This is a genomic window from Brevundimonas sp. FV1ye29L (assembly GCF_058681095.1).
In genome coordinates this window covers 2,071,371-2,967,506 of record NZ_CM178730.1, presented here as the reverse complement: position 1 = coordinate 2,967,506, position 896,136 = coordinate 2,071,371, and the positions used below count along the sequence as shown (strand labels likewise).

Below are 896,136 nucleotides of genomic sequence, written 5' to 3'. Positions count from 1 at the left end.
GAGGGTCATGAGGCCGATTTCGCACGACCGGCGGCCGGACGGAAGCGGGGCCAGGCGATTTCGCCCCTGCCCGGGGTCGCCGGTCGACTCAGCGATTGCCTTCCGGACCGGGCTGGGAGGCCGGCGGGGTTTCGGTCGAGGCGCCGGTTTCGTCCCCGACGCGGGCGGACCGGAGCGCCGGGCTCCACAGGGCGACCACCAGGGCCGCGCCGAGCAGGACGACATTGGCCGCGAAGGGGCCGAATCCGGTCAACTCGTACAGGGCCACCCCGATCACGGGCGGCGCCAGGAAGCTGAGCCCGGCCAGCGACATCATCAGGCCGGCCACGGCGCCCTGTTCCCCGGGGCCCACGGCGATCGACGAGCCGGCGGTGAACCCGGGCCGGGCGAAGCCGACGCCCATCGAGACGACGGCATAGCCCACCACCACGCCGAAATACCCCGGCGAGAAGATGCTGACGATATTGCCGAGCAGGGCCAGGCCCGCGCCCCAGCGCATCAGTTCGCGCGGCTGGAGCTTCAACAGGGGGATCAGGCCCCACTGGACCATCAGGGTGGCGATGGCCCCTGTCAGCATGGCCAGGCCGATGAAGGGCTGGGCCTCGCGCGCCGCCATGAGGCCCAGTCCCGATCCGGTCCGGGCCAGTTCGTCGATGATGTGAAAGCCCAGAACCGAGATGTTGATCGCCTGGGCGCCGGTGACCAGCAGGCCGTAGAGCAGGAAGTCGCGGACCCTGGGGTCCTTCCACAGACCCTTGCCGTTGTGATCGGGCTTGCCGGTCGGGGAGGGGGTGCGGACGGCCTCGCCGCTGGGCAGCTTGCGCCAGACCACGGCCAGCATGACCAGTCCGATCAGGGCGAAGGCGTACATCGGACCGGCCAGTCCGACCAGGGGCAGGACAAAGGCGGGCGCCAGGGTCGGGCCGATCACGGTGCCCAGGCCCTGGGCCGAGGCCAGAAGCGACATGGCCTGGGTGCGTTCGCCCGCCGTGGTGCGGTCAGCGACATAGGCCTGGGAGGCGATCGGGGCGGCCGAGCCGAACAGGCCGTAGATGCTGCGCGCCACCGCCATCAGGACGAAGGCGGCGACCGGGCCAAGCCAGTGCTCCAGCCCCGAGGTGGCGGCGACGCCGAAGCCGGCCATCGACAGGATGAAGCCCCACAGGCCGATCGTGATGACCCGCTTGCGCCCCACGGCGTCCGACAGACGGGCCCAGAAGGGTGAGGCCAGGGTCCACAGCAGGGCCGAGATGGCGAAGGCGCCCGCGACCAGGGTGTCGGACAGGCGGAATTCGCGCCCGATGGCGGGCAGCACCGACTGCAACGCCATATTGCCGCCCGAGGCGATCAGGCTGACGGCGCACAGGATGAAGAAGGCGGGCGAGCGGAGGTTCACGACCCTGTCTTACCGCTTCATGGGCCCGAGACCAGTCCCGGGCTCAGGTCAGGTCGGTGATCGTCGGGGATTTCAGTCGCCGGTCGTCGTGCAGGCCCAGTCGGGCCTTGACCTCGAACAGGTCGGCCCCGGCCGGCACGATCAGCAGGGCCTTGGGATTGGCGGCGTTGACGGCGACGACCGCCTTCTTCGGGCAGACGTCGAAACAGTCGGTCTCCTTGACCACCAGTTCGGCCTTCTTGCCCTTGCCGGCCTTCAGATATTTGCGCAGGGCCTTTTTCAGCGACCGGTCGCCGTCGGGGCCGAACCCGCCGTCCAGCTTCTTCGAACATTTGCGGCAGACCAGAACCACCTGCCGCCAGTGGGTTGTTGCGCTCTTGACGACCATGGACCGGTGATCGGCGAAGCCGTGCGTCGATGCAAGACGCTTGCGCCCCGCGTCGTCAAAGCTTCATGATCCAGCCTTCCCCGAAACACGCCCCGACGGAGACCCCCCATGCGCCGCACCCGACTTTGCGCTGTTCTTGCGGCAGCCCTGACCCTGGGGACGGCGGCCACGGCCGGGGCCCGGACGGCTCCCGCCGATGACGGACTGGCGGCGGCGGTGACGGCGGCGGCCGAGACGGTCAATCCGCGCGTGATCGAATGGCGGCGTCATCTGCATCAGAACCCGGAACTGGGCTTTGCCGAGACGAACACCGCCGCCTATGTCGCCGAACGGCTGAGGGCGCTCGGGCTGGAGGTGCGCACCGGGGTCGGCAAGACGGGGGTGGTGGCGATCCTGAAGGGCGACCTGGCCGGCGACCGCGTCGTGGCCCTGAGATCCGATATGGACGCCCTGCCGGTGCTGGAGGCGACGGGCCTGCCGTTCGCCTCGACCGCGACCGGGACCTATCAGGGGGCCAGCGTCCCCGTGGCCCACGCCTGTGGCCATGACGCCCATATGGCCATGCTGCTGGGCGCCGCCGAGGTGCTGACCGGGATGAAGGCCCGGTTCGGCGGCACGGTGGTCTTCATCTTCCAGCCGGCGGAGGAGGGGGCGCCCCCCGGAGAGCCGATGGGCGGGGCGGCCCTGATGATCAGCGAGGGCGTGCTGAAGGATCACGGGGTCGAGGCCATCTTCGGCATCCATGTGGTGCCGGGGCGGGCGGGGACCCTGTTCTATCGGCCGCAGGGGTTCATGGCGGCGTCCGACCGGATCGACATCACCCTGAACGGCCGCCAGACCCACGGGGCCTGGCCCTGGCGCGGGGTGGACGTCATCGCCGCCTCGGCCCAGGTGGTGAACACCATCAATACCCTGACGGCGCGGACCGTCGATCCGACCACCACGCCGACGGTCTTCACCGTCTCCACGATCAATGCCGGGGTTCGCTACAACATCATTCCCGACAGGGCGGTGATGAGCGGCACGCTGAGGACCTTTGACGTCGACCAGCGCAACGCCCTGGTCGAGCGGACCCGGGCGGCGGTGGACCATGTGGCCGCCATCCACGGGGCGACGGCGGAGTTCGGCATCTTCCAGAACGCGGCCCTGGTCTATAACGACCCGCCGCTGTCGGCCTGGCTGGCGCCCGTGCTGGTCGAGGCGGCGGGGGCGGAGAACGTCAATCCGGCCACCCCGCCGACCACGGTGGCCGAGGACTTCAGCTATTTCCAGAAGGAGATCCCGGGGGTCTTCTACCATCTGGGCGGCACGAAGCCCGGCGTCGACCCGGCGACCACCGCCCCCAACCATTCGCCCCAGTTCGACGTCGACGAGAGCGTCCTGCCCGTCGGGGTCCGGGCCCATGCGATGACGGCCCTGCGGTTCTTGCAAAGGCCCTGACCCTCTGGCCTGATCGCGCCCGGAGGCCTAAGGGCGGGTGTCATTCTCAGGAGCCCCCTCATGATCACCCGCCTCGACCCCGGCGCCCGTATGAGCGAGGCGGTCATTCATGGGGACACCGTCTATCTGGCCGGGCAGGTGGGGGAGCCGGGCGATGATGTGGTGGCCCAGACGCGGACGGTGCTGGCGGAGATCGACGCCCTGCTGGCGCGGGCCGGGTCGGACAAATCAAGGATCCTGATGGCCACCATCTGGCTGGCCGATATCGCCGACTTCGCGGCGATGAACAGTGTCTGGGACGCCTGGGTCGATACGGCCAACCCCCCGGCGCGCGCGACCTCGGAGGCCCGGCTGGCCTCGCCCGACTACCGGGTCGAGATCGTCATCGTCGCGGCGCGGTGAGGCGATCATGAGCCAGGGCGAACTCGAACGGTTCCGGGCGGCGCGGGTGACGGCGATCTATCGCCTGGACCTGATCGCGAAGGGCGCGCAGATCACCTATGATGACGGCACGCCGGTGGACATGGCTTCCGAGAAGGCGCGGCTGGAAGAGGTCGTGGCCGATATGGATCGCCGCATCGCCCGGCTGGAACTGGCGGATGCGAAGCCGACCGGCCTGATGAACTAGAGCCCGTACCCAATAGGAAACGGCTCGTTGTTTGGAATAGAATTCTGAAAATATGAACCTTATTTCCACCGTCATCCTCGCCACGAGGGCGAGGATGACGGAATGAGTTTCAGGCTATTGGATCCAGACCCTGGTCAGGTCAGGACCGAACGGATCACCCGTTCATAGACGCCGGTCAGGGCCTCCAGCTCCGCTGTCGGGACCCGCTCATCGAACTGGTGCATGGTCTGGCCGACGAGGCCCAGCTCCAGCACCGGGCACAGGGCGCGGATGAAGCGGGCGTCGGAGGTGCCGCCGGTGGTCGAGGCCTCGGGCCGGCGACCGGTTTCGGCCTCGACCGCGTCCTGGACCGCCGTGACGAAGGCCCCGTGTTCGGTCAGGAAGGCCTCGCCCGAACACATATGCTCCAGCGAAATCTGCAGGCCCGTTTCCGCCTGGACCCGGCCCGCCTCGGCGTTCAGCCAGGCGATCAGTCCGTCGCCGGTGTGGGAGGGGTTGAAGCGGATGTTCAGCCGCGCCCGGGCCTCGGCGGGAATGACGTTGGTCGCCGGGTTGCCGATGTCGACGGTGGTGATCTCGAGGTTGGAGGGCTGGAAGGCCACGCTCAAGCAGTCCCGCTCCGCGAGCGGGACGTTAGCGACAGAAGGGTAGCCGTCGTCCAGCCGGTGGGCGTCCAGGGCCGCCAGCAGCCGCACCAGAACCGGGGCCGGATTGGCGGCGCGGTCGGGATAGGCGACGTGGCCCTGTCTGCCGTGGACGGTGATCCAGCTGTTCAGCGAGCCGCGCCGGCCGATCTTGATCATGTCGCCGAGATGCATCTGTGACGAGGGTTCGCCGACGACGCAGGCGTCGATGACCTCGCCCTCGGCCATCAGGGTCTCGACCACCCGTTTGGTGCCATGCAGGGCCGGGCCTTCCTCGTCGCCGGTGATGAGGAGGGACAGCGATCCCGCCGGCTCGCCTTCGGCCAGCACGCGCGAGACGGCGGCGACCCAGGCGGCGATGCCGCCCTTCATGTCCACGGCGCCCCGGCCGTACAGGACGCCGTCGCGGATCTCGGCGGCGAAAGGATCGGCGGACCAGCCGGCGGCGGCGCCGGTCGGGACCACATCGGTGTGGCCGGCGAAACAGAGGTTGGGCGAGGCGGTCCCGCGCCGGGCGTAGAGGTTCTCGATCCGTGCGTGCTTGCCCTCGCCGCCGGGCCCCTCGAAGGCCAAGCGGCGGCAGGTGAAGCCGAGGTCGGTCAGGATGCGCTGCAGCGTGTCCATGGCCCCCGCGTCCGCCGGGGTGACCGACGGACGGCGGATCAGGTCGCGGGTCAGTTCGACGGGATCGATGACCGCGATATCGCTTACGGGATGTGATGGACCGCTCATGGTCCTGTGCTTTACGGACTTGCCGCATCTGCGAAAAGGGGCCCGTCATGCCGAAGATCGAGATCGAGACCGCACCCACTGGCCACGGGACCGCCTACCCCGAGGCGTTCGCCGGGCCGTGCAAGCCGCGCCGACGCTGGAAGCTGGGCGATGCGGCGGGGCTGGGCCAGTTCGGCGTCAACCTGTTGCGCCTGCCCGCCGGGGCCTGGTCCAGCCAGCGCCACTGGCATGAGACCGAGGATGAGTTCGTCTGGATCGTGGAGGGCGAGGTCGTTCTGGTCGAGGGTCTGCCTCACCAGGGACTGGCGGGGGCGCCCCTGACCGAGACCGTGCTGCGCGCCGGCGATTGCGCCGGGTTCAGGGCGGGCGTCGCCAATGGCCACAGGATCGAGAACCGGTCGGGGGCCGAGGCGGTGCTGCTGGAGGTCGGGACGCGGACGCCGGGCGGCGACGGGGCCGACTATCCCGATATCGACATGATCCTGCCCCGGGGGGCGGATCGTTACCATCACCGGGACGGAACCCCGTATCCGAAGACTGACAGGCGCACGTGACCGAGACCATCGAGACGACCCCGCCCGTGCCGCCCCGTCCGCCGGAGGGAGAGCCGGAGAGCCCCTGGGGCCTTCGTGATTTCCGCCTGCTATGGTTCGGCCGGGTCGCAGCCGTTCTGGCCATCCAGATCCAGTCCTCGGCCCTGTTGTGGCAGGTCTATCTGATCGCGCGACGCGATCATCCGATCGAGGAGGCCAGCCTGTATCTGGGGCTGGTGGGGCTGTGCCAGTTCCTGCCGCTGCTGGCCTTCACCCTGCCGGCCGGGGCCATGGCCGACCGCCGCGACAGGAAGAAGACGGTGTGGATCTCGATTCTGGTCGAGGCCAGCTGCGCCCTGGGCTTCCTGTTGATGGCCCTGCACGGGTCGCCGCCCCTGTGGGGGCTGCTGGCCACGGCCGCCCTGTTCGGCGCCGCGCGGGCGTTCCTGGCGCCGGCCAGTCAGGCCTTCCTGCCGATGGTGGTCGGACGCAAGGCCCTGCCGCCGGCCATCGCCGCCCAGTCCATCGCCTTCCAGACCGGCGCCATCGCCGGGCCGGCCCTGGGCGGGGTGATCGTGGGCCTCCATGTGCCCCTGGCCTATGCCGTGGCCCTGGGTCTGTTTCTGGCCGCAGCCGCCGCCTTCATCCTGATCCGCACCCCCGGCAAGCCGGCGCCGCAGGAGAACCCCCTGCCGCCGGTCGAGGCGGTCAGGGAGGGTCTGGCCTATGTCTGGAAGACCAAGATCGTGCTGGGCGCCATCTCGCTGGATCTGGTGGTGGTGCTGCTGGCGGGGGTGGCCCTGCTGACGCCGATTTTCGCCGCCGACATCCTGCACGTCGGGGCCATGGGATTCGGGCTGTTGCGCGCCTCGTTCGGGGTGGGCGCCCTGCTGGTCGCCGTCTATCTGAGCCGCTATCCGATCGTGCGGCGCGGGGGGCTGTGGATGTTCGGGGCGGTGGCGGTGTTCGGCCTGTGCACCCTGACCTTCGGCCTGTCCAAAATCGCCTGGCTGAGCGCCCTGGCCCTGTTCATCGGCGGGGGGGCGGACATGATCAGCGTCAACATCCGCCAGACCCTGATCCAGCTGGCCACGCCCGATCACATGAGGGGCCGGGTGTCCTCGGTATCGATGCTGTTCATCGGGGCGTCGAACGAACTGGGCGAGGCCTATTCGGGCCTGATGGTTCGCATCCTCGGCCCCATCGGCGCTGCGGTGTTCGGCGGCTTCGGCGCCCTGGCCGCGACGGGGATCTGGGCGAAGGTCTTCCCGAGTTTGAGGAAGGCGGATCGGCTGAGCTAGTGGTTAGTGGTTAGTGGTTGGTGCCGTCGCGTTCGGCGCAGGCGGCCCACCGTTGTCGGACTCGCAATCACTATTCACTAACCACTGACCACCATTCCCCCGTCTCACCCCCATGCCCTGAAGTGTTTCGACAGCTTCAGTCCCTGCCGCTGGTAGTGGCTGCCGCCCTCGCCATAGAGGCGGGTGGGGCGTTCGGTCAGGGGTTCATAGACCAGCCGGGCGACGATCTGGCCGTGTTCCAGCAGGAAGGGGGTGTCGTGGGTGCGGACTTCCAGCACGCCCTTCGACCCCGCGCCATGGGCCTCGTCCGTGCCGAAACCGGGATCGAAGAAGCCGGCGTAGTGGACGCGGAATTCGCCGACGCTGGGGTCGATCGGGGTCATCTCGGCGGCCTGGTCGACCGGGATCTCGACCGTGTCGGACGAGGCGAGGATGTAGAACTCGCCCGGATCCAGCAGCAGTTCGCCGCGACGCAGGCTCAGGGGCTCCCAGAAGTCGCGCGGGTCGTGGCCGTCGATGCGGTCCAGATCGACGACGCCGGCATGGCGGCGGCCCCGGAAGCCGACGATGTCGCCGCCCATCAGGTCGACCCCGACGCTGCGGGTCTCCAGACGCGGCGGCTCGCCGACCTTGAGCCGCAGCTGGTTCAGCCGGGTGCCGGGCCGGACCAGGATGGAGAAGGTCTGGGGCGCGATCTCAAGATACAGCGGCCCCTCATAGCCCTCGGCCACATCGTCGAACACCGGGCCGCGATCGGTCAGCAGGCGCACGAAGACGTCGACCCGGCCCGTCGAGGACTTGGGATTGGCGCGGGCGATCAGGCCGGCGGGCAGGGACAGGCGCTCCTGCAGCTCGACGATATAGACGCAGCCCTTTTCCAGCACATAGCCGCCGGACAGGTCGATGGCATGCATCGACACATCGGCGATCCGGTCCGCGACCAGCCGTTGGCCCGGCAGGAAGGAGGCGCGCACACGCCAGCCGCGCGCGCCGAGTCTCAGGTCGAGGCTGGCGGGCTGGACCTGGTCGGCGTCGAAGGGCGTGGCCGAGGCGATGGCGCCCGTAGCGATCAGGGTCTCGATGCCCTGACAGGGCAGGATGCCCGACGTCTGGGTCTCGTCCGGCGTTTGGGTGTCTATGCTCATGCGGGTTGAATGCCACGGCGGGCGGCGGGCGTCACGGCCAATCCGGCGCTTGACCTGTCGAGCGGCGCAGGCTCCATGGCGGCATGTATGACGACGACCCCTATGAGGCAGAGACCGACGGAATTCTGGTGCGCGTCCGGCCCAGCTATCTGGCCGGCCAGTCCGACCCGGACGAGGGGCGCTGGGTCTGGGCCTATCAGGTCGAGATCGTCAACCTGACGCCCTCGCCGGTGCAGCTGATCTCGCGGCGCTGGCTGATCACCGATGCGCGCGGTCATGTCGAACAGGTGGCGGGGCCGGGCGTGGTGGGCGAGCAGCCGACGATCCAGCCGGGCGGCAGCTACTCCTATGCCTCCGGTTGTCCCCTGCCGACCGCCTCGGGATCGATGGCGGGCGTCTATGCGATGGTCGATGATCTGGGCCGGACCTTCGAGGTCGCCATCCCCGCCTTCAGCCTCGACGTCCCGGGCGCGGGGCGGGTGCTGAACTGAGGGTGTTGCTCCCATATTGGGAACATGATAGGCATGACGTCCGATGAATGTCGTCGCACGCAAGACCCTGGTGGCCTTCTGGACCCGGCATCCGAGGGCGAAGGGGCCTCTGTCGGCCTGGTACGAGATGGCGCGCGCGGCGGACTGGCGTTCACCGCAGGACGTGAGGAACGATTTCAACACGGCCGATTTCGTCGGTGACAATCGGGTCATCTTCGATATCGGCGGCAACAACTATCGACTGGTCGTGCGGATCTCCTATCGGTTCAAACAGGTGCTGGTGAAGTTTGTGGGAACCCATGGCGACTACGACCGCATCGATCCGGCGACGGTGTGAGGGAATGGGATGATGAGCCAGACCCCTGTACGGGTCATCCATGACGAGGCCGGACATGCCGCTGCGCTGGCGGAATACGAGGCCTTTTTCGACACCGAGCCTGCACCCGGGACGCCCGAGGCGGATCGGTTCGAGCTGCTGGGCCTCGTCATCGCGGCCTATGAGGACCGCCATTGGCCGATCCAGGCCGCCACGCCGCTGGAGGTGATCCGGCTGGTGATGGAGGCGCGAGGCTATGGTCAGGTCGATCTTGCGGCCCTGTTGGGATCGCGGTCACGGGCGTCGGAAATCCTCAACGGCCGACGGAGCCTGTCTGTGGAGCAGATCCGGCGGCTGAGCCGGGAATGGAGGATTCCCGCAGCCGCCCTTGTCGGAACGGCCGAAGCGGCCTGACAGGGCATCCGCATGGTCCGGGACAGGGTGGATGGGGCTGCGTCAACCCGGATAACCGCAGCCCCGCCCCCGGTCCTGTCAGCCGCGCGGCCGACAGGGTGGACGTGGGGTGGTTAGTGATTGAATGATTGCAGCGGGGCCGTATTGGCCACGCGCGCAATATCGGCGGATGGCCGCTCGCCAACCACGACGCCCTGATCACTCATCACCAATCACTCAGATATAGCGCCGCAGGCTGCGGGCCAGTTCGGTCGAGCCGTTCTTCTTGACCTGGGGCTGGTAGGCGACGCGGGCGTGTTCGACGCAATAGACGCCTTCCGAGGCGCGGCGGCCGCAGAAGCTGAACTCGCGCGAGGAGGGGTCGCCGATCGGCCATTTGCACATATGGGCGCCCAGGGTCATCACCGTGGCGGTGCCCGGCAGCTCGGTCACGGCGCGGATCGGGGTCGGCGGCACCGGGGCGGTCGGGCGCGGCTGGACGGCCTCGATCCGACGCGGGACGGACGGCTGGGCCGGCGGCGTCGTGCGGGTGCGGGCCGGACGGAAGGCGGCGGTCGTGGTGGTGCGGGCCGGCTGCGACGGCGTGGCGCGGCCCGACAGGCCCAGGCGGTGCACCTTGCCGATCACGGCGTTGCGGGTGACGCCGCCGCCCAGCTGTTTGGCGATCTGGCTGGCCGACTGGCCTTCCAGCCAGAGCTTCTTGAGCGCGCCAACGCGATCCTCGGTCCAGCCTGCGGTCATGTCGCTCTCCAGTGGCAATCGGATTCAATATCTGGTGTGAGGCGGCTCTTCAGCGACCTGTCCCTACCACTAATCGTAAACGAGACCTTAACAGACGCAAGATGTGCGAATCACTTGATCCACAGAAACCAGATGTTGAATCGCCGTTCGCTGAAATTTGATGCGGGTCTGGCGTCTTGCGCGAACGGGGCGTCAGGCGCATTTGCGCGGCCATGACCGATACCGCCTCCACGATCCGTCCGCCCCAGCCGCGTCGCTATGACGGGATTAACTGGGTCGGGCTGCAGACCCTGTATCTGCGCGAGGTGCGCCGGTTCTGGAAGGTCGGCGCCCAGACGGTGGCGGCGCCGGTGGTCACGACCCTGCTCTATATGCTGGTCTTCGTGGTGGCGGTGAAGGGCGGGCGTCCGCCGCTGGACGGCACCCCCTTCGCCGAGTTCGTGGCGCCGGGCCTGATCGTCATGGCCATATTGAACAACGCCTTCGCCAACTCTTCATCCAGCCTGATCCAGGCCAAGATCATGGGCACCTCGACCGACTTCCTGACCCCGCCCCTCAGCCCGCTGGAGCTGACCGTCGGCTTTTCGCTGGGCGCCGCGACGCGCGGCGTGGTGGTGGGTCTGGTCACGGCGATCTGCGTCATGCCGTTCGCACGACTGGGGCTGCACAATGTCCTGGCCATCGTCGGCTTTGGTCTGGCCGCCTCGCTGGTCATGGGGATGGCGGGCGTTCTGGCCGGGCTGTGGGCCGAGAAGTTCGACCAGCTGTCGGCGGTGCAGAATTTCGTGGTCATGCCGATGACCTTCCTGTCGGGGGCCTTCTATCTGGTGGAGAACCTGCCCGAACCCTTCGCCACCCTCAGCCACTACAATCCCTTCTTCTATCTGATCGACGGCTTCCGCTACGGATTCATCGGCCATTCGGAGGGCAATCTGTGGATCGGCGGCCTGATGAGCGCGGGGCTGATCGTGGCCCTGGGGATCTCCAACTGGCTGGTGTTCCGCTCGGGCTGGCGACTGAAGAGCTGAGTTGATACGCAAGGGGTTCAACCAGGATCCCGACCATGCTGTTTCGCCCGACCGCCCTCGCCACAGCCTTCTGCCTGTTCGCCCTTGCCGGCGGGGTATGGGCCCAGGCCCCCGCGTCGGGCGCGGCGCCGGCCGAGCTCAGGGACCGGGTCGCCGCCTTTGTGCAGCCCTCCAATGTCGAGCGCACCCGGGTCGCGCTCGAACAGCTGACGGCCGCCGGCTTCACCCCGGTCGTGGAGACCTTTGCGGGCGGCGGTCGCGCCGGACCGATGGAGGGCCGCAATGTCGTGGTCCTGATCCCGGGAACCGGCGCGGGCGAGGGCGGCGAGATCCTGCTGACCGCCCACTATGACGCCGTGAAACTGCGCGACGGAACGATGGCCCAGGGCGTGGTCGACAATGCCGGGTCGGTGGTCGCGGTGATCGAGGCGGCCCGGGCCCTGAAGGCGAACCCGCCGGTCCACGACGTGCGGTTGATCCTGTTCGATCAGGAGGAGCTGGGTCTGGTCGGCGCCCGCAAATGGATCGAGGCGCACGGCATCACCGGGGTGGCCGGGGTGCTGAACTCCGACGTCGCCGCCTATGGCGACACGATGATGTACGGCCAGAACAACGGCGCCCAGTCGGCCTGGGTGACGCGGGCGGTGCAGGAGGTCTGTGCGGCGCGGGCCCTGCAATGCGTCGGCTACCCGGCCTATCCGCCCAGCGACGACCGGGCCTTCTCGGCCGCCGGGGCGGCGGTGGTGTCGCTCGGCTTCCAGGACCAGATCGGCGCCCACCAGATGTGGCTGGCCTTCAATGGCGGCGAAAGTACGGGTCTGGCCGAGGGCTTCGTGCCCCGCGTCTTCCGCACCATCCATTCGGCCGAGGACAAGGTCGAGGCCGTCGAGGGCGAAACCATCCGCCTCGCCGCCGACACCTATGAGGCGGTGATCCGGGCCATGGACGCGAAGCTGACGGCCGACGGGAAGTAGGTCCGCCGACAGCAGGCGACCTTGACGTCTCCTCCCCATGCGCTTGCATGGGGAGGGGGACCACGAAGTGGTGGAGGGGCTCTGGATGTCGCAGGGTTCTGTATCGCGAGCGCGTGTTCTGCGGCGCGCCATGACGCCGCCGGAAGCCCGCCTGTGGGTTCATTTGCGCAGGCGCAGCCTCGGCAATCTCAAGTTCCGGCGACAGCACCCGATCGGGCCCTATGTGCTCGACTTCTATTGCGCCGAAGCGAAGCTGGGCGTCGAGATTGACGGCGCGGGCCACGATCATCCCGACCAGATCGCGCATGACCGGCGAAGAACCGGATGGCTGGAGACGCAGGGCGTGACCGTGATGCGCGTCACAGCCGAAGATGTCCGGGTCAATCTGGAGGGCGTACTGGCGTCGATACGCACGGTGGCCGAGGCCCGTGTTCGCGGCTAAAAACCCCTCCACCGCTTCGCGGTCCCCCTCCCCATCGCAAGCGCGACGGGGAGGAGACGGACAGGGATCTCCCAGCCGCGGACCTACCCGATCAGCGCCCTGGCCGCCGCGCGGGCCTCGTCGGTGATGACGGCGCCGGAGAGCATGCGGGCGATCTCCTCGAGGCGGGCGGCCTCATCCAGCGGATCGACGGTGGTGCGGGTCTGGCCGTCGCTATCGGACTTGCGCACCTTCCAGTGGGCGTGGCCGCGGGCGGCGACCTGGGGGCTGTGGGTCACGACCAGGACCTGGGCGCCCTCTGACAGGCGTTTCAGGCGCTGGCCCACGGCCTCGGCCACGGCGCCGCCGACGCCCTGGTCGACCTCGTCGAAGATCATCACCGGCTGGCGCTGGTCGGCCCGACCCGCGAGCGCCGCCTTCATGGCCAGGGCGAAGCGGGCCAGTTCGCCGCCGGAGGCGATGGCGTCCAGCGGGCCGAAGTCGTCGCCGGCATTGGTGGCGATCTGGAAGCGGACGGTCTCGACCCCCTGCGGGCCGCGCCGGCCGTCGGCGACCGGTTCGAAGGCCACATTGAAGCGGGCGCGGTCCAGTTTCAGCGGGGCCAGTTCGGCCATGACGGCCGCCGTCAGCCGCTCGGCCGCCGCCTCGCGCGCCGAGGTCAGGAAGACGGCGGCGATATCATAGGCCTCACGCGCGGCCGAGGTCTCGCGCTCGGCGGCGGTCAGGGCCTCGGCGCCGTCCTCGATCAGCCGCAGCTGTTCCCGCAGCCGCAGGCGCAGGTCGGGAAGGGCGGAGACAGGGGTGTTCAGTTTCCGGGCGGCGGCGCGCAGGGCGAACAGCCGTTCCTCCGCCCGGTCCAGCCGGCCGGGTTCGAAATCGAAGGCGGCGGCGGCGGCGTCGACCTCGGCGATGGCCTCCACGGCCTCGACGATGGTGCGGTCGATGGCCTCGGCGGCGGCGGTCAGGCGGGCGAGGACGGGGTGGTCCGCCGCCACGCCGTCCTGCGACCCGCCGTCCTGTGATCCCATGGCCTGAACGGCGCGCTGGCGGGCGTGTTCGACCGCGCGCAGGGCCGCCGACAGCTTCTGGCTGAGCTTGTCGCCGCCCAGCTGGGTGCGGGCGTCGGCCAGGTCGGCCACCGCCTTTTCCGCCGCCCCGAGCAGGGCGCGTTCGCCGGCCAGTTCGGTCTCCTCGTCCTCGCGCGGGTCGAGGGCGTCGAGGTCGGCCAGGTTGAGGGCGATCTCGTCCGAACGGGCGGCGGCTTCGTCGGCGGCGGCCTTCAGCCCGGCCAGACGGGCTTCGGCCGCCCTGAGGGCGGCGGCGGCGCGGGCCACGGCCTCCAGCTGGGGCGACAGGCCGCCATAGGCGTCGAGGGAGGCGCGGTGGGTCTTCCAGTCCAGCAGGCCGACCGTCTCGTGCTGGCCATGGACCTCGACCAGACGGGCGCCGATCTCGCGCAGGGCGGCGACCCCGGCGGGAGCGTCATTGATCCAGGCGCGACTGCGGCCGTCGGCGCTGACGACGCGACGCAGGATCAGATCCTCGCCCGGCCGGGCCTCGAAGCCCCGCTCGGCGATCAGGGCGATCAGGTCGGCATCGTCCGGGGCGGTGAAGACGGCGGTGGCGCTGGCCTGTCTGGCGCCGGACCGGACCAGTCCCGCGTCGCTGCGGCCGCCGAGGGCCAGGCCGAGCGCATCAAGGATGATCGACTTGCCCGCCCCGGTCTCGCCGGTCAGCACGGTCAGGCCGTTCTCGACCTCAAGGTCGAGCGCCTCCACCAGCACGATGTCGCGGATCGAGAGGGCGGTCAGCATGGCGCACCCGGCGGTTGGTCGGCGTGATTCGACATCGGCGCCACTGTAGCCGCGTCTTCGCATTTGTTCACTGCCCGTTCCGCCGGTCGCGGAGGACGGTCTCAGCCGGGAATGATCCGCCGCAGCCAGCTTTCGCGTTTGGCGGTCGGTTCGGTTACGGGCCGGGCCCCGTTCTCGCTGAGCAGGGCATAGGCTTCGGCGTACCAGGCGCTGCCCGGATAGTTGAAGCCCAGCACGGCGGCGTTGCGGGTGGCCTCGTCCTTCAGACCCAGGCCCAGATAGACCTCGGTCAACCGGTACAGGGCCTCGGGCGCATGGGAGGTGCGCTGGAAGGCCTCATTGTCGATCACCGCCTTGTAGCGACCGATGGCGGCCAGGGGCTGGTTGCGGCGCTGATAGTAGCGGCCGATGGTCATTTCCTTGCCGGCCAGCTGGTCGTTGACCATGTCGATCTTGACCCGCGCATCCGTCGCATAGGAGGAGTTCGGATAGCGACGGATCACGTCGCGCAGACCCGCCAGGGCGGATTGGGCATAGGCCTGGTCGCGACCCACGTCGACGATCTGCTCGAAGTTGCAGACCGCCCGCATGTAGAAGGCGTAGGCGGCCGAGGGGCTGCCCGGGAACAGCTGGATGAAGCGGTCCGAGGCGGCGATGGAGTCCGCATAGTCGCCCGACTGATAATAGGCATAGACCTGCATCAGGATCGCCCGGCGCGACCATTCCGAATAGGGGTGCTGGCGCTCCACCTCCTGGAAATAGTCGACCGCATCGTTCCAGCGCCGGCTCTGCAGCCGTTCGAAGCCGGTGTTGTAGAGCAGCTCGACCGGCCGCTCCTCATAGGCCAGCCTGGGACGGCTGCCGCTGCCGCTACAGGCGGCGATCGACAGGGTCAGGCCCGCCATCATCGCGATCGTCAGGGTGGTGCGGAGCCTGCCGGCCGGCATCGGGGAAGAGAACAAGGAAGACACCCTCATCAACAGGCGACGGAAACGCACCCGGGAACGCCCTGGTGGACGTCCGCGAAAATTCAGACGCGACCTCTACACCAGCGGCCCCGGGTTCGCCAATGCAGGCGAGACCGGGGCGAAATCGGCAAGGTCCGACTTGTCCCCGGCCCCCGCGCTGGTAAAGAGCGCAACCGTCATTGGCGTTTCGATGACGGCGAAAGGATGACCGGCCGATGAAGCTGCTCGCAGGCAATTCAAACCGCCGTCTCGCCCAGGCGATCGCCGACCATCTCGACATGCAACTGACCCGGGCCCAGGTGAAGCGATTCGCCGACAATGAGGTCTTTGTGGTCATCGAGGAGAACGTCCGCGGCGAGGACGTCTTCGTCATCCAGTCGACCTCCTATCCGTCCAACGACAATCTGATGGAGCTGTTGATCTGTATCGACGCCCTGGTGCGGGCCTCGGCCCGGCGGATCACGGCGGTCATGCCCTATTTCGGCTATGCCCGTCAGGACCGGAAGACCGGGGGGCGGACGCCGATCTCGGCCAAGCTGGTGGCCAATATGATCACCCGGGCCGGCGCCGACCGGGTGCTGACCATGGATCTCCATGCCGGCCAGATCCAGGGCTTCTTCGATATTCCGACCGATAACCTGGTCGCGACCCCGGTCCTGGCCAATGACATCAAGGACAACTACCAGCGCGGCAATCTGATGATCGTCTCGCCCGACGTGGGCGGGGTCGTGCGCGCCCGGTCCCTGGCCGAGCGGTTGAACGTCGATCTGGCCATCGTCGACAAGCGCCGCCCCCGGGCGGGCGAGAGCGAGGTGATGAACATCATCGGCGACGTCGCCGGCCGCGAGTGCATCCTGTTCGACGACATCGTCGATTCCGGCGGCACCCTGGTGAATGCGGCCAAGGCCCTGATCGAGGCGGGGGCGACGGAGGTCTCGGCCTATATCAGCCACGGCGTCCTGTCCGGGCCGGCCGTCCAGCGGGTCACCGACGGCCCGCTGAAAGAACTGGTGATTACCGACTCCATCGAACAGCCGGATGCGGTCATCGGCTGCGCCAAGATCCGGACCGTCGCTGTGGCGCCGCTGATCGGCGAGGCCATCCGTCGCATCGCCAATGAGGAATCGGTGTCCAAACTGTTCGATTAATCATCGGAAAACCATCGCGGGACGTATAAGGTTTCCTGTAACGGCGCGCCCTTTCCCGCGTCCGGTTTGCGTTCATGCCGGGACGACCTTGATGCCAGTCACGACACCCCTGACCTATATCCTTCGACGCAGCCTGGCCTGCGCCGCGCTCGCCGCCACCGCCGTTCTGGCGGGTTGCGAGACGCCGCCCGAGCCCCCGGCTCCCGCCCCGCCGCCTGTGGTCGTGGCGGCGCCGCCCCCGCCGGTGACCCTGAACCAGGGCGTGGCCGAGGCCGCCGCCGTCTATGTCGGCTTCATCCGCAATGTCTCCTCGATCCGGGGCGGCTTCCCGGACGCCGAGTCGATCCAGCAGGCGATGCAGCGCGGCGCCACCTATCAGTCGGGCCAGCTGTCGCGCGGCCTGATCGCCTATGCCTCGATCCTGGCCCTGCAGTCGCCCGAGTTCGTGGCGGGCCTGCGGGGCTATGCGGCCGATCCGGCGACGCGCGCCCAGGTCATCAACGCCATCATGACGGACCCGTCCTATGCCGCCGCCCTGCCTGGCGCGGATGCGGCTGCGGGGCTGATCGCCTCGACCCTGGGTCAGGATGTGGCCATGCTGACGGCGATCGCCGATCAGGTCGAGGGCGACGCCTATACGATCCAGGAGCGCAATGATCCGCGCCGCCGCTGGGCGACGACCCCCATTCCCAACCGCGAGGTCCGGCTGCAGACGGCCAAGACCCTGTCGGACCGCCCCATGCTGCCGTCGGCCGAGGACGCCTCGCGCCTGTTTGCCGCCGCCCATGCGGGATCGGGTCTGGGCGTGGCGGGCGACCGGGCCACGCCGCCCTATACGCCCGTCGTGGCCCGGGCCCTGTCGATCGCCGCCCTGGCCGCCCTCGGCTCCGCCGGCGACGACCAGCGGTCCAACACCGACATCCTGGTCAATGATCCGGGCAACCAGTTCTGTTTCGACATGTCCAAGCTGAACCTGTTCCAGTGCCTGGCCGCCTCGCGTCCCAGCTATGAGGACATTTTCTGCATCGGCCGCCATATCGTGCGCGATCTGGCCACCTGTGCGACCTCGGCTGTGGCGGCCGCGCCGGTGCGCACCGCCGCCGCCCCCGCCATGGGCCCGGCGTCCGGTCCGGTCTCCACGACCGCGGCGCTGAACGGGACGCCTGTCGCCCGGAACTGATCGCGGGACGACGGATCGCAAGAGAGTCGGTTGCGCAGGCCCGGTCTTGCGTGTAATAGCCCGCGCTCTTGAATTCGTGGGTTCCGACCCCGTCTGCGCGAGCCGATTTCGGCGCAGGCGTTTTTGTTGTTGAGGCGAGCCAGATGGCCGAGATCATTCTGAACGTGGACGTCCGCGAAAACACCGGCACGGGCGGCGCGCGCGCTGCCCGCCGTTCGGGCGCCGTTCCGGGCATCCTTTACGGCGGCGACAAGGCCCCCGTAGCCATTTCGGTGAACGAGAAGGACTTCCGCAAGTCCCTCTACACCGGCAAGCTGCTGGGCCACCTGGTGACCCTGAAGTATGGCGAAGAGACCCAGCCGGTCATCGCCAAGGACGTGCAGTTCGACCCGGTGTCGGACCGCCCGCTCCACTTCGACCTCATGCGCGTCGACGAAAAGGCCCCGATCAAGATCGAGGTCGCCGTCCACTTCGCCAATGTCGACGAGGCGCCCTACACCCGCGCCGGCGGTTCGCTGGAAGTCGTCCGTCACGCCGTCGAGATCCTGGTCCGCGCCGACCAGATCCCCGACGAGCTGGTCGTGGACCTGACCGGCCGCCAGATCGGCGACACCATCCGCATGTCGGACATCACCCTGCCCAAGGGCGCCTCGGCCACCATCACCGACCGCGACTTCGTGATCGCCACGATCAAGACCTCGTCGGCCGCCCAGTCGGAAGCCGCCGACGAAGCCGCCGAAGGCGAAGCCTCGTAAGCCTGATCGGCCTTCACGGGTTTGAAGATCACAGCCCCGTCCGGTTCGCCGGGCGGGGCTTTTCGTTGCTGCACCCGTCCGGCTGGACTATTGTCAGGGGCATGGACGGAACCGCCGCCGGTCTTGAAGGATCCGACCCCGATGGCATGCGTGCCCGGGGTTACAAGGAGGTGCGGCGCTGGGTCGTCGATCTCGATGCCCCGGGCATGCGCGACCAGGTCGGTGCGGCCCTGACGCGGATCAACGCCTCCGAGGAAGAGCGCGCGCTTCTCGACGAGATCGAGGAGAACGCTGCCGATCTCTGGCGTTCGCTTCCGGAATGAACCGGGGCGATCCGCTGATCGTCGTCCTCTCTGGAGACTATGGAAAGCCCCGTCCCGCCGTGCTGGTTCAGGGCGAGGCGCTTTTCGAGGTCGACAGCCTGCTGGTCTGTCCCTTGACCACCGATGTGTCCACCGCCGGGCCGTTTCGACCCGTTCTGACCCCGACGTCGGAGAACGGCCTTCTCTCGCCATCCGTTATCATGACGGACAAGATAACTGCGGTCCCCCGGCGTCGATGCCGCGACAGGATCGGTAAACTGGGCGCCGAACATATGCAGATGCTCGATTCCAGCCTGATGTTCGTGCTCGGGCTTGGTGACTGACCTCATGATCATCATCGCCGGCCTGGGCAACCCGGGCGCCAAGTATGAGAAAAACCGCCACAACATCGGCTTCATGGCCGTCGACGAGATCGCGCGCCGGTGGCGGTTCGGGCCGGAGCGGGCCAAGTTCCAGTCGGTCATCAGCGAAGGCGAGGTCGAGACGGCGGGCCCGAACGCCAGCGGCGGGCCCGTCAAGGTTCTGCTGATGAAACCCCAGACCTTCATGAACGAGAGCGGCCGGGCGGTCGGGGAGGCGGCGCGCTTCTACAAGATCAAGCCCTCGGAGATCATCGTCTTCCATGACGAGATCGACCTGGCCCCCGGCCGGTTCCGGATGAAGACCGGCGGCGGGGCGGCCGGCCAGAACGGGGTGCGGTCCCTGATCAGCCATCTGGGCGCCGACTTCCGCCGGGCGCGGATGGGCATCGGCCATCCGGGCGAGGCGCATCTGGTGATGCCGCATGTGCTGGGCGACTTCCACAAGGCCGAACAGCCCTGGCTGGAGGCCCTGCTGAACGCCTGCGCCGACGCCCTGCCGTTTGCTGTGGGCGGAGACGACGAACGCTATCAGGGCGAGGTGCTGAGGCTGGCCCCGGCGCCGAAATTCAGCCCCCGCCAGCAGGCCAGGGGGGCTTAGGGTTTCCTGCCGGCAAGGGCGGCGGCGTCCCGGACGCGGACCTTTCGCGCCCCGGCCAGGGGCAGGGGGTTTTGGCCGCCGTCTGGCGGTCAGGTCTGTGTAGCGTGAAGCGGTCGCTCCCGGCGATCACCCTAGATCGGCTCAAGCTCCGAGGGCCTGAAGGTCTCGACGTGGAAGGCCGGATGGGTTGAGGATTCCTCAAGCACCGCAATGGCAACGGTTTTGCCGTCGGTGCGGACGTTGATGAGGCCGTAGGTCAATTTTTCGACGATCCGGAGATCTCGTGGCCGAGAAAACGGGCCTTTGGCGTTCCTGGCCATCCAGCAGTCATCGATTTCCGTGTGGGTCGTCTTCCCGTCCGTTACGGGGCCCCGCCTGTAGGTCTTGTAGCCCGAGTTGAAGGCCACGGATCGCGACAGTTCCGTCGAGTAGAGCAGCGGCGCGAACAGCTCTTCTTCCGTGTGGCCGGCAAATGTCTGGGTGACGGTTTTCGTGCGTCCGTCCGCCTGAGGCCGGTTCCACTTCAGACGCGGCGCAAAGGCGCCTGTCATGCCGAGAACCAGAGCGCGGGGATGGACGTGGGTTTCCTGGTCGCCGCTTGAGAACAGCGTCGCGATCGGAGACATGGCCTGGAGAAATTTCCACGAGATGTCGTCCGACCCGTGGTGGCACGCCTTGCCGACGTGGCAGGCGAACTCGCCCGGCGACCATCTCTGGAGCAGAAGCGCCTGAGACCGGAAATTTAGATCGCCTGTGGTCAGAATCCGCACATCGCCGAAGTCGAGACGCAGCACCAACGACTGGCCATTGCGCGTAAGTGAAGGCGCAGCGAGATTGTAGAAGCCGGAGGTCTTGTTTTCGTCGAGGTAGCGCAGGCCGGGCGCACCGGTCGGCGGGATGGCTGCCTCGATCGGCCCGAGCACCTTGACCTTCACCGGGGCCGCAGCCAGTGGGCCGCCGTTCGACTTGTCGGACAGGCGTCTTAACTCGCCCACGGCGCCCCCTTGATGGTCCCGCAGACCCTTGAGGATCGCTCCCCAGTTGCCGCTCAGAGCCCAGGCCCGCCCGGGACCGGGCTGCTCGAACCTGTCGACATCGGCGAAGTCGTCAATGAGCGTCCCGAGATAGAGTTCACCCTCCTCGACGCCCGCCACTTCCCCGAGTTGCGACAGGCCGGGTTCTGTCGCTGACCACGCTCTCGCCTGGCCATCGAACCGCCCCATGCCGCCGTGGTACACCGTCCCGACGCTCCAGTAGTCGCCGAGCCTGTCAACGAACTGCTGGCCCGCGCCGATATGGTCCTCATCCGGATGGGTGAAGGCGATCCAGTCGAAATGGAACGGCTTGTCCTCATCACCCCTAGCCTCAAACATCCACAGATGGTCGTCGAAAGCCATCCACGCCATGAAGTCGACGGCTGTCCGCCCGCTATTGGTATTGATGAAACCGGTGCGGCCCGGCCCAAGATCGATGGCCGCCCATTTTCCATCCGGAAAACGGATGAGGCTGGCGTCGCCTTGCCCCACGTCAATCTGCCAGATGCTCAGGATCGACTCGTCAGTCAGGCGGGCCCTGGGCACCTCCAGGAGGTGGCCCTTTGCCGAGACCCTGGCCTTGCTCCCGTTGATTTCCCGAACGAAGACTTCGTCGCCCCACAACAGGGCCGCCTTGCCCCAGGTCTCTCTCTGCCTGCGGCCCTTTGCCGGCGTCTCTTTGGCGAGCACCTTCGCCATTAGCTGATACTTGCCATCACAGGAGTCGATGTACGCAACTGCCCCGGCACGCACCGTCATAGCCGCCTCGCTGGATAACTGAACATCGTTATACCATGGGCGCCGGCCTGTGTCTCAGTCGTTGAGAACCGCCCGCATCCGGTTCGTCGCCGGGAATGAGGACCGGCGGAGCGAATATTCGCCCCGGGCCAAAGGCGAACCTCCTGCGTCCTCCCGAATCCCGCCGCATAGCGATGCCGATGCGGCGAGGTTGCGCTTTCCCTGAACGGGCATCCTCGCTAAGTCCTCACGGATGAACCGCCGCCAGGTCGAGGACTGGTCGATCGCGCGTTCGCTGGCTTTGCTGGCGGCGTTGTTCGCGATCGTGTTCGGCTCCCTGGCGCCCTTTGCGGCCCAGGCGGCGGCGCGGCCGGGGCAGGTGCTGGTGCTCTGTTCGGCCGAGGGGCCGCAGACCCTGGCGCTGGACGCCCACGGCAATCCCATCGACGGCAAGCCGCAGGCGGGCGGGGGGCCGAAATGCGCCGCCTGTCTGCTGGTCGCCCCGGCCGACCTGCCGCAGCCGCCGATCCTCGTAAAGGTCACGGGCGCGATCACCCGGCCGGCCCCGGTCTATATCGCCGAGGCCCACTCTGTCCTGCCGCCGGCGCGGGCCCCGCCCCGGCCGCCGTCCACGGCCCCTCCCGAAGCCTGAACAGACCCCGATAGCGACCCCATGCGCCGCGTGATCGATCGCGCGCGCTCGCCTTCTTCTGTTTCAGGACCTTCTCTCCATGCGACGTCTCATGTCGGCGGCTCCGGCCGCCCTGCTTTGCCTGCTCGCCAGCCCCGCCCTCGCCCGTGAAATTCAAGGGGACCCCCAATCCGGCCCCGCCGTTGATCTGGGCGAGGTGATCGTCACCGGCGCCCGCAATCCCGAGGATCCCCCGGCCGTGGCCGAGGCCCGCCGCCGCCTGTCGCGCACCCCCGGGTCCGTGGCCGTGGTCTCGGCGGAAAGCCTCGAGAGCCGCTATGCGCCGAATATCGCTGACGTCCTGCGCGACGTGCCCGGGGTCTATGCCCAGAAGAAATGGGGCGGGGACGTGCGAATCTCTATCCGGGGCTCGGGCATCGGCAACGCCAACCATCTGCGCGGCCTGTTCGTGTCGCAGGACGGCATCCCCTTCAACGAGGCCGACGGCTTCGGCGACGTGCAGATGGTCGATCCCCTGCTGGCCCGGTTCACCGAGGTGTACAAGGGCGGCAACGCCCTGCGCTTCGGCGGCGCCCTGCTGGGCGGGGCGGTCAATCTGGTGACGCCGAACGGCCGCACCTCGGGTGAGACCGCCAGCCTGCGCGCCGATTTCGGCTCATGGCGCACCGGCCGGCTGCATGCCGAGGTCGGGGGCGTGCGCGGCGACTGGGACGGCTTTCTGGGCGTCACCGGCGCCACGGCCGAGGGCTGGCGCCAGAACTCCAAGGGCCAACAGCAGTACATCACCGCCAATATCGGCCGCAGCTTCGGCGAGGACCGCGAGGCCCGGCTGATCGTCCAGGGCGCCTATGTCCATCAGGATATTCCCGGCTCCCTGACCCTGGCCCAGGCCTTGAACACCCCCGTCATGCCGGCTGCGGCCAATGTCGCCAACGCCTGGCAACGCGACTACGCCTCGGTGCGCACCACCCTGTCGACCCGCTGGCGACTGTCGCCCGGCCTGCTGTTCGAGGGGGCGGTCTATGGCACCTGGAAGGACCTGCATCACCCGATCTTCCAGGTCATCGACCAGCAGAGCCGCAACTACGGCGCCTTCGGCCGGCTGGACTGGGAGGGGCAGCTGTTCGGCCTGAGGGCGGATGCCTTCGGCGGGGCCTGGTACCGCGTCGGCGATCTGGATGCGCAACAGTTCGTCAATGTGCGCGGCTCCAGCGGCGCCCGCACGGCCAGCGCCCGCCAGAATGCGAAGGCGCTCGATGTCTTCGCCGAGGGGCGACTGTTCGTCACGGACCAGATCGCCGTCGTCGCCGGCGGCGCCCTGGGACGGGCCGAGCGCGACTATCAGAGCTTCGCCCTGCCGGGGGTCGCCTCGACCTTCAACCTGACCACCGGCAAGGACTATGAGTGGTTCGCGCCGCGCCTCGGCCTGTTGTGGGAGAGCGCGTCGGGGGCCCAGGCCTATGCCAATGTGACGCGCTCGATCGAACCGCCCAACTTCGGGTCGCTGTCCCCCACGGTCGGCGGCTTCGCCCCCGTCGAGGCCCAGGAGGCCTGGACCTGGGAGGCGGGGCTGCGCGGCCGCACCGCGCAGTTGTCATGGGACGTCGCCGTCTATCGCGCCGAGCTGGACCATGAACTGCTGAACTTTGTGGTCAATCCGGCGCTCGGCATTCCGGCGGCGACCTTCAACGCCGGTCCGACCGTGCATCAGGGGATCGAGGCCGGGCTGGACTGGCGGTTCGCGCCCGGCTGGCGACTGCGCCAGACCTGGAGCTGGTCCGACTTCTTCTTCGACGGCGACAAGGTCTATGGCGACAACGACCTGCCGCTGGTCCCGCCGCATCTGTACCGGGCCGAGCTGCGCTATGATCATCCCGCCGGCTGGTTCATCGCCCCGGCGGTGGAGACGACCCCGTCCGACAGCTGGGTCGACTATCGCAACACGATGAAGGCGCCGGGATATACGGTGGTGAACCTGGGTCTCGGCTGGAAGATCGATGACCGGTCCAGCCTGTTCGTCGACGCCCGCAACCTGTTCGACGAGCGTTATGTCTCCAACTTCAGCGCCGTGACCGACGCCCGCACCGCCTCGACCGCCGTCTTCTGGCCGGGGGAGGGCGTCTCGGCCTTCGTCGGCCTGCGGCTGGCCTACTGATGGCGGTCAGTGACACTGCCGGGAAGGGGGCGGCGCCGGCCGTCCCCCGACCCCTGTCCGGCGCCTATCGGGCGGTGTGGCGCTGGCATTTCTATGCCGGGCTGCTGGTCCTGCCGGTGCTGATGCTGATGGCCCTGACCGGGGCCCTGTATCTGTTCGAAGGCGAGATCGACGGGGCGGTGTACCGCGCCATCGCGCGGGTCGAGGCGCGGGCGACGGTCGCCTCGCCCGACCGCTGGGTCGCGGCGGCGGAGGCCGGGACAGGCGGCAAGGTCGCCAATGTCCTGATCCCCGCCCGGGCGGATGAGGCGGTGCGGCTGACGGTCCGTCTGCCGGACGGGAGCCGGCGCACCGCCTTCGTCGATCCGCACGACGCCCAGCTGACGGGGGTCACGGCCTATGGCGGGGTGATGGAGACGGTCAAGCGGCTGCACAGTCTGGCCCTGATCGGGCCGTGGGCCAACTATGTCGTCGAGATCGTCGCCGGCTGGGCCCTGATCCTTGTCGCCACGGGGATCTTCATGTGGTGGCCGCGCGGCCGGGGCGTGGGGGTGGCATCCGTCAGGGCGAGGGATCCGCAGCGTCGTCCGTTCTGGCGCGACCTGCATGCCGTGACCGGCCTCTATGCCGGCGGGGTGATCGCCTTCCTGGCCCTGACCGGCATGCCCTGGTCGGCCTTCTGGGGCGACCAGTATATGAGCTGGGTCAAGGACCACGGGCTGGGCCGACCGAAACCGCCGGCCGCCGCCAGCCCCTTCGCCCATGCGGAGCACCCTGACGCCCCCGCCGGGGTCGGCTGGACCATGGAGGGGATGGTCATGCCCGCCGGTCATGCCGGCCTCCACCCCGCCCCTCCGGCCCGGCTGTCGACCGTGATCGCCACGGCGGAGCGGCAGGGGCTCGTTCGCCCGTATCTGGTGTCGATCCCGAAGACCCCGGATCTGGCCTTCACCGCCGCCCGCGTGGTGCGACAGGTCGAGGATACGCGGGTCGTCTATGTCGACGGCGTGACCGGGGCGGTGCGGGCCGATATCGGCTGGCGCCAGTTCGGCGTCGGCGCCCGCGCCTTCGAATGGGGCATCGCCGTCCATCAGGGGACCCAGTACGGCGGGATCAATCGCTATGTGATGCTGGGCGGCTGTGTCGCCGTCTGGGCGCTGGCGATCAGCGGGCTGGTCATGTGGTGGAAACGTCGGCCGGCCGGAAGGCTGGGCGCGCCGGCCGCCCCGCCGGGCCCGCGCGTGCGGGCCGCCGTCCTCGGCATCGTCCTGCCGCTGGCCGTCCTGTTTCCGTTGACGGGGCTGAGCCTGATCGCCGCCCTGATGTTTGATCGCCTGTTCCACCGCCTGCGGCGTCCCGCCGCGTCCCGACCCTGAAGGAGACTTCCATGAAACGCCTGCTGATCCCCTCCGCCCTGATGCTGCTGTCGGCCTGCGGCGGCTCGTCCGAACCCGACGCCCTGGCGGTGGTGGCGCCCGCCGACGCCCTGTGCCGCCCGACCCCGAACGGCCGGGACGCCACCGGCTGCTACATCACCCTGACGGCCAGTCGCGATGACCGGCTGGTCAGCGTCTCCAGCCCCGTGGCCGGCCTCGGCCAGATCCACGAGATGAAGGTCGAGAACGGCGTCATGTCGATGGCCGAGATGAAGGACGGTCTGGCCCTGCCGGCCGGCGAGGCGGTGACGCTGAAGCCCGGCGGCAACCACATCATGCTGATGCAGCTGAAACAGCCGCTGAAGGCCGGCGAGACGGTGTCCCTGACCCTGACGTTCGAACACGCCGGATCGATCGGCGTCCGGGCCCGGGTCGGCCAGCCCGCCATGACCCCGGGCGCCATGTCGCACTGAGGCCGAGGCTGAGGCGGCGGTTTGCGCAGAGGCCAGACTGGCCTATTGAGGAGGGATGATGACAATCTCCCCGTGGATCGCCGCCCCTCTCGCCCTGCTGGTCCTGGCCGGATGCGGCGACCGGCCGAAGAACGCCACCAAGGCTTCTGTGAGCACCGACGGCGTCACCGCCAGCGTGGTCATCAGCGACCCCTGGTGCCGGCCGTCGCCCAACGGCGCCCAGGTCGGCGCCTGCTACGCCACCATCAAGGCCTCCACCGCCAACCGGCTGACGGGCGTCGCCACCCCCCTGGCCGGCGAGGTGCAGGTCCACGACATGACGATGGAGGGCGGGATGATGAAGATGACCGCCCTGCCGGACGGCCTGCCCCTGGCGGCGGACCAGAAGGTTGAACTGGCGCCGGGCGGCAAGCATCTGATGCTGATGGGCCTGACCGGCCCCCTGACCGAGGGCACGGCCGTACCCCTGACCTTTACCTTCTCGGGCACCCCCGCGATGACGGTCCAGGCCCCGGTGCGGCCGCCGAAGGACTGATTTCGGGGGCCAGCCTGACAAACGGCCCCGGAGTCGCTAAAGCCACGCCCTCACTTCAAAGTCTGAAAGCCCCATGGCCCTGAAAGTCGCGATCGTCGGCCTGCCCAACGTCGGCAAGTCCACCCTGTTCAACGCCCTGACCAAGACGGCGGCGGCCCAGGCGGCCAACTATCCGTTCTGCACCATCGAGCCGAACACCGGCGACGTGGCCGTCCCCGAGCCCCGGCTCGAGGCCCTGGCCGAGATCGCGGGGTCCAAGGACATCATTCCGTCGCGGATCACCTTCGTCGACATCGCCGGCCTGGTGCGCGGCGCGTCGAAGGGGGAGGGGCTGGGCAACCAGTTCCTGGCCAATATCCGCGACTGCGACGCCGTGGCCTTCGTCGCCCGCTGTTTCGTCGACGACGACATCACCCATGTCGAGAACCGCATCGACCCGATCTCGGACCTCGAGATCATCGAGACCGAACTGATGCTGGCTGACCTCGAAAGCCTCGAGAAGCGGGTCGTCAACGTCGAGAAGAAGGCCAAGGGCGGGGACAAGGACGCCGCCCAGACCCTGAGGCTGATCAACGCCGCCCTCGTGCCCCTGCGCGCCGGCAAGCCCGCGCGGGTGGTCGAGGTGTCGAAGGAGGACGAGAAGGCCTGGCATATGCTGCAGCTGCTGACCTCCCTGCCGGCCCTCTATGTGTCCAACGTCGACGAGGGATCGGCCGACAAGGGCAATGAACTGTCCGATCTGGTCGCCGCCCGCGCCGCCGCCGACAACGCCAAGTCGGTGGTCATCTCGGCCAAGATCGATTCCGAACTGGCGGTGCTGTCGCCCGAGGAACAGGCCGAGTTTCTGGAAAGCCTCGGCCTGGCCGAACCCGGCCTGAACCGGCTGATCCGCGAGGCCTATGCCCTGCTGGGCCTGCAGTCCTATTTCACCGTGGGGCCCAAGGAGGCCCGGGCCTGGACCATCCATATCGGCGACACGGCGCCCCAGGCCGCCGGCGTGATCCACACCGATTTCGAGAAGGGCTTCATCCGCGCCGAAACCATCGCCTTCGAGGACTATGTCGCCCTGCGCGGCGAGGCGAAGGCGCGCGAGGCCGGCAAGCTGCGGGCCGAGGGCAAACAGTATGTCGTCAAGGACGGCGACGTGATGAACTTCCTGTTCAACTGACCGGGCGGGCGGCGGCGGCGTCCGGCCGCCGCCAGTCCAGGACGCCGGTCCGGACGCCGGTCCGGACGCCGGGGGGCAATGTCCCGACCGGCCGGTTCCTTGTCGCCCCCACGGAATGCCCTGTCCCTCTCCCGCCGGGAGAGGGCGTGCACAGCGCAAATCCAGCGATCAGCGGCGACCTGTCGGGTGCAACTGCCCCTTACTGCCGCGCCGCCTCGCTCGCGGCGCGGAGGCGGCCGAACTCGGCGGTCGGTTTCCACTGCGGCCAGCCGGTTCCGTCGGCGATCTCGCGGCCCAGCCGGTAGAGCAGTTCGAGGTTCTGGCGGGCGGCGGTGAAGTCGTAGTCAGGCCGCCATTCGTCCTCGAGGTTGTGGTAGTAGGTCGCCATCTGGGCCTGGTAGTAGGGCCGGCCGACAGCCTCGCCGCCCTCGACGAAGTCGACGCCGGTCCAGGGCATCAGGGCCGGGACGCCGCCCGCCGCGAAGTTGAAATGGTCCGAGCGGTAGTAGAAGCCCTGTTCCGGCTCGCCGTCGCCGACCACGCCGCCGGGACGGCCCTGTGCGGCGGCCAGACGGGCCAGATCGTCCTCCAGGGTCGACTTGCCGGGGCCGAAGATGGCGATCGAGCGCGTCGCCGGGGTGAAGGGCAGCATGTCGATATTGATGTTCGCGGCCGTCGTCGCCAGCGGATAGACCGGGTGGTTGGCATACCATTTGGAGCCGAGCAGCCCCTGTTCCTCGGCCGTGACATGCAGGAAGACGACGGTGCGTTCCGGCTTTTCGCCGGCGGCGAAGGCGCGCGCCATCTCCAGCACGCCCGAGGTGCCCGAGGCATTGTCCCAGGCGCCGTTATAGATGCTGTCGCCCGCCGCATTGGGGGTGGTCGCCGTGCCGACGTGATCCCAGTGGGCCGAATAGACCAGATATTCGTCCGGCCGCTCCGTGCCGGTGATTTTGGCCAGAAGGTTGTGGGAGCGGATGACCTCTCCGCTCTCGGCGATGTCGACGCCCAGGGTGACGCCCGTGTCGTGGGCCTTGAACCCCCCGGCCCGGGCGGCGGTCAGGGCGTCGGCCATCTGGCCGCCGATGGACGTCGCCATGGCCTCGGCGATGTCCATCGACATGACGCCGTTGAACTGTGCGTCCGGTGAGCCGACGATGGTCATACGCGGGCGGGTGTTGCCGCGCATGCCGCGCGCATTGGGGTTCAGGGCCAGGGTGATGACGCCGACGGCGCCGCGTTTCAGGGCCTCGGCGGTCTTGTGGGCGCCGGAGCCGTAGAAATTCGGGTCGGTTCCGAAACGCTCGGGCTGGCCGCCGAGGATCAGCACGACCTTGCCGGTCAGGTCCGTGTCGCCATAGTCGTCCCAGTCCCTCTCCGGGGCGACGATGCCATAGCCGGCAAAGACCAGGGGCAGGCCGGTCAGCTGGATGTCGGCCGAGGTCACGCCCGCCGGAGCGGCGCCGGCGCGCAGGGCCAGTCCGGTCTCGATCGGGTGGACGACGCCGTCGGGGCCGGTCCAGCTGCCGGTCGAGGGGCGGGTGGGGGTCATGCGCAGCAGGTCGACAGCCTGGAGCCAGCCGCCGTTCTCGCCGCCGGGCTCCAGCCCCATGGCCTCATACTGGGCCTGCAGATAGGCGAGGGTCTTCTCCTCGCCGATCTTGCCGGGGAAACGGCCTTCGAAACTGTCGTCGGACAGGACCTTGATGTGATCCGACAGCCGTGTGGCGTCAAAGTCCTGGGCGGCTGCGGGGGCGGCGGCCAGCAACAGGGCCAGTGCGGAAACGGCCGGGACAGCGGCGCTGCGGATCAGACGGGCGAACATCAGGGACTCCATAGGGATGCGGCCGGCACCTTAGGGATGGCGAAGGACCCCGTTCATTAAAGTTTCGTCATGGGCCGCGCCCCGTCGAGGAACAGGCGGATGGCGGGATTGTCGGTCTCGTCGACATAGGGATAGGCCAGCTGGCCCAGCGCGGCGGTCAGGGCCGGAAGCTCCGCAGGCTGGACGGAGATCCCCGCCAGCACCCGGCCGACGTCGTCGCCGTGGTTGCGATAGTGGAACAGGGTCAGGGTCCAGGCCGGTTGCAGACTGGCCAGGAACCGCAGGAAGGCGCCCGGCCGTTCGGGGAACTCGAAGCGCAGCACCCGCTCGTCCTTCAGCCCGGTGGCCCGGCCCCCGACCATATGGCGGACATGCAGCCTGGCGGCTTCGTTGTCCGTCATGTCCTCGACGGCATAGCCGGCCTCGCGCAGCCGGGCGATCAGCTCGTCCTTCTCGCCCGGTCCGTGCCTCAGGGCCACGCCGACGAAGAACCGGGCCTTGCCGACGTCGGACCAGCGATAGTTGAACTCGGTCACCGACCGGCCGTCCAGCAGGGTCAGGAAGCGGCTGTAGTCCTCCCGATCCTCTTCCAGGGTCACGGCCAGCAGGGCCTCGGCCCCCTCGCCGATCTCGGCCCGTTCGGCGACATGGCGCAGCCGGTCGAAATTGACATTGGCGCCCGAGTTGACGGCGATGAGCGAACCCGTGCCGGGATGGTCCGCCGCCCAGGCCTTCAACCCGGCCAGGGCCAGGGCGCCGGACGGCTCGGCCACGGCCCGCACATCGTCGAACACATCCTTGACCGCCGCGCAGATGGCGTCGGTGTCGACCAGCACGATGCCGTCCAGCAGGTCGCGGCACAGGCGGAAGGTGTGGTCGCCCGCCCGCCGCACGGCCACACCGTCGGCGAACAGCCCGACCTCGTTCAGGGTGACGACCTCGCCCCTGTCGATGGCGGTCTTCATGGTCGGGGCGTCGACCGGCTCGACGCCGATGATCTTCGCCTCGGGCCGCAGGAAGCGGACGATGGCCGCCACCCCGGCCGCCAGACCGCCGCCGCCGATCGGCACGAAGATGGCCTCGACCGGGTCGGGGTGCTGGCGCAGGATCTCCAGACCGACGGTGCCCTGTCCGGCGATGACGTCGGGGTCGTCGAACGGGTGGATGAAGACCGCGCCGGTCTCGGCCTCCAGCCGCCGGGCATGGGCCGCCGCCTGGTCAAACTCGTCGCCGTGCAGGACCACATGGCCGCCGCGGGCCCGCACCGCCGCCACCTTGATGCCCGGGGTGGTGGTGGGCATGACGATGGTCGCCTTCGTGCCGCGCCGCGCCGCCGCCAGGGCCACGCCCTGGGCATGGTTGCCGGCGGAGGCGCAGATCACCCCGCGCGCCAGTTCCGCCTCCGTCAGTTGGGCGATCTTGTTATAGGCGCCGCGGATCTTGAAGCTGAACACCGGCTGCAGGTCCTCGCGCTTCAGCAGCACCGGCCGGCCCAGCCGCGCCGACATCCGCTGCATCGCATCCAGCGGCGTCTCCTCGGCCACGTCATAGACGCGGGCGGTCAGGATGCGACGGATGGTGTCTTGCACGAATGTCTCGAAAAAGCGCGTCAGGGAGAAAGGAAGCTGTCGCATAGGGCGCAATCGACGCCGGGTCGAGCACAAACCGGCCAGTCGTAAGGCTCCGCTTGACGCGATGTAACCTATGGGTGATATGTAACCTCAAGGTGACGCGGGAGGGCGTGATGGACGCAGAGACAATCCGGCGGCAGCGCGCCGCCGAGGCCCGGCAACAGCAGCGGCTGCGGGTCTGGTCCCTGTGGGGCATGGGTCTGGGGGCCTGTCTGATCATCCTGGCCATCGTGTTTCTCGGCGAGCAGGGCCCGTCGCCGCATCCCGTGGCGATCCTGAGCCTGCTGCTCGGAGGCGTCGCCATGATCGCCGGCCTCTGGGCGGCCTTGCGATTCCAGAAGGTCGAGGCGGATGCGGCGGCGCGGAGGGCCGGCGGCAGCTATCGCGACCGGGTGCAGCGCGAGCATGCGCGGTCGGTCCAGTTCATGCCCGCTGTCAGCCTGCTGGTGCACATCACTTCGCTTCGGGTGTCGTGGGATATCCTGCAGGGACGGGGTGATCTCGCCGACTGGGCGTTCGCGGGGATGGGGCCGATGGTCTCCCTGACTGTCCTGATGATGGTCGCCGGCCTGGGCAATCGCGGCGACAGGAAGCTCCAGCGCCTGTTGCAGGACGAACTGACGCAGTCGTTCCGCCGCCGCGCCCTCAGCCTTGCCCTCGGCGTGGCCGGCGTCGGGCTGGGAGCCGGATTCGTTGTCGGCCTCTACAGACCGGAGTGGGGCGTGATGGCCATGCCGCTGATCCTGATGGCGGCCTCGGCGACGGCGGCGTGGCGTTATGCCTGGCTTGACCGCAAGGCCGACCCGAATGGGTGAGCCCCGGCTGGCGATCCGGCTGCGCGAGGTGCGTCTGGCCGCCGGCCTGACCCAGGCCGACCTGGCCGAGCGGGCCGGGGTGTCGCGAAAGACGGTCAATACGGTCGAGAACGGGGTCTTCACCCCCTCCGTGCTGGTCGCCCTGTCCCTCGCCCGCGCCCTGGAGGTTTCGGTCGAGGCCCTGTTCGCACTCGATGACGCATCGCCGGGCTGGCGCGACCGGGTGTGACGCGAGCACCGCTCTTTCTGAAGCCCTTGCATTGCTCAGGGAGGGGACTACATTGTCCTCACATATGTTCACTTTGAGCATAAGTCGGGCGGCAAGGTCCGCCGGAGGATTTCGAGAGATGGCTGACGGCATGTTCGGGTTGTCCGAGAGCACCGCCCGCGAGACCGCTCCCGTCTGGGAGAAGGTCAAGGATCACGTCACCCCGATCGAATGGCCGGCCCAGGCGGAGCTGATCGTCGAGATCAACCGGCTCAAGAAGGACCGCGACGCCGTCATCCTGGCCCACAACTATATGACGCCCGAGATCTTCCACGGCGTCGGCGACTATGTCGGCGACAGCCTGGGTCTGGCCAAGGAGGCGGCGCGGTCGGACGCGAAGGTGATCGTCCAGGCCGGGGTCCACTTCATGGCCGAGACGTCCAAGATCCTGTCGCCGTCCAAGATGGTGCTGATCCCCGACCTGCGCGCCGGCTGTTCGCTGGCGTCCTCGATCACGGGGGCGGATGTGCGGCTGATCAAGCAACGCTATCCGGGGCTGCCGGTGGTGACCTATGTCAACACCACGGCCGATGTGAAGGCCGAGACCGACATCTGCTGCACCTCGGCCAACGCCGTCCAGATCGTCGAATGGGCGGCGAAGGAATGGGGCGTCGACCGGGTCATCCTGATCCCGGACGAGTTCCTGGCCCGCAATGTCGCGGCCCAGACCACGGTCGGAATCATCGCCTGGCAGGGCCGCTGCGAGGTGCATGAACGGTTCACCGCCGCCGATGTCGCCGAGATGCGGCTGGCCTATCCGGGCGCGGAGATCCTCGCCCACCCGGAGTGCCCGGAAGAGGTGCTGTCGGCGGCCGATTTCGCCGGCTCCACCGCCGCCATGACCGACTATGTGATGCGCAACAAGCCGCGTCAGGTGGTGCTGATCACCGAATGTTCGATGGCCTCGAACATCAAGGGCGACGTGCCCGAGGTCGACTTCATCGGTCCGTGCAACATGTGCCCGCACATGAAGCGGATCACCCTGGAGAACATCCGCGACTGTCTGCTGCATCTCCAGTACGAGGTGACGGTGCCGGAGGCGATGGCCGAGCGCGCGCGTCTGGCCGTCCAGCGCATGGTTGACCTGCCGCCGCCCGCCGTCCCGTCGCGCTACGACCTTGTGAAGGCCCGGCATCATGTCGCGGTTGAGTTGATCTGATGACCGATGACAGCACCCCCCGGAACCCCGGGGCCAGGCCGCGCGGCCCGTGGGATCCCCGTCCGGACGAGGTCGTCGCCGCCCCCGTGGTGACCGAGCGCCGGCTCGGCCCGATCCGTGTGCGGGTCGAACGGTCGCCAACCGGTCAGCCCGCCCGCACCGGCGTGCTCGACAAGGGCCAGAGCCCGGTCTGGGCGATCGTCTCGACCCTGTTGCTGGGCGGCTTCCTGTTCTGGATCACCGGCAGCCTCATCGTGGTCGTCGCCGCCCTGTTCGGCCTGCTGGTGCACGAATACGGCCATGTGCTGGCGATGAACCGCTATGGCATGGGCCCGGCGCGCATCTATGTCATCCCCTTCCTCGGCGGTCTGGCCAAGGGGCAGAGGCCGCCGGCCAGCGAATGGCACGGGGTGCTGGTCTCCCTCGCCGGCCCGGCCTTCGGACTGATCGCCGTCCTGCCGCTTGTGGCCGTCTGGTATGCGACCGGGCACGATGAGTGGCTGATCGGGGCCTTTTTCGTCGCCCTGATCAATCTGGTGAACATGGCGCCGGCGCCGCCTCTGGATGGCTCCCACGCGCTCGGGCCCGTGCTGGCCCGGGTCCACCCGATGCTGGAGAAGGTCGCCCTGGTCGCCATCGGGGCGGCGGTGGTGGTCTGGGGTCTGACCACAGGCCGCTATATCCTCGCCGTCTTCCTCGCCCTGTCCCTGCTGGGCCAGTTGCAGCGCGGCAATGGCCGGTCGGGGGAGACGCCCCTGACGGGACGCGAGGCCGTCGTCAGCCTGATCCTGTATCTGGCCACGGCCGCCGCCTGTGTCGCCGTGGCCCTCGGGACCCTGCTGCCCCTGTCGAACGACGGCCTCTATGGCGCGGTGCAGGCCGGTCTTCGCGTCCTGGGCGTCGAGCGGCTGTGAGCGACGCGATCGCCCGTATCGAACACGACGGCCCGCTGGTCATCGGCGGCGGCCTCGCCGGCCTGTCCACCGCCCTGTCCGCCGCGCCTGCGCAGGTGCTGGTCGTCAGCCCGGCGCCGCTGCTGGAATCCGCCTCCAGCGCCTGGGCGCAAGGAGGCGTGGCCGCCGCCCTGTCGTTCGAGGACACGCCCGGCCTGCATCTGAAAGACACCGAGGCCGCCGGCGCCGGACTGGTCGACCATGAGGCGGCGCTCGCCCTGACCGCCGACGGCCGGGCCACCGTCGAATGGCTGGCCTCGCTCGGGGCGCCGTTCGACCGCGAGGCGGACGGCGGTTTCGCTGTCAGCCGCGAGGCCGCCCACTCCATGGCCCGGGTCGCCCGGGTGGGCGGCGACGGCGCCGGACGCGCCATCCTGTCGGCCCTCGTCGCCGCCGTCCGCGCCTCCGGCCATATCGAGGTCCGGGAGGACGGCCGCCTGCGCGGCCTGATCCAGGACGGGTCCGGCCGCGTCATCGGCGCCCGGATCGCGCGCACCGGATCCGGTGAAGCCGAGGAGGTCGAGGTCATGGCCTCCGCCGTGGTGCTGGCCACGGGCGGCGCCGGAGGACTGTACGGCATGACCACGACCCCCGAAGCCCTGCTGGGCGAGGGGATGGCCCTGGCCTGGCAGGCGGGGGCCGAGATTCTGGATCCCGAATTCGTGCAGTTTCACCCCACGGCGATCGACGTCGGTCTGGACCCCATGCCCCTGGCGACCGAGGCCCTGCGCGGCGAGGGGGCCCGTCTGATCGACGGGGAGGGCCGCTACATCCTGGGCGAGGCGGCCGACGCCGATCTGGCGCCGCGCGACATCGTCGCCCGCGCCGTCCATCGGGCCCGGGCCGAGGGGCGGGGCGTCTTTCTCGACGCGCGAACGGCGATCGGCGCGCATTTCCCGCAGGAGTTTCCCGCCGTCTTCGCCTCCTGCATGGCCGCCGGCCTGGATCCGCGCCTGTCGCCGATCCCGGTCGCCCCGGCCGCCCACTACCATATGGGCGGGATCACCGCCGATACGGAGGGCCGCACCACGCTGGAGGGCCTGTTCGCTGTCGGCGAATGCGCCGCAACCGGGGTGCATGGCGCCAACCGACTGGCCTCCAACTCCCTGCTGGAAGCCGCCGCCTTCGGTCGCCGCACCGGCCGGGCGGTCGCCGCGGAATCCCCGGGCCGTGGCGGGGCCCGGGACGGCGGAGCCTCCGCCCCGCACCTGCCGCCCGAAGCGCTTCTGGAACTGCGTATGGCCATGAGCGCCGACTGCGGCGTGATCCGCGACGCCGAAGGGCTGAAGCGGCTGCTGGGTCTGATCGACCGGCTGGAACGGGCCCACGGCGCCGCCCTGCCTCTGGTCGCCGCGCGACTGATCGGCCAGTCAGCCCTGGCCCGCTGCGAGAGCCGGGGCGGCCACTATCGCTCTGACTATCCCGGGACAGCGGCGCAGGCCGTTCACACGCGGCTGACCCACACCGAAACCAATATGGCGATGGCGGCCGCGACGGTCGCCACGACCGCGGCCGTTCTGGCCACCGTCATCGCCACGATCTGAGGGCCGTATGAGCGCCGTTCGCACACCTGTTCGTTCGCTGCCGGACGTGATGATCGAGCCGATCATCCGCGCCGCCCTGCTGGAGGATATCGGCCGCGCCGGGGACGTGACGGCCGAGGCCTGTATTCCCGCCGACGCCCGGCTGAAGGCCCAGTTCAGGGCTCGCAAGCCGGGGGTGGTCGCGGGCGTCGCCTGCATCCGTCTGGCGGTCCGGGCGATGGACCCGGCCGCCCGTATCGACATCCGGCTGAGCGACGGCGAGGCCCTGACGCCCGGGACCGTCATCGCCGAAATCGAGGGAAACGCCCGGGCCCTGCTGACGGCCGAGCGCACGGCGTTGAACCTTCTGGGCCGGCTGTCCGGCGTCGCCACACTGACGCGGACCTATGTCGAGGCTGTCGCGGGCACGGGCGTCCGCATCGCCGACACGCGCAAGACCACGCCCGGCCTGCGCGCGCTGGAGAAACACGCCGTGGCCTGTGGCGGCGGCCTGAACCACCGGTTCGGACTGGATGACGCCATCCTGATCAAGGACAACCATGTCGCCGTCTGCGGCGGGGTGGCGACCGCCGTGCGCCGCGCCCGCGCCATGGCCGGCCATCTGATGAAGGTGGAGCTGGAAGTCGACGGGCTGGACCAGCTGGATCAGGCCCTGGCCCTGATCGACGAGGCCCCGTCCGGCGCAGACTGGGCGCCGGACGTGATCATGCTGGACAATTTCAGCCTGGAGCACCTGCGCGAAGGCGTCCGACGCACGGCCGGCCGGATCACTCTGGAGGCCTCGGGCGGGGTCGACCTGGCCACGGTCCGCGCCATTGCGGAGACGGGCGTCAATGTCATTTCCGTCGGCGCCCTGACCCATTCGGCGCCGGTGCTGGATATCGGTCTGGACGCGGTCTGAAGCCGTCAGGCCCCTGACGTCCCGGGCCTCAGGTCTGGGGCGTGGCCGGCGAGGGGGCGGCGGCGGCGGGTGCGGCCGCCTTCACGGTCGGGGCCGTCGGCGCGGGCGCGGGCGCGGCCTCGGCCGGGCGGGCCGGCGTGTCGCCGGCGCGGGCGGCGTTCAGCCCGTCCTGGGCCAGAACCATCGTATAGGCCACGGCCTGACCCGCCTGATGCAGGGTGTCCGAGGGGTCCAGGCCGGCCTGAAGCAGCTGCGGGCTCTCCGCCGGCGCCGAGGGACGGGCCTGGTAGACGAACGCGCCGCGCGAGCCGGACCGACCGCCGAAACGGTAGAACAGGTGCTGGCCGACCTGGTTGACGCGGATCAGGGCGTGACGCCATCCCGGCGACACCCCGGTGGTGTGGAAATGGGTGGCATTGCCGACGGGGGCGAAGACGGCGCCCGACAGGGCCCTGGACGCCACGTCGCGGGCCCGGCTCCAGGCCCCGCGATTGACGCCGCCGCGCATGGCGCCATTGCAGGTGAAGCTGAACTGGCAGCCCGTGCGGCGTCCGGCGCCCTGATAGACCACGCCGCAGACGCTGTTGGGGAAGGCGCCATGACGCACCCGGTTCAGGACCACCTGGGCGACGGCCTGCATGCCCTCACGGCCTTCGCCGCGGGCCTCGTAATAGGCGGCCTGGGTCAGGCAGTCGAGATCGCGCGAGGCGTCGAGCGCGCTGGCCATGCGGAAGGGCTCTGCGGCGCCGCCGACGGCGGACAGGCCCGAGGTCGAAAGATTGATCTGGCGCAGACCGGGCGTGGCTGAGTTGGAACGCAGGGTTTCCAGACGCGCGGTCAGAAGCTCGGCCTGCCGGTCGCGCTGGGCGCCGCCGGCGACTGTATAGGGGTCGTGCCGCCGGGCGATGCTCAGGGCGCTGGCGTCCAGACCGCCCGCCGCCGCCGCCAGGGCCTCTTCGGTGAAGCCGGCCGAGGTCGCGCCTTCCAGCCGTTCCGCCTGGGCGCGCAGGGTCGTCGCCCGCGCCGCCTGACCGCCCAGATAGGCGCCGCCGACAACCAGCCCCGCCACCGCTCCGAACAGGGCCGCCGCTGTCGCCGGCCGGATGCGCGCAAGGCGATCGCCGGCCTTTGAAAACGAGGGTGTGGAGAAGGCGGGAAGGGAAGGAGCGGTCGGAACCACCCGCATCGGCGAGGCGTTTGGCAAAGGCGTCGTCCTGTTCAGCAGGGCCGAAAAGCAGCCCCCGGAAATCCACGCACGCCGGGACCAGGGATCCGAGGATCCGGTCGCCGCTACACTCGCGGACATCGACGCTCGCCGAACGGCTCGTGTCGAGGTCGCGCCTTTAGCCATCCGTTTATGGCCTCAATGTGTTTGATTCGCAAGATTGAGGTGCGGCGCAGCAATTGTGACGGTGAGTTGAGCGTCCATCGAGGATGCGCCGCAAAATATTGATCAAATCGGCAAAGATAGTTGATCAATACTGTATTCCATAACACAACATCATCTCTGGATTGATGAGCGGATGTTAAAATGAAGGCCCCGTGATCGTCTTTGTAGTCATCAGGGTGTGGCGGAGAAGGTCGTAAACTCACCGTTAACGTGGAACCGGATGGGGCCGACGGCGTTGAATTTCAGCATTTTTCCAGGAGCCGTCCGATGAATCCGTCCCGACTTCGCCCCGTCGTCCTCGCCGCCGTCGTCCTCGGTGGATTTTCTCTCGCCGCTTGCGGCCAAACTATCCAGCAGAAGGCGGCGACCGGCGCGGTCGCCGGCGCTGTCGTCGGAGGCCCGGTGGGCGCCGCCGTCGGGGGCGCCGCCGGCGCTGCCGTGGGCCAGGCGCAGAAGCCGGACTGAGGACGACCATCCCCGGCGACGCCGGGGCGGCCGGGGCCGGGGCGAACGACCGGGTGCTGGATCGCCGGACTTTCGTGTCTTCGGCGCCGCCCCGGCCCGTCCTCTGCCGCTTTCTGGCGTCCCCGGGGCCGGGTCAGAGGCGCGCCGCCTTGCCTTTTGACCGGATTTTCGGTTAAGGGCGGCGCCCGGCGCCCGTTACGCCGACCCCAACTCCCCCGCTCCGTCCGTCCGGCCTTGCCGGTCAGGCCGCGCGGCGGCCCGCACTTCGCCTGACCTCGACCCTCCCACAAGGACGCCAGCATCTACGCATGAGAGATCTGAAACAGACCGGCTTCAACGATCGCATCTCCACCCAGCAGGAGGCCAAGAAGGCGCTGTTGGCCAAGTTCAAGCCCAAGGCCGCCGCACCCGATCCCGAATTCGACAAGCTCGCCGCCAAACGCGCGGCCGAAAAGGAAGCGCTGCGCCAGCAGCATGAGCTGGCCAAGGCCGAGCTGCGTCGTGAGAAGGCCGAGAAGGAGGCCGCCCGTATGGCCGCCGAGCTCGCCGCCCAGGAAGAGGTCGACGCCGAGAAGCGCGCCGCCCGCAAGGAGCGCAAACAGCTGACCAAGGAAGAACAGAAGGCCGCCCGCGACGCCCGCTACGCCGCCCGCAAGGCCCGTTCGCGCTGATCCTGCGCGGATCCCGACAGATGTGAGACGGAGCGCCGGCGACACCGCCGGCGCTCTTTTTCGTTTCAGCCCGAGGCCGCCAATTCGCGGGCCAGGGCCTCGCGCAGCTGGTCGCCGGAATAGGGCTTGGGCAGCAGCCGCCAGGGCGCATCCGCCAGGGCGGCGTCAACGTCCTCGCCGGCATAGCCGGAGGTCAGCAGGATCTTCATCTCCGGCCAGCGGGCCGCACAGGTCCGGGCCAGTTCGATGCCGGTCATACCGCCCGGCATGACCACATCCGACAGCATCAGGTCGAACCGACGCTCCGTGAGGGCCGCCAGGGCCTGGGCGCCGGTCGCCGCGGTCCAGGTCTTCAGGCCGAACCCGTCCAGCAGGGCGACGGCCATTTCGCAGACCTGGGCGTCATCCTCGACCAGCAGCAGGCTCCGGCCCTCCAGATCGGCGATCCGCGCGGCCGCCGTCGCCCGATCGGTCAGAGCCTCCGCCGGACCCGCCAGGGGCCCGTCCGGGCGCGCCGGATCCAGAGGCGGGAGGTACAGGCGGATGTCGGTCCCCTTGCCCGGGACGGAACGGATCTCCACCCCGCCGCCGCTCTGGCGGGCGAAGCCATAGACCTGCGACAGGCCGAGACCGGTGCCCTTGCCGACCGGCTTGGTGGTGAAGAAGGGCTCGAAGACGCGCGCGACCGTCGCCGCATCCATGCCGGCCCCATTGTCCTGAACCGAGACGCAGACATAGCGGCCGGTCGTCAGATCCGGGACGGCGCCGGCCTCCATCGCGCAGCCGTGGGTCCGGACCAGAACGCGCCCGCGCCTGCGGTCGCCCAGGGCGTCGCGCGCATTGACCAGGAGGTTGAGCAGGGCCGCCTCGAACTGGGCCACATCCACCCGCACACGGGCCCCGCCCCGCCGGAACCGGGTCTCGAAGGCGATGGAGTCGCCGACGGCGCGCTTCAGCAGCGGCGCGCCGTTGCGGATCAGGTCGTTCAGATCGACCGCCTCCGGCCGCAGCGCCTGCCGCCGGGAGAAGGCCAGCAACTGATGCGTCAGCCCCTCGCCGCGCCGCGCCGCCGCCAGGGCCGCCGCGCCCAGCTTCTTCAGGCGGGCGGTGTCCTCCGGCGCCCTCAGGATCATGTCCAGCGCGCCGATGACCACGGTCAGCAGATTGTTGAAGTCGTGGGCCACCCCGCCCGTCAGCCGGCCGACGGCCTCCATCCGCTGGGCGTGCATCAGATCGGCCTCGGCCCGAGCCTTCTCCGCCAGGGCCGCGCCGACGCGTTCCTCCAGCAGATCGTTGATCCGCTTCAGATCCTCCCCGGCCCGCCGGGCGTCGGTGATGTCGAAGGCCACGCCGACAAAGCCGGCCACCTCGCCCCGGCCGCCGCGCCGGGGACGGGAGAAGGACTTGAGCCAGCGGTATTCGCCGTCGTGACGGCGATAGCGGGCTTCCAGCGAGAAGGGCTCGCCGGTGGCTTCTCCGGCCAGGGATTCGCGCACGATCCGCTCGAAATCGTCGGGGTGAAGCGCCTCCTGCCAGGGGGCCTCCAGGGCCGTGGCATAGGCGGAGCCATAGTAGGCGACATAGGCCTGGTTGACGAAGACCCGTTTCCGGTCGGCCCCCGTGACCCAGATCAGCACCGGCGCCGTGTCGGCGATGGCCCGGAACCGGGTCTCGCTCTCGCGCAGGGCGCTCTCGATGGATTTGGCGTCGGTGATGTCGACGACGACGGCGATATGGCCCTCGATCGCGCCGTCCGTCGTCGTCAGCGGCGCCAGGCTGGTCAGACCCCAGACCATCGAGCCGTCCGGCCGCATATAGCGTTTCTCCAGCTGGCCGCCCGCCGATCTGAGCATGTCCAGGGTCAGCTCCACGTCCTCCGGATGGGTCACGTCCCGGGTGCGGATGCCGATGATGTCGCCGGGCGACCGCCCGAGCAGTTCGGCCAGGCGGGCGTTGGCGCTGACCACCTCGCCGTTCAGGTTCACCCGGGCGATGCCGACGGCGGCCTGTTCGATCATCCCCCGCAGCTGGGATTCGGTGTCGCGCCGCGCGGCCTCTGACGCCCGGGCCTCGCCCGAGGTGACCTCCAGCGCCCGGAGCGAGGCGTCCAGTCGCCGCACCGTGCTGCGCAGGGAAGCCGACAGGACCGAGGCGAAGACGCCGACGAGAATGAAGTTGGTCGTCGCCACCTGCCCCAGCTGGTCGCGCCATCCGGCGCCCGGCATGGACAGGCCGAAGATGACCCAGCCTCCGGCCAGACACACGATCGTGGCGACCAGGCCCGCGACCACGCCTCCGGTCAGCCCGGCGATCATCACCGCGGGCAACAGGATCATGAAGCCGGTGACGTCGCCGTAGAGGCCTTCCAGCCCCTTGCGAACCGCCAGCATGACGAGGGCGCAGCCGATGCCGGCGAGGGCGGCCCCCCACCACGGCAGATCGGGCGCCCGCGCCATCCGCGCCACGCCCTGGTCGACCGTTCGTCTCAGCCAGCGTGTGACGCTCATTCTTCCCCCGACGTCGCGCACCCTTGACCCCGGGCTTCTGTGAGCAGCGGCGCGACCCGGTGCAACGCTATGGCCGGACGAGCGTTCCCTCAACCGCAAAGCCGTCAGGGACCCGGGATATCCTCATCGCCCAACCTTGGCGGCAGGCGCTGCAACCCCTATCTCCGTCTGACGGATTTCACGGCCCGCACCACGCCCGGCCGCCACCGCCACACCTCCAATGGAGCTATTCATGACCGTCTCTATCAAGACCGGCCTCAACAAGGCCGAACGCACCGGCGTCGCCGCCGAACTCGCCAAGGTTCTGGCCGACAGCCATGCCGTCTACCAGAAAACCCACGGCTACCACTGGAATGTGCGCGGCCCCGAGTTCTTCGCCCTGCACAACCTTCTGGAACAACAGTACCGGGACATCTGGGAAGCCCTCGACGAGATCGCCGAACGCATCCGCGCCCTCGGCGAACTGGCGCCCCAGGGCGGTTCGGCCTTCGCCAACCTGACCTCGATCAAGGACGGTGATCCGGAACAGGACGCCCCGGCCATGCTGAACGAGCTGATGCGCGACCACGAGACCCTGATCGCCACCACCCGGGCCGCCCTGACGGTGGCGGACGACGACGGCGACGACGTGTCTGTCGATCTTCTGACCCAGCGTCTGGCCGCGCACGAGAAGTTCGCCTGGATGCTGCGTTCGACGCTCGGCGGTCGTTGAGACGAAGTCGGTCCGGGTTGGGTCAATCCGGACCGACAATCGCCCGGGATGGCGGGCAGTCTGCGCGAGGCGGATCGGTCTTGGCTGAACCTCGATCTTTCGGCCTGAAAACCGCCCAGAACGGCGTATATTGGCCTCGCCCTTCCGACGCCGACCGGCGCCGCCGACAAAGACCCTGATGGCTTTCGACTGGACCCGTTTCCGGCAGGCTCCGATCTGGAGTGAGATCCGCACCGCCCCTGGCGTGGCGGTGCGTCGGACGGCGGGGCCTGCGCGCCGTTTCGCGGCGGCGTCCCCGGCCCTGCTGGGGGCGCTCGGCGTGGCCATGGCGGCCAGTTCCACGCCCCGCCCCGATAGCGACCTCACCGCCGAGGCGATCGCCCGGGCCACCGGCGGCGACCTTGGTCCCGCCGGGCTCGCCGCCCTGCTGGCGGGCATGGACCCGGCCCAGCGTGCGATGGCGCTGCGCCATGATCCGCGCTTCCGGGAGGCGGCGCTGAAGGGGCTGACCCCGGGGTGGGAAACCCTGAGGCTGGGCGGCAAGCCCTCGCTGGATTTCGGCGCCAACGGTCTGGAGGCGCAGAAACTGAATGCGGCCATTCCGGCTGCGACCGGCGCCCTGCGGCCCGCCCTGCCTTTCGTCCTGACGGCCGCCGGTCCGGCGGACCGGGCGCGCGCCGTGCGCTGCCTGACCCAGGGCGTCTATTACGAGGCCGCCCTGGAAAGCGACGAAGGCCAGGCCGCCGTCGCCCAGGTGATCCTGAACCGGGTGCGCGACCCCAACTATCCGGCCACCGTCTGCGGGGTGGTGTTCCAGGGCGCCGAGCGCGTGACCGGCTGCCAGTTCAGCTTCACCTGTGACGGCTCGATGTCCCAGGCCCCGGTCGGCTGGGCCTGGGACCGGGCGAGAAAGGTCGCGGAGCGGGCCCTGTCCGGTCATGTCGCGATCCGGGTCGGCACGGCGACCCACTATCACGCCGACTATGTCTATCCCTGGTGGTCGCCGACCCTGGCCAAGATCACCCAGATCGGGGCTCATATCTTCTACCGCTGGAAAGGCGTGTATGGCGAAACCGCCGCCTTCCGCCAACGCTATGCCGGGCGTGAGCCGGTCATCGACGAGGCCCGGTTCTCGCGCCCGCGCCTGACGATCGCCTCCACGGCGGCCGGCGAGCCGGTGGCGGCGGCTCCCGGCGAGGTGGCGACGGGCGAGCTCAAGACCGTGGTGATCGACGGCCAGACGCGGGTTGTCGGGGTGGTGAGTCTGGGCGGGCGTCGTCAACCCACGGCCGGGGACATTGCCGCCATCAATGAACGCCTGCGCAGTTTCGAGGCCCCTTCGGCCCCTGCCGAGCCTGTTTCCACGCCGGCCCCGGCCGGCGTCACCCCGATGCCGGTCGAGGAGGTCGGCCGGCCCGGCGCCTGATCCCCCCGCCCGGACGACGACCCCGGGTGCAACGGCCCCGCTTGACGCGCGTTGATGCCAACTCGAGGTGATCAACGCCTCTCCTGACAGGTGATGCTTGAGCGCCCCCGAACGATGGACCGAGACCGAACGACTGGAGGCGCTGCGCGCCTATGGCGTGCTGCATACCGCGCCGGAGGCCCGGTTCGACGACCTGGTGGATCTGGCGGCCCGGCTCTGCGACGCGCCGACGGCGCTCATCAGTCTGGTCGACGGCGACACACAGTGGTTCAAGGCCCGGGTCGGCCTCGATGTCGACGTCACGCCCAGGGGGGTCTCCTTCTGCGACCACGCCATGCGCGAACACGAAGTCATGGTGGTGCCGGACGCCGCCCTTGATCCGCGCTTCGCCGACAATGCCCTGGTCACGGGGCCTCCGCATATCCGTTTCTATGCGGGCGCGCCGCTGTTGACCGACGAAGGCTATCCCATCGGCTCCCTGTGCGTCGTCGACTATCAGCCCCGGCCGGACGGCCTGACCCCGCTTCAGTCCCGGACCCTGACGGTGCTGGCGGCACAGGTCATGAGCCAGCTGGAGCTGCGCCGCACCGCAGACCAGAGGGATGCCGGGGCCGCCGCCCTGGCCGAGAGCGACGCCCGGTTCCGCGTCATCGCCGATTCCATGCCGCAGATGGTCTGGTCCACCCGGCCCGACGGCTTCCACGACTACTACAACGCCCGCTGGTACGAATTCACCGGCGTGCCGGCCGGGTCCACGGACGGCGAGGGCTGGAGCGGGATGTTCCATCCCGAGGATCAGGACCGCGCCCGGGAGGTCTGGCGTCATTCGCTGGAGACCGGCGACCTGTACGAGATCGAATACCGGCTGCGGCGCCACGACGGCGTCTATCGCTGGGCCCTGGGCCGCGCCGTGCCGCTGCTGAACGACGCCGGCCGGATCGTTCGCTGGTTCGGGACCTGTACAGACATCGATGATCTGAAGCGGATCGAACAGGGACAGGCCCTCATCAGCCAGGAACTGAGCCACCGGATCAAGAACATCTTCGCCGTGATTTCGGCCCTGATCGCCCTGTCGGCGCGCGAACGGCCCGAGGCCCGGCCCTTCGCCGCATCGGTGCGCAACCGGATCGCCGCCCTTGCCCGCGCGCATGAGTTCGTCCGCCCCCATTCGGAGGTGTCCCGGCCTCTGCTGGGCGACACCACCCTGCATGCCTTCCTGACCGCCCTGTTCCGGCCCTATGCGACGGTCGAGGGCGAGGATCGCGTCATCCTGTCGGGCGACGACGCCCTGTTCGATGACCAGGCGGCCACCTCGGTCGCCCTGCTGTTCCACGAACTGGCCACCAACGCCGCCAAATACGGCGCCCTGTCCGCCCCGGGCGGCCGGGTTCGGCTCGCCACCTGCCTCGCGGGGGACCGGTTCATTCTCAGCTGGCGCGAGACAGGCGGGCCGGCCGTGGCGGGCCCGCCGGAGCGGCAGGGCTTCGGCTCCTCCCTGGCCACCCTCTCGGTCGAGGGCCAATTGGGCGGCCGACTGGAACGAGTCTGGCATGAAGCGGGTTTGGAAGTCACTGCGGACCTTCCCGCAACCGCGCTGTCCCGTCGCAAGGCGGCCAGCACGACAGCCGCGCTCCGGGAGCGCGGAACGAGTTCAACCCCGATCGTCGAGCCCCCGACGCGATCTGATACGTCGCCACAGTAACGCCTATGACCGCTCGCATATTGATTATTGAGGACGAGGCCCTTGTCGCCATGGAACTCCGCTTCGTGCTGGAGGATCTGGGTCACGAGGTCATCGGTCTGGCGGGCGACGCCGCCGCCGCGCGCACCCTGGTGCGGGAGGGGGAGGTCGATCTCGCCCTGGTCGACATCCACCTTTCGGACGGTCCCACGGGCATCGACCTGGGACGCGACCTGGCCCGGAATGAGGGCGTCACCGTCGTGTTCATGACCGCCAACCCCGGCATGGTGCGCAACGGCGTGGCGGGAACGCTCGGCGTCCTGTCCAAGCCGTCCGATGAGCGGGCGGTCAAGACCGCCGTGGACTACGCCCTGTGCCGTCGCCACGGTCAGCCGGCCCTCTATGCTCCACCGGAACTGACAGTCTTCGCCTGAAGCCCTGGTCGGTCCTCGCGCCCGACGTCCGGCCAGCCGGCCTGCACCGCCATGGCTTCCAGCACCGCCCGGCCGGCGCGTGCGGTCTCGTCCAGCGGGGCATAGGTCCAGGCGTTCAGCGTCCCGTCGAAGGCGCGGCTCGCGCCCCGGCTCTCCAGATCGGCGTGCAACCGGGCGAACTTGCCCGCCCGCTTCAGCGCAACCATCGGCAGGATGTGGACCGGACGGCCCGTTGCGGCCGCCTCGGTCGCCATATTGGCGCTGTCCTCGGTGACCAGCACATGGTCGGCATGGTGCAGGAAGGCGAACAGGGGGTTGTCGCCCGTCCCGTCCCAGATCATCCCCGGCAGGGCGTCCAGACGCGCCGTCATCACCGCCTTCGCCGCCTGGGGCGTCCGACGCGAGAAGGTCAACATCAGGGAGCCGCCCGCCGCCTCGACGGCGGCGGCGATCCGTCCGGCGAGGTCGGCGGCATGGTCCGGGGTCAGGTCGAACGCCGTCGACCGGCCGCCGATCATCACGGCCACGCGCGGATGGGGCAGGGTCCCGATCGCTGCAGAGAAGGGCTCCGCCCCCCGGGCCAGGGCCTCGGGGGTGATCCGGTGCGGCGATCCGGTGATCTCGAAGACCTTGTCGCCCGACAGCCCGTCATGGGCCGGGGCCACGACCATGTCGAACCGGTCCGGGCTGAGCCTTGGGTCCTGGGTCTGGACCACGAAGGTCCGGCCGGCTGATCGCCGGCGCGCCGCCAGGGACAGGGGCAGGCTGGCCCGGCCGGTGGCGATCCACAGATCGGGCCAGGCCTCGCCGGCAGCGGGAAAGGGATCGTCCGACCCCGGATCCAGCATCCCCGGGGCTTTGAGCAGGCTGGGCAGGCGATCGAACATCGGCCGCCAGCGAATCCGTTTGACGGCGATGTCGGCAGGGGTCAGGCGCGCGACGGCTTCCGCCAGTCCCAGCGCCTGATTTTCCATGCCCGCACGGCCGTCAGAGACGACCTGAATGCGAAGGCGTCGACCTATTTCCACTCGACCTTGAGGATCTCATAGGCCTTGACCCCGCCGGGGGTGTTGACCTCGACCGAGTCGCCCACCGCCTTGGAGATCAGGGCGCGGGCGATGGGGGACGAGATGGAGATCTTGCCCGCCTTCACATCCGCCTCGTGCTCGCCGACGATCTGGTAGGTGCCTTCGTCCTCGGTGTCCTCATCGACGACCGTCACGGTGGCGCCGAACTTGACGACGTCGCCCGACAGTTTCGACACGTCGATCACCTGGGCGCGGCTGATCTTGTCCTCGATCTCGGCGATCTGGCCCTCGATCCAGCCCTGGCGTTCCTTGGCGGCGTGATACTCGGCATTCTCCGACAGGTCGCCGTGTTCGCGGGCCTCGGAGATGGCGGCGATCACGCTTGGACGCTCCACCGACTTCAACTGCTTCAACTGATCGTCGAGGACTCGATAGCCCTCGCCCGTCATGGGCACTTTTTCCATAGGTATCAGAAGTTTCTTGTTTCGCCCGGGAATCCGGTGGCGGACTTGGGGAGGATTGGAGAAGGGTAGGCGTCGCTCGCTGGGCGCGCACGACCGGCCAAAGAGACTAGGGCGTCCTGCCTGAAAACTCAAGGTCGGGTCCGACCGACCCCGGGCTCAGTGGGTCGTGAGCCGGTCCTCGGCTCGCCGCCGCGCCACGCGACGCATCATCGCCCTGCGCGCGGTGACATAGACCAGAAGGCCCAGCACCGCCGAACCGATCAGGGCGAAGGCGGCGGACAGCAGAAAGACGCCGGCCGAGATGAAGGCGATCACGAAGGCGACGGCGGACATCAGTCCAAGGGTCAGGGGCGCGGTCTTGAAGGGCATGGAGCCATAACGCGCGCCTTGATCACCGGTTGCTGACCCCCGGCCCATTGCCCGTGGCCCGGGGCGATCTCAGGCATAGGCATAGGGTCCGCCGCGCTCCAGCGCCCGCTGATAGGCGGGCCGCGCATGGATCGATTCCAGAAATCTCTTCACATGCGGCCTGTCGGGCCCGAACGGCGCCCGGGCCGCGCAGGCCTCGATGGGGAAGCTCATCATGATGTCCGCAGCGGTGAAGTCCTCGCCCGCAAACCAGGCCGATTTCGCCAGTTCGGCTTCCCAGTAGTCGGTATGGGCGGCGATCTGGGGATCGATAAAGCTGGACTGGGCCCTGGCCGAGACCCCCTTGACGATGGGTTTGATCAACCCCGGCGCCCGTTTGGGCAGCTGGCCGAACACCAGCTTCAGCAGCAGGGGCGTCATGGCCGAGCCCTCGGCATAGTGCAGCCAGTAGGTCCAGCGCCGCGCGGCTTCGCCGCCCGCCGCCGGCTTCAGCGGCGAGTCGGGATGGGCGGCCATCAGATACTCCACGATGGCGCCCGTCTCGGCGACGATCGCGCCGTTCTCTGTATCCTCGATCACCGGCGACTTGCCCAGGGGGTGGATCGCCTTCAGCTCGGGCGGCGCCAGCATATTGCCGGCGTTCCGCTCGTAGCGTTTGACCTCATAGGGAAGGCCGAGTTCCTCCAGCAGCCACAGCACACGCTGGGAGCGGGAGTTGTTCAGGTGATGGACGATGATCATGGACTACCTCGGGCGGCGCGACGGCCACTAAGGCGTGTTTACGCTGCGGAGGGCAAGCCGGATCAGGTCCGGCGGCCGCTCCAGCGCCGCCGCGGGTGCGGTGACGTCGCATCCGGGCCCGGGGCTCCGGGCGTCGCCGCCGTCGGCACGCCGCGTCCGCGATGTTGCTGGTACAGCTCCCAGGCCAGGGTCGCCAGGGCCAGCTTCCCGGCATGACGACCGGCGAACCGGCGGCCGGTGCGGGACAGAAGCAATCCGCCGACGACGGTGGCGATACGCGACAGGGCCATGATCATTCAGTCTCCGTTACGGGACGGAAATGGTCCGCGGCCGGTTCGGTTCAACCCGGTGTCGGGCTCTGCGGCGTTTTGGCCGGATCGGCCGGGGAGGCCGGCTGGGGCTTTTCCGGAGTCGAACTGCCCGGCGCCTTGACGTCAGGCCTCGCGACCGGCGCCGCGTCCTCCGCCGCCGTCCCGTCTGCGCCCGGCGTGCCTGCCGGCGGCAGGTCGCGGCCGGTCACCGGCGGGGCGCCGCTGATATAGACCGGCGGGATGGGGGTGACGCGCACGCCGCTGGCGGGCCGGGGGCCGGGCGCGGTCGGCTGGGGCTGGCCAAGGGGGGCGGAGTCGCCGGTGCGCGGGGCGGTCACGACCCCGGCCGGCGCCGCGACGACCTCGCTCAGGGCCGACACCCCGGCCTCGCCGAAGGCCTCGACCGCGAAATGATAGCCGACCCCGACGTTCAGCGCCCGGATCTCGACCTCGCCGCCCCGGGCCGCCAGATCGTCGGCCCAGACCTGATAGGTCAGATGCAGCCGGTTCGGGGCCACGCCCCAGCGGACATTATAGCCGAGCAGGCGGCCGGCGGGCTTCGCGTCCGGGTCTGGCAGGTCGATGCGGACGACGGCGTTTCTCTGGTCCTCGCCGCGCGACACCCGCACATTCTGCGGCGCCGCGGGCGCCTCGCCGGGGCCGTTGCCGAACACCCGGAGGTCGGCGAGCGCCAGGTGGGCCCCGGGGGCCTCGCCGTGAAGATAGCGGATATAGCGGGCCTCGACCGGCCGGTCGGCCTCGACATAGGCGTGGGGACTGTCGCGGTCCGAGGTCGCCCGGCTGGCGAAGGTCGCCCAGGTCTCGCCGTCGGCCGACCACAGCAGGACGAACCGCGTCCGCCGGGCGGCGGCGTCCGCCGGGGTCCCCGCTGCGATCCCCGCCTCATGGTCGGCATAGTTGACCTGGACCGCGTGGACCGTCTTCACCCCGCCCAGGTCCAGGGTCAGGGTCTGGCCGGCCTCCCGGTTCGCCGCGACCCAGTAGGTGCGGGGGTCCTCGTCGGTCGCCCGGTCGGCGTCGAACCCCTCCAGGGTCGAGGAGGCGACGGCCTTGGCCCGATAGGACAGGGGCATCCAGCCGGTAAACAGGCTGTCGGGACTGGTCACCGGCCCGTTCGGCATCCGCTGGGGAAAATCGCCGAACCGGCTGGAGAACCACATCTGGCCGTCGTCATGGACGCCGCCCGGGAACATCGAGATGCGCCGCTCAAAGGTCCAGTTCAGCCCGATGCCCGAGGTCGCGGCGTTCCACCAGTTGCCATAGCGGTCCTGGAAGCTGGCGCCGTGGCCCGCGCCCTGCATGAAGCCGCCGGGCTTGTAGCTGACCGGACTCCAGGGGGCGACCTCGAACGGTCCCGAGGCCGAGGCGCCGACAGCCAGGCCGGTGGCGGCGGCGTTGTATTCCACCCCCGGCGCGGCGAACTGCAGATAGTAGCGCCCGTCCGTCCGCATCATCCCGGCGCCGTCGATGAAGGGCCGGACCGGCGTCCCGTCGGGCAGGCCGCCCGAATGATCCTGACCGAACCGCTCCCAGCCATGGAGTGAGGGGTCCAGCGTCGCCAAGGCCCGGGCCGGGGTGATGGCGGCCAGTCCCGACGCCGGATCGACGGGTCCGCCCGTCAGCGGCTTCACGTCCGACCAGCCCTGTTGCAGGAACCAGACGTCGTCCGTGTCGATGAACAGATCCGGCGACCACAGGCCGCCCTCGGGTGCGGCGACCGTCCGGCTTCCGGCGGTCCAGACCCCGGTGTCCGGCGTCTTGCTTGACAGCAGGGGTCGAGGGTCGGGTCCGGCCGACAGCAGATACAGGGTCTCGCCGTCCGACACCGCCGCCGGGGCTGAAAGCGCGCCGTCCGGCCAGCCCCTCGGCGCCACGAAACGCCAGTCCCTCAGGTCGCGCGAGGTCCAGTAGCCCCGGCTGTCGGTGGCGAACAGATAGTAGCGATCGCGATGCAGGACCACGGCGGGGTCGCTGCCGTTGCGGTAGCTGACGCCGGAACCGGGCGGCGGGGTCGCATAGGCGTAGTCCAGATCGACCGGATTGGCCCAGGTGCGTCCGGGGGCGGCGGTCGGGGTTGTCGGGGCGCCCGTCGTCCCGGCCTGCGGCGGCGCGGTCCGGGCCGCCGCCGAAGCGGCCGCAGCGACGAACAGAAGGGCGAGAGCGGAAGTCCATGCGCGCATTCAGCCACGCTATCACGCCCTTGCAGAAACGGCAGCGTCGATCGCGTGAAAGGGGTTCGCAGGTCGCCCGCAGGTGGTGCTAGGCTTGAGGGATGACCGTCTCCCGTCCCCGCTCCGCCCACCCCCTGTTCCGGGCCCTGACCTCGCTCAGCGCCCTGGTCCTGTTCGCCCTGATCGCGGGCCTGGTCGTCGGCGGGCTGGCGGCGGGCGGTCAGGACGTCGCGGGCGGCGCCGCGCCGGAGGGACCGTGGATCCCGGTCCTGTCGGTGCTGGAGAAGCTGGGTCAGGCCTGGCTGAACGCCCTGCGCATCACCGTCATCCCACTGATCTTCGCCCTGCTGGTCACCGGGGTCGCGGCCATCGCCGATGCGGCCTCGACCGGTCGGCTGGCGGCGCGGGCCCTGATGGTGTTCGGCCTGCTGATCGTCTTCGCCACCGTCTATGCGATCCTCGCCGGCCTCGGCCTGCTGGCGATCTGGCCCATCGATCCGGAGGGCGGACGCTCCCTGCTGGCCGCCCTGCCGGCCGATCAGGTCGCCACCGTCCGCGAGGCCGCCCGCACCGACGGCTTCTCGGCCTTCCTCGGCGGTCTGGTTCCCAACAACATCGTCCGCGCCGCCGCCGAGGACGGGGTTCTGGCCGTGGTCCTGTTCGCCCTGGCCTTCGGGTTCGCCACGACGCGGCTGACGGCCGAGACCCGCCGTCCGCTGGTCGCCCTGTTCGGGGCCACGGCCGAGGCGATGATCGTCATCGTCCACTGGGTCCTGCTGGCCGCCCCGTTCGGCGTCTTCGCCCTGGCCCTCGGGGTCGGCCTGCACGGCGGGTTCAGCGCGGCCGGAGCCCTGGGCCACTACATCGCCATCGTCTGCCTCAGCCAGATCGGGCTGATCCTGCTGACCCTGATCATCGCCGTGGTGTTCGGCCGGATCGGCCTCGGCCGCTTCCTCGCCGCCTCGGGCCCGGCCCTGGCCGTCGCCGTCTCGACCCAGTCCTCCATCGCCAGCCTGCCGGTGATGATCGAGCGGGCCCGCGATGCGCTGGGCGTGCCGCAGGCCCGGGCCGGTCTGGTCCTGCCCCTGGCGGTGGCGGTGTTCCGCATGACCAGCCCGGTCGCCAATCTGGCGGTCTGTCTCTATGTCGCCCAGCTGCACGGGGTGGAGCTGGGCCTGCCGGTGCTGATCGCCGGCGGTCTGACGGCCATCGCCGTCTCCATCGCCTCGGTCGGCCTGCCGGGTCAGGTCAGCTTCTTCGCCTCCGTCGGCCCCATCTGTCTGGCCATGGGGGTTCCCGTCGGCGTCCTGCCCCTGCTGCTGGCGGTCGAGGTCATCCCCGACATCTTCCGCACCCTCGGCAATGTCACCGCCGACATGACGGCGGTGCGGATCGTCGATGTGGGCGAGGGGGAGGCGGAGGCTGCTCCCCAATGATCCGTCACCCTCGGGCTTGACCCGAGGGCCGGATTTTCCGCCGCTCATGCAGGGATGATGAGCCGTGGGCTCTCCCTTCGTCTCTCATCACGCCTCGGCGCCGGTCCTCGGGTCAAGCCCGAGGATGACGGAGAATGGGGATGTGGATCAGCCCGCCACTTTCGGCATCAACCCCTCGGCCGCGATCACGCTCGCCTCGACGCCCAGGGTGACCGACGGCTCGGGCGTAATCTTGAACAGCGGCGAATGGTGGCCCGCCGCCCCCTCCAGCTCGGCCTCGGGCGTGCCGCCGACGCTGAAATAGACCCCCTTCACCCCGGTCTCGGGCGTGACGAAATAGGCGAAGTCCTCGGCCCCCATGCCGGTGCGCGGCGAATCCTCCAGCACCTCCACCCCGAAGGCCGAGGCGAACAGGTCGCGCACCCGCTGGGCGGTTTCGGCGTCATTGATGGTGGGCGGCGTGGTCTCGGTCTTCGACCGCGTCACCACGGGCAGGCGATCTTCCGGCACGCCGAGCGCAAGGGCGGTGTTCTTCGCAATGCGGTCGATGCCGTCCAGCAGCAGGGTCCGCACCTCGGGACTGTCGGACCGCACCGTCAGCTGCAGGTCCACCTGTTCAGAGATGATGTTGTGTTTGATGCCGCCGTGGATCGAGCCGACCGTCACGACGGCGCCCTCCAGCGGATTGACCTCGCGGCTGCGCAGGGACTGCAGCGAGACCACGATCTGGGACGCCACCAGCACCGGGTCGACCCCCAGATGCGGATAGGCGCCATGGGTGCCGACGCCCCTCACGGCGATGTCCACACTGTCGGAACTGGAGGCCGTGATCCCCAGCGGCGCCGCGATCCGGCCCGTGGCCATGTCTGCCGAGACGTGGAAGGCCAGGGCGTAGTCCGGCTTGGGAAAGCGGGTATAGAGGCCGTCCTCGACCATCATCCGGGCGCCGAAGATCCGCTCCTCGGCCGGCTGGGCGATCAGCACCAGGGTGCCGGACCAGTTGGCCTTGCGCGCCATCATCTGCCGCGCCGTGCCGACCAGGGCGGTGATGTGCACATCATGGCCGCAGGCGTGCATGACCGGCTTCTCGGTCCCGTCGGCGTCGGTCTGACGCACCGTGGAGGCGTTGGCGAGGCCCGACCGTTCCTGCAGCGGCAGTCCGTCCATATCGGCCCGGATCATCACCGTCGGCCCGGCGCCGTTCCTCAGCACCGCCACCACCCCGGTCCCGCCGACGCCGGTGGTGACGTCATAGCCCAGGGCCGTCAGCTCCCGGGCCATCCGCGCCGAGGTCTGCACCTCCTGCCCCGACAGCTCCGGATGGCGGTGGAACCAGTCGAACAGGCTCCCCAGATTGGCGTCATAGTCCGCCTGCACGGCCGCCTTCAGCGCCGTATCGCCGGTCTGCGCCTGCACCGCCCCGCCCCACATCGCCGCCGCCGCGACCGTCGCCAGAATGATCCGTTTCATGAGTATCCCCCTCGTGTCCCGACCCCGACCCTAGCGGTCGAGGGCGGTCTGGCAACCCGTGATTCCGGGATTGAGGTCAAATGGATCTCGACCCTGTCAGATACCGAGCATCTCCGTAGCCCGGGCGCTTAATCCATTCGTTCCGAACGGGTTGACGATCTCAACGCCGAGCACTTTTGAACCCTGCTGGAGATCTTCGGTTATGAGGGCGGTGCACCCAGCACGGGCCACGGTCGACAGCAGCAGGGCATCCCAATAGCCCAGCCGACCAGACGCCATTTCACCGAGGGCAAAGGCCGCATCATCCGGCGTCGAAGACGCGAAGGCGAAGCTCTGAAGCAAGAGGGCGCCGAACTCCGCGGCCTCGGCGGGCCTGAGCCCCAGCTTCCTCCGGAGGACGTTCTGGGTCTCCCCAACCGTCTGGAGAGCCAGCGTCGACCGGCGACGTGACAATGTCTCGATCACGGTTCTGGCGACCATTTGTTTGGCGGGAAACCGATCATCGCTGACATAGACAAGGATGTTGGAATCGAGCGTGATCACCGCTCGTGCATCTCGTCCCGCGTCATGGGAGGTCCCTCCGAACGGTAGCCGCGCCCCGAGAAGGAAAGCAGTCCCTGAAGCGCGGCCTCCCGTTCCTGCGTGGTCTTGCCGAGGGGGGGGGAGATGACAGCGGACAGCGTGTCCACCGGCATGATCGCGACCTCCTCGCCCCGACGGTGTTCGTACAGGTCATGCCAGAAGGCCTGGGCCGAGCCGATAGGACGAATGCCAGGGGTCGAGCGTCCGTCCTTTCCGCGCGCCATCTTGGCCCAGGTTCCGGGAACCCCGTCGACCGCAAGCTCGATTGTCTCCCCGGGCTGCAGAGCCTCGACACGGGCTGGAAGCTGCAGGTCACCGTGCAGGTGCTTGCTCCAGATGACATAGTCGCGAATGACGGTTCGAGCGGTCATGAGCGCCCTCCTGCGAAGACTCGATCATGACACGGGTCCCGTTTCGGGTCGAGGACCCTCCGGGGGGCTGCGACGCCCCCGGGAATCGTCTTCCTGTCCAGCGGCCATCGCCTGAAGTCGTGTCCGGACCGGCCCAAAGTCGTGCAAGCCCTTCCCTCTCCGGGAGAAGGGAGCAGGCGGTGTGACGCTCGCGATCACGGTTGCCCCCCACATCCCTCACCCGTGGCCTCGCCCACCATCGACCGGGCCACGGCCTCGGCCACCTTGATGCCGTCGACGGCGGCCGAGAGGATGCCGCCGGCATAGCCCGCGCCTTCGCCGGCCGGGAACAGGCCGCGCACGTTCTGGCTCTGGAAGTCGGCGCCGCGGGTCATGCGGATGGGGGAGGAACTGCGGGTCTCGACGCCGGTCAGCACCGCCTCGGCGTCGTCATAGCGGGCGATCTTGCGGCCGAAGACGGGCAGGGCCTCGCGCATGGCGGCGATCACATAGTCGGGCATCAGGGGCGCCAGGTCGGTCGGCCGCACCCCCGGCTTGTAACTGGGCACGACCTCGCCCAGGGCCGTCGAGGCGCGGCCCGCCAGGAAGTCGCCGACCAACTGGCCGGGCGCGAAATAGTCGCCGCCGCCGGCCGCATAGGCGCGGGTCTCCAGATCGCGTTGCAGTTCGATGCCCGCCAGCGGATGGTCGCTGCCGTAGTCCTCGGGCGAGATCCCGACCACGAAGCCGGAGTTGGCGTTCCGCTCGTTGCGCGAATACTGGCTCATGCCGTTGGTCACGACGCGGCCGGGCTCGCTGGTGGCCGCCACCACCGTGCCGCCCGGGCACATGCAGAAGCTGTAGACGGTCCGGCCGTTCGAGCAGTGGTGCGACAGCGTATAGGCCGCCGCGCCCAGATCAGGGTGTCCGGCGCAGGGGCCGAACATGGCCTTGTCGATCCAGGATTGCGGATGTTCGATGCGGAAGCCGATCGAGAACGGCTTGGCCTCGATATGGACGCCCCGCTCATACAGGGTCTGGAAGGTGTCGCGCGACGAATGGCCGATGGCGAGGACCACATGGTCGGCTTCCAGCGTCTCGCCGGTGTGCAGGCGCACGCCCCGGATGGCGCCCTTCTCCAGCTCGATATCGGTGACCCGGTGCTCGAACCGGTACTCGCCGCCCAGGGCCTCGATCTTCCGGCGCATGGCCTCGACCATGGTCACCAGGCGGAAGGTGCCGATGTGCGGATGGGCCTCGGTCAGGATCTCCTCCGGCGCACCGGCCGCGACGAACTCGGTCAGCACCTTGCGGGCCAGGAAGCGCGGATCCTTGATCTGGCTGTACAGCTTGCCGTCGGAGAAGGTGCCCGCGCCGCCTTCGCCGTACTGGACGTTGGACTCCGGATGGAGCCTGCCCTTGCGCCACAGCTCCCAGGTGTCCTTGGTCCGTTCGCGCACCACCTTGCCGCGGTCGAGGATGATCGGCCGAAAGCCCATCTCGGCCAGGATCAGCCCGACGAACAGGCCGCACGGCCCCGCCCCGATCACGACCGGTCTCAGCCGCTGATGCTTGCCTCCGTCCCGGGGCGCGACGGCGACGTGGCGATAGGCGACGTCCGGCGTGGGCTTCACATGCGGGTCGTTGGCGAACCGGGCCAGCACGGCCGCCTCGTTCTTCACCTCAACGTCGACGATATAGACCTTCAGGATCGCCGACTTCTTGCGCGCGTCATGCGCCCGCTTCCAGATCGACCAGGAAATCAGATCATGCGCCGGCGCGCCCAGCCGCGCGGCGATCGCGGCGGGCAGGGCCTCGGGCGCGTGGTCGAGGGGCAGTTTGAGTTCGGAGAGGCGCAACATCGGCGCCTTCTAGCGGCTTGTGACGCCAAACGCATGGGGCGAGATGACCCTCTGCTGCGGGGAGGGGGCGCCCCCGCCGGGAGGGACGGCGCCCCCGCCGGGAGGGGCGCCGTCCCTCCCCGGGAGTCCTCGCTGGCGTCAGGCGTATTCCTGGATCGCCCGCACATCCAGATCGCCGGCCTTGACGGCGACGATGGCCCGCGCGGCGGCCTCGGCCCCCGCGGCGGTGGTATAGTAGGGGATCTTCATCATCAGGGCGGTGCGACGCAGGCTGAAACTGTCCTGCAACGACTGTTTGCCCTCGGTGGTATTGAAGACCAGCTGGACCTCGCCGTTCTTCATCGCATCGACGATGTTGGGCCGGCCTTCCAGCACCTTCTTGACCAGTCCGACCTCAAGGCCCCGTCCGGCCAGATAGTCGCGCGTCCCGCCGGTGGCGATGACGGTGAAGCCCTCGGCCAGCAGGATGCGGACGGCCTCGGCGACGAAGGGTTTGTCGTCCTCCTTGACCGAGACGAAGGCGCAGCCAGAGGTGGGCAGGGTTGTGCCGCCGCCGATCTGGGACTTGGCGAAGGCGCGGGCGAAGGCGGGGGCCATGTCGGCCTCGCCCTCACGCTTCCAGTCCAGGCCCATGACCTCGCCGGTCGACCGCATCTCGGGGCCCAGGATGGTGTCGACCCCGGCGAAGCGGGCGAAGGGGAAGACGGCTTCCTTGACCGCGATATGGTCATAGGGCTTGTCGGTCAGGCCGAAGGACTTCAGCGGCACGCCCGCCATCACCTTGGCGGCGATCGAGGCCACCGGCTGGCCGATGGTCTTGGCGACGAAGGGCACGGTGCGGCTGGCGCGCGGATTGACCTCCAGCACGAAGATGCGCGGCGTATCGCTGTGCGGCTCCTCGATGGCGAACTGGACGTTCATCAGGCCGCGCACCTTCAGGGCCTTGGCCATTTCGGTGGTCTGGCGCTTCAGCTCGGCGACCGTCCCGGCCGACAGGGACCAGGGCGGCATGGAGCAGGCGCTGTCGCCCGAGTGGACCCCCGCCTCCTCGATATGTTCCAGCACCCCGGCGACGAACACCGTCTCGTCATCGCACAGGGCGTCCACGTCCACCTCGGTGGCGCGGTTCAGATAGTGGTCGATCAGGACGGGATCGTCGCCCGACACCCGCATGGCCTCGCCGACATAGCGGTCCAGCCCCTCGCGGTCGTGGACGATCATCATGCCGCGCCCGCCCAGCACATAGGAGGGACGCAGGACGACGGGATAGCCGACCTCGTCCGCCTTCTGCGCGGCCTCCTCGGCGCTGCGGGCCAGGCCGTTGGGCGGCTGGCGCAGACCGATGGCCTCCAGCATCTGCTGGAACCGCTCGCGGTCCTCGGCCAGGTCGATGGAGTCGACGCTGGTGCCCAGGACGGGGATGTTGTCCTCCTGCAGCGCATGGGCCAGTTTCAGCGGGGTCTGGCCGCCGAACTGGACGACGCAGCCGATCAGGTTTCCGTTCGACCGCTCGACCTCGATCAGCTCCAGCACGTCCTCGGCCGTCAGCGGCTCGAAATACAGCCGGTCGGAGGTGTCATAGTCGGTCGAGACGGTCTCGGGGTTGCAGTTGACCATGATCGACTCGACGCCGATGTCGGCGAAGGCGAAGGCCGCGTGGCAGCAGCAGTAGTCGAACTCGATGCCCTGACCGATCCGGTTGGGACCCCCGCCCAGGATGATGGCCTTCTTCCGGTCCGACGGCTCGGCCTCGCACTCGGGGACCTGGCCCAGGGCCCCGGTCTCATAGGTCGAATACATATAGGCGGTGGCCGAGGCGAACTCGGCGGCGCAGGTGTCGATCCGCTTGAACACCGGCCGGACGTTCAGGCCGCGACGGGCGGCCCGGACGTCCTTTTCGGTGGCGCCGGTCAGCTGGGCGAGGCGCGCATCGGCAAAGCCCTTGGCCTTCAGCTTGCGGAACTCCGTCGCCTCGGTGGGCAGCCCCTTGACCCGGATATGGCCCTCTTCCCGCACGATGTCGGCGATCTGGCGCAGGAACCAGGGCTCGTAGGAACAGGCGGCATTGACCTCTTCCACCGACAGGCCGTGGCGGAAGGCCTGGGCGATGACGCGGATGCGGTCGGGCGTGGGGATGCCCAGGGCCCGCACCACGGCGGCGCGGATGGCGGCGTCGTCTTCCGACCCGCCCGAAACGACATTGGCCCCCTCGATCTCGATCTCGTCAAAGCCCGACAGGCCGGTCTCCAGACCGCGCAGGGCCTTCTGCATCGACTCCTGGAAGGTCCGGCCGATGGCCATGACCTCGCCCACCGACTTCATCGAGGTGCCCAGCAGGGGCTCCGAGCCGGGGTATTTCTCGAAGGCGAAGCGCGGGATCTTGGTGACGACATAGTCGATCGACGGCTCGAAGCTGGCCGGGGTGACCCGGGTGATGTCGTTGGTCAGTTCGTCCAGCGTATAGCCGACCGCCAGCCGCGCCGCGACCTTGGCGATCGGGAAGCCCGTGGCCTTGGAGGCGAGGGCGCTGGACCGCGACACGCGCGGGTTCATCTCGATCACCACCATCCGGCCGTCGGCGGGATTGATGGCCCACTGCACGTTCGATCCGCCCGTCTCGACGCCGATCTCGCGCAGGACGTTGATCGAGCCGGTCCGCATCCGCTGATATTCCTTGTCGGTCAGCGTCAGGGCGGGGGCGACGGTGATGGAGTCGCCGGTGTGGACCCCCATCGGGTCGATGTTCTCGATCGAGCAGATGATGATGCAGTTGTCCGCCTTGTCGCGGACCACCTCCATCTCATACTCCTTCCAGCCCAGAACGCTCTCCTCGATCAGCACCTCGGTGGTCGGCGACAGGTCGAGGCCGCGCAGGACGATCTCCTCGAACTCCTCGCGGTTGAAGGCGATGCCGCCGCCGGTGCCGGCCAGGGTGAAGGACGGGCGGATGACGGCGGGCAGGCCGACGAACTCCAGACCCTCCAGAGCCTCGGCCATCGAATGGGCGGCCTTGGAGCGGGGGCTTTCCAGACCCAGCTTGTCCATGGCGTCGCGGAATTTCTGCCGGTCCTCAGCCTTGTCGATCACGTCGGCCCTGGCCCCGATCATCTCGACGCCGTATTTCGCCAGCGCGCCGGAAGCATCCAGGGCCAGGGCCGTATTCAGCGCCGTCTGGCCGCCCATGGTCGGCAGCAGGGCGTCGGGCCGCTCTTTCGCGATGATCCGCTCGACGAACTCCGGGGTGATCGGCTCGATATAGGTGGCGTCGGCCACTTCCGGATCGGTCATGATGGTGGCGGGGTTGGAGTTGACCAGAATGACCCGGTACCCCTCGGCCTTCAGCGCCTTGCAGGCCTGCACGCCCGAATAGTCGAACTCGCACGCCTGGCCGATGACGATGGGGCCGGCGCCGATGATCAGGATCGACTGGATGTCTGTACGTCTGGGCATGGGAAGGCCTCTTGTTGTTCTAGTTCGTCACGACCGCGCACTCCCAGCCGTCATAGTCCAGCTGGAAGGCCGCAGCCCAGGATTGCATCATGGCGGAGACGGGGGCGAAGGACGCCTCGTCCACCGCCGTCGTCGTCTCCAGAACAGTGGAATCGTCCGAGCCGCTGGTCACGAAACCGGCGCGTCGGGCGACCTCGTTCAGGTCGTCATGGTCGCCGTCGCCGTGAAAGAAGAACAACGTATGGCGCGGCGTCACCCCGCTGTCGCCGTGCTCGGCCAGGGCCGCGCGCACCATGGCGTCGCGCTCGTCGTGGCTGATGACGTCTTCATACACGGGCGCAGCGATCCTCTATGCGCGCGAAGGCCCGGCGCGGAGAATCGCGGCCGTTCCGTCGGGTTGTCGGTTAAGCGGCCCGTCTAGAGAAGGGGGGGCAGGGGGGCAAGGCTGAAATTGGGTCAGACGCTGTCCCTCTCCCGCCGGGAGAGGGTCGACTATCCCTCCATCGCCGCGATCCAGTCCGGCAGTTCGCCGATCCGGCTGAGCGAGGCATAGCGGGGATGCCCCTCGGGCGCCTCGGCCAGTTCGTGGGCCCAGGTGACGTGATAGGGGATGTGGGCGGCGAAGGCGCCGGCCTCGAGGGCGGGCAGGACGTCGGACTTCATCGAATTGCCGGCCATCGCCGCCTCGGCCGCGCCGGTGCCGTGGCGGGCGAAGACCCGCTCATAGGTCCCGTGATCCTTCTCGGACACGATCTCCACCGCCGCGAACAGGTCGCCGAGGCCCGAGGCCGCGAGTTTGCGCTCCTGATCCAGCAGGTCGCCCTTGGTGATCAGCACCAGCCGGTACCGTTCGGCCAGCTCCGCCAGGGTCTCGTCCACCCCGGGCAGGGTCTCGACCGGATGGGCCAGCATCTCGCGCCCGGCGGCCAGGATCTCGCGCACCACCTCGGGCGGGGCCCCGCCGTCGCACAGCTCCATCGCCGTCTCGATCATCGACAGGGTGAACCCCTTCACGCCGTAGCCGTAGAGCCGCAGGTTGCGCCGCTCGACCTCGGCCAGCCGGGACTCGATCGTCTCCAGATCGCCGTGGTCGTCCAGCAGGTCGACGAACCGCGCATGGGTCAGGCGAAAGATCGTCTCATTGTGCCAGAGGGTGTCATCGGCATCGAGGCCGACGGTGGTGATGGGCATGAGGATCTCCGCACGTGTCGCGCCGTCGCATGGCCTGCGCGTCCGGCGGGGTCAACGGGCCGCAGCGATCCGTGGTCCGATCGCCGCCCCGGACGTAGTGAGGGGGCGCCACAGAGGAAAGCCCGATCATGACCGTCTCATCTTCCGCCGTCGTCATCGGCGCCTCGGGGGGCGTCGGGGCCGCCATCGCCGACGCCCTGCGCGCCTCGAACCGGTTCGCCGCCGTCCACGCCCTGTCGCGATCGGGCACGGGTCTGGATCTCGAGGACGAGGCCTCGATCGCCGCCGCCGCAGCCGCGGTCGCCGACGGCCCGCCGCCCGCCCTGATCTTTATCGCGACCGGCGTCCTGCATTCCGGCCATGAACCCGAGCGCAGCTGGCGGGCCCTGTCGGCCGATCATCTGTTGCGCGACTACCGGATCAACGCCGTCGGCCCGGCCCTGATCGCCAGACACTTCCTGCCCCTGCTGCCGCGCGACCGGCCCGCCGTCTTCGCCGCCCTGTCGGCCCGGGTCGGCTCCATCGGCGACAACCGGCTGGGCGGCTGGCACAGCTACCGGGCGTCCAAGGCGGCCCTGAACATGATCCTGAAAAACCTGTCGGTCGAACTGGCCCGCAGCCATCCGCAGGCGATCGTCGCCGGATTGCACCCCGGCACGGTCGATACGGGCCTCAGCGCCCCGTTCCGGAAGGGGGTGAAGCCGGAGAAGCTGTTCACGCCCGCATATTCGGCCGAACGGCTGCTGGCCGTCCTCGACGCCCTGACCCCGGCCGACAGCGGCGGCGTCTTCGCCTGGGACGGGGTCCGGGTGCCGGCCTGATCGTCCGCCGTTGACCCCGCATTACGGTCTCTGTACTCACGCCGCCGTTTGCCCGCCGGGATTCGGCGGCATCTTTAGTCAGAGCCTGATTCACGCTCCGGCCTGAACCGCTGCGCGGTTCCGCCCGAACCGATCATGCTCTATGGAGCGCGGCATGACCACTCAACTGCTTCCCGGTTGCACCGGCGTCCTGGCGCTCGCGGACGGCACGATCCTTCAGGGAATCGGCGTCGGTGCCCATGGTTCGGCCCTGGGCGAGGTGGTCTTCAACACCGCCATGACGGGCTATCAGGAAATCCTGACCGACCCCTCCTACATGAGCCAGATCCTGGCCTTCACCTTCCCGCACGTCGGCAACACCGGGGTGAATGTCGAGGATGTGGAGCAGATGGGCGGCGGGTCCGACACCTCGGCGCGCGGGGCCATCTTCCGCGACCTGCCGACCGACCCGGCCAACTGGCGCAGTCAGGACAGTCTGGACGGCTGGATGAAGCGGCGCGGCGTCGTCGGCCTGTCGGGCGTCGACACCCGGGCCCTGACCCGGATCATCCGCGACCGGGGCGCGCCCCACGCCGTCATCGCCCATGACCCCGAGGGCCGGTTCGACCTCGAGGCCCTGGTGGCCGAGGCGAAGGCCTGGACCGGCCTCGTCGGCCTGGATCTCGCCAGACCCGCCTCGACCCTCCAGTCGTTCGAATGGGACGAGGGGCTGTGGGCCTGGCCCGAGGGCCACCCGAAAACCGAGGGCCGCAAGAACGTCGTCGTCATCGACTACGGGGTGAAGCGCAACATCCTGCGGGCCCTGGCCTCGACGGGCGCCCGGATCACCGTCGTCCCCGCCACCACCACGGCGGAAGAGGTTCTGGCCCGCAACCCCGACGGCGTCGTCCTGTCCAACGGACCGGGCGACCCGGCCGCGACCGGCCAGTACGCCGTGCCGGAGATCCGGAAACTGGTCGACAGCGGCAAGCCGGTCTTCGGCATCTGCCTCGGCCACCAGATGCTGGCCCTGGCGCTCGGCGCCTCGACGGTGAAGATGGATCAGGGCCACCACGGCGCCAACCATCCGGTCAAGGACCTGACCACGGGCAAGGTCGAGATCGTCTCGATGAACCACGGCTTCACCGTCGACCGCGACAGCCTGCCCGATGCGGTGATGGAGACCCATGTCTCGCTGTTCGACGGCACCAACTGCGGCATCGCCCTGAAGGACCGGCCGGTGTTCAGCGTCCAGCACCACCCCGAGGCCTCGCCGGGGCCGACCGACAGCCTGTATCTGTTCGACCGGTTCGCCGACCTGATGAACCCACCGGCCTGATCGCCGTCAGGTGCGGCGCGGCGGGATGACGCAGCCGGTCCAGGCATCCGCCTGACGCCCCCGGCGTATTCGCAACCGGGCCCGGTGCAATAGACTTGGCCCCCGTCGCGACGGATTGTAGGAGGTCCGGCGTTCAAGTCCCGCCGCCTCCGGTTCGACCCTTCGGGTCGGACGTCCTGCGGCGGTCCAGTTCCCTGCCGGAGTCGTCTGTTCGTGATCAAGCGCCACTTCTTCCTGATCGCGGCCGGAGTGCTGCTGGCGCTCATGGTCGTCGCCGTCGTGTTCAAACTGGCCTTCGCGGGAGACGGGGCGGAGACGAAGGGCGGTCCGGGCGGCGGGCGCGGCGGTCGGGGCCAGGCGGTCGCCGTGGCCACGGTGGCGAACCGCGACTTCTCCGACCAGATCCGCGTCCTTGGCGTCGCCCGGGGCCAGAGGTCGGTCAATATCACTTCCTCGACCTCGGAACTGATCACCCGCGTCATGTTCACCGACGGCCAGCGCGTCGCGGCGGGCGCCCCCCTCGTGCAGTTGCAGGCGCGCGAGGAGGACGCCGGCATCATCGAGGCCCAGGCCCGGGTCGATCAGGCGCAGCGCCAGTATGATCGCTTCAAGACCCTGGCCGACCGTGGCATCGCCCCGCGCGTCACCGCCGAACAGGCCGAGACCGATCTGGCCTCCGCCCGTGCGGCGCTCAATGCCGCCCGCGCCCGGCTCGGCGACCGGGTCATCCGCGCCCCCTTCTCCGGCGTGCTGGGCCTGACCACCGTCACCCCGGGCACCCTGGTCAGCCCCGGCGGCGTCATCGCCACCCTGGACGACACCTCGACCATCCGCGTCGATTTCCCGGTGCCCGAGCGCTATCTCGGCGTCCTGCGCCCCGGCCTGCCCCTGACGGCCACGGCCGACGCCTACAAGGACGAAGGCTTCTCGGGCCGCATCGCCCTGATCGACAGCCGCATCAACGAAACCACCCGCGCCGTCACCGCCCGGGCCGAGTTTCCCAACCCGGGCGGGCGTATCCTGCCCGGCATGATGCTGCGCGTCGCCGTGGCCCAGGGCCAGCGCACCTCCACCGCCGCGCCGGAGGCCGCCGTCCAGTACGAGGGCCAGACGGCCTATGTGTACCGGATCGCCCGCGGCGACCGGGGCGAGACGGCCCAGCGCGTTGAGGTCCAGACCGGCGCCGTCGAGGGCGGCTTCGTCGAGATCCTGTCCGGCGTCGCCGCCGGCGACCGTATCGTCGCCTCGGGCCTGAACCGCATCCAGCCCAATGCCCCGGTCACCACCGGCGGCGGACGCGGCGGCGCCCCGGCCGGGAAGGCCGCCGCCAAATGATGCTGTCCGACGTCGCGGTCCGCCGCCCGGTCTTCGCGGCGGTGGCGGCCATCGTGCTGTGCGTCATCGGCGCCGCCGCCTTCTTCTTCCTGCCGGTGCGCGAGCTGCCGGACGTCGACCCGCCGGTGGTCTCGGTCAACACCAGCTATGCCGGCGCCTCGGCCGAGGTCATCGAAAGCCGCATCACCGAGCCGGTGGAGCAACAGATCGCCGGCATCCAGGGCGTCGAGCGGATCACCTCGACCAGCCGCGACGGCCGCTCCAGCGTCAACATCGAGTTCTCGCTGGACCGCAACATCGACGACGCCGCCAACGACGTGCGCGACCGGGTCAATCGCGTCGTCGGTCGCCTCCCGGATCAGGCCGACCCGCCCGAGGTGGCCAAGGCCGATTCAGACAGCCAGCCGATCATGATCCTGTTTCTGCGGTCCACCTCGATGAACCGGCTGGAGCTGACCGACTACGCCGACCGCTATCTGGTCGACCGCCTCGCCACCGTCCCCGGCGTGGCCCAGGTCAACATCTATGGCGATCAGCAATACGCCATGCGCATCTGGCTGGACGCCGCCGCCATGGCGACGCGCGGCCTGACGGTGAGCGACGTCGAGACGGCCCTGACCACCCAGAACGTCGAACTGCCCGCCGGCCAGCTGGAGTCGGGCCAGAAGAACTATACCGTCCGGGTCGCCCGCACCTATGCCCGGCCCGAGGACTTCCGCCAGCTGCCCATCGGCACGCGCGGCGCGGCGACCACGGCCACGGCGACCCAGACCACCGGCGCCGCCACCGCCGCCGCCCTGCCCAGCGGCGCGACCGGCGCCATCCAGGGCCGCACCGGCTATGTCACCCGGCTCGGCGACATCGCCCGCGTCGAGGAGGCCCCCGCCGAGGACCGCCGCCTGTTCCGGGGCAATGGTCTGGACCAGGTCGGTCTGGCCGTCACCCGCCAGGCCCAGTCCAACGACCTGGCCATCTCCGAAGGCGTGTCGAAACTGGTGGAGGACGTCCAGTCCAGCCTGCCGCCCGGCGTGACCCTGGAGGTCGGGTCCGACAACTCGGTCTTCACCTCCCACGCCATCGAGGAGGTCTGGATCACCATCGGCATCTCCATGCTCCTGGTCGCCATCGTCAACTTCGTCTTCCTGGGCAGTCTGCGGGCCGCCCTGATCCCCTCGGTCGTGGCGCCCATCTGCCTGCTGGCCACCTTCATCGTCCTGGCGCCGCTCGGCTTCTCCCTGAATCTCCTGACCCTGCTGGCCCTTGTGCTGGCCATCGGTCTGGTGGTGGATGACGCCATTGTGGTGGTCGAGAACATCCAGCGTCGTCTCGACCATGGCGAACCGCCCCTGGTCGCCGCCGAACGGGGCGCGCGTCAGGTCTTCTTCGCCGTCGTCGCCACGACCATCGTCCTGCTGTCGGTGTTCGCCCCCCTGCTGTTCCTGCCCGGCTATGTCGGACGGCTGTTCGTCGAACTGGCGGCCGCCATCGCTGCTGCGGTCGCCTTCTCGGCCTTCCTCGCCCTGACCCTGTCGCCGATGATGGCGTCGAAGATCCTGAAACCGGCCCAGACCGGCGGCTGGCTGGCCCGGCGCGTCGACGGGGCCATGGAGACGCTGAGAGCCTCCTACGGCAACTCCCTGTCCGCCCTGCTGGGTCGCCGCGTGGCCCTGTTCGGCGTCATCGGCCTGATCGTCGTCGTCGCGGCGGGCGCCGCCGGCATGTTCCTGTCCCTGCCCAGCGAACTGGTCCCGGGCGAGGATCGCGGCCGGGTCGGAATTCGCGTCGCCGGCCCCGAAGGCGCGGGTTTCGACTATACGAAGAAGATCATGCTGGGCCTCGAACCCATCCTTGAGGAGTACCGGGCCAGCGGCGAGGCCGACAGCTATCTGGTCTCCGCGCCCGGCTTCGGCGGCGGCAGTTATAATTCCGGCAACGCCAACCTGATCCTGGCCGACTGGTCGAAACGCAGCCGCACAGCCGACGAGATCGCCCAGGAGGTCAATGGCAAGCTGCGCAGCCAGACCGACGCCCAGGTCAATGCCTCGGTGCCGGGCGCCTTCCAGCGCGGCGGGGGCGGGGGCTCCAACTCGGTCGAACTGATCGTCACCGGCGCGGAATATTCCGACATCTACAACTGGCTTCAGCCGGTGCTGGCCGCCTCGCTCGACAATCCCGGCTTCTCGCGCCCGCGCCTGAACTATGAGCCCAACTCGCCCCGCCTGCTGGTCGATGTCGATCCGGAAAAGGCCGCCGGCCTCGGCGTCTCGGCCCAGTCGATCGGCCGGACGCTGGAGACCATGTTCGGCTCGCGCCGCGCCACCACCTATATCAAGGGCGGTCAGGAGTATGACGTCATCCTCCAGACCGACCGTGAGGATCGCCGCACGGTCGACGATCTGGAAAGCCTCTATGTCTCGACCGGCTCGGGCCAGCTGGTGCCCCTGTCCTCGGTCGTCACGACCCAGACCTCGGGCGACACCCCCGACCGCCGTCGTCTGGACCGCCAGAGGTCGATCAGCCTCTCGGCCGATCTCAATCCCGGATACACCCTGGACGACGGCGTCAAATTCCTGACCGATGTCGCCGCCGAACAGCCCCAGGGCGTCGTCGCCCTGCGCTGGGGCGGCGCGGCCCGCGACCAGCAGGAGGCCGGCGGCGCCGTCATCGCCGCCTTCGGCCTCGCCCTGCTGCTGGTCTTCCTTGTGCTGGCGGCCCAGTTCGAAAGCTGGATCACCCCGGCGGTGATCATGCTGACGGTGCCGCTGGCGGCGGCCGGCGGCCTGTTCGGCCTGGTCATGGCCGGCTCCAGCCTGAACCTGTATTCCCAGATCGGCCTGATCATCCTGATCGGGGTGGCGGCCAAGAACGGCATCCTGATCGTGGAATTCGCCAACCAGCTGCGCGACCAGGGCCGGTCGATCAGCGAGGCCATCATCGAGTCCTCCACCCTGCGTCTGCGGCCCATCATCATGACCTCCATCGCCACCGCCTTCGGCGCCCTGCCTCTGGTCCTGTGGCAGGGGGCGGGCGCCGGCAGTCGCCAGACCATCGGCGTGGTCATCTTCGCCGGGGCCATGTTCTCGACCCTGCTGACCCTGTTCGTGGTGCCGGTGATCTATGGCGTCCTCGCCCGCTTCACCAAATCTCCCGAATACACCGCCCGCAAGATCGAGGAATGGGAGGCGAAGGAGATCAGCGAGGGGCGGGAGAGGCTGGCGGACTGACGACGGAGGACCAGCCGTCCCCCGTCGATGAATTATCGATTGACAGAAATAAATTATCGCATGATCTTGGCTGTCGGAGGCGCCCATGTCCACGGTCGTGCAGTTCAGGCTTCAGCCCGCATCCCCGTCGCCCGCGCCGGAAAGCCCGGCCCAGCGGCGCGTGAGAATCGGCAGTCGGGGGTTGTCCTGGCTGTTTGCGGGCCTGTTCGGTCTGGCGGTCGTCGTCCTCCTCACGGCCATCGCGACCATGTTGATCTACAAGGGCGAATGGGTCCGGATCGGGCCGGACAACTGCTACATCGGCGGCGGCCCGCCCAATTCGGTCGCCTTCGGCTCCCTGCCGCTGGACCAGCGTCTGGCCTATGTCGTCGTGGCGATCCTCAGGGCGACGCCCATCATCATGCTGTTCTGGACGGTGCGGTCACTGTTCGCCCATTTCGCCCGGGGTCGCGTGTTTTCGCGCAGCATCGCGGTTCACTTTCGCCGCATCGGCGTCTGGCTCTGCGCCTATGCCCTGTCGCCCTTGCTCTGCCATCTGCTGCTGGACGCCACCGGCTATGAGATTGACAAGAACTGGGCCCACCTCTCCAGCGTCCAGGCCTTCATCCTCGGCCTGCTCGTCTTCGTCATCGGTCAGGTGATGCAGGTGGGGCGGGAAATCGAGGAAGATCGGGAGGCGTTCGTCTGATGCCGATCGTCCTTCGTCTCGACGTCATGCTGGCCCGGCGCAAGGTGCGGTCCAATGTGCTCGCCCGCGCCATCGGCATCACCGACGCCAACCTGTCGCTGCTCAAGTCCGGCAAGGTGAAGGGTCTCCGGCTCGAGACCCTCGACGCCATCTGCGCCTACCTCGACTGCCAGCCGTCCGATCTCATCGAATATGTTCCCGAGGTCGATCCCCGGCTGGAACCGCAATCGCTCAGACGGACCGGCTGACCGGCCTCAATCTACGGAGATTTTCATGTCCTTCGCCACGCCTTTCCGGGCGATTGCCGCCGCATGCCTGCTGTCCGCCCTTCTTCCGGTCCGGACAAACGCCCAAATCCCCGCCCCGACGGCGCCCCTCTATCTCGAGGTCGAGGGCGGCCGACTGGCCTATGAAACCTGCGGCTCGGGCCCGGAAAACGTCGTCCTGCTGCATGACGGCATCCTCCACTCGGCCGCATTCGATGACGTCTGGGCCGACCTGTGCCGGCGTTACCGCGTCGTGCGCTACGACCGGCGCGGCTACGGCGCCTCCGCGCCTGCCGCCGGGCCGTATCAACCGGTTCAGGATCTCGCGGCCCTGCTGGACGCGGTGGACATGCCGCACGCCACCCTGGTCGGCTCCTCGGCCGGCAGCGGACTGGCCGTCGACTATGCGCTCGCCCATCCCGGGTCGGTGGATCGTCTGGTTCTGGTCGGTCCCTGGGTGAGCGGATTCGAGCCGTCGTTCGGCTTCATCGTCCGGGGTTTGAAACTGCTGACCCTGTTCCGGCTCGGCGCGGTCGATCTGGCCGTCCGCGACCGGTACATCCTGACGCGGGACGCGGTGGACGCCCGCCGCCGCGTGGCGACCCTTCTCCGCGCCCATCCGGGCAATGTCGCGGCGGGCCTCAGCGAGCGATCGCCCCGGGCCGCGCGCCCGGATCTGGGCCAGATCGCGGTTCCGACCCTGATCCTGGTCGGGCAGGTCGACATCGGCGATGTGCAGCGTCAGGCCGAGGCGCTGGAGACCGGGATCCCCGACGCCCGGCGCGTCGTCATGCCGGACAGCGGGCATCTGATGTATCTGGAACAGCCCGCCGCCTTTGTGGATCAGATCATCGACTTCATCGCCGCAACGCCCCGGCGGGCGTAACGTCGTCACATGACGGGCCGTCCCGGTCGTTCGCGAAGCAACCTTGGCCGCCGCGCGACGTTATTTCACCGAACCGGTCCGGCCATACGCGGCGGACCCCCGGAGACACCCCATGACATCGCCCAAGACCCTCACCGCCCTCGCGGCCGGCGCTCTCGTCCTTTCCGCTGCCGGCATGGCCCAGGCCCAGACGCCCTACTATGGCCAGGCCCCGTCCCAGCCCTATGGCCAGACCCAGCCGTCAGGTCAGGAAGTCTTCGGCCAGATTCTCCAGAACCTGTTCGGCGGTCAGACGACCGGCTCGGTCGACGCCGAATGGAGCCGGGGCCGGCGCGCCCTCGCGGCCCAGCAGTCGAGCTTCAACATGCGTCTGACTGCGCAGGTCCGGTCGGGTGCGATCCAGCAGTATTCGGCCGACCGCCTCCGCACCGACTATGACGCCCTGGTCCAGCTGGAGGCGCGCTACGGCCAGGACGGCCGGTTCACCGCCCAGGAGCGTCAGGACCTGACCGCCCGCTATGACGCCCTGACCCGGGCGCTGGACGACGGCGGCTATGGCGATGACGTCGGCGGCTACCGGTCTGTGGCCGACGGCCAGCGCGAGTTCGACGCCCGCGTCGACGCGGCCGTCCGCGCCCGTCGCCTCAGCCGCACCGAGGCCACCCGGCTGCGCGCCGACTACGCCGCCCTGGTCCGCACCGAGGCCCAGTATCAGCAAGGCGGCCTGACAGCGCGCGAACGTCAGGACATCGAGAGCCGTCTGGACGCCCTGGACGCCCGCATCGGCGATGTCGGCTATGGCGGCGGCGCCCCCGTGACCCGCACGCCCGAGGCGCGTCTGGACGCCATCGCCCGGGCCCTCCCCAACAGCGGGCTGAACGCCTCGGCCCAGGCCGAGCTGCGGGTCCAGCACGAGGACCTGACCCGCCTGGCCGCCGCCTATGCCCGGTTCAGCGCCAGCGCCGACGACCGCGCCTATCTGGAGCGTCGTCTCGCCGATCTGGAAGCCCGCGCCCGCGTCCGCCGCTGATCCGCCCTATCGGCACAGGCGACCGCTCTCCGCCTCGAGGTGGAGGTGGTCGCGGTGCAGGGCGTTGTAGTCGGGGCTCAGGGTCGTGCCGAACACCTTGCAGGCGTCGTCGCGGATGCGGTGCAGGAACCGGCCCTCGGGCGTCGTCCTGTTCCAGTTGTTCGTCACCGTGATCCGCCGCCCGTCCGACAGCCGCACGCCGGAGAAATCCAGCGCCGCCGCCCGCGAATGGGCGCTGGGCCGGTTGCCCGCCTGGCTGTTCACCGGGCGACAGGCATAGACGCCCATATGGTCGATCTGGTCGACGCCGGCGCCGAGGATCTCCCGCGCCGCCGGCTCCACGGACTGCCGCCGCCAGACGCTGATCGCCGCCGCGAGAGCGCAGGTCGTCGTCGGCGCATTCGGCGCCATCCGCGCTCTTGTGCCGTAGTCCGGCCCCAGCACCCCCGCCTGCGTCAGTCCGCAGGTCGCCGAGTTCACCCGGTCCGGCGTCGGCGAGAAGGTCACCCGCGCCGCCCCCAGCACCGCGACACAGGTCTGCAGGTCGCCGGTGGCGCGCTGCAACCGCCCGAATGTGCCGTCGTCGATCGGACGGTCGATCAGATTGTCGCCCGACGGCCCCGGCGTCCGGCCCGGCAGATAGGGCCTCGGCCCGGTCTGCCCCGGCCCCGGGGCGTCGGGGATCAGCCGCCCGCAGGCGGCCAGCAGGCTCAGGCCGAGGATGACAACCGCGCGCTTCATCATCCCGAGCCTAACCGGATTCGCGCCGGTCGGTGGCGGCCGCCTCGAGACCCGGTCTGCTGACCCCTCGTCATCCCCCGGCTCGACCGGGGGATGTCAGCATCCGTTCGCCGGCCCCGGACCTTGACTGGCGACAACGCCCCTGCCGCACTAAGTTCCGTTCATGAACCGTTCCTCCACGCCCAAGGGGTCCGCCCCTGTCATCCAGAAGCCGGTCCACACCCCGAACGCGGGCGTGAGGGAGGCCGCCGCCGCCTTCATCCACGACACGGGCAAGATGCCGATGTTCGCCCCGGTCACCGGCCCGCGCCTGACCCCGGCCGAGGCCCCCGGCAAGCCCGACGACTGGGTCCCCCACCGCCCCGCGCACGAGGGCAAGAAGAAGGGCGGCGTCTTCCGGCTGGAGACGAAATACACCCCCGCCGGCGACCAGCCCTCGGCCATCGCCGAACTGGTCGCCCAGGCCGAGGCCGGCGACCGCGACCAGGTCCTGCTGGGCGTCACCGGCTCGGGCAAGACCTTCACCATGGCCAAGGTCATCGAACAGACCCAGCGCCCGGCCCTGATCCTCGCCCACAACAAGACCCTGGCCGCCCAGCTCTATTCCGAGTTCAAGAGTTTCTTCCCGGATAACGCTGTCGAATACTTTGTATCGTATTACGATTATTATCAACCTGAAGCATATGTTCCAAGAACCGACACATATATTGAGAAGGACTCAAGTATAAACGAGCAGATCGACCGCATGCGGCACTCGGCGACGCGGGCGATTCTGGAGCGGGACGACGTCATCGTCGTGGCCTCCGTCTCCTGCATCTACGGCATCGGCTCGGTGGAGACCTATACCGCCATGACCTTCACCCTGAAGGTCGGGGACCAGATCGATGAGTCCAAGCTCCGCGCCGACCTGATCGCGCTCCAGTACAAGCGCAACGACGTCGCCTTCGACCGCGGCATGTTCCGCAAACGCGGCGACACGATCGAGATCTTCCCCGTCCACATGGAGGACCGGGCCTGGCGCGTCAGCCTTTTCGGCGACGAGATCGAATCCATCGCCGAGTTCGACCCCCTGAACGGCAAGAAGACCGCCGATCTGGAGGAGGTCACCGTCTATGCCGCCAGCCACTATGTGACCCCGCGCCCCTCCCTCAACCAGGCCATGCACGGCATCAAGGCCGAGCTGAAGGAGACGCTCGACTGGATGATCGAGAACGGCAAGCTGCTGGAGGCCCAGCGGCTGGAACAGCGGGTGCGCTTCGATCTGGAGATGATGGAGGCCACCGGCTCCTGCGCCGGGATCGAGAACTATTCCCGCTGGCTGACCGGCCGGGCGCCCGGCGAGCCGCCGCCGACCTTCTTCGAATACATCCCCGACAACTCCCTGCTGTTCGTCGACGAGAGCCACGTCACCATCGGCCAGATCAACGGCATGTTCCGGGGCGACTATGCGCGCAAGTCGACCCTGGCCGAATACGGCTTCCGCCTGCCGTCCTGCATCGACAACCGCCCGCTGAAGTTCGACGAATGGGACGCCATGCGGCCCCAGACGGTCCATGTCTCGGCCACCCCCGGCAAGTGGGAGATGGACCAGACCGGCGGCGTCTTCGTCGAACAGGTCATCCGCCCCACCGGCCTGATCGACCCCCCGGTCGAGATCCGCCCGGTCAGCGGCCAGACCCGCAACCAGGTCGACGACGTCATCGACGAGGTCAAGGCCACCACCGCCGCCGGCTACCGCTCCCTGGTCACCACATTGACCAAGAAGATGGCCGAGGACCTGACGGAATATATGCACGAACAGGGCGTCCGGGTCCGCTACATGCACTCCGACGTCGACACCCTGGAGCGAATCGAGATCCTGCGCGACCTGCGGCTGGGCGCCTTCGACTGCCTGATCGGCATCAACCTGCTGCGTGAGGGGCTGGACATCCCCGAGTGCGGCCTGGTCGCCATCCTCGATGCGGACAAGGAGGGCTTCCTCCGCTCCGAGACCTCATTGATCCAGACCATCGGCCGCGCCGCGCGCAACGTCGACGGCCGCGTCATCCTCTACGCCGACCGCATGACCGGCTCGATGGAGCGCGCCATCGCCGAGACCGACCGCCGACGCGAGAAACAGGTCGAATACAATACCGAACACGGCATCACGCCCGAGAGCGTCAAGCGCGAGATCAAGGACATCCTCGACAGCCCCTATGAGTCCCGCGCCCTGGACCGGCTGACCTCGCCCGGCGTGAAGGAGGAGGCCAAACCCTTCACCGGCTCCAACTTCCAGGCCGCCCTCAAGGACATGGAGGCGAAGATGCGCGAGGCCGCCTCCAACCTCGAATTCGAAACCGCCGCCCGCCTGCGCGACGAGATCAAACGCATGAAGCTGATGGACCTGGAATTCGCCAACGAGGTCCTGACCGGCGAGGGCGAGACCGTCGACAAGTCCGCCCCGAAGAAATGGCGCGCCGAGGCGGCGGCGGAGAAGGCGGAGGCGTTCAGGAAGGGGCGGCTCTGATCCTTAACCTGTCCTCCCTGTTCCGCAGGAATGGGGAGTACGACCGATGACGCGCCTTGTGCCCACCGGCCTCACATTCCGTCCCACCCCCGATCGTGCTATCCTCCCCCCATGGTCCAGTCTGCCCTGACCCTCCCGCCCGCGCTCGACGCCTTCGTCGACGACCAGGTCCGCACCGGTGCCTACCGTGACCGTCAGGCCGTCATTACGGACGCCGTGCAGTTGCTGCGTGACCACGCCGCGGCCGAAGAGGACGACGACGTCAAACTGGCCAGGCTGAACGCCCGGCTGCAAACGGCCATCGACAGCCTGGATCGCGGCGAGGGGATCGAGATCACGGACATCACGGCCTATTTCGATGAGATCGAGGCCGAGGTGGAGGCTGAGTTTACCCAACCCCGCGCGTGAGACGCCTCGTCATCACGTCGGATGCGCGCGGCGACGTCCGCGACGTCCTGCGTGAGAGCCGGCGGAAATTCGGCCCTCTGGCGCGCGCGCGATACCGTCTGCTCATCGAAACCGCCTATCGCGACCTCGTCACCGATCCCATGCGTCCGGGCGTCAGCGCGCCATCAGACCTTCCCGCCGACATCCGCCTCTATCCCATCCGCCACAGCCGCGCCCGCATCCCCGCCCCCGACCGCGTCGACCGGCCGAGACACGTCATCGCCTTCCGCTTCGACGAGGCAAGGGTGGAGATCGTGCATTTGCTGCACGACGGCATGGATTTGCCGGCGCGGTTGGGGTGATGGCCCGGAAACCGGCCAGTCCCGAACCCAGTCCTCCGTCCTGTCCGCCGCCGGTGTGCCCCCTCACCCGCCCGCGCCAGAACGGCCGCCGACGCGCCCGTGCGCGGCCTCCCTCTCCCGCAAGGGGAGAGGGCGGACAACCTCCGCCTCTTGCTTCTATCCCATTGTTATGGAGCTCTTTCTCCAGCCAGAAGAGAGAACGACATGCCAAAGTTCACCATCCTCTCCCGCGTCGACGCCTACGTCGACTACACCACTGAAGTCGAAGCCGACTCCCTCGAAGAGGCCGTCGACATGGCCTATGACGGCGACCCGTCGATCAAATGGAAAGAGCAGGGCGTGGTCGAGTTTGATGCCCGTCGGGTTGTTGCGCTCGATCTGGAAGGGTTTGAGGACGACAGCTACTCGCGCGGCAAGGGCTGAAGCACCGGCCTCAGCTTCCGCTCATCCCCGCGAACGCGGGGACCCAGTCCTGTCCAGCGTGACACCGGTGTTGAAGGACGAACGGCGGGTCTGACCTGGAACTGTTCATTCAGCCAAAGGACTGGGTCCCCGCGTTCGCGGGGATGAGCGGTTTGTTGGGATCGAAACCACCGGCTACGGTGGGCGCATGGCCCAAGACGACACCCCCTGGAGCACCCTCGGCTTCGCCGAAGAGGCGGCCGTCTTCAAGGGCGCGACCCAGAACGCCCGGGTGCTGAGCGAGAGCTGGATCGCCGCCAACGGCTTCTGCACCAGCTGCGGCGCGGCGCCCCTGACGGCCTTTGCGGCCAACTCCCCGGTGGCCGACTTCCATTGCGGCGTCTGCGCCGAGGAATACGAACTCAAGGCCACCAAGGGGCGGATCGACCGCAAGCTGGTCAACGGCGCATACGGGGCGATGAAGGCGCGGCTGGCGGCGGCGAACAATCCCCGGTGTGAGAGCGCCGCAATCCCCACTTTCGTCATTCCGGGCGGAGGCGCTCTTGCGCCGCAGACCCGGAACAAGGCGCCCCCCGATCAAGTCGGAGGGTGACGAATGCGATAGCGCGAAGCTGTCGCGGACACCGCCGCCCAACATTGAGATCGGATGAGCTGACATATCGCCTTCGCTTCGCTGCGGCGCCGCCTTGTTCCGGGTCTCCCCCCGGCTTTCGCCGGGGTTCGCCCGGAATGACGAAAGGCTGGGATGACGCCCCTGTTTGACCTGATCATCACCGGGTTGCGACCGCGCGCGGCTGGCTGCTCGCCGTCATGAACGCGGTCGAGGCGATTGGCCGCCCCGAGTTCACCCTCGACGACGTCTATGCCCACGAGGCGAGCCTGTCGGCCCTCTACCCCGACAACCACAACGTCCGCCCCAAGATCAGGCAGCAGCTTCAGGTGCTGCGGGATCGCGGCTGGCTGGCGTTCAACGGGTGGGGGACGTATCTGCGAACGCCCTGACCTTTCGTCATCCTCCGGCAAGCCGCGCCTTCGCGGCGCAGACCGGGGGACCCAGCGGCGCGCGCGAGCGCGAACCTGTCGCGGACACGACGCGTCCACATCCTGCGTGAAAAGATCGCCTTCGGCGCCGCTGGGTCCCCCGGTCTCGCTCCGCTCGCCGGAGGATGACGAAATGGGGGACGTGCAGCCTAAACCAACTCGACCTTCAACGAATGCCCAAGCACCCGCGCCGCGCGGCTCAGGGTGTCCAGGGTCACGTTCGACGCCTCCGGGTCGAGAACGCGGTTCAGTTGGGCGCGGCTGGTCTCCATCTCGGCGGCCATGGCGGCGCGGGTCAGGCCCTGGGCCTTCATCGCCTGCTGGAGCTGGAGGGCGATCACGCTCTTGACCGCGCGCAGGGTGACCGCCTCGCGGATGCCGTCCTCGTCGAGGACGTCGTCGAGGGTGGAGAAGTGCGACAGGTCGCGGAACTTCATGTCTGTCATGGATGCATCGTACCACAAATGATCCGCCCTCCCTTTCGTCATTCCGGGCGGAGGTGAGCGAAGCGAGCCGAAGACCCGGAACAAGGCGCCCCCCGATCAAGTCGGAGGGTGACGAATGCGAGAGCGCGAAGCTGTCGCGGACACGGCTGCTGACCCATCGCCGCCGCTTCGCATCGTCATCCTCCGGCCGGGCGAAGCCCGGACCGGGGGAGGCGCCGCCCTGTTCCGGGTCTCCCCCCGGCTTTCGCCGGGGTTCGCCCGGAATGACGAAAGGAAGGGCGTGCGGCGGACAGAACCCCTCCGTCTCTTCGCTGCGCTTCAAGCCCGTCGTCCGATCGCGGTGCGATCGTCCCCGACCCCATCGGCTTCGCCGACAGGGAGGAGACGGGGCGGCGACGGACACGTCCGCGCCTGACGTTCCGGCGCCCTATCCTCCGCGCCCATGACCGAGGAACCCGTTCGCTTTCGACGCAAGATCCGCCCGGACGCCGTCTGGGTCGAGGTGCGCAAGGCGTGGGAGGGCGGGGAGACGGCGCGGTCGGCAGCCCGTCGCTATGACGTGGGGGTGCCGGCCCTGTGGAAGCGGCGGGAGGCCGAGGGGTGGCGGCGGCCGGAGCCGGCGCTGGGGCCGGTCGAGCCGGCGGAGGGATGGTCGGCGTTCGCGGCGGGGCAGTATGAGGCGTTCGAGGCTCGGCTGACCGGGGCGCAGGAACTGGCGACGGCCCTGGCGGCGGGGATGGTGGGGAAGCGGCCGGAGGATTTCGACCTGTGGCACCTGCCTTTCATCCTGCACTGGCGCGCGCAGCATCTGGGGGCCGAGGTGGCGGCGGACGACCGGGCGCGAAACCGGGATCAGGACTGGGCCGGGGCGATCTGGGACGCCGAGGGGCGGATGGGGTCGGTGTGGGTCATGACCCGGGCCCTGGTGCGGCTGAACACGGCGGAGTGGCGCGAGCAGCATGGGCTGCCGGAGGGTGTGGCGGAGGAGTGGCCTTAGGGATCTGTCCTCCCCGTTCGCCCCTTGGCGAATGGGGAGGTGGCGCGGCGCGGCTTCGCGCCGTGACGGAGGGGGCGAGGGGGTGTCTGATAGGGGCCCTGATCCTCGACCCGGTCGCCCCCTCCGTCTGCTCGCGAGGGCTCGCAGCCACCTCCCCATTCGCCAAGCGGCGAACGGGGAGGACGTGTGTGGCTTCAGTGCGCCCCCTTCACCCGTTCCATCAGCTCGATCAGCACCCCGCCCATGTCCCGGGGGTGCAGGAAGACCACCGGCGTGCCGTGCGCCCCGATGCGGGGTTCGCCGGTGCCGAGGAGGGTCACGCCTTTCGCCCGCATGTCGGCGACGGCGGCGTGGATGTCCTCGACCTCGAAACAGACGTGGTGCTGGCCGCCTTTCGGGTTTTTGGCGAGGAAGCCGGTGATGGGGCTGGTCTCGTCATACGGCTCGATCAGTTCGATCTGGGCCGTGGGGGTGTCGATGAAACAGACCCGGACCCCCTGGGCGGGCAGGTCAAAGGGCTCGCCGATGCGGGTCGCGCCGAGGATGTCGCGGTACAGTTTGATGCTGTCGGCGATCGAGGGGGTGGCGACGCCGACATGGTTCAGGTTTCCGATCATGCCGGTTCCTTTGCGGGGGCGGGCTGGGCGTAGCCGAGGCGCTGGTTCAGCCGGTCGATCAGGTCCACGGCCGTGTCGGCGATGGCCGAGCCGGGCGGATAGACGGCGGCGGCGCCCATGTCGATCAGGGGCTGGATGTCGGAGGGAGGGATGACGCCGCCGACCACGATCATGATGTCGGGGCGGCCCAGCCGCTCCAGCTCGGCCTTCAGTTCCGGCACCAGGGTCAGGTGTCCGGCGGCCAGCGACGAGGCGCCGACGGCGTGGACGTTTGAGGCCACCGCGTCGCGGGCGGCCTCGGCCGGGGTCTGGAACAGGGCGCCGGCGGTGACGTCGAAGCCCAGGTCGCCGTATCCGGTGGCGACGACCTTCTGGCCCCGGTCGTGGCCGTCCTGGCCCAGTTTGGCGATCAGGATGCGCGGCGGGCCGCCGTCGTTCTCGACGAAGGCGGCGACCATGTCGCGGGCGCGGGCGAAGCGGGGGTCGGCCCCGGCCTCGCGGGCATAGACGCCCGAGACGGTCTGGACCGAGGCGACGTGGCGGCCGAAGGCGGCCTCCAGGGCGTCGGAGATCTCGCCGACCGTGGCGTGGGCCCGGGCGGCGCGGACGGCCAGCTCCAGCAGGTTGGCCGCGCCCCGCGCCCCCTCGGTCAGGGCGGTCAGGGCGGCCTGCGCAGCGGCCTCGTCGCGTTCGGCGCGCAGGCGTTTCAGCTTGTCGATCTGGGCCGACAGGACGGCGGCGTTGTCGACCTTCAGCATCGGGATGTCGTCGGGCGTGGGGGACAGGAAGGCGTTGACGCCCACGACGGTCTGCTGGCCCGTATCGATCCGGGCCTGGGTTTTGGCGGCCGAGGCCTCGATGCGCAGCTTGGGAATGCCGGCCTCGATGGCCTTGGCCATGCCGCCCAGGCCCTCGATTTCCGCCATATGGGCGCGGGCCTTCTCGGCCAGTTCGTGGGTCAGGCGCTCGACATAGTAGGAGCCGCCCCAGGGGTCGATGACCCGGGTCAGGCCGGTCTCCTGCTGCAGCAGGATCTGGGTGTTGCGCGCGATCCGGGCCGAGAAGTCGGTCGGCAGGGCCAGGGCCTCGTCCAGGGCGTTGGTGTGCAGGGACTGGGTCTGGCCGCCCGCCGCCGCCATGGCCTCGACCATGGTGCGGGGCACATTGTTGAACACGTCCTGGGCCGCCAGCGACCAGCCGGAGGTCTGGCAATGGGCGCGCAGGGACAGGGATTTCGGATCGGTCCCGCCCTCGCGCCGCACCGCCTCGGCCCACAGCAGGCGGCCCGCCCGCATCTTGGCCACCTCCATGAAATAGTTCATGCCGATGGCCCAGAAGAAGCTCAGCCGCGGCGCAAAGGCGTCGACCGCCATCCCCGCCGCCACCCCGGCGCGTAGATATTCGACGCCGTCCGCCAGCGTATAGGCCAGCTCGATGTCCGCCGAGGCCCCGGCCTCCTGCATATGGTAGCCGGAGATGGAGATGGAGTTGAACTTCGGCGTCTCCTTCGCCGTCCAGGCGAAGATGTCGGCGATGATCCGCATCGAGGGGGCGGGGGGGTAGATATAGGTGTTGCGGACCATGAACTCCTTGAGGATGTCGTTCTGGATGGTCCCGGTCAGTCTGGCGTGGGGAACGCCCTGCTCCTCGGCCGCCACGACATAGAGGGCCAGGATCGGCAGGACGGCGCCGTTCATGGTCATCGACACCGACATCTGGTCCAGCGGAATGCCGTCGAACAGGGTGCGCATGTCGAGGATGGAATCGATCGCCACCCCCGCCATGCCGACGTCGCCCTTCACCCGCGGGTGGTCGGAATCGTAGCCCCGGTGGGTGGCGAGATCGAAGGCGATCGAGAGCCCCTTCTGACCGGCCGCCAGGTTGCGGCGGTAGAAGGCGTTGGATTCCTCGGCGGTGGAGAAGCCGGCGTACTGGCGGATAGTCCAGGGATTGCCGGCATACATGGTCGGATAGGGGCCGCGCAGGAAGGGCGCGAAGCCGGGCAGGCCGTGGATCTGGTCGAGGTCGTCGATGTCGGCGGCGCCATAGACGGGGGCGACGGTGATCCCCTCGGGCGTGGTCCAGGGGGCGCGGGCGGGTCCGGCGCCGGTCGGGGTCAGGTCGAGGGGGATTCTGGTGAAGTCGGGGCGGCTCATGCCAGGGCCTCCTCGAAGGCTGCAGCGGCGCGGACCGCCTCCAGGGGGGCGATGGCGAAGGCGGGCGTGGGCGCGAGGGCCGGCGGCGCGGCCTCGACCGGGGCGGGGCGGACGTCCGGGTCGATGTATTTCGTCACCCCGATGATCGCCTCGCGGCCGTCGGTGAAGCCGGGCAGCCAGGCGGCGCGGGCGGCGGCGACGCGGGACTGGACGGCGCCGCCTTCCAGCGAGGCGATCAGGCCGCCCTCCCGCGCGATGCGCTGCGCCTCGGCCCAGCCGGCGGTCGCGAGGTCATGGGTGCGGCTGTCGAGGAACCAGCTGCCGGCGGCGGGATCGTCGACGCGGCCGAGATGGGCCTCTTCCATCAGCACGATCTGGGTGTTGCGGGCCTGTCGCCGGGCGAAGGCGTCGGGCCGGCCCGAGGCGCGGGTGAAGCCGTCCAGCACCACGACATCGGCCCCGCCCACCGCTCCGGCGAACCCGGCGGCGGTGAGGCGCAGCAGGTTGGGCCAGGGATCGCGGGCCGCCAGCATCCGCCGCGACGACCGGGCCTCTATCACGGCGGGGGTCTCGTGGCCGTATGCGCCGGAGATGGTCTTCCAGATCAGGCGCAGGGCGCGGACCTTGGCCAGGGCGTCGAAATAGGTCTGATCCACCGAGACGCCGAGTACGACCCCGGACAGGACGCGTTCGACGGGCAGGCCGGCCTCGACGCCGGCGTCGATCAGGGCGATGGCCGAGGCGGCGGCGAAGCCCAGTTCCTGTGCGGCCGATCCACCCGCCTCGTGGACCACGCGGCCGGAGGCGAGGAACAGGCTGGCGTCGGGATAGGCGTCGGCATGGCGGGCGGCGCAGGCGGCGGCCTCGGTCACATAGTCCGTCGACGGACGATCGCCGCCTCCGGCCCCGGCGAAGGCGGAAATCGGGTCGAGGTGGAAGGCCAGTTTGGCGCGCGGGGCGCCCCTGGCGACGGCGGCCAGGGCGTCGGCGGCGGCGGGGCCGTTCAGGCCTGCGTCCAGCGCCACGGCGGCCAGTTCCAGCGCCACGCCGTCCAGCGCGCGGGCGAGTTGCGCCGCGTCGGTCGCGACGCCGCCCGAGATCAGCACCGAGGCGGCGCCGCCCTCGAGGTCGGTCAGGACGGCGGCGTTGACGGCCTCGGCATCCTCGCCCTCGACCGGGGTGCGCAGGTCCCAGGCGCGGCCGTCGGCGTCGGACGGGCGCGGCGCGAAGATGGGCTCCACGCCCGTCGCATCGCCATAGAGGGGGCGGACGGTCAGATGGTCGGCGTCCAGATGGATCAGCGATTCCAGCGGCCGATCCTTGAGGGCCTTCTGGGCGGAGTCGCGCCATTCGAGCGGGGTGGGGAGGGGGAAGGTCATTTTTTTTTCGTCATTCCGGGCGAAGCGCAGCGGAGACCCGGAACAAGGCGGCGCCGCAGCGAAGCGAAGGCGATGGCGGACACAGGCGCGTCCGCGACAGGTTCGCGCTCTCGCGCGCCGCCTTGTTCCGGGTCTGCGGGCCAAGCGGCCCTCCGCCCGGAATGACGAAAGGGGTTCATCACTCGAACTCCACCAGCACGTCATCCGCAGCCACCGGATCACCGGCCCTGGCCCCCACCGACTTCACCACGGCGTCGCGTTCGGCCTTGAGGATGTTCTGCATCTTCATGGCCTCGATGATGGCGACGGTCTCGCCCTGTTTGACCTCCTGTCCGGGGGTCACGGCGATGGAGACGACGAGGCCGGGCATGGGCGACAGAACCAGTTTCGAGGTGTCGGCGGCCTGTTTCTCGGGCAGGCGGGCGAACAGTTCGGCCAGGCGCGGGGTCATGACGCGGACGCGGGCGCGGGTCGCCCTGGATCGGATGTCGAAGCCGTCGGCGATGCGGCGGACCTCGGCGGTGAAGGGCTGGTCGTCGAGCACGGCGCGGAACTGGGCCAGACCGGGTCGCCAGTCGATCTCGGCCAGACGCATCGTGCGGTCCTCGCCGGTGAGTTCCAACGTCAGGGCCTCGTCATCGTCATAGGACAGGCGGACCCCGACCGGCTCACGGTCGATCAGCACGATCCAGTCGGTGCGGTCCGAAGGATCGCCGGACTGTTCGGACAGGATTTCGTGCATGGCCACGGCGGCGGCGACCAGAACGTCGCGCTGCAAGGGGCCGGCGGGCACGCCGTGGAAGCCGTCGGGGAATTCGTCCTTGATGTAGGAGGTCGACAGGTTCCCCGAGCGGAACCGTTCCTGATCCATGACGGCGGCGAGGAAGGGGACGTTGTGGCCGAGGCCGTTGAGGTGGGTGTCTTCCAGCGCCCGGGCCATGCCCTCGACAGCGGCGATCCGGGTCTCGCCCCAGGTGCAGAGCTTGGCGATCATGGGGTCGTAGAACATGGAGATTTCGTCGCCCTCGCGGACGCCGGTGTCGTTGCGCACGACATAGGGGGCGGTCGGCCCCTCCTGCTCGCCCTCGTCGGGCTGTTCGTAGCGGACGAGGCGGCCGATCGAGGGCAGGAAGCCGCGATAGGGGTCCTCGGCATAGATGCGGCTCTCGATCGCCCAGCCGTTGATTGTCAGGTTTTCCTGACTAAACGGCAGGGTCTCGCCGGCGGCCGAACGGATCATCTGTTCGACCAGATCGACGCCGGTGATCAGCTCGGTCACCGGATGTTCGACCTGCAGCCGGGTGTTCATCTCCAGGAAGTAGAAGCTGCGGTCCTGACCGGCGACGAACTCGACCGTGCCGGCCGAGTCGTAGTTCACGGCCCGGGCCAGGGCGATGGCCTGATCGCTCATGGCCTTGCGCGTCGCGTCGTCCAGCAGGGGCGACGGCGCCTCCTCGATGACCTTCTGGTTGCGGCGCTGGATCGAGCATTCGCGGTCGAACAGGCTGACGATGTTGCCGTGTTTGTCGCCCAGCACCTGGATCTCGATGTGGCGCGGATTGACGATGAATTTCTCGAGGAAGACCCGGTCGTCGCCGAAGGCGGTCAGGGCCTCGGCCTTCACGGCGGCGAAGCCTTCGGCCATGTCGTCGTCGGAATGGGCGACGCGGATCCCCTTGCCGCCGCCGCCGGCCGAGGCCTTGATCATGACCGGATAGCCGATCTCATTGGCGATCTGGACCGAATGCTCGGGGCTTTCGATCAGCCCCATATAGCCGGGCACGGTCGAGACGCCGGCTTGGTGCGCGAACTTCTTGGACGTGATCTTGTCGCCCATGGCCTCGATGGCGTGGGGGTTGGGGCCGATGAAGGTGATGCCCTCGGCCTCCAGCCGTCGCGCGAAGACCGGATTTTCCGACAGGAAGCCAAAGCCGGGATGCACCGCCTCGGCGCCCGACCGGCGCACGGCCTCGACGATCCTGTCCTGGATCAGATAGGACTGGGCGGCGGGCGAGGGGCCGATATGGATCGTCTCGTCGGCCATCTCCCAGGCCAGCGATCCGGTGTCGGCGTCGGAGTGGACCAGCACCGTCCGGATGCCCATCCGGCGCGCGGTCTTGATGATCCGAACGGCGATCTCGCCCCGGTTGGCGATGAGGATTTTAGAGAACATGGTTAGATTTCCTCTGTCGTCATCCTGGGCCTTGTGCCTAGGATCCAGACACTCGGTGCGGACTGTGAGCCACCGTCGCCGACTGTGTTTCTGGACCCTCGCCACAAGGGCGAGGGTGACGGTGATGGGGGGATGGGATGGTCAGTCGCGACGGGATCATCGCCTGCTACATGATGGCCAACCGCATGCACGGCTCGATCTATATCGGCGTGACCAGCCATCTGATCGCGCGCGTCCATGAGCATCGGGAAGGGCGCGGGAGCCGTCACACCAGCCGATATGGATTGAAGCGATTGGTCTGGTACGAAGGCCACGAGACGATCACGGGCGCCATCCAGCGCGAGAAGTCGCTGAAACGCTATCCGCGCGACTGGAAATGCAACCTGATCGAGCGGATGAACCCCGACTGGTCTGATCTCTACAACAGCCTCGTCACCGGCGGCGTGGTCGTCCCGCCCGATCCCGACCTGTACCGCGACTGGGCACCGAGCGAACCGGCGCCGCCCAAGCCGCGCCCCCTGCCAAAGGGATGGGATCCGACGGGGGAGTGAGGCAGGGCTGGCCCCCGCGACCGTCGCTTGGGTGGGCTTCATCAGGCTCCAACCCTCCCCGTCATCCTCGCCCTTGTGGCGAGGACCCAGACACACCGTCAGCCGTCGTGAGCCCGGACGTTGATCCCGGGTTCCGAGACCGGGTGAAACTGGCGGCGCCGGGAGTCTGGGCCCTCGCCACAAGGGCGAGGGTGACGGTGAGGGGGAGGTGCGAGCGCGCGTCATGTTCAGGCCAGCGAGCCGGTGTCGGCGTCGGAGTGGACCAGCACCGTCTTGATGCCCATCTTCCGCAGTCACTCTGGACATCAGCGTCAAAACCAAACCCACCCCGTCATCCTCGCCCTTGTGGCGAGGATCCAGACACACCGACAGCGGTCGTGAGCCCGGATGTTGATCCCGGGTTCCGAGACCGGGTGAAACTGGCGGCGCCGGGAGTCTGGGCCCTCGCCACAAGGGCGAGGGTGACGGTGAGGGGGAGGTGCGAGCGCGCGTCATGTTCAGGCCAGCGAGCCGGTGTCGGCGTCGGAGTGGACCAGCACCGTCCGGATGCCCATCCGGCGCGCGGTCTTGATGATCCGAACGGCGATCTCGCCCCGGTTGGCGATGAGGATTTTGGAGAACATGGATGGTCCTTGAACGCCGTTAAACGTGGCGACAATTTGGGAAGCCGTCAGGCAAATCGATTTAGGTCTACGGGGACGCCAGCGGCGATCAACTCACGCAGCAGTTCGGTCTTCCAAGCCCCCATGGCATCTAGCGGTACATACGCGACACCGTCGTAGTCGGAAGGTCGTTCAACGTCGTCGGCCACGAGTGCGCACACGCGATCTGAACCCAACTTTCCGATGAAGAAGCCGAGTTCGAAAATCACGTTCTGCCTAGCGCGTGGTCTGCTTTCAGTTGCGGCGAGACCACCAACATCATCTGGAGTTACAACCACCACCGCGAACGTCACATCAGCCGACTCCTCTTGGAATTTGGTGATGAGAGTGCGGCCCTTATTAGGCCGGTTGTGCAGGATGATAACGTCCAGCCCAAAATTTCCGAGGTAGAGCGCTACTTCATTCTTAGAAACGTTATCGCGGCCATGAACTAAAAAGACGCGGTTGGTCGGGACGGGTCTTGGTGCGATCTCTGTAACTGGCTCTTCGATCAGGTCCGCATCGTCTAAGGCCTCAAGAATGTCCGCGTAGGACGGTATCAGGATCGCGCTCACAACCTCCCGCACGTCGTCGTCATATTTCCGATTACCGAACAGCAGATGGCCAAGTTCTAAAACTCGATCGTGTTCCTCCGCGAGGTGTCGGATCAAGCTGACCGCCAACCCCGCACTGACTTTGACATCCGTCGGCCATTGCAACTGGGCAGAACCAACCATCCCGCCCATGGAGCCTTGCACGGCAGCCAGCCATTCTTTCAGGTCTGCATGGCCCGCCAACTCATCAGCAACGGCGACGAAATCTGCACTGTTGAGCACCCGCGCCACTTTGCCGATATGGCGCGGCCACGAAGTATAGTTGGCGTCCTGGAGAGCTTCGAATGCTCCCTTGAGTTTGAGTATGGTGGCGTGCTGGACCATGTGTGACCCTACAGCGGAATGTTGTCGTGCTTCTTCCAGGGATTGTCCTGGACCTTGTTCTTCAGCGTTCTGAGCGCCTTGATCAGGCGCCGCCGGGTGCCGTGGGGCATGATGACGTCGTCGATGAAGCCGAGGTTGGCGGCGACGAAGGGGTTGGCGAAGCGGGCCTTGTATTCGGCCTCGCGCGCCGCGAGGGCCTCGGGGTCGCCGGCCTCCTTGCGGAAGATGATCTCCACCGCCCCCTTGGCGCCCATGACCGCGATCTCGGCGGTGGGCCAGGCGTAGTTGACGTCGCCGCGCAGGTGTTTGGACGACATCACGTCATAGGCGCCGCCATAGGCCTTGCGCGTGATCAGGGTCAGTTTCGGCACGGTCGCCTCGGCATAGGCGAACAGCAGCTTGGCCCCGTGTTTGATCAGGGCGCCGTACTCCTGTTTCGTGCCGGGCATGAAGCCGGGGACGTCGACCAGGGTGACGATCGGAATGCCGAAGGCGTCGCAGAAGCGGACGAACCGCGCGGCCTTCCTTGAGCTGTCGATGTCCAGAACCCCGGCCAGAATCTGGGGCTGGTTGGCGACGACGCCCACCGGCTGACCGTCCAGACGGCCGAAGCCGCAGAGGATGTTCTTTGCGAAATCCGCGCCGATCTCGAAGAAGTCGGCCTCGTCGACCGTCTTCAGGATCAGCTCCTTCATGTCATAGGGCTGGTTCGGATTGGCGGGGATCAGGGTGTCGAGGCTGGCCTCGTCCCGCTCCGGGTCGTCATAGGAGTCGCGGACAGGCGGCTTCTCGCGGTTCGACAGCGGCAGGAAGCCGATCAGGCGGCGGACCTCGGACAGGGCCTCCAGATCGTTCTCGAAGGCGCCGTCGGCCACGCCCGACTTGCCCGCATGGACCCGGGCGCCGCCCAGGTCCTCGTGGCTGACCACCTCATTGGTCACCGTCTTCACCACATCGGGGCCGGTGACGTACATGTAGGAGGTGTCCTTCACCATGAAGATGAAGTCGGTGATGGCGGGGGAATAGACGTCGCCGCCCGCGCAGGGGCCCATGATGACGCTGATCTGGGGGATGACGCCCGAGGCCAGGGTGTTCTGGAGGAAGATGTCGGCGTAGCCGCCGAGCGCCTCCACGCCCTCCTGAATCCGGGCGCCGCCGGCGTCGAACAGGCCGATGATCGGGGCGCCATTGGTCAGGGCCATCTTCTGCAGCTTGACGATCTTGGCCGCATGGGCGCCCGACAGGGAGCCGCCGAAGACGGTGAAGTCCTTGGAGAAGACATAGACCAGACGGCCGCCGATCGTGCCCCGGCCGGTGACGACGCCGTCGCCGGGGATGCGCTGTTTCTCCATGCCGAAGTCGTGGGAGCGGTGCTCCACGAACATGTCGGTCTCTTCAAACGAGCCCTCGTCCAGCAGGACCTCGATGCGTTCGCGGGCGGTCAGCTTGCCCCTGGCGTGCTGGGCGGCGATGCGCGCCTCTCCGCCGCCGAGGCGGGCCGCCGCGCGGCGCTGGTCCAGTTGTTCGAGAATGGTCTGCATGGAAATCCTACCGACGAGTAGAAAATGAATGGCGGAATGCGGTTATCGGGTCAAGGCGGGCCGGGTCATCGCGGCCTCAGACCTTCGGCGAAGCTGTCCCATAATCGTTCGGCGATGTCCTCGGGGCCCAGCTTGCCGGAGGGGGCGTACCACTGGGCGATGGAGTTCATCGCGCCGGAGATGGCGAAGGTGGACATGCGGATGTCGGCGCTGCGCAGGGAGCCGTCGCGGACCCCCTCGCGCAACAGGTCGCGAATGCGGGCGTCGACCTTGCGCTTTACGGCTCGCAGGCGGTCGCGGACCTCGGGCGCGAGCTCGACATCGGGCACCCGGTGCAGGCAGCGGCCGTGCACGGTGGTGGTGATTTCGACATATTTTTGAACGACTTGATGCAGACGCTCGCGGCCCGTCACGCCGCTGACGGCCTCGTCCTCCACCGCGTCGGAATAGGCGTCGAGCGCCAGGCTGAAACTGGCGCCCAGCAACTCCTGCTTGCCGCCGACGTGATAGTAGAGGGTCGGTTTGGAGACGCCCAGACGTTCAGCGATGTCGTCGACCGAGGTGGCGCCATAGCCATGTTCGACGAAGGCCGCAGCGGCGGCGGTCAGGATGGCCTCCCGGCGCGCCTCCGCCGCGCGCGCCCGCCCGACGGGCGGCGACGGGCTGAGGGAAGGCGTCGTCGTATCGGGGCCGGAAAAACTCTCCATGCCGGTAGGAAACAGCAGTTGGCGACCGATGACCAGCCCTGCGGCCGAACGGCGCGGGTCTGTTTCGCCGGCCCGGGCGTTGCTAGGAGCCTGCCCACTGCACACCTCAAGGACATGACCCTGTGATTCAGGATACGCCTCACGCCGCCCCGCACGCCGTCCTGCCCGAGATCGTGGTCACCGCCGCGCGCCTGCCGCCGGCGGCGGGCGACGCCGCCTTTGCGGTGATCCGGCTGGACGACGAGGCCCTGCACGGGTCGCAACGGCTGGACGAGGCGCTGCGCCAGGTTCCCGCCGTCTCCCTGTTCCGGCGCACCACCAGCCTGGCGGCCAATCCGACGACGCAGGGCCTGTCGCTGCGCGCCGTCGCGCCGTCCGGGGCCGGGCGGGCGCTGGTGACCCTGGACGGGGCGCCGCTGAACGATCCGTTCGGCGGCTGGGTGATCTGGTCCCAGGTCGCGCCGGAGAGCCTGTCCGGCCTCGACATCGTGCGCGGCGCCGGCAGCGGCCCCTATGGCGCGGGCGCCCTGACCGGGGTCGTGGCCCTGCGCGAACGCTCCGGCGAGGGCGGGGTGCTGGACCTGTCGGGCGGCGAGGACGGCGGGCGCCGGCTGTCGGCCTCGGCCGGGCTGAGCGAGGGGCGGTTCGCCGTCACGGGATCGCTGCTGCGGGAACAGTCGGACGGTTATACGCCGGTGCGCGGCGCGGCGGCGGGGGCGGCCGATACGCCGCTGGACCTGTTGACCACCAGCGCGGCGCTGAGGGCCGACATCGCCCTGGAGGCGGATGTGGCCGTATCGCTGCGGGCCTCGGCGTATGACGAGGATCGCGGCTCGGGGCTGGCCGGCGCCCGGTCCTCGGCCAGCGGCCATGCCTTGACGGCGACAGCGGCGCGGGCCCCCGGTGAGGGCCGGACCGGCTGGCGGGCGCAGGTCTGGCGGCGCGAGAGCGATCTGGCCAACAGTTCGGTCGCCGTGGCGGCGAGCCGGGCGACGACCACCCCGGCCAATGACCAGTTCGAGACCCCGGCCGTCGGCTGGGGCGGCAATCTGGCGCTCAGGCGCTCCGGGATCGACCTCGGCGGCGGACGGCTGGAGTGGGAGCTGGGCGCCGACGCCCGTTTCAATCGCGGCGAGACGCGGGAGCGGTTCCGTTACATGGCCGGCGCCTTCACCCGCAGTCGGGTCGCAGGCGGCGAGACCTCGACGGTCGGCGCCTATGTCGAAGGGGCCTGGAATGTCGGGCCGTGGCTGGTCGCCGGCGGGCTGAGGCTGGATCGATGGGAGAACACCGACGGGCGACGGCGGGAGAGTGATCGGGTGACGGGGCTTCCCACCCTGGATGAGGTCGAGCCGGACCGGTCGGGCGAGGTGACCAGCGCGCGGCTGGGCCTCAGGCGGGATCTGGGCGGCGGATGGGCGGTGCGCACGGCCGCCTATTCCGGCTTCCGGCCCGCGACCCTGAACGAGCTGCACCGGCCGTTCCGCGTGGGCAACGACCTGACCGAGGCCAATGCCGGGCTGGAGCCGGAACGGCTGCAGGGGCTGGAGGGCGGGCTGAGCTGGACGGGCGGGGTGACCACGGCGGGCCTGACCGTCTTCGCCAACCGGATCGAGGACGCCATCGTCAATGTCACCATCGGCGCCGGGCCGGGGACGTTTCCACGCGCGGGCTTTGTGCCGGCCGGCGGGGTGCTGCGCCAGAGGATGAACGCCGGGACCATCGAGGCGACGGGGGTGGAGCTGAACGCCGAACATCGGCTGGACCGGCTGACGTTCACGGGCGCCGTGTCGTACACGCGGGCCGAGGTCGACGGCGGGACAGCAGCGCCGCAGCTGACCGGCCTGCGCCCCGCCCAGGCGCCGCGCTGGAGCGCAACGGCGGGGGCCGACTGGCGGGCCAGCGAGCGGCTGACCCTGTCGGCGCGGGCCCGCTATGAGAGCGCCCGGTTCGACGATGATCTGAACAGCCGGGTGCTGGAGTCGGCGACCACGGTCGACGGCCGCGCCGAATGGCGGGTGAGGGACGGCGTCAGCCTGTATCTGGCCGGCGACAACCTGGCCGACGCCGAGGTCCCGGTCTCGGTCACCGGCGACGGGGTCGAGGGCTATGCCCCGCCTCGCACCCTGCGGGCGGGGGTGACGCTCAGCTGGTAGGAACGGTCAGCCCGGGATCGTCAGCACCGTCGAGCCGGTGGTGCGGCGGCCTTCCAGGGCACGGTGCGCGTCGGCGGCCTGATCCAGCGGGAAGGTCTGGCCTATGGGGATCCGCACGGCGCCGCTCTCGATCCGGGCGAACAGCCGGCCGGAGAGGTCGCGGCGTTCCTCCGGCGTGGCGGCATAGTCGTTCAGCGTCGGGCGGGTGACGAAGATTGACCCGGCCTTCATCAGCTCCAGCGGATCGAAGGCGGGCACGGGGCCGCTGGCGTTGCCATAGGTGACCAGCAGGCCGCGCTTCGCCACCGAGGCGAGAGACGCCGCCCAGCTGGCGGCGCCGACCCCGTCGAAGACGACGTCCACGCCACGACCGTCCGTTGCCTCGCGCACGGCGGCGGCCAGTTGATCCATGGGGACGGACAGGGCGACGTCGGCGCCGTCGGCCTTTGCCGTCGCGGCCTTCTCCGGCGTGCCGGCGTGGGCGATGACCCGGGCGCCGAGCCGTTGCAGCCACTGCACCAGAATGGCCCCGACCCCGCCCGCCGCCGCATGGACCAGCACGGTCTGGCCGGGCTGCACCCGGGCGCAGTCCTCGATCAGGAAGGCGGCGGTCATCCCCTTCAGCAGGCTGGCGGCCGCGACCGCGTCGCTGATGGCGTCGGGCAGACGGATCAGATGTTCCGGCGCGATGTCGCGCACGGTGGCGCAGGCGCCGAGCGGGCCGCTGACATAGCCGACGCGTTCGCCCGGGTTGAAGCCGCTGACGTCCGCCCCGACCGCCTCGACCACGCCAGCCGCCTCTGTCCCCATGCCCGAGGGCAGGTCAGTCGGGTAGAGGCCGGACCGGCGATAGATGTCGATGAAGTTCAGGCCGACCGCGCGGTGGCGGACCCGGACCTCGCCTGCGGCCACCGGCGGCAGGGTCAGGGCCTCGGTTTCGATCACCTCGGGTCCGCCGACAGTGCGGACGATGAGTCGATAGTCGGTCATGGCGGCGTCTCCTGCGGCGGGGGGCTGTTCCGGACTTGGGCTGTGCAACGCGGGGATCAAGACGCCGGGCGTGCGGCAGCGACCGGGCTGCGTTAACCCCGCATTAACCACTATGTCAAAATCCGGAAGATAAGCGTCTGATTTTCAGCATATTTTCATCCGACAACGGAACTGTCCACAGAGGTTGTGGATTGTTGCGATACGCCGGCTCAGAAGGAGGCGGTCTGTTGGGAAGCGAGGCGCGATCGGCGTGGCGGTCCCGAAACGAAAGACCGATCCATGTTTATCTCGATCGTCAAACCGGCGGTGGAGCCCCGGGGGCCCGACGCGGTCGCTGTGCCGGGCTCGCCCGCCATCACGGAAGCCACCCCGCGCGCCCTGCATGCGCGACTGCTGGAGAACGCCGCCCTGCGCCGTCTGCGCGGACTGGAGCGCAAACGCGCCCATCGCGAAGAGGACGCCGGTTACTGGTTCAGCGCGGCGCCGGTCGCGGTGAGGAAGGCCAGCGAGCTGAGGCTGTGCGCCGGAGGGTTCGCCAGTCTTCCCTGAGAGGGCCGCAGTCAGAAAGCCCCGCCTTATCGACTTGACGCCGCCCTGAGCCTTCGCCGCGGATTTCAGACCGCCGCCGCTGACCTTCGCGCATGCCTCTGTTCATGCGCCAGCAGCCATTGTTTGCGCTCAAGGCCCCCTGCATAGCCGGTCAGGGTCCCGTTGGCGCCGATGACGCGATGGCAGGGGACGATGACGGCCACGGGGTTGGCGCCATTGGCCAGACCCACCGCCCGCACCGCCGTGGGGCGGCCGATGGCGGCGGCCAACTGGCCATAGGTGCGGGTCTCGCCCGAGGGAATGGCGCGCAGGGCGGCCCAGACCGAACGCTGGAAGTCGGTGCCGCCGGTTGTGACGGCAAGGCTGTCGACGGCCGCCGGATCTCCCGAGAAATAGGCGGAAATGGCATCACGGACCGGTTGCGGCGCCGCTCCCGGGGTCAGGTCGAAGACGCCATAGTGGAGCCGCAGCAGACGCAGCAGGCGGGGTTCATAGTCGTGGAAGTCCAGGGCCCGGACGGCGCCGTTCCCATCGAGGACGATCAGCATCTGGCCGACCGGGCTGTCGAGCCGGTCAAGGATCAGGGCTTCAGGCGGCTTTCTGGTCATCGGTCATGTCCGTGAGATCGGCGGCCGTCAGGCCGGCGGCCTTGAGATGCAGGGCGGCATAGGCGCGCCACGGCCGCCAGAGATCGGCGCGGGGCGTCAACCGGCCGTCAAGGGCGGCCGGCAGGCGGTCGCTGGGGACGTCGTCGCCATGGTCGATCCAGTCGCCCGGCAGGCGCAGGCCGGGTCGGGCGGAGAGAAGGGGGGCAAGAACCGGATCGGCGGACAGGTCCGCAGAAATCGCCGCCGGGTCCGCCGACAGATCGAACACCCGCCTTACCCGCGCCAAAACGCCCGGCAGGATGCGGAGATCGGCCGTATCCACGATGACATCGAGACGATCGCCGCGACCGAGCGAGACCGTGACCCGGCCAGTGGCGCCGTCGGTCGCTGCGTCCAGCGCGCGGATCCAGCGCCCGTCGCTGACCTCATCCCCGCGATCGGCCAGAGCGGCGATCATGGCGGCCCAGTCATAAGGCGGGCGCCAGGGCAGGGACAGGCGAACACCCGGATCGGCGGCCGGCCGGCCGGTGTGGCGGCGCAGGGCCGAGGGCGGGCGTTTGTACAGGGTCTGGAAGGTCTCGTTGAACCGTCTCACGCTGCCGAAGCCGGAGGCCAGGGCGACCTCGGCCATCGACAGGTCGGTGTCATGGATCAGGGTCTTGGCCAACAGGACGCGGCGGGTCTGGGCCACGCTGACCGGGGCGGCGCCGAGATGCTGGCGGAACAGGCGGCGCAACTGACGTTCGCCCACCCCCAGCCGACCGGCAAGGGCGTCGACGTCGCCGTCATCAAGAGCCCCGGCCTCGATCAGGCCGAGCGCCCGGCTGACGGTGTTGGAGGTGCCCCGCCAGGCGCCCATGTCGGGTGCGGTCTCGGGCCGACAGCGCAGGCAGGCGCGGAACCCCGCCTCCTCGGCCGCCGCCGCCGTGGGATAGAAGATCATGTTCCGACGCAGGGGCGTCCGCGCCGGGCAGATGGGGCGGCAGTAGATGCCCGTGGTCTTTACTCCGCCGAAAAAACGGCCGTCGAACCGGGCGTCCCGCGTCAGGACGGCGCGATAGCAGGCGTCCTGATCCAGACTGTCGTGAAGGGCGGCGGGGGTGTCCATGACGACAACATGGGCGCGGCGGGCGCCCATGTCTCGCGGTTTTCGGACATTCAGGTGGCGGCTCAGGTCGGCCGGGCGACCGCCGCCCGGCCGGCGATCAGCCGGGTTGCCGCGGCGACGGCCTCCCAGGCTGCGGTGAAGAAGGCGACGGTGACGACCAGCATCAGGATCGTCGCCAGCGTGCCCTGGCCCTGGTGGAACATCAGCTGCACGCGCTGGATGAAGTCGTCGAGCCCGGCCGGGCGGATCAGCGGTGAGAGCGCCGAGTTGGTCATGAGCCAGACGGCGAGGCTCATACGGACGCCCGCCAGGGCCAGGTCGCCGAGGCCCGCCAGCCGGATCGCCTCGGGACGCCAGGCGCGGAACAGGCCGAACAGGATGCGGGCGGCCGCATAGGCGACGACCGGCCAGTAGGCGGCGGCGACGATCTGGTTGACGACGCCGGTATAGTCGACCCCGTCGATGGTCGCGCCGAGATCGCCGATCGTGATCGGGACGACGCGGAACAGGCCTGTCCACCACAGCAGGAAGACGAACCAGCCGATGGCGCTGGCCAGGGCGCCGGCCACAGGCGGCATCCTGCCCTGGTTCCAGTTCCTGGCGGCCGTGGAGGAGGCCGTCGAGGCCGCGCCGTCGGCGACCTTGCGGCCGAAGGATTCATGATCGAACGCGGCCCATTCGAACAGACCCAGATCCTTGACCCGCCAGTCGCGCAGGAAGGCGGGCTTTTCCTTTTGCCGCTCGATGATGAAGGCGGCGATCGTGGCCAGACCGATCAGGCTGATGGCGTTGGAGAAGGCGTCCGAGAAGGCATGGCCGATGGCCGGGCCCGCGAGCGTGTCGCCGGACAGGACGCGGATCGCCAGTCCCAGCAGGGTCAGGGCGATCATGACGCCCAGCCCGACCTTGAGGCCGAACATCCACCAGGGATAGAGCTCGGGCCCGACGACGTGCTGCGGACCCGAGCCGTAGCGGGCGGCCACGGAAAGGGGATGGCCCATGTCGCGCAGCACCGCCTCCTGTTCGTCCTCATTCAGGGGACGACCCAGCTCTTCCTCGCGGGCCTCCATCCGGTCGGCGATGGCGTCGGCGAGTTCGGCGATGATGTCGTCGCGGGCAGACTGGGGCAGCTGGGCGGCGACGGCCTTCAGATAGCGTTCGGCCAGGGTTGGGTTGGTCACGGTCATGATCGGTCCCTCCTCAAAAATCGGATGTCAGAGAATCTTGTCGAGCGAGGCGTTGATGCCGCGCCATTCGTCGGCCAGTGCGGCCAGCACGCGCTCGCCGAGGGGCGACAGGCGATAGAAGCGCTTCCTGCGTTTCTCCTCCTCGCGCCATTCGCTGGTCAGCAGGCCCTGGCTCTCCAGCCGGCGCAGGAGGGGATAGAGGGTGCTTTCCTCCATCTCGAGACCGTCGCCGGCCAGGGCCTGACGCAGGGTGTAGCCGTACCGCTCCTCGCGCAGCCGGGCGAGCACGGCCAGGACCAGCGATCCGCGCCGCAGCTCCAGCCGCATGGATTCGAAAAGTTCGCCCTCGTTCGGCATGGTCACCCTGCTCGCCACATAGTGTGTGTCGTACAGTGTATGTCGCATACTGTGTGATGCGTCAAGCGGTCGCCGGAACGTCGGGGCGAACACCGTGGCGCGGCGCCGCCGTTTCCTTTTCCCGCCAAGCCGCTAAACCCGATCCCGAAGACGATGTCGGAGGGTGGGATGCGGAAGTTCGGCCGGGCGTTTGGCGCCCTTCTGTGTATGGCGACGACAGCGGCTGCCGCGCCGGGCTGGACCCGGCAGGCGCCAGCGGCGGCCGTCGGACAGACCGCTTCCGCCGACGCCCCCCTGATCGCCGGCGCGACCTATGATCCGTCCGTACCGACCGTGGCCTCGGTGCTCGGCCATGACATCGGCGAACGCATCACCGCCCCGGCCGACCTGCGCCGCTATCTCGACGCGCTGAAGGCCCATGCGCCGGACCGGGTGGCGATCGGACCGCTGTCGGTCAGCCATGAAGGCCGTCCGGTCTTCTGGGCCGCCATCGGATCGCCCGCCAATATCGCCCGACTGGATCAGGTGCGGGCCAATGCCCGGGCCCTGGCCGATCCGCGCCGGACCAGCCGGGCCCAGGCCGCCGCCCTCATCGCCGACCAGCCGGTCATCGTCTGGCTGATGTATTCGGTGCACGGCGACGAGATCAGCCCGGCCGACGCCTCACTGGCCACCGCCTGGCATCTGCTGGCCTCGCGCGATCCGGCGGTTCAGGCCTGGATGGCCAATACGGTGGTGGTGCTGACCCCGTCGCAGAACCCGGACGGCCGCAACCGCTTCCTGAACAGCTTCAACGCCGGTCTCGGCACGGCTCCCAATCCCGATCCCCTGTCGGCCGAGCGGGACCAGCCCTGGCCCGGCGGACGCTACAATCACGACCTGTTCGACCTGAATCGCGACTGGTTCATCCAGACCCAGCCGGAGACGCGCGGCCAGACCGCCCTGATCCGCGACTGGAGGCCCCAGGTTGTGATCGACGCCCACGAAATGGGCACGGACGACAGCTTCTTCTTCCCGCCCGAGGCCCAGCCGCTGAACCCGTGGATCGCGCCCTCGACGCTGGAGAGCCGCGAAATCTTCGGCCGCAACACCGCCCGCCGCTTCGATCAGGCCGGCCAGCCCTATTTCAACCGTCAGGTCTTCGACGCCTTCTATCCGGGCTATGGCGACGGCTGGCCGGGGTATCTGGGCGCAGTGTCCATGACCTATGAGCAGGGGTCGGCGCGCGGGCTGGCCGCCCGGCGGTTGTCGGGCGAGATCCTGACCTATCGCGACACGGTGCGGAACCACACCATCGCCTCTCTGGCGACGATCGAGAGCGCCTCGGTCCATCACGACCGCCTGCTGAACGCCTTCTATGAGTATCACGCGGACGGCGTCTGGGGACGCGGCGCCTATCTGCTGGGCCGCAGCGACTGGGACCCCGGCGCGGCCGACCGTCTGGCCGGTCTGCTGGTCGCCTCGGGCATCGAGGTGGGGCGCGCAGAGGCGGGCTTTTCCGCCTGCGGCCGGTCGTATCCGGCCGGCTCCTATGTGGTGAACCTGAGCCAGCCGCAGCGGCGGATGGCCGAGGTGCTGCTGGCGAAGGACGTGGCCGTGCCCGCCGACTTCCTCGCCGAACAGGAGCGACGCCGCGCGCGGGGCCTGCCGGACGAAATCTATGATGTGACGGCCTGGTCCCTGCCGCTGTTGCTGAACACCCCGGCCGAGCGATGCGCCTCGGCGCCGACCGTGTCGGTGACGGCGGCGACAGCCGATATGAAGACCGCGACCCCGGTCGCCAACGCCGACGCCGCCTATGGCTATCTGGTCGCCCCGGGCCGGGCGGGAACGGCGCTGATGGCGGCAGCCCTGCGTCAGGGGGTGGCGATGCGGTCGATGGATCGCGGCTTCACCCACAATGGCCGTCGCTGGCCGTCGGGAACCCTGGTCGTGGCCCGCACCGGCAACGGACCGGACCTGACCCTGATCCTGCAACGGCTGGCGGCGGACACGGGCGCCGAGGTGGTGGGCATCGCCGACAGCTGGGTGTCGGAAGGCCCCAGCTTCGGCTCCGCCGAGGCCGTGGCCCTGACGGCGCCGCGCGTGGCCCTGGCCTGGGACGATCCGACCGAGCCGACGGCTGTCGGCGCCGCCCGCTATGTGCTGGAGCGGTCGCTGGGCTATCCGGTCACCGTGGTTCGCACGTCGAACCTGGGTCAGGCCGACCTGTCGGGCTTTGACGTCATCGTCCTGCCCAATGGGGGAAACTATCGCGGCGTGCTGGGCGCGGGCGGGGTGACCCACCTGAAGGAATGGACCGAGCGCGGCGGGGTGCTGATCGGTCTCGGTTCGGCGACGCGCCTGCTGACCGATCCCGCCAGCGGCCTGCTGGCCTCACGCCGCGAGACGGCGTCGGGCGCCGAAGCCGGGTCCGCCTCGGACAAGGCCCGGATCGACGGCCAGGTGATCGAGACCGAGGCGGCCTATGACAAGCTGATCCATGCCGGCGAACGGGGGCCGGACTCCGTGGCGGGGGTTCTGGCCCGGGTCGAGGTCGATCCCGAACACTGGCTGTCAGCCGGGGTGGCGCCGACCCTGAACGTGCTGGTGCGCGGCGGGGACATCTATTCGCCCCTGACCCGCGATCAGGGAACCAATGTCGCCCGCTTCCCGGCCGCCGACCGGCTGCTGGCGTCCGGCCAGCTGTGGGACCAGAACCGGCGCCAGCTGGCCTTCAAGCCGGCCATCATGGCGGCGCCCCAGGGCTCCGGCTGGGTCATCGCCTTCGCCCAGGACCCGACGTTCCGCGGCTATATGGAGGGGCTGGAGACGATCTTCGCCAACGCCGTCTTCCGGGGGGCGGCGCACGCCGGTCGCTGAGGCCGCTCCAAGCCGACGGTGGCGAAACCGCCTCTGACGCCGTAAGGGTCGGGGGTGCGCTTTGACGAACGGTTCATTGAAGAATTGAAGGCCCGCCTTCGGCCGTCCGACGTGATCGGGCGGACGGTGAAGCTCAAGCGTCAGGGACGCGAGTTTGCAGGCCTGTCGCCCTTCTCGAAAGAGAAGTCGCCGTCCTTCTTCGTCAATGACGACAAGGGCTTCTTCCACGACTTTTCGTCTGGCAAACATGGCGACATCATCTCCTTCCTGCAGGAGACGGAGCGACTGAGTTTTGTCGAGGCGGTGACCCGGCTGGCGGCCGAGGCGGGCATGACCCTGCCGGCCGAGGACCCCCAGGCGGCCGAGCGCGAGCAGAAGCGTCAGGGCCTGGCCGACTGGATGGACCTGGCCCAGAAATGGTTCGCCGCCAATCTGCGCCGCTCGGTCGGCAAGGCGGCGCGGGAATACCTCGAACGCCGCGGCCTGCCCGAGGACCAGTGGGACAAGTTCGGCCTGGGCTATGCGCCAAACGACCGCGAGGGGCTGAAACAGGCGCTGGTGCAGCGCGGGGCCAAGCCGGGCGAACTGGTCGAGGCCGGGATGCTGATCAGTCCGGAGGGCGGGGGTCAGCCCTATGACCGGTTCCGCGACCGGCTGATGTTCCCCATCCTCGACGCGCGGGGCCGGATCGTCTCGTTCGGCGGCCGGGCCATGAACCCCGACGACCGGGCCAAATATCTGAACGGGCCGGAGAGTCCGCTGTTTCACAAGGGCGCCACCCTCTACGGCCTGCCGGAGGCGAGGCGGATCCTGGGCGCCGAGAGCCGTGACCGCGCCGCCATTGTGGTGGTCGAGGGCTATATGGACGTCATCGCCTGCCAGCGCGCCGGCATCCCGGCTGTGGCTCCGATGGGCACCGCCCTGACCGAGGAACAGATGGCCCTGCTGTGGCGGGTGTCATCGGAACCGGTCCTGTGTTTCGACGGCGACGGGGCGGGGCAGAGGGCGGCCTGGCGCGCCATCGAACGCGCCCTGCCGTTGCTGAAACCGGGCAAGTCGTTCCGTTTCGCCCTGCTGGAGGGCGGGCAGGACCCCGACGACATCCTGCGCGACAAGGGGGCGCCCGCCCTGCGTCAGGCCCTGAGCGAGACCCGGCCCTTCGCCGAAATGCTGTTCCGGCGCGAGGTCGAGGTCGAGCCGCTGGATACGCCGGAACGCAAGGCTGGACTGAAGGGCCGGCTGCGTCAGGCCGCCGCCGCCGTTCAGGACAAGGACCTGGCCGAGCAGTACAGGCGGGACCTGTTCGAGCGGTTCGACGCCCTGTTCCCCTCCCGCAGCCCGCAACAGCCTCAGCCGGCGACCGGTCCAGGGGGGCGGTGGCGGGCCCGGGGCGGAGGATGGGGTCCGCTGCCCAAGCTGGGCCAGACCGTCGAGGGGGCCCAGGCCATGCAGGCCCTGACCCGCGCCATCGAGCCGGTCGCCGCCGCCCTGGCCCACGGCGCCATCGATGATCCCGAACGGATGGACGATCATCTGGAAGCGATTTCCTCGCACGGGTTCGGGGATCGGGCCCTGGACGGGCTGGCGAACGAACTGGTGCGGCTGTATCTCTCCGTGCTGGCGGACGGCGGCCAGATCGACGGGCCGGCGATGCGTCGCCTGCTGTCGCTGGCCGGGCTCGATCCGCTGGTGCACGAGGTGGAGCGGGCGGCGGCCAAGTCCGGAGCGCCGTTTCTGACGGGGCAGATCGGCCTGGCGGATTCCCGGTTGCAGTGGCAAAGAGCCCTGGCCGCCCTGGTCCATCTCTCGGCTCTGGAAGAGGCGGTCGAGATGGCGAAAGGCGGTCTGGGGGCGGGCACCGGTTCCCTGTCGCTGGTCCAGCTGATCGCCCAGAGAGATGCACTCAGGCGCTCGATCAAGTCCGGCGCCATATGGGCCGGCCCCGTGTCCTGACGGCGCCTATCATGGCTCGTGAGCCTGAACTGTGATAGTTTGCACCAATGGATGGATCGCACCCCGTCAAACTGTTCCGGCACGGCCAGAACCAGGCCGTGGACATCCCCGCAGAACTCGAACTGCCGGGCGATGAGGCGGTCATGCGACGCGAGGGGGGCCGGCTGATCATTGAGCCCGCGTCGAAGTCGGGTTCGGTTCGCCGGCTCCTTGACGTGCTGGCGACGCTGGCGCCGGTCGAGGAGCGTCTTGAGCCATTGATCGATTTACCGCCCAGGCCGGTTCGTCTTTGATCTACATGCTGGACACCAATGCTGTGTCGGATCTGATGTACGATCCGGCGGGCATGGTGGCCCAGCGTCTGGCGTTGATCGAATCGGAAGACGTTTGCATCAGTCTGGTCGTACTGGCTGAATTGCGCTTCGGCATCGCCAAAGCGGGTTCAGCCCGGCTGGCCGCGCAACTGGAGACCGTCCTGAATGGGCTGCTCGTTCAGCCATGGGATGTACCCGCCGATCGGATCTATGCCGATATCCGGACGCGCATGGAGCGAACGGGCGCTGTGATCGGCGGCAACGACCTCCTCATCGCCGCCCATGCCCTGACGCTGGACTGCGTGCTGGTCACCGACAACGAACGTGAGTTCGCGCGTGTGCCGGGTCTGCGCGTCGAGAACTGGCTTCGTACGGACTGAAAGCCGCTGCTCTCTTGACAGGGCGGCCCTGCGTCGCCATCTGGCCGGTTCTGGTCACGATGCTTTAGTGCGCGAGGTCGAGAAGGCGGCGGCGAAGTCCGGCGCGCCTTTCCTGGCCGCAAATGCGCCCCTCGCCGAAGCTCGGGTCCGTGGTCGCAGGCGTCTGACGCCCTGATCCGTATTGCGGGTCCGGAGCAGATACCGGCCTCAGCGAAGTCGGCGCCGATCAGGCGTTCGACGCCTCTGCCTTCACACGACTGAAGGCAGAGCGTGAGGTCTTGCGACGCGCGATCAGGACCGGGACGATCTGGAGAGTTTCAGCAGGCGGCGGGGGCGGTTCGTAACGAACTTTCGTCCCGTGCGTTCTGTTTTGGAACAGATGTTGCATTTTTGCCAAGGGGCCGGCGGCCCCGTCCGCAGCGGAGACGAGACCTTTCATGAGCGATACGCAGGAACCGCCTGAAGCCACCACCGACGGGCCCTTGCTCGACCTGACCGATGCGGGCGTCAAACGCTTCATCAAACAGGCCAAGGCGCGCGGCTATGTCACGATGGAGGAGCTGAACAAGGTCCTGCCGTCCGAGGAAGTCACGCCCGACGCCATCGAGGACACCCTGGCGATGCTGTCCGAGATGGGCGTCAACGTCGTCGAGGCCGAGGAGGACGCCGCCGAGACCACCGGCGGCGAGGTCGCCGAGCGCGCCGAGACCCAGATATCGGATGAGAACGCCAAGCCGACCTATGATCGCACCGACGACCCGGTGCGCATGTATCTGCGCGAAATGGGCTCGGTCGAACTGCTGAGCCGCGAGGGCGAGATCGCTATCGCCAAGCGGATCGAGGCCGGGCGCGACGCCATGATCTCGGGCCTGTGCGAAAGCGCCCTGACGTTCGAGGCCATCATGGTGTGGCGCGACGAACTGGCCAACAACCGCATCCTGCTGCGCGAGGTCATCGACCTGGACGCCACCTATGGCGTGATCAATCCGTCGTCCCTGCCGCACAACCAGCCGCAGGCCCCGATCCCCGGCCAGCCTGTTCCTCCCCCGCCGGAGCCGGAAGAAGGCGCCGAGCCCAAGGCCGAGACCGACGACGAGGAGGACGAGGATTTCGACGACGGCGGCGGCATGTCGATCTCGGCGCTGGAAGCCGAACTGCGCGACGGCGTGATGGAGACCCTGGACGCCATCGCCGGCGACTTCGACGCCTTCCGCAAGCTGCAGGAAAAACTGGTCGAGACCCGGCTGAAGGGCGAGGATCTCGCCGCCAAGGACCGCAAGGCCTATGAGACCCTGTCAGCCGGCATTTCGGACCGGCTGAAGACTGTCAAGCTGAACAACAACCGTATCGAGGCCCTGGTCGAGCAACTGTATGCGATCAACAAGCGGCTGATCGGTCTGGAAGGCCGGCTGCTGCGCCTGGCCGACAGCTACGGCATCTCGCGACCCGAGTTCCTGAAGGCCTATTTCGGCAAGGAGCTGGACCCCAACTGGTCCGACACCGTCAAGGAAATGGGCGTCCGCTGGACCAAGTTCAGCGACAATGAAGCGACCCAGATCGCCCGCATCCGCTCCGACGTCGCCGCCGTGGCGACCGAGGCCGGCCTGCCGATCGACGACTATCGCCGCATCGTCCAGACCGTCCAGAAGGGCGAGCGCGAGGCCCGTCAGGCCAAGAAGGAAATGGTCGAGGCCAACCTGCGCCTGGTCATCTCCATCGCCAAGAAATACACGAACCGCGGCCTGCAGTTCCTGGACCTGATCCAGGAGGGCAACATCGGCCTGATGAAGGCGGTCGACAAGTTCGAGTACCGCCGCGGCTACAAATTCTCGACCTATGCCACCTGGTGGATTCGTCAGGCGATCACCCGCTCGATCGCCGACCAGGCGCGGACCATCCGCATCCCGGTGCATATGATCGAGACGATCAACAAGATCGTCCGCACCAGCCGCCAGATGCTGCACGAGATCGGCCGCGAGCCGACCCCGGAGGAACTGGCCGAAAAGCTGGCCATGCCGCTGGAGAAGGTGCGCAAGGTCCTGAAGATCGCCAAGGAGCCGATCAGCCTCGAGACCCCGATCGGCGACGAGGAAGACAGCCACCTGGGCGACTTCATCGAGGACAAGAACGCCATCCTGCCGATCGACGCGGCCATCCAGTCCAACCTGCGCGAGACCACCACCCGCGTGCTGGCCTCGCTGACGCCGCGGGAGGAGCGGGTCCTGCGCATGCGCTTCGGCATCGGCATGAACACGGATCACACCCTGGAAGAGGTCGGCCAGCAGTTCTCGGTGACCCGCGAACGGATCCGCCAGATCGAGGCCAAGGCTCTGCGCAAGCTGAAGCATCCGTCCCGGTCGCGGAAGCTGCGCAGCTTCCTGGACAGCTGAGACGAAAAGGGGCGGCTCCGATGGAGCCGCCCCTCTTGCTTGCCCGGCGTCCGGTTACCAGTCAGGTGATGTTCATGACGATCCGGCCCTCGATCTGGCCCTTGTGCATCCGGCTGAAGATGTCGTTGATGTTCTCGATGGGCTCCACTGCCACGGTGGACCGCACCTTGCCGTCAGCGGCGAAGTCCAGCGCTTCCTGAAGGTCCAGCCGGGTGCCGACGATCGAGCCGCGCACGGTGGTGCCGTTCAGCACCATGTCGAAGATCGATAGCGGGAAATCCCCGGCCGGAAGGCCGTTCAGGGCCACAGTCGCGCCCCGGCAGGTCATGCCGAGCGCCTGTTCAAAGGCGCGGGGCGACACGGCCGTGACCAGGACGCCCTGGGCGCCGCCGTCGGTCTGAAGCTTGATCTCGGCGGCGGGGTCGGGACTGGTCCTGGCGTTGACCGTGACAGTCGCACCCAGTCGCCGGGCGAAGTCGAGCTTGGCGTCGTCGATGTCGACGGCGGCCACATTCAGCCCCATGGCGAGGGCGTACTGGACCGCCAGATGGCCCAGGCCGCCGATGCCCGAGATCACCACCCAGTCGCCCGGTTTGGTGTCGGTCATCTTCAGCCCCTTGTAGACCGTGACCCCGGCGCAGAGCACCGGCGCGATCTCGTTGAAGCTGATGTTGGCGGGCAGGTGGCCGACGAAGTTCGGGTCGGCCACGACATATTCCGCGAAGCTGCCGTTGACGGAATAGCCGGTGTTCTGCTGCTCGTGGCACAGGGTCTCCCAGCCGCCGAGACAGTGTTTGCAATGGCCGCAGGTGGAATAGAGCCACGGCACCCCGACGCGGTCGCCTTCCTTCACATGGGTGACGCCGGCGCCGACGCCGGAGACATAGCCGACGCCTTCATGGCCGGGGATGAAGGGCGGGTTGGGCTTGACCGGCCAGTCGCCCTCGGCGGCGTGCAGATCGGTGTGGCAGACGCCGGTGGCCTCGATCCGGACCTGGATCTGGCCGGGGCCGGGCGTGGGGATGGGGGCGTCCTCGATCACCAGCGGCCTGCCGAACTCACGGACGACGGCGGCTTTCATGGTCCTGGCCATTGACGGCTCCTTTGATCGACGCGGTGAGGCGTCGTGCAGGGGTGGGACGGGGGGAAGAAGAGGGAGAGGCGGCCGATGGCGGCCCGCCTCTCCAGTCAGCTCTCGGGGAGGGTCGAGAGTGGGGTCAGACTGGGCGGCGCAAGGCCGCCCGTCGTTGATGCAGATCAGAAGAAGCCCAGTTTGTCGGGGCTGTAGCTGACCAGCAGGTTCTTCGTCTGCTGGTAGTGGTCCAGCATCATCCGGTGGTTTTCGCGGCCGATGCCGGACTTCTTGTAGCCGCCAAAGGCCGCGTGGGCCGGATAGGCGTGGTAACAGTTGGTCCAGACGCGGCCGGCCTCGATGCCACGCCCGGCGCGATAGGCGGTGTTCATGTCGCGTGTCCAGACGCCGGCGCCGAGGCCGTATTCGGTGTCGTTGGCGATCTCGATGGCCTCCTCGAAGGTCTTGAAGGTGGTCACCGACAGGACCGGGCCGAAGATCTCCTCCTGGAAGACCCGCATGTCGTTCGTGCCCTTGAAGATGGTCGGCCTGACGTAATAGCCGCCGGCCAGATCGCCCTCGAGCGCCGGCTGGTCGCCGCCGGTCAGGACCTCGGCGCCTTCGGCGCGGCCGATGTCGAGGTAGGAGAGGATCTTCTTCAGCTGGACGTTGGAGGCCTGGGCGCCGACCATGGTGGCCGGGTCCAGCGGGTCGCCGGCGACGATGGCCTCGACCCGGGCGATCGCCTTCGCGATGAAGGCGTCATAGATGTCCTCGTGGATCAGGGCCCGGCTGGGGCAGGTGCAGACCTCGCCCTGGTTGAGGGCGAACATGGCGAAGCCCTCCAGCGCCTTGTCGAGGAAGGCGTCGTCGTGATCCATCACATCCTTGAAGAAGATATTGGGCGACTTGCCGCCCAGCTCCAGCGTGACCGGGATGATGTTCTGCGTGGCGTATTCCATGATCTTCTGGCCGACGGCGGTCGAGCCGGTGAAGGCGATCTTGGCGATGCGGGGGTTGGTGGCCAGGGGCTCGCCGACCTCGAGGCCCGTGCCCGAGACGATGTTAAGCACGCCGGCAGGAATCAGGTCCTGGATCAGTTCCATGACCAGAAGGATCGAGGCCGGGGTCTGTTCGGCCGGTTTCATCACGATGCAGTTGCCGGCGGCCAGGGCCGGAGCGATCTTCCAGGCGGCCATCAGGATCGGGAAGTTCCACGGGATGATCTGGCCGACCACGCCCAGGGGCTCATGGAAATGATAGGCGACCGTGTCGTTGTCGAGCTGTGAAATCCCGCCTTCCTGGGCGCGGATACAGCCGGCGAAATAGCGGAAATGGTCGATGGCCAGAGGGATGTCGGCGGCCAGGGTCTCGCGGACCGGCTTGCCGTTCTCCCAGGTCTCGGCCTCGGCGATGGCCTGCAGGTTCTGCTCCATGCGGTCGGCGATGCGATTGAGCATGATGGCGCGTTCGGTGACGCTGGTGCGGCCCCAGGCGGCCTTCGCGGCATGGGCGGCGTCCAGCGCCAGCTCCACATCGGCGGCGTCGGACCGGGCGACCTCGCACAGCACCCGACCGTTCACCGGGGAGGTGTTCTCGAAATAGCGACCGCCGACGGGGGCGATCCATTCGCCGCCGATGAAGTTGTCGTACCGGGCCTTGAACTTCGGCGTTACGCTGCGGATGAACTCGGGCTTGGTCATCAGTGTCTCCGTTTGTTTCCTGGCGCGCCCCGGTCGGGCGTCGTCGTTGACGGAGAAGGTCGTATCGGCGGGCAGGGCGCGCCAGTGGAGCGGCGCATGGTGCGGCGCACACCTGTCGCAAGGTTGCGACACCTGTCTGTCCTCCCCTGTCGGCGAAGCCGATGGGGAGGTGGCAGCGAGCCTCTTCGCGAGCTGACGGAGGGGGCGACCGGGTCTGGCCGAGCGAGCACCGACAACCCTCGCTGCTGACGGCAGGGTCGCCCCCTCCGTCACGGCGCTAAAGGCGCGCCGCGCCACCTCCCCATTCGCTGCGCGAACAGGGAGGACAACTCAGGTCAGTGGCCCAACAGCCCCAGCCGGTTCAGCTTGCGATGCAGGGTGGCGCGGCTGACGCCCAGGGCCCGGGCGGCCGCAGAGACATTGCCGCCGCTTAACGCGAGGGCCCGGCGGACGGCGCCGCGTTCGGCTTCCATAAGGTCGGTCTCGACCGCCCCGGGGGCCAGAACCTCGGACGCCGCCAACTGGCCGGCGATCCGTTCGTCGGTGATCGACAGGGCGAGCCGCGCCGCCCGGGTCGCGCCGACGACCAGATCATGCCGGTCCACAGCCAGAAGGGCGGCCGTATTCCGCTCGGCCGCCTCGCCCGCCAGGACGATGCGGGCCTCGGAAAAATGCTGGCGAAAGGTCTGGGCCTCGATGGCGCGGGCGGCATCGGCCACGGCGGCGGCGATCAGGCGCAGCACTCCGCCGGTCGCATCGGCCCGGCAGGACGAGACGTCCAGCAGGCCCGCCAGCCGGCCGTGCGGATCGTGGATCGGGTGGCTGGTGCAGGCCATGGCCGTGTTGCGGACGTGGAAATGCTGGTCCCGGTCGATGGTGACGGGGCGGTGCTCGGCCAGGGCGGTGCCGATGCCGTTGGTGCCCTCGGCGGCCTCGGACCAGTCGGCGCCCGGCCACAGGCCCCAGCGGCGAAAGGTCTCGTCATCGGCCGGGGCGCCGCGCCGTTCGACCGCCACCCCCTCGGCGTTGCACAGCAGGACGCAGCAACCCGTATCGCCGACAGCGAGGAACAGCCGGTCCAGCACCGGCTGGGCCGCGCGGGTCATGGGCTCCATCGCCTGACGGGCCTGACGCAGCTGTTCGTCGGTCAGGGTGGCGATCTCGCCCCGATCCTCGGGGTCCAGACCATGCAGGGTCAGGGAGCGGCGCCAGGACGCGGCCACGGCTGAACGGGCCGCGTCGCCGCCGTCATCCAGCATGCGGCGCACCCGGTCGCTGTGGTCCATATCCGCCCTGTCGCCCACGCTTCGCTCCGGGGTTCTGTCTTGCGACCAGTGAAGACCCCGATTGGCGACGGTGTAAAGTCGGGCGTCGGGCCTCAGCTGGCGAACACCACCTCGAAGCCGCCCCACATCATGCGTTTGCCGTCGAAGGGCATGTCCATCTCCTGCCAGGCCTGGTCGGTCTCCATGGTGGCGAAACAGGCCTCGGCCGTCGCCTTGTCGGGCCATTTGATCCAGGAGAAGACGACGACTTCGCCCTCTTCCAGCTTCACGGCCAGGTCGAAGCCGGTCACCTTGCCGGGCGGAACGTCGACGCCCCAGGTCTCGACCTGTTCAAGGGCGCCGTACTTCTGGAACACGGGCCAGCTCTTTTCGGCGGACGCGATATAGCGGTCCCTGTCGGCGGATTTCACGGGGGTGAGGAAGCCGGAAACGTAGGTCATGGGCGTTCTCCAGTGGTTGTGGTGATTAGTGATTAGTGATTAGTGAGTAGTGAGTAGTGAGTAGTTAGTAGTGATTATTGAATATGAGTGTTCTGGCGGGTTTTTCGGTTAGGGCCGACATTAACGAGGCAAACAGTGGCGTCCTATCGGTCATTCATCAATGCTCACTACTCACCAATCACTATTCACCAATCACTTTTCATCGCTCAATCCGCCTTCGCCAGACGTCCGGCGGTTTCGGCCAGTTGATCGGCCGCTGCGCCCCATCCGGACTCAAAGCCCATGTCGCGGTGCGTCCGCATGGCCGTCTCGTCCCAGTGACGGGCGCGGGCGGTGTAGAGGGTGCCGTCGCCATCGGCCTCGAAGGTGTCGATGCGGACAAAATTCATCTCTCCGGCCTGGGGCATCCAGCCTTCGGTCATGGCGCCTGTGGTGACCAGTTTGCGACCGGTCTCTACCTCGAGCACGACGCCACGATAGGCGTGGGTCTCGCCCTCGGGCGATCGCATCACGACGTCCGCGCGCCCGCCGGGCCGCAGGTCATAGTCCACCGAAGACGTCGTCCAGGGGCGGGGTGTGAACCACTCGGTCGCATGGTCGACAAAGGCGCGCCACACCACCTCCGGTGCGGCCGGGATGCGGCGGGTGACGCTGAGTTCGAACATCGGCTCCATCAGGCGACGCCTTCTCAGTTCGAAGCTTCGGCGCCGGGGGCTTCCGGACCCTCAGCGACAGCGGAAGGGTCCATCCAGACGTTCTCCCAGATGTGGCCGTCGGGGTCGGTGTAGCTACGGCCGTACATGAAGCCATGGTCCTGCTTCGGGGTGGGGTCGGGCCTGCCGCCGGCGGCAGCCGCCTTGTCGACGAAGTCGTCGACCGCGAGCCTGTCCTCGCGCGTCAGGCACAGGAAGACCTGGGCGCCCTTGTGCGCGTCAAGGATCGGGACATCGCCGAAGGTGGCCCATTTGGCGTGGGTCAGCAGCATCACATAGATGGTGTCCGACAGGACCATGCAGGCGGCGGTGTCGTCCGAGAACTGCGGGTTCTTCACCCCGCCGACGGCTTCATAGAAGGCGACCGATCGCTGAAGATCGGTAACGGGCAGGTTGATGAAGATCATCTGAGGCATCGTTTTCCTGACTTCGTTCGGGCGTTGCGCTCGGCTCGCGTTCCCGCCTGCGGGGGAATGACGAGCCCTGCAGCTTGAGCGAGGGATGGGGGCCGTTCGGCAGCTTTGTGGGCCGCTGACATTGCGAACGGTGGCGCCGTGACTTACATGAGTCAACTATGAAGTTAGAAAAAGTAACCAGAAAATCAGGCAAGCGCTATCATGACGCCTGTGGCGCAGCCCATGGTCTGGATCTGGTGGGCGAGCGCTGGGCCCTGCTGGTCGTGCGCGAACTGATGTTTGGCCCGCGCCGGTTCGGCGATCTGAAGGGCGACCTGTGCGGCATCTCGGCCAATGTCCTGACCCAGAGGCTGGAGGGGCTGGAGGCCTCGGGCGTGGTGCGCAGGAAGAAGCTGCCGCCGCCCGCCTCTGTCCAGGTCTATGAGCTGACCGACTGGGGGTATGAGGCGCAGCCGGTGTTCGAAGTGCTGGGGCGCTGGGCCGCGCGCTCGCCCCAGCACGACCCCACCCTGCCGATCAGCGCCGTGTCGGTGATGATGTCGCTCAGGACGATGTTTGACGCGGACGCCTGGGCGGCGGCGGGGCGCCCGCCGATGATGGTCGGCCTTGTCTTCGGCGAACAGGCGTTCCGGACCCGGATTGCGGCCGGGGAACTGACCAGTGTGCGGGTGACGGACGCGGCGGCGCTGTCGAACTGCGACGTGGTCTTCGCCGGCGCGACTGTGGCCCTGCCGCAGTTCGTCTATGGCAAGAGGCCGCTGACGGAGATGGAGACGGAAGGCAGTCTGGCCGTCACCGGCGACCGGTCGGCGGCGAAGCGGTTCCAGACCTGGTTCGCCCTGCCGGAGAAGGCCGACGTCCGGGGCTGAAGCCGCCTTGCAGCCGGACGGTCGACAGTCGAGGCGCGACACGGCATGTTGACGGAACGTTGTTTCCGGAACGGGGGTGGTGATGATCGGCCTGGGCCATGTGAAGACCCGGATGGGTCAGTATGGGGCGCTCTGGCTCACCGTCTTTCTGCTGACGGGGGCGGCGATCGGGATCGGAACGATGCTTGACGACCTGATCGTCGTGATCGACCGGGTCCTGCCAGTGTCGCTGGCGGTGTGCGGGCTTGCCGCAGGCGCGGGTGTCGTGGCCACAATGGCCTCGCGCGAGACGCCGGCGACGAAGATGCTTGTCACCCTGCTGGCGGTGCTGCTGCTCTTGCCCCTGTTGTGGTCCGGGGTCTCTGCCTCGGTGACTGCGGCCTTCATCGCGGACCGGTCGATCGAGTATTCGACGGTCTATGCCGCCTTCCAGATCCGGGTCAGCGAGGTGATCTTCCCCGTCGCATCGGTCCTGTTCGGAACCTCGTTCCAGACCGTCTGGGCCCTGTTCCAGGGCGTGGCGACGGTGGTTGGCTTCGTCTCGACCGTGCTGACCCTGTGGCCGCGGGTGCAGCGTCTGTTGGGTCCGGAACCGGAGCCCGGGACCTGATCAGGCCAGCATGTCCAGCAGGGTTCCGGTCATTTCGTCGGCCGTGCGCAGGACGGCGACATTGGCCGTCAGTCCGGTTTCGGCGGTCATCCGCTCGACCACTTCACCGGCCAGATCATCCAGCGGCGCGCGGGCGGTGCGGAAGGCCGACGCCTCGAAACGTGACGTCGCCGAGGCGATCCCCGATATGGCGCTGGCGTAGGCGGAGATCGACATGGCGCCAGTGTAGGCGCGGCCGGTGAATCCGGCGTCATCGAACGATGTTAACGGCCCGGCTTGACCGGCGGGGTCGTGGAGGCGACGGTTCCGGAATGACCCACGACCTTGCGCCCGGCGAACGCTACCCCAGCTTCGCCGCCTTCTATCCCTACTATGTGCACGAGCATTCCAACCGGACGTGCCGGCGGATCCATGTGGTGGGGACGGGGCTGGTGATCCTGGCCTTTGCGGCGTTTCTGATCACGCAGAATGCGTGGTGGCTGCTGGCCATGCCGCTGGTCGGCTATGGCTTCGCCTGGGTCGGGCATTTCTTTTTTGAGAAGAACCGGCCGGCGACGTTCAAATATCCGCTGTGGAGCCTGATGGGCGACTTCCGCCTGTTCTTCGAGACGGTCAGCGGCAAGCGGAAGTGGTGACTGGCGATCGGTGCCTAGTGATTGGTGCCCGGATCTCCGAAAATCATCGGGGCCCGGCGCAGGCTCACGATCATTCGCTACTCACTACTCACTACTCACCAATCACTGCCCCGCGCCGATATTGTCGGCCGAGGCCATCTGCATCCGCGCCTCGGCGGGGCGGGCAGTCCAGGCCGGGGGGCATCCGTCGAAACGGCCCGCGTCGGCGATGGTCAGGGTGCGCATGTTCAGACGCATGGCCGGGGTCATCGAGCTGCGGCCATGACCGGTGTAGAGGTCGACCTTGGCGCCCTTGATCGCGCCGCCGGTGTCGGAGGCGTACCAGTAGCCGTCGTGGGTCGTGCCGTCGGCGAGGCGCAGGCCGACCGTCTCGCGGATGAACAGCCGGGTGCGGCGGGGGATGACGCGGGGATCGACCGCGACCGTGCGCATCGGAATCGGACGACAACCGAGGCTGTCGTTGCCCGTCGCTCCGCCGCCGCCGGCGTGATAGAGACGGGCCGAGGCGCGCCAGTCGGGATCGCCGCTCATCAGATCGGCCTGTTCGTCGCTGAGCGCTGCGGCCTCTGAAGCCGCATTGTCGGAACCGTCTGCCGTCACCGGAGTTTCCCCATTCGACGCCTCAGCCGCGACAACGGCGGTGTAGGCGACCGGCTCGCCAGAGGCGGGCAGCGGGAACGCGCCCAGCGTCGAAACGCAGAAGGCGGCGAGGGCGACAGCGACAACGCGCATCAGGCGGACTCATGGAGACGCCGGTCGGGAGGCTGTCCGGCGTCTTCTCCATCGTTTGCAGCTATGGCGACAATGTGGCGTGACACATTGGCGACAGCACTGTCGCGGCTTGTCCACAGATCAACCCCGACGCTATGAATGGCCAGAGTTTACGCCATGGCATCGTCAATGATACGTTTATCAATATAAGGGTGGATCAAACACTTAGACTGGCTGTGATGCTGACTGTCTTCGGAGATATTCGTTCGGGTAACTGCTTGAAGGTCAAGTGGCTGCTGGAATGGCTCAAGCGTGATTATCGCTGGGTTGATGTAGACATCATGGGCGGCGGCAGCCGTACCCCGGAATTTCTCAATCGAAACAGCGCCGGGCAGGTCCCAACCGTTTTGCTCAAGGATGGCCGGCCGCTGGCGCAGTCGAACGCCATCCTGTTGCATCTGGGGGAGGGGACCGCGCTGATTCCGGTCGACGCCTACGACCGCGCAAAGATGCTGGAGTGGATGTTCTGGGAGCAATACAGCCACGAACCCTATGTCGCCGTGGCCCGGTTCCAGCGCGTCTATGCCGGCAAATCGGCCGAAGAGGTCGAGGACCGGGTCATTGAGCGCGGCCGGGCGGCGCTGGACCGGCTGGAGGCTGAACTGACCGGCCGGGACTGGCTGGCGGGCGAGGCGGTCAGCCTGGCCGACCTGGCCCTGGTCGCCTATTCGCGCGTGGCGCATGAGGGCGGATTTGACCTGACGCCCCTGCCGGCCTTGCGCGCCTGGATTCAGCGGGTGGAGACGGCGTTCGGTATCCGCTAAGCGGGGGTCAGATTTTCCTTCCACCGGATTCCGTCATGAAGCGCACCGTCATCGCCGCCGTCGCCGCCCTGGCGCTCGCCGCCCCCGCCGTACAGGTCGCGGCCTGGGGCAGCACCGGCCACCGGCTGATCGGGGTGGCGGCCATGCGAGCCTTGCCGGACGATCTTCCCGCCTTCCTGCGTACCCCCGCTGCGGCCGCCGAGGTCGGCGAGCTGTCGCGCGAGCCGGATCGGTGGAAGGGCGGCGGCCAGCCGCATGACCGCGAACGCGACACGGCCCATTTCGTCGACATGGACGACGAGGGGCGGATCATGAACGACAAGGGGATGTCGATCGACGCCCTGCCGCGGCTGAAGTCGGAATATGACGCCGCGCTGCTGACCGCCGGGATCGACGTCGATGACGCCGGCTATCTGCCCTATGCGATCATGGACGGCTGGCAGCAGCTGGTGCGCGACCTGGCCTATGTGCGTGTGCTGACGGCACAGGCGGGGCGCGAGACCGATCCGGGCAGGAAGGCCTGGTATCTGGCCGACCTGAAGCGGCGCGAGGCCCTGACGCTGCGCGACATCGGCGTCCTGTCCCACTATGTCGGCGACGGCTCCCAGCCGCACCACACCTCGATCCACTACAATGGCTGGGGCGACTATCCGAACCCGGAAGGCTTCACCAATTCGCGCCAGACCCACGGCCTGTTCGAGGGCGCCTTCACCAGCCGGTCGGCCAGTCTGCAGTCGGTCGAGGCCGGGATGGCGGCCCCGTCCCTGGGCGAATTCGACCTGAAGCGCCGCACGGTCGCCTATCTGAAGACCACCCTGGGCGAGGTCATCCCCTTCTACCGGCTGGAGAAGGCCGGCGGGTTCGGGGAAGTCGGCGGTCAGCCCGATCCGCGCGGCGCAGCCTTCGTCACCACCCGGCTGTCGGCGGGGGCCGCCGAGGTCCGCGATCTGGTCATCCTGGCCTGGCGCGCCTCGGCCGAGGCCTCCATCGGCTGGCCCGCCGTCAAGACGGCCGAGGTCGAGGCCGGGACGGTCGATCCCTGGCTGTCCATGATCGGCGAGGACTGATCCCGCCGATGGCCGTGGAGGCTGAGGTTCTGCTGGCGCGGGCCCGGATGGCGCGCGCCGCCGGACGGTCGGCCGAGGCGGCGGAGGCCTATGCCGCCCTGCTGGCGGTGCGCCCGGACCTGCCCGACACCTGGTTCAACCTGGCCCTGATGCAGCGCGGGGCCGGGCGGCCGCTGGAGGCGCTGGAGTCCTATGCCGAGGCGCTGCGCCGCCGGGTGTCCGGCCCGGAAGAGGCGCATCTGAACCGGGCCGTCATCCTGTCGGACGATCTGGGGCGGCCGGACGAGGCGGAGACGGAACTAAAAACTGCCCTGATCCTCAGACCCGACTATCTGCCGGCCCTGCTGAACCTGGGCAATCTGTATGAGGATCGCGGGGACCGGGCGGGGGCGCTGACGACCTATGCGCAGGCCCTGAAGATCGCGCGCCCCGGCGAGACGGCCCTGCCTCTGGCGCGGCTGGCCAATGCGACGAAGTTCACGACCGCCGACGACCCGTTGATCGCCCGGCTGCGGGCGGCGATGACGGGGACGGGGATGGCCGCCGACGACCGGGCCGAGCTCGGCTTCGCCCTGGGGCGGGCGCTGGACGAGGCGGGGGCCTATGAGGCCGCCTTCGACGCCTATGCCGGCGCCAATGGCGCCAGTCGGGCCGCAACCGGCGCCCGGTATGACCGGGAGGCGCAGGACGGGTTCGTGGCGCGGTCGATCGCGGCCTTTGACCGGGCCGAAGTCGGGACGAAGACGACGGGCGAAGCGGGGACTATGAAACCCCCCGTCTTCATCCTCGGCATGTTCCGCTCGGGCTCGACCCTGGTGGAGCGGATGCTGGCGGCGCACAGCGGCGTCGTCTCGGGCGGCGAACTGGCCCTGCTGCCGATTCTGGCGGCGGGGATCGACCCCTATCCCGAGGCGGCGGCGACGGCGGACGAGGCGACTTTGGCCGGGTGGCGGGCAGCCTATCTCGCCGGCGTCCGGACGGCGCGGGGCGAGACCGGTCTGGTCACCGACAAACGACCCGACAACTTCCTGCATGTCGGCCTGATCAAGCGGCTGTTTCCCGGGGCGCGGATCATCCACACGGTCCGGGATGCGCGCGACGTCTGCCTGTCCAACTGGTTCCTGCATCTGGACCCGTCGATGGCCTGGGCGCTGGATCTGGAGGAGGCCGCCCACTGGCTGAAGGCGCACGACCGGCTGACGGACCACTGGAAGGCGCTGTATCCCGACATCCTGACCGTCCGCTATGACGATCTGGTCGCCGACTTCGAGGCGCAGGCCCGCCGCATCCTCGACCATTGCGGTCTGGACTGGGAGCCGGGCGTGCTCGACTTCCACGCCGCCGGGGGCGCCGTCAGGACGGCCAGCGTCTGGCAGATCCGCGAGCCGGTCTATGGCCGGTCGTCGGGCCGCTGGCGGAACTACGTGGGGCGGATCGGGGCGTTGATCGAGGCATTGAAATGAACCCGCCCATCGTCATCCTCGACCGGTCGCAGATGGCCGAGAACATCGGCGCGGTGGCGCGGGTGATGGCCAATTTCGGGCTCGACAAGCTGCGTCTGGTCAGCCCGCGCGACGGCTGGCCGCAGGACCGGGCCTGGCCCCTGGCGTCCGGCGCCGACTGGGTGCTGGACGCGGTTCAGGTGTTCGACAGCGTGGCGGAGGCCGTCGCTGACCTGAACATCGTCTTCGCCGCCACGGCCCGGCCGCGCGAGACGCGCCAGCCGGTGCGGACGCCGCGCGAGGCGGCGCGGGCGCTGTACGACGACGCGGCCTCGGGCCTGGGCGTCGGCCTGTTGTTCGGCTCGGAGCGGGCCGGGCTGGAGACGACCGACATCGCCCTGTGCCAGGGCATTGTCACCATCCCCATCGATCCGCGCCACCAGTCGCTGAACCTGGCCCAGGCCGTGGCGATCAACGCCTATGAGTGGCGGACGCTGGTGCTGGACGCCCCGCCGCCGAACTTCCGCGAGGGCGACCCGCCGGCCTCGGGCGCCCTGTTGCTGGGACTGTATGAGCATCTGGAGCGCGAGCTGGATGCGGCCGGCTTCTTCCATCCGCCCGAGAAGTTCCGCTCCATGAGCCAGAACCTGCGCGTCATGCTGGGTCGGGCGCACCTGTCCGAACAGGAAGTCGCCACCCTGCGCGGCGTGGTGACGGCCCTGTCGAAGGGGCGGGGGCGGGTGCTGGAAAGATTGGCGCGGGAGCGCAAACCCGACACATAGTCCGTCATTCCGGGGCCGAGCGCAGCGAGGAACCCGGAACCCAGGAGATTAAACCGGCTCTCCGAAGACATCGACCTCATCGCTCTCGCCCTCCTGGGTTCCGGGTTCCGCTTCGCGGCCCCGGAATGACGGAATTGGTGGGGGGATTGAGTATGGCGACGACGCATGGTGATCTCTGCACCATGCGCGATCCCGACAGCATCATCGCCGTCTATATTGTGGCCAGCCAGCGCAACGGCACGACCTACACCGGCATGACCTCGAACCTGATCCAGCGGGCGTGGGAGCATCGGACGGGGATCGGAAGAGGGTTCGCGGCCGAGAATGGGTGCCAAAGGTTGGTGTGGTTCGAACCGCACGAACGGATCACCACCGCGATCGCGCGCGAAAAGTCGATCAAGAAATGGCGTCGGGCCTGGAAGCTGGCGCTGATCGAGAAGGACAATCCACAGTGGCTGGATCTCGGGTCGCAGTGGTTCGATCCGCCCGAGCCAGGGCAGCGATGACGTCAAGACCACACTCACGCGCCCCTGGGTTCCGGGTTCGGCTGCGCCGCCCCGGAATGACGGTCCTATTTTGAAGTTGGTCCTCGTCTCTTCCGTTGCGGCCTGGCGGAGATCGCCGGCTGTTTCGCCTCCTGGGCCTGGATGGCGCTGGTCGAGAAGGCCGCGCCAGACCGCTGGGACCTGATCAGCGGAGCGGTCTGTCTGGTCGGGGCGGCGGTGATCCTGTTCGGACCGAGGGGATAGGCGCCCGTCGCGCAGGTCGCCGGCGACGCAAGGCTCCGGATCGATGTCCGCCATGCGCCTCCTATCGTGCGGCGGCGGCCTCCACGCGCTCGGTGACCGGCCGGACGATCCACTCCATGGCCAGTTCCAGCACAGCCTTGGCCAGGCAGAGCACCAGTATGGTCCAGGTCGGGGCCGAAAGTTCGCTGATGCCCCAGGCTCCGAGCAGCACCGTGATGTGCAGCACGAAGATCCGGCCATAGGGTCGGAACATCTCGCGGGTCGGGGTGGCGGTGCGCCATGCCCCGGCCATGATCCAGTCGCGCACGAAGATGATGGTGTGCAGGACGGCGATGGCGATGACGGCCCACAGAAAGCCGGTCGCGCTCTGGGCGCTCTGGGGGAGGAGCGGTTCGGGACTGGCCGCGGATATCTTGCCGAGGACCACCAGGGTGAAGATGCCATGGCCGAGACAGAAAAAGCCGTAGTGCACGACAAAAAAGCAGCCGATGCCGAGGGGGCCGTTGCCGTTTAACCCGCCGCCACGCTCTCCGCCCCGTGCCGACAGGACGCGCGGCAGGGTCAGGATGCCGATGATGATGTTCTCGAACCAGTAGAGGACCAGGATCTGACCCGCATCCCAGCCAAGAAGGGTCACGCCCCCCAACGGGATAAGGTTGGCGAGAATAATCAGCACGAACCGGTAGCGATCGCGCAGACGCTTGATCCGGGTCATCAGACCTGCGGGTTGGTGCTCTGGCCGGGCTGCGGGCCCGGCTTCTGGCGGGTTCTCCAACTGGGTCACGCGGGTCTCGTCTTCAAATACCCGGACAGAGGAGCCGATTTCGCTCACCGGCGAACCTGACGGGAGATGATTCCGCGCTCAGAGCCGGTCGAAGAATCCCGGCACGGCCTCGGTCGCCGGGCCATAGACGCCCTCGTCGAACAGGGCGCGGCCGGCTGTGGGCTCCAGATTGATCTCCACCGTGCGGGCGCCGGCCAGACGGGCCTGTTCGACGAAGCCGGCGGCGGGATAGACGGCGCCCGAGGTGCCGATGGAGACGAACAGGTCGCAGGCCGACAGGGCGCGGTCGATCCGGTTCATGCCGAGAGGCATCTCGCCGAACCAGACGATGTGCGGGCGCATCCGGCCCTCGGGGTGGTCGGGCGAAGGTTCGTCGGCGGCCATGTCGCCGGGCCAGGGGCTGACCACGCCGGAGCGGGTGCAGCGGGCCTTCAGCAGTTCCCCGTGCATATGGATCAGCTCGAACCCCGGCGCGGGCAGGACCGTCTCGTGCGCCCGGTCGTGCAGGTCGTCGACGTTCTGGGTCACCAGCAGGAAGTCGCCCTCCCACCGCGCGGCCAGTTCGGCCAGGGCCAGATGGGCGGCGTTGGGCTGGACCTCGGACAGCTGTCGGCGGCGCTGGTTGTAGAAGTCCTGCACGAGGGCCGGATTGGCCGCATAGCCCTCGGGCGTCGCCACCTCCTCCACCCGATGGCCGCACCACAGGCCGTCGGAGGCGCGGAAGGTCGGCACCCCGGATTCCGCCGAGATGCCGGCGCCGGTCAGGACGACGAGGTTGCGATGGGTCATGCGCCTCTATTCAAGCGGGACTGTGACGGTTTCTATCGCCGTTTTGCGAGGCGCTGTGGGCGGCTGGCGGCGACCGGGGGGCATGCCGAACGATCCAAAGTGCGAAGGGATGGGTCAAGGCGGTTTCGGCCCGGGCGACGGCTCGCTAGAACGGCATCGACTCAGGAATGGAGACCCGCCCCATGAAGACCCGCGCCGCTGTCGCCTTTGAGGCCAAACGTCCGCTGGAGATCGTCGAGGTCGATCTGGAGGGGCCGCGCGCCGGGGAGGTGCTGATCGAGATCAAGGCCACGGGCATCTGTCACACCGACGCCTATACGCTGGACGGGCTGGACAGTGAGGGCATCTTCCCGAGCATTCTGGGCCATGAGGGCGCGGGCGTGGTGGTCGAGGTGGGGCCGGGCGTGACCTCGCTGGCCGTCGGCGATCATGTGATCCCGCTGTACACGCCGGAGTGCCGCCAGTGTAAGTCGTGCCTGTCGCGCAAGACCAACCTGTGCACCTCGATCCGCGCCACCCAGGGCAAGGGGCTGATGCCCGACGGCACCAGCCGCTTCAGCTACAAGGGCCAGGCCATCGCCCACTATATGGGCTGCTCGACCTTCTCGAACTTCACCGTCCTGCCCGAGATCGCGGTGGCGAAGATCCGCAAGGACGCCCCCTTCGACAAGGCCTGCTACATCGGCTGCGGCGTGACGACGGGCGTCGGCGCGGTGGTCAATACGGCCAAGGTCGAACCGGGCGCCAACGCCGTGGTCTTCGGTCTGGGCGGCATAGGGCTGAACGTCATCCAGGGGCTGAAGATGGTCGGGGCCGACATGATCGTCGGCGTGGACATCAACGCCGACAAGGAAGAGTGGGGCCGTCGCTTCGGCATGACCCATTTCGTCAATCCGAAGGAGGTGTCGGACGTGGTCGCCCATCTGGTCGAACTGACCGGTGGCGGCGCCGACTACACCTTCGACTGCACCGGCAACACTGTGGTCATGCGTCAGGCGCTGGAAGCCTGTCACCGGGGCTGGGGCGAGAGCATCGTCATCGGCGTGGCCGAAGCCGGCAAGGAGATCGCCACCCGGCCGTTCCAGCTGGTCACCGGCCGCGTCTGGCGCGGTTCGGCCTTCGGCGGCGCGCGCGGGCGCACCGACACGCCGAAGATCGTCGACTGGTACATGGACGGCAAGATCGAGATCGATCCGATGATCACCCACACCCTTCCTCTGGAGCGGATCAACGAGGCCTTCGACCTGATGCATGCGGGCGAGAGCATCCGGTCGGTGGTGGTCTTCTAGAGGCTTGCGCCTCCGGGATAGTTGTTTAAAAAAACTGTCCTGAAACAGGGAGAGGAAAGCCATGTTCACCCACATCACCGTCGGTGCGAACGACGTCGAGGCGTCGCGGACATTCTATGACGCGGCGCTGGGCGCCCTGGGTATTGAGCCCGGGAACGGGCCGGACGCCAGGGGCCGCTACTGGTGGCGGACGGCGCACGGCGCCTTCGCGGTCGGCCAGCCGCTGGACGGCGAGCCCGCCTGCCACGCCAACGGCGGCACCATCGGTTTCGCGGCGAGGACGCCGGAGATGGTCCAGGCGTTTCATGACGCAGGGGTGGCGGCCGGGGGCACGGCCATCGAGGACCCGCCCGGCGAGCGCGTCGGCCCGTTCGGGACGCTGAACCTCGCCTATCTGCGTGACCCGTCAGGCAACAAGATCTGCGCCCTGCATCGCGTGAGGTGAGCCCCAACTCTCCGCTCATCCCGGCGAAAGCCGGGATCCAGTCCTTTCGCGAGGCAGGATGCGCGGGATAGGGTGTCGGGCGCACCGATGACGATGGCGCGCCCAAAGCACTGGATCCCGGCTTTCGCCGGGATGAGCGGAATCAGAGGGACGGTCATGCCGACCGAATGATCGAGATGTCGGAACAATCCGAGCTTGAGATCGAATGGACAACCGACGACAGCGCCATGGTGCTGGGCCCTCGCTATCACGACGGCAACCTGGTCTCGATCCATATCGACAAGCAACAGGTCGAGGTGGTGATCAACGTTGTCGGGGGCGGCCAGACCCGCTTCCGGTTTCTTGGCGCGGAGTTCGGCAGCATCGGCCTCGTCAGTGACGCGATCGTTTCGGATGTGTTCGCATTTCCGGTTCACAAATCGGACGATCCTGACCCAAGGATGAGTGAGTCCATTCATGTCCTCAATGGAGGCGTGATTCCCTTGGGCGATGTCATCACGGAAAACAGGTTCATGCTGGGTCAGCATGAGAGCCTTCTGGTTTTCTTCACCTGCTCTTATGGCGGCCCTTTCAGCATCCTGTGCCACCGGATGACCGTCACTCGTCGAGGCTATTGATCGCCAATGCAAACCACCAAGACCCACACCGTCCACGGCGGAACCCTGCGCTATCTGAAGCACGACAGCGCGACCACCGGCACGCCCATGACCCTGTCGGTGTTCACGCCGCCGGGAGAGGGACCGTTTCCGGTGCTGATCTGGCTGTCGGGCCTGACCTGCACCGAGGACAATTTCACCACCAAGGCCGGGGCCTATGGGGCGGCGGCGGCGCACGGGGTGATCATCGTCGCGCCCGACACCTCGCCGCGCGGTGAAGGCGTGGCCGACGACCCGGCCTATGATCTGGGTCAGGGAGCGGGCTTCTATGTCGATGCGACCGAGGCGCCGTGGGCGCCGCATTTCCGCATGGAGACCTGGGTCGTAGAGGAGCTGATCGGCCTGATCGATGCCGAGTTTCCGACCACCGGGGTGCGGTCGATAAGCGGCCATTCGATGGGCGGGCACGGGGCCCTGACCCTGGCCCTGCGGCATCCGCATCTGTTCCGCTCGGTCTCGGCCTTCGCGCCGATCGCCTCGCCGACACGGTGTGCCTGGGGGGAGAAGGCGTTCACCGCCTATCTGGGCGAGGACCGGGCAGGCTGGGCCGATCACGATGCGGCCCTGCTGATCGAGGATGGCGTCGGGGTCGGCTGTTACGACGACATTCTGGTGGATCAGGGCGACGCCGACAGCTTCCTGACCGACCAGCTGAAGCCGGAGCTGCTGGTCGCGACTGCGAAGGCGGCGGGCCAGACCCTGACCCTGCGCATGCAGCCGGGCTACGACCACTCCTATTTCTTCATGGCCAGTTTCATCGCCGACCATGTGGCGTTCCACGCCCAAAGGCTTAAGGGCTGAGCCGATGACCGACGTTTCAACCGCCCCCTACGAAAACATGTTCGCCGCCCTGTGCCACGAACTGGGCTACTGTCTGCACGAGAAGGGCCGCCGCCGGGTGGTCGAGGCGCTGTCGGGCGGGCTGGACGCGGCGGTAAAGGCGGTGTTCGCGGCCGAGGGCGTGGACTTTCCCTCCACCACCGGCGAGCTGAGGCGTCAGGTGCGGGACTGTCTGAAGACGCATCTGCCCGCCTGACGGGAGCATCGCGGAGCCGTCCGGCCCGTGAGGCGTTGTCTCTGCGAAATCCTCAAGCTTACGGTTTGGGTTTGTCGTCCGATCCCCTAAATGGAGGGTCTGGACCCGGAACACTGCACAAGGATCGCTCTCATGGCCTTCACCCTCGCCCCCCTGCCTTACGCCTATGACGCGCTGGAGCCGGCCATCGACAAGGAGACGATGACCTTCCACCACGACAAGCACCATCAGGCCTATGTCGACAATCTGAACAAGTTCGTCGACGCGACCCCGGCCGCCCAGGGCAAGAGCCTGGAAGAGATTTTCGCGGTGATGTCGACCCTGCCGAAGCCGATCCGCAACAACGGCGGCGGACACTGGAACCACGCCCTGTTCTGGGACCTGCTGGCCCCGGTCGGCGAGACGGGCGAGCCCTCGGCCGGGCTGGCCGCCGCGATCGACGCGGACCTGGGCGGGATGGACGCCTTCAAGGAGGCCTTCAACGCCGCCGGCGCCGGCCAGTTCGGCTCGGGCTGGGCCTGGCTGATCGTCCAGGACGGCAAGCTGAAGGTCACCTCGACCCCGAACCAGGACAATCCGCTGATGGATGACGCGGCCGAGAAGGGCGCTGTCGTCCTGGCCGCCGACGTCTGGGAACACGCCTATTACCTTAAATACCAGAACCGTCGTCCGGACTACCTGAAGGCCTTCTGGACCGTGGTGAACTGGAACAAGGCCAACGAACTGTTCGCCGCCGCGACGGCCTGAGCCGCCAGCCGGCATTGACTCCGGAAGGGCGCGCCGTCATAAGCGCGCCCTTCACGCACTCGGCCCCGGTCGAGCGCGCGATCACACTACGGACGATGCGTGGACCGCCGTTGAGATCGTTCCTTCATCTGGGAAGGGACCGGGCCGCATCATATTGATGAGTGAACCATGTCCAAGCGCCACAGCGCCAAATACAAGATCGACCGCGCCATGGGTGAAAACCTGTGGGGCCGCGCCAAGAGCCCGGTCAACAAGCGGTCCTACGGCCCCGGCCAGCACGGCCAGCGCCGCAAGTCCAAGGTTTCCGACTTCGGCCTGCAGCTGAAGGCCAAGCAGAAGCTCAAGGGCTACTATGGCAACATCACCGAGAAGCAGTTCGCCGCGACCTATGCCGAAGCGACCCGTCGCAAGGGCAACAGCTCGGAGAACCTGATCGGCCTGCTGGAATCGCGCCTGGACGCCATCGTCTATCGCGCCAAATTCGTCCCGACCGTCTGGGCCGCCCGCCAGTTCGTCAGCCACGGCCACGTGACCGTCGACGGCAAGAAGGTCGACATCGGTTCGTACCGCGTGAAGCCCGGCCAGGTCATCGAGGTCAAGGAAAAGTCGCGCAACATGGCTCTGGTGCTGGAAGCCCAGCAGTCCGGCGAGCGCGACATCCCTGACTATATCGAGCTGGGCGACCGCGGCTTCTCGGTCCGCTACGTCCGCGTGCCGGAACTGGCCGACGTGCCGTTCCCGGTGAAGATGGAGCCGAACCTGGTCGTCGAATACTACTCGTCTTAAGCGGCGTGTTCGACGACGGTTCGACCGTCGCCTGATGACAGAAGGCCCCGGAGCGATCCGGGGCCTTTTTCATGGCCAAACGGCATGGCAAGCTCGTCCAACTGTCGTTTGCGAGGGTGAGGTCAATGTCAGTTACAGCGGTTCTTGCGTTGGTCCTGCTGATGTTCCCGCAAACGGCGTCTGCGCCGTCGGGGCTCCTGGACAGCCAGATGCAGGCCCAGTTTCAGGCCCAGGCGCGGACCTATGAGAAGACCCGGCCCTCCCCGGGGATCCATTTCTCGCCCAGGGCGGCGGCGGCCTATGCCATGACCTCGGGCTGTGTGCCCGCAGTGGCGACCGGGCGGTCGGCGACGGAGTTTTTCCACACGGCGGCGACCCGGCCGCGGCCGGACGCCCAGGGCCGCCATTCGGTATCCACCGCCGTGACCCTGCAACAGGACGAACGCGGGTCCTGTACCGTCGCCGCCGTTCGCGGTGAGCCCGAGGATCTGCGACAGGCGGTGCTGGAGGCGCTGGACGCGGCCGGGGCGCACCGGACGGTCGCCTCTGACACCGGCGCGGGATCGCAGGACTCCAGCGGCGCCTTCCGGCAGGAACTTCATTGTCTGACCCTGGACGGTCAGCCGATGTTTCTGGTGATGTCGACCTCCAGCGCGGCCAACCGGCCGAGACTGATGGCCAGTCTCGGCGCCGACCGGGCCGGGGACTGCCTCGCCCGTATCCCGAAGTGAACCGGCGCGGACAGACGGGATGCGTTCCGCCGCAAATCAGGTGATAGTGGTTCGCTTGTGGGAGACGGTCGATGAAGCGGGCGGGTGCAGTTCTGATCGGTCTGGCGGCGGGCGCTGTGTCCGGATGCTCGGCCTTGCAGGCGGCCATGCCTCGGGCTGCCGGGCCTGACACGGCGTCGATGCCGGGCCAGCTGGAGCCCGTCCGGGCGGCGGCGGTGGTCAATGATCTGACCGTCTTCTGGGTCACCTCCAACGGCTGCACGACGAAGGACAGCCTGTTGCCCGTCGTTTCGGTTCGGGGCGGCGCGTCTGTCGTCAGCCTCAGGCGCATCTCCGAGGACCGCTGCGTTCGTCCGGTCGATGACGGGATCGAGGTGCGCTGGTCGTTCGAGGAACTGGGACTGAAGCCGGGCGCCAGTGTGACGATCGAGAACCCCTATCAGCTCTCGCCCGACGCCGGCTGAGCCCGGTATCGGCACGCGCCTTTCCGATTATTCACGTGTGTTTCCCGCGGCCCCGGGCGATCAAGCGAAACGTTATCAAGAAGGGGATATATCCATGCTGCGTCTCGTCATCGCCGTCGTCATCGCCGCTCCGCTGCTGTCGGGCTGTATTGTCATCTCGACCGAAAAGCCGACCACCCGCGTGATCCAGACCGCCCCGGCGGACAGCCAGTAGTGGCTGCCGCAGTGAAGACCAGGATGGCCTTTGCCGCATTGTCGGCTGCCGCGCTTGCGCCCTTGCTGTCCGCCTGCGTGATCTATGACTCGACGGGCGGGGAGGGGGTGTCCGTGACGGTCGGGTCCCAGACCACGACAGCGGCGCCCACACCGCCCGAGACCCTGCGTGCGATCCGCTTCGAGGCGGGCGCGGTGGTCGTTCAGGTCGAGTCCAGCGGCTGCACCACTGTCGCCGACTTCGCGGTGGAGGTGGCGGACGGAGGCGGCGCGGACCTGACCTTCACGCGTGAACAGCCCGACCGGTGCAAGGCCCTGGTTCCCGACGGCGTCGAACTTCGCTGGACCTATGAGGAACTGGGTCTGACCCGGGGCAAGGCCGTGACGATCCGCAATCCAGTGCGGCTCCCTTAGGAAGACGCGCCCCTCGCCACCCCGTCGGAGAGACTGCCATGACGCCGGAAGCCGAACAGCGTATCCAGGCCCTGGAGACGACCAACCGATCGCTGGTCCGACAGGGACGTCTGCAATTCCTGGCCCTGGTCCTGATCGGGGGGGCTTTGGTCGCGGGCTTCACGGTACGGAGCGGCGACAGGACGCTGACGGTTTCGGAGCTCGTGGTGGTCGACCCGGGCGGTGTCGAGCGTGTACGCATCAGCGGCGACCTCCCGGACGCTGTGACAAACGGTCGACGAATTCCCCGCGGGGAGAAGGCGGCCGGCATGGTCATCTATGATGCGGCGGGGCATGAGCGGGGCGGCTATGTCACTATGGACCCTTCCGGAAACGCCCTTCTCACACTGGATGATCGCGACAGCCGCCAGAAGACACTGTTCGTGGCCGGCCCCGACGGCGGTTCAGCGCTACAGGTCTGGGAGGGTGACGCCCTGGCGGAACTGCGCGCCGATGCGGATGGCGCTCGCCTGACCGTGACCGCCGGCGGCAAGGTGGTCGAACAGACGCCGGCCGTGCGCATGGGACCGGAGGCCTGCTCAGCCTATCGTGGAGCGTTGACCTCGATGACGCGTCTTCAGGTCTCCGCGGCCTGCAATGCGCGTTTCACCGTTGAGGCCTGTTCGGCCTGTCTGGCAGACTGAAACCAGAGACCGGTCAGCGTCTTTCGAACGCCGGCAGCATGTCGGCGGGAATGCGGTGCGGCCGCATCGTCGCCGCATCGACCAGAACCCATTCCGAAACGCCCTGGGCGCAGATGCGGCCGTCCGCGTCCTCGATGCGGACATAGCGATTGAAGCGCGGGCCCTGGGGATCGCCGACCCATGTCCGGGCCTTCACGTCCGCTGCGTCGGGCGCGAGGGGGCGGAAATAGTCGACCTCGTGCCGAACGGCGACCCAGGACCATTTCGCGCGCGTGGCTTCGTCGAAGCGCGCGGTCCAGTGGGCCGTGCCCGCGTCCTGCAGCCAGCCGACGTAGACGACGTTGTTGACGTGGCCGTTGGCGTCGATGTGTTCAGGCAGGACCGTCAGCGGCAGGACGAAGATCTCGCGATCCTCACGCGGCGCCAGGGGCGTGCGCGCCACGGGCGGTCAGTCCTGGCCGAGGGGGACGCCCTTTTCGGCGAGCAGGGCGTGAAGCTCGCCGGCCTGGAACATCTCGCGCACGATGTCAGAGCCGCCCACGAATTCGCCCTTCACATAGAGCTGGGGAATGGTGGGCCAGTCGGTGAAGGCCTTGACCCCCTCGCGCAGGGCCTCGTCCTGCAGCACGTCGACGCCGACGAACGGGGCGCCGATCTGGTCGAGAATCTGCACGGCCAGGGAGGAGAAGCCGCAGCGCGGCTGGTCCGGGGTCCCCTTCATGAACAGGACGACGTCATGTCCGGCCACAGTCTGGCCGATGAAGGCATGGACGGGGTCGGCGGCGGTCTGGATGGCTTGGTCGGTCACGGTGGGGGCCTTTCCGTTGCAGGCGTCAGCTAGGGATGCCGGACCCCCGGGTCAAGGCGCAGGCGTATCCGCTCACGCAATGCTGAGCCGGAGAACGGGGGTCGGGCAGGCCGATCCGACGGCGCGATCATCACCGTCAGGCGGCCTTCACGGCCATGCTGACGCGCGCCATCTCGATCTGGGCGGCAAGGCCCGGCGGCATGTCGCGGTCCGGCACGGCGGCCAGGGCGTCGAGGCGGTCGTTTCTGTTGGCCTGCACGAGCACCGATGTGATCGACGGCTCGCTCAGCACGTGGGCCAGGCAGATTTCCTCGGCAGTCCAGTTCGGCGTCTGGTGCAGGAAGGCGAAACCGCCCACGCCGTGCAGGGGACTCTTCTTCGGGCCGCCGCCGAATGACAGGCCGAACAGGCCCTTCTTGGGCACGTGGGCCGTCGCCGCCTTGCGGGCGGTGTCGAGCGCCTCGGGGAAATAGTCCTGGGCGATGACGACCATGTCGCGCTCGCGGGCCAGACGGATACGGCTGCGGATCTGCCAGGGCGAATCCACATGGTAGGGGGTCGACAGCACGTCGAAGGCGCCGGTCGAGACATAGATGTCCATCACCGGGGCTTCCCCCGCGACGCCCAGACAATGGACCCGACCGGTGGCGCGAAGGGCCTTGAGGGCGTTCAGCGAGGACTGGGACAGTTCGTCGTCGCCGGGCTCGTCAAGGATGGCGATGTCGATCCAGCCCAGGTGGGAGACGCGCAACACCCGGTCGATGGCGTGGGTCATCCCCTCCGCCGAGAAATCCCGGGTGCTGTCGCGGCGGCTGTCGCGGCGGCCGAGCATCAGGGTGACATTGAGCAGTTTGCGGTCGACACTGGACAGGGCATGTCCCGCGATCTCGGCCAGAACCGGGTCGCCGCTCTCGAGTCGATAGCTGTTGATCCCGGCCTCAAGCGCGCCATAGATCAGCTCGGCCGCCGCGTCCGGGCCGCGCGAAACCGTGTCGAGGCCGAGGCTGAGGGTCAGGTCGGATACGGCGGCTCCGGCGCCGCCGAAGGGGCGATAACGCATCGCTCAGTCTCCGTCAGGGGAGGGAGGGGACGAGGTTTCCAGCGCCAGGGCGTGAAGGGCGCCGCCCATCTCCCCCTTCAGCGCCGCATAGACCAGTTGATGCTGGCGGACACGCGACAGGCCGGCGAAGGCCGAGGAGACGATACGGGCGCGATAGTGGTCGCCATCGCCCGCCAGGTCATCGATGACGATCTCGGCGCCGGGGAAGGCCTCGGCGAGGTGGCCGCGCAGGGTTTCGACGGACATGGGCATGGAGAGAATTGGTCCGGCCGGGGTTTGTCCGGTCAGGATGGCCCATAAACCTTAATGGCTGGCTACGGCGGCTGTCAGGGTCTCAGACGCTCGAACAGTCGCACTGTATGGTCCTTGTAGGCGCCGTCGCCATAGGGGATGTAGCCGACCCGTCCGGCCAGCCGGATCGAGGGCAGGTTGTCGGGCGCGATCATGCAGACGGTGCGTGCGGCCTTCAGTTCGGTGTCAGCCCAGGCGAGAGCCGCCTCAACCCCTTCCCGCGCCAGCCCCTGGCCCTGGAAGGCGCCGCCGACGCCCCAGCCGAGTTCGGGCGCATCAAAGGCGGGGGTCAGGTCGCGCCGGTAGTCGAGGATGCCCACACTGCCCACATAGGCGCCGGTCGCCTTCAGCCGCATCGCCCAGTTGCCGCGGCCCAGAACGCGCCAGTGGCCGACGTCGCGCAACAGACGGAACCAGACCTCTTCCTCCGTCAGGGGACGGCCGGTGATGGCCGCCACGAAGGCCGGGTCGGCCCACAGGACTTTCAGGTCGTCAAAATCCGGCCGGGACACCGGTGTGAGGATCAGGCGCTCGGTCGTCAGGACGGGGTCGGTCATCGAAACTCAATTGCTGCAACGGCGGGCGGGGGTCACATCAGGCCTGACTGTTTCAGACTGGCCACGCCGTCCCGCCCCACGATCAGGTGATCATGGACCTCGACGTTCAGCGGATGGCCGGCGGCCACGATCTGGCGCGTCATCTCGATGTCGGCCCGGGACGGGGTTGGATCGCCGGACGGGTGATTGTGGACCAGGATGATGTTCGGCGACGACAGTTCCAGCGCCCGACGCACCACCTCGCGCGGATAGACGGGGGCATGGTCGATGGTGCCCCTGTTCTGGATCTCGTCCAGAATCAGCTGGTTCTTGCGATCCAGATAGAGGACGCGGAACTGCTCGCGCGGTTCATGTTGCAGGGCGACCCGGACATAGGCCAGCAGGGCCGTCCAGGACGAGATGACCGGACGTCTGGCGGCAGGCTCGCGCGCCACGCGACGGGCCGTGTCGAAGATCAGCTGAAGGTCCAGCGCCGTGGCCCGTGACGCCTTGCCGCGCGGATAGCCCAGGCCCTCGGCGACCTGGGCGTCGATGGCCTCATGACTGGCGGACCCGAGGCCTTCCAGACCGCCGAACCGGGCCAGCAGAGCCTTGGCCAGGGGCTTGGTGTCCTTGTAGGGGACGCTGCGGAACAGCAGGAGCTCCAGCAACTCATAGTCGGGCAGGGCGTCGATGCCGCCTTTCGCCGCCCGTTCGCGCAGCCGGTCGCGGTGGCCGCTGTGACGCGCCGGAGTCTTGCGGCCGCGCGCGTCCGACGCGTCCGTCGTCGCGGGGTCGGGGTCTGGTTCGGGATCGGGCTGTGGGTCGGTCACGGGGCATCCGGCGGCTGCGGACCGACGGTAACGTTTCGGCCGGGGGGATCAAGCGGGCCACAGGCGTTCGATGAACATTGATCGTGTTTAAAAATCGCCTTAATCGGTCTGGTTTGTCCAAAAATGCCGCTCTGTATGCGCGTTTCGAACAAATATTGCCGCGGATCTTGCAACTTCCCTTTGCTCCACGCATTTGGCGGCGGAAGGTCCTCCCCGACTTCCCCCTCCCCGAACACCCTGGGTCGCCCCCGATCATCGAGAGCGCCCGAAAGGCCTGAGATGATCAATTCCACACCCTCCCGTCAGGGCGGCCGGCTGGCCGTCGCCGCTGTCTTGCTGGCGTCCGTCGCCACGCCGGCCTTGGCCGGCTCCTTTTACCTGCAGGAACAGTCGGCCCGTGCAGCCGGTCGCGCCTATTCCGGTGAAGGCGCCGATCGCGGGGTCGGATCGTTGTGGTGGAACCCCGCCGCCATCGCCCGTTCGGGACGCGAGGTCTATGTGGGCGCGCATGGCCTGCTGATCGATTCGACCGTCGACAACGCCGGCTCGTCCATCGTCTACCCGGGCGGGGCGACCTTCCCGGTGCAGGGGCAAGGCCACAATATCGACCCGATCGAAAGCGGCATCGTGCCGAACTTCGCCATCTCGACCCCTGTCGGCGACCGGTTCGCCATCGGGCTGAGCGTGGCGGCCCCCTACAACTTCACCACCAAATACCAGCCGACCTCCTTCGCCCGCTACGACGCCCTGACGTCCGAGCTGCGTTCGGCCAATATCGGCCTGACGGGCGCCATGCAGGTGACCGACTGGCTGGACGTCGGCGTCGGCCTGGACGCCCAGTATGTGAAGGCCAAGCTGACCTCGGCCCTGCCGAACCTGTCGCCCCTGCTGCCGGACGCCACGAACAGTCTTGAGGGCGACGGGATCGACTTCGGCTGGAACGTCGGCGCCCAGGCCCATGCCGGCAGGTTTGACTTCGGACTGAGCTACCGCTCGGCGATCGAACATGAACTGGAGGGCGACATCGCCATTGCGGGCCTGTTGGGGCCGATCGCGGCGGGCAATGTCGCCACGAAGGGCACGGCCAGTTTCAATACGCCATGGTTCGCCACCGCCTCGGTCCGGTATGCGGTCAATGACCGGCTGACGCTGAACGCCCAGGTCAACCGCATCGGCTGGTCCGAGTTCGACGCCATCCGCGTGGCCTATGGAACCGGCAGAGACGCCATCATCCAGGACTACAAGGACGTGACCACGGGGGCCGTCGGTTTCGACTATGTCGCCAACGAACGCGTCACGGTGCGCGGCGGCCTGGGCTATGATCCGACCCCGACCCGGGACGGAGAGCGCACCGCCCGCATCCCTGACGCCGACCGCTGGCTGGTCTCGGGCGGTCTGTCGGTCAAGGCGACGCCGTCGGTCACGGTCGATACGGCCCTGACCTATATCGCCTTTGCGGACAGCGACATTTCGTCGAACCGGACCTTCTATCCCGGCACGGCCGCGGCCACGACCAGCCGGCTGCGCGGAACGGCCGAGGGCGCCGGCCTGGCCGCCTCGGTCGGGGTGCGCTGGGCGTTCTGATCGCGCTCAAGGGCGTGAATGCCAAAACGGCCGGTCCCTGGCGGGGCCGGCCATTTTTTTGTTCGATGATGGACGTGTGATATATTGCGGTTTCAGGAGGCCGCTATGGATGACGCCAGCCCCATCACCGCCGATAATTCTGTGCTCAAGGCCGCCATCGAAAAGATGGACGCCGGGGGCGGGTTCGCGACCCTGATGCACGAAGGCCGCGAGATCATCCTGATGTCCGCCGAGACGTTCGAGGTATGGGAGGACGCGGTGGATAATGCGCGGATCCAGGAATACCGGCTCAATCCCGATCCCGAGCCGCTGATTACCCTCGAGGAAGTGCGCGCGAAGTACAACATTCCGGCGCCCGGCAAATAGGTGCGCGATACCGCGTTGCGGACCTGGAGCCCGTGTTCAGATCCTCGTCTGGCAGATGGGGGTGAATGACAGTGTGGACGGTGGCGTTCTCGCGAAAGGCGGACAAGGCGTTAGCCGCGCTTCACCCGGAGATGCGAAAGCGGGTTTCGGACGCTCTCGAAGAACTGCGCGCCGATCCATTCAGGGCCCGTAACGTCAAGGCGTTGAAGGGCAGCGACAACCTTCGCGTTCGCGTCGGTGATGTGCGCATCATCTATACGCCTCGGAAGGACCGTCTGATCGTCGTGGTCATCGATGTCGGTCCAAGAGGCGGCATCTACTGAAAACGGCCGGTCCCTGGCGGGGCCGGCCGTTCTGTCATTCAGCGTTGTGACGCTCAGCCTTTGGCGACATAGCCCTTGCCGCCGTTGGAGGGGCGACGGCGGGGGCGGCGCTTGATCTCGCCGTCGGGGCGCGGGGCGCCGGCGTTGGCCGGAGCCGGGCGGGCGTCGTTGCGGGGATCATTGTTGACCGAGCGCGCACGCTCGCGGGCCAGCGGATCGAAGGCGCGGTCCGGGGTCGGGCGAGCCTCTTCGCGCGGGCCGGCCTTGCGGACGCGGTGCGGTTGACCGCCCCCTTCCAGCCGCACGCCGTCGCGACGCGGGTTGCGACGGCCGCGGCCGCCCTCATTGCGGTCGCCGCCTTCGCGGTCGGGCATCGTGGCCTTGGAGCCGACGCCCAGGGCCATGATGGTCGCGTCCAGCGCCGCCAGGGTGCGGTCGTTGCGGCGGTCGATGGCCGGGATCTTCTGGCGCGTGACCTTCTCGATGTCGCGCAGCAGCTTCATCTCGTCGCCGGCGACGAAGCTGATGGCCGTGCCGTCGGCGCCGGCGCGGGCGGTCCGGCCGATGCGGTGGACATAGGCTTCCGGCACGAAGGGCAGTTCAAAGTTCACGACGTGGGAGACGCCGTCCACATCGATGCCGCGCGCGGCGATGTCGGTGGCGACCAGAACCCGCAGCTTGCCCTTCTTGAAGGCTTCCAGCGTACGTTCACGCTGGGGCTGGGACTTGTTGCCGTGGATGGCGCCGGCCTCGACGCCGCCGGCCTCCAGATAGGCCGCAACCTTGTCGGCGCCGTGCTTGGTCTTGGTGAACACCAGGCAGCGCGTATAGGTCGGGTCCGAGAACATCTCGGTCAGCAAGGCGCGCTTGCGGCCCTGTTCGATGTGGATGATCGACTGGTTGATGCGCTGGACGGTCGTCGCCTGGGGCGTGACCGAGACCTTGACCGGGTCTTTCAGCAGTTCGCCGGCCAGTTTGCCGATTTCGGTCGGCATGGTGGCGGAGAAGAACAGGTTCTGGCGCTTGGCGGGGATGCGGCTGACGATCTGGCGGATCGGCTTGATGAAGCCGAGGTCCAGCATCTGGTCGGCCTCGTCGAGGACGAAGATCTCGGTCGAGGACAGGTCCAGGGTCTTCTGCTGCATGTGGTCCAGCAGGCGGCCCGGGGCGGCGACGAGGATGTCGAGGCCCTGTTGCAGGGCGCGTTCCTGGGCGCCGTATTTCACGCCGCCGAAGATGACCGCGACGCGGAAGCCGAGGTGTTTGCCATAGGCCTTGAAGCTGTCGCCGATCTGGCTGGCCAGTTCACGAGTGGGCGACAGGACCAGGACGCGGGTGGTGCGCGGCTTGGGGGCGATGCGGTTCTCGGCCAGGCGGTGCAGGATCGGCAGGGCGAAGGCGGCGGTCTTGCCGGTGCCCGTCTGAGCGATGCCCAGCAGGTCCTTGCCGGCCATGACATCGGGGATGGCCTGGGCCTGGATCGGCGTCGGGGTGACATAGCCTTCCGCCTTCAGGGCGGTCAGCAGGGCGGGGTTCAGACCCATGGAGTCGAAGGTGAGTGTGCTCACGGAGGTGTTCTTTCGCGTATGCGGCAGCGCGCAACAGCCATGGCTCAACGCCGAAAAGGCCGCGCACCGCCAGTCCCGACTTGGCTCCGGGAAGGGAGCCGCAACGGGGTGGATCGGGCGCCGCCCCGCGTGTCCGGGCAGCGAATGAAACTTGAGGGGCCGGCGGCTTCTACAGACAGATCTTCATCGAGGAGGAAGACCCACACGCGCTGGAGACGCCGGAGATCGCAATTGTGCGACGCAGCGCAAATGGGCGCAAACTGCGGCCGAGTCAAGGCAACTGCTTAAGTTGAAGATCCGGCTGAGGTGGAGTCGGTGCTGGCCGACACGGGTCGGACGCGCAGCGCAGGGCGCCGACAGTGGAAGATCACGGCTTCCCATCACCGATCACGTAATGTTACAGGCGGAAGGCGTCCGACCTCCTTCTCCCTCCCGAGGACTCCACATGACCGCCTATTCGACCCGCGCTGGCCTGTCCGTCGCCGAGCCCCTGTCGGCCTTCATCGAGACGGAGGTGCTTCCGGGCCTGGGCATCGAGGCCGGGGAGTTCTGGGCCGGGTTCGCGGATGTCTTCAACCGCTTCACGCCGCGCAACCGGGCTCTTCTGGCCGTGCGCGACGAGCTGCAGGCGCGGATCGACGACTGGAATCATGGGCGACGCGGGCAGACCAACGACCCGGCGGCGACCGAGGCGTTCCTGAGGGAGATCGGCTATCTGGTCGAGGAACCCGGCGACTTCACCATCGCGACCGAAAACGTCGACGACGAACTGGCGCGGCTGGCCGGGCCGCAGCTGGTGGTGCCGATCCTGAATGCGCGTTTCCTGCTGAACGCCGCCAATGCGCGGTGGGGCAGCCTCTATGACGCCTTCTACGGCACGGATGCGCTGGGCGACCTGCCGCCGGCCGGCCCCTATGACGCGGGGCGCGGCGCCCGGGTCGTGGCGCGGGCCAGGGCGTTTCTGGATGAGGCGGTCCCCCTGGCGAGCGGATCGTGGATCGATCTGACGGAGGTCGGGCCGGACGTGGCCCTGAAGGACCCGTCGCAGTTCGTCGGCCATTCGCCCAAGGGACTGCTGTTCCGCAACAACGGCCTGCACATCGAGGTGGTGTTCGATCCGGCCCACCCGATCGGCAAGACCGATCCGGCAGGGATTTCCGATGTGGTGCTGGAATCGGCGCTATCGACGATCTGCGACCTGGAGGACTCGGTGGCGGCAGTGGATGCGGACGACAAGGTCCTCGCCTATCGCAACTGGCTGGGGCTGATGAAGGGCGATCTGGTCGAGACCTTCGACAAGGGCGGCCAGACCCTGACCCGGCGGCTGAACCCCGATCGCGACTTCACGGCGCCGGACGGCTCGACGATCACCCTGAAGGGCCGGTCGCTGCTGTTCGTGAGGAACGTCGGCCATCTGATGACCAATCCGGCGGTAATGTTCGCCGACGGGGCCGAGGCGCCGGAGGGCATCCTCGACGCCATAGTGACCAGTCTGATCGCCCTCTACGACCTGAGGGGGCTGGGGACACAGCGGAACAGCCGGGCGGGCTCGGTCTATATCGTCAAACCCAAGATGCACGGGCCGGACGAGGCGGCCTTCACCAACGACCTGTTCGACGCGGTCGAGGACCTGATCGGCGTCGCGCGTCATACGGTCAAGGTCGGGGTGATGGACGAGGAGCGACGCACCTCGGCCAATCTGGCGGCCTGTATCCAGGCGGTGAAGGACCGGATCGTCTTCATCAACACCGGCTTCCTGGACCGCACGGGCGACGAGATCCATACGGCCATGCAGGCCGGGCCGGTGGTGCGGAAGGCCGAGATCAAGTCGTCGAAATGGATCTCCGCCTACGAGGCGCGCAACGTCGGCATCGGGCTGAAGCATGGCCTGTCGGGCCGGGCCCAGATCGGCAAGGGGATGTGGGCCGCGCCGGACCGGATGGCCGAGATGCTGGAGCAGAAGATCGGCCATCCCCGGACGGGCGCCAACACAGCCTGGACCCCGTCGCCGACGGCGGCGACCCTGCACGCCCTGCACTATCATGCGGTGGATGTGTTCGCGGTCCAGAAAGAGGTCGCACAGCGGCCGATCCCGGGTCTGGCCGATCTGCTGACCCCGCCGCTGGCTGAGGGTGTGAACTGGTCGGACCAGGACATCACCGACGAACTGGACAACAACGCCCAGGGCATCCTCGGCTATGTGGTGCGGTGGATCGATCAGGGCGTCGGCTGTTCCAAGGTGCCGGACATCCACGACATCGGGCTGATGGAGGACCGGGCGACGCTGCGGATCAGTTCGCAGCATATCGCCAACTGGCTGCTGCACGGGGTCTGCACGCCCGAACAGGTCGACGCGGCCCTGTTGCGGATGGCGGCGAAGGTCGACGTCCAGAATGCCGGCGACCCGCTGTATCGGCCGATGGCCGGCGATCCGGTTGGCAGTGCGGCCTTCCAGGCGGCGCGCGATCTGGTGTTCAAGGGGGTGGATCAGCCCAATGGCTATACGGAGCCGCTGCTGCACGCCTGGCGCCGGCGGGTGAAGGCGGCGGGCTGACGCCAGCCGGCCTTGCTGACGCAGGGGGCAACCCAAGCGTGGCCGGAGCGTTGATCGGGAGAATTCACCCCCGCCAACCGCCGGAGCCCGACTCATGTCCGTTCGCCTTCCCCTGATCGCCGCCTTCGCCGCCCTGACCCTCGGGGCCGCCGCCTGCACCGAGGCCGAAACCGAAAAGGCCGAAGTCCAGGCCGACCGGGCCGGAGAGACGGCCGAGGACGCGGCTGCGCGCGCCGGTGAAACCGCAGGCGATCTCGCCGCCCGTACGGGCGAGGTGGTCGAGGCCGGCGCCATGAAGGCGGCCCAGGCGGTCGAGAGCAGCGCCGGCAAGGTCGCCGACAAGCTGGAGGCCGAACAGGCCGAGGCCGCCGCCGAGGGCCGTCCGGGCGCCATCGATCCCGCCACGGACCGCCGCGTGCCGGCGGACTGAGGGCGGGCGGGACGCCCTGCTTTCCCTCTCCCGGCGGGAGAGGGCTTGAGGCTCGCAGAGCGTAGCGATGCGCCAGCCGAAAGGGTGAGGGGTTAAGGTGCGAACCGGTGAGGGCATGACCCCTCACCCTTTCGCGCAAGTCCGATCGCCTTCGGCTCCCGGGCGCTCAAGCCCTCTCCCTCTGGGAGAGGGACGAACCTTGCCGATCACCCCTCCGCCAGCAGGGCGTCGATCAGGGCCTTCGCCTCGGGGCTGGACCAGTCGGCGCCGCCGGTCAGATGGGCGCGAACGCGGCCCTGACGGTCCAGCAGGATGGTCTGGGGCATGGCGCCCTTGCCGGCGAACTCGAACGGCAACTGGAATTTCGGGTCGCTGTAGAAGGGCAGGGGGGCATTGTTGGAGATGAAGGCGCGGGCGTCGGCAACCTGGTCCGGCAGGTCGACGCTGACAGGCACGACCGCGACGTCCGGGTTCGCGGCATAGGCGGCGGCGAGGGCGGCGAGGGTCGGCATCTCCTCGCGGCACGGCGCGCACCACAGGGCCCAGAGATTGACCACGGCCACCTTGCCCCGGAACGCGTCGAAACGAACCCCGGCGCCGGTTGCATCGCGGAAGACATAGTCCGGCGCCACGACGACATCGGCGGGCGTCCGGAGCTTGTCCATGGCGCCGATTGCGAACCGGGCGAGCCCGGATTTCGCACCCTTATCAGCGGAAGCTTTGGCAGGCGGCTCCCGGTTGACGTATAGCAACGCGCCGACGCCCGCTGCGCCGAGCAGAAGCGCGCCCGCCATCGCCAACACAATTCGTTTAGAGCCGACCATGTCCGATCCTTTGCCTGACCCCGGCTCCAAGACCAATCCGAATACGACCGGTCAAGACATGTGGGGCGGGCGCTTTTCGTCGCGGCCGGCCGACATCATGCAGGCCATCAATGTCTCCATCGGCGTGGACCAGAGGCTGTGGGCCCAGGATCTGGCGGGATCGCGCGCGCACTGCCGCATGTTGATCCAGCAGGGGATCATCGCCACCGCCGACGGCGAGGCGATCCTGAAGGGGCTTGACGCCATCGAGGGCGAGATCACCGGCGGGACCTTCCCCTTCCGCGACGCCTATGAGGACATCCACATGAATGTGGAGGCCCGGCTGTCGGAACTGATCGGCGAGCCGTCGGGGCGGCTGCATACGGCCCGCAGCCGCAACGACCAGGTGGCGACCGATTTCCGCCTGTGGGTGCGCGACGCCTGCGACCGGACCGGCCATCAGCTCAGGGCGCTGCAGTCGGCGCTTCTGACGCGGGCCGAAGAGCATGCGGGCGACCTGATGCCCGGGTTCACCCATCTGCAGACCGCCCAGCCGGTGACGTTCGGCCATCACCTGATGGCCTATGTCGAGATGTTCGGGCGGGACGCGGGCCGTTTCGCCGATGCGCGGACCCGGATGAACGAGAACCCGCTGGGCGCGGCGGCGCTTGCGGGGTCGCCCTTCCCGATCGACCGTCATGCGACGGCGGCGGCGCTGGGCTTCGACCGGCCGATGGCCAATTCGCTGGACGCCGTGTCCGACCGTGATTTCGCGCTGGAAAGTCTGGCGGCGGCCTCGATCACGGCGGGGCATCTGTCGCGCCTCGGCGAGGAGATCGTGGTCTGGATGACGCCGATGTTCGGCTTCGCCGCCCTGCCGGACGACCTGACAACCGGCTCATCGATCATGCCGCAGAAGCGCAACCCCGACGCCGCCGAACTGGTGCGGGCCAAGACAGGGCGGATCCTCGGCGCCTTCGTCGCCCTGTCGACCGTGATGAAGGGCCTGCCTCTGGCCTATTCCAAGGACATGCAGGAGGACAAGCCGCCGGTGTTCGAGGCGTTCGACGCCCTCGATCTGGCCCTGACGGCGATGACGGCCATGGTTTCGGCCCTGATCCCCAACACGGAAAAGATGGCGGCGGCGGCGGGCGCGGGCTTCTCGACGGCGACGGATCTGGCCGACTGGCTGGTGCGCGAGCTGAACCTGCCCTTCCGCAAGGCGCATCATGTCACGGGGGCGGCGGTGAAGATGGCGGAGGCCCGGGGTGTCGGTCTCGCGGAATTGTCACTGGAAGAATTGCAGACACTGGAACCCGGCGTCACCGAAGCCGTCTATAAGGTGCTGACCCCCGAAGCTTCCTGCGCCAGCCGCCAGAGCTTCGGAGGGGCCGCGCCGGAACAGGTCCGCGCGCGGATCGCCGAATGGAAGTTGCGCCTCACATGAAGAAGCTGATCCTCGCGGGCTGCTGCGCCCTGATCGCCGTCTCGGCGGCCGCCTGCGGCAAGATGGCGGACCTTGAGGCGCCGCCGGCGCGCGAGACCGAACGCGCCCAGCGCGACCGCTGGGCCCCTAAACTGGCTGACCCGGCCACGATCAACCGTCCCTCGACCCAGCAGCCGATCGACGGCGGCCCGGTCAACCCCCTAGGCGCACCCGCCGCCGGGCGCGATCCGCAGTAGGGTCATCGGCGAGGGTGACGGAGGGGGCCGGGTCGTCTAACGAGGCGAGACCGCTTCCCCGGACCTGACCGCGTGCACCATTTCGATCTCAAGGACGGCGTGCTGCACGCCGAGGACGTCTCGCTGGCCGATCTGGCGGATCAGGTCGGGACGCCCGCCTATGTCTATTCGACCGCGACCCTGACACGGCACTACAACCTGCTGGCCGGAGCCGTGGCGGCGCGCCGGGACGCGCTCGGTCACGCCCTCATCGCCTTTGCGGTCAAGGCCAACTCCAACCTGTCGGTGCTGGCGACGCTGGCAAAGCTCGGCGCGGGCGCCGATACGGTGTCCGAGGGCGAGATCCGCCGGGCGCTGAAGGCCGGCGTTCCGGCCGACAGGATCATCTTCTCCGGTGTGGGCAAGACGGACGCCGAACTGGCCTATGCCGTCGGCGTCGGGGTGCGCCAGATCAATGTCGAGAGCCCGGCCGAGCTGGACCGGCTGATCGCGGTCGCCGGGGCCGCGGGCGCCGTCCCGGACATCGCCATCCGGGTCAATCCGAAAATCGGCGCCGGCGGCCACGCCAAGATCACCACGGGCGGACAGGGCGACAAGTTCGGGGTGCCGGCGGATGAGGCGATGGCCCTCTACGCCCGCGCCGCCGCCTCGCCCCATGTAAATCCGGTGGGCCTCGCCTGCCACATCGGCAGCCAGATCACCGACCTGAGCCCGCTGGAGGCCGCCTTCACGCTGTTGCGGTCGATGACGGAGACCCTGCGTGGGCGGGGGCTGGAGGTGACGCGGCTGGACCTCGGCGGCGGACTGGGCGTCCCCTATGCGGGCGGGGCGCCGACCGCCTCGATCGAGGACTATGTCGCCATGGCCGCGCGCGTGCTGGCGGGACTGGGCGTCGAGGCGGCGTTCGAGCCGGGCCGGCTGCTGGCCGCCAACGCCGGGGTGCTGCTGGCGCGGGTCATTCAGGTGACCGAACGCGAGGACGGGCGGCGTTTCCTCGTGGTCGATGCGGCCATGAACGACCTGATCCGCCCGGCCATGTATGACGCCTTCCACGAGGTGGTCGCCGTCCGTCCGCGCGCGGTCGGGGGCGACAACGCCCCTGCGGCCTATGACATCGTCGGCCCCATCTGCGAGACCGGCGACACCTTTGCCCGCGACCGCGACCTGCCGCCGTTGCAGGCCGGCGATCTGGTCGTCTTCACCGGGGCGGGGGCCTACGGCGCGGTGATGTCGAGCGAATACAACACCCGGCCCCTGGTCCCCGAGGTCATGGTCGACGGCGCCCGCCGGGCCGTCATCCGCCCGCGCCCGACCTATGACGAGATGCTGGCGCGCGAACCGCTGGCGGAGTGGCTGTAGGGCCTATTTTGCGGCGGGGGCGTAGACCACGCGGCATTCGCCCTCGATCGTCGTGAACCGGCCGTTCGCCGCATCCACGAAGGAGATGCGCCCCCCCTCATCGTATTCGACCTTGCCGGTCGAACGGCCGGCGAAGTTCTGCGTCCCGTAGGTCCAGCAGGTGATGTCGGCCGGGCGGTCGGTCCATTTCACGTCGTTCTGGGCCCGACGGCTGTCGGTGCAGGCCGACAGGGCGGGCAGGGCGACGAGGGCGATCAGGATCAGGGAGGTGCGCATGGACTGATCCTGGGGGAGGCGGCGTCTCAAGACAAGCTCAGTCCCGTGCGGCGATCGTGGCTCTACGCGCCGCGAACCCGGCCTCGACTTCGTGGTCTGAAAGGCCTTCCCCAGCACGCATCGAAATCCGAGCGATTTCGACCTTGCGACGCAGGAAGACGTCATAGGAGCTGCTTGACTCGTCTCTTGCGACATTTTCTCGCATCAGTTTTCCCTCAATCCAGGGCGCAGATGTCCGGCAGGCCCCTCAGCGTCCCGGCGTGGTCGAGGCCGTAGCCGACGAGGAAGCGGTTGGGCGCCTCCCAGCCGACGAAATCGGGCTCGGGCGCGCGCGGCAGCGGCCAGGGTTTGCGGGCGAATACGCAGGTCAGGACTTCGGCGGCGCCGGCCTCGCGCGTGATCCGCACCGCCTCGGCCAGCGACAGTCCGGTGTCGAAGACATCGTCGAGAATCAGCACCCGGCGACCGGCGATCGGCCGCTGGAACGGGGCGTAGACGTCGATCCGGCCCCGGCTCGTCTTCTCGTCGCCGTAGGAGGTCAGCCACAGGGCGTCGAAGCGGACGTTACGGCCGATGCGGGACAGGGCGCGGGTCAGGTCGGCGGCGAACCATAGGCCGCCGGTCAGCAGGACGGCGGCCACCGTCTCGTCGTCAATGACCGGGGCGATGCGGGCGGCCAGTTCGGCGACGACGCGCGCCACCCCGGCCTCATCCAGCAGGACGGTCGGCGCCGGTTGCGACTGTGGAGCGGGGGAGGAGGGGCTGTCGACCATGACCCCAGCCGTTAACGCCTCCCCGTGGCCGCTGTCGAGCGGTTCCGCGTCCCGGCTTCAGTGATGCGCCGCTGCGGCGGGGGCAGGGGCGGCCGCCGCATGGGCCGGAGCCGCGACGGGATGGGCCTCGACCGCGGTGGCGGGCGCCGAGACGCCCAGATCGCCGATGGCCGGACGCAGGCCGCTGTCCGCTGCGTGAGATGCGGTCGGAGCCCCGGCATGATCCGGGGAGGGCGCGGCGCCGGACGGGGCGTGGTCCTGCGCCGGATGGGCCGGTTCGGCGTGGCCGGGGGCATGAGCCGCAGCAGGGTCGGGCCCATGGTCGGGGGCGGGGAGCGCCCGCCCGGCCGCCTCGACGAACCGGACGCCGATCCCGACGCCGTGCGCGCCAGGGTCCGGCATCACCACGGCGAAGCCCTGGACCTTGCCGGGCAGGACGGGGGCGGCGCGTATGGGAAGGATGCGGTGGCCCACCTCGGCGCCGTGGGCGTCCAGCAGGGCGACGCGGACGGCGGGGGCCACGACCTCGTGATCGCGGACGTTCCGCAGCGCCCCGGACACCACCACCTGTCCCGGATCATTGCGCAGCGGGCGGGCCCGGACGGCCTCGAACTCCAGGCCGACGGCATTGACGGGCGAGCCGATCGCCGCATAGGCGGCCGCCGCACGGGGCCACAGCTCGACCACCTCGACCCGGAACAGCCAGCCGGCCGCCAGTATGCCGGCGAACAGGCTGGCCAGTCCCGCCCAGACCGCGCCATGGGCGGCGGCGCGGCGAAGGCGGCGGGTCTGTTCGGCCCGGGCGCGGAAGGCCTTCGGCAGTTCCGGGGCGGGCGTCTCGGCCAGCGATTCGGGGATGGGGGCCTCGGGCGCGGGCTCCGGCGCGGGGGCCGCTTCGGCCGGGGCGCTGAGCACGAGAGGGTCTTCGACGCGTTCGGCGCGCCACACATGGCTGCAGGACTTGCAGCGCACCTTGCGGCCGTCTGGGCCGATGCTTTCATCGGGCACGAAATAGCCGGTGGCGCAGGACGGGCAGGTCAGTATCATGGGGTCTGACTGTGAGGCTTGATCCGCCCCCTCCTGTCGCGGCGCTTACGCCCCGGTCTCTTAAAAACCTGATGTCCTCACCGCCCCGCCGCGTCGCTGCCGCCGAACCCGCCTCCGAGACCGTCCGCCTCAGCGGCGTGGGTTTCGGCTATGCTGATTCGCCCGACGTGCTGCGGGACGTTAACCTTAGTTTGCCGCGTGGCTCTTTCCACTTCCTTACCGGGCCCTCAGGTGCGGGAAAGTCGTCGCTCCTGCGGCTGCTGACCCTGGCCGAACGCCCCACGACGGGAACGATCCAGGTGTTCGGCCGCGATGTCACCACCCTGTCGCGACGCGAGGCCCCGGCCCTGCGCCGCCGGATGGGGGTGGTGTTCCAGGATTTCCGCCTGCTGGACCATCTGGACCTGTTCGAGAACGCGGCCCTGACCCTGCGGCTTGGCGGAGGTCGGACCCGGGACTATGCGGCGGATGTCGAGGAGATGCTGCGCTGGGTCGGGCTGGGCGAGCGGATGCAGGCGCGGCCCACAGCCCTGTCGGGCGGCGAGAAACAGCGGCTGGCCATCGCCCGCGCCGTCATGGGCCGCCCCGAAATGATCATCGCCGACGAACCGACCGGCAGTGTCGACCGGGCCATGGCCGACCGGCTGCTGAGGCTGTTCCAGTCGCTCAACAAATTGGGGGCGACGGTGCTGATCGCCAGCCATGACGAGGATCTGGCCGATCGTTCGGGGGCGCGCCGCCTCAGGCTGGATCACGGCCGCCTGGCGGGAGGCGAGGCGTGAAGTCGCCCTTCCCGACACGGCCCGGTCTGTTGCCCCGCGACGCCGCCGGCGAGACCTGGCTGGCGGCGGTGATCGCCGTCCTGTGTTTCATCGCCTGTCTGGCGGCGGTCGGGGCCTCTGCGGCCGACCGGGCGGCGCAGGGCTGGGCCGGGCGATTGAGGGCCGAGGCGACCGTCCAGGTGCGCCCGCGGGTCGGGGAGACGGGATCCGTCGCCGCCGGACGCGCCGCCGAGACCCTGGCCGGGGTGCCGGGGGTGGAAGAGGCCGAGGCCATGGACCGTGAGACGGCCGAGCGGCTGTTGCGGCCCTGGCTGGGCGAGGCGGCCCTGCCCGACCTGCCCCTGCCCTTTCTGGTGACCGTGCGGCTGGACCGGGAGGCGCCCGCCAGTGCGGTCCTGATGAGCCGGGCCCTGGCCGAGGCCGGGCTGGACGCCAGTGTCGACGACCATCAGCTGTGGCGGGGCGAGGTCGAACGATCGGCGGCGACCCTCTCGGCCCTGGCGCTGGCGGTCTTCGCGCTCGTGGCCCTCGCGGCCGGTGCGGCCATCGTCTATGCGACCCGCGCCGGATTCCAGGCGCATCGACTGGTGGTCGAGACCCTGAGCCTGTCCGGCGCGACCGACGCGGCGGTGGCGTGGCTGTTCCAGCGGCGCTACGGGATGCTGGCGGCGGCGGCAGGCGCGGCCGGGGCCTGCGGGGCCGGGCTTCTGGTGGCGGGGCTGCGGTTCCTCGGCGGAGAAGGCGGGGTGACGGCGGCCCTTCCGGTCTCCTGGTCGGATCTGGCGCTGCTGGTCGCCTGTCCGGTGATCGCCGGGGCTGTGGCCCTGGGCGCGGCCTGGATCGGCAGTCTGACGGTTCTGCGCCCCGCCCGCCCTGCCCAGTCCCGCCCCGAACGGTCCCGCCTTGGCCTGACTCGCGAGGACCGGTAGGAAGGACGGATGAAGTTCCTGTCGCTCCTCGGCGTCATCGCCCTGATGTGGCTGGTCGGGCTGTTTGTGTTCGCGGATCGCGTGCGCGGACTGACCCCGGCCGACGAACCCGCGCGCGCCGACGCCATCGTCGCCCTGACCGGTCCGGCCGCCGAGCGGGTCAATTCCGCTGTGCGTCTGCTGGAACAGGGCAAGGGCGACCGCCTGTTGATTTCGGGCGTCAATCGCGAGGTCAAGCGGCGCGAGCTCCAGGCCCTGACGCCGGGCTCCTCGGGCCTGTTCACCTGCTGCGTCGATCTCGGCTTCGAGGCCGAGAACACCATTGGCAACGCCCAGGAGATCGCCGCCTGGGCCGAAGAGCGCGGCTATGACAGCCTGATCGTGGTGACTTCCGACTATCACATGCCCCGCGCCCTGATGGAGATCCGCAGCGTGGCGCCGGGGGTGACCCTGATCCCCTATGCCATCGATACGCCGTCGCTCGACAATTCGCGCTGGTGGCGGGCGGCGGTCACGGCGCGGCGGATGACCCTGGAATATATGAAATATCTCGCGGTTCTCGGGCGGGAGGGCCTGCACCGGGTCACCGGCCGCCACCCGGAGCGCGAGGCCGCGCCGGTGGTCACCAACGAGGCGGGTGCGCTGGGGGCGCCGTCATGATCGAGATTCGCTCCCTGCTGTTCACCCTGTGGCTCTATCTGTCGATGCCCCTCTATGCAGTCGGCCTGTCGCCGGCCCTGCTGATGCCGCACGGGGTGGCGATGAAGGTCATCCGGGCCTGGGCGCGGTTCGTGCTGTTCGGCCTGCGCTGGATCGCGGGCGTCCGGGTCGAGTTCCGGGGGCTGGAGCACCGGCCGGTCGGCCCCGCCCTGATCGCCTGCAAACATCAGGGGATGCTGGACATCATCATCCCGTTCGTGGCGCTGAAAGACCCCTGCATCATCATGAAGAAGGAGCTGACCATCCTGCCCTTCTTCGGCTGGTTCGCGATCAAGACGAAGATGATCTCGGTGGACCGCTCGGCCCATTCGAAGGCCCTGAAGGACATGGTCAAACAGTCGCGGGCCCGCGCCGCCGACGGCCGCCAGATCTGGATCTTCCCCGAGGGCACCCGGGCCGAACCCGGCGCGCCGCCGGACTACAAGCCCGGGGTCATGGCCCTGTATCGCGATCTGGACTGCCCCTGCTGGCCCGTGGCCACCAATGCGGGTCAGGTCTGGCCCGCCCACGGCTTCCGCCGCTATCACGGGGTCGCCGTCTATGAGTTCCTGCCCCCCATCGAGGCCGGGCTGAAACGGGCCGAGTTCATGCCCGAGCTGGAACGGCGGATCGAGGCGGCGTCCGACGCCCTGCTGACGGTCAACATCACGCCGCGCCTCCCCTGATCCGCGTTGAAGCCGCCGGGGTCGACCCGTCCTGAACCTGCTCAGCGCGCCGCGAATTCGCTCAGGGCGTCGATGACGGCGCGGTTCTGGTCGTCCGTGCCGACGGTGATGCGCAACCCCTGCGGCAGGCCATAGCCGCCGACCGGACGCACGATGATTCCCCGGGTGTTCAGCCAGTCGCTGGCGGCCGTCGCCTCTTCAGGGCCCTTGAACAGGACCAGCACGAAGTTGCCGGCCGAGGGCAGGACCTCGAAGCCGAAGCCGCGGATGGCCTGGGTCAGGCGCGGCCGCCAGGCCTGGACCAGATCGCGCGAGGCCTTCTGGTGCGCCTCGTCGCCCAGGGCCGCCGTGGCGGCGTCCAGCCCGGGGACCGAAACATTGAACGGCAGGCGGATACGGTCGACCGCCTCGGCCACCGCCAGCGGGGCGTAGCCGAAGCCGATGCGCAGCCCGCCCAGGCCGTGGATCTTGGAGAAGGTGCGGGTGACGACGATGTTGGCGGCGTCCCGGGCCAGGGGGAAGGCCGTCTCCCAGTCCGCCTCGACCACGAACTCGGCATAGGCCTCGTCGATCACCAGCACGATATGGGCGGGCAGGGCCGCGTGCAGGCGGCGGATCTCCTCAGCCGCGTTATAGCTGCCGGTCGGGTTGGACGGGTTGGAGACATAGACGATCCTCGTCTGCTCATCGACCTGGGCCAGAAGGGCGTCGACCTCGGCCTTGTAGCCGGGCTCGGGCGCCAGCTTGACCGAGGCCTCGCAGGCCATGGCCGAGATCCGGTAGGCGAGGAAGCCGTACTGGCCGCAGACGATATTGTCGCCGGCGGTCAGATAGGTCTGGTTCAGCAGGGCGAAGACCTCGTCCGACCCGTTGCCGAAGATCAGCCGCTCCGGCTCCAGCCCGTGGTGGTCGGCGACGGCGGCGCGCAGTTTGGTGGCCCGGCCGTCGGGATAGATGTGGATGTTCTTCAGCGCCGCCTCATAGGCCGCGCGGGCCTTCTCCCCGGCGCCGAGGGCGTTCTCGTTGGACGACAGCTTCATCGGCTCGGCCACGCCGGCGATGGAGGACTTGCCGCCGACATAGGGGGCGATGTCGAGGATGCCGGGCTTGGGGGCGGGGCCGGACTGCGGGGTCGCGTTGGTCATGATGTCCTCGGGGTTCAGAATACGGGCGCGGCGCCGATGACGCCCTTCAGCGATCCGGGCGCCTGATCCAGCCGCCCATCGTCGGCCTGCACATAGCCCGCCAGCAGGAACAGCTTCAAGCCGCCCGTCACGGCGAGCCGGTGGCCGGCCAGGCCGACCGTCGCCAGCGCCTCGCCGATCCGGTCGTCGGCCAGGGTGGAATCCGTGACCCAGAAGCTGCGGTCGTCGCCCGTCGGGCCTGTGGTCTCGGTCGAGATCATCAGGGCGCGGGGCAGGCCGTTTCGGTCGTCCGGCAGGGCGCCGATCACCCTCAACTCCGGCCGGGCCAGAAGCCGTCCCCACCAGGGCCGGCTGGAGGCGATGTCGACGACGGCGCGCACGCCGCGACCGGCCTCGGCCAGGGCTGCTTCAGACGTCTCGACTGACCTCAGGACGCCGAACCGGTTGGCCGCCAGCACCCCCGCCTCGGGCCCGCAGGCGACCAGTGCGGGGCCGTTCAGCGCGCCCATCCGGCCATGCAGCGCCTTCAGGATGGACCGTTGCCGGTAGTCGGCCGCCAGACCGAGCAGGTCACGCAGCATCAGGGCGTCGGCGTCGGGCGAGGGCAGGTCGGGCGTCGCCAGCCGCTGGGCGAGGGCGGCGTTCAGGGCCTGGACCAGGGTCTGGTCCAGCGCCTGTCTCGCCTCGTCCAGGGTCGGCTCAGTCAGCATGAGAAAGGTTTGGCAGCATGAGACAGGTCTGGCGGCATCAGAACAGTTTGGGCGCGGGGGCGAGGGGGAAGGGGCCGAGCCAGCTGCGCCCGTCCCGGAAGGCCAGACCCAGCCGCACATCCTCGGACGCCGGGGGCGCGCCGGCCGGGACCGGCCCGCCGCCCGCCATCCCCGCCAGCGCCGCCTGACCCATGGGCGAGTTCAGCAGGGTTCCGGTCGCCCCGCCCGAGCGCAACAGGCCGATCAGGGCCGGCAGGGGTTTGACGGCGTCCAGGGCCAGGTCGCCCTCCAGTCGTCCGTCCGCGTCGGCCAGCAGAAGCTCGCTGGCGAGGCGGGCGCGGCTTTCGCCCGCAGTGATCTCGCCGCGCACCCGGCTGAACCGGCCGCCGTCGCGGCTCCATGCGGCGAAGATTCCGGCGGCGTCGGCGCCCCGGATCCGGTCGGCGCGTTCGATGACGGTCTCGATCTGGGCCGTCAGCTTGCCATTCTGGGCGAAGGCCTCGACCGGCCCGCCCGGCCGCCCCTCGCCGTCGACCAGGCGGAACAGGACGTCGACGCTGGTCTCCACGCCGGGCGACCCGGCGGGCGCCAGATGCGGCCGCATATAGAGCTGCACCAGGCCGGCCTTCGACAGGGGGAAGGGCTCCGCGCCGGGGGCGGCCGCAAAGGTCGGGCGGATCATCTCCACGGCGACATTGGGCCAGCGCTGGGTCAGGCCATGGAGGCTCATCCGCATCTCACCGGCGACGACGACATCTCCCTTGGCCGCGCGGGTCAGGGTCAGGCCGTCGGGGGCCACAACCACCCATTTGGACGGGTCCCAGGCATTGGCCTGTGCGACCAGATCGGGGGCTGACAGCGCATGGCCGGACGGGGCGGCGACCCGGGTCTGGCCGGTTGAGACCCGGACACGGAACGGCCAGCCGCCGACATCGGTGCGGGCGTGCTGGATGGTCCATCCGGCCCGATTGAGGGTGTCGACCTGCGCCTCGAACCGATCCCGCACCTGCCCTGCCAGCCAGAACCACCAACCGGTCCAGACGGTCAGGGCGATCAGCAGCAGGATGAAGGGGGCATAGAGGCCCGCGCGGCTCTTGCGGCGGACGGGTTCGGAAGGAGCGTCGGTCATGGGCGCGCTTTAGCAGGGGGCGGAAGTGATGTCGCGGGCGACCATTCCGGCCGTCACGGCGCCGGTTCAAGAAACCCCCGCGTCGTCTCGATCGCCTCGACCAGACCCATGCGCAGCACCTCTGTGCCGGGGGGCAGGCCGCCGAACAGGCGGGTCGGGGCGGCGGCGTCGAGCATGACGAAGACGCCCCTGTCGTCGGCGCGGCGGATCAGGCGGCCAAACGCCTGCGCCATGCGGGCGCGGGCGAGGGCGTCGTCATAGGCGCGGCCTGAGGCGGACTCTCCGCCGAACTTCAGCCGCCGCGCCTTGTGCAGCAGGTCGGGGCGGGGCCAGGGCACGCGGTCGAAAACCAGCAGGCGCAGGGAACGACCCGGCACATCGACCCCGTCGCGCACGGCATCGGTGCCCAGCAGACAGCTGTCCTGTTCGGCGCGGAAGACGTCGACCAGGGCGCCGACCTCCAGCGGATCGACATGCTGGGCGTAGAGGGGGACGCCCGCCCGAGCCAGTTCCGGCCCGAGCCGCTCATAGACCCCCTTCAGCCGGCGGATGGCGGTGAACAGGCCCAGAGCCCCGCCGCCGGCCGCCAGGAACAGCTCGCGCATGGCCGCCGCCGTCTGGCGCAGGTCGTCCTTGGTCAGGTCGTTGACGACGATGACGCGGGTGTTGGACGCATAGTCGAACGGGCTTTCGACCTTCAGGGTGCGGGCCGGGTCGATCAGCCGGGCGGCGCCGGTGCGCATCCGGGCCAGGTCGAACGGATCGCGCGCCTCGCCTGAGCCTGAGCCTGAGCCTGAACCAGAGCCTGGGCCCGAGCCCATGTCCGAGAGGGTGGCCGAGGTCACCAGAACCCCGTGCGCCGGCAGGATCACGGCGGCCTCCAGCGGCACGGTCGGGTCGATCCAGTGGCGGCGCAGGGCCACGTCATGCACCCGGCCGAAGGCGGTCTCGACCGACAGCCAGTCGACGAAGTCCGGATCGGGTTCGTCGGACCCCTCCTGCAGGGCCGCCAGCATGGAGCGCCAGCCGGGCAGGGTCATGCGGGCGCGACGGTCCAGACCGCGCAGGGCGCCCTCGATGCGGGCGCGGGCGGACGGGTCCAGCTCGGACGCCTCCTCGTCGAGGATATCCTCCAGATGCCGCGACAGGGCCAGCAGCGGCGCCTCGAGAGCGGCCAGGGCCCGGGCGGCGCCCCGCGCGGCCTCCAGCAGGGGCTCGGTGGCGGGCCGGACCGAACATTCGGCGCCGAATTCGGCCCCGCTTCCGGCGGCATCCGAGGTGCGGGCGCGGACCTGTTCCAGGGCGGCCATCAGGAAGCGTTCGATCGGCCCGACCGGATTGACCTCGCCCGACGGCGGGGCGATCCGTCCCGAGACGCCCTCGCCGGGCAGGTCGGCGGCGGCGCGCAGGGCGTCGGTCAGGGCCTGTCGCGCCGCCTCATTGTCCGCGCACAGGTCGCCCAGCCGCTGTTCCAGCCCGCGCCCGCGCCGGCCGCGCCCTTCCGGGCCCCGGATCCAGCGACGCAGCTCCGCCGCCTCCTGACCCGACAGACAGGCGGAAAAGGCGCTGTCGGCGGCGTCGAACAGATGGTGGCCCTCGTCGAAGACGATGCGTTTCAGCGCCGCCGTCTCGCCGTCCTGTTTCAGCCCGCGCGCCGACCGGGCCCCGTCGAAGGCCGCCTGGGTCATGACCAGGGCGTGGTTGGCGACGACGAGATCGGCGCGACGGCTGGCGCGGATGGTCTTCTCGACGAAACAGGTGCGGTAGTGGGGACAGGCGGCGTGGACGCATTCGCCGCGCCGGTCGACCAGATTGCCGGCCGAGGCCTGTTGCCCCGCCCCGACCGCGAACAGGCCCGACAGCCAGCCCGGCCAGTCGCCGCCGGTCATGTCGCCGTCGCGACTGTGCATCGCCCAGCGGCTGGCCAGGGCCAGGCCGATCAGGTCGCCGGCGCCCAGCTGGGCCGCCTGGACCATCTCCTGAAGGTTCAGCAGGCAGAGGTAGTTTTCGCGTCCCTTGCGGACCACGACCTTGCGTTTGCGCTCGGCCGGGTCGGGCCAGAGGGCGTGGGCCTCGCGGTCGATCTGGCGTTGCAGGGCGCGGGTGTAGGTCGAGATCCAGGCCGCCCCCTGATTGCGCTCGGCCCAGACGGACGCGGGGGCCAGATAACCCAGGGTCTTGCCCGTGCCGGTGCCCGCCTCGGCCAGAAGCATGCGGGGCCGCCCCTCGTCATTGCGTGGCGAAAACGCGTAGGCGGCCTCGGCGGCATAGTCCGACTGGGTCGGCCGGGCCTCGTCCAGCCCGGAGGCCTGGAGCAGCTTCTCCAGCCGGATGCGGGCGGACTCACTGTCGACTGGGGCCGATCCGGCCTCGCCGCGCGGCGGTTCGTCCTCCCATTCCGGCAGGCGGGACCAGACGTCGAGGCCCGAGCCGCGATACTGACGGACCCGCAGGGGCGAGGCTTGCAGGGCTGCGGCCACCCTGTCCGCCCAGCTCCAACCGGCCTTCGACAGGGTCTCGTTCAGGGTGAAGGCGTCCTCCCGCCCCGGGAAGGTAGGATCGGCCAGTTCGCCCAGCAGCATGGCCGCCGCCTGACGCAGGGCGGTCGCCTGGGCCTCCGCCCCCTTCGGCTCGCTCAGGCCCAGGGCGAGGGCCAGACCGCTGGGGGAGGGGGCGCAGAAGCTGGCGGGCCGGACGAAGGCGAACAGTTCCAGCACATCCATCAGGTCCGACGACCGGGGCGGGGGCGTCAGACCCAGCCGGCGCGCGGTCAGGCTGGCGTGGGCGACCATGACGGGGCCGCCGGTGAACAGCCCCTCGGCGGCGCCGCGCCCGATCTTGCGCGCACCCGCGTCATCGCACACCGCCCCTGCGCCGGGGGGGACGGCGAGGGCGGGGGGCAGGTCGGGCCGGGGCTCGGCGCCGGTCAGGGTTCGGCCGGCTACAGGCGGGTTGGCGATGACGGATTCGTCGGACACCCCGGAGAGATAGCGGTTGACGGGGCGAAACGGAACGGGAACATCTGGTCCGCGGTACGATATTGCGCTACAAGGTCAATGAGGAGCCCTCTGGTGAACAGACCCATTGATCAACAAGACTGGCTTCGCGCCATCGCCGATAAGGTCGAGACCGACGGGCCGCAAACGGTGTCCGTCGAGGGCCACGTTGCGCTGACCATCCTCACGGAGGCGCAGTACCGTCAGCTGGCCCAGCGCAAGCCCAGTTTCCTTGAGGCGTTGCGCGGTCTGGGCGACATCTCCGACCTCGATCTGACACGCAACCCGCAGCCTGCGCGAGATATCGGGTTTTGAGCCTTCTGCTCGACACCACGGCTGTCAGCGAAATTACCAAGCCAAAACCGAACCCGGGCTTCTTGGCCTGGTTCGCCAATGCGGCCGCACCTGAAGACCGCCAACAGAGGGTGTTCACCAGCGTCCTTGTGATCGGTGAGATCGACAAGGGAATCCTGAAGCTCGATCAGGATGCCCGTCGAGACAGGCTGTCCCGGCAGCGCGACTTCATCATGATGCAGTACGACGCCCGGATCCTGCCGGTCAATCTGGACACGGCTCGACGATGGGCCGAGGTCGCAGAGAGGCATAGACGCGCCCTGCGGACTGTCGGCGGCATCGACGAGTTGATCGCCGCGACCGCGCTGGTTCACGATCTGACCGTCGTCACCCGGAACGTCCGGCATTTCGAATACAGCGGCTGTAAGGTGCTTTCGCCATGGAGCGAATGATGCGCGGGGCGAAGCGCATGGCGCCGCTGACTGCGCTCGGACTTCTGATCGCCATAGCTGCTTTCGTCTGGAGGCTGGGCGCCAGCGAGTTCGTCGCCAGGGACGCCTGCCTTGATGCTGGCGGTCGGTCGGGTGAAGGCGGACAATGCCAGTTCGTGCAACCGGCCGAGTGACCGTTCTCCCCCCCCTCTTCGCCGACTGGTTCGCCCGTCGCGGCTGGGCCGCGCGACGGCACCAGATGGAGATGGTGGCGGCGGCGAATGCCGGCGTGCATGCCCTGCTGGTTGCGCCGACGGGCGGGGGCAAGACTTTGGCGGGGTTTCTGCCCAGTCTGATGGATCTGGCCGAGCGCGGGCCGAGGCCGGAGAGCGGGCCCGGCAGCGGGGTGCACACCCTCTACATCTCGCCGCTCAAGGCCCTGACCACCGACGTCGAACGCAATCTGATGACGCCCATCCGGGAGATCGGGCTGAACATCCATGTCGAGAGCCGCACGGGCGACACCAAGGTGTCCAAGAAGGCGCGGCAGAAGCAGTTTCCGCCCGCCATCCTGCTGACCACGCCCGAGCAACTGGCCCTGTTCTGCGCCTGGGACGGGGCGCGGGCCTGGTTTGCGGACCTGAAATGCGTGGTGCTGGACGAGGTCCACGCCATCTGGTCGGGCAAGCGGGGGGACCTGCTGAATCTCGGTCTCGGGCGACTGCAGAGTCTTTCGCCCGGGCTGCGGCGGGTGGCCCTGTCGGCCACCGTCGATGACCCGGCCATGATAGCGGAGTGGCTGAGGCCGGGCGGGGGACGCGAGGTGACGATCGTCCGCGGCGACCCCGGCGCCCCGCCGGTCGTCGATGTGCTGGTGTCCGAAGGCCATGTGCCCTGGGCCGGGCATACGGGTCAGCACGCCATCCCTGAGGTCTATGAGGCCATCAAGGGCGCGGGCATGACCCTGATCTTCGTCAACACCCGCTGGCAGTCGGAGTTCGTGTTCCAGCGGCTGTGGGAGATCAATGACGAGAACCTGCCCATCGCCCTGCATCACGGCTCTCTGGCGGCGGAACAGAGGCGCAAGGTCGAGGCGGCGATGGCGCGGGGCGACCTGAGGGCCGTGGTCTGCACCTCGACCCTGGATCTCGGCATCGACTGGGGAGACGTCGATCTGGTCATCCAGCTGGCGGCGCCCAAGGGGGCCTCGCGGCTGGTGCAACGCATCGGCCGGGCCAATCACCGGCTGGACGAGCCCAGTCGCGCCCTGATGGTGCCGGCCAGCCGGTTCGAGATGCTGGAGTGTCAGGCGGCGCGCGAAGCCGTGGCCGAAAACGCCTTCGACTGGGAGCCGCATCATACGGGGACGCTGGACACCCTGGCCCAGCATGTGATGGGCGTGGCCTGTTCCGAGCCGTTCCGGATGGAGGACCTGTATGCAGAGGTCACCGGCTGCAGCCCCTATCGCGACCTGACGTGGGAAGGATTCGAGGAGGTGGTCGATTTCGTCGCCACCGGCGGCTACGCCCTGCGCGCCTATGACCGGTTCGCGCGTATCGTGAAGGACCGGGAGGGCCGCTGGAAGGTCCGCGACGCCCGGATCGCCCAGCAGCACCGGATGAATGTCGGCGCCATCGTCGCGGCCGGGACGCTGAATGTGCGCAGCGCCCGACGACGCGGCGGGGCCTCGGGCGGCTGGGTGGGGGGCCGCAAGATCGGCGAGGCCGAGGAATGGTATTTCGAACAGCTGACGCCCGGCGACACCTTCGTGTTCGCCGGTCAGGTCTGGGCCTTCCGCGACATCGACGGCACCGACGCCCTTGTGACACCGGCGCACGACGTCGATCCGCGCATCCCCTCCTGGGGCGGGTCGAAGTTTCCGATGTCGACCTCTCTGGCCGACCGGGTGCGCAACCTGATCCAGGACCGCGATCACTGGCGCGTCCTGCCCGCCGATGTGCAGGAATGGCTGGAGCTTCAGGACAGTCGGTCCGCTATCCCGGACGCGGAATCGATGCTGGTCGAGACCTTTCCGCGCGGCAATCGCCACTTCATGATCGCCTATCCGTTCGAAGGCGGGCTGGCGCACGGCACCCTGGCCATGCTGCTGACCCGGCGGCTGGACCGGCTGGGCATCGGGCCGCTGGGCTTTGTCTGCACCGACTATTCGGTGGCCATCTGGTCGATCAGATCGATGGAGGGGCTGGACTGGGACGCCCTGTTCCAGCCCGACATGCTGGGTGACGATCTGGAAGCCTGGCTGGAGGAGAGCTTCATGATGAAGCGCACTTTCCGCAACTGCGCCCTGATTTCGGGCCTGATCGACCGGCGGCGGCCGGGGGCGGAGAAGACCAGTCGTCAGGTCGTCTTCTCCACCGACCTGATCTACGACGTGCTGCGCCGGCATCAGCCGGATCACCTGTTGCTGAAGACGGCGCGGTCCGATGCGGCGGCGGGGCTGCTGGACGTGGCGCGGCTGGGACAGCTGCTGGGCCGGATCGCCGGACGGATCCGGCCCGTGGCCCTGACCCGGCCGTCGCCCTTCGCCGTGCCGGTGATGGTCCAGATCGGGCGGGAAAGGGCGCCGGGCGACGCCGCCGAGATGATCCTGGACGCCTCGGCCGAGGCCCTGATCGCCGAAGTACTGGACGAGGATGAGCCCGAGGCGGCATGACGGCGCGTGCACGATCGAACGACATTGAAGGCTGGCGCGTGACCCTGTCGCCGCGACGCAACCCCTGCGGCGGTCTGGCCGTGCGCATGGCGGGCGAGGCCTGTGTGCTGCGCTGTTCGGGGGCGATGCTGGTCCCCGCCCACGACCTGCTGATCGTCGCCGACCTGCATCTGGAGAAGGGTTCGGCCTTCGCCGTGCGCGGCCAGATGCTGCCGCCCTATGACACGGCGGCGACCCTGATGCGGCTGGAGGACGAGATCGCCGAACTGAACCCGGCGCGGGTCGTGCTGCTGGGCGACAGTTTCCATGACCGCGCCGCCGTGCCGCGCCTTTCGGCCGACGACCGCGACCGGCTTGAGCGGATGGCCTTCGGCCGCGACTGGATCTGGCTGGAGGGCAACCACGACAAGGCCGCGCTGGAGTCGGATGCGCTTCACCTGCCCGGCCGGGTGAACGGAGAGATGGCGGTCGGCGCCCTGCGTCTCGTCCACGAGCCGGAGGCGGGCGACCAGACTGGAGAGGTGGCCGGCCACCTGCACCCCGCCGCCCGGGTCGCCGCCTATGGCCGGGGGGTGCGGCGACCCTGTTTCGTCACCGACGGACGCCGCATCATCCTGCCGGCCTTCGGCGCCTTCACCGGCGGGCTGAACGTGCGCGACCCCGCCATCGCCGGCCTGTTCGCCTCACCGCCCCTGGCGGCGGCGTTGGGCCGGGACAAGGTGCATCCACTGGCATGGGAGACGCTGCGATGATGTTTCGGAAGGGTCTGGCGCTCGCGGCCGTGTGGATGTCTATGACGGCGACCGCTGCGCCGGCGCAGACCGGCAAAACGCCGCCGGGCGACCTGTGTCAGCCGTCCTCACCCGCCCTGTCGCGCATGCTGGAGATTTCGGATCGGGTGATCCTGGCCAAGGTCAGCCGCGTCACGCGGGACGCGACGCCGGCGCCGCCTGCGGGCGAGCCCCGGCTGGAGCGCGGCGTCTTCGAGCTGATGCCATTCAAGGCGCTGAAGGGCGATCTGCCGGATCGACCGCTGGTCCAGCGATTTGACGCCACCCTCTATCCCGACCTGTTCGGCGGAACGCCCTGCCGCTACTCGCCGCAGCCGGTCGAGGGCGACGTCTGGCTGATCGTCGCCAGCCGGGACGGCGAGGACTGCGGCGGGTGCGACGGCCGGCTGGATGCAATCCACAAGCTGTATTACCTCCTGCCCGCCGACCGGGTCGATCGCTGATGGCGGCGGTGTCCGTGCCTTCGCCCATTGACCCCGACGCCGAACGCGCGCCCACGGGGGGATGGCGACCGAAACCGTTTATATCGTGCAGGCCTATGTCGCGGGACGCGGCGCGGGGCTGAAGGCCGAGCCGCAGGTCGGCTGCAAGGACGCGGCCGAGGCCCGGCGCAAGGCCGAACGGCTGGCGCCCCTGAGGCTGGGCGTCGTGGCCTTCGCCGTCTCGGCCGACACCGAACTGGGCGACTATGATGAGGCCCCGACGATCCTGTTCAAGGCCGGCCGCCTGCCGCCGCCGTTCGACGAGGACTGAGCTGGTCCTTCTCCAGCCCGGGGGGGGGGGGAGACATGCTTGCGCCTGATCGAGCCGATATTACTTGACGTTGACGTAAACGTCGGGTTTGTGGCGGACACGCTCGAATCCGTCCAGTCCCTCAAGCAGCGAGGCTCCCGATTCCTTTTTGGGGGAGCCGAGCGCAGGGACCCCAACAGGAAACGCACCCATGGCTGACGCCTATATTTTCGACGCCGTTCGCACCCCGCGCGGCAAGGGCAAGAAGGACGGATCCCTGCACGAGATCACCGGCCTGAGCCTGGCCGCCCAGGTGCTGGAGGCCCTGCGGGACCGCAACGACCTGGACACGTCCCGGGTCGACGACGTCATCCTCGGCTGCGTCACCCCGGTCGGGGAACTGGGCGCCGACATCGCCCGCACCGCCGTTCTGGCCGCCGGCTGGTCGCAATATACGGCGGGCGTCCAGGTCAACCGCTTCTGCGCCTCGGGTCTGGAAGCCGTGAACATGGCCACCGCCAAGGTGAAGTCCGGCGAGGCCGACTTCGCCGTCGGCGGCGGCGTCGAGGCCATGAGCCGCGTGCCGATGGGCAGCGACGGCGGCGCCTGGCCGACCGATCCCTCCATCGCCTTCCCGGCCTATTTCGTGCCCCAGGGCGTGTCGGCCGATATGATCGCGTCAAAATACGGCTTCAGCCGCGACGACGTGGACGCCTATTCGGTCGAGAGCCACAAACGCGCCGCCCGCGCCTGGGCCGAAGGCCGCTTCAAGGGCACGGTCGTGCCGGTCAAGGACCAGCTGGGCCTGAACATCCTCGACCATGACGAGACCGTTCGTCCGAACTCGGACATGCAGTCGCTGGGCGGGCTGAACCCGTCCTTCGCCATGATGGGCGAGATGGCCTTCGATTCCGTGATCGGCCAGCGCTATCCCGAGGTCGAGAAGATCAACCACGTCCACACCCCCGGCAACTCGTCCGGCATCGTCGACGGCGCCGCGGGCGTGCTGATCGGCTCGCTGGAAGCCGGCAAGGCCCTGGGCCTGAAGCCGCGCGCCAGGATTCTTGGCGGCGCCTCGATCGGCTCTGAGCCGTCGATCATGCTGACCGGCCCGGAATATGTGACCCGCAAACTGCTGGGCAGGCTGGGCATGACGCCCGGCGACATCGACCTGTACGAGCTGAACGAGGCCTTCGCGGCAGTGGTCCTGCGCTACATGCAGGCGCTGGACATCGACCATTCGAAGATGAACGTGAACGGCGGCGGCATCTCGATGGGCCACCCCCTGGGCGCCACCGGCGCCATGATCACCGGCATCGCCCTGGACGAGCTGGAGCGGTCCAACAAGTCGACCGCCCTCATCACCCTGTGCATCGGCGGCGGCATGGGCACCGCCACTGTCATCGAACGCGTCTGAGGATCATGACCATGGAAAACTTCAAGATCGACATCGACGCCGACGGCATCGCCCTGGTCACCTTCGACGTGCCGGGCCGTTCGATGAACACCCTGACCTCCAGCGTCATGGCCGAGATGCCGCAGCTGGTGGAGGCCATCAAGGCCGATGACGCCATCAAGGGCGTCGTCATCACCTCGGGCAAGGCGAGCGGCTTCTGCGCCGGCGCGGACCTCGGCGACATGGCCGGCGGCATGCTGGCCGGCGGTTCGCTGCAGGAGGCGTTCGACGCCGGCTGGAAGATGAACGGCGCCCTGCGCGCCCTGGAGACCTGCGGCAAGCCGGTGGCGGCCGCGATCAACGGCCTGGCCCTCGGCGGCGGTCTGGAACTGACCCTGGCCTGTCACTATCGCGTGGTCGGCGACAGCCCGAAGATCCAGCTGGGCCTGCCCGAGATCAAGGTCGGCCTGTTCCCCGGCGGCGGCGGCACCCAGCGGCTGACGCGCCTGATCGGCGTCCAGGCGGCCATGATGGCCATGAGCGAGGGCAAGTCCTTCCGCCCCAATGATGCGAAGGGCGCCGGGATCGTCCATGAGGTCGTGCCGGTCGGCGGCGAGGTCGAGGCTGCGAAGGCCTGGATCAGGAATGGCGGCAAGGCCGTCCAGCCGTGGGACGACAAGAGCTTCAAACTGCCCGGCGGCGGCCCCTTCCATCCGGCGGGGATGCAGAATTTCGTCGTCGGCAATGCGATGCTGCGCAAACAGTCCTATGGCAACTACCCGGCCGTGGTGAACCTGATGAGCGCCGTGTTCGAGGGCGTTCAGGTGCCGATGGACGCGGCCCTGCGGATCGAGACCCGCTATTTCATCAAGACCCTGATGACGCCCCAGGCCCAGGCCATGATCCGTTCGCTGTTCCTGTCCAAGCAGGAACTGGACAAGGGCGCCGTGCGGCCGGCCGGCGTGCCGAAGTCCGATCCGAAGAAGGTCACCGTCATCGGCGCCGGCATGATGGGCGCGGGCATCGCCTATGTTCAGGCCCTGGCCGGGATCGAGACCATCCTGATCGACCGCGACCAGGACGCCGCCGACAAGGGCAAGGCCCATGTCGAGGAACTGCTGAAGAAGCGGCTGTCGCGCGGCCAGATCGATCAGGCGAAGTTCGACGCCCTGCTGGCCTCGGTCACCGCCACCACCGACTATGACCTGATCAAGGGTTCGGATCTGGTGATCGAGGCGGTGTTCGAGAACCGCGAGATCAAGGCGGATGTGACGAAGCGCGCCGAGGCCCAGCTGGCCGAAGGCGCCGTGTTCGGCTCCAACACCTCGACCCTGCCGATCAGCGGCCTGGCCGAGGCCAGCGTCCGTCCGGAAGACTTCATCGGCATCCACTTCTTCTCGCCCGTCGACAAGATGATGCTGGTCGAGATCATCATGGGCGAGAAGACCGGTCAGGAGGCCCTGGCCAAGTCGCTGGACTATGTGCTGAAGATCAAGAAGACGCCGATCGTCGTCAACGACTCCAGAGGCTTCTACACCTCGCGCTGCTTCTCCACCTTCCTGATGGAAGGCATGGCGATGCTGGAGGAGGGCTATGGCCCGGCCCTGATCGACAACGTCGGTCGTATGACCGGCATGCCGCGCGGCCCGCTGGAGATGCACGACGACGTCGCCCTGGACCTGTCCTACAAGATCGCCAAACAGACGGCGCTGGACCTCGGCGACAAATACGTGCCCGCCGAGGGCGCCGACATCGTCGCGAAGATGGTCGAGGGCGGACGCTTTGGCCGCAAGAACGGCATGGGCTTCTATGACTATGCCTCCAAGCCCAAGACGATCTGGCCCGGCCTGTCCGAATTGGCGCCGACGACCCGCCGCATCGAGGGGGCCGAAGAGCCGGGCGCCTTCGCCCAGATCGACGAGCTGAAGACCCGCCTGCTGTACCGTCAGGCCGTCGAAGTCGCGCGGTGCTGGGAAGAGGGCGTCATCGACGATCCGCGCGAGGCCGATCTGGGCGCCATTCTGGGCTGGGGCTTCGCGCCCTGGACCGGCGGCCCCATTACCCTGATCGACCAGACCGGCCTGTCGAAATTCGTCGAGACCGCCGACCGTCTGGCCGCGACCTATGGCGACCGCTTCAAGGTCCCGCAACTGCTGCGCGACATGGCGGCGAAGGGCGAGACCTTCTACGGGAACTTCGCCGGACAGCAGAAGGCGGCGGCGTAGGCCTTTCGCGAGAAAACGGACGGAAAAGGCCGGGAGCGATCCCGGCCTTTTTTTTCTTGTCCTCCCCGTCGCGCAGCGATGGGGAGGTGGCGCGACGCGGCTTCGCGTCGTGACGGAGGGGGCGAGGTGATGTTCTATACCGGCCCGCCTGTTCGCTGACGGAGTCGCCCCCTCCGTCTCCTCGCAAGAGGCTCGGAGCCACCTCCCCTTTCGCGAAGAGCGAACGGGGAGGACAGCTTCAGATCATCTCCAGCGGCTGGGCCGTTTCCGGCGCAGGGAAGGCGGCGTCGAGCCGTTCCAGATCCTCGGCGTCGAAACGGATGTCCAGCGCCTCGGCGTTCTTCTCGACATGGTCGACGGACGAGGCCTTGGGGATGGCGATGACGCCGTCGTGCAGCAGGGTGAAGGCCAGGGCGATCTGGGCCGGGTCGGCGTCGTGGCGGTCGGCGATGTCGACGATCAGCGGATGCTGCAGCAGTTCGCCGCGACCCAGGGGCGAATAGGCCATGACGGGCATGTCCCGCGCCCGCATCCACGGCATCAGGTCGTATTCGATGCCGCGCGTGGCGAGGTTGTAGAGCAGCTGGTTGGCGGCGCACTGGTCGCCGCCCTCGACGGCCTCCAGCCTCTGCATGGCGTCGAGGTCGAGGTTGGACACGCCCCAGCGGATGATCATGCCTTCGTCGACCAGATCCTGAAACGCCTCGATCGTCTCCTCGATCGGCACATGGCCTTCCCAGTGCAGCAGGTAGAGGTCCAGCCGGTCGGTCCCCAGCCGTTCCAGCGACCGTTCGCAGGCCAGCATCATCTTCAGGTCCGAGGCGTTCTCGGGCCGGACCTTGGAGACGAGGAAGATCTCGTCCCTCCGCCCCTTGATCACCTCGCCGACCAGCCGCTCCGACCGGCCGTCACCGTACAGTTCGGCCGTGTCGATCAGGGTCAGGCCCAGATCGATGCCGCGCGACAGGGCGGCCTGTTCGGCGTCGCGGCGGGCGGGCTGGTCGCCGATCTCCCACGTGCCTTGGCCGAGTGCGGGAACGGTCGTACCGTCGGGAAGGGAAACGAGGCGGGTCATGATCCGTCTCCAATGCGCGCCAGAGCAAAAGGCGCCAAGGGGGGATGATGCGGACGCGGAAAATCACCACTGACGGCCTGACCCAGCAGGTGCTGGAGGCCGGGCCGGACGACGGCGAACTGGTCCTGCTGATCCACGGCTTTCCCGAACTGGGCATCAGCTGGCGGGCGCAGGTCCAGGCCCTGGGCGAGGCCGGCTATCACGCCGTGGCGCCGGACATGCGCGGATACGGCGGCACGGACCGGCCCGGGGCGCGCGACGACCATTCCATCCTGCATCTGGTCGGCGACATGGTCGACCTCGTCCGCGCCCTGGGCCGGACCCGCTGTTGCGTCGTCGGCCATGACTGGGGCGCGCCGGTGGCCTGGCACTGCGCCCTGACCCGGCCGGACCTGTTTCGCGGGGTGATGGGCCTGTCGGTGCCCTTCCAGCCGCGCAGCCCCAAGGGGCCGCCGACGGCCTTGATGCGCGGCCTGTCCGAACGGCTCGGCCTTGGCGAATTCTACATCAGCCAGTTTCAGACCCCCGACGCACACCTGGCTTTCGAGGCCGATGTCGCCGGGGCGCTGCGGCGCGGCTTCTACGCCTATGACGGTGCGACGCCCGACGACCGCCGCTCGACCGGCTTTCTGGCCCCCGGCCAGACCTTCCTGTCCGCCGTGCCCGACGACGCGACCCTGCCGCCATGGATGGGCGAGGACCATTTCGCCGAATATGTCGCGGCCTTCACCGCCTCGGGCTTTCGCGGCCCGCTGGACTGGTATCGCTGCATCGATCTGAACTGGCGCCTGACCGCCCATCTCCAGAACAAGCGGATCGCCGTGCCGGCGGCTTTTCTGGTCGGGGAGCGCGATCCGGTCCGGGTCTATGCCGGCCAGCATGAGGCGGGACTGAAGGACTGGATCCCCGACCTGCGCAGCCAGACCGTGCTCCCGGGCGCGGGACACTGGCTCCAGCAGGAGCGGCCGGAGGAGGTCAATGCGGCGATCCTGGGCTTCCTCAAGGGGGTGTGACGGGGTTTTCAGACGCGATGGCTTGTCCTCAAAGCGGGAAGACGACGTCCACGATCAGGCCGGCGGGCTCCCAGTTGCGGACGATCCGGCCGCCGATCTGACGCACCACACTGTTCTTGAGGTTTGACCCGAAGCCCTCGCGCGCGGGCGCACTGACCGGGGGGCCCCCCGTTTCGCGCCACCGGAGCGCCACCTGGCCGTCGGACAGGGTCCAGGTCACCGAGACATGGCCTTCGTCCCGGCTGAACGCCCCGTATTTGTTGGCATTGGTCGCCAGCTCGTGGAGCAGCATGCTGATGGGCTGCACCTGCTGGGGCGACAGGGCGATCTCGGGGCCGCCGGCTGTGACCTGGTCTTTCGGACAGAGGGCGTCCAGCTCCTCGCGCACCACATCTTCCAGACTGCCGCCTTCCCAGCGGCGGTTGGCGAGAGAGGTCTGGGCGCGGGCCAGGGCGTTGATGCGACCGGCGAGCGCTGCCTTGTAGGCGGGCAGATCGTCGGCCCGGGTCAGCTGCATGAGCGACTGTACGATGGCCAGCACATTGCGCGCCCGGTGATCGACCTCGCGCATCAGCAGCTCGCGCGTCTCCTTGTTGCGTCGGTCCTCGCTGATGTCCCGGGCCTCGATGACGGTGCCCACGACCCGGGCCGTATCGTCCCGGACCGGGCTGGCCGTGAAGGCGACGGGATAGAAGGCGCCGTTCTTGTGCACGAACACCTCCTCGCCCCGGGTGTTGGCGTTTTCCGGCAGGGCGCGGTCGATGGCGCACTCCGAGATCGGAAAGGGCCTGCCGTCCGGATAGGTATGGTGGATCACATCGTGCAGCGGCCGGCCGGTCGTTTCCGCAAAACTGTAGCCCGTCAGCTGCTCGGCCGCCTTGTTCATAAAGACGCAGTGCTGCCTCTCATCCATGAGAAAGACCGCCATCGTCGTATTTTCCAGCACCACATCCAGCCGTTTCGACACGGCCCGCAGATCGGCCTCGACCCTGTGGCGTTCCGTCGTGTCCTGGATGGCGGCAAAGAAGACCTTGTCGCCCGCCTCCTCGAACAGCTGGAGCCGGACCGTCACATTGTAGTGCGTCCCGTTCTTGCGACAGTGAACTGTCTCGAAATCCAGTCGCTCGATCGCCCCGGACTGGAGTGGGGCGATCAGGGCGAGAAACGCCTCACGGGTGATTTCGGGTTTGATGTCCCAAGGGGTCAGGGCCCGTATTTCGTCGATGGAATAGCCAAGGTTTTCCCGGGCGCCCCGGTTTACAAATCGGAACAGGAAATCCACCGCCGAGAAGACATAGACTTCACTGGACGCCTCCTCGACGATCCGTCCGAGGCGATCTGGCGTCATGCTCAAGCTGGTAAACATGTCGGCGATTTCCGGCTTGAGTCTGTTGTCTCGCTGAATATCCGTAGAGAAACGCCGTCGGACTAGCAATCCTGTCGACTTGGCCGCCCGGCAGGGACAGGTTTGAGCGCCGTGCAACCGCCGGGCTCCTGTCGGCGCCCATGCCCGGCGCCGGGGGCAGGCTCCAGCAGGAACGGTCGGATGCGGCCAATGCGGCGATCCGGGGTCCGGAAGGGACTTCAGGCCCCGCCGCTATTCCGGGGGCGTATCGGTCTGGGCGACCCGGTCGCGCGTCATGAGGTTGGCCACGGCTGTCGCCTGTGCGCCCGGCGACCGGCGCATCGAGGTCGAGCCGTACAGGGCCTTCAGATAGGACCGGTCCCAGTCGCTGAGACCGGGGACGACCTGCGGGTCCTCGAACAGGTTCAGGACGGTGTCGAAGCCGCCGGTGTCGGCCTCGGCGTCGATCTGGGCCAGTCCGACCATGGCCAGATAGTCGCCCAACTGGCCCGCCGACACCGCCCCGATGGCGTCGATGTCGACGATGACGATGGTCTTGTAGAGATGCTCCTCGATCTGGGTGTTCAGTCGGGAAGCGCCGTTGATCGAAATGACGGGGGCGGCAAGGACAATACAATCGTCCGGCGCGCAACCCAAGGCCGCAGCGGTCTGGAAGTCGACTTTTCCGCCAGTTGGATCGCCGGGTACGCGAACCGCGCGCCGGCCTGTGTTGCTGTCGATCGGCACACTGAGCGGCCACCAGCGCACGGGGCGTTCCGCCGTCTGGAATTCGGTCAGGGCCGCCGCGCCGCGGTCCAGGCCGCCGACGCCGATGCGGAACAGGGAGCGATCCTGCGCCACCATTTCGCGGGCCATGCCGGCGCCGTCGTCGGTGAACAGGATGACCAGATTGGCCTTGCAGCCGGGAGCGCCGGTGCGGAGGCCCAGTTCGGCCGCGACGTCGGAAATCCGGTCAAGGATCGGCTGGGCGACGTCGGCGCGCAGATTGACGACGCCGGGACAGACATCCCCATGCCAGCGCGCCAGACTGCGACCGGTCGAAGGCGCGGCGATGCGGCCGACGAAGTCGCGCACCGCCTCGGGCGTGGCCCGGCCGACGACCTCGACATCATCGACCCGGGTGGCGCCCGGGTCAGCGGCCTGAAGGGTTTGATCTGCCGCCGCTGCGTTCCGGGGCAGCGCCAAGGCCAGCAGCAACGCGGCGACACGGGCGACGAACACGATGTCCTCCTTCAGATCACTGGGGTCCTTGAGAGCATGAGAACGGCAAGGATTGCAGCGCCAGCCTGGGGGCAGGCGACCCGACGCAGGATGCTGGATCGCCGGGGATTGTGACCCGATCAGGGTTCGAGGCAAAGCGCATATATGGTCGGATTGGGCAGGCCCAGTGGCCGGACGAGGTCCATACGGCGCTCCCGGGATACCTTGAAGGTCTGTACGGCGTCCCGCTATGGGCGGCGCTACACGCTTGAGCGACGCCCGTCAGATTGCGGAAAGCCAGCTTTCATGTTTCGGTGCGCAAGGTCAAAGGAGAAAGCCATGCGTGCCGTAGCCGTCATGATCGCCGCCCTGATCCTCTCCGCCTGCGCGACCCGGACGCTGCCCTCGGCCCAGACCGCCCGGTTTGCCGCCGATTCCCAGGCCTGCGCCCAACGGGGCGGCGCCCTGGTGCCTTCGTTCGGCTCCGGCGAGTATCGTTGCCAATCCCTGCTGCAGAGGGTCGACTACGGCAGGCCATCCCCGTCCACGACCTACTGATAGCCAGGGTTCGTCCATGGCCATGAAGCCGGATGGGGCCCGCTTTCGGCGCTCCACCTGATTGCCTTTTGCTTATGTTGCGGTGCAACTGATCCTTGGATCGCGCCGGGAACGTCATGACCGCTGAAGCCAGACTGGAGATCGCCGCCGGCTTTGCGTCCGAGCGGGGGCCGCGCGCGGACAATCAGGACTTCGGCGGCGTCCATATCGGGCCGGCGGCGGAACAGAGGGTCAATGGCGTCATCGCCGTGGTCGCCGACGGGGTGTCGGGCGGCAAGGCGGGGCGGGTGGCGTCGGAGCTGGCGGTCCGCAACTTCATCGACGGCTATCTGGACCAGAACCCCATGGCGGGGGTGGCGGCGGCCGGGCTGAATGCGCTCCGCGCCTATAACCGCTGGCTGCACTCGCGGGCCAGGAGCGACCCGACCATGGAGGGGGCGGCGACCACCTTTACCGCCGTGGTCATGCGCGGGCGCGAGGCGACGGTCCTGCACGTCGGCGACAGCCGGGCCTGGCATTTCCGGGACGGCGTCCTGACCCGGTTGACCGAGGACCATGTGCTGGACCGGCCCGGCCTGAAACACGTGCTGTACCGCGCCGTCGGCATCGAACAGGACATCCGGCTGGATGTGCGCACGGTGCAGCTGGAGCCGCACGACCGGCTGTTGCTGACCTCGGACGGGGTGCACGGGGTGGTGGACGAGCCAACCCTGACGCGGCTGCTGAACCGTCGCGGCTCACCGGACGCCGATGCCCGCGCCGTGGTCGAGACGGCCGGCGCCCAGGGCACCAGCGACAACGCCACGGCCGTGCTGGTCGACGTCGTCCGGGTCGGCACGGTCGACTGGGACAGTCTGGGCGACGAGGCCGAGCGGCTGCCGATCCTGCCGGTCCCGTCCGTGGGCGACAATGTCGACGGTTTCGTGCTGGAGCGGCTGTTGTCGGACGGACGCTATACCCGGCTGTTCCTAGCGCGCGACGGCGCGGGCGGGTCGCCGCTGGTGCTGAAATTCCCCAAGCCCGCCATCCTGTCCGAAAAGGGCGCGCGATCGGCCTTCTTGCGCGAAAGCTTCATCGGGCGGCGGGTGGACAGTCCCCTGGTCGGCAAGGTGCTGACGCTGGAGCCGGGCCGCCAGAGCGGTCTCTATATCGCCCAGCCCCTGTATGAGGGCCGCACCCTGCATGCCCGGCTGGCCGATGAGGGACCGTTCGAGATCCAGTCCGGCGTGGCCCTGTCGATCCGGCTGGCCCGGGCGCTGGCGGCCCTGCACCGGCTGGGCGTGGCCCACCGCGACATCAAGCCGGACAATGTCATCCTCGAAAAGGAGGGGGGCATGAAGCTGATCGACCTCGGCGTCGCCCGCCTGCCGCGCGTCGAGGAGTTCGCCGAGACCGAGGCCCCCGGCACGCCCGGCTATATGGCCCCCGAACTGTTCGACGGGGCGCCGGGCGACGCGGCCTCGGACCAGTTCGCCCTGGGCGTGACCCTGTACCGGATCTTCACCAAAACCTATCCCTGGGGCGATGTGGACGCCGACAGCCGGCCGCGCTTCGACCACCGCCCGGTTCCCGCGACCCGGCACCGTCCGGACATGCCGGCCTGGCTGGAGGCGGCCCTGTCGCGCACCATCGCCCTGGACCCCGCCGACCGTTTCGCCGACATCGAGGAGCTGATCCATGTGCTGGAAGGCGGCTCGGCCGTGGCCGTCCGCCGCCACGAGACCCTGTCCCTGATCGAGAAGGACCCGGTCCGCTTCTGGCAGGGGGTGTGCGTCCTGCTGGTGGTGTTGCTGCTGATCAGTCTGGCGACGCGGTAGGCGGCTGGTCCTCCCCGTTCGCCTCCCGGCGAATGGGGAGGTGGATGCGAGCACTGGCGAGCAGACGGAGGGGGAGACCGGGTCGGAGACGGCAGCGAACCCGGCCGCGCCGCCTCGCCCCCTCCGTCACGGCGCGAAGCCGCGCCGCGTCACCTCCCCATGCTGCGCTCGGGGAGGACAGTTCCGTCTAGACCGGGTCCGTCGGTTTCGGCTCAACCGGCGCGGGTTCCGCGCGGGCGGGGCCGGTGTCTTCGGGCAGGGGGATGAACTCCAGGTCGTCCTCGGTCGGCAGGTGCATGCGGCCGGCCTTCCAGTCGGCCTTGGCGCCGTCGATCCGGTCCTGGGTCGAGGCGACGAAATTCCACCAGATCAGCCTCTCGCCGACCGGTTCGCCGCCCAGGGCCATGACGGTGGCGCCGGTCAGGGCCTTCAGCGTCGGCTCGGCCTGGGGCTCCAGCACGATCAACTGACCCTCATGGAACTCGCGACCCGCGACCTCGATCTTTCCCCTGGCGACATAGAGGGCGCGTTCGCTCATGCCGCCCTGGCCCTTGCCCGGAGGCGGCGCCGTGCGGACGCCCTCCTTGAGCTCCCAGTGGACATAGAAGAGCGGCGAGGACGTCTTCACTGTCGATTCCGCCCCATAGGCCTCGCCCGCCACCAGCCGCGCGAAAAGGCCGCCGGACTCATAGGCCGGCAGATCAGCCTCGGCGTGGTGGAAGAAGCCGGGATCGCACTCCTCGGCCTCGTCGGGCAGGGCGATCCAGGCCTGCATGCCGTGCATCGGCCCGCCCTGCGACTTCTTCAGCGGATCGGTGCGTTCGGAATGGACGATGCCCTTGCCCGCCGTCATCCAGTTGACCTCGCCCGGACGGATAGCCTGGGTATAGCCCAGGTTGTCGCGGTGCATGATCTCACCCTCGAACAGATAGGTCAGGGTCGACAGGCCGATGTGGGGGTGCGGCCGCACATTGATGGCGTCCGAGGCCGGCGCGAACTCGGCCGGCCCCATCTGGTCCAGAAAGATAAACGGCCCGACCATGCGCCGGGAATGGAAGGGCAGGATCCGCCCCACCTCAAACCCGCCCAGATCCTTGCGACGGGCGTCGATCACCATTTCGATCATCGGGCAGGTCTCTCGTTCAGGGGCGCCACGTGAGGACTATCGGATATGCGGGGTGATGATGCCAAGGGGCAGGGTGGTCACGTTCTTCACGCCGCGCGTGACGATATGGCTCTCGCAGTCCGAGACGATGCCAAGGGTCAGCAGTTTTTCGCGCAGGAACTGGTCGAAGGCGTGCATGTCGGACGTGACGATGCGCAGCACATAGTCCTCGCGGCCGGTGATCGTGGCGCACTGGACGACCTCGGGCCAGCCGTCGACGGCGGCCTCGAAGATCTTCAGGTTCTCGCTCGACGGCAGGCTGAGCTTGACGATGGCGTAGACCTCGAAATCCAGCCCCAGCAGGGTGGCGTCCAGCAGGGTCACCCGCTTGCGGATGAGGCCGCTATCCTCCAGTCTCTTGATCCGGCGCCAGCAGGGCGAGGCCGAAAGGCCGACGCGATCGGCGACCTCGGCAACCGACAGTCCGGCGTCCTGTTGCAGTATGTCGAGGATGCGGGCGTCGATAGGATCAAGTTCGTCGGCCAATGCGTTTCTCCCATATTCGTTATTGCGCAATAAAATAGCCGAAAACCGAAGAATGCAAGGCGGATTTGCACAAGCCTTGGCTTCGGCGGTCTGCTATCAGGGCGTTACACAAGAAAAGTCGGACGGAACAGCCGAACCGACGGGTCCAATGGTGGAGGCCTAGGTTGACCAGGAACACGCGTGCGCGGAATTCCGTGGCCCTGTCGTTGCGCGTACCCGAGCCGGCAGGCCGGCCGGGCGACGCGCCCGACTTCAGCCACCTGAAGCTTGACGCCGCCGGTGCGGTCGATCGTCCGCCGGTGGATGCCCGCCCGGTGCAGATGCTGGATCTGGCCTTCCGTCTGATCCGGGTTCTGGACGATGAGGGGAATGCGGTCGGGGCGTGGAACCCGCGCCTGGACCCCGACACCCTGCGCCGCGGCCTGAAGGCGATGATCCTGACCCGCGCCTTCGATGACCGGATGCATCGCGCCCACCGCCAGGGCAAGACCAGCTTCTATATGAAGTGCACGGGGGAAGAGGCCATCGCGGTCGCCCAGGGGATGATCCTGAGCCGCGAGGACATGGGTTTCCCGACCTATCGCCAGCAGGGGCTGCTGATCGCGCGCGGCTATCCCCTGGTCGACATGATGAACCAGATCTATTCGAACGCAGCCGACCCCATCAAGGGCCGGCAGCTGCCGATCATGTATTCGGCGAAGGACTACGGGTTCTTCACCATCAGCGGCAATCTGGGAACCCAGGTGCCCCAGGCCGTGGGCTGGGCCATGGCCAGCGCCTACAAGGGCGACGACAAGATCGCCATCGCCTGGACCGGCGACGGCGCCACCGCCGAGGGCGATTTCCACAACGCCCTGACCTTTGCCAGCGTCTATCGCGCCCCGGTGATCCTCAACATCGTCAACAACCAGTGGGCCATCTCGTCCTTCCAGGGCATCGCCGGGGGCAATGAGACGACCTTCGCCTCCAAGGCCATCGGCTACGGCCTGCCGGCCCTGCGCGTCGACGGCAACGACTTCCTCGCCGTCTGGGCCGCGACCCTGTGGGCCGAGGAGCGGGCGCGCACCAACCAGGGCGCGACGGTGATCGAACTGTTCACCTATCGCGGCGCGCCGCACTCGACTTCTGACGACCCCGGCCGGTACCGACCCGCCGACGAACACGACAAATGGCCGCTGGGCGACCCTCTGGAGCGGTTGCGTCGGCACCTGACCGTCATCGGCGAATGGGATGACGACCGGCATCAGGAGGCCCTGAAGGACGCGGTCGAACAGGTCCGGCAGGCCGGCAAGGAAGCCGAGGCCATCGGAACCCTGGGCCAGTCGCGCCCGTCGGTGAAGGAGATGTTCGAGGAGGTCTATGCGACCGGGGACTGGCGCCTGACCGAACAACGTCGCGAGGTGGGAATCTGATGCACACTCGCTTTGATATCCCGTCACCCTCGGGCTTGACCCGAGGGCCGGACGTTCGACCGCTGGTGCAGCAGGGTTCCAGACCCACCCTGTCCTTACGTTTCACGCAATGCCAGACCTTGGCTCCGATCCTCGGGTCAAGCCCGAGGATGACGATGAGTGTGGAGGGCGTTTTCTGATGAACGAACAGACCTTCACCGAATCCGACCGCACCGACGGGATCGAGCCGGACATGGCCGATCGGGTCGACCACACGCCCGACGCGACCGCGCCCGACACGGCGGCGACCGTCCCGATGAACATGATCCAGGCCCTGAACTCGGCCATCGACGTCAAGATGACCGAGGACGCCAATGTCCTGTCGTTCGGCGAGGACGCCGGCTATTTCGGCGGCGTCTTCCGCGTCACCGACAAGCTGCAACAGAAGCACGGCCTGACCCGCAGCTTCGACGCCCCGATCAGCGAATGCGGCATCGTCGCCGCCGCCATCGGCATGGGCGCCTATGGCCTGCGTCCGGTCGTCGAGATCCAGTTCGCCGACTACATCTATCCGGCCTACGACCAGATCGTGTCGGAGGCGGCCAAGCTGCGTTACCGCTCGGGCGGCCAGTTCTCGGCCCCGATCGTGGTGCGCTCCCCCTATGGCGGCGGCATCTTCGGCGGCCAGACCCACAGCCAGTCGCCCGAGAGCCTGTTCACCCATGTGGCCGGGCTGAAGGTCGTGATCCCGTCCAATCCGTATGACGCCAAGGGCCTGTTGATCTCGGCCATCGAGGACGACGATCCGGTGATCTTCTTCGAGCCGAAGCGGCTCTACAACGGCCCCTTCGACGGCTGGCACCAGAAGCCGGTCAGCCCGTGGAAAGCCCAGCCCGAGGCCCAGGTCCCGACCGGCAAATATGCGATCCCCCTGGGCGAGGCCCGGGTCGTTCGCGAAGGGTCGGACGTCACCATCCTCTGCTACGGCACCATGGTCTGGGTCTCGCTGGCCGGCGCCGAGCACGCCGGCGTGGACGCCGAGGTCATCGACCTGCGCACCCTCGTCCCGCTCGACATCGCGACGATCGAGGCCAGTGTGAAGAAGACCGGCCGCTGCGTCATCGTGCATGAGGCGCCGAAAACCTCCGGCTACGGCGCCGAGCTGTCGGCCCTGGTCCAGGAGCGCTGCTTCTATCATCTGGAGGCCCCGATCGCGCGCGTCACCGGCTGGGACACCCCCTATCCCCACGCCTTCGAGTGGGAATATTTCCCGGGACCGGAACGGGTCGCCGACGCCCTGAAATCCGTCATGACGGGAGGGCGCTGAGATGGGCCGCTATGTCTTCAAACTGCCCGACGTGGGCGAGGGCACGGCCGAGGCCGAACTGGTCGGCTGGCATGTGAAGGTCGGCGATACGGTCGCCGAGGACCAGATCGTCGCCGACATCATGACCGACAAGGCCACCGTCGAACTGACCAGCCCGGTCTCCGGCGTGGTCACCGCCCTGCACGGCGAACCCGGGCTGATGGTCCCGGTCCGCGGACCGCTGGTGGAGTTCGAGGTCGAGGGGGAGGGAAATGCGGAGGCCGAGGCCCAGAGCCCCTCCGTCTCTCCGCTTCGCTCCGAGCCACCTCCCCCCGCTGCGCGCGGGGAAGAGACGGATGTGGCCGCGTCTCCGCCCCACGCCAGTGGGGAGGGGGACCGCAAGGCGGTGGAGGGGCTGTTGGAGGCCCCCACCGCCAGCTACGTCTTCAAACTGCCCGACGTGGGCGAGGGCACGGCCGAGGCCGAGCTGGTCGGCTGGCGTGTGTCGGTCGGGGATGCGGTCGAGGAAGACCAGCTTCTGGCCGAGGTCATGACCGACAAGGCGACGGTCGAACTGACCAGCCCGGTCGCGGGTGTCGTCGCGGTCCTGCACGGCGAACCCGGCCAGCCGATCCCGGTCGGCGGGCCCTTGGTGTCGTTCACGGTGGAAGGGGCGGGGAATGTGGCGGCCGCCGCCGTGCCTGCTTCGGCCCCTTCCGTCACGGCGCCAGAGCGCCGCGCCACCTCCCCCAATGGGGGAGGATCGAAGGCGAGCGCCGTTCCTCATTCTCCCCCCATCGAGGGGAGTACCCGCGCAGCCGGGGAGGGGGGCAAGTCCGCCCCCGAGACGTCCAGGCCTGTCCCCGCCCTGACCGGCCGCGCGCCCAGCGAACGGCCGCTGGCGTCTCCCGCCGTGCGCAACCGCGCGCGGGACCTCGGCATCGATCTGGCCTTCGTGCCCGGGTCGGGGCCTGCGGGACGGATCGCCCATGAGGATCTGGACGCCTTTGTTTCGCGCGGCGGGGCTCCGGCCCAGGGTTCACCGGCTCCGGCGACGGGCGGCCTCTACGCCCGGGCCGAGGGAACGACCGAGACCCGCATCATCGGCCTGCGCCGCAAGATTGCGGAGAAGATGGCCGAGAGCGTCCGGCGCATCCCCCACATCACCTATGTGGAGGAGATCGACGTCACGGCGCTGGAGGAGCTTCGCGCCCACCTGAACGCCCAGGCCAAACAGACCGGCAAGGCGAAGCTGAACGTCCTGCCCTTCATCGCCCGCGCCATCGTCGTGGCCCTGCGCGATCAGCCGCAGATCAACTCGCACTACGACGATGAGGCCGGGGTGCTGACGACCCATGCCGCGGTCCATCTGGGCATCGCCGCCCAGACGCCGAACGGCCTGATGGTGCCGGTGGTCCGCCACGCCGAGGCGCGCGACCCCTGGGACACCGCGCTGGAGATCGCCCGCGTCTCGGGCGCGGCGAAGGATGGCTCGGCCAAACGGGACGAGCTGTCCGGCTCGACCATCACCATCACGTCTCTGGGGACCCTGGGCGGCGTCGTCCACACCCCGATCATCAACCACCCCGAGGTCGCCATCGTCGGCCCCAACAAGATCGCCGAACGGGTCGTGGTGCGGGACGGCCAGATGGTCGTGCGCAAGATGATGAACCTGTCCTCCAGCTTTGACCACCGCATCGTCGACGGCCACGATGCGGCGGTCTTCGTCCAGCGGATCAAGGGCCTGCTGGAGCACCCGGCGACGTTGTGGATGGGGTAGCACTAGATTTTCCGCTCATCCCCGCGAAAGCGGGGACCCAGTGAGAGCCGCGAGCACCTACGATGGCCTTCTACACCTACATCATGGCCAGCCGGCGGAACGGGACGCTCTACACGGGATCGACGGACAACCTTCTGGCGCGCGCGTCGGCGCACAAGCGAAAGGCCTTCGGCGGCTTTACCGCCAAACACGATGTGCTGATGCTGGTCTGGTTCGAGGGACACGATACGCGGCACGCCGCCTTCGTTCGCGAACGCCAGATCAAGAAATGGAACCGGCTGTGGAAGCTGGAACTGATCGAGAAGACCAACCCGGGCTGGCGTGATCTCTTCGAGACGCTGAACCCTTGAAAGAACTGGGTCCCCGCTTTCGCGGGGATGAGCGGAGGGAGGGAGGCTGCGGATGAAGTTTTACACGATGGTTTTCGCTGCGGCTTTTCTGATTGCAGCGAGCGAGGCGATCGCCTGCACCCCTCCGCCAGACTACATCGAGCGTCGGCAGTTTTACGAAGACCAGAGTTTGAACCGCGCGACAGTGCTGTTTCGCGGGGTGATTGAGGATCTGCGGCAGCCAGAGGGTCGCTATGGTGACGTCACGATGACGATCCGTAGAACGCGAACATTCTGGGGACGTGGCGCTCCAGCACGGATCACAATTCCACGCGAGTATTTTGCATCCTGCCCGAGCGGTAATCTGCACCCGGCGGTTGACGAGTATGGCGAGTTCGCCGGTCTACCGATTGTTCGAAATGGGCTTGGGGTGACAGTACTTGGACGTCCCGAGGATGTATCGGAGGCGTGGCGATATGTAATTTTGGTCGATAACGCCCCCGACACCTTTCGCGTCCTGCGGCGCTTCCGCGAGCTGAAACGAGATCAATGACCCAGACCCTCAAGACCAAAGTCCTGATCATCGGCGCCGGCACCGGCGGCTATGTCGCCGGCATCCGCTGCGGCCAGCTGGGGCTGGAGACCGTTCTGGTGGACGGCGGCGATGGCCTCGGCGGCACCTGCCTGAACGTCGGCTGTATTCCATCCAAGGCCATCATCCATGCGGCGGGCAAGTTCGAGACGGTGGCCAAGGCCGCCGGGGACGGGACGCTGGGTATCACGGCGTCGGAGCCGGCGATCGACCTGTCCAAGACCGTCGCGTGGAAGGACGGCATCGTCAAAAAGCTGAACGCCGGGGTCGCGGCCCTGCTGAAGAAGTCGAAGGTCAGGGTCATCAAGGGCTGGGCCCACTTCTCGGACGCCAAGACCTGCACCGTCAAAACGGATGACGGCGACATCCGCATCACCGCCGAACACGTCATCCTGGCCACGGGATCGGAGCCGGTCGAACTGCCCTTCCTGCCGTTCGGCGGCGACGTCATCTCCTCGACCGAGGCCCTGTCGCTGGACAAGGTGCCCGGGAAACTGGTCGTGGTCGGCGGCGGCTATATCGGGCTGGAGCTGGGCATCGCCTTCCGCAAGCTGGGGGCCCGGGTCGCCATCGTCGAGATGGCTGACCGCATCCTGCCCCTCTACGACAAGGCCCTGACCGATCCGGTCATGAAGTGGCTGGAGGCGCATGGGGTCGAGCTGCACCTCGGCGCCCGGGCCGGTGGCTTCGGCGACGGCAAGCTGAACGTCACCACCCGCGACGGCGAACCGCTGCAACTGGACGCCGACAAGGTGCTGGTCACTGTCGGCCGCCGCCCCCGCACCCGGGGCTGGGGTCTGGAGAACATGGGCGTGGCCATGGCCGGGCCGTTCGTGAAGACCGACAATCGCTGTGCGACCTCGATGAAGAACGTCTGGGCTGTCGGCGACCTGACCGGCGAGCCGATGCTGGCCCACAAGGGCAGCGCGCAGGGCGAGATCGTCGCCGAGATCATCGCAGGCCATAACCGCGTGTTCGATCCGGTGACCATCGCCGCCGTCTGTTTCACCGAGCCGGAGATCGTCTCCGCCGGCCTCGGCCCGCTGGATGTCGAGGGCCGCGATGATGTGATCACCGCCGTCTTTCCCCTGGCCGCCATCGGCCGGGCCCTTGCCATCGAGGCGGGCGAGGACGGCGGCTTTGTGCGGGTGCTGGCCTCGAAGTCTGACCACCGCCTGCTGGGCGTTCAGGCCGTCGGCCAGCACGTCGCCGAACTGTCCAACAGCTTCGCCCAGATGCTGGAGATGGGGGCGGTGCTGGAGGATGTGGCGGGCGTCATCCACGTCCATCCGACCCTCGGCGAAGCCTTCCACGAGGCGACGCTGCGCGCGCTCGGCCACGCCATCCATATCTAACGGTCAGCAAAAAGCGCCGCGACGGGGTCGCGGCGCCCTTTGTCAGCCCGGATCGGAAATCAGGCTGCGGTCTTCATCGCCTCGGCGTTGACAGAGGCGTCGGCGATGCCGGTCAGGTCTTCATCGGTCTGTGACTCTTCCTGCAGGGTCTCGTCCAGCAGGGCGGCCGCGTCCTTCAGGCCCAGCACCAGGGCCCAGCGCTTCAGCGTCCCATAGCGGGTGATCTCATAGTGTTCGACCGCCTGGGCGGCAGCCAGCAGGCCCGCATCGAGGGCGGGTGAACCCTTGTATTCTTCCATGATCTCCTCGCCTTCGGCGAGAATGCCTTCGATGGCGTCACAGGTCTTGCCGCGCGCCGGCTTGCCGATGATTTCGAACACCTGCTGCAGGCGTTCGATCTGGCCTTCGGTCTGGCCCTTGTGCGTCTCGAAGGCGGCCTTCAGCTCCGGCGACTGCGCCGCGCGGGCCATCTTGGGCAGGGACTTCAGGATCTTGCGCTCGGCGTAGTAGATGTCCTTGAGCGTGTCGTGAAACAGGGTGTCGAGGGTCTTGTCGGCCATGGGGTTTCTCCTTTGAGGCAGGCCACAGAAAGCCGCTTGCCCGCCCGAGGTTCCTATGTCGGCCAGCCGAACTAACGCAGACCGCCGGCCGAACTATCCGCGTCCTACAGCGCCGACGAGGGTGTCCAGCCGGGGGCGCAGCATCCGGTAGCAGTCGCAGGCCGCGGCCTCGAGGCCCGGCCGGTCGATGATCCGGATGACTCCCCGACCATAGGCGATGAACCGTCGCCTCTTGAGCTGCGAAGCGGCCTCGCTGACGGTCGATCTCCGGGCGCCGATCAGGCGCGCCAGCTCCTCCTGCCGGAAGATCAGGGTGTCGTGGGGAGAGAGATCGCGCGCCGTCAGGATCCAGCGCGCGATCCGGTCCGGGATGGGGTGAAGGGCGTTACAGGCCGCTGTCTGGGCCGCCTGGGCCTGGTACAGGTCGGTCAGGGCCAGGAGCCGCACCATTAAACCCGGCCGCTCGGTCGCCAGGGTGCGCAGGGCGGCGGCGCTGGCGACCCAGGCGTCGCCCGAGGCGCGGCAGACGATTTCCCAGGCGCTGGGCCTATCGGCCATGAAGGGCGCCAGTCCCGTCAGACCCTCATTGCCCACCACGGCGGTCTCGATCGCGCTGCCGTCTGGAAACCGGATCAGATTGGCGAACTGGGCGTCGATCGGAAAATGCACCTCGGTGACCGGCGCGCCCTGATCGACGACGATACGGTCAGCCGCAATTGACACCCGTCGCAGCAATGGACGAAGCGCCAGCGCCTCGCCAGGATCCAGCGAAGCGACAAAACGATTTTCCGGGCGGTGTTCCGGGCAGGGGTCTGGCGAAGGAGGCATGAGGCGGCAACGCTCAAGGTCTCGCTTGGCTGCCTGTTCCTCAGTGCTGGCTGTGTCGTCGTTCGGACTTTGCCGGAGGGCGACCCATGTTACGCCCGTCCCCTGTCGAGGAGCGCTCTTTTGAAAACCTGGTTCTGCTTTATCGAGCGCGACATCCTCGCCACGCCGCACATGCAGCCTCTGCTGGCCGATACCGACGCCGATGCGCTGCGAGAGGCCGAAGCGCTGCTCCGTCTCCACGCCAGCGGCATCGCCGCCCATGTCATCTGCGACGGTGTCCGGATCGGCACGGTTCGGCCGCCTGGCGTCGCAGCGGCCTGATCAACCCTTGGTCAGGCGGTCTGAAGCCGCTTCAGATCCGGCGGCGTCGCCTCGTCAGTCAGGATGCGGATGGCCTCCTCGACGCTGACCACCGTCTGGGCCTGGGACCCCAGTCGGCGGATGGCGACCTCGCCCTTTTCGGCCTCGTTGCGGCCGACGACGGCGATGACCGGCACCTTGCCGACCGAGTGTTCGCGCACCTTGTAGCCGACCTTCTCGTTCCTAAGGTCGGTCTCGACGCGCAGGCCCGCCGCGCGGAACTTCGCCGCCACCTGCTCCGCATAGCCGTCGGCGTCCGAGGTGATGGTCGCCACCACGGCCTGGACCGGCGACAGCCACAGCGGGAAGGCCCCGGCGTAGTTCTCGATCATGATGCCGATGAACCGCTCGAACGATCCCAGAATGGCCCGGTGCAGCATCACGGGGCGGTGCTTCTGGCCGTCCTCGCCGATATATTCCGCACCCAGACGCTCGGGCAGGACATAGTCGAGCTGGATCGTGCCGCAGGTCCATTCGCGGCCGATGGCGTCCTTGACGATGAAATCCAGCTTGGGCGCATAGAAGGCGCCGTCGCCCTCGGTGACGACCGGCTCGGTCCCGGCGGCGCGGGCGGCTTCGGCCATCAGGGCCTCAGCCTTGTCCCAGAACTCATCCGAACCGGCGCGGTTCTCGGGCCGGGTGCCCAGGCTGATATAGGCGGTCTCCATCCCCAGGTCGGCGTGGACGCTGCGGGCCAGTTTGATGAACTCGGCCGTTTCCTCGACGATCTGGTCCTCGCGGCAGAAGATGTGGGCGTCGTCCTGGGTGAAGCCCCGCACCCTCATCAGACCGTGCAGCGAACCCGACGGCTCATAGCGGTGACAGGCGCCGAACTCGGCCATGCGCAGCGGCAGTTCGCGATAGGAGCGCTGGCCCTGGTCGAAGATCTGCACGTGGCCGGGGCAGTTCATCGGCTTGAGGCTGAGCTCCTCGCCCTCGACCGTCTCGCAGACGAACATATTGGGCCGGTACTTGTCCCAGTGGCCGCTCTGCTCCCAGAATTTGCGGTCCAGAACCTGGGGCGTCTTGACCTCGACATAGCCGGCGGCGTCCAGACGGCGGCGCATATAGGCCTCCAGCACCCGCCACAGGATCCAGCCCTTGGGGTGCCAGAAGACCATGCCCCGGCCCTCTTCCTGCATGTGGAAGAGCTCCATCGCCTTGCCGACCTTGCGGTGGTCGCGCTTGTCGGCCTCTTCCAGCCGCTGCAGATAGGCGTCCAGATCCTCCCTGGTCGCCCAGGCGGTGCCGTAGATGCGTTGCAGCTGTTCGCGCTTGCTGTCGCCGCGCCAATAGGCGCCGGCCAGTTTGGTCAGTTTGAACGCCTTGCCGACGTGGCGCGTCGAGGGGAAGTGCGGCCCCCGGCACAGGTCGATCCAGTCGCCCTGCTTGTACAGGGTGATGGTCTCGTTCTCGGGGAGATCCTTGATCAGCTCGGCCTTGAACTTCTCGCCCCGCGCCTCGAAGAAGACGATGGCCTCGTCGCGGTCCCAGACCTCGCGCTCGAACCTGGCGTCGCGATCGACGATCCGGCCCATCTCCTTCTCGATGGCGGCGAAGTCGTCGGTCGAGAAGGGCTCGTCGCGGAAGAAGTCATAATAGAAGCCGTCCTCGATGGCCGGGCCGATCGTGACCTGGGTGCCGGGGAACAGGGTCTGGACCGCCTCGGCCAGGACGTGGGCCGTGTCGTGGCGGATGGTGTACAGGGCGGCGGGATCGTCGCGCATGATCAGGCGGAAGTCGCCGCCCGTCTCCAGCACCCGCCCCATGTCGCGCTGCTCGCCGTTCAGCTCGGCCAGGACGGCCTTCTTGGCCAGGGACGGCGAGATCGAGGTCGCGACGTCACGCGCCGTCGAACCGGCCGGATATTGGCGCACGGCGCCGTCGGGGAATTTCAGATCGATCATGACTGTTGTTCTTTTTCGTCAGTCTTTGCAGGCGGAACCGGGTCATAGCCCGAGCCGCCGAAGGGATGGCATTTACAGAGCCGGCGCACCGTCAGCCAGCCCCCCCTGACGGGTCCATGCTGGATCAGGGCGTCGCGGCCATAGTCCGAGCAGGTGGGCAGGAAACGACAGGACTGGCCGAAGAAGGGCGACAGGGTCACCTTGTAGCCGCGATGCGCCGCGCGGACGCCGCGTTCGTACAGGCTCGGAGTGGGTTTTTCGGCGCCGGGTACCATGGCGGCGCTTATCCCCCGGCGCAGCGAGGGGGGCAACCGCTCAACCGGCGGGACGCGTCCGGTCCGCATCCGGCGAGCAGGCCGTGTCGGCCCCTGGGGTGGTCCCGCCGACCTCATCGGCTCTCGCCTTCAAGGCCTCCGTGGTGGCCTTGAGCGTGGCCTCGAGCGCCACGAGGGTCGAGGCATGACGGGCCGGATAGTCCGCCACGACCTTCAGGGTGCGCAGGCCCTCGAACCGGCCGATCGGGCCCTCGCCGCCGAACTTCAGCATGGCGGTCATCGCATCACGGGCGGCGCGAACCTCGTCAACGGTCGCGTCCAGCACGGATTCGCCCAGAATGGCCGCCGCCGCCTGGCCCAGGGCGCAGGCCCTGATGTCCTGGGCGAAGTCGCGAACCGTAAGGCCGTCGGGCGAGAGGACGAGGTCCACGACTGCTCTGGATCCACACAATTTGGCAACCTGCTCGCCCGTGCCAAACCAACCCGAGACAGGGGCGGAGACGTCCAGCCGTCCGCTCAGCGGCATGTTCGCCGCCAGCGACAGGATCCGCGCGCTGTACAGGTCATCAATCATGCACCCGAGATAGGCAGCAGGGGCGGCATTGGCAAACCTTCGCAGCCCCCGCCCCCTCCACCCGTTCCCGAGCTGCCCGGCCGGTTCCATGACATCTCATGACGATGTCGTGGTCAGTCGTGATTTGCCTCCCCAGCCTCGGTGGTGGACACCTCCCGGCCTTCCTCCGCCCGGCGTCGCAACCTTTGCGGTGTTTCAAACGTCATTGACCGACGACGGTCCCTGGCCGTTGCGGTTCATACTTCAGACTGGAGTTCGGCATGCGCCCCACGCTTCTTATCGCCACATCCTTCCTCTCCCTGTCGACCGTCCCGGCGCTCGCCGCCGGCCAGCAAGCGATGACCTCGCCGCCCGCAGCGGCGCCGGCCGCTGCCGGATCGGACGTCACAGACACCCAGCTCGAGGCCTTCGCTGACGCCATGGTCAAGGTGCGCGAAATTTCCGAAGGCGTGCAGGGCGGAACGCCGTCGCCCGAACAGCAGGCCGGCATGGCCGCCGCCATCGAGGCTTCCGGGCTGGGCATCACCCAGTTCAACGCCATCAGCACGCGCGTTTCTGCCGATCCGGTCATGCGCGCCCGCGTCGTTCTGGCGGGCCTGCCCGATCCGGCGCCGGGCTCGGTCGCCGCAGGCGTGTCCGACGCAGAGGTCGAGCAGTTTTCCGCCGCCATGGTGAAGATGCGCGAGGTCGCACCGGCGGCCGGCGCCGCGCCCACCGCAGATCAGCAGGCCCGGATGGCGGCCGTTCTGGAGACGTCGGGTCTGGCCATCGACCGTTTCAACGCCATCGCTATGGCGGTGTCGAGCGACGCCCATCTCCGAGCCCGGGTCGAGCTGGCCGACGCCCGCCGCAGCGCCGGGGCCTGATCAAGGGGCGAGGGCTGAAGCCGGGAGCGTTGCCGCTTCCGGCCTCAGCCGCCCTGTAGCGACGACCAGGTGCGCCCCGCCATCGCGGGCGCGCCGGGGGCGGTCCGGGACCGCAGCCAGCTCAGGTTGCGGTCGGCCAGTTCGGGCGGAAGATCGCGGCGAATGATCTGCTCGGCCTCAAGGGTCTTGCCCTGAAGGCCCAGGGTCAGGGCCAGATTCAACCGCATTTTCGTCGTCGCGCCGGGCTGGGCGACGGCGCGACGCAACAGGGTCTCTCCGCCCGCCGCGTCGCCCGCCGCCGTCAGGGCTACGGCCGCATTGGTGAGAATCTCGGGATTGTCGGGCGACAGCTGCAGGCCCGCGTTCCAGGCCTCGCGGGCGTCCGCCTCGCGCTTGACCTGCTGGTAGGCCACGCCCAGCAAGGACAGGGGGCGCCAGTCGTTCGGCGCCAGGGTCCGGGCCTGTTCCAGTGCGGCGATACTGTAGAAGCCCTGACCGCGTGAGATATGGGCGCGACCGACCTCCAGCATGGCCTCGACATTGTCGGGCTGCGTCAGCAGCAGCCCCTGGGCCGTAGCCGCAGCCTGATCGAACTGGCCCATCTCGCGCAGGGCCTGGGCGACCTTGACCCCGGCGACCGGGTCGGCCGGGTTGATCTCCTGTTCGCGGCCCCAGAACACCGACCGGGTCAGGGGATCCATCCGGTCGGCGGTGGCGCGCTCTGCGGCCGAGGCGGGGACACGCGGCGTGGCCGGGGCGGGACTGGCGGTCGGCGCTGCAGCCAGGCCCTGCATCTGGGCGACGGCCGGAGTGGTCAGCCCGGCGATCACGGCGGCGATCAGGATTGCGGCGGCGGCGGCGGTGCGCGACATGGGGCGATCCATTCGAAAACGACGGGCTCCAGACTCCGCCCTCTGCGTCAAGACATGGTTAACGATATCGCCGGAGCTGCTTCATGAGCCGTCAGACCCCCGCCCTGATCCCTGCATCCGGGGCTGCTCGTCCCATCCGACTGATCGCCCCCGGCGCGACGCTGGAGGGCCGAACCGGCGCATGGGCCGCGGCCAACGCCTTCACCGGCAAGGCGGGGCAGTTGCTTCTGGTTCCGGGCGAGGACGGGACGGTGGTCGAGGCCCTGTTCGGCGCGGGTGCGGCCTTTGACCCGATGTCGGTGCGGGGGCTGGCGGCGCGCCTGCCGGGCGGCGTCTGGCGGCTGGAGGGCGCGGCGCCCGATCATGCCGGCCGGGCGGCCCTGGCCTTTGCCCTGGGGGGCTATGTGTTCGATCGTTACAAGGCCCGCCCCGAGGCCGAACCGCCGGTGCTGGCGGCGGGCGAGGGGGTCGATGTCGAGGCCGTCCTGCGTATTGCTGCGGCCTGCGCCCTGACCCGTGAGATGGTCGACACCCCCGCCGCCGACATGGGGCCGACACAGATCGAGACCATTGCCCGCGAGATCGCCGAGGCCCACGGGGCCGCTTTTGACGTGGTCGAGGGCGACGGTCTGCTGGAGCAGAACTATCCCGCCGTCCACGCTGTCGGTCGCGCCGCCGCCCCGCACCGGGGTCCACGCGTCATCGAGATCGGCTGGAATCTCCACCGCACCGACCGGCCTCTGGTCGCCCTGGTCGGCAAGGGGGTGGTGTTCGACACCGGCGGTCTGGATCTCAAGCCTGCCGCCGGGATGCGCAATATGAAGAAGGACATGGGCGGCGCCGCCCATGTGCTGGGTCTGGCCCGGCTCGTGATGCAGGCCGGGCTCGATATCCGGCTGGTGGTGCTGGTCGCGGCGGTGGAGAACGCCGTCTCGGCCGACGCCTTCCGGCCGGGCGACATCCTTTCGACCCGAAAGGGGCTGACGGTGGAGATCGGCAATACCGACGCGGAGGGGCGGCTGATCCTGGCCGATGTTCTGACCCGGGCGGCCGAGCATGCACCGGACCTGACGCTGGATTTCGCCACCCTGACGGGGGCGGCGCGGATGGCCCTGGGACCCGAACTGCCGCCGATCTATACGGATGACGAGACGTTGGCGGACGACATGCTGGCCGCCTCGGCCGCCGTCGCCGACCCCCTGTGGCGGATGCCCTTGTGGCCCGGCTACCGGGCCTCCATCGACAGCGAGATCGCCGATGTGCGCAATGATTCGGCCGCCTGGGCCCAGGCCGGGTCGGTGACCGCCGCCCTGTTCCTGCAGAAATTCGCCCCGACGACGGGGGTCTGGGCCCATCTGGACGTCTTCGCGTGGAACCCCCGCAACCGCCCCGGGTGGCCCGAGGGCGGCGAGGCGCAGGGCCTGCGCGCGGCGTTCGAGATGCTGTCGCGGCGCTATCCGAAGGCGGGCTGAAGGCCGAACGACGCTCGCGGCTCGACGTCTTCACGCCGGCCTGTGAGGCGACGGCGCACTGCCGATCTGATCGCCCGACCCGCCCGCCGCGCGGGGCGAACCGTGACCACGAACAGATCGTTCAACGTCCGCCGCACTCGTTCCCGCATCGGCGCCAGCCGCGTGGCGCCCTGGGCGATGACGGCGACGGCGATCAGGTCAACGACCGCGCCGGCGTCGAACATGGCCATCCAGGCGAAGGCCTCGGGCGCTCCTATGGCGAACAGCCTCACCCCCTCGGCCCCGCCGGCCCAGAACAGCCCGATGGCGATCAGGACCAGCAGGCCGAGGACGATCGTCCGGCCCGCACCAAACCGCGACAGGCCCGCTGCAGGCCGACCGATCAACCAGATGCGGAGCGTCCGGGCCACGCCGGTCTCTGGAAACAGGGTCATTGTCAGGACCGCCGCCGCCAGGAGAATACACAAGGGAATCATCGTCACTCGCAGCCGCCCCAAACATGGAGCGCGCCCGCTCCGATACGGATCTTGGCAAGGCTCAGGCGCTTCACAAGTGATCCGGACGACGCTTTGCCGAATTCTGTTCCGCGCTGTTAACGCCAGATTCGACTCTGGCGCCCACAATGGCCGTTCAATCGGACGGACCTGTTCTTGACCCTGTTCGCGGACCTTGACGCCAAGACGCTTCTCGCCCGGCCCGATCTGGCCGAGCAGGCGTTGGAAGGCCTGATGCCGGCGGCGGCCTACCGTCCGACCGTGGCGATGCACGGCTGCGTGGCGGTGGCAGACATCGAGGCGAAGACCGAAAGCGGGTCGGCCCGCGTCGATCAACTGCTGTCCGGCGAAGCCTTCGATGTGCTGGAACGCGTGGATGGACGCGCCTGGGGTCGGGCCCGGCGGACCGGATCGGTGGGCTGGCTGGATCTCGACGCCCTGTCTCCAGGCGCCCCCGTGGCCGGCTTTACCGTCACCGCGGTCGACGCCGCCCTGCCGCTGAACGCCCTGATTCCGGGTCCGGCGACCGACCTTCCCGCCGGCGACGTGCGTCCGATCGGAGAATTCGAGACCGACCCTGTGGCTGTGGCCGAACGGATGCTGGGCGCGCCGCACGCCCTCGGCGCACGGTCGTCACAGCTGACCGACTGTTCGGGTCTGGTGCAGGCCGCCCTGTTCGCCTGCGGCCGGGCCTGTCCGCGTCATTCCGATCGACAGGCCGAACTGGGCCAGGCGATCTCGCGCGACAAGGCGCAACGCGGCGATCTGGTCATCTGGCTGGCGCCTGAGGGCGAGACGGACTTCACCGGCCACTCGGCCCTGGTCCTGGATCCTGACACCGTCATCCACGCCACCGGCCATCACGGCGCGGTCGTGCTTGAGGACCTGGCTGCGGCTGAGGCGCGTTACGCCTCTGGCGGCTTTGCTGCTCCGGTGTTCCGCAGACCCTGACCGAAACAGAAAGGGCGGTCCGAAGACCGCCCTTCCCTGATTTTTTGTCTCTACTCTAGCCGACGGGCGGGGCGGGCGTCGTGGCCGCCGGGGCGGCGACCTCTCCGGCCTGGGTCGTGGCGGCGCCCACGGGGCCTGCGGCTGGAGCGGCCGAACCACTGGCGACGCCGGCTTCGGCGCCGGCGGCGGCGGCGCCCTCGACCGGGGCGGCGCCGGGCTGGCGAGCCGGATCCGGGGCCGGAATGGCGAAGCCGGTCGAGCCCTGGCTGCGCAGATAGGCGATCAGATTGTGACGCGTGGCCTCATCCCGAAGTCCGGCGAAGGACATCTTGGTGCCGGGCACATAGCGGGCCGGGGCGGTGATGAAGGCGTCCAGGGCGTCAAAGCCCCAGGTCGGGACCTCGCCCTTGTGCGCGATCATGGCGTCGGAATAGGCGAAGCCTGCGCTGTGCGTCACCGGGCCGCCGACCACGCCGAACAGGTTCGGGCCGATTCCATTGGCGCCGCCCTGGTTGATGGTGTGGCAGGCCTTGCAGCGTGCGAACGCGGCCTCACCGGCGGCCAGATCGGCGGCGGGCAGGACCGTGCCCCAGTCGGCGGGCAGGGCAGGGGCCTCGGCGCCCGCCTCGGCCTCTTCCGGGGCATTGATCATATAGCCCATCTTTTCAGGCTCATGCGTCTTGTAGACGAAGCCCGATCCTTCCTTGACGACCAGGATGACGAATGCCGTCCCCAGAGCCGCGCCCAGAATCTTGTTCCACTTCAGATCGCCGCTCATGCGCGTGGTCGCATCCCGTCATTTAAGGTCCGCCGACAGGCTCGGGCGGACGAATTCTTGCGTGGGCGTCTCTGACACGGTAGCGCGGCCTTCGCAACCGGCGCCAAGGGGGTTGGCGTGGTTTCAGGACCATCTGCCGCTCCGGGCGGGAAAGTACGACCATGAACCCTTTGATATTGATACCGGCTCGCATGGCGGCGACCCGTCTGCCGAACAAGCCCCTGGCCGATATCGGCGGCAAGCCGATGATTGTCCAGGCCTGGGAGGGGGCGATGAACTCCGGCCTGCCTGTGGTCGTGGCGGCCGGGGATCCCGAGATCGTGGCGGTGGTCGAGGCGGCCGGAGGCAGGGCCGTGCTGACCGACCCCGGCTTGCCTTCGGGGTCGGACCGTATCCGGGCGGCGCTCGAGGCGGTCGATCCCGAGGGCGAGCACGACGCCGTCATCAACCTTCAGGGCGACATGCCCTTTGCTGATCCGGGGTTGGCCACCGCCTGTGCGGCCCTGTTGCACGGCGAACCGGGCTGCGACATCGCGACCCTGGTGGCGCCGGAGGCTGACGTTTCCGATCGCACCAATCCGGATGTGGTCAAGGCGGTCCTGGCCCTGGTCGAGGGCGAGCGCCACGGCCGCGCCCTGTATTTCACCCGCTCGACCCTGTATGGCGACGCCCCCGTCTGGCGTCACATCGGCGTTTACGGCTATCGCCGCGAGGCCCTGATGCGCTTCTGCGCCGCCCCGCCGTCGCCGCTGGAGAAACGCGAAAAGCTGGAGCAGCTCCGAGCGCTGGAAATGGGCCTGTCGATCTGGGCGGCTGTGATCGATGAAGCGCCGCTGTCGGTGGACAATCCGGCGGATCTGGAGGCGGCTCGACTATTCCTCCCCCAAGCGTAGCGCAGGGGGAGGGGGACCGCAGCGCGCTTGCGCTGTGGTGGAGGGGGTCTGATCCAAACCCGGTGTCTGGGGTGAGCCCCCTCCACCGCTTCGCGGTCCCCCTCCCCCGATGGGGGAGGATCTATGTGTTCTCCTCCACCCACACCCGTATCAGCGTATGGGCGATGGCCGAGGACGGCGGGGCCTTGATCTCCGGATGGGTCCCTTCCAGCACTGCCTTCGCCTCCGCCCGGGTCAGCCAAGCCACGGATTCCAGCTCGGTCTGGTCCGGGGCGGCCTGGTCGTCCGAGACCTCGGCGATCAGGCCGATCATCAGCTGGGACGAAAACGGCCAGGGCTGGCTGGAATGATAGCGAACGGCGGTGACGGTCAGGCCGGCCTCCTCCTGCACCTCGCGGGCGCAGGCCTCCTCGATCGATTCCCCGGGCTCCAGGAAGCCGGCCAAGGCCGACATCCGGCCGGCGGGCCAGGCGGCCTGACGCCCCAGAAGGCAGATGGGCTCGGCGCCTCCGGTGAAGACCGGCAGCATGATGGTGACCGGGTCGACCCTGGGGAAATGATCGGTTCCGCAGGCGTCGCAGGTGCGTTTCCAGCCGCCGCAGCTGTTGCGCGACGGCTGGCCGCAGGCGGCGCAGAAGCCGTGCCGCCGCCGCCAGTCGAACAGGCTCTTGGCGCACCCCGCCATGGCCGCGTCGTTGCCGGGCAGCAGGCCGGCGGCGGCGCGCATCTCATGGAACGCGCCCAGCCCCTTGACCGAGGTCTCCGCCGGATCGGCCGGGCCCTCGAACTCGATGGCGAAGACCGGCGCATCCTTCCACAGACCCAGGAACAGCTCCCTGTCCGGGACCAGCGCCCGCGCATGACCCATGTCGACCCAGGCCAGACGCGAGCCCCCGGCGGTGTCCTCGATCAGCGGGCGGCCCTCCCACAGGATCAACGCCAGGGCGTCCGGCCGCCCCGCCTGTTCGGCCAGCCAGTCGGGATCGTTCCGGAGATCGCCCGCCCGATCGAGCGGATTGCCGGCGAAGGTGTTGCCAGAGAAGCGGGGCGCGGGGGTCAGGGTCATGGCCGTCTCATACCGTCTTGCACGCCCGGCGTCTTGAGGCAGTGGCTTGATTTTCCCACCATCAGCAGCGATATAGGGGGTGGAGATCGCGGGCGAAGGCCTCGCCAACCTGGTCAGGGCCGGAAGGCAGCAGCCACAACGAATTCACCTTCGGGTCGCGGTCTCCACCTTTCCCCGCATCGTCAGAATGATCCCGCGCGGCAGCCTGCGCCGGGGTCAACCACGCGTCGGCCCCGTGACGCCGGGGTCTGTAAAATGTCGTAAAGCCGCGATGGCGCGCAACCACGGGATGGCGCAGTAGTTCACTCCCCAATCAAATGTGGAGCCAGACCATGAGCATTTTCGGCAAGATCCTCGGCGGCATCTTCAATCGCAAGAAGCCCGCCGCGCCCGCCCCCGCCCCGTCGGCCACCCCGGCGGCGCCCGCGTCCCCGGCCGTCGTGGCCTCCGCCCCCCAGCCGCCCGAGCCCGTCGACATCGAGGCGGTCCTGAACGAACTGGCGGACGAGAACCCGCAGAAGCTGAACTGGCGCACCTCCATCGTCGACCTGATGAAGCTGGTCGGGATGGAAAGCTCGCTGGCCGAGCGCAAGGAACTGGCCGACGAGCTGGGCTATACCGGTGACAAGTCGGACTCGGCCTCGATGAACATCTGGCTGCACAAACAGGTTCTGGCCAAGCTGGCCGCCAACGGCGGCAAGGTGCCGGCTGACCTGATCGACTGATTGTCCACAGATCCGGACTGAAATCCGGACGCCGTCGGTTCCCCGGAGCCGGCGGCGTTCTTGTATGCCGTGACCATACCGGCGCCGCGCGCTAAGACGGTCCCATGAGCGACGTCGATCCGAGTCTCGAAGGCCCTCCCTGGGAGGAAGAACTCCCCGAGCGGGACGAGAACACTGACGACATGTTCGGGGCGCCTCCGGTCGCGCCTGAGCCCGTGGCCCAGGTCGCTCTCGCCCGGGCCGCCGCGCCGCCGACGGCGCCTGCCCCGGCCGCGCCCTCCGACGCCCACGACGAAACCTCCGGCGAGGCCTACACCGTCCTCGCCCGCAAATACCGGCCGCGCACCTTCGAGGACCTGATCGGGCAGGAGGCGATGGTTCGCACCCTGACCAACGCCTTCGCCACCGGCCGCATCGCCCACGCCTTCATGCTGACCGGGGTGCGGGGGGTCGGCAAGACCACCACGGCCCGGCTGCTGGCCCGCGCCCTGAACAACCAGACCGACGTCATCGACCGGCCCTCGCTGGAACTGACCGCCCACGGCGTCCATGACGCCGCCATCATGGCCGGCCAGCATATGGACGTGATGGAGATGGACGCCGCCAGCCACACCGGCGTCAACGACATCCGCGATATTCTGGAGAGCGTCCGCTATGCGCCCGTCGAGGCCCGCTACAAGGTCTATGTGCTGGACGAAGTGCACATGCTGTCCAACCAGGCCTTCAACGCCCTGCTGAAGACGCTGGAAGAGCCGCCGCCCCACGCCAAATTCATCTTCGCCACCACCGAGATCCGCAAGGTGCCGGTGACCATCCTGTCCCGCTGCCAGCGATTCGACCTGCGCCGCGTCGAGCCGGAAATCCTCGTCGAACACCTCAGCCGCATCGCCGGCCGCGAGGGGATGAAGGTCGAGGACGACGCCCTGGCCCTGATCGCCCGCGCCGCCGAGGGCTCGGTCCGCGACGGCCTGTCGCTGCTGGATCAGGCCCTGGTGCAGGGCGAGCGCGGCGAGCCCGTCAAGACCGAGGTGGTGCGCGACATGCTGGGTCTGGCCGACCGGACCCAGACCATCGCCCTGTTCGAACAGGTCATGGGCGGCCGCACGCCCGAGGCGCTGGAGACCTTCCGCACCCTGTACGGCTATGGCGCCGATCCGGTGCAGGTGACCAACGACCTGCTGGAGCATTGCCACGCCGCCTCGGTGGCCAAGATGCTGGGGCCGCAGGCGACGCGTCTGCCGGCCGATCAGGCCGCGACCCTGGCGGCGCTGGGCGCCTCGATCTCGGCCGGGACCCTGTCGCGGGTCTGGCAGATGCTGCTCAAGGCCCTGGACGAGGTGCGCCGCGCCCCCAGCCCGGCGGATGCGGTCGAGATGGCCATCGTCCGTCTGGCCTACGCCGCCGACCTGCCCGGGCCGGAGGAGGCGCTGAAGGCGCTGCAGAATGGCGAGACGCCCGGCGGCGCCGGGGGCGGCTCAGGCGGCGGCGGAAGCGCGCCACGCGGCGGCGGGGGAGGCGGCGCCCAGGCGCAGTTCGGGGCCCAGATGGCGGCGCGTCCGATGGCGGCGCCCGCCCTGCCGGACCCGCAGACCTTCGAACAGGTCGTCGCCCTGATCGGGCAGAAGCGCGAAATCGGCCTGCAGATGGAGGTCCAGCGCTATGTCCGGCTGGTCTCGTTCAAGCCCGGCGCCATCGTCTATGAAAGCAGCCCCGAGGCGCCGATCGACCTGGCCCGCAAGCTGGCCTCTCGGCTCAAGGACTGGACCGGCAAGACCTGGCTGATCGCCGCCAACGGCCAGGGCGGCGGCGAGACCCTGATCGAGATCGATCGCCGCAAGAAGGTCGAGGAGCGGGCCGAGGTCGAGGCCGATCCGTTCGTCAAGGCCGTGATGGAAACCTTCCCCGGCGCCCGGATGGATTTCAAGGTCATCGCCCCAGCCGTCGAGATGCCGGCCATTCCGGATGAGGCGGAGGACGAGGACTAACTAAATCATCCGCTCATCCCCGCGAAAGCGGGGACCCAGTGCTTTCGTGAGGCACACGATGGCATTCTATACCTATATCGTCGCAAGCCAGCGCAACGGCACACTCTACACCGGGTCGACCGACTCATTGATCACCCGGACGCGGCAGCATCGCGAAAAGGTCTTCAAAGGTTTTACCGCGAAATACGGGTGCGCCACCCTCGTCTGGTACGAGCCGCACGAAACGCGGCACTCCGCCTTCGTTCGAGAGCGGCGGATCAAGAAGTGGAACAGGGTCTGGAAACTCGAACTGATCGAGAAATCGAATCCCGGTTGGCGTGATCTCTTCGACGACCTTTTCTCATAAAAGCACTGGGTCCCCGCTTTCGCGGGGATGAGCGGAAGTTAGAGAATTTTCGCCGCTTCCTCGAAGTCCAGACGCGGCGAACGGGGGAAGAGGTTCTCGTCCGTGCCATAGCCCAGGTTGACGATGAAGTTGGGCTCTACCGCCGTGCCGGCAAAGAACTCGGCCTTCACCCCGGCCGGGTCGAAGCCGGACATCGGGCCGACGTCCAGACCCAGGGCGCGGGCCGCGATCATCAGATAGCCGCCCTGAAGCGAGCTGTTGCGGAAGGCGGCCTGCTTGCGGCCGGCCTCGTCGGCGAACCAGTCGCGGGCGCCCGGGGCGTGGGGGAACAGTTTGCCCAGATGGTCGTGGAAATCGACGTCATAGCCGATGATCAGATTGACCGGCGCCTGAAGCGTCTTGTCCCGATTGCCTTCGGACATATGCGGCGCCAGTCGCGCCCGGGCCTCGGGCGAGGTCAGGAAGACGAAGCGGGCGGGGGTGGAGTTCACCGCCGTCGGCCCGAATTTGGTCAGGTCATACAGCTTGTGCAGCAGTTCCGGCGCGACCGGCCGATCCGACCAGGCGTTGCGGGTGCGCGCCTCGGTGAACAGCTGGGCCAGGGCGGTCTCGCCCAGGGCGGCGTCGCGGGTGGAGGAATCATGGGCCATGGGGGCGGGTCCGTTTGATTGGTAACAACTGTAGTTGCAAAATAGGGGGGCGCAGCCTGGGCGCAAGGGGTAAGTTCGAAACGGTCGGTTTCGTTTCGCGTCCGGACCCCCTATCTATCCCGGTATGAAAGACCTCAACGCACTGATGCAACAGGCCCAGGCGATGCAGCAGCGACTGCAGGACGCCCAGGCGAAGATGGCTGAATCCTCTGCGGAGGGATCCTCGGGCGGCGGCCTCGTGACCGTGGCCCTGAGAGGCCCCGGCGAGATCACGGCCGTGACGATCGACGACAGCCTGCTGGTCTCCGGCGAGGGCGAGATCCTGGCCGATCTGATCGTCGCCGCCCACGCCGACGCCAAACGCCGGCTGGACGAGATCAACAACGGCCTGATGCGCGACGCCGCCGGCCCGCTGGCAGGGATGAACCTGCCCGGCATGCCGAACCTGTTCTGATCTCTTGGCCGCCTCCGCCGGACCCGAGATCGAGCGGCTGATCGCCCTGCTGGCCAAGCTGCCGGGGCTGGGTCCGCGCTCGGCCCGGCGCGCGGCCCTGCAGCTGTTGAAGCGTCGCGACCAGCTTCTGGTCCCGCTGGCGGCGGCCATGACCGAGGCGGCGGAGAAGGTCGTCTCCTGCTCCGTCTGCGGCGCGCCCGACACCCGTGATCCCTGTTCGATCTGTTCGGATACGTCGCGCGACAACGGCCTGATCTGCGTGGTCGAGGAGGCCGGCGCCCTGTGGGCCATGGAACGGTCCGGCGCCTTTCGCGGCAAATACCATGTGCTGGGCGGCCTGCTGTCCGCGCTGGACGGCATAGGACCCGAGGCCCTGCGTGTCGCCGAACTGGTCGGTCGCGCCCGGTCAGGCGTCAACGAAGCCGATCCCGACCGGCGCGGCGCTGTGCGCGAGGTGGTGCTGGCCCTGCCGGCCACCGTCGACGGCCAGACCACGGCCCACTATCTGGCCGAGCGCCTGTCCGGGTCCGGCGTGGAGGTCACCTCCCTGGCGCGGGGCGTCCCCGTCGGCGGCGACCTCGACTGGCTCGACGACGGCACCATCGTCCAGGCCCTTCGGGCGCGCCGGCCGGCGTGATACAAGGCCGCCATGGCGGACGATCTGCAAAAGCCGACCAGTCTCTATGAACGGGACTACCTCGCCTGGACGGAGGTTCAGGCGACCGCGTTGCGCGCCCGAAAGGGCGGCGACAATGCCCTCGACTATGACAATCTGGCCGAGGAGATCGAGGATTTGGGCAAGTCCGAGTTTCGCGCCTGTGAAAGTCAGGTGGAGAATATCATCGAACATCTGCTCAAGATCGAATTCGTCGGTCCGGGGCAGACGGTTCCTCACTGGCGCAAGGAAGTCTTGGGGTTTCGCCGCGAACTGGCGAAGCGGCGAACGGCGACCATCGACAACCGGTTGATTCCGGAACTCGCCGATGCATTCGCCTATGCCGTGAAGGCGCTGGTGGCTGGCGGGCTGCTGCCGGGGGCAGACACGGTTCTTGCCGCCCGTCAGACCTATGAATGGAGCCAGATCGTTGATCCCGACTGGTTTCCCGAGGCCCGATACGACATCCACGACTAACCTGCGGCTTTCGGACGTCCCCGACTCCGTCTAGGAACGGAGCATGAACACGATCGAGATCGTCCTCGCCGTCCTCGTCCTCGCCCTGGGCGGCGGCTTCCTGTGGGCCTTCATGGGCTGGCAGAAGACGAAGGGGGCCCTGTCGACCGCCGAGCACCGGATCGAGCTGATCGAGGACAGCCGCGCCACCATGGGCGAATTCCTCAAGGCCCAGGCCGCCCAGTCGGCCCAGGTGGTGGCCGACCAGATGGTCACCCGCGCCACCGAGACCTTCCGCGCCCAGGACCGCGTGGCCCAGGCCCGGATGGAGGCTCAGCTCAAGCCTGTGGCCGACACACTGAAGGCGTTTCAGGAGCATGTCTCGGCGCTGGAGAAGTCCCGCAACGAGGAGACCGGCGGGCTGAAGGAGCAACTGGCCCTGCTGATGACGGCCTCATCGGCCACGCGCGACGAGGCCCGCAGGCTGACCGAGGCCCTGAAAGGCAACACCGGGCGGCGGGGCCGCTGGGGCGAACAGACCTGCCGCAATGTGCTGGAGGCTGCGGGCATGGCCGGCCGATTCGACTTCGAGGAGCAGACCTCGGCCGCGAATGACGAGGGGCGCCAGTCGCGCCCCGACTTCATCGTCCGCCTGCCCGGCGGCGGCATGTTCGTCATCGACGCCAAGGTGTCCCTGGCCTTTGGCGAGGAGGCCGACGGCGACGAGGCGGCCCAGGCGCGGGCCATGTCGCTGCGTACCGCCGCCAGTATGAAGACCCACGTGCGCCAGCTGGCCTCCAAGGGCTATCAGGACCAGTTCCGGCCCAGTCCGGACTTCGTCGCCATGTTCGTGCCCGGCGACGCCTTCCTCGCTGCGGCCCTGGACCACGAACCCGACCTGATGAGCCAGGCGATGGAATCGCGTGTCGTCATCGTCACCCCCACCACCCTGTTCGCCCTGTGCAAGGCCGTGGCCTATGGCTGGCGGGCCGAGGAGCAGACGAAGAACGCCGAGGACGTCGCCCGCCTCGGCAAGGAGCTGTACAAGCGGCTGTCGGTCATGGGCGGCCACGCCGCCGCCGTCGGCCGGGCGCTGGATACGGCGGTCGGGAAATACAACCAGTTCGTCGGGTCTCTGGAGAGCCAGGTCATGGTCTCGGCCCGCCGGTTCGAGGACCTGAAGGTCGATCACGAGGGCAAGGACCTGCCCGACCTGCCGCCCGTGGATCAGGCGCCGCGCATTCTCAGCCGGCCGGAATTGGTGGCGGCGCCCGACCGCCCGGACGGGATCGCCTTGCGGTAAGACCCTGCGCCTGGTCGGGCAAGGACGGTTCGCCAAGCGCCCTTGTCCTAATGACAACGACGCTTGACATCCATCGAGGTTGTTGTAAAAGGTGCTTGTCTAAAACGACGGAACCCGACCCATGTCGCCACGAACGAGAAACCTCATCATCCTGCTGGTCGGCGGCTTCCTCGGCATGATTGCGCTCGGCTTTGTCGCGGGCGTCATCGCCGGATACTGGAGCGCCCATAGCGATGCCTCGGCCGATATGGCCCTGTTCTGGACCCTCGGCGCATTCGCCGTCCTCGCCATGTCCGGGGCCATGGTCCTGAGCGTCAAATGGATGCGGTCCATCGACGAGGCGGCGCGGGAAGCCCACAAGGCCGCCTGGTTCTGGGGCGGGACCGCCGGCATGTCCGTCGGCGGGGTTCTCGTCATCCTGACCTCGTTGCCGCAAGCGGAACGACTGCAACTGTCGTCCTGGCTGGACGGCCGCACCGACCCCGCCGCCTATATGGCCACCGGCGCCTTCGCCATCATGACCCTGATGATCATCGGCTACACGATCGTCTGGATCTGGTGGTGGCTTGCGCGCCGATGAGGAGATCCCGATGAACAATCGCCTCAAGGTCCTGCGCGCCGAGCGCAACTGGAGCCAGGCCGAACTGGCCGACCGCCTTGGAGTCTCACGCCAGACCGTGAACGCCCTGGAAACCGGCCGCTACGACCCCTCCCTGCCGCTGGCGTTCAAGATCGCCCGGGTGTTCAGCCAGCCCATCGAATCCATATTCACCGAAGGAGAGTGATCAGATGACGGACCTGCCTTCTGCTCCAAACCCGACCGAAGCCCCCCGACCCCTGTGGCGGAAACTCCTGGGCATCGCAGGCCTCGCTGTGGCCGGCGGACTGGCGGGCTATGCGCTGGGCGGCGTCGGCCGTGACGCCGTCGGCCGCTGGGATGATGAAATCGCCCTGGTCATGGCCGTCGCCCTGATCGCCATGGCCCTGATCAGCGCGGTGGTTCTGGTGACCCGACCGCGCGACGTGCCCCGGGGGTGCGGTCTGCTGCAGATCGTCGTCACGGCCCTTGCGGGCGTCATGTTCATCCTGCCGATCTTCGGGCCCCGGCTGCTTGAGCCGAATCTGATATTCGCCCTCATCGTCGGCCTGCTTGCGGTCCAGAGCGTCGCCAATGTGATGCTGTGGCGCGCGGCGGACGAGATGCTGCGCAGGGTCCTGTCCGAGACCAGCACCCTGGCCTTCTGGGCCCTGCAGACCGCTCTTTTCATCTATGCCGCCGCCGAACGCCTCGGCCTTGTCCAGGGCGTTACCGCCTGGGGCATGATCGGCATCCTGATGGGCGTCTATCTGGCCGCCTCAATCGTGGCCTCCGCCCGGCGCGGCATGGCCTGACCCGATCTCCGCCCGCCAATCCGTTTCCGTCTTCATCCCACTCATGAGAGTCTGTCCCATGTCCATTCTGGATCGTATCAGCGCCCCGGCGCGCCGCCTGACCTCGACCGCCGTCGGCGCCGTCCTTGGCCTCGCCCTGACCGCCGCCCTCGCCGCCGCTCCGATGGAGGCGGTCGCCCAGACCGCCTCCCCCGCGGCCGCCACGCCCAGCGCTGAAGGCCAGGGCCCGGCCCTGTGGGTGATCCGCGACGCGGACTCGACCCTGTATCTGTTTGGCACCGTCCATGTGCTGAAGCCCGACGTCGCCTGGGCCTCGGCCCCTGTCGAGGCCGCCTTTGACAGCGCCGACACGATCTGGTTCGAAATCTCCAATCCCGATGACCAGGCGGCGATCATTCCCCTGATCCAGCAGTACGGCGTCTCCCCGGCCACCCCCCTGTCCAGCCTTCTGACCGCCGAGGAGATGGCCGACCTGGATCGCGCCGCCCGGACCATCGGCGCCTCGGCTGCCCAGCTCGACGCCCTGCGCCCCTGGTTCGCCGGCCTGACCCTGGCGATGGCGCCGCTCGTCAAGGCCGGCTACGACCCGGCCTCCGGCGTTGAACTGAAGCTGAAGGCCCGCGCCACAGAGGCCGGAAAGGCCATCAACGGTCTGGAGACCATCGACAAACAGGTGCTGATCCTGGCGACCCTGCCCCAGGACATCCAGCTGGAGTTCCTGCGCTCGACCCTCAACGAGTTCGACGAGGCGGCGACCCAGCTTGATCTGATGGTGGCGGCCTGGGCTTCGGGCGATGTGGAGGGTCTGAACACCGTCGCCGTGGCTCCCATGAAGACCGAGGCGCCGCACATCTATGACGCGCTCCTTGTGCGCCGGAACACCGACTGGGCCGATCAGATCCAGGGCCTTCTGGCCGGATCAGGCACCGCCTTCATCGCCGTCGGCGCCGCCCACCTGACGGGTGAGGACAGCGTCCAGGCCATCCTGGCCAGCCGCGGCGTAGTCGCCGAACGGCAATAAGGGCAGACCTGAAATGACGAGGGGGCGTCCCGGTCGGGACGCCCCCTTTTTGTTTGGTCGAAGTTCTTGCTGGTCAGAGCGACCGCGAAATCAGCAGCTTCATGATCTCGTTGGTGCCGCCATAAATGCGCTGGACGCGGGCGTCCTTGTACAGCTGGGCGATCGGATATTCGGTCATATAGCCGTAGCCGCCGAACAGCTGGAGCATCTCGTCGATGGTCTCGCCCTGGATGTCGGTGACCCAGTATTTGGCCATGGAGGCGGTGGCGGCGTCCAGCTTGCCTTCAAGATGCAGGCCGATGCAGTGGTCGACGAAGACGCGGGCCACCGTCAGCTTCGTCTTGATCTCGGCCATCTTGAACTGGGTGTTCTGGAACTCGATGATCGCCTTGCCGAAGGCCTTGCGGCCCCGGACATAGTCGACCGTCTCGCGATAGCCGCGTTCGGCCGCCGCAATACCCTGGACGGCGATGTTCAGACGCTCCTGCGGCAGCTGTTCCATCAGATGATAGAAGCCGCGCCCCTCGGCCCCGCCGATAACGCTCTCAAGCGGAACCTTCACATCGTTGAAGAAGAGCTCGGAGGTGTCGTTTGCCTCCATGCCGATCTTGTGCAGGTTGCGGCCGCGCTCAAAGCCTTCCGCCCCGTCGGTTTCAAGACCGATCAGGCTGATGCCCTTGGCGCCTTCCGACGGATCGGTCTTGGCCACCACGATGATGAAGTTGGCCATCTGGCCATTGGTGATGAAGGTCTTGGAGCCGTTCAGGACATAGTGGTCGCCCTGTTTGATCGCCGTGGTCTTGACGCCCTGCAGGTCCGACCCGGCGCCCGGCTCGGTCATGGCGATCGCGCCGACCAGTTCGCCGGTGGCCAGACGGGGCAGCCAGCGCGCCTTCTGCTCCTCGGTCCCGTAGTGGTGGATGTAGGGGGCGACGATGGCGTTGTGCAGGCTGATGCCGAAATGGTCCGCGCCCTTCCAGCCCAGTTGCTGCATCAGCACGACCTCGTGCCGATAGTCACCGCCCATACCGCCGTGGTCCTCGGGCATGGACAGGTTCAGCAGCCCGGCCTCGCCGGCGTCCGTCCACAGCGACCGCGGCACCGAGGAGGCGGCGATCCACTCGGCCATCTTTTCCGGCGGGGCGTGATCGTCGATCCAGCGGCCGACGCTGTCGTTGAACAGGACGATTTCCTCATCCTGCATGAAGGCGGGCAGGGGAACGGCGAGAGGGCTGGTCATGGCGTTTCGCTCCAACTGAACCCTTCTCCCGGAGGGAGAAGGAGGGGCCCGCGCCTGCAGGCGTGGGAGGATGAGGGGTTACGGTGTTGACGGCTGGACACCGCAACCCCTCACCCCTTCGCGCCAGGGAACGATCGCTTCGATCCCGTGCGCTCAAGCCCTCTCCCTCCGGGAGAGGGTGGAAATCAGAACGCCTCGGCCGGCATGGCCATCAGAACGTCGGCGCCGGTCTTCAGCTTGACCAGATGCCCCTGGGCGTCGGGGAGGATGCGCTCGACGAAATAGCGCCCGGTCTGCAGCTTGGCAGCATAGAAGGGGTCGGTCGAACCCTCGTCGACCCTGGCCTGGGCCGCCTTGGCCATCTGGGCCCAGAGATAGGCCATGGCCGTCAGGCCGAACAGGTTCAGATAGTCGGTGGAGGCGGCGCCGGCGTTGTCCGGGTTCTGCATGCCGTTCTGCATCAGCCACATTGTGCCTTCCTGCAGCTTCTTCCGGGCGTCGGCCAGGCCGTCGACGAAGGGTTTGACCGGTCCCTCGCCGCCGTTTTCGGAGACGAAGGCGTCGATGTCGGCGAACCAGCTCATGATCGCGCGGCCGCCGTTCGATGGCAGTTTGCGACCCACCAGATCCAGCGCCTGAATCCCGTTGGTGCCTTCGTAGATCATGGTGATCCGGGCATCGCGCAGGTACTGGCTGGCCTGGAAATGCTCGGTGTAGCCGGATCCGCCGTGGACCTGCATGCCCAGCGAGGCGACATGGAAGCCCTTGTCAGTCAGGTAGGCCTTCAGCACGGGCGTAATCAGGCCCATGTAGTCCTTGGCCTTTTGCGCAGTGGCCTCATCCGTGGATTTCTCCAGGTCGGCCTGCAGTGCGGTCCACAGAATGAAGGCCTGCCCGCCTTCGACGAAGGCCTTGGCTTCCAGCAGCATGCGACGGACGTCGGGGTGGACCATGATGCTGTCGGCCGGGCCGTCCGGGTTCTTGGGTCCGGTCAGGCTGCGGCCCTGGATGCGGTCCCTGGCGAATTCGACGGCGGCCTGATAGGCGGCGGCCCCGATGGCCAGGCCCTGCAGACCCGTGCCGAGGCGGGCGTCGTTCATGACCACGAACATGTTGTTCATGCCCCGGCCTTCCTCGCCGATCAGCCAGCCGGTCGCGCCGTCGTACTGCATGACGGCGGTGGCGTTGCCGTGGATGCCCATCTTGTGCTCGAGGCCGGTGCACATCAGCGCATTGCGCTCGCCGATCGAGCCGTCCTCGTTGACGAGGAACTTCGGCACGAGGAACAGAGACAGGCCCTTGATCCCCGCCGGCGCGCCTTCGACCCGGGCCAGGACCGTGTGGATGATGTTGTCGGTGAAGTCGTGCTCGCCGGCCGAGATCCAGATCTTCTGGCCGGAAATCTTGTAGGTGCCGTCGCCCTGGGGCACGGCCTTGGTGCGGACCATGCCGAGGTCGGTGCCGCACTGGGGCTCGGTCAGGTTCATGGTCCCGCCCCACTCGCCGGTGGCCATCTTCGGCAGGTATTTGGCCTTCAGTTCATCAGACGCATTGGCGTGGATGCCGGCGTAGGCGCCCGCCGTCAGGCCCGGATACATGGAGAAGGCCGCCGAGGCGCCGGCCGTGAACTGGCCAAACGCCATGCCGACAACGGCGGGCATGCCCTGGCCGCCATAGGCGGGGTCGGCCGAAAGGGCGGGCCAGCCGGCCTCGACCATAGCCTTGTAGGCCTCTTTCCAGCCCCTGGGTCCGGTGACGACGCCGCCCTCGGCCCAGTGGCAGCCCTCCTTGTCGCCCGAATGGTTGATCGGGGCGATGACTTCCTCGGCGAACTTGGCGCCTTCCTCCAGAATCTGGCCGATGAGGTCGGACGAGACCTCCTCGAACCCGTTCTGGTTCGAATATCGATCGATCTCGAGAACCTCGTTCAGAATGAACATCAGGTCGCGGACGGGGGCTTTATAGGCCATGAGGCTCAGGCTCTCGCTTTGAAGGGATGGCGCTGGAACGCCGGGTGGTCGTGATGGTCGTCGTGGTTCAGCCGAGCCTTCAGCAGGTCGGCGTATTCGTCGGCCCCCGGCAACAGGTCGGGGCGGATATTGGTCAGCCGCTCCTCCATGGCCGCGCAGGCTTCCTCGGCCATCTGGATGGCGCCGTCCAGGTCGTCGCGTTGCTGCTTCAGGGCTTCGATCTGGGCGCGGTGACGACGCAGGGAGATGGCCATCTGCTGGACGTTGCCGTCCTTGCGGTCATACAGGTCCAGCATGTCCTGGATTTCCTGCAGGGTGAAGCCGATGCGGCGACCCCTCAGGATCAGTTTCAGCCGGGCCCGGTCGCGCGCGCCATAGACGCGGGTCTGGCCCTTGCGGTCAGGGGTCAGAAGCCCCTTGTCCTCGTAGAATCGCAGGGCCCGCGCCGTGGCGCCGAACTCACGGCACAGTTGCCGGATGGAATAGGTGCGATGGTCGTCTGCGGTCGCCATGGATGAGTCCATAGCCCGAACTTGACGCGGACGTAAAGGGAAGGTTTGCATCGATGGTGCGCAAACACGTCAATGCGGCGGATCAGGCCCAGAGCGGTCGGTCCAAACGCGAACTGCCGCAGAAGACCTGCGTCTCCTGCGGCAGACCGTTCGCCTGGCGCCGCAAATGGGCGCGCGACTGGGATCAGGTGAAATTCTGCTCCGACCGATGCCGGGCTTCGGGCGGCAGGACTGCTGATCCTACCCCATAAGGGCGGTTTCTGTCCGGGACCGTCCGGTCGAGGCGGGGCGACGGCCGATCAGGACGGGAACGGTCAGGGCCATCAACACCAGATTGACGGCGACCAGGCCAGGATCCTGACCGATCAGGTGGACGACCAGCATGACGGACTCCAGCAACAGCAGGCCGAGCGCCGCCACCCTGAGGATGGGGCGGCCGATCCCCCATGAGACGAGCGGCGCCAGCATCCCCAGGGCCAGGGCCATCTCCACGATGCCGACGCCGCGCACCAGATCGGGACTGACAAGGGCCGGCCAGGACATCAAGGCGACCAGATTTTGCATCGGCTCGGTCAGCTTGGCGTATCCGGCCGCAACGAAGAACATCGCGATCCAGCCTTGCAGGGTCCACAGGCCGAGATTGCGATAGGTCGAGCACAGTCGGATCTGCGCTGGCGTGTGGGTGTGTTTGAAGGTCGTGGCCATGAGGGCTCAGTCCGGAAAACGGGGCGATCGGGAGGGTATCTGCAACAGTGTCGATATCGGATCGGTCGCTGCCGCGTTCAAGTCTTATGGCGCAGCTTTCTCCAAAAGTCATCAATTGAAGACATCAGTTGATGACTTAGGCGGTCAGCCTGTGCTTTTGACGACACGAACCTGTCCGGCTTCACGGGCGAAAGCGTGGCCGCTGGCTTACAGATACGTTATCCGCGCCCGGCCGGATGCCTCAGGCTGCGCGAGCGATCTGCGCCGCCTGAAGGCGCGCCAGCTTGGCACGGAACGGACCCCAGTCGTCGTCCCGGTCGATGGCGATCCAGAGCGCTTCAACCTCGTCGATCAGCATCTCCTCCGGTTCGGCGGCGAAGACGGGATGCTCCAGCCGTTCGGGCCGGTCTGGCTCATGCTCGAACAGGGCGAAGCGGAAATCGTCAAAGACCTTGCCCTGATAGACCCCGGCGCGGGGCCCCTTCAGCGCCCGGGCCGAGGAGGCGAAGCCGGCGAACCAGTCGTGGAACAACGGCTCCCAGCGCAGGGTCTCGCCGCCCTCCCGCAGCAAGGCGAGGGTGCAGTCCAGCAGCCGCTGGTCGGCGGCTTCGCCCACCGATTTCACACCCAGCCGCCTCAGGAAGGCCGCCCGCAGTTCGCGGATATAGGCCGGGCCGAAGCCGTTCAGCGCGTCCGTCAGGGCCTGAACCTGGTCCGGCTGTCCTGCAACCAGTTTCAGACAGCCCGCGAACTGGGTCAGGTTCCAGAACACCGCCTCCGGCTGGCGCGCGAAGGCATAGAGGCCGGTCTGGTCGAAATAGGCGGCGGTGAAACCGGGGTCATAGGCGGGCAGGAACCGCCAGGGCCCATAGTCGAAGCTCTCGCCCGTCACATTCAGATTGTCGGTATTCAGCACCCCGTGCACGAAGCCGGCGGCGATCCAGGCCGCCGTCATGCGCGCATTGGCCTCGACCACCGCCGCCAGCAGCCCCGGCGCATCCCCGGCCGCGACCCGGGGATGGTAGAGGGTGCGGACATGGTCGATCAGGATCTCGATCTGGTCCGCCCGGCCGTGGAAGGCGGCGCGCTGGAACGTGCCCAGTCGGATATGGCTGTGCGACAGTCGCACCAGTACGGCCGCGCGCGTCGGCGACGGTTCGTCGTTGCGCTCCAGTCGTTCGTCGGTCTCGATCAGCGAAAGGGCGCGGCTGGTGGGGACGCCCTGCGCCTCCAGCAGGGTGGCGGCCAGCACCTCGCGGACGCCGCCTTTCAGCGTCAATCGGCCGTCTCCGCCGCGCGACCATGGCGTGGTTCCCGAGCCCTTGGTCCCAAGATCCATCAGCCGGCCCTGGTCGTCCCGCATCTGGGCCGCCAGGAAGCCACGTCCGTCGCCGAGATCGGGATTGTAATGGCGGAACTGATGGCCGTGATAGCGCATGGCGATCGGCCCGGGCTGGCCGGGCAGGGGGGTGAACCGTCCGAAATGGGTCACCCATTCGGCCTCGCTCAGACCGGAGAGTCCCACCGTCGCCGCCGCCGGGTCATTGCGGAACCGCAGCGTCAGGCTCTGGAACGGCGCGGGCTGCACGGCGTCACCGAACTCCGGCCCCAGGTCGAAGAAGCGGGGATCGGGGCGGTACAGGTCTGAAATCGGCATGGACTGCAGGTGAGGGCTCGGTCTTGCGGGCGCAAGCGGTTGAACCTTCACCGTTCGAGGGTATTGTATCGACAGACATCAGGTCGCGGCGCTTCGCCCGGCCAGGCCGGCGCCTGGTCCCGATATCCGGGAGCGGGGGAATCCGGTCCGACGCCCGTCGATAACCTGGCGTCACGACAGCTTCATTCCTGATTTGGGAGGCCGCCGTGGCGCGCAAATTTACCCTGGATTTTCTCAAGACCGAGACCGCATCCGGCTCGGCTCTTGCGCTTGCGGCGGTCGCCGCCCTCGTCGTGGCCAACTCGCCCTGGTCCTATGACTATTTCACCTGGCTGAAGAGCGTCCATGCGCTGCAGATCGGGCCGATCCGGCTGGAGGAGTCGATCTCCGACTGGATCAAGGAAGGGTTGATGGCGATCTTCTTCCTCGTCGTGGGGCTGGAGATCAAATACGAGATCCTCAGGGGCGAACTGGCTGATCCGAAGAAGCTGGCCATGCCGGTGATCGCCGCCCTGGGCGGCATGATCGGTCCGGCCGCCGTCTATATGGCCCTGTCGGGAACGATCGGCGCGCCGCATCAGGGCTGGCCGATCCCGCTGGCGACCGACATCGCCTTCGCCCTGGCGATCTTCGGTTTCGTCGGCAAGGGTCTGCCGTCGTCCCTGCGCGTGTTTCTGCTGACCCTGGCGATCGTCGACGACCTTGGCGCCATCGCCCTGATCGCCCTCTTGTTCAGCGAGGGCGCGCGGTGGACGCCGCTGCTGTGGGCCGGCGGCCTCCTCGTCGCCGGCTTCTTCGCCGCCCGGACCGTCAAGATCGGGGCCCCGTTCTGGGTGCTGGGCTTCGCCGTCATCTGGTATCTGACCGTCCTGTCGGGGCTGTCGACCTCCCTGACCGCCGTGGCCTTCGCCATGATCGTGCCGATCCGGGCCCGGGCCGAGGATCGCCAGAGCCCGTTGAAGGAGGCCATGCACGACCTGCATCCGTGGAACGCCTTCCTGGTCCTGCCGCTTTTCGCCTTTGCCAAGGCGGGCGTGTCCTTTGCGGGCATCTCGCTCGACCAGATGTTTGCGCCCCTGGTCGTTGCGATCGCCCTCGGCCTGTTCATCGGCAAACAACTTGGCGTCTACGGCGCCGCGCGGCTGGCGGCGGCCCTGAAGGTCGGCGCCCGGCCCACCGACGCCACCTGGCCCCAGGTCTATGGCGTCAGCCTGCTGTGTGGGGTCGGCTTCACCATGAGTCTGTTTGTCGGGGTCCTCGCCTTCCCCGGTGCGGTCGATTCGCCCGAGCAGATTCAGGTCAAGCTGGGGGTCATCGGCGGCTCGATCCTGTCGGCCCTCGTCGGGGCGGCGGTTCTCGCGGCGTCCCGGCACACGCGCAAGGATTTGGCCGTCAACCCCCCGACTTCAGGCCAAGACTGATCGAATATTGACCTTAGGTCATCGATTTCTGTCGCTTTTGCGTCACACCGGGGGCCGTGGGACGGAGGAAACGCGGCCGTGATGCGGCCTCTCCTTGCTGCAATGGCCGGGTTGGACTAGCCAATTGTCTTCTAGGTCCGACGTTCCAGCAAGAGAACGCGGAAAGGGAAACAGGAACGCCGCGCCCGCAAGACGGTCGCGCCATGAGCCGGGAGCCATTCATGCGTCTTACCCAAATTCTCCGCACCACCGCGTCCGCCGCCGTCGTCGGCGCCGTGGCCTTCGGCTTCGCCGGAACCGCCTCGGCCCAGAGCCAGGATGCGCCGACCACCGTCGATGACATCATCGTCACCGCCCAGAAGCGCGAACAGAGCCTGCAGGACGTGCCGATCGTGGTCACGTCGCTGAACCAGGAGGCCCTCGACAACGCCGGGGTCAAGGACATCAAGGATCTGCAGATCCTGACGCCCGGCATGACCGTGACCTCCACCACGACCGAGGCCTCGACCACCGTCCGCATTCGCGGCATCGGCACCGTCGGCGACAACCCCGGTCTGGAAAGCTCGGTCGGCATCGTCATCGACGGCGTCTATCGCTCGCGTAACGGCGTCGGCTTCGGCGATCTGGGCGAACTGCAGCGTATCGAGGTCCTGAAGGGACCGCAGGGCACGCTGTTCGGCAAGAACACCTCGGCCGGCGTCGTCAACATCATCACCGAGGCTCCGTCCTTCACGCCCGGCTACAATGCCGAACTGACCTGGGGCAACTATGGCGCCCTGGGCGCTGCAGGCTCCGTCACCGGCCCGATCACAGATACCCTGGCCATGCGGCTCTACGCCGCCCGCCGTGTGCGTGAAGGCTTCAACGACATCGACGTCGGCGACGGCCCGCGCACCGCAACGGACGACCAGAACCAGGACTTCTCGACCATCCGCGGCCAGCTGCTCTGGCTGCCGAACGACAACACGTCCGTCCGGATCATCGGCGACTATTCGAAGCGGGGCGAATACTGCTGCGTCGGGACCCAGATCCGCACCGGGCCGACCTATTCTTTCGTGGACGCCCTCTCGACCGGCACGGGCCAGCGCCCGCCGGCGAGCGCGGCCTTCGGGCCGCTGCCCTTCTCGCGGACGGCCTACGCCAACCGCGGTACGGAGCAGGACATCGAGGACATGGGCGTCTCGGTCGAGGCGACCTTCGACATGCCGACCCTGTTCGGCGGCGCGGCCCTGACCTCGGTCACCTCCGCGCGTAGCTGGGAAACGGTCAACGGCGCCGATGTCGACTTCACCGGCGCAGACCTGCTGTACCGGGTTAATGACGGCGACTTCGGCTACAAGGTCGAGAACCTGACCCAGGAATTCCGTCTGGCCGGCGCCACGGACCGGCTGGACTGGCTGGTCGGGGTCTTCGCCACCCGTGAGGACATCAACCGCACCGACAGCATGTATCTGGGCGCAGACTACACGCCGTTCCTGTCCCTTCTGATCAGCGCCAGCCTCAATAGCGCTGTGCCGGCCTTCCCGGTCAGCCCCGGTATCATCGGCTGCTTCACCCGCACCGCGCAGACCGCACTCGGCCTGCAGCAGTGCCTGGGCACCGGCGGCGCCGTGTCCGGCGGAGGCGCCGGCTTCGTGGTCGGCCAGTCGATGGAGGATGTCTACGAACAGCGGTCGGACTCCTTCGCGGTGTTTACGAACAACACCTACAGCTTGACGGACAAGCTCGATCTGACCCTCGGTCTGCGTTACACCCACGACAACAAGTCGCTGGATGGCGTGCAGACCAACCCGAACGGCGGAGGCAATACCTGCACCGCCGCCCAGGGCAATGCAGCGGTCATCGGCGGCGTGCTCGGGGCCTCGGGCAACGCCATCATCGGCAACCTGTGCCTGCCCTGGTCGAACCGCGCCTATAACAACCGCACCATCTCCGAAGAAGAGAAGAACGGAGAGCTGAGCGGCACGATCAAGGCCGCCTATCGCTTCAACCCGTCGGTAATGGCCTATGCCTCCTATGCCCGCGGCTACAAGTCCTTCGGCTACAACCTCGACCGTGTGCAGGTCGGCATCACCCCGACGGCCTCGACCCTGTTCCCCTCGGAACTGGTCGACAGCTATGAGCTGGGCCTGAAGACCACCCTGTTCGACCGGACCGTTCTTCTGAACGCCACCTACTTCGACCAGACGGTGACCGACTTCCAGCTTAACAGCTTCCTCGGCACCGCCTTCACGGTAGAATCGATCCCGGAACTGACCACGCGCGGCTTCGACGCCGACTTCCTGTGGTTCACCCCGATCGACGGCCTCAGCCTGTCGGCCGGTGTCACCTATACCGACGCTGAATACGGCCAGTTCGTCGCCGCAGATCTTGCGGTCCCCGGCAACTTCCCGCAGCTGTCGCTGATCCCGGGCGGCGTGCCGGCCTTTGCACCGGAATGGTCCAGCACGGGATCGGTCAACTTTGATCGCTCGATCGGCAATGGCCTGCGTCTGGGCATGAGCCTTTCGGCAAAATACTCGACCGAGTACAACACCGGATCGGACCTCCTGCCCGCCAAGATGCAGGACGCCCTGACCCTGGTGAACGGCCGGATTTCCTTCGGCACCGAAGATGGTCGCTACACTCTGGACATCTGGGGCCAGAACCTGACCGACAAGGAATACATCCAGGTCGCCTATAACGGCCCGCTGCAGGGCTCGGCCTTCCAGTCGACCGTCCAGACCACGGGCGCCTATGCCGGGACCTTCTACAACCAGGCCCTGGACACCCAGACCTACGACGCCTTCCTGGGGCAGCCGCGCACGTTCGGCGCGACCTTCAAGGTCAAATACTGATCACCCCGACAAGAGGGTGAACTGGAAGCCGGCCGGGGGCGACCCCGGCCGGCTTTTTCTTTGATGGCGCATGGCGGATCGATGTCCCTCGACCCCAGCCCCACCCGGCACCGAAATGCGTACCGTGAGGCGGCCGATCGGGCGCGGCAGGCGCGCCGATCTCCCGGATGTTGTGGCGATGCCCCCGCTACAAGATGACAGGGCGCCCTGGGGGCGGGCAGGAAGGCGCTCTCACCGCCGGGGGTCAGGCCCACCCGGAAGTGAGGAGGCGCCAATGCGTGGCTCAGGCTCCGGAACGATGCTGGAGCGAAGCCTGAGCCCGGTCCGAGAGCCTGCCGATCAGCTGACTTCGCTTCGCGGCGCCCCGGGGTGAGCGCGCTGGCCGGCAAACCGCTTGCCCAGTCGGCGACGTCCCCAGCCCGAGATGTCGTCAATTATGGTGAAGATCGGCGGGATGAACAGCAGCGACAGGAAGGTGGAGGAGATCAGACCCCCCACCACCGCAATGGCCATCGGCTGACGGAACTCGACATCGGCGCCCCAGCCCACGGCCACCGGCAGCATGCCCGCGCCCATGGCGAAGGTGGTCATCAGGATCGGCCGGGCCCGTTTGTGCGCCGCGTCCATGATGGCCTCGAGCCTGGACTGGCCCTCCTGTTCGGCGATGATGATGTAGTCCACCAGCAGGATGGAGTTCTTCGCGGCGATCCCCATCAGCATCAACACCCCGATCAGGGACGAGATCGAGAAGCTGGAGCCGCCGATCATCAGGGCCACGAAGGCGCCGCCAATCGCCAGCGGCAGTGAGGCCATGATGGTGATCGGATAGGCGAAGCTTTTGAACAGCAAAACCAGAACCGCATACATCAGCATCACGCCGGTGCCGAAGGCGACGGCGAACCCGGTGATCATTTCCTGGATGAATTCCTCGTCGCCGGCGGGAACCTGCCGCACGCCGGCGGGCAGATTCTGGACCGTCGGCAGCTTGCTGACCGCAGTGGCGGCCTCGCCGCTGCGAATGCCGTCCAGTTCGGCCGAGATGGTGGCCACGCGGGATCGATCCTGACGCAGCACCTGTGACGGGCCTGCGCCGAAACGGATGTCGGCCACCGCGCTCAGGGGCACGGCGGTCCCCATGTCGGTTGGCACCCGCAGGTTCTCGAGCACGGACAGATCCTCGCGGGCGTCGCGGGTCAGGCGCAGCCGGATCGGCACCTGACGGTCGCCCAGATTGTATTTGGGCAGGTTCTGGTCGACGTCGCCGATGGTGGCGACGCGCACGGCCTGGGAGATGGCGCTGGTCGAGACGCCCATCAGGGCGGCCTGGTCCGGGCGCGGGGTCACGAGGATTTCGGGACGGGCGATGGCGGCGGTATTGACCACATTGGCCAGACCCGGAACGGTGCGCATCTCGGCCTCGACCTTGCGGGCCGCAGCGGTCAGGGTTGCGCCGTTGTCGCTGAGAATGGCGAAGCGATAGCTGGTGCCGTCGCTCGGACCGCCGCCCTGCTGGGCGACGCCCGCGCCGATCCGGGCGCCGGGAATGGGCTTCCAGCTGTCGACCATGACACGGGCGAACTGCTGCTGGCTAAGGTCACGATCGCCCTTGTCGGTCAGATCGGCATAGACATTGGCCTGGTTGACCTCCTGCCCTCCAATGGAGGCATAGACCGAGGTCACTTCCGGACGGGCGCGCAGGTCGCGGGTGATGCGCTGGACCACGGCGTCGGTCTGGGCCAGCGTGGCCCCCGGCGGCAGTTCGACCGAGAAGCCGGCCCGGCCCACGTCGCCGCTGGCCAGGAACTCGAACGGCACCTTGGTGGCGAGGAATCCGCAGCCAAGGAACAGGATTGTGCCCATGAGAAACACCTTCCAGCGGTTCCGTAGACTCCAGCCCAGCCCCTTCAGATAGCCGGACATCCAGAACGGGTCCTTGTCCTCATGCTCATGGTGTTTGAGCAGATAGGCGGCCATCAGCGGGGTCAGCGTTCGCGCCACCACCAGAGAGAAGGCGACAGAGATACAGGCCGCCAGGGCGAAGGCCTTGAAGAACTGGCCGATGATCCCCGGCATGACGCCCACGGGGGCGAAGACGGCGATGATGGTTGCAGTCGTGGCGACGACGGCCAGGCCGATCTCGTCGGCCGCCTCCATCGAGGCGCTGTAGGGCGACTTCCCGTTCCGCATGTGGCGGACGATGTTCTCGATCTCGACGATGGCGTCATCGACCAGAATGCCGATGGTCAGCGACAGGGCCAGCAGGCTGATGCCGTTCAGCGACTGGCCCAGCGGCTCCAGGACCAGGAAGGTCGGGATCAGCGACATCGGGATGGCCGTGGCGGTGATGAAGGTGGCGCGCCAGTCGCGCAGGAAGATGAAGACCACGACCACGGCCAGCACAGCCCCCAGCAGCAGTGCCTCCAGCGAAGCGATATAGCTCTCCTCGATCTGTTCGACGCTGGCGGTGACCTGACGGATCGCCAGCTCGGGGTGGTCCTCATCGATCTTGGCGACGGCCTCGCGCACCCGTTCGGCGATCTTGACCTCCGACGCCGTACGCGAGCGCAGGAAGTTGAAGGTGATGGCCTCCTGCCCGTTGTAGCGGGCCAGACGGCGCGGTTCGGACCAGTGGTCCTCGACCCGGCCCAGATCGCCCAGCCGCACGGAGCGTCCGCCGGGCAGGGGCACCAGGGTCTCACGCAGGGCCTCGATCGAGGTGGCGGCCCCCAGGGTGCGGATCGACCGCTCGGAGCCGGAAATGGTCACCCGCCCGCCGGGCTGGTCGGAGTTGACGCTGGTCAGGGACTGGCTGACGGCGGCAGCCGTCAGGCCGTAGGAAGCCAGCCGGTCCGGATCCAGCTCGACGGCGATCTCGCGATCCACGCCGCCGCCGCGATTGACCTGGCCAACGCCCTTGATGGCCAGCAGGGTGCGGCTGACGTCATTGTCGACGAACCAACTGATCTCCTCCGGCGTCATGGTCTCGGAGCTGATGACCCAGGTGATCAGGGCGTCGCCGGTGATGTCGATGCGCTGGACCGAGGGTTCCTGCATGTCCTGCGGCAGGTCAGCGCGCAGCCCGCTCATGGCGTTGCGCACGTCGTTGGTGGCGCGTTCGGTGTCCGTGCCCAGTTCGAACTCGATCGTGGTCGAGGAGACCCCGTCGGTGATCTGGGAGTTGATGTGGCGCACGCCCGACAGGCCCGCCAGCGAGTCCTCGATCAGGCGTGTGACCTGGACCTCCATTTCGCTGGGCGCCGCGCCCGGCCGCACGGCCGTGACCGCCACCAGCGGGAAGTCGATGTCAGGATTATTGTTGATCCGCATGCTCAGGAAGCTGAGCACCCCGCCGATGGTCAGCAGGGTGAACAGCAGGATGATCGGGATCGGATTCTTGATCGACCAAGAGGAGATGTTTTTCATGACCGGGCTCTAGCGCGCGGCCGGAGCAGCGGGGGCCGGAGCAGCCGGGGTCGCCGCAGCGGGCGCGGCGCCGGAGACCGTCACCCGATCGCCGTCACCGAGGAAGCCGGCGCCGTCCACCACCACCCGCGTCCCCGCCTGAAGGCCTTCGACCGAGGTCCGACCCTGGCTGCGCGACAGCACGGTCACCGGCTGGAATCGGACATGATTGTCGGCGGTCAGGACGAAGACGCCCGAACGGTTCTCGCGATACAGCACCGAGCCCGTCGGAACGGTAATGGCGGGCTGGGCCCCCACGTCGATCTGCGCCCGGGCGAACATGCCGGGGCGGAAGCCGCCGCCGCCGTTCAGGGCGATGCGGGCGACGCCGAGACGGCTTGTGGCATTGACCTCGGGGGTGACGATCCGCACGCGGCCGGTGGCTTCGCCCACCTGATCCGAGGACACAGTCGCTGTCTGTCCGGCGCGGACGAGGGACAGTTCCGTCTCAGGCACCTGGGCATCCAGCTCCAGGCGGCCGTCGCGGACCATGCGGAACATTTCGGTTCCCGCGCCGACGATCTGGCCCCGGGTCACGCTGCGGCTGATGATCAGGCCGGACACCGGGGCGCGCAGGGTCGCCTGCGCCAGTCGCGTCCGGGTCTCGGACAGGGCGGCGCGAGAGGCGGCCACGCCCGCAGTCGTCGCCCTCTGGTTGGCCAGGGCGTTGTCCAGCGACGCCTGGGACAGGAAGCCCTTTTCCTTCAGCTCCTGCGCCCGCTCCAGGGCGGCGGCGTCGCGCGCGGCGCTGGCTTCGGCCGATTGCAAGGCCGCCTGCTGTTGCTGAAGCTGGGCGCGCAGCAGGGCGTCGTTCAACTGCACCAGAGGCTGGCCCTGGCGCACGTAAGAGCCCTCGTCCACCAGAACAGCGGTGGCCGTCAGTCCCCCGGTCTCGGCGCCCACGGGCACCTCTTCCCAGGCCGAGACGGTGCCGGAGGCAGTGACAATCCGGGGCTGGCTGGTCAGGGCGGCGACGGACACGGTGACGGTCTGGCCGGCCGCGCCGGCGCGCGCTTCGGCCTTCTCCGCCTCGACCGCCTTTTCGCCGCCGCCGCAGGCCGCCAGAACCAGCGCCGCCGTCGCGAGCAGTCCGGCCTTCATCAGGCCCGCGCGCACGAGATCGGCCCGCACCGGTTTGGCCCGTATCAGGGTCTTTGTCGCCACTTGGAACAGTCCTGTCGCTGAGCCCGTCGTCGAGGGGCGGGGTCGAGGCGCGTCGAGCACCGGGAGGTTGCCGCTCAATACAGCGTTCGCGCGTCGTTCTCAAATGCCCCGGTTCGCCATTAACGCAATGTAATCCGCCGCCGGGTCCGGAGGGCGGCGCTTCATTGGCGTTCGCCGCCCCTCCGTGCTAACCGCCCGGCCTGATGACGACGCCCCCCATTGACCGAATCCGCAACTTCTCCGTGGTCGCCCATATCGACCACGGAAAATCCACCCTCTCTGACCGGTTGATACAATTCACCGGCGGGCTGACGGCGCGCGAGATGAGTGCGCAGGTGCTCGACAATATGGAGATCGAGAAGGAGCGGGGGATCACGATCAAGGCCCAGACGGTCCGGCTTCATTACAAGGCGGCTGACGGGCTGGACTATGTGCTCAACCTTATGGACACGCCCGGGCACGTGGACTTCGCCTATGAGGTCAGCCGGTCGCTGGCGGCGTGCGAGGGCAGCCTGCTGGTCGTGGACGCGTCGCAGGGCGTGGAGGCGCAGACGCTGGCCAACGTCTATCAGGCGATCGACAACAATCACGAAATTGTCCCGGTCCTGAACAAGATCGACCTGCCGGCGGCCGAGCCCGAGCGGGTCAGGCAACAGATCGAGGACGTCATCGGCATCGACGCCAGTGACGCCGTCCTGTGCAGCGCCAAGTCCGGCCTCGGCATAGAGGACGTGCTGGAGGCCATCGTCACCCGCCTGCCGGCGCCGAAGGGCGACCCGGACGCCCCGCTGAAAGCCATGCTGGTCGACGCCTGGTACGACCCCTATCTGGGCGTCGTGCTGCTGGTGCGCGTCTTCGACGGCGTGCTGAAGGCCGGGCAGCGCATCAAGATGATGCAGCACGGCACGACCCATCTGGTCGACCGCGTCGGCGTCTTCCTGCCCAAGAACACCCCGGTCGACCAGCTGGGCCCGGGCGAGGTCGGCTTCATCACCGCCCAGATCAAGGAGGTGGCCCAGGCCGCCGTCGGCGACACCATCACCGACGAAAAGAAACCCACGGCCGAACCGCTGAAGGGGTTCAAGGAGGTCCAGTCGGTGGTCTTCTGCGGCCTGTTCCCGGTCGACGCCGCCGATTTCGAGGACCTGCGCGCCGCCATCGGCAAGCTGCGGCTGAACGACGCCTCCTTTACCTATGAGATGGAATCCAGCGCCGCCCTGGGCTTCGGCTTCCGCTGCGGCTTCCTGGGTCTGCTGCATCTGGAGATCATCCAGGAGCGGCTGTCCCGCGAGTTCAACCTCGACCTGATCGCCACCGCCCCGTCGGTGGTCTACAAGATCCAGCTGCGCGACGGGACCGAGATCGACCTGCACAACCCGGCCGACCTGCCCGATGTGATGCAGATCGAATCCATCGCCGAGCCGTGGATCAAGGCCACCATCCTGACCCCCGACGACTATCTGGGCAGCGTCATCAAGCTGTGTCAGGACCGCCGCGGCTCACAGGTCGAACTGTCCTATGTCGGCAGCCGCGCCCTGGTGGTCTATGAGCTGCCGCTGAACGAGGTCGTCTTCGACTTCTATGACCGGCTGAAATCGATCTCGAAGGGCTACGCCAGCTTCGACTACGAGATCACCGACTACAAGGTCGGCGACCTGGTCAAGATGAGCATCCTCGTCAACGCCGAGCCGGTCGACGCCCTGTCGATGCTGGTGCACCGCGCCCGCGCCGAGACGCGCGGCCGGGGCATGGTCGAGAAGATGAAGGAGCTGATCCCGCCCCATATGTTCGTCATCCCGATCCAGGCGGCCATCGGCGGCAAGATCATCGCCCGCGAAACCGTCCGCGCCCTGCGCAAGGACGTGACCAGCAAATGCTACGGCGGCGACGCGACGCGGAAGAAGAAGCTGCTGGAGAAGCAGAAGGCCGGCAAGAAGCGGATGCGCCAGTTCGGCAAGGTCGAGATCCCGCAGGAGGCCTTCATCGCGGCCCTGAAGATGGATGAGGATTGAGGGCGTTCAACAGGCGATGACGTCGAGGTAGCGGTCAAGATTCCGGGCGATCTGCTGGATGGCGGCGTCACGGGTGATCAGCGGCACACGAAGCACCCGGGCGGTGGCGAAATGCCGTCACGGTCAAAGGCAGGCTGTCGGTCACCAGCCAGAACAGGGCGTGGGTATCCAGCAGAGCCCCCACGTGGGGATGTCAGGGCCTGGGCCGAGGCGCCGCCGGCGGCTTTTCCCCGGCGACCTGTTCGAAGATCGGACGGGTCAGATCGATGTCGCGCTTCAGCGTCAGCCGGCCCTTCAATGCGCCGAGGCCGCGCACCTCGACCACGCGCCCTGTCTGCGGATCGCGGACGGTGCGCGAAGGCGATGACAGGGGGGCGGTGTGGGTCATAACGGGAACATAACATACCCCGACCTCTCCGCCATCGGGCGCCCGGCGGACCACTCCTCCGCCCCCTCCCACACCCCTCCGCACACCCCACAGAATTTTTAACCCCTTCAAGCAACACTGGGATCAGTATTGCAAGCGAGCGTTCCATGTCCTGTACGGCCTGTCGTGACGGCGCGGGATTCGACATCCCGATCACCATGGCGTTCCAGCCGATCGTCGACGTCGACCGGCGCACGGTCTTTGCGCATGAGGCCCTGGTGCGCGGGGCCGACGGCGGGAGCGCCGCACAGGTGCTGGCGGCCGTCTCGGACGCCAACCGCTACGCCTTCGACCAGCTGTGCCGCTCCACCGCCATCGAACAGGCGGCGGTGCTGGACCTGACGGCCGACGGGGCCGGGCTGTCGATCAACTTCCTGCCCAATGCCGTCTATGAGCCCCGGGCCTGTATCCGCGTCACGCTGGAGGCGGCGATGCGCACCGGCCTGCCGACCGAGGCCGTCATCTTCGAGTTCACCGAGAACGAGACGATCGACACCGCCCACCTGCTGAACATCCTGCGCGCCTATCGGGCCATGGGCTTCCGCACCGCCATCGACGACTTCGGCGCCGGCTATGCCGGTCTGGGCCTGCTGACCAAATTCCAGCCCGACATCGTCAAGCTGGACATGGATCTGGTGCGCGGCATCGACGCCGACCCGGTCAAACGCGCCGTCGTGCGCCACACCCTGAACCTGCTGACCGATCTGGGCGTCCAGCCGGTGTGCGAGGGGGTGGAGACGGCGGCGGAATACCGCGTCCTGCACGATCTGGGCGTCACCCTGATGCAGGGGTATCTGTTCGCCCGCCCGGTGCTGAACGGTCTGGCCGAGGTGGTCTGGCCGGAGGACGCGGCCGGGGCGGCGGCGGGGGTTCGTGCGGCGGGGTGAGGGGCTCAGCTAACGTAGCGTTCCCGATGCCGGACAAGGTACTTGGGATTCGGCCAGTCACGCTTGTTTTTTGGAAGTCGAATCCGCTCCATTTGATGCTGAAAAAGCCCGCGAAGAGGCTCTGGCACTCGATTGTGGGCGACCAGTAATTGGTAGTCGTCCGTCAACGAAATCAGGTGGCGGTCGAACAGCCAATGAACCGTGCCGGAGAGAGCCAAGCCATTTTGAATGGTATCAGGGCCGCCATGTTCGACGGGCCAAACGTGTGCTGCCTGAACTTCCGACCGCCCACCGCCATTGATAATTCGCAGGCCGGTGATGGCGCATGTGTCGTCGTAAGCCCGACACACCACCCGCCTGAAGTTGGCGTCTCTCACCTTCTTGTTGATGATCGAGGTTTCGATACGACGAACAAATCCGGCCTCGTCCAAGGAGAGGTCGCCGACGGCCGGCATTTCGTCAGCGCCCGTTCCGGTGGGCCAATAGCGCCGCAGGCTTTCTGGCATCAGGGTGCCGCCGATGCCGGCAGCTACAATGGAGCCAAAATCCTGATCCGAAATCAGCCTTAGGGATTTGCCCTGAGCGTACTGCCCTACGAGACTAGGATTGGGTATGTTGCGGAAACCAGCTTCCCAATACCGCCCCTCGGGAGCGCCTGAAAAAGAAACGGGCGGGTCGAACTGGATGAATTCGGTCACGTTGGCGTAGGCGTGTCCGGGTTGTTCCTCGTCGGGCAGAACAGATACGACCCGTGCTGCTCCGATATATGCTCTTCTGCCGCCGTTGCGCTGCGTCTCTCGATAGAGAATCCAATCGCCCTCAACCGCGAGCGCAACTTCCATATACGGTCGAGTAGAGGGGAAATGATATCGCTCAGCCGGAGTGTCGTTGTAGCCAGAGCCCGGTTTTAGATCGAAGACGCCCTTCACTTGTCGGTTCCGCTTTCGCCTTGGGTCACGATGGTTCGGAGACTTCATCACGATGAGTTCTTACGCCATCGCCATTGAATCCCCACGGGACTAGGAGGCGAAGCTAGCCCGTAAAACGGTCAAAGCGGAAGGTTCTGTTTTATCGTCCAGACCAACCCGGCGATTTGACCGATCAGGCATATGACCATCCCGGCGATTAGCAGGTTTTCTACCCAGTCTCGCTTCATGTGCCCCCCTATCAGCCGTTTTCAACCTATCCTGGTATTTCCCATTTGGATATAGCTAGCGGTCATGAGAGTCCTGATCGCCTGTGAGTACAGCGGCACGGTCCGCAACGCATTCCTCGAACGAGGACACGACGCATGGTCGTGCGACCTGCTGCCGAGCGAGGACGGCTCTAATCGCCATATCATCGGTGATGCGCGCGATCTGCTGAATGACGGGTGGGACCTGTTGATGGTCGCCCATCCGCCCTGCACCCGGCTATGCAACTCTGGGGTGCGCTGGCTCAGCGTACCGCCGCCCGGAAAGACCAAGGAACAGATGTGGGCGGAGTTGGACGAGGGGGCCGCCCTGTTCTCCGACTTCTGGAACGCGCCGATCGATCGCATCGCGATCGAGAACCCGGTCATGCACAAACACGCCAAGGCCCGGATCGCGAATTTCGAGGACTTCGCCCAGAGCATCCAGCCTTGGCAGTTCGGTCATGGGGAAACCAAACGCACCTGTCTGTGGCTGAAGAACTTACCGCCGTTGGTTCCCACAGATGTAGTCGAGGGGCGCGACCCGAGAGTTCACCACATGCCGCCGTCGCCGGATCGCTGGAAGGAGCGGTCGCGGTTCTTTCCCGGAATCGCGAGGGCGATGGCGCACCAATGGAGCCTAGCAGCGGGGGTGTGACGCCCGCTCTGGTCAAGCACCGCCTGCATTTCCCACCGATGGAAAAAATCCTCTGCCCGCCCTGGTCCGGCCCTCGGCGATAATCCCCGCATGGGACCGAGCGGACTGAAAACACGGGCGAAGGCGCCGGGGCATTACCGGCTGTCGACCGAGACCTGGATGACCATTCTGGAGGAGTACCAACAGGGGGCGACCTCGACCCTGCTGGCCGCCAAATGGCGGGTGTCGGAGCATGCGCTGAGGAAGCGGATCACCGACCACAAGGCCACCAAACGGGACTGCGGCGACGCCCGGGCGCGGGCGGCGGCCGAGGCGTGGGAGGCGGAGATGGCGGCCGCGCGGGCGTCCCTGCCGCCCCTGACCCCGCCCGAGGAGGGCGTCGAGGCGGCGGCGGATGCGCCGACGCTGAGCCGGCGGGCCCTGCGCGGGGTGGCGCGGGCGCTGGATCAGGGGCGGCTGGAGGAGGCGCGGGCGCTGGGGGCGCTGGCGGCCTCTCTGGGGCGGATCCCGGAACTGCAGGGGGATCGGGTGAGCTGGGCCGACTATGCCCGGACGGTGATGGCGCCGCATGAGGCCCTGAGCCTGAGTCTGGAGGGGGAGGAGGCGGAGATCGACCCTCATCCGGCCAAGGTCGAGCTGTGGCGGCGGCTGACGGGATCGACCGAGACCGAGGTCTGGAAGGTCAAACAGGCCGCCCGGATGATGCAGATCGACGGTCTGGCCGAGACGATGCGGGCCAATCGACAGCAGGCGGAGGCGAAGGCGAGCAGGCCGGAGTTCAGCCCCCGGGTTCAGGCTTCGCTGCGGGCCGTGAAGGCCGAAATCGCGACCCTGCCGCCGGTGAATTGGGACGACATCCGTTTGTGATCACCGCCGCCCCGCCCCGGTCAGGTCGGACCAGCGCCACTGACCCGTCCCCAGGGCGACGGCGGGGGCGGCGGGGCCGTCGGCGAGGGTGAGCAGGACCAGGCCGCGCATGGGCTGGCGGCGGCAGGCGGGCGGGGCGAAGGCGACCTCGACGGCGATGGCCTGACGCACCCCGGCCAGACCCTCTCCGGCCTCTCCCGTCGCGCGCAGCCAGGCGCCGTTCCACAACAGGGGGGGGCGGCCGGGGGGCAGGTCGCGGCGGGCGCGGATCAGTCCGGCGTGGATGTCGGGGTCGTCGCGCAGGGCCTGCTGGAGCCGGGCGATCATGTCGCAGTCGCCGCCGGAGCCCGGGCCTGAGCCCGCGCCGGGTCCTGAGCCCGCTCCCGCTCCCGATCCCGCCCCCGCGCCGGCGATGGCGGCGCCGGCCAGCTCTGCGGCGCCGACCGTGACGGCGGCGGGGCCGGCCGGGAGGGCCGCGGGACCGGGCGTCAGGGCGGGGCTGGCGCGGATCGCGGGGACCTCGGGCGGGGCGGGGACGGGGGGCCGGGCGCGGACCGGAGAGGCCGGGGGGCGAGGCGTAGGGGTCGGGGCTGCAGCGGCGGCGGCGGGCCCGGCCTGCGGCGCGGGGTCAGGCGCCGGCTCAGGCGCGGGGGCGGGAAGACGGGGGGCGAAGGCGATCAGATCGACCCGAACCGGCGGGGGCGCAGCGGTCCGGGGCGGCGGCGCGCGGACCGGAAGGGTCAGGACGGCCAGCGCGGCCAGGTGGGCCGTGAGGCTGAGCGGCAGGCCGAGCCAGAGACGGCGTTGCTGTCGGGTGTTCGTCGATCTTTGATCGCCGGAACGGAAGGTGGATCCGTGCATTCGGCTGGAACATCACGCCCCGATGTCAGCAAAGGGGCAGGGTGAGGTCAGTCGTGATGAGAGGTTTGCTTATGGTGAAGCTGACATGATCCGGCCCGATACCGGTCATCACGGCGCCTTTCCTGACGGTCTGACTGATAATTCGCGCAATGGACGGGGGTCGCGCCCCGCCGACATGGAGATATTGATGACCCGCTTTACACTGCGTACGGCCAGACTCAGGACGGCCGTGATGGCCGGTTCGGTGCTCGCCCTCGGCTTTGCGGCCTCGGGCTGCGCCAGCCACAAATTCGTCAGGGAGAACGTCGCCGTCGTCGACGCCCGCGTGGATGCGACCGACCAGCGCGTGGCCCGCGTCGAGGGCACGGCCGGCGAGGCCCTGCAGCGCGCCACCGATGCGCACAAGCTGGCGGAGGGCAAGTTCCTGTATCAGGTCGTGCTGTCGGACGATTCGGTGAAATTCCCGGTCGATGAGCGCAGCCTGTCGCCCGAGGCCGAGCAGCGTCTGGCCGAGCTGGCCCAGAGGCTGAAGGCGGAGAACCGCAATGTCTATCTGGAGATCCAGGGTCATACCGACGCCACCGGATCGCCCGGGCACAATGAACAGCTGGGCGAGCAGCGGGCCGAGGCGGTGCGCCGCTATCTGAGCCGCGGCGGCATCGCCCTGAACCGGATGTCGACGATCTCCTATGGCGCGGACGCGCCGGTGGCGCCGAACGACACCCGCGAGGGCCGGGCCCAGAACCGGCGCGTGGCCATCGTGGTCCTGAGCTGAAGATGCGGCGGCCGCTTCGGATGAGGCGGCCGCCGGTCGTGACTTTGATTTGACCTTGGCCGCGCGCTCCGCGATGGATCGGACATGACCGACGCGACGCCCCGACCGACCTATCTGACCGCTCCGATGGAGCAGACCGCCGATCCCGCCCTGACGGGGCTGGAACAGGTGATCGAGGCGGCGATGGCCGATCCTGTCCACTGGCGGGCGTTCGAGGCCCTGTTGCCGCGGGTCGATCTGTATATCTCGCCCGAGGGGGAGACGGCCAGGCGGGTCGCGGCGGGCGGCGACGGCATGCGGACCCTGAGGCCCGACGAACAGCTGGAGCTGCGCGGCATCCAGCTGGACGACGGACGGACAGCGGCGGCGGCCTTTACCGATCCGGCGCGGCTGACGGCCCTGTGGGAGGGCGACCTGCCGGTGATCGGCATGAACGCCCTGGCTCTGCTGAAGCTGTGGCGCGACCGGCCGGTGATGTTGAACCCCGGCGCCCCGCGCGCCCTGTTGTTCCAGGTCGAGGACGTGGCCGCCCTGATCGCGGCGGGCGAGGCCCATGCGGCGGCGGCGGCGGGGGGGGCGGCTTCGGGCGGAACCCGGCCCGTCGGCCCCTCCAGCGGCAAGGTGGCCCTGAGCCCGCCCGAGCGGAGCCCGGAACTGCTGGTCCAGAGACTGGTGCAGGCGTTCGGCCCCGTGGGCGGAAGCGGCGTGACGGCGGCTTGGCTGGCGCGCGCTCGCTGGGAGGAGACGGGCCAGCAGGGCTGGTTCCTCGACTTCAGGACCAGCCGACCCTCAGACGAGATCCGCGCCATGGTGCAGCGGGCGGTGACCGGGGTCAGCTTCGGCGACGAGACGCTGGACGTGTCGGTGGCGCCGTCGGGCGGCGCCGACGGCGTCGGCCTGCGGTTCGTCTAGGGATTATCGACATGGCTCGCCCGGACGCCCCGAACCGCCCCGACGCCCCGCTGCGGCTGGCCGTGCTGATCGACGCCGAGAACGCCTCGTCGCGCATCGCCGAGGTGCTGTTCACCGAAATCGCCACCCTGGGCGAGGCCAGCGCGCGGCGCATCTATGGCGACGCGGCCAGTCCGGCGCTGAAGGGCTGGACCGATGTGCTGGCCCGCTGGGCGATCCAGTGGCAGCAGAATTTCCAGCACACCAAGGGCAAGAACTCGGGCGACATCGCCCTGGTCATCGATGCGATGGACCTGCTGCATTCGGGGCGGTTCGACGGCTTCTGTCTGGTGTCGTCGGACAGCGATTTCACCCGACTGGCCTCGCGCATCCGCGAGGAGGGGGTCGATGTCTATGGCTTCGGCGAGCGAAAGACGCCCGAGAGCTTCCGTCAGGCCTGCACCCGCTTCATCTATACCGAGAACCTGACCGCGCCGGTCGCGGCCACGGCGGCCGGGGCAGCGCCCGGCGTTCCGGCCGAACCGGTCGCGGGCCGCCGCAAACCGTCCGAGGCCGGCCCCCTGATCCGCACCGCCATCGGCGACATGGATGAGGACGGCGACGGCTGGGTGCCGGTCGGCGGCATCGGCAACCGGTTGCGCAACGCCTATCCCGACTTTGACCAGCGCAGCTATGGCCACGCCAAACTGTCCGACCTGATCCGCGCCACGGGCGCCTTCGACGTCCAGGTCGGGGCCGGAGGGGCGATGCGGGTGCGGGCGAAACGGTAGGGGCGGGGCCTCAGACCACCGTACCGAAGACGTGTCCTATCCCGGCGGTCGCGGCCATCGCCAGGGCGCCCCAGAAGGTGACGCGGATGACGGCCTTGCCGACGCCCGCGCCCCCGGCCCGCGCGCCGAGACCGCCCAGCACGGCCAGACCCGCCAGGGCGGAACCGGACACCAGGGCGACGAGCAGGGAGGTCGGCGCGACCACAACGACCGCGAGCGGCAACACCGCCCCGACCGCAAAGGTGGCCGCCGAGGTCAGGGCCGCCTGGATCGGGCGGGCGGTCGTGTGTTCCGAAATGCCCAGCTCGTCGCGCGCATGGGCTCCGAGGGCGTCGTGGACCATCAGCTGGCGGGCGACGTCCATGGACGTCGACAGGTCGACGCCCCGGCTGTGATAGATGGCCGCCAGTTCGCGGGTCTCGGCCTCCGGGTCCGCCGCCAGTTCGGCCCTTTCGCGCGCCAGGTCCGCCTGTTCGGTGTCGGACTGGGAGCTGACGGAGACATATTCGCCAGCCGCCATGGACATGGCCCCGGCGACCAGGCCCGCGACCCCGGCGACCAGAATGCCGGTCTTGCCGGTCTGGGCGGCGGCCACGCCGACGATCAGGCTGGCGGTCGAGACGAGGCCGTCATTGGCGCCCAGCACGGCGGCGCGAAGCCACCCGATGCGCGCGACCAGATGGCGTTCGGGATGGCGTTCAAGGCGGCTCATGACGGCACTCTGGATGAAGGCGGAAAGGGGAGGATCCGTTCGGAGGCGCCTGGGCGGGTCAGGATGCCCCCGCCAACGGCCGTCTGTCGCGAGGCGCCGTCGCGGCCGAGCCCCCGCCGGAAAAGACCTTCCGGTCGCCGCGTGTCTTCAACGAGCAGGAGCCGCATGGTCGACATCCGTTCCGCCGACGATGCGCTTCGCGCCGGCGCCATCGACATGGCGGGATTTCATCGGTGACGCCAGCCCTCAAGGCGGGCGGCGGCGCGAGGGGGGGCGAGGATGACGAAAACCGTTCGACCTGTTGAGTCCTGACCCCTAGTACCCCTGCGCCCGGGCGAGTTTTTCCTGATGGAAGGCGGCGTCGCCGAGGAGTTCGTTGAGGACGCGGACGCGCTTCATGAACAGGCCGACGTCGTATTCATCGGTCATGCCGACGCCGCCGTGCATCTGGACCGCCTCCTGCACCGCCAGTTCGGCGACCTTGCCCGCCTTGGCCTTGGCGACCGAGACGGCGAGGCCTTTCGGGTCCTTGCCCGCCTCCAGCCGCTGCAGGGCGCCGATGACGGCGGCGCGGGCCAGTTCGATCTCGGTGTAGAGGTGGGCGGCCCGGTGCTGGAGCGACTGGAACTCGCCGATCAGTTTCCCGAACTGTTTGCGGGTGCGCAGGTAGTCGAGGGTGAGCTGGAAGGCCTGGTCGCCGGCGCCGGTCAGCATGGCGGCGGTGCAGGCGCGGCCGAGGTTGAGGGCGGCGTCGAGGGCGGGCTGGCCGCCTCCGACCGGGCCGATCACGGCGTCGGCGTCGACCTCGACATCGGTCAGGACCACGCGGGCGGCGTTATGGGCGTCGACCATGACGGTGCGCTCGATCTCGACCCCGGCGGTCTTCGGATCGACGAGGAAGAGGGTCAGGCCCTCGTCCGTCGTCGCGGCGACGATCAGGGCGTCGGCGACATGGCCGTCCAGCACGAACCCCTTGCGGCCGTTGAGCCGGAAGCCGTTGCCGGAGCGTTCGGCGGTGGTGGCGAGGATGTCGGGGCGATGTTTGGCGCCCTCGTCCACGGCGAGGGACAGGATGGCCTCGCCCGCTGCGACCCGGGGCAGCCACCCGGACTTCTGGGCCTCTGAACCCGCCTCGGTGAGGATTTTCGCCGACAGGAGGCCCGAGCCCATGAAGGGGGAGGGGGTCAGGGTGCGGCCCAGGGCCTCGGCCATCACCCCGGCCTCGACGGCGCCGAGGCCGGATCCGCCGTGTTCCTCGGGGATGATGACGCCGGCGAAGCCCATCTCTCCGAAGGCCCGCCACAGGTCGCGGGAGACGCCGTCGGGGTCGCGGCTGTCGCGCAGTTTGCGCAGGTGGGCGATGGGGGCGTGTTCGCCGAGGAAGCCGTCGGCGGCCTCCTTCAGCATGGTCTGTTCTTCGGTCAGGATCAGGGGCATGGCTTCTTTCGTCCCATCGTTTTTCTTTTGCTTCGTCATCCTCGGGCTTGACCCGAGGATCGGACCGTCCGCCGCTGTGCGTCCGAAGACGTCCCACGACCTCGCCTCACTTCACTGTACTTGCGCTCCCGCATCCGGCCCTCGGGTCAGGCCCGAGGGTGACGGAGAATGCGTTTGACGCCTACGCCCCCGGCAGTTGCAGGATGTGTTTGGCGATGATGTTGAGCTGGACCTCGCTGGTGCCGCCCTCGATCGAATTGGCCTTGGTGCGCAGCCAGTCGCGGGCGGGCGTGCCCTTGTGCGAGCGGTCGCTTTCCCATTCCAGGGCGTCCGAGCCGCCCGCCGCCATCGACAGTTCGTGGCGGCGCTTGTTCAGCTCCGAGCCATAGTATTTCAGCATCGAGGCCATGGCCGGATGGGCCTGACGCGCCTTGTGCTGGTCGCCGACCCGCTCCATCGACAGGGCGAAGGCCATCAGGTCGATGTCCAGCTCGGCAATGCGCGCGCGCAGCATCGGATCGTCCAGACGGCCGTTGGCGTCCACGCCGACGCTGTCGCCCGCAACCTGCCCCAGCGGCCGGCCGCCGCCGATGCCGCCCATGCCGCCGATCATGGTCCGTTCGTGCGCCAGCAGGGCCTTGGCCACGTCCCAGCCGCGGTTCAACGTCCCGACGAGGTTCGACTTCTCCACCCGCACGTCGTCAAAGAAGGTCTCGCAGAAGGGGCTCTTGCCGCTGATCAGGGTGATCGGCTTCGTTGTCACGCCCGGCGTGGCCATGTCGAACAGGACGAACGAAATGCCCAGATGTTTGGGCGCTTCCGGATCGGTCCGCACCAGACAGAAGATCCAGTCGGCCTTGTCGGCATAGGAGGTCCAGATCTTCTGGCCGTTGACGATCCAGTGGTCGCCCTGATCGACCGCGCGGGTCTGGACGTTGGCCAGATCGGAGCCGGCGCCCGGCTCGGAATAGCCCTGGCACCAGCGGATCTCGCCGCGCACGATCTCGGGCAGGAACCGCTTCTTCTGTTCCTCTGTGCCGAACTGCAGCAGGGCCGGGCCCAGCATCCAGATGCCGAAGCTGGACAGGGCCATCTGGGCGTCGATACGGCGCAGTTCGGTGGCCAGGACCTTGGCCTCCTCGCGGCTCAGCCCGCCGCCGCCGTATTCGGTTGGCCATTCGGGCGCCGTCCAGCCCTTCGCCCCCATCCGCTCCATCCAGAGCTTGTGGGCCGGGGTCTTGAAGGTCGGATTGCGGCCGCCCCAGACGCGGTCCTCCTCATTGTCGAGAGGGCCGCGGCATTCAGCCGGGCAGTTCTCTTCCAGCCAGGCGCGGGTTTCCGCGCGGAAGGTTTCCAGATCGGACATGGTTCGCTCCCTGACGCCTGTGCCAGCGTCTCAGGAAGACAGGTTAGCAGCGTTCAGTCTGAAGACGCCACCGTGACGCGGCGTCAGCTTCGAACGGTTTTTTCCTCCCCGCGCCGGAGGCGGGGGGAGGTGGATCCGAGCTCTTGCGAGGAGACGGAGGGGGCGACACGGTCTCGCAGAGCCGGCGAGCAACAGCCGCTCCGTCAGACATCCCCTCGCCCCCTCCGTCACGGCGCTGAAGAAGCGCCGCGCCACCTCCCCATTCGCCAGGCGGCGAACGGGGAGGAGATGTCACTTGCTCGGCAGGAACGGGGAGAAGGTGATGACGGTGAAGGTGTCGCGGACGTGGGCGCGGGTCTGGACCTGTTTGGTCACGAAGGTGCCGATGTCCATGTCGCGCGGCAGCTGGAACTTGGCCAGAAGATCGTGCTGGCCCGAGGTCGAATAGACCTCCGAGACATGTTCGACATTGTCGACGATGTCGGCGGCGACCTCATTGGCGAAACCGAGCTCGCATTTGATGAAGACGAAGATGGCGGTCATCATGGCGGTCATACCAGGGACGAGGGGCGAGAGATCAGGTCCGAGAGCCTGTCGATCAGACCTCTACACGCGGCCGACACGGTATGGCGAGTTGATGCGCAAGGAAATCCGATGACCGCCAGCCCTCTCGACCCTGATCCCTCGCCCCTCGACCCTGAAGCCCAGTACAACAACCGCGCCGCCGTGCCCGATCACCCGGCCGTTATGGCGCGGTGGAAGGCGGAGGCGGAGGCGTTCCGGGCGGTGCGGGCGCCCGTGGAACTGGCCTATGGCGCCCGCCCGCGCGAGGTGATGGATTTGTGGGAGGCGGGCGGGGGCGCACCGGTCGCGGTCTTCATCCATGGCGGCTACTGGCAGGCGCTGGACCGGTCGGGGTTCAGCTGGGTCGCCCCGGCCCTGCTGGCGCATGGGATCAGCGTGGCCATCCCCTCCTATGATCTGTGTCCTGACGTCAGCCTGAGCCGGATCGTGCGCCAGATGCGGGCGGTGGCGGACCTGATGCGGGCGAGGACCGGCGCCCGGCCGTTCGTGTTCGGCCATTCGGCGGGCGGGCATCTGGCGGCCTGTCTGTTGTCCGAGGGCCGGGCGTCAGGGGCGCTGGCGATCTCCGGCGTGTTCGATCTGGAGCCCCTGATCGGGACCAGTCTGAATGCGGCGCTGGGGCTCGACCCCATGACCGCCCGCGCCCTGTCGCCGATCCACTGGCCCCCGCCCAACGGCGGGGCGCCGGGCGGGACGGCGCTGGACTGCGTCGTCGGCGGGGCGGAGACAGGGGAATTCCTGCGGCAGTCGCGCGACATGGCGGCGCTCTGGGCGGCGAAGGGGGCGACGACGCGGTTCGAGGCGCTGGACGGGCTGAACCATTTCACCGTGCTGGACCCGCTGGGGGATGCGGACAGCGGGCTGGTGCAGCGGATTGCGGAGATGGTGAAACAATAAGTTCCGCCCATCCCCGCGAAAGCGGGGACCCGGTGCTTTGGCATTCAACGGTCGCTGGGATAAGCAGTGCGGACGACCGGCCCGGCCGGTCCTGCCAACAGAACTGGGTCCCCGCTCTCGCGGGGATGAGCGGAGTTGAGATGCGCCACGATCGTCTGACCGTCCTGAACGCCCTTGAGAGCCAGGGCGTGGCTCCGGTCTTCTATCATTCGGACCCGGAGGTCTGTCTGAATGTGATCCGGGCCTGTGCGCGCGGCGGGGCGCCGGTGGTGGAGTTCACCAACCGGGGCGACTTCGCCTGCGACCTGTTCGGCGATCTGGCGAAGGAACTGCAGCGCACCGACCCGGACATCATCCTGGGCATCGGTTCGGTGGTGGATGCGGGGACGGCGGCCCTGTTCCTGAACCGGGGCGCGCGGTTCGTGGTCAGCCCCTGCCTCGTCCCCGACGTGGCCCGGGTCTGCAACCGGCGGATGACCGCCTATTTCCCGGGCTGCGGCTCGGTGACCGACATCGGCAATGCCCACGAGCTGGGCTGTGACATCGTCAAACTGTTCCCGGGCGCCAGCGTCGGCGGGCCGGACTTCGTCAAGGCGGTCATGGGCCCCATGCCCTGGACCAGGATCATGCCGACCGGCGGGGTCGATCCCGACGAGGCCTCCATCGCCAGATGGTTCGGGGCGGGCATTGTGGCGGCCGGTATGGGGTCGAAGCTGGTCACGGATGCGGCCGTGAAGGCGGGCGACTGGGCGGGGATCGAGGCGCAGGTGCGGTCGACCGTCGAGGCGATCAAGGCGTTCCGGGCGAAGTAGCCGGCCCGTCCTCCCCGTCGCGCAGCGAGGGGGAGGTGGCGCGGCGCCGCTTGCGCCGTGACGGAGGGGGCGACCGGGTCGCTGATGGCGTTGAGGGTTTGACACCGTGTCTCCCCCTCCGTCTCCTCGCCAGGAGGCTCGGAGCCACCTCCCCATTCGCGAAGGGCGAACGGGGAGGACTGCGGAGGCGGCGTCTTCTCCCGCACCGGGAGACGGGGTAAGTCGGGCCCAAGGGAGATCACGCATGACGCTGAACAGCGCGCACTATCTGACCGGCTTCGCCAATCATTTCGCCACCGAGGCCGTGGCCGGGGCCCTGCCGGAGGGGCGGAACTCGCCGCAGCGGACGCCGATGGGCCTGTATGCCGAACAGCTGTCGGGGACGGCCTTCACCGCCCCGCGGAGCGAGAACCGGCGGTCGTGGCTGTATCGTTTGAGGCCCAGCGCCCAGCATCCGGCCTATCGGCCCTTTGAGCAGGGGCGGGTGCGGTCCGGGCCGTTCACCGAGGCGCCGCCCAGTCCCAACCGCATGCGCTGGGACCCCCTGCCGATGCCGGAGGCGCCGACCGACTGGGTCGAGGGGCTGACGACCTATGGCGGGACGGGGGATGCGGAGGCGCTGAACGGCGTGGGCATCCATCTGTACGCCGCCAACCGGTCGATGGTCGACCGGGTGTTCTACTGCGCCGACGGCGAGCTGTTGATCGTGCCGCAGTCGGGGGCGCTTCGGTTCGTCACCGAGATGGGGCGGATCGAGGCGGGACCGGGCCACATCGTGGTCATTCCGCGCGGGGTGCGGTTCCGGGTCGAGGTCGAGGGACCCGTGCGCGGCTATGTCTGCGAAAACTACGGCGCCCTGTTCCGGCTGCCGGATCTGGGCCCGATCGGGTCGAACGGCCTGGCCAATCCGCGCGATTTCGAGACCCCGGTCGCGGCCTTTGAGGACGTGGACCGGCCGACCGAGTGCGTGCAGAAATACGGCGGGCGGCTGTGGACCACCACCTTTGACCATTCACCGCTGGATGTGGTCGCCTGGCACGGCAATCTGGCGCCCTGTCGCTATGACACGGCCCGGTTCAACACGATCGGGACGGTCAGTTTCGACCATCCGGACCCGTCGATCTTCACCGTCCTGACGTCGCCCAGCGATACGCCGGGGACGGCCAACTGCGATTTCGTCATCTTCCCGCCGCGCTGGATGGTGGCCGAGGACACCTTCCGCCCGCCGTGGTTCCACCGCAACGTCATGAGCGAGTTCATGGGGCTGGTGACCGGCGAATACGACGCCAAGGAGGGCGGGTTCGCCCCGGGCGGGGCCAGTCTGCACAACTGTATGAGCGGGCACGGGCCGGATCAGGCCAGCTATGACAAGGCGGTGGCGGCGGACCTCAAGCCGGTGAAGATCACCGACACCCTGGCCTTCATGTTCGAGACGCGGTTGCCCATCCGGACCACGCAATGGGCGCAATCCAGTCCGACGATGCAACTCGACTATGACGACGTCTGGACGGGCTTCGCAAAGGGAACAGTGGAATGACGCTTCGAAACATCGCCCTGGCCGCAGCGGGCTTGTTGGTCCTGGCCGGCTGTGCGCCGAAGGCGGTCGAGACCGGCGCTGAGGCCGCCGTCCGGACACCCACGGCGGCTGACTGCGCGGCGCGGGGCGGGACGATGCAGGCGGTGGGCCGGGCGCAGACGATGCAGTGCGTGGTGAAATACGCCGACGCCGGCAAGCGCTGCACCACGGGTTCGGACTGCGCCGGCGATTGCCGCATCGAGGACGCGCCCTTCCCCGAGGCGGGCGCGGCAGCCGTGGGTCAATGCCAGGCCGACAGCCGTCCGTTCGGCTGTCACGCCTCGGTCGAGAACGGCAAGGCGACGCCGGCGATCTGCATCGACTGATCCGTCCGACGTACAGACGAAAAAAAGCCCCCGCCGATCGACCGGCGGGGGCTTTTCCGTGGGCCTCGGCCCGCCCTACTGGCGGTTCGGCGTATTGGCGGTGGTCATGCCGCCGTCGGCGTTGCCGGCCTGTTGTTCGACCATATCGGCCTTGCGGTCGGCGGCTTCCTCAACGCGATCCGCCTCGTTGTTGAGAGCGGTTTCCTGAGCCTCGTTCGGCGTGGCGGCAGCCTGGGCCTCGAGGGCGTCGGCGGTCGCTTCGCCCTGGGCCTCGATGGCGTCGGCTTGCGATTCAGCGGCCTTGTCGGCGGCGCTCTCGCCACAGGCGGCGAGGCCGGCGAAGGCGAAGGTCGCGGCGGCGGCGATAATCAGTTTACGCATGGTGTTTCCTCCAGTTTGGAAATGAGGAAACGCCGCTGGACTGAAAGGGTTCACGCCCTCGTGATGTCGCGGTGATCGCCTGACGTCATCCGGCCTCGGCGAAGGCGACCCGCGCGGCGCCCAGAAGGGCGGCGTGCTTGTGCAGGATCACCTTGGTCGGGATGTCGGCCATATAGTCCTGGAACCGGCCCTTTCGCTCGAACCGTTCGCGGAAGGGCGAGGCCTTGAGGAAGGGCAGGATGCGGGGCGCGATGCCGCCCGCGATATAGACCCCGCCGCGCGCGCCCGTGGTCAGGGCGATGTCGCCGGCGACGGCGCCGAGGATGGCGCAGAAGCGGGCCAGAGTGGCGCCGCAAGGGCTGTCGGGATTGGCCAGGGCCGTGGCGGTGATCTCGGCGGGGTCCTGGATATGGGTCTCGCGGCCGTCGATCTCGGCCAGGGCGCGGTGCATGTTCAGCAGGCCGGGGCCGCAGATCAGCCGTTCGATCGAGACGCGGGTGTAGCGTTTTCTCAGGATGCGGAGAATTTCGTCTTCAATCGGATCGCCGGGCGGGAAACAGGCGTGGCCGCCCTCGGAGGGCATGGCCATTTCCTTGCCATGGGCGTCGCGGACCAGGGCGGCGACGCCGAATCCGGTGCCGGGACCGAGGACGGCGACGGTCGAGTGGGGATCGCCATCAACCGGACCGCCCAGAGAGGCCAGTTGGTCTTCCGGCACCACAGGCGCGCCCCAGGCCAGGGCCTCGAAGTCGTTGATCAGTTTGACCGGGTTCAGGCCCAGGGTCTGGAGCTCGGCCTCGGAGACCCGCCAGGGCGAGTTGGTCAGGTCGATCTCGCCGTCCGTGACCGGGCCGGCCACGGCGATGACGCCCCCGGTGGGCTTGGTCTCGCAGCCGTCGACGAAGGCCTTCACCCCCTCGAGGAAGGTCGGATAGGTCTCGGCGGGAAAGCTCTCATGGTGTTCGAGCACGGGTTTGCCGTCGACCATATGCGTGATGGCGAACCGGGCATTGGTCCCGCCAACGTCACCGACCAGAAGAGTCTTGCCGTCACTCATGCGTCGATTTCCCGGTTCTGGACATTGGCGTCCGCGACGTCGCGGATCTCTGGTTGTTGCTGGGTCGGCTCGGCCACGAAACAGACCGAGGCCCCCTGTTCGGCCGAGGATACGACCGCGCGGAAGGCGCCGAACAGTTCGCGGCCATAGCCCCAGCTCTGGGCCGAGGCCGGCCATGCGCGCTCGCGCGTCGACAGGTCGGCGTTGACCGTCAGCACGCCCGCCTCGGCGTCCAGGCGGACAAGGTCGCCGTCCTGAACAAAGGCCAGGGGCCCGCCGGCCAGCGCCTCGGGCGAGACATGGATGGCCGCAGGCGTCTTGCCCGAGGCCCCCGACATGCGGCCGTCGGTGACGAGGGCGATGGGCACGCCCCGATCCTGAAGCACGCTCATCAGGGGCGAGAGGGAATGCAACTCCGGCATGCCATTGGCTTTCGGCCCCTGGAAACGCAGGACGATGACGCCGCCTTCATCCAGTTCGCCGCGTTTGAAGGCGGCCAGAACCTCTTCCTGGGCGTCGAACACGCGGGCGGGACCTTCGACGATGCGGTGCTGCGGCTTGACCGCCGAGATCTTGATGACGGCGCGGCCGAGATTGCCCTGCACCAGCCGAAGGCCGCCCTCGCGATCAAAGGGATCGGAGGCGGGGCGAAGGATGTCGCGGTCGAGGCTTTCGGACACGCCGTCACGCCAGACCAGTTCGCCGTCGATCAGGGACGGTTCCTGGAAATAGTGATGGATGCCAACGCCGGCGACGGTGACCACATCGGAATGGATATGGCCGGCATTCGCCAGTTCGCGGGCGACGAAGGCGACGCCGCCGGCGGCCTGGAAGGCGTTCACATCGGCCGAGCCGTTGGGATAGACGCGGGCCAGAAGCGGGGTGACGGACGACAGTTCGTCCATGTCGGTCCAGTCGATCAGGACGCCGGCGGCCCGGGCCATGGCGACCAGATGGATGGCGTGGTTGGTCGACCCGCCGGTAGCGAGCAGGGCGACGATCATATTGACCACCGACTTTTCGTCGACGACGTCGGCCATCCGGCCTTCGCCGCTGCGGGCCAGTTCGACGGCCCGTTTCGCCGCCGCCCCGGTCAGGGCGTCGCGCAGGCCGGTGTCGGGGTGGACGAAGGCGGTGGAGGGCAGGTGAAGCCCGCCCAGCTCCATCATCATCTGGTTGGAGTTGGCGGTGCCGTAGAAGGTGCAGGTGCCGGGCGAGTGGTAGGAGCCGATTTCCGAGGCCAGAAGGACGTCGCGGTCGACCTTGCCTTGCGCATATTCGGCGCGGACGCGGGCCTTTTCGGCATTGGGAATGCCCGAGGGCATGGGTCCGGCGGGGGCGAAGACGACGGGCAGGTGGCCGAAGGCCAGGGCGCCCATGAACAGGCCGGGCACGATCTTGTCGCAGACGCCCAGCATCAGGGCGGCGTCGAAGGCGTCGTGGGTCAGGGCGACCCCGGTCGACATGGCGATGACGTCGCGGCTGAACAGGCTCAGCTCCATGCCGGGACGGCCCTGGGTCACGCCATCGCACATGGCGGGCGTGCCGCCGGCGACCTGGGCCGTGGCGCCGACCTGACGCACCGCCTCGCGCACCACGGCAGGGAAGCGTTCGAACGGCTGATGCGCCGACAGCATGTCGTTATAGGCGGTGACGATGCCGAGGTTCGGTTTCGACCCGTCCATGGCGGTCAGCTTGTCGGCGATGGTCTGGCCGGCGAAGGCATGGGCCCAGTTGGCGCAGCTGAGCTTGGCGCGGCCGGCGCCGCTGTCACGCGCCGCATCCATGCGGCGCAGATAGTCGGCGCGGGTGGCGCGTGAGCGCTCGACGATGCGGGCGGTGACGGCGGCGACGACGGGGTGCAGCTGGGGCATCAGGCGGCCTCCGTCCAGACGACTTCGAGGGGGACGTTCGCCGCGATCATCGCGGCGATGGGCTGGATCGCGGGATCGCCCCCGGCCTCGCGTTCGAACACGGCGCGTTTGGCGGCGCCCTTGAGGGCCAGGACCACGCGGCGGGCCTGGATCAGATACGGCAGGTTGATCGACAGGCGTTCCAGGCTGGGGGCCATGCCGTCGCGGCCGTGAGGGACGCCCAGAACGGTCGGGGCGAGTGCGGGAGTGAGGAGGGTCCTGAGGGTCGGGCTCTGGGGGAACATCGAACAGATATGGCCATCCTCCCCCATGCCGAGAAGGACGGCGTCGAGGCGACGGCCTTCTAATTCGAGGTTGATCTCATGCATCGCAAGTGCGGCGGCCCGATCCACAGTCACGGCGGGGCGGAACAAGGGTAGAAAGACCGCGCCCCTGGCTTCGTTGGTGATGAGCGACCGTTTCAGCAGGATCGCATTCGACTCCGGGGACGTCTCGGGCACGTAGCGCTCGTCGACCAGGGTCACGAACGTGTGCTGCCAGTCCGAATGGGACCGCAAGGTCGAAAGGCGCTTGTAGATGGGTTCGGGTGTCGATCCGCCGGCGCCGGCAAATACGGCCCAGCCGTTCTGCGCCGGATCCTGCAGGCCTTCGTTCAACGCGTCGGCCAGCCGGTATGCGGTATGATCGACCCAGTCGGCGGGGGTGGGCAGGGTTTCGATGGCGGTCATTCTGAATACCCTCTGCCGTCATCCTCGGGCTTGACCCGAGGATCGGAGGCGGCGGCGAGGAAGGCGTCTTGCGTCATCGCACCAGCGCGCGGAACCTCCGGTCCTCGGGTCAAGCCCGAGGATGACGGTGCAAAAAAGGCGATCTCACGCATCGGTCGTGTTCCATGCGCGGCCGGTGCGTTGCAGCAGGTAGTCGGCCTCGGGAGGCCCCCAGGCGCCGGGGGCGTATTCCTGGGGTTTCACATGGCCGTCGGTCCAGGCCTCGGAAACCTCGTCGACCCATTTCCATGCCTGTTCGGCCTCGTCGCGGCGGACGAACAGGGTCGAGTCGCCGTTCAGGGCGTCGAGCAGAAGCCGCTCATAGGCGATGCGGCGACGCGGCGGGGTCTCGTTGCGGTCGCGGAAGCCCCAGCTGAGGCTCATCTTGATCGGCTGGAGCTGCATGCGGGCGTCCAGACCCGCCTTCTTGTTCATGACCGTCAGGGAAATGTCTTCCTGGGGCTGGAGCTCGATGATCATGCGGTTGGCCTCGACCTCGCCCCGGTCGCCGGAGTCAAAGATGGAGTGGGGCAGGGGCTTGAACTGGATGACGATCTCGGTGCGCTTCTCCGGCAGGCGCTTGCCGGTGCGCATGAAGAAGGGCACCCCGGCCCAGCGCCAGTTGTCGATGTCGGCGCGGATGGCGACGAAGGTCTCGGTGTCTGAATCCTCGCCGCGTTCCTCGTCATAGCCCTTGACGGTCGCGCCCTCGAATTCGCCGCCCACATACTGGCCGCGCACGGTGACGCGCTGGGCCTCATCGAAGGTGATGGGGCGGAGCGACCGGAGCACCTTGACCTTTTCGTTGCGCACCGACTCGGGGTCCAGGTCCGAGGGCGGCTCCATGGCGACCAGGCAGAGCAGCTGGAGCATGTGGTTCTGCAGCATGTCGCGCAGGGCGCCGTACTCGTCATAGTAGGGCCAGCGGTCGCCGACCCCGACGGTCTCGCCGATGGTGATCTGGACGTGGTCGATGTTCTGGGCGTTCCACAGCGGCTCGAAGACCGTGTTGCCGAAGCGCAGGGCGATCAGGTTCTGGACCGTCTCCTTGCCCAGATAGTGGTCGATGCGGAAGACCTGGGTCTCGGAGAAGGCGTGGGCGACGGCGTCGTCAATCTCGAGGAAGGAGGTCAGGTCGCGGCCGACCGGTTTTTCCAGAACGACGCGGGCGTTGGCCTCGGCCAGACCGGCGGCCTTCATGGCCTTGACGATCCGGGCGTAGAGGGAGGGGGAGACGGCAAGGAAGGAGGTGACGGGCGCGTCGCCCACCTTGTCCTTGAGCGGCTTCAGGCTGGCCGGGTCGGTGGCGTCGACGGCCAGATAGTCGAGCCGGGCCTCCATCCGCGCCCATGTGGCGTCGTTCCAGACGCCGTCAGCGGCGGCCTTGGGTTCGCAGGCGGCGCGGACCTTTTCGACATATTCGTCGCGGCTCTCTTCCGAGCGGGCGGCGCCGATGATCTTCAGGTCGTCGGGCAGGCGGCCCTCATGGTCGAGAAAATAGAGGGAGGGCAGCAGCATCCGCATGGCCAGATCGCCGCCGCCGCCGAACAGCACCAAGGCCGCCATGCTTGCTTCCTCTCTCAATATGCGGGACCGGACGACCCCTTTTACGACGTGTCTTTGGCGGGTCGAGCCCGATCCGCCAACACGTCCAGAACCGCCTGAAACGACAAGTGACGTGAGCGTAACAGAACCAGCAGGTGATAGATCAAATCCGCAGCCTCGCTGGCAAGTTCCTCATCCGGACCGGCGACGCCGGCCAGGGCGGTCTCGACCCCCTCCTCGCCGACCTTCTGGGCCAGACGTTTGGGGCCTTCGGCGATCATGCGGGCGGTGTAGCTGACCGAGGGGTCCTCGGAGGCGCGGGCGGCGATGGTGCGCTCAAGGGCTGCGATCCGGCCGAGACCCGGGGCGTCGGCCGTCCCGAAACAGCTGGTCGTGCCGAGGTGGCAGGCGGGCCCCATGGGGCGGACGGCCAGGACGAGGGCGTCGCCGTCGCAGTCGGGGGTGAGGGAGACGACGGTCTGGCGGTTGCCCGAGGTCTCGCCCTTGCGCCACCGCCCGCCGCGCGAGCGGGAGAAGAAGGTGGCCTCGCCGCTGGCGATCGTCTCGTCGAGAGCGGCGCGGTCCATATAGGCGAGGGTCAGGACCTGCAGGGTGTCAGCGTCCTGGACCACGACCGGGATCAGGCCGGCGCCCTTGTCGAAGTCGAGGGTGGAGGGGTTCAGGGTCATATCCGCATCTCCTGCCCTTGGGCGGCCAGATACTGTTTCAGGTCCGGGATGGCGATGGCGCCGGTGTGGAAGACGCTGGCGGCCAGGGCGCCGGAGACGTCGGCGCCCCCCGCATCGACAGAGGCAAAGACATTGCGGAAATGCTCGGGGGCGCCGGCGCCGCCCGAGGCGACCAGGGGGATGGTCAACAGGGCGCGGGCGGCGGCGAGCTGTTCGACGTCATAGCCGCGCCGGACGCCGTCCTGATCGATGCAGTTGAGCACGATTTCGCCGGCGCCGAGCCCCTGCGCCTCCACGATCCAGTCGAGGGTGCGTTTGCCGGCGCGGCGGCGGGCGTCGGGGTCGCCGGTGTATTTGTGGACCACCCATTGGCCGTCCTCGAGCCGGCTGTCGACGCCGACGACCACGCACTGGGCGCCCAGTCGTCCGGCCATATCCGCGATCAGTTCGGGACGTTCGAGGGCGGGGGAGTTGATCGAGACCTTGTCGGCCCCGTTGTCGAGACAGCGGGCGGCCTGGTCGACGCTGCGGATCCCGCCGGCGACGCAGAAGGGGATGTCCAGCAAACGGGCGATGTCGCGCACCCAGCCGTAGTCCAGGGTGCGGCCCTCGGGGCTGGCGGTAATGTCGTAGAAGACCAGCTCGTCCGCCCCCTGGTCGCGATAGCGGGCGGCCAGTTCCGAGGCGTCGCCCATGTCGGTATGGCCCTCGAAGCGGACGCCCTTGACCACCCGGCCGTCCTTGACGTCGAGGCAGGGAATGATGCGGCGGGCGGTCATGCCGTCACGGCCGCCCCGACCGCATTCAGGGCCTCGGTCGTCGTGAACCGGCCTTCGTAGATGGCGCGGCCGACGATGGCGCCGTCGCAGCCGAGATCGCGGCAGGCGGTCAGGTCCTCGAGGCTCGACATGCCGCCGGAGGCCTGGAGTTTCAGGTCCGGACGGCGGCGGCGCACCTCGGCCAGCAACTCGAGGTTGGGACCGGTCAGGGCCCCGTCGCGACCGACGTCGGTGACCAGCACATGCGTCAGGGTTTCCGGCGGATAGCGGTCCAGGGCGGCCCAGAGGTCGAGGCCGGCCGCCTCGGTCCAGCCCTTGAGCGAGGGGGTGGGGACGCCGTCGTCGCCGATGCGCACATCAAAGGCGAGGGTCAGGCGGTCAGGACCGAAGTCGGCCAGCCAGCCGGCGACGGTCTCCGGCGCGGTCACGGCCTGAGAGCCGACGACGACGCGGCTGACCCCGGCGTCCAGCAGGCTTTCGACATCGGCGCGGCTGCGGACGCCGCCGCCGGACTGGATCCGGACCTTCAGGCTGGCGGCCAGTTCGCCGATCAGCCCGTGCTGGACCGCGCGCCCGGCCTCGGCCCCGTCAAGATCGACGACATGAACCCACTCTGCCCCCTCGGCGACGAAGGCGGCGAGGCGGCGGGCGGGGACGTCGTCATAGTGGGTCACCTGATCGAACCGCCCGTGCATCAGGCGGACGCAGGCCCCGTGGCGCAGGTCGATGGCGGGATAGATCAGCATGGCGAAAATCTCAGTCCGTCATCCTCGGGCTTGACCCGAGGATCGGACGGTTGGCGCGCAAGACAGGAGTGCAGGGCAGGGTTGGTGACGAGCGTCTCCGGACCGGACCGGGCGCGTCCGGCCCTCGGGTCAAGCCCGAGGGTGACGGAGGAGAGGGTGAACGCGCGGATCACGCTTCAATCTCCAGAAAATTCCTCAGTATCCGCGCGCCGGCGGCGGCCGAGCGTTCGGGGTGGAACTGGCAGCCCCAGCGGTTGCCCTTGCGGACGACGGCCGGGACGGGGCCGCCGTAGTCGGCGCGGGCGAGGGTGGCGGGGCCGTCCGGGCAGACGAAGCCGTGGACGAAATAGGCCCAGGCCCCGGGCTCGACGCCCTCCAGCAGGGGGTCGTCGGCGAGATCGTTGAGCCGGCTCCAGCCCATGTGCGGCACGGGCAGGGTCGGGGGCAGGTCGAAGGGGCGGACGGCGCCGGGAATGAAGCCGAGCAGGTCGACGCCGCCGGTTTCGGCCTGACCCTCCTCGCTGGTCTCGAACAGCAGCTGCTGGCCGAGGCAGACGCCGAGCAGGGGGCGGGGGAAGGCGCGGACGGGATCGGACAGGCCGAGGTCATTGAGCCGCTTCATGGCGTAGCCGGCCGCCCCGACCCCGGGCAGGATCAGGCGTTCGGCGTCGGCGACCTCGGCCGGGTCGGCAGTCAGGCGAACGACGGCGCCGAGGCGTTCCAGCGCGAACTGGACCGAGGCGGTGTTGCCGGCGCCGTAGGACAGGACGGTGACGGAGGTCACAGCACCCCCTTGGTGCTCGGCACGGCGTCGCCCTCGATGCGGATGGCCTGGCGCAGGGCGCGGCCGAAGCCCTTGTAGGCGGCCTCGGTCTTGTGGTGGTCATCGTCGCCGGTGACCTTGATGTGGACGGCGGCGCCCATGGCCTCGGCCAGGGAGCGGAAGACGTGGGCGGTCAGGTCGGTGCGGTAGTCGCCGATGAAGGGCGTCGCGAAGGTCCCCTCGAACAGCGGATAGGGGCGGCCCGACAGGTCGATGGCGACATGGGCCTCGGCCTCGTCCATGGCCAGGACGAAGCCGTAGCGGGCGATGCCGCGCCGTTCGCCCAGCGCCTGTTTCAGGGCCTGACCCAGGGCGATGGCGCTGTCCTCGATGGTGTGGTGCGGGTCGGTATGGAGGTCGCCCTCGCATGACAGGCGCAGGGAAAAGCCGCCGTGGGCCGCGATCTGCTCCAGCATGTGGTCGAAGAAGCCGACGCCGGTGTGGATGAGGACCGGGCAGGTGGCGTCGAGGTCGACGGCGCAGACGATGCGGGTCTCCTTTGTGTCGCGAACGGCCTGACCGGTACGGGCGGGACGGGCCCGCGGCGGATTGAGACCGAGGGCGACCAGCAGCCGGTCGTTGACCTCGGGTTTCAGCGACACCGGCAGACGGAGGCGATCGCCGGAAAGGTCGGCGGCGATGCCGTATTTCGTGAGTTCGATCAGGACGGCGGCGGGGTCTTCCGGACGGGCCATGAGGATGGGTCCGACGCCGGGCTCGACCGTCATCAGCCGGCCGATCTCGCGGGAGAGTCGGGCGCGCTCGCGTTTGACGCCGCCGATGCGTTCGGCGGTCTCGATCATGCGCGACGGGTCGAGCGCCTGTTGCGCCAGCCGGATCACGGGCTCGGGGAGGGGCCAGGGCTCCAGCGCCGTCCGGAGGCGGGCGAGGGTGTCAGGCTGGGCCAGGACGGCGCCGACGCGGGCGCCGGCCAGCCCATAGGCCAGCGAAAGACTGCGCAGGACGACCAGATTGGAGGCGGCGTCGAGGACGGTTGAGGCAGACGCGGTGTCGGCGAACTCGATCAGGCCCTCGTCCACGACCATCAGGGCGGGGGCGACGCGGGCGGCCATCTCGACGACGGCCTCGGGCGAGCCGAGGGCGCGGATGACGACGGCGGCCGTCTCACCGGTCTTGCCCGGGCGGGCGTAGAGGGCCGCGAGGTCCGTATAGGGGGCGGCGTCGGGCGCCTGGACCGTCTGGCCGTCGCGGGCGGCCAGACGCCAGACAAGCTCCAGCCCGTGGGTCAGGCCGCGCACCGGCAGGACGCGGTCGGCCGCGACGCCATAGATGTCGGCCATGCGGGCGGCCAGGGCGTTCGGATCGGACGGGTAGCGGTCGAGGCCGTCGGCGCCGGCGACCAGCGGAGGAAAGGGGGCGGGGAGGGTCATCCCTCGCTCCTCAGATCGGCGGCCCTGGCATGGGCTTCGAGACCCTCCAGCCGGGCGAGGCGGGCGGCGACGGGGGCCAGCAGGGACGCGCCCGCCTCGGTGACAGTCTGGACCGACATGGAGGTCATGAAGCTGGCGGTGGTGATGCCGCCCAGGGTGCGCGCGCCGCCGTCGGTGGGCAGGACGTGGCTCGGGCCGGCCGCATAGTCGCCCAGGGTCTCGGCGGCCCAGCGGCCCACGAAGACGGCGCCGGCGGCGGTGATGGTCTCGACCAGACCATCGGCGTCCTCGGTCTGGAGGGCGAGATGTTCGGGACCGTAGAGGTTGGAGACGGCGCAGGCCTCGGCGGTGTCGCGCACCTTGATGATCCGGGCCTCGGCGAGGGAGGCGCGGGCGATGTCGGCGCGGGGCAGGGTTTCAAGCTGTTCCTCGACGGCCTCGAGGATGGCGTTGATGGCGGCGGTCGAGGTCGAGACCAGAATGACCTGGGCGTCCGCATCGTGCTCGGCCTGGCTGAGAAGGTCGGCGGCGGCGAGGTCGGGGTCGGTCGATCCGTCGGCGATGACCAGCAGTTCGGACGGTCCGGCGGGCATGTCGACGGCGGGGCCGTTCGGCAGGGCGGCGGCATAGCGCTTGGCCTCGGCGACATAGGCGTTGCCCGGTCCAAACAGCTTGTCGCAGGGCGGGATCTCGCCGTCGTCGAGGACCACGCCATAGGTCAGGGCGGCGATGGCCTGGGCTCCGCCGATCAGCCAGATGGCGTCCAGATCAGCCTCTGCGGCGGCCAGGATCATGGCGGGGTGGACCTCGCCGTCGCGACCCGGCGGGGTGACCACGATCCGCTGCTGCACGCCCGCGACCTGGGCCGGGAGGGCCTGCATCAACAGGGAGGAGAACAGGGGGGCGGTGCCGCCGGGGACGTAGATGCCCGCCGCGCCAATGGGGCGCCAGACCAGCTTCGACTTCACGCCGGGCATGGTCTCGATGAACGGGGTGTCTTCGGGCCTGGTGGCCTGATGGAAGATGCGGACATTCTCGGCGGCGATGCGCAGCGATCGGGTGTCGGCAGGAGGCAGGGCGTTTCGCGCCGCGGCGACGGCCTCGGGCGTGATGGCGATACGGCGGGGGGCGACGCCGTCGATCTCGACGCTGAACCGGGTCACGGCCGCGCCGCCCGAAATCGCGACCTGTTCGAAGATGCCTTCGACGACCTCGGTCACGTCGCGCTCTGTGCGTCTTGCCGGGCGGGCAAGGGCGTCGAACCGGCCCGGACCGTCCAGGCTGGACCAGTCGATGCGTTTCCAGTCGATGCTCATCACATCATCTTCTCGATGGGGAGGACGAGGATGGCCGAGGCGCCGGCGGCCTTGAGCTTCTCCAGCGTCTCCCAGAACACGGCTTCCTGACAGACCGCGTGGACGGCGACGGCGTCGTCGCGGCCCATCAGGGGCATGACGGTCGGTGAGCCGGCTCCGGGCAGGATGGCGGTGATCTGCTCAAGCGCCGAGCGCGGGGCGTTGAGCATGACGTATTTGGCGCCCTGGGAGGACACGACGCCTGACATCCGCTCGATGATCGAATCCAGCAGGTGTTCAAGCCCGGGCTCCGGGGCGACGGGCGACCGGATCAGCACGGCCTGGCTTTCCAGCACCGTCTCGCGGGCCTGAAGGCCGTTGGCCTCCAGCGTCGCCCCGGTGGAGACCAGGTCGCAGATGGCGGAGGCCAGCCTGAGCCGGGGCGCGACCTCGACGGCGCCGCGCATGGTGACGATGTCGGCGGCGATGTTCCTGTCGTCTAGCCAGCGGCGCAGGATCTTCGGATAGGAGGTGGCGACCCGCAGCCCCTCGAGCGAGGCCGGGCCGTCATAGGCGAGGGTCGGCGGGACGGCGATCTTCAGGGTGCAGCGGCCGAAACCGAGCGGCATGATCACCTCGGCGACCGGGCCGCCGTTGCGCGCCTCCTCCAGCACATTCTCGCCGACAATGCCGAGGTCGCAGACGCCGTCGGCGACAAAGGTCGGGATGTCGTCGTCGCGCACGCGCAGCAGGTCGATCGGATAGTTCTCGACCCGGTAAAGCAGGTCGTTGTTGCCCTTGATCACGCGCAGACCCGCGTCGCGGACGAGGTCGAGGCTGCGGTCGGACAGGCGGCCGGATTTCTGGACGGCGATACGCAGTCGTCCCTGGACGGTGCTCATACTCAGGCTTTCTTTTTCAGGCGGTCGAGGACGAGGCGGTAGCCCTGGTTGTCCATGTCCTTGAGGAAGCGGGCGACGCGCACGACGGTGGTGGGGCTGGCGCCCGCCTCCATGGCGATCTCACGATAGGATTGCAGCCGCTGGTCCAGAAGCCGCGCCACGGCCCAGCGCTCGGCGAAGGCGCGCAGTTCGGACGGGGTGCAGAGGTCGGCCAGAAAGGCGTCGGCCTCCTCGCGCGTCTCCAGACACAGCAGGGCGTCATACAGGGCCAACCGGTCGTCGGCGGCCTTGTGGATCGATTTTCGCGACGGGAGGTCGGTCATGGCGCGTTCCACTATGGTGTAACGATGGAACGGTCAAGGGGTGTGATTGGTGATTGGTGATTGGCGAGTTTCGTCCTCCCTGTCGCGAAGCGATGGGGAGGTGGCTCCGAGCATCGCGAGGAGACGGAGGGGGAGACCGGGTCGGTGAAGTCGAGCCAATGGCGGGCGTCGCCTCGCCCCCTCCGTCACGGCGCAAGCGGCGCCGCGCCACCTCCCCATTCGCCAAGCGGCGAACGGGGAGGACAAGCTCGCCACTAACCACTCGCCACTCGCCACTCGCCACTCTATTTCCTGCGACATGACCAGGGTTCTCATCATCGGCGCGGGGCATGCGGGCGGGACGGCGGCGGCCCTGTTGCGCCAGTACGGGCATGAGGGGGAGATCGTGCTCGTGGGCGAGGAGCCGGCGGCGCCCTATCAGCGGCCGCCCCTGTCCAAGGCCTGGCTGAAGGGCGAGACCGATCTGGAGACCCTGCTGCTGCGGCCCGAGGCCTTCTATCCGGAACAGGGGATCGACCTGCGCACCGGGGTGACGGCGACGGCGATCGACCGGGCGGCGAAGACGGTGAGCTTCGCCGACGGGACGGTCGAACCGTATGACGTGCTGATTCTGGCGACCGGATCGACGGCGCGGCGGCTGAACATTCCGGGCGCCGACCGGCCGGAGCTGCTGGAACTGCGGACCGCAGTTCATGCCGAGCGGCTCAAGGCCGCCCTGGGCTGGGGCCGACGGCTGGCGGTGGTCGGAGGCGGCTATGTCGGGCTGGAGGCGGCGGCCTCGGCCCGGGCCCTGGGCGCCGAGGTGGTGGTGATCGAGCGCGAGGCGCGGGTGCTGGCGCGGGTGGCGTCGGAGGCCCTGTCGACGTTCTTCACCGATCTGCACACGGCGCAGGGCGTGGTGATCCGCACCGGGGCGGAGGTGGCGGCTTTTGAAGATGGGGCCGTGGTCCTGGCCGACAGCGAACGGATCGAGGCGGACGCCATTCTGGTCGGGGTCGGGGCCCTGGCCTGTGACGGGCTGGCGCGCGAGGCGGGCCTGGCGTGTGAAAACGGGGTGGTGGTGGACGAGGCGGCGCGGACGTCCGATCCCTCGATCTACGCCATCGGGGACATGACGCACCGGCCGGTCCCGGTGCATGGCGGGGTGCGGGTGCGGCTGGAAAGCGTGCCCAATGCGCTGGAACAGGCCAAACAGGCGGCGGCGGCGATCACCGGCCGCCCGGCCCCGGCGCCCGAGGTTCCGTGGTTCTGGTCCGATCAGTATGACGCCAAGCTGCAGATCGCCGGCCTGCCCGTGGGGGCTGACCGACAGGTGGTGCGGGGCGACCCCGGCGAAGGTCGGTTCGCGGTCTTCCATCTGGCGGGCGAGCGGCTCGTCAGCGTCGAGGCGGTCAACGCCCCGCCGGAATTCATGGCCGGCAAACAGCTGATCGGCCGGGCGACGCCGGTCGATGCGGTGAAGCTGGCGGATGCCTCTGTGTCGATGAAGGACGTCGCCCGAACCTGAGGCGGTTGACCGTTTTCCGATGTCGCATTGCAATATTTCTGTTGCCTAACTGCAATTCCAAAGCCCAATCTGCCGCTTGTGGGGTTACCGACAGGCTTGAGGCGCACGATTGATCTTCGATGAAATGTCAGGCGCGGGCGGGACCGGAGAGGTCCGCGAAAGTTACCGGACCCTGGCCCGGTGGCTGGAGAACGCTCCGGATGACCTGTTGTCATCGCGATCGCGGCAGGCTGAACTGTTCTTCCGCCGCATGGGGGTGACCTTCGCCGTCTATGGCGATGTGGAGTCCAACGAACGGTTGATCCCTTTCGACGTGGTGCCCCGGATCATCGGGGGCGGCGAGTGGAACCAGCTGGAGCGGGGCCTGAAGCAGCGGGTCTCGGCGATCAACGCCTTCCTCAAGGACATCTACGGCCCACAGGAGTGCATCCGGGCCGGGATCGTCCCGGCCGACCTGATCTTCACCAACCCCAACTATCGCCCCGAGATGCAGGGCCGCCGGCCGCCCGGGGATATCTGGTCGCATATCACCGGGGTCGATCTGGTCCGCACGGGCGAGGACGGCTTCATCGTCCTGGAGGACAATTGTCGTACGCCGTCCGGGGTCTCCTACATGCTGGAGAACCGCGAGATGATGATGCGGCTGTTCCCCGACCTGTTCGCCGAGCATCGCATCCGGCCGGTCGAGACCTATACCGACATGCTGCTGGCGTCGCTGCGCGCCTCTGCCCCGGCGCAGGCGGGGGCGGATCCGAACGTCGTGATCCTGACGCCGGGGCCGTTCAACTCGGCCTATTACGAGCACAGCTTCCTGGCCGACAAACTGGGGGTGGAGCTGGTCGAGGGCGGCGACCTGTTCGTCGATGACGACATCGTCTTCATGCGCACGACCGAGGGGCCAAAGCGGGTCGACGTCATCTATCGCCGCGTCGACGACGAGTTTCTGGACCCCCTGACCTTCCGGCCGGATTCGGCGGTGGGGATTCCCGGGATCATGGCGGCCTACACCGCCGGCAATGTGACCCTGTCCAACGCCGTCGGCACCGGGGTGGCCGACGACAAGGCGGTCTATACCTATATGCCGGAGATCATCCGCTTCTTCTCGGGCGGCGATCCGATCCTGGGCAATGTGCCGACCTGGCGCTGCCGCGAGCCGGACGCGCTGAAGGAGGTCCTGGACAAGCTGCCGGAGCTGGTGGTCAAGGAGGTCGGGGGATCAGGCGGCTATGGCATGCTGGTCGGACCGGCCTCGACGAAAGCCGAGATCGAGGCCTTCCGGGCCAAGCTGATCGCGGATCCCGACGATTTCATCGCCCAGCCGACCCTGGCCCTGTCGACGGCGCCGACGCTGGATGGCGGCAAGCTGTCGCCCCGCCACGTCGATCTGAGGCCGTTCGTCCTGTCGAGTCCGGCCGGGATGCGGGTGGCGCCGGGCGGGCTGACGCGGGTGGCGCTGAAGGCCGGGTCGCTGGTCGTCAACTCCAGCCAGGGCGGCGGCACCAAGGATACATGGGTGCTGGATGACTGAGTTCGACCCATGCTGAGCCGCACCGCTGACAGTCTGTACTGGACCGGCCGCTATATGGAGCGGGCCGATTTCCTGGCGCGCATCCTTGAGGCGGCGTCGAGACTGGCGGCCCTGCCGGCCAAGGATGCGGCGGCGACCACGGCCTGGGCCAGCGCTATCGCCTCCGCCGGGGTGGCCCAACGGTTCGCCGAGTCCGGACGGTCGCCGAACGAGCGTTCGGTGCGCGAGTTTCTGGCCTTCGCGCCGGAGAACCCGACCTCGATCAAGGCCTGTATCACCGCCGCCCGGACCAATGCGCGGTCGGTGCGCACCGCCCTGACCATCGAGCTGTGGGAGGCGATCAACGGCGCCTGGAACGGCCTGGGCGAGTTCGGCGAACCGACGCGGCGCGACGACTTCGTGCGGTTCCTGGAATGGGTCAAGGGCGTGTCCCTGGCCTTCGAGGGGGCCTCGTCCCGGACCATGTTGAGGAATGACGCCTACTGGTTCCTGCGACTGGGCGGGGCCATCGAGCGGGCCGACAACACCGCCCGGCTGCTGGACGTCAAATACCACCTGCTGCTGCCCGCCGATGAGCGGGTGGGCGGCCAGCTGGACTATTTCCAGTGGACCACCCTGTTGCGCGAGGTCTCGGCCCTGACCGCCTATCGCTGGGTCTATCGCGAGAGCGTGCGACCCTGGCTGGTGGCCGACCTGATGGTGCTGAACCGCCAGATGCCGCGGTCACTGGCCTCGTGTCAGGGGATGATCGTCAGCTATCTGGAGCGTCTGGCCACCGACTACGGACGGCGGGGCCCGGCCCAGCGTCTGGCCTCAACCCGGCTGGCCCAGTTCAACGAGGCCAAGATCGAGGACATCTTCCAGTCCGGCCTGCATGAGTACATTCTGGGCTTCCTCAAGGAGAACAACGCCCTGGCTGCCGCCATCAACGATCAGTATCTGGTGTAAACATGCGTATACGGATCGATTATGAAACCCGATACGCCTATGACCGCGCGGCGCGCTTCATCGTCCAGAGCCTGAGGCTGACGCCGCGTTCGACCGAGGGGCAGCAGGTCCGGGAGTGGCGGGTGGAGACCGATGTCGACACGCGTCTGCGGCGGACCGAGGACGCCTTCGGCAACATCGTGCACAATCTCTATACCGAACGGCCGACGACCGCCCTGACCATCCGGGTGACGGGGGAGGTGGCCACCAGCGAGACCGGCGGGGTGGTTCGCGGGGCGCCCGAACGGCTGTCGCCCCTGGTCTATTTGCGGGACAGTCCCCTGACCTTCGCCGACGCCGCATTGCGGGCCTTCGCCGCACAGGTCCAGCCTGCCGACGACCTGACCCGGCTGCATCAGCTGATGCGGCTGATTCATGGCGAGGTGGCCTTCATGGTCGGTTCGACCACGGCCGATCACACCGCCGCCGACGCCTTCGCCCAGAGGCGCGGCGTGTGTCAGGACCATGCCCAGATCTTCATCGCCTGCGCCCGGCGCCTTGGCATTCCGGCGCGCTATGTCTCGGGCCATCTGCATCGCACTGACGGCCAGGACGATCAGGAGGCCGCCCATGCCTGGGCCGAGGCCTGGGTCGAGCGCCTGGGGTGGGTCGGGTTCGACGCCGCGAACGGCATCTGTCCGACCGAACACTACGTTCGGGTGGCGACGGGACTGGACGCCCTGGGCGCCTCGCCTATCCGCGGGACAAGCTATGGCGGCGGCAGGGAGACCATGACGGTCGCCCTGCGTGTGCGCCAGATGCAACAGACCCAGCAGCAACAGCAGAGGCAGGGTTGGGGATGATGTCGTCAGGGGTCGTCGTGTCGCGCGAATCTGCTAGCGTCGCGGTTCGTAACTTTGCGGGTCGCGAACGGGTACGATGACCTACTGCGTCGGAATGATGGTGAATGACGGTCTGGCGATGATCGCCGACACGCGCACCAATGCGGGCGTGGACAATATCTCGTCCTACAAGAAGCTGCATGTCACTGAAATCACGGGCGAACGGATCATCTCCATCGCCACCGCGGGGAATCTGTCGGTGACCCAGACCGCCCTCGCCATGGTGGCCGAGGGCGTCCGGATGCCGGGGCAGGATCACCCGGAGACGCTGGAGACGGCGCCCACCCTGTTCCGCGCGGCCCAGATCGTCGGCCACGCCCTGGCCCAGGTGCGCAACGACCTGGCCCCGTCGATGCGGGCCGAGGCCCCCAAATTGTCCGCCTCCATGCTGCTGGGCGGACAGATTCGCGGCGGGCGGATGGGCCTGTACCTGATCTATGCCGAGGGAAATTTCATCGAATGCGGGGCGGACACGCCCTATATGCAGATCGGCGAGTTGAAGTACGGCAAGCCGATCCTGGACCGCGCCCTGCACTGCGATACCCCGATGGCCGAGGCGGTGAAGCTGGGGCTGATCTCGTTCGATTCAACGATTCGCTCGAACATCGCCGTGGGTCCGCCCTTCGACATGGTGGTGATCAACCGCGACGCCCTGCACGGCGATGCGCGCCGTATCGAGGCCGATGATCCCTATTTCAAGGATCTGGGACGCCGCTGGTCCGAGGCCCTCGCCAATGCCCACAGGGCCATGCCCGCCCCGCCCTGGCTTGACCCGGCCCCGAGCCTCAGGCCCTCGATCTCGGTGGTGGGCTAGGGCGAAACCGCCCGGGTCGGCTCTCTAAAGGTTCGGCCCTGCGGTCAGGCCGGTCGAACGTCGGCCCTTCCGCGTCAGGTGAAGCTGAAGACCGCCGCAACGATGACGGCCGCAGCGATCAGCCCTGCGGCGCTCCACCAGAAGGCATAGGGGAGTCGAACGCCGGGGGACCCGCTGTCGGGCGTTGCAGGCATCGGGGCGGCCTCCTCCGCAGTCCCGGAATCCGAGGGGGGCGCCGATGATCCTCCCGCCTCGTCATCGGTGCCAAGCGAAGAGAGGCCGGCGTCAAACACGGGGGAGGCCCCGTTCGGACGCTTGCGCCACTGTCGATCCTTGTCAGTCAGGAGATTGGCCATCCTGTCGAACCAGCCGGCGGCCGACCGGTTCCACAGGACGCGCGCATCGGCTTCGCGTCCTGCCCTTCGTCGGGGCTCCTGAACCGCTCAGGTCGCATGATCCGGGGCGTGGATACCGTCGATCGTGGCCGGGTCGAGCCTCCGTTCGCCTTCAGGTTACAGACGGATTTCACGCTCCGGACGAAACGACGGCATAATTGCGATTTATTCGCATCATCAGTTGCATCTCGGGTCAGGATTGATATTGCGAGGCCATCGCAACTTCTTCTCCAAGGCTTCTGATGTCCGACACCCGCGCCACCGCCCTCCGCGCCCTCCTGTTCGCTTCCAGCGCCGCCGGACTGATGTGCGCGGCTCCGGTCATGGCGGAGGCCCCGGCAGACGCCGCCCCGACCGCGGGAGCCGATCAGGACGCCACCAACCTCGGCACCATCGACGTCAATGGGCAGCGCGTGCGCCGCGAACCGACCTCGCCCGAGTTCGTGGCGCCGCTGGTCGATACGCCGCGCTCGGTCACGGTCATCCCGCAACAGGTCATCGAACAGATCGGCGCGACCTCGCTGCAGGATCTGCTGCGCACCTCGCCGGGCATCACCTTCGGCGCCGGCGAAGGCGGCCAGCCCCTGGCCGACCGTCCGTTCATCCGCGGCCAGTCCTCGGGCAACAACATCTTCGTCGACGGCATCCGGGATTCCGGCGGCCAGCAGCGCGAGGTGTTCAACCTGGAGCAGGTCGAGGTCATCAAGGGACCGGACTCGGTCTATTCCGGCCGGGGTTCGGGCGGCGGATCGATCAACCTGTCGTCCAAGACGCCCAAGCTGACCGATTTCACCAATGTCTCGCTGGGCGTCGGTACGGACTCCTATCGGCGCGGTACGATCGACCAGAACTGGCGCATCGGCGATACCGCCGGCTTCCGCATCAATATTCTGGGGGCCGAGGGCGACGTCGCGCGCCGGAACGCCGTGGACTATGACAAGTTCGGCGTGGCCGCCTCACTGGGCGTCGGTCTGGACACCGACACCAGCGCGATCCTGAGCTTCAACTATCTCGACAGCAACCAGATGCCCGACTACGGCATCCCGCTGTACACGAAGCGGGGCGGGGCCACGGCGCCGCGTGAGAATGCGGAAGGCATCCTCAATGTGCCCTATGACACCTTCTACGGCCTGACCGCCCGCGACTATCTGACCAATACGGTCAAGAGCGCCACCCTGAGGCTGGAGCACCGGTTCACGCCGACGCTCGCGATCCGCAATGTCACGCGCTATTCGGAGACGCTGAACGACTATGTGGTGACCAACCCCGGCGACGGCGGGGCAGCGCAGCTGATCAATGGCGTCTGGTGGATGAAGCGCGGGCTGAAGTCGCGCTGGAACCCGGTCGACACAGCCGCCAACGTCACCGAACTGTTCGGCTCGTTCAATACCGGCGGGATCAGGCACACCTTCGACCTGGGCGCCGAGTTCACCCACGAGATCAACCGCAACGCCTCCTATACGGTGACGACCCTGACCGGCACGGCCTGCCCGGCGCCCCTGACCGGATTCGACTGCACGCCGCTGTACAATCCGAACCCGAGCGACCCCTGGACGGGCACGATCCTGAAGCGCGCCGTGACCAAGAACTCGACCACGACGAAGGCCGTCTTCGCCTTCGACTCGATCGAGCTGAACGAGCAGTGGCTGCTGAACCTCGGCCTGCGCTGGGACGACTATGCGGTGGACGGGGTGACCGCAGCCGGGGTCCTGGTTCCCGAGAGTGCGTGGGACTTCGTCAACTCTCAGGTCGGGCTGGTCTACAAGCCGACACCGAACACGAGCGTCTATGCCTCGTACGCGACGTCCTCGACTCCGCCGACGATCAGCAGCGGCGACCAGAACGGCAGCGGCGGAACGGGCACGGGCAATCTGGCCGGTGCGCTGCTCGAGCCCGAGGACACCACCAGCTATGAGCTCGGCGCCAAGGCCAGCCTGTTCCGGGATCAGCTGCAGCTGAGCGCGGCGGCCTTCAGCCTGACGCGCAAGAATGCGCAGATCCTGGTCGACGACGGGGTCTATGCCCAGGCCGGCGAGGTGGAGGTCAAGGGGGTGGAGCTGGGGGTGTCCGGCAACATCACCCCGCAATGGCAGGTGTTCGGCGGCTATACCTTCCAGGACTCGGAACTGGTGAAGGGCGCCGTGACCGTCGTCGCCGGGCCTCCCCGGGTGGTCGTGCCCAATCCTCTGGTCGGGCTGGAGTTGGCCAATACGCCGAAGCACAACATCAGCCTGTTCTCAACCTACAGGGTCACGCCGAAACTGACGGCGGGCGGCGGGGTCTATTATGTGTCGCGCTCCAACGGCGGCAACCAGGGCGGCGCCGGCGGCGGGACGAACGGCATCTATGCCCCGGCCCATACGCGGGTCGACCTGTTCGCCTCCTATGCCGTGACCGAGCGCGCCACCCTGCAGCTGAATGTCCAGAACGCGGCCGACGAGGACTATATCCTGCGCACCAATGGCGTGCACCACGCCGACCCGGCGCCGGGGCGTTCGGCCACCCTGGCGTTGAACGTCCGGTTCTAGTTTTCCTCCCCGACCCAGTTTCCGCGGGTCTAGACTGCAGGGCGGCGTCGGGATCCGGCGCCGCCCCCTTTTTTTCAAGAGGCCTCCGTGCTGCTGCATATCCCCGAAGTGTTCACCAAGGCCGAGGTCCGGGCCCTGCGCGAAACGCTGGACCCCGGCCCCTGGGCGGACGGCAATATGACCTCGGGTCATCAGTCGGCCACGGCCAAGCGGAACAGCCAGTTGCCGGAAGACAGCGTCGAGGCGCGGGAAATCTCGGCGATCATCATGCAGGCGCTGAACGCCAATCCGATGTTCGTGGCCGCCGCCCTGCCGCACACGATCTTTCCGCCCCTGTTCAACCGCTATGAGGGCGGGGGCGAGTTCGGGGTTCACGTCGACAACGCCATCCGCCAGCAACGCGGCGGGCCGCTGCGTATCCGCAGCGACCTTTCGGCGACCCTCTTCCTCAGCGAACCCGAGGACTATGACGGCGGGGAGCTGATCGTCGAGGAGATGTACGGGCCGCAGACGGTGAAACTGCCGGCCGGAGACATGGTGCTGTATCCGTCCAAGAGCCTGCATCGGGTGACGCCGGTGACGCGCGGCGCCCGGGTGTCCAGCTTCATGTGGCTGCAGAGCCTGATCCGCGACGACGGCGACCGGGAGATGCTGTTCCGCATGGATGTGGCGATCCAGAGGGTCGCGCTGGAGAAGGGCCCGAAGGACCAGGCCGTGATCGAGCTGACCGGCGTCTATCACAACCTGCTGCGGCGCTGGGCCGAGGTGTGAGGCCCTGATCACGGTCTTTGAGGGCAAAAGCTCCCAAGGGCTGGCCCCATCTGAGCCGGCCAGTCGTTCAGTGTAACAGGATCAAACAACGCACTCTATATCTGCCGTCATCCTCGCCCTTGTGGCGAGGATCCAGAAACTCCGACAGCTATAGTCAGCCCCGATGCCGATCCGCTTCCAATAGAATTGCGATATCGGCCCGCACCGGGAGTCTGGATCCTCGCCACAAGGGCGAGGATGACGGCATGAGCTTTGACCGATCAGGTCCGGACCTCAATACACGTCCCGACGATACCGGCCCGTCTCGGTGAGCTCGATCAGGCGGTCGGGGCCCAGCGCCTGTTCCAGCGCCGCGTGGACGCCGGAGGCCATGCCGTCCAGGCTGCCGCAGACGTAGATCGCGGCGCCGCGTTCGACCCAGGCGGCGACCTCGGCCGCATGGTCGTCGATCAGGTGCTGGACGTAGCGGCCGGTGCGGCCCCCGGCGTCCGGGTCGCGCGAAAAGGCGCGGTCGAGGCGGTTGAGGACGCCGGACGACAGGGCGGCCTGGAGCTCGTCATCAAAAAAGGCGTCGTGGGCGGCGGTGCGCTCGCCGAACAGCAGCCAGGCGCCGCCGCTCGCCGCCGTGCGCGATTTCAGATGGGCGCGCAGGCCGGCGATGCCCGTGCCGTTGCCGATCAGGATCATCGGCGCGGGCGCTGTCGGCGCGGGCGCTGTCGGCGCGTGGAAGGCCGAGTTGGCGCGGACCCTCAGGGGAAGCTCGTCACCCACGGACAGATCCAGCGTGAGCCGGCCCGACCCCAGCCCCGGCGTGCCGTCGGGACGGCGCATCAGCCGCACCAGCAGCTCCAGCCGGCCGTCGGAGGGCAGGGAGGCGATCGAGTATTCGCGTGAGACCTCCGAGCCGTCCGGCGTCGGCACGCCGACCTCGGCGATGTCGCCGGCGACCCAGGACGCCGCGCCGTCGAGGGGTTCGAGGGCGATGTGGAAGGCCTCTCCGCCGGGGCTGCCGGGGTTGAGGTGGCGGCGTTCGACCATCCGCCAGCGGTCATAGGACGGCGGCGACCAGTCGGGGGCGGTGGTCGCGCCGGTCAACTGGTTCAACTGGTGCTGCCAGTGGCGGATGGCGGCGGGATCGCCGTCGTCGACCTCGACCGTGTCGAACAGCGGCTGGCCTCCGGATCGCCGCAGCCAGCTCTCGATCGCCCGGCCGAAACCGCAGTAGTCGCGGTAGCTGCGGTCGCCGAGGGACAGCAGGCCAAAGGACAGGCCGTCCAGATCCGCCTTTTGGCCCAGGGTGGTGCGGACCATACGGGCGGCGCTGTCGGGGGCGTCGCCCTCGCCGGTGGTCGAGACGACAAACAGGGCGTGGCGGCAGGCCTTCAGCCCGGCGAGGTCCAGATCGGCGAAGGAGATGACGCGGACGGGCCGACCCGCGTCCGACAGGGCCCGGGCGGTCATCCAGGCCAGTTCCTCGGCCAGGCCGGTCTGGCTGGCGAAGGCGATCAGGGTCGCATCCTCGCCCGCGCCGCCAAGGGCGGCGGAACGGGCAAGCTCCATCCGGCGCGCCCGGCGCACGCCGAGGACGACCGCCAGCACCGAGGCCAGCCACAGGCCGGTCGCGACGGCGGCGAGGCCGAGCCGCACGACATCATCGGTCATCCCGAAGGACACCTCAGCCGTCGTCCATCATGGCGCTGAAGGCAGGGCTGAGCGCCTCGGTCAGGCCGCCCCGGTCATGGGCCAGGAAGCGGGCGGCCAGACCCGTCTCGCGGGCGAAGGCCAGTCCGTCTTCCAGTCCCATGACGGTCAGGGCCGTGGCGAGGGAATCCGCCTGCATGGCGGACGGGTGGAGCACGGTGACCGAGGCCAGGCCGTTGCGGATCGGCGCCCCCGTGCGGGCATTGAGGCTGTGGGAGTACAGGCGGTCGTTGTGGCCGAAATAGCGGCGATAGTCGCCGGAGGTGGCGACGGCGAGACCATAGGCGGCGACAACGGTGCGACGGGTCTCGCCCGTCGGCGGCTGTTCCAGCTCGACCCACCAGGGCTGGCCGTCGGGCTTGACGCCTTCGCCCCGCAGCTCGCCGCCGACCTCGACCAGGTGAGAGGTCGCGCCCAGGGCCGTGAGTCGTTCGGAGATGCGGTCCACCGCATAGCCCTTGGCGATGGCGGAAAAATCGAGCTTCATCCCGCCGGGCTGGATGGCGACCCTTCCCGACGCGTCGAGCCGCAGGCGACGCCAGCCGGAGATGAGCCGGGCGGCCTCGATCTCTTCATCGTCGGGCAGGGGCTGGTCGGCGCCGCGCGGTCCGGGGGGGCCGAAACCCCACAGGTCGACGAGGGCGCCCAGGGTCGGATCGACGGCGCCGTCGGTGTCGTCCGACAGATCCATCGACGCCTGCAAAAGGGCCCAGAAGGGGGGCGAGAGGGCGAACGGACCTGGCGGGGCGGTGTTGAAGCGGCTGATCTCGCTGTCGGGAATCCACGGGCTGAACAGGGCGACGACGTCATCCAGTTCGGCCTGGATGGCGGCGGCGCTGGCGGACTCGCTCGCGCCGCGGGGGGCGATGACCCGGGCCGACCATGTGGTGCCCATGGTTTCGCCGCCCAGGGACCAGATGATGTCGCCGGGCGGAGGGGAGGGCGGGATCCCGGTCGGCGGGACGAGGACCCGATTGCCGGCCCGCGCCGCCACGGCGTCGACGGTCATGGGCGCCGATGCGGGATCGGCCCCCATGACGAGCGGCGGCGGGGCGCCCTTTGAGCCCTTGCGGGTCAGGGCAGGACCTCCAGCACGGCGACGTAGGAGGCGCTGGCCACCGGGGGGCCGCCACGGCCGCCGCCGGGAGCACCGGCCGGACCCTCCCGCCAGCTGGTGTTGACCCAGTACATGCCGGCCTGGGGCCAGGTGACGGTGAACCTGCCGTCGGCGTCCGTCCGGACCGTCATCTCCTCGGGGGCGTTGCGATAGCGGACGCCGCCGCGCGCGATGGTGACGTCGGCGTTGGCATAGGGCTGGCCGTTGCGCAGGAACTGGAAGGTCGCGGCCTCGCCCTCGACGAGATCATTGGGGTGGGTGACGGGCACGAACTCGATGCCTTCGCCCGAGGTCCTGAACACCTCGGTCGTGGCGTCGCCGAGGGTGACGAAGGTCTCGATCCGGCTGGCCATCGGGGCGCTGACCACGTCGGTCGCCCCGGTCGGGACGGCGGCGGCGAGGCCCGAGGCGGGACCGCGCCAGCGACCGGGCTCGCCGTTCAGGGTCCATGCCGCCATGACGCCCACACTGTTGTTGGCGATCCTGTAGGTGCCGGGCCGGGTCAGGTGGACATCGAAGGTCGAGCGGTATTTGGCGACCAGCGGATTGGCCGTCTCGACGGTGGTCTCGCCGTCCGGGGCGGTGACGCGAACATTGTCCAGACGCATGGCGGCATGGTCGGCAATGAAGACGCCGTTGGAGATGCCGCCGTCGACCCCGACCCAGGCGTCATTGCCTGACAGGACGGTCGAGGAGGGCAGGATCCACTGGCGGTGGGCCTGGGCGGACAGGGGGGCGGCGAGGGCGGCGAGAAGGGTCAGGGCCGAGGCGGCGCGAGCGAGCGTGAGCTTCATGATCGACAGTCCTTGTCTAGCGGGTGACGGCGACGGTGACGGCGCCCAGTTCAGTGGAGCCGGCAGCGCGGCCGGTGTTGGCGGCGCCCCAGCGGAAGGGGACGCGAACGACCTCGCGGCCGCCCAGTTCGCGCGCGGCCTCGACAACCAGGTTGTACTGGCCGGGCTGGACGCCGTTCATGCGGGCGGCGGGGACGCGGATCGTCTGGGTCCCGGGCGAGCGGGTGGCGCCGGAGACGCCGTCGGCCGGCAGGGCCATGGCCCGGCCGCCCTTGCGCCACCAGGTGCGGATGTCCTTGAGCCAGTCCTTGCCGTCGCCCTCGTTGTTGCGCGTCTGCTGATACCAGACGGCCAGGGTGCGGACGGCGGTCTGGTCCGGGGTCTCGATCCAGACGGCGACATAGGGACGGTGATAGGACCCCGAGTTGATGCGCGGCAGATCGACCGTGACGTTCAGGTCCGCAGCGGCGGCCGCCGACGGGGCGCCGGCGGCGATCAGGACGGAGGCGGTCAGGACGAAGGCGGCGGGAGGGGGGACGCGCATGGGGCTCTACTCGGTCAGTGAATGAACAGAAGGGCGATGACGACAGGGATCAGAAGACCGAGGCCGACCAGGGGCCAGGTCGAGGGGCGGCTGCGGCCGTGCAGCCACAACAGGGTCAGTCCGGTCAGGGCGAAGACGACGCAGGCCACGGCGAAGACGTCGATGAACCAGTACCAGACGACGCCGGTGTTGCGGCCCTTGTGCAGGTCGTTGATGTACGCGACCCAGCCCTGGCTCGTGACCTCCATGACCACATCGCCCGAGGCGCGGTCGATGGTCAGCCAGCCGTCGCCGCCCGGGCGCGGCAGGGCGACATAGACCTCGTCCGGGGTGGTTTCGGTGGCGCGACCGCCGATGGGGGCCTTCAGCTCGGTCGAGGCCCAGCGGGCGACCGCGTCGGGCACGGGGGCTGTGGTCTCGTCCGGCATCGTCGTCAGGCGGTCAACCAGAGGGGCGGGCAGGGTCGCCGTCTGTTCGGTCACCACCGGATCGGCCTTGATCTGGGCGGCGTGGTTCAGGGTGATGCCGGTGACGGCGAACAGGATCATCGAGGCCAGGGAGACCCCGGCCGAGATCCAGTGCCAGGAGTGAAGCTGCTTCAGCCAGAAGGCGCGCGCCCGGTTGACGCCGGGGGTTTTCGCCGGGCGGGCGGGCGTGGTCTCGGGAACCGGAGGGGCGGGGGCGTCAGTCACAGGGGGGCTGTGCCACAAGATGCGAACGAGTTGCAATAGAAACAATGATCGACGCGCGATCCTGCTGCTACAGGAACGGTGACCGGCCTCCGATCCGTCGCGGGTTTTCCTCTCTGTCGCGCAGCGTGAGGTAAAAAAATACCTCGGCCCGCGTTCGTGCCCACACGATTTCCGTCATCCTCGCCCTCGTGGCGAGGATCCAGAGACTCCGGCTTCTGTCATTGGCCCGGATGTCGGCCCAGATCAGAGCCGATGCCGAATCGGCTCCACCGTGAGTCTGGATCCTCGCCACGAGGGCGAGGAGGACGGCGAAAATCAAACTCATTGTCAGCAAGACGCCTGGACAACAGCCTGCACGGATGGGGGGCGATCCTACCCCAGCCGTTTCACCAGATCGGCGGCGAAGTCGGACAGGGTGTCGTCGCGGGCGCCCATGACGACGATCCGGTCGCCGGGGCGGGCCAGTTCGATCAGTCGATCACCGCAGGCGGCACGGTCGGCCAGGGCCTCGGCGTTGCGTTCGAGGGCCCGGACGCCCGAGGCGATGTCTTCCGAGCCGACGCTGCGGTCGGTGGTGCCGCCATAGTAGACGGGCTCGGGCAACAGCAGGACGTCGTCGTCGCGCATCAGGCCGGCGAAGCCCTCGATGAACTCGTTCCGCATCAGCTTGAGGGGGCCAAAGCCATGCGGCTGGAACAGGATCAGCAGCCGGCCGTCGAAGGCGTGCAGGGTCTTGAGCGTCGCGGCGATCTTGTCCGGGTTATGGGCGAAGTCGTCGATGACCGTCACCCCGCCGGCCGTCCCGACCACCTCCATACGGCGACGGATGCCGGCGAAGGTCTCCAGCGCGGCGACGGCGTCATCCAGCGAGACCCCGAGCGCCTGAACCGCGCCCAGGGCGGCGAGGGCGTTGGCGACATTGTGGGCGCCGGGGACGTTCAGGGTGACGGTCCGGTCGGCCTGGTCGCGCGCCGTCAGGGTGAAGCGCATGCCGGTCGGAAGGGGCGCGAGGTCGTGGGCCGAGATATGGGCCCGCGCCTCGCCGAGCGAGAAGGTGGTGACGTCGGCGGCGCGGCCGTCGGCCTCCATGATCTGGGCCAGGGCCTGGGTCTCGGTGTTGTCGAGGTTGAGCACGGCCTTGCCCGCCCGGCCGGTGAAGCCGCCGAACAGGTCCCGCAACTCCTCCATCGACTTGTGGTCCAGCGAGATGTTGGAGACCACGGCGACCGTCGGGTCGTAGCGGGCGATGGAGCCGTCGGATTCGTCCACCTCGGCGACGAAGACATCGGCGCCGCCGATCAGGGCGCTGGCGTAGGGATGGGCGGCGTCGGCGAAATTCTTCATCACGGCGCCGTTCATGACGGTGGGGTTGCGGCCGGCCTGATGCAGGATCCAGGCGATCATGCCGGTGATGGTCGACTTGCCCGAGGTGCCGGCCACGCCGATCGAGGTCGGTGCGGCGTTGAACAGGCGGCTGAGCAGTTCGGGGCGGGTGACGATGGTCGCGCCGACCCGCCGGGCCGCCGCGATGTCGGGAACCGTGTCTTCAATGGCTCCCGAGGCGACGACGATCTGGTCCGGCGAGGTCACGCCCGAGCCGTCCTGGGGGAAGAGGGCGACGCCGTGATCGGCCAGCCAGGCGAATTTCTCCGGCGTCCGGCCCTGATCGCGCGACCGGTCCGACCCCTGAATCGTATGGCCGCGCGACTGCACGATCAGGGCCAGGGGCAGCATCCCCGACCCGCCGATGCCGCAGAAGAAATAGGAGGCGTCGTCTGTCATGCCGTCTTACAACAGCGGAACGGGGTGATCCGCCAGTAGGCGGACGCAAAAACTGCAACGAGAGTGCGCGAGTGATCGCCAACAGCTTCAAGATCGGCGTGGTCTGCGCCAGTTCGCGCTTCGCCCGGGCCCGGGCCGATGCGATCCATGACTGGATGGCCGCACGCTATCCGGACCGCGAGGTGGCGGTGGTCTTTCATCCCGCCTGTTTCCTGAAGCACGGGCATTTCGCCGGCGACGACCGGGCGCGGGCGGACGCCTTCGTGGAGTTCGCCAACGATCCGCGGATCGACGCGGTCTGGTTCGCGCGGGGCGGCTATGGCTCATGCCGGATCGCCGAGGCGGTGATCCCGCGCCTGAACGATGTGGCGAGGAAGAAGCGCTATATGGGCTATTCCGACGCCGGCAGTCTGCTGGCCGGAATGTACCGGGCCGGGTTCAAGGGTCTGGCGCACGGACCGATGGCCTCGGATTCGGTGCGGCATGACGAGACGGCCGAGGGGGCTCTGGCCTGGCTGACCACGGGCCGGACCGACTGGATCGAGCCGTCGCTGGCTGTCGACGGCAAACCGGCCGTGGCCTTCAACCTGACCATCATCGACCAGCTGGTCGGCACGGCGCTGGAGCCGGACCTGACCGGCCATGTGCTGATGCTGGAGGAGGTGTCCGAGGCCCTGTACCGGGTCGACCGGATGATGTTCCACCTGACCGGACAGGCCTCGATCCGCAAGGTGGCCGGCATCCGGCTGGGCCGGGTGTCGGACGTCACGCCGAACGACCCGGACTTCGGCCTGACGCCCGAGGAGATCGTCCGCTACTGGTGCGCGCGGTCCGGCATTCCCTATCTGGGCGCCGCCGACATCGGCCATGACGGGGCCAACAAGGTCGTGCCGTTCGGATAGGCGTCTCTGCCCCTCGCCGCGCCGCCTGTGGCTGTTTCGCCGCAGTCCGGGCGGGCTGTGTCCCATACGCGCCCCATTTCGCGACAGACGCTATCGACACCGGTGGGAAAGCGCGGTTCACATTAACCCTGATGACATCCGACGGTTCGCTGTCAGGGGTGCGGACGGAGCGATCCGGCCGGGACCGCCTGGCGGACCCTGCGGTCTTGCGACAATCGGGGATGACGTCGGGGGGCGTCGTCGCAAGCGGTTTGAAGAGCCGGGATGCATCAAAAGACGGGCCCGCCCTCACGTCGTGAAGGCGGGCCCGGTTCGTTTGGGTCGCTGGCTTGTACCCGGCGGGATCAGGCGGCCTCGGCCTCGAGAGGGGAAGCGACCAGGGCGTCGAGGGCGCGGGTCAGGTCGGCGAGGACGTCGTCCTGATGCTCCAGCCCGACCGAGAGGCGCAGCAGGCCCTCGGTGATGCCTGCGGTGACCCGGGCCTCGGGCGTCATGGCCGCGTGGGTCATGGTGGCCGGGTGGGCGATCAGGCTTTCGACGCCGCCGAGCGACTCGGCCAGGGTAAAGACCTCCAGTTCCTCGATCAGGGCGCGGACGGCGTCGGTCCCGCCGTTCAGCTCGAAGCTGAGCATGGCGCCCGGCCCCTTCTGCTGGCGGGCGGCCAGGGCGTGGCCGGGGTGGGAGGCGAGGCCGGGATAGTGGACCGCCCTGACCGCCGGGTGGGCGGCCAGAAGTTCGGCGACGGCCCCGGCGGTGGCCTGCTGGTGTTCAATCCGCGCGAACAGGGTCCGCAGGCCGCGCAGGGTCAGCCAGGCGTCGAACGGCGAGCCCGTGACCCCCATGCAGTTGGCCCACCAGGCCAGTTCCGTGTGATCCGCCGCCTCGGCCGAGATGACCGCCCCGCCGACCACGTCGGAATGGCCATTGATGTATTTGGTCGTCGAATGGACGACGAAGTCGGCGCCCAGTTCGATCGGCCTTTGCAGGGCGGGCGACAGGAAGGTGTTGTCGGCGACGACCTTGGCCCCGACGCGGTGGGCGCGGGCGCAGATGTCGGCGACATCGACAATGCGCAGCAGGGGGTTGGACGGGGTCTCGACCAGCACCAGTTTCGGGTTCAGGGCCAGGGCGGCCTCCAGCGCGGCGGGATCGCCCTGGTCGACGAAGGCGACCTCGAAATGACCCTTGCGGGCGCGGGCCGACAGCAGGCGGTGGGTGCCGCCGTAGCAGTCATGCGGGGCGATCAGCAGGTCGCCGGGCGACAGCAGGCTGAGCGGCAGGTCGACGGCGGCCATGCCGGTGGCGGTGACGACGCAGCCGGCGCCGCCTTCCAGCTGGGCGAGGGTCTCGGCCAGGACGTCGCGGGTCGGATTGCCCGAGCGGCTGTAGTCGTATTTCCGCTTCTGCTCGAAGCCGGCGAAGGAATAGTTGGACGACAGATACAGGGGCGGCATCACCGCGCCGTGGGCCGTGTCCTGATCGACGCCGGAACGGGCGCACAGGGTGCGGACGTCGTGGACTCTGGCGTCGTGCGGGCGGGTCATTGTTCGATATCCTTGAGGGCAGAGCGGAGGATGTCGCCGACGAAGGCGTCCTCCTTGAGAAAGGCGTCGTGGCCGTACAGGGAGGGGGCCTCGACCAGGCGGAACAGGGTGGGCAGGCGGGCGGCCAGTTCGCGGATGTCGTCGATCGGCACCAGCCGGTCCGAGGTGAAGCCGATCAGGGTCACGGGAACGGTGATGGCCTCGGGCGAGACCCGGTGGCGATCGATGGAGTCCGACAGGGACAGCCAGCGGGCAGGGGTGGTGTGGGTGCGATAGGCGTCGCCGCGCGCCGTCAGATAGTCGCAGACCGGATAGAGGCCGCCGGCGGCGTCGGCGACGGAATCGTCGAACCGTTCGCCGAATTCCTCGGGGGTGCGATAGGTGGTCATGGCCAGTTCGCGGGCCAGGGCGACGCCGTCTTCGGGGCGGCCGGCCTCGGTGGCGAGCCTGAGGATGCGGCGCTGGATGCCGCGCCAGGCGGTGGCCAGCGGATGGGTGCGGTGGGCGGCGGACACCACGATCAGCTTGCCCAGGCGCTGCGGATAGAGCTCGGCGAAGGCCAGGCCGATCATGCCGCCGTAGGAACAGCCGATGAAGGCCGCGACCGACGGCGTCTCCAGATACTTCAGCACGAGGGCCAGCAGACGGGCCTGATCCTGCGTCGTGATGGTGACGGCGGGGGCGCCGGGCTCGGCCTCCGGGGCATAGTCGAAGGCGAGCACCTGAAAACGGCGCAGGTCGACCGGCCCGCCGACGGAGACGGCGCCCGACCACCAGCCCAGGCCGTTGGTTTCGGTGCGGTGCACGAACCGGCCGGAGGAGATGCCGCCGGCCACCACGACCAGAGGCGCGCCGGCGCGGCCGTGCAGGCGGGCGGTGATCGCCCCCTGGCCGAGACGGTCACCGGACTGCAGCCGGAAGTCGTCGGGGATGGGGACGACCAGATCGGCGGCGGTGTCAGCGCTGAGGCTGTGGCGCAGCGTCCGGATGTCACGTGTCGTATCGACGTCAGACGACGTGTCGCGACAGGAGGGGGCCAGGGTGGTTTCGGTGTCGAAAGCCATGAGGGTCGTCCGCATATCCCGCCCAGCAAGGCTCATGCGATGACAGACCGTGGAGACGCCGCCGTAGACCGACGCTCCACTCATCTCTCGCGAACCCTTGAAAAGGGTCCTCGCAGGAGTTGGCACCGTTCGGGCGGAACCCGATGGTTGCCCCGGCGTCAAAGGGCCTATCCCTCAGCCGGTCTTGATGAGTGCTTTTAGGGATGGTGGAATCGTCAGCCGACGTCAAGCGGAAAAATCTGGCGTCGAACGCGACGGGGATTGAGGCTGTGCGCGGCCCTATACTCGCCGAAATGCCATAATGCGCAAAAAACTTGCGCGACGGGGTTGACGGCCGAGGTCGAGGTCGTCAGTTTCAGGCCAAGTTTTTCGCAGGATCACGCCCTTGTCGCGCCTCGGCCGCATCGCCGTTTCGATTACCACCGCCGCCTGGATGGCGCGGTCGTCTTCGCCTGCGCTCACCACCACCGGCGGCACCACCACCATGACCGGCCCTACTCGGGCGGGAACAGGTTAGCGCGCGTCGAACCCGACAAGCCCCAACCCAGACCCGCCCGGACCCACCGGGCGGGTTTTTTCTTGCCTCAAATCCTCTCTCCCCACCTTCCCCCACACGCCGCTTCCAGAACCCAGAGACCTCCCATGCCCCAGTCCAGCGTCGCCCTCGCCCTCGTCGAACCGCTCAAACCGGCGTCCGTCGCCGCACCTGCTCCTGCTGCCGAGGTGGTGGTGCTGAAGTTCGGCTCCTCCATCCTGCGCACCGCCGCCCAGGCGCCGGCCGTGGCGTCGGAGGTCTATGGCCATGTCCGCGCCGGCCGGAAGGTGGTGGCGGTGGTCTCGGCCCTCGCCGGCCAGACCGACCAGCTGCTGGCCGAGGCGCGCGAACTGGGGCTGGATCACTCCAACGACCTGCTGCCCGACTATGTGGTTCTGGGCGAGGAACGGGCGGCGGCCCTGACGGCCATCGCCTGTGACCGGATCGGGCTGGACGCCAAATCCCTGTCGGTGCGCGAACTGGGCGTGGCGGCCGAAGGCCCGCTGGAGCACGCCCGGCCCTGCGGCCTGAACGGCGACGCCCTGCGTCAGGCCCTGGCCGATCACCAGGTGGTGGTGGTGCCGGGCTTCGGGGCGGTGAGGCAGGACGGCAAGGTGGCCCTGCTGGGCCGCGGCGGGTCGGACCTGACGGCGGTCTTTGTGGCGGCGGAACTGGGTTTGAAACGGGTGCGGCTGGTGAAGGATGTCGACGGCCTCTACGACCGCGACCCGGCGGCGAACTCGGGTCGGCCGCTGCGCTACCGTCAGGCGTCGTGGGAGGATGCGCGCCGTCACGGCGGTGCCCTGGTCCAGCATGACGCCATCGATCTGGGCGAGCGGCGCGGTGTGGAGATCGAGGTGGCCGCGCTCGGCCGCGCCGACTGCACCGTGGTGGGCCATCATTCGGCGCCTCCCGGACGGTCGATCCCCGACGCCCCGGTGCGGGTGGCCGTGGCCGGCTGCGGCGTCGTCGGCGGCGGCCTGCTGGCGCGACTGCTGCCCGACACCCGCTATGAGGTGGTCGGGGTGCTGGTTCGCGATCCGAAAAAGGTGCGGGACGTGGACGCCCCTGCCGAGCTGTTCACCGCTGACCGCGACGCCCTGCTGGACCTGAAGCCCGACCTGCTGGTCGAGGCCCTGTCCGAAGGCGGGGCCGGCCATGACCTGATCCGCGCGGCTCTGGAACGGGGCATCGATGTGGCCAGCGCCAACAAACAGGCCATCAGCCGCGACCCGGCCGGGCTGGCAGCCCTGGCTGAAAAGCATGGCGCGCGCCTCGCCTATTCGGCGGCGGTGGGCGGCGGCGCGCCGATGATCGAGACCCTTCGCGCGGCCCGCAAGGCCGGTCCGGTCGCCGGGTTCGAGGCCGTGCTGAACGGCACGGTCAACTTCATGCTGGACCGTCTGGACCAGGGCGCCGATTTCGCCGACGCCCTGGCCGACGCCCGGGTGGCGGGTTTCGCCGAGGAGGATCCGTCGTCGGATCTGGAGGGACGCGACTCGGCCGCCAAGGTGAAGCTGCTGGCCTTCGAGGCCTTTGGCGAGACCCCGGCCGACGATGAACTGCCCTGCGACGTGCTGGCCTCTGACTTCCACTCGGACCGGCCGGTGCGCCAGATCGGCGCCTGCCATCGCGAGAACGGGGCGCTGAAGGCCTCGGTGGTGCTGGATCGCGACCTGGGCGATCCGCTGTTCAGCGCCCTGTGCGGGGAACGCAATGCCCTGAAGGTCTATGGCGAGGACGGCCGGGTCTGGTCCTGCAAGGGCCGTGGCGCCGGGCGCTGGCCAACCACCGAGAGCGTGCTGGCTGATGTCGCCGACATCATCCGCGCACGCCACGCCGACCTGGGCTACCACTAGGGGAGGGGCGGCACGGGAACGGGCGAATGGCGGTCTTCACGCCGGTATCGGAACAACAGGCGCGGGATTTCGTCGGGGGCTATGACCTCGGCGAGGTGACGTCGCTGCACGCCATCGCCGAGGGGGTGGAGAACACCAACTACCGGCTGGAGACCTGTCATCCCGACAGGGGCGCGGGTCGCTATGTCCTGACCCTGTTCGAGGGGCGGACGGATGCGGCCAGCCTGCCCTTCTGTCTGGGCCTGACCGACCATCTGGGTGCGGCGGGCTTTCCGTCGGCGCGGCCGCTGCGGAACCGGGCGGGCGACTGGATCGGGGAACTGAATGGCCGGCCCGCCGCCATCGTGGAATGGCTGACGGGGGCCTGGCTGCGGGCGCCGTCTTCCGGTGAACTGGCCCAGGCGGGGTCGGCGCTGGCGCAGTTTCACCTGAAGGCCGCAGATTTCGCCGGCGCCCGGGTCAATCCGGTCGGACCGGTCCTGTGGCGGGCCCTGCTGCAGCGGTCGGCGTCCGGGGCCGTCACGGTCGAGGACCGGGGACTGGTCGCCGGTTGCCGGTCGGCGCTGGACCGGATCGGCGATCCGTTTGCGGACGATCTGCCCAGGGGCGCGATCCATGCCGACTATTTTCCAGACAATGTGCTGTTCCACGACGGGCGGCTGTCGGGCGTGATCGACTTCTATTTCGGCTGCGACGGTCCGTTCGCCTATGATCTGGCGATCGCCCTGACCGCCTGGGGGTTCGACAGCGAGGGGCGGGAGATCCCGGGGGCGGTTGAGGCCTTCCAGCGCGGCTATGAGACGGTGCGGCCCCTGACGGCGGAGGAGGCTGAGGCTCTGCCGATGCTGGGCGAGGCGGCCTGTCTGAGGTTCACCCTGACCCGGCTGCACGACCGCATCTTCCACGACCCGGCCAATCTGGTCACGCCCAAGGACCCGGCGGCCTTCTATCGACGGATGGACTACTGGCGGGTGGCGGAAGGGGTATAGCCTGTTCCTCCCCCAATGGGGGAGGTGGCGCGGCGCTCCTTGCGCCGTGACGGAGGGGGCTTACCGCAAACAGGGTGTCCGGGGCCGGCCCCCTCCACCGCTTCGCGGTCCCCCTCCCCCAATGGGGGAGGACTGCGTTTAGCCCGCCATGAACCCCTTCACCGCCGCGAGGACCGCGCCGGGAGTTCCCTCGACCAGGGTCAGACGCTCGGGGCGGTCGCCGAGGTCGCGGATGACCGGGCAGGGTTCGGGGTCAAAACCCAGCACAGACGAGACGTCGCCGCCGAACTTGGCCGCATGGGCGGTGGACAGGGCGATGACGGGGGCGCCCCCATTCCCTGCATTTTGACCCTCCAGCCGGCGGGCCGCGGACAGGGCCACAGCCGTGTGCGGGCAGACGACGCGGCCGTACGCCTGATAGGCATGGGCGATTTCGGCGCGGGTGGTCTCCTCGTCGACCGAGACCGCGGCGACCTGCAACCGGACGGCGGACAGGATGTCGGCGGGCAGTTCGACCCGGCCCTCGGCGGAGAAGGTCTCGAACAGGGCGCGGGTGGCTGCGGCGTCGCGGCCGGAGGCCTCAAAGATCAGACGTTCGAAGTTCGACGGCGCCTGGACGTCCATGGAGACGCTGGCGGTTTCCTGCGCAGGGCGGCGTTCGTAGAGGCCGTCGTTGATGGCGCGGGCCAGGGCGTCGTTGCGGTTGACGGCGGCGGTGAAGCCCGCGACCGGCAGGCCGGTCTTCTGCGCCGCGATCCCGGCGAAGGCGTCGCCGAAATTGCCCGTGGGCACGACGAAATGCGGCGGCCGGGTCTCGCCCGCCGCGCGCAACTGCATGGCGGCGGAGACATAGTAGGGGATCTGGCCCGCCAGCCGGGCCCAGTTGATCGAATTGACCGAGCTGAACCGGGCGCCGTCGCGCAGGCTTTCCTCGGCCAGCAGACCCTTCACCAGTCGCTGGCAATCGTCGAAATCGCCCTCGACCGCGAGGTTCAGGACATTGTCGGCCTCGACCGTGGTCATCTGCCGGCGCTGCACCGGCGAGACCCGGTCCAGCGGGTGCAGGACGATCAGCCGGACCCCCGCCTTGTTCGCGAAGGCGTTGACGGCGGCGGCGCCGGTGTCGCCGCTGGTCGCTGTGACCAGGGTCAGGCGCTCGCCCGAGACGGCCAGGGCCTCTTCCGACAGGGCGGCGGCCAGCTGCATGGCCAGATCCTTGAAGGCCGCCGTGGGCCCATGCCAAAGTTCGAGCATCCACAGATCATCCGTGAGCTGAACGAGCGGCGTCACGGCCGGGTCGTCGAAGCCAGCGACCAGTTTCGCCAGGGACCGCTGCAGGGCGCCCTCGGGCAGGGCATCGCCCAGATAGGGGGTCAGGACGTCGGTCGCGATCTCGCCATAGGTCCGGCCCGGCCGGGCGACGTCGGCGGGCAGGGCCGGCCAGGCCGCGGGCATATAGAGGCCGCTGTCGGGCGCCATGCCGCGCAGCAGGGCGTCGGTGAATGTCGTCGGCCTGACGTCGCCGCGGGTGGAGACGTAGCGGTCGGCGGCCGGAGCGGCCGGAGCGGCGGGGGCAGGACGGTCGGAAGCGGCGGAGGAGGTCATGGCAGTGAAGTTCCTAGCCAGACCCGCCGCAGGCGTCACCCATAAAGGCTCGATTTCCGGAGAAACTGTGCGGGCGCCAGGGACTCCGGCGCCCCGGCCGGCACTTTCATGCCCGCGACGCCAGGGCCGGCGATCGCCCTCTGGCGCCGGGCGTGCGAAGCGGCCATGTCAGTTGCATGAGGACCCTGGCTTCATGAACCGCAGGACGCTGTTGCTCCGGCTTGGACTGATCGGCGCCGCTGTGGGCGGGGGCCTGCTGCTGCGCGACCGGGTGGTCTGGCGCAGGCCGGATGTCGTCGTCGCGGGCGACGACTGGCTGGACTGGGCCGAGCCGCGCGCCGACACGCCGACGGCCGTGGCGACGGTCAACGGGCGACCGGTGCGGGCCCTGATCGATACCGGGGCCCAGTATTCCGTCATCGACCGGCGGCTGTTCGAGACCCTGGGCGTGACTGACGCCTTCAACATGCCGCTGCTGGCCTATGGCGTCGGCGGCAGGCCGCAGCTGGGGCGTGGCGCCACCCTGTCGGTCCGGATCGGCGGCGCCCGGATCGAGCGGTTGCAGGCGGCGATCCTGGATCTGGGCGAACTGGCGCTGGAGAGCGGGCTCTCGACGCCGCTGATCCTTGGCCAGGACGTGCTGGGCGAGGCGGTGCTGGACATGGACCTGACGCCGTCACGCCGCAGGGGCCGGCGCCTGCGCCTGCTGCCGGGGGCGACGCCGCCGCCGGAGGGTGTTCGGGCGGTCGAGGCGCGAAAGTCCGGCGGCAGTCTGAAAACACCGGTGGTGGTCGAGGGCTATGGCCTGGAGGCCGTGGTGGACACAGGGTCGTCGGCCCCGCTCGCCCTGAGCGAGGGCGCCGCCCGTCAGGCCGGGTTGCTGGACGGTCGCCCCGAGACCCGAGGCTCCAGCCTGGTGCTGGGCGGGACGATGAGCTCGCGTATCGTGGAGGCGTCCAGCGTGACGATCGGCGACATCGATCACGGCCCCGCCCTGACGCCGGTCTATCCGGGCCTGCCGATGCCGGGATTTCCCGCAGCCCTGGTCGGGATGGCGGCCTTTCGGGAGCGCCGGGTGGTGATCGACCTCGGCGCCGGGACGATGTTCGCCTCGCGCCCGCTGGACCTGATGATCGGCTGAGGCGAAAAGAGCCCATGATCCGTCTGTATGTGACCTCTGACCTGTCGCCCGGGGCCGCCGTCGCCCCGACCCTGGACCAGTCCCGCTACCTGACCCAGGTGATGCGGCTGGGGGTCGGAGATGAGCTGCTGGTCTTCAACGGCCGCGACGGCGAATGGCGCGCGACGGTGCTGGAGGTGCTGAAGAAGGGCGTGATCCTGAAGGCCAGGGACCAGACCCGGCCCCAGACCTTCGGCCCCGATCTGGAGCTGATCGTGGCCGTGGTGAAGAAGGCCCGGGTCGAGACCATCGTCGAGAAGGCCGCCGAACTGGGCGCGCGACGGGTGCGGCTGGTGGTGACCCGGCGGACCAACACCGACCGGATCCGACTGGACCGTCTGGACGCCATCGCCGAGGAGGCGGCCGAACAGACCGGCCGGCTCGACGTCCCCGTAGTCGACGATCCGGTGAAGCTGGAGACGGTGCTGGACGGCTGGGAGGACGGCCGCCGGCTGATGTTCTGCGACGAGACCGGAGGGGCGCCGGCGATCGGGGCGCTGGCGGCGGCGGCTTTTCATATTCCTCCCCCATCGGGGGAGGGGGACCCTCCGAAGGAGGGTGGAGGGGGCTCACCCCAGACACGGAGTGTGGGGTGGGCCCCCTCCGTCACGGCGCAAGAGCGCCGCGCCACCTCCCCCGGTGGGGGAGGATGTTCAGCGGGCCCCTGGGCCATATTGATCGGCCCCGAGGGCGGGTTCTCGCCGGAGGAGGGCGAACGGCTGCGCAGTCTGCCCTATGCCACGGCGGTGTCCCTTGGTCCGCGCATCCTGAGGGCTGATACGGCGGCGATCACGGCCATGAGCCTGTGGCAGGCGGCCGTGGGCGACTGGGCGCGCTGACCGCCCGGTCTACCGTCGCCCGTACCGGGTGGCGGACAGGTCGGGCGAGACGGCGCAGGCCTTTGAATCGATCCAGCCGCGTTCGCGCATGATGCTGCGCACCGCCGCGTCCCCGAAGGCGCCTGGTCCCTTGCCGTGAATGATCCAGAGCGGAGGCGGGGTCTGTCCGGCGGCGGCGAGGGCGGCGAGCAGGTCGTCGGCCGATCCGGCGCGGACCAGGCCGAGCGCAGCGGCCTCAACGCCGGAAGCGGCCGCCGTGGTCAAGGCCTCGGCCAGCTCGGGCGCGTCGAGCGTTCCGCACCGCCAGACGGGCAGGCCCGGCTTCACCCCCAGCTTGTCGGCCAGGGACGGCGGCGGGGTCTGGATCGCTTTCAGCCAGCGCGCGGCCTGATCGGCGCCGAGGTGGAGGGTGAGCCGGCCCTCGGGCGCCGTCATGCCCAGGGCGTCGCCCTCGACCGCCGGATCACGCAGGTCGGGGCGGGCGATCCGGGCCGGAACGGGCTTGCTGATGATCAGGGCGTCGGACTCGAGCCGGACCTTCGCCTCGCCTTCGCGATCGCCATACCGAACCCGTGTGGTGGTCTCGCGTCCCATGTCGCCAGACTATCCCTTTCGATCTCTCCGGCAAAGCGCGCCGGCCCCCTTGAGTAGCGTCGCATTCCCGCCCATCTAGCCGCCACAAGAGGGGTTGCGAATGGCCGATCAGGAACCGCTGTCGTTCGACCAGCTGGTCGAGGCGATGTCGAAGGGCGCCAAGCCCAGGAGCGAGTGGCGCGTGGGCGCCGAGCACGAGAAATTCGGCTTCGACCGCTCGACGCTGCGCCGCCCCGGCTATGAGGGGCCGAACGGCATTCACGCCATGCTGACGGGCCTGCAGCGGTTCGGCTGGTCGCCCGTCGAGGAGGGCGGCTTCCTGATCGGGCTGGAGCGCCGGAACGACGAGGGCTTCGTGGCCTCGGTGTCGCTGGAGCCGGGCGGTCAATTCGAGCTGTCGGGCGCGCCGCTGCGCACCATCCACGACATCTGCGCCGAGACCGGCCAGCATCTGATGGAGGTCAAACAGGTCGCGGACCAGATGAACCTCGGCTTCCTCGGCGCCGGGTTCGACCCGCTGTGGACGCGCGAGGACGTGCCGGTCATGCCCAAGGGGCGCTATGACATCATGCGCGCCTATATGCCGAAGAAGGGCAATCTGGGCCTGGACATGATGCTGCGGACCTGCACCATCCAGGCCAATCTGGACTTCTCGTCCGAGGCCGACATGGTGGCCAAGTTCCGCACCAGCCTGGCGCTCCAGCCGATCGGCACGGCCCTGTTCGCCTGTTCGCCGTTTACGGAGGGTCGGCCCAACGGCTTCCTGTCGGCGCGGGCCAATGTCTGGACCGACACCGATCCGGACCGCACCGGGATGCTGGACTTCGTGTTCAGGGACGGGTTCGGCTTTGAGGCCTATGCCAACTATGCGCTCGATACGCCCATGTATTTCGCCAAGCGCGACGGCAAATATATCGACGCCTCGGGCCAGTCGTTCCGCGACTTCATGGACGGCAGGCTGCCGGCCCTGCCTGGCGAGCGGCCGACGCAGAAGGACTGGGCGGATCATCTGACCACCCTGTTCCCCGAGGTGCGTCTGAAACAGTATCTGGAGATGCGCGGCTCGGACGGCGGGCCGTGGAGCCGCATCTGCGCCCTGCCGGCCCTGTGGACCGGCATCTTCTATGACGCCCCGTCGCTGGCGGCCGCCTGGGACCTGTGCAAGGACTGGGACATCCCGGACCACGAGCGGCTGCGTCGCGACGTGACGCGGCTGGGGCTGAAGGCCGAGGTGGCCGGCCGGTCCGTGCGCGACATCGCCGTCGACATGGTCGCCATCGCCCGCGAGGGCCTCAAGAACCGCGCCATGTTCAGCGGCGGCATGGTCGACGAGCGCGGCTATCTGTCGGAGCTGGAGGACATCGCCGACAGCGGGGTGACGCCCGCCGAACGGCTGCTGGACCTCTATCACGGCGAATGGCAGGGCGACGTGAGCCGGATGTACCGCGACTTCGCCTACTGATCGCCTCAGTCCCGCGACGGCCCCTTGCGCGGCGGCGTGGCGGTCCAGAACTGGGCCCCGCCGACGGCGACGATGAACACGCCGAAGAAGGCGAGGATGGCGAGGATGAAGGGGACGGCTTCGGCGGGCATGACTTTCTCCTGGAACAGGCCCCGGAGATGCCCGCGTCGGTCCGCCGCCGCCTTGATACAGGTCAAGGAACGCCGGCTCGCCGGATTGGGCTTGAGCCGGCCGCCGTATTCGCTAGGTTGCGCCTCGCTTCCGCGGGCGTGATGTAGTGGTAGCCTGAAAGCTTCCCAAGCTTTTCGTGCGGGTTCGATTCCCGCCGCCCGCTCCAGCACCTTGCCGATTTGGCGGTGCAGTTTTGCAATCGGTTTTGCGAAACCAGGTTCGCGTTTCGGTCAGATTCTGTGTGCCAATGATGCCTTGGTGTATCGCTTTTTCGACATATCGCCGGATGATCTTCTCCACGTAGCCTTCATCTCACGCCACTATTTCGGCCATCTGCTTTGAGGTGACCCCCTGAAACTCCTCGAGGAATAGCTAGAGTTCGCCTTTCTGCACGGCTGCGGCCAGGACATCGCCGGCCTCAAGGAATCGCCCTTCGATGGCCTGTCTTGCAGGCGCGAGGCCGAGATCCGCGATCGGCCGTGCGGGCTGGTCCCGGGCCGGATCTGTCGTCAACACTGCTGATACTGCTGCCATGGGTCGCCTTGTTCCAACCGCAGGGACGCTATCGGGCAGATCAGAATATCTCGTGAACGAACCCTGTGCGGGCCGGATCGGGGTCCGGGTCGGCTTTCAGGGTCGGTTGCGCCCGCCCGCGTCCGGCAGTTCATGAACAGTCGAGGTTAAATGGCGCCCCATGAGGAGAGCCCGGGCGCCGGGTTCACGCCTGAGGCGTGCAGGCGCTTGTGCGCGCGGTAAACGTGCAGCTCTCTGGCGTCCGGTACAGGCGAGTCGAGGGGCGATCAGGGTGCGGGTTTCAGGTCGGGGACGGGCGGTCATGGCGGCCGTCATGACGGTGCTGGCGCTTGCGGGAGCCGGAACCGTTGCTACAGCCCAGGAGCCGGTCGTGGCGCCCTCGGTGGTCTGGCCGGCCGATGCCGGCATCACGCGGCGCGGGGTCAATGGCCTGTCGATCGACCGGGGCGTGGCCTCGACCGCCGAGAGCCCGGACTATGTGCTGACGGCCCTGTCGGTCTCCGCCGACGACATCATCCGCTTTACCTATGCCGAGAGCGCGGCGCCCGAGGCCGAGGCCGCCGGGACATGCGACTTCACCTTCCGTCGGGTGGAGCGCGCCCTGACCCAGGACGAGGCCAACGCCCTGGCCGAGCGGCTGGGCGGGCTGGAGATGCGCGCCCTGCGCGACGGGCGGCGGGGGCTGGAGCTGGTCGGGGCGCCAGAGGTCAAGGGCAGTTCAGCCGTTCGCCACTATGTGCAGCGCTATGTCTCAGGTTCTGAAGCGGATCGTGCGCGGGGTGTCGGCAAGACCTGGATCTTCGTGCGCGAGGGTCGGGCCTATTATGTGCACAAGCGCTGTGAGACCCACGGCGGCGACGGCATGCTGAGCGAACTGGACCAGAGGATCGGGCTGGACTACCGCCGCGATCCGATACCCGAAGCGGCCGTGCCGACGATGGCCGGCGCAACCGCGCCGGGCGGATAGGCTCAGGCTCGCGTCTGACCCGCGCCGCGCACGACGTATTTGTAGCTGGTCAGCTGTTCGGCGCCGACAGGGCCGCGGGCGTGGAGGCGGGCGGTGGAGATGCCGATCTCGCCGCCAAAGCCGAACTCGCCGCCGTCGGCGAACTGGGTCGAGGCGTTCCAGATGACGATGGCGCTGTCGACGGCGTTGAGGAAGTCGGCGGCGACCTGGGCGTCACCCGTGACGATGGCCTCGGTGTGACCCGAACCATGGCGGCGGATGTGGGCGACGGCGGCGTCCAGCCCGTCGACGATCCGGACCGACAGGATGGGGGCGAGGTATTCTGTGGCCCAGTCGGCTTCGGTCGCCGGGGTCATGGCGGGGACCAGGGCCCGGGCCCGGTCATCGCCGCGGAGTTCGCATCCACCCGCGATCAGGGCCTCGGCCACAGGCGGCAGCAGGCGACCGGCGGCCGCCGCATCGACCAGCAGGGTCTCGGTCGCGCCGCAGACGGAGACGCGGCGCAGCTTGGCGTTGACGACGATGTCGCGGGCCATGTCGAGGTCGGCGGCGGCGTGCAGATAGGTGTGGTTGATCCCCTCCAGATGGCTGAGCACCGGCACACGGGCCTCGGCCTGGACCCGGGCCACGAGGCTCTTGCCGCCGCGCGGGATCAGCAGGTCGATGGCGCCGTCCAGCCCGGTCAGCAGGGCGCCGACGGCGGCGCGGTCGGGGGTGGGAACCAGCTGGACCGCATCGGCGGGCAGGCCGGCCTCGGTCAGGCCGCGCGCCACGGCGGCGTGGATGGCCCGCGAACTGTCCAGACAGTCCGAGCCGCAGCGCAGGATGGCGACATTGCCCGACCTCAGGCACAGGGCGGCGGCGTCGGCGGTGACATTGGGCCGGCTCTCATAGATGATGGCCAGCACGCCCAGAGGGGTGCGGACCCGGGCGAAGTCCAGACCGTTGGGCCGGGTCCAGCGCGCGGTCTCGACGCCGAGGGGGTCGGGGAAGGCGGCGACCTCGTCGACGGCGGCGGCCATGGTCTCGACCCGGCCGGGGGTCAGGGCCAGCCGGTCGATCAGGGCCTCGGTGACGCCGTTCGTGCGGGCGCGGTCGATGTCGCGGGTGTTCGCGGCGAGGATGGCGTCGGCGTCGGCGCGCAGGGCTGCGGCGATGGCGGTCAGGGCCGCAGAGCGCTGGTCGGCCGTGGTGGCGGCGAGCGGCGCGGCGGCGGCGCGGGCCCTGCGGCCCATGTCGGCCATCAGGGCGGGGATATCCGCGACGGGCTCAGGCGTGTCGGCCATCAGGGGGTCTCCAGCACCAGATCGTCGCGGTGGACGGCGACGCCCGCGCCCTTGTAACCGACCAGGGCCTCGATCTCGGAGGAATGGCGGCCCTGGATGCGGGCCATCTCGTCGGCGGCATAGGCGGCGAGACCGACGCCGAGGGCGGCGCCGTCCAGCCGCTCGATACGGACGCTGTCGCCCTTGTCGAACCGGCCCTCGATGCAGGCGACGCCGGAGGGCAGCAGGCTGCGGCCCTTGATCAGGGCGGCGGCGGCGCCGTCGTCGATCACCAGACGGCCGGCCGGCTCCAGACTGCCGGCGATCCACTGCTTGTAGGCCGCCAGAGGCGTGCCCGGGGCGGTTAACAGGGTGGCGCGGGCGCCGTCCTGCACCGCCGCCAGAGGGTGCGGGGCCAGGCCCGAGACGATCAATGTGGCGCAGCCGGCCGAACGGGCGATGCGGGCGGCCATCAGCTTGGTGGCCATGCCGCCGGTGCCGACATCGGCCTCGGCGTTGGCGCCGCCGCCGAGCGCCATGACCTCGGAGGTCAGGGCCTCGATCAGTGGCAGATGTTCGGCTGACGGATCGCGGCGAGGGTCAGCGGTGTAGAGGCCGTCGACGTCAGAGAGCAGGATCAGCAGGTCGGCGCGGATCAGCTGGGCCGTGCGGGCCGCCAGCCGGTCGTTGTCGCCGTAACGCAACTCCTCGGTGGCGACTGTGTCGTTCTCGTTGACGATCGGCACAGCGCCGAGGTTCAGCAGGGCCTCCAGTGTCGCGCGGGCGTTCAGCCAGCGGCGGCGGCGCTCGGTGTCGTCGCGGGTCAGCAGGACCTGGGCGGCGGTCAGGCCGTGCGGTTCGAAGGCGGTCTCCCATCCGCGCATCAACAGGGACTGGCCGACGGCGGCGGCGGCCTGTTTCTCGTCGAGCCGGGCGTTCTTCGCAAGATTCAGCCGGCCGCGCCCCAGGGCCACGGCGCCGGATGAGACGACGACCACCTGACGCCCGCCGGCGCGCAGGGCGGCGATGTCGGCGGCCAGGGCCTCCAGCCATTCCGCCGAGGGCGCACGGGTCCTGGCGTCGACCACGAGGGACGAGCCGATCTTGACCACGATCCGGCGCGCGTCGGCGAGGGCGCGGGCGGCGGGGCGGTCAGTCAGGGTCTGGACGGCGGCGTCGGTCACGCCCGGGACCATGCCCGCGCGCGTGCGATGCAACAAGCGTTCAGGCCGTGATCAGAGCGCCGAAAACGTGTCGCAGACGGCCGGATCGCCGGACTGGTAGCCGCGCTGCAGCCATTCCATCCGCTGGGCCGAGGTGCCGTGGGTGAAGCCCTCGGGCGAGACGCGGCGGCCGGAGCGGCGTTGCAGGGTGTCGTCGCCGATGGCGTTGGCCGATTGCAGGCCGGCCTCCAGATCGCCGGGCTCCAGCGCCACCTGACCGCCCGAGGCGGCCGAGGCGTTGGCGGCCCAGACCCCGGCGTAGCAGTCGGCCTGAAGCTCCAGAGCCACCGAATACTGATTGGCCTCGCCCTCGCTGCGGGCGCGCTGCTGCGCCTGCTGCACCTGTTGAGAGGCGCCGGTCAGGGTCTGGATATGGTGGCCGAACTCGTGGGCGATGACATAGGCCTTGGCGAAGTCGGCGCTGGATCCGCCCAGGTTTTCCAGCTCCTGCCAGAAGCCGAGATCGAGGAAGACGGTCCGGTCGGCGGGGCAGTAGAAGGGGCCCATCGCCGCCTGGCCATAGCCGCAGCCGGTGCTGGTGCCCTCGGTATAGATGACGACGTCCGGGCGCTCATAGCCGCGCAGCTTCGAGGTCCAGACCGCGTTGATATTGCCGCCGACGACGTCGACGAAGCGGCCGGCCTCGTCCTGTGGCGTACCCTCGACGCCCTGTTGCTGTTCGGACTGGCCGGCGCCGCCGAACTGGCTGGCGAGCTGGGTGGTGGTCGACGGGTCGATGCCGAAGACCAGATATCCGATCAGGCCCAGGATGGCGACGCCAATGCCGCCGCCTGTGATCGCCCCGCCGCCGCCCATGCCGCGCCGGTCCTCGACCCCGCCGCCGCCTTCCTCGCCGCCCTGCCACCGCATATGAGCCGTCTCCTGAAACTTCGGGGGCAAACTAGAGAGGGAAGGGCGCAAGGGGAAGCGGCCCCGACGTCGCTTTCATCCCGGACGGCGGAAGGGCGTTCGGCCCCTCCCGGAACTGCGCGCCGCCGTCTATACAGCCGCCATGTCCTCCAGCCCGCTTCCCGACGCCACACGCCAGAACTGGGTCGACGCCCATGCGCCGGAGGCCCTGAAACCCTGGCTCAAGCTGGGGCGGTTCGACCGGCCGATCGGCATCTGGCTGCTGTTGCTGCCGGGATGGCAGGGGATCGCGCTGGCGCTGGCGACACACCGGACGACGCCGGGCCTCCATCACCTGTGGCTGTTCGTCGCCTTTGCGCTGGGCGCCTGTCTGATGCGGGCGGCGGGCTGCGCCTTCAACGACATCGTCGACCGCGACATCGACGCCAGGGTCTCGCGCACCGCCGGCCGGCCGATCCCGTCGGGCCGCATCTCGGTGAAACAGGCCTGGGCCTTCATCATCGGCTGTTCGCTGGTCAGTTTGCTGATCCTGCTGACGCTGGGGACGACCGCCATCCTGCTCGGCGTCGGGTCGCTGGCCCTCGTCGCGGCCTATCCCTTCATGAAGCGGATCACCTGGTGGCCCCAGGCCTGGCTGGGCCTGACCTTCAACTGGGGCGCGCTGATGGGGTTTGCGGCGGCGGCCGGTTGGCTGGCTGCGCAAGAGGCCGCCGGGCTTTTGGCACTAGGGATCACACCCCTTTCTGACGGTGTCGAAACCCTGACGCTTTCCGCCCTCCTCCTCTACCTGGGCGGCGTGTTCTGGACCCTCGGCTACGACACCATCTATGCGCTGCAGGACATCGAGGATGACGCCATGGTCGGGGTCAAGTCGTCGGCGCGCCGGATGGCCGGCTCGGCCCGGCGGGGTGTCGCCGCCTTCTATGGTCTGGCCGTCCTGATGGCCTGTCTGGCCGGGATGGTGGCCGGGCTCGGTCCCCTGTCCTGGCTCGGCCTCGCCGCCTATGCCGCCCATCTGATCTGGCAGGTTTCGAAGCTTCGCCTTGATGACGCCGCGCTTGCCCTGACACTGTTCAAATCGAACCGGGAGGCGGGCCTGATCCTTCTGGCCGCCATCGCCCTCGGGTCGATCCCTTTCTGACGGAGACCGTATGACCTCCCCCGCGCTCAAGTCCTCCCGGTTGAGGACCCTGATCCTGATCGCCGCCGCGACCGCGACCCTGACGGCCTGCAACCGCAAGGCGGAGGAGGAGGCGGCTGCGCCCGTGGCCATCCCGGCGGCGCCCACGGCCGGAGCCACCGCCGCCTCGCCGCTCGACTATGAGTCGAAGAACGCCTTCGCCAGCGTCAAACTGACCCTGCCCGAGGCGGTCAAGGGCCAGCCGGAGCTGCACAAGGGCCTGTATGACGGATCGGTCGCACAGCTGAAGACCTTCGTCGAGGGCGCCCAGGCCGACCGCACCGAGTTCGGCGGCGACGGCGGCATGCCCCCCTATGAAAAGGTCGTCGAATACGAGGGCGCGGTCGAGACCGGCAAGCTGTTCGGCCTTCTGGGCCATGCCTATGAGTTCACCGGCGGCGCCCACGGCAATCCGTCCTACATGGCCGTCCTGTGGGACAAGGCGCTGAAGCGGCGTATCGACCTGAACGCCATCCTGAAGCCCGGCGCCGACCGGGGCGCGCTGGACCGGATGCTGTGCGCCGCCCTGAATGTCGAGAAGCGCAGGCGCGACCCCCAGGCGGTGCTGCTGACCCTGAACGGCGCCGACTGGAAATGCCCGCCCCTGTCCGAGACCGTCGTGGGCCTCGCTCGCTCGACCACCCCCGGCAAGGCGGGCGGGCTGACGGTCATGATCGGCCCCTATGTCGCCGGCCCCTATGCCGAGGGCAGTTATCAGATCGACCTGCCCCAGTCGGCGATCCGCGCCTTCCTGTCGCCCGCCTATGCCGACGAGTTCGCCGGGGCGCCGGTCAAGCGCCCCGACCCGGTCTGATCCCTACTTCAGGAACTCGTCCACCAACCCCGCGAACACCTCCGGCTGGTCGGCCATGATGAAGTGGCGGCTGCCGTCGACGCGGACCAGCTTCACGCCGGGCCGCGCGGCGTATTCCCGCGCCCACATCGCATCGGCCATCGCGGCCGGAGGTCCGCCATCGGCGTCGGCGGCATAGAGGGCCGTGACCGGGACGGTCATGGCCGCCAGACCCGGCCGGGCGTCGGTGGTCATGACATCGCGGATGGCGGCGGCGAGGGCCTGACGATCCGAGGCGACGGTCCATTCGACCATGGCCGTCCGCGTGGCCGGATCCCGCGCCAGTCCGGCGGCGCCCTGGGTCTGGCCGGCGCGGAAGGCGGCCGCGTCGGGGGTGCGCATGGAGGCGGCGGCCTGATCGGCAAAGGGGCGGGCGCTGTCCACCGTCACCTGTGGCCCGAACAGGGCGGAGAAGAAGGGCAGATTGTCCACCGCCATCACCCGACCGACCGCCTCCGGATGGCGCTGGGCCAGCAGCAGGGCCGACAGCCCACCCATGGAGTGGCCGATGACGGCGGGACGCTCCAGCCCCGCGGTGCGGATATAGGCGGCCAGGGCCTCGACCGCCGGATCGACGAACGGTCCGTCGCCGTGGACCCAGGGTTCGCCCGCAAAACCGGCGTACTGGACCAGATGCACCCGGTGCGTGGCCTTCAGCCGGTCGGCCGTGGCGCGCCAGACCTCCCGGGAACAGCCGAAGCCGGGGATCAGGATGACGTCGGGGCCGGCGCCGACGACCTCGACCGACAGCCGGTCGTTGCGGATCAGGCGGGATGCCGTGGCCTCGGTCGCGGTCGTGGCGGCCAGCGCCTGCCCGGCCAGGGCGCCGGCGCCGAGGACCACGCCGAGCGTGGAGGCCAGGATCAGGACGCGCAGGGTCGCGCGCCCGCGGTGACGGACGATAAACATGGGTGTCTCCGTTTTCTGTGGGGTGTCGCCGGCCTCAGCCGTGCGGGTTTTCGAAGATGTCTTCCACCGGCCGCGCGAACAGCACGGCGATGCGGTAGGCGAGGTCCAGAGAGGGGTCGTGCTTCTCGGTCTCCAGCGCATTGACCGCCTGACGCGACACCCCCAGGGCCTGACCCAGCTGTTCCTGGGTCCAGCCGCGCTCGGCGCGCAGCAGTTTCAGCCGGTTCTTCATGCGTTGGTCGCCCTGATGAACGGCGCCGTCACGCCATAGAAGGCCCAGAACAGCGGATAGATCAGCCAGGACGGGATGTGCGGCGCCCCCGCGAAGGTCTCGCCGAAGCCCCAGAACACCGCCGCCGCCATGGCCAGACCGGCCGCGAGGATGAACTGTTTGGCCGTCAGGGCGCGGACGAACTCATCGCTCTCGCGCATCAGGCTCAGGGTCGCCCAGATCTGGCCGACCACCGGCGCCGAGACGGCGGCGGCCAGCACCCAGCCGGCCGGACTGTTCAGGATCGGCTCGAACGCCCCGGTGAACATCGACAGGCAGATGGCCATATACGGAATCATGAAGGCCCAGGTGCGGATCACATAGCGGCGATGGGCCGGCGTCCCGTTTCCCCAACTCTTGAGCATGACAACTTCTCCTGACTGAATGTCATGAGAACCTGACATCAGTTTCGTGTCATGTCAACCTGACTTTTTGTCAGGATCGCCTGACGCTTCCGGGGTCCTGTCTCCTTGCATGAAACACAGCTACCCTTGGCCGGATGCCCATTCCCGACCCCCGCGCCTTCATCCTCGCCAACACCCGGTTCCAGGCCGTGCCGCACGCGCCGGAGATCTCGCTGTGGCTGGCCGACGAGATCACGCCGATCTGGAAGATGACGGAGGAGGAGCTGGGCGAGCTGGGCCTGCCGCCGCCCTTCTGGGCCTTCGCCTGGGCGGGGGGACAGGCGCTGGCCCGCTGGCTGCTCGACAATCCGCACGAGGTCGCGGGCAAACGGGTGCTGGACTTCGCCTCAGGCTCCGGCCTGGTCGGGATCGCGGCGATGAAGGCGGGGGCGGCCCATGTGTTGTGCGCCGACATCGACCGCTTCTGCGGCGCGGCGGCGGCCGTGAACGCACAGGCCAACGGCGTCGCGCTGGACTTCACCGAGGCCGACCTGCTGGACGCCCCGCCGCCGCGGGTCGACGTCATCTGCGCCGGCGACGTCTGCTATGAGAAGCCGATGACCGAACGCGTCCTGGCCTGGCTGGCCGCCGCCCGCGCCGCCGGGACCCGGGTCCTGATCGGCGATCCGCACCGCACCTATTTTCCGCGCGAGGGCCTCGATTTTCTCGCCGAATACCAGGTCGAGACGACGCGCGAGCTGGAAGACTTCGCCGTCAAACGCTCCAGCGTCTGGGCCATGCCCTGATGCCGCCGTCAATGCGCGCCGGAGCGGCTCCGGCGCCGGACCTCGACCGGCGAGAGGGCGGCGCTGCTTGGCGATCCTCCCTGCGACGCCCATGTTGGCGCCCATGATCCGTTCATCCGTCTTTCTGTTGATCCTCCCCGTCCTGATGGCGGGCGGCGCCGTGCAGGCGCAGACGATACAGGTCCCGCCGCTGGCGGTGTCACCGTGGCGGCCGGCCGATCCGGCAAGGGCGCCCGGTTCGAGCCGCGACCTGTCGACGGCGGATGCGCACCGGCTGGAGATGGATCGTCTGCGCAGCGTAGCCGACGGCCATCGCGATCTGGCCCGTGATCAGGGCCTGCAGACCCGCCGGTCGCTGGATGCCCTCGAGACGCGCCGGGGAACGGCGCCGGCCCCAGCGCCTGTACGGATCACGACGCCGCGTTTGGCGCCGCTGCCGCCGCCGGCCGACACCCGCCGGGCCGCCGGAACGGGTCAGATCGACGCCTGGCTGGCCCGACGTCCGGACGCCGGCGCGGCCGACTGAGCGGCTGTCCGAATCCGGACCGGGCCTGATCAGGGCGCCAGCCGTCCTTTCGATTTCGACGCCGGGAACAGCACCGCCTTGTCCGGCTTGTCGGCGATCTGGCCGGGGCGTTTGAGGGTGTGGAGGATGTGGCGGATGATGTTCAGCCGGGCGGTCTTCTTGTCGTCGGTGGCGACGACAGTCCAGGGGGCGGCGCCGCTGTCGGTTTCGTCCAGCATGCGGTCGCGGGCGGCGGAATAGGCGTCCCAGCGGGTCTGGGCCTCGGCATCGAGGGCCGAGACCTTGAAATGCTTCAGCGGGTCCTCGATCCGTTCGGCCAGACGCCGCGCCTGTTCGGCCTTGGAGAAGTCGAGCCAGAATTTGATCAGGATGATGCCGGATTCGACCAGCATGCACTCGAACCGGGGCGCGTCCTTGAGGAACTGCTCATGCTGTTCGGGGGTGCAGAAGCCCATGACGGGCTCGACCCCGGCGCGGTTGTACCAGGACCTGTTGAAGATCACCGTCTCGCCCGCTGCGGGCAGATGGGCGACGTAGCGCTGGAAATACCACTGTGTGGTCTCGCGCTCGGTCGGTTTGGGCAGGGCGACGACCCGTGTCTGGCGCGGCGACATGAATTCGGTGATGCGCTTGATGGCGCCGTCCTTGCCCGCGCTGTCGCGACCCTCGAAGATGATCAGGACCTTCAGGCCGTGCTCGATCGCCCAGGCCTGGGTGTTGACGATTTCGATCTGAAGTTTTTCGAGGTTGCGCTCGTAGTCGTCTTTCTTGCCCATGGATGGACAGCAGCACGGGCGGACGCCGGCGGCAAGGCGGATGACCGACTTCCTGGGTGAACGGGCGTGCGGACGGGGCTGGAAGGACGAGAGCCGGGAGGATGCAGCTGTGACCCCAATGAACCGTCGAAGCCTGATCGCCGCCGCCGGGGCGGGCGTCCTGCTGCCGGGGCTGGCCCGGGCCGGGGGCGACGATCCGCGCGACGCCTGGCTGGATGCAGCGACGACGGCCGTGGGCGCGCCGCCGGCTCTGGCGGCGGCGGTCGTGACGCGGTCCGGGATCGAATGGTCCGGGGTGCGCGGGGTGCGGCGGGCGGGCGGCGGCGATGCGGTCGGGCCGCAGGATCGCTGGCATCTGGGCTCGAACACCAAGGCCATGACGGCGGCGGTCTGGGCGCGACTGGTCGAACAGGGCCGGGCGCGGTGGGACATGCCCCTCAGCGAGGCCTTCCCGGATGCGCAGGCGGATGCGGCCTTTGCCTCGCTGACGGTCGAGGATCTGTTGCGGCACAAGGCCGGGCTGGCGGACGCCGACGGCCTGCCGATGCCGATAGCGGCGCATGCCGATCCCCGGCCGGTCGGGACGCAACGGGCGGCGCTGGCGACGGTTTTGACGCGGCCGCCGGCGGGGACGGTCGGCCGGTTCGCCTATGGCAATCTCAACTATGTGCTGGTCGGGGCGGCCATCGAGCGGATCACGGGCCAGAGCTGGGAGGCGGTCATCGAAGCCGAGGTGTTTACGCCTCTGGCGCAGACCTCGGCCGGCTTCGGGGCGCCGCTGGCCAATAGGGAGGGCGGGGCAAACGCCTGGGGGCATCGGGTCTCCGGCCAGACACAGACCCCGGTCGATCCGGCCGAGCCCTGGTCAGACAATCCGCCCCTGCTGGGGCCGGCAGGGCGGGTCCATATGACGATCGCCGACTATGTCCGGTTTCTGCAGGCCATGATGGGGGCGGGACCGGCGGCCTGGCTGTCGGCCGACAGTCTGAAGCGGCTGACGACGGCCCTGCCCGGCGATGGCTATGCCCTGGGCTGGATCGCGGCGCCGAACGGGATCATCGCCCACGAGGGCTCCAACACCCTGTGGCACGTCATCGCCCTGGCGAGGCCGGCGGAGGGGAGGGCGGCCATCGTGGCCTCGAACGGCGGTATGGCCGGGCGGACTGTGACGGCGCCGCTGGCCGAGCGGTTGATGACCGCGGGGGAATAGGACGTCCCACCGGCGTCCTCGCCACCAGATTGGATCTCAGGCGTTGCCGTAGCGGTCCAATGGGGCCAGCCTGAGGCGATATGAAGCGGGATTTCGCGGACTTCTGGAACCTGTTGTGGGAGCTGGGGCTGGCGCTGTGCGCCGGCTTTGCCCTGCTGAACGCCTTTGCCCCGCCCCAGGACCTGTTCTGGAAGCCGCTGGACCTCAACCGTCCGGTCGGCAGCGCGACTGCGGCCAAGGTGGCCGACTTCGAGGTCGGCCGCGATGATGCGCCCGAGGCTGTGGCCGGGGCGACGGAGGCCTGTATGGCGACCTTGAGGGCGGCGGGCGTCGAGGTGGAGCGGGCCGAAGACCGCGACGACGGCGGCTTCTGCGTGGTGCGGGGGGGCGTCCGGTTGACGGGCGGGGATGTGACGCCGCTGTCGCCCGGGGGGCTGGTCATGCAGTGCCCGCTGGCGGTCCGCTACGTCATCTGGGACCGCCAGGTGCTGCGCCCCTCGGCCGCGAGAATGTTCGGCTCGGAGGTCGCCCGGGTCGACAATATGGGCAGCTATGCCTGCCGCCGCATCTATGGATCGACAGATGCGGCGGAGCGGCCGTCCGAGCACGCCCGGGCCAATGCGCTGGATGTGGCCGGCGTCGCCCTGGCCGACGGGCGGCGGGTCACTGTCGCCGGGGATTGGGACGGGGCAGGACCGACAGGGGCGACCGGCGCGGCCTTCCTGAGGGTGTTGCGCGACGGCGCCTGCCGGCTGTTCTCGACGGTCCTGACGCCCGACTACAACGCCGCCCACGCCGATCACCTGCATCTGGACGGAGCGCCCTACCGGCTGTGCGCCATGGGGCCCGCTCGGTCCCGGGCGCCCGGAGAATGAAGCCCGCAAACGCCGTCCAGGCCTGACCAGTCGCGTTCCGGGCGAATCGATTCCGGTTGACCGTTTGGCCCTGCCGGGTGACAAAGCGGGCGCAGTCCGGATTTTGCGTGGGGTCCAAACCCATGTGTCGCTCCTTCGCCTGAACGAGCTGCGTCCAGATGGGCTGACGGGCGACCCCGACGGGGCGCCTGCCTGGCAAAGCGCGTTTACGGAGACGCAGATATGGCGACCGGTACGGTCAAGTGGTTCAACCCCACCAAGGGCTATGGTTTCGTTCAGCCCGACGGCGGCGGCGCGGACGTTTTCGTCCACATCACCGCGGTCCAGAAAGCCGGCCTCGCCGGTCTCGATGAAAACACCAAGGTCGAATACGAGCTGGAAACCCAGCGCGGCAAGACCTCGGCGGTGGACCTCAAGGTTCTCTGAGTCGATGTAGGACGGAAACGGGCGCGGATCTTTCAGACCGCGCCCGTTTTTTATCTATCCCGCCCCTCGCCGTCAGACGCGGACGAGGGCGCCTGCGGCCGTCGCTCTGTCCACAGCCGCGCGAATGTCGGCTTCGGCCACGAAGTCGAAACGGGCGATCAACTCCTCCAGTGTGAAATCCGCCCGCGAAAAGGCCCAGCCCATGGCATGGGCGACCGGGCCCTGTTCCCTTGGTCCCTGCAACCCTGTCCGTCTGAAGGCTGTCAGGCTGGTGCGCTGAGGCAGGGCGAAGACGGGGGTCGAGGGGTTCAGCCGGGTCTGGCTCATGGCCACCTCGTCCCGAAAGGCCGGATGGGCGGCCAGCCGCGCCAGATGCTGCCCCAGGTTGGCCAGATGGGTCTGCAGCGCCCGGCCGTCGTCCAGGCTGGCCGGGGGCAGATAGGCCCGGAAGGCCGGATCCTGCATGGCGGCCTGTTCCAGCAGTCCGAAAATGATCCGCCCATAGAGCGGGGTTATCGAAAAGGTGACGTGCAGGGAGGCGCCGTCGCGGGCGAGGGCGTCATGGTACCAGCCGCGCGGCAGATACAGGACGTCGCCCGGCCGCATATGCACCTCGGCCGACAGCGGTCCACGGCTGCGCTCCAGCCAGCGGCGGGTGTCGTCGGTGTCGGGCATCGGATCGACGGGGCTGTCCGCCCGGTTGGAATAGAGCCGCCAGATCTTTTCGCCTTCGGTCTGGACGGCGAAGACGTGATGCAGGTCGAAATGGGCGCCGAAAGCCTGAACGCCCGCAAACGAGCAATAGACATTGGCCCCGACGGCGGCGGCGAAGGTGCGGCCCAGATCGGCGCTCAGATGGCTGAGCTCGGGAGTCAGGTGCTGGACGTCGCCGACCACGGCGCTGGCCCCGGTGGCGAGGTGGAGGGCGACCCGGGCCGGATCGGGGCGCAGGGCGGGGCCCGACTGGGTGTTCACGACCCGGCAATAGTCCTCGGCCGGCACGGCGACGGCGTTCTGCACCAGTTTCAGACTGGCGGCGGTCCAGATCGAGGTCTGGTTGAGCAGGCCGTTGAACCCGGCCCAGTCCAGCAGCGCCCGGCGGCGGTCGTCGTCGCCCGCCGGAATATGCAGCGGTTTCCGGTCATGGAAGTCGGCGAAGAAGCGATCAGGGGTGATCGGAGCCAGCAGATCATTCAGGGTCAACATGAACGGTTTCATAGGACGAAACCGGCTGTCAGGCGATCCCGGGGACGTCGTGACGGTCGACGACAATGGCCCCGGGAACCGAGATCGCCATGCCCGCGCCGCCCTCTGCCGATGACATCGCCGCCGCCCGGCGCGAACTGGTCCGGATCGATCCGGCCCTGGCGGCCGCTGACGCCGCGACGCCGCCGTTCGCGTGGAGGGCGCGCGCCGGGGGCTATGAAGGCCTGTTGCGCATGATCGTGGAACAGCAGGTGTCGGTGGCATCGGCGGCGGCGATCTGGCAGCGCACGGTCGCCGGACTGGGGGGCGACCTCACCCCGCAGGCGGTGCTGGCCCGTGACATCGAGACCCTGCGCACATTCGGCCTGTCGATCCAGAAAGCCCGATACGCCCATGAGATCGCCCGGGCCCAGAGCGACGGCCGGATCGACTTCGCCCATCTGGAGCGGTTGTCCGATGCCCAGGCCATCGCCGCCCTGACCGCCATCAAGGGGGTCGGCCTGTGGACCGCCGAGACGTTTCTGATGTTCTGCGAGGGCCGAACCGACATCTTCCCCGGCGGCGACATCGCCCTGCAGGAGGCGATCCGCTGGGCGGATGGCGCCGAAACGCGGCCGTCCGCCCGGGTCGCCGCCGCCCGCGCCGAAATCTGGGCGCCGCACCGCAGTGTGGCGGCGCATCTTCTTTGGGGATGGTATGGGGGCGTGAAGCGCGGCGAGATTCTGCTGGAGCCGCGCATGACGGGGGCGAACCATGACCCAGCTGGTGGATGTTGAGACGGCGCGGGTTCTGACCGATCCGGCGGCGGTGCTGGGCGCGCTGGACTTCGCCGGGGTGGCGGTGTTCGCCGCCACCGGCGCCCTGGCCGCCGCGCGCGAGAAGCACGATCTGGTCACCTTCGCCTTCTTCGCCGCCATCACCGGCGTGGGCGGCGGCACCCTGCGCGACCTGCTGCTGGGCCTGCCGGTCTTCTGGGTCAATGACTGGCGCTATATCGCCGTCTGTCTGGCGGCGGCCCTGGCCATCTGGCTGATCGGCCAGAGGGACTGGCGGTTCCGCGCCCTGCTGTGGCTCGATGCCCTGGGCCTCGGCGCCTATGGCGTCATGGGGGCGGCCAAGGCCGAGGCCGTCGGCGCCGCGCCCCTGATCTGTATCGTCATGGGGGCCCTGACCGCCTGTTTCGGCGGCATCATCCGCGATCTGCTGGCCGGTCAGCCGTCGATCCTGCTGAGGCGGGAGATCACCATTTCCGCCGCCATCCTGGCCGCCACCGCCTATGTCGTCCTGCGCCTGCCCGACGTCGCCATCTGGCCGGCGGCGGTCGTCGCCGCCCTGCTGGGCTTCGGCCTCCGGGCCGGCGCCCTCGCCCGTGGCTGGAGCCTGCCGGGGTTCCCGGAGCGGCGAGGGCGATGAGGGGGGATGGCGGGCGTATGTGAAGGCCGGGTCGGCGTAACGGCCTCTCTGCCCACCCGGACCCCGAGGGGAGGCAGGGAAGGTTTGCCTCTTTTCACCGCAACTACGAGCGAAGCGCTGAGGTATCGAGCGACGTGGTCGCCTCGCGCCTGGCCCTTCGCATCGCTGCTAGTTGTTGTTCGCTGGAGAAACGCACGGCACTTCGCTGGCCGTCCAGTCGAAATCATAGGTGGCCGGCACAGTCTCGCCGCTGCCAACGGACGCCCTTCGTCCTGAGGGATTGAAGGAGATCCAGCCCATGCTGTTGTCGAACTCAGCAATCCGTTCGTTATCGCGCCGCGCGGTGCTCGCATCAATCTCTGGCTGTTCGATGCGCGATCCACGGACCATGCGTATAGATCCATCGCGCAGTTCCCACGCGCGGTAGTAGTTCCGCCCAAACAGACGCGTGTCAAAGCTGTCTGTCGATGACCACTGCTTCGCCTGGGTTGAGCTTGGCAGTCGAACAGTAGTCACGTGGCAGTTGTATTCCGGCTCGGTGTAGAAGGGCGCAGTCTGGTCCTGATCCGCCGCCCTCACCCGTCGCTCGGGTGGGCTGAATCCGCCGCCTGGAAGCGACAGCGACTTCGCCCCGCCGTCGTGATCGTCCCAGTCAATCGTTCTGGTGCCGCTGATCGTGAGGATGCTGGCGCCCGCTGCCTGATCATAGCGCCACTGAACATCGTCGATCGTCTCCCAGGCATCGCCGATGGCGCTCTGACGGAAAACATCCAACAACTGCCCGGTCGATACCGCAGAGAATTGCACCTGCTTCTGCAAGCCTTTGATGCCGCGAACGATTTCAGTCGAAACGATCCGCGCCGGCGCGTCAAAGCCAGCGCGCGCGTCGATCTCATACAAGTTTATCTCGTCGGGCGTGGTCGCAGGTTGCCATGTAAGCTTCTGGAGTTCACTGCCTTGCTCAGTGAGCGGCAGGAACCAGTTTACCGGGAATACTGGTCGTGCGCCCGGCAGGGCCACTGGCGGGAGCGTGCCGTCCAGCCAATAGACGGCGCCCTCTATGTATGCGCGCACAAGCACATGATCGAAGTATTGCGGGACCGGCAGACGCTGATCGAGGCCATCATCGGCGCCGCTTGAATTCACAAGCACAGCCTCCGCATCAATTCCCAGCTCGTGAAGCAGCGCCAGCAGCAACGTGGTCTTTCCCTTGCAATCGCCATAGCGGCGCTGCCAGGTCTCATCGGCCGGGGCCGGTGTCAGATTTCGGCCGTCGAGACCTACATAGATGTATCGCACGTCCTGCTGAACCAACTTCAGTGCGGCACTCGCGCGATCGAGAGGATTCGTTTGCGCGGTAGCGATACGGCTGGCCTCACGCTTGATCGCGGAATTGGCGTCAAGCGTTGCGGCTCTCGCGTAGAGGGGCGCGAAATGCCGCGAAACAGCCGCCCAGTCGGCGAAGTCCGTATATTCCAGAGCGCGCTGCCATTGGTAGCGCGCCGGTGCGTCCTTCGGCGGCGAAAGGCCAGCCGGATTGTCGAAGCGAAAATTGATTGCGCGCTGGCCCGTCGCCATCGCCGCCGTCATGTCGTCGGTCATTTTTAGGTTGGGCTTGTGGCCCTCATCCCAGCTTAGTCCCAGGCGGTACCTGCCGGGCGACGGATTCGGCATGAGAACCAGGACGCCTGCTTCATTGTGCCCTAGCGTGGGGTCGTTCGCGAAAGTGGTGAGATTCACCTCCAATTCGTCGCCCACCCGCAGGTCGGGGATGCGAAGGACTGCAGTCAACCTTCCATCGAGCTTTGCCATTTCCAACTGGTCTTCGCGGCGTAGTATCTCGAAGGATGAGTCTTTCAGAACATCGATGACTTGATCGTCGCGGAACAGGTTAATTTCATGAACGATTGGCGCATCTGAACCTGGGTTCCAGGCAATAGATATATTTCCGAGTTGAAGAGCGCTCGACTGTAGTATTTTGATACGATATCCGTAGTACTGCGCTTGCCCTTGCTCGCCAAGGTGGATTTCTACATCCTGGCGACGGACGAACAGTGGTCCGCTGACGTGCTCTGGTGTTGAAATTGGCGTTGAGGGGGTTGCCCATGCGGGAGCGGCGCCCCGAAGGACTTGAGCGGACTGCGCGTATGCAGAACTTGCTACAAGCATAGACCCCAGAACGAGTACCGAAACACGCACTGCCTTACCCCCTCGCTTCGCGCCATTGTGGCGGGCGCTCCACCACTTTCAAGTGGCGCTTGCCTCCTGTCGCGAGCAAAAGTGGATGCTTGGACACGGCAAGGGGCCGATTGTTCGCGATGTCCGCTTTCCAGCCGCAGGTTGAATGACCGGTTTCGGTTGGCGGCCTGGTTTCCGCTTACGACCCCCATGCCGGACATTCCATCCTTCGGCTCCAGCCCCGCCCCCGTCATCAAATCTTCCCCTTTCCGTCATGGCGGGTCGGTCGAATCGGGTCTAGGCTGTGGACACAGTCAGGGAAGGAGCCACGTCTTCAGTCCGGTCGCCCAATGTCTTTTCCGATGGATCGGGAGGGCCTGATGCAGGTTCTGTCCCGTCCGCCCAGCGGCTTTCCGGCCCTGGTGCTGAATGCCGATTTCCGGCCCCTGTCCTACTATCCGCTGTCGCTCTGGCCGTGGGAGGAGGCGGTCAAGGCGGTCTATCAGGACCGCGTGGACGTCGTGTCCGTCTATGACAAGGTGGTCCGCAGCCCGTCGATGGAGATGGTGCTGCCCAGCGTGATATCGCTGAAGACCTATGTCGATCAGGACCGCAAGCCGGCCTTTACCCGGTTCAATGTCTTCCTGCGCGACGGCTTCACCTGCCAGTATTGCGGCGACACGGCCGAACTGACCTTTGACCACGTCCTGCCGCGCTCACAGGGCGGGCGCACGACCTGGGAGAACATCGTCGCCGCCTGTTCTCCGTGCAATCTGAGAAAGGGCGGCCGGACCCCGGGCCAGGCCCAGATGCCCGTCCGCCGCCTGCCGCATCGCCCCAGCGCCTGGCAGTTGCAGGACGCGGGCCGGCGCTTCCCGCCCCACTATCTGCACCAGAGCTGGCTGGACTATCTGTACTGGGACATCGAGCTGGAGCCGTAGGGCGTTCGCCGCCTTACGGCCCCGGAACTCAACCGGCGGCTTCAATAGGCGGGCGCGGTCTTGGGGCCCGACAGGTTGTTCGGCAGTTCCGGCAGGCCCTGCATGCGGCGCAGCATGTCGCGGCTCTCGGCCTGGTTGGCGGCCGTGCTCCGGGCGCTGCGGCAGACCCGGATGGGGAAGCGAGAGCCGGTGACCGGCTCCATGCGGCAGACGCGTTCCGGCGCCGCCTCTTCTTCCGGCGTCATGGGCGTGCGCAGATTGGTTCCAGCGCTGGCCGAGGTCTGCACCGGCGGCGGCGGCGCATTGTGTGTGCCCGGCAGGACTGCCTGGGTCATATGGGCCGCGAACATAAGGGCGATCAGCATGAGACTATCCCCGAAAACGATGAAGGAGACAGAACTATCAGGGCATGGCGCCGCACCTGTCAAATCTCGCAGTTGCGAAAAGGGAACCTGCGACCCCCGGGACCGTTGACCCGGGCCTTCGCTCGCGGCATTGGCGACTCATGAAACTCAGCGTCCGTTCAGAACTCGTGTACCGGTTCGATCCCCCGACGGACGCCATCTACCAGATCAAGGTGGCTCACTGGCCCGGCCAGGATATTCTGGACGAACGGCTCACCACCAGCCCCTTGGTCGAGTTCCAGGAAGACGTCGACGCCGACTTCGGCGCCCGCACCCTGCGCGGCCATCTGGAGGGGGTGGTCTCGCTGATCTATGAGGCGACAGTCGACAACGGGGTGTTGCAAGGCCTGCCCTCCGGCGTGTCACAGCACGACTGGAACGACCTGCCGGCCGAGGTCCTGACCTACACCCGGCCCAGCCGCTACTGCCCCTCGGACCAGTTCGGCCGGTTCGTGCAGCGCACCTTTGACGACACCTCTGGCGGCGAGCGGGTTCTGGCGATCCTGAACTGGATCCGCGAGAACGTCGACTATGAACACGGCGTCTCGGACACCGAGACGACGGCGGCGCGCACCTTCATCGACCGGGCCGGGGTGTGTCGCGACTTCACCCATCTGGGCATCACCCTGTGCCGGGCATCGGGCATCCCGGCGCGGGCGGTCAGCGCCTATGCCCACCTGCTGGACCCGCCTGACTTCCATGCGATCTTTGAAGTCTATCTGGACAGCGGCTGGTGGCTGGTCGATCCGACCGGTCTGGCGCCGATCGAGGGGCTGGTGCGGATCGCCTGCGGGCGGGATGCGGCCGACATCGCCTTCCTGACGACCCAGGGGACGTGTGAGCTGGTCAGTCAGTCGGTCACCGTCCGCCCGGCCTGAACCGGGTCAGCCGCCGCCGCGCTCGCGCGCCTTGAAGGCGTCCATGAAGTCGAGCTGGCGCAGGACCTTGTTGTCCGGGTCCAGCAGGATATGGGCGCGTTCCGGAGCGGGGAAGCTGGCCTGGCCGGATGTCAGGTCGAGGATCAGAGAACGCCCGTCCACCTCGACCTCGACCGGCATGGGGAAGTCGCCGGGGACGTCGGCCCAGGCCAGGGTCGCCCGGTCGCCCTCGCGCGTCAGCACCAGCCGGGGCAGGGCGGCCTGATAGACATAGGCGGCGAAGAACCAGTCCAGATCCCGCCCCGCCTCCTCATTGACGATGCGGATGAGGTCGGGCGTCGTCCGGTACAGCGGCCGGAAATTGCCCGGCTGCGGATCGGGCCGGTCATAGACCAGTCGCGTCAGGCTGCGGAAGAAGGCCTCGTCCCCGATCAGCAGACGCAGCGAATGGGCGACCAGGGCGCCCTTGTAATAGAGGTCCAGGGCCGGGCCGGTGGCGTCGCTGTAGACCGATCCCGAGTCCTGGGCCCGGCCGGATACCAGGGGGAACCGGTTGGTCAGGCTCTTCCTCATCTCCGCCAGCTCCGCCTCCATATAGCGGTCGCCGTTCAGCCAGCGGGCGTAGAGGGGCTGCATATAGGTGCCCAGACCCTCATGCAGCCACATGTCGTCCCATGTGGCGTTGGTCATCTGGTTGCCGAACCACTCGTGGGCCAGTTCGTGGTGCAGAAGCCAGTCATAGCCGCGCCCGTCCAGCTTGTAGCCATTGCCGTAGGCGTTGATGGTCTGGTGCTCCATGCCCAGATGCGGCGTCTCGACCACCCCCATCTTCTCATCGGCGAAGGGGAAGGGGCCGACGGTCGCCTCATAGAATTCCAGCATGCGGGGAAACTCGGCGAACAGGGCCTCGGGCCGGCCGGCGGGGGCGGTCGGCAGATGCCAGAACCGCATCGGCACGGTGTTGCCGAACCGGCTCTGGTAGTCGCCGCCCAACTCCACATAGGGGCCGATGTTCAGGGCGACGGCATAGGTGTCGGGATCGCGCGCGGTCCAGTTCCAGGTGTTCGTCGCCACGCCGTCCGGTCCGGGGTCGTTGTCCGCCTTGCCGAGGAAGCGGCCGTTGGACGGTGCTGACAGGCCGGACGGGACGGTGATGTGCAGGTCGACGCGTCCCGGCTCTCCCTGGGGATGGTCGATACAGGGCCAGAACAGGTCGCAACCCTCGCCCTGGACCGCCGTGGCGATCCAGGGCTTGCCGTCGGGGGTGGCGGACCAGACGAAACCGCCGTCCCAGGGGGCGTTCTTCGCCTCGTGCGGCGAGCCCGCCCAGACGATGCGGATACTGACGGCCTGTCCCGGCAGGACCTGGCGGCCGAGGTCGATCCACAGCCTGCCGTCGGCATGTCTCCAGCCGTTGTCGGCATGGACGTCCATGCCGTCGATTGCCACGGACGCGACGTCGAAGACCGTGTCCAGCTCCAGCGGCAGCCGGCGGAGGTCGCCCGTCGCCGTGAAATCCAGCACGGCCACGCCTTCGATCCGCTTCTGATCCGGCAGGACGGTGATCGACAGATCGGCCCGATCAAACCTGACCCGGGTCTGCTCGATCGCGCGTTCGGTGCCCGTGGTCAGGGTGAAGGCGCTGCTGGCCGGGCGAGGCGACGGCGCCGTCCGGGACAGGGGCGTCCGGGACGGGGTCGTCTGGGACAGGGCGGGCGCTGCGCCGAGGCCCAGGGCGCAAAGGGCCGGTAGAAGCGGCCGAAACGCCACAGGAATCATCGCCAAGGTCCGAACGCCAGAATGGTCGCCACTATGTCTCCGCCCCGCCGCCGCGACGAGTCAAAACCGCCAGGCCAGGCCTTGCCTTCCGTCGACAGCCTTATGTCCGTTCGGGTCCGTTGCCGAACGGGCTTGTGGCGGAAAGCGGGGTCGCCAGCATGTCGGCGATGGTCGGGGCGAAGGTCGAGATGCGCAGGGGCTTTGACATGACGCGATCCGCCCCGAACGTGAGGGCAGGGTTGAGCAGGCTGTTGACGTCCATACTGCCCCCGCTCGAGATCGCCAGGATGCGGACGGCGGACCGTCGCCGGCGCAGTTCTATGATGGTTTCGATGCCGTCCTTGTTGGGCATGAGCATGTCGAGAACCAGCAGGTCGACCGGCTCAGCCTCGAGGATGCGCAGGGCCTCGTCGCCGTCCTCGGCCTGAAGGATACGGTACCCTGAGGCGGCCAGAAGTTCGGACGCGATGGCGCGCAGGGTCGGATCATCGTCTGCGATCAGAACCGTCGTGTTCCCGGGGTTCGCGTCGCTCATGCCGCGTGCTCGAGGTTGTCAGGCAGGGCGTCCGCCGCCATGGGGCGATGGAAATAGTAGCCCTGCAGATAGTGTGCGCCGGCGATGCGCAGGAACTCGGCCTGTCGGGCGGTTTCCACGCCCTCGCACACGACCTTCATCCCGAGGGCGCGGCCCACGCCGATCACCGCATGGATGATGGCGGCAGAGGCGGTGTCGGCGGTGCAGCGCTCCACGAAGCTGGTGTCCACCTTCAGCGTCGTGAACGGGAGCTCCCTGAGGGCGTGCAGACTGGTGTAGCCGGCGCCGAAGTCGTCCAGGGCCACGCCAAATCCGCGGTCCCGCAGTTCGGCGATGGTTCGACGGGCGGATTCGATATCCAGCATCGCGGTCTCGGTCACCTCGATCTCCAGACGGTGCGGCGGGAAGTCGGCCGCCTGGCTGGCCGCGGCGACGCGCGCTGCGAATCCCGGCATCTGGAACTCGGTCGCCGAGGCATTGACCGAGACCTGAAGGTCAGGGCGGTCCCGCAGGTCCTCCATCGCCCGGGCCAGGACGAAGTCGGTCAACCTCATGATGCCGCCCTCGGCCTCGAGACGCGGAATGAACTCGGCGGGATTCAGTCGGCCCTGTTGAGGGTGCATCCAGCGGACCAGGGCTTCCGCCTTTCCGGCCGGTTGTCCCCGTCGTTCGACGAGGGGCTGGTAGACGAGATGGAGATCGCCGCGCTCAAGGGCGACGGTCAGTTCCTGCTCTGCGGTCAGGGGGGCCGCCGCCGCCGCTGCCGGGGGCTGGCTCATGGCCGTCAGGGTCCGGCCAACGACAGATCGCAGCGCCTCCACCTCGATGGCGGCGGCGGGCTCACCCGACCGGGCTGCGGTTTCGATCCGGGACGCCTCGCGCGCCACCCCGGAAGCGCCGAGGCTGAGGCTCATGGACTTGAGAGCATGGGCCGCACGGGCCAGGGCGTCGGCGTCTCCGGCGGCTGCGCTCCCGATCACCTCGGCCAACCGCCGGGGCGCATTGGTCGCGTACAGGGCATGGACGCGTTCGACGAAATCGGCGCTGCCGTTGCGGCCCATGGCCAGCAGTTCGCCGCGAATGGCGTCGTCGAACAGATCAGACGGATCGTCGTCCCGTGCGCCGGCAGCCGGGGCGGCCGGGGCGGCCGTCGCGGCGCCCTGAACCGCGTGATCGCCGCAGAAGCGCGTCAGTTCCCGAACCAGATCCTCAAGGGTGAACGGCTTGTGGATCACCCCGTCCATGCCCGAGGCCCTCCACGCCTCGGCGCCCGAGCCGATGACATTGGCCGTCAGGGCGATGATCACCGCCCGCGGGCGGCCGGTCTGACTCTCTTCGGCCCGGATGGCGCGCGTGGCCTCGAAGCCGTCCAGAACCGGCATGGACCCGTCCATCAACACCAGGTCAAAGTCCTGGGCGCGAAGCCGCTCCACGGCCTCCTGCCCGTCATTGGCGGTGAAGGTCTCGACCCCCAGTCTGGCAAGGGCTTCGGCGGCCACCTCGCGATTGACGTCCGAATCGTCCACCACCAGAACGCGCACACCCGGGAAGGTCGTGTTGGCGGCGACACGAACGGCCTGGGCCTCGAGGTGCGGACGAACCTCGTCCTGCATCTGGGCCACGACCGTCCGCAGGTCGGCGAGCCGGACGGGCTTGACCATGACGCAGGCCCCGGGATCGGCGAGGACGATGGCCTCCGCCTCATCCTCGCTGTCGCAGATGACGACCCGGGCGTCCGGACCGGACGCCCGGGCGCCGGTGATGGCGGGGCCGTCCGGCGAGTCTGTTGGGGTGACGCCCCATGCGTCCAGATAGGCCACAACAGCCTGCCGCGTCTGACCGGACAGGTTGCGGACGGCCAGAGACCCGCCCGGCCGGATAGCGGGCGTCGGCCCGGCCTGCGAGGCCGCCGCCAGCGGCGCCGAAAAGGCGAAGGTGGAGCCTTCCCCGACGGTGCTGGACAGGGCCCAGACCCCGCCCATGGAACGGACCAGACGGTCGCAGATCGCCAGGCCCAACCCGGTTCCGCCATATCGGCGCGTCGTGCTCTGGTCCGCCTGGGTGAAGGCGTCGAACAGGGTCGGTAGCTTGTCTCCGGGTATGCCCGGCCCGGTATCATGGACCGCCACCCGGATCTGTCCGGCGTCCTGCGGATCCCGGTCGATGGCGATGAAGACGCCGCCGGTCCCGGTGAATTTGATGGCGTTGTTGACCAGATTGCCGATCACCTGTCGCAGCCGCGTCGGATCCGCCAGGACGACCGGCAGGCGGGGGTCGGCGAAGACCGCGAGGTCCAGACCCTTGCCGGCGGCCCTTTCGTAGAACAGCCCGGCGACGTCCTCGGCGACCTCGGCCAGATCCACCTCGACGGCTTCCAGTTCCATCTTGCCGGCCTCGACCTTCGAGAAATCGAGGATGTCGTTGATGATGCCGAGCAGGGATTTTCCGGATTTGGAGATGACGTCCGCATAGCGTTGCTGGCGCTGCGGCAGGTCCGAGCTGGCCAGCATGTCGCTGAGCGCCAGAATGCCATTCAGCGGCGTCCGGATCTCGTGGCTCATGACGGCCAGGAAGTCGGACTTGGCCGCATTGGCCTGTTCGGCGACGTCACGGGCGATGACCAGTTCTCCGGTTCGCGCGGCGACCTCGTTTTCCAGACCCTCCACCTGGGCGGCGATACGCGCATCGCGCTCCCGGATGCCGCTCAACATGGTGTCGATGCCGGCGACGAGATCGGCGACCTCGCCATCGCTGCGAATGTCCACGACGGTCGAGAAGTCCCGCGTGTCATGGACACGCCGCACCAGACCGGCCAGGGCCACGATCGGCGCGCTGATCTTCTGCGCCATGCGCATGGCGACGATCAGTCCGGCGGCGACGGCGAAGACGGCGCCCGCCAGAGTGGTCCAGATGGTCGACAGCACGCGCCCGCGCAGTTCGGGCGTACGGCTGAACAGGGTGATCGAGCCGACGGGCTCGCCTGCACTCATAACCGGCGCCGAGACCTGGATCGACCCGGTGCTGAGGACTGACCAGATCGAGAGCCGGTCGCCGGTGTCCCCGACGGTGGCGTCCGAGATCAGGCGGGATCCAGACCCCGTTTCGGCCAGAAGACCGACCGCGTTCGATTCCAGCCGGGCATAGCTGATGCCCGGCATCTGGCTGACGGAGCGGATCGCGGTAAAGCTCTCGGCGCGGTCGCCCGTGACTACCGCTTCGGAGGCCAGGGATCCGATCACCCGGGCGGTTTGCGTCAGGCGGCTGGTCTCCAGCGCTGCCTGCCTGTTCAGGTCGATCCAGGTTGACGCTGCAGCCGTCACGACAAAGGACGCCAGCAGGGACGCCAGGACGAGCCCGACCATTTTCCGCGCAATTCCGCCGGTCGTCTTGAGTCGTCCGCCCGCCAAGTCCAGGCTCCCTGATCACCACGTTTTTCGCGTTATACGCGATGTTAATGACCCGACCCTTAAGCTGTACGTTGGTCGGACAGTCTGCGAGGCCCAACCTGGGGGCGGTGTGATGAGTGGTTTCTTCTACGTTCTCGACGAAGACGCCCGCCTCCTGTTTGTCGATGATGATCCGATCCTGCGGGAATTCGCCAAGGTGAACCTGGCGTCTGCGGCGGTAGACGTCGCTGTGGCGGCTGACGGTGTCGAGGCGCTGGAGGCGCTGTCGCACACCCGGTACGATCTGCTGCTGGTGGATCTCGAAATGCCTCGGATGGACGGGTTCGAGCTGCTGGCGCACCTGAGGGCCGACCCGCTCACGGCTCACCTGCCCGTTGTGGTCGAGACCGGCCGGGAGGACGTCGAGGCCATCGACCGCGCCTTTCGGGCGGGGGCGACCGCCTTCGTGACCAAACCCCTGAACTGGCGTCTCCTGACCTACCAGCTGCGGTTCACCCTCAGGGCCGCCCGGGCCGAGGCGGCGCTGCGGAGCCGCTTCGGCGCGCTCGCCGCATGATGAGACCGGCGTGCTGGCCGGCTGCCGCCCGGCGCGCACTGGATGTCTTCAGGCGCAATGATCGAGGCAATATCGCCCTGACATTCGCCCTCGCGGCGCCCGCCGTGGTTCTGCTCGCGGTCGGGGCGATTGACCTGTACGGCGTCCAGACCAGCCGGACGAAACTGCAGGACATCGCCGACGCCGCGGCCCTGGCCGGCGCGAATGAACTGGGCCTGGCCGTCGCCGACGAGGTCGCCGTCGAGCGCGCCTACGCCTTCGTCGGCGGGCATCTGACGGAATGGAGCCGGGCGCCGACAGTGTCCCGGGATATTTCGGTGGTGGAACGCAGCGGGCAGCGGGTCATCCAGGTCGTCCTGAACGGGCATTCGCCATCCTTTTTCGGCAACCTGCTGCCGCCCGGCGGCTGGAACTACCAGGCGGAGGCGCGCGCCGTGTCAGTCGGCATGACGCCCCTGTGCGTCCTGACCAGCGGTCAGACAGGCGCCAATGTCCTGGAGGTGAACGACACCGGCCGGATCCTGGCGTCCAAATGCCTGGTTCATTCCAACCGGGACATCAGGGTGCGAGGCGGCAGTATTACCGCCTCGCAGGTCCAGGCGGCGACATCGGCGGAAGGCAATATCAGCCCGGTGGCGGGCACCGGGGCCGCCATGATCGAGGACCCCTTCCGGGAACTGCCGATGGTGGACCCCGACAACAACTGTCCCCTCGTGGATGTGGCCGCGCCCGACGTCCTGACCGGGACGCAGCGCCTCTATCCCGGCGTCCACTGCGGGCACTTTCGCCTTGGCGGGGATGCGGTGCTGGTCCTGGAGCCAGGCGAGCACTGGTTCCTGAAGGGCAGCCTGATCCTCAAGGACAACGCCCGGCTTCGCGGCGAGGACGTTGCGCTCGTGTTCGACAAAAAGTCGAAATTCGAGTTCAGGGACCAGTCGACCGTCGATCTCGACGGCCGCAGGACCGGGGTCTATGCCGGAATGGTGCTGGCGGCCCTGCGCGGAAACACCAGCGATTTCGTTATCTCCAGCGACAATGTCGATCGCCTGCTGGGGGTGATCTACATCCCCGACGCCACCCTGGTGGTCGAGGGGCGCGCGGAGGTCGCCCGCGACAGCGCCTGGACTGTGGTCGTGGCCAGGTCGATGAAGCTCCAGGGCACGCCGTCGCTGATCATCAACGCCAACTATTCCGGCTCCAGCGTTCCCGTGCCAAACGGGGTCGGCCCCCGCGCGGGCGGCTCCCGCCTCGTCGAGTAGCGCACCCTGCGGGGCGGGCAGGGCCAACGCCCGGCGGACCGCCGCTTCAGGACAATGCCATGATGCCGGAAAGGACGATGGTGGGTGATGTAGGGTTCGAACCTACGACCCGCTGATTAAGAGTCAGCTGCTCTACCAACTGAGCTAATCACCCGTACCATATCGTCCGGCGGTGACCCGGAAAGGGCCGCGCCGCGTTCGTCTGTCCCCTTGCAGGATCAACGAAGGAGGGCGGACATATCGGCTCGCGACGTGCGATGCAAGCCTGTCCTTTCAAATGATCCATGCCGCGCGCTATGGTCGCGCCTGGAATCAGAGGGGTTCCGCAAGACGGTTCCGGTTTTCCGAGGGGTGGCGTTCATGGCGTTCTGGCAACGGCGCAAGTCGATCGATGCGATGACCCGCAGTCTGCAGGCGGGGCGCGACAGCGGCGACCGGCTGAAGGCCACGCTGAGCTGGCCGCACCTGCTGGCCCTCGGCGTCGGGGCCATCGTCGGCACCGGCATCCTGACCCTGATCGGGGTCGGGGCGGGGCTGGCGGGGCCGGCGGTGCTGGTCAGCTTCGGCCTGGCGGGTCTGGTCTGCGCCTGCGCCGCCCTGGCCTATGCCGAGCTTTCGACCATGATGCCGGCGGCGGGCAGCGCCTATACCTATTCCTACGCCGTGCTGGGCGAGCTGATCGCCTGGGTCGTGGGCTGGAGCCTGATCCTCGAATATTCCCTGGTGGTCTCGGCCGTGGCCGTGGGCTGGTCCGGCTATGCGGTCGGCTTCCTGAACGGGCTCGACATCGGCGGGATGAGCCTGGCCCTGCCCCAGGCCCTGACGGCGGGGCCGCATGCCGGCGGGATCATCAACCTGCCGGCCGTCTTCATCATCGGCGTGGTGACGGGCCTGCTGCTGCTGGGCACGAAGGAGAGCGCCACCCTGAACGCCGTGCTGGTGGTCATCAAGGTGCTGGCCCTGATCGTCTTTGTGGCCATCGCCCTGCCGGCGTTCAAGGCCGAGAACTTCACCCCCTTCATGCCCAACGGCTTCGGCGCCCCCTTCGTCCAGACCGGGGTGATGGCGGCGGCGGCCATCATCTTCTTCGCCTTCTACGGCTTTGACGCCATCTCGACGGCGGCGGAGGAGACGAAGAAGCCCGAGCGGGATCTGGCCATCGGCATCGTCGGCTCCATGCTGATCTGCACCGCCCTGTATATGGTGGTGGCGGCGGCGGCGATCGGGGCGCTTCCGGTCGGCCAGTTCGCCGCCAGCCCCGAGCCCCTGGCCCATATCCTGCGCCAGATGGGTCAGGGCACGGCCGCCCAGTGGATCGCGGTCTCGGCCGTGGTCGCCCTGCCGACCGTCCTGCTGGCCTTCCTGTTCGGCCAGAGCCGCATCTTCCTCGGCATGGCGCGCGACGGATTGCTGCCGGTCGGTCTGGCGAAGATCTCGAAACGCGGCGTGCCGGCTCTGGTGACGATGTTCACCGCCGTGGTGGTGGCGATCCTGGCGGGGCTTCTGCCGCTGGACGAGCTGGCGTCCCTGGCCAATGCCGGCACCCTGGCCGCCTTCTGCGCCGTGGGGGTCTGTCTGGTGGTGCTGCGGCTGCGCGAGCCGGGCCGCGAGCGCAAGTTCAGGGCTCCGCTCTGGCCGGTGGTCGCCGGGATCTGCGTCATCGGCTGCATCGTCTTCTTCCTCAGCCTGAAGCCGGTCACCCAGTGGGGCTTCCTGATCTGGAACGTCGTCGGTCTGGTGATCTATTTCGCCTGGTCATCGAAACACGCGGTTCTGGGCAAGGCCGGCCGGGATCCCGCCGGGGCGGCCGACTGATGTCGCGGCGCGACCTGTCTGGCGCGGTCGACTTCGCCGTGCTGGACCGGATGACCGGCGGCGACGACGCCATCGCCGAGGAGGTGCTGGGCCTGTTCGTCCAGCAGGCGGCGATGTGGTCGACCCTGCTGGATGCCCGGACCGAGGGCTGGCGCGACGCCGTCCATACCATCCGGGGCGCAGCGGCGGGGATCGGGGCGCACGATCTGGCCGGTGTGTGCCAGTCGGCCGAGGCTTCTGCGCAGGCCCTCGCCCCGGCGGCGCTGGACCATGTACGCACCGCCCTCGACGTGGCCCTGTCCGACGTCGCGGCCTGGCGGCACGAACTGATGCTCAGGGGGCTGAAGGGTTAGCCACGCGTCCGGTCGAACGCCCCGAACTCATGGGCGATGCAGCGGTCGATGAGAGTGCGCCAGACCGGCTCGGCGATGTCGGCCGAAAGGCCCGCCGTCTCCGCAGAGACCAGCACCTTGGCGACCACGTCGTCGATCCGGGCCTGATCATGGACAGCGTCGCGGCCCGGCTTGATGCGGGCGGCGGCGTCCATATAGCGCTGGCGTTCGGCCAGCAGGGTCACCAGGGCCCGGTCCAGCGCATCGACGCCCTGACGCACCTCGACCATGGAGACGCAGGCCTCGGGGGCCGTGCGCGGGTCGACCAGAATCATGAAAGGGGACAGACTATCCGACAAAGGCGCGCTCCAGCACATAGTCGCCGGGTTCGGCGTTTGAACCCTCCCTGAGGCCAAAGGTCTCCAGCAACTCGCCGGCCTCCTTGATCATGGCCATGGAGCCGCACAGCATGACGCGGTCCTTGGCGGGCGAGAAGCCGCCATCCTCTCCGGGCGCGACCAGACCCAGGTCGGAGAACAGCGCCCCCGAACGGATACGGTCCGTAATCCGGCCGGGCCAGACAGGACCGGCTGTCCCGACGGGTTCGCGCGTGACTGTGGGATAGTAGACCAGTTGCGAGACGGCCTCCTCGCCGATCAACGGGTCGTCATGGATGCCCGAGGTGAAGAAGTCGCGATAGGCCAGGTCGGCGACGTTGCGCACCGTGTGGCAGACGATCACCTGTCTGAACCGGGCATAGGTGTCCGGATCGCGCGCCACCGACAGCCAGGGCGCCAGACCCGTCCCGGTGCCGATCAGCCACAGCCGCTCGCCGCCGGTCAGGGCGTCCAGCACCAGGGTGCCGGTCGGCTTCCTGCCCATCAGCACATGGTCGCCGGGCTGGATCTTCTGCAGACGCGAGGTCAGGGGGCCGTCGGGGACCTTGATGGAGAAGAACTCCAGTTCCTCGTCCCAGCATGGGCTGGCGATGGAATAGGCGCGCAGCACCGGCTTGCCGCCGTCGGGATCCGGCAGGCCGATCATCACGAACTCGCCCGAGCGGAAGCGGAAATCCTCGGGCCGGGCGATCCGGAAGCTGAACAGCTGATCGGTCCAGTGTTTGACCCACAGCACCTCCAGCGAATGGAAGGGAGAGGGCTTTGCGGGCGACGGGGAGGGGGAGGCGTCGGTCATCGCCCCGCCTAATAAGGACCGCCGCCCGATTGCGAAAGGGCTGAGCCCCTCGCGGCGCCGCTATTGCGCGGCCACAGCCATCGGCGGCGGTCGCCGCGCGTGGGTCTTCTGCTCGAAGGCGTAGCCGAGCGACAGGATGCGGGCGTCATCCCATTTGCCGCCGATGAAGCTGATCCCGACCGGCATGCCGCGGTCAAAACCCATCGGCACGGTCAGGTGGGGATAGCCGGCGACGGCGGCGATGGTCGAGGTCGAGCCCTGGGCCCGGTCGTCGTCGTCGCGGTCGTTGGTCCAGGCGCGCGAGGTGGTCGGGGCGATCAGGGCGATGACGGTATTTTCCGCCATCAGCCGGTCGATGCCCTCGGGGCCGGCGAGGCGGAAGGAGGTCGCGCGGGCCTCGACATATTCCGGCGTGGTCAGATCGCCCCTGGCCTCGGCCATCTCGAACAGTTCCTGACCGAACAGCTCCATCTCGGCGGGGGTGGCGGCGTTGAAGGCGATGACCTCGGCCAGGGTGCGGGTCTTCACCTGCTCGGGGTTGGTGGAGGCCAGATAGGCGTTCAGGTCGGCCTTGAGCTCATACATCAGCACCTTGAACGATTCCGCCCCGATGGTGCGAAGATCCGGCCCCTCGGTGATGTCGACCAGGACGGCGCCGGCCTCGCGCAGCTTGGTCAGGTTCTCCTCGAACACGGCCAGGGTCTCGGGCGAATAGCCGCGCGCGAACCGCATGACGCCGAGGCGGGCGCCGTTCAGCGAACCTGCATCCAGCGCCGCACGATAGTCGACCTTGCGCGCATCGGCCTCAACCGTCGCGGGATCGGCGGGGTCGGAGCCGGCCATGGCGGTCAGGACGATGGCGGCGTCCTCGACCGTCGTAGTCATGGGGCCGGCGGTGTCCTGGGAATGGCTGATCGGCACGATATGGGTGCGGCTGACCAGACCCACGGTCGGCTTGAACCCGACGACGCCATTGGCCGAGGCCGGGCAGGTGATGGAGCCATTGGTCTCGGTGCCGATGGCGACCGGGGCCAGACCGACCGCCACCGCCACCGCACTGCCGGCCGAGGATCCGCAGGCCGTGCGGTTCGGATCATAGGGGTTGGGCGTCAGCCCCCCGACCGCGCTCCAGCCGCTGATTGAGTTGGACGAGCGGATATTGGCCCACTCCGACAGATTGGTCTTGCCGAGGATCAGGAAGCCGGCTTCGCGCAGGCGGGTGACCAACGGGGCGTCGCGACCGGGAGCATTGGCGGCGAGGGCCAGCGACCCGGCCGTGGTCGGCATGTCCCTGGTCTCGATATTGTCCTTAAGGAGGATTTCCATCCCGCGAGGGTGGGCCTGTCGCCACGAAGAATAAGTGCCTTCGTCCGCCAACCGGATCACCGAATTGAGTTCGGCGATGGGGCCGCTGATGCATCTCTGGAGGTGCATCGATGCGGGTGCGCAGTTGGCGACCTGCGGGACTGGCGGGATGTTCGGTATGATGACCGGAGCACGCGGCATACTGCGATCCACCGGCATGGCTGACGGCGTGGCGCAGGCGGAAAGAAGCAGGGCCGCCGAGGCGGCGATGTAGGGGGGTCTCATCGGTTGAGTCGTTCCGCGCCGAAGGCAAGAAAAGCACCTTGCCGCCTTTCATCATTGCCCGGCAAGAGCACGATGCGGCCTCGTCCTCCCCGTTCGCGCAGCGAATGGGGAGGTGGATCCGAGCGGAGCGAGGAGACGGAGGGGGCGACGGCGTCGAGGACGATGAAGTCCCGTCATGGCCGTTACCGCGTCGCCCCCTCCGTCACAGCGCGAAGATGCGCCGCGCCACCTCCCCATCGCGAAGAGGCGATGGGGAGGACGGGTTTTTTTACCGCGACCGGGTGCCGATGGTGCGGTCGAGGAAGTCGAGGTAGGTCCGCCATTGCTGGAGCTGGCGGTCGTTGCCGCGCACGCCGTGGCGCTGGCCGGGATACAGCATCAGTTCGAACGGCATGGACCGGGCCTGAAGCGCGTCGATGACCCTCGTCGAGTTTTCCAGAATGACATTGTCATCGGCCATGCCGTGCATCAGCAGCAGCCGCCCGGTCATATCGCCCAGACGCGGAATGACGTCCGACGCGGCATAGCCGTCCACATTGGCCTCGGGCGTCGACATATAGCGTTCGGTATAGGCGGTGTCGTACAGGCTCCATTCGGTCGGCGGCGCCCCGGCGAGAATGGCGGCCAGACCCATCTTCGGCTCGGTCCCCATCATCAGGCTCATGAAGCCGCCATAGCTCCAGCCCATGACCGCCATCCGGTCGCTGTCCACATAGGGCAGGGTGCGCAGGTAGTCGGCGGCCAGCAGCTGGTCGGCGACCTCGGGCTGGCCCATTTTCAGATAGAGCGCCTGTTTGAAGGCGGCGGACCGGTCGCCCTCGCCCCGGTTGTCGAGGCGGAAGACGATATAGCCGGCCTCGTTCAGCAACTGGCTGGTCGCGGGCTGCCAGCCCTTCTTGACCCCGCCGCCCGACGGCCCGCCATAGACCTGCATGACCACCGGATAGCGTTTTGACGGATCGAAGCCCGGAGGCGTCGTCATCATCCAGACCAGGGTCTCGCCGTGGCTTTGCAGCGTGCCGAAGGTCGGCTCCTGACGGCGATCGACATAGGGCCAGTAGGGGTGGCCGTCCTTCATTTCGTTCTGCTCAATCCAGCGGACGAAGGTCCCGTCGGCCCGGTACAGGCCCGACTGCGGCGGGGTGGTCAGGTCGGAATAGTTGCCGACATAGGCCGTCGCCGTCCGGTTCATCGAGACGCCCCACCAGCCCCCGGCCGGGGTCACGGCCACGGGCGCCACGGCGCGGCGCAGGGAGGTGCGGAACATCTGCTGTTCGATCGGCTGTTCCTCGCCGTCCTTCATTGAGGCGGTGAAGAAGACCTCGCCGGTCGCCTGATTGACGCCGTTCAGGCCCTTGACCGGCCAGGCGCCGCGCGTGATCGCCCGCAGGCGGCGGCCTTCGCGGTCATACAGATACAGATGACGCCAGCCGGTCTCCTCGGTCGACCAGATGAAGGCGCCGTCCTTCAGCGCCTTGAAGTCGTTGGTCAGGGCGACCCAGGCGTCGGAGGTCTGGCTGGCGATCACGCGACTGGCGCCCGTGGCGGGTTCGACCGACAGCAGATCCAGCGTCCTCTGGTCGCGGCTCAGCCGCTGGACGTACAGCGTCTTGCCGTCGTCGGACCAGTTCACCCGGCCCAGATAGATGTCGGCATCGGCGCCCAGATCGACCTTGACCCGCGATCCGGCCACGCGGTCCTGCACATACAGTTCGACCACGGCATTGGGCCGCCCGGCGCGGGGGTAGCGCTGCTGGATGGTGCGGGCGCCGCCGCCGGTGATGTCGAGGCGCGGGATGACGTCGACGGTCGATTCATCGGTGCGCTGCAGGGCGATGTAATTTTCGTCCGGGCTCCACCAGTAGCCTGTGTCGCGGTCCAGCTCCTCCTGGGCGATGAACTCGGCCGTGGCCCAGGTGATCAGATCCCGGCCTTCGGTCGTGACCGCCGTCTCGGCGCCGCTGGCCAGGTCGATGACATACAGGTTCTGGTCGCGCACGAAGGAGACATAGTTCCCTTTCGGGCTGACCTTGGCGTCGATCTCGTCCGCCTCGGTCGTGGTCAGCCGCCGCACCGCGCCGGAGGTTTCTCCGGCCGCCGGTCGCGAGGCCAGATAGATGTCGCCCTCCAGCGGGGTCAGGATATAGCGGCCCTGTTCGTCCCACGAATATTCGACGACGCCGCGCTGGGAGATCCGCATCCGCTCGCGCCGCGCCTTCTCGGCCTCCGACAGTTCGCCGGCGTCGGGAACCAGGGCCCGCGCGTCGACCAGTTTGAACGGTTCGCCCGCCCCGGTCGGCGCCGCCCAGAGATCCAGCACCTGCACATCGTCAGGCCGGGCCCTGAGGAAGGCGACCAGCTCGCCGTCGGGCGAGAGGCTGACTCCCTGGGCCACCGGCCCGTTCAGCGACGGATTGGCGAAGACCCGCTCGGGCGTCAGGACCGCCGGGTCAACAGCGGCGCCGGTCTGGGCTGAGGCGGCGCCGGCCAGGGCGGAAAGCACGGAAGCAAGGACTACGGTTTTCATGGCGCCGGACGCTAATGGGCCGGGGAAGCGCCGTCACCCCCCCTTGATCCGCTGGATTTCCGGAACCGACGACGAGTTGTGATATTCCGCCACTATGGAAAAGCTGTTCGTCCGTTTCGCCACCCTGACCGCCAAGATCGCGGGAAAGCCGTGGACCTTCATCGCCTGTCTGGCCATCGTCCTGATCTGGGCCGTGTCCGGGCCGGTCTTCAGGTTCAGCGAGACCTGGCAGCTGGTGATCAACACCGGCACAACCATCATCACCTTCCTGATGGTGTTCCTGATCCAGAACACCCAGAACCGTGACGGGGCGGCCATGCAGGCCAAGCTGGACGAGCTGATCTATGCGGTGAAGAAGGCCGACGCCCGTTTCATCGGCATCGAGCATCTGACGGAACGGGAACTCGACAAGATCCTCGAGGAGGTCGAGAAGCGCGGCGTCGAGGTGCACAGCGGCAAGCCGGCCCGGGCCATCCGGGGCGAGCCCGCCATCCGCGCCGACGACGTCGCGGCGGCGCAACCGAAGGCGGCCACCCCCGCCAGGGAAGGCGGCAAGACCTCCGCCCGCAAGCCGGCGGCGAAATGAGCGATCTCGCCGCCAATGTCGTCGGCACCGCCGCCGCCCTGTGTTCGGTCACCAGTTTCGCCCCCCAGCTGCTGAAGATCTGGAAGACGAAGGATGCTTCATCGGTCAGTCTGAAGACCTATTCCCTGACCGTGACCTGCTTCGCCCTCTGGGTCGGCTATGGCGTCCTGACCGGGGCCTGGCCGATCATCGTCGCCAATGCCTGCGCCTTTGTCATGGCGCTGGCGGTGCTGGTCATGAAGTGGCGCTTTGGCCGCTCCGGGTGAGCGAACTCAGCGCGGGCGGCCATAGCGTTCGGCCACCGGCGCATAGCGATCCCAGACCTGACGGTCGGCGACCGAGCGCAGCAGCTTCAGATACTCGGCGTGGGTCCAGGCCAGGGGGGTGGCCGAGTCCGTCGGCTGGCCGGAGACGTAGCCGCGCGGCGTCGGGTTTCCGACCTCGTCCCAGACCTGTTCGGGCAACATCAGACCGTCGGCGGCGAACCGCTCCATGCCCCGGACATAGGTCCGGCGAACGGTCTGGATGTCGGTCCCGGCCGCGATTTCATAGTGGCCGCGCTCGCCCGTGAAGAAGGGCCAGACCCGGCCGCGCTGACCCGGCGCCATGACCCCGCCGACGCCGTAGTTGGCTCCGGTGACATGGTCCTCGCCATAGCCGTCGACGCCGTAGCGCCGCCAGCCGGGCGTCTTGTCGCCTTCCGGTCCGAAGTCGTAGCGGACGCGGAACAGGTCCGGCAGGGTCTGATCGTCATACTCCGGCAAGGTGGCCAGGATCGACGGGGCATCGGCCGGACGGACGCCGTAGCGGACCAGTTCCAGGAAGCCGCCGTCCACGACCTTGTCCTGGGCCTGGCCCGGCTGGCCATTGTTGTCGCCCATGCGGGCGCCGCTGTTCGGGTTCTCGGTCTTGGACAGGCGCATGAAATAGCGGCCGTCGCCCAGCGACCCGGCGGTGGTGAACATCCGCGCCTCGATCTTTGAAGCATAGTCGTCGGCGGCGGCCAGGTAGCGGTCGGCGGAGGCCGGGTCGCCCGACGCCCGGGCGATGTCGGCGGCGGTGACCAGACCCGAGATGACGGCGGCGGTGGTGGAGGGCGAATGGCCGTCCTGTTCCTCCCACCGCTCCTGCTGGCTGTAGGGGGGGGTGATGGTCGCATCGTTCCACAGGATGCCGACCTTGCCGCCGTTGACGAGGAAGTCGGCGGCCGGCTTGATCATGCGGGTGTATGCGGCGGCCATCTCGGCGTCGGAGACCACGCCCGCCTTCCACAGTTTCCAGCCCAGCATGATGGGCATGGCGGTCTGGTCCAGCTGGACCCCGACCCATTCGACCTCGCCGTCGACATGGGTCTTCTGCAGGAACCAGCCGGTGGCGCCGGTATTGCCCGGGGTGTCGGCGCGAACCTGGACCTGGGGCAGGTAGCGGAAGGCGGCGGCGGGGGTCTGTTCATCGCCCAGCGCCAGCAGGGCCATGGCCACCTGATAGAAGTCGCGCGGCCAGACGGCCTTGTAACCGGTCGAGGGTTTCGACGCGTCGACCGTATCGCCCCACGGGTTGGACAGGCTGGCGATCAGGGCGCCGGCATGGGTGCGGTCCTCCTGCACCTTCAGCATCAGGGCCGAGGCATAGGCCAGTTTGCCGCCATCGGTGGACTGTTCGGCCATACGCGGCAACTGGTCCAGCGAGGCGATGTAGTCCTCCCAGCCCATCCGATCGCCCTCGCCGTTGAACCGGGCCAGCACCTCGTCGAGGCCGGTGGCGAAACTGGCGTCGGCGGCGGCGGCGGCCTCGGCGGCCGATGCGCCGAAGCCGATGACGAAGTCGCGCGTCAGGCTCTGGCCCGCCGCGATGGTGGGCAGGCCGCCGGTCAGGACGACGGCGCCCGGCGCGTCTCCGGTCGAGGCGTAAGCCTGTGTCAGCCGGCCGTTGGCCTTGAGGTCGGTCAGCCCGTCCGAGGCGCCGAGGAAGCCGGCGCTGGCCGTCTCGAACGGCTGGTCCGGACGCAGGGTCAGGTGAACGCCGCCCTCTGAGGCCTTCAGGCCGGTTGTCGTCGCCTCTGCCCGGTCGCCGCCGCCGGTGTTGGCCATGTGCGGCTCGAGGATGAGGTAGGGCGTGACAGGCCCCCGGGCCGCCGCGGTGATCTTGACGCGCAGCACAAGAGCGTTGCTGTCCGGGTCGGTGAAGATGCGCTTTTCGATTTCGAACTCGTGGGCCACATCCTCGGTCACCACACGATAGGCCGGCGACAGGGGCCGACCCCGGGCGTCCGTGTGGAGGTATTCAGTCCGGCTGATCGTGTCCGTTCCCTCGATGTTGAGGCCGTCTCCGGACATCACAGCAAAGCGCAACTGCTTGATCTGGGCCTCGTGGATCAGGCCGTACATGGTCTCGGTCAGGACGCCGTCGGCGAGCGAGAACCAGACCCTGGACACCGCCCCGGTCGGACCGCCGTCGGCGTATCGGCCGTCGACATAGGCCTCGTACGACGCGCCCGCACCGGTCTTGGCGGCGCTGGCCCAGGTGGGGGCGGCGCCCGGCGCGCCCGGGGCGACGGCGGCGGTCTGAAGGACGGGGGCCGAGGCTGTCGGCGCCGCTTCGATCGTGGCGCAGGCCGACGCAGCCATCAACGCGGCGACCGCGCAGGACAGGGTGAGGGCTCGGGTCATACGGACGCTCCTGAGACGGGGGATGCGGAAGGGGCCTCACGGACCCGGAGGGCGAAGACGGCCGCCAGCACGAAGGAGGCGGCGCCCAGAACCAGGGCCCAGATGGCCTGGCCGTCGAAAAAGCTCTTCAGCGTCAGGCCCAGAAGGGTCGCGGCCAGCAGCTGGGGCACGACGATGAAGATGTTGAAGACGCCCATATAGACGCCCATCTTCCGGTCCGGCACCGCCCCCGCGAGGATGGCGTAGGGCATGGAGACGATCGAGGCCCAGGCGAAGCCGACGCCGATCATGGGCAGCCAGAGCAGGCCCGGCTCCCGGATGGCGAAGATACCGAACAGGCCGGCGGCGCCCAGAAGCAGCATCAGGGCGTGGGTGGCGCGACGGCCGATGCGTTTCGCCAGCACCGGCAGGGCGAAGGCGGCGAGGGCCGCCACGCCGTTATAGACGCCGAACAGCACCCCGACCCAGTCGGCGCCGGCCGCATAGGCGGCCGAGGTCGTGTCCGCCGCGCCGTAGTGGACGCGGGTGACGGCGGCGGTGGTGTAGATCCACATGGCGAACAGGGCGAACCAGCTGAAGAACTGCACGACCGCCAGACCGCGCATGGTCTCGGGCATGCGGAAGACGTCATTGAGGATCTCGGTCGCGGCATTGCTGACGCCCCGGCCCTGCATCATGCCGACGGCGATCATCAGCAGGCCGAAGCCGACGAAGAAGCCGGCGAGGACCAGCAACTCCTTCTCCAGATCGAACAGGCCGATCAGGATCAGGCCCACAACGCCCAGGGCGGCGCAGACCAGACCCGAGCCCAGCCAGCCGCGCACCGACCGGGCGGGCGGTTCCGGGGCGTCGTCGACGGGCGTGGACGAGCGGGCCTGCTCGAAGGCGGCGATCTGTTCGGGGCTGTATTCCCGGGTGGTCAGCACGGTCCACAGCACGGCGGTGAACAGGCCGGCCGCGCCGACATAGAAGGCGATCCTGACCGACAGGGGCACGGCGCCGTCCGCCGCCGTCGAGGCGATGTTGAAGACGTTCGACAGCACCCAGGGCAGGCAGGAGGCGAAGACGGCGCCCGCGCCGATGAAGAAGCTCTGCATCGCATAGCCGGTGGTGCGCTGCTCCTCCGGCAGGTTGTCGCCGACGAAGGCGCGGAACGGCTCCATGGTGATGTTGATCGAGGCGTCCATGATCCACAACATGGCGGCGGCGAACCACAGCGACGGGCTGTTGGGCATGGCGATCAGGGCCAGGGTCGTCAGGATGGCGCCGACGAGGAAATAGGGCCGGCGACGGCCCAGCGGCGTCCAGGTCCGGTCGCTGAAATGGCCGACGATCGGCTGAACCAGCAGTCCGGTCAGGGGGGCGGCGATCCAGAGGATGGCGAGGCTGTCGACCTCGGCGCCCAGGGTCTGGAAGATGCGGCTGGTGTTGGCGTTCTGCAGGCCGAAGCCGATCTGGATGCCGAAGAAGCCGACGCACATGTTCCAGATCGCCAGCGGCGAAAGGCGCGGGCGGTGGGCGAGGAGGGTCATTTGACGCTCCCCCAATCCGTCATCCTCGGGCTTGACCCGAGGACCGGGCGCCGGTCGGGCTGTGCGTCGCCCCTTCGCATGAGCGGCTGATCATCCGGTCCTCGGGTCAAGCCCGAGGATGACGGGGGAGTAGGGGGGGAGATCATCACCGCCGCCGCCCGACCGGCACGAAGCGGATCGCCTGGCCGCCGCCGGGGGCGAGGGCCAGGGTCAGGACGTCGGCCGAGGTGACCTCGCGCTGCTCGATGACGATGGACTCCCGCTTGCCGCGATAGTCGGCGTCCGGACCGTCGCGATAGATCTCGGCGGTGTAGCGACGCCCCGCGTCGAGGAAGGCCAGGGGTGCGGACAGGACGCGCGGATGCTCGTCGGTGATGGCGCCCAGGGCCCAGACGCCGCCGCCGCGCGCCTTGCGGGCGATGACGACATGGTCGCCCATCTCGGCGGCCAGCACCCGGGTCTCCTCCCAGTCGACCGGCACGTCCTTGATGAACTGGAACGGACCCGGGTTGGCCTCATAGTTGACCAGCAGGTCGGCCGCCATCTGGATCGGGGAATAGATGACGACATAGAGGGCCAGTTGCTTGGCCCAGGTGGTCTGGACCCCGCCGGGGCTGCGCGTCTCCATGCCGAAGATGCCGGGGGTATAGTCCATGGGTCCGGCCAGCAGGCGGGTGAAGACCAGGTTGGCCTCATGCTCGGGCGGATTGCCGGGCTGGCCCCAGGCCGAATACTCCATGCCGCGCTGGCCCTCGCGGCTGATGATGTTGGGGTATGTGCGGCGCAGGCCTGTGTCCTTGAACGGCTCGTGGGCGTTGACGGCGACCCTGTGCCGGGCGGCGACCTCGACGACCTTCATATGGTGCTGCGCCATGGCCTGGCTTTCGTGCCAGGCCATGACCATCCGTCCGTCGGGGCCGGCGACGCGCGCGCCCTGGGCATCGGCGACATAGCCGGTCTTCACCGAATGGACGCCCAGCCGCTCGTACAGGGCCATGGCCGGCTCCAGCTGCTGTTCGTAGACGAAGGCGTTGCCGCCGGTTTCGTGGTGACCGATCAGCTGGACGCCCTTCGACCGGGCGTGGGCGCAGACCGCCTCGATGTCGAAATCAGGATAGGATTCGGTGAAGCTGAAATCCGCGCCATTGGCGAACCACTGGCCGTCCCAGCCCTTGTTCCAGCCCTCGACCAGCACCCCGCCGAAGCCGTGCTCGGCGGCGAAGTCGATGTGTTTGATGGCGTTTTCGGTGGTGGCGCCGTGTTTGGGGCCGGAATTCCAGCTCTTCAGCTCCAGGTGCATCTCCCACCAGACGCCGACATATTTCATCGGCTTGAACCAGCTGACGTCGCCCAGCCTGTTGGGTTCGTTGAGGTTCAGGATCAGGCTGGACTCGATCAGGCCGGCGCCGGTGTCCGACACCTGCAGCGTCCGCCAGGGGGTGTTGAACGGCGCCTGACGCACCACGGCCGCATTGGTCAGGCCGGGGGTCAGCTGGGCGCGGAACTTCGTGCCTTCCGAGCGGCGCAGGTTCATGCCGGCATAGTCGATACAGGCCGCCTCATGGATCGAGACATGCAGGCCCGAGCGGCCCTTGACCGTCATCGGCGTCTGGGCGCTGCCGACGGCGTCGATCGGGGTGCGGCTGTAGAGGTATTCCTCGCGGTTCCATTCCCAGGCCGGGCACCACAGGGCCTCGCCGTTTTCGGAGAGGTTGAACTCGGTCAGCTCGGCGCCGACGCGGACGGTGGTCAGGCCCGGCTGCTCGGGGAATTCGTAGCGGAAGCCAAGGCCGTCGTCATACAGCCGGAAGACCACGTCCATGCGGCGCATCAGGCCGCCGGTCTCGGCATAGCTGACCCGCAGCCCGGTATAGTGGTTGCGGATGAAGCGGCGCTCGCCCCAGGGTTGCTCCCAGGTTTCGTCGAAGGTCACCGGCTCGGCGCCGGTGATGCGCAGGCCGCGCTCCAGCGCGGGGGCGTCGGTCAGGAGGAAGCCCAGCCGTGAGGCCTCGACCACGGCCCGGCCCTGCCGTGTCACCGAATACAACGGTCGCCCGTCGTTGTCGGTGCTGGCTTCCACCGTCAGGACGCCGCCCGGGGACGAGGCGCGGGCGACAGCCGGCGTCGTCTGGGCCCGGACCGGCAGGGCGGAGAGGGCCGAGACCCCCGCGGCGGCTGCGGTCAGGCTGAGGAAGGATCGGCGCTGCATCATCGGGTGACTCCAGACATCAGGGACTTGCCAAGCTCCACCGGAGCACGGCATGAAAGTTTTGCAGAAAATTTTGCATCGCCGGGGAGGGCGCAAATACGGTGAGCCGCAAGACCACGCGACTGGAGGACCTGGCCCGGATGGCGGGCGTGTCGATCTCGACCGCCTCGCGGGCGCTGAACGACAGTCCGGCCGTCAACGACCGCACCAAACAGGCGATCTGGAAGCTGGCGCGCGAGCACGACTATCCGTTCCGCCGGTATATGCCCGCCGGACCGATCGGCGCCCAGGGCACGATCGCCCTCGTCACCCCCCGGCCGCAGGGGCGGGAGGGACGGCTGAGCGACCCCTTCTTCCTCGAACTGCTGGCCGGCGTGGGCGAGGCGGCGCGCGAGCGCGGCTGCGACCTGATCATGAGCCATGTGTCGCCGACCAATCTGGACGACCTGTCGGCGGCCATGACGACCAGCCGGGCGGACGGGGTGATCTTCCTCGGCCAGTCCAGCCTCCACGCCGCCTTCAACCGCATGGCCGAGACCGACGGCCGGTTTGTGGTCTGGGGCGCCGAACTGCCCGACCAGGCCTATTGTTCGGTCGGGTCCGACAATATCCACGGCGGTCGCCGTGCGGCGGCCCATCTGGCGCGGCTGGGCCGCAAGCGGATCGTCTATCTGGGCGACCTCGATCCGCCCGAGGCCATGCAGCGCCAGCGCGGCTATGCCGAGGCCCTGGAGGCGGCCGGGCTGGGCGTCGATCCCGAGCTGATCGTCCCCGCCCATTTCGAGGTCGAGTCCGCCGAGGCCTCGGTCGATTCCATGATCCGGCGCGGACTGGATTTTGACGGCATCGTCGCCGCCTCTGACCTGATCGCCCTCGGCGCCGTCCGCGCCCTGCTGCATGCGGGGATCGAGGTGCCGGGCCAGGTATCGGTGATCGGTTTCGACAATGTGCCCTTCAGCCGCTATTCGCGTCCGGCCCTGTCGACCATCGCCCAGGATACGATGAAGGCCGGCCGGCTGATGGTGTCCAAGCTGCTGGACAGCCCCGGCGACCGCGCCGCCCGGTCCGAGCGCGTGCCCACCGACCTGATCGTACGCGAGACCTGCGGGGGGTGAGATTTCACCTCTCCCTTCGCGCAGGCGAATGGGGAGGACAGACCGCGTGGCGGTCAGGAGGGGGCGACGCGGCGCCGGGGGCTCTGCGCGCGATCCGATCCTTGACGGCGGAGTCGCCCCCTCCTGGCGCCTGACGGCGCCCGTCCTCCCCATCGCCCGGCGGCGATGGAGAGGTGAATGGGGCGACGCGCGTCTCACCCGCTCTTCGCCAGCAGCAGCCCCGCCAGCGGGGGAAGGGCCCCCGTCGTGTCGGCCGCCACATTGACCGCCTCCACCACCGACCAGCCCTCGGGCGCGGTCCAGTCCACCGGGTCGTGGCCGAGGTTGAAGACGCACAGCAGCGAATCGTCACCGTCGCCGCGCTGGAAGACCAGCAGGCCGGCCGGCGCGGACAGCATGTCCATGGTCCCGGTGCGGAGGGTCGCATAGCGGCGACGCAGGGCCACCAGAAGGCGGGTGAGATGCAGCATGGAGCCCGGATCAGCCTCCTGGGCGTCCACAGCCATCGGGAAGTGACGGGGATCGACGGGCAGCCAGGGCTCGACGGTGGAGAAACCGGCCTGGACCGCGTCGCGCCGCCACGGAATCGGGGTGCGGGCGCCGTCGCGACCCAGGGTCTCGGGCCAGTTGGCGATGGCCTCGGGATCGACCAGCCGGTCATAGGGAACGTCCGCCTGGGGCAGGCCCAGCTCCTCGCCCTGCCAGATGAAGACATTGCCGCGCAGGCACATCAGCAGCAGCATGCACATCGCCGCCATGGCCTTTTCGTCACGGCCCTCGGCCCAGCGCGAAACGGCGCGCGGCGCGTCGTGGTTGGAGAAGGTCCAGCTGGGCCAGCCCTCGCCATCCACGCCCGGCCACATGGCGGGGCCGCCGTCGACCAGCTCGGTCGTCAGCCGGTCGGCGTACAGATACAGGAAGCCATAGGCCGAATGCAGCCGGTCATGGCCGTGTGTGTACAGCTTCATCTCCTCATTGGCCCGGTCGCCCCCGACCTCGGCCACCAGGAAACGCGCCCGTCCGGTCTCGGCGCCGACCCGGTCGGCCAGCTTGCGCAGCCGGGTCAGGAAGGCCGGAATCTCGGGCTGGGACTGGTTGTGGATCTTGTCCTGGAAGTCGAAGGGGCGGGTGCGCTTGCCATTGCCGATCAACGGCGGATTGTCCGTCAGCCTCGGGTCGTGCATCGAGAAATTCAGCGCGTCGAGGCGGAAGCCGTCGACCCCCCGGTCCAGCCAGAACTTCATGGCGTCCAGCAGGGCGTCCTGGACGGCCGGGTTCCTGACGTTGAGCTGGGGCTGCTCCTTCAGGAAGTTGTGCATGTAGTACTGGCGGCGTCGGGCATCCCAGGTCCAGGCCGGGCCGCCGAACACGGACTGCCAGTTGGACGGCGGCGATCCGTCGGCCCGGGCGTCAGCCCAGACGTACCAGTCGGCCCGGGCATTGGTCAGGCTGGACCGGCTCTCGCGGAACCAGTCATGCTCGTCGGAGGTGTGGGCATAGACCTGGTCGAGGATGACCTTGAGACCCAGGGCGTGGGCGCGGGCGATCAGGGCGTCGAAATCAGCCATGGTCCCGAAGATCGGATCGACGCCGCAATAGTCCGAAACGTCGTAGCCGAAGTCCTTCATCGGCGAGGTGAAGAAGGGCGACAGCCAGACCCCGTCCACGCCCAGCGAGGCGATATGGTCCAGATGGGCCGTGATGCCCGCCAGATCGCCGACGCCGTCGTCGTTGGAGTCGGCGAAGCTGCGCGGATAGACCTGGTACAGGACCGCGCCGCGCCACCATTCGATGGCGGCGTCGTCGTGGGTCTCGACAATCGGAGAGGTCAGGGTCTGGACGTTCAACGCGGGCCTTCCGAGGTGCAGATCATATAGTCGAGGGCCGGGACGGTAACCCGGATGGAGCCGGGCGCCGAGGCGGCGGCCGGGCAGGCGCCGCGGGCGGCGGACCATCCCAGGGAAGCCGCATCGACCTCGACATTGGCCGTCACCGGAGCGGTGGACGAGTTGTAGAGAATCAGGGTCTCGCCGGCCTCGCCCTGGATCTTGCGGGAAACCGCGAACAGGCCCGGCTTGTCGCCGGCGAAACGCACGGTCTGCAGGCCCCGGCGCAGGGCGGGGATCGCCTCACGCAGCTTCGCCATCCCGGCGATCCGCTCATAGAGGGGGGCGGTCGTATCGAACGGCGCCCGACGCCCGCCGATGACGCGGTGGCGGGCGTAGTCGGCCACCTGACCGCCGAACAGGTCGGCGCGGGCCGCGCCATAGCCGCCGATGCCGGCGAAGCCCTGTTCGTCGCCATAGTAGATCGTGGGCGCCCCGCGCGAGAACATCATCAGGGCGTGGGCCAGGGTCGCGCGGGCCAGAAGTTCCTCGTCGGACGCGTCCGGATGGGCCCTGGCGATAAAGCCGCCGATCCGGCCCATGTCGTGGTTGCCCAGGAAGGTCGGCAGCTGCATCGCCCCGGCCTCGCCGCCCTCATAGACGGCGTCGGCCATGAACAGCTTCGCCAGGGCGTCGGTCCCCTTCACCCCGTTGGCGACGTCGGTCGCCGTGGTCTGGAAGGCGAAGTCGAGCACGGCCGGATAGCGATCGACCCGGGTGAAGCGGGCCAGCATGGCCGGGTCGTGGTCATAGACCTCGCCGAAGATGTGGAAGTTGGGGATCCCCTTCGCCCTGGCCCGCTCCAGCATGGCGGGGACAAAGGCCTGCCAGAAGGCGGGGTTCACATGCCGGGCGGTGTCGATGCGGAAACCGTCGACGCCATAGCGGTCGATCCAGCCGCCATAGATGTCGATCATCCCCTGAACCACGCGGGGGTGCTCGGTGAACAGGTCGTCCAGCCCGGCGAAATCGCCGTCCAGCGAACTCTCGCCGGCAAAGGTCGTGTCGCCGCGGTTGTGATAGTAGATCGGATCGTTCAGCCAGGCCGGGACCTTGACCGTCGCCTCGTCCGCCGGGACCCAGGGGCTGTAGGCATAGGCCGGGTCGGTCAGGCGATCAAAGTTCGTCCCGTCAAACCCCTCGTTGATCGGCGTCGCGTCCGGGCCGCCGCGTCGCGCATAGGGGTAGTCGGCCCGGCTGCGGTAGGCGCAGTCGTTCTTCGGGCACTCCCGATAGCGGATCACATCGGCCGTGTGGTTGGCGATGATGTCCATATAGACCTTCATGCCGCGCGCATGGGCCGCCTCGACGAAGGCGGCGAAGGTCGCCTCGTCGCCGAAATGCGGATCCACGGCAGTGAAATCGGTGATCCAGTAGCCGTGGGCGCCCGAGAACTCGCGTCCCGGCTCGCCCTGGACCGGCTTGTTCTTGAACACCGGCGCCAGCCAGACGGCGGTCGCGCCCAGGCCCTGGATATAGTCGAGACGGCGGATCAGCCCGGCCAGGTCGCCGCCATGATAGAAGCCCTCGTGGGTCGGGTCGAAGCCGTGGTCCAGCCTTCCGCCGGGAATACCGCCGGTGTCGTTCGTCATGTCGCCGTTGTCGAACCGGTCAGGCAGCAGGAAATAGATCACCTCATCCTGGGGCAGGCGGGCGCGGAAGTCGGGTTCGGCCTGACCTGCAGCAACCGGCCCGGCGGCGAGCGCGAGCAGGGCGGCGCAGGCTGCGGCCGCGCACCGCGCTGCGACGCCCTTGAGGCGTCGTTGTCCTGTCTGTCGAGACGGGTGACCCATGGGATGTCCTGTGACGTTTCCTGCGGGGGACTGCATCGTTCCCCCGGCGTGTTTGCAAGATTTTGCAGTCCCTGTCGCAACTGTCAACCGGGGAGATCGCCCACCGGAATCGGGAGTTCGCGGCCATGTTGCGCCGCAATGTGAGGCTTTTGGCGGGCGGCAAATCCCGCTGTGGCGGGCCGGGGAGGTGATTTTACATTACAGACTTGCAAGATTGATCAGGATTTGCATATTTTTGCGCAAGCAGAGATCGCAACGTCAGAAACGCGGTCGGCTCCAGGGAGGATGAGAATGATCAACCGTTTCACCACGCGTGCACGCCTGCTGTCCGGCGCCGCCATCGGTCTGGGGGTCGTCCTGACCGCCGGGACCGCCGCCGCCCAGACAGCGCCCGCCGCCCAGACCGATCCCGAAGCGACCCAGGTCGATGAGATCGTCGTCACCGGCATCCGTCAGTCGATCGAGGCCTCGATCAACGCCAAGGCCCGCAACACCTCCATCGTCGAGGTCATCTCGGCCGAGGACATCGGCAAGTTGCCGGACGTCTCGATCGCCGAGTCGCTGGGCCGTCTGCCCGGCCTGGCCACCCAGCGTCTGGACGGGCGTTCGCAACAACTGTCGATCCGCGGTCTGGGTCCGGACTACACCACCGCCCTGCTGAACGGCCGCGAACAGGTTACGACCGGCGACAACCGCGGCGTCGAGTTCGACCAGTATCCGTCGGAACTGCTGTCCAGCGTGGTGGTCTACAAGACCCCGGACGCGGCTCTGATCGGTCAGGGTCTGGCCGGCACGGTTGACCTGCGCACCATTCGCCCCCTGACCTATGGCCGTCGCGCCCTCGTCGCCAACTACCGCCACGAGATCAACGACATCGGCGCCCTTAACTCGGGCACGACGGATCAGGGCGATCGCTACACCCTGTCCTATATCGACCAGTTCGCGGACGGCACGATCGGCGTGGCCCTGGGCTATGCCCATATGTCCTCGCCCTACCAGTCCGAGCGGTTCAACGCCTGGGGCTATCCGAACTATTCGGACGGCAATCTGCTGACCGGCGGCGTGAAGCCCTATGTCATGTCGTCGGAGCTGGAGCGCGACGGCTATATGGGCGTGCTGGAATGGCGGCCGAACGACCGCTTCCACACCGCTCTGGACGTCTTCTATTCGAAGTTCGAGAACACCCAGACCCTGCGCGGCATCGAATTCCCGCTGGCCTGGGGCGGTTCATCCGGCGCCTGCCCGGGCTCGCTGGCGGTCTGCCGCCCCGGCCCGTCGCTGCGTCCCGGCTATACGGTCGAGAACGGCCTGATCGTCGCCGGCACCTGGGACAACATCAAGGGCGTGGTCCGCAACGACCTGAACAAGCGCGACAGCGAGATCACCTCGATCGGCTGGAACGCCGAGTTCGTGGCCAATGACGACTGGACCTTCGGTCTGGACCTCAACTACTCCAAGGTCGAGCGTCAGGACATCATCCTGGAGACCAACGCCGGCACCGGCCGCAACGTCGCCGGCGCCCTCGACACCCTGGGCTTCCGCCTGACCGACGACGGCGTGACCGAATTCACCAGCCTGCTGAACTATGCCGACCCGAACCTGATCCGCATCACCAGCCCGCAGGGCTGGGGCGGCGACGTCATTCCGGGCGGTCAGGTCGGCTATATGAACACCCCGTCGATCACCGACGAGATCCAGGCGGTTCGCCTGACCGCCCGGCGCGAGCTGCACCAGAGCCCGTTCAGCGCCATCACCTATGGCTTCAACTACACCGAGCGCCAGAAGACCTTTGTCAACGACCAGTTCTATCTGGGCGTCCCGGGCGGCGGAGACCTGACCATCCCGTCGCAGTACCTCCTGGCGCCGACGGACCTCGGCTATCTCGGGATTTCGCAGGTCATCAGCTATGACGCCCTGGGTGTGGTCAACAGCGGCGCCCTGAGCCTGGTCCGCAACCCGAACGCGGATGTGCTTGCGGGCAACTGGGAGGTCACCGAAAAGGTCTCGACCGCCTATATCAAGGCCGACATCGACCATAGCCTGTTCGGCCTGCCGCTGACCGGCAACGTCGGCATGCAGTATGTCTATACTGACCAGAGCTCCGACGGCTTCTCGGCCCGCCAGACCGGCCCGGGCGTCGCGGAAACCATCGCGGTGTCGGGCGGCACGGACTATGTCGAGCTTCTGCCCAGCGCCAACTTCATTCTGGAAGTGGGAGACGACCTGTTCACCCGCTTCGCCGTGGCCCGGACCCTGGCCCGCCCGCGCATGGACGACATGCGCGCCTCGCGGAACTACAACTACAATCCGTCATTCGCGGCCTCGACCGACATCAACCGTTCGCCCTGGGGCGGCGGCGGCGGCAACCCCGAGCTGAAGCCCTTCGTCGCCGACGTGGCCGACATCTCGATCGAGAAATATTTCGCCAATCGTCGCGGCTACGTCTCCCTGGCCGGCTTCTACAAACATCTCGAAAGCTATGTTTACAGCCGCAACCAGCTGTTCGACTTCACCGGCTATCCGATCGGCGTGGTCTCTGTGACCAACCCGGAGCCGGTGCTGCGTCAGGGCCTCCTGAACGCCGCCGACAATGGCGACGGCGGCTGGATCCGCGGCCTGGAGTTCTCGGTGTCGACGCCGTTCGAGATCTTCCACCCGGCGCTGGAGGGCTTCGGCATGCAGTTCAGCGCCTCCCAGACCGAGAGCGAGGTCCAGCCCGATCCCGCCCAGGCCCCGACCGCCATGCCGGGCCTGTCCGAGACCGTCGTCAACGGCAGCCTCTATTTTGAGCGCGCCGGCTTCCAGGCCCGCGTCTCGGGCCGCTATCGCTCTGACTATCTCGGCGAGGTCGCCGGCTTCGGCAACGGCCGCACCCTGCGTTCCGTCGCGGCGGAAACCGTGGTCGACGCCCAGATCGGCTATGAGTTCCGCTCCGGCCCGATCGAGGGTCTGTCGGTGGTCGCCCAGGTCAACAACCTGACCGACGAGCCGTTCAAGACGTTCGAAAATGGCGACGAGCGCCGGACGATCGACTTCCAGCGCTATGGCCGCACCTATGCGGTCGGGGTGAGCTACAAGTTCTGATCTCTTCCTGAACGACGGCGCGTCCCGTCCTCCCCGACGCGCCGTCCCAAACTGCGCCGCCTGTCCCCACGACAGGCGGCGTTTTTCTTGTTTGACGGTGTGGGTCGGTCAGCCCGTCCGGCCAAGGATGTCGACCATTGGCCCCGCCGGGGTCGCCACGACGGACGCCTCGATGCTGAAGGCCCGGCGCAGGACGTCGGGCGTCAGGGCCTCACCCGGCGCCGCGTCGGCCAGAATGGCGCCCTGCGACAGGACAAGGACACGGTCGCCAAGGCGCAGGGCCAGGGTCAGGTCGTGAAGGGTCAGGATGACGCCCATTCCCCTGTCGGCCAGTGTCCTGAACAGGGCGGCCGCGTCCAGCTGATGCGCGGGATCGAGACCGGTCAGGGGCTCGTCGGCGATCAGCCATTCCGGCTCCCCCGCCAGGGCGCGGGCGATCAGGACGCGCGCCCGTTCGCCGCCGGACAGGGTGGGCACGAGACGATCGGCGAAGGCGACGACATCCGTGGTCGCCATGGCGCGGTCGACGGCGGCGTCATCGGCGGCGGTCAGGCCCATGGCGCCCGTAAACGGGGTGCGGCCGAGGCTGACGAGCGTCCGCACGGTCACCGGCCATGCGATCTCCGGCGTCTGCGGCAGGAAGGCCAGGCGCCGTGCGCGCTCGCGGGGACGCAGACTGTCCAAAGGCTGGCCGTCCAGGGCCGCAAGGCCGGACGTGGGCTTGAGCAGCCCGGCGAGGGACGAGACGAGGGTGGACTTGCCCGCGCCATTGGGGCCGACGATGACGGTGATCTGCCCGGGCGACAGCGACAGGGTCACGCCGTCGAGAATCGCGCGGCCGTCCAGGGTGACGCCCAGGCCGGACGCCGAGAGACCGGCGGAACTGCGCCCGGTCATGACAGGCGGCTCCGGTCGCGCAGCAGGACGATCAGGAAGAAGGGCGCGCCGACAGCCGCCATGGCCACACCCAACCGGATCTCGACCGCCGCCGGGACCAGCCGGACGACAATGTCGGCCGCGAGGGTCACCACCGCCCCGCCGATGGCGCTCGGGATCAGCAGGGCGCCGGGGCGGGCCCCGACCAAGGGCCGGATCAGGTGTGGGGTGACCAGTCCGACAAAGCCGATGACGCCGGTCACCGCCACCGCCGCCCCGGCCGCCAGACCGACGCCGCTGGCCAGAAGCGCGCGCGTCCGGGACATCGACACCCCCAGCGACCGCGCGCCGGCCTCGCCCAGCGTCAGGGCGTCCAGCGCCGGGCCTGTCGTCAGCAACAGGCCGCAGCCAAGCAGGATGAAGGGCAGGGCCAGCCGGACCTCCTCGAAACTGCGATCGGCCAGCGATCCCATCAGCCAGTTGACGATCTCGGCCAACGCCCAGGGATTGGGGGCCAGGCTGAGGGCCAGCGACACCCCGGCTCCGGCAATGATGTTCAGCACCGCGCCCGCCAGAATGAAGCCGACGAGGCTTGACCCTTTTCCTGACAGGGCCAGCAGGACGCCGACGCCCAGCAGGGCCCCGACCATGGCGGCGGCCGGCTGCATCCACGGGCTGATGACAGTGGCGCCATAGTAGAGGGCGATCACGGCCCCCAGCGCCGCCGTTGAGGAGACGCCCAGCACTCCGGGGTCGGCCAGCGGATTGCGCGTATAGCCCTGAAGCGCCGCTCCCGAGAGGCCCAGCGCGGCGCCGACCAGAACCGCCAGACAGGCGCGGGGCAGGCGCAGCTCGAAGATGATGGCCCAGCGCGGATCGAGGTCGGGTGCGGTCCAGGCGCTGAACGGGACCCAGACGGGTCCGGCTATCAGGCTGAGGCCGAACAGCAGGATCAGGGCGCCGGCCAGTAACGGATAGAGGAGGGCGGACCTCATGTCCGGGCCTCCAGTACGCTGCGCCGGGCGGCGGCGAGGGTGCGGGCGCTCTGCATCAACACCGGCCCGCCGCAGAACAGCAGCCGTTCGGGAAAGACCGCGCGGCGCATGCGGGACGACAGCCGGGCGAGAGCCGGATGCTCCATGGTCCGCTCGGCCCAGCCGGGCGAGCCGGGGAAGGGGGCGCCGGTCAGCAGAAGTTCGGGCGGATCGGCGATGAGCCGCTCCAGCGGCACGGCCATGGAGCCGCTCAGCCCATAGCGGGCGGCGGCGTTCACCAGTCCGGCGCGGCGCATCATCTCGTCCATCAATGTGCCGGGGCCCGAGGCGAAGCCGCCGGGCATGAAGACGAGGGCGGACACGGGGCGGTCGCCGGGACGGGCTGCGGTCTGGGCCAGGGTCGTCTGGATGGAGCGGACCAGGGCCTCGCCCCGCTCCGGGCGGCCGACAAGGCCGGCGATCCGACGGATCTGGGCCAGGCTGGCGGCGACGCTGTCGGGCACATCGAAGCGTTCGGCGCGAATGCCGACGCGCGCGAGGGCCGATGCGACCCGGTCGCCGCCCCAGCGGTCGGCCAGGACCAGGTCAGGCGACAGGGCCAGCACCTCCTCGGTCGTCCCCCGCGTGAACGGCAGGGTTCGGGCCTGATCGGCGATGGTTGAGCCGTAGCGATCGCGCGAATAGCGGCTCAACGCCGCGATCTGGTCCCGGTCGGCGACCCGGATCAGGATCACGTCGAGACAGGGATTGAGGGAGACGATGCGGCGCGGCCGGGCAGCGGCGAGGGCGACTGCAGGGCTGAAGGCGATGGCCGCCGCGCCGGCCAGCACCGCGCGGCGACGGGGCGGAGGCGCGGGTTCGGATTCAGGCAGCGGCGGCGGCATTGGCGGACCTCGAGCGACAGACGGACGTCGTCGGTCGGGCGAACCCGCTCCTTCCGACGCACCCCGGCCGGACGAAGGACGACCGCGACGGGCAGGTCTCCTGACTCACGGGTCAACACCGGAGCGTCGCCTTCCCGGACCGGGGTCCAGTGGCTGATGACGCGGGCTCGCCGCCTACAGTTGCGGGGGCAGTCCGGGCATTTCCACCCGAGTTCCCTTTTCATCCCCGACGCCGATAGCCTGCGGCGGAGAACCTGTCGCACTGCCAGCGTTAGTCGAGGATGCAGACGGGGGCAATGCAGGGGGCGTTGGCGGGGCGGAATGGCGGCTTGGCCGCCCGCAACCTCGTCGACGACCGGCAGTTGGGCGCGACGGTTGACGCTGGTAAGTTACAATTGTAGCGTCTGCATGACGTCCAACGTGAGACCTGCATCATGGCCGAACCCACTGCTCCCAGCGAGACCGAACTGGACCTGCTGAAATGCTTCTGGCGCGACGGCGATCTGTCGGCGCGCGAGGTTCAGAGCCGGATCGCGGGCGACCTGGGCTGGTCTTCCTCGACGACGCGGACGGTGCTGGAGCGGATGCGGGCCAAGGGTCTGCTGACCCGGCGCGACGTGCACGGGATGGCGGTCTATGCCACGGCCCAGCCCAAGACAGCGGTGATCGGCGGGCTGATGAAGCGGCTGGGCGCCCTGCTGGATATCGACGGCCCCCTTCCCGCGGCGGCCTTTTCGGGCAGCCAGATTCTGGATGCGGACGACATCGCCGAGCTTGAGGCGGTGCTGGCGGCGCCCGACGCCGATCGGGAGAGCCGCTAATGGGCGCCCCCGAGCTTCTGGCCCTGTCGATGGGCCTGTCCGTGGTCGTGGCGGCCCTCGGCTGGGCGGGGGGACGGGGGGTAGAGCGATTGACCGCCGACCCCCGGGTAAGGGACCGGATCTGGGCCGCAGCCCTGATCCTGCCGGCCCTGCCGCCGCTGGCGGTCGGCCTGCTGCTGCTGACGCCCGCCCCGGTGCGCGAGATCGCGACCGCCCCCGCCGCTCCGACGACAGAGCTGGCCATGGCGCCGGTCGAGTTCGTGGCTGCGGCGCCGTCGGCCGGTCTGGCCTTCGACGCGACCGGGATCGCCTGGGCCCTGCTGGCTGTGGCGTTGTTGCTGACCCTCGGACGGTTGGCGGCGCTGGCCCTGCGCGCCCGCCGACTGGTCCGGATTCTCGCTCGAACGGAAACGCCGGGACCGGGCGTGACGGCGTTGGTCGAGGCCGCCGCCCGCGATCTCGCCATGCTCCCGCCGCTTGTCGGGATCAGCACGGCAGCCCCCGAGGCGCTGCTGGCCGGTCTGGGCCGCGCGCGGCTGATCCTGCCCGCTGGGCTGGTCGCCCCGTCGGCGGACCCGGCGGCGACCCGCGCCATGATCGCTCACGAGCTGGCGCACCTGAAGCGCGGCGACCATCACGCCCTCTGGCTGGAAGAGATTCTGCTGGCCCTGCTGGCCGCCAATCCCCTGATGCCTGTGTTGCGCGCCCGTCGCGCCGCCGCCCGCGAGGAGGCCTGCGACGCCCTGGCCCTGACCGGCGCCGCCCCGGAAGCCCGCCGGGCCTATGCCCGTTCCCTGATCGAAGCCTTGCGGAGCCGCGCCGCTTCGCAAGCCTCTGGCGGCCTGCCCGCCCTGACCTTCACCGGCGCCGGGAGGACCACCGCCATGAAACGTTTGAGAGCCGTACTGAACCCCGCGCCGGCCGCCGGTCGTCTCACCCGCCGCCTGACCCTAGCTGCCGGTGCTCTGGCCGGCGGGCTGGTCTTCGCGGGCTCCGTCGCCTTGGCGGGCCAGAGAGAAGCGTCCAACCCGCTGATCATCAATATGGACGGCGACATGACCGCCGCTGGGCAGCACTGGGATATGATAAACGCCGCCATTGACCCGGTGCTCAAAGCCGCATGGCCGGGCGCCTGCGGCTACAGCCTTACCCCGGCCGATGAACTGACCATCCACCTTCAGCGCTGTGACGGATCGGACTCGCCCGATCTGCAGGTGCTGGCCTTGCAGCGGCTCGACCCGGTGGCCTCACCGCGCGAGGCGTTCGAGGCGGTGAAAGCCGCCTGCGACGCCGGGGGGCAGGTGATCATCGACTACCGACTGGAGGGCGCCAGAGGTTCAAAGGCCGTGCCTTGCGACAAACCGGCCCGGGCCCCGGTTCCGACCCGCGTGCTGGATCTCGCCATAGTCTATGATGGTGTCGCGCCCCGGCCCGGCGATCGACTGCATGTCACCCTGCTGCGCGACCAAGGGGGAGAGGTGGAACTGAACCATGTCATTGGCCTGCCGGCTATCGCGCCACAAGGCTTGCGAACCAGAACCTCGGAGGACTTCTTGATGATTGGCCGCACGCCCCGGCTGCGGGCAATTTTGATCTCAAGCGATGGGGTCGTGCACGCGGTCTCCCGGCCCGTGACCCGCCCTATGAGCCTGGGAGAAGACACTGCGAGGACCGAAATCGTGCTGGAGCCAGGCTCAGCTGAAGCAATCAGCGACTCGGCGGGCTGGAGAAAGGTCCAGAGGCTGCGCGCTGCCGGCTTTAGCGCCGAACAGGCTTGGCGCGTCGGGGCTGAACCCGAAGGTCGATAAAAGCCTCCGCCAGACGGATGCGGGCTCCGAGGGAGACAGCCGGACGCCCCGTCTGCCCCCGCCCCCCACAGTGTAGAACGCTACAGACCTATTTCCCCGTGAACACCGGCTTCCGCTTCTCGACGAAGGCGGCCATCCCTTCCTTCTGATCCTCGAAGGCGAACAGGGAGTGGAACAGGCGGCGTTCGAACTGGACCCCCTGGGTCAGGGTGGTCTCCAGGGCGGCGTTGACCATCTCCTTGTTGGCCATGACGGCCAGAGGGCTCTGGCTGGCGATCTTCGCGGCGATCTTGCGGACCTCGTCCAGCAGGGTCTCGTGCGGGAAGACGCGGCTGGCGAGGCCCGAGGTCAAGGCCTCGGCCGCGTCCATCATCCGGGCGGTCAGGACCATGTCCATGGCCCTGGACTTGCCGACCAGACGGGTCAGGCGCTGTGAGCCGCCGATACCGGGGGCGACGCCCAGATTGATCTCGGGCTGGCCGAATTTCGCCCTGTCCGACGCCACGATGAAGTCGCACAGCATGGCCAGTTCGCACCCGCCGCCCAGGGCGAAACCGTTGACGGCGGCGATGATCGGCTTCCTGAACCGGGTGATCCGGTCATGGCCGAGGGCGAAGAAGTTGCCCTTGTACATGTCGGCATAGGACTGGTCCGACATCTCCTTGATATCGGCGCCGGCGGCGAAGGCCTTGTCGCCCGACCCGGTCAGGATCAGGCAGCGCACCGTGTCATCGTGCTCGACCGCGTCGAGGAAGGCGGCGATGTCGGCGAACAGGGCCGAGTTCAGCGCGTTCAGGGCCTCGGGCCGGTTCAGGGTGACGATCGCATAGCCGTCGGCGTGGCGCTCGATCAGCAGATTGGCATAGGTGTCGGCCATGGGCTCGCTCCGGGACTGGGACGGGACGGGCATAGACCGGCCGTCGCCGAACGCAAAGCGGGCGGCCCCGCGATTTCGCGGGACCGCCCCAAGGTGGCGAGCCGCCGGGGTGGGAGTGTGGCGGCTCTGGCGACCGGAGAGGCCCAGGGGCGGCTCGACACGACCCTGAACCGTCTTCTCCCGTCGTTTCAGCGGAGCGGGATCAGAACTTGCGACCCACGCCGATGGAGATGACCCAGGGGTCCAGGTCGACGTCGCTCTTCAGGGCGCCGTTGTTGATCGAGGCGTCGGTGTCGAACCACACCTTCTTGACGTCGACGTTCAGGCTCCAGGGGCCGGTCAGGCCGATGTCCGCGCCCGCCTGGGCGGCGTAGCCGATGCCATTGTCCAGATCGACCTTGAAGCCGTTCCGGTCGTCGCCGCCGTAGAAGATCATGGCGTTGATGCCGGCGCCGACATAGGGGCTGAACTTGCCGCCGGTCAGGGGACGGTACTGGACGGTGACCACCGGCGGCAGGACCCAGGTCTCGTGAACCGCGACGTCGGTCGCGCCGCCCTGGGCGCGGATTTCGTGGCGGGTCGTGCCGAGGATGCCCTCGACCGCCCAGTGGTCGGTAAGAAAGTAGGTGAAGCCGAGGGTCGGCATGGTGCTGTCGCCCACATCGACGTGCAGGCCGCTCGCCACTCCGGCGGCCGTCGTCACGGCGGCGTCCGTTCCGGACGACACATTGCTGACCCGGCCGGTGACGATCCAGTCGCCGGCCTTGGGCGCGGTCCATTCGGCGGAGGTCTGGGCCAGGGCCGGGCTGGCGAGGGCGGCCGTCGCGGCGGCGACCAGGAAGAGAGTTTTGGCTTTCATCGTTCGCATCCCCGACGCCGTGGCGCGCTACGTGCGGCCGTCTGCGGCGTCATGGGCACTGGAATGCGCCCGGCATGCCTGTTCAGCTTTGATCCATCTCAAATCTATGGCGAAATCTGCAGCGGTCGTGCTCAGACCACGCGGGCATGGCGTTTTTCGTCCTGCCCCGCACGCGCCTGCGCCAGCGGGTCGAAGGCGGCGCAAACGGCGCGCACAAAGGGTCGCCCGCGGGGCGTCACAGTCAGGCGGCCCGCCATGTCGATCAGGATCAGTCCGTCCTCGACGAAGGGCTGGAGCCGTGCCGACAGATCGCCCAGCGCCGCCGCCGCCGGGCCATGACGGCGTATCAGTTCCGGGGTGTCGAGGGCGAGGTCGCACATCAGCCGCTCGATGGCCTCGCCGATCAGACGGTCGCGGTCGCTGAGGGCGACGCCCCGCACCGCAGCCAGCCGGCCGGAGGCGATGGCGGCGCGCCAGTCCCGCTCCACCGCCGTGTTCTGGACATGGCCCAGAGGGGTGCGGCTGATGGCCGAGGCGCCCAGGCCGATCAGGGTCGGGGCCTCGTCGGTGACATAGCCCTGGAAATTCCGGCGCAGGCGGCCTGCCCTCCGGGCGGCGGCGAGGCTGTCATGGGGCAGGGCGAAATGGTCGAGGCCGACGGCCGTCCAGCCGCGGGAGTCCAGAAAGGCCTCGGCGGCGCGGGCCTGGGCGAACCGGATCTCCGCCCCGGGCAGGTCCTCGTCGTGGATCAGCCTCTGATGGGACTTCATCCACGGCACATGGGCGTAGCCGAACAGGGCCAGACGCTCGGGCCGCAGTGTCGTCACCGCCTCAAGCGTCCCGACCATCTCGGCCACGCCCTGGAGCGGCAGGCCGTACATGAGGTCGAGGTTGATCGAAACCACGCCCTGCGCGCGCAGGGCCTGGACCGCGTGCTCGATCGAGGCGAAGGACTCCGGCCGGTTCACCGCCGCCTGGACCCTGGGCGACAGGTCCTGGACGCCCAGGCTGGCGCGGGTCAGGCCGATCCGGCCGCAGGCGGCGATGAAGTCGTCGGTGAGGACCTCGGGGTCCATCTCCATGGCGATCTCCGCCACGGGGCTGAGATCAAACCGGGCGGCCAGACCGTCGAACAGGCGAGTCAGGTCGTCGGGGGACAGCATATTGGGCGTGCCGCCGCCGAAATGGATCGAGGCGACGGGGATCGGGCGACCGGCGGCGGCGCGGACCAGATCCGCCTCGGCCAGCAGCAGGTCGACATAGGCGCTGATCGTGTCGGCGCGGTTCATCGCCCGGGTGTTGCAGCCGCAGTACCAGCACAGCCGTTTGCAGAAGGGGATGTGCACATACAGGGAGGCGGCGGGCCTCAGGGGCACACGGGCCAGCCAGTCGGCCCATTGGCCCGCCCCGACCTCGGGCGTGAACTGCGCCGCCGTCGGATAGGAGGTGTAGCGGGGCGCGTGGGCGTCGTACCGGGCGATCAGGTCGGCCACGTCAGCCGTGTCGGAAAGGGGATCGGTCATCCGGCGTCTCTGCGTCGTGTGGAAAAAGCGAGGGGCCGGGGAAGGTTTCCCCGGCCCCCCTTGGGCGCTGGCCCGGTGAGCGTCAGTCCTCGGGATCGGCGTCGGGCCGGGACAGGCCTGTATCGCCCTCATCAAACAGCCGGAACTCGTGCCAGAGACCGTTCAGGACGCCGAACCCGACGGCGAGGCTTACGCCGAGAATCCACGTAAAATACCACATGGGAAAGTTCCTTTCGTTGCCGACAGCGGCGGCGGATTCAGTAGAGGTCGGGGTTGGTCTTGAACTGGCCGGTCGAGGCCCGGCCCCACAACACCTTGTAGACCCAGGACGTGTACAGCAGGACCAGCGGCAGGAAGATCAGGGTCACGACCAGCATGACGAACAGGGTCAGATGGCTGGAGGAGGCGTTCCAGACCGTCAGGCTGGACTGCGGATCGATCGAGCTGGGCAGGATGAAGGGGAACATCGACAATCCGACCGTGGAGATGATGCCGGTTGCGGACAGGGAAGAACCGCTGAAGGCCAGGGCCGCCGACCGCTTCCACAGCCCCAGAAGGGCGAGGCAGGCCCCGACGAAGCCGAGGGCGGGGGCGATCACCATCCAGGGATAGCGGCCGTAGTTGGCCAGCCAGGCGCCCGGCGTCGCCTCTACTGCGGTGCGCAGCGGGTTGGAGACGCCGTTGCCGTCCGTCACGCCGACGATGCTGAAGCCCAGTCCGCCAAAGGCGACATACAGGCCCCCGGCTGCGAACAGGACGATCGACAGGATCCCCGCGATGGTCCCGAAGCGGCGGGCGCGATCGACCACCGGACCCAGCTCGGCCTTGACCGACAACCAGGCCGCGCCGTGAAGCACCAGCATGGCGACCGACAGCAGGCCGCTCAGCAGGGCGAACGGGGTGAACAGACCCAGCAGATGGCCCTCATAGAAGGAGCGCAAATCGGTATCGAGCCGGAACGGGGCGCCGAGCAGGACATTGCCGACCGCCACCCCGAAGACCAGGGCCGGGACGAAGCCGCCCACGAACAGGCCCCAGTCCCAGAACGACCGCCAGGCCTTTCCGGGCCGCTTGGAGCGGTATTTGAACGAGACCGGCCGCATGATCAGGGCGGCCAGCACCAGGAACATGGCCAGGTAGAAGCCCGAGAAGCTGACGGCATAGACGAACGGCCAGGCCGCGAAGATCGCGCCGCCGCCGAGGATGAACCAGACCTGGTTGCCTTCCCAGGTGGCGCCCACGGTGTTGATCGCCATGCGGCGTTCCTCATCCGTGCGGGCGACGAAGGGGAGCAGGGCCCCGACGCCGAGATCAAACCCGTCGGTCAGGGTGAAGCCGATCAGCAGCACGCCCAGAAGGGCCCACCAGATCAGCCTGAGGGTGGCGAAGTCGAGAGGGAGTTCCATAAGCGGATGTCCTGAGGAATCTGGAGGCTTAGGCGACCGCGGGAGCGGGCGTCGACGGGGCGTTGGAAGAGACGGGCCCGGGCTCGCCGAACGCCTCCTGTTCCGCGAAGGGGCCCTTCTTGATGGTGTGCAGGATCAGCCCGACCTCGACCACGGCCAGGGCGCCGTAGAGCAGGGTGAAGCCGATGATCGTGGCCCACAGCTGGGGCACGGTCAGGGACGAGGCCCCGAGGAAGGTCGGCAGCACGCCTTCGACGGCCCAGGGCTGACGGCCCACCTCGGCCACGACCCAGCCCACCTCGGCCGCGAGCCACGGCAGGGGCATGGCGAGAACCGCCAGCCACAGGAACCAGCGCGTCTCATGCTTGCGCAGGGTCACCAGGATGAAGGCCGTGGCGAACAGGGCGATCATGGCGAAGCCGATGCCGGCCATGATGCGGAAGGTCCAGAACATCACGGGGACATTCGGCACCGTGTCCCAGGCGGCCTTGCGGATCTGTTCCGGGGTGGCCATGCGCGGGTCGGCGACATAGCGCTTCAGCATCAGGCCGTAGCCCAGGTCGTTGCGGTGGGTCTCGAAGGCGGCGCGAGCGGCGGCGTCGGTTGGATCGGCCTTGATCCGCTCCAGGGCGTCATAGGCGTATTTGCCGGATTCGATCCGCGTCTCGGAGATGGCCACCAGGGGCAGGATGCCCTCGACCTGGCCGGTCAGGCTGCGCGTGGCGATCAGGCCCATGACCCATGGCATCTTGATCTCGCCGTGGGTCTTCTGCGCCGCCATGTCGGGCATGCCGATCAGGGTCAGGGCGGCGGGCGCGGGCTCGGTGTGCCACATGGCCTCGATGGCCGCGAGCTTCATCTTCTGGTTGTCGGTCAGGGCATAGCCCGACTCATCGCCCAGGACCACAACCGAGAGGGACGAGGCCAGGCCGAAGGCGGCCGCGACGGCCATCGAACGCTTGGCGAAGCCCTTGTGCCTGCCCTTGAGCAGATAGAAGGCCGAGACGCCCAGCACAAAGACCGAGGCGATGACATAGCCGGCCGAGACGGTGTGGACGAACTTGGCCTGGGCCACCGGGTTGAAGATCACGGCCATGAAGTCCGTCACCTCCATCCGCATCGTGTCCGGATTGAAGGCGGACCCGACCGGGTTCTGCATCCAGCCGTTGGCGATGAGGATCCACACGGCCGACAGGTTGGTGCCCAGCGCGACCATGAAGGTCACGAACAGGTGGGCGTGAGGCTTCAGCTTTTCCCAGCCGAAGAACATCAGGCCGACGAAGGTGGCCTCCAGGAAGAAGGCCATCAGGCCCTCAATGGCCAGGGGGGCGCCGAAAATGTCGCCGACGTAGTGGCTGTAGTAGCTCCAGTTCATCCCGAACTCGAACTCCATGGTGATGCCGGTGGCGACGCCGAGCACGAAGTTGATGCCGAACAGCGTTCCCCAGAATCTGGTGATGGTTCGCCAGATCGGCCGCCGGGTCATCACATAGATCGACTCCATGATGACCAGCATGAAGCTCAGGCCGAGCGTCAGCGGTACGAAGAGGAAGTGATAGAGGGCCGTCAGTGCGAACTGAAGGCGGGACAGGTCGACGACCGCTAGGTCGATCATGGCATGGCTCCGGAACGGCCGGTCCAGGGGAACCGGCAATGGTGGAGGTCTAGGCCCCGGGCCGTCACCCCTCATTGATCTGGGTCAAGGCCTGCGTTCACACCCGCGCCTAGGAGTGGTCCATGATCGGCGAAATCCCATGACCTTCCTGACCCTTGAACGGCCGTTCGAGGCGCGGGCCTGGCTGAAAACGGCGGGCGATGTCGCCCGGAGAGAACAGCTGCGCGCCTCGGTGCTGACCGTGGCGGACATCGGTCCCGCAATCGCCTTCGCCGCCGGGCTGGCGCTGTCGATCGCCGCCCTGACGCAGGGCGCGGTTCCACAGGCCCTGGGCTGGATCGCCCTCGCCATGGCGGCTCTGGTCGTCCGCGGCGTGCTGGCCCGGAGCGCGGCCGATGGAGGGATTTCGGCGGCGCTGAAGGTCAAGGGGCGTGTGCGTCGCGCCGTGCTGGTCGACCTGTTCACAGGCCGCCGCACCGCCGCTGCCGGGATGAGCGGCGCCGCCGAGGGCGTCGAGGCGCTGGAAGGCTACTATTCCCGTTTCGCCACCGCGCGGACGGCGGCCATGGTCGTCCCCGTCATCGCCATCGCCGTGGTCGCTGTGGCCAGCCCGGTGACGGCCGGCATCCTGTTGTTCACCCTGTTCGTCTTCGCCATCGGCATGGCGCTGGCGGGAATGGCGGCGGCGGAGGAGAGCCGGCGCCAGTTCGCCGCGCTGGAACGCTTGTCAGGCCTGTTCCTGGATCGGGTCCGGAGCCTGCCGGCCATCCTCGCCTTCCAGGCGGAGGACCGCACGGCCCAAACCGTGGCCCGGGCGTCGGACGAGCTGGGGCGACGCACCGGCAAGGTGCTCAAGATCGCTTTCCTTTCGTCGGGTGTCCTTGAGTTCTTCGGGGCCCTGTCTGTGGCCCTCGTCGCCGTCTACTGCGGGTTCAATCTTCTGAGACTGCTGCCCTTTCCCGTGCCGGAGCAGCTGGATCTGGCGCGCGCCTTCTTTGTGCTGGCCATGGCCCCCGAGGTCTATGCCCCGATGCGGCGGCTGGCGGCGGCCTATCACGACCGTCAGGCGGCCGAGGCGGCGGCGCCCCGGCTGGCCACCGGGGGCGTTTCCGCCGGGTTCCCGTCGTCACGGGTTCCGGAGCGCATCCTGCTGACCGACGCGCCGGCGATCCGTTTCCGGCAGGCCTCGGTCACCTGGGGCGAGGCGGCGCCGGTGCTGAACCGGCTCGACCTTGAGGTGCGTCCCGGACAGATCGTGGCCATCACGGGCGCGAGCGGATCGGGCAAGTCGACTCTCTTGCACCTGCTGCTGGGGCTGGCCCCGCTCAGCGAGGGCTCCGTGGAGATCGACGGCGCGCCCCTGCCGGCCGAGGGCGGCTTCGCGGGCCAAATCGCCTGGGCCAGCCAGGCGCCGATGGTGGTGCCCGGCACCATCGGCGACAACATTGGCCTCGCCCTGCGCGGAGCCTCGACCCGGCAGGTGCTGAAGGCCGCGGGAGCGGCCGGGTTGAGCGGCGATCTGGATCGGGTTCTGGACGAGCGGGGCGGCGGCTTGTCGGGCGGCGAGCGGCGGCGTCTGGGTATGGCCCGGGCCCTGCTGAAGCCTGCCTCTGTCCTGCTGCTGGATGAGCCGACAGCCAATCTTGATCCTGACGCCGAGCAGGAAATGCTGGGGGTGATCCGCGCCGCAGCCATCGGCCGGACGACCCTGATCGCCACCCATTCGACGGCGGTCATGGCCCTGGCCGACCGCGTGGTGCGGCTGTGAGGGCGCCCGGACGGGCCGCCTCGGTCGTCGGCCGGATGGTGGAAGGGCAGCGGCGCGTCCAGGCCGGGCGGCTGGCGCTGGCCGCCGCCGCAGCCGGATTTGTGTCCGCCGCAGCGGTCAGTCTGCTCGGCATTTCTGGCTGGTTCATCACCGGCGCGGCCCTGGCCGGGGCCGCGGGCTCGGCGGCGGCCCAGGGCTTCAACTATATGATGCCCAGCGCCATCATTCGGCTGCTGGCCATCGTCCGGACCGGATCGCGATATGTCGAGCGGGTGTCGGGCCATGAGGCGGCGCTGAGGGCGCTGGCGGCGCTGCGGCCTCAACTGTTCCGCGCCTTTGCCGCCGGCGAGCCGACACGCGCCCTGGGCCTTTCGGCGGGCGAGGCGTCCGCGCGACTGGTCGAGGACGTGGACGCCATCCAGACCCTGTTCGTCCGCCTGTCCAGCCCCTGGGCTCTGGGGGTCGGCGCGGCGACGGCGGTGGTGCTGGCAACGCTGGCGCATCCGCTCGCCGGGCTGGTGGTGTTGGCCGCCATGGGACTGGCGGTGGCGGGGGCTGTGGTGATCGGCCGTCGGGCTGAACCCGCCGGACGCGAGGCCCAGGAGGCGACGGGGGACTTCAAGGCCAGACTGGCCTCGTTGGCGTCTGCGGCGCCGGAGTTGCGGGCCTATGACCTGGTCGACTGGGCTGTGGCTGAGGCGGCGATGGCGGGCGACGCCCTCGACGCCGCCCGGGCCAGGGCTGCGCGTTACGGCGGCTGGATGACGGCCTGGCAGGCGGCCGTCCAGGGTCTGGCCGTGGGGGCGGCGGTGTTGGCCGCTCATGCCTCCGCGCCCGCCCTCGTGGCCCTGGCGGCCCTGGCGGCGCTCACGGGCGTCGAGGCGGCGGCGGGACTGGCCGGCGCACTGCGCGAGAACGGATCGGCAAGGGGCGCGGTCGAGCGGCTGGATGCGCTGGCCGCGCCGGATCCGGCGGCGGGGGTCGGTCGGCCGGCGGATGCGACCCTGGCGACAGCCCTGTTTGGCGGGACCCATGCCCCGCCCGCCCGTCTTGGCATCATCGGCCCGTCGGGCTGCGGCAAGACCAGCCTGATCGAGCGGGCGCTGGGCCTCCGGACCCCGATCGCCGGCGAATGGCGGATCGGAGGGTGCGACGCTGTCGAACTGGCGCCCGGCGCCGCGCGCGGCCTGTTCGCCTATGCGGCCCAGGATGTCCGGCTGCTGGACGGCACCGTGCGAGAGAACCTGCGGCTCGCTGCGCCCGACGCCGACGACGAAACCTTGTGGGCGGCGCTGGACGACGCGGCCCTGGCCTGGCGGTTCCGGCTTTCGGCCGACGGGCTGAACACGCCCGTCGGCGTCAATGGCGAGAAGCTGTCAGGCGGTGAACGACGGCGGCTGGGTCTGGCCCGCGCCTTCCTGAGAGACGCACCCTGGCTGGTGCTGGATGAGCCCACCGAGGGGCTGGACGCCGCCACCGAGGCGAAGGTGCTGACCCGACTTGACCAGCGCCTGATAGACCGTGGTCAGGGGCTGATCCTGATCAGCCACCGCCCGGCGCCGACCGCCCTGTGCAGTCTGGTCAGGCGAATGGGGGAGCGTGAGCCCGCCGTGAAGGCGACCGAGCGGGCCTGAATTGCAAGCCTCAGGCCCGCCACCTGATTCGACGCGATCGATCCGCCCTGCGGCTATCTGGCCGTACGGGCGAGATGAAGGACAGGGCGCGGGCTGGGGGGCCGCCCCTAGGCTTCGCCCTCAGCGATCGCGCGCAGGCGTTCGGGGGATTCGATGCGCAATTCAGTCAGCGACAACAGCCGGATGACGCCGGTGGTCTTCAGTCGCGTCAGGACGCGACTGACTGTCTCGATCGTCAGGCCGAGATAGTCCGCGATCTCGGCACGGGTCATGGGCAGACGGACATGGTCCTTGGGTCCCGGCCGGCAGGGGTCGTGGGCGGGCAGGTCCAGCAGGAAGGAGGCGATCCGCTCCTGGGCGGTCTTGCGGCCCAGCAGCAGCATCTGTTCGCCGGCGGCGGCCAGTTCGTGGGTCACACGGTCGAACAGGGCGGTTTCCAGGGCCGGACTTTCGCGAACTACGGCGCGGTATTCGCTGCGTCGGAAGCGGCAAAGGGTCGAGGCCTCGACCGCCTCAGCCGAGAATTCGTAGGTCTCTCCGGCGGCCAGGCCGAGGAAATCTCCGGCAAACAGGAAGCCGGTGATCTGACGCCGCCCGTCAGGCAACAGCCGATAGACGCGGACCGAGCCGGACGTGATGTTGAACAGATGGGTGGCCGTCTCGCCCTGTCGCACCAGGGGCTCGCCAGGCTTCAGCGTCATGCGGTCGGCGAGGGCGTTGAGACGGTTGAGGTCGGGGGTTTCGAGGGCGGCGCACACGCTGAACTGGCGCGCCCCGCAGGTATCGCAGGCGTTTTGCTGACGACGTTCAACGCAGCTGGCGGGAAGCACCTTGTTGTCGAGCATTTGGGTGAAAGCGCTCCTTCTGCCTCCTTCTAGGCTCCGTCCAGGTTTGAAGCAATGCGCCGTGCGGCGGCGGCGGGACGCGGTTATCGAAATTGCCACGGCGTCCCAAAGCGAACCTGTCCCCGGCGATAATGATGTCTGTTTGCGAAGACCGCGCTGTCCGGGCTGCGGGACAAGAGGCGTCGCCAAACCGGAAGGGCGGTCGTTGCGCCTCCATGAGGAAGACAGGAAGATCGTCATGGCTCATTCGGCAGCGGTTCAGCCGCTGGTCCTGAACCCCGACCGGCTGTTTCGCGCCGACAGCGACACGCCCGCGGCGGCGCGTCGCCGGTATCAGCGTCATGGTCAGCCCGCGCTGACCCGTGCTCGGCCACAGGCCGGATCGCCTCGGGCGCCCATCCGATCGTTTCTACGACCGGCCGGGGTTCGGTGTCCGGCGCAAACCGGCCCCGACGATGAAGGTCGCATCGAACGCCGGACTCGCATCGTGGATGGACGAGGACATGGATGTCGACGCCTCGCCGGTCCTGATCAGTTCGCCCGTGCTGCGGAGAAGGCCCGGGTTGAGACGGCCTCAAACGGGACGTCGCTGGTGCAGGGCGAGGTGTCCCACAGGTCGCCTGCAGGCGTGCGACCGAGTGGTCAGCGCTTGATGTCGAAGCCTTCGGCGCCCATCGCCGCCTCGACCTCCGCGGCCGAAAAGAGGTTGAAATCGCCGGGCACCGAGTGTTTCAGACCGGCGGCGGCCAGGCCGAAATCCAGCGCGCGCCGGTCGTCCCAGCCGCTCCACAGACCATAGAGAACACCCGAGGCGAAGGCGTCGCCGCCGCCCACGCGGTCAATGACGCCCGTCAGGTGGATAGACTCGGCCCGCGTCTCGATCACGTCGCCGTCCTCGTTCCGCGTCAGCATGACGGCGGACAGGGCCTGGTCGGATACGCTGTCATTGACGCGCAGGGTGCAGGCGATGCGCTCTAGCCGGGGGAAGGCCTCGAAGGCGGCGGCAGCGGCCAGACGGCGGCGTTCGGCGGGGTCAGAACTTTCGAACTTGCGACCCAGCACCAGGGCGAAATCCCGGTCGTCGGCGAAGGCGATCGTCGCGCTGGCCAGCATCTTGCCGAGCGTGCCGGGAGGATCGCCGGCCCACTGCTCCCACAGCTTGCCGCGGAAATTGCCGTCATAGCTGACCTTGACGCCCTTGCGTGCGGCGGCGGCGGCCAGGGCGATGGCGGCGGCCGAGCCATTGGGCCCGGTGGCGGGGGTCACGCCCGAGGCGTGGAGCCATTCGACCCCGTCCAGCAGGGCGTCCCAGTCGAAGGCCGTGTGCACGTTCTCGACGAAGGCCGAGCCGGCCCGGTCGTACAGCACCTCTGACGGCCGACGCACGGCGCCGGGCGTCAGGAAGTACAGGCCCATCCGCCCGGGGGTGAAGACGATGGGCGAGGCGTCGACGCCATGGCGCCGCACCTCGTCACGCGCCGCCCGACCCAGGGCGTTGTCGGGCAGGACCGTGGCCATGGCGACCGGCGCGCCGAACTGGGCCAGGCCCACGGCGACATTGGCCTCGGCCCCGCCCGGACGCGCGGTCAGGGCCGGGGACTGCAGCAGCAGCTCATGGGCGTTGGGCGTGAACCGCAACAGCATCTCGCCGAAGCAGAGAATCTTGCCGCCCTTTTGGGCGCCTATGCTCGCGACGCCAGAGGCTTGATTTGTCATGGACGAAGGCTAGCGCGGGATCGGCGCGCCTGCCAGCCGCCGTCGACCGGCAGGATGGCGCCCTGGACACAGTCCGAGGCCCGGCTGGCCAGGAAGACGGCAGTTCCCCCGAGGTCCGAAGGATCGCCCCAGCGTCCGGCCGGGATGTGATTCAGGATCTCGGCTGACCGGACCGGATCCTGACGCAGGCTCATGAAGAAGACCGTCTTCAGGTTGGTGTTCATCACCAGGTCCCGATCGGCCTCGGTGACGTCGACCGCACCGGCGCGGCGGATCAGGCCGGCGTGGTTCACGAGGATGTCGATGCAGCCGGAGGCGTCCAGCGTCTCCTGCACCACCCGGCCCACCGGCTCGATGGAGGTCCGGTCGGTCAGGTTCTCGACAGGGCCACCTGACGTGTCGGTCCGGGGAGTCCTCAGCGGCTCGAATCGAGCTTTACGGCGGACGCCCTCACCACCAGCGAGGGTTTGACTTCCGGCTGGACCATCGTGGCCGGGTCCACGCCGTGCATCGGGGCCAGCAGTTTCTCGGCGGCCAACCGGCCCATGTCGCGGATCGGAAGCCGCACCGAGGTCAGTCTGGGCCAGACCCGCGCCGCCATGGGCAGGTCGTCGAAACCGACGATGGAGAGGTCGCGCGGCAGTTCCAGCCCGCGCTCACGCGCCGCCTGCATGACGCCGATGGCCATGTCGTCGTTCAGGGTGAAGATGGCGGTTGGCGGCGATGGGAGCGAGAGCAGGGCGTGGCCGGCCTCCACCCCAGATTCAAAGGTATAGGCGCCCTTGAAGTCATGGCTCGGATCCAGCGGGATGCCGTGCGCGGCCAGGGCGTCCACGAAGCCCTGGCCTCGCACGGCCGACGAACGGAACAGGTCCGGGCCGCGGACAAGACCAATCCGGCGATGGCCCAGATCCGCCAGATGGTTGGCCGCCTCCGCCGCGCCTACACCGTCATTGGTGACGACCATCGCCTGCGGCTCGTCCAGCGCCACCGAGGCGATGCGGACATAGGGGCAGTCGAGCTCGCTCAGCAGGTCAATGACGCGCTGATCCTCCGATACCGACGGCGGCATGATCACGCCGAACAGCCGCTGGCGCTCGACGAAGCCGCGAATCTCGCTCAGCAGGTCGTCGGAATCGCGGTCGCAGGGGTGGACGACCAGTTCCAGGCCCGAGCCCCTGAGCGCATCCAGCACGCCCTGCTGCATGTTGACGACATAGGTGGGCGACGGGTTGTCGTAGATCAGGCCAACCAGAAACGACCGCCGGAAGGCCAGGCCGCGGGCCTGGGGGTCGGGGGTGAAGCCGAGCTGGTCAATGACCGACTTCACCCGCTCGCGCGTGTCCTCGCGCACCAAAGGCGACTGGTTGATCACGCGCGATACGGTCTTCTTGGAGACCTGCGCCTCGCGGGCGACATCGTTGATCGTCGCGCGCTTTCCCGATCTTGTGGGGTGCGGATCGTCCTGAGCCAATTCGGCCTTCCCTCTCGATATGGGGGACACGCATAGTCCCAGCGGAAGCACCGCGCCATGGGCCCCGCATGGGGAAGACGCCGGCTATATCCTCGACCAGACCGGCAGCTGTACGCCCATCTTCGTCATGGCAGCCCCGGCCTGTCTGCTGGCCCTCAAGGCCGAGGTCCATCTGATCCAGAAGGGCGGCCATGGAGTCGGCGTCAGCCTCATCGCCGGCCGACCGGCCGAGGTCTGGCCCGGGCCGGCGCGGGCCTGGGCGGCGCGGGCGGGCTTTGCGCTCCAGGCCGTCCGCCTCTATACCGCCCGCCTCCCGGTCCAGAGACACGCCTTGCCCTTTCCGTTCGACATCACCGCCACCGAAGGCCGCGCCCGCACCGGGGTGCTGAAGACGCCGCGCGGCGACATCCGCACGCCAGCCTTCATGCCGGTCGGCACCGCCGCGACGGTCAAGGCCATGACTGTGGATCAGGTCAAGGCCACGGGCGCCGACATCCTGCTGGGCAATACCTATCACCTGATGCTGCGCCCCGGGCCCGAGCGGATGGAGCGTCTGGGCGGCCTCCACAAATTCATGGGCTGGGACAAACCCATCCTGACCGACTCGGGCGGCTTCCAGGTCATGTCCCTGGCCGGAATCTCGAAGGTGAAGGAGGAGGCGGTGACCTTCTCCAGCCATATCGACGGCTCCAAACACGTTCTGTCGCCGGAACGTTCGATCGAGATCCAGGCCGACCGTATCGGCGCCGACATCTCCATGCAGCTGGACCAGTGTGTCGCGTACCCGGCCGAGGAGCCGGCGGCCGAGGCGGCCATGCAGCTGTCGATCCGCTGGGGCGCGCGGTCAAAGGCGGCGTTCGGAGAGCGCGAACATCAGGCCCTGTTCGGCATCCAGCAGGGGTCGACCTTCGAACATCTGCGCCGCCAGTCGTCGGAACAGCTTCAGGAGATCGGCTTCGACGGCTACGCCATCGGCGGTCTGGCCGTGGGCGAGGGGCATCAGGCCATGTGCGAGGTGCTGGACTATGCGCCCGACATGCTGCCCGCCGACCGCCCGCGATACCTGATGGGCGTCGGCAAGCCGGTCGATCTGGTCGAGGCGGTGTGGCGCGGCGTGGACATGTTCGACTGCGTCCTGCCGACGCGAGCCGGCCGTCATGGTCAGGCCTGGACCTGGGAAGGGCCGCTCAATCTCAAGAACGCCCGCTTCGCGGAGGATCAGGACCCGCTGGACCCGACCATCGACGGGCCGTCATCGATGTATTCGAAGGCCTATCTGCACCACCTGATCCGCGCCGATGAGATCCTCGGCAAGATCCTGCTCAGCTGGCACAACATCGCCTTCTTCCAGGCGGTGACGGGGGCGATGCGGGCGGCGATCGCCGAGGGCCGGTTCGAGGCCTGGCGCAGGGACTTCCATGCGCGGCACACGTCGAACTGACATGCGTATCGAGAAGTCCGGCTTCCACGCCTACAACACCTACCTTGAGGAACCGCCCCGGCCGGAGGGCAATGAGACCGCCCTGCACCGCCACGTCATCATCATCGGCGGCGACAAATATTCGTTCTTCGCCCATTGGTCCGGCAAGTTCGCGCACAAGGGCGAGCGCATCTCCTTCGACTGGGACTGGGACCGCACCGGCGAGTTCCGAAACATCGACAAGCCGACCTTCGAGGCTTTCGCAAAAGACGGCACGATCCAGATCAGAGGCGATCGCAGCGACAAGGTTCGTGGCGCGAAACGCTGACTGACAGGTCTACCGCTGCGACCGACCCGTCGGCCGGTACCAGGCCGGGGACGCCGGCGGGGCGCAGTCCTGTTTCATGCCCAGCCCCTTCAGGAAGGCCCGCCGCAACCGTCCGGCCTCGACCGCGTCCTGCACCTGTTTCGACCGGGCCTGGGCGCCGGTCAGGGCGCGGACCCAGCTGCGGTAGGGAATGAAGTCGGTGGCGGCGTCGCGGATGGCGCGCAGGGCCTGTTCGGCGATCTCGTCCTGCATCCGTTCGTTCAGGGTCGAGCCGTCGGGCCGGGCCGGTTCGTCCCGGTCGGGGCCCAGGGCCTCGTCCAGCCGACGGACCTCGGCGCCGATGGTCGAGCAGCGGTTCAGATTGCGCCGGTCATAGGGATTGGCCCGGGCCTGCAACAGGACCGTCGGGATCTGGTCGCGCCGCACGTTCAGATCGACCAGGGGCTGGGTCGCGGCGTCGGCGAAACCGTCGCGCACCTGACCGGCGGCCGAGCAACCGGACAGGATCAGGATCAGCGGCAGAACGAAAAGGCGGGGGCGAACCATCATGGCCCCTGTTCAAGCGCCAAATGGTCGTGAGGGAAAGGGGGCGGAGCCAACTGAACCGAAACGGGCCGGGCGACGTATTGGGTTCTCTCTCGTCGGATTCCTCCATGCCCGATTTCGTCCCGATCCTCGCGGTCAATCTCGCCCTCTGTCTGGCGGTGTTCGCCACGCTGTGGGGGCTGTCGCTAGCGATCCGCGACGTCAGCTTTATCGACGGGTGCTGGGGCCTGGGGTTGGCGGGGGTGGGGGCGGCGACCTTCGTCCAGATGGGCGAGGCGACCCCGCGCCGGCTGCTGATCGCCGGGCTGGTCGTGGTCTGGGGGCTGAGGCTGGGCCTCTACCTGCTGTGGCGCTGGCGTCAGCACGGCGCCGACCGTCGCTATGTCGACATGCTGGAGGCGGCGCAGGCCAAGGGGCAGTCCTGGCCGCAGGCGGCCTTCATGGTGTTTCTCGTTCAGGCCCTGATCCTGTTCGTCGTCAGCCTGCCGGTGCAACTGGGTCAGGCGGCGGCGCCCACCGCCCTCGGCGTCGTCGGCTGGGCCGGCGCGGCGCTGGCGGCCTTCGGCGTCCTGTTCGAGAGTCTGGGCGACTGGCAGATGGCCCGGTTCAAGGCCGATCCCGCTAACAAGGGGGCGGTCATGGACCGGGGCCTGTGGCGCTACACCCGCCACCCGAACTATTTCGGCGACCTGTGCGTCTGGTTCGGCCTGTGGCTGATCGCCGCGGAGACGGGCGTCTGGGGTCTGGCCTCCATCGTCGGGCCCCTGCTGCTGCTGTCGATGTTCCTCAAGGTCAGCGGCGGCGGTTTGTACGAAGGGCGACTGAAAACCTCGCGGCCGGGCTATGCCGACTATCTGGCCCGCACCAGCCCCCTGATCCCGTGGCCGCCGAAGCGGGGTTGAATATCAGCCGAACAGCTGTGTGATCCAGCCGGCGACGTGCTGTATGATCTCGACCACCGTCCGCCAGATCAGGAACAGATAGCCGGCGGTAACCAGCGACCAGAAGCCGCCGATCAGCACGGCGATCCCGTCCTTCTGCATGACCCCGAGGGCGAAAAACAGCATCGCCAGACCCGGGAGCATGTCGCCGAACGGAACGGGCAGGGCCATGATGATCGCAAGGACGACGCAGGCCGTCCCCATCAGGATCTCGCCCACCGCCCCGGTCAGGACCGGCAGGCGCGGGCGGGTGAGGTTTTCGACATAGCGGATCGGTCGCGAAATCCGGGCCACCGCGCGGCGATAGGCGACGCGGGACAGGGAAGCCTTCAGCGCCCAGCGCGGCAGCCAGACCTCATTGTGCTGGAGCGCCAGTTCAACAGCCAGCAGGATGATCGGCAGGGCGAAGACCGCCTTGCCGCCCGGAGGCCAGGGCAGCAGGGCCATCAGGGTCAGGACCAGAATCAGGGCCCCCAGACCCCGGTCGCCAAAGGCGTCGACAACCTCGTCCAGCGTCAGCTTGGGATCGTCGCCCTGGCCAAGCGATTCCAGCACCTCGGAGAAGGTCTGGTTGCGGGCGGAAGGCGCGGGGGAAGGCGGCATGGGGAGATGGACGATCCGGGCGACCCGGGCGGCCCCCGTCGCCATTTAGGGAAGGGTGATGGAAGGCGCCAGCGTCAGTCCCCGACGTGCCCGGGTTTTCCCTTGCGGCCGGTGCTGGCGAAGGCCTCGAGTTGCTTTTCGGTCATGGTTTCGGCCATTGACCTGGAGGCGCCCTTCAGTTTCGACTTCGGCGTGTCGCCCCGTCTGGCGCTGAGCGCGGCTCCGGCGGCCTTCTGTTGTGCGGCGGATTTGGCGGGCATGGGGCGTCTCCTTCCCCAGAGGGAAGGGCTCAGCTTCCCAACAGTTCCCGCCCGATCAGGAAGCGGCGGATCTCGTTCGTCCCCGCGCCGATATCGTACAGCTTGGCGTCGCGGACCAGCCGTTCAACGGGCCATTCCTTCGTGTAGCCGGCGCCGCCCAGGGCCTGGACGGCCTCGAGGCTGACCTTCACCGCATTCTCGCTGGCCAGCAGGATGGCGCCGGCGGCGTCGTAGCGGGTGGTCTTGCCCTGGTCACAGGCCCGGGCCACGGCATAGACATAGGCGCGGGCGCTGTTCAGGGCGACGTACATGTCCGCGACCTTGGCCTGCATCAGCTGGAAAGAGCCGATGGCCCGGCCGAACTGTTTGCGCTCGCGCACATAGGGCAGGACCACGTCCAGCGCCGCCTGCATGATGCCCAGAGGCCCGGCGGCCAGCACGGCCCGTTCATAGTCCAGACCACTCATCAACACGGCCGCGCCCCGGCCTTCGCCGCCCATGATCTGGTCCTCGGAAACTTCGCAATCCTCGAACACCAGTTCGGCGGTGTCCGAACCGCGCATGCCCATCTTGTCCAGCTTTTTCGAGACGCTGAAGCCCTTCATGCCCTTCTCGATCAGGAAGGCGGTGACCCCCCCGTTGCCCTCGCCGGTGCGGGCATAGACCACCAGGGTGTCTGCGTGCGGGGCGTTGGTGATCCAGAACTTGGTCCCGTTCAGGATGTAGCGGTCGCCCGTCTTCACGGCCTGGGTGCGCATCGACATGACGTCCGAGCCCGAACCGGCCTCCGACATGGCCAGTGAGCCGACGTGCTGGCCTGAAATCAGTCCGGGCAGGTATTTGCGCTTCTGTTCCCCGGTGCCCCAGCGACGGATCTGGTTCACGCACAGGTTGGAATGGGCCCCGTAGCTGAGGCCGATCGAGGCCGAGGCCCGCGACACCTCCTCCATGGCCACGACGTGTTCCAGATAGCCGAGACCCAGGCCGCCGTGCTCTTCCTCGACGGTGATGCCGTGCAGGCCCAGCTCGCCCATCTCTGGCCAGAGATCGCGAGCGAATTCGTTGGTCTGGTCGATCCCGGCGGCGCGGGGCGCCAGCCGGTCGGCGGCCCAGCGGGCAGTGGTTTCACGGATGGCGTCGGCCGTATCACCGAGGCCGAATTCCATCGATTGGGGGGCAAAGGGAATGCTCATGCTGCGGGGTTAGCATGAACCCCGCCCGGCCCGCGAGGGGCCGCGACCAGGAACCGCCTTCAGCGGTCGTCGCTGAGACGCTGGTAGATGTTGTAGGCCGACACCCCGACGCAGGCGGCCCCGATCACGGCCAGCACAGCGGCGATGGCCACGATGCCCTGGACATCGGTCGTCGCCAGCGAAGCCTTGCGAAGCGCCGCCATGGACATCGCCAGGGACACCAGGCCGAAGCCGCCCATGACCAGATAGGCCCAGACCCGACGCCAGCTGAAGCCTTCGGGCTTGGCGTCGAACGGGTCGGGCCAGACGCCCGGCCCGTTGGACAGGTTCAGGCTGCCGTCGTCCTCGAACAGGGCGGGCGCGTCCGGATCAGCCGTCGCCTCATCCCGGGGCCAGACCAGTCGCGGAGTCGACAGGCCGACGCCCTCTGCGGCGACGCCCGACATCAACAGCTGGCCGCTCGCGGCCGCCTCGTCGCCAAGGGCCGGCCAGACGATCTGCCCCGGTGAGGGCGCCGTCGCACCGGTAAAGGGGTCGGCCGCGACCGGCGTCTCGGGCAGTTCGAGCGGCACGGGCCCGGTCCGGGGGCCGCCATAGGTCGTCGCCCGCTCATCGACCGGCGCCGCCTCGGCCTCGAGGGCGGGAGGGGCGAAGCTGACGACCTGGACGACGTCGGTCCCGGCGTTCGAGGTCGTCTCATGCTGTGCGTTGGCTTCCGGGGCGTCGGCCTCGACCGCGTCGACCGCGCCGGGCTCGGCCGGCAGGGTTGCGGCCATCGACGTCGTCAGGGTCAGGGCGTCGGGCGAAGCCGAGGTTTCGGCCAGCGCCGCGTCTTCGACCACCGCCGCACCCTCGGCCGTGGCGATCGGCGCACCGGGAGCGAAGACAGGGATTTCTACCGGGGGAGCCGGATCGGCGACCGTCGCCTCATCCGCAGCGGGCGCGTCATCGACGCTGTGGGGAGTCTCTGCGATCGGGTCGGCGACGGTCTCGCCCGCCGCCGCGGTCGCCAATGTGTCGGCGTCTGTTATTCCGGCGTCCGCAGGGGTCGCCGTGCCGGCGGCGTCAGGGACGGGCGCCACTGCTCCAGAGTCTTCGGTTCCTGTCTCCGCGACGTCGGATGCTTGGGTTTCCGTCGTCCCGACCTCAGGTCCGGGGGTGATGTCTGTCGGCGCGACGGGCTCGTCCACAGCGTCGACCGGCGCGTCGACCGCCGCAGTGATGACGCTGTCGAGTTCCGGAGCCGGCGATGCCGACAGGTCCGGGCCGGATTCGGGCATGGCGCAGTCGGCCGTCGGGGCCGGCGCTTCGTCAGGCGTGGAGGCGATCCCGGCCACTTCCGGCTCATGGGCCGCCGGCGCCGGGACGGGCAGGGGGGCGGCAAGCAGGTCGGACAGGGTGACGGCCGTCCCCGGCGCAGCGACAAACAGCGCGCGCTCGGCGGCGCGGCGGCGCAGGCCGGCATCCCGCACCGGCGGTTCAGGCCAGGCGACCATGGCGTCGGCTGCATCGGCCTCGGCGCCGGCATTGACCCGCGACAGGACGTCAGAGGATCGGAAGGCGTCGACGCCCACCGAGAAGGCGAAACTGGCCAGGGCATCATACTGATGCTGGTTCACCGGACGTCCCAGCCCCTCGGTCAGGGCGGTCTGGACCGGGATCAGGTCGTATTGCAGCAGCAGTTCGGCGTCGGCCTCGCTGACGCTCGCGCCCTCACGCGCCGAGGCGGTGTGCCCATAGCCGACCACCCAGCGGCCGTCCTCGCGCTGGATGGCGCGCGGGCGAAAGCCCTCGAAGCTCTTGATCAGCAGGACGCCTTCGCGAGAAATCTTCATTCGCTGCATGACGGGTTCGGACACGGACATTGACCCAATACGGCACAGGCTCCTTCGCCCGAAACGGGTTCAAGCAAACGGCGAGCCAGCCGCATCCCGCCTTACAACAGAACCAGGGTCGCGAGACCGAGGAAGATCAGGAATCCGAAAAAGTCGGTGGTGGCGGTTACAAATACTGCCGACGACACGGCCGGGTCGAACTTCATCTTCGACAGGGTCAGGGGCGTCAGGACGCCGATCGACGCTGCCACCAGCAGGTTCAGCACCATGGCCGAGGCGATCACCACACCGATCCTCCAGTCCTCATCCCGGAACCACACGCCCGCCGCCAGTCCGATCAGCGGGGCCAGGATCAGGCCGTTGGCCAGCCCGACCGCCATCTCGCGCCAGAAGGTGCGGGGCGCGTTGGAGCTGTTCAGCTCACGCGTGGCCAGAGCCCGCACGGTCACGGTCAGGGCCTGGGTGCCGGCGTTGCCGCCAATGGCCGAGACGATGGGCATCAGGACGGCCAGGGCCACGATCTGCTGGATCGTGCCTTCAAACAGACCGATGACGCTGGCGCCCAGGGCGGCTGTCGCCAGATTGATCGCCAGCCAGGGCACGCGACCGCGCACAATGTCCAGCACGCCCGAACCGCGATCCTCGTCAGACACGCCGGCCAGACGCAGGATGTCCTCGCGGTTCTCCTCCTGGATGATGTTGACGATGTCATCGACCGTGATCTGGCCGACCAGCCGTCCGCCCGCATCGACGACGGGCGCCGAGATCAGGTGGTATTTCTCGAAGATGTAGGCCACCTCTTCCTGATCCTGATCGACGGTGATCTCGTTCACCGGCTCCATCAGTTCGGTCAGGCGGGTCGAGCGTGAGGCGCGCAGCAACTGGCTGACCGCGACCCCGCCGACGGGCCGGTTGACCGGATCGACCACATAGATGTCGAAGAACAGTTCGGGCAGGTCCTCGCCCTGGGCCCGGACGTGGTCGATGGTGTCGCCGACGGTCCAGAACTGGGGCGCGGCCATCACCTCGCGCTGCATCAGGCGGCCTGCGGATTCCTCGTCATAGGCCAGGGAGGTCTCGATGGCGGCCCGGTCGGGGGCCGGCATGGCCGACAGCACCTTCTCGCGCTGGTCGTCCTCCATCTCCTCGACCACGGCGGCGGCGTCGTCTGAGTCCAGCTCCTGCAGCGCCTCGGCCAGGATGCCGGCAGGCACACGCTCCAGAACCTCCTCGCGGATGCCGTCGTCGAGTTCGGGCAGGGTGGCGGCCAGCAGTTCCGGCGGCAGCCACAGCACCACGACAGCGCGGTGCTCGGCCGTCAGAAAGCCCATCAGGTCGGCGACGTCGGCCGGGTGGAGGTCTTCCAGGAGCGACCGCAGCCGCATGCCGTCGCCGTCGTCGGCGGCGTCCACCACCTTTTCGACGAAGGCGGCGGTGAGGACATAGTCCTCATCGAGGGCCTCATGGTCCTCCACCTCGATTTCGAGGTCCTTGACGTCAGGTTCGAGAGTGGCGGTTCTGTCGCTCACGCGGGCCTCCCCCTCTCTCGATGATGATCAGCCGGTAGCGCCGATTAGTATCCCTGATTCGTCACAGATGGTGCGGTCGAGAAGACTCGAACTTCCACGGGTTGCCCCACAGCGACCTCAACGCTGCGCGTCTACCAATTCCGCCACGACCGCTCGCATCGGAGCGGGGCTGATAGCGGAGGATGTCCCGAAAGGGAAGGGGGAAGAGAATGGTTAGTGGCGAGTGGCCAGTGGCGAGCAAAATGGCCCCGCCCAGTCTTCAGGACGCGTTGTTATGAGGAGGGGCGGCAGACACTCTCGCCACTCGCCACTCGCCACTGCCTCAGGCGGCGCCCGCCATGAAATCATAGAGGTCCGCCGGCCGCGTCACGGTGATGGCGATACGGTCCTCGCGGATTTCGATCTGGCCGCGGGCCACCGGGTGGTTGTTGGCCAGGATCCAGACCTCGTCGTGTTCAGAGGCGTCCAGCGGGATGACCGCGCCGCGGCCCATCTTCAACAGCTGCGCCATCGGCAGGACCGAGCGGCCCAGCACGACGGAAATCTCGACGTTGACGGCGTTGATCTGGCTCACAGCATACTCTGGCGGACGTTCCGGGCCGGGCGAAGGACTTGCGTGCGCGGCTCCGCGCCCACATTGAAGCGATCATGCTTGCCGAGCCGTTAAGTCCCGCCAACTCTTTGACCGAGGGTCGACTGATCCGTCCGGATGACCGCGCGGTCGAGTGGGCGGTGTCGACGGCTCCGGTCCCCTATGACGCGGCGGTTGTGGCGATGGAGGCGCGGGTCGCGGCGATCGCGGCGGGGGAGGCGGCCGAGCTGGTCTGGCTGCTCGAACATCCGGCTCTCTATACCGCCGGGGTGTCGGCCCGGGACGAGGACCTGCTGCTCCCGGACCGGTTTCCGGTGCATCGCACCGGACGGGGCGGGCAATTCACCTATCACGGGCCGGGCCAACGGGTGGCCTATGTCATGCTGGACCTGAACGCGCGCGGTCGCGACGTGAGGGGGCTGGTCCGGGGGCTGGAGCGCTGGCTGATCGATGCCCTGGACCGGTTCGGCGTCGAGGCCGGCGTGCGTGAAGGCCGGGTCGGCGTCTGGGTCGAACGCAAGGGACCGGCCGATACCGGCGGGCCGGATCTCGCCCCCGTCTGGCGACGCGAGGACAAGATCGCGGCGATCGGCGTCAAGGTGCGCAAATGGGTCACGTTTCACGGCGTCAGCCTGAATGTGGAGCCGGAGCTCGATCACTTCCAGGGCATTGTCCCCTGCGGCATCACCGAGCATGGCGTTACCAGCCTGGTCGATCTCGGCGTGCCCGCGACGATGGACGAGGCCGATGCGGCCCTCAAATCGGCCTTCATCCGGGTATTTGGTCCGGTTACACCGGGGCCGTCGCCGATCTGAAACGCAGGGCGGCTACGGTCGCCGATGTCGCATCGTGATGGGCGGCGGCCGGTTCGGGCTTGGCAAGCCCGGCCCGGAAAGGTTTAACGCACATCTCCCTACTGCGACCGGTTATCTGGAGTTCGCCTGTGATCCATCGTCTGCTCACCGTTTCGACGGCCGCCCTCGCCCTTGCCGTGTCGGCCGGCGCCGTGGCGGCCCAGGACTTCCGCGCCCTGGCTCGCCAGGATCTCCAGGCGGCGCACGATGCGCTTCAGGCCAACCACCCGGCGGCCGCCATCTCGGGCCCGGCCAGCGCACCCTTCCGCGCCTGGATTGACGCCGGCCTGACAGATTCGCTGACCAAGGCCTCACAGGCGGGCAGCGGCGACAGCCACGCCTATCTGATGCGCTACTACGCCGGCGGCTTCCGCGATTCCAACATCGCCATGACCCCGAGCTTCGAGGGCCTCAGCCCCTTCTTCGCCACCAGCTGGCCCGGTTTCACCACCGGCTGGCAGGGCGGCAAATACGTTGTCACCTATATCAAGCCCGGCGTGCGCGGCACGCCGCCGCTGGGCGCGGCCCTGGTCGACTGCGGCGGCAAGACCGCCGAGGATCTGGCCAAGGAGAAGCTGGACCGCTGGGAAGCCGACCTGACGTCCGAGGCGGGCCGGGTGCGCAGCGCCCCCTTCCTGCTTTGGAACCGCAACAATCCCTTTACGGCCGGCATGCCCCTGGCCTGCAACTTCAGCGTCAACAACCGCCGGGCCCGTGAATTCCGGATGGTCGGCCAGCCGGCCGTGATCGCCGATCTGGAAGCGGCCTATCGCGCCACCGTCTATGTGCCCTCCTCGACCCCGCTGGGGCTCGAGATGATCAACGGCCGCCCCTGGGTGCACGTCCACTCCTTTGCCGACAACGCCGGCTGGGAGGCCTTCAACGCCCAGATCGAGGCCCAGGTCGCCCAGCTGCATGGCCCGCAGGGCTTTGTCCTGGATCTGCGCGGCGCCCGCGGCCAGTCCTACAGCTCGACCTCGCGCGGCTATGGCCTGGCCAACCGCATCTGGACGCCTGAATTCACCGTCAGCCGCCAGCCCGCTGCGGGCGAGATCACCTATCGCGCCACCCCGGACAACCGGGCCTGGTACGCCGCCACCCTCGGCCGGATGGAAGCCGATCCCCGCTTCGTGCAGGAGTCCATGGCGGTGATCGAGGAGACGCGCGCCATCATCGCCGCCTTTGACGCCGCCCTGGCGTCGGGCCAGCCGGTCTTCACCCTGGCCGGTCGTCCCGCCGTGCCGGACACGGGGGCGCCGAACCCCGTCGCCGGGCCTGTGGTGGTTCTGGTCGACAGCGGCTGCGCCGGCGGCTGCCTCGACACCCTCGACCTGCTGACGCGTCTGCCGAATGTGCGGATCGCCGGTTCGGCGACGGCGACCGATTCGATCTTCATCGAGCCCACCGTCCAGCGGCTGCCGTCCAACTATTCGGACCTCAGCTATGGTCACAAGGCCTGGACGTCGCGCCAGCGTCCCTCGAACACCGCCTTCGTCCCGGCCCAGGGCCTGATCTACACCGGCAATCCGGCCGATGAGACGGCCGTGCGCGCCTGGGTCGGCGGCCTGTTCTAGGCTTTGACAACCCGCTTCTCCGGCGCAGGCCGGAGAAGCGGCCGGGTCTTGGAACCGGAGCGTAAAGCCCCCATTTCAGGGTTATGACCCAATTCATCGACACGACCGGATCCGCCGCTGCCCCGGGCCTTCGCTCGGGCTCCGGCTTCGACCTGACGCCGCCCAGCGAGGGCCAGCGGGTTGCGCTGGAGGCCAGTCTGAGCGCCGAGGAAAAGCGCGTCCTGTTGTCGCACGGCACCGAGGCGCCGTTCTGCGGCGTCCTGCTGGGCGAGAAGCGGCCGGGGGTGTTCTGCTGCCGGGAATGCGGCCTGCCCCTGTTCAGGGCCGGGACCAAGTTCGAGAGCGGCACCGGCTGGCCCAGCTTCACCCAACCGGTCGATCCCGACCATGTGCGCGAGATCCGCGACACCAGCTATGGCATGGTTCGGATCGAGACGGTCTGCGCCCGCTGCGGCGGCCATCAGGGCCACGTCTTTCCCGACGGGCCGCCGCCGACCGGCCTGCGCTACTGCATCAACTCTGTCGCCCTGAGCTTCGTGCCCGACGGCGAGCCCCTGCCTGATCCGTTGCTGCGGGGAGACGGCGTCGCCTGAACCCCGCCGCATTCTGGGACCAGGCTGACGCCGCCGGAGGACACCGCCCATGCTGACCGCCCCAACCGCCCTGATCGCCCTGTCGCTGCTGACCGCTTCCGGGGATCCGGAAGGCGTCATCGCCACGGCGCCGGGCGGCGTCCAGTCTGTGGCCGTGGACGCTGTGGCGCCCGTCGTCGAAGCCGGGCCGGCGGTCTCGCTCCAGGCCCTGTCGCCCCACGGGCTCAGCACGGCGGAGCAGATCGACCGCTGGGTCGGCGAGCGGGCGGCCGGCGAGCGCCCGTTTGACACCGGATCGCGCGATCCCTTCGCCTTTACGGACGACCGCAAGATGCATGGCGAGGTCTCGGCCGCCATCGGCACCGGCGACTATTCAGCCTTCGGCGCCCGGGTCTCGATCCCGTTCGGCGAGACCGGGCGTGTCGATCTCAGCTACATCCAGTCAAAGAACAGTCCGTGGGGCTATGGCTATGGCTATGGGTACGGCGGCTACGACCCCCGTTTCGGGCCCGGCTATCGCGGCCACTACGATCCGTTTTTCATAGGTGAGGGCGTTGTCGTTCCGGGCGCCGCCTTCCGCCCCTGGCGCGAGGGCGAAACCCGGATTCCGCGTGCGGATGACGCACGGAGACCGGGACCGGTCGCCGGACAATGATGGTCTGACGCAAGTTGACCGCCGAAAACAAAAAAGGCCCGGTCGTGCGACCGGGCCTTTTGTTCAGAGTGGTGCCGCCGGGGGGAATCGAACCCACGACCTCAGCCTTACCAAGGATGCGCTCTACCACTGAGCTACGGCGGCTTGTTCTGAGGAAGCGGCCGTATAGCCAAACGTCCGGCGAGGGGGAAGCCCGAAAAGCAGCTTGGCGCGGAAAGAATTCCGGCGCTTGATGGGGACATGCCCCAAGGTCCTGAATATTCCGTCCCCGCCGAACCTGCGTCTGAGGACGCCGCGCCCGCGCCTGCCGCGCCCACGCCCCCCGTATCGCACCGTTCGGCCGAGCAGACCGCGCGCGCCGCCCGGCTGGCGGCGGCGCTGCGTGACAATCTGCGCCGCCGCAAGGCGACCAAACGGCCCGCTGCGACGAACGGCAACTGAAAGTCATCGTTCAGCCGGCCCGCGCCTCTTTCGCCCACCCCCTCGCGAGCGCTAGATAGCCGGCTCGCTGCGCGCCATGAACGGCGCGCCGCTTCAGGATCGACATGGACAGTATAGCGGTTCGGGGCAACGGCCCCCTCTACGGCGACATTTCCGTCAGCGGCGCCAAGAATTCGGCGATCAAATTGATGGCCGCCTCGATCCTGACGGACCAGCCGCTGCGGCTGACCAATATGCCGCGCCTGGCCGACACGAAATTCCTCGGCCAGTTGTTGCGCCAGTTCGGCGTCGTCGTGACCGAGAGCGACGGTCCGGACGGTCAGCAGACTCTGTTTGACGCACGCGAGATCACCTCGACCTTCGCCCCCTATGATCTGGTCCGCCAGATGCGGGCCTCGTTCAATGTGCTGGGACCGCTCCTGGCGCGCACCGGCCATGCCCGTGTGTCCCTGCCCGGGGGCTGCACCATCGGCGCCCGGCCCGTCGATCTGCATCTGGACGCCCTGACCCGGCTGGGCGCGGTGATCGAGCTGGAGGAGGGCTATGTCTCCGCCGTCGCGCCCAGGGGGCTGAAGGGCGCCGAGATCGAGTTTCCGTTCGTATCCGTCGGGGCCACCGAACACACCTTGATGGCGGCTGTGCTGGCCGAGGGCACGACCGTGCTGCGCCGGGCGGCGCGCGAACCCGAGATCGGCGATCTGGTGCGCTGCCTGACCGCCATGGGGGCCAGGATCGAGGGGGTGGACACCGACGTCCTGACGATCACTGGCGTGACCTCCCTGACCGGAACCGACTGGCCCGTGATCGCCGACCGGATTGAAATGGGCTCCTACGCCTGCGCCGCAGCCATGGCGGGCGGTGAGGTGCGGCTGACGAAGGCGGCTCCCGGCCTGATCTCGGCCCTGACCGACCGGATGATCGAGGCCGGCGTCGAGATCACGCCGACGGCTGACGGGGTTGTGGTCAAGCGCGATCCGGCGGTGCGGCTGAAGGCCGTGAACGTCGCGACCGAGGTCTATCCGGGCTTCGCCACCGACCTCCAGGCCCAGTTCATGGCCCTGATGACGACCGCCGACGGCGAGAGCATCATTCACGAGAACATCTTTGAGAACCGCTTCATGCATGCGCCCGAGCTGGCGCGTCTGGGCGCCGATATCTCGGTCCACGCCGGCGAGGCGCGGGTGAAGGGGGTTCAGAGCCTCAAGGCCGCACCGGTCATGGCGACCGATCTGCGCGCCTCGGTCAGTCTGGTGATCGCCGGGCTGGTCGCTGAGGGCGAGACCACCATCGGCCGCGTCTACCACCTGGATCGCGGCTTCGAGCGGCTGGAAGAAAAGCTCGGCGCCTGCGGGGCGCAGATCCGGCGGATCTCGACGGGACCGGGCGACGGAGACGGCGGCGATGACCACTGAGGCCTCTCCCGCACCCAGGACCTCCCGCGCCATCGAACCCCTCAGGCTTCTCGCCGAGGATGACGAGGATCTGGCCATCATCTCGGCGGCCTTGCAGGACGCCATCCTGCGCCCCGCCGACATTGTCTGGGAAAAGGCGGCGCGCCGACTGACCATTGAGTTCAGCCGCTTCTGCTGGGAATGCGGCGGCACGCGCGTGCGCGCCGCCATGCAGTTCGGCGACGTCCTGGCGGTCAGGAGTCGCGGCCTCCCGCGGCTGCCGGACGCCCCCCTTGAGCTTCTGGCGCTGGATTTCGAGCCCACCGAAGCGCCGGGCGGCCGGGTCACCCTGATGTTTGCAGGCGGCGGCGATTTGCGGGTCGAGGTCGAATGCCTCGACGCCGTGGTGGCCGATCTGTCGGACCGCTGGCCGGCCCGTACGGCGCCGCAGCACCCCGAGGACACAGACCCGGCGGCCTTCCCGCCCGGAGAGGGCCGATGAGCGAACACAGGCTGCAATCGATCCAGCTGGACGCCGCCACCCTGCCGTCGGCCACGGCCGAGATCGAGCATGAGCGGCGCGTCGCCATCTTTGATCTGATCGAGAAGAACAGTTTTGAGCCCGCCGGCCCGGCCAGTGGAGGCGAGGGGGCGGGCCCCTATGACCTCAAACTGTCGCTGCAGGACAACCGGCTGGTGTTCGACATCACCTCTGCGAGCGGTTTCAGCCGCACCTATGCCCTGTCCTTGACGCCGCTGAAGACGGTGCTGAAGGACTATGTCCTGATCTGCGACAGCTACTACGAGGCCTTGCGCGGATCATCGGCGACCCAGATCGAGGCGGTCGATATGGGCCGGCGCGGCCTGCACAACGAAGGCGCCGAGGCGCTGAAGGCGCGGCTGGAGGGCAAGGTCGCCATCGACCACGAAACGGCGCGCCGGCTGTTCACCCTGGTTTGCGCCCTGTACCGCCGGGGATAGGCAGCCTCGACTTCCCGGCTGATTTCAGGCATTAGCCCGCTTCTTTCGGCTCGCGCTCCGCCCGGCGCGGGCCTAGATTCGTATAAACGGGGCGTGAGAGGCCGCATGGCTAAGGAAGAACTGCTCGAGTTTCCCGGCACCGTCAGCGAACTGCTGCCGAACGCCACTTTTCGTGTGACGCTCGAGAACGATCACGAGATCATCGCCCATACGGCCGGCAAGATGCGCAAGAACCGCATCCGGGTTCTGGCCGGCGACAAGGTTCTGGTCGAGATGACGCCTTACGACCTGACCAAGGGCCGCATCACCTATCGCTTCAAGTAAGGGACGGCCGGATTGGCCCGTCCTGACCTTGTGCTGGCCTCGGCCAGTCCGCGCCGTATCGAACTGCTGGCGCTGGTCGGGATTACGCCCGACCGAATCGAACCCGCCGATATCGACGAGAGCCCGCTCCGGGACGAGACTCCGCCCCGGCTGGCGGCGCGTCTGGCCCGGTCCAAGGCCGAAGTCGTCGCCGCCCGGTCGCCCGAGGCCGTGGTCCTTGCCGCCGACACGGTCGTCGCGGTCGGCCGTCGCCTGCTGGAGAAGGCGGCTGACGAGGCAGAGGCGACGAAATTCCTGACCCTGCTGTCCGGTCGAAACCACCGGGTCTTCACCGGGGTGGCCGTGGCGGCCGCGGGCCGGATCACCCATCGGGTGGTCGAGACCCGGGTCACCTTCAAATCCCTTTCGGGCGCCGAGATCGCCGCCTATGTCGCCGGCGGGGACTGGCGCGGCAAGGCCGGAGCCTATGGCATACAGGGCCCGGCCGGGGCCTTTGTCATCCGCATCGTCGGCAGCCATCCGGCGGTGATGGGCCTGCCCCTGTATGAGACCGTCAACCTGTTGAACGGCGCCGGCTGGCGCACGTGAGCGACTCGGGAAGGCAGGGCGAGGTCGAGCTTTTTCTTGACGACACCCCGGGCGAACAGCGCGGGATTGTGGTCAGGAACGGCCTCTTCGAACAGCTTCTGGTCCAGCGCGAGGGCGATCCGGCCGAAATGCGTCTGGGCGCCCGGTCGGTGGGGCGGGTGGTTACCGTCGAGACGGGTCTGTCGGGCGCCTTCGTCGATCTGGGCTGCGGGCCGCCACACGCCTTCCTGCCGTTCACGCGGAACCATGTCCTGACGGTCGGCGAGGCGCTGGAGGTCGTTGTCACGGCCGAGGTCCGCGAATCCAAGGGGCCGGTGGTGCGTCGGCTGGGCCCGGCTGAGGGCGCGCCGCGTCTGCTGGCGGCGGCCCCGGATCTGCGGGACGAGCTCGCCGCCATTGCGCCCGCGATCGAGATCCAGACGGGCGCAGCCGCTCTGGGCGCCGGCTTCGAGGCCGAGGAGGAGGCGCTGGCCGGGGGAGGGGCATTCGCCGCCTTCGGCATCGATCTGGCGGTGCAGCGCACCAGGGCCCTGATCGCTGTCGACATCGACTTCGCCCCCTTGTCCGGCAGAGACGCGCGGAAGGGCAGGGCGAACGCGAATCGCGAAGGCCTCAATCAGGCGGCGCGGCTGATCCGGCTGATGCGATGGGGCGGGCTGGTGGTCGTCGATCTGGCCGGCGCGGCGCATGACGGCGCGGCTTTGACCGCCCAGGCCCGGGAGGCGTTCGGCTGGGAGCCCGATGCGGCCTTCGGTCCGGTCAGCCGGTTCGGCCTTTTGCAGTTGTCGCTGCCGTGGAGGCGCACGCCCGTGGAGGACCATCTGGGGCGGGCCGGCTCGGATCGCGCCCTGCAGACCGAGGCCATCGCCCTGACCCGCCGCCTGCGCCACGCCATGCTCAGCGACACCGCCGTTCCGCGCCTGGTCGCCCGTTGCCGTCCGGCCCTGGCCCAGCGGGCGGCGTCGCTCATCGCCCGGTTGGGGCCACGCGCCGGCGTTCGACCGGATGCGGGAATCCGTCCCGGCGCCGAAATCCTCGAGGAAGTCTGACCATGGCCCAGTGCCCGATCTGCCGGACGCGACCGTCGATACCGGAATATCGTCCGTTCTGTTCCAGACGCTGTTCCGACCTCGACCTGCAGCGCTGGTTCACCGGCGCCTACGCCATCCCCGTGCCCGAGGACGAGGCCGCGCCCGAAGAAGAGGCTTCAGACGGCTGAACGGTCTGGACACCCCGTTTCGCCTCGCCTATAGACCCCGCTCCCGCGCCGGGAACCCCCTGTGGGCCCGACATTGCGCAAGGGCCTGGGTAGCTCAGTTGGTAGAGCAGCGGATTGAAAATCCGCGTGTCGGTGGTTCGAATCCGCCCCCAGGCACCATTTCCCTTTCCGCTTTCATGGTCTGTCCGTCGAGCCCGCCCGCGCGGGCGCCGACCTGGCTTCCCCCCGGGAGAGTCGCGCTGCGCCGTCATCGTTTGGCGCTGGCGTCCGGCATCGGGCAAGTCGCCGCCCCTGATGAGACCAAACACAGACAAAAGTTGCTGTCTGGTCAGCATTTCAAGGTTGACCGTTCTTCTCAGAGTTCGCGCAATATATTTGCCGTGCGACCCCGTCGTGACGGTCACATGACACCGTTTTCCGGGTGGGGGCGGCCATCAGTGCAAGTTCTCTGCGCTTGAGAGGCGAAAACGACTATGCGCCCTTGACGCTCCAATCCCGCTTCGCCAAAGACGCTTGACCGTCATCTCCAATGAAGGCGGTCAACGAACGGCGCGCAGGCGGTTTTGGCCGATGTCGCGCCGGCACCCGTCGCGGCTTCCCCAAAGGTTGCCGAGACGTTAACATAGGCGGCCGGCTGCGCTCCCTTGGGGGGCAAGGCCGGTTTGAAACGATTTCATGGAAGGGACAGGCGCCGCAGGCGTGCTGTCTCAGGGTCCACAAGTTCAGACCAAAAAGCAGGAACCGGCGACAAATGCTCGACAGCAAAAAGACCAACATCCTTCTTGCCATGGCCGGCGCCGCCGTCCTGATGGCGAGCACACCCGCGCTTGCGCAGGCGCCCGCGGAACCGACCCCCGCTGCGGCTCCCGCCGCCGCCCCGGCCGCCCCCGCCGCCGAAACGCCCGCTCCGGCGGCTGAAGCCGAGACCGGCGGTCACAGCGGCGACATCACCCCGATCTCCATGTTCATGGACGCGACCCCGGTCGTGAAGGTCGTGATGATCGGCCTGCTGCTGGCCTCGATCTTCTCCTGGACCCTGCTGATCATCAAACTGATCGAGTTCGGCAGCCTGAACCGCAAGACCGACAACTTCCTCGAGAGCTTCCGCGGCGCCCGCACCATCGCCGACATGCAAAAGGTCTCGACCGCTGAAGAGTGGGAAGGCAACCCGCTGGCCGACATGGCCGCCGCCGCCACCGAAGAAGTCGAGCTGTCGCGTCAGGCCGGCCTGAGCGTCACCGGCGATCATCGCGATTCGGCCCTGTCCCGCGCCCAGCACGCCGTCGCGGCCGTGCAGGCCGGTCTGGCCGCGCGCCTGTCGGGCGGTCAGCAGTTCCTGGCCTCGACCGGCTCCATCGGCCCGTTCGTGGGCCTGTTCGGCACCGTTTACGGCATCATGAACTCCTTCATCGGCATCGTTCAGTCGAACACGACCAACCTCGCCGCCGTGGCTCCCGGTATCGCCGAGGCCCTGCTGGCCACCGGTATCGGCCTGTTCGCCGCTATCCCGGCCGTTGTGTTCTACAACTACTTCAACACCCGTATCTCGGCCTACGGCACCCGCTCGGACGGCTTTGCCGCTGAGCTGCTGAACGCCATCTCGCGTCAACTCGACAAGGGGGCGTAAGTCGTATGGCCGCCAAACTCGGAGGCTCGGGCGGCGGCAAGTATCACGTCGAACAGAACGCAGAGATCAACGTCACGCCTTTCGTTGATATCATGCTGGTTCTGCTCATCATCTTCATGGTTGCGTCTGCGGTCGCGACCCCTGGGGTTGAAGTGAAACTGCCGATTTCCGTCGCGAAGGCCACGTCAAGTCCGCCCAAGCCGATCTTCATCTCCATCCAGACGGACGGGCGGGTGTTCATCGGCGATCAGGAGACCACCTATGACGGTCTCGGGAGCGTGCTGAACGAGCAGATCGGTCGTCGGGATCCCACCAAGGAGCGGATCTATATCCGCGCCGACCAGGGAACCCGCTACGGTGATTTCATGCAGGCCATGAACTCACTGCAGGACAGCGGCTTCTACAGCGTCGCGCTCGTCGGCGAAGACAAAGCGCCAGTGTCGTAGGAACGGGAAATCACATGACAGATACACCCGTCGAATATCACCGCAGTCGCTATGACGCCCCTCGCAGGAAGGGCTTCATGGGGGTCTCGGCCGGCGTCTGGGCGATCGCCCTGGGCACCGTCTGCGTACTTTTCGCCGCTCTGATCTTCTGGGTTCAGAAGACAAAGTTCGAAATGAAGCAGATGGCGTTTGAGGACGAGGGCGTGGAGGTGGAGATCATCGCTCCGCCGCCCCCGCCCCCGCCGCCGCCGCCGCCGCCGCCGCCGCCGGACACCCCGCCGCCGCCCAAGCTGCAGGTCCGTCCGCCGGTCGCCGTGCCCAACGCGCCTCCGCCGCCGATCACCCTGCCGATCGAGCCGACGAAGAAGGAAGACCGCGTCGAATATACGGGCCCGCCCGTTATCGTCCCCGGTCCGCCGCCTCCGCCCGCTCCTCCGGCTCCCCCCCGGCCGTCCGTGATCACCAATGTTCAGTGGTCGCGTCCGCCCCGTCCCACGGCCGACGACTTCCCGTCGCGCGCCATGGATCGCGGCATCGGCGGCTCGGCCGTGGTGCAATGCACCGCCCAGGCCAGCGGCCGTCCGGCCAACTGCCGGGTGGTGTCGGAAACGCCTTCGGGCCTGGGCTTCGGCTCGGCCGCCATTCGCATCGTCCAGCGCGGGCAACTCTCGCCCCGCACCATCGACGGCGCGGCTACGGATGCGACCTTCACCGTGCGGGTGCCGTTCAACCTGGGCGACTAGGTCGGAACGTCACCATGACTATCGAGACGCCCCGGAGTTCGCTCCGGGGCGTTTTCGTTTGTGCGCCTCCGTACTCAGGTTTCGCGGCCTGTGTGAGGTTGCCGCTTGATCAGGGCGGGCGACGCCGCTAAACAACCCGCCTCGCGCCGGGCATGGCCCGCGTCAGGGTCCGTGATCGGGCCGCCTTAGCTCAGTTGGTTAGAGCGCCGGTTTGTGGAACCGGAGGTCCTCAGTTCAAGCCTGAGAGGCGGTACCATCTCCTGTTGGAGCGACGGGTTTTCCGAGCCTCCACCCCGGACCGGCCGTTTCCCGTCGACCCGTCCTCGCCACGAGGGCGGCGGGGATGACGGAAACGGTTCGACCTGTCGGGTCCGGACCCTAGGCCTTTTCGCCCTTGTCACGTCCCGTCCGCGCCTGCTGCCCGCGTCGCGCCGGATCCTGCGGTTCAGCGGGGACCGGCGGGTGCAGCGCCGCGGCATCGTTCCCGTTCGGCGCTGCCGGAGCCGCCACGGCTGCCGCCCTGCGCTTCTTCAGGGTCTCGACCGGGCCGTCCAGCATCGCCAGGACCGACAGGGCGGCGGCATGGCCGGCGGCCACCGTCGGCTCATAGACCTTCCAGTCGCGAATATCGGCCGCACCCGGGTCGGGCAGGATCAGCACATCGGTCTCGGCCCGCGACCGCTCCAGCTCTGCGTCGGTGGTGATGGTCGCCGACCGCATCAGTATGGACACGATCGGCGGACCCGCCTTCCACGCCCCGGACGCGATCCACCGCCACCAGGACGGGGGATTCTCCAGCGCCGACGGGTCCACGCCGCGCACCTGCGACATGTCCGAACCGACGGTCGGACCGGCGTTCAGCTGGCGCATCACATCCGTGGGGAAGTTCTTGACGACCGCCCCGTCGACCAGAACCTGGCCATTGATGACGACCGGCGGCATGACGCCGGGAATGGCGATGGAGGCCCGCATCGCCCGTCGCAACAGGCCGCGTCGATGCACCTCCAGCCGGCCAGTGGTCAGGTTCGACGATACGGCGAAAAAGGGCCGGGGCATGTCGGCGATGTCGATCTCGCCATAGGCGTCGTACAGCAGCCGCGCGACCTTGCCCGCACGGGTCATGGCCACGATCGGCACGGCGATGTCGGACAGGGGGTCGGACTTGACGAAGGCGGTGCGGATACGGGCGTCCAGCTCGGCGTCGGACCAGTCGAGAGCAGGCCCGGCCGCGATCACGGCCCCCATGGAGGCGCCGCCCAGAAAATCCAGCGGGGTCTTCATCTCGTTCAGCGCCCGGACCACGCCAATATGGGCATAGGCGCGGGCGCCGCCCCCCGACAGAACCAGCCCTACGGCCGTTCCGGTGATGATCCTGGCGATGCGGCCCGAGTCGTCGACATGCCCCTCGCGGACATGAAACCAGCGCCCGGGCTCTACCGCGTCCAGCCAGACGCCGGTGTTGGCCGGGCGGGCCATCCGGCTGTCACGCAACAGGATCAGGTCGGTGAATTGATGACCCACGCCCTCCAGGCTGCGCGACGGGATCACGGACGGCGGCGCGTTCAGGGCGTCCCCGACGATGAACAGCCGGTCCACCTGACGCGCACACAGGCTCGCCCATGCCGGCTGGTCGGCCTCCGCGACATACAGGACATAGTCGTGGCTGTCCTCGACGCGGGAGAACCATTCCGAGGCCGAACGCAGCGCCGTCTCGTCGATGACCTGGCAGCTGTAGCCCATGGCGATGACGGCGGCGGCGACCCGTTCGACGAAGGCCCGGATTGGCCGGGCGCGCGCGGCGACGAAGCCGAAGACGGTCGGTTCGCCGGCCGCGCCGGCCGAATGGTCGCGCGCCCGGGTCAGCATCAGCCGTGACAGGTGGATCATCACATCCGGCTCTGTCCGGGCGACCTCGAAGAAGGCCTCGCGCGGCAGGGCCAGGATCTCGGAATCCCGCAGGGCCACCACATCGGCGGAATGGGCCGTGCCGGCGATGAGGGCCATTTCGCCCACCGGTTCGCCGGGCCGGATCACGCCCAGAAACTGCGGCGGCTGGCCCTCGGCCCGGTGAAACACCCCCAGCCGGCCGGACCGCAGCAGATACAGGCTGTCGGCCTCGTCCCCCGCTGCGAACAGGGGCTCGCCCCCGGTGAGGGCGAACCAGCTGGCCTGGTTGGCGCGATGGTCGAAAACCCGCGCGAGGGCGGCCTCCAGGGTGTCGGATCGGGGCGAAGCGCGGCGTTTGGCCATGGCGCGATCATCCCGATTTTGCACGGCGGCGCCAGAGCCCGATCATGCAATCCGCCCCGCCAGGCTGTTCCGCGAAAGCCGCGCCTCTTCAACCTGCTTTCTTCACATCCTGTTACAGGGCCTCTCGCCTTCGCGGTCGCGGCACGTTAGTCAGGTCAAACGAGCGGGCCTAACCCGCCGGACAGCGACGGCCAACTCAGGGGTTACGGATGAGCAAGTGGGTGTACGGTTTCGGCGGCGGGTCTGCCGACGGCGACGCGTCGATGAAGAACCTGCTGGGCGGCAAGGGCGCCAACCTGGCGGAGATGTCGTCCCTCGGTCTGCCGGTACCGCCTGGCCTAACCATCACCACCGAGGCCTGCGTCCACTACTACTCCAACGGCCAGACCTGGCCGGCCGGTCTGATCGAGCAGGTCGCTGACGGGCTGAAGGCCGTCGAGTCGGTTGTCGGAAAGACTTTCGGCGATGCCCGAAATCCCCTGCTGGTCTCGGTGCGTTCGGGCGCCCGGGCCTCCATGCCGGGGATGATGGATACGGTCCTGAACCTCGGGCTGAACGATCAGACGGTCGATGGGCTGGCGGCCCTGTCCGGCGACCGTCGCTTCGCCTTCGATTCCTATCGCCGCTTCATCACCATGTATTCCAACGTGGTGCTGGGGCTCGGCCACGACCAGTTCGAGGAGGTTCTGGACGACCACAAGGATCGTCTGGGCGTCAGCATCGACACCGACCTGACCGCCGCCGACTGGGAAAAGGTCGTCGCCGACTACAAGACCGTGGTGGAGCGAGAGCTGGGGGAACCCTTCCCGCAGGATCCCCAGGCCCAGCTGTGGGGCGCCGTCTCGGCCGTCTTCGCCAGCTGGATGAACGACCGGGCCAAATTCTATCGCCGCATGCACGACATCCCCGAAAGCTGGGGCACGGCCGTCAACATCCAGTCGATGGTGTTCGGCAACATGGGCGAGACCTCGGCCACCGGCGTCGCCTTCACCCGCAACCCCTCGACCGGGGAGGCCAAACTCTATGGCGAGTTCCTGATCAACGCCCAGGGCGAGGACGTCGTCGCCGGCATTCGCACGCCCCAGTCGCTGACGAAGGCTGGCCGCGAGGAGATGGGCGAGACCGCCCCCTCCATGGAGGAGGCCATGCCAGTGGTCTTCGCCGAGTTCGTCGACGTCGTCGGCAAGCTGGAGAGCCACTACCGCGACATGCAGGATATCGAGTTCACGGTCGAACAGGGCCGGCTCTGGATGCTCCAGACCCGCAACGGCAAGCGCACCGCCAAGTCGGCGCTCAAGATCGCCGTGGACCTGGCCTCTGAAGGGGTCATCTCACAGGAAGAGGCGATCAGTCGCGTCGAGCCCGCCGCGCTCGACCAGCTGCTGCACCCGACGCTGGACCCGAACGCCCCGCGCACGGTGGTGGCGGCCGGCCTGCCGGCCTCTCCGGGCGCGGCGACGGGCAAGATCTGTTTCGACGCCGATGAGGCCGAGCGGCTGAACCAGCTGGGCGACGCCGTCATCCTGGTGCGCGAGGAAACTTCGCCGGAGGACATCCACGGCATGCATGCGGCGCGCGGCATCGTCACGGCGCGCGGCGGCATGACCAGCCACGCCGCCGTGGTGGCGCGCGGCATGGGCCGCCCCTGCGTCTCCGGCGCCGGAGAGATCCATATCGACGAAAAGGCCCGGACGTTCACCGCCCGCGGCCGCACCTTCAGGGCCGGCGAGATCATCACCATCGACGGGTCCAAGGGCGAGGTGCTGGACGGCGCGGTAGCCATGATCGAGCCCGAGCTGACCGGCGACTTCCAGACCCTGATGGCCTGGGCCGACGCCGTGCGGCGGCTGAAGGTCCGCGCCAATGCCGAGACGCCGCTGGACGCCCGAACAGCGCGCGGCTTCGGCGCCGAGGGCATCGGCCTGTGCCGTACCGAGCATATGTTCTTCGACGAGGCCCGGATCGCCGCCGTGCGCGAGATGATCCTGGCCGACGACGAGAAGGGCCGCCGCCTGGCGCTCGCCAAGATCGAGCCGTTCCAGAAGTCGGACTTCGTCGAGCTGTTCACCATCATGGCCGGCCTGCCGGTCACGGTGCGGCTGCTCGACCCGCCGCTGCACGAGTTCATCCCGCATACGGACGAGGACATCGACGCCCTGGCCGCGACCTCGGGCATCGACGCGGCCAAGCTGAAGCGCCGGGCCAAGGAACTGCACGAGACCAACCCGATGCTGGGCCACCGCGGCTGCCGCCTCGGCGTCGCCTATCCCGAAATCTACGAAATGCAGGTCCGGGCCATCCTTGAGGCGGCGCTGGAGGTCAAGAAAACCGCCGCCGAAGCCCCCATCCCCGAGATCATGCACCCCCTGGTCGCCATGGGCCTGGAGATGAAATATCTGCGCGAACTGACCGATCGGACGGCGAAGGCCGTGTTCGAAAAGGGCGGGGACAGCGTCGAATACCTGGTCGGCACCATGATCGAACTGCCGCGCGCGGCCCTGCGCGCCGGGGACCTGGCCGAACACGCCGAGTTCTTCTCCTTCGGCACCAACGACCTGACCCAGACCACCTTCGGCATCAGCCGCGACGATTCCGGCCGCTTCCTGCAGGCCTATATGGACAAGGGCATCTTCGAGACCGATCCCTTCGTCCGTCTGGACCAGGAAGGCGTCGGCGACCTGATCCGCATCGCCGCCGAGCGCGGCGGGGCGGTCCGTCCGGACATCAAGATGGGCATCTGCGGCGAACACGGCGGCGACCCCGCCTCGATCGCCTTCTGCGAAGAGGTCGGCCTCAGCTACGTGAGCTGCTCCCCCTATCGCGTCCCGATCGCAAGGCTGGCGGCGGCCCAGGCGGCGCTGGTCAGCCGGGGTGGAGCCGCGCGCGAAAAGGATCGGTAGGCGCGCGACGCGCCGGAAGAGCACATTGCGCGCCGCTTGCCGCTGTCTCCCGGTGTCACCAGGGGCGGGCTTCACAGGCGCCGCCCATGACCGACGCCAGAGCCGGGTCCATCGCCGTCGTCGGCCCCGGGGCAGTGGGCGCGGACCTCGACGATGATCTGTCTGACCGGGTGGTCCAGCGGGCCGAGCCGCCGTCGCCAGACACGGTCAACTCGCTGCCCGGCGACCGGCCGGCCGGCCGATGGAGTCGGACGCCCGCAACGGCGTCATCGTGCGGCTGGGCGCCCTCCACGGGGTCGCGGTGCCCGGCTGATGGGCGACCGGCGCTATTGTTGCTCATGGAACGGCGTGTGTGCCAGTAAATCTACAGTTTCGTCGCTGCAATGAGCGCGCCATGGAACGGCCGGATAAGACGCCTATTTAACAACTCGCTGGATGGGGCTGGTGACCACAAGTCATCGACAACCAGGAGTACAAGAAACTATGCGTAACATCATTCTCTCGACCGTCGTTCTCTCTGCCTTCGCTGTGCCGGTCATGGCCCAGACAGTCACCAACCCGCAGGTCTATGGATCAGTCGGCTACACCTATCTGGATGCGGATGCCGGTCGTCTCGGCGCCATCACCGGTCGGGTCGGCGCCAAACTGACGCCCTACCTGGGCGTCGAGGGTGAAACCTCCATCGGCGTGACCTCGGATCGCTATAATGTCGGCGACGTCTCGACGAAGTTCGAACACCGCTATGACGCGGCCGCCTATGCGGTGGCGAGCGTGCCGGTCCAGTCGAAGCTCGACCTGTTCGCCCGCGTCGGTTACGGCGTGACCGAGATCAAGGCCTCGGCCCTCGGTTTCAGCGCCAGCGAGCATCTGGACAGCGTCAACTACGGGGCCGGCGCCGAATACCGGCTCGACGGTCAGAACGGCATTCGAGCCGACTGGACGCGTCGCGACTTTCGTGACGACGGCGGCGAGGCCGACACCTATGCGCTGAGCTTCGTGCGCCGCTTCTGATTGCGGTCCTAAGCTGACAGCGAAAGGGCGCTTCTCCGGTTGGGAGAAGCGCCCTTTTCGTTCGTCATCGATCCTTCTGAGCGTCAGGCCGGCTCGGCGATCAGGGCCCAGCGCATGGAGCCCTCTCCAAACGGGCGGGTGAACCATTGGCTATAGCTCTCGAAGGCCTCGACCACAGCCTGACGCAGATCCTGCGAGACCGGTTCGCCCCGACTGCGCTTCATGGCCGCCACACAGTCGATCACCACGTTCTGGTGCGCCGAGCCGCCGAGTCGTTTGAGCACCAGCGCCACGTCGCGCGCCAGGGAGTCGAGGAAGTTCAGGGCATTCTGGCCCGGCGTCTCGGTCTGGGTGTTCGCCATTGCGACGCCTCTCTGCGTTTCGCGCTGTGCTGAAGGTGAATAAAAAGCAAACTCGCGTCCCGGGCGCAAGCGATGCCGGGTGCATTGCGGTATAAATCTGCGTTCACCGGGCCAGGCAGGTCGTCAGGCGCGCTTTCTGACGAAGACGGTGCCGGCCGAATAGCCGGCGCCGAACGAGCAGATCAGCCCGGTCTCGCCGGCCTCGAACCCGTCGTTGTGCTGGTGGAAGGCGATGATCGACCCGGCCGACGAGGTATTGGCGTACTCATCCAGAATGATGACGTTCTCTGACGGCTCAGGCTCGCGACCCAGCACCTTGCGGCCGATGAACTGGTTCATGTTGATATTGGCCTGGTGCAGCCACAGCCGTTTCAGGGCCTGGGGGTCCAGACCCAGTTCGCCGGCGTGGTCGATGATCATGTCGGACACCATGGGCACCACATCCTTGAACACCTTGCGGCCCTGCTGGATGAACAGCTTGTCCGGCTTGCCGATGCCCTCTGGCGCCGCATTGTTCAGGAAGCCGAAATTATTGCGGATATTGTTGGAGAAGCGGGTCTGGAGCCGTGTGCCCAGTACGTCCCAGCCGCCGGGCCCGGCCTGGTCCGCCGCCTCGACGATGACCGCGGTGCAGACGTCGCCGAAGATGAAATGGCTGTCGCGGTCGGTGAAGTTCAGATGGGCCGAACAGACCTCCGGATTGACCATCAGCACCGCCTTGACCGAGCCAGAGGCGATGAAGTCCGATGCCGTCTTGATGCCGAAGGTGGCCGAGGAACAGGCCACGTTCATGTCGAAGGCGAAGCCCTCGATGCCGAGCGCCTCCTGCACCTCGATAGCCAGGGCCGGATAGGGACGGGGCATGTTGGAGGCGGCGCAGAGCACCGCGCCGATCTCCGACACGTCCTTGCCCCAGGCGGCGAGGGCCTGACGGGCGGCGGCGACGGCCATCTGGGCCATGACCGACAGTTCGTCATTGGACCGTTCGGGGATATTGGGCGCCATCCGCTGCGGATCGATCACCCCGGCCTTGTCCAGCACGAACCGGCTCTTGATGCCGGAGGCCTTTTCGATGAACTCGACCGAGGAATGGGTCAGGGGCGCCAGATCGCCTTCAGCAATCTGGGCGGCGTGGTCGAGGTTCCACTGATCGGCCCAGCTGTTGTAGGCCGTCACCAGCTCTTCGTTGGAAATCGAGTGTTCGGGCGTGAACAGGCCGGTGGCGGCAATGACAGAGCTTATCACTTGGCGGTCCCTGACGCTCGGCGACGGGCGCCTCGCTGATTGAGGGATTGTCTAATAGGCCGGTGGCGGCGTCCGGTCGAGACTGGCCTTCAGCCCGCGCCACCAGCGCCGGATGCGGCCGCGCGGCGGGGCGGGCAGGGGCGTGTCGCGCGCCGCAATCAGGATCTCGACCAGGTCTTCCGCCTCGCAGGGCCAGCCGTCCGGCGTGACATAGACCGGATAGGCGATCAGGGCGGCATGGATCAGTTCATCGAGTGCGGCCTCGCGCGTGCGCCGCTCGAACGGTCCGGTCCGGTCGTCGGTCAGACCCCAGCCCGCATAGAAGGGCCGGCCATAGGTCGTGACCGCCTTCCCGCGCATCAGGGCCTCGAACCCCGACAGCGAGGTCAGGGTGGCCAGCTGGTCGCAGGCGTTCAGACAGTCGATGATGTCCAGATCGTCAGCCACGGCGTCGACGGCGTCCATCGCCTGCGCATCCAGCAGCCCCGGCCGGTTGCCCGCCGTGACATCGGGGTGGTTGCGATAGATCAGGAAGGCCTCGGGGAAGTCGCGCCGCGCCGCCTCGACCAGTCCGGAATTGGTGCGGAAGTCGGTGCAGCCGAACTGGATCGACCGGTCGTTCTCGACCTGACCGACGACCAGCAGTTTCACGCGCTCCTTCGGCCATCCGGCCGGGGCGGCGCCCTTCAGATTATATTTCGACAGGCCGGTCTCGACGATCCGCTTACGCAGGGCGGCGGCGCGGGTCAGGGCGCGGTCGTCAACCGTCCCGGCCTCGATCAGGGCCTCCAGCCGGCTGGGACGCGTGGCGTCGTAGTAGACGCCGAGATCGTCCAGGGCGACGGACAGGGCCCCGAAGAAGTCCGACCCCAGACCGCGCGAGCGGATGAAGCCGTCCTCCATCCGAACGGTGGGCGCGGTCGTGGCGGCGGCGGCGCGGCGGATCGGCTCGCTCTCCTTGCCCGCCCACCAGATCAGCCGCCCCTGTCCCGCCTCGGCCTGGCGGGCGGCGCCCGAGGCGAACCAGTGATAGCGCACCCGGCCGTGCGGCGAGTTCAGCAGGCGGCGAACCGGCGGGCGTTTGGCGGGGGCGAAGCCGACGGCGGACCACAGGCCGGACAGGCGCACGGCCCGGTCGCGCAGGGCGATCAGCCGCTCCAGCGCCTGTTCCGCCTCGCAGCGTCGGCCCGTAACCGGATCGACATAGCGGCTGTAGGCGATCAGGGCGGCGGCGGCGATGGTCAGGATATCCCTCGGCTGACCGCGCCGGCCGGTGTCGACCGCATCGGTCGTCAGGCCCCACCCGGAATAGAAGGGGGCGCCGAAACAGCGGACCGGCAGGCCGCGCAACAGGGCCTCGAATCCGAGGGCCGAGGTCACGCACCAGACGGCGTCCACTGCGGCCAGCAGGTCGGCCGGCCGCACATCGGCGTCGATCAGGGTCACGCCCGTCAGGTCTTCCTCGGCGATACAGCCCTGTTTGCGGCCCGCCGCCACGGCCGGGTGGCGTTTGACGATCAGCTGGGCGTCCGGCTCCTCGGCCCGGGCCGTGCGGATCATTTCGGCGAACGAGGCGGTGGAGGCCAGGCCATAGCCGATCGAGGCGTCGCCCCGGGTCTGGTCCACGATCAAAACCCGCCGGCCGGGCTTCAGCAGGCCCGGATCGAGCGGACCGCCCATATTGGTCTTGGACACGCCGCTCCCGACGATCCGGTCGATCAACCCGCGCGCCCGGGCCTTCATCGCCGCATCGCACCAGTCCGGCGCCGTCGCGATCAGCTGTTCAAGGCGGCTGGGCCGGGTGGCGTCATAGTAGACGCCCAGATCGTCGACGACCAGGCTGAGGCTCGTCGCGCCCGCCTCGCCGATCCCGATCGAGCGCAGGAAGCCATCCTCCAGCGCCACATAGGGCACGCCCCGGGTGGCTGCCCAGCGGCGTCCGGCGGCAGCGGTCGGCTTCATGCCCCAGCCGAGCACGGCCGTCGTCGAGGCTCCGGGCGCGGACTGGAAGGCATAGTCCGGCAGGAACTGGTCAAGGAAAGGCACCCGCCTCACGCCGGGCGCGCAGACCCAGACCGGGGACCGGGCATCCGGGACAGAGAGCGGCGGGATGTCTGGAGAGGCGCGGGTCACGAGCCCGTCATAAGGGCGCATGTCGTGCGGGCAAACTGCATTCGCGGGTGAGCCGCCCCCGTGTGCGACGAATTACCCGTCGGGTTGACCCGGCGTCAGTCTGGACAAGAGGCCGCTGAAGCGCGTTCACTCGCCCGGAAGCCACGAAGCTCGCGCTGAAAGCGGGCCGAGGTCGAGGAAACCACATGACCACACCCGCGCCTCCGGCGACGACAGCCGCCCCATGGCCGGCTCTCAGTCTCGCCCACGCCCACGCCGCGCTCACTGCGCCTGGCTCGCCGTTTGAGATCGAGACGATCGAAATCGACGGCCGTCCCGTCAAATGGTGGAAGAACGCCCCGCCGACCATGCGGCACACCTTTCTGGCGGCTGCGGCGCACGGTCCAAAGACCTTCATCGTTCATGAGGACGAGCGGGTCAGCTTCGACGACTTCAGGCGCGCCAGCCTGGCCCTGGCGGCCGAGTTGCAGGCGGCGGGGGTGCAGCCGGGCGACCGGGTGGCCCTGGCCATGCGCAACCTGCCGGAATGGCCGGTGGTCTTCTTCGCCGGAGTGCTGACAGGGGCGGTGGTGGTGGCCCTGAACGCCTGGTGGAGCGGCCCCGAGCTTCTCTACGGCCTGACCGATTCCGGGGCGACCGTCGCCATCATGGACCCCGAGCGGCTGGCGCGGATCGAGCCCCTGCTGGGCGGGGCGCCCGATGTGGCGCGCATCTATGTCTGTCGATCGGAGACCACGCCCGCCCATCCTCGCGTCCGCACCCTGGAAAGCGTCATCGGCCGGCCCGCCGACTGGCCGTTCCTGCCGGAGGGCGTCCTGCCGCCCGTGGATATCGACCCTGAGGATCCGGCGGTGCTGTTCTACACTTCCGGGACCAGCGGCGTGCCCAAGGGCGCGCTGGGCACACATCGCAACGCCGCCTGCAGCCTGATGGCGGCCCAGTTCAGCGTGGTGCGCTCCATGATCCGACGGGGCGAGGCCCCGCCCCAGCCCGACCCTTCGGCCCCCCAGAGGGTGAGTCTGGTCTCCATTCCGTTTTTCCACACGACCGGCTGCAACGCCGGGCTGCTGACGGCGGTCGCCCTGGGCCAGAGACTGGTGTGCCAAAGGCGCTTCGATCCGGTGGAGGCCTGCGCCCTGATCGAGCGAGAGGGCATCCAGACCATCGGCGGCGTGCCCTCCGTGGCGATCGCCATCCTGACCTGCCCGGAACGATCTCAATACGACCTTTCCTCGCTCGAGGTCGTCGCCTATGGCGGCGCGGCGGCGCCCGAGGCCCTGGTTCACAAGATCGCCGCTGACATGAGGGCCGCCCCCGGATCGGGCTGGGGCATGACCGAGACCAGCGCCGCCCATACCCATCACATGGCGGAGGACTATCTGCATCGCCCGCTCAGCTGCGGCCCGGCCTTGCCGGTCAGCGAGGTCAAGGTGGTGGACGAGGCCGGAAACGCCTTGCCCGTGGGCGAGGTCGGCGAACTGATGGCCTACGGGCCCAATGTCGTGAAGGGTTACTGGAACCGGCCGCAGGACACGGCGGAGACCTTCGTCGACGGCTGGGTGCGCACCGGCGATATCGCCCGTATCGACGAGGAGGGCTTCGTCTTCATCGTCGACCGAAAGAAGGATGTGATCATCCGCGGCGGCGAGAACATCTACTGTCAGGAGGTCGAGGATGTTCTCTATGCCCATCCGGCGGTCATGGAGGCGGCGCTGGTGTCGCGACCCCATCCCCTGCTTGGGGAGGACGCTGTCGCCTTTGTCTCCGTGATGCCGGGTCAGGCGGTCGAACCCGAGGCGTTGCGGAGATTCGTCGCCGGGCGGCTGGCGGCCTTCAAGGTTCCGGCCGAGATCCGCATTTCGCCCGGCCTGCTGCCCCGCAACGCCGCCGGAAAGATCGTCAAACCCGAGCTGAAGGCCCTGCTGGCGAGCCAAGACGAGACGTAGGCAGACGCACGGCGGAACAGTCTCCGCCGTGCGTCCCGGGCTCGTCTGGCCCCGGCGGGACCCGCCCTAGAAGCGATAGGCGACGCCGAGGCGCAGGTTGCGGCCGGGCAGGGGGGAGATGTCCTTGAGGAAGGACACATGCTCGCGCGCCTCCTCGTCGGTGAGGTTGCGAGCCTCGGCGAAGACCGTGACGTTGCGATCCGCCAACGGCCGCCAGGCCGCCTTCAGGTTGACCATCGTATAGTCGTCGGTCGGCAGTTCGCCGTCCGCCACGCGGTCCTGTTCGGCCACATGACGCACCTCGCCGGAGACGTCATAGCGCGCCGTGGTCCAGCTCAGCCCGCCTGTGACCGACCACGGCGGGATGCGGGCGGCGGAACCCAGATCGGTATCGGCGCGCACATAGTCGGCCGAGCCTTCGAGCGACAGTTTGCGGTCGCCGCTCTCCCACAGGGCATAGGCGCCTTCCACCTCGAACCCCTTGAAGGTGGCGTCGGTCTGGACGAACTGGAAGATTGGGAAGAGTTCGTCCTCTTCCTCGAAATAGAAGTCCTCGCCGGTGGCCCGCTCGTCGATGAAGCCGTCGTACCATGAGTGGTAGACGTGCAGGTCGCCCGTGAAGGCGCCGCGGTCATAGTGGACGGTGCCTTCAAGCGTCGTGACCTTCTCCTTGTCGAGGGTGACGTCGCCTGTCTCATAGACAGCCGTCGCGATATGGACCCCGTCGGCGAACAGTTCGACCTCGCTGGGCGCGCGCTCGTTGCGGGCCAGGCTGAGGCCGAGGAAGAGGCCAGGTGCGGGCCTGATGAAGCCGGCCACCGAGGCGGACCAGTTGTCGAAGGTGCGGGTCACCTCGCGGGCGCCGCCGATCGGGGTGGCCGACAGTTCACGACGGTCGAAACGCAGACCGCCCTCAACGCCCCATCCGGCGCGGTCCAGACGCTGGACGGTATAGAGGCCGAGTTCCGAGATGTCCGAGGTGGGCACGAAGGCCTCCTCGCCAATGGCCTCGAAGGTGCGCTCCAGACCCTGAACCCCCCAGGCGCCGTTCCAGCCGTCGCGCGTCCGCTGGACCAGATCCAGACGCGCCTCGGTTCCGTCGGAGTTGAAGACCGTGCCGGGCTCGCCGACGTCCTCGAACTCGGTGTGGGTATATGTGGCGTGGCCGACCGAGCCGCGCACGGCCTGAAGCGGTCCCTGGTCGAAGCGGTATTCACCCCGCAGGTCGTAGCGATCCTGGTTCAGCTCAATGAAGACCGTCGGCTCGGCCACCGTGCCGTATTCGCTGTCGGTGGTCTTGTACGAAAGGCCGAGGAAGCCCCGGTCGCCGATGTAGGCCCCGCCGACGCCCCAGGCGGTCAGGTCGGTGGCGCTGTTGGGCTGTTTGTCCTCATCGCCGCGCGCAATGCCTTCGGCCTCGGCCTGACGGCGCGAAACGGCGGGGGCGGGAATATCATAGTCGTCCGTCGTCCGGCGTACGCCATCCAGGGTGAAGGCGAAGGCGCCGGCGCCGACGGTCACCCGGCCGAAGCCTCCGCGACCGTCGTCGACGCTGGACGCCTGGGTCGAAAAGACGCCGTCGATACCGCCCTCGGGCTGTTCGGTCGGGATGCGGTCGTCCAGCACATTGACCACCCCGCCGATGGCCGAGCCGCCGTAGATCAGGGTGGCGGGGCCGCGGATGATCTCGATCCGGTTGGCCTCGGCCGGGTCGGTAGCCACGGCGTGGTCCGGCGAAACGGAAGACGCGTCGATCAGACCGATGCCGTTGGTCAGGACCTGGACGCGCGGGCCGCTGAGGCCCCGGATCACCGGGCGGCTGGCGCCGGGCGCGAAGTCGGTCGAGCGCATGCCGGGCCGGCCCGCGACCAGATCGCCGAGCGAGGCGGCGGGGGCGGTGGCCAGATATTCCTCGTCCAGAACATCGGTGGCGATCGTCGTGGCCCGCTGACTGATGGCGTAGGGGGCGGCGGTGACGACGACGTCCTCGACCCGATCCACCGGCGGCGAGGCGGGAGCCTGCCTCTGGGTCTGGGCATGGGCGGCGCCGGCGAGGGCGGAGACGGCGGCGGCAGTGAGGAGGACGGGACGCAGGGCGGACATGGACGAGTTCCTTGGGGAGGTTCGTCTGTGTTATGAGATAACATTGCGGCTCGTCAAGCCGCATGACTCAGGTCGTGCGTTCGGCCTTCTGCACCAGGGCCTCGGCCTGGCGGATGGAGGCGACGTCGATCATCCGGCCGTCCAGTGTCACCGCGCCCCGGCCTGCAGCGGCGGCCTGTTTCATGGCGGCGAGGATTCGGCGGGCCTGCTCGACCTCGGCCTCGGGCGGGCTGTAGGCGGCGTTAATGGTCTCGATCTGGCCCGGATGGATGGCCCATTTGCCGTCGAAGCCGAGCGCCGCCGTTCGTCCGGCCGCCGCCCTCAGTCCTTCCAGATCGGCATGGGCCGACCAGGGGCCGTCGAGCACCCTCAGTCCATGGGCCCGACCGGCGACAAGCAGGCGCGACAGCGGATAGTGCCATGGATCGCCGGGATAGGCCGCCATCCCCTCGCCGATGGCCGTGGTCCGGGCGCCAGTCGAGGCCGCGTAGTCGCCCGGCCCGTAGTGCAGGGCCTCGAGGCGCGGACTGGCGGCGGCGATGGCCTCCACATTCATCAGCCCCTGTGCGCTCTCGATGATCAACTCCAGCCCGACCGGTTTCGTCCGCCCGAGATCGGCCTCGACCTGGCCGACCAGGCGGTCCAGCGCCTGGACGTCGGCGGGGCTGTGGACCTTGGGCAGCATCAGCAGGTCCAGCCGGTCCGACGCTCCGTCCAGCACCTCGATCACGTCGCGGTAGGTCCAGATCGTGTCCCAGGCGTTGACCCGGATCGACAGGGTCTTGTCGCCCCAGTCGAATTCGCCGACGGCGCGGGCGGCATTGGCCCGGGCCGCCGCCTTGTCGTCGGGAGCGACCGAGTCTTCCAGATCGAGAAACACGACATCCGCCGCCCCCGCCGCCGCCTTCTCGATGAAGCGCAGGGAGGTCGCCGGCACGGAAAGCTGGCTGCGGTTCAGGCGAACAGGCGTGATCATGGCGTCATGGTGCGACGGAAGCCGGGATGGAGCAATGCGCGTCTGCGCCCGACGTGCCGTCTCAAGGCGCCGCCGCCGGACCGTAGAACAGGGCGTTGAACAGAAGTTTCACCGAGGCGCGGGCCTGGGCGCGGTTGACGACGTCGGGGCCCAGGACGATCAGCCGGCCCTGACCCAGAGGCAGGTCCAGAACGGCCTCCGACCCCGCCAGTTTCTGCGGACCGATGGCCCAGCCGCTGGAGACGCTGACGGTTTGCGGATAGCGGGCGATCGATGGCGATCCCTCGACAGCGCCGAAGCCGGCGTTGCGGTTGAAGAAAACATCCAGGGCCGGGGTGACGCCGAAGGCCAGGGGCTGCGCCGGATCGACCTCGGTCTTCAGCAGGGCGCCCGGGATGAAGAACTCGGTCGAGGGCAGGGGCCGTCGCGTCGCGCCTTCGCCCGCGGTCAGCACGTCAACGACCGGGGCCCCGAGGGCCGCCGCCAGCCGGTGCGCCGAGCCGATGGTCACGACGCTCCCGCCGGCCCGGGCGAAGGCCTCGATCTGGGGCAGGGTCTTTTCGGTGGTGATATAGCCCAGCCAGGGGTGGAACTCCGCCGGAATGGCTTCGGGCGCCGGCTGTCCGCGCTGCGCCGAGGCGGCGAGAGTCTGGGGGATGGTGTCGGAGGCGAACAACAGGACGTCGAAGTCCCGGGTCAGGTCTCCGGCGTCCAGCCGCTGCGGATAGACGACCTCGAACGGATATTCGAACTGCTCCAGCAGCCAGCGGGTCCAGCCCGAGGCCATGGAGCCGCCGTAGCGATCCACCAGCCCGATGCGGACCGGCTTCAGCGCCATCCGTTCGCCGCCGGGGGCGCGGCCTGCGGCGCGGGCGTTGAGACCCAGGTCGCGCACGGCCGTCTCGACCAGGGCGCGGCTTTCCGCCGAGGCCGGGATCCACAGGGCCCCGGGGGCCAGCCGGGCGTCGCCGACGCGCGTCTCCGCCTTTTGCCAGAAGACCGGCTGGCCGGCCTTGAGCAGGCGGTTGGTCAGGATGAAGCCATTGACCGGCTGGTGGTCGACCAGCCAGCCCGCCCCGCCGGAGCCGGTGATCCGCCCGGGCGGCGGGGTCAGGAGGTCGGGCACGCGCTCGAACGGGCCGTCAAAGCCGTCGAGGATGCGGTCGAACTGCACCCCCATCTGCAGGGCCAGGGTATAGCCGGTGGCGTCATAGGGCAGGGCGGGCGGCCCGCCCGGATATTGCAGGTCGTGGGGGTGGTCCTGGGGCTCGAACATGTCCAGCACATGCGGGCGATAGGCCTGGGCGGTCTTCACCACGAAGGATCCGGCCGGATAGGTCTTGCCGCCGATGGTGAAGGCGGCGGTGGCGCGCTCCACAGCCACTCCGGTCTTGATCAGGCTGTTGAGAAAGGCGACGGCATTGGGCAGGTCGGCCTGATCGGCGGGGAGGATATAGCCGCGCGGGTCACGTAGCGCCGGATCGCGCAAAACCTGCTCATACAGGACCGGGTCCAGTCCGCGGCGACCCTCCGGGTTCCGACCCCCGGGCGTCTGGTTCTGAGCCTCGCCCGCAGCCTCCAGCGCCTCCACCCGGGTGGGGGTGACGCGCCAGGTGTCGGTGTTTCCGCGGGCGATGGCGTTCGACCCCATCTTCCAGATGTTGAACAGCAGCCTGTCCCGGTTGCGCGAGGCGTAGTCCAGCACGGCGCGATTGATCGACAGCGAATAGTCGATCGACTGGCGGAACCGCCATTCCTGCGGCGCGACGGGCGACGGCAGGTCGTTCCGCGGCAGCTGCTGGTCCGGGATCAGGGCGATGCGGCTCGGGGTCGGATGGCCGGTGATCTCGGTCAGCAGGCCGACCGCATTGTGGAAATAGGTGATCGACCGCTCCATCCCGTTGTTCCAGGTGGAGTAGCTGGCGCCCGAACGCATGGTGGAGCCGGGCTTGCCCTCGGCGATCAGCCGGCTGTGCATGGCCGAGCCGACCTCGGACAATGTGCCCATGACCAGGGGGTCGTAGTTGTAGTTGAAGGGATCGCGGAACGGCGGCATGAACACCACCGTCCCGGCCGGCGCCGTCTGGTGATGGTTGTAGATGATCTGCGGGAACCACTCGCGGAAGAACATGCGGTTGACGTTGGTCGTCTCGCGCATGGCCGACAGATAGTAGTCGCGGTTGTTGTCGTGGCCGACGTAGGCCTGGTACAGGCGCGGGATCGTGCTGAATTCACGTTTCAGCGGATCGTCGTTCCGCATGTACCAGTCAGAGACCAGCTCCCAGCCGTCCGGGTTCAGGGGGGCGAACAGGATGACGACATCGTCCAGGATGCGCAGGGCCTCGGGATCCGTGGCGGTCAGATACTCGTGGATGGCGGCGATCAGGGCCTGGGGCGGGACGACCTCGGTGGCGTGCAGGCCGCCGTCGATCCAGACCACGGCCCTGCCCTCGGCGGCCATGGCCCGCGCTTCGGCCTCATCGAGCCCTTCCGCCCTGGCCAGCTTGCCGGCGATCTCCCGATAACGGTCAAGCCGGGCGATATTGGCAGGGGAGGAGACGGCGGCGACATACATGGTCCGCCCCTCGGTCGACTGGCCGATCTCCATCAGCTTCATGCGGTTCGACTGGGCCGCGACCGTTTTCAGCCAGGCCTCAAAAGCCGTGTAGTCGATCAGGCGATAGTCGTCGCCGACCTCCTGGCCGAAGGCTTCGCGCGGCGAGGTGACGGGCGTGGGGGCGAGGGACGGAGTCCCCGGAGACGAGGCGGTGACCGACGGCGCGGCAGGGCGCGCTTCAGGGGGCCGCGCTTCAGGGGGGCGGGCGAGCGCGGGTGGAGCGGCCGTGAGACCCAGAATCAGGGCGGCGATGGCGGCGGCGAAGGGTCTCGGCATCGGCAGGGCTCCGGCATGACAGCGGCTGTCAGCATGCATGACGCGACCTGTCGTCGGAATCCGCCGGTTGCCGGCCGCCTGAGCGCTCAGGCAGGGATCCGGACTGGCGGGCAGGGCGCGTTGTGGGAGGTAACATTGTGTGGCGCCGGGCGCGAGGCCGACAAAACGGATTGATCCCGTCCTGCGGGACGGTCACAAGCGATGACCGATCCGCGCCTTCAGAACCAGAAACGAGATCGGTATTGCGGGAGAACAGGACATGACGACAGAGACGACCACCGCCGCGAGCGGCAAGCCGGGAGGCGCACGCGCCGCCTTCGCCTATGTCACCACCCTGTTCTTCGCCTGGGGGTTCGCCACCTCCCTGATCGACCCGCTGATCGCTGCGGCGAAGCGGGTGTTCGACCTGACCACGGCGGAGGCCTTCCTGACCGCCTCGGCCTGGTTCATTGCCTATGGGGTGGTGTCGCTGCCGGCCGCCTCCATCCTGGCCAGACTGGGCTACAGCCGTTCGATCATCGGCGCCCTGGCCGTGATGGTCGCGGGGTGTCTGATCGTTCCGGCGGCCACAGCCGCCGACTGGTATCCGGGCGTGCTGATCGCCTTGTTCGTCATCGCCTCGGGCGTCACCCTGCTGCAGGTCGCCGCCAACCCGCTGGTCGCCGAGCTCGGCAGCCGCAAGGGCTCATCCAGCCGGCTGAACCTGTCGCAAGCCTTCAACTCCCTGGGTACGACGGTCGGGCCATGGCTGGGTTCGCACGTGCTGCTGACCGGCGGCGTCTTCGCGGCCGGGGCGGTGGTCACGGCGGCGACGCGTCAGGACTCGCTGCGCAGCATTGATTTCGCCTTCCTGGGCATGGGCGCCTTCTTCGCCCTGGTCGCCGCCTTCATCTTCAGCGCCCGCAAGACCATCAACGCCTCGGCGCCGAAGACGGTCGGCAAGGCCGTCTCTCCGCTGAAGGCCCTGTCCTCGCCCTGGGCCATCTTCGGCGCCCTGGCCATCTTCTTCTATGTCGGGTCCGAGGTGTCGATCGGCGGCATGATGACCCTGTTCCTGGAGAGCCCGGACGGGCTGAACATCTCCATCGAGGCGGCGGGCAAGATGGTCGCCTTCTATTGGGGCGGCGCCATGGTCGGCCGGTTCCTGGGCAGTTTCCTGATGCGCTTCATCCCGGCCTCGGCCCTGTTGATCGGATGCACGGCGGCGGCGGCCCTGATGTGCCTGCTGGTGACCCAGATCCACGGACCGACGGCGGCCTGGGCGGCCCTGTCGATCGGCCTGTTCAACTCGATCATGTTCCCGACCATCTTCACCCTGACGCTGGAGCGGTCCACGGCGCCGACCTCGGCGACCTCGGGCCTGCTGGTGTTCGGCATCATCGGCGGCGCCTTCCTGCCCTGGATCGCGGGCCGGGTGGCGGACGCGGCGGGCAGTGTCTCGCCGGCCTTCATCGTGCCCCTGCTGGGCTATGTGGCCCTGACGGTGTTTGCGGTGGCCTGCTATCGCACCCGATCGACCCACGCTGGAAACGAGACGGCCGTCTCGCCGCATTGAGACGGCGGCGGACCACCCCGCAGAGCCTGCCGGAACTGACGACCCTCGTCAGCTCCGGCGCGTCCGGCCGGAAGGTCCTCAGCGGCGCCGGATGCTGGCGTCCAGGACCGGCGGGGCCGGCTGGCGGGTCAGCCGCACCCCCTTGAGGAACAGCTTCAACGCCTCCCAGTGGATGGCGGCCACCACCTTCAATGTCATCAGGGGGATGGCCACCGCCGCCGAGATGAGCGCCCGGTCGGTCAGGGGCTGGCGGTCGCCCGAAAGTCCGGCCGTGATCAGCACCCCTTCGGCGTCCGAGCCGATGACGGTCAGGTCGATCCGGTCGCCCGGCGCATGGCCCCGGAACGCATAGTCCATGTCCATGTCCATGAAGGGGGAGACGTACAGCGCCTTCCTCGCCCCCTGCCGTATCAGGCCGCGCGCGGCGTCCTCGGGCCCGACCGGGAGGACGTAGGAATGGCGAATTCCGAAGGTTGAGGTCACCTCATAGACCATGGCGGCCAGTCGCTGATCCGGCCCGAAGCAGTAGTAGGTGCTGATCGGGTTGAAGACGAAGCCCAGCACCCGCGGCATGGTCAACAGGCGGATGGCTCCCTGACCGATGTCCACCTCCGCCTGCGCCAGGAGCCGGGCGATGCGGGTGCGCAGCTGCGTCTGGCCGTCGCCATGATCCCGATCATGAAAGCTGAGCAGGTTGAACCCGTTGCGCGAGAAGACGCGAAGGCGCCGATCCAGATCATCGATCTCATTTAGATCGAGCAACAGCCAGAAGACGCGATAGTCCAGACGGTGAATCCTGGGCCGTTTGCGCGTGTGGGTCACCCCGCCGCGATAGAGGGCCGAGGCTTCGGTCATGGCGCAGGCTCGAGCAGGGCGGGGGTCGAAACGCCCAGCGGTATACGGCCGCTCTCATTCGCCACGCTCCACGGACGGCGGACACCGCCCAGTTGCTCGGCCACGGCAAGCCCTGCCTGCAGTCCGTCCTCGTGGAAACCGGCCCCGAAATGCGCGCCGCAGAACCAGACTCCGCCCTTGCCCTGCAGGCTCCACAGTTCGGACTGGGCGGTCAGGGCGGCGGCGTTGAAGATCGGGTGTTCGTAGGTCTCGCTGTGCAGCAGGGTCTCGGCCGCCGGCGGCCGCGGCGGGTTCAGGGTGACGAACAGGTCGGTCCCCGGCAGGCCCTGCAGCTTGTTCATCCAGTAGGTGACGCAAAGACCGTCGTCGGAACCGATATAGTTCCAGCTGGACCAGGCTCCGCGCCGCTTCGGCATCAGGGTCGCGTCGGTGTGCAGCACCGTCATGTTGCGGCTGTAGCGGAAGGCGCCCAGGACGCGACGCTCGTCGGCCGTCGGCTGGTCCAGCATGGACAGGGCCTGATCGCCATGGGCGCCGATCACCACCTGGTCGAACCGCTCCGCCGCGCCCGACCGATCCGTGACGACGACGCCGTCACCGGTGCGCCGGACCGAGACAACCTCTCGTCCCAGACGGGCGCGGTCGGCGATCCGCAGGGCCAGGGCCTCGACATAGACCCGGCTGCCGCCGACGACGGTGCGCCAGACCGGCCGGTTGGTCAGCCGCAACAGGCCGTGGTTGTCGCAGAAGCGGATGAAGGCCGAGGCCGGATAGTCCAGCAGGGTCGAGGCCGGCGAGGACCAGATGGCGGCCGCCATGGGCAGCAGGTGATCGTCGCGGAAGGAGTCGCTATAGCCTTCGCGCTTCAGATAGCCGCCCAGAGTCAGATGCGGATCATCCAGTCCGGCCAGGTCACGCGGCGCATTGCGGTAGAAGCGCAGGGTCTCGCCCAGCATCGACCAGAAGCGCGGACGCACGATGTTGCGCCACTGGGCGAACAGGGCCGGCGCCGCATATTCGAAATCGCCACGCCCCATCGACACGGCGAAAGACATGTCGGTGGCCCGGCTTTCGATCTTCAGGTGATCGAACAGGGCGACCAGATTGGGATAGGTCACATCGTTGAAGACGATGAAGCCTGTGTCGACCGCGACGTCCCCGGTGGGGGTGCGGGCGGTGACTGTATTGGAATGACCGCCCAGCCGGTCCGCCTTCTCATAGACCGTGACCTCGTGACGAGAGGCCAGCAACCAGGCGCAGGACAGGGCAGACACGCCCGAGCCGATCACGGCGATCTTCTGGCGGCGGTCCGGGGCGGCGGCGAGTGTCATCAGGGCTCCATCGGTCAATGAGACCGGCAACGGTCCTGTCAGGCTCTACGCCGGAATAAACGCGCCGGATGACGAATGATCCGATCCGGGCGAGAAACCGTATATGGGTCGATGCATGAAGCGGTCACATCCTTTGCGCCCCTTGCCGACGCGCCCTTGCGGGCGAGACAGGTCCGCGTGACTGCGTCTGACACCAATTACGACCGCCTGATCGAGGCCGTGGCCCTGCGACGCGACCGGGAGGCGTTCGCGCAGCTGTTTTCGCATTTCGCGCCCCGGCTGAAAGCCTATCTGATGAAGGCGGGCGCGACGCCCGGAGCCGCCGAGGAATTCGCCCAGGACGCCTTGCTGACCGTGTGGCGCAAGGCCGATCTGTTCGATTCGCAAAAGGCCGGCGCCGCCGCCTGGATCTTCACCATCGCCCGCAACCGGCGGCTGGATGTGTTGCGGAAAGACGCGCGTGCGCCCCGGCTGCAGGAAGTCGATCTGGCCCCGACCGAGCCGGACCAGCCCGACCAGCTTCTGGCGATGGGGCAGGACGCCGATCGCGTTCGCGCGGCGCTGGCCTGTCTGGACGCCGGTCAGATCGAGGCTGTGAAACTGGCCTTCTTTGAAGATGTCGCCCATTCCGAGGTGGCCAGTCGCCTGGGACTGCCACTGGGCACGGTGAAGTCCCGCATTCGTATGGCGCTGATGAAGCTGCGCCGCGAGCTCGATCCTTCGGGCGATGGAGAACTGAGTTGAAGACGCGTCACGACCCCTCCCATGAGCGCCTGCTGGCCTATGCGGCCGGTACGCTGAGCCCGCCCGAGGCGGTGGTGGTCTCGGCGCATCTGGCGCTGCGGCCCGCGAACGCCGGATGGGTGCGCGACCTTCAGGCCGTGGGCGGCGAACTTCTGGATACGCTGGAGCCCGCGCCCATGGCGGAACAGGCCCTGGCTCGCGCCCTGGCCCGGGTCGAGGTGGATGGCGGGGAGGTGGCGTCCGCGCCGGCCCTGAACGACATGCCCGAGCTGCCGGGGCCGCTGCGCCGCTACCCGCTTGGTCCCTGGCGCTGGGTGGGCCCCGGGATGCGGACGCGCGACGTCCTGGCGCCCCGGGACGGCGACACGCGGGTGATCCTGCTGAAAATCAACTCCGGCATGAAGACGCCCAAACACACGCATGGCGGCGTTGAGCTGACCTGCGTTCTGGAGGGCGCCTACGCCACCGAGGAGGCCCGCTTCGACGTAGGCGATTTCGAGGAGGCGGACCCCGACGTGCTGCACCAGCCCCGGGTTGTATCGGACAAGCCCTGTCTCTGCGTCGTGGCCCTGGATGGCCAGATCAGGCTGGACGGCTGGCTGGGCCCGCTGTTCCAGCCCTTCGCCCGACTCTAGCCAGCGCCGGCTGTCGACCGTCCCTCGGAGACGGCCTGCCGTCCGCTCCAGCCAAAGGACGTCCTGGTCCGGGTGTCGAATTCGACAGGGGTAGAGGTCTTTTTCCGCGCGCCATGGCGGGCGCCTCCGTTTCTCCGAAGGGCGCGTCATACGCCACGCCGGCGGTGGGCAGGTTGACCATGGTCATGGCGGCCAGACCGAGTTCGGTGTCGTTGGCGACGCACAGGACCTTCTCATAGACCTTGACCCGGATGGTTGAGGCGACCGGGCCGAAGACATCCTCGGTATTGATCCGCATCGGCCGATCTCGGAGGCGCCGTCCCGAGGACCGGAGGTTGAGATCCCGCCTCGACCCGGGTGGGAGCCGGTGTGGCCCGGCCGGTATGTGGGGGCCAGCCGGGCCACTTTGTCCCCTGCCGCCATGGCCGCAAGGAACCCTGTACGGATGTTCCCTGCAGGCGCGCTTCTTGAGGCGCCGCGCTGGAACAGCCGAAATTTCAAGACGTTGCGTTAGGTCCAGGGTGGCCCGGCCCGTTTGTCGCCTGAGGCCGCCTTATGCCTTGAGCGGGCCGCCGATGTCAGCGGTCTCATTGCAAACAACTGTAACGCCGCGCAGGCGTCAGTCGGACTCCGGTCCCGCCACACGTGGCGCGTGTGGCGCGTCGTCAGGCGCGAGGCAGCGACACGATGAGGGTGGCGCCGCAAGACGCTTCCGGATCCGGCGGATCAAGAGTGAAGGTTCCGCCATGTCGCGCGATGACGCGAGCGACGAAGGCCAGACCCAGACCGGCGCCGGCCGCCCGGCCCGCCCCATGCTGGAACGGCTTGAGAAACCGCTCGAACCGGGTCGCGTCCAGACCCGGGCCCGCGTCGGTGATGGACACGCGGGCGAGATCGGCTGAAGCCTCGATCAGGACCCGGATTTCGGACCCGGAGGGACTGTGTTTGACGGCGTTGTCGAGCAGATTCATCACCGCGCGGGTCAGCAGGCTCCTGTCCCCGTCGATCTCGGACTCAGGCCCGTCCGCAAGGACGATGCGCACCTGTCTGGCGCTGGAGGCGGGCCACAGGATGTCGATGGCGTCGATGACCAGATCGCGAAGGTCCAGGCGTTCGCGGTCCAGCGGACCGGCCTCGGCGCGGGCCAGCTGGACATAGCCGTCGGCCAGACGCAGCGTCATCCGGGCGTAGTCCGCAATACGGCCGGCGACGCGGGGATCGGCGCGATCATGGTCGCCCTCGATCAGGGTCAGGATGGCGGTCTGCGGCGCGCGCATATCATGCCCCAGCAGCTGCAGCGCCTCCTCGCGCTGGCGCTCGGCGGCGCGAAGCGTGGTGACGTCTGCCAGACGCACGATGCGTCGGGCGCCCTGGTCATCGGCCAGGGGCGCCGTGTCCAGACGCAGCGACCGGCCATCGTCCAGCGCGACCTCCACGCCTTCTGTCCCGATGGCGGCAAGGTCGGGATGCAGGGCCACAAGCCGGGTCCCGAGGTCTGCACCGATCAGGTCCGGGGCGGTGAACAGGGCGCGGGCCCGCTGGTTGGCGTAGAGGACGAGGCCATTCGCGTCGGCGACCATGGTGGCGTCGGGCAGGCTTTCCAGGGTGTCGGAGATGAAGCGGTTCATGCCGCGCAGCCGGGACAGGGCCGCGCGCATCAAGGCGACCTGACGCGAGACCACATCGTCCGACACGCGTCGGCCGGCATCGGAAGCGGGCGCCTCGTCGACAAATTGGCGAAGTTCGGAATCGAGCCAGGCCGAGGCCGCCGCCAGTCGTCGCCAACTCCACAACGGGCAGGCGATGGCCAGGCCTGCGATCACCCCGAGCGGCGGAAACCAGACCCGCATCGCGAACAGGCCGGCCGACAGCAGGAGGACGACAACCATCAACAGGACGGCCACAACCAGTCCCCACCTTGGCGACAGCGTCAGGAAGGTCAGCATCAGGATGACCAGACATGCGACGGCCGCGAGCTGGACGCCCCAGGGCGGCAGGGTGCGGAGCGCCCCGCCGGACAGCAGGGTGTCGGCGAGGGCGGCCTGGATCTCGACGCCCGGCATCAACTGGTCGCGCGGGGCCGCGACGGCGAAGCGATCCCCCTGGCCGTCGGCGGTCATCCCGACCAGGACCAGCCGACCCTCCAGCAGGCCGCGCGGAACCTCGCCCTTGAGCACATCGATGTAGGAGATGGTGCGGAAGGCGCCCTGGTCGCCGGGGAAACCGATGCCGACCGTGGTCAGGCCCGCCGATTCTCCTGCCGCAGGCGTGACGGAGCCGATGTTCGCCGACGCGTCCAGCCCGGCGTTGCGGAGCATGCAGACGACCAGATGATCCCGGTCGCGACCCATCGCGTGAATGGACAGGGGGAGGCGGCGCACGATGCCGTCCTGATCGGCCGCGATATTGACCTGACCGACACCGGCGGCCGCGCGCGACAGGCCGGGAAGCGGCTCAAGCACGCCCCCTTCTGAGCCATTGGCGCCGGAGGGATCGACCGCCATGGGCAGGCAGGTCCGGCCGGAGCGCCGCAATGCGGCCGCGAGCAAGGCGTCGTCGGGGCCTGAGGGTTCGATGAACAGGACGTCGAGCCCCACGGCTGCCGGCGTCTGATCGCTCAGGCGATCAAGAAATTGCGCGTGAACCTTTCGCGGCCAGGGCCACCGGCCGACGGCCTCAAGGCTGCGGTTGTCGATGGCGACCACGACAATCCGGTCGTCAGGCGTGTGCCGCCCCAGGCTCATGAAGGCGTCGTGGATGATGTTGTCGGCGCGCGCCAGGGCGCCGGTCTGGATCAGGATCGTGGCGACCAGGGCGCAGGCGATCAGGACGCCAAACCACTCCAGCCAACCTCTTGGTCCGGCGGGAACCTCGCCCGGTAAACGGAGGCCGGGCAAGAAGGGCCCGGCCGGGTGTCGGGCAGGCGAACCTGGACCGGGGCGTGCGCCGGGCGGCGGCACCGGTCAGCGTCTGACGGTGAGCGTCTGCGGCGCAGACCAGGAATAGACCAGCTGGCCCTGGACCGTGCGCGACACCCTTACGCGCCACGTATAGACGCCGGGCTTGAGGTCCGGGATTTCGATCTGCGGCTCCTTCAGCCCCTCGCGATCGAACAGGGCGGGAGCGTCGACAGATCCGCCGCGGTCGGCAAGGCGCAGTTCGAACCGGTAGCGGGGCGTGGCGTCGCCATCGGACCCCCAGCGGAACAGATAGCTGCGTGCGCCCGTCGGGCCGGTCGACGGCGCGGCGACGAGATCGCGCGGTACATTGCGCGCCCGCAGGAAGTCGTAGATGGACCGCGGCCCCTCCAGCCCGTCCGCCGAGACGGCGCTGACCGCCACGACGTGGAAGCCATCCGGCAGGTCGGGGAAGACCACGCGGCTTTCGCCCGGCGCGCTGACGGCCTCTGCAAACACATCCACCAGGCCGGTATCGGTCGCGAGCAGGGCGCGATAGGCGACAGCGCCCGGTACGGGGTTGATGTTGAAGCTGACGCCAGACCCGCTCTGCGGCCTGTCAGGCTCGACCAGATAGGGCCGAGCCGGCAGGGGCAGCACGCGCAAACCGGCCGGGTCGATGACGCCGCCGTATCCGGACGCCACTGTTTCGGGGATCGGTTCCCCGGTCTCGCCCCCCGCCGCGACCTGTACGGCGCCCTCCAGCACCCCGGATGTGGCGCGCGAGCCGTCGGGGTCGAAGCTCGTGTTGAACACCGTTCCGCGCACTGCCGATACCGACACCGGGGTGCGCACGGTATAGCCGCCTCCATTGCGAACCGAGGCGACGCGGCTCTCGATCCGGCCCTGAAGCACAGAAAAGGACTGGTCCAGCGCTCCGGTCAAAAGGTCGATGCGAAGCCGGTCGATCCTCAGGCGCGTGTTGGACGGGACGCTGATATTGCCGCCGTCTGACAGACCCAGCCGCAGAAAGGCGTTGGGGCCGGTTTCGATGACATCGCCCTCGGACAGGGTCTGGTCGACGCGCGGAACAGCGCTGGCGCCCTCATGGAGGATCGTCACCCGCCCGCGAAATCCGACGACGCGCGCCTCTGCCGGCGATGTCCGGAAAAAAGCCGTCGGAATACGCAGGACTCCGCCGACCGCCAGACGGCGGGCCTCCGAGATGCCGTTGATCGTCTGAATCTGCCGCCAATTCCCGGGATTGGTGAAGTACCGCCGGCCGATGTTGATCAGGGTGTCGCCGGGTCGGACGACATAGGCCGTCATCGACGGGTCCGCAGGGCTTGCGGATACTGTTGCGCCCCGGTCTCGCGTCTGGCTGAACGCCTGCTGCGCCCCGAGCAGGGCGAACATGGCGAACAGGACGGCCAGGGCCCGACGGGCTGTGGGTCTCATCATCGTCCCTGCGATCACGGCAGCATGGTCTCCAGCCGGTAGCCATAGCTGTAAACCGGGACCAGACGGAAGCCGCGCTCGGGACGAAGCTCCAGCTTGGCGCGTATGCGCGAGACGTGCACGTCCAGCGACCGGCTGTTGACGCTAGGGTCTCCGCCCCAGACGGCCTCGATCAGATAGCTGCGGGCCAGCGCCCTGTGCAGGTTCCGGAACAAGATTTGGGCGAGTTCGAATTCCTTGTTCGTCAGGTCCGCGGACCGTCCGTCGAACCCGACCTTCAGTGAAAAGGGGTCGAAGGCGTAGCCCGCGAAGGTCTCGGCAGTTCCCCTGGGCACGGGCGGATAGGCGCGGCGCAGAAGGGCCTCGATCCGGGCGGTCAACACGGCGGGCGAGACCGGTTTGGCGAGGAAGTCATCAGCGCCAGCGGTCAGTCCCTCGACGATGTCAGCGTCGGCGGTGCGGCTGGTGACGAGCAGCATGGGCGGCGGCGGGGCGGTGTTCATGCGAACCCAGCCGATCACGTCCAGCCCGCTGCGATCCGGCAAGTTCCAGTCCAGGACCAGAAGGTCAAAGGTCTCGCGGCGCAACGCCGACATGAGCGCCACGCTGCGCGAAAAGGTCGTCACACGATGGCCCGCCTGCTCAACGATCGTCGCGATCGCCGTCAGCTGGGTCTCGTCATCGTCGAGGACGCAGATTCTCATAGACGGACCCATAGGCCCTGGCGGGGCCTGAATAAACGAACGGCTCCCAAGGATGGGCCAATCGTGAACTCCCGTGAAGCTGGAACGGCTACTGGCCTAAACAGCTTCCCGATGCAACCTCAGGTAAGCCGGATCAAACTCGGCGATGGCCGCAAGCCGGTCCCAATCCAGTATCTCGATCTGGAACTGGCTCCAGGACACCAGGCCCTCGGCGCGGAGTTCGGCGATAAGGCGGTTGACGTGGACGGTCGACAGCCCCAGGGCGTCGCCGATCACGGCCTGGGTCAGCGGCAGCTCGAAGCTCTGGTCTTCGGTGTGGCCGATGACCTGAAGCCGCAGATACATCTCGCACACCAGGTGGGCCAGATGACCGAGCCCCGAACGTCGGCCCATGGCGATCAGCCACTGGCGATGGATGGCGGCGTCGATGATGGTGTCGAGCCACAGCAATCGGGTCAGGTGGGGATAGCGTTCGGTGATCTCTATCAGCCGGGCGTGCGGGGCATTGGCAAAGGTGCAGTCCGTCAGGGCGACAATGCCGTGATCCATCTGTTTCATCAGCAGGCTGTGCAGGTCAACGAAGTCTCCGGCGACATTGATCTCGGTGATCTGTCGCCCGCCGTCCGCGAGTGTCGAATAGCGGCCGGAGAAACCGGTCAGGATCAGGGTGCTGTACGACAGATGCGCGTTCTCGGTGACTATGTCGGCCCCGGCCGCCACGCGGCGGGGCGGGTCGAGAACGGAATCCAGAGCCGCGACCTCCGCATCGCTCAGCAGGTCGCGACGCCGGAGTTTTTCGACGACAGCGTTCATGCAGCCAACTTCACGATCTCGATCTCCACAGATGCGCCTGTCCCGGCCAACGCCCGAAAGGCTCAGCTTGTTGCCTACACCCGAGTCGCGGATCGGGAGCTTCACATATGTTAAGGCCGAAGCGGAGCCGGGCGGCTAGACGGGCCCCGTCTTTTGCGGGGGTGCCATTTGTCCGTCTACCACTGTCTGGTCCTCACCCGTTCCGGTGGAGTGCCGCAACTGCGCGCACTGTCCTGCGAGTCGGCGGATGGCGTCCCCGATGCGGTCGGCCAGGTGATCGCGGAGTGGCGGACCGTCATCAGCGTTGAGGTTTTCAGCGACGGCCTGTGTGTCGCAGAGTTCGATGCGGCTCAGCTGGAGAGGCTGAGAGCGCAGTCCTGAGTCAGGCCGACTCTTCGGGCGCACCCGCTGTCGCCGTCGTGGTCAGGGTGACAACCGGGCGGCGGGCCTCATCGGTCACCACGATGCTGAAACTCCGGGTTTCCCAGAAATCCATACTGCCATAGCGCAGGATCTCGCCGAGTACACAGAGCGCCTCATCGCAGGCGGCGCGGTCGTCCGCGAAGGCCTCTCCCCGCTCATCCTGGACGAAGGCGCCGTTGCGCGTGTGGAAAAAATACTGCGGCATGATGATCCTGTCGGCATTGACGCCTGAAAACGGGAAGGGTCGAAAGCTCAATTGGTTTCACAGGGCGCGGCGATCATCCCGATCCGGACCCCGGGGCGGCAGAGGCTGTGAGCCGTCCGGCGCGTCGAGCCGGGGCCGGGCCCGAACCGTCGTACTGGACGCAGGCCGCGGTCTGTCGATCGGTCAATGGCGCCAGGACCATCAGCGATCTGGCCCGCCGGGGTATCCGCCGTGACGGGATCGCGGGTCATCAACGGGCGCCGGGCGGAAGGTCGGATGCGGGAAACGCCGCGCTGCAGACTGTCGGGACGCGGGTCGATTCTCCCCCTGCATCGGCGCGCCGTCGCGAGCGGGACTTGCCCTGACGGCTGACGGCTGACGGCTGACGGCGGCGGGGCGGTCGTCGCGCCGGGCGGCCGGCGGGCTCCGGCGCCCGATGGGGTGCTGGCCTACGAGGCTTGTGCTGCCCGGTCCGGCGGGAGCGGCGTCGCTTCGGCTGGCCCCCGCCTCGTGCCCCCTTTCCGTCACGGCCGACTTGACAGTGCATTTTCGGAACGACAGTGTTAGCGCTAACAAATCGAGACCGGAGCCGTGCGGCGCACGAGACCGAGGCAGAGGGAACAAGGAATTCTGTATGGTGCGGGCGACCGACTTTCTGCCGGGTGATTGGCGTACGGCTGCGCTTCTGGGTCGAATCCTCACAAACGGGGGGCCGACCCCCGTGTTGCTGAAGAACGGGCGGATGCTCGATATCTCGCGATTCGCGCCGACGACATCGGAGGCCCTGGCGCGGCAGGGGGTGCTCTCGGCCACAGGCGAGGATCTGGGGGCCATTGAGGATCTGACGGTTGGCGCCGTCTGGGCTGACGGCGGGACGACCCTGCTGTCGCCGCTGGATCTGCAGTGCGTGAAGGCCTCGGGGGTGACGTTTGCGGTGTCGGCGCTGGAGCGGGTGATCGAGGAGCGGGCGCGGGGGGTGGCCTCGGCGGCGACCGACATCCGGGCGCGTCTGTCCGACCGGATCGGCGGCGACCTGAGGGCCGTGCAGCCCGGATCGGAACAGGCGGCGACCCTGAAACAGGCCCTGATCGCCGACGGTCTGTGGTCGCAGTATCTGGAGGTGGCGATCGGCCCGGATGCGGAGATCTTCACCAAGGCCCCGGTGCTGTCGTCCGTCGGCTGGGGCGCGGAGGTCGGCGTCAGGAGCGATTCGGCCTGGAACAATCCGGAGCCGGAAATGGTGCTGGTCTGCGATCCCTCGGGTCGGGCCGTCGGCGCTGCGCTCGGCAATGACGTCAATCTGAGGGACATCGAGGGCCGCTCGGCCCTGTTGCTGGGCAAGGCCAAGGACAACAACGCCGCGGCGGCCGTGGGGCCGTTCATCCGGCTGTTCGACGACGGCTTCACCCTGGACGATGTGCGCGGGGCGACGGTGGAGCTGGAGGTGCGGGGCGAGGACGGGTTCGTCATGTCCGGCGCCAGCTCCATGAGCCTGATCAGCCGGGATCCGCTCGATCTGGCGAAACAGGCGGCGGGTGAGAACCACCAGTATCCCGACGGTTTCGCCCTCTATCTCGGCACCATGTTCGCCCCGGTCCAGGATCGGGATACGCCCGGCGGCGGCTTCACCCACAAGGTCGGCGACCGGGTGAAGGTGTCGTCGTCCCGCCTTGGCGTGCTCGAGAACCGGGTCACCACCTGCGACCGCGCCCCGCCCTGGACGACGGGGATTTCGGCCCTGATGCGCAATCTCGCCGGACGCGGCCTGCTGGGAGACGTCGTATGAGCGGGGCCATCTATCCGTCGCTGAAGGGCAAGGTCGTCGTCGTCACCGGCGGCGGGTCCGGCATCGGCGCCGGCATGACCGAGGCCTTTGCCCGGCAGGGCGCCAGGGTGGTCTTTTTCGACGTGGCCGACGCGGACTCGCTGGCGTTGCAGGCCGGGCTGGCGGAGCTGGACCCCGCGCCGGTCTATCGCCGGTGCGACCTGATGGATCTGGCGGCGCTGACCGACGGTCTGGCGGCCGTCGAGCGCGACTTCGGCGCCGTGGAGGTGCTGGTCAACAACGCCGCCAATGACGACCGCCACACCCTGGCCGAGGTCACGCCCGCCTACTGGGACGACCGGATCAATGTGAACCTGCGGCACCTGTATTTCGCCGCCCGGGCCGTGGCGCCGGGGATGAAGGCGCGAGGGCAGGGGGTGATCCTGAACCTGGGCTCGATCTCCTGGCACCTGGGTCTGCCGGATCTGTCGCTCTATGAGACGGCCAAGGCGGGGATCGAGGGCATGACGCGGGCCCTGGCGCGCGAACTGGGCGTGGACGGCGTGCGGGTCAGCTGCATCGTGCCGGGCAACGTCAGGACCCCGCGCCAGATGAAATGGTACACGCCCGAGGGCGAGGCCGAAATCGTCGCGGCCCAGTGCCTGAAGGGCCGGCTGGAGCCGAGGGACGTCGCGGCCCTGGCCCTGTTCCTCGCCTCGGACGATGCACGTTTGATTACAGGTCACGAGTTTTTCGTGGACGCAGGCTGGCGTTAGGCCAGACCTTCGTCGAACAATTCATACGGGCCAGAGAGCCCGCCAGGGAGGAGATCGAGATGGCAGGACCGACGGGGGGCTCAGGCCCCGATATCGCAGGCGCCGATCGCGTCAACATGGGGTTCATCGTCCTGATCGTGGCTGTGGCGACGATCGGCGGCTTCATGTTCGGCTATGATTCCGGGGTCATCAACGGCACCCAGGACGGGCTGGAAAGCGCCTTCAACCTGTCGGCCCTCGGCACGGGCTTCAATGTCGGCGCCATCCTGCTGGGCTGCGCCTTCGGGGCCTTCGGGGCCGGGCGGCTGTCGGACATGATCGGGCGCAAGGGCGTCATGCTGGTCGCGGCCGCGATGTTCATCGTCAGCGCCATCTGGGCCGGCGCCGCCGATACCTCGGCCCACTTCATCCTCGCCCGCTTCATCGGCGGACTGGGCGTCGGCGCCGCCAGCGTCCTGGCCCCGGCCTATATCTCGGAGGTCACCCCGGCCTCGATCCGGGGGCGGCTGTCCAGCATCCAGCAGATCATGATCATCACCGGCCTGACCGGCGCCTTCGTCGCCAACTACGCCCTGGCGGCGACGGCGGGCGGATCGACCGCCGACTTCTGGATGGGCTTCCCCGCCTGGCGCTGGATGTTCTGGCTGCAGGTCATCCCGGCCGCCATCTATCTGTTCGCCCTGCTGCTGATCCCGGAGAGCCCGCGCTATCTGGTGGTCAAGGGCCGCGACGCCCAGGCCGAGGCCGTGCTGACCAAATTGTTCGGCGCGGGCGCCGCGCGACGCAAGGTCGAGGAGATCCGCGCCTCGCTGAATGCGGAGCACAAGCCCAGGCTGTCGGACCTGCTGGACCAGACCACCCGCAAGGTGCGCCCGATCGTCTGGGCCGGCCTGATCCTGGCGGTGTTCCAGCAACTGGTCGGCATCAACATCGTCTTCTACTACGGCGCGGTGCTGTGGCAGTCGGTCGGCTTCTCCGAGAACGACGCCCTGCAGATCAACATCCTGTCCGGCGTGCTGTCGATCGCGGCCTGTCTGGCCGCCATCTCGGTCATCGACCGGATCGGCCGCAAGCCGCTGCTGCTGATCGGCTCGGCGGGCATGGCGGTGACCCTGGCGACCATGGCCTGGTGTTTCTCGCAATCGACCCTGGTGGACGGCGCGCCGCATCTGCCCGGCAATGTCGGCCTGATCGCCCTGATCGCCGCCAATGCCTATGTGGTCTTCTTCAACTTCAGCTGGGGCCCCGTCATGTGGGTCATGCTGGGCGAGATGTTCCCCAACCAGATCCGGGGTTCGGCCCTCGCCGTCGCCGGCTTCGCCCAGTGGATCGCCAACTTCGCCATCTCCGTCAGCTTCCCGTCCATGGCCGTGGGCCTCGGCCTGCCGGTCACCTACGGCTTCTATGCCGCCAGCGCCCTCATCTCCTTCTTCCTCGTCCAGGCATGGGTCAAGGAAACCCGCGGCCGTGAACTGGAAGACATGCAGGGCTGACCATGACGATACCGGGAGACATTGCGCCTGAACTGGTCTGGGACGTGCGCGCCGAACTGGGCGAGGGTCCGGTGTGGGACGCCGTCCGGGGCTGCGTCTGGTTCGTCGATATCAAGGGCCGGCGGCTGCACCGGCATGATCCGGCGACCGGGGCGAACGACAGCTGGTCCACGCCCGACCAGACCGGCTTCGCCCTGCCGGCCGAGGACGGGTCGCTGATCTGCGGGGTTCGGGGCGGTCTGCACCGCTTCGACCCGGCCGACGGCCGGTTCGAGCTGATCCAGCCGGTCGAGACCGACCGGCCCGGCAACCGGCTGAACGACGGCTTCGTCGATCCTGACGGCGGCCTGTGGTTTGGCTCGATGGACGATGCGGAGGCGGCGCGGGCCGGGGCCCTGTATCGCTGGACAGCGGGCCATCTGGAACGCCACGACGACGACCACGGCATCACCAATGGCCCGGCCCTGAGCCCGGACGGGCGGACCCTGTATCATCACGACACCGCCGACCGGACGATCTTTGCCTATGACCATGCGGGTGGACAGTTGTCGAATCGCCGGGCCCTGGCGGTTCCGCGGAAGGGCTATCCGGACGGGCCCGCCGTCGATTCGGCCGGCACCCTGTGGGTCGGCCTGTTCCATGGCGGCGGCGTCGGGCGTTTCGACCCGGACGGGACCGAGCAGGAGCTTCTGGCCTTCCCCGTGCCGACGGTGACCAAGGTCGCCTTCGGGGGCGAGGACCTGAGAACCGTCTATGCGACAACGGCCTGGATGGGGCTGGACGCAGCGACCCGGGCCGCCCATCCGACGGCCGGCGGACTGTTCCGCTTCCGCGTCGATACGCCGGGTCTGCCGTCCAGCCGGATCCGGCTGTGAGCCTGCCAGGTCATGCGCTTGGGGGCGAGGCCGGCGACTGGCGCTGGGCCATCCGGCCCGATCTGGGAGCCGCGATCACCCGGCTGGAATGGCGTGGCCGGCCGATCCTGAGGCCGACGCCCGACGGCGCCACGGCGGTGCTGGAGACGGGGTGTTTTCCCCTCGTTCCCTACGCCAACCGCATCGGCCACGGACGGTTCGACTTCGCCGGAGAGACGGTGTCGCTGCCCGTTCTGCCCGCCTTCGCGCCGCACGCCCTGCATGGCGACGGCTGGCGGGCGGAGTGGGAGGCGGTCGAAGGCCCGGCCGCCGCGACCCTGATCTACCGCCATGAGGCCGGGGCCTGGCCCTGGACCTATCGGGCCTACCAGACGCTGGCGTTCGATGGAGCCGACGCCGTGCTGACCGTCAGCGTCGAAAACCTGTCGGAGCGGCCCATGCCCTGGGGTCTGGGGGTGCACCCCTATTTCCCGGCGGGGCCGGAAACCCGGCTGAGTTTCGAGGCGGACGGCGTGTGGGAGACGGGGCCGGACGACCTGCCGGTCCGCCTGTCACCGCCGCGCGCCGTGTTCGACTGGTCCGGCGCCCCCCGGGTGGTCGAGGCCCCGTTCGTGGACCACTGCTACAGCGGCTGCGGACCCGCCCGGCTGATCCAGCACGACCATGAGGTCGTGATCCGCGCCACGCCGAACGCGACCTGGGCCCAGGTCTATGCCCCGGGCGCCGACTTCGTCTGTTTCGAACCCGTGAGCCACCGGCCGGACGTCTTCAATGCGCCGGAAGACGAAAGGGCGGGTCACCCGCCGATGGCCCAGGGCGAGGTGCGTTCGACGACCATGACCCTGACGGTCGAGGCGCGGTAGACGGCATCGGCCAGACGGACCGCCGGCGGCTGCGGCAGGGCGACGCCGTGCGGATCGCGGCCGATGAATTTCACCCGCCGGGGAGGTCGTCCGGCCGCCAGACCTCGACGCCCCGGACGAAGCGTTCGCCGGGGGCCAGCAGGACGGCGTTGGCGTTGGCGACCCCCAGTTCCAGACTCCCGGCGATGCGTTCGGCGCGTTCGATGAAATGGTCGGAGGCGGGGCGCGGACAGAGATCGCGCGCCGTCTCCCGGAACAGCTCCAGCCAGCGGTCGAAATGACGGGCGTCGATGGGCAGGGGCAGGTGTTTCGGCATCGGCCGACCCTGATAGACGCCGGTGGAAAGGGCGACCGAGGACCAGAACAGTTTCATCTGCGCCAGATGCGGCCCCCAGTCGGCGATGCGTGCGGCAAAGACCGGACCGATCAGGGCATCGCCCTGAACCCGGGCATAGAAGTCCTCGACCAGCCGGTCGATCAGGACCTCGTCGATGCCGGTGGCGTCGCGGATCTGCTGGCTCGCAGCCTCACGACGGGCGGCAGCGATGTCGGGAGATCGGTCCATGCGGGGCGTCTAGACCCGCGACGCCTGTGGGTCGAGGATATCGTCGGCGTGCGGCGATGCGGCGACGATCCGTCACGCGGCAGTGATCGGTCGAGGGTCCGAAAGTCCTTGCGGGTCGCATCGGCCCCGCCCATGTTTCCATCAGCGGATCATCCGCCGGAGACTCTCGATCATGATCAGTGCACTGGAAATCGGGATCGCCCTTTCCCTGCCGATCATCGTGCTCGCGCAGATCATGGGCGCGCGGTCGAAGCCGGTAAGGGTTCGCGTCCGGTCGGCTGAACAGCCGCGCCGCCCGAACGCCTGAAGGCAGGCTGACGGCGCTCAGGGCGGTTCTGGAGCGCAGCGACCTGTTATCGGCCGGAAGTCTAGCCCCAGGCCTCCACCGCGCCGCGACGCCGGGCTGCGCCGGGGGCGGCGGGCGTGAGGATCGTGCGTGGTTCGGCCTCGGCCTTGCCGAACAGCCAGCCCTGGGCGAAGTCGACGCCGAGGTCGCGCAGGATATCGGCGGCCCCCTGGGTCTCGACCATTTCGGCGACGGTGGTCAGGTTGAGCGACCCGCACAACTCCACCAGATGCGCGATCAGGGTGCGGGCGCGGGAATCCTCTTCGAGTCCCTGGATGAGGGACCCATCAATCTTGACCGTGTCGACCTGCAGCTTGCGCACATAGTCGAACGAGGCGGCGCCTGAACCGAAGTCGTCGATGCACAGCTTGATTCCCGCCTCGCGGAGCGCGGACAGGCGGCGATTGGCGGCGTTGATGTCGGCCAGGGCCGCCGACTCCGTAACCTCGATGATCAGGCGACGGCGAACCTCGGGCGCAGGCGCAGTCATGCGCAGGAGACTGCTGACGTAGGAGTCGTCGGCCAGGGAAGCGCCCGAGACATTGACCGCGATCCTGAGCAGGCCGGAGCCGGGCTGGTGCAGGCGGCGCACGACCTTGTCAAGCACCACCAGATCGAAGCTCTCGATCAGGGCCATCTCTTCGGCCATGCGAATGGCCCCGGCGGGTCCGTCTGCGGAGCGGAACCGCGACAGGGCCTCGAAATGGTGAACGGCGCCGGTCTTCAGCGCCACGATCGGCTGGTAGTGCACCTCGAAGGCGCGATCCCGGACCATGGCGCGGAAGGTCTCGGCCTCCTGCACCGTGCGGGCGAGGGCGTCGTTGAAGGCCGCGCCGGTCTGGCCGAGGCCGCCGTCGCGCAGACAGTCCTCTGCCGCGAGACGCAGCGCGCGCAGGGCGTTCAGCGGCGGGACGTCCGCCAGGTCGGACAGGCTGGACGAGACAGCGAGCGCCAGGCCCTCTTCTTCTCCCAGGCGCGTCACCTCTCCGACCAGATCGCGACCGTCAGAGGGATCGCGCAGCACGGCGTAGCGCTCGGGCGCCAGACGTGAGGCGCCTTCGCCGTTGATGGAGGCGGACTGCAGCACAGCCTCCACCCGGACCGCAGCGCGGGCGGCCGCCGCCGTCTGGCCGGCCAGACCGGCGACATCAATGAAGTCGACCGCCAGACCGGCGGGCGCGACCCGGTTCATCATCAGCGATCGCGCCTGGGCCAGGAAGGCTTCAGGGTCGAGGATCGGCGTTTCGGACGAACGGATCAGACCGTCGACATCGCCGAGCCATGAGATGGAACACGACACCGACGGGGCGAGTTCGGGCAGGCTGAAGGCGCTGAAGGCGACGGCCCGGGTGGCGCCGCCGCCGGCCTGAAGGCGTACCGGTATCGGGCCGATGCGGGCGCCGGGGCGCAGACCCGCGATCGCCTGGGTCAGGACAGCGATATCCGCTGGCGCCACCAGGTCATAAAGGGTCCGGCCCGCCAGAGACTCGGCGGGAGTCGCAGGCGAGGGCCCGGAGCCAAGCGCCAGCGTCACCCGCCCGTCCAGGGAGAGCTCGATCAGAAGATCGGAGGACGCGAAGGCAAGGCCGAGCAGCCGGTTGCGCATGGACATTAGGTCCGGATACGGCCGGAGGTCTTAAAGTCGAGCCTACCGGAATAGTTAACCCGTCGACGCCGTCAGGCGCTGCGGTTCAGGGTGATGGCCGTACCGTCCGAACGGACGGCGCGTCCGGATGCGCCGTAGCCAGTCCCCGAGGCGCGGGCGGCGGCGACTTCGGAGGCGATGGCCTGGACCAGGCCTTCGGAGATCACCCGGGCGGCCTGGACGGCGGCGGCATGTCGGGCGAGGACGGCCTCGAACCTTTCGGTCGCGCGGATCAGGAGGGCGCGTTCGCTGGCGGGGGCGGCGGCGGCGAGCCCCGGCGTGGCCTTCAGCTGGGCCGATTCCCGCCGGTAGAGGTTGGCCATGTCCTGGGTGCGGGCGAGGTCAGGCAGGATGTCCTGCGGCCGTCGCTCGGCGAAGGCCCGGGTTTCGGTCTCGAGGCGGCCGGTCAGGGCCTCCGTCAACCCGATCAGGCGCCGGACATGGGTGGTGGCATCGGCTGGCGTCGTCACCGGCCGCCCTCCTGCATCTTCAGCATTTCCGACATGACGACATCGGTGACGCCAACCCCGCCGGCGCGGACGACCTGTCGCGCCATGGCGTCCACCAGAAAGCCGCGCCAGGTCGCCTCGGCATCGCCGCCGCCAAATGGCGCCTCGGTCGAAAGCCCCTCGAACATCGGTTTGAGCATCTGGGTCATGAAGGAGACCTCGAAGTCCACCGCGGTCTTGCGGATGCGGGCCGCAGCGGGGTCCGGCGCAGATCCGGCGACCGGGGCGGCGACCATCGCAGAGCTGGATTGAACGGTCATGGTCACATCACCTCGATTTCGGCCTGCAGGGCGCCGGCGGCCTTTACGGCCTGCAGAATGGAGATCATGTCGCGAGGCGAGACGCCAAGGGCGTTGAGCCCGTTGACCAGGGTGGACAGCGACGTCGAGCCGTTGACGATACGCATCTCGCGACCCAGCTCCTCCTCGACACTGACGGTCGACTCGGGAACGACAGCGGTCTGGCCCTGGCCGAAGGGGGAGGGCTGGCTGACCTGGGGCGTTTCCTGAACCGAAATGGTCAGATTGCCCTGGGCGATGGCGACGGTGGAGATGCGGACCGCATCGCCCATGACGATGACGCCATTGACCTCATCGATGATGACCTTGGCCGGCACGTCCACGGCGACCGGCAGGTTTTCGACGCGGCTGATGAAGCCGGCCATGCCCATCTGCGCCGGCGCCCGGAGGGCGACCACGGTGCCGTTCTCGGCGAGGGCCGTGCCGGGATAGGTCTGGTTGATGGCGGCGGCGACCCGCTGGGCGGTGGTGAAGTCAGGATTGCGCAGCGTCAGCCGCACCTCGTTCATATTGGCCAGCTGGAAGCCCGTCTCGCGCTCGACCGAGGCCCCCGAGGCGATCCGCCCGGCGGTGGGAACGCCGCGCGACACCGAACTGCCCGAGGCCCCGCCGGCGGAAACCGCGCCGGTCTGGATAGAGCCCTGGGCCACCGCATAGACCTGACCGTCGGCGCCTTGCAGGCTGGTGACCAGAAGTGTGCCGCCCAGCAGGCTCTTGGCGTCGCACATCGAGGAGACGGAGACGTCGATGCGCGAGCCCGGGGTGGCGAAGGGCGGCAGTTCGGCCGTGACCATGATGGCCGCCATATTCTTAGAGTTGGCGTTGGCGCCGCGAATATTGACGCCCAGCCGCTCGGTCATGCCTTCCAGCGACTGGCGCGTGAAGGGGCAGTTGCGCAGGCTGTCGCCGGTGCCGGCCAGACCGACGACCAGACCATAACCGACCAGCTGGTTGGCGCGGACGCCTTCGATCGAGGCGATGTCCTTGATGCGGGACTCAGCTGCGGCCTCGCCGCCGGCCGCCATCAGACCGAAGGCGGCCAGGGCGGCGGCGAGTGGAGCGGTCAGGGCGGCAAGCAACTTTTGCATCGTCGGGGGTCCGAAGGCGAATGACCGTCCGTCCGATGCCAGTCTCGTGCCGGTCTGAAAATTCAACGATTACAGCATGGGACATGCATTGCGGCGCCTTCCGGGCGGCAAATCCTGCCCGGCTGTTAACCAAACAGTGACGATACGGCGGTGATGGTCCCCCATGCGCCGGAGTTTCCTGTCATGAAGGTCAGCGGCCCCACCGGTCCGGGTGCGCCGCCGGCCCCCCGTTCGAGCCGCGCCAGCGGCGGCTTCAGCCTGGGCGGAAGCGCGCCGACGGCGTCCGCCGCGCCGGCCATGTCCGCGGGCTCCGCCAGCGGACTGGCGGGGGTGTCGGCCCTGATGGCGCTACAGGGCGTTGAGGACGTCTCTGAACGTCGTCGTCGTTCCATCCGCCGCGGGCGTGGTCTTCTGGACCGGCTGGATGAACTCAAGCTGGCCATGCTGGCGGGCGAGGCGGGCGAAACGGCGCTGGCCCGACTGGGGCGGGATATCGGCGAGGCCCGGCCGGATGAGGATGACGTCGGTCTGAAAAGTCTGCTGGACCAGATCGACCTGCGCGCGAAAGTCGAGCTCGCCAAGGCCGAGGTTCGCCGCAGCGCAACATAAACCCGGCGAATCCATTGAGGAATTCATGGCTCGTGCGCGGGGGGTGAGGACGAAATGTCACGACCCGGGCGCCGCAACCAACTTTGATCATCACGGACGCGCGAACCGCGTTGCCCCGACTCTCCGCTTGCGCCTATAGGCAGGCTGCCCGCAGGGGGGTGTGTTGAACACGAGCGTGAGTGCGATGAACGCATTGGCGTCCAATACCATCGGCGAGCCAGCCGGCTATCGGCCGTCCGACGACGAGCCGTTCATGAATGAGCGGCAGCTGGCCTATTTCAAACACAAGCTGATGGTCTGGCGGGATGAAATCCTGCGGGAGTCCAGAGGCACGGTCGTCAATCTGAAGGCCGAGACCGAAAACCATCCTGATCTGGTCGATCGCGCCTCTTCGGAGTCGGACCGGGCGCTGGAGCTTCGGACCCGCGATCGCCAGCGCAAGCTGATCTCCAAGATCGAGGACGCCCTGCGCCGGATCGAGGACGGCTCCTACGGCTATTGCGAGGACACCGGCGAGCCGATCGGCCTGGGACGGCTTGAGGCCAGACCCACGGCGACCCTCTCGGTCGAGGCCCAGGAGCGGCACGAACGCCGCGAGCGCGTCCACCGCGACGACTGAGGCGCAGAAACCCGCGCCGCCGCAAGGCGGTGCGAGCTTCCTCATTCAAGGCCAGACCTTGCGGTCCGACCTTTGACGTTTCAGGCGTTGCAGGCGGCGAGGGCGGCTGCGTCCAGCGCCTGACCCTTCCATGAAAACTCGGTCACGGCGCCGAAACGGGCGACGACGCGGCGGCAGGCGCGCGCCGCGGGCTGGCTGGTTCCGCCGGTGGCGGTGCAGGACGACCCCTCGCAACGCCAGGCGGCGCCGTCGATGATGGTGGTGCGTCCGACCGGGGCCTTGGCGGCGTCGGCGAGGACAGCACGCGTGGCGGCGGGCGTAGCGGCGGGCTGGGCCGCGACAGGGGCCGCAGCCAGCAGGGCGGCGACGATCAGCAGGGTGCGCATTGGGGAGCTCCGCATAAAACCGGAGCGGCGTCTGCGCCCCGTGGCCCCCTTTTGTCAGTCCTTATAGAAAACCGTCAAGGTGTATTAGCGGTGATCACTTATCGCTGATCATGTTGGATGGAAGCCGAAGCCCCGCCGGCGCCCAGCTGGGCGATGGCGTCCTCGACCGTGTCGGCGACGGTCCAGGCCGTGAGGAACGAGGGCGGCGTCATTCCCTCCTCGACGCTGTGACGCATCAGGGCGAAGAAGGTTTCCCAGAAGCCGTTGATGTTGAGGAAGACCACCGGCTTGGCGTGAAGGTCCAGCCGCTTCCACGACAAAAGTTCGACGACCTCCTCCAGGGTGCCGACGCCGCCGGGGGCCACGACAAAGGCGTCGGACTGGTCGTACATCAGCTGTTTGCGCTCGTGCATGGAGGTGACGACCAGGGTCTCGACCTCGTCGAACAGCCGCTCCCGACTGCGCAGGAAGCCCGGCATGATGCCCAGAACCCGCCCCCCGGCGGCATGGGCCGACCGCGCGGCCGCGCCCATCAACCCGACCCCGCCGCCGCCATAGACCAGCCGCCAGCCGATGTCGGCCGTGGCCTCGCCGAAAGCATGGGCGGCCTGGACATAGTCAGGATGGGCGGTTTCGGAGGCGCCGCAGAACAGGCAGACCGACTGGCCTTCAAAAGGGGCGATGGAGATATCGGGCAGGGACATGGAGACTCGGGTCACAAGGGGAGACAGGGCGGCGCCGGCCGCGCTAACGGATGTCTAGACTATTTTTTGCTTCAGGTCGGATCGACCTGCAGCCGAAAAGGGTCCGGATTCAAACGGCGATGAAATCCGGGCGAGCTGGACGGTTCAGCTCGACGCCCGCAACTGTAGCCTATCGCCCGGACGTGCAGGATGAAACGATCGTTCCTCGCCCATGTGATGTTGCCGGCCGTCTTGCCGCTTGCGGCCGCCTGCTCGGCCCCCGCCCCCAGTAAAGCGCCGGAAAGCCGGACAGAGAGCGACTGGTCCGCGACGCCGGTGATCCAGGAGGCCGTGCGGACCGCGCAGGGATTGAGGGTGTCCGGCCTGACGGCCCCCCAGGGCCGGGTTGTCCTGCGCGGACGGGATGGTCCCGCCTATGCGACCGTATCAGACGAGCGGGGGCGGTTTGTACTGACGGTTGACCGGCCTTCGGTCGATGCCCTTTTCGCCGTCGAATCCCGACGGGGCGAGGCGACCGCGCCTGCGCCTTATGAAATGCTGGTGGCGCGCGATCCCGCCGGACCGGTCGCGCTTCTGGCCGGGGGAGCTCCAACGCGCCGTCTCGATCCGGGCGGGCCGCTCGATTCCATCGACAGCGACGGCCGCGCCCTGCTGGCATCGGGTCGGGCGGCGCCCGGTTCAACGATAGCCATCCGGGTCGGGGATCAGGCCCTGGCGCCGATCGTCAGCAATGCGGAGGGCCGCTGGTCGGTGAGCCTCGCACCCGATGGAGCCGGACCTCTGGCGGTCGTGGTCGGCGAGCGCCGCTACGCCTATCCGGGACCGGGGGACGCGCCGGCTGCGGTCGAGGCTCGTGACGGCGCCCGGGACGGGGATCGGGATGCGGCGACCCTGGCGACTGCCGGCGAAGGATGGCGGGCGACATGGCGTCTGACACGCGGAGCCTGGCAGAGCAGCTGGTTTCCGGCGAGCTGAGGTTTACGCCCCGTTAACCCAATCGGCACAATCAGGGAGGGTTCTTTCGAGGACACCCACCATCACCGACTACATCCCGGCGTCCGCGCCGGGTTTTTTTTGGCCAGTCCGGCCGCAGCGCCATGCGCCGATGATGCAGACGGGAAACGAGCTGGCTCCGCGGGTAGGATTCGAACCTACGACCAGCCGATTAACAGTCGGCTGCTCTACCACTGAGCTACCGCGGAACAGCTGCTCGGGAGGCGGGCCTATAGCAGCGGCCGCGCGCATCGTGCAACGGGAAATGTGACCATGAACGTGATCCCCGTAACCGACCCCGATGATCCGGCCGTCGCCGCCTATCGCGATGTGCGCGAACGCGACCTGACGGGCCGTGAGGGCCTGTTCATCGCCGAGGGGGAGGTGGTGCTGCGCCAACTGGTGTCGCCCGTTTCGCGGTGTCGGGTCCGGTCGATGCTGCTGGCGGACCACAGGCTGGGGGCGATGGGGGAGATCATCGCCGCTGCGCCGACAGGGACGCCGGTCTATGCGGCCAGCCAGACGGTGCTGGACCGGATCGCCGGGTTTCACCTGCATCGCGGCCTGCTGGGGCTGGGCGAAAAGCCGGAGCTGGACTCGACGGCTGATATCCTGCGCGGGCTGGGCGAAGACGCGGTCGTGGTCGCGGCGGCCGGCATCGGCAATCACGACAATATCGGCGGCCTGTTTCGCAACGCCGCCGCGTTCGGGGCGGCCGCCGTCCTGCTGGACGACCATTGCGCCGATCCCTTCTACCGCAAGGCCATCCGGGTGTCGGTGGGCGCCGTGCTGCGGATGCCGTCGGGCGCGCCCCTGTCGCTGGGGGCCATGGTCGAGGCGCTGGCGGCGGCCGGATTCGAGATCATCGCCCTGACCCCGGCGGCGACTGAACCCCTGTCGGCCCTTCGGCCCGGGGGACGACGGGCGCTGTTGCTCGGATCGGAAGGTCCGGGCCTCCCGCCCGTCGTGATCGACCGATGTCGGGCGGTGGGTATTCCGATGTCGAACGGATTCGATTCCCTGAACGTCGCCGCGACGTCCGCTATCGCCCTGCACCAGCTGACCCGGAGCTGAGGCGACGGTTCGCCCGCTTGGGGAAGTCCGCAACAGAGACGCTCCATACGCGCGAAAAAACTCAACATTTCAGTCGACTAACGTCAAATCGACTTGCGCCCCATTTTCGGCTGTGTCCTCTTGGTCCCAGACGTTTTGGGGGAGACGATCATGATACTGGAATTCTTCTATCGCCGTTCGCGGCCGCTGATCGCCTTCGGGGTGGTGGCGGCGGCGGTCAGTCTGGCGGCGACAATCGGCTGGATGACCGCTCCGGTCTGACCTCGGCCGAAATCCCGGACACTCGACAAGCAGGGCGCGGAAGGGGCAGGGTCAAGTCTTCCCGTCCGTAGCCGCGTTGAACCTGCCATGTCGTTATCGTCCGTCGTCCGTCACGCCGCCGGCCTGTGCGCCCTTGCCGCTGCCCTGTCGGCGCTTGGCGGCTGTGCGACCGGTTCGGGGCCGGAGGGCCAGGCCGCGCGGGTCGAACCGGCCCGGCTGAACGCCCATATCGCGGCGCTCGCCGACGACGCCATGGAAGGCCGGGGCCCCACCACGCCGGGCGAGGAGAAGGCGGTCCAGTATATCGCCGACCAGTTCCGCAGCCTGGGGCTGGAGCCCGCCGGCGAGAACGGGGGCTGGTTCCAGACGGTGCCGATCAACCGCTTCGTCCAGGACGGGCCGGCGACGATCACCGCGCGGGTCGGCGAAGATACCCTGACGCTGCGGCGCGCCAGCGACATCATCGCCAACAGCCATCGGCCGCAGAACCGGGTCACGGTGACCGATGCGCCGGTGGTCTTCGTCGGCTATGGCGTCACGGCGCCCGAGCAGGGCTGGGACGACTTCAAGGGGGTCGATCTGACCGGCAAGATCATGCTGGTTCTGGTCAACGACCCCGACTTCGAGGTTCCTGCAGACAGCCCCGTGGCCGGCCGGTTCGACGGCCAGGGAATGACCTGGTATGGCCGCTGGGTCTACAAGTTCGAGGAGGCGGCGCGGCGTGGAGCGGCCGGCGTCATGGTCATCCACGAGACGGCGGGCGCCGGCTATCCGTGGACGACGCTGCAGAACTCCTCCACCGCCCCCGGCCTCGACATCGTCCGCGCCGATCCTGTCAAGGAACGCGTCCAGGTCCAGGGCTGGATCCAGCAGGAACAGGCCGTCCGATTGATGCAGGGGGCAGGTCTGGATTTCGCGACTTTGAAGGCCGCCGCCCAGCGCGCCGACTTCCGTCCGGTGGCGCTGGACGGGGTGACGATGTCCTTCGATCTGGGCCAGAAATATGAGCGGCTGACGACGCGCAACGTCGCCGCCCGCCTGACGGGGACGACGCGACCGGACGAGACGGTGATGTACGGCGCCCACTGGGACGCCTATGGCCGCGCGGTCGCCAATGCGGCCGGCGACGACATCTATAACGGGGCGGTCGACAACGCCTCGGGCGTGGCGGCGGTGATCGAACTGGCCCGGCTGTTCGCCGCGGCGCCGCGCACCGAACGGTCGGTGCTGTTCGTGTCCTGGGCGGCGGAGGAGGCGGGGCTTCTGGGGGCCTATTACTACGCCGCCCATCCCCTGGTTCCGCTGGAGACGACCGTCGGCAATCTGAATATGGATTCCCTGCTGGCCGGCCCCCCGTCGGAGGAGATCGTGGTCATCGGCTATGGCAAGACCGATCTTCAGGCGCGGCTGGCGGCCGATGCCGCCGTGGAGGGTCGGCGGTTGATCGCAGACCCGGCCCCCCAGGTCGGGGCCTTCTATCGGTCCGACCATTTCCCCCTGGCGAAGATGGGGGTGCCGGCCCTGTTCGCGGCGGCGGGCTTCACCGGGGCCTCGGAGGCCAGCCGGGCCTATGTGCGGGACCGCTATCACCAGCCCACCGACGACTGGACCTCCGAATGGGACCTGTCCGGGGCGGCGGCCGATGTCCAGCTGCTTTACAAGGTCGGGCGCGACCTCGCCAACGGGACCGACTGGCCGAAATGGACGCCCGGCAATGAGTTCGAGGCGGTTCGCGAGGCCAGCGCGGCGCGTCGACCCTAGAGGCGAAAACGGCCCGGGAGTGATCCCGGGCCGTCTGTGTCAGGCTGCGTCAACCAGCACCAGTTCGGCGTCGTTGACCGCGGTGACCTTCAGGACGTCGACGTCGCGGATCGCGGCGCCGTCACGGGCGTTGAGGCGGACGCCGTTGACCTCCACCTCGCCGGTGGCGGGGACCAGATAGCCGCGGCGATCGGCGCCCAGGGCGTATTCGGCGGTTTCCCCGGCCTTGAGCGTGGCGGCCACGACGCGGGCGTCGGTGCGGATGGGCAGGGCGCCGCCTCCGGCTTCGCTGGTGTCCTGGTCAAAGCCCGAGGCGAGAACGACGAACTGGCCGGCGCGGTCGCCTCTGGGGAAGGGCTTGGAGCCCCAGGCGGGCTTTTCGCCGCGCCGGGTCGGCTCGATCCAGATCTGGAAGATCCGGGTCAGGTCCGGCTCGGCATTGTATTCAGCGTGGCGGATGCCGGTCCCGGCGCTCATGACCTGGACGTCCCCGGCCACCGTGCGGCCCTTGTTGCCCAGGCTGTCCTCATGGGTGATGGCGCCTTCGCGGACATAGGTGATGATTTCCATGTCCGAGTGGGGGTGGGGCGGGAAGCCCGAACCGGCGGCGATCTCGTCGTCGTTCCAGACGCGCAGATTGCCCCAGCTCATCCGCGCCGGGTCATAGTAGTTGGCGAAGGAGAAATGGTGTTTGGCGTTCAGCCAGCCGTGGTTGGCGCCGCCGAGGCTGTTGAAAGGTCTGACTTCGATCATGGCCGGTCTCCGAAGGGTGTGGAGCGCGCCCCCAATGGGCGACCCCTCTGGCTTGAGGTCAAGATAGACATCGCCGCTGGATCAGAAATAGAAACGAATGAAACACATCGTTTCGTTCAACAGGTCGCATCCCGATGTCCAAACTGCCTGATCTGGAAGCCCTCGCCATCTTTGCGAAGGTGGCCGAGACCCAGTCTTTTTCAGGCGCGGCCGAGGCGCTGGGCCTGTCCAAGTCGACGGTGTCCAAGGCGGTCAGCCGGCTGGAGGTCCGGCTGGGTACGACCCTGCTGCACCGGACCTCGCGGCGATTCGCCCTGACCGAGACGGGGCGGGCGCTTGCCGCCCGCGCAGCGCAAATGACCGCCGAGGCCGAGATGGCCGAGTGCGAGGCGATGGACCAGTCGCTGACGCCGCGCGGTCTGGTGCGTCTGGCGGCGCCGATGTCGTTCGGCATGGCCCATGTGGCGCCGGCCCTGCCGGAGTTTCTGGCCCGACATCCGGACGTGTCCATCGACCTGCATCTGTCGGATGAAGTGATCGATCTGGTCGGCGGCGGTTTCGACTGCGCGCTCAGGATCGCGGCCCTGCCGGATTCCTCCCTGACGGCGCGGAGGCTGAGAACCGTGCGCCGCTGTCTGGTCGCGGCGCCGGCCTATCTGGAGCAGCGCGGGCGGCCGCAGCATCCCGACGATCTCGTTCGCCACGCCTGTCTCGGCTACGCCTATCTGGCGACCCCCAACAGCTGGCGATTCACCCATGCCACGACGGGGGAGGAGGCGGTGGTGCGGCTGAACGGCCCGTTGAGGGCCAACAACGCCGACGCCCTGACCCACGCCGTCCGGGCCGGGCTGGGCATCGCCGAACAGCCCGACTTCATTCATTGGCAGGACGTCGCCGAGGGGCGACTGGAGGTGCTGCTGCCCGACTGGTCCCTGCCGAAGATATCCCTTCACCTCGTGGCGCCGGGGGGAGGCGGGCCGCGTCCGGCCCGGGTGGCGGCCCTGATGGACTATCTGGCCGCGCGGTTCACCGCCCCGCTATGGCCGGGGGACCGGGTGGAGTAGAAATCGGCGACAGAATCCGAGTCCATAAATGGGATCCGCATCGTGAAGACCGCAGTGCTCCGCGCCACCAATACGATCCTCGAACTGTTCATCATCTATGTGGTGATTGTCGCCCTGGCCGCCGGCGCCTTCGCCTGGTTCGAGGGCAAGCCCTATCCTGATGCGATCTGGTGGGCGGTCGTAACGGCGACAACAACGGGTTACGGCGACTTCTACCCCGCAACGATCGGCGGACGGATCGTGGCGGCGATGCTGATGCACTTCACGCTCCTGTTCGTCCTCCCGCTGCTGATCGGCAGGATCATGTCCGCTCTGATCGAGAATCAGCATGAATTCAGTGACGCGGAGCAAAAGGCGCTCTTCGCCCGGATTGATGACCTGTGCGCGGCCAGCCGGGGCTGGGTTCTGCAGGATGAGGGCGGGGCCTTCGTCGCGGCCAGCACGCAGAATCCGGTCTGGGTGGAGCGGCCCGAGGACGCCCTGAGATTTCTCGATCTGGCTTCGGCACGGGCCTATGCGGCCGCTATTGGCCAGGGTCGCCCCCAACAGCTCTGAAGCCTGCTCGCGATGGAGGCCTGACCGGGAATCGAACCCGGGTGCAAGGATTTGCAGTCCTCTGCGTCACCACTCCGCCATCAGGCCGTTGGCGATCTTTCGACCGCCCCGCCATCGCGAGGGGCGTTCGCTATCAGATCGGATTGTCCCCCGCAACGCACGGACCTATAAGCACCGCACAATTCGCACATTCGCCCGACTCCAGACTGCAGGAAGCCTCCCGATGGATAACGCCGCCGCGCGCAAGGTCATGGTGGACTCCCAGGTCCGGGTGAACGACGTCACCGACCGGGGACTGCAGGCCGCCCTTCTGGCCGTGCCGCGCGAACGCTTCTGCGCCGCCGACCGCGCCTATGCCGCCTATGCCGAGGTCGAGGTCGAGATCGCCGGGTCGCGACGGCTGATGATGGCCCGCGATGTGGCCAAGATCCTTCAGAATGTGGACGCCCGCCCCGGCGAGACGGCCCTGGCTATCGCGGCGCCGTATGCGGCGGCGGTTCTGGCGGCTCTGGGCGCGGTGGTCACGGCCCAGGAAGCCGAGCCGGGGGTGTTCGAGGTGGCGGGGGACGCCCTGGCCGAGGCCGGCGTGACCACGGTGATCGCGCCCCTGGCCGAGCCGTCGGGTGCGGACTGGGACATTATCGTCAGCGAGGGCGCCGTCTCGGCCCGGCCCGACCTCTGGATCGCGGCGCTGAAGGTGGGCGGCCGTCTGGTCGTGGTGGAGCGCAGTGGCCCGGCGGGTAAGGCGGTCCTGTATGTGCGCGGCCGCGAAGGCGTGTCACGACGCGAACTGTTTGATTCCCATCCGCCGGTGCTGGCCGAGATGACGCCGACGCCGGTCTTTGCGCTCTAGATTGAGGAACGACCCGGTCAAATCGTTCATTCGGCGTCCGGGCGTCCAGAATAGGCGGCGGATCGTGGCTTTCACGCCATGGTTACGTCCGGTTACCGGATTTGCGACGGATGTCGGTGGCGTCTGCGTGAAAAAAACTTAACTGGCGCAGCGTGGTCTGAATGCGCTCTACGCGGTCCAGAGAATATGAAGCGCGCCGCGCTGGCGGCTTCCGGGGATTGAACATGTTGAACCGTTCGTCGGTGCTGGCCTCCGTGGCCCTGATCGCCGTCACCGCCGCCTTCGCCGGTCCCGTTTCGGCCGAGTCGTTGCAGGACGCGATCGCCCTGGCCTATCGCACCAATCCGACGCTGCTGGCCCAGCGCGCCAATCAGCGGGCGCTGGACGAGACCGTGCCCCAGGCGCGGGCCGGCCTTCGCCCCTCCATCAGCCTCACCGCCAATGTCGACTATTCCCGCGCGGACACCGCCGCAGGGGTGGTCGAGACCGATACGGCCGGCATCGGCATCGGTCTGTCGCAGAACCTCTATACCGGCGGTCGCATCGGCCATTCGATCAGCGCCGCCGAGGCCAGCGTACTGGCCGGTCGCGAGCAGCTGCGCGGCGTCGAACAGGCCGTGCTGGCCTCGGTCATCCAGGCCTATGTCGATGTCCGTCGCGACATGGAGATCCTGACCATCCGGCAGGACAATCTGGCCGTCCTGCGCCGCCAGCTGGACGAGTCCAACGCCCGTTTCGAGGTCGGTGAGATCACCCGCACCGACGTGGCCCAGTCGCAGGCGCGTCTGGCCCAGTCCGAGGCCGATCTGGCCCAGGCCCAGGCCCAGCTGTCCGTGTCGCGCGCCGCCTATGCCGCCGTCATCGGCCAGTCCCCGGCCAATCTTGAGGCGCCGGCCGCCCTGCCGGGTCTGCCGACCGATTTCGACGCGGCCCTGGACATCGGTCTGGTCGAGAACCCGGCCGTCCGGGCGGCGCAGTTCTCGCTGCAGGCCGCCGAGGCGCGCGTGGCCGCCGCCCGGTCGGAATATCTGCCGTCGGTTCGCGCCACCGCCTCCTATGGCGGAAACGGTGACCTCTCGGACTTCGACCTTGCCGATCGCACCGCCTTCTCGGCAGGCGCCTCGATCTCGGTGCCGCTGTTCACCGGCGGGCTGAACCGCTCGCGCGTCGCCCAGGCGCTCGAGACCGCCAACGCCGCCCAGATCGATCTGGAAGGCCAGAAGCGCGGCGTCCTCCAGGACGTCTCGACCGCCTATGCCCAGGTCATCTCGTCCCGCTCGACCGTCACGGCGGGCGAACAGGCGGTACGGGCCGCCTCGGTCGCCGCCGAGGGCGTCCGTCAGGAAGCCCAGGTCGGCCTGCGCACCACGCTCGACGTGCTGAACCAGGAGCTGGAACTGCGGGCGGCGCAGGTGAACCTCGTCAGCGCGCGCCGCAACGAATACGTGGCCCAGGCCTCGCTGCTGGCCGCCATCGGGCGTCTGCAGGGACAGAACCTGGTGGCCTCGATCGAGACCTACGACGCTGCCGGCAATGCCGACGCGGTCCGCCTGCGCGGCGCCCTGCCGTGGGACGGGGCGCTTGAGGCCCTGGACCGGATCGCCGCTCCGCCGGTCGTGCCTGCGGCAGACGCCGAGGACGCGCCGATCGACGCCCGGCTGAAGTCCCAGCCGACCGCCACGGCGCCCAACGGCGGCTGACGGGCGCCTGACGCCGGCCGGGCGTTAACCTTTGCTTTTAAAACGCCCGTTGATTCCAGCGGGCGTTGATGCCACGACAGGTCCTTGCGGCGAGGCGGGCGTTCCTATTCCGGCTGTCTCTACCGCGACCCGTTTCGCGCGTCGTCCGGCGCGTCCCTGTATAGACCGCTCGAGGCAGGCATGACCGACCAATCCCAGGAACCGACGATGGAAGAGATCCTGGCGTCGATTCGCCGGATCATTTCCGAGGACGACCAGCCGGCCGAGACCTCCGCGCCCGCCGCGGTCGAGCCGGAACCAGAGCCTGAGGTTCTGGTCGCGCCGGAGCCGGCGCCGTTTCCGGCCCCGGAGCCGATGGCGGCTGACGCCGATGACGACGTTCTGGAACTGACCGATCCGTATGAGGCACCGGCCGTCGAGACCATCGGCGATCTGGACGTCATCGTGCCGGAAGAGCCGGCCGACGCCTATGAGGCTGCGCCGAACTATGACGCCCTGGTCGGCGAAAGCGCCGCCGCCAGCGCTGCCTCGGCATTTGCGGGCCTGCACGCCCTGAAGAAGCCCGCAGCGCCCGCACCGGCCCCGACGGGCGACCTGAACTTCGTCAGCGGCTCGACGGTAGAGGGGATGGTCGCTGAAATGCTGCGTCCCATGCTGAAATCGTGGCTGGACGCCAACCTGCCGGGCATCGTCGAGGACGCGGTGCGCAGGGAAGTCGAGCGCATCGCCCGCGACGTCTAGCCGTTCGTCTCACCTGCGATTAAATGATCAGGGGCGGCTCCGAAGGGGGCCGCCCTTTGCTTTTCGACCGCCCTCAAGCCGCGACGCGCCGCGCGCGGAACACAGGGCACAGGATTCCGCCGATGCTTGAGAAGACTTTCGAACCCCGGGCCGCAGAACCCCGCCTGTATGCGCAGTGGGAGGAGAGCGGCCTGTTCGCGCCGCGCGCTGCGGCCGCCACCGACGGCGCGGCGGACGCCTATTCGATCGTCATTCCGCCGCCGAACGTGACGGGCAGCCTGCATATCGGCCATGCGCTGAACAATACCCTGCAGGACATCCTGGCCCGCTATCACCGGATGAAGGGCAAGGCGGTGCTGTGGCTGCCCGGCACCGACCACGCCGGCATCGCCACCCAGATGGTGGTGGAGCGCCAGCTGGCGGCCGCCGGTAACGTTGGTCGCCGCGACATGGGCCGCGAGGCCTTCATCAAGAAGGTCTGGGACTGGAAGGCCGAGAGCGGCGGGTCCATCGTCCAGCAGCTGCGGCGGCTGGGGGCGTCGTGCGACTGGTCGCGTGAGCGGTTCACCCTGGACGAGGGGCTGAACGCCGCCGTTCGCAAGGTCTTCGTGCAACTGCATCGCGAGGGGCTGATCTACCGCGACAAGCGTCTGGTGAACTGGGATCCGCAGTTCCAGACCGCCATCTCGGATCTCGAGGTCGAGCAGCGCGAGGTCGAGGGGGCCTACTGGCATTTCGCCTATCCGCTCGCCGACGGCGTGACCTACGAACACCCGGTCGCCTTCGACGAGGATGGCAAGGCGACCGAGTGGGAGACGCGCGACTATATCGTCGTGGCGACGACGCGGCCGGAGACGATGCTGGGCGACACCGGCGTGGCGGTGCATCCGGACGATGAGCGGTATGCGGGGCTGGTCGGAAAGTTCGTGACCCTGCCGATTGTCGGTCGACGGATTCCGATCGTGGCCGACGACTACGCCGATCCGACCAAGGGCTCGGGGGCGGTGAAGATCACGCCCGCGCACGACTTCAACGACTTCCAGGTCGGGAAGCGGGCGGGACTCCCGTCGATCAACATCCTGAATCAGTTCGGGGCCATTCTGGACTGGAAAGACACCCCTACCGGCGTTGACGAAACCGACGACCAGTTTGAACCCGAAACGCCCGAGTTCGTCGTCGGCACGATTCCGGCAGATCTGCGCGGCCTCGACCGCTTCGCCGCGCGCAAGGCCATCGTCGCCCGCGCCGAGGCCGAGGGCTGGCTGAAGGAGATCGAGAAGACCAGGCACGTCGTCCCGCACGGCGACCGGTCCGGAGTGGTCATCGAGCCCTGGCTGACGGACCAGTGGTACGTTGACGCCCACACGCTCGCGCAACCGGCGATCAGGGCTGTTGAGACCGGGGCGACGACCTTCGAGCCCGCCTCCTATTCCAAGATCTATTTCGAATGGCTGCGCAACATCGAGCCCTGGTGCATCTCGCGCCAGCTCTGGTGGGGCCACCGCATTCCGGCCTGGTACGGCCCGAACGGCGAGATCTATGTCGCCGAGACGGAAGACGACGCCCGCGAACTGGCCATGGCCGACTATGAGTCCGAGGTGGCCCTGACCCAGGACGAGGACGTGCTCGACACCTGGTTCTCCTCGGCCCTGTGGCCGTTCTCGACCATGGGGTGGCCGGAGAAGACGGAGGATCTGGAGCGGTTCTATCCGACCAGCGATCTGGTCACGGCGGCGGACATCATCTTCTTCTGGGTCGCCCGGATGATGATGATGGGCCTGCACTTCATGGACGAGGTCCCGTTCAAACGGGTCATCATCAATGGCCTCGTCCGCGACGAGAAGGGCCAGAAGATGTCGAAGTCCAAGGGCAACGTCATCGATCCCCTGACGATCATCGACGAACTGGGCGCGGACCCTCTGCGGTTCACCATGGCCATCCTGTCCGGCACCCGCGACATCAAGCTGTCGAAGGAACGCATTGAAGGCTATCGGAACTTCGGCACCAAGCTGTGGAACGCCGCCCGGTTCAGCCAGATGAACGAGGCGCGCCGCGTCGAGGGCTTTGATCCCGCGACAGTCGACCAGACGATCAACCGCTGGATCCGGGGCGAGCTGACCAGGGCCGAGCGTCAGGTGTCCGAGGCCATTGAGGGCGGGCGGTTCGACGACGCGGCCTCGGCCCTGTACCGGTTCGTCTGGAACGTCTTCTGCGACTGGTATCTGGAACTGGCCAAGCCGGTGTTCCAGGGGACGGATGAAGCCGCAAAGGCCGAGACGCGGGCCATGACGGCCTGGACCCTGGATCAGACCCTGAAGCTGCTGCACCCGGTCATGCCCTTCATCACCGAGGAACTGTGGGCCGAACTGGGCCGGGAAGGGCCGGCGCGGGAAAGCCTGCTGATCGGCGCTGAATGGCCGATCCTGCCGGATGCCTTCATCGACGCCGGCGCCGATGCCGAGATCGGCTGGCTGGTCGATCTGGTCGGCGAGGTCCGGGCCCTGCGCGCCGAGATGAATGTTGCGCCCGGCGCCAAGCCGGGTCTGGTGTTCGTCGCCCCGACTGCCGAGACGGCGGCCCTGATCGAGCGGCACCGCCCGCTGATCCTGACCCTCGCCCGGGTCGGGGATGCGATGACAGCGGAGGTTGCGCCGGAGGGGGCAGTCAGCTTCGTCTCCGGTTCGACGACGGCCGCCCTGTCGCTGGCGGGCATCATCGACCTGACCGCCGAACGCGTGCGGCTGGAGAAGGAGATCGCCGCCTTCGACAGCGACATCGGCCATTTCAACAAGAAGCTGGGCAATCCCAACTTCGTCTCCCGCGCCGCCCCCGAGGTGGTTGAGGAACAACGCGCCAAACTGGCTGAGGCCGAGGCCGGCAAGATGAAGCTGCTCGCCGCCCTGGAGCGGCTCGCGGCCATGGGGTGAGGCTCAACCCTGGTTGTCGGTCAGGATGCGGGGCCAATTGGCCTCGCCCTTTCTGATCGCTTCGGTAACGTCCTGCTCCCAGAGCATCCGGGCGCGTTCGTTGTAGTTCAGATAGAGCCGACCCTCGACAATCCGCCAGACCCGGGGATCGCCCGGGGCGATATAGCCCTGGCTGGCCGCCCAGGCGCAGTAGCCCCCGAACCGGGGCGCCCAGACTTCGGGTTCGGCTTCAAATCTGGCGCGATGGTCGGCGGAGGCGAAATGCCAGGTCGCGCCGTTCCAGTCGAGGCTGATCGCCGGATCGCCCATCGTCGGCTTGCCCTCGGTGAAATAGGCGACCGGGTCATGCCCTCCGAGCGCCAGCCCGTCGGCGGCCGTGTGAACGGGAGGATGAGTTTTCGACTGCGCGGGGGCGGGCGAGGCCAGACCGATCAGACCCACGCACAGGACGAGGGTCAGGGCCAGAAACAGACGCGAAAACATGAAGACTGTCTCCAGACAGACGCTATGGGTCACTCGCAAAGCCATACGCTCTGTGAGCCTGCCGGGTTACAGGGCTTTCCGGCACAGGCGCCCAGGACCGGCCAGCCGGTCTGAAGGACGGGCTGTTGGTTCGGCCGGCCAGGCGCAGGGAGAGGATTGATGCGGGTTCGGATTGACCATCTGCTGGCTCAGCGCGGCCTGTTCGACAGCCGGGCGAAGGCGAAGGCGGCGATCGAGGCCGGGCGGGTCACGGCCAACGGCGCGGTGGTCAGAAAGCCTTCGGAGACCGTGGCCGACGACGCCGTGATCACCGCCGAGCCGGCCTTCCGGTTCGTGGGGCGCGGGGCGCTGAAGCTGGATCATGCCCTGACCCTGTGGCCCGTCGCCGTCGCGGGACGGACGGTGCTGGACGTCGGCGCCTCGACCGGGGGCTTTACCGAGGTCTGTCTGGAACGGGGCGCGGCGCGGGTGTTCGCCGTGGACGTGGGGCAGGGGCAGCTGCATCCCCGGATCGCAAGCGACCCGCGCGTCATCGATCTGGAGAAGACGGACGCGCGCGAGCTCACGCCTGACCTGATCACAGAGGCGCCCGATCTGATCGTCTGCGACGCCAGTTTCATCAGCCTGACCAAGGTGCTGCCCGCTGCTCTGGGCCTGGCGGCGCCCGGGGCGGATCTGGTCACCCTGGTCAAGCCGCAGTTCGAGATGGAGAGCCGGTCGGAGGTCGGACGCGGCGGGGTGGTGCGTGATGCCGCGGCGCGTCAGGCGGCGCTGGATCGGGTGGTCGCGTGGCTGGAGGCCGAGGGCTGGTCGGTCAGGGAAACGGCCGAGAGCCCTGTCACCGGCGGCGACGGCAATGTTGAATATCTGGTCTGGGCCAGACGCACCTAGCGAGGCCGCGTCGGGTCGGGAGGTCCCGGAGGGCCGACGACCGCGGCCCACTTGAAAGTGAAAACCGCCGGCGGATTTCTCCGCCGGCGGCTCCCGTCACGTCGTCGATGTCGCAGGGGGGCTGAAAATCAATCGACCACGCGATAGCGGCCCGAGGAGTCGGGGCAGGTCCGCACATAGCGCGTCTCTGAACGACCATCGGGAAGGCGGATCCGGCTCTCGGCCAGACGGCAGCCGTCGCGGCCGCGATCGTCACGGTCATAGGCATAGCCGCCGCCGGAGCTGTAGCGATCATCGTGGCGCGGCTCGGACGCATAGGGGCCGTAGCCGTCCTGATCGTAATAGACCGAGCCGTTGCCATAGCCCGAACTGTAGCTGGACGAGTAGCCGGACGAATAGGACGGGGCGTAGCTGTGGGGCTGGCTGTAACCTTGCGAGTAGCCGTAGCCGCTCGAATAGGCGGGCGTGTTCGGAGAATAGGCGTAGTCGTCATTGTAGCCACGGCACTGGTCGGCCGAGCCGCGACCGGCGGCGCCGCCGACGACCGCGCCGAGGACGCCGCCCAGGATCGAACCTTCTGTGCGGCGACCGCGCGCGGCCAGTTGTGAGCCGATGACCGCCCCAGCGCCGGCCCCGATCACAGCGCCTGCGCCCGTGCGGCCCTGGCGGTTGCGGTCGCAATAGTCGGGCGTGTTGTAGGTCTGGCCGCCGTAGCCCGGGACGTAGCCGCCCCCCTGATACGAATAGGTCTGAGCCGAGGCGGCGGCCGGAATCGCGGTGATGGCGGCCGCCGCTGCGGCGGCGATCAGTGCGGGACGGGCAAGGCGGTAGAACATCGTTGTGGACCCTGTGGTGGATGCGAAGACCAACGGTTCAGACTTCGCTCCGTTGCAGACAGGGTTAAGGCGTCCAAGATGAACGCGTCTTGAACAGGTTTCGTCCCAGGCGGTTTCATCCGTCGCCGCCGGCTCAGGGATCAGGCATAAGCCGCCGGATGAGCGAAACACTCCGGATCGACCGCATCGGCGGCCAGGGCGACGGCGTCGGGCAGGGAGGGGCCGGGCTTGTGTTCGTTCCCCTGACCCTGCCAGGCGAGATGGTGCGGGGCGAGGTGGTCGATGGGCGTATGGAGCGGCCGGAGATCGTGGTCGCCAGCCCGGACCGGATCGCGCCGGTCTCACCTCAGTATGGCGATTGCGGGGGCTGTTCGCTGCAGCACTGGGCCAGCGGCCCCTATCTGGACTGGAAGCGCGAACAGGTCCGGCTGGCGCTGGGGCGCGAGGGGATCGAGACCGGGATCGAACCGACCGTGGCGACGCCGCCCGGCACACGGCGGCGGCTGGCCCTGCATGCGCGGCGGGGCGAGGACGGGCGGGTGGTGCTGGGCTTCAAGGCGCGCAAGTCGTGGCGGCTGGTGGAGGTGTCGGCCTGTCCGGTGGCCGACCCCCGGCTGGTGGCGGCCTTTCCGGCCCTGGCCCGTGTGGCCGAGGCGTTCCTGGAGCATCCGAAATCGGCCCCGACCCTGCATGTCACCCTGACCCTGACCGGGCTGGACGTGGATGTGACGGGCGTTGAACGGAAGTCGGGCGGCCTGTCCGGCGACCAGAGGATGCAGGCCATCCGGGCGGCGCGTCAGGCCGATCTGGCGCGGCTGAGTCTGGCCGGCGAGGTGCTGATGATGGAGCGTCAGCCGAGGGTGCAGTTCGGCCCCGCGACCGTGGCGATCCCGGCGGGCGGATTCCTGCAGGCGGTGCCGGGCGCCGAACAGGCCATGGTCGATCGCGCCCTGGCGGCGGTGAAGGGGGCGAAGAAGATCGCCGACCTGTTCTGCGGCGCCGGAACCTTTACCTTCCCGCTCGCCACCCTGGCGCCCGTGCTCGCGGCCGACGGGGCGGCGGCGAGCATCGCGGCGCTGAAGGCCGGCGTCGGTTCGGCCAAAGGCATGAAGCCGATCACGGCCGAGGCGCGCGACCTGTTCCGCCGCCCCCTGACGCCCTTCGACCTGAAGGGCTGCGACGCGATCGTCTTCGATCCTCCCCGCGCCGGGGCGATCGAGCAGGTCGCCCAGATCACCGGCACGAAGGCGACGACGGTGGTCGGGATATCCTGCAATCCCCAGACGTTTGCTCGCGATGCGAAGGTTCTGATCGACGCCGGCTTCCGGCTGGAGACGGTCACGCCGGTCGACCAGTTCCTGTGGTCGGCCCACATCGAGCTGGTGGGCGTGTTCCGGCGTTGAGACAGCTTTCGGAATTCGTTCTTAGGGCCTTTATTTCGCCGTCAAAGCGAGTATACGAGCGGGTTCCGCAACACACTCCTAGATGAGTCTGCGCGAAAGCGCCGAGGCCCGGTCTGTCGCCCTCTGACCGATGCGAAGGTGCGCTCCTTCCCAAGGGAGCTGACAATTCAGGCGTCCGGGCCCCGAAAGGGACCGCAGGGCGGGCGCCGAAATCGATTTGCACGGTGCGCCTTCCGGCGTGTCGTGCCGCTGCATTTGACGCGCCGCCTCGTCCCCCCGGCGCCATTGGGAAAACAGAATGACTGACGTCACGAACGGTCTCGCCATCAACGGTCAGATCGCGTCCGCCACGACCTTCACCGGCAAGAAGCGCATCCGCAAGTCCTTCGGGCGTATCCCGGAAGCCGTCGCGATGCCGAACCTGATCGAGGTTCAGCGCGCCTCCTACGAGCAGTTCCTGCAGCGCGAGGTCCGTCCGGGCCAGCGCAAGGAGCAGGGCATCGAGGCGGTGTTCAAGTCGGTCTTCCCGATCAAGGACTTCAACGAACGCGCCGTGCTGGAGTACGTGTCCTACGAATTCGAGGACCCCAAGTACGACGTCGAGGAGTGCATCCAGCGCGACATGACCTATGCCGCGCCGCTGAAGGTCAAGCTGCGCCTGATCGTGTTCGAGGCGGACGAGGAAACCGGCGCCCGCTCGGTCAAGGACATCAAGGAGCAGGACGTCTATATGGGGGACATCCCCCTGATGACGGACAAGGGCACCTTTATCGTCAACGGCACCGAGCGGGTGATCGTCTCGCAGATGCACCGTTCGCCGGGCGTCTTCTTCGACCACGACAAGGGCAAGACCCACTCTTCGGGCAAGCTGCTGTTCGCCGCCCGGGTGATCCCCTACCGCGGGTCGTGGCTGGACTTCGAGTTCGACGCCAAGGACGTGGTCTATGTGCGGATCGACCGTCGCCGCAAACTGCCGGCGACCACCTTCCTCTATGCCCTGGGCATGGACGGCGAGGAAATCCTGCGCACCTTCTATGAGACCGTGCCCTATGAAAAGCGCGGCGAAGGCTGGGTCACCCCCTACAAGCCGGAACGCTGGCGCGGGGTGAAGCCCGAGTTCGACCTGATCGACGCCGACACGGGCGAAGTGGTCGCCGCCGCCGGGACCAAGATCAGCGCCCGTCAGGCCAAGAAGCTGGGCGACACGACCAAGTCTCTGTCCCTGGCCGCCGATGCGCTGGTGACCCGCTATATGGCCGCCGACGCCGTCAACTATGAGACCGGCGAGATCTATGCCGAGGCCGGCGACGAGCTGGACGCCCCGACGATCGAACTGCTGGAAGCCAAGGGCTTCACCACCATCGACGTGCTGGACATCGACCACGTCACGGTCGGCGCCTACATGCGCAACACCCTGCGCATCGACAAGTCGACGGGCCGCGAGGACGCCCTGTTCGACGTCTATCGCGTGATGCGTCCGGGCGAGCCGCCGACCCCGGAAGCCGCCGAGGCCATGTTCAACAGCCTGTTCTTTGACGCCGAACGCTACGACCTGTCGGCCGTGGGACGCGTGAAGATGAACATGCGTCTGGAAAGCCCGGAGGTCTCCGACGAGATCCGCGTCCTGCGCAAGGAAGACGTGCTGAAGGTGCTGCGCATCCTGGTCGGCTTGAAGGACGGTCAGGGCGAGATCGACGATATCGACAACCTGGGCAACCGCCGGGTGCGTTCGGTCGGCGAACTGCTGGAAAACCAGTACCGTGTCGGCCTGCTGCGCATGGAGCGCGCCATCAAGGAGCGTATGTCGTCGGTCGATATCGACACGGTGATGCCGCACGACCTGATCAACGCCAAGCCGGCGGCGGCCTCGGTGCGGGAGTTCTTCGGCTCCTCGCAGCTGTCGCAGTTCATGGACCAGACGAACCCGCTGTCGGAAATCACCCACAAGCGTCGCCTGTCGGCGCTTGGCCCGGGCGGCCTGACGCGCGAGCGCGCCGGCTTTGAAGTCCGGGACGTGCACCCGACCCACTATGGCCGCATCTGCCCGATCGAAACGCCGGAAGGCCCGAACATCGGCCTGATCAACTCGCTGGCCACCCACGCCCGGGTCAACAAATACGGCTTCATCGAGAGCCCGTACCGGCGCGTGAAGGACGGCAAGGCCCTGGACGAGGTGGTCTACATCTCGGCCATGGAAGAGTCGAAATACACGATCGCCCAGGCCAACATCGAGCTGAAGGACGGCGAGATCGTCGACGAACTGGTCCCGGGCCGGATCAACGGCGAATCGCAACTGCTGATCCGCGCCGATGTGGACATGATGGACGTGTCGCCGAAACAGGTCGTTTCGGTCGCCGCCGCCCTGATCCCGTTCCTCGAAAACGATGACGCCAACCGCGCCCTGATGGGCGCCAACATGCAACGTCAGGCCGTGCCCCTGGTGCAATCGGACGCGCCGCTGGTCGGCACGGGCATGGAGGCGGTGGTGGCCCGTGATTCGGGCGCCGTGGTTGTCGCCCGTCGTGACGGCGTCGTCGAACAGATCGACGGCACCCGCATCGTGGTGCGCGCCACCAATGAACTGGATGCCGGTCGTTCGGGCGTCGACATCTATCGCCTGTCGAAGTTCCAGCGTTCCAACCAGTCGACCTGCATCAACCAGCGCCCGATCGTGCGCGTGGGCGATGAGGTCAAGATCGGCGACGTGATCGCCGACGGACCGTCGACGGACCTGGGCGAACTGGCCCTCGGCCGCAACGCCCTCGTCGCCTTCATGCCGTGGAACGGCTACAACTTCGAGGACTCGATCCTGATCTCGGAGCGCATCGTGCGCGACGACGTCTTCACCTCGATCCACATCGACGAGTTCGAGGTGATGGCCCGCGACACCAAGCTGGGGCCGGAAGAAATCACCCGCGACATCCCCAACGTCGGCGAGGAAGCCCTGCGCAACCTCGACGAGGCGGGCATCGTCGCCATCGGCGCCGAGGTCCAGCCGGGCGACATCCTGTGCGGCAAGGTCACGCCCAAGGGCGAAAGCCCGATGACCCCGGAAGAGAAGCTGCTGCGCGCCATCTTCGGCGAGAAGGCTTCCGACGTCCGCGACACCTCCCTGCGTCTGCCGCCCGGCGTCGCCGGCACGGTCGTTGACGTGCGCGTGTTCAACCGCCACGGCGTCGACAAGGACGAGCGCGCCATGTCGATCGAACGTCACGAGATCGAACGCCTCGGCAAGGACCGCGACGACGAACTCGCGATCCTGGAACGCAACGTCTACGGCCGCCTGAAGCCGCTGGTTCTGGGCAAGACCGCCGTCTCGGGTCCGAAGGGCCTGGGTCGCGGTGAAGTGACCGAAGAGAAGCTGGGCGAGCTGTCGCGCGGCCTGTGGTGGCAGATCGCCCTCGACGACGAAAAGGCGATGGGCGAGCTCGAGGCCATGAAGAAGCAGTTCGAGGACGCCCGCAAGGCGCTCGACCGCCGCTTCGAGGACAAGGTCGAGAAGCTGCAACGCGGCGACGAGCTGCCCCCGGGCGTGATGAAGATGGTCAAGGTCTTCGTGGCCGTGAAGCGCAAGCTTCAGCCCGGGGACAAGATGGCCGGCCGTCACGGCAACAAGGGCGTCATCTCCAAGATCCTGCCGATCGAGGACATGCCCCACCTGGAGGACGGCACCCCGGTCGACGTGGTGCTGAACCCGCTGGGCGTGCCGTCGCGCATGAACATCGGCCAGATCTTCGAAACCCACCTGGGCTGGGCGGCTGCGGGCCTCGGCAAGCAGATCGCCTCGCTGCTGGAAGCCTGGCAGCACGGCGGCCAGAAGCAGGCCCTGATCGATCGTCTGACGCATATCTACGGCGAGGACACGCCCCTGCCGCAGGATGAGGACGACCTGATCGAACTGGCGAAGAACCTGTCCAAGGGCGTGCCCTTCGCGACTCCGGTCTTCGACGGCGCGCACATCGGCGACATCGAGCGTCTGCTGGAGGAGGCGGGTCTGAACAAGTCGGCCCAGTCGATCGTCTATGACGGTCAGACCGGCGAGCAGTTCAAGCGTCCGGTCACGGTCGGCTACATCTATATGCTGAAGCTGCACCACCTGGTCGACGACAAGATCCACGCCCGCTCCATCGGCCCGTACTCGCTCGTCACCCAGCAACCGCTGGGCGGCAAGGCGCAGTTCGGCGGCCAGCGCTTCGGGGAGATGGAGGTCTGGGCTCTGGAAGCCTACGGCGCCGCCTACACCCTGCAGGAAATGCTGACGGTGAAGTCCGACGACGTGGCCGGCCGGACCAAGGTCTACGAGGCCATCGTCCGCGGCGACGACAGCTTCGAGGCGGGCATTCCCGAGAGCTTCAACGTGCTCATCAAGGAAATGCGTTCGCTGGGTCTGAACGTGGAGCTGGAGAACAGCTGATTGGCGGAGTGATTAGTGGTTAGTGGTTAGTGGTTGCAGCTTTGCTGATAGATCACAGACCCAACCACTAATCACTGGTCACTAATCACTGTTCATCCGACACTATTTATCGCGGGTCAGCCCGCAGAAGGAACAAAGATGAACCAGGAAGTCCTGAACATCTTCAATGCGGTCCCGGTCACCCCGACCTTCGACCAGATCAAGATCGCCCTGGCCTCGCCGGAGAAAATCCGCTCGTGGTCGTTCGGCGAGATCAAGAAGCCCGAGACGATCAACTATCGCACGTTCAAGCCCGAGCGTGACGGCCTGTTCTGCGCCCGTATCTTTGGTCCGACCAAGGACTACGAATGCCTGTGCGGCAAGTACAAGCGCATGAAGTACAAGGGCATCATCTGCGAGAAGTGCGGCGTTGAGGTCACCCTGGCCCGGGTCCGGCGCGAGCGGATGGGCCATATCGAACTGGCCAGCCCGGTCGCCCACATCTGGTTCCTGAAGTCGCTGCCCAGCCGCATCTCGCTGATGCTGGACATGGCGCTGAAGGACGTCGAGCGCGTCCTGTATTTCGAAAACTATATCGTCACCGAGCCGGGCCTGACCCCGCTGAAGCAGAACCAGCTGCTGACGGAAGACGAGTTCTATCGCTACCAGGACGAGTTCGGCGATGACGGCTTCACCGCCGAGATCGGCGCCGAGGCCGTGCGCAACCTGCTGATGGGCATCGACCTGCATTCCGAGGCCGAGCGTCACCGTGGCGAACTGGCCGACAGCCCGTCGGAAATGAAGGCCAAGAAGGCGTCCAAGCGCCTGAAGCTGATCGAGGCCTTCCTCGAGAGCGGCAACAAGCCCGAGTGGATGATCCTGACCGTCGTGCCGGTCATCCCGCCGGAACTGCGCCCCCTGGTGCCGCTGGACGGCGGTCGTTTCGCGACCTCCGACCTGAACGACCTGTATCGCCGCGTGATCAACCGCAACAACCGCCTGAAGCGTCTGATGGAGCTCCGCGCGCCGGACATCATCATCCGCAACGAAAAGCGGATGCTGCAGGAATCGGTCGACGCCCTGTTCGACAACGGCCGCCGTGGTCGCGTCATCACGGGCGCCAACAAGCGTCCGCTGAAGTCGCTGGCCGACATGCTGAAGGGCAAGCAGGGCCGCTTCCGCCAGAACCTGCTCGGCAAGCGCGTCGACTATTCGGGTCGTTCGGTCATCACCGTGGGTCCCGAGCTGAAGCTGCACGAGTGCGGCCTGCCCAAGAAGATGGCGCTGGAGCTGTTCAAGCCGTTCATCTATGCGCGTCTCGACGCCAAGGGCCTGTCGGGCACGGTCAAACAGTCCAAGCGGATGGTCGAGCGTGAACAGCCCCAGGTCTGGGACATCCTCGAAGAGGTGATCCGCGAACACCCGGTCATGCTGAACCGGGCGCCGACGCTGCACCGTCTGGGCATCCAGGCGTTCGAGCCCAAGCTGATCGAGGGCAAGGCGATCCGCCTGCACCCGCTGGTCTGTACCGCGTTCAACGCCGACTTCGACGGCGACCAGATGGCCGTTCACGTCCCGCTGAGCCTCGAGGCCCAGCTGGAAGCGCGCGTCCTGATGATGTCGACCAACAACATCCTGTCGCCCGCCAACGGCAAGCCGATCATCGTGCCGTCGCAGGATATCGTGCTCGGCCTCTACTACATCTCGCTGGTCAAGGACGGCGAGCCGGGTGAGGGCAAGCTGTTCGCCAATATGGGCGAGATCGATGCGGCGCTCGACGCCGGCGTGGTGACTCTCCACACCCGCATCAAGGCGCGCTGGACCGAACTGAACGCCGCCGGCGAAGAGGTGACCAAGGTCATCGACTCGACCCCCGGCCGGATGAAGCTGGCCGCCCTGCTGCCGCAGAACCCGAACGTCGGCTACCGCCTGCTCGAGAAAAACCTGACCAAGAAGGAAATCGGCAACCTGATCGACGTGGTCTATCGCCACTGCGGTCAGAAGGCGACGGTGATCTATGCCGACCAGATGATGGGCCTGGGCTTCCGCGAGGCCGCCAAGGCCGGCATTTCCTTCGGCAAGGACGACATCGTCATCCCCGCCCAGAAGGAGACGATGGTCGCCGAGACCCGCACCCAGGTCGAGGAGTACGAGCAACAGTATGCCGACGGTCTGATCACCAAGGGCGAGAAGTACAACAAGGTGGTCGACGCCTGGGCCAAGGCCACGGACAAGATCGCCGACGCCATGATGGCCGAGATCGCCACGGTCAAGAAGCTGCCGGACGGCCGCACCGCCGAGATCAACTCGGTCTATATGATGGCCAACTCCGGCGCCCGCGGTTCGCAGGCCCAGATGAAGCAGCTGGGCGGGATGCGCGGCCTGATGGCCAAGCCCTCGGGCGAGATCATCGAGACGCCGATCGTGTCGAACTTCAAGGAAGGCCTGACCGTCCTTGAGTACTTCAACTCGACCCACGGCGCCCGCAAGGGTCTGGCCGACACCGCGCTGAAGACCGCCAACTCGGGCTATCTGACCCGTCGTCTGGTGGACGTGGCGCAGGACTCGATCGTTACCGAGGACGACTGCGGCTCCACGCGGGGCATCACCCTGCGCGCCGTGGTCGAGGGCGGCGACGTCCTGGTCTCGCTGGGCCAGCGCGTCCTGGGCCGCTACAATGCCGAGGACATCAAGGAGCCGGGCACCGATAACGTCCTGTTCCCCGCCGACACCTATCTGACAGAGGATGTGGTCGAGGTCATTGACGTCCAGGGCGTCCAGTCGGTCAAGGTCCGTTCGGCCCTGACCTGCGAGGCAGAGGCCGGCATCTGCGGCATGTGCTACGGCCGGGATCTGGCGCGCGGCACCAATGTCAACATCGGCGAAGCGGTCGGCGTCATCGCGGCGCAATCGATCGGCGAGCCGGGCACCCAGCTGACGATGCGGACCTTCCACATCGGCGGTACGGCCCAGGTGGCGGAAACCTCGTTCTACGAGGCGACCAATGCCGGCACGATCAAGGTGGTCGGCCCGACCGTCACCGGCGCCCACGGCGACCTGGTGTCGATGAGCCGCAACGTCGTGGTCACCGTCATGGTCGATGGCAAGGATCGCGAAAGCTACAAGATCCCTTACGGCGGCCGTCTTCGCGTCCAGCCGGGCGGCGAGGTCAAGAAGAACCAGCGTCTGGCGGAGTGGGACCCCTACACCACCCCGATCATCACCGAGGTGGGCGGCGTTGTCCGCTTTGAGGATCTGGTCGAGGGCCTGTCGTTCAAGGAAGAGACCGACGAAGCGACGGGCATCGCCCAGCGCGTCGTCATCGACTGGCGCGCCAGCCCCCGCGGTTCGGACCTGCGTCCGGCCATGGGCATCACCACCGGCGACGCCTACGCCAAGCTGGCCTCGGGCTCTGACGCCCGGTACCTGCTGCCCGTCGGCGCCATCCTGTCGGTCGCCAATGGCGACGAGGTGAAGCCCGGCGAGATCATCGCCCGCATCCCGACCGAGGGCGCCAAGACCCGCGACATCACCGGCGGTCTGCCGCGGGTGGCCGAGCTGTTCGAGGCCCGTCGTCCAAAGGATTGCGCGGTCATCGCCGAGATGGACGGTCGCGTCGAATTCGGACGCGACTACAAGAACAAGCGCCGGATCAAGATCACGCCGGAGCCCAATGCCGATGGCGAACAGGGCGAACCCGTCGAGTTCCTGATCCCCAAGGGCAAGCATATCTCTGTCCACGACGGCGATCTGATCCAGAAGGGCGACTACATCATCGACGGCAACCCGGATCCGCACGACCTGCTGCGCATCCAGGGCGTCGAGGCCCTGGCCGAGTATCTGGTGAACGAGGTCCAGGAGGTCTATCGACTGCAGGGCGTGCCGATCAACGACAAGCACATCGAGGTCATCGTCCGTCAGATGCTGCAGAAGGTCGAAGTCCTGGATTCGGGTGAAACCACCCTGATCCGCGGCGACACCGTCGAAGTCGCCGAGGCCGTTCTGGAAAACCTGAAGGTCGAGAAGCGCGGCGGCCGTCAGGCCACCACCCAGCCCGTCCTGCTGGGCATCACCAAGGCGTCGCTGCAGACCCGCAGCTTCATCTCGGCGGCGTCCTTCCAGGAGACCACCCGCGTCCTCACCGACGCCTCGGTCAACGGCAAGGTGGATACGCTGGAAGGCCTGAAGGAGAACGTCATCGTCGGCCGTCTGATCCCGGCCGGCACCGGCGCCTATCTGCGCAGCCTGCAGAAGATCGCCAACGAACGTGACGCGGTCCTGACCTCCACCCGCGAAGCGGCGGTCGAGCCCCTCCCGGCCGATCTGCAGCTGGAACTGGAATCCAGCGAGGCCTGATCGGCTTCGACGGACCGAAACAACAGAAGGGGCGGCCCCGGCGACGGAGCCGCCCTTTTTGCTTGACCTCCGGCCTGGGCGGTCGCCTCATCGGGCGATGACAGCCGTCCTCAGGGTCCTCCCGCCTTTGACGCTGCTGGTGAGCGCGCCGATCGCGCGTTTCGCGGGCGGATTGAAGCCGGGCGAGAACGGAGGCCGGATCGGACGGCTTGTAAGAGGACAAACGCCATGAGGACGGTCTGGGCGGCAGCGGCGATGTGTTCGGCTGTCTTTGCCGCGAGTGGAGAGACGCACGCCCAGACGGCCCCTTCGCCGTCGCCGACGCCGGACACCGTCGAGGACATCGTCGTCGAGGGCGTCAGCGACCGCGCCATCGACGCCTTCGTTGACGGCTTGACCGAGCCGGCGCGGCTGGGGCGGCAAGAGGGCCAGATCGCCCGGTGGCGCGACCCCGTCTGTCTCAGGGTCATCGGAGGAGATATGGAGACGAACGATGCGCTCCGGGCCAAGATCGAGCGCGTGATGACTGATCTGGGCGGCGCCATCGGTCGGCGCCGCTGCTCGGCCAACGCCATCGTAGTGATCGCCGCCGAGGCTGAGCGTTTCGCCGCCCTTTTCGCCCAGAGATACCGCGCCCGCTTCTTCCAGCGCGGCCGGTACGAGCAGGCCGGGTTCGTCAGCCCCGCCCGCGCCGTCCGATGGCGCCATCGCACCCGCACGGCAGGGGCGGCCGCCGCGTCAAACAATGATCTGGAGAAGATTGGTGGGGCCCCGCAAATTCGTGGATCCGGTTCGCGGCTGACCGTCGCCACTGTGGAGACGATAGATCGCGCCTTGCTGGTGGTGGATCCCTCCAGACTGGAGCTCATCGCCAGCGACAGGCTGGCGGAATACCTCGCCTTCGTCATTCTGGTGGATGTGCCGCCGGGTGTGGAGACCGAGGGCCGTCAGACGATCCTGAACCTGTTTGACGATCCTGCGGCCGGTCTGTCGTCCTGGGATCGAGCGTTCGTCGCGGCCCTGTACGAAAGCGCCCCGAACCAGCGGTTTCTGGCCCAGTCGGCTCAGATTCAATGGTTGATGCAGCGCCGCATGAGCCTGAACCCGGCAGGCGAGACGGACTGAGCCCAACGCCTATTTCGGTCCGGCGGCCCCGCCGCCGAAGGGCTGCTCTTCCTGATGCTGGTAGTGGCCTGGCAGATGTGCGCCCGGACAGGTGCCGCGCAGGTTTCCGCCCGGGCATTCGGGGGCGGCGCCGACCACGCCGACCCCGGACCTCATGGGCGCGCGACGGCGCTCGTAGCGGGCCAGGGCGGCGGCCCCCTCACGGGCGAATTGCTCCTGACGACGGGTCTCGGACGCGTTCAGGGTGCGGGGGCCGATCGGCCGGGCGCGACCGGCGGCGGCGTTGAAATTGTCGTCGCAGATCCGCTGTTCGCCCTCCGGCAACTGTCCATCGAGGGCGCGACAACCGGCGGCGCCGAGGCGCAGGGACCGGGCCACAGCCCCGCGCAAATCGGGCCTCCGGACGGTCCAGGGAGTCTCCGGCGCCGTCGCAGCGCCGGACGGTCCGGCGGTCGCGGGCGCCGCCGGGGTCGACGGCGGTGCGGCGGCGGTGATCCGGGGCGCCGGAGGCGTGGGGCGCTCCTCGTTCTCGTCGCGGGGAAGGGCGTCCGCCGGACGGGCGGGCGAGGCGGCGGTCTGATTCCGTTCATGGGCCGCGTCGGGCGCCGTCCGGGCCGGACGCCGGGGGATCTCGCCGGGCAGCAGGGGGCGGGGTTCCAGATCGATGTGGATCGGCGGCGCGGCGTCCGGAACGGGCCGTCGGACCTCGACCAGTCCCAGACCGATGAGGGCGAACACCAGGGCATGGGCGGCCAGGGACCCGCCGAGAACGGCCAGTCGCTGACGACCCCTGGGCCCGCGCCAATCCGGTAAGACCGTCTGATTCATCCATCCCCGCCGCTTGCAGGGGTCAAGGGAGCGGCCAACCGTGGCCCTGTGAAGGCGGGCCGGCGGGTCAATGGTGCTTCATCAGGGAGCGCAGCCCCGGATAGCCGCCTTCGCCCCGGGTGTAGTCGCTCCAGGCGGCGTTGGCGGCGGCCTGTTCGGCGAAGGCGTCCTGACCGGTCTGTCCGGGCGCGCGTCCGCGACGCGCCTCGGGCCGCGCGACCTCGGCCGGGGGCGAGCCCTTCGCCGCCGCCTGTTGCACCGGACCCCGCTCGCGGCAGCCGGCCGCCTGCCAGGCGCGGAAGTTGGAGATGTCGCGACACACCTCGCCGCCCCATGGCGGGCGCTCCCGCCCCGCCACCCCGACGCGCCAGGCCTCATCGACCGGCGGGGCGTCCGGCGCGGTCGCGACCCGGACCGGAGCGCCGGTCACTCCGGGGGAAGGGGACGGCGCGGTCCGCCCGGCCGCCGTCGGAACAGGCGCGCGCGGCGCGGCGTCGGACGGGAGGGGAGACCCCGCTTCTCTCGTCCGGAAGCCAGGCCAGGCGGGGGGTTCAAGGTCGAGGGGGATGACGGCGGGGTCGGTTTCGAATTCGAACGACTCGCCGCCCAGAAGCCCCCACATCGCCATCCCCAGCACCGCCACATGAATCAGCAAGGCCACGGCGAGACCGGACAGGCGCGGGTCGCGCAGGGCCGGGTTCAGCCATGTCGCCGTCACTGCGCCTCGCTGCATGCCGATGCCCCCGCCGCGCCGGCCTGACGCGCCCCGAAGGGATCAGGCGGCACGACCGTGGCCTAATGGCGGCGCGATCTTGACCCGAAGGCGTCCCGGGTCAGAATGGATGAAGGGAGGAGCGTCCATGTTCGCTGTGATTCTGGCCCTCGCGCTTCTCGCCCTGCCGCAGGTGATCCACAAACCCGCGACTGAGGATCCGGCCGTGTGTGCGGTCGATACGGCCGCCCAGATCGCGCGGCCCTGGAGCGATTTCGAGTTCGACCACGACACGCCCGGCGGGCCGATGGCTCTGGCCGGGCGCGGCTGTTATCGCGCGGCGGCGGAGGTCAGTCGCGACTATCTGGCGCGCGGGCCGCTGCTCAGTGTGCGGGAACAGGCGATCACCCAGCTGCACCGGGCGAGGAACCTCGCCTATGCGGGAGACGAGGCCGCCGCCGCGCATGCCGCCGCCAGCGCCCGCCGCAGCGACCAGCGGACAGATCAGGAGATACCGCTGGACTGGAACAGCTATGTCCAGGGGCTCTATGGCTTTCTGATCAAGGACCGCGCCCTGCTGGAAGCCAACCGCGAGCGTCTGATGGCTCGCGCTCGCGAAGGCTTTGAGGGCGATGCCATGAACGGCCGGAACCTGTCGGCCCTGTCGACCTGTTTCGAGCGCAGCTATACCGAGGCGATGACAGATCGGGTTTGCTGGGCGGACGGCCCGAAATAGCCCCGCCTTGACCTGAACGGGCATCGCAGGTAAACGCGCCGGACTTTCGAGGCTTGGGCGAGTCACATCGTCCGTCGAGATCGTGACAATCGAACGAACGGGCTGTGCCCGCCGGAACGCCCAAAGCGCGCGTTCCGGGTTTTTCGTTTGGGCGTCCGGCATCACCCTCAAGAGACAACCCGGGCGGGGGATGACCTCCGTTCAGAAGAAGGACATGAGGCGCCCCGGCCGAAAGGCACACGCCTCCATCAGAAGTCGAGACGAGATTAAATGCCTACGATCAACCAGCTGATCCGCAAGCCGCGCAAGCCCAAGCCCGTGCGCAACAAGGTGCCGGCGCTCGAGGGTTCGCCCCAGCGTCGCGGCGTCTGCACCCGCGTCTACACCACGACCCCGAAGAAGCCGAACTCGGCTCTGCGTAAGGTCGCCAAGGTCCGTCTGGCCAAGTCGGGCTATGAAGCCGTGTGCTACATCCCCGGCGAGGGCCACAACCTGCAGGAGCACTCGGTGGTCCTGATCCGCGGCGGCCGCGTCAAGGACCTTCCCGGCGTTCGCTACCACATCCTGCGCGGCGTGCTCGATACGCAGGGCGTCAAGGACCGCAAACAGCGTCGTTCGCACTACGGCGCCAAGCGTCCGAAGTAAGCCGTTCCGACGGCAGATCCAGATTCAGTCGGTTATCCGGCTTCCAGACACCGAATTAGAAGGCCCAGCCCATGTCACGTCGTCACCGCGCCCAGAAACGCGAAGTCCTGCCGGATCCCAAATACAAGGATCTGATCGTCACCAAGTTCATGAATTACGTCATGTACGAGGGCAAGAAGGCCGTCGCCGAGAACATCGTCTATGGCGCCTTCGAAATTCTCGCCGAGAAGAAGAAGGACTTCGAGCCGGTCCAGACCTTCCACACCGCCCTGGAAAACGTCCAGCCTTCGGTCGAGGTCCGGTCGCGTCGCGTCGGCGGCGCCACCTATCAGGTCCCGGTCGAGGTTCGCCCCGACCGTCGCCGCGCCCTGGCCATCCGCTGGCTGGTCAACGCCGCGCGCAAGCGTGGCGAGAACACCATGACGGAAAAGCTGGCCGCCGAACTGCTGGACGCCTCGAACAACCGCGGCACTGCGGTCAAGAAGCGCGAAGACACCCACAAGATGGCCGAGGCCAACCGCGCCTTCAGCCACTACCGCTGGTAAGGCGGGCGGGGGTCGCCTTCAAAGCGTCACCTGCACTGACTATCTAAGGGTTTCCGGGGCGGGCGATTTCAGCTAGATCGCCCGCGCCCGCTTATCCGGACAGACCGATTTCCTGAGGGCGCCGTCCGCGTCCTGAAAACATTTCAAGGCACGCTTTCATGGCCCGCACACACGCGCTCGAGGACTACCGCAACTTCGGCATCATGGCCCACATTGATGCGGGCAAGACGACGACGACCGAACGGATCCTGTACTACACCGGCAAGAACCATAAGATCGGCGAAGTCCACGACGGCGCCGCGACCATGGACTGGATGGACCAGGAGCAGGAGCGGGGGATCACGATCACCTCGGCCGCGACCACCGCCTTCTGGCAGGGCAAGCGCCTGAACATCATCGACACCCCCGGACACGTGGACTTCACCATTGAGGTCGAGCGTTCGCTGCGCGTCCTCGACGGCGCCGTGACCGTGCTGGACGGCAACGCCGGCGTTGAGCCCCAGACCGAAACCGTCTGGCGCCAGGCCGACAAATATTCGGTGCCGCGCATCGTCTTCGTCAACAAGATGGACAAGATCGGCGCCGACTTCGACGCCTCGGTCCAGTCGATCCGCGACCGCCTGGGCGCCAAGGCCGTTCCGATCCAGTTCCCGATCGGTTCGGAGTCCTCGCTTTCCGGCCTGGTCGACATCGTCGCCATGAACGCCGTGGTCTGGGACAACGACGCCCTGGGCGCCAACTTCACCGTCGGCCCGATCCCCGAGGACCTGATGGCCAAGGCCGTCGAGGCGCGCCAGTACCTGATCGACAACGCCGTCGAACTCGACGACGAGGCGATGGAAGCCTACCTCGAGGGCAACGAGCCCTCGACCGAAACGCTGAAGAAGTGCATCCGCAAGGCCGTGCTGACCGGCGCCTTCTATCCGATCCTGTGCGGCTCGGCCTTCAAGAACAAGGGCGTGCAGACGCTGCTGGACGCCGTGGTCGACTATCTGCCGTCGCCGCTGGACATCCCGCCGACCCCGGGCATCGACTTCAAGACGGAAGAGCCGGTCGTCCGCAAGGCGTCGGACGACGAGCCCCTGTCGATCCTGGCCTTCAAGATCATGGACGACCCGTTCGTCGGCTCCCTGACCTTCTGCCGCCTGTATTCCGGCAAGATGGAAACCGGCCAGAACCTGCTGAACTCCAGCCGCGACAAGAAAGAGCGCGTCGGCCGGATGCTGCAGATGCACTCGAACAACCGTGAAGACGTCAAGGAAGCCTATGCCGGCGACATCGTCGCCCTCGCCGGCCTGAAGGACACCCGCACCGGCGACACCCTGTGCGATCCCCTGAAGTCGCCCGTAATCCTCGAGAAGATGGAATTCCCGGCCCCGGTGATCGAGATCTCGGTCGAGCCCAAGACCAAGGCCGACCAGGAGAAGCTGGGCGTCGCCCTGGCCAAGCTGGCGTCGGAGGATCCGTCCTTCACCGTCTCGACCGACCACGAGTCGGGCCAGACCATCCTGAAGGGGATGGGCGAGCTTCACCTGGACATCAAGATCGACATCCTGAAGCGGACCTACAAGGTCGAGGCCACCATCGGCGCGCCGCAGGTCGCCTATCGTGAATCGCTGGGCCGCAAGGTCGACATCGACTACACCCACAAGAAGCAGACCGGCGGTACGGGCCAGTTCGCCCGCGTCATGATCACCTTCGAACCCGGCGAGCCGGGCTCGGGCTTCGTGTTCGAAAACTCGATCGTCGGCGGCGCGGTGCCCAAGGAATACATCCCGGGCGTGGAAAAGGGCCTGAACTCGGCCAAGGACAATGGTCTGCTGGCCGGCTTCCCGTTGATCGACTTCAAGGCGACCCTGACGGACGGCAAGTACCACGACGTCGACTCCAGCGTGCTGGCGTTCGAAATCGCGTCGCGGGCTGCCTTCCGCGAACTGAAGGAAAAGGGCGCGCCGAAGCTGCTCGAGCCGATCATGGCCGTCGAGGTCGTGACTCCCGAGGACTACCTGGGTTCGGTCATCGGCGACCTGAACGGCCGTCGCGGCATGATCCAGGGTCAGGACATGCGCGGCAACGCCACCGTCGTGAACGCCTTCGTGCCCCTGGCCAATATGTTCGGCTATGTGAACACGCTTCGCGGCATGTCGCAGGGCCGCGCCGCCTTCACCATGCAGTACGACCACTATGAGCCGGTGCCGCAACACGTCGCCGACGAAGTCATCAAGAAGTATTCCGCCTAAACCCAACCAACATCGGTCGGACCCCGGTCCGGCCGTACCCCTGAAAATCCAGGATATGCCCCCTGTTCAGGGGACGGAGAGAAGAGAATGGCCAAGGAAAAGTTCGAACGCACCAAGCCGCATTGCAACATCGGCACGATTGGTCACGTTGACCACGGCAAGACGACGCTGACGGCGGCGATCACGATGACGCTGGCCAAGGCCGGCGGCGCCAAGGCGATGGCCTATGCGGACATCGACGCGGCCCCGGAAGAGAAGGCGCGCGGCATCACGATCAACACGGCCCACGTGGAATATGAGACGGCCAACCGTCACTACGCCCACGTCGACTGCCCCGGCCACGCCGACTATGTGAAGAACATGATCACCGGCGCGGCGCAGATGGACGGCGCGATCCTGGTGGTGTCGGCCGCCGACGGCCCGATGCCGCAGACCCGCGAGCACATCCTGCTGGCCCGTCAGGTCGGCGTGCCGGCCCTGGTGGTGTTCATGAACAAGGTCGACCTGGTCGACGACGCCGAGCTGCTGGAACTGGTGGAAATGGAAATCCGCGAGCTGCTGAGCTCGTACCAGTTCCCGGGCGACGACATTCCGATCACCGCCGGCTCGGCCAAGGCCGCCACGGACGGCGTGAACCCGGAAATCGGCGAGAACCAGGTTCTCAAGCTGATGGAAACCGTCGACGCCTACATCCCGCAGCCGGAGCGTCCGGTCGACCTGCCGTTCCTGATGCCGGTGGAAGACGTCTTCTCGATCTCGGGCCGCGGCACCGTGGTCACGGGTCGCGTCGAGCGCGGCATCGTCAAGGTCGGTGAGGAAGTCGAGATCGTCGGCATCCGTCCGGTCCAGAAGACGACCTGCACGGGCGTGGAAATGTTCCGCAAGCTGCTGGACCAGGGCCAGGCGGGCGACAACGTCGGCGTGCTGCTGCGCGGCACCAAGCGTGAAGACGTCGAGCGCGGTCAGGTCCTGTGCAAGCCGGGCTCCATCACCCCGCACACCAAGTTCCTCGCCGAGGCCTATATCCTGACCAAGGAAGAGGGCGGCCGTCACACGCCGTTCTTCACCAACTACCGCCCGCAGTTCTACTTCCGCACCACGGACGTGACCGGCATCGTGCACCTGAAGGAAGGCGTCGAGATGATCATGCCCGGCGACAACGCCGAGCTGAACGTCGAACTGATCACCCCGATCGCCATGGAAGAGAAGCTGCGCTTCGCCATCCGTGAAGGCGGCCGCACCGTCGGCGCCGGCGTCGTCGCCAAGATCATCGAGTAACAGACACTCGAAGCGCGCTGACGCTCGGCTCGCGGAGCCTCGCTGCTTGAGCGCGTGATCGATACGGAAAAGACAGAACGGCCCCCGGAGCGATCCGGGGGCCGTTTTGCTGTGGGCGACTACCGCTTGCGGAACGCGGGAAGACCGTTGCGGAACAGGGAAGCACGACAGGGGTTCAGGCAGTCCTCCCCAATCTACAGGTCGCATTCCATGAAAATTCTGATGGTTCTCACGTCCCACGATCAACTCGGCGACACCGGCAAGAAGACCGGCTTCTGGCTCGAAGAGTTCGCCGCGCCCTGGTATGTGCTGAAGGACGCAGGCGCGGAGGTCGTTCTGGCTTCGCCCAAGGGCGGTCAGCCGCCGCTGGACCCAAAGAGCGACAACGCGGACGCCCAAACCGGCGCGACCCGCCGGTTCAAGGACGATGCAGAGGCTCAGGCCGCACTGGCCGCCACAATACCCCTGGCCGGGATCAAGGCTGAGGACTTCGATGCCGTCTTCTATCCCGGCGGACATGGCCCACTGTGGGATCTGGCCGAAGATCCGGACTCGATTGCTCTGCTGGAAACGTTTGCCAGGACGGACAAGCCCATCGCGGCGGTTTGCCATGCGCCGGCGATCTTCAGGCACACGAAATCGGAGGACGGATCCTCACTGGTAAAGGGGAGAGCCGTCACGGGGTTCACCAATGCCGAGGAGGACGCCGTCGGCCTGACCGACGTCGTGCCATTCTTGCTGGAGGACATGCTCAAGGCGGAGGGAGGGCTCTACCAATGCATTGAGACGTTCAAACCCTATGTCGTGATCGATGGTCTGCTGGTGACGGGCCAGAACCCCGCTTCATCAGAGCCCGCTGCCGAGACCCTGCTGGCCTTGTTGAAGGGATAATCCGGGCGCCGGGGCACGCGGAAACCCGGTATCTGCCTATCTCAACCGGCCTGGCCCCAGGGATCATCCATGCGCCTTCTGCCGCTTTTGCTATTGGTCGGGCTAGCCGCTTGCGCCACCCATCCGGGCAAGGTTCCGGGCGTGGTCCATGCGGCGGATGCGCGGCCGGTCGAGGCCGTGGTTGGCGGCGGGCGGGTTCGCGGGGTGGAGGGAGCGGGCGTCCGGGTCTTCCTCGGTCTGCCCTATGCGGCGCCGCCGGTCGGGCCGCTGAGGTGGCGGGCGCCACAGCCGGTCCAGCCGTGGGGCGGGGCCCGGGACGCGACCCGGATCGGCGGCGACTGCACCCAGGCCCTGGGCCGGGACGCCATCCTGGGCGGGGGAGGGGGGATCGTCGTCGGGCGCGAGGACTGCCTGTATCTGAACGTCTATGCGCCCGCGGGGGCGGGGCCGCATCCGGTGATGGTGTTCCTTCCGGGCGGGGCCTTCACCATCGGCTCGGGCGCCAACTACGATCCGACCCGGCTGGCGCGTGGTCCCCGGGGCAAGCCCGGGGATGAAGGGGGTCGGGTTGTCGTTACCGTCAACTATCGGCTGGGGTCCCTGGGCTGGCTGGCGCACCCGGAGTTTGCAGCGGACGGAGACGGCGTCGGCGGCAACTGGGGGCTGATGGACCAGCAGGCGGCCCTGCGCTGGGTCCGGGCCAACATCGGGGCCCTGGGCGGACAGGCCGACGACATCACGGTCTTCGGCGAGAGCGCCGGGGCGTGGAGCGCCTGTCACCTGATGGCCTCTCCCGGCTCGCAGGGGCTGTTCGACCGGGTGATCCTGCAGAGCGGGACCTGTATCGAACCCCAGTCGCTGCGGTCGGCGGATGAGGCCGCTGCGGACGGCCCGGCCTTTGCGGCCGCGGTCGGGTGCAGGGGGACGGCGGTCGTGGACTGTCTCAGGCGAGCGTCGGCCCGGCGGATCGCAAGGGCGGCCTCGACCCGCGCCGGGCTGAACGGTCCCGGATCCTGGGGGCCGGTCTACGGGGACGCCACCATCCCCGTCGCGCCGCCGCTGGCCTTTCTGAACGGCGAGTTCGTGCGGGTTCCCGTCGTCGTCGGGAGCAATGCCGATGAGGGTCGGCTGTTCGCCGTACAGGTGAAGGACGCTGAGCGCTACGCCGCCCAGACGCGCTGGATATACGGCGCCTCGGGGAACGCGGTGCTGGCCCGCTACCCGATCGATCCGTCCGATGGAGGCGCGGGGCCGGGGCTGGCCATGGCCCGCAGCTTCACTGACCAGAAATTCGCCTGTCCGGCTGAGGCGCTTCGGCGGCTGATGGCGCGCCATGTTCCGGTCTCGGGCTATGAGTTCGCCGATCGGGACGCGCCGCTGGCCCTGCCGGACGGGCTGTTCCCGTACGACATGGGCGCCTACCACGCCTCGGAACTGACCTATGTGTTCGGCACACGCTGGGCGTTTGCTGATCCGGCGCGGTTCACGCCCGCACAGGCGGCGCTGGGCGACCGGATGCGGGCCCTGTGGGCCGGATTTGGCCACGGGGCGGCGGCCTGGCCGGAGGACGGTCGTGTGCTGGTCCTGGACCCCTCAGGCGACCGCGCCAGCGACAACTTCGCTATCCGGCATCAGTGCGAGTTCTGGGCGACGACGCCGTTCGGCCCGGTGGCGCCGGCTAGATGAAGCGGACCCTGACGCCCGGCTTGACGGCGGCGGCCAGCTGCTGGGCGTCCCAGTTGGTCAGGCGGACGCAGCCGTGCGAGGCGGTCTTGCCGACCTTGGCCGGGTCCGGCGTGCCGTGGATGCCGTAGCTTTCGCGCGACAGGTCGATCCAGACGGCGCCGACGGGATTATTGGGCCCGGCCGGCACGATCACCGTCTTGCCGGCCGATCCGAAGCTGAGCTTGTCGGGGTCATAGGTGTAGTTGGGCGCAGGCGCGACGCCCACCACGGTCAGATCGCCGGAGGGGGTCGGATTGTCGCTACTGCCGATGGTCGCCGGATAGTAGGCGATCAGCGCCCCGGCCTCGTCCCAGGCGCTGAGCGAGCGTTCGGCCTTGTTCACCTCGATGCGGGCGACCGCCGGCAGGCCGGCGTCAGACACGGCGGGGACGATCAGTGTCTGGCCGGCCCGGGTGAAGTCCACGCCGGGATTCAGGGCCTGAAGCAGGGCCTCGGACGCGTGAAACCGCTCCGCGAGTTTTTCCACAGGACTGGTAAATTGCACGCCGTCGCGCGCCTGGGCGGACAGATCTCCCGGCGGCGGGCTGAAGGGGCCGGCCACATCCGCCGGTGTCAGGGTGTAGGTCTTGGTGACGGGGCCGGTGTCGGCGGCCATCAGGGCCTGAAGCAGGGCCGCATCAATGGCGTCGCCCTGTCCCAGACCCCGCGCCTCGCGGAAGGCGGCGGCGGCCTGTCGCACATTGTCGCCCATCAGCCCGTCGATCAGGCCCGGGGAGAAGGTCGACCGGTCCAGCAGAATTTGCAGCCGGACCAGGCCGGGGTCGGGTTGGGCGGCGCCGGGCGTCTCCGCCGGGGCGGGAGGGGCAATCGCCGTCGCGGTCTCTATGGCGTCGCGAAGCTTGTTCGGTGCGGCGGCCTCCGGCTGTGTCGCCTCAGCCGGGGCGGAGGCCTGGCCCCCGGGCTCGCCGCAGGCGACGAGCGCCAGCGCGGAGACGGACACAAGGAGGAGAGGGGCAAGCCGACGCATGAAGAACTCCGCAAGACTACAGTCTTGTGGAATCCCCCGGGGCCCGGGACGTTCCGCCCCGGGGGCAGACGATCCGGCCAGATTTCGCTCTAGCGCAGGGCCGCCGCGAGACTGTCGGCCGTGACCGAGGCCCAGCAGGCATAGCCGTCGTCGTTCATATGCAGGTCGTCGGGCCCGATGCCGCCGCGGGCCAGACCGGTCCAGCTCCGCATCGCCTCGAACCGGTGCTGGACCGCATAGCCCATGCGCGAGCCCTCGACGGCCAGCAGACGCGCGACCTCGGCGAGATCGGTATTCTTGCCCCGGAAGTTGACCCCGTCCTCGGGCAGGCGCTGGGGGTCGATCAGCAGGACATCGACATTGGCGGCGTCGAGGATAGCCTGACCGCGCGCGATATCGGCCATGACGTCGGTCCAGGGACGGGCGCGCAGGACGTCATTGGTGCCGACCTGCCAGATCACCAGATCCGGCCGATAGGCGGTGATTTCGGCCTGCATGCGGTTGGCGGTCTCGAACGCCGATTCCCCGCCTATGCCGCGATTGAAGACATTGACCGCGACCTCCGGTAGACGAGCGCGAAGGTCGGACTGCAGCAGGGGCACAAAGCCGAGATCGCGACGGCTGGCGCCCACTCCCTCGATGCTGGACGATCCCAGCGCCAGGATGTTCAGGCGGCTGGCGTTGCGCACAGCCGCTTTCGACCGATAGAGGCCCTCGCCCGCCAGGGTCAGGGCGGCGGCGTTGACCGGACAGGCGGCGGCGTCGGGGGCCGGCGCCTGACCCGCCGCCGGCAAGGTCGGCTCGACCGCAGGGGCCTGGCCGGCGGCGTTCTGGGCCCGGGCGGATCCCGCCGCGAGGAAGGCGAGAACGCCGACGCCCAGTCCCAGCAGGGCGGTCAGGAGGACAGTCTTTCGTTTCACCCGTTCTCTTCTCCGGTAGCGGGGTCTGTGGCGGTTTCGCCGGAATTGCTGCTGCCCTCGGAGCCGGCCGGTTCGGTCGCGGGACGCGGCGGCTCGCCGGGGGCGGCCGGGGCGCGCTGGTTTTCGGTTTCGGTCCCGCGATTTTCGGGGCGAGCCGACTCGGTTGGGGAATGTGTCATCTCTATTTCCTGATTATCCATGCAGAGGCGCCCTGCGGCAACGCCTCATCGCGGGTTCGGGCTCCGCGAAACCTGTCGTTCACCATCCGGCTAAACCGTACCGAAAGGCCGCCGGCCTCACAGTGACAAGGACAGGGCGTGGACCACGCCGAACGGGGACACGCGCAATGACCAGGCCGGTGGATGTCGAGATCGTCGCTACGGACGCCCTGACTGACGCCGATATCACTGCCTGGCGCGGGATGATCGCCGCCAATCCGGCCCTGGCCAGTCCCTATTTCCGGCCCGAGTTCACCCGGGTCGCCGGCGCGATCAGCCCCGATGCGGCGGTCGCCGTGTTCCGGCGCAACGGCGAGGCGGTCGGCTTTTTTCCGCACCAGACGCGCGGCGGCACCATCCAGCCGCTGGCGGCGCCGATGAACGACTACCACGGGGTCATCGCCCGACCCGGAGAGGCGCCGTGTCTGGAAGGGGTGGCGCGATCGCTCAATGCGCCGCGTCTGCGGGTCGGGGCCTGGGTGGGGGCGGCGGCCGAGGGGGTCGATCGCGAAACCCTGATGGTCTCCATGCCCGAGGGCGGCTACGTCCCCTGGTATGCCGAACGTCGCCAGACCTGGGGCAAATACTACAAGGACAAGGAGCGGGCGCGACGCAGTCTGGAGGCCGAACTGGGACCCGTCCGCGTCGAGCGCGGACTGCGGGATCCCGCGCTTCTGGATCAGCTGATCGCCCTCAAGCGTGACCAGTACAGGCGCACCGGACGCCATGACATTTTCGAATGCGGCTGGACGGCCGAACTGCTGCACGCCCTGCTGCGGACCCGCGGCGAAGACGACTTCGGGGCCTCGATGGCGGCGATGTGGGCCGGCGGCAAGCTGGTGGCGGTTGAATATTCCCTGCACGCCGGGGACCGCTACCATTTCTGGTTCCCGGTCTATGAGCCGGCGCTGGCGCGCTGTTCGCCCGGTATCCTGCTGAGCCTGGATACGATGCGTCTGGCCGCCGACGAGGGCTATCGCGTGTTCGACTTCGGTTTCGGCGGCGAGGGCTACAAGAAGTACTTCTGCAATGCCAACCAGACCGTGCGCGAAGCGGTGGTGATGCGCCCGGGTCTGGCCGTGACGATCAGCAATGCGGCGGTGGGTCTGCTCAACTCGGCCGGCAAACAACGCGGCGAGCGACTGCGGGCCAGTATGCGACGTCGCTGGGCCGCCATCGAGGCCTGCGAGACCACGCCCGCCAGCCGGCTTCGGGGGGCGATGGACGCCGCCCAGGTCGCCTTCGCCAAGGGGCGCGAACGCGCGGCGGCACGGCTGGCCGATCCGGCGGTCAGTGGTTGAGACGGCGGTCATGGTGTTGAAGCCGGCTCCCTTCGGACGCACCCGCTATCCCGGTCCGATCGCCGAGGCGCAGGTGCATGCCCACAATCTGGTCGAGCGCGGTTTCGCCACGGACGAAGCCCTGTCCGAGGTGCTGGATCGCTATCCGGCCGACCTGATCGACATCAATCTGTATGACTATGACGCGGCCGGTCAGGTCTCGATGCGGACCGGTGCGCGTGGATCCCTGTCGGGCGACCAGCTTCTGGATGCGATCAAGGCGGGGCGGTTGTGGGTCAATATGCGGGCGGCCCAGACGGGTTGCCCCGACCTGTGGGCGGCGGCCCTGCAGGAGTTCCGGCGGATCGAGGCGACCTATCCGGGGATGCGCTCGGTGACACGGGCCGGTCAGCTGATCATCTCCTCGCCGACGAACCGGACGCCCTATCATTTCGACGCCGCCGGGGTGGTGCTGTTCCACCTGCGGGGCAGGAAGCGAATCTTCGTCTATCCGGGCGATGAGGCGCATCTGTCCGAGCGCAATATGGAACAGGTCGTGGCGCGCCAGACGACCGAGGAAACGCCCTACGATCTGGCTTTCGAGGCGGACGCCCAGGTGTTTGACCTTGAGCAGGGACAGGCCGTGACATGGCCCTTTTATGCGCCGCACCGGGTCGAGAACCTCGACCGGTTCTGCGTGTCTCTGTCGATGGACTTCCAGACCTGGTCGTCGCGCTTTCGAAACGGGGCCCTGTACGCCAATGCCTTCATCCGCAGTCGGGGCGGCCGCCCGAGACTGACCGACCGCATGAGCCGGCCCGAACTGGCGGCCCGCTGGGCGGCGTCGTTGGCGCTCAGGAAGATCGGCGCCATGCCCGACCGGATCGCCGCCTTCGAGCGCGATTTTGAGCCCGAGATCGGGGCGGCGGACGGGGCCGGCGAACTGCGGACCGCCTGACCCGCAGAACGCCGTCCATTAAATCGAAGTCATGACCTCGAGTTAAAATGACTTCGCCGGTCCGACGGCTCACCTTCCCCTCACAGCCGGAGAGGAAGCCCGCCATGAAATCCATCGTTCTGCCCGCCGTCGCCGCCGTTCTGGCCGCCGCCGCCGCCCTGCCCGCCGCCGCCCAGACCTTCGACAGCCGATCGGTGGAGATCAAGGATGCGGTTGTGAGGGTGGTCGTCATTGTGGAGGACCGCTCCGACATCGGCGTGGAGATCGAACCGGGCCGCGCCGGTCTGCCGGCCCTGCAGGTGCGCCGCATCGGGCAGCGGGTGGTGATCGACGGCGGCCTCCGCCGGGATATCCGCAACTGCCGCTCCGGCCCGGCCTATGCCCGCCAGCCGGGCGAGGGGGCTTCCGTTGAACTGCGCAACCGGGGGCGGGTGGCCCTCGCCGACGCCTCCCTGATCGTGATCCGCTCGCCCCGCGCCGTCGATGTCGGCGGGGACGGCGGCGCCGTCTTCGGCTCCGTCGGCCCGGGTGCGACCTCGATCGAGGTCGGCAACGGCGGCTGCGGCGACTGGACCGTGGCCAATACAACAGGCCGGATGGAGCTTGCGGTCGGCGGTTCCGGCGTGATCCGGGCAGGAACCTCGCGCAGCCTGGAAGCCAGTGTCGGCGGGGCGGGAGATATTGTGGCGGGCGCCACCGGCGACCTGGACGCCAGTATCGGCGGTTCCGGCAGCATCACCGTGGCCCGGGCCCAGGGCAATACAGATCTGGCCATCGGGGGCTCTGGCGACATCGTCGTGCGCGGGGGGGCGGCCCCGCGTCTGTCCGTCGCCATCGGCGGCTCGGGGGACATCGATTTTCGCGGCGTCGCAGGTCATGTCGACGTCGCCATCGCCGGGTCGGGCGACGTGCGCATCGCCCGGGCGACCGGCTCTGTCGACAAGGCCGTGGTCGGTTCGGGCGATGTCGTGATCGGACGCTGAGCCGCCCCGCCATCCGCCGCCCCACGGCGCGTCAGGAACCGACACTCGCGCCGTCTCCCCGCCGCGCTCAGGGTCCCCGTCTGTGGAGGGCTGACATGCGTGGACTGAAATCGTGGGCGACGGCGGGGGCGGCGCTGGCGGTCATCGGCGGGGCGGCCGTGGCCGGCGCAACGACGGCCGAGGAAGCTCCGCCGCCCGGCTTCACCTGGTATGTGCTGAACCAGCTCAACGAATTCTATTTCGACATCGAGGACCCGACCAATCGCCCGCCGCTGGCGACCGAGGTTCCCGAAGGCGTGCTGGTTCCGGTCCAGATCAATGACGACGGCAAGACCGACTGGTTGATCAACTGGCCGCAGGAGATGCAGTTCTGCGGCACGGGCGGGTGCCGCCGCAGCCTCTATGTCAGCGACGGACCCAACTATGTCCGGGCCTTCGACCGTCAGGGCGGCGACATCGACATTCGCAAGGTGAACGGCGAGGCGCGGATCGAGTCGTCCTTCCACCATCTCTATTGCGAGGACGGGGTCGCGGACTGCCGTCTGGCCTGGGGCTGGAACCCGCAAACGGAGCGGCTGGACGAACGTCCCACCCGCAGCGGCCGGAGCATTCTGACGGGAGCGGGGGCCGCCCCTGTCGACCTGGGGGACAGCGAAGGCCAGCCCGTTCTGCCGGACTGGATCCCGGAAGCGCTGGGGGCGCGGCATCAGGCCGGGCGGAGGCTGTGTCCAGCAGGGGAGGGCGAACCGCAGTCCGTCGTCTACCCATCGCTGGACAGCATCCCGGACCTGAACGGGGACGCGGTGCGCGACTGGACGCTTGCGGCCCCGCCCGCCTGTGACGGCGCCACGACCCAGGCGTTCGGCTTTCAGGTCTGGATCTCCATCGCGCCTGGCCCGGGGCCGCACGGCGAAGGCGGAGAGGTTGTGCTGGCGTACCAGTCCGCCCCCGATCACTGGGTCCATCTGGACGTGGCTTCCAGGCCGGCGCGGTTGGTGGACGTCCCGACCTGCGAGCACGGCGCGGCCTGTCCGGGAACGACGCTGACCTGGGACCCGGCGACCCGGGCATTGAAACCCTGATAAGCGGCGCCGCCACGGTTTCGCCGCTTGACGAAAACGGAATCGGCGGTCATAAGCGCCAACTCTTGTTGGACTGGCTGTGCGGCCACCTCTTCCTCTCGGGGAAAACGGCCGCAGACGCAGTTCGCAAGAACGACCTAAGTTACTGTTCTTTGCAGGTTCTTGGGACTTCAGCGGCCTTCGCGGGGAACTGCGTGGGCCGATCGTTTTTGCGGACGTGCGTACTCTGAAGGCATTCGTGCCTGAAGGCCTCCGGTCTTTGAAATGGTTCACAGGGACGCAGGTTCGCCTGCTTGGGAAATACGACCGATATGGATCAAAGCATCCGCATCAGGCTCAAGGCCTTCGATCACCGCGTCCTCGACTTTTCGACGCGCGAAATCGTCAACACGGCCAAGCGCACCGGCGCGACCGTTCGCGGTCCGATCCCGCTGCCGACCCTGATCGAAAAGTTCACCGTGAACCGCTCGCCGCACGTCGACAAGAAGTCGCGCGAGCAGTTTGAAATCCGCACGCACAAGCGTGTCCTCGACATCGTCGACCCCACCCCGCAGACCGTGGACGCGCTCATGAAGCTCGACCTGTCCGCCGGTGTGGACGTCGAGATCAAGATTTAAAGTAGAAAGAGGCGGGATCCGATGCGCACGGGCGTGATCGCCAAGAAGCTGGGCATGACCCGCGTGTTCGCCGATGACGGCGCGCACGTTCCGGTCACTGTGCTTCAGCTCGACGACTGTCAGGTCGTCGGCCAACGCACTCAGGAGCGGGACGGCTACGTCGCCCTGCAGCTGGGCGCCGGGGCCAAGAAGGCAAAAAACACCAACAAGGCTCAACGCGAAACCTTCGCGAAGGCCGAAGTCGAACCCAAGCACTACGTCACCGAGTTCCGCGTGTCTGAAGACGCGCTGATCGACGTCGGTGCGACCCTGTCGGCCGACCACTTCGTCGCCGGCCAGAAGGTCGACATCCAGGGCGAGACCATCGGCAAGGGCTTCGCCGGCGCCATGAAGCGCTGGAACTTCGGCGGCCTGCGGGCGACCCACGGCGTTTCGCTGTCGCACCGTTCGCACGGTTCGACCGGCCAGCGTCAGGATCCCGGCAAGACCTTCAAGGGCAAGAAGATGGCCGGCCATTACGGCGCCGAGGTCGTCACCACCCAGAACCTGACCGTCGTCCGCGTGGACGCCGAGCGCGGCCTGATCCTGGTCAAGGGCGCTGTCCCCGGCCATGAAGGCTCGTGGGTCAAGGTTCGCGACGCGCACAAGAAGCCGTTCGCCGACCTGCCTTTCCCCGGCGCGTTCAAGTCCAAGGGCGCGGCTGCCGCCGCTGCTCCGGCTGAAACGCCTTCGGAAGAGCCCGCTGCGGTCGAAACCGTCGAAGGCGGTGAAGCATAATGAAACTCTCGGTCATCCAACTCGACGGCAAGGCCGCCGGTGACGTTGAGCTGTCGGACGCCGTCTTCGGCATCACTGACATCCGCGGCGACATCCTGGCCCGTACTGTCAACTGGCAGCTGGCCAAGCGCCGCGCCGGCACCCACAAGGTCCAGACCCGGAACGAGAATTCTCGCACCGGCAAGAAGATGTACAAGCAGAAGGGCACCGGCGGCGCCCGTCACGGTTCGCGCCGTGCGCCCCAGTTCGTCGGCGGTTCGCGCGCCTTCGGTCCGGTCGTTCGCGACCACGGCTTCTCCCTGCCCAAGAAGATCCGCGCCATGGCCCTGCGCCATGCGCTGAGCTCCAAGGTGAAGGCCGGCGAGCTGATCGTGGTCGACGCCCTGTCGCTGAAGGACGCCAAGACGGCCGCCCTGCGCGAGACCTTCGGCAAGCTGGGATGGGCCAAGGCCCTGATCATCGCGGGTCCGGAAGTCGATGTGAACTTCGGTCTGGCCGCTCGCAACATCCCGCACATCGACGTGCTGCCGAACGCCGGCCTGAACGTCTATGACATCCTGCGGGCCGACAAGCTGGTGCTCACCAAGGCCGCCATCGAGGCGATCGAAGCCCGCTTCAGCGACAAGGAAGCCGCGTAATGGCCGCTCAACCTACCGCCAAGCACTACGACACCATCCTGGCTCCGGTGATCACCGAGAAGGCCACGATCCTGTCGGAGCAGAACAAGGTCGTCTTCCGCGTCGCGGACACGGCCACCAAGGACGAGATCGCTGCGGCGGTCGAGAGCCTGTTCAAGGTCAATGTTCTCAAGGTCAACACGATGGTGACCAAGGGCAAGACCAAGCGCTTCCGGGGCATCCTCGGTCGTCGCGTCGACATCAAAAAAGCGATCGTGACCCTGGCCGACGGCCAGTCGATCGACGTCACCACGGGGCTCTGATCAGATGGCCTTGAAAACATACAATCCGACTTCGCCGGGCCGTCGCGCCCTGGTGCTGATCGACCGTTCGGAGCTCCACAAGGGCCGTCCCGAAAAGTCGCTGACCGAAGGCCTGACCAAGTCGGGCGGACGTGGTCAGGGCGGTCGCATCGCTGTCCGCTTCCGCGGCGGCGGCGCCAAGCGCCTGTATCGCAAGATCGACTTCAAGCGTCGCAAGTTCATGACCGCGACGGTCGAGCGTCTGGAATACGATCCGAACCGCACCGCCTTCATCGCCCTCATCACCTATGAGGACGGCGAAAAGGCCTACATCGTCGCGCCGCAACGCCTGAAGGCGGGCGACACGATCGTGGCTGGTGAAAAGACCGACGTGAAGCCGGGCAACGCCATGCCGCTGCGCTCCATCCCGGTCGGAACGATCATCCACTGCGTCGAGATGAAGCCGGGCAAGGGCGCCCAGCTGGCCCGTTCGGCCGGCGCCTACGCCCAGCTGGTCGGTCGCGATCAGGGCTACGCCCAGATCCGTCTCGGCTCCGGTGAGCTGCGCATGGTTCTGGACGGCTGCATGGCCACGGTGGGCGCCGTTTCCAACGCCGACCACATGAACCAGAACCTCGGCAAGGCCGGCCGCGTCCGCCACATGGGCTTCCGTCCGCACGTTCGCGGCGTCGCCATGAACCCGATCGACCACCCGCACGGTGGTGGTGAAGGCCGGACCTCGGGTGGTCGCACCCCGGTCACGCCGTGGGGCAAGGACACCAAGGGCACCCGCACTCGCAAGAACAAGGCCACGGACAAGTTCATCATCCGTAGCCGCCACGTGAAGAAGGCTCGCTAAAGATGGCCCGTTCCTCCTGGAAAGGCCCGTTCGTCGACGGGTATCTGCTCAAGAAGGCCGACGCCGTTTCGACGTCGGGCCGCAAGGACGTGATCAAGACCTGGTCGCGCCGCTCCACCATCCTGCCGCAGTTCGTGGGCCTGACGTTTGGCGTCCACAACGGTCACAAGCACGTCCCCGTGCATGTGAACGAGGACATGGTCGGCATGAAACTGGGTGAGTTCTCGCCCACCCGTTCGTTCCCCGGCCACGCCGCGGACAAGAAGGCGAAGCGGAAGTAACATGCCCAAGACCAACAACCCCCGCCGTGTCGGCAATACGGAGGCCCGCGCCAAGCTGGTCAACGTCCGTATCAGCCCCCAGAAGCTGAACCTGGTCGCCGCATCAATCCGCGGCATGCCGGTGCAGAAGGCGCTGAACGAGCTCGAGTTCAGCCGCAAGCGCATCGCCACCGACGTTCGCAAGGTGCTGTATTCGGCCGTCTCCAACGCCGAGAACAACCACAACCTCGACATCGACAACCTCGTTGTCGCCGAGGCCTTCGTGGGCAAGAACCTGGTGATGAAGCGTTTCGCGAGCCGTGCTCGCGGCCGTTCGTCGCGCATCCTGAAACCGTTCAGCGAGATCACGATCGTGGTCCGTGAAGCCGGCGAGGCCGCCTGATGGGTCAGAAAATCAATCCGATCGGTTTCCGCCTCGGCGTGAACCGCACTTGGGACAGCCGCTGGTTCGCCGACGGCCCGTCCTATGCCCGGCTCCTGCACCAGGACCTGGCGCTGCGCACCTGGCTGAAGGAACGCCTGAACGCCGCCGGCATCTCGCGTATCATCATCGAGCGCCCGCACAAGAAGTGCCGTGTGACGATCTATGCCGCCCGTCCGGGCGTCGTGATCGGCAAGAAGGGCGCCGACATCGAGAAGCTCCGCAAGGACATCTCGGCCCGCACCGAAGGCGAGGTTCACCTGAACATCGTCGAGGTCCGCAAGCCCGAAACCGACGCCCAGCTGATCGCCGAGAACATCGCGCAGCAGCTGGAACGCCGGATCGCCTTCCGTCGCGCCATGAAGCGCGCCATGCAGTCGGCCATGCGTCTGGGCGCCAAGGGCGTTCGGATCAATGTCTCGGGCCGCCTCGGCGGCGCCGAAATCGCGCGGATGGAATGGTATCGCGAAGGTCGCGTGCCGCTTCACACCCTGCGCGCCGACATCGACTACGGCTTCATTCAGGCCAAGACGACCTACGGCATCATTGGCGTGAAGGTCTGGGTGTTCAAAGGCGAAGTGCTTGAGCACGATCCGATGGCCCAGGACAAGCGCTGGGCCCAGGAAGCCTCTGGCCCGTCGTCCAACGAAGGCCGCGAACGCGGCGGTCCGCGCGGAGACCGTGGTCCCCGCCGTGGTCGTGAGGGCTAAGGAACATGCTGCAGCCTAAAAAAACCAAGTACCGCAAGGCCTTCAAGGGCCGGATCCATGGCTCGGCCAAGGGCGGCTTCTCGCTGAACTTCGGGTCGTACGGCCTGAAGACGCTTGAGCCGGAACGCATCACGGCGCGTCAGATCGAGGCGGCCCGCCGCGCGATCACCCGCCAGATGAAGCGCCAGGGCCGCGTCTGGATCCGCGTCTTCCCCGACCTGCCCGTCACGGGCAAGCCGGCCGAAGTCCGGATGGGTAAGGGCAAGGGCGCCGTGGACCATTGGGCCGCGCGTTGCCACCCGGGCCGTATCCTGTTCGAAATCGACGGCGTGGCCGACGACATCGCCCGTGAGGCGCTGCGTCTGGGCGCCGCCAAGCTGCCGGTCCGCACCAAGGTGGTCACCCGCCTTGACGCCGGCATCGCTCATACGGAGCAAGCCGCGTAATGACCAAGATCGCCGATCTTCGTTCCCAGACCCAGGATCAGCTGGCCGACCAGCTGCTGAGCCTGAAGAAGGAACAGTTCAACCTGCGTTTCCAGGCCGCCACCGGCCAGATGGAAAAGACTCACCGCGTTGGTGAAGTGCGCAAAGACATCGCCCGCATCTCCACGCTTCTGCGTGAGAAGCGTCCGACGGCCTGAGGAAACACCTATGCCCAAACGTATTCTCGAAGGGGTGGTCGTCTCCGACAAGGGCGACAAGACCGTCATCGTCAAGGTCGAGCGCACGCTGCTGCACCCGGTCATGAAGAAGATCGTCCGCCTGTCGAAGAAGTATCACGCTCACGACGAAGCCAATTCGCTGAAGACCGGCGACCTGGCCCGCATCGTCGAGTGCGCCCCGAAGTCCAAGCTGAAGCGCTGGGAGGTCCTGTCGGACACCCCGGCCTCGGCCTCGTAACCAGAAGGATCTGACACAATGATCCAGATGCAAACTAACCTGGATGTGGCCGATAATTCGGGCGCTCGCCGGGTCATGTGCATCAAGGTGCTGGGCGGCGCGAAGCGTCGTTACGCATCTGTCGGCGACACCATCGTCGCCTCGGTCAAGGAAGCGATTCCGCGCGGCCGGGTGAAGAAGGGTGAAGTGGTTCGCGCCATCGTCGTCCGCACCGCCAAGGACATCCAGCGCAAGGACGGCTCGGTCATCCGTTTTGACCGTTCCGCCGCTGTCATCGTCAACAAGCAGAACGAGCCGGTCGGCACGCGGATCTTTGGCCCGGTTCCCCGTGAACTGCGCGCCAAGAACCACATGAAGATCATCTCCCTGGCCCCGGAGGTCCTGTAACATGGCCGCCAAGATCAAGAAGGGCGACCGCGTCGTCGTCCTGACCGGCAAGGACAAGGGCCGTACCGGCCAGGTGGCCAGGGTGCTGCCGTCCGAGAACCGCGTCGTCGTGACCGGCATCAACATGGTGCAGCGCCACACCCGTCCGTCCCAGGGTGATCCCCAGGGCGGGATCAAGAACAAGGAAGCCTCGCTTCACCTGTCGAACGTCGCGATCGCCGACGCCAACGGCAAGGCGACCCGCGTCGGCTTCAAGGTCGAGGGGGACAAGAAGGTCCGCTTCGCCAAGACCACGGGAGACGTCATCTGATGTCCGAAGCCAAGTATACGCCCCGGCTGAAGTCCGAGTACAACGACCGCATCAAGGGCGTGATGGCCGAGAAATTCGGTTACACCAACCCGATGCAGATGCCCAAACTGGACAAGATCGTCCTGAACATGGGCGTCGGCGAAGCTGTTGCAGACTCCAAGAAGGTCAATGCGGCCCTCAAGGACCTGACGCAGATCGCCGGTCAGAAGGCCGTGCCGACCAAGGCTCGCAACTCCATCGCCGGCTTCAAGCTGCGTGAAGGCATGACGATCGGCGGCAAGGTCACCCTGCGCGGCGACCAGATGTATGAGTTCCTGGACCGGCTGATCACGATCGCGCTTCCGCGCGTGAAGGACTTCCGTGGCCTGAAGCCGACCTCCTTCGACGGTCGCGGCAACTACGCCATGGGTCTGAAGGAACACATCGTGTTCCCCGAGATCAACTATGACCAGATCGACCAGATGTGGGGCATGGACATCATCGTCTGCACCACGGCCAAGACCGATGACGAGGCGCGCGCGCTTCTCACCGAGTTCAAGTTCCCGTTCGTGAAGAACTGAGCGGGAAGGGAAAAGCACAATGGCTAAGAAAAGCGCCGTAAACCGGAACGAGGCCGTCAAGGCCCTTGTTGCGAAGTATGCCGCAAAGCGCGCTGCGCTGAAGGCGACCGCCAACGACGAAAGCCTGCCGCTTGAGGAGCGTTTCGAAGCGCGCCTGAAGCTGGCCGAGCTGCCGCGTAACTCGGCCGCCGTCCGCATCCGCAACCGCTGCGAAGTGACGGGCCGTCCGCGGGCCTTCTATCGCAAGCTCAAGATGAGCCGCATCGCCCTGCGTGAACTCGGCAACCTGGGTCAGATCCCGGGTCTGACCAAGTCCAGCTGGTAAGGGGAGCGAACAGACATGATGATCAACGATCCCCTGAGCGACATGATCGCTCGTATCCGCAACGCCCATATGCGCAAGCGTTCCAAGGTCCTGACGCCGGCTTCGCGCCTGCGCCAGCGCGTCCTGGACGTCCTTCAGGACGAGGGCTACATCCGCGGCTACAACCTGGTCCAGAACCCGGGTGAATTCCCGCAGTTCGAGATCGAGCTGAAGTATTTCGACGGCCAGCCGGTCATCGCCGAGATTGCCCGCGTCTCCAAGCCGGGCCGCCGCGTCTATTCGGCGATCGGCGACCTGAAGCCGGTCAAGAACGGCCTCGGCATCTCGATCCTTTCGACCTCGAAGGGCGTGATGTCCGACACCGCCGCGCGCGACGCCAACGTCGGCGGCGAAGTCCTCTGCAAGGTCTACTGATATGTCCCGTATCGGAAAACGCATCATCACCGTACCGAAGGGCGCCACGCTCTCGGTCGACGGCCAGAAGATCTCGGTCAAGGGTCCCAAGGGCGAACGCTCCTGGTCCGTGGCCGACGAGATCGAGATCGTCCAGGACGCCGAAGGCCTGAGCCTGAAGCCCCGCGCCGACACCCAGAAGGCTCGCGCTCTCTGGGGCCTGTCGCGCACCCTGGTCGACAACATGGTCGTCGGCGTCACCGACGGTTTCGAGCGCAAGCTCGAACTGGTCGGCGTCGGTTACCGGGCCGCGCTGAAGGGCAAGGATCTGTCCCTGCAGCTCGGCTTCTCGCACGAGGTCGACATCAAGGCTCCGGAGGGCGTGACCTTCGCCGTGCCGAAGCAGACCGAAATCAGCATCCTGGGCCCCGACAAGCAGGTCGTGGGCGAACTGGCCGCCAACATCCGCAAACTGCGTCCGCCGGAGCCCTACAAGGGCAAGGGCGTCCGGTATGCGGGCGAAAAGGTCCGTCGCAAGGAAGGCAAGAAGAAGTAAGTCATGGCTCTTTCTCTGCAACAACAAGCCAAGCGCCGTACCGAGCGCAACCGTCGCCGCCTCAAGGCTGTGGCCAACGGGCGTCTGCGTCTGTCGGTCTACCGGTCGGACAAGAACATCTCGGCCCAGATCATCGACGACGCCAACGGCGTCACCGTGGCCGCCGCCTCGTCGCTGGAAGGCGGCAAGGGCAAGAGCGGCTCCAACGTCGAGGCTGCCGCCCAGATCGGCAAGCTGGTCGCCGAACGGGCGATCGAAAAGGGCGTCACGGACGTGGTCTTCGATCGCGGCGGTTACATCTATCACGGACGGGTGAAGGCGCTGGCGGAAGCCGCGCGTGAAGCCGGCCTGAACTTCTAAGGGACGCGACAGATGGCGCAACAACCCCAACGCGGCGGCGGCGGCAATGACCGCAACCGTCGTGACAACCGCAACGCCCCCGCCGTCGACGGTCCGGATTCGGACATCGTCGAGAAGCTGGTCCACATCAACCGCGTCGCCGCCACCGTGAAAGGCGGCCGTCGCTTCAGTTTCGCCGCCCTGATGGTCGTCGGCGACGGCAAGGGCCGCGTCGGCTTCGGTCACGGCAAGGCGCGTGAAGTGCCGGAAGCCATCCGCAAGGCGACCGAAGAAGCCAAGAAGACCATGATCCGCGTTCCCCTGCGCGAGAACCGCACCCTGCACCACGACGGCAACGGCCGTTGGGGCGCCGGCAAGATCATGATGCGCGCGGCCCCTCCCGGGACCGGCGTGATCGCGGGTGGTCCGATGCGCGCCGTCCTGGAAACCCTCGGCGTCGCCGACGTGGTGGCCAAGTCGACGGGTTCGTCCAACCCCTACAACATGATCCGCGCCACGTTCGAGGCGCTGAAGGTCCAGTCGTCGCCGCGTTCGGTCGCCTCCAAGCGCGGCAAGAAGGTCGCCGACCTGATGGGCCGCCGCAATGATGGCGCCTCCGCTCCGGAAGCGGCGCCTGAAGCCGTGGAGAGCTGATTATGGCTACCGTCACCGTCAAGCAGACCGGTTCGCCGATCCGCCGCAAGAATGACCAGCGCGCCACCCTGGTGGGCCTGGGTCTGAACCGCATGGGCCGCGAGTCCACGCTGGAAGACACCCCCTCGGTCCGCGGCATGATCGCCAAGGTCGCCCACCTGACCGAGATCGTCGAAAAGTAAGCCAGTGACTGGTGCTAGTGAGTGGTGAGTGGATCGGCTCCGGCCCTGCCACTCACTAGTCACTAGCACTTTTCACATTCCACCACGCCGAGTCCGGTCCCAGACCGGGCGCTAGAACCCGAAAGGATCAGGCACATGAAACTGAACGAAATTCGCGACAACGAGGGCGCCCACAAGAAGCGCATGCGCGTCGGCCGCGGCCCGGGTTCGGGCAAGGGCAAGACCGCCGGTCGCGGCGTGAAGGGCCAGAAGTCCCGTTCGGGCGTCGCCATCGGCGGCTTCGAGGGCGGCCAGATGCCGCTCTACATGCGCATGCCCAAGCGCGGCTTCAACAATCCCAACGCCCTGAAGCTGGCCGAGGTGAACCTGTGGCGCCTTCAGGACGCCATTGACGGCGGCAAGCTGGACGCCTCGGGCGAGATCAAGGGCGAGGCCCTGGTCGCCGCCGGCGTCATCCGTCGCGTCAAGGACGGCGTCCGTCTGCTGGGCACCGGTGAAATCAAGGGCGCCCTGAACCTGGTCGTCTGGTCGGCCTCGGCCGGCGCGATCAAGGCGATCGAGGACGCCGGCGGTTCGGTCGTGCAGGAGCGCATCGCCGCCGAAGCCAAGGCCGCCGCCCGCGTCGAGAAGCGCAATGCCGCCAAGGGCAAGGCGCCGGCTGCGAAGGCGCCGCTGGGCGATGCCAACAAGGTCTCGGCCCGCGCCAAACGGACCGCCGCCAAATAAGCTTGATGGGCGGCCCTCGCTAAGGGGCCGCCCATCGCCTATCTGGATACCGGCCGCGGGACTCATCGCCTCGCGGCCGTTTTCTGACCAAGTCGGGGTATCGACATATGGCTTCGGCCGCTGAACAACTCGCCGCCAATATGAATATGGGGACGTTCGCCAAGGCGACGGACCTGCACAAGCGGCTGCTCTTCACCCTGGGCGCGCTGCTCGTCTATCGCATTGGCACCTATGTGCCGATCCCGGGGATCAATTCCGACGCCTTCCTGCAGTTCTTCCAGAACCCGGACGGCCAGCGCGGCATCCTGGACATGTTCAACATGTTCTCGGGCGGCGCCGTGGAGCGGATGGCGGTCTTCGCCCTGAACGTCACGCCCTATATCTCGGCCTCGATCATCGTCCAGCTGATGGGCGCGGTGTATCCGCCGTGGGAGAAGCTGAAGAAGGAAGGCGGCGAGAGCGGCAGGAAGCAGCTCAACCAGTATACCCGCTATCTGACCGTGTTTCTGGCCCTCGCCCAGTCGCTGGGCATCGCCGCCGGGCTGAACGCTCAGCCGCAACTGGTGGACCAGCCGGGTCTGTTCTTCATCGTCTCGACCGTGACCTGCCTGACGGCCGGCACCATGTTCCTGATGTGGCTGGGTGAACAGGTGACGGCGCGCGGTATTGGCAACGGCATCTCACTGATCATCTTCGCCGGCATCGTGGCGGTGCTGCCGGGCACGCTGGCGCGTCTGTTCGGCCTGGCCCAGCAGGGTCAGATCTCGGTCTTCACCCTGCTGTTCATCGCCATCATGGCGGTCAGCGTGGTGATGTTCATCGTCTTCATGGAGCGGGCGCAGCGGCGGCTGCTGATCCAGTATCCCAAGCGTCAGGAAGGCAACCGGATGACGGGGGGCGAGCGTTCGTTCCTGCCGCTGAAGGTCAACACCGCCGGCGTCATCCCGGCGATCTTCGCCTCTTCCCTGCTGATGCTGCCGACGACGGCCGCCCAGTTCACCGCCAATGCGGATCTGCCGTCCTGGCTGAGCTGGCTGCCGATGGTGACGGCGCAGCTGACGCACGGCCAGCCCCTGTTCATGGTGCTGTACGCCGCCCTGATCATCTTCTTCTGCTTCTTCTACACCTCGATCACCTTCAACCCCGAGGAAACGGCCGAGAACCTTCGCAAATACGGCGGCTTCCTGCCGGGCATCCGTCCGGGCAAGCGGACTGCGGAATATCTGGACTATGTCCTGACCCGCCTGACGGTGATCGGCGCCGCCTATATCACCGCCGTCTGTCTGCTGCCGGAGTTCCTCGTCTCGCAGATGGGCAACAGCCTGTATTTCGGCGGCACCTCGCTGCTGATCGTGGTGTCGGTAACGATGGACACCGTGGCCCAGATCCAGTCGCAACTGCTGGCGCACCAATACGAAGGTCTAATCAAGAAGGCCAAACTTCGCGGTCGCGGCGGTGGACGCGGCGGCGCGACGCCCGTACGTCGTTAGTCAAACGAGTCGTCTGGGAGGGCGGTTGTGAACCTGATTCTGTTCGGACCGCCGGCGGCGGGTAAAGGCACCCAGGCCAAGAGGCTGGTCGATGAGCGCGGCATGGTCCAGCTTTCGACCGGCGACATGCTGCGCGAGGCCATTGCCTCGGGCTCCGAACTGGGCAGCCAGGTCAAGGGCATCATGGAGCGGGGCGAGCTGGTGACGGACGAGATCGTCATCGCCCTGATCGAGGCCCGGCTGAAGGAGGCGGAGGACGCCGGCGGGGCCATCTTTGACGGATTTCCCCGCACCGTGGCCCAGGCCGAGGCGCTGGACGCCATGCTGGCCAAGCTGGGCAAAAAGATCGATCACGTCATCCGGCTGAAGGTCGATGACGAGGCCCTGATGGCGCGGGTGTCGAAGCGTTTCGCCGAACAGGGCCGGCCCGACGACAATCCCGACAGCTTCCAGGTGCGCCTTGCGGCCTACAACCGGAACACGGCGCCCCTGTTGCCCTACTACGGCGACAAGGGCCTGCTGACGGAGCTGGACGGCATGCGCGCCATCGAGGCGGTGGCCGCCGATATCGACGCCGTCCTGGGCTGAGCGTCCCGGTGAACGCCGGCTGAACCCGGCGGTCATCCTTCCCCCAGCCTGATGCGTTATGGTCGTGCTGTGAACGACCGAACCCATTTTCCGAAGATCGACCGCGCGCAGGGGGTGAACCTCGGCGTCTGGGCGGCGATCGCCGTCGTACATCTGGGCCTGTTCGCCCTGCTGGGGCTTGTGCGGCCCATCGCTGTCCAGTCCCCGATGCTGCCGCCGGTCTTCGTCACCCTGATCCCGCCCCTTGCGCCGCGGGAGGCGTCTCCGCCCCCGCCCGCCAATCCCGCGCCTGTGACCGGGGGAGGGGCGCCGGCTGCGCCTTCGCGCGTGCACCTCCCGGTCAAGACGCCGAACCGCCCGCCGGAGGTGGTCGCCCCGCCGAAGCCGGCGCCGGAACAGCCGCTGGTCATCGGTACGGCCCCCATCGCCACACCTGCGCCGGGGCCGGGGCAAGGGGGTGAGGGTGAAGGGACTGGCGCCGGCATCGGCGACGGCGATGGTCCGGGTCGGGGCGGAACGCCGCCGATGATCCTGCGCGGGGCCACGCCCGCCGAGGTGCTGAGCGTCGTGCCGGCTGAGGCGCGACGGGCCCGGCAGGCCGGACGCGCCTCGGTCAACTGCGTCATACGGCTGGACCAGCGGCTGGACGACTGTCGCGTGGTCAGCGAGACGCCGCAGGGTTTCCGCTTTGGCGAGGCCGGACTGCGGGCCACGGCCTTCTTCCGTTATCGCCCGCCTGCGACGGCGTCGGGACGGCCGATCGAGGGGCAGCGAGTGACCATGAGCATCCAGTTCGGCCGACAATAGCTTCAGCGCCGAAAGGCGTTTGACACCTTCGGGCCAATCACGCCCATATCGTGCTGCATCGCACATGGGGGACGGCATGAACGGCTACATCGGCAGGACGGCTACGGCTGTGGCGCTCGTCATCATGCTGGGTGGCGCACCCGTCATGACGATGGCGGCCGACGCAGAGCCCAAACCGTATTCCGAGGTGATCGCCCCCCTGACCCGTCAGGATGGCCTGTTGCCGATCTTCATAGACCAGAAGGGCGGCCGGGTTCTGGTGCAACTGCCGGCCGCCGCAGCGGACGACGTCCTGGCGCGGGTGATCCATCACACGGCCCTGAGGACGGGGGTCGGATCCGCCCAGACCGGACTGGATCGCGCCCAGATCGGGGCGACCAACATCCTCGCCTTCCGACGCATCGGCAAACGGGTCGTCGCCGAGTTCGAGAACCCGAAATACGCCGCCCCGGCCGGCTCGCCCGAGGAACAGGCGGCGGCCCGCGACGCCTTTGTCGGTTCGACGGTCTGGTCCGGCGAGATCGTGGCCACAGCGCCCGACGGCTCGGTGCTGGTCGACATCGCCGGCTTCGTGACGCGCGACGCCATGGGCATTGCCGACCAGCTGAAGTCGTCGGGGCAGGGGACGCTGCGACCGGTCGCGGACCTGACCATGGTTGATCCGGCCCAGGCGCGCGCCTTTCCGGACAATGTCGAGCTGGAGGCGCGGCTGACCTTCGCCGTCGATTCGCCCGGCCCGCAGCTGTCGATGATCGCGCCGGATCCAAGGCTGGCCAGCTTCATCGTCCGCCACAGTTTCATCCGCCTGCCGGACGACGGCTATCGGCCCCGCGCCTTCGACCCCCGGACCGGCGGCTTCTCCACCGTGGTCACCGATTTCTCCGCCCCGCTGGATCAGGGGATGGTGCATCGCTGGGCCAATCGCGTCCGGCTGGAGAAGACCGACCCGGCGGCGGCCCGCTCGACCGTGGTCAAGCCGATCGTCTTCTATGTCGACCGCGCGGCGCCGGAGCCGATCCGCTCAGCGCTCGTCGAGGGCGCGCAATGGTGGGCCGACGCCTTCGACAAAGCGGGCTTCATCGACGCCTTCCGTGTCGAGGTTCTGCCCGAGGGGGTTGATCCGCTCGACGCCCGCTACAACGTCGTCAACTGGGTCAACCGCGCGACCCGCAGCTGGTCCTATGGCCAGAGCGTTGCGGATCCGCGCACGGGCGAGATCGTCAAGGGCTCGGTCCTGCTGGGTTCGCTGCGTATCCGCCAGGACATGCTGATCTTCGAGGGACTGGTCGGCGCTGACCAGACCGGAACCGGCGGGATCAATGATCCGCAGCGCGTCGCCCTGGCGCGCATCCGCCAGCTGGCGGCCCACGAGGTGGGTCACGCCATCGGTCTGGCCCATAATTTCGCCGCCTCGACCCAGGGCAACGGTTCGGTGATGGACTATCCGGTGCCAAGGATCGCGGTCAGGGACGGGACCCTGGACTTCACCGACGCCTACGGAGTTGGCATGGGCGACTGGGACGATTTCGCCATCGACTGGCTCTATGCCGAGGGAGACCCGGCGACCCTGGAGCGCAAGGCGGCCGAAGGGGCGGCGCGGATGCGCTATGTTACTGATGCGGATGCGCGCGTGGGCGGCGACGCCCAGCCCTGGGGCAGTCTGTGGGACAATGGCGCTGATCCGGTCGCCGAGATGGACCACATCCTGCAGATCCGGCGGATCGCCCTGGACCGGTTCGGCCTGACGAACCTTCCCGAGGGCGCCGCAGTCAACGATCTGAGGCGCCGGCTGGCGCCCATCTATCTGTATCACCGGTATCAGGTCGATGCGGTCGCCAAGTTCGTCGGCGGCATCGACTATGGCTATCCGGTCGCGGGCGACGGGTCGCCGGCGGCCACGCCGGTCGCTGCCGACCGCCAGCGCGCGGCCCTGAAAGCCCTGATCGCCACCCTCGCCCCGGCGGAACTCGACCTGCCCGAGCCCTTGCTGGCCCTGCTGGCTGCGCAACAGACCGGCGACGCCGATCCGCAGAATGACGTCGAGGTGTTCCGGGGGCTGGCCGGCCGGGCCTTCGATCCGGGGGCCGCCGCAGACGTCGCGGCCGATGTGACGTTTGCGGCCCTGTTCGCGCCCCAAAGGATCAACCGATTGAGCGATCAGGTCCGGCGGGATCCGGCCAGCCTGGGTCTGGTCGAAACTTTGGATACGGTGTCCGACGCCGTCTTCGCCCCGGCGGCGGGGCGTATGGCTGAACCAGCAAGGCGTGTTCAGGTCCAGCATGTATTGGCCCTGGCCGGGCTGCTGCGGGAGCGAAGCCTGTCCAGCACCTCGGCGGCGGTGATCGAGGCCCGGCTGGCGGCGCTCTCGGAACGGCTGACCGCCTCACGCGCAAACGATCCGGTCCAGAAGGCGCACGACCGGCGGCTGGGGGCGCTGCTGGCTGATCGCGAACGGCTGGATCAGGTGCTGGAGCAGAAACAGCACCAGATCGCGATCCCCCCCGGCAGCCCTATAGGCGCCGAGTCTGACTGGCACGGCTAGCCCGGGCTGCTTGCGCGTTCCGGCGTTTCATTGGATGTTCTGTCCAGGGGAGGCCGTGCCGATGCGGACGCGCGAGAATCGAGCCCGGCAGTTGATCGCCTGGATCGCGGTGGCGCTGATCCATCTGCTCGTTTTCTGGTGGCTGGCCTTCACCCAGATACAGCCGCAACCACAGTTGCCGCCCGTTATCGAACTCTGGATCGGCCCCACCGGCGGTTCACCGTCCCGGGCGGCCAAAGGCGGCGGGAGCGAGACTGCGTCGCCGTCCATGGTCCACACGCCGCCCAAGGTCCTGAAGACCCTTGAGGACGCCCCCGTCGCACCTCCGGTCCTGGCGACCGTCCCTCCGCCGCTTGTGATCGGCACGGCCCCCAGCATCCAGCTGGTTCCGGTGGCTGGATCCGGCGCCATGGGGTCGGGCGCCGGCCAGGGCGAGGGCGCCAGCTCCGGCGAGGGCGCAGGCGGCGGAAACGGCGCGGGCGGCTCCGGCGAAGGCGGCACAGGTACAGGCTCGGGTGCGGGGTCGGGGCCCGGCGCCGGCGGCGCCAGCTGGGTCCGGGAGCTGACGGCTGCGGAAAAGCGCTCGGTCTATCCGCGCGAAGGATTGCGTCGCCGGGTTGACGGCCAGGTGGAACTGTCCTGCGTGATGCGGGCAGGCAACCGGGTCAGTAACTGTCGGATCCTGAGCGAACGACCGCGAGGCCTTGGTTTTGGCAGCGCGGCCATCGAAACCAGCCGTCTCAGAGGCGTCCGTCCGCCGCGCGTCAACGGCCAGCCCCTTCTCAACGAACGCATACGGTTGAGTATCGTGTTCGATCACGGCGTGATCGGGCCGGCTCATTCCGATCCGGGCGCTGCGCTGCCCGCGGATTGAGGTGATGGATATGTCCGCCCGGTCGCAATGGAAAAGGAACGGGGGCTGACGACGCCATTCGACCGGTGTCCCGATCCGGGCCCGATCATTGCCGGTCTGTCGCAATCCGCCATATCCCCGCCCGGATGTCGCGAGACAGGGACGCTGCGGGGGGGCGGGGCGTGATGCGACCAGGGCAGGGAAAGACGGGGAGGGTGGTCGCCGGCCTGGTGGTCGGCGGCGTGCATCTTCTCATCCTGTGGGCCCTGATGCCGGTCGCGACGAGCTCCCTGGTCGCGCCCGACAGCGCGCCGCCGTCGATCGATGTCTGGCTGGGCCCGCCCCCGGGCGGATCGAACAGGGCAATGCCCCGATCCACGCCGCAGACCCGCCCGGAGACGGCGCGGTCGCCGATCGATACGAGAAAGCCGCCGCCCCGGCCGCACCCCGACCCCATCCCGCCCAAGGGCGAACCGGCAAAGGCTGCGGCGCCTGCTGTTCCCAGCCCCCAGCCTCCCGCCTTGCCGTCAATGGCGGCCGGAACGGCGGACTGGTCCGGGCGCGGTCCGGGCCGGGGCTTCGGCCGGGGCCTGGGGCGTGAACTGGGCGGCGGCGGCGTGGGGGGCGCCGGAGACGATCGGGGGCATGGTCCCAAACACTATGTCTGGGCTCGCGAACTGACCCCGGCGGAGAGGCGGTCCATCTATCCGGCGGCTGGCCATTACACCGCCGGGGGCCTGGTGCTTCTGTCCTGTCTCCTGCGCGGCGAAGACCGGGTGGGGGGGTGCCTGATCCTGTCCGAACAGCCCGAAGGACACGGCTTCGGCGCGGCCGCCGTCCGGGCCAGCCAGTTGCGCGGGGTGCGGCCTGTGAACCCGGACGACCAACCCGGGCCGGGCGAACGCATCAATGTCGAAATGCGGTTTATCCGTATGGCAGCGGGCGGCTAGGCTGATATATCGACCGCAAGGCGGCCCGAGGCGTCCGCCTGTTGACGCAGATCGAATCCCCTGTATAAGGCGCGCTTCCCGCGAAGGGCGCCACGCTCCTGGTCTGTTGACCGGAGCGTTTGTTGCGTCCGAGAAGCGTACCTGGAGATATTCGTGGCCCGTATCGCTGGCGTCAACATTCCGACCAACAAGCGCGTCGAAATCGCGCTTCAGTACATCCATGGCATCGGCGCGCACGCCGCCAAGGAAATCACCGCCAAGGTGGGCATTGAGCCCGCCCGCCGCGTGAACCAGCTGACGGACGCCGAAGTCCTGCAGATTCGCGAGACCATCGACAAGGATCACACCGTCGAGGGCGACCTGCGCCGCGAGACGTCGATGAACATCAAGCGTCTGATGGACCTGGCCTGCTACCGCGGCCTGCGTCACCGCAAGGGCCTGCCGGTCCGCGGTCAGCGCACCCACACCAACGCCCGCACCCGCAAGGGTCCCGCCAAGCCGATCGCCGGCAAGAAGAAGTAAGACAGACACATGGCCAAGGAACCGGGTCGCGTAAAGAAGCGCGAGCGCAAGAACATCACCTCGGGCGTCGCCCACGTGAACGCCAGCTTCAACAACACCATGGTGACCATCACCGACGCGCAGGGAAATGCGATTTCCTGGTCGTCGGCTGGTCACATGGGCTTCAAGGGCTCGCGTAAGTCGACCCCGTATGCGGCCCAGATGGCGGCTGAAGACGCCGGCAAGAAGGCGCAGGAACACGGCGTGAAGACGCTGGAAGTGAACGTCTCGGGTCCGGGTTCCGGTCGTGAATCGGCCCTGCGCGCGCTGCAGTCGGTCGGCCTGACCATCACCACCATCCGCGACGTCACCCCGATGCCGCACAATGGTTGCCGTCCGCCCAAGCGCCGCCGCGTCTAAGCAAACCCGACCGCCGCCGACCCCATTCTCCGCCGGTTCCGCCTCCCTGACGAGGTGAGAGGAACCGGCGACACTCGTTAGGGACACCTATGATCGAACGTAACTGGCAAGAGCTGATCCGTCCCGAGAAGCCGCAGATCGAACTCGGCTCCGACGCCCAGCGCAAGGCGCGCCTGGTGGCCGAGCCTCTCGAACGCGGTTTCGGTGTGACGCTCGGCAACGCCCTGCGTCGCGTGCTTCTGTCGTCGCTGCAAGGCGCCGCCGTGACCGCGATCCAGATCGACGGCGTGGTCCATGAATTCTCGTCGCTGGAAGGCGTGCGCGAGGACGTGGTCGACATCGTCCTGAACATCAAGCAACTGGCGCTGCGCATGCACGCCGAAGGCCCCAAGCGCATGACCCTGCGCGCCACGGGCCCCGGCGCCGTGACGGCCGGCCAGATCGACGTGCCGGCGGACATCGAGGTCCTGAATCCCGATCACGTCATCTGCACGCTCGACGACGGCGCCTCGGTGCGCATGGAACTGACCGTCCAGAACGGCAAGGGCTATGTCGCTTCGGAGTTCAACCGTCCTGAAGACGCCCCGATCGGCCTGATCGCCGTCGACGCCCTGTATTCGCCGGTCAAGCGCGTCGCCTATCGCGTCGAGCCGACCCGTCAGGGCCAGTCGATGGACTATGACAAGCTGGTGCTGGAAGTCGAAACCAACGGCGCGGTCTCGCCGGTTGACGCGGTGGCCTATGCCTCGCGCATCCTGCAGGACCAGCTCCAGATCTTCATCACCTTCGAAGAGCCCAAGAAGGCTGTCGAGGCCGCCGACGGCAAGCCCGACCTGCCCTTCAACCCGGCCCTGCTGAAGAAGGTGGACGAGCTGGAACTGTCGGTTCGTTCGGCCAACTGCCTGAAGAACGACAACATCGTCTACATCGGCGACCTGATCCAGAAGACCGAGGGCGAAATGCTTCGCACCCCGAACTTCGGCCGCAAGTCGCTGAACGAGATCAAGGAAGTGCTTACCGGAATGGGCCTCAGCCTCGGCATGGACGTGCCGAACTGGCCCCCGGAAAACATCGAGGATCTGGCCAAGAAGTTCGACGACCAGATCTAGTTTCAACCCTCCGCCCATCTCCCGTCCGGGAGAAAGTGGGGCGGTTAGAATGAATGCGGTTCAGGGTCCTGGGAGCAGGAAACCGGAGCCGGAGTAGGAGAGACCCCGATGCGCCACGGCGCCGCCCACCGCAAGCTCGGCCGTACGAGCAGCCACCGGACCGCGATGTTCGCCAACATGGCTGCGTCGTTGATCAAGCACGAACAGATCAAGACGACCCTGCCCAAGGCGAAGGAACTGCGTCCCTTCGTCGAGAAGCTGGTCACCCTCGCCAAGAAGGGCGATCTGCACGCGCGGCGTCAGGCCATCAGCCACGTCCGTGACGTGACCCAGGTCGGCAAGCTGTTCGACACGATCGGCGCCCGCTACGCCGAGCGTAACGGCGGCTATATCCGCATCATGAAGGCCGGCTATCGCCACGGCGACAACGCCCCGATGGCCGTGATCGAGTTCGTCGACCGCGACGTCGACGCCAAGGGCCTGGACTCGGGTCCGGTGCAAACCTTCGACGAGGGCGACGAGGCGTAAGCTTCGGCGGTATTCGCTGAACGTATTTGAAAGGGCGGCCCGAGCGATCGGGCCGCCCTTTTCGCTTTTGGGGCGCGACCGCTCGCGACGCGGTCGCTTGCGGCTGATCGCCGGGGCGCGGCTACCCGGCCGTATGCGGCTGCCGCCCGAAGCTCGCGCACGTCGCCCAAACGTCGGCTTGGCGCCAGACCGGTAGAGACTGATTTCGACCCGTAGCGGACTTAACCCGCTATCTCTCCGACACGCCTACCCGGTCCTTGGGCCAGCGGACGAAGGCGACGACCCAAAGCCCAATCACGTTGATCCAAGGTATGAAGGCAAGGATGGTCCACCATCCGGAAAAGCCGAGACGGCGCAGGATGCGTGAGACGGGAACTCCGAAAAGGGCCAGCACCGCAGCTACGATAGCCCAGTGCCAGATTGAGAAGCTGCCCATATTAGTCCCCCTGCATTCTGCGAGGCGAAGCTAGCAGACGCGGGTCCGCTTTCCACCCCCGCGGCCGTCCGGAACGTCTGCTGTCCGGCGGCGATGGGCGAGGCCGGCGTTCGAAACGGGCGGCGGGTGAAGACTCTCTCCGTCAGGGCGCTGAAGACGCGCCGGTTGTCCGACGGCCGGGTGATCGTCCTCCACCCCGTCGCCGCGCGTCAGGGCGTGGACGTGGCGCAGGACCGGTTTTGAACTGCTCCAGTTCGCCCTTCGGAAAGTCGCGAACATCGCCATTCACGCGATGAATGAGGCATCGACGGCGGCTGTGCGCCTGATTGGGCGATTCAAGTCTCTGATTTCCAGGGGTTTGCGGGATTCTCGCGGCGATCGACGCGCCCTGGTTGGCCGTGGCGGTAGGCTTTGGGCATGGACACAGACCCGATCCCCGAAGGCCGCCGCCGGACGAGCAAACGCCTGACGAACAAACGCCTGACCAGTAGATGCCGGGGGCCAAGGGTCTGGGCGGCCGCACGCGCAATGTATCAGGCCGGGTGGACCGCCAGGGCTGTCGCCGAGAAATTCGATGTCGGCGTCGGCAATGTTTATCGCCGCGCCGCCGCGGAGGGCTGGCGAAAGAGCGACCTGCCGGACGAACCCGGCGACTGGTCCACCGACAGGTTGACCGACGGCGAGCCGGGGGAAGACGAGGCGATTGACGTCCGGGTCGTCGCGCGCGCCGCGATCGGTCAGGCCGTCAAACTGGTCCGGCTGGGGCAGTTCGGGCGGGCGGCCGAGGCGGCCAGGGCGGCGGAGATGATCGGGCGGCTGGCCCAGAGGATGCCCGACCCGGCGGTCGTGGACGCCGACAGGGACGCGGCGGTGATGGACGACCTGCGCCGCAAAATCCTGGCCCTGGCCCAGACGTCCGGCGGGGCGGACGGCGCGACGGGCGGCGAGGCCGGTGAGCGAAGCGCAGGATGAGGCCTGTTCCGGAGCGGAGCGTCAAGGCGGCGCTGGCCCGACTGGACCCGGAGGCGGTCGGCCCGATGCTGGGCGAATTGACGCCGGAGCAGCGCCTGCGGTTTCAGGCTGATTGGTCCGTCTTCGCCCATGAGGCCCAGCGGCCGCCGCAAGGGGACTGGACGACATGGCTGCTGTTGGGCGGGCGCGGGTCGGGCAAGACGCGGGCGGGGGCGGAGTGGCTGGCCGCGCGGGTCGGTACGACGGGGCGGATGGCCCTGATCGGCCCCAGTCTGCACGACGTGCGCGAGGTGATGATCGACGGGCCTTCGGGGCTGCGGGCCTTGCCGGGGCGAGAACGGCCGCGCTGGGAGGCCAGTCGGCGTCGGTTGGTCTGGAGCAATGGGGCGGTGGCCCATTCGTTCTCCGCCGAGGATCCCGAGAGCCTGAGAGGGCCGCAGTTCGAGGCCGCATGGGCCGATGAGTTCTGCGCCTGGCGTCGGCCGGAGGAGACCCTGGCCCTGTTGCGGATGGGGTTGCGGCTGGGGCCTCTGCCGCAGCTGACGGTGACGACGACGCCAAAGCCGATCCCGGCCCTGAGGCGGCTGCTGGTCGAGCCGGGCCTGGCGCGTGGCGACCTGCCGACACAGGTGAATGCCGCCCATCTGAGTCCCGGCTTCCTGACCGGATTGCGGGCGATCTATGGCGGGACGCGGTTGGCGGCGCAGGAGCTGGACGGGCGGGTGATCGAGGGGGAGGGGGCGTTGTGGAGCGCGGCCCTGCTGGACGCGGCGCGCGGCGTGCGACCCGGGCGGCTGGACCGCGTGGTGGTGGCGGTTGATCCACCGGCCTCGGCCGGGGGCGACGCCTGCGGGATCGTGGCGGTCGGCCGGGCGGCGGGGGCAGCCTATGTGCTGGACGACCGGTCGGAGCGGGGACTGTCGCCTCAAGCCTGGGCCGGGCGGGTGCGGCGGCTGGCGGAGGCGGTTCAGGCCACGGGGATCGTGGCCGAGGCCAACCAGGGCGGGGAGATGGTCGAGGCGGTCCTGACCGCAGCCGGGATCACGCTGCCGATCCGGAGAGTTCACGCCCGTTATGGCAAACGCGCCCGGGCCGAGCCGGTGGCGGCCCTGTATGAACAGGGGCGGGTGATCCACTGCGGCGAGTTTGCCGCGCTGGAGGAGGAGTTGATGGCGATGGGGCCGGAGGACGGGCGCGGCGTCGGAAGCCTGGACCGGGCGGACGCCCTGGTGTGGGCGGTTACGGATCTGTTGATCGACGGGGGTCGGGAGGGGCCGAGGATGAGGGTATTGTGAAGAGTTGGTCTGATCGGTGTGCGCGGAAAAATACCCTCGACGCGCAGACCCGGTCCCCCTCCCCATCGCTGTAGATGGGGAGGAAAGACGCCCCCGTCCCCTATTCCTTGGACAGATCCTGACGCTGGAACCAGGCGATCGAGGCGGCCAGCGGGATGACGCACCAGCCGATCAGGCTGGCGGCGGCGAGCCAGATATGGCCGCCCGAGACGGCGCCCGGTTCGCCCTTGATGACCGAATACAGGGTGTCGGTCGCCAGACCCGGCATCAGAATCTGGGCGTACCAGTCGGTCGGGGCCCAGCTCATCAGGGGCATGGCCTGCATCAGGAAGAACTGGCCGATCGACACCGCCAGCGGCACGAACAGGGTGGCCAGCAGGGAGCGGGTGAAGGTCGCGGCCAGAAGGCCCAGCAGGGTGACCTGAACCACCCGCACATAGGAGGTCAGGAACAGCAGGCTGAACTGGCCGGCCTCCTTGCCGCCAAAGGTGAAGGCGTAGGATCGCTCGAAGATCACGCCCCGGATCAGTTCGCTGATGAAACTGAAGACCAGCAGGATCAGCAGGGCGATCAGGCTCAACATCTTGACCACCCCGACCTTGCCGAGGATCAGATTCGGCCGGGTGTTGCGGGCGCTGATCAGCCGCCAGGTCTCCCAGCGGTAGTCGCCGGCGTAGACGGTCGCCGCGCCGATCAGGATGAACAGAAGCAGGATCGGGTTGGCCAGTTCGGCGGCCTGACCCACCATGGCCTGGCCAAGGTCCAGCGGCCCCGACTGCAGCAATTCAGGCGGCAGGTTGGCGCCCTTGAGCTCGCCCGTCCTGGCCTTGATGAAATACTGGCCCGCCGCGCCGAGCACCAGCATCAGCACGGGCACGAACATCGTGCTCCACAGGACGGCGGTGCGGTTTTTGGAGAAGCGATAGGCTTCGGAACGGATGGCGTCAGCCAGCATGGATGCTCTCCGGGGTCTGGATGCTGCCGGTCTCGGACATGAAGACGCTTTCAAGATCAGCGCCGACCCAGCGGGCCTCGGTGATGTCGACGCCCTTCTCGACCAGGGCGCGGATCAGGGCGGGGCTTTCGGCGCGCTTGACGGCGGCCAGAATCGCGTCGCCCTCCAGTACGCCCTTGTCGCCCAGCACGCCCATGGCCGAGGCCAGGGGGCTGACGTTCAGCCGCAGCCGTTCGCCCGAGGCCGTCAGTTCGCTGACGGCGCCCTCGCGCACCAGCCTGCCCTTGTTCATGATCGCCACGCGGTCGCAGACGCGCTGGACCTCCAGCAGCTGGTGGCTGGCCAGGATGACGGTGATGCCCTCCTTGTCGGCCAGGGAGCGGATCAGGGCGCGCATCTCCTGGATGCCGGGCGGGTCCATGCCGCTGGTCGGTTCATCGAGAATGACCAGTTCCGGCTCGGTGATCAGGGCGATGGCCACGCCGAGGCGTTGCAGCATGCCGACGGAGAAGCCGCGCACCCGGCGGTCGGCGGCCTCGGCCAGTCCGACCCGCTCCAGCCAGCGGTTGACGCGCGCGGCATCGGCGGTGAGCCCATGCGCCTGTGACAGCCAGACCAGCACCTGACGGGCGGTCATATAGGGGGGGAAGCGCGGGGTCTCGATCATCGACCCCATCCGGCGCGAGGCGGCGACGTCGCCGATCTGGCCCCCCATCACCAGGGCCTCGCCGGCGCTGGGCCGGATCAGGCCCAGCAGGATGCGGAACAGGGTCGACTTGCCGGCCCCGTTCGGGCCCAGCACGCCATAGACCCCGCCACGCGGTATGGTCAGGGAAAGCCCGTCCAGGGCGCGCACCGCCCCATAGGTCTTGGTCAGTTCGCGGGTTTCGATCACGGCTGTCATGCCGCGACCTTGGCTTGGCCCTTGCGATCCCGCAAGCCGTCGCAGGGCCGTCGTGGATTAAGCTTAGGCAATGTTTGTCCCCCCATGGAGATTGAGCGCCGATGTTTGTCCGGTTCGCCGTCGTTTTGATGACCTTGACGCTCGCGGCTTGCGCCACGTACGGGCCGAGCCAGGAGTCGGGGCCCGTCGGCGAGCGGCCGCAGGTCATCCTGGTGTCGATCGACGGCTTCCGGCCGGACTATCTGGAGCGCGGGGTGACGCCGACCCTGTCGCAGCTGGCGGCGGAGGGGACGACGGCGGACATGCGCCCGTCCTTTCCCAGTGTGACATTCCCCAACCACTATACGCTGGTGACCGGCAAGCATCCGGACCACCACGGCATCGTCGGCAACAGTTTCGATGACGCCGGACTGGGCCGGTTCGACATGAGCAAGACCGAGCCCGGCTGGTGGAGCCAGGCCGAGCCGATCTGGATCACGGCCGAAAAGGCCGGCCTGACCACCGCCACCATGTTCTGGCCGGGATCGGAGACCGACCATGACGGGGTCCGGCCGCACTACTGGCGGCCGTTCGACCAGACGGTGTCCGGCGACGCCCGTGTCGATCAGGTCCTGGCCTGGATGGACGCCGATCCCCGTCCCGACCTGACGACCCTGTATTTCGATGTGGTCGATACCGCCGGCCACCGGCACGGCCCGGCGGCGCCCGGGACCCTGGAGGCGGTCGCCGCCGTGGACGCCTCGATCGGCCGACTGGTCGCGGGGCTGAAGGCGCGGGGGCTGTATGACAGCACGGTGCTGGTGATCGTCGCCGACCACGGCATGGCGGCGACGGCGCCCGATCGGGTGATGTATTTCGATGATCTGGTCGATGTCGGTGCGCTGGACATCATCTATCGCGGGGCGGCGGTGTTCCTGAACCCGAAGCCGGGGCGTGAGGCCGAGGTGACCGCAGCCCTGGCCCGGCGGCATCCGCATGGGGAGTGCTGGACCAGGGACCGCATCCCGGCCCGCTATGTGCTGGGCTCCAATCCCCGGGTTCCGGCCATCGTCTGCGCCGCCGATGTCGGCTGGTTGTTCGGCCTCCGCGAGCGGCCGGTGACCGGCGCGGGCGGGGCTCACGGCTATGACAATCGCGCGCCCGAGATGGCGGCCCTGTTCATCGTCCACGGTCCGGGGATCGCCCCCGGACGTCGACTGCGCCGCATGGACAGCGTCGATGTGCAGCCCCTGCTGGGCCGGCTGCTGCGCATTCCGGTTCCGGCGGGCGACGGGCGGCCGGAGGATACGCGGCCGGCGATGGTGCGACGGGCGCCTTGATCCCGTCGAAATGCAGGCCAGATACTGGGGCCCTAGTCGAAGTGATCCTCCGTGGCTGATTTCAGAGACCGAATGAAACGCTCAACCGCCGTCATCGCCGCCGCCCTGATCCTGGGGGCCTGCGGCAACGCCAACGACACCCGGGCCCAGGAAGGGGTCTTCGCCCAGCCGACCGATCGCGAGGTCCCGCGCGACGCCGCCTCGGTCAAGGCCAGCTTCGCCCCCGTCGTGCGGGAGGCGGCGCCAGCCGTGGTCAATATCTCGGCGCGGTCGATCCAGCGGGTCGATCCCTTCTTCCAGATGTTCAGCGGCATGCCGAGCAACCGGGTCGCCGAGTCGGCCGGGTCCGGCGTCATCGTCCGCTCGGATGGCATCGTGGTGACCAACAACCACGTCATCGCCAACGCCCAGCAGATCCGCGTCGTCCTCAACGACCGGCGGGAGTTCCCGGCGACGGTGCTGCTGGCCGACGAGCGCAGCGACATCGCCATACTGAAGCTGGATGATGTCTCCGAGGCCCTGCCGGTGCTGGCCATCGACGCCGCCGAGGACCTTCAGGTCGGGGATCTGGTCCTGGCCATCGGCAATCCGTTCGGCGTCGGCCAGACGGTGACCAACGGCATTATCTCAGCCCTGAACCGGACCGAGACCGGGATTTCGGACTCAGGCTCCTTCATCCAGACCGACGCGGCGATCAATCCGGGCAACTCCGGCGGGCCCCTGGTCGACATGGACGGGGACGTCATCGGCATCAACACCGCCATCTTCTCGCGCAGCGGCTCGTCGTCGGGCGTCGGCTTCGCCGTGCCGGCCTCGATGGTCAAGCGGGTGGTGGATTCGGCCCTTGGCGGAGCGACCAGCGTGGCGCGGCTGTGGCTGGGGGTGAAGGGCGAGGCCGTGACCTCCGACATCGCCCGCAGCCTGGGCATGGACCGGCCGCGCGGCCTGATCCTGACCGACATCTATCCCGGCGGTCCCGGAGCCCGGGCCGGTCTTCAGGACGGCGACATCATCGTTTCGGTCGATGGGCAGGAGATCAACGATCAGGGTGGGTTGAATTTCCGGGTCTCCACCAGGGGCGCCAACGACACCGTCTCTCTGGCGGTGCTTCGCGACGGCCAGCCGCGCACCATCACGGCCCGGACACAGACCTTGCCCGGCGACGCCGATCCGGGGGAGGGTGCGGCCGTCGGCGCCGGCGCCCTGGCGGGCCTGCGCGCCGTGGCGCTCAATCCCGCCTTCGCGGACAAATTGGGCGGCGATCCCTTCGCACGCGGCGTTCTGGTCACGGGGCTGCCGCGGGGCAGTATCGCGGCGCGCGCCGGCCTGCGTCCCGGCGACCTGATCCGTCAGGTGGACGGGCGGACCATCACCGCCGTGGCCGCTCTGGACGCCGCGCGCCGGGGCTCGGAACTGGTCATCGTCCGTAACGGGCGTCAGGCGACCGGCCGACTGCCCTGAGGCTCAGCCCCTGATCGGCGACCCGATCGACCAACTATGGCCGAACGGGTCGCGCAGCTGGCCATAGCGGTCGCCCCAGAACTGGTCGGCCATGGGCATGACGGGGACGGCGCCGCCCAGAAGGGCGCGCTCCCACCAGGCGTCCGCGTCATCGACCTGCAGATGCAGGGTGACGCCCGCCGGAACGATGTCGGCGGGATGTCCGTATTCCGGAAACTCGTCGTGCAGCATGACGCTGGCGCCGTTGATCTTGAGATGGGCGTGCATCAGCCGCTCGCCGTCCTCGGCCGGCTTCTGGTCCAGCACATCGGCCCCGAAGGCGCGGATGTAGAATTCCAGCGCCGCCTGACCGCCGCGCGACGGAATGACCAGGTGCGGCGTGATGCCGGTGGTCGGGCCTTGCAGTTCGGGGTCGGCAGCCATGGCGCATCTCCGTTTGGGACATTTAAGCCGTTCCCCCAGCAAGGGGGAAGGGAGCATATGGGGACGTATGACCGACCTGTTTGAAGCCTCCGGCATCCTGCCGCCCGATACGCCGCTGGCCGACCGGCTGCGCCCGGCGACGCTGGACGAGGTGGTGGGGCAGGATCATCTGCTCGGTCCCGGCGGGCCGATCCGGCGGATGATCGAGGCCGGGCGGCTGGGCTCGATGATCCTGTGGGGGCCGCCGGGCACCGGCAAGACGACCATCGCCCGGCTGCTGGCCAGGGCCGCCGGCTATGAGTTCCAGCAGATCTCGGCCGTCTTCTCCGGCGTGGCGGATCTGAAGAAGGCGTTCGAGGCGGCCCGGATGCGGCGGCTGGCCGGCCAGTCCACCCTGTTGTTTGTGGACGAGATTCACCGCTTCAACCGCGCCCAGCAGGATGGCTTCCTGCCGTTCGTGGAGGAGGGGGTCGTCACCCTGGTCGGGGCGACGACCGAGAACCCGTCGTTCGAGCTGAACGGGGCCCTGCTGTCGCGATCCCAGGTCTATGTGCTGAAGCGTCTGGACGATGCGGCGCTGGACCAGCTGCTGTCGCGGGCCGAGGCGCATGAGGACCGGACCCTGCCGCTGACGCCCGAGGCGCGCCACGCCCTGCTGGCCCTCGCCGACGGCGACGGGCGGTATCTGCTGACCATGTCAGAGGTGCTGTTCGACCTGCCGGCGGACATCGAACTGGACGTCCAGGGTCTGGCCGGCACGCTGCAGAAGCGCGCCCCCGCCTACGACAAGTCGAGAGAGGAACACTATAACCTCATCTCCGCCCTGCATAAGTCGGTACGGGGATCGGACCCCGACGCGGCCCTGTACTGGCTGGCGCGGATGCTGAACGGGGGCGAGGACCCGCTGTATCTGGCGCGGCGGATTGTGCGGATGGCGGTCGAGGACATCGGCGAGGCCGATCCCCTGTCCCTGCTGGTCGCCAATGCGGCCAAGGATGCCTACGACTTCCTCGGATCGCCCGAGGGCGAGCTGGCCCTGGCCCAGGCGGTGGTCCATCTGGCCACCGCGCCCAAGTCGGTCGGGGTCTATGAGGCGTTCAAGGCGGCCAAACGGGCGGCGGCCGAGACCGGCTCCCTGATGCCCCCGGCCCATATCCGCAATGCGCCGACCAGGCTGATGAAGTCGCTCGGCTACGGCAAGGGCTACCAGTACGACCCCGACACCCCCGAGGGCTTCTCGGGCGCGAACTTCTTCCCCGACGGGATGGAACGCCGTGTCTTCTACGCCCCGAAAGGCGAAGGGCATGAGGAGAAGGTCAAGGCGCGTCTGGACCGCTGGGCGGCGATGCGGGCGGCGATGCAGGCGGACCAGAAATGAAGTTGAGTGAATTTGTCTCGGATACATTGGTCGAGATCATGAGCGGGGTGATCTCCGCACAGACGCAGTGGACCGAGGGCGGTCAGAAAGGCCACATCAATCCTGTCTGGGGTGGCTATGAGGCCGGTCACAAGAACATTCGAGAAGTGCAGTTTGATGTTGCTGTGACGGTGACCGCGGGAGCGTCCGGGGGAGCAGAGGGTGGAATTAAGGTGCTCGGCGTGGGCTAAGTTGGAGCCGACGGCCAGACGAGCCACTCAAACTCGCGGGTCAGCCGGATCGCATTCACGGTCACGATTGCGCCGCCCATCATCTTCATCGAGCAGCCGAAATCTGAAACCTCGTAACTGGCGCAAGACGGCCAGTGGTTTTCACACGGTGTGAAATTTGAACTATTCAAACCGTCATCCTCGCCCTTGTGGCGAGGATCCAGACTCCCGGTGCGCTCGATTTCGCAGTGAATTTGGAGTCTGGCTGGACATCGCGGCCGGCGACACTCGTCGGAGTGTCTGGATCCTCGCCACAAGGGCGAGGATGACGATGAATAGTTGGACCCTAGGGTTCAGCTGAAAGCGCTTCCTCCAAACTTCTGGCCGGCACGAGTGCTTAGCTCCATCGCATAGCCAGTGACGCTCGCTGTTTAGGTGAACGTCGTTCATTGTAGGGGGCGCTGTCCCGATCTAGTTTGATCCCTCAACCGTTTCGGGGAGGGAAAGATGGCAGGAACTTCAAAAACACCGTGGCATCTATGGCTGGTGGGGGCGGTCGCCCTGCTGTGGAACAGCTTCGGGGCCTATGACTTCATCATGACCATGACGCAGGGCGAGGCCTATATGCGGTCGATGGGCATGACCCCGCCGATGATCGACTATTTCAACGCCATGCCGACCTGGATGTACGGGCCTTGGGTGCTGGGGGTCTGGGGCGCGGTGGCGGGGGCGATCCTGTTGCTGATGCGCAGCCGCTGGGCGGTGCACGCCCTTGTCGCCTCCCTGCTGGGCGCCGTGATCAGCCTGATCTATCAGAAATTCATCGACCCCATGCCGCCCCTGCCGGAGGCGATGACCATGATGGGCTATATGCCCTATGTCATCGTGCTGATCGCCGCCGGCCTGGCGGGGTATGCGTGGTCCATGCGCAGAAAGGGCGTGCTGGCCTGACGGCGGCGCTTCCGGCCCCGCGACATTCTGGCTAGGGTCGCGGTCGAACGGGATGGGAGACCCAGGATGAAAACGCCGTGGCACCTGTGGCTGGTGGGCGCGCTGTCGCTGCTGTGGAACGCCATGGGCGTCTGGCAGTGGTATCAGGAGCTCAAGCGATCGCCCGCCTATATCGCCGAGATGACCCTGGCGCAGGTCCGGTTCATCGAGACGATGCCGGTCTGGGTGTCGGTCGCCTTCGGACTGGCGGTCTGGGGCGGCGTGCTGGGGGCCCTGGCCCTGTTGCTGCGTCGCCGGCTGGCGTTCAACGCCTATATCGCAGCCCTGATCGGCTTCCTCGCCAATGCCGCCTATGTCTATGTCATGAAGGACGGGGCGACGGTCTTCGGCATGGGGGCGGTCGGGATCAATGTCGCCATCTTCCTGATCTGCCTGTTCGAGATCGGCTATGCGCGCTGGATGGCGAAGCGGGGCGTGCTGAGGTAAGGCGCGCGGGTGAACATCCGCGCCCCCGTCCCGCTCAGTCCCGAAGACATCGCCGCCGTCCGGTCCTGGGTGGTGTATGAGGACGCTCACGTCCTCGCCTTCAACAAGCCTTCGGGCCTGTCTAGCCAGGGCGGGCGGATACAGGCCCATACGCTGGACGACCTGCTGTGGGCCTTCGCCCGGTCGAACGGCAAGCGGCCGGAGCTGGTGCACCGTCTGGATCGCGACACCTCGGGCGTCATCTTGGCGGCGAAGACCAAGCCGGACGCCGGTTTTCTCGGCAAGGCGTTGCAGATGCGGCGGTTCTCCAAGACCTATCTGGCCCTGATCTCTGCGGCGCCCGAGCCGCGCGGCGGGACCATCGACGCCCCCCTGGTGCGTCAGGAGATCGGCCGCGAGAGCTATATGCGGGTCTGCGCCTTTGACGCGCCCGGGGCGCAGGGCTCGCAGAGCCGGTATCGCACCCTCGCGTCCTCCGAGGACGGGGCGCTGGTCGAGCTGGAGCCCCTGACCGGGCGGATGCATCAGCTGCGCGTCCATATGGCCCATATCGGCCGGCCCCTGATCGGCGATCCCCGCTATGGCGGCGCCCTGACGGCGGCGGGGCAGAGGGCCGGGCGGTTGATGCTGCACGCCGCCCGGCTGGCCTTCCCCCACCCCGGGGGCGAACGGATGACGGTGTCTGCGCCGCCGCCCGAGGATTTCACGGTTCTGGCGACCGCCATGGGACTGGCTGACGGGCTGGCGGCGTACGGAACGAAGCCTGCCGACTGAGGGTTTTCACCGTAACAGTGGAGTTCCCCATGACACGCCGCGCCCTCGCCGCCGTCGCCCTCGCCGTCTCGGCCCTGACCCTGTCGGCCTGCGCCAGCCTGGCCCCCTATGGCCCGCAGGGCGGGCCGGGCGGTCAGGGGTTCTCGGAACAACGGATTGAGCGGGATCGATACCGCGTGACCTATAACGGTGTCGGCGCGCCCGGGCCCGTGGCCGACCGGGCCCTGCTGCGCGCCGCACAGCTCACGACCGAACAGGGCTATGACTGGTTCCAGGTGACCCAGCGCTATGTCGACGGCCGACCGGACAGCGCCGGCGGTTTCCGGCCGAGCGTCTCGGTCGGCTACGGCTCATCCAATTATGGCGGCTGGCGCACGTCAGGGACGGGGGTGGGCCTCGGCCTGAACTTCAGCGGGCCGTCCCCGACCTCGACCGTGCTGGAAGTGCGGCTGGGGCGCGGCGCCCGTCCCGATGCGCCCGAGATCTATGACGCGCGTGAGGTCCAGGCCGCGCTGGGACGCTGAATCGCCTGATGGGGGTCAGCGTCCCCGGGTCAGCGTCCCCGGGTCAGCGTCCCCGGGTCAGGGCGCGATATTCGACCAGTCGCTCCTTGTCGCGGCGGACCTGATCGGCGACGGCGTCGTCGACGTCGAGCGAGGCATAGCGAACCCAGCCCTCGACCCCGAGCTTGGTCTGGATGGCCTGGGGCGGCGTCTGCCAGAAGATGTAGGAGGCCAGGCTGACGCCGGCGCCCAGCACCACCGCCAGACCTTGCAGTCCCCGGAACCAGACCGCCTCGGCCGGGGCCGGCTCAAGCGCGAACAGAACGGCCCAGACGACGAAGACCAGCGGCGTCACGAACCGGGCGAACCAGCGCATCCAGTAGCGTTCGCGACGCACGCGCCACAGCTCCATCTGGACGTATTTTTCCATATATTCCATGCGCGCGCCCATCCACATGGTCAGGCGGGTCAGGAAATGGGCGCGACGGCCCCAGCCCTTGCCGTCCATCTGGTAGTGGGTCTCGGCCTGATCGGCCATGGTGCGGGCGGTGGTGAACAGGTTCTGAAGCTCGCGCGTGCGCTGCACGATCTCGCGCGACAGTTCGTAGGAGTCGTTCTCCAGACGGAACCGGTACTGGACGAACAGGATCGCCTGTACGCCCCAGTACAGACCCACCACGGCCAGCATGGCGCCGGCGGCCAGTGCCGCCCCCAGGGTCAGGGTTCCGGTCCAGTTGCTGAACCAGGTCGGGCCCAGGGTCGCCAGGGCGGTCATGGCGATCAACGCCAGGGCCTGGCACAGGCGTTTGACCCCGACGTGGACGCACAGGGCGCGGAAGACGCGTCGGCCATAGGCGTGGATATGGGCGCGCAGGTCCTGATCGACCGGGAACCGCTCCTCGATCTGCCGGCTGAACAGGACGTGGAAGCGGTCGGGCTTTCCTTCGGTTTCCCAGAACGGGAAGATGTCGAGCGGCTGGTTGAAATATTCGTTGATATGCGACGAGACGGCGGCGATGGCCGCCGGGTCATTGGAGAAGACCTCCGAGTCCTGGATAGGACGCAGAATCCCGTCGCCGGCGCGCAGGGCCTCCGGCCGATCCGGCGTGCGGGACGGCGGCGCACGGCCGGCGAGATCGGCGGCGCCGGGCGGCGGCGCCTCTCCCGTATGGCCAATGTAGCTGTCCGGACGGGGCTGGGTCTGGGGCGGGGGCGGCGGGGAGGGCGCTGCGGCAGGGGGAGGCTGGTCGAACGGGGAGGCCGGCCATGGTTCCGGCGTCGCGGCGTGGCCATGGCCGTCCGGACCTGCGGCGACGGTGTCGTGCGGCGGTTCGTGCGACATGGGCGGAACGGAGCTCCCGGGGGCGATTAACCAATTCAGAATGGCAGATGCGGATGCTTCGCCGCGCGCCGTTCTCTCAACAGGCGAAGTGACAGGCGCGGAGCGTCAGCGCAAATGACAATGCGTTCAGGTCGCCGAACAGGCTGGAAGCCTGTATGAGGCCGCGATGACACGATTTCTTCTGGTCGCCTTCGGCGGCGCGATCGGCGCGACGGCGCGCTACAGCCTTGGCATAGCCTACGGGCGGCTCGCCCCCGGCATGGCCTGGCCCTGGGCGACAATGACGGCCAACCTGCTGGGCGGCCTGCTGATGGGTCTGCTGACCGGCTGGCTGGCCCATCGCGGCGGGGCGGATCAGGAGCAGGTCCGGCTGTTCGCGGCCGTGGGCGTGCTGGGCGGCTTCACCACCTTTTCCGCCTTCTCGCTGGAGACGGCGATGATGCTGGAACGCGGTCGTTACGGGCCCGCCGCCGCCTATGTCGGCGTCTCGGTCGTCGCCGCCGTCGCCGCCCTGTTCCTCGGCCTGATGGTCGCCCGACGTCTGTTCGGAGCCGGCGCATGAGCGACGACCCCGAAGCCGGGCCCGAGACCGAAGCCGCCTCCGTCCGTCAGGTCCAGACCCTCTATGTCGCCGAGGCCGAGGACGGCATCCGGCTGGATCGCTGGTTCCGCCGCCGCTGGCCGCACCTGTCCAACATCCAGGTCCAGAAGATGGCCCGCAGCGGCCAGATCCGCGTCGACGGCGCCCGCATCAAGCCCGAGGGCCGGCTGACCGCCGGCGCCGCCGTCCGCGTGCCGCCGATCCCCGACGACACCTCGCGCCAGGCCGGCGACCTGCATACCCTCAGCGAGCGCGACATCGCCTTCGCCAAATCCCTCGTGCTCTATGAGGACGATCTGGTCATCGCCCTGAACAAGCCGCACGGGCTGGCGGTGCAGGGGGGCACCAAGACCAGCCGCCACGTCGACCGCCTGCTGTCGGCCTGGGGGGAGGGGCTGGAGCGGCCGCGTCTGGTGCACCGGCTCGACCGCGACACCTCCGGCGTCCTGCTGCTCGGCAAGGGGCCGGAGGCGGCCAAGCGACTGGCCGGCGCCTTCGCCCGGCGTCAGGCCAAGAAGACCTACTGGGCCATCGTCTACGGCATGCCCAAGCCGACCGCCGGCCAGATCGACATGGCGCTGAAGAAGTCGGGCATCAACGACTATGAGATCATGCGTCCGGCCGACCGCAAGGAACCGGGCGCCGAACCGGCCGAGACCGCCTTCGCCATGATCAGCCATGCCGGTCAGCGCGCCGCCTGGATGGCCCTGCGTCCCTTCACCGGGCGGACCCACCAGTTGAGGGCCCATATGAAGGGGATCGGTCATCCCATTCTGGGCGATCCGAAATACGGCGACGAGAAGTCGAAGGAACTGAGCGGCCCGCTGCGGTTGCAACTCCACGCCCGCCGCATCGAACTGGACCACCCGCGCGGCGGGACCCTGATCGTCGAGGCGCCGCTGAGTCCCGAGATGAAGGCGGGGTTCAACCATTTCGGCTTCGACGAGCGGGAGGCGGACCACGATCCGTTCGCAGGCGTGAAGAGGATGAGATGAAGGCGCGCATATTCCTCCCCCATTGGGGGAGGGGGACCGCGAAGCGGTGGAGGGGGCCGGCCCCAGACGCAGTGCTTGCGGTGGGCCCCCTCCGTCACGGCGCGAAGGCGCGCCGCGCCACCTCCCCCAACGGGGGAGGAGTATGAGCAGACCCCTCGCCATCTTCGACATCGACGGGACCCTGGTGGACAGCCGGGCGTCGATCTTCCGGGCGGCGTGCGATGCGGCGCGCGGGATCGGCCTGCCCGAGCCGGAGTATGACCGGGTGCGCCGGATCGTCGGCCTGTCGCTGGACGAGGCGATGCGGACGCTGGAGCCGGATCTGGACGACCCGACCCTGGCCGATTTCGTCGCCGGCTTCCGCGCCAGTTTCGCCCGCATGCACGCCGAGGGTTATCAGGAGCCGCTGTATGACGGGGCGCTGGACCATCTTAGGCGGCTGCACCGCGACGGCTGGCGGCTGGCCCTGGCGACGGGCCAGAACCGCAAGGGCGTCGGACGCAATCTGGCGCGCGAGGGCTGGGCCGACCTGTTCCTGTCCAGCCACTGCGCCGATGACGGCCCGGGCAAGCCGGATCCCTCCATGCTGTTTGCCGCGCTGAAGGCCTGCGAAGCCCGGCCCGAACGCGCCATCATGATCGGCGACACCGCCCACGACGCCCGGATGGCCCGCAATGCCGGGATTGCGGCTGTCGGCGTCAGCTGGGGCTTCCATACGGTCGAGGAACAGCGCGCCGAGGGGGTGCGCCACGTCGCCGCCGATTTCTCTGATCTGGAGGCGGCGCTGGCGGCGTTCGCCGACAGCCGCGCACTGGAACGGTCATGAGCCACATCCCGCCGCTTGATCCCATGGTCGCCGCCCGCAAGGGCTTCCGCGAGGCCGAGGACCGGCTGAAGCGTTTCTGGACCACGGTCGATATCGCCGAGGCGGACGGCCGATGGCGCGTCCGGCTGGACGGCCGCGCCCCGAAGACGCCGGCCGGGGCGCCCTATGACCTGCCGACCGAGGCCGTCGCCCACATGGTCGCCGACGAATGGGCGGCCCAGGGCGAGTTCCTGATCCCCGCAACCATGCCCGCCACCCGGCTGGCCGCCACCGCTCTCGACCGGATCGAACAGGCGCGGGACGCCGTGGCCGACGAGATCGCCGCCTATGCCGGGACGGACCTGATTTGCTATCCCGCCGATCACCCGACATCGCTGGTCGAGCGTCAGGCGCGCGAATGGGGACCGTGGCGGGACTGGGCCGTTGAACTGGGCGCGCCGCTGGCCGTGGCGGACGGCCTGACCCACCGGGCCCAGGACCCGGCCGCCCTGGCGCGGGTCAAGGCGCTGGCGCTGGAGCTCGACGTCTTCGCCCTGACGGCCCTGGCCACGGCCGTCCCCCTGTTCGGCTCGGCGGTGCTGGGGCTGGCGGTCCAGCGCGGCGCCCTGAGCGGAGAGGCCGCCTTCGACCTGTCCCGCCTCGACGAGGCCCATCAGGAAAGCCAGTGGGGCGTCGACGCCGAGGCGGAGGCCCGCACCGCTGCGCGCCGCGCCGAGGCTGCTCTGCTGGACCAGTGGTTCAGGGCGCTGGAAGGCTAGGGGTCGACTCGAAAACCACCCCCGTCATCCTCGCCCTTGTGGCGAGGATCCAGACTCTCGGTCGGGCGCGTCTCGCGCAGGCCGTTGATCCAGCCGTCGCCCCATTTGACGAGGGTGTTTCTGGATCCTCGCCACAAGGGCGAGTGTTCACCAAGATCGACAGTTCCTGGCGGTGGCGATCTGAGGGGCCGGATCGGCGCCCGCATGATGCCTGTGCATGGCCGCGTTTCGGGCGTTCTGCAGCTTGGCATCTTCGGTCAGGTTCACCAGCGGCCTGACCTTTATCGCTGTCCGTGCCAAGGAGGTGCGGATGGGCCGGAGTGTCATCGATAACTATCATGCTCGGATGCGCCGGGTGCTCGTCTTTATTGACGGACATCTGGAGAAAGATCTGAGCGTGGAGGTGCTCAGTGACGTCGCCGCGTTCTCCAAGCACCATTTCCAGCGGCAGTTCTCTTCGCTGTTCGGGATCAGCGTTGGCCGGTACGTGCAACTCGCGCGTCTGAAGCGGGCCTCCTACAGGCTGGCTTTTCGCGACGGTTGCGGCGTGCTGGAGATCGCGCTCGACAGCGGCTACGAGGGACCGGAGGCGTTCAGTCGCGCCTTCCGGCGTCATTTCGACCAGAGCCCGACCGGCTTTAGAAGAGAGCCCCGATGGAGCCCTTGGCTCGCGGCCAACGCGCCGCTCACCCAAGCCAGGAGCAAGACCATGTCATCGACTTTTACCGACGCCGACGTCCGCGTTGTCGACTTCCCGGAAACCGCCGTGGCGCTGATGGCGCATCGCGGCGATCCTGCCCTGATCGGCGACACCATTCGCCGCTTCATCACCTGGCGAAAGGCCGCCGGCCTGCCGCCGAAGGCCAGTGCTACCTTCAACATCTTCCACCCCGATCCGCACGACCCATCGGCCGAACTCAATCGGGTGGAGCTGTGCGCCGCGACCGACCGGACCATCGCGCCAAACGACCAGGGCGTGGTCGCGGGGATCATCCCGGGGGGACGCTGCGCGGTGTTGCGCCAGGTTGGTGGCAGCGATGACCTTCGCGCTACGGCGACCTGGCTCTACGGCCAATGGCTGCCCAGGAGCGGGCGCGAGCCGCGCGACTTCCCGATGTTCGCCCAGCGCGTCAGCTTCTTCCCCGACGTGCCCGAGCAAGAGGCCGTCACGGACATCTTCCTGCCGATCCAGTAGCCGATCCGGACGGCCCTCCGCCGGGGAGCGTGCGCTTCGGCGTCGCTCCCCACCTTGAAGACGATCACCGTGTCCGCCGTCAGCGACGGTGGCCGCCTTTTGCCAGCATCGGTGTATCCCCCTCATTTCAGGGCGAGGATGAAGGAGGGGGTGGTGACCGCCCGGCTATGAAGATGATTTTCCAATCTGGAAAATGATGACTTGCCATCATGGAAACTGATGCTATTCTTTCCGTATTGGAAAGTGAGGATCCCATGACGCATGACCCTGATCCGAAAGACCCGAACCCCCACGACGCCCTTGCCGCGATACAGGCGGCGCGCAGCAAGGTCGTTCAGAACGCCGACTATCCGGTCGGCTATGACATCGCCTATGGCGGCGTCTGCGCCCTGCTGGTCGCCGGGCAGGGGATGCCCAGCCCGTGGTCGTTCATCGCCCTGCCGATCGCCATGGCCGGTCTGGCCGTGATGATCATGTGGTGGCGCAAGCGGGTCGGATGGTGGGTCAACGGCTATTCGCCGAAGCGGGCGCGATGGGTGGCCTTCGGTCTGGCCGGGGTGTTCCTCGCCCTGGTCGGCCTGTCGCTCTACGGCCGTTATGTCGGGCCCTGGTGGCTGTTCCTGGTGTCCGGCGCCATCGGCTGGGTCGCCGCCGCCTTCGCCGGCCGTTTGTGGATGCGCGTGTGGCGCAAGGAGATGTCGGAGGCGGTGCGTTGAAGCGGGCGCCTGTGTTCGATCCTGTCATCCACGCGCCCGGCCGGCTCCAGATCTGCGCCATCCTGTCCAGCGTCGACGACGCCGAGTTCGCCATGGTCCGCGACGCCATCGCCGTGTCGGACTCGGTCATGTCCAAACATGTGAAACAGCTGGAGGAGGCGGGCTATGTCGCCGTCTCCAAGCTGGCGGCGGCGGGACGCCAGCGCACCTGGCTGAGCCTGACGACGGCGGGCCGCGCGGCCTTCAAGGCCCATGTCGCCGAACTGACCCGGCTGGCGGGGGTGGGGTAGGTTCAATCGACTCTCAGATCTTTGGTCCGTCATTCCGGGGCTGAGCGCAGCGAAGAACCCGGAACCCAGGACTACGGCGCAAACGTTTCAAGCGTTTCGAGATCGGGACCGTCCCCTGGGTTCCGGGTTCCGCTTCGCGGCCCCGGAATGACGGCGAAGGTGACCTAACTATCGATGGATCCTACCCCGCCCGATAAGGCGACAGCTCCGCCGTCATCGCCTCGATCTCGGCCGCCACCCCCGGCCGTTCCTGGTCGAGATACTGCGCCACCGCGTCGCGCAGGCCGGGATGGGCGATGAAATGGGCGGAATAGACGGGGGAGGGCAGGTAGCCGCGGGCGATCTTGTGCTCGCCCTGCGCCCCCGCCTCGACGCGGGACAGGCCGCGTTCGATGGCGAATTCGATGGCGCGGTAATAGCAGAGCTCGAAATGCAGGAAGGGGACCTCGTCCAGCGTCCCCCACTGGCGGCCGTACAGGGCGTCACGGCCGATGAAGTTCAACGCCCCGGCGATCGGCGCCCCCTCGCGGAACGCCATGACCAGGGCGATCCGGTCGGCCATGGTCTGGCCTATCATCGAGAAATACCCCCGCGTCAGATAGGGCCGGCCCCATTTCCGCGATCCGGTGTCCATGTAGAATTCGAAGAAGGCGTCCCAGTGGGCCTCCGTGATCTCCGCTCCGGTCAGGACGCGGATATCCAGCCCGGCGTTGGCCTCGCGCCGCTCGCGCCGGATGGTCTTGCGCCGGTTGGACGACAGGGCGTTCAGGAAGTCGTCAAAGGTCCGATAGCCGTCGTTGCGCCAGATGAACTGCATGTCCTGACGCAGCAGCATCCCGGCCTCGCCCATGGCGCGCCATTCGGCTTCGGTGGGGAAGTTGACGTGCAGGGACGAGACGCCCAGCCGCTCGACCAGGGTCAGGGCGCCCTGAACCAGCGCCTCCCTCACCGTGGCGGCGTCGGTGTCGGGATGGCTCAGGAACCTCGGCCCGGTGGCGGGGGTGAAGGGCACGGCGCCGAGCAGTTTGGGATAGTAGCGCCCGCCGGCGCGCTGGAAGGCGTCCGCCCAGCTGTGGTCGAAGACGTATTCACCCTGGCTGTGCCCCTTCAGATAAAGGGGCATGACGCCAAGGACGCCGCCCTCCGGATCACGCAGGCTGAGATGACGCGGACCCCAGCCCTCGGCCGGGACAGCGCTGCCCGAGGCCTCGCAGGCGTGGAGGAAGTCGTAGCTGACGAAGGGATCGCCGGTCGGGGCCGCGCACGCGTCCCAGGCCTCCCGGCCGATATCGGCGATCCCGTCGTGGACGTGGAGGGTGAAGGGTTCACTCACGGGCATTTGCCGCTGGTGAGAAAAAATGACCGCATGTCTCCCGTCATCCTCGCCCTTGTGGCGAGGATCCAGACTCCCGGCGGCGGCGGCGACTCACTGGCGCGACGGCGTTTCTGGATCCTCGGGACAGGCCCGAGGATGACGGAGTTGGGGGAGGCGACGGCGCTATTGATCAACGAACCTCTACGACCGCGTCCACCTCGACGGCGAAGCCGAGCGGCAGCTGGTAGACGCCGACGGCCGAGCGGGCGTGGCGGCCCTTGTCGCCGAACACCTCGACCATCAGGTCCGAACAGCCGTTGATGACGGCGGGGATGGCGGTGAAGCCCGGCCCGGCCTGGACGAAACCGCCCAGTTTGACGATGCGCACGACCCGCTCCAGATCGCCATCGAGGGCGGCGCTGATCTGGGCCAGCAGATTGATGCCGCACAGGCGGGCGCCGGCGGCGGCGTCTTCGGGCGAGACATCAACGCCCACAGTGCCCTTCAGGCCGCCCGAGGCGTCGTTGGAGAGCTGGCCGGAGATGTGCAGCAGGTTGCCGGTCTGGACGTAAGGCACATAGTTGGCGACGGCCTTGGCCGGCTCAGGCAGGCTGATGCCGAGGTCAGACAGGCGGGCGGCGATGGTCATGGCGGTCTCCGGAGGACGTGTGGCCCCGCATGTAGCGCGGCCGGCCGCGCGCTTAAAGGTTCGCCAACGGTCATGCGGCATAGTGCCGGTATGGAAACGCTCTCTAACGCTCTGATCGCCGCCTTCCAGGACGTCCGCAACAGACTGGACGCCGGAGAGCTCTATCGTATCGATGTCGCCTCGGTGAAGGCCGTGGACCCGGCCCGGGCGGCCGCGCCCCACTGGAATTTCGACCTGCCGTCGCACGCTGCACACGCCGCCCTGGCCGAGGACGGGCCGGTGACGGACGACCTGAAGCGCGGCCTGATCGCGACATGGGCGCTGGAACTGCCGGACCGTATCCGGGCCGCTGACCTGCCGCCCGAGGTGACGCAACACTATGAATTCTGGCTGGACCGGCTGGCCGAGTTCCTGACGGCTGAAACCGGCGCCTATGACGCCGACTTCTGGGCCAAGGACGTGCGCTTCACCCTGGCGCTCAGCGTGCCGGGGGCCCGGACCCAGACCATCGACCTGTCCTCTCCCATGGGGCCGCGACAGGTGCTGCAGAACGGTCTGGACGGCTACGGCTGGTCCCAGGCCGTCGCCTATATGAAGGCCCAGGGCTGGAAGAAGCCCTGGCTGGAGGTCCATACTGAAAGCCGCCACACCGCCGACTTCACCGAGGCCGGCTGGGACGAGGCCTGGGCCTCGGGCGCGGCGATCTGCAAGCGCCGTCCGGAACTGGCCGGGATGATCGGATCGAGCTGGTTCTATGATCCGCCGCTGGAGACGATCAGCCCGCGTCTGGCCTATCTGCGGCTTAACCCGCTGAAGGGCGGCGCCTTCATCATCCATCAGGGGCCGGGCGAGATTCACTCCCAACGCTGCGGCGCCACCTCCCCGACCCGACGGGCCATGATCGAATCCGGCGAATACCTGCCCCGTTCGTGGCTGGTCGCCTGGCCGCGCGCGACCCTGATCCCGTGGGCGGAAACCCGGGTCCCGGGCGCTGAAAAGGCCGCCTGATCTAGGCGGTTACCCGCCGCCAGGCCTCGCCGACCGGCAGGATGTCCAGATCGGCGGCCCTGGCCAGGCGGATCAGCCGGTCGAGGTCGTCGGGCGTGCAGCCATAGGGCGTCGGGCCGTCCATGACGTCATGGCCATAGGCGATCAGCCAGCCCTTTTGCGAGGCGGTCTGTTCCACCAAGGCCTCAAGATCATAGCCGGGGAGGCGGCGGGACTCGAGGCCGATGGCCTGCAACAGGTTGCGGTCGACCGACCCCGTATTGACCCCGTTCCGCACTCCGCGTCCGCACAGGAAGCGGCGGTCAATCACCGCCTTGGCGCCCAGGGCGCAGTCGCCGAACGGATAGGCGAAGGTGGTCATCTCGTAGCCGCCCAGCACATCGTCGACCCAGGCGGCGTTGCGGGCGAGGCTGGCGTCGAGGTCCGACGGCGACAGGGTCAGGGTCGAGACATGCTCATAGGTGTGGCATCCGACCTCATGCCCGGCGTCGTGCAGGGCCTTAAGGTGTTCCGGCTCGAACTGGGGCAGGTCCATGTTGCGCCCGCCCGACAGGCCGCCGCAGACATAGTAGGTCGCCTTGATCTCGTGTTCGGCCAGGATCGGCCCGGCCTCGGTCCAGGCCGTGACCGGGATGTCGTCGAACGACAGGCTCAGCACGCCGCGCCCCGGCCGGATCGGCTCGGACCGGACGTCGAGATATCGGCCGGCGCGGCGGCGCATCTTGTCGATGAAGGCGTTCATGGGAACACCCTAGCCCTGTCCGGTTAATCTCACCTTCCGCTCATCCCCGCGAAGGCGGGGACCCAGTTTTGTTACGGGGCAGGGCGCCCGGATGAGGGTCTGTCGTTTCCCTTGAAGTCCGATCGCCTAAAGCACTGGGTCCCCGCCTTCGCGGGGATGAGCGGGGTGGGGCTATTTCTTCAACGCCCGGCCGGCCACGACCGCCCCCTTGCCGAACTTCGCGCGCAGGGCGTCGATGGCGGTTTCGGTCTTGAGGGTGCGGGCCTCGGCCGTGTCGAACAGGGCCGAGGGGGCGTCGGCCGCCTCCTGCACATCGGCCAGACCGATGCCGATCAGGCGATAGGGGCGGCCCAGTTCGGGCCTCAGCAACTCCCGCCCGGCGGCGAACAGGCCCCGGGCCGTCTGGACGGGCTCGGCCAGGGTCTGGCGGCGGGTGACGATGCGGAAATCAGCCCGGCGCAGTTTCAGGATCACCGTCCGGCTGGCGACGCCGTCATGGCGCGCCTTGGAGGCCAGTTTCTCGCACAGGGGCCAGAGCTCGGCCTCCAGATCCGGTTGCGACGTCAGGTCGGTGTTGAAGGTGGTCTCGGCGCTCATCCCCTTGCGGTCATGGTCGGGACGGACCGGGCGGCTGTCGCGGGCATGGCTGAGCTCATGCAGGCGCAATCCGGTCTCGCCATAGCGTTTGACCAGGTCGCGGACATCGGCCCGGGCCAGATCGCCGATGGTGTCGAAGCCGTCGCTGCGCAGGGTCTTGCCGAACACCGGCCCGACGCCGGGCAGGGTCCGGACCGAACGGGGGGCCAGGATCGCCTCGGCGTTGGCCCGGTTGACGACGGAAAAGCCGCGCGGCTTGTCCATCTCCGACGCCATCTTGGCGAGAAACCGGTTGGGGGCCAGGCCGATCGAGACGGTCAGGCCGATCCCGGTCTCGATCCGCTTCTGCAGGCGGATCAGCTGGAAGGCCGGGGGGCCGCCGTTCAGCCGCTCGGTGCCCGACAGATCGATCCAGGCCTCATCCAGCGACAGGGTCTGGACCAGAGGCGTCAGCTCGCCGACCAGATCGAAGATGCGACGGCTCTCGGCGACATATTTCGAGAAATCCGGCTTCAGCACCACGGCGTCGGGACAGGCCTTCAACGCCTTGAACATCGGCATGGCTGAGCCCACCCCATGCAGCCGGGCGATGTAGCAGCAGGTCGAGACGACCCCGCGCACCCCGCCGCCGACGATCACCGGCCGGTCGCGCAGTTCCGGCCGGTCGCGCTTCTCCACCGAGGCGTAGAAGGCGTCGCAGTCCAGATGGGCGATCGAGAGCTGGTCCAGCTCGGCGTCGCAAACCAGCCGCACGCCGCCGCAGGCCGGGCAGCGGTTTCCGGCCGGCGTCCCGTCGCCGGTCCAGAGGCAGTCGCGACAGATGGCCGTGATGGCCAGGGTCATTCTCCGCAGGCAGATGCCGACGCGACAGCGCGCCTGACTTCACGCCAACTTAAGACTGGCGCGCCCATATTGCATCCGAAGAAGACCAGAGGCCCTCCGGCGCCGCCGCGCCGTCCAGACAGGGCGAACAGACCGGGTGACGATGTCCAAGAAAGTCCTCATCGTGGAGGATAACGAGCTGAACATGAAGCTGTTTCATGATCTGCTCGACTCCCAGGGCTACGAGACCCTGCAGACCCGCGAGGGTTTGCAGGCCATGGCCCTGGCGCGCCTGCATCGTCCCGACCTGATCCTGATGGATATCCAGCTGCCCGAGATCTCGGGGCTGGAGGTGACCAAATGGCTGAAGGACGACGAGGACCTGGCCCATATCCCGGTCGTGGCGGTCACCGCCTTCGCCATGAAGGGCGATGAGGAGCGGATCCGTCAGGGCGGCTGTGAGGCCTATATCTCCAAGCCGATCTCGGTGATGCATTTCCTCGAGACCGTGCGCAAGCATCTGGGCCAGCCGGTCGTGGCGGGCTAGGCCGATGACCGCACGCATCCTTGTTGTCGATGACGTGGAAGCCAATGTGCGGCTTCTCGAGGCCAAGCTGACCATTGAATACTATGATGTCCTCAGCTGCACCGACGGGGCGACGGCCCTGAGTCTGGCCGAGACGGAACAGCCGGACATCATCCTGCTGGACGTCATGATGCCGGGCATGGACGGGTTCGAGACCTGTCGTCGACTGAAGGCCGATCCCGCCACACGGCATATTCCGGTGGTGCTGGTCACCGCCCTCGACGGTCGTGAGGACCGGATCAAGGGACTGGAGGCCGGCGCTGACGACTTCGTCACCAAGCCGCTGGACGACGTCATCCTGTTCGCCCGGGTCAAGTCGCTGGTGCGGCTGAAACTGGTGATGGACGAGCTGCGCGAGCGCGAGGAAAGCGGCCGGCGTCTCGGCGTCACCACGGACGGCGCCAGCCGACTGCGCGCGGCCGGGGGCCGGGTTCTGGTGGTCGATGACAATGCCCGTCAGTCCGACAAGATCCTGACCGAACTGGCCCGTGAACACCGGGCGACGGTCGAGACCGATGTCGAGGCCGCCCGGCGCGCCGCTGCCGGCCCGCTGGATCTCATGATCGTCAATGTGTCGGCCGACAGCTTCGACGGACTGCGGTTGATCGCCCATATCCGCTCGGCCGAGGCGACGCGCGCCTTGCCGATCCTGGCGGTGGTGGATCCGGCGGACCGTCCCCGGTTGCTGAAGGCGCTGGATCTGGGCGTCAATGACATCCTGCCGCGCCCCGTGGACCCCGAGGAACTGGCGGCCCGCGCCCGGACCCAAGTGAAGCGCAAACGCTATGCCGACTTCCTGCGCCAGAAGCTGGACTACAGTCTGGAGATGGCCGTCACCGACGCCCTGACCGGCCTGCACAATCGCCGTTACATGGCGGGCCAGCTGGCGGATTTCGTGCGGGGCTCCAATCGGGGCGGCGGAGCAGTGGCCGTGCTGATGATCGACATCGATCACTTCAAGGCGGTCAATGACGGCTTCGGCCACGATGCGGGCGATGAGGTCCTGACCGAGTTCGCCGTCCGCCTGGCCACCAATGTCCGCGCGGTCGACCTGCCGTGCCGGATCGGGGGCGAGGAATTCGTCGTTGTCATGCCCGACACCCGGCTGGAGGACGCGCTGCTGATCGCCGACCGAATCCGTCGCGACGTCGCCGCGGCGCCGTTCCGCGTCATGGGCAGCGAACATATCTCGATTACGGCCTCGGTGGGGGTCGCCGCCTCCACCGGCCAGGGCGACAGCCCCGAGGCCCTGCTGAAGCGGGCCGATGAAGGCGTCTATGAGGCCAAGTCGCGCGGGCGTAACCGGGTCATCGCCCGCGCCGCCTGATCTCGTTTCCCGCGATAGCGCGTGTCCGGCCAGCTGGGTTCATCACGGCGACCACAACGAATTCACAACGATCACGGCGGGATCAAGGTCTCGGCCTCGTGGTGTCCGTTGCGTCATCGCTGTGACCGTTGTGATGAACCGGGTCGTCATCGCAGGATCGCCTGGCGAGGCGCGAACGCTGCACACCCGGGAGGCAACGAAAAACGCCCGGCCATTCCTGACCGGGCGTTCTGATCCTCGGATCGACCTCGCTTCGCCCGTTGTCCGGGGAAGACGAGATTCCAGGGTCTTACTTGATCTTGCCTTCCTTGAACGGCACGTGCTTCTTGACGACCGGGTCATATTTATTGACCAGCATTTTTTCGGTCATCGTGCGGGCGTTCTTCTTGGTGACATAGAAGAAGCCGGTGTCGGCCGTGGAGTTCAGGCGGATCTTGATTGAAGCCGGTTTGGCCATCGGAATTACCTCTGCGACGGCGAAAGCCGCTTAAAATAAGAGGCGCGGAACATACTCAGGACCGCCCCAAAGTCAACGGCCCCGGACAGGAACATGACGCCGCATTGAGCGCAGCGCGTTTGCTTCTAGGCTGTCGTGATGAAAATCGCACCCGTGATCGTCGGCGTCGCCGCCCTGGCCCTCTCCGCCTGCGCCTCTGCGCCGGGCCTGTCGTCCGGCGCCGAAACGCCCCAGGACACCTTCCTCGCCCGTTTGAACGCCCTGTGCGGCCAGTCGTTCGAGGGGCGGGTGGTCACGACCGACGCCGCCGACGACGACTTCCGCAAGAGCCGTCTGGTCATGCAGGTCCGTGACTGCGCCGCCGGCGAAGTGGGCATCCCCTTCGCGGTGGGCGAAGACCGCTCGCGCCGCTGGATCATCACCCGCACCGAGGCGGGTCTCAGGCTAAAGCACGACCACCGCGATCCGGCCGGGGTGATCCACGGCTATCATATGTACGGCGGCGACACGGCGAACGCCGGCTCGGCCGAACGGCAGGAGTTCCCGGTGGACCAGGAGTCCATCGACCAGTTCATCGCCGGCGGCGCCGGGGTCTCGACCACCAATGTCTGGGCCGTGGAGGTCCACCCGGGCCGGATGTTCGCCTATGAGCTGCGCCGCCCCGGCGGCCGGTTCATGCGGGTGGAGTTCGACCTGACGAAGCCGCTGGCGGACCAGGGGTCGCATTGCTCCACATCCCCACCTCGTCATCCTCGCCCTTGTGGCGAGGATCCAGAAACACCGACGATCAGGGTTTGACCCAGACGTCCATTCCATCGCCTCGACACGTTGACCCATCTGCACGACCGGGAGTCTGGATCCTCGCCACAAGGGCGAGGATGACGGAAGGGTTGGGCCCGTGGCGGAGCCGGAAGGCGGCGCAGGCGACAGCCAGTCGCGCGATCCCGCTTCAGGCCTGACGCCGGTAGTGCAGGGCGATCGCGCCGTTGCGGAACGGCCGTGCCGAGATCAGCTCCAGCAATCGAGGGTCGGACAGCCCGCCACGATTCAGGCCGCCCTGATACAGGGTCGGGCCTCGTCCATCAGTCGGGTGAAGAAGGCGTGCGTCTCGTCGTCAGCGATCCCCGCCTGATGATCGACGCAGCCGTCCAGGGTGAGGTTGAGGCTGAAGGTCAGGAGTCCCATCCGGCGACTACAGGCATGGAATGGGGAGGCCGCAGGCCTTTGGCTCGGGAATGGCGGCGAACCGCCCGATCGGGTCGACAACAGCCCGTCCCGATGCTGCGGACAAGGTCACCCTGCCGGTTCCACCGGCGTTGTCATCGCCTCGCCAATGCCCTGCTGTCCGGAGCGGACCATATGGGCGAGCGTGAACCAGAACACGGCGAACAGGACGGCGGAAAAGCCGAGCGAACAGGTGATTTTCTCGGGCGTCGGAGCCTTGAGGTTGAAATAGACCATCTGAAAGATGTTGAGCGCCACAATCCCCCTCAGCATCCAGTCGATCTTGAGCCTGCTGAGCACATAGCTTCCGAGCGGGGCCATGAGGAGAACGACCGGATAGGCGCACAGCCACGTCCGAACCTGATAGTCCGTGATCCCCTGATCCCAGAAGGCGCGATAGCCGTAGCCCAGGACGCTGATGGCCGCCATCACCATGATGCTCTGGTGGGTGGCGATCTTCTCATCCATCCGGAAACGGGTGACCAGCAGGGTGTACAGGACGATGTCGGCGCCCGTGCCGAACAGGCTGGCGCAGACGCCGCCCGCAAAGAGAATCGCGGCCAGCATCAGTTTGTCGAGGCGGCCCGTGTTCGGCAGCCTGTCCCGGTGCCCCCGGTGTTTGCTGGCGATATAGGCCAGGGCGAAGGTCATGATCAGGCTGAGAAACAGGGCCTGGATGATATAGACCGGAATGCCCTGCATCACGTTCATCCCGAACACGAAGCCCAGGAAGGCGACCGGAACGTACCACAGCACCGGCGCGTAGGAGGCCAGGCGGTTCTGTTTGCGGGACAGGATCCAGATGCTGGCGCTGGTCATGCCCACGCTCTGGATCATCAGGCTGAAGTCCCGCGCCATCCCCCGATCGATGTCGAGAAACACGCTGAGCACGGGGAAGGCCACGGCTCCGCCGCCCTCAGGCGTCAGGCCCGCCACAAAGGCGCCCAGCACCATGATGGCCGGGTAATACCAGTGCTCGATCAGGAACGGGATGCTGTTGAACGTCGCGAACAGGGCGACCCACAAGAGCATCATGCCGACATACCAACGCCGGAAGATGCGACTATCAAAAAACATCGGCCCCGCCACTTCACTCGTGGGAACGCTAACATACCGGGGCTTCTGCGCAATCGGGACGTTCATCCGGTCAGGGCCCGGTTGCAGATTGCGGTTTGAGCCAAGATTCCCCGGCCGGTGCGGGCCAGCCGTCGGTGTCGAAGACCGTCCGGTCGCGGGCCAGTTCCTAGACCGCCTTCCACCCCTGCAGCGGCCGCACCGTGGCGCAGGCGGGCGTGCCGTCCTTGCCCCTGCCGGGCAGAACCACCTCCAGCACCGCGCCGGCGCGCGCCCGGTCCAGGAGGGCGGGCGGGATGTCGTGGATGTCGATCTTGGCCCGGCGGGACCATACGCAGGCATGGTCGCCGGCGGATGTGCCGATGCGGATGTAGACGAAGCGGCGGTCCTTGCCCTCGCGCCGCACGAAGGGGCCCAGCATCCGGTTGTCGTCCGCCAGCCGGATCGGCGCCTCGAACGACAGGGGCGTCTCCGTCGCCGTCACCGGCTCATGGGGGGCGTCGTCCTTCTGCAGGCTGTAGCGGACGCCCGGAACCGGATCGGCGATCGTCAGACGCAGGGTGATGGGCGTATCGGCCATGGCGGTCAGTCCTGATGATCCACGACATGCTGTCCGCGGACCATGCGGACGAAGGGCAGGGGCCGGCCAGGCAAGAGCGGGGCGGGCGTTTCAAGCCGTTCGGCGACCTCGCCCAGCACGAACCGGGTGATGGCGGGCAGGTCCAGCGCCCGGGCCTCGTCCAGCGGCAGCCAGGCGATCTCGTCCAGCTCGCCCGACCCGGCCGTCGGCTCGGGATGCAGCAGGGCCCTGGCGTCGGCCATGAAGAACCGGGCGTCGAACCGGCGCGTCCGGCCGGGCGGGGTGATGGCGCGCGCCACATAGGACAGGGCGGCCAGATCGGGCAGGGCGCCGACGGCCCGGAACTCGCGCCATCCGCCCGCGACGACGGCAGGCGCGGCGGGCTCGGCCAGCAGCAGGCCGGTCTCCTCATACGTCTCGCGCACGGCGGCCAGGGCCAGGGCCCGCCCCCGCCGGGCCGGGACCTGCCGCGCCAGACCTTCGCGGGCCAGCCGCGCCAGATCGGCGGCCGACAGGTCCGTGGCGAAGGCGGCCGAGGCGTCGGATCGCTCGACCCGCCCGCCCGGAAACACCCATTTGGACGCCATGAAGACATGGCCCGGCGCCCGCCGGCCCATCAGCACCTCGGCCTGACCCTTGCGCCGGCGCGTCAGGATCAGGGTGGCGGCGTCCCTGGGCCGCTGCCGGTCGCCCGTGCGCGGGGCGTCGGTCAGGTCCTGGGCGGCGTCGAAGGGGTGGGACGAAGACGACATGCCCGTCTGATGCCATGCGTCGCCGCCGAAAAGAAGGCTGGGCCACGAGCCTTTCTGCCATGCCCTCCGGCCAGCCTGCGGACCGGATGCGGGGTGGAAGACCGCTGGGACCGATCGACATTTTCGACGTCATTCCGGGGCCGCGAAGCGGAACCCGGAACCCAGGGGAACGATCTCGATCTCGAAAGGCGCGAAAGATCCGCGCTGTGGTCCTGGGTTCCGGGTTCTTCGCTGCGCTTAGCCCCGGAATGACGGATCAAAGGTTCGAATGTCGACTAACCCTACCGCCGTTTGCCCTTGCGGACGCCCTTGAGCCCGCCAGAGGGCCGTCCTCCGCTGGGAGGCTTGGGACCGCCGGGGCGTTTGGAGCCGCGCTTGGGAGGACCATTGCCGCCGCTCCCGGGCCGGCTGTCACGACCCCTCATGCCCAGACGCGGGGCGGGTGCGTTGGGATCGCGGGGCTCGGCCTCGGACAGCATCTCGAACAGCAGGCCGCCGGTGACCGGGGTGGCCTCCTTCAGCTTCACCTCGACGGTCCGGCCCAGGGTGAAGCGCCGCCCGCTGCGCTCGCCGACCAGGGCGTGGGCGCGGTCGTCGTGGACGAAATATTCGTCGCCGAGGGATGAGACCGGCACCAGACCGTCGGCGCCCGTCTCCTCCAGCCGCACGAACAGCCCGAACCGGGTCACCCCGGTGATCCGCCCGGCGAAGGTCGCCCCGACCCGGTCCTCGAGGAAGGCGGCGATATAGCGGTCCATGGCGTCCCGCTCGGCGGCCATCGACCGCCGCTCGGTCTGGGTCACCTGATCGGCGATGGCGGCCAGTTCGGCGATCTCGCGATCGGTCAGCCCGTCCTTGCCGAGGCCCAGGGCCCGGATCAGGCCCCGGTGCACGATCAGGTCGGAATAGCGCCGGATCGGCGAGGTGAAATGGGCGTAGCGATCGAGGTGCAGGCCGAAGTGGCCGACGTTCTCGGGGCTGTAGATGGCCTGCATCTGGCTGCGCAGGACGACCTCGTTGACCACCTCGGCGTGGGGGCCGTTGCGGGTCTGGTCCAGCAGTTTGTTGAACCGCTTCGTCGTCGCCGGCTCGCCCTTGTTCCACGGCATGGCGATGGTCGAGAGGAAGTCGGCCAGGTTGAAGATCTTCTCCTGACTGGGCGCCTCGTGGACGCGATAGATCAGGGGGACCTTCTTCTGCTCCAGGGTCTCGGCGGCGCAGACATTGGCCTGGATCATCATCTCCTCGATCAGCCTGTGCGCCTCGAGAGAGACGCGCCGTTCGATGGAGGCGATGCCGCCATCCGGCGCCATGCGGATGCGGCGCTCGGCGCTCTCGATCTGCAGCGGGCTGCGCTTCAGCCGGCCCTTCAGCATGGTGTGATAGGCGTTCCACAGCGGATAGAGGATGGCCTCCATGATCGGGCCGGTCGTATCGTCGGTCCCGCCGCCGTTTTCCACTCCGTCGATCGCCGCCTGGGCCTGTTCGTAGCTGAGCTTGGCGTGGGACCGCATCAGGCCGCGGTGGAATTTGTGGCCGGTTTTTCGACCCTCCCTGTCGAAGACCATGCGCACGGCGAGAGTCGCGCGGTTCTCGCCCTCCTTCAGGCTGCACAGGCCGTTTGACAGCCGCTCGGGCAACATGGGCTCGACGCGGTCGGGGAAGTAGGTCGAGTTCCCCTTCGCCCGCGCCTCGCGGTCCAGGGCCGAGCCGGCGGTCACATAGGCGGCGACGTCGGCGATGGCGACCCAGACGATCCACCCGCCCTCGTTCTTGGGGTCGTCGTCGCGCTGGGCATAGACGGCGTCATCGTGGTCGCGGGCGTCGGCGGGGTCGATGGTGATGAAGGGGACCTGGCGCAGGTCGTCGCGGCCCTTCAGCGTCGGCAGCTCGACCGCCTCGGCTTCCCGCTCCACGGCCTCGGAGAAGCCCATCGGGACGTTGTGCGTATGGATGGCGATCAGGGAGGCGGCGCGGGGGTCGTCCTCCTTGCCGATATGTTCGAGGATCTTGCCGCGTTTGGGGCCGTAGCGCTGCTCGCCCTTCTCGATGGCGGCCAGGACCAGGTCGCCGTCCTTCAGCCCCTCGGCCAGCAGCGGCGGGATGATCAGGGTGTCCTTCGAGCGGCGATCCACGGGCTCGACCCGGGTCTCGCGCGCCGACTTGCGGATGACGCCGAGGACGCGGTGGTTGTCGCTGTCCAGTTTCTTGACGAGGCGGGCTTCCCAGCCGTCGGTCCCGCGCTCGAACTTGACCAGCAGCCGGTCGCCCATCCCGGGGGCGGGACCGACCTTGCCGCTCTTGTCGGGCATCAGAACGGCGCGCGGCGCATCGGGGGAGGCGTCGACCAGTCGGACATACAGTTCGCCGTCCACGTCGCGCTCGACCACATCGCAGACGCCGACGGGGGGCAGGGCTCCGGCCTCGGAGAAGCCCTTCCGTCCCCGTTTGCCCAGTTTTCCTTCCGCCTCAAGCTCACGCAGCATCTCGCGCAGGGCGCGGCGCTCGGCGCCCTTCAGCCCGAAGGCCCGGGCCAGATCGGATTTGTCGGCCTCGCCCGCCTCGCGCAGGAAGCGGAGCAGGGTCTCCTTGTCGGGCAGGCCGGAGGCGGGGCGGTTGGGAGCTTTTGTCATTCAGCCTTTCATGCCCGGGATTCGGCGGGATTGATGCAGGCCACGCCCACCGCGCGGGCGGCGCGGGCCAGATTATTGTCCAGGGTGACCAGCCGCGCATCGATGCGGCGGCAGATTGTGAGGTGAAGCGCGTCGGGGGCGCGAAGCTTGAGAGCGAATTCACGCACGAGCGCCGTCGCCTGACGGACATCTTCCGACTCCACTTCGACAGGCGTCAGGGTGGCGGCTACCCAGTCATCCAGATCGGCCAGAAGGACCCTGCCGGCGTCGGCATCGATCGCCTTCATATGGACAAGGCGCGAAATCGCCGACGACGCCTCGGCCACCACCAAGTCGCTGACCTGAACCCCGGCGGCCTGACTCATCAGATCGACCACGGGTTGGCTATGAGGCTCTGACACAAGCAGCGGGACGATGGCGCTGGCGTCGAAATAGTCGATCACTCGATCGGCTCGTCATACATGCCGTTGATCAGTTCTACCGAGGTCATGCCCAGCGGCGGCCGGGTAAGCCGCCGATTGGCGATCTCAACCATTCGGGCCTTGCGCTCGTCCCAGGTCATCGTCGGCAGGGAGCGGATTTCGGCGACAGGCTTGCCGTGGCGGGTGATGATGACCTTTTCGCCCTCGATCGCCTTGTCGAGCAGGCGCGGCAGGGTGTTCCTAGCTTCGGCGACGCTGTAGGCAGCCATGGTCGGACTCCGATTATGGCTATAAGTATAGCCATTTTTGAGTGCGGCCGCCAGCGGACGATGAAACCCGTCAGGCGATGATGTCGGGCAGGATCCGGCCTTCGATGCGCACGATCTCGTCGCGAAGGGACAGCTTCTTGCGCTTCAGCCGGGCGATCAGGAGCTGGTCCGGCAGGGGCATGTGGCTCAGCGCCTCGATCGAGGCGTCAAGGTCGGCATGCTCCTGCCGCAGGCGCTTGACCTCGGCGTGGAGGGCGAGCTCGTCCGCCGTCAGGAAGGGTTCGTCGTCATTCATTGTGGCAGGGCATCCCGGACGTACGGATCATAGCGGAGTCGGGGTCACGCCGGAAGGCGTTCGGCCAGCTGAAGCAGGGCAGGACGCGGCACGACACGCGCCCATTGTCGGGCGACCTCGGCAAGGGCGTCGATGGCGGGGCGTGGCGCACTGGACGGTGCGGGCGTCAAGGCCTCCAGCGCCGTCATCAGGACCTGTTCGGCCTCCAGCTCCAGCGCCTTGATGCGTTCGCGCAGGGCCAGACGCCCGGCGTCGTCGATGTCGACGACCCTGATCTTCAGCGTGCGGCGAACGCTTCGCAGCGGCTCCACGGCGGCGGCCGACCATGCGCGGGCGAGGTCGCAGGCGGCCTCCAGTGTGTCCTCGTCCGGTCGTCGCCCGGTCGCGGCGCACCAGCCGGCCCAGAGCAGCAGGGGCACATTCTGGCCCTGCACGTCCTGAAGATGCAGGCAGGCCTCGCCGACCCCCGGGGCGGCATAGGCGGCGATCGCCCAGTCCCAGAAACCCGTTTCGCTCATTCCGACGCGGCGGGGCCTTTCAGCCCGCTCCAGCGTTGGACCGGCGACCAGTCCAGACCGAACAGGTCAAGGGCGCGGCCGACCGACTGGTCCACCATCTCATCGATCGATTTCGGGCGCGCGTAGAAGGCGGGCAGGGGCGGGGCGATGACGGCGCCCATCTCGGTCAGGGCCGTCATGGTGCGAAGGTGGCCGAGGTGCAGCGGGGTCTCGCGCACCATCAGCACCAGTCGCCGGCGCTCCTTGAGCATCACATCGGCCGCACGGGTCAGCAGGGTGGAGGTCACGCCGGTGGCGATCTCGCCCATGGTTCGCACGGAACAGGGGGCGATGATCATCCCGCGTGTCCTGAACGATCCCGAGGCGATGGAGGCGCCGACGTCATTCAGCCGGTGCGTCACATCGGCGCGGCCCGTCAGATCGTCCGGAGTCAGATCGGTTTCCTGCGACAGGGTCAACAGGGCGGCGCGGGTGACGACCAGGTGACTCTCGACGCCCAGTTCGCGCAGGGCATCCAGGACCCGCACGCCATGGATCACGCCCGAAGCCCCTGAAACGCCCACAACAATGCGATCAGGGTTTCCAACAGCTCCGTTCACAACATGGTCCTATTCGAGGGTCAGCCTGCAAGGCGCCCGGCCAGGCGACGGGTTTGGTGAACGCCGGTTTACGTCACCGAATCGTGATTCCACAGGTCGTCAATACGGGCGCTCACTACCCTCGTCCCTTAGACATGGAGGCGCAAGCCATGACCATCGAAGCTCGTATTCGCGAACTGGGAAACCGGCACCGGCAGCTGGATGACGTGATCCAGCGGGAGCTCCACCACCCGTCCGTGGATCCGTTGCAGGTCAGGGCGCTGAAGCAGAGAAAGCTCCGGCTGAAGGAGGAGATCACCAGTCTTGAGGCCCGGGCCGGGTAGCCTGAGATCGGTCGATCCGCAGACTCAGAACGGCCCCGGGAGCGATCCCGGGGCCGATTCAATTCCGTTGTGCGGCAAGATCAGGTCTTGGAACCGAACACCGATTCCGCCGTGGGCTCGGCGACATAGCGTTCGCGCGCCTCGGGGACGAACTCCTCCTCCACCACTTCCGGCTCAACCGGCTGGATGGTGCCGCCGCCCTTCTTGAGGTCGTCACGGTGTTTCTTGTCGGCGGCCTTCTTGACCAGATCGTCGAGGGCCAGCTGGCCGACGAGGCCGAGGGTGACGGGGTCGACCGGCTTGATGTTGGGGCTGTTCCAGTGGGTGCGGTTGCGCACGCTCTCAATGGTCGACTTGGTCGTGCCCAGCAGTTTGGCGATCTGGGCGTCGGTCACCTCGGGGTGGTTGCGCACGAACCAGGCGATGGCGTCGGGGCGGTCCTGACGACGCGAGACGGGCGTGTATTTCGGTTGCGGCTTGGCGGATTTCAGCAGTTCGGCGTGGCGGCTGACGATCGCCTTCATGCGGTAGTCGGCGTTGTCCTGGGCCTTGTCGAGCTCCTCGCGGGTCAGCTGGCCGCCCGTGATCGGATCGACGCCGCGAATGTCGCGGGCCACGTCGCCGTCGGCGATGCCGCGCACTTCCAGCGGATGCAGGCCGCAGAAATCAGCGATCTGCTCGAAGGTCAGGGAGGTGTTGTCCACCATCCAGACCGCAGTGGCCTTGGGCATGAGGATGTCGGTCATGGGCGTTATTCCCGAAGAGTATCGCCCCTGAACGGGGCGCTGGATACAGCGGCGCCCGACCTTTCGGCCGGGCGCGATTAAGGCTGATATAGGCCTATTCGGTTCAAAAGGAAACGTCAGACGACGGCGAGATGACAATGGCGTACAGCTACCGTTCAGCTTGATCCGGGAATAAGGGAACGACGCAAGGCGCGTCCTTGTCCAACGGGGGAAGACCATCATGACCAGTCACATTGCGACGGCAGCCGTTGTTGCGCTCGCCACAGCCGCCATGCTCACGCCTGTATCCGCCAGCGCCCAGCGCGGCGGGAACGACCGTGCGCCGCGCGGCAGCTATGAGCAGAGCTGCAACAGCATCTCCGTCCGCAGCGGACGCCTCTATGCGACGTGCCGCGACGTAGGCCGGAATCAGCGGGCGAGTTCGCTGGATCTGTCGCGATGCAGCTCAGGCTCCGACATCGCCAACGATAACGGCCTGCTGATCTGCGCGGGCGCGCGGGGCGAATGGGAACGTACTCCGGGCGGCGGTGGTCCGGGCGGCGCCAACAACGGTGGCGGCTGGGGCGGCGGCTGGGGCGGCGGCAACGGCGGTGGCGGCCGCGGCTCGATCACCGTCTATGCCGACTCCAACTTCCGGGGCGAGCGGGCGACCTTCCAGGGCGACGTCTACAACCTGTCCTCCACCAACCTGAACGACCAGATCAGCTCGATGGAGATGCGCGGGGCCTGGGAGGTCTGCACCGACAGCAACTTCCGCGGCAACTGCCAGGTATTCCGGGGCGACGTCCGCAATCTGGGCAGCAGCGGGTTCAACGACCGGATTTCGTCGATGCGGCCGGCGCGAGGCGGCTGGTAAGGGCTCAGACCTCCAGCACAATCTTGCCGACGTGGCGGCCGCCCTCCAGCATCTGGTGGGCGGCCGTTGCGTTTTCGAGCGGGAAGGTCGCCTCGATCCGGGGGCGAATCCGCCCGGACGCGATCCAGGGCCAGACGGTTGTGCGGACAGCGGCCGTCAACCGGGCCTTTTCGTCCGCCGGGCGGGCGCGCAGGGTCGAGCCGGTCAGGACGATCCGTTTCAACATGATCCGCATGAGGTCGATCCGGGCCATTGCGCCCGTCAGCGTTGCGATCACCACCCAGCGCCCGCCGGCCTTCAGCGCGCCGAGGTTCAGTTCGGCATAGTCGGCTCCGACCATGTCGAGCACCACATCGACTCCGCCCGCCTCGGCGATGGCGGCCTTGAGGTCACCGGATGTCGAGTCGAGGCTGATGTCGGCGCCCAGCGCCAGGGCGGCGGCGGTCTTCCCGGCGCCGCGGGAGGTGGCGATGACCCGGGCCCCGGCCGCCTTCGCCATCTGGATGGCGGTGACGCCGATGCCGCTTGTCCCGCCGTGGATCAACAGGGTCTCGCCGGCCCTCAATCCGCCGGCTTCGAACACATTGGCGAAGACGGTGAAGATCGTCTCGGGCAGGGCGGCCGCCTGGATGAAGTCCATGCCTGATGGGATCGGCAGGACGTGGCGGGCATCCACCACCGCGTACTGGGCATAGCCCCCGCCGCCCAGCAGGGCGCAGACGCGGTCTCCCGGCTTCCAGTCCGATACTCCCTCGCCGACCTCGTCGATCTCGCCGGCGACCTCGAGACCCAGCACGTCCGATGCGCCGGGCGGCGGCGGATAGCCGCCCTGGCGCTGCAGCAGGTCCGGCCGGTTCACGCCGGCCGCGCGGACCCGGATACGAACCTGTCCGGACGCGGCCCGTGGATCCGGCCGTTCGCCGAGGACGAGGGCTTCTGCGGCGCCGGAGCCTCCGGTGATTTCGATGACCTGCATTGACCCTTGCCTTGCAATCGTCCGTGTCCGGGCGTTCACATAGGCCCAGGACAGGGCGTGAGCCAGTTGGAAACCCGGAAGGGAGGCTTGTCATGACGTTTGACGATCTTGAACCGCGGCCCGCGCGAGGGGCGAATCTGACCGCCCTCATGCGTGAGGATCTGGATCTGTATTCGGTGCAGGAACTGAACGAGCGGATTGAGGCCCTTCAGGCCGAGATCGCGCGATCCAGCCGCGCCATTTCGGGAAAGCAGGACAAGAAAAGCGCAGCGGACGCCCTGTTCAGCTTCCGCTGAATCCCGCGTCGACCCGGGGACGCCGGTCCGATTTCGTCCTCAACGTCGTCGTGTTCTGCCATGAAGGGATGTACGCCGGACCTTTTCGCGCGAGAGGGGGCGTGGCATGGGCGTTGCAGACGGTTTTTCAGGCAACGTTGCGGCATGTGGGTCGCGACGCCGACGAGGGCGGCTTCCTTGAGTATGATCGAGTCCATGGCAAGCGGCGAACAACAGTCAGTCGGTCGGTCCCGCGCAACGGAGGTGCACGATTTTGCGCGCTCCGAACTGTTCGAACGGACGTTCCAGGAGGGGATGGATCTGGTCGAGGAGGCGGCGGCCTGGCTGGACGGCGACGGCCGGCGCGAGTCCAAGCTGCTGTCGCGCGCCACGGCCCTGGCCTATGCCGCCGAGAGCATGAAGTTGACGACCCGGCTCATGCAGGTGGCGTCCTGGCTCCTGGTCCAGCGCGCGGTGCGAGAGGGCGACATGGCGGCTGACGCCGCTTGTGATCCCCGCTATCGCCTCGCCGAGCGACCGGCCGCGACGTCCGTGACCGATGCCGAACTGCCGATCGGTCTGATCGAATTCATCGTGCGCGCCGAGAAGCTGCACGACAGGGTCTATTATCTGGATCGCCGGATGTATCTGGACGCGCCCGTCGAGGCGGAGGTCAATCCCGTGCTGAGCCAGATGGGCCTGCTGGAAGCCGCGTTCCGGACCTGACCGACACGGCGGGGCCTGCCGCCCGGCCTGGCGTCAGGCCTGACCGATCGACACCCGGGGTCCGGATCTGCGGCCGGCGGCTACGGCCCGACGTCGTTCGCGTCGGACGGACCGTCGGCGACGACGTCAGGCAGGCTGACGGCGATGCCGAGGGCTTCCGCCAGTTTCTGGTCCCGCTTGTAGACGTCCTCGCGGAAGGCGACGCGCTGCTGACCGTCGACGAACGCTGTCCAGTACAGAAGCCGTACGCTGATTTCCCGACCGGTCTGGATGCGTTTGGTTTCCCGCGTGGACTGGGCCGTGTCGAACTGGTCGAGCAGCTCGGGACTGGGCGAGAGCAGCAACCGCGCGAAATCGACGGCGCCCTGGACCCGGACACAGCCGTGCGAGCGCTGGCGCATCGCCAGGTTGAAGGCCGCCTTGCCGGGGGTGTCGTGCAGGAAGATGGCATAGCTGTCGCGCAGCTCGAACTTGACGTAGCCGAGCGCGGCCGTCGGGCCGGCGCGCTGGATGACCGAGCCGTTGGACAGATACATGTTGTTGGCCGCCAGATAGGCGGGGCCGCGCGGCAGGATTTCCCGACGCGCGATGCCGGCGGGGACATACCAGGGCGGATTGGCGACGACCGAGGCGAACGGCTTTTCCAGGCTGGGCGTCTGGTTTTCCGGCGAACCGACGACCACCCGATTGGAGTGAACCGGCCGTCCGTCCTTCCAGTAGACCATGATGGCGGCGGCCGTATTGACCTCGATCCGTTCGGGCGAGGGGGTCCGCTTCAGCCAGCGCCGGCGTTCCAGATTGAGGGCGATCTGGCGGGCCCGGTCCTCGGCCGAGGCCCCCAGCGAACGCTGGGTCGCCGCCCCGATCCGGCCGTCAGCCAGCAGGCCGTGCCGCGACTGGAAACCGCGCACGGCGGTCTGCAGCTCGTCGCCATAGGTCAGTCCCTGTGCGGTCAGGCGGGCGCCGTCGGCGATCGTCAGGTCGCCTTCCGCCACCAGACGTTCGATCAACGCGGGGATGCGGACATCGCTGGTTCCGGGCTCTATGCCCGCTCCGGGACTGAAGACCGGCCAACCGCCATTCCGGATCAGCCGGATGTAACGCAGATAGCCGGTCGACAGGTTGGTGTAGCCGATGTCGGTCGGTGCGAGGCTGTCGAACCACTCGACCACCCTGTCGCTCACCAGGGCGTTCGAGAGCCCGGTCGGCAGATCGACCCGGTTCTTTTCCATCTCCCACAGTTCCTCGACCGTCTCGGGCCGGACGCGGCCTTCGGCCAGGGTTCGGGCATAGGTCATGGCCGCCGCGGTGGTGCGAACCTCTGCGCTGGCGGGATCGGCGGCGAGGCCTACGAAGTCGAAGAAGTCATTGGCCGGCAGGCCGTGATTTTCGGTCTTTCGAGCGACGCTCGTCAGATTGACGATGCGGGCGGGCGTCCAGACCGGCTTCCAGCCATTCAGATCATAGAAGATGCGGACGTCGTTCTGGATCGCGGCCGGCAGGCGCGAGAGCTGCTCGGTGAACACCGCGCGATTGTCGACGGGGGCGACCGGCGCCGCCGGCCTGGCGGTGGCGGGACGACGGAATTGCGCCTGCGCCTGGCCCGCCGCCGCGAGGGCGGTGGTGGCGATGCCGAAACTCAACTGCCGTCGATTCATCTTGGTCCGCTCTCGTGCGTCGGTCGGGGAGGGCAGCGCCTGTCGCGCCTTCACCGGCCGGACATCATGTTATCGACCTTCGGGACAAACAAAAAGCGCCGGTCGAGAGACCGGCGCCTTCCGTGATCACTATGTCGCACCCTGTGGCGCCAAGGACGACGCCGGTGCGCAGCGGCCTATTTCTTGATGAAGCCGCCGAACTTGTTGTTGAAGCGCGAGACGCGGCCGCCGCGATCCAGCAGCTGCTGGTTGCCGCCGGTCCAGGCCGGGTGGGTCGACGGATCGATGTCCAGGTTCAGCACGTCGCCTTCCTTGCCGTAGGTCGACCGGGTCTTGTAGGTCGAGCCGTCCGTCAGGGTGACGGTGATGAAGTGGTAGTCGGGGTGCGTGTCCGCTTTCATGGTCGTCGTCCGGTCTCTGCGCGATGACGATGCCGACCGTCGGTGCGCGTGCATTTTGTGGCGCTAGCGCTCGGCTCACGGAGCCTCGCTGCCTTAGCGAAATAAGAAAACCCGCCAGAGCCCCGGCGGGAATGAGCGGCGGCGTTTACACCGGGGGGCGATCCGGGGCAAGAGGCGCGCCATGACGCACTTGCCGCCCGCCCAGGAAACGTTCGCCGCCGAAGGACGTCCGGGCGCCGGCGCCCTGCTGGTCGAACAGATGGGCGAGGCGGGCGACCGGCGGGCGCGTCGCCGCGACGTGCGTCCCCTCGGGCGGTTGCTGCCCTATCTGGTTCAGCATCGGGTGACGGCTGTCCTGGCCCTGGTCTGGCTGTGCCTGTCCACGGCCGCCTCCCTGGGCCTGACCGCCACCGCGCGCGGAGCGATCGATCAGGGCTTCGAGGCCGGTGGTCAGCATATCAACCGGTGGTTCCTGCTGCTGGGCGTCAACGCCCTGTTTCTCGGGCTGGCCACGGCCGTGCGCTATTTCTATGTGACCAAGACCGGCGAGCGGATGATCGCCGACATGCGGACGGCGTTGTTCGGCCGCATCCTGGCGCTGGACACCGCCTATTTTGCGAAGATGCGGACCGGCGAGGTGCTGTCGCGCCTGACCACCGACATCGCCCTGGTCGAGACCCTGCTGACGACCTCGGTCTCGTTCGCCCTGCGCAACTTCCTGACCCTGCTGGGCGGGGTGGCCATGTTGCTGGTCGTCAGCCCCAAGCTGACCGGGCTGGTGCTGCTGATCGCGCCGATCCTGATCGGGCCGATCTTCCTGTTCGGACGCCGGGTTCGCAAGCTGACCGTGGCGTCCCAGGACCGGTTCGCCGGGGCGGTGGGATTCGCCGGCGAGAGCGTGGACGCCATCGAGACGGTGCAGGCCTTTGGCCGCGTCGCCGGAGGCGTGGCCCGGTTCAGGGAGGCGGTCGAGGCGGCCTTCGCCACCAGCCTGGTGCGAATGAGGGCCCGGGCCTTCATGACGGCGTTTGTCATCGTGGTGATGTTCGGCGGCGTGACCCTGGTGCTGTGGCTGGGGGCCCAGGACGTGATCCGCGGCTCCATGTCGCCGGGAGCCCTGCTTCAGTTCGTCCTCCTGTCGGTGTTCGTGGCCGGGGCGGTAGGCGCGCTGGGGGAGAGCTGGGGCGATGTTCAGAAGGCCGCCGGCGCCATGGAGCGGATCGATGAACTGATGAAGGCCGAGCCGGGCATCGCGGCGCCGGCAACGCCTTCGGTCCTGCCCGTGCCGCCGCGCGGCGAGGTGTCGATGTCGGCCGTCGACTTCGCCTATCCCGGCCGTCCCGACCTGCCGGCGTTGAGAGGGTTTTCGCTGACCGTGCGTCCGGGCGAGACCGTGGCCCTGGTCGGACCGTCGGGCGCGGGCAAGTCGACCGTTTTCCGCCTGCTGCTGCGCTTCTATGATCCGGAGGCCGGTATGGTCTCGGTCGACGGCGTCGATGTGCGTCTGGCCGAGCCTTCAGAAGTCCGCAGCCGGTTCGCCTGGGTCTCGCAGGAAGCGCCCCTGTTCTCCGGATCGGCGCTGGAAAACATCCGTTTTGGCCGCGAGGAAGCGACTCTGGACGAGGTGCGCGCCGCCGCCGAGGAGGCCCAGGCCCTGACCTTTATCGAGGCCCTGCCGCAAGGTTTCGACACGCCGCTGGGCGAACGCGGCAAGAGCCTGTCCGGCGGGCAGAGACAGCGATTGGCCATCGCCCGGGCCCTGGTCCGGGAGGCGCCGATCCTGCTGCTGGACGAGGCGACCAGCGCACTCGACGCCGAGAACGAGCGTCTGGTCCAGGTGGCGCTCGACAAGGCGATGGAAAGCCGCACCACACTGGTCATCGCCCACCGCCTCGCCACGGTCCTTCGCGCGGACCGGATCGTGGTGATGGACGAGGGCCGGGTGGTGGAGGAGGGCGATCACGCCAGCCTGATCGCGCGCGGCGGGCTCTATGCCCGACTGGCGGAGCTGCAGTTCCGGGCGGGATAGCTCGCCCCCTGCGCTGCCCCGCACGGTTGAAAACAGGCCCCTCCGCCGCCTCTCTGATGGAGAGGGGGGTTGCGGCCGTTGTTCCGAAGGTGTCCAAGCAAGCCGGATCTGTTAAGGATTTGGTAACCTATGCGTCGCGCCCTGCACATCGGCCTGTTTATTGGCACACTCCTCGGGATGTCGGCCTGTGCGACGGCGGAGCCTGGAAGCTCGGGCGCCTACGGGTCGGTCGAGGCGGGCCGGACCGGGGGCTGAGTCCGGCTCCTGAAGGCTGACGCCAAGGAATTCGTGGCGGAATCGGGCGAGTTCCGCTATGGGGCGAAGGCGGACGCCGACTGTCGCGCCGCGTTGATCCCCTCACCCCCCTAGATGCTTCTCATAGCTATTGTCGTTGTTCTGCTCCTGGTGGTGCTCAACGGCCTGTTCGCCATGACCGAACTTGCGGTCGTGTCTTCTCGCAAATCGAAGCTGCAGAGCCGGGCGGAAAAAGGCGATCGCGGTGCGCGCAAGGCGCTCAAACTCGCCGAGGAGCCGACCCACTTCCTGTCGGCCGTCCAGGTGGGCATTACCCTGATCGGCATTCTCGCGGGCGCCTACGGCCAGGCGACCATTGCCGGCGAGCTGGACCGTATTCTGGAAGCCGCCTTCCCGGCCTTCGCCCCCTACAGCCAGTTCTTCGCCACGGCCCTGGTCGTCGTCGTCATCACCTATGTGTCGCTGATCGTGGGCGAACTGGTGCCCAAGCGGATCGCCCTGATCATGCCTGAGGCCGTGGCCGCCAAGATGGCGGCGCCGATCTCGACCCTGGCCATCGTGCTCAAACCCTTCGTGCTGCTGCTGACGGCCTCGACCTCGGCCATCCTCAAGATCATGGGGATCAAGGACCGCGACGGCTCGGACGTGACCCAGGAAGAGGTCGAGACCATGATCGCCGAGGGCACCTCGGCGGGTCTGATCGAGCCTGAAGAACAGACGATGATCGAGGAGATCCTGCGTCTCGGCGACCGGCCGATTCGCGTGGCTATGACCCCGCGTCACGATGTGTTCTGGATCGCTCTCGACGATACGGAGACCGTGCTGCGCGAGGAAATCCGCACCTGCCCCTATTCACGCATCGTCGTGGCGCGCGAGAGCGATGTCGATAATCCGCTGGGCGTGGTCCACAAGAAGGACCTGCTGGACAGTCTGTTGACCCACGGCAAGTTTGACATCGAGGCGCTGGTCCAGACGCCGGCCTTCATTCCGCAGTCGACCTCGGTGCTGAAGGCGCTGGAGATCCTGAAGGCGTCAAAGGTCCATATGGCCTTTCTGGTCGACGAGTTTGGCGCCTTCGAGGGCGTGGTGACCGCCACCGACCTGCTGGAAATGATCGCCGGCGATTTCGACGAGGGACACGACGCGGCCGAGGCCTATATCCGCCAGCGCGAGGATGGCAGTTGGCTGGTCGACGGCCAGACCGATCTGGAGGAACTTTCGGACGTGCTCGGCGAGGATTTCGGCGAGACCGAGGGCTTCCACACGGTCGCCGGCCTGGTGTTGCACCACCTGTCCCGCGTGCCCGACGAGGGCGAGATCCTCCAGCTCGGCCGTTTCGAGGTCGAGGTCGTGGATATGGATGATCGCCGTATCGACAAGCTGATCTTCAAACAGGTCATCAACGCCCAGGACGAGCGCGACGCCGTCGCGGCCCAGTACGACAACTGACGGTTAAAACCGTCGTTTTGTCGGTCGGCCTTGCCTCCGGAAGAGCGCCTTGCTAAAGCCCCCGCTCTGGCGAAGCCGACGCGCCTGAGGGTCCGCCCTCCGGCGCGTTATAGTTTTGTCCGGAACCTAGGAGTTTAGCTCAGCTGGTAGAGCACCGGTCTCCAAAACCGGGGGTCGTGGGTTCGAATCCCCCAACTCCTGCCACCTTCCCCTGTCGCCGCCGGATGGGACTTCCCATCTGGTGCGACAGGATCAATCGTTTGAAGAGCACCTGATGGCCAAGGCCAAGACTCCGGGCAAGCGGCCCCCGATCACCGCCAGGACGGCACAGGCGGCGCCCGCGGCCCAGACCGTCACGATCGACACCCCGGCGCCGAAGAAGAAGACCTCGATCCCGCAGTTCTTCAGCCAGGTGCGCGCCGAGGCCCGCAAGATCGTATGGCCCAGCCGCAAGGAGACCTGGATCACCTCGGTGATGGTCTTCATCATGGTGGCGATCGCCACCCTGTTCTTCTGGATCGTGGACTATGGCCTGGCCAAACTGTCCACCTTCATCCTGGCCCTCGGCTGACCTCTAACGACAAGGAGACGCGCACATGACCGATGCAGCGCCCGAAACGAAGCCGGCCTCCAATCCCCGGCACAAGTGGTACATCGTCCACGCCTATTCGAACTTCGAGAAGAAGGTCGCCCAGCACATCCGCGACCAGGCCAAACAACGGGGTCTGGAAGAGTGTTTCTCTGAAATCCTGGTTCCCACCGAGGACGTCGTCGAGATCCGCCGGGGCCGCAAGGTCAATTCGGAACGCAAATTCTTCCCCGGCTATGTGCTGGTGAAGATGGACCTGACCGACGACGCCTATCACCTGGTCAAGGACACGCCCAAGGTCACGGGCTTCCTCGGCGCCGCCGGCGGCACCAAGCCCCTGCCGGTCTCGGAGCGTGAGGTCCAGAACATCATCGGCGCCGTGGAAGAGGGCGTCGAACGTCCCAAGCCCACCATCCGCTTCGACATCGGCGAGACCGTCAAGGTCATCGACGGTCCGTTCGCCAGCTTCGACGGCCAGGTCGAGAGCGTCGACGAGGACAATGCCCGCCTGCGCGTGGCTGTGTCGATCTTCGGCCGTCCTACGCCTGTGGATCTGGAATACAGCCAGGTCGAGAAGAACGCCGCCTGAGGCGAACGCGCCTTTCGAGATTTGAAGCCGCGTCCGAAAGGGCGCGGCTTTTTTCTTGTCGTGTCGCCTCGTAGTACGAGCGGGAGAGGCGGGCGGGAGGGCGTGTTGCCTTCCGCCCCTGCCTGCTGGATGTTTCATTCCATCCGGGGGGAGGCTGGTATGTCGGCGACCATGATCCATGAGGGGGGCTGCGCCTGCGGCGCGGTGCGTTATCGGGTCGAGGGCGATCCGGTTTTCGTCAACAACTGCCACTGTCGCCTGTGTCAGAGGCAGACCGGATCAACCTCGGTCGTCAACGCCTTCTACGAGACGGAACGACTGACCCTGGTTGAGGGCGAACTGACAGATCACTCCGTCCCGGCCGGCAGTGGCGGTGAGCACGTCATCCGCCGCTGCAAGACGTGCGGCGTCGCCCTCTGGAGCCACTATCCCCGGCTCGGACGCCTGGGCGCCGGCGTGCGGGTCGGGACCCTGGATCAGCCCGGCGCGTTTCGGCCGGACGCTGTGATCTTCACGGAGAGCGCCATGCCCTGGTCGGTCTTCCCGGACGATATTCCGGTGTTCGAGACCGTCTATAATCAGATGGACGTTCTGCCGCCTGAACGGGTCGAGCGACTGCAGGCCCTGATCGCGAGGCGCAAGGCTGGCGAAGGCTGAGCCCGCCGGACCTGTCCGCGCCCTGTTTGCCTTTCCGCCCCCCCTCTGTTACAGGCGCGCCTTCGCTCGGCGGGCCCCGGCTCGCGGAACGTCAAATCCGTGGGAGGCAGCCATGCCCGACCACGGCTCACCGGCCCCGACTAGCGTCGAGGTCATTCACAGGAGAGACCAATGGCCAAGAAGATCCTCGGCTATATCAAGCTGCAGGTGCCCGCGGGCGCCGCAACGCCTTCGCCCCCGATCGGCCCGGCACTGGGCCAGCGCGGCGTCAACATCATGGGCTTCTGCAAGGAGTTCAACGCGCGCACCGAAAAGGAAGCCAAGGGCACCCCGCTTCCGACCGTCATCACCGTCTATCAGGACAAGTCGTTCACCTTCCTGACCAAGACGCCGCCGGCGACCTGGTACCTGAAGCAGGCCACGGGTCTGAAGTCGGGTTCCAAGCTGGTCGGACGTGAAGTCGCCGGCCAGATCACGCAGACGCAACTGCGCGAAATCGCCGAAAAGAAAATGAAAGATCTGAACGCCAACGACCTCGACGCGGCGGCCAAGATCATCGAAGGCTCGGCTCGCGCCATGGGCCTCGAAGTCGTGGAGGGCTAAGCACATGGCCAAGCAAACCAAGGCTCAAAAGGCCCGCACCGGCGACACCCTGACCCTGATGCCGTTCTCGGACGCCATCGCCGCCGTCAAGGACAACGCCAAGGCCAAGTTCGACGAGTCGATCGAGATCGCCGTCAATCTGGGCGTCGATCCCCGTCACGCCGACCAGCAGGTCCGCGGCGTGGTCAACCTGCCGTCGGGCACCGGCCGTGACGTTCGCGTCGCCGTCTTCGCCAAGGACGCCAAGGCGGCTGAAGCCACCGCAGCCGGCGCTGAATATGTCGGCGCCGAGGATCTGTACGAAAAGATCAACGGCGGCTTCATGGACTTCGACCGCGTCATCGCGTCCCCGGACATGATGGCCCTGGTCGGCCGTCTGGGTAAGGTGCTGGGCCCCCGCGGCCTGATGCCGAACCCCAAGGTCGGCACCGTGACCCCGAACGTCGCGCAAGCGGTCAAGGACGCCAAGGGCGGCGCCGTTGAGTTCCGCGTCGAGAAGGCCGGTATCGCCCATGGCGGCATCGGCAAGGCCTCCTTCACCCAGGAAGCCCTCGAAGCCAACGTCAAGGCCTATGTCGAGGCCCTGAACCGCGCCAAGCCGGCCGGCGCCAAGGGCACCTATGTGAAGCGCATCACCCTGTCGTCCACGATGGGCCCGGGCTTCAAGGTCGATCCGGCCTCCCTGGCCTGATCGGCATAGCCGGCGGAAAAACGAAGGGCGGCGATCCACCGGGTCGCCGCCCTTTTTCTTGCCTGCCGGCCCGCATGTGTCATCCTGCGGCCGGTTGAGGGGAGAGGCGGCATGATCCTGATCCGGAAGCTGGGCGTCGTCGCGCTGGCGACCCTTCTGATGTTCGCCCCGCCCGTGATCGCCCGCGCCCAGGAGGCGCCGCCGACCGCCCAGCGTCTTGAACTGTCCCGCCGGCTCATGACCCTCTCGCAGGGGCCGAATATCACCAAACAGATCGACGCCCAGGTGCGCCAGATCGGCGAGGAGACGACGGAACTGACCAGCGAGCAGCGGGCCTGGATGACGACCAATATGACCCGGATGATCAGGACCATGATGGAGGGCCTGATCGACGATCTGACCGACCTCTACGCCCGGACATTTTCGGTGGAGGAGCTGGAGGCGCAGATCGCCTTCTATCAGACGCCGGTGGGCCGATCGATCATCGAAAAGAGCCTCGCGATCGGTGTGGATCAGGCCCGGGTCATGGCCGAGCATCAGGAGGCCTTCCTGACCGAACTGATGACCAAATTCTGCCAGAGCTTCGACTGTTCGGCCGCCGGTGGCGGGAAGGGCGGCTGATCGCCCTTCCCGTCCTGGACGTCGGTCCGGATCGACGGGTTCCGGTCCGCCTGACGGGCTTCAGTAGGCGGCGGTGAACCGGGCGCGGCTGTGCCGGTGTTGCTCCAGCTCGTCGACCATGGCGATGGCGTAGTCGGAAAAGCCGATCCGGCTCTCGCCTTTTTCATCGATGATCAGCTGGTCCGTACCGGTTCGGAAGCGGCCCAGTCGGGGCGTTTCCTCGATGGAGGCGGCGGGCGAGAAGAAGGTCCAGTCGATCTCGTTCTCGCCGCGCAGGTCCTCCAGGAAGGCGATGCCGGGCACGGCGTAGGGCTTGAACTCGTCCGGGAAGGCCGGCGTGTCGATCAAACGGACGCCGGGGGCGACCTCCAGACTGCCCGCACCGCCCGTGACCAGAAGGCGGGATACGCCCGCGACCTTCAGGGCAGTCAGCAGGGTGGCGGCGGGAATGGTGTGGTGGAGGGCGCTGATCACGGCGTCCGAGCCCCGGACCAGTTCAGCCAGCCCATCGGCGTCAGAGGCGTCGCCCGCGACGGCGGTCACGCCGGACGCCGACGGAATGCGCCCGGGGCTGCGAGCGACGGCGGTGACGGTGTGACCGCGCGCGGCCAGTTCCTTTGTGATCTCTGATCCGGCGCGACCGCTGGCGCCGAGGACGGTGACAATCATGGGGAGGACTCCATTGGTTTCCATTGGGTACCAGGTGCTGTATGGAGATCAGCTATGCAAGAAGGCACTTTTCCCTCTCCTGGTCACCTGGATGTAACCGGGTCCATGCCGACATCGCCCGACGATCGTGGAGATGTCTTCGCCGCCCGATGTCCGACGCGCAGCCTGCTGGACCGTCTGGCCGACAAGTGGACGGTGCTGGTGCTGTCGACGCTGGACGAGGGGCCGATGCGGTTCAATGCCCTGAAACGTCGGATCGAGGGGGTGTCGCAGAAGATGTTAAGCCAGACCCTGCGCCAGCTGGAACGCGACGGGCTGGTTTCGCGCGCCGTCGAGGCGACGGTTCCGGTCTCCGTGACCTATGCCGTGACCCCGCTGGGACGGACGCTGGTTCTGGCGGTCCAGCCGGTGATTGACTGGGCCGAAACCCGGATGGGGTCCGTCGCCGCAGCCCAGGCCGCCTATGACGCACGGGCCGCCCGGATCTGACACTCCGACGACGGACAACTTGACGCAGGCGTGTCGATCCCGTCTTGAGAGCGCAGGGCGGCAAGACCGTCGGGAGATCTTGCCAATGCCTCGAGAGGGTCCGCTGTCGCCGCCGTCCGACCTTCAGGGGACGGGAGACCTCTGCCCGTGAGCCTGCCGGTCAAGCGGTCAGCACGTTCGGAAACCCGTCAGGTCGCAGCCCTGCCCTGGCGCGATGGGCCGGACGGTCTGCAGATCCTGATGATCACCTCGCGCGAGACGCGTCGCTGGGTCATCCCCAAGGGCGGGCGGATGGCCGGCAAGACAGACCCGGAGGCCGCCGCCATCGAGGCCATGGAAGAGGCCGGCGTCCAGGGTCCGGTCTGCACCGCAGCCGTCGGGGTGTTCCGCTATGTCAAACAGCTGCGCAGCGGCGAGGACCGTCCCTATATCGTGGCGGTCTATCCGCTGCAGGTCATGATCCAGCTCGGCGTCTGGCCCGAGGCGTCCGAGCGGGAGCGCCGCTGGATGTCGCCCGCTGCGGCGGCCGGCTCTGTGCATGAACCGGATCTGGCCGCGCTGATCCTCGCCTTCGCCGCCGCCGCCCGGGACCAGGACGCGGCAGACGGAGGCGTCTGACGCCTATTCGGCCATAAAGCGGCGCTGCGCCTGCATCATGGCGGTGATCAACGCCTTCTCGCCCTCGGCGAGGAAGGGGTTCCAGACGTCAATGATCAGGATGACCCGCAGGCCGTCTGCATCGTTCCAGGCCTCGTGCTCGATCGTGTCGTCGAACACCCAGGCCTCGCCCAGCTTCCAGTCGCGCGTCGTATTGCCCACACGGAACCGCGCCGGTCCCGGCAGGATCAGAGGCAGGTGGCACAGCAGACGGATATTGGCTGACCCGGTGTGCGGCGGAATATGGGTGTGGGGCTGGAGCGCGCTGAAGGTGACGGTCGGGGCGAAACCCGGCTGATCGGCCATCGGCAGACTCTCCAGCAGGGCCGTTGTTCCGGGGCAACGGGCGCAGACTTCCTGCTGTTTTTCGCCGTCCTTCCACAGGAACAGGGCCGACCAGTCGCGGGAGTGGTTCAATGCGCCCCACTGGTTCACCGGGGCCTCGGGCGGATAGTTGATATAGGGCGCGAACCGGTCGAACTCGACGGCGATGAGCGCCTCCAGCTCGGTCCGGATCAGCTCCGTGCCCGCCTCGAGCTTGTCCAGCCAGGGGAACAGGGCCCTGTCGTAGAAGGGAATGGCCGGCAGGCGCGGATAGTTCAGCAGCAGCGGTTCCTGCTTCGGCGCCGGCTTGAGCCCGGCGTAGATCTCCAGCCCCTCATCGAACCTGTCGCGCGTATAGGCGTCCAGGGTGGCGGCAACGGCCTCGACCTCGGCCCGCATGTGCTGGCTCAGGGCCTCGGCGTGTTTGCGGACCAGTTCCGAGGCGTAGTCGATCTGGGCCAGCAGGGCAGGGGGGCAGCGGTCCCGGGGCGGGGCGATCTTCAGGGCGTTCCTGTAGGAGGCCACGGCCGCCTTGGGCTTGCCGAGCTTCTCCAGCAGGGCCCCCTTGGCCAGAAGGGCGATGAAATCGTACGGCTGCATCGACAGGGCGCGGTCGACCTGGATCAGGGAGCCGGTGAAATCTCCCATCAGCCTGAGCGCCAGCGACCGGTTGAGGACGCCGTTGTGGGTGGGGCCAAAGGCGTCTGCCCGGTCGATCAGGGCCAGGGCGGCGCGCGCGTCCTGACGCGCCAGGGCCTGGCTGGCCTGTCGCAGGAGGTCGGCCTGTTCGCCCTGGAGATCAGACAAGGTGCGCCCTGAATCTAACGTGGATCTTTGGTAATGTGCGCAGCGTCGCATGTCGGTCAATGCTCAGCTTGCGGACCGTTCCGAATTCCGCCTGGCGGTGGCGGCGGCGCCGCATTCGACGGGACCGGCGACGGTTTGCCGTGCCGGCGGTTGATTTCCCGCCGCATCGCCTGTATGAGCGCGCCTTCTCCGTCGTGAGCTTCTTTTTTGAGGTTTCGCGGCGGTCCTGTCCGAGAACTTCGGGGCGAGGGGGCCACCCTTGCCATAACTGCCAGAGAGCCCTCTGGCGCCGTGGGGAGATGGGGATGCGAACCGGACCTGTCCGCCCGCCTGTCGGGACGACGCGTCGGTTTCTTCCTTCGGACAATACGACCGGCCCCGACGTTTCGCAGCGATGCGCGGCGTCATGGCCATATCGCCGTCGGGAATAAGCCCGGCTGCGAACTCTAGACTGGAGACCGCAATGGACCGCGCACAAAAGGCCGAGTCGATCGAGACGCTGAAGGGCGTCTTCTCCGACGCCGGCGCCGTGGTCGTGACCCACAACCTGGGTCTGACCGTTGCGGAAATGGAAGATCTGCGGGGCCGTCTGCGCACCGCAGGCGGAGCGTTCAAGGTGGTCAAGAACCGCCTGGCGCTGAAGGCTCTCGACGTCGAGGAAGGTTCGGCTCACCACGCCCTGTTCAAGGGTCCGGTGGGCATCGCCTACGCCCCCGACGCCGTGACCGCCGCCAAGGTCACCGCCGAATACGCCAAGGCCAACGACAAGTTCGTCGTCCTGGGCGGCTTCATGGGTGACAAGGTTCTGGACGCGAAGGGCGTGGAGACTCTCTCCAAACTGCCGTCGCTGGACCAGATCCGCGCTTCGTTCCTGGGCCTGCTCAACACGCCTGCGACCCGCGTCGCCGGCATCGTTCAGGCCCCGGCCGCCCAACTGGCCCGCGTGTTCAACGCCTATGCCACCAAGGACGCCGCGTAAGCCCCGGGCTTACGGAACAGACCGCTTCCATCTCTGCACATCTCTACTGAAACCCAATCCTCCGAAGGAAAACTGACTATGGCTGACCTGTCCAAGATCGTCGAAGACCTGTCCTCGCTGACCGTCCTCGAAGCCGCCGAACTGTCCAAGCTGCTGGAAGAAAAGTGGGGCGTGAGCGCCGCTGCTCCGGTCGCCATGGCGATGCCGGCCGGCGGCGCCGCCGCTCCGGCTGAAGCTGTTGAAGAGCAAACCGAGTTCACCGTCGTCCTGCTGGACGGTGGCGACAAGAAGATCAACGTCATCAAGGAAGTCCGCGGCGTCCGTTCGGACCTGGGCCTGAAGGAAGCCAAGGACCTGGTCGAAGCCGCTCCGACCAACGTTGTCGAAAACGTCTCCAAGCAGATCGCCGAAGACGTCAAGAAGAAGCTGGAAGAAGCCGGCGCCAAGATCCAGATCAAGTAAGCCTGTCGGGCTTGCCCTACCGCCCTTCGGGCTACTTGAGGGCGGTAGGTGATCTGGCCTTTGCAGGCCTTCCAAACGAAACGGGCCGGGGAGCAATCCCCGGCCCGTTTTGCGTTTCTGCGCTTGTCCTCCCCATTCGCGAAGCGATGGGGAGGTGGCGCGACGCCGCTTGGCGTCGTGACGGAGGGGGAGACTCCGAAGACGACTTGAGTCACGCTGTCAGAATGGCCGATGCCCGAAGCTATGAACGCGCCCGCGTCATGCGGTCGGCGCTGACGCCGCCGGAGCTGAAGCTGTGGGTCGCCCTGAAAGGCCAGGGGCTGGGCGTCCGGTTCAGACGCCAGCATCCGGTCGCCCCCTCCGTCACGGCGCTGAAGAAGCGCCGCGCCACCTCCCCATTCGCGAAGGGCGAACGGGGAGGACAGGTTAGGCGTTAGCCGGCCTTCTGCGCATCCAGCCAGCGCACGGCATCGGCGTCGCGGGCCGACAGGTCGGGGTAGGCGGGGTCCGAACCGACGTCCGGGACCCGGCGCCAGGAGCGGGCGCATTTGGCGTATTCGGCGACCTTGACCTCGACGGTGACCGCATCGCCGCCGGTGACCAGTTCAGCGCCTGAGCTGCGGAAGACCTCGGCGGCGTCCAGACCTTCGAAAGGCGCGAAGGCTTCGGCCGGGCCGGTGACCACCGGCCAGGCGTCCAGCGCCCCGCCAATCCGCTTCTCGCGACGCGCGGCTTCCAGCGCCTCGTTGACGATCTCCAGCACCGACTGGACGCCGGTCCACCGCGCCGCCTCAGCCGCATTGGCCCACTCGGCCGGCGTCTCCGGGATCACCCGCGCGCAGTTGGTGCCGGCGTCCGGGAAGCGGGTCGTCCAGGCCTCTTCCATGGTGAAGGGGGTCAGGGGGGCCAGCCATGCGGTCAGGCGCATGAAGACCTCGTCCATCACCGTCCGCACCGCCCGGCGCTTCAGGCTGTCGGGACGGTCGCAGTAGAGGCTGTCCTTGCGGATGTCGAAATACAGGGCCGACAGGTCGTTGGAGCAGAACTCCAGCACTGGCCGGACGACGTCCTGGAAGCGGTAGTCCTCATAGGCCGTGCGCACCTGGCCATCGAGTTCGTGCAGCCGGTGCAGGATGAACTGCTCCAGCGGCGGGAACTGGCTGTAGTCGGTGATCCGTTCGGCCTCGTCGAACCCGTCCAGGGCGCCCAGAAGATAGCGGACGGTGTTCCGCAGCTTGCGATAGGCGTCGACCGTGGTCTGGAGGATCTGTTTGCCGATCCTCTGGTCCTCGGCATAGTCCACCAGGGCGACCCAGAGGCGCAGGATGTCGGCGCCCGACTCCTTGATGATGGTCGCAGGGTCGACGGTGTTGCCCCTGGACTTGGACATCTTCTCGCCGTTCTCGTCCTGGGTGAAGCCGTGCGTCAGCACGGCCTCATAGGGGGCGCGGCCGCGCGTGCCCGCGCCCTCCAGCAGGTTGGACTGGAACCAGCCGCGGTGCTGGTCCGAGCCCTCGAGATACAGGTTGGCCGGCCAGTGGCTGGGGCGGTCGCCGACATAGCCGTGGGCCGGATCGCGGGCCTCCAGCGTGAAGGCGTGGGTGCAGCCGGAGTCGAACCAGACGTCGAGGATGTCCTCGACCTTCTCATAGCGGTCGGCGTCATGGGCGCCGAGGAAGTCGGCGTCGGGCGTCTCGAACCAGGCGTCCGCGCCGCCCTCGGCCACGGCCTTGAGGATGCGGGCGTCGACGGCATCGTCGTGCAGGGGCTGGCCGGTCTGGCGATCGACGAACATGGCCAGGGGCGTGCCCCAGGCGCGCTGGCGGCTGATCAGCCAGTCAGGGCGACCCTCGACCATCGAACGGATGCGGTTCTTGCCCGCCGCCGGATGGAAGTCGGTGGCGTCGATGGCCGTCAAGGCCTTGTCGCGCAGGGTGTCGCCGTCCTTCAGCGGCTCATCCATGCGGATGAACCCCAGATTCTTGGACAAGAGTGGTTCATCCATGCGGATGAACCACTGGGGGGTGTTGCGGAAGATCACCGGCGCCCGGGAGCGCCAGCTGTGGGGATAGGAGTGCTCCAGCCGGCCGCGCGCCAGCAGGGTTCCGGCCTCGATCAGCTTTTCCATCACCGCGCCATTGGCGGGGCCGAACTTGCCGGTCTTCTTGCCCTCGGTCTCGAGCACCTTCAGGCCAGCGAACAGGGGGACGTGCTCATAGTAGGCGCCGTCGGCGTCGACCGTGTCGGGCACCTCGCGATGACCGTGGGCCAGCCAGACCGCATAGTCGTCCGCGCCATGGCCGGGGGCGGTGTGGACGAAGCCGGTGCCGGCGTCGTCGGTGACGTGGTCGCCGGCCAGCAGGGGGACGGAGAAGCCGTAACCCGGGTCCAGCGCCGCCAGCGGATGGGCGCACTCCAGCCCGGACGGGTCGATGTCATAGACGCGGGTGAAGGCGGCGATCTTCGCCGCCTTGAAGACGTCCTCCGCCAGTTTGTCGGCGACGATGAAGCGGTCGCCGGGCTTGGCCCAGGGCTCGAACTCCAGACCCTCTTCCAGCGCGGTGACCTCATACAGGCCGTAGCTGATCTCGGGGCCATAGCTGATGGCCCGGTTGGCCGGGATGGTCCAGGGGGTCGTGGTCCAGATGACGATGGACGGGGTCGCGGTGCGGAAGGCCAGAAGGTCGTCGGGGTGGCTGTCCGAGGCGCCGACGACCGGGAATTTCACCCAGATCGTGGGGCTGACATGGTCGTGGTATTCGATCTCGGCGTCGGCCAGGGCCGTGCGCTCGACCGGCGACCACATCACGGGCTTGGAGCCGCGATACAGCTGTCCGGAATTCTTGAACTTGTGGAATTCGGCGACGATGACCGCCTCGGTCGAGAAGTCCATGGTGGCGTAGCGGTTGTCCCAGTCGCCGGTGATGCCCAGCCGCTTGAACTGTTCGCGCTGCACCTCGATCCAGCCCTGGGCATAGATGCGGCAGGCGGCGCGGAATTCGGCCTTGGAGACCTCGTCCTTGCGGCGGCCCTTCGCCCGGAACTGCTCCTCGATCTTCCACTCGATGGGCAGGCCGTGGCAGTCCCAGCCCGGCACGAAGTCGACGTCATAGCCGAGCAGGAACCGGCTGCGGACCACGAAGTCCTTCAGCGTCTTGTTCAGGGCGTGGCCGATGTGGATGTCGCCATTGGCGTAGGGCGGGCCGTCATGCAGCACATACAGCGGGGCGCCCTCGGCCTGACGCGTCTGGCGCAGGGTCCCATACAGGTCGCCCCAGGCCTCGATGATCTGCGGCTCCTTCTGCGGCAGGCCGCCGCGCATGGGGAAGGGCGTCTCGGGCAGGAAGACGGTGTCGCGATAGTCGCGGCCGGTTGCGGGTTCGGCAGGGGAGTCAGTGGTGGCGTCAGCCATGGGGAGTCTCGGCGTCTGGGGTGGTCGTTCGCGCTGGCGGAGTGTGATCTCGATCCCGGCGCAGGCGGGAGCCTTCCGGCCCCGGGGCTTACGCCGGGCGGCTAATCGAAATCAGGCGACGGTGGACGCGAAAGGCCATGATCCGGGCGGTCTAGCAGACCCCGCGCCTTTTGCGCCAGTGTCTTGGCCGCCCCGGCCCGTGCGTGGCGGATCACCGAGGATCGCGGCTTGCACCCCGTCCACGCCGCTCCGATAGTCGGGGGAGGGAGACCGCCATGCGCCACGCCAGACTGATCGCCACCGCCCTGATCTTCGCAGCCCCGATCGCCGCGGCGGTGTCGGCCTGTTCGCAGGGTGAGGAGGCCGCGCCGCCGGAACAGGCCGTCGCCGCCCTGCCGCCCGGGCGTCCCGCCATCTACCAGGCGGCGACCGAGGGGCCGGAGCCGTTCGTACGCGCCCTGTACGCGGTCTATGTCGCCGGGGGTCCGAAGGATGAGGCCCCCGAGCCCGGACGCGACCCGATCTATTCGCGGATGCTGAACGCAGCCATCGTCACCGACTTCAATCTGGCGAACGGCGAGGTTCCCACCCTGGATCATGACCCGATCTGCGGCTGTCAGGATCAGGGCGCCTTCACCCTGGACTCCGTCGCTGTGACGGCGACGGGCGACAGGACGGCCGACGCCGCCGTCGCCTTCACCAACGCCGGCCAGACCACGCGCCAGACGCTGAAACTGATCAAGGAAGGCCCGATGTGGCGGGTCGTCGATGTCGTCGATGCGGACGGCGCGTCGCTGAACGACGCCCTGATCCGGTCCATCGAGGCGCGCGGGGGGTGATCTTGCAATGCGTCGGGCGTGAGCGGATATTGGTCGCATGACCGATCTGTCGATCACCAGAAGCTCCGAAGGCGCCCGGGCCGGCAAGAAGCCCAAGGGCGTGACGCTTCGGCGCATCACCACCGCCAACGGCGAAAAGGCGACAATCCGGGCCATTGATGCCAACAGCCCGACATTCGGCGACGACTTTCTCTACGTCTTCACCAAGAACGTCGAGGCGGCGCGCCGCGACAACAAGCGGCTGTTCGGCTCTGCCGATGGCGTCAAGAAGCGCGACTGAACCGCCCGCGCTTTGGATCATCGCCGGCCCGAGCGGGTCGGGGAAGAGCAGCGCCTATGGGATGGCGTCGGTGGACGAGCCAATGGGCTCGATCTGGATCATCAATCCAGACCTGTTCACGGCGCGCATTCGCGATCATGAGGGGCTGGAACTGATGGACGCAAACCTGGCGGCGGTCCAGCGGTTCGAGGCCTGGCTGGATGCCTCGATCGACACCCATCAGACGATCGGTGTCGAGACTGTCCTTTCGACCGCCAAATACCGTCGACTGATCGCGCATGCCCGGGAACGAGGCTTCATCATCAACCTGATCTATGTCTACCTCGACAGCGTCGAACTCAACATCGAGCGGGTTCGGACGCGAGTGCAAAAGGGCGGTCATCATGTGCCCGAGGATCGCATCCGAAGTCGGCGGGAGAAGTCCTTTGATCAGTTCGGCTGGTTCTTCACCGAGGCAGACAACGTCGATGTTTTCGACAACTCCGGGGCCACGCCTCGCCGGGTGATGTCGAAGAAGGGATCCGAGATCGTGGTGCTTTACACGCTCCCAGTGGAACTGATCGATTCCATCGAGCGGGCAGAGGCCGGCTTCCGGGCCCTCTATGATTCAGTCGCAGAGGACTGAGCCAGCGCCACTCTCGCCGCCGCAGCATCGCGGTCGATCTGGGCCTTGAGGGCTTCCAGGCCGTCGAAATTCATCTCACCGCGCAGGCGGGCCACCAGTTCGGTCTTGATCGTCTGGCCGTACAGGTCGCCGGAGAAGTCGAACAGCCAGACCTCCAGCAGCGGCGTTTCGAGTTCAAACATCGGCCGGACGCCCAGGTTGGCGACGCCGCCGAAGACGCGGCCGTCCGGCAGGCGGGTGCGGGTGGCGTAGATGCCGTAGAGCGGGCGTTGATACTCGCCCAGCGAGACATTGGCGGTCGGGACGCCGATGACCCGGCCGCGTTTGTCGCCGTGGATGACCTCGCCCTCGACGGCGAAGGGGCGGCCCAGAATAGCGGCGGCGCGGGCCATATCGCCGGCGCTCAAGGCCTCCCGCACGGCGCTGGAGGACAGCTTCAGGCCGCCCTCGTCATCGCGACGCGGGGTGACGGAGACACTGAATCCCAGATCCGCGCCATAGCGGGCGAGCGCCTCGGGCGAACCGGAACGGCCCTTGCCGAAGGTAAAGTCGAAACCGACCGCCGCATGCTTCAGTCCCAGCCCCCGGGACAGGACGTCAGTGGCGAAATCCCGGTCCGACATGGCGGCCATCTGTTCGTCGAACGGCAAAAGATAGAGGCGCTCCACACCCAGCGGCTGAAGCGCGCGCGCCATCTGCTCCGGCGTCATCAGGCGGAAAGGCGCGGCCCAGGGCTGGAACAGGCGGCGCGGATGGGGGGAGAAGCTGACCACAGCGCTCGGCACACCCAGAAAACCGCCGGTCTCGACGGCTGAGGCGATCACGGCCTGATGCCCCCGATGGACGCCGTCGAAGGCGCCCACAGCGGCAGAGGCGCCGCGCAGGACGTCGGGCAGGCCGCGCCAGTCTCGAACGATTTCCACCATCGGGCCGCTCATGATCGCCTTAGTCCCGGGCGGGGCGTCGACGGCGGGGCACCCGCACAGTGGCCTCGCCATCCATGATCAGGTCGTCACCGACATAGCCCTCGCAGCTCAGGACAACCCGCGCAGACGCCTCGTCGACGGCCGAGACGGTGATCCGGGCCATGACCGTGTCGCCGATCCGCACCGGCCGGTGAAACGACAGGGTCTGGCTGAGGTAGATGGCGCCGGCGCCGGGCAGGATGGTGCCGACGACCGCCGAGCCGAAAGAGGCCGACAGCAGGCCGTGTGCGATGCGGCCGCGATAGGCGGTTTTCGAGGCGAAGGCCTCGTCCATGTGCACAGGGTTGAAGTCGTCCGAGGCTTCGGCGAACTGGCCGATGCGGTCTTCCGTGACCAGCACCGGTTTCTCGGCGCGCATGCCGACGTGGAGTTCCTCGAGGATATAGCCGCCCGAAGGGTGTTGCTGGACCAGTTCAACCATGCGGCTGCTTAACCCTGAAGCGCCCGTTTGGCCAACGATTCTACCAGACCAGGTCCAGGGCGGCGTAGCGGGCGTAGGTGGTTTCCGCCTTCAGCAAGTCCGCAGCGCGGGCGGGGTCCAGCCGGCCGTCGGGGCCCTTGGCGGCGTCGCCGTGGATGCCCTGGGCGATGAAGAGACAATCCAGCGCCTGTTCATTGGCGCCCAGAACATCCGTCACCACGCCGTCGCCGATGCACAGGACGCGCGAACGGTCTGCGGGCCGGCCCAGCAGTCGTTCGGCCTCATCCAGCGCCAGCTTGTAGATCGGAGCGAAGGGCTTGCCCGCCATCACGACCCGGCCGCCCATGGCCTCATAGAGGTCGGCGATGGCGCCGCCGCAATAGATGATCTGGTCGCCGCGCTGCACGATGCGGTCGGGGTTGGCGCAGATCAGCTCCAGCCCGGCGTCGACGGCCGGGATCAGCCGGTCGCGATAGTCTTCGGGCGTCTCGGACGTGTCGTCATAGAGGCCGGTCACGGACAGAAAGGCGGCGTCGGCGGCGGCGGCGGTTCGCGTCAGGTTCAGCCCGGCATAGAGGGGCTCATCGCGATCCGGACCAATGATCCAGGCGGGCCCCGGCGCCCGTCGGGCCAGTTCCATCCGCGTGGCGTCGCCAGAGGTGACGAAGGCCTTCCAGCTCTCGCGCGGCACACCCAGGCCGTCCAGCTGGGCGACAACGTCCGAAGCCGGCCGCGGTGAGTTGGAGATCAGGACGACATGGCGGGGGCCGCAGGCCCCCGGCTCGCGGTTGAAGCGGGCCAGAGCCTCGCAGGCCGCCGGCCAGCTTTCCCGGCCATTGTGGATCACGCCCCAGACGTCGCAGAGCAGGATGTCATAGTCGCCGGCGATGTCGCCGAGACCGGTCAGGGCATGGGGGAGGGTCATGCAGGGGGTGTAGCGATACCGGCGACACGAGTCACCTGCACCGGACTACCCGTGACGGCGGCGGCGTTCGGCGCTGAGCAAGGTCGAGCGAACGAAATCGGCGGGCGGATCGGTCTCGGCCAGCACCTGTTCCTTGATGGCGCGGGGCTCGCCCAGCAGATGGCCCTGGCCCAGGGCGACGTCGAGTTCCAGAATGTCGACGACCTGCCGTTCGCTCTCCACCTTTTCGGCGATGACCTCGATGCCGTAGCGGCGGGTCAATCCGGCGAAGTCGGCCGCCTGGATATCGGGCAGGGAGGGCAGGGGCGCGGCGCCGTCGATGTCCAGCAGCTGTTCGATCAACAGGTCCGCCGCCACCTTGATGAAGCGCACGTCCGACCGCTGGAGATCCGCGAAATCGAGGTCCAGGGTCTGCACCTTGTCGATCGAGAACCGGTAGCCGAGATCCGCCAGTCGCGCCATGTTGCGGGCCTCGACCGCGCCCCGGGCATCGAAGGTGGCCTGGCCCAGTTCGAAGATCAGGGCCTGGTTCAGGTCGCGGTTCTGGCTCAGGAAGTCGAGAAATTGCGGGAAGAAGGTCTCGTCGCCGAGCGACGACAGGGCGACATTGCAGAAGACGCCGACCTTGCGGTCCTGCCGCGCCAGCCGCCGCACGATCTGGGCGCAGCGGAACAGCAGCAGATTGTCGATGGCCGGGACCAGCCCTTCGCCCTCGGCGATGGACAGATATTCCGCAGGCATCATGACCCGGTCGGTGGCGTCACGCAGACGGGTGAAGCTCTCGTAGAAGACCGTCCGCCGCTGCGGCAGGGACATGACAGGCTGGAGGTAGAGATCGACGCGATTCTCGCTCAGCGCATCATGGACGGTCTGGAGCAGCAGGTTGGACTGGTGACGATGGCGGCTTTCCAGACTGTCGGGAGCGGCCATCGGGACGATCCGCAGACGTTCGTCGATCGACTCGCTCATCTGCTGGATCAGCCCCTCGAGGATGCGGACCTCGCCGGTCAGTTCCTCGGTGGTGTTCAGGGCGCCGGCCTGGATCGCCTCGGCCAGTTCGCCCAGAGTGGTTTGCTGCGCCTCCATGGCGTCGGCGAGAAGCCGGTGCGCCTCACGCACATGGGCGATTTCGGTCCTGAGCGCGCGGCGGTGGCCGGCGCCGGTCAGCATCTGGTGCGTCACGCCGATGATCCCCAGCGCGCCGAGGGTGGAGGCGAAGGCCGGACCCACGCCCAGACCCAGCCGCCAGACGAAGGCGCCGACCGTCATCGCCAGAAAGACGTAACCGAAGAACAATATGCCGGTCGTCAGGGTGCGCATGGGCGTCCGTCAGGGGGAGCGGCCGAATTCCGCCCCGGTGGAATCGAGGGAGTATCCGATGTTCGCGCTCCGACCGCTAGTGTCTATCTCCGGGACGATGGCGGGGATGAGGGACAAAAAAGCGCGGCATGACGTGGCGTCAGCGTTGTCCTGACGCGCGCGCCGGGCGTATCTGGAGACAAACACCAGACATCGTCCCGGTCCAGCCCGGGCAGGGAGAAGACGCATGGAGTTGTTTGATCTGGGCGGCAAGGTCGCCATCGTCACCGGTTCGTCCAGGGGCATCGGCAAGGCCATTGCTGAACGGCTGGCGGAACACGGGGCACGGGTGGTGATCTCCTCGCGCAAGGCGGGGCCGTGCGATGAGGTCGCTGCAGAGATCAACAGCCGATATGGCGAGGGTCGGGCCATCGCCATCCCGGCCAACATCGGGGCGAAGGAGGATCTGCAGCGGCTGGTCGACGAGACCAATGCCGCCTTCGGCCAGATCGACATCCTGATCTGCAACGCGGCGTCCAACCCCTATGCCGGGCCGATGGCGGGGATCGCCGACGAGCAGTTCGAGAAGATCTTCCACAACAATGTGCTGGCCAATCACTGGCTGACCCAGATGGTCGCGCCCCAGATGCTGGAGCGCAAGGACGGGGCGATCGTGATCATCTCGTCGATCGGCGGCCTGCGCGGCAATGCCCTGATCGGGGCCTACAATGTCTCCAAGGCGGCGGACATGCAGCTGGCGCGCAATCTGGCGGTGGAGTGGGGACCGTCGAACGTGCGGGTCAACTGTATCGCGCCCGGCCTGATCCAGACCGATTTCGCCCGCTATCTGTGGGAAAACGAGGAGGTTCTGAAGGCGACGGTGGAGCCGAATCCGATGAAGCGCATCGGCCAGCCGGACGAGATCGCCGGCACGGCCGTCTATCTGTGCTCGAAGGCGGGGTCCTATGTGAACGGCCAGACCCTGGTGGTGGACGGCGGGTTGACGATTGCCTGGTGACGGCGACAGACGGGGTCCGGGCCTTGGCCAGAGGATCGTCTGGCGGATAGAGGCGGCCGCGTTTGTCACGCTGTTCGCCTTTCTGCGTCTGCTCGGGGTCGAGCGCGCCTCGGGCTTTGGCGGCCGCCTGTTGCGGGCCCTGGGGCCTCTTACGGGAACCCACCGCACCGTCCGCCGCAACCTTCTGATCGCCTTTCCCGACATGGACCCGGACGAGCGCGAGCGACTGGCGCTGGATCAATGGGACCAGACGGGCCGGACCTTCGCCGAACTGGCCGTCATGGACCGTTTGACGCCCGAGGGCGGGCGAATTGAGGTGGTGGGTCTGGACCGGCTCCACGCCATTCGCGACAGCGGCCGGCCGGTGGTGCTGATCTCGGGCCACCTGGCCAATTTCGAGGTCATGGCCGCCGTCATCATGGCGGCGGGCATACCGTGTCAGGTCACCTATCGCGCGGCCAACAACCCGCATGTGGACGCCCTGATCCGCAAGAGCCGGGAGCGCTACGGAATCCGCCTGTTCGCGCCCAAGGGCGACGGGACGCGCGAGCTCATGGCGGGGATGAAGCGCGGCGATTCCATCGCCCTGCTGGTCGATCAGAAATACAGCCAGGGGCCGGAGGTCGAGTTCTTCGGCCATCCGGTGAACGCCTCTCCAGGCGCCGCGCGGCTGGCCCTGAAGTTCGGCACGGTGATGCAGCCCCTGTCGGTGGTCCGTCTGCCGGGCGTCCGGTTTCGGGTGACGGCGCACGCGCCGATCGCCGTCGCCGATTCAGGCGATCGAGCTGAAGCCGTGCTGGCCGGTATTCAGGCGGCCAACCGGTTCGTCGAGGATCGGGTGCGGGAGCATCCCGTGGACTGGTTCTGGGTCCACCGGCGGTGGCCCGACCGGGTCTATCAGGCCCTGGCCCCCTCGGCCCCGCCTGATGCGGCCGTCATCCCGGTGGTGTCCGTCGACCGGAGAAACGGGCCCTTGTAGCTTCCCGGGCGCTGGCGCCGACGGTCAGGTCCGCAGTAGCTGTCCGCCTTGATGAAGGGGCGGGGGTTCACGATCACCGCCTTGATCCGGTCGAACATTGCCTTGGCGGTGATCGGCTTGGCTACAAACTCGTTGACGCCGGCGTCCCGCGCCTCAGTCACGCGGCTGCGTTCCGAATGGCCGGTCATCATGATGATGGGCAGATAGGGGTTGGCGCTGTCGGGGCTGTTGCGCACCAGGCGGGTGAACTCAACCCCGTCCAGGGGGAACATGTTGAAATCGACGATGGCCAGATCGACGGGCGCCTCGCGCAGGGCGTCAAGGCCGGCTGCGCCGTCGGCGACTTCCCGTATATTGCGGATGCCCGCAGACTGCAGGATGGCGGACGCAATCGCGCGCATATGCTGATTGTCGTCGATCAGGAGGACGTTGACCGATTGCAGGCCTGGCATAGGTTGTTCTGATCCAGCTTTCGCGCGAGCCGCACTATCAGAACAGCTCATGCGCGCATAGGCGCCCAAGCTGTCCAAATGATTTCCCCGCAGTTGCCCCGCAACGTCTACTCGCTGACACGGTTCCTTTGCATCTGTGCCATAAATTCGTTCGGGCCAGCATAGGCTTCCTGCCGTTCTGGACACCAGTAGCGCAACACGGGCAGGGCAATCCTGCGACCGGAGACAGCACAGACGACATGGCCGCCGGGTTTCAGGATGGCGAACTCGCCGTCGCCGAAATGGAGGGCGGCGGCCTCGCCATGGGGATCGGTCAGGGTCATGGGCGTAGTATAGTGCGCGGACGCTACGCGCGCGAGAGGTCAGAACAGGTCGCCCTGATCGACCGGGGCGGCTTTCGGACGGGCGACAGCCCGGGGCGCGACCGGCGCCCTTGATCCTTCGGCGATCGGCGTCTCGCCGCCATCGATGCGGGCGCCCCGCGTCCCGTCAGGAAAGACGAGGCTGACCGCCTGACCGGCTGAAAGGTCGGCCGCCGAGGCGATCATCCGGCCAGCGGCGTCGTCAATCCGGGCGAATCCCGGCTTCGGCGTCCTGGGATTCAGGCTGTTGAGGGCGCGAGACAGGCCCGCCAGCCGGTCCCGGCTTCGGTCCAGCCTGTTGAGGACCGGCGGCGTCAGCCGGACGCCGGCCCCGTCCAGTCGGTCTTGTCGGCGATCGATGGCGCGTTGCAGCAGGCTGCTCGAGAACTGTGCGCCGACGGCGGCGAGCCGGCGGTCGTGAACCGTTGTATTGCGATGCAGGCCGGAGGCGAGACGCGCCGCCAACCCTGCAAGGCGGTCGCCGCGTCGCTCGATCGCCCGGTCGAGAAGCCCGCGCCCGAAGCGGCCGCCGGCCGTCGCCAGCCGCCGCTCGTGCAGGGCGGTGTTGCGGTTGAGGCCGGAGGCCAGGCGGCTGGAGGCGTGGTCCAGCCGCTGCTGCGCCATGGCGACCAGCTCTTCCGGCCGGGCCGGCAGGCCGCGCGTGACGGCCCGGAGCCGTGTCCGGCGATCATCCAGCAACCGGGCGCCGGCGCGATACAGCCGCCGGTCCAGGTCGGAGACGGCGAACCGCAGGTCGGCCAGAACCGGGGTGGCGATCTCGGCCGCCCCGGTCGGCGTCGGCGCCCGCCGGTCAGAGACGAAGTCGATCAGGGTGGTGTCGGTCTCATGCCCCACGGCGGAGATGATGGGGATGCGGGCCGCCGCGACGGTGCGGGCCAGGTCTTCGTCGTTGAAGCACCACAGATCCTCGACCGAGCCGCCGCCGCGCGCCACGATCAGCAGCTCGGGTCGGGGGATGGGGCCGGCGCCCTCCAGGGCGTCGAAGCCGCGGATGGCGTTGGCGACCTGGCCGGCTGCGGCCTCGCCCTGAACGACGACCGGCCAGACGATGACCCGGCACGGCCAGCGCTCGGCGATGCGGTGCAGGATGTCGCGGATCACGGCGCCCGTCGGGCTGGTGATCACCCCGATTACAGCGGGAAAGGCCGGAATCGCCTGCTTGCCGGCCGGGGCGAACAGGCCCTCTCCGTGCAGTTTCGCCTTCAGCCGTTCCAGCTGGGCCAGCAGGGCCCCGGCGCCCGCCGCCTCCATCGATTCGATGACGATCTGATACGACGACCTCGCCGGGTAGGAGGTGATCCTGCCCGTGACGATGACCTCGAGCCCCGCCTCGGGTCGCACGCCCAGGCCGCGCACCGAGCCCTTCCAGACCACGCCGTCGATGGCCGCCTTGTCGTCCTTCAGCGTCAGATAGACGTGGCCGGAGGCGTGGTGATTGACCTTGGAGATTTCACCCCGGAGGCGGACGTGACCGAACCGGTCCTCCAGCGTGCGCTTCAGGGCGAAGGCCAGTTCGGAAACCGACTGCGGCGGGTTGTTGTCGCGGGTCGCTGCGCCGGGCTCAGCCGCGCCTTCAAAAATGTAGGAGTCGTCGCTCATCGCCCCATCTAGGGCCAAACCCGGCGGGATGCGAAGGGCGGAACGGGCTGCGACGCGGTCCGTTGGTTGGATATGGCCGATCCCCTCGATACCGATCCCGATGACCGTGACCCGCGCGAGCGCGATCTGCAGCGCGGCGCCGATGCGCCGGCTGTCAGTCTCTGGCTGGTGATCGGCGCCATCGTCCTGCTGGGGATCGGGGTCTATGTCGTTTCAGCCCTCATGTGAGACGGCGAGGGCGGTCGATGCTTGACCCGGCGGCATGACCCCGTCATTCGGCGGGCATGAACATCCTGCTTGTCGGTTCCGGCGGCCGCGAACACGCCCTGGCCTGGAAAATCGCCCGGTCGCCCCTGTTGCGACGGCTGGTCATCGCGCCCGGAAACCCGGGCATGGAAACGCTGGGCGAGCAGCGCCCGGTCAAGGCCGACGACGCCGAGGGGCTGGCGGCGCTGGCCCGCGAAATCCACGCTGATCTAGTGGTGGTAGGACCGGAATTGGCCCTGGCGGCCGGACTGGCCGACCGGCTGGCGGAGATGGGCATTCCCTGTTTCGGACCGACGGCGAAGGCGGCGCAGCTGGAAACCTCCAAGGCCTTCTCCAAGGCCTTTCTGCAGCGCCACAACATTCCCACCGCCGGCTATGGCGTGCATCAGGATGCAGTCTCGGCCAAGGCGTCGCTGGACCGGTTCCAGCCGCCCTATGTGATCAAGGCCGACGGGCTGGCGGCAGGCAAGGGCGTGGCCATCAGCCCGGACCGGGCCGACGCCGAGGCCGAGATCGAGCGGATGCTGGGCGGCCGGTTCGGCGAGGCCGGCGCCCGGGTCGTGATCGAGGAGTTTATGGACGGGGAGGAGGGCTCCCTGTTCGCCCTGTGCGACGGTCATCAGGCGGTGCTGATCGGCGGGGCCCAGGACCACAAGCGCGCCTTCGACGGCGACACCGGCCCGAACACCGGCGGCATGGGCGCCTATTCGCCGGCGCCGATCCTGTCGGACGCCGTGATCGCGACCGCCGATGCGATGGTGATCCAGCCGACGCTGAGGGGCATGGCCGCAGAGGGCGTCCCCTATCGCGGAGTGCTTTACGTCGGGCTGATGATGACGGCGGACGGGCCGAAGGTGGTGGAGTTCAACGCCCGGTTCGGCGATCCCGAATGCCAGGTGCTGATGATGCGGCTGGACGGCGACATCGTGCCCTATCTGCTGGCCTGCGCGCGCGGCGACGTCAGCCACCTGCCGCCGCCGGTGTTCAAACCACAGACCGTGATCTGCGTTGTCATGGCGGCACGGGGCTATCCCGACAGCCCGCTGGAGGGCTCTATCATTCGTGGCGCAGAACAGGACTTCGGTCCGCACGTCCAGGTCTTCCATGCCGGGACGAAGCGGCGGGATGACGGCCAGCTGGCGGCGGCGGGCGGCCGGGTGCTGAGCGTCTGCGCCGAGGGCGACGACATCGAACAGGCGCGGGAGCGGGCCTATGCGGCGGTGGCGGCCATCGACTGGCCCGGCGGCTTCTGCCGGACCGACATCGGCTGGCGGGCGCTGAACCGGTAGTCAGGCGAAGGCGAACAACAGCCGGCCCTCGCCCATGCGTTCACGCAGCATCGGCAGGTCGGTGTGGGCGGTGGAGAAGCAGCCGTAGCTGCGGCCCAGCTTGCCCTCACGCGCCAGGAAGTCGGGGTCGGCATAGTCGGCGCCGTGGACGATGATGGCGCGGTCCCGGGCCCGGTCGTTGGAATACTCCAGCCCGTCCAGCAGGACGTTCGGCCCTTGCTGGGCGCCCCAGCCGGCGCCGGCGGTGGCGTAGGCGCCGACAGAGGACATGTAGCTGTCGGGGGTATTGGAGAAGTTGCGGGCATAGCCCGAATGCTGGGGGTCGGACCCGCGGCCGTGGCTGGTGCGGAAGGCCGTGACCTGGCCGGAGTAGAGGTCGACCTCGAACAGCCGCTCCTCGCCGGAGAATTTCTGGAAATCGACAATATACATCCGGTCGCGCAGCGGGACACGGCGGTGGTGGATGTCGAGCGCGGCCATGGCGCGTTGCATGAGATCCGGACGGACCCGCCGATAGGGATCGAGCGGAGGCGGGGCGGCGAAGGTCTGTGCGGCCTGGATACGCGGCGATGGGGGCGTCGGCGGAAGGGGCAGGGTTTCTGCGAGAAGGGCCGTGGAGGGCGTGACGACCTGGCCGGTCGCACAGCCCGCCAGAAGGGCGGATCCGCCGATGATGAGGCCCCTGCGCGAAAGACCGTCTCTCGAAAGCTGCATGCCGCGCCTCAATCTGATTGTCCCCGAAGACGCCTTGTCCCTGATCGGGACACGGGTTTCAACCTTCGCCTATGCGGGAAGCATTTGTTCGGTATGGTGAACTCGAGCAGCAAGGGGTGGATGATGAAGGCCTGGGCATGGATTGCGGCGCTGGCGGGGCTGAGCCTTGCAGGAACAACGACCGCGCAAACCCCCGGCACGACGCCGGTTTCGCCTGAGGGGCGAACCACGTTCGTGCAAGTGGGGCGGCTTCTGGATGATCCGGCGACGGGCCTTGTGAAGCACGATAAAACTCTCGTGATCAGAGGGAACCGGATCGTCGAGGTGCGCGACGGGTTCGTCGGCGATGGCGATGTCGTCGATCTGCGCTCCGCCTTCGTCCTGCCCGGACTGATCGACAGCCATGTGCATCTGACCGGGGAGCAGAACCCCAATTCACGGCTGGAGGGCGTCACCCTGTCCAATGCCGACGAGGCGATGGTCGGCGCGCGTTACGCCCGACGCACCCTGATGGCGGGCTTCACCACCGTGGCCGATCTGGGCGCCAGCAACGAGGCGATCTTCGCCCTGCGCGGGGCGGTGGCGCGCGGCGATGTGCCCGGCCCCCGGATCATCGCGGCGGGATCGGGCGTGTCGATCCACGGCGGCCACGGCGACGTCAACGGCTATCGCGAGGACGTCATGCACCTGTTCTCGGGCGAGAACATCTGCTCGGGCCCCGAGGATTGCATGCGGGCGGTGCGGCTGCAGGTGCGGTCCGGCGCGGACATCATCAAGATCACGGCCACGGGCGGGGTGCTGTCCAATACGGCGGCGGGTCTGGGTCAGCAGTTTTCGGACGCCGAACTGGCCGCGATCGTCGAGGCGGCGCACCGGATGGGTCGACAGGTGACCGCCCACGCCCACGGGGCGGACGGCATCAACAGCTTCCTGAGAGCCGGGGGCGACTCGATCGAACACGGCACATATCTGGACGACGACTCGATCCGCCTGATGAGGCGCGAGGGCGTCTGGCTGGTGCCGACCCTGATGGCCGGGGATTTCGTGGCGCGGATCGCCTCCGGGCCCGACAACTTTTTCACCCCGTCCCAGACCGCCAAGGCGCTGGAGGCGGGGCCGAAGATGCTGGACATGGCGCGCCGGGCGCATGAGGGCGGGGTGCGGATCGCCTTCGGCACCGACAGCGGGGTCTCGGCCCATGGCGACAACGCCGGAGAGTTCGCCCTGCTGGTCCGGGCGGGGCTGACGCCGATCGAGGCGATCCAGACCGCGACCGTCAATGCGGCGCAGCACCTGAGGCTGGCGAATGAGGCCGGGAGGCTGGCGCCCGGCATGCCCGCCGACCTGATCGCGGTTTCGGGCGATCCGCTGACGGACGTGACCGAGCTGGAGCGGGTGCGCTTCGTGATGAAGGGCGGAGAGGTGTTCCGGCGGGATTGAGACCAGAGGCGGCCAGTGATCGTGCTGACCCGGGACCCCGCCTGACGCCTTGCGGCGTCTGTCCTCTCCATGCGCCTGCGCGCATGGAGAGGTGAGGTTCAGGCGTTGGTGAGTAGTCTGGTGACGCCCGTTTCGTCTTCGAAGACGGCGCGGACGGGCCAAGCGGTCACGCGGGCGCGCCAGTCCGGGGGCAGGCGCACCCAGTCCTTTTCGGTGGTGACCAGCCCGGCGTTGTAGAGCGCCGCCCGGTCGGCGAGGAAGGCGAGATCGGCGGGCTTCAGTTCGGCGTGGTCGGGGAAGGGGACGAAGTCCTTCAGGTCGGCGCCGGCGGCGATCAGGCTGCGTTCCACCTTCCACGGCTTGGCGATGCCGGCGAAACCGACTTGGGGGCCGGGCGGCGGCGGACCGTCGGCGGTCAGGCGGGCGATGAAGACCGGCAGGGCGCCGAAGGTCGCGACCAGTTCGGGATCGACGGCGTCTACATCTGTGGGGAGCAGGATGACGACGGCGTCGGCGCGGGCCAGGCCGGCCTTCAGCGGCTCCCGCATCGGCCCGGAGGGGAAGACCCCGCCGTCGCCGAAGGGCCATTCGTCGTTGCGGGTCTCGCCGTCCACGACCACGAGACTGAGCGTCTTCTTCAGGGCCGGGTTCTGGTGGGCGTCGTCGAGGACCAGGGCCGGGGCGCCGGCGTCCACGGCGGCGCGGGCGCCGAGCACCCGGTCCCGGGCGATCCAGGCGGGCGACCCCTGCGCCAGCATCAGGGGTTCGTCGCCGACGTCGGCGGCGGCGTGGACGGCGGGATCGACGCGGACCGGGCCCTCCAGCCGACCGCCGTAGCCGCGCGACAGGGCGTGCGCGGGGACGCCGGCGCGGTGCAGCAGGCGCAGGACCTCGCGCGCCACCGGGGTCTTGCCCGACCCGCCCACGGTCAGATTGCCGATGGAGATGACCGGGACGCCCGAATCGAAGGGCGTGGCGCGGGCGATCCGACGGGCAGTGACGGCGGCCCAGAGCCATGAGGCGGGCTTCAGCATGGAGCGGGTCACCCGCGCGTGGCTGCTGTCGCGTTCGTACCACCAGCGGGGGGTGTTGAGCTTCACGGCCGGCCGCTCCGGTTCCCCGCAGGGGGCAGGAGGGGCGTCAGGGTTTCCCACAGACGGTCGAGGCCGGCGCCGGCGTCCACGGCGGCGCGGCGGGCGCGGTCGCCCATGGTCCGGGCGGCGGCGGGATCGGCCAGCAGGGGGGCGATGGCGGCCGGCAGGTCGGAGACGGCCGCGACCATCCGGAGACCGTTCGCGTCACGCAACAGGGCGGCGACCGACTGCCAGTTGGAGGCGTCCGGCCCGGTGACAGCGGGCTTGCCGAGGCGGGCGGGCTCCAGCGGATTGTGGCCCCCGACGGGATCGAGCCCGAGCGCCGGGGCGAAACTGCCGCCCATGATCACGACATCGGCCAGCCGCAGAAACAGGCCCAGTTCGCCCAGGGTGTCGGCGACATGGACGCCGCTGTCCCCGCTCAGGGCGTCGCCGCGCGAGCGCAGGCCGGCCTGATAGCCCGCCTGTTCGAGGGCCGCCGCGATCGCCGGGCCGCGCTCGGGATGGCGGGGGACGAGGATCAGCAGGCCGCGGGTCGGCAGGACGTCGAGGGCGCGGGTAAAGGCGATCTCCTCACCCTCATGGGTGCTGGCGGCGACGATGACCGGGGTGTCGCCGATGGCGGCGCTGAGGCGGCTGAAGGCGGCGGCGTCATGGGGCAGGGGCTCGCCCGAGAGCTTGAGATTGACCAGGCCGTCGACGCGGGCGCCCAGACCGGTCAGCCGGTCGGCCGAGGTCGGGTCCTGGGGCAGGACAAGGTCGAAGCCAGAGAGCAGTCGCCGCGCCATGCCGGGCGCGCGGGACCAGCCCTTGGCCGTCTTTTCCGTGATGCGGGCGCTGACCAGGGCCAGTCGCACCCCGCGCGCCCGGGCCGCCAGCAGCAGGTTGGGCCAGAGTTCGCTCTCGACGAAGACGCCGAGCGAGGGCCGCCAGTGGTCGAGGAAGGCGGCGACGGCGACGGGGCCGTCGACGGGCGCATACTGATGAATCACCCCGGGCGGCAGTCGGCGGGCGAGCAGGTCGGCGGAGGTGACGGTGCCGGAGGTGACCAGAAGGGTCAGGTCCGGGCGACTGCGCCGGAAGCGCTCGACCAGCGGCAGCAGTGACAGGGTCTCGCCCACGCTGACGCCGTGCAGCCAGACGAGGTCGCCCCCGGGCCGGTCCATCCCGGCGAGGCCCAGCCGTTCGTCGACGCGGACGGGGTCTTCCTTGCCGCGGGCCGCACGTCGGTCGAGCAGCCGCGGCGCCAGGGACTCCAGCAGTCGGGTGACCAGACGATAGAGGGCGAGAGCCGGGCTCAGCATCGGGCGCTCAAATCCGTTCCAGCCCGGTCAATTCATCGGCGCGGGCCTCGACGGCGGTGAGCCGGTCGGTCCAGCGAACGGTGACCTCATCGGTCGACAGGCCTTCGGGATAGCGGTCGATATCCCAGACGATGGCGCCGCGACCGAAGGGAAGGGGCAGGACGGCGCGATCCCAGCTGCCCAACCGGATCGCCGGGCGGCACGACAGGCCGATGAACAGGACCGGAGCGCCCGACAATTTCGCCATGACCGCCACCCCGTCGCCCATCTGGCGCATGGGGCCGCGAGGGCCGTCGGGCGTGACGGCGACGCCGGCGGTGCGCAACTGGCGCAGGGCGTCGCGCAGGGCGGCCGATCCGCCTTTCGCGCGGTCGGCCTTGTCCTTGTTGGCCGAGGAGCCGCGAATGGACGGGAAGCCGACCTTGCCCATGGCGCGGGCGATGAACTGGCCGTCGGGCGACAGGGAGACGATGGCCCGAACCTCCTGGGCGCGATGATGGGGCCAGCAGGCGGGGGTCAGGCTGATGCGCGAATGCCAGAACAGGCAGATGACCGGTCCGCCGTCGGCCCAGACCTGTTCGGCCACGGCCTCGTTCTCGCGCGTCCAGCGGATGGTGGCCACGCAGAATCGCATCCAGGCCGCCAGCAGATTGGCCATGACGGTCTGGATGACCGGGTTGCGCAACGGCCTCATGCGACGGTCGTGACCGTGACGGGCTCGCCGTCCAGCGACTGCTGTTTCGCCAGCCGGGCATAGAGACCGCCCCGGGCGACGAGTTCGGCGTGGCGGCCGGTCTCGACCACCCGGCCGGCCTCGATGACATAGATGCGGTCGGCGTTCATGACGGTGGACAGGCGGTGGGCGATCATCAGGGTGGCCCGGCCCTGCATCAGCCGTTCGAGGGCGGCCTGGACCTGGGCCTCGCTCTCGGTGTCCAGGGCGCTGGTGGCCTCATCGAGCAGCAGGATGGGGGCGTCCTTGAGGAAGGCGCGGGCGATGGCGATGCGCTGGCGCTGACCGCCCGACAGCCGCAGGCCCGCCTCGCCGGCCCGGGTCTCGTAGCCCTCCGGCAGGGCGGCGATGAAGTCATGGGCGGCGGCGGCGGCGGCGGCGGCCTCGATCTGGTCGCGGGTCGCGCCGGGGCGGCCATAGGCGATATTGGCGGCGATGGTGTCGTCGAACAGGAAGGGCTCCTGGGTGACCAGGGCGATGCGGTCGCGCAGGTCGTGCAGCTTCAGTTCACGCACATTGCGCCCGTTCAGGGTCACGGCGCCGGCGGTGATGTCGTAGAAGCGCGGCAGCAGGCTGAGAATGGTGGACTTGCCGCCGCCCGAGGGGCCGACCAGGGCCACAGTCTCGCCGGGCTCGACGGTCAGGGAGACGTCGGACAGGGTCGGGGCGCCGCCCTCGGCCGTCGGGGCATAGGCGAAGCTGACGTGATCGAGGCCGACGGTCAGGGGGCCGTCGGGCGCCGGCGCCGGGTCGGGCGCCTCGCGGATCTCGGGCTGGATATCCAGGGCCTCGAACAGGCGGCGGGCGGCGGTCAGCCCCTCGGCCATGACCGTCTGGAGATTGGTGACCTGACGCAGGGACTGGCCGGCGGACATCAGCAGGGCGACATAGGCGGCGAAGGCCCCGATGGTCATCTGGTCGTTGCGCGCCTGCCAGCCGGCATAGGCCATCACCGCAGCGACGATGACCATGGCGACAAGATTGGAAAAGGGTCCGGCGAAGGCTCTGGAGTCGGCGGACTTGATCACATGGCGCTGGCGACGGGCGACGACCCCGGCCACGCGTGTCTGCTCGGCGGCCTCGCGATTCTCGATCTTGATCAGACGGACCCCGTCGAGGTTCTCCATCAGGGCGGTCGACAGGTTGCTGGTCTCGACCATGGCCCCGGTGGTGGCCTTGCGCACCCGCTTGCCGAAGCGCCGGAGCACCAGGGCGATCAGGGGCGCGCCCAGCAGGACGATCAAGGTCAGGCGCCAGTCCAGCCAGGCCATATAGGACAGGACGGCGATCAGGGTCAGGCCGTGCTGGGTATAGTTGACCACGCCGTTGGTGAAGGCCTCACGGACCAGGTTGGCGTCGAACAGGACGCTGGAGACGAAGGCCCCGGAATGCTGGCTGCGCAGACGGGCCAGGTCGGCGCGGATCATGGCCCCGAACAGCCGCACCTGGATGTCGCCAACGATGCCATGGCCCAGCCGGTTGACGAGGGCCGCCTGTCCCAGGGCCGCCACCGTCCCGATCAGGGCGAGGCCGACGATGATGGCGGGAATGGCGAGGAGGGCATCCTGTGGCGCGACGACGAACAGGCCGGCCACCGTCACCGGCTGGGCGAGAAACATGCCGTCGATGGCGGGCCGCAACAGTTGCAGGACCGTCGCCGTACTGATGCCGGCCACGGCGGCGCATAGCATCGATGTAAACAGGGCCGACTTGTGATGCGAGAGATAGTCGCGCCAGATCCGCGCCAGAAGCGGACGCAAGGTCTCTCGTTCCTTGTGATCGGCGGGGAGCGTCATCGGGGGGAGGTCGGACGGACCGGGTGGGAAGTCAAGGCTGGGCGGTCAAGGCGGAGGCCTAATCGGCGCCGCGCGGCCAGAAGATGCCCTTGATGGAACCAGGTGTGCGAACCGCGATCTGAACGTGCGTCTTCTGCATGATCTTGCTGCCCTCAAACAGCGGCCCGCCCTCCGGGAAGGCGCCGCGAACCGTATCGAACGGATCAATGAGACGAGTCTGTCGCGGTTGCGATTCGATGATCTCATGAAGATGGCGCAGGACAGCACAGTCCAGAAATCGCAGGATGCGATCCTCGTTTTCGTCATTGGGGGCCGCCCGGTTTTCCGGCATCGGCAGACCTGCGAGGGCCTGTGCCTCGGCGAACGATTCATGCGCCTCGCGGACCAGCTCAAGGTCTCGACGCGACGCCAGATCGAGGCAGTTTCCTGGATCGATCACCGCGCCGATGACGCAAGCCTCCTGATACGCGCCTCGAGCGACCTTCCATTCCGCCCACTCGCGGGCCCTAACGGCGTCTCCTTCCCAGAAATACGCTCCGGGACCGAGCCAGTCATAGTTTCGCGTACTTTGCAGGATCGCTGCGCCGTCGTTGACCGCCGTCTGGGCGACGTCCCTGCTACAGCCGTGGTAGCCGAGAACAAATCCCGTGGAGAGCCGACCCAAGGCGGCGACCTATTTTCTGGCGCCGCGCCCGCCGAACTCGGCCTTCAGATTGCCCTTGGGGGTGTAGATGCCCTCCTTGATCAGGGCCTCACGCGCCGATTTCGGCGTTGCTGTGATTTTGGTCGTGTAGTCGCGGATCAAGGTCTGGATCGCCTGATTGCGCTGAGTATTGGTCACCCGCGAGTCTCCAGTCCGGTTCTACACGCACAACTGTTGCATGTAGGGAACGCCGATTCAAATCACGTTCCGGGGCAGGGGTTCGCCAAATGCGCGGATCAGGGTCCAGGCGTGACGTGTGCGGCTCAAGCCGCTATCTCCCGCCCATGGCGCGCTACGATCTCAGCACCCCGGGCGGACGGTTCAGGGCCCATTGGGACTATGTCTGGGGGGACCATGCCTTTCTGAGGCGGTGGTTCATGAACGCCCACTGGCTGGGGCCGGACCTGGTCCGGACCAACCAGCCGTCGCCGCGACAGCTGGCGTACTGGAAGTCGCAAGGGATCCGGACCGTCATCAATCTGCGCGGGGCGCGGGACGAGGCCTACTACGCGCTGGAGAAAGACGCCTGCGAGCGGCTGGGGCTGACCCTGATCGATGCGCCGCTGGATTCGCGCGATGCGCCGGATGCGGCGCGGGTCCACCGGGCGAAGCGGCTGTTCGAGACGATCGAGTATCCGGTGCTGATCCACTGCAAGTCCGGCGCCGACCGGGCGGGGCTGATGGCGGTCTTCTATCGCCATTTCCATCTGGGCGAGCCGATGTCGGTCGCCATGGCGCAGTTGTCGAAAAAGTATCTGCACCACCGCGAGGGAATGACCGGGGTGCTGGACCATTTCGTCGAAAAATACGTCAATGTCGTCGAGCCGACGGGTCTCAGCCTGCTCGAATGGGTCGACAGTCCGGACTATGACCCGAAGGCGATCCGGGCCGAGTTCAAGGCCGGATGGTGGGGCACGATCCTGACCGACCGGCTGTTACGGCGGGAGTAGGGTCCGGGGTCTCAGCCCGGGCCGGACGCGGTCCAGGCGGCGACGAAGGCCCGGGCGCGGCCGGCGACGTCCTCGACGCTGACGCCCGGGCGATACAGGGCCGAGCCGATGCCGAAGCCGTCGGCGCCGGCGGTTCGCCAGGTCTGGACCGAGGACGGATCGACGCCGCCGACGGCATAGACGGGGATCTCTGCCGGCAGAACGGCCTTCAGGGCCTTCAGCCCGGCGGTTCCGGCGATTTCGGACGGGAACAGTTTCAGCCCGTGGGCGCCGGCATCGAGGGCGGCGAAGGCCTCGGTCGCGGTGAAGACGCCCGGCAGGGAGATCAGGCCGCGCGTCCGGGCATGGGCGATGACCTGCGGATTGGCGTTGGGCGAGATGATGATCCGTCCGCCCGCCGCCTCGACCTCATCGACGGCCGTCGGGTTCAGGACCGTGCCGGCGCCCACCAGCATCCCATCGCCGAAACGCTCCGCCAGCCGGGCGATGCTCTCCAGCGGCCGGGGCGAGTTGAGCGGGACCTCCAGACAGCGGAAGCCCGCGTCATACAGCGCCTCGCCGATGCTGACGACCTCCTCGGGGGTGACGCCGCGCAGGATGGCGATCATGGGCAGGGCGTCGAGGTGGGGGTGGATCATGGTCGGGCGCTCCAGATGCGGGCCAGGCCCCGGCGGACGGCCGAGGCGCCGTCGACGACCTCGATCCCGGTGAAGCCGGCTTCGGCGAGGGCCGTGGCGTAGAAGGGCGTCAAACGGTCGTCGCCGATGATGGAGACGGGACGGCGGCCGAAGCGGGCCAGGCCGGCGGCGATCTCGGCGCCGATGACCAGACCGGACAGGCGGGAGGCGGCGTCACCGGGCGACAGCCGGCCGTCCAGCGACCCGACACGGACCGAGAACAGGGCCGCGCTGAGGGCGGCGCCGGCCAGCATCTCGTCGACAGCCTGACGGAAAATCGGGCCGGGCGTCGCCTCGCCGCCGACGGCATGTCTCAGCACCGACTGGCGGCCCAGAAGGGCGTTCAGCTCGCCGGTCATGAAGGTCATGAAGTCCTCCACGCCGGACGGGCCGGTCCGGATCCATTTGGCATGGGTGCCGGGGCAGATCAGCAACTGGTCCCCGGTAGCCGGCATGCCGGCGGCCTGGGTCTCCTCGCCGCGCATGACATCGACCAGACCGCCGTCGGCATCGCGGATCGCCACCCCGGGGACGATGAAGACATCGGGTCGGTCGGGCGCGGCGATCAGGGCGGCGGCGAGGGCGGCGGCCGAGGCCGGGGCGGTCACATAGGGCGCCTCGATCCAGCCCTGACGCGCCCCGACCATGCCGCAGGCCAGGACCGGCAGGGCCGGCCATCCGGTCGTCAGACGGGCGAGGGCGGGAGCGAAGGCGTCTGTCGCCAGTCCGCCCATGCCCTCATCCGAGGTCCGCGCGTCGAGGGCTTCGCCCCCGGCGTCGAGCAGCCAGCCCCGCAGGTTGGTGGTGCCCCAGTCGATCCCGATGACGGCGGCTTCATTCATTGAGCGGCCTGCTGCGTTGGCCGCGCGGCGTCCCGGGGCGGTCTTCATTCTGTGCGCGTCGTCAGTGGTTGTCTCTCGGATTGCCGAAGCGGTCGATGATGCGGTGGTATTTGACGGCGGGTTCGAGGACGGCTCCGGTGGAGAGGGGGCCGACGGCGGCGCGCTGCATCTCCTGCCAGGGGGTCTGTGACGGGGGGAAGGCGAAGCCGCCGGCGGCCTCGAGGGCGGCGCGGCGTTCGGCGAACTCCGCTTCCGACAGGTCGGCGTTGACGGTGCGGGCGTTGAGGTCGATGCGGACCCGGTCGCCGGTCCTCAGCAGGGCCAGGTTGCCGCCGGCCGCCGCCTCGGGCGAGGCGTTCAGGATGGAGGCCGAGCCCGAGGTGCCGGACTGGCGACCGTCGCCGATACAGGCCATGGCGGTGACGCCCCGGGCCAGCAGGTGGGCGGGCGGGCGCATATTGACCACCTCGGCGGCCCCCGGATAGCCGATGGGACCGGCGCCGCGCATGAACAGGATCGACTGTTCGGTGATGCCGTTGTCCGGCTGGTCGATGCGGTGGTGATAGTCTTCCGGACCATCGAAGACGACGGCCGGACCCTCGAAGGCATTGGGGTCGTCGGGGTTGGACAGATAGCGGTCGCGGAACTCGGCGGCGATGACGCTGGTCTTCATGATGGCGCCGTCGAACAGATTGCCGCTGAGCACCAGGAAGCCGGCGTCGGCCATCAGGGGGGCGTCGAAGGTGCGGATGACGTCGGGAAGGATGATGTCCTTGCCGGCGCAGTTTTCACCGATCGTCCGGCCGTTGACGGTCAGGGCGTCCTCGCGGATCAGACCCGCGCCCATCAGCTGGTTGACCACGGCGGGGACGCCGCCGGCCTGATAATAGTCCTCGCCGAGGTATTTGCCGGCGGGCTGGAGATTGACCAGCAGGGGCACGGCGTGGCCGACGTCCTCCCACTGTTGCAACGGCAGGTCGAGGCCGACATGGCGGGCCAGGGCGGTGATGTGGACCGGGGCGTTGGTCGAGCCGCCGATGGCCGAGTTGACGACAATGGCGTTGTGGAAGGCGTCGGGGGTCAGGATGTCGGAGGGCTTCAGGTCCTCATGGACCATGTCCACGATCCGCCTGCCGGTCAGATAGGCGGCCTGGGGCCGTTCGCGATAGGGGGCGGGAATGGCGGCCGAACCGGGCAGGGACATGCCCAGGGCCTCGGCGAGCGAGTTCATGGTCGTGGCCGTGCCCATGGTGTTGCAGTAGCCGACCGAGGGCGCCGAGGTGGCGACCAGGTCGATGAAGCCCTCATAGTCCAGCTCGCCCCGCGCCATCATCTCGCGCGCGGTCCAGATGATGGAGCCCGAGCCGATCCGCTCGCCCTTCAGCCAGCCGTTCAGCATGGGCCCGACCGACAGGGCGATGGCCGGGATGTCCACCGTCGCGGCCGCCATCAGACAGGCGGGGGTGGTCTTGTCGCAGCCGATGGTCAGGACCACGCCGTCCAGCGGATAGCCGTACAGCAGCTCGACCAGACCCAGATAGGCCAGGTTGCGGTCCAGCCCGGCCGTCGGCCGCTTGCCGGTCTCCTGAATGGGATGGACCGGAAACTCCATGGCGATGCCGCCGGCCTCGCGGATGCCCTCGCGCACCCGTCTGGCCAGTTCGATATGGTGACGGTTGCAGGGGCTGAGGTCCGAACCGGTCTGGGCGATGCCGATGATCGGCCTGCCCGAGCGCAGCTCCTCCAGCGTCAGCCCGTAGTTCAGATACCGCTCCAGATACAGGGCCGTCATGTCCGGGTTTTCCGGATTGTCAAACCAGGCGCGCGAGCGGAGGGGCTTCTTGGGAGTATCAGACATCAGTTCCAGCCGCCGTCGACGATATGGTGTTGGTTGGTGATGGCCGAGGCGTCTTCCGAACAGAGGAAGACCACCACCCGGGCCACATCATCGGGGACCAGCCTGCGTTTCAGGCACTGGTTCTCGTAGATGCTCTTTTCGGTTTCGGGTGTGACCCACAGCTCAAGCTGGCGCTCGGTCATGATCCAGCCCGGGGCGACGGCATTGACGCGCACGCCATGTTCGCCGAAATCGCGGGCCAGCGATCGGGTCAGGCCCAGGACCGCCGACTTGGACGCCGTATAGGCCGCCATTCCGCCCTGTCCGATGATCCAGGAGCAGGAGCCCAGGTTGACGATGGAGCCTGAGCCCCGCGCCATCATGTCCGGCAGCACGGCCTGGGCGGCGAAAAACTGGTGTTTGAGATTGACCGCGATCCGTCCGTCCCAATAGGCCTCGGTGACTTCGAGCGTCTGGTGGCGCTCGTCGTGGGCGGCGTTGTTGATCAGGCCGTCGACAGGGCCGAAGGCGTCGCGCACCGTCTGGATGGCGGATTTCAGGGCGGGGATATCGGTCACGTCGCAGGCGACGAAACGGACGCCATCGCCCAGTTCAGCCTGCAGCCGCTCGCCTCTTGCGACGTCGAGATCCAGCACGCCGACGCGCGCGCCCTGGGCGGCGAAGGCGCGGGTGATCGCTTCCCCGATCCCGCCTGCGCCCCCCGTGACGATCACCACCTTGCCGTCAAGATCAGGATAGATGGCCATGAAACTCCCACGCCATCGGCGGCCTGATTGGTTTTATTTGTGAAAGATATAGTGTCAGCGAAAACGCGCCACCGCAAGGGCGCCGTATCCGCCCCGGCCCCTGCGAGCGGGAGCGCGGCCTCAGGCCTGGGACACGGCGGCCATTTCCGTCGAGATTGCGACGGCCGCCGCCCGCAGGTGCTGCAGGGCTGTATCGACGTCGCAAACCGGAGGGGTGCGCTGGATATAGGGGGTGATCAGGGTGGCGATGATGCTGTCGGCGCCCATGATGGGGGCGACCAGATCGGTCACGCCCTTTACGAAGTCGCTCTCACGGCGGACATAGCCCTGGGCGCCGGCCTGTTCCGCCCGCTTGATATAGTCCGCGACGCGGGTCTTGCCGTGCAGGGCGGTCAGCCGCTCGCGCAGCCGGGCGCGCGTGTGTTCCGAACCGCAGCCATAGAAGATGAGGCCGGAACTGGCGTCGATGACGTTGCGGCGGTAGCCGAGGCGGACGGAATAGCCCAGATCCCCCGGCCCCTCGATCCGCGCCACGACGACGATCTGCTCCTCGGTCTGGACCACCAGATGGCAGGACTGGACCGTCAGCGCGGACAGTTCGCGCATATAGGGCAGGGCGGCCTCGACCAGCGACTTGACCGGGGCCTGGGCCAGGCCGAGGGCGAACAGACGATTGGTCAGGAGGTAGCCGGCCGGGGACAGTTCGATATAGCGGCGGAACTCCAGGACCTGGATCATCCGGAACAGTTCGCTGACGGATCGCCCCAGGTCCGCCGACATCTGGGACAGGGTCATGGCCCCGCCATGGGCCGCGAGCAGCTCCAGAACGTCGAGACCCTTTTCGAGGGCGGGCGCGCGGTATTTGCGGTCGTCGGTGTCCTGTTGAACGGTCATCTCGGCCTCATCAGCAAGGGCAACACGACGCTCTCGCCCGGCGCCGCAACACAAGGCCTCTACCATCCGTGAAACCGAACGCACATATGAAAAATCGTTGACCGACGCTTCCGGCCTGTCATAGCCTGACCCCTCCAGAAGCCGGAACCGGCCGTCGGGACGCAACCACAGGGGAGGGGGCGGCGCCATGTCACTGTCCAGCATCGATATCGCCATCCTGGTCGTCTACGGACTGGCCGTCTTCGGGCTCGCCCAGTGGGTCTCGCGCGACAAGGCAGGGGCGAAAAAGACATCCACCGACTATTTTCTGGCGTCCAGGAACCTGCCGTGGTGGGCCATCGGCGCCTCGCTGATCGCGGCCAACATCTCGGCCGAACAGATCATCGGCATGTCGGGATCCGGCTATGTGATCGGACTGGGCATCGCCTCCTATGAGTGGATGGCGGCCCTGACCCTGCTGATCGTGGGCAAGTATTTCCTGCCGATCTTCCTGCGCAACGATATCGCCACCATGCCGCAGTTCCTGCAACAGCGGTACGGGCCGACCATCCGCAATGTCATGGCCGTCTTCTGGCTGCTGCTCTACGTCTTTGTGAACGTGACCTCGATCCTCTGGCTGGGGTCGATCGCCGTCTCGACGGTGACGGGTCTGGACCAGATGTACGCCATCGTCGCCATCGGGGTCTTCGCCCTGGCCTATCAGCTGTGGGGCGGGCTCAAGGCCGTGGCCCTGACCGACATCGTCCAGGTGGCGCTGCTGGTCGCCGGCGGCCTGATCATCGGCTTCATCGCCCTCGGCCGCATCGGCGGCGAGGCGGGCGCCCTGGGCGGGTTCACCACCCTGATGACCCAGTTCCCCGAGAAGTTCGACATGATCCTGTCGCGCGACAATCCCCACTACAAGGAGCTGCCCGGCATCGCCGTCCTGCTGGGCGGACTGTGGATCATGAACATCAGCTACTGGGGCTTCAACCAGTACATCATCCAGCGGGCCCTGGCCGCGAAGTCGATCGGAGAGGCCCAGAAGGGAATCGCCTTCGCTGCTTATCTGAAACTGTTGATGCCGGTGATCGTGGTCCTGCCGGGCATGGCGGCGCTGGTGCTGGCGCCGAACCTGTCCGCTCCGGACCAGGCCTATCCGACGATGATGAACCTGCTCCCGGCCGGTCTGAAGGGGCTGGTGTTCGCAGCCCTGATCGCCGCCATCATCGCCTCGCTGGCGTCCAAGGTGAACTCGATCTCGACCATCTTCACCCTCGATCTCTACGCCAAGGCGCGGAAGGGAATGAGCGAGGGCCATCTGGTCATGGTGGGCCGGATCGCCGCCGTGGTGGCCATGGTTATCGGCATGCTTGTGGCCCGTCCTCTGCTGGGCGGCTTCTCCCAGGCCTTCCAGTTCATCCAGGACTTCACCGGCTTCTTCACCCCCTCGATCGTGGTGATCTTCATTCTCGGCCTGTTCTGGAAGCGGGCTTCAGAGGCCGGCGCCCTGACGGCGGCCATCGGCGGGGTGGCCCTGTCGGGCGTCATGTTCTGGCTGGACAGCGCGGGCCTGTTCACCCTGCCGTTCATGAACCGGGTGGGGGTGGTGTTCGTGGCGGCCCTGATCGCGGCCATCGTCGTGTCGCTGCTGTTCCCGCCCAAGGCCGGCACGATGCGGATCCGGCTGGACGGGGTCAGTTACAAAACCACCCTCGGCTTCAACCTCGCCGGGGCCGGGGTCATCGCCTTCCTGATCGCTGTCTATACGATCTGGTGGTGACGCCGCCGGACGCCGGTCAACCGATGGCCGGCGCCTTGCAGTTCGCCGCGATGAAGGCCTCGTGCGTCGGCATCTGCCCGACACCCTGACGGATGGACGCCCTCAACTGGTGAAGCCACTCGCGGGTCGCCTCCAGAGGCACCGTTCCGGTGATCGGATCGGGCCGTTCGGGACGCACGCCCTGACCCAGCAGGACCGCGATCCAGCTGGTGTCCTGGAACAGTTCGTCCTCGAAGCGGAACACGCGCCCGCGTGTGCGGAACTGGTCGATCTTCCAGCGCAGGGTTTCGGGGATGTCCATGGTCGAGACATGGCGCCACAGCGGCGTGTCGTCCCGTTCGGTGGCGTGGTAGTGCAGGACCACGAAGTCCCGCACGCGCTCGTACTCCAGCTGGACCAGCCGGTTGTAGTTGTCGATGTCGGCCTGCGGGAAGCCGGTGTCGGGGAAGCTGAGCAGGAGCTTGGTGATGCCGGTCTGGATCAGGTGGATGCTGGTCGATTCCAGAGGCTCAAGGAATCCGGCCGAGAGGCCGATGGCGAGACAATTCCTGTTCCAGGCCTTCTTTCGCCGTCCGGTGCGGAAACGCAGGAAGTTGGGCTCGGCCATGGCCTCGCCGTCCAGCCCGCCCCGCAAGCGGGCCTGGGCCTCGTCGTCGCTGATGTGGTCGCTGCAATAGACATAGCCGTTGCCGGTCCTGTGCTGCAGCGGGATGCGCCAGCGCCAGCCGGCCTCAAGGGCGGTGGAGCGGGTGTAGGGCGTCGGATCCTCGACCCGGGCGCACGGCATGGCCACCGCCCGGTCGCAGGGCAGCCAGTGGGTCCAGTCCTCGTAGCCGGTCTTGAGCGCCCCCTCGATCAGCAGTCCCCGGAAACCCGAGCAGTCGATAAAGAAGTCAGCGTCGAGTTCGCGCCCGTCGTCGAGCGCGACAGAGGCGATAAACCCGTCCTCGCGCAGCTTCACATCGGCGATCCGGCCCTCATGCCGGACCACCCCGGCCGCCTCGGCCCTCTGGCGCAGGAAGCGGGCGTAGAGAGAGGCGTCGAAATGGAAGGCGTGGGTCATCTGGGACTGGATCGTGCGCGGGTCGGGGCGCGTCCGGTCGAAGCGACCCATGCGTGCGGCGACCGTGGTGACCGAATAGTCGTCCAGGCTGTCGTCCAGACCGGCGGCGTTCAGGCGCAGCCAGTACTGGTGGAATGAGGCGGCGTCGACGCGCATGCCGTACTGGCCGAACGGATGGAAATACTCATGTCCCTTGCGGAACCAGTCGCGGAACTGGATGCCCAGTTTGAAGGTCGCCTGGGTCGCGCGGACGAATTCGTTCTCGTCGATGCCAAGCAGGGCGTTGAACAGCAGGATCGGCGGGATGGTGGCCTCGCCGACGCCGACGGCGCCGATCGCCTCGGACTCGACCAGTTCGATCTTCACTGTTCCTCGCACGACATGTGCAAGGGCGGCGGCGGTCATCCAGCCGGCGGTGCCGCCGCCGACAATGAGAATTTTCCGGATCGGCTCGGGCGTCATCAGGCAGGCTCCACCGGCGCGGTCCGCCGTTCGTCAAGATAGGCGCCGTGATCCGGCAGGGAGAGGGCGGCGCTGCGGATCAGCCCGGACAGCCGTCCGGCCTGGGCCTCCATCCGGTCGAGGTCCAGCCGGTCGACCAGGGGAGAGACCCTGCGCGGCCAGACGCCCAGACCGGTCAGGACGGCCGCCCAGCTGTCCTCGCGGAACGATTCGTCTTCCAGCAGGGGAACCTCTCCACGCAGCCTGAACAGCTCGAGCTTGCCGGCCAGGGTATCCGGCGGCGGCGTTTCGCGACAGTGCCGCCAGAGTTCGCCCTCTGTGCGCCCGGCCAGGTGATAGTGGGCGATGATGAAGTCCCGTACGCGTTCGAACTCCTGAGCCGTGCGCCGGTTGTATTCGGCGATCAGGGCCGGATCGAAGTCGCGGTCGGGGAACAGTTCCAGCAGACGGCCGATACCGGTCTGGATCAGGTTGATGCTGGTCGATTCCAGCGGTTCGAGGAAGCCGGCGGCGAGGCCGAGCGACACCACATTGCCCTTCCAGGCGGAGCGCCGGCGTCCGGTGACGAAACGAAGTCGGTTGGGCTCCGCCGCCGGGGCCGCCTCCAGTTCCCGGACGAGGGCGTCAAGCGCGTCCTCATCCCTGATGAAGCTGCTGGAGTAGACATAGCCGTTGCCGACCCGATGCTGCAGGGGGATGCGCCAACGCCAGCCGGCTGTCATGGCCGTGGCTGTGGTGAAGGCGCCGGCAGGCCGGTTCGGCGGACAGGGCAGGGCGACTGCGCGGTCGCACGGCAGCCAGCGGCTCCAGTCCTCATAGCCGGCCTTCAGCGCGCCCTCGATCAACAGGCCGCGGAAGCCGGAGCAGTCGATGAAAAGGTCCCCCTCCAGTCGCCGGCCATCCTCGAGGCGCACCGCCGCGACCCGGCCGTCGGCCGCCTCCGCATCGACGATCCGGCCCTCGATCCGGACCACGCCGGCGGCTTCCGCGAGACGCCGCAGTCGGCGCGCAAAACGTCCGGCGTCAAACTGGTAGGCATAGGAGAAGGACGACAGCACCGAGCGCGGGTCGTCGAGCGGCGGGGCGAACCGGCCCTCCCGGGCCATGATGGCGGGAAGGGACCAGGGTTCCAGCGAGGTGATTCGCCCCGCGGCCTTCAGCCGAAACAGATGCTGGCGGTAGGCCTGGCCCCGGACCGGCGGGCCGTAGTCGCCAAAGCCGTGAAAATAGCGGGAGCCAGGCCCGGACCAGTCGTGAAAGGCGATGCCGAGTTTGATCGTGGCGCCGGTCTCTGCCATGAAGTCGGCCTCATCCAGGCCGACCGTGCGGTTGAACTGACGGATGGGCGGGATGGTCGCCTCGCCGACGCCGACCGTGCCGATGGCTTCCGATTCGATGAGGCGGATGTCCAGCGTCTCTCCGGCCCCGGGCCGCTGGAAGGCTTTGGCGATGGCGCTGGCCGCCATCCAGCCGGCTGTTCCGCCGCCGACAATGACGACGCTGCGAACCGCGCCCGGATGCTGATTCATCTTGCTCCCCCGGGGCTGATCTCCGTCAGCCTCCTGTCTGCCGCGGCGCGGATAGTGTGATCATATGGCGACGGCCCCGCCGCGCAAATGATAGCGCTAACTAAAAACACCTTTCAACGCATGAAAATATGTGCATCCTTGAAATGCCGGCCCTTAGAGATTGGGACACGCCGGATTGGGAAGGAACGCGCCAAGACCGCTCAAGGCGGCGGGCGCATCAGGGAGGAAGACATCTTGTCCCATTCAAACCGAAATCACCGTTTCGGCCTGCTGTGCGGGGCATCGCTCGTGAGCCTGGTCGCCCTGGCGCCGCTGTCGGCGATGGCCCAGACCACCCCGTCGACTCCCGGTCAGGACGGTGACGCCACCGAGGTCGAGGAGATCGTGGTGACCGGCATCCGGGCCCAGCTGCGCTCGGCCCAGGCGATCAAGCAAAATTCCGAGGTCATCGTCGACTCGGTGACGGCCGTGGACATCGGCGCGCTGCCGGACCGTTCGGTGTCCGAGGCGCTGCAACGCATTTCCGGCGTCACCCTGCAGCGGACCAATGCCGCCCGCGACCCGGCCCGTCTGGCGGCCGAAGGCGGCGGCGTCTTCGTTCGCGGTCTGTCGTGGGTCCGGTCCGAAACCAACGGCCGGGACATCTTTTCGGCGTCCAGCGGTCGGGGTCTGAGCTTTGAGGATGTCTCCGCCGACCTGCTGGCCGGCGTCGATGTCTACAAGAACGTCGCGGCGAACATGATCGAGGGCGGCATCGCCGGGACGATCAACCTGCGCACCCGGGTGCCGTTCGACAATTCTGAACCCTTGATTGCGATCAATGCGGACTACAACTACGGCGACCTGTCGGAACGCGGGTTCGCATCGGGCAGCGTCCTGGTTTCGGACCGATGGGACACGGGCATCGGCGAGATCGGCCTGCTGGCCAATGTCAGTATATCGAACGTCGGCAACCGGACGGATTCGATCTCGGTTGATCGCTACGATCCGGTGGTTCTGGACGCCTCCAACGCCTCGGGCGGCCGTGTCGCCGGCAATACGGTCTATATTCCGAAGTATCTCGGCTGGCGCACGATCGACTGGGAGCAGGAGCGGACCGCGATCGCCCTGGCCGCCCAGTGGCGACCGAACGACAGGCTGCTGGTCACGCTTCAGGCCCTGGGGTCACAGGCCGAAACCTACAATATCGAGCGCGCCCTGGGCACAGAGAGCGTCCTGACGCCCAACACCAGCTATGCCTACAACGAAGACGATGTCTTCATCGGCGGCCGGGTGCCGCAGGCCAACTACAACACCGACACGCGGGTCGGCGACGACACCAAGCGCACCGGCGATGTGGCGCTGAATGTCCGCTTTACGCCCAACGAGTCCTGGACGTTCAGCGGCGATCTCCAGTATGTGAAGTCAACCGCCGAAATCTATTCGATGACGGCCTTCACCCAGTTGCAGAACCGTCCCGATCTGATGATCAGCATCGGCGGCGACCTGCCGACCGTGACCTCGACCGGCGGGACCACGACCCAGCAGTCCGCCTACTGGTGGGCGGCGGCGATGGACCATATCGAGGACAATGAGGCCGACGAACTGGCGGGTCGCCTCGACGCCACCTATGACTTCGAGGAAGGCAGCCTGTTCAAGTCGGTGTCCTTCGGCATTCGCGGCACCGAGAAGAACTACACCAACCGCCAGACCGGCTATAACTGGGGTCTGCTGTCGAACCAGTACTGGGGCAACGGCGGAGGCGCGCCGGTCTATCTGGACCAGACGGGCTTCCCGGGCGGCACGGCCGATCCGCGTCTGCCGGGTGCGTCCGAACTCTACAGCTTCAACAACTTCTTCCGCGGCGATGCGCCGGTCCCGGGCGTGGCCTGGTTCCCGACCGCGGATCTGGTCAGCAATGGCACGGCCTACGCCTATGACATTCTGAAGAACACGCTCAGCTCCGGCTGGGGCTGGACCCCGCTGTCGGACGACTATGAAAGCTATCGTCTGGGCGGCGGCAACGGCGGCATCACCGAGCTGACCGAGAAGACCCAGGCGGCGTTCGTCTACGCCCGCTTCGGCGCCGAAAACGGCCTGTTCGGCAAGACCTTCGACGGCAACCTGGGGCTGAGGGTGGTCGAGACCACCACGGAGACCCAAACGCTCACCACCCTGCCGGTCATCACGGGCGCCTGCCCCACGGCCGCCGCCCCGCTCGCCAACTGCACTGCCTTCAACCGGGCCGTCCAGTTCTCGACGGGCGGGTCTCTGGATGGTCAGGACGTCAGCACCAGCTACACCAACTATCTCCCCAGCCTGAACCTCAGGGTCTTCCTGCAAGACAACCTGCAGCTTCGTCTCGCCGCGTCCCAGGCCATGGTTCGTCCGGAGATGTATCAACTCCAGCCGTTCACCAACCTGTCCATCAATTTTGAGGCGGATGGCTATACGCTGAACTCCACAACGCCCTTCACCGGCGTCGGCGGAAACCCGGAGCTGCGCCCGATCAAGTCCAGCAACTTCGATCTCAGCCTGGAATGGTATTTCGCCCCGACGGGCAGCATCACCCTTGCCGCCTTCCACAAGGACATCAGCGACTACATCTTCACCGGCACCGAGACGGTCAACATCACCAACGGAGGGATCACCAATCCCTTCCTGTTGACCCGTTACACCAACGGCGACGAGGGCACGGTTGACGGGTTCGAACTGGCCTACCAGCACTTCTTCGACTTCCTGCCGGGCTGGATGGAAGGGCTCGGGGTGCAGGGCAACTTCACCTTCATCGACAGCAGCGGCGGCCGCAACACGAGCCAGAATATCCTCGACCCGCTTCAGAATACGGCCTCGGCCGACCCGCTGCCGCTCGAGGGCATGTCGCGGACCAGCTACAACGCCGCCCTGCTGTATGAGCGGTTCGGCATCTCCGCCCGCCTCGCCTACAACTGGCGCGAGGAGTACCTGCTGACGACCTCGGCGGCCAATATCAACGCCCCGGTCTGGGCCAGCGACTATGGCCAGCTGGACGGTTCGGTCTTCTACAACATCAACGACGATGTGAAGATCGGCATCCAGTCGACCAATATCCTGAACGAGCGGACGGTGCTGAAAGTCGGCAACGAGACCCGCAAACCGCCGTACAACTGGGTGGACACGGACCGTCGCGTCGCGATCGTCTTGCGCGCAACCTTCTGATCGGACAGGCCGGGGAGGGCGATCCTGGCGGATCGATCTCCCCGGCCTGAAGAGGCGTGTTTGACTGGCGTTGGAGGATGACGATGCGCGTATCGCCCATCGGACGATGGATGGCGTCGCCGGTTCCTGAACGGGTTCTGGGCCTGGTTCTGGGTCTGGCCCTGACCCTCACATCCGGCGCCGCCCTTGCGCAGTCCCCGATCCCCCGCCTGGTCGAACAGGACGGTCGCCACGCCCTCATGGTCGATGGCGCGCCCTTCACCATCCTGGGCGCACAGGTCAACAACTCCTCCAACTATCCCGCGCCCCTCGCCGAGGCCTGGCCGGCCATTCGCCATGTCGGCGCCAATACGGTGCAGGTGCCCGTCGCCTGGGAACAGATCGAGCCGGAGGAGGGGCGTTTCGACTTCTCCTTTGTCGATCATCTGATTGCCGAGGCGCGGCGCAACGATGTGCGTCTGGTCCTTCTGTGGTTCGCCACCTGGAAGAACACCTCGCCCAAATATGCGCCGGCCTGGGTCAAGCTGGACCCCGTCCGGTTCCCGCATCTGATCCAGAAGGACGGCACGGAATCGTACGCCATGTCGCCGTACGGCCAGCAGACGCTGGCGGCGGACGCCCGCGCCTTTGCGGCCCTGATGCGCCACATCCGACAGATCGACGAACACGAACGCACCGTCATCATGATGCAGCCGCAGAACGAGACGGGGACCTATGGCTCGGTTCGCGACTATTCCCCCGCCGCCCAGGCCGCCTTCAACGGGCCCGTGCCCCAGGCCCTGCTCGACCGGACAGGCCGGACGGCCGGAACCTGGTCGGCGGCGTTCGGAGAGGAGGCGGAGGAGTTCTTCCACGCCTGGTCGATCGCCTCCTATGTCAATACGGTCGCAGAGGCGGGCAAGCGCGAATATCCGCTGCCGATGTACGTCAACGCCGCCCTGCCGGATCCGCATGAGCGCACGGCGCCCACCAACTATGCCTCGGGCGGTCCGGTCTGGCCGGTCATCGATATTTGGAAGGCTGCAGCGCCCTCGATCGAGATGCTGAGCCCGGACATCTATAACCGCGAGTCCCGCACCTATGAGGGGCATCTGGATCGCTATGCGCGACCGGACAACGCCCTGTTCGTCGCCGAGACGGGCAATGACGCCCCCTATGCCCGCTATCTGTTCTCGGTGCTGGGGCGCGGCGGCATCGGCTTCTCTCCGTTCGGCGTCGACTATACGGGCTATGCCAACTATCCGCTGGGCGCGCCTGTCGTCGATGAGACGACGCTGACGCCGTTCCGCGACGCCTATCGACTGATCTCGCCGTGGCAGAGGGTGTGGGCCCGCGCCGCCTTCGCCGGCAAGGTCCGGGGCGTGTCCGAACCGGACGACCGGGCGTCGCAGACCCTGGATCTCGGCGACTGGACGGTCACGGTCGGCTATCGTCGCTGGCAGTTCGGCCAGCCGGACTGGACCTGGCTGGGTCCGCTAGCCGATGTTCCGAATACGGACAAACCAAACGGGGGCGCGCTGATCGCCGAGATCGCGCCCGGCGAATATATCGTCACCGGCTATCGCGCCCGCATCGAGTTCGCCGCCAAGCCCTCGACGGACGGCAGGCGCCGCATGGTCGTCCGGTACGAAGAAGGCCATTTCGACGAGGCCGGGACCTGGGTCTTTGAGCGCATCTGGAACGGCGACCAGACCGACTACGGCCTGAACTTCACCGACCGGCCGCAGCTGTTGCGCGTCGTCACCGCCACCTATTGAACCCCTTTCGTATAGCGAGCGTCTCATGACCCACTCCCTGGCCCGCCGCCTGTTCGTCATCGCCCTCGGTCTGGCGCCGCTGGGCGTCGTCGCGGGGCTGATGGACACCGCCTCGGCCGCCGCGATCCAGGCCGCCGCTTTCGAGCGGATCCCCGCCGGGATCGTGGTCACCCCTTCGGAGGGCGCCGCCCGCCGGGTCCGGCTTGAGGTGTTCGGCCCCGAGACCATCCGCGTCACGGCCACCGAGGACGCCGACCTTGACCTGCCGGCCAGTCTGATGGTCACCGCCCGGCCTTCCAGCGACATCCCGTTCCGCGTCGAGACACGCGCCGATGCGGTGCTGCTGAAGACGGCGGAGGCGACCGCCGAGGTCTCGACCGTCACCGGCGCCGTGCGGTTTCTGGACGAGGACGGGCGCGAGGTTCTGGCGGAGCGGCCCGGCAGTCGCGAACTGCGCCCTGTCACCGTCGAGGACCAGACCGGCGATCACCGCTTCCTGGCCACGCGCCAGATCTGGGAAAGCCCGGCCGATGAGTCCTTCTATGGTCTGGGCCAGCACCAGCAGGGGCTGATGGACCACAAGGGCCAGGACGTGACCCTGGCCCAGCACAATATGGATGTGGGCATCCCGTTCGTGGTTTCCAGCAGGAACTATGGCCTGCTGTGGGAAACCAACGCCATCACCCGCTTCGGCGACCCGCGGCCCTATGGCATGCTGGGCGAGCGGCTGATCTTGCGCGATGTCACCGGTCGGTTCGGCGGACTGACCGCCAGCTACTACCAGGGCGATGAGCTGAAGGTTCAGCGACAGGAATCCGAGGTCAACTACGAGTTCATCCGCGAGTGGTCGCGCTGGCCCGAGGGTTTCAAGGCCCAGCCGGGCCAGCCGGTGCAGACCGGCGACATGGGCAAGGCCGGTCAGGCCGGCGTCCGTGTCGTCTGGGAAGGCACGATCGAGACGGCGACCGCCGGCCGCCACAAGTTCCGCCTCTACTCCTCCGGCTATACGAAGGTCTGGATCAATGGCGAGCTGCAGGAAGACAACTGGCGCCAGAACTGGAACCCGTTCGATCACGACTTCCAGGTCGAGCTGCCGGCGGACGAGCGGGTGGCGATCAGGATCGAATGGACGCCCGAGGACGGCTATCTGGCGCTGCGGCACATGGACCCGCTGCCGGCCGCCGAGCAGGGGGCGCTGAGCCTGGCCTCAGAGGTCGGCAACGCGATCGACTACTACTACATCGGCGGCGACAGTCTGGACGAGGTGATCTCGGGCTATCGCGGCCTGACGGGCAAGTCGGTGATGCTGCCGCGCTGGGCCTATGGCTTCTGGCAGAGCCGCCAGCGCTACAATACCCAGGACGAGGTCGTCGGGGTGGTGCGCCGCTATCGCGAGCTGGGCCTGCCGATCGACAATGTCGTGCAGGACTGGTTCTACTGGCCCGAGAACGCTTGGGGATCGCACGACTTCGATCCGGCGCGCTTCCCCGATCCGACGAAGATGGTGAAGGAGGTTCACGACATGAACGCCAACATCATCATCTCGGTCTGGCCGAAATTCTATCCGACCACCGATCACTACAAGGAACTGGACGCGATCGGCGGCATGTACACCCGCAACGTCGAGGCGGGCGCCCGCGACTGGGTCGGCCCCGGCTATGCCAACAGCTTCTATGACCCCTACCTGCCCGCCGCCCGCGACCTGTACTGGAAGCAGATGTCCGACAGCTTCAAGGGCATGGACTTCGACGGCTGGTGGCTGGATTCGGTCGAGCCGGACATGCACTCCAATCTCGACATCGCCGAGCGCACCCTGCGCATGGGCCCCACCGCCATCGGCCCGGGCGCCTATGTGTTCAACTCCTATCCGCTGGTCAACGCCGAGAACGTCTACCGCCGCTTCCGCGAGGAAAAGGGCGATGAGCGGACCTATATCCTGACGCGGTCCGCCTGGGGCGGTCTGCAGCGCACCGGCTCCACCCTGTGGTCGGGCGACGTCGTGGCGCGCTGGGACAATCTGCGCGACCAGATCTCTGCGGGCGTGAACACCGGCCTGTCGGGCATCGCCAACTGGACCCACGATATCGGCGGCTTCTCGGTCGAGGCGCGGTATTCGAATCCGGCGGGGATGAAGCCGGAGGACCAGGCGGAATGGGACGAGCTGAACCTGCGCTGGTTCCAGTTCGGGGCCTGGTCTCCCGTGTTCCGCTCGCACGGCGAATTCCCGCTGCGCGAGGTCTATAATCTGGCCCGGCCGGGCACGCCGCTGTTCGACGCCTATGCCGCCCAGATGCGGACGCGGTACAGGCTGATGCCCTATATCTACAGCCTGGCCGGCGAGACCTGGCACAATGACGGCACCATCATGCGCGGGCTGGTCATGGACTTCCCGCATGATCTGAACGCGCGCGATATCAACGACCAGTATCTGTTTGGCAAGGCCCTGCTGGTGGCTCCGGTCACCGAATACCGGGCGCGCAGCCGATCGGTCTATTTCCCTGCAGGCGCCGACTGGTACGACCTGCTGTCGGGCCAGAAATATGCCGGCGGCCAGTCGGTGACGGTCCAGGCGGCAGTGGACAAGATCCCGGTCTTCGTGCGGGCGGGCTCGATCCTGCCGACTGGGCCGGCGATCCAGTATACGTCCGAGAAGCTGGATGCTCCCCTGACCCTGATGGTCTATGCCGGCGCCGACGGGACCTTCTCCCTGTATGAGGACCAGGGCGTGACCTATGCCTATGAGCGGGGCGAGTTCGCGAGCATTCCGATGCGCTGGAATGACGCGACGGGCGTCCTGACCCTCGGCGCGCGGACGGGCTCGTATGCAGGCATGCCGGCCAGCCGCACGATCCATGTGCGCTTCGTCAGCGGGCCGGGCGCTGATGTCGGCGACTTCGACGCCGCACCGGCCCGCACGATCCAGTATACGGGTGAGGCGGTCGAGGTCCGACGTTAGGGCTCATCCGGGCCGGCGTCACATTCACTGATGATGAGGAGGCGCGGGTGCGCTTGCTGAAACTTTCCACCGCCGCGGCTGTCCTGACGATGATGGCGGTCTGTCCGGTCCAGGCCCGCGCCCAGCCGTCGGCCTCAGCGTCTCTGCTCGACGCCATGTTTCAGGACCATGCCGTCCTGCAGCGCGGGCAGCCGGTGGCGGTCTGGGGACGGGCGACGCCCGGGGCGGCGGTCTCTGTCACCCTGGGTCAAACCGGGGTTCAGGCCACGGCGGGCGCCGACGGCCGCTGGCGCGCCACCCTGCCGGCTATGGTCGCTGGCGGTCCCTATGTGCTGACGGCCGAGGTCGAGGGCGCGGCTGCCCAGACGGCGTCGGACGTGATGGTCGGCGATGTCTGGCTGTGTTCGGGCCAGTCGAACATGGAGTTCGCGGTTCGTCAGGCCACAAACGCTGAATCGGAAATCGGCAATGCCAATGACGCGAACCTGCGCCTGTTGCTCGTCGGCCGGTCGAGCCTGCCGGCGCCGGCCGCCGCGCCGGGCCCGGTCGGTCGGTGGCGCACGACCAGCCCCGACAGCGTGCGCGACTTTTCGGCCGCCTGCTATTTCATGGGCCGTGACCTGCGACGGACCGAAAATGTCCCCATCGGCCTGATCGCCGCCTCCTGGGGCGGTTCGATCATCGAGGATTGGCTGAGCCGCGACGCTGTCGTCAAACTGGGTGGTCATGACGAGGCGCTGAATGCGCTGGACGCCTATGCCCGTGATCCCGCCGAGGGCGATGCGATCTGGCGGCGGGTCACCCAGGCCTGGTGGAGCGCCAACGATCCCGGCACCCGGCAGGGCTGGAACCTGCCGCAGACCCGGGACGCCGACTGGGCGCCGATCGCCGCCGAGGGCTTCTGGGAAAGCGCGGTTCCGGGTCTGGAGACCTTCGACGGCGTGGTCTGGTTGCGCCGGGAGGTCGAGCTGACCGCCGCACAGGCGCGTCAGGCTGCGACCCTCGAACTGGGTCCGGTCGACGATGCCGACGTGACATGGATCAATGGCCAGTATGTCGGCGGATCCCAGGGCTGGGACACGCCGCGCACCTATACGGTTCCGGCCGGGACGCTGAAGCCCGGGCGGAATCTGATCGCGGTCGGGGTCCTGGACACCAATGGCGGCGGCGGCGCCTGGGGACCGGCGACGAACAAGCGGCTGGCATTCGCGGACGGGACCAGTGTCTCCCTGTCGTCCGGCTGGCGTCACCGGGTCGCCGCCCCCCTGGGCGACCTGCCGATCGCGCCGCGAACGCCCTGGATCGGCGGCAGCGGCACGACGACGCTCTATAACGGCATGATCGCCTCGCTCGGGCCCTACGGGCTCAAGGGCATGGCCTGGTACCAGGGCGAGTCCAATGTCGCCGACCATGTCGGCTATCGCCGCCTGCTGCCGGCCCTGTTCGCCGACTGGCGGGCGCGGTTCGAAAGCCCCGAAATGCGGATGCTGGTGGTGCAACTGGCCAACTTCGGTCCGATGGCCGGCCAGCCGACAAACTCGTACTGGGCCGCCCTGCGCGAGAGCCAGCGCACCGTCGTCAATGCCGATCCGCTGGCGGGTCTGGCCGTGGCCATCGACATCGGCGACCGCTACGACATCCACCCGACCAACAAGCTGGAGGTCGGGCGGCGGCTGGCGCTGGAGGCGCATCGGCTGGACGGGATCGCCCAGCCGGTCTCGCCCCAGCCGGTCGCGGTCGAGCGCGGCGCGGATGGGGTGTATGTCCGCTATGCTGCGGGTACGGCGCTCACCGCCTATGGATCCGCCGGTCCCGTCGGTTTCGAGCTGTGCGAGGCGAACGGCGTCTGCCGCTTTGTCGAGGCGACCGTCGCCGGGGATCGGGTGGTCCTGGCCTCCGCCCGGCCGACCGACGTCAAGGTCCGGCTGTGCTGGGCCGACAGCCCGATCTGCAATCTCTACGGCCCCGCCGGCCTGCCTGCGGTCCCGTTCGAGGCCCCGATCCGCTGAACGGAACTCAGACCAGACCGGCCCCCCTCAGCCGCACGGCGGGCGCCACCGTCACGGGGCGTTCCGTCGGCAGGTCGATGGTCAGGCCTTCGTTTGTCTGGCGGAAGGGCAGGGCGGCCCCGCCCAGCAGTTCGACCGCCTCGACCTGGCCGGCCGGAGGCTTCAGCGTCGGAATGACCATCCGTGCGTCCTCGGGCCAGTCCAAAGCGAAGGCGTACAGGGTCCGATCTTTCGTGGTGAAGCGGATGTCCCGGCCCGTCCACGGCCGCGCCGCGCCCTCGCCGTGCATACCCGCGACCACCGTCGTCGGCCCCTCGCCATAGATGCGCCAGGGCCGGGTGTCGAAGATGGCCTCGCCATTGACCTTCATCCAGGCGGCGATGTCGGTCAGGATCCGGCGCTCGTCGCTGTCGATGGAGCCGTCGCCGCGCTGCGGGATGTTCAGCATCAGATTGCCGTTCTTCGACACCACATCGACCAGGCGCTGGATCACGCTGTGGGCCGGCACATAGGAATGGCTGGTGTAGCGGGCGCGGTTGTAGTGCCAGTCGCCGATACAGGTATCGGTCTGCCACGGCTCGGGCTTCAGACTGTCTGAAAAGCCGCGCTCTACCGTTTCGACAATGCCCTTGCGCTGGCGCTCGTCCAGGCGCTTGCCGTTCACGACCGGCAGTTCGCCACGCCATTGCAGCGAGGCGTTGTAGTATTCGGCCGTGGCCTCCAGTCCGTATCGACCCAGCGGCAGCTGATAGTTGTCGAAATAGACCATGTCCGGGCGGTACTTGTTGATCAGGTCGCGCTGGCGCGCCACCCAGGACCGGACGAAGGCGGGGTTGTTCGCCGGCGGGGTCTCGATCCACTGGCCGTCGCGGGCGTCGTGCCAGGCGTTCATCCCGGCGATGGAGCCGATCCCTTCCGGCGGGGCGAAGGTCGGGCCGGTGTAGAGCTCCTGCGGGTCCAGCCCCTCCCACCATGTGCCTGCGCCATCGGCCTTGGTCAGGCGGGCGGCGTCGTAGCGGACGCCCTTCATCGGCCCCTCGGCGTCATAGCCATAGGCCGTCTGCCACCAGTGCCAGGCGTGGGCCGCGTGGTTTGACACGGCGAACCTCAGTCCTCGCGCGCGGACAGCCTTTTCCCAGGTCCCGACGATGTCGTGCTTCGGCCCGACCCGCATGACGTTCCAGTCGTGGTGGGCGCTGTCGAACAGGTCGAGATTGTCGTGGTGGTTGGCCATTGACATAATGTAGCGGGCGCCGGCCGCCTGATAGAGATCCAGCAGATCCTCCGGATCCCACTGGTCAGCCTTCCACTGGTCGATGAACTCCATGAAGCCGAAGCGGCTGGGATGGCCGTAAGTCGCGACGTGGTGGTCGTAGAACGGGTTGCCCTGGATATACATCTGGCGGCCGTACCAGTCGCCGAACTCGGGCACGCACTGAGGCCCCCAGTGGGACCAGATGCCGAACTTGGCGTCGCGGAACCAGTCGGGCGTCTGATAGCCTTCAATCAGACTGTCCCAGGTCGGGTTGAACGGCCCCGGCGTGATCTGGCCCCAATTCGTCCGGCCCGGCGTCGTGGCGCAGGCGCCCAGAATCGAGGCCCCCAGCATCGAGGCCGAGGCGCCGGCGCCCAGAAGTCCGCGTCGCGACAGGGTCATGCCGGTTCTCCATAGACGATGCCGCGTCCGTCGGTCGCCACATAGACGCGGCCGGGGATGCGGGGATCACCGGCAATGGCCCGGAACCGGCGACCGTATTCGTGGCGCTCGTCATTGATTCGCGACCATGACCGGCCCCGATCGTCGGAGCGGAAGACGCCGAGCACCGAACCGCGCGTGCCGATGGCGAACAAAGTCGGCCCGGCGGCGCCCGGCGGCGGCCTGCCGAAGTCCATCATCCTGACCGCCAGATCGCTGTCGATCCGCTCGAAATTCTGGCCGCCGTCACGGCTGTTGAACAGACCTGCGCGTGAGACCAACCAAAGCTGTCCCTCGTTCCCGGGGGCGGCCTTGAGCGGGAAGGCCTGTTCGCGCCACGTCGGACGATCGCCCGACACATCGGGCAGGCCGCGCGAGGGCACAGGCGCGAAGCTTTCGGCGCCGTCGACACTGACGAACCAGTCGCCGCTGTGAAAATCCAGCGCATAGAAGAGCAGGGGATCCTTGCGGTCCGCCACGGGCTGCAGCAGCGGCGGCAGGCCGCGACAGGTCCGCCATGTCGCGCCCCGATCGCGCGACCAGACCGCCTCGGGCGTCGCCAGGACAAAAGTCGAGCCGTCGGCCGAGACGACGATCCGGGCGTCCCGGTACAGGTCCATTCGCGGATCCTCGGGCGAGGGCGCCGGCCCGCCCGCGGCCGGTCGCGGCCGGCCCAGCGGCGTCCAGCTCAGCCCCGCATCGCCGGACCAGGCCAGGGTCGAGCCGTCATGTCCGCCGGAGCCGACCCCTTCATGCGGAGTGCCGCTGCGCACCACGATATTCGGGGCCGCCCCGGCCCAGTCGATCTGGTTGGTGTTGCCGAACACCGGGGTGATGAACTGCCGCGACGGCGACCGGTCCAGATCCTCGTGGGCGAAACCGGAGATGTCGCCGAACCCGCTGAGCAGGGGCGGACCGACGGCGGCGCTGGTCAGGGTGATCACCGCCGTCTGTTCAATGCCCTCGACCCAGGGCTTCCACAGGGTCGGCGCCCCGCGATCGGCGGCCTTCAGATCGTCGGTCGCATAGAGGGTCGCGCCCGTCGCATAGACAGCCCGACCGCCGTTGAACGGATCTATGGCCAGGGCGGCGATCCACCAGCCGAAATCGGGCTCGGCATTGCCCCAGTACAGGAAGGGCGTCGCTGAGACGTCCCGGCGCGACGTTTCGCGCAAGCTGGTCCAGCTGAGGCCGTCGTCGGTCGTCCGCCAGAGGGTGTCGCCCGGCTCCCAGCGGTTCAGGGTGGATACGAGCACAGTCCCGGGCGCTTCGGGGTCCACGGCCACCCCCATGAAGCCGCTGGCCCGACCTTCGGCGGGGCGGGGCGGGGAGATATCGGCCAGGACGTCGCCGCTGCGGCTGTCCAGCCGGGTCACGGCGCCGTTCGTCACCCCGTTGGGACCGACCCCCTCGCACCAGGTGACATAAAGGACGCCCCGGTCGTAGATCGCCGCCTTGACCGGGGACAGACCGGCCGGACCGCCCTCCAGCCTGCGCCAGCTGCCGCCCGCGTCGTCGGAGCGGTACAGGCCCTGACCCTCGTCGTCCGCGACCCCGACGAACAGGGTCGGGGTGGCCGCGCCGCGACGTCCAGAAGCCGGGTCGAAGATCGCAAAGGAAAGTCCCGGATGGGTGGGCTGGTCCAGGCGCGCGCCCTGTCCCGCAACGGGGAAGCCGGCGACCGTTCGCCAGCTCGCCCCCTTGTCGGCGGAGCGCTGCAGCCCGTCATGGCGCGAAGCGAAATAGAGGATGCGGTTGTCATTCGGGTCGACGGCCAGACGTTCACCCAGCCCCCGGCCATCCTCATTGCCGCCCATGGGAAAGGGGACGGGGGTGGCCGCCCATGTGTCGCCCCGGTCGCCGGAGCGCAGGATGGCCGCCTCGCCGCCTCGATGCATGCCGACCGCCGCATAGACGACATCCGCCTCGAGCGGATCCGGCGCGATGCTCTCCACCCCCATATAGCTGGAGACCGGGTTCTGGTCCTGAAGGGGGATCCACCGGCCTGTGGCGGGATCGGTGCGGTAGGCGCCGCCCATGTCGGACCGCAGATAGGCCAGTCCCGGGACGACCCGGCTGAACATCACGCCCGGGACGAAGCCGCCGCCTCCGACGACCACGTTTTTCCAGCGGTAGGGCAGGGCGTCGGGGGTTGCGCCGCGCGCCGCCCCGGGCAGGCCGCAGGTTCCGGCGGCGGTGAGCGCCAGCCGGCCCAGGGTGCGTCGTGTCAGTCGTGGCCTCATGGCGATCTTCCCCCAAGCGACCCCCGAGACGGTTGCTCCGTCGTCTGATAGCGCTAACAAACTGATTGACAAGATTGCCACTGGCGGATCAAGTTGCATAGGTGAAATGACGGCTCCGCCCTGTCCTCCCCGGCGGATGTCGGAATTTCACGTCGAACCCGACCGAACTGTCGGCGCCGCCCGTCAAGGGCAGCGCCGGCCTTTTCGCCGACCCGTCTCCGGGAGGATGTATGATGATCCAGCTCCGCCGTCGTTTTGACCTTCGCATTGCCGTGTCGCTGACCGCGATGATGGGGGCGGTCTCGATGGGCGCCTCGGCCTGTGCGCATGGTTCTGGCCGGCCGGATCCGGTCAATCATGTGGCGCCGGCCGCCTCGATCGTGACGGACGCCAGTCGCGCCCATCCGGACCTGTGGCCAGACGCCGCCTCGCCCGCCGCCCTGACGGACGCCGCCACCGAGGCCAGGGTCACGCAGCTGATGGCCCGGATGTCGCTGGAGGAGAAGGTCGGGCAGCTGATCCAGGCCGATATCAGCGCCATCAGGCCCGAGGATCTGCTGACCTATCCGCTGGGCTCGATTCTGGCCGGCGGCAACTCCTCGCCCGGCGGCGACGAGCGGGCATCGGCTGGAGCCTGGGTCGAACTGGCGCGGGCGTTCCGCGCGGCCAACGCCCGCCGCGGCGGGACTGTCATCCCGCTGATCTATGGCATCGACGCCGTGCACGGCCACAACAACGTCGTCGGCGCGACCATCTTCCCGCACAATATCGGCCTGGGGGCCGCACGCGATCCGGACCTGATCCGGCGCATCGGTCAGGCGACGGCGCTGGAAGTCGCAGTGACCGGGGCCGACTGGACCTTCGGGCCGACCCTGGCCGTACCGCGCGACGACCGCTGGGGCCGGGCGTATGAAGGCTATGCCGAACATCCCGAGGTGGCGCAGGCCTATGCCGGCCCGATGACCCTGGGCCTGCAGGGCCGGCTGTCGGCCGACGCCCCGCTCGCGCCCGGCCATATCGCCGGGTCGGCCAAACACTTCCTCGCCGACGGCGGCACGACCGGGGGCAAGGACCAGGGCGATTTCGCCGGGTCCGAACAGGCGCTGATCGCCACCCACCTGTCGGGTTACACCCAGGCCATCGATGCCGGCGTCCTGTCGATCATGGCCAGCTTCTCCAGCTGGAACGGCGTCAAACACTCCGGCAACGAGACCATCCTGAACGATGTCCTGCGCGGACCGCTGGGCTTCGAGGGCTTTGTGGTGTCCGACTGGAACGCGCATGGCCAGCTGCCCGGCTGCTCGAACGAAAGCTGCGCCCTGGCCGTCAACGCCGGGATCGACATGCTGATGGCGCCCGACAGCTGGAAGCCGCTGTACGAAAACACCCTGGCCCAGGCGCGGTCCGGAGAGATCCCGGCCGCGCGGCTGGATGAGGCCGTGCGCCGCATCCTGCGCGCCAAGATCAAGGGCGGGGTGTTCGCGACGGAACGCCCCTATGAGGGCCGGTTTGAGCTTCTCGGCTCGGCCGATCATCGCGCCCTGGCCCGGGAGGCGGTGCGCAAGTCGCTGGTGTTGCTCAAGAACGAGGGCGGAATCCTGCCGATCCGGGCCGGCGCCCGGGTGCTGGTGGCCGGCGCCGCCGATGACATCGGCCAGGCCTCGGGCGGCTGGACCATCACCTGGCAGGGCACCGGCAACCGCCGCGCCGACTTTCCCAATGGCGAGTCGATCTGGGAGGGGTTGAAAGCGGCCATCGAGAATGGCGGCGGTCAGGCGGCCCTGAGTCCCGAGGGCCGCTTTGACCAGAAGCCCGATGTGGCCATCGTCGTTTTCGGCGAGACTCCCTATGCGGAATTCCAGGGCGATGTGGACACGCTGGACTACCGGCCGGGCGAGCCGCTTGAAGTGCTGCGCCGGCTGAAGGCCGCCGGGGTGCCGACGGTCTCGGTCTTCCTGTCGGGCCGCCCGCTGTGGACCAATCCCGAGATCAATTCCTCGGACGCCTTCGTCGCCGCCTGGCTGCCGGGTTCGGAGGGCGGAGGGGTCGCCGATGTGCTGGTGGGCAATGCCGCCGGCGGGCCGCGCCATGACTTCACCGGGCGGCTGTCCTTCAGCTGGCCCAAGGACGCCAAGGGTGAGCCTCTGAACGTCGGCCAGCCCGGCTATGATCCCCAATTCGCCTATGGCTATGGCCTGGCCTACGCCCGGCCGGCTTCGGTCGGCCGCCTTTCGGAAGAGAGCGGCGTCGTCGAGGTCGCCTCGAGCGTCGATCGCTATTTCGTCGATGGCCGCTTCATCGCCCCCTGGTCGCTGATGCTGCGCGATTCGGGTGGAGAGTTCCGTCTGGGTCTGGAGGCTCAGGGCCGGTCGCCGCGCGGCGGGGTCAGCGCCCGGTCGGGCGACGGCCGGGCCCAGGAATCCGCGCGGGTCCTGACTTTTGATTCACCCGCCGGCCAGACGGCCCATGCCCTGATCGCCGCCGCCCCGGTCGATCTGACCCGCCAGACCAATGGCGAGATGGCGATCAGCTTCGGCTATCGCGTCGATGCACGGCCGGACGAGAAGGTGCTTCTGACCCTGGGCGCGGGATCGGTCGATATCACCTCGATCCTCGCGGCTGCCCCGGTGGGCGAATGGCGCACGCTGAAGGTCCGGCTCTCCTGCCTGCGGGACCGGGGCGCGGTCACCGGCGCGGTGGATCAGCCCTGGGGGCTGCAGTCGACCGGCCATCTGACCGTCGCTGTCGAGGACATCCGGCTGGCCTCCAACGAGGGCGACGCGGTCTGCCCGGCGGGGTGAGGACGCTCGCCGCCTCGCGACGGGATGCGGCTCCCGCATGAGGCCAGACGGTGTCCGCGACGGCGGAGCTGCGGCTGGACCAGCCGGGCGCGACCTTTTGCGCCGGAGGTCTATGGCCAGGTCATGGAGCAGCCGGGGACCGGTATTGACGGCGGCGTCCGGGTCGGCGAAGGGCGGACGCGCCCGATACGCGCGGGTTCCGCAATGACGTGGGGGCGGTGATGGCGCGCGCGATTTCCGGACGTATCCTGACCGGCGCGGCGATGGACGCCAGCAAAACACCGTCGATGCGCCGGAGCGGGTCCGGCCCGCTGGCTATGCCGGGGCGCGCGCTGTGGGCGGCCGCCCGACGGCGCGACTCCCCGTCCGGTCGCTGGTCGTCCTGGCGGTCAGGACCGGGGGATAGCCGCGCCATTGGCGACGGCGACGCCCGATGGGTCGATGCTGGATTAAACATCGTAACCGGACGGAGTTTCGTGAAAGCGATATTATAACTTCATCCGTCCGACGGGTAATCGTCACAGTACGGCGCGGACTGCGTCACACAGAAGCCCTAGTCATGCCGTCGGGCAGGTGGGGACGTTGATACGTCGCAAGCGGGGCATGAGGCCTCCATCCTGTCGTGAAATCGATCCAGACACGGTGGACATGATGACCGGCTTTCGACTGACAACCCTTCTCACGGTCGCCACCAGCGCCCTGATACTCGCGGCCTGCGGCTCCGCCGAGGTGGCCTCGCCCGGCGAAGGCGACTTCGGCAACGGCGGCACGACCCCGACCCCCCCGACGACCCCGACCACGCCGACCCCCGGCACGCCCGCCTCGGATTGCCCGACCGGCTTCGCCAACGTCGGCCTGATCTCGAACGGCACCCTGCGCATCTGCCAGCTGCCGCAACAGATCACCGGCGCCCTGAACGTGCCGCTTCGCGCCGGCACCATCTATTCGATCAGCGGCCGCACCGAAGTCGGCAGCGATCGCGGCATTGATCCGGCCGCGCCGATCGCCGGCAGCCAGCAGGGCATCCTGACCGTCGAGCCCGGCGTCAAGGTCTTCGCCTCGGGCGGCGGCGACTATCTGATCATCAACCGCGGGTCGCAGATCTTCGCCGAAGGCACCGCGACCCAGCCGATCGTCTTCACCAGCCGCCAGAACATCGAAGGCACGACCACCGAGACCTCGCAGGGTCAATGGGGCGGTCTGGTCATCGCCGGCCGCGCGCCGCAGGCCAACTGCCAGCTGACCGCCCCGGTGACCTGCACCGGCCAGGTTGAAGGCACCTCGGCCTTCTACGGCGGCAACACCCCGGCCGACAACTCGGGCCGTATCCGCTACGTCCAGATCAAGTTCTCGGGCTTTGAAATCTCCACCGGCAACGAACTGCAGGGCCTGACCATGGCCGGCGTCGGCTCGGGCACCACGGTCGAGTTCGTCCAGATCCACAACTCTTCGGATGACGGCATCGAAATCTTCGGCGGCAACGTCAACCTGAAGCGCATCGTCATCACCGGCGCCGACGACGACGGTCTGGACACCGACACCGGCTGGCGCGGTGGCGCCCAGTTCGGCATCGTGACCCAGCGTCCGCCGAACTCCACCAGCCGTTCGGCCGGTTTCGAGTTCTCGTCCGCCCCGGCCGCCACGCCGCTGGCCTCGCGCTACATCTCGCAGCCGAAGATCGCCAACTTCACCCTGGTTGGCCGCAACGCCCCGATCAACGCCCACACCGTCGCTCACTTCGACACGGGTACGAAGCCGACGATCATCAACTCGGTGTTCACCAGCGCCGCAGGCTCGGCTGCGGGTTGCCTCGACATCGCCGACGCCGACACCCAGACGTCGGGTCCGGTGTTCACCTCGGTGTTCATGTCGTGCGGCATCTCCTACCGTTCGAACAACGCCACCCGCTCGGCGGCGGTCTTCACGGCCGGCGCCAACAATACGGCCGCCGGCACCTCGACCCTGACGGCTCCGGCCTCCGGAACGTCGCTGTCGAACCAGGTGCTGACCTTCATCAACGGCGCCAACGAGACGGCGGTCACCCCGACCAACGCCCCGGCCGTCTACAGCTGGTTCACCTCCACCACCTACATCGGCGCCGTGCAGAACGCCTCCGACACCTGGTGGCAGGGCTGGACCTGCGGCCTGACCGCCGGCGCGACCTGCTGATCGCGAAACAGGGGGCGGTGGTCATTCGGACCGCCGCCCCGCCTTCGCCCGTAATGTCTGCTCCTTCGAGGCCCCGATCATGAAGACCCTCACCCTGACCCTGACCGGGGTCTTGCTGGCGACCACCGCCCTTGTCGCGCCCAATCTTGCCATGGCGCAGGATCAGGCCGCGCCCCCTGCCGCGATGGAGCAGGAACAGCCTGCCGAAGAACAGACGGACGTCGTTGACGAGATCGTCGTCCTTGGCCGCTACATCCCCGAACCCAACCGTGAGAGCTCCGAGGTCGCGGCCTTCCTGACGTCGGAAGACCTGGAACGGACCGGCGATTCGAACGCCGCCGCCGCCCTCGTGCGCGTCACCGGCCTGTCGATCGTCGAGGGCCGCTTCATCTATGTGCGTGGTCTGGGCGAGCGGTATTCGTCGGCCATGCTGAACGGTTCGCCGCTGCCGAGCCCCGAGCCGCTGCAACGGGTTGTGCCGCTGGACCTGTTCCCGTCCAACATCCTTGAGAGCGTCACCGTCCAGAAGACCTATTCGTCCAACTTCCCGGGCGAGTTCGGCGGCGGCGTGGTCGATCTGCGCACCATCGACGCCCCCAATGAGCCGTTCTTCAACATGAGCGTCTCTCTGGGCGGCGACAGCGAGACGACCGGCAAGGAAGGCCTGATCTACTACGGATCGCGGACCGACTTCACCGGCTTCGACGACGGCACCCGCGACATCCCCGGCCCGCTGGCCCTGGCCTTCGGGACCGGCAAGCGCGTGACCACCGGTCAGGACTTCACGGCCAACGAAATCCAGAACATCGGCCACTCCCTGGTCAACTCGCCGCTGCGCCTGCTCCAGAAGGAGACGATCCCGGTCGAGTACGGCTTCAGCATTTCCGGCGGGACGTCGTCCGAGACGCCGCTCGGCACCCTGGGCGTGATCGCCGTCGTCGGCCATGACAATGGCTGGAGCAACCGTCATGCGGTTCAGCAGGAAGCGAATTTCGAGGGCAACGTCCTCGTCCCGACCAGCAACTATCGGGTGGTCTCGAACCAGAACGACGTCCGGTCCAACCTGCTGGCCGCCGTGTCGCTGTCCAATGTCGACCACGAGGTGAAGTGGACGAACTTCTACGTTCGCAACACCACCAAGGAAGCCCGTTCTGAGGTCGGCTTCGACCAGCAGGCCGGCAACGTCCTCCGCAAGGACTATACGGAATGGTTCGAGCGGACGCTGTTCTCCACCCAGCTGGCCGGCGAACATCATTTCATGGACGGGTCGCTGGAGCTGGACTGGCGCGCCGCCTATTCGACGACCGAACGCAACTCGCCTTACGAGACCCGGTTCGAATACGGCCTCAACGCCGCCAACAACTTCATCCACCGCGACAGCAACCTGATCTCCTTCAGCGAGCTGACCGACGACATCGTGTCGGGCGGGGTGGACCTGACCTACCGCCTGGCCCTGTCCGATGCGCGTGAGGCCAAGTTCACCATCGGCGGCGCGTCGTTCGACAACACCCGCGACGCCCAGCGCCGCGACCTGACGCTGCGCGCCGTAGGCTCGCTGACGGACTCTCAGCGCCAGTCGCGCGTCGACTTCCTCTATTCGGACTTCAACCTGAACCCGAACTCGATCGAACTGCGTGAAGTCACCGGCGGCAACGGTGCGGCCGCCTATGACGCCCAGCTTCAGGTCAATGCGATCTATGCCCAGGTCGACGCCGAGATCCTGCCCCTGGTCAGCACGACCATCGGCGTGCGCTTCGAGGACGGTGAGCAGACGGTCACGACCCGCGACCTGTTCGGTTCGACGGCGCCGTTCGCCCCGACCCGGATCGAGGAGCAGTATTACCTGCCCTCGTTCACCGCGACCTGGAACTTCTACGAGGACATGCAGCTGCGTCTCGGCGCCTCGCAGACGATCGGCCGTCCGCAGTTCCGCGAGCTGGCGCCGCAGTCCTACACAGACCCGGAAAGCAACCGCACCTTCTTCGGCAACCCGTATCTGGTCGATACGGAGATCCTGAACCTTGACGCGCGCTATGAGTGGTTCTTCGCCCGCCAGCAGTATGTGACGGCCGGCGTCTTCTTCAAGGAACTGGACAAGCCGGTCGAGTCGACGATCGTCCTTCAGGGCGACACGCGTCAGCAGTCCTACCTGAACGCTCCGAAGGCCACGATCATCGGTGCGGAGCTGGAAGCCAAGAAGTTCTTCGAATACCCCGACAACGGCATGGCCTTCATCGCCAACAAGCGCTGGCTGGTCCAGGCCAACTACACCTACTCGAAGTCCGAGGTGCAGGTCGGTAAAGACGACACGGTGCTGAGCCTCGGCGGCGGCGGGGCGCCTGAACGCGCCTCCTTCTTCATCGAGGACGGCAGCCGTCTGCAGGGCCAGTCCGAGCACGTCGCCAACCTGCAACTGGGCTGGGAAGACGATACGGCCCGGTCGCAGGCGACCTTCATCGTGAACTATGTCTCGGAGCGCACCACGGCGCGGGGCGCCGGCAGCGCCGGCAACCGCGAACCCGACTATGTCCAGGATCCGGGCGTCTTCCTCGACTTCGTCTACCGCAAGGAGTTCGCGGTCGGGTCGCGCGATCTGGGCTTCTCGCTGGAGCTGCGTAACCTGCTCCAGACCGGGTTCGACGAGTATCAGGAACTGGGCAACAAGATCCTGATCAACAACTACGACATCGGTTCGAGCGCCTCGGTCAGCCTGAGCGCCAAGTTCTGAAGTCCGGCCTCCGGATGACGAAAGGGCGGCCCCTCGCAGGGCCGCCCTTTTGCTTTGCGGACGGAAGGTTGACACCGCCCGGGATCGGGGCAAGGCGTGAGCGGTCCCTGTCGGGGGCGCGAGCCTGCTGGAGACACTGAAACTATGCGGCATCCGGGCGTCATCACAGCAGCTCTGGTCCTGACGCTGGCGGCGGTCGAAGCCTCGGCCGCGCCGCTGGATCACGCCGCCGTCGACGCGGCGCCGCAGCGCTATGTCATGACCCTGCCTCAGACCCCGGTGGCCGAGGTTGCGGAGGAGGTTCTGGGCCAGACCCTGGGCCTGCCGGTCACCGTCGACCCGCGGGTCGACACTCAGATGACCTTCCGGGTCGACGGCCTCTATTCGCCCCGGGCCCTGGCGCGCGAGTTTGGCTATCAGCTCTGGAACGTCGACGTGGCCCTGATCGAGGATCGGTCCAACGCCCTGGTGCTGATCCCGGCCTCCGCCCTGCCAGAGGCCGTGGCCAACGGCGCCGAGGTGGTCTCGCCCCTGGCGCTGAAGGCGGCGAGCGCGCCGACGGCCCGGGCCTCGGGCGCCGCGCCGCGCAAACCCATCGTCTATGGCGACCGGCGAGGGATTGCAGAGGGATGGCCGGTGGTTCTGGCCCTCCTCGCTGGCTGGATCGGCGGGCTTCTGACGCCGCGCGCGCGTGAAGCTGTCCGCGCCTGGCGTCGGCGACGTGCCGCCGCCCCGACCGTGCTGATGATCGACGACGGCCTCGCCGCCCTGCCGGTCGACGACGGAGCCGGGGCAGGGGATTCCTATGTCATCGAGATCGACTTCCGGGCCAGGTCCCGCTGAAGCGGGCGGGCCCGCGCGGCGCGCCTCAGAAAATCCCTTCGACCTCGGGCTGCAGCCGGGGCTGTTCGATCGCGTCACGCGTCGGCGGCAGGGCCCGGACCGTCTCGGCGGCCCTGAGCCGCTGATAGCGATCCTCGGCATTGCGCCGCACATCCTCGGCGCTGCGCAGGATGGTGGGTCGGAGGAAGATGAACAGGGTGCGGCGGGTCTGGCTGTCGCGCCGGGCGCGGAACAGGCCGCCAATGCCCGGAAGATCGCCCAGCCCCGGCACCTTGCTGTCGCCCGTCTGACGGTCGTCGGTGATCAGTCCGCCCAGGACGATGGTCTGGCCGTCGTCGGCGAGGACCGTGGTCTGGATGCTGCGGCGATTGGTGACCAGATCGGCGGCCCCGGCGATATTGCCGTTGACCAGCGAAGACACCTCCTGACTGACTTCCAGCCGGACGACGTCGCCATCGTGGACGCGGGGCGTGACCCTGAGGGTGACGCCGACATCCTCACGCGAGATGGTGGTGAAGGGGTTCAGGGTATTGCCCTCGGTCGCAAACGACCCGGTGCGGAACGGCACGTTCTGGCCGACGACGATCTCGGCCTCCTGATTGTCCAGCACGGTGACGCTGGGTGTGGACAGCAGGTTGGCGCTGGTGGTGCGCGACAGGGCCTGAAGCAGGACGCCGAAATCGCCCTTGCTGCCGGCCGCCAGATTGAGCCCCTCCGCCAGAGCCGCGCCGCCGGGCACCGCAAGCGTGGTCAGGATGGTCGACAGGGGCGTGCCCGAGTTGGCGAACGACGTCCCGCCGATGACGCCCTCAGCCGGCACCGCCCCGCCTGCGGCCAGCTGGATGCCCAGTTGCTCGCCCAGATCGCCGGTGATCTCCACGATCGCGGCCTCGATGGTGACCTGCGGCCTGCGGATGTCGAGCTCGGTGATCAGGTCGTTCAGCATCTGGACCGTCGCCGGGGCCCCGCGCATGACCACGGCGTTCAGCTCGCTGGCCGACTGGACCGTGACGTCGCCCAATGAAAAGCCGCGTGGACTGGCCGACTCTCCGCTGGTCGAGGCGGTCGCGGCGGCCGGGGTCGCCGCGCCCGCCCCGGCCTCGCGACCGGCGGTGCTGAGGCTGGCCAGACCGGTCTGGCGCAGACTGCGGCTCACAGGGTTGGTGGCCGAGGGTTCGGCGCCCATCAGGCCGCGAATGATCTCGACCACATTCTCGGCATCGGCATTCCTGAGCCGGACCACGCGCGTGGTCGGCGAGGCGCCGCCTGGCCGGTCAAGGGCCGCGACGATATTGCGGGCCTGGGCGATGTCGTCGCTTTCCCCCCGCACAAGCACCGTATTGCTGCGCACATCAGCCGTGACGCGGGCGCCGCCGACCTCCTGACCCAGCAGGGCCGTGATGGCGGACGCCACCTCTTCAGCCGAGGCGTGTTGCAGCGGCAGGTTGACGAAGCTGGAGCCGCCGCCGCTGTCCAGCGACTGGGCCAGAAGCTGCACCCTCCGCACATTGTCGGCATAGTCGGTGACGACAATGGCGTTGGGCTCGGTCACTGCCTCCACATTGCCGAAACTGTTGACCAGAGGGCGCAGGGCGCGAACGGCCTGATCGGAGGGCAGGTTGCGCAGGCGGATCAGGCGTGTGACCACCTGCTGGCTGGAGCCGGAGCCGCCGTCGGCCGCCGCGCCGTTCTGGACCACGGTGGCCTGGGGCACGATCCGCCAGACATTGCCGCTGCGTACGGCGGCGAACCCATAGGTCCGCAACACCGACAGGAACAGGTCCCAGACGCCGCTGGACGACAGGGGCTGGGCCGAAACCACCGTGACGACGCCCGTGACATTGGGGTCCAGAACCAGGGTGCGGCCGGTCAGCCGCGAAATCTGGTCGGCTACCTCGCGGATGTCGACCCCGCGCATGTTGACGACCACGTCGCCGGAGCCGGAGGCGGTCGCCTGGCTGAAGCCGGCGGCGGGAGGGGCGGCCATGACCAGGGCGATCAGGCTGGCCGTGCACAGTCGGGTGATGCGGTTCACGGGTAACGCCTATCTGAGGGGAAAGGTGAGGGTGAGGGAGCGGCCGCCGCGTACGACCTCTACACGGGCGCTGCCGGCTGCGACCGCCCGCTCGATCAACTGCTGGTCGGACGCGACGTCGCCGACGGACCGGCCGTTCAGGCTGCGGATCAGATCGCCGGCCTGGAGTCCGGCGCGCCGCATCTGGGCGGACGGCTCGGGACCGACGCGATAGCCGTCCGACGTCGCCGCCAGACCGGCGCCCGCCAGGGCGGCGGCGGCATTGGCCGCGCCGGACGGACCCGATGCCGCAGGCCGCGCCGCAACGCCAGGGCCGGCCGCAAGCGGGTCTGCGATGGCGGTCGGCGCCGGAGCCGGCGGGGGCGCGACGGCCGGGGCGGATTGAACCGGAGGCGTCCCGCCGGACGCCGCGGGCGCCCCGGCGGCGACCGGCAGGGCAGGGAAGGCGAGAACCTCGCGGCGGCCGCCGACATTCAGGATGACCCGATCCATCTCGATGGCGTCGATGGCGGCGGAGCCGACGACGGTCTGGCCGACGCCAAAGACCTGTCCGGCGCCGCCGCCTGAAGAGATCAGGGCCGAGGAGAGGGACGGATCGGCAGAATAGATGACGCCTTTCAGCACCAGTCCCAGGGACGAGGCCGGGAGGTTGTCGGAACCGCCGCTGCCGCCAAACGGACTGAGGGCCAGGATAGAGGTCAGGCTGCCGGAGCCTCCACCCAGCGGCGCCAGTGCGTCCGGCGTGGCGATCCGGTCGCGCCCGTCGTCCCAGCCGACCAGTCGCCAGGTCAGATGGGCGAGAGCGACGCCTGCCGAGGCCACGACCACGGTCGTCACGAGCCGGGTCCAGAAGACGGGGGAGGTGAACAGGTCACGCCTCATATCGCGGCCCCCGTGTCGATGAAGCCGTTCAGGCGGGCGAAGACATCCGGTCGTCCGGTGCGCGACACGGCGATCTCGACAGCCACCAGGTCGGGATCGTCCGTGGGGCGACGCTGGATGTCCACAGTCCAGTCCCGGCCCATCATGGCGACCTCGGTCCGGTCGGCGGCCGCATCGGCCAGGGTGAGTTCCGCCAGACGGTTCTCGGCGATCCACTGGGCGGCGACCCGGTCTTCCAGCCCGCCGACACTGTCGATATGGGCGCGGGTGGCGAGCAGCAGGGCGGTTGAGGCCACGGCCAGAACGAACAGGGCGACCATCGCCTCCATCAGGGAATAGCCGTGGCGGGCGGGCGAACGGGGGCTCATCCGGCGGCTCCCGCAGGCGAAACGGCGGCGACCTCGGCATTCAGACCGTCGAAACGCACGCTCCAGACCCGCGCCCCCTTGCGGAAGGCGAAGTCGATCGCCGGGGCGGCGCTGTCCGGATCGATGAGGGCCGTCGGGTCGCCCTCGGGCCCGGTCATCCGGACGCCAGCCGCCAGGTCGTGCCGCTCGCTGAGGGCGTCGGTCAGATCCTCGCCGCCCTGGAAGGCATAGCCCCGGGGGCTCCAGACAAGGGACAGCGGACGTCCGGCCACCAGCACGTCGTCCGAGGCCAGTCTCAGCCGGTCGGCGAAGCGATTGGCCTCGATCTGTACGGCGGTGTCGCGATCCATCCCCCCGAGACCCAGGACAACAGCGCCGGACGCGATGCCGACGATCACCAGAACGATCAGGATCTCCATCAGGGTCATGCCCTGACGTCGGGCGCGGCGCGCCTGGCTGTCGATCCGGGCGTCCCCCGTCGCCATGACTATCTGGACCGGTCGGTCAGATCGGCGTCGAGTTCCTCGCCGCCGGGCTTGCCGTCCTTGCCGTAGGACATCAGGTCGAACCGGCCGGTCTGGCCCGGGCTGCGATAGACATAGGGCCGGTTCCAGGGATCGACGGGCAGTTCCGGCAGATAGCCGTCGCCGGACCAGTTGACCGGGGCGGGCGGCGCGGTCGGGCGGGTCACGAGGGCGGCAAGGCCCTGTTCGGTCGTCGGATAGTCGCCGTTGTCGAGCCGGTACATCCGCAGGGCGGCGGAAATGGTCTTCAGGTCGGTCTTGGCCACGGTGACGCGGGCCTCGTCGGGGCGGCCGATCACATTGGGAACGATCAGAACAGCCACCAGGGCGATGATGGCCAGGACCACGATCATTTCGACCAGGGTCAGGCCTTTACGTTGAGATCGTCGGCGATCCGTCGCATTCGACATATATGTGTCGTCACCAGCCGGCCGGGAGGCGCGGCCGAAGACCCGCCCACCCTGAGGAAAGAGCCAGATGCAAGCGGCTGATTTCGCCGAAGAAAAAAATCGGGTGTCCATCACGGCTTCAGGTTTGTGGCGATTGACGGCGGACGGGGTCGCGCCCATCGACCGCTCCTACGTCGGTCCTGCGACAGTTTTGGCTCCGAACGAAGACATTCTTGTTGTGGTGGTCGACCTGCCGTTTGCGACGCGACGGCAGCGTGAGACCGCAGCGCCCTTTGCGGTCGAGGGTCTTATAGGCGAACCGCTGGATCAGGTCCATGTCGCCCTGGGTATGGAGATCGCCGAGCGGCGGCATCTGTGCGGCATTGTCCGCAACGATGTCATGGCCCGTTGGGTCGCGATTCTGGACGAGGCGGGTCTGGGCCACAGCATTCTGACGCCCGACGCCCTGATGGCCTCGATGCCGCCGGAGGCATGGTGGCGGGTGGTGATGGACGGGGCGCGCGCCCTCGTGCGGGCCGGCGACGGGACCGGGTTCGCCATCGAGGCCGCGCTTTTGCCCATGGCCTGGGAGGCGGCGGGTCGCCCGCGTGTGTTGACCTCTGGCGAGACCCTGCCGGGGGATCTGGGCGAAGCGATGCGCGAGGGTCTGGAGGATATGACCTTTGACCTGCCCGCCTCGCGGGAGCCCGTCATGGTCGTGCCGCCTCTGGATCTGCGACAGGGCGTCTATGCGGCGGTGCGCCGGGGGACCCTGTCGCCCGGCCGGACCCTCGGATGGGTGGTCGGCGTGGGACTTGCGGCCCATCTGGCGATCCTGTCGGTCGACACCCTGGCCCTGCATCTGTCGGCGGGTCGGGCCGAAGCCGGGGTCCGCAGCCTTCTGGCCGAACGGGCGCCGGGCTCTGAGGCCGCCGCAGACCTGACGGCGGAGGTCGACCGTATCGCGCCCCGCGGGAGCGGCGCCGAGGGACCCCTGACGACGGTGCTGGGTCGGGCCTCGCAGGCCCTTAGGGGCCAGGGCCTGGCCTTCCGCTCTATCGGCTATGCCGAAGGCGAGCCCCTGCAGGTGGCGGTGACGGCGCCGGATGCTGCGACGCTGGAACGCAGCGTCGAGGCCTTGAGACAGACGGGTCTGACAGCCGATGCGCGGCTGGATCCCGTGGCGGACGGCGCGGCGGACGCCGGGGGCGTGAACGCGGCTCTCGCCATCAACACGGTCGGAGGCGTCCGATGACCTTCACATCCCCCCGCCTGTCCGCCCCGCCGGTCCTGCGCGCCGCCTCGGCCTGGCTGGACGCCCGGTCGCGGCGAGAACGGGTCATGATCCTTGGTCTGGGCGTCCTCGCCGTGGTCGCCGTGCTCTGGTACGGGCTCGCCCTGCCGTTGATGCGGGCGCGCGAGTCCGCGACCCTGCGGATCGAGACGGCCGCCGAACTGTCCTCCCGCCTCCGGGCGACTCCGGCGGCGGCGGGGGCGCCGGGGGTCGCGCCGCTGGAGGGCGCGCTGACGGATGTCGTGGCCCGACGGGCCGAGGCCGCCGGTCTGGCGCTCACCCGGGTGGAGCCCGATACGGCGGGCGAAGGCGCCAGCATCCTGATCGACAATGCCCGATACGACGCCGTCATGCCCTTTGTCGCCGCCCTGGAAGGCGCGGACGGGGCCGAGATCCGGCACCTGGGCGTCGAGAGCGCGGGTCAGCCCGGGATGGTGCGGATGCAGATGCGGATCGTGCGGCCATGAGCGATGTGCGGATCGACGATCTGACAGTGCCGGAGACCCCGGCCCGGCCCTCGCTCCCCTACGGCTATGCCCGGCGTCACGGAGTGATGCTGGAGGCCGGGACCGGGAGCGCGGTCTGCGTCCACCGGCGTTCGGCGCCCCTGTCCATCCTGCTGGAGGTCCGTCGACTGGCCGGCGGCGGCCTGGTCTATCGCGCTGTGGATGACGAGGCCTTCGACGCCCTGTTGCGCGAACAGACGGGCGGCGAGGCGGGGTCGGCCGCCGACATCGCGGCCAGCAGCGAAGACCTGTCGGCCCTGGCCGAGGACGCCGCGGCGATCGACGACCTGCTGGACAGCCGCGACGACGCCCCTGTGGTCCGGCTGATCAACGCCATCCTGCTGGAGGCCATCCGCGAGGGGGCGTCCGACATCCATATCGAGGCCGAGGAGCGGCGGCTGGTCGTGCGTTTCCGCCTCGATGGCGTGCTGCGCGAGGTCCTTTCGCCGCCGCGCGCCCTGGCCCCGCTGCTGGTCAGCCGGATCAAGGTGATGGCCCATCTGGACATCGCCGAGAAACGCGTGCCGCACGACGGTCGCGTGACGCTGAGGATCGGCGGCATGGACGTCGACGTCCGGGTCTCGACCATTCCGACCCAGCACGGCGAACGGGTAGTGCTGCGTCTGCTGGACCGGGGCGCGACCGGGCTGGATCTGATGCAGCTGGGGATGAGCGCCCGCGATCTGGAGGTGTTCGAACGGATGATCCGTCGTCCGCACGGGATCATCCTGGTCACCGGCCCGACCGGCTCGGGCAAGACCACCACCCTGTACGCCGCCCTGACCCGGCTGAACGACCGCAAGCGCAACATCATGACGGTCGAGGATCCGATCGAATATGCGCTGGACGGCGTCGGCCAGATGCAGGTCAATTCGCGCATCGACCTGACCTTCGCGCGGGGCCTGCGGGCCATCCTGCGTCAGGATCCCGATGTCATCATGGTCGGCGAAATCCGCGATCACGAGACGGCGGAGGTGGCCGTGCGCTCCAGCATGACCGGCCACCTGGTCCTGTCCACCCTGCACACCAACTCGGCCATCGGCAGCGTCACCCGGCTGATCGACATGGGGGTGGAGCGCTATCTGCTGGCGCCGATGCTGACCGGACTGATCGCCCAGAGACTGGTGCGGCGGCTGTGCCCGGATTGTCGTCGCGAGGATGTCGCCACCGCCGCCGATGCCGAACTGACCGGCGGGGCGATCGCCGTCGGGTCGCGGGTGTTCCGCGCCGTGGGCTGTGCCCAGTGCCGCCACGACGGCTATCGCGGCCGGGCGGCCCTGTATGAGGTGGTCGAGGTCGATCCCCGCCTCCAGTCCATGGTCCATGACGGCCTGTCGGAGGCCGAGATCACCCGCCATGCGCGCACCCTGGGGCCCGGCATTCTGGAAGACGGGGTCGCCAAGGCGGCGGCGGGGCTGACGACGGTGCAGGAGATCGCGCGCGTCATCCATGAGGACGGCTGACCATGGCGCTTTATGCCTATCAGGCCGTCGATGCGGACGGCCGGACGACACAGGGCGCCGTCGAGGCCGGCAATGACGCCTCGGCCCGTGGCATCGTGCGTGACATGGGTCTGCTGCCGGTCCAGGTGACCCTGCAGCCGCGCGCCGGCGAACGCCGTGTCGCGTCGTTCGGTCGATTGTCCCTGCCCACATTCGGGGTCGGGCGAGTGTCGGCCAAGAGTCTGGCGGCGGCGACGCGTCAACTCTCGACCATGATCAGCAGCGGCATCCGCATCGAGGAGGCGGTCCGCGTCGTCGGCGCCGAACACGCCTCGCAGCCCATCGGGCCGATCCTGATGGACGTGGCCGCGTCCATCGTCGAGGGCCGCAGCCTGGCCGCCTCGCTGGAACGCCACCCGCGCACCTTCCCCGAGTTCTACCGCGCCTCCATCGCCGCCGGGGAACAGTCCGGCAAACTGGCCGAGGTTCTGGCCCATCTGACCGACTTCGTCGCGGCGCGGGAGCGGACGGCGCGCAAGATCCAGCTGGCCCTGCTGTATCCAGCCCTTCTGGCTGTGGTCTCAATGGTGATGATCACGCTTTTGATGATCTATGTGGTGCCGGACATCGTGAAGGTGTTCGTGTCGCGCGGCGCGGCCCTGCCGTTCCTGACCCGGGCCCTGATCGCGGTGTCGAAGGGTCTGCAGACGTTCGGCCTGCCGGGCCTGATCGCGCTCGGCGTCGCCGGTGTCGCGCTGAATCGCTGGCTGGCCGTGCCGTCGGTGGCGCGGCGGTTCGCGCAGCTGCGTCTGACCACCCCGCCGCTGGGCGGATTTGTGCGCCAGCTGAACGCCGGGCGGTTCGCGGCCAGTCTGGCGACCCTGGTCCGCAGCGACGTGCCCCTGGTCGAGGCCCTGAAGGCGGCGGCGGCGGTGACGCCCAACCTCTATGTGCGCGAGCGGGCCCTGTTCGTGGCCCAGAGGGTGCGTGAGGGCTCCAGCCTGCGTCGCGCCATGACCGAGGCCGATGTCTTTCCCCGCCTGTTGCTGGCCGTGGTCGCCAGCGGCGAGCAGAGCGGGCAGCTGGGGCAGGGGCTGGAACGCGCTGCTGCTGATCTGGAACAGGAGCTGGAGGGTCTGGTCGCCGCCATCGTCGCCCTGGTCGAGCCGGCGGTGCTGCTGGTGATGGGCGGCATGGTGCTGTTGATGGTGCTGGCCATCCTGATGCCGATCGTCAATCTGAACAATCTGGCCGGACTGTGAGGCCGGGGTGAGCGGGTCGGGCTACAGGGTGGTGTCCAGAGACATCGGAACGACGCCGGGCAACAGGCCCTGGGCGGCCGGATCCACGGTCAGCCGCAGCGCCTTGTTGCGGGCCAGGGTCGTCTCGGCCAGCCGACCGCCGTCCGGTCCGCTGACGATCACGGAACTGCCGTCCGCCCCCGATCCCAGCTGCGCCTTCAGCGGCCCCACCGACGAGGCCGGGCCGCCGCCGGCGGGCGAACAGGTCGCCGGCCCGCTCGAGACCAGACCGGCGCCCCTGGCCCCGCCGAGCGGCGCCAGGTTTTCCGCCTCGATCCGCATCACGCCGTCGCAGGCGAAGGGCAGGGCCGGGACGGTGGCGTTCAACAGCCGGAGCGAAGCCTGTCCCCCGGCCGTGCGCACGACCGGTCCTGTCAGCCGGGCGTCGAGCCGGGCGCGGATCAGGGTGTCGGGACCGGTGACCTGTGTATCGGCCACCCCTGCCAGCGAGATCAGGGACGTGAGCGGACGGGCCTTCCAGCCCAGGGCGAAACCCGGGTCCAGGGCGACCTGGCCGTTCCAGACGGTGCCGACTGCATCGCGCCGGCTGCCGGTGAGCGTTTCGGCGGGCAGGAAGGCGATCAGGCCGAGCGCATACGCCGCCAGCCCCGTCGCGGCCATGACGACCCGCCAGCGCGAGACGCGTACGAACAGGCGCTCGAACTGAAATGCGCCGTCATGCCGCCCGTCCCCGCTGCGAGACCGCCAGACCTGAAACATCGTGCATGCCCTTGTACTGCGCCGGATCAGCGATGCCGCAAATGCCGCAGGGCCGCAACCGGATCGAAGACAACATCCCTACCCGGGGGATGCGTCGGTCGCGCGACGGCTTTACCCTGGTGGAGGTCATCGTCGCCCTGGCCCTGTTCGCCCTGATCGGCGTGGCCGGATTCAGCATGTTGTCGGGCGTGTTGCAGACGCAGGAACAAACCGACGGCCGGCTGGGCCGGCTGGCCGAGATCCAGAGGGCCGTGTTTGTGATCACCACCGATCTGGATCAGCTCGGCAGCCAGATCGATGGCGGCCCCGAGGTTCTGGTCTTCCAGAAGATCGACGCGGCAGGCCAGCCGATCGTGGTGCGCTACGAGTTGCTGGACGCGGGTCTGGTCCGTACCCTGTCCGGCGTCCGGAGCGAACGCAGCCAGTTGATCCTGCGCGGGGTCCAGTCCCTGGGCTGGACCTATTTCCGGCGGGGGGAGGGCTGGTCGAATATGGCTGCGCCGCAGACGGCCCCGCCGCCAGCCTCGCAGCCGGTCCCGGCGCTTCCCGCCGTCCCCGCTGCGCCGCCGCCGCCGCCGGTGTCCGCCGTGGCGATGGACATGACCCTGGCCGGGGTGGACGGGAGGGCCGTCAACCTGCGCCGTGTGGTGGTTGTGCCCGAGGTTCAGCCATGACGGCAGGCGGGACCGACCGGCCGAGGAGGTCGAAGCACGACCGTGCGGGCATGATCCTGCTCAACGTCCTGATCCTGGTGGCGATCGCCGCCGCCGCTGTGACGGTGATGATCGCCAGCGAGGATATCGAGGTCCAGCGCACCATCCGTCTGAACGACGCGGGTCAGGCCCAGGCGCTGGCGCGCGCCGGGGAACTGTCCGCCGTTGTCGCCCTTCGGCGGGATGGCCTCTCCGCGCCCGACCACGACGCCTACAATGAGCCCTGGGCGGCCATCGGCCAGCAGTCCATCGCCGTTCCGCGCGGCCGGTTCGCCCTCGCGGTCGCCGATGAACAGGCGCGCTTCAACATCAACAGTCTGATGAAGGACGACGCGGTGGTGGCGTCCCGGTTCAGGCGGGTCGCGGCGGCGGCCGGACTGTCGGAAGATTCGCTGGTGGCCGTCGCGGCCCTGGTCCAGCTGGTCGGCCCACTGCGAAACGAGGGCCTGTTGCATACGGTCGGGGTATCACCCGGGGAGGTGGCGCGGCTGGCGCCACTCGTCGCCTATCTTCCGCCTGAGGCGACCCTGAACCTGAACACGGCCGACGAGCGTCTTCTGAGCCTGTTCATCGACAATCCCGCGTCGGTCCGCGCGTTTCTGAACGTGCGCTCACGCCAGGGCCGGGTGACCGATGCCGATCTGGCGAGGCTCGGCCTGAGCGGCATCGGCGGATTCACCTCGAACCACTTCAGCCTGACCACGACGGTCCGGGTGGGAGACGTCACCCAGGTCACCCATAGCCGGATCACCCGGCGGACGGACGCCGCCGGGGTGCATGTCTCGGTCACGGCGCGTCGGCGCACGGCGTCCTAGACCATCGGTCGAGGGCCGATCCGGAGGTCCGATGTCGCTTCAGCCCGCTCGCCAGGCCGCCGGACTCAGACCAGTTTCGGCGCCGTCAGCCCGTCGGCTGTCCGCTGGACGCGGGCCGTTTTCGTGACGGCCGTCGTATAGGGTTTGGCGGTGATGGTGGAGACGCCGATCAGTTCGGCCCGGGCCTCCGCCGGCGTCAGGGTCAGCAGGATATAGCCCTTGCTGGTCTGGTCGCAGTGAACCACTTCGGCGTTGGTCGCCGCCAGGGCGTCGCCGAGGGGGAAGGGGCGAATGGCGTCGCCCGGCGAAGGGCTGGAGATGGAGGTCGCGCCGAACTCCACAGCGCGGCGCTGACCGTCCGCGTCCTTGAGGTCGTTGACCCAGAAGGCATGGCTGTCGCCGGCCAGAACGATCGGCTGGACGCGGGCTTCCTTGAACAGTCGGTACAGGCGCTCGCGCGCGACAGGATAGCCGTCCCAGGCGTCGAGGTTGAACGGCAGCCCCAGGCGGAACAGTTCGATCGACAGGGCGACATCCTGTTGCACCTCGGCCGGCAGACTGGCGATCATTCCCTGGATCGCTTCGGGCGGCATCATGGCCGCCACGTTCGGCCCGGCGACACGGGCCATGACCACCTGGTTGCCCAGCACCTGCCACGGCCGTCCGGCCTCGTGCGAGCCGCGAAGTTCGCCGAACAGCCAGGACCGTTGGTCCCCGTCCAGCAGGTCGCGGGCTGGATCGCGCCGTTTCGACTGGAAGGCCGCCACATCAGGAACCGGCTTGCCGTCCGGCCCGGCTGTGAACGTCAGATCCCTAGCGTAATCCAGCTGCTCGGTCCGGCCCTGCAACCGGGTCTCGACCATGATCAGACTGGCCAGGTCGCCGAAGTGGAAAGTGCGTTGAATGGCCTCCTTCAGCGCGCCGGCCTGGGGCTCGCGGATCGGCATCCATTCGTAATAGGCCCTGAGGGCCGCCGCCTTCCGTGCGCTGTAGTCGCCCTCGGTTTCCGACTGGTGGTTCTCGGCGCCGGCGTTCCAGGCGTCATTGGCCACCTCGTGGTCGTCCCAGACGCAGATGAAGGGCGCACGGGCATGGGCGGCCTGAAGATCCGGGTCGGACTTGTACTGGGCGTGACGCAGACGATAGTCGTCGAGGCTGACAATCTCGTGCGGCGGCTGGGGCAGGCGGCTCAGCCGGGCGCCGGTCGCCATGCCGTAGTCATCGGGTTCGGCCCCATATTCATAGATGTAGTCGCCGAGGTGGACGATGGCGTCCAGTCGCTCCAGCTTCGAGACGGCGTCCCAGGCGTTGAACAGGCCGCCCGGATAGAGCTGGCACGATGCGACGGCCAGGACGACGTCGGCCGTCGCCCCGGCAGGCAGGGTGCGGGTCCGTCCTTCGGGCGACCGGGCCTCGCCCGAGCGGAAGTCGAACCGGTAGTCGCGACCGGCGGCCAGGCCGGAGGCCACGACCTTGATAGTGAAGTCGCGGTCTGCCGTGGCCTCGACGCGGCCCGAGGCCACGACCGTTTCCCCATTCAACGGCCGAATGCGCCAGATCACCGGGACCGGCGCCGTCGACCCGGCCGCCGGGGTCACCCGCGTCCACAGCACCACGCTGTCGGCATGGGGATCGCCCGAGGCCACGCCATGTTCGAAAGCCACGCCCGCAGCGGCGATCGCCGGAGTGGCCGCGACGGTCGTCGCCGCACCGACGCCGAAGGACTTGAGCAGACTACGACGGTCGAGGGTCATGGTTCGGGTCCTAGTAGCGCAGGCTGAGGTTGACGCCGTACATGCGCGGCTCGCCGGCGATGAAGGTCGGCATGCCCAGGGCGTCACCGGTGTTGCCGGCGTCCTTGACGAACTCTTCCTCAAGCAGATTGTCGCCGAAGGCCTCGACCGACCAGTTGGCCTGGTCGGGCGTGTAACGCAGCCGCAGGTTGAGCAGGCCGTAGCTCTCCTGAACCTCATCCACGATCAGATCGGGGCCCAGGTTCCGGGTCTGCAGGTCGGTGCGGTCATTGTCGTCATCGAAGAAGACCTCGGACTGCCAGCTGTAGGTCGGCTGGACCTGGAAGGCGCCGCCGGCGACAGGGAGGGTCCAGATGAAGCCCGCCGAGGCGCGGTGGTCCGGCGACAGCCGCAGGTGGTTGCCGTCATAGATGCCGGCCTTGAACCGGGCATGGTTGTAGCCATAGGTCGCGAACAGATCGAGCTGGTCGCCGGCGCTCCAGTTGACCTGACCTTCAAAGCCATAGGCCTCGGCCTGGCCGGCATTGGTGACCACGAAGCGGACGCCTTCCTGAACCGTCGTCTGGAAGTTCTCGTAGTTGTAGACATAGACGGCGCCGTCGAGCCGCAGGCGGCGATCCATCAGGGCCGCCTTGGCGCCGAGCTCATAGCTGTCGACGGTTTCGGCATCGATCTCGCGGAAGGTCACAGCGCCGAGGGGGGCGGCCGGCCCGACCGGGCCAAAGACCGTGGGCCGGCGTCCCCGCGCATAGTTGGCGTAGAGGCTGGCGTCGTCGGACAGGGCGTAGCGGGCCGTCAGACGCCATGTCAGGCCGTCGTCCTCGGCATCGCCATAGACGAAGTCGCCGTTGTTGGCCGTCGGCTGGGCGGTCAGGCCGAAGAGCGGCAGCAGGTTCGCCGGCAGGACCACAGCGTTCGGATTGGCCAGGCCGCCGAGCAGGGCGGGGATCTGGGCCGCAGGCACGGCGCCGGTCTGGATCGCCAGCAGGCCGCCGAGGATGGACCGGCCGTTGTCCACACTGGAGGCATAGCCCGTGGTCTTTTCATCGCGGGTGTAGCGCAGGCCGCCGGCCAGTTCGAGGCGGTCGGTGACGGCCCAGGTCAGGTCGGCGAAGACGTCAAGGGAGTTGAGTTCGCTGGAGTTGGTCGAGGTCTCGATATGACCCGGCTTCAGATTGGCGGCGATCGGCGTGGCCAGGGCCGCGGCGCCCAGGGGCGTCAGCAGCTGGGCTATGATTGAGCGGGCCACAGTCGGATAGGCCGCCGAGGGCAGGGTGTTGGCCAGTACGGCCAGGGGCGTGCCGTCCAGCGCGCCGGAAAGCTGGGCCAGCACCATGCGCTCGTCGAACTGGACCGGCGCGCGTTGATAGCCTTCCTCGTGGAACCAGCCGGCGCCGATGAAGCCGGTGATCCGGCCGCCGGCGTCATAGTTCAGGCGGAATTCCTGGCTGGTCTGTTCGCCGTAGGCTTCTTCTGCGGCGCTCAGCAGGGGCAGGGAGACGCCGTCGGCGTCGAAGGCCTCGTATGACTCGAACTGACGGTAGGCGGTGGTCGAGTTCAGCGTCAGGCTGTCTGACAGCTTCCAGGCGACCAGGCCCGTGACGCCCCAGACTTCACGCTCCAGCCCCAGGGACTTGCCGCCGTCGAAGGCGGCGCCCGGCGTCAGGGCGGCGCCCTCCCAGGGCTCGCGGCCGCCCAGAACGGCGCCGGTCGTCGGGTTCTGCGGGGTGAAGGCCAGTGACTTGAACGAGGTGCCGGCGGCGTCGTCGGTCTGGTAGTTGCCGATGATGTCGATGCTCAAGGCGTCCGACGGTTCAAACGCGCCCGACAGGCGGAAGGCCCGGGTTTCGACGCTGTTGAAGTCCGAGCCGCCCAGCAGGTTCTCGACATAGCCGTCGCGGGTCTTCATCCGCGTGGCGAAGCGGATCGCCGCGCTGTCGGAGACCGGGGCGTTCAGCATCAGCTCGACCATTCGGTAGTCGTAGTTGCCGATCCCGGCGCGGCCGGCGGCGTCGAAACCGCCGATGTCGGCCTTGTTCTGGATGATGTTGACGGCGCCGATCAGGGCGCCGCGGCCGTACAGGGTCGACTGCGGGCCCTTGGCCACCTCGACGCGTTCGACATCGAACAGTTCGACATAGGAGCCGCGCGACTTGGAGATGGAGACCCCGTCCTGGAACACTGATACACGGGGTTCGGCGGTCGCGGCGCCCGAGTCAGAGGTGATGCCGCGCATCACGAAGCCCGCATTGTTGGGGGACTGGTTCTGGACCAGGAAGCCGGGGGTGAAGGCCGACAGCTCCTCGAAGTCCTGGACCCCGAGGTTTTCCAGAAATTCGCCGTTGTAGGCCGTCAGGGCGAAGGGCACCTCGATCGGGTCCTGGGCGCGCAGCTGGGCGGTGACCACAACGTCGTCGACGGCGGTCGTCGGCTCGGTCGGGCTGCCGTCCTGGGCGAAGGCTGCAGGCGCGCCGGCCAGCAGGGCGGCGGCGGCGCTGGCGCCGAGCAGGGCGGCCTTGAGGTGGAGGCGGTTGATCATGGATGGCCCTTTCGAATTGAGAGGGCGCTACCGCAGCCGGATGCCGTGTCCGCGACAGTTGGGCCAAGATCGCATGAACCTGATCTTTCAGGTGTATGAAGATTGATCCGGGCGTGTAGCATTTTCCCGGCGCGCAAGCCGACCCGACCTTGCGGATGCGGCGCCATCGGCGACTGAGGCGGCTAGTTGGACGGCCGCGTTCCCAGAAACACCGTCAGGGCCGCAGTATTGGGCGTGCCGGTCTTCTTCAGAAGTCGGGCCCGCACGACCTGAACTGTGCGGTAGCTGATGCCCAGTTGATGGGCGATATCCTTGCTGGTCAAACCGCGCATGACGCCTTCGGCCACCTGTCGTTCCCGCAGGGTCAGGCTGATGCTGGACGACAAGGCGACGTCGGGCCGGGTGGCGGCGACCACCGCCTCGAGCAGGGCCTGGGGATCGAAGGGCTTCTCGAGGAAATCCAGGGCGCCCGCCCTGATGGCCTTTACCGCCAGGGGGACGTTGCCGTGGCCGGTGACGACAATCACGGGGCGATCCTGCTGGCCGACGACCTTGAGTTGCGCCATCAATTCGACGCCCGTCAGGCCGGGCATCCTGACGTCTGTGATCACCGGACCGTCGGGCAGGTCGTCGACGGCGTCCAGAAAATCCGCGGCATCGCGGAAGGTCGCCACCTCGTAGCCTGCGTCCTCAAACAGCATCTCGATCGACCGCCTGACCGCTTCGTCATCATCCACCACTGCGACAAATCGCCCGACCGGCTCCATCACTCCGCCCCCGAAATGCGCAGGGTAAATTCGAACGTCGTGCCGTCGGTCCCGGTCCGGGCCAGCCGCAGCTGGCCGCCATGGGCTTCAATGACGGTCCGACAGATCGACAGACCGAATCCCAACCCATTGGGGCCGCTTCTGGCCGTCGGCTTGAATAACGTGTCCTGTACCTCATGGGGTATGCCCGGCCCGTTGTCGGACACGGACCAGACGAACCGGGAGCCGGCTGCCCGCCCGGTCAGGCGGATGACTCCTCCGGTCTGGCCGGCCATGGCGAGCGCGGCATTCCGGACCAGATTGGTCAACACTTGCTGGATCTGGATCCTGTCGCAATGGATCGTCGATCCCTCCTCGATCTCGACCTGAAAATCCACCTTCGCCTCATGGGCGATCAGCACCAGCAGGGGCTGAACCTCAGCCGCGATGAGATCCGGCGATTCATCGGTGCGATAGGTGTCGTGTCTGGATGTCAGCGCCCGAAATCGCCGGATGATCTGTGTGGCGCGATCCGCTTGGGCCGACGCCATCTCGATCGGAGAGAGGACGCGTTCGAGACCTGCCGCGCGAGTGGCCGCGACATGAAGGAAATTGGCGATAGACGCCAGGGGCTGATTCAACTCGTGAGCCACAAGCGTGGCCAGTTCGCCCAGGCTGTTGAGACGCCAGTTGAGAGCGATCTCGTTTCTGAGCACGTGGAACGCCTTTTCCGCCCTGACCTCTGTGCTGACGTCCTGAATGAAGAGCGCGTGCAGGTTGTCTCCATGGCTGGAGAACTCCACGACCTGGACATCCAGCCAACGGGGCGGGGCGTCGCCTTCACCGAGCGTAAGGCGCTGGCTAACACGCTCGGCTCGTCTGCGGGTCGTCCGCAGGTTGTCTGCTTCGAACAGTTGCGGATCCAGACCCGGAAGCGTCGAGAAAATGTCCTGCCTGCCGGCCAGCAGGCCGGAGCCGAACAGGACCTTCGCGGCCGGATTCGCCGCGACCACGAAACGCGCCTCATCGACGGCGACCATCGCCATGGGGGCGGCGAGAAACAGGGTTCTGGCGAGTAAGGATTCCACCCAATCAGGACTTTCGCAAATGAAGCGGCGGATGTCCGGTCAGGGATGCCCTATCCCCCCGGATCATTGGCCTGTCGATCAACATGCAACTTGTGAATCCGGATTTAAGTCCAGGCGTTCGGTTGAAACCGGCCCGCAACAATCCCGGCCGAAAAGGCGGTGGCGTGGCGAAGTCCCCTTGCAGTCTCAGGTGCGCCCCCTGCGCTGCCGGTGAAGACCCTGCGCCAGCATGTCGGTCGACTAGCCTTCCTCCACCCCTCCGTGCAAGACCCCATGGCGACGCGATCTGCGCGCGAACAGGCCAGGGCCAGAAAAGTTCCGTGGTCGGTGGGATTGGAGTACGTACTGATACTTAGTTTAATTCTTTAGTCATGATGGCTGCGGCATAGGTTGATTCAACAAGCAGTTGAAAGAAGCCCGTGACCAAAGACGCAAACACCCGACCAAAACTCCAGTCGATCGGTATGGGAGGCGCCCTCGGCGTCGTCCTTCTGGTCAATGCGGTCTCGCCCGCCCAGGCCATGGCGGACCCTTCGGTCAGCGGACAGGTCGGAATCGCGAGTCAGTACCTTGGCAAGGGGCTGGGCAAGAGCGACGAGGATCCCGCGCTGTTCGGATCGGTGCGCTGGGAGGCGAACGGCTTCTACGCCAGCGGCTTTGCGTCGCAGGCGGCATCGTCCAAGGGGGCGGACGCCGAGATCATCGTGGCGACCGGCTACGAGCGGGATGTCGCCGACTGGAGCCTGGATGGGCAGGTCATGTACCGGCAGATGACCAATGAAACCAACGGCGTCGACAGCAGCTATTTCGAGCTGCAGGCCGACGCGTCGCGTGCCCTGACCGAGCGGGTGTCCGGCCGTTTTCGGGTGAACTATTCTCCCGACACCTATGGCGCGGGTGAAGCGGCGTGGTGGACAGAGGCCCAGGCCACCTTGACGTTGACCCGCCGGGACAAGCTGAGCGTGGCGTATGGCCTGCGCCGTATCGACAACGGCGCCGACTACGACGCCTGGAATGTGGGCGTAAAGCACAAGTTCACCCCGGCGATTTCTGGCGATTTGCGCTGGTATGACACCGACGGCCACGACCTCGGCTCCCGATACGAGGGCCGGCTGGTCGCCTCTCTTTCCTACAGTTTTTAAGTTTCAGCGCGCGCGCTCGAGGGCCAAAACGTGAATTTCTCCAACTGGAAAATCGGTCGCAAACTGGCGGTGGCCTTCGGGATGCTGGCCCTGCTTACGGCTGCGATGGGCGTGTTTACCGTCGTGGAACTGCGCGCCATCGCGGCCTCGCGGACCGAGCTGGCCGCCGAGACGAGTTCGCTTGCCGGGTTGCGTCAGGCCAGGTTCTACATGGCGCGCCAGGAAAACAGTTTCCGCGGTTTCCTGCTCAGTGGCGATGACTACTACCTGGAGCGCCTGTCCAGCCACCACGACAACTTCCTGAAGGCGCTCGGTGAGGCGTCCGAGAGCTATGCGGTCGATGCGCAGGCTCCCGCGCGGTTCGAGGCGGCGCGGACCGCCGCCAACGCTTGGTACGAGCTGGTTGTGAATGCGGCCGAACGGATCAAGGCCGGTGAGGACCGCCTCTCTGCGGCGGCTCTGGTCGGCAATGACGGCCCGTCGGACAAGGCGATTGCGCCGGCAGAGGATGCCATCGACGCCCTGATGGAAAGCTCCGAGGCGGCCTATGCCGCCACCAATGGTCGTCTTGAGGACTCCGTCCAGCAGGCGGTCATCTATCAGATCATCGGCGCTGTGCTGGCCGCCATGGCCGCGGGCTTTGTCGGCTGGTTCACGACGCGGGCCATCGCCAGTCCGCTGGCTGCCCTGACCTCGCTGATGCAGGATCTCGCCCGGGGCGTCGCCATCGGTGAAATCGGGGATCTGGAGCGGAAGGACGAGATCGGCGCCATGAGTCGGTCGGTGCAGGTCTTCAAGGAGCAGTCGATCGCGCTCGACGCCGCTTCGGTCAGCGTCAGGGACGGTCAGGCCATGCTGGCCGGCGCCTACCGCGCCCTGGCCATTATCGAGTTCGACATGTCCGGCAACGTGCTGTCGGCTAACGATAACTTCTTGAAGATTCTGGGTTATTCCCTGTCGGACATCAAGGGCCGCCATCACCAGATGTTCGTCGCCCCGGAGCTTGCCAAGTCCCCAGACTATGCGGAGTTCTGGCGGCGTCTGAATGCCGGCGAGTTCGTTTCCGACAAGTTCGTCCGCTATGGCCGCGACGGTGTGCGTCTGGTCGTCGAGGCGACATACAATCCCATTCTCGGTCCGGACGGCAAGCCCTACAAGGTCGTCAAGTTCGCGACCGACGTGACTGCTGTCGAGAACGAGCGCGCGCGCCAGGCGGAGGCTGACGAACAGGCCGCTGCAGAACAGGCGGTGATCGTCTCCGAGACCGGCCGAGGCCTGACGGCCCTGGCCTCGGGCAATCTGACCTTCCGCATCGAGCATGATTTCCCCGGCGAATACGTCCGCCTGAAGGCCGACTTCAACGAGGCGATGGGCAAGCTGGAGGAGGCGATGGGCGTGATCGCGTCCAATGCCTCGGGCATCCAGACCGGCGCCGGCGAGATCAGCCAGGCGGCCGACGACCTGTCGCGCCGCACCGAACAGCAGGCGGCGACGCTGGAGGAGACGGCGGCGGCCCTCGACCAGATCACCGCCACGGTCCGGCGCACGGCCGAGGGCGCCCAGCGCGCCAATGTGGTGGTGACCGAGGCGCGCAGCGACGCCGAGACCAGCGGCCTGGTCGTGGGGCGCGCCGTGTCGGCCATGGGCGAGATCGAGAAATCCTCGGGCCAGATCAGCCAGATCATCGGGGTGATCGACGAGATCGCCTTCCAGACCAATCTTCTGGCCCTGAACGCGGGCGTCGAGGCGGCCCGCGCCGGGGACGCCGGCCGGGGCTTTGCGGTCGTGGCCTCCGAGGTCCGGGCCCTGGCCCAGCGGTCGGCCGAGGCGGCCAAGGAGATCAAGACCCTGATCTCGGCCTCGAGCAGCCAGGTGAAGGAGGGCGTGTCCCTGGTCGGTCAGACCGGAGAGGCCCTGTCCGCCATCGTCAGCCGGGTCAGCGAGATCAACACCCTGATGGCCGAGATCAACGCCTCGGCCCAGGAACAGGCGACCGCGCTCAGCGAGGTCAATACCGCCGTCAACCAGATGGACCAGACGACCCAGCAGAACGCCGCCATGGTCGAACAGTCCACCGCCGCCAGCCACAACCTGACCCAGGAGGCCGGCGAACTGGGCCGTCTGGTCAGCCGCTTCCAGGTCTCGGGATCCAGCGCCGCCCGCGTCCCGGCCATCCAGGCGGCCCCGCGTCGCCCGTCTGCGCCGTCCGCCCCGGCCTCGCCGATCCAGCTGGCCCATTCACGCATCACTGACTTCGCCAACCGCTACGTGGCCCCGCGTCGGGCCGCAGGCGGCGGTGGAGCCGCACCGGCAGTCGCCGCCGATAGTTGGGAAGAATTCTAGGTCGGTCCGGATAGGTACTAATACTTAGTTAACTTTAAAGAAACCGGTGATTCCTAGAGTGAGGGGGAAGAAGAGGATTTTCGGGAACTATTGAACAAGTGATTTCTTCGTGTGGTTTCGCGACTGACGAATCTTGAAGTTGAGTGCATCGCAAAGAGCAAGTGGGCGCTCATCTCAAATCCGTCTGAAAGTGGTCTTCCGTATTCGCATCCTCCGTTTCCTTCCATCACGTTACAGGGCTCGATCATGTTCAATCATTCCAGGCGGGTGGACCGGGTTCACGCTGACGACATGGTGTCCGCCATCAATCGCGCCCAGGCGGTGATCGAGTTCAAGCTCGACGGCACGGTTGTTCATGCGAACGAGAACTTCTGCCGGGTGATCGGCTACGAACTGCCGGAGATCGTCGGCAAGAACCACGAGATGTTTGTGGACCGGGCCTATGCCCAGTCACCGGAATACGGAGAATTCTGGCGCCGGCTTCGGGCCGGGGAGTTCGTTGCCGACAAGTTCGTGCGGTACGGCCAGGGCGGCCGTCGCGTGGTCATTCAGGCCAGCTACAATCCCATCCTGGGCAAGAACGGCAAGCCGGTCTCGGTGGTGAAGTTCGCCACCGACATTACCGCCATGGACAATCAGATCACCGATATCGGCGCGCAGATGGCGGCGGTGCAGCGAAGCCAGGGCGTGATCGAGTTTGATCTTCAGGGCAATGTGCTGACGGCGAACGAGAACTTCCTGAAGGTGGTCGGCTACACCCTGGCCGAGATCCAGGGGCGTCACCATCAGATGTTCGTCGACCGCGCCTATGCCCAGTCGACGGAATACGCCGATCTCTGGCGGCGGCTGAACAACGGCGAGTTCATCTCCGACAAGTTCACCCGCTATGGCCGGGGCGGCGCTCGCGCGGTCATCGAGGCCAGCTACAATCCCATCCTGGGTCCGGACGGCAAGCCCTATAAGATCGTCAAGTTCGCGACCGACGTGACGGCCGCCGAGGTCGAGCGCGAGCGCCGCGCCGAGGCCGACGAGCGCTCGGCCGCTGAGCAGCGTCAGGTGGTGGCCGAGACGGGCAACGGGCTGACGGCCCTTGCGGCGGGCGACCTGACCTATCGGATCGTCGGCGACTTCCCCGGCGAATACGCTGCCCTGAAGGCGGACTTCAACGAGGCGATGGGCAAGCTGGAGGAGGCGATGGGCGTGATCGCGTCCAATGCCTCGGGCATCCAGACCGGCGCCGGGGAGATCAGCCAGGCGGCCGACGACCTGTCGCGCCGCACCGAACAGCAGGCGGCGACGCTGGAGGAGACGGCGGCGGCCCTCGACCAGATCACCGCCACGGTCCGGCGCACGGCCGAGGGCGCCCAGCGCGCCAACGTGGTGGTGACCGAGGCGCGCAGCGACGCCGAGACTAGCGGCCTGGTGGTGGCGCGGGCCGTGTCGGCCATGGGCGAGATCGACAAGTCCTCGGGCCAGATCACCCAGATCATCGGGGTGATCGACGAGATCGCCTTCCAGACCAATCTTCTGGCCCTGAACGCGGGGGTCGAGGCGGCGCGCGCCGGGGACGCCGGCCGGGGCTTTGCGGTTGTGGCCTCGGAGGTCCGGGCCCTGGCCCAGCGGTCGGCCGAGGCGGCCAAGGAGATCAAGACCCTGATCTCGGCCTCGAGCAGCCAGGTGAAGGAGGGCGTGTCCCTGGTCGGCCAGACCGGAGAAGCGCTGTCCGCCATCGTCAGCCGGGTCAGCGAGATCAACACCCTGATGGCCGAGATCAACGCCTCGGCCCAGGAACAGGCGACCGCGCTGAGCGAGGTCAATACCGCCGTCAACCAGATGGACCAGACGACCCAGCAGAACGCCGCCATGGTCGAACAGTCCACCGCCGCCAGCCACAACCTGACCCAGGAGGCCGGGGAACTGGGCCGTCTGGTCAGCCGCTTCCAGGTCTCGGGATCCAGCGCCGCCCGCGTCCCGGCCATCCAGGCGGCCCCGCGTCGCCCGTCTGCGCCGTCCGCCCCGGCCTCGCCGATCCAGCTGGCCCATTCACGCATCACTGACTTCGCCAACCGCTACGTGGCCCCGCGTCGGGCCGCAGGCGGCGGTGGAGCCGCACCGGCAGTCGCCGCCGATAGTTGGGAAGAATTCTGATGACAGCGCTGACGCGCACCCTGCCGCTGCCCGGCCGGGTCGATACGACCACCCTGGGCGGTCTCTGCGCCGCCCTCAGGGAGAGGCGCGGGGACAATCTCGATCTCGACGGCTCGATGGTCGACCGGATCGGGGGGCAGGGCCTTCAGTTGATCCTGGTCGCCTTCAAGACCTGGGCCGAGGACGGTCACCGCCTCCGCATCGTCGACCCCTCGGCTGCACTGGTAACCAATATTGAACGACTCGGGTTCCCAATTGCCCCCCTGGACAGAGCGCAAGGCCTCACATGACCAAGGTCATTCTTACCGTCGATGATTCCCGCACCATGCGGGACATGCTGAAGCTGGCGCTCTCGGACGCCGCCTTCGAGGTCGTGCAGGCCGTGGACGGCCTGCACGGTCTGGAGGTGCTGTCCCAGCACGATCCGGACGTGATCATCACCGACATCAACATGCCCAATATGGACGGCTTCGGATTCATCGAGGCCGTGCGTCGCGACGACAGTCGCCGCGCGATCCCCATTCTGGTGCTGACGACCGAAAGCGATGCCGACAAGAAGCAGCGCGCTCGGGCGGCCGGCGCGACCGGCTGGATCGTGAAGCCGTTCGACCCCGTCAAACTGGTCGACGCTGTGCGTCGCGTGGCGAACTGAGGCAAGCGCATGGACCCGTTAGAGGCGATCAAGGCGACGTTCTTCCAGGAATGCGAAGAACTGCTCGGCGACCTGGAGATGGGTCTGCTCGCGCTGGACGCCGGTGACGGGGACGCAGAGACGGTCAACGCTGTGTTTCGGGCCGTCCATTCGGTGAAGGGCGGGGCGGGGGCCTTCGGTCTGGAAACCCTCGTCCGCTTCGCCCACGCCTTTGAAACGACGCTGGACGGAGTCCGGAATGGCAAGGTCGAGGCCGAGCCGGCGCTCCTGCGCGTGATGCTCCGCGCGGCCGACCGGCTGGCCGACCATGTCGCCGCCGCCAAGGCGGGTGAGGATCTGGGTCACGACGGCGACGCCGAACTGATCCATTCCCTCGAATCTTTCATCGAGCCTTCAGCCGGCCAGGACGCGGCTGAAGACGCCTTTGTCTTCGCGCCGATGACGGTCACCATAGGGGACCCGGAACCGGAGCTGGCTGCCGCCATCGTGCCCGCGCTGGCGGATCCCGAGGCCCCGTTGCAGCCGGATGCCGTGCCGGTCTGGATCGTGACGTTCAGGCCGCTGGCCGCCCTGTATCGCAATGCCAACGACGGCCTGAACCTGCTCCGCGAACTGGAGCGGCTTGGGCCGATCGAGACCACCCTCAATGCCGACGACGTGCCCAGCCTCGATGCGTTTGATCACACCGAGGCCTATCTCTCGTGGACGGTCCGCCTGACCGCCGACGTGCCGGAAGCCCGTATCCGCGACGTCTTCGAATTCGTCGAGGGCGATTGCCTTCTGGAGATCATCCAGGAAGGTTCGAACGCCGTCGCAACGGCCGCTGCGGACTCCGTCGCTCCGGCCGCGACCATCGATTTTCCCTTGGTCGAGACTGCCGGCGCCGACGAGCCGGCGCTCAACCTCGAGGCCATACTGGCCCTCGCCCGCGGCGGAGACCTGTCCCCTCCCGAAGAGACGGCGCCTGCCGCGCCTCAGTCCGCGCCAATCGCCGAACCGACCCCCGCATTGGCGGCAGAGCCTTCCGCGCCCGGCCGGGACGGGGCCGAAAAGTCTCGTGTCGCCCCGGCGGCGGAAGCGGCCTCCGCCGGTCTGGCCAAAACCTCGGAGTCGGCTGTGCAGCCGACGATCCGTGTTGACCTGGACCGTGTTGACCGACTGATCGACCTCGTCGGCGAGCTGGTGATCAATCAGGCCATGCTGGCCCAGCAGGTTCACGAGGCCGGGGTGGTGCGGTCTGGCACCATCGCCCTCGGCCTGGACGACCTTGAACAACTGACCCGGGAAATCCAGGACAGCGTCATGGCTATCCGGGCCCAGCCCGTGAAGTCGGTTTTCCAGCGCATGCCCCGCCTCGTCCGTGAAGTGGCCGGAATGACCGGAAAATCGGTCCGGCTGGTGACGGACGGGGAGGGCACCGAGGTCGACAAGACCGTCATCGAGCGCCTTTCCGATCCGCTGACGCACATGATCCGGAATGCCGTGGATCACGGTCTGGAGGACCCGGAGGGCCGGATCGCGGCGGGCAAGCCCGCAGAAGGCGTCATCCGTCTTTCAGCCCAGCACCGCTCCGGCCGGATTATCATCGAAGTCTCCGACGACGGTCGCGGCATCAACCGCGAACGGGTCCAGGCGATCGCCGTTTCCAAGGGGCTGATCGAGGCGGATGCGGTTCTGAGCGAGGAGGAGATCGACAATCTGATCTTCGCGCCCGGCTTCTCGACGGCCGCCTCCATATCGGACATCTCCGGCCGCGGCGTCGGCATGGATGTGGTCAAGCGGTCAATCCAGGCGCTTGGCGGAAGGATATCCATCTCCTCGGTGCCGGGGAAGGGCTCGACCTTCACCCTCAGCCTGCCCCTGACCCTCGCGGTTCTGGACGGCATGGTCGTCAGTGTGGGCGCACAGACCCTGGTGGTGCCGATCACCGCCATCGTCGAGACCCTGCAGCCCAAGGCCGCCGATATTCGTTCGCTGGGCCCCCAGGGCTCGGTCGTTGCGGTGCGCGGATCCCATGTCCCGCTGATCGATGTGGCGACCGCGCTTGGCTTTGCGTCAGATCCCGCTGCCGGGGCCGGCGTGACCCTGCTGGTGGAAAGCGAACTGGGCGGCATGACCGCGCTTCGCGTCGATGCCATCCAGGGACAGCGTCAGGTCGTCATCAAGAGCCTTGAGCAGAACTACGACCAGGTCGCCGGCATCGCCGCCGCCACCATCCTGGGCGACGGCCGCGTGGCCCTGATCCTCGACGTCGACGTTGTGATTGCGCGCCGGCGCCAGATTGTTCCCCGTTCCCAACCTCACGCCCAAGCGAGCTGAGCCATGTCCAATGTCGCGTCCGACCTTCGCGAACTGATCGCCTTCCGTATCGGAGGCCAGGAGTTCTGCGTGGACATCCGGTCCGTCCGCGAGATCCGCGGCTGGGCGCCGGCCACCCCGCTTCCGCAGGCCCCGGCCTATGTGAAGGGCGTGATCAATCTGCGCGGCACCGTGCTGCCGATCATCGATCTGGGTTCCAGACTTGGCTTTGGTCCGACAGAACCGTCAGCCCGTCACGTCATCATCGTGGCCCGGATCGGGACAAAGACTGTCGGCCTTCTGGTCGAGGCGGTGTCGGACATCCTCACGGTCGCGGAGGCGGTGATCCAGCCCACGCCCGACGTGTCATGCGACACCGTCCGCGCCTTTGTGCGTGGGGTGATCGCCCAGGACAGCGGCATGATCAGCCTGATCGCCCTGGACGGAATCCTGCCCGAGACCACCGTCGCAGAGGCTGCATGAGCCAGGCCGCCGCAAAGCGAAGCGGATCGTCGATCGCCGTCCCCGGCGAGTTCCCCTTCACATGGGCTGACTTCTCCGAGGTCGCCGCCATGATGTACGAGATATCGGGCATCCATCTGGTCGAGGCCAAGGCCACCCTGGTCTATTCGCGCCTGGCCAAACGGATACGCATCCTGCAACTGCCGGATTTCGCCGCCTATTGCGCCCTCGTTCGCAACCCGGACGAGACTGAAGAGCGCAGCGCCATGCTGAGCGCCCTGACGACCAATGTGACGCGGTTTTTCCGCGAGCCGCACCATTTCGAGCACCTGGCCGAAGCCAAGCTGCCGGCGCTGGTGGCGACCGCACGGGCGGGCGGCCGGGTCCGGATGTGGTCCGCAGGCTGTTCGGCCGGCCACGAGCCCTACACCATGGCCATGACGGTTCTGGAGGCCCTTCCCGAGGCGGCGGATCTGGATGTGCGCATCCTGGCGTCGGATATCGATCCGCTGATCGTCCGGCGCGCCGCCGCCGGGCAGTATACCAAGGATGATATCGAGCCGGTGCCGGCGGCCCTGCGCTCGCGCCATCTGGTGCGATCGGGGGACGGGTGGGGCGTCTCGCCCCAGATGAAGTCCCTGATCAGCTTCCGCACCCTGAACCTGCTGGGCGACTGGCCGATGCGCCACCGCTTCGACATCATCTTTTGCCGCAACGTCGCCATCTATTTCGACGACCCGACCCAGGCCCGTCTGTTCGAGCGTTTCAGCGAGGCGCTGCACGACAACGGCCATCTGTATATTGGCCACTCCGAGCGGGCGACCGTTGCGTCGCTGAAGCCGGAAGGCCTGACGGCCTATCGCCGGGAGGTCCGCCGTGGGTGAACCAATTCGCGTTCTGGTGGTCGACGATTCCCCGACCATGCGCGCCCTGATCCGGCGGCAGTTGTCGAGCGACACCGGGATCATTGTGGTGGGTGAGGCAGGCGATCCCCTGGAGGCCCGCGCCGCGATCAAGGCCCTGAATCCCGATGTCGTCACGCTCGACATCGAGATGCCCAATATGAACGGTCTGGAGTTTCTGGACCGGCTGATGCGTCTGCGTCCGACGCCTGTGATCATGGTTTCGACCCTGACCCAGCGCGGGGCCGAGGCCACACTGGAGGCCCTGGAACTGGGCGCCGTCGATTGCGTCGGCAAGCCGGCCGGCGGCCAGTCCGGAGAGTTCGACAGTCTTGCGGAGAAGATCCGCATCGCCGCCCGCGCCAAGGTTCGGGAACGCACTGATAGTGCGCCGTCGGCGCGGCCGGAACACTACAGCGCCGGCGCTGACGTGGTGGCGATCGGCGCCTCGACGGGCGGCGTCGAAGCCCTGATGACGGTGCTGCGCGCCTTCCCGGCGGATTGTCCGCCGACAGTGATCACCCAGCATATGCCGGCGAACTTCACCTCCAGTTTCGCCGCCAGGCTCGACAGGACAAGCGCGCCGAGCGTGCAGGAGGCCACCGACGGGGCCCGGCTGGAACCAGGGAAGATCTATCTCGCCCCGGGCGGTGCGGCCCACCTCAAGGTGATGCGAACCGGCGACCGGCTGATCTGCAGACTGGACGCGGGCGAACTGGTCACCGGCCACCGCCCGTCGGTCGATGTTCTCTTCAACTCCGTCGCCGCCGCGCGTCCACGTCATTCTGTCGGGGTCATCCTGACGGGGATGGGGCGGGACGGGGCTGTGGGTCTTCTGGCCATGCGTCAGGCCGGCGCGGCCACGATCGGCCAGGACGAGGCCACGAGTGTTGTTTTTGGAATGCCGCGCACGGCGGCGGAACTTGGGGCGGTCCAGCAGCAGCTGCCGCTTGAGCGAATCGGTGCGGCCCTGCTGAGGGCTGCGTCGAAATCTACATCAGGAGTCCAGTGATGCCCGCTGCATCTGATCTCAAGGTGTTGGTGGTGGACGACCAGCAGACCATTCGGGCGCTGGTGCGCAACGGCCTGAAGGCGATCGGCATCCATGATGTCGACGACGCGCCCGACGGCGAGGCCGCCATCGGCGTCCTGGTGTCCAAGAAGATCAATCTGATCATCTCGGACTACAACATGCCCAAGCTGGACGGACTGGGCCTGCTGCGCGCCGTCCGCGCGACCCCTCAGCTGAAAGGCATCGCCTTCATCATGCTGACCGGCCGGGCCGATACGGATCTGGTCCAGCGCGCCCAGCAGTTCGGCGTCAACAACTATCTGGTCAAACCCTTCACTGTCGACACGCTGCGCGAGAAGATCGAGCAGGTTTTCGGAGCCCTGACCTGATGAGGCCCGTCACAACTCAAGGCGGCGACGACATTCGCGTTCACGTCGGACAGGGATCGTTCGAGGTGACTGACCGGCTGGAGATCGTGTTCTCCACGATCCTGGGGTCTTGCGTGTCCGCCTGTATCCGCGATCCCTCCCTCGGCGTGGGAGGGATGAACCACTTCCTTTTGCCCGAGGCGCCGGGCAGCGGCGCCGACGACCGTCGCTATGGCGTTCAGGCGATGGAGCTGTTGATCAACGGCCTGCTGCAACTGGGCGCGCGCCGGGACCGTCTGGAAGCCAAGGTATTCGGCGGCGCGCGTATGAGCGCCACCCTGGCTGACATTGGCGGCAAGAACATTGCGTTCGTCCGGCGCTTTCTCGCGGACGAATCCATTCCGATCGTGGCTGAAAGCCTCGGGGGGGAGCAGGCGCGGCGGATCCATTTCTGGGCCGCATCCGGCCGGGCCCAGCAGCAACTGGTGCGTGATCCGGCGATCGCGATCCGCGAGCGCGCCCTGGCCCGTCCCGTCGTTGTGGCCGGCGCCGGCGATCTGGAGCTGCTGTCATGATTGCGGACGCGGCGCTGGATCGCACCAACATCGCGGTGGTCCTTGCACGCCTCGGCAGCGAGCTTTCGGACTGGGCCTTGTCCGCGCGTCACATCGAAAACGTCGTCCTGCCCGCTCACAGCGCGGCGGCGAGCGCCGATATCCAGCAGTTCGACGCCCTCGTACAGCATCTGGATGAGGTCTCTGCCTTTGTGCTCCGGCTATCGGCTGCGACCGACGACGGTTCCGGCCTGACGGAAGACGACGTCGACCGTCTGGCCCGGCCCACGACGCTTTCGGCCCTGCGCGCCAGGCTCACAGGACAGGCCACGGAAGCGGATGCGGCGGTTTCCAGCGGTGACGTGGAGATCTGGTGATGGCGACGGCCGGAGCGCCTGCGTCCACCGAGCGGATCAACCTGCGCCAGGTGACGACGCTGGCCGTTGATTCCAACGGCGCGGGCCTCGACATACTGGGCCAGATGTTGATGGGGTTCGGCGTCGAAAGGATCCACCGCGCCGGGTCGATGGAGGAGGCCAAGGAGATCCTGCAACGGCAGACGATCGACCTCGTCCTTTGCGACGGCATGCTTTCTGACGGGTCCGGCTATGATCTCATCCGCTGGCTTCGGCGCAGCACCCTGGAGCCGAACCGGTTCACCCCCAGCATTATCGTGTCGAGCCTGCCGAAATCGAGCGCCGTGACCGAGGCCAGGGAAAGCGGCGCCAACTTCATGGTCGCCAAGCCCGCTTCGCCGTCCGTATTGATGTCGCGGATCCAGTGGGTCGCCCGGGGGGGGCGACATTTCGTCGAGTCCGAGAACTATATCGGCCCGGATCGCCGTTGGAAGTTCGAAGGGCCGCCTGCGGGTCAGAACGGACGTCGCCAAAGTGATCTGACCACCTCCATCGGCTCGGCCGTTGAACCTAATCTCAGCCAGGCCGAAATCAATTCAGTCATCAAGCCGCAACGGGTCGCACTATGACATCTGTTATCATCCGGAAGGTGCGAACGTCGCTCGAGACCAAGTCTCGCCTGCCGGGGGGGATGTTCGTCACCGAGGCGGTTGCGAGCGCCGAGGGCAAGCTGGAGTCTCTGGGTGACGCTGCCCAGCAGCATGTCGACGAGGGAATCGTCCGACTGGCGGCGCTGGTGACGCCGGAAGCCAGGCGGCCGTCAGAGGCGGCTCTCCTTGAAATCAGGCATCTCGCGGACGCCATGCTCGGGTATTGCGCCGCGCTGGACCGCCCCGGACTGCCCGACTGTCTGCAATCTCTGGGCTATCTCGCCCAGGCCGTCACGGGGAGCGCGCTCTGGCGACCGGGGACCTTCGGGCCGAGCCTGACGATGGTCAGGCTGACCGCTCGCTCATCGCTGGCGCAGGAAGACACCAAGGTGTTGCTGGATGCGGTGGCGCAATGCATCCGCCACTATCAGCCCGCGCTGGCCGAAGCGATCTAGCGCCGGGGCACGGGTGACCGCGCGCGGGCGGTTTCAGCTGTAGACTCAGGAGCGCTGACGATCAGCGTTGCTCGCCCCATTCGTCGTTCAGCACCCGCCTATGGCGCAGCTGTCGCATATGTCTGAACACGGCGAGACCGGTATACTCTGCGTCAAACGGTCCAGCAGGCCCTGAAGCAGGTCCAGCTCCTGCTCGGACAGGCTGTTCACCACGGCGTCTGCTGTCCTGTCGAGCGCCGCGCCGCAAACCGCGACCTGGGCTTCACCATCCGGCGACAGGCGTAGAATACGTTGGCGGCGATCAAGAGCGTGGAAGGAGCGTTCAATGAGGCCCCGCGTCTCAAGTCCATCCACCAGTTTCGAGATGGCCGGCGCCGACACGCCGAGGATGCCGGACAGGGCGCTCTGCGGGAGTCCGCGCCGTCCGGACCCGGCAATGGCGCGCAGGGTTCGTATGCGGTTGTCCTCGAGCCCGCCGTTCCGATGACGCAGCGAAAGGTCCGCCTGGCCCAGCGCCCTGAGAAGTCGGGTTCCAGCTTCCGAAGCCCCTGCCGCGTCAGGAATCATCATGCCCATGTTGGCAGAGCCCTTGTCTGGTCGGCGCCCCCCTGACGCCTTCCCCCAATTTCGGCAAAGATGCTTAGCAAGTCGTAAATTATCCAACCTGGATTAACTGTTTCGATCGGAAACCGTTTCTCGGTAAAGTTGTCTACACGAGATCTTATCGTTCGGCGTCCAAATTGTGACAGTACCAACGATTGAGGTTTGCGATGTCAGACACAGTATTCCTGCAGGATCGCCTGTCTTTCATCGGTCTGGATACGAGGTCAAAGGCGGCGCTGGCCGCTGTACAACCGGTTGTTGAGAGCGCCTTGCCGGGTGCGCTCGACGCCTTTTACGATCAGGTGCGCAAATTCCCGGAGGTGTCCCGCTTCTTTGACAGCGAGAACCATATCGACGTGGCCAAGACCGCCCAGGCGCGCCATTGGTCCAGCATTACCTCGGGCCGGTTTGATGACGAGTTCGTCGAAAGCGTCCAGCGCATCGGCGCGACACACGCCCGCATTGGCCTGGAGCCGCGCTGGTATATCGGCGGTTACGGCCTGGTTCTTGACGGTCTGGTGCAGGCGATCGTCCGGGACCATGAAAAATCCCGATCCCGCTTTGGCCGGGGCGACGGCGGTGCGGCCCTGGGGGCCACGCTCGGGGCGGTGGTCAGGGCCGCCCTGCTCGATATGGATTTCGTGATCTCCCTCTACCTGGAAGCGTCTGAAAAGGCGCGGCGCGACGCCGAGGCCCAGAGGCTGGCGGCTGAAGCCGAGCAACAGAAGCTGGTCGATGAGGCGGAAACCCGCCGTCAGGCTGTCGAGGCGGAACAAAAGACGGTGGTAGAGGCGACCGCTGCAGCCCTTGCGCGACTGGCGTCGGGAGATCTGACCGGCCGGATCGAGGCCCACTTCGCCGGTCAGTACCAGGCGTTGAAGGTCGATTTCAATGCGGCGCTGGATCAGCTGGAGACCGTGATGTCGGAAATCTCCGCCAATACCGTCGGCATGCGGATGGGCGTCGGAGAGATCAGCCAGGCGGCCGACGATCTGTCGCGCCGCACCGAGCAGCAGGCCGCGACCCTGGAGGAAACCGCGGCGGCGCTCGACCAGATCACCGCCACGGTCCGGCGCACGGCCGAGGGCGCCTTGCGGGCCGAGGAGGTGGTCGACGCGGCCCGGACTGCGGCCGAGGCCAGCGGTCAGGTCGTTGAACGCGCGGTTCAGGCGATGGGAGAGATCGAACATTCGGCCGATCAGATCAGCCAGATCATCGGGGTGATCGACGAGATCGCCTTCCAGACCAATCTTCTGGCCCTGAACGCGGGGGTCGAGGCGGCGCGCGCCGGGGACGCCGGCCGGGGTTTTGCGGTCGTGGCCTCGGAGGTCCGGGCCCTGGCCCAGCGGTCGGCCGAGGCCGCCAAGGAGATCAAGAGCCTGATCTCCTCATCCAGCAGCCAGGTGAAATCCGGTGTGACCCTGGTCGGCCAGACCGGCAAGGCCCTGACGGCCATCGTCGCCCGGGTCGAGGAAATCACCGGCCTGATGACCGAGATCACCGCCTCGACCCGCGAACAGTCGACTGCGCTCGGCGAGATCAACACCGCCATCAACCACATGGATCAGGCCACCCAGCAGAACGCGGCCATGGTCGAGCAGTCCACCGCCGCCAGCCACAGCCTCACTCACGATGCGGAACAGTTGAACCAGCTTGTCGGCCGTTTCCGCACAACAGTCGATCATGGCAATCCAGGACTGAGATCGGCAGCCTGAGGCGAAAACTCCGCCTGGCCGTGTTTATGGACTGACGGAGCACGCGCGGTTCGCCTGTCTAGTCGCTGGCGAGAGAGTCCAGCCGGCCCCGCAGCATCTGCAACAGGGCGGAGAAGTCCTTGCCGCCGTATCCCAGTCCGTCGAACAGGGCGAACAGGGCCTCGGCCTGGGCGCCGAGGGGCGTGGTCGCACCGGCTTTCGCCGCCGCGTCCTGGGCCAGCTTCAGGTCCTTCAGCATCATGGCGGTGGCGAACCCGCCCTCATAGTTGCGGTTGGACGGGGCGGTCGGCACCGGGCCCGGCCAGGGATAGTAGCTCGAGACGCTCCAGCTCTGGCCCGAGGATTTCGAGGCGATGTCGAAGAACTTCACCGGGTCCAGGCCCAGCTTCTCGGCCAGGGCCACGGCCTCGCAGGTGCCGATCATGGTGATGCCCAGGATCATGTTGTTGCAGATCTTGGCCGCCTGACCCGCGCCGTGATCGCCCGCGCGCATGGTGACCCGGCTCATCGGCTCCAGCGCCGTCTCGATGCGGGCGAACGCCGCCTCGTCACAGCCGACCATGAAGGCCAGGGTCCCGGCGTCCGCAGCCACCGTGCCGCCCGAAACCGGGGCGTCGGCGAAGACATAGCCGGCGTCGGTCGCCAGCCCCGCCACTGTCCGCGCTGTCTGGACGTCGATGGTCGAACAGTCCAGCAACAGGGCGCTGGACGGCGCCGCCCCGATGATCTGTTCGGCATAGACCTTATGCACATGCGGCCCGGCGGGCAGCATGGTGATGACGACCTCGGCGTCGCGGACAGCCTCGCTGACGGAGGCGGCGGGGGTGCAACCGGCCGCCGCAGCCCGGTCCAGCGCCGCCTGCGACAGGTCGAAGGCGGCGACCTGATGCCCGGCCTTCGCCTGGTTCGCGGCCATGCCGCCACCCATATTGCCGAGGCCGATGAAGGCGATGCGTGTCATCTTGGTTCCTCCGCCCCCAGGGGGCTCAAATAAAATAGAGTCGGGAGAGTCGGGAGAGTCGGGAGACTCCAGATCGCCCGGATCGCTCGTGAAGTCCTGTCAGCCCGCGCGGGATGCAGCGCCCCTCGATCTTACACCCTGCCGCGACCAGGGCGGGTTCAGGCCCCTTCCACAACGGACAGGGGCGTCCAGGACTGATCTTCCGGCAGGGGAGAAAAAAAATCATCCAACAGGGCGTCGCTGACCCCCCGCAAGGTTTCGGGCGACCATTTCGGCGCATTGTCCTTGTCGACAATCACGGCGCGGACCCCTTCCTGGAAGTCGTGGGTGCGGACGACCCGGCTGCCCAGCGCATATTCCATCGCCATATTGTCGGCGAAGGAGGTCAGGGTCGCCCCGGTGCGGATCTGGCGCAGCGACACCTTCAGCGACTGGGGCGACTTGGTCCTCAGGATCGCCAGTTGGGCCAGCGCCCATTCGGAACCGTCGGCTTCCAGCGCCGCGAAGATCGCCTCAACCGTGTCATGGGCGAACAGCCGATCGATAGCCTCACGATGCGGGGCGAGCGGGGACGGGCCGGGATCGCCCGCCACGCGGTCGGCCACAGCCTTCGGGTCGGCGGGCGCGGCCAGCAGTTCCTCCCTCAGCGCCGTCGTGGCGTCCGAGGCGACATAGTGGGTGTGGATGCCCAGGGCCACCGTATCCGCCGCCTTCAGCCGCGCGCCGGTCAGGGCCAGCCAGACCCCGGTCTGGCCCGGCAGACGCGGCAGGAACCAGCCGCCGCCGACATCGGGGAACAGACCGATGCCCGTCTCCGGCATGGCGTAGGTGGTCCGTTCGGTGGCGATGCGGATGGGGGCCGGCTCCGAAATCCCGACGCCGCCGCCCATGACGATGCCGTCCACAATGGCCGTGATGGGCTTCGGATACTCGAACATCAGATGGTTCAGCCGGTATTCGGCGAGGAAGAAGGCCCTGGCCTCTGACGCGTCGCCGGCGCCGCTCTCGGCGATCATGCGTATATCGCCCCCGGCGCAAAACCCGCGCTCGCCGGCGTGGTCGATCAGGACCGAGGCCACGGCCGGATCGTCGCGCCAGGCCAGCAGCGCGTCGATCATCGTCTCGCACATGGCCCGATTCAGCGCATGGATCGCCTTCGGCCGGTTCAGGGTGATGCGGCCGACGGCGCCGTCGATGCGGGTCAGGACTTCGGGTTCGGTGCTCATCCCCGCAACATCTCCCGCGCCGTGATCACCCGCATGATCTCGTTCGTGCCCTCCAGGATGCGGTGCACCCGCAGATCCCGCACGATCCGCTCCAGCGGATAGTCCTTCAGATAGCCGTAGCCGCCGTGCAGCTGCAGGGCCTCGTCGGCGATCTGGAAACAGGCGTCCGTCGCCAGCCGCTTGGCCATGGCGCACCATTTGGTCTTTTCGGGATGGCCGGTGTCGATGGCCCAGGCGCCGCGATGGACCATCAGCCGGGCGGCCTCCAGATCGGTGGCCATGTCGGCCAGTTTGAACTGGGTGTTCTGGAACTCGGCCAGGGGTTTGCCGAACTGTTTGCGGGTCGCGACATAGGCCTGGGCCGTCTCCAGTGCCAGCCGCGCCCCGCCGATCGAACAGGCGGCGATGTTCAGCCGGCCGCCGTCCAGCCCGGCCATGGCGTATTTGAAGCCGTCTCCCTCGGCACCCAGCAGATTGCTGGCCGGGATGCGGCAGTCGTCGAACTGGACGATGGCGGTCGGCTGGGCGTTCCAGCCCATCTTCTTTTCCTGCGCGCCAAAGCTCAGGCCCGGCGCGTCCCTGTCGACGACGAAGGTGGAGACGCCCTTCGCGCCTTCGCCCCCGGTGCGGGCCATGACGACATAGACGTCCGAGGTCCCGGCGCCGGAGATGAAGGCCTTGGAGCCGTTGAGCACCCAATGGTCGCCGTCGCGCACCGCCGTCGTCCGCATCGCCGCCGCATCGGAGCCGGACCCCGGCTCGGTCAGGCAGTACGAAGCGATCATGTCCATCGTCACCAGCGACGGCACATAGCGGGCGCGCAGATCGTCCGACCCGAAACGGTCGATCATCCAGGTCGCCATATTGTGGATCGAGATGAAGGCCGCCACCGAGACGTCGCCGCGCGCCAGCTCCTCGAAAATCACCGCCGCCTCGACCCGGCCCAGCGCCATGCCGCCGTGTTCCTCTCCGGTGTAGATGCCGCAGAAGCCCATCTCGGCCGCCTGTTTCATCACATCGACGGGGAAGATCTTGTGCTCGTCCCACGCGGCCGAATGGGGCGCCAGCTCGGCGTCGGAGAAGGCGCGGGCCGCGTCCTGGATGGCGCGCTGGTCGTCGGTGAGGGCGAAGTTCAAATCTGTTCTCCCTGCCTCCCCCCGTCATCCTCGGGCTTGACCCGAGGATCGGACGCGGGGCGGGCGGTGCATCAAGGTCTGAGCACCAGCGGTGGACAATCCGGCCCTCGGGTCAAGCCCGAGGGTGACGGATGTGCGGTCAGCCCATCGTCGGGATGACGAACGAGCTGTCGGCGTGTTCCAGCGCGCTGTCCGGCCAGCGGGCGGTAACCGTCTTGACCTTGGTCCAGAACTTCACGCCCTCCATCCCATGCTGGTTGGTGTCGCCGAAGGCCGAGCGCTTCCAGCCGCCGAAGGTGTGATAGGCGACCGGCACGGGGATCGGGACATTGATGCCGACCATGCCGACATTGACCCGGGCGGCGAAATCGCGTGCCGCGCGGCCGTTCTGGGTGAAGATGGCGACGCCATTGCCGTACTGGTGCTTGCTGGGAAGCGACAGCGCCTCCTCGAAGCTGTTGGCGCGGACGATCTGCAGCACAGGGCCGAAGATCTCTTCCTTGTAGCTCTCCATGTCGGCGGTGACGTGGTCGAACAGGGACGGTCCGACGTAGAAGCCGTTCTCATGCCCCTGAAGCGTAAAGCCGCGACCGTCGACGACCAGTTCGGCGCCGTCCCTGACGCCCTGGTCGATCCAGCCCTCGACCCGGGCCTTGTGGGCGGCGGTGACGACGGGGCCGTAGTGGGCGCCCGCATCGGTGGAGACGCCGACGCGCAGGGACTGGATCTCGGCGACCATCCGCTCGCGCAGTTCATCGGCGGTCTTCTGGCCCACCGGAACGACGACCGGCAGGGCCATGCAGCGCTCGCCGGCCGAACCGAAGGCGGCGCCCGACAGATCCTTGACCACCTGGTCCATGTCGGCGTCCGGCAGGATGACGCCGTGGTTCTTGGCCCCGCCCATGGCCTGGACGCGTTTCCCGTGGGCCGCGCCGGTTTGATAGACATAGTTGGCGATGTCGGACGAACCGACGAAGCTGATCGCATGAACCTGGGGGTGGGTCAGGATGGCGTCGACCGCCGTCTTGTCGCCGTGCACGACGTTCAGCACGCCCTCTGGCGCCCCGGCCTCCAGCATCAGTTCGGCCAGACGCACCGGCAGGGACGGATCGCGCTCACTGGGCTTGAGGATGAAGGTGTTGCCGACGGCGATGGCCACGCCGAACATCCACATCGGGATCATGCCGGGGAAGTTGAACGGGGTAATGCCCGCCACCACGCCCAGAGGCTGGCGCATCGAATAGACATCGATGCCGGGCCCGGCGCCCCAAGTGTATTCGCCCTTCACCGCATGGGGGATGCCACAGGCGAACTCGATGACCTCGAGGCCGCGCTGGATGTCGCCTTTCGAGTCGGCGATGACCTTGCCGTGCTCGGAGGACAGCAGTTCGGCCAGGTCCTGCATATTGGCCTCGACCAGTCGCTTGAATTCGAACATCACCCGCGCCCGGCGCTGGGGATTGGTCGAGGACCAGCCGTCGAAGGCGGCCTGGGCGTTCTGGACGGCGCGGTCCACCTCGTCCGGCGTGGCCAGCTGGACGCGGGCCTGGACCTCTCCGGTCGAGGGGTTGAACACGTCCGAGAACCGGCCCGAGGCGCCGACAAAACTCGCGCCGCCGATGAAGTGGTGGATGTCGCGCATGGCGTCGCTCCCTGAAGCGAGGTGAGGCGGTTCGGCCGCCAGTCTTGCAACGGGGTCTAGCATCCCCTCCGGCGCCCCTCCATTGCAAAGATGCAGGTTATGATGTGCAATAATGCAGCATGTCCGCTTTCGACTGGGATGACATCCGCGTCTTCATCGCCGCCGCCCGCGCTGGATCGCTGGGCGCCGCGGGCGGCCAGCTGGGCGTGGACGCCGCGACCGTCGGTCGTCGCGTCGCGCGACTGGAGGCGGCGCTGAAGTCCACCCTTGTGGTCCGCTCCGCCTCAGGATTGCAGCTGACGGCGGCGGGCGCACAGTTGCTGGCCCAGGGCCTTCAGGCCGAGACGGCGATGGACGCGATTCATGGCCTGACCCGCGCCGATGTCGTGGCGGGAACGGTCCGGATCAGCGCCTCGGAGGGCTTTGGCGGCGTCATCCTGGCGCCCGCCCTGCCGGCCCTGCGCGCCGCCCGGCCCGGTTTGAACATCGAACTGGCCGCATCCTCGGGCTTTCTGTCGCCGAGCCGGCGCGAGGTCGACATGGCCATCACCCTGGCGGCCCCGGCCAGTTCGAGGCTGATCGTCGAACCCCTGACGGGCTACCAGCTGGCCCTGTATGCGGCGCCGGCCTATCTGGCGGAGCGCGGTCATCCCCGGGATGTCGCGGACCTCGGCCGGTTCGACATCGTCGGCTATGTCGACGACCTGATCTATGCGCCGGAACTGCGCTATCTGGAGGAGGTCCGGCCCGGGCTGGGTCCCGCTATCGCCAGTTCCTCGATCCGGGCCCAGCGGGACATCGTCGCCGCCGGGGGCGGGATCGGGGTCCTGCCCGCCTTTCTTGCAGACGGGCTGGAGAGGGTGCTGCCCGACGATGTGCTGCTGGAGCGGAGGTTCTGGCTCTCGACCCATCGCGATGTCCACGACACCGCCCGCCTGCGGGTGGTTCGCGCCTGGATTCGCGCACTGTGCGTGTCCGGGGCGTCTCGCCTCAGCCCCTACTAGGTCAGGGGCGCCGGGCCGCCACATCGATCAGGGCCGAGCGTCCGTTGTGGCCTGCGCCCTCTGAGACCTCGCTGTCGTGGCTTTCCAGATGCAGCAGGTCGAAGTCGGCGAAGGCGTGACGCAGCAGGGCCTCGGTATAGAGGTTCTCGATCTGTCCGGGGCCGCCTGTGCCATAGGCGATCTGTTCCGGGCGGTAGCCTTGCAACAGGATCAGTCCGCCGGGCTTCACGGCGGATTTCATGCCGGCGAAGTGGCGCTCTCGCGCCGCCGGGGGCGCAAACTGGATGAAGATGGCCACGACCAGGTCGAACTGACTTTGGGGCCAGGTCCAGTCGTCCAGATCGGTCAGCCGCGCGTCGATCGTCACGCCCCGCCGGTCAGCGAGGGCGCGCGCCTTGTCGACTGCGCGCGGGGCGATGTCTGTCGTCGTGACGACCAGCCCCTGTTCAGCCAGCCAGACCCCGTTCCGGCCTTCGCCGTCGGCGATCGCAAGGGCGGACATGCCGGGTTTCAGGCGATGCGCCTGGGAGGCCAGAAAGGCGTTCGGCGCCTCTCCGAACAGATAGTCGTCACGGTCATAGCGGCCGTTCCAGAACGCGCGGGCTTCGCTCATCGGGGTCGTCGCTCCCTGCGCCGGTCAGCGTTTGAGAAAGCGTGCGAAAAAGCCCGCGCCGGGCTCATCCGGATGCCCCGGGCATCGGTCCGACGGCGGAACGCCGCGCAGGACCTGCTCCACATGCTGGCCGCAACCGGCCCATCCCATCTTGCCGCATTTGCGGCAAACCACAGCCCTGCACATTCTCGCCTCCAGATGGGGACGCCCGCGTCCCGCTTGCCGTTCTCCGGTCGACCCTGCGGCCGCCGGCGTCTCAGGTTCCGCCGCAGCGGGTTTAACGCGATCCGTCGCCGTGTTTGCCGATGCTCTGCCACTCGGGCGGGGCGGCCTTGTGGACATATTGCTCGGCGACCAGCCAGCCCTTGAAGGGGCGCAATACGCCCAGGCACAGGCCGACGATCAGGGGGAAGGTGAGGGCCAGATGCACCCAGACCGGCGGGTGGACGGTGAACTCGAAGGCCATGAAGGCGATCATGCCGACGACGCCGACGCCGGACATGACGAAGAAGGCCGGACCATCGGCGGGCTCGGCGAAGCCATAGTCGAGTCCGCACTCGGGGCAGTGGTCGCGGATGGTCAGATAGCCCTTCAGCAGCGGGCCTTCGCCACAGCGCGGACAACGGCAGCGGATGCCCGTGGAGACGGTATTGAGGACCGGAGGGTGCGGTTCGGCCAAGTCTGACTCCTTGCGCCGCATCCCTGTGCGGCAAATGGGGCGACGTCTTTCGACGCCAGTCCGGGTGGTGGGCGTCGCGGCCGTCATGGCCGGTCGGCGCAGTCAGGCGCAGCCGGCCCCTTGCAGGACCGGCTGCGGGTCGGGTCAGGCCGCGATTGTCGGACCCGGCAGTTCGCGGGTGGAAAAATACCAGTCGGTATAGACATAGCCTTCGCCCGCGCGCGCCTCGGCCTCGGCGGAGGTTTTGGGCGGAGGAACAATGGCGGGCTGTCCGGGGCGCCAGTTTTCCGGGGTCGCCACCCCATTGGCGTCAGAGGCCTGGATCGCCGTCAGCAGGCGCACGAACTCGTCAATGCTGCGGCCGTTGCTCATCGGATAATAGACCATGGCGCGCAGGATTCCCTGTGGATCGATCAGGAAGGTGGCCCGCACTGCGGAGGTGTCGGCGGCGCCCGGATGGATCATTCCATAGGCGGCGGCGACCTCCATTTTCAGATCCTCAATGATGGGGAACGGGATTTCGACGTCGAACTTCTCCTTGATGTTCCGGGTCCAGGCCAGGTGCGAGAAGATGCTGTCGATCGACAGGCCCAGCAGGTCGCAGTTCATCGCCGCAAAGGCGTCGGCCCGGCGGGCAAAGCCGATGAACTCGGTCGTGCAGACGGGGGTGAAGTCTGACGGGTGGGAAAAGAGGATCAGCCACCGGCCCTTGTAGTCGGCCAGGCTGCGGTCGCCGTGGGTCGTCCGGGCGTGGAAATCGGGGGCGGGTTCGTTGAGGCGGGGAAGTCCGGTCATGCGTGTCTCCTTCAGATGACCCATCTGACGAGTAATTACATAATTACGCAAACTAATAGTTCTTATGTGGGGGAAAGGTTCTGCCTATGAGGTTGGCGACGGGTGTGCGGGCTATTTCCTGTCGTGGGGCGCGGTCGCCGAGGCGATGATCGCGGCCTGGTCCCGGGCGACATCCCCGCCCATTACGCGTCCGACATCGCCGCCGAACACCGGACCCATCAGGCCGGCGTTGAGCGCCGCGACGCGTGTGCCCTGCGCCGTCTGATAGACGGCGACGGTGCAGGGCATCATCACGGCGAGCCGGCGATCGCGGTCGGTGTCGAGGATTTTCCCGGCGTGGCCGGCATGGCAAAGTTCGACGAGGCGAATGGTCGGCAAATCGGGGCCGCCATTGGCCTGAACGCTGTCGTCCAGTTTGCGGACGCCGGAGACGACCCAGCCACGCTGGCGGGCGGCCGAGGTCAGGTTCGCGACTGTGGCGTCCACCGAGGCCGGGCTGGCTGTTTCCGAAAACATCAGGTGCGGCAGGGCCAGGGCAAGGCCGCCTGCGCCGACGACGGCTCCGGTCAGGCCGGCGATGATCATTTTCAACATGGTGGCTCCTCGGTTGTCTGGGCGACGGCGTGGGCTGTCGGGTGTGTCTCCGGTCGCTGCCGTTGTCAGCGCCCTTCGTGTCCAGATCGCGTGTCATATATATACATGATTACAAATATCGTATATATAATTCAGGGAATATCTGCAGCCAGGACCATCCGCCGCCTCAATGGAAATCCCGCGAGCCGGGCAGGACCCGCACATCGCGCGGATGGCGGTGGGGCGGATAGCGCGGCGGCTGGGGGTGGGCGACGACGTCTGCGCGGCACAGCGGAACCTCGGTGGGGTGATCCTCCGACAGGCCGGCCAGTTCGGCGGTGCGGTCGAGGACGCGGCGGGCGACGACGTGGGTGACGCCCTCGGGGCTCTTTTCCACCACGCCCTCGACCTCCATCAGCCGGGCGGCCATGACCTCGCGGCGGAACTGTTCGAACATCCGCGCCCACAGGACGATGTTGGTGATGCCGGTCTCATCCTCCAGGGTGACGAAGATGGCGTTGCCCTTGCCCGGACGCTGACGCACCAGAACGACGCCCGCGACCCGGATCAACGACCCGCCGCGTTTCGCCTCGGCCCCGGCGCAGCTCAGCACCTTTTCGGCGGCGAAGACGGGCCGCAGGATGGCCATGGGATGGGCCTTCAGCGACAGGCGAACGGTCTGGTAGTCGGCGGCGACATGTTCGCCCAGCGGCATCAGCGGCAGACGGGCGTCGGGTTCGGCGCCCAGTTCCCGGGCCCCCCGTTCGCGCGCCTCGGCCGCCGCGAACAGGGGCAGGGCGTCGTCGTCGGGCAGGCGCCGCACCGCCCACAGGGCCTCGCGTCGGTCCAGCCCCAGTGACCGGAAGGCGTCGGCGTCAGCCAGTTTGCGCATCGCCGCCGTGGGCAGGTTCGCCCGCCGGGCCAGGCTCTCGAGGTCGGCGAAGGGCGCCTCGGCCCGGGCGGCGGTCAGGGCGGCGGCCCAGGCCTCGCGAAAGCCGTCGATCTGGCGCAGGCCCAGACGCAGGGCGAGAGCCGCCTTTGGCCCCTCCAGCGAATTGTCCCAGTGGCTGTGGGACACGTCGATCGGACGCGTCTCGACCCCGCCGATCTCCTGCGCCTCGCGCACGATCTGGGCCGGGGCGTAGAAACCCATCGGCTGGCTGTTCAACAGGGCGCAGGCGAAGGCGGCGGGATGCCAGCGCTTGATCCAGGACGAGACATAGACCAGCCGGGCGAAGGAGGCTGCATGGCTCTCGGGAAAGCCATAGGAGCCGAACCCCTTGATCTGGTCGAAACAGCGCCGGGCGAAGTCGGGCGGATAGCCGCGCTGGACCATCCGGCCCACGAACCGGTCCTCATATGTGTGCAGGGTTCCGTCGCCGCGGAAGGTGCCCATGGCCTTCCTCAGGCCGTTGGCCTCGGCGTCGTTGAACTCGGCGGCGACCATGGCGACCTTCATCGCCTGTTCCTGGAACAGGGGGACCCCGAGGGTCTTGCGGAGCACATTCTTCAGCTCATCCTTCTTCGCCGGATCAGAAGGTGACGCATATTCAGGCTCTTCCAGTCCGTTCCTGCGGCGCAGATAGGGGTGGACCATGTCGCCCTGGATCGGGCCGGGCCGGACGATGGCGACCTGGATGACGAGATCATAGATCTCGCGCGGCTTCAGCCGGGGCAGCATGTTGATCTGGGCCCGGCTCTCGACCTGAAACACCCCGATGGAGTGGCCCCGGCACAGCATGTCGTAGACGGCCGGGTCCTCGCGCGGGAGGGTGTGCAACTCCCAATCCTCGTCCGCATGGGCGCGGATCAGGTCGAAGGCCTTGCGGATGCAGGTCAGCATGCCGAGCGCCAGCACATCGACCTTCATCAGCCTCAAGGCGTCGATGTCGTCCTTGTCCCATTCGATGAAGGTGCGATCAGGCATGGCCCCGTTGCCGATGGGGACCATCTCGTCCAGCCGGTCCTGGGTCAGGATGAAGCCGCCGACGTGCTGGGACAGGTGGCGGGGAGTGTCGAGCAGCCGCGTCGCCATGGCCACCGCCCGGCGGATCATCGGATTGGACGGATCGAGACCCGCCTGAAGGATGTGCCGGTCGCCGATTTCGGTTCCCCAGCCGCCCCACTGGCTGGAGGCCAGGCGGGCGGTGACGTCCTCGGTCAGGCCCAGGGCCTTGCCGACCTCGCGGATGGCGCTGCGGGGACGAAAATGGATGACGGTGGCGGCGATCCCGGCGCGATGGCGGCCATAGCGCTCATAGAGATGCTGGATGATCTCCTCGCGCCGCTCGTGCTCGAAATCCACGTCGATGTCGGGCGGCTCGTCGCGGTCGTCGGACAGGAAGCGCTCGAACAGGACGTCGCTGGTCGCCGGGTCGACGGAAGTGATGCCCAGCACATAGCAGACGGCGGAATTGGCCGCCGAGCCGCGCCCCTGACACAGGATCCGCTTGTCATTCGCCACACGAATAATATCGTATATCGTCAGGAAATAGTGGGCGAATTTCTTCCTTGCGATGAAGGCCAGCTCCTTGTCCAGAAGGTTCTGAACGCTGTCCGGAACCCCGTCGGGATAGCGTCTGTCGGCGTGTTTCCGGGTCAGGTCTTCCAGCCAGGCCTGGGCCTGCCAGCCGGGCGGGACCGGCTCTTCCGGATACTGGTACTCCAGTTCCTTCAGGTCGAAGTCGATGCGACCCAGAAAGGCGAGGGTCCCGGCCACGGCCTCGGGCGCGTGACGGAACAGCCGGGCCATCTCCGTCGGCGGCTTCAGCCAGCGTTCGGCGTTGGCGTGCAGCCGGCGTCCGGCCGCCTCTATGGTGGTCCCTTCGCGAATACAGGTCATGACGTCCTGCAGGTCGCGCTCGCCGGCGGAATGGTAGAGGACGTCATTGGTCGCGATCAGGGGGATGTCCGCGCGGGCCGCCATTTCCTTCAATCGGATCAGGCGCCGGTGGTCGTCGACACGCCGGTGCAGGGCGGCGCCGAGCCAGACCGCGCCGGGCGCCCCTTCCGCCACGCGGGTCATGGTCGCCTCGAACCCGGAGAGCCGGTCGGGGGGCATGACGATCAGCAACAGATCCTCGGGGGCGGCCAGCAGGTCGGACAGGCCGAGTTCGCACTGACCCTTGATCGCCCGGCGGTTGCCGAGGGTGAGGAGCCGGGTCAGCCGCCCCCAGCCCGCCCGGGTCTCGGGATAGGCCACGATGTCGGGCGTCCCGTCGTTGAACACCAGCCGGGCGCCGAGAATCAGGCGAAAGGCCTGTGCCCTCGCCCTGATCGTCTCGATCAGGGCGGGATCGTTCATGGCGGCCTCGATGACGGCGAACTCTCCGGGGCTGCCGCCGACCCGGACGCGGCGGCCCGGCAGCAGGCCGTGTTTACGGATCTCGTTCAGGGCGGACCAGGCGCGCACCACCCCCGCCACGGTGTTGCGATCCGCCAGCCCCAGCCCGGCCTGACCGCGCAGGAGGGCGGCCAGAACCATGTCGCCGGGATGGGAGGCGCCCCTCAGGAAGGAGAAATGGCTCGCGGCGGCCAGTTCCGCGAAATCGCCGGCGGGATCCGGTCCGGTCATGCGAACAGGCCGTGGATGAACCAGCGCGGCTCTGGCGTCTCGCCATACAGCCCCTGACGGAACAGCCAGAAGCGGCGGCCGTGGCGATCCTCGACGCGGTAGTAGTCACGGGTCTTCTGATCGGGCGCGCGCCACCATTCGCCGGCGATCCGTTCGGGACCTTCGGAGCGGACGACCTCGTGCAGGACGCGGCGCCAGCGGAAACGCAGGGGCGAGCCGTCAGGGACCTCGGCCAGGGTCTCGACCGGCTGGGGCGGGTCGAACATCTGCAGCGGGCGCAGGGGAGGGCTGTCAGGATCGGGATCGGGCCACTCCGCCGGCGCTGCCGCCGCCGCGCCTGCCGCGGGCGTCATCCGCACGGCGCGCTCGGGCATGTGGGAGTCCAGAGGCTCGAACCTCAGGACCGCCCCGGGTCCCAGTCGCGCGGTCAGCCGGTCGACCAGACGGCTGAAGTCCTCGCGACCCGGCCGCTCGCCCTCCAGCCCCCGCTGTGCCGGCTTCAGCGTCTGGGTCAGGGGGACCGACAGCCGCATCTGATCGAAACCGAAACCGGGGTCGAGCGGGGCGGCGAGGGCCGCCAGTCGTTCGCGGAACAGGCGCAGCACGACCGGCGCCTCTCGCGTCGGGCGGCCGGTCCGGACCATCAGGCGACGCACCTCGCCGTCGACGCGATAGAAGCTGGCCTGGAAGGCCCGGCCGCCGTGACCCGCCTGATCCAGCCGGTCGGCGGCCTCGACCAGCAGGTCGTACAGTACGCCCTCGATGTCTTCCTGACGGGTGATGGGTTCGACCAGAAGGCGATCGACGATACAGGGGGCGGCGGGACGCGACGGGGTGATCCGCACATCCTCCTGTCCCAGAACCCGGGCCAGCCGGGAGGGAAAGTCGGCGCCGAACCGGGCGGCGAGGGGTGCGCGCGGCCGGTCGTCCAGATCGGCGATCCGTTTCAGCCCGGCGCGCCTCAGGGCCTGTTCGTCCCGGTCCGGCAACTCCATGGCCGAGACCGGCAGGCGGCGGACGGCGGCCTGGTCCTCGCCGGGGGCGAAGACGCCGCCGGGGCCGAACCGGGACAGGGCCCGCGCCGCCTGGGGGGTGCAGGCCAGGGCGCTGCGGACCTCCAGCCCTATGCGGCGGGCGCGGGCATGGGCGGCCTGAACCAGTCCCGTTTCTCCGCCGAACAGATGGGCGCAGCCGGTCACGTCCAGCAGCAGGCCGTGCGGAGCGTCGGCGGCGACCATGGGGCTGAACCGGCCGAAGTCCTCCACGATCCGGGACAGAAGGGCGTCGTCCAGATCGGGGCGATGGACCACGGTGCGGAGTTCGGGCGTGCGGGCCCGGGCGTCGGCCAGGGTCAGGCCCGGGGTCAGGCCCTGGTGCGCCGCCGCCGGGTCGGTCGCCGCCAGTCTCAGCGCCCCCCCGACCTTCTCGATCAGGACAAGGGGGGGCGGGACCGTGTCGGGCGCATCTTCAGGCGACCCGACGTCGGACTGTTCCTGACGCCGCAGCCGGTCGCTGGGCAGCCAGGGGAACCAGATCGCCAGATAGCGGCGCCGGTTCGCGGAACGTGCGTCCGTCACGATCCCACTCCATGATCCAGGTCCGGGGCGCCCCGCCGCCGCGTCGCCGCAGCAGGGTCACGGAAAAAGACGGTCTGCCCGGCGCCCCGCCTTCAAGAGGTTCTGAGGCGGCGGCGGTCACCGACCATCGGGTCTCGGCCGCGCTCGGGCACGGGGCGGCGGCGATCCGGGCGAGGAACAGGGTCCCGCCGCCGGCCTCGGCCGCCAGGGCCAGCCGGCGGCTGGCCGTCAGATTCAGGGCCCGGGCCTCGCCCCAGGCGCTGAGCAACACGGCCCCGACGGCGGGGGTGCGCAGGGCCTCCTCGCCGATGGCCAGCAGGGTCTGGACGTCGTGAGCCCGCACCAGAAGCAGGTCGCGGGTGCGCAGACCCATCTCATGCAGGCCCGGCCCGTGGGGATGTCCGGCCTCCCGCCCTGCCAGATCGTGCAGGCCCCAGACCATGGGCCGGCTTCCCGCCGCCAGAGACGCCAGCCCAAGACCGAAAGCGTTTAGCGCGACGGCGTCTGCGGTCGACCCGGCATAGAGATCGTGAACAGCCCCCGTCTCGAGGGGGCCGCCCATCCAGTTCGCCGTGACTCCGGATGTCTGGCCCTTGCCCGCCGCGCCGCGCCCAAGCGTCGCCAACCGGGCCTTCAGGGCGGCGATTTCGGAAGACCTGTTCTGTGTGTTCTCCATTTGTTCTATATGCCCCCCGGCGAGGTCGCGGAGTCAAGGGCAGACTGAACGGGAAGGAAGGCGGACGGGACGATGCCTCTGGCCGGAATCCCACCGTCCCCGGCGGATCGACGCCTACCCTCCGGCCAGCTTCAGCGCACCGCGCAACAGCCAGGCGACCACGCCCAGACCCCCGACGCCGACGACCCACAGGGCGACGAACCACAGTCCCTGTTTCAGGCCGGGTTTCAGGTCGGGTTTCAGGCCGGCTCCGGGGCGGGGGCGCATCAGTGATACCCGTCGTCGCCGACCTTGCCGCGGAACACCCAGTAGGCATAGGCGGTGTAGGCCAGGATGATCGGGATCAGGATCAGGGCGCCGACCAGCATGAACATCTGGCTGGAGGCGGGAGCGGCGGCCTGCCACAGGGTGATCTCGTCCGGCACGGCATAGGGGAAGACGCTGACGCCCAGGCCGGCGAAGGTGACGGCGAACAGGGCCAGCGACAGCAGGAAGGGCCAGACCTCCTTCTTCCTGCGCATGGTCCAGAAGAAGCCGCCGGCCACGATCAGGACCAGCAGGGGCACCTGGGCGGTCAGCAGGACGCCGGGCCAGTCGAACCAGCGTCGGGCGTATTCGCCGTCAAGGAACGGGGTGGCGAGGCTGACGGCGCCGATCATCAGCAGGGTGGCGGGGCCGAGTTTCCAGGCCTGGCTGCGGGCATGGGCCTGAAGCGGTCCCTCGGTCTTCATATTGAGCCATGTCGCGCCCAGCAGGGCGTAACCGATCACCACCGCCGTGCCGGTCAGCAGGCTGAACGGGCTGAGCCAGTCCCACCAGCCGCCGCCATAGGCCCGGCCCGAGACCTCGACGCCCTGCAGGATGGCCCCCAGGATCACGCCCTGGGAAAAGGCGGCCAGAAGGGAGCCGCCGAAGAAGGCGATGTCCCACACCGGCTTGGCCCGCACCGTGCGCCAGCGGTACTCGAAGGCCACGCCCCGGAACACCAGCCCCAGCAGCATGGCGATGATCGGCGTATAGACCGCCGGCATCAGCACGGCATAGGCGAGGGGGAAGGCGGCGAACAGGCCGCCTCCGCCGAGGATCAGCCAGGTCTCGTTGCCGTCCCAGACGGGGGCGATGGAGTTCATCGCCCTGTCGCGCTGATCGCCGGCCTTCAGCGTCGGAAACAGGATGCCGACGCCGAGGTCGAACCCGTCCATGACGATATAGGCGAAGACGGCGAAGGCCAGCAGGCCGGCCCAGACCAGGGTCAGATCAATGTTCATGATCGGTCTCCTCGCCCGTGGGGATCGGCCCGTCGGGATCGATGGCGGGCGCCGGGGTGATCCCGGCGGTGCGGATGGGCGCCTCGGGCAGACCCGTCTCCCCCCGGTGCGGCGCGTGGCTCATCAGCCGCAGGATATAGAAGACCCCCGCCCCGAAGACGGCGAAATAGACGATGGCGAAGGCCGCCAGGGAGCTGGCCACCGCAGGGGCGTCCAGCGGGGCGGCGCTGTCGGCGGTGCGCAACAGGCCATAGACGGTCCAGGGCTGGCGGCCGACCTCGGTGGTGATCCAGCCGGCCAGCACCGCGACGAACCCCATCGGACCCATGACCAGGGCGAAGCGGTGCAGCCAGGGCGCGTCATACAGCCGTTTGCGCAGCCGGGCGTAGAGGCCCCAGACCCCGAGTAGCAGCATGGCCATCCCCAGCCCGACCATGATGCGGAAGGACCAGAAGACGATCTCCACCGGCGGCCAGTCGGCGCGGTCGATCGTGTCCAGACCAGCGAGCGGCGCGTTCAGATCGTGTTTCAGGATCAGGGACGACAGTTTGGGAATCTCGACCGCGCCATGGACGGTGGCCGCCTCGCGGTCCGGCAGGCCGAACAGGATCAGGGGGGCGCCGTCCGGGTGGCTTTCAAAATGGCCTTCCATGGCCATGACCTTGGCGGGCTGGTGCTCCAGCGTGTTGATCCCGTGCATGTCGCCGATGAAGATCTGGACCGGGGCGGCGACCAGGATCATGCCCATGGCCATGGCGAACATCTTGCGCGCCCCCTTGTTGGTCCGGTCGCGGAGCAGGTGCCAGGCGCCGACCGCGCCGACCACGAGGCCGGTGGTCAGATAGGCCGCGAGCAGCATATGGGCGAGGCGATAGGGGAAGGAGGGGTTGAAGACGATCCTGAACCAGTCGACCGGCACGAACTGGCCGACCTCATTGATGGCGTAGCCCTGGGGCGTCTGCATCCAGCTGTTGACCGACAGGATCCAGAAGGCCGAGGCGAAGGTGCCGAAGGCCACCATCAGGGTGGCCAGGAAGTGCAGCTTCTTGCCGACCCGCTTCAGCCCGAACAGCATGACGCCCAGGAACCCGGCTTCCAGGAAGAAGGCGCTGAGCACCTCATAGGCCATCAGGGGGCCGATGACGGGACCGGCCTTGTCGGAGAAGACCGACCAGTTGGTGCCGAACTGATAGGACATCACCAGGCCCGACACGACGCCCATGCCGAAGGCGACGGCGAAGATCTTCAGCCAGTAGTTGAACAGGTTCAGATAGAGGTCGCGGCCGGTCTTCAGCCACAGCGCCTCCAGCACCGCCAGATAGCTGGCGAGGCCGATCGAGAAGGCCGGGAAAACGATGTGGAAGGCGACGGTGAATGCAAACTGCATCCTCGCCAGAAGAAGAGCGTCGAGCTCCATGACCATGTCCTCAGAAACCCAGGTGGAGCGCCTCTGCGCTCCGGTACAGCATGTAGATGGCGACAACGAAGATCAGCACGGCGAAGACCGTATTCAATGCGCCCTTTTGTCCCGACAGGGCCCGGGCCAGACGGGCGCCGACCAGACCGCCCGCCACGCCGCCGGCGATGAAGACCGCCGCCAGGGGCCAGTCGACCCAGCCGTCCAGCGCATAGTTGAAGGCGGTCGTCAGTCCGAACGCCGTCACCCCGACCAGAGACGAGCCGACCGCCTGATAGATCGGCATACGGGTGGAGGCCATCAGGCCGGGGACGATCAGAAACCCGCCGCCGATGCCGAAGAAGCCCGAAAGAATGCCGGTCAAGACACCGGCGCCCGCCAGCTTCGGCGCGTTCTGGCGGTTCAGGATCACATCGGGATCGCCGGCGGCCGAGCGGCTGCGCAGCATCAATACCCCCACCCCCAGCATCAGGACGGCGAACAGGGCCAGCAGCTTCTGGCCGTCGACCGCCTTGCCGAGGGTCGAGCCGAGGACGGCGCCCGCAATCCCCGCCGCCGAAAACAGCAGGGCGATCTTCCATTTCACCGTGCCCTGACGCGCGTGGTTCAGCAGGTTGGCGAAGGCGTTGGCGGCCACGGCGAAGGCGCTGGTGCCGATGGCCAGATGGGGATCCCGGACCCCGACCAGATAAACGATCAGGGGGACGGCGAGGATCGATCCACCGCCGCCGACCAGCCCCAGGCTGAAGCCGACCAGCGCGCCGGCCCCGGCGCCGAGGACGTACTGGAGCATGGTGAGGGTGGCCGTCATGCCGGGGCTCCGTGTGCGCCGCAGCAAGACGGGCCGGACGGGCGTCCGGCGCGCAGGGTCAGGGCGATCAACTCAACACGCCAGTCTGTCGCGCAGTTTCGCCAGATCGTATCCGGCGGCGGAGGCGACCTGAAGTATTTCGTCCGCCGTCATCACCCCGGCCTGGGACAGGGCCCAGAGGGTGGTGGTGCGGGCCCCGGAGCGGCAGAAGCCGAGGATCGGGCCGGGCATCTCTTCCAGAGCCTTGCGGAAGCCGGCGATGTCGTCGGGGCCTATCGCATCGCCGCGCACCGGCAGATGCAGAAAGCCGAGGCCGGCGGTCGCGGCGGCCCGGCGGATGTCCTCGGCTGCGGGTTGCCCGGGCGCCTCGCCATCCGGCCGGTTCGAGATGATGGACGCATAGCCGCGGGCGGCGAGTTGCGGCACATCCTCCGCCCTGATCTGGGACGCGACATGCAGTCGGCGGTCTATGACGCGCACATCCGCCACGGCCTCCGGGGTCGGTTGCGGCGCGGCCGGCGGCTGCAACGTCAGGGCATCAGCGGGTCCGGACATCAAAGCAGGTCCACCGGCAATTTGAGGTAGCGGACGCCATTGTCCTCAGGCGGCGGCAACTGTCCGCCGTTCATGTTCACCTGGACGGACGGCAGTATCAGACGGGGCATGGCCAGGGTGGCGTCGCGTTGGGTGCGCATGGCGACAAACTCATCCTCGGTGACGCCGTCGCGGATGTGGATATTGCCGGTGCGCTGGGCCCCGATCGTGGTCTCCCAGGCGAATTCATCCCGGCCGGGCGGCGCCTTGTAGTCGTGGCACAGAAAGATCCGCGCCTCATCCGGCAGGGCGGTCAGGCGATGGATGGAGCGGTACAGGGTCCGGGCGTCGCCGCCGGGGAAGTCGCAGCGCGCCGTGCCATAGTCGGGCATGAACATCGTGTCGCCGGGGAAGACGGCATCGCCGATGACATAGGCCAGACAGGCGGGCGTGTGTCCGGGAACATGCAGCACCACAGCCTCCAGACCGCCGATGGCGAACCGGTCGCCGTCGTTGAACAGCCGGTCGAACTGGCTGCCGTCACGGCGGAATTCCGTCCCCTCGTTGAAAATCTTCCCGAAGACCTCCTGCACCTGGATGATCTCGTGGCCGATCGCCAGCTGGCCGCCCAGTCGCGCCTGCAGATAGGGCGCGGCCGACAGGTGGTCAGCATGCGCATGCGTTTCCAGCAGCCACTGAACCTCAAGATCCTCGGCCATCACCCAGGCGATCAAGGCATCGGCCGAGGCCTTTGAGGTGCGGCCGGCGGCCGGGTCGAAGTCCAGAACGCTGTCGATGATGGCGCAGGCCCTGGAGCCCGGATCGCGCACCACATGGCTGACGGTGAAGGTGGCCTCGTCGAAGAACGACCTGACGACCGGGCGTCGTGCGGGGTCTGCAAGCGCGGCCTCTACGACGTCGGCGGCCTGGTCCCTTGCGGGATCGATGGGCGAAGGGGTCACAACACATCTCCCCGTTAATCCGGAATGAACACATATATCTTTTCATAGTTCATGCAACTATGTATTTTGGGTGTGGCGTTCCGCCGCGACCCGGACTAGCCAAGACCATGGACAGGAATTTGATGACGGATACGCCTCCGATCCGCCCCTTGCGCATCAATGATCGCGCCCCGGACTTTTCAGCCCGCACCACACGCGGCCAGAAGCGGCTGAGCGACTATCGCGGCCGCTGGCTGGTGCTGATTTCCCACCCGGCGGACTTCACCCCGGTCTGCACCAGCGAGTTCGTCGGTCTGGCCCGGCGGCAGGCGGAATTCACAGCGATCGGCTGCGAGATCATGGCCCTGTCGGTGGACAGTCTGTATTCGCACCTCGCCTGGCTGAAGGACATTCATGACCGCCTGGGCGTGAAGGTGGAGTTCCCGATCATCGAGGATCCCTCCATGGTCATCGGCCAGGCCTTCGGCATGGTGGATCCGGCCTCACCTGACAGCGCCACGGTGCGTGCGACCTTCGTCATCGATCCCCAGGGCGTGGTCCGCGCGACCAGCTGGTATCCGATGACCGTCGGCCGGTCGGTTGAGGAGCTGCTGCGTCTCGTCAAGGCGTTACAGGCCTCCGATCGCGAGGGCGCCTCGGCGCCGGAAGGCTGGACGGAAGGCGCGCCCCTGCTGGAGTCCGCCGCCGTGGATCTGGACACCGCCCTCGCGGACGGCGATCTCTGGTACTATCGGGAACGGCGCAAATGACTCCGGTCGATCCGGAGGTGATGGAGCAGCTGAAGCTGAGGGCTCCCCAGGCCGCCGACCTCTTGCGCCAGCTCGCCAACGCCAACCGCCTGCTGATCCTGTGCCATATCTCGCAGGAAGAGCGCTCGGTCGGCCAGCTGGAACAGGATCTGGGCATTCGCCAGCCGGGGCTGTCGCAACAGCTGGCTGAACTGCGCCAGTCCGGGCTGGTGAGGACCCGTCGGGAATCGCGGTCGATCTTCTATTCCATCGCCGACGATCGCGCCGAGGCCGTGATGGCCATGCTGTACGAGATCTTCTGCAAGGACGCCAGGAGCGTGACGCGGCGCCTGCGGGAAGGCGACACGCCGCCGCCGCCGGAGCCGCACGGAGACGCCGCCCGTTTCGCCCGGATCATTCCGGGGGGGTGATCCGCAGCATCAGCGCCTTCACGTCCTGAAGGAAGCGGGCGACCCCGGGTTCAAGACTGTATTCGCGCCAGGTCGCCCGGGCCTCGCTGCGGACAAGACCGAAATGTCTCAGCACATGCAGGTGCTGGGACACCATCGACTGTGACGCGCCCGTGGCCTCGACCAGGCCGGCGACCACCAGGGGACCTGCAGCCAGACGATTGAGGATCGTCCAGCGCACAGGGTTGCTGATGGCCTTCAGAAGCCTGGCCTCTGTCTCACGCCCGCCGGTCATCTCGCAGCACCACATAGATCGCCGGGATGACCAGAACCGTGAGCAGGGTCGACGAGGCCAGGCCGAACAGCAGGCTGATGGCCAGGCCCTGGAAGATCGGGTCGAACAGGATCACGGCCGCGCCGATCATGGCCGCCAGTGCGGTCAGGGCGATGGGCTTGAAACGGATGGCCCCGGCCTCGAGCAGAACCTCGCGCAATGGCCGGCCGTCGCCTCCGCTGTGGCGGATGAAGTCCACCAGCAGGATGGAGTTGCGCACGATGATGCCTGCCAGGGCGATGAAGCCGATCATCGACGTCGCCGTGAAGGGGGCGCCGAACAGCATATGGCCGATGACGATTCCGACCAGTGTCAGGGGGATGGGCGTCAGGATGACCAGCGGCAGCCGGAAGCTCTTGAACTGGGCCACGACCAGCACATAAATGCCGAGGATCGCCACCATGAAGGCCGCGCCCATGTCGCGGAAGGTCACCCAGGTGATCTCCCATTCGCCGTCCCACAGGATCGACGGCCGGCTCTCGTCGTCGGGCTGGCCGTTCAGGCGGACTTCAGGCGCGGGCAGGGGCCCCCAGTCGGCGGCCTTGATGGCCTTGTTGATCGCCAGCATGCCGTAGATCGGGGCCTCATACTGACCCGCCAGTTCGGCCATCACCATGTCAACGTCGCGGCCGTCGCGGCGATAGATGTGCGTCGATCCGGCCTCTTCCGTTGCGCTTACCAGTTCGCCAAGGGACACCAGACGCCCGCCCTGGCCCGCTGCGGCGACGGGGGTCGAGGCCAGGGCCTCGCTCCAGGTCCGCGCCGACTGCGGCAGGACGACATTGATCGCCAGCGGATCGCGACCTTCGCCGCGATGGGCATAGCCCACGGTCTGACCGCCCATCACCGCGCCGATGGAATCGAGCACATCGCGCTCGCTGGCGCCGAACCGCTCGATCTGGGCGCGGTCGGGGGTGAGACGCAGACGCGGGCGGGAAACGCCATAGCTGTCGTCGATGTCCACAATATAGGGCACCGAGGCGAACAGCTGTTTCAGCTTTTCGGACACGGCCCGCCGGGTCGCGGCGTCGGGTCCATAGACCTCGGCCAGAAGGGTGGCCATGACGGGGGGACCCGGAGGAGCCTCGACGACCTTCAGGGCCGTGCCGGCCGGCAGGGTCAGCTCGCCCAGACGTTCACGCAGGTCCAGGGCAATGTCATGGCTGGCGCGTTTGCGGTCGCCCTTGGGCGCCAGGGTGATGGCCAGATCGCCCTGCTCAGGCTGGCTGCGCAGGAAATAGTGGCGCACCAGGCCGTTGAAGTTGAAGGGGGAGGCGGCGCCGGCATAGCTGTCGATGGCCTCGACCTCGGGAATCCGGCGCGCCACGGCGGCGGCCTGACCCAGAACACGTTGGGTGGTTTCCAGGGCGGACCCCTCGGGCAGGTCGGCGACCAGCATCAGCTCCGACTTGTTGTCGAAGGGCAGCAGTTTCACCGTCACGGCCTTGAAGTAGAACATCGACATGGACAGGAGCGTCGCGAGGCCGACGACGATCAGGAAGGTCCAGGCGGATCTGCGGCTGGCGATGACGCGACCGGCGACGCGCCGGTAGGCCCGGCCCATCCAGCCCTCGTTATGCCCGTGACCCTGCGTCTCCGCATCCCCGGCCAGGGCCTTGCGCGCAAAACGGACCATCAGCCAGGGGGCGATGACCATGGCGACGAAGAAGCTGAAGATCATCGCCGCCGAGGCGTTGATCGGGATCGGGGCCATATAGGGGCCCATCAGGCCGGACACGAACAGCATGGGCAGCAGGGCTGCGACCACGGTCAGGGTGGCGACGACCGTCGGGTTGCCGACCTCGGCCACCGCCTCGATGGCGGCCTGAATTCTCGACCGCCCGTCGTTCATGGCCCAGTGGCGGGCGATGTTCTCGATCACCACGATGGCGTCATCGACCAGAATGCCGATGGAGAAGATCAGGGCGAACAGGCTGACGCGATTGATGGTGTAGCCCATCAGGTTCGAGGCGAAGAGGGTCAGCAGGATGGTGGTCGGGATCACCACCGCGGTGACCGCAGCCTCGCGCCAGCCGATGGCGAAGCCGATGAGCACGACGATGGAGACCGTCGCCAGCGCCAGGTGGAACAGCAGCTCATTGGCCTTTTCATTGGCCGACTCGCCATAGTCCCGGGTCACCGCGACATGGAGTCCCTCGGGGATAAGCGACCCTTCAAGGCTCTCGACCCGGTGCAGGACGGCCTCGGCGACCACCACGGCGTTTGCGCCTTCGCGCTTGGCGATGGCCAGGGTCACGGCCGGCGCCTCGGTCCAGCGCCCGCCGGCGTTTCGGGACCAGCGCGAGACCCGGGACTGGTCGTCGGCCGGACCCCGGACGACGCGCGCGACATCGCGGACGGCGACCACGCCGCCGCCGGCGGCCGGAACCTCCAGAAGTTCGATATCGCTGACCGAGGCCAGGGTGCGGCCGGCGATCACCGAGCGGGCGCCGCCGTCCTGACGCACGAGGCCGCCGGGGAAGGCGCGATTGGCCTGGCGCACCGTGTCCATGAGCGTTCCCAGAGCCACGCCGTTCAGGGACAGGCGGGCGGGGTCGGGCTCGATGCGGATTTCCTCCGGCTGTCCGCCGACGACATAGGTCTGGCCGACGTCCTGGACCTTGATCACCTCTGTCTGGAGCTGGTCGGCGAGGGTGCGCAGGGTGGCCTCGTCCCAGCGCCCCTGGTGGGCCGCGTCGGGCGACAGCGTCAGGGTCAGCATGGGCACATCATTGATGCCCTTGGCCCGCACGAGGGGCTCGGGCACCCCCTGCGGAAGCCGGTCCATATTGGCGCGCAGCTTTTCATGAACCCGGACCACGGCGTTGTCCGGATGGGTGCCGACCTTGAACCGGGCCACGACCATGACCTGATCGTCGTCGGCAAAGGTGTAGACGTGATCGACGTCCGGGATGGCCTTGACGATGGCCTCCAGGGGCTTGCCGACCAGTTCGACGGCGTCCGGCGCCGACAGGCCCGGGGCGGGCGCCATGATGTCGATCATCGGCACGCTGATCTGGGGCTCCTCCTCGCGGGGGATGCTCAGGACGGCGAGGAAGCCCATCGCCAGCGCCGCCAGCAGGATCAGCGGCGTCAGGGGGGAGCGGATGAAGGCGGCTGTCAGCCGGCCCGAGAGACCCAGGTTCATCTTACGCGTCCTAGTGGCGGTTCTGGGCCGGGGCGGCGGGCGGCGCGATGCGGTCCCCCGCGACCAGGCCGCTGAGGATTTCGACGGAGCCGGCGTCAGGGCCAGGCGCGGTCTGGACCGGCGTGTCCGATCCGTCCGCCAGCCTCACATAGTCCACGCCGAATCGCGTCGAGACGAACCGCCGGGGCACGACGATGGCCTGACGCTCGCCGACGGGCAGGCGGACGCCGATCCGCCGGCCGATCAGGGAGGCGTCCAGACCCGAGGCGTCGATATCGGCGACGACCTGGCCCGCGATGACCGATGGATAGACCTGGGCCACCCGCGCCGCGACGGCGGCTCCGGCGGGACCGTCCGGCGTCATCTGCACGCTGGATCCGACGCGAAGGGATCCGGCCTGGCCCTCCGGCAACTGCACCCGCACCACCATCGGGCCGGAGGTGACGGTGGCGATCGGCTGACCCGGCATCACCACCGAACCGACGGGGACGTCCGCCTTGAGCACCCGGCCCGAACCCGGGGCGAGGATGGCGCCCTGGGCGCCGACCTCGGCGCTGGCGGCGCGCTGGGCGCGGGCGGCGTCCAGGTTGCCGCGGGCGGCCCGGGCCGCGGCCTCGACCTGATCCAGTCGCGCCTGGGCATAGACGCCCTTCTCGAACAGGCCCCGGGTGCGGCCCAGATCGGCCTGGGCGCGCTCGGACTCGGCCTCGGCCGCCTGGACCAGCGCGGCGTAGCTGGCGGTTTCCAGACCGATGCGGGCATCGCGAACGACGCCCAGAACCTGTCCGGCCCTGACCATGTCGCCCTCGCGCACATTGAGGCGAACCAGGGTGCCGCCCGTCCGCGCCGTCGCCTGGCCCATGTCGCGGGTGGTGATCTCTCCGGCGACCGGCTTCATGTCGGCGACGACGGCGCTCTGGACCGTGAGGACGCCGGCGATCGGGGCAGGCGCGGTCTCGCGCGCCGGCTCGGGCTTGTCTCCGCAGGCGGAGAGGGGGGCTGCAGCGAGAAGGGCCGCAATGGCGAGGCGGGCGACGGTCGGGGTCATGGGGTCAGTTTCCGGGCGAAATCAGAGCGGCCGGCCGGTGGCCGGATCGATTTGAACGGTCGGGAGGCCGGCCGCCTTCCAGGCGCCGATGCCGCCGGCGAGGTGGCGGTCTGCGGGCAGACCGGACAGGCGGCAGGCCAGAACGGCCTTCATCGAACGTATGCCGGATCCGCACTGGAAGATCACCTTCTGCGGATCAACCACGGCCAGGAGGCTGGCCGGATCGAAGGTCGAGAGCGGCAGGTTGAGCGCGCCTGTGATGCGTTCGACGGCGAACTCCGCCGGCTCACGCACGTCCACGATCAGGATCGCGCCGTCCTGCTGGGCGGCGAGCGCCTCGGCGGCCGTGATGTTCAGGATGTCAGTCTCGGCGGTCATGGCGTGTTCGCTCCCGGTCTCGTTCCAGTGTCATATTTATATAGTTGCATATATTATATGTTGAAGATATGGGTCAAGCCTCATCGGTCGCGGAGCGCGGCGGCGCTCCGGCCGGAAAAAACTGGAGGGACATCCATGGGCACCGCCGCCAAACCACATATCGTCGTCCTCGGCGCCGGCCTGGGCGGCTCAATCGCCGCCTTCGAGATCAAGGACGCGGTCAAGGACCGGGCCCGGATCACCGTCGTGAACAAGGGGTCGACCTTCCATTTCGTGCCCTCGAACCCCTGGGTGGCGGTGCGCTGGCGCGACCGGGAAGCCATCGAGGTCGATCTGGTCCCGGTCATGAAGAAGCGGGGCGTCGAGTTCATCGCTCGCGGGGCGAGCCGGGTGCGGCCCGCCGACAACGAAATCGATATCGAGACCGGCGAGGTCCTGGCCTATGACTATCTGGTCATCGCCACCGGGCCGGAACTGGCCTTCGACGAGATCGAGGGGCTGGGTCCCCACACGGGCTTCACCCAGTCGGTCTGTCACGTCGACCATGCTGAATCGGCCAGCGACGCGTTTGACCAGCTGGCGGCCAACCCGGGTCCGGTGATCATCGGCGCCGTCCAGGGCGCGTCCTGCTTCGGGCCGGCCTATGAGTTCGCCCTGATCCTCGACACCGAGCTGAAACGGCGGAAGGTTCGCGACCGCGTGCCGATGACCTTTGTGACGTCCGAGCCCTATATCGGCCATCTGGGTCTCGACGGGGTAGGCGACACCAAGGGTCTGCTGGAGAGCGAACTGCGCCAGCGCCACATCAAATGGGTGACCAACACGCGGGTCGCGTCGGTGGAATCCGGCGTCATGCACGTCGAGGAGATCGCCGAGGGCGGCGTCGTCAAGACCGTCCACGACCTGCCGTTCGCCTTCTCGATGATGCTGCCCGCCTTCCGCGGCGTCGAGGCGGTGCGGGGCGTCGAGGGTCTGGTCAATCCGCGCGGTTTCATCCTGGCCGACAAGCACCAGCGCAATCCCACATTCCCGAATGTCTATTCCCTCGGCGTCTGCGTCGCCATCCCGCCGCTCGGGCCGACGCTCGTCCCGGTGGGCGTGCCGAAGACCGGCTTCATGATCGAGAGCATGGTCACCGCGATCGCCCACAATCTCGCCGAGGAGATTGCGGGCAAGCCGCCGACGCATGAGGCCAGCTGGAACGCCATCTGTCTGGCGGACTTCGGCGACGGCGGCGTCGCCTTCTTCGCCCAGCCCCAGATCCCGCCCCGCAACATCAACTGGGCGGCCAGCGGCAAATGGGTTCACCTCGCCAAGATCGGTTTCGAGAAATATTTCATCTCCAAGATCAAACGCGGCGAGAGCGTCCCCTTCTACGAGAAGATGGCGCTGGATCTCATCGGCGCCCACAAGCTGAAGGACTGAATCCCCGGGCGGGCTGTCTGCCCCAACCGGCGCTGTGCGGTCCGCCCCCCCTGATCCCGACCACCTCCTGAAGGACACCCCCATGAATATCGATCGCGCCGTTATGGTCTTTGCCGGCTTCGTGGTTCTCGTCGGCGTCGGCCTGAGTCTGACGGTTCATCCCTGGTGGATCGGCCTGACCGCCTTCGCCGGGCTGAACATGATCCAGGCGGCCTTCACCGGCTTTTGCCCCGCCGCCATCGTCTTCAGGATGATCGGTCTGAAATCGGGGGCCGTGTTCCGGTGAGGCGGGCGGCTGCTCTGGCGACCTCTCTGGCGGCCCTGCTGGTTCTGGCCAGCGGCGCGCCGGCTGCGGCGATGGATCTGAAGCAGGCGCTGGCCGCCGCCCGGGCGTCCAGCCCGGACTTGGCCATGGCGACCGCCGACGGCGAGGCCGCAGCCGCCCGATACGGCCGCGCCCGCGCCGCGCGCGGCCCCACTGTGGCCCTGAGCGGGATGATCGCCGAGGGCCACAGCGATCTTGGCGGTTTCTTCGGCCTTGGCGCGTCCGACATCACACCCTCGTCCGTGGCGCTGGAGGTCAGCCAGCCGCTGTTTTCCAGTGGTGCGATCGCCGCCGGGGTCGCCGGCGCCGGCGCGGATCGGCGCCGCACGGAACAGGGCGTCCGGGCGGCCGAGGCGCAGCTGACCGTGGCGGTGGTCGAAGCCTATGCCAACGTCCTGGTCGCGCAGCAGGGTCTGGATACGGCCCGTCGTCAGGAGGCGCTTCTGGCCGAGATCACCCGTCAGGCGGGCGAGCGGTTCGAGGCCGGAGAGATCGCCCGATCCGACTATGCCGAGGCCACGGCGCAACGGGCGGGAGCGATCGCCGGGCGCGCCTCGGCCGAGGCCATGGCGGAAGCGGCGCGCGCCGAGTTCGAGCGGATCACCGGAACTCCCGCTGTCGATCTGGCCCCCTTGCCGGAGGCCGCGACCCCCGAAGGCGATCTTGACGCCCTGCTCGCCCGCGCACAGGCGGCCAATCCCGCCCTGCTGGCCGCCGAGGCGGCGGAAACGGCGGCGCGGGCCCGACTGCAGGGCGCCCGCGCCGCCTTCGGACCCAATGTCGCCCTGACGGCCCAGACGGCGCAGATCCGCGACCAGTTCCTGCCGGGCTATCGCAGCGACGAATGGCGCGTCGGCCTTCAGGGCCGGTGGGTGCTGTTCGACAGCGGCTCGACCGCCGCCGCAGTGTCCGAACAGGCGGCCGGGGTCAGGAACGCGGAGGCGCGGACCCGGGCGACCCGGTCGATGGTCGAGGCCCAGACCCTGTCGGCCTTCCATACCGCCCACGCGGCCCGCCTGCGCCAGTCCGCCGCCCGGGCGGCCTGGGACGCCAGTGTGATCGCCGCCCGCAGCGTCGCCGAAGAGGTGCTCGCCGCCCAGCGCCCGCTGGTCGACCGGCTGGACGCCGAGGCCCGGCTTGCCGCCGCCGACCGGTCGGTCGCCGAAACGGCCAAGGATGCGCTCGTCTCGACCTGCCGCGTCCAGGCGTTCGTGGGCGACGCCACCTGCAACGGCCTCTTCCCGCCGGAGTGACAAGCCGCAGACAGCGGTCCGCGCGCGCCTTCATCTCCTGTGAGGGCTATGCCGGGGATCCCGCCTTTCATCTGCGGTTCGCCGGGACGTTTTGTCGAAAGCCGGCGCGTCGTGAACGCATCGAGGCGACGGTGAGGCCGCAAGGCGGACCTAGCCCAGGCCTGAACCGGCATCGGCGATGTGGATCCGGGCGCCCCATTCCGCTGCGGCCTTCACCGCGTTGGGCGGCGGGTCCAGATCCGTCACCAGATCCTGCACCTCGCTGAACGCTGCGACCTGGATAAATCCGGCCCGGGCGAACTTCGTATGGTCGGCCAGAACGACAACGCGCCGCGCCCGGGCCAGCAGGCTTTGCTTGAACGCGGCCTCGTCCGCATCGAAATCGAGGAAACCGCGGTCGGCGTCGACCGCGCCCATCGACAGGACAGTGAGGTCGGGCGCGAACCGCTGGCAGAAGCTCTGGGCCTCGGGCCCGAACGCGGCATGATGGGTCGGATTGATCTGGCCGCCGGCGAGCAGCAGCCGGTGACCCGGGTTGCCCAGCACCTCATGGGCGATCTCGACGCTGTTGGTCAGGATCGTGAGGTTTCGAACCGACGCCAGGCTGCGGGCCAGCCAGTGACAGGTGGTGCCGGAGTCCAGCAACAGGGTCATGCCCTCGGTCACCATGGCCGCCGCCGTCCGGGCGATACGCTGCTTGGCCTCCGCGTTTTCACGCAGGCGCAGGCGGTAGGGCGCCTCGATCTTGTTGCTGGTCGCCGACAGGCCGCCGTGGACCTTCTGGATGACGCCGCTCCGCTCCAGCTGGCGGGCATCCCGGCGGATGGTTTCCTCCGACACCTCGAACCGGTCAGCAAGCGCCGAGACCGGCCAGAATGTCTGCTCGTCCAGCAGCTGAAGAATCGCGGCGAGCCGGGCTCCCTGATTCAGGTGCTTCGTATCGTGGAGATTCGACGTGCTCATTGACAGCCTACTATCAAGCGGAAATCCCACACACAACCACATAGGTCCACATGACGGGCCTGCCGGCAGGGCCCGGGCCGAATCCGGACGGCCGCTCCCAGGCTTGTGTTGCAAAAGCCCGGCGCGCGGCCGATGGGCTTCAAGGGCCCCTTGACGCGAAACGAGAGGCGCGACGCCCTGCCCGGATGAGGGCGTTCCCACACGAGCCCACACATTTCAACATAAAAGCCTCAAACTGTCACGTGACTGCCATGCGGCGAACCTAAGCCTGCGCCACTCGGTGGCGGGATCGGCATCCAACCGGTCGTCGCTGGATCGAGCGCTCGTTTCGCACCATTTGTCGGGGGACTGTCATGTCAAAGCTGAACGCCGTTGGGCCCGTGCGGCCTAACTTCAAGAATATCCTGCTGGCCACGGTCTCGGTGATGATCGCCGGGGCCGGCGCGACGGGCGCCGTCGCCCAGGAGGCGCCGGTTACGGCCGTCGACGAGGTTGTCGTGACCGGCTTCCGCAAGTCGCTGAGCGACGCGCGCGACATCAAGCGGGACTCGGTCATCGCGGTGGACGCCATCATCGCCGAGGACATGGCCAAGTTCCCCGATCTGAACCTGGCCGAGTCGCTGCAGCGCCTGCCGGGTGTGCAGATCACGCGCGAGGCCGGCGAGGGCCGCCGCATCTCGCTGCGCGGACTGGGGGCCGACTTCAGCCGCGTCCAGCTGAACGGCATGGAAGTGCTGGGCAACGTCGACTCTGCCCAGGACAGCCGCGGCCAGCGCTCGCGCGACCGCGCTTTCGACTTCAACATCTTCGCCTCGGAACTGTTCTCGCGGGTCGAGGTCGAAAAGACCTTCCAGGCCTCCCAGAAGGAAGGGGGCATGGCCGGCACGGTCGGCCTGTTCACCGGCCGGCCCTTCGACTATGCGCCGGGCATCAACGGGGCCATGACCTTCAAGGTCGGCACCAATGAATACACCGAGGACGCCCAGCCGCGGATCGCCGCCCTGTTCAGCCAGAACTGGGACAACCGGTTCGGCGTGTCCTTCTCGGTGGCCTACAGCCAGCGGGAAACCACCGAACAGGGACATAACACCTACAACTACAGCCGGCCCTCTGCGACGACGCTGCAGGGTCTGGTTACCCGTGGCCTCGACATTTCCCGGCTTTCGGCGGCCGAGCAGACAAAGTTCCTCTCCGGCGACCTGTATTTCGCCGACGGCAACCGCATCTCCTCGTGGAATGCGGAGCAGGAGCGTCTGGGCCTGACCGCCGCGATGCAGTGGCGTCCGACGGACACCATGGAACTCACGCTCGACGTGCTCCACGGCGAGTTCTCGACCCGTCGCAGCGAGGTCCATCTGGCCACCCGGCCTCTCGCCTCGACGGGCTCGGTCGCCTTCGACACCGCCGCCGCGACGATCTGGCCGGCCGCGTTCCAGAGGCCTTCGGTCATCAATGACATCGCCTGGGACAGCAGCAACTACGTTACCATGACTGACGTGACGGGCACGACGTTCGGCAGCGAACACCGCCGCTCCCTGAACGAGAACGAGTTCAACCAGGTGGTTCTGACCGGCAAATGGGACCTGTCCGACCGCCTCGTGGTCGATGGTCACATCGGCTACGAAAAATCGACCTACGACACTCCCTATGACGACAAGCTCTATATGCGCGCCAAGGGCAATCTGGTCGCCAGCTACGGGGCTGACGGCCGGTCGGCCACGTTCGACTATCCGAACTGGGACCCGACCAACCCCGCCAACTATGCGATGGACTCGTTCTACTACCGCGGCTTCAACAATGAATCCGAGCTTCGCGAGGGCGAGTTGAACGCCCGCTATCTGATGAGCGATGTCTGGACCCTGAGCGCGGGCGTGGCCTACCACCGCTTCCGTCAGGAAGGCATCGACCTGTTCTACGATGACAACGTCAACGGCACCCGCGCCAAGATGCGGGGAACCTCGGTGGCCGATGTCACCTCGGTCTATACCAACGCCTTCGGCTCGTGGCTGATCGGCGACTACGACGAGGCCTTCGCCAAATACCGCGAATACCACCGCTTCGAGCCCAACACCGACGGCACGGGCGGCGCGCTCCAGGACATCGAGAACGTGTTCGAGACGACCGAGGAAACGGTCTCGGGCTTCGTCCAGGCCGACTGGGACAGCGAACTGATGGGCCGCCGTTTCCGCGGCAACGTCGGCCTGCGCGGCTACAGCACCGATACCCGCAGCGTCGGCTGGATCCAGGGCGACAGCTACGCCTATCTGGGGACATCCGACGTCAAGGGCGGCTACGAGGGCGTTCTCCCGGCCATGAACGCCGTGCTGGACGTGGCGGATGACGTCCTGCTCCGCTTCTCGGCCACGCAGAACCTGAACCGTCCGGGCCTCGGCTCGATGGCGGCCGAGGGCAGCGCCTTCAGGAATGACGACTCCGGCGAGATCACCGCCTCGCGCGGCAACCCCAACCTGGAGCCCTACAAGGTCAACGCCTACGATCTGGGTCTCGAATACTATTTCGGTGACGTGGGTCTGTTCGCCGTCACCCTGTTCCAGAAGGACATTACCAACTATATCGGGTCGGTCCTGCTGGAGAACATCCCGTTCAGCCAGACGGGCGTTCCGTCGGGCACGATCCCGGGCGCCACGGAATCCACGATCGTCAGCGAGTTCTCGATGCCGATCAACATCGAGGGCACGAACACCCTGACCGGCGTGGAACTGACCATGCAGGCGCAACTGACGTTCCTGCCGGCTCCGTTCGACGGCTTCGGCGTCGTGGCCAACTTCACCAGCGTGGAAGCGGATGCGGATCTGACCGGCTTCTCGCCGCAGAGCTACAACGCCACCCTCTACTACGAGACGAGCCGGTGGGGGGCCCGCGCGTCGATGAGCCACCGCGACACCTGGTACAGCGGCTACAACGCCAACCCGATGAGCGCCGGCACGCGGGGCTTCGAGGGGTCCACCTATGTGGACGCCTCGGCCTTCTTCAACGTCACGGACAGCCTCCAGATCAATCTGGACGCCGTCAATCTGACGAACGAGACGGACACCCAGTTCTGGGGCAAGAACCGCTACCTCTATAACCAGAACCAGAGCGGAACGACCTATATGGCGGGACTCAGCTACAAGTTCTGAGACGTCGGCCAGACAAGACCCGGCGCTCCGCTCCTTCGGGGGCGGGGCGCCTTTTTACGGGTGCCCAGAAACATGATCGTTTCCCATCGTCACCGCTTCATCTTCGCCGCCGTGCCCAAGACGGGCACCCATTCCGTGCGCCAGGCCCTGCGCGAACAGATGGGCGAGGAGGACGCCGAACAGGTGGGCCTGTTCGTCGACAAACGCTTCCCCTGGAAGGATCTGGCGGCGATCCGCCACGGCCACCTGTCCCTGCGGCAGATCCGACCCTATGTCGGCGATGAGGCGTTCGCCGGCTATTTCAAGTTCGCCTTTGTGCGCAATCCGTTCGACCGGTTCGTCTCCTACTGCGCCTTCATGCTGAGGGGCGGGGACGATTTCCAGCAGCGGCCGCAGGACGTGATGCGCCATTTCCTGTTCGCCCAGCCGCCCGAACAGCATGTGCTGTTTCAACCCCAGGCCTCGGTGCTGGTGGATGATGATGGCAGGACGCTGCTGACCGATGCGGTCGGCCGGGTCGAGGACATGCAGGGTTCGTATGACGCCCTCTGTGAACGGATCGGCATCGCCTCGCGCCCGCTGGACCGGGTCAACGGCAGCCGCCACGGCGACTATCGGCAATACTATGACCAGACCCTGATCAATGCCGTCGCCGCCCGCTACGCGCTGGATCTGGAGCTGTTCGGCTACGATTTTGAGGGCATGCGATGAGCGACGTCGCGGCCAGGCCCGCCGCCAATCCGCGCAAGACCACGGGCGTTCGCTCCCTGGGGCCGGTGGAGATCAGCGCCCTGCGTGAGGCGGTGCTCGCTATCCCGGAGGCGGTCTGGGCGGCGGAGAATGCCGGCAAGCCGAACAAGTTCGAGGCCCTGGGCGGGACGCGCCACATCGTTTTTCGTTTTATCGACAGCCCCCGCGACTGGCGCGGGTCGCATGACCGGCCCGCCTGGCCGCAATGGCGCGCCCTGCTGGAGCCGGTGCTGGCCCAGGCCGTGCGGGGTTACGGTTATGCGCACGGGGTGTTTCCGCGCATCATGCTGGCCCGGATGCCGGCGGGCGGGGTGATCCACCCCCATATCGACGCCAACCCCGCCGCCAAATGGCCGCACAAGATCCATCTGCCCCTGACCACCAATCCGGGGGTCGTGTCGTTCTTCGGCGGGCGGGAACACCGGTTCCCGACAGGCGAGGCGGTCGAGGTCGACAACCTCGGCCCGCACTGGGTCCGCAACGGCGGGGACAGCGACCGCATCCATCTGATCTTCGAATACTATGACGCCGATCAACCCGAGCCGGCATGGCTGGAGCCCTTCCTGCGCAGCGGCGCGACGCGATGACGGCCGCAGCCCGAGCCCAGGATCGCGACGCCCGCCTGCAGATGGCGCGGGAGCAGCGCGAGCAGCGGCGGATCCCGGAGGCTCTGGCGACCCTCGCCCGGCTGGAGGCGCGGCATCCCGGTTTCAGCCGCCTGTATCAGGAGCGCGGCCACTGCCACATCCTGAGCGGCAATGCGCCGGCGGCCGTCGAGGCGCTGGAGACTGCGGTGCGGCTGAACCCGACCTTGCCAGCCTGCTGGGACATGCTGGAGCAGATCCACCGGATGCGGGGGGAGGCCGCCCGGGCAGAGGAGGCCAACCGTCAACTGGCCCTGCTGAACCAGCTGCCGCCCGAGATCGTGGTCGCCAACAGCCTGTTCGCCGACGGCGACCTGGCCCCCGCCGGGGACGTCCTGCGGGACTATCTGGATCGGGACGCCGACAATGTCGGCGCGTGGCGGCTGCTGGCGCGGATCCGCACCGAGGCGGGCGCCCTGGAGGAGGCTGAAGGCCTGCTGGAGCAGGGGCTGGCGCGGGCGCCCGACTATCATGCCGCGCGGCTGGACTACGCCATGGTGCTGCTGCAACGGCAGAAGCCCCTGGCGGCGCGACAGCAGGCCGGGGAACTTCTGGCCCATGACCCGGACAACCGCGACTACCTCAAACAGTATGGCGCGGCCTGTGTGGCCCTGGGCGACCATGAGCCGGTGATCGATCTGTATGAGCGCCTTCTGGCCGGCCTGGCGCCCGGACCCGAGGCCGCCGACCTGAGGCTGTGGCGGGCCAACGCCCTGAAGATCATGGGGCGGCAGGCCGAGGCGGTCGCCGATTACCGCGCCGCCCTGGACGCCCGTCCCGACTATGGGGTGGCGTGGTTCAGCCTGGCCAATCTGAAGACCTGGCGCTTTTCTGAAGACGACGTCGCCCGCCTGCGCGCAGCCGAGGCCCGGCCCGGGCTTCAGGCGATGGACCGCGTTTATCTGGCCTTCGCCCTTGGCAAGGCGCTGGAGGACGAGGGCGACTACGCCGGCTCATGGGCCTGCTACGAACGCGGCAACGCCCTGCGGCGGACGGCCGGCCGCTATCGCCCCGACGTCGCAGAGGCCTGCGCCGCCCGTCTGACGTCGGTGTTCACTCCCGAGTTCTTCGCCGCCCGCGCCGGGTGGGGTCTGGACGATCCCGCGCCGATCTTCATCCTGGGTCTGCCGCGTTCCGGCTCAACCCTGATCGAACAGATCCTCGCGTCCCACAGCCACGTCGAGGGGACGCAGGAACTGACCGAAATCGGCCGCTACGCCGGCGAGATCTGCGGTCGCGACCCCGATTGCGGTCTGCCGCTGGACCCCGAGGCGCTGGGGTGGTTGACGGCTGGAGAGGTCCGCGCGCTGGGGGAGCGATTCCTCGACGAGACCCGCACCTACCGCCGGCTGGGCCGGCCCTTCTTCATCGACAAGATGCCGAACAATTTCTGGCATATCGGCCTGATCCATCTGATGCTGCCCAAGGCCGTCATCCTGGATGTGCGGCGCGAACCGATGGCCTGCTGTTTCAGCAATCTGAAACAGCTGTTCGGCACGACCAATCAGGAATTCGCCTATGGCGTCGAGGATATCGCCCGCCACTATCGCACCTATCTTGACCTCATGCGGCACTGGGATGCGGTGCTGCCGGAGCGGGTGCTGAGGGTGTCGTACGAGGATGTGGTCGAGGATCTGGACGCCGGGGTGCGGCGGATGCTGGAGCATTGCGGCCTGGCCTTCGAACCGGCCTGTCTGGCCTTCCACGAGACGCGGCGCGGGGTGCGCACGCCCAGTTCTGAACAGGTGCGCCGGCCCATCGGGCGCGAGGGTCTTACCCAGTGGAAACACTATGAACCGTGGCTGGGGCCGCTTCGGGATGCGCTGGGCGACGCCATGACCGACGACAGGACCTGAGCCATGAAGCTGGCCAAACCCTTCTATCAGCTGCCGGTCCTGTTCGATGTGGCCCGGCTTCAGGCCGAGGTCGCGGCACTGCCCGTCGAAGCCTGGGTTCCGCATCCCGACCGCGTGCCGGGCAACAGCGCCGTCCGGCTGATCACCGCCGGCGGGGCCGAGACGGATTCGGTCCACGGACAGATGCTGGCGACGCCCTGGCTGGAGGCCATGCCCTATCTGCGCCAGGCCCTGGCCGGGTTCGGCGTGGTCTGGAGCCGGTCGCGGCTGATGCGCCTGGCCCCCGGAACGGGCGTGCCCGAACACGCCGACATCAACTACCACTGGCATACCCGGGTGCGGCTGCACATTCCGGTCTTCACCCGACCCGGGGTGCGGTTCCACTGTGACGGCCAGTCGGTGCATATGGGCGAGGGCGAGGCCTGGATCTTCGACAACTGGCGTCGGCACCATGTGGAGAACGCCGCCGAGGTCGAGCGCATCCATCTGGTCGCCGACACCACCGGCACCGCGGGTTTCTGGCGTTTCGCCAGCGCCGAACCGCCCCCGCGCGAGAATTGGCCGACCGTGGCCTGGGACCCGGATCTTCGCCCGCAACTGCTGACCGAGTGCGACCAGCGCGCCCCCGTCATGCCCGCCGCCGAGGTCCAGCTCCTGATCGACGACCTGTGTGGCGAATTGACAGCGGCGACGGAGTCCGCAGGGAGCGGCGAACGGATCGCACGGTTCACCCTGTTGATGCAGAGCTTCATCCAGGACTGGCGCCAGCTGTGCGCCCTGCACGGTGTCGGCGGGGCAGGGCGGCCGGATTTCCTGCGTCTGGCCCAGGCCGTTCACCAGGCCGCCCGGCCGCTGACCGAAGGTCTGGTCATGCGCACCAACGGCGCCAGCTGTCTGCATGTGCTGGAAAAGCGCGTGCTCCAGCATCTTGTCGAAGAGCCGCGAAAGCCGGGCTGAAGGTGCGGGCGGCTCCGGCATTGGCCGCAAATGGCCAATCCTCCGCAGGCTGGACATGCGCCAACCTCGATCTCTCCGGCGTTCGGCCGACCTCTGGACCTCGGGACGTCTGGGTCGGAGGCGTCGCGGGATGTCACGTCCCGCCGTCGATGCCGGAGGTCGCGCCAACCGCCGCGCGCCCCCTACTCCTGGGTCACCACCGCTTCTGAATTCGGGCGGCGCGTATCGGCGGCGCCCTCAAGCCGGCCCTGACGGATAAGGATCGACTGGCTGCTGCCGATGGTCTCGTCCACCTCGACCCGGTGGCCCAGCACCTCGAGCAGCCGAAGCGTATCGCGGTTGAATCCCGGTTCGACCATCAGGGAGCCCGTGGCGCCGTCCTGATGAATGCGCGGGGTCTGGGTCGCCTCGGCCACGTTCATGTCGTGGTCGACCACATTGACGATCAGCTGGAACAGGGTGTTGGGGATGGTCGACCCTCCCGGCGTTCCGGTCACCAGCCAGGGCCTGTCGCCCTGGAACACGATCGTGGGCGCCATGGTCGAGATCATGCGCTTGCCCGGTTCCATGCCGTTGGCGGTCAGGGGGCGGCCGTCCGGATCCATGCGACGGCTGAAGTTCTTCATCTGGTCGTTGAGCAGGAAGCCGGCGCCGTCGATCACGGCCCCCGAACCGAACGACGAGCCGAGGGTATAGGTGTTCGACACGACATTGCCGTCGTGATCCACCACGGAGAAGTGGGTGGTGTCGATGCCCTCCACCTCCCAGGGATCTCCGGGCGTCAGGGCGACGCGCGGCAGGAGGGCGTCCGGCCGGATCAGGGCCGAGCGTCGGTCGGCATAGGCCTGGGAGGCCAGTTCCGCGGTCGGCAGCCGGCTGAAATCCGGATCGCCAACGTAGCGGGTGCGGTCCAGTTGAGCGAGCTTCATCGCCTCGGCCATAAGGTGGAGACTGGCCGCCGTGCCGGCGCCCGCCGCCTTCAGGTCGAAGGCCTCGACGATGTTCAGCATCTCCAGCAGCATCACCCCGCCCGCGCTGGACGGCGGCATGGTCACGACCCGATGGCCGCGATACTGCGTCTCCAGCGGCGCCCGCTCCGCGACGCGATAGGCGGCCAGGTCGGCGCGGGTGATCAGGCCGCCATTCTTCTCCATCGACTGAACGATCCGGTCCGCGACCGCCCCGGTGTAGAAGGCGGCGGCCCCGTCCCGCTCGATCTCGCCGAGCGTCCAGGCAAGGTCGGTCTGGACCCAACGCTCGCCGGAGACATAACGCGAGCCGTCGGGCTTGTAGAAGGCCGCGCGCCCCGCCGGCCAGCGCCCGATCACCCGTTGCGCCCAGCCTGTGGCGAAGGCCTCGTCGTCGCTCAGGATCACGCCCTCGGCGGCCAGGCGCCGGGCCGGTTCGACCACCCGGGCCCAGGGCAGAACACCCCAGCGGCGATGGGCCTCCGCCAGACCTGCGACAGTGCCAGGCACGCCCGGGGCCCGATAGCCGTAGCGCGCGTCATCGGGATTGCCCCCCTCCGCCGCCGTGTACATGGCGGGTCTGGCCGCCAGCGGCGCCATGGAGCGATAGTCGAGGGCGAAGGTCCGGTTTTCGGCCGCCACATGCACCAGCATGAAGCCGTCTCCGCCCAGATTTCCGGCCCGCGGCAGGGTGACCGCGAGGGCGAAGCCGACGGCGACCGCCGCATCCACCGCGTTGCCGCCCTCCGCAAGAACCTGCGCGCCGACGCGGCTGGCCAGGGCGTTCTGGCTCACCACCATGCCGCCGCTCGAGACGACCGGATGGTGGATGGAGCGATAGTTCAACAGGGCGCGCGGCGCCTCGGCCTCGGGCGTGGCTTGCGCGACTACGGGCGTACAGGGCAGGCTCAGGAGTGCGGCCACCAGAGCGGCGATCAGGCTGCGGGACGGTCGTCTCATGGAAAGCTCCAGTTCAGCTATTCGACCGGGCGGGCGAGATAGACGTCGAGGTCCAGCTCCCCTTCCCAGCGCGCCACGGTGACGGCCACGGACAGGTCGCTGGTGCAGTTCGGGACGGTGCGGATCATGTCCAGCGGTCGGTCGAACGGCAGGATGAAGCCGACGATCAGGGCGGTCTGCTCCGGGCCCAGACCGATCACCGACAGCACCGCCGCCAGCAGGAACAGCGAGGCCGAGGGCACAGGGGCCGTGCCCATGGCCACCAGCGTTGTCACCGCCATGATGGCCAGGTAGTCCGCCAGGGCCAGTTCAACGCCGAACACCTGGGCCGAAAAGGTCGCCAGCAAACCGACATAGAGGGCTGTGCCGTCCATGCTGAGCGTCACCCCGATCGGCAGCACGGCCGATGCGACCGCCGGACTGACGCCGAGGTTCGTTTGCGCCACCCGCATGGCCACCGGCAGGGTGGCCGAACTGGAGGAGGTCGAAAAGGCCACGACAATGGCGTCGGCGATGTCCCGGAAGAAGGGGAGGGCGGGCACCCGGGCCAGAAGGCGCAGCAGACCGCCGTGGATGATCACGGTCTGGATCAGCGAGCCCAGCAAAACACAGACGCCGAGCTTGAATACATTGAAAAAGGCGGCCGGGCCGCTGGTGCCCATCACCCAGGCGATGAGGGCGAAGACGCCGAAGGGGGCCAGTTCCATGACGAAATAGACGACCCGCAGCATGACGGCAGCCGCCGAGTCGAAGGCGGCCTTCAGCGGCCGCGCCTCTTCTCCGACCACGAGTATGCCCGTTCCCATCAGGACGGCGAAGAAGATCACCGCCAGTACATCGCCCTGGGCCAGGGCGGCGACGGGGTTCAACGGAATAATCCCCGTCAGGGTGTCCGACAGGCTCTGTCCCTCGGCCACCGGCTGGGCCACGACGCCGGTCAGGTCGATCCCGAGCCCGGGCTGGATCAGGGCGCCGATCGTCAGGCCGAGGGCGGAGGCGACCAGCATCAGGCTGAAATAGAGGAAGACGGTCTTGAGCCCCACTGATCCCAGCCTGGCGGGGTCGGACATGGCCGCGACCCCCGCCACAATGGTCACGAAGACCAGGGGGATGACGAGCATCCGGATCAGCCGGACAAAGACATCGCCGATCCATTTCAGATCGACGGCGGCCTCGCCGAGCACCAGACCCGTCACCGCACCCAGCACAAGGCCGAGCAGGATGCGCCGCCACAATGGCGTGCCGAACCAGAGGTCGCCGAGGCCCGCAAGCGGCCGGCGTCCCTCGCCGGCGGGCGGGGCAGGAATGGACATCAGAACGCTCCCGTGACGTCGATGCGAAGATCAGGGGCCTGGTCCCCCCGCGAAGATCGGGGGGCGTCATCTCCGACAACGCCCCCGGTTCAGTGAGGCGCGTCAGAAGCTTCGGCGCAGGGTGGCGTACCACCAGCGCCCGCGATTGGAGTGGACGGCGCCGCTGTAGCCGAACCGGTCATCCGCCAGCGGCGGCTCCTTGTCCTCGATGTTGCGGGCGCCGACCCGGAGACGCGTGCCGTCTATCCAGCCATCCTCGCGGAAGGTATACTGGACATACAGGTTGTGGGTGGTCCAGGCGTCGATGATCCATGGATCGGTCGTGCCCGTATAGGTCGCCGACGAATCGAAGAAGTCGCTGACATAGCTGCTGTACAGACCCACCGACCACGGGCCCTGCGTCCAGGTCAGGGTGGAGGAGGCCTTCCACTCGGGCCGCCCGTTCCGCCGAAGCAGATCCTCGACACCGCTGACGGTGACGCCCGAGATCGTACCGGCCGCCAGGGCGTCCAGCAGGATCTGGTGGTCCTCGCTGGCCTCCTGGAACAGCTTGAGACGCTGGCTGACGTTCAGCGACCAGCGGAAGCTGCCGAACGGGGTGTCGCGCAGACTGTAGAACAGCCGGTAGTCGATGCCTTCCGAGTTGCGCGGCTGCAGGTTCAGATAGTCATCCTTGATCGCAAGCAGCGTCCCGACCGGGGCCAAACCCGCTGCGGCGCCGTCAGCGACCTGCTGGGCGTCGGGCGCGGCGCGGACGAGGTTCGGGTTGGAGCTGCCGATCTGCCGCAGGTAGTAGTCCATCAGCAGCTGGTTGTGTCCGCCGAAGATGCCGACCAGGTCGGTTTGCTCGATCTTCCAGTAGTCCACCGTGAAGGTCAGGGCGCCATACTGTCTCGGCCACAGGGTGGGCTCCAGCACCAGACCGAACGTGAAGTTGTCAGAATGCTCGGCCTTCAGATCCGGGTTGCCGGCCCGCTGTTCGATGCGCGATTCCGAGGTGCAGTAGTCATTGCTGGTCGTCAGGGTCGGAATGGCGCCGATCTTCAGCTGAACGGCGCAGGCCGAATAGTCGCGCCGGCTGTTGGAGCGTTCGAAATCGGGCTGGTGCAGTTGCAGCAGGTTCGGGGCCCGGAAGCCCTGTGACCATGCGGTGCGGAACATCATCCAGTCGGCAGGACGGTAGGACAGCGCGATCTTGGGCGCCGCCACGGTTCCAAACAGCGAATAGTCTTCCACCCGGCCGGCCAGCTGCATGTCGATCGACTTGACGAACGGGATATTCATCTCGGGCGAGACGATCGGCACGGCCAGTTCGGCAAACACCGAATAGACGTTGCGCGCGCCATGGCTGTCCGGGGTGTAGCTGACGCCCATCACGTCGCTCTGGGACTTGCCGCCCGCCAGATCGGTGAAGGTGATCGTGCCGTCCAGCCGGTCGTCGCGATCCTCCGAAAACGTTTCCCGCCGCGCCTCGACGCCGGCCGCGAACCCGACCTGGCCGCCCGGCAGTCTATAGATGTCCGGATGCGAGACCTTGAAGTCCCACAGCATCAACTCGGTCTCGGCCACGCGCTTCACCCGGACCAGAAGCGCGTCGATCGTCTCCGCCGTATTGACGTCGAAGCGCCCGTCCCTGGGGCTGGCCAGGTCGCCGCCGCCGAAGGGATTGTAGGCGGCGGGGGTCGTCAGGTTGATGGCCTTTTGCAGCTCCGTCATGGAGATGCCGTCCATGACGTCCGCCACCGAGGCTTTGGAGTAGAGCAGGCCTGTCTCCCAGTCGAAGCCCTTCCACTCGCCCCGGAGCCCGCCCAGGTAGCGTGTGGTCTCGTTCTCGACATTGACGTTCCGGTAGCCCAGATCGGAGAAGCGGAAGTCCTCGATTTCGACCGCCGCCCCGCCGGCGGGGAAGGCTGTGGTTCCGGTACCGGTGACGAGGCCCGGCAGGCGCGCCGTCACGCCGGTTGCGCCGAGCGGGTTCCAGTAGGCCGTCGGCGACATCAACACCCGCTGCGATGCCAGCGGCGTGTCCTGCTGTCGCTGCGAGAAGCTGTTGGCCCAGTAGTAGCCCAGCTCTCCAAAGAACTCGACGCCGTTGTCGAACCGGTGGTTGATGAAGGTGAACAGGTTCACGCGCTCGACCCCCGAGCTGATCGTGCGCATGGTGTCGAGATCGTAGCGGAGGTTGACGTCCTCGGTGGTCGTGGCCAGCGTCGAGTTGTCGAAACAGGTCCCGGTCAGGAAGCCGTTGGCCAGACAGCCCGGGTTTGTGCTGGGCTGGACGTGGAAGGAACCGGAGGTGGAGGTCAGGGTCTGGCCATTGACGCGGGTGGTCGCGCCCGCCGGCCGATAGGTGGTGGGGTTGAGGCGGATGCCTTCGGCCCAGGCCGTGATGGTGCTGTAGGTCCCGTAGTCCAGGCCTTCGGCGCGGCCGTTGAAACGGGCGACCCGACCCGCGACCGTCGCATAGTCGCGCTCCCAGATGTAGAGCGGATCGCGGGTCAGGTAGTCTCCCATGATCGAGACATTGGTCTTGCCGCGATTGAAGTCCTTGCCCGCCTGGAAGTTGAAGGAATACTCCTCCATCCCGCCCTCATCCCGGCCGAGGCCGGCTTCGACGGTGAACCCTTCGAAATTGTTGCGGAGCACCGAGTTGACCACGCCGGCCACGGCGTCAGTGCCGTAGAGGGCGGCTGCGCCGTCGGCCAGAACCTCCACGCGGCGCAGGCCCATGGTCGGGATGGCGTTGGTATTGACCGTGGTGACCGGTACGAAATTCTCGACCTGGGTGCCGGGGTGGGCCACCAGGCGGCGGCCGTTGAGCAGGGCCAGGGTGTTGCCGGTGCCGATCGCCCTGAGGTCGATCGAGGCGACGTCGCCGCGCGCATTGTTGATGCCGCCGTTGTCGGTGTCCGCATCGTTGAAGTTGACGTCGCCGGTCTGGGCGATGGCGCGGAACAGGTCGTCGCCGTCCGTGGCGCCGATGGCGTCGATGTCGTCCGAGTCAATGACGGTGACCGGCAGGGCCTCATTAATTCGGGTGCCGGCGATGCGGCTGCCGACGACCACGACGTCCTCGACCTGTGCCGCGTCCGCCGAGGCCTGGGTCCGGCGGCGCAGGATGATGGTTGTGCCGCGATGTTCGGCGATCTCGAGATCCGTGCCCTCGATCAGACGGGACAGGGCGTCTTCGGTGTCCATGGCCCCGACAACCGAGGGCGCGCGCACGCCGCCGAGGTGGCCTGTGGGGGCGGTGATCTGGATCCCCGCCTGCCGGGCCAGTTCGGGAATCGCCCGGCTGATCGGCTGAGCCGGAACATTGAAGCTGCGCTCCTGCGCCGCCGCCCCGGTGGCGGCCAGCATCAGCACGGCTCCCGCCGCCCCCGCCGCCAGACGTTGCTTCCAAGATGCCATGGTGATCCCCCGACCCGATTTGACTGAACGCCGATCCATGGACCGGTCATGTTCTAGACGCGGCGTCGTGGAACATTCCTCCACGTGTCGAAGAAATTCAGCCTCGCGACAGAAGAATTTCGTCGTCTCGGGCCGTGGCGCGCAAATTCAGGCTGATCGCGGCGGCCCTGGCAAAGGCTGCCGGGTCATCCACGCTGAACAGGCCTGTGATCCGGAGATCAGCGACCGAGGCGTCGGCCAACCGGATCCGTCGGTCGCTGAAGCGCGCGAACTCCATCGCCGCCCGCGACAGGGGATCGTCCTGGAAGGCCACCATCCGGTCCCGCCAGGCGAGAGCCCGGTCGGCCAGTACGCCATCCACGGCGGTTGGCGCCGCAGGGGTGTCCTGATCCAGCAGAACCGCCATACGCGGACCCAGACGCCCGGCCGGCTGGCCCGGAGCGTGGATTTGCAGCGCGGCGTCAAAGGCGGTCACCGCCACCGGGGTCTGTTCCAGACGGCGCACCAGGAACCGGCCGCCCTGGGTCACGATACGAGCCCCCGCGGCCATAACGACGAATGGACGGGCATGCTCGGAGGCCACGGCAAACAGGGCTTCGCCCTGGGTCAGGATAATGTCGCGCGAGGCGCGGCCGAAACGCACACTGGCCCGGGACTGGGTATTCAGCATCATACTGGACCCGTCATCCAGCCTGACCGTGCGGATCTCGCCCTTGCGCGTTTCGAACTGCTGGGAACGACGCCATTGCGCCGCGAACAGTCCGGCGCCGCCGACCGACAAGACCCCGGCCGACGCGGCGATGACCGCCCGACGATTCATAGGGGCCGTCTCGACCAGCGTTTGGCGCGACGGGTCGCCGGTCGCCAGGCCGGAGGCGCGCAGGGTGTGGACGGCCACGGCTCGCGCCTTTGCATAGGCGCCCAGTCGCCGGGCGTCTCCGTCCAGCCAGTCGTCCAGCGCCGCCTGATCGACGGGGGACAACGGGCCGCGATCAAGCCGGGCCGCCCAGAGGGCCGCCTTGTGCTCAATCTCCCGTGCCGTCTCCGTAGCCATGCGCGTTTCGCCGCCTGTTTTTTTCCGCCCTGTCGATCCTTGACGCGATCACCGCATCATATCCGCCATCGGCATAGGCCGCCATCAACAGTCGGATGGCTTTGGCGATGTGCTTCTCGACGGTGCTTTCGGGTATGCCGGTCTGTTGTGACACTTCTTTCTGGGCCAGGCCTGAGACCCTGCTCAGGACAAAGATACTGCGGGTCTTTTCCGGCAGGCGCGCCAGCATCGCGGCCAGCAGGCGCAGTTCGTTGCGGCCGGACAGGGTGTCCTCGGGAGTGATTTCGTCGATGCCTTCATACAGCGCATCCGCGTCAGCCACAGAGGCGAGAGAGATCACGCTCTTGCGCCGCAGCCGCCCGGCGACCACCGAATGCGCTGTGCGGAAAAAATAGGCCCGGATATTCAGGATCTGGCTCACGTCCCGGACGCACACCAGCTTGGCGTAAGCCTCCTGGATGATGTCGTCGATATCGTCGGGGAGGTGCCGCCCGCGCCGCAACCAGCCCCGAACGGCGGGTTCATGCGGCATCACATGAGTCGCAAGCCAGGCCGCCCGGTTGTCTGTAACCCTGCCGCTCATATTCTCCATTGACGGACCATGCATGACCCTGTGAGGGGTCACAAGAGTTCGAAGCCGCCACTCCCGTAGCTGGTGCGGGCTGGACCGGCAGGGCAAGGCGGGCTGTTGACCGGTCCTCAACCTCTGCGCTGCTCGCCCCGGGCGGATTTCGGCGATTGCCAATCGGGCCCTGGCCCGCTTCACTGGCGGGAGTTCGGGGGAGGTCAATGGACAGGACGGGCAAGCCGGGGGCGGACCTCGCCGACGATGTGCTGGGGATTGGCCGGCGTGACCTGACGACCGCCAGAGATCTGGTGTTGCGCCCGCGTGCGGTGCTCCAGGCCTGGATGGATCTGGGGGCGGAGGGCGGCGGCGCCTATGCCCGGCCATTGCGCCTCTACCTGGCGCTCAACGCCATATTGATGCTCATCCTCTTTTTGCGTGGTGGCGCGGGATACCTTCTCGAGGACCTGCCTGTCGGCCTGATGAACCCGCTTCTGGAGAGGTCCGGCAAGTCCAGGGATGCCTTCATCGCAGACGCCGACGGCTGGATGACCCTGGTCATGGTGCCGCTCCTGTCGCTGTTTTACGCCCTGGCTGCGGCTCCGCTGTTTCGCCTGTGGGACAGGAGCGATCTGGGCTGGCGGCGGGGATTCCGGGCCGCCTTTGGCTGGCTTTGCGCCTGGACGGTGCTGATCCTCCCGCTGACCTGGTGGGGCTATGACAAGGGATCTGTCGCAGGCCTGGTGGCGGCGGCGATCATGATTCTCGGCATCGTCGCATTCATCCGGATGGGACGGGACCGATGGTTCAGATCAACTCCGGGCGGCCTGGGCAAGGGGATCTTGCTGATGCTCTGCATCCAGGTCGCCGGATTGGCCGGCGGGGCCCTGGTCGTCGGTGTCGGCCTTCTGGGCGCAGTGGCGGCCCCGTGACCGGCTCCGAGGCGCGCCCGGAGGGGGCGGGCCCGTCGTGTGTCCTGACGGGGCTGTATCAGCGATCCGTGTCGGTGGTTTCGGCCCCACTGGAGGATCCGGCTTCATGCCTCGTGTTCAGTCGACGCACCGCCAGGGCGCCGGCGAGGAAGACCGCCCCGACGGCAAGGAAGGAGGCGGCGCGGACAACGCCCTCCAGTCGCGCCAGATCGAAGATCAGGACCTTGGCCGCTGTGATCGCCAGCAAGGCGAGTCCGGCCCAGCGGACGGTCGCCTCCCGGCGCGCCGTGCCCAGGCTGAGGGTCGCCAGGCCGTAGACCGCCCAGAGGGCAGAGAAGGTCCAGGTCTCCAGCCCGCCGGCGGGCGCGGGTTCGCTCATCGCTCCGCCGTGGAACATCCAGCGGATCATCAGGGACATCAGGACGAAAAGCACGCCGACCACGCCGACCATCGCCGCCTTGCCGAACGCGCCCGGAGCCCGTGTGAGACCGGCGAAGGCGCCGGCGCCTGCCCCATAGAGGCCGAACAGCAGGAGGGCGGCGGCCGGGGTGGCCAGTGGGGTCTGAAGCGGACCCCACCACGGGCTCGCATAGACGCCGAATACCCAGACGCTCCCGGCCAGGGCGGTCCAGCCCAGGACGGGCGTCGCCTGCTGCAACCACGGGGCGCGGTCCCAAGCGGCCGCGATCCGGTCTGAACGCAGCAGCCGCACGGTCAGCAGGGCGAGGACCGCGTAGGCGCAGGCCTCGGCGCGGCCGATGGTCCAGCCGCTCATGTCCTCGCCCTGGAACAGGTGCCTCAGGACCATCAGGACCCAGAGGAGGGCGAACAGGGCCCCGGCCGATCTCCAGGCACGGGTCCATTCGTCCCCGGGGCGCCGGCGCCAGGCGGCGGCGGCGAGCAGAACGGCGGGCGCGAGGAACGGCAGGACGAGGGTGTTGACGACGGGCAGGCCGGCCGGGGGGGCTCCGGCGCCCCACCACGGATTCCAGATCAGGCCCTGGATCAGGAGCCCGTGGACGATCCCGGCCCCGATGACGATGATCGTCCGCCAGCGCGCAATCAGGCCGTCGTCCGGACGCTGGCGAACGGTCAACAGCAGACCGGCGGACAACAGGATCAGGGTGCGCAGCGCCCCTTCAACGAGGACGCCGGAGCCGGGGCTGCCTGCGGTTCCGGCCAGCGTCACATGCAAGCCGATAAACGCGCCGGCCAGCAGGACCGCCAGCGCCGTTGCGCCCTGGGCCTCCGCCTCGTTGCGATTGGGGGCGCGCGGGGACGACGTCAACCGGGCGGCGAGGAAGAGCAGGGCCGAGGCCGCGACCGAAACGCCGAGCGCTCCGGACAGGGGCAGCCCGCCGTTGAGCGCGGCGCTGATGAACCCGGGCTGCAGCACGGTGGTCAGGGCCGCCAGGCCCCCGACGACACTGGCCGGAGCCAGCCCTCGCCAGGGCAAACGTCCGGCGCCGACCGCCAGCAGCAGGCCGGCGACCGCGAAGGCAAGCGGTTCGAGATGTGCGGGGGTCGCCCCATGGATGGACAGGAAGGCCAGTTCGGCTGCGGCGGCCAGCCACAGGCCCAGTCCCCTGTCTGTCGCCGGATGTTCAACGCGGCGCGCGATCAGGCCCGCTGCGGCGAACAGCGCCGTGGCCAGGACGGCGGCCGGCGCCCAGGCCATCGCGGCGCCGGTCTGGTCAAGCACAAGCCATGACAGGCTGGCGAGCGCGGCGACGCCCACGCCGCCCACGCCCAGCAGGGTCGTCCGCGCCCCGGCCGGGGATCGCAGCGCCGACAGGAGGGCCGTCAGCGGGATCAGGGCCGCCAGCGCATGGATCCAGGGCAGCTGGGCCGCCAGCCGGGGATTCTGTCCATGGACGGCGAGGGTAAGCACCGACGCGGCCGTCGCCATGGCCACCGGCGCGGCGAAGGCTTCAGGCCTGGCCAGTCCGAGCATCGCCATCGCAGCACCGGCCGCGATCAGGAAGCCGGCGACAAGGGCCGCCTGCGGCAGGGGGGCGACCCCGGACAGGTCGCCAAGCCAGAGGTTGGCCGAGACCAGAGTGGTCAGGATCAGGGCGGCGGCGGGCTGCCGCGCAAATATCATGGCCCCCGGGTCTGCCGGATCGTCCTGGCCCCGGCGACGTCGCCAGAGGACCCCGGCCATCGGTCCGACCACCGACAGGACCAGCAGGGCCGCCCCGCCCCCGAACGGCGCCATCAGGCTCCAGACCAGCAGGCCGCCGATCGTCGCGAAGCCGGTGCGACCCCATCGCCGGGCGGCGCTGAGGCCGAAGCCGGTCGCGCCGATGAGCAGGGCGTAGGCGTGAAGGGCGAGGGCAGGCCAGTGGTCGATTCCCGTCGCCGCAGGGGTGACGACCGCCCCGACAATGGCCAGCAGGGCAAGGGGCTCGCCGTGACGCAGGGACAGGCCGAGCAGACCCAGGGATATGGCCGCGCCGAGAGCCGCCGCCGCGACGAACGGCAGCATGTCATAGAGCGCGTAGGCCGCCCAGACCGCGCCATACAGGGTGACCGCGCCGGCGCCGGCGGCGACAGCCGCCGCGAGCAGATGTCGTCCCCCCGGCGCCCGCGTCTGGCGCAGGATCCACTCGCTGGCGGCGATCATCAGACCGCCCAGGACGATAGCGGCGGCGATGCGCAGGGGCGGCGTGAATACCCCTTTCTGGGCGGCATAGGCGACGAGCAACAGGCCGCCGAGCGCCAGGCCGCCGCCGCCGATCCAGGCGAGCCCGTTTTCAGCCAGCCAGGTCGAAACGGACGCCCAGGTCATCGGCTTCGGGGAGCGTGGCGGCGAAGGGGGCGGGGGCACAGCCCGGGGGCCGGAAAGGCCCACAGGCAGGTCGTCCGGCGTCCGGAGGGGAGGCGGAGGCGAAACCGGCGCGGACGGAGCCTCCGCCACCAAATCCGTTTCCGGCGTCGACGGTTCCGACACAATGTCGCGGGCGGGTACAGGCGTATGCGCCGCCACGGTCGTCGGGACGGGCGCAGCAGTCGAGGCGGGCGCTGCCTGTCGAGCAGGATCGGTCACAAGCCGGCGCAACACATCGGCAAACAGGATCGACTCGTCCAGTCTGGCTTCCAGCCGCTTCAGCGCGACGTGCTGACGCCAGATGAAGACCCCGAGCGCGAGGGTCAGAAACCAGATCATCTCGTCCGCCCCCCTGCAACACACGTCGACCACACCGCAGGGCGCGATGTCGGCACAAGACAGCGATCGCGGCGCAGCGGTGTATCAAGCTCTACGCCGCCCGGCGGCCTGGTGTTGACCGTCGAGAGACCGTTCCGCATCAGACCAGACCGTCGGACCTGGCGGACGGGCTCCGGGCGGAGCGCAGGGCGAGGGCTTTCGCCCTGCACCAGCGCCCTGTCAACGTCGTTTGGCCCAGACAGCCGCGATCGCCAGACACAGTATGGCTCCGACCCCGGGGATGGCCGTCATCAGGACCGCGAGGCCTCCATTGTCGTCGTCGCGAAAGTCAAACCACCCGAGAACAGCGCCAAGGATCAGACTTCCGAGACCCAGCGAAACCTTGGAGATGGCGGTGAACACCGCATAGGCCAGACCTTCGCGTCCTCGTCCAGCCGTAGCGACGACCTCGCTGAATGCCGCCCACTGAACCATGCCCACGCCGCCGTTGCCGAGGCCAAACACAAAGGCCGCGCCGGCCAATGCGGGGGGGTGCGATCGGGCCAGCAACCAGAACGCCGAGAGGGCGACAAGCTGGAGCGCTGCAGCCACCGCGAGCGTCGTGATCCGCGAGTAGCGGGCGCACAGGTTGGACCAGAGCGGCTGGCCCAGGATGATGCCCGCCGCCATGGCCGTCACGATGACGCCGCCCCAGGTGGGTGAGCGCAGAGCGAATGCAGCGAAAAAGGGCTCGACCTTTGAAAAAATGGGCGTCGCCAGGGACGTCACGACCATGAGACCGAGCAGAAGCCAGAACAGCCGTGGCGGTCGCTCCGGCTTGCGCAGACCTGGGGTCGGCGGCGCGGATGATCGACCCTGCGGACCTCGGGACAGGGTGCGCGCCAGAAGGCCCGCGCTCGCGATGGCGGGAACGGCTATGGCGACCGCCAGCGTCACATAGAGCATCGCGCCCTCGACACCGCGCCCTGCGATCAGGGGGCCGACCGAGAGCGCCACCAGCAGGGTCGCCGCCCCGCTGAACCAGATGCGGGTGGAGGCGACGCGGTCACGACCGGCGGCGTCGTCAGTGGCCAGGGCCATCAGGGCGTTCTGCGGCAGGTCGTAGACCGCATAGGCCAGTCTGAAGACCAGGCCGGCGCCGAGGGCATAGGCGAACCGGGCGCCCTCGGGAATCCAGAAGCCGAGGAACACACCGGTGAACGCCAGGGCGCAGCAGATCGAACCCACGAACTGGAGGCGGGCCGCCCTGTCTGTATTCGAAAGCCTGTCCGCGAACCGTCCGCCCACCAGAAGGTCGATCCCCGCGCTGACCAGCAGGCCGACGGCGAGCACCACCCCCATTCGCGAGGCGGGGAGTCCGACCAGTTCGGTCAGGTAGAAGGCGAACAGCAGTTCTGAGCCATACCAGAACAGGCTCTTGCCCAGATGGGCGAACCCATAGACCGCCGTCGCCCGCCAGCCGTCTGACCTGCCCAGGGCGATGACCATTCCTCCCGTTTGATCCCGACCTCCTCCTATACAGAGGGATTAAGACGCGGAGATTTCGATGCGTATGGCCGCCGGGGGGAGCGGTAGCCGGGCCGGCCGGCCGCATCGCGAAGCCGAAAGTCGGCGGAGCCGCGTCGGTCAAAGGTGCGGCCCGTCCGCCAGCGCCGGGCCGAGATCGGGGCCAGGGTCAGACTGTCAACCCGCCCACGCCCCCGTCAGCCGTCGATCATTGGCGACCGCTCGCCTTGAGGTAGTCGATGAGCCGTCCGGGCTCGTCGGTCTGGATGACATTGGCGCCCAGGTCGATCAGTCGGCCCCAATGGGCGTCGGGCGCGATCAGGGCGTCGGCATCCACATGGCCGGCTGCGTGGCGCGGCTCCAGAGTATTGACCCAGACACGTGCGCCGCGGGCCCGCAGCCCCGGTGCGCCGAGCCGGAAATAGTCCTCGGTATCGAAGGTGACCTCGAAAGCAGGCAGCCGTCTTGCATAGCGGTCGGGCGTGGTGACCAGGGAGGTTCCATCGACCTCGCGCAGGATCGGCATGAACAACAGGTCGCGACCGTCCAGCACCTGGCGAAGCGCCCGGTCCTCCGGCGGGGCGGCGCTCTTGAACAGGGCGTGATCGACCAGACCGAGGCGTTCAAGCTCCCGCACCGCCTGGAGATTGACCTCTCCCTTGGCGTCGACATTGACGAGGACGCCTCCCCGCGCCGCCAGCATGGCCTCGGCGAAGGTCGGCGGCGCCGCGTCGGTCAAGGGGGCCCCGGGACCGCCGGCCCCGGCCCTGAGCCGGAGGGCCCTGATCTGGGCCAGAGTCAGATCGGCCACCCGGCCGTGGCCGTCCGTGGTGCGATCCACCGTCTGGTCGTGCATCAGGATCAACTGGCCGTCTGCGGTGCGCTGGACGTCCAGTTCGACCATGTCCACGGCCAGCCGCCGGCAGGCCCGGACGGCGGCGATCGAGTTCTCGGCCGTCTCCTTCCAGCAGGCCCGATGGGCGACGACCATGACCGGGCCGTCGCCGTCCAGGAAGCGCGCCCGCAGATCGGCGATGCGGGTTTCGCCGACGGCGGCCGACGGTCGTTGGACGGCGTGCGGTTCGCCCGCCGCGCAGCCGGCCAATCCAAGCAGGGCGGCGAAGAGGATCGGCCCGGAGCGCCGGAGTGCGCGCCGGAGCGTGTGTCCAGGGATCATCTCGCCCATCAATATTTGAAGGTGAAGCCGACGAAACAGGCGGCGCCATAGTCGGCCTCCACCATCGGCAGTTCCTGGTCCCAGCCGATCCACTCGGTACGGCCTTCGCCCGTGATGTTTGAGGCGGTGAACGAGGCGGTCCAGTTGTCGCTCAGCCGATACCGGGCCTTGAAAGCCAGGGACCGGGTCTCGCCGTCAAACCGGTTGCGGAAGGCCGAGGTGGTGTTGAGTCGTTCCGAGAGCCGTTCTCCCGCGTAGTTGTAGGCCAGCCGGGCTGAGAGGGGGCCCCGGTCATAGGACAGCGCCAGATTGTAGGTCGTCTGCGGCTGGCCGATCATGGTTTTCAGTTCGACCTCTGAGCCGTCGTTCATCAGCTGTTTGAAGTTGGTGTCCAACAGGGTGAGGTTTGCGGTCGCCGTGAATCCATTCAGGACCTGCGGCAGCAGATCGTCCAGTTCCTGGATCAGATTCAGTTCGACGCCATGGATGTCCACGGGGCTGCCGGCGTTCCGAGGCTGCGTGACCTGGGCCTCGACCTGGCGTCCGTCGAGGTCGATCATCATCCGGTCGACCGAGGTGAAGAACTCGTTCTCGACGCGTTTGTAGAACAGGCTGGCCGACAGCAGATTGCGACCCCGGCCCGGGTACCAGTCAATCGCCAGATCGAGATTGTCGGCGCGGCGCGGCAGCAGGTCGGGGTTGGACCGCCTCAGCCTGACATCGGAGCCGTCCTCGGTCAGGCGTTCGCCGACCGGCGCAATGGCGTTGAACGGGACCCGGCCAATGGATTTCGAATAGGCCGAACGCAGCTTGATCGTGTCGGTCAGATTGTAGCCGAGATTGATGGAGGGCAGCAGATCCTGGAAGCCGCCGGAGTTCCCGACGCCCTCCCAGACGTTGGCCACCAGTCTCTGGCCCCGTCCATCCGTGCGGGTGTCCTCGTAACGGGCGCCGAGGTTGAGGCTCCAGACGGCGTCGCTATAGGCCAACAGGCCGTAGGCGTTCCACACCGTCTCCTCGAGGCTGTAGTCTAGGTTGTTGTCGTCAGTCGTCATCGGATCCAGCCGCCATTGGGCCGGATTGGCGGCCAGATGGGCGTCGAACGCGGTCCGGGCCAGACCCGTGTCGATCGCCACCATGCACTGGCCGGCGCCGGCCCCCGGTGGGCGTAGACAGAGGTCGGTACGGAGAACGCCCGCCGCCAGAAGGTTGTAGGTATTGCCCGCGAGCGGCAGATAGCGGTCGCGGCTTTCGTCGAAGGCGCGCTCGATCCGGCGCACCCCGGCCCCGACCTCAAACCGCCAGCCGGCGCCCAGGGCGCCCAGCTCGCGGCCGAAATCGACCCTGGCCTCATACAGGTCCTCGTTCAGCTCGCGATTGTCGAACTGGCGGCGATAGGGCGCATAGGCCGCATAGTTGTTGAAGGCTGCGGGATTGAGCGGCGTGAAGACGAAATGATCGCCGACCTGCTGATAGGCGAAGGCGGCGGCCGCGCCGTTCTGGCGCCATTCCGCCCAGTTTTCCGGATTGTCGAAATAGGAACCTGAGTAGTTGAGGCGCCAGGACAGGTCCCCGCCCGCTGAGCCGTGATCGCCGCCTGCGGTCAAGGCCCAGACCGACCGTTCGAAGTCGAACTGTCCCAGATTTTCCTGGATCGACAGACCCGATGCGCCGCGCAGTTCACCGCTGGTCGCGGTCTGGTTGGTCAGGCTTCCCCCGCCGCTGTGCGTCAGAAGGTCAGTCTGGCGCGCCTCATTGTCGGTGGCGGTGTTCCAGAAGCCGCGGACGAACAGATAGTCGTCATCGGACGGACGGTATTCCAGCTTGGCGCCGCCGCCATACCGGGTCCGGTCATTGTGGTAGTAGAACCAGCGCCGTTCCCCGGGAACGGCGACGCCGGTGCCCGGATAGACGCCCGTATTCGTGCCCGGCTGGCCGGCGCTGGCCCCCGCCGCGGTGTAGAAATAGCGTGAGCTGCCGTATTCAGCCTGACCCGAATAGGAGTCACGCTTGTAGTAGTTGCCAAACAGGACGAGGCCGAATTGATCGGCGTCACCGAACGTTCTGATGTAGCGGGCGTCGAAGGTTCCCGACGGACCTGACCCCTCGAAGCCCTCATTGTTTTCGTACTGGCCGATCTGGGCGGACACGTTCAGGTCCCGACTGCGCCGGTCAAAGGCGCTGGCCGTGCGAATGTCGATGACGCCGCCGATCGCGCCGCCTTCCAGATCGGGCGTGAAGGTCTTGTAGACGTCGATCCGGTCGGCCAGGGAGGCAGGCATCACGTCCATGAACACGCGACGGCCGTTGCGATCGGGCACCGCGATCGAAACGCCGTCGACCAGGGTGTAGTTGTAGTTGGCATTCAGGGCCCGGACCGTGACGAAGCGGGCTTCGCCCTGGTCGTTCTGGACCGCGACGCCGGGGAGCCGTTGCAGGGCCTCGCCGATGTTGAAATCGGGCAGCCGGCCCACATCGTCCGAGGTGACGGAATCGGTGACCTGAAGGTTGTCGCGGCGTTCGGCGATGGCCTTGCGGTTCTGCAGACGCACGCCTGTGACAACGATCTCTTCGACCTCACTGGCGTCCTGTAGAGCGGCCGAGGCGCTGTCCTGGGCGAATGCAGGCGCAGCCGTCGCGCCGGTGAGGCACATCGCGAGAATCACACGCCGTGACACCGTACACCTGAACTGTTTCATCGGACCCCATATGCCCCGCAGTTTCACGCACAATGCGTGAATAATATTACCAGCGAGGCCCCATGACGTGTCATATGAACACATAATATGTATCTTTGACGACGAAGGTGGTCTATTTCACAAGTCACACGTAACGAATGACGCGAAGCGGCGATCTGGAGCGGCGAGGACTTGCGAATTTCCCCCAAAAAGGACGGCGTGGCCGGCTCCGGCGCCGCCATCTCACTCACCCAGAGTGAGCGCGAGCTTCTGGGCCTGTTGTTTCGGCTGGGCCCGCAGACCCAGGGGGCTCTCGCTGAAAGCACCGGCCTGACCCAGCAATCGGTGTCCCGGCTGATCGCGGGCCTGCAGCAGGCGGGCGTTCTGGTGGTCGGCGACAAGGCCGCCGCCGGCCGACGGGGCTACCCCAGCAGCGCAGCGGCCCTCAACCCCGGCCACGCCCGCTCGGCCGGACTGTCGATCATGGCGGATGCGGTCAGTCTGTGCGTCTGCGACTTCGCCGGCAAGGTTCTGGGCGAGTTCTCCGAACGGCTGCCATCCATGACGATCGACAGGGTTATGGACTGGACGCGGACCGGGCTGGCCGGGTTGGCAGGGCCTGACCTGGGCGATCTCGTCGGCCTGGGCGTCGGCATCTCCGGGTCCTTCATCGGCGTCCGGCCGGGTTTCAACACGCCCTTTGCGCTGAACGAATGGGCCGACCGCGATCTGGAGACCCTGTTCGCCGAACGGCTGGGCCTGCCGACCGAGGCGGACAATGACGGCAATGTCGCCGCCCTGGGCGAGAGCCTGCTGGGCGTCGGCCGCTGGGCGCCCAGTTTCGCCTATCTCTATATCGCCACCGGGGTGGGCGGGGGCATGGTGCTGAACGGCCAGGTCTGGCGGGGTCGCCACGGCAATGCCGGCGAGTTCGCGGGCGGTCTGCCGACCAACATCTATCCGTTCCCGACGCTGGAGCTGTTGCGTCAGCTGACGGCGAAACACGGCGTCGCGTTCGAGACGGTCAGCGAGATGGTCGCCCACTATGACGACTCCTGGCCGTCGATTGACGACTGGCTGGCGCGGGTCCGGGATTCGTTCTCGATCATCGCCTCGAACGCCACCGCCATCCTGGACCTGGACGCCGTGGTCCTGGGCGGGCTGATCCCACGGCCCCTGGCCGAGCGGGTCGTCCAGGTCGTCGAGCTGTATGATCAGAAGCGTCGCATGGTTCCCCGGCCGGTCGCAAGGATCGTCCCCGCCGAGGCGCCCGGCGACGTGACCGCGTTCGGCGCGGCCCTGATGCCCTTGCAGACGGCCTTCTTTGCGCCCCCCGCCCTGGCCCGGGGGGGCGCGGCGCCCGGTCGATAGACGTCAGGGCGCGGTCAGAAGGCCACGCGGCGCGGCCTCAGCGGCGCGGCGGGCGCCGATGCCGTCCGGCTGCAGGCGCCCGGCGCGACCGACCGAGGGATGGCCTCGAGTTCGACGAGCGCCTGCCGGACCATGGGCGTCTGTTGCTCCAGCTCGGCCAGTCTGCCTTCCAGCGCCTTGCGAAGCTCGTCCACCTGCGTTTCCGGGCTGTCCAGCTCGACGATTCTGCGAATATCGGGCAGGGACAGGTCAAGTCGCCGTAGTTTTGCGATCTGGCCGGCCCGGCTGCACTCTTCCTCTGTATAGAGCCGCTCGCCCCTGCTCGCCCTGATCGGGTTCAACAGGCCCATGGACTCATAGTGTCTGAGGGCCCGCAGCGTGGCCCCTGTCTGTTGGGAGAGCCGTCTGATGGTCAGGAGGGAACTGTTTCGCATGCACGCAGGTCGTGATTTGTCCGTGTCGGAGGCGGGCGCGGGCTTGGCCGCGATCAGGAAGGGCTCGACATCGAGCGGGACCGATCCCGGTCCAGGCGAGCGATAACGTCGTCCGGTGTCGTGCGAGGATTGCGGGTGTGGGGATAGGCATGCGCCGAACGCGCCTTCCGATCGAACCAGATCCGGTCGGGGGTCTCGGACGGGCGGTGCGCAGCCAGCCAGTCTATCGTGTCGGCGCCCTCGCGGGCGTTACGAAGCAGGGGGGCCAGTACCCGGCGGAACTTCGGCAAGGCGGTCCTGACGCCATCGGTGTCGGCCCAGCCGGGATGCACAGCATAGGTCCTCACCTCCAGACCGCCCAGAGCTGTGCGCCAATGGTCAGCCAGGGCGATCTGGGCGCGCTTGTGACTTGCATAGGCGGCGAACCCGTTGAAATGCTCTTCCGGCATATCCAGCGCCCGCGTATTCAGAGGCATGTTGTAAAGCCCGCCGGAGACCACATTGATCAGGGCGCACCGCGGCTTCAGCATGGCCCGCTCTGGAAGGGCTTCGGTCAGGACGTAGTGGCCGAGCAGATTGGTCGCATAGGACAACTCGAAACCCTCGGATGTCCGGCAGAACCGCCGCATCAGCAGGCCGACGTTGTTCACCAGCACGTCCAGGGCGACACCGGCCAGTTCCGGGCGTGAGGGCAGGGCCGCCACCGCCTGCATTGACGACAGGTCGCAAACCACCGGTTCGACGGAACCGGACATCCGGGCGGTCTCGGCTTTCAGGCCTTCCAGCAATGCGACATTGCGCCCGACAGCCAGCACGTGCGCCCCCTTGGCCGCCGCCCGCATAACGGTGGCACGGCCCAGGCCTCCGGTCGCGCCGGTCACCATCCAGACCTGTCCAGAGTAGTCGGCGCGGACAGGTCGGAACGGCAGTCCCCGGGCCACGTAGCCAATACGCGTAAACGACGGCGTGAAGCGGCCATAGAAGTTGACTGACTTCAGCAGAGCCTGGAATGCGGACGGTTCGGCCACAGCTCATCTCCCCCGGGAACTGGCGGCGACGGACATGTCGTCGTCGCTTGCGTAAAGACACTAAACGCATTTCCCGCCTTGGCAACCCGCTTGCTTTGTTGGACTGAATGCTTGACATTTCACGCGTCAAAGTGATGTGAGGCGGCGATGCATAACCCTGTCCGGGTCATTCAATGGGCGACGGGATCCATGGGCAGGTCCTGCCTGCGCGCCGTTCTGGATGACGAGCGGTTCCGGTTGACGGGGCTGTTCGTCTATGGCGAGGCCAAGGCGGGAAAGGACGCGGGCGAGATTGCCCGACGTCCGGCCACGGGCGTGATCGCGACCCGCAACATCGAGGACATCCTCGCGCTGGATGCCGATGTCGTACTGCACTGCCCCATGCTGTCCTCGCCTTATGACGCGCACGATCCGGACGTCCTCCGGTTGCTCGAGTCAGGCAAGAACGTCATCTCCATCAACAACTATTTCGAGCCGGGCGCCCTGGGGGTTTCCTATGCTGCGGCGCTCGAACGTAGCGCGATACGCGGCGGGGCGACCCTGGCCGGCACAGGGGTGAATCCGGGCTGGGCGGCTGAGCGCATGACCGCCAATGCTGTCAGTCTGTGCCTTGAGCATCGCAGTATAGCGACGCGGGAAATCATCGACTGCTCGACCGTGCCGAGCCCTGACTATGTGTTCGGGGCGCTGGGCTTTGGCGGCGATCTTGCAGCGGCCGACCTGACGACCGGCGGGTTGGCCCGGACCTTCAGCGCCATGTTCAGCCAGAGCGTGGCCGGGCTGGCGGCGCGTGTCGGACTGACGCTGGATGGCTTTGAATCCGAACACGAATTGCACCCGGCGCGCATGGCGCTTTCGGTCGCGGCCGGACGCATAGCGCCCGGCGCCGTCGCGGCCACGACATGGCGTGTGCACGGGGTGAGGGATGGGGCGCGCCGGATTACCCACGAGGTCAACTGGATCATGGACCCGACCGACCCCCTGTTCGCCGGGAGGCCGCACTGGGAAATCGAGATCGAGGGTCTGCCCGGGCTCAGGATCGCAATGGATCTGGTGGACACGGCGCCGCCGGGCGTCCGCACCCGGCCCGAGCAGTTCGCAGTCGCCGCCATGGTGCGCGAAGCCATTCCGCGCGTCGTGGCCGCGCCCCCTGGACTCTTCCGCCTGTGACGACATCGAACTTGCCTGCTAATGCAAGCCATGTCACTTTCACTTAAAGACTAAAAAGACCGGAGGAGACGTATGACGACCGCCGCCCGGGATCCGGAGCTGCAGGCCTTGCTCGACAGGAAGGCCATTGAGGACGTCCTCCTCGGGTTCCTGCGGGGTTGCGATCGTGCGGATGCCGATCTGGTCGAGCGGGCCTACTGGCCTGACGGCTGGGAGGATCACGGCGGCACGTTTGACGGGCCTGCGTCCGAGTGGGTCGCCCTGGTCAAGGCGCGGCTGGCCCATCCGATCCTGATGAATCATCTGGTCCACAACCTGCTGATCGAGATGGCCGGACCCGCCCGGGCGACGTCCGAGTGCTACATCCTGACGGCGACCCGGCCCACCGTGGACGAAAGGACGTTCGACGTTCGAACCCTCGCACGCTGCGTCGACCAGTGGGAGAAGCGCGGCGACGAGTGGCGGATCCTGAGGCGCACCCTGTGCTGGGAATGGACCGAGGAGCGCGAGATCAACGAAACCTGGGCGCGCGGCGCGATTACGACGGATCCGTCGATCCTGCGACGGGGCCGGAAGAGGCCAGACGACATCATCTACACCGCCCGCGCGACTGCGGCCTGAGGAGACTGGAATGGATATCAAGGGGTGCGTCGCCATCGTTACCGGCGGCAATCGCGGCATCGGTGAGGGCTTCGTGCGCGTCCTGATCGAACAGGGCGCGGCCAAGGTCTATGTCGGGGCGCGCGACCCGGCCTCCGCCGCCCACCTGGAGGCGGAGTTCCCCGGCAAGGCGATGGCGGTGAAGCTGGATGTGTCGCAACCGGACCAGATCATGGCGGCGGCCGCCGCCTGTCCCGATGTCTCGGTGGTGGTGAACAATGCCGGCGCCTTCCACAACAGACTGCTGATCGGCGCCGACGACATCTCCGCCGCCCGCGACGAGATGGAGGTCAACTATTTCGGTCCGCTCCAGATGGCCCGGGCCTTCGCCCCGGCGCTCAAGGCCAATGGCGGCGGCGCCATTCTGAACGTCCTGTCGGTCGGGGGCATCGTCGCCGTGCCGAACATGGGGGGCTACAGCCCGTCGAAATTCGCCATGCGGGCGGCCGGAACCTGCATCCGCGCGGAGCTCGCGGAACAGGGAACCACTGTGACCTCGTTGATCGTCGGCTCGGTCGACACGCGGATGGCCTCGCACGTCGCAGGGGCCAAGGAGAAGCCGGAAGACATCGCCCGGGCGGCGATGAAGGGCATCACCCGCGGGACGGACGAGATCGACACGGACCTTTTCGCCGTCGAGAGCCGCGCCGCCCTGGCCCGCGACCCGAAGGCCATGGAGCGGGCCATGGCGCGGATGCTTCACGTCAAGAACCCGTCAACCGGCCGCTAGACGCCGGCGCAACCAGAAATCTTCAGGGGGAGACCACAGACCATGCCGCCCATTCTCGATATCGCCCAGATACTGGCGATCAATTTCGGCCTCTGCGTAGGCTCCTTCGTCCTGTTGTGGGCGCTGGGGGTGGCGATCCGGGACGTCACCTTTGTCGACGCCTGGTGGGCGCTCGGCCTGGCGTCCATGGGCGTGGCGACGTTCTTCCAGGCCGACGGCTCGCCGCAGCGGATGCAGCTGATCCTCGGGCTGGTTTGTCTGTGGGGGCTGCGGCTGGGCTCATACATGCTCTGGCGCTGGCGCGACCACGGCCCGGACCGTCGCTATGTGAAGATGCTGGATCGGGCCCAGGAAAAGGGCATGAGCTATCCCCGGGCCGCCTGGGTCATGGTGTTCCAGCTCCAGTCGCCGATCCTGTTCGTGGTCAGCCTGCCGGTCCAGCTGGGCCAGATGTCCGCGACGCCGGTCGATGTCGGTACGCTGGGCTGGATGGGCGCAGCCCTGGTCGTGTTCGGGATACTGTTCGAAAGCACCGCCGACTGGCAGATGGTGCGGTTCAAGAAGAACCCCGCCAACCAGGGCCAGGTGATGGACCGGGGTCTGTGGCGCTATACCCAGCACCCCAACTATTTCGGCGACCTCTGCGTCTGGTTCGGCCTGTGGCTGATCGCGGCCGAGACAGGGTGGCTGGGCGCCGTCTCGATCGTCGGCCCCCTCCTGCTGGTGGTGATGTTCGTCAAATACAGCGGGGGCGTCTCGTACGAGAAGCGGCTCAAACACACCCGTCCCGGCTATGCCGACTATATGGCGCGGACCAGCGCCATGATCCCCTGGCCGCCGAAGAAGGCCTGATCGCATGAGCTCGTCAAGGGTGCGACGCCCCCGTGTTCTTTCGACCCCCGGGGTGGCCATGCCCAACCCCCGGGCGGTCGGCCAACTTCTGAACATCCATGCGGCCCGCGATCCGGACCAGCCGGCGCTGACGTTTCAGGGGGTGACCCTGACGCGGGCCGAGCTGGCCTCGCGCGTCAACCGCCGGGCGCGAACCCTGGCCAGGGCCGGGGTGGAGGAGGGCGACTTCGTTGCCATTGCCCTGCCCAACAGCGCCGCCTTCCTGGAACTGGCCTATGCGGTCTGGCAGTTGGGCGCGACCCCGGCGCCCCTGTCGCACAAGCTGCCTGCCGCAGAGCTGGACGGGATCCTGGATTTGCTGAAGCCGCGCCTCCTGATCATCGGCGACCCGGCGCGCGCCGGGCGCTGGCCCAGTCTGAGCGCGGAGCAGACCTACGATCCCGGGGCGGACGACACGCCCCTGCCGGAAATCGCCTCGACCCATCTGAAAGCCATCGCCAGCGGCGGCAGCACCGGTCGGCCCAAGGTGATCGTGGATATGGCGCCGGCGATCATGGATCCGGATGTGGCCCTGCTGGGCATGGAGCCGGGCGACACCATCCTGAACCCTGGACCCCTCTATCACGCCGCACCCTTCGGCATGACCTGTCTGGCCATGGGATGGGGGCTGCATGTTGTCCTGATGCCCCGCTTCGACGCCGAGGAGACGCTGGGCCTGATCGACCGGCATCAGGTCAGCTGGCTGTTCCAGGTCCCGACCATGATGCACCGGATCTGGGCCCTGCCGGACGAGGTGAAGGCGAAATACGACCTCGGCTCGGTCGACGCGGTCATGCATATCGCCGCCGCCTGCCCGCCCTGGCTGAAGGAAAAATGGATCGAGTGGCTTGGCCCGGAGACCATCTGGGAGGTCTATACCGGCACCGAGGCGCTTGGCGGCACAGGCATCCGCGGGGTGGAATGGCTGACCAAGCGCGGATCGGTCGGCAAGGTGTTGCCGGGCTATGAAATGCTCATCCTGGACGAGGCGGGCCAGTCTGTGACGCCGGGACAGGTGGGTGAGATCTTCTTCCGCCCGCTGCGAGGGCAGGGCACCACCTATCGCTATCTCGGCGCCGAGGCGAAGGCCCAGGGCGAGTTCGAGACCCTGGGCGACATGGGCTATGTCGACGAGGACGGCTATCTGTTCCTGGCCGACAGGCGCGTGGATATGATCGTCTCGGGCGGCGCCAACGTCTATCCGGCCGAGGTCGAGGCGGCTATCGACGCCTGGCCGGGCGTGCAGTGCAGCGTGGTCGTCGGCCTGCCGCACGACGATCTGGGCCAGCGGGTTCACGCCATTGTCGAGACGGCGGATGGACAACTGGACGAGGCGGGCCTGATGGCCTTCCTGGCCGAACGGATCGCCCGCTACAAACAGCCGAGATCCCTGGAGGTCACGACAGAGCGTCTGCGTGACGACGCCGGCAAGGTCAGGCGCGGGGCCCTGAGGGCGGCGCGGCTCTAGCTAGCTGATCGTATGGCCCTTGCCCGCCCTGATCAGGACATTGGTCATCGTAAGTCGCCCCTTGCAGGCGCTGCAGGACATCCGTGCGTCAACCGGCGCGCCGCAGGCGTGGGTGATGAGAACCTCCGGGCCGGCCCGGTCCCGCAGCCAACGTTCGGCCCATCTCAGGGTCAGAAGGGCGTGCGGGTAGAGGTCGCGCCCCTTCTTGGTCATGCGATACTCGTAGCGAGGGGGCGTTATCTCATAGAGGCGACGTTCGAAGATGCCTGACAATTCCAATGTTCGTAGCCGGTCGGTCAGGATGTTGGAGGCGATACCCAGCATGCTCTGCATTTCGTCAAAACGGTGTACGCCGAAGTACTGCGTCGAGACGACGAGGCCGGTCCAGCGGTCGCCAAGCAGGTCGACCAGTTCGACGGCGGGGCTGTCGTCCGTGGCGCGGCGCCGGTGCATGCGCTGGACCGGCAGACGTTCCCAGCCCTTGCCCGGTCCGGGCGTGAAGGTGCAGCTGTGCAGGCTGAGGGGCTCGCCGCAGCTCTCGCAGACCGTCTCGGGCAGCATGGGCTTGCCGCAGTCCGTGTGGATGAAGACCGTCGGGGCGCGCCGACCGGATACGCCCCAGCGAACCCCCCACGACCACATGGCCAGAATACTGTCGAACAGGTCCGCGCCGCGCGGCGTCAGATGATAGGCCATGCGCGCGCCGTCCTCGCGGTGCGGCTTTTTTTTCAGAATCTGGTGTCGTTCCAGCGCCTGCAACCGGCTGGAGAGGGTGCTGCGGGCGCCCCCCAGCCTTTCGTGGAATTCCTCGAAGCGCGTGGCGCCCAGGAAAGCCTCCTGAAGGACCAGCAGGCTCCAGCGATCGCCGAGCGCATTGAGGGCGCGGTTGAGAGAGCTCTTGGGAACCAGACGAGTTTTCGGCGCGCCGCGGGAAGCCATGGTGTGTCTTACCGGCGGTGGCGCCGACTATTCAAGCGGTGGAGAGCTTGTGGCGTTTGACGACCAGGCCGGCCGCCTCCCGGTCGAAGGTATCTGCGGTCACGCCCTGGCTGCGCAATTCGACCTTCTGGATCTTGTTGGTCGGCGTTTTCGGCAGTTCCGGTTCGATCCGGACGAACCGCGGCACCATGAAATGCGTCATCCGGGGGATCAGCCATTCCACCAGCGCCCGGGGGTCAAGCACGCGGCCCGCCACAGGTGCGACACAGACCATGACCTCCTGTTCGCCGCCGGGGAGGTCGACGCCATAGGCGGCGGCTTCGCGCACGTCGGGATGGGCCATGACCTCCATCTCGATCTCGACAGAGGACATGTTTTCGCCGCGCCTGCGGATGGCGTCTTTCTTGCGGTCAATGAAATAGAAGCGGCCAGCCTGGTCGCGACGCATCAGGTCGCCGGTGTGAAACCAGCCATTCCGCCAAGCCTCGGCCGTGGCCTCGGCATTGCCCAGATAGCCGGGCGTCAGAACCCAGGGATGATCGGACCTGAGTATCAGTTCGCCGGTCTCGCCGTCCGGGAGCTCATTGTCGTGGGCGTCGACGATCCGCGCCGTCATGCCCTCGCGGACCCGGCCACAGCTCCTGAGTGTGGGGTCGTTCACGTCGCAGATCAAAGGGCCGGACGCTTCGGTCATGTTGAACCCAGACAGATAGTCGAACCCGAACCGGTGCGAGAGGGCGATGGTCTCCTCTGTGATCGGCGCCAGCGTCACCATTCGCAGCGGGTTATCAGCATCGTCGGGTTGCGGCGGCTCCTTGATGAGGAACGTCGTCAGGGCGCCGATCAGCCCGCTGCACACCGTTGAACCTGTTTCCCGGACCAGCGCCCAGAAGCGACGCGTGTCAAAGGCGTCAAAGAGGGCCACGGATCCCCCGCACTGCACGGCCGCCGTGATGGCGGCGATGCCGCCGACGTGAAACATCGGCAGATTGACCAGCATCCGGTCATCGCTGTTCATATAGCCATAGGTGACGGCAGCCGTCGTCCATTCCTGGACATAGGAGGTGACAACCGCCTTGGACGGGCCCGTCGTGCCGGAGGTGAAAATGATGACCGGGCAATCCCAGGGATCGCTGTCGATACGGACGTAGGCGGCGGCCTCGGCGGCAAGGGCCTCAGCCCCCTCCCACGGAACGGCGGGCAGGGGGCCGGCAGGATCAGCTGGACCGGTCAGGATCACCCGTTCGACCTGCCCCAGCGACAGCCCCTCCAGACGGGCCAGAAGCTCGGGGTGGACGATGAACAGTCTGGCCGTGCTGGTGCGGATGGCGTGTTCCAGCAGCTTGCCGCGGAAGCTGGTGTTCAACGGCGCCAGGGCCGCGCCGGCGTAGTTGGCGCCGAACCATGCACGCAGGAGGGCCGGTCCGTTTGGCGCCCAGGCGGCGACGATATCGCCCTTCCTCACCCCCCGCGCCTGAAGGGCGGCGGCGGTCTCGAGCGCCTTGATGCGCGTCTCGGCCCAGGTCCAGGTCTCGCCAGTCTCGAAACGGATAAAGACCTTGTCGGGCGTCTCGGCGGCAAAACGGTCGATCAGCCGGGCGTTGACGCATTGGTCGGCGGTCGGCGGCGCGGGATCAAACCAGGGGATTGTCTGCGTCCGGGATACAGCAGTCATTTCGGGCTTCCTTGCCAGGAGGCGGCCTCGTCCACGCTGGCGCGATAGGCGGGGATCGTGCGGATCAACAGGGCGATGGCCACAGCGATGGTCAGGCCGCTGACGATGCCGAGGGCCTGACCGATATGATCTGCCCCTCCCAGCACGCGGTCACTGAGCGCCGCCACCACCGTGGGGCCGAGTCCGAGAGAAATCAGGTTGCCGATCAAAAAATAGATGGCTGTAACCTGCGCCCTGAGCTGGTTGGGCGACACGGCCTGCAGCGCTGTGGCGGGAAGGCTGTTCATCACCCCCGCAAAGAAGCTGAACACTGCGAGGCTGCAAAGCGCCGGTGTTGCGCCCGGCATCAGCGGGGTGGCGATGGCAAAGGGCAGGGCGATGGCCAGGGCGATGACAGCGGCACGGAGCGGGGCGTCCCTGCGACCTCGCGCCGCCAGTATGTCGGTCAGCCAGCCGCCGACCAGCACACCAGGCGTGGCTCCGAACAGCAGGATGGCGCCGTAGGCCACTCCGACCTGCGAAGGCTCCCAGCCGTATTGCCGGATGAAGGTCGCCGGAATCCAGGCGAGGTAGGAAATGCCAGCCATGCCGAAGATCGAGAAGGCCATGATCATGGTGTAGAATGTCGCCTTTCGGCTCCACATGTACTTCAGCACACCGGCTTCGGCCGCAGCTTTCGCCACACCGTGACGCGGCGGTTCGCGCACGATCAGGAACAGCAGGGCAATCAGCAGTCCGGGGGTTCCGACCAGGGCAAAAGTCTGCTGCCAGGGCTCCAGATGCCCGATGACAGGAAGGTCGAGACGACCTGACCGCGAGATGAAGTCGATCACGCCGCCCCCGATCATCAGGGCCAGGCCGGCGCCCAGATAGGGGCCCATCGAATAGACCGCGAGGGCGCGCGCCCGGCGGCCTGGCTCGAAATAGTCCGAGATCATTGAATAGGCGGCGGGCGAAAGGGCCGCCTCGCCGACGCCGACGCCGATCCGCGCGGCAAACAGGGCCCAGAAGCTGTTGGCGAGGCCACAGGCCACGGTCATGACGCTCCAGACCACGATGCCGAAGAAGATGATCATTCGCCGGCTGCCCCGGTCGGCCAGCTTCGCAAGCGGGATGCCCATCAGGGTGTAGAAGAGGGAGAAGGCCAGTCCGGCCAACAGGCTGAACTGCGTGTCGGTGATCCCGAGGTCAGCGCGGATCGGCTGGACCAGCAGACTGAGGATCTGGCGGTCGATGAAGCTGGAGGTGTAGGCGACCATCAGGGCTGCGACCGCGAACCAGGCCCAGCCGGACGACGGCCAGACCCGGGGTGTTGCCACCGCAGACGAGGCGGCGTCTGTCGGGGAGGTCATCGCTGCGTCCCCGAATTCGATCTGAACGTGAAAGCGACTTTGTATGCGACTGAATGACGTCTGTGCGCGAAATTGCGCGCGGGCGCGCCAGCCACCGCAGTAGCAAATTCAGAAGCATAGCCTGCGTCGAGAATTCGGACTCGCATAGTGCTCATCTCCCTTGTTTCGCCCGGTTTTCCGGGTCTCCACATATGATCAGTGATCATGTCGCCCGCCGTCCGGAAGGCTGGGCATGCGACCGTGCCCTGTCCGCCACCACTGAAGCATACAAGTTGGTCTGATTACAAAAGCTATTTGACAGTCTCAATATGCCAGTGACATGTTGAGGCTGAAGCACCTCGGCAAACGAGGGCTCATGGGAGGACTGAATCATGACCATCCACGGTTCCGTAAGCGTATCCGCCCTGTTCCTCGCCGGCGTTCTGGCGGCCTCTCCGGCTCTGGCGCAGCAGGAGCCCCGCGACACAGGCGCAACCCAGGTCGAGGACATCATCGTCACCGCGACCAAGCGTGAGGAGCGACTGATCGATGTGCCTGTCGCCGTCACGGCGATCGGCGGCCAGCAGTTGGAGAACTCCGGCGTCACCGACATTCGCGAACTGACGGGCCTGGCCCCAAGCGTCCAGTTCCAGACCCCGGGAGGCGGGGCCGATTCCTCCATCCGGATTCGCGGCGTCGGCACGACGTCGACCAATCCCGGCCTGGAATCCTCGGTCGGTGTCGTGATCGACGGCGTGGCGCGCGCCCGTACCGGTGTCGCCCTGTCGGAACTGGGTGATCTGGAGCGGATCGAGGTTCTGCGCGGGCCACAGGGGACGCTGTTTGGGCGCAACACCTCTTCGGGCCTCATCAATGTCGTGACCAGGCGACCGGACCCCAGCGCCCCTTCGGGTCGCCTGGAAGGCGGCTATGGCAACTTCAACAATTTTCGTCTGTCCGGATCATTCAACTACCCCCTGGCTGACAACGCGGCCATCCGTCTGGAAGCCAGTCGGGAGACGCGGGATGGATTCTATTCTGACGCCAACAGCTCCGAGACGCTCGACAATCTTGACCGAACCTTCCTGCGCGGCAAGCTGCTCTACCGGCCGACCGAGACCATCAGCTGGCTGTTCAGCGCCGACTTTACCAAGCGCGAGGAGAATTGCTGCGTGGCCCTCCTGGCCATTGCCGGATCGACCTTTGCACGGGTGAACAGTCTGGCAGCGGCGCGAGGCCAGGTGGGATATCCGTCGACCGATCCGTTCGATCGGAAGGCGTCCAAGAACAGCAATCGACGCAACCAGGAAGACATCGACGACTACGGCCTGTCGGCCCAGGGCGACTTTGATCTCGGCTTTGCACAGCTGACGTCCATCACCGCCTATCGCAGCTGGGCGGCCGATCGCTCTCAGGATTTCGACCATTCCGGTGCGGACCTCGGCTTCTTTGATCCGAATGGGCTGCATCAGGAGTTTGACGTCTTCACCCAGGAGTTTCGTCTCCAGGGCGCCGCCGGTCGGCTCGACTGGCTGTTAGGGGCCTATTACGCGGACGAGACGGTGGTGAACGACTCCGCCTTCCGTATGGGCGCTGACTTCCCCTTGATCTTTGGCGGAGCCGCCGCGTTCCAGCCGACGACCCTGGCCGCCTTCACGCCAGGTGACGGAGCGAGAGGCATCGGCAAACAGACCGGCCAGGACCTGTCCTTCTTCACCCACAATATCTTCAACGTCACCGACGCCCTGAGCATCACGGCGGGTCTGCGATACACGCAGAACGACAAGGAGATCGATTACCGCGGCGAGAACTTCAATCCCGCCTGTGATAGCGCGGTGCGCACGAATGACGCCCTCGGCCGGGCGCTGTTCTGTCTGCCGTTCTGGGATACGCGGCTCAATCCTGCGGGCGATTCCGACTCGCGATCCGAGACCGCAACGACCGGCACGGTCAACGTCGCCTACAAGATCAACTCTGCCCTCAACACCTATCTGTCCTATTCGAGGGGCTACAAGTCGGGTGGCTACAACTTTGACCGGGGTGGATTCACCACACCCGCAACCCCGAATGCCCGCGACCTCGCCTTTGTCGAGGAAACGGTCGATGCCTATGAGGTCGGGATCAAGGGGGAGTTCTTCGACCGGTCCCTGAGGACGAACTTCGCGGCCTTCCACCAGACGTTCGAAGGCTTCCAGCTTATCGAGTTCACGGGGGCCAGCTTCGTTGTCCGTTCCCTCGCCGAGGTCGTTTCAAAGGGGGCCGAACTCGAGATCACCTGGTTGCCGTTCGAAGGCCTGACCCTGACCAATGGACTTAGCTACACGGATGCCTACTACACCGACGACCCGGGCAACCTCACCTATGCTGGCCGGGAAATGGAACAATCGCCCGACTGGGTGAATGTCTCGTCGGTGACCTATGAGTTCCCGATCGGCAATGCCTTGACCGGCGTGGCCTATTTCGACGCCCGTTATTCGTCGGACTTCTTCACCGGCGGTTTCGATCCCAATCGGGTGCAGGACTCGTTCACCACCGCCAATGCCCGCTTCTCGCTGCGCGCGTCGAACGGCGACTGGCAGGTCGATCTGTGGGGCCGCAACATCTTCGACCAGGACTACTATAGGCGGATCATCCCGGCGACCTTCCAGTCCGGTTCCTATTCGGCCTTCCTGGGCGACCCGCGCACATACGGGATCACCCTGCGCAAGAATTTCTGACACCACCCCGATCCGTTCCTGGATCCGCCTTGCCCCGTCGCGAAAGCGGCGGGGCTTTTTCTTCTCGCGCGACCACAAATGGAAAGGGCCGCTCCGGAGAGCGGCCCTGAACGTCGTGGCCCGGGGGGGGCGTCAGAGGCCCAGTTGTCGCCCTGCGAGATCGCGAAGGATCTCCTCTGATCCGCCGCCGATGACGAAGATCCGGGCCTCGCGATAGATGCGCTCGACCCGGTTGCCGCCGGTGTAGGCGCGACCGCCCAGCACCTGGAGGCTTTCGCGCGCGCAATGCTCCAGGGTCGTGGTCGCCTGAATTTTCAGCATGGCGAGGTCGGCGATGACGTTGTCGCCGCGCTCGAACCGCCAGACCAGGATGTCGAGGAAGGCATAGGCGACCTTCAGCCGCTGGACCATGTCGACGATCTTGTGGCGCATGACCTGATGGTCGACCAGACGCTTGCCGAAGGTCTGGCGCTCGCGGGCGAAGGCTATGGCCTCGGCCACACAGGTGCGGGTCATGGCAAGGGTGGCGGCGATGCCCGAAAACCGTTCGATGTTGAACTGGTTGGCGAGGCCGGCGAAGCCGCGGTTCTCCTCGCCGATCAGGTTGGAGACCGGAACCTCGACATGGTCGAAATTCAGCCAGCCGTTGTTCCTGTTGTACCATTGCAGGCCGGGCAGGGGGCCGCGGGTGACGCCGGCCCGGTTGGTCTCGATCAGCAGCATCGACAACCCGCCCATGCCGGGGCCGCCGGTGCGCACGGCGGTCAGCAGATAGTCGGCCTTCATGGCGCCGGAAATCAGGGTCTTGCCGCCGTTGACGACAAAGACGTCATCACGCCGCTCGGCCGTGGTGGTGAAGCCCGACACGTCGGAACCGCCGCCCGGCTCGGTGACAGCGAAGGCGATCTTCTTGTGGCCAGCCAGCACCGGACGCGCAACCCGGTCCAGCATCTCCGGCGCGCCGCCGCTGATGATCGGGGGCAGGGCGATCCAGGGCGTGGCAAGATCGGCGAAGACGACGCCGGAACCCAGGCGGAAGAACTCTTCGGCGAACAGGATGCGGTCGTACAGGCCGATGTCCTCGCCGGTGCCGCCCAGATCCTCGCGGAAACCCATGCCGAGGATCCCGTCCTGAGCCGCCTGCACATAGAGTTCGTCGGGGAAATCAGAGGCGGCGTCCCAGGCGTCCAGATGGGGGGCGACGTTCGTGTCGATGAAGGCGCGGAGTTTGGTCCGCCAGGCGTCGTGGCCCGGCGTCATGAAGGGGCTGGGCGGTCTCAGGGCGTCGAAATCCAGCACGGTGGGCGTCTTGTCGGCCATGAGCGTTTCCCTTTTTCCCCACCGGTTTCGGCGTGGCTTGCGAAATGATACTAAAACCTCTCGCCAACAGCGGCAATAATGGTATTCTAACGCAACCCACTATTTCGGGCGGATGGGCTCAGGGAGTTCTGATCATGGGTTTCGAACGTACAGGCGCCAACCGCGCCGCCTTCGCGGCAGGCGTCGCCGAGGCGCCAATCAAGGTCACGCTTCAGGCGAACGACCACCCCTATATGAACGGGGCCTGGACGCCGCAGCACCAGGAGCACACGGCCGAGGACATGGTCGTGATCGGCCGGATCCCGACCGACATCGACGGCGTCTATGTGCGCAATACCGAGAATCCGGTGCATCAGCCGCTGGGTCGCTATCACCCGTTTGACGGCGACGGGATGATCCATTCGATCAGCTTCCGGGACGGCAAGGCCGCCTATCGCAACCGCTTTGTCCGCACCAGGGGCTTCCTCGCCGAACAGGAGGCCGGGCGCGCCCTGTGGGCCGGCCTGGCCGAGCATCCGTCCCTGTCGGAACAGCCCGGCTGGGGCGCCCATGGCGGGCTGAAGGATTCCTCTTCGACCGACGTCATCATCCACGCCGGCGCCATTCTCTCGACCTTCTACCAGTGCGGCGAGGGCTACCGCCTCGATCCCTATACGATGGAGCAGCTGCCCAGCGTCGACTGGTGCCCGCCCGAAGGCATTTCGGCCCACCCCAAGGTGGATGAAAAGACCGGCGAGTTGTTGTTCTTCAACTACTCCAAGACCGCGCCCTATATGCACTATGGCGTCGTCGGACCGGACAATAAACTGAAGCATCTGACGCCCGTGCCCCTGCCGGGCGCGCGCCTGCCGCACGACATGGCCTTCACGACCCACTGGTCGATCCTCAATGACTTCCCCCTGTACTGGGAGGAGCATCTGCTGCCCAAGGGCTATCACGTCGCCCGCTTCCATCCGGAGATGAAGTCGCGCTTCGGCCTGATCCCGCGCTACGGCACGGCCGACGAGGTCCGCTGGTTCGAGGGTGACGCCACCTATGTGCTGCATTTCCTCAACGCCTGGGAAGACGGCGACGAGGTCGTGATGGACGGCTACTTCCAGGACAATCCGGTGCCTGAAACCAGCCCGGACGCACTGCCCGCCTATGAGCGGATCATGACCTTCCTCGACCAGAACATGCTGCAGCCCAAGTTGCACCGCTGGCGCTTCAATCTGAAGACCGGTGAGACGACCGAGCAGCGGCTGGACGACCGGGTGCTGGAGTTCGGCATCATCAACAACCAGTTCGCCGGCGTGAAATACAAATACGCCTACAGCGCGGTGTCGAAGCCCGGCTGGTTCCTGTTCACCGGCCTGGTCAAGCACGACATGGACAGGCAGGAGAGCTGGGCCATCGACTTCGGGCCGGAACGCTATGGATCCGAACCTGGGTTCGCGCCGCGTGTCGGGGCGACGGAGGAGGACGACGGCTATCTGATCACCTTCATCACCGACATGATTGAGGACCGGTCGGAGTGCGTCGTCTATGATGCGCGCAAGCTCGCGGACGGCCCCGTCGCCCGCATCATCCTGCCGGGCCGCATCTCCAGCGGCACCCACGCGACCTGGTCGCAGGGATCGACCATCCGCGCGTCGCAAGCCGCCAACGCCGCCTGAGGACCTGAACGATGACCTATATCCTCGGCGGCTGGCAGTCGGACTTCGGGCGGAACTGGACGCGCGAGGGCAAGGAGTTGTTCGACGGCTTCGGCGAGGCCGTGCACGGCGGGCTGGAGGCCACCGGTCTCGATCCCGAGGACATTGACGTGGGGCATGTCGGCAACTTCGTCGGCGACCTGTTCGCCGGCCAGGGCCTGCTGGGCGGCTTCTTCGCCCAGGCGGAGCCGCGCTTCGGCGACCTGCCGACCTCGCGGCACGAGGGCGCCTGCGCCTCGGGCAGTCTGGCGCTTCTGGCCGCCATGTCGGACATCCAGGCCGGCCACTACGGCACGGCCCTGGTGCTGGGCATCGAGCTGATGAGGAACGTCCCCGGCCAGACCGGCGCCGAGTATCTGGGCGCGGCGGCCTGGACCGGTCATGAGTTCGGCGATGCCACCTATGTCTGGCCGCGCGCCTTCTCCAACCTGACGGACGAGTACGACGCGCGTTACGGCCTCGATGAGGCGCACCTGCGCCGGATCGCCGAGGTCAATTTCGACAACGCCAAACGCAATCCCAACGCCCAGACCCGCAACTACTCCTTCTCCGACGCCAGCTTCACTGCCGACGACGAGGCCAATCCGGTCATCGAGGGGCGGGTTCGCAAGACCGATTGCGGTCAGGTGACGGACGGGGCCGCGGCCGTGGTCCTGGCCTCGCCGGAACGGGCGGCGGAGTATGCCCGGGCGCGGGGCATCCCGCTGGAAAGCCTGCCGCGCATCAAGGGCTGGGGCCACCGGTCAGCGCCGATCCAGTATTCAACCAAGGTCGCCAACAGCAAGGACCAGGCTTACGTCTTCCCGCACGTGAAGAAGGCCATCGACGAGGCGCGCGCGCGCGCCGGACTGGGCCTGTCGGATATTGACGCGGTCGAGACCCACGACTGTTTCTCGATGACCGAGTATATGGCTATCGACCATCTGGGCCTGACGGCGCCGGGTGAAAGCTGGAAGGCGGTCGAGGCGGGCGACATCGAGATGGGCGGGCGTCTGCCGATCAATCCGTCCGGCGGCCTGATCGGCCTCGGCCACCCCGTCGGCGCCACCGGCGTGCGGATGGCGCTGGACGCCTTCAAACAGACCACGGGCACGGCCGGCGACTATCAGGTCGAGGGGGCGAAAAACGTCCAGACCCTGAACATCGGCGGCTCGACGACGACGACTGTGAGTCTGCTGGTGGGGGTGTAGGGGCGGCCCCAATACGTTCCGTCACCCTCGGGCTTGACCCGAGGGCCGGACGTTCAGCACCAAAGAAGATGACGCGGCGCACGGGCCATCGTGCGCCGCGTTTTCGTGTGAGTAGCGGACAAGCCGATCCTCGGGTCGAGCCCGAGGATGACGGAATGTGGGGGATGGACGGGGCGCTATTCGCGCGGCGACCGGATCGCCAGTCCCACCACCCCCATCGCCGCGACCGTTCCGTCGGGCAGGGTGACCTTGACCTCGACCACGGCCTTGCGCGCGTCGCTGTAGGTGACCCGGCCCTCGGCGGCGATCCGGGGGCAATCGGCGGGAACGGCGTTGAGATAGCGCATGGCGATGTCGGTGGTCAGCAGGGTCTCGCCCGGCTTCAGCAGGCTCATCACCGCCCCGCCGCCGGCCATGTCGATCATGGCGGCCGTCACTCCGCCATGGACCAGGCCGACGAAGTTGGAATGGCCGGGGTCGATGTCGCAGACCACCTTCACATAGCCGTCGCCCGTCTCCGTCAGCACGCACGACAGCCGGGTCAGAAAACCGCCGACCGACAGCCCCATGTCGCGCCACCGCTCCAGCATCTGGCGGCCGGTGTGGGTCGGGTCGAGCCGGAAGGCGACCGGCTGGACCACGCCCCCCTGCGGCGAGTCTCCAATCATGCGGCGGCGCTGGTCTTGCGGCGAGCTGCAACGTCGGCCCGTGCGGCGAAACGGTCAAGCGCGGCGCGGTACTCCCGTTCCAGCTGATCGACCACGCCGGCGACGGGTTCGATGCTGCGCACCGACTCGACGCCCTGGCCGGCCGCCCAGATGTCCTTCCACCGTTTCTGGCTGGAGCCGCCCGAATAGTCGCGCACGGCCGGTCCACCGAGGTCCTCGGGGTCGAGACCGGCGGCGCGCAAACTGGGCTTGAGCCAGGAGGCGTTGGTGCCCGTGACGGCGGCGGAAATCACCAGATCGTCGGCGTCGGCGTCGACGACCATCTGCTTGTATTCCGGCTGGGCCATGCTCTCCTGTGTGGCCAGAAAGCGGGTCCCCATATAGACAAAGTCCGCCCCCGCCGCGACCGCGCCAGCGATCCCGGCGCCGTCTCCGACCCCGCCGCCCACCGCGATATAGCCGTCGAAGAAGTCCCGCACCGCCGAGATGAAGGCGAAGGGCGACAGGTGTCCGGTATGGCCCCCGGCGCCGGCGCTGACGCAGGCCAGTCCGTCCACGCCTGCCGCCGCCGCCTTTTTCGCGAGGTTCATCGACACCACATCGGCGAAGACCAGACCGCCATAGGCCTTGACCGTCTCCATCACCGGCCGGGGCGACCCCAGGGCGGTGATGACCACGGGCGGCTTGTATTCCGCCACCAGACGCAGGTCGTCTGCCAACCGGGTATTGGTCGAGTGGGTGATCATATTGGCGATCCACGGCCCGTCACCGGGCTTCAGCGCATCGGTGATCGCGCCCATCCACTGGTCCAGATCCTCGCTGGTGCGGCAGTTGGGCGTCGGAAAGGCGCCACCGATGCCCGACCGGCAGGCGGCGATGACCATCTCGGGCCCGGAGACCAGGAACATGGGCGCCGCGAAAATCGGCAGGCGCAGGGTGTCGAACGGGGTGGTCATTTGGGCTCAGTCTGCTGGAAGCTCTGTCGCAGGTCGCGTTTCAGCACCTTGCCGACGGGATTGCGGGGGAGGGCGGCGATCGGTTCGATCCGCTCGATCTGTTTGTAGACGGCGACCTGGCGCTCCCGGATGAGGAAGGCGTTGATCTCCTCCAGCGTTGCGGCCTGGTCGGGGCGGAAGACGACAAAGGCCGCCAGCCGCTCGCCGAGGTTGGGATCGGGCGCGCCGACGACGGCGACCTCGGCGATGGGGGAGAAGGCCATCAGGTGGCCCTCGATCTCCTCAGAGGAGATGTTCATGCCGCCGCGGATGATGATGTCCTTCAGCCGCCCGACGAACCGCATGAACTGAAGCCGGTCGCCGGCGAACTCGAACAGATCGCCGGTGCGGAACCAGCCGTCATCGTCAAAGGCGCGGGCGTTTGTCTCCGGGGCGCGCCAGTAGCCGGAGAAGATGGTCGCCCCCTTGACACGCAACTCGCCGGGCCGCCCGCCTTCAGTGATCTCCTGCTCGGTCTCGGGATCGACCAGTCGGATGGAGATGCGGTCGTGGAGTTTGCAGTTCCATTTGAAGCCCTCGCCAAGGCGGGGGAAGAGTGTGGCGCGGTCGCCGGCCTCGGGCAGGTCCTTGAGGGCCGAGGGGAAGGAGGCGCCCTCGTTGGAGCCGAAATAGTTGACGATCTGGACGCCATGTTTCTCGTGGAAGCCGCGCACCATCCATTCCGAAAGCGGCGCGGAGCCCGAACCGATCGACTTCAGCCGGTCGAAATCGATCCCCTGCAGCAGCGCGTCGTTCTGAAGCAGCAGATTGAGCACGGCGGGGGGAGCGACCGTGTAGTCGATCCTCTCCTCGCGCAGCTGTTTCAGCAGCACCTGCAGGTCGAAGGGATGGTGCTGGATCAGGGCGCCGCCCAGCAACAGCCAGCCAATCAGGCCGGTGGAGATGCCGCCCATATTAACCATCGGGAATGGGTTCAGCAGCCGGGCTCCGGGCGCCAGATCGGCGGCGTCGACGACGCCGTCGCCCATGATGATCCATTCGTTGTGGCTGCGCGGGACGCCCTTGGGCTGGGCCTCGGTGCCCGAGGTCCAGCAGATGGTGACGATGTCGTCGGCGGTGACGGCGGCCGTCGCCTGCGCCTTCCGGGCGGCCTCGTGCTGGTCTGGCGTGACCCGGTTCATCAGGGGCTCGAGATCAAGCGCCCCCTGGGGGCAGGTCTCGCCGAGGACGAAGACGTGTTTCAGGCTGCGGCGCCGGTCCTTCAGCGCCGCGATCATCTCGCCGTGTCCCTGTTTGCCGATCCGGTCGACGGTAATGGCGGCCACGGCGTCCGTGCGGTCGATGACGTAGCCCAGTTCGTGCTCGCGATACTGGACCGGGGCGGGGCTGGAAATGACGCCCAGGCGCTGACAGGCAAGATAGGCGATGGAGAGTTCGACGATATTGGGCAGCTGGAGCAAGACCACATCGTCCTTGCCGATGCCGTGGGCCGTGAGGACGGCTGCCAGCCGGTCGACGGCGTCGCCGGTCTGACGCCAGGTCAGACGCCTCGCCGCGCGCCCTGTGATCTCGGGCAGGTTGGGCGGGTCGATCAGGGCCTCGGTGTCGGGATGGGCCTTGAGGTGATTCTGGAACAGGTCCTCGAGGGTGGTGTCGCCCCACCAGCCTCTGGCCTTCATCTCGCGGATGCGCGACTGCGGAATGACGATCATCGGACGATCTCCCTCTGGGCTGCGGGCGGATTGTGCGGCTGGCCGGGGAGAACCAGATCACGGATTTCGGAGCGAACCACCTTGCCCACCGGATTGCGGGGAAGGGCGGCCATGAGGTGCAGCCGCTTGGGCGTACGCACCGGGCCAATGGCCTCGCGCACGAAGGCGCGCAGGGCGGCGTCGTCGATGAAGCCGGGCTCGACGGCCACCGCCGCCTCCAGCCGCTCGCCCCAGACATCGTCGGCCACGGCGAAGGCGCAGGCCTCGCGCACGGCGGGATGGCGGTTCAGCGCCGCCTCGACCTCGCCCGGATAGACATTGTAGCCGCCGGTGATGATCAGGTCCCTCGACCGTCCGATCAGGGTCAGCAGACCGTCGGGATCCAGCCGTCCGATGTCGCCGGTCTTCAACCAGCTGTCGTGTCGCGAAGCGGCGGTCAGTTCGGGCGCGTCGAGGTATTCGGTGCGGGCCAGATCGCCGGCCACCACCACCTCGCCCTCGCCATGATCGTGAACGGTCCCGGACGCGTCCAGAACAGCGACGCGCGTGCCGGGGAAGGTGCGGCCGACGGAGGCGCGCAGAGCGGGGTCGGCCATCTCCCCGGGCGACAGTCCGGCGATGGCCATGGGCGCCTCGGTCTGTCCGTACAGGGTCGAGATTACCGGGCCGAAGCGGTCGATGGCCGCTGCGATCCGGTCGGGCGACATGGGCGCGGCCGAATAGGTCAGATGGCGCAGGGCGGGGAAATCGTCCGGGCCGAAACTCGCCTCGGCCATCAGCAGGGCGATCAGGGTCGGGGGCATGAAGGCGACGCTGATCCGGCGTTTCAGCTCGTCAAGGATCGCCGCCCGATCCGGCTCGGCCAGCAGTACATGGGCGCCGCCCGCCGCCAGAACCGGCAGGACATAGTGGGATGAGCCATGGGTCAGGGGGGCGACGGCCAGGTTCAGGTCGTCGGCGGTGAAGCCATAGAAGCCCGCCATCGCGTCCAGCGCGGCGCGGCCGCTGGCCTGGCTCTGCACCACCCCCTTGGGCACGCCGGTGGAGCCGCCTGTGAACTTCAACGCGAAGGGGGCGGACGGGTCGTCGTGGATCGGCGGCAGGGCGACGGCGGGCGGCAGGTCGGCCAGCCAGTTCTCCAGCGGCAGGGGTCGGGGCGACCATCCCATGGCGGCGGTCGAGGCCGCGTCGTGCAGGGTCAGGACCGGTTTCGCGCGGGCCTGGAAGTCCCCGTTCAGCCGGGCGCCGTTGCGGGGATTGAGCGGGGTCCAGACGGCGCCGGCCCGCAGGATGGCCAGATAGGCCACCACGTGATCCGCGCTGTTGGCGGCGCACAGGCCGATCCGGTCGCCCGGCCGGACGCCGCGTCGGATCAGGTCGGCCGCGCCGGCCTCGACGCGGTCGATCAGGTCGGCGTGACGGATCGTGACCCCGCCGTCGATCAGGGCCGCACGATCTGCCGTGGCGGCGCGGTTCTCATAGAGGGCGTGGATGGGGTGGCTCATGCGGCCCGCTCCAGCACCGTCACCACAGTCGCCGCCTCCTCGACGCCAAGGAAGCCGCCGCCGTTTTCAGCCACCGCGATGCGGGCGCCCTCGACCTGTCGCGGCCCGGCTTCGCCTCGCAGCTGGGTGGTCAGCTCAAATACCTGGGCCAGTCCGGTCGCCCCCACGGGATGGCCCTTGGCGACCAGACCGCCCGACGGATTGACCGGCGTCCGGCCGCCCAGGGCGAAGTCGCCGGTCGCGGCCCGGGCGCCGACCGTGCCGGGTTCGGCGAGACCCAGGTTCTCGATCTGCTGAAGCTCGGCGTAGCTGGTGGCGTCATGCACCTCGACGACGTCGATGTCGGCCGGCGCGATCCCGGCCTGCTCATAGGCGGCGAGGGCGGCGAGGCGGCCGATGTGATGGGCCAGGTCGGAAGGCGCGCGATCGCCCGCGCTGACGAGGGCGCAGCCGCGCACGCGAACGGCCCGATCTCCGGCGTCCAGTTTCGCCAAACCGGCGGTCGAGCAAAGCACCACAGCGGCGGCGCCGTCGCTGACGGGGGCGCACATGGCGCGGGTGAAGGGGAAGACGACCGGCTTGTCGGCCAGCACCTGATCGACTGTCATCGGGGTGCGGTACTGGCTCAGCGGATTGTCGCGGGCGGCGGTGTGGTTCTTGGCCGCCAGCCGGGCGAAGTCGGTCTGGGTCGTGCCGCGGCGGGCCATATGGGCGCGGGCCTGGGCGGCGTAGAGGTCCATGAACAGGCTGCGCCCGGGACCCGGATCTTCGCCGCCCATCGCCTCTATATAGGCGAGCACGCCCGCGCGATCATGAATGTCTGTCCCGCCGGCGAAGGCGGCGGCGACCTGTTCGGGCCGGTCGGGAAAGACCATCTTCTCCGCCCCGACGATCAGTGCGACGTCGCCGGCCCCGGCGCGCAGCCAGTGGATGGCCTGGAGCAGGGCGGTCGAGCCGGAGGCGCAGGCGTTTTCCACATTGACGACCGGGATCCCGGTCAGTCCGAGAGGCCGGAGGGCGATCTGGCCGCGCACCGTATTCTGGCCCTCCAGCATGGGCTGGCGGGTGTTGGAAAACCAGGCGGCCTGAATGTCGCTGACGCTCGCCCCGGCGTCGGCCAAGGCGGCCCATACGGCCTCGGCGGTGAGGGATTTGACGCTGTCGGCCGGGCGCTTGCCGAAGGCGGTCATGGAGACGCCGGCGATGAAGACAGGCGCGCTCACGCCATCGGCCGTCGGCGCTGGACGATGCGGAAGCGCGAGGCGACGAAGGCCAGGTCGGCCAGACAGGCATTGCCCGCCGGGTTCAGCCCCGTGACGTGATAGTCGCTGTAGGCGGCGGCGAAGTTGATCCACATCGCGCCGGTCAGGTTGATCGACAGATTGGCGCCCGCCGCCTCATAGGCCGGGGCCGCGCAGTCGATGAAGTCCTCATCGGTCGAATACAGGTAGGAGGAGATCGACCCCCGCGTCTTCGCCAGCCAGGTCGCCTCCGAGACCGCGTCATCCGAGGCTTTCCGCACCAGATAGAGAACCGGACCGAACCGCTCCTCGGCATAGAGGTCGTGGTGGCCGTCCGCCTCCACCGCGATCACCAGCGGCGTCAGGGTGCGGGCGTCGGGGAACTGGGGGTGGGCGTAGGGGGCGGCCTCGCGCAGGACGCGGACGCCCGTCAGGCCCTCGACCCCGGCGCGGGCGTCGCGAACGACCTTCAGACTGACCTCGCCCTGGATGGCGCCCATGATTCCTGCGGCCTGGGCCGGGTCGGCGGCGATGGCGTCGATCTGGTCGACGATGGCGGCGGACATGGGTTCGAACAGGTCCGGGGTGATGTAGATCACCTGCGGGCTGGTGCACATCTGGGCCGAGAACAGGCTCGATGAGCGGGCCACGGCGCGGGCCACGGCGTCCAGATCGGCGACGCTGTCGATGACGACCGTGTTGACCCCGGCGGTCTCGGTGAACAGCAGCTTGCCCGTCACCGTCCGCTCGAGGTGGCCGCCGTAGCGGGGGCTGCCAGTGAAGTCGATGATCTGGACGTCCGGATGGTCGACCAGTGTCTGGGCGACAGGGTCGGCGAGGGTGTCCACCGCCAGCGTCACCAGATCGGGATCGAAGCCGTGGTCGGCCAGAACCTGACGGCAGGTCTCGACCACGATGGCCATGGGCAGGACGGCGATGGGATGCGGTTTGACGACGACAGGATTGCCCGTCGCCAGACTGGCGAACATGGCCGGATAGGCGTTCCAGGTCGGGAAGGAGGCGCAGCAGATCACCAGAGCGACGCCGCGGGGGACGAGGGTATAGGTCTTCTCCAGCGCCACGGCCTCGCCGCCGAAGTCGCGGTGATAATTTGCGGTCGGAGCCACATCGCGCATGGCCTTGGCGGCATAGGCCAGGGCCTCGACCCCGCGATCCAGGGCATTGGGGCCCGAGCCGCTGAAGGCCTGGGTATAGCTCTGCCCCGCCACATGCATGATGGCGTGGACCATCTCGAAATTGCGATCGTAAAGCTGCTGGCTCATTTCCAGACACAGGGCCAGACGCAGCTCCGGATCGGCGATCCGCCAGTCGGACCATGCACCGAGCGCCGCATCGACCAGTACGTTCGGGTCGCTGACGGGATAGCGGACGCAAAGCGGACGATTGGTGAAGGGCGACACCTCCTCGCCGGCCTCGCCGCCGACCCCGGGCTGGCCGAGGTCGAAGACGGTGTTCAGGCGGGCGTCGAAAGCGGCCCGGCCCTGGACCGGCTTGTCGGGTCCGTGGATTTTCGTTGAGGGACTGTCGCGATACGGGCTCCAGCTCCTGCGCGTCTGGACGGCCTCGATGGCGGCCTCCAGAGTCGCGGTGTGGCGGGCGACGACGTCGAGGCGGCTCTGGTCAAAGGCGGCGACGAACCCGTCCATGGCTCAGCCCTGCCGTTCCACGATCATGGCGGCGCCGACGCCTTGCGCGCCCGTCGCGACAACGAGGCCGTAACGGCCCTCACAGGCGTCCAGCGCATCGAGCAGGGTCGAGACCAGAATGGCGCCCGTCGCCCCCATCGGGTGGCCCTTGGCCAGATGGCCGCCGCCGACATTGACCCTGTCCGGATCGACGTCGCGCTCGCGCAGGAATTTCACGATGGTGACGGCGAAGGCCTCCATGAACTCGATCCGGTCCATGTCGGCCAGGGTCAGCCCGGCCTTCTTCAGCGCCCGGTCCATGGCGGTGAAGCCGGCGGTCAGGGAGGCGGCCGGGTCGCCGCCGGATTCGGCATAGGCGACGATACGCGCCCGGGCGCCGGCCGCCTCGCCGCCGACCAGGGCCAGACCCGCGCCGTCGCACATCGGCGGGGCGTGGGCGACCGTATGGCGGTGGTCGATGACGCGGCCGCCGAGCGCCTCGGCATACTGTTCGGCCAGAGGCGCGAAGGCGGCGGGCATGGCGGCCAGGCTCTCGGCCGTGGTCGAGGCGCGGGCAGGCTCTTCCCTGTCCAGACCGTTCAGCGGGATGCGGGATTTCACCAGCGGCGTGCCCTCGGCGGCGGTCGTCTTCTGCTGCGAGGTCAGGGCTGCGGCGTCCATCTCCTCGCGCGACACCCCGATGTCTTCGGCCAGCCGGTCGGCGGCGACGACGACCGGGATGTATCGGATGCGGTTGGGGAAGGATGCGTCCTCATAGTAGTCGGCCTTGTCGCCCATGAAGGGGACGCGCGACATCATCTCGACCCCGCCGGCGAGCACGGTCTTCGCATCGCCGGCCTCGATCATATTGGCCGCCTGTCCGATGGCGGTCAGGCCCGAGACGCAGTAGTTGTTCAGGCTGAAAGCGTAGCTGTCGTCGGGCAGGCCGGCGTGCATCTTGGTCACCAGGGCGACGTTTGCGCCCTGGGCCCCGACCTGGCCGACGGCGCCCAGTATCAGGGCGTCAGCGCGGTGGGCGGCGCCGTCATTGCGGGCGTCGATGGCGTCAATCAGCCCGGCCACGAGTTCGTGAGGCTTCAGGCTGGCCAGACCGCCGTCGGGGCGGGCCCTGGCGCGGGGGGTGCGGACGGCGTCGAGAATGTATGCGGTCATGCGAACGGTCCGGTCAGGCGGCGGCTTTGATCTGGTCACCAGGGGCCCAGGTTCCGTGGAAACCGGCGGGCACCCGCGCCGGGAGCGGGATGCGGGCGACGGGGCCGGCCTCGAAATCCTGGGCGTTCAGAATCTGGACCTCGGACGCGCCGGTCGCCGCGTCGGTGGTGAAGACGATGACATAGCCGTCGTCCTCGGCCGTCGAGCCGATCCGTGGAGCGAAGGCCGGTTCCGAGCCGCCGAGACCTTCTGCGAAGCGATAGCTCCGGGCGCTGCCGGTAGCGAGGTCGTATTTCAGCAGGCCATCGAACCGCTGCAGTTCCTGCGGCGCCATCGAGACGTGATAGGACCAGCGAGTCTTGCGGCCGGTGTAGTCGAGATTGACCACCGGGAACTCGCCGATGCGGTCGTCGAGAATGCGTTTCTTCACCTCGCCCGTGACCATGTTCATCCGCCATTCCACGGGCACGGCGTTCAGGGCCAGGACGTTGACCATCGCGGCATAGGGGCCGTAGGCCGGATTGGGCGGATAGCCGTTCGGCGTCATCATACAGGCGGTCATGACCACCTCGTCGCCGTCCTCCCACGAATTGACGACGTGGTAGATGTAGCAGGTCTCGGTCTCGAACCAGCGGACCTGATCCCCCGCGCCGTTTTTGGGCACGACACCGAAGCGGGCGGGCTGGTCGGCGACCTTGATCTGCCACTGGCTGTTGCGCAGTCCGCCCTCGGTGAAGACCACCGGCAGGTCGTGCAGGATGATGTAGTTTTCGGTCAGTCCCATGTCGTGCGGCAGGCGCGGTCCGGGCAGGTCGACCTTCTGGAAGTTGGTGAGGTTGTTCCGGGCGTCCACAACGCCGAAGGTCATCCAGGGTTCATAGAGCGAATAGTCGAAGAAGCAGAACTCGCCGGTCTTCGGATCGACCTTGCCGTGGGCCGAGACATGGCGGGGCAGGGCGCCGCCGAAGCTCTCGTCCCCGAGAGTCTCCAGGGTGCGGGCGTCGACGCGAACCGGCTTGCCGGAGATATACCAGAGGGCCATCAATGAGCCGTTGTGGAAGACCAGATCGGTGTTGGCGGTGTCCTTGTAGACGAGGTCCCCCCGTCCCGAGTCCGGCCGCGCGCGGGCCGACGGCAGCATGACGCCGCCGGCGGCTATCGTCTGGCCTGCGGCCTCGGCGCGCCAGTCGGCGGTGCGAACGTACCGGTTGCGGTATTCGGCCTTGCCGTTCTCGAAATAGACCGCATGGACCATGCCGTCGCCGTCGAACCAGTGGTGCAGCCCCTCGGGGGAATGCACCGGATTCGGGCCGTTGCGGATGAAGGCGCCGTGCAGGTCACGCGGGATCTCGCCGATGACGTCGAGCTCCAGAGCCGTCGTCTCGGTCGAGACCGGCGCATAAAGCCCCTGCAGATAGGGGTTCATCTCGTTCACCCCGATCAGGGTCGCATTGTCGATGCGCGAGGTCAGGGTCGCGTCGTCGGCCATTGGGGTCTCCAATCCGTCCAGAATTGAAATCTACGTGTCGAGGTTTCTTAACGCAAGTCAGGAAACGGTCAGATAGCGCGGCGCACTGTCGTTCAGGAAGGCGTCGAACGAGGCGGTGCCGTCCGCCGGCAGGGTCCAGCCGTCCAGCGAAAGGATCGGCCCTATCGCCCCGGTCAGATCGTCCGGCGTCAGACGCCCGGGCTGGTCAAAGGCCACGCCCGGACCCTCGATCCGGACGGCGCGACTGACCTTGCCGGCGCCGGCGACCAGGGTTTCACCGTTCAGCGGACAGGCCTCGCTCATCAGCCAGGAGACGACCGGGGCGACATATTCAGGCGGCAGGGCCGCGCCTACCTCCTGTGAGACATAGGCCTCCGTCATGCCGGTCAGAGCATAGGGAGCGAGCGCATTGGCGTGGACCCCGTGCGAAGCCCCCTCGAGGGCGATCACGCGCGACAGGGCGATCAGAGCCGCCTTGGAAGAGGAATAGGCGGCCATGCCGTGGACGCCGTACAGACCCGCAGCTGAGGTCGTGATCAGGATCCGCCCGGCGCCCTGTTCCCGCATGCGGCGATAGATCGGCAGGGTGGCGTTTACAGTGCCGAAATAGTTGATCTCGAACACGCTGCGGATTTCCGCGAGGGTCTGTTTGTGCAAGGTTTTGGCCTCGGGCGCGCCGGCGTTGTTGACCAGTCCATCGATGCGGCCAAAGGCGGCTATCGCCGCCTCCAGCAAACGGTCGCCGGCGTCATCGCTCTCGACTGCAAGAGGGCAGGCGACCGCCCTGCCGCCGGCTGTGGTGATCCGTTCGACCACCGCCTCGGCTGAGGCCGGCCCCCCTGAGGTGCGCGGCCGGGTATTGACGACGACAGAGGCCCCCCGTGCGGCCAGATCCAGCGCATAGGCGAGGCCCAGACCCCGTCCTGCGCCGGTCACGATGATCGTCCTGCCGTCCAGAGACCGGTCGTCCATAAACGCCTCCTGCAGTCGCCCTTCCGGCGACTTTCGTAAAAAGACTTGCAAAACTGGTCCGTTGGCGCAAGCCTCACTTTGCGGCGTCAAGTCCGGCCAACGGAAGACGCACCAGGAACCCGGGGGAGGGAAACAGAATGAAGCGTAACCACGCCACAGCCGCGTCAGTCGCAGCGCTGGTCGTTGCCGGCAGCCTTGCCACGCCCGCTCTTGCCCAGCAGGCCCGGCCTGCAGATCGAGCGCCGGACGGGCCGGCGGTTGCCCTGGACGAGGTCATCGTTACGGCCCAGCGCCGTGAGCAGAGTCTGCAGGAGGTCCCGGTCGCCATCACCGCCTTCGGAGCCGAGACGCTGGAACGCACGGCTGCCACCGGCATCCAGGACGTCGTCGGCAAGGCGCCCGGCGTGACCCTGACGCAGTTCAATATCGGCGAGCCCCAGGTCTTTATCCGCGGTGTCGGCACGACCAGCGATTCTGCGGCCAGCGATCCCTCCATCGGTGTCTCGATCGACGAGGTCTCCATCGGTCGGGCCGGGGCGAGCGCCCTGGCCTTCCTGGACATCCAGCGGGTCGAGGTGCTTCGTGGACCGCAAGGCACCCTCTACGGGCGCAACGCCTCGGGTGGGGCGCTGAATATCTACACGAACCGGCCGGCGCTCGAGGACTCGGGCAATCTGACCGCTCGTGTCGGCAGCTTTGGCGAATACGGTGTCGAGGGGGTGCTGAACAAGCAACTGGGTCCGGATGCGGCCGGTCGTCTGGCCTTCCGCTACAACACCAATGACGGCTATGCCGAAAACGTCCCGACCGGCGAGGGTCTGGAAGGCGGAACATCCTGGGGCGCGCGGCTGTCCGTGCTGAACATGGCCGGCCCGTGGAAGGTGCAGGTCGGCGTCGATGTGTCGAAGGACGAGATGGACGGACACGCGCGGGTGCCGGTGACCACGGCCTCGACGGCCCCGGCCTTCGTCGCCCTGATCAACAGCCTGAGGACCGGGCTGGACGTGCGCCAGAGTTTTTCGTCGCCCGCCAACTATCAGGACCGGTTCAACTTCGGCCTGACCGGCCGGGTCGAGCACGAGGGCGAGAAGTTCGACTTCGTGTCGCTGAGTTCCTACCGCAACAACGACTACAGCTGGCGTGACAATCTGGGCGGTCTCCCGTTCCCGGGCTTCCCCCTGCTGGTCGATGACCAGGCGTCGGAAAAGTCAGAACAATTCAGCCAGGAATTCCGGGTCGTCTCCAAGCCGGAGTCCGCGATTCACTGGGTGGCGGGCGTGTATGCCTTCCACGAGAATGTCGACCGGTCCGAGCGTTTTGTCGTCTCGGCGGCTTTGCCGATCGCACCGCCATCGTTCGGCGGCGACACCACATTCTTCCAGCAGGCCGGCAACACAAGCTACGCCCTGTTCGGTCAGGCCAATATTCCCTTCGCCCAGATATGGGAACTGACCCTGGGCGCTCGCTGGACCCACGATGAGCGCAGGATCACCCAGATCGCGCGCGACAACGACAACGGCGCCAGCCCGCCCGTCGGCATTCCGCTTGGTCCAACCGGCTCGCCCTACGCAACCGACGGGGCCAAGACATTTGAAGAGCCGACCTGGAAGGTGGCGCTTTCGGTCGAGCCCATCGAGAACATCCGGCTCTATGCGAGCTATGACCGGGGCTACAAGGCGGGCTCGTTCGTCTCCACGGCCCAGAGTGCGCTTCAGGCGGCGACCCCGATCCGTTCGGAGCTGCTCGACAACTACGAACTGGGTCTCAAGTCCACCATTCTGGATGGGCGTCTGCGCTTCAACGCGGCGGCCTTCCAGCTCGACTACCAGGACCTGCAGGTTTACGAGCTGCTGGGCCTGAACCTGGTGACCTCGAACGCCGAGGCCGAGGTCAAGGGCTATGAGATCGAGACGGCCCTGGCGGTCACATCCAACATCACGGTCGGTGGATCCTGGACCAGTCTGGACGCCAAATACACCTCGGACGCTGTGTCCGGCACGTCTGTCCTGCGCTATAACGGGCTGGTCCTCCCGCGGTCGCCGGAGAGCCAGTACACCCTCTATGTCGACAGTGAATGGGACGTGGCGGGCGGCGTCCTGGCCGCGCGCGCCGACTATCAGTGGCAGGACGATTTCTTCTTCGACCCGTCGAACAACCCGGAGGTCCGGTCGCCGGCCCACGGTCTGGCGAGCGCCTTCATATCGTATGAAACGGCGGGCGGTCTGAAGCTGGCGGTCTACGGCAAGAATTTGGGCGACGAGGAATACCAGACCCATATCATCAAGAATGTGGGCATCGGCTTCAGCGTCTTCGGCGCGCCCCGCTCGTTCGGCGTGGCCCTGTCGAAGCGGTTCTAGGGGATGATCAGGCGGCGTCGGCCCCGGCCGGCGCCGTCGCCTCGACCTCCCAGCGGATATTGCGCGGGTCAAGCGTCCGCCCGGACTGACGGTCGCAGACGATGGCCTTGATCGGCTCGCCGGTCTGGGTGTCGATGAGGCGCAGTGGCGGCCCGTCCGGACACAGCCAGCGCTCGCTCCAGCCGTGCATGGCCATGATGATGGGGAACAGGTCCAGCCCCGCCTCGGTCAGCCGATATTCGAAACGCGGCGGGGCCTTCTGGTAGAGGTCCTTCCGCAGCACCCCGTGCAGCACCATCCGGTTCAGCCGGTCGGCCAGGATATTGGTCGCCACCCCCAGCGCTTCGTGTATCTCGTCGAAACGGCGAAGGCGGAAGAAGGCGGCGGCCAGCACCGCCCAGCTCCAGTAGTCGCCCATGATGTCGGTCGAGCGGTCGATGATGGGCCGGTCGGTCTCCACCGGCTGGGTGCGACGGCGCCGGCTGGTCGGCGGCGCGATCGGAACGAGGCCCTCGCCGGCTTCCCAGCGCACATGATGCGGATCAACCGGATGCCCCTGTTCGTGGTCGAAGATCGCGGGCACCACGCGCTCGCCCGTCTGGCGGTCGTAGAAGGCGAGGAAATAGCGTTCCTGAAGCGGCGAGCGCGCCCATTTACGCTCCCACTGACCCTGCATGACGGCGACCCCGAACATGTCGAGCCCCATCTCCGTCAGGCGGTATTCCATTCGCGTCGCCGAGCCCGGCGCGCCGCGCTGTTCCAGCAGCCCCGCCGACACCAGTCGGTTCAGCCGGTCGGTCAGGACGCTGCGAGGGATGCCCAGCCGTTCGCGCCAAACCGAAAAGCGGCGCGCCCCATAGAAGGCTTCCCGCAGGATCAGCTGCGTCCAGGCGTCGCCGGTGATGGCAAAGGCCCGGGCGGTCGGATTGCCCATGATGAGGTCACGGGTCGAGGGGGCGGGCGCGTCGGTCGAACTGGTCACCGGCGCCTTGTACGGGAAATTGCCCCGGGCGCGAAATCCGCAGCCCCTGGGGCGTCAAACACCCGTCAGCCGCCCGAAACGTTCGCGATGCCACGCCGCAGACCCCCAGGCGGCTTCCAGCACCCGCGATCGCTTGATGTAGAACCCGGAGTCGTGGGCGTCGGTCATGCCGATGCCGCCGTGCATCTGGATCATCTCGCGGGTGGCCAGATTGGCGGTGTCGCCCGCCGTGGCCTTGGCGAGGGCGACCAGAAGCGCGCGATCCGGCGCACCGGCATCGATGGCCTGCAGCGCGGCCTCGACCGCCGACCGGGTCAGTTCGATGCGCGAATAGAGCTCGGCTGCACGGTGCTGGAGGGCCTGGAAGGCGCCGATCTTCTGGCCGAACTGCTCGCGCGTCTTCAGATACTCCAGCGTCGTCTCGAAGGCGCCGACCGACAAGCCGAGCAGTTCCGCCGCCGCCAGCGCCCGGGCGCGGTCCAGCAGGGATTCGAGCAGGGCCGCATCGCCGTCCGGATGGCTCAGCCGGGCCTGGGCGGCGACCTTCACGCCCGACAGGACGATATCGGCATGGCCCCGATTATCCGTCAGTCTCCGCGCCGTGCGCGACACGCCCTCCGACGCGGCGTCGAACACGAACAGGGCGACGCCGTCATCGGCGCGGGCGGCGACGATCAACAGGTCCGCACCCATCCCCTCGGCCACGAACCGTTTGATTCCCTCCAGACTCCAGCCGTCGGCCGTCTTCGTCGCCGTTGCGGCGATCGTCTCCGGCGCATGGCGGGCGCCCTCGTCCACGGCCAGGGCGCCGACAGCCTCGCCCGACAGCAGCCGGGGCAGCCAGACGTCGCGCACGACCTCCGTCCCGCCCAGCACCAGCGCCTCCGCCGCGACCGCAGAGACGGCCAGGGGCGTGGCCCCGAGGGTGCGGCCCATCTGGTCGACGATCAGGCCGAGCGTCAGATACCCGAGACCCGATCCGCCGTGGGCCTCGGGAATCGCAACCCCGCCCCAGCCGAGTTCGCCGATCTCCGCCCAGGAGGCGGCGTCGAAGCCGCGCGCGTCCTTCGTGTCGCGCACGGCGCGCAAGGCCTTCACCGGCATCCGGTCGCGCACCCAGTCGCGCGCCGTGTCCATCACCATGGACTGGAAGTCGTTCAGAACCGCCATCAGGCCGTCTCCCCATTCATCGTCACCACGACCTTGCCCATCGCCTTGCGGTCGGCGAGCAGGGTCAGGGCCTCGGCCGCCCGCTCCAGCGGATAGCGGGCCGTAATGTGGGGGCGGATCGCCCCCATTGCGTAGAGTTCAAACAACTCGGCGACATCCTGCCGATAGCCGGCCGGATCCCGCGCCACCGCCGCGCCGAAAAAGACCCCGACGACGTCGCAGCCCTTCACCAGCGTCAGGTTGGCGGGGATTTTCGCAATCCCGGCGGGGAAGCCGACGATCAGGAACCGCCCCTCCCAGCCCATGCAGCGCAGGGCCGCCTCGGTATAGTCGCCGCCGACCCCGTCGTAGCAGACGTCCGCGCCGCCCGACCCGACCGCGTTCTTGAACAGGCCGGCCAAGGCCTTCAACCCGTCCTTGTCGAACGGGCCTGACGGATAGACCATCCCGTGAGCGGCGCCGCGCGACAGGGCCAGATCGACCTTGTCCTGGCTGGAGGCGGCGGCGATGACCCGCGCGCCCATGGCGACGCCCAGCTCGACCGCCGCCAGACCCACGCCGCCAGCGGCGCCCAGCACCAGCAGGGTCTCGCCCTTCGCCAGTCGCCCGCGCCGCTTCAGGGCGTAATACGACGTCCCGTAGGTCGCCAGAAACGCCGCCGCCTCGTCGAACGGCATGGCGTCGGGGATGGGGATCACCGCCCCTGCGTCCAGCAGGATTTCCTCGACCATCCCGCCCCATCCGGGCACGGCGAGAACGCGATCTCCGACGCTCAGGCCCTCGACCCCCTCGCCGATTGTCGTGACCACTCCGGCGATCTCGCTGCCCGGCGAGAAGGGCCGTTCGGGTTTGATCTGATAGAGATCCCGGATGATCAGGGTGTCGGGGAAGTTGACACCGCAGGCGCGCACCTCAACCACTACCTGACCCGGCCCGGGAAAGGGCGTGGGACGGTTCTCCAGCACCAGGGTTTCCGGCCCCCCGGCGGCATGGCTCAACAAGGCCCTCACGAAGGCAGGCCCAGAATCTGTTTGGCGATGATGTTGTTCTGGACCTCGTCGCTGCCGCCGAAGATCGACCAGGCCTTGCCGTGCAGCCATTCGCGCACGGTCGCCAGGTCCTGATCGTCGAAGCCCTCGCCTTCCCAGCCCAGGCCCTGATGGCCCTTCGCCTCCAGGATCAGCTCCGCCCGGGTCTGGTAGGCCCGGACCCCGGCGTTTTTCAGGATCGAGGTGGCCGCCCCGCTTCCCTGCGCTGCCCTGGCCTCGGCCGTGACGCGCGCAATGGTCAGGTCCACGAGCCGGGTCTCCATCTCGTTGCGAATGATGCGGGCGCGCAGGTCGAGGTCGGCGATGCGGCCGTCCTCGTCGAGACCGATGCTCGCCTTCGCGATCTCGATCAGGGACACGCCCCCGGCCATGGCGTCCCCGCTGCCGGAAATCGCCGACCGTTCGTGCTGCAGCAGTCGTTTGGCGACGCCCCAGCCGCCGTTCAGTGACCCGACCAGATCCTCCTTCTCGGCCCGGACATCGCTCAGGAAGGTCTCGCAGAACGGGGAGTCGCCCGATATCAACGCGATCGGCCGAACCTCCACGCCCGTCTGGCGCATGTCGAACAGGACGAAGGAGATGCCGCCCTGCTTCCTCGATGTGTCGGTCCGCACCAGACAGAAGCACCAGTCGGCATAGTCCGCATAGCTTGTCCAGATCTTCTGGCCGTTGATCAGGAAATGGTCGCCGCGGTCCTCGGCCCGCGTCTGCAAAGACGCCAGATCTGACCCGGCGCCGGGCTCCGAGAAGCCCTGGCACCAGCGCACCTCCCCGCGCGCAATCAAAGGCAGGTGGCGCAGCTTCTGCAACTCGGTTCCGAACTCCAGCAGGGTCGGGCCCACCATCATGACCCCCATCCCGCCGATGGGATTATAGGCGCCGGCCCGCGCCAGCTCGGCCTTGATCACCCGTGCATGGGCCCGGCCCAGATCGGCGCCGCCATAGGCGGAGGGCCAGGTCGGAACGCCCCAGCCGGTCGCCCCGAACGCCGCCCGCCAGGCCAGCTGGTCGGCGTCCAGCTCGACATCGTCGGCCGGCACGCCCCGGTCCCTGAGCGCTGCGGGGAAATGGGCGGCCAGCCAGTCGCGCACATCGGCGCGGAAGGCGGCCAGATCGTCCTCGCGGACGGTGTCGTTCATCATGTCCATGTTCACACCCGCTCGATGATGACGGCGGGCGCCATGCCGCCGGCGGCGCACATGGTGACCAGGCCGCGCTTCAGGTCGCGTCGCTCCAGCTCGTCGACCATCATCCCGATCAGGATGGCGCCCGTGCCGCCGATCGGGTGGCCCAGGGCGATGGCCCCGCCATTCACATTGACCTTGTCGCGGTCGAGCCTGAGGTCGCGGATGAACTTCTCCGCCACGACGGCGAAGGCCTCGTTGATCTCGAACAGGTCGATGTCGTCGACGGTCAGGCCGGCGCGGGCCAGCACCTTCCGGGCCCCCGCCACAGGCGCGTTCAGCATCAGGGTGGGACAGTCGCCGGCATTGGCCATGGCCACGACGCGGGCGCGGGGCTTCAGACCCTTGCGCGCCACATAGTCGGGCGAGGCCAGCAACAGGGCGCCGGCGCCGTCCACCACGCCTGACGAACTGCCCGCGTGGTGGACATGGTTGATCTTCAGGTCAGGGTGTATCCGCCGGACCAGATCGCCAAACGTGGGCCCGCCGGGCTCGCACGGCATGTTGGCCAGGGCCTCGAACGCGGGCTTCAGCGCCGCCAGTCCTTCCAGCGTGGTCTGGGGCCGGGGGTATTCCTCACGGTCCAGGGCCAGCGACCCGTCCTCGCGATAGACGGGGACAAGGCTGCGGTCGAAATGGCCATTGCGGATCGCATGGTCGGCCCGACGCTGGCTCTCGACCGAAAAGGCGTCCAGCGCCGCCCGGTCGATCCCCTCCAGGGTGGCGATGGCGTCGGCGCAGACGCCCGGCATGGCCTGGGGGTGTTTGTCGCGCAGACGCAGATTGCCCGCGTCCGGCATCGGCGGGGCGCCGGCCGCGGCATAGGACATCATCTCCAGCCCGCCGGCGATGGTCAGGTCTTCCATGCCTGACAGGATCTGGCCTGCGGCGAAGTTGAAGGCGGTGATGCCCGAGCCGCAGAACCGGTCCAGGGTCACGGCGCTGGCGCGGACGTCATAGCCGGCGTCCAGCGCCGCCATCCGGGCCAGGTCGCCGCCCTGTTTGCCGGTCTGGCTCGAGGTGCCCCAGACGATGTCGTCGACGTCTGCGGTATCGAGATCATTGCGCGCGGCCAGGGCCCTGAGGACGGTCGAGGCGACATGATGCGGATGCATGTCCGCCAGCGCCCCCTTGCCGACCCGGCCGATGCCGCGGGGGGTGCGACAGGCGTCGATGATATAGGCGTCGGGCATGGTGTTTCCTCGTGATCGGCGGGCCGTTCGGCCTCTGCGCGGGCGTTCAGGGCGGCGGATTCAGGGCTGCGTCGTCGTCGCCGTCAGATGGTCGGCGATGGCCTGATAGGCGGGCAGGGAGAGGGGATCGAGCAGGGCGTTGCCGGCCAGCGGGCTGGAGGCGAAGCGGACGATGACCATTTCGGCCCTGGGGTCGACGTAGCAGGCCTGACCGAACACGCCGCGCGCCATATAGGCCCCGTTGGCGTTGTGAGAGACCCACCACTGGTCGTGATAGCTCCAGCCGGGCAGGGTGGCGTAGCCGGCGCCGGCGAAGGCCTCGCGGCTGCCGCCGGCCGCAATATCCGCCACAACGGCGGCGGGCACGATCTGGCGGCCGTTGAACCGGCCTCCGCTGCGCATCATCTCGCAGAACCGGCCGAGGTCGCGCAGCTGCAGGTTCAGCCCTCCGGCCGCATAGCCGGCGCCGCTCTGGTCGACCTGGATATAGGCGTCCCGCTCCATCCCCATCGGCTGCCAGAACCACTCGCCCAGAACCTCGTCCAGCGGCTTTCCGGTGACGCGCGAGACCAGCCATCCGACGACCTCGGTGTTGACGGACTTGTAGCGGAATTCGCGCCCGTGCTCGCCCGACTTCTTGAGGGTTTTCAGATAGTCGTAGGTCGTCGTCGGGCCGTCATATCCGGGCGGACGCGGCATCATCCCGCCCGCCCGCACGAAGGCGAAGGCGTCGGAACCGGGGTCGGTATAGACCTCGGTATAGGCCAGGGCCGTGGTCATATCGAGCACCTGACCCACGGTCGCATCGCCGAAGGCGCTGTCGGCCAGTTCGGGAATGTAGAGGGACACCAGGGCGTCGCGATCCAGCCTGCCTGCGGCGATCAGCATGGCCGCCGCCGTGCCGACGAAGGACTTGGTCACCGAATGGGCGATGTGCTGGCCGCGCGGCGTCAGGGCGCCGAAATAGCGCTCATAGACCACTGTCCCCCGGTGCATGACCAGAATGCCGTCGGTGTAGTTGGCCGCCAGGGACTGTTCCCAGCGGATCGGCGCGCCGCCGCCGATCGGGGTGAAGGTCACGGCGTCCAGATCCTCACGCAGGGCGATTGGCAGGATGCTGACCGGGCCGCCGCCGCGCGAAATTTCGGCGCTCGGCAGCAGCTCGCGCCAGTGCGAGAAGCTCCAGCGCGTCTGCGGAAAGGTCATGAAGCTCATGTCCGCGAAACGGATCTGCCTTTCTGGCGGCGGCGGCGATCCGACCATCCAGCCCATGGCGACGGGATCGCTGGCCGTGGCGTCGGGCAAGGCCGGCGCCGGCTGGGCAGAGGCCAGCGCAGGGACGGCGGCGGCCAGAACGAACATTGACAGACGTAACATGCGGTCTCGATTTGCAGTCCGGATTTGCAAGCTACATCGCCCATTTACTTTCGTAAACAGACTGCAGCTGAATTCAACGCACCCGCCTCTTTCGGCGCGGCGAGCGAAATCACTTGCATTAATGGACGAAACGGAAAAATCATTCGCCCAACAAGAAGAATGCCGTTGGGGGAAACGCCGTGGATCAGACTGTCAGAGCGTCCGGAACGCGCCCCGTTCCCCTGACCGGCGACTGGCCCTCGCCGGCGCGGGCCTGGCTTACGGTCCTTGTCCTCATGGCGGCCTACGCCCTGGCGTTCGTGGATCGACAGATCCTGTCGCTGCTGGTCGAGCCCGTGAAGCGGGACCTCGGCATCACCGACACCCAGTTCAGCCTGTTGAGCGGTCTGGCCTTCACCCTGTTCTATACGGTCATGGGAATCCCCTTCGCCTGGCTGGCGGATCGCAGTTCACGGCGACGCCTGATCATGTTCAGCATCGGCTTCTGGACCCTGATGACGGCCGCCTGCGGCATGGCGGGCAGCTTCATGAGCCTGTTCATCGCGCGGATCGGCGTCGGGGTGGGGGAGGCGGGGCTTTCCCCTGCCGCCTATTCCATGATCGCCGACAACTTTCCGCCGGCAAAACGGGCGCGGCCCCTGGGTGTCTATACGATTGGCGCCATTTGCGGCGTCGGCCTGGCCCTGATCATCGGCGGCGCCGTCATCCAGTGGGCGATGACTGCGCCTCCGGTCGTTCTGCCCCTGCTGGGCGAACTGAGGAGCTGGCAACTGGCCTTCCTGATGGTCAGCGTGCCTGGACCGCTTCTCATGCTGGCCATGATGGCGCTGCGGGAACCGAAGCGTCAGGAACGGGCGCTGGTCGAGGGTGAGGTGCGCCCCTCCTTTGTGGCCTTCCTCCGCCGACGCTGGGTTCCCTTCATCCTGCTGTCCCTGGGATATTCCCTGATCGGGGTGTCTGTTGCGGCCTATCTGACCTGGACGCCGGCCTTCATGGTGCGCCGCTTCGGTTGGGAGATGAGCCAGATCGGCGCCACCTATGGGGCGATCCTGTTGGTGTTCAGCACCAGCGGCATCATCCTGGGCGGCTGGTGGGCGGACAAGATGGTCGCGAAAGGCGCCAGGGACGGCATTCTCAGAGTGGCGCTGATCGGTACGGTCCTGGCCTTGCCCTTCGCCCTGACCGCGCCCTTCGCCCCGACGGGAACCTGGGCCATGGTCCTGATCGCGGCCATGTCCTTCACCATCGGGCTCACGCAGGGACTGCCTCCCCCCAGTCTTCAGGCCATTGCGCCGAACCGGTTGCGCGCGCGGGTCATGGCGCTGTTCCTGCTGATGGGGAATATCATCGCCTTCACGGTCGGGCCGACCGGTGTCGCCCTGATCAGCGACTACTGGCTCAAGGATTCGGGCAAGATCGGCGTCGCCGTCGCAATCGTATCGGCGATCGTCGTGCCGTTGGGATGGCTCTGCCTGTTCGCGGCCCGCAAGAGCTTCATCGAGGCCTCGGAATTCGAGGCCGGCGAGGCATAATCTTCCGCTGAGCGGTTTTGAGAGGCCCCGGGCTTGCCTGGGGCCTTTTACGTGGGCGGCGCATCGCCCGCATCGTCTCCGGCCTGCCAACCGACTGTGAGCCAACCCTGTCAGCCATACGGGACGATGACCAGCACGCACCGGCCGTGGTGGGGCGTCGAGCCTCTATCCCGGTAAAGCTCCATCGCCGTCAGGCTTGGGGAGCGGCGGGAGCCGCCGGCCGCCTGAAGGCAAGCATTTGCCTCCGGACAAGAGAAAGCCCGCGAGCCCCTTTCGGGAACTCGCGGGCCGAGGCGGTCAAGAAGGGAAGGGGGGCTAGAACGAGTAGCTGATGTCGAAGCCGAACGTCTTGGGGGCGCCGTAGTATTGCAGCAGATCGCCGAACGTCGCCTGGGCGCCGACAGCGTACAACTCGTCGGTCAGGTTTTTGCCCCAGAGGGTCATGTTCCAGGCGGCATTGGGCGGCTGGATCCTCAGCGAGGCGTCGAGCAGGCCGAACGGATCCTGCTTGATCGTGTTGTCCGGCGACCAGAAGGCCTCGCCCGTGCGGGTGTAGTTCCCCTTGAGGCTGAAGGCCTTGTCCCAGACGCCCTCACCGAACTCATAGGTGAAGCCGACGTTGAACTTGTCCTTGGGAGACCGCTGCACACGATTGCCGGTGAAGACCGCTCCGGCGCTGGTGACGAAGTCTTCGTACTTGGCGTCGATCAGCGAGCCCGAGGCATTCAACAGGAGATTGTCGTTCACGGCCCAGGTCATTTCGGCCTCGAAGCCCCTGATCTTGGCGGACCCTGCGTTGCTGGTGACGGTGCAAAGGCAGGCCAGGATCAACTGCTGGGATTGAAGATCCGTGTAGTCCATCTGGAAGGCGGCGAGGTTCAGGCGAACCCGGTTGTCGAACAGGTCGGTCTTGGCGCCGATCTCGTAGTTGATGACCTCTTCCGGATCATAGCCGATCCGCGCACCGGCTTCGGTTGAGGGGATGTGGTCCCAGCCTCCGCCCTTGAAGCCCTTGCCGGCGCTGGCGTAGACCATGATGTTCTCGTTGGGGCGGTATTCCAGGATGCCCTGCGGCGTGAAGGCGTCCCACTCCTTGCCGTAGTTGACCGTCCAGCTCTGGCCTGCCGCCAGAACAAGCGCTGCGATACACAGGCCGTCTCCGCCGTCGTTGAGACAGGCTGCGGTGCGGGTGCCGTTCTTCTTGTCCCGGGTGTAACGCGCGCCAATGGTGCCCTTCAACTGATCGGTGAAGTTGAAGCCGACCTGACCAAAGACGGCCGACGTCTCAAGCTCGGCCGAGGTCGTGTAGAGATAGATGCCGCTGAGTGCGGGGACCGGCGCGTATGACGTCGCGACATTGGAGTCGGTGCGGTCGACATTGTCTTTCTGGAAGAAGGCGCCCAGGATCCAGTCGAACCGACTTTCCGGGTTCTGGGACACCAGCCGGAATTCCTGGCTGATCGTCTCCGGCTTGTCCGTCGCCGAATAGAAACTGTCGACCAGAGCCGGGGGCGAGCCGGCGCCCAGCTGGTTGTAGCCATTCTCGCCTTCGGAATTGCGATAGCCGGTAATCGCGCTCAGACGCGCGCCCCAGTCGAAATCGTAGTCGACGCGCAGGCTGGCGCCCATCGTCGTCCGGTTGGCGTAGTCGCGCTGGGGGCTGAGGGTTTCGCGTGGTCCGATTCCGCGGGCGGTGCGGTAGGCCGTCACGGCGCCGATGCCGGCGGCAAACGGATCGTCCGTCACCGTACGGGCCGAGCCAGCCGACTTTGACGAGCCGTAGTCGACCGTGAGCAAGGCGCGAAGCGGGCTGCCGTCGGGTTGATACAGCAGTTCCGCCCGCGCCTGGTGCGCAGTCAGATCCTCCAGATCGGTGTTGAGCAGCACGTTTCGGGCGTAGCCGTCACGGTTGCGGACCTGAAAGGCGAATCGGCCGGCCAGGCTCTCGGTCAGCGGTCCGGTCACATAGCCGTCGGCGTTGAACCCATTGTAGTTGCCGAGGCCCGCCGTCATCCGGCCGGACGGCTCGAACCTCGGCTTGTTGGTGATGACGCTGATGGCGCCCCCGACCACATTTTTGCCGAGCAGAACGCCCTGTGGACCGCGGATCACCTCGATCCGTTCCAGGTCGTAGAAGTCGGAGAAGGCCGATCCCATCCGCGAGATATAGACCTCGTCCACGAACACCCCGACCGACGGTTCGGCGGTGGCGTCGAGAATGCGCACGCTGGTGATGCCGCGGATGTTCAGTTCCTTGCCGAGCGAAGAGCCCTCGGTCATGCTGAAGGACGGCACACTGCCGGCCAGGCTGTTCAGATCGACGATCCGCTGGCGCTCGATCGTTTCGCTGGTCACGGCCGTGATGGCGCTGGGAACTTCCTGCAGGCTGCGAGCGCGGCGGTCGGCCGTGACGATGACGTCTTCGACGGTGGCGACTCCGCTGTCGGGCGTCGTGGTCTGGGCCGTGGCAATCTGCGGCGTGACGACGAGTGTCGTCAGGGCTGTGGTCGCGAGACAAGCCAAGGTGAACTTGCGCATTAGATTTCCCTCCCCGGGCTTTGCCCGTTGTTGTTCACCTCGCGCCGATGTCGGCGTCCGGCATTGATCCCGGCGCGGCGTCGAGGCCCGTCGAGCGGCGCTAACGGAGGAATCCACGTTCCCTTGGTCCGGTGTCGCAAGCCGCACAATCCGGTAATAAATCTCGATTTGCAAGTCTTGCTGCGACGTGACGTCAAGAGACTTGCGCTAGCAGACTTTTTCTCAGTTTCCTCAATGCCTTGTGAGCGTTGTGCGGCGCAACATGAGGCGGCTGGAGCCGAGATTTCAGCCATGGCCTGTGGTCGAACGACCCTTCAGGCTTAATGGCGAACCGGGGCCGCCAAACAGAAATCGTCGGTCGGGCGAGGTCGACTGTTGGCGTCACCGATCCGGACGATGTGACTTGCAAAAGCGAACCTAAATGTTAGCGTTCTGGAAATGACAACCGCAAGGAAGCGACTATGAGTGCGAATTTTGAAGTCCTTCAGTCCTTTATGAAGGCCTCGAAGGCCAAGGATCACGACACCTTCGTCGACCTCTGGCACGACGATATGGAGTACTACTGGTCGGTCCACGCCAGGCCGATCACCAGCAAGGAAACGCTGCGCAAATTCATCCGCAACTATGAGGCCGCCTTCGACCAGCAGGACTGGACGGTGGTCCACTGGATCGAGAAGGGCGACCTGATGTTCTGCGAGGGCGTCGAGATGATCTACGACAAGAGCCGTGACGTCCTGATCCGCAATCCCTTCATGCAGGCGATCGAATTCCGCGACGGCAAGGTCGCGAAAATGCGCGACTACTATGACGGTTCGGTTGTCCAGGCGCCGCAGAAGCCGGCCGCAGAAGGCGCCGCCGCGTGAGCGGGACGGAACCGAAAATCGACGTCATCGGTCGCCTGCAGAAGGCGATCGAGGCGCGGGACATGCCCACCGTCCTGTCCTATTTCGACCCGAACATCGAATACCACTACCACGTCGGCACGCGGCCGCTGAAGGGCATCAACTGGGTCGAGAAGTTCTTCACCAAATACTGGGCCGACAACTCGTCCGGGACCTGGGTGTTGCAGCACTGGGCCGAGCGCGACGGGCGGCTGCTGGCCGAGGGGCGTGAGGAATACGTCAACGCCGACGGCGTTCTGGTCCAGCACCCCTATATGGGCATCATCGAGTTCGGGTCAGACGGCAAGATCACCGGCTGGCGCGACTATTTCCAGATGCAGGATCCCAACGCCGGGAAGTAGTCTTGATCGCGACGGTCCCGGGCCCGCGACGTTTCGGCGTCGCGGGCCTTTTCGCGGTCAGGCGGAGGCGGGGATGCGGGCGTCGCGCAGGGCGCTGCGCCGCGCCTTGCCGGCGTCGTCGCGCAACCGCTCGGTCGTGACCTCCCAGGTGCGTGGCAGCTTGTAGCGAACCAGCCGGTTGGCCACGAAGGCCCTGAGGGTGTCGACATCCGGTGAGACCGCGTTGGCGACCTCGACGATGGCGTGGACACGGTGGCCCAGGTCTTCGTCGGGCAGACCGACAACGACGCTGCACAGCACGCCGGGACAGGCATCGATCGCCGCCTCGATCTCGGCCGGATAGATGTTGGCCCCGCCCGAAATGATCAGGTCGGTCCGCCGGTCCGCCAGATAGAGGTAGCCGTCCTCGTCCATGCGGCCGAGGTCGCCATAGGACTCCCACTCGCCGTTCGCCCGCGGCTCGGCGCCCAGATAGTGGTAGGTCGAGCCCTTGCCGCCGGGCGGCAGGAAGTAGATCTCGCCGATCTCTCCGGGCGCCACGGGCTGGCCGTTCTCGCCGATGAACCTGATCTGCGTCGTGGGCGGCAGGCGGCCCACCGTCCCCTTGTGTTCCAGCCATTCGCGACCGCCGATCAAGGTGGCGGCGATGGACTCGGTGCCGGAATAGCCTTCCCAGATCCGGTCCGGACCCAGCCATCCGATCCACGCCTCCTTCAGCCAGATGGGGCAGGCGGCGGCGATGTGACAGACGATCTCCAGCGATGACAGGTCGTACCTTTGGCGCACCTCGTCGCCGAGCGCCCAGATGCGATGCATCATCGTCGGCACGACGTAAAGCCAGGCGCCGCGATGCCGCTCGATCAGCCGCAGGGTGTCCTCGGCGTCGAACTTCGGGGTGATGACCAGATGGCATCCCGCCGCGAGCGCCAGATAGCCGAAGCCAAACGGCGCCGAGTGATACAGGGGACCGGGAATGACGACCGTGTCGCCATACTGCATGGCCAGACTCGGCGCGTCGGGATCGAGCATGCCGGGGGCATGATCGACGATAACCTTGGGCCGGCCGGTGCTGCCGCCGCTTGGAATGGCCTTCACATATTTCGCGACCTTTTCCGGCAGGGGATCAGCCGACAGGTCCGGATCGTAGAGATCCGCCTCGCTGACCACGGTCGCGCCCGCCTCCGCCGCCGCCCCGCCGCCGACGACCAGCCGGGGCTTCATCAACTCGAGGATCGCCTTCAGCTCGATCATCGGCAGGCGATGCGATACCGGCGCCGGTGTGGCTCCAATGGCCCAGCAGGCGAAGGCGATTTCCATGAAGGCCGCGCCGTTGGGCAGGGCTATGGCCACGAGGTCGTCCTGTTCCACCCCGGCGCGGACAAGGGCGCGGGCGCGGCGGTTGATCCGCGCCGCCAGTTCGCGGCGCGTCAGGGTGACGGGGCCGCAGGTCAGGGCCGGATAGTCCGGGTCGCGTCCGGCGTGGACCTCGATCAGTCGCCCGATCGACATCGGATTGGTCGCCGGCGGCAGGGTGAAGCTGCGGGCCATGGCGGCGCCTCTAGCCCTTGATGTCCTTCAGGACGGCTGCCTGGGCCGGGTCGAGGTATTCGTCCAGACGGGTGATGACCCCGTCCTTCATCTGCACCACGCAGCAGGCGGTCATGCGGAACGGGCGACCATCAGGCAGGGTGGCCTCGACCACATGTTGCTGCATCCACCCGTCATGGAGAATTTCACGGCGGAGGATGTTGTATCGGCGGACCGGCAGCTTCCGGTGCATCCAGGCCAGGGTCTTGAGGTTTTCGTCAACCGATTGTTCGTAGTCATCAAAGTTGTGCCAGATCCGGGCGTCCGGAGCATAGAAGGTCCGCGCGGCATCTGCGTCCCCGCGCTCCAGCGCGGCTGAGAAGCGGTCTGAAAATGCATGTATGGCTTTTGGGTCGGTCATGGCGGGCTCCCTGAAACGGGCACCATAAGTCTACTTATGCAAGCGTCAATCCTTCTTTCGGCTTGATGCCCGGGTGCGGCCCGGCAAACGCCAAAAGGTCTACGGAAAATTCGGCGTAGGCCGCTGTCGGGGCGGTGGTTCATGAAGCCGTTCGGCAAGCCGGGCGCGGGTTTGGCGAAGATTCAGTCCAACTGAGGAAGTGAGGTCGCGATGTATGGCCATGCCGAAGGAGTCACTATGAGCCCGGCGGATCTGGTGACCTGTCTGATCGGATGAAACGAGCGCGTTCTGAAATGGCCGGGTCGCGACGACCGTGATCCAGTTCAATGCCTCGTCCCCCGCCGTCCATGCCCGAGCCCGGATCAGGGCGTGGCGGAAGACGCGAGGCTGAAAGGGAGGGTCTTGTGGTGGCGCTATCGACAAGGATCGCCAGGCTCCCTGGAGCCTCTGCGTGACCGGGATCATCCCCATTCGGGACCCGGCGGCGGCCACCGTCGCCGACCATCACCATATCGTCGTCATGGGGCGTTAGGCAGGATGCGGGTCAGGCTGGTTGAATCGCGTGTCCATGGCGTCGTCGGGAAGTTCTACAGAGGCGACGGGGTCGCTCCGCCAGCCGCTGACCGGGAAGGTCAGCCTCGAGCGGGCGCGCTGGTTCGACGCCAACATCCTGCCGTACGAAGCCGGCCTTCGCGCATGGCTGCGCCGCCGCCGGCTGGAGCCCGCCGAGATCGAGGACGTCGTCCAGGAGGCCTATACGGTGCTGGCCTCTCGCGAGCGACTGGACGATCTGCGCCATCCCCGGGCCTATCTGTTCCAGATCGCCCATTCCCTGGTCCTTCGCGACGCGCGGCGGGCCCGCATCGTGCCCTTCGAGCCGATCGCGGACATGGACAGCTTCGACGAGGTGAGTGATCCCTTTTCGCCTGAGCGGATCGCCATCGGCCGCGAAGAGATGAGGCGGCTCGCCGCCGTCATCCAGACCATGCCGGCGCGGGTGCGCGCGGCCTTTGTGATGCGGCGCGTCCACGGCTTCTCGCAGCGCGAGATCGCCGCACGCATGGACATCACGGAAAGCACCGTCGAGAAGCACATCGCCAGGGGACTGGCTTTGTTGATCGAGCGCTTCGGACATGGTGGAAACCCTTCGTCCGAATCTCATAAAGAACGAAAATCCGAGAAAGACGATTTTGGCGCAGGCCCGCGAGACCCCTCAGGCGATTGACGAAGCGGCCGCCGCCTGGGCCGCGCGGATGGATCGCGCGCCGCTCTCTGAACCGGATGCTGAAGCCCTGGAACTCTGGTTGGCGGAGGATTCCCGCAGACTGGGGGCCCTGATGCGCGCCCGGGCCCTGTTCTCGCGCACGGAATCCGCCTGGTCCCTCGAGCCCGTGTTCAACCCGCGCGCCTTCAAGCCGCGTCCCCGGGGACCGACCCGGCGGCGCTTGCTGGGCTGGGGCGCGGGCGGGGCCGTCGCCGCCTCCGTCGGAGCCGTGGTGGTCGGCTATGCCCTGACCGCGACCCGGTCCTATGCCACCGAGCGCGGAGAGGTGCGTCAGGTGCCGCTGTCCGACGGCTCCAGCCTGACGCTGAACACCCTGTCGGAAGTGAAGATCCGCGCCGGGACCGGCGACGGCGACAGGCATGACATTCGCCTGGTGACGGGCGAGGTGCTGCTCAGCCTGGCTGACGGCCAGCCGCGCGATTGCCGGCTCCGGGTCGGGGACTGGCGCATTCAGGCTGCGCAAGCCGCCGTCTTCGTCAGCGCCTTGCCGAAGCAGCCCGCCCGGGTGACGGTGCATCGCGGCGGGGTGGACGTGACGGGGCCCGGCCTCGCCGGACCTCTCAGCCTGGCGCAAGGCTGCAGGCTGGTCCTCGCCGGGCCTGATCTGGCCCGCAGGATCGAGATCGTGCCACCCGATCAGCTGGGCCGCGAACTGGCCTGGCGCGAGGGCCAGCTCGCCTTCCACGACGAGAGCCTGGGCCAGGCGGTGGCGACCTTCGCCCGCTACAGTCGTCAGCCGATCATCCTCCGCGACCCGGCCCTGGCCGATGAGAGCGTCAGCGGCCTGTTCGCCGCCAATGATCCGGCCGGGTTCGCCCAGGCGATCGGCGTCGCCTTCGGCGCCGAGGTGCGCGTGGAGCCGGATCGCATCCTGATCGGCTGACGGGCCGTGCCGTGAAATATTTGCGACACGACGGGGGAAGATCCCCGTCGGATTCTCATGGCCAGTGAGGGCGCACCGAGGGGGCGCGCCGCGAACACCCGGGGGTTCCATGACCAAGACGACGATGCGCCGACTTCTGGCCGGTGGGGCCGCTGTGGCCCTGATGGCCGCGGCCAGCCAGAGCTTCGCCCAGGCCCGAAGCTTCAATATTCCGGCCCTGCCGGCGGTCGACGCCATTCCCGCCTTCGCCCGGCAGGCGGGGGTCCAGATCATCGTCCCGTCCAGCACCCTGCGTGGGGTGCGCACCCGGCCGCTCTCGGGCTCCCGGGACACACGCCAGGCCCTGCGGCAGCTGATTTCCGGCACGGGTCTGGAGGTCGCCTCCGACACCGGCTCGACCATCGTGCTGCGCGTGGCGCAGCGGCCACCCGCGCCGGTCGCCCGGCCGGCCGCCGCCCAGGACGCCCCCGTAACACCGCGCCGGCGTCCGGCGGCGCCTCCGCCCCAGGCCGCCCGGCCCGATCCCGAGGCTTCGGTGGTCGCGGACATCGTCGTCACGGCGCGGCGGATGGAAGAGCGGATCATCGACGTGCCGGTGGCCGTCTCCGCCTTTTCGGCCCAGCAGCTGGACGACCGCAAGGTCGAGGGGGGCGCGGAACTGCTGCGGATCGTGCCGAACGTCAGCTTCTCCAAGGACAATTTCACCAGCTACAATTTCTCGATCCGCGGCATCGGCTCAAAAGTGCTGGCCACCACGGCCGACCCGGGCGTGGCCGTGTCGTTCAACAACACCGCCCTGCTCAGAAACCGCCTGTTCGAGCAGGAGTATTTCGACGTCGATCGGGTCGAGGTGCTGCGCGGCCCGCAGGGCACCCTGTATGGTCGTAACGCCACGGCGGGCGTCATCAACATGCTGCCGAACCTGCCCGAGTTGGAGCAGTTCTCGATGGACGCCCAGTGGGAGGTCGGCAATCACGACAGCCGCCGCGCCAAGGGCATGATCAACATCCCGATCGGCGATACGCTGGCGCTGCGTTTTGCGGCCGCGGCGACCCAGCGCGACGGCTTCGACTACAACAGCATCTCCCAGCAGAACGTCAACGGCCGCGACCTGTGGGGCGCGCGCCTGGGCGTGCTGTGGCAGCCGACCGAGAACTTCCGCGCCAACTTCCTGTGGGAACGGTTCCGCGAGGATGACGACCGCTCACGCACGGGCAAGATGCTGTGTACGCGGGGCGAGACGCCCGCCAGCATCGACTGGACAGACCCCGCCGGCGGCGATCACTCGCACCCGACCTTCGCCTATTGGACGAAGACGACCATCACGCCGGGCTGCACGCCGGATTCGCTCTACAGCGACGACGCCTATGGCGTGCCGGACGGGCGCAGCTTCCCGATCACCGCCTCCCTGACCAACTTCGTGAACATCTTCGTGAATCCCGTCTGGCCCGGCCCCGGACGACGGCCGAGGGAGTGGCTCAACGCCGATGCAAACGGTTACGACGGCACCTATCTGTTCCCCCTCTATCTCGATCCTTTTGCGGTCGAGGGAAACCGCCAGGTCGCCGATCTGCGCACCATTTCCACCGCCTATGACCCCAAGTTCCAGGCTGAGAACGACCTGTTTCAACTGAACCTGGAATGGAATCTGACGCCGGGCCTGACCCTGTATTCCCAGACCCTCTATATGGAAGACAGCTATTCCGGCTTCCAGGATTTCTTCCGGTCCTACGCTACGGGCCAGATGTACGCCTATGAAACGCCGGGCAAGTTCACCGGCCTGCCGCGGACGGTTGATCCGAACTGGGCGCCCTGGATCGGCGCTTCCGTTCCGGGCGGCAAGCCGGTGTATGGCGCGGTCACGGGCTTCTTTGGTGAGAAGACGGTCTGCGGCCCGCTTCCGAATTGCGGCGTCCCCACGGGGGGGGTCTGGCTCGACCCCCAGTTGGGCGCGACCGATCGGTTCATGGCGCTGGACCTCAGCCAGGCCGAAAGCACCCAATGGTCGCAGGAGTTCCGACTGCAATCGGCCTGGGACGGCCCGTTCAACTTCAATCTCGGCGCCAACTGGCTGAAATATGAGACCGAGGAGAATTATTGGATCATCTCCAACGTCTTCAGCATGATGGCGCTTCAGAACAACGCCAGTTACTTTGGGGACGGCTTAGTCGATCAATATTGCAATCCGACCGCCGCCGGCCAGGCGGCGGCCGCTGCGGGGACATTCGACCCGAACGCCTGCATCTATATCGATCCCACGCCCCTGTCCGGCCTGCTGAACGGCGAGGGCGGCGATGGCCACAACTATATCCGCAGCACCAGTATCAGCCAGACTGAATCCTGGGCCGTGTTCGGTGAAGGCTATTGGAAGGTCCGCGAGGATCTGCGCCTGACCCTGGGTCTTCGCTATACAGACGACACAAAGACCATCACGCCTGTGCCGGGGCAACTGCTGGCGGCGGCCCCCGACATCTATCATCCCGATTCCACCGGCCTGGTCGGTCGCGGTTATCCCCGGTATCCGGACGAGGAGATGAACTGGGGCGAATGGACCGGTCGGGCGGCCATCGACTGGAAGCCGGACCTGGCCTTCACCAACGACACCCTGATCTACGCCTCCTATTCGCGGGGCTACAAGGGGGGCGGGGGCAATCCGCGCGATCGCGACTACAATCCCAAACTGGTCGATACGCCGGTTCTTCCGTCTCGCTACGATCCTGAGTTCGTCAACGCCTATGAGGTGGGGATGAAGAACAGCCTGTCCGGCGGCCGTCTCAGCTTCAACGCCACCGGCTTCTACTATGATTATAAGAACTATCAGGTCGCCCAGCTGATCGAACGGGCGATCCACAACGAGAATTTCGACGCCAAGATCTGGGGCGCGGAGTTCGAGGCGGCTTGGGCCCCCACGCGCAACTTCCGCCTGGACGCCACCCTGGGCTTGCTGAAAACCCGTATCGGCGACGGCGAGGAATCGATCGACGTCATGAACCGGACCCAAGGTAATGAGGACTGGCTGGTCCTGAAGCCTTGGCCGGGCAGCCCCTCGACCTGCATCGTGCCGAAAGACATCGTGGGTCGGGTCGCCAACTACCAGGACTACCAGGGGGGAAGCAACACGAACTACCTCGGCAGCATGCCTTACATGCGAAGCCTGTGTCCATCGATGTACTACGGCGGCACCTGGGTGCCCGGCAGCGGGTCGACGTACAACTACGCCAACGGCCTGAAGGATGAGTGGTACGCCACCAGCCCGATCAACTGGGACCCGTTGACCATGGCGCCCAACGGCGGCCGGGGCTTCGCGGCGGATCTGTCGGGCAATGAGCTGCCCAATGCGCCGCATGTCACCTTCAACATCGGCGCTCAGTACCGGATCGAACTGCCCCAGGGCTGGGACGTGACGGTGCGCGGCGACTATTACCGCCAGTCCGACAGCTGGATGCGGGTCTATAATCTCGCCCCCTATGATCGGCTGAAGGGCTGGGAGAACGCCAACCTGTCCCTGACCCTGACCAATGCCAGCGCCGACTTCGTCGTCCAGGCCTATGTGAAGAACGTCCTCGACGACACCCCCCTCACCGACGGCTTCACCGGGCCTGACGACCTGGGCAACGCCACCAATGTCTTCACCCTGGACTCGCGGATCATCGGCCTGTCGGTCCGCAAGAGGTTCTGAACGGCTCCCTGAACCTAAGGACGGCGCGGGTCCCCTCCCGCGCCGTCCCTTTTCGCCGGCGGTCCGCCATCCCGGCGCGCCGCCCGGCCTCGCCTGACAGGGCCCGGACCGGCTTCAGGCCGTCTCCGCCGGAGGATATCCGGACAGGTTCAGGGCGGCGGCCAGCGCCAGCGCCCGGGTATCGGCGGCGGTCATGTCCAGCATGGGACGAAGGGCCGGCCCGATCAGGGCGTCGGCGAAGGCCATATAGGCCGCGGTGACGACGATGGCGCGCGCGCGGGCGCGATCCTCGTCGCCCTGGCTCCGGATGGCCGCCGTGCGGTCGGCGAGATCGCGCACGACCCCGGCGAAACTCTCCGCCCGCGCGGTCTCGCGCTCCAGGGCCAGCCAGGCGGCCAGCTGGGCCGCGCCGCCCGCATCGAAGGCCTCGAACACAACGGCCATCAGACGGGAGGGATCGAAGTCGGCATTCTCGGTCTCGGGCAGGCCGCGCGAGATCCGCTCGGCCAGGTCGCGCACCAGCCGGTCCATGAGCGCGCCCTGCAGGCCCGCGGCGGACCCGAAATGGTGGATCAGATTGGCGTGGCTGACGCCCATGGCCCGGCCGACCGCCTTGAGCGTGATGGCGGCCGGACCGCCCTGACGCAGCAGGGCGCCGGCCGAGTCCAGGGCCTCCTCCCGGGCGACCGGACCGCGTCGACGCGTCGCGGGGGCAGGGGGGGCGCTATTAATTGACATTGATGTAAGTTAACCCTAGTCTGGAAACGTCGTCGAGCGGAGTGGTCAGGATGTCTGTACAGGGTGCGCCGGTGGATTTGCGTATCAGGCCGCGTGATTTTCGCATCGACCGGACGGCGTCCGCCCCGCGCTGGTGGGTGGGCGGCGATCCGGCCGGGACGGCCGTGATGAACGCCCTCAGCCTGACCTTCCCCGACGGCGAGCGCTTCTTCATCCGCGCGGTGCGTCGCTTTGAACAGGACGCCCCGGCCGCCCTGCGCGGCCCGATCCGGGATTTCGTCGTGCAGGAGGGGGCCCATACCCGCGAGCATATGGCCTTCAACGCCCAGGTCGAGGCCTCGGGCTATGACATCGCCGGCCCCATGGCGCTGATCGACGCCCATATGGCGAGGGCGAACGGGCGCGAGCCGCTGGCGCAACTGGCGATCACCGTGGCGCTCGAGCATTTCACGGCGGCCTTCGCCCACGTCCTGCTGGCCCGGCCCCAGGTCCTGGACGGATCGCCTGCGCATCTGGCGGCGCTCTGGCGCTGGCATGCGATCGAGGAGATCGAGCACAAGGGCGTCGCCTATGATCTCCTGATGCACAGGCTGGCGGGCATGTCGCCGTTGCGGCGCTGGATGATCCGGTGGCGCACCATGGCCCTGGTGACGCTGAGCTTCCTGTCCACGGTGACGGAGGCCTCGCTTCTGCTGATGCGCCAGGACGGGATCACCGGCCTGGGGGCGCGCTGGAGGCTGTTCCGCTGGCTCTGGCTTAAGCCGGGGCTCTATCGTCTGGTGGCGGCAGACTACCTCAGCTTCTACCGGCCCGGCTTCCATCCCTGGCAGAAGGACGATCGTCCCCTGATCGCCCGGGCCGAAGCCAGCCTGGCGCCGGCCTGAACGTCGGCATCACGGGCGCGTGATGCGTCTTGCCATTCGCCGGCTTCGCATCGGCCAGACCCCCCTGCGGCGCCGGCAGCTCAAACGCCGCTCCCATCCGCAGCGATATGGACCCCGGTCTTCGGGTCACGGTGCGGGCGTGTCACTCTATGGCCGGTCGCCGTCGGGGCCCGTCTCGAGAATGGTGGGGGCGCGGCTGCGGACCCGGGCCAACTCCCGGGCGCCCTCTGCGAATTCCGCCCGGAAGTCCGGATCGGCCTTGAGCGCCGCGACCATGGCCGCGCCGACGATGCGACCGGCCTCCACGTCGCTCGCATAGTGGACGCCGCAGATCATGCGGCTGTCGCCATAGGCGAGGCCGCGGGCCAGGATTGCGTCGGCGCGATCCGGCGCCATCTCGGCCAGCACCAGGGCCCAGGCCCATCCCAGGGCCGCATGACCTGACGGATAGGACCCGCTGGACGCCAGCCAGGGCTCGGGCTTGAAGCAGGTATCCGCGGGGTCCGTCACGAAGGGGCGGGGACGGAAGTAGCCGCGCTTGGCCGGGGTCTGGATGGTCTCGAGGTCGCCCAGCATACGCCCCAGGAGAAGGGTCAGCGTCGGCATCTGCTCGGGCGTGAAGGTGATGCCCAGTGTCTCGTCGAACACGCGCGGGGCGGACGGCGTCTCGATCTCGTTGTCGGCGCGGGCCTGATCCCAGCGCGGCGTGCCGACCATGGCGCGGGTCGAGTGGTACAAGGCGATGTCGTCCTGTTCCCTGAGCGACCCGGGGGTGGGCGGCGGCGGTAGAAACCTGGCTGCGTTCGGCGCGCCTCCGGCCGCCAGATAGCCGTGAGGATGATCGCGAAAACCTGTCCAGAAGGTCGGCGCCGGCGCAGGCGAGGCCGCGCATCCGGCGAGGAGAAGGACGAGCGTTGCGGCGATGGCGCCGCGGGCGGAGAGGGTGGACATGGAAACTCTGCGGGAGCTCAGGCGCGCTGCGGGCCGCGGCGGCCGTTCTCGACCGCCCAGGTGTTGAGGGTGGAGATTGACGCGCGCGGATCGCGCACGTCGCTGACCGTGCGATAGCGGGTGGTGAGCAGATCCGGCGTGATGTCCATGGCCATATAGCCCCGCACGCGCCCGTCGAAGAATTTGATGTGCGGATTGGCGGGCATCATCGCCATCAGAGCGTCGTGCGGCGGGCCGCCCGAGGTGATGGAGGTGCCGACGAACTCGGTCGCCACGGTCGCCGAGGCTTCGTCCTGGCTGTCCAGCTTTACGTCGCTGGTCCAGAACGAGTGATAGTCGCCGCTCAGCACGATGGGGTTCGACACATTGGCCAGGGTGCGGGCCATGCGGTCGCGCGCGAACGGATAGCCGTCCCAGGTATCGGTCCAGTAGCGGGTTTCATTCCCGGGGTTCTCGAAGCGCAGACCGGCCATCACCAGGTTCTGGCCCAGGATGTTCCAGCGGGCGTCCGAGCCGGACAGGCTATCGTACAGCCAACGCTCCTGATCGAAGCCCAGGAAGGTCCGCGAGGGGTCGAGCCGGTCCATGCATTTGCTGTCGGCCAGTATCTGGTTTCCGGCGCCACCCTCGTCGACACAGGCGCCGCGCGACCGGTACTGACGGCCGTCGAGCATGTAGAATTCGGCCAGTTGGCCATAGCGGATGCGTTTGTGGATCGGCATCTGGAGCCAGCTGTCAATCCGCGTCCGGCGGATCGGCATGGCTTCGTAGAAGGCGCGATACCCCGCAGCCCGGCGTTGCAGGAAATCGGCCGGCCTGCTCCCGTGATCGGGCCAGACGCCGGAATAGTTGTTCAGCACCTCATGATCGTCCCAGGTCACCAGGCACGGCGCCGCCGCATGCAGCCGCTGGAGATCGGCGTCGGTTCGATGCAGGGCGTAGCGATTGCGATAGCCGGCCAGGGTGGTGGCGTCCTCGAAGCCGTAGTGCCGCACATTGCCGACCGCCCGCTCGCCGGTGCGGGTGTATTCGTAGATATAGTCGCCCAGGAATAGCGTCAGGTCCGGCGCCTCGTCGGCCATGTGGCCGTAGGCGCTGAAATAGCCGACTTCCCAATTCGAGCAGGAGGCCACGGCCAGACGCAGGCGATCGACGGCGGCATTGGGGGCCGGGGCGGTGCGGGCCAGCCCTGCGGGGCTGCGCTGGCCCGCGGCGGTGAAGCGGTACCAATAGGGCCGGCCGGGGGCCAGGCCCTGAACCTCGATGTGCAAGGCGTGAGCCGTAGAGGCTTCGGCCGTTGCGCGGCCGGCGGCGGCGATATGGGCGAAGCCCTCGTCGGTCGCGACCTCCCACAGAACGTCTATCGGCTCGCCGAGACCGCCGCGGCCATCCGGCGCGACCGGATCGGCCGCGAGGCGGGTCCAGAGGACGAAACCGTCCGGCCAGGGATCGCCGCTGGCCACGCCCAGCGGGAACAGATAGGCCCCGCTCGCGTGCGCGCGGCCGAAGCGCAGGACGTACGGGGTCGCGACCAGTCCGCCCAGCAGCGCCCTGCGATGGAATACCGGCGGCAAGGGGTTCATTGGCCGACTCCGGCGCCGAAGCGGGCGCGGAAGTCCTCCAGCCGGATGGTGAACTCGTCGCTGGCCACGAAGGCTTCGTCGGTCATTTGAGGCTGTTCGCTGGATCGGTACCAACGGGCGTAGTCCGGCGCGTCGGAGGCATAGCGGTCGTAGTGGGTCGAATAGGTCCGCACGCGAACGGTCGGAACCTCCGACGTCATGTCGAAGGACATCAGTCGCAGCCAGCCGTCGCCGATGCCGGGCGACCGTTCCATTCCGGCGTCCAGCGCGCTCTGGCGACGGTCCTGGTAGTCGGACAGAAGCTGGTGGACTGCGCCGCCCTTGCGGTTGGAATCGGTGCGGAAGGCCTGACCGGCGTGATGGCCGCTGAGGACCATGAAGATCTGCGGATTGCGGGCGATCAGCTTGTCCCAGAGGCCCTGGGCGCTGTTGTCATAGGGGTCGAGCGCATTCAGGTCGACGACCGGATGGGCGCGGCGCGCCCCGGTCTTGTCGATGAAGTCGTGGGTGCTGATCAGGGTGGGCAGGCCGGGATGGGCATGGATCACCGTCTCGGCCCATTTCAGGCTCGCGTCCGACGGAGCCATCTGCAGACCGAGGTGCAGGAAGCGGTAGCCGCCGGCCTCGAACACCTGGGCGCTGTCCGCGCCGTCGTCGTGCGAGCCGATGTACCACGGGCGGTTCGCGAAAAAGGATGAGGCGGCGCCGAACGCCTCGGTAAAGGCTGTCAGTCCGCCGACGTGGATCATGCCGAGGCGGCGCAGGTCGCCCTCGGGAGCCGTCAGGTCCCGGGGCCAGGACTGCTCCCACCACTGGGCGTCATAGTCGTGATTCCCCGGAACGACGGAAAAGGGCAGAACGCCGTCCAGCAGGCGATAGGCTTCCACCGCAGTTGGGATCTCGATCTCCCGCACGCGCCGGCCCCACTCGGCCAGGCTCTGTTCGGCGGGCAGCGGTCGAGCGCTGAATCCGCGCCTGGCGTGGTCGGGGTCCACCTCAATCGTTGGATACTGCCAGACATCGCCCACGGCCGTGGCGAAGACGATGTCGCCGCCGCGCGAGACGGCGTTGTCGGCGATGAAGCGCATCTGCTCCATCAACTGATCGCGGGCGTCGAACGGAAAGCCGGCGGCCTTCTGATGGGTGTGGTCGGTGTAGTTCTGTGTGTCCGGGATCACCGCGATGGTGAAGCGACCGTCGGTATCGGGCTGGGCCAGCGCGGGGAGGGCGAAGGCCGACAAGGCCAGGATGAAAACGCACAGTCTCGACAGCTTCGACATGGTTGTCCCGTTCTCAAGATCACGATCGCCCCGACCGATGGCTCGGTCGGGGCTGTTGTGGTCGTCAGTGGCTATAGGTCAGGCGCACGCCCCATGTACGGCCGGGGTTGGGCGACATGGTCGGGCGTGCCGAGCCGTTGAAGCCGTTTCGCGTCTCGTCATAGTGCTCGCTGAACAGGTTCTTGCCCCACAGGCTGACGCGCCAGTCGGCGGTCCGGGGGCCGACGGTGACACTGCCGTTCCACAGCATGTAGCCGGCCAGGACCGAGGCCGAGGACGCGTTGTAGATGTCGTCACGCTGATAGTAGTTCGTCTCGGCCCGCACGTTCCATCCCGCCATGGTCCAGTCGTAGGCGATCGAACCGCTGTAGGTGAACTTCGGGAACTGCAGGGGCTCGCCCGAACGGTCCGTCGCGATGATGACGTCCCACGGACCGTTCGCCGGGTTGGCGGCGGCGGTGGCCGCGTCGTTGATGGCGAAGAACTCGCTGTATTCGCCTTCCTTGTAACCATAGGCCTGGGTGAGCGTCAGGCCTTCGAACGGAGTCCACGCCAGCTCGATCTCGCCCCCATAGATTTCCGACTTGGGCACATTGGTGATCTTGCCCAGCCGGCCCGACAGGCGGTCGTACTCGATCCCCTGAATCTGCTGGTCGGTATAGTCGTAGAAGAAGAGCGCGCCATTGGCCCGCAGGCGGTTGTCGAACCAGTCCGACTTCAGGCCGAGCTCATAGGCCAGCACGATCTCGGGGCGGAAGGGGGTGGCCGAGGTGGCGTTATAGGTGGTGAAACCGCCAGACTTCACGCCGCGCGCAACGCTGGCGTACAGAAGGGCGCTGTCGGTCAGATCATACTCCAGACCGACCCGGCCGCTGACTTCCGACATCTCGTTGCTGTAGGCCAGGGTCTTGCGCGGCAGGGCCGGCGCCACGGTGGTGCCCGAAGTCCTCAGGGAGCGTTCTTCGGACTCGTAGCGAAGCCCGGCGATCAGCCGGAAGCGGTCGGTGAAGGCGAAACTGTTGTGGGTGAAGATGCCCGCCGCCTGCACATCCTGGCCATAGGGCGTGTTGATCAGACCGGCCAGGTTTCTGAACTGGGTGTAGAAGCCGCCGTCGATATGCTCGTCGGTCGCATGCACGCCGACCAGCCAGTTCCATCGACCTTCGCCCGTCGAGGCCAGTCGCACTTCCTGTGAAAGGACGTCCAGCTTGTTGTAGAAATAGACGTCGGACTCCTGGTAGCGAGTGCCGTCCCAGTCGTTGTACTCTGACCGGTCAAAGGTCTGGTAGGCCGTCAGCGACGTCAGCGCCGCCCAGCCCAGATCGGCGTTGACCCGAAGGTTCATGTCGAAGCCCTCGTTGTCGCGGCCCGGCTTGTCGCCGACGCTGCGGCCGGAGACGGCGGCCAGGGCGGGCGACAGTCGCCACCCGGTAATTCTCCAGGCCTTGTCGGTCGGGATGACCGGGCCCAGGGCTGCATTGCCCGGCGCGTAGGGGCCGCGCAGGCGCAGGCCCAGACCATCGGATTTGTCGACCATATAGGTCGCCGTCAGGTTGGCGGTGGCCTGAGGGCCGAGGTCCCAGGTCAGCCGCCCGCGGATGGCGCTCTTGTCCCGGTCGCCCAGCTCCTCGCCGGTGTCGCGGTTGAACTGCCAGGCCCCGCCCTGTTCGGTGACGGCGGCCAGACGGCCCAGCAGGCCCGGCGCGATCTGGCCTGACACATAGCCCTCGACCATGTAGCGGTCGTAGTTGCCGATTTCAGCCGTCATTCCGGCGCGGAAATCAACCGTGGGCGCGTTGGTAATGATATTGACCGCGCCGGCGGTGCTGTTGCGGCCGTAGAGCGTGCCCTGGGGCCCGCGCAGGATCTCTATCCGGGCCAGGTCGAACATCGCGCCCTGGGTCGTCACCGTATAGGGGTGGGCGACTTCATCGACATAGATGCCGGCGGACGAGGTGTTGTTGGCGGAATATTGCGTCGCGCCGATGCCGCGGATGCGGAACTGGGGCTGGCCGCCGCCGAACTGGCTGTCGACCTCGACGTTCGGGACGATGTTCTCGATCTCGTTGACGACCGAGACTCCCTTTTCCTTCAACTCCTCGCCGCCGAGGACGTTGAGGGCGATGCCCACGTCCTGGCTGGCCTGTTCGCGGCGTTGCGCGGTGACAATGACGTCGTCGACGGCGGTGGTCTGGTCTCGGGACGCGACCTGGGCCGAAGCGGGCAGGGCCGCGGCGAAGGCAAGGGCGGCGCCGGAAGCGCCGAAGAGAAGTCGTTGCATGTTGGCCATCCATCGGGGGACGCGCAGGGCACCCCCTCCCTTGCGCGGCGAATTGTTTCGGTACGTTGACGCGCAGCCGTTCCGGGCGATGGTCGAGGCGGCGACGGCAGCTGGGGAGGGCGGCCGAGACCAGCGTCAATGCGCCGAAAAAACAACTGTTCGATAACAATCCGCCCTTAGGTGAACCGAACTATGCTTTTGTGACGCTTACCTGAAGTCTTTCTGTCAAGACCGACGCAGGCGCGGTCTGTGTCACTGAAAACACGTGTTCTATCGGCTGTGGCGCGCGACCAGAAGGGCGGCACCGGCCTGGAGGTGTTCGGGTGTAAGCGCAGTTCCCGAGGCCGAGGACATCAGGGCGTTGCCCTTGATCCACAAGGCGAAGCGGGTTGCGGCGAGGCGGGTCAGGTCGAACTCCGGGGGCCAGACACCGGCGCTGTTGTAGTAGGTGCCCCCGCCCTCCGGGCCACGCAGGAGCATGGCGAGGTCGCGAAGCGAAGGGTCCCGCCGGGCTTCGACACAGACGCTGGCGATCAGACGCGAATATCGGACATAGAAGCCCTCGGGTTCGGGATGTATGGCGACCGTCGGCGCCATCATCTGCGCCCAACGGCTCATGGTTGCGCCGTTCGGGTCTCCCTCTGGTTGCTGGCCCGCGAGGTAGCGCGGCATGTCGCGGAAGACGCTGTGCCAGACTGCATCGAGCACGAAACGGCGCATATCGGGCCAGTGGTAGGCGATGGTGGAGGTCGAGGTGTCGGCGACGAGACTGACGGATCGATTGGTGATCGCCCCCACGCCGCCTGCCAGCATCTGGTCCGCAGCGATGTTCAGGAGCTTTACGCGCATGGAGTCCGGGTCCAGCCCCGCCGCGGGCGCCTGCGGCAGGATCAGGTTTTCGCGATGCCAGAACGTCGCCGACGCCGTTGTTTCCGGCCGGTCCAGGGCGCGATCGATCAGCCCGCCCAGACCCTCGGCGGCGATGACCTCGTAGTCGCTCCGGCCCTGCAGGGCCCCGGCGTAGAACTGTTCGATCGCGCACCAGGCGAGGATCGCGTCGCTATAGGCCGACAGTCGTGGATCGGGAGCCAGATACTCCCGCCAGGCACACTGGCGCATCACCTGCCATCGGCGCATCAGATCCAGGCGTTCCGGTGAGCGGTCGCCATCGAGCACCAGCGCCTCCCATATCCTGCCGAATCCCGCACCGTCCGATGCGAGCGAACGCACATAGTGTCGGACAAGGGTCAGGAGAGCATCACGGCCCGGCGGCATCCCCTGGACCGATCTGAAGAACCGGTCGTGGAAGTCCCGATCCTGCTCCAGCGCCGCCTCACCGATGGCCTGAATCAAGCCGGCCTTGGCGCCGAACAGATTGACGATGACCGTTGTGCTCTTGCCGACCGCCTGCGCCAGCTCGCGCATCGTCAGGCGTTGCAGTCCCGATGACGCGGCATAGGTGATCGCCGCATCCACGATCTGGCGAGCATCGGCGGCCCGGCGGTTTGTCTGGGTCGATGGCATACGCCTCCATGCCGTCGCCATCGAGCGGTGTCGAGGCCGTGGCGACGGCAGCGACGCGCATGGGATTGGAAGGGTGATGGCGGTCCAGCGCCAGGGTCCAGCGGTTCCTCCCCACCCGCAGCGATCTAAAACCCCTTCAACTTCCGGCGGCATCTGATCAGCGGATCCACACTTAGGGGCTTCCGGGCTGGTGCGGATGCCGCCTGGGCGCCCGCCGTTGCCTGACATCAAGCGGTGCAGGGAGCTATTCCACCTGGCCAGGTTCGCCCGTCCGCACCACCCCGTTTCAGTCCTCGATGATCTTCGGGATGGTCGCCATCGACACCCGGTCGGGGTGGGGGCCGCTGCGGTGACCGGTGTCCAGGTCGTCAATGGCGGCGACCTCCTCCGGCGAGAGGGAGAAATCGAAAATCTGGATGTTCTGCGCCAGCCGAAGAGGACGAACCGACTTTGGTATGGCGCAAAATCCCTTCTGGTATTGCCAGCGCAGCACAACCTGACCCGGCGTCCGGTCATGCCTGAGGCCGATCGCCGCCACCTGTTCCGACGCCAGAGGGTCGGCGGACCGATCGTCGGCTCGACGGGCGCTGCCCCCCAGGGGGGACCAGGACTGGGTGAGAATGCCGAGCCGTGAGTTGGCGGCGGCGAGTTCTGGATTGCTGAACCCGGGATGCAGTTCGATCTGGTTGACCGCCGGGATCACCGACGTCGCGTCGAGCAGGCGTTCGAGGTGAGGGATTTCGAAGTTGGAGACACCGATGGCGCGAACGCGGCCTTCGTTCAGAAGGGTCGCGGCTGTGCGGTAAGCCGCCAGTGTCGCCTCGAAATCGACGGGATTTGGCCAATGCAGCAGATAGAGATCGACGTAGTCGACACCGAGACGCCTCAAGCTGCCTTCGAACCCGCGCAGGGCGGCATCGCCGTAGTGCGACATCCACAGCTTGGTTGTGATGAAGATGTCCTGGCGCGCCAGGCCGCTGGCATGGATGCCGGCCCCGACATCCGCCTCATTTCCGTAGGCGGCGGCGGTATCGATGAGGCGGTAGCCCTTGGCCAGGGCGGTCTCGACCGCCGGCTGTGTAAGCTCCGGCTGATCGTTGTTGAAGACGCCGAGCCCGAGCACGGGAATGGAGACGCCGTTGTTGAGCCGGAAGGTCGGGATGGCGGTCATGTCAGGGTCCGGGGAGAGGCGGGGCGTACAGCCGCCGATCGGGCAGGGGGCGGGCATACAAAATGAGCCGTGTCGTCGAACATCAGTTATCATCTTCGTGGCGATAGGCGCTCAGAAAGGCGTCGCGCAGGGCGAGCACCCGGCGATTGTCGGCGTCGCCGCCACGGCAGGCGAAGGAGATCTGGCGGGCCGGCGCTGTCTTGCCGAGCGAGATTTCGCGAACCGGATAGGCGGTGGAGGTCGCAAGCCGGACCTGGGGAATGATCGACGCGCCCAGACCCGCCGAAACCATGGCCATGACGGCCTCGATCGATTCGAGTTCGAACTTGGGTCGCAGGCCCGGCGCAATCTTGTGCATATGGCTGGCGGCGACCCGCCCGCTGGTCAGGGAGGTGTCGAACTGCAGCCAGTCATAACGCTTGATGAGGGCGCTGACCGAGTTTCCTTCGCTGTTCGGGGGGGCGACGAAGACAAAGGGCTGACGCACGAGATCCTGCCAGTAGAGGCGGCTGGAGCCGCCCGAGGTCGGACGGATCAGCGCCGCGCCGTCCAGTCGCCCGGCCTTGAGCTGATCGAGCAGTTCGACTGAATCCCCCTGGATGACGCGCACGCTCAGATTGGGGTGACGGCGGCTGATCTCGGCGAGAACCACGGGGATCATCGTCGGCTGCAGAGACCGGATCGTGCCCAGGACGACACGCCCTGTGAGGGCGATGGTCTGACGCGTGCGCGCCGCCTCAACAGCCTCCATCGCCGTTCGGATGTTTTCGGCCAACTCGCGCGCCAGGGGGGTGGGGCGTGAGGTTCGCCCGGATCGGTCGAAGAGCGGCTGACCCAGGTATTCCTCGAGACGTTTGACCTGAAGGCTCACGGCGCTGGGTGTCAGGCCCATGTCGTCGGCGGCGCTCGCGAAGCTGCCTGTTCGCAGGATGGCATCGAGCGTGATGAAGAACTCGAATTTCATGGTCCTCTGGTCCCCGCTGCGCCACTGCCGATTCCTGCAGCGACGGCGGCTGGAAAAGCGACGTCGCACACTTTGGCCTTCACCCGCAAAGCATAACGAAACCTCATGAATAGCTCAACAAAACGTCACTATTTTTTACCTCGATCACCCTCTAGGTCTGAGGGGGAAAGGCGTCGTGGATGGCGGGGGCAAGCCTCGGGTCGTCTGGTCGTCGGCCGAAACGCCCGCAGAGGCGCAATCGGCAAGGGAGAGTGGAGCCATGGGTAACGAACGCGCCGCAAGGCTGTTTGTCGCCGGTGAATGGGTGGCCGGACAGGGGCCTTCCGTCCCGGTGCTGGACAAATACACGGGCAGCCTCCTGGCCGAGGTCGGGTGTGCATCGCCGGACCAGGTCGATCAGGCCGTGGCCGCCGCGCGCCGGGGCTTCGAGACCGTCAAGCTGGAACCCTATGAGCGCTGGCGCGTGCTGAGCCGTGTGGCGGACCTCGTTCTGCAGCATCGCCAGGAACTGGCCGCGACGATCATCGCCGAGAGCGGTGTGCCCTGGAAGGATTCCGACAACGAGGTTGCCCGCACCGCCGAGACCTTCCGTCTCTCTGCCGAAGAGGCTCGCCGGCTGGTCGGGGAGATGGTGCCGATCCAGGGCGCGTCGGGCCAGTCGCATCGCATGGCCTTCACCCTGCGTGTGCCGCGCGGTGTGGTCGGGGGCATCAGTTCCTTCAACTCGCCGCTCAACATGGTGGCCCACAAGGTCGCCCCGGCCCTGGCGGCGGGGAACGCCGTGGTGTTCAAGCCGCCGCTGGCCACCCCGCTTTCGGCCACGCGTCTGTTCGAGCTGATGCTGGAGGCCGGTGTTCCCGGTGAGCTCATCGCCCTGTTGCATGGCGAGGGCGCCGCCGTCGGCCAGCAGATGGTCGAGCATCCCGGGATCGACTTCTTCACCTTCACCGGCAGCACCCCGGTCGGCAAACGCATCCAGCATGCGCGGGGCATGCGCCCGGTCGCGCTGGAGCTGGGCAGTATCGCCGCCACGATCGTCTGCGCCGACGCCGATCTGGAGCGGGCGGCCCTGCGCTGCGCCCAGTCCGGGTTTCGCCGCCAGGGTCAGGCCTGCACCTCGACCCAGCGCCTGTTCGTCCAGCGAGAGGTTCTGGAGCCATTCCAGTCCATGCTGCTGGAACAGGTCGGCCGGCTGGTCGTCGGCGATCCGCGCGACCACGCCACCGACGTCGGTCCCATGATCAGCGAGAAGGATGCGATCCGCGGCGAGGCCTGGGCGCGCGAGGCCGTCGAGCAGGGCGCGACCCTGCTGGCCGGGGGCGTTCGCGACGGCGCGGTATTGCGCCCGACCGTTCTAACCGACGTCACCACCGACATGCGGGTGATGCGCGAAGAGATTTTCGCCCCCGTCCTGTCGATCATTCCTTTCGACACCCTGGACCAGGCGATCGACCAGGTGAACGCCACCGAGTTCGGGCTCGCGGCCGGTCTTTTCACCCGCGACATCCAGGCCGCCCTGAAGGGGGCCGCCCGTCTGCACGTCGGGGTGGTGCACCTGAATGACGCCTCGTCCAGCCGCGTCGATCTGATCCCGTTTGCCGGGGTGAAGGACAGCGGCGTGGGTGTCGAAGGCCCGAAATACGCGATCCGCGAGATGACGGAAGAGCGTCTCGTGACGGTGACCCTCTGATGGAAAATGCAATGACTGACCAGGCTGTGACGGGTGCGATCTTCATGGCCCAGTGCCTGAAGGAGGAGGGGGTCGAGAAGGTGTTCGGCCAGTGCGGCCACACCAACTATGCCCTCATCGACGCCTGCCAGAGGCTGGGCATCGAATATATCTCGTTCCGCCATGAGCAGCAGGCCGTCCACGCCGCCGACGCCTACTACCGCGTGTCCAGGAAGCTGGCCGTCATCAATGTCCACCTGTCGCCCGGTCTGACCAATACGGTCACAGGCGTGGCCTCGGCGGCCATGGACGGCACGCCGATGGTCGTCATCACCGGCAACACCCCGTCCTATCACCATCCGCGCGAGGCCCATCAGAGCATGAGGCTGCACGCCGATGCGTCCCAGGGCGACATTTTCAAGCCGATCTGCAAGCGGGTCTGGCGGGTCGATGATGCCAAATTCCTGCCCGAGGTCATGCACCGCGCTCTGAACATCGCCCAGACGGGACGGCCCGGAGCGGTCCTGCTGGACATCCCGATGGACGTCTTCTCGCAGAAGATCACGGCCCGGCCGATCACCCGCTCGCGACGCCCGAACTTCGCCCGTTCGATGGGCGATGCCGCCGGTGTGGCCGAGGCGGCCAGGCTGCTGTCCAGTGCATCCAGTCCGGTGATCTTTGCCGGGAACGGCATCGCCATGTCGGGCGCCTTTGCCGAACTGAAGGCCCTCGCCTTCCAGATGCAGATTCCCGTCGCCACCACCCTGGTCGGCAAGGGCGTCTTTCCGGAGACCGATCCCCTGTCGCTGGGCGTGACCGGGATCTGGGGCACGCGCGTCGCCAATGACAGCTGCCGCGAGGCCGACGTCATCCTGGCCGTCGGTACGGCCTTCGGCGAGGCGGACTGCAGCTCCTGGCGGCCCGAGCATACGTTCAACATTCCCGGCTCGACCCTGATCCAGATCGACATCGATCCGCAGGAAATCGGCAAGAGCTATCCGGTCGACATCGGCATAGTCGGCGACGCCAGGGCCACTCTGGCCCAGCTCGCCCAGGCGCTTCAGGACTCTCCCCGGGCGGCGGCAGTCAAGGCGGCGCAGGCCGGGGTGACCGCCAGCCGAAAGGCCGCGTGGCGCGAAGAGCTGAAAGAGACCCAGCTGGTCGACACCAAGCCGATCCATCCGGCCCGTCTGTTGCTGGAACTATCGAAAGCGTCGCCGTCCGATGCGGTCTTTGTGACGGACGTGGGCTGGAACAAGAACGGCGCAGGCCAGCAACTGGAAATCTCCAGCCCGGCGGGTTTCATCACGTCAGGCGGCATGGCGACCATGGGCTATTCGCCCGGCGCTGCGGTCGGTGCCAAGCTGGGTGCGCCGGACCGCAAGGTCCTGGGGCTGGTCGGCGACGGCGGCCTGATGTCGGTCCTGGGGGCTCTGACCACGGCGGTCGAGCTGGACATCCCCGTCCTGTGGGTGCTGTTCAACAACTTCTGCTACTCGACCATCCGCACCGTCGGCACGACCTATTTCAGCAACCAGTACGGGACGGAGTTCCGCACCCCGGACGGCGAGCCCTACAACCCCGACTTCCAGATGCTGGCCCGGTCGTTCGGTATCGAATCCGCCCTGATCGAGGAGCCGGACGATCTGGCGGCCGGGATCCAGGCGGCGCTTGCCAGGGATGTCCCCTTCCTTCTGGAAGTCCGTACGCGCGGCGACGTGCCCATGCCCCGCACCGGCTATTGGGACATCGCCGACTTCCTGGCACACGGCAATGACTGAAGTCCGCGCCTCGACATTGCGCCGCAAGGCCTATGATCCGGGCGCGACCGGGCCGCTGGACGGCGTGCGGGTTCTGGATTTGTCGCGCCTGTTCGCCGGCAATGTCCTGACGCAGATGCTGGGCGACTTCGGCGCCGAGGTGATCAAGGTCGAGCCTCCGGCCGGCGACACTCTCAGAGGGTGGAAGACCGAGGGCGTCTCGACCCACTGGAAGATCTATGCGCGCAACAAGAAGAGCCTTTGCCTGGATCTGAGGTCGGACGCCGCGCGCAAGATCTTGCTGGGCCTGATCCCGTCGACGCCCATCCTGGTCGAAAGCTTCCGTCCCGGGGTTCTGGAGGACATGGGGCTGACGCCCGAGGTTCTGCTGGCGATCAATCCCCGACTGGTGGTCGTTCGCATCTCGGGCTGGGGCCAGGACGGGCCGTATCATCAGCGCCCCGGCTTCGGCACTGTGATCGAGGGGATGTCCGGCTTTGCGTCCATCAACGGCTTCGCCGATCGCGAGCCGGTCCTGCCGCCCATGTATCTGGCCGACGGGGTGGCGGGCGTGTACGGCGTGTCGGCCGCCATGCTGGCCCTGCGCGAGGCGGAGCGTCCCGACGGTCGCGGCCAGGTGATCGACCTGCCGCTCTATGATCCCCTGTTCGCCCTGCTGGGGCCCCAGGCGGCCAACTATCGTCTCAGCGGCCAGACCCGGGCGAGGACCGGCAGCCGCTCCGGCAACTCGGCGCCGCGCAACGCCTACCGCTGCCGCGATGGGAAGTATGTCAGCCTGTCGGGTTCGACCCAGACGATGGCCGAGCGCATTTTTCGGGCCATCGGTCGGGCCGATCTGATTGCGGACACCCGTTTCAGCACGAACGGCCGACGTCTGAAGAATGTCGAGGCTCTGGACGAGATCATCGGCGGCTTCATCGCCGGGCGCGATCAACAGGATCTTGTCGAACTGATGGAGGCGGCCCAGGTCACGGTCGGGCCCATCTATGACGTCGCCCAGATCATGGACGATCCTCATGTGATCGAACGCGAAATCCTGGCCGACTATCCCGATCCGGACATGGACGGCCTGCCCATGCATCATGTGGTGCCGCGTCTGTCGGAAACGCCGGGGTCGATCCGCCAGCCGGCGCCGGAACTGGGCCAGCACAATCGGGAAATCCTGGCCGAGGTCGGCATCGACGCTGCGGCCTATGCCCGGCTGATCGAGGACAGGGTCGCCTTTGAGCCCCAGGCCGACGGGAGCGCGGCATGACCTTCGTCTGGCGCTCGCTCCAGTATGTCCCGGCTCATGTCGAGAAGTATGTGTCCAACCCGCGCATCCGCGAGGCAGACGCCATCATTCTGGACCTGGAGGACAGTGTTCCGGCCAGTGAGAAGGTCAGGGCTCGCGACGGTCTCGGCAGGGCGGTGACCCTGGCCGGGGCGGGGGGCGGCGACGTTCTGGTCCGCATCAATGTCGACGAGACGGGGCTGGCCGATCTGGATGCCGCCGTGCGTCCGGGTGTGAAAGCCCTGGTGGCGCCCAAGGTGGCAAGCGCGCAAGCGGTTCAGGCGCTCGACCAGCAGATCGCCGGGCGGGAACGCGCCGCCGGACTGGATGTCGGAGCGATCCGGCTGATGGTGCTGATCGAGACGGCGGACGGCTTCCTGAACATGGCCGGGATTGCGTCGGCCTGCCCACGCGTCGCGGCCATCAATCTGGGGGCCGAGGACTTTGCCACCGACATCGGCATGGCGTGCAGCGAGGAGACCCTGCTGGGGCCACGCCAGCACATGGCCATCGTGGCCGCCGCCGCCGGCATCATGCCTCTGGGCCTGATCGGGCCGTCGACTCGTTTCGACGATCTGGAGGCCTATCGGGTCCTGGCCGAACGGTCGCGGCGTTTCGGCTATGTCGGGTCCACCTGCATCCATCCCTCCCAGATCGGCATCCTGAACGCCGCGTTTGCACCCACGGAGCAGGAGGTCGCCGATGCGGCGCGAATGGTGGCCGCGGCCGAGACGGCCAAGGCCGGGGGGCGGGGCGCCTTCGCCATCAACGGGCGGATGATCGACGCCCCGATTGTCGCGAGGGCCGAGGCCCTGCTGCGTCGCCATCACGCCATCCTGGCGCGTGCCCAGGCCGTCGATGATCCAGCGGAGGGGACGGGTTTCACGACAGACTGACGCCGGAAAGCGGCGCCGAAACACGCCCCACCAATCGGGCGAACAACCACAAAAAATGAGGGAGGACAGCAATGAGTGTAGTTTTGAGGGGCTCGAATATCGAGACTATCCGTCGTCGTCGCGCCGGCATGATCCGGGCGGGACTGATGACATCCGTGGCCCTGGTGCTGGCGGTTCCGGCCCATGCACAAGCCCGGGCCCAGGCGGCAGGTCAGGCTCGCGCCGCCACGGCTGAACCGGAAGTGACCCAGGTCGACGAGATCGTGGTCACCGGCACGGCCATTCGCGGGGTCGCTCCCGTGGGATCGGCCACCGTTGGTCTGTCGCGAGAAGACCTGGTCCAGGCCCCCGTGCGCGAAGCCAGCGCCCTGGTCGCCTCTCTGCCCCAGGCGTCCAACCAGGGCGCCAGCCTGACCTCGACCGGCGGTCGGGCGGCCGGGGTGAATCTTCGCGGTCTGGGCAACAACGCCACCCTGGTGTTGTTCGACGGCAAACGCGTCGTTCCCCAGGGCGGTAACGCCCAGGTGTCCGACCCGAACCTGATTCCCTTCTCGGCCATCGAGCGGGTCGAGGTGGTCACGGACGGCGCGTCCGCCATCTATGGTTCCGACGCCGTGGCCGGGGTGGTCAACTATATCCTGCGCCGCAACTATGACGGGGCCCAGATCACCACCCGCTACGTCAACTCCCTGTATGACCAGTATGTCGTGGACGGCGTGATCGGAAAGACCTGGACCGGTGGCAGCCTGATGGTCGCCGGCTCCTATGACTCCAACGATCGGGTGGGTCGGGATGTCCGCGACTATATGCGGCTGGATCTGAGAGAATTCGGCGGCAACAACAACAACCTGGTCGGCACGACAGTCTATCCCGGTGACAACGGCGCCCTGATTATCGGGAACACCGTCTATGGCCTGCCTGAAACCAACGGGGCGCGCCCGACTGCAGCCCAGGTGCTGGCCTTGCAGGGCAATCCCGAGCTCTACGACCAGTCGCATCTTTATGATTTCTACACGGCGCGCGAGCGTTTTGCCCTGCTGGTCAAGGCCCGCCAGGAAATCGCGCCGGGCGTGGATGTCGGCTACACCGGCATCTACAATCGGCGCACCAATGAGGCCCGATCCGGTAACGGCTTCGAGCGGATCGCCATCGCGGTCAGGCCGACCAGCCCCTATTACATTCCCGGCCTGCCAAACCCGACGGCCAACCAGACGGTGGTCTACAACTATTCGCTCAACAATCCGGGCACGTCGCGCGATCAGTCCAACCTGGAAGAGACAACCAGCCACGCCATCGATCTGACGGCGCAACTGCCGATGGACTACCGGTTCAGCGGCCTGGTGTCCTATGGCAAGACAGACAGCTGCAACGTCTGTCAGCCGCAGGTGAACACCACTCGCGCGGCGGTGATCGCCAATGACGCCTCCTATGGTTTCAATCCCTATCTGCTGGGCCGCCAGACGGCGGCCGACGCTCTGGTCGGGGCCTTTATCCAGCAATATGACACCACCCTTTTCGACAGTGTGGCCAAGATCGACGGCGCGCTGTTCACCCTGCCGGCAGGGGAGGTCCGCGTGGCTGCGGGCGCCGAATACGCGCGCTACAAACTGTATCTGAAGGCCCAGAACAAGCTCAATCTGGGCAACAATTTCCAGACCTCGCGCTTCACCAAGAGCGACCGTGAGGTGACGTCGGCCTTTGCCGAGGTCTATGTGCCCCTGGTGGATGAAAACAGCGGTCTGCCCTTCATGCAGTCGCTCGATCTCAGCGCTGCCGTCCGTTACGACACCTATTCTGACGCGGGCGACACCACCAATCCCAAGATTGGTCTGACCTGGAAGGCGACGGACGAACTGGTGTTCCGCGGCAGCTGGGGCACGTCGTTCCGGGCTCCAACCCTGATCGAGGCCAATCCGGCCACGCTCGGACAGACGAACCGCATCTTTATCAGCAACGGCGCCAGGGACGCGGCCATCCCGATCACCAATGTATCCACCGGCCAGAGCGCCGTCCTGTCCCGGACCGGAAACACGGCGGGCCTTCAGCCGGAATCCGCCAAGATCTGGTCGATCGGAGCGGACTATGCGCCGAACTTCGCACCCGATCTGAAGCTCAGCCTGACCTACTATAGTGTGGACTATACCGACCGGATCGAGAACCTGCCGAACCAGACACTGATCCTGTCCAGCCCGGCCAACCTGGCTCTGTTGCGTGATTTCTTCATCACGGCGCCTCAGCCCTCGACCTGCGTCAACGGCAACTATGCGACCTATAACCCGGCCTACATTCCCTGGCTGACTGATCCGAACGCCGTCTATTCGCCCTCCACCATCAACGACTGCTCACTGGTAGGCATCGTAAAGGGCGGGCGTCTGAACCTGGGCGACGTCAAGCAGGGAGGCCTGGATTTCGCGGCCAACTATCGGCAGGAGACCTCGTTCGGCGACTTCCGGTACAACTTCACCTTCTCCAGGATTCTGAATCTGGAGAAGAGCATCGTCGCCGGCGGTCCGTTGTTCGACGCCCTGGACACCTACGGCTTTCAGGTCAGCCAGCGGGGCCGGTTCAACGTCGGCTACAGCCGCGGTCCGGTCTCTGCCAACCTCACGGCCAACTATGTCGGGTCTTACCTGAACAACGCCACGATCACGGTTGCCGGCGTCAAGAAACCGGACACCCAGGTGCCGAGCTGGACCACCTTCGATGCCGGTCTGGCCTATGAGTTCGAGGACGGCGCAAGCGGGGGTCTGGATGGGGTTCGGGTCTCCATGAACATCCAGAACCTGACCGACGAGCAGCCGCCCATCGTCCTCAGTGGCACCACGGCCGTCGATCTGGGCAACCACAACCCGTTCGGCCGTATCTGGTCGTTCGAAGTCACCAAGCGGTTCTGATCGCGCCCCGGGCGGAAGGTGGATGGTCCACCTTCCGTCCGTCACGGCAACGGAGGCTGAAGATGAAGGTTCGAGTGAAGGCTTGCAAACGAGCCGGAGGCGCGTCCGCCGGCCTGGCGATGATGGTGTTCGCCCTGGCGAGCCTCGGTTGCTCGCCCGTCGCGTCGCAATCCGGTGCAGTGACCGGGCCCGCACAACTGCCCTCGGCCGCGACGCCGCCCCAGCCCGGTCCGGGCGGACCTCCGGGAATGCAGGACCCCTATGCAGGCAAGAAGAAACTGCTGGTCATTGCGGATGTCCAGACGGGCTTTCACCACGACTCGATCAACCGGGCGATGAGCGCGATCGAGCAGATGGGCCGGGAGAGCGGCCAGTTCGTCGCCTTCCTCAGAACGGACTCACAGCTGATTACCCGCCAGCCGATCCTGGGCTCCGGCGCGCGATACCAGGGCCGCCGCATCAATGCGCGCAACCTCGACTATTTCGACGCCGTTTTCTTTCTGGGCAGCGGGGAGGGAACCCTGAGCGACGCCCAGAAGGCCGACCTGCTCGCTTTTGTTCATGAGGACGGAAAGGGTTTTGTCGGCGGCCATGCCTCGACGGTCGCCTACTACAACTGGCCGGAATACGGGGAGATGATCGGTGGTTTCATGGACGGCGAGTTTCCGGTCGCGCCGATGCAACTGGTCATCCAGGATCCGGCCTTCCCGGGCGCGGCCAGCTTTCCCACCCGCTTCGCCGACCAATACCAGTTCCTGAAGGCGCCCTATGAGGCCGGGGACATCCACACCATCATTCGGCTGGACGCCTCGGCTCTGACGCCGGAACAACTGGCAAGACGGCCCGATGGTGACTTTCCCGTCGTCTGGGCCAGGCCCTACGGGCGTGGACGTGTGTTCGTCTCGACCTTCGGCCACCTGGATGCGCCCTGGGAAGACCCCGCCGTTCGCGCCCTCTACCTGGAGGGTATCCGCTGGGCGCTGGGGCTGACCCAGGCCGATGTGACGGCTGATGCGCCCGCTGCGCCCCGGCCCTGAACCCGACACACACAGAAAACCAGAACAATAGCGAGGATCGCCATGAACCGGAAAATCTTGAACGCTGCTGCTGCGGGGCTGGCCATGGCCCTGCTGGTCGGCGCCCCGGCCGTGGCCCTGATCCAGACGGGCGAAGCCGCCCCGGTGAACCAGTGGCCCAGCTATGGCCAGAACGGGGGCAGCACCAATTTTTCGCCCCTGAGCCAGATCACGCCCGAAAACGTCGGCAGCCTGAAACGCGCCTGGACCTTCAACTATGGCGGCGGAACGGATGAGGGCGGCGATCGTGGACTGGACTACCGGTTTGAGGTCACGCCGCTGATCATCGACGGGGTCATGTATATCTCGACCCCCGGAAACCCGAACCTGCCGGACCTGAAGTCCACCGTGACGGCGCTGGAGCCGGAAACAGGCCGTGTGCTGTGGAAATACGACTCTCCGCGCAACATCCATGGCCGGGGCCTGGCCTATTGGCCGGGTGACGGTGAAACCGGGCCGCGCGTCTTCTTCGCCACCGACCAGGGTTACCTGATGGCGCTGGATCTCAAGACCGGCCAGCTGGCGCCCGATTTCGGCCAGCAGGGCCAGATTGACGCCTACGTCGGCGTGGCGTCGGAGGAAGTGGGCGAAAGCCGCCGCGATACCTGGACCATTCCCAATCCGGCCTCCGTCTATCGCAACCTGATCATCACGGGATCGCGGCCGGGTGAAGCCGGACCTCCCGGACCGCGCGGCGATATCCGCGCCTGGGACGCCCGCACAGGCGCCCTGGTCTGGACCTTCCACACCGTGCCCCAGCCGGGTGAGGCCAATTTCGAGACCTACACCGGCGATGAATGGAAAAACCGTTCGGGTGCGAACGTCTGGTCCACCATGACGGTCGATGAGGAAAACGGCATCGTCTTCGCCCCGGTCGGGGATCTGAACGGTCGCGCGACCGGGTCGGAGCTGTACTCCAACAGCCTTCTGGCGCTGGATGCGGCCACGGGCCAGCTGAAGTGGTTCAAGCAGATCACGCACAAGGATCTGTGGGACTGGGATATGCCGACCCCTGCGGTGCTGGTGAACTTCCGCACGCCCGACGGAGTGGTGCCGGGCGTGGCCCTGACCGGCAAGCAGAGCCTGTTGTTCGTGTTCGATCGGGTCACGGGTCGGCCCCTGCACGAGGTCGAGGAGCGGCCCACGCCGCGCAGCGACGACCCGGCCGACCTGGCCTGGCCGACCCAGCCCTTTCCCGTGCGCCCCGGTCCGCTGGCCCGGGTTTCGATGACCCGGGACGAGATCCCGAACATCACACCCGAGCAGCACGCCTATTGTACGGCCTTCTGGGACACCAACAAGATCGAGGTGACCGGCCTCTATGGTCGCCCCTCACTGGAGCACGGCACCCTCAGCTTCCCCTCGACCCTGGGGGGGCCGAACTGGGGCGGTCCGTCCTATAATCCCGACAGCGACGTCTTCGTCGTGAACGTCCAGAACATGGGCCAGTACAGGGCTGCGGGTCCGGCCGGCTCAGGCTTCGGTTTCGGGGGCCCGCGCCCGCGCCCGGCCCCGGCGGCGCCCGGCGCCCCGACGCCGGCGATTGCCCAGTCGGGCTTCAACTATCGCATTGACGCCAATACGGTTCTGCCCTGCGTGCCGACGCCGTGGGGTGAGCTGGTCGCGGTCGACATCAGCAAGGGCGAGATCCTCTGGCGATCGCCGCTCGGATCGACCCCGGCCCTGGGCGCCGCCGGCGACAGCACCGGTTCACGCAACCTGGGCGGAAATATCCAGACGGGCGGCGGCCTGATCTTCGTCGGCGCATCCAATGACCGCCAGTTCCGCGCCTATGACGCCAGCAACGGCCAACAGCTCTGGTCGGTCGAACTTGACGCCAGCGCCCATTCCACGCCGATCACCTACCTCGGCAAGGACGGCAAACAGTATGTCGTCGTCACGGGGGCCGGAGGAACCGCGGTGGGCAGCCGACGGATGTCCGACACCCTCAACGCCTTCGTCCTTCCCTGAGACCTGTCGCCAGGCCGCCGCGCCTTCGGGAGCGGCGGCCGTGACACCCGGGCGCCTGGCGCCAGAAACGGATACCGACATGAGCACCGATTCGCCTGCCGCCGCCCCACCACGCCGCACCAACGCCCGCTATGGGGTGCTGGCCCTGATCGCCATCGGCACCATGATCAACTACCTCGACCGGTCGCTGCTGAGTGTGGCGGCGCCTTCGATGACCAGGGAGCTGGGCATCGGCGCGGCCACCATGGGCATCCTGTTCTCGGTCTTCTCCTGGAGCTACGCCATGGCCCAGATACCGGGCGGCGTGCTGCTGGACCGGTTCGGGGTCCGCATCACCTATTTCTGGTCCGTGGCCCTGTGGTCGACCTTCACCCTGTTGCAGGGCCTGGCCAACAGCCTGGGGATGCTGCTGGGCTTCCGCTTTGCCCTGGGCGCCGCCGAGGCGCCCTGTTTCCCGGCCAACAGCCGCATCCTGGTCAGCTGGTTTCCCCAGAACGAGCGGGCCCGGGCCAACAGCGTCTATACAGTGGGGATGTATTCGGGGATCGCCTTCCTGAGCCCGGTCCTGTTCTGGATCACGGCCGAATGGGGGTGGCGCGCACTGTTCATCATCGCCGGCGTCGTCGGTCTGGTGTTTTCCGCCATCTGGTACTCCACCTATCGCGACCCTCATCTGAGCCGAAGGGCGAACCAGGCGGAACTGGATCACATCACGTCCGGCGGCGGGGTGGCCTCCGCGACGCGCTCGCCCTTCTCATGGAAGGATGTCGGCTGGCTGCTGAGCAAGCGTCAGATCCTGGGGGCCTCGATCGGTCAATTCGCCACCAACTCCACCCTGGTCTTCTTCCTGACCTGGTTCCCGACCTATCTGGCGACAGAACGCGGAATGCCCTGGCTGAAGGTGGGCTGGGTGGCCATCCTGCCCTTCATCGCCGCCTCGGTCGGCGTTCTGATCGGGGGCCAGCTCTCCGACTACCTGGTCCGGCGCAGCGGCTCGGCGACATTCGGACGCAAACTGCCGATCGTGGGGGGGCTGTTAATGTCGTCCACGATCATTTTTGCCGCCTTCATCCAGAGCAACACCCTGGTGATGGCCGTCATGTCGCTGGCCTTCTTCGGGCAGGGGATGTCCAATCTGGGCTGGACGCTGATCTCGGACGTGGCGCCGAAACGCCTGGTGGGGCTGACCGCCGGGGTGTTCAATTTCTGCACCAATCTGGCGGGGATCGTTACGCCCATGCTGATCGGTTTCATCGTCGCGGCGACGGGGTCGTTCCTCGGCGGCCTGGCCTTTATCGGCGTGATGGCTCTGCTGGGCGCGCTTTCCTACACCTTCCTGGTCGGCAAGGTGGAGCGGATCGAGGAAGCCTGAATCCGAATGTCGAACCTCTGTGAGAATACCGATATGCCGCATGATGCAAACCCGCTGAAGCCGACTACAAGGCGCGTTGTCGCCCTGGCGCTGGCCGGGCTCCTCGCGACCGGCTGCACGCCTGCTGAGCCGGCCAAGACGGCGTCTGCCGAAGCGCCCGCGGCGGTTGTGGCTCCGGCGGCCGTTTCGCCATCGGTCGCGCCCGCTTCACCTGCCGCTGGATCGCCGGTCCAGATGAGCGCTGACACCGCAGCGGCGAGAACCCCGGCGGCGCCCGTCATCGCGGCGGCGGCGACCCCGGCAAAGACACAGGCGGCTGCTGTACCGCAGACACCTGCGGCAGCCCCCCCAGCAGCCCCCCCTCCGATAGTGCGCGCCAGTACGGGCTTGCCGCCAGGGGCGGGCCGTGACGTCACCCAGCAGGTCTGCACGTCCTGCCACGCCATCGGCATGGTCACCGCCAAGGGCAGGACGTCGCAGGAATGGGCCGAGATCATCGGTCGTATGCAGGGGCTGGGCCTGGAAGCCAGTGACGAGGACCTCTACGCCATCCACGAATACCTCAGCCGCGAGTTGCCGCCGCGGCGCGGCAACTAGACTATCGGCGTGAGCAGCAACCTGCTTCTGGCGTCGCTCTCTGCGGGCGATCGCATGGAGGTGCTCGGCAGGGGAGGCGCGCCCCTGTCCGGTGACCGTCTTCCACTCGGCCAGGGCGACCGGGCGCGAGGCTACGCATGTCTCTCTGCCGATGAGGTGGCGGCCGTTGATCCTCTCTTTTCAGTGTACGGCGGCATCGCCGCTGGTCTCCACATGGATGTCGCGACGAGAGTCTTCGTGTGTTGTCATCTGGACGTGCCCTGACCGCTACGCGACAAAGGCCAAAGGCTCGGGGGATATATAGCCCAGGGTCGCTCGACGAGAAGTTGGGTTGCACGTCGGACAACCGCTAGCGTGTTGTTGCCGGTGGTCCACAGGATGTCGCCAGGTGGGTTCGCCGCCTTCGCGGAGCGCATCGCCCCGCGACAAATACGGCGCCCGATCGACAGGCTCGCCTTCCCGCACCCTTTCCAACTTCCGGTTCTGGCACTGACCGGCTTCCGCGTATCTGGGTGTAGATCCAGACAACCGCACCCAGGGTGGCAGGCCAGGGAAGGGCGGCTGGGCGCCAGCTGGATTTGGGCGTGACGGTCTTCAAGACAGCTCTTTGCCGGCTGTCAGTCCGTGAATTCCAGCGTCTGGGCCTGGGTTCCGTAGTGGAAGACGGCCGTGCGCGTGACGCCGGCCACGCGGACGTTCACCTGCATCTCCATGTCGTCATAGACCTCCGGGAAGAAATCCACGTCGACGCGGACATTCCGGATCGCAGCCGGTCCGACGTCGCCCGCCAGATCCACCTCCACATTGTCGCCGGTCAAACTGCCTCCCGACTGATGCAGGGCAACGCGCCTTCCATCAACGTCCAGGCGGAAGCGGGCCGCCACATGAGCTTCCAGGGCCGCGACCGCCTCTGGATCATCCAGCGACGGCTGGGCTTCGGGCGCCAAAGCGGCCAGGGCCGGCTCGACGTCGTGAGCCTGGAAGCGGTGAACGACCGTGACGCCGCCGGTCGCGGGATCGATCTCCACGACGGTCAGGCTTGCATGTCCCTTGTGCGCCGCAGCCGGCCCTGTCACAGCGAGGGCAGCGACCATGGCCGCAGCGAATGCCGTGCGCCAAAGGCGGCTCATCGTTGGGTCCCCGAACGGGGCGCGTCACGAACGGCCGTCGAATCCGGGCTCACCTCGACGTCGCTGTCGCGCATCCGGTTCGGCTGTTGCGGTCCCGCAGGCGGGAGCGGGACCGACCGCACGTCCAGACGACGGGGGAAATAGTTGTTGACCCGATCTGCGTCAGCGGTTTCCCACAGCGGATCCAGTTCGGCCGAGCGCAGGGTCTTGGCCGACACATACTGCCAGATCACGCGCTGGCTGTTCCGCCGCCAGACTTCGGCCGGAACGCGGACCGTGTCCGTCGTGCCGTCGTCCCAGGTCAGCTTCAGGATCACCGGCATGACCAGACCGCCGACGTTGGTGAACGCGAAGCGATAGATGTTGTCGTTGAACCCTTGCGCCCGCCTGCGGTCCTCGTCGGCCTTCCTGTCGGCGCTTTCGGCGTCGCGGCGTTGCTGCGCCGTCACGGTGAACTGATCGGTCGAGTTGTAGAAGTCGCGCACCGCCGGGTCGCGCTCAATGACGGTCTCGATCCCGGCATTGTTGGTCACGGTCGTCGGGGTCGGCGCCTCGGCGAACCGGGTCCGGGCTTCGCGGGCCCGGACTTCGGGATCGGTCGATTGCAGGGTGACTTTTGTAACCCCGTCCAGAGCGATGTCGACGTGGTCGGTCGAATAGAACCAGCCGCGCCAGAACCAGTCCAGATCGACGCCCGAGCTCTCCTCCATGGTGCGGAAAAAGTCATATGGCGTCGGCCGCTTGAATGCCCAGCGCTGCGCATATTCCCGGAACGCCCGGTCGAACAGCTCACGCCCCAGCACGGTCTCGCGCAGGATGACCAGGGCGGTCGCGGGCTTGGCGTAGGCATTGTTGCCGAACTGGAGCACCGATTCCGAATTGGTCATCACCGGCACCTGATCGCGGCTGATCATATATTCGACGATGTCGCGAGGTTCGCCGCGCGAGGGGAAGTCCGGATCCCACAGTTTCTGCGCCTGATACTGGACGAAGCTGTTCAGCCCCTCATCCATCCAGGTCCACTGCCGTTCGTCGGAGTTGATGACCATCGGAAAGTAGGTGTGGCCCACCTCGTGGATCACCACCCCGATCAGACCGTTCTTGGCCCGCTCGGTATAGGTCAGCCGGCCCCTGTCGTCGCGAACCGGGCGCGGGCCGTTGAAGGTGATCATCGGATATTCCATCCCGCCCACGGGGCCGTTCACGGACTGGGCGGTCGGATAGGGATAGGGGATCGAGAACTGGTCATAGACCTTGATCGTGTGGGCGATGGCCCGCGTCGAATAGGTGTCCCACAGGGGCCGGGCCTCCTTCGGATAGAAGGACATCGCCATCACGCCGGGTTCGCCCGTCGTGGCCTGGGTCACCCCCATGGCGTCCCAGACGAATTTGCGTGAGCTGGCCCAGGCGAAGTCGCGCACGTTGTCAGCCTGGAAACGCCAGGTCCTTGTGCCGGATCGCGCGGGCGACGACTCTGCGGCGGCGGCCTCGGCAGGGGTCACGATGTATACGGGCGCGTCGGCCGTGCGCGCCTGTTCCAGCCGACGGCGCTGGGCCTCGGTCAGGATGTCCGGGTTCTGCAGGGCTCCGGTCGACGCCACCTGGTGATCGGCCGGCACCGTGATCCGCACGTCGTAGTCACCGAATTCGAGCGTGAACTCGCCCGAACCTATGAACTGGGCGTTGTGCCAGCCTTCGTAGTCAGAATAGACCGCCAGGCGCGGGAACCACTGGGCGGCCTCAAACAGGCAGTTGCCGTCCTCGGTCGGCTTTGTGAAACACTCGTATCCGCTGCGACCGCCAACGACCTTGTTCTCCACCATTGGCAGGGTATAGGCGATCGTGAAAGTGAAGGTCTCGCCGCTCGCCAACGGCGCCGGAAGGTCCAGCCGCATCATTGAATCGACAATCGTGAAGGGGATGTCCGCGCCGTCCGGCCCGGTGATCTTCATGTCGTTGAAGCCGCCCTGCCATTCCTGCATCCTCTGGACGCGCAGCACTTCGGGCACGCTGACCTCGGTCGCCGAGGTATAGGTGCGGGTCATCTCGGCGATCGAGTTGCGGCGATAGTTCTGCTGGTCCAGCAGCATCCACAGATAGCTGAGACGGTCGGGCGAGTTGTTGGTGTAGGTCACCACCTCCTTGCCCGTCAGGGTCCGGGTGGCCTCGTCCAGCGAGACGTCGATGTCGTAGTCAACCTTTTGCTGCCAGTAGCGAAAGCCCGGCGCGCCCGAGGCGTTGCGATAGTCGGTAGGCGTCGGCCAGTCCTCGCCCTCGAACTGGCGGAACTTGTCCTCGAACGTCCCGGTGCTCTGCTGAACAGGCCCCACGCTCACCTGGGCTGAAGCCGCGGTCGCGATCGATCCGCACAGGGCGACGGCCAGAACCGTCAGTGTTATCCGTTGCATTCCCAACCGTCCCTGCAGCCCGTCCTGATCTTAGGGATCGCGTTCGGCGGTGCAACAGGACATCGCGTCAAGGCGAAGGAGATCGAACGGTGCTGTCAGTCCAACGTCAACTTGTCTCCCGCTGACGCACTGAGGGCAGGGGAGGCGATCGTCGGGGTGCGAGCGGCTCCCACTCGACCTGCAGGGTGTTCATCTGGCGGAAGCGCGGCATGGCTCGCTCTCGTCGTCGAAACGGCAGGCGTGAATCGAAACGGCTTCTCGGACCTGGCCATCTGACCACGCTATCCAAGCCGATCAGCGGCGCAAACCGTTTGGGCTGACAACACCTTCGATCGGAATCGCACTCATGATTCCCGCCTGCTGACGCCAGACTGAACATCGATAGCCAATCGCAAATCCGCTGGAAGACCATTGACCGTGTCCGGTTCAGGTCGGGGATCCCGTTACCCTGATGACGCCAAAGCCGGGATCGACACAATGAGCATTCGAAATCGACGCGCCCTGTGTTTTGCCTCGGTGCTGGCGCTCGCCGCCGCCCTTGCGGAGCCCGCGCTGCCCCAGAGCGAGGCGCCCATCATGCGGCTCTGGGTCGGCGAACATCCGCCCTATCCGACATGGATCGATCCGAGTCAGTCCAGCCTCTATGTCGGCCGCGTTCCGGGGAATGCTGTCGAGACCCGCAGGATCGAAGCTGCGACGGACTTCGTTCTCGAAGAGTGGCCCGTTTCAACCACGACACCGGGCTATCTGGCCCTGCCGCCGGACGCCTTCAGCCCTGCCGTCGAGGGCCGCACATCGACGGTCGGGGTGATGCTGCGGGCCCAGGGGGCCAGTTTTGCCCTGGCCGGCAGCTGCGGCGTCCCAGGTCTAAGCGACTATCTTACGGTCCCGCCCGGCTGGTTTGACCAGGCTTCGAGCGGGACATGGCCTGAACGCTATCCTGAGCTTTCCATCGCCATAGGTCTCGGACTGCGCCAGGCCCACGTCTATTGCCGCGATGTCGTCCAGGTCGGAGAAGCGGTGGCCAACGAGGCGGTTACCCCGCCCGGCGTAAAGGCGATCAACGGGCTGGGCCTCGGGTTGGGTGCGTATGCGCTCGGCGGTGCGAACGATCGGGACGGCCGTGTCTGGGACTATGGAAGCATCGGCAGAATTCTCGCCGAGTCCGGTGTCACGTCGCTGGACAACGATGAAAGTCTGGTCACGGTCGTCGGCCTGGTCCAGCGCCTCGGGGGATTGCGGCGGATCGATCAGCCGCTCTTTTCCGGCCGGATGGACGGCAGTTTCTGGAGCATAGCCGGGGCCGTGCGGGACTGGCGGTTCCTGACGCCCCTGTTCCAGACGAAACCGTCTGATCTCGGGTCTGACAGTGCGGCCCGGCAATGGCTGGATGCCGCGCTGAAGTCGACCGACGGCGACGAGCGCGGCCTCGCGCTCCTGCTGGCGAAGATGAACTATTACAACGTCACCGGCGGCGACATCATTCCCGAGGATCAGCGCGGGCGGGGCGTTTTCGCGCGGGATGTGTGGCAGGGTGCGATGGTCAAGGCCAATGCCGCGCCCGGCTGTCTTCCTGTCGAGCTTTCGCTGGGTCATCCGGTGGTGGAGCTGTCGTTCACCCTTGATCCCGCCGCGGCCAACTGCCTGTCGGTCCACTGGAGCGGGCCGAAGAGCGATGATGATCTGCCGCCGGTGTTCACCGTCGTCGCCGACGGCGGTGCCGCCCCGGCCGACGCGCTGGACGGCCTTCATCTGACGGCGGATCAGTCCTGGAGCCAATCCCTGACTATTGAGTCCGGGGTAAGGAGCGAGGTGGCCTTGCTGGAACAGGGCGCCGACCTTCTGAGGCCGGGCCTTATCGTTGAGGACGCCCGTAGCGGCAAGGCCGTGAAGGTCTGGGAGGTGGTTCTCAAGCCGGACGAGGCTTTTGCCGATGACCGCATGACCATCGCCCTGACCAACCTGCATCCGGGCGGCGAGTCATCGACCAGACCTGTCGAGGTCCAACTGACGGTCGGACCGGGGGCCCATGAAGCTAGTCAGGAATTGCAGGCGACCGCGATCGACAATCAACGCGACCCCTGTGTGCCTCAGTCGATCACTCCGGAGGTCCCGGGGCAGATGAGCTTTGGCCCCATGGCCATGCATGCGGCCGCGCTGGATACGGATGATTTTTCGATCAACCTGTCGTTCCTGCCGGCCGCTCAGGGCGACCTCATGGCCGGCTACATGGAATGCGCCCGCATCCAGATGGCGCTGGGCCTCGGCGGCGGATCGGATACCGTCGGCGGCACACCTGTGGCGGGGTCACCGACACAGGTGTGTGCCGGTCGAAACTCTCAGCTGGCCGGAATCGGCGCGGCGGCCATGGCCGCCGCCGCCGGGGGGGCTGTCGGGAATCTGGCAGGCCTGGAAGGGATCGTCCCGTCCGCCAGCATCGAGTTCGGCCTGGACGCAGACCGTCCGATCACCGGTCCGGGCACCTATCCCGCGACGGCAACGGCCACGTTCAGCAATGCGGCGCTGGAACAGCGCGGCCTGGACCTGCCGAGCTCGGTCGCCGGGCGCGGCAGCATTACGATCGAACAGGCCACGCCCGGGTTTGTGAGAGTCAGTTATCAGGCCCGGCTGGAGCGTCAGGAGGGGCGTTGCACCGCCCAGCTGGTCGGTCCGGTGTCGGGCGCCTTCCAGAGCGTGGTGGCGATGCCGATGCTGCCGGCGTCACGGCGAACCATGATTGCACCCCGGGCGATCGAGTTCATGGGCGAGAAGCTCTGGTCGACCCTGTCGGCTTCTCAGCGGGCCGAACTGGGCCGGGAGCCCCGTCGCGAGGTGGGCGGCGGCGGCAGCGGTGGGGGTGGCGGCAGCGGTGGCGGGGTCTCTTCCGCCCCGGTTCCCGGTCTGAGCTGCAATCTCGACGAAGCGGAGACCCGACGGCTTCTGAACGACTTCCTGGCCCAGCTGCCGCCCGAGGTCCGCCGAGAGATGACGGCCCAGATCGCTTCGGACCCCGAGATGGCCAAGGCCATGGCCTGCATGCTCAGCCAGAACAGCTGAGCCGCAGCCCTGCTATCCCTGATCCACAGCCGAGAAAGACCTGACATGAGCAGACCTATCCTTGCAGCGGGGGCCCTGACGGGCGCCATTCTGGCCCTCGCGGCCTGTGGCGACACCGGTTCACCCGACAGGCCCGCACACGGTTCAGCCGCAGGCGACAACGGGTCCGCTCCGGCTGCCGCAGACGCGAGGACGTCAGGCCCGTCGGCGCCTGCCGCCGTCATAGAGGCGACCCGATGCTGGGGGCTGGTCCAGGGCGCTACCGTCCTGGCGATGGCGGCTCCGGACATGGCGGCCGAACTTCCCCCGGCGAACGAGGCGCAGAAGAGGGCCTGGTTCAATGAGGCGCAGCGGAGGGCCGCATCGGCGGGTCTGACCGTGTCGCGGTTCCAGGCCCTGCTTGATGAATATCAGATGTCCAATCGTTTCGCCGTCAATTCCGAGGTTCGTACGGCGGCCGTCGAGCCGCTGAAGTCCTGTCTGGCGACAGTTCCGGCGAACGATGCCGAGCCGCCGGACCTGGCCCAGGGTTGATCGACCGGGTCCGACCCGCTGTCGACCACCGGGTTTGGGACAGGTTGCAGACTGGCCGGAGCGCAGCTGATCCGACGGCGGGTGGCCGACGGGATCAGAAAATTGATGCGGCGTTCATGTCCGCCTCATCCGCCGGTTCCCGTGCCTGATGATGAGACCAGGATTGAAAGGAACTGACCATGATGATGGCTCTGAAGACGCCGGCAGTGATCGGACTTGTCCTTGCCGGGGCGATGGCCTCCAATGCGGCTGCCCAGAACATTGCAGCCCTGCGCCTGTATGATGAGGCCGGCTTTTCCGGCCAGTCGGTTCGTTTGACGCGAAGCACAACCAATCTGTCGACCATGCAGTTCGGGGACAAGGCCCGCAGCCTGATCGCTGAAGGGCGGTAGGAAGTCTGTCTGGACGCCGCTTACGCCGGCGGGTGTCGCGTGGTCCAGGGCCAGGTCAGCGATATGGGCGACTGGAACGCAAGGGTTTCCTCCGTCCGCTATCTCGGCCCAAGCGATTGGGGTGCAGCCGGCGAGGAAACCGTCGGGGCGCCAGGCGGCACGGCGATGTCGGGAACGAGCAGCGGCGCGGATGCCGGGCAGGGCGCGCAGGCGCCGGCCGGGCCGACATACCGGGTCGACTACCGACCCGAGCTGATCGGCAGGATCTATAACACCGACTTCGGTGAAATGGTCCTGGAGCGCTTTGATCGCGAGGGTGCCTCCGGCAGGTTCAAGGGCCTCGGCGAGACGGACAGCGGCGTGTTCGAGGGAACCGTGGCGCCGGCAGGCGACCAGACCAGCGGCTACGACACCGTGGAGGGTTACTGGTATCAGGAAACCTCGGCCCAGCGCTGCGGCAGCGCCAGGAACGGCACCTACTACTGGGGCCGTATCCAGTTCAACTTCATGCGCCGGGACGACGGCTATCTGGGATTCTGGTCGCATTGCGACGGAACGCCACTGGACCGATGGAACGGGTCCTTTGTCCGGCGCGACCCTACGATCGAAGCGGCGGTCAACGCCCGGTTGGCCGGGCTAGAAGGTCAGTCCGCACAATCGGTTCAGGCGGGCGCCGGCGCCTCATCACCCCCCGGCGCGCCGAGGCCGGGCCTTCGTCCTGGTCCTGGCCCTGACCGGCTGTGACCGATCTTCAGGCGAGGATGGGCGGGAAGCGGGCCCCGCCGCAACGGTCACCCCCGGCGGAGAGGCTGGGGAGCGGCCGCGTCAGGAGAGGGAGGGGATCCGGTCTCCGGTCCTCTCCCGCCCCTCGAAATTGAAATCAAGGCCACCGACTTTGAGCCCGTGATGATCGGCCGCATATACGCTACCGACCACGAGGACCTCATCTTCGATCGTTGGGACGCCCAGGGCGCAGCAGGCCGATACGCCATGGGCCAGGGGCGGTTCGAGGGCGTTCGGGAGGCCGGGAGCGACGGACCGGATGGCATCGACCGGATCGAAGGCTACTGGCGTCAGCCCATGTCCGGGCAGCGCTGCGAGGCCGCGCGGGAGGGATCGCATTACTGGGGCCGGTTCCAGTTCCATTTCCCCCGCGACCGCCAGTCGTTCATCGGCTTCTGGTCCTACTGCGACGGCACGCCGCTCGACCGCTGGAGCGGCGCCCTTCTTCGTCGCGATCCCGCTATCGCGGCCGCCGTTCAGGCCCGGACCCCCTGACCGGAGAGTATCCGATGCTGAACTATCGCGAAGGGCGCTTCTGTCGGCGGCCATGGCCTATGCCGCCGCGCGCGCCCGCCTGGCGATCGCATCTCAGGACCCCGGAACCGCCATGGCCGGGATGATGGCGAAGCTGACCACCCTGACCTGGGACCGTCACGCAGCCGACGCCTTGCGGACCAGGAAGGACAGCGCTCCATTCGAAGTCATCGACTATGTCGACGTGCAGTAGGAGGGCAAGGTCCGGCCGCAGCCTGTCTCAGTCACGGCGTCTGCGGCGGAACGGAGCGCTCGCGGCGTCAAGTTGGACTATCCACAGATCGCCGACGCCAAGCGGGCCCTGAACACGGCGGCGATCTAATTTCGCGATCTCGGAATGGCGGCGCCCAGACTGCCGATGGCGGACGGCAAATTCTACGTCTTCGTGCTCAGCAAGATGGGTGATGCTGCTGGGGCTACACGGCCGGGCCGGGCTAAAGGGTCAGCGCCTCTCCGACATCGCAATCGATTGTTGCAATCGATTGCATTGTGCCCTAACCGTGACGCTCGAGAGGATCCACTGCAGAGGTCCCGGAGGGAAGAACAGATGAGACAAACGGAAATTCGCGTCAGTCTGGCGGCCATCGCCTGTGTGCTGGCCTCGACCCCGGCATTGGCGCAACAGGTCCAGCCTGCATTGTCGCCAGCCGCGACCCAGCCGGACAGTGATGTCACGGCCGTTGATGAAATCGTCGTGACGGCGGTCGCCGGATCAAGCACGACCCTGCGCTCCTCGGTCTCGGTGACGACCCTGAATGCCGAAGCCATCGAGGACCTGGCCCCTCGCTCCACGGCCGAAATCTTCCGCAGCATTCCCGGCATCCGGTCTGAATCCTCGGGCGGTGAGGGCAATGCCAACATCGCCGTGCGCGGCCTCCCTATCTCGACGGGCGGCGCCAAGTTCCTGCAGATCCAGGAAGACGGTCTGCCGATTCTCGAGTTCGGCGACATCGCCTTCGGCAATGCCGACATCTTCACCCGCTATGACGGCACGGTGGCCCGGGTGCAGGCGGTCAGGGGCGGGTCGGCCTCGACCTTCGCCTCCAACTCCCCCGGCGGGGTGATCAACCTGATCACCCAGACCGGCAAGCAGGAAGGCGGCAGTGTGGCCCTGACCCGCGGTCTGGACTTTGACACGACCCGGGGCGACTTCCAGTACGGCGGCGCCCTGTCCGACACCACCTACGGCTCCATCGGTGGCTTTTACCGGACCGGCGAAGGCGCGCGGGACGCCGGCTATACGGGCGAGAAAGGCGGCCAGTTGCGCGCCTCGATCACCCGCGAATTTGATAACGGCTATCTGCGGCTCAGCGCCAGGTACCTGAACGACCGCGCCATTGGCTATCTGCCGTCGCCGATCCAGGTCACGGGCACGAACAGCGATCCCAACTGGGGCCCGCTGCCCGGCTATGACGCTGCGACCCAGACGCTTCATTCGACGCTGTTCCGTAACAGTCCCGGCCTCGATGGCGCCAATGGCGCACGGGTCTCTGACATTGCCGACGGGATGCACCCCGAAGTGCTCTCGGCCGGCGTGGAAGCCAGTTTCGATCTGGGATCGGGCTGGGCCCTGACCAACAAGTTCCGGATTGCCGATGCGACCGGCGGCTTTGTCTCGCCGTTCACCGCCGGAACAGGATCAACCACGGCCATTGCCGCCGGCATTGGTGGCGCGGGTGCGGTCGCCCGCTATGCCAATGGCGCGAACGCCGGCCAGCTCGTGCCTGCCAACGCAAACGGCAACGGCCTGCTGGCCCAGATCGTTCTGTTCGATGTCGACATCAACGACTTCGGCAATATGGCCAACGACCTGAAGCTGGAACGGGAGTTTGCGGTGGGCGGCGGGACGCTGAACACCACGTTCGGCTACTACCGCTCGAGCCAGAGCATCGATATGGACTGGCTGTGGAACAGCTTCCTGGTGGAGGTGAAGGGCGACAACGCTGCGCTGGTGGATGTGTTCAGCGCCACGGGCGTAAAACAGACCCAGAACGGTCTGGTTGGATATGGTGCGACCTTCTTCGGAAACTGCTGCCGACGCTCTTATGACGTCGACTATGAAATCAACGCCCCCTATGTCGCCCTGAGCTGGGAGGCGGGCGACCTGATCCTTGACGGCTCGGTGCGCTATGACTCCGGCGCCGCCACCGGCGCCTATGCCGACGGGCTCGTTGCGACGCGGGACATCTCCGGCGACGGTACGGTCCAGCGGCCTGAAACCCAGGTCTCGTTGATTGATTTCGCCAACACCCGTCCGGTCGACTATGACTGGAGCTACTGGTCCTATTCGGTCGGCGCCAACTATCGCGTGAGTGAAGATCTGGCCGTGTTCGGCCGGGCCAGCCGCGGGGGCCGCGCCAATGCCGACCGCCTGCTGTTCGGTCCGTCGATCCTGGCCTCAGGCGCCATCCGCAGTGATGATGCGGCTGTCGATATGGTCGATCAATATGAAGCCGGCGTGCGCTATCGCAGCGGGCCCTTGTCGGTCTTCGCCACAGCCTTCCTCGCGCGGACCGAGGAGACCAACTTCGAGGCGACCAGCCAAACCTTCACCGACGCCGAATACGAGGCGAAGGGGATTGAGGTCGAGGGCTTCTATCGCAACGGCGGGTTCGATCTCTCGGGCGGCGTGACCTGGACCAATGCGGAGATCACCGCCGACCGCCTGAACCCCGCCAATGTCGGCAATACGCCGCGTCGGCAGGCCGACTGGGTCTTCCAGGGCACGGCCGCCTACAGCCTGGGGGCCCTGCGTTTCGGCGCCAATGTGGTCGGAACCAGCGAGTCCTATGCCCAGTTTGACAATCTCCTGGTCCTGCCCGGCTATGTGATCGTCAATCCCTTCGCAAACTATGACCTCACTGAAGACCTGTCGCTGGCGCTTAATGTGAACAACGTCTTTGACGAGTTCGCCGTGACCGAGAGCGAGGAGGGTTCGATAGCTGCGAACGCCACCAACATCCTGCGCGCCCGCACACTTAACGGCCGTACCGCCAGCGTGACGCTTCGCTACGCCTTCTAGGTTTCCCCGGAACCGCCCCTTCCTGAACGGCGATCCGGCGACTGGCGCGGCCCGAGATTTCTCGGGTCGCGCCTTTCTTTTTTCGAGCGTTTGACGAAGGCCGCTCCAGCCTCCATTCCAGACCCATGTCGTCGCCGCAGAAAACCGTTGGAAGCCTGGCTGATCTCGCACGCCTGGCCGGTCTGTCGACATCCACCGTCTCTCGCGCCCTCGCGGACAATCCGGCGATCAGGCAGGCGACCCGGGACCGCGTCAACGCTCTTGCGCGCGAGCACGGGTATCAGCCCAATGTTGTCGGCCGCAACCTGCGCACCGGCCGGACGCAGGCGATTGCCGTGATCCTGCCCCTCGGCCATGAAGTCGGACAACCGGTGTCCGACCCCTTCTTCATCACCCTGCTGGGGCATCTGGCGGACGCATTGACCTCGCGCGGGTACGACCTTTTGCTCTCCCGTGTCATCCCGTCCAGCGCCGACTGGCTGGGCCGGATGACGGATTCCGGACGGGTTGACGGGGTTCTGATCATTGGCCAATCCGACCAGATCGAAACGATCGAGGCTGTCGCCAGCCGATATGCGCCGCTGGTGGTCTGGGGCGCCGCCTTTCCGGACCGTGTCCAATGCACCGTGGGGACGGACAATCGCAAAGGCGGTGAAATGGCGACGCGGCATCTTCTGGACGCCGGACGCCGGCGGCTGGCCTTCTTCGGCAATCCGGATTTTCCCGAGCTGGGTGAGCGCTACGAAGGCTTCCTGCAGGCGCATGGCCAGGCGGGTGTGCAGTCGCCTGAGCATCTTCTCCCCGTTCATCTTACTCCGCAGACGGCCTATGAAACGATCGGCCAATTTCTCGACAGCGGTGCGCGTCTGGATGGGGTCGTGGCGGCCACCGACATCGTCGCCATGGCCGCTATCCGCGCCCTGACAGAACGCGGCCTGTCCGTTCCAGGCGACGTCGCCGTGGTCGGCTATGACGATCTCGAGATCGCCATTCACGCCGCTCCGGCCCTGACAACGATCCGCCAGGACATCGGCGCCGGAGCCCTGGCGATGGTCGATCTGCTCATGCGCCGTCTGGCCGGAGAGACCACCGGATCGGTGGTCCTTGAACCGAGATTGATCGTTCGCGATTCAGCGCCCTAGACCCTTTTCTTCCTCAGGTCGGATCGACCTGAGGAAGAAAAGGTCCAGACTCAAACTGGAGCGCGATCGGACCTCGGTTGGACAGCGAGCGCCTCAGCCTTGTCCGGGGCGTCGAGACCGTACTGGCTGTCGTCGAACCGGGCCAGGCGCGCCCTGGCCGGCTGCTTCACCATATTGACCGCCAGAGCCACGAACAGAACGCCCGCCAGGACGGTCGCGAGGACGAACCCGTATTGAGCGCCGCCGAATACGTCACTGACCGCGCCCATCGCCAGGGGTGACAGGACGGCGCTGACGCAGGTGAAAAACAGGATGACGCCCGCCACTGCACCGTGCTGGGCCTTGGCAAAGCAACTGATGCCCTTCGAGTTCAAGGTCGGATAGATCACCGACATGAACAGGCCCGACAGGGGCAGCAGCCAGACCGCAGCGGCACGCCCCAGCAGGGCCGCCCCCAGGAAACAGATAAAGATCATCAGGCTGGACGCTGCGAGCACCGTCGTCCAGCGGAAGCGGTTCAGCATCCAGGCGCCGAGGAAACGGCCTGCGGCCCTGAGCACGAAGAAGATCGACAGGGCATAGGTGGCGACCAGGATCGCCGGACCGTCATAGCCGGCCAGCAAGGTCGGCATCCAGACATAGATAGCCGTCTCCACGCCGACATACAGCATCGTGCCGAGGCTGAAGGCGAGCGCATAGGGGTCACGCATCATGCCGACTGTCGCCTTCAGGTCAGCCGGTGGCGCGGACGTCCTGACCGTCTTCGGATAGCGAACCAACAGGGCCGTCAGGATCAGGCCGACGGCCAGGGCGCCGGCGATGACATAGAGCCATTTCCACGAGGCGCCGCCCGCGAGCAGGGCGGCCACGATCGCGGGGCCGACGATGGCGCCGACGCCGAAAAAGCCCTCAACCGTGTTCATCGTCGACGTGTGGGAGCGAGTGGACGTCGAGATGTCGCCGATCAAGGCCAGGGCGGCGGTCTTGAACACGCCGATCGCGGCTCCCGATATGAACAGCAGGACGATGAAGAACTCGAAACTGCGGCCCACCGAGAACAGGAATGCCGAGCCGGCGAACAGCCCCAGCCCCACGATGATGGCCGGCTTTCGTCCCATGCGGTCGGCAAGGAAGCCCAGAGCCAGACCCGCCAGGGCGATTCCGCTCATGGTCGCGTAGTGAAACGCGCCACCCGCTGTCATGCCCAGACCGAATTCCTTGATGACCTGCGGGATGATCACCCCGACCGCATCGGTCGTCATGGCGAACATCATGAACATCAGATAGGTCAGCGCCTTGATCAGGCGGGTATCGGGGGGAGTGTCAGCCCTTGCCGGCGTGGTCGTCATCTCGGATTTCCTCCAGGGGCCGAGGGTCGAACGCAGGTGCGCCCGCCGTCTTTTCAGGCCTCGATTGATGGTCGATGTCGCGCATCAGGTCCCGGGCGAGTGCGATCGCCCCCAGAACGCCTGCACGCTCGCCGAGCATCGGCGCCACGAGATAGGCGTCCAGTGCCAGGTCGTCGTCCAGAGCGGGGAGGTAGCCCCCCAGCCGCAGTTTCAGCGCGGCGCGGACAAGCGGCAAAAGGTGAGGGTTCGACGCCACCCCGCCGCCGATGATGATCCGCTCGGGCGCGGTCACAAAGGTCAGTGTGGCAGCCAGCTGTGCGAGGTAGTCGGCGACAAGACCCCAGACGGGATCAGATGGCGCGACGGTTTCGCCCGCCCTTCCCAGCCTTTTTGCGATCGCGGGCCCGGACACGAGTCCTTCCAGGCAGTCGCCATGAAACGGGCAGGCGCCCGGAAAGGCGTCGCGCGCCGCGTCGCGGCTGACCGGGATATGGCCGGCCTCGGGATGCATCGCACCGTGAACGGGCCGCCCGTTACAGATCACGCCCACGCCCACGCCGGTGCCCACGGTGACATAGGCATGGTCGGCAAGCCCTCGCGCTGCGCCCCAACGGCCCTCTGCCAGGGCCGCTCCGGCGACGTCCGTGTCCAGGGCGATCGGAACTCCGAACCGCGCGAAAGGGCTGACGAGGTCGGCGCCCGTCCAGCCCGGCTTGGGCGTGGGGAGGATATGACCCCAGTCAGCCGCCGTCCGATCAAGCCTGACCGGGCCGAAGCTGGCGATACCGATCGCGGTCAGGCCTCGGGTCTGTTGCAGTCCGGTCAGGCGCTCAATGACCAAGCCCAGGGTTTCCCGGGGCGTGGTGGTTTTGATCCTCACAAGCGTCGACAGATCGTCGGGGCCCGTGCCGAACCCGACCACAACCTTTGTGCCGCCGAATTCGATTCCCGCGACCAGGCTCATGACGACACGACCAGCCAGACCACTTCGTAGGGGGCGAGCGCAATCAAGCCTTCCTGCTGCACCCGTCCCGTCAGGAGGTCGACAGCGCCTCGAGAGAACCGAAGCGGCAGCGGCGCGCGCTCTTGTTTCGGCGACAGGTTGGCGACAACCAGCAAGGACGACGTCCCGCCCCCACGCTGGAACGCCAGGACCGCTGAAACGCCCAGGTCAAGCGGCTCGGCCCGGCCGCTCACGTCCATGCGATCGAGCGTCGCTGCGGCGTCCGCGAGGCGTCGGATTGACGAGAATATCCTGGATGCCGTTGATCCTGCGGAACGGTGATCCTTTGCGCGGTTCCAGTCCATCGTCGGCCGATGCAGCCATCGCCCATCCCCCTTCCGGTCAGGATCCGTGTCCCATTCCGGATCGTTCGCCAGGCCGATTTCATCGCCCATATAGATCAGGGGCCAGCCGTCCAGGCCAAAGGTGACGCCATAGAGAAGCAGCAGCCTGGCCAGCGCCTCGTCCTGGTCGACTCCAGTCTTGTCCAGCCCGACCAGGGCCGCGGCCATGCCATTGGTGGACGGCGCGCCGCCTGCCGCCGTCTGGAACGCCCGCCCGTCCGAGAACCCCTCGCCATCGTAGAAGTCGGACCAGCGCTTCAAATCTTCCGGCGGGGCGTAGGCCGCCAGGGCGTTCCAGATCAGATCGTCGTGGCAGCGCACGTAGTTGAGCCATGCCGCATGGTCGGGACGTGCGGCGGCGGCCGTCAGAACCGTGCGGGCGATCGTCGCGTCCTCGTCGGCCAGGGCGCCCCATAGCGCGGTCATCACGCCGTTGTTGTAGGCGAGGTCGCACCCCGGGGCTTCGTCGCCAAAAAACGGCAGGACGTCATCGATGCTCTCGATCGCCTCGGCCAGCAGCACCACGCCTGGGGCGACGATCGAAAGGGCTGCGCGCCAGGCTTCCACGATCAGATAAGCCTCGGGCTGGTTGCGGCAGTTGGTGCCCGCACGCTTCCAGAGGAAGGGCGCGCTGTCGAGCCGGAACCCATCCACGCCCTGTTCGGTGAGATGGATCAGGACATCCAGCATCTCGTAGAAAACATCGGGATTGGCGTAGTTCAGGTCCCACTGGAAGGGATAGAAGGTCGTCCAGACATGGGCATTGAAGCCCGGGACATAGGTGAAGCTTCCTGGGGCCGTGTCCGGGAACACATCGACGAGATCGCGTTCCCACAACTCAACCTCGTCCCGGGCATGTACCAGATGATAGTAGTCTTGAAAGACACGGTCGCCATCCAGGGCCTGCTGCGCCCATTGATGTTCCCTGGCGGTGTGGTTGCACACGACGTCGAGCAAAAGACCCATCCCTCTGGACCGCAGATCACTCGCCAGGCCGCGCAGGTCCGCCATTGTTCCCAGATGCGGCTCAACTTGCCGATAGTCTGCAACAGCGAAACCGCCGTCGCTGTCGCCGGATCTGGCGCGCAGGAGGGGCAGGGGGTGAAGCCACCGGACGCCGAGATCCTCCAGATAGTCCAGCCGCTGTCGAACGCCTGGCAGATCGGTGGCGAAACGATCGACGTAGAATGTGTAGACAGAATTTCCGGACCGGGCTGTCCAGTTCGGATGGCTGGAGCGATCTGCATCGCTCGCCTGCAGAGCCTCCGGCCGGCTTTCGGCCGCCTCATGAAGTCGCTCCCGCAGTCTCTCGAGCAAACGTCCGGCGTCCGCCCCGTAAACCCGCCTGATCCGCGCCTCCAGGACGGGCCAGTAGCGGCTGAATCGGTCCTGGATCAGGGGGGCGTCAGTCACGCCGGCAACAGACGGCGGGGGTTTGAGCGTGGAGGGAAATGGCACGGTTTGGTCCCGGTCGAAAGCAAGGCGCGTCTCCTGACTACCGACAAATGCAATCGATTGCAAATGACCTGACCCACAGGACACGTTCCCGAGTTCGGCAAGTTCGCACGGGCGTTCTTCATTCGCTCCGGTTCATTCGTGCTCCGGAACCCTTCGCCACAGCGCCGCAAGGACGGGCAGGACGATCAGTGTGAGCACCGTCGCGGTGGTCAGCCCGCCGATGACGACCGTGGCCAACGGCTTCTGCACCTCGGCCCCCGCCCCCGCCGCGAACGCCATGGGCACGAACCCCAGCACCGCGACCAGGGCCGTGGTCAGGACGGCGCGCAGACGGCTGACGGCTCCGTGAAGCGCGGCCTCGCCCGGCGGGTCGCCGTCCGTCAGGCGTTGGCGAATGGCCTGCATCAGCACCAGGCCGTTCAGGGTCGCGACGCCTGACACGGCGATGAAGCCGACCGCCGCACTGATCGACAGCGGCATGCCTCGCAGCGCCAGCGCCAGCGCCCCCCCGACCAGGGCCAGGGGCACGCCGGCGAACACCAGGGCCGCGTCCTTCCACGACCGCAGGGCCAGGACCAGCAGGCCGCCGATGGTCAGGAAGACGAGGGGCACGATCAGGGCCAGGCGGGCCGAGGCCCGCTGCAGGTTCTCGAACTGTCCGCCCCAGTCGATCCAGCCGGACGGCGGCGGCTGGACCTGGGCGGCGACCCTGGCCTGCGCCTCGGCGACGAAACCGCCCAGGTCGCGACCGCGCACATTGGCCTGGACGATCATGCGACGCTTTCCGTTGGCGCGACTGATCTGGTTCGGCCCCTCGGCCACGTCGAAACGGGCGACCGAGGACAGGGGCACGGTCGGGGCGCCGGCCTGGGCGTTTTCCGGCATGACCGGCAGTTGCTCCATGACCGTGGGATCTGCGCGCAAGGCGTCGTCCAGCCTCACGACGACGTCGAAGCGTCGATCGCCCTCGTTGACCTGACCGGCGGAGCGGCCGGCGAAGGCGATGGCCAGGGCGTCGGCGGCGTCGGACGCATGGACGCCCTGCGCCGCCGCCACGGTGCGATCGACGCTGGCGGTGATGGTCGGCTGGCCCGACACCTGTTCGACCCGCACATCGGCCGCGCCCTCGATGCCGTTCAACACGCCGGCTACCTGCTGGGCCGTGCGGTCCATGGCGGCGAAATCGTCGCCATAGATCATGACCGCCACGTCCGACCGGACCCCGGCGATCAACTCGTTGAACCGCATCTCGATGGGCTGGGTGAACTCGTAGTTGTTGCCCAGCAGGCTCGACAGCCGTTCCTCCATGTCCGCCACCAGATCGGCCTTGGCCAGTCCCGGTTCAGGCCAGTCGCGGCGGTCCTTCAGGATGACGAAGGTGTCCGAGATCGACGGCGGCATGGGGTCCGACGCGACCTCGGCGGTGCCTGTCCGGGTGAAGACCCGCTCGACCTGCGGCATGGCCTTCAGCGTGCGTTCGACCTGGAACTGCATCGCCTGGCTCTGTTCCAGCGAGGTCGAGGGGACACGCAGGGCCTGGACCAGCACGTCGCCCTCGTCGAGTTGGGGCACGAACTCGCGACCCAGGGTCAGGAAGGCGACCAGACCCGCGATCAGGGCGATCCCCGCGCCCGTCAGCACCAGCCGGGGCCGGCCGATGGCTCGTTTCAGCAGCGGTTGATAGCGGGCCTTGGCCGCGCGTGTCAGGCGCGTCTCCTCGTGATCCGCCCTGGGCTCCCTGACCAGCAGGGCCGCCATGGCCGGCACGAAGGTGAAGCTGAGGACGAAGGCGGCGGCCAGGGCCAGCATCACGGTCGCGGCCATCGGGCCGAACATCTTGCCCTCCACGCCTTCGAACATCAGCAGGGGGGCGTAGACCAGCAGGATGATCGCCTGGCCGAAGGCGGCCGGCCGGGCCATCTCACGCGCCGAGGCCGCAGCGACGGACAGACGTTCGGCGGTCGTGAGGGCGCGCCCCGTCTCTGCGCTCTTGAGGCCGAGCCGGCGCAGGGTGTTCTCGATCACCACCACGGCCCCGTCGACGATCAGGCCGAAGTCGAGCGCGCCGAGGCTGAGCAGATTGGCGCTGATGCCGAACCGGTTCATCGCCGAGGCGGCGAACAGGAAGCTGAGCGGAATGACCAGGGCGGTGATGATCGCCGCCCTGACATTGCCCAGGGCGAAGAACAGCACGGCGACGACCAGCAGGGCGCCCAGCAGCAGATTGTGCTCAACGGTGCGGACGGTCGCCTCGACCAGTTCGGTCCGGTCCAGTTCAGGCCGCAGGCGCACCCCGGGGGGCAGGCTGGGCGTGATTTCCTCGAGACGTGCGCCGACGCGGCGGGCCACCTCGCGCGAGTTCTCGCCCTGCAGCATCAGGGCCGTGCCGACCACGGTCTCGCGGCCATCGGCGCTGGCCGAGCCCAGGCGGGGAGCGCGGCCGATCTCGACCGTCGCGACGTCGGAGACGCGGATCACCTGGCCGCCGCGATTGAGGATGGGCGTCTGGGCCAGATCGTCCAGACTTTTCAGCCGGGCGTCGGCGCGGACGATGTAGGCTTCTCCCGCGCGGTTGACGTAGCCTGCGCCGGCGATGCGATTGGCGTGCTCCAGCGCCTCGACCAGCTGCACCAGACCCACGCCGTAGGCCGCGAGGCGACCGGGGTCGGGATGGACCGCATACTCCTTCACATAGCCGCCCAGCACGTCCACGCCGGCGACGCCGGGAACGGTCTTCAGCTGGGGGGCGACGAGCCAGTCCTGGATCGTGCGGAGATAGGTCGCCTTCTCCTGATCGGAGACCAGACGTTCGCCCTCGGGCGTGACATAGGCGGCGCCGGGCCGCGCCGCCGGGCCGGTCAGTTCCAGCGTCCAGATATAGACCTCGCCCAGGCCCGTCACGACCGGCCCCATCGACGGCGAAAGCCCTGCGGGCAGGTCCTCGCGCGCCGCCAGCAGCCGTTCGTTGACCAGGTTGCGCGCGAAATAGATGTCCGTCGCATCGGTGAAGACGGCGGTGATCTGGGAAAAGCCGTGGCGCGACAGGGACCGCGTCTCTGTAAGACCCGGCAGGCCTGCCAGCGCGGTCTCCAGCGGGTAGGTGACCTGGCGTTCGACCTCCTCTGGCCCCAGGGCCGGGGCGACGGTGGTGATCTGCACCTGACGGTTGGTGATGTCGGGCACGGCGTCGATGGGCAGGTGCAGCAGTTCGCGTCCGCCCAGGATGGCCAGCACCACGGCCAGTCCGACGACCAGCCAGCGGAAACGCACGGAGGCGTCGATGATCCGGTTCAGCATGATCAGTGTCCGTGCCCGGCTTCGCCCTTGGCCAGTTCGGCCTTGAGCAGGAAGGCCCCGGCGCCGGCGATACGCTCGGCGCCGGACAGGCCGGACACGATCTCGATGCGACCATCGGATGTTCGGCCGGTCACGACAGGCCGGGCGCGGAACCCTCCATTCTCCTGCACGAAGACGGACGGCCCGCCCTCTAGGGTCTGCACCGCGTCCAGCGGCGCGACGGGCGTTCCTGTCCCGGCGCCGGCCGAGACGCGGGCCGAGACGACGGATCCCGCCGGCGGCGCGTCGCCCGACGGGCGGGCGCGAACGATGACGACGCCGTTCGCATTGGCGGGGGCGATGGCGATGACGACGCCCGACACGACGCGCGACCCGGCGACCGTGCTTTCCAGCCTGTCGCCGACCTTCAGGACGGCGGCGGCGGCGGGCGGCGCCTCGAACAGCAGTTCGACGCGCCCCGGATCGGCGACGGCGGCGACCTGCAACGCCTCTTCGTGCAGCACCTGGCCCGGCGCGGCGCTCAGGCGGGTGACGACGCCGGCGATGGGACTGCGGACCACCGTCAGGCCGTCGGAGCCCGGCGCGCCGAAAGCGCCGACGCGGGCGCGGGCGGCGCGATGCTGGGCCTCGGCGCGGCGGGTCTCGGCGGTGGTGACGTCCAGCCGGGCCTGGGAGACCCAGCCCTGTTCGAACAGGGTGCGGTCGCGGCGTTCGGCCGCGTGGGCCGCCTCGACCGTCGCCCTGGCCGCGTCGGCGTCGGCGCGGGAAGCTGCGCCGTCCGGGCTGCGCACGGTGATCAGCGGCGAACCGGCGGCCACGCGATCGCCCAGGCCGACGTGGACCCGCACCACGGCGCCGCCCAGAGGGGCGTCCACGACCGCCTCGGCGCCGGGCGCGAAGGCGACCCGGCCCGGCAGTTTCAGCTCGGCCCCGCCGCCCCGCTGAACGGCGACGACGGAGACGCCGGCCCGCGCGGCCGCCTGGGGCGTCAGGGCGACGAAAGCCGCCTCGGCGGATGGGTCGGCGTGGCCGTCCGCCTCTGCGTGGTCGGCCTCGGCGGGCGGGCGCTCCATAAGTCGGGCGCCGCCGAAGCCCGCGCCCAGGGCGATGACGACGGCGGCGCCGCTCATCAGCCAGTGTTTCTTCAAGGTCATGATCGATCCTCGCCCGGCGCACGGCCGGGCCCAGAGTTCAGGACGCGCGGCATGTGCGCCACGCGCAGGGCTCAGGAAGGGCCGGACGCCAAGCCCGGCCGAGGATCAGATTCTGGGAGGCCGCTCAGGACCGTCAGGCCGCCCGAGCGGGGTGGCGACACTGTCGCTCCAGGCCCGGGGCTGGCCGAAGACGGCGATGAAACGCGGCATCGCCATGTCGTTGGACACGCCGGAATGCGGCGCATGGCAACAGCCGTTGGCGCACGCGGGGCCGCAGTCGGGGCACTGACTTTCGCCGCCGGACGCTGCCTCGGCGACTTGGATCCTGGTCGGTGCTTCCGCTTCGCAGGCGTGGCTTTCGAAGGCGGGCATGGCGAAGACCAGCGTCAGCAGCAGAGTGCTGACGAAGCTAAATCGACGGACCGATTCTCGCAGAGGTCTAAGCATCGGAGGTGCCCATATCACCAATGGTCAGCGATGTCGTCGCTACAAAAGCGGCGCTTCACCACGCGCAGGAAGAAGTGAGGGAACATGTCGGGGGTACGAGCGGGCGCTACGGCAAATTCCGCAGCTCCGGTGGTGTCAGTCCAATGAGAAGTTGTCTCCAGTGGGCAGAGTGAGGGCAGCTGAGGTGATCATCAGGTTGCGAGCGACTTCCACTCGACCAGGGCGGCCAAGCGTCGGGCTTTGAAATGGTCTCTGCTGATGAGGTGGCGATCCTGATTGAAATGATTGCAGAAGACGGCGTGGACGGCGCTGAATTTCTGCAGGGTCGTCATATGGCGGAAGCGCTGCATGGCCCGCTCCCGTCGTCGAAACGGCAGGTGCGAATTCTCGACGCGATTGTTGAGCCAGCGGCCGGTGGCCTGCTTGCCGGCACCGCCGATCTCTTTCAGGGCGGCCCTGTCGGATCTGGGTCCGTCTGTGACGACCGCCTTCACTGGGCCGTGTCGACGCGTGGCTTTCTTCAGGAATTTCAGCGCTGCAGCCTTGTCTCGTGTCCTGGTGACAAAGGATTCCAGGATATCTCCTTCGTGGTCGACCGCGCGCCAGAGGTAGTGGCGCTCGCCGTTGATCCGCACGAAAACCTCATCCAGATGCCAGCGAGAATGCGTGAAGGATCGCATCGCCTGAACGCGCTTGCGGCGGATATCGCCCGCGAACATCGGGCCGAACCGGCTCCACCAGAGCCGCACGGTTTCATGGCAAATGTCGATACCGCGCTCGGCCAGCAGGTCCTCGACCTGGCGCAGCGAAAGCGGGAACCGGACCTACATCATGACGACGGTCCGGATCACCTCGGGCGAGCTGTCGAACCATCGAAACGGGTTGTCGGACTTGGCCATCTGGCCACGCTACGCGACCCGATCAACGGCGCAACCGGTTTGGGCTGACAAGACCGCCGCGGATGGTCCGCTTCGCGTCAGGATGCCAAGGACCGGCACCGACCTGTTGCCGACGGTCGCGAAGTCCACTTCCGGAAATGGCCCCGGCCACGCGGCGGAAGCCATGTCTCGTCATAAATCGACGGCGTCTTTTTGCGGCCCTGTCCGCTGTACAACCGCGTTGTCGTAACTCTCTGCAGACCCTCGATTTGGAGCCTGCCATGCACAGTCGCGACTTTATCTGCTTTTTGCTTCTCATCGCCGGGCTCGCAGGCTGCGGCGAACGAGAGACGCGTCTCCATACCGACCCGACGACAGGCGAGCAGGTGACCCTGCGGACCGGCAGCGCCATTTCCGCGCCAACGAATCTGCCAGACTTCGCACCGCTCTACCCGGGCGCGCGCGTCGAGAACGTGATCGAGGGTGGCGGGGCTGAGGGCGAAAGAGGCGGTATGGTCGCCTTCCGGACGCCGGACGCTGTTGAGACGGTGGCCGCCTTCTATCGCTCGCGCCTGGACGCCTCCGGCCTGACGGAACGGAACAACGCCAATCTGAACGGAGCGATCATTCTCACCGCCGCCGATCCGGATGGGTCGCAACGTGGGGTCCAGGTCAGCATCGCGACAACGGCTGATGCGCCCGGCAGCTATGTCACCCTCGTCTACAATCTTGGCGAAGGTTGACGATTGTCCGGACGACAGCCACCGTCGTTCGATCAATACAGGTCAGGGATGCGCGATGGACTGGGACCGTGTCGAGGCTGTTCTGGACGAGGTGCTGGATCGTGATCCGCGCGAGCGCGACGATCTGGTCAGGGAACGCCTCGGCGACAGTCCTGATCTCGTACGCGAGGCGCTTTCGCTTCTCGCCGCTACCAAGAACGCCTCAACATTCCTGACACCACCGCCATCGCCCCCGTCCAGCGGCTTCGTTCCCGGTGCGCGCTTCGGCGCCTGGGAGATCGCCGCTCCCCTCGGCGCCGGCGGGATGGGCGAGGTCTATCTGGTCGAACGCGCGGATGGCGAATACCGTCAGCAGGCGGCCCTGAAGCTGATGCGACCCCTTCCGGCCGCCTACTGGAGCCGCTTCCAGGTCGAACGGCAGATTTTGGCCGAACTCGAACACCCCGGTGTCGCTCGCCTGCTGGACGGAGGACTGAGTGACGACGGACGGCCCTTCATGGTGCTGGAGTATGTCAAAGGCGCGCCGATAGACGTCTGGGCGGAGAGGACCGGGGCCGACACGCGGCGCAAGGTCAGCCTGATCCTGGACGCCTGCGAGGCGGCGGCCCACGCCAACGCCCAGTTGATCGTCCACCGCGACATCAAGTCGTCCAACATCCTCGTCACCGGGGAGGGCCGGACACGGCTAATCGATTTCGGCGTCGCGCGGCTGCTGGCGCCTTCGGGCGAGCGTACGGAAACGCCGGTATCTATCGAATACGCCGCCCCCGAGCTTCTCAGCGGTGGAGCCGCGACGGTCATGACGGATGTCTATGGCCTGGCCGCGACCCTCTATGAACTGCTGAGCGGACATCCCCCGGTCAGGGTGGAAGGCGAACCGATCGCCGTGGCGGTCCGCCGGATCACCGACGAGGTTCCGCCTCGACTGAAGACCCAGGTCGCCGCGGCTCCGGGCCAGGGACCGCTCGTCCATGACCTTGACGCCATTCTGGCAAAGGCGCTCCGCAAGGAGCCGGAAGCCCGCTATGCGACCGTCGACGCCTTCGCGCTCGATCTCCGGCACGCCCTGGCGGGCCGTCCTGTCGCCGCGCGAGAAGGCGAACGGGGCTATGCTCTGGGACGGTTCGTTCGGCGGCGGCGCTGGCCCCTCGCGGCCGCCGCAGCGGTCGTGCTCAGCCTTTCGGCCGGGCTGGGTCTCGCGCTCAATCAGGCCGAGCGCGCCGAACGCGAGCGGGACGCCGCCGTCCGGGAACAGGCCCGGATGGAGGCCGTGCAACAGTATCTGTATTTCATGCTGCGAAACGCGGCCGAAGCGGGCGGCGCCGACGCAGACGCCAAGCAGATTCTCGACAAGGCCGCCGCCCAGGTCCTGGCCCAGTTCGAGGCGGACCCTGTGCGGGGCGGCCCGGTCGTGCGGATGCTGGGCGAACTCTACTTCTACCTCAACGACTATGAGGCGGCCGAACCCCTGCTGACGCGCCTGATGACGGCCCGCGGCGTCGCCCCCTCAATCGTCGCCTCAGCCGCCTATGACCTCGCCCAGGTCAAGCTCAGGCAGGCGGAACCCGAGGTGGCGGCAGGCTTCCTGGCACAGGCCCAGAGCTTCTGGGCCGCAGATCCGGAACGCTGGAAGTCCCAGTTGATCGACAGCCGTCTGGGCGAGGCCCGCCTTTTGCGCGATCAGGGCGAGGTCGAGCAGGCCGTGGCGCTGTTGCAGGCCCATCTTCCGGCCCGCCTGGCCACAAGCGGCGTCGCCCACCGTGACACCGGAGTCTATTACAATGATCTGGGCGTGATGTTGGCGGCGGCGGGCCGAAACGACGAGGCCATCCCGATGTTCCGCTCGGCGCTTGGCGTCTGGGAGGCGACCGGCCTCTCGCGTGGACCGGACGCCCTGAACACCCTGAATAACCTGGCTGCGCTGGAAGTCCTTTCGGGCCGCCCCGCCCAGGCCGAGCCGCTGTTCGCGCAAGCTGTAAGCCTGCGGCGACAGATGTATGGCGCGTCGGCCGCCACGGCGGCCCTGATCAGCAACTACGGAAAGACCCTGCTAAAGCTAGATCGCACGACGGAGGCGACGCCCCTGCTTCAGGAGGCCGTCGCCATGGCGCGCGCCCACGCCGGGGTCGGCAGCCTGCACTATGCGTCCGCGCTGGCCGGGCTCAGCGAGGCGATGCTGCGCTCCGGCGCGATCGCTCAGGCCGCCGGCCTGAGCGAACAGGGGCTGGCCGAGGTTCGCGCGGAACTGGGACCGTCCCATCCGGCGTCAGCGGTGGTGATGATCTCCCTCGGACGCGCTCGCGCCGCCCAGGGCCGCAGCGCCGAGGCCAAGGCCCTGCTCGACGAGGCGGAGATCGCCCTGACAGCCCTCGGTCCAGCGGGCGCGTCCCAGATAAAGGCGATCGATCAGATCAGGACGCGATACGGACTTGATTGAGCGTGTCGTTTTGCATCAGGCCGTCCTCGTTCCCGGCCGGACCGTTGTCGCCGTCGGCGCCATTCAACTCGCGAAACAGCCACGCCCGAGCCTTGACCCAATCGCGCCGAACGGTGCGGTCAGTGACCCCCATAACCTTCGCCGTCTGTTCGTCACTATAGCCAGCAAAAAAGCGGAACTCGATCACCTGCGAAAGGCGGGGATTAAGACGCGACAGACGGCCCAAGGCCTCGTCCAGTTCCACCAGTCGCGCATCACTTTCCCAGAACGGTTCGATGTCGTCGGTCAGCGTGTCGATCTTGCCGCTCCCCCGTTTCGCCGCCAGCCGCGCGCGGGCGTGGTCGACGAGGACGTGACGCATGGCAAGCGCGGCGGCGTGCAGGAAATGGTTGTCGTCCAGCCAGCCCTCGCTGCGACGGAGCCGGAGCCAGGCCTCGCTGATCAGTGCCGTGGTGCGCAGCGTCTCTCCGGCATGAACCCGAAACCGCTCGCGCCGGGCGATCTTGCGAAGCTCGCCCCAAAGCTGGGGCGCCAGCCGGTCGGCGGCGCGCCGGACCGGTTCGGGCGGGTCAATATCGAACACCGCGATTGGAACCGCACTCATGTCCTTGCTCCAAGCCAGTCGGGTCGCCGGGAGCATACTACGTGGAACGCACGACAACTCCAGCATCGACGTTCGGTGACGCCGCGACGTCTCAGCTCTTTTCGTCCGAAAAGCTGAGCTGGACGATCGCATCCGGTTCGGATTTGTCGATGACGACGACGGTCAGCCTGGACTGTCCGTCAACCGACCTGCCTTCGAGACTGGTCTCGACATGGTCGCGCACGGGCCGGGTCGTCGCCTCGCCGGGCGTCATGCCATGCCGCGCCATCGACGCCCGATGGAAAGCCGTGACCTGGGCGGCAGACCCTGGCGCCCTGTACATCAGCATGCCTGTAGAGCGCAGGTCGTTGTTTCCGGTAAAGGACGTCAGATAGGCGCCGCCAGGCGCGGTCTCGACATAGTCCGGCAGGCCGTCACGCGGTATAGGCCGCTCCGCCGTGGCGGACCCCATGGTCTTGGCGAATCCGGCGGCGGCCGCCTCATTGACGCCGGGAGACGAGGGCGGGTCCGCCGGGCTGTCCGCCGGACCGCATCCGGCGACAAGCACCAGCGGCGCCAGGACGATCAACGCGTGACGCAGTGTATCCATGGCCGTGGCGCTCCATTGCAGCGACGAGCCGTCGCCGTAGCTGAAATTACGACATTTCGCCGTCCCGACGGACATTGCGACGGCCCGGCGCTGTCATTCCGGCGCCCGACCCAGGATCACCGCTACGCCCTCAGTCTCACCCGGCGCGAAGTAGGCGCCGGTCAACGGACCTTCGGCCGGTGTCGTGCGGAACACCAGGTGGTGGTCCAGCCCGTCGGCCCCGGGAGCGAAGGCGAGCGTCGCCCAGCCCCCGTTCACGCGCCCCTTTACCTCGGCGGACACGCCGTCCAGCTCGCAGTGTTCTGCGCCGGCCCGGACCGGAGGCAGGTCGATGCCGCAGAAGGGCTGATATAGGACGTAGCTGCCTTCGATAACCGCGCCGTCCTGGATGACCTGGACCAGCATGATCGCAGCGTCAGACGGATCCCTTGGCCGGGTCACGCGCCAGTTGGCCTGCAGCGGGCCGGCAGGTCTCAGGGCGGCGCGGTCTTCGCCGGCCGCCGCCTCGTGGCCGGGAAGCCTCTCCTGCGCGACTGCGGCGCCTGTGGCCCCGATGGCCGCCGCGACGACAGCAAAGACGATTGATCGCACAGACTTCAAGACAGGCTCCCGGCGGCTGTCGCGCGGCCGGATTCGGCCCTCGCGGCGATGTCCGGATCTCGGCGATCGAAACGGCCGTTCCAGCGATCCAGAGGCGTGCCGTCGCAGAACGACCAGAAGCCGAGGAACTCCTGGCGATCACGCGGAACGTGGAACTGGAACCGGCCCCAGTAGTGCGAGCCGCCACGCGCGGTGTCACAGCGCTGTGCGGATCGCGGCTGGCGCCAATAACCCTCGATCCGGTCGATCCCGTCCGGGCCTTCGCTCCCGACCTCGCGCACGCCTTCAAATCGGCCCTGCCCGCTCGCATAGCGCCCTGCGGCGCCTTCGGCGTCCCAGCGGTCAAACACCAGATCCTCATGGTCGGTGGCGTAGATGCGCCCGATCATTTCCGGCTCGAAGTCGGTGGCCTCGATCTCGAGTTCCAGGGGCGGGAGAGGGCCGGATTCATAGCCGGAATTCCTCCCGTCTTCTGACGCGGTCGTCTCCCCGACCCCGCCCCCCGACGCGGCCGCGACGGGGGGCGGGGCCTCACGCCCCCCGTCTCCTGAAGGCCGGTCGCAGCCGACAAGGATCAGGACAAGAACGAAGGCCAGAAAGCGTATGGATGGCTCACGCATGGGGATCATCGCCGTCGTCAGATCAGAAGAGCCGGCCTATGCCTTCGCGAATGCGGTCATGAGCGCGGCGCTCGACCTCGTCGCCGGCCGCGCGAGCGGCGCGATCCACCACGCCGGGCAGGGGCCGCCCCTGCGAGTCCACTGGGACAGCGCCCGGCGTACGGGCCCGCACCGAGGTGTCTGATCCGGCGCGTTGTTGCCCGGGTTGCCCCGCCAGCTGGGCGTTGACTGCGGCTTCGATGGTTGGGTCACGCCTGACGAAAACGCCGTTCCAACGGTCGAGCGGCGTACCGTCACAGTGAGACCAGAAGCCCAGATATCCGTCATCCCGGCGCATGAAGTTGAACTGGATCCGACCCCAGTAGTAGGTGCCGTTCCTCGGGCTGTCGCACCTCTGGGTTGCGGTCTGCTGATACCAGTAGCCTTCGACAGTGTCGTAGCCGGTGTCCTGATCGTCTGCCGGCGAGACCGTCCCCTCGAAGACTCCGGCGATGGCGTGGGCGTCCTCGCCTCCGCTGAACCGGCCGGACGCCCCGCCGCGGTCAAAACGTTCCAGGACCACTTCGCCGAAGTCGGTATCGTAGATGCGGCCGATCAGTTCGGGCCGATGGTCCACCCTGTAAACGGGGCCCGTCAGCGCCTGTGCATCCGATCCGCCGCCCCCACTGCCCATACCCGCCACGACCGGGCCGCTTGCCCCTCCGACGGCGCCGTCCGCGCCGGCTGCACCCCAGTCGCTCGGACCCAGATAGCGAGCGGACGAGACCCGCGCGTTCCAGTCGCCCATATCGCTGACCCGCCCCTGAACCACCCGGCATCCGCCACGGTAGCCGGCATCAAGGCAGACTTCCCAGCGACCTTCGGCGATCATGCTGCGCGCCTTGTCGGCGAACTGCAGGGCGCCCAGGTTCTCGACGCCGCGATCCATCCGGCGCGAGTCTCCACCGAACCCTGTGTCGGCGTACAGGCGAAGTGTGGGTCCGTTCTGGGCGACCGCCATCGTAGGCGCGAGCGCCGCCATCATGATCGCGCCGAGTCCGGCTGCCGTTCGTGTCATGGTCAACTCCTGTCCAGGCATCTGAAGACAGGAACGTGATCCCGTCGGCCGGGCGGACATGACCGGACTTAAAAAGTCCGACCGCGACTCGCGGGCTTCGCCATGTCCGGTTCACCCTCCCCATGCCGTTTTCATCGGTAGCGGCGGCAGGGGAAAGACGGCATGGCTCAGGTTAGGAAACGGCCCGGTAGATCAGGACCGCGAATAATGGCGGCGGCTCTGACGCTTGCGATGGTGGCAACGGCTCCGGTTGTTCAGGCTCAGGATGTTCTGGTCTACGGCATGGGAACGGGCGAGGCCCTGGACCTGACCGGCAAGCCTCTCACCTTCCTGCCCGAGCGTCTGCCCCCTCTGCCGCCGACGGGCTATCCGGTTCCCGCCGAGGCCCAGTCCGGAGCCAGTCTGGCCTATCAACGCCATCGGCTCACCTGGGGGCGACCGACGATCGACACCACGCTTAACGGCCGCCCCACCGTCTTCTGGCGCACCACCCCCGAGAGCGGCGGGTCTGCTGGGAACTACAAGCCCGTACGAAATGCGGAACCAAACGACCTGCGCCTGTGCACACGTCCCGGCGCCGTCAACTGGTGCGCCGCGGATCAGTATTCAGTGACGCTGAAGTCGGGAAACATGGAAGACGCCTGGATGCTGCCCCTCCTGTTCTCCCACGAGTTCGTTCACCTGAAGCAGTATGAGTGGCTCGGCATGACGAAGTTCAACAACTATGCACCGCACTGGTTCTACGAAGGCAGCGCGAACGGTTGGGGTTACGGCATGATGGAGGCCGATGCAGCCCTCGACCGCCGCTCTCTGGCCCGGCGCCTGGCTGACCACTCCGACCGCCGCTATCTGGGCTTCATCCTTGGCCTGCGATACTACGACCAGCCCCTGGACGTGGACGCGGCCCTGTCGATCTACCCTAGGAACCATCCCGACTATCCGGGAAACGAGGCGGACTGGCGACGCTTCGTCAATGCCGGGGCCGGCCGGTGCCGGGACTACGGTCTCCGGGAGGATGAGGAATGCCGGGCGGCGATCGACGCGGAGACGCCGTCGATCATCGCCGCCCACGCCCATATCCAGATGGCCGGCTACATGACCGGCTCCTTCTATCGGTACATGATGGTCGGGCAGAGACAGGGGCCTCGGGCGGTGGTGACCATGATGCGACGCCCGGCGCCCTCGCAAACCCGGAACTCTTCATGGATGGGCTGGATCGACGACGGCATTCGCGTGGCGTCGGTCGTGGATGCGAACGGGTCGCCGGTCGCCGGGCCTGATGGACGCCCGATTCCGGTATGGCCCGGCGGGGTACGGCAGATCTATACCGAGATGATCGCCGAGCTTGCCGATCTGCCGGACCTCAGGGGCTATGGCCGCAACGGCGAACTTGCGGCGCCGCGCTATGACGGCCGATTGTGGTCCAAGGGTTGCCAGCGCGTGGATCTGACCCGACAGGATGCGATCACCCGGCCCGCCCAGATCGCTCCGATCGCGGCGCGGTGCTTTCGCGTCCGCGCGCCGGCGATCGGCGCCGATGAGACCACCCTCATCATCACGGCCTCGTCCACCCAGCCCGAGGCCTGCAATGACCTCGGCCTGACCTCGCGCGGCCAGGTCGTTCGCGAAACGATGGCCGTGAGGCGGGAGGACGGATGCAGCATCAATTGGGTGGTTCCCTTCGCCCCCCTCAACCGGGGCGATTCCGGCGGGCTGCAGGGGGACCAGCGGGTGCTGATCGTCAATGCCGCGGACCGCGCGACAGCCACTACCTGGCGCGATGTCGAGGTCGACTTCACCTATTTCCAGATCAGTGGATCGCTCGACGGCGCGGCCGAACCTGATGAGCACACCGAGTTCCGCGAGAAGAGGGCCGTCGCCGACGTCGCCCTTGCCCAAGCCGCCGCAGGCGTCGGTCGGCGCAAGGCGCGACGTCTCCTCCCTCTGGATCTGAAGGCGCCCCGCAGGGCCAAAACTCACGTGGCCTATCGGGCAGGCGCCAGAGACCGACGCAACCTGCCCAAGCCCAGCCCGACCGAGTTTCAGCCCGCACTGGCGCCCTTGATGATCCGCAGTATGCCTGACGACGGCGCCGACTGCGACCCTGCCGGGCGAGCCGCGTTCGAGTGCGGGCCGGGCATGAGCCTGGCTTTCGTCACCGGCCAGTTGAATGAGATGGCCAGCACCGCCTGGGCGGCCGCTCGCACGGTTCATCTTCACGACATGACGTCAGCGGACGGGGATGTCCTCGAGACGGACCTGCTCGATGTCGCCACCGCCGACCTCGCCCGCCGACAGGCCGAGATGACGGCGATCGTCACGGCCGCATCTCAAGGGCGTGCGCCCCGAGGTGCGCGCATCGAGCTCGTGATGCCTCCGCTGGAGATCGGCCAGACCGGATCGTTTCCGGCGCGCGTAAATGTCGAATGGGGCGACGGGACGCTCGGGGGGACCGGCGTCGTCAACTCCCTTGGGCCTCGGGGTGCGGAAACCGGCAGCGACGGCTGCAACTTTGGTACGCCGCCCAGCCGCGCGACGGTGCAGATCACCGCCAACCGGCCGGGATATCTGGTCGGCGCCTTTTCGGCCCGACTCTACCAGCCCAATCCGGACGACGACGCCGTCTGCCATAACCCCTATGTGGCGGTCGGATCCATTCAGATGAGCTTCACCGCTCCGGGCCAGCACCCGCCCTTGCGGAGCGAAGGCGGCGTCACGGAGGTCGGTTTCGGCAACGCCGAACGCTTCGCCATGCAGGACATGTCGCGCGTGCTGCAGGCCGGGGGCGGAATCCCGGCCGGCATGGCTACGGCCCCTGGTCGCGGCGCGGCGGGAGCAGGCGGAACGGGCCTGGGGGGCGCCGGGTCTGCGCCAGCACCGATGACGGGGGCCAATCTGCAATGCCCCGCGCCAGGCGATGTCGACGCCTTCATTGCTGCCCAGATCGCTCACGTGCGGGCCTCCGGCATGTCAGACCCCGCAACACTCGACCAGTACGCGCGAATGTTCCGGAGCCTGCCTCCGCAGGATCTGCAAACCGCTGTCTGTGACTGGGTCGAACAGGGGCGGCCCCAATGATCCGGACGTTTTCAAGCTGGATGAGTTGGGGCCGGCTGGTCTGTATGGCCGCGACCGCACTCGCGGCCGGCGCCGCGACCCCGGGGGGCGCCTTGTCCATCCAGACCGCCCGATCGCAGGTTGAGGCGTTCGATTCCGCCAGTCAGATGACAGCGCCGCCGCCGCTGGATGAGACGGAGATCAGCCACAGCCGAACCCCGCCTCCTGCTCTGCCAGGCGTGGAGCCGCCACCAGCGTCGCCGCGCCCGGTCTCCACCCGGCTCGAGCCGGCGCCGGGCATGGCGCCCCCCCGCCTGTCGCCCTGCTTCACCGCGGAGGAATACAATCGCGCCGCCATGGGCAGCGGTTGCAACTGCAGTTGCGACGGCTTCGCCCGGCTGGCCTCAAAGGGACCGACAGAGGCCCGGCGCTGCACAATCGCCTGCGGCGTGGCCTATTATCGCTGCTGGGCGCCCCGTCCGACCGACGCGGACATAGCGAGCGCGGTCTCCGAGATGGGTGCGGCGGGCCCGTTGATGATGCGCGAGCCCGGCGGACGCGACGCTGTCGTCTTCAACCTCATGACCGCGCGCGCCTTTGAATGGGAAGACAGCCAGCGTTGCAAGACGCCGTGAAATCGCCGGCTCGAGCCTCACCTGGAGCTGTCAATCGAACGCGAACTCGTCTCCAATAGGCAGGGCGTCAGGCGGGGGGATGCCTACCCGATGATCGCGTACGGACACCTCTACAGGTGCACGCGGTGCTGTCAGTCCAACGCCAGCTTGGCTCCAGGGCGAAACAGGCGAGTATGGGAGATTTCCGCCGAAACCGGTTCGGGAACGGGCGGAAAAGAGCCCGGAAATCGGGAGGCTTTGGCGCGTAAGGCTGAGACGAGACCGCCAAGCGGGGACGGTGGCGGACAGAGAGGGATTCGAACCCTCGGTAGGCTTTCACCTACACACGCTTTCCAAGCGTGCGCGATCGACCACTCCGCCACCTGTCCGTTCCACGACCTGCGTAGAGCCGTCGGACGGTCGATCCGACGGGAGGCAGGCTGATAGAACAAGCCGCCCCCCTCGGCAAGCGGTGGATGCGCCCCCATATGGGTGTAAATTGTTTCGCCCGACGGAGACCCCGCATGCTGTTCCAGAAATCCCACGACCTGCCGACCGCTGACACCGCCTTGCCGGGCCGCTCCGAAGCTCTGGAAACCGATGCGAACCACTTCGTCAGCGGCCATCCGTTGAAGGGGCCGTATCCGGACGGATTCCAGACGGCGATCCTTGGCATGGGCTGTTTCTGGGGCGTGGAGCGGGAGTTCTGGACCCTGCCGGGCGTCTGGGTCACGGCGGTCGGCTATTCCGGCGGGATCACGCCCAATCCGACCTATGAGGAGACCTGCACCGGTCGCACCGGACAGGCCGAGGTGGTCAAGGTGGTGTTCGACCCGGCGGTCATTTCCTACGAGGATCTGCTGAAGGTGTTCTGGGAAAACCATGACCCGACCCAGGGCATGCGTCAGGGCAATGACGTCGGCACCACCTATCGCTCGGCGATCTACTGGCTGGACGAGGCCCAGAAGGCGGCGGCCGGGGCGTCGCGCGACCTCTATCAGGCGGCCCTGACGAAGGCGGGGAAGGGGACGATCACCACCGAGATCGCGCCGGCCGGGGCCTTCTACTATGCGGAAGGCTATCACCAGGCCTATCTGGCCAAGAACCCGGCCGGCTACTGCGGCATCGGCGGCACCGGGGTGACCTGCCCGATCGGCGTGGGCGTGAGCGCCTGACCTAGCCGCAGAAGGCGAAGAAGCGTTCGATATCCGGGGCGGCGGCAGGGTGCGGGACATAGGTCTCGCGTTTCGTCCCCTGCCAGCCCGCCAGCCAGCCGACCTTGCGGAAGCGCTGGAAGACCGGCACGGCCGTCCGTGTGTCGGCAGTCAGGAATACGCCTTCGTGCAGTTGCGACGGCTCGGACCGGGCCGGGAAACTTTCGGTCTCGCCACCGGATTCCAGAAGGATCTCGCGGGCGCCCGCCGGACGCATGGCGCTCACCTCCAGGCGGCCGGCGCCCTGTTCGCAGGTCAGCCCCAGCCTGAGGTCGTCGCTTTCCGCCAGCCCATAGGCCAGCCTGGCCCCGGTCCCGTCGGTGCTCAAATGCCAGTCATAGCCTTCGACCGGCATGGGCGGGCTCGACGCGGCGATCGCAACGGGGGCGGGCTCGACACTGGCGCAGGCCGCGAGCGACGCGGCCAGCACCCCGAGCAGGAGGACGGGAGCGGTGTTTCGGGTCGTCTTGCGGGCCACGGTCATCGAGCACTCCAACGCGTCTGAATGGCCAAGGTTCGGCCACGGCCTCCTTTTTGGCAAGGCGGACCGATCCCCGGGCGCCCTAGAACGGGCTGAAGCGTTCCACCAGCGACTGGGCCGCCGGGGCGGCCTGCATCCGGCTGATGTCGCCCCGACCGCCGTAGGAGATGCGGGCCTCGGCGATCTGGGTGTGGCTGACGGTATTGGCGCTGGAAATGTCCTCAGGCCGGACAATGCCGGCGACGGTCAGTTCGCGCACCTCGCGGTTGGTGCGCACTTCCTGCCGACCCTGGATGACCAGATTGCCGTTGGACAGGACGTCGGTCACGACGGCGGCGATGGTGAGGCTGACCTTCTCTGAACGGCTCACCGAGCCGGATCCGGCGCCATTGGTCTGGCCCTGAAGCCCGACCATGGCCGAAGGGTCAAATCCGCCCGGGAAGGCGCGACCCAGGCTGTTCTCCAGTCCGAAGAAGTTGGTGACTCCGCTGGACGCGCTGTTGGACCGGGTGCGCTGGCTGGAGTTGGAGGTCTGGGCGCGGTCATCGATGGCGATATTGACGGTCAGGATGTCGCCGACGCGGCGCGCGCGCTGATCGCCGAAGAAGGTGCGGGCCCCCGTGCGCCACAGGCTGTTGGCGCTGGCGGCCATGGTGCTTTCGACGATGCCGTTCTGGGCCGCCCGGGTGGCGGCCTGCTGCTCGGGCGAGGGGAGATAGGCCTGGCTGGTCGGCACCAGGGCGGCGGGATAGCCGATGGGCGCCAGTTCCGGACCCCGGACCGCCTCGATGGCGGTGGAGCAGGCCCCGAGGGACAGGGCGGCGACGGAGACGGTCAGGAGGATGATCGTGCGGGTCATGGCGGTGCTCACAGGAAGGGGGTGTCGGGAAGGGGACTAGCGGGCCGAGAAGCGGGCGGGATCGACGCGGGCGACCTGGGCGGCCGGACCGGCGACGGCGCGACCGGGGCCGACGGCCACGGCGTCAATCATGCGTCCGGATTGAAGATTGAGCACCGGCACCGGCTCGCCGGCGGCGGCGTTGCGGCTGGCGCGACCGGTGATGGTCAGTTTTACGCCGCCAGTGATGAAGGCGACCTCGACCATGTCGTTGCGGGCGATGACCTGGGGAGAGGTGAGGTCGCGGGCGCTGACGGCGGCGCCGGACCGCAGGGCGCGACGGGCGATGAGGCCGATGACCTTGTCGGCGTCGGTGGGCGCGCCGCCGGTCGTCTGATGGGACTGGACCGTGGACCAGACGACGTCCTCCGGCTGCACGACATCGCCCGCCGCCAGGCTTCGGGCGTAGGTGAGGACCTCGATCGTGGTTCCGGGACGGGCGGCGGGCCCGGCAGAAAGTGCCGTCGCGGCCGGGGCTGTCTCCGCCGCCCGGACCACCACGCGGTTCAGGCCGCGGGGATTGTCCCACCGGAGACCGGCCCGCAGGGCCTGGGCCTGCAGCGACCCGGCCTCGAACACCACCGAGGGACCCACACGGGTGGCGACCACGATGCCGGACGCGTCCGCCCCCGCGCCGTCGAAAATGTCGCCCAGGGTCACGCGGCCGTCCGCATCGACCGGATTGGCCTTCAGGGTCACCGGCCCGGCAAGGGCCGGGGCGGCCGCAAGGCCGAGGATGGCGACAAGGAGGATGATGCGCATCAGGGTCATGATCTAGTTCTTGATCTGTGCGGTGACGGCCATCATGGAGTCGGCGGTGGTGATGACCTTGGAGTTCATCTCATAGGCGCGCTGGGCGATGATCAGCGCGCTGATCTCCGACACGGCGTCCACATTGGAGGCCTCGGTGAAGCCCTGCAGCAACTGGCCATAGCCGGGATCGCCGGGCGCGGCCGGGGTGGCGGGGCCCGAGGCCGCCGTCTCCATCAGCAGGTTGTCCCCGACCGCCTCAAGACCCGCCTCGTTGAAGAAGGTCGCAATCTCGAGCTGGCCGACGGTCTGGGCCTCGGCCTCGCCATCGACCGTGACCTGTACCTGGCCGGTCTTGGAGATGGTCACATCCACGACATTCTGGGGGATGGTGATGGCGGGTTCGACGGCATAGCCGTCCTCCGTAACCAGTGTTCCCTCCGGGCTGACCGAGAAATTGCCGGCCCGGGTATAGCCGGTCTCGCCCGAGGGCAGGGTGATCTGGAAATAGCCCTTGCCGTCGATGGCGATGTCGTAGCGGTTGTCGGTGCGGCTGGGCGTGCCCTGTTCGGTGATGCGGTAGACGCTGCCGGTCTTGACGCCGAGGCCGACCTGAACGCCTGTCGGGACCACTGTGCCGGCGCTGGAGGACTGGGCCCCCATCCGCTCGACATTCTGGTACATCAGGTCCTGGAACTCGGCGCGCTGACGCTTGTAGCCGATGGTGTTCATGTTCGCGATGTTGTTGGAGATGACCTCCACGTTCAGCTGCTGGGCGGCCATGCCCGAGGCGGCGGTTCTCAGAGCGCGCATGCGACGATCCCTTAGCTGACCCGACCGAGCCGCTCGACCGAGCGGCGCGACAGGTCGTTGGTGTTTTCGATCATCCGGCTGACGCTTTCGTAGGCGCGCTGGATCTCGATCAGATTGGTGATTTCAATCAGAGGGTTGACGTTGGACCCTTCCAGAGCGCCCTGGCGGAGCTTGGCGCCTGTCGCCTCGATCGGCGTGGCGTTGGAGCGATTGCGGTACAGGCCGTCGCCGTCCTTGGACAGGGCCGACAGGGTTTCGAACCGGGCCAGGGTCAGGCGGCCGACGATTGCGCCGTTCTGGGTGATGGTCCCGTCCTCGCCGACCGCCACAGCCCCGAGGGCCGGGTTCAGGATGATGTCGCCGCCATCCCCCTGGACCGCCAGACCATCCTGGGTGACCAGACGGCCTTCGGGATCGGTGGTGAAGGCTCCGTCCCGGGTATAGGCCTCGCCGGCGCCGTCGTTGACGGTGAAGAAGGCGCCCTCGCCCTCGATGGCGAAGTCGAGCGTGCGGCCGGTCTGTTTCAGCGCGCCCTGGCCGAAATCGCGGCCGACGCCCTGGTCCAGAACGAAGCTGGCGCCGCCCCGGACGAAGTCATTGCGTGCGCGGGGCCCCACTTCCTCGGAGACCATGAGTTGTTCGACCTTGAACCCGGTCGTGTCGGCGTTGGCGATGTTGTTCGCCACGACGTCCAGCTCGCGCCGCAACGTCATCTGACGGGACAATCCGATATAGGCGGCGTTTTCCACGGGTGAGAGGCTCCTTCGTAAAGAGCCAAGCAATGACCGTGCCAACAGGGTTAATGCCCGTCTGGCGGGGCTTTCAGCGGATCTTGCGGCTCTGGCGCCCGGCAGGATTTGCCGGATTTCAACCCCTCGTTAACCAAACTGGCCGCATCTGGGAGGCGGAATCATCCGGGGCCGATCACCACCATGCTGAAGCTGGGCAAGAAGAAGGGCGACAAGAGCGCCGAGGCTCCTGCAGCGGCCGCGGCCGAAGGCGCTGACGCCGCCGAGGGCGAGGAGGGCGCGCCCAAGAAAAAGAAGATTCCGCTGCTGTTCATCATCATTCCCGCGGCCCTGCTGGTGCTGGGCGGTGGAGGCGGTGCGGCCTTTTTCCTTTTGAAACCCAAGCCTGCTGCGGCCGAGGGCGAGGCCGACCACGGCAAGGCCGAGGAAAAGGGCGGTCACGGCAAGGAGGAAAAGAAGGAAGAGGGGGGCGGTCACGGCGCCAAGGGCGGAGAAGAGGGCGAACCCGGCGCTACCGGGGTGATCTCCGAAGGACCGGAGGGTGCGACCTTCTACAGCTTGCCGAACATGGTCGTGAACATCCAGTCGCCTGATGGTCGCCCGACCTTCCTCAAGCTGAAGCTGACGCTGGAAACGCATGACGCCCATGTCGCCGAGACCCTGCAAGGGGAGTATCCCCGCCTGCTGGACATGTTCCAGGCCTTCCTTCGCGAATTGCGGACCGAAGATCTGAGCGGTTCGGCGGGCACCTACCAGCTGCGCGTCGAAATCCTGCGCCGCGTCAACATGATCGCCGCGCCTGGCAAGGTGGACGCCGTGCTCATTGAAGAAATGCTGGTGCAATGACCGACGCGGCGTTCGCGAGCGATTTTCCCGCTGAGGAGATCCGCAGCCCGCTGTCGGAGCGGGTGCTGAACCAGGACGAGATCGACAGTCTGCTGGGCTTTGATCTCGGTGATGACGACGGTTCAGAGCGTAGCGGCATCCGGGCCATCATCAATTCGGCCCTGGTGTCGTACGAACGCCTGCCGATGCTCGAGATCGTGTTCGACCGTCTGGTGCGGCTGATGACCACGAGCCTGCGCAACTTCACGTCCGACAACGTCGAGGTGTCGCTGGACAATATCTCATCGATCCGTTTCGGCGACTATCTGAACTCCATCCCCCTGCCGGCGATCCTGGCGGTGTTCCGGGCCGAGGAACTCGACAACTACGGACTGCTGACCGTCGATTCCAACCTGATCTACTCGATTGTCGACGTTCTTCTGGGGGGGCGTCGCGGCACGGCGGCCCTGCGGATCGAGGGGCGGCCCTATACGACGATCGAACGGGTTCTGGTGCAGCGGATGGTGGAGGTGATCCTCGCCGACGCCAAGGCCGCCTTCGAGCCGCTCACGCCCGTTCATTTCACGCTGGACCGGCTGGAGACCAATCCGCGTTTCGCTGCGATCGCCCGGCCGGCCAACGCGGCCATCCTGGTCAAGCTGCGCATCGACATGGAGGATCGCGGCGGCCGGGTCGAACTGCTGCTGCCCTATTCGACGCTGGAGCCGATCCGCAAACTGCTGTTGCAGCAGTTCATGGGTGAGAAGTTCGGCCGCGACAACATCTGGGAAGGCCACCTCGCGACTGAGCTCTGGACGACGGATACCGAGGTGCGTGTGGTGCTCGACGAGCAGCAGGCCCCCCTCTCCACCGTGCTGGATCTGAAGGTCGGCGACACCTTCATGTTGAATGCAACGCCGGATTCAGACGTCTCGATCCGCTGCGGCTCCATTCCCGTCACGACCGGACGGATGGGACGCAAGGGCCAGCATATCGCCGTCCGCGTCGAGGCGCCGATCAGTATCGACGCCGCCACCGCCTTGACCAAGGGAGCCCGCTGAAATGATCGGCATCGCCCTCGATTCCGTACTGATGCTCCTGCTCGTGGCCGCTCTCGGCTATGGCGTCAGGCTGGAACGAAAACTCACCGCACTACGCGCAGGCCAACTGGCCTTTGCGGGGGCCGTCAATGAGCTGAACGCCGCCGCCGGCCGGGCCCAGTCCGCCCTGTCTGATCTGCGCGCCGCAGGGGAAGACGCCGACCTGCTGCACGACAGGATCGTCAAGGCGCGGACGCTGAAGGGCGAACTGGAGACCCTGATCTCGCGCATGGAACGCAGCGGACGTCCGGTGGCGACGATGAATGTCGAGGGACGGTCGTCCGACCTCGCCAGCCGCGAGGACACGGTGGTGCGAACGCCGGTGCACGGGAGGGCCCCGGCGATTGCGGCGCCCGCTACGGGTCCGGCCGACCCCGAAACGGATCGCGCGCGCCGTATGCAGGCTTTGGCGGACCGCATCCAGGGCATGGCGGCGCCACGAACCATGGCGCCGGGTCGAGAAAACGTCAGCGCGATTCTGGGCGCACTGACGGCCGGCCGCGCCGGTAACCAATCTGCTCAAGACAGCATCAACCGCGCCCGGCGTACGCTGGACGAAGACCTGTTCGCCGCCTGACTACCCCTATGTCTTTCCGCCTCGCGTTCCACGCCCGGCGACCTGAGAGACGCCCGCCTGGCCTGACGGCCTGTGAGACCCGATAGATGGCCCGGATTCCCCGCCTGCTGCCCCTGATCGCCATCGCCATAGGCGGCGTCGTCGCCGTGCGCGCCGTCGGTGCCGGCCCCGGTCTTTTCGAGGGCGCCCGCGCCTGGGCCGAGGACGCCGCCTCGACCGCCACGCCCGCCGCCGGAACCGCTCCGGCCCGGACCCCGCCGGCTGTCTGCGCCCTGACCGAGGAACAGCTGGCGCAACAGGCCGGGATGTCGCCCGCCGAGCTGCGCATCATCCAGTCGCTGATGAAGCGCCGCACCGAGCTGGACGCCCGGGATACCGACTTCGCCACGACGCTGCCCCTGATGGCCGCGGCCGAACAGAAGCTGGACGCCAAGGTCCAGGCCCTTACAGCGCTGAAGGGCGAGATACAGGCCCTGCTGGGTCAGGTCGACGCCCGCGAGAAGGCCGAGAACGACCGGCTGGTCGCCGTCTATTCGGCCATGCGTCCGCGCGAGGCCGCTGCGGTTCTGGCCACGCTCGACGACAGCGTGCGCCTGCCTATCGCCGCCGCCATGCGTCCGCGCAGTCTCTCGGCCGTCATGGCCCAGATGCCGCCTGCCGCTGCCCGGGAACTGACTGAAAAGCTGGCCCGTCGCTATCAGGCCCAGCAACTGGCCGCCAGGGCTGCTGTCGCCAACGCCGCCGAGACACCGGCCCAGGCTGCGGCGCCCGCTGCCGCAGCGACGCCAACCACACCGGCGGCCGCCACGCCGACCCCGACCCCGGCCGGGGCGCCGAAGCCGGCCGCCCAGGCCCCGCGCCGGCCCGCCGCCCGGCCGGCGGCGCGCCCCGCCGCGCGCCCGTCCGCCAACCGGCCGGCCGCCAATACTCCGGCTTCAGCGGCCCCGGCCGTAGCAGGGCCGCAGCCCTACCAGGCCCCGTCGGGTGCGACGGCGACCCCGGCCGCACCGCGCCAGTCGGTGCAGTAAGGCCCGGCCCGGCGTCAGTCGAAGATATCGAAGATCGAGTCGCGCTTTTTACGTTTGCGGTAGAAGTCCTCGTCGTCGCGCCGGTAGCGATCCTTGTCGCGGTCATCAGAGCGATAGCTGTCGGGCCGCTGGGTCCAGGGCTGGGTCGCGCGTTCGGGCGATGATGCCGACGCCGATGCGTTCTGAGCCGGCGAATCAGGGGCAGAGGCGCGGCCGGTCTCGGTCGCCGCCTCCATCAGTTTTTCCAGCTCGCCACGGTCCAGCCAGACGCCCCGGCAGCTGGGGCACATGTCGAACTGGACGCCGGAGCGTTCCAGCGTCTGCATCGCGGTATTGTCGTTCGGGCACATCAAAAGGGGCATGGGCGTCTTTCGGTTGGAGTGAACGCCGACGCCCGGGCAGCCGGGAGGGAGGCATCCGGGCGTCGGCCGGACGCGCTGGCATCCGTCACGATCCGACATCGCGCGGCCGCCGGAGGGGATCGGACGGTCGCGCCAGAGGGGCCCGCATCGTGGGATGTGATTTGTGAAGCTGTCGCGATCCGCGCAAGGGGGCGGGTTGTCGCGGTTGGCTTTGCCTTCGGCGACCGCTATTGAGCCCGCTCGCTGCACCAAGAGTTTCCGCCATGTCCGATGCCCTGCCTGATCGCCTGTCGGTCGATCCCTCCAGCCCGTTCCATGACGCCGACCTGCTGGCGCGCGGCATTGGCATCCGGTTCAAGGGCGAGGACAAGACCAATGTCGAGGAATATTGCGTCTCGGAGGGCTGGGTCCGTCTGGCGCTCGGCAACCGGGTGGACCGCAAGGGCAAGGCCCTGACCGTCAAACTGCAGGGTCCGGTCGAACCCTATATCAAGGGTGACGGCGAGGGCTGATCGGCTCTACAACACGGCTTCCTTTCGAGTCTTCGAGGTCCCCCGTGGTTCGCCCTGTCCGCCCTGTTTCCTTCCTGCGTACGGGCGTCTGCGCCCTGGCGCTTGTTCTGACGGCGCCCGGCCTTGCGGCGGCCCAGAGCGCCGAAACGGTGCGGGCGGCCGAACAGATCCGGGATCGCGCGCTCCATTCCAACGTGGCCCTGGACTATGTGACCCAGCTGACCACCCGCTTCGGGGCGCGTCCGGCGGGGTCTCCCTCGGAACAGGCCGCCGCCGTCTGGTCGGCGGAATACCTCAGGTCTCTGGGGTTCCAGAACGTGCGCATCCAGTCATTCCCCCTGGTTGGATGGGAGCGGGGCGAGGACAGCGCGACCCTGCTGGGCGAACACCCCCAGCGCCTCGCCGTTGCGGCCCTGGGCCATTCGATCCCGACTCCGGTGGACGGGGTCGAGGGGGAGGTGGTGCGGTTCAGCACGCTGGAGGCGCTGATGGCCGTTCCCGCCGGCGCCCTTGCCGGAAAGATCGCCTATGTCGACGCCGGCCAGCTGATTCCAATGCAGGACGGGTCGGGATATGGCCCCCTGACCCGGATTCGCGGCGCAGGTCCGTCGGTGGCGGCGGCCAGGGGCGCGGCGGCCTTCATCATGCGTTCGGTCGGATCCGACATGCACCGCATGCCGCATACGGGCACGACCCGCTATGTCGACGGCAAGGTGCCCCTGCCGGGCTTCGCCCTGTCGGGACCGGACGCCAGCCAACTGAGCCGGCTGATGGATATGGCCGAGGCGTCCGGGAGCGCCGCGCCGCGACTGAGACTGACGTCGACGGCTAAGATCTATGAAACCACGTCGCAGAATGTCATCGCCGACCTGCCGGGCCGCACCCGCCCGCAGGAGGTGATCGTTCTCGGTTCGCATCTGGACAGCTGGGACCTGGGCACGGGGGCGATCGACGACGGGGCCGGCGGCGCCATCACCATCGCCGCCGCCAAGGCCATGATGGAGCACGGCCGCCCTGCGCGCACCGTACGCGTCATCCTGTTCGGGGCGGAGGAGGTGTCCCAGCCGACGGATACCGGCAATGGCGGCGGCGCCTATCTGCGCAGCCTCAGCGCCGAGGAGCTTCGCAATCACGTCTTCACGGGCGAGAGCGATTTCGGTGCCGACCGCGTCTATGCCTTCGGCCTGCCGGTTGGATCGCAGGGATCGGATTTCGCGAAGGCTGCGGGGCGGGTGCTGTATCCGGTCGGCGTCCTGCCCTCGCCCGATCCGGAGTTGCACGGCGGCGCCGACATCGGCCCCATCGTCGAGGCCGGGGTCCCCGTATTCGGTCTTAACCAGGACGGCCTGCGTTATTTCGACCTGCATCATACGGCCGACGACACCCTGGACAAGATCGATCCGCGACAGCTGAGCCAGAACGTCGCCGCCTGGTCCGCCCTGGTCTGGCTGGCGGCCGACAGCGACGTCGATTTCCGCGCAATGCGTCCCGCTGCACCGGCTCCCTGAACGTGTCTTTGCGAGCGTGGCGAAACTGGTAGACGCAAGCGACTTAAAATCGCTCGACTTCGGTCATGCGGGTTCGACCCCCGCCGCTCGCACCAACGTCTTGGCCCGGACCGGACCTGTAGAAAAGGTTCATCAATGTTTCGTGGCGATCCTGTGAAGGATCGGTTACTCCGGCGTGCCGTAGGACCGATCCATCACCCGGAACGGGGAGGAAACACATGCGGATCGACTACGGGAATATGCAGATTGAACTTCACGATCTGAGGACGGGGTGCCTCTGGGTTGTGTTCGATCAGGAGAACGAGGAAGCGGCCGCTGGCAGGGCGCCAGACCGGCGCCTTGCATTGCGACGCGCGAGACATGCGGCGTGGACGCATTTCAATCCACTGGCGATATGGATGCGTCGGCTGACGGCCCTGGCGTTAAACCAGCCCTGACCGGCCTTTGCCGTTTTTTTGCGGTTGTGCCCGGTCGGTCGCCCCGTCGTCTGTCGCATCCAAAAGCCGTGCAAATGCGTAGTCACCCCGTAAGCCCCAGAGGCGAAACGGGAACGGCGATATGCAGTCCGAAACTTCTTCGCTGAACAATCGCGCCGGCCGGACAGACTTCTGGACCCCGTGGCTGGCGCTTGCCGCTGTCCTGCTGCTTTGCTGGCCGCAGTCCGCTTCGGCCCAGGCGCCCGAGCCGCTTCGGACCATCAATCTCGATCGCTTCATGGGCCGCTGGCATGAGATTCTGCGCACGCCCAATGACCACCAGCGCGACTGCTGGGCGGGGAGTCAGGTCTGGGCCCGGACGCAGCCGGGACGGTTCTCGATCCGTCAGACCTGCCACAGGGGGTCCGCTGCGGGGCCGGTGCGTACGATCAACACCTCGGCGCGCGTTCTCGATCCCGCGACCAACGCCAAGTTCGAGGCCAGCTTCTTCGGCGGGCTGATCCGCCAGCGCTACTGGGTGATCGACATCGCGCCTGACTACAGCTGGATGATCGCCACCACGGCCGACGGCAAGTTTCCCGCCCTGCTGTCTCGTAGTGCGACCATGTCCGCGGCGCAGCGCCAACAGCTGACCGCGCGTATGGCCCGCCTTGGCCTGCCCACCCGCCAGCTGGAAGCCTCGGTTCCGTGACCCGCGTCCCGGCCTGTCCTCGCCCCATCAGGAGTATCGTTTGAGCTTGATCGCAAACAGCGTGAACCGGTTGCAGGACGCGCCGTTCCCCGACTTCGTCACCCGCCCGGCCATCGCCCTGCTGGTCGCCACTGCCCGACGCCGGCTGGACGCGCCGCCTGCCGGGATCGAGGCCGAATTCGCTCTCGAGATGGCGGCCCGCCCGGTCGCAGAGTTCACCGAGGCGGCGAACGAGCAGCACTATGAGCTGCCTGCACGCTTTTTCGAACTGTGTCTGGGGCCGCACCGCAAATATTCGAGCTGCTTCTTCCCGTCAGCGGACGCGACCTTGGAAGAGGCGGAGGCGGAGGCCCTGCGCCTGACCTGCGACCATGCAGGCATCGGGGACGGTCAGGACATTCTGGAGCTGGGTTGCGGCTGGGGATCCCTGTCGCTCTGGATGGCCGAGCGCTATCCCGGGGCGCGCATCACCTCGGTGTCCAACTCCCGCAGCCAGAAGGCCGAGATCGACGCCATCGCGGCCAGACGCGGACTGGGCAATCTGACGGTGATCACGGCCGATATGAACGTGTTCCGGATCGACGGGACCTTCGACCGTATCGTGTCGGTGGAAATGTTCGAGCATATGGCCAACTGGCGCGCGCTCCTGACCCGCGCGCGCGACTGGCTGCGCCCGGACGGCCGCATGTTCATTCACGTCTTCAGCCACGTGAATACGCCCTACCGGTTCGAGGTCTCGGACGACAGCGACTTCATCGCCCAGCATTTCTTTACCGGCGGGGTCATGCCCAGCCACGGTCTGATGCATCAGTATCCCGACCTGTTCGAGGTCGAGCAGGACTGGCGCTGGAGCGGAACCCACTATCAGCGCACCGCCGATATGTGGCTGGAGAATTTCGACCGTCACGAGGCCGAAATCCGGGGCCTGATGCAGGACGTCTATGGCCGCGAGGCCGCCCTGTGGATGCGGCGCTGGCGTCGATTTTTCATGGCGACCTCGGGCCTGTTCGGCGACAGCCGGGGCCAGGTCTGGGGCGTCAGCCACTATCGGATGAAGCGGAGCGGAACATGATGAAGGTGATTTCGGCCTATGGCTTTTCAGCCCTGGCCTTTCTGGCGCTGGATGCGGTCTGGCTGACCGTGGTGGGGGGCAAGCTGTATCGCCCGATCCTGGGCGACCTGCTGGCGCCCAAGGTCAATTTCACGGCGGCTGTGGTCTTCTACCTGATCTATATCGGCGGCATTACGGCTCTGGTGACCTTGCCGGCGCTCAGGGACGCCTCATGGAAGGCGGCGGCGATCAACGGCGCCATTCTGGGCTTCGTCGCCTATGCGACCTACGACCTGACCAATCAGGCGACGCTGCGGACCTGGAGCACGACGATCACCGTGGCCGATATCGCCTGGGGCACATTCCTGACCTGTGGCGCAGCCCTGGCCGGCTATTTCGGATCGCGCCTGTTGGTGAAATAGGTTCGACGGTCGCGAAAAACGGAATCAGCCCCTAGATAGGGCCGTCATGACCGAACCCCGCACTGTCCGTCTCGCCATCATTGGTTCCGGCCCCGCCGGCTGGACCGCCGCCATCTACGCCGCCCGCGCCCTGCTGAACCCGGTGATCATCGCCGGGCTCCAGCCAGGCGGTCAGCTGACCATCACGACCGACGTCGAGAACTATCCCGGCTTCGCCGAGGTGATTCAGGGGCCGTGGCTGATGGAGCAGATGAAGGCCCAGGCCGAGCACGTCGGGACCGAGGTGATCGAGGACATCGTCGTGTCCGCCGACCTGTCGAGGCGTCCGTTCCGGCTCACGCTGGACTCGGGCGGCGAGCTGCTGGCCGAGACGGTGATCATCTCCACCGGCGCCCAGGCCAAGTGGCTGGGGCTGGAGAGCGAGCAGAAATATCAGGGCTTTGGCGTCTCGGCCTGCGCCACCTGCGACGGCTTCTTCTATCGCGGCAAGCACGTCATCGTCGTCGGCGGCGGCAATACGGCGGTGGAGGAGGCGCTGTTCCTGACCAACTTCGCCGCGAAGGTCACCGTCGTGCACCGCAAGGACGAGTTCCGCGCCGAGAAGATCCTGCAGGACCGCCTGTTCGCCAATCCGAAGGTCGAGGTGGTCTGGGATCACGCGGTCGAGGAGGTGCTGGGCCAGTCCGACGGCATCAGTTCCAATGTCACCGGCGTTCGGCTCGTCAATGTGAAGACAGCGGTGACTCAGGAGATCGCCGCCGACGGCGTCTTCATCGCCATCGGCCATGCCCCGTCCTCGGAACTGTTCCTTGGCCAGCTGGAGACCAAGGCGGGCGGCTATCTGGTCGTCAAGCCCGGATCCACCGCCACCAATATCGAGGGCGTCTACGCCGCCGGCGACGTCACCGACGACATCTACCGCCAGGCGGTGACCGCCGCAGGCATGGGCTGTATGGCCGCGCTGGACGCCGTCCGCTTCCTGGCCGAACAGGATCACATGGCCGAGGGTCATCCCATCAGCCACCATGAGGCCGAGAAGATCGGCGTCTGGTAGACAGCAGCCGGCGCCTGACCGGTGTCGGCGTCCTGTCATCGTCCCGCAATGCTCCGGGACTAAGCCCGATCAGCCTGCTCTTGTCCCGGAGTCGAACTCGTGAAATCCGTCCGCGCCCTACTGTTCGTTCTGGCGCTGGCCGTACCGACGGTGTCGACAGGAAATCCTGTATGGGCGCAGAACGCAGTGTCGTCCGCCGCAACGGCTGCGCCGGTCCCGGCCGAAACCCGCAAACCGCCGGCCCTGATCGTGACGGTGGTGGTCGACCAGCTCAGCGCCAATCTGTTCAACCAGTACCGAGGGCGTTTCACGGGTGGGCTGAAGCGGCTGTCGGATCAGGGGCTGGTGTCGATCAACGGCTATCAGACCCATGGCCTGACCGAGACCTGCCCGGGACATTCGACCATCCTGACCGGGTTACATCCGACAGGAACCGGCATACCCGCCAATGACTGGATGGATCCGGCGACCGGCGAGGAGGTCTATTGCATGGCCTCTGTGCGCAACACCCTGGCGCACGGCAAGGTCACCGACAACGGCAATGTCGGCACGGAACATCTTCTGGCCTCGACGGTCCCCGACTGGCTGGCGGCGGTCAGCCCCGACAGCCGGACCTTTGCGGTTTCGGGCAAGGACCGGGGGGCCATCAACCTGGCCGGCCACGTCGGCCTGCCGTACTGGTTCACCGAGGGCTTCGGCCTGACCACCTATGTCACGCCGGACCAGACCGCCGGGGCGCGGCTGGCGCCGGTCGCCGACTTCAACGCCGCGTTCCGCGCCGAGCTGGCGGCCCGGGCGCCGGCCTGGACCTATACGCACGACGAATGCCGCGCCCTGGAAGCCGACTGGACCATTCGCGACCGCAGCTTCCGCGCCGCCGTGCCGCCCGCCAACTTCGCCTTCGACAGTTCGCCCCTGCTGGACGAATGGACCCTGAAGGCGGCCGAATACCTGCTGGAGACCCAGCAACTGGGACGGCGCGGGGTCACCGACATGCTGGGCGTCAGCCTGTCGGCCACGGACCGGATCGGCCACGGTTACGGCACCCAGGGCCCCGAGATGTGCGAACAGATGTATCGGCTTGACGCCGCCATGGGGCAATTCCTCGACCGGCTGGAGTCCATTCCCGGCGGCGTGCTGCTGGTCCTCACCGCCGATCACGGCGGGTCCGATTTCGTCGAACGCGAGGCCGCCAGGGGCTACCCCCACGCCCACCGCGCCGATCCGGCCGGCATCCAGGGCGTCAACGCCGCCTTGCGGACCCGTTTCGCTCTGGACGCCGACCCGCTGCAGTCGGGTTCCAGCGGCCTGATCGTCGCCGACAAGGACCACAGGGCCCTGGCCGAGCCCCTGAGGACAGAGGTGGCGACGGCGGCGGTCGAACTGCTGCGCGCCCTGCCTGACGTCGGCTTCGCCGAGCGCCGCGAGGTTCTGGCGGCCGAGCCCATGCCGGCCTCCACCCAGCATCCCGAGATGCTGAGCCTGCGCGAACGGATGCGGCTGTCGACCTTGCCGAACGGGCGGTCGCCGGACATCGCCTTCACCTGGGGGCCCAATGTGACTTTCGGCGGCCGTGTGGGCGGCGCGATCTCGGGGCACGGCTCGCCATGGGAATACGACCGACGCGTGCCGATCGTCTTCTGGCGGCCGGGCGGCGTCGGGCAGGAGCGGTTCCTGCCGATCCGCACGATCGACATCGCCCCGACCCTGACGAACCTGATGGGACTGGCGCCGCAGCCGGGGCTGGACGGTCGCTGCATCGATCTGGGCGCGTTCGGGGCTCCGGCCTGTCCTGTGGTCGTCCCCTGAGGAACTTCAGCCTTCTGACGGCCGTTTGTACGCGTTACACGGCGTCACTTCCTGTTTCGCCCCTGCCGTCGCCCTTACCGCGCCCGGATTTCATTGGCAGAACGCTTTTCGAGGAAATGCTTCCGGCCAACGGGACAATCATGAAAAGAGACAGGACATGAAAAGGGACAGGCGTGCGCGCATCGTCGCGACCCTGGGGCCCGCAAGCCGCGCGCCCGGCACGGTCAAGGCCCTGGCCCAGGCCGGCGTGGATGTCTTTCGCCTGAACTTCAGTCACGGGACGCATGAAGATCACGCTGCGGCGCTGAAGGCGGTGCGCGGCGCGGAGATGGCCCTGCAGCGTCCGCTGGGTGTCCTGGCCGACCTGCAAGGTCCCAAGCTGCGTCTTGGACGCTTCAGGGATGTCGAGATCAGCGTCAAGCCCGGCCACCGCATGCGCTTCGACCTCGATCCCACCCCGGGCGACGAGACGCGGGTGGAGATGCCGCATCCGGAAATCTTCAAGGCCCTGCGCACCGGCATGCTGCTGTTGCTGGATGATGGACGGGTTCGTCTCCGCGTCGGCGATCGAGCGGACGACTGGGCCGATGTAACGGTCGAGAGCGGCTCCAAACTGTCCGACCGCAAGGGCGTGGCCGTGCCGGAGGCGATCATCCCGGTCTCGGCCCTGACGCCCAAGGATCGCGAGGATCTGGCCTTCGCCCTGCGCATCGGCGTCGACTGGGTCGCGCTGAGCTTCGTCCAGAAGGCCGAGGACATGGCCGAGCTGAAGCAGATCGTGAAGGGCCGGGCGGCCTGCCTCGCCAAGATCGAGAAGCCGCAGGCCCTGGCCGACCTGGAGAGCATTCTCGACTACTGCGACGGCGTGATGGTCGCGCGGGGCGATCTGGGGGTGGAGATGCCCGCCGAAGAGGTGCCGGTCGCCCAGAAGAAGATCATCCGCGCCGCCCGCCAGCGCGGTGTGCCGGTCATCGTGGCGACCCAGATGCTTGAATCCATGACGGCCTCGCCGGCCCCGACCCGGGCCGAGGCGTCCGACGTCGCCAATGCGGTCTATGAGGGCGCCGACGCCCTGATGCTGTCGGCAGAGACGGCCTCGGGCGACTATCCGCTGGAGGCGGTCGGCATCATGAACCGGATCATGGAGCGGGTTGAAGCCGACCCCTTGTGGCCCAGTCTGATGGACGCCGAACATGCGGGCATGGACGATATCGACGCCGACGCCCTGGTCGCGGCGGCGCGCAAGGCCGGCGAGGCCCAGTCCACGGCCTGTATCGTGGTCTTCACGACCCTTGGCGGCACGGCCCGTCGGATGTCGCGCGAGCGGCCGCTGAAGCCGATCCTCGTCCTGACGCCCAAGGCCGAGACCGCGCGGCGGCTGGCGCTGGTGTGGGGGCTGGAGACGCGGCTGGGCAAGGAGCCGGCGTCGCTGGAGGACGTCACGGACCATGCCGTGGCCTCGGCCCTGCAGTACGGGCTGGCCGAGGCGGGCCAGAGGGTGCTCATTCTGGCGGGGACGCCGTTCGGGGCGCCCGGTGCGGCGAACCTGCTCCGGCTGGCGCATGCCCCGATGAAGGCCACGCGCGGGAAAAAGGCCTGATCCGACCCGTCTGATTGCCGTGGCCGCCGAAGCGGGGCAGGCTGGTGGCGATGATCAAATACCTCGGCTCCAAGCGCGCGCTGCTGGACCCCATCAAGGCGGCGGTGCGCGGCCTGTTGCCGGATGGAGGGACCGTCTGCGACCTGTTCTCCGGCACGGCGCGGGTCGGCCACGCGATGAAGGCCGAAGGCTATCGGGTCTGGTCGAACGACCTGAACGCCTATGCCCATGCCCTGGCCACGACCTATGTGCAGGCAGATCGGGAGGTCTGGCTGGAACGGACCGGGGCGGTGCTGGCCGAGCTCCGCGAGGTGAAACCCGAGGCCGGCTGGTTCACCCGGGCCTTCTGCACCGACGCCCGCTACTTCCATCCCGACAACGGCGCCCGTATCGACGCGATGCGCGACCGCATCGAGGCCATGGGGCTGGAGCCGGAGCTGAAAGCCATCGCCCTGGTCAGCCTGATGGAAGCGGCCGACCGGGTGGATTCCACGGCGGGGGTCCAGATGGCCTATATGAAACAATGGGCGCCGCGGGCGTTGAAGCCGCTGGAACTGCGCATGCCGGCCCTGCTGCCGGGCGTTGTCGCCGGGCCGTGCCGCGCCACCCGCGGCGATGCGGTCGAGATCGCCGCCGAGGTCGAGGCCGATCTCGTCTATCTGGACCCGCCCTACAACCAGCATTCCTATCTGGGGAACTATCACTGCTGGGAGAGTCTGGTGCTGTGGGACAGGCCAGAGACCTATGGCGTGGCCAACAAGCGGATCGATGTCCGGACCCGCAAGAGCGCCTTCAACAGCAAGCCCGGCATCGGTCCGGCCCTGTCGTCGGTGGTGGAGCGGCTGCGCGCCCCCAAACTGGTCGTGTCGTTCAATGACGAGGGCTATCTGTCGCGCGAGGCTCTGGTCGGGATGCTGTCGGCGCGGGGCCATGTCCATGTGGTCGAGATCGAACACCCGCGCTACGTCGGGGCCCGGATCGGCATCCACAATCCGAAGGGCGAGAAGGTCGGGACCATCGGCCGGCTGAGGAACGTCGAATATCTGTTCGTGGTCAGCGACCGGCGGCTGGACCTGCCGGTCGCCGCCTGATCAGGCCCGTTCCAGCAGGGCCCGGATCGGCGCCCAGCTGGGGCGATGGGCAGGGCAGGGGCCGTGGCGTTCCAGGGCGGCGATATGGGCCGGCGCCGCATAGCCCTTGTGCCGCTCGAAGCCATAGTCGGGATATTGCGCCGCCAGATCGATCATCAGACGGTCGCGGGCGGTCTTGGCCAGGATGGAGGCCGCGCCGATCGACAGGGACAGGCTGTCGCCCTTGACGACCGTCTCGACGTCGCAGGGCAGTTTGAACCGGTAGTTGCCGTCGACCAGGGCCGCAACGGGCGTGAGGGCCATGGCCTCGATGGCCCGGCACATGGCCAGGCCTGTGGCCCCGAGGATGTTCAGGTCCTCGATTTCCTCGACTGATGCGAAACCGACGCCCCAGGCCAGGGCGCGGGCCTTGATCTGGACGGCGAGGGCGTCACGCCGGCCCTCGGTCAGGGCCTTGGAGTCGTCGATGCCCTCGGGGAGGTCGTCGGGGTTGAGGATCACCGCCCCGGCGGAGACGGGTCCGGCCCAGGGTCCGCGGCCCGCCTCGTCCACGCCGCAGACCAGACCGCCGACGCGCAACGACAGGGCGGTTTCCAGCGACAGGTCGGGGCGGGGGCGAGCCCGCTTCGGGAACGCGTCCGCCTTCATCGGGCGAAGTCCTGAACCTGACGATGCCGGGCGCAGGTCGCCTGGTGGTCGTTGACCATGCCGACCGCCTGCATGAAGGCGTAGACGATGACCGGGCCGCAGAAGTTGAAGCCGCGCTTTTTCAGAGCCTTGGCCATGGCTTCTGATTCCGGTGTTTGCGTCGGCGCCTGACGGAACTCGGGCCACTGGTTCTGGACGGGCGCGCCGCCGACGAAGGACCACAGCCATTCGGAGAAGTCCTCTCCGCTCTCGCGCATCTCCAGCCAGATCCGGGCCCCGTTGATGGCGGCGTTGATCTTGGCGCGCGAGCGGATGATGCGGGCGTCGCCCAGCAGGCGTTCGATATCCGCCTCGCCATAGAGGGCGACCTTTTCCGGGTCGAAACCGTCGAAGGCGTCGCGCAATCCCTCGCGCTTTCTCAGGATGGTGATCCAGGCCAGGCCCGCCTGAAACCCGTCCAGCACCAGCTTTTCCCACAGGGCGCGGGGATCGTACTCGGGCACGCCCCATTCCGTGTCGTGATAGGCGACATAGAGGGGGTCGGTCCCGCACCAGCCGCAGCGGCCTTCGGCGGGGACGGGGGCGGATTCGGTCATGCCCCATTCTGGCGGATCCGGCCTTCCTCGTCATGTCTGGAAAGTCGCCGCCGACCGGTGAAATCTGGCACAGGATGACGGGTGCAGCGAGGGAGCGGGCGACATGGCGATCATGAGTGTTCTCGGGGCGCTGACGGCGGCGATCAGCCTGTCGTCCGCCCAGGCGTCTTCCGCGGCTTGCGGAGGGGTTTCGGCCCCGGTGCGGCCTTTTGAGACGGCCGCCGCGCTGCAGCCCGCCGTCTCCCTGCAGGCCGTCGCCGAGGCGCTGGATGCGGGCGATCTGGACCGGATGCGGATCCTGGCCGGGGATCCTGGTCTTCTGGCCCAGCTGGACGCCACCGACCCGGACACGCTGATCGAGCTGCATCTGGCCCTTGCCCGGGCCCATGCCGGGGCCGGGCGAACCCGCGACGCGATCGCCGCCTACAACCAGGCCCTGACGACCATCGCCCGCGTCCGGTGTCCCGGTCATATCTCGCTGGCCGAGCCGATGGAGGAGTTGGCCGGTCTGGCGACCCTGCCTGCGCGCAAGGCCGACTGGCTGGAGCGCGCCTTCCATATCCGGGAGTCGGTCTGGGGGCCCGCCAATCCCAATCTGGCGACCTATCGCGAGACGGTGAACCGGGCGCGGGCCTCGGCCGGACTGGATCCGATGCTGACGCGCGCCGCCCCTATGGACGGGCCGTCGAACTTCGACCTGATCAATGTCTGGTACGCGACCCACCGGGCGCCCACCGGGGCCCTGACGCCCGTGGACATGTTCGGCGGCGAGAGAGGCGCGCTGAACTTCGGCGTGGCCCAGGTCAGCGTGCCGCGCGACCGGACGCCGGGCTCGATCCCCCGTCCGTCGATCTGGACGCTGGAGTTCCGGCCCGATCCGAACAAGCACATGATCCTGAACAGCGTCACGCCGGTCAGCGACCGCGACGTCTTCTTCGAGCGGGTCTCCAAGGCGGTCGGATCGACCGGGCGCAAGGAGGTGTTCGTCTTCATCCATGGCTACAACACCTCGTTCGAGGGGGCGGCCATCCGCACGGCCCAGATCGCCGTGGACATGAACCTGGACGGGGCGCCGATCCTCTATTCCTGGCCGTCCCGGGCCAGTCTGCTGGGCTATCAGGCCGATACCCGGGCGGTGGCCGATCCGGCCCTTTTGACCGAGGTCGCCGACTTCCTGACCGACGTCGCCAACCGGACCGGCGCCGAGCGGGTGCATCTGGTGGCGCACTCGATGGGCAATCGCGTGCTGGAGCGGTCGCTGGACATCATCGCCGCCCGCACCGCCGGTCAGCCGCCGATGTTCCAGGAGGTGGTCTTCGCCGCCGCCGACGTCGGGGTGGACGAGTTCGAGGCCACCTGGCCGCGCATCATGGGGCTGGGCCGGCGCTTCACCCTCTATGCCTCGCGCCGCGACCGGGCCTTGCAGATTTCCGAACAGGTCAACCGGATGCAGCGCGTGGGCGACGCCCGCCGTATCGTGGTCCGCGAGGGGCTGCAGACCGTGGACACGACGGCGGCCTCCGGCGGCCTGCTGGGCCACGACGACTTCGCGGGCGGGGCCCTGGCCGACTTCCGGGCCGTGATGTGGCTGTCGCTGGAGCCGGAAAAGCGCTGCGTCCTCGAAAGCGAACAGGCCGCGACGGGGCTCTACTGGGCCTTCGGGGCCGGCTGTCCCGAGAGCGAGTTCGGGGAGGACACCGCCCTGGTGCGGGCGACGGGGTCCATCGACAAGGCCCTGGCCGCCCTGGATGTCGATCTCACCAAGGCCGCGGCCCTGGCCCGGGAGGGTCTGATGGCCAAGCGGCGCCGGCTGATCGATATGTTCGGCCTGGTCACGCCGGCTCCCTGATCCGACGGGTCCGGCCGCCCGAAAAAAAGGAGTCGGGAGAGTCGGGAGAGTCGGGAAGGTCCGGAACACTCGGGAGAAGCCTGCGATGTCAAAGACCGGACCGCATTATACCGCAGGCCCGCAGACCGATGGGCCAGGACAGCGAAGATCGGGCAAGTCGTTGATCGTATTGAAATCCGGGCCCGATTTATGAGGGTTCGCGACTGTCCGGCCCGCTCATCCAGTCAGGACGGCGCACCCTGACGGCGCGACCGCCCACGGTCAGGTCGCCATCCAGGCGGTCGCGCCGCATCAGGGCCATGGCGGCCCCGTCGACGCCACCGAGCCCCTCGCCGGCGCTCCCCATCCGGCGCCCGCGTCTCCCACAGGATGGCTTCAACAGGCCGCTACTCCCTGACAGCCATCCTCAACGTCCGCCTTCCGGCCCGATGCCAAAGACCGCTTCCGACCCAAAGCAGACCTTCTGTGTGATAGGCTGTCCCCACGCTTGGGAAGGGTTGGATGAAGCCGCCACCGGGGTTCGGTCAGCTATGTGAAGGTTTGCATCAAGACGCGCCGCTGTCCTCCGGTATCGCGCTGGCAAGGCACTGTCTGGCCTTCGTCATCACCGCCGAGAGGTCCGCGCTTTCGACCTACCTCCAGCAGATTTCCGAAAAGCCCGACGCTGAACTCAAGGGCATTTTCAATCGAGGTTCAACGGACATCGGTTTCGATGCGAAAGAGGCCCGTGCCTTCCTCGATGGCCTGCTTGGTGAGCTTCGCAATCGGTGAGCGGATGTCCGAAATGCAGCCAAGCCTGAACGTCGGCTCTCGACCCTTAGCGGCTCTTACGAGGGTCCGCTTCCGGGCGAAGTGCCCACTGAAAAGGCCAAATGTCGTCTTTGCGGCGTCCGCACCCTACGCAGGTCTTAGGCGTTCGCAGCCAAGGAGCGACGTAGCCCTTGCCCGTATCCGTGATGTCCTTTCGGCAGCGAGGGCATCGAAGCGAGTTCCCCATCACAATCCAGAAAAGCGGGCCGAGAAAAAACAGCGGCCAGAAAAACTGTGCGAGGGCGACGCCTACAAGGAGCAGGACAGCCGCACAGGCGAAGAGAGGGTAATACCAGCGCATTCAGGTTTGCCTCTTCGGGTTCTGACGGCTTGCCGCGATCAACGTCCGCTTCCCACCCCTAGCTGCAGTTCGGCGCGTCCGCTTTGGGGCTATGGGGCCGATGTCCGCTTTCCACGCTGGTGTCGATGTCGTGGCCCGACCCGTAGCGGACATTGGACTACGCGGACCGCTTCCAATCCGCATCGATCCACTGGCCGTTCTGATATCGTTTTAGACCGCTACGTTGGCCAACCCAAGAACCCAAGGGGTCAAAGGCGAAGGTATAGGTGTTGACAATTCCATCCCGAGAACAAGCCTTTACCGCAAAGGCCGACGCCATGTTGCTGACTCCCCTCCCGAACATGAGCTTGGGACTGAAAAACAGCCGCTTGATCTCCTGCGCAGTCTGGCCTCGTCGAGCGAGATATTCCACGATCTGCATCTTTGCCTTGGCAGACATTCAATCGCGTCCCACTTCATCCTCATCCTTGCGGTGGTCACGCTGTCAGCAGAGTTGATCGCGCACAACCGCTGATTTCCGCTTCCCACCCATGACGGCGGTCCAGCATGTCCGCTTTCCGGCGCGGCGCTTTTGACTAGTTTCGACCCTTAGCGGACCTTAGTCGGCTAGGCTGTGGGACAGTCGACAGCACCTTGACCGCAATCCCCGACCTTGACCGCAAATCCCGATCGGTCATCATTCAGCGCAAGAGAACGCCCCCGGAGGAGGCTCGTATGCGGTGGTATTTTCTGGTTTTGGCGGTGCTCTCGCTGGCCGCGCCTGCTTTCGCGCAGAGCGGCGGAATAAGGCCGGACCAGCGGATTTCTGATCAGACCGCAGCGGCGATCTATCAACCCCGACCGATGGTGAACCTGACCCATCCCGACTGGTCGCGGAATGCGGTAATCTATCAGCTGAACACCCGACAGTTCACGCCGGAGGGCACGTTCCGGGCGGCCCAGGCTCAGCTACCGCGCCTTAAGACCTTGGGAGTCGACGTCATCTGGCTGATGCCCATCCATCCGATTGGCGAAATCAATCGGAAGGGCACGTTGGGTAGCCCCTATTCGGTGAAGGACTATTTCGGGGTCAATCCCGAGTACGGTACGATGGACGACCTGAAGGCCTTCGTTGACGCCGCCCATGCCCAGGGGATGCATGTCATCCTCGACTGGGTCGCCAACCATACCGCCTGGGACAATCCTCTGACCCAGTCGCATCCCGAATGGTACGAGCGTGATCTGGAAGGCCATTTCCGTCCGACGCCCTGGTGGGACTGGTCCGACATCATCAACCTGAACTACGCCCATGCGGGCCTGCGCCAATACATGACAGAGGCGCTGATGTTCTGGGTGCGGGAAGCGGGGGTCGACGGCTATCGCGCCGACGTCGCGGGCTTCGTGCCGCTGGATTTCTGGGAGACGGCACGGCGGCAGCTTGAGACGATCAAGCCCGTCTTCCTGCTGGCCGAATGGGAGATGCGCGACATGCATTATGCAGCCTTCGACGCCACCTATGCCTGGAGCTGGAGCGAGGCGGCGACCAAGATCGCCGAGGGCCACGCCGACACCGCCGCCCTATTCACCTTCTATTCCTGGAACGAGAGCGCATATCCGCGCGAGGCCATGCGGCTGGTAGGCACCACCAACCATGACGCCAACGCCTGGGAAGGCACGGAGTACGAGCGGTACGGCCCGATGCGGGAGGCGGCGGCCGTCCTGTCGGTAGTCGGCGAAGGCATCCCGATGATCTACAACGGCCAAGAGGTCGGCAATACGCGTCGACTGAAGTTCTTCGAGAAGGACCCTATCATCTGGCCCGCCGACTATCGGTTGGATGAGCAGGGGCTGTTGTATCAGCGGCTGTTCCAACTCAAGCATTCCAACAAGGCCCTTGCCAACGGCCAGTGGGGCGGGCGGATGCATCAGGTCGTCAACACGGCACCGACCAAGGTGTTCAGCTTCTTCCGCGAGAAGGACGGAGACAAGGTCTTCGTGGCGATGAACCTGTCGGGCGAGTCTCAGACGGTGACCTTCTCCGGGGTTCACCACTTTGGTGTCTACAAGGATTTCACCGGCAATGAGGCTGTTACCGTGAACGCAACAACCCAAGTGGTGCTTTCCGCGTGGGGCTGGAGGGTTTTCGTTGCCTCGTCTAACGACCGCTAACCCCCAAAGCCGTCATTTATCAGGTCCGTTTGCTGGCCATCGGACCTGCCGCTGAGGCTCCCCGAAGGGGCCGAAAATGGAACCCCTATCCCTCTGACATCCACCCCGGTTTCCGCACTGTCGCCGCGCGTCCCTCGACCGTCAGCGGGCCGTCCGCACGGTCCAGTCGCATCAGGGCGATGCCGCCGCCGTCGCGGCCGGTCAGCATCTCGCCGGCGCGCAGCTCGCCGTTCAGCACCTCGGCGCCTTCGGGCGGGGGAGGGCCGTCGAAGGCGAGGGGCAGCATGCGCTTCTTGATCTCGCCGCGCCGCTTCATCCGGCTGGTCGTCTCCTGACCGACGAAACAGCCCTTGGAGAAGTCGATGCCGTTCAGCAGGTCGAAATTGGCGTCGATCGGATAGCGGACGTCATGACCGCCGTCGCGTGTGGGGTCGGGTACGCCCGTCGCCAGACGGTGGGCGTCCCAGGCGTCCTCGTCAGCATCCGCCACCCACTCTCCCAGGGCGCGACCGCCCAGCAGGGCCGTGCGGGGGTCGGGCATGAACCCCTCGGCCACGCCCGGCCAGCAGGCGAAGACGGGGCGGTCGTCGGGCACGATCTCGACCCTGGCCCGCAACCTGTACATCGACAGCCGCTGCATCAGGGCCTCGCGGCGGTTGGCGGCGACGTCCAGCACCACCGCCCCGGCCTCGCCCCACAGGAACAGGTCGAACAGCAGTCGTCCGGGCGCAGAGAGCAGGGCGCCGAACCGCAGGTCGCCGTCACCCAGCCCCTCGACATCCTGGGTCAGCAGATTGTGCAGGAAAGGCCGGGCGTCGGGGCCGGATATCCGGATAAGGGCGCGACTGTCGAGACGGGCGAGGACCATGACGCCCAGATAGGGCCTCGCCCCGCCGTCCGCCACCGCAAGCTGACCGGGCCTCAGGCCACGGCGTAATGTTCGGCGATCCCGTCCGGCTCAAAGTCATGGGCGTCGAGCTGGTCGAGCGCCGCGGTCAGCCGCGTCTGAAACAGCGCTGGATCGTCGGCCTCGACCGCCGGGCGAAGCCAGTCTGTGACGGCGGATCGGACGGGCAGGGCGCCGACCGGGCCGGGGACGCTGAGGCCGATCTCGAACCCCTCGGCGATCCAGTGGGAGATGGTGGTGAAGAAGCCCGGACTGTCCAGAAAGGCGGAACGCCGGATCACATAGAGGGTCATACGCCCCTGTTCGACGCCGTCAGGCCGCAGGATGACGCCGCTGAGATCCGGCCGCCAGTCGTCCGACACCTCGACCACCCGCCACAGGCAGAACCAGATGCGGCAGGTCTGCGGCCGGATCGCATGGACCGAACAGCCGGCGCCGTCGACGCAATAGGCGCACAGCCGACCCGTCGGCTTGGACAGTTCGGGCAGGCTGAGCGGAATGAAACGGCAGCATTCGACGCAACCGCCGCATTCCCGGTCTGGCAGGAGGGGAAGGCTCATGACGGCCTGTGTAGCCGACCGGAGGGCTGCGGCGTCAGACCGGATTGCCGTCGGACGCGATTTTCTGTTCGTGCGGGCTGAACGGCCAATCGAATCGAACCCGCGCCAGAATCCCTGTATGTGCAATACGGATGAACGGCCGCTTTTCAGTTCTTTACATTACCGAGGCCGAGGCCGGGGCGGCGGTGCTGTCCTCGGGCGTGCTCGGCTATCTGCTGCAACAGATGCCGGAGGCGCGGGTAACCGTCGTCGGCTCGCCCGCCAGCGCCCCCCTGTTCGCCGATATTCCGACCCTGACCCGGCTGATCGTGCTGGACAAGGACGGCCGGTTCGACTGGATCGCCCTGTGGAACCAGGTCCGGGCGACGCGCTGGGATCTGGTGGTCGACATGCGCGGCTCGACGCTGTCCGGCAAGCTGAGGCGTCGCAAGCGCGCGGTTCGCGGCGCGGACCGTCCGGGTCGTCACGCCGTCGAGGACGCCGCAGAGGTGTTGAAGCTCGACGAGGTCCCCCCGCCCTTCCTGCATATGTCGGAAGACACCCGGGCCGTCGCGGATGCCCTGGTCAAGCCGGACGGGCGACCGATCCTGGCGGTCGGGCCCGGGGCGGACTGGATGGGCAAGCGCTGGCCCGCGGACCGCTATTCGCGGGTCGCCGCCGCCTTGCTCAACGACCCCGACGGCCCGCTGGCGAATGGCCGGTTGCTGATCGTGGGCGAGGAGGCCGACCGCGACCTGGCCCACACCATCCGGCTGGCTGTCGCGCGCGACCGCGTCATCGAGGCGCATGGCAAACTGACCCGGCTGCAGACCGCCGCCGCCCTGCGTCATGCGACGCTTTATGTCGGCGGAGACGTGATCTGGACCCATCTGGCGGTGGCGGCGGGGGTTCCGTCGGTCGGGGTGTTCGGCCCGTCGGACGAGACCCGCGTCGGGCCGTGGCGGGGCGTCTCGGTGCGCGGCCCCCGCACGCTGGAGGAGTTCAGGGCGCTGGACCCGCGCCTGAACCAGGCCATCCAGCATATGCTGGACCTGCCCGCCGAGCGGGTGCTGAAGGCGGCGAGGAGGCTGCTGGCGGACCGGGCGAAGACCGGCTGATCCGGCGGCTTTGCGTCCGTCGGGCTTGACCCGGGGAGTGGACCGTTCACAACACGGCCGTCGCCGCAAGGAGCCGCCATGTCCACCCCCTATGACCTGATTGTTCGCGGCGGCGAGGTCGCCAATCACGCCGGGCGCGGCATGGCCGATGTCGGCGTGCGCGACGGCCGGATCGCCTTCATCGGCGACCTGTCGCAGGCCTCGGCCGGCGAGACGGTCGATGCGACCGGCCTGACCGTCCTGCCCGGGATCATCGACACCCAGGTGCATTTCCGCGAGCCGGGACTGGAGTGGAAGGAAGATCTGGAGACCGGCAGTCGCGCCGCGGCCCTCGGCGGGGTCACGGCCGTCTTCGAGATGCCGAACACCAATCCCAACACCACCGACGTCGCCACCATGGAGGACAAGCTGGCGCGGGCGCGGGACCGGATGTGGACCGACCACGCCTTCTATATCGGCGGCACCCACGGCAATGCGGCCTTCCTCGGCGAGCTGGAGCGGCTGCCGGGCGTCTGCGGGGTCAAGGTCTTCATGGGCGCCTCGACCGGCGACCTGCTGATCGCCGACGACGACGGGGTGAGGGAGGTGCTGAGGAATGTGCGCCGCCGCGCCACCTTCCACTCCGAGGACGAATACCGTCTGGCCGAACGCCGCGAACTGGCCGTGACCGGCGACTGGACCAGCCATCCGGTGGTGCGCGACGCCGAGAGCGCGATCATGAGCACCCGTCGTCTGGTGCGGCTGGCGCGCGAGACCGGCGCTCGCATCCATGTGCTGCATGTCTCGACGGCGGAGGAGATCCGGTTTCTGGCCGACCACAGGGATGTGGCGACGGTCGAGCTGACGCCCCAGCACCTGACCCTGGACGGGGACGAGGCCTATCCCCGGCTGGGCGCCTATGCCCAGATGAACCCGCCGATCCGCAACGCGCATCATATCGCCGGCCTGTGGACCGGGATCGAGCATGGGGTCGCCGACGTTCTGGGCTCGGACCATGCGCCCCATACGAAGGAGGAGAAGTCCCGGCCCTATCCGGCCTCGCCCTCGGGCATGCCGGGGGTGCAGACCCTGGCGCCCGTCATGCTGACCCATGTGGCCAACGGGAAGTTGTCGCTGGAGCGGTTCATCGACCTGACCTCGGCGGGCGCCCAGAGGGTGTTCGGCATCGCCGGCAAGGGGCGGATGGCCGAGGGCTATGACGCCGACCTGACCCTGGTGGACCTGAAGGCCAGACGCACCATCACCCACGACCAGCAGGCCAGCCGCTGCGGCTGGACCCCGTTCGACGGGTTCGAGGCCACGGGCTGGCCGATGGCGACGATCGTGCGCGGCCGGGTGGTGATGCGCGATGCCGAGCTGCTGGGCGCCGCCCACGGGCGGCCGGTGCGGTTCCAGGAGACGCTGGGGGCGTGACGGCGCGGGTTCAGCTCGGCCTGCCCCCCTTGGGCCTCATCGGCTATGGCGCCTTCGGTCGTCTGGCGGCGCGGCATCTGTCGCAATGGTTCGAGATCCTCGCCCATGATCCGGCCATGGCTCCGGGCGGGGAGGGGGACGCCCATGCGACCCTGACCGATCTGGCGACGGCCGCCGCCTGTCCGGTGGTGGTGCTGGCCGTGCCGGTCGGGGTGATCGAGGCGACGGTCGCGGACATCGCCCCGCATCTGACGCCGGGCGCCCTCGTCATCGACGTCGGCTCGGTCAAGGTACGGCCGGCCGAGGCCATGGCGCGGGGTCTGCCGCCCGGCGTCCGGATCGTGGGGACCCATCCGCTGTTCGGACCCCAGAGCGCGGCGGACGGGCTGGAGGGCCTGAGGATCGCCGTCTGTCCGGTCGGGGACGACCGCGCGGCCCGACGGGTGGCGGCCTTCTGTCGGTCGGCGCTGAAGCTGAAGGTCTTTGTCACCACGGCGGAGGACCACGACCGCGAGGCCGCGACGGTCCAGGGCCTGACCCATCTGATCGCGCGGGTGCTGATCGCCATGGAGCCTTTGCCCAGCCGGATGACCACCGCCAGTTTCGAGAAGCTGATGCAGGCGGTGGAGATGGTCCGCCACGACAGCCCGGCCGTCTATGACGCCATCGAACGCGACAATCCGTTTTCGGCCGGGGTGCGCGAGCGGTTCTTCGCCCTCGCAGACGAGGCGCGCCAGGGTCTTGGCGAACCGGGGCTCAGCGCGGGCGAAGGATAAAGCCCGACACGGCGGGGACGACGGCCGGGTCCAGCAGCAGGGCGGCGTTTCCATAGGTCGCCAGATTGCCGGCGCGGTCCGCCGGGGCCTGACGCAGGACATGGTTCACCCCCTCGAACACGACCTTCTCCGCACGCGGCTGTGCGGCCAGCAGGAGATCGCTGTTGGCGGCCGGGACCTGAAGGTCGTGCGAGCCGGTTCCGAGCAGGACCGGTCCGGGATACGCCGCGATCAGGGCGGCGGGGTCGAGGCTGAGATAGCTGATCAGATAGGGCTGGACCGAGGGGCGGAACAGGGCCTCCAGCCCCGGGATGTTCGCGGTCGTGCGGCCGGCCTCAAGATCGTCCAGGGCGGCCATGGCGGCGGGCTTCATCGCCTCGGGCAGGCCGGCCTCAAGCTGTTCGCGCACCTGGTCCGCGGCCTTACGGCCGACCGGGGACAGCAGGACCAGACCGCAGACCTGCGGATTGTCGACCGCCGCCCTCTGGGCGATCAGGGCGCCCTCGGAATGGCCGATCAGCCAGGCGCAGGGCCGGCCGGTGCGGGTCACGGCCTCGGCGGCCCAGCTGCGGGCGTCGGCGACCAGATCGTCGAACCGCAGCTTCGATTCGTCGAACCCGGCGGCGGCGCTGGCGGCGATGCCCCGCTTGTCATAGCGGACGGTGGCGATCCCGTCGGCCGCCAGCCCCTCGGCCAGCTGACGCAGGACCCCGCCGCGCACGCCCAGAGGGCTGTCGCCGTTGCGGTCGGTCGGGCCGGAGCCGGCGATGATCACGGCGGCGGCGCGGGCTGGTCCTTCCGGCGACAGCAGGGTTCCGTGCAGGGGCGCGGGTTGTGAGGGCAGGGCGATGTCGGTCGAGGTTGGGGCCAGCAGCAGAGCGCCGGCGAGCAGGAGGTTCAGCATGAGGGTTTCCGTGGACGGAAGGGCTGGAAGGGCGGGATCAGAAGGGCTGGCGGTCGGGGTCGCTGCGCCAGACGCGCCAGCTCTCGAACACCGACCAGAGGGCGGAGCCGACGATCAGCACGACCATGGCGGTGCTGCCGGCCGGCTGCGGCGCGACCGGCGCCGACAGGATCAGGGCCAGGCCCAGCCAGAAGAACAGCCGGCCGCCGAGGCGATTCGACCGGTCCCACGCCAGCCGGCTCTTGTAGCTCCAGGGCGTGCGCACGCCGATCAGGGGATTGGGACCGACCCGGCCGAGACCTGCCCCGACAGCGACCAGGATCAGGCCGGTCAGGGCCATGGTCCAACCGATCGAGGGCGGCGCGGCGCCGACCGTGGCGCCGAGGCTGGCCCAGCCGATGATGGCGCTGACCCCGCCGATGGACAGCAGGGACACGGCCTGACCGGCGCGCAGTCCACGTCTGCGGGCCGGATCTTCGGAGGCGCCCGCGTACCAGCCCATCATCCCTGCGGTGATGGCGGCCATCAGGGCCATGAAGCCGAACAGCAGAGCGAGTTCGCGCCGGTCGCCCCATCGGTCGACCTCGCCCGAGGCGTTGAAGTGCATGGGGTAGGGGACGTCGGGAGCCTGTATCAGGACCCACAGGGCCACGGCGCCGATCACGACCGTCGTCAGCACGGTGGCGGCATCGAGAAGGGTGAAGCGGCGGTCGGTCATTCCGGTGTCTCCGTGGTTTTCAACGCGGCCGGGGCCGGCGTGGTCTCCAGTCCAGCCCCGGTCAGCTCCATCAGAAAAGCCAGCGCCTCCTCCACGGCGGAAATCTCCAGCCGGTAGCGGATGGTCTGGCCGTCCCGCTCGGGGCTGACCAGATGGGCCTCCTTCAGCGCGTTCAGATGGCCGGTGATGGTCGGCCAGCTCATGTCGAAAGCGGCGGCGATGTCCCCGGACGCCATCGGCCCCCTGCGCAGCATCTCGATGATGCGACGCCGGACCGGGTGCGACAGGGCCTTGAACAGGGTGTTCATAGGCAGGACCCTAATTAGGTAGATAACTAAATGCAAGGCGCCGACCGCGATGGGCCGACGACGCGGCGCCTGGGGCCATCGCCGTGCCCTGTATTACCGAATATTGAGGTGTCCGATGATCGGGGAGCCGATAGGTTCGGCCGATGACTTCCACGACCTTGGCGGCGGGCGAATTTTTCGGTTCTCGTTTCCGGAGCGTGTCTTCGTCGGGCTACCGGATCGATCTGCGCGTCGCGACCCTGCCCCCCGAAGAGGTTCAAAGCCATTCCCACCATGACGCCCACTTCGTTCTGGCGCTCGATGGCGGGTATCACAGCCTGGCCTATGATGCGGGTACGCCTTGCGGCTCTGCCTTTGGCCCGGGCGCCCTGATCTGGAACCCTGCCGGCGTGGAACATAGGGACTGTTTCGATGAGGCGGGCGGCCGGTTCCTCTCCGTCAGCTTCACGCCGCCGCCGGACGCCCGCCGTGGCGATCCCTTGCGCCTTTTCGGCCCTGCTGAAGCCGTGGCGCGACGGCTTGTGGGCGCCACGGCCAGCTTCAGGCCGGGCGACGAAATGACGGTCGAGGGGCTCGCGCTCGATCTCGCCGCGAGCGTGTATGGGGCTTGCGAGTTGCGGGAGGATCCTGCGCCGGAGTGGGTCCGGCTGGCTCATGAAGTAATCGGCGACCTGTCGTCGAGACAGGGGCTGGAGGTCACCGCCGTCGCCGAACTGGTGGGCGCTCACGCCGTATCCCTGGCCCGGCGCTACCGCCGTCATTTCGGGCGATCGCCTGCGGCCGCCATTCGTCAGGCCCGCGTGGACCGCGCCGTGGGGCTGGTGGGGCGGGGCGGGGATCTTGCGACCGTCGCCGCCAGCGTCGGCTACGCCGATCAAAGCCATATGACGCGGGAGTTCATGGCCTTCTATGGTCTGCCGCCCGCACGATACCGCGCGATTTTCAGATGAGCGGTTTCAGCTGTTCAAGACCGGACGAGGCGCCGATGGCACGGTGCGCTGTCTGATAGAGGATCACCATGCGCCATTTGATTATCGCCATCGCCGCGATCGCTTTCGCCGCCACCGGGGCAAGGGCCCAGCCTCAGTGGACGCCCGCCCCCCCGGAAAGCCAGGGCGTGTCCGTGGAAGGCCTTTCGGCGCTCGATGCCGCCGTGCGCGCCGGGACCTATCAGAAGATCACCAGCGTCCTGATCGCGCGGCACGGCCGGCTGGTGCACGAAACCTATTTCGACGACGGCGGCGCCGAGGTTCGCCGCAATACCCGCTCCGTCACCAAGACCGTGACGGGCATGCTCGTCGGGGCTGCGATCGCGGAAGGTGATATCGCCAGCGCCCAGGCGCCGGTCCTGCCGTTCATCGCCGCCTATGGCCCGTTCGAAAATCCGGACCCGCGCAAGGCGGCCATCACGGTCGAGGACCTGCTGACCATGAGTTCGCTGCTGGAATGCGACGACGACAATTCGTTCTCCCGTGGCAACGAGGAGAGGATGTACCTGATCGAAAACTGGGTCGATTTCGCCTTCAGCCTGCCGATCCGGGGCTTCCCGGCCTGGGTTCCCAAGCCCGCAGACCAGCCCTACGGCCGGGCCTTCAGCTACTGCACGGCGGGGGTGACGACTCTCGGCGCCGTGGTCCAGTCGGCCGTCGGCGAGCCGCTACAGGACTTTGCGCAGCGGGCCTTGTTCGATCCCCTGGGCATCGAGAAACCGGAATGGCAGACGTCTCCGACCGGTCTGGCGCAGGGCGGCGGCGGGCTGGGTCTCCGCAGCCGGGACCTGCTCGCCCTGGGTCAGCTCCTGCTGAACCGCGGCCAGTGGCAGGGCCGGCAGGTGTTGCCTGAAGCCTGGGCGGAGGCGATGACCCGACCCCACGCCAACGTGGACCCGCAGCGAGGCGACTACGGCTACCTCATCTGGCTGCCGGCCTACAGGGTCGGCGGCGAGGAGCATGCCGCCTGGGCCATGGCCGGGACGGGGGGCAACAAGGTCGTCATTGTGCCGGATCTCGACGTGGTCGTGGTGGTGACCACGGAGAACTTTGGCGTCCGCAATCCTCATGCCCTCGCCGACGCCCTGATCGCTGATCACGCCCTGGCGGCCATCGCGGCCGACGGACCCGCGCGCCGTCCCTAGATCGAGAAGCTGACGCCACAGCCGCAGCTGGTGGCGGCGTTGGGGTTGCGGATGACGAACTGGGCCCCGGCCAGTTCGTCGACGAAGGCGATCTCGGACCCCTTGAGGAAGGGGACGGAGACCGGGTCGATCAGCGCCGTCTGGCCGTCGGTCTCGATGTGCAGGTCGTCGGCCTCGGCCGTCTCGACCAGATCGAGCTGGTACTGGAAGCCCGAGCAGCCGCCGCCCTCGACGGCGACGCGCAGCATCAACACCTTGCCCTCGGCCCTGGACAGGGCGGCCAGCCGTTTCGCCGCGCTGGCGTCCAGCACGATGCCCTCGGGCGCGCGCCGGCTGCTGGCGATCTGGAAGGCGGGGGCGGATTGGACGGTGCTCACAGGGGCCTATATGAGGCTGCACAGGCGGATCGCAAAGGCCCGCTGGAAGATGAAAGCGTCACTTGGATCAGCCGTCGCCGTTTCACCCCGCTTTTCCGGCGGGCATCCGGGCCCCGTTCGCCGAGCGGCCGGAGACCTCGCGCGGGCGGTTCTTCCCCGAACCGGCCAGCCGGACACGCAGCGCCTTCGCCCGTGACCGCGACCGGATCATCCATGCCACAGCCTTTCGCCGGTTGAAGGGCAAGACCCAGGTGTTTGTGGCCCATGAGGGCGATCACTACCGCACCCGCCTGACCCACAGTCTGGAGGTGGCCCAGATCGCCAGGTCCCTGGCCCACGCCCTGGGGCTGGATCCGGACCTGGCCGAGGCCATCGCCCTGGCTCACGACCTGGGCCATCCGCCGTTCGGCCATGCTGGCGAGGACGAGCTGCAGGCCCGGATGGCGGCCTGGGGCGGGTTCGACCACAATGTCCAGACCTTCCGCGTCGTGACGAAGCTGGAGGCCCGCTATCCGGCCTTTGACGGACTGAACCTGTCGTGGGAAACGGTCGAGGGGGTGGTCAAGCACAACGGCCCGGTGGATCACCGGCTGGACGAGCCGGCCTGGCAGGCGATCGCGGACTATGCCTCGGGCCGCCCTGACTGGGATCTGGAGCTGGGCGGCTTCGCCTCGCTGGAGGCCCAGGTCGCGGCCATCGCGGACGACATCGCCTATAACAACCACGATGTGGACGACGGGGTCCAGTCAGGCCTGCTGGATCTGAACGAACTCGACAACGTGCCCCTGATCGGACCGGTGCTGGCGGGCGTCCGAAGGGACTGGCCGCATCTGGACGCCCGGATGACCCGGCTGGAGGCCGTTCGGCGCATGATCGGGGTCATGGTCGATGATGTTCTGGCCGAGACCGAACGCCGGCTGGCGTCCGACGGCATCGGTTCGGTCGCCGATGTTCGTGGGGCGAAACGGGCGATGGTGGCCTTTTCCCCCGCCATGCTGGCCGATCTCGGCGGGCTGCGACGGTTTCTGTTCGAGCGGATGTACCGCCACTATCGCGTGAACCGCACGCGGAGTCAGGCGCGGCGCATCCTGGCCGAGATGTTCGACCTGTTCGTCGCGGAGCCGGACGTCCTGCCGCCGGAATGGGCGGCGCGCGCCCGGACTGACGATCCCGTTCGGCGCGGCCGGGCGGTGTGCGACTATATCGCCGGCATGACCGACCGGTTCGCCATCGAGGAGCATCGGCGGCTGTTCAACCTCGATTTCGCCCTCGATCTGTGATTCGTCTGGGCCCCGACACGCGCTAGTGTGCGTGTCCGCGCGTTGATTCGTGCGGAGCCCCAGCGCAGAGGCCGATCCCCATGTCCCACGACGACAATTCCCGCGGAAAAGACGCGCCGGACCGCGGCGCCTATACGCCGCCGACCGACGACGACCTGCCGTTCACGCGTGGCGGGTTCGACGCCCGGCGCACCCCGGCCTCCAAGGCGCCGCCCGTCACCCTGATCGTCAGCGCGGCGGTCCTGCTGGTGCTGATCATCGCCGTGGTCCTGTTCTACCGCTCGGGCCTGCGCGCGTCGGAAGATGTTCCGCCGGCCGTAGGGAACCCGGTCGGCCAGCTGAAGGTCGAGGCGCCGATGGACGCCCAGCCGGTCGACATGAACGCCGATGTCCAGGTCTATCGCGGCAGTGCGGATGCTGACGCCGCCGATCCCCAATTCACCCCGCCGCCCGAGGCGGTCCAGCCGCGTCCGGCGCCCAAGGCCTTGCCGCCGGTCCAGGCCGAACTGCCGGCGGCCCCGCGTCCGGTCCAGTCTGACCGTCAGGATACGGCCGGACCCGCGCCAGTCGCCCGGCCGACGCCGGCTCCCGCGACCCCGTCGACAGCGGCGGCCACCGGATCGTCTGCGGTCCAGATCGGGGCCTTCTCCTCGACGGCCATCGCCGATCGTGAGTTTTCTGCGGTTGCGGCGCGGTTCCCCCAGTTCGCCCGGGGCGCCCAGAAGCGGGTGCAGGAGGTGACGGCCTCCAACGGCTCGACCGTCTATCGCACGACCTTCTATGGTCTGAGCCGCGAGCGGGCCCAGGCCTTCTGTGCGGCGATCAAGGCCGCCGGCGACGACTGTCTGGTGCGATAGGTCGTGACGACAGCGGCCATCTACGGCTGTTTCGGCCCCACGCTCGGCGAAGAGGAGCGCGCATTCTTTGCAGAGCAGAAGCCGTGGGGTTTCATCCTCTTCCGGCGCAACGTGGAGAGCCCGGATCAGGTTCTGCGCCTGACCGAGGCCCTGCGCGACAGCGTCGGTTGGGAGGCGCCGATCCTGATCGATCAGGAGGGCGGCCGGGTTCAGAGGCTGGGGCCGCCGCACTGGTCGAAATACCCGCCCGGCGAGGCCTATCTGAAGGCCACGAACGATCCCCTGACCGCACGTGAGCTGGCCCGGCTTGGCGGCCGGCTGATGGCGCATGATCTCAAGGCGGTCGGGATCAATGTGGACTGCGCCCCGGTGCTGGACGTGCCGGTGCCCGGCGCCCACGACATCATCGGCGACCGCGCCCTGGCCCATGATCCGGCCCTGGTCGCCCAGCTGGGTCGGGCCCAGGCCGAGGGGCTGCTGGCGGGCGGGGTCCTGCCGGTGATCAAACATATGCCGGGCCATGGGCGGGCCTTTGGCGACAGCCACAAGGAACTGCCGACCGTCCATGCCGATCTGGACACGCTGGACGCCTGGGACTTTGCCCCGTTCAAGGCCCTGTCGGACATGCCGATCGGGATGACGGCCCATATCGTCTTCACCGCCATCGACAAAAAGCGGCCGGCGACCCAGTCGAAAAAGGCGATCAGGCTGATCCGCGAACGGCTCGGTTTCGGCGGCCTGCTGCTGTCCGACGACCTGTGTATGAACGCCCTGTCCGGGACCTTGACCGAGCGGGCCGAAAAGTCGCTGAAGGCGGGCTGCGATCTGGTCATCCACTGGACCGGCGATCTGGCCGAGATGCGTCAGGTGGCCGAGGGCGTCGGCGAGCTGAAGGGCGGGGCGGCGCGGCGGGCCGGGGCGGCCCTGGCCCGGATCGTCCACACGCCTGAGCCGCTGGACCTGCGCGAGGCGCGCAGCCGGTTTGACGCCATGCTGGCGGGGCGGCTGACGGCGGCGAAGGGGCCGGATGTCGGGGAGTCGCAGGCGCTGCCATGACCGAAGCCTTCCAGCCCAATCTGGATTTCACCGCCGTCGAGGCCGTCGACGACCGTGAGGCCTTTGTGGTGGATCTGGACGGCTATGAAGGGCCGTTGCATGTCCTTCTGGCCCTGGCGCGGACCCAGAAGGTCGATCTTCTGAAGCTGTCGATCACGAAACTGGCCGAACAGTATCTGTTGTTCGTGCATGAGGCGCGGCGGCGGAATTTCTCGCTGGCGGCCGACTATCTGGTGATGGCGTCCTGGCTGGCCTATCTGAAGTCGCGCCTGCTGTTGCCGCGCACGGAAAAGGGCAAGGCCGATGAGCCGCCGGCCGAACAGATGGCGGCGGCCCTGGCCTTCCGCCTGCAGAAGCTGGAGGCCATGCGAAAGGCGGCCGACGCCCTGCTGGAGCGGCCTCAGTTGAAGCGCGACGTGTTCACGCGCGGCGATCCTGAGGCCACGGTCATCGTGCCGTCCGACCGGATCGACGCCAGCCTGTATGAGCTGATGTCGGCCTATGTGACCCAGAGGCGGCGGGAACAGGCCCGGCACTATAACCCCGGCCAGAGGGTCGAGGCCTTCGCCCTGGAGGCTGCGCGCGACTGGCTGCGCGAGGTCCTGCCGCGGCTCGAAAGCTGGACTCCGCTGGACCGTGTGGCGCCCGAACGCGATCCCGAAGGCGAGGGACCCAGTCAGGCCAGCTATATCGCCTCCACGCTTTCGGCCAGTCTGGAGCTGGTCAAGGAGGGGGCGATGGACGTCAAACAGGCCGGGGCGTTTGACGATATCTGGTTGAAGCGGCGCGGGCAGGGCCGGCCGCTGGAACTGACGCCATGACGGGTGACCTGTGAGCCTCGACTTCACCCCCGACCTGGCCGAGATCGAGCGCCGCGTGGAGGCCCTGTTGTTCGCCGCCGCTGGCCCACTGTCGCTGGTCGAGATCGCCCGCCGCCTGCCCGAGGGTGCCGACGCCGCTGCCGCCGTGGCGGGGCTTCAGGCCCGCTATGAGGGACGAGGCGTCGTGCTGGACTGCGTCGCCGACCGGTGGCGTTTCCGCACGGCCGAGGATCTCGGCTTCCTGATGACCGAGGAACGGGAAGAGCCGCGCCGCCTGTCCAAGGCCGCGCTGGAGACCCTGGCCATCATCGCCTACCACCAGCCGGTCACCCGCGCCGAGATCGAGAGCGTGCGCGGGGTGTCCATCTCCAGGGGGACGCTGGACCTGTTGCTGGAGATGGGGTTCGTGCGGCTGCGCGGACGCCGGCGCACGCCGGGCCGGCCGGTGACCTATGCCACCGCCGACCGGTTCCTGGAGCATTTCGGACTGGCTCGGCTGGATGATCTGCCGGGCGTGGCGGAGATGAAGGCCGCGGGCCTGCTGGACCTGTCGCTGCCCGCCGGGTTTGAGGCGCCGGACCCATCCCGCGCCCTCGACGCCGACGACGAGGACCCGGTCGAGGAGGGCGATGCGCCCGAGTTCGCCCAGGATTTCGTGGGGGAGTAGCTTTTCCTCCCCGCCCGCAGGGTGGGGAGGTGGCGCGGCGGCCGCTTGGCCGACGTTACGGAGGGGGCGATCGGGCGTTTGACGTCGCGCACAGCAGGCTGAATCTCCGGCATCGAGTCGCCCCCTCCGTCACGGCGCAAGTGCGCCGCGCCACCTCCCCATCGCTGCGCGACGGGGAGGACAGGGTCGTCAAACCGTCAGCGCCCTCGGCAGTTTGAAGGTCACCGTCTCCTGCTCGCCCGGGTCGTCGGTCAGGGTCATGACGAACCGCTCGCCGATAGCGGTGATCAGGGCCTGGATCAGGGGTTCGGGGGCCGAGGCGCCGGCGGTGATGCCGACGGTGGAGACGCCGTCGAACCAGCGCCAGTCGACCTGGGTCGCATCGTCGACCAGTTTGGCCGAGCCGGCGCCGGCCCGCATGGCGACCTCGACCAGTCGCACCGAGTTGGAACTGTTCGGCGACCCGACCACCAGAACCAGATCGGAACCGTCGGCCAGTTGCTTGACCGCCTCCTGACGGTTGGTGGTCGCGTAGCAGATGTCTTCCTTGTGCGGGTCGGGCAGTTCGGGGAAGCGATCCTTGAGCGTCCGCACGATCTCGGCGGTGTCGTCCAGAGACAGGGTGGTCTGGGTGGCGTAGGCCAGAGGTTGTTCACCGGGGCGCTGGACGGCGGCGGCGTCTTCCACCGTCTCGATCAGGGTGATGGAGCCCTCGGGCAGCTGGCCCATGGTGCCGATCACCTCAGGGTGGCCGGCATGGCCGATCAGCAGGATGTGGCGGCCGGCGGCGTGGTGGCGTTCGGCCTCGACATGGACCTTGCTGACCAGGGGGCAGGTGGCGTCGAGGAACATCATCCGGCGCTGGCGGGCCGCCGCCGGCACGGCCTTTGGCACGCCGTGGGCCGAGAAGACGACGGGCCGGTCGTCGGGGCATTCGTCCAGTTCACGCACGAAGACTGCGCCCAGCGACTTGAGACGTTCGACCACATGTTTGTTGTGGACGATCTCGTGGCGGACATAGACGGGGGCGCCGAAGCGTTCGATCGCGCGCTCCACGATCTGGATGGCGCGATCCACGCCGGCGCAGAATCCGCGCGGTGTGGCCAGACGGACGGTCAGCGGGCGTTTGATCGGCATTACGGCGTTCATGACCGTAATCTAGTCGTTCGCGCCGTGCGCCGCCACGGAAACCGCCGTTCCGGCCTCTGGCGGTTTGCCGCGCCTCGCTTTAGCCGCTATCAGCACCCAGCGTAACCGGGTCGCGCGCCCCTGTGCCGGCTCGCGAACCCCTTTCGATTGCCGGAAAACGTCCCTGATGCGTCGCGTCCTTGCCTCTGCCCTTGCGCTCCTTTCCGCCGTCTCGGTGGTGTCTGTCTTCGCGCCGTCTGCGGCCGAGGCCCAGTCCCAGCAGCGCCAGCGTCCCGGTCAGGGGCCTGCCCAGGGTCAGGATGAGGAGCAGGGCGAGCGCCGTCCCGCCCGGCTGGGCGTGTTGCGCCAGCGCGCCAACGCCGGCCCGTGCCCCTATGTGAAAATTCTCTATGACGCCGCCCGTTATGTGGAGATGGCCGACAATCGCCCGGCCCTGGCCAATATCGGCTATACCGGCGAAATCCAGGGCGTGTCCTCGGGCTGCAGCTATCGCGGCGATGATCCGATCAAGGTCGAGTTCGACGCCCTGTTCCACTTCGGCCGGGGCGCACAGGCGATCGAGGATCGCCGCACCTATCGCTACTGGGTCGCGGTCACCGAGCGGAATACCGCCGTTCTGGACAAACAGTATTTCGACATTCCGGTGGATTTCGAGGGTCGGCAGACGGCCTCGGCTGAAATCGAGCGGAGCGTGGTGATCCCGCGCGCCTCGACGACCGTCAGCGGCTCGAATTTCGAGATCCTGATCGGTTTCGACATCACGCCCGAGATGGCCGAGTTCAATCGGGAAGGCCGCCGGTTCCGCGTCAATGCCGGCGCTGCGGCCCCGGCTGCGCCCCCCGCCCAATGACCGACCTGAGGTCTGAACTGGGCGAAGCGGTCGCGGCCGCCTTCGCCGCCGAAGGCGTGGACCCGGCGCTGGCGCGGGTCACGACATCGGACCGGCCCGATCTGGCCGATTTCCAGTCGAACGGCGCCCTGGCCGCCGCCAAGGCGCGGAAGGCCAATCCGCGCGACCTGGCGACGCGGGTGGCCGATCGGCTGGCGGGCGATCCGCGCCTGACCTCGGTCGAGGTGGCCGGGCCGGGCTTCATCAACTTCAAACTGGCCGACGCCGCCCTGGCGGCTCGCGCGGCGGAGGTGGCGGCCGACCCGAACCACGCCGGGGCCTCGGCCGTCGCCGAACCGCGCAAGGTCGTCATCGACTATGCCGGGCCGAATGTGGCCAAGCCGATGCACGTCGGCCACCTGCGCTCATCGATCATCGGCGAAAGCCTGAAGCGGCTGTTCCGGTTCCGGGGCGATACGGTCTGGGGCGACGCCCATTTCGGCGACTGGGGCTTCCAGATGGGGCTGCTGATCGTCGCTGCGGGCGACGAGGGGAGGGCGGACGCCTTCCTCGCCGAGGGCGACGGGCCCTTCCCGAGCGAAAGCCCGGTGTCGCTGGAGGATCTGGAACGGCTCTATCCGCTGGCTGCGGGTCGGGCGAAGGAAGATGGCGACTATCGCGACCGCGCCCGCAAGGCGACGGCGGAGCTTCAGGCCGGGCGGCCCGGCTATCGCGCCCTCTGGCGGCATTTCGTCGCCGTCAGCCGCACGGCGCTGGAGCGTGAATTCGGCGCCCTGTCGGTTACCTTCGACCTCTGGAACGGCGAATCCGACGCCGATCCGCTGATGGCCGAGATGATCGCCCACCTGGAGGCGACGGGTCTGCTGGTCGAGGACGACGGCGCCCGTGTGGTCCATGTCGCCGGGCCCGGCGAGACGCGCAAGAAGAAGCTGGCCGACGGTTCGGTGGTCGAGGCGCCCAGCCCGCCGCCGCTGCTGGTCATCAGTTCCGAAGGCTCGGCCATGTATGGCACGACTGATCTGGCCACCATTCTGGACCGCCGCAAGGCCATTGATCCCGACCTGATCCTGTATGTCGTGGACGAGCGGCAGGCCGAACATTTCGAACAGGTGTTCCGCGCCGCGCGTCTGGCCGGCTATGCGGGCGAGGGGGCGCTGGAGCACCTCGGCTTCGGCACCATGAACGGAACGGACGGCAAGCCGTTCAAGACCCGGGCGGGCGGGGTGCTGAAGCTGCACGACCTGATCACCCAGGCGACGGACAAGGCGCGCGAACGGCTGAACGAGGCGCATCTGGGCGAGGACCTGTCGCCGCAAGAGTTCGAGGCCACGGCCCACCGGGTGGCCATTGCCGCGCTGAAGTTCGCCGATCTTTCGAACAGCCGGACAACGAGTTACGTCTTCGACCTCGACCGGTTCATGAGCTTCGAAGGCAAGACCGGACCCTATCTGCTGTACCAGTCGGTGCGGATCAAATCGCTCCTGAGGAAGGCCGCCGATCAGGGTCTTGGCTCCGGCGCCATTGTCATCGCCGAACCGGCCGAGCGCGATCTGGCCCTGACCCTGGACGCCTTCGACCAGGCAGTTTCCGACGCCTATGACAAGCGGATGCCGCATCTGATCGCGGAACATGCCTGGCGACTGGCCCAGTCGTTCTCGAAATTCTATGCGGCCTGTCCGGTGCTGATCGCGCCGGACGCGGCGACGAAGGCCTCGCGTCTGGCCCTGGCGAAGGCGGCGCTGGATCAGCTGGTGATCGCCCTGGACCTGCTGGGGATCGAGACGCCGGAGCGGATGTAGCGACGCCGTCTGCGGCATGATAGCATTGCTATCTCTCGTTGGAGGTCGTCATGAACATCCACATCCGTCATCTGGACGAAGCCACGGTGCAGGCGCTGAAGCAGCGTGCAGCCCGCAACGGCCGCTCGGCCGAGGCGGAGTACCGCGCCATCCTGACCGCCGCTGCAGCCGAGGAGGCCGACGGCTTCGACTGGATCCGGGTTTCCGACGACCTGCGCGCCCGGTCGGCCGGCCGTGATCATACGCCTTCTGAGGTTCTGGTCAGGGAAGGACGAGACGAGCGGTGAAGGCCGTCATCGACTCCAGCGTCGTCGTCAAATGGTTCGTAAAGGAGGAGGACGCCGAGGCGTCGCTCGACCTGCGTTTCCTGCCTCTGGCTGCGCCGGATCTGCTTGTCGTGGAATGCGCCAATGTGTTCTGGAAGAAGGTGCGCAAGGACGAGTACGCGGCCGACGACGTGGCCATGGCCATTCGCGCCATCGAACGCGCCCGCATCAGCTTGTCGCCGGCCCATGGCCTGGCCGGGCGCGCGTTCGAGATCGGCCGCGCGCTGGACCATGCGGTCTATGACTGCTTCTATCTGGCGCTGGCGGAACGCCTCGGCCTGCCGCTCATCACCGCCGACACCAAATTGGCGTCGAAAACGACACCTGACCGGACGTCGGTCCGCGTACTTGGCTTGTCGAACTGGAAGACTGTTCTGAATGCCGATTGATTTCGACGCCTTCATCGCCGGCCTGCCCAAGGCGGAGCTGCACCTGCACATCGAGGGCTCGCTGGAGCCGGAGCTGATGTTCGAACTGGCGCAGCGCAACGGGGTGTCGATCCCGTTCGACAGCGTCGAGGCGGTGCGCGCCGCCTATGACTTCTCCAACCTGCAGGACTTTCTCGACATCTATTACGCCGGGGCCAACGTCCTGCTGACGGCGAAGGATTTCGAGGATCTGGCCTTCGCCTATTTCCAGCGGGCGGCGGCGGACAGCGTGCGTCATGCCGAAATCTTCTTCGACCCCCAGACCCATACCGATCGCGGCGTGCCGTTCGGAGTGGTGGTCGAGGGGCTGATCGCCGGGATGGACCGGGCGAGGGACGAACTGGGGGTGACCTCCGGCCTGATCCTCAGTTTCCTGCGGCATCTGTCGGAGGAAGGAGCCTTCGCGACGCTGGAGCAGGCGAAGCCGTATCTGCATCATTTCATTGGGGTGGGGCTGGATTCATCGGAGGTCGGGCATCCGCCGTCGAAATTCGTGCGTGTCTTCGCGGCGGCCCGTGAGCTGGGCCTGAAGCTCTGCGCCCATGCGGGGGAGGAGGGGCCGCCCGCCTATGTGCATGAGGCGCTGGACCTGCTGAATATCGACCGGATGGACCACGGCAACCGGTCGATGGAGGACGAGGGGCTGATCGAACGGCTGGCGGCGGAACAGATGACCCTGACGGTCTGTCCCCTGTCGAACCTGAAGCTCTGCGTGGTCCATGACCTGAAGGATCACCCCGTGCCCGAGATGCTGCGGCGCGGCCTGCATGTGACCCTGAACTCGGACGACCCGGCCTATTTCGGCGGCTATGTGAACGCCAACTACAGCCGGCTGGCCGAGGCGACGGGCCTGACGCAGGGTCAGTTGACGCAGATGGCGGTCAACAGCTTCGAGGGCAGCTTCCTGCCGGAGGCCGACAAGGCCGCACGGATCGCCGAGGTCCGGGCCTACGCCTCGGCGATGTGATCGACCTCGTGGGCTGAGCCGAGGGCGACCGGGACGCGCTGGTGCAGGCGTTCAGGCATGACGTCGAGGATCGGCGCCACCCCGTCCAGGGTCGCCTTTCCCCCGGCCTGTTCGACGAGCAGGGCCATCGGATTGCCCTCGTACATCAGGCGCAGCTTGCCGGGCTTCTCGGGTTCGCGCCGGTCCCACGGATAGAGGAACACCCCCCCGCGCATCAGGATGCGGTGGACGTCGGCGACCATCGCCGCGACCCAGCGCATGTTGAAATTCTTGCCGCGCGGACCGTCGGCGCCCTCGAGGCAGGCGGCGATATAGCGCTGGACCCCCCCGGCCCAGTGGCGCTGGTTCGACATGTTGATGGCGAATTCCTGGGTGTCGGCCGGGATGCGGATGTGCGGATGGGTCAGCCGCCAGCGTCCGTCGGCGGCGAGGGTGAAGCCGGACACGCCCTGGCCCGTCGTCAGGACCAGCATGGTCTGGGGGCCATAGATGGCATAGCCCGCCGCGACCTGATGGCGGCCGGTTTGCATGAAGTCCGATTCATCCGGCGTGAGTGAGGGGGAGGCGAGGACCGAAAAGATGGTGCCGACCGGGGCGTTGATGTCGATATTGGACGAACCGTCCAGCGGGTCGAACAGGACCAGATAGCCCCCGGTCGGCGCATGGGCGGTCGGCTGGACCATGTCCATCTCTTCCGAGGCCACGCCCGCGACGAAGGGACAGGCCGAGAGGGCGTCGGTCAGCATGTCGTTGGTCATGACGTCGAGCTTTTTCTGCTCCTCGTCCTGCACATTGATTTCGCCAGAGGCGCCCAGGGCTCCGGCGAGGGCGCCGCCGGCCACCACATCGCTGATCGCAACACAGGTGCGGGCCGTAACGCCCAGAACGGCTTTCAGCCCATCCGGAATGTCGGCCGAGGCGATCCAGGCGTCGAAATCGATACAGGCGTCGGTCATACGGTCCTCGAGAGCGTGCATACGGCGTTGGGCGCGTTCTTGGCCTCCCGGGGGCTGTGTAGCAAGGGCGCAGCGGCGCTTGACTTGATGCCGGAGTCGGGGCCTTAGATCATCTGCTCTCGCGGGAGAGATCGGGACCTTTCCGGAGGACCCGGAGCCGAAGGCGCAACCGCCCCGGAAACGCTCAGGCAAACGGACCGCGAGGACATACGGACGCTGGAAAGTCACCCTTGACGGGTGCGCCGACGGAGCAAGACGCCTGCGACCCTCATACAGGGGGCAGGGCGCCGGAATCTCTCAGGCTTCAGGACAGCGGGGGCGCGAGGACGGCGGAGCTTTCCGCCTCACAACGCGACTCTGAAAGCCGGACGCCATGACTGACGAGACCCTCAAGACAACAGTCCTCAATGCTGCGCACCGCGCTCTGGGGGCCCGGATGGTCGGATTCGGCGGCTATGACATGCCGGTCCAGTATGAGGGGGTCCTGGCGGAACACCGCTGGACGCGCGAACACGCCGGCCTCTTCGACGTGTCCCACATGGGCCAGTGCCGGATCACCGGCCCGGACGCGGTCGCCCAGTTCGAGCGTTTCGTGCCGGGCGACTATGCGATCCTGAAGGAGGGCCGGCAGAAATACTCGCTGCTGCTCAACGCCGAAGGCGGGATCATGGACGACTTGATGGCGGGCAAGCCTGACCATGACGGCCTCTATGTCGTGGTCAATGCGGGCAACAAGGACGCCGACTTCGCCCATCTGAAGGCCAGTCTGTCGGGTGATGCGACGCTGACCGTCCTCGACGACCGTTCGCTGATCGCCATTCAGGGGCCGGAGGCGGCCGCCGTGATGGCGGAGCATGAGCCGGTCCTGCTGGAAATGGGCTTCATGGACGTGGCCCGCATCATGCTGTTCGGGGTCGACTGCTTCATCTCCCGCTCGGGCTACACGGGCGAGGACGGCTATGAGATTTCGGTGCCCAACGCCGAGGCCGAACGCATCTGGACCACGATTCTCGAAGACGCCCGGGTCAAGCCGATCGGTCTGGGCGCCCGTGACAGCCTGCGGCTCGAGGCCGGCCTGCCGCTGCACGGCCACGACATTGACGCCACGACCAGCCCCGTCGAGGCGGCGCTGACCTTCGCCCTGTCGAAGTCGCGGAAAGAACGGGCGGATTTCCCGGGCGCCGACCGGATCCTGAAGGAACTGACTGAAGGCCCGACCGAAGCGACCCTGGCGCGCGTTCGCGTGGGTCTGATCGTCAAGGAAGGCGCCCCGGCCCGCGAGGGCGCGGAGATCGCCGACATGGACGGAAACGTCATCGGCAAGGTCACCTCCGGCGGCCCGTCCCCGACCCTGGGCCGCAATATCGCCATGGCCTATGTGCCGCCGTCGCATGCAGCGCTCGGCACGGAACTGAAGGTCATCGTGCGCGGCAAGACCGCCGCCGCCGAGGTGATCGACATGCCCTTCGTCGCCCAACGCTACTACCGCAAACCGAAATAACCCCCTAGCCCCGTCACCCTCGGGCTTGACCCGAGGGCCGGATTGTCCGCCGCATTGCGTCGGGATCAACGCAGAGAACGTTCCGCCTCCGATCCTCGGGTCAAGCCCGAGGATGACGCGGTGGAAGATGGAGAAGAGATATGTATTTCACCAGGGACCACGAATGGGTCAGCCTCGACGGCGACATCGCCACCGTCGGCATTTCGAAGCACGCCGCCGACGCCCTGGGCGACGTGGTGTTCGTCGAGGTGCCTGAGGTCGGCAAGACCGTCGGCAAGGGCGACAGCTTCGCCGTGGTCGAGAGCGTCAAGGCCGCGTCGGACGTCTATGCCCCCGTCTCGGGCGAGGTGGTCGAGGCCAATGACGCCCTGTCGACCGCGCCGGAAACCGTCAATGCCGATCCTCAGGGGTCGGGCTGGTTCGCGAAGATCAAGGTGTCCGACGCCTCGGCGGTCGAGGGCCTGATGGATCAGGCGGCCTATGACGCCTTCCTCGCCACCCTCTAGTCTCAACCCCCTTCACCCTCTGGCCTGACCCGAGGGCAGGGCGTTCAACCGCTTGTGCGAAGATCTCGACGCACGGCCCGCACCGCATCCGATCCTCGGGTCAAGCCCGAGAATGACGGAGTGAGAAGATCATGCGCTACCTTCCCCTGACGCCCGACGACCGTACGGCGATGCTCGCCGCCATCGGCGCTTCCTCGATCGACGACCTGTTCGTGGATGTGCCCGAGGCGGCGCGGCTGGACGGGCCGGTGGACCTGCCCCGCGTGGCCGGCGAGATGGAGGTCGAACGCGCCCTGTCCGCCATGGCGGCCAGGAATGCCACGGCCGGCGCCACGCCCTTCTTCTGCGGCGCAGGGGCCTACAAGCACCACGTCCCGGCGACCGTGGACCATGTGATCCAGCGGTCGGAGTTCCTGACCAGCTACACCCCCTACCAGCCGGAAATCGCGCAGGGGACGCTGCAGTATCTCTATGAGTTCCAGACCCAGGTGGCGAACCTGACCGGGATGGAGGTGGCCAACGCCTCCCTCTATGACGGCTCGACCGCCATGGCCGAGGGCGTGCTGATGGCCACGCGGGTGACGCGCCGGAACAAGGCGGTGATCTCGGGCGGGGTCCATCCTCACTATGTCAAGGCGACCGAAACCGTGGTCCACGCCGTCGGCGTCGAGACCCAGGTTCTGGCCCCGGCGTTCGACGCCGAGGCCGCCGTGATCGATCAGATCGGTCCCGACACGGCCTGCGTCGTCGTCCAGACCCCGAACGTGTTCGGGGCGGCGACCGATGTCACGAAGATCGCCGAGGCGGCCCACGCTGCGGGCGCCCTGCTGATCGTGGTGGTCACCGAGGCGGTGTCGATGGGCCTGCTGAAATCGCCGGGCGAGATGGGCGCCGACATCGTCGCGGCCGAGGGCCAGTCGATCGGCAACGCCCTGAACTTCGGCGGACCCTATGTCGGCCTGTTCGCCACGCGCGAGAAACTGCTGCGCCAGACTCCCGGTCGCTATTGCGGCGAGACGGTGGACGCCGACGGCCGCCGCGGCTTCGTCCTGACCCTGTCGACGCGCGAACAGCATATCCGACGCGACAAGGCGACGTCGAATATCTGCACCAATTCCGGCCTCTGCACACTGGCCTTCACCATCCACATGAGCCTGCTGGGTGAGACAGGCCTGCGCAAACTGGCTCTGTTGAACCACGAGAAGGCCCTCGCCACGCGCGACGCCCTGGCCGCCATTCCGGGCGTCGAGGTGCTGACCGACCGCTTCTTCAACGAGTTCGCGGTGCGTTTGCCGAAGAACGCCGCCGAAGTGGTGGATACGCTGGCGGCCCACCACGTGCTGGCGGGCGTGCCCTACAGCCGTCTGGCGCCGGATGCCGGCATGGACGACGTCCTGCTGGTCGCCGCGACCGAGACGACGCTGGATGCGGACATCCAGATTCTCGCCAAGTCCCTGTCCAAAGTCCTGGCCGCCTGAGGAATATGACGATGAGCACCATGAACACCGTCGGCCGCCCGACCACCCCCAACGCAGTCGAAACCAAACCCGCCACCCTGACCGGCGCGCGGGGCCTGTTGCAGGACGAGGCCCTGATCTTCGAGGGCGAGGGCTGGGGCAAGACCGGCGTCGACCTGCCGGAACCGAAGACCGACGGTTCCGACCTCGGTGACCTGGTCCGGCGCGACCCGATCGGCCTGCCGGGCCTGTCGGAGCCGGAGACGATGCGTCACTATGTGCGGCTGTCGCAGAAGAACCACGCCATCGACCTGGCCATCTATCCGCTGGGCTCGTGCACGATGAAGCACAATCCGCGCCTGAACGAGAAGATGGCGCGCCTGGCCGGCTTCTCGGACATCCACCCGCTGCAGCCGATCTCGACGGTGCAGGGCGCGCTGGAGCTGATGGACACCCTGGCCCACTGGCTGAAGACCCTGACCGGCATGCCCGCCGTCGCCCTGTCGCCCAAGGCCGGCGCCCATGGCGAGCTGTGCGGCCTGATGGCCATTCGCGCGGCCCACGAGGCCTCGGGCCAGCATGAGAAGCGCCGCAAGGTGCTGGTGCCCACCAGCGCCCATGGCACCAACCCGGCCACGGCTGCCTTCGTCGGCTACACCGTCGTGGAAGTGGCCCAGACCGAGGACGGGCGGGTCGATGTGGCCGATCTGGCCGCCAAGCTGGGCGACGACGTGGCGGCCATCATGGTGACCAACCCCAACACCTGCGGCCTGTTCGAGCGCGACATCCTGGAAATCAGCCGTCTGACGCACGAGGCGGGCGCATACTTCTATTGCGACGGCGCCAACTTCAACGCCATCGTCGGCCGGGTTCGTCCGGGCGATCTGGGCGTCGACGCGATGCACATCAACCTGCACAAGACCTTTTCGACCCCCCACGGCGGCGGCGGTCCTGGCGCGGGGCCGGTCGTGCTGTCCGAGGCCCTGGCGCCCTTCGCGCCTGCCCCCTGGGTCGTGCACGACGCCGACGGCTATCGCCTGATCGAGCGGGAGGAGGGCGACGCAGCCCAGGCCTTCGGCCGTCTGTGCGCCTTCCAGGGCCAGATGGGCATGTATGTGCGCGCCCTGTCCTACATGATGTCGCACGGCGCTGACGGGCTGCGTCAGGTGGCCGAGGATGCGGTGCTGAACGCCAACTATATCAAGGCCCGCCTGTCGGACCTGATGTCGGCCGCCTTCCCCGACGGTCCCTGCATGCACGAGGCCCTGTTCGACGACGAATGGCTGAAGGGCACGGACATCACCACGCTGGACTTCGCCAAGGCGATGATCGACGAGGGCTTCCACCCGATGACCATGTATTTCCCCCTGGTGGTGCATGGGGCCATGCTGATCGAGCCGACCGAAACCGAGTCCAAGGCCGAGCTGGACCGCTTCATCCACGCCATGCGCGCGCTGGCCGAGGCGGCGAAAGCCGGCGACGTCGACCGCTTCAAGGGCGCGCCCTTCCATGCGCCGATGAAGCGGCTGGACGAAACCCGGGCCGCCCGCTCCCCGCGTCTGCGGTGGGTCGCGCCGGAAGGCTCCAACCAGGCCGCCTGATCCGGGATACCCGCCCCCCGGATCAGGGGAGGGGGACAAAGCCCGATACCGCCGCGCCGCCCGCCGTGTCACCAAAGACACGGCGGGCGTGTTCAATTCGGATCATGACCAAACCTTCACCGTTCAGCCTCCGTTCAGCCACCGAAGCAGATTGTAAACACCGTTGTGGCAGGGTCGCCACGGTCGGGACGAATGCGCCCGGTCGTGGAGCCGGTGAAGACCGGCGGCGTTGTCAGACAAGGCCTTCCTTTTCTTCTCCGGTATCCTCGTGACCCTCGCGCCCGCCCTTTCCGGCCTCCAGTCCCGCCCGCTCCCGGGCGGCCTTTTTCGCTGGCTGAAGCGCAGTTCGCTGATGGCGCTCGGGGTTCTGGTGGTGATCGCCGGGATCCTGATTGCGCCGCTGCCGGGCCCCGGCGGGGTGCCAGTGATCGCGCTCGGGCTCGTGCTGATCCTGAAGAGCTCCTACCGGGCCAAAAGGGTGTTCATCCGGGCCCAGTATGCGCGGCCGCGCTGGGTCTATCCGTTCCGCCGTCTGTTGCGCCGCAACCCGGAGTTCGGCACTGTGTTCTGGCAGCAGGCATTGCGGGCCGAGAAAATGGTCCTGCGTCGCCGGCGCAGACCCCTGATCCGGCTGAGGAAAAAGCTCCGCCGCCTGTGGCGCAGGGCTTTCGGCTGATTTCTGTGCAGTGCGAAGTCGCATTCGCGAAACACGGTGTTGTGAAATATCAATCCTGACCATCGCCCCGCGACAGGCGTAGCCTCCCCCTGCGTTATCGGAACGAACACAGGCGTTGGGAGGCGCTATCGTTATGATGTCACGCGTACAAAAAGGCATGATGGCCGGCCTGGCGGCCACCGTCGTGGTTACGGGACTGGAGGCCGTGAATATGGTCGCCGGTCCCTGGTTCACCCCGTTTCCGAACATCCTCGCCCATATGATCGGCATGGACGGCACGCCGGCCGCCGGCTGGGTCGCTCATGTTCTGGTCGGGACAGTCGTTCTGGGGGCGTTGTTCGGGGCGCTGTGCCCCAGACTGCCGACCGACACCTTCGCCACCAAGGGCATCGCCTTCGCCGTCGGGGCCTTTGTGGTGCTGATGACCGGGATTTTCCTGATCGGAGATCGCCAGACCTTTTCGGGCGACGGCGGATTTGGCGTCGTGGCCTGGCTGCTGATCACCAATGTGGTGTTCGGCATCGTCATGGGGCTGGTCTATGGCCGGCTGGTCGAGCGCGAGAAGCGCATGGCCCGCGAGATGGCCAGCGGCATACCGGCGCACTGAACGAAAAAGGCCCCGCAGCGGAACTGCGGGGCCTGATCGCTTGAACGCCTGAGGCTCTAGTTCAGCCGGGGCCCGATCTGGGCGATGGCGGCGTCGAGCAGCGGATCGCTCTTCTGACCCGAAACGCGGGCGGTCAGGATCTGCTCGGCGTGACGCACGGCCAGATCGGCGGCGGCGGCTTTCACGTCCGTCGCGGCCTGGGCCTCGGCCTGGGCGATGCGGCGCTCGGCCAGGGCCTGACGGCGGGCGAGCGTCTCTTCCAGCCTGGCCATGGCCTCGATTTCCATGGTGCGGGCGTCGGCCTCTGCGGCCTTCAGCATGTCAGCGGCCTGGGCCTCGGCCTCGACCTTCTCGGTGCGGATCTGGGCGAGCAGGGCCTCGGCCTCGGCGCGCAGACGGGCAGCCTCGTCGAGGTCCGCCTGAATTTTGGCGGCCTTGGCGTCCAGCTGGCCGCCGACCAGCTTCGGCACGCCGGCGGCGACCAGAATGGCGAAGAAGATCAGCAGGCCGATGCCGACCCAGATCTCGGCGCTCGCCCAGCTCCAGATGCCGTTCTCGAAGATCAGGTTCATCAGGCGGTTCCCTTGGCGGCGGAGAGTTCAGCGGCCGTGGCCGCCTTGCCCGTCAGGTGCTCGATGATCGTGGCTGTCGTCTCGGCGGCGATGCCGGCGACATTGGCCATGGCGGCGTCGCGCGTTTTGGCGATGGCGGCCTCCGCCGTTTCGATGCGGGCATTGACCTCGGCCTCCTGAGCGGCGGCGCGGGCGTTGGCGTCCTCGGTGACCCGGGCCTTGGCGGCGGCGGCGAGACTGCGGGACTCGGCGCGGGCGCGGGCCACATCCGCCTTGGCGGCGGCGGCCTGTTCGGCGGCCTCGGCCTGGACCCGGCGGGCGGTCTCCACAGCGGTTGAAATGGTGGCGGCGCGTTCGGCCATGACCCGGCGCAGACGCGGGGCGAAGACCCTGGCGATCAGGATGTACAGGGCGACGAACAGGATCAGCAGATAGCCGATCTGGCCAGCCCAGTGCTCGGTCTGGAACTGCGGCAGGCCGCCGCCGCCGTGGCCTTCGGCCTCGGTCGTGGTCGCGTGGGCGCCGTGCGCGTCGTCAGGTGTAGGAGCGGCCATTGTGTCCGTTCTTGCAGAAATTCAGCAGGCTGACCGCGGCCCCGGTACCGGGGCCGCGGTCGCCGGAAACGCCTGAAGGATCAGGAGTTCAGGATCAGGATGCCCAGCACGAAGGCCAGAATGCCGAGGGCTTCGGCCAGGGCCGCGCCCACGAACAGGTTGCCGACTTGCGAGGCGGCGGCCGACGGGTTGCGCAGGGCGCCGTTCAGGAAGTTGGCGAAGATATTGCCCACGCCGATCGCCGAGCCGATCATGCCGAGGGTGGCCAGGCCGGCGCCGATGTATTTTGCGGCTTCAGCTTCCATGGTGAGTATCCTTGTTCAGTCAGGGTGGGTTGGAAGTAAGGGAGTTCGGACTGGTCCGGCCTTAGTGGCCATGGCCCAGATTGACCACATCATTGAGATAGATGCTGGCCAGAACGGCGAAGACGAACGCCTGAAGAAAGGCGACGAGAAACTCGAGTGCGGTCAGGGCCACGACCATGGTCATCGACAGGGCGGCGACCGGGAGGCCGAACAGTCCCAGACCCTCACCGGCGATGGCGCCGGCGCCCAGGGCCACGACGAAGCCGGCGAAGATCTTCAGCGCCACGTGGCCGCCCAGCATGTTTCCGAACAGACGAAGGGCGAGGGTCACAGGTCGCAGCAGGAAGGACAGGAACTCGATCGCGCCCACGACCGGACGCAGCACCAGCGGGGCGCTCATCGGCCAGAACAGTTTGAAGAAGCCCAGACCGTTGCGCGCCAAGCCGACGCCGATGACCAGCAGGATGGTCAGGGCGGCGAAGGTGACGGTCACTGCCAGTTGCGACGTGGCGGTAAAGCTGAGGAACATCCCGAGGAGGTTCATGCCCAGCACCAGCATGAAGAGGCTGAAGACGAAGGGGAAATAGCGACGGCCCTCATGGCCGATGATCGAATCGGTCACGCCGTCGATCATCCCGAACAGGCTTTCACCGGCGGCCTGCAGGCGGCCGGGCACCACGCGGGCGCCGGACGTGACGGCGAAGAGGAACGCCACAATAGCGAGGAACGCCACCGTCATGGCGATATGCGAATTCGTCACCGCCAGATCGGTGTGACCGAACAGCGGCAGGGTGACGTCAGGCAGGTCGATGACCTTCTGAATCTGGAACTGGTGAATCGGATCGGCCAAAGCCTATCGCTCCTCGTCTTCTTCGTCATCGAAGGGGATCGATCGGGGTTGGACCCCGCTCGCCTTCGCCTGCGCCATCAGCCGGTTGGCTGTGCGACGCGCCATGTAAATCGACAGGGCGAAGCCCAGAAGGACGCCGCCGATCAGTCCCCACGGATTGGTCCCGAACAGTCGGTCCGCACCGAAACCCAGCCCCAGTCCCAGAAAAACGCCGCCGAGAAGCTCGGCGATGATCTTGTAGGCCTCGCTCGAAACCGCATGGCCCGCGAGGGCTTCAGACGTCTTCGGCGCCGTGCTCGCCTCCAGGGAGGACGCGCGATCGTTAAGGCGTTTGATCGCCTCTTCGCGCGATTCCCGGGAACTGGACATGGGTTGTGTTGCTCAGCGTCCCGGAAGCCCCGGAACAGGTCTGAATTCGGCGCGGAACCTATAGCCGGGATGGAGTTTGGTCAAGGCATGTTACAGCGCAATCAACTCTTTGATTAGACTAAAGTTTATGCCGACAGCGCAGGGCTGTGGCGATGCGCCGCCGCAGGCTGGCGGGATCAGCGGCGAAACAGCAGCGATCCGTCGCCGTAGGAATAGAACCGGTATCCCCCTGCGATGGCGTGGGCGTAGGCGGTCTTCATTGTCTCCTGGCCGGCGAAGGCGCTGACCAGCATGAACAGGGTGGAGCGGGGCAGGTGGAAATTGGTCACCAGCACATCCACGGCGCGGAAGTCGTAGCCGGGGGTGATGAAGATGGCGGTGTCGCCGTGGAAGGGGCGGATCTCGCCGGCCTCGGTCGCAGCGGATTCCAGCAGGCGCAGCGAGGTGGTGCCGACGCAGACGATGCGGCCGCCGGCGGCGTGGACGGCGTTCAGGGCGGCGGCGGTCTCGGGCGAGACCTCGCCCCATTCCGAGTGCATCCTGTGATCGGCCAGGTCGTCCGCCTTGACCGGCAGGAAGGTTCCGGCGCCCACATGCAGGGTGACCGCATGGGTCGATACGCCGCGGGCCCGGATCGCCGCGAGCAGGGCCGGGGTGAAGTGCAGGCCCGCTGTAGGGGCGGCGACCGAGCCGTCATGCTCCGCGAAGACGGTCTGGTAGTCCGAGCGGTCGCGGTCGTCCTCTGGCCGTTTGGCGGCGATATAGGGGGGCAGGGGCATGACCCCCACGTCGCGGATGGCGTCGTCCAGGGCCGGGCCGGACAGGTCGAACTTCAGGGTGATCAGGCCGTCGTCGCCCTTGTCGGCCACGGTGGCGTCGAGACGGCCCAGGTCGCAGGCGGCGTCGGCGGAGGGGGCGAAGCGGATTCTGTCGCCCGGCTTGATGCGCTTGCCCGGCTTCATGAAGGCGGACCAGACGTCGGGGGCGTCGCGGTGGTGAAGCGTGGCCTCGACCGCAACCGTCAGAGTCTCGCCGTCCGGGCTGATGCGTTCGCGCGCACCCGACAGCCGCGCCGGGATCACCCGGGTGTCGTTGAACACCAGGGCGTCGCCGGGGCGAAGGAATTCCGGCATGTCGCGCATGATCCGGTCGGACAGGTCGCCGCCGTCCGCCACCAGCATCCGCGCGCTGTCGCGCGGGTCAGCGGGACGCAGGGCGATGCGGTCCTCGGGCAGGTCGAAGTCGAAATCGGCGGTCTTCATCAGGGGGCGCAAAGGCCATGCAAGCCCCTCCGGGTCAAGGCATGCGACCGCCGGATCAAGGCGGAGCCTTAAGCCTTGTTTCAGGGCGACTGTGCGACAGGGGGATATGGGTTTCGTCCACGCACATATCGATGATCACGCCGCACGGGCCGCCTGGGACTGTCTGCGTCGGCCGATCTGGCTGTTCTGCCCGGTCGCCTGCCGCGGCGTCTATGCCAATCCGGCGGCTCTGGCGCTCTGGGGCGCCGAGAGTCTGGATGAGCTTCTGGGGCGCGACTTTTCGAACCTCTCTCCGGCCGTCCGCACCCGCACGGAGCGTCTGCGCGACCTGACGGCACAAGGCGATGCGATCGACGAAAGCTGGACCTTCTATCCCAAGGGCCAGCCCGTGACCGTTCGGGCCGCCATCTCCAGCGTGCGACTGCTGGACGGCCGCGACGTCCTGCTGTTCGAGGCGGCGCCGGTCGATGTCGAGGCGGAAGAACGGCGCGCGGTGGAGGCGCTGCGGCATAGCGCTGGCCCGGTCGGACTGTTCGACCGCCACGGCGCCCCTCTGTTCGCCAATCCGGCGGCCTATGCGGCCTATGGTCCCGATGCCAATTTCCTGGCCCGGTTCGCAGAGACCGCCGAGGGGCAGGCGGTGCTGGCCCTGGCGCTGGGAGGAGAGTCCACCGGGGTGCTTCACGCCATGAAGACCCAGGCGGGCATTCGCTGGCACCACCTCGACTGTCGGCCCCTGCCGGATCCGGTCACGGGCTCGGTCAGCGTGCTGTTGAACGAGCGGGATGTCACCGACCGGGTCGAGGCAGAGGCCGCGCGCGCCGCCGCCGAGCAGAAGGCCGCCATGGCCGAGGCCCGCCAGCGCTTCCTGACCGATATGTCTCATGAGCTGCGAACGCCCCTGAACGCGGTCCTCGGCTTCTCCAGCCTGCTTCTGGAAGACGGGCTGAGCGTGGTCCAGAACAGTCATGCCGCCCGTATCCGTTCGGCCGGAGACGAGCTGGCGGCCGTGGTCGAGCAGATGATCGGCCTGTCCGAGGGCGAGGGATGGGCCGGCGGGTCCGTCGCCGTTCCGGGCGGCGTCCTCGGGGGCGTCGTCGATGCTTCGACCCGGTCCATGCCCGGCGACCGCCCGATCCGCATCCTGTACATCGACGACAACGACAGCAACCGGGCCCTGGTCTCCTGTCTGCTGGCCGCCCAGGGCATGCACTGCGAAACCGCCGAGGACGGAGTTCAGGGTCTGGCCGCTGTGGCGGGCGGCGACTGGGATCTGGTGCTGATGGATATCCAGATGCCGGTGATGGACGGCGTGACCTCGGCCCGCTGCATCCGGGCGCTGAAGTGCCAGGCGGCGGGCGTTCCGATCATCGCTGTGACCGCCAATACGCTGGAAGAGCAACTGGTCGGCTATGCCGCAGCCGGAATGAACGACTGCGTCGCCAAGCCGATCCGGCCCGCCGAACTGTTCGAAAAGGTGCTGGGCTGGGCCTCGACGGACTGGCGTCAGGACCGGCAGGACGTCATGACGGACGTCGCCGCCTGACCGCGCGGCACGGCTGACCCGTCCGTCGGTCTGAACCGGATCGCCCGCCGGGGGTTCCGGGATCATGACCCTCGTCGATTTCCTGCCATCCGCCCTCATCGGCGCCGTCGCCAGCGCCCGGTCCATGACGCCCATGGCGGCCCTCGCCGGGGCGCATCTGGCGGGGCGGCGCACGCCGGGCCGGCTGTTTCTCCTCGGCCACCCCCTGTTCAACGCCGGCGCCCTGGCGATGGGGCCGGCCGAGCTGGTCGGCGACAAGATGACATCGGCCCCGGATCGCACGGTGCTCCTCGGCCTGCTCGCCCGGGTGATGAGCGCCGGCATTGCGGGCGCGGCCCTGGCCCCTCGTGGACGTGAGCGGGCCGGGGGGCTGGTGGCCGTCGCGACGGCCGTGCCGCTGGCCTATTTGACGCTGGCCGGACGCAAGAGGGCCATGCGTCGGATCGGCCAGACGCGAAGCGGTCTGATCGAGGACGCGGTGATTGCCGCGGCGGGCATCGCGGTGGTGGGCTGGGCCGTGGGGCGGCGGCGCTGATCAAGGCCTGACGGCCTGTCTGGCCGGGGGAGAGCTGAGCCATTATAGACGGCCTCATGAACTGGCGGCTGTCTCTGGTGCGGGCCCTGCATACGGCCATCTACCTGGTGATGGCCGGCGCCACCCTGCTGGTCCTCCATGCGGGTCTGACGGGCGCCAGCGGGCCCTGGGTGGGGGCGGCCCTGATGCTGGTGCTGATCGAGGCCGCCGTCTTCATCGGCTGCGGCATGAAATGCCCCCTGACGGCCGTGGCGGTTCGCTATGGGGCGCGGCCGGACGGACCCTGGGACACCCTCTTTCCCGAGCGCTGCACGCGGCACACCCTGCGGGTTTTCGGGCCGATGATGGCGGTCGGGGCAGGGCTCCTCCTGATCCGCTGGATCATCGCCGGGCGTTGACCCGCCGGCCCTGACGCGGCAAAGCCCCTGCCATGCTGCAGAACCTCGAGATCCTCGCGCGCGACGCCCGGTCGTGGCCGTTTGAACAGGCCCGGAACCTTCTGAACCACGTTCTGAAGAAGCGGCTGGGCGACGCCGAGCGGGATGCGGCGAAAATTCTGATCGACGCGGGCAAGGCCGACGAGGCCCTGGCGACGTTTCCGGCCCTGCAGCGGCCGGTCGTGCTTGAGACGGGCTATGGTCCGTCGGGCCTGCCGCATATGGGCACCTTCGGCGAGGTGGCGCGCACGACCATGGTGCGCAATGCCTTCCGCGCCCTGACCGGCGACCACTGGGCGACGCGGTTGATCGCCTTCAGCGACGACATGGACGGGCTGCGCAAGGTGCCGGAGGGCATTCCGAACCCGGAGATGCTGCGCGAGGACCTGCACAAGCCGCTGACGGTCGTGCGCGATCCGTTCGGCACCCACGACAGTTTCGGGGCGCACAACAATGCGCGGCTGCGGGCGTTTCTGGACGGGTTCGGCTTTGACTATGAGTTCATGAGCTCGACCGAGACCTATCGGTCGGGCCGGTTTGACGCGACGCTTCTGACCCTGCTGGAGCGGTTCGACGCCATTCAGGCCATCATGCTGCCGACCCTGGGCGAGGAGCGGCGCGCGACCTATTCGCCCTTCCTGCCGGTCAGCCCGATCGCCGGCCATGTGCTTCAGGTGCCGACCCTTGCCCGCAATGTCGAGAAGGGGACGATCACCTTCGAGGATCCGGCTGGCGAACCGGGCAACCGCACCGAGGTTCCGGTCACCGGCGGTCATGTGAAGCTGCAGTGGAAGCCGGACTGGGCCATGCGCTGGGTCGCGCTGGACGTCGATTACGAGATGTCGGGCAAGGACCTGATCGAGAGCGTGCGCGAGAGCGGCAAGATCTGTCGGGCGCTGGGCGGCGTCGCGCCCGAAGGGTTCAACTTCGAGCTGTTCCTCGACATCGAGGGCAAGAAGATCTCCAAGTCCAAGGGGAACGGCCTGACGATGGACGAGTGGCTGCGCTACGGCACGCCCGAGAGCCTGAGCTGGTACATGTTCCAGTCGCCGAAGTCGGCCAAGAGCCTGCACTTCAACGTCATTCCTCGGGCGATCGACGACTATCTGGCCTTCATCGACCAGTTCCAGACGCAGGATCCTGCAAAACAGATCGACAATGCCGTCTGGTCGATCCACGCCGGCGCGCCGCCGAAGGTCGCCTCGCCGGTGTCGTTCGCCCTGTTGCTCAATCTGGTCGGCGTGGCCAACGCCTCGTCGAAGGAGCAGCTCTGGGCCTATTTCGCCAGATATCTGCCGCACGCCACGCCGGAGACCGAGCCGACGCTGGACCGGCTCATGGGCCATGCGCTGAACTACTATGAGGACTTCGTGAAGCCCTCGAAGGCGTACCGCCTGCCGGACGACAAGGAGAAGGCGGCGCTGCTGGATCTGGCGGGGCGGCTGAAGGCCCTGCCGGCCGACACGACCGACGGCGAACTGATCCAGGGTGAGGTCTATGCCGCGGGCAAGGACCACGGCTTCGAGCCGCTGCGGGCCTGGTTCGGGGCGCTGTACGAGGTGCTGCTGGGCGCCTCCCAGGGGCCGCGCTTCGGCTCGTTCGCGGCCATCTATGGCCTGCCGCAGACAATCGAATTGATCGAGGCGGGGGCGCGCGGCGAACTGACGCAAGCTTGACCCTGGGACAGAATAATTAACCAGGGCTGGTTTGGATGGCGGCGTGGCCGGGGAGGCGACGTTGCGTTACGAGATCGACGAGCAGGCGCGAGTCCTGCAACTGGACCTGGTCTCGGCCGGGTCGGCCGACCGGGTGCTTGAGGCGACGGTCGGTCTGATCACCGCGCGGCCGGAACTGTGCGGCTGGGACTGGATCGTGGAATGCGAGCCGATGACCGACGATGCGACGGTCGACCATCTGGCGAAACTGGCCGAGGCCTGGGGACCGCCGCCCCGGATCGAGGCGGTCACGGTCTTCGTTTCCCGGGACCGCCTGCTGTACCTGTGGGCCCGGGTGCTGGACTTCCAGTTCGTGCGACGCAAACATCTGATCGTGCACGACGTCGACAGCGCGCTCAGGCTGGTCGAACGGCGGCGAGCCACGGGCCCAGCAAGATGAACCCAAAATAACGGCTACGCTCCGGGAGCCTTCATGTGGGCTGGGGCATTCTCACGCCATCGACCAACCTCGATGAATGGAGAGAGCCATGTCGAAGATCATGATCACCACCCTGGCCACCGCCGCCGCCCTGGCGGCCCTGGTCACCGCCGCGCCGATGTCGGCGAGCGCCCGCCCCGCGCTGGTTCAGGCGAACGGCATCACCAACTGCGACGCCCCGGGCGGTCGCCAGCGCGCCGGCGCCCTGATCGGCGCTGTCGTCGGCGGTGTCGTCGGGTCCAATCTGGCCCGCAATGAACGTACGGCCGGCACGGTGGTCGGCGCCGGCGCCGGCGCTGCGGCCGGTTCCTACATCGGCTGCAACCAGCAGCGCGCCCGCGCCGCCAATGTTCAGGCCGGCGGCGATTATCGCGCCCTGTCCAACCTGAACGTCCGTTCGGGTCCGGGCACCAACTACCGCACCGTGTCGCGCCTGAACGCCGGCCAGTCTTTCAGCGCCATCGGTTCTCAGGGCGAGTGGGTCCAGATCGCCGGCGGCGGCTGGGTCAGCGCCCGCTATGTCGGCGCTAACTGAGCCGCCTTTCCGGTGCGCTAGGCCCGGTTCGCGGAACCTCGCGACTTGAGCGCATGCGTTCTGGCTTCAAGGGCCGTCCCCCCGGGGGCGGCCCTTTTCGTTACTGGCTGACCCAGAGGATGCGGGCCATCCACAGGATGTCGCGACGGGGCAGGGCGCGCGGCGGCCAGGCGGGGTTGATAGAACCCAGGGTGACAGACTTCTGCGTCAGGGACACGATTTCCTTGGCCATCGTCTCGCCTGTGGTGGTGCGCACCACCACCCGGTCGCCCTTGCGCACATCGGTGGCGTAGCGGTCGACCAGCACCCGGTCGCCCTGGCGGTAGAGGGGCAGCATGGAGTCGCCCGTGATGCGAAGGCTGAACAGCCCGTCGGCCGGGCGTGGCAGTTCGGTCTGGTCCCAGCCGTCGCCGACGGGCAATCCCGCCTCATCGAAGAAGCCTTCGGCGCCGGCCTGGGCCAGACCGAGCAGGGGTACGGTCGAGGCGTGGACGGTCGTATCGTCGGCCAGTTCGGCGAAGTCGCCGAGCGATATCCCCGTGGCCTCGAGTATTCGCATCAGGCTCTCGGTCGAGGGCCACCGCGGGCGGGGCGGATCGCCCGGTCCATGTCGTTTCGAGGGGTTGAAGCTGGTGGCGTCCAGACCCGCGCGCCGGGCGAGGCCGGACGCCGACAGGCCCTCCCGCCGGGCCAGGGCATCCACGGCCTTCCAGAGCTTGGCGTGAGAGAGCGGCAGGGCGGGGCTCCGGATCGACGAGTCGGTCCAGCCTATCCGCGCCGCACAGGAATATCTACCTAACTATGCACTTTGGATACCGGCGGCGGATCACTCCAGGCCGGCGGCGCGGCGCTCCTGCCAGGCCCAGAATGTGCCGACCGCGAGGGCGATCAGGACGCCATAGCCGGCGAGGTTGATGACGGCGATATAGTTGCCCATCGCAGGACGAAGGTCCGACATAGAGACGAAGTGGCTGGCTACAACCAGAAGTTGACAAGCCGCCGCCCAGGCGGGCCAGGCGACCCCCGCCTTCCAGACAAGGGCGCCAAGTAGAATCAGCATGGCGATATCGATCACCATGACGCCCCACTGGATGCCGTACAGATCGGTGTCGTTCTGCATCAAAAGTGAGGCGAACCAGCCCAGGACATAGGCCCCGGCCACGACCCGCTCCGGGCGATTGCCCTGGAGGAAGGCGAACGCGCAGATCCCGACCACGAAAATGGCGCCGATCTGGGAAGCCAGGGTATCAAACATCAAAACGCCCCCACGCCGTTCGACGCGGGGGCGAGTATGGCGCGAATCCCGCCCGGACCGAAGCCCGGGCGAGATGAAATCATTGTAATCAAACGGCCTTGAGATAGCGCGGCGCAACGGTCTCCTGAGTCACGCCGGGCTTGCCATCGGGTGTAGGACCATAGTCGTCGGGCTTGTCGAGCGGGCCGACATTGTAGGCGCCGTAACCCATACGACGGTGGTCCTTCGCCAGCTCGGCGTGACAGGCCACCATGGCTTCGCGAGCGGCGCTGAGCGCGGCGATCGATTCCATGGCCTTGGTCTGCGAACCCGCGCCGGCGACGGGCGAGGCCGAGAGGGTCGTGCGGGCCCCGATCATCGACTGCACAAGCGTGGTCGCCTGCATAATCGCCGAATCGATGGCCTGTTCAGTCGCGTGCAGGTCTGCGGCGACGGCGTTGATGGTCTGGATGCGGTCCATACTGTGTACCCCCTGAGGAAACTGGAAACCGTAGAAGGCTTAACATGAATTAACGATCTTCGGTAGGATTTCGTTAGGATGTCGAGGCGTCTTCGCGCCGCCGTGCGCCCCGGGGTCCGTCGCCGATCGGGGGCGTATCCTCCGGCTTGTCGAGCGGGCCGACCGCCAGGGCGCCCAGTCCCATTTTCCGGGCCAGGGCGGCCAGGCCGTGGTGGGCGGCCACCATACGCGCCCGGGCCTGGGTCAGGGCTGTCAGCGATTCGGTTGTCCGGTCGAAGATCTGCTGGCCGACCACCGCCGAGAGATAGGCCTCGGTCCGGGCGCGCGGCAGTTCCGAGACGAGGGCGGCGGCTTCGGACAGGGCGGCGTCAATCGCCGTCTCCACCCGGAAAAGCCGCTCCGCCAGGGCCTCGCCGGTCGAGAGCGAATGGCCCGCCGGGAGTGAAGGGTTGGCATGGTGCATGATCGAATTCCCACATTCGGCATGGCCTGATCGCCACGCCCGGATTCAATCACAGGTCGAAACTCAATTCAACTATTCCGCGTCATCCAGCAGGAAGTTGGCGACGAGGCCGGCGATGGGCTGGGCGGGATCATCCTGCCAGGCCTCGGCGGTCACATGGGCGACGCGCCGGCCCGCCCGGAGGATGCGGGCGCGGCACACGACTGTCTCGGGTCGGCCCGATCGCAGATAGGACATGGTCACATTGATCGGCCGGGGCAGGCGCAGCCGGGGAAAGGTCAGGGCGACCTGGGCCACCGCCGTCAGTTCCAGCAGGGCGGCGGTCGAGCCCCCATGCAGGGCCGGCAGCATCGGATTGCCGATCAGGTGATCCGCAAACGGCATGATGACGGTCATCCCGTCCTCCTCGTCCATCCGGGTCTGAAGCCCCAGAAAGCGGGCATAGGGGATCCGGTCGAGCAGGGCGTCGGTCATGCGTCAGCCTCCCCCGGGACGGTCATGCCGGGCGCGGCGGGCCGGAGATTGGCCCCGATGCGGTGCGCCCCGTCTGCGGTCAGCATATAGGCGGCCTGGGAGGCGGCGACGGGGTCGTTCGCACTCTCCTCGAACGCCCAGGCCCTGACGAAGGCGACGTTGCGGGTCAGGCGGTAGCAGTGGGCTTCGGCCAGCAGGTCCAGATGCGGACGGGCGGCCCGCATATAGTCGACCCTGAGGTCGAGGGTCGCGATGGACTGGTAGCCGCCGAGCGCGACCCAGGTCGCCAGACCGCCGACATGGTCCAGCATTGTGGTCACCAGACCGCCGGCCAGAACGCCGGTCTCGGGGTCACCGACCAGGTCCTCGCGCCACGGCGCCCGGAGTCGCACATCGCCGCCCTCGACGCGGTCGAGCGCGAAGCCGAGGGCCGCAGTATGGGGGGCGCCGGCCGCCAGCTGGGGCAGGACGGTGGTCAGGAACATATCGCTCATTCAACCGTCCTTATCCGGGTCGCGCCTGTACGCAAGGCCGCGGATGTCTCAAGGTCGGCCATGCGCTTCGAAGATCTGCTTCGCCCCACGGCGATGGGGCTCTATTGCCCGCCCGGCGATTTCTACATCGACCCCGTACAGCCGGTGGATCGCGCCGTCATCACCCACGGTCATTCGGATCACGCGCGGGCGGGTCACGGCGCCGTCCTGGCCACGCCGCTGACCCTGGCGATCATGGCGGAGCGCTATGGCGAGGGCTTCTGCGTCCGCCGCCAGCCATCGGACTATGGCGAGACGACCGACGTGGGCGGCGTCAGCGTCCGACTGGCCCCGGCGGGCCATGTTCTGGGCTCGGCCCAGGCGGTGATCGAGTGGCGCGGGATGCGGATCACCGCCGCGGGGGACTACAAGCGTCGGCGCGACCCGACCTGCGCCGCCTTCGAGCCCGTCTCGTCCCATGTATTCATCTCCGAAGCCACCTTCGGCCTGCCGGTCTTCACCCATCCGCCGGACAGGGAGGAGATCGGACGTTTGCTCGCGTCCGTCAGCCAGTTTCCCGATCGGGCGCATCTGGTCGGGGCCTATGCCCTGGGCAAGGCGCAGCGGGTGATCCGGCTGTTGCAGGAGGCGGGGTGGGAGCGGCCGATCTACGTCCACGGCGCGATGGAGCGGCTGAACGCGCTCTATCAACGGGAGGGCGTCGATCTGGGACCGCTGCTGCCGGCGGCGGCGCCGGCGCGGGGCGGCGACGCCCTGGCCGGGGAGATTGTGATCGCACCGCCGTCGGCCATACAGGATCGCTGGGCCCGGCGGTTCGCCGATCCCGTCACCGCCTTCGCCTCGGGCTGGATGGGCATCCGGGCCAGGGCCAGGCAGCGCGGGGTGGAACTGCCGCTGGTGATCTCCGACCATGCCGACTGGCCCGAACTGATCGCGACCTTCACCGAGCTGAGGCCGGAGGAGATCTGGATCACCCATGGGCGCGAGGAGGGGCTGCTGCGGTGGTGCTCGCTCAATGGCCAGACGGCGCGGGCCCTGCGCCTGGTCGGTTATGATGAAGAGGATGACGACGCCGTGGCGGCGACGTCAGGCGCTGCGGCGTCCTGACGCCGAATCGTCCTCAAGATCCGCGCCGCCGGCGACGAGGGCCGCGTTCATCGCCATGCGCAGACGTTCAGGCTTGATCGGCTTCTCGACCACAGCCGCCATCCCGCTGGCGATATAGGCGGCGGCGTCTGCCGGATCGGCATTGGCGGTGAGGGCGATGATCGGCACATGGCGCTGGGGCGCAGGCAGGGCCCGGATGGCCCGGGTCGCCTGGATCCCGTCCATGCGCGGCATCTTGATGTCCATCAGGATCAGGTCGAACGGCCGCGCCTGCACTGCTTCCAAAGCCTCGACGCCGTCTTCGGCCGTCTCGCAACTGCAGCCGAACATTTCGCACAGGGCCTGGGCCACCACGCGGTTGGTCGCATTGTCGTCAACGATCAGGATATGGGGCACGACCTCGAAGTCGAGGTTCGTCAGGGCCTGAACATTGCTGGCCGGCTCGATCGCCGGTGCGCTGCGCGGCGCGTGCAGCTCGAAATTGATCGTGGTCCCGCGTCCGGCATTGTTCTCGGCCCAGATCCGGCCGTCCAGTCCGGCGATCAGGCGACGACAGACCGAAAGGGCAAAGCCGCCCTCCGTGGAATCCCGCGACTGGAGCAAGCGGCCGAGATCGCGAGCATCGACGCGCGGGCCATCGTCGCGAACGCGTGCCGACAGATGAATCGCGGCGCCGACCAGATGCGCCTTCAGCCGGGCCTCGACCATGCCTTCGCGCGCGAACTTCAGGGCATTGCCGATCAGGTTGTCGAACACCCGCCGCAGACGGTGCGAGTCAAGATCGGCGGTCAGCTCGGTGTCGCCCTCATAGCCGACCATCAGGGTCACGCCATTCAATGCGGCGCGGCCGGACCAGGTCTGTTCGATATCGTCCATCAAGGCGCGCAGGCCGGTCGGCGCCGGCCTGGCCGGCTGCCCCGGTCCCGCCAGCACGCCGGCGTCCTCGACCACGTTCAGCAGGCCGTGGATCTGTTCCTCGATCAATTTGACGTGGTCCAGCATGTCGCCGCTCAGGGCCTGGCGGCGCATCAGATCGGCGACCGCCAGTATGCCGTTGATCGGGACGCGCAGTTCACTGTCGATCATCGCCATCAGGTCGGCGGTTCCGGCCCCGTCTGCGGCGGTCGTGTCGCCCGCCCCGTCCTGCGATCCCGGGGACAGGCCGTTGAGCGCCCGCAGCAGGGTCGCAGGAGCGCCCACGCCGCGATAACGTCCCGCGACGGTGACGATGAAGCCGCGCATGATCGCTGCGGGTCCGCCCTTGAGGAGGATGTCGCAAAGCGCGTGCGCAGCCATGCCGCCGTCGACGACGACGGGCTCGGCGTCCATCAGTTGCGAGGCCGTCATAGGGGTGGCCGGTGAGACCGTCAGCCGCATGAGGAGGGCGCTGCGTTCCACCAGGCCGACCACGCGGTCGTCGGACAGAACCGGGAGGTGATGCAGGTCGGGGTCCGCTTCAAAGCGACCGAGCAATTCGACCGCCGGGGCGTCCGGCCCGACCGGAACAACTGATTCCGCGTATTCGTCGATTCTCGGCATGAACGCCGCCTCTCCCCACACACTAGTTCACCAGAGTAGGAAATCTCATTTTCGGAACAGTTAAGAAAAATCATGTTGCATAAATTTGTCCTGACATTTCTGCCTTTTCCAACCCGGGTTTGGCGCTGCGGCGCCGATGGTGTAAAAACTCGCGAACCTGAACCTGTCAGACGAGAGAGAATGCGCGCGGTCATCGGCCGACCGCAGATTTGTCATGAGCGATATCCGGCCCGCCCCCCGCCAATCGGCCCTCGTCCTGTTTTCGGGGGGGCAGGACAGCGCCACCTGCCTGGCCTGGGCGCTGGACCGGTATGAAACCGTCGAGACCGTCGGCTTCGACTACGGTCAGCGTCACCATGTCGAGATGGGCGCGCGGATCAGGGTTCGTGACGGCATGGCGGCCATCAAACCCGTTTTCGCCGACCGCCTCGGCCCGGACCACGTGATCGACCTGACCGGCTTCGGCCGGATCGCCGAGAGCGCCCTGACGACGGATCGGGCCATCGAGATGGACGCGCGCGGCCTGCCGACCACCTTTGTACCGGGACGCAATCTGGTGTTCCTGACCTATGCGGCGGCCCTGGCCGACCGGCGGGGGCTGGAGGTTCTGGTCGGCGGCATGTGCGAGACCGACTTCTCCGGCTATCCCGACTGCCGCCGCGATACCATCGACGCCATGCAGCAGGCCCTGTCTCTGGGCCTCGACAAGCCCGTGCCCATCGAGACGCCCCTGATGTACCTGACCAAGGCCGAGACCTGGGCCCTGGCGCATCGGCTGGGCGGCGATGACCTGATCCAGTTGATCGTCGAGGACAGCCACACCTGCTACCGCGGCGACCGCACCCATCGCCACGACTGGGGTTACGGATGTGGCGAATGCCCGGCGTGCGAGCTGCGCGCGGCCGGTTTCGAAGGCTGGTGGCGCGGCGTCGGCGCCCGGCGCGGAGACGTCGCGTGATCTATGCGGTCAAGGAAGCCTTTCTGACCGTTCAGGGGGAGGGCGGCCAGGCGGGCCGTCCGGCCGTCTTCCTGCGTTTCGCCGGTTGCAATCTGTGGAACGGGTTGGAGCGGGACCGGGCGTCCGCCGTCTGCACCTTCTGCGACACCGATTTCGTCGGGACTGACGGAGACGGCGGCGGCAAGTTCGCGACGGCACAGGCCCTGGCCGGGCATATCGGCGCGCTCTGGCGCGGCCGGGAGGGGGATCCGAAACTGGTCGTCGTCACCGGCGGCGAGCCGCTGCTGCAAATCGACGCCGGACTGATCGCGGCATTGAAGGCGCATGGATTCGACATCGCCGTGGAAACCAACGGCACCCTGACGGCGCCTGAGGGCATCGACTGGATCTGCGTCAGTCCCAAGGCGGATGCGCCGGTGGTGCAGACGTCCGGACAGGAACTGAAGCTGGTCTATCCCCAGCCCAGGGCGCTGCCGGACCGGTTCGAACATCTGGATTTCGAGTGCTTCTGGCTGCAGCCGATGGACGGACCGGATCAGGCGGCCAATACCGCCGCCGCTATCGAATACTGCCTGACCCACCCGAAATGGCGACTCAGCGTCCAGACCCACAAATATATCGGGGTGCGCTGAGCCGGCGTTTCAAGCCGCTCAGCAGCGCTTGCCCTGCCGCTCGCGTTCGGCGCAGCGGCGTTGTTCGCGCTCGTACTGGCGCTGTTCGCGCTCGCGTCGGGCCCGGGTTTCCTCGTCCGAGGTGGTGACGGCGTCGACCCCCGCGCCGACGACAGCGCCCGTGGCCTTGACCCCTGTGCCAACGACCGCGGCAGTCGTGCCGACGACGGCCCCCACGACACAGCCTTGCAGCATCAGGGTCCCCGCCAGCAGGGCGGAAAGGGCGGCGGCGCGCGTTGCGATCTTCATGACTGGTTCTCCCGACACCCGGCTCTAGCCGATGGAGTATGAACGGCGGGTAACCCTGTCGAGAGAGCCGTCGGCGGGCGGCGAGACGTGGCCCGCAGGTCACGCCGCATCCGCCGGCCCCGGTCCGGCGCCTCAGTCCGCCGTCGGCAGCCGGTAGTCCTTCATCCGTTCGCGAACCAGCTTCTTGTCGATCTTGCCGGTGGCCCCCAGGGGGATGTCGTCCACGAAGACGACGTCGTCGGGCATCCACCATTTGGCGATCTTGCCGACCAGGAAGTCGAGGTGCTCCTGTCTGTCCTGTGCCTCTCCGGGTTTCAGCTTGACGACCAGAACCGGCCGTTCGTCCCATTTCGGATGGGCGGCGCCGATGACGGCGGCCAGTTCGACCCTGGGGTGGCCCACGGCGATGTTCTCGATCTCTATCGAGGAGATCCACTCGCCGCCCGACTTGATCACGTCCTTGGCGCGATCGGTGATCTGCATGAATCCGTGCTCGTCCACCGTCGAGACATCGCCGGTGTCGAAGAAGCCTTCGTGATCGAGGATCTTCTCGTCCGAGCGGAAATAGGCGCCGGCGATCGTCGGCCCCTTCACCATCAGCCGCCCGTAGGTGTGGCCGTCGTGCGGCAGGTCCTGACCGGCGATATTCTTGATTTTCAGTTCGACGCCGAGGGGCGGCGTACCCTGTTTGGTGCGCCACTTCAGCTGTTCCTCGAACGGCAGGGCGTTCAGTTCCGGCGTCATATTGGCCAGGGTGCCGATCGGCGAGGTCTCGGTCATTCCCCAGCCCTGCAACACCTCGACGCCGAACTCGTCGTGGAAGGCGCGGATCAGGCTTTCCGGCACGGCCGAGCCGCCGATCAGCACGCGCTTGACGGTCGACAGCTTCAGATTGTGCTGGCGCATATGGCCCAGCAGTCCCTGCCAGACGGTCGGCACGGCGGCCGAGAAGGTGACGCTCTCCGTTTCCAGCAATTCATAGATGGACTCGCCGTCCATCTTCGCACCGGGCATCACCAGCTTGCAGCCCGACGCCGGGCCGGCGAAGGCGATGCCCCACGCATTGGCGTGGAACATCGGCACGACCGGCAGGACGACCTCGCTCGGCGTCGGACCCAGCACTGTGGTCTGCAGGCCGAGCAGGGTGTGGATGAAGTTCGAGCGGTGCGAATACAGCACGCCCTTGGGATGGCCGGTCGTCCCGGACGTGTAGCAGAGGCCGCAGGCGGTATTTTCGTCGAACCCGCCCCAGACGACGTCAGTGGAGGCTTCGGCGAGCACCGATTCATAGCATTCGGCGCGCGGCAGACGCGTCGCGGGCATGGTCCATTCGTCGGTCATGACGATGACCCGCTCGACCGACGGGCAGTGCGGCAGCACCGCCTCCAGCAAGGGCACGAACGTCAGGTCGACGAAGATGATCCGGTCTTCGGCGTGATTGATGATGTAGATGAGCTGTTCAGGGAACAGGCGCGGGTTCAGGGTGTGGCAGACCGCCCCGATGCCCATGACGCCGTACCAGGCTTCAATATGGCGGGCGGTATTCCAGGCCAGGGTGGCGATCCGGTCGCCGGGCTTGACGCCCCAGGCCAGAAGCGCGCCGGATACGCGCCGCGCCCGATCATGAATTTCGCCATAGGTGGTGCGGACGATGGGGCCCTCGACCGAACGGGTCACAACCTCGCGGGCGCCGTGCCAATTCTTCGCGTGGTCCAGGATTCGGTCGACCGTCAGCGGCCAGTCCTGCATCAGTCCGTTCATGACTTTTCCTCGGATTGTGCGTCGGCTGGTCGCGACGCTTGGCTTTACGCTACCGAGGTGAATGCCGATAAGCAACGTGACGCGGCGTCATCTGAAATCCGCCCGTGGGCAAGCGGTCGCTCCCGGATTATCCAGACAACCGCTGATTTCGCCAATCCGGATACAGGAAGCCGCCATGACCATTCTGATTGCGATCACCGGCGGTTCCGGTTCCGGCAAGAGCACCCTGGCCGAGGCGCTGGTTGCGGGCCTGACCGGGGGCGCTGCCGTGCTGCTGCGCGAGGACTCCTACTACCGCGACGCCGCCAGCCTGCCCGGATTTGACCCCGAGACATTCGATTTTGACGATGTCGCCGCCCGCGACCATGAACGTCTGGAGGCAGACCTTTCAGCGCTGAAGGCGGGTCGCGACATCATGGCCCCGGTCTATTCCTTCATCCACCACGGCCGCGAGCCCGGCGGGGAGCCGGTCCATGCCGCGCCGGTGGTGATCGTGGAAGGGACGCATGTGCTTTGCACACCCGCCCTTGTCGCCCTGTTCGACATCCGCGTCTTCGTCGATACGCCGGGCGATATCCGCTTCATCCGACGCCTGCTGCGCGACCAGAGCGAGCGGGGACGGACGGCCGATTCTGTCATTCACCAGTATCTCCTGACGGTGCGGCCAGGGCATGAGCGGCTGACGGAACCGTCCAAGGTCCACGCGGACTTCATCATCGCCGACGCCACCGCCGCCGTGCGCCTCGAGAATCCCCAGGACGTCGTCCGCCTGGCCGCGCCGGTGCTGGCGCATCCCTTGCTGGCCGCGCTCGCAAGGCGCTGAACAGAAGCGTGGCGGTTGGTCGCTCACGTCAGGCTTGCACAGAACCCTGGATTGCCACAGTCTTGTGATCGAGGGGCTTGGGTATCATGACAGACGACGGGGCGCAGACGGACGCCGGAACCGAAGAGGTTCGGGCGGACCCGAGACGGGCGGCCATTCTCGCCCAGGCACGGCAGGCCTTCATGACCTCGGGCTTTGCGGCCGCCCGGATTGAGCCTGTGGCTCGCGCCGCCTCGGTGTCGACCGCGACCCTCTACAGCTATTTCCAGTCCAAGGATGACCTGTTCGACGCGGTCATCGCCGACGCCTCGGCGGACTTCTCCCGACGCATGCTCGCCGTGCGCGCGGCGGACGGCCCAGCCCGCGAGCGGCTGACCGACTTCGCCCTGGCCTATGCCGAGTTCATGGGGGACGCCTTCGTGCGTTCGGTCTTCCGTCTGGTGATGGCCGAACGGCCGCGGTTTCGCGACGTGGCCATGGCCTTCTTCAACCGGGGCCGGTCCGACTTCGGGGCCCCCCTGATCCGTGCGCTGGTTGAACTCTCGGACGCCGGGCAAATCCGTATGGACAAGCCGTCCTGGGCTGCCGGCCAGTTGATGGGCATGATCGAACATCCCGTGTTCTTCATGCCGCTGGTGACCGGCGACGAGGTCCAGGCGGCGCGTTCTCCGCACCAGATCGCCACGGACGCCGTCGAGACCTTTATGGCGCGCTACGGCGTCTGAACGGCTTCGCCCGGCAAGACAGCAGCCTAGGGCCAGAGTCGCCGGCGGTTCCACTGCGCGCCGTCGCGCTCGAAAAGGACGCGGTCATGCAGCCGGAACGGCCGGTCGCGCCAGAATTCGACGGTCTGAGGGATGACGCGCCATCCGCTCCAGCGATCGGGGCGCGGCACGTCCTCGCCCTCGAAACGCGCCGCAGCGCGTTCGACGGCCCGCTCCAGGGCGGCGCGATCTTCCAGCGGTCTCGACTGGTCCGAGGCCCAGGCCCCGATCCGGCTTTCCCGGGCCCGTGATGCGAAATAGGCGTCGGCCTCAGCCTGGCTGACAGGCTCGACAGCCCCGCGCACCCGCACCTGACGTCGCAAGGTCTTCCAGTGGAACAGGAGCGCCGCTGCCGGATGCCGGCTCAACTGCATGCCCTTGGCGCTTTCGGCGTTGGAATAGAAGGTAAAGCCGAGCGGATCGACGTCCTTCAGCAACACGATCCGGCAGTCCGGCTGACCCTCGGCGTCGACGGTCGCGAGGGACATGGCGTTGGCGTCGTTCGGTTCGTGCGCCCGCGCCTCGGCCAGCCATTCGATGAAGACGCCCACGGGGTCGGGCCGGTCTATCAGGGTCTCGTCGCCATTGGCGGCAAGGGCGGCGGCGTAGTCGCGGGCATAGTCCTCGCGGCTGGGGCTGGGGGGGATCACGGGAGCGGTCATAACGGTCTTCTAACGCGCGGGCGGCGCGCCATCCATGGGCGCGCGAAGGATTCGGGCCCGGTCGGCCTGAAAGCGGATCGCGGTTAACTCCGCCTTGACCATAGTCAATCCAATCATGAACCATGTGCGACGCCACGGTTTCCGACGAGCCTCTGTCCCTTGCGGAGTCCTATCGCCTGCTGGGCCTTGCCGGGCCAGCGGACGAGATCGCCGTGAAGACCGCCTTTCGCAAGGCGGTGAAGGCTGCGCGTCCCGACATGCCAGGCGGCGACGCCGACCGGTTTCGCCTCATTATCGCCGCGGGCCGCCTGATCCAGGCGAATGCGCCGGCCCATCCCGCCCTGTCGGCTCCGCGCGCCACCGCTCCGAGACCCGCGCCGCTTCCGGCGGTGGCCCTGACGCCCCTGCAGGCGGTGCGCGGCGCGGTCGCGGAGGTGGCGCTGGGGCGTCGCCGTTTGCGTATTTCATGTCCGGCCGGGGTCCGGACCGGCGATCACCTGCGTCTCAAGGGCGCGGCAGCCGACGGCTCCGACCTGCATCTGCCGGTCCTGATCCGCGTGGCCGACGGAATGACCGCCCTGGGGGACGACATCTATTTGAATTGGCCGGTGGGGCGCCGCACCGTGAGCGAAGGCGGGCGTCTGGAGATCGACACCCATGCCGGCGCCCGCAGCGCCTGGATCACCCCCGGCCTGACGGCGCCCATCCGCCTTCGCCTGCGTGGTCTCGGCCTGCCTCCGCGGGGCGGTCGTCCCGCCGGCCATCTGTTCGTGACCCTTGATGTGATCGAGGACGCGCCGTCCGCCGCCGAACACCTGCTTGCCCGCTTCACCCGGGTCTGGACGCCCGAGCGTCTGGCGGCCTAGACGTCTGTCCGAACCCCGGCGCGATCCATTCCGGGCCGATTCCGCCTCAAGTCTGCGCCGCCATGTCCCACAATACCTTCGGCCATCTGTTTCGCGTGACCACCTGGGGCGAGAGCCATGGCCCGGCGATCGGGTGCGTCATTGATGGCTGCCCGCCCATGCTGCCCCTGACCGAGGCGGACCTCCAGCCCTGGCTGGACCGGCGCAAGCCCGGCGGCAGCCGGTTCGTCACCCAGCGGAACGAGAGCGACACCGCGCGCATCCTGTCCGGGGTCTTCGACGACGGCGACGGTCCGGTCACGACCGGCGCGCCCATCGCCATCGAGATCCGGAACGAGGACCAGCGCTCGAAGGACTATGGGGAGATCGCCCGCGCCTTCCGGCCCGGCCACGCCGACTATGTCTATCAGGAGAAGTACGGCGTTCGCGACCATCGCGGCGGCGGCCGGTCCTCGGCGCGCGAGACCGCCAGCCGGGTCGCGGCCGGGGCTGTGGCCCGCCGGGTTCTGGGGGAGGGGGTCCGTATCCGGGCCGGCGTCGTCCAGCTGGGGCCGCATCAGGTCGCGCCGGACGCCGTTGATTTCGACGCGGTGAACCATAATCCGCTCTACGCCGCCTCGGCTGCGGTGGTCCCGGCGTGGGAGGCCTATCTGGACGGCGTCCGCAAGGCCGGTTCATCGATCGGCGCGGTCGTGGCCCTGGAGGTCACGGGCGTGCCGGTGGGCTGGGGCGCGCCGCTCTATGGCAAGCTGGACGCCGAACTGGCCGCCGCCATGATGTCGATCAATGCGGTCAAGGGCGTCGAGGTCGGCGCTGGCTTCGGAGCGGCCGAACTGTCGGGCGAGGAGAACGCGGACCAGATGCGTCTCGACGCCGATGGCCGGCCGGTCTTCCTGTCGAACCACGCCGGCGGCGTGCTGGGGGGACTGTCCACGGGCCAACCGATCACCCTGCGCGTGGCGTTCAAGCCCACATCCTCGATCCTGACCCCGCGCCAGACCATCACCCGCGACGGCGATGAGACCGACATCAGGACCAGGGGCCGCCACGACCCCTGCGTCGCCCTGCGCGGCGTCCCGGTCGTCGAGGCCATGGCCGCCTGCGTTCTGGCGGATGCGATGTTGCGGCACCGCGCCCAGAACGGGTGAAGCGGCAGGCCGGGCGGATGAGGACTGTCCGGGGTGGTCGCCGTGGTCGGGCGAGGCTATTCTCGACACCATGACCGCATCCCGCCCGTCCTACGCCCGCCAGCAGTTTCGCCACAGCCTGGCCTGGATCGGTCTGGCGGGGGCCCTGGCGGCGCCGCTCCTCGTGTTTGGCGTCTGTCTGGCCCTGCGCTTCGACCTGGTATCGCTGGAGACGGCGTTTGACCTGATCACGCTCAAGGTCGCATGGCCGCTGTCGTGGCTGGGGGCGGTCGCGGCCCTGGTGGCGGTCTGGGCCTCGCGCGGGGCGGGGCGGGGCGGGTGGATCCCGGCGGCCCTTGCGGTCGTGGCGGCGGTTGCCACCATCGGGGTCTATGTCCATCATTTCCGCCAGGCCGCCACAGCGACCTCACGTCCCGATGTCCTGACCAATGTCGAGGATCCGCCCGGTTTCCGCGACTCGATCATGGCCACGCGACGGGCGGTCGGGGCGCCGCCTCTGGATCGCTGGATCGCAGGGCCCGGGACCTGCCCCGGGGCCGTCGCCGTGATGTCCCAGGTCGCGCCCGGGGTGGCCGGCTATGGTCTGCAGGAGGCCGGATTTCGCATCTCCAGCCTGGGCGTCGGCCGGGCGGACGGGGTCCGGACCGGATTCTGGTTCGGCCGCACCTGGGACGCCGTCGTCCGCATCCGCCCCGGCCGCACCGATGTCCGCGTCATCGCCCGTGACGACCGGCCGGCCGATGAGGGCGAGGCCTGTCGTCTGGCGACCAGGATCATCGAGAACCTTCAGGTCAGGGAATAGGCGGCGTCCAGTGTCGCCCCCGGAACGGCCTGCACCCGGCCTTCGGCCGTCAGCTTGATCAGGTGCGCCAGGACAGACAGCGACGCTGCGGGCCACAGGCGGGAATCCACGGCGGCATAGAGCCGGGGGACCATGTCCGCGATCTGCGCATCGCCGGCCGCCAGCCGGGTCAGGATCTGGTCCTCGCGGGCGATCCGGTGGGCGCGATAGGCCGAGAGGAAGGGGCCCGGGTCGGTGACGGGCGCGCCGTGTGTCGGCCACAGGGTGGCGAAATTCCGGGCGATCACCGCCTCCAGACTGGCCATATAGGCGGCCATGTCGCCGTCGGGCGGGGCCACGACGGTCGTTGACCAGCCCATCACATGGTCGCCGCAGAACAGGGCGTTCTCCTCGCGCAGGACAAAGGCCATGTGGTTCGAGGCGTGACCCGGCGTGGCCATGGCCTCCAGCGTCCAGCCGTCGCCGGCGATGATCTCGCCGCCGGTCAGAATCACGTCGGGGGCGAAGCTCTCGTCGTCGCCCTCTTCGTTCGGGCCTGACGGATGGACGATCGCCGACGGAGGCTCGGCCGCGAGGATGACGGCGTCGACCCGGCTCGCGAAGGGGCGGGCGAGGGGAGAATGGTCGCGGTGGGTGTGGGTCACCAGCACATGGCTGACCTCGCGCCCGGCCACGGCCGCCAGCAGGGCGTCCAGATGGGCCTCGTCGGGCGGGCCGGGATCGATCACGGCCAGCCGCGCCCCGGGCTCGTCCCGGCCGATGATATAGGTGCCGGTGCCGGTGAAGGTGAAGGGGCCGGGGTTGGCCGCCACCACCCTCTGGATCAGGGGCGAGACCTGGTCGCGCCGCCCGTGGACCATGTCGAAATCACGCACATAGGGGATCATCGCCGGCCCCCGTCGCCGCCGAAGGGCTGGCCCGGTCCTTGCCTTAACGAAAGGTAAATCCAGTTCGGAGCGTGTCTCGTGGCCAAGGCGATCCTCTACGGTGTCTCAAATCGGCTTCAGCCTGTCGCGGCGGCCCTGTTGTGTCTCATGGCGATGCAACTGATCGTCGCCTCCTGCACCCCGGAACCAGCGCCCTATGCAGTGCGGGTGGGGATCACGCGCTAGGCAGCAGGCCCGAGGCCCCCGCCTGCTTCGAGCGGCAGGCCGGAGAGATCATAGCCGGCCTCTGCGGCGGCGGCGACGATCTCACCAGGGCCCAGCCGCCCGGAGCGCGCCGAGGCCAGGCCCCAGGCCGCGGCCGACCTCAGGCCTGACTTGCAGAACAGCAACACCGGCTCGCCGGCCTCCAGAACAGCGGCGACGGCCTCCACAACCTCCGGCCCGGGCAGGCCCCGCGCAGGCGCATGGATGAAGACCAGCCCCCGGACCTCGGCGCTGACGCCAATCTCGGCCCCCGTCAACTGGCCCGGTTCCTCGCCATCGGGGCGGTTGCTGATGACGCAGCGGATGCCGAGGCGAACCGCCTCGTCAAGATCGGCGAGCCGGATCTGACCCGCCACATGGACGGTCGGGGCGAGACGACGGAAGGTCATGGCGAACGCCTCTCCTACTGACGACGGACGCGAACGGCCCGGCTGCCCTCAATGGTCAGGAGGTAGCTGCCCATCGCCGCCCGACGGACGCGCGCCTCTGCGCCAGGGCGATTGCGGAAATTGACCCGCTCGCTGTCGATCTGGCGCCAGACGCTTTCGTCGGCCAGGGTGAAGACCCAACGTCCTTCACCGGCCTGGACGGCGCGAACAAGGGTCGTTTCGATCGCATTGACGGCCTCGGGCCGCTCGCCCTGTTCGAACAGGGTCACGGTCGGAAGGGAAAAGCCGAACAGTTGCCGCCGCGCCTCCCGCACCTGGGCCCGGTCCACCACCACCACATCGCCCTGCTGCTGTGCTGCGTCCAGGGCACCGGCGGCGGCGTCATAGCAGGCCAGTCGGGCCTCCGGGGCCGTCACCTGACGGCAGGCCAGGAGCCGGTCCAGGGTTTCGGGTCGCGTGGCTGGCCGCGGCGCCACGGTCTGGGCGGCGACCTGCCCGGCCACACCTGTCGCGGCCAGCACAACCGCCACAGAAACAGATCGAAGTGATTTCATAATCTTACCCGAAAATGCGCCACCGCCCATCAACAGCTTGCCATGCTGGCGGCGGCCTCCGCCAGTCCCCGGCCGGAATAAGGCGGCGCGCCCAAACGTGGCCTGAATACGACAGTCGTGCGTCGACTTGATTACGGACCTGTAATTGCTGTGGCGCAACACAGACGATGGCGCCTAACGTACGGCAGCACGCGAAGGATCCATCGGGTCGAATCGCGTCTGCGGAAAAAAACTGCGGTCAAGCGGCGCTCCAACAACTGGAGGCGTCGAACATCAGGAGAACGATCCTTGAGAACCCAACCCATGCGTCAACGCCTGCTGGCGACAACCATCATCACCGGCGCGGCCATGCTCGCCTTCGCTGCACCGGCCATGGCCCAGAGCCAGGAACCGGCTGCTGACGAAGTCGCCGAGATCGTCGTCACGGGCTCGCGCATCCCGCAAGCCAACCTGGTGACCACCAGCCCGGTCACCCAGGTGACGGGCGAGGATATCGATGTCGCAGGCGTGACCCGGGTCGAGGACCTGATCACCCAGCTGCCGCAGGCCTTCGCCTCGCAGAACTCGACCGTGTCCAACGGCGCCTCCGGCACCGCCACCGTGTCGCTGCGCAACCTCGGTTCGTCGCGCACCCTGGTGCTGATCGACGGCCGCCGCATGGGCTATGGCTCGCCGAACGACGACGCGGCCGACCTGAACCAGATCCCCGGCCAGCTGGTCGAGCGTGTTGAAGTCCTGACCGGCGGCGCCTCGGCCGTCTACGGCTCGGACGCCATCGCCGGCGTCGTGAACTTCATCATGAAGAAGGAGTTCGAGGGCATCCAGATCGACGCCCAGTACGGCTTCTATCAGCACAACAACGACTATGACGGCGTCGGCAACCTGCGCGCGGAAATCCAGCGTCGCGGCACGACCAACCCGTCGCAGTTCAGCCTGCCTGACGACAACGTCTCCGACGGCGAAAGCCGCGAAGTCACCCTGACGATGGGCGTGTCCTCGCCGGACGGCAAGGGCAACCTGCTGGCCTATGCCGGCTACCGGAACAACAACCCGGTGCTGCAGGCCGGCCGCGACTATTCGGCCTGTACGATCGCCAACCCGGCCGCTGCGCGTCCGACGACCTATGCCTGCGGCGGCTCCGGCACGTCGTTCCCGGGCCGGTTCACGGATTTCGCGACGTTCAACTACACGGTCAACGGTTCGCGCCAGTTCGTTCCGTTCAACGCGGACGTCAACAACTACAACTATGGACCGATCAACTACTATCAGCGTCCCGATGAGCGCTACACGCTCGGCGCCTTTGGCCGGTATGAAGTCAATGAACACGCCGAGGCTTTCGCCCAGCTGATGTTCAACGACTATTCGTCGGTCGCCCAGATCGCGCCGTCGGGTTCGTTCTTCAACACCGACACCATCAACTGCGACAACCCCCTGCTGTCGGCCCAGCAATCCGGTCTCGTCTGTACTCCGGCCCAGATCGCCTCGGGCGCCCGGGTTCCGTTCTACGTCGGTCGCCGGAACGTCGAGGGCGGCGGTCGTCAGGACTCGTTGAACTATGAGTCCTACCGCGCCGTGGTCGGCCTCCGCGGTCTGATCACCGAGGGCTGGAACTATGACGTCGCCGCCCAGTTCTCGCGTGTCCGTCTGTCGCGCACCTATCTGAACGACTTCTCGGTCAGCCGCCTGTCGCGGGCCCTGGACGTCGTCAGCGTCGGCGGCGTTCCGACCTGCCGGTCGGTGGTCAACGGCACCGATCCGAACTGCGTCCCCTATGACGTCTTCACCTCGGGCGGCGTGACCCAGGCGGCTCTGGACTATCTGCAGATCCCGCTGATCCAGACCGGCGAAACGACCCAGCAGGTCGTTACGGCTGCTGTCACCGGCGACCTGACCCAGTATGGCGTTCAGTCGCCCTGGGCCGCCAGCGGCGTGAAGGTGGCCTTCGGCGCCGAATACCGTCGCGACTATCTGGGTTCGACCACCGACGCCGCCTTCGCCTCCGGCGACGGCGCCGGCCAGGGCGGGCCGACGATCGGCGTGACCGGTTCGGTCGATGTGACCGATGTCTTCGCCGAGGTTCAGGTTCCGCTGGCCGACGGTCAGTCCTGGGCCTATTCGGCCTCGGTCGACGCCGCCTATCGTCACTCCGAGTACAAGGCGATCTCGACCGACACCTACAAGTTCGGCGCCGACTATGCGCCGGTCGAGGATGTCCGCCTGCGCGCCAGCTACTCGCGAGCGGTTCGTGCGCCCAACGTGCTGGAACTGTTCGCGGCGCAAGGCTTCGGTCTGTTTGACGTCAGCACCGGCGACCCTTGCGGCGCCGCCAAGACGGCGAGCCTCGCCCAGTGCACCGCCACGGGCGTTCCGACCAACCTGTACGGCACTGCCGGTCTTGACAGCCCGGCTGGCCAGTACAACCAGATCACGGGCGGCAACCCCAACCTGGAAGCGGAAGAGTCGGACACCATCACCTTCGGTGTTGTTCTCACCCCGTCCTTCCTGCCGCGCTTCAACATGTCGATCGACTGGTTCGACATCCAGGTTGACGGCCTGATCTCCTCGGTTGGCGCCGCCAACACACTGAACCTCTGCTACGTCGACAATGACCCCGCCGCCTGCGGCCGTATCAATCGCGGACCGACCGGCTCGCTCTGGGTCGGCAGCGGTTTCGTTGAAAACCTGTCGATCAACATCGGTGGCCTGAAGACCAGCGGCATCGACATCAACGCCGGCTACAGCGTCGATCTCGAGGACTGGGGCGTGGCGGGTTACGGCTCGCTGGGCTTGAGCTTCGTCGGCACCTGGCTCAACGAGCTGGAAACCGACACGGGCACCGGAACGGCCAGCGCGATCTATGACTGCACGGGCTATTACGGATCGTCCGAGTGCGGCATTCCCAACCCCGAGTGGCGTCACCGCGCCCGCGTGACCTGGCAGTCGCCCTGGGATGTGAACGTGTCGGGCACCTGGCGCTACTATAGCGAGGCGACCTTCGGTTCGAGCCTGACCGGTGCGGTCACGGGCCGTCTGGACTCCAAGCTGGACGCCATGAACTACTTCGACCTCGCCGCCGACTGGCAGATCACCGATACGGTCAGCGGCCGCGTCGGCGTGAACAACGTGTTCGACACCGATCCCCCGCTGTCGGTCGCGGCCGGCACCGGCGGCAACGGCAACACCTATCCGCAGCTTTACGATGCGCTGGGCCGCTACGTCTTCTTCAGCGTCAGCGCGAACTTCTAGAGACCTTCGACCCTCGGGTCGGATCGTCAGAAAACGGGGCGGCGGATCTTCGGGTCCGCCGCCCTTTTTCGTATGGGGGCGCCCCATTAAAACCATCGGGCCTGTTCAGGCGTTGGGAAGGCCACCGCTGCTGCGCGGCCTGTCTCGTCTTCTGCCGTCCGGATGTCTTCATGCTGATTTCGCTTTTGCTCGCCGTCCTGCAAGTCGCCGAACCGCAGGACGGGCCCATCGCCACAGCCTCTCCGCGCGAGGGCGAAACGGCGGCGCAGGTCCGGCTGCGTGAGGCGATTGCCTATGAATCGCCGATGCCGCGCGGCGCCCCGGATCAGGACTATCCGCTGGTCGCCTGGTGCGACGCCCTGGTCACCGGCCATATCCGGCTGGGCGAGACCCTGACCGATCGCGACCCGCTGGATCTGGAGATATTGCGTCTGGGGCGTCTGGAAGCGTCCGACTTCCGCTCGGCCCTCGCCGAGGCTGAGCCGCGACAGACGCCGGCGATGAAGGCCGCAGCGACAGCTGCAGCGGCTGAGGCCGGGGCCATGTGGACGCCCTTGATGGCCCAGACCGATGAAGCGGCGCGCAGTCGGGCTTTCGGCCTGTTCTTCGGCCTGCCGGGCCGCTGCGAACACGCTGCGCGGCGCATCCGGGCGAACATCACCACGCCGCCCGCCAGTCTGTCCGACGTCGGGCTGGACACCGAAGGACGGCCGACCGCGCCCTGACCGCTCACATCGTGGGGGCGGTTCGCGAGAAGGTCGCCAGCCAGCCGGTCAGTCCGCCGGCAGCGTCGTGTCGTTCCGTCAGTTCGGTCGCGATCAGCCCCGTCTTCCCGGCGCGCGCCACGAAGGCGTCGATGCCGGAGCGATCCAGCGCCGCCTCGATCTGGCAGACCTGCCGGCGGCGCCAGGCGGCGTTGCCCTGTTCGAACCGGACCAGACACTCAAGGGCGCTGTCGACGCCATAGCGATCTGCGCCCATGGCCAGGTCGTTCAGATAGCCGACCAGATAGCGCACCGTGTCGAAGGCCGGTTCGCGTCGCGTGCGGGCGGCGATCGTCAGCACGGCCTCGCGGAAGGCGCGGTCTGTGGCGTCGATCGAGGCGGCGGCGGGCCGCGTGTTCAGCCGCGCCCTGTAGGCCCTGCGCCCCGCTCGTAGCGCCAGATCGTCGCCCAATACGGCATCATAGGCGGCCACCCTGAGCCGGGCCTGCCGGGTGATCTCACTGTCGGCGTGATGGATCAGCATGCGGGCCTGACCATCCGGCCTGAGGACCCGCGACAGTTCTTTCAGGGCCCGTCCGGGATCCGCATATTCTATTCCGTACTGGGAGGTCGCTGTGTCGAAATGGCCGGACGGGAAGGACAGGGCCTCGATCGAAATCCCCCCCAGCAAGGTCAGGCCGGTCGCAGCCGGATCGCCCGGGGGCGGGAGGTCGGCATAGTCCACGCCGATGATCTCGAAGGTCTTGCCGGCGCTTCTTCCGGCGGCGGCCGCATATCCTGCAACCTGTCCGTTGCCGGTCGCCAGATCGAGGATGCGCGACCCGTCGTCGCGCCCGGCCAGCCAGGCCAGCCAGACGTCAGCGGTGTCGGCGGCGGCGCCTGTACCGGCGCTGTCCATGGTCATGACATCGCGCCGACCGCTGGCCCAGTAGTCGCTCCAGTGCCAGCCGGGTCGGCGGTCTCCAGTCGCCTTGATCACGTCGAGCGCCCACCCTGCCGGGTGACGTCGCCTTGTGCGCGCCTTGCCGGTCTATGGGATTACGGCGTTCCACGGAAGGCGGATGAGGGGTTGTGATACGTTCGCTGAAGATTATTCCCGGTTGCGGGGAGGGTTTCGCCCGGATCAGGCGGCAGTGACACGGGAGGTCTGATCCGGCTCGTAGTTCAGGATCGGGGCCAGCCAGCGCTCGGCGGTCACGACGTCCCAGCCCTTGCGCGCGGCATAGTCCTCGATCTGGTCGCGATCAATCTTTCCCACACCGAAATAGTGGCTGCCGGGATGGCCGAAATACAGGCCCGAGACCGAGGCCGGCGGCGTCATGGCATAGCTCTCGGTCAGGGCCATGCCGGCATTGGCCTCGGCATTCAGTATACGGAACAACGTCGCCTTCTCCGTGTGATCGGGCTGGGCCGGATAGCCGGGGGCGGGGCGAATACCCTGATATTGCTCGGCGATCAGCTCGTCGACGCTGGCCGTCTCGTCGGGGGCGTAGCCCCACAGCTGGGTCCGGACCTCCTTGTGCAGCCGCTCGGCGAAGGCCTCGGCCAGACGGTCGGCCAGGGCCGAGGCCATGATGGCCGAATAGTCGTCGCCGGCGTCCCTGAACCGCTTCGACGCTTCCAGTTCGCCGTGACCCGTCGTGACGGCGAAGGCGCCGATATAGTCCTCGCCGGTCTCGGCCACGAAGTCGGACAGGGCGAGGTTCGGCTTGCCGTTCGACTTCCGGATTTGCTGGCGCAGGGTGTGGAAGCGGGCGATCTCCTCGGTGCGGCTCTCATCGGCATAGACGGCCACGTCGTCGCCGACGGCGTTGGCGGGCCAGAAGCCGACCACGCCTTTGGCTGCGAACCACTTCTCGTCGATGATCCGCTTCAGCATGGCCTTTGCGTCCTTGAACAGGTCCTTCGCCGCCTCGCCGACGATCTCGTCCTCAAGGATCAGGGGATAGCGGCCGATCAGCTCCCAGGAGGCGAAGAAGGGCGTCCAGTCGATGTGGTCGGCCAGGTCCTGCAGGTCCCAGGCGTCGAAGGCGCGCACGCCGATGAAGGTCGGGCTTGGGGTGTGGGGTGTGGGGTGTGGGGGACGCCAGCGGTTCTCGCGGGCCTGGGGCAGTGCGGCGCGCGCCTTGACCTCCTGGCCCCGGGCGTACTGCTCGCGGATGCGGATGTATTCGTCGCGGGTGGCGGCCTCGTTCTTCTCGCGCTCGGTCCTGGACAGCAGGCCCGAGACCACGCCCACGGCGCGGGAGGCGTCGACCACATAGGTGGTCGAGCCCTTGCGGTAGCCCGGCTCGATTTTGACCGCCGTATGGGTCCGGCTGGTGGTCGCCCCGCCAATCAGCAGGGGAATGTCGAAGCCGCGCCGCTCCATCTCGCGCGCGACGAAGACCATCTCATCCAGCGACGGCGTGATCAGGCCCGACAGGCCGATGATGTCGACCTTGTGCTCGACGGCGGCGTCCAGGATCCGATCCGCCGGGACCATGACGCCCAGGTCGATGACCTCGTAATTGTTACACTGCAGCACGACGCCGACGATGTTCTTGCCGATGTCGTGGACGTCGCCCTTGACCGTGGCCATCAGGATGCGGCCGGCCTGTTCCCTCGGCTTGCCGGCCTTTTCGGCCTCCATATAGGGCTCCAGCCAGGCCACGGCCTGTTTCATCACCCGCGCCGACTTGACCACCTGCGGCAGGAACATCTTGCCCGAGCCGAACAGGTCGCCGACCACGTTCATCCCGTCCATCAGCGGACCCTCGATGACGTGCAGCGGCCGCTCGACCCCCAGCCGCGCCTCCTCGGTATCGGCGTCGATGAACTCGGTGATGCCGTTGACCAGGGCGTGTTCGATCCGCTTGCCGACGGGGGCGTCGCGCCATTTCAGATCGACGACCCGGGCCACGCCCTTGTCGCCCTTGTAGTTGGGGGCGATGTCAACCAGCCGCTCGGTGTTGGAGACATTGGTCCGCTGGGGCCGGTTGAGGATCACGTCCTCGACGGCCTCGCGCAGGGTCGGCTCGATGTCGGTATAGACCGGCAGGTCGCCGGCGTTGACGATGCCCATGTCCATGCCCGCCTGGATGGCGTGGTACAGGAAGACGCTGTGGATCGCCCGGCGCACCGGCTCGTTGCCGCGGAAGCTGAACGAGACGTTCGACACGCCGCCGGACACGCGGGCGTAGGGCAGGGTCGCCTTGATCGCCCGCGTCGCCTCGATGAAGTCGACGGCGTAGTTGTCGTGCTCCTCGATCCCCGTCGCCACGGCGAAGATGTTGGGGTCGAAGATGATGTCCTCGGGCGGGAAGCCGACCTCGTTGACGAGGATGTTGTAGGCGCGGGTGCAGATCTCGATCTTGCGCGCGGCGGTGTCGGCCTGGCCGACCTCGTCGAAGGCCATGACCACCACGGCGGCGCCGTAGCGCAGGCATTTGACCGCCTGTTCGCGGAACTCTGCCTCGCCCGCCTTCATCGAGATCGAATTGACGATCGGCTTGCCCTGGACGCATTTCAACCCGGCCTCGATCACCTCCCATTTGGAACTGTCGATCATCACCGGCACGCGGGCGATGTCGGGCTCGGCCGCGATCAGGTTGAGGAAGGTGACCATGGCCTGCTTCGAATCCAGCAGGCCCTCGTCCATGTTGATGTCGATCACCGAGGCCCCGGCCTCGACCTGCTGCCGCGCCACCGACAGGGCGGCGGCATAGTCGCCGTCGATGATCAGCTTCTTGAATTTGGCCGAGCCGGTGACGTTGGTCCGCTCGCCGACGTTGATGAAGGTGGGTCTCATCAGGCGGGTTTCACTTCGTCGATAGAACGGATGAGAAGAAACAGGCCGCCAGCTTCAGTTTGCGGACGATAGGCTCCGATTGACCCTGCAAGGCGGGCCGCGACGGCGGTCAGATGCCATCCAAGGCCGTTCAGATCGCTGGATTTGAGCGACGCGGTGAAAAGTTCCCGAATTCTGTGTTGTTCACCGTAGGCCCGCGCCGTCCGGGCATCTCCGGTCAGATTGTCGGTCCAATGAGAGTTGGCCCACGACCAAAGCCAATCCTTGTGGCCCGTCGATCCCACGATCTGGATATCTGCACGCAAAGAGACCTGCCCGTTGTCCGAGAAGGTGAGTTCGCGCCGGGCCATGTCGTAGTCCCAGCGGTCCCGATGGCCCAGCCGCAGTTCACGCTCGAGCTTGTCGTTCTTCGCTTCGAGTTCGTGAAAGGCGTCCTGTCGCCAATCTCGATACCATTTGGGCGAACCGCCAAAACCGAACATCACGCCACCAGCTCGAACGGTTCCAGCCCGCTCAGCCGCATGGCCACGGGCCGTTCCGGTATCTCCCGCGTCGGCAGCTTGGCCACCGCCTCCGCCGTGTGCCGGATATGTTCGGGCGTCGTGCCGCAGCAGCCGCCGACGATGTTGACCAGGCCCGAGGCCGCCCATTCCTCGATGAAGTGGGCGGTCTGGTGCGGTTCCTCGTCGTAGTGGCCCATGGCGTTGGGCAGGCCGGCGTTGGGATAGGCGGCGACCAGGGTGTCGGCGACGCGGCTGAGCTCGGCGATGAAGGGCCGCATCAGGTCAGCGCCCAGGGCGCAGTTGAAGCCGACCGCGAAGGGTCTGGCGTGGCGCACGCTGTTCCAGAAGGCCTCGGCCGTCTGGCCCGACAGGGTCCGGCCCGAGCGGTCGGTGATCGTGCCCGAAATCCAGATGGGCAGGGCCTCCATCCCCTCGTCCTCGAGGTCCTTGATGGCCTTGATCGCCGCCTTGCAGTTCAGCGTGTCGGTGATGGTCTCGATCAAATAGAGGTGCACGCCGCCCTCGTTCAGCGCCTTCACCTGATGGCGATAGGCGTCATAGACCTGGTCGAAGGTCACCAGACGCGCGCCGGGATCGTTCACGTCCGACGACATCGACAGCATCTTGTTCAGCGGCCCGATCGAGCCGGCGGCGAAGCGCGGCTTGTGCGGCTCCTTTTCCGTCCAGCGGTCGGCGGCGGCGCGGGCCAGTTTCGCCCCTTCCAGATTGATGTCCCACACTGACTGTTCGTCCAGTTTGTAGTCGTCCTGGGCAATGACGGTGGCGCTGAAGGTGTTGGTCTCGGAGATGTCGGCTCCGGCGGCGAAATACTGGTCGTGCAGGTCGGCGATGACGTCCGGGCGGGTGATGCAGAGGATGTCGTTGTTGCCCTTCATCTGGTCGCGTTCGTCATAGCCATTGGCCGCCACGAAGCGGTCGCCGCGGAAGTCGGCCTCCTCCAGGCCGCGACGCTGGATCATCACGCCCCACGATCCGTCGAGCACCAGGATGCGTTCCCTGGCCGCCTGATGCAGGGCGGCGATGCGTTGGGGGCGGGTCATGCGGCGGCCTTCTGTTCGCGAACGCCCAGCACGCGGCAGATCGCATAGACCAGGTCGGCGCGGTTCAGGGTGTAGAAGTGGAAGTCCTGGAACCCCTCTTCCTGCAGTCGGGCGCAGGTCTCGGCGGCGATCGAGGCGGCCAGCAGTTTTCGGGTCTCGGGGTCGTCGTCCAGGCCTTCGAAATGGGTCGCCAGCCAGCCGGGGACGGAGGCGCCGCACGAGGCGCTCATCCGCACCAGACCGTTGAAGTTCGACACCGGCATGATGCCGGGAAGCAGCGGGATCTCGATCCCGGCGGCGCGGATCCGGTCGCGATACCTCAGGAAGGCGTCGATATCGAAGAAGAACTGGCTGATCGCACGGGTGGCGCCGGCGTCCACCTTGGCCTTCAGCACATCAATATCGTGCGCGATGGAGGGACTCTCGGGGTGTTTCTCCGGATAGGCGCCGACTGTGACGTCAAACCCGCCAACGCGGCCTATGGCGGCGGTCAGCTCGGTCGCATTGGCATAGCCGTCGGCCCGGGGCTGATAGGCGCCGCCGATGCCGCCTGAACTATCATGGCCGCCGGGCGGGTCGCCGCGCAGGGCGACGATGTGGTTCACCCCGATGGCCTTGTAGCTCTCGATCACCTCATCGACCTCGGCGCGGCTGGCCTCGACACAGGTCAGGTGGGCGGCGGGCCGGAGCGTGGTCTCGGTCAGCATCCGCTGCACGGTGCGATGGGTGCGCTCGCGGGTTGAACCGCCGGCGCCATAGGTGACCGAAACGAATTCAGGGTTCAGCGGCTCCAGCCGGCGCACCGCGTCCCAGAGGCTCTCCTCGGCCTTGTCGGTCCTGGGCGGGAAGAACTCGAACGAGACCCGGACCGGGTTGTCGTTGTCGCCTGCGCGGGCCACCGGACCCAGGGGGGACAGCAGCAGGGCGCGGGCGGCGTTGAGGGAGGAGGCGGCCATCAAGCGGTCTTTCGGTCCTGTTCTGTGCGGCGTTCCGCCGTCCAGATCGTCACTGTCAGGCGCCCGGCGCCGTCACCCGGTTCGGGAGGCAGGGCGACGGGGGCCAGGGGGGAAAGCCCCGCCGACATCATCCAGTCGGCGATCTCGGTGTCGGCGAAGCCCAGTCGCCGGTGCTGGTGCGCCTCGCGCATATGCTCAAAGTCATGGGGGGCGAAGTCGATGATCACCAGCCGTCCGCCCGGCGCGACCAGTCGTGCGGCCTCTGCGGCCGCCGCAGCGGGATCGGCGAGATAGTGCAGCACCTGGTGTACGATGACCAGATCCGCGCTCCGGGACGGGAGGCGGGTGCCGAAAATGTCGCCGTGACGCAGTTCGACGCGCTGCAGCCCGGCCCGGCTGACGTTGGCGCGGGCGATGTTCAGCATGTTCTGGCTGAGATCCAGCCCGATCGACATCTTCGCCTTCTTGCCCAGCAGGGTCAGCATCCGGCCTGAGCCGGTGCCCAGATCGACGACACGGTTGAAGGGGCCGGGGCCAACCGCCCGCTCCAGCGCCGCCTCGACCGCGCTTTCGCTGACATAGAGGGAGCGCAGCCGGTCCCACTGGGGCGCCACCTGTTCGAAATAGTCGGCAGCGGCGGCCTCGCGCTCCTTGCGCACCGCATCGAGCTCGCGGTGGTCGGTCTCCCCGGCATCGTCGGAGAGCAGGTCCAGTATGGTGTCCACCAGTCGTCGCGCCGAAGCCTCGTGCGAGAGCCGATAGTAGACCCGGGCCCCGTCCGGGAAACGTTCGATCAGGCCGGCATCAGCCAGCAGCTTCAGATGGCGTGAGACCCGCGGCTGGCTCTGGTCCAGAATGCGCGACATCTCCATGACCGACAGCTCCTCCCCGGCGAGCAGGGACAGGATACGCAGGCGGGTCGGCTCGCCGGCGGCGCTGAGGGCCTCTACGGTCTGGTCGGCGGACAGGGACATGAAGTCATATAAAGATATCCTTATATGATTTGGCAAGCTGAAACCGCTCTTCGTCGAAGATCGACGATCCCCTGGATCCGGGGGAAGCGACGGACTGCGCCCGATCGTGCGTTTAGTCCCTGCTACAACCGGAGCTCATCATGAACCGCATCGCCCTCGTCAGTCTCATTGCCGGCGCCACTGTCGCCGCCTCCATTCCTGTCGCGGCCTCGGCCCAGTCACGGAGCATGATCCCGCCCGAGACGCTGGAAACCACGCTTCGGCGACAGGACGCGATGTTCGATCGTCTTGATCTCAATCGCGACAACGCCGTCACCCCCACCGAGGCCGAGGCGGCCGCGGCGGCCATGCGCGCCCGGATGGGCGGGGGTCAGGGGGGCGGAGCTCCGCGTGGCGGGGCCGGCGGTCCCCGTCCGGGCGGGCCGGGGCAGGGCGGCCCGGGCGGAGGCTTCATGGCCCGGATGTTCACCGACGCTGACGCTGACGGCGACGGTCAACTGTCCCGCGCCGAGATGCGCACCGCTGCCACGCGACGATTCACGGAAATGGACAAGAACGGCGACGGGGTCCTGTCCGCCGACGAAAGGCCCCAGGGCCCTGGCATGCGCGGACCCGGCGGAGGTCAGGGCGCGGGCCCGGGCGGCGGGCAACCGGTCCAGATCCCCATGGGCGACGAGGGCAACTAGTCCCTGACGGGGGTCTTCGGCGGCTCGCCGCCGAGGACCGCCGCCAGATTCTGCATCAGCAGCATCAGCATGCCCTGGACGGATTCTGTCGTCGCGCCGGCCGTGTGCGGGGTCAGGAGGGTGTTCGGCGCATCGGCCCACCGGTCCAGGTCGAGCGGCTCGTCGGTAAAGACATCCAGAGCCGCCTGGCCCAGGGCGCCGGACTTCAGCGCCGCGATCAGGGCGGTCTCGTCCACCACCTGACCGCGCGAGACATTGACCAGCAGGCCGGCCGGGCCGATGGCCTCGATGACCCCCTTCGAGATCAGGCCGACATTGGTCTCATCCACCTTGCAGGCGACCGCGAGGATATCGCTCTGTTTCGCCAGGGCCATCAGGCTGTCGGCGCGGGGCCAGGGCGCCGGCCTGTCACGCGGGCTCCACCAGCTGACATCCATACGCAGGACCTCGGCGCGCCGCGCGATGGCCTCGCCGATCGCGCCCAGTCCGACGAGGCCCAGTCGCTGGCCCTTCAGTGAACCGGTCAGGGTGCGGGCATCGGAGCGCCATTGTCCGGCGCGGATCGAGCGGTCGCCGGTCACCAGTCCCCGCCGCGCCGCGATCACCAGACCGATGGCGTGGTCGGCCACATCCTCGTGATTGACGCCCGGCGCATGGGTGACGATCAGGCCCCGTTCGCGACACCAGGGCACATCGATCCGGTCATACCCCGAGGTGAAACAGGCGATGTGGACCAGGTTCGGCAGCCGCTCGATCAGCGCCTTGTCCAGCTCGAACTCGCCCGTGACGACCATGGACCGGATCTGGCCCTCGGCCCCGGCCAGCGGTCCCTCCCAGAACCGGTAGACCTGGTAGCCGCTGTCCAGAAAGGCGGTCAGGGGTCCCAGATGGGGCTGCATGATCAGGAGGGCGGGGCGCTGGGTCATGGGCGCAGCCTAAGCATGCTGCGGGACCGCGTCACCGGAAAGAAAACGGCCTCCCGATGGGGAGGCCGTTGGTCGTCCTATTTGTCGCGGATCAGCGTCCGAACTTCTGGAACTTGATCCGGCTCGGGATCAGGCTGTCGGCGCCGAGGCGGCGTTTCTTGTCTTCCTCATAGGCCTCGAAGTTGCCCTCGAACCATTCGACGTGGCTGTCGCCCTCGAAGGCGAGGATGTGGGTGGCCAGACGGTCCAGGAACCAGCGGTCGTGGGAGATGACCACGGCGCAGCCGGCGAACTCCTCCAGGGCCTCCTCGAGGTTCTGCAGCGTCTCGATGTCGAGGTCGTTGGTCGGTTCGTCGAGCAGGATCAGGTTGCCGCCGGTGGCCAGGGTCTTGGCCAGGTGGACGCGGTTGCGCTCACCGCCCGACAGTTGGCCCACCTTCTTCTGCTGGTCGCCGCCCTTGAAGTTGAAGCTGCCGACATAGGCGCGGGTGTTGATCTCGCGCTTGCCGACCATCATCACATCGGTGCCGCCCGAGATGGCCTGCCAGATAGTCTCATCGGGCTTCAGGTCGTCGCGCGACTGGTCGACATAGGCCAGCTTGACCGTCTCCCCGACCTTGATGGTGCCGCCGTCCGGCTGTTCCTGACCGGTGATCAGCTTGAACATGGTCGATTTGCCGGCGCCGTTGGGGCCGATGACGCCGACGATGCCGTTGGGCGGCAGTTTGAAGGTCAGGTTGTCGAACAGGACCTTGTCGCCATAGGACTTCTGCAGGCCCTCGACCTCGAGCACGACATTGCCCAGGCGCGGGCCGGGCGGGATCTGGATGACGGCGTGGGTCTGGGCGCCGCGCTGCTGGTCCTGTTCGTCCACCATCCGCTCATAGGCGGCGAGGCGGGCCTTGGACTTGGCCTGACGGGCCTTGGCGCCGGACCGGACCCATTCCAGTTCGCGGGTGAGGGCGCGCTGGCGGGCTTCGGATTCCGACTGCTCCTGGACGACGCGCTTGGTCTTGGCTTCCAGCCACGAGGAATAGTTGCCCTCGTGCGGGTGACCCTTGCCGCGGTCCAGCTCCAGCGTCCATTTGGTGACGAGGTCCAGGAAGTAGCGGTCGTGGGTCACCAGGATGACGCAGCCCGGGAAGGCCTCCAGATGGTGCTGCAGCCAGGCGACGGATTCGGCGTCGAGGTGGTTGGTCGGTTCGTCGAGCAGCAGCATGTCGGGCTTGGAGAGCAGCAGGCGGGCGAGAGCCACGCGGCGCTTCTCCCCCCCGGACAGGCTGGTCACCGCCCAGTCGTCCGGCGGGCAGCGCAGGGCGTTCATCGCCATTTCGATACGGCTGTCGATGTCCCAGACGTCGCCGGCGTCGATCTTCTCCTGGAGGGCGGTCATCTCCTCCATCAGCTCGTCGGTGTATTCCTCGGCCATTTCGAGGGCGATGGCGTTGAACCGGTTGACCCACTGCTTCTCCTCGCACCAGGCCTCGACGTTCTCGCGGACGTTCAGGCTGTCGTCGAGGTGGGGCTCCTGTTCCAGATAGCCGCGCTTGACGCCGTCAGCCGCCCGGGCCTCGCCGGTGAACTCGGTGTCCAGCCCGGCCATGATCTTCAGCAGGGTGGATTTACCCGAGCCGTTGACGCCGACGACGCCGATCTTGGCGTCGTTGTAGAAGCTGAGCCAGATGTTTTCGAAGATCTTCTTGCCGCCGGGAAAGGTCTTGGTCAGACCTTGCATCTGGAAAATATACTGCTGCGCCATGAGGCGGTGCGCCCTGTCGTTCGTGCGAATGGGGAGGTAGGCGCGGGATGTAGCGGCCGCAGCGCCGGGAGGCAAATCCCTAGGCCGGTCGCGCGGCGGAATGAGGGCGGGCGTCCGTCATGTGTCCGGAGTGCTGGCGGCGGGCCCGGGCGGACGCCTTTGGCCCCGCCTACCAGCGGAAGGCGAACCGGCCGGTCACGGCGCCGACGGCGACGGCGACGGCGACGCCTGCGCTGTACCAGACCGCCACAAACGCGGCGGTGTGTTCCGGGCAGTGCAGGCCATAGAGGGTGGCCGCCAGACCGGCGCTCAGCAGGCCGGCGGCGGCGCCCGCCAGGGCCGGTCGCGTCGGTGCGAAGGCGCGGGCGGCCCAGAACACCAGCGGCGCGGCCATCAGGCTGAGAACGAAGATATAGGGGGCGCAGACGCGGGCGCTGTCGCCCATGACAGCGGGCATCCGCTTCGGCATCGGCATGGACAGGAGTTCAAACGCCGCCAGCCCGGCGGCGACGGCCAGGACCAGGCCCAGCAGGACCAGCGGCGCGCGCGCGCTGGCCCCGGGACGGCCCAGCCGGGCCAGCAGCCAGAAGCCGCCGGCGGCCAGGGCCGCCGTATAGGCCGCCTTGGCCCAGAATACCGGGCCGCGCATGGCGGGCATCAGATCGGGCCGGAAGCCGAGCCAGATCCCCACGGCCAGCAGGACCAGAACGCCCGCCGGTATCAGGCAGAGGAGCACGCGCCGGTTCAGTCGTCGACCCGAGGCCGGCGGCAGATCGGCCGACAGGGCCTGGATGAGATCATCAGTTTTCATGGGTGGAGCCTCCGGCGCCGTCTGCGGCGGCGAACCGGGCATTGAGGGCCTTCATCGAGCGGTGCAGGCTGACCTTGGCGGCGGCGACGGAATAGCCGTGTCGCTCTGCGGCCTCGGCGACCGACAGCCCCTTCAGCCGGACATCCTCGATCAGCCGGCGTTGTCTGGGCGGAAGCAGGGACAGGCAGCGACCCAGGTCCCAGCGAGCCGCGCCGTCCTCGACCGTATGGTCGGCGAACAGCTCGGCGGCCTCTTCCAGCGGATGGGTCGGGCGCCGGCCCTGACGACGCAGATGGTCGATCAGCTTGTGCCGGGCGACGGCGAAGGCCCAGGCCGTAAACGGCTGGCCGGGATCCCAGGTGGCGCGTTTGGCGTGGATGGCGATCAGGGTTTCCTGAACCAGGTCCTCGGCCGTGGACGGGTCGCTGAACAGGCGGCGGACGAAAAACGGGCGGAGGTGGCCGCCCATCTCGGTCAGCAGCACGCGCCATGCGACGGCGTCGCCCTCCAGGCCACGCTGCATCAAGGCTTTGAGATGGGTTTCACGATCGGTCACGGTCAGGGGCCTGATACGCCGGCGTGGCGGCCAAGGTTACATGCCCGGAGCGATAATCGACAGCGACGCTTTTCCGGGGCCGGCCTGTAACCGGCGGCGTGTCGACGGCGAATGTCCAGCTGTCCGGTCGTGGTGACCGGCGTGTCTCAGCAAGGACTTCCGATGAACCGCTCTCATGTCGCCTTCGGCCTCGCCGCCGCCGCTCTTACGGCCGGCATCGCCCATGCCGCCGCCGCCCAGAACACCAATACCCCGTCGACCCGTCCCGCCGTCGAGAAATGCTATGGCGTCGCCCTGGCCGGCAAGAACGACTGCGCCGCCGGCCCCGGCACCACCTGCGCCGGCACTTCGGTGCGCGACTATCAGGGCAATGCCTGGAAGAACGTACCCGCCGGCACCTGCACATCGATCCGCACCCCGCGCGGCAACGGCTCGCTGACGCCGATCGCCGGCCGCTGATCGGACCGCGTCCATGACACCCGGATCGTCCGTCATGCCGCTACCCGTCGCCACGGCGGGTCTCGGTCTTAAGCCGGCCCACTACGATGAGGCCTTGGGCGAAATGGCGGACGGTCTGTGGTTCGAGGTTCACGCCGAGAACTATATGGTCGAGGGCGGGCCGCGTCTGGCCTGGCTGGAAGCCATCCGCCGCGACAAGCCTTTGTCCCTGCACGGGGTCGGCCTGTCGCTGGCGGGCGATGAGGCCCCGGACGCCGACCATCTGGCGCGTCTGAAGGCCCTGGCGGACCGGTTTGAGCCCTTCGTCATGTCGGAGCATCTGGCCTGGTCGCGGCGGGCCGGGGTCTATTATCCGGACCTGCTGCCGATCGTCCGTACGAAACAGGGACTGATCCAGGTCTGTGACAACGTCAGCCGGGCCCAGGATGCGTTGGGCCGGCGGCTTTTGATCGAGAACCCGTCCCACTACCTGGCCCTGAGCGGCCATGACTATGAGGAGCCGGAGTTTCTGGCCGAGATGGCGCGCCGGACCGGCTGCGGCCTGTTGCTGGACCTCAACAATGTCCACGTCAGCGCCAACAATCTGGATGCCTCGGCCGAGGCCTGGCTGGACGCCCTGCCGGGGGATCTGGTGGGCGAGATCCATCTGGCGGGTCATGCGCCCGATCCGGAACAGGGCCCGGCCCTGTTGATCGACACCCATGGGGCGCCGGTCGCCGAGACAGTCTGGGCCCTCTATCGCCGGACGCTGGAACGGATCGGCCCCCGTCCGACCCTGATCGAACGCGACGAGGCGGTCCCGGCCTTTGCCGAATTGATGGTCGAGCGCGACCGCGCGGCGCAGCTGATGCAGGCGGCCGCGAAGCCCGCATTCGGCGTGGCGGATGTCGGGACGGAGCGGCTCTGTGCCTGAGTCTTTTCACCCAGCCCTGGCCAAAGCGGTCGGGGGCGGCGAGGGCGGCCTCGCGCCCTGGCTGGCTGGTGGGGATGAAACCCCTCTGGCCGTCTATCGCAATACGGTGGCGCGGGGCTGGATCGCGGCCCTGGGCGGGCTGTGCCCGACTGTGGAGCGGCTGGTCGGCGAGGACTGGTTTCGCGATGCGGCCCTGATCTTCGCCCGCGCCCATCCGCCCACCGGCCCGGTGCTGGACGACTATGGCGTCGATTTCCCCGACTGGCTGGAGCGGTTCCCGCCCGCAGCCGACCTGCCGTTCCTGGCCCCTGTCGCGCGGCTGGACCTGGCCTGGAGTCGGGCGCACCGGGCGGCGGATGCGCCCGTGCTGGAGCCGGGCGAAGTCGCCGGGATCGCGCCGGGTGTGATGTTCGCCGCCCGGGCCCGGCTGCACCCCTCGCTGTCGCTGTTCAACTTCGACTGGACCGCGCCGTCGATCTGGCTGGCCAATCGATCCGTTCCGGGGGCCGAGGGCGAGCCGGTCTGGGATCAACGCCCCGAGGCCCTGGCCATCCTGCGACCGCGCTGGATCGTGGAGGCGCGGCGCCTCTCTCCCGCCGAGTGGCGGTTGCTGGACGGATGCCGGCGCGGACTGACCCTGGGTCAGGCGGCGCTGGCGGCGATGGGCCGCGAGCCGGGCCTCGACCTGGCGAGACTGTTCTCAGGACTGGTTCAGGCCGGCCTGTTCACCCGACTGGAGCTCAACGACCAATGACGGCCACTGAATCCGCTATCAACGCCCCGCGACCCGCCCTGTCGGCCCTGGTCGAGGACTGGAGCGCGCGTCTTCTGCCCCGGTGGGCCCTGAGCCTGATCGTGCGGCTTGGCATCGCGGCCCCCTTCTTCCTGTCGGGCCGGACCAAGGTCGAGGGTGCGCTGACGATCACCGACAGCACCTATTTCCTCTTCGCCGAGGAGTATCGGGTTCCGCTGATCCCCAGCGACATCGCGGCCCATATGGCGACCTATTCGGAACACCTGTTCCCGGTCCTGATCGTGCTGGGTCTGATGACGCGGGTCTCGGCCCTCGCCCTGCTGGGGATGACGCTGGTGATCCAGATCTTCGTCTATCCGACCGGCTGGCCGACCCATCTGCTGTGGGCGGCGCTGCTGCTGTATCTGATCCGCTTCGGCGCCGGGCCGGTGGCTCTGGACCGGGTGCTGCGGTTGCCGTGAAGGTCAACGCGCGGGGAGCAGCGCCATCAACGCCTTGGTGAACCCGCGCGGCGCGACCGACAGATGGTCTTCGTCGTTCAGCACATCGCTGGTCAGGGTCAGGCCGGGATAGTTGCGTGAGCGAAGCCGGTCCTCGAAGCGGGCGTTGTCTCCGACCATGTTGTAGCGTGTGTTGCGACGACCGGACCCCGGAAACTCATACTCGCCGATGTACATATGGACCCGAGCCGGCAGGTCCGTTTGGGCGCGAGCATAGTCGGCTTCGGTTCGCATCATCGCGTACTCGCCGAACCAGAAGGACGGACTACCCAGTATATAACCATTGAACAGTTTTGGTTCACTAAACAGGATCTGCGCGCCCAGAAGCCCGCCATAGGAATGGCCCAGCAAGACGCGCCGAGCGGGGTCGGCCCTGAAGCGGTCCTCGATGAAGGGAAGAACCTCGGTCTTCAGATAGGTCTGGTAGGCCGCGCCGCCACCCGTGCGCTCATTGATGCGGACGGGGGTGTAGTCGCGGGTGCGGCTACTCATGCCGCCTTCGCCTACAGCATAGGACAGGCCGACCAGGATGAACTCCTCGACCACCGGGCCATCGAGGTTCACGCGTCGTGCGATCTGGCGAATGATCGGGAAGGCGTAGTCGGCGTCGGTGACATAGAGCACCGGATAGCGGCGATCCGAATCCTGCCGGTAGGACGCCGGCAGTTGGACGTAGACCTGATAGTCGCGGCCCGAAACCGGATCGGGGACGTTCCAGACCTGTGATCCCACGATCTCATAGGGCGCGCCGCCGCCACGCTGGGCGGCGGGTGTGGACTGCGCGCGGACCGACACTGCCGATGCGGCGTCAGCCGACGCCCCGGCGTCAGAACAGGCGGTGGTCAGCGCGAGCGTGGCGAGCAGAAGTCTGGTCATTGGTCGCATGGTTCCCCCAAGGTCTGTGTCGAAGTCAGCTTGACGGGAAGTGTGGCCCCGGGGCGGCGGACACCATATTGTTTGCGTCGCCGGGCGGCCTTACTGTAAGGCGGTAAGGAGCTTTCGATGTCGTCCACCCATTTCGCCAAGTTGACGTCAAAGGCGCAGACCACCCTGCCGCTGGCTGTTCGCAAGGCCCTGAAGGCCGAACCCGGTGACACCCTGATCTACCGGGTCGGGCCTGACGGGGTGACGGTGGCCCGGGCCGAACCCATGGACATCGCCTATCTGCGGAGTCTCGACAGCACCCTGGGGGAGTGGTCGACCCGGGAGGACGCGGCGGCCTATGATGACCTTTGAGGCGGGTGATGTCGTTGTGGTGCCGTTTCCGTTCAGTGACCTGCCTGTAGCCAAACCCAGACCGGCGCTGGTCGTGTCATCCGCGACGTTGAACGAGGCCGCCGGGACGACCCTTCTGGCGATGATCACCACAGCGGGCGCCGGCCTGAAGTCGGGCGATGTGGCGATTGAGGATTTCGCCGGGGCGGGGCTGAAGACCGTTTCTGTGCTGAGGCTCAAGCTGTTCACTCTCGACAATCGACTGATCGCGCGCCGGATCGGGGGGCTGTCTGCAAACGACCGAGCGGCGGCGAGAGTGGCGGTCGGCAGTCTTATCGCGCTTTAGGCGGCGGTAGCCGGGGCGGCGTCGCCCGAGGCTTCATGCATAGTTGAAGCTGATCGAGATGCGGTCGGATTTCGCCAGATTGACCGGCACCTCGTGGCGCAGCCAGCTTTCCCACATCAGCACCGTGCCGGGGGCGGGGGTCAGGTAGACGAAGGGTTTTTCCGCCTCGGAAGCGTCGGCCGTCACGCCTGGCCGCGCCATCATCATCGGCAGGCGCGGGTCTTCCAGCTTCAGGGCCGAGGCGCCGGGCGGGGTCTCGATATAGACGGTGCCCGACAGGAAGGCGTGGGGGTGGATATGGCTGGTGTGGCCGCCGCCGGGCTTGAGGATATTGACCCAGAGGTTCTCCAGCCGGGGCTTCCTCGCCAGATCGAAGTTCAGGGCCCTGGCATAGGCGAGCGCGTGCTTGTCCAGATGGCGCTTCAGCTTGGCGAACTCGGGCATCCGGTTGGGCAGGTCGTTCAGCGACCCGTAGGAGGTGTAGCCGCGATAGGCGTGGGCCCGGCACCAGGCCCGGCCGGCGCCGTCCTCCTCGGCCAGCATGCGGCAGGCCTCGGCCAACTCGGCGTTGAAGGCCTCGAAGCCGGGCGCTGCGGCGAGGCTGGCCTCATAGACCTGTGTGACGAAGAGGGGGCGAAGGGACATGCTAGTCCGTTAGCGGGTCAGGCGAGGTTCGTCATCCTTGTCCTCCCCGCCCGCAGGGTGGGGAGGTGGCGCGGCGGCCTCTCTTGGCCGACGTGACGGAGGGGGTGACCGGGTCGCTGGGTCTCGACCCCAGGAGGGATGACGTTCGACAGCGTGTCGCCCCCTCCGTCACGGCGCAAGCGCGCCGCGCCACCTCCCCATTCGCCAAGGGGGCGAACGGGGAAGTTGAAGGATCGGCGCCTTATCCACCCATAAGCAGCGCGTGTGTTGACCTCCGCAGCCGCCCATGGTCTGGCCCGCGTCCCATGTTCGCCCTCAGCCCCGACACCCGCATCGCCGTTCGCGCACTCCTGACCCTGGCCTGGCCGGTGGTGCTGGCGCGTATCGGCATCATGGTCATGGGACTGACCGACGCCCTGGTGGTGGGCAACTACTCGGGGACCGAGCTGGCCTTTCACGCCCTGGCCTGGGCGCCGACCTCGATCGTGGTGACGACGGGGGTGGGGCTGATGCTGGGCGTGCAGGTCATGACCGCCCGCCTGCTGGGCGAGGGCCGCCGCGCCGAGGTCGGGTCGGTCCTGCGGCGCGGCACGGCCTATGCGCTGCAGATCGGCGTCGTCTCCATGATCGGCATGATCCTGATCGGCCCGTGGGGGCTGAAGCATATGGGGCTGGCCGACGGTCTGGCGGAGGGCGCGTCCCCGGCCCTGATCGTCTTCGCCCTGTCGATGCCGGCCTATCTGGTCAGTGTGGCGGGCCAATTCTTTCTGGAAGCCATGGGGCGGCCCCGGGCCGGCATGTGGGCCATGTGGATCGCCAATGGCGTCAATCTGGCGCTGAACGTGCTGCTGGTGCCCGACATCCTCGGTCTGGGCATGGACGGCGCCTTCGCCTCGGCCTGGGCGACCTTCTTTGCGCGGGCGGCGCTGGCGGTGTTTCTGGTGATCTATATCCTGCGTCTGCCCGAGGCGCGGGCGCTGGGCGTGTTCACCCGGCCGGTTCGCGACCGGCCCGCCGAGCGCGAGCAGCGCAAGGTGGGATACGGCGCCGGGTCCAGCTACTTCATCGAGGTCGGCGCCTTCGCCGCCATGACCTTCATCGCCGGCCAGCTGGGGGCGGTGGAGACCACGGCCTGGACCATCGTGCTCAACATCTCGGCCATCGTCTTCATGGTTCCGCTCGGCATGGCCTCGGCGACGGCGGTGCTGGTGGGCCGGGCCTATGGCGCCAGGGACGGGGCGGGCGTCATGCGCGCGGGGATCGTGTCCATCGTGACCGCGACCGTGCTTGCGACCCTTATCGCCCTGTTCATATGGCCTGCCGCCCCGTGGCTGGCCTCGGCCTACAACCGCGACACGGCGCTTCTGGCCGTGGCCATGCCGGCCATCGTCCTGTCGACCCTGTTCTTTGTGGCCGACGCGATCCAGGTCGTGGCGGCCCAGGCCAACCGCGCCGCAGGCGACGTCTGGTGGCCGACGATCCTGCATTTCGTCGCCTATTCCGCGATCATGATGCCGCTGGGTTGGTGGCTGGCGCACCGGATGGGCGTCGATGGTCTGGTCTGGGCCGTGATCGTCGCCAGCCTGATCTCCGGGACGTTGCTGACGGCGCGGTTCCTGAGGGTGGCGCGGCGGCTGGGGTGAGGGGAGTGATTGGTGGTCGGTGATTAGTGGTTGCAGCGTCACTGCCGGGCGTCCATCTGCGACACCAATCTGTCCGATGAAAACGCCGGTAAAGGTTGCGGCGTGAGCAATCACTAGCCACTAACCACTCATCACTCACGCTTTCCGATTTACAACGCCCTTCCGGTTTTCCATGTCCCGCATCCTGATCACCTCGGCCCTGCCGTATATCAACGGCATCAAGCATCTGGGAAATCTCGCGGGCTCCATGCTGCCGGCCGACGTCTGGGCCCGGTTCAAGCGGGCCCAGGGTCATGAGGTCCTCTACATCTGCGCCACCGACGAGCACGGCACCCCGGCCGAACTGGCCGCCGCCGCTGCGGGTCAGGACGTCCAGACCTATTGCGACGAACAGCATGAGGTGCAGAAGGCGGCCGGTCTGGCGTTCGGCCTCAGCTACGACTGGTTCGGCCGGTCGTCCAGGGCGCCGAACCGTCGGCTGACCCAGCATTTCGCGGCGCGGCTGGAGGCCAATGGCCTGATCGAGGAACGGGTGGACCGGATGGTCTATTCGATCGACGACGCCCGGTTCCTGCCGGATCGCTATGTCGAGGGCACCTGTCCGCACTGCGGTCATGTCGGGGCGCGCGGCGACCAGTGCGACAACTGCGGCCGGCTGCTGGACCCGACCGACCTGATCGACCCGTATTCGGCCGTCTCGGGCAGCCGCAATCTGGAGGTGCGCGACACCCGCCACCTGTATCTGCTGCAGACGAAGCTGGAACAGCCGATCCGCGACTGGATCGACAGCCGACAGGGCTGGCAGCCGCTGGCGAAGTCGATCGCCCTGAAGCATCTGGATGAGGGTCTGATCGACCGCGGCATCACCCGCGATCTGAAATGGGGCGTGCCGGTGGTCGGCCCCGACGGCGATCCGCGCCCGGGGATGGAGGGCAAGGTCTTCTATGTCTGGTTCGACGCCCCCATCGAATATATCGGCGCGACCGAGGAATGGGCCGAGGCCAACGGCCGGACCTGGCGCGACTGGTGGCGCACCGACGAGGGCGCCGACGACGTCCGCTACGTCCAGTTCATGGGCAAGGACAATGTCGCCTTCCACACCGTCAGCTTCCCGGCGACGATCATCGGCTCGGGCGAGCCGTGGAAGACCGTCGACCAGCTGAAGGCCTTCAACTGGCTGAACTGGTACGGCGGCAAGTTCTCGACGTCCCAGAAGCGCGGCGTCTTCATGGACCAGGCGCTGGAGATCCTGCCGGCCGACTACTGGCGCTGGCATCTGACCGCCTATGGGCCGGAAGGGTCGGACGCGGCCTTCACCTGGGAACAGTTCCAGGCGACGACCAACAAGGATCTGGCCGATGTGCTGGGCAATTTCGTCAATCGCATCGTCAAGTTCACGGAATCAAAGTTCGACGGCGTCGTGCCGGACGGCGGAGAGCCCGGCCCGATCGAGGCCAAGCTGGAGGTCGACATCCGCGCCGGCCTCGTCGAGGCGACCGAACAGTTCGAGGCGATGGAATTCCGCAAGGCCGCCCAGGCCCTGCGCGCCGTCTGGGTGCTGGGCAATGAATATCTCCAGGAGGCGGCGCCCTGGACGGCGCTGAAGACCGACCGTGACCGCGCCGCCGTGGTGGTGCGGACCGGGCTGAACCTCGTGGCCCTGTTCGCCCGCCTGGCGGCGCCGGTCATGCCGTTCACCGCGCCGAAGATCGCCGAAACCGTCAGCGCGACCGACCTGACCTGGCCCGGGCCGGATGCGGCCCTGTTCGACGCTGTGCGGGCAGGGGACACTGTCGCGGCGCCCGCCGTCCTGTTCGCCAAGATCGAGGATGCCCAGGTGGCGGACTGGTCGGAGCGGTTCGGCGGGGCGGGCTAGGCCCCTACTGCCCGGGCAGGCCCATCAGGCCGGCCGGGGCGCCGAATTCGTCCGGCCAGCCGGCATGGTGGACATCCGTGGGGCCGATGACGAAGTCGACCACGGTCCAGCGCTGGTCGCGGCGTTGCATCAGGGCGTACAGCGTCGGGCCGTCGAACAGCCCCTGATCGATCTGCTGGCGGTAGCGGGTGCGGCGGAAGTCGATCTCCCGTCCGTCAGCCTGCTGCGGCCGCGCGACGACAAAGGCCCAGTCGCCCTGGACGCGCAGTGTGGCGACCACGAATTTCACCGACTGGCCCAGGTCGGCGACAATGGCCGGACGAAGGCCGTTGAGCAGTACCGGGCGCAGTGGATCGGCCGTTCCGACATCTCGTGCGGCGGAGGATACGGCCCCCGGAGTCTGGGCGGCGGCCGGCGCGGGATCGAATCCGGCCGTCAGGACCATCAGGGCTGCGGCGCTGCCGAAAAGAACCTCGCGGGCGGCCATGGTCATTCGCCCCCGGTCGTTGAGGCGGAGGGCGTGGTCTCCGCCGGCGGGGGCAGGGCGGAGCCCCTTGCCGGCAGGCCGGTCGCCGGGACGCCGTCGGTTGGCTCCGTGCGGACGCCCTTCAGGTATTTGGCCTGGTCTTCCGGCGTGATGTCGAGGAAGGCGGGCGCCGAGCGGTTGAAGGCCTCGGTGCGGTCCGTGCGGACGACCACAGAGCGCGCGCCGTCCCAGATCATGTGCAGGGCGACGTACAGGACGATGACCAGACCCAGATAGCCGATCCAGCGATAGCGGCTCAGCAGCTTGGCGATATAGGTGGCGGCCACGCCCATCAGGCCGATGGACAGGATCAGGCCGAAGACCATGATCCACGGGTGGGCGTGGGCGGCGCCGGCGACGGCCAGCACATTGTCCAGCGACATGGTGACGTCGGCGATCATGATCTGCAGCAGGGCGGCGCCGAAGGTCTTGCGCTTCAGTCCCAGTTCCTCGGGGCTGGGTCCGGTGCCATGTTCGATAGAGGCGGCCAGTTCGAGTTCGTGCTGGGCCTCGGCCTGATCGTGGGTCGCCTGTTCACGCAGCTCGCGCCACATCTTCCAGCAGACCCAGAGCAGCAGGACGCCGCCGGCCAGCAACAGGCCGACGATGGCCAGAAGCTGGACGGTGATCAGGGCGAAGCCGATTCGCAGCACCACGGCGGCGATCAACCCGACCAGAATGGCCTTGCGCCGCTGCTCCTGCGGCAGGGCGGCGGCGGCCAGGCCGACGGCCACGGCGTTGTCGCCGGCCAGAACGAGGTCGATCATCATCACCTGACCGAGGGCGGTCAGCTGGCTGAGGAAATGGGGGTCGGTGAAGAAGTCCATTCCGGCTTCCTAGCGGGACGGATTGTCGCTGTCAGCCCGCCTGTTTGCGCATCGCCTCATAAAGCGCCACCGCCGCCGCGTTCGAGACGTTCAGGCTCTCGAATCCGCCCGGCATGGGGATCCGGGCCAGGGCGTCGCAGTGCTCGGCCACAAGGCGGCGGATGCCGTCGCCTTCGGAGCCCATCACCAGAACGGTCGGCCGGGCGTCCAGCGCCTCGTCCAGCGTCTGGTCGGAGGCCCCGTCCAGACCGACGGCGCGCCAGCCGAGGTCGGCCAGTGTCTCCAGCGCGCGGCTCAGATTGGTGACCCGGGCGCACGGCAACTGCTCGGTGGCGCCGGCCGAGGCCTTGGCCAGGGCGCCGGCGAGGGCGGGCGAGTGGCGATCCTGAACCACGATTCCTTTCGCGCCGAAGGCCAGGGCCGAGCGGAAGATGGCGCCCACGTTCTGGGGGTCGGTCAGCTGGTCCAGCATAACGATGACGCCCGAGGCCGGTTCGGCGATCTCCTCCAGCGCCACGCCCTCCAGCGGCTGCACCTTGAAGACCATGCCCTGGTGCACGGCCCCGGCCGGAAGCATGCGGGCCAGCAGCTGGACGTCCATGACCTCGACGGCATGGCCGTGGGTGAGGTTGTCGCGTTGCAACTCGGCCGCGCGATCCTCCGTGACCAGCAGCCGGCCCATGCCGCGCCGCGCCGGATTGGCCAGTGCGGCGAGGACCGGGTGGCGGCCCCAGACAAAGTTGTCGCCGTCCGGACCGCTGCGGCTGCGGGAGGCGCTGTGACCCTGGCCGCCTCTCGCCGGAGATTCGCCTGCAGGCGACCAGCCGCGTTCCGTCCCGCGCTCCAGGACCCGGTCCGGCGCCCGGTCAGGCCTCGGCCGCGTGGTTCCAGACGGGGTCCTGGAGGCCTCGGGACCCTTGCCGGGCAAGGGTTTCCGGCCGCCCGTGGCGGGTGTTTTTTTCCCGCCTTTGCGGTCGTTGCGTTCTGATTTCGACGACACTATAAGACGCCCTCCGATTTGGAGCCCCAAGGGCTTTCGGGTCTGGCGCTCCCTCTAACGCAGGCGTGACCGGATACCGAAGCTTTTGTTTCCAATCGGGTCGAAACGCGCTGGGGGAATGTCCCGAGCGGCAAAGGGGGGGGACTGTAAATCCCCTGCGTAAGCTTCGCAGGTTCGAGTCCTGCTTCCCCCACCACGCGTTTCGGTCCGTGAAGAAACAACAGGGCGACGAGGCGGAACCGGGTGCGGGGCCTGTGGCGTTTTCGGACGGCGCGGGCGACCGCATTCTTCGCGCGGGTATAGCACAATGGTAGTGCAGCAGCCTTCCAAGCTGAGGATGTCGGTTCGATCCCGTCTACCCGCTCCAGGTTTTTGATTGCAAAATAGCGCCCCTCAACCCGGGCCATCAGGAGTTTGGCCATGGCCAAGGAAAAGTTCGAACGCACCAAGCCGCATTGCAACATCGGCACGATTGGTCACGTTGACCACGGCAAGACGACGCTGACGGCGGCGATCACGATGACGCTGGCCAAGGCCGGCGGCGCCAAGGCGATGGCCTATGCGGACATCGACGCGGCCCCGGAAGAGAAGGCGCGCGGCATCACGATCAACACGGCCCACGTGGAATATGAGACGGCCAACCGTCACTACGCCCACGTCGACTGCCCCGGCCACGCCGACTATGTGAAGAACATGATCACCGGCGCGGCGCAGATGGACGGCGCGATCCTGGTGGTGTCGGCCGCCGACGGCCCGATGCCGCAGACCCGCGAGCACATCCTGCTGGCCCGTCAGGTCGGCGTGCCGGCCCTGGTGGTGTTCATGAACAAGGTCGACCTGGTCGACGACGCCGAGCTGCTGGAACTGGTGGAAATGGAAATCCGCGAGCTGCTGAGCTCGTACCAGTTCCCGGGCGACGACATTCCGATCACCGCCGGCTCGGCCAAGGCCGCCACGGACGGCGTGAACCCGGAAATCGGCGAGAACCAGGTTCTCAAGCTGATGGAAACCGTCGACGCCTACATCCCGCAGCCGGAGCGTCCGGTCGACCTGCCGTTCCTGATGCCGGTGGAAGACGTCTTCTCGATCTCGGGCCGCGGCACCGTGGTCACGGGTCGCGTCGAGCGCGGCATCGTCAAGGTCGGTGAGGAAGTCGAGATCGTCGGCATCCGTCCGGTCCAGAAGACGACCTGCACGGGCGTGGAAATGTTCCGCAAGCTGCTGGACCAGGGCCAGGCGGGCGACAACGTCGGCGTGCTGCTGCGCGGCACCAAGCGTGAAGACGTCGAGCGCGGTCAGGTCCTGTGCAAGCCGGGCTCCATCACCCCGCACACCAAGTTCCTCGCCGAGGCCTATATCCTGACCAAGGAAGAGGGCGGCCGTCACACGCCGTTCTTCACCAACTACCGCCCGCAGTTCTACTTCCGCACCACGGACGTGACCGGCATCGTGCACCTGAAGGAAGGCGTCGAGATGATCATGCCCGGCGACAACGCCGAGCTGAACGTCGAACTGATCACCCCGATCGCCATGGAAGAGAAGCTGCGCTTCGCCATCCGTGAAGGCGGCCGCACCGTCGGCGCCGGCGTCGTCGCCAAGATCATCGAGTAACAGACACTCGAAGCGCGCTGACGCTCGGCTCGCGGAGCCTCGCTGCTTGAGCGCGTGATCGATACGGAAAAGACAGAACGGCCCCCGGAGCGATCCGGGGGCCGTTTTGCTGTGCCGACTTTCGGTCGTCATCCCCGGGTCAAGCCGGGGATACGGCCAGGAATCAGCGCGTCCGGGCGGCGAAAATGTCGCCCAGCCGGTCCCGCATCCCCTCAATCCGCTCCAGCCGCGGATAGCGCAGGCCGTCGTGGTAGTTGAGCGTGACGGTGCGATAGCGGCTTCCGTTCCTGATCAGCAGGGCGATGGGCGTCGAGGTTCCCTTGGCCGCCGTGACGGCGTCGCGCAGAATTTCAGGCGTGGCGGCGGTCTCATTGACCGCGACCAGATCCCAGCCGGCGCCGATGCCCGCCCTGAAGGCGGGACCGTTCCAGGCGATCGCGCCAATCCGGTTGGCCGGTCCCGACAGGGAGAAGCCGAGGGAATACTGGAAGTCCGTCGCCCAGCCGGACTGGACCTTCTTTTCCGTGGCGGTCAGGCTGTCGACATAGGTCAGGCGCCAGCCGCCGCGTTCCAGACCCTTGAGCGGGGCCGAGGCCTCCGGGCCGACGGCGTCCAGCCGGGTGCGCAGGAAGCCGGCCCAGTCGTGGGGGTGGACGGCGTTCAGGGCCGCGACCACATCCTCGAAACGATAGCCTTCCGGTGCGATCACGCCGTCATGGCGGCCGAAAAAGCCCCTGGCGAAGTCGTCGAGGGATTTGCGGTCGCCGGTGGCCTCGCGGATCAGGGTGTCGGCGTCGAGCCAGATCAGCAGGGCCTCGCGGTAGTAGTCGCCTGTGCCGCGCATCCACGACGGCCACTGGCCGGGCACGCGGTAGCCGAGCAGATTGTGGTTGTTGGTGTCCTGAAGCGCGCGCCAGCCGCGCCCGGCCTGGTTCTCATAGAAGGCGGCGACAGAGGCCAGGCCGATCAGGGCCTCGTCCTTCGAATGCAGGCCGGCGCGGGCGGACAGGACCTCGCCCCAGTATTCGGTCTGGCCCTCATAGACCCATAGCAGGGTGTTCTGGGTCGGAACGTTGTAGTTGGCGGTCAGCTCGTCGGCCGGCCGCATGTGCTTGCCATTCCACGAGTGGGTGTATTCATGTGGCAGAAGGGACCGGTCGCCCGCGCTCTTGTCCCAGGCGGTGAAGAAGTCGGGCGCCCCGGTGTTCTCGGACGAGCGGTGGTGCTCCAGTCCGATGCCGCCCAGCTGACCGGTCAGGGCGAAGAGGAATTCATAGCGGTCGAAATGGCGCGCGCCGTACAGGCGGTCGGCCTGTTCGACCAGATTGCGGAACAGGTCCAGCTGGGCCTCGGTCGGGGCGATGTTCCTGGCCTCGTCGGCCACGATGTTCAGGTGGACGTCGCCCCGGGCCCGGTCGATGTCGATGCGCCGATAGTGGGCGCCGGCGAACATCGGGCTGTCGACCAGGGTGTAGAGATCCACCGGCTTGAAGACGGCGAGGCCGTCCACGAAGCTCTCGGTGTCCAGGGCCACGCCGTAGTTCCAGCCCGCCGGCATCTTCACCGACGGGGCCACGGTGATGCCGGTCGAGGCGTAGCCGGCCGGATAAAGGATGGCCTTTTCCCACTGCAGGTTGACGATCGACGGGGTCATGGTCACGCGCCAGACGGCATTGTCCGGCTGGGTCAGCCACTGGAAAGCCACCTCGATCCCGGTGACCCCCGCCGGGATGTCGAGATGGAAGGCGTGGGGATCAAGCGTGTCGCGCAGCCATTCGAGCCGCTGGCCGCTGGCGGTGACCGTCAGGCCTGCGACCAGCTGGATCGGGCCTGTGTCGGCGTGGTTCCCGGGCAGATATTTCGGATAGAGCAGGGTCAAAGGGCCGGGACCGGAGACCGGAATGGTCTGGCGCACCTGGACGATTCGGCGGTCCAGATCGGTTATGTCGGCCTGATAGAGGATCACGCCGGGGTATGCCGCCTGCGTCGGGGCCGGGATCGGCGGCTGGGCGCGCGGAAGGGCGAGCGGAGCCTGTGTCGCCTCGGTCAACACCGGCGTCTGGGCCATGACCGGCGCTGCGAGCGCCAGTGAGATCACGCACAGGCTGGCGGACAGCAGGGGACGGTTCATGGACGGCGCTCACACGGGGACAGGGTCGGTCCCCCGAGCCTCGACCACGCCACCCCCAGCGTCAAGGGCAGAGGGGGTGGGGCGTTCAGCGGCCGCCCGGCTTCTGTTCCAGCCCAAAGATGGCCTCGACCGTCTCCTCTGCCCTGGCGGCGATCAGGGTCTGGGCGTCGTAGAGTCCGCGATTGTAGAAGGCCGGGCCGACGTCGCGGGCGATGAAGGCGATCAGCATTTCGGCCGGCAGGACGCCGAGCTCCTGATCCAGTTCGTCCGCGAACCAGCCCTGCAGCCGGCGCACCATGTCGGCCATTTCCGGCCTGGAGAATTCGATCGGTTTCATGTCAGCTGACCTCGGCCAGGGCCTCCTCGGCCGCGACCCAGGTCTGTTCTGCGGCGTCGAGATCGGACTGGGTCTTTGCGCGCGCCCGGGTCAGGCCTTCCAGCGCCTTGGGATTGGAGATGGCGGCATTGGCCATGTCGTCGTCGATGCGGGCGATCTCGGCGGTCAGCTGGGCCATCCGCTCCTCGGCCTTCTTTACTGCATGACGCAGTGTGGAGGGCGAAGGGCCGGATTTCTTGTCATTCTTGCGGTTCCGGTTGTCCTGCGGAGTCACCACAGCCGCTGCGGCCTCTTCCTTCCGGATCTGGCTCGGCTTGACGGCCGCAGCCTTCGCCCGGTCGAGGACGAACTTCGCATAGTCGTCCATGTCGCCGTCCCAGGGCTTGACCGTGCCGTCGGAGGCCAGCCACAGCCGGTCGGCGACCATCTCCATCAGCGACCGGTCGTGGGTGATCAGGATGACGGCGCCGTTGTAGTCGTTCAGCGCATCCAGCAGGGCGCGGCGGCTGTCGATGTCCAGGTGGTTGGTCGGTTCGTCGAGGATCAGGACGTGGGGCGCGTCCATCGCCACCATGTTCAGCAGCAGGCGGGCGCGTTCGCCGCCCGACAGGCTGTCGACCGTGGTCTCCTGCTTTTCATAGCCCAGGCCGAACTGGGCCAGTTTCGAGCGGCGGGCGCTTTCGGCGGCGTCCGGCATGGCGCGGCGAATGATCTCCAGCGGCGTGTCGGTCGGGTCCATGGCCTCGATCTGGTGCTGGTGGAACCAGCCCACCCGCATCTTCCTGTCGCGATGCAACTCGCCGTCGGACACCTTCAGGGCCCCGGCGATCATCTTGGCGAAGGTCGACTTGCCGGCGCCGTTGACGCCCAGCAGGCCGATCCTGTCGTCCAGATCCATGCGCAGGTTCAGATTGCGCAGGATGGGCTTGCCCGGCTCATAGCCGACGTTGGCCCGTTCCAGCCGGATCAGGGGCGGGGCCAGGGGGCGGGGCGGCGACGGCAGGACGAACGGCGCGACCCGCTCCTCGATGGTGGTGGCCACCGGCTGCATCTTGGCCAGCCGCTTCATGCGCGACTGGGCCTGGGCGGCCTTGGAGGCCTTGGCCTTGAAACGGTCGACGAAGGCCTGGAGGTGGGCGCGTTCGGCGTCCTGTTTGGCCTTGGCCGACATCTGCAGCCGGGCCTTTTCGGCGCGGGCCTGTTCGAACTGGTCGTAGTTGCCGGTGTAGAGCTCCAGCGTCCGGTTCGCGAGGTGCAGGATGTGGGTGCAGACCTCGTTCAGCATCTCGCGGTCGTGGGAGATGATCAGGGCCGTGTGCGGATATTTCTTCAGCCGCGCCTCGAGCCACAGGGCGCCCTCAAGGTCGAGATAGTTGGTCGGTTCGTCGAGCAGCAGCATGTCCGGCTCGGCGAACAGGGCGGCGGCCAGGGCGACGCGCATCCGCCAGCCGCCCGAGAATTCGGACATCGGTCGCTGCTGGTTCTCCTGGTCGAAGCCGAGACCGACGAGGATTTCAGAGGCGCGGGCCGGGGCGGCGTCGGCGTCGATCTCGATCAGCCGGGCCCAGATCTCGCCCATCTCCTCGGGCTCGGCGGTTTCCAGCCGGCCCAGCAGGGTGTGGCGTTCGACGTCGGCTTCCAGAATGGTGTCGATGACGCTGACCGGGGTGGCCGGATGTTCCTGATCGACCGAGCCAATGCGGGCGGTTTTCGGCAGGCTGATCTCGTCGCCGCCGGCGTGAAGTTCCCCCAGGATCAGTTTGAACAGGGTCGACTTGCCGATGCCGTTGCGGCCCACCAGCCCGACCTTGGCGCCGGGCGGCAGGCTGACAGAGGCGTCCACGAGGAATTTGCGGCCCCAGGCGTTGAAGGTCAGGTCGGTGATCTGGAGCATGGGGAATCGAAAACCCGGGTTCGCCCCTCAAGCCATGAAGCGACATGGCGCTTCCGGCAGGGACACAAAAGAGAGATAGTTGGAAACTAGGGAGGGCGCGTCTATAAGCCCCCACCTTCAAACTCCCAAACAAGAAGTCACCCTCATGACCGAACGCACCTTCTCGATCATCAAGCCCGATGCGACCCGCCGCAACCTGACCGGCGCCGTCAACGCCGTGATCGAGGGCGCCGGCCTGCGCATCGTCGCCCAGCGCCGCGTCAAACTGACGACCGAACAAGCCAAAAAGTTCTACGAAGTCCACGCCGAACGCCCCTTCTATGGCGAACTGGTCGAGCAGATGACCGCCGAGCCGGTCGTCGTCCAGGTGCTGGAAGGGCCGAACGCCGTGGCCGCCTATCGGGAAGTCATGGGCGCCACCAACCCGGAACAGGCCGCCGAGGGCACCCTGCGCAAACTGTTCGCCCTGTCGATCGGCGAGAACTCGGTCCACGGTTCGGACAGCCTTGAGAATGCCGCCATCGAGATCGCCCAGTTCTTCACGGACGACCAGATCGTCGGCTGATCGCCTCAAAAGACTTCGTGATGACGGCCGGATGAGCGATGATCCGGCCGTTTTCAATTCCGGGATACGTGATGATCCGCACCTACGGCCACCGCGGGGTTCTGCTGGCCGCCGCCCTGTCGGCGCTTGCGGGCTATGCCGATGCCGTCGGCTTCATGACCCTCGGCGGGTTTTTCGTGTCCTTCATGAGCGGCAACACCACCCGGCTGGGCGTCGGTCTGGCGACGGGCGCCTGGCATGAGGCGGTCACGGCCGCCGGCCTCATCGCCCTGTTCGTGGTCGGGGTGGTGATCGGCGGAACCGTGGCGCGGCGCGCGGGCGAGGGGCGGCGCGCGCCCGTCATGGCGGTGCAACTGCTGCTTTTGCTGGCCGGCGCCGGTTTGTGTACAGCCGGCCTTGCCGGCCCCGGCATGGTCGCCGTGGTTCTGGCCCTGGGGGTCGAGAACGCCATCTTCCAGAAGGAAGGCGATGTCGGGGTGGGCCTGACCTATATGACGGGCACCCTGGTCCGGATGGGTCAGAGGATCGCCTCCGCCCTGCACGGCGGCCCGCGCTGGGACTGGCTTCCGTTCTTCGGCCTGTGGGCGGGGCTGGCGACCGGCGGGGCGCTGGGGGCGGTGACCTTTGTGCAGATGGGAGTCCTGGCCCTGTGGCCCGCAGTTCTGGTGCTGGCGGCGCTGACGGGGGCGGTGGCGCTGGCGGAGTCGCGGCGCGACCGGGTGGGTTAGGCCATTTCCCGGCAGAAGGCAGAGAGCGCGTCGGGATAGAGGCGGTGTTCGGCGGCCAGAACCCGGGCGGCGAGGGTCTCGGCCGTGTCGCCGGTCAGGACCGGCACACGCGCCTGACCGAGCACGGGGCCTTCGTCCACGCCTTCCGTGACCAGATGAACCGTGCAGCCGGCCTCGGCGTCTCCCGAGGCGAGAGCGCGCGCATGGGTGTCCAGCCCCGGATAGAGGGGCAGGAGGCTGGGGTGGATGTTCAGCATCCGTCCGGCCCACCGCCCGACCAGCCAGGGCGTCAGCAGCCGCATATAGCCGGCGAGGGCCACGACCTCGACGCCCGCCCGCACCAGTTCGGCGTCCACCGCGCGCTCATGGGCCTCGCGCTCCTTGCCGAACGGGCGGTGATCCACCGCGACCGCCGCTACGCCGGCGGCCTGTGCTGTCCTCAGGCCGCCGGCATCAGGACGATTGGACAGGACCCGCACGATCTCGAACGCCGCCCCGGGCGCCTGCGAGGCCGCGATCAGAGCCGACATGTTCGATCCCGCTCCGGAGATCAGGACGGCGACGCGGCGGCGGGTCGGTGAAGACAAGGAGGCGGACATCGGACTCGGTGGAAAAGGGCGGCGCAGGCTTGGCGGCGCGCGCGGCGATTGGCAAGCCCACGGATCAGGACCGTCCGGCGTTTTCCGGCTTGATCGCCCGCCTGCCCGGGTCGTAGCGTCCGCGCCTGTCTCCGGGGGATTTCATCGAATGAAGCGTCTGCTCAAGCTCGCCTGCGTCACACTGGCTGTGGCTGTGGCCTCCACGCCGGCTCTGGCCCAGGCGCCCGGCCCGATGCAGTCGGCCCCCGACCGATTCAGGAACGCCAACGCCCAGGCCATCGAGGCCGACTGGGCCCGGGCCCCCGTGGCGGAGGCCGAGGTGGTGACCAAGGGGTCTGTGACCGCCCACGGCCAGACCCTGCGCTACACCGCCACGGCGGGCACACTGACCATTCGCGACGACGCGGGCATGCCGACGGCCAGCCTGTTCTTCACCGCCTATACGCTGGACGGCCAGCCGGTCGGGACGCGTCCGGTGACCTATCTGTACAATGGCGGGCCGGGCTCGCCGACCATCTGGCTGCATATGGGCTCATTCGGCCCGGTGCGGATCCTGACCGATGAGCCGGTGGTCGAGCGGCCGGCGCCCTTCCGCTTCGGTCCCAATGACATGACCCTGCTGGACCAGACGGATCTGGTTTTCATCGACATGGTGGGCGCCGGCTATTCCCGGCCTCTGGGCGAAACGCCGGGTTCCGCCTTCTGGGGCGTGGATCAGGACGCCGACGCCTTCACCCGCGCCATCATGCGCTACACGACGAAATACAGCCGCTGGACCAGCCCGAAATACATCATTGGCGAGAGCTACGGCACGCTGCGGGCGGGGGCGGTGGCCTACAACCTCGAGAACCAGGGGATGGCGTTGAACGGCGTGGTCCTGCTGTCGTCGATCATGAACTATGGCGTGCGCCAGCCGGGCTATGCGTCGAACTACATCGGCCTGTTCCCGACCTTCGCGGCCACGGCCTGGTATCACAACAAGGTTCCGAACCGCCCGGCGGACGTGGAGACCCACGTTCAGCGCGCCCGCGAGTTCGCCCTGGGTCCCTATGCGTCCGCGCTTGCGAAAGGCTCGATGATCTCCGACGCCGAGCGGGCCTCGATCGCCCGCCAGATGAGCGAGCTGATCGGTCTGTCGCCCGAATATATCGACCAGGCCAATCTGCGGGTCGAACTGAGCGGCTTCCGCAAGGAACTGCTGCGTGACCGTCGCCGCACCATCGGCCGACTGGACATGCGCTATCTCGGCATGGACATCGACGCAGCAGGCGGCGAGCCGGAGGAGGATCCGTCGTCCAGCGCCATTACCGGCGCCTACTTCGGGGTCTTCCGCGACTATGTCGCCAATACGCTGAACTACAGGACGGACGTCGAATACCGCATGTCGGCGCGCGGCCTGCCGGGCTTCAACTGGAACTGGAGCCACCGTCCGCCGGTGGGCGGGCCGCAGACCACGCCGAACACGGCCATCGACCTGGCCACGGCGATGCGGCGCAATCCGTATCTGAAGGTGCTGGCCCTGAACGGCTACTACGACGCCGCCACCCCCTTCTTCTCGACCGAGTTCGACATGGCCCAGATGATGCTGGAGCCGGAGGTGAGGGGTAATGTCGCCTTCACCTACTATGACGGCGGCCACATGATGTACACGAGCCGCGAGGCGCTGGAGGAGCTCCACGCCGACCTGAAGGGGTTCTACGAGCAGACGGCCAACGGCGGGGCGCGGTAGGGGGTGGCGGCGCAAACTCGTCCCACGGGAAGGCTCGCTGAGGCGTTCGGCCGGTGCGGGGTCTCGACCGACCGTGTCCGGATGGAATGGGACGACCTCTGCCAAGAGGATGTTTTTACCTTCGCAGGCGTTCAATTTTCTGACGAGAACCTCGAACGACTTGCCGAACTCTATCTGACGTTTCCGAGCAGATTCGAGTTCGAGACCCAGGACCTGAACGGCCGGTTCGAGCACATTGTCTCGAACTCTCCAAGAATGCTCGAGCTTCGGCGCGATTCTGAACAGGACATGGAGGACAGGCTGGCGGCTGAGGGCCTGACTGATTTTCCACGTTTCGATCAGGTTCGCGAAGCGCTGGGTGACTTCGCCCGACGCGTCGAAGTCGCGTGTGGATGCGGTGCAGGTGATCTGCTGTTGGTCCAAGACGGCGATATCATCGTGTTAGCGCCGAAGAAGCCCGCCTCTCTTAGTTTTGAGCAGATCGGAACGGTGCTCGCTCTGTTACAGCGCCGTGCTCCAGCGATCGAATTTCGGATATCAGGCCAAGACGCCGTGTGAGCAATTGGACGAATGCGGCTGGATCGGGTGAGCGACCCTAAACCCCCACCAACTGCCCGCACACAAACGCCGTCTCGCCCGCTTCCAGCAGGCCCGCCAGCACCTCCTCGGCGTTCTCCGGGCTGACGATCAGGATGAAGCCGACGCCGCAGTTGAAGGTGCGGCGCAGTTCGTGGTCGGAGATCCCGCCGACCTCGCCCAGCCACTGGAACACGTGCGGCATCGGCCAGGCGTCCCAGTCGAACGCGGCTTCCAGACCCTCGGCGATGCAGCGGGGCGGGTTCTCGATAAGGCCGCCGCCGGTGATGTGGGCGGCGCCCTTGACCAGGCCGGCCTTCATCAACGGCAGGACCGGTTTGATATAGATGCGCGTCGGCTCCATCAGGGCCTGGGCGAGGGACCGGTCCTTCGCGAAGGGCGCGTCGTCGCCCCACGACAGGCCGGACTTCTCGACCACCTTGCGGATCAGCGAATAGCCGTTGGAATGGGGCCCGGACGAGCCGAGGCCGATGATCAGGTCGCCGGCGAACTGGCGATCCAGATACGGGAGGGCGTGGCCCCGCTCGACGGCGCCCAGCGAGAAACCGGCCAGATCATAGTCGCCGCCCGAATACATGCCGGGCATCTCGGCCGTCTCTCCGCCGACGAGGGCGCAGCCGGCCTGACGGCAGCCTTCGGCGATGCCGGCAACCACGCGACGGGCGGCGTCGATCTCCAGCTTGCCGGTGGCGTAGTAGTCGAGGAACAGCAGGGGCTCGGCGCCCTGGGCCAGCAGGTCGTTGACGCACATGGCGACCAGGTCGATGCCGACGCCGTCATGGCGTCCGGTCTCGATGGCGATCTTCAGCTTGGTGCCAACGCCATCGGTGGTGGCGACGATCAGGGGATCGACGAAACCCGCCGCCTTCAGGTCGAACAGGGCGCCGAATCCGCCGAGCGACGGGGTCGATCCCGGACGGGCCGTCGATTTCGCCAGAGGCTTGATGGCGTCCACAAGTTGTTCGCCGGCGTCGATGTCCACGCCTGCATCGGCATAGGTAAGGCCGTTCCGAAGCTCGGGGCTGTCGCTCATGGGTCACGGACCTGGGAATGAGAATTGAATCAAAGCGGAAATGTGTTGCGGCTCTTGCCACAAACCGGTCGCGCGGGGCTATAGCATCCGAATGCCGACGATCACCACCAATGACGCCCTCATCGATTTCTGCGCCCGTGTCGCCGCTGCGCCCTTTATCGCGGTAGACACCGAGTTCATGCGCGAGACCACCTACTGGCCGAAGCTATGCCTGATCCAGGCGGCGACGCCGACGGATGAGGCCATCATCGATCCCCTGGCCGAAGGGCTGGATCTGGAGCCCTTCCTCGACATCCTGCGCGATCCGGCCGTGATCAAGGTATTCCACGCCGCGCGTCAGGACACGGAGATCTTCGTCAAACTGGGCGCCATGCCCAAACCGATGTTCGACACCCAGGTGGCCGCCATGGCCGCCGGGTTCGGGGATCAGGTCAGCTATGACTCCCTCGTGCGGCAGATGCTGAAGGTCGATCTGGACAAGGGCAGCCGGTTCACCGACTGGTCGCGCCGGCCGTTGTCCGATGCCCAGCTGACCTATGCCATCGGCGACGTGACCCACCTGGCGGCCCTCTATCCGAAACTGCGGGATCGGCTGGCCAAGGAAAACCGGCTGGAGTGGGTGATGTCCGAGATGGAGGATCTGGTCGATCCCGCCCTCTACGACACCACGCCGGAGAACGCCTGGAAGCGGCTGAAGCCCAAGAAATACTCCGCCAAATATCTCGCCGCTTTCCGCGCCACGGCCGTGTGGCGCGAGCGCGCGGCCCAGGAGCGCGACCAGCCGCGCGGGCGTATCCTCAAGGACGACGCCATCGACGAGATCGCGGCCCAGGGTCCGGTCGACGTGGACGCCTTCAACCGTCTGCGCGCTGTGCCCAAGGGCTTCGGCGGTTCGCGACTGGGGCTGGAGCTGATCGAGGAGCTCAAGCGCGTCCTTGCCGACCCCGAGGCCCATGCGCCCAAGATGGATCGCCCGGCCCACAACCAGCCGGCGCCGCCGTCGGTGGTCGAGCTGCTGAAGGTGCTGCTCAAGGCCAAGAGCGACAATGCGGGCGTGGCCTCCAAGCTGATCGCCACGGTGGCGGATCTTGAGAAGATCGCCCTGAACGACAATGCCGACATCGACGCCATGAAGGGCTGGCGTCGCCAGCTGTTCGGCGAGGACGCCCTGAAGCTGAAACGCGGGGAGATCGCCCTGGTCCTGAGCGGGGCGCGGGTCGAGGTGGTCGAGATCGAGGGGTAGATTCCACTCAGTTGAAATCTGGCCGGCTGTCGCGCAGCTCATTGAAGTTGATGCTTGAGAAGTTCGCCGCTCGTGCAGCCAAATGGAGACCCAGGTCAGCGGTAAGCAGTGTCGCGCCCGTGCTTGCGAGGCTGAGAAGAACGGCATCGGTCAATCCCAGACGCACGAACTCGGCTTGATCAACCGCCACGGAGCTGGCCACGTGGGCCTCCTTCCAAGCTCTGACCAGAGCGCAGAATGTAAGGTTGATCGCGTACTGGGACGGCCCGCTGCGACCGAGAAGGTTGGAGGTTTCCGTCAGGACGTTCGGGCACCAGACGATTGAGGCGTCCCTGCCGATACAGTCGTCCAGAATGTCGTAGTCCCGCTCGTCGTAGGCCTTCAGTCGTCGATGGTCGCGAATCAGTTTCCGGTCCGTGGCTCCGACGATCAGGAGGACGGCGAGATTGGTGTCCAGAAGAACTTCCGGCGTCTGGCTCAACCGAGCTCCAGACCGGGGCGCAGCCTGATCGCGACCATCCTCCCGTCATCGTTACTGATTCTAACGACCTTGTAGGAGCGATTGCTGGGCGGCTGCGCGCCCAGCGCAGCGGCTACCGAGTTCCCCCGAGAATCCCACGGACGAGAAAATCCGATGGTGACGTCCCACTCGTTTTCGCGTTCGTCGAACTCGATCTCTTCCAGACCAATGTTCCTCGGGCTCTCGTCCTGAAACACATCCGCCAGATATTGTTTCGCAAGCCGAACGACTTCCTGGACTTCCATCAAACCGCTCCATTCAGCACGGGAATATACGAGCAAGGCGGGAATTCGCCATACGTTGATGTCGCCCGTCGGCGACCGGGTGGGCGTCGGCCGTCCTGACTGTGCCTTCCTCGCCTCCATGACGCGAGAGGATCGGCGCCTACCCCTGAATGTCCAGCTTCAGCCCCATGGCCTCGGCCAGGGCCCTGGCGCGCCGACGGGTCTGTTCGCCGAGCAGGACGTCGGCATAGCCGTCAGAGGCGGTGAGACGCAGGGCGCCGCCCCGGATCTGCACGGCGGCATTGGCCAGCAACTGCGGCGAGCGGCCGGACAGGTCGCACCCGAGGCGGATAGCCAGACCTAGGGCGCGGGCGCGGGTACGGGCGGCCTCGTCCAGCAACCGGTCGATGACCTTCGGCTGGGGCGTGGCGCTGCCGCCGCCATAGCGGGCGTTCATCGCGGCGCCGAGGAAGGCGCGTTCGGCATGGGTCTGGCCGGCGATGGGCGCGCGCAGCACCTGATCATAGACCAGTTCGAGCCGATGATCCGGATGCAGTCGCGCGCCGAGGTCCGCCAGCCGACACGCGGCGGCGGCGAGCACCGGATCGCGTTCGGGGCCGAAGGCCGGAGGCAGGGCGTCGATGACGTTGCCAAGCCAGGCATTCAGGGCGGCCGGCAGGTGCGGCGACACGCCCTGGCGTACGCCGAGGGCCGTGGCCCCGGCCAGCAGGGGGTCTTCCATGGGGCCGGCGGCGTCCAGCGCCTCGAACAGAAGCCCCTCGCGCAGGCCCCAGGCCGAGAACTGGATGGTTTTCAAGCCCAGTCGGTCGATCAGCCCCTCCAGCACGAGCGCCGCATAGGGCAGGGTCTCGGCGCGCCTTTTCGACACCCCCGGCAGCCGGTCCAGCGAGGCGCTGGACTGATGCGAGACAAGCCGCGCCAGATCGCGGGCGTCGGACGCGCTCATCGCATACTGATGCACGATACGCAGGGGATAGTCGGTCTGCGCCATATGAACCTGCGCCAGGGCCCGCCAGCCGCCTCCCACGGCATGCAGGGCGTCGCTGGAGAAGCGACCGGCCGCCGGCTTCAGAACGGCGGAGATCCGGCTCTTGAGGCGAGCCGCATCGAAGCCCCCGGCGTCGGCCAGGCTGAAGGGCCCCAGCGGCAGGGTTATCCCGGTCTTCAGCCGACCCTCGCCGATTCGGACGAGCTCCAGACTGGACCCGCCCATGTCGGCCGCCACCCCCCGGGCCGAGGGATCGCCGGCCAGGACTCCCAGCGCCGCGTATTTGGCCTCTTCCTCGCCGGACAGCACCCGGACCTGAAGGCCGGTCTCGGCGGCGACCCGGCTGCAGAAATCGGCACCGTCTACGGCCTCGCGCACGGCGGCGGTGGCGGCGACAAAGGCATAGGCGGGGCGGACGCCTTCCAGGACGGCGGCGAACCGTCGCAGGGCCGCCATCGCCGTCTCCACGCCGCTGGCGGACAGCCGTCCGGTCGTGGGCAGGTCGCGGCCCAGCCCGGCCAGAACCTTTTCATTGAATACAGTCCAGATGGCCCGTCCATCCAGCCGGTACAGGACCAGACGGACCGAGTTCGAGCCGATGTCGATGACCGCCGCCTCGGTGGGCGCGCCGAGCAGGTCTTTCACGCCATGATCTTCATGCGGTCCGGCTCCAGCCTGCTTCCAGGGACGGAATCTGAACCCCGGGAACCGGGAGGCGCCCTGAGTCGATTCCGGCCTATTTGCCCGACCGGACATAGCGCAGGGCCTCGGGCCGCGTCTTCACCTTTCGACCACGACCCGACAGACTGGGGTTGGTCATGAAATACTGGTGGGCCGAGAAGGGGCGGGCGGGATCGACCGGCGTAACCCGCGTATAGTCGCCGTCGGCGTTCAGCACCCAGCTCTGGGCGTCGTCCTTGAGGTTGGCGACCATGATCTGGTCCAGCACCTGATCGTGGACGGTGGCGTTGCGGATCGGGGCCATCACCTCGACCCGTCGCTCCAGATTGCGCGTCATCCAGTCGGCTGAGGAGATGAAGACCGTCGCCTTGTCGTGCGGCAGATCCTTGCCGTTGGCGAAACAGATGATCCGGCTGTGCTCAAGGAAGCGGCCGACGATGGACTTGACCCGGATGTTCTCCGACAGGCCCGGCACGCCCGGCCGCAGGCAACAGATGCCGCGCACCACCAGTTCGATGCGGACGCCCCACTGGCTGGCCCGGTATAGGGCGTCGATGATCTCGGGATCGACGAGGGAGTTGAGCTTGACCCAGATGGCGGCCGGCTTGCCCTGGGACGCCGCCGTCATCTCCTTGCCGATCAGTTCGATCAGGGTCGACTTCATGTTCAGCGGCGACACGACAAGCGATTCCAGCTTTCCGGGCGTGGCGTAGCCGGTGATGTAGTTGAACACCCGGCTGGCGTCGCGGCCGAGGGCCGGGTCCGAGCTGAACAGGGACAGGTCGGTGTAAACCTTGGCGGTCACCGGGTGGTAGTTGCCGGTGCCGAAGTGGCAGTAGGTCTTGAGCCCGTCGCCCTCACGCCGCACGACGACGCTGAGCTTGGCGTGGGTCTTGTACTCGACGAAGCCGAAGACGACGTGGACGCCGGCCCGCTCCATGGCCCGGGCCCAGCGCAGATTGGCCTCCTCGTCGAACCGGGCCTTCAGTTCGACGAGGGCGGTGACATTCTTGCCGTTCTCGGCCGCCTCGATCAGGGCGGCCACGATGGGGCTGTCCTTGGAGGTGCGGTACAGGGTCTGTTTGATGGCGATGACGTTGGGATCGCGGGCTGCCTGACGCAGAAACTGCACCACCACATCGAAGCTCTCGAACGGGTGGTGGATCAGGATGTCCTTTTCGCGCACGGCGGCGAAGACGTCGCCGCCCTGGTCGCGGACACGCTCCGGGTAGCGGGGCTCATAGCCCGGGAATTTCAGGTCGGGGTGGCCGGCCGGGATCAGCTCGGACAGCTGGGCGAGACCCAGCATGCCGTTGACCACAACCACGTCCTGGGGCGCCGCTTCCAGCTCTCCGACGATGAAGTCGCGCAGATCGTCGGGCATGGCGGCCTCGATCTTGATGCGCACCACCTCGCCGAGGCGACGCTGTTTCAGCGCCTCCTCATATTCCAGAACCAGATCCTCGGCCTCTTCCTCGATCTCTATGTCGCTGTCGCGGATCAGGCGAAGCAGGCCCTTTTCCAGTACCTCGCAGCCGGGGAAGAGGTGATCGATGAACAGCAGAAGCAGGGCTTCCAGCGTGACGAACCGGCGACGGTCCTTTGCCGAACGCCCGTCCTTGGGCAGTTCCCAGAAGCGCCGCACCTGGGTCGGCACGGGCACCAGGGCATAGAGGGTCCGGTTGTCGCTCAGCCGCCGCAGTTTCAGCGCCAGGGAGAAGCCGAGGTTGGGCAGGAAGGGGAACGGATGGGCCGGGTCGATGGCCAGGGGCGTCAGGACCGCGAACAGCTGGTTCAGGAACTCGGGCTCAAGCCGGTCCTTCTCGGTCTGGGTGATCTTGGCCGAATGGATGACCTCGATGCCGGCGGCGTTCAGCTCGACCCGCAACTGGGCCCAGCGCGCCTGCTGTTCGGCCATCAGTTCGCCGGCCTCGACATTGATTTTCTCGAGCTGTTCGGCGGGCGTCAGCCCATCGGCCGACAGGACCCGGACCCGCTCGCGCACCTGACCCTTCAACCCGGCCACGCGGGTCATGAAGAACTCGTCCAGATTGTTGGCCGAGATGGAGAGAAACCGCAGCCGCTCCAGCAGGGGGTGGATCGGGTTGGCGGCCTCCTCCAGCACGCGGGCGTTGAACTTCAGCCAGCTGATCTCGCGGTTGAAGAAACGGGCGGGTGAGGCCATCAGCGCCTCATCCAGCGCCATCTGGGGCGCGCGCGAGGAGGGGACCTCCTCGCCGGTGGTGGTGTCCTTGACAGCCGCATCGCTCATGGGCCGGTTGTGGCGTGGTATTGCGACAGTCGCAACCCCGGCGAGGCGTCCGGACTGTGACGCGGCGATCAGTCGGACGGTTCGGTCGTCGCGTCCAGAACCTGACGCGCCAGGGCGCGGGTGACCGGCCTGTGCTGGGCGTCCAGCCGCTCCACGACATCGGCTGCCGCCGCAGCAGAGCGATCGATCCGGCGGACCAGATAGTCGATCACCTCGTCGCCCGGAGTGATGCTGCGTTCGACGAACCGCGCCCGCAGGATGGCGGCGAGCACGATGTCATCGGGAGCCTCCATCGCCACGACCCGCACGGCGTCGAGGCGAGACCTCAGGTCGGGCAGGGCCACCTCCCACAGACGCGGCGAGGGCCGCGACACCATCAGCAAAGCGCCGCCGTCGTGGTGCGCAAGGTTGATGAGGTGGAACAGGGTCTCGTCGTCGGCGTCCTGGGCGATGTCCAGCAAGACCGGACGACCCTCAAGCTCCAGAGGGTCCATCAGGGCCGCCTCGGCGCCGTTCAGGCCGATGGCGCCTACCCGCTCCGCCCAGATGGCGGCCAGACGGCTCTTGCCGCATCCGGCAGGGCCGCAGATGGCCATGACCCGGCCGGCGCCGTCGGGCCAGCGCTCCAGCTCGCGGAAGGCCGCCGCATTGCAGTCCGAGCGCACGAAGTCACTCGCCAGCACGGCGGCTTCGGTCTGGAGCGGCAATCGCAGCTGATCGGTCATGGCGTGTCGCACCAACATGGGGCGACCCTAGCAGTCCTGTCGGAGAGCGCGGTTAATGCTGTCCGGGACAGCGGGGACAAGCGCGGCGTCCTGTGGATCGCCTGCATCGCCGGCCCCTAGACCAGACCCGTGAGGGCGGGGTTCAGCTTGTTGGCCTCGAACTCGATGATGGCGTGCTCGGCGATGGCGTGGATGTGGAACGGGTCCTGTTTGAGCAGATCGGCCAGCTCCTCGCGGGTGACCTTGCCCGAAGCGATCAGGACGCCGCCGGTGCGCGGCACCATCGGCCCGGTCACCAGCAACAGACCCGAGGCGACATGGGGATCCAGCCAGGCGCGATGCTCGGCCCGCCTGGCCTCGATCTGCTCGATGGGGGCGGTATAGGTAAGGGTAACGACAAACATGGCGAACTCGCGCGACGGCTGGGCACCCGTTGATATGCGGATTCGGCCCGATGCGGGCAAGGCGTCGGCGCACGGCCCGACCTTGACTTTCGGAGGCGATGATGCGCCCTTCCGCCGCTTCCAATTCCCGCTGTTTTGCAGCCGATTTTCAGACGAACCGCATATGCACGCCTATCGCTCCCACACCTGCGGCGCCCTCCGTTTGACGGACGCCGGATCGACTGTGCGCCTGTCCGGATGGGTGCACAGGAAGCGCGACCACGGCGGCCTTCTGTTCATCGACCTGCGGGACCACTATGGCCTGACCCAGCTGGTCTTCCATCCGGAGACGCCGGGCTTTGCCGCCGTCGAGCGGGTACGGGCCGAGAGCGTCATCAAGATCGACGGCGAGGTCGTGGCCCGCGAAGGCGCGACCGTGAACGCCAACCTGCCGACCGGCGAGGTCGAGGTGCGGGTCCAGACCGTCGAGATCCTGTCCGAGGCCGCCGAACTGCCGCTTCCCGTGTTTGGCGAGCCGGAGTACCCGGAGGAGCTGCGTCTCAAACACCGCTATCTCGACCTGCGTCGCGAGACCCTGCACAGGAATATCGTCCTGCGCTCGAAGGTGATCCATTCGATCCGTCGCCGGATGGTCGATCAGGGCTTCCTCGAATATCAGACCCCGATCCTGACCGCCTCCAGCCCCGAGGGCGCGCGCGACTTCCTGGTGCCGTCGCGTTTGCATCCGGGCAAGTTCTATGCCCTGCCGCAGGCGCCGCAGCAGTTCAAACAGCTGCTGATGGTCTCGGGCTTCGATCGCTATTTCCAGATCGCCCCCTGTTTCCGCGACGAGGACCTGCGCGCCGACCGGTCGCTGGAGTTCTACCAGCTCGACGTCGAGATGAGCTTCGTCACGCAAGAGGATGTTTTTGCGGCGATCGAACCTGTCATGCACGGGGTATTCGAGGAGTTTGCCGACGGCAAGACGGTCGACGCCTATCCCTTCGTGCGCATCCCCTATCGTGAGAGCATCGCCAAATACGGCTCGGACAAGCCGGATCTGCGCAATCCGATCGAGATGCAGGACGTCTCAGAACATTTCCGGGACGGCGGGTTCGGCCTGTTCAACAAGATTCTGGCCGGCGACGCGAAAAATGCGGTCTGGGGCATTCCGGCGCCCAAGGGCGGAAGCCGCGCCTTCTGCGACCGGATGAACAGCTGGGCCCAGGGCGAGGGCCAGCCGGGCCTCGGCTATATCTTCTGGTCCGACGATCAGGGCGGCTGGGGCGGCCCCATCGCCAAGAACCTCGGCGCCGAGGCGACGGAGGGCCTGATGACCGCGCTGGGCATGGGTCAGGGCGACGCCGCCTTCTTCGCCGCCGGCGACCCGTCGGTCTTCTACAAGTTCGCGGGCAATGCGCGGATCAAGCTGGGTCAGGATCTGGGTCTGATCGCCGACGACTGCTTCAAATTCTGCTGGATCGTCGACTTCCCGATGTTCGAATGGTCGGACGAGGAGAAGAAGGTCGATTTCAGCCACAACCCCTTCTCCATGCCGCAGGGCGAGATGGAGGCGCTGGAGACGAAGAATCCGCTGGATATCCTCGCCTATCAGTACGACATCGTCTGCAACGGCTATGAGCTGTGCTCGGGCGCGATCCGGAACCACAAGGCCGAGATCATGCTCAAGGCCTTCGAGATCGCCGGCTATGACGCCTCGGTGGTCGAGGACCAGTTCGGGGGCATGCTGAACGCCTTCCGCTACGGCGCGCCGCCGCACGGCGGTCTGGCCCCCGGCATCGACCGGATCGTCATGCTGCTGGCCAACCAGGTCGCGATCCGCGAGGTCATCGCCTTCCCGCTGAACCAGCAAGGGCAGGATCTGTTGATGAGCGCCCCGGCGGAGGCGCAGGAGCGTCAGCTGAAGGAACTGCACATCCGGACGGCCCTGCCGATCAAATAGGCCGATCCGCCCGCCCCGGAGCGCACGCGGCGTCGGTCAATCCTGCGCCATCATCAGGTTCCGGCTGACCGGAGGGACGGGCGGCGCCGGCGGGCGCGGCGGAGCGATGCGGATAATGGTGCGGCTGCGGCAGACGCCCGGCTGAAGACCGCGAGGCAGCCGGGTGGCGTCGTCAGCGCAGGCCACACTGACCTGTGACTGGGTCAGACCCAGGGCGCTGGACAGGTCCGCGCCCCGGATGTCGGTCCGGCGCAGCGAGGCTCCGGCGAAGTTGGCCCGGCTGAAGCCGCCGCGCGTGAAGCGGGCGTTGTCCAGAACCGCATCGCGGAAATCACCGCCGGCGAAATCGCCCGAGCCCATGTTGGACGCCGCCATCTCGGCGCTGCGGAACGAGGCCCCGCGCGCATTCACATTGGCCAGGGTCGCGCCGAACATCTCGGCCGAGGCGAAATTGGCCCCGGTCAGGTTGGCGCCGTTCAGGTTCGCCCCGTTCAGCTCTGCCGATGACAGATTGGCCCGGGTCATATTGGCGCGGGCGAACACCGCGCCGCTCGCCTCGGCGCCGTTCAGAGCCGTATCGACGAAGACCGCCGCCGTGAAATTTCCCCCGGACAGCTCGGCGCCCCGCATGTCGGCGCGGCTGAAGTCGCTGGACGAGAAGTTCGATCCGTCCAGTTCGGCGCCGCGCAGACTGGCCCCGATCAGGGTGGCGCTGATGAAGGTCGCGCCGGTGAAGGTCGCCCCCGACAGATTGCGGCCTGACAGCTCGCAGCGGTTGCACGAGCCGCCCAGGGTCACTGAACGGGCGACGTCGCGATCCTGAAGGACAAGGCGCACCTCGGCGGCGGCGGGCAGGGCGCACAGGGCGGCGCCGAACGCTGTGGCGACGAGGAGGCGACGGTGAAGGGCGCTGGCAGTCTGGGTCACGGCCCCTCAATGCCGTCTGACGTCGGAAATCCCTACTTAAATCGCAGTAAGAATGAAGGCGAGGAGGTTGCCGTCCGGTAACCTCGGGTTGCGGATCAGCAGGGGCGGATATGGAGTCGTCCGGGCAGTGTGGTCGAGGCGTCGCCGCAGGCCCGGTTCAACTGAACCTGGCTGAGGCCGCGCGCACGGGACAGCTGGGCGCCCGAAAAATTGACGCCTGACAGGTTGGCGCCCGAGAAGTCGGCTCCCTCGAGAAACGCCCCGACAAAGCTGGCATTGGTCAGGTTCGCGCCGGAGAAATTGGCGCTGGAAAACACCCCGCCATAGGCCTCCACGTCGCGCAGGTCGGCACGGACGAAACGGGTGCGGTTCATCACCGCCAGACTCAGATCGGCCTGACGCAGCCGCGCGCGCGACAGGTTCAGCCCGTTCCTCTCCAGGCCCGAAAAATCGCCCTGGAACAGGTTGCAGCCGGGGCAGTGGGCGCCGCGCCGCACACTGGCGATCTGACTCGCATTCTGGGCGAGAACCGGCGAGGCGGCGACCATCAGGGCGCCGATCAATGCCGGCAAGACGAGGCGTTTCATCACGGACAGGCTCCGGCTGGACAGGCCAGCGCTGCAATCTTCGCCCCTGTTCTACGGGGATCTCCTTACGATCTGTTGAAAGACCGAATATCGCGCCGCCCCCCCAAATCCGGTTGGTGCGGCATGGACGCATCGGTCGGGGCCCTACAAGAGACCCCCGGCGCGTGGGGGCGGGCCAGGTCGTTGAATATCCAGTTCGCGAACTCCATGGTTCCGCCGCAGCGTCGCTCGATGGATCGCCGCGGCATTCACTCAGGCCCCGCTCCCCCTATGCCCGAGAACTCCCGGCTCGCGCCGATCAACTGGCTGAACGCCAGAATGTGCCTGGCCTATTTCGCCGCGTCGCAAAACGCACTGGACGACGATCTCGTCTCCGCCTTGCTGATTGCCGCTGTGCTGGAGGCCAATATCCAGCACATCGACCACCGTCCCGAGGAGATGCGGAAATATCTCTTGGCCGGCAGCTTGCCTGACGCCCTTCGCCGTCCCGCCAACTTCCTCAGCATCGCCGCCTCGATCGGTATCCCGCGTGAAACCGCGCGGGGCAAGGTGCTGGCCCTGGTCGATCGCGGGGTGTTCAAGGCCGTACCGGGGGGGGTGATCCT

The 896,136-nt window shown here is 67.8% G+C and carries 855 protein-coding genes, 13 tRNA genes, 1 other RNA gene, 2 pseudogenes and 4 riboswitches (2 of these 875 running past the window's edge); of the genes and pseudogenes, 471 read left to right on the top strand and 400 right to left on the bottom strand.

Going from position 1 to position 896,136, the window contains the following annotated elements:
• The 3 genes from ACW17W_RS14575 to ACW17W_RS14565 form a co-directional block, all read right to left on the bottom strand.
• Nucleotides 1–9 carry the start of an SRPBCC domain-containing protein gene (locus ACW17W_RS14575; protein ID WP_492077622.1) on the bottom strand. It extends 423 nt beyond the left edge of the window, so 9 of the gene's 432 nt are visible here — the first part of the coding sequence; it begins with the start codon at nt 7–9; the stop codon falls past the left edge of the window.
• Nucleotides 10–88: 79 nt separating this feature from the next.
• Nucleotides 89–1,396, bottom strand: coding sequence for an MFS transporter (locus tag ACW17W_RS14570; RefSeq protein ID WP_492077621.1), 1,308 nt, complete (start codon nt 1,394–1,396; stop codon nt 89–91).
• A gap of 43 nt (nt 1,397–1,439) precedes the next feature.
• Nucleotides 1,440–1,784 carry a hypothetical protein gene (locus tag ACW17W_RS14565; RefSeq protein ID WP_492077620.1) on the bottom strand — a complete coding sequence of 115 codons (345 nt, stop codon included), beginning with the start codon at nt 1,782–1,784 and terminating at the stop codon, nt 1,440–1,442.
• Between the two features lie 108 nt (nt 1,785–1,892).
• On the opposite strand from ACW17W_RS14565, the gene ACW17W_RS14560 reads away from it, so the two are divergent.
• The 3 genes from ACW17W_RS14560 to ACW17W_RS14550 are packed head-to-tail and all read left to right on the top strand — an operon-like array spanning nt 1,893 to nt 3,852.
• On the top strand, nt 1,893–3,224 hold the full coding sequence (locus ACW17W_RS14560; protein WP_492077619.1) for an amidohydrolase: 1,332 nt from the start codon (nt 1,893–1,895) through the stop codon (nt 3,222–3,224).
• A gap of 60 nt (nt 3,225–3,284) precedes the next feature.
• Nucleotides 3,285–3,626 (top strand): RidA family protein, encoded by a 342-nt coding sequence (locus ACW17W_RS14555; protein ID WP_492077618.1) that lies wholly within the window; start codon nt 3,285–3,287, stop codon nt 3,624–3,626.
• Nucleotides 3,627–3,633: 7 nt separating this feature from the next.
• Entirely contained in the window at nt 3,634–3,852 is a 219-nt protein-coding gene (locus ACW17W_RS14550; RefSeq protein WP_492077617.1) for a hypothetical protein, read from the top strand.
• A gap of 134 nt (nt 3,853–3,986) precedes the next feature.
• Here the strand turns inward: ACW17W_RS14550 and dapE are convergent, their stop codons facing one another.
• A complete protein-coding gene (gene dapE, locus ACW17W_RS14545) occupies nt 3,987–5,228 on the bottom strand; it encodes a succinyl-diaminopimelate desuccinylase (protein WP_492077616.1) in 1,242 nt (413 codons plus the stop codon).
• A gap of 47 nt (nt 5,229–5,275) precedes the next feature.
• Here dapE and ACW17W_RS14540 point away from each other — a divergent pair, with 47 nt between their 5' ends.
• The gene (locus ACW17W_RS14540) at nt 5,276–5,782 is read left to right on the top strand and encodes a cupin domain-containing protein (RefSeq protein ID WP_492077615.1); all 507 of its coding nucleotides are present in this window, start codon (nt 5,276–5,278) and stop codon (nt 5,780–5,782) included.
• The gene (locus ACW17W_RS14535; protein WP_492077614.1) at nt 5,779–7,062 is read left to right on the top strand and encodes an MFS transporter; all 1,284 of its coding nucleotides are present in this window, start codon (nt 5,779–5,781) and stop codon (nt 7,060–7,062) included. Before ACW17W_RS14540 ends, ACW17W_RS14535 begins: the two co-directional genes overlap by 4 nt.
• 104 nt (nt 7,063–7,166) lie before the next feature.
• Here ACW17W_RS14535 and ACW17W_RS14530 read toward each other — a convergent pair whose 3' ends face one another.
• Nucleotides 7,167–8,207 carry a 2'-deoxycytidine 5'-triphosphate deaminase gene (locus ACW17W_RS14530; RefSeq protein WP_492077613.1) on the bottom strand — a complete coding sequence of 347 codons (1,041 nt, stop codon included), beginning with the start codon at nt 8,205–8,207 and terminating at the stop codon, nt 7,167–7,169.
• 83 nt (nt 8,208–8,290) lie between these two features.
• Here ACW17W_RS14530 and apaG point away from each other — a divergent pair, with 83 nt between their 5' ends.
• The 3 genes from apaG to ACW17W_RS14515 are packed head-to-tail and all read left to right on the top strand — an operon-like array spanning nt 8,291 to nt 9,428.
• Nucleotides 8,291–8,698 (top strand): Co2+/Mg2+ efflux protein ApaG, encoded by a 408-nt coding sequence (apaG, locus tag ACW17W_RS14525; protein ID WP_492077612.1) that lies wholly within the window; start codon nt 8,291–8,293, stop codon nt 8,696–8,698.
• A 43-nt stretch (nt 8,699–8,741) separates the two neighbouring features.
• Nucleotides 8,742–9,035: a type II toxin-antitoxin system HigB family toxin gene (locus ACW17W_RS14520; protein WP_492077611.1), complete on the top strand. Its 294-nt coding sequence runs from the start codon at nt 8,742–8,744 to the stop codon at nt 9,033–9,035.
• A gap of 12 nt (nt 9,036–9,047) precedes the next feature.
• Nucleotides 9,048–9,428 (top strand): helix-turn-helix domain-containing protein, encoded by a 381-nt coding sequence (locus ACW17W_RS14515; RefSeq protein ID WP_492077610.1) that lies wholly within the window; start codon nt 9,048–9,050, stop codon nt 9,426–9,428.
• A gap of 216 nt (nt 9,429–9,644) precedes the next feature.
• Here the strand turns inward: ACW17W_RS14515 and gcrA are convergent, their stop codons facing one another.
• Complete coding sequence (gcrA, locus tag ACW17W_RS14510) at nt 9,645–10,169, bottom strand: cell cycle sigma 70 cofactor GcrA (protein ID WP_492077609.1); 525 nt, start codon at nt 10,167–10,169, stop codon at nt 9,645–9,647.
• Between the two features lie 212 nt (nt 10,170–10,381).
• Here gcrA and ACW17W_RS14505 point away from each other — a divergent pair, with 212 nt between their 5' ends.
• From ACW17W_RS14505 to ACW17W_RS14495, 3 genes are all read left to right on the top strand, one after another.
• Entirely contained in the window at nt 10,382–11,197 is an 816-nt protein-coding gene (locus tag ACW17W_RS14505) for an ABC transporter permease (protein ID WP_492077608.1), read from the top strand.
• A gap of 35 nt (nt 11,198–11,232) precedes the next feature.
• Entirely contained in the window at nt 11,233–12,171 is a 939-nt protein-coding gene (locus tag ACW17W_RS14500) for a M28 family metallopeptidase (protein ID WP_492077607.1), read from the top strand.
• A 130-nt stretch (nt 12,172–12,301) separates the two neighbouring features.
• Complete coding sequence (locus ACW17W_RS14495) at nt 12,302–12,613, top strand: endonuclease domain-containing protein (protein WP_492077606.1); 312 nt, start codon at nt 12,302–12,304, stop codon at nt 12,611–12,613.
• A gap of 83 nt (nt 12,614–12,696) precedes the next feature.
• Here ACW17W_RS14495 and recN read toward each other — a convergent pair whose 3' ends face one another.
• Complete coding sequence (gene recN, locus ACW17W_RS14490) at nt 12,697–14,427, bottom strand: DNA repair protein RecN (RefSeq protein ID WP_492077605.1); 1,731 nt, start codon at nt 14,425–14,427, stop codon at nt 12,697–12,699.
• Between the two features lie 101 nt (nt 14,428–14,528).
• Nucleotides 14,529–15,335: an outer membrane protein assembly factor BamD gene (locus tag ACW17W_RS14485; protein WP_492080327.1), complete on the bottom strand. Its 807-nt coding sequence runs from the start codon at nt 15,333–15,335 to the stop codon at nt 14,529–14,531.
• A 275-nt stretch (nt 15,336–15,610) separates the two neighbouring features.
• Between ACW17W_RS14485 and ACW17W_RS14480 the strand changes: the two genes are divergently transcribed.
• From ACW17W_RS14480 to pth, 6 genes are all read left to right on the top strand, one after another.
• Entirely contained in the window at nt 15,611–16,543 is a 933-nt protein-coding gene (locus ACW17W_RS14480; protein ID WP_492077604.1) for a ribose-phosphate pyrophosphokinase, read from the top strand.
• A 91-nt stretch (nt 16,544–16,634) separates the two neighbouring features.
• Complete coding sequence (locus tag ACW17W_RS14475; RefSeq protein WP_492077603.1) at nt 16,635–17,723, top strand: hypothetical protein; 1,089 nt, start codon at nt 16,635–16,637, stop codon at nt 17,721–17,723.
• A gap of 143 nt (nt 17,724–17,866) precedes the next feature.
• Entirely contained in the window at nt 17,867–18,478 is a 612-nt protein-coding gene (locus tag ACW17W_RS14470) for a 50S ribosomal protein L25/general stress protein Ctc (protein ID WP_492077602.1), read from the top strand.
• A 101-nt stretch (nt 18,479–18,579) separates the two neighbouring features.
• On the top strand, nt 18,580–18,801 hold the full coding sequence (locus tag ACW17W_RS14465) for a hypothetical protein (protein ID WP_492077601.1): 222 nt from the start codon (nt 18,580–18,582) through the stop codon (nt 18,799–18,801).
• Nucleotides 18,798–19,124, top strand: coding sequence for a type II toxin-antitoxin system PemK/MazF family toxin (locus ACW17W_RS14460; RefSeq protein ID WP_492077600.1), 327 nt, complete (start codon nt 18,798–18,800; stop codon nt 19,122–19,124). The genes ACW17W_RS14465 and ACW17W_RS14460 overlap by 4 nt, the downstream gene beginning before the upstream one ends.
• Before the next feature lie 4 nt (nt 19,125–19,128).
• Nucleotides 19,129–19,761 carry an aminoacyl-tRNA hydrolase gene (pth, locus tag ACW17W_RS14455; RefSeq protein ID WP_492077599.1) on the top strand — a complete coding sequence of 211 codons (633 nt, stop codon included), beginning with the start codon at nt 19,129–19,131 and terminating at the stop codon, nt 19,759–19,761.
• 131 nt (nt 19,762–19,892) lie between these two features.
• Here the strand turns inward: pth and ACW17W_RS14450 are convergent, their stop codons facing one another.
• Nucleotides 19,893–21,554, bottom strand: coding sequence for a ComEC/Rec2 family competence protein (locus tag ACW17W_RS14450; protein WP_492077598.1), 1,662 nt, complete (start codon nt 21,552–21,554; stop codon nt 19,893–19,895).
• Between the two features lie 232 nt (nt 21,555–21,786).
• Between ACW17W_RS14450 and ACW17W_RS14445 the strand changes: the two genes are divergently transcribed.
• The 6 genes from ACW17W_RS14445 to ychF all read left to right on the top strand — a co-directional run bounded on the left by ACW17W_RS14445 (nt 21,787) and on the right by ychF (nt 27,892).
• Entirely contained in the window at nt 21,787–22,185 is a 399-nt protein-coding gene (locus ACW17W_RS14445; protein ID WP_492077597.1) for a DUF2946 family protein, read from the top strand.
• 79 nt (nt 22,186–22,264) lie between these two features.
• Nucleotides 22,265–24,340, top strand: coding sequence for a TonB-dependent receptor family protein (locus ACW17W_RS14440; RefSeq protein ID WP_492077596.1), 2,076 nt, complete (start codon nt 22,265–22,267; stop codon nt 24,338–24,340).
• Nucleotides 24,340–25,716, top strand: coding sequence for a PepSY-associated TM helix domain-containing protein (locus ACW17W_RS14435; protein WP_492077595.1), 1,377 nt, complete (start codon nt 24,340–24,342; stop codon nt 25,714–25,716). The genes ACW17W_RS14440 and ACW17W_RS14435 overlap by 1 nt, the downstream gene beginning before the upstream one ends.
• Before the next feature lie 11 nt (nt 25,717–25,727).
• Complete coding sequence (locus tag ACW17W_RS14430; RefSeq protein WP_492077594.1) at nt 25,728–26,189, top strand: copper chaperone PCu(A)C; 462 nt, start codon at nt 25,728–25,730, stop codon at nt 26,187–26,189.
• 58 nt (nt 26,190–26,247) lie between these two features.
• Nucleotides 26,248–26,724, top strand: a complete 477-nt coding sequence (locus tag ACW17W_RS14425; RefSeq protein WP_492077593.1) for a copper chaperone PCu(A)C — start codon at nt 26,248–26,250, stop codon at nt 26,722–26,724.
• Between the two features lie 73 nt (nt 26,725–26,797).
• Nucleotides 26,798–27,892 carry a redox-regulated ATPase YchF gene (gene ychF, locus ACW17W_RS14420; RefSeq protein ID WP_492077592.1) on the top strand — a complete coding sequence of 365 codons (1,095 nt, stop codon included), beginning with the start codon at nt 26,798–26,800 and terminating at the stop codon, nt 27,890–27,892.
• A gap of 199 nt (nt 27,893–28,091) precedes the next feature.
• Here ychF and ACW17W_RS14415 read toward each other — a convergent pair whose 3' ends face one another.
• Nucleotides 28,092–29,717, bottom strand: coding sequence for a M28 family peptidase (locus ACW17W_RS14415; protein ID WP_492077591.1), 1,626 nt, complete (start codon nt 29,715–29,717; stop codon nt 28,092–28,094).
• A 56-nt stretch (nt 29,718–29,773) separates the two neighbouring features.
• Nucleotides 29,774–31,306, bottom strand: a complete 1,533-nt coding sequence (ilvA, locus tag ACW17W_RS14410) for a threonine ammonia-lyase, biosynthetic (RefSeq protein WP_492077590.1) — start codon at nt 31,304–31,306, stop codon at nt 29,774–29,776.
• A gap of 155 nt (nt 31,307–31,461) precedes the next feature.
• Between ilvA and ACW17W_RS14405 the strand changes: the two genes are divergently transcribed.
• The 6 genes from ACW17W_RS14405 (at nt 31,462) to nadC (ending at nt 36,988) form a co-directional block, all read left to right on the top strand.
• The gene (locus ACW17W_RS14405) at nt 31,462–32,163 is read left to right on the top strand and encodes a hypothetical protein (RefSeq protein WP_492077589.1); all 702 of its coding nucleotides are present in this window, start codon (nt 31,462–31,464) and stop codon (nt 32,161–32,163) included.
• On the top strand, nt 32,156–32,392 hold the full coding sequence (locus tag ACW17W_RS14400; RefSeq protein ID WP_492077588.1) for a helix-turn-helix transcriptional regulator: 237 nt from the start codon (nt 32,156–32,158) through the stop codon (nt 32,390–32,392). The genes ACW17W_RS14405 and ACW17W_RS14400 overlap by 8 nt, the downstream gene beginning before the upstream one ends.
• A 118-nt stretch (nt 32,393–32,510) precedes the next feature.
• Nucleotides 32,511–33,590, top strand: a complete 1,080-nt coding sequence (nadA, locus tag ACW17W_RS14395) for a quinolinate synthase NadA (protein WP_492077587.1) — start codon at nt 32,511–32,513, stop codon at nt 33,588–33,590.
• Nucleotides 33,590–34,504 carry a metalloprotease gene (locus ACW17W_RS14390; protein WP_492077586.1) on the top strand — a complete coding sequence of 305 codons (915 nt, stop codon included), beginning with the start codon at nt 33,590–33,592 and terminating at the stop codon, nt 34,502–34,504. The genes nadA and ACW17W_RS14390 overlap by 1 nt, the downstream gene beginning before the upstream one ends.
• Complete coding sequence (locus ACW17W_RS14385) at nt 34,501–36,087, top strand: L-aspartate oxidase (protein ID WP_492077585.1); 1,587 nt, start codon at nt 34,501–34,503, stop codon at nt 36,085–36,087. The genes ACW17W_RS14390 and ACW17W_RS14385 overlap by 4 nt, the downstream gene beginning before the upstream one ends.
• A 7-nt stretch (nt 36,088–36,094) precedes the next feature.
• A complete protein-coding gene (gene nadC, locus ACW17W_RS14380) occupies nt 36,095–36,988 on the top strand; it encodes a carboxylating nicotinate-nucleotide diphosphorylase (RefSeq protein WP_492077584.1) in 894 nt (297 codons plus the stop codon).
• A gap of 28 nt (nt 36,989–37,016) precedes the next feature.
• Here nadC and ACW17W_RS14375 read toward each other — a convergent pair whose 3' ends face one another.
• Nucleotides 37,017–38,192 carry a cell wall hydrolase gene (locus ACW17W_RS14375; protein WP_492077583.1) on the bottom strand — a complete coding sequence of 392 codons (1,176 nt, stop codon included), beginning with the start codon at nt 38,190–38,192 and terminating at the stop codon, nt 37,017–37,019.
• A 453-nt stretch (nt 38,193–38,645) separates the two neighbouring features.
• Here ACW17W_RS14375 and ACW17W_RS14370 point away from each other — a divergent pair, with 453 nt between their 5' ends.
• Both ACW17W_RS14370 and ACW17W_RS14365 read left to right on the top strand, forming a co-directional pair.
• Entirely contained in the window at nt 38,646–38,843 is a 198-nt protein-coding gene (locus ACW17W_RS14370; protein WP_492077582.1) for a hypothetical protein, read from the top strand.
• Nucleotides 38,844–39,151: 308 nt separating this feature from the next.
• A complete protein-coding gene (locus ACW17W_RS14365) occupies nt 39,152–39,514 on the top strand; it encodes a DUF6481 family protein (protein WP_492077581.1) in 363 nt (120 codons plus the stop codon).
• A gap of 65 nt (nt 39,515–39,579) precedes the next feature.
• Here ACW17W_RS14365 and ACW17W_RS14360 read toward each other — a convergent pair whose 3' ends face one another.
• Nucleotides 39,580–42,021, bottom strand: a complete 2,442-nt coding sequence (locus tag ACW17W_RS14360) for a PAS domain S-box protein (RefSeq protein WP_492077580.1) — start codon at nt 42,019–42,021, stop codon at nt 39,580–39,582.
• Between the two features lie 232 nt (nt 42,022–42,253).
• Between ACW17W_RS14360 and ACW17W_RS14355 the strand changes: the two genes are divergently transcribed.
• From ACW17W_RS14355 to ACW17W_RS14340, 4 genes are all read left to right on the top strand, one after another.
• A complete protein-coding gene (locus ACW17W_RS14355) occupies nt 42,254–42,733 on the top strand; it encodes a Dps family protein (protein WP_492077579.1) in 480 nt (159 codons plus the stop codon).
• Between the two features lie 178 nt (nt 42,734–42,911).
• Nucleotides 42,912–44,159, top strand: a complete 1,248-nt coding sequence (locus ACW17W_RS14350; RefSeq protein ID WP_492077578.1) for a cell wall hydrolase — start codon at nt 42,912–42,914, stop codon at nt 44,157–44,159.
• Between the two features lie 97 nt (nt 44,160–44,256).
• Nucleotides 44,257–45,861, top strand: a complete 1,605-nt coding sequence (locus ACW17W_RS14345) for a sensor histidine kinase (protein WP_492077577.1) — start codon at nt 44,257–44,259, stop codon at nt 45,859–45,861.
• A 5-nt stretch (nt 45,862–45,866) separates the two neighbouring features.
• Nucleotides 45,867–46,274, top strand: coding sequence for a response regulator (locus tag ACW17W_RS14340; RefSeq protein ID WP_492077576.1), 408 nt, complete (start codon nt 45,867–45,869; stop codon nt 46,272–46,274).
• On the opposite strand, the gene ACW17W_RS14335 is transcribed toward ACW17W_RS14340, so the two are convergent.
• From ACW17W_RS14335 to ACW17W_RS14310, 6 genes are all read right to left on the bottom strand, one after another.
• Nucleotides 46,241–47,248, bottom strand: a complete 1,008-nt coding sequence (locus tag ACW17W_RS14335) for a mitochondrial fission ELM1 family protein (protein WP_492077575.1) — start codon at nt 47,246–47,248, stop codon at nt 46,241–46,243. The genes ACW17W_RS14340 and ACW17W_RS14335 overlap by 34 nt on opposite strands.
• Before the next feature lie 44 nt (nt 47,249–47,292).
• Complete coding sequence (gene greA, locus ACW17W_RS14330) at nt 47,293–47,766, bottom strand: transcription elongation factor GreA (RefSeq protein WP_492077574.1); 474 nt, start codon at nt 47,764–47,766, stop codon at nt 47,293–47,295.
• A gap of 156 nt (nt 47,767–47,922) precedes the next feature.
• A complete protein-coding gene (locus ACW17W_RS14325; RefSeq protein ID WP_492077573.1) occupies nt 47,923–48,135 on the bottom strand; it encodes a hypothetical protein in 213 nt (70 codons plus the stop codon).
• Nucleotides 48,136–48,204: 69 nt separating this feature from the next.
• Nucleotides 48,205–48,876, bottom strand: a complete 672-nt coding sequence (locus tag ACW17W_RS14320; protein ID WP_492077572.1) for a glutathione S-transferase — start codon at nt 48,874–48,876, stop codon at nt 48,205–48,207.
• A gap of 62 nt (nt 48,877–48,938) precedes the next feature.
• Nucleotides 48,939–49,172 (bottom strand): cysteine protease, encoded by a 234-nt coding sequence (locus tag ACW17W_RS14315; protein WP_492077571.1) that lies wholly within the window; start codon nt 49,170–49,172, stop codon nt 48,939–48,941.
• 44 nt (nt 49,173–49,216) lie between these two features.
• The gene (locus tag ACW17W_RS14310; protein ID WP_492077570.1) at nt 49,217–51,388 is read right to left on the bottom strand and encodes a discoidin domain-containing protein; all 2,172 of its coding nucleotides are present in this window, start codon (nt 51,386–51,388) and stop codon (nt 49,217–49,219) included.
• A gap of 92 nt (nt 51,389–51,480) precedes the next feature.
• On the opposite strand from ACW17W_RS14310, the gene ACW17W_RS14305 reads away from it, so the two are divergent.
• Nucleotides 51,481–52,815, top strand: a complete 1,335-nt coding sequence (locus ACW17W_RS14305) for a dicarboxylate/amino acid:cation symporter (protein ID WP_492077569.1) — start codon at nt 51,481–51,483, stop codon at nt 52,813–52,815.
• Between the two features lie 147 nt (nt 52,816–52,962).
• Here the strand turns inward: ACW17W_RS14305 and ACW17W_RS14300 are convergent, their stop codons facing one another.
• The 7 genes from ACW17W_RS14300 to ACW17W_RS14270 form a co-directional block, all read right to left on the bottom strand.
• A complete protein-coding gene (locus ACW17W_RS14300) occupies nt 52,963–54,285 on the bottom strand; it encodes an amidohydrolase (protein ID WP_492077568.1) in 1,323 nt (440 codons plus the stop codon).
• Between the two features lie 96 nt (nt 54,286–54,381).
• Nucleotides 54,382–54,828 (bottom strand): PIN domain-containing protein, encoded by a 447-nt coding sequence (locus ACW17W_RS14295; protein WP_492077567.1) that lies wholly within the window; start codon nt 54,826–54,828, stop codon nt 54,382–54,384.
• Nucleotides 54,825–55,238: a hypothetical protein gene (locus ACW17W_RS14290; RefSeq protein WP_492077566.1), complete on the bottom strand. Its 414-nt coding sequence runs from the start codon at nt 55,236–55,238 to the stop codon at nt 54,825–54,827. Before ACW17W_RS14290 ends, ACW17W_RS14295 begins: the two co-directional genes overlap by 4 nt.
• 194 nt (nt 55,239–55,432) lie before the next feature.
• Complete coding sequence (locus ACW17W_RS14285) at nt 55,433–57,079, bottom strand: NAD(P)/FAD-dependent oxidoreductase (RefSeq protein ID WP_492077565.1); 1,647 nt, start codon at nt 57,077–57,079, stop codon at nt 55,433–55,435.
• Nucleotides 57,080–57,217: 138 nt separating this feature from the next.
• Nucleotides 57,218–60,529: a carbamoyl-phosphate synthase large subunit gene (gene carB / locus ACW17W_RS14280; RefSeq protein WP_492077564.1), complete on the bottom strand. Its 3,312-nt coding sequence runs from the start codon at nt 60,527–60,529 to the stop codon at nt 57,218–57,220.
• Between the two features lie 19 nt (nt 60,530–60,548).
• Nucleotides 60,549–60,863 (bottom strand): hypothetical protein, encoded by a 315-nt coding sequence (locus tag ACW17W_RS14275; protein ID WP_492077563.1) that lies wholly within the window; start codon nt 60,861–60,863, stop codon nt 60,549–60,551.
• A 158-nt stretch (nt 60,864–61,021) separates the two neighbouring features.
• The gene (locus ACW17W_RS14270; RefSeq protein ID WP_492077562.1) at nt 61,022–61,720 is read right to left on the bottom strand and encodes an HAD family hydrolase; all 699 of its coding nucleotides are present in this window, start codon (nt 61,718–61,720) and stop codon (nt 61,022–61,024) included.
• Between the two features lie 128 nt (nt 61,721–61,848).
• Here ACW17W_RS14270 and ACW17W_RS14265 point away from each other — a divergent pair, with 128 nt between their 5' ends.
• The 8 genes from ACW17W_RS14265 to ACW17W_RS14230 all read left to right on the top strand — a co-directional run bounded on the left by ACW17W_RS14265 (nt 61,849) and on the right by ACW17W_RS14230 (nt 71,288).
• Nucleotides 61,849–62,541 carry an SDR family NAD(P)-dependent oxidoreductase gene (locus tag ACW17W_RS14265; RefSeq protein WP_492077561.1) on the top strand — a complete coding sequence of 231 codons (693 nt, stop codon included), beginning with the start codon at nt 61,849–61,851 and terminating at the stop codon, nt 62,539–62,541.
• A gap of 154 nt (nt 62,542–62,695) precedes the next feature.
• Entirely contained in the window at nt 62,696–63,859 is a 1,164-nt protein-coding gene (carA, locus tag ACW17W_RS14260; protein ID WP_492077560.1) for a glutamine-hydrolyzing carbamoyl-phosphate synthase small subunit, read from the top strand.
• 213 nt (nt 63,860–64,072) lie between these two features.
• Nucleotides 64,073–65,194, top strand: coding sequence for an efflux RND transporter periplasmic adaptor subunit (locus ACW17W_RS14255; protein ID WP_492077559.1), 1,122 nt, complete (start codon nt 64,073–64,075; stop codon nt 65,192–65,194).
• Nucleotides 65,194–68,418 carry an efflux RND transporter permease subunit gene (locus tag ACW17W_RS14250; RefSeq protein ID WP_492080326.1) on the top strand — a complete coding sequence of 1,075 codons (3,225 nt, stop codon included), beginning with the start codon at nt 65,194–65,196 and terminating at the stop codon, nt 68,416–68,418. The genes ACW17W_RS14255 and ACW17W_RS14250 overlap by 1 nt, the downstream gene beginning before the upstream one ends.
• An 85-nt stretch (nt 68,419–68,503) precedes the next feature.
• Entirely contained in the window at nt 68,504–69,106 is a 603-nt protein-coding gene (locus ACW17W_RS14245; protein ID WP_492077558.1) for a DUF2975 domain-containing protein, read from the top strand.
• A complete protein-coding gene (locus tag ACW17W_RS14240) occupies nt 69,106–69,354 on the top strand; it encodes a helix-turn-helix domain-containing protein (protein WP_492077557.1) in 249 nt (82 codons plus the stop codon). The genes ACW17W_RS14245 and ACW17W_RS14240 overlap by 1 nt, the downstream gene beginning before the upstream one ends.
• Before the next feature lie 25 nt (nt 69,355–69,379).
• On the top strand, nt 69,380–70,258 hold the full coding sequence (locus ACW17W_RS14235) for an alpha/beta fold hydrolase (protein WP_492077556.1): 879 nt from the start codon (nt 69,380–69,382) through the stop codon (nt 70,256–70,258).
• A gap of 112 nt (nt 70,259–70,370) precedes the next feature.
• Nucleotides 70,371–71,288 carry a hypothetical protein gene (locus tag ACW17W_RS14230; RefSeq protein ID WP_492077555.1) on the top strand — a complete coding sequence of 306 codons (918 nt, stop codon included), beginning with the start codon at nt 70,371–70,373 and terminating at the stop codon, nt 71,286–71,288.
• Between the two features lie 6 nt (nt 71,289–71,294).
• Here ACW17W_RS14230 and ACW17W_RS14225 read toward each other — a convergent pair whose 3' ends face one another.
• Nucleotides 71,295–72,029 carry an extensin family protein gene (locus tag ACW17W_RS14225; protein ID WP_492077554.1) on the bottom strand — a complete coding sequence of 245 codons (735 nt, stop codon included), beginning with the start codon at nt 72,027–72,029 and terminating at the stop codon, nt 71,295–71,297.
• A 163-nt stretch (nt 72,030–72,192) separates the two neighbouring features.
• Here ACW17W_RS14225 and uvrB point away from each other — a divergent pair, with 163 nt between their 5' ends.
• The 6 genes from uvrB (at nt 72,193) to ACW17W_RS14195 (ending at nt 76,709) form a co-directional block, all read left to right on the top strand.
• Nucleotides 72,193–74,535, top strand: a complete 2,343-nt coding sequence (gene uvrB, locus ACW17W_RS14220) for an excinuclease ABC subunit UvrB (RefSeq protein WP_492077553.1) — start codon at nt 72,193–72,195, stop codon at nt 74,533–74,535.
• A gap of 111 nt (nt 74,536–74,646) precedes the next feature.
• The gene (locus tag ACW17W_RS14215) at nt 74,647–74,943 is read left to right on the top strand and encodes a ribbon-helix-helix domain-containing protein (protein WP_492077552.1); all 297 of its coding nucleotides are present in this window, start codon (nt 74,647–74,649) and stop codon (nt 74,941–74,943) included.
• Complete coding sequence (locus ACW17W_RS14210; protein ID WP_492077551.1) at nt 74,940–75,284, top strand: type II toxin-antitoxin system RelE/ParE family toxin; 345 nt, start codon at nt 74,940–74,942, stop codon at nt 75,282–75,284. The genes ACW17W_RS14215 and ACW17W_RS14210 overlap by 4 nt, the downstream gene beginning before the upstream one ends.
• 204 nt (nt 75,285–75,488) lie before the next feature.
• Nucleotides 75,489–75,707 carry a hypothetical protein gene (locus ACW17W_RS14205; RefSeq protein WP_492077550.1) on the top strand — a complete coding sequence of 73 codons (219 nt, stop codon included), beginning with the start codon at nt 75,489–75,491 and terminating at the stop codon, nt 75,705–75,707.
• A 187-nt stretch (nt 75,708–75,894) separates the two neighbouring features.
• The gene (locus ACW17W_RS14200) at nt 75,895–76,299 is read left to right on the top strand and encodes a DpnI domain-containing protein (protein ID WP_492077549.1); all 405 of its coding nucleotides are present in this window, start codon (nt 75,895–75,897) and stop codon (nt 76,297–76,299) included.
• Between the two features lie 218 nt (nt 76,300–76,517).
• Nucleotides 76,518–76,709 (top strand): hypothetical protein, encoded by a 192-nt coding sequence (locus ACW17W_RS14195; RefSeq protein ID WP_492077548.1) that lies wholly within the window; start codon nt 76,518–76,520, stop codon nt 76,707–76,709.
• Between the two features lie 188 nt (nt 76,710–76,897).
• Here the strand turns inward: ACW17W_RS14195 and ACW17W_RS14190 are convergent, their stop codons facing one another.
• Nucleotides 76,898–77,194 (bottom strand): helix-turn-helix domain-containing protein, encoded by a 297-nt coding sequence (locus tag ACW17W_RS14190; protein ID WP_492077547.1) that lies wholly within the window; start codon nt 77,192–77,194, stop codon nt 76,898–76,900.
• Between the two features lie 442 nt (nt 77,195–77,636).
• Here ACW17W_RS14190 and ACW17W_RS14185 point away from each other — a divergent pair, with 442 nt between their 5' ends.
• The gene (locus tag ACW17W_RS14185) at nt 77,637–78,191 is read left to right on the top strand and encodes a hypothetical protein (RefSeq protein ID WP_492077546.1); all 555 of its coding nucleotides are present in this window, start codon (nt 77,637–77,639) and stop codon (nt 78,189–78,191) included.
• A 194-nt stretch (nt 78,192–78,385) separates the two neighbouring features.
• Here ACW17W_RS14185 and mce read toward each other — a convergent pair whose 3' ends face one another.
• From mce to ACW17W_RS14165, 4 genes are all read right to left on the bottom strand, one after another.
• Nucleotides 78,386–78,808 (bottom strand): methylmalonyl-CoA epimerase, encoded by a 423-nt coding sequence (mce, locus tag ACW17W_RS14180; protein ID WP_492077545.1) that lies wholly within the window; start codon nt 78,806–78,808, stop codon nt 78,386–78,388.
• Complete coding sequence (scpA, locus tag ACW17W_RS14175; RefSeq protein WP_492077544.1) at nt 78,805–80,964, bottom strand: methylmalonyl-CoA mutase; 2,160 nt, start codon at nt 80,962–80,964, stop codon at nt 78,805–78,807. Before scpA ends, mce begins: the two co-directional genes overlap by 4 nt.
• On the bottom strand, nt 80,961–82,343 hold the full coding sequence (locus ACW17W_RS14170; RefSeq protein WP_492077543.1) for a methylmalonyl-CoA mutase family protein: 1,383 nt from the start codon (nt 82,341–82,343) through the stop codon (nt 80,961–80,963). Before ACW17W_RS14170 ends, scpA begins: the two co-directional genes overlap by 4 nt.
• Nucleotides 82,344–82,521: 178 nt before the next feature.
• The gene (locus tag ACW17W_RS14165; protein WP_492077542.1) at nt 82,522–84,516 is read right to left on the bottom strand and encodes an ATP-binding protein; all 1,995 of its coding nucleotides are present in this window, start codon (nt 84,514–84,516) and stop codon (nt 82,522–82,524) included.
• A 137-nt stretch (nt 84,517–84,653) separates the two neighbouring features.
• Here ACW17W_RS14165 and ACW17W_RS14160 point away from each other — a divergent pair, with 137 nt between their 5' ends.
• Entirely contained in the window at nt 84,654–85,067 is a 414-nt protein-coding gene (locus ACW17W_RS14160) for a GIY-YIG nuclease family protein (RefSeq protein ID WP_492077541.1), read from the top strand.
• A gap of 500 nt (nt 85,068–85,567) precedes the next feature.
• Here ACW17W_RS14160 and ACW17W_RS14155 read toward each other — a convergent pair.
• The 4 genes and pseudogenes from ACW17W_RS14155 to ACW17W_RS14140 all read right to left on the bottom strand — a co-directional run.
• Nucleotides 85,568–85,690 (bottom strand): annotated as a pseudogene (locus ACW17W_RS14155) (biotin carboxylase N-terminal domain-containing protein); the annotation flags it as partial.
• Between the two features lie 47 nt (nt 85,691–85,737).
• On the bottom strand, nt 85,738–86,646 hold the full coding sequence (locus ACW17W_RS14150; RefSeq protein WP_492077540.1) for a TIR domain-containing protein: 909 nt from the start codon (nt 86,644–86,646) through the stop codon (nt 85,738–85,740).
• 8 nt (nt 86,647–86,654) lie between these two features.
• Nucleotides 86,655–88,187, bottom strand: a complete 1,533-nt coding sequence (locus ACW17W_RS14145; protein ID WP_492077539.1) for an acyl-CoA carboxylase subunit beta — start codon at nt 88,185–88,187, stop codon at nt 86,655–86,657.
• A gap of 65 nt (nt 88,188–88,252) precedes the next feature.
• A complete protein-coding gene (locus ACW17W_RS14140) occupies nt 88,253–88,894 on the bottom strand; it encodes a TetR/AcrR family transcriptional regulator (protein WP_492077538.1) in 642 nt (213 codons plus the stop codon).
• A 122-nt stretch (nt 88,895–89,016) separates the two neighbouring features.
• On the opposite strand from ACW17W_RS14140, the gene ACW17W_RS14135 reads away from it, so the two are divergent.
• Complete coding sequence (locus ACW17W_RS14135; protein ID WP_492077537.1) at nt 89,017–91,050, top strand: TonB-dependent receptor; 2,034 nt, start codon at nt 89,017–89,019, stop codon at nt 91,048–91,050.
• A 6-nt stretch (nt 91,051–91,056) separates the two neighbouring features.
• On the opposite strand, the gene ACW17W_RS14130 is transcribed toward ACW17W_RS14135, so the two are convergent.
• A complete protein-coding gene (locus ACW17W_RS14130; protein WP_492077536.1) occupies nt 91,057–92,040 on the bottom strand; it encodes a quinone oxidoreductase family protein in 984 nt (327 codons plus the stop codon).
• Nucleotides 92,041–92,319: 279 nt separating this feature from the next.
• On the opposite strand from ACW17W_RS14130, the gene ACW17W_RS14125 reads away from it, so the two are divergent.
• The gene (locus ACW17W_RS14125; protein WP_492077535.1) at nt 92,320–92,589 is read left to right on the top strand and encodes a hypothetical protein; all 270 of its coding nucleotides are present in this window, start codon (nt 92,320–92,322) and stop codon (nt 92,587–92,589) included.
• 65 nt (nt 92,590–92,654) lie between these two features.
• Here the strand turns inward: ACW17W_RS14125 and ACW17W_RS14120 are convergent, their stop codons facing one another.
• The 4 genes from ACW17W_RS14120 to ACW17W_RS14105 are packed head-to-tail and all read right to left on the bottom strand — an operon-like array spanning nt 92,655 to nt 95,849.
• On the bottom strand, nt 92,655–93,197 hold the full coding sequence (locus ACW17W_RS14120) for a methylated-DNA--[protein]-cysteine S-methyltransferase (RefSeq protein WP_492077534.1): 543 nt from the start codon (nt 93,195–93,197) through the stop codon (nt 92,655–92,657).
• Entirely contained in the window at nt 93,178–94,335 is a 1,158-nt protein-coding gene (locus tag ACW17W_RS14115; RefSeq protein WP_492077533.1) for a bifunctional transcriptional activator/DNA repair enzyme AdaA, read from the bottom strand. Before ACW17W_RS14115 ends, ACW17W_RS14120 begins: the two co-directional genes overlap by 20 nt.
• A 32-nt stretch (nt 94,336–94,367) precedes the next feature.
• Nucleotides 94,368–95,492, bottom strand: a complete 1,125-nt coding sequence (locus ACW17W_RS14110; protein WP_492077532.1) for an HAAS signaling domain-containing protein — start codon at nt 95,490–95,492, stop codon at nt 94,368–94,370.
• 27 nt (nt 95,493–95,519) lie between these two features.
• The gene (locus tag ACW17W_RS14105; RefSeq protein WP_492080325.1) at nt 95,520–95,849 is read right to left on the bottom strand and encodes a PadR family transcriptional regulator; all 330 of its coding nucleotides are present in this window, start codon (nt 95,847–95,849) and stop codon (nt 95,520–95,522) included.
• 168 nt (nt 95,850–96,017) lie between these two features.
• On the opposite strand from ACW17W_RS14105, the gene ACW17W_RS14100 reads away from it, so the two are divergent.
• From ACW17W_RS14100 to rpoD, 5 genes are all read left to right on the top strand, one after another.
• Nucleotides 96,018–98,711, top strand: coding sequence for a M14 family metallopeptidase (locus ACW17W_RS14100; protein ID WP_492077531.1), 2,694 nt, complete (start codon nt 96,018–96,020; stop codon nt 98,709–98,711).
• A gap of 54 nt (nt 98,712–98,765) precedes the next feature.
• Entirely contained in the window at nt 98,766–100,664 is a 1,899-nt protein-coding gene (gene dnaG / locus ACW17W_RS14095) for a DNA primase (RefSeq protein WP_492077530.1), read from the top strand.
• A gap of 47 nt (nt 100,665–100,711) precedes the next feature.
• Nucleotides 100,712–100,957, top strand: a complete 246-nt coding sequence (locus ACW17W_RS14090; protein WP_492077529.1) for an antitoxin — start codon at nt 100,712–100,714, stop codon at nt 100,955–100,957.
• 5 nt (nt 100,958–100,962) lie between these two features.
• Nucleotides 100,963–101,358: a type II toxin-antitoxin system VapC family toxin gene (locus tag ACW17W_RS14085; protein WP_492077528.1), complete on the top strand. Its 396-nt coding sequence runs from the start codon at nt 100,963–100,965 to the stop codon at nt 101,356–101,358.
• 437 nt (nt 101,359–101,795) lie between these two features.
• Nucleotides 101,796–103,748: an RNA polymerase sigma factor RpoD gene (gene rpoD, locus ACW17W_RS14080; protein WP_492077527.1), complete on the top strand. Its 1,953-nt coding sequence runs from the start codon at nt 101,796–101,798 to the stop codon at nt 103,746–103,748.
• A 61-nt stretch (nt 103,749–103,809) separates the two neighbouring features.
• On the opposite strand, the gene ACW17W_RS14075 is transcribed toward rpoD, so the two are convergent.
• From ACW17W_RS14075 to ACW17W_RS14050, 6 genes are all read right to left on the bottom strand, one after another.
• Nucleotides 103,810–104,841 (bottom strand): zinc-dependent alcohol dehydrogenase, encoded by a 1,032-nt coding sequence (locus ACW17W_RS14075; protein ID WP_492077526.1) that lies wholly within the window; start codon nt 104,839–104,841, stop codon nt 103,810–103,812.
• Between the two features lie 164 nt (nt 104,842–105,005).
• Nucleotides 105,006–106,523 carry an acetaldehyde dehydrogenase ExaC gene (gene exaC, locus ACW17W_RS14070; RefSeq protein ID WP_492077525.1) on the bottom strand — a complete coding sequence of 506 codons (1,518 nt, stop codon included), beginning with the start codon at nt 106,521–106,523 and terminating at the stop codon, nt 105,006–105,008.
• Nucleotides 106,524–106,858: 335 nt separating this feature from the next.
• Nucleotides 106,859–107,809, bottom strand: coding sequence for a GAF domain-containing protein (locus ACW17W_RS14065; protein WP_492080324.1), 951 nt, complete (start codon nt 107,807–107,809; stop codon nt 106,859–106,861).
• Nucleotides 107,810–107,901: 92 nt separating this feature from the next.
• Nucleotides 107,902–108,249, bottom strand: coding sequence for a DUF1428 domain-containing protein (locus ACW17W_RS14060; RefSeq protein ID WP_492077524.1), 348 nt, complete (start codon nt 108,247–108,249; stop codon nt 107,902–107,904).
• A gap of 206 nt (nt 108,250–108,455) precedes the next feature.
• A complete protein-coding gene (locus tag ACW17W_RS14055; RefSeq protein WP_492077523.1) occupies nt 108,456–108,914 on the bottom strand; it encodes an SRPBCC domain-containing protein in 459 nt (152 codons plus the stop codon).
• Between the two features lie 23 nt (nt 108,915–108,937).
• Nucleotides 108,938–109,378, bottom strand: coding sequence for a VOC family protein (locus ACW17W_RS14050; RefSeq protein WP_492077522.1), 441 nt, complete (start codon nt 109,376–109,378; stop codon nt 108,938–108,940).
• Nucleotides 109,379–109,536: 158 nt separating this feature from the next.
• Here ACW17W_RS14050 and ACW17W_RS14045 point away from each other — a divergent pair, with 158 nt between their 5' ends.
• Both ACW17W_RS14045 and ACW17W_RS14040 read left to right on the top strand, forming a co-directional pair.
• Complete coding sequence (locus ACW17W_RS14045; RefSeq protein WP_492077521.1) at nt 109,537–110,247, top strand: winged helix-turn-helix transcriptional regulator; 711 nt, start codon at nt 109,537–109,539, stop codon at nt 110,245–110,247.
• 82 nt (nt 110,248–110,329) lie between these two features.
• The gene (locus ACW17W_RS14040; RefSeq protein ID WP_492077520.1) at nt 110,330–110,857 is read left to right on the top strand and encodes a hypothetical protein; all 528 of its coding nucleotides are present in this window, start codon (nt 110,330–110,332) and stop codon (nt 110,855–110,857) included.
• Here ACW17W_RS14040 and ACW17W_RS14035 read toward each other — a convergent pair whose 3' ends face one another.
• Nucleotides 110,858–111,073: a flagellar hook protein FlgE gene (locus tag ACW17W_RS14035; protein WP_492077519.1), complete on the bottom strand. Its 216-nt coding sequence runs from the start codon at nt 111,071–111,073 to the stop codon at nt 110,858–110,860.
• A 95-nt stretch (nt 111,074–111,168) separates the two neighbouring features.
• Between ACW17W_RS14035 and ACW17W_RS14030 the strand changes: the two genes are divergently transcribed.
• Nucleotides 111,169–111,492, top strand: a complete 324-nt coding sequence (locus ACW17W_RS14030; RefSeq protein WP_492077518.1) for an Mpo1-like protein — start codon at nt 111,169–111,171, stop codon at nt 111,490–111,492.
• A gap of 102 nt (nt 111,493–111,594) precedes the next feature.
• On the opposite strand, the gene ACW17W_RS14025 is transcribed toward ACW17W_RS14030, so the two are convergent.
• Nucleotides 111,595–112,224, bottom strand: a complete 630-nt coding sequence (locus tag ACW17W_RS14025) for a 3D domain-containing protein (protein WP_492077517.1) — start codon at nt 112,222–112,224, stop codon at nt 111,595–111,597.
• A 257-nt stretch (nt 112,225–112,481) separates the two neighbouring features.
• On the opposite strand from ACW17W_RS14025, the gene ACW17W_RS14020 reads away from it, so the two are divergent.
• The 6 genes from ACW17W_RS14020 (at nt 112,482) to ACW17W_RS13995 (ending at nt 117,067) form a co-directional block, all read left to right on the top strand.
• Entirely contained in the window at nt 112,482–113,027 is a 546-nt protein-coding gene (locus ACW17W_RS14020; RefSeq protein WP_492077516.1) for a glutathione S-transferase family protein, read from the top strand.
• A gap of 35 nt (nt 113,028–113,062) precedes the next feature.
• Nucleotides 113,063–114,094, top strand: a complete 1,032-nt coding sequence (locus tag ACW17W_RS14015; protein WP_492077515.1) for a phospholipase C/P1 nuclease family protein — start codon at nt 113,063–113,065, stop codon at nt 114,092–114,094.
• Between the two features lie 8 nt (nt 114,095–114,102).
• A complete protein-coding gene (locus ACW17W_RS14010; RefSeq protein WP_492077514.1) occupies nt 114,103–115,557 on the top strand; it encodes a tetratricopeptide repeat-containing sulfotransferase family protein in 1,455 nt (484 codons plus the stop codon).
• Nucleotides 115,554–116,318, top strand: a complete 765-nt coding sequence (locus ACW17W_RS14005; protein WP_492077513.1) for an RNA methyltransferase — start codon at nt 115,554–115,556, stop codon at nt 116,316–116,318. Before ACW17W_RS14010 ends, ACW17W_RS14005 begins: the two co-directional genes overlap by 4 nt.
• Nucleotides 116,319–116,470: 152 nt before the next feature.
• Nucleotides 116,471–116,824, top strand: coding sequence for a GIY-YIG nuclease family protein (locus ACW17W_RS14000; protein ID WP_492077512.1), 354 nt, complete (start codon nt 116,471–116,473; stop codon nt 116,822–116,824).
• Between the two features lie 141 nt (nt 116,825–116,965).
• Nucleotides 116,966–117,067, top strand: a complete 102-nt coding sequence (locus ACW17W_RS13995; RefSeq protein WP_492077511.1) for a hypothetical protein — start codon at nt 116,966–116,968, stop codon at nt 117,065–117,067.
• 61 nt (nt 117,068–117,128) lie between these two features.
• On the opposite strand, the gene ACW17W_RS13990 is transcribed toward ACW17W_RS13995, so the two are convergent.
• A complete protein-coding gene (locus ACW17W_RS13990; RefSeq protein ID WP_492077510.1) occupies nt 117,129–117,851 on the bottom strand; it encodes a DUF6498-containing protein in 723 nt (240 codons plus the stop codon).
• Nucleotides 117,852–117,929: 78 nt separating this feature from the next.
• Nucleotides 117,930–118,640, bottom strand: a complete 711-nt coding sequence (locus ACW17W_RS13985; RefSeq protein WP_492077509.1) for an NAD-dependent deacylase — start codon at nt 118,638–118,640, stop codon at nt 117,930–117,932.
• A gap of 182 nt (nt 118,641–118,822) precedes the next feature.
• Between ACW17W_RS13985 and ACW17W_RS13980 the strand changes: the two genes are divergently transcribed.
• The 11 genes from ACW17W_RS13980 to ACW17W_RS13930 all read left to right on the top strand — a co-directional run bounded on the left by ACW17W_RS13980 (nt 118,823) and on the right by ACW17W_RS13930 (nt 126,104).
• A complete protein-coding gene (locus tag ACW17W_RS13980; protein ID WP_492077508.1) occupies nt 118,823–119,929 on the top strand; it encodes an S-(hydroxymethyl)glutathione dehydrogenase/class III alcohol dehydrogenase in 1,107 nt (368 codons plus the stop codon).
• A 61-nt stretch (nt 119,930–119,990) separates the two neighbouring features.
• Nucleotides 119,991–120,374 (top strand): VOC family protein, encoded by a 384-nt coding sequence (locus tag ACW17W_RS13975; protein WP_492077507.1) that lies wholly within the window; start codon nt 119,991–119,993, stop codon nt 120,372–120,374.
• Nucleotides 120,375–120,541: 167 nt separating this feature from the next.
• A complete protein-coding gene (locus tag ACW17W_RS13970; protein WP_492077506.1) occupies nt 120,542–120,991 on the top strand; it encodes a hypothetical protein in 450 nt (149 codons plus the stop codon).
• Between the two features lie 6 nt (nt 120,992–120,997).
• Nucleotides 120,998–121,831: an S-formylglutathione hydrolase gene (gene fghA / locus ACW17W_RS13965; protein WP_492077505.1), complete on the top strand. Its 834-nt coding sequence runs from the start codon at nt 120,998–121,000 to the stop codon at nt 121,829–121,831.
• Between the two features lie 4 nt (nt 121,832–121,835).
• The gene (locus ACW17W_RS13960) at nt 121,836–122,066 is read left to right on the top strand and encodes a hypothetical protein (protein ID WP_492077504.1); all 231 of its coding nucleotides are present in this window, start codon (nt 121,836–121,838) and stop codon (nt 122,064–122,066) included.
• Between the two features lie 132 nt (nt 122,067–122,198).
• Complete coding sequence (locus ACW17W_RS13955) at nt 122,199–122,813, top strand: superoxide dismutase (RefSeq protein ID WP_492077503.1); 615 nt, start codon at nt 122,199–122,201, stop codon at nt 122,811–122,813.
• A gap of 168 nt (nt 122,814–122,981) precedes the next feature.
• Entirely contained in the window at nt 122,982–123,599 is a 618-nt protein-coding gene (rpsD, locus tag ACW17W_RS13950; RefSeq protein ID WP_492077502.1) for a 30S ribosomal protein S4, read from the top strand.
• A gap of 161 nt (nt 123,600–123,760) precedes the next feature.
• Nucleotides 123,761–124,330 (top strand): hypothetical protein, encoded by a 570-nt coding sequence (locus ACW17W_RS13945; protein WP_492077501.1) that lies wholly within the window; start codon nt 123,761–123,763, stop codon nt 124,328–124,330.
• Nucleotides 124,331–124,401: 71 nt separating this feature from the next.
• Nucleotides 124,402–124,794, top strand: a complete 393-nt coding sequence (locus tag ACW17W_RS13940) for a hypothetical protein (protein WP_492077500.1) — start codon at nt 124,402–124,404, stop codon at nt 124,792–124,794.
• 213 nt (nt 124,795–125,007) lie between these two features.
• Nucleotides 125,008–125,421 carry a hypothetical protein gene (locus tag ACW17W_RS13935; protein ID WP_492077499.1) on the top strand — a complete coding sequence of 138 codons (414 nt, stop codon included), beginning with the start codon at nt 125,008–125,010 and terminating at the stop codon, nt 125,419–125,421.
• Between the two features lie 38 nt (nt 125,422–125,459).
• Nucleotides 125,460–126,104 (top strand): hypothetical protein, encoded by a 645-nt coding sequence (locus ACW17W_RS13930; protein ID WP_492077498.1) that lies wholly within the window; start codon nt 125,460–125,462, stop codon nt 126,102–126,104.
• 13 nt (nt 126,105–126,117) lie between these two features.
• On the opposite strand, the gene ACW17W_RS13925 is transcribed toward ACW17W_RS13930, so the two are convergent.
• The 6 genes from ACW17W_RS13925 to radC form a co-directional block, all read right to left on the bottom strand.
• Entirely contained in the window at nt 126,118–126,546 is a 429-nt protein-coding gene (locus tag ACW17W_RS13925) for an acyl-CoA thioesterase (RefSeq protein ID WP_492077497.1), read from the bottom strand.
• A gap of 6 nt (nt 126,547–126,552) precedes the next feature.
• On the bottom strand, nt 126,553–126,912 hold the full coding sequence (gene grxD / locus ACW17W_RS13920; protein WP_492077496.1) for a Grx4 family monothiol glutaredoxin: 360 nt from the start codon (nt 126,910–126,912) through the stop codon (nt 126,553–126,555).
• A gap of 136 nt (nt 126,913–127,048) precedes the next feature.
• Nucleotides 127,049–127,972 carry an aldo-keto reductase family protein gene (locus tag ACW17W_RS13915; RefSeq protein WP_492077495.1) on the bottom strand — a complete coding sequence of 308 codons (924 nt, stop codon included), beginning with the start codon at nt 127,970–127,972 and terminating at the stop codon, nt 127,049–127,051.
• A 3-nt stretch (nt 127,973–127,975) separates the two neighbouring features.
• The gene (locus tag ACW17W_RS13910; RefSeq protein WP_492077494.1) at nt 127,976–128,224 is read right to left on the bottom strand and encodes a BolA family protein; all 249 of its coding nucleotides are present in this window, start codon (nt 128,222–128,224) and stop codon (nt 127,976–127,978) included.
• Between the two features lie 74 nt (nt 128,225–128,298).
• Nucleotides 128,299–128,820 (bottom strand): GNAT family N-acetyltransferase, encoded by a 522-nt coding sequence (locus tag ACW17W_RS13905; protein WP_492077493.1) that lies wholly within the window; start codon nt 128,818–128,820, stop codon nt 128,299–128,301.
• 32 nt (nt 128,821–128,852) lie between these two features.
• Complete coding sequence (gene radC / locus ACW17W_RS13900) at nt 128,853–129,632, bottom strand: RadC family protein (protein WP_492077492.1); 780 nt, start codon at nt 129,630–129,632, stop codon at nt 128,853–128,855.
• A gap of 279 nt (nt 129,633–129,911) precedes the next feature.
• On the opposite strand from radC, the gene ACW17W_RS13895 reads away from it, so the two are divergent.
• From ACW17W_RS13895 to ACW17W_RS13885, 3 genes are all read left to right on the top strand, one after another.
• Entirely contained in the window at nt 129,912–131,216 is a 1,305-nt protein-coding gene (locus tag ACW17W_RS13895; protein WP_492077491.1) for an OmpP1/FadL family transporter, read from the top strand.
• Between the two features lie 105 nt (nt 131,217–131,321).
• Nucleotides 131,322–131,582: a hypothetical protein gene (locus ACW17W_RS13890; protein WP_492077490.1), complete on the top strand. Its 261-nt coding sequence runs from the start codon at nt 131,322–131,324 to the stop codon at nt 131,580–131,582.
• A 65-nt stretch (nt 131,583–131,647) separates the two neighbouring features.
• Nucleotides 131,648–131,905 carry a type II toxin-antitoxin system RelE family toxin gene (locus tag ACW17W_RS13885; protein WP_492077489.1) on the top strand — a complete coding sequence of 86 codons (258 nt, stop codon included), beginning with the start codon at nt 131,648–131,650 and terminating at the stop codon, nt 131,903–131,905.
• A gap of 53 nt (nt 131,906–131,958) precedes the next feature.
• On the opposite strand, the gene ACW17W_RS13880 is transcribed toward ACW17W_RS13885, so the two are convergent.
• On the bottom strand, nt 131,959–133,473 hold the full coding sequence (locus tag ACW17W_RS13880) for a DEAD/DEAH box helicase (RefSeq protein WP_492077488.1): 1,515 nt from the start codon (nt 133,471–133,473) through the stop codon (nt 131,959–131,961).
• A gap of 445 nt (nt 133,474–133,918) precedes the next feature.
• On the opposite strand from ACW17W_RS13880, the gene ACW17W_RS13875 reads away from it, so the two are divergent.
• Nucleotides 133,919–136,027, top strand: a complete 2,109-nt coding sequence (locus ACW17W_RS13875; RefSeq protein WP_492077487.1) for a malate synthase G — start codon at nt 133,919–133,921, stop codon at nt 136,025–136,027.
• Nucleotides 136,028–136,121: 94 nt separating this feature from the next.
• Nucleotides 136,122–136,457 carry a hypothetical protein gene (locus tag ACW17W_RS13870; protein WP_492077486.1) on the top strand — a complete coding sequence of 112 codons (336 nt, stop codon included), beginning with the start codon at nt 136,122–136,124 and terminating at the stop codon, nt 136,455–136,457.
• A gap of 206 nt (nt 136,458–136,663) precedes the next feature.
• Here the strand turns inward: ACW17W_RS13870 and ACW17W_RS13865 are convergent, their stop codons facing one another.
• Complete coding sequence (locus tag ACW17W_RS13865; RefSeq protein WP_492077485.1) at nt 136,664–137,122, bottom strand: TlpA family protein disulfide reductase; 459 nt, start codon at nt 137,120–137,122, stop codon at nt 136,664–136,666.
• A gap of 157 nt (nt 137,123–137,279) precedes the next feature.
• Between ACW17W_RS13865 and argH the strand changes: the two genes are divergently transcribed.
• The 3 genes from argH (at nt 137,280) to lysA (ending at nt 140,302) form a co-directional block, all read left to right on the top strand.
• Nucleotides 137,280–138,707: an argininosuccinate lyase gene (gene argH / locus ACW17W_RS13860; RefSeq protein ID WP_492077484.1), complete on the top strand. Its 1,428-nt coding sequence runs from the start codon at nt 137,280–137,282 to the stop codon at nt 138,705–138,707.
• Nucleotides 138,704–138,943 carry a hypothetical protein gene (locus tag ACW17W_RS13855; RefSeq protein WP_492077483.1) on the top strand — a complete coding sequence of 80 codons (240 nt, stop codon included), beginning with the start codon at nt 138,704–138,706 and terminating at the stop codon, nt 138,941–138,943. The genes argH and ACW17W_RS13855 overlap by 4 nt, the downstream gene beginning before the upstream one ends.
• Nucleotides 138,944–139,015: 72 nt before the next feature.
• On the top strand, nt 139,016–140,302 hold the full coding sequence (gene lysA, locus ACW17W_RS13850; RefSeq protein ID WP_492077482.1) for a diaminopimelate decarboxylase: 1,287 nt from the start codon (nt 139,016–139,018) through the stop codon (nt 140,300–140,302).
• A gap of 3 nt (nt 140,303–140,305) precedes the next feature.
• Here lysA and ACW17W_RS13845 read toward each other — a convergent pair whose 3' ends face one another.
• The 3 genes from ACW17W_RS13845 to ACW17W_RS13835 form a co-directional block, all read right to left on the bottom strand.
• Nucleotides 140,306–140,578, bottom strand: coding sequence for a hypothetical protein (locus ACW17W_RS13845; RefSeq protein ID WP_492077481.1), 273 nt, complete (start codon nt 140,576–140,578; stop codon nt 140,306–140,308).
• Between the two features lie 215 nt (nt 140,579–140,793).
• A complete protein-coding gene (locus tag ACW17W_RS13840; protein WP_492077480.1) occupies nt 140,794–141,351 on the bottom strand; it encodes a phosphoribosyltransferase in 558 nt (185 codons plus the stop codon).
• Between the two features lie 57 nt (nt 141,352–141,408).
• Complete coding sequence (locus ACW17W_RS13835) at nt 141,409–142,398, bottom strand: MJ0042-type zinc finger domain-containing protein (RefSeq protein ID WP_492077479.1); 990 nt, start codon at nt 142,396–142,398, stop codon at nt 141,409–141,411.
• A 71-nt stretch (nt 142,399–142,469) separates the two neighbouring features.
• Here ACW17W_RS13835 and ACW17W_RS13830 point away from each other — a divergent pair, with 71 nt between their 5' ends.
• From ACW17W_RS13830 to ACW17W_RS13815, 4 genes are read left to right on the top strand one after another with little or no spacing between them, the layout of a single operon-like run.
• A complete protein-coding gene (locus ACW17W_RS13830; RefSeq protein WP_492077478.1) occupies nt 142,470–143,180 on the top strand; it encodes a cell division ATP-binding protein FtsE in 711 nt (236 codons plus the stop codon).
• Nucleotides 143,177–144,109 (top strand): cell division protein FtsX, encoded by a 933-nt coding sequence (locus ACW17W_RS13825; protein WP_492077477.1) that lies wholly within the window; start codon nt 143,177–143,179, stop codon nt 144,107–144,109. Before ACW17W_RS13830 ends, ACW17W_RS13825 begins: the two co-directional genes overlap by 4 nt.
• Nucleotides 144,110–144,118: 9 nt before the next feature.
• The gene (locus ACW17W_RS13820) at nt 144,119–144,769 is read left to right on the top strand and encodes a YdcF family protein (protein ID WP_492077476.1); all 651 of its coding nucleotides are present in this window, start codon (nt 144,119–144,121) and stop codon (nt 144,767–144,769) included.
• On the top strand, nt 144,766–145,494 hold the full coding sequence (locus ACW17W_RS13815; RefSeq protein ID WP_492077475.1) for a lysophospholipid acyltransferase family protein: 729 nt from the start codon (nt 144,766–144,768) through the stop codon (nt 145,492–145,494). The genes ACW17W_RS13820 and ACW17W_RS13815 overlap by 4 nt, the downstream gene beginning before the upstream one ends.
• 41 nt (nt 145,495–145,535) lie before the next feature.
• Here the strand turns inward: ACW17W_RS13815 and hisC are convergent, their stop codons facing one another.
• From hisC to ACW17W_RS13795, 4 genes are read right to left on the bottom strand one after another with little or no spacing between them, the layout of a single operon-like run.
• Nucleotides 145,536–146,639 (bottom strand): histidinol-phosphate transaminase, encoded by a 1,104-nt coding sequence (gene hisC, locus ACW17W_RS13810; protein WP_492077474.1) that lies wholly within the window; start codon nt 146,637–146,639, stop codon nt 145,536–145,538.
• A gap of 14 nt (nt 146,640–146,653) precedes the next feature.
• Nucleotides 146,654–147,349, bottom strand: a complete 696-nt coding sequence (locus ACW17W_RS13805) for a hypothetical protein (RefSeq protein WP_492077473.1) — start codon at nt 147,347–147,349, stop codon at nt 146,654–146,656.
• 37 nt (nt 147,350–147,386) lie between these two features.
• Nucleotides 147,387–148,478, bottom strand: a complete 1,092-nt coding sequence (locus tag ACW17W_RS13800) for a DUF2125 domain-containing protein (RefSeq protein ID WP_492077472.1) — start codon at nt 148,476–148,478, stop codon at nt 147,387–147,389.
• A gap of 53 nt (nt 148,479–148,531) precedes the next feature.
• Nucleotides 148,532–151,456 carry an ATP-dependent DNA helicase gene (locus ACW17W_RS13795; protein WP_492077471.1) on the bottom strand — a complete coding sequence of 975 codons (2,925 nt, stop codon included), beginning with the start codon at nt 151,454–151,456 and terminating at the stop codon, nt 148,532–148,534.
• Between the two features lie 93 nt (nt 151,457–151,549).
• Between ACW17W_RS13795 and ACW17W_RS13790 the strand changes: the two genes are divergently transcribed.
• The 9 genes from ACW17W_RS13790 (at nt 151,550) to ACW17W_RS13750 (ending at nt 160,017) form a co-directional block, all read left to right on the top strand.
• Nucleotides 151,550–151,789 carry a hypothetical protein gene (locus ACW17W_RS13790; RefSeq protein WP_492077470.1) on the top strand — a complete coding sequence of 80 codons (240 nt, stop codon included), beginning with the start codon at nt 151,550–151,552 and terminating at the stop codon, nt 151,787–151,789.
• Entirely contained in the window at nt 151,786–152,220 is a 435-nt protein-coding gene (locus ACW17W_RS13785; RefSeq protein WP_492077469.1) for a type II toxin-antitoxin system VapC family toxin, read from the top strand. Before ACW17W_RS13790 ends, ACW17W_RS13785 begins: the two co-directional genes overlap by 4 nt.
• A 17-nt stretch (nt 152,221–152,237) precedes the next feature.
• Nucleotides 152,238–152,393: a hypothetical protein gene (locus ACW17W_RS13780; protein WP_492077468.1), complete on the top strand. Its 156-nt coding sequence runs from the start codon at nt 152,238–152,240 to the stop codon at nt 152,391–152,393.
• A complete protein-coding gene (locus tag ACW17W_RS13775; protein WP_492077467.1) occupies nt 152,366–154,873 on the top strand; it encodes a ligase-associated DNA damage response DEXH box helicase in 2,508 nt (835 codons plus the stop codon). The genes ACW17W_RS13780 and ACW17W_RS13775 overlap by 28 nt, the downstream gene beginning before the upstream one ends.
• Nucleotides 154,870–155,625 (top strand): ligase-associated DNA damage response endonuclease PdeM, encoded by a 756-nt coding sequence (gene pdeM, locus ACW17W_RS13770; protein ID WP_492077466.1) that lies wholly within the window; start codon nt 154,870–154,872, stop codon nt 155,623–155,625. The genes ACW17W_RS13775 and pdeM overlap by 4 nt, the downstream gene beginning before the upstream one ends.
• Entirely contained in the window at nt 155,622–156,107 is a 486-nt protein-coding gene (locus tag ACW17W_RS13765; protein WP_492077465.1) for a hypothetical protein, read from the top strand. Before pdeM ends, ACW17W_RS13765 begins: the two co-directional genes overlap by 4 nt.
• Nucleotides 156,108–156,168: 61 nt before the next feature.
• Nucleotides 156,169–156,417, top strand: a complete 249-nt coding sequence (locus ACW17W_RS13760) for a hypothetical protein (RefSeq protein WP_492077464.1) — start codon at nt 156,169–156,171, stop codon at nt 156,415–156,417.
• A 190-nt stretch (nt 156,418–156,607) separates the two neighbouring features.
• Nucleotides 156,608–157,813 (top strand): acetyl-CoA C-acetyltransferase, encoded by a 1,206-nt coding sequence (locus ACW17W_RS13755; protein WP_492077463.1) that lies wholly within the window; start codon nt 156,608–156,610, stop codon nt 157,811–157,813.
• 11 nt (nt 157,814–157,824) lie between these two features.
• Nucleotides 157,825–160,017, top strand: a complete 2,193-nt coding sequence (locus ACW17W_RS13750) for a 3-hydroxyacyl-CoA dehydrogenase NAD-binding domain-containing protein (RefSeq protein WP_492077462.1) — start codon at nt 157,825–157,827, stop codon at nt 160,015–160,017.
• Between the two features lie 238 nt (nt 160,018–160,255).
• Here the strand turns inward: ACW17W_RS13750 and ACW17W_RS13745 are convergent, their stop codons facing one another.
• Nucleotides 160,256–161,092 (bottom strand): aldo/keto reductase, encoded by an 837-nt coding sequence (locus ACW17W_RS13745; RefSeq protein WP_492077461.1) that lies wholly within the window; start codon nt 161,090–161,092, stop codon nt 160,256–160,258.
• Between the two features lie 47 nt (nt 161,093–161,139).
• On the opposite strand from ACW17W_RS13745, the gene ACW17W_RS13740 reads away from it, so the two are divergent.
• Nucleotides 161,140–162,105: an alpha/beta fold hydrolase gene (locus ACW17W_RS13740; RefSeq protein ID WP_492077460.1), complete on the top strand. Its 966-nt coding sequence runs from the start codon at nt 161,140–161,142 to the stop codon at nt 162,103–162,105.
• A 28-nt stretch (nt 162,106–162,133) separates the two neighbouring features.
• On the opposite strand, the gene ACW17W_RS13735 is transcribed toward ACW17W_RS13740, so the two are convergent.
• Both ACW17W_RS13735 and ACW17W_RS13730 read right to left on the bottom strand, forming a co-directional pair.
• Nucleotides 162,134–163,471 carry a PAS domain S-box protein gene (locus ACW17W_RS13735; RefSeq protein WP_492077459.1) on the bottom strand — a complete coding sequence of 446 codons (1,338 nt, stop codon included), beginning with the start codon at nt 163,469–163,471 and terminating at the stop codon, nt 162,134–162,136.
• A gap of 231 nt (nt 163,472–163,702) precedes the next feature.
• A complete protein-coding gene (locus ACW17W_RS13730) occupies nt 163,703–164,692 on the bottom strand; it encodes a hypothetical protein (protein ID WP_492077458.1) in 990 nt (329 codons plus the stop codon).
• A gap of 318 nt (nt 164,693–165,010) precedes the next feature.
• Here ACW17W_RS13730 and ACW17W_RS13725 point away from each other — a divergent pair, with 318 nt between their 5' ends.
• A complete protein-coding gene (locus ACW17W_RS13725) occupies nt 165,011–165,229 on the top strand; it encodes a hypothetical protein (RefSeq protein WP_492077457.1) in 219 nt (72 codons plus the stop codon).
• Between the two features lie 116 nt (nt 165,230–165,345).
• Nucleotides 165,346–167,046 (top strand): bifunctional protein-serine/threonine kinase/phosphatase, encoded by a 1,701-nt coding sequence (locus ACW17W_RS13720; RefSeq protein WP_492077456.1) that lies wholly within the window; start codon nt 165,346–165,348, stop codon nt 167,044–167,046.
• A gap of 187 nt (nt 167,047–167,233) precedes the next feature.
• Here ACW17W_RS13720 and ACW17W_RS13715 read toward each other — a convergent pair whose 3' ends face one another.
• Both ACW17W_RS13715 and ACW17W_RS13710 read right to left on the bottom strand, forming a co-directional pair.
• Complete coding sequence (locus tag ACW17W_RS13715; RefSeq protein WP_492077455.1) at nt 167,234–168,172, bottom strand: pirin family protein; 939 nt, start codon at nt 168,170–168,172, stop codon at nt 167,234–167,236.
• A 36-nt stretch (nt 168,173–168,208) separates the two neighbouring features.
• Nucleotides 168,209–168,697 carry an Lrp/AsnC family transcriptional regulator gene (locus ACW17W_RS13710; protein WP_492077454.1) on the bottom strand — a complete coding sequence of 163 codons (489 nt, stop codon included), beginning with the start codon at nt 168,695–168,697 and terminating at the stop codon, nt 168,209–168,211.
• A gap of 164 nt (nt 168,698–168,861) precedes the next feature.
• Between ACW17W_RS13710 and ACW17W_RS13705 the strand changes: the two genes are divergently transcribed.
• The 6 genes from ACW17W_RS13705 to lpdA all read left to right on the top strand — a co-directional run bounded on the left by ACW17W_RS13705 (nt 168,862) and on the right by lpdA (nt 175,450).
• Nucleotides 168,862–170,109 (top strand): 3-methyl-2-oxobutanoate dehydrogenase (2-methylpropanoyl-transferring) subunit alpha, encoded by a 1,248-nt coding sequence (locus tag ACW17W_RS13705; protein WP_492077453.1) that lies wholly within the window; start codon nt 168,862–168,864, stop codon nt 170,107–170,109.
• A gap of 178 nt (nt 170,110–170,287) precedes the next feature.
• Nucleotides 170,288–171,415 (top strand): alpha-ketoacid dehydrogenase subunit beta, encoded by a 1,128-nt coding sequence (locus ACW17W_RS13700; protein WP_492077452.1) that lies wholly within the window; start codon nt 170,288–170,290, stop codon nt 171,413–171,415.
• Between the two features lies 1 nt (nt 171,416).
• Nucleotides 171,417–173,174, top strand: a complete 1,758-nt coding sequence (locus tag ACW17W_RS13695) for a dihydrolipoyl dehydrogenase family protein (RefSeq protein ID WP_492077451.1) — start codon at nt 171,417–171,419, stop codon at nt 173,172–173,174.
• A gap of 62 nt (nt 173,175–173,236) precedes the next feature.
• Nucleotides 173,237–173,524, top strand: a complete 288-nt coding sequence (locus ACW17W_RS13690; RefSeq protein WP_492077450.1) for a GIY-YIG nuclease family protein — start codon at nt 173,237–173,239, stop codon at nt 173,522–173,524.
• A 52-nt stretch (nt 173,525–173,576) separates the two neighbouring features.
• Nucleotides 173,577–174,056 carry a hypothetical protein gene (locus ACW17W_RS13685; RefSeq protein ID WP_492077449.1) on the top strand — a complete coding sequence of 160 codons (480 nt, stop codon included), beginning with the start codon at nt 173,577–173,579 and terminating at the stop codon, nt 174,054–174,056.
• Complete coding sequence (gene lpdA, locus ACW17W_RS13680) at nt 174,053–175,450, top strand: dihydrolipoyl dehydrogenase (protein WP_492077448.1); 1,398 nt, start codon at nt 174,053–174,055, stop codon at nt 175,448–175,450. The genes ACW17W_RS13685 and lpdA overlap by 4 nt, the downstream gene beginning before the upstream one ends.
• A 59-nt stretch (nt 175,451–175,509) precedes the next feature.
• Here the strand turns inward: lpdA and ACW17W_RS13675 are convergent, their stop codons facing one another.
• Both ACW17W_RS13675 and ACW17W_RS13670 read right to left on the bottom strand, forming a co-directional pair.
• Entirely contained in the window at nt 175,510–176,010 is a 501-nt protein-coding gene (locus ACW17W_RS13675) for a YciE/YciF ferroxidase family protein (RefSeq protein ID WP_492077447.1), read from the bottom strand.
• Between the two features lie 93 nt (nt 176,011–176,103).
• The gene (locus ACW17W_RS13670) at nt 176,104–176,733 is read right to left on the bottom strand and encodes a Crp/Fnr family transcriptional regulator (protein ID WP_492077446.1); all 630 of its coding nucleotides are present in this window, start codon (nt 176,731–176,733) and stop codon (nt 176,104–176,106) included.
• Between the two features lie 225 nt (nt 176,734–176,958).
• Here ACW17W_RS13670 and ACW17W_RS13665 point away from each other — a divergent pair, with 225 nt between their 5' ends.
• Nucleotides 176,959–177,159 carry a hypothetical protein gene (locus ACW17W_RS13665; RefSeq protein WP_492077445.1) on the top strand — a complete coding sequence of 67 codons (201 nt, stop codon included), beginning with the start codon at nt 176,959–176,961 and terminating at the stop codon, nt 177,157–177,159.
• 11 nt (nt 177,160–177,170) lie between these two features.
• On the opposite strand, the gene thrS is transcribed toward ACW17W_RS13665, so the two are convergent.
• Genes thrS through ACW17W_RS13650 form a run of 3 tightly spaced genes read right to left on the bottom strand, consistent with a single transcriptional unit; the run spans nt 177,171 to nt 179,954 of the window.
• Entirely contained in the window at nt 177,171–179,105 is a 1,935-nt protein-coding gene (thrS, locus tag ACW17W_RS13660) for a threonine--tRNA ligase (RefSeq protein WP_492077444.1), read from the bottom strand.
• Nucleotides 179,102–179,380, bottom strand: coding sequence for a membrane protein insertion efficiency factor YidD (gene yidD, locus ACW17W_RS13655; protein ID WP_492077443.1), 279 nt, complete (start codon nt 179,378–179,380; stop codon nt 179,102–179,104). The genes thrS and yidD overlap by 4 nt, the downstream gene beginning before the upstream one ends.
• Nucleotides 179,381–179,420: 40 nt before the next feature.
• On the bottom strand, nt 179,421–179,954 hold the full coding sequence (locus ACW17W_RS13650; protein WP_492077442.1) for an iron-sulfur cluster assembly scaffold protein: 534 nt from the start codon (nt 179,952–179,954) through the stop codon (nt 179,421–179,423).
• Nucleotides 179,955–180,214: 260 nt separating this feature from the next.
• On the opposite strand from ACW17W_RS13650, the gene ACW17W_RS13645 reads away from it, so the two are divergent.
• Nucleotides 180,215–180,820: a DUF4168 domain-containing protein gene (locus ACW17W_RS13645; protein ID WP_492077441.1), complete on the top strand. Its 606-nt coding sequence runs from the start codon at nt 180,215–180,217 to the stop codon at nt 180,818–180,820.
• A gap of 44 nt (nt 180,821–180,864) precedes the next feature.
• Here the strand turns inward: ACW17W_RS13645 and ACW17W_RS13640 are convergent, their stop codons facing one another.
• Nucleotides 180,865–181,692 (bottom strand): tetratricopeptide repeat protein, encoded by an 828-nt coding sequence (locus ACW17W_RS13640; protein WP_492077440.1) that lies wholly within the window; start codon nt 181,690–181,692, stop codon nt 180,865–180,867.
• An 83-nt stretch (nt 181,693–181,775) separates the two neighbouring features.
• Here ACW17W_RS13640 and ACW17W_RS13635 point away from each other — a divergent pair, with 83 nt between their 5' ends.
• Nucleotides 181,776–183,164, top strand: a complete 1,389-nt coding sequence (locus ACW17W_RS13635; protein WP_492077439.1) for a leucyl aminopeptidase family protein — start codon at nt 181,776–181,778, stop codon at nt 183,162–183,164.
• On the opposite strand, the gene ACW17W_RS13630 is transcribed toward ACW17W_RS13635, so the two are convergent.
• Entirely contained in the window at nt 183,146–183,631 is a 486-nt protein-coding gene (locus tag ACW17W_RS13630) for a hypothetical protein (RefSeq protein ID WP_492077438.1), read from the bottom strand. The two genes, ACW17W_RS13635 and ACW17W_RS13630, sit on opposite strands and share 19 nt — an antisense overlap.
• A gap of 183 nt (nt 183,632–183,814) precedes the next feature.
• On the opposite strand from ACW17W_RS13630, the gene ACW17W_RS13625 reads away from it, so the two are divergent.
• The gene (locus ACW17W_RS13625; protein ID WP_492077437.1) at nt 183,815–184,609 is read left to right on the top strand and encodes a C40 family peptidase; all 795 of its coding nucleotides are present in this window, start codon (nt 183,815–183,817) and stop codon (nt 184,607–184,609) included.
• A 55-nt stretch (nt 184,610–184,664) separates the two neighbouring features.
• Here ACW17W_RS13625 and ACW17W_RS13620 read toward each other — a convergent pair whose 3' ends face one another.
• A complete protein-coding gene (locus ACW17W_RS13620; RefSeq protein ID WP_492077436.1) occupies nt 184,665–185,387 on the bottom strand; it encodes a c-type cytochrome in 723 nt (240 codons plus the stop codon).
• A 161-nt stretch (nt 185,388–185,548) separates the two neighbouring features.
• On the opposite strand from ACW17W_RS13620, the gene ACW17W_RS13615 reads away from it, so the two are divergent.
• On the top strand, nt 185,549–186,280 hold the full coding sequence (locus ACW17W_RS13615; RefSeq protein WP_492077435.1) for a 3-deoxy-manno-octulosonate cytidylyltransferase: 732 nt from the start codon (nt 185,549–185,551) through the stop codon (nt 186,278–186,280).
• 121 nt (nt 186,281–186,401) lie between these two features.
• Here ACW17W_RS13615 and nudC read toward each other — a convergent pair whose 3' ends face one another.
• The gene (gene nudC / locus ACW17W_RS13610) at nt 186,402–187,346 is read right to left on the bottom strand and encodes an NAD(+) diphosphatase (protein WP_492077434.1); all 945 of its coding nucleotides are present in this window, start codon (nt 187,344–187,346) and stop codon (nt 186,402–186,404) included.
• 77 nt (nt 187,347–187,423) lie between these two features.
• On the opposite strand from nudC, the gene ffs reads away from it, so the two are divergent.
• The 4 genes from ffs to ACW17W_RS13590 all read left to right on the top strand — a co-directional run bounded on the left by ffs (nt 187,424) and on the right by ACW17W_RS13590 (nt 190,402).
• Nucleotides 187,424–187,519, top strand: an RNA gene (gene ffs / locus ACW17W_RS13605) — signal recognition particle sRNA small type.
• 159 nt (nt 187,520–187,678) lie between these two features.
• Nucleotides 187,679–188,071 carry a DUF3597 domain-containing protein gene (locus ACW17W_RS13600; RefSeq protein WP_492077433.1) on the top strand — a complete coding sequence of 131 codons (393 nt, stop codon included), beginning with the start codon at nt 187,679–187,681 and terminating at the stop codon, nt 188,069–188,071.
• 104 nt (nt 188,072–188,175) lie between these two features.
• Nucleotides 188,176–190,056: a DNA polymerase III subunit gamma/tau gene (locus ACW17W_RS13595; RefSeq protein ID WP_492077432.1), complete on the top strand. Its 1,881-nt coding sequence runs from the start codon at nt 188,176–188,178 to the stop codon at nt 190,054–190,056.
• Between the two features lie 58 nt (nt 190,057–190,114).
• Nucleotides 190,115–190,402 carry a GIY-YIG nuclease family protein gene (locus ACW17W_RS13590; RefSeq protein WP_492077431.1) on the top strand — a complete coding sequence of 96 codons (288 nt, stop codon included), beginning with the start codon at nt 190,115–190,117 and terminating at the stop codon, nt 190,400–190,402.
• Between the two features lie 38 nt (nt 190,403–190,440).
• Here ACW17W_RS13590 and ACW17W_RS13585 read toward each other — a convergent pair whose 3' ends face one another.
• Entirely contained in the window at nt 190,441–191,052 is a 612-nt protein-coding gene (locus tag ACW17W_RS13585; protein ID WP_492077430.1) for a malonic semialdehyde reductase, read from the bottom strand.
• Between the two features lie 124 nt (nt 191,053–191,176).
• On the opposite strand from ACW17W_RS13585, the gene ACW17W_RS13580 reads away from it, so the two are divergent.
• The 8 genes from ACW17W_RS13580 to ACW17W_RS13545 all read left to right on the top strand — a co-directional run bounded on the left by ACW17W_RS13580 (nt 191,177) and on the right by ACW17W_RS13545 (nt 196,333).
• Nucleotides 191,177–191,506 (top strand): YbaB/EbfC family nucleoid-associated protein, encoded by a 330-nt coding sequence (locus ACW17W_RS13580; protein ID WP_492077429.1) that lies wholly within the window; start codon nt 191,177–191,179, stop codon nt 191,504–191,506.
• A gap of 4 nt (nt 191,507–191,510) precedes the next feature.
• Nucleotides 191,511–192,143 (top strand): recombination mediator RecR, encoded by a 633-nt coding sequence (recR, locus tag ACW17W_RS13575; RefSeq protein WP_492077428.1) that lies wholly within the window; start codon nt 191,511–191,513, stop codon nt 192,141–192,143.
• A gap of 12 nt (nt 192,144–192,155) precedes the next feature.
• Complete coding sequence (locus ACW17W_RS13570) at nt 192,156–192,638, top strand: DUF29 domain-containing protein (protein WP_492077427.1); 483 nt, start codon at nt 192,156–192,158, stop codon at nt 192,636–192,638.
• Nucleotides 192,639–192,681: 43 nt separating this feature from the next.
• Entirely contained in the window at nt 192,682–193,920 is a 1,239-nt protein-coding gene (locus ACW17W_RS13565) for a DNA recombination protein RmuC (protein ID WP_492077426.1), read from the top strand.
• 121 nt (nt 193,921–194,041) lie between these two features.
• Nucleotides 194,042–194,500, top strand: a complete 459-nt coding sequence (locus ACW17W_RS13560; protein WP_492077425.1) for a hypothetical protein — start codon at nt 194,042–194,044, stop codon at nt 194,498–194,500.
• 10 nt (nt 194,501–194,510) lie between these two features.
• Nucleotides 194,511–194,705, top strand: coding sequence for a helix-turn-helix transcriptional regulator (locus ACW17W_RS13555; RefSeq protein ID WP_492077424.1), 195 nt, complete (start codon nt 194,511–194,513; stop codon nt 194,703–194,705).
• Nucleotides 194,706–194,709: 4 nt separating this feature from the next.
• On the top strand, nt 194,710–195,312 hold the full coding sequence (locus ACW17W_RS13550) for a hypothetical protein (RefSeq protein WP_492077423.1): 603 nt from the start codon (nt 194,710–194,712) through the stop codon (nt 195,310–195,312).
• Nucleotides 195,313–195,370: 58 nt separating this feature from the next.
• Complete coding sequence (locus ACW17W_RS13545; RefSeq protein ID WP_492077422.1) at nt 195,371–196,333, top strand: TraB/GumN family protein; 963 nt, start codon at nt 195,371–195,373, stop codon at nt 196,331–196,333.
• Between the two features lie 73 nt (nt 196,334–196,406).
• Here the strand turns inward: ACW17W_RS13545 and ACW17W_RS13540 are convergent, their stop codons facing one another.
• The 3 genes from ACW17W_RS13540 to ACW17W_RS13530 form a co-directional block, all read right to left on the bottom strand.
• On the bottom strand, nt 196,407–197,573 hold the full coding sequence (locus tag ACW17W_RS13540) for an acyl-CoA dehydrogenase family protein (protein ID WP_492077421.1): 1,167 nt from the start codon (nt 197,571–197,573) through the stop codon (nt 196,407–196,409).
• A gap of 185 nt (nt 197,574–197,758) precedes the next feature.
• The gene (locus ACW17W_RS13535) at nt 197,759–199,543 is read right to left on the bottom strand and encodes an acyl-CoA dehydrogenase C-terminal domain-containing protein (protein ID WP_492077420.1); all 1,785 of its coding nucleotides are present in this window, start codon (nt 199,541–199,543) and stop codon (nt 197,759–197,761) included.
• Between the two features lie 5 nt (nt 199,544–199,548).
• Entirely contained in the window at nt 199,549–200,055 is a 507-nt protein-coding gene (locus ACW17W_RS13530) for a MerR family transcriptional regulator (RefSeq protein ID WP_492077419.1), read from the bottom strand.
• Nucleotides 200,056–200,108: 53 nt separating this feature from the next.
• On the opposite strand from ACW17W_RS13530, the gene ACW17W_RS13525 reads away from it, so the two are divergent.
• On the top strand, nt 200,109–200,306 hold the full coding sequence (locus ACW17W_RS13525) for a DUF2256 domain-containing protein (protein WP_492077418.1): 198 nt from the start codon (nt 200,109–200,111) through the stop codon (nt 200,304–200,306).
• Here ACW17W_RS13525 and ACW17W_RS13520 read toward each other — a convergent pair.
• Complete coding sequence (locus tag ACW17W_RS13520) at nt 200,296–200,760, bottom strand: DoxX family protein (RefSeq protein WP_492077417.1); 465 nt, start codon at nt 200,758–200,760, stop codon at nt 200,296–200,298. The genes ACW17W_RS13525 and ACW17W_RS13520 overlap by 11 nt on opposite strands.
• 241 nt (nt 200,761–201,001) lie before the next feature.
• Nucleotides 201,002–202,417, bottom strand: a complete 1,416-nt coding sequence (locus ACW17W_RS13515; protein WP_492077416.1) for a protein adenylyltransferase SelO — start codon at nt 202,415–202,417, stop codon at nt 201,002–201,004.
• 206 nt (nt 202,418–202,623) lie between these two features.
• Here ACW17W_RS13515 and nhaA point away from each other — a divergent pair, with 206 nt between their 5' ends.
• Together nhaA and ACW17W_RS13505 are read left to right on the top strand one after the other, a co-directional pair.
• Entirely contained in the window at nt 202,624–203,838 is a 1,215-nt protein-coding gene (nhaA, locus tag ACW17W_RS13510) for a Na+/H+ antiporter NhaA (protein WP_492077415.1), read from the top strand.
• A 221-nt stretch (nt 203,839–204,059) separates the two neighbouring features.
• Complete coding sequence (locus ACW17W_RS13505) at nt 204,060–206,675, top strand: TonB-dependent receptor (RefSeq protein ID WP_492077414.1); 2,616 nt, start codon at nt 204,060–204,062, stop codon at nt 206,673–206,675.
• 339 nt (nt 206,676–207,014) lie between these two features.
• Here the strand turns inward: ACW17W_RS13505 and ACW17W_RS13500 are convergent, their stop codons facing one another.
• Together ACW17W_RS13500 and ACW17W_RS13495 are read right to left on the bottom strand one after the other, a co-directional pair.
• A complete protein-coding gene (locus ACW17W_RS13500; RefSeq protein WP_492077413.1) occupies nt 207,015–210,098 on the bottom strand; it encodes an efflux RND transporter permease subunit in 3,084 nt (1,027 codons plus the stop codon).
• Between the two features lie 9 nt (nt 210,099–210,107).
• Nucleotides 210,108–211,301 (bottom strand): efflux RND transporter periplasmic adaptor subunit, encoded by a 1,194-nt coding sequence (locus ACW17W_RS13495; protein WP_492077412.1) that lies wholly within the window; start codon nt 211,299–211,301, stop codon nt 210,108–210,110.
• 203 nt (nt 211,302–211,504) lie between these two features.
• Between ACW17W_RS13495 and lepA the strand changes: the two genes are divergently transcribed.
• Nucleotides 211,505–213,313, top strand: coding sequence for a translation elongation factor 4 (gene lepA / locus ACW17W_RS13490; protein ID WP_492077411.1), 1,809 nt, complete (start codon nt 211,505–211,507; stop codon nt 213,311–213,313).
• A 193-nt stretch (nt 213,314–213,506) separates the two neighbouring features.
• Here lepA and ACW17W_RS13485 read toward each other — a convergent pair whose 3' ends face one another.
• A complete protein-coding gene (locus ACW17W_RS13485; RefSeq protein WP_492077410.1) occupies nt 213,507–213,701 on the bottom strand; it encodes a hypothetical protein in 195 nt (64 codons plus the stop codon).
• A 146-nt stretch (nt 213,702–213,847) separates the two neighbouring features.
• Between ACW17W_RS13485 and ACW17W_RS13480 the strand changes: the two genes are divergently transcribed.
• A complete protein-coding gene (locus ACW17W_RS13480) occupies nt 213,848–214,627 on the top strand; it encodes an EAL domain-containing protein (protein WP_492077409.1) in 780 nt (259 codons plus the stop codon).
• A gap of 5 nt (nt 214,628–214,632) precedes the next feature.
• On the opposite strand, the gene ACW17W_RS13475 is transcribed toward ACW17W_RS13480, so the two are convergent.
• The gene (locus tag ACW17W_RS13475; RefSeq protein ID WP_492077408.1) at nt 214,633–215,556 is read right to left on the bottom strand and encodes an HNH endonuclease; all 924 of its coding nucleotides are present in this window, start codon (nt 215,554–215,556) and stop codon (nt 214,633–214,635) included.
• A 291-nt stretch (nt 215,557–215,847) separates the two neighbouring features.
• Here ACW17W_RS13475 and ACW17W_RS13470 point away from each other — a divergent pair, with 291 nt between their 5' ends.
• Nucleotides 215,848–216,456, top strand: a complete 609-nt coding sequence (locus ACW17W_RS13470; RefSeq protein WP_492077407.1) for a hypothetical protein — start codon at nt 215,848–215,850, stop codon at nt 216,454–216,456.
• A 159-nt stretch (nt 216,457–216,615) separates the two neighbouring features.
• Nucleotides 216,616–217,323 carry a hypothetical protein gene (locus ACW17W_RS13465; protein ID WP_492077406.1) on the top strand — a complete coding sequence of 236 codons (708 nt, stop codon included), beginning with the start codon at nt 216,616–216,618 and terminating at the stop codon, nt 217,321–217,323.
• Here the strand turns inward: ACW17W_RS13465 and ACW17W_RS13460 are convergent, their stop codons facing one another.
• A complete protein-coding gene (locus ACW17W_RS13460; RefSeq protein ID WP_492077405.1) occupies nt 217,324–218,184 on the bottom strand; it encodes a hypothetical protein in 861 nt (286 codons plus the stop codon). It lies immediately after the preceding gene.
• 187 nt (nt 218,185–218,371) lie between these two features.
• Here ACW17W_RS13460 and ACW17W_RS13455 point away from each other — a divergent pair, with 187 nt between their 5' ends.
• The 3 genes from ACW17W_RS13455 (at nt 218,372) to ACW17W_RS13445 (ending at nt 220,641) form a co-directional block, all read left to right on the top strand.
• Entirely contained in the window at nt 218,372–218,959 is a 588-nt protein-coding gene (locus tag ACW17W_RS13455) for an OmpA family protein (protein WP_492077404.1), read from the top strand.
• An 84-nt stretch (nt 218,960–219,043) separates the two neighbouring features.
• Nucleotides 219,044–219,871 (top strand): SseB family protein, encoded by an 828-nt coding sequence (locus ACW17W_RS13450; protein ID WP_492077403.1) that lies wholly within the window; start codon nt 219,044–219,046, stop codon nt 219,869–219,871.
• Between the two features lie 11 nt (nt 219,872–219,882).
• Complete coding sequence (locus ACW17W_RS13445) at nt 219,883–220,641, top strand: NYN domain-containing protein (RefSeq protein ID WP_492077402.1); 759 nt, start codon at nt 219,883–219,885, stop codon at nt 220,639–220,641.
• A 10-nt stretch (nt 220,642–220,651) separates the two neighbouring features.
• Here the strand turns inward: ACW17W_RS13445 and ACW17W_RS13440 are convergent, their stop codons facing one another.
• The 4 genes from ACW17W_RS13440 to ACW17W_RS13425 all read right to left on the bottom strand — a co-directional run bounded on the left by ACW17W_RS13440 (nt 220,652) and on the right by ACW17W_RS13425 (nt 224,699).
• Nucleotides 220,652–221,353, bottom strand: a complete 702-nt coding sequence (locus tag ACW17W_RS13440) for a VIT1/CCC1 transporter family protein (protein ID WP_492077401.1) — start codon at nt 221,351–221,353, stop codon at nt 220,652–220,654.
• Nucleotides 221,354–221,668: 315 nt separating this feature from the next.
• Nucleotides 221,669–222,790 (bottom strand): acyl-CoA dehydrogenase family protein, encoded by a 1,122-nt coding sequence (locus ACW17W_RS13435; RefSeq protein WP_492077400.1) that lies wholly within the window; start codon nt 222,788–222,790, stop codon nt 221,669–221,671.
• A 181-nt stretch (nt 222,791–222,971) separates the two neighbouring features.
• Nucleotides 222,972–224,156 (bottom strand): acyl-CoA dehydrogenase family protein, encoded by a 1,185-nt coding sequence (locus ACW17W_RS13430; protein WP_492077399.1) that lies wholly within the window; start codon nt 224,154–224,156, stop codon nt 222,972–222,974.
• Between the two features lie 291 nt (nt 224,157–224,447).
• Nucleotides 224,448–224,699, bottom strand: coding sequence for an Lrp/AsnC ligand binding domain-containing protein (locus ACW17W_RS13425; protein ID WP_492077398.1), 252 nt, complete (start codon nt 224,697–224,699; stop codon nt 224,448–224,450).
• 111 nt (nt 224,700–224,810) lie between these two features.
• Here ACW17W_RS13425 and ACW17W_RS13420 point away from each other — a divergent pair, with 111 nt between their 5' ends.
• The 4 genes from ACW17W_RS13420 (at nt 224,811) to ACW17W_RS13405 (ending at nt 228,352) form a co-directional block, all read left to right on the top strand.
• Nucleotides 224,811–225,638, top strand: coding sequence for an alpha/beta hydrolase (locus tag ACW17W_RS13420; RefSeq protein WP_492077397.1), 828 nt, complete (start codon nt 224,811–224,813; stop codon nt 225,636–225,638).
• 140 nt (nt 225,639–225,778) lie between these two features.
• On the top strand, nt 225,779–226,450 hold the full coding sequence (locus ACW17W_RS13415) for a bifunctional 4-hydroxy-2-oxoglutarate aldolase/2-dehydro-3-deoxy-phosphogluconate aldolase (protein WP_492077396.1): 672 nt from the start codon (nt 225,779–225,781) through the stop codon (nt 226,448–226,450).
• Nucleotides 226,451–226,694: 244 nt separating this feature from the next.
• On the top strand, nt 226,695–227,987 hold the full coding sequence (gene hmgA, locus ACW17W_RS13410) for a homogentisate 1,2-dioxygenase (RefSeq protein ID WP_492077395.1): 1,293 nt from the start codon (nt 226,695–226,697) through the stop codon (nt 227,985–227,987).
• On the top strand, nt 227,984–228,352 hold the full coding sequence (locus ACW17W_RS13405; protein WP_492077394.1) for a hypothetical protein: 369 nt from the start codon (nt 227,984–227,986) through the stop codon (nt 228,350–228,352). Before hmgA ends, ACW17W_RS13405 begins: the two co-directional genes overlap by 4 nt.
• 75 nt (nt 228,353–228,427) lie before the next feature.
• Here ACW17W_RS13405 and ACW17W_RS13400 read toward each other — a convergent pair whose 3' ends face one another.
• From ACW17W_RS13400 to ACW17W_RS13340, 13 genes are all read right to left on the bottom strand, one after another.
• Nucleotides 228,428–228,733: a hypothetical protein gene (locus ACW17W_RS13400; protein WP_492077393.1), complete on the bottom strand. Its 306-nt coding sequence runs from the start codon at nt 228,731–228,733 to the stop codon at nt 228,428–228,430.
• 85 nt (nt 228,734–228,818) lie between these two features.
• On the bottom strand, nt 228,819–229,790 hold the full coding sequence (gene glk / locus ACW17W_RS13395; RefSeq protein WP_492077392.1) for a glucokinase: 972 nt from the start codon (nt 229,788–229,790) through the stop codon (nt 228,819–228,821).
• Nucleotides 229,787–231,664: a phosphogluconate dehydratase gene (gene edd / locus ACW17W_RS13390; RefSeq protein ID WP_492077391.1), complete on the bottom strand. Its 1,878-nt coding sequence runs from the start codon at nt 231,662–231,664 to the stop codon at nt 229,787–229,789. Before edd ends, glk begins: the two co-directional genes overlap by 4 nt.
• Nucleotides 231,664–232,392 carry a 6-phosphogluconolactonase gene (pgl, locus tag ACW17W_RS13385; RefSeq protein WP_492077390.1) on the bottom strand — a complete coding sequence of 243 codons (729 nt, stop codon included), beginning with the start codon at nt 232,390–232,392 and terminating at the stop codon, nt 231,664–231,666. Before pgl ends, edd begins: the two co-directional genes overlap by 1 nt.
• A gap of 144 nt (nt 232,393–232,536) precedes the next feature.
• On the bottom strand, nt 232,537–233,997 hold the full coding sequence (gene zwf, locus ACW17W_RS13380; RefSeq protein ID WP_492077389.1) for a glucose-6-phosphate dehydrogenase: 1,461 nt from the start codon (nt 233,995–233,997) through the stop codon (nt 232,537–232,539).
• A 41-nt stretch (nt 233,998–234,038) separates the two neighbouring features.
• On the bottom strand, nt 234,039–234,665 hold the full coding sequence (gene hisIE, locus ACW17W_RS13375; protein WP_492077388.1) for a bifunctional phosphoribosyl-AMP cyclohydrolase/phosphoribosyl-ATP diphosphatase HisIE: 627 nt from the start codon (nt 234,663–234,665) through the stop codon (nt 234,039–234,041).
• Nucleotides 234,662–235,444 carry an imidazole glycerol phosphate synthase subunit HisF gene (hisF, locus tag ACW17W_RS13370; protein ID WP_492077387.1) on the bottom strand — a complete coding sequence of 261 codons (783 nt, stop codon included), beginning with the start codon at nt 235,442–235,444 and terminating at the stop codon, nt 234,662–234,664. The genes hisIE and hisF overlap by 4 nt, the downstream gene beginning before the upstream one ends.
• Complete coding sequence (gene hisA, locus ACW17W_RS13365; protein WP_492077386.1) at nt 235,441–236,190, bottom strand: 1-(5-phosphoribosyl)-5-[(5-phosphoribosylamino)methylideneamino]imidazole-4-carboxamide isomerase; 750 nt, start codon at nt 236,188–236,190, stop codon at nt 235,441–235,443. Before hisA ends, hisF begins: the two co-directional genes overlap by 4 nt.
• A gap of 169 nt (nt 236,191–236,359) precedes the next feature.
• Nucleotides 236,360–236,974, bottom strand: coding sequence for an imidazole glycerol phosphate synthase subunit HisH (gene hisH, locus ACW17W_RS13360; protein WP_492077385.1), 615 nt, complete (start codon nt 236,972–236,974; stop codon nt 236,360–236,362).
• Complete coding sequence (locus tag ACW17W_RS13355; RefSeq protein WP_492077384.1) at nt 236,971–238,404, bottom strand: aminotransferase class I/II-fold pyridoxal phosphate-dependent enzyme; 1,434 nt, start codon at nt 238,402–238,404, stop codon at nt 236,971–236,973. The genes hisH and ACW17W_RS13355 overlap by 4 nt, the downstream gene beginning before the upstream one ends.
• Entirely contained in the window at nt 238,401–239,720 is a 1,320-nt protein-coding gene (gene hisD, locus ACW17W_RS13350) for a histidinol dehydrogenase (RefSeq protein WP_492077383.1), read from the bottom strand. The genes ACW17W_RS13355 and hisD overlap by 4 nt, the downstream gene beginning before the upstream one ends.
• Nucleotides 239,720–240,601, bottom strand: coding sequence for an ATP phosphoribosyltransferase (gene hisG, locus ACW17W_RS13345; protein ID WP_492077382.1), 882 nt, complete (start codon nt 240,599–240,601; stop codon nt 239,720–239,722). Before hisG ends, hisD begins: the two co-directional genes overlap by 1 nt.
• 2 nt (nt 240,602–240,603) lie before the next feature.
• A complete protein-coding gene (locus tag ACW17W_RS13340) occupies nt 240,604–240,924 on the bottom strand; it encodes a YerC/YecD family TrpR-related protein (protein WP_492077381.1) in 321 nt (106 codons plus the stop codon).
• A gap of 298 nt (nt 240,925–241,222) precedes the next feature.
• Here ACW17W_RS13340 and ACW17W_RS13335 point away from each other — a divergent pair, with 298 nt between their 5' ends.
• The 7 genes from ACW17W_RS13335 (at nt 241,223) to ACW17W_RS13305 (ending at nt 250,296) form a co-directional block, all read left to right on the top strand.
• Nucleotides 241,223–242,431 (top strand): NAD(P)/FAD-dependent oxidoreductase, encoded by a 1,209-nt coding sequence (locus tag ACW17W_RS13335; RefSeq protein WP_492077380.1) that lies wholly within the window; start codon nt 241,223–241,225, stop codon nt 242,429–242,431.
• A 109-nt stretch (nt 242,432–242,540) separates the two neighbouring features.
• Nucleotides 242,541–243,959, top strand: coding sequence for a circularly permuted type 2 ATP-grasp protein (locus ACW17W_RS13330; RefSeq protein WP_492077379.1), 1,419 nt, complete (start codon nt 242,541–242,543; stop codon nt 243,957–243,959).
• A gap of 9 nt (nt 243,960–243,968) precedes the next feature.
• A complete protein-coding gene (locus ACW17W_RS13325; protein WP_492077378.1) occupies nt 243,969–244,907 on the top strand; it encodes an alpha-E domain-containing protein in 939 nt (312 codons plus the stop codon).
• Between the two features lie 2 nt (nt 244,908–244,909).
• Nucleotides 244,910–245,749 carry a transglutaminase family protein gene (locus ACW17W_RS13320; protein ID WP_492077377.1) on the top strand — a complete coding sequence of 280 codons (840 nt, stop codon included), beginning with the start codon at nt 244,910–244,912 and terminating at the stop codon, nt 245,747–245,749.
• Between the two features lie 76 nt (nt 245,750–245,825).
• Complete coding sequence (locus ACW17W_RS13315) at nt 245,826–246,602, top strand: proteasome-type protease (protein WP_492077376.1); 777 nt, start codon at nt 245,826–245,828, stop codon at nt 246,600–246,602.
• A gap of 637 nt (nt 246,603–247,239) precedes the next feature.
• Nucleotides 247,240–249,525, top strand: a complete 2,286-nt coding sequence (locus ACW17W_RS13310; protein ID WP_492077375.1) for a TonB-dependent receptor — start codon at nt 247,240–247,242, stop codon at nt 249,523–249,525.
• An 87-nt stretch (nt 249,526–249,612) separates the two neighbouring features.
• Nucleotides 249,613–250,296 (top strand): Fe2+-dependent dioxygenase, encoded by a 684-nt coding sequence (locus ACW17W_RS13305; protein WP_492077374.1) that lies wholly within the window; start codon nt 249,613–249,615, stop codon nt 250,294–250,296.
• A 273-nt stretch (nt 250,297–250,569) separates the two neighbouring features.
• Here ACW17W_RS13305 and ACW17W_RS13300 read toward each other — a convergent pair whose 3' ends face one another.
• The 6 genes from ACW17W_RS13300 to ACW17W_RS13275 all read right to left on the bottom strand — a co-directional run bounded on the left by ACW17W_RS13300 (nt 250,570) and on the right by ACW17W_RS13275 (nt 256,926).
• Nucleotides 250,570–251,958 (bottom strand): sulfite reductase subunit alpha, encoded by a 1,389-nt coding sequence (locus tag ACW17W_RS13300; protein WP_492077373.1) that lies wholly within the window; start codon nt 251,956–251,958, stop codon nt 250,570–250,572.
• Nucleotides 251,959–251,971: 13 nt separating this feature from the next.
• Entirely contained in the window at nt 251,972–253,006 is a 1,035-nt protein-coding gene (locus tag ACW17W_RS13295; RefSeq protein ID WP_492077372.1) for an FAD:protein FMN transferase, read from the bottom strand.
• Between the two features lie 65 nt (nt 253,007–253,071).
• Nucleotides 253,072–253,908: a DUF4198 domain-containing protein gene (locus ACW17W_RS13290; protein WP_492077371.1), complete on the bottom strand. Its 837-nt coding sequence runs from the start codon at nt 253,906–253,908 to the stop codon at nt 253,072–253,074.
• Nucleotides 253,909–253,924: 16 nt separating this feature from the next.
• Nucleotides 253,925–254,452: a DUF2271 domain-containing protein gene (locus tag ACW17W_RS13285; RefSeq protein ID WP_492077370.1), complete on the bottom strand. Its 528-nt coding sequence runs from the start codon at nt 254,450–254,452 to the stop codon at nt 253,925–253,927.
• Nucleotides 254,453–254,466: 14 nt separating this feature from the next.
• Nucleotides 254,467–255,144: a PepSY-associated TM helix domain-containing protein gene (locus tag ACW17W_RS13280; protein WP_492077369.1), complete on the bottom strand. Its 678-nt coding sequence runs from the start codon at nt 255,142–255,144 to the stop codon at nt 254,467–254,469.
• Between the two features lie 372 nt (nt 255,145–255,516).
• Nucleotides 255,517–256,926, bottom strand: coding sequence for a UDP-N-acetylmuramate--L-alanine ligase (locus ACW17W_RS13275; protein WP_492077368.1), 1,410 nt, complete (start codon nt 256,924–256,926; stop codon nt 255,517–255,519).
• Nucleotides 256,927–256,997: 71 nt separating this feature from the next.
• On the opposite strand from ACW17W_RS13275, the gene ACW17W_RS13270 reads away from it, so the two are divergent.
• Nucleotides 256,998–257,828, top strand: coding sequence for an LD-carboxypeptidase (locus tag ACW17W_RS13270; protein WP_492077367.1), 831 nt, complete (start codon nt 256,998–257,000; stop codon nt 257,826–257,828).
• Nucleotides 257,829–258,172: 344 nt separating this feature from the next.
• Here ACW17W_RS13270 and metB read toward each other — a convergent pair whose 3' ends face one another.
• The 3 genes from metB to ACW17W_RS13255 form a co-directional block, all read right to left on the bottom strand.
• Nucleotides 258,173–259,372, bottom strand: coding sequence for a cystathionine gamma-synthase (metB, locus tag ACW17W_RS13265; protein ID WP_492077366.1), 1,200 nt, complete (start codon nt 259,370–259,372; stop codon nt 258,173–258,175).
• Nucleotides 259,369–260,436 (bottom strand): homoserine O-succinyltransferase MetX, encoded by a 1,068-nt coding sequence (gene metX / locus ACW17W_RS13260; RefSeq protein WP_492077365.1) that lies wholly within the window; start codon nt 260,434–260,436, stop codon nt 259,369–259,371. Before metX ends, metB begins: the two co-directional genes overlap by 4 nt.
• Before the next feature lie 77 nt (nt 260,437–260,513).
• Nucleotides 260,514–260,630, bottom strand: a riboswitch (SAM riboswitch).
• An 85-nt stretch (nt 260,631–260,715) separates the two neighbouring features.
• Nucleotides 260,716–260,922, bottom strand: a complete 207-nt coding sequence (locus tag ACW17W_RS13255) for a hypothetical protein (protein WP_492077364.1) — start codon at nt 260,920–260,922, stop codon at nt 260,716–260,718.
• Nucleotides 260,923–261,078: 156 nt separating this feature from the next.
• On the opposite strand from ACW17W_RS13255, the gene ACW17W_RS13250 reads away from it, so the two are divergent.
• Both ACW17W_RS13250 and thrB read left to right on the top strand, forming a co-directional pair.
• Nucleotides 261,079–262,830, top strand: a complete 1,752-nt coding sequence (locus ACW17W_RS13250) for an amino acid kinase family protein (protein ID WP_492077363.1) — start codon at nt 261,079–261,081, stop codon at nt 262,828–262,830.
• A gap of 26 nt (nt 262,831–262,856) precedes the next feature.
• The gene (thrB, locus tag ACW17W_RS13245; protein WP_492077362.1) at nt 262,857–263,819 is read left to right on the top strand and encodes a homoserine kinase; all 963 of its coding nucleotides are present in this window, start codon (nt 262,857–262,859) and stop codon (nt 263,817–263,819) included.
• Nucleotides 263,820–263,957: 138 nt separating this feature from the next.
• Here the strand turns inward: thrB and thrC are convergent, their stop codons facing one another.
• Nucleotides 263,958–265,424: a threonine synthase gene (gene thrC / locus ACW17W_RS13240; protein ID WP_492077361.1), complete on the bottom strand. Its 1,467-nt coding sequence runs from the start codon at nt 265,422–265,424 to the stop codon at nt 263,958–263,960.
• A 193-nt stretch (nt 265,425–265,617) separates the two neighbouring features.
• On the opposite strand from thrC, the gene ACW17W_RS13235 reads away from it, so the two are divergent.
• Nucleotides 265,618–266,565, top strand: coding sequence for an aspartyl protease family protein (locus ACW17W_RS13235; protein WP_492077360.1), 948 nt, complete (start codon nt 265,618–265,620; stop codon nt 266,563–266,565).
• Nucleotides 266,566–266,579: 14 nt separating this feature from the next.
• The gene (locus ACW17W_RS13230) at nt 266,580–267,443 is read left to right on the top strand and encodes a 16S rRNA (uracil(1498)-N(3))-methyltransferase (RefSeq protein WP_492077359.1); all 864 of its coding nucleotides are present in this window, start codon (nt 266,580–266,582) and stop codon (nt 267,441–267,443) included.
• Between the two features lie 9 nt (nt 267,444–267,452).
• On the opposite strand, the gene ACW17W_RS13225 is transcribed toward ACW17W_RS13230, so the two are convergent.
• Complete coding sequence (locus tag ACW17W_RS13225; protein ID WP_492077358.1) at nt 267,453–268,037, bottom strand: hypothetical protein; 585 nt, start codon at nt 268,035–268,037, stop codon at nt 267,453–267,455.
• Between the two features lie 100 nt (nt 268,038–268,137).
• Between ACW17W_RS13225 and ACW17W_RS13220 the strand changes: the two genes are divergently transcribed.
• Nucleotides 268,138–269,499, top strand: coding sequence for a glutamate--cysteine ligase (locus tag ACW17W_RS13220; RefSeq protein ID WP_492077357.1), 1,362 nt, complete (start codon nt 268,138–268,140; stop codon nt 269,497–269,499).
• Nucleotides 269,500–269,504: 5 nt separating this feature from the next.
• On the opposite strand, the gene ACW17W_RS13215 is transcribed toward ACW17W_RS13220, so the two are convergent.
• A complete protein-coding gene (locus tag ACW17W_RS13215) occupies nt 269,505–269,630 on the bottom strand; it encodes a hypothetical protein (protein WP_492077356.1) in 126 nt (41 codons plus the stop codon).
• A 132-nt stretch (nt 269,631–269,762) separates the two neighbouring features.
• On the opposite strand from ACW17W_RS13215, the gene ACW17W_RS13210 reads away from it, so the two are divergent.
• Both ACW17W_RS13210 and ACW17W_RS13205 read left to right on the top strand, forming a co-directional pair.
• Nucleotides 269,763–269,836: transfer RNA gene (locus tag ACW17W_RS13210), tRNA-Gly, on the top strand.
• Between the two features lie 669 nt (nt 269,837–270,505).
• Nucleotides 270,506–271,171: a hypothetical protein gene (locus ACW17W_RS13205; RefSeq protein ID WP_492077355.1), complete on the top strand. Its 666-nt coding sequence runs from the start codon at nt 270,506–270,508 to the stop codon at nt 271,169–271,171.
• A 2-nt stretch (nt 271,172–271,173) separates the two neighbouring features.
• On the opposite strand, the gene ACW17W_RS13200 is transcribed toward ACW17W_RS13205, so the two are convergent.
• Genes ACW17W_RS13200 through ypfJ form a run of 3 tightly spaced genes read right to left on the bottom strand, consistent with a single transcriptional unit; the run spans nt 271,174 to nt 274,529 of the window.
• Complete coding sequence (locus ACW17W_RS13200; protein WP_492077354.1) at nt 271,174–272,457, bottom strand: glutamate-5-semialdehyde dehydrogenase; 1,284 nt, start codon at nt 272,455–272,457, stop codon at nt 271,174–271,176.
• Nucleotides 272,457–273,620, bottom strand: coding sequence for a glutamate 5-kinase (proB, locus tag ACW17W_RS13195; protein ID WP_492077353.1), 1,164 nt, complete (start codon nt 273,618–273,620; stop codon nt 272,457–272,459). The genes ACW17W_RS13200 and proB overlap by 1 nt, the downstream gene beginning before the upstream one ends.
• A 51-nt stretch (nt 273,621–273,671) precedes the next feature.
• Nucleotides 273,672–274,529, bottom strand: a complete 858-nt coding sequence (gene ypfJ / locus ACW17W_RS13190; RefSeq protein WP_492077352.1) for a KPN_02809 family neutral zinc metallopeptidase — start codon at nt 274,527–274,529, stop codon at nt 273,672–273,674.
• A gap of 142 nt (nt 274,530–274,671) precedes the next feature.
• Between ypfJ and ubiA the strand changes: the two genes are divergently transcribed.
• Nucleotides 274,672–275,670: a 4-hydroxybenzoate octaprenyltransferase gene (gene ubiA / locus ACW17W_RS13185; protein ID WP_492077351.1), complete on the top strand. Its 999-nt coding sequence runs from the start codon at nt 274,672–274,674 to the stop codon at nt 275,668–275,670.
• A gap of 10 nt (nt 275,671–275,680) precedes the next feature.
• Nucleotides 275,681–276,523: a polysaccharide deacetylase family protein gene (locus ACW17W_RS13180; RefSeq protein WP_492077350.1), complete on the top strand. Its 843-nt coding sequence runs from the start codon at nt 275,681–275,683 to the stop codon at nt 276,521–276,523.
• A 3-nt stretch (nt 276,524–276,526) separates the two neighbouring features.
• On the opposite strand, the gene ACW17W_RS13175 is transcribed toward ACW17W_RS13180, so the two are convergent.
• From ACW17W_RS13175 to ACW17W_RS13165, 3 genes are read right to left on the bottom strand one after another with little or no spacing between them, the layout of a single operon-like run.
• Nucleotides 276,527–277,471: an alpha/beta fold hydrolase gene (locus ACW17W_RS13175; protein ID WP_492077349.1), complete on the bottom strand. Its 945-nt coding sequence runs from the start codon at nt 277,469–277,471 to the stop codon at nt 276,527–276,529.
• A 34-nt stretch (nt 277,472–277,505) separates the two neighbouring features.
• A complete protein-coding gene (locus ACW17W_RS13170; RefSeq protein ID WP_492077348.1) occupies nt 277,506–277,703 on the bottom strand; it encodes a helix-turn-helix transcriptional regulator in 198 nt (65 codons plus the stop codon).
• Complete coding sequence (locus ACW17W_RS13165) at nt 277,700–278,107, bottom strand: hypothetical protein (protein ID WP_492077347.1); 408 nt, start codon at nt 278,105–278,107, stop codon at nt 277,700–277,702. Before ACW17W_RS13165 ends, ACW17W_RS13170 begins: the two co-directional genes overlap by 4 nt.
• A gap of 134 nt (nt 278,108–278,241) precedes the next feature.
• Between ACW17W_RS13165 and ACW17W_RS13160 the strand changes: the two genes are divergently transcribed.
• Both ACW17W_RS13160 and ACW17W_RS13155 read left to right on the top strand, forming a co-directional pair.
• On the top strand, nt 278,242–278,892 hold the full coding sequence (locus ACW17W_RS13160) for a class I SAM-dependent methyltransferase (protein WP_492077346.1): 651 nt from the start codon (nt 278,242–278,244) through the stop codon (nt 278,890–278,892).
• A 103-nt stretch (nt 278,893–278,995) separates the two neighbouring features.
• Nucleotides 278,996–279,418 carry a hypothetical protein gene (locus ACW17W_RS13155; protein ID WP_492077345.1) on the top strand — a complete coding sequence of 141 codons (423 nt, stop codon included), beginning with the start codon at nt 278,996–278,998 and terminating at the stop codon, nt 279,416–279,418.
• A gap of 29 nt (nt 279,419–279,447) precedes the next feature.
• Here ACW17W_RS13155 and ppk2 read toward each other — a convergent pair whose 3' ends face one another.
• A complete protein-coding gene (gene ppk2 / locus ACW17W_RS13150; RefSeq protein ID WP_492077344.1) occupies nt 279,448–280,194 on the bottom strand; it encodes a polyphosphate kinase 2 in 747 nt (248 codons plus the stop codon).
• Between the two features lie 118 nt (nt 280,195–280,312).
• On the opposite strand from ppk2, the gene ACW17W_RS13145 reads away from it, so the two are divergent.
• The 3 genes from ACW17W_RS13145 to ACW17W_RS13135 all read left to right on the top strand — a co-directional run bounded on the left by ACW17W_RS13145 (nt 280,313) and on the right by ACW17W_RS13135 (nt 282,705).
• The gene (locus ACW17W_RS13145; RefSeq protein ID WP_492077343.1) at nt 280,313–281,404 is read left to right on the top strand and encodes a serine hydrolase domain-containing protein; all 1,092 of its coding nucleotides are present in this window, start codon (nt 280,313–280,315) and stop codon (nt 281,402–281,404) included.
• An 80-nt stretch (nt 281,405–281,484) separates the two neighbouring features.
• Nucleotides 281,485–282,279: an extensin family protein gene (locus tag ACW17W_RS13140; protein WP_492077342.1), complete on the top strand. Its 795-nt coding sequence runs from the start codon at nt 281,485–281,487 to the stop codon at nt 282,277–282,279.
• Nucleotides 282,280–282,501: 222 nt separating this feature from the next.
• Complete coding sequence (locus tag ACW17W_RS13135; protein WP_492077341.1) at nt 282,502–282,705, top strand: cold-shock protein; 204 nt, start codon at nt 282,502–282,504, stop codon at nt 282,703–282,705.
• A gap of 72 nt (nt 282,706–282,777) precedes the next feature.
• On the opposite strand, the gene ACW17W_RS13130 is transcribed toward ACW17W_RS13135, so the two are convergent.
• Nucleotides 282,778–283,911: a JmjC domain-containing protein gene (locus ACW17W_RS13130; RefSeq protein ID WP_492077340.1), complete on the bottom strand. Its 1,134-nt coding sequence runs from the start codon at nt 283,909–283,911 to the stop codon at nt 282,778–282,780.
• Between the two features lie 89 nt (nt 283,912–284,000).
• Between ACW17W_RS13130 and ACW17W_RS13125 the strand changes: the two genes are divergently transcribed.
• The gene (locus tag ACW17W_RS13125) at nt 284,001–284,687 is read left to right on the top strand and encodes a DNA-3-methyladenine glycosylase family protein (RefSeq protein WP_492080323.1); all 687 of its coding nucleotides are present in this window, start codon (nt 284,001–284,003) and stop codon (nt 284,685–284,687) included.
• A complete protein-coding gene (locus ACW17W_RS13120; protein WP_492077339.1) occupies nt 284,665–285,324 on the top strand; it encodes a trimeric intracellular cation channel family protein in 660 nt (219 codons plus the stop codon). Before ACW17W_RS13125 ends, ACW17W_RS13120 begins: the two co-directional genes overlap by 23 nt.
• Before the next feature lie 168 nt (nt 285,325–285,492).
• Here the strand turns inward: ACW17W_RS13120 and ACW17W_RS13115 are convergent, their stop codons facing one another.
• Nucleotides 285,493–287,523: a DUF3857 domain-containing protein gene (locus ACW17W_RS13115; protein ID WP_492077338.1), complete on the bottom strand. Its 2,031-nt coding sequence runs from the start codon at nt 287,521–287,523 to the stop codon at nt 285,493–285,495.
• Nucleotides 287,524–287,882: 359 nt separating this feature from the next.
• Here ACW17W_RS13115 and ACW17W_RS13110 point away from each other — a divergent pair, with 359 nt between their 5' ends.
• Nucleotides 287,883–288,443 carry an HNH endonuclease gene (locus ACW17W_RS13110; RefSeq protein WP_492077337.1) on the top strand — a complete coding sequence of 187 codons (561 nt, stop codon included), beginning with the start codon at nt 287,883–287,885 and terminating at the stop codon, nt 288,441–288,443.
• Nucleotides 288,444–288,484: 41 nt separating this feature from the next.
• Here ACW17W_RS13110 and ACW17W_RS13105 read toward each other — a convergent pair whose 3' ends face one another.
• Nucleotides 288,485–288,808, bottom strand: a complete 324-nt coding sequence (locus tag ACW17W_RS13105) for a hypothetical protein (RefSeq protein ID WP_492077336.1) — start codon at nt 288,806–288,808, stop codon at nt 288,485–288,487.
• Nucleotides 288,809–288,948: 140 nt separating this feature from the next.
• Between ACW17W_RS13105 and ACW17W_RS13100 the strand changes: the two genes are divergently transcribed.
• Nucleotides 288,949–289,725 (top strand): transglutaminase-like domain-containing protein, encoded by a 777-nt coding sequence (locus ACW17W_RS13100; RefSeq protein WP_492077335.1) that lies wholly within the window; start codon nt 288,949–288,951, stop codon nt 289,723–289,725.
• A 6-nt stretch (nt 289,726–289,731) separates the two neighbouring features.
• Here the strand turns inward: ACW17W_RS13100 and ACW17W_RS13095 are convergent, their stop codons facing one another.
• The 3 genes from ACW17W_RS13095 to ACW17W_RS13085 form a co-directional block, all read right to left on the bottom strand.
• On the bottom strand, nt 289,732–291,504 hold the full coding sequence (locus tag ACW17W_RS13095; protein WP_492080322.1) for a M1 family metallopeptidase: 1,773 nt from the start codon (nt 291,502–291,504) through the stop codon (nt 289,732–289,734).
• Nucleotides 291,505–291,604: 100 nt separating this feature from the next.
• Nucleotides 291,605–292,039, bottom strand: coding sequence for a response regulator (locus tag ACW17W_RS13090; RefSeq protein WP_492077334.1), 435 nt, complete (start codon nt 292,037–292,039; stop codon nt 291,605–291,607).
• Nucleotides 292,036–295,401, bottom strand: coding sequence for an EAL domain-containing protein (locus ACW17W_RS13085; protein WP_492077333.1), 3,366 nt, complete (start codon nt 295,399–295,401; stop codon nt 292,036–292,038). Before ACW17W_RS13085 ends, ACW17W_RS13090 begins: the two co-directional genes overlap by 4 nt.
• 157 nt (nt 295,402–295,558) lie before the next feature.
• On the opposite strand from ACW17W_RS13085, the gene ACW17W_RS13080 reads away from it, so the two are divergent.
• The gene (locus tag ACW17W_RS13080; protein WP_492077332.1) at nt 295,559–296,002 is read left to right on the top strand and encodes a response regulator; all 444 of its coding nucleotides are present in this window, start codon (nt 295,559–295,561) and stop codon (nt 296,000–296,002) included.
• Nucleotides 295,999–297,261: a TadE/TadG family type IV pilus assembly protein gene (locus tag ACW17W_RS13075; protein WP_492077331.1), complete on the top strand. Its 1,263-nt coding sequence runs from the start codon at nt 295,999–296,001 to the stop codon at nt 297,259–297,261. The genes ACW17W_RS13080 and ACW17W_RS13075 overlap by 4 nt, the downstream gene beginning before the upstream one ends.
• A gap of 78 nt (nt 297,262–297,339) precedes the next feature.
• On the opposite strand, the gene ACW17W_RS13070 is transcribed toward ACW17W_RS13075, so the two are convergent.
• Nucleotides 297,340–297,415: transfer RNA gene (locus ACW17W_RS13070), tRNA-Lys, on the bottom strand.
• A 206-nt stretch (nt 297,416–297,621) separates the two neighbouring features.
• Between ACW17W_RS13070 and ACW17W_RS13065 the strand changes: the two genes are divergently transcribed.
• The gene (locus tag ACW17W_RS13065; RefSeq protein ID WP_492077330.1) at nt 297,622–299,076 is read left to right on the top strand and encodes an amino acid permease; all 1,455 of its coding nucleotides are present in this window, start codon (nt 297,622–297,624) and stop codon (nt 299,074–299,076) included.
• Nucleotides 299,076–299,429, top strand: coding sequence for an Hpt domain-containing protein (locus tag ACW17W_RS13060; protein WP_492077329.1), 354 nt, complete (start codon nt 299,076–299,078; stop codon nt 299,427–299,429). The genes ACW17W_RS13065 and ACW17W_RS13060 overlap by 1 nt, the downstream gene beginning before the upstream one ends.
• Here ACW17W_RS13060 and ACW17W_RS13055 read toward each other — a convergent pair.
• From ACW17W_RS13055 to ACW17W_RS13040, 4 genes are all read right to left on the bottom strand, one after another.
• Nucleotides 299,426–299,743, bottom strand: a complete 318-nt coding sequence (locus tag ACW17W_RS13055) for a chorismate mutase (protein ID WP_492077328.1) — start codon at nt 299,741–299,743, stop codon at nt 299,426–299,428. The genes ACW17W_RS13060 and ACW17W_RS13055 overlap by 4 nt on opposite strands.
• A gap of 13 nt (nt 299,744–299,756) precedes the next feature.
• Entirely contained in the window at nt 299,757–300,602 is an 846-nt protein-coding gene (locus tag ACW17W_RS13050) for a ferredoxin--NADP reductase (RefSeq protein WP_492077327.1), read from the bottom strand.
• A 60-nt stretch (nt 300,603–300,662) separates the two neighbouring features.
• The gene (locus ACW17W_RS13045; RefSeq protein ID WP_492080321.1) at nt 300,663–302,036 is read right to left on the bottom strand and encodes an amidase; all 1,374 of its coding nucleotides are present in this window, start codon (nt 302,034–302,036) and stop codon (nt 300,663–300,665) included.
• 424 nt (nt 302,037–302,460) lie between these two features.
• Nucleotides 302,461–304,719 carry a S9 family peptidase gene (locus tag ACW17W_RS13040; protein ID WP_492077326.1) on the bottom strand — a complete coding sequence of 753 codons (2,259 nt, stop codon included), beginning with the start codon at nt 304,717–304,719 and terminating at the stop codon, nt 302,461–302,463.
• Nucleotides 304,720–304,813: 94 nt separating this feature from the next.
• Between ACW17W_RS13040 and ACW17W_RS13035 the strand changes: the two genes are divergently transcribed.
• Together ACW17W_RS13035 and ACW17W_RS13030 are read left to right on the top strand one after the other, a co-directional pair.
• Nucleotides 304,814–305,305 carry a low affinity iron permease family protein gene (locus tag ACW17W_RS13035; protein WP_492077325.1) on the top strand — a complete coding sequence of 164 codons (492 nt, stop codon included), beginning with the start codon at nt 304,814–304,816 and terminating at the stop codon, nt 305,303–305,305.
• Nucleotides 305,302–305,571, top strand: coding sequence for a SemiSWEET family sugar transporter (locus ACW17W_RS13030; protein ID WP_492077324.1), 270 nt, complete (start codon nt 305,302–305,304; stop codon nt 305,569–305,571). The genes ACW17W_RS13035 and ACW17W_RS13030 overlap by 4 nt, the downstream gene beginning before the upstream one ends.
• A gap of 6 nt (nt 305,572–305,577) precedes the next feature.
• On the opposite strand, the gene ACW17W_RS13025 is transcribed toward ACW17W_RS13030, so the two are convergent.
• The 3 genes from ACW17W_RS13025 to ACW17W_RS13015 form a co-directional block, all read right to left on the bottom strand.
• On the bottom strand, nt 305,578–307,974 hold the full coding sequence (locus ACW17W_RS13025) for a glucan 1,4-alpha-glucosidase (protein ID WP_492077323.1): 2,397 nt from the start codon (nt 307,972–307,974) through the stop codon (nt 305,578–305,580).
• A complete protein-coding gene (locus tag ACW17W_RS13020; protein ID WP_492077322.1) occupies nt 307,971–309,506 on the bottom strand; it encodes an MFS transporter in 1,536 nt (511 codons plus the stop codon). The genes ACW17W_RS13025 and ACW17W_RS13020 overlap by 4 nt, the downstream gene beginning before the upstream one ends.
• A gap of 145 nt (nt 309,507–309,651) precedes the next feature.
• Nucleotides 309,652–311,715, bottom strand: a complete 2,064-nt coding sequence (locus tag ACW17W_RS13015; protein ID WP_492077321.1) for a glycoside hydrolase family 97 protein — start codon at nt 311,713–311,715, stop codon at nt 309,652–309,654.
• 101 nt (nt 311,716–311,816) lie between these two features.
• Between ACW17W_RS13015 and ACW17W_RS13010 the strand changes: the two genes are divergently transcribed.
• Nucleotides 311,817–312,830 (top strand): LacI family DNA-binding transcriptional regulator, encoded by a 1,014-nt coding sequence (locus ACW17W_RS13010; protein ID WP_492077320.1) that lies wholly within the window; start codon nt 311,817–311,819, stop codon nt 312,828–312,830.
• A gap of 194 nt (nt 312,831–313,024) precedes the next feature.
• Here the strand turns inward: ACW17W_RS13010 and ACW17W_RS13005 are convergent, their stop codons facing one another.
• Together ACW17W_RS13005 and ACW17W_RS13000 are read right to left on the bottom strand one after the other, a co-directional pair.
• The gene (locus ACW17W_RS13005; protein ID WP_492077319.1) at nt 313,025–314,677 is read right to left on the bottom strand and encodes an alpha-glucosidase; all 1,653 of its coding nucleotides are present in this window, start codon (nt 314,675–314,677) and stop codon (nt 313,025–313,027) included.
• Nucleotides 314,674–316,509 carry an alpha-amylase family glycosyl hydrolase gene (locus ACW17W_RS13000; protein WP_492077318.1) on the bottom strand — a complete coding sequence of 612 codons (1,836 nt, stop codon included), beginning with the start codon at nt 316,507–316,509 and terminating at the stop codon, nt 314,674–314,676. Before ACW17W_RS13000 ends, ACW17W_RS13005 begins: the two co-directional genes overlap by 4 nt.
• A 291-nt stretch (nt 316,510–316,800) precedes the next feature.
• On the opposite strand from ACW17W_RS13000, the gene ACW17W_RS12995 reads away from it, so the two are divergent.
• A complete protein-coding gene (locus tag ACW17W_RS12995; protein ID WP_492077317.1) occupies nt 316,801–319,593 on the top strand; it encodes a TonB-dependent receptor in 2,793 nt (930 codons plus the stop codon).
• 108 nt (nt 319,594–319,701) lie between these two features.
• Here the strand turns inward: ACW17W_RS12995 and ACW17W_RS12990 are convergent, their stop codons facing one another.
• The 3 genes from ACW17W_RS12990 to ACW17W_RS12980 are packed head-to-tail and all read right to left on the bottom strand — an operon-like array spanning nt 319,702 to nt 322,348.
• Complete coding sequence (locus tag ACW17W_RS12990) at nt 319,702–320,490, bottom strand: ABC transporter ATP-binding protein (RefSeq protein ID WP_492077316.1); 789 nt, start codon at nt 320,488–320,490, stop codon at nt 319,702–319,704.
• Entirely contained in the window at nt 320,487–321,464 is a 978-nt protein-coding gene (locus tag ACW17W_RS12985) for a FecCD family ABC transporter permease (protein ID WP_492077315.1), read from the bottom strand. Before ACW17W_RS12985 ends, ACW17W_RS12990 begins: the two co-directional genes overlap by 4 nt.
• Entirely contained in the window at nt 321,461–322,348 is an 888-nt protein-coding gene (locus ACW17W_RS12980; protein WP_492077314.1) for an ABC transporter substrate-binding protein, read from the bottom strand. The genes ACW17W_RS12985 and ACW17W_RS12980 overlap by 4 nt, the downstream gene beginning before the upstream one ends.
• A 73-nt stretch (nt 322,349–322,421) precedes the next feature.
• Nucleotides 322,422–322,621: riboswitch (cobalamin riboswitch) on the bottom strand.
• Between the two features lie 161 nt (nt 322,622–322,782).
• Between ACW17W_RS12980 and ACW17W_RS12975 the strand changes: the two genes are divergently transcribed.
• Both ACW17W_RS12975 and ACW17W_RS12970 read left to right on the top strand, forming a co-directional pair.
• The gene (locus ACW17W_RS12975) at nt 322,783–323,169 is read left to right on the top strand and encodes a BlaI/MecI/CopY family transcriptional regulator (protein ID WP_492077313.1); all 387 of its coding nucleotides are present in this window, start codon (nt 322,783–322,785) and stop codon (nt 323,167–323,169) included.
• Nucleotides 323,169–324,977 (top strand): M56 family metallopeptidase, encoded by a 1,809-nt coding sequence (locus tag ACW17W_RS12970; RefSeq protein ID WP_492077312.1) that lies wholly within the window; start codon nt 323,169–323,171, stop codon nt 324,975–324,977. The genes ACW17W_RS12975 and ACW17W_RS12970 overlap by 1 nt, the downstream gene beginning before the upstream one ends.
• Before the next feature lie 88 nt (nt 324,978–325,065).
• Here ACW17W_RS12970 and ACW17W_RS12965 read toward each other — a convergent pair whose 3' ends face one another.
• The 6 genes from ACW17W_RS12965 to ACW17W_RS12940 all read right to left on the bottom strand — a co-directional run bounded on the left by ACW17W_RS12965 (nt 325,066) and on the right by ACW17W_RS12940 (nt 331,254).
• Nucleotides 325,066–325,854 carry an enoyl-CoA hydratase-related protein gene (locus tag ACW17W_RS12965; protein WP_492077311.1) on the bottom strand — a complete coding sequence of 263 codons (789 nt, stop codon included), beginning with the start codon at nt 325,852–325,854 and terminating at the stop codon, nt 325,066–325,068.
• 202 nt (nt 325,855–326,056) lie between these two features.
• Complete coding sequence (locus ACW17W_RS12960; RefSeq protein WP_492077310.1) at nt 326,057–326,713, bottom strand: OmpW/AlkL family protein; 657 nt, start codon at nt 326,711–326,713, stop codon at nt 326,057–326,059.
• A gap of 131 nt (nt 326,714–326,844) precedes the next feature.
• Complete coding sequence (gene hemN / locus ACW17W_RS12955) at nt 326,845–328,236, bottom strand: oxygen-independent coproporphyrinogen III oxidase (protein ID WP_492077309.1); 1,392 nt, start codon at nt 328,234–328,236, stop codon at nt 326,845–326,847.
• A gap of 82 nt (nt 328,237–328,318) precedes the next feature.
• Nucleotides 328,319–328,456: a cytochrome bd-I oxidase subunit CydX gene (gene cydX, locus ACW17W_RS12950; RefSeq protein ID WP_492077308.1), complete on the bottom strand. Its 138-nt coding sequence runs from the start codon at nt 328,454–328,456 to the stop codon at nt 328,319–328,321.
• Nucleotides 328,457–328,493: 37 nt separating this feature from the next.
• Nucleotides 328,494–329,642, bottom strand: coding sequence for a cytochrome d ubiquinol oxidase subunit II (cydB, locus tag ACW17W_RS12945; protein ID WP_492077307.1), 1,149 nt, complete (start codon nt 329,640–329,642; stop codon nt 328,494–328,496).
• Between the two features lie 28 nt (nt 329,643–329,670).
• On the bottom strand, nt 329,671–331,254 hold the full coding sequence (locus ACW17W_RS12940; protein WP_492080320.1) for a cytochrome ubiquinol oxidase subunit I: 1,584 nt from the start codon (nt 331,252–331,254) through the stop codon (nt 329,671–329,673).
• Nucleotides 331,255–331,396: 142 nt separating this feature from the next.
• Here ACW17W_RS12940 and cydD point away from each other — a divergent pair, with 142 nt between their 5' ends.
• Together cydD and ACW17W_RS12930 are read left to right on the top strand one after the other, a co-directional pair.
• Entirely contained in the window at nt 331,397–333,025 is a 1,629-nt protein-coding gene (cydD, locus tag ACW17W_RS12935; RefSeq protein WP_492077306.1) for a thiol reductant ABC exporter subunit CydD, read from the top strand.
• Complete coding sequence (locus ACW17W_RS12930) at nt 333,022–334,659, top strand: ATP-binding cassette domain-containing protein (protein WP_492077305.1); 1,638 nt, start codon at nt 333,022–333,024, stop codon at nt 334,657–334,659. The genes cydD and ACW17W_RS12930 overlap by 4 nt, the downstream gene beginning before the upstream one ends.
• Nucleotides 334,660–334,766: 107 nt before the next feature.
• Here ACW17W_RS12930 and ACW17W_RS12925 read toward each other — a convergent pair whose 3' ends face one another.
• From ACW17W_RS12925 to ACW17W_RS12910, 4 genes are all read right to left on the bottom strand, one after another.
• Entirely contained in the window at nt 334,767–335,504 is a 738-nt protein-coding gene (locus ACW17W_RS12925; RefSeq protein ID WP_492077304.1) for a helix-turn-helix domain-containing protein, read from the bottom strand.
• Between the two features lie 642 nt (nt 335,505–336,146).
• Nucleotides 336,147–337,220 carry a PfkB family carbohydrate kinase gene (locus ACW17W_RS12920; RefSeq protein WP_492077303.1) on the bottom strand — a complete coding sequence of 358 codons (1,074 nt, stop codon included), beginning with the start codon at nt 337,218–337,220 and terminating at the stop codon, nt 336,147–336,149.
• Complete coding sequence (locus ACW17W_RS12915; RefSeq protein ID WP_492077302.1) at nt 337,217–337,558, bottom strand: SDR family oxidoreductase; 342 nt, start codon at nt 337,556–337,558, stop codon at nt 337,217–337,219. The genes ACW17W_RS12920 and ACW17W_RS12915 overlap by 4 nt, the downstream gene beginning before the upstream one ends.
• Nucleotides 337,559–337,635: 77 nt before the next feature.
• Nucleotides 337,636–338,694 carry a LacI family DNA-binding transcriptional regulator gene (locus ACW17W_RS12910; RefSeq protein WP_492077301.1) on the bottom strand — a complete coding sequence of 353 codons (1,059 nt, stop codon included), beginning with the start codon at nt 338,692–338,694 and terminating at the stop codon, nt 337,636–337,638.
• A gap of 331 nt (nt 338,695–339,025) precedes the next feature.
• Between ACW17W_RS12910 and tgt the strand changes: the two genes are divergently transcribed.
• Entirely contained in the window at nt 339,026–340,135 is a 1,110-nt protein-coding gene (tgt, locus tag ACW17W_RS12905; RefSeq protein WP_492080319.1) for a tRNA guanosine(34) transglycosylase Tgt, read from the top strand.
• A 1-nt stretch (nt 340,136) separates the two neighbouring features.
• Nucleotides 340,137–340,442 carry a hypothetical protein gene (locus ACW17W_RS12900; RefSeq protein ID WP_492077300.1) on the top strand — a complete coding sequence of 102 codons (306 nt, stop codon included), beginning with the start codon at nt 340,137–340,139 and terminating at the stop codon, nt 340,440–340,442.
• A gap of 9 nt (nt 340,443–340,451) precedes the next feature.
• Here ACW17W_RS12900 and ACW17W_RS12895 read toward each other — a convergent pair whose 3' ends face one another.
• The gene (locus ACW17W_RS12895; protein WP_492077299.1) at nt 340,452–340,991 is read right to left on the bottom strand and encodes a hypothetical protein; all 540 of its coding nucleotides are present in this window, start codon (nt 340,989–340,991) and stop codon (nt 340,452–340,454) included.
• Between the two features lie 104 nt (nt 340,992–341,095).
• Between ACW17W_RS12895 and ACW17W_RS12890 the strand changes: the two genes are divergently transcribed.
• Nucleotides 341,096–341,890, top strand: coding sequence for a DUF1295 domain-containing protein (locus ACW17W_RS12890; RefSeq protein WP_492077298.1), 795 nt, complete (start codon nt 341,096–341,098; stop codon nt 341,888–341,890).
• A 3-nt stretch (nt 341,891–341,893) separates the two neighbouring features.
• On the opposite strand, the gene ACW17W_RS12885 is transcribed toward ACW17W_RS12890, so the two are convergent.
• The 7 genes from ACW17W_RS12885 to ACW17W_RS12855 all read right to left on the bottom strand — a co-directional run bounded on the left by ACW17W_RS12885 (nt 341,894) and on the right by ACW17W_RS12855 (nt 347,923).
• Nucleotides 341,894–342,532: an exopolysaccharide biosynthesis protein gene (locus tag ACW17W_RS12885; RefSeq protein ID WP_492077297.1), complete on the bottom strand. Its 639-nt coding sequence runs from the start codon at nt 342,530–342,532 to the stop codon at nt 341,894–341,896.
• A gap of 74 nt (nt 342,533–342,606) precedes the next feature.
• Nucleotides 342,607–342,792 (bottom strand): DUF3008 family protein, encoded by a 186-nt coding sequence (locus ACW17W_RS12880; RefSeq protein WP_492077296.1) that lies wholly within the window; start codon nt 342,790–342,792, stop codon nt 342,607–342,609.
• A 29-nt stretch (nt 342,793–342,821) separates the two neighbouring features.
• Entirely contained in the window at nt 342,822–343,985 is a 1,164-nt protein-coding gene (locus ACW17W_RS12875; RefSeq protein WP_492077295.1) for an acyl-CoA dehydrogenase family protein, read from the bottom strand.
• A 59-nt stretch (nt 343,986–344,044) separates the two neighbouring features.
• The gene (locus ACW17W_RS12870; protein WP_492077294.1) at nt 344,045–345,844 is read right to left on the bottom strand and encodes a lysozyme; all 1,800 of its coding nucleotides are present in this window, start codon (nt 345,842–345,844) and stop codon (nt 344,045–344,047) included.
• Nucleotides 345,845–345,921: 77 nt separating this feature from the next.
• Nucleotides 345,922–347,349 carry a magnesium transporter gene (gene mgtE, locus ACW17W_RS12865; RefSeq protein ID WP_492077293.1) on the bottom strand — a complete coding sequence of 476 codons (1,428 nt, stop codon included), beginning with the start codon at nt 347,347–347,349 and terminating at the stop codon, nt 345,922–345,924.
• Nucleotides 347,350–347,417: 68 nt separating this feature from the next.
• Nucleotides 347,418–347,502, bottom strand: a tRNA-Leu gene (locus ACW17W_RS12860).
• Between the two features lie 169 nt (nt 347,503–347,671).
• A complete protein-coding gene (locus tag ACW17W_RS12855) occupies nt 347,672–347,923 on the bottom strand; it encodes a FliM/FliN family flagellar motor switch protein (protein WP_492077292.1) in 252 nt (83 codons plus the stop codon).
• Between the two features lie 74 nt (nt 347,924–347,997).
• On the opposite strand from ACW17W_RS12855, the gene lipB reads away from it, so the two are divergent.
• From lipB to ACW17W_RS12835, 4 genes are all read left to right on the top strand, one after another.
• A complete protein-coding gene (gene lipB / locus ACW17W_RS12850) occupies nt 347,998–348,756 on the top strand; it encodes a lipoyl(octanoyl) transferase LipB (protein ID WP_492077291.1) in 759 nt (252 codons plus the stop codon).
• A 128-nt stretch (nt 348,757–348,884) separates the two neighbouring features.
• Complete coding sequence (locus ACW17W_RS12845) at nt 348,885–350,369, top strand: S41 family peptidase (RefSeq protein WP_492077290.1); 1,485 nt, start codon at nt 348,885–348,887, stop codon at nt 350,367–350,369.
• 83 nt (nt 350,370–350,452) lie between these two features.
• Entirely contained in the window at nt 350,453–350,962 is a 510-nt protein-coding gene (msrB, locus tag ACW17W_RS12840; protein WP_492077289.1) for a peptide-methionine (R)-S-oxide reductase MsrB, read from the top strand.
• 49 nt (nt 350,963–351,011) lie between these two features.
• On the top strand, nt 351,012–351,617 hold the full coding sequence (locus ACW17W_RS12835; RefSeq protein WP_492077288.1) for a hypothetical protein: 606 nt from the start codon (nt 351,012–351,014) through the stop codon (nt 351,615–351,617).
• A gap of 69 nt (nt 351,618–351,686) precedes the next feature.
• On the opposite strand, the gene ACW17W_RS12830 is transcribed toward ACW17W_RS12835, so the two are convergent.
• Nucleotides 351,687–351,761: transfer RNA gene (locus ACW17W_RS12830), tRNA-Thr, on the bottom strand.
• 96 nt (nt 351,762–351,857) lie between these two features.
• On the opposite strand from ACW17W_RS12830, the gene ACW17W_RS12825 reads away from it, so the two are divergent.
• The 13 genes from ACW17W_RS12825 (at nt 351,858) to ACW17W_RS12765 (ending at nt 359,633) form a co-directional block, all read left to right on the top strand.
• Nucleotides 351,858–352,058, top strand: coding sequence for a hypothetical protein (locus tag ACW17W_RS12825; RefSeq protein ID WP_492077287.1), 201 nt, complete (start codon nt 351,858–351,860; stop codon nt 352,056–352,058).
• A 104-nt stretch (nt 352,059–352,162) separates the two neighbouring features.
• Nucleotides 352,163–353,470 carry a UDP-N-acetylglucosamine 1-carboxyvinyltransferase gene (murA, locus tag ACW17W_RS12820; RefSeq protein ID WP_492077286.1) on the top strand — a complete coding sequence of 436 codons (1,308 nt, stop codon included), beginning with the start codon at nt 352,163–352,165 and terminating at the stop codon, nt 353,468–353,470.
• On the top strand, nt 353,460–353,951 hold the full coding sequence (locus ACW17W_RS12815) for a DUF2948 family protein (protein WP_492077285.1): 492 nt from the start codon (nt 353,460–353,462) through the stop codon (nt 353,949–353,951). The genes murA and ACW17W_RS12815 overlap by 11 nt, the downstream gene beginning before the upstream one ends.
• Nucleotides 353,948–354,430 carry a UPF0262 family protein gene (locus ACW17W_RS12810; protein ID WP_492077284.1) on the top strand — a complete coding sequence of 161 codons (483 nt, stop codon included), beginning with the start codon at nt 353,948–353,950 and terminating at the stop codon, nt 354,428–354,430. Before ACW17W_RS12815 ends, ACW17W_RS12810 begins: the two co-directional genes overlap by 4 nt.
• Nucleotides 354,431–354,535: 105 nt before the next feature.
• Nucleotides 354,536–354,754, top strand: coding sequence for a translation initiation factor IF-1 (gene infA, locus ACW17W_RS12805; RefSeq protein ID WP_008261544.1), 219 nt, complete (start codon nt 354,536–354,538; stop codon nt 354,752–354,754).
• Nucleotides 354,755–354,766: 12 nt separating this feature from the next.
• A complete protein-coding gene (locus ACW17W_RS12800; RefSeq protein WP_492077283.1) occupies nt 354,767–355,342 on the top strand; it encodes a Maf family protein in 576 nt (191 codons plus the stop codon).
• On the top strand, nt 355,339–356,391 hold the full coding sequence (locus tag ACW17W_RS12795) for a ribonuclease E/G (RefSeq protein ID WP_492077282.1): 1,053 nt from the start codon (nt 355,339–355,341) through the stop codon (nt 356,389–356,391). Before ACW17W_RS12800 ends, ACW17W_RS12795 begins: the two co-directional genes overlap by 4 nt.
• 2 nt (nt 356,392–356,393) lie before the next feature.
• Entirely contained in the window at nt 356,394–356,561 is a 168-nt protein-coding gene (locus tag ACW17W_RS12790) for a DNA gyrase inhibitor YacG (RefSeq protein ID WP_492077281.1), read from the top strand.
• Between the two features lie 83 nt (nt 356,562–356,644).
• A tRNA-Phe gene (locus ACW17W_RS12785) sits at nt 356,645–356,720 on the top strand.
• Nucleotides 356,721–357,312: 592 nt separating this feature from the next.
• Nucleotides 357,313–358,188, top strand: coding sequence for a MotA/TolQ/ExbB proton channel family protein (locus tag ACW17W_RS12780; protein WP_492077280.1), 876 nt, complete (start codon nt 357,313–357,315; stop codon nt 358,186–358,188).
• A gap of 5 nt (nt 358,189–358,193) precedes the next feature.
• Complete coding sequence (locus ACW17W_RS12775) at nt 358,194–358,634, top strand: biopolymer transporter ExbD (protein ID WP_492077279.1); 441 nt, start codon at nt 358,194–358,196, stop codon at nt 358,632–358,634.
• A gap of 14 nt (nt 358,635–358,648) precedes the next feature.
• On the top strand, nt 358,649–359,377 hold the full coding sequence (locus tag ACW17W_RS12770; protein ID WP_492077278.1) for an energy transducer TonB: 729 nt from the start codon (nt 358,649–358,651) through the stop codon (nt 359,375–359,377).
• A 179-nt stretch (nt 359,378–359,556) separates the two neighbouring features.
• Nucleotides 359,557–359,633 (top strand) — tRNA-His (locus ACW17W_RS12765).
• A gap of 122 nt (nt 359,634–359,755) precedes the next feature.
• Here the strand turns inward: ACW17W_RS12765 and ACW17W_RS12760 are convergent.
• Nucleotides 359,756–361,627 (bottom strand): patatin-like phospholipase family protein, encoded by a 1,872-nt coding sequence (locus tag ACW17W_RS12760; RefSeq protein ID WP_492077277.1) that lies wholly within the window; start codon nt 361,625–361,627, stop codon nt 359,756–359,758.
• A 209-nt stretch (nt 361,628–361,836) separates the two neighbouring features.
• On the opposite strand from ACW17W_RS12760, the gene ppdK reads away from it, so the two are divergent.
• The 3 genes and pseudogenes from ppdK to ACW17W_RS12745 all read left to right on the top strand — a co-directional run bounded on the left by ppdK (nt 361,837) and on the right by ACW17W_RS12745 (nt 365,538).
• A complete protein-coding gene (gene ppdK, locus ACW17W_RS12755) occupies nt 361,837–364,527 on the top strand; it encodes a pyruvate, phosphate dikinase (RefSeq protein ID WP_492077276.1) in 2,691 nt (896 codons plus the stop codon).
• A gap of 131 nt (nt 364,528–364,658) precedes the next feature.
• Nucleotides 364,659–364,840: pseudogene (locus ACW17W_RS12750) on the top strand (2-dehydropantoate 2-reductase); the annotation flags it as partial.
• A 170-nt stretch (nt 364,841–365,010) separates the two neighbouring features.
• Nucleotides 365,011–365,538 (top strand): porin family protein, encoded by a 528-nt coding sequence (locus tag ACW17W_RS12745; RefSeq protein WP_492077275.1) that lies wholly within the window; start codon nt 365,011–365,013, stop codon nt 365,536–365,538.
• Between the two features lie 83 nt (nt 365,539–365,621).
• Here the strand turns inward: ACW17W_RS12745 and ACW17W_RS12740 are convergent, their stop codons facing one another.
• The 3 genes from ACW17W_RS12740 to ACW17W_RS12730 form a co-directional block, all read right to left on the bottom strand.
• Entirely contained in the window at nt 365,622–365,900 is a 279-nt protein-coding gene (locus ACW17W_RS12740) for a hypothetical protein (protein WP_492077274.1), read from the bottom strand.
• A gap of 123 nt (nt 365,901–366,023) precedes the next feature.
• A complete protein-coding gene (locus ACW17W_RS12735; RefSeq protein ID WP_492077273.1) occupies nt 366,024–367,145 on the bottom strand; it encodes a beta-ketoacyl-ACP synthase III in 1,122 nt (373 codons plus the stop codon).
• A gap of 51 nt (nt 367,146–367,196) precedes the next feature.
• Nucleotides 367,197–369,191 carry a capsule polysaccharide biogenesis protein gene (locus ACW17W_RS12730; RefSeq protein WP_492077272.1) on the bottom strand — a complete coding sequence of 665 codons (1,995 nt, stop codon included), beginning with the start codon at nt 369,189–369,191 and terminating at the stop codon, nt 367,197–367,199.
• A gap of 272 nt (nt 369,192–369,463) precedes the next feature.
• On the opposite strand from ACW17W_RS12730, the gene ACW17W_RS12725 reads away from it, so the two are divergent.
• On the top strand, nt 369,464–371,224 hold the full coding sequence (locus tag ACW17W_RS12725) for a class I adenylate-forming enzyme family protein (RefSeq protein ID WP_492077271.1): 1,761 nt from the start codon (nt 369,464–369,466) through the stop codon (nt 371,222–371,224).
• 66 nt (nt 371,225–371,290) lie between these two features.
• On the opposite strand, the gene ACW17W_RS12720 is transcribed toward ACW17W_RS12725, so the two are convergent.
• The 3 genes from ACW17W_RS12720 to ACW17W_RS12710 all read right to left on the bottom strand — a co-directional run bounded on the left by ACW17W_RS12720 (nt 371,291) and on the right by ACW17W_RS12710 (nt 377,196).
• On the bottom strand, nt 371,291–373,327 hold the full coding sequence (locus ACW17W_RS12720; RefSeq protein WP_492077270.1) for a TonB-dependent receptor: 2,037 nt from the start codon (nt 373,325–373,327) through the stop codon (nt 371,291–371,293).
• 67 nt (nt 373,328–373,394) lie between these two features.
• Nucleotides 373,395–374,303, bottom strand: a complete 909-nt coding sequence (locus ACW17W_RS12715; RefSeq protein ID WP_492077269.1) for an HpcH/HpaI aldolase/citrate lyase family protein — start codon at nt 374,301–374,303, stop codon at nt 373,395–373,397.
• Between the two features lie 61 nt (nt 374,304–374,364).
• Nucleotides 374,365–377,196, bottom strand: a complete 2,832-nt coding sequence (locus ACW17W_RS12710; protein WP_492077268.1) for a M14 family metallopeptidase — start codon at nt 377,194–377,196, stop codon at nt 374,365–374,367.
• Between the two features lie 259 nt (nt 377,197–377,455).
• Here ACW17W_RS12710 and ACW17W_RS12705 point away from each other — a divergent pair, with 259 nt between their 5' ends.
• Nucleotides 377,456–378,751, top strand: a complete 1,296-nt coding sequence (locus ACW17W_RS12705; RefSeq protein ID WP_492077267.1) for a sugar MFS transporter — start codon at nt 377,456–377,458, stop codon at nt 378,749–378,751.
• Between the two features lie 78 nt (nt 378,752–378,829).
• Here the strand turns inward: ACW17W_RS12705 and ACW17W_RS12700 are convergent, their stop codons facing one another.
• The gene (locus ACW17W_RS12700) at nt 378,830–379,606 is read right to left on the bottom strand and encodes a DUF1365 domain-containing protein (protein WP_492077266.1); all 777 of its coding nucleotides are present in this window, start codon (nt 379,604–379,606) and stop codon (nt 378,830–378,832) included.
• Nucleotides 379,603–380,937, bottom strand: coding sequence for an NAD(P)/FAD-dependent oxidoreductase (locus ACW17W_RS12695; RefSeq protein WP_492077265.1), 1,335 nt, complete (start codon nt 380,935–380,937; stop codon nt 379,603–379,605). Before ACW17W_RS12695 ends, ACW17W_RS12700 begins: the two co-directional genes overlap by 4 nt.
• Nucleotides 380,938–381,114: 177 nt before the next feature.
• Here ACW17W_RS12695 and ACW17W_RS12690 point away from each other — a divergent pair, with 177 nt between their 5' ends.
• Nucleotides 381,115–381,681, top strand: a complete 567-nt coding sequence (locus ACW17W_RS12690; protein WP_492077264.1) for a sigma-70 family RNA polymerase sigma factor — start codon at nt 381,115–381,117, stop codon at nt 381,679–381,681.
• Nucleotides 381,678–382,316 (top strand): cadmium/peroxide/UV radiation responsive anti-sigma factor ChrR, encoded by a 639-nt coding sequence (gene chrR, locus ACW17W_RS12685; RefSeq protein WP_492077263.1) that lies wholly within the window; start codon nt 381,678–381,680, stop codon nt 382,314–382,316. Before ACW17W_RS12690 ends, chrR begins: the two co-directional genes overlap by 4 nt.
• On the opposite strand, the gene ACW17W_RS12680 is transcribed toward chrR, so the two are convergent.
• The 6 genes from ACW17W_RS12680 to ACW17W_RS12655 all read right to left on the bottom strand — a co-directional run bounded on the left by ACW17W_RS12680 (nt 382,264) and on the right by ACW17W_RS12655 (nt 388,867).
• A complete protein-coding gene (locus tag ACW17W_RS12680; RefSeq protein ID WP_492077262.1) occupies nt 382,264–382,614 on the bottom strand; it encodes an aldehyde dehydrogenase family protein in 351 nt (116 codons plus the stop codon). The two genes, chrR and ACW17W_RS12680, sit on opposite strands and share 53 nt — an antisense overlap.
• Nucleotides 382,615–382,981: 367 nt before the next feature.
• A complete protein-coding gene (locus tag ACW17W_RS12675; protein ID WP_492077261.1) occupies nt 382,982–385,213 on the bottom strand; it encodes a CHASE2 domain-containing protein in 2,232 nt (743 codons plus the stop codon).
• 66 nt (nt 385,214–385,279) lie between these two features.
• Nucleotides 385,280–386,674, bottom strand: a complete 1,395-nt coding sequence (locus ACW17W_RS12670; protein ID WP_492077260.1) for a FecR family protein — start codon at nt 386,672–386,674, stop codon at nt 385,280–385,282.
• 11 nt (nt 386,675–386,685) lie between these two features.
• Entirely contained in the window at nt 386,686–387,375 is a 690-nt protein-coding gene (locus tag ACW17W_RS12665) for a response regulator transcription factor (protein WP_492077259.1), read from the bottom strand.
• 96 nt (nt 387,376–387,471) lie between these two features.
• Complete coding sequence (locus tag ACW17W_RS12660) at nt 387,472–388,188, bottom strand: Crp/Fnr family transcriptional regulator (protein ID WP_492077258.1); 717 nt, start codon at nt 388,186–388,188, stop codon at nt 387,472–387,474.
• A 382-nt stretch (nt 388,189–388,570) separates the two neighbouring features.
• Complete coding sequence (locus ACW17W_RS12655) at nt 388,571–388,867, bottom strand: DUF6894 family protein (RefSeq protein WP_492077257.1); 297 nt, start codon at nt 388,865–388,867, stop codon at nt 388,571–388,573.
• Between the two features lie 586 nt (nt 388,868–389,453).
• On the opposite strand from ACW17W_RS12655, the gene ACW17W_RS12650 reads away from it, so the two are divergent.
• The 5 genes from ACW17W_RS12650 to ACW17W_RS12630 are packed head-to-tail and all read left to right on the top strand — an operon-like array spanning nt 389,454 to nt 394,588.
• Nucleotides 389,454–390,602, top strand: coding sequence for a fumarylacetoacetate hydrolase family protein (locus ACW17W_RS12650; protein WP_492080318.1), 1,149 nt, complete (start codon nt 389,454–389,456; stop codon nt 390,600–390,602).
• Entirely contained in the window at nt 390,599–391,357 is a 759-nt protein-coding gene (xylB, locus tag ACW17W_RS12645; protein ID WP_492077256.1) for a D-xylose 1-dehydrogenase, read from the top strand. The genes ACW17W_RS12650 and xylB overlap by 4 nt, the downstream gene beginning before the upstream one ends.
• Before the next feature lie 59 nt (nt 391,358–391,416).
• Nucleotides 391,417–392,850, top strand: coding sequence for a sugar porter family MFS transporter (locus ACW17W_RS12640; RefSeq protein WP_492077255.1), 1,434 nt, complete (start codon nt 391,417–391,419; stop codon nt 392,848–392,850).
• Nucleotides 392,851–392,852: 2 nt separating this feature from the next.
• Nucleotides 392,853–393,725, top strand: coding sequence for an SMP-30/gluconolactonase/LRE family protein (locus tag ACW17W_RS12635; protein ID WP_492077254.1), 873 nt, complete (start codon nt 392,853–392,855; stop codon nt 393,723–393,725).
• Entirely contained in the window at nt 393,722–394,588 is an 867-nt protein-coding gene (locus tag ACW17W_RS12630; RefSeq protein WP_492077253.1) for an aldose 1-epimerase, read from the top strand. Before ACW17W_RS12635 ends, ACW17W_RS12630 begins: the two co-directional genes overlap by 4 nt.
• 70 nt (nt 394,589–394,658) lie before the next feature.
• Here ACW17W_RS12630 and ACW17W_RS12625 read toward each other — a convergent pair whose 3' ends face one another.
• Nucleotides 394,659–395,153 (bottom strand): group III truncated hemoglobin, encoded by a 495-nt coding sequence (locus ACW17W_RS12625; RefSeq protein WP_492077252.1) that lies wholly within the window; start codon nt 395,151–395,153, stop codon nt 394,659–394,661.
• 172 nt (nt 395,154–395,325) lie between these two features.
• On the opposite strand from ACW17W_RS12625, the gene ACW17W_RS12620 reads away from it, so the two are divergent.
• Nucleotides 395,326–395,460 carry a hypothetical protein gene (locus tag ACW17W_RS12620; protein WP_492077251.1) on the top strand — a complete coding sequence of 45 codons (135 nt, stop codon included), beginning with the start codon at nt 395,326–395,328 and terminating at the stop codon, nt 395,458–395,460.
• A 61-nt stretch (nt 395,461–395,521) separates the two neighbouring features.
• Here the strand turns inward: ACW17W_RS12620 and ACW17W_RS12615 are convergent, their stop codons facing one another.
• The 4 genes from ACW17W_RS12615 to ACW17W_RS12600 form a co-directional block, all read right to left on the bottom strand.
• Nucleotides 395,522–397,105: an EAL domain-containing protein gene (locus tag ACW17W_RS12615; protein WP_492077250.1), complete on the bottom strand. Its 1,584-nt coding sequence runs from the start codon at nt 397,103–397,105 to the stop codon at nt 395,522–395,524.
• Between the two features lie 71 nt (nt 397,106–397,176).
• Nucleotides 397,177–397,614, bottom strand: a complete 438-nt coding sequence (locus ACW17W_RS12610; RefSeq protein WP_492077249.1) for a flagellar basal-body protein FlbY — start codon at nt 397,612–397,614, stop codon at nt 397,177–397,179.
• Nucleotides 397,611–397,913, bottom strand: coding sequence for a rod-binding protein (locus ACW17W_RS12605; RefSeq protein WP_492077248.1), 303 nt, complete (start codon nt 397,911–397,913; stop codon nt 397,611–397,613). The genes ACW17W_RS12610 and ACW17W_RS12605 overlap by 4 nt, the downstream gene beginning before the upstream one ends.
• Before the next feature lie 2 nt (nt 397,914–397,915).
• Nucleotides 397,916–399,040 carry a flagellar basal body P-ring protein FlgI gene (locus tag ACW17W_RS12600; protein ID WP_492077247.1) on the bottom strand — a complete coding sequence of 375 codons (1,125 nt, stop codon included), beginning with the start codon at nt 399,038–399,040 and terminating at the stop codon, nt 397,916–397,918.
• Between the two features lie 183 nt (nt 399,041–399,223).
• On the opposite strand from ACW17W_RS12600, the gene ACW17W_RS12595 reads away from it, so the two are divergent.
• Nucleotides 399,224–399,649, top strand: coding sequence for a flagellar assembly protein FliX (locus tag ACW17W_RS12595; protein ID WP_492077246.1), 426 nt, complete (start codon nt 399,224–399,226; stop codon nt 399,647–399,649).
• A 184-nt stretch (nt 399,650–399,833) separates the two neighbouring features.
• Nucleotides 399,834–400,268, top strand: a complete 435-nt coding sequence (gene dksA / locus ACW17W_RS12590; RefSeq protein ID WP_492077245.1) for an RNA polymerase-binding protein DksA — start codon at nt 399,834–399,836, stop codon at nt 400,266–400,268.
• 80 nt (nt 400,269–400,348) lie between these two features.
• Here dksA and ACW17W_RS12585 read toward each other — a convergent pair whose 3' ends face one another.
• Nucleotides 400,349–400,654, bottom strand: coding sequence for a CC_3452 family protein (locus ACW17W_RS12585; protein ID WP_492077244.1), 306 nt, complete (start codon nt 400,652–400,654; stop codon nt 400,349–400,351).
• 98 nt (nt 400,655–400,752) lie between these two features.
• The gene (locus ACW17W_RS12580; protein ID WP_492077243.1) at nt 400,753–401,358 is read right to left on the bottom strand and encodes an LOG family protein; all 606 of its coding nucleotides are present in this window, start codon (nt 401,356–401,358) and stop codon (nt 400,753–400,755) included.
• 189 nt (nt 401,359–401,547) lie between these two features.
• Here ACW17W_RS12580 and ACW17W_RS12575 point away from each other — a divergent pair, with 189 nt between their 5' ends.
• Nucleotides 401,548–402,333: a hypothetical protein gene (locus ACW17W_RS12575; RefSeq protein WP_492077242.1), complete on the top strand. Its 786-nt coding sequence runs from the start codon at nt 401,548–401,550 to the stop codon at nt 402,331–402,333.
• A 152-nt stretch (nt 402,334–402,485) separates the two neighbouring features.
• On the opposite strand, the gene ACW17W_RS12570 is transcribed toward ACW17W_RS12575, so the two are convergent.
• A tRNA-Asn gene (locus ACW17W_RS12570) sits at nt 402,486–402,560 on the bottom strand.
• A gap of 64 nt (nt 402,561–402,624) precedes the next feature.
• Between ACW17W_RS12570 and ACW17W_RS12565 the strand changes: the two genes are divergently transcribed.
• Together ACW17W_RS12565 and ACW17W_RS12560 are read left to right on the top strand one after the other, a co-directional pair.
• Nucleotides 402,625–403,425, top strand: a complete 801-nt coding sequence (locus ACW17W_RS12565) for a TrmH family RNA methyltransferase (protein ID WP_492077241.1) — start codon at nt 402,625–402,627, stop codon at nt 403,423–403,425.
• A 348-nt stretch (nt 403,426–403,773) separates the two neighbouring features.
• The gene (locus ACW17W_RS12560) at nt 403,774–405,447 is read left to right on the top strand and encodes a M28 family peptidase (protein ID WP_492077240.1); all 1,674 of its coding nucleotides are present in this window, start codon (nt 403,774–403,776) and stop codon (nt 405,445–405,447) included.
• Nucleotides 405,448–405,486: 39 nt separating this feature from the next.
• On the opposite strand, the gene ACW17W_RS12555 is transcribed toward ACW17W_RS12560, so the two are convergent.
• Nucleotides 405,487–406,200 carry a pirin family protein gene (locus tag ACW17W_RS12555; protein ID WP_492077239.1) on the bottom strand — a complete coding sequence of 238 codons (714 nt, stop codon included), beginning with the start codon at nt 406,198–406,200 and terminating at the stop codon, nt 405,487–405,489.
• 134 nt (nt 406,201–406,334) lie between these two features.
• On the opposite strand from ACW17W_RS12555, the gene ACW17W_RS12550 reads away from it, so the two are divergent.
• A complete protein-coding gene (locus ACW17W_RS12550; protein ID WP_492077238.1) occupies nt 406,335–407,264 on the top strand; it encodes a LysR family transcriptional regulator in 930 nt (309 codons plus the stop codon).
• Between the two features lie 42 nt (nt 407,265–407,306).
• On the top strand, nt 407,307–407,819 hold the full coding sequence (locus ACW17W_RS12545; protein ID WP_492077237.1) for a potassium channel family protein: 513 nt from the start codon (nt 407,307–407,309) through the stop codon (nt 407,817–407,819).
• Nucleotides 407,820–407,832: 13 nt separating this feature from the next.
• Here the strand turns inward: ACW17W_RS12545 and ACW17W_RS12540 are convergent.
• A tRNA-Cys gene (locus ACW17W_RS12540) sits at nt 407,833–407,906 on the bottom strand.
• A 136-nt stretch (nt 407,907–408,042) separates the two neighbouring features.
• Here ACW17W_RS12540 and ACW17W_RS12535 point away from each other — a divergent pair.
• The 4 genes from ACW17W_RS12535 (at nt 408,043) to ACW17W_RS12520 (ending at nt 414,040) form a co-directional block, all read left to right on the top strand.
• Nucleotides 408,043–408,672, top strand: coding sequence for a protein-L-isoaspartate O-methyltransferase family protein (locus ACW17W_RS12535; RefSeq protein ID WP_492077236.1), 630 nt, complete (start codon nt 408,043–408,045; stop codon nt 408,670–408,672).
• Between the two features lie 224 nt (nt 408,673–408,896).
• Nucleotides 408,897–410,372, top strand: a complete 1,476-nt coding sequence (locus tag ACW17W_RS12530; protein ID WP_492077235.1) for a TolC family outer membrane protein — start codon at nt 408,897–408,899, stop codon at nt 410,370–410,372.
• Between the two features lie 180 nt (nt 410,373–410,552).
• Nucleotides 410,553–411,113, top strand: coding sequence for a DUF2497 domain-containing protein (locus ACW17W_RS12525; RefSeq protein WP_492077234.1), 561 nt, complete (start codon nt 410,553–410,555; stop codon nt 411,111–411,113).
• Between the two features lie 122 nt (nt 411,114–411,235).
• Nucleotides 411,236–414,040, top strand: a complete 2,805-nt coding sequence (locus ACW17W_RS12520) for a valine--tRNA ligase (RefSeq protein WP_492077233.1) — start codon at nt 411,236–411,238, stop codon at nt 414,038–414,040.
• A 3-nt stretch (nt 414,041–414,043) separates the two neighbouring features.
• On the opposite strand, the gene ACW17W_RS12515 is transcribed toward ACW17W_RS12520, so the two are convergent.
• Nucleotides 414,044–414,523: a YHS domain-containing (seleno)protein gene (locus ACW17W_RS12515; protein ID WP_492077232.1), complete on the bottom strand. Its 480-nt coding sequence runs from the start codon at nt 414,521–414,523 to the stop codon at nt 414,044–414,046.
• Nucleotides 414,524–414,679: 156 nt separating this feature from the next.
• Here ACW17W_RS12515 and ACW17W_RS12510 point away from each other — a divergent pair, with 156 nt between their 5' ends.
• Nucleotides 414,680–415,414, top strand: a complete 735-nt coding sequence (locus tag ACW17W_RS12510) for a TlyA family RNA methyltransferase (protein WP_492077231.1) — start codon at nt 414,680–414,682, stop codon at nt 415,412–415,414.
• A gap of 128 nt (nt 415,415–415,542) precedes the next feature.
• Here ACW17W_RS12510 and ACW17W_RS12505 read toward each other — a convergent pair whose 3' ends face one another.
• A complete protein-coding gene (locus ACW17W_RS12505; protein WP_492077230.1) occupies nt 415,543–416,250 on the bottom strand; it encodes a glycine zipper 2TM domain-containing protein in 708 nt (235 codons plus the stop codon).
• Nucleotides 416,251–416,408: 158 nt separating this feature from the next.
• Between ACW17W_RS12505 and ACW17W_RS12500 the strand changes: the two genes are divergently transcribed.
• The 4 genes from ACW17W_RS12500 to ACW17W_RS12485 all read left to right on the top strand — a co-directional run bounded on the left by ACW17W_RS12500 (nt 416,409) and on the right by ACW17W_RS12485 (nt 427,527).
• Nucleotides 416,409–417,653, top strand: coding sequence for a class I SAM-dependent RNA methyltransferase (locus ACW17W_RS12500; protein ID WP_492077229.1), 1,245 nt, complete (start codon nt 416,409–416,411; stop codon nt 417,651–417,653).
• A gap of 298 nt (nt 417,654–417,951) precedes the next feature.
• Nucleotides 417,952–422,067, top strand: a complete 4,116-nt coding sequence (gene rpoB, locus ACW17W_RS12495; RefSeq protein WP_492077228.1) for a DNA-directed RNA polymerase subunit beta — start codon at nt 417,952–417,954, stop codon at nt 422,065–422,067.
• 138 nt (nt 422,068–422,205) lie between these two features.
• The gene (gene rpoC, locus ACW17W_RS12490) at nt 422,206–426,402 is read left to right on the top strand and encodes a DNA-directed RNA polymerase subunit beta' (RefSeq protein WP_492077227.1); all 4,197 of its coding nucleotides are present in this window, start codon (nt 422,206–422,208) and stop codon (nt 426,400–426,402) included.
• A gap of 228 nt (nt 426,403–426,630) precedes the next feature.
• A complete protein-coding gene (locus tag ACW17W_RS12485; RefSeq protein ID WP_492077226.1) occupies nt 426,631–427,527 on the top strand; it encodes a hypothetical protein in 897 nt (298 codons plus the stop codon).
• A gap of 9 nt (nt 427,528–427,536) precedes the next feature.
• Here the strand turns inward: ACW17W_RS12485 and ACW17W_RS12480 are convergent, their stop codons facing one another.
• Both ACW17W_RS12480 and ACW17W_RS12475 read right to left on the bottom strand, forming a co-directional pair.
• The gene (locus ACW17W_RS12480; RefSeq protein ID WP_492077225.1) at nt 427,537–428,355 is read right to left on the bottom strand and encodes a hypothetical protein; all 819 of its coding nucleotides are present in this window, start codon (nt 428,353–428,355) and stop codon (nt 427,537–427,539) included.
• 67 nt (nt 428,356–428,422) lie between these two features.
• Nucleotides 428,423–429,088 carry a hypothetical protein gene (locus ACW17W_RS12475; protein ID WP_492077224.1) on the bottom strand — a complete coding sequence of 222 codons (666 nt, stop codon included), beginning with the start codon at nt 429,086–429,088 and terminating at the stop codon, nt 428,423–428,425.
• A gap of 127 nt (nt 429,089–429,215) precedes the next feature.
• On the opposite strand from ACW17W_RS12475, the gene ACW17W_RS12470 reads away from it, so the two are divergent.
• The 7 genes from ACW17W_RS12470 (at nt 429,216) to ACW17W_RS12440 (ending at nt 437,088) form a co-directional block, all read left to right on the top strand.
• Complete coding sequence (locus ACW17W_RS12470; RefSeq protein ID WP_492077223.1) at nt 429,216–429,803, top strand: hypothetical protein; 588 nt, start codon at nt 429,216–429,218, stop codon at nt 429,801–429,803.
• Between the two features lie 270 nt (nt 429,804–430,073).
• Entirely contained in the window at nt 430,074–430,448 is a 375-nt protein-coding gene (rpsL, locus tag ACW17W_RS12465) for a 30S ribosomal protein S12 (RefSeq protein ID WP_271083702.1), read from the top strand.
• Nucleotides 430,449–430,519: 71 nt separating this feature from the next.
• Nucleotides 430,520–430,993 carry a 30S ribosomal protein S7 gene (gene rpsG / locus ACW17W_RS12460; protein WP_013269205.1) on the top strand — a complete coding sequence of 158 codons (474 nt, stop codon included), beginning with the start codon at nt 430,520–430,522 and terminating at the stop codon, nt 430,991–430,993.
• Between the two features lie 158 nt (nt 430,994–431,151).
• Entirely contained in the window at nt 431,152–433,233 is a 2,082-nt protein-coding gene (gene fusA, locus ACW17W_RS12455) for an elongation factor G (protein WP_492077222.1), read from the top strand.
• Nucleotides 433,234–433,320: 87 nt separating this feature from the next.
• Complete coding sequence (tuf, locus tag ACW17W_RS12450; protein WP_492076778.1) at nt 433,321–434,511, top strand: elongation factor Tu; 1,191 nt, start codon at nt 433,321–433,323, stop codon at nt 434,509–434,511.
• A 210-nt stretch (nt 434,512–434,721) separates the two neighbouring features.
• Nucleotides 434,722–435,402 (top strand): type 1 glutamine amidotransferase domain-containing protein, encoded by a 681-nt coding sequence (locus tag ACW17W_RS12445; RefSeq protein WP_492077221.1) that lies wholly within the window; start codon nt 434,722–434,724, stop codon nt 435,400–435,402.
• 69 nt (nt 435,403–435,471) lie between these two features.
• Nucleotides 435,472–437,088: a carboxylesterase/lipase family protein gene (locus ACW17W_RS12440; protein WP_492077220.1), complete on the top strand. Its 1,617-nt coding sequence runs from the start codon at nt 435,472–435,474 to the stop codon at nt 437,086–437,088.
• Here the strand turns inward: ACW17W_RS12440 and ACW17W_RS12435 are convergent.
• Both ACW17W_RS12435 and ACW17W_RS12430 read right to left on the bottom strand, forming a co-directional pair.
• Nucleotides 437,081–438,115, bottom strand: coding sequence for a L,D-transpeptidase (locus ACW17W_RS12435; RefSeq protein ID WP_492077219.1), 1,035 nt, complete (start codon nt 438,113–438,115; stop codon nt 437,081–437,083). The two genes, ACW17W_RS12440 and ACW17W_RS12435, sit on opposite strands and share 8 nt — an antisense overlap.
• Nucleotides 438,116–438,204: 89 nt before the next feature.
• A complete protein-coding gene (locus tag ACW17W_RS12430; RefSeq protein ID WP_492077218.1) occupies nt 438,205–439,035 on the bottom strand; it encodes an SGNH/GDSL hydrolase family protein in 831 nt (276 codons plus the stop codon).
• Between the two features lie 346 nt (nt 439,036–439,381).
• On the opposite strand from ACW17W_RS12430, the gene ACW17W_RS12425 reads away from it, so the two are divergent.
• From ACW17W_RS12425 to ACW17W_RS12245, 37 genes are all read left to right on the top strand, one after another.
• Nucleotides 439,382–440,554, top strand: coding sequence for a GNAT family N-acetyltransferase (locus ACW17W_RS12425; RefSeq protein ID WP_492077217.1), 1,173 nt, complete (start codon nt 439,382–439,384; stop codon nt 440,552–440,554).
• 10 nt (nt 440,555–440,564) lie between these two features.
• Complete coding sequence (locus ACW17W_RS12420; RefSeq protein ID WP_492077216.1) at nt 440,565–441,491, top strand: cupin-like domain-containing protein; 927 nt, start codon at nt 440,565–440,567, stop codon at nt 441,489–441,491.
• 104 nt (nt 441,492–441,595) lie between these two features.
• Nucleotides 441,596–442,474: a GIN domain-containing protein gene (locus ACW17W_RS12415; protein WP_492077215.1), complete on the top strand. Its 879-nt coding sequence runs from the start codon at nt 441,596–441,598 to the stop codon at nt 442,472–442,474.
• A 95-nt stretch (nt 442,475–442,569) separates the two neighbouring features.
• Nucleotides 442,570–443,556: a hypothetical protein gene (locus tag ACW17W_RS12410; protein ID WP_492077214.1), complete on the top strand. Its 987-nt coding sequence runs from the start codon at nt 442,570–442,572 to the stop codon at nt 443,554–443,556.
• A 311-nt stretch (nt 443,557–443,867) separates the two neighbouring features.
• Nucleotides 443,868–444,173 (top strand): 30S ribosomal protein S10, encoded by a 306-nt coding sequence (rpsJ, locus tag ACW17W_RS12405; RefSeq protein ID WP_003164367.1) that lies wholly within the window; start codon nt 443,868–443,870, stop codon nt 444,171–444,173.
• Between the two features lie 21 nt (nt 444,174–444,194).
• On the top strand, nt 444,195–444,950 hold the full coding sequence (rplC, locus tag ACW17W_RS12400) for a 50S ribosomal protein L3 (protein WP_492077213.1): 756 nt from the start codon (nt 444,195–444,197) through the stop codon (nt 444,948–444,950).
• The gene (gene rplD / locus ACW17W_RS12395; protein WP_492077212.1) at nt 444,950–445,588 is read left to right on the top strand and encodes a 50S ribosomal protein L4; all 639 of its coding nucleotides are present in this window, start codon (nt 444,950–444,952) and stop codon (nt 445,586–445,588) included. Before rplC ends, rplD begins: the two co-directional genes overlap by 1 nt.
• On the top strand, nt 445,588–445,890 hold the full coding sequence (locus tag ACW17W_RS12390; protein ID WP_492077211.1) for a 50S ribosomal protein L23: 303 nt from the start codon (nt 445,588–445,590) through the stop codon (nt 445,888–445,890). Before rplD ends, ACW17W_RS12390 begins: the two co-directional genes overlap by 1 nt.
• 4 nt (nt 445,891–445,894) lie before the next feature.
• Nucleotides 445,895–446,728: a 50S ribosomal protein L2 gene (gene rplB, locus ACW17W_RS12385; RefSeq protein ID WP_492077210.1), complete on the top strand. Its 834-nt coding sequence runs from the start codon at nt 445,895–445,897 to the stop codon at nt 446,726–446,728.
• 2 nt (nt 446,729–446,730) lie between these two features.
• Complete coding sequence (gene rpsS, locus ACW17W_RS12380; protein WP_013268924.1) at nt 446,731–447,009, top strand: 30S ribosomal protein S19; 279 nt, start codon at nt 446,731–446,733, stop codon at nt 447,007–447,009.
• A 1-nt stretch (nt 447,010) separates the two neighbouring features.
• On the top strand, nt 447,011–447,391 hold the full coding sequence (gene rplV / locus ACW17W_RS12375; RefSeq protein ID WP_492077209.1) for a 50S ribosomal protein L22: 381 nt from the start codon (nt 447,011–447,013) through the stop codon (nt 447,389–447,391).
• Nucleotides 447,391–448,140, top strand: coding sequence for a 30S ribosomal protein S3 (rpsC, locus tag ACW17W_RS12370; RefSeq protein ID WP_492077208.1), 750 nt, complete (start codon nt 447,391–447,393; stop codon nt 448,138–448,140). Before rplV ends, rpsC begins: the two co-directional genes overlap by 1 nt.
• A 5-nt stretch (nt 448,141–448,145) precedes the next feature.
• A complete protein-coding gene (rplP, locus tag ACW17W_RS12365; protein WP_420142147.1) occupies nt 448,146–448,586 on the top strand; it encodes a 50S ribosomal protein L16 in 441 nt (146 codons plus the stop codon).
• Nucleotides 448,586–448,783: a 50S ribosomal protein L29 gene (rpmC, locus tag ACW17W_RS12360; protein WP_492077207.1), complete on the top strand. Its 198-nt coding sequence runs from the start codon at nt 448,586–448,588 to the stop codon at nt 448,781–448,783. Before rplP ends, rpmC begins: the two co-directional genes overlap by 1 nt.
• Nucleotides 448,784–448,793: 10 nt before the next feature.
• Nucleotides 448,794–449,042, top strand: coding sequence for a 30S ribosomal protein S17 (rpsQ, locus tag ACW17W_RS12355; RefSeq protein ID WP_492077206.1), 249 nt, complete (start codon nt 448,794–448,796; stop codon nt 449,040–449,042).
• Between the two features lie 18 nt (nt 449,043–449,060).
• Nucleotides 449,061–449,429 (top strand): 50S ribosomal protein L14, encoded by a 369-nt coding sequence (gene rplN, locus ACW17W_RS12350; protein ID WP_492077205.1) that lies wholly within the window; start codon nt 449,061–449,063, stop codon nt 449,427–449,429.
• 1 nt (nt 449,430) lies between these two features.
• Nucleotides 449,431–449,739, top strand: a complete 309-nt coding sequence (gene rplX, locus ACW17W_RS12345) for a 50S ribosomal protein L24 (protein ID WP_492077204.1) — start codon at nt 449,431–449,433, stop codon at nt 449,737–449,739.
• Nucleotides 449,739–450,299, top strand: a complete 561-nt coding sequence (rplE, locus tag ACW17W_RS12340; protein WP_492077203.1) for a 50S ribosomal protein L5 — start codon at nt 449,739–449,741, stop codon at nt 450,297–450,299. The genes rplX and rplE overlap by 1 nt, the downstream gene beginning before the upstream one ends.
• A 19-nt stretch (nt 450,300–450,318) precedes the next feature.
• Entirely contained in the window at nt 450,319–450,624 is a 306-nt protein-coding gene (gene rpsN / locus ACW17W_RS12335) for a 30S ribosomal protein S14 (RefSeq protein WP_183213197.1), read from the top strand.
• A gap of 15 nt (nt 450,625–450,639) precedes the next feature.
• Complete coding sequence (rpsH, locus tag ACW17W_RS12330; RefSeq protein ID WP_492077202.1) at nt 450,640–451,038, top strand: 30S ribosomal protein S8; 399 nt, start codon at nt 450,640–450,642, stop codon at nt 451,036–451,038.
• 1 nt (nt 451,039) lies between these two features.
• Nucleotides 451,040–451,573 (top strand): 50S ribosomal protein L6, encoded by a 534-nt coding sequence (gene rplF, locus ACW17W_RS12325; protein ID WP_492077201.1) that lies wholly within the window; start codon nt 451,040–451,042, stop codon nt 451,571–451,573.
• Between the two features lie 3 nt (nt 451,574–451,576).
• Nucleotides 451,577–451,933, top strand: a complete 357-nt coding sequence (rplR, locus tag ACW17W_RS12320; RefSeq protein WP_492077200.1) for a 50S ribosomal protein L18 — start codon at nt 451,577–451,579, stop codon at nt 451,931–451,933.
• A 12-nt stretch (nt 451,934–451,945) separates the two neighbouring features.
• Nucleotides 451,946–452,566 (top strand): 30S ribosomal protein S5, encoded by a 621-nt coding sequence (gene rpsE, locus ACW17W_RS12315; RefSeq protein ID WP_492077199.1) that lies wholly within the window; start codon nt 451,946–451,948, stop codon nt 452,564–452,566.
• A 2-nt stretch (nt 452,567–452,568) separates the two neighbouring features.
• Nucleotides 452,569–452,748 carry a 50S ribosomal protein L30 gene (gene rpmD, locus ACW17W_RS12310; RefSeq protein WP_013268938.1) on the top strand — a complete coding sequence of 60 codons (180 nt, stop codon included), beginning with the start codon at nt 452,569–452,571 and terminating at the stop codon, nt 452,746–452,748.
• Nucleotides 452,749–452,883: 135 nt separating this feature from the next.
• On the top strand, nt 452,884–453,474 hold the full coding sequence (rplO, locus tag ACW17W_RS12305; RefSeq protein WP_492077198.1) for a 50S ribosomal protein L15: 591 nt from the start codon (nt 452,884–452,886) through the stop codon (nt 453,472–453,474).
• A 107-nt stretch (nt 453,475–453,581) separates the two neighbouring features.
• The gene (secY, locus tag ACW17W_RS12300) at nt 453,582–454,964 is read left to right on the top strand and encodes a preprotein translocase subunit SecY (RefSeq protein WP_492077197.1); all 1,383 of its coding nucleotides are present in this window, start codon (nt 453,582–453,584) and stop codon (nt 454,962–454,964) included.
• A 27-nt stretch (nt 454,965–454,991) separates the two neighbouring features.
• The gene (locus tag ACW17W_RS12295; RefSeq protein WP_492077196.1) at nt 454,992–455,552 is read left to right on the top strand and encodes an adenylate kinase; all 561 of its coding nucleotides are present in this window, start codon (nt 454,992–454,994) and stop codon (nt 455,550–455,552) included.
• A gap of 69 nt (nt 455,553–455,621) precedes the next feature.
• On the top strand, nt 455,622–456,359 hold the full coding sequence (locus tag ACW17W_RS12290) for an energy transducer TonB (protein ID WP_492077195.1): 738 nt from the start codon (nt 455,622–455,624) through the stop codon (nt 456,357–456,359).
• Between the two features lie 76 nt (nt 456,360–456,435).
• Complete coding sequence (locus tag ACW17W_RS12285; RefSeq protein ID WP_492077194.1) at nt 456,436–458,901, top strand: zinc-dependent metalloprotease; 2,466 nt, start codon at nt 456,436–456,438, stop codon at nt 458,899–458,901.
• Between the two features lie 61 nt (nt 458,902–458,962).
• The gene (locus ACW17W_RS12280) at nt 458,963–459,775 is read left to right on the top strand and encodes a TonB family protein (protein WP_492077193.1); all 813 of its coding nucleotides are present in this window, start codon (nt 458,963–458,965) and stop codon (nt 459,773–459,775) included.
• A 194-nt stretch (nt 459,776–459,969) separates the two neighbouring features.
• Nucleotides 459,970–460,704 carry a hypothetical protein gene (locus ACW17W_RS12275; RefSeq protein ID WP_492077192.1) on the top strand — a complete coding sequence of 245 codons (735 nt, stop codon included), beginning with the start codon at nt 459,970–459,972 and terminating at the stop codon, nt 460,702–460,704.
• 153 nt (nt 460,705–460,857) lie between these two features.
• Nucleotides 460,858–461,226, top strand: coding sequence for a 30S ribosomal protein S13 (gene rpsM, locus ACW17W_RS12270; protein ID WP_114816471.1), 369 nt, complete (start codon nt 460,858–460,860; stop codon nt 461,224–461,226).
• Nucleotides 461,227–461,235: 9 nt separating this feature from the next.
• Nucleotides 461,236–461,625: a 30S ribosomal protein S11 gene (rpsK, locus tag ACW17W_RS12265; protein ID WP_008264180.1), complete on the top strand. Its 390-nt coding sequence runs from the start codon at nt 461,236–461,238 to the stop codon at nt 461,623–461,625.
• A gap of 89 nt (nt 461,626–461,714) precedes the next feature.
• Nucleotides 461,715–462,734, top strand: coding sequence for a DNA-directed RNA polymerase subunit alpha (locus ACW17W_RS12260; protein ID WP_492077191.1), 1,020 nt, complete (start codon nt 461,715–461,717; stop codon nt 462,732–462,734).
• Between the two features lie 108 nt (nt 462,735–462,842).
• On the top strand, nt 462,843–463,262 hold the full coding sequence (gene rplQ / locus ACW17W_RS12255) for a 50S ribosomal protein L17 (protein ID WP_492077190.1): 420 nt from the start codon (nt 462,843–462,845) through the stop codon (nt 463,260–463,262).
• Between the two features lie 964 nt (nt 463,263–464,226).
• On the top strand, nt 464,227–464,670 hold the full coding sequence (locus tag ACW17W_RS12250) for a hypothetical protein (protein ID WP_492077189.1): 444 nt from the start codon (nt 464,227–464,229) through the stop codon (nt 464,668–464,670).
• Nucleotides 464,667–465,965 carry a DNA-packaging protein gene (locus ACW17W_RS12245; RefSeq protein ID WP_492077188.1) on the top strand — a complete coding sequence of 433 codons (1,299 nt, stop codon included), beginning with the start codon at nt 464,667–464,669 and terminating at the stop codon, nt 465,963–465,965. Before ACW17W_RS12250 ends, ACW17W_RS12245 begins: the two co-directional genes overlap by 4 nt.
• 100 nt (nt 465,966–466,065) lie before the next feature.
• On the opposite strand, the gene ACW17W_RS12240 is transcribed toward ACW17W_RS12245, so the two are convergent.
• Together ACW17W_RS12240 and ACW17W_RS12235 are read right to left on the bottom strand one after the other, a co-directional pair.
• Nucleotides 466,066–466,920, bottom strand: coding sequence for a hypothetical protein (locus ACW17W_RS12240; protein ID WP_492077187.1), 855 nt, complete (start codon nt 466,918–466,920; stop codon nt 466,066–466,068).
• On the bottom strand, nt 466,910–467,824 hold the full coding sequence (locus ACW17W_RS12235; RefSeq protein ID WP_492077186.1) for an ABC transporter ATP-binding protein: 915 nt from the start codon (nt 467,822–467,824) through the stop codon (nt 466,910–466,912). Before ACW17W_RS12235 ends, ACW17W_RS12240 begins: the two co-directional genes overlap by 11 nt.
• 128 nt (nt 467,825–467,952) lie before the next feature.
• On the opposite strand from ACW17W_RS12235, the gene ACW17W_RS12230 reads away from it, so the two are divergent.
• Nucleotides 467,953–469,143 carry an alkaline phosphatase family protein gene (locus ACW17W_RS12230; RefSeq protein ID WP_492077185.1) on the top strand — a complete coding sequence of 397 codons (1,191 nt, stop codon included), beginning with the start codon at nt 467,953–467,955 and terminating at the stop codon, nt 469,141–469,143.
• A 72-nt stretch (nt 469,144–469,215) separates the two neighbouring features.
• The gene (locus ACW17W_RS12225) at nt 469,216–470,604 is read left to right on the top strand and encodes a trypsin-like peptidase domain-containing protein (protein WP_492077184.1); all 1,389 of its coding nucleotides are present in this window, start codon (nt 469,216–469,218) and stop codon (nt 470,602–470,604) included.
• A 3-nt stretch (nt 470,605–470,607) separates the two neighbouring features.
• Here ACW17W_RS12225 and ACW17W_RS12220 read toward each other — a convergent pair whose 3' ends face one another.
• Nucleotides 470,608–471,027 carry a VOC family protein gene (locus ACW17W_RS12220; protein ID WP_492077183.1) on the bottom strand — a complete coding sequence of 140 codons (420 nt, stop codon included), beginning with the start codon at nt 471,025–471,027 and terminating at the stop codon, nt 470,608–470,610.
• 67 nt (nt 471,028–471,094) lie between these two features.
• On the opposite strand from ACW17W_RS12220, the gene ACW17W_RS12215 reads away from it, so the two are divergent.
• The 6 genes from ACW17W_RS12215 (at nt 471,095) to ACW17W_RS12190 (ending at nt 475,349) form a co-directional block, all read left to right on the top strand.
• Nucleotides 471,095–472,405 (top strand): replication-associated recombination protein A, encoded by a 1,311-nt coding sequence (locus ACW17W_RS12215; RefSeq protein WP_492077182.1) that lies wholly within the window; start codon nt 471,095–471,097, stop codon nt 472,403–472,405.
• A 2-nt stretch (nt 472,406–472,407) separates the two neighbouring features.
• Nucleotides 472,408–472,635, top strand: a complete 228-nt coding sequence (locus ACW17W_RS12210) for a hypothetical protein (RefSeq protein WP_492077181.1) — start codon at nt 472,408–472,410, stop codon at nt 472,633–472,635.
• Nucleotides 472,636–473,121: 486 nt separating this feature from the next.
• On the top strand, nt 473,122–473,565 hold the full coding sequence (locus ACW17W_RS12205) for a hypothetical protein (protein ID WP_492077180.1): 444 nt from the start codon (nt 473,122–473,124) through the stop codon (nt 473,563–473,565).
• 66 nt (nt 473,566–473,631) lie between these two features.
• Nucleotides 473,632–474,051 carry a hypothetical protein gene (locus ACW17W_RS12200; protein ID WP_492077179.1) on the top strand — a complete coding sequence of 140 codons (420 nt, stop codon included), beginning with the start codon at nt 473,632–473,634 and terminating at the stop codon, nt 474,049–474,051.
• Nucleotides 474,052–474,060: 9 nt separating this feature from the next.
• Nucleotides 474,061–474,825: an RluA family pseudouridine synthase gene (locus tag ACW17W_RS12195; RefSeq protein ID WP_492077178.1), complete on the top strand. Its 765-nt coding sequence runs from the start codon at nt 474,061–474,063 to the stop codon at nt 474,823–474,825.
• A 29-nt stretch (nt 474,826–474,854) separates the two neighbouring features.
• Nucleotides 474,855–475,349, top strand: coding sequence for a CC0125/CC1285 family lipoprotein (locus tag ACW17W_RS12190; RefSeq protein ID WP_492077177.1), 495 nt, complete (start codon nt 474,855–474,857; stop codon nt 475,347–475,349).
• A gap of 43 nt (nt 475,350–475,392) precedes the next feature.
• Here the strand turns inward: ACW17W_RS12190 and ACW17W_RS12185 are convergent, their stop codons facing one another.
• Nucleotides 475,393–476,670 (bottom strand): hypothetical protein, encoded by a 1,278-nt coding sequence (locus ACW17W_RS12185; protein ID WP_492077176.1) that lies wholly within the window; start codon nt 476,668–476,670, stop codon nt 475,393–475,395.
• 166 nt (nt 476,671–476,836) lie between these two features.
• Here ACW17W_RS12185 and crcB point away from each other — a divergent pair, with 166 nt between their 5' ends.
• The 7 genes from crcB (at nt 476,837) to ACW17W_RS12150 (ending at nt 482,051) form a co-directional block, all read left to right on the top strand.
• Nucleotides 476,837–477,232 (top strand): fluoride efflux transporter CrcB, encoded by a 396-nt coding sequence (crcB, locus tag ACW17W_RS12180; RefSeq protein WP_492077175.1) that lies wholly within the window; start codon nt 476,837–476,839, stop codon nt 477,230–477,232.
• Nucleotides 477,229–478,266 carry an RluA family pseudouridine synthase gene (locus tag ACW17W_RS12175; RefSeq protein WP_492077174.1) on the top strand — a complete coding sequence of 346 codons (1,038 nt, stop codon included), beginning with the start codon at nt 477,229–477,231 and terminating at the stop codon, nt 478,264–478,266. The genes crcB and ACW17W_RS12175 overlap by 4 nt, the downstream gene beginning before the upstream one ends.
• A gap of 142 nt (nt 478,267–478,408) precedes the next feature.
• Nucleotides 478,409–479,092 carry an HAD-IA family hydrolase gene (locus ACW17W_RS12170; protein WP_492077173.1) on the top strand — a complete coding sequence of 228 codons (684 nt, stop codon included), beginning with the start codon at nt 478,409–478,411 and terminating at the stop codon, nt 479,090–479,092.
• Nucleotides 479,089–479,850: an ATP12 family chaperone protein gene (locus tag ACW17W_RS12165; RefSeq protein WP_492077172.1), complete on the top strand. Its 762-nt coding sequence runs from the start codon at nt 479,089–479,091 to the stop codon at nt 479,848–479,850. The genes ACW17W_RS12170 and ACW17W_RS12165 overlap by 4 nt, the downstream gene beginning before the upstream one ends.
• A gap of 217 nt (nt 479,851–480,067) precedes the next feature.
• Nucleotides 480,068–481,045 (top strand): AraC family transcriptional regulator, encoded by a 978-nt coding sequence (locus ACW17W_RS12160; RefSeq protein WP_492077171.1) that lies wholly within the window; start codon nt 480,068–480,070, stop codon nt 481,043–481,045.
• 254 nt (nt 481,046–481,299) lie between these two features.
• Complete coding sequence (locus ACW17W_RS12155; protein WP_492077170.1) at nt 481,300–481,761, top strand: hypothetical protein; 462 nt, start codon at nt 481,300–481,302, stop codon at nt 481,759–481,761.
• An 11-nt stretch (nt 481,762–481,772) separates the two neighbouring features.
• Nucleotides 481,773–482,051, top strand: coding sequence for a transcriptional regulator (locus tag ACW17W_RS12150; protein ID WP_492077169.1), 279 nt, complete (start codon nt 481,773–481,775; stop codon nt 482,049–482,051).
• A gap of 181 nt (nt 482,052–482,232) precedes the next feature.
• Here the strand turns inward: ACW17W_RS12150 and ACW17W_RS12145 are convergent, their stop codons facing one another.
• Both ACW17W_RS12145 and ACW17W_RS12140 read right to left on the bottom strand, forming a co-directional pair.
• Nucleotides 482,233–483,390, bottom strand: coding sequence for a GNAT family N-acetyltransferase (locus ACW17W_RS12145; RefSeq protein WP_492077168.1), 1,158 nt, complete (start codon nt 483,388–483,390; stop codon nt 482,233–482,235).
• A gap of 166 nt (nt 483,391–483,556) precedes the next feature.
• Nucleotides 483,557–484,015 carry a RidA family protein gene (locus ACW17W_RS12140; RefSeq protein WP_492077167.1) on the bottom strand — a complete coding sequence of 153 codons (459 nt, stop codon included), beginning with the start codon at nt 484,013–484,015 and terminating at the stop codon, nt 483,557–483,559.
• 90 nt (nt 484,016–484,105) lie between these two features.
• Here ACW17W_RS12140 and ACW17W_RS12135 point away from each other — a divergent pair, with 90 nt between their 5' ends.
• Nucleotides 484,106–485,023: a hypothetical protein gene (locus ACW17W_RS12135; protein ID WP_492077166.1), complete on the top strand. Its 918-nt coding sequence runs from the start codon at nt 484,106–484,108 to the stop codon at nt 485,021–485,023.
• A 1-nt stretch (nt 485,024) separates the two neighbouring features.
• On the opposite strand, the gene ACW17W_RS12130 is transcribed toward ACW17W_RS12135, so the two are convergent.
• Nucleotides 485,025–485,765, bottom strand: a complete 741-nt coding sequence (locus ACW17W_RS12130) for a polysaccharide deacetylase family protein (protein ID WP_492077165.1) — start codon at nt 485,763–485,765, stop codon at nt 485,025–485,027.
• A gap of 171 nt (nt 485,766–485,936) precedes the next feature.
• Nucleotides 485,937–487,199, bottom strand: a complete 1,263-nt coding sequence (locus tag ACW17W_RS12125; RefSeq protein ID WP_492080317.1) for a DNA polymerase IV — start codon at nt 487,197–487,199, stop codon at nt 485,937–485,939.
• Between the two features lie 148 nt (nt 487,200–487,347).
• Here ACW17W_RS12125 and ACW17W_RS12120 point away from each other — a divergent pair, with 148 nt between their 5' ends.
• Together ACW17W_RS12120 and ACW17W_RS12115 are read left to right on the top strand one after the other, a co-directional pair.
• Nucleotides 487,348–487,731, top strand: a complete 384-nt coding sequence (locus ACW17W_RS12120; protein ID WP_492077164.1) for a response regulator — start codon at nt 487,348–487,350, stop codon at nt 487,729–487,731.
• Between the two features lie 4 nt (nt 487,732–487,735).
• Nucleotides 487,736–489,097, top strand: a complete 1,362-nt coding sequence (locus tag ACW17W_RS12115) for a PleD family two-component system response regulator (RefSeq protein WP_492077163.1) — start codon at nt 487,736–487,738, stop codon at nt 489,095–489,097.
• A 289-nt stretch (nt 489,098–489,386) separates the two neighbouring features.
• Here the strand turns inward: ACW17W_RS12115 and rpmG are convergent, their stop codons facing one another.
• Nucleotides 489,387–489,554, bottom strand: a complete 168-nt coding sequence (gene rpmG / locus ACW17W_RS12110; RefSeq protein ID WP_492077162.1) for a 50S ribosomal protein L33 — start codon at nt 489,552–489,554, stop codon at nt 489,387–489,389.
• Nucleotides 489,555–489,692: 138 nt separating this feature from the next.
• Here rpmG and ACW17W_RS12105 point away from each other — a divergent pair, with 138 nt between their 5' ends.
• Nucleotides 489,693–490,352 (top strand): hypothetical protein, encoded by a 660-nt coding sequence (locus ACW17W_RS12105; protein WP_492077161.1) that lies wholly within the window; start codon nt 489,693–489,695, stop codon nt 490,350–490,352.
• A 249-nt stretch (nt 490,353–490,601) separates the two neighbouring features.
• Here the strand turns inward: ACW17W_RS12105 and ACW17W_RS12100 are convergent, their stop codons facing one another.
• From ACW17W_RS12100 to ACW17W_RS12055, 10 genes are all read right to left on the bottom strand, one after another.
• Entirely contained in the window at nt 490,602–490,739 is a 138-nt protein-coding gene (locus tag ACW17W_RS12100) for a hypothetical protein (RefSeq protein ID WP_492077160.1), read from the bottom strand.
• Nucleotides 490,740–490,847: 108 nt separating this feature from the next.
• Nucleotides 490,848–491,813 (bottom strand): sulfite exporter TauE/SafE family protein, encoded by a 966-nt coding sequence (locus tag ACW17W_RS12095; RefSeq protein WP_492077159.1) that lies wholly within the window; start codon nt 491,811–491,813, stop codon nt 490,848–490,850.
• 208 nt (nt 491,814–492,021) lie between these two features.
• Nucleotides 492,022–492,432: a DUF5990 family protein gene (locus tag ACW17W_RS12090; RefSeq protein ID WP_492077158.1), complete on the bottom strand. Its 411-nt coding sequence runs from the start codon at nt 492,430–492,432 to the stop codon at nt 492,022–492,024.
• Nucleotides 492,433–492,437: 5 nt separating this feature from the next.
• Entirely contained in the window at nt 492,438–493,184 is a 747-nt protein-coding gene (locus ACW17W_RS12085; protein ID WP_492077157.1) for an NUDIX hydrolase, read from the bottom strand.
• Between the two features lie 281 nt (nt 493,185–493,465).
• Nucleotides 493,466–495,817 carry a ribonuclease R gene (rnr, locus tag ACW17W_RS12080; protein ID WP_492077156.1) on the bottom strand — a complete coding sequence of 784 codons (2,352 nt, stop codon included), beginning with the start codon at nt 495,815–495,817 and terminating at the stop codon, nt 493,466–493,468.
• Between the two features lie 8 nt (nt 495,818–495,825).
• On the bottom strand, nt 495,826–496,260 hold the full coding sequence (locus tag ACW17W_RS12075) for a type II toxin-antitoxin system VapC family toxin (protein WP_492077155.1): 435 nt from the start codon (nt 496,258–496,260) through the stop codon (nt 495,826–495,828).
• The gene (locus tag ACW17W_RS12070) at nt 496,257–496,508 is read right to left on the bottom strand and encodes a type II toxin-antitoxin system Phd/YefM family antitoxin (protein WP_492077154.1); all 252 of its coding nucleotides are present in this window, start codon (nt 496,506–496,508) and stop codon (nt 496,257–496,259) included. Before ACW17W_RS12070 ends, ACW17W_RS12075 begins: the two co-directional genes overlap by 4 nt.
• A gap of 70 nt (nt 496,509–496,578) precedes the next feature.
• Nucleotides 496,579–496,803, bottom strand: coding sequence for a YdcH family protein (locus tag ACW17W_RS12065; RefSeq protein ID WP_492077153.1), 225 nt, complete (start codon nt 496,801–496,803; stop codon nt 496,579–496,581).
• A gap of 44 nt (nt 496,804–496,847) precedes the next feature.
• Entirely contained in the window at nt 496,848–497,321 is a 474-nt protein-coding gene (locus ACW17W_RS12060) for a TIGR02444 family protein (protein WP_492077152.1), read from the bottom strand.
• Nucleotides 497,318–497,920 (bottom strand): UbiX family flavin prenyltransferase, encoded by a 603-nt coding sequence (locus ACW17W_RS12055; protein WP_492077151.1) that lies wholly within the window; start codon nt 497,918–497,920, stop codon nt 497,318–497,320. The genes ACW17W_RS12060 and ACW17W_RS12055 overlap by 4 nt, the downstream gene beginning before the upstream one ends.
• 149 nt (nt 497,921–498,069) lie before the next feature.
• Here ACW17W_RS12055 and ACW17W_RS12050 point away from each other — a divergent pair, with 149 nt between their 5' ends.
• Nucleotides 498,070–498,243 carry a YdcH family protein gene (locus ACW17W_RS12050; protein WP_492077150.1) on the top strand — a complete coding sequence of 58 codons (174 nt, stop codon included), beginning with the start codon at nt 498,070–498,072 and terminating at the stop codon, nt 498,241–498,243.
• A gap of 80 nt (nt 498,244–498,323) precedes the next feature.
• Here ACW17W_RS12050 and ACW17W_RS12045 read toward each other — a convergent pair whose 3' ends face one another.
• Nucleotides 498,324–498,989, bottom strand: coding sequence for a DUF1013 domain-containing protein (locus ACW17W_RS12045; RefSeq protein WP_492077149.1), 666 nt, complete (start codon nt 498,987–498,989; stop codon nt 498,324–498,326).
• Nucleotides 498,990–499,209: 220 nt separating this feature from the next.
• Between ACW17W_RS12045 and ACW17W_RS12040 the strand changes: the two genes are divergently transcribed.
• Nucleotides 499,210–499,845 carry a beta/gamma crystallin-related protein gene (locus tag ACW17W_RS12040; RefSeq protein ID WP_492077148.1) on the top strand — a complete coding sequence of 212 codons (636 nt, stop codon included), beginning with the start codon at nt 499,210–499,212 and terminating at the stop codon, nt 499,843–499,845.
• 4 nt (nt 499,846–499,849) lie between these two features.
• Here ACW17W_RS12040 and ACW17W_RS12035 read toward each other — a convergent pair whose 3' ends face one another.
• Complete coding sequence (locus ACW17W_RS12035; protein WP_492077147.1) at nt 499,850–500,821, bottom strand: NAD(P)H-quinone oxidoreductase; 972 nt, start codon at nt 500,819–500,821, stop codon at nt 499,850–499,852.
• 149 nt (nt 500,822–500,970) lie between these two features.
• Between ACW17W_RS12035 and ACW17W_RS12030 the strand changes: the two genes are divergently transcribed.
• Together ACW17W_RS12030 and rcdA are read left to right on the top strand one after the other, a co-directional pair.
• The gene (locus tag ACW17W_RS12030) at nt 500,971–501,117 is read left to right on the top strand and encodes a DUF1192 family protein (RefSeq protein WP_492077146.1); all 147 of its coding nucleotides are present in this window, start codon (nt 500,971–500,973) and stop codon (nt 501,115–501,117) included.
• Between the two features lie 195 nt (nt 501,118–501,312).
• Nucleotides 501,313–501,822 (top strand): protease adaptor protein RcdA, encoded by a 510-nt coding sequence (rcdA, locus tag ACW17W_RS12025; protein WP_492080316.1) that lies wholly within the window; start codon nt 501,313–501,315, stop codon nt 501,820–501,822.
• A gap of 80 nt (nt 501,823–501,902) precedes the next feature.
• Here the strand turns inward: rcdA and ACW17W_RS12020 are convergent, their stop codons facing one another.
• The gene (locus ACW17W_RS12020) at nt 501,903–503,480 is read right to left on the bottom strand and encodes a L,D-transpeptidase family protein (protein ID WP_492077145.1); all 1,578 of its coding nucleotides are present in this window, start codon (nt 503,478–503,480) and stop codon (nt 501,903–501,905) included.
• A 176-nt stretch (nt 503,481–503,656) separates the two neighbouring features.
• Nucleotides 503,657–503,881 (bottom strand): 50S ribosomal protein L31, encoded by a 225-nt coding sequence (gene rpmE / locus ACW17W_RS12015; RefSeq protein WP_492077144.1) that lies wholly within the window; start codon nt 503,879–503,881, stop codon nt 503,657–503,659.
• Between the two features lie 181 nt (nt 503,882–504,062).
• On the opposite strand from rpmE, the gene ACW17W_RS12010 reads away from it, so the two are divergent.
• The 9 genes from ACW17W_RS12010 to ACW17W_RS11970 all read left to right on the top strand — a co-directional run bounded on the left by ACW17W_RS12010 (nt 504,063) and on the right by ACW17W_RS11970 (nt 511,364).
• A complete protein-coding gene (locus ACW17W_RS12010) occupies nt 504,063–505,910 on the top strand; it encodes an ABC transporter transmembrane domain-containing protein (RefSeq protein ID WP_492077143.1) in 1,848 nt (615 codons plus the stop codon).
• 369 nt (nt 505,911–506,279) lie between these two features.
• Nucleotides 506,280–507,614, top strand: a complete 1,335-nt coding sequence (locus ACW17W_RS12005) for a hemolysin family protein (RefSeq protein WP_492077142.1) — start codon at nt 506,280–506,282, stop codon at nt 507,612–507,614.
• 128 nt (nt 507,615–507,742) lie between these two features.
• Nucleotides 507,743–507,818: transfer RNA gene (locus tag ACW17W_RS12000), tRNA-Trp, on the top strand.
• A gap of 70 nt (nt 507,819–507,888) precedes the next feature.
• Nucleotides 507,889–508,185, top strand: coding sequence for a preprotein translocase subunit SecE (gene secE, locus ACW17W_RS11995; RefSeq protein WP_492077141.1), 297 nt, complete (start codon nt 507,889–507,891; stop codon nt 508,183–508,185).
• Between the two features lie 25 nt (nt 508,186–508,210).
• Complete coding sequence (nusG, locus tag ACW17W_RS11990) at nt 508,211–508,792, top strand: transcription termination/antitermination protein NusG (protein ID WP_492077140.1); 582 nt, start codon at nt 508,211–508,213, stop codon at nt 508,790–508,792.
• A 159-nt stretch (nt 508,793–508,951) separates the two neighbouring features.
• Nucleotides 508,952–509,449, top strand: coding sequence for a GFA family protein (locus ACW17W_RS11985; protein ID WP_492077139.1), 498 nt, complete (start codon nt 508,952–508,954; stop codon nt 509,447–509,449).
• A gap of 171 nt (nt 509,450–509,620) precedes the next feature.
• The gene (gene rplK, locus ACW17W_RS11980) at nt 509,621–510,052 is read left to right on the top strand and encodes a 50S ribosomal protein L11 (protein ID WP_492077138.1); all 432 of its coding nucleotides are present in this window, start codon (nt 509,621–509,623) and stop codon (nt 510,050–510,052) included.
• 4 nt (nt 510,053–510,056) lie between these two features.
• Nucleotides 510,057–510,743, top strand: a complete 687-nt coding sequence (rplA, locus tag ACW17W_RS11975; protein ID WP_492077137.1) for a 50S ribosomal protein L1 — start codon at nt 510,057–510,059, stop codon at nt 510,741–510,743.
• A gap of 111 nt (nt 510,744–510,854) precedes the next feature.
• Nucleotides 510,855–511,364, top strand: coding sequence for a DUF2059 domain-containing protein (locus tag ACW17W_RS11970; protein WP_492077136.1), 510 nt, complete (start codon nt 510,855–510,857; stop codon nt 511,362–511,364).
• A 60-nt stretch (nt 511,365–511,424) separates the two neighbouring features.
• On the opposite strand, the gene ACW17W_RS11965 is transcribed toward ACW17W_RS11970, so the two are convergent.
• A complete protein-coding gene (locus ACW17W_RS11965; protein WP_492077135.1) occupies nt 511,425–512,033 on the bottom strand; it encodes an NAD(P)-dependent oxidoreductase in 609 nt (202 codons plus the stop codon).
• Nucleotides 512,034–512,138: 105 nt separating this feature from the next.
• On the opposite strand from ACW17W_RS11965, the gene ACW17W_RS11960 reads away from it, so the two are divergent.
• Complete coding sequence (locus tag ACW17W_RS11960) at nt 512,139–512,522, top strand: winged helix-turn-helix transcriptional regulator (RefSeq protein WP_492077134.1); 384 nt, start codon at nt 512,139–512,141, stop codon at nt 512,520–512,522.
• Between the two features lie 147 nt (nt 512,523–512,669).
• Nucleotides 512,670–513,140 (top strand): NUDIX hydrolase, encoded by a 471-nt coding sequence (locus ACW17W_RS11955; RefSeq protein ID WP_492077133.1) that lies wholly within the window; start codon nt 512,670–512,672, stop codon nt 513,138–513,140.
• Between the two features lie 3 nt (nt 513,141–513,143).
• Here the strand turns inward: ACW17W_RS11955 and ACW17W_RS11950 are convergent, their stop codons facing one another.
• Nucleotides 513,144–514,310 carry an aspartyl/asparaginyl beta-hydroxylase domain-containing protein gene (locus ACW17W_RS11950; RefSeq protein ID WP_492077132.1) on the bottom strand — a complete coding sequence of 389 codons (1,167 nt, stop codon included), beginning with the start codon at nt 514,308–514,310 and terminating at the stop codon, nt 513,144–513,146.
• Nucleotides 514,311–514,773: 463 nt separating this feature from the next.
• Between ACW17W_RS11950 and rplJ the strand changes: the two genes are divergently transcribed.
• From rplJ to ACW17W_RS11935, 3 genes are all read left to right on the top strand, one after another.
• On the top strand, nt 514,774–515,289 hold the full coding sequence (gene rplJ, locus ACW17W_RS11945) for a 50S ribosomal protein L10 (RefSeq protein ID WP_492077131.1): 516 nt from the start codon (nt 514,774–514,776) through the stop codon (nt 515,287–515,289).
• 78 nt (nt 515,290–515,367) lie between these two features.
• Nucleotides 515,368–515,751 carry a 50S ribosomal protein L7/L12 gene (gene rplL, locus ACW17W_RS11940; protein WP_492077130.1) on the top strand — a complete coding sequence of 128 codons (384 nt, stop codon included), beginning with the start codon at nt 515,368–515,370 and terminating at the stop codon, nt 515,749–515,751.
• A 224-nt stretch (nt 515,752–515,975) separates the two neighbouring features.
• Nucleotides 515,976–516,188, top strand: coding sequence for a DUF559 domain-containing protein (locus ACW17W_RS11935; RefSeq protein ID WP_492077129.1), 213 nt, complete (start codon nt 515,976–515,978; stop codon nt 516,186–516,188).
• On the opposite strand, the gene ileS is transcribed toward ACW17W_RS11935, so the two are convergent.
• Entirely contained in the window at nt 516,185–519,163 is a 2,979-nt protein-coding gene (gene ileS, locus ACW17W_RS11930) for an isoleucine--tRNA ligase (protein ID WP_492077128.1), read from the bottom strand. The genes ACW17W_RS11935 and ileS overlap by 4 nt on opposite strands.
• A gap of 275 nt (nt 519,164–519,438) precedes the next feature.
• Between ileS and ACW17W_RS11925 the strand changes: the two genes are divergently transcribed.
• The 3 genes from ACW17W_RS11925 to ACW17W_RS11915 are packed head-to-tail and all read left to right on the top strand — an operon-like array spanning nt 519,439 to nt 520,907.
• Nucleotides 519,439–520,002 (top strand): DUF3828 domain-containing protein, encoded by a 564-nt coding sequence (locus tag ACW17W_RS11925; protein WP_492077127.1) that lies wholly within the window; start codon nt 519,439–519,441, stop codon nt 520,000–520,002.
• 37 nt (nt 520,003–520,039) lie between these two features.
• Nucleotides 520,040–520,282: a hypothetical protein gene (locus tag ACW17W_RS11920; protein WP_492077126.1), complete on the top strand. Its 243-nt coding sequence runs from the start codon at nt 520,040–520,042 to the stop codon at nt 520,280–520,282.
• Nucleotides 520,260–520,907: an ATPase gene (locus ACW17W_RS11915; protein ID WP_492077125.1), complete on the top strand. Its 648-nt coding sequence runs from the start codon at nt 520,260–520,262 to the stop codon at nt 520,905–520,907. Before ACW17W_RS11920 ends, ACW17W_RS11915 begins: the two co-directional genes overlap by 23 nt.
• Here ACW17W_RS11915 and ACW17W_RS11910 read toward each other — a convergent pair.
• From ACW17W_RS11910 to tipF, 4 genes are read right to left on the bottom strand one after another with little or no spacing between them, the layout of a single operon-like run.
• The gene (locus ACW17W_RS11910; RefSeq protein ID WP_492077124.1) at nt 520,883–521,845 is read right to left on the bottom strand and encodes a bifunctional riboflavin kinase/FAD synthetase; all 963 of its coding nucleotides are present in this window, start codon (nt 521,843–521,845) and stop codon (nt 520,883–520,885) included. The two genes, ACW17W_RS11915 and ACW17W_RS11910, sit on opposite strands and share 25 nt — an antisense overlap.
• Nucleotides 521,846–521,852: 7 nt before the next feature.
• Nucleotides 521,853–522,314, bottom strand: coding sequence for a MaoC family dehydratase (locus ACW17W_RS11905; RefSeq protein WP_492077123.1), 462 nt, complete (start codon nt 522,312–522,314; stop codon nt 521,853–521,855).
• A 40-nt stretch (nt 522,315–522,354) separates the two neighbouring features.
• Nucleotides 522,355–523,239, bottom strand: a complete 885-nt coding sequence (locus ACW17W_RS11900) for a TIGR01459 family HAD-type hydrolase (RefSeq protein WP_492077122.1) — start codon at nt 523,237–523,239, stop codon at nt 522,355–522,357.
• A 45-nt stretch (nt 523,240–523,284) separates the two neighbouring features.
• On the bottom strand, nt 523,285–524,559 hold the full coding sequence (tipF, locus tag ACW17W_RS11895; RefSeq protein ID WP_492077121.1) for a flagella assembly cyclic-di-GMP phosphodiesterase TipF: 1,275 nt from the start codon (nt 524,557–524,559) through the stop codon (nt 523,285–523,287).
• Between the two features lie 226 nt (nt 524,560–524,785).
• On the opposite strand from tipF, the gene ACW17W_RS11890 reads away from it, so the two are divergent.
• Complete coding sequence (locus ACW17W_RS11890) at nt 524,786–525,556, top strand: SDR family NAD(P)-dependent oxidoreductase (RefSeq protein ID WP_492077119.1); 771 nt, start codon at nt 524,786–524,788, stop codon at nt 525,554–525,556.
• Nucleotides 525,546–526,535, top strand: a complete 990-nt coding sequence (locus tag ACW17W_RS11885; RefSeq protein ID WP_492077117.1) for a lysophospholipid acyltransferase family protein — start codon at nt 525,546–525,548, stop codon at nt 526,533–526,535. Before ACW17W_RS11890 ends, ACW17W_RS11885 begins: the two co-directional genes overlap by 11 nt.
• On the opposite strand, the gene ACW17W_RS11880 is transcribed toward ACW17W_RS11885, so the two are convergent.
• The 3 genes from ACW17W_RS11880 to xseA all read right to left on the bottom strand — a co-directional run bounded on the left by ACW17W_RS11880 (nt 526,454) and on the right by xseA (nt 528,969).
• Nucleotides 526,454–526,987 (bottom strand): response regulator, encoded by a 534-nt coding sequence (locus tag ACW17W_RS11880; protein ID WP_492077115.1) that lies wholly within the window; start codon nt 526,985–526,987, stop codon nt 526,454–526,456. The two genes, ACW17W_RS11885 and ACW17W_RS11880, sit on opposite strands and share 82 nt — an antisense overlap.
• Before the next feature lie 107 nt (nt 526,988–527,094).
• Nucleotides 527,095–527,310 (bottom strand): DUF2093 domain-containing protein, encoded by a 216-nt coding sequence (locus ACW17W_RS11875; RefSeq protein ID WP_492077113.1) that lies wholly within the window; start codon nt 527,308–527,310, stop codon nt 527,095–527,097.
• A gap of 39 nt (nt 527,311–527,349) precedes the next feature.
• Entirely contained in the window at nt 527,350–528,969 is a 1,620-nt protein-coding gene (gene xseA, locus ACW17W_RS11870) for an exodeoxyribonuclease VII large subunit (RefSeq protein ID WP_492077111.1), read from the bottom strand.
• Between the two features lie 72 nt (nt 528,970–529,041).
• On the opposite strand from xseA, the gene ACW17W_RS11865 reads away from it, so the two are divergent.
• Both ACW17W_RS11865 and purD read left to right on the top strand, forming a co-directional pair.
• Nucleotides 529,042–529,197: a hypothetical protein gene (locus ACW17W_RS11865; RefSeq protein ID WP_492077110.1), complete on the top strand. Its 156-nt coding sequence runs from the start codon at nt 529,042–529,044 to the stop codon at nt 529,195–529,197.
• Nucleotides 529,198–529,253: 56 nt separating this feature from the next.
• Entirely contained in the window at nt 529,254–530,525 is a 1,272-nt protein-coding gene (gene purD, locus ACW17W_RS11860) for a phosphoribosylamine--glycine ligase (RefSeq protein ID WP_492077108.1), read from the top strand.
• On the opposite strand, the gene ACW17W_RS11855 is transcribed toward purD, so the two are convergent.
• Entirely contained in the window at nt 530,526–531,239 is a 714-nt protein-coding gene (locus tag ACW17W_RS11855; protein ID WP_492077107.1) for a murein L,D-transpeptidase catalytic domain-containing protein, read from the bottom strand.
• A 123-nt stretch (nt 531,240–531,362) separates the two neighbouring features.
• Here ACW17W_RS11855 and ACW17W_RS11850 point away from each other — a divergent pair, with 123 nt between their 5' ends.
• Complete coding sequence (locus ACW17W_RS11850) at nt 531,363–532,679, top strand: metal-dependent hydrolase family protein (RefSeq protein WP_492077106.1); 1,317 nt, start codon at nt 531,363–531,365, stop codon at nt 532,677–532,679.
• Nucleotides 532,680–532,777: 98 nt separating this feature from the next.
• Here ACW17W_RS11850 and lpxK read toward each other — a convergent pair whose 3' ends face one another.
• From lpxK to ACW17W_RS11820, 6 genes are read right to left on the bottom strand one after another with little or no spacing between them, the layout of a single operon-like run.
• Nucleotides 532,778–533,779, bottom strand: coding sequence for a tetraacyldisaccharide 4'-kinase (gene lpxK, locus ACW17W_RS11845; protein WP_492077104.1), 1,002 nt, complete (start codon nt 533,777–533,779; stop codon nt 532,778–532,780).
• Complete coding sequence (locus tag ACW17W_RS11840) at nt 533,776–535,077, bottom strand: 3-deoxy-D-manno-octulosonic acid transferase (protein ID WP_492077103.1); 1,302 nt, start codon at nt 535,075–535,077, stop codon at nt 533,776–533,778. The genes lpxK and ACW17W_RS11840 overlap by 4 nt, the downstream gene beginning before the upstream one ends.
• Nucleotides 535,078–535,084: 7 nt before the next feature.
• Nucleotides 535,085–535,771, bottom strand: coding sequence for a lysophospholipid acyltransferase family protein (locus tag ACW17W_RS11835; protein WP_492077101.1), 687 nt, complete (start codon nt 535,769–535,771; stop codon nt 535,085–535,087).
• The gene (locus ACW17W_RS11830) at nt 535,768–537,606 is read right to left on the bottom strand and encodes an ABC transporter ATP-binding protein (protein WP_492077100.1); all 1,839 of its coding nucleotides are present in this window, start codon (nt 537,604–537,606) and stop codon (nt 535,768–535,770) included. Before ACW17W_RS11830 ends, ACW17W_RS11835 begins: the two co-directional genes overlap by 4 nt.
• Nucleotides 537,607–537,664: 58 nt before the next feature.
• Nucleotides 537,665–538,270: a hypothetical protein gene (locus ACW17W_RS11825; RefSeq protein WP_492077098.1), complete on the bottom strand. Its 606-nt coding sequence runs from the start codon at nt 538,268–538,270 to the stop codon at nt 537,665–537,667.
• Between the two features lie 9 nt (nt 538,271–538,279).
• Complete coding sequence (locus tag ACW17W_RS11820; RefSeq protein WP_492077097.1) at nt 538,280–538,447, bottom strand: hypothetical protein; 168 nt, start codon at nt 538,445–538,447, stop codon at nt 538,280–538,282.
• Nucleotides 538,448–538,593: 146 nt separating this feature from the next.
• On the opposite strand from ACW17W_RS11820, the gene ACW17W_RS11815 reads away from it, so the two are divergent.
• Nucleotides 538,594–539,259, top strand: a complete 666-nt coding sequence (locus tag ACW17W_RS11815; RefSeq protein ID WP_492077096.1) for a fused DSP-PTPase phosphatase/NAD kinase-like protein — start codon at nt 538,594–538,596, stop codon at nt 539,257–539,259.
• Between the two features lie 11 nt (nt 539,260–539,270).
• On the opposite strand, the gene ACW17W_RS11810 is transcribed toward ACW17W_RS11815, so the two are convergent.
• From ACW17W_RS11810 to ACW17W_RS11790, 5 genes are all read right to left on the bottom strand, one after another.
• Complete coding sequence (locus ACW17W_RS11810; protein ID WP_492077095.1) at nt 539,271–539,897, bottom strand: 2-dehydro-3-deoxy-6-phosphogalactonate aldolase; 627 nt, start codon at nt 539,895–539,897, stop codon at nt 539,271–539,273.
• Nucleotides 539,894–540,778 carry a 2-dehydro-3-deoxygalactonokinase gene (locus ACW17W_RS11805; RefSeq protein ID WP_492077094.1) on the bottom strand — a complete coding sequence of 295 codons (885 nt, stop codon included), beginning with the start codon at nt 540,776–540,778 and terminating at the stop codon, nt 539,894–539,896. Before ACW17W_RS11805 ends, ACW17W_RS11810 begins: the two co-directional genes overlap by 4 nt.
• 61 nt (nt 540,779–540,839) lie before the next feature.
• Nucleotides 540,840–542,636, bottom strand: a complete 1,797-nt coding sequence (locus ACW17W_RS11800) for an IlvD/Edd family dehydratase (protein ID WP_492077093.1) — start codon at nt 542,634–542,636, stop codon at nt 540,840–540,842.
• A complete protein-coding gene (locus ACW17W_RS11795; protein WP_492077092.1) occupies nt 542,636–543,382 on the bottom strand; it encodes an SDR family NAD(P)-dependent oxidoreductase in 747 nt (248 codons plus the stop codon). The genes ACW17W_RS11800 and ACW17W_RS11795 overlap by 1 nt, the downstream gene beginning before the upstream one ends.
• A gap of 120 nt (nt 543,383–543,502) precedes the next feature.
• Nucleotides 543,503–544,276, bottom strand: coding sequence for an IclR family transcriptional regulator (locus ACW17W_RS11790; RefSeq protein WP_492077090.1), 774 nt, complete (start codon nt 544,274–544,276; stop codon nt 543,503–543,505).
• Nucleotides 544,277–544,463: 187 nt separating this feature from the next.
• Here ACW17W_RS11790 and ACW17W_RS11785 point away from each other — a divergent pair, with 187 nt between their 5' ends.
• The gene (locus tag ACW17W_RS11785) at nt 544,464–546,038 is read left to right on the top strand and encodes a sodium/sugar symporter (RefSeq protein ID WP_492077089.1); all 1,575 of its coding nucleotides are present in this window, start codon (nt 544,464–544,466) and stop codon (nt 546,036–546,038) included.
• Nucleotides 546,039–546,054: 16 nt separating this feature from the next.
• On the opposite strand, the gene ACW17W_RS11780 is transcribed toward ACW17W_RS11785, so the two are convergent.
• On the bottom strand, nt 546,055–547,563 hold the full coding sequence (locus ACW17W_RS11780; RefSeq protein ID WP_492077087.1) for a tryptophan halogenase family protein: 1,509 nt from the start codon (nt 547,561–547,563) through the stop codon (nt 546,055–546,057).
• Nucleotides 547,563–549,092: a tryptophan halogenase family protein gene (locus ACW17W_RS11775; RefSeq protein ID WP_492077085.1), complete on the bottom strand. Its 1,530-nt coding sequence runs from the start codon at nt 549,090–549,092 to the stop codon at nt 547,563–547,565. The genes ACW17W_RS11780 and ACW17W_RS11775 overlap by 1 nt, the downstream gene beginning before the upstream one ends.
• A 288-nt stretch (nt 549,093–549,380) precedes the next feature.
• On the opposite strand from ACW17W_RS11775, the gene ACW17W_RS11770 reads away from it, so the two are divergent.
• From ACW17W_RS11770 to ACW17W_RS11755, 4 genes are all read left to right on the top strand, one after another.
• Nucleotides 549,381–552,269, top strand: coding sequence for a TonB-dependent receptor (locus ACW17W_RS11770; RefSeq protein ID WP_492077084.1), 2,889 nt, complete (start codon nt 549,381–549,383; stop codon nt 552,267–552,269).
• Between the two features lie 83 nt (nt 552,270–552,352).
• Complete coding sequence (locus ACW17W_RS11765; RefSeq protein ID WP_492077082.1) at nt 552,353–554,026, top strand: DUF5597 domain-containing protein; 1,674 nt, start codon at nt 552,353–552,355, stop codon at nt 554,024–554,026.
• 25 nt (nt 554,027–554,051) lie between these two features.
• Nucleotides 554,052–556,982 carry a glycoside hydrolase family 31 protein gene (locus ACW17W_RS11760; RefSeq protein ID WP_492077080.1) on the top strand — a complete coding sequence of 977 codons (2,931 nt, stop codon included), beginning with the start codon at nt 554,052–554,054 and terminating at the stop codon, nt 556,980–556,982.
• A 47-nt stretch (nt 556,983–557,029) separates the two neighbouring features.
• Nucleotides 557,030–558,991, top strand: a complete 1,962-nt coding sequence (locus tag ACW17W_RS11755) for a sialate O-acetylesterase (protein WP_492077079.1) — start codon at nt 557,030–557,032, stop codon at nt 558,989–558,991.
• A gap of 7 nt (nt 558,992–558,998) precedes the next feature.
• Here the strand turns inward: ACW17W_RS11755 and ACW17W_RS11750 are convergent, their stop codons facing one another.
• Both ACW17W_RS11750 and ACW17W_RS11745 read right to left on the bottom strand, forming a co-directional pair.
• Nucleotides 558,999–560,648 carry an alpha-L-fucosidase gene (locus tag ACW17W_RS11750; protein WP_492077078.1) on the bottom strand — a complete coding sequence of 550 codons (1,650 nt, stop codon included), beginning with the start codon at nt 560,646–560,648 and terminating at the stop codon, nt 558,999–559,001.
• Complete coding sequence (locus ACW17W_RS11745; RefSeq protein ID WP_492077077.1) at nt 560,645–562,930, bottom strand: hypothetical protein; 2,286 nt, start codon at nt 562,928–562,930, stop codon at nt 560,645–560,647. The genes ACW17W_RS11750 and ACW17W_RS11745 overlap by 4 nt, the downstream gene beginning before the upstream one ends.
• Nucleotides 562,931–563,163: 233 nt before the next feature.
• Between ACW17W_RS11745 and ACW17W_RS11740 the strand changes: the two genes are divergently transcribed.
• The 4 genes from ACW17W_RS11740 (at nt 563,164) to ACW17W_RS11725 (ending at nt 571,471) form a co-directional block, all read left to right on the top strand.
• Nucleotides 563,164–565,731, top strand: a complete 2,568-nt coding sequence (locus tag ACW17W_RS11740) for a glycoside hydrolase family 3 protein (protein ID WP_492077076.1) — start codon at nt 563,164–563,166, stop codon at nt 565,729–565,731.
• A 651-nt stretch (nt 565,732–566,382) separates the two neighbouring features.
• Nucleotides 566,383–567,900, top strand: coding sequence for a beta-helix domain-containing protein (locus tag ACW17W_RS11735; RefSeq protein ID WP_492077075.1), 1,518 nt, complete (start codon nt 566,383–566,385; stop codon nt 567,898–567,900).
• 79 nt (nt 567,901–567,979) lie between these two features.
• Nucleotides 567,980–570,628 (top strand): TonB-dependent receptor domain-containing protein, encoded by a 2,649-nt coding sequence (locus ACW17W_RS11730; RefSeq protein WP_492077074.1) that lies wholly within the window; start codon nt 567,980–567,982, stop codon nt 570,626–570,628.
• A 144-nt stretch (nt 570,629–570,772) separates the two neighbouring features.
• Complete coding sequence (locus tag ACW17W_RS11725) at nt 570,773–571,471, top strand: hypothetical protein (protein WP_492077073.1); 699 nt, start codon at nt 570,773–570,775, stop codon at nt 571,469–571,471.
• A 25-nt stretch (nt 571,472–571,496) separates the two neighbouring features.
• On the opposite strand, the gene gspD is transcribed toward ACW17W_RS11725, so the two are convergent.
• From gspD to gspG, 5 genes are read right to left on the bottom strand one after another with little or no spacing between them, the layout of a single operon-like run.
• The gene (gene gspD, locus ACW17W_RS11720; protein ID WP_492077072.1) at nt 571,497–573,506 is read right to left on the bottom strand and encodes a type II secretion system secretin GspD; all 2,010 of its coding nucleotides are present in this window, start codon (nt 573,504–573,506) and stop codon (nt 571,497–571,499) included.
• Between the two features lie 9 nt (nt 573,507–573,515).
• The gene (locus ACW17W_RS11715; RefSeq protein WP_492077071.1) at nt 573,516–574,388 is read right to left on the bottom strand and encodes a type II secretion system protein N; all 873 of its coding nucleotides are present in this window, start codon (nt 574,386–574,388) and stop codon (nt 573,516–573,518) included.
• On the bottom strand, nt 574,385–574,756 hold the full coding sequence (gspI, locus tag ACW17W_RS11710) for a type II secretion system minor pseudopilin GspI (RefSeq protein WP_492077070.1): 372 nt from the start codon (nt 574,754–574,756) through the stop codon (nt 574,385–574,387). Before gspI ends, ACW17W_RS11715 begins: the two co-directional genes overlap by 4 nt.
• Nucleotides 574,753–575,241, bottom strand: coding sequence for a prepilin-type N-terminal cleavage/methylation domain-containing protein (locus ACW17W_RS11705; protein WP_492077068.1), 489 nt, complete (start codon nt 575,239–575,241; stop codon nt 574,753–574,755). The genes gspI and ACW17W_RS11705 overlap by 4 nt, the downstream gene beginning before the upstream one ends.
• 2 nt (nt 575,242–575,243) lie before the next feature.
• Entirely contained in the window at nt 575,244–575,690 is a 447-nt protein-coding gene (gspG, locus tag ACW17W_RS11700; RefSeq protein ID WP_492077066.1) for a type II secretion system major pseudopilin GspG, read from the bottom strand.
• 103 nt (nt 575,691–575,793) lie between these two features.
• Between gspG and gspL the strand changes: the two genes are divergently transcribed.
• From gspL to ACW17W_RS11680, 4 genes are read left to right on the top strand one after another with little or no spacing between them, the layout of a single operon-like run.
• Complete coding sequence (gene gspL, locus ACW17W_RS11695; protein WP_492077065.1) at nt 575,794–576,924, top strand: type II secretion system protein GspL; 1,131 nt, start codon at nt 575,794–575,796, stop codon at nt 576,922–576,924.
• The gene (locus ACW17W_RS11690; protein WP_492077064.1) at nt 576,921–577,430 is read left to right on the top strand and encodes a type II secretion system protein M; all 510 of its coding nucleotides are present in this window, start codon (nt 576,921–576,923) and stop codon (nt 577,428–577,430) included. Before gspL ends, ACW17W_RS11690 begins: the two co-directional genes overlap by 4 nt.
• Nucleotides 577,427–578,932, top strand: a complete 1,506-nt coding sequence (gene gspE / locus ACW17W_RS11685) for a type II secretion system ATPase GspE (protein ID WP_492077063.1) — start codon at nt 577,427–577,429, stop codon at nt 578,930–578,932. The genes ACW17W_RS11690 and gspE overlap by 4 nt, the downstream gene beginning before the upstream one ends.
• 2 nt (nt 578,933–578,934) lie before the next feature.
• Nucleotides 578,935–580,173, top strand: coding sequence for a type II secretion system F family protein (locus ACW17W_RS11680; RefSeq protein ID WP_492077061.1), 1,239 nt, complete (start codon nt 578,935–578,937; stop codon nt 580,171–580,173).
• Nucleotides 580,174–580,194: 21 nt separating this feature from the next.
• Here ACW17W_RS11680 and ACW17W_RS11675 read toward each other — a convergent pair whose 3' ends face one another.
• A complete protein-coding gene (locus ACW17W_RS11675; protein ID WP_492077059.1) occupies nt 580,195–580,932 on the bottom strand; it encodes a hypothetical protein in 738 nt (245 codons plus the stop codon).
• Nucleotides 580,933–580,937: 5 nt separating this feature from the next.
• Between ACW17W_RS11675 and ACW17W_RS11670 the strand changes: the two genes are divergently transcribed.
• Together ACW17W_RS11670 and ACW17W_RS11665 are read left to right on the top strand one after the other, a co-directional pair.
• Nucleotides 580,938–581,606: a PulJ/GspJ family protein gene (locus ACW17W_RS11670; protein ID WP_492077058.1), complete on the top strand. Its 669-nt coding sequence runs from the start codon at nt 580,938–580,940 to the stop codon at nt 581,604–581,606.
• Nucleotides 581,607–581,656: 50 nt separating this feature from the next.
• Nucleotides 581,657–582,460 (top strand): type II secretion system minor pseudopilin, encoded by an 804-nt coding sequence (locus tag ACW17W_RS11665; RefSeq protein ID WP_492077057.1) that lies wholly within the window; start codon nt 581,657–581,659, stop codon nt 582,458–582,460.
• 65 nt (nt 582,461–582,525) lie between these two features.
• On the opposite strand, the gene ACW17W_RS11660 is transcribed toward ACW17W_RS11665, so the two are convergent.
• The 4 genes from ACW17W_RS11660 to ACW17W_RS11645 form a co-directional block, all read right to left on the bottom strand.
• Nucleotides 582,526–584,214: an alkaline phosphatase D family protein gene (locus ACW17W_RS11660; RefSeq protein WP_492077055.1), complete on the bottom strand. Its 1,689-nt coding sequence runs from the start codon at nt 584,212–584,214 to the stop codon at nt 582,526–582,528.
• Nucleotides 584,215–584,224: 10 nt separating this feature from the next.
• On the bottom strand, nt 584,225–586,753 hold the full coding sequence (locus tag ACW17W_RS11655; protein WP_492077054.1) for a TonB-dependent receptor: 2,529 nt from the start codon (nt 586,751–586,753) through the stop codon (nt 584,225–584,227).
• Nucleotides 586,754–586,935: 182 nt separating this feature from the next.
• Nucleotides 586,936–587,520: a response regulator transcription factor gene (locus tag ACW17W_RS11650; RefSeq protein ID WP_492077053.1), complete on the bottom strand. Its 585-nt coding sequence runs from the start codon at nt 587,518–587,520 to the stop codon at nt 586,936–586,938.
• On the bottom strand, nt 587,520–588,545 hold the full coding sequence (locus tag ACW17W_RS11645) for a sensor histidine kinase (protein WP_492077052.1): 1,026 nt from the start codon (nt 588,543–588,545) through the stop codon (nt 587,520–587,522). The genes ACW17W_RS11650 and ACW17W_RS11645 overlap by 1 nt, the downstream gene beginning before the upstream one ends.
• Before the next feature lie 461 nt (nt 588,546–589,006).
• On the opposite strand from ACW17W_RS11645, the gene ACW17W_RS11640 reads away from it, so the two are divergent.
• The 14 genes from ACW17W_RS11640 to ACW17W_RS11575 all read left to right on the top strand — a co-directional run bounded on the left by ACW17W_RS11640 (nt 589,007) and on the right by ACW17W_RS11575 (nt 601,929).
• Complete coding sequence (locus ACW17W_RS11640) at nt 589,007–589,729, top strand: TorF family putative porin (RefSeq protein WP_492077051.1); 723 nt, start codon at nt 589,007–589,009, stop codon at nt 589,727–589,729.
• 30 nt (nt 589,730–589,759) lie between these two features.
• Nucleotides 589,760–592,072 (top strand): HAMP domain-containing methyl-accepting chemotaxis protein, encoded by a 2,313-nt coding sequence (locus ACW17W_RS11635; RefSeq protein WP_492077049.1) that lies wholly within the window; start codon nt 589,760–589,762, stop codon nt 592,070–592,072.
• A 246-nt stretch (nt 592,073–592,318) separates the two neighbouring features.
• Nucleotides 592,319–594,220: a methyl-accepting chemotaxis protein gene (locus ACW17W_RS11630; RefSeq protein WP_492077048.1), complete on the top strand. Its 1,902-nt coding sequence runs from the start codon at nt 592,319–592,321 to the stop codon at nt 594,218–594,220.
• Nucleotides 594,220–594,510 carry an STAS domain-containing protein gene (locus ACW17W_RS11625; RefSeq protein WP_492077046.1) on the top strand — a complete coding sequence of 97 codons (291 nt, stop codon included), beginning with the start codon at nt 594,220–594,222 and terminating at the stop codon, nt 594,508–594,510. The genes ACW17W_RS11630 and ACW17W_RS11625 overlap by 1 nt, the downstream gene beginning before the upstream one ends.
• The gene (locus ACW17W_RS11620; RefSeq protein ID WP_492077045.1) at nt 594,507–594,872 is read left to right on the top strand and encodes a response regulator; all 366 of its coding nucleotides are present in this window, start codon (nt 594,507–594,509) and stop codon (nt 594,870–594,872) included. The genes ACW17W_RS11625 and ACW17W_RS11620 overlap by 4 nt, the downstream gene beginning before the upstream one ends.
• 9 nt (nt 594,873–594,881) lie before the next feature.
• The gene (locus tag ACW17W_RS11615; RefSeq protein WP_492077043.1) at nt 594,882–597,191 is read left to right on the top strand and encodes a chemotaxis protein CheA; all 2,310 of its coding nucleotides are present in this window, start codon (nt 594,882–594,884) and stop codon (nt 597,189–597,191) included.
• A gap of 3 nt (nt 597,192–597,194) precedes the next feature.
• On the top strand, nt 597,195–597,653 hold the full coding sequence (locus tag ACW17W_RS11610) for a chemotaxis protein CheW (protein WP_492077042.1): 459 nt from the start codon (nt 597,195–597,197) through the stop codon (nt 597,651–597,653).
• Complete coding sequence (locus ACW17W_RS11605) at nt 597,650–598,516, top strand: CheR family methyltransferase (protein ID WP_492077041.1); 867 nt, start codon at nt 597,650–597,652, stop codon at nt 598,514–598,516. The genes ACW17W_RS11610 and ACW17W_RS11605 overlap by 4 nt, the downstream gene beginning before the upstream one ends.
• A 37-nt stretch (nt 598,517–598,553) precedes the next feature.
• Nucleotides 598,554–599,546, top strand: coding sequence for a protein-glutamate methylesterase/protein-glutamine glutaminase (locus ACW17W_RS11600; RefSeq protein WP_492080315.1), 993 nt, complete (start codon nt 598,554–598,556; stop codon nt 599,544–599,546).
• Nucleotides 599,546–599,935: a response regulator gene (locus ACW17W_RS11595; protein ID WP_492077039.1), complete on the top strand. Its 390-nt coding sequence runs from the start codon at nt 599,546–599,548 to the stop codon at nt 599,933–599,935. Before ACW17W_RS11600 ends, ACW17W_RS11595 begins: the two co-directional genes overlap by 1 nt.
• Nucleotides 599,935–600,489 (top strand): chemotaxis protein CheD, encoded by a 555-nt coding sequence (locus ACW17W_RS11590; RefSeq protein WP_492077037.1) that lies wholly within the window; start codon nt 599,935–599,937, stop codon nt 600,487–600,489. Before ACW17W_RS11595 ends, ACW17W_RS11590 begins: the two co-directional genes overlap by 1 nt.
• On the top strand, nt 600,486–600,845 hold the full coding sequence (locus ACW17W_RS11585) for a DUF8776 family protein (protein WP_492077035.1): 360 nt from the start codon (nt 600,486–600,488) through the stop codon (nt 600,843–600,845). Before ACW17W_RS11590 ends, ACW17W_RS11585 begins: the two co-directional genes overlap by 4 nt.
• Nucleotides 600,845–601,453, top strand: coding sequence for a response regulator (locus ACW17W_RS11580; protein WP_492077034.1), 609 nt, complete (start codon nt 600,845–600,847; stop codon nt 601,451–601,453). The genes ACW17W_RS11585 and ACW17W_RS11580 overlap by 1 nt, the downstream gene beginning before the upstream one ends.
• 62 nt (nt 601,454–601,515) lie before the next feature.
• Entirely contained in the window at nt 601,516–601,929 is a 414-nt protein-coding gene (locus ACW17W_RS11575) for a hypothetical protein (protein WP_492077033.1), read from the top strand.
• A gap of 87 nt (nt 601,930–602,016) precedes the next feature.
• On the opposite strand, the gene ACW17W_RS11570 is transcribed toward ACW17W_RS11575, so the two are convergent.
• Nucleotides 602,017–602,499, bottom strand: coding sequence for a MarR family winged helix-turn-helix transcriptional regulator (locus ACW17W_RS11570; protein WP_492077032.1), 483 nt, complete (start codon nt 602,497–602,499; stop codon nt 602,017–602,019).
• 200 nt (nt 602,500–602,699) lie between these two features.
• On the opposite strand from ACW17W_RS11570, the gene ACW17W_RS11565 reads away from it, so the two are divergent.
• Entirely contained in the window at nt 602,700–604,247 is a 1,548-nt protein-coding gene (locus tag ACW17W_RS11565; RefSeq protein ID WP_492077031.1) for a methyl-accepting chemotaxis protein, read from the top strand.
• A 58-nt stretch (nt 604,248–604,305) separates the two neighbouring features.
• Here ACW17W_RS11565 and mmsB read toward each other — a convergent pair whose 3' ends face one another.
• The 4 genes from mmsB to ACW17W_RS11545 all read right to left on the bottom strand — a co-directional run bounded on the left by mmsB (nt 604,306) and on the right by ACW17W_RS11545 (nt 609,212).
• Nucleotides 604,306–605,208 (bottom strand): 3-hydroxyisobutyrate dehydrogenase, encoded by a 903-nt coding sequence (gene mmsB / locus ACW17W_RS11560; RefSeq protein ID WP_492077030.1) that lies wholly within the window; start codon nt 605,206–605,208, stop codon nt 604,306–604,308.
• 158 nt (nt 605,209–605,366) lie between these two features.
• Nucleotides 605,367–606,434, bottom strand: coding sequence for an enoyl-CoA hydratase/isomerase family protein (locus ACW17W_RS11555; protein ID WP_492077029.1), 1,068 nt, complete (start codon nt 606,432–606,434; stop codon nt 605,367–605,369).
• A complete protein-coding gene (locus ACW17W_RS11550; protein WP_492077028.1) occupies nt 606,431–607,570 on the bottom strand; it encodes an acyl-CoA dehydrogenase family protein in 1,140 nt (379 codons plus the stop codon). The genes ACW17W_RS11555 and ACW17W_RS11550 overlap by 4 nt, the downstream gene beginning before the upstream one ends.
• A gap of 139 nt (nt 607,571–607,709) precedes the next feature.
• Nucleotides 607,710–609,212, bottom strand: a complete 1,503-nt coding sequence (locus ACW17W_RS11545; RefSeq protein WP_492077027.1) for a CoA-acylating methylmalonate-semialdehyde dehydrogenase — start codon at nt 609,210–609,212, stop codon at nt 607,710–607,712.
• Between the two features lie 119 nt (nt 609,213–609,331).
• On the opposite strand from ACW17W_RS11545, the gene ACW17W_RS11540 reads away from it, so the two are divergent.
• Nucleotides 609,332–610,216, top strand: a complete 885-nt coding sequence (locus tag ACW17W_RS11540; RefSeq protein WP_492077026.1) for a LysR family transcriptional regulator — start codon at nt 609,332–609,334, stop codon at nt 610,214–610,216.
• 1 nt (nt 610,217) lies between these two features.
• On the opposite strand, the gene ACW17W_RS11535 is transcribed toward ACW17W_RS11540, so the two are convergent.
• From ACW17W_RS11535 to ACW17W_RS11470, 14 genes are all read right to left on the bottom strand, one after another.
• Nucleotides 610,218–610,829 carry an SAM-dependent methyltransferase gene (locus ACW17W_RS11535; protein WP_492077025.1) on the bottom strand — a complete coding sequence of 204 codons (612 nt, stop codon included), beginning with the start codon at nt 610,827–610,829 and terminating at the stop codon, nt 610,218–610,220.
• A gap of 24 nt (nt 610,830–610,853) precedes the next feature.
• Entirely contained in the window at nt 610,854–610,979 is a 126-nt protein-coding gene (locus tag ACW17W_RS11530; protein WP_492080314.1) for a DUF8730 family Cys-rich protein, read from the bottom strand.
• Between the two features lie 127 nt (nt 610,980–611,106).
• On the bottom strand, nt 611,107–611,529 hold the full coding sequence (locus tag ACW17W_RS11525) for a DUF983 domain-containing protein (protein ID WP_492077023.1): 423 nt from the start codon (nt 611,527–611,529) through the stop codon (nt 611,107–611,109).
• 123 nt (nt 611,530–611,652) lie between these two features.
• Nucleotides 611,653–612,303, bottom strand: a complete 651-nt coding sequence (locus ACW17W_RS11520; protein WP_492077022.1) for a peroxiredoxin — start codon at nt 612,301–612,303, stop codon at nt 611,653–611,655.
• 111 nt (nt 612,304–612,414) lie between these two features.
• The gene (locus ACW17W_RS11515; RefSeq protein WP_492077020.1) at nt 612,415–612,897 is read right to left on the bottom strand and encodes a DUF302 domain-containing protein; all 483 of its coding nucleotides are present in this window, start codon (nt 612,895–612,897) and stop codon (nt 612,415–612,417) included.
• Nucleotides 612,898–613,063: 166 nt separating this feature from the next.
• The gene (locus ACW17W_RS11510; protein WP_492077019.1) at nt 613,064–616,450 is read right to left on the bottom strand and encodes an error-prone DNA polymerase; all 3,387 of its coding nucleotides are present in this window, start codon (nt 616,448–616,450) and stop codon (nt 613,064–613,066) included.
• Nucleotides 616,447–618,027, bottom strand: coding sequence for a Y-family DNA polymerase (locus ACW17W_RS11505; RefSeq protein ID WP_492077018.1), 1,581 nt, complete (start codon nt 618,025–618,027; stop codon nt 616,447–616,449). Before ACW17W_RS11505 ends, ACW17W_RS11510 begins: the two co-directional genes overlap by 4 nt.
• Nucleotides 617,918–618,703 (bottom strand): ImuA family protein, encoded by a 786-nt coding sequence (locus ACW17W_RS11500; protein WP_492077017.1) that lies wholly within the window; start codon nt 618,701–618,703, stop codon nt 617,918–617,920. The genes ACW17W_RS11505 and ACW17W_RS11500 overlap by 110 nt, the downstream gene beginning before the upstream one ends.
• A 114-nt stretch (nt 618,704–618,817) precedes the next feature.
• A complete protein-coding gene (locus ACW17W_RS11495; RefSeq protein ID WP_492077016.1) occupies nt 618,818–618,970 on the bottom strand; it encodes a hypothetical protein in 153 nt (50 codons plus the stop codon).
• Nucleotides 618,970–619,971 (bottom strand): cytochrome d ubiquinol oxidase subunit II, encoded by a 1,002-nt coding sequence (gene cydB, locus ACW17W_RS11490; protein ID WP_492077015.1) that lies wholly within the window; start codon nt 619,969–619,971, stop codon nt 618,970–618,972. The genes ACW17W_RS11495 and cydB (ACW17W_RS11490) overlap by 1 nt, the downstream gene beginning before the upstream one ends.
• Nucleotides 619,961–621,388, bottom strand: coding sequence for a cytochrome ubiquinol oxidase subunit I (locus tag ACW17W_RS11485; RefSeq protein ID WP_492077014.1), 1,428 nt, complete (start codon nt 621,386–621,388; stop codon nt 619,961–619,963). The genes cydB (ACW17W_RS11490) and ACW17W_RS11485 overlap by 11 nt, the downstream gene beginning before the upstream one ends.
• A 10-nt stretch (nt 621,389–621,398) precedes the next feature.
• Nucleotides 621,399–622,199, bottom strand: a complete 801-nt coding sequence (locus tag ACW17W_RS11480) for a sulfite exporter TauE/SafE family protein (protein ID WP_492077013.1) — start codon at nt 622,197–622,199, stop codon at nt 621,399–621,401.
• Between the two features lie 72 nt (nt 622,200–622,271).
• Nucleotides 622,272–622,754, bottom strand: a complete 483-nt coding sequence (locus ACW17W_RS11475; protein ID WP_492077012.1) for a protein tyrosine phosphatase family protein — start codon at nt 622,752–622,754, stop codon at nt 622,272–622,274.
• Complete coding sequence (locus tag ACW17W_RS11470) at nt 622,754–623,695, bottom strand: MBL fold metallo-hydrolase (protein ID WP_492077011.1); 942 nt, start codon at nt 623,693–623,695, stop codon at nt 622,754–622,756. The genes ACW17W_RS11475 and ACW17W_RS11470 overlap by 1 nt, the downstream gene beginning before the upstream one ends.
• A 122-nt stretch (nt 623,696–623,817) precedes the next feature.
• On the opposite strand from ACW17W_RS11470, the gene ACW17W_RS11465 reads away from it, so the two are divergent.
• Nucleotides 623,818–624,444, top strand: coding sequence for a peroxiredoxin (locus ACW17W_RS11465; protein WP_492077010.1), 627 nt, complete (start codon nt 623,818–623,820; stop codon nt 624,442–624,444).
• Nucleotides 624,441–624,854, top strand: a complete 414-nt coding sequence (locus tag ACW17W_RS11460; protein ID WP_492077009.1) for a metalloregulator ArsR/SmtB family transcription factor — start codon at nt 624,441–624,443, stop codon at nt 624,852–624,854. Before ACW17W_RS11465 ends, ACW17W_RS11460 begins: the two co-directional genes overlap by 4 nt.
• On the opposite strand, the gene ACW17W_RS11455 is transcribed toward ACW17W_RS11460, so the two are convergent.
• The 4 genes from ACW17W_RS11455 to ACW17W_RS11440 are packed head-to-tail and all read right to left on the bottom strand — an operon-like array spanning nt 624,838 to nt 629,741.
• Nucleotides 624,838–625,128: an ArsR/SmtB family transcription factor gene (locus ACW17W_RS11455; protein WP_492077008.1), complete on the bottom strand. Its 291-nt coding sequence runs from the start codon at nt 625,126–625,128 to the stop codon at nt 624,838–624,840. The two genes, ACW17W_RS11460 and ACW17W_RS11455, sit on opposite strands and share 17 nt — an antisense overlap.
• Complete coding sequence (locus ACW17W_RS11450; RefSeq protein ID WP_492077007.1) at nt 625,112–628,315, bottom strand: efflux RND transporter permease subunit; 3,204 nt, start codon at nt 628,313–628,315, stop codon at nt 625,112–625,114. The genes ACW17W_RS11455 and ACW17W_RS11450 overlap by 17 nt, the downstream gene beginning before the upstream one ends.
• Before the next feature lie 10 nt (nt 628,316–628,325).
• Nucleotides 628,326–629,363: an efflux RND transporter periplasmic adaptor subunit gene (locus ACW17W_RS11445; protein ID WP_492077006.1), complete on the bottom strand. Its 1,038-nt coding sequence runs from the start codon at nt 629,361–629,363 to the stop codon at nt 628,326–628,328.
• 21 nt (nt 629,364–629,384) lie between these two features.
• The gene (locus ACW17W_RS11440; RefSeq protein ID WP_492077005.1) at nt 629,385–629,741 is read right to left on the bottom strand and encodes a rhodanese-like domain-containing protein; all 357 of its coding nucleotides are present in this window, start codon (nt 629,739–629,741) and stop codon (nt 629,385–629,387) included.
• 135 nt (nt 629,742–629,876) lie between these two features.
• Between ACW17W_RS11440 and ACW17W_RS11435 the strand changes: the two genes are divergently transcribed.
• From ACW17W_RS11435 to ACW17W_RS11425, 3 genes are all read left to right on the top strand, one after another.
• Entirely contained in the window at nt 629,877–631,166 is a 1,290-nt protein-coding gene (locus tag ACW17W_RS11435; protein ID WP_492077004.1) for an NAD(P)/FAD-dependent oxidoreductase, read from the top strand.
• 82 nt (nt 631,167–631,248) lie between these two features.
• A complete protein-coding gene (locus ACW17W_RS11430) occupies nt 631,249–631,452 on the top strand; it encodes a YgaP family membrane protein (RefSeq protein ID WP_492077003.1) in 204 nt (67 codons plus the stop codon).
• Complete coding sequence (locus tag ACW17W_RS11425; protein WP_492077002.1) at nt 631,449–632,744, top strand: TolC family protein; 1,296 nt, start codon at nt 631,449–631,451, stop codon at nt 632,742–632,744. Before ACW17W_RS11430 ends, ACW17W_RS11425 begins: the two co-directional genes overlap by 4 nt.
• Nucleotides 632,745–632,894: 150 nt before the next feature.
• Here the strand turns inward: ACW17W_RS11425 and ACW17W_RS11420 are convergent, their stop codons facing one another.
• Nucleotides 632,895–633,707: a DeoR/GlpR family DNA-binding transcription regulator gene (locus tag ACW17W_RS11420; protein ID WP_492077001.1), complete on the bottom strand. Its 813-nt coding sequence runs from the start codon at nt 633,705–633,707 to the stop codon at nt 632,895–632,897.
• A gap of 353 nt (nt 633,708–634,060) precedes the next feature.
• On the opposite strand from ACW17W_RS11420, the gene ACW17W_RS11415 reads away from it, so the two are divergent.
• The 5 genes from ACW17W_RS11415 to ACW17W_RS11395 all read left to right on the top strand — a co-directional run bounded on the left by ACW17W_RS11415 (nt 634,061) and on the right by ACW17W_RS11395 (nt 641,054).
• Nucleotides 634,061–636,847, top strand: a complete 2,787-nt coding sequence (locus ACW17W_RS11415; RefSeq protein WP_492077000.1) for a TonB-dependent receptor — start codon at nt 634,061–634,063, stop codon at nt 636,845–636,847.
• Between the two features lie 72 nt (nt 636,848–636,919).
• A complete protein-coding gene (locus ACW17W_RS11410) occupies nt 636,920–637,558 on the top strand; it encodes a sulfotransferase family 2 domain-containing protein (RefSeq protein ID WP_492076999.1) in 639 nt (212 codons plus the stop codon).
• Nucleotides 637,555–638,184 carry an aspartyl/asparaginyl beta-hydroxylase domain-containing protein gene (locus tag ACW17W_RS11405; RefSeq protein WP_492076998.1) on the top strand — a complete coding sequence of 210 codons (630 nt, stop codon included), beginning with the start codon at nt 637,555–637,557 and terminating at the stop codon, nt 638,182–638,184. The genes ACW17W_RS11410 and ACW17W_RS11405 overlap by 4 nt, the downstream gene beginning before the upstream one ends.
• Nucleotides 638,181–640,097 carry a sulfotransferase gene (locus ACW17W_RS11400; RefSeq protein ID WP_492076997.1) on the top strand — a complete coding sequence of 639 codons (1,917 nt, stop codon included), beginning with the start codon at nt 638,181–638,183 and terminating at the stop codon, nt 640,095–640,097. The genes ACW17W_RS11405 and ACW17W_RS11400 overlap by 4 nt, the downstream gene beginning before the upstream one ends.
• Nucleotides 640,098–640,100: 3 nt before the next feature.
• Nucleotides 640,101–641,054, top strand: coding sequence for an aspartyl/asparaginyl beta-hydroxylase domain-containing protein (locus tag ACW17W_RS11395; protein ID WP_492076996.1), 954 nt, complete (start codon nt 640,101–640,103; stop codon nt 641,052–641,054).
• Nucleotides 641,055–641,236: 182 nt separating this feature from the next.
• On the opposite strand, the gene ggt is transcribed toward ACW17W_RS11395, so the two are convergent.
• The 5 genes from ggt to ACW17W_RS11370 all read right to left on the bottom strand — a co-directional run bounded on the left by ggt (nt 641,237) and on the right by ACW17W_RS11370 (nt 649,343).
• Entirely contained in the window at nt 641,237–642,982 is a 1,746-nt protein-coding gene (ggt, locus tag ACW17W_RS11390; RefSeq protein ID WP_492076995.1) for a gamma-glutamyltransferase, read from the bottom strand.
• Between the two features lie 17 nt (nt 642,983–642,999).
• The gene (locus tag ACW17W_RS11385) at nt 643,000–644,295 is read right to left on the bottom strand and encodes a dicarboxylate/amino acid:cation symporter (protein ID WP_492076994.1); all 1,296 of its coding nucleotides are present in this window, start codon (nt 644,293–644,295) and stop codon (nt 643,000–643,002) included.
• 102 nt (nt 644,296–644,397) lie between these two features.
• The gene (locus tag ACW17W_RS11380) at nt 644,398–647,706 is read right to left on the bottom strand and encodes a TonB-dependent receptor domain-containing protein (protein ID WP_492076993.1); all 3,309 of its coding nucleotides are present in this window, start codon (nt 647,704–647,706) and stop codon (nt 644,398–644,400) included.
• Nucleotides 647,707–647,803: 97 nt separating this feature from the next.
• On the bottom strand, nt 647,804–648,760 hold the full coding sequence (locus ACW17W_RS11375; protein WP_492076992.1) for a FecR family protein: 957 nt from the start codon (nt 648,758–648,760) through the stop codon (nt 647,804–647,806).
• Entirely contained in the window at nt 648,732–649,343 is a 612-nt protein-coding gene (locus tag ACW17W_RS11370; RefSeq protein ID WP_492076990.1) for an RNA polymerase sigma factor, read from the bottom strand. The genes ACW17W_RS11375 and ACW17W_RS11370 overlap by 29 nt, the downstream gene beginning before the upstream one ends.
• A 206-nt stretch (nt 649,344–649,549) precedes the next feature.
• Here ACW17W_RS11370 and ACW17W_RS11365 point away from each other — a divergent pair, with 206 nt between their 5' ends.
• Complete coding sequence (locus ACW17W_RS11365; protein WP_492076988.1) at nt 649,550–650,257, top strand: hypothetical protein; 708 nt, start codon at nt 649,550–649,552, stop codon at nt 650,255–650,257.
• Nucleotides 650,258–650,315: 58 nt separating this feature from the next.
• Here the strand turns inward: ACW17W_RS11365 and ACW17W_RS11360 are convergent, their stop codons facing one another.
• From ACW17W_RS11360 to ACW17W_RS11345, 4 genes are all read right to left on the bottom strand, one after another.
• On the bottom strand, nt 650,316–653,426 hold the full coding sequence (locus ACW17W_RS11360) for a DUF2339 domain-containing protein (protein WP_492076987.1): 3,111 nt from the start codon (nt 653,424–653,426) through the stop codon (nt 650,316–650,318).
• A gap of 219 nt (nt 653,427–653,645) precedes the next feature.
• Nucleotides 653,646–654,914, bottom strand: coding sequence for an MFS transporter (locus ACW17W_RS11355; RefSeq protein WP_492076986.1), 1,269 nt, complete (start codon nt 654,912–654,914; stop codon nt 653,646–653,648).
• A gap of 226 nt (nt 654,915–655,140) precedes the next feature.
• Nucleotides 655,141–656,109 (bottom strand): glycerophosphodiester phosphodiesterase family protein, encoded by a 969-nt coding sequence (locus tag ACW17W_RS11350; protein WP_492076984.1) that lies wholly within the window; start codon nt 656,107–656,109, stop codon nt 655,141–655,143.
• Between the two features lie 8 nt (nt 656,110–656,117).
• Nucleotides 656,118–658,763, bottom strand: coding sequence for a TonB-dependent receptor (locus ACW17W_RS11345; RefSeq protein WP_492076983.1), 2,646 nt, complete (start codon nt 658,761–658,763; stop codon nt 656,118–656,120).
• Between the two features lie 216 nt (nt 658,764–658,979).
• Between ACW17W_RS11345 and ACW17W_RS11340 the strand changes: the two genes are divergently transcribed.
• The gene (locus ACW17W_RS11340) at nt 658,980–660,158 is read left to right on the top strand and encodes an ROK family transcriptional regulator (protein ID WP_492076982.1); all 1,179 of its coding nucleotides are present in this window, start codon (nt 658,980–658,982) and stop codon (nt 660,156–660,158) included.
• 14 nt (nt 660,159–660,172) lie between these two features.
• Here ACW17W_RS11340 and ACW17W_RS11335 read toward each other — a convergent pair whose 3' ends face one another.
• Both ACW17W_RS11335 and ACW17W_RS11330 read right to left on the bottom strand, forming a co-directional pair.
• Entirely contained in the window at nt 660,173–660,592 is a 420-nt protein-coding gene (locus tag ACW17W_RS11335; protein ID WP_492076981.1) for a MerR family transcriptional regulator, read from the bottom strand.
• Between the two features lie 53 nt (nt 660,593–660,645).
• On the bottom strand, nt 660,646–661,620 hold the full coding sequence (locus tag ACW17W_RS11330; RefSeq protein ID WP_492076980.1) for an SDR family NAD(P)-dependent oxidoreductase: 975 nt from the start codon (nt 661,618–661,620) through the stop codon (nt 660,646–660,648).
• Between the two features lie 147 nt (nt 661,621–661,767).
• Here ACW17W_RS11330 and ACW17W_RS11325 point away from each other — a divergent pair, with 147 nt between their 5' ends.
• The 5 genes from ACW17W_RS11325 (at nt 661,768) to ACW17W_RS11305 (ending at nt 666,539) form a co-directional block, all read left to right on the top strand.
• Nucleotides 661,768–662,790 carry an NAD(P)H-dependent amine dehydrogenase family protein gene (locus ACW17W_RS11325; RefSeq protein ID WP_492076979.1) on the top strand — a complete coding sequence of 341 codons (1,023 nt, stop codon included), beginning with the start codon at nt 661,768–661,770 and terminating at the stop codon, nt 662,788–662,790.
• 72 nt (nt 662,791–662,862) lie between these two features.
• Entirely contained in the window at nt 662,863–663,411 is a 549-nt protein-coding gene (locus ACW17W_RS11320; RefSeq protein ID WP_492076978.1) for a nuclear transport factor 2 family protein, read from the top strand.
• Nucleotides 663,412–663,421: 10 nt separating this feature from the next.
• Nucleotides 663,422–664,180, top strand: a complete 759-nt coding sequence (locus ACW17W_RS11315; RefSeq protein WP_492076976.1) for an SDR family oxidoreductase — start codon at nt 663,422–663,424, stop codon at nt 664,178–664,180.
• Between the two features lie 42 nt (nt 664,181–664,222).
• Nucleotides 664,223–665,032, top strand: coding sequence for a DUF1295 domain-containing protein (locus tag ACW17W_RS11310; protein WP_492076975.1), 810 nt, complete (start codon nt 664,223–664,225; stop codon nt 665,030–665,032).
• Between the two features lie 19 nt (nt 665,033–665,051).
• Nucleotides 665,052–666,539, top strand: a complete 1,488-nt coding sequence (locus tag ACW17W_RS11305) for an AMP-binding protein (RefSeq protein ID WP_492076974.1) — start codon at nt 665,052–665,054, stop codon at nt 666,537–666,539.
• Here the strand turns inward: ACW17W_RS11305 and ACW17W_RS11300 are convergent, their stop codons facing one another.
• From ACW17W_RS11300 to ACW17W_RS11290, 3 genes are read right to left on the bottom strand one after another with little or no spacing between them, the layout of a single operon-like run.
• Nucleotides 666,540–667,478 carry a winged helix-turn-helix transcriptional regulator gene (locus tag ACW17W_RS11300; RefSeq protein ID WP_492076973.1) on the bottom strand — a complete coding sequence of 313 codons (939 nt, stop codon included), beginning with the start codon at nt 667,476–667,478 and terminating at the stop codon, nt 666,540–666,542.
• A gap of 31 nt (nt 667,479–667,509) precedes the next feature.
• Nucleotides 667,510–669,153, bottom strand: a complete 1,644-nt coding sequence (locus ACW17W_RS11295; protein WP_492076972.1) for an AMP-binding protein — start codon at nt 669,151–669,153, stop codon at nt 667,510–667,512.
• Entirely contained in the window at nt 669,150–670,505 is a 1,356-nt protein-coding gene (locus ACW17W_RS11290) for a spinster family MFS transporter (protein WP_492076971.1), read from the bottom strand. The genes ACW17W_RS11295 and ACW17W_RS11290 overlap by 4 nt, the downstream gene beginning before the upstream one ends.
• Before the next feature lie 371 nt (nt 670,506–670,876).
• On the opposite strand from ACW17W_RS11290, the gene ACW17W_RS11285 reads away from it, so the two are divergent.
• A complete protein-coding gene (locus ACW17W_RS11285; protein ID WP_492076970.1) occupies nt 670,877–673,201 on the top strand; it encodes a TonB-dependent receptor in 2,325 nt (774 codons plus the stop codon).
• Nucleotides 673,202–673,333: 132 nt separating this feature from the next.
• On the opposite strand, the gene ACW17W_RS11280 is transcribed toward ACW17W_RS11285, so the two are convergent.
• On the bottom strand, nt 673,334–674,521 hold the full coding sequence (locus ACW17W_RS11280; protein ID WP_492076969.1) for an acyl-CoA dehydrogenase family protein: 1,188 nt from the start codon (nt 674,519–674,521) through the stop codon (nt 673,334–673,336).
• 134 nt (nt 674,522–674,655) lie between these two features.
• On the opposite strand from ACW17W_RS11280, the gene ACW17W_RS11275 reads away from it, so the two are divergent.
• Both ACW17W_RS11275 and ACW17W_RS11270 read left to right on the top strand, forming a co-directional pair.
• Nucleotides 674,656–676,176: a carotenoid oxygenase family protein gene (locus ACW17W_RS11275; RefSeq protein ID WP_492076968.1), complete on the top strand. Its 1,521-nt coding sequence runs from the start codon at nt 674,656–674,658 to the stop codon at nt 676,174–676,176.
• Nucleotides 676,177–676,187: 11 nt separating this feature from the next.
• Complete coding sequence (locus tag ACW17W_RS11270; RefSeq protein WP_492076967.1) at nt 676,188–677,405, top strand: acetyl-CoA acetyltransferase; 1,218 nt, start codon at nt 676,188–676,190, stop codon at nt 677,403–677,405.
• Between the two features lie 176 nt (nt 677,406–677,581).
• On the opposite strand, the gene ACW17W_RS11265 is transcribed toward ACW17W_RS11270, so the two are convergent.
• The 9 genes from ACW17W_RS11265 to ACW17W_RS11225 are packed head-to-tail and all read right to left on the bottom strand — an operon-like array spanning nt 677,582 to nt 688,767.
• Nucleotides 677,582–678,073: a PaaI family thioesterase gene (locus ACW17W_RS11265; RefSeq protein WP_492076966.1), complete on the bottom strand. Its 492-nt coding sequence runs from the start codon at nt 678,071–678,073 to the stop codon at nt 677,582–677,584.
• Nucleotides 678,070–679,029: an NAD(P)H-dependent flavin oxidoreductase gene (locus ACW17W_RS11260; RefSeq protein WP_492076965.1), complete on the bottom strand. Its 960-nt coding sequence runs from the start codon at nt 679,027–679,029 to the stop codon at nt 678,070–678,072. Before ACW17W_RS11260 ends, ACW17W_RS11265 begins: the two co-directional genes overlap by 4 nt.
• Nucleotides 679,026–680,741: a class I adenylate-forming enzyme family protein gene (locus ACW17W_RS11255; RefSeq protein WP_492076964.1), complete on the bottom strand. Its 1,716-nt coding sequence runs from the start codon at nt 680,739–680,741 to the stop codon at nt 679,026–679,028. Before ACW17W_RS11255 ends, ACW17W_RS11260 begins: the two co-directional genes overlap by 4 nt.
• Nucleotides 680,738–682,246, bottom strand: a complete 1,509-nt coding sequence (locus ACW17W_RS11250) for a class I adenylate-forming enzyme family protein (RefSeq protein ID WP_492076963.1) — start codon at nt 682,244–682,246, stop codon at nt 680,738–680,740. The genes ACW17W_RS11255 and ACW17W_RS11250 overlap by 4 nt, the downstream gene beginning before the upstream one ends.
• On the bottom strand, nt 682,243–683,469 hold the full coding sequence (locus ACW17W_RS11245) for a thiolase family protein (protein WP_492076962.1): 1,227 nt from the start codon (nt 683,467–683,469) through the stop codon (nt 682,243–682,245). Before ACW17W_RS11245 ends, ACW17W_RS11250 begins: the two co-directional genes overlap by 4 nt.
• Nucleotides 683,466–685,154 (bottom strand): aldehyde dehydrogenase family protein, encoded by a 1,689-nt coding sequence (locus tag ACW17W_RS11240; RefSeq protein ID WP_492076961.1) that lies wholly within the window; start codon nt 685,152–685,154, stop codon nt 683,466–683,468. Before ACW17W_RS11240 ends, ACW17W_RS11245 begins: the two co-directional genes overlap by 4 nt.
• A gap of 3 nt (nt 685,155–685,157) precedes the next feature.
• Entirely contained in the window at nt 685,158–686,306 is a 1,149-nt protein-coding gene (locus ACW17W_RS11235) for an acetyl-CoA C-acyltransferase (RefSeq protein ID WP_492076960.1), read from the bottom strand.
• A gap of 13 nt (nt 686,307–686,319) precedes the next feature.
• On the bottom strand, nt 686,320–687,795 hold the full coding sequence (locus ACW17W_RS11230; RefSeq protein WP_492076959.1) for a carotenoid oxygenase family protein: 1,476 nt from the start codon (nt 687,793–687,795) through the stop codon (nt 686,320–686,322).
• A 57-nt stretch (nt 687,796–687,852) separates the two neighbouring features.
• Nucleotides 687,853–688,767: an SDR family NAD(P)-dependent oxidoreductase gene (locus ACW17W_RS11225; protein ID WP_492076958.1), complete on the bottom strand. Its 915-nt coding sequence runs from the start codon at nt 688,765–688,767 to the stop codon at nt 687,853–687,855.
• 137 nt (nt 688,768–688,904) lie between these two features.
• Here ACW17W_RS11225 and ACW17W_RS11220 point away from each other — a divergent pair, with 137 nt between their 5' ends.
• On the top strand, nt 688,905–691,124 hold the full coding sequence (locus ACW17W_RS11220; RefSeq protein WP_492076957.1) for a TonB-dependent receptor: 2,220 nt from the start codon (nt 688,905–688,907) through the stop codon (nt 691,122–691,124).
• 7 nt (nt 691,125–691,131) lie between these two features.
• Here the strand turns inward: ACW17W_RS11220 and ACW17W_RS11215 are convergent, their stop codons facing one another.
• From ACW17W_RS11215 to ACW17W_RS11190, 6 genes are read right to left on the bottom strand one after another with little or no spacing between them, the layout of a single operon-like run.
• Nucleotides 691,132–692,106 carry a winged helix-turn-helix transcriptional regulator gene (locus ACW17W_RS11215; protein ID WP_492076956.1) on the bottom strand — a complete coding sequence of 325 codons (975 nt, stop codon included), beginning with the start codon at nt 692,104–692,106 and terminating at the stop codon, nt 691,132–691,134.
• A gap of 54 nt (nt 692,107–692,160) precedes the next feature.
• Nucleotides 692,161–693,276 (bottom strand): acyl-CoA dehydrogenase family protein, encoded by a 1,116-nt coding sequence (locus tag ACW17W_RS11210; RefSeq protein ID WP_492076955.1) that lies wholly within the window; start codon nt 693,274–693,276, stop codon nt 692,161–692,163.
• Nucleotides 693,276–694,286: an NADPH:quinone oxidoreductase family protein gene (locus tag ACW17W_RS11205; RefSeq protein ID WP_492076953.1), complete on the bottom strand. Its 1,011-nt coding sequence runs from the start codon at nt 694,284–694,286 to the stop codon at nt 693,276–693,278. The genes ACW17W_RS11210 and ACW17W_RS11205 overlap by 1 nt, the downstream gene beginning before the upstream one ends.
• The gene (locus tag ACW17W_RS11200) at nt 694,283–695,467 is read right to left on the bottom strand and encodes an acyl-CoA dehydrogenase family protein (RefSeq protein ID WP_492076952.1); all 1,185 of its coding nucleotides are present in this window, start codon (nt 695,465–695,467) and stop codon (nt 694,283–694,285) included. Before ACW17W_RS11200 ends, ACW17W_RS11205 begins: the two co-directional genes overlap by 4 nt.
• Before the next feature lie 8 nt (nt 695,468–695,475).
• On the bottom strand, nt 695,476–696,702 hold the full coding sequence (locus ACW17W_RS11195) for an acetyl-CoA C-acetyltransferase (protein ID WP_492076951.1): 1,227 nt from the start codon (nt 696,700–696,702) through the stop codon (nt 695,476–695,478).
• 60 nt (nt 696,703–696,762) lie between these two features.
• The gene (locus ACW17W_RS11190; RefSeq protein WP_492076950.1) at nt 696,763–698,079 is read right to left on the bottom strand and encodes a serine hydrolase domain-containing protein; all 1,317 of its coding nucleotides are present in this window, start codon (nt 698,077–698,079) and stop codon (nt 696,763–696,765) included.
• Between the two features lie 179 nt (nt 698,080–698,258).
• Here ACW17W_RS11190 and ACW17W_RS11185 point away from each other — a divergent pair, with 179 nt between their 5' ends.
• On the top strand, nt 698,259–699,611 hold the full coding sequence (locus tag ACW17W_RS11185; RefSeq protein WP_492076949.1) for a spinster family MFS transporter: 1,353 nt from the start codon (nt 698,259–698,261) through the stop codon (nt 699,609–699,611).
• Nucleotides 699,612–699,926: 315 nt separating this feature from the next.
• Here the strand turns inward: ACW17W_RS11185 and ACW17W_RS11180 are convergent, their stop codons facing one another.
• Complete coding sequence (locus ACW17W_RS11180; protein ID WP_492076948.1) at nt 699,927–702,149, bottom strand: TonB-dependent receptor; 2,223 nt, start codon at nt 702,147–702,149, stop codon at nt 699,927–699,929.
• A 461-nt stretch (nt 702,150–702,610) separates the two neighbouring features.
• Between ACW17W_RS11180 and ACW17W_RS11175 the strand changes: the two genes are divergently transcribed.
• Together ACW17W_RS11175 and ACW17W_RS11170 are read left to right on the top strand one after the other, a co-directional pair.
• Nucleotides 702,611–703,012 (top strand): nuclear transport factor 2 family protein, encoded by a 402-nt coding sequence (locus ACW17W_RS11175; RefSeq protein ID WP_492076947.1) that lies wholly within the window; start codon nt 702,611–702,613, stop codon nt 703,010–703,012.
• Nucleotides 703,009–703,392 carry a nuclear transport factor 2 family protein gene (locus ACW17W_RS11170; protein WP_492076946.1) on the top strand — a complete coding sequence of 128 codons (384 nt, stop codon included), beginning with the start codon at nt 703,009–703,011 and terminating at the stop codon, nt 703,390–703,392. The genes ACW17W_RS11175 and ACW17W_RS11170 overlap by 4 nt, the downstream gene beginning before the upstream one ends.
• A gap of 57 nt (nt 703,393–703,449) precedes the next feature.
• Here ACW17W_RS11170 and ACW17W_RS11165 read toward each other — a convergent pair whose 3' ends face one another.
• Nucleotides 703,450–704,940, bottom strand: a complete 1,491-nt coding sequence (locus ACW17W_RS11165) for an AMP-binding protein (protein WP_492076945.1) — start codon at nt 704,938–704,940, stop codon at nt 703,450–703,452.
• Between the two features lie 10 nt (nt 704,941–704,950).
• Entirely contained in the window at nt 704,951–705,340 is a 390-nt protein-coding gene (locus ACW17W_RS11160) for a nuclear transport factor 2 family protein (RefSeq protein WP_492076944.1), read from the bottom strand.
• Between the two features lie 568 nt (nt 705,341–705,908).
• Here ACW17W_RS11160 and ACW17W_RS11155 point away from each other — a divergent pair.
• The 3 genes from ACW17W_RS11155 to ACW17W_RS11145 all read left to right on the top strand — a co-directional run bounded on the left by ACW17W_RS11155 (nt 705,909) and on the right by ACW17W_RS11145 (nt 711,187).
• The gene (locus tag ACW17W_RS11155; RefSeq protein WP_492076943.1) at nt 705,909–706,565 is read left to right on the top strand and encodes an RNA polymerase sigma factor; all 657 of its coding nucleotides are present in this window, start codon (nt 705,909–705,911) and stop codon (nt 706,563–706,565) included.
• Nucleotides 706,531–707,508 (top strand): FecR family protein, encoded by a 978-nt coding sequence (locus tag ACW17W_RS11150; RefSeq protein ID WP_492076942.1) that lies wholly within the window; start codon nt 706,531–706,533, stop codon nt 707,506–707,508. The genes ACW17W_RS11155 and ACW17W_RS11150 overlap by 35 nt, the downstream gene beginning before the upstream one ends.
• 109 nt (nt 707,509–707,617) lie before the next feature.
• Nucleotides 707,618–711,187 (top strand): TonB-dependent receptor, encoded by a 3,570-nt coding sequence (locus ACW17W_RS11145; RefSeq protein ID WP_492076941.1) that lies wholly within the window; start codon nt 707,618–707,620, stop codon nt 711,185–711,187.
• A 114-nt stretch (nt 711,188–711,301) separates the two neighbouring features.
• Here ACW17W_RS11145 and ACW17W_RS11140 read toward each other — a convergent pair whose 3' ends face one another.
• Nucleotides 711,302–711,925 carry a TetR/AcrR family transcriptional regulator gene (locus ACW17W_RS11140; protein ID WP_492076940.1) on the bottom strand — a complete coding sequence of 208 codons (624 nt, stop codon included), beginning with the start codon at nt 711,923–711,925 and terminating at the stop codon, nt 711,302–711,304.
• Between the two features lie 50 nt (nt 711,926–711,975).
• On the opposite strand from ACW17W_RS11140, the gene ACW17W_RS11135 reads away from it, so the two are divergent.
• Nucleotides 711,976–712,809, top strand: a complete 834-nt coding sequence (locus ACW17W_RS11135; RefSeq protein ID WP_492076939.1) for a metal-dependent hydrolase — start codon at nt 711,976–711,978, stop codon at nt 712,807–712,809.
• 147 nt (nt 712,810–712,956) lie between these two features.
• Here the strand turns inward: ACW17W_RS11135 and ACW17W_RS11130 are convergent, their stop codons facing one another.
• From ACW17W_RS11130 to ACW17W_RS11100, 7 genes are all read right to left on the bottom strand, one after another.
• Nucleotides 712,957–713,760 (bottom strand): acid phosphatase, encoded by an 804-nt coding sequence (locus ACW17W_RS11130; protein WP_492076938.1) that lies wholly within the window; start codon nt 713,758–713,760, stop codon nt 712,957–712,959.
• A 17-nt stretch (nt 713,761–713,777) separates the two neighbouring features.
• Complete coding sequence (locus ACW17W_RS11125; RefSeq protein ID WP_492076937.1) at nt 713,778–715,343, bottom strand: alkaline phosphatase D family protein; 1,566 nt, start codon at nt 715,341–715,343, stop codon at nt 713,778–713,780.
• A complete protein-coding gene (locus ACW17W_RS11120) occupies nt 715,340–716,623 on the bottom strand; it encodes a metallophosphoesterase family protein (RefSeq protein ID WP_492076935.1) in 1,284 nt (427 codons plus the stop codon). Before ACW17W_RS11120 ends, ACW17W_RS11125 begins: the two co-directional genes overlap by 4 nt.
• Nucleotides 716,624–716,687: 64 nt before the next feature.
• Nucleotides 716,688–718,904: a TonB-dependent receptor gene (locus ACW17W_RS11115; protein ID WP_492076934.1), complete on the bottom strand. Its 2,217-nt coding sequence runs from the start codon at nt 718,902–718,904 to the stop codon at nt 716,688–716,690.
• Nucleotides 718,905–719,174: 270 nt separating this feature from the next.
• Nucleotides 719,175–720,428: a TetR/AcrR family transcriptional regulator gene (locus ACW17W_RS11110; RefSeq protein WP_492076933.1), complete on the bottom strand. Its 1,254-nt coding sequence runs from the start codon at nt 720,426–720,428 to the stop codon at nt 719,175–719,177.
• A gap of 286 nt (nt 720,429–720,714) precedes the next feature.
• Nucleotides 720,715–721,599, bottom strand: coding sequence for an aldo/keto reductase (locus tag ACW17W_RS11105; protein WP_492076932.1), 885 nt, complete (start codon nt 721,597–721,599; stop codon nt 720,715–720,717).
• An 82-nt stretch (nt 721,600–721,681) separates the two neighbouring features.
• Entirely contained in the window at nt 721,682–722,563 is an 882-nt protein-coding gene (locus ACW17W_RS11100; RefSeq protein WP_492076931.1) for a LysR family transcriptional regulator, read from the bottom strand.
• A 259-nt stretch (nt 722,564–722,822) separates the two neighbouring features.
• Here ACW17W_RS11100 and ACW17W_RS11095 point away from each other — a divergent pair, with 259 nt between their 5' ends.
• The 9 genes from ACW17W_RS11095 to ACW17W_RS11055 all read left to right on the top strand — a co-directional run bounded on the left by ACW17W_RS11095 (nt 722,823) and on the right by ACW17W_RS11055 (nt 736,092).
• Nucleotides 722,823–724,253 carry an aldehyde dehydrogenase family protein gene (locus tag ACW17W_RS11095; RefSeq protein ID WP_492076930.1) on the top strand — a complete coding sequence of 477 codons (1,431 nt, stop codon included), beginning with the start codon at nt 722,823–722,825 and terminating at the stop codon, nt 724,251–724,253.
• An 11-nt stretch (nt 724,254–724,264) separates the two neighbouring features.
• Entirely contained in the window at nt 724,265–726,013 is a 1,749-nt protein-coding gene (locus tag ACW17W_RS11090) for a thiamine pyrophosphate-binding protein (RefSeq protein ID WP_492076928.1), read from the top strand.
• A complete protein-coding gene (locus ACW17W_RS11085) occupies nt 726,006–727,268 on the top strand; it encodes a CaiB/BaiF CoA transferase family protein (protein ID WP_492076927.1) in 1,263 nt (420 codons plus the stop codon). Before ACW17W_RS11090 ends, ACW17W_RS11085 begins: the two co-directional genes overlap by 8 nt.
• Entirely contained in the window at nt 727,265–728,182 is a 918-nt protein-coding gene (locus ACW17W_RS11080) for an HpcH/HpaI aldolase/citrate lyase family protein (protein ID WP_492076926.1), read from the top strand. The genes ACW17W_RS11085 and ACW17W_RS11080 overlap by 4 nt, the downstream gene beginning before the upstream one ends.
• Before the next feature lie 71 nt (nt 728,183–728,253).
• Nucleotides 728,254–731,076 carry a TonB-dependent receptor plug domain-containing protein gene (locus tag ACW17W_RS11075; RefSeq protein ID WP_492076925.1) on the top strand — a complete coding sequence of 941 codons (2,823 nt, stop codon included), beginning with the start codon at nt 728,254–728,256 and terminating at the stop codon, nt 731,074–731,076.
• A 62-nt stretch (nt 731,077–731,138) separates the two neighbouring features.
• Nucleotides 731,139–732,113 carry a ThuA domain-containing protein gene (locus ACW17W_RS11070; RefSeq protein ID WP_492076924.1) on the top strand — a complete coding sequence of 325 codons (975 nt, stop codon included), beginning with the start codon at nt 731,139–731,141 and terminating at the stop codon, nt 732,111–732,113.
• 42 nt (nt 732,114–732,155) lie between these two features.
• Nucleotides 732,156–734,123, top strand: a complete 1,968-nt coding sequence (locus ACW17W_RS11065; RefSeq protein WP_492076923.1) for an outer membrane protein assembly factor BamB family protein — start codon at nt 732,156–732,158, stop codon at nt 734,121–734,123.
• 79 nt (nt 734,124–734,202) lie between these two features.
• The gene (locus ACW17W_RS11060; RefSeq protein ID WP_492076922.1) at nt 734,203–735,495 is read left to right on the top strand and encodes an MFS transporter; all 1,293 of its coding nucleotides are present in this window, start codon (nt 734,203–734,205) and stop codon (nt 735,493–735,495) included.
• Nucleotides 735,496–735,729: 234 nt separating this feature from the next.
• Complete coding sequence (locus tag ACW17W_RS11055; RefSeq protein WP_492076921.1) at nt 735,730–736,092, top strand: c-type cytochrome; 363 nt, start codon at nt 735,730–735,732, stop codon at nt 736,090–736,092.
• Between the two features lie 617 nt (nt 736,093–736,709).
• Here the strand turns inward: ACW17W_RS11055 and ACW17W_RS11050 are convergent.
• Nucleotides 736,710–737,222 (bottom strand): DUF6702 family protein, encoded by a 513-nt coding sequence (locus ACW17W_RS11050; protein ID WP_492076920.1) that lies wholly within the window; start codon nt 737,220–737,222, stop codon nt 736,710–736,712.
• Nucleotides 737,219–739,630, bottom strand: coding sequence for a M1 family metallopeptidase (locus ACW17W_RS11045; RefSeq protein ID WP_492076919.1), 2,412 nt, complete (start codon nt 739,628–739,630; stop codon nt 737,219–737,221). Before ACW17W_RS11045 ends, ACW17W_RS11050 begins: the two co-directional genes overlap by 4 nt.
• 477 nt (nt 739,631–740,107) lie before the next feature.
• On the opposite strand from ACW17W_RS11045, the gene ACW17W_RS11040 reads away from it, so the two are divergent.
• The 8 genes from ACW17W_RS11040 (at nt 740,108) to ACW17W_RS11005 (ending at nt 749,094) form a co-directional block, all read left to right on the top strand.
• Nucleotides 740,108–742,687, top strand: coding sequence for a hypothetical protein (locus ACW17W_RS11040; RefSeq protein ID WP_492076918.1), 2,580 nt, complete (start codon nt 740,108–740,110; stop codon nt 742,685–742,687).
• Between the two features lie 45 nt (nt 742,688–742,732).
• Complete coding sequence (locus ACW17W_RS11035) at nt 742,733–743,221, top strand: hypothetical protein (RefSeq protein WP_492076917.1); 489 nt, start codon at nt 742,733–742,735, stop codon at nt 743,219–743,221.
• Nucleotides 743,222–743,400: 179 nt separating this feature from the next.
• Nucleotides 743,401–743,613 carry a beta/gamma crystallin family protein gene (locus ACW17W_RS11030; protein ID WP_492076916.1) on the top strand — a complete coding sequence of 71 codons (213 nt, stop codon included), beginning with the start codon at nt 743,401–743,403 and terminating at the stop codon, nt 743,611–743,613.
• Nucleotides 743,614–743,676: 63 nt separating this feature from the next.
• Complete coding sequence (locus ACW17W_RS11025) at nt 743,677–744,357, top strand: hypothetical protein (protein WP_492076915.1); 681 nt, start codon at nt 743,677–743,679, stop codon at nt 744,355–744,357.
• Between the two features lie 162 nt (nt 744,358–744,519).
• Nucleotides 744,520–744,891: a hypothetical protein gene (locus ACW17W_RS11020; protein ID WP_492076914.1), complete on the top strand. Its 372-nt coding sequence runs from the start codon at nt 744,520–744,522 to the stop codon at nt 744,889–744,891.
• 52 nt (nt 744,892–744,943) lie between these two features.
• A complete protein-coding gene (locus ACW17W_RS11015) occupies nt 744,944–745,123 on the top strand; it encodes a hypothetical protein (protein ID WP_492076913.1) in 180 nt (59 codons plus the stop codon).
• A 354-nt stretch (nt 745,124–745,477) separates the two neighbouring features.
• Nucleotides 745,478–747,952, top strand: coding sequence for a TonB-dependent receptor domain-containing protein (locus ACW17W_RS11010; RefSeq protein WP_492076912.1), 2,475 nt, complete (start codon nt 745,478–745,480; stop codon nt 747,950–747,952).
• Between the two features lie 125 nt (nt 747,953–748,077).
• Nucleotides 748,078–749,094, top strand: coding sequence for a LacI family DNA-binding transcriptional regulator (locus tag ACW17W_RS11005; protein ID WP_492076911.1), 1,017 nt, complete (start codon nt 748,078–748,080; stop codon nt 749,092–749,094).
• Between the two features lie 50 nt (nt 749,095–749,144).
• On the opposite strand, the gene ACW17W_RS11000 is transcribed toward ACW17W_RS11005, so the two are convergent.
• From ACW17W_RS11000 to ACW17W_RS10970, 7 genes are all read right to left on the bottom strand, one after another.
• The gene (locus ACW17W_RS11000; RefSeq protein WP_492076910.1) at nt 749,145–750,443 is read right to left on the bottom strand and encodes an MFS transporter; all 1,299 of its coding nucleotides are present in this window, start codon (nt 750,441–750,443) and stop codon (nt 749,145–749,147) included.
• Nucleotides 750,418–751,407, bottom strand: a complete 990-nt coding sequence (locus ACW17W_RS10995; protein WP_492076909.1) for an ROK family protein — start codon at nt 751,405–751,407, stop codon at nt 750,418–750,420. Before ACW17W_RS10995 ends, ACW17W_RS11000 begins: the two co-directional genes overlap by 26 nt.
• Nucleotides 751,404–753,203, bottom strand: a complete 1,800-nt coding sequence (locus ACW17W_RS10990) for an alpha-amylase family glycosyl hydrolase (protein WP_492076908.1) — start codon at nt 753,201–753,203, stop codon at nt 751,404–751,406. Before ACW17W_RS10990 ends, ACW17W_RS10995 begins: the two co-directional genes overlap by 4 nt.
• 177 nt (nt 753,204–753,380) lie before the next feature.
• Nucleotides 753,381–756,545: an efflux RND transporter permease subunit gene (locus tag ACW17W_RS10985; protein ID WP_492076907.1), complete on the bottom strand. Its 3,165-nt coding sequence runs from the start codon at nt 756,543–756,545 to the stop codon at nt 753,381–753,383.
• A gap of 2 nt (nt 756,546–756,547) precedes the next feature.
• Nucleotides 756,548–757,699, bottom strand: a complete 1,152-nt coding sequence (locus ACW17W_RS10980; RefSeq protein WP_492076906.1) for an efflux RND transporter periplasmic adaptor subunit — start codon at nt 757,697–757,699, stop codon at nt 756,548–756,550.
• A 105-nt stretch (nt 757,700–757,804) separates the two neighbouring features.
• Nucleotides 757,805–758,146: a hypothetical protein gene (locus ACW17W_RS10975; RefSeq protein ID WP_492076905.1), complete on the bottom strand. Its 342-nt coding sequence runs from the start codon at nt 758,144–758,146 to the stop codon at nt 757,805–757,807.
• 191 nt (nt 758,147–758,337) lie between these two features.
• Nucleotides 758,338–758,910, bottom strand: a complete 573-nt coding sequence (locus ACW17W_RS10970) for an IS6 family transposase (RefSeq protein WP_492080313.1) — start codon at nt 758,908–758,910, stop codon at nt 758,338–758,340.
• Between the two features lie 395 nt (nt 758,911–759,305).
• On the opposite strand from ACW17W_RS10970, the gene ACW17W_RS10965 reads away from it, so the two are divergent.
• Together ACW17W_RS10965 and ACW17W_RS10960 are read left to right on the top strand one after the other, a co-directional pair.
• A complete protein-coding gene (locus ACW17W_RS10965) occupies nt 759,306–759,767 on the top strand; it encodes a hypothetical protein (protein WP_492076904.1) in 462 nt (153 codons plus the stop codon).
• A 55-nt stretch (nt 759,768–759,822) separates the two neighbouring features.
• A complete protein-coding gene (locus ACW17W_RS10960) occupies nt 759,823–762,204 on the top strand; it encodes a serine/threonine-protein kinase (protein WP_492076903.1) in 2,382 nt (793 codons plus the stop codon).
• Here the strand turns inward: ACW17W_RS10960 and ACW17W_RS10955 are convergent.
• The 5 genes from ACW17W_RS10955 to ACW17W_RS10935 all read right to left on the bottom strand — a co-directional run bounded on the left by ACW17W_RS10955 (nt 762,179) and on the right by ACW17W_RS10935 (nt 765,674).
• Complete coding sequence (locus tag ACW17W_RS10955) at nt 762,179–762,808, bottom strand: ECF-type sigma factor (RefSeq protein WP_492076902.1); 630 nt, start codon at nt 762,806–762,808, stop codon at nt 762,179–762,181. The two genes, ACW17W_RS10960 and ACW17W_RS10955, sit on opposite strands and share 26 nt — an antisense overlap.
• 91 nt (nt 762,809–762,899) lie before the next feature.
• Nucleotides 762,900–763,472: a hypothetical protein gene (locus ACW17W_RS10950; protein ID WP_492076901.1), complete on the bottom strand. Its 573-nt coding sequence runs from the start codon at nt 763,470–763,472 to the stop codon at nt 762,900–762,902.
• A gap of 18 nt (nt 763,473–763,490) precedes the next feature.
• Complete coding sequence (locus ACW17W_RS10945; protein ID WP_492076900.1) at nt 763,491–763,997, bottom strand: hypothetical protein; 507 nt, start codon at nt 763,995–763,997, stop codon at nt 763,491–763,493.
• The gene (locus tag ACW17W_RS10940; protein WP_492076899.1) at nt 763,994–764,617 is read right to left on the bottom strand and encodes a hypothetical protein; all 624 of its coding nucleotides are present in this window, start codon (nt 764,615–764,617) and stop codon (nt 763,994–763,996) included. The genes ACW17W_RS10945 and ACW17W_RS10940 overlap by 4 nt, the downstream gene beginning before the upstream one ends.
• A 22-nt stretch (nt 764,618–764,639) precedes the next feature.
• Nucleotides 764,640–765,674 (bottom strand): beta/gamma crystallin-related protein, encoded by a 1,035-nt coding sequence (locus ACW17W_RS10935; protein WP_492076898.1) that lies wholly within the window; start codon nt 765,672–765,674, stop codon nt 764,640–764,642.
• Between the two features lie 207 nt (nt 765,675–765,881).
• Between ACW17W_RS10935 and ACW17W_RS10930 the strand changes: the two genes are divergently transcribed.
• Nucleotides 765,882–768,752, top strand: coding sequence for a hypothetical protein (locus ACW17W_RS10930; protein WP_492076897.1), 2,871 nt, complete (start codon nt 765,882–765,884; stop codon nt 768,750–768,752).
• Between the two features lie 278 nt (nt 768,753–769,030).
• A complete protein-coding gene (locus ACW17W_RS10925) occupies nt 769,031–769,366 on the top strand; it encodes a hypothetical protein (protein WP_492076896.1) in 336 nt (111 codons plus the stop codon).
• Nucleotides 769,367–769,644: 278 nt separating this feature from the next.
• On the opposite strand, the gene ACW17W_RS10920 is transcribed toward ACW17W_RS10925, so the two are convergent.
• Nucleotides 769,645–769,734, bottom strand: a tRNA-Ser gene (locus ACW17W_RS10920).
• 135 nt (nt 769,735–769,869) lie between these two features.
• On the opposite strand from ACW17W_RS10920, the gene msrA reads away from it, so the two are divergent.
• Nucleotides 769,870–770,520 carry a peptide-methionine (S)-S-oxide reductase MsrA gene (gene msrA / locus ACW17W_RS10915; RefSeq protein ID WP_492076895.1) on the top strand — a complete coding sequence of 217 codons (651 nt, stop codon included), beginning with the start codon at nt 769,870–769,872 and terminating at the stop codon, nt 770,518–770,520.
• Nucleotide 770,521: 1 nt separating this feature from the next.
• Here the strand turns inward: msrA and ACW17W_RS10910 are convergent, their stop codons facing one another.
• From ACW17W_RS10910 to flgF, 5 genes are all read right to left on the bottom strand, one after another.
• Nucleotides 770,522–771,043 (bottom strand): hypothetical protein, encoded by a 522-nt coding sequence (locus tag ACW17W_RS10910; RefSeq protein ID WP_492076894.1) that lies wholly within the window; start codon nt 771,041–771,043, stop codon nt 770,522–770,524.
• A 79-nt stretch (nt 771,044–771,122) separates the two neighbouring features.
• On the bottom strand, nt 771,123–771,899 hold the full coding sequence (gene flgH, locus ACW17W_RS10905) for a flagellar basal body L-ring protein FlgH (RefSeq protein WP_492076893.1): 777 nt from the start codon (nt 771,897–771,899) through the stop codon (nt 771,123–771,125).
• 36 nt (nt 771,900–771,935) lie between these two features.
• Nucleotides 771,936–772,709, bottom strand: a complete 774-nt coding sequence (gene flgA / locus ACW17W_RS10900) for a flagellar basal body P-ring formation chaperone FlgA (RefSeq protein ID WP_492076892.1) — start codon at nt 772,707–772,709, stop codon at nt 771,936–771,938.
• Between the two features lie 3 nt (nt 772,710–772,712).
• Nucleotides 772,713–773,501: a flagellar basal-body rod protein FlgG gene (gene flgG, locus ACW17W_RS10895; RefSeq protein ID WP_492076891.1), complete on the bottom strand. Its 789-nt coding sequence runs from the start codon at nt 773,499–773,501 to the stop codon at nt 772,713–772,715.
• Between the two features lie 11 nt (nt 773,502–773,512).
• A complete protein-coding gene (gene flgF / locus ACW17W_RS10890) occupies nt 773,513–774,250 on the bottom strand; it encodes a flagellar basal-body rod protein FlgF (protein ID WP_492076890.1) in 738 nt (245 codons plus the stop codon).
• Nucleotides 774,251–774,433: 183 nt separating this feature from the next.
• Between flgF and ACW17W_RS10885 the strand changes: the two genes are divergently transcribed.
• From ACW17W_RS10885 to ACW17W_RS10870, 4 genes are all read left to right on the top strand, one after another.
• Nucleotides 774,434–775,096, top strand: a complete 663-nt coding sequence (locus ACW17W_RS10885; protein ID WP_492076889.1) for a flagellar basal body-associated FliL family protein — start codon at nt 774,434–774,436, stop codon at nt 775,094–775,096.
• Nucleotides 775,093–776,136, top strand: coding sequence for a flagellar motor switch protein FliM (fliM, locus tag ACW17W_RS10880; RefSeq protein WP_492076888.1), 1,044 nt, complete (start codon nt 775,093–775,095; stop codon nt 776,134–776,136). The genes ACW17W_RS10885 and fliM overlap by 4 nt, the downstream gene beginning before the upstream one ends.
• Nucleotide 776,137: 1 nt before the next feature.
• Nucleotides 776,138–776,752 (top strand): DUF6468 domain-containing protein, encoded by a 615-nt coding sequence (locus ACW17W_RS10875; protein ID WP_492076887.1) that lies wholly within the window; start codon nt 776,138–776,140, stop codon nt 776,750–776,752.
• A gap of 86 nt (nt 776,753–776,838) precedes the next feature.
• The gene (locus ACW17W_RS10870) at nt 776,839–777,780 is read left to right on the top strand and encodes a MotE family protein (RefSeq protein ID WP_492076886.1); all 942 of its coding nucleotides are present in this window, start codon (nt 776,839–776,841) and stop codon (nt 777,778–777,780) included.
• Between the two features lie 14 nt (nt 777,781–777,794).
• Here the strand turns inward: ACW17W_RS10870 and ACW17W_RS10865 are convergent, their stop codons facing one another.
• Nucleotides 777,795–778,142 carry a TFIIB-type zinc ribbon-containing protein gene (locus ACW17W_RS10865; protein ID WP_492076885.1) on the bottom strand — a complete coding sequence of 116 codons (348 nt, stop codon included), beginning with the start codon at nt 778,140–778,142 and terminating at the stop codon, nt 777,795–777,797.
• A 263-nt stretch (nt 778,143–778,405) separates the two neighbouring features.
• Here ACW17W_RS10865 and ACW17W_RS10860 point away from each other — a divergent pair, with 263 nt between their 5' ends.
• From ACW17W_RS10860 to ACW17W_RS10815, 10 genes are all read left to right on the top strand, one after another.
• Nucleotides 778,406–778,654: a DUF3297 family protein gene (locus ACW17W_RS10860; RefSeq protein ID WP_492076884.1), complete on the top strand. Its 249-nt coding sequence runs from the start codon at nt 778,406–778,408 to the stop codon at nt 778,652–778,654.
• 44 nt (nt 778,655–778,698) lie between these two features.
• A complete protein-coding gene (locus ACW17W_RS10855) occupies nt 778,699–780,162 on the top strand; it encodes a M20/M25/M40 family metallo-hydrolase (RefSeq protein WP_492076883.1) in 1,464 nt (487 codons plus the stop codon).
• A gap of 10 nt (nt 780,163–780,172) precedes the next feature.
• Nucleotides 780,173–780,257, top strand: a tRNA-Leu gene (locus tag ACW17W_RS10850).
• Nucleotides 780,258–780,720: 463 nt separating this feature from the next.
• On the top strand, nt 780,721–781,290 hold the full coding sequence (locus ACW17W_RS10845) for a lipocalin family protein (protein WP_492076882.1): 570 nt from the start codon (nt 780,721–780,723) through the stop codon (nt 781,288–781,290).
• A gap of 40 nt (nt 781,291–781,330) precedes the next feature.
• The gene (locus ACW17W_RS10840) at nt 781,331–782,362 is read left to right on the top strand and encodes an SAM-dependent methyltransferase (protein WP_492076881.1); all 1,032 of its coding nucleotides are present in this window, start codon (nt 781,331–781,333) and stop codon (nt 782,360–782,362) included.
• Nucleotides 782,359–782,763, top strand: a complete 405-nt coding sequence (locus tag ACW17W_RS10835) for a DUF2177 family protein (protein ID WP_492076880.1) — start codon at nt 782,359–782,361, stop codon at nt 782,761–782,763. Before ACW17W_RS10840 ends, ACW17W_RS10835 begins: the two co-directional genes overlap by 4 nt.
• A 46-nt stretch (nt 782,764–782,809) precedes the next feature.
• Nucleotides 782,810–783,817 carry a thioredoxin-disulfide reductase gene (gene trxB / locus ACW17W_RS10830; RefSeq protein ID WP_492076879.1) on the top strand — a complete coding sequence of 336 codons (1,008 nt, stop codon included), beginning with the start codon at nt 782,810–782,812 and terminating at the stop codon, nt 783,815–783,817.
• 99 nt (nt 783,818–783,916) lie between these two features.
• A complete protein-coding gene (locus ACW17W_RS10825; RefSeq protein ID WP_492076878.1) occupies nt 783,917–785,626 on the top strand; it encodes an alkaline phosphatase family protein in 1,710 nt (569 codons plus the stop codon).
• A 157-nt stretch (nt 785,627–785,783) separates the two neighbouring features.
• Nucleotides 785,784–787,226, top strand: coding sequence for a pyruvate kinase (gene pyk / locus ACW17W_RS10820; RefSeq protein WP_492076877.1), 1,443 nt, complete (start codon nt 785,784–785,786; stop codon nt 787,224–787,226).
• Nucleotides 787,227–787,276: 50 nt separating this feature from the next.
• Nucleotides 787,277–788,317, top strand: coding sequence for a DNA adenine methylase (locus ACW17W_RS10815; RefSeq protein ID WP_492080312.1), 1,041 nt, complete (start codon nt 787,277–787,279; stop codon nt 788,315–788,317).
• Here ACW17W_RS10815 and rnhB read toward each other — a convergent pair whose 3' ends face one another.
• Both rnhB and ACW17W_RS10805 read right to left on the bottom strand, forming a co-directional pair.
• On the bottom strand, nt 788,318–788,965 hold the full coding sequence (rnhB, locus tag ACW17W_RS10810; RefSeq protein ID WP_492076876.1) for a ribonuclease HII: 648 nt from the start codon (nt 788,963–788,965) through the stop codon (nt 788,318–788,320). It abuts the gene before it with no gap.
• The gene (locus ACW17W_RS10805; protein ID WP_492076875.1) at nt 788,962–789,561 is read right to left on the bottom strand and encodes a DNA-3-methyladenine glycosylase I; all 600 of its coding nucleotides are present in this window, start codon (nt 789,559–789,561) and stop codon (nt 788,962–788,964) included. The genes rnhB and ACW17W_RS10805 overlap by 4 nt, the downstream gene beginning before the upstream one ends.
• Nucleotides 789,562–789,664: 103 nt before the next feature.
• On the opposite strand from ACW17W_RS10805, the gene ACW17W_RS10800 reads away from it, so the two are divergent.
• Nucleotides 789,665–791,410: an alpha/beta hydrolase gene (locus ACW17W_RS10800; RefSeq protein ID WP_492076874.1), complete on the top strand. Its 1,746-nt coding sequence runs from the start codon at nt 789,665–789,667 to the stop codon at nt 791,408–791,410.
• A 187-nt stretch (nt 791,411–791,597) separates the two neighbouring features.
• On the opposite strand, the gene ACW17W_RS10795 is transcribed toward ACW17W_RS10800, so the two are convergent.
• Entirely contained in the window at nt 791,598–791,756 is a 159-nt protein-coding gene (locus ACW17W_RS10795; protein WP_492076873.1) for a hypothetical protein, read from the bottom strand.
• Between the two features lie 155 nt (nt 791,757–791,911).
• On the opposite strand from ACW17W_RS10795, the gene ACW17W_RS10790 reads away from it, so the two are divergent.
• Entirely contained in the window at nt 791,912–792,181 is a 270-nt protein-coding gene (locus tag ACW17W_RS10790; protein WP_492076872.1) for a hypothetical protein, read from the top strand.
• A 497-nt stretch (nt 792,182–792,678) separates the two neighbouring features.
• Here ACW17W_RS10790 and ACW17W_RS10785 read toward each other — a convergent pair whose 3' ends face one another.
• On the bottom strand, nt 792,679–792,960 hold the full coding sequence (locus ACW17W_RS10785) for a hypothetical protein (RefSeq protein ID WP_492076871.1): 282 nt from the start codon (nt 792,958–792,960) through the stop codon (nt 792,679–792,681).
• A gap of 275 nt (nt 792,961–793,235) precedes the next feature.
• Here ACW17W_RS10785 and ACW17W_RS10780 point away from each other — a divergent pair, with 275 nt between their 5' ends.
• Nucleotides 793,236–794,669 (top strand): alpha-amylase family glycosyl hydrolase, encoded by a 1,434-nt coding sequence (locus ACW17W_RS10780; RefSeq protein ID WP_492076870.1) that lies wholly within the window; start codon nt 793,236–793,238, stop codon nt 794,667–794,669.
• 85 nt (nt 794,670–794,754) lie between these two features.
• Here ACW17W_RS10780 and ygfZ read toward each other — a convergent pair whose 3' ends face one another.
• Both ygfZ and ACW17W_RS10770 read right to left on the bottom strand, forming a co-directional pair.
• Nucleotides 794,755–795,537 (bottom strand): CAF17-like 4Fe-4S cluster assembly/insertion protein YgfZ, encoded by a 783-nt coding sequence (gene ygfZ, locus ACW17W_RS10775; protein ID WP_492080311.1) that lies wholly within the window; start codon nt 795,535–795,537, stop codon nt 794,755–794,757.
• A gap of 53 nt (nt 795,538–795,590) precedes the next feature.
• A complete protein-coding gene (locus ACW17W_RS10770) occupies nt 795,591–796,136 on the bottom strand; it encodes a hypothetical protein (protein WP_492076869.1) in 546 nt (181 codons plus the stop codon).
• Nucleotides 796,137–796,267: 131 nt separating this feature from the next.
• Here ACW17W_RS10770 and ACW17W_RS10765 point away from each other — a divergent pair, with 131 nt between their 5' ends.
• The 3 genes from ACW17W_RS10765 (at nt 796,268) to ACW17W_RS10755 (ending at nt 799,422) form a co-directional block, all read left to right on the top strand.
• Nucleotides 796,268–797,233: a glycosyltransferase family 9 protein gene (locus ACW17W_RS10765; protein WP_492076868.1), complete on the top strand. Its 966-nt coding sequence runs from the start codon at nt 796,268–796,270 to the stop codon at nt 797,231–797,233.
• 78 nt (nt 797,234–797,311) lie between these two features.
• Nucleotides 797,312–798,646 carry a dihydroorotase gene (locus ACW17W_RS10760; protein WP_492076867.1) on the top strand — a complete coding sequence of 445 codons (1,335 nt, stop codon included), beginning with the start codon at nt 797,312–797,314 and terminating at the stop codon, nt 798,644–798,646.
• Complete coding sequence (locus tag ACW17W_RS10755) at nt 798,643–799,422, top strand: prephenate dehydrogenase/arogenate dehydrogenase family protein (RefSeq protein ID WP_492076866.1); 780 nt, start codon at nt 798,643–798,645, stop codon at nt 799,420–799,422. The genes ACW17W_RS10760 and ACW17W_RS10755 overlap by 4 nt, the downstream gene beginning before the upstream one ends.
• Here the strand turns inward: ACW17W_RS10755 and ACW17W_RS10750 are convergent.
• The 3 genes from ACW17W_RS10750 to ACW17W_RS10740 are packed head-to-tail and all read right to left on the bottom strand — an operon-like array spanning nt 799,403 to nt 801,352.
• Nucleotides 799,403–800,326, bottom strand: a complete 924-nt coding sequence (locus tag ACW17W_RS10750) for an alpha/beta hydrolase (RefSeq protein ID WP_492076865.1) — start codon at nt 800,324–800,326, stop codon at nt 799,403–799,405. The two genes, ACW17W_RS10755 and ACW17W_RS10750, sit on opposite strands and share 20 nt — an antisense overlap.
• Before the next feature lie 37 nt (nt 800,327–800,363).
• The gene (locus ACW17W_RS10745) at nt 800,364–801,044 is read right to left on the bottom strand and encodes an SdpI family protein (protein ID WP_492076864.1); all 681 of its coding nucleotides are present in this window, start codon (nt 801,042–801,044) and stop codon (nt 800,364–800,366) included.
• Nucleotides 801,041–801,352, bottom strand: a complete 312-nt coding sequence (locus tag ACW17W_RS10740; protein ID WP_492076863.1) for a metalloregulator ArsR/SmtB family transcription factor — start codon at nt 801,350–801,352, stop codon at nt 801,041–801,043. The genes ACW17W_RS10745 and ACW17W_RS10740 overlap by 4 nt, the downstream gene beginning before the upstream one ends.
• A 143-nt stretch (nt 801,353–801,495) precedes the next feature.
• Between ACW17W_RS10740 and ACW17W_RS10735 the strand changes: the two genes are divergently transcribed.
• Both ACW17W_RS10735 and ACW17W_RS10730 read left to right on the top strand, forming a co-directional pair.
• Nucleotides 801,496–802,302, top strand: coding sequence for a helix-turn-helix domain-containing protein (locus tag ACW17W_RS10735; protein ID WP_492076862.1), 807 nt, complete (start codon nt 801,496–801,498; stop codon nt 802,300–802,302).
• A 68-nt stretch (nt 802,303–802,370) separates the two neighbouring features.
• Nucleotides 802,371–803,486: a serine hydrolase domain-containing protein gene (locus ACW17W_RS10730; protein ID WP_492076861.1), complete on the top strand. Its 1,116-nt coding sequence runs from the start codon at nt 802,371–802,373 to the stop codon at nt 803,484–803,486.
• Here the strand turns inward: ACW17W_RS10730 and erpA are convergent.
• A complete protein-coding gene (erpA, locus tag ACW17W_RS10725) occupies nt 803,483–803,830 on the bottom strand; it encodes an iron-sulfur cluster insertion protein ErpA (protein WP_492080310.1) in 348 nt (115 codons plus the stop codon). The two genes, ACW17W_RS10730 and erpA, sit on opposite strands and share 4 nt — an antisense overlap.
• 137 nt (nt 803,831–803,967) lie before the next feature.
• Between erpA and ACW17W_RS10720 the strand changes: the two genes are divergently transcribed.
• From ACW17W_RS10720 to scpB, 5 genes are all read left to right on the top strand, one after another.
• Entirely contained in the window at nt 803,968–805,143 is a 1,176-nt protein-coding gene (locus ACW17W_RS10720; protein ID WP_492080309.1) for a deoxyguanosinetriphosphate triphosphohydrolase, read from the top strand.
• 80 nt (nt 805,144–805,223) lie between these two features.
• A complete protein-coding gene (locus ACW17W_RS10715) occupies nt 805,224–806,000 on the top strand; it encodes an SPOR domain-containing protein (protein ID WP_492076860.1) in 777 nt (258 codons plus the stop codon).
• 3 nt (nt 806,001–806,003) lie between these two features.
• The gene (gene nagZ, locus ACW17W_RS10710; protein ID WP_492076859.1) at nt 806,004–807,056 is read left to right on the top strand and encodes a beta-N-acetylhexosaminidase; all 1,053 of its coding nucleotides are present in this window, start codon (nt 806,004–806,006) and stop codon (nt 807,054–807,056) included.
• Nucleotides 807,053–807,877 carry a segregation and condensation protein A gene (locus ACW17W_RS10705; protein ID WP_492076858.1) on the top strand — a complete coding sequence of 275 codons (825 nt, stop codon included), beginning with the start codon at nt 807,053–807,055 and terminating at the stop codon, nt 807,875–807,877. Before nagZ ends, ACW17W_RS10705 begins: the two co-directional genes overlap by 4 nt.
• 10 nt (nt 807,878–807,887) lie before the next feature.
• Nucleotides 807,888–808,544, top strand: coding sequence for an SMC-Scp complex subunit ScpB (scpB, locus tag ACW17W_RS10700; protein ID WP_492076857.1), 657 nt, complete (start codon nt 807,888–807,890; stop codon nt 808,542–808,544).
• A gap of 189 nt (nt 808,545–808,733) precedes the next feature.
• On the opposite strand, the gene ispH is transcribed toward scpB, so the two are convergent.
• Nucleotides 808,734–809,693, bottom strand: coding sequence for a 4-hydroxy-3-methylbut-2-enyl diphosphate reductase (ispH, locus tag ACW17W_RS10695; RefSeq protein WP_492076856.1), 960 nt, complete (start codon nt 809,691–809,693; stop codon nt 808,734–808,736).
• Nucleotides 809,694–809,859: 166 nt separating this feature from the next.
• Between ispH and ACW17W_RS10690 the strand changes: the two genes are divergently transcribed.
• Genes ACW17W_RS10690 through ACW17W_RS10670 form a run of 5 tightly spaced genes read left to right on the top strand, consistent with a single transcriptional unit; the run spans nt 809,860 to nt 814,063 of the window.
• Nucleotides 809,860–810,543 (top strand): Tat pathway signal sequence domain protein, encoded by a 684-nt coding sequence (locus ACW17W_RS10690; RefSeq protein ID WP_492076854.1) that lies wholly within the window; start codon nt 809,860–809,862, stop codon nt 810,541–810,543.
• Nucleotides 810,540–812,342, top strand: coding sequence for an arginine--tRNA ligase (gene argS, locus ACW17W_RS10685; RefSeq protein ID WP_492076853.1), 1,803 nt, complete (start codon nt 810,540–810,542; stop codon nt 812,340–812,342). Before ACW17W_RS10690 ends, argS begins: the two co-directional genes overlap by 4 nt.
• Nucleotides 812,343–812,392: 50 nt before the next feature.
• Nucleotides 812,393–812,629 carry a FitA-like ribbon-helix-helix domain-containing protein gene (locus ACW17W_RS10680; RefSeq protein ID WP_492076852.1) on the top strand — a complete coding sequence of 79 codons (237 nt, stop codon included), beginning with the start codon at nt 812,393–812,395 and terminating at the stop codon, nt 812,627–812,629.
• On the top strand, nt 812,626–813,057 hold the full coding sequence (locus ACW17W_RS10675; RefSeq protein WP_492076851.1) for a type II toxin-antitoxin system VapC family toxin: 432 nt from the start codon (nt 812,626–812,628) through the stop codon (nt 813,055–813,057). The genes ACW17W_RS10680 and ACW17W_RS10675 overlap by 4 nt, the downstream gene beginning before the upstream one ends.
• The gene (locus tag ACW17W_RS10670) at nt 813,047–814,063 is read left to right on the top strand and encodes an adenosine deaminase (protein WP_492076850.1); all 1,017 of its coding nucleotides are present in this window, start codon (nt 813,047–813,049) and stop codon (nt 814,061–814,063) included. Before ACW17W_RS10675 ends, ACW17W_RS10670 begins: the two co-directional genes overlap by 11 nt.
• Here the strand turns inward: ACW17W_RS10670 and ACW17W_RS10665 are convergent.
• Entirely contained in the window at nt 814,045–815,019 is a 975-nt protein-coding gene (locus ACW17W_RS10665) for a class 1 fructose-bisphosphatase (protein WP_492076849.1), read from the bottom strand. The genes ACW17W_RS10670 and ACW17W_RS10665 overlap by 19 nt on opposite strands.
• 112 nt (nt 815,020–815,131) lie before the next feature.
• A riboswitch (glycine riboswitch) is annotated at nt 815,132–815,229 on the top strand.
• A 4-nt stretch (nt 815,230–815,233) separates the two neighbouring features.
• Nucleotides 815,234–815,334, top strand: a riboswitch (glycine riboswitch).
• A gap of 58 nt (nt 815,335–815,392) precedes the next feature.
• On the opposite strand from ACW17W_RS10665, the gene gcvT reads away from it, so the two are divergent.
• The 6 genes from gcvT to ACW17W_RS10635 all read left to right on the top strand — a co-directional run bounded on the left by gcvT (nt 815,393) and on the right by ACW17W_RS10635 (nt 821,367).
• The gene (gene gcvT / locus ACW17W_RS10660) at nt 815,393–816,520 is read left to right on the top strand and encodes a glycine cleavage system aminomethyltransferase GcvT (RefSeq protein ID WP_492076848.1); all 1,128 of its coding nucleotides are present in this window, start codon (nt 815,393–815,395) and stop codon (nt 816,518–816,520) included.
• Between the two features lie 140 nt (nt 816,521–816,660).
• Entirely contained in the window at nt 816,661–817,026 is a 366-nt protein-coding gene (gene gcvH, locus ACW17W_RS10655) for a glycine cleavage system protein GcvH (RefSeq protein WP_492076847.1), read from the top strand.
• A gap of 131 nt (nt 817,027–817,157) precedes the next feature.
• Entirely contained in the window at nt 817,158–818,504 is a 1,347-nt protein-coding gene (gcvPA, locus tag ACW17W_RS10650; protein WP_492076845.1) for an aminomethyl-transferring glycine dehydrogenase subunit GcvPA, read from the top strand.
• Between the two features lie 11 nt (nt 818,505–818,515).
• On the top strand, nt 818,516–820,084 hold the full coding sequence (gene gcvPB, locus ACW17W_RS10645) for an aminomethyl-transferring glycine dehydrogenase subunit GcvPB (RefSeq protein WP_492076844.1): 1,569 nt from the start codon (nt 818,516–818,518) through the stop codon (nt 820,082–820,084).
• 229 nt (nt 820,085–820,313) lie between these two features.
• Entirely contained in the window at nt 820,314–820,760 is a 447-nt protein-coding gene (locus ACW17W_RS10640) for a PGPGW domain-containing protein (protein ID WP_492076842.1), read from the top strand.
• Between the two features lie 136 nt (nt 820,761–820,896).
• On the top strand, nt 820,897–821,367 hold the full coding sequence (locus ACW17W_RS10635) for a DUF6789 family protein (protein WP_492076840.1): 471 nt from the start codon (nt 820,897–820,899) through the stop codon (nt 821,365–821,367).
• A 56-nt stretch (nt 821,368–821,423) separates the two neighbouring features.
• Here ACW17W_RS10635 and ACW17W_RS10630 read toward each other — a convergent pair whose 3' ends face one another.
• From ACW17W_RS10630 to queA, 6 genes are all read right to left on the bottom strand, one after another.
• Nucleotides 821,424–821,939: a F0F1 ATP synthase subunit B gene (locus tag ACW17W_RS10630; RefSeq protein WP_492076839.1), complete on the bottom strand. Its 516-nt coding sequence runs from the start codon at nt 821,937–821,939 to the stop codon at nt 821,424–821,426.
• Entirely contained in the window at nt 821,939–822,493 is a 555-nt protein-coding gene (locus tag ACW17W_RS10625) for a F0F1 ATP synthase subunit B family protein (protein WP_492076838.1), read from the bottom strand. Before ACW17W_RS10625 ends, ACW17W_RS10630 begins: the two co-directional genes overlap by 1 nt.
• An 80-nt stretch (nt 822,494–822,573) precedes the next feature.
• Complete coding sequence (locus tag ACW17W_RS10620; protein ID WP_054766272.1) at nt 822,574–822,798, bottom strand: F0F1 ATP synthase subunit C; 225 nt, start codon at nt 822,796–822,798, stop codon at nt 822,574–822,576.
• 61 nt (nt 822,799–822,859) lie between these two features.
• On the bottom strand, nt 822,860–823,648 hold the full coding sequence (locus tag ACW17W_RS10615; protein ID WP_492076836.1) for a F0F1 ATP synthase subunit A: 789 nt from the start codon (nt 823,646–823,648) through the stop codon (nt 822,860–822,862).
• Between the two features lie 3 nt (nt 823,649–823,651).
• Nucleotides 823,652–824,017, bottom strand: coding sequence for an AtpZ/AtpI family protein (locus ACW17W_RS10610; RefSeq protein ID WP_492076835.1), 366 nt, complete (start codon nt 824,015–824,017; stop codon nt 823,652–823,654).
• A gap of 176 nt (nt 824,018–824,193) precedes the next feature.
• Nucleotides 824,194–825,279 (bottom strand): tRNA preQ1(34) S-adenosylmethionine ribosyltransferase-isomerase QueA, encoded by a 1,086-nt coding sequence (gene queA, locus ACW17W_RS10605; protein ID WP_492076834.1) that lies wholly within the window; start codon nt 825,277–825,279, stop codon nt 824,194–824,196.
• Between the two features lie 106 nt (nt 825,280–825,385).
• Between queA and ACW17W_RS10600 the strand changes: the two genes are divergently transcribed.
• From ACW17W_RS10600 to ACW17W_RS10575, 6 genes are all read left to right on the top strand, one after another.
• The gene (locus tag ACW17W_RS10600; RefSeq protein WP_492076833.1) at nt 825,386–826,825 is read left to right on the top strand and encodes a response regulator; all 1,440 of its coding nucleotides are present in this window, start codon (nt 825,386–825,388) and stop codon (nt 826,823–826,825) included.
• A 64-nt stretch (nt 826,826–826,889) separates the two neighbouring features.
• Nucleotides 826,890–827,360: a hypothetical protein gene (locus ACW17W_RS10595; RefSeq protein ID WP_492076832.1), complete on the top strand. Its 471-nt coding sequence runs from the start codon at nt 826,890–826,892 to the stop codon at nt 827,358–827,360.
• A gap of 56 nt (nt 827,361–827,416) precedes the next feature.
• Nucleotides 827,417–827,758 (top strand): hypothetical protein, encoded by a 342-nt coding sequence (locus ACW17W_RS10590; protein ID WP_492076831.1) that lies wholly within the window; start codon nt 827,417–827,419, stop codon nt 827,756–827,758.
• Nucleotides 827,759–827,790: 32 nt separating this feature from the next.
• The gene (locus ACW17W_RS10585) at nt 827,791–829,473 is read left to right on the top strand and encodes a lysine--tRNA ligase (protein ID WP_492076830.1); all 1,683 of its coding nucleotides are present in this window, start codon (nt 827,791–827,793) and stop codon (nt 829,471–829,473) included.
• Between the two features lie 61 nt (nt 829,474–829,534).
• Nucleotides 829,535–829,912 carry a hypothetical protein gene (locus tag ACW17W_RS10580; protein ID WP_492076829.1) on the top strand — a complete coding sequence of 126 codons (378 nt, stop codon included), beginning with the start codon at nt 829,535–829,537 and terminating at the stop codon, nt 829,910–829,912.
• Between the two features lie 88 nt (nt 829,913–830,000).
• Entirely contained in the window at nt 830,001–830,486 is a 486-nt protein-coding gene (locus tag ACW17W_RS10575; protein ID WP_492076828.1) for an SH3 domain-containing protein, read from the top strand.
• A 100-nt stretch (nt 830,487–830,586) separates the two neighbouring features.
• On the opposite strand, the gene ACW17W_RS10570 is transcribed toward ACW17W_RS10575, so the two are convergent.
• The 6 genes from ACW17W_RS10570 to ACW17W_RS10545 form a co-directional block, all read right to left on the bottom strand.
• Nucleotides 830,587–831,222: a S24 family peptidase gene (locus ACW17W_RS10570; protein WP_492080308.1), complete on the bottom strand. Its 636-nt coding sequence runs from the start codon at nt 831,220–831,222 to the stop codon at nt 830,587–830,589.
• Nucleotides 831,223–831,312: 90 nt separating this feature from the next.
• The gene (locus ACW17W_RS10565; protein WP_492076827.1) at nt 831,313–831,741 is read right to left on the bottom strand and encodes a hypothetical protein; all 429 of its coding nucleotides are present in this window, start codon (nt 831,739–831,741) and stop codon (nt 831,313–831,315) included.
• An 88-nt stretch (nt 831,742–831,829) separates the two neighbouring features.
• A complete protein-coding gene (locus tag ACW17W_RS10560; RefSeq protein WP_492076826.1) occupies nt 831,830–832,201 on the bottom strand; it encodes a hypothetical protein in 372 nt (123 codons plus the stop codon).
• Nucleotides 832,202–832,274: 73 nt separating this feature from the next.
• Complete coding sequence (locus ACW17W_RS10555) at nt 832,275–832,664, bottom strand: hypothetical protein (RefSeq protein ID WP_492076825.1); 390 nt, start codon at nt 832,662–832,664, stop codon at nt 832,275–832,277.
• Nucleotides 832,665–832,736: 72 nt separating this feature from the next.
• Nucleotides 832,737–833,138 (bottom strand): PaaI family thioesterase, encoded by a 402-nt coding sequence (locus ACW17W_RS10550; protein ID WP_492076824.1) that lies wholly within the window; start codon nt 833,136–833,138, stop codon nt 832,737–832,739.
• Nucleotides 833,135–833,632, bottom strand: coding sequence for a PaaI family thioesterase (locus tag ACW17W_RS10545; RefSeq protein WP_492076823.1), 498 nt, complete (start codon nt 833,630–833,632; stop codon nt 833,135–833,137). Before ACW17W_RS10545 ends, ACW17W_RS10550 begins: the two co-directional genes overlap by 4 nt.
• A 60-nt stretch (nt 833,633–833,692) precedes the next feature.
• On the opposite strand from ACW17W_RS10545, the gene ACW17W_RS10540 reads away from it, so the two are divergent.
• Entirely contained in the window at nt 833,693–834,739 is a 1,047-nt protein-coding gene (locus ACW17W_RS10540; protein ID WP_492076822.1) for a ligase-associated DNA damage response exonuclease, read from the top strand.
• On the opposite strand, the gene ACW17W_RS10535 is transcribed toward ACW17W_RS10540, so the two are convergent.
• Nucleotides 834,719–836,278, bottom strand: coding sequence for a response regulator (locus ACW17W_RS10535; protein ID WP_492076820.1), 1,560 nt, complete (start codon nt 836,276–836,278; stop codon nt 834,719–834,721). The two genes, ACW17W_RS10540 and ACW17W_RS10535, sit on opposite strands and share 21 nt — an antisense overlap.
• Before the next feature lie 223 nt (nt 836,279–836,501).
• Here ACW17W_RS10535 and queC point away from each other — a divergent pair, with 223 nt between their 5' ends.
• Both queC and queE read left to right on the top strand, forming a co-directional pair.
• On the top strand, nt 836,502–837,236 hold the full coding sequence (gene queC / locus ACW17W_RS10530; protein WP_492080307.1) for a 7-cyano-7-deazaguanine synthase QueC: 735 nt from the start codon (nt 836,502–836,504) through the stop codon (nt 837,234–837,236).
• Nucleotides 837,233–837,868 (top strand): 7-carboxy-7-deazaguanine synthase, encoded by a 636-nt coding sequence (gene queE, locus ACW17W_RS10525; RefSeq protein ID WP_492076819.1) that lies wholly within the window; start codon nt 837,233–837,235, stop codon nt 837,866–837,868. The genes queC and queE overlap by 4 nt, the downstream gene beginning before the upstream one ends.
• An 18-nt stretch (nt 837,869–837,886) precedes the next feature.
• Here the strand turns inward: queE and ACW17W_RS10520 are convergent, their stop codons facing one another.
• Both ACW17W_RS10520 and ACW17W_RS10515 read right to left on the bottom strand, forming a co-directional pair.
• A complete protein-coding gene (locus tag ACW17W_RS10520) occupies nt 837,887–838,156 on the bottom strand; it encodes a hypothetical protein (RefSeq protein WP_492076818.1) in 270 nt (89 codons plus the stop codon).
• Between the two features lie 132 nt (nt 838,157–838,288).
• Nucleotides 838,289–839,917, bottom strand: a complete 1,629-nt coding sequence (locus ACW17W_RS10515) for a long-chain-fatty-acid--CoA ligase (RefSeq protein WP_492076817.1) — start codon at nt 839,915–839,917, stop codon at nt 838,289–838,291.
• Nucleotides 839,918–840,092: 175 nt separating this feature from the next.
• On the opposite strand from ACW17W_RS10515, the gene udk reads away from it, so the two are divergent.
• A complete protein-coding gene (gene udk, locus ACW17W_RS10510) occupies nt 840,093–840,740 on the top strand; it encodes a uridine kinase (RefSeq protein ID WP_492076816.1) in 648 nt (215 codons plus the stop codon).
• Between the two features lie 86 nt (nt 840,741–840,826).
• Nucleotides 840,827–841,465, top strand: coding sequence for a TetR/AcrR family transcriptional regulator (locus ACW17W_RS10505; RefSeq protein WP_492080306.1), 639 nt, complete (start codon nt 840,827–840,829; stop codon nt 841,463–841,465).
• A 26-nt stretch (nt 841,466–841,491) separates the two neighbouring features.
• Here the strand turns inward: ACW17W_RS10505 and pdxH are convergent, their stop codons facing one another.
• Entirely contained in the window at nt 841,492–842,166 is a 675-nt protein-coding gene (gene pdxH, locus ACW17W_RS10500) for a pyridoxamine 5'-phosphate oxidase (RefSeq protein ID WP_492076815.1), read from the bottom strand.
• 122 nt (nt 842,167–842,288) lie between these two features.
• Between pdxH and ACW17W_RS10495 the strand changes: the two genes are divergently transcribed.
• From ACW17W_RS10495 to ACW17W_RS10485, 3 genes are all read left to right on the top strand, one after another.
• The gene (locus ACW17W_RS10495) at nt 842,289–843,032 is read left to right on the top strand and encodes a DnaJ C-terminal domain-containing protein (RefSeq protein ID WP_492076814.1); all 744 of its coding nucleotides are present in this window, start codon (nt 842,289–842,291) and stop codon (nt 843,030–843,032) included.
• A 62-nt stretch (nt 843,033–843,094) separates the two neighbouring features.
• Nucleotides 843,095–844,180, top strand: a complete 1,086-nt coding sequence (aroC, locus tag ACW17W_RS10490) for a chorismate synthase (RefSeq protein WP_492076813.1) — start codon at nt 843,095–843,097, stop codon at nt 844,178–844,180.
• Nucleotides 844,181–844,250: 70 nt separating this feature from the next.
• Complete coding sequence (locus ACW17W_RS10485; protein ID WP_492076811.1) at nt 844,251–844,982, top strand: DUF1499 domain-containing protein; 732 nt, start codon at nt 844,251–844,253, stop codon at nt 844,980–844,982.
• Here the strand turns inward: ACW17W_RS10485 and ACW17W_RS10480 are convergent.
• The 3 genes from ACW17W_RS10480 to ACW17W_RS10470 form a co-directional block, all read right to left on the bottom strand.
• A complete protein-coding gene (locus ACW17W_RS10480) occupies nt 844,967–845,869 on the bottom strand; it encodes an MBL fold metallo-hydrolase (RefSeq protein WP_492076810.1) in 903 nt (300 codons plus the stop codon). The two genes, ACW17W_RS10485 and ACW17W_RS10480, sit on opposite strands and share 16 nt — an antisense overlap.
• A 221-nt stretch (nt 845,870–846,090) precedes the next feature.
• Complete coding sequence (locus ACW17W_RS10475; RefSeq protein WP_492076808.1) at nt 846,091–846,522, bottom strand: protein tyrosine phosphatase family protein; 432 nt, start codon at nt 846,520–846,522, stop codon at nt 846,091–846,093.
• Nucleotides 846,523–846,536: 14 nt separating this feature from the next.
• Nucleotides 846,537–847,076, bottom strand: coding sequence for a hypothetical protein (locus tag ACW17W_RS10470; RefSeq protein WP_492076807.1), 540 nt, complete (start codon nt 847,074–847,076; stop codon nt 846,537–846,539).
• Nucleotides 847,077–847,379: 303 nt separating this feature from the next.
• Here ACW17W_RS10470 and ACW17W_RS10465 point away from each other — a divergent pair, with 303 nt between their 5' ends.
• Nucleotides 847,380–850,322: a TonB-dependent receptor plug domain-containing protein gene (locus ACW17W_RS10465; RefSeq protein WP_492076806.1), complete on the top strand. Its 2,943-nt coding sequence runs from the start codon at nt 847,380–847,382 to the stop codon at nt 850,320–850,322.
• Nucleotides 850,323–850,492: 170 nt separating this feature from the next.
• The gene (locus ACW17W_RS10460; RefSeq protein WP_492076805.1) at nt 850,493–851,047 is read left to right on the top strand and encodes a hypothetical protein; all 555 of its coding nucleotides are present in this window, start codon (nt 850,493–850,495) and stop codon (nt 851,045–851,047) included.
• A 4-nt stretch (nt 851,048–851,051) separates the two neighbouring features.
• On the opposite strand, the gene ACW17W_RS10455 is transcribed toward ACW17W_RS10460, so the two are convergent.
• From ACW17W_RS10455 to ACW17W_RS10430, 6 genes are all read right to left on the bottom strand, one after another.
• Nucleotides 851,052–852,026 carry a class I SAM-dependent methyltransferase gene (locus tag ACW17W_RS10455; RefSeq protein WP_492076803.1) on the bottom strand — a complete coding sequence of 325 codons (975 nt, stop codon included), beginning with the start codon at nt 852,024–852,026 and terminating at the stop codon, nt 851,052–851,054.
• A 144-nt stretch (nt 852,027–852,170) separates the two neighbouring features.
• Nucleotides 852,171–854,837 (bottom strand): methionine synthase, encoded by a 2,667-nt coding sequence (gene metH / locus ACW17W_RS10450; protein ID WP_492076802.1) that lies wholly within the window; start codon nt 854,835–854,837, stop codon nt 852,171–852,173.
• Nucleotides 854,837–855,319 carry a DUF6882 domain-containing protein gene (locus ACW17W_RS10445; protein ID WP_492076801.1) on the bottom strand — a complete coding sequence of 161 codons (483 nt, stop codon included), beginning with the start codon at nt 855,317–855,319 and terminating at the stop codon, nt 854,837–854,839. Before ACW17W_RS10445 ends, metH begins: the two co-directional genes overlap by 1 nt.
• On the bottom strand, nt 855,319–856,401 hold the full coding sequence (locus ACW17W_RS10440; protein ID WP_492076800.1) for a homocysteine S-methyltransferase family protein: 1,083 nt from the start codon (nt 856,399–856,401) through the stop codon (nt 855,319–855,321). Before ACW17W_RS10440 ends, ACW17W_RS10445 begins: the two co-directional genes overlap by 1 nt.
• Entirely contained in the window at nt 856,398–857,357 is a 960-nt protein-coding gene (metF, locus tag ACW17W_RS10435) for a methylenetetrahydrofolate reductase [NAD(P)H] (RefSeq protein WP_492076799.1), read from the bottom strand. The genes ACW17W_RS10440 and metF overlap by 4 nt, the downstream gene beginning before the upstream one ends.
• Nucleotides 857,357–858,331: an ArsR/SmtB family transcription factor gene (locus tag ACW17W_RS10430; RefSeq protein WP_492076798.1), complete on the bottom strand. Its 975-nt coding sequence runs from the start codon at nt 858,329–858,331 to the stop codon at nt 857,357–857,359. The genes metF and ACW17W_RS10430 overlap by 1 nt, the downstream gene beginning before the upstream one ends.
• Before the next feature lie 140 nt (nt 858,332–858,471).
• On the opposite strand from ACW17W_RS10430, the gene ACW17W_RS10425 reads away from it, so the two are divergent.
• Nucleotides 858,472–859,017 (top strand): EF-hand domain-containing protein, encoded by a 546-nt coding sequence (locus tag ACW17W_RS10425; RefSeq protein ID WP_492076797.1) that lies wholly within the window; start codon nt 858,472–858,474, stop codon nt 859,015–859,017.
• Here the strand turns inward: ACW17W_RS10425 and ACW17W_RS10420 are convergent.
• The 4 genes from ACW17W_RS10420 to ACW17W_RS10405 all read right to left on the bottom strand — a co-directional run bounded on the left by ACW17W_RS10420 (nt 859,014) and on the right by ACW17W_RS10405 (nt 863,036).
• Nucleotides 859,014–859,943 (bottom strand): 2-hydroxyacid dehydrogenase, encoded by a 930-nt coding sequence (locus tag ACW17W_RS10420; protein ID WP_492076796.1) that lies wholly within the window; start codon nt 859,941–859,943, stop codon nt 859,014–859,016. The genes ACW17W_RS10425 and ACW17W_RS10420 overlap by 4 nt on opposite strands.
• A gap of 91 nt (nt 859,944–860,034) precedes the next feature.
• Nucleotides 860,035–861,702, bottom strand: coding sequence for an energy-dependent translational throttle protein EttA (gene ettA / locus ACW17W_RS10415; RefSeq protein WP_492076795.1), 1,668 nt, complete (start codon nt 861,700–861,702; stop codon nt 860,035–860,037).
• A 169-nt stretch (nt 861,703–861,871) separates the two neighbouring features.
• Nucleotides 861,872–862,513: an NrsF family protein gene (locus ACW17W_RS10410; RefSeq protein WP_492076794.1), complete on the bottom strand. Its 642-nt coding sequence runs from the start codon at nt 862,511–862,513 to the stop codon at nt 861,872–861,874.
• On the bottom strand, nt 862,503–863,036 hold the full coding sequence (locus ACW17W_RS10405; RefSeq protein ID WP_492076793.1) for a sigma-70 family RNA polymerase sigma factor: 534 nt from the start codon (nt 863,034–863,036) through the stop codon (nt 862,503–862,505). The genes ACW17W_RS10410 and ACW17W_RS10405 overlap by 11 nt, the downstream gene beginning before the upstream one ends.
• Before the next feature lie 195 nt (nt 863,037–863,231).
• Here ACW17W_RS10405 and ACW17W_RS10400 point away from each other — a divergent pair, with 195 nt between their 5' ends.
• Genes ACW17W_RS10400 through ACW17W_RS10385 form a run of 4 tightly spaced genes read left to right on the top strand, consistent with a single transcriptional unit; the run spans nt 863,232 to nt 865,656 of the window.
• Complete coding sequence (locus tag ACW17W_RS10400; RefSeq protein WP_492076792.1) at nt 863,232–863,528, top strand: BufA1 family periplasmic bufferin-type metallophore; 297 nt, start codon at nt 863,232–863,234, stop codon at nt 863,526–863,528.
• Nucleotides 863,529–863,562: 34 nt separating this feature from the next.
• Nucleotides 863,563–864,441, top strand: a complete 879-nt coding sequence (gene bufB / locus ACW17W_RS10395; RefSeq protein ID WP_492076791.1) for an MNIO family bufferin maturase — start codon at nt 863,563–863,565, stop codon at nt 864,439–864,441.
• The gene (locus ACW17W_RS10390) at nt 864,434–865,195 is read left to right on the top strand and encodes an HvfC/BufC family peptide modification chaperone (protein WP_492076790.1); all 762 of its coding nucleotides are present in this window, start codon (nt 864,434–864,436) and stop codon (nt 865,193–865,195) included. The genes bufB and ACW17W_RS10390 overlap by 8 nt, the downstream gene beginning before the upstream one ends.
• Nucleotides 865,192–865,656, top strand: coding sequence for a DoxX family protein (locus ACW17W_RS10385; protein WP_492076789.1), 465 nt, complete (start codon nt 865,192–865,194; stop codon nt 865,654–865,656). Before ACW17W_RS10390 ends, ACW17W_RS10385 begins: the two co-directional genes overlap by 4 nt.
• A 3-nt stretch (nt 865,657–865,659) precedes the next feature.
• On the opposite strand, the gene ACW17W_RS10380 is transcribed toward ACW17W_RS10385, so the two are convergent.
• Complete coding sequence (locus ACW17W_RS10380; RefSeq protein WP_492076788.1) at nt 865,660–866,571, bottom strand: alpha/beta hydrolase; 912 nt, start codon at nt 866,569–866,571, stop codon at nt 865,660–865,662.
• 126 nt (nt 866,572–866,697) lie between these two features.
• Between ACW17W_RS10380 and ACW17W_RS10375 the strand changes: the two genes are divergently transcribed.
• Nucleotides 866,698–866,931 (top strand): AbrB/MazE/SpoVT family DNA-binding domain-containing protein, encoded by a 234-nt coding sequence (locus ACW17W_RS10375; RefSeq protein ID WP_492076787.1) that lies wholly within the window; start codon nt 866,698–866,700, stop codon nt 866,929–866,931.
• Nucleotides 866,918–867,256, top strand: a complete 339-nt coding sequence (locus ACW17W_RS10370; protein ID WP_492076785.1) for a type II toxin-antitoxin system PemK/MazF family toxin — start codon at nt 866,918–866,920, stop codon at nt 867,254–867,256. Before ACW17W_RS10375 ends, ACW17W_RS10370 begins: the two co-directional genes overlap by 14 nt.
• Before the next feature lie 33 nt (nt 867,257–867,289).
• Here ACW17W_RS10370 and ACW17W_RS10365 read toward each other — a convergent pair whose 3' ends face one another.
• Nucleotides 867,290–867,901, bottom strand: coding sequence for a TIGR02466 family protein (locus tag ACW17W_RS10365; protein ID WP_492076784.1), 612 nt, complete (start codon nt 867,899–867,901; stop codon nt 867,290–867,292).
• Between the two features lie 305 nt (nt 867,902–868,206).
• Here ACW17W_RS10365 and ACW17W_RS10360 point away from each other — a divergent pair, with 305 nt between their 5' ends.
• Both ACW17W_RS10360 and metG read left to right on the top strand, forming a co-directional pair.
• Entirely contained in the window at nt 868,207–869,544 is a 1,338-nt protein-coding gene (locus ACW17W_RS10360) for an MATE family efflux transporter (RefSeq protein ID WP_492076783.1), read from the top strand.
• 172 nt (nt 869,545–869,716) lie between these two features.
• Nucleotides 869,717–871,420 carry a methionine--tRNA ligase gene (metG, locus tag ACW17W_RS10355; protein ID WP_492076782.1) on the top strand — a complete coding sequence of 568 codons (1,704 nt, stop codon included), beginning with the start codon at nt 869,717–869,719 and terminating at the stop codon, nt 871,418–871,420.
• A gap of 4 nt (nt 871,421–871,424) precedes the next feature.
• Here the strand turns inward: metG and ACW17W_RS10350 are convergent, their stop codons facing one another.
• Genes ACW17W_RS10350 through rlmB form a run of 3 tightly spaced genes read right to left on the bottom strand, consistent with a single transcriptional unit; the run spans nt 871,425 to nt 873,701 of the window.
• Nucleotides 871,425–871,913: a hypothetical protein gene (locus tag ACW17W_RS10350; RefSeq protein ID WP_492076781.1), complete on the bottom strand. Its 489-nt coding sequence runs from the start codon at nt 871,911–871,913 to the stop codon at nt 871,425–871,427.
• The gene (locus ACW17W_RS10345; protein ID WP_492076780.1) at nt 871,910–872,773 is read right to left on the bottom strand and encodes a TerC family protein; all 864 of its coding nucleotides are present in this window, start codon (nt 872,771–872,773) and stop codon (nt 871,910–871,912) included. The genes ACW17W_RS10350 and ACW17W_RS10345 overlap by 4 nt, the downstream gene beginning before the upstream one ends.
• A 31-nt stretch (nt 872,774–872,804) precedes the next feature.
• Complete coding sequence (rlmB, locus tag ACW17W_RS10340; RefSeq protein WP_492076779.1) at nt 872,805–873,701, bottom strand: 23S rRNA (guanosine(2251)-2'-O)-methyltransferase RlmB; 897 nt, start codon at nt 873,699–873,701, stop codon at nt 872,805–872,807.
• A 184-nt stretch (nt 873,702–873,885) separates the two neighbouring features.
• On the opposite strand from rlmB, the gene ACW17W_RS10335 reads away from it, so the two are divergent.
• The 3 genes from ACW17W_RS10335 (at nt 873,886) to tuf (ACW17W_RS10325) (ending at nt 875,384) form a co-directional block, all read left to right on the top strand.
• Nucleotides 873,886–873,969, top strand: a tRNA-Tyr gene (locus ACW17W_RS10335).
• Between the two features lie 97 nt (nt 873,970–874,066).
• Nucleotides 874,067–874,140, top strand: a tRNA-Gly gene (locus ACW17W_RS10330).
• Between the two features lie 53 nt (nt 874,141–874,193).
• Nucleotides 874,194–875,384, top strand: coding sequence for an elongation factor Tu (tuf, locus tag ACW17W_RS10325; RefSeq protein ID WP_492076778.1), 1,191 nt, complete (start codon nt 874,194–874,196; stop codon nt 875,382–875,384).
• A gap of 163 nt (nt 875,385–875,547) precedes the next feature.
• Here tuf (ACW17W_RS10325) and ACW17W_RS10320 read toward each other — a convergent pair whose 3' ends face one another.
• The 3 genes from ACW17W_RS10320 to ACW17W_RS10310 form a co-directional block, all read right to left on the bottom strand.
• Nucleotides 875,548–877,515 carry a M61 family metallopeptidase gene (locus ACW17W_RS10320; protein ID WP_492076777.1) on the bottom strand — a complete coding sequence of 656 codons (1,968 nt, stop codon included), beginning with the start codon at nt 877,513–877,515 and terminating at the stop codon, nt 875,548–875,550.
• Nucleotides 877,516–877,600: 85 nt separating this feature from the next.
• Nucleotides 877,601–877,852: a DUF2164 domain-containing protein gene (locus tag ACW17W_RS10315; RefSeq protein WP_492076776.1), complete on the bottom strand. Its 252-nt coding sequence runs from the start codon at nt 877,850–877,852 to the stop codon at nt 877,601–877,603.
• Nucleotide 877,853: 1 nt separating this feature from the next.
• On the bottom strand, nt 877,854–879,746 hold the full coding sequence (locus ACW17W_RS10310) for an ABC-F family ATP-binding cassette domain-containing protein (RefSeq protein ID WP_492076775.1): 1,893 nt from the start codon (nt 879,744–879,746) through the stop codon (nt 877,854–877,856).
• Nucleotides 879,747–879,891: 145 nt separating this feature from the next.
• Here ACW17W_RS10310 and ndk point away from each other — a divergent pair, with 145 nt between their 5' ends.
• Nucleotides 879,892–880,311 (top strand): nucleoside-diphosphate kinase, encoded by a 420-nt coding sequence (gene ndk / locus ACW17W_RS10305; protein WP_492076774.1) that lies wholly within the window; start codon nt 879,892–879,894, stop codon nt 880,309–880,311.
• A 71-nt stretch (nt 880,312–880,382) separates the two neighbouring features.
• Nucleotides 880,383–881,039 (top strand): YoaK family protein, encoded by a 657-nt coding sequence (locus ACW17W_RS10300; protein WP_492076773.1) that lies wholly within the window; start codon nt 880,383–880,385, stop codon nt 881,037–881,039.
• Here the strand turns inward: ACW17W_RS10300 and purN are convergent.
• Entirely contained in the window at nt 881,036–881,569 is a 534-nt protein-coding gene (gene purN / locus ACW17W_RS10295; RefSeq protein WP_492076772.1) for a phosphoribosylglycinamide formyltransferase, read from the bottom strand. The two genes, ACW17W_RS10300 and purN, sit on opposite strands and share 4 nt — an antisense overlap.
• Before the next feature lie 217 nt (nt 881,570–881,786).
• On the opposite strand from purN, the gene ACW17W_RS10290 reads away from it, so the two are divergent.
• Both ACW17W_RS10290 and ACW17W_RS10285 read left to right on the top strand, forming a co-directional pair.
• A complete protein-coding gene (locus tag ACW17W_RS10290) occupies nt 881,787–883,367 on the top strand; it encodes a S10 family peptidase (RefSeq protein WP_492076771.1) in 1,581 nt (526 codons plus the stop codon).
• Between the two features lie 81 nt (nt 883,368–883,448).
• Nucleotides 883,449–883,925, top strand: a complete 477-nt coding sequence (locus ACW17W_RS10285) for a hypothetical protein (RefSeq protein ID WP_492076770.1) — start codon at nt 883,449–883,451, stop codon at nt 883,923–883,925.
• Between the two features lie 37 nt (nt 883,926–883,962).
• Here ACW17W_RS10285 and purM read toward each other — a convergent pair whose 3' ends face one another.
• Nucleotides 883,963–884,997 (bottom strand): phosphoribosylformylglycinamidine cyclo-ligase, encoded by a 1,035-nt coding sequence (purM, locus tag ACW17W_RS10280; RefSeq protein ID WP_492076768.1) that lies wholly within the window; start codon nt 884,995–884,997, stop codon nt 883,963–883,965.
• A gap of 91 nt (nt 884,998–885,088) precedes the next feature.
• On the opposite strand from purM, the gene rnd reads away from it, so the two are divergent.
• A complete protein-coding gene (rnd, locus tag ACW17W_RS10275; protein WP_492076767.1) occupies nt 885,089–886,240 on the top strand; it encodes a ribonuclease D in 1,152 nt (383 codons plus the stop codon).
• A 7-nt stretch (nt 886,241–886,247) separates the two neighbouring features.
• Here rnd and ACW17W_RS10270 read toward each other — a convergent pair whose 3' ends face one another.
• The 6 genes from ACW17W_RS10270 to ACW17W_RS10245 all read right to left on the bottom strand — a co-directional run bounded on the left by ACW17W_RS10270 (nt 886,248) and on the right by ACW17W_RS10245 (nt 892,075).
• Nucleotides 886,248–886,721: a PIN domain-containing protein gene (locus tag ACW17W_RS10270; protein ID WP_492076766.1), complete on the bottom strand. Its 474-nt coding sequence runs from the start codon at nt 886,719–886,721 to the stop codon at nt 886,248–886,250.
• Entirely contained in the window at nt 886,718–887,005 is a 288-nt protein-coding gene (locus ACW17W_RS10265; RefSeq protein WP_492076765.1) for a hypothetical protein, read from the bottom strand. The genes ACW17W_RS10270 and ACW17W_RS10265 overlap by 4 nt, the downstream gene beginning before the upstream one ends.
• A gap of 139 nt (nt 887,006–887,144) precedes the next feature.
• On the bottom strand, nt 887,145–888,638 hold the full coding sequence (locus tag ACW17W_RS10260) for a Ppx/GppA phosphatase family protein (RefSeq protein WP_492076764.1): 1,494 nt from the start codon (nt 888,636–888,638) through the stop codon (nt 887,145–887,147).
• A gap of 91 nt (nt 888,639–888,729) precedes the next feature.
• Nucleotides 888,730–890,946 (bottom strand): RNA degradosome polyphosphate kinase, encoded by a 2,217-nt coding sequence (locus ACW17W_RS10255; protein ID WP_492076763.1) that lies wholly within the window; start codon nt 890,944–890,946, stop codon nt 888,730–888,732.
• A 68-nt stretch (nt 890,947–891,014) separates the two neighbouring features.
• Nucleotides 891,015–891,671 carry a P-loop NTPase family protein gene (locus ACW17W_RS10250; protein ID WP_492076762.1) on the bottom strand — a complete coding sequence of 219 codons (657 nt, stop codon included), beginning with the start codon at nt 891,669–891,671 and terminating at the stop codon, nt 891,015–891,017.
• Between the two features lie 116 nt (nt 891,672–891,787).
• Nucleotides 891,788–892,075 (bottom strand): YciI family protein, encoded by a 288-nt coding sequence (locus tag ACW17W_RS10245; protein WP_492076761.1) that lies wholly within the window; start codon nt 892,073–892,075, stop codon nt 891,788–891,790.
• 163 nt (nt 892,076–892,238) lie between these two features.
• Between ACW17W_RS10245 and aspS the strand changes: the two genes are divergently transcribed.
• Complete coding sequence (aspS, locus tag ACW17W_RS10240) at nt 892,239–894,017, top strand: aspartate--tRNA ligase (RefSeq protein ID WP_492076760.1); 1,779 nt, start codon at nt 892,239–892,241, stop codon at nt 894,015–894,017.
• 36 nt (nt 894,018–894,053) lie between these two features.
• Here the strand turns inward: aspS and ACW17W_RS10235 are convergent, their stop codons facing one another.
• Nucleotides 894,054–894,944: a pentapeptide repeat-containing protein gene (locus ACW17W_RS10235; RefSeq protein ID WP_492076759.1), complete on the bottom strand. Its 891-nt coding sequence runs from the start codon at nt 894,942–894,944 to the stop codon at nt 894,054–894,056.
• 95 nt (nt 894,945–895,039) lie between these two features.
• Complete coding sequence (locus ACW17W_RS10230) at nt 895,040–895,531, bottom strand: pentapeptide repeat-containing protein (RefSeq protein ID WP_492076758.1); 492 nt, start codon at nt 895,529–895,531, stop codon at nt 895,040–895,042.
• 270 nt (nt 895,532–895,801) lie between these two features.
• Here ACW17W_RS10230 and ACW17W_RS10225 point away from each other — a divergent pair, with 270 nt between their 5' ends.
• A protein-coding gene (locus tag ACW17W_RS10225; RefSeq protein ID WP_492076757.1) for a hypothetical protein crosses the window boundary here: on the top strand, nt 895,802–896,136 show its beginning. The gene runs 622 nt beyond the window's last position; the window shows 335 of its 957 coding nt (coding positions 1–335); its start codon is at nt 895,802–895,804; the stop codon falls past the right edge of the window.

Bases quoted from the DNA above. Each gene is read 5' to 3' on its own strand.
- ACW17W_RS14565 (WP_492077620.1), bottom strand. From the start codon at position 1,784: ATGGTCGTCAAGAGCGCAACAACCCACTGGCGGCAGGTGGTTCTGGTC.
- ACW17W_RS14560 (WP_492077619.1), top strand. From the start codon at position 1,893: ATGCGCCGCACCCGACTTTGCGCTGTTCTTGCGGCAGCCCTGACCCTG.
- ACW17W_RS14555 (WP_492077618.1), top strand. From the start codon at position 3,285: ATGATCACCCGCCTCGACCCCGGCGCCCGTATGAGCGAGGCGGTCATT.
- ACW17W_RS14550 (WP_492077617.1), top strand. From the start codon at position 3,634: ATGAGCCAGGGCGAACTCGAACGGTTCCGGGCGGCGCGGGTGACGGCG.
- dapE (WP_492077616.1), bottom strand. From the start codon at position 5,228: ATGAGCGGTCCATCACATCCCGTAAGCGATATCGCGGTCATCGATCCC.
- ACW17W_RS14540 (WP_492077615.1), top strand. From the start codon at position 5,276: ATGCCGAAGATCGAGATCGAGACCGCACCCACTGGCCACGGGACCGCC.
- ACW17W_RS14530 (WP_492077613.1), bottom strand. From the start codon at position 8,207: ATGAGCATAGACACCCAAACGCCGGACGAGACCCAGACGTCGGGCATC.
- apaG (WP_492077612.1), top strand. From the start codon at position 8,291: ATGTATGACGACGACCCCTATGAGGCAGAGACCGACGGAATTCTGGTG.
- ACW17W_RS14520 (WP_492077611.1), top strand. From the start codon at position 8,742: ATGAATGTCGTCGCACGCAAGACCCTGGTGGCCTTCTGGACCCGGCAT.
- ACW17W_RS14515 (WP_492077610.1), top strand. From the start codon at position 9,048: ATGAGCCAGACCCCTGTACGGGTCATCCATGACGAGGCCGGACATGCC.
- gcrA (WP_492077609.1), bottom strand. From the start codon at position 10,169: ATGACCGCAGGCTGGACCGAGGATCGCGTTGGCGCGCTCAAGAAGCTC.
- ACW17W_RS14505 (WP_492077608.1), top strand. From the start codon at position 10,382: ATGACCGATACCGCCTCCACGATCCGTCCGCCCCAGCCGCGTCGCTAT.
- ACW17W_RS14500 (WP_492077607.1), top strand. From the start codon at position 11,233: ATGCTGTTTCGCCCGACCGCCCTCGCCACAGCCTTCTGCCTGTTCGCC.
- ACW17W_RS14495 (WP_492077606.1), top strand. From the start codon at position 12,302: ATGACGCCGCCGGAAGCCCGCCTGTGGGTTCATTTGCGCAGGCGCAGC.
- recN (WP_492077605.1), bottom strand. From the start codon at position 14,427: ATGCTGACCGCCCTCTCGATCCGCGACATCGTGCTGGTGGAGGCGCTC.
- ACW17W_RS14485 (WP_492080327.1), bottom strand. From the start codon at position 15,335: ATGATGGCGGGCCTGACCCTGTCGATCGCCGCCTGTAGCGGCAGCGGC.
- ACW17W_RS14480 (WP_492077604.1), top strand. From the start codon at position 15,611: ATGAAGCTGCTCGCAGGCAATTCAAACCGCCGTCTCGCCCAGGCGATC.
- ACW17W_RS14475 (WP_492077603.1), top strand. From the start codon at position 16,635: ATGCCAGTCACGACACCCCTGACCTATATCCTTCGACGCAGCCTGGCC.
- ACW17W_RS14470 (WP_492077602.1), top strand. From the start codon at position 17,867: ATGGCCGAGATCATTCTGAACGTGGACGTCCGCGAAAACACCGGCACG.
- ACW17W_RS14465 (WP_492077601.1), top strand. From the start codon at position 18,580: ATGGACGGAACCGCCGCCGGTCTTGAAGGATCCGACCCCGATGGCATG.
- ACW17W_RS14460 (WP_492077600.1), top strand. From the start codon at position 18,798: ATGAACCGGGGCGATCCGCTGATCGTCGTCCTCTCTGGAGACTATGGA.
- pth (WP_492077599.1), top strand. From the start codon at position 19,129: ATGATCATCATCGCCGGCCTGGGCAACCCGGGCGCCAAGTATGAGAAA.
- ACW17W_RS14450 (WP_492077598.1), bottom strand. From the start codon at position 21,554: ATGACGGTGCGTGCCGGGGCAGTTGCGTACATCGACTCCTGTGATGGC.
- ACW17W_RS14445 (WP_492077597.1), top strand. From the start codon at position 21,787: ATGAACCGCCGCCAGGTCGAGGACTGGTCGATCGCGCGTTCGCTGGCT.
- ACW17W_RS14440 (WP_492077596.1), top strand. From the start codon at position 22,265: ATGCGACGTCTCATGTCGGCGGCTCCGGCCGCCCTGCTTTGCCTGCTC.
- ACW17W_RS14435 (WP_492077595.1), top strand. From the start codon at position 24,340: ATGGCGGTCAGTGACACTGCCGGGAAGGGGGCGGCGCCGGCCGTCCCC.
- ACW17W_RS14430 (WP_492077594.1), top strand. From the start codon at position 25,728: ATGAAACGCCTGCTGATCCCCTCCGCCCTGATGCTGCTGTCGGCCTGC.
- ACW17W_RS14425 (WP_492077593.1), top strand. From the start codon at position 26,248: ATGACAATCTCCCCGTGGATCGCCGCCCCTCTCGCCCTGCTGGTCCTG.
- ychF (WP_492077592.1), top strand. From the start codon at position 26,798: ATGGCCCTGAAAGTCGCGATCGTCGGCCTGCCCAACGTCGGCAAGTCC.
- ACW17W_RS14415 (WP_492077591.1), bottom strand. From the start codon at position 29,717: ATGTTCGCCCGTCTGATCCGCAGCGCCGCTGTCCCGGCCGTTTCCGCA.
- ACW17W_RS14405 (WP_492077589.1), top strand. From the start codon at position 31,462: ATGGACGCAGAGACAATCCGGCGGCAGCGCGCCGCCGAGGCCCGGCAA.
- ACW17W_RS14400 (WP_492077588.1), top strand. From the start codon at position 32,156: ATGGGTGAGCCCCGGCTGGCGATCCGGCTGCGCGAGGTGCGTCTGGCC.
- nadA (WP_492077587.1), top strand. From the start codon at position 32,511: ATGGCTGACGGCATGTTCGGGTTGTCCGAGAGCACCGCCCGCGAGACC.
- ACW17W_RS14390 (WP_492077586.1), top strand. From the start codon at position 33,590: ATGACCGATGACAGCACCCCCCGGAACCCCGGGGCCAGGCCGCGCGGC.
- nadC (WP_492077584.1), top strand. From the start codon at position 36,095: ATGAGCGCCGTTCGCACACCTGTTCGTTCGCTGCCGGACGTGATGATC.
- ACW17W_RS14370 (WP_492077582.1), top strand. From the start codon at position 38,646: ATGAATCCGTCCCGACTTCGCCCCGTCGTCCTCGCCGCCGTCGTCCTC.
- ACW17W_RS14365 (WP_492077581.1), top strand. From the start codon at position 39,152: ATGAGAGATCTGAAACAGACCGGCTTCAACGATCGCATCTCCACCCAG.
- ACW17W_RS14360 (WP_492077580.1), bottom strand. From the start codon at position 42,021: ATGAGCGTCACACGCTGGCTGAGACGAACGGTCGACCAGGGCGTGGCG.
- ACW17W_RS14355 (WP_492077579.1), top strand. From the start codon at position 42,254: ATGACCGTCTCTATCAAGACCGGCCTCAACAAGGCCGAACGCACCGGC.
- ACW17W_RS14350 (WP_492077578.1), top strand. From the start codon at position 42,912: ATGGCTTTCGACTGGACCCGTTTCCGGCAGGCTCCGATCTGGAGTGAG.
- ACW17W_RS14340 (WP_492077576.1), top strand. From the start codon at position 45,867: ATGACCGCTCGCATATTGATTATTGAGGACGAGGCCCTTGTCGCCATG.
- ACW17W_RS14335 (WP_492077575.1), bottom strand. From the start codon at position 47,248: ATGGAAAATCAGGCGCTGGGACTGGCGGAAGCCGTCGCGCGCCTGACC.
- greA (WP_492077574.1), bottom strand. From the start codon at position 47,766: ATGGAAAAAGTGCCCATGACGGGCGAGGGCTATCGAGTCCTCGACGAT.
- ACW17W_RS14325 (WP_492077573.1), bottom strand. From the start codon at position 48,135: ATGCCCTTCAAGACCGCGCCCCTGACCCTTGGACTGATGTCCGCCGTC.
- ACW17W_RS14320 (WP_492077572.1), bottom strand. From the start codon at position 48,876: ATGATCATCGTCCATCACCTGAACAACTCCCGCTCCCAGCGTGTGCTG.
- ACW17W_RS14315 (WP_492077571.1), bottom strand. From the start codon at position 49,172: ATGATCATGGCCCTGTCGCGTATCGCCACCGTCGTCGGCGGATTGCTT.
- ACW17W_RS14310 (WP_492077570.1), bottom strand. From the start codon at position 51,388: ATGCGCGCATGGACTTCCGCTCTCGCCCTTCTGTTCGTCGCTGCGGCC.
- ACW17W_RS14305 (WP_492077569.1), top strand. From the start codon at position 51,481: ATGACCGTCTCCCGTCCCCGCTCCGCCCACCCCCTGTTCCGGGCCCTG.
- ACW17W_RS14300 (WP_492077568.1), bottom strand. From the start codon at position 54,285: ATGAAACGGATCATTCTGGCGACGGTCGCGGCGGCGGCGATGTGGGGC.
- ACW17W_RS14290 (WP_492077566.1), bottom strand. From the start codon at position 55,238: ATGACCGCTCGAACCGTCATTCGCGACTATGTCATCTGGAGCAAGCAC.
- ACW17W_RS14285 (WP_492077565.1), bottom strand. From the start codon at position 57,079: ATGTTGCGCCTCTCCGAACTCAAACTGCCCCTCGACCACGCGCCCGAG.
- carB (WP_492077564.1), bottom strand. From the start codon at position 60,529: ATGCCCAGACGTACAGACATCCAGTCGATCCTGATCATCGGCGCCGGC.
- ACW17W_RS14270 (WP_492077562.1), bottom strand. From the start codon at position 61,720: ATGCCCATCACCACCGTCGGCCTCGATGCCGATGACACCCTCTGGCAC.
- ACW17W_RS14265 (WP_492077561.1), top strand. From the start codon at position 61,849: ATGACCGTCTCATCTTCCGCCGTCGTCATCGGCGCCTCGGGGGGCGTC.
- carA (WP_492077560.1), top strand. From the start codon at position 62,696: ATGACCACTCAACTGCTTCCCGGTTGCACCGGCGTCCTGGCGCTCGCG.
- ACW17W_RS14250 (WP_492080326.1), top strand. From the start codon at position 65,194: ATGCTGTCCGACGTCGCGGTCCGCCGCCCGGTCTTCGCGGCGGTGGCG.
- ACW17W_RS14245 (WP_492077558.1), top strand. From the start codon at position 68,504: ATGTCCACGGTCGTGCAGTTCAGGCTTCAGCCCGCATCCCCGTCGCCC.
- ACW17W_RS14240 (WP_492077557.1), top strand. From the start codon at position 69,106: ATGCCGATCGTCCTTCGTCTCGACGTCATGCTGGCCCGGCGCAAGGTG.
- ACW17W_RS14235 (WP_492077556.1), top strand. From the start codon at position 69,380: ATGTCCTTCGCCACGCCTTTCCGGGCGATTGCCGCCGCATGCCTGCTG.
- ACW17W_RS14230 (WP_492077555.1), top strand. From the start codon at position 70,371: ATGACATCGCCCAAGACCCTCACCGCCCTCGCGGCCGGCGCTCTCGTC.
- ACW17W_RS14225 (WP_492077554.1), bottom strand. From the start codon at position 72,029: ATGAAGCGCGCGGTTGTCATCCTCGGCCTGAGCCTGCTGGCCGCCTGC.
- uvrB (WP_492077553.1), top strand. From the start codon at position 72,193: ATGAACCGTTCCTCCACGCCCAAGGGGTCCGCCCCTGTCATCCAGAAG.
- ACW17W_RS14215 (WP_492077552.1), top strand. From the start codon at position 74,647: ATGGTCCAGTCTGCCCTGACCCTCCCGCCCGCGCTCGACGCCTTCGTC.
- ACW17W_RS14205 (WP_492077550.1), top strand. From the start codon at position 75,489: ATGCCAAAGTTCACCATCCTCTCCCGCGTCGACGCCTACGTCGACTAC.
- ACW17W_RS14200 (WP_492077549.1), top strand. From the start codon at position 75,895: ATGGCCCAAGACGACACCCCCTGGAGCACCCTCGGCTTCGCCGAAGAG.
- ACW17W_RS14195 (WP_492077548.1), top strand. From the start codon at position 76,518: ATGAACGCGGTCGAGGCGATTGGCCGCCCCGAGTTCACCCTCGACGAC.
- ACW17W_RS14190 (WP_492077547.1), bottom strand. From the start codon at position 77,194: ATGACAGACATGAAGTTCCGCGACCTGTCGCACTTCTCCACCCTCGAC.
- ACW17W_RS14185 (WP_492077546.1), top strand. From the start codon at position 77,637: ATGACCGAGGAACCCGTTCGCTTTCGACGCAAGATCCGCCCGGACGCC.
- mce (WP_492077545.1), bottom strand. From the start codon at position 78,808: ATGATCGGAAACCTGAACCATGTCGGCGTCGCCACCCCCTCGATCGCC.
- scpA (WP_492077544.1), bottom strand. From the start codon at position 80,964: ATGAGCCGCCCCGACTTCACCAGAATCCCCCTCGACCTGACCCCGACC.
- ACW17W_RS14170 (WP_492077543.1), bottom strand. From the start codon at position 82,343: ATGACCTTCCCCCTCCCCACCCCGCTCGAATGGCGCGACTCCGCCCAG.
- ACW17W_RS14165 (WP_492077542.1), bottom strand. From the start codon at position 84,516: ATGTTCTCTAAAATCCTCATCGCCAACCGGGGCGAGATCGCCGTTCGG.
- ACW17W_RS14160 (WP_492077541.1), top strand. From the start codon at position 84,654: ATGGTCAGTCGCGACGGGATCATCGCCTGCTACATGATGGCCAACCGC.
- ACW17W_RS14150 (WP_492077540.1), bottom strand. From the start codon at position 86,646: ATGGTCCAGCACGCCACCATACTCAAACTCAAGGGAGCATTCGAAGCT.
- ACW17W_RS14145 (WP_492077539.1), bottom strand. From the start codon at position 88,187: ATGCAGACCATTCTCGAACAACTGGACCAGCGCCGCGCGGCGGCCCGC.
- ACW17W_RS14140 (WP_492077538.1), bottom strand. From the start codon at position 88,894: ATGGAGAGTTTTTCCGGCCCCGATACGACGACGCCTTCCCTCAGCCCG.
- ACW17W_RS14130 (WP_492077536.1), bottom strand. From the start codon at position 92,040: ATGACCGACTATCGACTCATCGTCCGCACTGTCGGCGGACCCGAGGTG.
- ACW17W_RS14125 (WP_492077535.1), top strand. From the start codon at position 92,320: ATGTTTATCTCGATCGTCAAACCGGCGGTGGAGCCCCGGGGGCCCGAC.
- ACW17W_RS14120 (WP_492077534.1), bottom strand. From the start codon at position 93,197: ATGACCAGAAAGCCGCCTGAAGCCCTGATCCTTGACCGGCTCGACAGC.
- ACW17W_RS14115 (WP_492077533.1), bottom strand. From the start codon at position 94,335: ATGGGCGCCCGCCGCGCCCATGTTGTCGTCATGGACACCCCCGCCGCC.
- ACW17W_RS14110 (WP_492077532.1), bottom strand. From the start codon at position 95,492: ATGACCGTGACCAACCCAACCCTGGCCGAACGCTATCTGAAGGCCGTC.
- ACW17W_RS14105 (WP_492080325.1), bottom strand. From the start codon at position 95,849: ATGCCGAACGAGGGCGAACTTTTCGAATCCATGCGGCTGGAGCTGCGG.
- ACW17W_RS14100 (WP_492077531.1), top strand. From the start codon at position 96,018: ATGCGGAAGTTCGGCCGGGCGTTTGGCGCCCTTCTGTGTATGGCGACG.
- ACW17W_RS14090 (WP_492077529.1), top strand. From the start codon at position 100,712: ATGGATGGATCGCACCCCGTCAAACTGTTCCGGCACGGCCAGAACCAG.
- ACW17W_RS14085 (WP_492077528.1), top strand. From the start codon at position 100,963: ATGCTGGACACCAATGCTGTGTCGGATCTGATGTACGATCCGGCGGGC.
- rpoD (WP_492077527.1), top strand. From the start codon at position 101,796: ATGAGCGATACGCAGGAACCGCCTGAAGCCACCACCGACGGGCCCTTG.
- ACW17W_RS14075 (WP_492077526.1), bottom strand. From the start codon at position 104,841: ATGGCCAGGACCATGAAAGCCGCCGTCGTCCGTGAGTTCGGCAGGCCG.
- exaC (WP_492077525.1), bottom strand. From the start codon at position 106,523: ATGACCAAGCCCGAGTTCATCCGCAGCGTAACGCCGAAGTTCAAGGCC.
- ACW17W_RS14065 (WP_492080324.1), bottom strand. From the start codon at position 107,809: ATGGACCACAGCGACCGGGTGCGCCGCATGCTGGATGACGGCGGCGAC.
- ACW17W_RS14060 (WP_492077524.1), bottom strand. From the start codon at position 108,249: ATGACCTACGTTTCCGGCTTCCTCACCCCCGTGAAATCCGCCGACAGG.
- ACW17W_RS14055 (WP_492077523.1), bottom strand. From the start codon at position 108,914: ATGTTCGAACTCAGCGTCACCCGCCGCATCCCGGCCGCACCGGAGGTG.
- ACW17W_RS14050 (WP_492077522.1), bottom strand. From the start codon at position 109,378: ATGCCTCAGATGATCTTCATCAACCTGCCCGTTACCGATCTTCAGCGA.
- ACW17W_RS14045 (WP_492077521.1), top strand. From the start codon at position 109,537: ATGAAGTTAGAAAAAGTAACCAGAAAATCAGGCAAGCGCTATCATGAC.
- ACW17W_RS14040 (WP_492077520.1), top strand. From the start codon at position 110,330: ATGATCGGCCTGGGCCATGTGAAGACCCGGATGGGTCAGTATGGGGCG.
- ACW17W_RS14035 (WP_492077519.1), bottom strand. From the start codon at position 111,073: ATGTCGATCTCCGCCTACGCCAGCGCCATATCGGGGATCGCCTCGGCG.
- ACW17W_RS14030 (WP_492077518.1), top strand. From the start codon at position 111,169: ATGACCCACGACCTTGCGCCCGGCGAACGCTACCCCAGCTTCGCCGCC.
- ACW17W_RS14025 (WP_492077517.1), bottom strand. From the start codon at position 112,224: ATGCGCGTTGTCGCTGTCGCCCTCGCCGCCTTCTGCGTTTCGACGCTG.
- ACW17W_RS14015 (WP_492077515.1), top strand. From the start codon at position 113,063: ATGAAGCGCACCGTCATCGCCGCCGTCGCCGCCCTGGCGCTCGCCGCC.
- ACW17W_RS14010 (WP_492077514.1), top strand. From the start codon at position 114,103: ATGGCCGTGGAGGCTGAGGTTCTGCTGGCGCGGGCCCGGATGGCGCGC.
- ACW17W_RS14005 (WP_492077513.1), top strand. From the start codon at position 115,554: ATGAACCCGCCCATCGTCATCCTCGACCGGTCGCAGATGGCCGAGAAC.
- ACW17W_RS14000 (WP_492077512.1), top strand. From the start codon at position 116,471: ATGGCGACGACGCATGGTGATCTCTGCACCATGCGCGATCCCGACAGC.
- ACW17W_RS13995 (WP_492077511.1), top strand. From the start codon at position 116,966: ATGGCGCTGGTCGAGAAGGCCGCGCCAGACCGCTGGGACCTGATCAGC.
- ACW17W_RS13985 (WP_492077509.1), bottom strand. From the start codon at position 118,640: ATGACCCATCGCAACCTCGTCGTCCTGACCGGCGCCGGCATCTCGGCG.
- ACW17W_RS13980 (WP_492077508.1), top strand. From the start codon at position 118,823: ATGAAGACCCGCGCCGCTGTCGCCTTTGAGGCCAAACGTCCGCTGGAG.
- ACW17W_RS13975 (WP_492077507.1), top strand. From the start codon at position 119,991: ATGTTCACCCACATCACCGTCGGTGCGAACGACGTCGAGGCGTCGCGG.
- ACW17W_RS13970 (WP_492077506.1), top strand. From the start codon at position 120,542: ATGATCGAGATGTCGGAACAATCCGAGCTTGAGATCGAATGGACAACC.
- fghA (WP_492077505.1), top strand. From the start codon at position 120,998: ATGCAAACCACCAAGACCCACACCGTCCACGGCGGAACCCTGCGCTAT.
- ACW17W_RS13960 (WP_492077504.1), top strand. From the start codon at position 121,836: ATGACCGACGTTTCAACCGCCCCCTACGAAAACATGTTCGCCGCCCTG.
- ACW17W_RS13955 (WP_492077503.1), top strand. From the start codon at position 122,199: ATGGCCTTCACCCTCGCCCCCCTGCCTTACGCCTATGACGCGCTGGAG.
- rpsD (WP_492077502.1), top strand. From the start codon at position 122,982: ATGTCCAAGCGCCACAGCGCCAAATACAAGATCGACCGCGCCATGGGT.
- ACW17W_RS13945 (WP_492077501.1), top strand. From the start codon at position 123,761: ATGTTCCCGCAAACGGCGTCTGCGCCGTCGGGGCTCCTGGACAGCCAG.
- ACW17W_RS13940 (WP_492077500.1), top strand. From the start codon at position 124,402: ATGAAGCGGGCGGGTGCAGTTCTGATCGGTCTGGCGGCGGGCGCTGTG.
- ACW17W_RS13930 (WP_492077498.1), top strand. From the start codon at position 125,460: ATGACGCCGGAAGCCGAACAGCGTATCCAGGCCCTGGAGACGACCAAC.
- ACW17W_RS13915 (WP_492077495.1), bottom strand. From the start codon at position 127,972: ATGCGTTATCGCCCCTTCGGCGGCGCCGGAGCCGCCGTATCCGACCTG.
- ACW17W_RS13910 (WP_492077494.1), bottom strand. From the start codon at position 128,224: ATGCCCATGTCCGTCGAAACCCTGCGCGGCCACCTCGCCGAGGCCTTC.
- ACW17W_RS13905 (WP_492077493.1), bottom strand. From the start codon at position 128,820: ATGACCGACCCCGTCCTGACGACCGAGCGCCTGATCCTCACACCGGTG.
- ACW17W_RS13895 (WP_492077491.1), top strand. From the start codon at position 129,912: ATGATCAATTCCACACCCTCCCGTCAGGGCGGCCGGCTGGCCGTCGCC.
- ACW17W_RS13890 (WP_492077490.1), top strand. From the start codon at position 131,322: ATGGATGACGCCAGCCCCATCACCGCCGATAATTCTGTGCTCAAGGCC.
- ACW17W_RS13885 (WP_492077489.1), top strand. From the start codon at position 131,648: ATGACAGTGTGGACGGTGGCGTTCTCGCGAAAGGCGGACAAGGCGTTA.
- ACW17W_RS13875 (WP_492077487.1), top strand. From the start codon at position 133,919: ATGACCGCCTATTCGACCCGCGCTGGCCTGTCCGTCGCCGAGCCCCTG.
- ACW17W_RS13870 (WP_492077486.1), top strand. From the start codon at position 136,122: ATGTCCGTTCGCCTTCCCCTGATCGCCGCCTTCGCCGCCCTGACCCTC.
- ACW17W_RS13865 (WP_492077485.1), bottom strand. From the start codon at position 137,122: ATGGACAAGCTCCGGACGCCCGCCGATGTCGTCGTGGCGCCGGACTAT.
- argH (WP_492077484.1), top strand. From the start codon at position 137,280: ATGTCCGATCCTTTGCCTGACCCCGGCTCCAAGACCAATCCGAATACG.
- ACW17W_RS13855 (WP_492077483.1), top strand. From the start codon at position 138,704: ATGAAGAAGCTGATCCTCGCGGGCTGCTGCGCCCTGATCGCCGTCTCG.
- ACW17W_RS13845 (WP_492077481.1), bottom strand. From the start codon at position 140,578: ATGCGCACCTCCCTGATCCTGATCGCCCTCGTCGCCCTGCCCGCCCTG.
- ACW17W_RS13840 (WP_492077480.1), bottom strand. From the start codon at position 141,351: ATGGTCGACAGCCCCTCCTCCCCCGCTCCACAGTCGCAACCGGCGCCG.
- ACW17W_RS13835 (WP_492077479.1), bottom strand. From the start codon at position 142,398: ATGATACTGACCTGCCCGTCCTGCGCCACCGGCTATTTCGTGCCCGAT.
- ACW17W_RS13830 (WP_492077478.1), top strand. From the start codon at position 142,470: ATGTCCTCACCGCCCCGCCGCGTCGCTGCCGCCGAACCCGCCTCCGAG.
- ACW17W_RS13820 (WP_492077476.1), top strand. From the start codon at position 144,119: ATGAAGTTCCTGTCGCTCCTCGGCGTCATCGCCCTGATGTGGCTGGTC.
- ACW17W_RS13815 (WP_492077475.1), top strand. From the start codon at position 144,766: ATGATCGAGATTCGCTCCCTGCTGTTCACCCTGTGGCTCTATCTGTCG.
- hisC (WP_492077474.1), bottom strand. From the start codon at position 146,639: ATGACCAACGCGACCCCGCAGTCCGGCCCCGCCCCCAAGCCCGGCATC.
- ACW17W_RS13805 (WP_492077473.1), bottom strand. From the start codon at position 147,349: ATGCTGACTGAGCCGACCCTGGACGAGGCGAGACAGGCGCTGGACCAG.
- ACW17W_RS13800 (WP_492077472.1), bottom strand. From the start codon at position 148,478: ATGACCGACGCTCCTTCCGAACCCGTCCGCCGCAAGAGCCGCGCGGGC.
- ACW17W_RS13780 (WP_492077468.1), top strand. From the start codon at position 152,238: ATGGCGCCGCTGACTGCGCTCGGACTTCTGATCGCCATAGCTGCTTTC.
- ACW17W_RS13775 (WP_492077467.1), top strand. From the start codon at position 152,366: ATGCCAGTTCGTGCAACCGGCCGAGTGACCGTTCTCCCCCCCCTCTTC.
- pdeM (WP_492077466.1), top strand. From the start codon at position 154,870: ATGACGGCGCGTGCACGATCGAACGACATTGAAGGCTGGCGCGTGACC.
- ACW17W_RS13765 (WP_492077465.1), top strand. From the start codon at position 155,622: ATGATGTTTCGGAAGGGTCTGGCGCTCGCGGCCGTGTGGATGTCTATG.
- ACW17W_RS13760 (WP_492077464.1), top strand. From the start codon at position 156,169: ATGGCGACCGAAACCGTTTATATCGTGCAGGCCTATGTCGCGGGACGC.
- ACW17W_RS13755 (WP_492077463.1), top strand. From the start codon at position 156,608: ATGGCTGACGCCTATATTTTCGACGCCGTTCGCACCCCGCGCGGCAAG.
- ACW17W_RS13750 (WP_492077462.1), top strand. From the start codon at position 157,825: ATGGAAAACTTCAAGATCGACATCGACGCCGACGGCATCGCCCTGGTC.
- ACW17W_RS13745 (WP_492077461.1), bottom strand. From the start codon at position 161,092: ATGACCCGCCTCGTTTCCCTTCCCGACGGTACGACCGTTCCCGCACTC.
- ACW17W_RS13740 (WP_492077460.1), top strand. From the start codon at position 161,140: ATGCGGACGCGGAAAATCACCACTGACGGCCTGACCCAGCAGGTGCTG.
- ACW17W_RS13735 (WP_492077459.1), bottom strand. From the start codon at position 163,471: ATGTTTACCAGCTTGAGCATGACGCCAGATCGCCTCGGACGGATCGTC.
- ACW17W_RS13725 (WP_492077457.1), top strand. From the start codon at position 165,011: ATGCGTGCCGTAGCCGTCATGATCGCCGCCCTGATCCTCTCCGCCTGC.
- ACW17W_RS13720 (WP_492077456.1), top strand. From the start codon at position 165,346: ATGACCGCTGAAGCCAGACTGGAGATCGCCGCCGGCTTTGCGTCCGAG.
- ACW17W_RS13715 (WP_492077455.1), bottom strand. From the start codon at position 168,172: ATGATCGAAATGGTGATCGACGCCCGTCGCAAGGATCTGGGCGGGTTT.
- ACW17W_RS13700 (WP_492077452.1), top strand. From the start codon at position 170,288: ATGAACGAACAGACCTTCACCGAATCCGACCGCACCGACGGGATCGAG.
- ACW17W_RS13695 (WP_492077451.1), top strand. From the start codon at position 171,417: ATGGGCCGCTATGTCTTCAAACTGCCCGACGTGGGCGAGGGCACGGCC.
- ACW17W_RS13690 (WP_492077450.1), top strand. From the start codon at position 173,237: ATGGCCTTCTACACCTACATCATGGCCAGCCGGCGGAACGGGACGCTC.
- ACW17W_RS13685 (WP_492077449.1), top strand. From the start codon at position 173,577: ATGAAGTTTTACACGATGGTTTTCGCTGCGGCTTTTCTGATTGCAGCG.
- lpdA (WP_492077448.1), top strand. From the start codon at position 174,053: ATGACCCAGACCCTCAAGACCAAAGTCCTGATCATCGGCGCCGGCACC.
- ACW17W_RS13675 (WP_492077447.1), bottom strand. From the start codon at position 176,010: ATGGCCGACAAGACCCTCGACACCCTGTTTCACGACACGCTCAAGGAC.
- thrS (WP_492077444.1), bottom strand. From the start codon at position 179,105: ATGATCGATCTGAAATTCCCCGACGGCGCCGTGCGCCAATATCCGGCC.
- yidD (WP_492077443.1), bottom strand. From the start codon at position 179,380: ATGGTACCCGGCGCCGAAAAACCCACTCCGAGCCTGTACGAACGCGGC.
- ACW17W_RS13650 (WP_492077442.1), bottom strand. From the start codon at position 179,954: ATGATTGATGACCTGTACAGCGCGCGGATCCTGTCGCTGGCGGCGAAC.
- ACW17W_RS13645 (WP_492077441.1), top strand. From the start codon at position 180,215: ATGCGCCCCACGCTTCTTATCGCCACATCCTTCCTCTCCCTGTCGACC.
- ACW17W_RS13640 (WP_492077440.1), bottom strand. From the start codon at position 181,692: ATGTCGCGCACCGCCGCCGCCGCCGCAATCCTGATCGCCGCCGTGATC.
- ACW17W_RS13635 (WP_492077439.1), top strand. From the start codon at position 181,776: ATGAGCCGTCAGACCCCCGCCCTGATCCCTGCATCCGGGGCTGCTCGT.
- ACW17W_RS13620 (WP_492077436.1), bottom strand. From the start codon at position 185,387: ATGAGCGGCGATCTGAAGTGGAACAAGATTCTGGGCGCGGCTCTGGGG.
- ACW17W_RS13615 (WP_492077435.1), top strand. From the start codon at position 185,549: ATGAACCCTTTGATATTGATACCGGCTCGCATGGCGGCGACCCGTCTG.
- nudC (WP_492077434.1), bottom strand. From the start codon at position 187,346: ATGACCCTGACCCCCGCGCCCCGCTTCTCTGGCAACACCTTCGCCGGC.
- ACW17W_RS13600 (WP_492077433.1), top strand. From the start codon at position 187,679: ATGAGCATTTTCGGCAAGATCCTCGGCGGCATCTTCAATCGCAAGAAG.
- ACW17W_RS13595 (WP_492077432.1), top strand. From the start codon at position 188,176: ATGAGCGACGTCGATCCGAGTCTCGAAGGCCCTCCCTGGGAGGAAGAA.
- ACW17W_RS13590 (WP_492077431.1), top strand. From the start codon at position 190,115: ATGGCATTCTATACCTATATCGTCGCAAGCCAGCGCAACGGCACACTC.
- ACW17W_RS13585 (WP_492077430.1), bottom strand. From the start codon at position 191,052: ATGGCCCATGATTCCTCCACCCGCGACGCCGCCCTGGGCGAGACCGCC.
- ACW17W_RS13580 (WP_492077429.1), top strand. From the start codon at position 191,177: ATGAAAGACCTCAACGCACTGATGCAACAGGCCCAGGCGATGCAGCAG.
- ACW17W_RS13570 (WP_492077427.1), top strand. From the start codon at position 192,156: ATGGCGGACGATCTGCAAAAGCCGACCAGTCTCTATGAACGGGACTAC.
- ACW17W_RS13565 (WP_492077426.1), top strand. From the start codon at position 192,682: ATGAACACGATCGAGATCGTCCTCGCCGTCCTCGTCCTCGCCCTGGGC.
- ACW17W_RS13560 (WP_492077425.1), top strand. From the start codon at position 194,042: ATGTCGCCACGAACGAGAAACCTCATCATCCTGCTGGTCGGCGGCTTC.
- ACW17W_RS13555 (WP_492077424.1), top strand. From the start codon at position 194,511: ATGAACAATCGCCTCAAGGTCCTGCGCGCCGAGCGCAACTGGAGCCAG.
- ACW17W_RS13550 (WP_492077423.1), top strand. From the start codon at position 194,710: ATGACGGACCTGCCTTCTGCTCCAAACCCGACCGAAGCCCCCCGACCC.
- ACW17W_RS13545 (WP_492077422.1), top strand. From the start codon at position 195,371: ATGTCCATTCTGGATCGTATCAGCGCCCCGGCGCGCCGCCTGACCTCG.
- ACW17W_RS13540 (WP_492077421.1), bottom strand. From the start codon at position 197,573: ATGACCAGCCCTCTCGCCGTTCCCCTGCCCGCCTTCATGCAGGATGAG.
- ACW17W_RS13535 (WP_492077420.1), bottom strand. From the start codon at position 199,543: ATGGCCTATAAAGCCCCCGTCCGCGACCTGATGTTCATTCTGAACGAG.
- ACW17W_RS13530 (WP_492077419.1), bottom strand. From the start codon at position 200,055: ATGGCGACCGCAGACGACCATCGCACCTATTCCATCCGGCAACTGTGC.
- ACW17W_RS13525 (WP_492077418.1), top strand. From the start codon at position 200,109: ATGGTGCGCAAACACGTCAATGCGGCGGATCAGGCCCAGAGCGGTCGG.
- ACW17W_RS13520 (WP_492077417.1), bottom strand. From the start codon at position 200,760: ATGGCCACGACCTTCAAACACACCCACACGCCAGCGCAGATCCGACTG.
- ACW17W_RS13515 (WP_492077416.1), bottom strand. From the start codon at position 202,417: ATGCCGATTTCAGACCTGTACCGCCCCGATCCCCGCTTCTTCGACCTG.
- ACW17W_RS13505 (WP_492077414.1), top strand. From the start codon at position 204,060: ATGCGTCTTACCCAAATTCTCCGCACCACCGCGTCCGCCGCCGTCGTC.
- ACW17W_RS13500 (WP_492077413.1), bottom strand. From the start codon at position 210,098: ATGAAAAACATCTCCTCTTGGTCGATCAAGAATCCGATCCCGATCATC.
- lepA (WP_492077411.1), top strand. From the start codon at position 211,505: ATGACGACGCCCCCCATTGACCGAATCCGCAACTTCTCCGTGGTCGCC.
- ACW17W_RS13485 (WP_492077410.1), bottom strand. From the start codon at position 213,701: ATGACCCACACCGCCCCCCTGTCATCGCCTTCGCGCACCGTCCGCGAT.
- ACW17W_RS13480 (WP_492077409.1), top strand. From the start codon at position 213,848: ATGTCCTGTACGGCCTGTCGTGACGGCGCGGGATTCGACATCCCGATC.
- ACW17W_RS13470 (WP_492077407.1), top strand. From the start codon at position 215,848: ATGAGAGTCCTGATCGCCTGTGAGTACAGCGGCACGGTCCGCAACGCA.
- ACW17W_RS13465 (WP_492077406.1), top strand. From the start codon at position 216,616: ATGACCATTCTGGAGGAGTACCAACAGGGGGCGACCTCGACCCTGCTG.
- ACW17W_RS13460 (WP_492077405.1), bottom strand. From the start codon at position 218,184: ATGCACGGATCCACCTTCCGTTCCGGCGATCAAAGATCGACGAACACC.
- ACW17W_RS13455 (WP_492077404.1), top strand. From the start codon at position 218,372: ATGACCCGCTTTACACTGCGTACGGCCAGACTCAGGACGGCCGTGATG.
- ACW17W_RS13450 (WP_492077403.1), top strand. From the start codon at position 219,044: ATGACCGACGCGACGCCCCGACCGACCTATCTGACCGCTCCGATGGAG.
- ACW17W_RS13445 (WP_492077402.1), top strand. From the start codon at position 219,883: ATGGCTCGCCCGGACGCCCCGAACCGCCCCGACGCCCCGCTGCGGCTG.
- ACW17W_RS13440 (WP_492077401.1), bottom strand. From the start codon at position 221,353: ATGAGCCGCCTTGAACGCCATCCCGAACGCCATCTGGTCGCGCGCATC.
- ACW17W_RS13435 (WP_492077400.1), bottom strand. From the start codon at position 222,790: ATGCCCCTGATCCTGACCGAAGAACAGACCATGCTGAAGGAGGCCGCC.
- ACW17W_RS13430 (WP_492077399.1), bottom strand. From the start codon at position 224,156: ATGTCCGATCTGGAAACCTTCCGCGCGGAAACCCGCGCCTGGCTGGAA.
- ACW17W_RS13425 (WP_492077398.1), bottom strand. From the start codon at position 224,699: ATGACCGCCATCTTCGTCTTCATCAAATGCGAGCTCGGTTTCGCCAAT.
- ACW17W_RS13420 (WP_492077397.1), top strand. From the start codon at position 224,811: ATGACCGCCAGCCCTCTCGACCCTGATCCCTCGCCCCTCGACCCTGAA.
- ACW17W_RS13415 (WP_492077396.1), top strand. From the start codon at position 225,779: ATGCGCCACGATCGTCTGACCGTCCTGAACGCCCTTGAGAGCCAGGGC.
- hmgA (WP_492077395.1), top strand. From the start codon at position 226,695: ATGACGCTGAACAGCGCGCACTATCTGACCGGCTTCGCCAATCATTTC.
- ACW17W_RS13405 (WP_492077394.1), top strand. From the start codon at position 227,984: ATGACGCTTCGAAACATCGCCCTGGCCGCAGCGGGCTTGTTGGTCCTG.
- ACW17W_RS13400 (WP_492077393.1), bottom strand. From the start codon at position 228,733: ATGCGTAAACTGATTATCGCCGCCGCCGCGACCTTCGCCTTCGCCGGC.
- glk (WP_492077392.1), bottom strand. From the start codon at position 229,790: ATGAGTGACGGCAAGACTCTTCTGGTCGGTGACGTTGGCGGGACCAAT.
- edd (WP_492077391.1), bottom strand. From the start codon at position 231,664: ATGCCCCAGCTGCACCCCGTCGTCGCCGCCGTCACCGCCCGCATCGTC.
- pgl (WP_492077390.1), bottom strand. From the start codon at position 232,392: ATGACCGCCATCGAAACCCTGCCCACCCCCGCCGACTGGGTCGATCAT.
- zwf (WP_492077389.1), bottom strand. From the start codon at position 233,997: ATGGCGGCCTTGGTGCTGTTCGGCGGCGGCGGCGATCTGGCCATGCGG.
- hisIE (WP_492077388.1), bottom strand. From the start codon at position 234,665: ATGACCCTGAACCCCTCCACCCTCGACTTCGACAAGGGCGCCGGCCTG.
- hisF (WP_492077387.1), bottom strand. From the start codon at position 235,444: ATGACCGCCCGCCGCATCATTCCCTGCCTCGACGTCAAGGACGGCCGG.
- hisA (WP_492077386.1), bottom strand. From the start codon at position 236,190: ATGCTGATCTATCCCGCCATCGACCTGCGCCACGGGGCCTGCGTCCGC.
- ACW17W_RS13355 (WP_492077384.1), bottom strand. From the start codon at position 238,404: ATGACCCTCCCCGCCCCCTTTCCTCCGCTGGTCGCCGGCGCCGACGGC.
- hisD (WP_492077383.1), bottom strand. From the start codon at position 239,720: ATGAGCATCGACTGGAAACGCATCGACTGGTCCAGCCTGGACGGTCCG.
- hisG (WP_492077382.1), bottom strand. From the start codon at position 240,601: ATGAGCACCGTCCAGGGACGACTGCGTATCGCCGTCCAGAAATCCGGC.
- ACW17W_RS13340 (WP_492077381.1), bottom strand. From the start codon at position 240,924: ATGACCGACCTCCCGTCGCGAAAATCGATCCACAAGGCCGCCGACGAC.
- ACW17W_RS13335 (WP_492077380.1), top strand. From the start codon at position 241,223: ATGACCAGGGTTCTCATCATCGGCGCGGGGCATGCGGGCGGGACGGCG.
- ACW17W_RS13325 (WP_492077378.1), top strand. From the start codon at position 243,969: ATGCTGAGCCGCACCGCTGACAGTCTGTACTGGACCGGCCGCTATATG.
- ACW17W_RS13320 (WP_492077377.1), top strand. From the start codon at position 244,910: ATGCGTATACGGATCGATTATGAAACCCGATACGCCTATGACCGCGCG.
- ACW17W_RS13315 (WP_492077376.1), top strand. From the start codon at position 245,826: ATGACCTACTGCGTCGGAATGATGGTGAATGACGGTCTGGCGATGATC.
- ACW17W_RS13310 (WP_492077375.1), top strand. From the start codon at position 247,240: ATGTCCGACACCCGCGCCACCGCCCTCCGCGCCCTCCTGTTCGCTTCC.
- ACW17W_RS13300 (WP_492077373.1), bottom strand. From the start codon at position 251,958: ATGACCGATGATGTCGTGCGGCTCGGCCTCGCCGCCGTCGCGACCGGC.
- ACW17W_RS13295 (WP_492077372.1), bottom strand. From the start codon at position 253,006: ATGACCGTCGACGCCGTGGCGGCGCGGGCCGGCAATCGGGTCCTCGTC.
- ACW17W_RS13290 (WP_492077371.1), bottom strand. From the start codon at position 253,908: ATGAAGCTCACGCTCGCTCGCGCCGCCTCGGCCCTGACCCTTCTCGCC.
- ACW17W_RS13285 (WP_492077370.1), bottom strand. From the start codon at position 254,452: ATGCGCGTCCCCCCTCCCGCCGCCTTCGTCCTGACCGCCTCCGTCCTG.
- ACW17W_RS13275 (WP_492077368.1), bottom strand. From the start codon at position 256,926: ATGACAGACGACGCCTCCTATTTCTTCTGCGGCATCGGCGGGTCGGGG.
- metB (WP_492077366.1), bottom strand. From the start codon at position 259,372: ATGACCCGCCCGCACGACGCCAGAGTCCACGACGTCCGCACCCTGTGC.
- metX (WP_492077365.1), bottom strand. From the start codon at position 260,436: ATGGCTTTCGACACCGAAACCACCCTGGCCCCCTCCTGTCGCGACACG.
- ACW17W_RS13255 (WP_492077364.1), bottom strand. From the start codon at position 260,922: ATGGTGGTGGTGCCGCCGGTGGTGGTGAGCGCAGGCGAAGACGACCGC.
- ACW17W_RS13250 (WP_492077363.1), top strand. From the start codon at position 261,079: ATGCCCCAGTCCAGCGTCGCCCTCGCCCTCGTCGAACCGCTCAAACCG.
- thrB (WP_492077362.1), top strand. From the start codon at position 262,857: ATGGCGGTCTTCACGCCGGTATCGGAACAACAGGCGCGGGATTTCGTC.
- thrC (WP_492077361.1), bottom strand. From the start codon at position 265,424: ATGACCTCCTCCGCCGCTTCCGACCGTCCTGCCCCCGCCGCTCCGGCC.
- ACW17W_RS13235 (WP_492077360.1), top strand. From the start codon at position 265,618: ATGAACCGCAGGACGCTGTTGCTCCGGCTTGGACTGATCGGCGCCGCT.
- ACW17W_RS13230 (WP_492077359.1), top strand. From the start codon at position 266,580: ATGATCCGTCTGTATGTGACCTCTGACCTGTCGCCCGGGGCCGCCGTC.
- ACW17W_RS13225 (WP_492077358.1), bottom strand. From the start codon at position 268,037: ATGGGACGCGAGACCACCACACGGGTTCGGTATGGCGATCGCGAAGGC.
- ACW17W_RS13220 (WP_492077357.1), top strand. From the start codon at position 268,138: ATGGCCGATCAGGAACCGCTGTCGTTCGACCAGCTGGTCGAGGCGATG.
- ACW17W_RS13215 (WP_492077356.1), bottom strand. From the start codon at position 269,630: ATGCCCGCCGAAGCCGTCCCCTTCATCCTCGCCATCCTCGCCTTCTTC.
- ACW17W_RS13205 (WP_492077355.1), top strand. From the start codon at position 270,506: ATGGCGGCCGTCATGACGGTGCTGGCGCTTGCGGGAGCCGGAACCGTT.
- ACW17W_RS13200 (WP_492077354.1), bottom strand. From the start codon at position 272,457: ATGGCCGACACGCCTGAGCCCGTCGCGGATATCCCCGCCCTGATGGCC.
- ypfJ (WP_492077352.1), bottom strand. From the start codon at position 274,529: ATGCGGTGGCAGGGCGGCGAGGAAGGCGGCGGCGGGGTCGAGGACCGG.
- ubiA (WP_492077351.1), top strand. From the start codon at position 274,672: ATGTCCTCCAGCCCGCTTCCCGACGCCACACGCCAGAACTGGGTCGAC.
- ACW17W_RS13180 (WP_492077350.1), top strand. From the start codon at position 275,681: ATGACCTCCCCCGCGCTCAAGTCCTCCCGGTTGAGGACCCTGATCCTG.
- ACW17W_RS13175 (WP_492077349.1), bottom strand. From the start codon at position 277,471: ATGTTTATCGTCCGTCACCGCGGGCGCGCGACCCTGCGCGTCCTGATC.
- ACW17W_RS13170 (WP_492077348.1), bottom strand. From the start codon at position 277,703: ATGAAGAACCGGCTGAAACTGCTGCGCGCCGAGCGCGGCTGGACCCAG.
- ACW17W_RS13165 (WP_492077347.1), bottom strand. From the start codon at position 278,107: ATGCTCAAGAGTTGGGGAAACGGGACGCCGGCCCATCGCCGCTATGTG.
- ACW17W_RS13160 (WP_492077346.1), top strand. From the start codon at position 278,242: ATGCCCATTCCCGACCCCCGCGCCTTCATCCTCGCCAACACCCGGTTC.
- ACW17W_RS13155 (WP_492077345.1), top strand. From the start codon at position 278,996: ATGATCCGTTCATCCGTCTTTCTGTTGATCCTCCCCGTCCTGATGGCG.
- ppk2 (WP_492077344.1), bottom strand. From the start codon at position 280,194: ATGGGCAAGAAAGACGACTACGAGCGCAACCTCGAAAAACTTCAGATC.
- ACW17W_RS13145 (WP_492077343.1), top strand. From the start codon at position 280,313: ATGAACCGTCGAAGCCTGATCGCCGCCGCCGGGGCGGGCGTCCTGCTG.
- ACW17W_RS13140 (WP_492077342.1), top strand. From the start codon at position 281,485: ATGAAGCGGGATTTCGCGGACTTCTGGAACCTGTTGTGGGAGCTGGGG.
- ACW17W_RS13135 (WP_492077341.1), top strand. From the start codon at position 282,502: ATGGCGACCGGTACGGTCAAGTGGTTCAACCCCACCAAGGGCTATGGT.
- ACW17W_RS13130 (WP_492077340.1), bottom strand. From the start codon at position 283,911: ATGTTGACCCTGAATGATCTGCTGGCTCCGATCACCCCTGATCGCTTC.
- ACW17W_RS13125 (WP_492080323.1), top strand. From the start codon at position 284,001: ATGCCCGCGCCGCCCTCTGCCGATGACATCGCCGCCGCCCGGCGCGAA.
- ACW17W_RS13120 (WP_492077339.1), top strand. From the start codon at position 284,665: ATGACCCAGCTGGTGGATGTTGAGACGGCGCGGGTTCTGACCGATCCG.
- ACW17W_RS13110 (WP_492077337.1), top strand. From the start codon at position 287,883: ATGCAGGTTCTGTCCCGTCCGCCCAGCGGCTTTCCGGCCCTGGTGCTG.
- ACW17W_RS13105 (WP_492077336.1), bottom strand. From the start codon at position 288,808: ATGCTGATCGCCCTTATGTTCGCGGCCCATATGACCCAGGCAGTCCTG.
- ACW17W_RS13100 (WP_492077335.1), top strand. From the start codon at position 288,949: ATGAAACTCAGCGTCCGTTCAGAACTCGTGTACCGGTTCGATCCCCCG.
- ACW17W_RS13095 (WP_492080322.1), bottom strand. From the start codon at position 291,504: ATGATTCCTGTGGCGTTTCGGCCGCTTCTACCGGCCCTTTGCGCCCTG.
- ACW17W_RS13090 (WP_492077334.1), bottom strand. From the start codon at position 292,039: ATGAGCGACGCGAACCCCGGGAACACGACGGTTCTGATCGCAGACGAT.
- ACW17W_RS13085 (WP_492077333.1), bottom strand. From the start codon at position 295,401: ATGGTCGGGCTCGTCCTGGCGTCCCTGCTGGCGTCCTTTGTCGTGACG.
- ACW17W_RS13080 (WP_492077332.1), top strand. From the start codon at position 295,559: ATGAGTGGTTTCTTCTACGTTCTCGACGAAGACGCCCGCCTCCTGTTT.
- ACW17W_RS13075 (WP_492077331.1), top strand. From the start codon at position 295,999: ATGATGAGACCGGCGTGCTGGCCGGCTGCCGCCCGGCGCGCACTGGAT.
- ACW17W_RS13065 (WP_492077330.1), top strand. From the start codon at position 297,622: ATGGCGTTCTGGCAACGGCGCAAGTCGATCGATGCGATGACCCGCAGT.
- ACW17W_RS13060 (WP_492077329.1), top strand. From the start codon at position 299,076: ATGTCGCGGCGCGACCTGTCTGGCGCGGTCGACTTCGCCGTGCTGGAC.
- ACW17W_RS13055 (WP_492077328.1), bottom strand. From the start codon at position 299,743: ATGATTCTGGTCGACCCGCGCACGGCCCCCGAGGCCTGCGTCTCCATG.
- ACW17W_RS13050 (WP_492077327.1), bottom strand. From the start codon at position 300,602: ATGACCGACGCCTCCCCCTCCCCGTCGCCCGCAAAGCCCTCTCCCTTC.
- ACW17W_RS13045 (WP_492080321.1), bottom strand. From the start codon at position 302,036: ATGCACCTCCAGAGATGCATCAGCGGCCCCATCGCCGAACTCAATTCG.
- ACW17W_RS13040 (WP_492077326.1), bottom strand. From the start codon at position 304,719: ATGAAAACCGTAGTCCTTGCTTCCGTGCTTTCCGCCCTGGCCGGCGCC.
- ACW17W_RS13035 (WP_492077325.1), top strand. From the start codon at position 304,814: ATGGAAAAGCTGTTCGTCCGTTTCGCCACCCTGACCGCCAAGATCGCG.
- ACW17W_RS13030 (WP_492077324.1), top strand. From the start codon at position 305,302: ATGAGCGATCTCGCCGCCAATGTCGTCGGCACCGCCGCCGCCCTGTGT.
- ACW17W_RS13025 (WP_492077323.1), bottom strand. From the start codon at position 307,974: ATGACCCGAGCCCTCACCCTGTCCTGCGCGGTCGCCGCGTTGATGGCT.
- ACW17W_RS13020 (WP_492077322.1), bottom strand. From the start codon at position 309,506: ATGACCCTCCTCGCCCACCGCCCGCGCCTTTCGCCGCTGGCGATCTGG.
- ACW17W_RS13015 (WP_492077321.1), bottom strand. From the start codon at position 311,715: ATGCAGCGCCGATCCTTCCTCAGCCTGACCGCAGCCGCCGCGGGGGTC.
- ACW17W_RS13000 (WP_492077318.1), bottom strand. From the start codon at position 316,509: ATGGGTCACCCGTCTCGACAGACAGGACAACGACGCCTCAAGGGCGTC.
- ACW17W_RS12995 (WP_492077317.1), top strand. From the start codon at position 316,801: ATGATCAACCGTTTCACCACGCGTGCACGCCTGCTGTCCGGCGCCGCC.
- ACW17W_RS12990 (WP_492077316.1), bottom strand. From the start codon at position 320,490: ATGACCGGGCGCAGTTCCGCCGGTCTCTCGGCGTCCGGCCTGGGCGTC.
- ACW17W_RS12985 (WP_492077315.1), bottom strand. From the start codon at position 321,464: ATGAGGTCCGCCCTCCTCTATCCGTTACTGGCCGGCGCCCTGATCCTG.
- ACW17W_RS12980 (WP_492077314.1), bottom strand. From the start codon at position 322,348: ATGCCGCCGCCGCTGCCTGAATCCGAACCCGCGCCTCCGCCCCGTCGC.
- ACW17W_RS12975 (WP_492077313.1), top strand. From the start codon at position 322,783: ATGGCCGAACCCACTGCTCCCAGCGAGACCGAACTGGACCTGCTGAAA.
- ACW17W_RS12970 (WP_492077312.1), top strand. From the start codon at position 323,169: ATGGGCGCCCCCGAGCTTCTGGCCCTGTCGATGGGCCTGTCCGTGGTC.
- ACW17W_RS12965 (WP_492077311.1), bottom strand. From the start codon at position 325,854: ATGGCCGACACCTATGCCAATCTGCTGATCGAGCGCCACGCCGACGGC.
- ACW17W_RS12960 (WP_492077310.1), bottom strand. From the start codon at position 326,713: ATGAAAGCCAAAACTCTCTTCCTGGTCGCCGCCGCGACGGCCGCCCTC.
- hemN (WP_492077309.1), bottom strand. From the start codon at position 328,236: ATGACCGATCCCCTTTCCGACACGGCTGACGTGGCCGACCTGATCGCC.
- cydX (WP_492077308.1), bottom strand. From the start codon at position 328,456: ATGTGGTATTTTACGTGGATTCTCGGCGTAAGCCTCGCCGTCGGGTTC.
- cydB (WP_492077307.1), bottom strand. From the start codon at position 329,642: ATGGAACTCCCTCTCGACTTCGCCACCCTCAGGCTGATCTGGTGGGCC.
- cydD (WP_492077306.1), top strand. From the start codon at position 331,397: ATGACCTTCCTGACCCTTGAACGGCCGTTCGAGGCGCGGGCCTGGCTG.
- ACW17W_RS12925 (WP_492077304.1), bottom strand. From the start codon at position 335,504: ATGCTCGACAACAAGGTGCTTCCCGCCAGCTGCGTTGAACGTCGTCAG.
- ACW17W_RS12920 (WP_492077303.1), bottom strand. From the start codon at position 337,220: ATGACAAATCAAGCCTCTGGCGTCGCGAGCATAGGCGCCCAAAAGGGC.
- ACW17W_RS12900 (WP_492077300.1), top strand. From the start codon at position 340,137: ATGCGTATCGAGAAGTCCGGCTTCCACGCCTACAACACCTACCTTGAG.
- ACW17W_RS12895 (WP_492077299.1), bottom strand. From the start codon at position 340,991: ATGATGGTTCGCCCCCGCCTTTTCGTTCTGCCGCTGATCCTGATCCTG.
- ACW17W_RS12890 (WP_492077298.1), top strand. From the start codon at position 341,096: ATGCCCGATTTCGTCCCGATCCTCGCGGTCAATCTCGCCCTCTGTCTG.
- ACW17W_RS12885 (WP_492077297.1), bottom strand. From the start codon at position 342,532: ATGCCGCCTTCCCCCGCGCCTTCCGCCCGCAACCAGACCTTCTCCGAG.
- ACW17W_RS12880 (WP_492077296.1), bottom strand. From the start codon at position 342,792: ATGCCCGCCAAATCCGCCGCACAACAGAAGGCCGCCGGAGCCGCGCTC.
- ACW17W_RS12875 (WP_492077295.1), bottom strand. From the start codon at position 343,985: ATGAGCATTCCCTTTGCCCCCCAATCGATGGAATTCGGCCTCGGTGAT.
- lipB (WP_492077291.1), top strand. From the start codon at position 347,998: ATGCTTGCCGAGCCGTTAAGTCCCGCCAACTCTTTGACCGAGGGTCGA.
- msrB (WP_492077289.1), top strand. From the start codon at position 350,453: ATGACCCAATTCATCGACACGACCGGATCCGCCGCTGCCCCGGGCCTT.
- ACW17W_RS12835 (WP_492077288.1), top strand. From the start codon at position 351,012: ATGCTGACCGCCCCAACCGCCCTGATCGCCCTGTCGCTGCTGACCGCT.
- ACW17W_RS12825 (WP_492077287.1), top strand. From the start codon at position 351,858: ATGCCCCAAGGTCCTGAATATTCCGTCCCCGCCGAACCTGCGTCTGAG.
- murA (WP_492077286.1), top strand. From the start codon at position 352,163: ATGGACAGTATAGCGGTTCGGGGCAACGGCCCCCTCTACGGCGACATT.
- ACW17W_RS12815 (WP_492077285.1), top strand. From the start codon at position 353,460: ATGACCACTGAGGCCTCTCCCGCACCCAGGACCTCCCGCGCCATCGAA.
- ACW17W_RS12810 (WP_492077284.1), top strand. From the start codon at position 353,948: ATGAGCGAACACAGGCTGCAATCGATCCAGCTGGACGCCGCCACCCTG.
- infA (WP_008261544.1), top strand. From the start codon at position 354,536: ATGGCTAAGGAAGAACTGCTCGAGTTTCCCGGCACCGTCAGCGAACTG.
- ACW17W_RS12790 (WP_492077281.1), top strand. From the start codon at position 356,394: ATGGCCCAGTGCCCGATCTGCCGGACGCGACCGTCGATACCGGAATAT.
- ACW17W_RS12780 (WP_492077280.1), top strand. From the start codon at position 357,313: ATGCTCGACAGCAAAAAGACCAACATCCTTCTTGCCATGGCCGGCGCC.
- ACW17W_RS12775 (WP_492077279.1), top strand. From the start codon at position 358,194: ATGGCCGCCAAACTCGGAGGCTCGGGCGGCGGCAAGTATCACGTCGAA.
- ACW17W_RS12770 (WP_492077278.1), top strand. From the start codon at position 358,649: ATGACAGATACACCCGTCGAATATCACCGCAGTCGCTATGACGCCCCT.
- ACW17W_RS12760 (WP_492077277.1), bottom strand. From the start codon at position 361,627: ATGGCCAAACGCCGCGCTTCGCCCCGATCCGACACCCTGGAGGCCGCC.
- ppdK (WP_492077276.1), top strand. From the start codon at position 361,837: ATGAGCAAGTGGGTGTACGGTTTCGGCGGCGGGTCTGCCGACGGCGAC.
- ACW17W_RS12745 (WP_492077275.1), top strand. From the start codon at position 365,011: ATGCGTAACATCATTCTCTCGACCGTCGTTCTCTCTGCCTTCGCTGTG.
- ACW17W_RS12740 (WP_492077274.1), bottom strand. From the start codon at position 365,900: ATGGCGAACACCCAGACCGAGACGCCGGGCCAGAATGCCCTGAACTTC.
- ACW17W_RS12725 (WP_492077271.1), top strand. From the start codon at position 369,464: ATGACCACACCCGCGCCTCCGGCGACGACAGCCGCCCCATGGCCGGCT.
- ACW17W_RS12720 (WP_492077270.1), bottom strand. From the start codon at position 373,327: ATGTCCGCCCTGCGTCCCGTCCTCCTCACTGCCGCCGCCGTCTCCGCC.
- ACW17W_RS12715 (WP_492077269.1), bottom strand. From the start codon at position 374,303: ATGATCACGCCTGTTCGCCTGAACCGCAGCCAGCTTTCCGTGCCGGCG.
- ACW17W_RS12710 (WP_492077268.1), bottom strand. From the start codon at position 377,196: ATGCCGAGACCCTTCGCCGCCGCCATCGCCGCCCTGATTCTGGGTCTC.
- ACW17W_RS12705 (WP_492077267.1), top strand. From the start codon at position 377,456: ATGACGACAGAGACGACCACCGCCGCGAGCGGCAAGCCGGGAGGCGCA.
- ACW17W_RS12700 (WP_492077266.1), bottom strand. From the start codon at position 379,606: ATGACCGAAGCCTCGGCCCTCTATCGCGGCGGGGTGACCCACACGCGC.
- ACW17W_RS12695 (WP_492077265.1), bottom strand. From the start codon at position 380,937: ATGACACTCGCCGCCGCCCCGGACCGCCGCCAGAAGATCGCCGTGATC.
- ACW17W_RS12680 (WP_492077262.1), bottom strand. From the start codon at position 382,614: ATGCGGATCAATACCGAGGATGTCTTCGGCCCGGTCGCCTCAACCATC.
- ACW17W_RS12670 (WP_492077260.1), bottom strand. From the start codon at position 386,674: ATGATGAGACCCACAGCCCGTCGGGCCCTGGCCGTCCTGTTCGCCATG.
- ACW17W_RS12665 (WP_492077259.1), bottom strand. From the start codon at position 387,375: ATGAGAATCTGCGTCCTCGACGATGACGAGACCCAGCTGACGGCGATC.
- ACW17W_RS12660 (WP_492077258.1), bottom strand. From the start codon at position 388,188: ATGAACGCTGTCGTCGAAAAACTCCGGCGTCGCGACCTGCTGAGCGAT.
- xylB (WP_492077256.1), top strand. From the start codon at position 390,599: ATGAGCGGGGCCATCTATCCGTCGCTGAAGGGCAAGGTCGTCGTCGTC.
- ACW17W_RS12640 (WP_492077255.1), top strand. From the start codon at position 391,417: ATGGCAGGACCGACGGGGGGCTCAGGCCCCGATATCGCAGGCGCCGAT.
- ACW17W_RS12635 (WP_492077254.1), top strand. From the start codon at position 392,853: ATGACGATACCGGGAGACATTGCGCCTGAACTGGTCTGGGACGTGCGC.
- ACW17W_RS12625 (WP_492077252.1), bottom strand. From the start codon at position 395,153: ATGGACCGATCTCCCGACATCGCTGCCGCCCGTCGTGAGGCTGCGAGC.
- ACW17W_RS12620 (WP_492077251.1), top strand. From the start codon at position 395,326: ATGATCAGTGCACTGGAAATCGGGATCGCCCTTTCCCTGCCGATCATC.
- ACW17W_RS12615 (WP_492077250.1), bottom strand. From the start codon at position 397,105: ATGCGCAACCGGCTGCTCGGCCTTGCCTTCGCGTCCTCCGATCTTCTG.
- ACW17W_RS12605 (WP_492077248.1), bottom strand. From the start codon at position 397,913: ATGACCGTTCAATCCAGCTCTGCGATGGTCGCCGCCCCGGTCGCCGGA.
- ACW17W_RS12600 (WP_492077247.1), bottom strand. From the start codon at position 399,040: ATGCAAAAGTTGCTTGCCGCCCTGACCGCTCCACTCGCCGCCGCCCTG.
- ACW17W_RS12595 (WP_492077246.1), top strand. From the start codon at position 399,224: ATGAAGGTCAGCGGCCCCACCGGTCCGGGTGCGCCGCCGGCCCCCCGT.
- dksA (WP_492077245.1), top strand. From the start codon at position 399,834: ATGAACGCATTGGCGTCCAATACCATCGGCGAGCCAGCCGGCTATCGG.
- ACW17W_RS12585 (WP_492077244.1), bottom strand. From the start codon at position 400,654: ATGCGCACCCTGCTGATCGTCGCCGCCCTGCTGGCTGCGGCCCCTGTC.
- ACW17W_RS12580 (WP_492077243.1), bottom strand. From the start codon at position 401,358: ATGTCCCTGCCCGATATCTCCATCGCCCCTTTTGAAGGCCAGTCGGTC.
- ACW17W_RS12575 (WP_492077242.1), top strand. From the start codon at position 401,548: ATGAAACGATCGTTCCTCGCCCATGTGATGTTGCCGGCCGTCTTGCCG.
- ACW17W_RS12565 (WP_492077241.1), top strand. From the start codon at position 402,625: ATGAACGTGATCCCCGTAACCGACCCCGATGATCCGGCCGTCGCCGCC.
- ACW17W_RS12560 (WP_492077240.1), top strand. From the start codon at position 403,774: ATGTCGTTATCGTCCGTCGTCCGTCACGCCGCCGGCCTGTGCGCCCTT.
- ACW17W_RS12555 (WP_492077239.1), bottom strand. From the start codon at position 406,200: ATGATCGAAGTCAGACCTTTCAACAGCCTCGGCGGCGCCAACCACGGC.
- ACW17W_RS12550 (WP_492077238.1), top strand. From the start codon at position 406,335: ATGTCCAAACTGCCTGATCTGGAAGCCCTCGCCATCTTTGCGAAGGTG.
- ACW17W_RS12535 (WP_492077236.1), top strand. From the start codon at position 408,043: ATGGATAACGCCGCCGCGCGCAAGGTCATGGTGGACTCCCAGGTCCGG.
- ACW17W_RS12530 (WP_492077235.1), top strand. From the start codon at position 408,897: ATGTTGAACCGTTCGTCGGTGCTGGCCTCCGTGGCCCTGATCGCCGTC.
- ACW17W_RS12525 (WP_492077234.1), top strand. From the start codon at position 410,553: ATGACCGACCAATCCCAGGAACCGACGATGGAAGAGATCCTGGCGTCG.
- ACW17W_RS12520 (WP_492077233.1), top strand. From the start codon at position 411,236: ATGCTTGAGAAGACTTTCGAACCCCGGGCCGCAGAACCCCGCCTGTAT.
- ACW17W_RS12515 (WP_492077232.1), bottom strand. From the start codon at position 414,523: ATGTTTTCGCGTCTGTTTCTGGCCCTGACCCTCGTCCTGTGCGTGGGT.
- ACW17W_RS12505 (WP_492077230.1), bottom strand. From the start codon at position 416,250: ATGTTCTACCGCCTTGCCCGTCCCGCACTGATCGCCGCCGCAGCGGCG.
- ACW17W_RS12500 (WP_492077229.1), top strand. From the start codon at position 416,409: ATGAGCGAAACACTCCGGATCGACCGCATCGGCGGCCAGGGCGACGGC.
- rpoB (WP_492077228.1), top strand. From the start codon at position 417,952: ATGACTGACGTCACGAACGGTCTCGCCATCAACGGTCAGATCGCGTCC.
- rpoC (WP_492077227.1), top strand. From the start codon at position 422,206: ATGAACCAGGAAGTCCTGAACATCTTCAATGCGGTCCCGGTCACCCCG.
- ACW17W_RS12485 (WP_492077226.1), top strand. From the start codon at position 426,631: ATGAGGACGGTCTGGGCGGCAGCGGCGATGTGTTCGGCTGTCTTTGCC.
- ACW17W_RS12480 (WP_492077225.1), bottom strand. From the start codon at position 428,355: ATGAATCAGACGGTCTTACCGGATTGGCGCGGGCCCAGGGGTCGTCAG.
- ACW17W_RS12475 (WP_492077224.1), bottom strand. From the start codon at position 429,088: ATGCAGCGAGGCGCAGTGACGGCGACATGGCTGAACCCGGCCCTGCGC.
- ACW17W_RS12470 (WP_492077223.1), top strand. From the start codon at position 429,216: ATGTTCGCTGTGATTCTGGCCCTCGCGCTTCTCGCCCTGCCGCAGGTG.
- rpsL (WP_271083702.1), top strand. From the start codon at position 430,074: ATGCCTACGATCAACCAGCTGATCCGCAAGCCGCGCAAGCCCAAGCCC.
- rpsG (WP_013269205.1), top strand. From the start codon at position 430,520: ATGTCACGTCGTCACCGCGCCCAGAAACGCGAAGTCCTGCCGGATCCC.
- fusA (WP_492077222.1), top strand. From the start codon at position 431,152: ATGGCCCGCACACACGCGCTCGAGGACTACCGCAACTTCGGCATCATG.
- tuf (WP_492076778.1), top strand. From the start codon at position 433,321: ATGGCCAAGGAAAAGTTCGAACGCACCAAGCCGCATTGCAACATCGGC.
- ACW17W_RS12445 (WP_492077221.1), top strand. From the start codon at position 434,722: ATGAAAATTCTGATGGTTCTCACGTCCCACGATCAACTCGGCGACACC.
- ACW17W_RS12440 (WP_492077220.1), top strand. From the start codon at position 435,472: ATGCGCCTTCTGCCGCTTTTGCTATTGGTCGGGCTAGCCGCTTGCGCC.
- ACW17W_RS12435 (WP_492077219.1), bottom strand. From the start codon at position 438,115: ATGCGTCGGCTTGCCCCTCTCCTCCTTGTGTCCGTCTCCGCGCTGGCG.
- ACW17W_RS12425 (WP_492077217.1), top strand. From the start codon at position 439,382: ATGACCAGGCCGGTGGATGTCGAGATCGTCGCTACGGACGCCCTGACT.
- ACW17W_RS12420 (WP_492077216.1), top strand. From the start codon at position 440,565: ATGGTGTTGAAGCCGGCTCCCTTCGGACGCACCCGCTATCCCGGTCCG.
- ACW17W_RS12415 (WP_492077215.1), top strand. From the start codon at position 441,596: ATGAAATCCATCGTTCTGCCCGCCGTCGCCGCCGTTCTGGCCGCCGCC.
- ACW17W_RS12410 (WP_492077214.1), top strand. From the start codon at position 442,570: ATGCGTGGACTGAAATCGTGGGCGACGGCGGGGGCGGCGCTGGCGGTC.
- rpsJ (WP_003164367.1), top strand. From the start codon at position 443,868: ATGGATCAAAGCATCCGCATCAGGCTCAAGGCCTTCGATCACCGCGTC.
- rplC (WP_492077213.1), top strand. From the start codon at position 444,195: ATGCGCACGGGCGTGATCGCCAAGAAGCTGGGCATGACCCGCGTGTTC.
- rplD (WP_492077212.1), top strand. From the start codon at position 444,950: ATGAAACTCTCGGTCATCCAACTCGACGGCAAGGCCGCCGGTGACGTT.
- ACW17W_RS12390 (WP_492077211.1), top strand. From the start codon at position 445,588: ATGGCCGCTCAACCTACCGCCAAGCACTACGACACCATCCTGGCTCCG.
- rplB (WP_492077210.1), top strand. From the start codon at position 445,895: ATGGCCTTGAAAACATACAATCCGACTTCGCCGGGCCGTCGCGCCCTG.
- rpsS (WP_013268924.1), top strand. From the start codon at position 446,731: ATGGCCCGTTCCTCCTGGAAAGGCCCGTTCGTCGACGGGTATCTGCTC.
- rplV (WP_492077209.1), top strand. From the start codon at position 447,011: ATGCCCAAGACCAACAACCCCCGCCGTGTCGGCAATACGGAGGCCCGC.
- rpsC (WP_492077208.1), top strand. From the start codon at position 447,391: ATGGGTCAGAAAATCAATCCGATCGGTTTCCGCCTCGGCGTGAACCGC.
- rplP (WP_420142147.1), top strand. From the start codon at position 448,146: ATGCTGCAGCCTAAAAAAACCAAGTACCGCAAGGCCTTCAAGGGCCGG.
- rpmC (WP_492077207.1), top strand. From the start codon at position 448,586: ATGACCAAGATCGCCGATCTTCGTTCCCAGACCCAGGATCAGCTGGCC.
- rpsQ (WP_492077206.1), top strand. From the start codon at position 448,794: ATGCCCAAACGTATTCTCGAAGGGGTGGTCGTCTCCGACAAGGGCGAC.
- rplN (WP_492077205.1), top strand. From the start codon at position 449,061: ATGATCCAGATGCAAACTAACCTGGATGTGGCCGATAATTCGGGCGCT.
- rplX (WP_492077204.1), top strand. From the start codon at position 449,431: ATGGCCGCCAAGATCAAGAAGGGCGACCGCGTCGTCGTCCTGACCGGC.
- rplE (WP_492077203.1), top strand. From the start codon at position 449,739: ATGTCCGAAGCCAAGTATACGCCCCGGCTGAAGTCCGAGTACAACGAC.
- rpsN (WP_183213197.1), top strand. From the start codon at position 450,319: ATGGCTAAGAAAAGCGCCGTAAACCGGAACGAGGCCGTCAAGGCCCTT.
- rpsH (WP_492077202.1), top strand. From the start codon at position 450,640: ATGATGATCAACGATCCCCTGAGCGACATGATCGCTCGTATCCGCAAC.
- rplF (WP_492077201.1), top strand. From the start codon at position 451,040: ATGTCCCGTATCGGAAAACGCATCATCACCGTACCGAAGGGCGCCACG.
- rplR (WP_492077200.1), top strand. From the start codon at position 451,577: ATGGCTCTTTCTCTGCAACAACAAGCCAAGCGCCGTACCGAGCGCAAC.
- rpsE (WP_492077199.1), top strand. From the start codon at position 451,946: ATGGCGCAACAACCCCAACGCGGCGGCGGCGGCAATGACCGCAACCGT.
- rpmD (WP_013268938.1), top strand. From the start codon at position 452,569: ATGGCTACCGTCACCGTCAAGCAGACCGGTTCGCCGATCCGCCGCAAG.
- rplO (WP_492077198.1), top strand. From the start codon at position 452,884: ATGAAACTGAACGAAATTCGCGACAACGAGGGCGCCCACAAGAAGCGC.
- secY (WP_492077197.1), top strand. From the start codon at position 453,582: ATGGCTTCGGCCGCTGAACAACTCGCCGCCAATATGAATATGGGGACG.
- ACW17W_RS12285 (WP_492077194.1), top strand. From the start codon at position 456,436: ATGAACGGCTACATCGGCAGGACGGCTACGGCTGTGGCGCTCGTCATC.
- ACW17W_RS12280 (WP_492077193.1), top strand. From the start codon at position 458,963: ATGCGGACGCGCGAGAATCGAGCCCGGCAGTTGATCGCCTGGATCGCG.
- rpsK (WP_008264180.1), top strand. From the start codon at position 461,236: ATGGCCAAGGAACCGGGTCGCGTAAAGAAGCGCGAGCGCAAGAACATC.
- ACW17W_RS12260 (WP_492077191.1), top strand. From the start codon at position 461,715: ATGATCGAACGTAACTGGCAAGAGCTGATCCGTCCCGAGAAGCCGCAG.
- rplQ (WP_492077190.1), top strand. From the start codon at position 462,843: ATGCGCCACGGCGCCGCCCACCGCAAGCTCGGCCGTACGAGCAGCCAC.
- ACW17W_RS12250 (WP_492077189.1), top strand. From the start codon at position 464,227: ATGTATCAGGCCGGGTGGACCGCCAGGGCTGTCGCCGAGAAATTCGAT.
- ACW17W_RS12245 (WP_492077188.1), top strand. From the start codon at position 464,667: ATGAGGCCTGTTCCGGAGCGGAGCGTCAAGGCGGCGCTGGCCCGACTG.
- ACW17W_RS12240 (WP_492077187.1), bottom strand. From the start codon at position 466,920: ATGCTGGCTGACGCCATCCGTTCCGAAGCCTATCGCTTCTCCAAAAAC.
- ACW17W_RS12235 (WP_492077186.1), bottom strand. From the start codon at position 467,824: ATGACAGCCGTGATCGAAACCCGCGAACTGACCAAGACCTATGGGGCG.
- ACW17W_RS12230 (WP_492077185.1), top strand. From the start codon at position 467,953: ATGACCTTGACGCTCGCGGCTTGCGCCACGTACGGGCCGAGCCAGGAG.
- ACW17W_RS12225 (WP_492077184.1), top strand. From the start codon at position 469,216: ATGAAACGCTCAACCGCCGTCATCGCCGCCGCCCTGATCCTGGGGGCC.
- ACW17W_RS12220 (WP_492077183.1), bottom strand. From the start codon at position 471,027: ATGGCTGCCGACCCCGAACTGCAAGGCCCGACCACCGGCATCACGCCG.
- ACW17W_RS12215 (WP_492077182.1), top strand. From the start codon at position 471,095: ATGACCGACCTGTTTGAAGCCTCCGGCATCCTGCCGCCCGATACGCCG.
- ACW17W_RS12205 (WP_492077180.1), top strand. From the start codon at position 473,122: ATGGCAGGAACTTCAAAAACACCGTGGCATCTATGGCTGGTGGGGGCG.
- ACW17W_RS12200 (WP_492077179.1), top strand. From the start codon at position 473,632: ATGAAAACGCCGTGGCACCTGTGGCTGGTGGGCGCGCTGTCGCTGCTG.
- ACW17W_RS12190 (WP_492077177.1), top strand. From the start codon at position 474,855: ATGACACGCCGCGCCCTCGCCGCCGTCGCCCTCGCCGTCTCGGCCCTG.
- ACW17W_RS12185 (WP_492077176.1), bottom strand. From the start codon at position 476,670: ATGTCGCACGAACCGCCGCACGACACCGTCGCCGCAGGTCCGGACGGC.
- crcB (WP_492077175.1), top strand. From the start codon at position 476,837: ATGACACGATTTCTTCTGGTCGCCTTCGGCGGCGCGATCGGCGCGACG.
- ACW17W_RS12175 (WP_492077174.1), top strand. From the start codon at position 477,229: ATGAGCGACGACCCCGAAGCCGGGCCCGAGACCGAAGCCGCCTCCGTC.
- ACW17W_RS12170 (WP_492077173.1), top strand. From the start codon at position 478,409: ATGAGCAGACCCCTCGCCATCTTCGACATCGACGGGACCCTGGTGGAC.
- ACW17W_RS12165 (WP_492077172.1), top strand. From the start codon at position 479,089: ATGAGCCACATCCCGCCGCTTGATCCCATGGTCGCCGCCCGCAAGGGC.
- ACW17W_RS12160 (WP_492077171.1), top strand. From the start codon at position 480,068: ATGGCCGCGTTTCGGGCGTTCTGCAGCTTGGCATCTTCGGTCAGGTTC.
- ACW17W_RS12155 (WP_492077170.1), top strand. From the start codon at position 481,300: ATGACGCATGACCCTGATCCGAAAGACCCGAACCCCCACGACGCCCTT.
- ACW17W_RS12145 (WP_492077168.1), bottom strand. From the start codon at position 483,390: ATGCCCGTGAGTGAACCCTTCACCCTCCACGTCCACGACGGGATCGCC.
- ACW17W_RS12140 (WP_492077167.1), bottom strand. From the start codon at position 484,015: ATGACCATCGCCGCCCGCCTGTCTGACCTCGGCATCAGCCTGCCTGAG.
- ACW17W_RS12135 (WP_492077166.1), top strand. From the start codon at position 484,106: ATGGAAACGCTCTCTAACGCTCTGATCGCCGCCTTCCAGGACGTCCGC.
- ACW17W_RS12130 (WP_492077165.1), bottom strand. From the start codon at position 485,765: ATGAACGCCTTCATCGACAAGATGCGCCGCCGCGCCGGCCGATATCTC.
- ACW17W_RS12120 (WP_492077164.1), top strand. From the start codon at position 487,348: ATGTCCAAGAAAGTCCTCATCGTGGAGGATAACGAGCTGAACATGAAG.
- ACW17W_RS12115 (WP_492077163.1), top strand. From the start codon at position 487,736: ATGACCGCACGCATCCTTGTTGTCGATGACGTGGAAGCCAATGTGCGG.
- rpmG (WP_492077162.1), bottom strand. From the start codon at position 489,554: ATGGCCAAACCGGCTTCAATCAAGATCCGCCTGAACTCCACGGCCGAC.
- ACW17W_RS12105 (WP_492077161.1), top strand. From the start codon at position 489,693: ATGAAAATCGCACCCGTGATCGTCGGCGTCGCCGCCCTGGCCCTCTCC.
- ACW17W_RS12100 (WP_492077160.1), bottom strand. From the start codon at position 490,739: ATGGGACTCCTGACCTTCAGCCTCAACCTCACCCTGGACGGCTGCGTC.
- ACW17W_RS12095 (WP_492077159.1), bottom strand. From the start codon at position 491,813: ATGATGCTCTTGTGGGTCGCCCTGTTCGCGACGTTCAACAGCATCCCG.
- ACW17W_RS12090 (WP_492077158.1), bottom strand. From the start codon at position 492,432: ATGGCCGATACGCCCATCACCCTGCGTCTGACGATCGCCGATCCGGTT.
- ACW17W_RS12085 (WP_492077157.1), bottom strand. From the start codon at position 493,184: ATGTCGTCTTCGTCCCACCCCTTCGACGCCGCCCAGGACCTGACCGAC.
- rnr (WP_492077156.1), bottom strand. From the start codon at position 495,817: ATGACAAAAGCTCCCAACCGCCCCGCCTCCGGCCTGCCCGACAAGGAG.
- ACW17W_RS12070 (WP_492077154.1), bottom strand. From the start codon at position 496,508: ATGGCTGCCTACAGCGTCGCCGAAGCTAGGAACACCCTGCCGCGCCTG.
- ACW17W_RS12065 (WP_492077153.1), bottom strand. From the start codon at position 496,803: ATGAATGACGACGAACCCTTCCTGACGGCGGACGAGCTCGCCCTCCAC.
- ACW17W_RS12060 (WP_492077152.1), bottom strand. From the start codon at position 497,321: ATGAGCGAAACGGGTTTCTGGGACTGGGCGATCGCCGCCTATGCCGCC.
- ACW17W_RS12050 (WP_492077150.1), top strand. From the start codon at position 498,070: ATGACCATCGAAGCTCGTATTCGCGAACTGGGAAACCGGCACCGGCAG.
- ACW17W_RS12045 (WP_492077149.1), bottom strand. From the start codon at position 498,989: ATGACCGACATCCTCATGCCCAAGGCCACTGCGGTCTGGATGGTGGAC.
- ACW17W_RS12040 (WP_492077148.1), top strand. From the start codon at position 499,210: ATGACCAGTCACATTGCGACGGCAGCCGTTGTTGCGCTCGCCACAGCC.
- ACW17W_RS12035 (WP_492077147.1), bottom strand. From the start codon at position 500,821: ATGCAGGTCATCGAAATCACCGGAGGCTCCGGCGCCGCAGAAGCCCTC.
- ACW17W_RS12030 (WP_492077146.1), top strand. From the start codon at position 500,971: ATGCGTGAGGATCTGGATCTGTATTCGGTGCAGGAACTGAACGAGCGG.
- rcdA (WP_492080316.1), top strand. From the start codon at position 501,313: ATGGCAAGCGGCGAACAACAGTCAGTCGGTCGGTCCCGCGCAACGGAG.
- ACW17W_RS12020 (WP_492077145.1), bottom strand. From the start codon at position 503,480: ATGAATCGACGGCAGTTGAGTTTCGGCATCGCCACCACCGCCCTCGCG.
- rpmE (WP_492077144.1), bottom strand. From the start codon at position 503,881: ATGAAAGCGGACACGCACCCCGACTACCACTTCATCACCGTCACCCTG.
- ACW17W_RS12010 (WP_492077143.1), top strand. From the start codon at position 504,063: ATGACGCACTTGCCGCCCGCCCAGGAAACGTTCGCCGCCGAAGGACGT.
- ACW17W_RS12005 (WP_492077142.1), top strand. From the start codon at position 506,280: ATGCTTCTCATAGCTATTGTCGTTGTTCTGCTCCTGGTGGTGCTCAAC.
- secE (WP_492077141.1), top strand. From the start codon at position 507,889: ATGGCCAAGGCCAAGACTCCGGGCAAGCGGCCCCCGATCACCGCCAGG.
- nusG (WP_492077140.1), top strand. From the start codon at position 508,211: ATGACCGATGCAGCGCCCGAAACGAAGCCGGCCTCCAATCCCCGGCAC.
- ACW17W_RS11985 (WP_492077139.1), top strand. From the start codon at position 508,952: ATGTCGGCGACCATGATCCATGAGGGGGGCTGCGCCTGCGGCGCGGTG.
- rplK (WP_492077138.1), top strand. From the start codon at position 509,621: ATGGCCAAGAAGATCCTCGGCTATATCAAGCTGCAGGTGCCCGCGGGC.
- rplA (WP_492077137.1), top strand. From the start codon at position 510,057: ATGGCCAAGCAAACCAAGGCTCAAAAGGCCCGCACCGGCGACACCCTG.
- ACW17W_RS11970 (WP_492077136.1), top strand. From the start codon at position 510,855: ATGATCCTGATCCGGAAGCTGGGCGTCGTCGCGCTGGCGACCCTTCTG.
- ACW17W_RS11965 (WP_492077135.1), bottom strand. From the start codon at position 512,033: ATGATTGTCACCGTCCTCGGCGCCAGCGGTCGCGCCGGATCAGAGATC.
- ACW17W_RS11960 (WP_492077134.1), top strand. From the start codon at position 512,139: ATGCCGACATCGCCCGACGATCGTGGAGATGTCTTCGCCGCCCGATGT.
- rplJ (WP_492077131.1), top strand. From the start codon at position 514,774: ATGGACCGCGCACAAAAGGCCGAGTCGATCGAGACGCTGAAGGGCGTC.
- rplL (WP_492077130.1), top strand. From the start codon at position 515,368: ATGGCTGACCTGTCCAAGATCGTCGAAGACCTGTCCTCGCTGACCGTC.
- ACW17W_RS11935 (WP_492077129.1), top strand. From the start codon at position 515,976: ATGGCCGATGCCCGAAGCTATGAACGCGCCCGCGTCATGCGGTCGGCG.
- ileS (WP_492077128.1), bottom strand. From the start codon at position 519,163: ATGGCTGACGCCACCACTGACTCCCCTGCCGAACCCGCAACCGGCCGC.
- ACW17W_RS11925 (WP_492077127.1), top strand. From the start codon at position 519,439: ATGCGCCACGCCAGACTGATCGCCACCGCCCTGATCTTCGCAGCCCCG.
- ACW17W_RS11920 (WP_492077126.1), top strand. From the start codon at position 520,040: ATGACCGATCTGTCGATCACCAGAAGCTCCGAAGGCGCCCGGGCCGGC.
- ACW17W_RS11915 (WP_492077125.1), top strand. From the start codon at position 520,260: ATGGCGTCAAGAAGCGCGACTGAACCGCCCGCGCTTTGGATCATCGCC.
- ACW17W_RS11910 (WP_492077124.1), bottom strand. From the start codon at position 521,845: ATGAGCGGCCCGATGGTGGAAATCGTTCGAGACTGGCGCGGCCTGCCC.
- ACW17W_RS11905 (WP_492077123.1), bottom strand. From the start codon at position 522,314: ATGGTTGAACTGGTCCAGCAACACCCTTCGGGCGGCTATATCCTCGAG.
- ACW17W_RS11900 (WP_492077122.1), bottom strand. From the start codon at position 523,239: ATGACCCTCCCCCATGCCCTGACCGGTCTCGGCGACATCGCCGGCGAC.
- tipF (WP_492077121.1), bottom strand. From the start codon at position 524,559: ATGCGCACCCTGACGACCGGCATATTGTTCTTCGGTTACGTCTTTCTG.
- ACW17W_RS11890 (WP_492077119.1), top strand. From the start codon at position 524,786: ATGGAGTTGTTTGATCTGGGCGGCAAGGTCGCCATCGTCACCGGTTCG.
- ACW17W_RS11880 (WP_492077115.1), bottom strand. From the start codon at position 526,987: ATGCCAGGCCTGCAATCGGTCAACGTCCTCCTGATCGACGACAATCAG.
- ACW17W_RS11875 (WP_492077113.1), bottom strand. From the start codon at position 527,310: ATGACCCTGACCGATCCCCATGGCGAGGCCGCCGCCCTCCATTTCGGC.
- xseA (WP_492077111.1), bottom strand. From the start codon at position 528,969: ATGAGCGACGACTCCTACATTTTTGAAGGCGCGGCTGAGCCCGGCGCA.
- ACW17W_RS11865 (WP_492077110.1), top strand. From the start codon at position 529,042: ATGGCCGATCCCCTCGATACCGATCCCGATGACCGTGACCCGCGCGAG.
- purD (WP_492077108.1), top strand. From the start codon at position 529,254: ATGAACATCCTGCTTGTCGGTTCCGGCGGCCGCGAACACGCCCTGGCC.
- ACW17W_RS11855 (WP_492077107.1), bottom strand. From the start codon at position 531,239: ATGCAGCTTTCGAGAGACGGTCTTTCGCGCAGGGGCCTCATCATCGGC.
- ACW17W_RS11850 (WP_492077106.1), top strand. From the start codon at position 531,363: ATGAAGGCCTGGGCATGGATTGCGGCGCTGGCGGGGCTGAGCCTTGCA.
- ACW17W_RS11840 (WP_492077103.1), bottom strand. From the start codon at position 535,077: ATGCTGAGCCCGGCTCTCGCCCTCTATCGTCTGGTCACCCGACTGCTG.
- ACW17W_RS11835 (WP_492077101.1), bottom strand. From the start codon at position 535,771: ATGAGGCCGTTGCGCAACCCGGTCATCCAGACCGTCATGGCCAATCTG.
- ACW17W_RS11830 (WP_492077100.1), bottom strand. From the start codon at position 537,606: ATGACGCTCCCCGCCGATCACAAGGAACGAGAGACCTTGCGTCCGCTT.
- ACW17W_RS11815 (WP_492077096.1), top strand. From the start codon at position 538,594: ATGGCGCGCTACGATCTCAGCACCCCGGGCGGACGGTTCAGGGCCCAT.
- ACW17W_RS11810 (WP_492077095.1), bottom strand. From the start codon at position 539,897: ATGATCCACCCCCACCTCGACGCCCTGCCCATGATCGCCATCCTGCGC.
- ACW17W_RS11805 (WP_492077094.1), bottom strand. From the start codon at position 540,778: ATGAATGAAGCCGCCGTCATCGGGATCGACTGGGGCACCACCAACCTG.
- ACW17W_RS11800 (WP_492077093.1), bottom strand. From the start codon at position 542,636: ATGTCTGATACTCCCAAGAAGCCCCTCCGCTCGCGCGCCTGGTTTGAC.
- ACW17W_RS11795 (WP_492077092.1), bottom strand. From the start codon at position 543,382: ATGGCCATCTATCCTGATCTTGACGGCAAGGTGGTGATCGTCACGGGG.
- ACW17W_RS11790 (WP_492077090.1), bottom strand. From the start codon at position 544,276: ATGACCGTTCAACAGGACACCGACGACCGCAAATACCGCGCGCCCGCC.
- ACW17W_RS11785 (WP_492077089.1), top strand. From the start codon at position 544,464: ATGTCACTGTCCAGCATCGATATCGCCATCCTGGTCGTCTACGGACTG.
- ACW17W_RS11780 (WP_492077087.1), bottom strand. From the start codon at position 547,563: ATGACGCCCGAGCCGATCCGGAAAATTCTCATTGTCGGCGGCGGCACC.
- ACW17W_RS11775 (WP_492077085.1), bottom strand. From the start codon at position 549,092: ATGAATCAGCATCCGGGCGCGGTTCGCAGCGTCGTCATTGTCGGCGGC.
- ACW17W_RS11765 (WP_492077082.1), top strand. From the start codon at position 552,353: ATGCGCGTATCGCCCATCGGACGATGGATGGCGTCGCCGGTTCCTGAA.
- ACW17W_RS11760 (WP_492077080.1), top strand. From the start codon at position 554,052: ATGACCCACTCCCTGGCCCGCCGCCTGTTCGTCATCGCCCTCGGTCTG.
- ACW17W_RS11750 (WP_492077078.1), bottom strand. From the start codon at position 560,648: ATGACCCTGTCGCGACGCGGACTTCTGGGCGCCGGCGCCTCGGCCTCG.
- ACW17W_RS11745 (WP_492077077.1), bottom strand. From the start codon at position 562,930: ATGAGGCCACGACTGACACGACGCACCCTGGGCCGGCTGGCGCTCACC.
- ACW17W_RS11740 (WP_492077076.1), top strand. From the start codon at position 563,164: ATGATCCAGCTCCGCCGTCGTTTTGACCTTCGCATTGCCGTGTCGCTG.
- ACW17W_RS11735 (WP_492077075.1), top strand. From the start codon at position 566,383: ATGACCGGCTTTCGACTGACAACCCTTCTCACGGTCGCCACCAGCGCC.
- ACW17W_RS11730 (WP_492077074.1), top strand. From the start codon at position 567,980: ATGAAGACCCTCACCCTGACCCTGACCGGGGTCTTGCTGGCGACCACC.
- ACW17W_RS11725 (WP_492077073.1), top strand. From the start codon at position 570,773: ATGCGGCATCCGGGCGTCATCACAGCAGCTCTGGTCCTGACGCTGGCG.
- ACW17W_RS11715 (WP_492077071.1), bottom strand. From the start codon at position 574,388: ATGAGGCGTGACCTGTTCACCTCCCCCGTCTTCTGGACCCGGCTCGTG.
- gspI (WP_492077070.1), bottom strand. From the start codon at position 574,756: ATGAGCCCCCGTTCGCCCGCCCGCCACGGCTATTCCCTGATGGAGGCG.
- ACW17W_RS11705 (WP_492077068.1), bottom strand. From the start codon at position 575,241: ATGGCGACGGGGGACGCCCGGATCGACAGCCAGGCGCGCCGCGCCCGA.
- gspG (WP_492077066.1), bottom strand. From the start codon at position 575,690: ATGTCGAATGCGACGGATCGCCGACGATCTCAACGTAAAGGCCTGACC.
- ACW17W_RS11690 (WP_492077064.1), top strand. From the start codon at position 576,921: ATGACCTTCACATCCCCCCGCCTGTCCGCCCCGCCGGTCCTGCGCGCC.
- gspE (WP_492077063.1), top strand. From the start codon at position 577,427: ATGAGCGATGTGCGGATCGACGATCTGACAGTGCCGGAGACCCCGGCC.
- ACW17W_RS11680 (WP_492077061.1), top strand. From the start codon at position 578,935: ATGGCGCTTTATGCCTATCAGGCCGTCGATGCGGACGGCCGGACGACA.
- ACW17W_RS11675 (WP_492077059.1), bottom strand. From the start codon at position 580,932: ATGTTTCAGGTCTGGCGGTCTCGCAGCGGGGACGGGCGGCATGACGGC.
- ACW17W_RS11670 (WP_492077058.1), top strand. From the start codon at position 580,938: ATGCCCTTGTACTGCGCCGGATCAGCGATGCCGCAAATGCCGCAGGGC.
- ACW17W_RS11665 (WP_492077057.1), top strand. From the start codon at position 581,657: ATGATCCTGCTCAACGTCCTGATCCTGGTGGCGATCGCCGCCGCCGCT.
- ACW17W_RS11660 (WP_492077055.1), bottom strand. From the start codon at position 584,214: ATGACCCTCGACCGTCGTAGTCTGCTCAAGTCCTTCGGCGTCGGTGCG.
- ACW17W_RS11655 (WP_492077054.1), bottom strand. From the start codon at position 586,753: ATGATCAACCGCCTCCACCTCAAGGCCGCCCTGCTCGGCGCCAGCGCC.
- ACW17W_RS11650 (WP_492077053.1), bottom strand. From the start codon at position 587,520: ATGGAGCCGGTCGGGCGATTTGTCGCAGTGGTGGATGATGACGAAGCG.
- ACW17W_RS11645 (WP_492077052.1), bottom strand. From the start codon at position 588,545: ATGGCGATGGTCGCCGTCGATGAGGCGCGTTTCGTGGTCGCGGCGAAT.
- ACW17W_RS11630 (WP_492077048.1), top strand. From the start codon at position 592,319: ATGTTCAATCATTCCAGGCGGGTGGACCGGGTTCACGCTGACGACATG.
- ACW17W_RS11625 (WP_492077046.1), top strand. From the start codon at position 594,220: ATGACAGCGCTGACGCGCACCCTGCCGCTGCCCGGCCGGGTCGATACG.
- ACW17W_RS11620 (WP_492077045.1), top strand. From the start codon at position 594,507: ATGACCAAGGTCATTCTTACCGTCGATGATTCCCGCACCATGCGGGAC.
- ACW17W_RS11615 (WP_492077043.1), top strand. From the start codon at position 594,882: ATGGACCCGTTAGAGGCGATCAAGGCGACGTTCTTCCAGGAATGCGAA.
- ACW17W_RS11610 (WP_492077042.1), top strand. From the start codon at position 597,195: ATGTCCAATGTCGCGTCCGACCTTCGCGAACTGATCGCCTTCCGTATC.
- ACW17W_RS11605 (WP_492077041.1), top strand. From the start codon at position 597,650: ATGAGCCAGGCCGCCGCAAAGCGAAGCGGATCGTCGATCGCCGTCCCC.
- ACW17W_RS11600 (WP_492080315.1), top strand. From the start codon at position 598,554: ATGCGCGCCCTGATCCGGCGGCAGTTGTCGAGCGACACCGGGATCATT.
- ACW17W_RS11595 (WP_492077039.1), top strand. From the start codon at position 599,546: ATGCCCGCTGCATCTGATCTCAAGGTGTTGGTGGTGGACGACCAGCAG.
- ACW17W_RS11590 (WP_492077037.1), top strand. From the start codon at position 599,935: ATGAGGCCCGTCACAACTCAAGGCGGCGACGACATTCGCGTTCACGTC.
- ACW17W_RS11585 (WP_492077035.1), top strand. From the start codon at position 600,486: ATGATTGCGGACGCGGCGCTGGATCGCACCAACATCGCGGTGGTCCTT.
- ACW17W_RS11580 (WP_492077034.1), top strand. From the start codon at position 600,845: ATGGCGACGGCCGGAGCGCCTGCGTCCACCGAGCGGATCAACCTGCGC.
- ACW17W_RS11575 (WP_492077033.1), top strand. From the start codon at position 601,516: ATGTTCGTCACCGAGGCGGTTGCGAGCGCCGAGGGCAAGCTGGAGTCT.
- ACW17W_RS11570 (WP_492077032.1), bottom strand. From the start codon at position 602,499: ATGATGATTCCTGACGCGGCAGGGGCTTCGGAAGCTGGAACCCGACTT.
- ACW17W_RS11565 (WP_492077031.1), top strand. From the start codon at position 602,700: ATGTCAGACACAGTATTCCTGCAGGATCGCCTGTCTTTCATCGGTCTG.
- mmsB (WP_492077030.1), bottom strand. From the start codon at position 605,208: ATGACACGCATCGCCTTCATCGGCCTCGGCAATATGGGTGGCGGCATG.
- ACW17W_RS11555 (WP_492077029.1), bottom strand. From the start codon at position 606,434: ATGAGCACCGAACCCGAAGTCCTGACCCGCATCGACGGCGCCGTCGGC.
- ACW17W_RS11545 (WP_492077027.1), bottom strand. From the start codon at position 609,212: ATGCGCGACATCCACCACTTCATCGGCGGCGCGAGTTTTGTCGGCGCC.
- ACW17W_RS11540 (WP_492077026.1), top strand. From the start codon at position 609,332: ATGTCCGCTTTCGACTGGGATGACATCCGCGTCTTCATCGCCGCCGCC.
- ACW17W_RS11535 (WP_492077025.1), bottom strand. From the start codon at position 610,829: ATGAGCGAAGCCCGCGCGTTCTGGAACGGCCGCTATGACCGTGACGAC.
- ACW17W_RS11530 (WP_492080314.1), bottom strand. From the start codon at position 610,979: ATGGGATGGGCCGGTTGCGGCCAGCATGTGGAGCAGGTCCTGCGCGGC.
- ACW17W_RS11525 (WP_492077023.1), bottom strand. From the start codon at position 611,529: ATGCGGCGCAAGGAGTCAGACTTGGCCGAACCGCACCCTCCGGTCCTC.
- ACW17W_RS11520 (WP_492077022.1), bottom strand. From the start codon at position 612,303: ATGACCGGACTTCCCCGCCTCAACGAACCCGCCCCCGATTTCCACGCC.
- ACW17W_RS11515 (WP_492077020.1), bottom strand. From the start codon at position 612,897: ATGTTGAAAATGATCATCGCCGGCCTGACCGGAGCCGTCGTCGGCGCA.
- ACW17W_RS11510 (WP_492077019.1), bottom strand. From the start codon at position 616,450: ATGACCGGACCGGATCCCGCCGGCGATTTCGCGGAACTGGCCGCCGCG.
- ACW17W_RS11500 (WP_492077017.1), bottom strand. From the start codon at position 618,703: ATGGAGAACACACAGAACAGGTCTTCCGAAATCGCCGCCCTGAAGGCC.
- ACW17W_RS11495 (WP_492077016.1), bottom strand. From the start codon at position 618,970: ATGCGCCCCCGCCCCGGAGCCGGCCTGAAACCCGACCTGAAACCCGGC.
- cydB (WP_492077015.1), bottom strand. From the start codon at position 619,971: ATGAACATTGATCTGACCCTGGTCTGGGCCGGCCTGCTGGCCTTCGCC.
- ACW17W_RS11485 (WP_492077014.1), bottom strand. From the start codon at position 621,388: ATGGAGCTCGACGCTCTTCTTCTGGCGAGGATGCAGTTTGCATTCACC.
- ACW17W_RS11480 (WP_492077013.1), bottom strand. From the start codon at position 622,199: ATGACGGCCACCCTCACCATGCTCCAGTACGTCCTCGGCGCCGGGGCC.
- ACW17W_RS11475 (WP_492077012.1), bottom strand. From the start codon at position 622,754: ATGTCCGGACCCGCTGATGCCCTGACGTTGCAGCCGCCGGCCGCGCCG.
- ACW17W_RS11465 (WP_492077010.1), top strand. From the start codon at position 623,818: ATGACGGATACGCCTCCGATCCGCCCCTTGCGCATCAATGATCGCGCC.
- ACW17W_RS11460 (WP_492077009.1), top strand. From the start codon at position 624,441: ATGACTCCGGTCGATCCGGAGGTGATGGAGCAGCTGAAGCTGAGGGCT.
- ACW17W_RS11455 (WP_492077008.1), bottom strand. From the start codon at position 625,128: ATGACCGGCGGGCGTGAGACAGAGGCCAGGCTTCTGAAGGCCATCAGC.
- ACW17W_RS11450 (WP_492077007.1), bottom strand. From the start codon at position 628,315: ATGAACCTGGGTCTCTCGGGCCGGCTGACAGCCGCCTTCATCCGCTCC.
- ACW17W_RS11445 (WP_492077006.1), bottom strand. From the start codon at position 629,363: ATGACCCCGACCGTCGCCCGCCTCGCCATTGCGGCCCTTCTCGCTGCA.
- ACW17W_RS11440 (WP_492077005.1), bottom strand. From the start codon at position 629,741: ATGACCGCCGAGACTGACATCCTGAACATCACGGCCGCCGAGGCGCTC.
- ACW17W_RS11435 (WP_492077004.1), top strand. From the start codon at position 629,877: ATGGGCACCGCCGCCAAACCACATATCGTCGTCCTCGGCGCCGGCCTG.
- ACW17W_RS11430 (WP_492077003.1), top strand. From the start codon at position 631,249: ATGAATATCGATCGCGCCGTTATGGTCTTTGCCGGCTTCGTGGTTCTC.
- ACW17W_RS11420 (WP_492077001.1), bottom strand. From the start codon at position 633,707: ATGAGCACGTCGAATCTCCACGATACGAAGCACCTGAATCAGGGAGCC.
- ACW17W_RS11415 (WP_492077000.1), top strand. From the start codon at position 634,061: ATGTCAAAGCTGAACGCCGTTGGGCCCGTGCGGCCTAACTTCAAGAAT.
- ACW17W_RS11410 (WP_492076999.1), top strand. From the start codon at position 636,920: ATGATCGTTTCCCATCGTCACCGCTTCATCTTCGCCGCCGTGCCCAAG.
- ACW17W_RS11405 (WP_492076998.1), top strand. From the start codon at position 637,555: ATGAGCGACGTCGCGGCCAGGCCCGCCGCCAATCCGCGCAAGACCACG.
- ACW17W_RS11400 (WP_492076997.1), top strand. From the start codon at position 638,181: ATGACGGCCGCAGCCCGAGCCCAGGATCGCGACGCCCGCCTGCAGATG.
- ACW17W_RS11395 (WP_492076996.1), top strand. From the start codon at position 640,101: ATGAAGCTGGCCAAACCCTTCTATCAGCTGCCGGTCCTGTTCGATGTG.
- ggt (WP_492076995.1), bottom strand. From the start codon at position 642,982: ATGAGACGACCGTCCCGCAGCCTGATCGCCGCTCTGGTGGCCGCACTC.
- ACW17W_RS11385 (WP_492076994.1), bottom strand. From the start codon at position 644,295: ATGTCCATTCCTGCCCCGCCCGCCGGCGAGGGACGCCGGCCGCTTGCG.
- ACW17W_RS11380 (WP_492076993.1), bottom strand. From the start codon at position 647,706: ATGGCATCTTGGAAGCAACGTCTGGCGGCGGGGGCGGCGGGAGCCGTG.
- ACW17W_RS11375 (WP_492076992.1), bottom strand. From the start codon at position 648,760: ATGGCTACGGAGACGGCACGGGAGATTGAGCACAAGGCGGCCCTCTGG.
- ACW17W_RS11370 (WP_492076990.1), bottom strand. From the start codon at position 649,343: ATGAGCGGCAGGGTTACAGACAACCGGGCGGCCTGGCTTGCGACTCAT.
- ACW17W_RS11365 (WP_492076988.1), top strand. From the start codon at position 649,550: ATGGACAGGACGGGCAAGCCGGGGGCGGACCTCGCCGACGATGTGCTG.
- ACW17W_RS11360 (WP_492076987.1), bottom strand. From the start codon at position 653,426: ATGATCTGGTTTCTGACCCTCGCGCTCGGGGTCTTCATCTGGCGTCAG.
- ACW17W_RS11355 (WP_492076986.1), bottom strand. From the start codon at position 654,914: ATGGTCATCGCCCTGGGCAGGTCAGACGGCTGGCGGGCGACGGCGGTC.
- ACW17W_RS11350 (WP_492076984.1), bottom strand. From the start codon at position 656,109: ATGATCCCTGGACACACGCTCCGGCGCGCACTCCGGCGCTCCGGGCCG.
- ACW17W_RS11345 (WP_492076983.1), bottom strand. From the start codon at position 658,763: ATGTGCCTCACCGGCGCGACGGCTGCGCCTGCATTCGCCCAGGACAGC.
- ACW17W_RS11335 (WP_492076981.1), bottom strand. From the start codon at position 660,592: ATGCGAAACAGTTCCCTCCTGACCATCAGACGGCTCTCCCAACAGACA.
- ACW17W_RS11325 (WP_492076979.1), top strand. From the start codon at position 661,768: ATGCATAACCCTGTCCGGGTCATTCAATGGGCGACGGGATCCATGGGC.
- ACW17W_RS11320 (WP_492076978.1), top strand. From the start codon at position 662,863: ATGACGACCGCCGCCCGGGATCCGGAGCTGCAGGCCTTGCTCGACAGG.
- ACW17W_RS11315 (WP_492076976.1), top strand. From the start codon at position 663,422: ATGGATATCAAGGGGTGCGTCGCCATCGTTACCGGCGGCAATCGCGGC.
- ACW17W_RS11310 (WP_492076975.1), top strand. From the start codon at position 664,223: ATGCCGCCCATTCTCGATATCGCCCAGATACTGGCGATCAATTTCGGC.
- ACW17W_RS11300 (WP_492076973.1), bottom strand. From the start codon at position 667,478: ATGGCTTCCCGCGGCGCGCCGAAAACTCGTCTGGTTCCCAAGAGCTCT.
- ACW17W_RS11295 (WP_492076972.1), bottom strand. From the start codon at position 669,153: ATGACTGCTGTATCCCGGACGCAGACAATCCCCTGGTTTGATCCCGCG.
- ACW17W_RS11290 (WP_492076971.1), bottom strand. From the start codon at position 670,505: ATGACCTCCCCGACAGACGCCGCCTCGTCTGCGGTGGCAACACCCCGG.
- ACW17W_RS11285 (WP_492076970.1), top strand. From the start codon at position 670,877: ATGACCATCCACGGTTCCGTAAGCGTATCCGCCCTGTTCCTCGCCGGC.
- ACW17W_RS11280 (WP_492076969.1), bottom strand. From the start codon at position 674,521: ATGGCCGACAAGACGCCCACCGTGCTGGATTTCGACGCCCTGAGACCG.
- ACW17W_RS11275 (WP_492076968.1), top strand. From the start codon at position 674,656: ATGGGTTTCGAACGTACAGGCGCCAACCGCGCCGCCTTCGCGGCAGGC.
- ACW17W_RS11270 (WP_492076967.1), top strand. From the start codon at position 676,188: ATGACCTATATCCTCGGCGGCTGGCAGTCGGACTTCGGGCGGAACTGG.
- ACW17W_RS11265 (WP_492076966.1), bottom strand. From the start codon at position 678,073: ATGATTGGAGACTCGCCGCAGGGGGGCGTGGTCCAGCCGGTCGCCTTC.
- ACW17W_RS11260 (WP_492076965.1), bottom strand. From the start codon at position 679,029: ATGACCACCCCGTTCGACACCCTGCGCCTGCCGATTTTCGCGGCGCCC.
- ACW17W_RS11255 (WP_492076964.1), bottom strand. From the start codon at position 680,741: ATGATCGTCATTCCGCAGTCGCGCATCCGCGAGATGAAGGCCAGAGGC.
- ACW17W_RS11250 (WP_492076963.1), bottom strand. From the start codon at position 682,246: ATGAGCCACCCCATCCACGCCCTCTATGAGAACCGCGCCGCCACGGCA.
- ACW17W_RS11240 (WP_492076961.1), bottom strand. From the start codon at position 685,154: ATGGACGGGTTCGTCGCCGCCTTTGACCAGAGCCGCCTCGACGTCGTC.
- ACW17W_RS11235 (WP_492076960.1), bottom strand. From the start codon at position 686,306: ATGACCGCATACATTCTCGACGCCGTCCGCACCCCCCGCGCCAGGGCC.
- ACW17W_RS11230 (WP_492076959.1), bottom strand. From the start codon at position 687,795: ATGGCCGACGACGCGACCCTGACCTCGCGCATCGACAATGCGACCCTG.
- ACW17W_RS11225 (WP_492076958.1), bottom strand. From the start codon at position 688,767: ATGGACGACCGGTCTCTGGACGGCAGGACGATCATCGTGACCGGCGCA.
- ACW17W_RS11220 (WP_492076957.1), top strand. From the start codon at position 688,905: ATGAAGCGTAACCACGCCACAGCCGCGTCAGTCGCAGCGCTGGTCGTT.
- ACW17W_RS11210 (WP_492076955.1), bottom strand. From the start codon at position 693,276: ATGGCGGTTCTGAACGACTTCCAGTCCATGGTGATGGACACGGCGCGC.
- ACW17W_RS11200 (WP_492076952.1), bottom strand. From the start codon at position 695,467: ATGATGAACGACACCGTCCGCGAGGACGATCTGGCCGCCTTCCGCGCC.
- ACW17W_RS11195 (WP_492076951.1), bottom strand. From the start codon at position 696,702: ATGCCCGACGCCTATATCATCGACGCCTGTCGCACCCCCCGCGGCATC.
- ACW17W_RS11190 (WP_492076950.1), bottom strand. From the start codon at position 698,079: ATGTTACGTCTGTCAATGTTCGTTCTGGCCGCCGCCGTCCCTGCGCTG.
- ACW17W_RS11180 (WP_492076948.1), bottom strand. From the start codon at position 702,149: ATGCGCAAGTTCACCTTGGCTTGTCTCGCGACCACAGCCCTGACGACA.
- ACW17W_RS11175 (WP_492076947.1), top strand. From the start codon at position 702,611: ATGAGTGCGAATTTTGAAGTCCTTCAGTCCTTTATGAAGGCCTCGAAG.
- ACW17W_RS11165 (WP_492076945.1), bottom strand. From the start codon at position 704,940: ATGGCCCGCAGCTTCACCCTGCCGCCGGCGACCAATCCGATGTCGATC.
- ACW17W_RS11160 (WP_492076944.1), bottom strand. From the start codon at position 705,340: ATGACCGACCCAAAAGCCATACATGCATTTTCAGACCGCTTCTCAGCC.
- ACW17W_RS11155 (WP_492076943.1), top strand. From the start codon at position 705,909: ATGGCGTCGTCGGGAAGTTCTACAGAGGCGACGGGGTCGCTCCGCCAG.
- ACW17W_RS11145 (WP_492076941.1), top strand. From the start codon at position 707,618: ATGACCAAGACGACGATGCGCCGACTTCTGGCCGGTGGGGCCGCTGTG.
- ACW17W_RS11140 (WP_492076940.1), bottom strand. From the start codon at position 711,925: ATGTCAATTAATAGCGCCCCCCCTGCCCCCGCGACGCGTCGACGCGGT.
- ACW17W_RS11135 (WP_492076939.1), top strand. From the start codon at position 711,976: ATGTCTGTACAGGGTGCGCCGGTGGATTTGCGTATCAGGCCGCGTGAT.
- ACW17W_RS11130 (WP_492076938.1), bottom strand. From the start codon at position 713,760: ATGTCCACCCTCTCCGCCCGCGGCGCCATCGCCGCAACGCTCGTCCTT.
- ACW17W_RS11125 (WP_492076937.1), bottom strand. From the start codon at position 715,343: ATGAACCCCTTGCCGCCGGTATTCCATCGCAGGGCGCTGCTGGGCGGA.
- ACW17W_RS11120 (WP_492076935.1), bottom strand. From the start codon at position 716,623: ATGTCGAAGCTGTCGAGACTGTGCGTTTTCATCCTGGCCTTGTCGGCC.
- ACW17W_RS11115 (WP_492076934.1), bottom strand. From the start codon at position 718,904: ATGCAACGACTTCTCTTCGGCGCTTCCGGCGCCGCCCTTGCCTTCGCC.
- ACW17W_RS11110 (WP_492076933.1), bottom strand. From the start codon at position 720,428: ATGCCATCGACCCAGACAAACCGCCGGGCCGCCGATGCTCGCCAGATC.
- ACW17W_RS11105 (WP_492076932.1), bottom strand. From the start codon at position 721,599: ATGACCGCCATCCCGACCTTCCGGCTCAACAACGGCGTCTCCATTCCC.
- ACW17W_RS11100 (WP_492076931.1), bottom strand. From the start codon at position 722,563: ATGAAATTCGAGTTCTTCATCACGCTCGATGCCATCCTGCGAACAGGC.
- ACW17W_RS11095 (WP_492076930.1), top strand. From the start codon at position 722,823: ATGGGTAACGAACGCGCCGCAAGGCTGTTTGTCGCCGGTGAATGGGTG.
- ACW17W_RS11090 (WP_492076928.1), top strand. From the start codon at position 724,265: ATGACTGACCAGGCTGTGACGGGTGCGATCTTCATGGCCCAGTGCCTG.
- ACW17W_RS11085 (WP_492076927.1), top strand. From the start codon at position 726,006: ATGACTGAAGTCCGCGCCTCGACATTGCGCCGCAAGGCCTATGATCCG.
- ACW17W_RS11080 (WP_492076926.1), top strand. From the start codon at position 727,265: ATGACCTTCGTCTGGCGCTCGCTCCAGTATGTCCCGGCTCATGTCGAG.
- ACW17W_RS11075 (WP_492076925.1), top strand. From the start codon at position 728,254: ATGAGTGTAGTTTTGAGGGGCTCGAATATCGAGACTATCCGTCGTCGT.
- ACW17W_RS11070 (WP_492076924.1), top strand. From the start codon at position 731,139: ATGAAGGTTCGAGTGAAGGCTTGCAAACGAGCCGGAGGCGCGTCCGCC.
- ACW17W_RS11065 (WP_492076923.1), top strand. From the start codon at position 732,156: ATGAACCGGAAAATCTTGAACGCTGCTGCTGCGGGGCTGGCCATGGCC.
- ACW17W_RS11060 (WP_492076922.1), top strand. From the start codon at position 734,203: ATGAGCACCGATTCGCCTGCCGCCGCCCCACCACGCCGCACCAACGCC.
- ACW17W_RS11055 (WP_492076921.1), top strand. From the start codon at position 735,730: ATGAGCGCTGACACCGCAGCGGCGAGAACCCCGGCGGCGCCCGTCATC.
- ACW17W_RS11050 (WP_492076920.1), bottom strand. From the start codon at position 737,222: ATGAGCCGCCTTTGGCGCACGGCATTCGCTGCGGCCATGGTCGCTGCC.
- ACW17W_RS11045 (WP_492076919.1), bottom strand. From the start codon at position 739,630: ATGCAACGGATAACACTGACGGTTCTGGCCGTCGCCCTGTGCGGATCG.
- ACW17W_RS11040 (WP_492076918.1), top strand. From the start codon at position 740,108: ATGAGCATTCGAAATCGACGCGCCCTGTGTTTTGCCTCGGTGCTGGCG.
- ACW17W_RS11035 (WP_492076917.1), top strand. From the start codon at position 742,733: ATGAGCAGACCTATCCTTGCAGCGGGGGCCCTGACGGGCGCCATTCTG.
- ACW17W_RS11030 (WP_492076916.1), top strand. From the start codon at position 743,401: ATGATGATGGCTCTGAAGACGCCGGCAGTGATCGGACTTGTCCTTGCC.
- ACW17W_RS11025 (WP_492076915.1), top strand. From the start codon at position 743,677: ATGGGCGACTGGAACGCAAGGGTTTCCTCCGTCCGCTATCTCGGCCCA.
- ACW17W_RS11020 (WP_492076914.1), top strand. From the start codon at position 744,520: ATGATCGGCCGCATATACGCTACCGACCACGAGGACCTCATCTTCGAT.
- ACW17W_RS11015 (WP_492076913.1), top strand. From the start codon at position 744,944: ATGGCCTATGCCGCCGCGCGCGCCCGCCTGGCGATCGCATCTCAGGAC.
- ACW17W_RS11010 (WP_492076912.1), top strand. From the start codon at position 745,478: ATGAGACAAACGGAAATTCGCGTCAGTCTGGCGGCCATCGCCTGTGTG.
- ACW17W_RS11005 (WP_492076911.1), top strand. From the start codon at position 748,078: ATGTCGTCGCCGCAGAAAACCGTTGGAAGCCTGGCTGATCTCGCACGC.
- ACW17W_RS11000 (WP_492076910.1), bottom strand. From the start codon at position 750,443: ATGACGACCACGCCGGCAAGGGCTGACACTCCCCCCGATACCCGCCTG.
- ACW17W_RS10995 (WP_492076909.1), bottom strand. From the start codon at position 751,407: ATGAGCCTGGTCGCGGGAATCGAATTCGGCGGCACAAAGGTTGTGGTC.
- ACW17W_RS10985 (WP_492076907.1), bottom strand. From the start codon at position 756,545: ATGCTGAACCGGATCATCGACGCCTCCGTGCGTTTCCGCTGGCTGGTC.
- ACW17W_RS10980 (WP_492076906.1), bottom strand. From the start codon at position 757,699: ATGACCTTGAAGAAACACTGGCTGATGAGCGGCGCCGCCGTCGTCATC.
- ACW17W_RS10975 (WP_492076905.1), bottom strand. From the start codon at position 758,146: ATGCTTAGACCTCTGCGAGAATCGGTCCGTCGATTTAGCTTCGTCAGC.
- ACW17W_RS10965 (WP_492076904.1), top strand. From the start codon at position 759,306: ATGCACAGTCGCGACTTTATCTGCTTTTTGCTTCTCATCGCCGGGCTC.
- ACW17W_RS10960 (WP_492076903.1), top strand. From the start codon at position 759,823: ATGGACTGGGACCGTGTCGAGGCTGTTCTGGACGAGGTGCTGGATCGT.
- ACW17W_RS10955 (WP_492076902.1), bottom strand. From the start codon at position 762,808: ATGAGTGCGGTTCCAATCGCGGTGTTCGATATTGACCCGCCCGAACCG.
- ACW17W_RS10950 (WP_492076901.1), bottom strand. From the start codon at position 763,472: ATGTCCGTCGGGACGGCGAAATGTCGTAATTTCAGCTACGGCGACGGC.
- ACW17W_RS10940 (WP_492076899.1), bottom strand. From the start codon at position 764,617: ATGCGTGAGCCATCCATACGCTTTCTGGCCTTCGTTCTTGTCCTGATC.
- ACW17W_RS10935 (WP_492076898.1), bottom strand. From the start codon at position 765,674: ATGACACGAACGGCAGCCGGACTCGGCGCGATCATGATGGCGGCGCTC.
- ACW17W_RS10930 (WP_492076897.1), top strand. From the start codon at position 765,882: ATGGCGGCGGCTCTGACGCTTGCGATGGTGGCAACGGCTCCGGTTGTT.
- ACW17W_RS10925 (WP_492076896.1), top strand. From the start codon at position 769,031: ATGGCGCCCCCCCGCCTGTCGCCCTGCTTCACCGCGGAGGAATACAAT.
- msrA (WP_492076895.1), top strand. From the start codon at position 769,870: ATGCTGTTCCAGAAATCCCACGACCTGCCGACCGCTGACACCGCCTTG.
- ACW17W_RS10910 (WP_492076894.1), bottom strand. From the start codon at position 771,043: ATGACCGTGGCCCGCAAGACGACCCGAAACACCGCTCCCGTCCTCCTG.
- flgH (WP_492076893.1), bottom strand. From the start codon at position 771,899: ATGACCCGCACGATCATCCTCCTGACCGTCTCCGTCGCCGCCCTGTCC.
- flgA (WP_492076892.1), bottom strand. From the start codon at position 772,709: ATGACCCTGATGCGCATCATCCTCCTTGTCGCCATCCTCGGCCTTGCG.
- flgG (WP_492076891.1), bottom strand. From the start codon at position 773,501: ATGCGCGCTCTGAGAACCGCCGCCTCGGGCATGGCCGCCCAGCAGCTG.
- ACW17W_RS10885 (WP_492076889.1), top strand. From the start codon at position 774,434: ATGCTGAAGCTGGGCAAGAAGAAGGGCGACAAGAGCGCCGAGGCTCCT.
- fliM (WP_492076888.1), top strand. From the start codon at position 775,093: ATGACCGACGCGGCGTTCGCGAGCGATTTTCCCGCTGAGGAGATCCGC.
- ACW17W_RS10875 (WP_492076887.1), top strand. From the start codon at position 776,138: ATGATCGGCATCGCCCTCGATTCCGTACTGATGCTCCTGCTCGTGGCC.
- ACW17W_RS10870 (WP_492076886.1), top strand. From the start codon at position 776,839: ATGGCCCGGATTCCCCGCCTGCTGCCCCTGATCGCCATCGCCATAGGC.
- ACW17W_RS10865 (WP_492076885.1), bottom strand. From the start codon at position 778,142: ATGCCCCTTTTGATGTGCCCGAACGACAATACCGCGATGCAGACGCTG.
- ACW17W_RS10860 (WP_492076884.1), top strand. From the start codon at position 778,406: ATGTCCGATGCCCTGCCTGATCGCCTGTCGGTCGATCCCTCCAGCCCG.
- ACW17W_RS10845 (WP_492076882.1), top strand. From the start codon at position 780,721: ATGCAGTCCGAAACTTCTTCGCTGAACAATCGCGCCGGCCGGACAGAC.
- ACW17W_RS10835 (WP_492076880.1), top strand. From the start codon at position 782,359: ATGATGAAGGTGATTTCGGCCTATGGCTTTTCAGCCCTGGCCTTTCTG.
- trxB (WP_492076879.1), top strand. From the start codon at position 782,810: ATGACCGAACCCCGCACTGTCCGTCTCGCCATCATTGGTTCCGGCCCC.
- pyk (WP_492076877.1), top strand. From the start codon at position 785,784: ATGAAAAGGGACAGGCGTGCGCGCATCGTCGCGACCCTGGGGCCCGCA.
- ACW17W_RS10815 (WP_492080312.1), top strand. From the start codon at position 787,277: ATGATCAAATACCTCGGCTCCAAGCGCGCGCTGCTGGACCCCATCAAG.
- rnhB (WP_492076876.1), bottom strand. From the start codon at position 788,965: ATGAAGGCGGACGCGTTCCCGAAGCGGGCTCGCCCCCGCCCCGACCTG.
- ACW17W_RS10805 (WP_492076875.1), bottom strand. From the start codon at position 789,561: ATGACCGAATCCGCCCCCGTCCCCGCCGAAGGCCGCTGCGGCTGGTGC.
- ACW17W_RS10800 (WP_492076874.1), top strand. From the start codon at position 789,665: ATGGCGATCATGAGTGTTCTCGGGGCGCTGACGGCGGCGATCAGCCTG.
- ACW17W_RS10795 (WP_492076873.1), bottom strand. From the start codon at position 791,756: ATGGGGAGCGCCGGCGAGGGGCTCGGTGGCGTCGACGGGGCCGCCATG.
- ACW17W_RS10790 (WP_492076872.1), top strand. From the start codon at position 791,912: ATGAAGCCGCCACCGGGGTTCGGTCAGCTATGTGAAGGTTTGCATCAA.
- ACW17W_RS10785 (WP_492076871.1), bottom strand. From the start codon at position 792,960: ATGTCTGCCAAGGCAAAGATGCAGATCGTGGAATATCTCGCTCGACGA.
- ACW17W_RS10780 (WP_492076870.1), top strand. From the start codon at position 793,236: ATGCGGTGGTATTTTCTGGTTTTGGCGGTGCTCTCGCTGGCCGCGCCT.
- ygfZ (WP_492080311.1), bottom strand. From the start codon at position 795,537: ATGGTCCTCGCCCGTCTCGACAGTCGCGCCCTTATCCGGATATCCGGC.
- ACW17W_RS10770 (WP_492076869.1), bottom strand. From the start codon at position 796,136: ATGAGCCTTCCCCTCCTGCCAGACCGGGAATGCGGCGGTTGCGTCGAA.
- ACW17W_RS10765 (WP_492076868.1), top strand. From the start codon at position 796,268: ATGAACGGCCGCTTTTCAGTTCTTTACATTACCGAGGCCGAGGCCGGG.
- ACW17W_RS10760 (WP_492076867.1), top strand. From the start codon at position 797,312: ATGTCCACCCCCTATGACCTGATTGTTCGCGGCGGCGAGGTCGCCAAT.
- ACW17W_RS10750 (WP_492076865.1), bottom strand. From the start codon at position 800,326: ATGCTGAACCTCCTGCTCGCCGGCGCTCTGCTGCTGGCCCCAACCTCG.
- ACW17W_RS10745 (WP_492076864.1), bottom strand. From the start codon at position 801,044: ATGACCGACCGCCGCTTCACCCTTCTCGATGCCGCCACCGTGCTGACG.
- ACW17W_RS10740 (WP_492076863.1), bottom strand. From the start codon at position 801,352: ATGAACACCCTGTTCAAGGCCCTGTCGCACCCGGTCCGGCGTCGCATC.
- ACW17W_RS10735 (WP_492076862.1), top strand. From the start codon at position 801,496: ATGACTTCCACGACCTTGGCGGCGGGCGAATTTTTCGGTTCTCGTTTC.
- ACW17W_RS10730 (WP_492076861.1), top strand. From the start codon at position 802,371: ATGCGCCATTTGATTATCGCCATCGCCGCGATCGCTTTCGCCGCCACC.
- ACW17W_RS10715 (WP_492076860.1), top strand. From the start codon at position 805,224: ATGTCCCACGACGACAATTCCCGCGGAAAAGACGCGCCGGACCGCGGC.
- ACW17W_RS10705 (WP_492076858.1), top strand. From the start codon at position 807,053: ATGACCGAAGCCTTCCAGCCCAATCTGGATTTCACCGCCGTCGAGGCC.
- ispH (WP_492076856.1), bottom strand. From the start codon at position 809,693: ATGAACGCCGTAATGCCGATCAAACGCCCGCTGACCGTCCGTCTGGCC.
- ACW17W_RS10690 (WP_492076854.1), top strand. From the start codon at position 809,860: ATGCGTCGCGTCCTTGCCTCTGCCCTTGCGCTCCTTTCCGCCGTCTCG.
- argS (WP_492076853.1), top strand. From the start codon at position 810,540: ATGACCGACCTGAGGTCTGAACTGGGCGAAGCGGTCGCGGCCGCCTTC.
- ACW17W_RS10680 (WP_492076852.1), top strand. From the start codon at position 812,393: ATGAACATCCACATCCGTCATCTGGACGAAGCCACGGTGCAGGCGCTG.
- ACW17W_RS10670 (WP_492076850.1), top strand. From the start codon at position 813,047: ATGCCGATTGATTTCGACGCCTTCATCGCCGGCCTGCCCAAGGCGGAG.
- ACW17W_RS10665 (WP_492076849.1), bottom strand. From the start codon at position 815,019: ATGACCGACGCCTGTATCGATTTCGACGCCTGGATCGCCTCGGCCGAC.
- gcvT (WP_492076848.1), top strand. From the start codon at position 815,393: ATGACTGACGAGACCCTCAAGACAACAGTCCTCAATGCTGCGCACCGC.
- gcvH (WP_492076847.1), top strand. From the start codon at position 816,661: ATGTATTTCACCAGGGACCACGAATGGGTCAGCCTCGACGGCGACATC.
- gcvPA (WP_492076845.1), top strand. From the start codon at position 817,158: ATGCGCTACCTTCCCCTGACGCCCGACGACCGTACGGCGATGCTCGCC.
- gcvPB (WP_492076844.1), top strand. From the start codon at position 818,516: ATGAGCACCATGAACACCGTCGGCCGCCCGACCACCCCCAACGCAGTC.
- ACW17W_RS10635 (WP_492076840.1), top strand. From the start codon at position 820,897: ATGTCACGCGTACAAAAAGGCATGATGGCCGGCCTGGCGGCCACCGTC.
- ACW17W_RS10630 (WP_492076839.1), bottom strand. From the start codon at position 821,939: ATGAACCTGATCTTCGAGAACGGCATCTGGAGCTGGGCGAGCGCCGAG.
- ACW17W_RS10625 (WP_492076838.1), bottom strand. From the start codon at position 822,493: ATGGCCGCTCCTACACCTGACGACGCGCACGGCGCCCACGCGACCACG.
- ACW17W_RS10620 (WP_054766272.1), bottom strand. From the start codon at position 822,798: ATGGAAGCTGAAGCCGCAAAATACATCGGCGCCGGCCTGGCCACCCTC.
- ACW17W_RS10610 (WP_492076835.1), bottom strand. From the start codon at position 824,017: ATGTCCAGTTCCCGGGAATCGCGCGAAGAGGCGATCAAACGCCTTAAC.
- queA (WP_492076834.1), bottom strand. From the start codon at position 825,279: ATGAAGACCGCCGATTTCGACTTCGACCTGCCCGAGGACCGCATCGCC.
- ACW17W_RS10600 (WP_492076833.1), top strand. From the start codon at position 825,386: ATGGGTTTCGTCCACGCACATATCGATGATCACGCCGCACGGGCCGCC.
- ACW17W_RS10595 (WP_492076832.1), top strand. From the start codon at position 826,890: ATGACCCTCGTCGATTTCCTGCCATCCGCCCTCATCGGCGCCGTCGCC.
- ACW17W_RS10590 (WP_492076831.1), top strand. From the start codon at position 827,417: ATGAACTGGCGGCTGTCTCTGGTGCGGGCCCTGCATACGGCCATCTAC.
- ACW17W_RS10585 (WP_492076830.1), top strand. From the start codon at position 827,791: ATGCTGCAGAACCTCGAGATCCTCGCGCGCGACGCCCGGTCGTGGCCG.
- ACW17W_RS10575 (WP_492076828.1), top strand. From the start codon at position 830,001: ATGTCGAAGATCATGATCACCACCCTGGCCACCGCCGCCGCCCTGGCG.
- ACW17W_RS10565 (WP_492076827.1), bottom strand. From the start codon at position 831,741: ATGTTTGATACCCTGGCTTCCCAGATCGGCGCCATTTTCGTGGTCGGG.
- ACW17W_RS10560 (WP_492076826.1), bottom strand. From the start codon at position 832,201: ATGGACCGCATCCAGACCATCAACGCCGTCGCCGCAGACCTGCACGCG.
- ACW17W_RS10555 (WP_492076825.1), bottom strand. From the start codon at position 832,664: ATGCACCATGCCAACCCTTCACTCCCGGCGGGCCATTCGCTCTCGACC.
- ACW17W_RS10550 (WP_492076824.1), bottom strand. From the start codon at position 833,138: ATGACCGACGCCCTGCTCGACCGGATCCCCTATGCCCGCTTTCTGGGG.
- ACW17W_RS10545 (WP_492076823.1), bottom strand. From the start codon at position 833,632: ATGAGCGATATGTTCCTGACCACCGTCCTGCCCCAGCTGGCGGCCGGC.
- ACW17W_RS10540 (WP_492076822.1), top strand. From the start codon at position 833,693: ATGCGCTTCGAAGATCTGCTTCGCCCCACGGCGATGGGGCTCTATTGC.
- ACW17W_RS10535 (WP_492076820.1), bottom strand. From the start codon at position 836,278: ATGCCGAGAATCGACGAATACGCGGAATCAGTTGTTCCGGTCGGGCCG.
- ACW17W_RS10520 (WP_492076818.1), bottom strand. From the start codon at position 838,156: ATGAAGATCGCAACGCGCGCCGCCGCCCTTTCCGCCCTGCTGGCGGGG.
- ACW17W_RS10515 (WP_492076817.1), bottom strand. From the start codon at position 839,917: ATGAACGGACTGATGCAGGACTGGCCGCTGACGGTCGACCGAATCCTG.
- udk (WP_492076816.1), top strand. From the start codon at position 840,093: ATGACCATTCTGATTGCGATCACCGGCGGTTCCGGTTCCGGCAAGAGC.
- ACW17W_RS10505 (WP_492080306.1), top strand. From the start codon at position 840,827: ATGACAGACGACGGGGCGCAGACGGACGCCGGAACCGAAGAGGTTCGG.
- pdxH (WP_492076815.1), bottom strand. From the start codon at position 842,166: ATGACCGCTCCCGTGATCCCCCCCAGCCCCAGCCGCGAGGACTATGCC.
- ACW17W_RS10495 (WP_492076814.1), top strand. From the start codon at position 842,289: ATGTGCGACGCCACGGTTTCCGACGAGCCTCTGTCCCTTGCGGAGTCC.
- aroC (WP_492076813.1), top strand. From the start codon at position 843,095: ATGTCCCACAATACCTTCGGCCATCTGTTTCGCGTGACCACCTGGGGC.
- ACW17W_RS10485 (WP_492076811.1), top strand. From the start codon at position 844,251: ATGACCGCATCCCGCCCGTCCTACGCCCGCCAGCAGTTTCGCCACAGC.
- ACW17W_RS10480 (WP_492076810.1), bottom strand. From the start codon at position 845,869: ATGATCCCCTATGTGCGTGATTTCGACATGGTCCACGGGCGGCGCGAC.
- ACW17W_RS10475 (WP_492076808.1), bottom strand. From the start codon at position 846,522: ATGACCTTCCGTCGTCTCGCCCCGACCGTCCATGTGGCGGGTCAGATC.
- ACW17W_RS10470 (WP_492076807.1), bottom strand. From the start codon at position 847,076: ATGAAATCACTTCGATCTGTTTCTGTGGCGGTTGTGCTGGCCGCGACA.
- ACW17W_RS10465 (WP_492076806.1), top strand. From the start codon at position 847,380: ATGCGTCAACGCCTGCTGGCGACAACCATCATCACCGGCGCGGCCATG.
- ACW17W_RS10460 (WP_492076805.1), top strand. From the start codon at position 850,493: ATGCTGATTTCGCTTTTGCTCGCCGTCCTGCAAGTCGCCGAACCGCAG.
- metH (WP_492076802.1), bottom strand. From the start codon at position 854,837: ATGAGACCCACCTTCATCAACGTCGGCGAGCGGACCAACGTCACCGGC.
- ACW17W_RS10445 (WP_492076801.1), bottom strand. From the start codon at position 855,319: ATGTTCGGTTTTGGCGGTTCGCCCAAATGGTATCGAGATTGGCGACAG.
- ACW17W_RS10440 (WP_492076800.1), bottom strand. From the start codon at position 856,401: ATGACCCGCCCCCAACGCATCGCCGCCCTGCATCAGGCGGCCAGGGAA.
- metF (WP_492076799.1), bottom strand. From the start codon at position 857,357: ATGGCCGCCTCCTCCCTCAACGCCGCCCGCGCCCTGCTGCTGTCCCCC.
- ACW17W_RS10430 (WP_492076798.1), bottom strand. From the start codon at position 858,331: ATGTCCCTGTCCGCCGACCAGACCGTAGAGGCCCTCAGCGCCGCCGGC.
- ACW17W_RS10425 (WP_492076797.1), top strand. From the start codon at position 858,472: ATGAACCGCATCGCCCTCGTCAGTCTCATTGCCGGCGCCACTGTCGCC.
- ACW17W_RS10420 (WP_492076796.1), bottom strand. From the start codon at position 859,943: ATGACCCAGCGCCCCGCCCTCCTGATCATGCAGCCCCATCTGGGACCC.
- ettA (WP_492076795.1), bottom strand. From the start codon at position 861,702: ATGGCGCAGCAGTATATTTTCCAGATGCAAGGTCTGACCAAGACCTTT.
- ACW17W_RS10410 (WP_492076794.1), bottom strand. From the start codon at position 862,513: ATGAAAACTGATGATCTCATCCAGGCCCTGTCGGCCGATCTGCCGCCG.
- ACW17W_RS10405 (WP_492076793.1), bottom strand. From the start codon at position 863,036: ATGCAGCGTGGCCTGGAGGGCGACGCCGTCGCATGGCGCGTGCTGCTG.
- ACW17W_RS10400 (WP_492076792.1), top strand. From the start codon at position 863,232: ATGAACCGCTCTCATGTCGCCTTCGGCCTCGCCGCCGCCGCTCTTACG.
- bufB (WP_492076791.1), top strand. From the start codon at position 863,563: ATGCCGCTACCCGTCGCCACGGCGGGTCTCGGTCTTAAGCCGGCCCAC.
- ACW17W_RS10385 (WP_492076789.1), top strand. From the start codon at position 865,192: ATGACGGCCACTGAATCCGCTATCAACGCCCCGCGACCCGCCCTGTCG.
- ACW17W_RS10380 (WP_492076788.1), bottom strand. From the start codon at position 866,571: ATGACCAGACTTCTGCTCGCCACGCTCGCGCTGACCACCGCCTGTTCT.
- ACW17W_RS10375 (WP_492076787.1), top strand. From the start codon at position 866,698: ATGTCGTCCACCCATTTCGCCAAGTTGACGTCAAAGGCGCAGACCACC.
- ACW17W_RS10370 (WP_492076785.1), top strand. From the start codon at position 866,918: ATGATGACCTTTGAGGCGGGTGATGTCGTTGTGGTGCCGTTTCCGTTC.
- ACW17W_RS10365 (WP_492076784.1), bottom strand. From the start codon at position 867,901: ATGTCCCTTCGCCCCCTCTTCGTCACACAGGTCTATGAGGCCAGCCTC.
- ACW17W_RS10360 (WP_492076783.1), top strand. From the start codon at position 868,207: ATGTTCGCCCTCAGCCCCGACACCCGCATCGCCGTTCGCGCACTCCTG.
- metG (WP_492076782.1), top strand. From the start codon at position 869,717: ATGTCCCGCATCCTGATCACCTCGGCCCTGCCGTATATCAACGGCATC.
- ACW17W_RS10350 (WP_492076781.1), bottom strand. From the start codon at position 871,913: ATGACCATGGCCGCCCGCGAGGTTCTTTTCGGCAGCGCCGCAGCCCTG.
- ACW17W_RS10345 (WP_492076780.1), bottom strand. From the start codon at position 872,773: ATGGACTTCTTCACCGACCCCCATTTCCTCAGCCAGCTGACCGCCCTC.
- tuf (WP_492076778.1), top strand. From the start codon at position 874,194: ATGGCCAAGGAAAAGTTCGAACGCACCAAGCCGCATTGCAACATCGGC.
- ACW17W_RS10320 (WP_492076777.1), bottom strand. From the start codon at position 877,515: ATGAACCGTCCCCTGCTGTCCGCCAGCCTGTGCGTGATCTCACTGGCG.
- ACW17W_RS10315 (WP_492076776.1), bottom strand. From the start codon at position 877,852: ATGAAACCGATCGAATTCTCCAGGCCGGAAATGGCCGACATGGTGCGC.
- ACW17W_RS10310 (WP_492076775.1), bottom strand. From the start codon at position 879,746: ATGCTCCAGATCACCGACCTGACCTTCAACGCCTGGGGCCGCAAATTC.
- ndk (WP_492076774.1), top strand. From the start codon at position 879,892: ATGACCGAACGCACCTTCTCGATCATCAAGCCCGATGCGACCCGCCGC.
- ACW17W_RS10300 (WP_492076773.1), top strand. From the start codon at position 880,383: ATGATCCGCACCTACGGCCACCGCGGGGTTCTGCTGGCCGCCGCCCTG.
- purN (WP_492076772.1), bottom strand. From the start codon at position 881,569: ATGTCGGCTCTGATCGCGGCCTCGCAGGCGCCCGGGGCGGCGTTCGAG.
- ACW17W_RS10290 (WP_492076771.1), top strand. From the start codon at position 881,787: ATGAAGCGTCTGCTCAAGCTCGCCTGCGTCACACTGGCTGTGGCTGTG.
- ACW17W_RS10285 (WP_492076770.1), top strand. From the start codon at position 883,449: ATGGAATGGGACGACCTCTGCCAAGAGGATGTTTTTACCTTCGCAGGC.
- purM (WP_492076768.1), bottom strand. From the start codon at position 884,997: ATGAGCGACAGCCCCGAGCTTCGGAACGGCCTTACCTATGCCGATGCA.
- rnd (WP_492076767.1), top strand. From the start codon at position 885,089: ATGCCGACGATCACCACCAATGACGCCCTCATCGATTTCTGCGCCCGT.
- ACW17W_RS10265 (WP_492076765.1), bottom strand. From the start codon at position 887,005: ATGGAAGTCCAGGAAGTCGTTCGGCTTGCGAAACAATATCTGGCGGAT.
- ACW17W_RS10255 (WP_492076763.1), bottom strand. From the start codon at position 890,946: ATGAGCGATGCGGCTGTCAAGGACACCACCACCGGCGAGGAGGTCCCC.
- ACW17W_RS10250 (WP_492076762.1), bottom strand. From the start codon at position 891,671: ATGACCGATCAGCTGCGATTGCCGCTCCAGACCGAAGCCGCCGTGCTG.
- ACW17W_RS10245 (WP_492076761.1), bottom strand. From the start codon at position 892,075: ATGTTTGTCGTTACCCTTACCTATACCGCCCCCATCGAGCAGATCGAG.
- aspS (WP_492076760.1), top strand. From the start codon at position 892,239: ATGCACGCCTATCGCTCCCACACCTGCGGCGCCCTCCGTTTGACGGAC.
- ACW17W_RS10230 (WP_492076758.1), bottom strand. From the start codon at position 895,531: ATGAAACGCCTCGTCTTGCCGGCATTGATCGGCGCCCTGATGGTCGCC.